The sequence below is a fragment of the Streptomyces sp. NPDC107471 genome (assembly GCF_055582845.1).
On sequence record NZ_JBVJPC010000003.1, the window covers coordinates 153,741 to 961,512 of the forward strand.

Sequence of the window (807,772 nt, forward strand, 5' to 3'; positions counted from 1 at the left end):
ACTCGGCTGACGCCGCTTCGACGGCGGGGGTTCCGGTGGTGCAGTCCAGGCCTCGCGGGGCCCCTCCCGTCTGGGTCGCGCCGGCCGGCAACGGGCTCCGGCCGACCCACTCGGCTGACGCCGCTTCGACGGCGGGGGTTCCGGTGGTGCAGTCCAGGCCTCGCGGGGCCCCTCCCGTCTGGGTCGCGCCGGCCGGCAACGGGCCCCGGCCGACCCACTCGGCTGACGCCGCTCCGACCGCAGGGTCCCGCTGGCGCAGTCCAGGCCTCGCGGGGCTCCTGGGGTGCGCCGGCGGGCTTCGAAGAGATAGCTCCCGTCGGCCACCCGGCTGACGCCGTTCAGATCGTGGGGGTCCCGCCGGTGCAGTCCAGGCCCCCCGAGGGGTCGGATCCGTCGGCGCAGAGCCGACTCGGTCGCCCCCGCCGACGCGGTCCCCGCGCCCCCTCAGCCCAGGATCTCGTCCAAGTCGTACCGGACCGGTTCCTCCAACTGGGCGTATGTGCAGCTCTCCGGGGTGCGGTCGGGGCGCCAGCGGCGGAAGCGGGCGGTGTGGCGGAACCGTGCGCCGTTCTCCATGTGGTCGTACGCCACCTCCGCGACCCGTTCCGGCCGCAGCGGCACCCAGGACAGGTCCTTCTTGCCCGACCAGCGGCTCGGCGCCCCGGGCAGCCGGGCGCTCTCGTGGGCGGCCTCCTCGGCCCAGGCCGCCCACGGATGCCCGGAGACGTCCGCCATCCGCAGCGGCTCCAGTTCCCCGATCAGCTCGGCGCGGCGCTTCATGGTGAAGGCCGCGGACACGCCGACGTGCTGGAGCGCGCCCCGGTCGTCGTACAGGCCGAGCAGCAGTGAGCCGACGACCGGGCCGCTCTTGTGCAGCCGGTAGCCCGCGACCACCACGTCCGCCGTGCGCTCGTGCTTGATCTTGAACATGGCCCGCTCGTCCTGGAGATAGCGCAGCGTGAGCGGCTTGGCGATGACCCCGTCCAGGCCCGCGCCCTCATACTCCTCGAACCACTGCCGGGCCACCTCGATGTCCGTCGTCGCCGGCGCCACGTGCACGGGCGGTGTCGCGTCGGACAGGGCCGCCGTGAGTAGTTGCCGCCGGTCCGTCAGCGGGACGTTCAGCAGGGATTCGTCCGCCAGGGCCAACAGGTCGAAGGCCACGAAGGAGGCCGGCGTCCGCTCCGCCAGCGTGCGCACCCGGGAGGCCGCCGGATGGATCCGCTCGGTCAGCGCGTCGAAGTCCAGCCGCCCGTCCCGGGCGATGACGATCTCCCCGTCCATCACGCAGCGCTCGGGCAGCCGCTCCCGCAGCGCCTCCACCAGCTCGGGGAAGTACCTGGTCAGCGTCTTGCCGGTACGACTGCCCAGCTCGACCTCCGCTCCGTCGCGGAACACGACCGCCCGGAAGCCGTCCCACTTCGCCTCGTAGTGCATGTCCGGCGGGATCTTCGCCACCGACTTGGCGAGCATGGGCTTCACAGGGGGCATCACCGGCAGATCCATGGTCCGATTCTGCCCGCGCATGCCCCGAAATGCCTGATATGCCGGGCTCGCTTACCGTGGCTCGCATGGGTGACGCGGTGGAACTGGAGGCGGGCGGCCGGACCGTACGGCTGTCCAGCCCGGACAAGATCTTCTTCCCGGAGCGCGGCTTCACCAAGCTGGACCTCGCCCGCTACTACCAGTCCGTCGCCCCCGGCATCCTGCGCGCCCTGCGGGACCGTCCCACCACCCTGGAGCGCTATCCGGACGGGGTGACCGGCGAGAACTTCTTCCAGAAGCGGGCCCCCAAGAACATGCCCGACTGGATCCCGACCGCCCACATCACCTTCCCCAGCGGCCGCAGCGCCGACGAGATGTGCCCCACCGAGGAGGCCGCCGTCCTGTGGGCCGCCCAGTACGGCACGCTCACCTTCCACCCCTGGCCGGTCCGCCGCACCGACGTCGACCGCCCGGACGAACTCCGCATCGACCTGGATCCGCAACCCGGCACGGACTACGACGACGCCGTGCGCGCGGCCCACGAACTGCGGTCGGTGCTGGCGGAGTTCGGCGGTCTGCGGGGCTGGCCCAAGACCTCCGGCGGACGCGGACTGCACGTCTTCGTGCCCATCGAACCGCTCTGGACCTTCACCCAGGTGCGGCGGGCCGCGATCGCGGTCGGACGCGAGATGGAACGCCGGATGCCGGAGCACGTGACCATCAAGTGGTGGAAGGAGGAGCGGGGCGAGCGCATCTTCATCGACTACAACCAGACGGCCCGCGACCGCACGATCGCCTCCGCCTACTCGGTACGGCCCCGCCCGCACGCCCCCGTCTCCGCCCCCCTGCGCTGGGAGGAGGTCGGCGAGGCGCACCCGCAGGACTTCGACATCGCGACCATGCCCGCGCGCTTCGCCGAACTCGGCGACGTGCACGCGGACATGGACGATCACGCCTTCTCGCTGGAACCCCTGCTGGAGCTGGCCCGGCGGGACGAGCACGACCACGGCCTGGGCGATCTGCCGTACCCGCCCGAGTATCCCAAGATGCCGGGGGAGCCCAAGCGGGTACAGCCGAGCCGTGCCAGGAAGCCCGGTACTACAGCTCCTTGATCCTGACGTCCCGGTACGAGACCACGTCCGTCGTGCTGTGCACCTGGAGTCCGATGTAGCCGGAGGAGAACCGCCGTCCGTCCGTGCCCGGGTCGTCCGAGCGGGCGGGGTAGAAGTCCTGTCCTGCGAAGTTGTCGAACTCGTTGATCAGCACGCCGTTGCGGTAGACCGAGTAGTGCTGGTCGACCACCCGGATCTCGTAGTCGTTCCACGTGCCCTTCTGGGTGACGCCCGCACCGGCGAGCCCCACCCGGTCGAAGCCGTAGATCGACCCGGTCTTGTACATGTCGCCGTCCGGCCGGTCGAACACCTGCACCTCGTGGCCGTACTTGATGGCCGCCCACTCCGGCCGGGGCTCCTCCGGGTGGTCGTGGACCCACGGGAACCGCACGAACACACCGGAGTTGGCGTTGCCGGTGCCCGGGGCGTCGTCCCGCCACTGGAGCTTGAGCGAGAAGTCGCCGTACTTGCGCTCCGGGAACCAGAGCATGCCGAGACCGTCCCTCGTGGTGCCGGAGGTGATGGAACCGTCGCCGTTCGGCGCGAAGGAACCACCGCCCACCTGCTGCCACTTGGCGAAGGAGGCCGCGCTGCCGTCGAGGATCGTGCGGTAGCCGTCGGTCTGTCCGGGCCTGCCGATCCCGGACTCACGGGCCGCCGCGTCGATCGCGTCGTACTCGCGCTCGTCGACGACCCCCTCCTTGAAGAGCCTGTCGAGGACCGTCTTCACGTGCTTGAGGAACAGCGCATGGGACGTCCACTCCTTCTCGTCCTCGATCAACTCGTTGATACGGCACCGGCTGTTGGTGATCCGGTTCGGCACCCCGGAGTCGACCGTGCCGACGATCACCGTCAACCGCTCGTCGAGCTCGGCGCAATTGGGCGCCGGCACCTGACTGGAGACCACGGTGAAGGTCACCGTGCGCGCCGTCGAGGTGTTGCCGGCCTTGTCGGTCGCCCGGTAGGCCAGGGTGTGCGTGCCCGCCCGGTCGACGACCACGGGAGCGTTGTACGTGAGGTAGGGGCCGGCGTCGATCGAGTACTCGATCCCGGCGACCCCCGAACCGCCCTCGTCCGTGGCGCTCACGGTCACCCGGGCGTTGCCCACGTACGCCCCGTCGGAGTTCCGCGTGCCGTCCACGGTCACACCGGTGACCGGCGGGACGGTGTCCTGCGGGGCCGCCGCGACGACCGTGAACCGGACGCTCTTCTCGGCGGCCACGTTGCCCGCCTTGTCGGTCGCCCGGTAGCGCACGGTGTGGGCGCCGACCTGGTGCACCATCACCGGCATGGTGTACGGCTGCCAACTCCCGTCGTTCACCGCGTACTCGATGGTGTTGACCCCGGAGCCGGTGTCGGACGCCGACACGGTCACCGTGGCCATGTCGATGTAGGTACCGTCCGGGTTCTGCTCGCCGCTGACCGTCGCCGAGGTGTCCGGCGGGGCGGTGTCGTCGGAGGGCGGCGGGACGACCGTGAACGAGGCGGTCTTCTCGGCGGAGACGTTGCCCGCCTTGTCGACGGCCCGGTAGCGGACCTTGTGGTCGCCGACCTGGTCGACGACGACCGGGGCGGTGTACGGCTGCCAGGCGCCCGTGTCCCCGATCCCGTACTCGATCCGGTCGACGCCGGAGCCGCCGGCCTCGTCGGTCGCCGTGACCGCCACGCTCGCCGAACCGACGTACTGGCCCTGCGCGTTCTGCGTGCCGGTGACCTGGGCGGCCGTCGAGGGCGCGGTGGTGTCCTCGCCGCTGCCCTCGGTCACCACCAGGATGCCCTGCATCTGTCCGTGGCCCGGGATCGTGCAGTGGTAGAAGTAGCGGCCCGGGGTGAGCGTGACCTCGGCGGTGTGACGGCCGCCCATGTCGTCGTTGGGGTTGGCGAGGATGTTGAGTTCGACGTCGTTGTTGAACTCGGGATCGCTGGTCACGAAGGTCAGCGTGTGCGGCATGCCGGTGGTGTTGCCGGTGGCCGCGCTGTTCTCGAAGACGATCGTGGCCGAACCCGCGACCGCGGTCGTCGGGGCCGAGGTGTACTTGGTGATGTCGTCGCCGGCGGTCCAGGTGAGTGTCTGGGCCGCCGCGGCGACCGGTTCGGGCCGGGCCTGGGACGTCGACTGGAGGCCGAGCATCATCAGCAGGGCGGCCACCAGGACGGTCAGAGCTCTCCGGGGGTGCATCACTGCCCTCCTCTCGCGAGCTGTCCGGCGGCCGGGGTCGGCCCGCCGCCCTGGTAAGTGACCCGCCACAGGGCCGACTTGGCGTCGGAGGTGAAGAACCCGCGCCCGTAGTCGAGGACGTACAGCGCGCCGTCCGGGCCGAACTTCCAGTCCATGAGGTTCTTGATGCCGTCGTTGCCGATCGGCACGATCTTCTTGATCGACTCGGAGTGGACGGGCAGTCCGCCCTCACCGTGGGTCCGCGGGTCGGTGATGACCGCGTTGCGCGGCTGGTCGGCGTCGTAGAAGTCGCCGACGAACCACTTGCCGTCCCAGTAGGGGGGCCACTTGACGGTGCTGCCGGCCGCTGCGGTGTCGTAGCGGTAGACCGGCCCGTTCATCGCGGCCTGGCCGCCGCCCTTCAGCCACGGCAGCAGGTACTTGGCCTCCTCCTGCTTGTAGGACGGGATCCCGCTCGCGTTGCGCGGGTAGTCCGGGGCACCGCCCTGCGGCGAGTACCAGATGTTGTTGCCGGTGACCGGCGGGAGGTTGACCAGACCGTCGTTGTTGGGCGACTCGTTCTTCGGGTGGTCGCAGTCGTACCAGCCCAGCGGCTGGTCGGGGTTGGGCAGGTTGCGGTCCCGGTAGGGCTGCTTGTTGCCCATGCAGTACGGCCAGCCCCGGTTGCTCGCCTTGGTGATGACGGCGAAGGTGTCGTACTTGGCCGGGCCCCAGGTCGTCGAGGGCGCGCCGGCGTCCGGCCCGACCCAGCCGGCGTACAGGACGTCGGTCTTCTTGTCGACGGAGATCCGCGCCGGGTTCCTGACGCCCATGACGTAGATCTCGCCGCGGGTCTTGCCGCCGCCCTCTGCGGTCTCCTTGCCGGTGAAGAGGTTCCCCTCGGGCAGGGTGTACGTCCCGTCCGCCTCCGGGTGGATGCGCAGGATCTTGCCGTTGAGGTTGTGGGTGTTGCCGGCGGTGCGGCGCGCGTCCGCGAAGGAGACGCCCTTGTAGTTCGGCTGCGGGTTGTTGCCCGAGTAACCGCCGCTGAAGCCGCTGGAGTTGTTGTCGCCGGTCGCGATGTACAGGTTGCCCTTCGAGTCCCAGGCCATCCCGCCGCCCGCGTGGCAGCAACTGTGCACCTGGACCGGCCACTTGAGGAGGACCTTCTCGCTGTTCAGGTCCAGCTTGTTCGTGGCGAGGTCGAGGGTGAACCGGGAGACCCGCCGCTCGGCCATCCGCGTGTCACGGTTGACGCCGGAGTGCGGGGTGTAGTGCAGGTACACCCAGCCGTTCTCCTCGAAGCGCGGGTCCAGCTCGATCCCGAGCAGCCCCTCCTCGACCTTGACCAGCTCGTCGCCGCCGCCCTTGTTGCCGAAGACGGTCAACGCGCCCGCGAGGGTGACCTTCTTGGAGGTGGGGTCGTAGACGTGGATCTCGCCCTTGCCCTTGCCGATGTCGGGGTTGTTCCAGTCGGTGATCACGGGCTGGGAGGAGTCGGCGCCGCCCCGGCCGATGTACAGGACCCGTCCGTCAGGCGCGGTGACCAGGCCGTGCGGTTCACCGATCTGGTCGTTCTGCCCCGGCTGGTTGGGCTGGGTGAGGCGCTCCGCCTTGTAGTTGGCGTTGATCGTCGCCTTGCAGTCGGCCTGCGCGAGACGCGAGGTCCACAGCAGCGCGCCGCGCAGATGGGCCCGGAAGTCCGTCTCGTCGTACGAGGAGACCGTGCCGCCCATGCCGGTGTAGAAGGACCGGCCGCCGTCGTAGTCCCGGCACCAGCTCACCGGGTGGTCCCAGCCGTTGGCGCCCGCGCCGGGCTGGTAGGTCGACTCGCGGACCCGGGCCACGGTGTGCACGGCGCCGGACGGGTTCTTCGTCCAGTTGAACCACTGGTCGGGGCGTTTCCACTGCACCGGCAGGTCCTTGGTGGCCGGATGCTGCCGGTCGCCCACCTCGACGGTGGCCCGTTGTACGGCCGTCGGGCTCGAGGTCGCCGGGCGGGCTCCGACGAGCCCCGTGAACCAGTCGGAGTACGGCTCGGCGCGGGCCGCGTCATGGATGCCGACGAAGCCGCCGCCCGCCTCCATGTAGGCCTCCAGGCCCGCTTCCTGCTCGGGGTCGAGGACGTCGCCGCCGCCGGTCAGGAAGACGATCGCGTTGTAACCGCCGAGCGCCTGCTCGTCGGTGAAGACCCTCGCGTCGTCGGTGGCCTCGGTCTCGAACCGCTGGTTCGTCGGACCGGACAGCCCGATGCTCTCGATCGCCGCGATCCCGGCGTTGACGACCGGCGACTCGTCGCCGCCCGCCGCGGTCCCGTAGAAGACCAGCACCCGTACGTCCCCGCCGCCCGGTGGCGACTTGACGGACATCGTTGTCGCGGCTCGGTCGGGGGCGGGCAGCGCCCCCGCGGCCGGTCCGGACATCAGTCCGGCGGTGACGACCCCCGCGGTCACGGTGGCCGTCCAGATCCGTCTCCTCGCGCTTCCTCCGCTTCTCGCGCTCAACCCTCGTAAGTGCATGGGCACCTCCTCGGTCACAGCAACAGCGCCTTGGAAGCTAGACCCCTTTGCCTCACTCGCCAATACCTATGACCGGGATGCCGCCAACTTTGTCCTGAGTGTGGATAAACCGCTCCACGGCCGGTACCGTCTCACAGGTTCATCACAGGTACGTCTCCGCAAAACCCGTATCACGGTGGGGAGTTCTGCATGGGCGCACTGAACAGACGTGGCTTCAACCGGCGGGTGCTGCTCGGCGGCGCGGCGGTCGCGACATCGTTGTCCCTGGCCCCGGAGGCCCGCAGTGACGCGGGTCCCGCGCAGGCCGCCCCGGGCGGCGGCGAGGTCAAGCGCATCAAGCTGTACGCCGAGAGACTGGCCGACGGGCAGATGGGCTACGGCCTGGAGAAGGGGAAGGCGACCATCCCCGGCCCGCTCATCGAGCTCAACGAGGGCGACACCCTGCACATCGAGTTCGAGAACACCATGGACGTCCGGGCGAGCCTGCACGTCCACGGCCTGGACTACGAGATCTCCAGCGACGGGACGAAGCTGAACAACAGCGACGTGGAGCCGGGCGGCACCCGCACCTACACCTGGCGCACCCACGCCCCGGGCCGCCGCGGCGACGGCACCTGGCGGGCGGGCAGCGCGGGCTACTGGCACTACCACGACCACGTCGTCGGCACGGAACACGGAACCACCGGCATCCGCAAGGGCCTCTACGGCCCGGTGATCGTCCGCCGCAAGGGCGACATCCTGCCCGACGTGACCCACACCATCGTCTTCAACGACATGCTCATCAACAACAAGCCGGCGCACTCGGGGCCCAACTTCGAGGCCACGGTGGGCGATCGGGTCGAGTTCGTGATGATCACGCACGGCGAGTACTACCACACCTTCCACATGCACGGTCACCGCTGGGCGGACAATCGCACCGGCATGCTCACCGGCCCCGACGACCCGAGCCAGGTCGTCGACAACAAGATCGTGGGCCCGGCGGACTCCTTCGGCTTCCAGGTGATCGCGGGGGAGGGGGTCGGGCCGGGCGCGTGGATGTACCACTGCCATGTGCAGAGCCACTCCGACATGGGCATGGTCGGCCTGTTCCTGGTGAAGAAGACGGACGGGACGATCCCCGGGTACGAACCGCACGAACACAGCGGGCAGCGTGCCGAGCACCACCACTGACCGATCACGGGCGGGTGACTCTTCTTCTCACCCGCGGTGATCCGGAGACGGTGCTGGAGCCGGCGGCCTGCGTCGAGGTCCTGCGGGACGGCTTCCGGGACGCGGACAGCGGGTGGGTCGCGGGGCGAGGGGTGCGCACGGACCTCCCGTTCCCCGGCACGGCGACCGCGCTGATCCCGGGCCTGCTCCCCGGCGTTCCCGCCTGCACGGTGAAGGTCGACGCCAAGTTTTCCGGCGCCCGACCCGCGCTGCGCGGGGTGATCTGCCTGCACAGCGGCACCGACGGTGAACTGCCGGCGCTGCTGGACTCGGCGACGGTCACGGCGTGGCGGACAGGGCTCGCGGCAGCACTGGGCACCCGTCTGCCGGCCGGCCGTGGAGACGTCGTTGGAGTGATCGGGGCGGCGCGCAGGCCGAACAGATGGTGCGGGGCCCGGCAGTGCTACGACCCCGCCGTGCCCTCGTCGTGCACGACACGTCCGCCGACCGTGCCGCGGAGTTCGCCGTACGGCACGGCGGCCGTGTGCTGTCCCGCGCCGCGGACGTCGCCGGGGCCGCCGACATCGTCCTGGCGGCGACCTGGTCCCGGGAGCCGCTGCTGCACCTGCGCGACACCGGGCCGGCACATCACGAGCCTCGGCGTTGACGAGCCCGGCAGGTCGGAACTGGCCGCCGACCTGCTGGACGCGGCACCGCTGGTGGTCGACGACCGCGAACTCGACGCGGAAGCAGGCGTGTTGAGGCGTCCCGACGCGACCCTGGGCGCGATCGTGCGTGCCGAGCACCCCGGCCGCACGGCCGACACGGACCGCACGGTCCACGCCCCCGTCGGCATGCCCTGGCAGGACATCGCGTCGGCCTGGACCGCGTACCGGCGAGCCGAGCCGGCGGGGATCGGGCGGGGATCGGGCGGCGGGTGGATCTGCTGACCTGAAGCCGCTCACCGGATGTCCGGAAGGCCCCGGCAGACATGCCACGGGTGCGGATCAGCCCCTGCCACCTCCCAGTCCACTCCCGAGAGCGCTCTCACCGCCTCCTCGTCCGGGGCTATCCTGATCGGCAGCCGCCGACGAGGAGCCCGAAGTGACCGAGACAGCGCCGCGCCCGACTCTGGAGGCCGTGGCGGCCCGGGCCGGGGTGTCGCGGGCCACCGCGTCCCGAGTGGTGAACGGCGGGGACGGGGTCAGGGAGCCGCTCGTCGAGCGGGTCCGCAAGGCCGTCGAGGAACTGGGCTACGTGCCCAACCAGGCCGCCCGCAGCCTCGTCACCCGGCGGCACGACGCCATCGCCGTGGTCGTGGCCGAGCCGGAGACACGGGTCTTCGCCGACCCCTTCTTCGCACTGCAACTGCGCGGCATCAGCAAGGAGTTGACCGCCCACGACAACCAGCTCGTCCTGCTGCTCACCGAAGGCCGCGACGACCACGCCCGCGTTGGACGCTACCTCGCCGGAGGGCACGTCGACGGCGCGCTCGTCTTCTCGCTGCACCTGGACGACCCGCTGCCCGGGCTGATCCAACGGGCCGGTGTCCCCACGGTGTTCGGCGGGCGGCCCGGCTGGAGCGACGGGTCGACGGACGTCGTGTACGTCGACAGCGACAACCGGGGTGGTGCCCGCGAGGCCGTACGGCATCTCGTCGGACTCGGGCGCGGCCGCGTCGCCCACATCACCGGCCCCCTCGACCAGACCTCCGCCGCGGACCGGCTCGACGGCTACCGGGACGTCATGGGCGACGCCGACCCCGGGCTCGTCGTGTCGGCGGACTTCACCCCGGCCGGCGGGGAGCGGGCGATGCGGGAGCTCCTCGACCGGTGCCCGGACCTGGACGCGGTGTTCGCCGCCAACGACCTCACGGCCTCCGGAGCCCTGCGCGTGCTGCGCGAGCGCGGGCGCCGGGTGCCCGAGGACGTGGCCGTGATCGGCTTCGACGACATGCTGCCGGTCGCCGAGCAGACCGATCCGCCGCTGACGACGGTCCGTCAGGACATCGAGGAGATGGGCCGGTTGATGGCCCGCCTGCTGCTGCGGGACCTCGACCCCGCAGGCGCGGGCGCCGCACCGGCCGGTGTCGTCCTGCCCACCACGCTGGTGCGGCGCGCCTCCGCCTGACCCCGGTCGCCCGCTAGGGCGCCTGCTGCGGATCGCTCCTGATCACCGCGAAGCGGGCGCCGTAGGGGTCGGCCAGCTTGGCGACCCGGCCGACGCCGGGCACGTCCGTGGCGGGCAGCCGGACGGTGCCGCCCAGTGCCTGCGCCTTGGCGACCGCGCTGTCCGTGTCGGTGACCTCGAAGTACGGCATCCAGTACGCCCCGGCCTGCGCCTCCAGCGGGTCGTCGGCGAGCGGGACGATGCCGCCGAACATGGCGTCCTCGTCCTGTCCGTCCGGGAGCACGGTGGTGTACGTGCCGCCGGGGAAGTCGACGGCGTAGGTCTCCAGGCCGAGGGTCGCGCGGTAGAAGTAGGCGGCCATCGGCAGGTCGGCCGTGTACAGCTCGACCCAGCACAGCGAGCCCGGCTCCTGGGTGACCTCCAGCCCCATGTTCTGTCCGGGCTGCCAGATGCCGAAGGGTACGCCCGCCTTGTCGGCGAGGATCGCCATGCGGCCCTGGTCCATGACGTCCATGGGCTGCATCAGCACCGCTCCGTGCGCCTGCTCGGCCGCCTTCGCGGTGGCGTCCGCGTCGGGGGTCTGGAAGTACACGGTCCAGGAGGGCGGGCCCTGGTCCGGTGTGGTCTGCATGCCACCCGCGGCGATCCTGCCGTCGAGCCGGAACAAGCCGTAACCGCCGACCTCGGGCGGTCCCGGCTGGAAGTCCCAGCCGAACAGGCCGCCGTAGAACGTGGTGGCACCGTCGATGTCGGGGGTGCCGAGGTCGATCCAGTTGGGAGCGCCGGTGACATAACGGGTCGTGAGCATCTCTGCCCTCCTCTGAGGGGTCCCGTTGCCTGTACCGCCGAGTCTTGCACCGCCCACTGACAATCGCCGCCGGGACGCCCGAGCGAGTCGGTGACGATCTCGGCGGCCACCTCCCGCGGGGCCCGGCGGCACGCCGATGAACAGTTTCCGCGCGCCGCCGTGCGCGCCCGCACCGGGCGGGGGACCATCAAGGCTGTCGGAGGCCGTGAACGGCGGCGTTGATCGCGCGTTGATCGAACGTTTTTCGCCGCCCGGCACGATCTCGGCCATGCACATCGACACCATCACCCCGTCCGACCCCGCCTGGCAGGCGCAGGCGTTGTGCGCGCAGACCGGGGCGGACTTCTTCTTTCCCGAGCCGGGCAGCTCGGTGCGGGAGGCGAAGCGCATCTGCGGCATGTGCGAGATGCGCTCGGCCTGCCTCGAGTACGCCCTGGCCAACGACGAACGCTTCGGCGTCTGGGGCGGTCTCTCCGAGAAGGAACGGCTGGCGATCAGACGCGGCTGCACAACCGACGAGCCGACGGGCCGGGAGTGCGGTTAGGATCCCGGAGCGCACCCCGGGCGTAGCGCAGAGGCAGGCGCACCGCCTTGCCAAGGCGAGACACACCGGTTCGAATCCGGTCCCCGGGCTGCGTGCACGCGGGCCCTGTGGAGCAGAGGCAGACTCGCCGCCTTCTCAGGGCGGATACGCCGGTTCGAATCCGGCCGGGGCCCATGGCACAGGGGTCGGTAGCGCAGCGGCAGGCGCACCTTCATCGCATGAAGGGAACGTCGGTTCGAATCCGACCCGGCCCACGGCAGGGCGCGAACGGGGCGGGGACCCATGGGGGACATGATCGACGAGGCGGAGCTGGCTGCCTTCCACCGTACGGTCGGCAGACTGCGCGAGCTGCCCGTCGACGACCCGGTGCGACTGCGCGCCGAGCAGGTCGCCGCCTCCTTCGCCCGCGACGGACGGCTGCGGCGGCGCAAGGCGCGGGGTGCCGAGACGGCCGCCGCCGACGCCGGCACCATGGCGGCCACCGCGACCGGCGCCCACGACCGGCGCGAGGACGCGCCCCTGGCCGTGCCCGGCGACGCGGGCGTCTTCCGCAAGCCCCGCAACTGCTATGTCTGCAAGTCGTCCTATCGACACGTTGACGCCTTCTACCACCGCCTCTGCCCCCGCTGTGCCGCCGACAACACCGCCCGCCGGGCCCTGGCCACCGACCTGACCGGGCGCCGCGCGCTGCTCACCGGCGGCCGCGTCAAGATCGGCTTCCAGCTCGCCCTGATGATGCTCCGGGACGGCGCGGAACTGTTGGTGACCAGCCGTTTCCCGCACGACACCGTGCGCCGTTTCCGGGCCGCGCCGGGCAGCGACCGGTGGCTCGACCGGCTGACCGTCCTCGCGGTCGACCTGCGCGACCCGCGCCAGGTCCTCGGCCTGTGCGAGGAGCTGTGCCGGGAGGGCGCCCCTCTGGACATCCTCGTCAACAACGCCGCGCAGACGGTACGCCGGCCGCCCGAGTCGTACGCCCTCCTCGCCGCCGCCGAGCACGACGAACTGCCCGCGGGGGCGCGGCGGGCGCCGGGCTTCACCTCGACGCGGATGCTGGAGGGCGGGGCGGCGGCGCTGCCCGTCGCGCTGCGCGAGGCCGACGAGGCCGGGCTCCTGCCCGACCCGTCCCCGGAGAACTCCTGGTCGGCCCGGCTCGGCGCGCTCGACCCCGCCGAGGTCCTGGAGACCCAGCTCGTCAACGCGCTCGCCCCGGTGCTGCTGTGCGACCGCCTGCTGCCCCTGCTGCTCGCCTCCCCGCACCCCCGCCGGTACGTCGTGAACGTGACGGCCGTCGAGGGCCGTTTCGCCGTCCGCAACAAAATGGCCGGCCATCCGCACACCAACATGGCCAAGGCCGCGCTCAACATGCTCACCCGCACGAGCGCCGCCGAACTCGCCGAGCGGGGCGTGCACATGTGCGCCGTCGACACCGGCTGGATCACCGACGAGAACCCGGCACCGAAGAAGGAGCGGATGGCCCGCGCGGGATTCCGCACCCCGCTGGACGTCGTGGACGGGGCGGCGCGGGTGTACGACCCGATCGTGCGCGGCGAGGCGGGCGACCCCGTGTCCGGGGTGTTCCTGAAGGACTACCTGGAGGCGGAGTGGTGAGGGGCCCGGTGCCCTGACATGAGGCGGCTCCGTGCCCCTCGCGCCGCCGCCGTGACGGCGTGGTCCCGACGAGGTCGACTCACCGGCGCATCGCCATGAACACCTCCGTCCAGAACCGCTGTTGCTGGACCGAGGCGCCCACCAGATAGGTCGCACGCAGCTTCGCCGGCAGCAGGGCGACGAGTCGGGTCACCGCCTCGCGGTGCTTCCTGAGCTGGGACAGCTCCGCGTTGGCGAGGACCTGGTGGACGACGTCGCTGTCGTCGCCGCCCTCCGAGGAGCGGTCCGCGGCCCGGCGCAGACGGGCCTCCCAGGCGTCGACGTCCCGCGCGATCTCGCGCAGGCCGGTGACCTGGCGGCCCCGGAAGCGGTCGATCAGCGCGGTGAGCGGCACGGGGGCGTACTCGCCGTCGCCGAGGTAGACCGTGCCCATCTCCAGCGGCAGCCCGCGCCGGTGCAGCTTGATCAGCCGCTCCAGCGTGCGCTTGGTGATCCAGGCCCGTCCGTCGTCGTCGATGTCGTGCTTCCACCACTCCAGGACCGTCTCGGCGTCCGAGCCGTACCGGGCCAGCAGCCACTCGTTGGCCGGTATGTCCTCGGGCTCGACCTGGAGCGAGGCCGTGAAACGGGTCGCCTGCGCGATGTTGTTCCGCGCCACCAGCATCTTGCGGCCCAGATGGTACGGCGGGTTCTGCACCGCGATCTGCGCCCTGAGGTTCTCGATCCGCCGCCCCGCCAGCGACCACTCCTGGGTGATCTCCATGAGCTTGGCGAACGCGGCCTTGTCCTTGGGCCGGTTGTACTCGTCCCACACGATCGCCTTGGGCTCCGGCCCGGTGAACCGCACGGCCAGCAGGTTGTCGAGGGTGCCGTCGGCCGAGGGGATCGGCGCGCACAGGTCCTCGACGTTCGTCACCGGCAGCGAGAAGTACAGCGGCTCCCGGCCCAGCTCCGCCCGCACCGTCTCCCGCACCAGCTCCGTCTTGCCGCAGCCGGGAGGGCCCTGGAGGAGCACGGTCCAGCGGCCCCGCAGTGCCGCCCGCAGGACCTGCCGCACCGGGTCGGGGACGGTCGCGGGGTTGGGCACGCCGAGGGACTCGGCGATCCGGTCCAGGATCTCGGCGGTGCGGTTGCGCCCCGGTCCGCCGTCCCGGCCCGGCTCGGCCAGCCGCAGCCGCTCCCCGTCGACCAGCGGGAGCCCCCAGCGCAGCGGGAAGCCCTCCCGTGCGTTCGCCAGGACGTGGTCGAGGGTGCGCGGGGACAGCAGCTCGCGCAGGGCGGGGGAGAGCGACGCCCACAGCGAGAACACCGGACGCAGGTCCCACGGACGGTACTTGTGCGCCAGATGCCGCCGCCACGAGGTGTCGTTCGCGGTGATCCTGAGCGTCACCATGCGGTCGAGGAGAGCGAGGTCGCTGCGCCGGGCCGAGGTCTCGGCGAGCGACTCGTTGTCCGTGAGGAAGACGCCGACGCAGCCCAGAGCGCGCAGATCGTGCTCCCCGAGGGTCCAGTTGCAGGCGATCTGCATGAGCTGCGACTGGATCGTCTCGCCCGCCTGCAGGGAGTCGTCGACGAGCAGCACGAACGGCCGCCCCGGCTTGAGCTGGCTCATCACCAACTGGCGCAGGGCCAGTTCGCCGGTGTGCGGGTCGCGCACCGGGGCGTTGACGAGCAGGTCGTCCGGGGTGAGGTTCGCCGCGGGCACGTACACCAGCGTCGTGTCCTGGTAAGCCCGGGCGATGTGCGAGAAGAACGTCGCCGTCTTGCCGATGCCGTGCTCGCCGAAGATCTGCCCCGTATGCCCCATGTCGATCATCGCGTCGATGAAGGACTCCAGGCGTGAGGTGGTCAATGGCTCCGTCTTGGTCGTCATCTACCGCGATCCTGTGGTGACGCGATGGCAGTCCATCGCGGGGGTGTGCGTCTCCGGCCAGTCGTGGCCGCCCTCCGTGATCAGCCAGATCCACTTGTCCGGCTCGGCGGGTGTGATGGGCGGGGCGTATCCGTCGGTGAGCATCACGACGGCGTCCGGGGTGACGTCGAAGCGCCGCCCGCGGACCTCCGTGCGGCCCTCCACGTAGTCGGCGACCGCCTGGAAGCTGGTGCCGCCTCCGCCGTAGACCCGCTCGCCGGGCCGGAACGGCATCACCTCGGCGTCGAAGGAGAGCCAGTGCGCCTCGACCCCGTCGATCCGCCCCACGAGCCGGGTGAGCCACTCGATCACGTGGTCCGGCATGGAGCCCGAGGTGTCGTAGGCGACGACGAGCACCTTCTCCCGCACCGGGCCGCGCCGCGAGAGCATCGGGTCCTGGCCGAGGGCGGCGAGCAGCGCGCCCCGCTTCTTGGGGTACACCAGGCGCTCGCCGTCGCGCAGCCGGGAGCCGAGCACGTCGACCAGCCAGCGCTGCCACCAGTCGATCGCACGCGTGCGCGTGGTCTCGCCGCGCAGCACGCCTGCGCCGAGGGTGCCCCAGATCCGCGCGGCCCGGCTGTTGCCGTCCTCGGTGCGGCCCATCAGGTCGAGCAGCTCCCGCTCCGCGCCGGTGTGCCCGCGCCGGGCCGCCAGCAGGGAGTTGAGCAGCGCCGAGGAGACGACCGCGTCGACGGTCTCCTGGTCGGCCGGGACACCGTCCTCCCGCAGGTGGACGCAGAGCCGGGGCTCGGGGACGGGCGGGTCGTGCATGCGCTTCAGCTCGCTGTACACGCCCATGTCCGTCTCGGTGAACGTCTCGTACGGGACGGGATCGAGGCCGTGTGCCGTCAGGTCCCGGACGTAGGCGTCGTGGACGGCGCGCGGGTCGACACCCGTGGGGCGGCCGTCCAGCAGGGGGAGCTGCCGCCGCCCCAGCCGGACCAGCGCCACATGGTTGACGGACACCTCGCAGGCCAGCTCGAACACCGGGTCCGCGCGCAGCTCCGGGTCGGTGAACAGATGCCGTTGCACGAGGTGCCGGGCCTCGTGGAACAGCACGAACTTCACGCCGTCCAGGCCGAGGCCGACGAAGAAGTCCGGGTTGTAGAGCAGCAGGCAGGAGCCGTCGCCGGAGGCCACCACGGCCGCCGTGTCGACCGCGGTCGTCGGGATCTGGTGCCGGCACTTGGCGTACAGCCAGGACGCCACCGCCGACTCGGTCAGCCCGAAGTCCAGCAGGGCGGCCTCCTTCAGCCGCCGTGCCTCGTCGACCGCCCCCGGGTCGGCCGGGCGGTACCGCTCCAGCGCCCTGCGGTCGGCCAGGTCGACCACCGGGGCACGCCGCCCCCGCTCTCCGTACGCCATGTCCCGCCCCCCGTACCGGAATTCCCCCGTGCCTCATTGGTAGCAGCGCCCACTGACATCGGGCCAACGCATTACGCTCAGGGGCCAAGGGCGGGGCCGTAGCGCAGAGGCAGGCGCACCGGTCTCCAGAACCGAAGCACGCTGGTTCGAATCCAGCCGCCCCGCCCCCCTTGCCGAGCTCGGCCGCTTCCCGGCGGTTCAGGCGATCGCGGCCGCCGTCATGATCAGCTCCGGCGCGGTGCCGTGGTAGGTGTCGAGGAGCTGCGCCAGCACCGCCCAGGCCTCCTCGCGGTCCCCCAGGTGCTCGCGGACCAAGGGGCGCAGGGCGTCCTCGGCGTCGTTCACGCGCGCGGGGAACAGCGCAGGGCCCAGGGACAGCACCCGCAGCACCTGTGCGGCGGGTCCGTGCGCGGTCGCGTAGGCACCCGGACCGGGCAGGACGCCGGCCTGCCGGACGCGATGGTCGAACTTGGCGTGGCTGCCGAACTGCGCGCGCAGCGCGGGCGGGCAGTCCGGGCGCACGGACAGCGCCCAGCGGGCGTAGCCGGGCAACGGCCGTTCGCGGTCGGCCGCGGTGACGATCCGCCAGTCGCGGTGCCCGAGCACCATGGACGCCGCGCTGCGGGCCGGTCCCATGGCGGTGGCGGCACGCAACGCCCCGACCAGCCCTCGCGCCACGACGGACTGCGGAACCGGCTCCTCCTCGTGCTTCACCAGGGCGCGGGGCACGGGCACGGGGTCCTGGCGGCCGGGACCGAACGGCACCCCCCGCAGCACCGCCCGCCGCATCGTCGGGTCGGCCGAACGGTGCCCGTGCACGAGCGCGTTGAGCTCCGGGTCGTCCTCCTCCAGGATCCACACCAGCACGGAGGACGGGACCGGCGTCATCCTCAGGACGGCCTGGGCGACCCGGCGTGCGTTCGGGCCGGGCGGGGACGTGCCGAGACGCCGCCGTACCCGTACGGCGGCGTCGGCGTCGATCAGGCCCAGCAGGAAGCCGACGGCCCGCTGGTCCATGCTGCTGTCATGCATGGCCGCATGATGACGCAGGCGGCGGGCGGCCTGCACCGGAAATTCGCGGGCCCGCCCGGGCGGTGTCAGGCTCCGGCGCGAGCCGCCATCCGCGCCTTGCGCGCCGCGAGCTTCTCGTCGAACTTCAGGGCCTCCGCGTCCAGCCCGTTCATGAACAGACCGAGCTCGTCCTGCGCCTGCTGCCCCTCGGGGCCGAGGCCGTCGATCTCCATGACCTTCAGGAAGCGCAGGACGGGCTGGAGCACGTCGTCGTGGTGGATGCGCATGTTGTAGATCTCGCCGATCGCCATCTGCGCGGCGGCCCGCTCGAAGCCGGGCATGCCGTGGCCGGGCATCCGGAAGTTCACGATCACGTCGCGCACCGCCATCATCGTGAGGTCGGGCGCGAGCTCGAAGGCAGCCTTCAGCAGGTTCCGGTAGAAGACCATGTGCAGGTTCTCGTCGGTCGCGATGCGCGCCAGCATGCGGTCGCAGACCGGGTCCCCGGACTGGTGGCCGGTGTTGCGGTGCGAGACGCGGGTCGCGAGCTCCTGGAAGGACACGTAGGCCACCGAGTGCAGCATGGAGTGGCGGTTGTCCGACTCGAAGCCCTCGCTCATGTGGGCCATCCGGAACTGCTCCAGCTTGTCCGGGTCCACCGCGCGCGAGGCGAGCAGGTAGTCGCGCATCACGATGCCGTGCCGGCCCTCCTCGGCGGTCCAGCGGTGCACCCAGGTGCCCCAGGCGCCGTCCCGGCCGAAGAGCGAGGCGATCTCGTGGTGGTAGCTGGGGAGGTTGTCCTCGGTGAGGAGGTTCACCACGAGGGCGATCCGGCCGATCTCGGTGACCTTCGACTGGCCCTTCTCCCAGGCCTCGCCGTCCTCGAAGAAGCCGGGGAAGTTGCGGGCGTCGCTCCACGGCACGTACTCGTGCGGCATCCAGTCCTTGGTGACCTTCAGATGCCGGTTGAGCTCCTTCTCGACCACTTCCTCCAGCGCGTACAGCAGTCTCGCGTCGGTCCAGGCGGAGGACGGGCTGCCGAGGTGAGGGGAAGTGATCGTCACAGGTGCTCCAGGGGAACGCGGCAATAACGTGTGCGGGGTCCGGCGGGCGGCGCCGGGAACCTACGGAATCGTAGGCTACGAAACCGTAGGTTACGAGACCGTAGGTTAAGGACGCCGTAAAGCTCCCTGATCAGCAGCGTTGCCCGGGTGTGCCGAGCGGCGCGGGAACCGCAGGTCCAGGGCCGTTGGAGTGACGGCATCACCCGGTCAGGCGTACAGGTCCCGCAGGCGTACTGAGAGGCACGTCACACAGCCTTCGAGTTTCTCGAACTCGCTGATGTCCACCACGACCGGTTCGAACCCGAGGTCGGTGAGCAGCTCCGCGGTCTTCGGGGCGCTCGCGGCCATGAGCAGCTTGGGGCCGCCGAGCAGGACGACGTGGGCGCCCGCCTCCTCCGGCACGGACAGGAAGCGCGGGAAGAGCGCGGGCCGGTCCACCTTGGGGATGTGGCCGATGACGGTCCCGTCGGGCAGTGCGGTCACCGCCGACTTCAGGTGCAGCACCTTGCTCACCGGCACGGCGACCACCCGGGCCCCGAGCGGCTCGAAGGCGGCCCGCACCTGCTGGACGCCGGCCGCGTTGGTGCGTCCGCCGCGGCCCACGTAGATCGTGTCGTCGATCTTCAGCACGTCACCGCCGTCCAGGGTGCCCGGCTCCCAGATCCAGTTCACCGAGCAGCCCAGGCGTGCCACGGCCTCCTCGACCCCGGTGGTCTCCTCGCGCCGGGACTCCGCGCCGGGGCGCGCGATCAGGGCGACGTTCTTGTACATGACGACCGTGTCCTCGACGAACACCGAGTCCGGGCAGTCGTCCTCCGGGTCCACCTCGACGGTCTCCCAGCCGTGCGCGCGCAGGGCCTCGACGTACGCCTCCCACTGCTCGAGCGCGAGGTCGACATCGACCTTCTCCCGCTCGACGTGCGTCACCAGACCTTCGGCGAGGCGCGGGCTGGGGCGGCGGACGAGGGCCTTCTTGCTGGGCACGAGGGAACTCCGTATCGGCGGGACAGGGACGGCGCGCGTGACGGGCGCCGGTCAGCCATCATGCAGCGCCGGTCCGTGTCGACAAAACCCCCGCAACCAGGCTGTGCCCCTCCTGAGACGCACCGACCGCACGACAACCGTCGAGCCCACACGCACGCGTACCGCCCGACGGGCCCTCCGCGACAGCGGCCACGTGAGGTTGTCGCCCCGGCCTTCTGTGACACCGCCGAGCGGGGTGCCGCTTCGCGGGTCTCGCTCAGCAGCGGCTCGTGAGGTCGCCCAGGGGCCTTCCTCGGCGGTCGCTAGGCGTGCGTGCCGCGTGATGGGGCTCTCGCGGCAGCGGTCGGGCGCGCGTGCCGCTGCACGGGCCTCCGGCGGCAGTCGCCGCGCGGCGCGGGCCGCCTCGCGGCTCCCTCAGAGGTAGCCCCGCCGAGGGTGTTGCCCACGGGCCTATCGCGGCAGCCGCCAGGCGCGCGTGCCGCTTCATGGGCCCTTCGCGGCAGCGGTCAGGCGGGCACGCAGCCTTACGTGCCTCTCGTGGCTGCCGCCGCGCGGCGGGGGCCGCTTCACGGCTCCCCCAGAGGTCGCCCCGCGCGGGAATTGCCTACGGTGCTCGCCAGCCGCCAGCCGCCAGCCGCAGCCGCCAGCCGCCAGCCGCCAGCCGCCAGCCGCGCGTGCCGTCCCGCGGGCTTCCGCGGCAGCCGTCACGCGCGCGTACCGCATCACCTTTCGGGCCGCAGGCACGCTTACCGCCTCACGGACCTCCCGTGGCAGCCGCCGTACGGCCCCCGCCGCAACCGCACCACCGTCCCAGCGGCCCACTGCGCCGGGGCGCGCGCCGCGGACGGATGGACGCCCGGCGGGCCCGGCGTGACCGGGTCCACGCCTGCCCGGAGCGGGGTGTCGCCCCGGGGTGGCGTGGAGCCGGTCGTCGCCGGGCCGGTACCGCGCTACGTGAGGGAGTCCAGGGTCTGCGGTGTCACCTCCCGCAGTTCCCCGTCCAGCATCAGCCAGCGCGTGATGCCGATCGACTCCAGGAAGGGCAGGTCGTGACTGGCCACGACCAGCGCGCCCTCGTACGACTCCAGGGCCGAGGTCAGTTGCCGCACGCTCGCCATGTCGAGGTTGTTCGTCGGCTCGTCGAGCATGAGCAACTGGGGTGCCGGCTCCGCCAGCATCAGCGCCGCGAGGGCCGCCCGGAAGCGTTCGCCGCCGGACAGCGTCGACGCCTGCTGGTCGGCCCGGGCGCCCCGGAACAGGAAGCGGGCGAGACGGGCCCGCACCCGGTTGTTGGTGGCGCCCGGCGCGAACCGGGCCACGTTCTCGGCGACCGACAGCCCGTCGTCGAGGACGTCCAGGCGCTGGGGCAGGAAGCGGAGCGGGACATGGGCCGTCGCCTCGCCCGCCACCGGCGCCAGCTCCCCGGCGATCGTGCGCAGCAGCGTCGTCTTGCCCGCGCCGTTGCGCCCGATCAGCGCGACCCGCTCGGGCCCGCGCAGGTCCAGGCCGCCCTTCACCCGTGCGCCGTGGGCGAGGTGCAGGTCCATGAGGGTCAGCACGGTACGGCCCGGCGGCACGGCCGTGTACGGCAGGTCGACGCGGATCTCGTCGTCGTCCCGCACCGCCTCCACCGCCTCGTCGAGCCGGTCCCTGGCCTCGGCGAGCTTCTCCTCGTGCATGATGCGGTGCTTGCCCGCGGAGACCTGGGCCGAACGGCTCTTCAGCTTCATGACGGCCCGCGGTTCGCGCTTGGTGTCGTACATCTTCTGGGCGTAGCGCCTGCGGTGGGCCAACTTGACCTGCGCGTCGACCAGTTCGCGCTTCTGCCGACGGAAGTCGGACTCGGCGACCCGCACCATCCGTTCCGCCGCGTCCTGTTCGACCGCGAGGGCCTCCTCGTAGGCGGAGAAGTTGCCGCCGTACCAGGTGACCTCCCCCGAGCGCAGGTCGGCGATCTGGTCGACCAGGTCGAGGAGTTCACGGTCGTGGCTGACCACCACCATGACCCCCGGCCAGGAGGCGACGGCCGAGTAGAGCCGCCTGCGGGCGTACAGGTCGAGGTTGTTGGTGGGCTCGTCGAGGAGCAGGACGTCCGGCCGGCGCAGCAGCAGTGCGGCGAGGCGCAGCAGTACCGACTCGCCGCCCGAGACCTCGCCGATCCGGCGGTCCAACCCGATGTGCCCGAGACCGAGTTCGCCGAGGGTGGCCAGGGCCCGCTCCTCCACGTCCCAGTCGTCGCCGACGGTCTCGAAGTGCTCCTCGGACACGTCGCCCGCCTCGATGGCGTGCAGGGCGGCCCGCCGGGCGGCGACACCGAGCGCCTCGTCGACCCGCTGGGCGGTGTCGAGCGTGACGTTCTGCGGGAGGTGTCCGACCTCGCCGGCGACCCGCACGGTGCCGTCGGCCGGGGCGAGTTCACCGGCGATGAGCTTCAACAGGGTGGACTTTCCAGACCCGTTGACCCCGACGAGCCCCGTCCGGCCGGGGCCGAAGGCGATGTCGAGGCCTTCGAGGACGGGGGTGCCGTCGGGCCAGGAGAAAACGAGAGAGGTGCAGGTGACGGAAGCAGACATACGGGTCTCCGCGGTTGCTCGAAGCGAGAAGGGGCAAACGCGTATCGAGACACCCGCGACCACGGGAGGCGACAGGGAACCGGAGGGCACGGACAGGGTCCTGCTCGTCGGAACGGCTCGTATGCCGAGGTCGCACGCGGCGCACACACCTCAGGTGTGTGACACGGTGTCTCAGGACCTCAGACGAGCAACGTCCTTCTCCGATCGACGGCAACAGAAGCGTTCTACAACGTACGAGGCGGCCCCCGGGCTGTCAACGAGTTAACGCGCCTTAGGAGGCCCCGTGCCCGACGGCCCGCTCTCCCTGCCGGCCCAGCTCTACCTGCTGGCCTGGGACACCTCGAAGTCCGAGACCGCCGGCGCCGCCCAGGTCCCCCAGGTGGTCCGGGCCGGTGCCCTCGTCGAGCTGGCCCGGCGCGGGCTGCTCCTCGACGTGGAGGGGATCGCCACGCCGGTGGACATGGACGCCGAGAGCGGGGACCCGGTCCTGGACGGGCTGCTCGAACTGGTCCGCGAGTCCCGGCCGCACCGGTGGCGGAGCTGGGTGACGCCCCACACCCGGTTCACCCTGGACGCCGTACGGGAACAGCTCACCGCGGGCGGGCACCTGGTCGCCCGCAAGCGGCGGGCCCTCGGGCTGTTCCCCACGGTGGAGTACGACCTGGCCCGCCGGGCCGTCGTGCGGGCGCTCCAGGAGGAGGCCCGGCAGGTCCTGCGGGGGCCGGCGCCGGCCGCGGACGTCTCCGAACGGGACGCGGCTCTCGTCGCGCTCGCCGCGGCGGCCGGGCTGCGCACCCTGCTGCCGCGCGGGGAGCATCACGAGACCCGTGTCGAGGACCTGGTCGAGCGGACCGGGCAGGTGGCGCCGGTGCTGCGGGAACTGGTCCACGGGGTCCGCGGGGCGGCGGCCTCGGTGGCGGCGCGCGCCTGAACGTCGGTGTCGGATTCCTGCCGGCACCGCAGCGGGGGCCGGTGATTGGCTGAGGCGCATGACGAACCAGGACACGCTCCGCGACCGAGCCCTCGCCTTCCGCTCCCTGCACGTCCCCGGCACCCCGCTCGTGCTGCCGAACGCCTGGGACCTCACGAGCGCCCGCGTCGTCGAGGACGCGGGCGCCGCCGCCGTGGCCACCACGAGCGCCGGGCTCGCCTGGGCCCTGGGCGCCGCGGACGGCGACCGTCTGGACCGGGAGCGGGCCCTGGACGCGGTGCGCCGGATCGCGGCCGCGGTGGGGGTGCCGGTGAGCGCGGACATCGAGAGCGGCTACGCGCGGGACGCGGCGGGCGTCGCCGACACCGTGCGCGAGGTGCTCGCGGCGGGCGCGGTCGGGGTGAACATCGAGGACGCCCTGTACGGGGACGGGGGCGCGCCGCTGCGGCCGGTGGGCGAGCAGGCGGAGCGGATCGCGGCGGCCCGGGAGGCCGCGGACGCGGCGGGCGTGCCGTTGTTCGTCAACGCCCGGATCGACACGTTCCTGCGCGGGGCCGGGGGAGTGGACCTCACTGTGGAGCGGGCCGCCGCCTTCCTCGCCGCGGGCGCCGACGGGATCTTCGTCCCCGGGGCCGTCGACCCGGGGACCGTCAAGCTCCTCGTCGACGCGATCGACGGTCCGCTGAACATCATGGCCGGATCCGGCGCCCCGTCCGTCGCCGAGCTGGCCTCACTCGGCGTGGCGCGGGTCAGTGTCGGCTCGGGCATCGCGCAGGCCGCGCACGCCCTGGTCCGCCGTGCCGCGCGGGAGCTGCTGGAGGCGGGGACGTACGACGCGCTGGCCGGCGGGCTCGATTACGGCGAGCTCAACGCCCTGCTGGGCGCCGGTCAGTAGGCGTCGCGCATCAGCTCGGCCAGGTCGTGGTCGAGGTCGAGCTGGAGGTGCTCCAGACCGGTGGGCACGAGGTCGTTCGTCGCCTCCAGGAACCGGCGCAGCTCGCCCGTGCGCACATGCACGACGGCGGTGCCCTCGGGGGCGTGGAACTCGAGCACGGTGCGGTCGTAGCCGTACGGCCGCACGCGCACGTCACCGTGGCCCTCGGGCTCGTGCAGGCCGGAGGTGAGCAGTTCGCGGCTGAAGGTCCAGCACACCTCGACGCCCTCCAGGGTGGCCGGGGCCGGGAAGGTCATGCGGACCGCGAACGGGTCGCAGCGGTCGTAGTGCAGTGTGGCGGGAATGCTCGGCATCCGCGGTGCCGCGGCGACGAGACGGGCCTCTACGGGCTGCTCGATGACGGTGGACAACGCCTTGCTCCCTCGTGACGGCTGACAGGGCTTCCGGGTGGGACGGGCACTGGAAGAGACGTCGGAATGAGTCAATCCGTGTACACGAGGGTCGAGTGACCTCTGTCACCGTCTTCATGCACGTGTGTGGTCCGGTCCCTCTCCCGTGCCCCGGGAGGCACCTGTGACACCCGGGGCACCGGTCGGCGGGCGCCCGAGGGCATCTGGACGGGGTCGGGCGCGTGGGCTAGCTTCGCCCGCCATGAGGCGCATGGGGATCACGCGAGGCAAGAGACGGACGGGCCTGACGATGCGGGCTCTCGCCGCGGGAGCGGCCTGTGCGGCGGCGCTGGCCGCCCTGACCGCCGTACCGGCCGAGGCGCACGACCCGGACGGCCGGACACCGCACTGGGAACTCAAGGACAGCGGCACGCCCGACGTGCGGTTCCGGGGGCTGTCGGCGGTCAGCCGCGGCACCGCCTGGCTGGCAGGGACCCAGGGCACCGTGCTGCGCACCACCGACGGCGGAGCGAGCTGGCGAAACGTCTCACCGCCCGGTGCCGGCGAGCTCCAGTTCCGGGACGTCGAGGCGTTCGACGCGCGCCGGGCCGTGGTCCTGGCCATCGGCGAGGGCGAGGCGTCCCGCGTCTACCGCACCGAGGACGGCGGCGCGACCTGGACGGAGTCCTTCCGCAACACCGACGCCAGGGCCTTCTACGACTGCCTCACCTTCTTCGACCGCCGCCACGGCCTCGCCATGAGCGACCCGGTGGACGGCAGGTTCCGCATCCTGTCGACCTCCGACGGCGGCCGCTCCTGGAAGGTGCTGCCGGACAAGGGCATGCCGGCCGCGCTCGACGGCGAGGCGGGCTTCGCAGCGAGCGGGCAGTGCCTGGTCAGTTCCGGTCCCCGGGACGTCTGGCTGGCCACCGGCGGCGCCGCACGCGCGCGTTTGCTGCACTCCGCCGACCGGGGACTGACCTGGACGGCGTCCGACGCGCCGATCCCGGCGGGCGACCCGGCCAGGGGCGTCTTCGCGCTCGCCTTCCGCGACCGCGTGCACGGACTCGCCGTCGGCGGCGACTACCGCCCCGACCAGAGCTCCCCGAACGCCGCCGCCCGCACCGGCGACGGCGGTGCGACCTGGCGGCCCGCCGCGACCCCGGTGAACGCCTACCGCTCCGGGGTGGCCTGGCTCCCGCACAGCCGTGCCGCCGCTCTCGCGGTCGGCCCCACGGGCACGGACCTGACCCGGGACGGCGGCCGGACCTGGCGGACCGTGGACACCGGCTCGTACGACACCGTGGACTGCACGGCCGACGGCGGCTGCTGGGCGGCCGGGGAGAAGGGACGGGTGGCACGTCTGGAGAGCTGAGTGGCGCGATGCGGGGTACCCGGCCGCCCACGGCGAAAGGAGTGATCCCCCATGCCAGCCGGTTCGAACTCGAAGCGTGAACGCCAGTACGAGCACATCAAGAAGAGCGCGGAGGACCGGGGCGAGAGCACCGGACGGGCCAAGGAGATCGCGGCACGCACGGTCAACAAGGAACGCGCCCGCTCCGGGGAGTCCAAGACCGCCAGCCGCACCTCGACCCAGGACATGTCCTCGGGCAAACGGGGCGGCCAGCGGTCCGGCAAGGGTTCCCAGGGCCCGACCTACGACCAGCTCTACGAGGAGGCCAAGCGCAAGGGTGTCAAGGGCCGTTCGGACATGAACAAGAGCCAGCTCCAGCGCGCCCTCGGCAACAAGGGCTGACCGGTCAGCCGGGCGTCTCCCGGTACGGCTCCAGTGCCGGGGCCGTCTTCGTCGCGGCGAACTCGGTGACGCGGTACGCGCACACGCCGGCCGTGACGAAGGGGTCGCCCGCGACGAGCTCCTCGATCCGCGCACGATCCTCCGCGACGGCGATGATCACCCCGCCGTCGCGGGGGTTCTTGCGCCCGGACGCCAGGAACACGCCCCGCTCGTACAGTTCGTCCAGCCAGACGACGTGCGCCGGCAGCACGGCGTCCACGGCCGCGAGCGGGGCGGTGTAGGTCAGTTCCAGTACGAACATGATCGCGAGCCTACGCCGCCCCGCCGTACGCTCGTGCCCACCATGACGACAGTGGACATCCCCGCGGGCTGGCCCGCGACCGAGGAACAGGCCCGCGCGGTCCAGGACGAGTTGCGGCCGAGGACGGTCCTCGACGAGCCGGGTCCGCCGCCCGGCACCGGCCGCGTCACCGGGGTCGATGTGGCCTACGACGACGACCGGGACGTGGTCGCGGCGGCGGCCGTGGTGCTGGACGCGGCGACCCTGGAGGTCGTCGCTGACGCCACCGCGGTCGGCCGGAACTCCTTCCCGTACGTGCCCGGCCTGCTCGCCTTCCGCGAGATCCCCACGGTCCTCGCCGCCCTGGACGCCCTGCCGGTCCCGCCCGGCCTGGTCGTCTGCGACGGCTACGGCCTCGCCCACCCCCGCCGCTTCGGCCTCGCCAGCCACCTCGGCGTCCTCACCGGCCTGCCGACGATCGGCGTCGCCAAGAACCCGTTCACCTTCACGTACGACGACCCCGGCGCCCGGCGCGGCGCGTGGACGCCGCTGCTGGCGGGCCCGGAGGAGGTCGGCCGGGCGCTGCGCACGCGTGAGGCGGTGAAGCCGGTCTTCGTCTCGGTCGGCCACCGTGTGAGCCTGGACAACGCCTGCGCCCACACGCTCGCGCTCACCCCCGCCTACCGGCTCCCTGAGACGACGCGCAGGGCGGACGCGCTGTGCCGGCGGGCGCTGCGGGAGGCGACCTCCTGACCCGCTCCAGGAGCGGTACTGAGTACGTCGTCTGAGTATCTGTACGGATGTGCGGACCCTAGTGCGCTCGGCAGGCTGTCCCGCATGACGACGCACCGCATGACCCACCGTTCCCCCAAGCCCCTCGCCGACCCGAACCGCCCCGTCGAGCGCGCCGTGACCGCCGCGCTGGTCCTCGGCGTCCTCGCGGGACTCGGCTGGATCGCGGGAATGATCTACACGGTGGCGGGCTGGTCCTTCTGACGAGCCACCCCGGCCCGCCGCCGAGCGGGTTCGAGGGCTCGCCGCCACGCGGGCTCACCGGTTCGCTGCCATACGCGCTCTCCGGCTGCCCTGCCCCCACCCCGGTTCACCGAATCGCCGCCACCCGGAACGTGATCCCGGCCCGCTGGAGCCGTTCGGTCAGGGCGTCTCCCATCGCCACCGCTGTCGTGACCTGGCCGGAGGTCTCCGGGAGGTCGTCGAAGGCCAGGGAGAGTGCCGACTCGGCGAACATCTTGGCCGTCTCGTCGTACCCCGGGTCGCCGCCCGCGACCTCGGTGAACACCTTCCGGCCACCGCCCTCGCCGACGAACCGCACCGAGAACCAGCTCTTGGCGCGCTTCTCGGGGCTCGGTCCGTCACCTGGCCTGACCCGGCCGGACAGCCAGCGCCGGGCGGGCGGCACCTGGGCCGCGGCGAACAGCGCGCCCACGGCGGCGACCCCGCCCACCGCCACCGGCAGCCGCCGTACGGCCGCGTAGTGCCGGTAGCGGAAGTCGGGACCGTACCGCTCCAGCGCCTTCGCCGAGCGCCGCACGATCTGCGCGTCGATGGTCGGCAGCGGCAGGGCCCAGGCGCCGACCTCCGGCGCGTACCGCGGGGTGCCGGTCGGCGTGGCGGCCCGCCGCCCGACCAGGCGCGGCTCGTGCCGGCCGCGGTCCCGGGCGGCGGCGACCATCCGGCGGCCGCGGGCGAACTGGTTGAGGGCCGAGGCGAAGGTGCCGCCGGAGAACATGGCGTCCGCGGTCACGAACCCGTCGACGGTGACCGGCACGCCCTCCGGTAGCTGCCGGACCGTGAAGTAGGCCCCCAGGTCGTGCGGGACCGAGTCGAACCCGCACGCGTGCACCAGCCGGGCCCCCGTCTCCCGCGCGCGGGCGTCGTGCCGGACGTACATCAGGTCCACGAACTCCGGCTCCCCGGAGAGGTCGACGTAGTCCGTCCCCGCGTCCGCGCAGGCGGCGACGAGCTCCTCGCCGTAGGTCAGGTAGGGGCCGACCGTGGTGGCCACCACGCGCGCGTGCCCGGCGAGGGCGCACAGCGAGTCGGGGTCGGAGACGTCGGCCGTGAGCACGCCGACCTCGGTGCCCTCCGGCAGCCGTTCGCGCAGCGCCCCGAGTTTCTCCTCGCTGCGGCCGGCGATGGCCCAGCGCAGATCGTCCGGGCCGTGCGCGGCGAGGTACTGCGCGGTGAGCGCTCCCGCGAAGCTCGTCGCCCCGAAGAGCACGATGTCGTAGGGACGGTCGGACCTCTTCAGCCTGCTCATGACACTCCTGATCCCGCCGTACGCGCCGTTGTCGGTGGCCGAGGCTAGCGTGAGGGGTGCGGAGCCCGACGAGGAGGCCGGAGGTGGGACGGTGGCCGTGCCCAGGAACGCCCCGCGGAAGCGGGAGAACGTGCGCGAGTCCGCCCTCGCGCTGCCGGGTGCCCCCGAGGTCACGCGCCGGAGCCGCACATCCATACCGCCATCGCGCCGAAACGGCTGATAGTGGAGCTCGACGGGCGGTGAACGGCCGACAATTGGCTAAGCGCTTGCTCGTTCAGGTCTTGTGTCCACTGGAACGTGTTCTTAGCATCACTGGTGTTACATCAGTTGTGTCACGCCAATGGGGGCTGGATGACAACCGCAGCGACGCCCGGGCACGGCCCGCTCACCGGCGTGCGCGTGGTCGAGCTGGCCGGCATCGGGCCGGGCCCGTTCGCCGGCATGCTCCTCGCCGACCTCGGGGCCGACGTCGTCCAGGTGTCCCGCCCGGGCGGCGCCGCCCTGTCGATCGACCCCGACCACGACCTCACCAACCGCAACAAGCGCTCGGTGGTCGTCGACCTCAAGGCCCCCGAGGGACCCGCGCGCGTGCTCGACCTCGCCGCCCGCGCCGACATCCTGATCGAGGGCAACCGCCCCGGTGTCGCCGAGCGCCTCGGCGTCGGCCCCGAGGACTGCCACGCCCGCAACCCCGCCCTCGTCTACGGCCGGATGACCGGCTGGGGCCAGGAGGGGCCGCTGGCCCAGCGCGCCGGGCACGACATCGGCTACATCGCCGTCACCGGCACCCTCGGCATGATCGGCGAACCGGGCCGTCCCCCGGCCGTCCCCGCCAACCTCCTCGGCGACTACGCGGGCGGCTCCCTCTACCTCGTCGTCGGCGTCCTCGCCGCCCTGCACCACGCGCGCGCGACCGGCACCGGCCAGGTCGTCGACGCCGCCATCGTCGACGGCACCTCCCACCTCGCCGCGATGATCCACGCCATGACCGCGGCCGGCGGCTGGCAGGACCGGCGCGGCGCCAACCTCCTCGACGGCGGCTGCCCGTACTACGGCACCTACGAGACCGCCGACGGCAGGTACATGGCGGTCGGCGCGCTGGAGCCGCAGTTCTACGACCTCTTCCTCGACCTGCTCGGCCTCACCGGCTTCGGGGACGCCCGCAGGGACTGGACCCGCTGGGGCGAGCTGCGCGAGGCGGTCGCGGCCCGCTTCCGCAGCCGTACCCGCGACGAGTGGACGGCCGTCTTCGAAGGCACCGACGCGTGCGTGGCGCCCGTCCTGTCGCTGCGCGAGGCCCCGCACCACCCGCACCTCGCCGCCCGCGGCACCTTCACCGACCACGGCGGCATCACCCAGCCCGCGCCCGCGCCCCGTTTCTCCGCGACCCCCACGACCGTCCGCACCGGACCCGCCAGGGCCGGCGCCGACACCGCCGAGGTGGCACGGGACTGGGACGTGCCGGACCTCGTGAAAGACCAGGAACCCCGGAAAGGCCCCGAATGAAGCGGCAGCTCTTCGCCCCCGAGCACGACGCGTTCCGCGAGACCGTGCGCGCCTTCCTGGACAGGGAGGTCCTGCCGCACTACGCGCAGTGGGAGAAGGACGGCATCGTCTCCCGCGAGGCCTGGCGGGCGGCCGGCAAGCAGGGCCTGCTCGGGCTCGCCGTGCCCGAGGAGTTCGGGGGCGGCGGCACCACCGACTTCCGCTACGCCACCGTCCTCGCCGAGGAGTTCACGCGCGCGGGCACGCCCGGACTCGCCCTCGGCCTGCACAACGACGTCATCGGCCCCTACCTCACCGGCCTGGCCACCGAGGAGCAGAAGCGCCGCTGGCTGCCCGGCTTCTGCGACGGCTCGATCATCACCGCCATCGCCATGACCGAGCCCGGCGCGGGCTCCGACCTCCAGGGCATCCGCACCCACGCCGAGGACCGCGGCGACCACTGGCTGCTGAACGGCTCCAAGACCTTCATCTCCAACGGAATCCTCGCCGACCTGGTGATCGTCGTCGCGAGGACCACCCCCGAGGGCGGGGCCCGCGGACTCTCGCTCCTGGTCGTCGAGCGCGGCACGGCGGGCTTCGAGCGCGGCCGCAACCTCGACAAGATCGGCCAGAAGGCGCAGGACACCGCCGAGCTGTTCTTCCACGACGTGCGCGTGCCCAAGGAGAACCTCCTGGGCGAGCACAACGGCGCCTTCGTGCACCTGATGACCAACCTCGCCCAGGAGCGCCTGAGCATCGCCGTCGCCGCGATCGCCGCCGCCGAACACCTCCTGGAGATCACCACCGCGTACGTCAAGGAGCGCGAGGCCTTCGGCCGGCCGCTCGCCACCAAGCAGCACATCCGGTTCGAGATAGCCGAGATGGCCACGGAGTGCGCGGTCACCCGCACGTTCGTCGACCGCTGCGTCGAGGACCACTCCGACGGGGGACTGGACGCCGTCCACGCCTCCATGGCCAAGTGGTGGGCGACCGAGCTCCAGAAGCGGGTCGCGGACCGCTGCCTGCAACTGCACGGCGGCTACGGCTACATGAGCGAGTACCCGGTCGCGCGGGCCTTCACCGACGGCCGGATCCAGACCATCTACGGCGGCACGACCGAGATCATGAAAGAGATCATCGGCCGTTCCCTGCTGAGCTGACCCTCATTGAAAGGCTTCCCCGTGAGCACCGAAGCGTACGTGTACGACGCGATCCGCACCCCGCGCGGCCGCGGCAAGGCGAACGGCGCCCTGCACGGCACCAAGCCCATCGACCTCGTCGTGGGACTCATCCACGAGATCCGGGCCCGCTTCCCGGACCTGGACCCGGCGGCGGTCGACGACGTCGTCCTCGGCGTCGTCGGCCCGGTCGGCGACCAGGGCTCCGACATCGCCCGGATCGCCGCGATCGCCGCGGGCCTGCCGGACACGGTGGCGGGCGTGCAGGAGAACCGCTTCTGTGCCTCGGGCCTGGAAGCCGTCAACATGGCCGCCGCCAAGGTGCGTTCGGGCTGGGAGGACCTGGTCCTCGCAGGCGGTGTCGAGTCGATGTCCCGGGTGCCGATGGCCTCCGACGGCGGCGCCTGGTTCAACGACCCGATGACCAACCTCGCCGTCAACTTCGTGCCCCAGGGCATCGGCGCCGACCTGATCGCCACGATCGAGGGCTTCTCCCGGCGTGACGTCGACGAGTACGCCGCGCTCAGCCAGGAGCGCGCGGCGACGGCCTGGAAGGAGGGCCGCTTCGACCGCTCCGTCGTCCCGGTCAAGGACCGCAGCGGCCTGACCGTCCTCGACCACGACGAGCACCTGCGCCCCGGCACCACCGCCGACTCCCTCGGCAAGCTCAAGCCGTCCTTCGCGGACATCGGCGACCTCGGCGGCTTCGACGCGGTGGCCCTGCAGAAGTACCACTGGGTCGAGAAGATCGACCACGTCCACCACGCGGGCAACTCCTCCGGCATCGTGGACGGCGCCTCGCTGGTCGCGATCGGCTCCAAGGAGGTGGGGGAGCGCTACGGCCTCACCCCGCGCGCGCGGATCGTCTCCGCGGCCGTCTCCGGCTCCGAGCCCACCATCATGCTCACCGGACCCGCGCCCGCCACCCGCAAGGCGCTCGCCAAGGCCGGGCTGACCATCGACGACATCGACCTCGTCGAGATCAACGAGGCCTTCGCGGCGGTCGTCCTGCGCTTCGTGAAGGACATGGGCCTCTCGCTCGACAAGGTCAACGTCAACGGCGGCGCGATCGCCCTCGGCCACCCGCTCGGCGCGACCGGCGCCATGATCCTGGGCAGCCTGATCGACGAACTGGAGCGCCAGGACAAGCGGTACGGGCTCGCCACGCTCTGTGTCGGCGGCGGCATGGGCGTCGCCACCGTCGTCGAGCGCATCTGACCCCCTCCCACGGATACGACGGATCACACGGAGCACTTCCACATGAGCACTCAGTCCACGACCATCCGCTGGGAACAGGACCGCACGGGCGTCGTCACCCTCGTCATCGACGACCCCAACCAGTCCGCCAACACCATGAACCAGGCGTTCCGCGACTCCCTCGCGGTGATCACCGACCGCCTGGAGGCCGAGAAGGACACTGTCCGCGGTGTCATCATCACCTCCGCCAAGAAGACCTTCTTCGCCGGCGGCGACCTGCGCGACCTCATCCGGGTCACGCCCGAGACGGCACAGGACCTCTTCGAGGGTGGCCTCGCGATCAAGCGCAACCTGCGCCGCATCGAGACCCTCGGCAAGCCGGTCGTCGCCGCCATCAACGGCGCGGCCCTGGGCGGCGGTTACGAGATCGCCCTCGCCTGCCACCACCGCATCGCCCTCGACGCGCCCGGCTCCAAGATCGGCTGCCCCGAGGTCACGCTCGGCCTGCTCCCCGGAGGCGGCGGAGTCGTCCGTACGGTCCGCATGCTCGGCATCGCCGACGCGCTGCTGAAGGTCCTGCTCCAGGGCACCCAGTACGCCCCGCAGCGCGCCCTGCAGAACGGCCTGGTCGACGACGTGGCCACCACGCAGGACGAACTCCTCGCCAAGGCCCGCGCGTTCATCGAGGCCAACCCCGAGTCCCAGCAGCCCTGGGACCGGCCGGGCTACCGTATCCCCGGCGGCACGCCCGCCAACCCGAAGTTCGCGGCCAACCTTCCCGCCTTCCCGGCGAACCTGCGCAAGCAGACCAACGGCGCCCCCTACCCGGCCCCGCGCAACATCCTCGCGGCCGCCGTGGAAGGGGCCCAGGTCGACTTCGAGACCGCCCAGGTCATCGAGGCGCGCTACTTCGTCGAGCTGGCCGCCGGCCAGACCTCGAAGAACATGATCCAGGCGTTCTTCTTCGACCTCCAGGCGGTCAACTCCGGTGCGAACCGCCCCAAGGGCGTGGCCCCCCGCCAGGTCCGCAAGGTGGCCGTGCTCGGCGCCGGCATGATGGGCGCGGGCATCGCGTACTCGTGCGCCCGCGCGGGCATCGACGTGGTCCTGAAGGACGTGTCCCCGCAGGCGGCCGCCAAGGGCAAGGCCTACTCGGAGAAGCTCTGCGCGAAGGCGGTCTCCCGGGGCCGTACGACCCAGGAGAAGGCGGACGCGCTCCTGGCGCGCATCACCCCGACGGCCGACCCCCAGGACCTCGCCGGCTGCGACGCGGTCATCGAGGCGGTCTTCGAGGACACAGGGCTGAAGCACAAGGTGTTCCAGGAGATCCAGCACATCGTCGAGCCGGACGCGCTGCTGTGCTCCAACACCTCCACCCTGCCGATCACCGCGCTCGCCGAAGGAGTGGAGCGCCAGGACGACTTCATCGGCCTGCATTTCTTCTCGCCGGTCGACAAGATGCCGCTGGTCGAGATCATCAAGGGCGAGCGCACCGGTGAGGAGGCCCTCGCCAGGGCCTTCGACCTGGTCCGGCAGATCAGGAAGACCCCGATCGTCGTCAACGACTCCCGCGGCTTCTTCACCTCCCGCGTGATCGGCCACTTCCTCAACGAGGGCGTCGCGATGGTCGGCGAGGGCATCGAGCCCGCGTCGGTCGAGCAGGCGGCGGCGCAGGCGGGCTACCCGGCGAAGGTCCTCTCCCTGATGGACGAGCTGACGTTGACGCTCCCGCGCAAGATCCGCAAGGAGACCCGGCAGGCCGTCGAGGAGGCGGGCGGCACCTGGACGCCCCACCCGGCCGAGACGGTCATCGACCGCATGGTCGACGAGTTCGGCCGCACCGGCCGCAGCGGGGGCGGCGGCTTCTACGACTACGGCGACGACGGCACGCGCACGTCCCTGTGGCCGGGCCTGCGCGAGCACTTCACGCGCGCGGGTGCGGAGATCCCCTTCGAGGACATGCAGGAACGCATGCTCTTCTCCGAGGCCCTGGACACGGTCAGGCTCCTGGAGGAAGGCGTCCTGACCTCGGTGGGCGACGCCAACATCGGCTCGATCTTCGGCATCGGCTTCCCCGGCTGGACGGGCGGCGTCCTCCAGTACATCAACGGGTACGAGGGCGGCCTGCCGGGCTTCGTGGCACGCGCGCGTGAGCTGGCGGACCGGTACGGCGAGCGCTTCACGCCGCCCGCGCTGCTGGTCGAGAAGGCGGAGAACGGCGGTCGCTTCACGGACGAGTGAGCCGGACGCCGTGAACGCCGGGCGGGCGATGCGGGCCCGCCCGGCGTGCGCGGTGATGCGGGCCCGCCCGGCGTTCGGGGTGATGTGCGCGCGTCGGGGACGTCAGGACTCCCCGCCCACCTCCGACGTCCACTCCCGCAGCTCCTCCTTCAGGGACCGCTGGAAGGTCGTCAACAGGGCCTGCACGACCAGGGGTTCCATGTGCGCGGACAGCGACTTCACGTCCCGCGCGGCACGTTGGGCCACCTCGCCCCGGAACAACTGCGACAACTCGTGCGCGGCGGCCCGTGAGTGCTCGATGAGCACCTTCCGCGAGGCGAGGATCGCCTCCTGCGACAGCGGGACGTCGAGCAGCCCGACACCGAGCCGGAGCAGGCCCAGGTCGACGCGGTAGCCGTCACCGTCCCGCCGTACGACGCCCATCGCGGCGAGCCGCTCCAGGTCGTCGGCGCTGAGCTCCCGCCCCGCCCGCCGCCGGAGCTCCTCGCGGGTCACCCGCTCCACGACGTCCGGGGCCCAGGACGCCACCACGGCCCGGTGGATCGCGAGGTCGTGGGCGCTCAGGTCGGCCGGGAGCTGCTGCATGTACCGCTCGATCGCCGCCAGCGTCATCCCCTGGTGCTGGAGTTCCTCGATCAGCGCGAGGCGCGCGAGGTGCTCACGGCCGTAGTGACCGACCCGGCGCGGACCGATCACCGGCGGCGGCAGCAGGCCGCGCGTGCCGTAGAAGCGGACCGTGCGGACGGTGACCCCGGCCCGCGCGGCCAGCTCGTCGACGGTGAAGGTCTCTTCCTCGGCACCGGGGGAGGGGTCGGTCGTCATGTGCAGCAGTATCGCTGTCTCACCACTGCTGTGACACCCGCTCCGCGGTCCTTTCCGATCATGCGGGACGGCTCCCGCTGTGACGTCCGCCACCGCTTGCCGAGCCGTTTCCGGGGCAGGTGCCTCCTCGGCCTGTGCCTTTCACCAGGGGGTACGGGCCGACGTACGTCCGGAATCCCGAGCGAGACCCGCCGGGGCGCACCAGAGAGTGGAACCACCGTGAGCAAGGAAGCCGTGCACTCGGCACAGGCCGCCTCCCGCACCGACGTGGCCCAGGTGCCCGCCGACGCGGGCGACGCCGGATACAGCAAGGACCTCAAGGCCCGCCACGTCAACATGATCGCCATCGGCGGCGCGATCGGCACCGGCCTCTTCCTGGGCGCCGGGGGCCGCCTCCACACGGCGGGCCCGGCGCTGGCACTGGCCTACCTGGTCTGCGGCGTCTTCGCCTTCTTCGTCGTCCGCGCCCTGGGCGAGCTGGTCCTGTACCGCCCCTCCTCGGGCTCCTTCGTGTCGTACGCGCGCGAGTTCCTCGGGGAGAAGGGCGCGTACGTCGCCGGCTGGATGTACTTCCTGAACTGGTCCACGACCGGTATCGCCGACATCACCGCGATCGCGCTCTACACGCACTACTGGAGCCTGTTCACGGACATCCCCCAGTGGACGCTGGCCCTCGTCGCTCTCGCGGTGGTCCTCGCGGTGAACCTGATCTCGGTGAAGATCTTCGGCGAGATGGAGTTCTGGTTCGCGATCATCAAGGTCGCCACACTCGTCGGCTTCATGCTGATCGGCATCTTCCTGCTGGCCACCCGGCACGAGGTGGGCGGCGGGACCCCCGGCCCGGGCGTGATCACCGACAACGGCGGAGTCTTCCCCCACGGCGTGATGCCGGTCGTCCTCGTCATGCAGGGTGTGATCTTCGCGTACGCCGCCCTCGAACTCGTCGGTGTCGCGGCGGGCGAGACCGCGGAGCCGGAGAAGGTCGTCCCGCGCGCGGTGAACTCGATCATGTGGCGGGTGGCGCTGTTCTACGTCGGCTCGGTCGTCCTGCTGGCCCTGCTCCTGCCCGGCTCGGCCTACTCCGCCGACGAGAGCCCCTTCGTCACCGTCCTGTCGAAGATCGGGGTCCCGGCGGCCGGTGACGTGATGAACCTGGTCGTCCTGACGGCGGCGATGTCCTCGCTCAACTCCGGCCTGTACTCCACGGGCCGCATCCTGCGCTCGATGGCGACGGCGGGCTCGGCGCCGAAGTTCACGGCCCGGATGAACCGCAGCCAGGTCCCCTACGGCGGCATCCTCCTCACCTGCGCGGTCTGCGTCCTCGGCGTGGGCCTGAACTACCTCATGCCGAGCCAGGCCTTCGAGATCGTGCTGAACGTCGCCTCCCTCGGCATCATCAGCACCTGGGTGATCATCATGGTCTGCCACCTGGTCTTCGTCCGCCGCGCCCGCTCCGGCCTGGTCACCCGGCCCTCCTTCCGCCTCCCGTTCAGCCCGGTCACCGAGATCACCACGATCGTCTTCCTCCTGGCCTGCCTCGGCATGATGTGGAACGACCCCGAGGTCGGCCGCAAGACGCTCCTGCTGATCCCGCTCGTCGCGGTCCTGCTGGTGTCCGGCTGGTTCGGCGTCCGCCGCCGGGTGGAACACACCACGGACCGAGAACTGACCGACTTCAGGGACTGACCGGGGACCACTGTCAGTGGTGGCCTCTACGGTGGCGTCATGGGGGAGATCACGTACATCCACGGGCCCGAGCGGGGAGGGGAACATGTCGACCTCCGGCGAGGGACGCGCCCTGAAGGGGCGCGGGGAACTGCGCGACCAGCCACAGCCGGCCCGCGGCTGCCATCTGCCCGTGGAGCCACGGGAAATGGAGGCCCGCCCACCCAGCGGAGCGACACGCGGACTGGCCGGAGGCACGTGGTCCCGGGTCGAGCCGCTCATCGTCGAGCGGCTCCTGACGAGGGATCTCGCGGTCACGGTCTACGACCACGGGGAGGACTGAAGTGAGCCGGGACATCGACGTGCTCGTGCTGGGCGGGGCCGGGGTGGACACCATCGTGTACGTCCCCGAACTGCCCCTGCCCTACGCCGACAGCTACATGATCGACTCCGGCATCCGCACCCGCGCCGGACAGACCGGGGACTTCGTCGCCGTGGGCCTCGGCGCCCTCGGCCTGAACACCCACCACCTGGACTTCCTCGGCGACGACCCCGAGGGCGACCTCGTCCGGGCCCTGCACCGCGACCGCGGCATCGCGCTCACCGCCGTCCCCCAGCCCGCCGGCACCAAGCGGGCCGTCAATCTCGTCGGCCCCGACGGCAGGCGTCTGTCCCTGTACGACACCAGCCGCGCCCACGCCGACGACCGGCTCCCCGCGGACACCGTCGGCGCTCTCGCCCGGGCCAGCCGCCATGTCCACGTCTCCATCACCCACCCGTGCGCCCACGCCCTCCCGCTCCTCCGGGAGACCGGCGCCGGCCTGTCCACCGACCTCCACGACTGGGACGGCGAGAACCCGTACCACGAGCAGTTCGCCCTCGCGGCCGACGTGGTCTTCGTGTCCGCGGCCGCCCTCGCCGACCCCGGGCGCACCCTCCGCGACATCGCCGCCCGGGGCCGCGCCGAGGCGGTCGTCGCCACCGCCGGTGCCGAGGGCGCGTACCTCCTCGCCGACGACGAGCTGACCCACATCCCGCCGGTCACCCCGCCCGGCCCCGTGATCGACTCCAACGGCGCCGGTGACGCCTTCGCCGCCGCCTACCTCTTCGGCCGTCTCACCGGCGAGCCCCCGCACCGGTGCGCCCTGTACGGCGCGGTGGCCGGCGCCCACGCCTGCACCGTGCCGTCGACGGAGACCGACGCGATCACCGGGGACACGCTCCTCGACCGCGTGGCCGCCCTCTTGAAGCGAGAGGAATCGGGTACCCGGACCGGGTGAGAAAGCCGCACCGGAACCGGGTGCACCCGTCGCACCGGATCAGCACATTGGTCTTCCTGGCCCTGCTGGGACTGGTTCTCTCGGGCTGCGGCAGCGTCCAGGAGCGCCGCTCGGACGCCGAGAGCGCGGCCACCGGATTCGAGCGGTCCCTGCGCGCCGACGACCCGTCCGGCCTCTGCGCGGCCCTGGCCCCGGAAACCCGCGGCGAACTGGAGGAGTCCGAGAAGGCGAGCTGCGCCAAGGCGATCTCCTCCCAGGACATCCCCCTCGGCGGCACCACCCACCGGGTCGACGTCTACGGCAGACAGGCCCGCATCGTCCTGGACGCGGACACCCTGTTCCTCTCCCTGTTCCCCGACGGCTGGAAGGTCGTCGCGGCCGGCTGCACCCCGCGCCCGGGCCGGCCGTACCAGTGCACGCTCCAGGGAGGCTGACGGCGTATGCGGACCCTGTTCACGCTGTGCCTGGTCGTCGTCCTCAGCGGCCTCGTCTACTTCACCGCCGTGGGGCTGATGCACCGATGACCACACGCACTCGGACGACCACCCGCACCCGCGGCTTCCTGCGCGACAACGGCCTCGGCCTGGCCTTCGGCATCGGATTCCTGCTGGCCCTGGCCGGACAGGCGATCGCGGGCTACGCGGACTTCAACAACCAGCTCACCACCGAGGGCCTCGCGCGGATCGGCTTCGGCGAGTACCTCATGTCCTCCGACTTCGCCGTCGACGTGACGGAGAACTGGCAGTCGGAGTACCTCCAGTTCTTCCTCTACATCACCGCGACGGTCTGGCTGCTCCAGCGCGGCTCGCCCGAGTCGAAGGAGTTGCACAAGGCCGGGACGGAGTCCGACCGGGACCAGCGGGTCGGGCGGTACGCCCACCGGGACTCCCCGCGGTGGGCCGCCGCCGACGGACTGCGCCGGGGGCTCTACTCCCACTCCCTCGGGCTGGTCATGGGCGCGATCTTCGTCTTCTCCTGGCTGGCCCAGTCGATCAGCGGAGTCGCCGCCCACAACGAGGAGCAACTCCGCCAACTGGAGGCCCCGATGAGCTGGAGCAGCTACATCGGGTCCGCGGACTTCTGGAGCCGCACCCTGCAGAACTGGCAGTCCGAACTCCTCGCGGTGGCCTCCATGGCCATCCTCTCGGTCTACCTCCGCCAGCGCGGCTCCCCGGAGTCCAAGCCGGTCGGAGCGGCTCACTCCTCGACGGGCGTCGAAGGATAGAACCGAAGCCGCCCCGAAGCCTCCCCGATGCGCTACTCGCCGTGCTCGTGCACGTCGTTCGTCGCCGCGATCCTCTTCCACGACCTCGGCTGCGCGGGAGCCTCCGTGGCCCGGGCGATCGACGCACCCCGCGCCGCGGGCGCCCCCGGCTTCGACGGCTGGAACAGCCACGTGTCGAACAGCGCGGCCAGCGGCTGCCCCGACACCTCCTCGGCGTACCGCTGGAAGTCGGCGACCGACGCGTTGCCGTACGCGTGCTTCTGCGGCCAGCCCTTCAGCACCGCGAAGAACGCCTCGTCGCCGATCTCGTTGCGCAGTGCCTGAAGGGCCAGCGCGCCCCGGTCGTAGACGGCGATGTCGAACTGGTTCTCCGGACCGGGGTCACCGGGCCTGACCGTCCAGAACGTGTCGTCGGCCGGATGCGAGGCGTACACGTAGTCGGCGAGCTCCTGCGCGGTCCCCTCGCCCTCGTGCTCGGACCACAGCCACTGCGCGTACCGTGCGAAGCCCTCGTTGATCCAGATGTCCTTCCAGCCGCGCACGGAGACCAGGTCGCCGTACCACTGGTGGGCCAACTCGTGCACGACCACGGAGGTGTTGGAGCCGTTCGCGAACTGGCGCGGGCTGTAGAAGGGCCGGGTCTGCGTCTCCAGCGCGTACCCAGTGGTCGTGTTCGGCACGTAGCCGCCGAGCGCGTCGAAGGGATACGGCCCGAAGTACCCGCTCAGCCAGTCGGCGATCTCCCCGGTCCGCTCGACACTCGCCCGGGCGGCACCGTCATTGGCGCCGAGGTCCCTGCTGTAGGCGTTGACGACCGGAATGCCGCCGTCGGTCGTGCCGGTGGTGATGTCGAAGCGGCCGACGGCGAGAGTCGCGAGGTACGTGGCCTGCGGCTTGTCGGAGCGCCAGTTCCAGCGGGTCCAGCCGAGGCGCGAACTCGTCGACTGGAGCGTGCCGTTGGAGATGGCCTGGCTGCCGTCCGGCACCAGGACCGACACGTCGTAGGTGGCCTTGTCGAGCGGGTGGTCGTTGCTGGGGAACCACCACCAGGCCGCCTCGGGCTCGTTCGCCCCGACCCCGCCGTCCGGTGTGCGGTGCCAGCTCGTGAAGCCGTACGCCTGCTTCGACGAGGGCACTCCGCGGTAGCGGACCACGACCGTGACCGCGGTGCCCTTGGGCAGCGGTGACTTCGGGGTGATCTCCAGCTCGTGCTCGCCCGAGGCGGTGAACGACGCCTTGGCGCCGTTGACCCGCACCTCGCTCACGTCGAGGAGGAAGTCCAGGTCGAAGCGGGACAGATCCTGGGTGGTGCGGGCCAGGAGGGTGGCGGTGCCCTCCAGTTCGTCGGTGGCGGGCTGGTACTTCAGCCGCAGGTCGTAGTGGGAGACGTCGTATCCGCCGTTGCCGTAGTCCGGGTAGTAGGGGTCGCCGATGCCCGGAGCGCCGGGGGAGAAGCCGGCCGCCGACGCCGGGATCGCCAGCATCAGGGAGGCCGCCGCGAGTGCGCCCGGTGCGATGAGTCTGCGGTGCACGAAAGCTCCAAGTCGTAGGGGCACGAGGTCTGTTCGCAGCCTATTCACCACCTGTGAGCTGGTTGTGTCCACGAACACCCCTGTCACACGATCGCCATTCGGCCGTCACGGACGCAAGGGGCCCTCTTTTGTGCGGGAGTTGACCGCAGTACCGTCCGCGCATGTCGATACGCACGCGCTTCACGACCTGGAGACCGCTCGCGACCGCCGCCGCGGCCACCGCCGCCCTGCTGGCGACCTTCCTCGCCCCCGCGACCGCGCAGGCCCTGGACGGGACGGGCCCGCGGGAGAGCCGGCCGATCTACTCGTACGACAACGCCGTCCGCGAGGCCGTCTGGGTGGACACCCGGCTCGACGGCGACGGTGACGGAAGGACCGACCGCGTCGCCGTCGACATCGTCCGGCCCCGCGAAGCCGCCCAGAAGGGCCGCAAGGTCCCGGTCATCATGGACGCCAGCCCGTACTACTCCTGCTGCGGGCGCGGCAACGAGAGCCAGTTGAAGACGTACGACGCCCAGGGCGACGTCGTCCAGATGCCGCTGTTCTACGACAACTACTTCGTGCCCCGCGGCTACGCCTTCGTCGGCGTCGACCTCGCCGGGACCAACCGCTCCGACGGCTGCGTGGACGTCGGCGGCCGCTCCGACATCCAGTCCGCCAAGGCCGTCGTCGACTGGCTGAACGGCCGGGGCACCGCCTACACGAGCCGCACGGGCACCGCGAAGGCCAAGGCCGGCTGGACCAACGGCAGAACCGGCATGATCGGCAAGAGCTGGGACGGCACCATCGCCAACGGCGTCGCCGCCACCGGCGTCGAGGGTCTGCGGACCATCGTCCCGATCAGCGCCATCTCCACCTGGTACGACTACTACTTCTCCCAGGGCGCCCCGCTCTACGACTCCGGCCCCGACTGGCTCTCCGACTACGTCGACAGCCCCGACGCCCGCGCCAGGTGCGCCGCCGTCCAGCAGAAGCTGGTCGACCAGGCGCCCCGCACCGGCGACCGGACCCCGCTGTGGACCGAGCGCGACTACGTGAAGGACGCCCGCAAGGTCAAGGCCAGCGTCTTCCTCGTGCACGGCATGCAGGACCTCAACGTCCGCCTCCAGCACGTCGGCCCGTGGTGGGACGCCCTCGCGAAGAACGGCGTCGAGCGCAAGATCTGGCTCTCCCAGACCGGCCACGTCGACCCCTTCGACTTCCGGCGCGCGGAATGGGTCGACACCCTGCACCGCTGGTTCGACCACGAACTCCTCGGCTACGACAACGGCATCGACCGCGAGCCCATGGCCGACATCGAGCGCCGGCCCGACCAGTGGGTCACCTCGAAGTCCTGGCCGCCGCGCGGCACTTCGGCCGCCACGTTGCGTCCCGCGAAGGGCACGCAGCCGGGCGTCGGCACCCTCGGCCTCGCCAGGGCCAAGGGCACCGAGACCTTCACCGACGACCCGGCCCTCAGCGAGACCGACTGGGCCGCGCGGATCGACACCTCGACGCCCGGCAAGGCGGGCTTCACCACCGGCACCCTCACCCGGGACCTGCGTCTGTCCGGCGCCTCGAAGGTGACCGTCACCGCGACGCCGACCACGTCGACCGCCCATCTCTCCGCCGTCCTCGTGGACCTCGGCCCCGACACCATCCGCGACTACGCGGCCTCCGGCGAAGGCATCACCACCCTCACCGACCGCACCTGCTGGGGCCTGAGCACCACCGGTGACAGCGCCTGCTTCAAGGAGACGCGGGCCAGGACGGCCGCCGTCGACCACACCGTGGTCAGCCGCGGCTGGGCCGACCTCGGCACCTACGCCGACGCCGGGAAGGGCGTCCCGCTCACCCCGGGCAGGGCCTACACCATCACCCTGGACCTGGGCGCCACGGACCACGTGGTCCCGGCGGGCCACCGCCTCGCCCTGATCGTCGCGGGCACCGACAAGGACCTCATCGACCCGCCGTCCACCCGGCCCACCCTCACGATCGATCTGTCCCGCACCTCGGCCCGCGTCCCGCTGGTCGGCGGCGCCTCCGCCTTCGCGCACGCGACGAAGGGCGCCGAGACGGCCGTACCGCGGGAGGCAGGAGCCCTCGACGGGGTCCGGGCGCCGCGCACCGCCCACCGCGTCCCGGAGGCAGGACGATGATCCGCGCGGTCACCGCGAGCGTGGCGGCGCTCGCCGCGTCCCTGGTCGCGGCCCCGGCCGAAGCCGCCGAGGCCCCGCCCCGCACCGGCTTCGAGCAGTCGGCGGGCGCCCGCTGGACGAGCGAGGCCGAGGAGCAGGACTTCCTAGCCGAGGTCGACCGGGCGAGCGGCCGGGTCTCCCTCGACCGCATCGGCACGACGAAACAGGGCCGCCCGCTCCAGCTCGTCCGGATCGGCGCCCGGCACGCCGCGAACAAGGTCCTCCTCGTGTGCAGCCAGCACGGCGACGAACCCGCCGGCCGCGAGGCCTGTCTCGGCACGGTCCGCGACCTGGCGTACGCGAGGGACTCCCGCACCCGGCGCTTCCTCGACCGCACCACCGTGCTGGTCGTGCCCACCGCCAACCCGGACGGCCGGGTCGCCGACACCCGCGGCAACGGCGACGGCGTCGACATCAACCGCGACCACCTCGCCCTGGCCACCGCCGAGGCACGCGCCATGGCGAGGGTCGTACGGGACCGGCAGCCGGACGTGATCTACGACCTGCACGAGTACTCCGCCACACCCCGGTACTACGACAAGGACCTCTTCGACCTCTGGCCCCGCAACCTCAACACCGACGAGGCCGTCCACGACGAGGCCGAGACCCTGTCCCGGGCGTACGTACGACCGGCGGCTGAGAACGCCGGGTACACCACCGGCACGTACGGCATCTGGACCGACCCGGTCACCGGCGACCCCGTCCGGCAGGTCGCCGGTGACGGCCAGGAACGCATCCTGCGCAACATGTCCGGGATCAAGCACGCGGTCGGCCTGCTGATCGAGTCCCGGGTCGAGCCGCTCGCCGGCACCGACGAGGCGGGCAACAACCGGCGCCGCGTGCACTCCCAACGAGCCGCGCTCAAAGGCCTGTTCGCTTTCACAGAGGAGCGCCGCGGCCAGATCGAGAAGGCCACCGGCGAGGCCCGCCACCGGCCCTCGACGGGCCCCGTCCTCCTCGGCGGCGCCGACAACGACCCGCCCGAACCGGCCGAGGTGATCCAAAACCCGCCCTGCGGCTACCGGCTCACCGACGCCCAGTACACGGAGGTGAAGGACGAACTCGCCCTGCACGGGGTGCGGACGAAGGGCACCTACGTCCCCTTGCGGCAGCCCCTGCGCGCCCTCGTCCCGCTGCTCCTCGACGCCCGCGCTCCGTACCACCTGACGGCCGGGGAACCCGACACCGGCTGCTGAATCGGTCGAGATCTGCGGTACCTGTGGTAGGTCCTGGGGAACTGTGTGAAAACCGGCGTATCCACCGCTCCAGGGGAAGGTGCCGCAGATGACTGAAGACCTGAAGAAGAGAGGCGGCCGGGAAGGTCCCTTGGGCATCCTCGGCCACGAGACCGACCGGGTGGTGTTCGGCGTCACCGCCGTCATCACCCTGGCCTTCGTGATCTGGGGCTGGACGGCGACGGACTCCCTGGAGGACGTCTCCACCACCATGCTCAACGGGCTGATCCACAACGGCGGCTGGGCCTTCATGCTGGCCGCCTCGTGTTTCGTGGTGTTCGCCCTGTGGCTCGCGATGAGCCGCTACGGCCGCATCCACCTCGGCTCCGAGGGCGAGGAGCCCGAGTTCAGGACGGTGTCCTGGGTCGCGATGATGTTCAGCGCCGGCATGGGCATCGGCCTGATGTTCTACGGCGTCAGCGAGCCCCTCTCGCACTACACGACCCCGCCCCCGGGCACGGACCCCGCCAACTCCGGCGAGCGCATGGAGACGGCGATGGCCACCACCCTCTTCCACTGGACGCTGCACCCCTGGGCGATCTACGCGGTGGTCGGGCTCGGCATCGCCTACAGCACCTTCCGCAAGCGCCGGCGCCAGACCATCAGCGCCGTGTTCACCCCGCTGATCGGGGAGAAGCACGCCAACGGCGCCGCCGGCCGGGTGATCGACATCCTCGCGATCATCGCCACCGTCTTCGGTTCCGCCGCCTCCCTCGGCCTCGGCGCCCTCCAGATCGGCTCCGGCTTCCAGGAACTGGACTGGATGGACGACGTCAGCACCGGTCTGCTCGTCACGATCATCGCCGTGCTGACCCTGGCCTTCGTGCTCTCGGCGGTCTCCGGAATCGAGCGGGGCATCCAGTGGCTGTCCAACACCAACATGGTGCTGGCCCTGATCCTCGCCGTGTTCGTCTTCGTCGCGGGCCCCACGATCATCGTCCTCGACCTGCTGCCCACCTCGGTCTTCTCCTACCTCGGCGACCTGCCCCAGCTCGCCGGCCGCACCGAGGCCAGCGGCGGCAAGGGCGTCGCCGACTGGCTGGGGAGCTGGACCGTCTTCTACTGGGCCTGGTGGATCTCCTGGACGCCCTTCGTCGGCATGTTCATCGCCCGCATCAGCCGCGGCCGCACCATCCGCCAGTTCGTCGGCGGTGTCATCCTCGTGCCCAGCACGGTCAGCCTCGTCTGGTTCGCGATCTTCGGCGGTACGGCCATGAAGCTGAAGGAGGGCGGCGCGCTCGGCGGCGAGGACACCCCCGAGGGCCAACTCTTCGGTGTGCTCCAGGAGTTCCCCATCGCCACCGTGACCAGCCTGCTCGTGATGATCCTGGTCGGCATCTTCTTCGTCTCCGGCGCGGACGCCGCGTCCATCGTGATGGGCACGCTCTCCCAGAGGGGCGCCCTCGAACCGGGCCGTTTCGTCGTCGTGTTCTGGGGCGTGGTCACCGGCGCGGTCGCCGCGATCATGCTGCTCGTCGGCAGCGGCCAGGGCGACGCCCTCACCGGTCTGCAGAACCTCACGATCCTGGCCGCCGCGCCCTTCGTCCTCGTGATGATCGGCATGTGCGTCGCCCTCATGCGCGACCTGCGCCGGGACCCCGTCATCGTGCGCGGCGAGATGGGCTCCGAGGCCGTCGAGCTCGCCGTGATCGAGGGTCACCGCAAGTACGACGGCGACTTCGGCATCCAGATCGGGCCGGGCCCCGGGACCGAGACGGAGGGTGACCCGCTGGGCCACGACCACGGCTGACGTCGACGCGCGGCGGGAGGAGGCGAGCGGGTCCGCCTCCTCCGCGCGCCCGGTCACACCCGCTCCGACCGGTCCCCCTTCGACCACGCGTACGCCGCGGCGCCGGGCCCCGCCACCAACTCCTCCCGCCCGTCCGGCGATTGCGCGGCCCCGCCGCGGCGGAATGCCGCATGTCGTGCTCAGACCGGCCCAAAGCCGGGAATACTCACACCATGTCTGCCGCATACGCGACCTTCGGCCTGGCACCGGCGATGCGTGCCGGTGGAGTTCTCGCCAACGGTGACTTCCAGGTCCACCGCGACTTCGTGGACTTCATCGTGGACGGCCGTCCGCTCCTCTTCCAGCTCTCCGACCTCGACGCCGTCTCCCCGCTCGCCTCGGACGTCCCGCCCGCGATCTTCACCGCCCAGGTCCGCAGCCTCCTGGGCGAGACGGACGCCCCGCTTCCGAGCGGTCGCCATGTCATCTACGGCTGCCCCGAGTGCGCGGACCTCGCCTGCGGTGCCGTCACCGCCGTCATCGAGCGGGACGGCGACGACTTCATCTGGCGGGACTTCGCCTGGCAGACCGCCGAGGCCGTGGACCTCCAGCTCAACGGCTACCACGGCATCGGTCCGTTCCGCTTCGAGGGCGCCGGGTACCGGGCGGCGCTCGCCTCGCTGCTCACGGACGGCGGCGAGGCCGAGAACGCCCGCCGCCGGGTCCTGCTCATCGGCGCCCGGGTCGCCGTCCTCGCCAAGCTCGCCGCCGCCCTGCGCACCATCGGCATCGGCGCCGACATCACCCGCGAGGTGGGCGACGTCCCCGCCGACGAACTGCGCGGCTACGGCGCCGTCGCCTTCGGCCGCGCGGTCACCGAGGACGAACGGGCCGCCGTACGCCGCTCCTTCTCCCGCGCCGGCGTCGAGGTGGCCTATGTCGACGGTCTCGCCCCGATCGTCCCGCTGCTCGTGGCCCAGATAGAACACGCCCTGGACCGCCGCCCCGTCGAGCAGCGCCGGCTGACCCGGCTGGTGGCCGCCGACGGCGAGGCGGGTGTCGAGGTCACCTCGCCCTGCCGGGTCCGGCTGACGGCGTACCGGCTCGACCGGCTGTACCGCACCCACGCCCAGGAGGTCTTCGACGGCGTCCTGGAGACGGGCCGGCACCGGATCGCCCTGGACGCCAAGGCCGTCAGGGGGGAGTCGTACGTGGTGGCGCGGACCTCGGGAAGTGTGCTGGTGGAGGCGATGGCCCGGTGAGGAACCGGGGAGCGTGCGGTCGCGGGCGGCCATTAGGATCGACGGTCTGATGACTGCCACCCTCGTCGCCAAGAACCTCGCCGCCGGCCACGGCGACCGTTCCCTGTTCAGCGGGCTCGATCTCGTGGTCGCGCCCGGAGATGTGATCGGCCTGGTCGGCGCCAACGGCGCGGGCAAGTCCACGCTGCTCAGGATGCTCGCGGGCCTGCTCGCACCGGAAGAGGGGGAGCTGCGGCTCTCCCCGCCGACCGCCACCGTCGGCCACCTGCCCCAGGAGCCGGAGCGCCGCCCGGGGGAGACCGTGCGCGCGTTCCTCGCCCGCCGCACCGGCGTGGCCGAGGCCCAGCGGGTGATGGACGAGGCGACCCAGGCCCTGGTCGACGGGGCCCCCGGCGCCGACGACGCGTACGCCACCAGCCTGGAGCGCTGGCTGGACCTCGGCGGCGCGGACCTCGACGAACGGGCCGAGGAGGTCGCCGACTCCCTGGGCCTCGCCGTCGACCTGGACCTGCCGATGACCTCCCTGTCGGGCGGCCAGGCGGCCCGGGCCGGCCTCGCCTCCCTGCTGCTCTCCCGCTATGACGTCTTCCTCCTCGACGAGCCCACCAACGACCTCGACCTGGACGGCCTGGAGCGCCTGGAGCGGTTCGTGAAGGGCCTGCGTGCCGGCACGGTGGTGGTCAGCCACGACCGCGAGTTCCTCACCCGCACGGTCACCAAGGTCCTCGAACTCGACCTGGCCCAGCAGCGGATCACCCTCTACGGCGGCGGCTACGAGGCCTACCTGGAGGAGCGCGAGGTCGCCCGCCGGCACGCCAGGGACGACTACGAGGAGTACGCCGACAAGCGCTCCGCCCTCCAGGACCGGGCGCAGATGCAGCGCTCCTGGATGGACAAGGGCGTGAAGAACGCGCGCCGCAAGGCTAGCAACGACAACGACAAGATCGGCCGCAAGTTCCGCAGCGAGGCCAGCGAGAAGCAGGCCGCGAAGGCCCGCCAGACCCAGCGCATGATCGAGCGCCTCGACGTCGTCGAGGAGCCGCGCAAGGAGTGGGAACTGCGCATGGAGATCGCCTCGGCCCCCCGCTCGGGCGCGGTCGTCGCGACACTGCTGGACGCCGAGGTACGCCACGGCGACTTCGTGCTCGGCCCGGTGTCCCTCCAGATCGACTGGGCGGACCGGGTGGCGGTCACCGGCGCGAACGGCGCCGGCAAGTCCACCCTGCTCGGTGCCCTGCTGGGCCGGGTGCCGCTGACCTCCGGCCGGTCCTCCCTGGGTTCCGGTGTCCTGATCGGCGAGGTCGACCAGGCCCGCGAGCTGTTCCACGGCGAGGAGGCCCTGCTGGACGCCTTCTGCGCGGCGGTCCCCGACACCGAGCCGGTGGAGGTCCGCACCCTGCTGGCCAAGTTCGGCCTGAAGTCGGACCACGTCATGCGCTCGGCGGCGACCCTGTCCCCGGGCGAGCGGACACGGGCGGCCCTGGCGCTGCTCCAGGGCAGGGGCGTCAACCTCCTGGTCCTGGACGAGCCGACCAACCACCTCGACCTGCCGGCCATCGAGCAGTTGGAATCAGCACTCGACGCCTACGAGGGCACTCTGCTCCTGGTCACCCACGACCGCAGGATGCTGGACGCGGTACGGGTGAACCGCCGCCTGGAGGTCTCTGCGGGCAAGGTGACGGAGACTCCGTAAGGGGCGCGGGGAACTGCGCGACCGGCCACAACCGGCCCGCAGTTCCCCACCACCGCTACCGCCCCTTTTTCTTGGAATCCAGCAGCCCGGCCTTGCGCAGAGCATCAGCCATCGCACTGTTGCCCGGAGCAGGCGCCTGCTGACGAGGTTGCTGCCGCTGCCGCTGCTGAGGCGGCCGCCCACCCCGCTGAGGCTGACGCCGTTCCCCACCGGAGGACTTGGCCTGTGCCTCGTCGTCCAGCCGCAGCGTCAACGAGATCCGCTTGCGCGGGATGTCGACCTCCAGCACCTTCACCTTGACGATGTCCCCGGGTTTCACGACGTCCCGCGGGTCCTTGACGAAGGTCTTCGACAGCGCGGAGACATGCGCCAGCCCGTCCTGGTGGACGCCGACGTCGATGAACGCCCCGAAGGCCGCCACGTTGGTCACGACCCCCTCCAGCACCATCCCCGCGACCAGGTCGGAGATCTTCTCGACGCCCTCCTTGAAGGTGGCCGTCTTGAAGGCGGGCCGCGGGTCGCGCCCCGGCTTCTCCAGCTCCTTGAGGATGTCGGTCACGGTCGGCAGTCCGAAGGTCTCGTCGACGAAGTCCTGCGGCCGCAGCGACCGCAGCACGCCGGTGTTGCCGATCAGGGAGGCGACCTCCTGCCCCGCGGTCTTCACCATCCGCCGCACCACCGGATAGGCCTCGGGGTGCACGCTGGAGGAGTCCAGCGGGTCGTCGCCGCCCCGGATCCGCAGGAAGCCCGCGCACTGCTCGTACGCCTTGGGGCCCAGCCGCGCCACCTTCTTCAGCGCGGTGCGGGACGTGAACGGGCCGTTCGCGTCGCGGTGCGACACGATGTTCTCGGCGAGCCCGGACGTGATCCCGGAGACCCGGGCGAGCAGGGGAGCGGACGCGGTGTTGACGTCGACCCCCACGCCGTTCACACAGTCCTCGACCACCGCGTCCAGTGAGCGCGACAGCTTCACCTCGGACAGGTCGTGCTGGTACTGGCCGACGCCGATCGACTTCGGGTCGATCTTCACCAGCTCGGCCAGCGGGTCCTGGAGCCGGCGCGCGATGGAGACCGCGCCGCGCAGCGACACGTCCATGTCGGGCAGCTCCTGCGAGGCGAACGCGGACGCCGAGTACACCGACGCGCCGGCCTCGGAGACCATCACCTTGGTGAGCTTCAACTCCGGGTGCTTGGTGATCAGTTCACCGGCGAGCTTGTCGGTCTCGCGGGACGCCGTGCCGTTGCCGATCGCGATCAGCTCGACCGCGTGCTGCTTGGCGAGCCCGGCCAGCTTGGCGATCGCCTGGTCCCACTTGTTGGCCGGGACGTGGGGGTGGATGACGTCGGTGGCGACGACCTTGCCGGTCGCGTCGACCACGGCGACCTTCACTCCGGTACGGAAGCCGGGGTCCAGGCCGAGCGTCGCGCGCGTGCCCGCGGGGGCGGCGAGGAGCAGGTCGCGGAGGTTGGCCGCGAACACGTTGACCGCCTCGTCCTCGGCGGCCGTCCGCAGCCGCAGCCTGAGGTCGATGCCGAGGTGCACGAGGATGCGGGTCCGCCACGCCCAGCGGACGGTGTCCGTCAGCCACTTGTCGCCGGGGCGGCCGCGGTCGGCGATCCCGAACCGGGAGGCCACGACTGCCTCGTACGAGGACGGACCGGGCTGCTCGGAGGGCTCCTCCGGCTCCAGGACGAGGTCGAGGACCTCCTCCTTCTCGCCGCGCAGCATCGCCAGCACGCGGTGCGAGGGCAGGTCCGTGAAGGGCTCGGAGAAGTCGAAGTAGTCGGCGAACTTGGCGCCCGCCTCCTCCTTGCCCTCCCGCACCTTCGCGGCCAGCCGCCCACGCACCCACATGCGCTCGCGGAGCTCGCCGATCAGGTCGGCGTCCTCCGCGAAGCGCTCGGTCAGGACGGCCCGGGCGCCGTCCAGCGCGGCCTGCGCGTCGGGCACGCCCTTGTCGGCGTCCACGAACGCGGCGGCCGCGGCGAGCGGGGCGACACCCGGGTCCCCGAGCAGGCCCTCGGCGAGCGGCTCAAGACCGGCCTCGCGGGCGATCTGCGCCTTGGTGCGGCGCTTCGGCTTGAACGGCAGGTAGATGTCCTCGAGGCGCGCCTTGGTCTCCGCGCCCAGGATCCGCGCCTGGAGCTCCTCGGTGAGCTTGCCCTGCTCGCGCACCGAGTCGAGGATCGCGGTGCGCCGCTCCTCCAGCTCCCGCAGGTACCGCAACCGCTCCTCGAGCGTGCGCAACTGCGCGTCGTCGAGCATCTCGGTCGCTTCCTTGCGGTAGCGGGCGATGAAGGGAACCGTGGAACCGCCGTCGAGCAGTTCCACGGCAGCCTTGACCTGCCGCTCCCGTACGCCGAGTTCCTCGGCGATCCTGCCTTCGATCGACCCTGCGCTGCTGGACCCGCTGGACCCGGGTGTCGTCACGATCCCGTACCGCCTTCTCACTGAGGTTGCGCGGCAATTGTGGCAGGCGGCACCGACAGTCGGGGATCAGGGCGCGGTCATCGGGCCGTGGCGTCAGGCCCTGCGGCTGCGCGTGGAGCCGGACGCGCCGCCGAAGAGCCGGGCCACTGCCCGGAAGGGCAGGGTGACCACGGTGGCGATGGCGCCACCGATCTGGCGCAGGACGTCTGCGATCGCGCGGAACATGTGCATCCCCTTTCCTCTCCCGGCCACGACGACCGGGACAGAACGGGTACCTCCGGGACGGCCGGGCAATCTTCGGGGCCCGAAACTCAGCCCTTGCCGATCAGGTCCGCGGGATACGCCCCCGCGGCCACCGCGGTCCGCGCGAACCCCACCGCGAGCTCCGTCAGCCGCCCGACGCCCTCGGCCCCGAGATGCTCGTACGGTGCCCGGTCCAGCCGGTCCGTCTCCGCCTCGATCTCCTCCCGCAGGGCGACGCCCCGCTCGGTCAGTTCGCCGTCGGCGTCCAGCAGTCCGCGCCCGCGGAGCCGTCCGCGGGCCGCGTCCCAGTCCTCCCGGGTCCAGCCGCGCGTGGTGAACACCCAGGACGGCGTCATGCCCCGGCCCGTCGCGGTGTGCGTCACCAGCGCCTCGGGGCCGTCCAGCTCGGCGGAGACCAGGGCGGCGAGATGGCCGTCGCCGCGGTGCTCGCGCAGCAGCGTCGCGGCGTGCCAGAACGCCAGATGCGGCTCCTCGGGAACGGGCAGGTCGGCGTGGGCCGAGTACAGCGGGCGCGCGGCGCGCGAACAGGCCTCCGCGGCCCGCAGCGCGAGCCGCGCGGCCTCGGCCATCTCCTCCGACGCCACGGTCTCGTCCCCGAGCAGGCGGCGCAGGGCCGCGTCCACGGCACGCGCGCGTGCCGCCAGGACCTGCTCGGGCGCGGCGGTCCGCCACACGGCCGGCACGTGCTCGGCCACCAGCTCGTACCGGTAGTTGTAGAACGCGGCCGTCACGGCCCCCGGGCCGACCGGACCCAGTGCGGCGGCCCGCACCGCGAAGTTGACGGCCCGCGGGTGCGTGACGCCGATCGCGGCCAGCTCCCTGCCCAGCTCGGGGGAGAAGTAGTGGGCGGAGTGCAGCGTGTTGAGCGGGTTGTGACAGCGGCGGCCGGCGCGCGGTTCCAGGACGGCAGTAGTCATGCCGAGCAGGTTACCGACCGCTTGGTATCCCGTCGTGGGGTGGGCCGCGCATGGCAGGAAAGGTGGGGAACTCGTCATTGCCGCCATCGTGCCACCGGCGAAGAATCGAGGACATGGCCCAGCGAACCGTTCTCATCGTCCTCTTCGACGGCGTCCAGAGCCTCGACGTCACCGGCCCGCTGGAGGTCTTCAACGGCGCCGAGCACATCGTCCCGGGCACCTACCGCCTGCGTACCGCCTCGCTGGACGGCGCTCCCGTGCGCACCTCCAGCGGCCTGACCGTCGTACCGGACGAAGCCCTCGCGCGGACCGAAGCCCCGCACACGCTCCTCGTGCCCGGCGGTCAGGGCACCCGGCGCCCCGACGCGCTCCTCACCGACTGGCTGCGCGTGCACGGGCCCCGGGCCGAACGCCTGGTCTCGGTGTGCACCGGCGCCATCCGGCTCGCCGAGGCGGGACTCCTGGACGGCCGCCGGGTCACCACGCACTGGGCGTACTGCGACAAGCTCGCCCGCGACCACCCGGCCGTCGAGGTGGACCCCGACCCGATCTACGTCCGCGACGGACAGGTGTCGACGTCCGCCGGCGTCACCTCGGGCATCGACCTCGCGCTCGCCCTGGTCGAGGAGGACCTGGGCCGCGACGCCGCCCTCGCCATCGCCCGCCATCTCGTCGTCTTCCTGCGCCGGCCCGGCAACCAGGCCCAGTTCAGCGCCCAGCTCGCCGCCCAGACCGCCCGGCGCGAGCCGCTGCGCGAGGTCCAGCAGTGGATCACCGAGCACCCCGCCGACGACCTGAGCGTCGAGACCCTCGCCGCGCGCGCCCGCCTCTCGCCCCGCCACTTCGCCCGTGCCTTCCAGACCGAGACCGGCATGACCCCGGGCCGCTATGTCGACCGGGTCCGACTCGAACACGCCCGCCGCCTCCTGGAGGACACCTGCGACGGGATCGAGGAGATCTCCCGCGCCAGCGGCTACGGCACCCCCGAGGGCATGCGCCGCGCCTTCGTCAAGGCCCTCGGCACGGCGCCCTCCGAGTACCGCCGCCGCTTCCACCCGACCCCGGCCCACTGAAAGGACCCGCTGTGCAGATCGCCGTCGTCCTCTACGACCGCTTCACCGCCCTGGACGCCGTAGGACCGTACGAGACCCTCGGCCGCCTCCCCGACGCGGAGACCGTCTTCGTCGCCGAGCGGACCGGTCCCGTGCGCACCGACACCGGCACCCTCGCCCTCACCGCCGACAGGACGCTCGCCGAGGTGCCGAGCCCCGACATCGTGATCGTGCCGGGCGGCCCCGGGCAGACCCCGCAGATGGAGAACCCGCTGCTGCTCGACTGGCTGCGCGCCGCCGACGCCACCAGCACCTGGACGACGTCCGTGTGCACGGGCTCCCTGCTGCTGGCCGCCGCCGGTCTGCTCCGGGGCCGCCGCGCGACCTCGCACTGGCTGGCGCTGGACTTCCTGAAGGAGTTCGGCGCCGAACCGACGGGCGAGCGGGTCGTGTTCGACGGCAAGTACGTCACCGGGGCCGGGGTCTCCGCCGGCATCGACCTGGGGCTCACGCTCCTCGGCAGGATCGCGGGCGACGAGCACGCCCAGGCCGTACAGCTCCTGACCGAGTACGACCCGCAGCCGCCCTACGACGCCGGCTCGCCGCAGAAGGCGCCCGCGCACCTCGTCGAGGAGTTCCGCTCCAAGAGCCGCTTCATCCTGACGTAGTCCAGGTGAAGCGCGGTGACCTGCGCTCCAGGAAGGCGGCGACCCCCTCCGCGGTGTCGCCGCTGCCGCGCGCCTGCCCGCTCCAGTGGGCGTCCCGGTCGGTACGGCCGTCCGCGAACTCCTTCGCCGCCGCCTGGGTGAGCTGCGAACGGGACGCCAGGATCCGGGTGAACTCCCCGACCCGCTTGCTGAGTTCGCCCTCCGGCAGCACCTCGTCGACCAGACCGGTGCGCAGTGCCCGCTCCGCGTCGATCAACTCGCCCGAGAACAACAGGTATTTGGCCGTGGCGGGGCCGACCAGCGCCACCAACCGCCGGGTGGAGGAGGCCGGGTACACGATCCCGAGCTTCGCCGGTGTCACCCCGAACAGCGCGCCCTCCTCGGCGAACCGCAGGTCGCAGGCCGCCGCGAGCTGTGCCCCGCCGCCCACGCAGTGCCCCCGGACCGCCGCCAGCGTCGGCTTCGGGAACGCGGCGAGGGCCTCCTCGGCCAGCACGGCGAGCCCCTGCGCCTCCTCGGGCGACCGGCGCAGCGTGGAGATGTCGGCGCCCGCGCAGAACGTGCCGCCCGCACCGGTCAGCACCAGCGCCCGGACCTCCGGATCGGCGGCCAGCGTCTCCAGCAGCGGCGGCAACTCCCGCCACATCGCGGCCGTCATGGCATTGCGCTTGGCCGGATGGTGGACTACGACGGTAGCGACCGAGTCGGTGACGGTGTGCAGTAGCTGCGGCTCCGGAGGCTCCATGCGTCGGATGCTAGCCCCCCGCCTCGACCGTACGATCAAGAAGGGGTCCGCGGCGCGAGGAGGCCCCGCATGACGGTGAACAGGGCGGAGAACCCGGAGACGGCCAGGCTGAGCCGCGGGTTCGGCTGGTTGGCGGCGCTCGGCGTGGTCCTGGTGATCGCCGGACTCGTCGGGCTGGTCTACACCGGGGTGGCCACGCTCACCTCGATGATCCTGTTCGGCTGGCTCCTGCTGATCGGCGGTGTGGTCGGGCTGCTGCACGCGGTCCAGGCCCGGGACTCCAACTTCTTCTGGCTCGGTGTCGTGGTCGCCGCCCTGAACATCGCGGCCGGTGTCGTCGTCATCGTGCGACCGGAGGCGGCGGCAGCGGCACTGACCATGTTCGCCGCGCTGCTCTTCCTGACCGGCGGGGTGTTCCGGCTGGTCGGCAGCGTGGTGGTGCGGGGGCCGCAGTTCGGCTGGACGCTCGTGCAGGGAGCGTTCGGTCTGCTGCTGGGCATCCTGGTGCTGGCGTCCTGGCCGAGCAGCAGCAAGTACGTGATCGGCTGCTTCTTCTCGCTCGGCCTGCTCTTCGACGGGCTCGGGCTCGTCGCCACCGGCTTCGGTGGACGCAAGATCGTCGGGATGGTCACCGAACAGCACGAAGCGGCCGCCAAGCCGACACCATCCGAATAGTTCCGCGCGGATCCGGTCAGGGGCATTCGATATGCGCTGACTTCTGTTCAGGCATCGGGCGGGGAGCGAGGCGCTGCCAACACTCGACCTGTGGTGACAATCGAGCGCAAGGGTGGCGACCGAGGAATGGACGACCAGGGGCGCGGGTCGGACCCTCGCCCGCCGGACAGCGGGGAGGACCCCCTCCGACCGCCTCCCCTCGGCCCGGACACACCGGACCCGATGCCGTACGAGGGCGTGTGGCGGTTCACCGCCCCGGCCGTCGACGCCTCGGTCCCGCAGGCCCGACACGCCGTGCGGGACCTGCTGTACCGCCAGGGCGTGCCCGTCTCGGACGACCTCGTCCAGGGCCTCCTGCTGATCGTGTCCGAGCTCGTCACGAACGCCGTCCGGCACGCCGCCCTGCTCTCGCCGATGCTCGCCGTGGAGGTGGCCGTGGGCGCGGAGTGGGTGCGGGTGTCCGTGGAGGACAACCACCCCTACCGGCCCACCGCCCTGGAGGCCGCGCACAGCGAGACCGGCGGCCGGGGGCTGCTGCTGGTGCGGGAGATCACCCGGGAGGCGGGCGGCGTCTGCGACGTCGAGCACACCTCCAGCGGCGGCAAGGTGATCTGGGCCGCCCTGCCGCTCACGTCCGTGCGCGTGTCCTGAGCGCCCGCGCGCCCCTCACCAGCCGGCGGACGGACCTGTCAGCTCCCTGACCGCGGGACGGGCCGCGTCCAGCACCGTCATGAACCACGCCGAGAACGGGTCCTTCGCATGCCGCTCCGCCAGCTCGGCCGGGGTCACGAAGGCGGTCGTGGCGACCTCCTCCGGGTCCGGTCCGAGCGGGGCCTGCACCATGCCGACGAACAGGTGGTTGTACTCCTGCTCGACCAGGCCGGAGTCCGGGTCCGGGTGGTTGTAGCGGACCGTGCCCGCCTCGGCGAGCAGCGACGGGGAGACCCCCAGCTCCTCGTACGTGCGCCGGGCCGCCGCCGCGAAGGGGGCCTCGCCCGGGTAGGGGTGGCCGCAGCAGGTGTTGGACCACACGCCGGGGGAGTGGTACTTGCCCAGCGCGCGCTGCTGGAGGAGCAGCCGGCCCCGCTCGTCGAAGAGGAACACCGAGAAGGCGCGGTGGAGCTGTCCCGGCGGCTGGTGGGCGGCGAGCTTCTCCGCGGTGCCGATCGTCACACCGTGCTCGTCGACCAGTTCCAGCAGGATCGCGTTCGCGGCGCCGTTCGACGGAGTGTGCGTCGTGGTGGCAGGTGTGGTCGGCATACCCATCCTTCACATCGGTCTTCGCGCCCCAAGTGTGCCGCACGGATCCGGCACTCCCGGCAGTTGATCGTGCCCGGCGCGGCGGGCGGGGAACCGCTCCGGGCGGGGCTGTGGGGTGGAGGACGCGAAGGTGCGCCGGATCGCTGCATTCCGTCAGAACGCACGTCTCATGCACCGTACACGTGTGTCAGTGGCACAGGTGCGCCTCGTGCTCCGCGTGCCCGACGGGCTCCAGTTGGAAGGTGCAGTGCTCGACGTCGAAGTGATCGCCGAGGCAGTTCTGGAGCTCGTGCAGCATCTTCTCGTGGCCGATGGCGCTGAGCACGTCGGAGCGCACCACCACGTGCGCGGAGAGCACCGGCATGCCCGAAGTGATCGTCCAGGCGTGCAGGTCGTGGACGTCCTCCACGCCGTCCAGGGCCAGGATGTGGGTCCGCACCTCCGTCATGTCGACGTCCTTGGGCGCCGCCTCCAGCAGGACGTCGAGGGTCTCGCGCAGCAGCTTGAGGGTGCGCGGCACGATCATCAGGCCGATGAGGAGCGAGGCGATCGGGTCGGCGGCCTGCCAGCCGGTGGTCAGGATCACCACCGCCGAGATCAGCACCGCGAGCGAGCCCAGCGCGTCCGCGGCGACCTCCAGGAAGGCCCCGCGCACGTTCAGGCTCTCCTTCTGACCGCGCATCAGCAGGGTCAGCGAGATCATGTTCGCCACCAGACCGATCGCACCGAACACGATGGTCAGCCCGCCCTCGGTGGCAGCCGGCGTGACGAACCGCTGGATCGCCTCGTACAGGACGTAGCCGCCGACCCCGAGCAGCAGCAGACAGTTCGCGAGGGCGGCGAGGATCTCCGCGCGGGCGTACCCGAAGGTGCGGTTGCCGGTGGCCGGGCGGCCGGCGAAGTGGATGGCGAGGAGGGCCATGCCGAGTCCCAGCGCGTCCGTCGCCATGTGCGCCGCGTCGGCGACCAGGGCGAGGGAGTCCGCGACAACCCCGCCGACGAGCTCGACCACCATGACGGTGAGCGTGATCGACAGGGCCACCCGCAGCCTGCCGACGTACGCGGCGGTCGCGGTGCCGCCGGGCGGCGCGTGCGTGTGCCCGTGATCGTGCCCTGCCCCCATGGAAGCCGCCTCCAAGCGTTGACCCGGAACACCCGTCCGGGATCACAGTCAACTACGGGTGGGGGGTATCCGGCAACGCGGCAGTGAACACCGTTGTCATGTGCCCTGACCTGCGGAAACGAAACGCAGGTCAGGGCGGTGCCGGGCTGGTTCAGCCGTGGTGCAGCAGCCAGCCGCGCCAGGCGGACTCGATCATTTCGCGCACGCCCAGCCGGGCGTTCCAGCCGAGCGTCTCGGCGGCCCGGGCTGCCGAGGCCACCGACACCGGGGCGTCGCCCGGGCGCCGGGGCTCCACGATCGCGGGGCGTCGGTCTCCGGTCACCTCACCGATCACCGTGACCATCTCGCGCACGGAGACGCCCTCACCGCGACCGATGTTGACCGTCAGGTCGCCGCGCTGTCCGTCCTCGGACAGCCACCGGGCCGCCGCGAGGTGCGCCTCGGCCAGATCGGACACATGGATGTAGTCCCGGACGCAGGTGCCGTCCGGCGTCGGGTAGTCGTCGCCGAAGATCCGCGGGGCCTCGTCGCGGGTGAGGCGGTCGAAGACCATGGGCACGATGTTGAAGACACCGGTGTCCGCGAGCTCCGGCGCCGCCGCCCCGGCCACGTTGAAGTAACGCAGGCAGACGGTGGAGATCCCGTGGGCCTGCCCGGCCGCCCGCACCAGCCACTCCCCGGCGAGCTTGGTCTCGCCGTAGGGGTTCACGGGAGCGCACGGCGTCTCCTCCGTGACGAGTCCCACAGCGGGGTTGCCGTAGACGGCCGCCGAGGAGGAGAAGAGGAAGCGCTCGACCCCGGCCTCCGCGACCGCCTCCAGGAGGGTCGCGAGACCGCCGACGTTCTCCTGGTAGTAGCGGGTCGGCCGGGCCACCGACTCGGCGACCTGCTTGCGCGCCGCGAGATGCACCACACCCGTCACCGCGTGCTCGGCCAGCACCCGCTTCAGCAGGCCGCCGTCCAGCGAGGAGCCGCGGACCAGCGGCACCTCGGCGGGCAGCCGCGCGGGCACCCCCGCCGAGAGGTCGTCCAGGACGAGCACCCGTTCCCCGGCCCCCGTCATGGCCCGCGCCACATGCGCCCCTATGTACCCGGCACCGCCGGTGATCAGCCACGTCATGGTCGTCCACCCTATGCCGACGCCCCCCGACCCTCACGATGTCCCGGATGTCCGCTCTGCGGAGCGCGGTTTGTGGGCGGGGCCCCGGATCACCGATGATGATCGCGGCAAAGGCCGGGGGAGGCACTGTCGATCGGCCCGTTAACGGGCGGTGAACGCAGCCTTCTTGGCATCCGATAGCCTCTGCCGACATGCCGCCCGCCTGGCCCGGCCAAGGGGCGCCCCCATCGTGCACATGACCGGCGCCCGCGCGTCGGCACCCAGGGAGTGAGTTCGGTTGTCGACCGCCATCCTCACCGGTCAGCCGGTCCCCGGATCGTCGATCGAGGGTGATCTGCGGTCCCTCGGCTTCGAGGTGCAGGTCGCCGCGGACGCCGCCGACGCCGAGCGGCTGGTCGCCGAGGCGCCCTGCGACCAGCGCGTCGCCCTCGTCGACGCCCGGTTCGTCGGCCACGTGCACGCGCTGCGCCTGGGCCTCACCGACCCCCGCTTCTCCCTCGCCGCCGTGCCCGGGGCCGTCACCGCGCAGCCCGACGGCCGCGTGACCCTCACCCGGGCGCTGGCCCGCGAGAACTCCGCGGGCGGCGGCACGGCCGAGGAGGGTGCCGCCACGCGAACGAAGGTGAGCGTGGGGGACGTAGACAGCCTCCCCGACCGCATCGTCACCGCGCTCGCCGACGACGGCGCCGACGTGCACTGCCCCGAGCTCGGCAGCCTGGTCGCCGCCGTCCCCGCCGACCCCCAGGCCCGCAACGAGGCACGGCAGGCCGTCGCGGACGTCGACGACGAGGCCGTACGCCTGAAGTCCGCCGTGAAGTCCCGCGACGGCTTCTTCACCACGCACTTCATCAGCCCCTACTCCCGCTACATCGCCCGTTGGTGCGCCCGTCGCGGTCTGACCCCGAACCAGGTCACCACCGCGTCCCTGATCACCGCGCTCGTCGCGGCGGCCTGCGCGGCCACCGGCACCCGGGGCGGCTTCGTCGCCGCGGGCGTCCTGCTCATCGCGTCCTTCGTCCTGGACTGCACCGACGGCCAGCTCGCCCGCTACTCCCTGCAGTACTCCACCCTCGGCGCCTGGCTCGACGCCACCTTCGACCGGGCCAAGGAGTACGCCTACTACGCGGGCCTCGCGCTGGGCGCCGCGCGGGGCGGCGACGACGTATGGGCCCTCGCGCTCGGCGCGATGGTCCTCCAGACCTGCCGGCACGTCGTCGACTTCTCCTTCAACGAGGCGAACCACGACGCCACCGCCAACACCAGCCCCACGGCGGCCCTCTCGGACAAGCTCGACAGCGTCGGCTGGACGGTGTGGGTGCGGCGGATGATCGTCCTGCCCATCGGCGAGCGCTGGGCGATGATCGCGGTACTGACCGCGCTGACGACTCCGCGGATCACCTTCTACGCCCTGCTCATCGGATGCGCCTTCGCCGCGACGTACACCACGGCGGGGCGGGTGCTGCGCTCGCTGACGCGCAGGGCACGGCGTACCGACCGGGCCGCGCAGGCGCTGGCGGACCTCGCCGACTCCGGCCCGCTCGCACAGGGCGTCGCCGGTGTCCTCAAGGCGCCCGCCCGCCGCCTGCCCGGCTTCGCCGCCCCCGTACTGGCCCTGCTCGGCGGGCTCGTCCTCGTCGGCCTCGCCTGGCAGTCCGGCTACGGCGGCCCGCTGCCCGTGGTCGGCGCCGTGATCTACGCCCTCACCTCGGCCCTGGCCGTCGCCCGCCCCCTCAAGGGCGCCCTCGACTGGCTCGTCCCGCCCTTCTTCCGCGCCGCGGAGTACGGCACCGTCCTGCTGCTCGCGGCCGAAGCGGACGTGAACGGAGCGCTTCCGGCGGCTTTCGGCCTGGTGGCGGCCGTCGCCTACCATCACTACGACACGGTGTACCGCATCCGCGGCAACGCCGGAGCGCCCCCGGCCTGGCTGGTGCGCGCCGTCGGGGGGCACGAAGGGCGGACACTGCTCGTCACCGTCCTGGCCGCACTGCTCACCGCCGCGCAGTTCACCGTCGCGCTCACGGTCCTGGCCGTGGCCGTGGCCCTGCTGGTGCTCGTCGAGAGCATCCGCTTCTGGGTGTCCGCAGGGGCGCCCGCCGTACACGACGAAGGAGAACCCGCATGATCGGCCTCGTGCTGGCGGCCGGCGCCGGACGCCGACTGCGCCCCTACACCGACAGCCTCCCCAAGGCTCTGGTGCCGGTGGGCCCCGCGGGCATAGAGGGCGAGCCGACGGTTCTCGACCTCACCCTCGCCAACTTCGCGGAGATCGGCCTGACCGAGGTCGCGGTCATCGTCGGCTACCGCAAGGAGGCCGTGTACGAGCGCAGGGCGGCCCTGGAGGCGAAGTACGGCCTCAAGCTCACCCTCATCGACAACGACAAGGCCGAGGAGTGGAACAACGCCTACTCCCTGTGGTGCGGCCGTGACGCCCTCAAGGACGGTGTGATCCTCGCCAACGGCGACACCGTGCACCCGGTCTCCGTCGAGAAGACGCTGCTCGCCGCCCGCGGCGAGGGCAGGCGGATCATCCTCGCCCTGGACACGGTGAAGAACCTCGCCGACGAGGAGATGAAGGTCGTCGTCGACGCCGAGCGCGGCATGACGAGGATCACCAAGCTGATGGACCCGGCCGAGGCCACCGGCGAGTACATCGGCGTCACCCTCATCGAGGGCGACGCCGCCCCCGAACTGGCCGACGCGCTGAAGACGGTCTGGGAGACCGACCCGCAGCAGTTCTACGAGCACGGCTACCAGGAGCTCGTGAACCGCGGCTTCCGCATCGACGTCGCGCCGATCGGCGACGTCCCGTGGGTGGAGATCGACAACCACGACGACCTCGCCCGTGGACGGGAGATCGCGTGCCGGTACTGACCAGGCTGATCCCCTCGCCGGTCGTCGTGGACATCCGCCCGGGTGCCCTCGAGGACCTGGCGTGCGTGCTCGCCGACGAGCGGATCTCGCACTCGGGCAAGCTGGCCGTCGCGGTCAGCGGCGGCTCGGGCGCACGACTGCGCGAACGCCTTGAGCCCTCGCTGCCCGGGGCCACCTGGTACGAGGTCGGCGGCGGCACCCTCGACGACGCGATCCGGCTCGCCGGCGACATGAAGGCCGGGCACTACGACGCCGTCGTCGGACTCGGCGGCGGCAAGATCATCGACTGCGCCAAGTTCGCCGCGGCACGCGTCGGCCTCCCCCTGGTCGCCGTACCGACCAACCTCGCGCACGACGGCCTGTGCTCGCCCGTCGCGACCCTCGACAACGACGCGGGCCGCGGCTCCTACGGCGTGCCCAACCCGATAGCGGCCGTCATCGACCTCGACGTCATCCGCGAGGCCCCGGTGCGCTTCGTGCGCGCGGGCATCGGTGACGCGGTCTCCAACATCAACGCGATCGCCGACTGGGAGCTGGCGAACCGCGTCAAGGGCGAGAAGATCGACGGACTCGCCGCCGCCATGGCCCGCCAGGCCGGCGAGGCCGTGCTCCGGCACCCGGGCGGGGTCGGCGACAACGACTTCCTCCAGGTGCTCGCCGAGGCCCTGGTCCTCACCGGCGTGGCGATGTCGATCTCGGGCGACTCACGGCCCGCGTCCGGCTCGTGCCACGAGATCAACCACGCGTTCGACCTGCTCTACCCCAAGCGCGCCGCCGCCCACGGCGAGCAGTGCGGCCTGGGCGCGGCCTTCGCGATGTACCTGCGCGGAGCCCACGAGGAAGCGGCCTACATGGCCGCGGTGCTGCGCCGGCACGGACTTCCGGTGCTGCCGGAGGAGATCGGCTTCACGCCCGCGGAGTTCGTGCGCGCCGTGGAGTTCGCTCCGCAGACCCGTCCCGGCCGCTACACCATCCTCGAACACCTCGACCTCAAGACCGACCAGATCAAGGACATCTACGCCGACTATGTCAAGGCCATCGGTAGCTGAACTCCGTCCGGTCGTCCACCCCGCTGGGGTCAAGGACCGGCGCAGCGGTGAGCACTGGATGGGACGCCTCTACATGCGTGAGGTGTCCCTGCGGGTGGACCGCTACCTGGTGAACACCAGGGTCACGCCCAACCAGCTCACGTACCTGATGACCGTCTTCGGTGTCCTCGCGGCCCCGGCACTGCTCGTGCCGGGGATCCCGGGCGCCGTGCTCGGCGTGGTGTGCGTCCAGATGTACCTGCTGCTGGACTGCGTCGACGGCGAGATCGCGCGCTGGAAGAAGCAGTACTCGCTGAACGGCGTCTACCTGGACCGCGTCGGCGCCTACCTGACCGACGCGGCCGTCCTGACCGGCTTCGGACTGCGCGCCGCCGACCTGTTCGGCAGCGGCCGCATCGACTGGCTGTGGGCCTTCCTCGGCACGCTCGCCGCGCTCGGCGCGATCCTCATCAAGGCGGAGACCGACCTCGTGGGCGTCGCCCGGCACCAGGCCGGCAAGCCGCCCGTGCAGGAGTCGGCCGCCGAGATGCGCTCCTCCGGCATGGCGCTGGCCCGCAAGGCCGCCTCCCTGCTCAAGTTCCACCGGCTGATCCTCGGCATCGAGGCGTCCCTGGTCATCCTGGTCCTCGCCGTCGCGGACCAGATGCGTGACGACCTGTTCTTCTCGCGGCTGGGTGTCGCGGTGATGGCCGGGATCGCCCTCCTGCAGACCCTGCTGCACCTCGTGTCGATCCTCGCCTCCAGCAGGCTGAAGTGAGCACCGGCATGAAGGTCGGCGCGGTCATCATCACCATGGGCAACCGCCCCGAGGAACTGCGTGCCCTGCTCGACTCGGTCGCCAAGCAGGACGGCGACCCGGTCGAGGTGGTCGTCGTCGGCAACGGCTCGCCCGTCCCGGACGTCCCCGAGGGCGTGCGCACCATCGAGCTGCCCGAGAACCTCGGCATCCCCGGTGGCCGCAACGTCGGCATCGAGGCCTTCGGCCCCAGCGGTCGGGACGTCGACATATTGCTCTTCCTCGACGACGACGGTCTCCTCCCGAACCACGACACCGCCGAACTGTGCCGGCAGGCCTTCACCGCCGACCCGAAGCTCGGCATCGTCAGCTTCCGCATCGCCGACCCCGACACCGGGGTCACCCAGCGCCGGCACGTCCCCCGGCTGCGCGCCTCCGACCCGATGCGCTCCTCCCGGGTCACCACCTTCCTCGGCGGCGCCAACGCCGTACGCACCCGGGTCTTCGCCGAAGTCGGCGGCCTCCCGGACGAATTCTTCTACGCCCACGAGGAAACCGACCTGGCATGGCGGGCCCTCGACGCGGGCTGGATGATCGACTACCGGTCCGACATGGTGCTGTACCACCCGACGACCGCACCCTCGCGGCACGCGGTCTACCACCGCATGGTCGCCCGCAACCGCGTCTGGCTCGCCCGCCGCAACCTGCCCGCGCTGCTCGTGCCGGTCTACCTCGGCGTCTGGATGCTGCTCACCCTCGCCCGCCGCCCCTCACGGCCCGCCCTGAAGGCGTGGTTCGGCGGTTTCCGGGAAGGCTGGAGCTCGCCGTGCGGACCGCGCAGGCCCATGAAGTGGCGTACCGTCTGGCGCCTGACCCGACTGGGCCGGCCCCCGGTCATCTGACAAGCTCGTTCCTGACAGCGGCCGGGCCGCACCGCGGCCCCCGCTCCTGCCCTGCCCGCCCAGGGGCCGCGCATCCCGAAGCATCCCGAAGAGGAAAGCTATCCACCAGTGAGTGAGACAACGCACGACGGCACGGTCGCGCTGAGCGCGCCCGTGTCGCCCGACGAGGGCCTCACGGCGGCACAGCTCGCCGACCGGTACGGCCTGTCCGTGAGCGGTGCCCGGCCCTCGCTCGTCGACTACGTCCGCCAGCTCTGGGACCGGCGCCACTTCATCCTCGCGTTCTCGCGGGCGAAGCTGACCGCCCAGTACAGCCAGGCCAAGCTCGGCCAGCTCTGGCAGGTGGCGACGCCGCTGCTCAACGCGGGCGTGTACTTCTTCATCTTCGGCGTCATCCTGAACGCCAGCCGGGGCATGTCGAAGGACGTGTACATCCCGTTCCTGGTCACGGGCGTCTTCGTGTTCACCTTCACGCAGAGCTCCGTCATGGCGGGCGTGCGCGCCATCTCCGGCAACCTCGGCCTGGTCCGCGCGCTGCACTTCCCGCGGGCCTCCCTGCCGATCTCCTTCGCGCTCCAGCAGCTCCAGCAACTGCTGTTCTCGATGGTGGTGCTGTTCGCCGTGGCGGTCGGCTTCGGCCACTACCCGGACCTGTCCTGGGCGCTGATCGTCCCGGTGCTGGTCCTGCAGTTCCTCTTCAACACCGGCCTGGCGCTGATCATGGCCCGCGCGGGTGCCAAGACACCCGACCTGGCGCAGCTCATGCCGTTCGTGATGCGCACGTGGATGTACGCGTCCGGCGTGATGTTCTCCATCCCGATCATGCTGGCCGACAAGCCGCAGTGGCTCGCCACGGTGCTCCAGTGGAACCCGGCGGCCATCTACATGGACCTGATGCGCTTCGCCCTGATCGACGAGTACGGCGCCGAGAACCTGCCCGACCACGTCTGGGCGGCAGCGGGCGGCTGGGCCGCGCTCTTCGCGCTCGGCGGCTTCGTGTACTTCTGGAAGGCGGAGGAAAGGTACGGCCGTGGCTGAGGACATCAGGGACGCGCAGACCCCCACCGTCATCGCGGACGAGCTGCACATCGTCTACCGCGTCAACGGCGCCAAGACCGGCAAGGGCAGCGCCACCGCAGCCCTGAGCCGCATCCTCAAGCGCGGGGAGGAGCGGGGCGTGCGCAAGGTGCATGCCGTCAAGGGCGTCTCCTTCGTCGCCTACAAGGGGGAGGCGATCGGCCTGATCGGCTCCAACGGCTCCGGCAAGTCGACCCTCCTGCGCGCCATCGCCGGTCTGCTGCCCGCCGAGAAGGGGCGTGTCTACACCCATGGCCAGCCCTCGCTGCTCGGCGTCAACGCGGCCCTGATGAACGACCTGACCGGCGAGCGCAACGTCATCCTGGGCGGCCTCGCCATGGGCATGTCCCGGGAGCAGATCAAGGAGCGCTACCAGGAGATCGTCGACTTCTCCGGGATCAACGAGAAGGGCGACTTCATCACCCTTCCGATGCGCACCTACTCCTCCGGCATGGCGGCGCGACTGCGCTTCTCCATCGCGGCCGCCAAGGACCACGACGTCCTCATGATCGACGAGGCCCTGGCCACCGGCGACCGCAAGTTCCAGAAGCGCTCCGAGGAACGCATCCGGGAGCTGCGCAAGGAGGCCGGCACGGTGTTCCTGGTCAGCCACAACAACAAGTCGATCCGTGACACCTGCAACCGCGTCCTGTGGCTGGAGCGCGGCGAGCTGCGCATGGACGGCCCGACCGACGAGGTCATCAAGGAGTACGAGAAGTTCACGGGCAAGTAGTCCACCCCGATCCGGACGAAAGACACCGCTTTGCTCCACCGGGCCCCGCCGGAACTGTTCCGGCGGGGCCACACGTCTGCAAAGGAAGCGTCAACTTCGGCGCCCCTTAGGAATCTTGGGGCCAATCGGTGTGTTGTTGTGATGTGCAGGACACCCCGACGATCCTTGCCGCGTTGTACAACGTAAGCTGTACCGGTGCCCAATCACGGCAAGTAGGGCGATAATGCGCGACACCCGATCACTGGGGCGCCGCGCGGACGGCCGGGCGGCGTGTCCGAAATAGTGTGTATTGGGTCGGCGGTGTAGAACGGGAGATGTGACGGCGATGGCTACGGAAACTCCCCAGCTCAACGCAGCACGTGCCGTCCCCGCCCCAGGCAGGCAGCGATGACGGAGACCGGCACGACGCGCCCCGGAGCGACGGAGCGCGGAACGCTCGACAAGGCCGCGGCGGAGAACTTCCCCGTGGCTCCCTTCTTCCTGCCCAAGGACTGGCGCACCGACCTGATGGCGGTCTACGGCTTCGCGCGCCTCGTCGACGACATCGGCGACGGCGACCTGGCCCCCGGCGGCGCCGACGCCCGGCTGCTCGGCGTCCCGCCCGAGGAGGCCGAGGACCGGCTGGTCCTGCTGGACGCCTTCGAGGCCGACCTGCACCGCGTCTTCTCCGGGGAGCCCCGCCATCCGCTGCTGCGCCGCCTGCGGCCCACGGTCCGCCGCCGCTCCCTCACCCCCGAGCCCTTCCTCGGACTGATCGCCGCCAACCGCCAGGACCAGCTCGTCACCCGTTACGAGACCTACGACGACCTGCTCGCCTACTGCGAGCTGTCCGCCAACCCCGTCGGCCGTCTGGTGCTCGCCGTCACCGGCACCTCGACCCCCGAACGGATCCGTCTCTCGGACGCGATCTGCACGGCCCTCCAGGTCGTCGAACACCTCCAGGACGTCGCCGAGGACCTCGGCCGCGACCGGATCTATCTGCCCGCCGCGGACATGAAGCGCTTTCACGTCCAGGAGGCGGACCTCGCTGCGAAAACCGCGGGCGCATCGGTGCGCGCTCTGGTTGCATACGAGGCGCAACGCGCCCGCGAACTCCTGAATGAAGGCGCCCCCCTGGTGGGTAGCGTCCACGGCAGGCTGAAGCTGCTGCTCGCGGGGTTCGTGGCGGGGGGAAGGGCGGCGCTCCGCGCGATCTCCGCCGCCGAACACGACGTACTTCCCGGCCCGCCCAAGCCCGGCAAGCTCCAGTTGCTGCGCGAGGTGGGCGTCGCTCTGCGAGGAGAGGGGTGATCCGGACCGTGGAGTCACCACCGCACGCGTCCGCACCGGTACTCGCCGCCTACAGCTACTGCGAGGCCGTGACCGGACAGCAGGCGCGCAACTTCGCCTACGGCATCAGGCTGCTGCCCACGTCCAAGCGGCGTGCGATGTCGGCGCTCTACGCGTTCTCACGACGCGTCGACGACATCGGCGACGGCGCGCTGGCGGCGGACGTCAAGGCCGCGAGACTCGAGGACACCCGGGCGATGCTGGCCCGGGTGCGGGAGGGCTCGGTCGACGAGGACGACACCGATCCGGTGGCCGTCGCCCTCGCCCACGCCGCCGAGACCTTCCCGATCCCGCTGGGCGGCCTGGACGAGCTGATCGACGGCGTCCTGATGGACGTACGCGGCGAGACCTACGAGACCTGGGACGACCTGAAGGTCTACTGCCGCTGTGTGGCGGGCGCCATCGGGCGGCTCTCGCTCGGCGTGTTCGGCACCGAGCCGGGGGCGCGCGCCGCCGAACGCGCGCCGGAGTATGCCGACACGCTCGGTCTCGCGCTCCAGCTCACCAACATCCTCAGGGACATCCGTGAGGACGCCGAGGGCGGGCGGGTCTACCTGCCCGCCGACGACCTCGCCAAGTTCGGCTGCTCGGCCGGCTTCACGGGGCCGAAACCACCGGAGGGCGCCGACTTCGCGGGCCTCGTGCACTTCGAAGTGCGACGGGCCCGCGCCCTTTTCGCCGAGGGCTACCGGCTGCTCCCCATGCTCGACCGGCGCAGCGGTGCCTGCGTCGCCGCCATGGCCGGCATCTACCGCCGACTGCTCGACCGCATCGAGCGCGACCCGGAGGCGGTGCTCCGCGGCCGCGTCTCACTGCCAGGCCGGGAGAAGGCGTACGTCGCCGTCCGCGGTCTGTCCGGCCTCGACACCCGGCACGTGACGCGGCGGGCCGTCAGGAGGCGTGCCTGATGGACGACGTGGACAATCCGGTCCAAAGTGATGCCGCCGGAGAAAAACGGCACGCAACCCTCCGCTCAAGGACGGCGTCCCTGACTGCGACGGCCGGCCGTGCACCGTTCAAGCACCACGGCGTCCGGGCAGGGGAGGGTGTGCGATGACCGACGGACAGCGGTCCGGACGGGACGCCGTCGTGATCGGCGGCGGGCTCGCCGGCATCACCGCCGCGCTGGCGCTCGCCGACGCCGGGGTCCGCGTCACCCTGCTCGAAGGCAGGCCGCGGCTGGGCGGGCTCGCCTTCTCCTTCCAGCGCGGCGAACTGACCGTCGACAACGGACAGCACGTCTACCTGCGCTGCTGCACCGCCTACCGCTGGTTCCTCGACCGCATCGAGGGGACGGCGCTGGCGCCGCTGCAGGATCGTCTCGACGTGCCCGTGCTCGACGTGGCCCGGCCCGAGGGCCGACGGCTCGGCAGGCTGCGGCGCGACGCGCTGCCGGTTCCCCTGCACCTGGGACGCAGCCTCGCGACCTATCCGCACCTCTCGCTCGCCGAGCGGGCCGCGGTGGGACGTGCCGCGCTCGCGCTCAAGGGCCTCGACCTCGCCGATCCGAGCCTGGACGCACAGGACTTCGGCACCTGGCTGACCGCGCACGGTCAGTCCGCGCGTGCCGTGGAGGCCCTGTGGGACCTGGTCGGGGTTGCCACCCTCAACGCGGTCGCGGGCGACGCCTCGCTGGGGCTCGCCGCGATGGTGTTCAAGACCGGTCTGCTGTCCGCCCCGGGAGCCGCCGACATCGGCTGGGCGCACGTCCCGCTGGGTGAACTGCACGACCGGCTGGCCCGCAAGGCGCTCGACTCCGCGGGCGTGCGTACCGAGGTCCGTACACGCGTCACCTCCATCTTCACTGACGACAACGGCACTTGGCGCGTCGAGGTTCCCGGGGAGACGCTCCGGGCCGACGCCGTCGTGCTCGCCGTGGCCCAGGACGAGGCGTGTGACCTGCTGCCGGAGGGCGCGCTGGACGCCCCGGAAAAATTGCGGGAGATCGGCACCGCGCCGATCCTCAACGTCCACGTGGTCTACGACCGCAAGGTGCTCGACAAGCCGTTCTTCGCGGCCCTCGGCACCCCGGTGCAGTGGGTCTTCGACCGCACCGCCGCCTCCGGGCTCCGCACGGGCCAGTACCTGGCCCTGTCCCAGTCGGCCGCGCAGGACGAGATCGACGAGCCGGTGGCCGAACTGCGCCGGCGCTACCTGCCCGAGCTGGAGCGGCTGCTGCCGCTCGCCCGCGGCGCCGAGGTGCAGGACTTCTTCGTGACCCGGGAGCGCACCGCGACGTTCGCCCCGGCCCCCGGCGTCGGACGGCTGCGGCCCGGCGCCCGTACGAAAGCCCCCGGCCTCTATCTGGCCGGCGCGTGGACCGCCACAGGGTGGCCCGCGACCATGGAGAGTGCGGTCCGCAGTGGTGTGAGCGCGGCGGACGCCGCCCTCGCCGCCCTGGGCCGGCCCCGCCCCGCCCGTCTCTTCGAGTTCGAGGAGGCCGCGTGATGCTCGACCAGCACGGCGTATCCGGCCCCAGCACCTCCGGTACCGCAACAAGAGGAGAGACTGTGCCCACTGTGCCCCCGGCCGAGACGGCCGCTGCGAGGTCCGCGGTGGACGTGACCGCGCTCCTGGAGCGCGGCCGGACCCTGGCCACTCCGGTGCTGAAGGCGGCCGTGGACCGTCTCGCGTCCCCGATGGACACCGTTTCCGCCTACCACTTCGGTTGGATCGACGCCCAGGGCAACCCGGCGGACGGGGACGGCGGCAAGGCCGTGCGACCCGCCCTCGCCGTCCTCTCCGCCGAGGTCACCGGCGCCGCGCCCGAGACCGGCATCCCCGGCGCGGTCGCCGTCGAGCTGGTCCACAACTTCTCGCTGCTGCACGACGACCTGATGGACGGCGACGAGCAGCGCCGCCACCGCGACACCGTGTGGAAGGTGCACGGCCCCGCCCAGGCCATCCTGGTCGGCGACGCCCTGTTCGCCCTGGCCAACGAGGTCCTGCTGGAGCTCGGCACCGTCGAGGCCGGCCGTGCCACCCGCCGGCTGACCACCGCCACCCGCGCCCTGATCGACGGCCAGGCCCAGGACATCTCCTACGAGCACCGCGACCGCGTCAGTGTCGAGGAGTGCCTGGAGATGGAGGGCAACAAGACCGGCGCCCTGCTCGCCTGCGCGAGCTCCATCGGCGCCGTGCTCGGCGGCGCGGACGACCGCACCGCCGACACCCTGGAGAAGTACGGCTACCACCTCGGCCTCGCCTTCCAGGCCGTCGACGACCTCCTCGGCATCTGGGGCGACCCGGTCTCCACCGGCAAGCAGACCTGGAGCGACCTGCGCCAGCGCAAGAAGTCCCTGCCCGTCGTGGCCGCCCTCGCGGCGGGCGGCGCCGCCTCCGAGCGGCTCGGCGAGATCCTCGCCGCCGACGCCAAGAGCAGCGACTTCGAGAACTTCTCCGAGGAGGAGTTCGCGGCCCGCGCCGCCCTCATCGAGGAGGCCGGCGGCCGCGAGTGGACGGCCGCGGAGGCCCGACGTCAGCACACCATCGCCATCGAAGCGCTGAACGCCGTCGACATGCCCGACCCGGTGCGGGACAGGTTCACGGCGCTCGCCGACTTCGTCGTCGTACGAAAGAGATGATCACTATCGGTCGAATAGCCCTCGCGTAGTCGCCGGCCGGTGCTGCGAGGAAAGGAAAGGCACCGGCCGACGGCGGACCCACAGCAGAGCACCACATTGCACACTGCACGAAGGGGAAGCCATGACAGCGACGACCGACGGAAGCACCGGGGCCCTGCCGCCCCGCGCTGCCGCGGCCAGCGAAACCCGCCTCGACATCCCCGAGGCGGCCGGGACACAAGAAGCCGCCGTGCGTGCCGTCCGGCGCGCCACCGACCACCTGCTCGCCCGCCAGGACGCCGAGGGCTGGTGGAAGGGCGATCTCGAGACCAACGTCACGATGGACGCCGAGGACCTGCTGCTCCGTCAGTTCCTCGGCATCCGGGACGAGTCCACCACCAGGGCCGCCGCCAAGTTCATCCGCGGCGAGCAGCGTGAGGACGGTACCTGGGCCAGCTTCTACGGCGGGCCCGGCGAACTCTCCACCACCGTCGAGGCGTACGTCGCCCTGCGGATGGACGGTGACGCTCCGGACGCCCCGCACATGGCGAAGGCCTCCGCCTGGATCCGCGCCCAGGGCGGTATCGCCGCCGCCCGGGTCTTCACCCGGATCTGGCTCGCCCTGTTCGGCTGGTGGAAGTGGGAGGACCTGCCCGAACTCCCGCCGGAGCTCATCTACTTCCCCAAGTGGGTCCCGCTCAACATCTACGACTTCGGCTGCTGGGCCCGCCAGACCATCGTCCCGCTGACGATCGTCTCCGCGAAGCGCCCGGTCCGCCCCGCGCCCTTCCCGCTCGACGAGCTGCACGCCGACCCGGCCGACCCGAACCCGGCCAAGCCGTTTGCCCCGGTGGCCAGTTGGGACGGTGCCTTCCAGCGGCTCGACAAGGCGCTGCACCAACTGCGCAAGGTGGCCCCGCGCAGACTGCGCAGAGCCGCCATGAACAGCGCGGCCCGCTGGATCATCGAGCGGCAGGAGAACGACGGCTGCTGGGGCGGCATCCAGCCCCCTGCCGTGTACTCCGTGATCGCCCTGCACCTGCTCGGCTACGACCTCCAGCACCCGGTCATGCGGGCCGGCCTGGAGTCGTTGGACCGGTTCGCCATCTGGCGCGAGGACGGGTCCCGGATGATCGAGGCCTGTCAGTCGCCGGTGTGGGACACCTGCCTCGCCACCATCGCGCTCGTCGACGCGGGCGTGCCCGCCGACCACCCGCAGCTCGTCAGGGCCGCGGACTGGATGCTCGGCGAGGAGATCGTGCGGCCCGGTGACTGGGCGGTCAAGCGGCCCCAACTCCCGCCGGGCGGCTGGGCGTTCGAGTTCCACAACGACAACTACCCCGACATCGACGACACCGCCGAGGTCGTCCTCGCCCTGCGCCGGGTCCGGCACCACGACCCCGAGCGGGTGGAGAAGGCCATCGGGCGCGGGGTGCGCTGGAACCTCGGGATGCAGTCGAAGAACGGGGCCTGGGGCGCCTTCGACGTCGACAACACCAGTCCGTTCCCCAACCGGCTGCCGTTCTGCGACTTCGGTGAGGTCATCGACCCGCCGTCCGCCGACGTCACCGCCCACGTGGTGGAGATGCTGGCGGTCGAGGGGCTCGCCCACGACCCGCGCACCCGGCGCGGCATCGAGTGGCTGCTCGCCGAACAGGAGCCGGACGGCTCGTGGTTCGGGCGCTGGGGCGTCAACTACATCTATGGCACGGGCTCGGTGGTGCCCGCGCTGACGGCCGCCGGGCTGCCCGCCTCGCACCCCGCGATCCGGCGGGCGGTGGCCTGGCTGGAGAAGGTGCAGAACGACGACGGCGGCTGGGGCGAGGACCTGCGCTCCTACAAGTACGTCAAGGAGTGGAGCGGCCGCGGTGTCTCCACGGCCTCGCAGACCGCCTGGGCGCTGATGGCGCTGCTGGCCGCGGGGGAGAAGGACTCCAAGGCCGTCGAGCGCGGCGTGGAGTGGCTTGCGAGCACCCAGCGCGAGGACGGCTCCTGGGACGAGCCCTACTTCACCGGCACCGGCTTCCCCTGGGACTTCTCCATCAACTACCACCTGTACCGGCAGGTCTTCCCGCTCACCGCCCTCGGCCGCTACGTCCACGGAGAACCGTTCTCCCGGACCGAGGCCGTCTGATGAGCGCCCAGCCCGCCACCGCCCCGCTGCTGATCGCCTGCGCGCTCGGCATCGAGCACCTCGCCCTGCGCACCGGCGAGCGCGGCGGGGCCGGCGGGCCGGTCACCCTGCTCAGGACGGGCATGGGCCCCAGGGCGGCGGAACGGTCCGTCACCCGGCGCCTGGCCGATCCCGCCCTCGCCGGGGCCGCCGTACTCGCCACCGGGTTCTGTGCGGGACTCGCCCCCGGGATGCACCCCGGCGACCTGGTCGTCGCCGAGGAGACCCGGGATCCGGACGGAACCGTTCCGTGCGCGGAGACCGACCTGCTCGTCAAGGAGCTGGTGCGGGCCGTGCCGGGACGCACCGTGCACACCGGACCCCTCACCGGCTCCGATCACGTCGTCCGTGGTCACGAGCGGTCGGAGCTGCTCGCGACCGGCGCGATCGCCGTCGACATGGAGTCCGCGGCCACGCTTCTGAGCGCCGTGCGCACGGGCGAGCGCCCCGTTGCGGCCGTCCGGGTGGTCGTGGACGCTCCACAACATGAACTCGTCCGGATCGGCACGGTACGCGGTGGAATATCAGCTTTCCGCGTTCTTCGTTCCGTCCTTCCCGCTTTCTATGAATGGCACCGTTCCTTGCTGCTCCCCAGGAGGTGAGCCAGATGGCCATGCCGCTGCGCCAGTCCATCAAGGTCGCTACATACTTGGCCGAACAGAAGCTCCGCAAGCGGGACAAGTTCCCGTTGATCGTGGAGCTCGAGCCCCTCTTCGCGTGCAACCTCAAGTGCGAGGGCTGCGGCAAGATCCAGCATCCCGCGGGGGTGTTGAAGCAGCGCATGCCGGTCGCGCAGGCCGTCGGAGCGGTGCTGGAGTCCGGTGCGCCGATGGTGTCCATCGCCGGCGGCGAGCCGCTGATGCACCCTCAGATCGACGAGATCGTGCGGCAGTTGGTGGCGAAGAAGAAGTACGTCTTCCTCTGCACCAACGCCATGCTGCTGCGCAAGAAGATGGACAAGTTCACGCCCTCGCCCTATTTCGCCTTCGCGGTGCACATCGACGGGCTGCGCGAGCGGCACGACGAGTCCGTTGCCAAGGAGGGCGTGTTCGACGAGGCCGTGGCGGCGATCAAGGAGGCCAAGCGGCGCGGCTTCCGGGTCACCACCAACTCGACCTTCTTCAACACCGACACCCCGCAGACCATCATCGAGGTGCTCAACTTCCTCAACGACGACCTCAAGGTCGACGAGATGATGATCTCGCCCGCCTACGCCTACGAGAAGGCGCCCGACCAGGAGCACTTCCTGGGCGTGGAGCAGACCCGCGAGCTGTTCAAGAAGGCCTTCGCGGGCGGCAACCGGCGCAAGTGGCGGCTCAACCACTCCCCGCTCTTCCTGGACTTCCTGGAGGGCAAGGTCGACTTCCCGTGCACGGCCTGGGCGATCCCCAACTACTCCCTGTTCGGCTGGCAGCGCCCCTGCTATCTGATGAGCGACGGGTACGTGCCGACCTACCGCGAACTCATCGAGGAGACCGACTGGGACAAGTACGGCCGCGGCAAGGACCCGCGGTGCGCCAACTGCATGGCGCACTGCGGCTACGAGCCCACCGCCGTCCTCGCCACCATGGGCTCGCTCAAGGAGTCGCTGCGGGCCATGCGCGAGACCGTCAGCGGAAACCGCGAGTAGCGCCATGACCGCCATTCCCTTGGGCGTCCCCGAGGTACCGGTCCGGCCGATCGCCGAGCGGCGCGTGTCGCGGCAGATCATGGTCGGGCCGGTGGCGGTCGGGGGCGGGGCCCCGGTGTCGGTGCAGTCGATGACGACGACCCGTACGTCGGACATCGGTGCCACCCTGCAGCAGATCGCGGAACTGACCGCGTCCGGCTGCCAGATCGTCCGCGTCGCCTGTCCCACACAGGACGACGCGGACGCCCTCGCGACCATCGCGCGCAAGTCGCAGATCCCGGTGATCGCGGACATCCACTTCCAGCCCAAGTACGTGTTCGCGGCGATCGAGGCCGGCTGCGCGGCCGTACGCGTCAACCCCGGGAACATCAAGCAGTTCGACGACAAGGTCAAGGAGATCGCGCGGGCCGCGAAGGACCACGGCACGCCGATCCGGATCGGGGTCAACGCCGGGTCGCTGGACCGGCGGCTGCTCCAGAAGTACGGCAGGGCGACCCCGGAGGCGCTGGTCGAATCAGCGCTGTGGGAAGCCTCGTTGTTCGAGGAGCACGGTTTCCGGGACATCAAGATCTCCGTCAAGCACAACGACCCCGTGGTGATGGTGGCCGCCTACCAGCAGCTCGCCGAGCAGTGCGACTACCCGCTGCATCTGGGGGTCACGGAGGCCGGGCCCGCCTTCCAGGGGACGATCAAGTCGGCGGTGGCCTTCGGGGCGCTGCTGTCGAGGGGGATCGGCGACACCATCCGGGTCTCCCTGTCCGCGCCGCCCGCCGAGGAGGTCAAGGTCGGCATCCAGATCCTGGAGTCGCTCGGGCTCAGGCAGCGGCGCCTGGAGATCGTCTCCTGCCCGTCCTGCGGGCGGGCGCAGGTGGACGTCTACAAGCTGGCCGACGAGGTCACCGCGGGTCTCGAGGGCATGGAAGTGCCGTTGCGGGTCGCGGTGATGGGGTGTGTGGTCAACGGTCCCGGCGAGGCGCGGGAGGCGGACCTGGGGGTCGCCTCCGGCAACGGCAAGGGGCAGATCTTCGTGAAGGGTCAGGTCGTCAAGACCGTCCCGGAGTCGCGGATCGTGGAGACCCTCATCGAGGAGGCGATGAAGATCGCCGCACAGATGGAGCAGGACGGCGTCGCGTCGGGGGAGCCGGCCGTCACCGTGAGCTGAACAGCACGGACCGAAGGGGGCCCGACCGTGACCATTCTGGAGAACATCCGGGGACCACGCGACCTGAAGGCGCTGTCCGAGTCGGATCTCGGCGAACTGGCCGAGGAGATCAGGGAGTTCCTGGTGCACGCCGTCGCCAGGACCGGCGGGCACCTCGGGCCCAACCTGGGGGTGGTGGAACTCACCGTCGCGCTCCACCGGGTCTTCGAGTCGCCGGTCGACCGCATCGTGTGGGACACCGGCCACCAGAGCTATGTCCACAAGATCCTGACGGGGCGTCAGGACTTCTCCAAGCTGCGCGGCAAGGGCGGTTTGTCCGGCTACCCCTCGCGCGAGGAGTCCGAGCACGACATCGTCGAGAACAGCCACGCCTCCACCGCCCTGGGCTGGGCCGACGGGCTCGCCAAGGCCCGCCAGGTGCAGGGGGAGAAGGGGCACGTCGTCGCGGTCATCGGCGACGGGGCGCTCACCGGCGGCATGGCCTGGGAGGCGCTGAACAACATCGCGGCCGCCAAGGACCGGCCGCTGATCATCGTCGTCAACGACAACGAACGCTCGTACTCGCCGACCATCGGCGGCCTCGCCAACCACCTGGCCACCCTGCGCACGACCGACGGCTACGAGAAGGTGCTGGCCTGGGGGAAGGACGTCCTCCTGAAGACCCCGGTGGTCGGCACCACCATCTACGAGTCCCTGCACGGCGCGAAGAAGGGCTTCAAGGACGCCTTCGCTCCGCAGGGCATGTTCGAGGACCTCGGGCTGAAGTACGTCGGCCCGATCGACGGACACGACATCGGGGCCGTCGAGTCGGCGCTGCGGCGCGCGAAGCGCTTCCACGGGCCGGTGCTGGTCCACTGCCTCACCGAGAAGGGACGCGGCTACGAGCCCGCCCTCGCCCACGAGGAGGACCACTTCCACACCGTGGGCGTGATGGACCCCCTGACCTGCGAACCGCTCGCGCCGTCCAACGGGCCGTCCTGGACCTCGGTGTTCGGCGACGAGATCGCCGCGATCGGGGAGGAGCGGGAGGACGTCGTGGCGATCACGGCGGCCATGCTGCACCCCGTGGGGCTGGGCAAGTTCGCGGCACGGTTCCCGGACCGGGTGTGGGACGTCGGCATCGCCGAGCAGCACGCGGCGGTCTCCGCGGCGGGCCTCGCCACGGGCGGCCTGCACCCCGTCGTCGCGGTGTACGCCACCTTCCTGAACCGGGCCTTCGACCAGCTCCTGATGGACGTCGCCCTGCACCGGTGCGGGGTCACCTTCGTCCTCGACCGGGCCGGGGTCACAGGGGTGGACGGGGCCTCCCACAACGGCATGTGGGACATGTCCATCCTCCAGGTCGTGCCCGGACTGAGGATCGCCGCGCCCCGGGACGCCGACCAGCTCCGGGCGCAACTGCGGGAGGCGGTCGCCGTCGACGACGCGCCCACCCTGGTGCGGTTCCCGAAGGAGTCGGTGGGTCCGTCGGTGCCGGCGGTCGACCGGGTGGGGGGCCTGGACGTCCTGCACCGGTCCTCGGGTGCGCCGGACGTCCTCCTGGTCGCCGTCGGCGTGATGGCCACGGTCTGTCTCCAGGCCGCCGAGCTGCTGGAGGCCCGAGGCATCGACTGCACGGTCGTGGACCCCCGTTGGGTCAAACCCGTCGACCCCGCGCTGCCGGGCCTCGCGGCGGAGCACCGGCTGGTGGCCGTGGTCGAGGACAACAGCCGGGCCGCCGGAGTGGGGGCCGCGGTGGCCCTGGCCCTCGGTGACGCCGAAGTCGACGTGCCGGTACGGCGGTTCGGCATCCCGGAGCAGTTCCTCGCGCACGCCAAGCGGGGCGAGGTGCTCGCCGACATCGGTCTGACGCCGGTCGAGGTGGCGGGACGGATCAGTGCGAGCCTGGCCGTGAAGGCACAAGTCGACGTCAAGGAGACAGCGGAATGACCACGGAGTTCGACCTCGGCAGACTCCTGGCCGAGCGCGGGGCCGAGCGCTACGAGCTGCATGGCAGATACCTGAACCACCAGCTCCCGCGCATGCTGCGCACCATCGGCTTCGACAAGGTCTACGAGCGCGGCGAGGGCGCCCACTTCTGGGACGAGGACGGCAACGACTACCTGGACATGCTCGCCGGGTTCGGGGTGATGGGCCTGGGGCGCCACCACCCCGTCGTCCGCAAGGCGCTGCACGACGTCCTCGACGCCTCTCTCGCCGACCTCACCCGCTTCGACTGCCAGCCGCTGCCCGGGCTGCTGGCGGAGCAACTGCTCACGCACAGCCCGCACCTGGACCGGGTGTTCTTCGGCAACAGCGGCACCGAGGCGGTGGAGACCGCGCTGAAGTTCGCCCGGTACGCCACCGGGAAGCCCCGCGTCCTGTACTGCGACCACGCCTTCCACGGGCTGACCACGGGCTCCCTGTCGGTCAACGGCGAGTCCGCCTTCCGCGACGGGTTCGCGCCCCTGCTGCCCGACACGGCCGTCCCCCTCGGTGATCTCGACGCCCTGGCCGCGGAGTTGCGCAAGGGCGACGTGGCCGCCCTGGTCGTCGAACCCATCCAGGGCAAGGGCGTGCACGAGGCGCCGCCCGGGTATCTGCGGTCCGCGCAGGAGCTGCTGCGCAAGCACAAGGCGCTGCTCATCGCCGACGAGGTGCAGACCGGGCTCGGCCGGACCGGGGACTTCTACGCCTACCAGCACGAGGACGGGGTCGAGCCCGACCTGGTGTGCGTGGCCAAGGCGCTCTCCGGCGGCTACGTCCCGGTCGGCGCCACCCTCGGCAAGGACTGGATCTTCAAGAAGGTCTACTCGTCGATGGACCGGGTGCTGGTGCACTCGGCGAGCTTCGGGTCCAACGCCCAGGCGATGGCGGCCGGGCTCGCGGTCCTGTCGGTCATGGAGAACGAGCAGATCGTCGCGAACGCCCGCGCCACCGGTGACCTGCTCCGGTCCCGGCTCGCGGAACTGGTCGACAAGTACGAACTGCTCGCCGACGTGCGCGGCCGGGGCCTGATGATCGGCATCGAGTTCGGCAGGCCGAAGTCGCTCAAGCTGCGCAGCCGCTGGACCATGCTCCAGGCCGCCCGCAAGGGTCTGTTCGCGCAGATGGTCGTCGTCCCGCTGCTCCAGCGGCACCGGATCCTCACCCAGGTCTCCGGCGACCACCTGGAGGTCATCAAGCTGATCCCGCCCCTCGTCATCGGGGAGAGGGAGGTAGACCGGTTCGTCGACGCCTTCACGGACGTCATGGACGACGCGCACAGCGGTGGCGGGCTGATGTGGGACTTCGGCAAGACGCTGGTGAAGCAGGCGGTGGCCAACCGGTAACCACCCTCCGCGAGCTTTTGCCTCTGAGGCAACAAATTTGCCGCAGAGGCAATGCTCCGGCTCAATGGAGGTATGACCTCCCCGGAAGCCTTCACGGAGCTGCCCTCGGTGGCTCCCCAGTTGCGCGCACTGCGCCGCCGCGCCTCCCTCACCCTGGAGGCCGCGGCCGGTGCCGCGGGGCTGTCGGCCGCCCATCTGTCCCGGCTGGAGACCGGACAGCGCCAGCCCTCGCTGCCGATGCTGCTCGCGCTCGCCCGTATCTACGGTACGACGGTCTCGGAACTCCTCGGTGAGACGGCCGCCGACCGGGACGCCGTGGTCCGCGCCGCCGACATGGAACCGACCGAGGCGGGCGGCTGGACCTACTTCCAGGCGGGCGCGGCCGGCCGTGGGATGCAGGCCCTGCGGGTGCGGGTGCCGCACGGCTCGCAGGGCGACATCGTGCGGGTGCACCCCGGCGAGGAATGGCTGTACGTCCTCAGGGGCCGGCTCCGGCTCCGCCTCGGGGACGCCACGCACCGGCTCGGTCCCGGCGACAGCGCGCACTTCGACTCGCTGACCCCGCACCGCATCGCCGCCCAGGACCCCGACGGTGTCGAGCTCCTGTTCGTCCACACCCTTTTGCAGAGTCCCACGGCCACGCTGTGCCTGGGCCCCACCCCTGGAGAGACGTCATGAGCGACATGGAGGAGAAGTTCCCCCGCGCCCTGTGGGTGCGCCTCATCATCTACCTGGCCATCGGCCACGTCTTCGCGGCCTTCATCTACTTCCTCTTCGAGGTGGGAGCCGGGCAGTAGCGGGCGTACGGCTCAGTCGAGCAGGCGCTCCCGCAGCCGCTCGCGGATCTCGGGCGTGAGGCCGAGACCCTCCTCCAGGTAGATGTCGACGCTGCCCCACGTCTCCTCGATGGTGTCGAAGGCCGCCGTCAGGTACTCGGCGCGGGCCTCGAACAGGGGGCTGAGCAGCTCCATGACCTCGGGGGAGTAGGCGTCGGCGGAGGTGCTGGTGCGGCGGACCTTGTAGCGGCGGTGCTTGGCGTTCGACTCCAGGTAGTCGGCGACGATCGCCTCGCGTTCCACTCCCAGGGCGAGCAGGGTCACGGCGACGGACAGCCCCGCGCGGTCCTTGCCGGCCGCGCAGTGCATGAGGGCGGGCACGCTGTCCTCGGCGAGGGAGCGCAGCACCTGGGCGTGCTCGGCGGTGCGCTCCTTGACCATCGTGCGGTAGGAGTTGATCATGCGGTCCGCGGCCTTGCCGTCGCCGAGCAGCTCACGGAGCTGTTCTATGTCGCCGTCGCGGACCATCTTCCAGAACCAGGTGCCCTCCGCCGGGTCGCTCAGCGGCAGGTTCACATTGGTGACGCCCGGCAGCTCGACGTCGGGGCCCTCCAGCTTCTGGTCCGCCGCGTTGCGGAAGTCGAAGATCGTGTGCAGCCCCAGGGAGGCGAGGAAGACCGCGTCCTCCGCGGTCGCGTGCGCGAGGTGACCGCTGCGGAACAGCACTCCGTGCCGCACCCGCCGCCCGTCCGCCGTCGGCAGTCCGCCCACGTCACGGAAGTTCCGGACACCTGCCAGTTCGGGTTCGGTCGACGGGATCTGCTGCGTCACGGGGGCTCCTCCCAGCCGGGCTCCGCCGACGCGGCTCGTCGGCGGGGCACGTCCTCGACGATACGACATGGATTCCTGGGGCAATGAGTTGTCCACAGGGCCGGTAATGACTTGTCCACAGCCGTTGCAGCCAGGGCCGTCGGCCGTTGATGATGTTGGGGCCTGAGCGCCCCTGTGGGCACCTGTTCGGATCTGTGAGGAAGCATCATGCTGGAGATCGCCGAGAACGGCCGTACGTGGATTCTGTCCGGGCCGGCCAGCAGTTACGCCCTGCACCTCACGGCCGAGGACGAGCTGCTGCACCTGCACTGGGGGCCGAGGATCGCCCTGGCCGACGCCGAGGCCCTCGCCATGAGTCCGCTGCCCGGGTACTGGCCCTTCGAGTCCCCGCTCGACGGCCGCGAGGAGTACCCCGTCGAGGGCGGCCCCCGCTTCACCCGCCCCGCCCTGTCCGTGCGCACCCACGAGCGGCGCGGCACCGAGTGGAGCTTCGACGTGTACGACACCGAGGGCGACGAGCTGCGGCTGCGGTTCCGCGACGGCGGACTGACCATCACGCTGCACTACCGGATGCGCGACGACGTCCTGGAGCGCTGGGTGAGCCTCGACAACCAGGGCCCGGACCCGGTCGAGCTGCTGCGCGCCGACTCCGCCACCTGGACCCTGCCCGACCGTGAGGACGGCTGGCGGCTGTCCCAACTGCACGGCCGCTGGGCCGCCGAGTCCCTGCTCACCCGGACCCCGCTGACGTACGGCGAGAAGGTCGTCGGCAGCCGCCGCGGCCACACCGGACACCAGCACCTGCCGTGGGTCGCGCTCGACACCGACGCCACCGAGGAGCGGGGCGAGGTCTACGGGGTCGCGCTCGGCTGGTCGGGCTCCTGGCGCATCGCCGTGGCGCAACTGCCCGACGCGCGCGTGCAGATCACCGGCGGTGCCGGGTACGACGACTCCGGTCTGCTCGAACTGGCGGCCGGGGAGTCCTTCACCACGCCCGTCTTCGCCGGCCTCTGGAGCGACGGCGGCCACGGCGGCGCGAGCCGCGCCTGGCACGCCTACCAGCGGGCGTACGTCATACCGGACGCGGACCAGGACCGGCCCGTGCTGTTCAACTCCTGGGAAGCCACGAACTTCGACATCTCCGAGGACCAGCAGGCCGCCCTCGCCCGGCGGGCCGCGGCGATCGGTGTCGAGCTGTTCGTGGTCGACGACGGCTGGTTCGGCGCCCGCACCAGCGACCGGGCCGGGCTCGGCGACTGGGCGCCCAACCCCGACCGCTTCCCCTCCGGCCTCAAGCCGCTCGCCGACCAGGTGCACGCGCTCGGCATGCAGTTCGGCATCTGGGTCGAGCCCGAGATGATCAACCCGGACAGTGAGCTGTACCGCGCCCACCCGGACTGGGTGCAGTACCAGACAGGACGGAAGCGGACGGAGTTCCGCAACCAGCTCGTGCTGAACCTCGCGCGCGAGGACGTCCGGCAGTACCTCTGGGAGCAGCTCGACACCCTGCTCTCCTCGGCCCCGATCGACTACGTGAAGTGGGACTTCAACCGCTGCTTCACCGACGCGGGCTGGCCCGGCGAGTCCTACCCGCAGCGCCTGTGGGTCGACCATGTGCGCGGCTTCTACGCCCTCCTGGACCGGCTGCGGGCGGCTCACCCGGGCGTGGCCTTCGAGTCCTGCTCCGGGGGCGGCGGCCGGATCGATCTCGGCGTGCTCAGCCGCACCGACCAGGTGTGGACCTCGGACAACACCGACCCCCTCGACCGGCTCGCCATTCAGTACGGCTTCAGCCAGATCCATCCCGCGCGGGTGATGGCCGCCTGGGTCACCGACAGCCCGAACACCCAGCTCAACGGTCGGGTGAGCTCGCTGCGGTTCCGGTTCGTGAGCGCCATGGCCGGGGTGCTGGGGGTCGGCGGGGACCTCACGGAGTGGAGCGAGGAGGAGCTGGCCGAAGCCCGTCGGTGGGTGGACCTCTACAAGGAGATCCGGCACGTGGTGCAGCGCGGCGAGCTGCACCGGCTGCGGCCGCCGCGGGGCGGACTGAGCGCGGTGCAGTACGTCCTCGGGGACGAGACCGTCGTCCTCGCCTGGCTCCAGGCGCAGAAGTACGGCGAGCCCGTCGCCGCGCTGCGGCTGCGCGGACTCGACCCGACAGCGACGTATGAATGCCTCGAAACGGGCGAAGTGTACCGAGGGGGCGTACTGCTGCACCACGGACTTCGTACCGGTTTGCGCGGAGATCTCGATGCGACGGTTATCCGACTGCGTCGCATCTAGGGCTTCTGTCCGAATTGGCGCTTTACGCCCAACTCCACCCAGGATGAGGGTTCCTGTGAATTCGTGACGTGAGCAGCGTCATATCCGTGACGGTGCGTCGCGCGTCATGTTCACGTAATTCATGGGTCCGACAAGGGGATTCGGGTGGGTGAAGGGTGTCCGATGCACTCAGGGTGACCGGTAATTCCCATTAGGGATCAACAGAAACGCCCGCACGGGCAACCACTCACTTGTCCCTTTGCGTCTTGCTCGTTTACGTTCGCCACCGATCCGGTCGGACGCCCAATCCTGCCGCCGAACGGATTCCGCACATCTACTCACCCGTGTACGGCAGGAGCGGGGGACCCACAGGCACAACCGCCTGTTCCGGTCTCCGGAACAGGCTAGGGGTTAAGTCGCGTTTCGGCGCGGCCGGGCATCTCCAGCTCGCACCCGACAGCTCACCTCGCAGGCGCCGGAGAGGAATTCGTCATGCCCGCGAAGGGTAAGCACCGCCGTCCGAAGTCCCAGCGCTTCGCCCGCTCGATCGCCGTCGCCGGAACCGGGGGCGCCGCGCTCGCCCTCCCGCTCATGGGAGCCACCGGAGCGCACGCCGCCCCTTCCCAGTCCGTTTCGGAAAAGGCCGTTCAGTCGCTTCCGGTCACGCAGAAGTCCGCCGAAAAGACGGCCGCGAAGAAGGACAGCGCGAAGACCGCGACCGTGCGCACCTATTCGGTGCGGGTCGGCGACTATCTCTCGAAGATCGCCGACGAACAGCACGTCAGCGGTGGCTGGAAGAAGCTGTACGCCGACAACCGTCAGGCCGTCGGTGACGACCCGTCGCTGATCCACCCGGGTCTGAAGCTCTCGATCGGCAAGAAGGCCAAGACGAGCGCGACGAAGTCCCACTCGTCGTCTTCGTCTTCGTCGTCCTCGTCCTCTTCCTCTTCTTCGGCGAAGACCGAGAAGACGGAGGCGAAGAAGTCGTCCGCCGAGTCGGCGGCCGCCACGCAGAGCTCGAACACCGCCAGCGGCTTCACGCTTCCGGTCAGCGGCGCCACCATCGGCACCGGGTACCGCGTCTCGGGCAGCATGTGGTCCAGCGGCTACCACACCGGTGTCGACTTCGTCGTCCCGACCGGCACCTCCCTCAAGGCCGTGGGCGCGGGCACCGTCGTCTCCGCGGGCTGGGGCGGCGCCTACGGCAACCAGGTCGTCATCAAGCTGGCTGACGGCTACTACGCGCAGTACGCCCACCTGTCCCAGCTCTCCGTCTCGGCCGGCCAGGCCGTGACCGCGGGCCAGCAGATCGGCCTCTCCGGCGCGACCGGCAATGTGACCGGCCCGCACCTGCACTTCGAGATCCGCACCACGCCGGACTACGGCTCCGACGTGGACCCGGTCGCCTACCTCCGTTCGAAGGGCGTCGCCGTCGGCTGACGACGCCTCATGTGCCACCGAAGGCCGGACCCCGATCCCCGGGTCCGGCCTTCGGTGTGCGCGGGGGAGGGGCCGCGGGCGCACCTGCCCGCAGCTTCATGATCAGTTCATTGCGTTCCTGTGGCGGGCACACTCGGGGCGTCGACAGGTGGGGGAGGGGCGGGGCACAGTGAACTCCCCTGCTGTGCAAGCGCTTTCTAAGGGTCCAGTCCCTTCACGAAAGGAACCGTCCGCCATGACGACCACGCGCAGAGCCTTCGGAGCCCTCGCCGCCGGCGCCGCCCTGGCCGCTCTCGCCCCCGCGGCCACCGCGAACGCCGGCCCCCGCCATCGCCGTCTCCTCGCCCACGACGACTTCCGCCACGGCCTCGGCCGTTGGGCCGTCGAACTGGAGCAGGGCGGCACGGTCACCGCGCGGCGCGGGATCCTGGAGGTCGACGTGCCGGCTGGCGCCACGATCTGGTTCCGGCAGCCGCTCGAAGGGCCCTACGTCCTGGAGTACACCGCCACCCCGGTGTCCGCGGGCGGGGTCAACGACCGGGTCTCGGACCTCAACAACTTCTGGAACGCGGTCGACGTCCGGTCCCCCGACGACCTCTTCGCCACCCACCGGGGCGGCGCGCTCGCGGAGTACGACTATTTGCAGACCTACTACTCCGGCTACGGCGCCAACTACAACACCACGACACGGCTGCGCCGCTATGTCGGCGAGCCCGGTGTGCGGCCCCTGATCCTCGACTACACCGAACCGCTGCTGGTGGCGAACGAGCCGAACCGGGTGCGGATCGTCTCCGACGGCTCCACGGTGCAGTGGTGGAACAACGGGCGGCTCGTGCTCGACCACACCGACCCGGAGCCGTACACGCGCGGGCACTTCGCGTTCCGGACGACCTGGAGCCATTTCCGGATCAGGGACTTCAAGGTGTGGCGGTCGCAGCGTCAACATTCCTGACGAGAGGCCTATTCCTCGTTTGGCCAACACTTTAGGAGTGGCTTATCTCACCGCCCGTCAAGTCCTTCCTACGGTCGCGTAGGTCACATTCGAAGGTGAATCATGAACGGCTGTGGCAGACGATTCGAAGAATGACAGCAGCTCAGTGATCGGGTCGTACGTGGCGGTGGGGGACAGCTTCACCGAGGGCGTCGGCGACCCCGGCCCCGACGGGGCGTTCGTCGGTTGGGCCGACCGGTTCGCGGTGCTTCTCGCGGACCGGCGGCCCGAGGGCGACTTCAGGTACAGCAATCTCGCCGTCCGCGGGAAACTCCTCGACCAGATCGTCGAGGACCAGCTTCCGCAGGCCGTCGAACTGGCACCGGACCTGGTGTCGTTCTGCGCCGGCGGCAACGACATCATCCGGCCCGGTACCGACCCCGACGAGGTCGCCGAGCGCTTCGAGCGGGCCATCGCCCGGCTCACGCAGGCGTGCGGCACGGTCATGGTGACGACCGGCTTCGACACCCGTGGCGTGCCGGTGCTCAAGCATCTGCGCGGCAAGATCGCCACGTACAATGGACATGTCCGGGCCGTCGCCGACCGGTACGGGTGCCCGGTGCTCGACCTGTGGTCCCTGAAGACCGTCCAGGACCGGCGGGCCTGGGACAACGACCGGCTGCACCTGTCTCCCGAGGGGCACACGCGCGTGGCGCTTCGCGCGGGACAGGTGCTGGGACTGGAGGTCCCGGCGGACCCGGACCAGCCCTGGCCGCCGCTGCCCCCGCGCGGACCGCTGGACGTACGGCGCGACGACGTGCACTGGGCGCGCGAGTACCTGGTGCCGTGGATCGGGCGCCGGCTGCGGGGGGAGTCCTCCGGGGACCATGTGACGGCCAAGGGTGTTCTGTCGCCGGACGACATCAAGTCGCGGATCGCGAAGGTGGCTTGAGGCGCGGCGCGGGTCGGTGTGCTGGGGCTGGGCGGGCTCGCCCGCTGGGTTCGTGGTTTGGGTGTCCGGGGCTTGTGGGGTTGTTAGGTGGGTCCTTTTCGGCGAGCGGCTGTAGGCGGGCGCGGTGTCCGAGTGCTGGGGCTCCGGCGTGCCTTGTGTGTCAGGTGACTTGAGTCGTGCCGGGTGCCGGGTGCCGGGTGCCGGGTGCCGGGTGCCTGGGGTTGGGTGCCTGGCGTCGGCCTGTCCCGGTGTCCAGGGCGGGTCGTCGAGTCGGCGCCCCGGCCGCGTGTCGTTGCCGGGCGGACTTCGGGCCGGTACGCGCCCGAGCTGCGCGGCGCCGGTGTGTCGAGGGCCCGGCGTCGCGGCCGATCGCGTGCCGGCGCTACGTCGGCCCCGTGTCGTCCAGTCCGAGTTCTCGTGCCAGGGCCTCGTCCACCCACTCCTGGGCCCGGTATCTCGCCACCGCGCCCGCGTAGGACGTCAGTTGGACAGCCAGGCCGTCCAGGAGGGCGGTCAGGCGCAGGGCGGTGGCCTCCGGGTCCGGGCAGTGGAACTCGCCCGCGGCCACGCCCTCGGCGATCACCTCCGTGAGCGCCGCCTTCCAGCGTCTGTCGAGGTCCCGGGTGACCTCCCGGAGCGCCGGATCGCGCAGGGCCACCGCCCAGCCCTCGATCCACAGGCGCCAGCCCTTGGCCTGGCCCGTCGGGGCGTACCAGCGCACGGCCGACCGGAGCCGGCGAAGAGCGGTGGTGCGGCGGCAGAGAAGTTTGCGCAGACGGGCCAGGTCGTCCTCGGCCGCGTAGGTGAACGCGGCGGCGACCAACTGCTCCTTGGTGGAGAAGTGGTAGAGCACCAGGGCGTTGCTCACCCCGAGCGCCGAGGCCACGTCGGCGATCCTGACGGCCGCCACGCCCCGCGACTCGATCTGCTCGATGGCGGCCCGCAGCAGCTCCTCGCGCCGCTCGGCCACCGTCAACCGCACTCTCGCCACGGGGTCACCCTAATCCGTCCCCGGTGCGGCACCGCCTGACCGGCCAGGTCAGCGATACCGGCCGAACCGCTCGGCAATCACCGGCAACCGGTCCGCGACCAGCGCGTGCGCGGCGGCGCGCGGCGAGGTGCCGTCGGTCCCCGCGCGCGCCAGCACCTGCTCGACCAGGGCGCGCATGGACCGTCGTACGTGCGCGAAGGCATCGTCCGCGTCCGGCCCGATGTCGCCGAACAGGGTCCACCACCACCAGGCGTTCGTCCCGGAGTTGACCACCACGTCCGGCAGTACGGTCACCCCGCGCGCGGCCAGCAGGGCCTCCGCCGCGGGCAGTACGGGCATGTTGGCCGCCTCGACGATCCAACGGGCCCGGATCCGTTCCTGGTTGCCGGTGTCGACGGCGTAGGACACCGCCGCGGGCACGAGCACCTCCGCGTCGAGCGACAGCCAGGCCTCGCCGGGCAGTTCGCGGTCGATGGGGCGCAGGGCGGAACGGTCCACGGTGCCGTGGGCGTCCCGGGCGGCCAGCAGCGCCTCGACGTCGAGCCCTGCCGGGTTGAAGACCGTGCCCTTGATGTCGGCGACGGCCACGACCGTGAGCCCCGCGCGCGTGAGGAAGCGGGCCGTGGCACCGCCCATGGTGCCGAGACCCTGCACGGCCACGCGCGTGCCCGCGTACGGAACGCCGGCCGCGTCCAGGGCCGTGAGCACCGACTCGGCCACCCCGCAGCCACCCGCCAGCGCGTCGAGCCCGATGCCGTCCACCTCGACGGCGAACGCGTCCGCGAGCCGCCGCCGGGCCGCGGCCTCGTCGTCGAGCAGCGGATAGACCGCCTGGATCGAGGAGACCAGGCCCGCCTCCGCGGCGGCCCGGTCCACCAGGTCCTGGCTGAGCCCGAGGTCCTCGCCGGTCGTCCAGAAGTTCTCGACGTACGGCCGCACGGCGCGCAGGTAGCGCACGAGCAGGCCGTACGCCTCCGGATCCCGGGGGTCGCAGTCGATGCCGCCCTTCGCCCCGCCCAGCGGGACGTACCGCGCCGCGGGGTCGTAGTGCAGGGCTTCCTTCATGGTCATGCCGCGGGCCAGCCCGGTGACCTCGTCCAGCGTGCAGCCGGGGCGCATCCGCAGACCGCCACTGGCGACACCCCGCACCAGCCGGTCGACGACCAGGAAGCCCTGGCGGCCGGTGACGTGGTCGGTCCAGGTGAGCGACAGCAAGGGGGTGGTCACACGGGCTCCGGTACGGGCGGTCGGCGGGCGGCTACTGAACGGGGAGTCAGTATTGGGATGCGGCCGCACGCTGTCAACGTGATCGGCTCCGACGGCGTCCTCACGGGTGTGACCGGACAGACCCGGGCACTGTCAGAGGGGCGGACCATAATGGATGCCTCAGCGACTCCACCTGGAGGTACCGTGACCGGCTTCCGTCCCTTGAGCTCCGGGCTCCGCGCGCTGCAGCCCGCGGCCTTCGGTGCGGACCCGAGCGGCGAGCGCATGGCGCGCATCCGCAGATCCCCCCACTTCGCCAACGGTGTCTTCCAGAACCCCGGCGGAACGGCCCGGACCCGTCCCGACGGTTCGGCGGTCGACTTCGCCAAGGTCTTCTTCGACAGCGACGGCCGCCGGCAGCGGGCCCCGGAAGGCCGCATCCCGGTGCACGCCACGACGCTCGCCGACCTCTCCAAGCCCCCGGCCACCGGGCTGCGGCTGACCTGGATGGGGCACTCCAGCGTGCTCGCCGAGATCGACGGGCGGCGGGTGCTGTTCGATCCCGTGTGGGGTGAGCGGTGCTCCCCCTTCCCCTTCGCCGGGCCCAAGCGGCTGCACCCCGCGCCCCTGCCGCTCGCCGCGCTCGGACCGGTCGACGTCGTCGTCATCTCCCACGACCACTACGACCACCTCGACATGCCCACGATCAAGGAACTGGCCGGGACGGACACCGTCTTCGCCGTGCCCCTCGGCGTGGGCGCCCATCTCGAGCACTGGGGAGTGTCCGCGGACCGACTGCGCGAGCTGGACTGGCACGAGTCGACCCAGGTCGCCGGACTGACGCTGACGGCGACCCCGGCCCGGCACTTCTGCGGCCGGGGGCTGCGCAACACCCAGCACACGCTGTGGGCGTCCTGGGTCGTCGCCGGCGACGAGCACCGGATCTACCACAGCGGGGACACCGGGTACTTCGACGGGTTCAAGGACATCGGCGCGGCCTTCGGGCCCTTCGACGCCACGATGATCCAGCTCGGCGCCTACTCGGAGTTCTGGCCGGACATCCACATGACGCCCGAGGAGGCCGTGCGGTCCCATCTGGATCTGCAGGGCGGGGACGCGGCCGAAGGGGTGCTGCTGCCGATCCACTGGGGCACGTTCAACCTCGCGACGCATCCCTGGGCGGAGCCTGCCGAGCAGACGATGCTGCTGTCCCACAAGGCCGGGGCCACCATGGCCACGCCTCGGCCCGGGGAGCCGTTCGAGCCGGGCGCGGTCCCGGTGGCCGACCCGTGGTGGCGGGGCGTGGCGAGGGCGCCGGCTGGGGGATGGGCCGCGTTGCCCACGGTGGTGGGGGAGCCGGAGCCGTCGGCTGAGCGGTGAGGTGAGTGGGGGTCCGGTGCCGGTGGTTTCCCGGTGCCGGGTCCGGGGGTGGTACCTGGCCCGGGTGCCGGGGTGAGTGGTGGCGCCGGTCGGGGGATGGGCTGCGTTGCCTGCGGTTGTGGGGGAGCCGGTGGTGTTGGTCGAGCGGTGAGGTGAGCGTGGGGTCCGGTGCCGGTGGGTTTCTCGGCGCCGGGTCCGGGGGTGGTACCTGGCCCGGGTGCCGGGGTGAGTGGTGGCGCCGGTCGGGGGATGGGCCGCGTTGCCTACGGCAGTGGGGGAGCCGGAGCCGTCGGGTCGAGCCATGACGTGAGCGTGGTTCCGGCGCTGGTGGGTTTCCCGGCGCTGGTACCTGGCCCGGGTGCTGGGTCCGGTGGTGGCGCGGGGCCGGGGTGGGGCGTGTAGGGCGCGGTGGCCGTGCCGGTCGGGGGTGTGGTGCGTAAGTCGGGGCGTTGTGCCGGTCGGGGGTGCGGCGCGTAAGTCAGGTGATCGTGCCGCATGGGGGTGGGCACGTGGGGCCGCGGGGTTGGTGTCGCTGCGGTCGGTCGGGTGGGGCATCCGGCGGCGGCAGGGTGGTGCGGGGCCGGGTCAGATGAGATGTGGGCGGTACGTGATGTGCCGGGCCGGGGTCTCTGACAGCCGCCCGTGGATTCGTATCGCGATCGGCCTCGGTTCTCTTCTTGTAGACGGGCGCCCGTGGCGCGGCCCCGTGTCACCGGGGGAACCAATACGGTCAGTGACGATCCGGAAGGTTCGGGCCAAGGCTTCGGAAGGGTGTCGGTGAGCCTGTCGTACCCGGCGCGCGGGTCGGTGCGACGGTCGAGGCGTGCGGACGCGCCGGGCTGTCGGCGGCCGTGTGTGACCGGTTCTGACCAGGGCTGATCGGTATTCACTCGTTCGAGGGTGCCCGGTCGGTCAGCTTGTCGATCTGTCGTGCGAGTGCTCATACCAGAGCGGGACGCTCCGCGGAGGAGTTTGTCAACTGCCGCTCGCACATGATGCGTTGGTGACTACTGTGAGTGTCCGCCGGGCGACGAGGGGTTGAAGTCTTCGGTTCTCTCGACCGGTACGCCATGACGCATGCCCCCGGCGAACAGCCGAGGTGCGGGGAGAAGGGAGGCGACGCGCCGGTGACCGACGACCATGCCGCCGCACGAGCCGCCCGGCGAACCGCATCGAAGCCCGTGGGGGCACCCGCCGGAGCCCGCCGCCCCGGGCCGGCCGGCCCGGAACCCTCCGGCCAACAGGACCGACGGACCACTGCAAGGACACCGATGTCTCACCTCCGCGCACCGGCCGCACGCGCAGACCGCCGCGAGGGCGGCCGGCACGGGCGGCCGGTCGCCCGTCCCGCCTCCTCGCTGCCTGAGACGCACATACGGCCGCAACTGCTGCGGCTGGCCGTGCTCCCGCCGATCGCGGTCGCCCTCAGCGGCTGCGCGGCCGTCCTGTTCACCGTCCGCTCCACCGGAGCCCAGCCCGGCCTCGTCCTGTGGGGTGTTCTGGCCGGCGCGGTCTCGGTGACCCTCGCCGCCATCCTCATCGCAGCGGTGGCGGCCGACCGCGCCGCGCAGTCGGTGAGCGACCGTGTCGGAGCGCTGCGCCGCAGCAGTGCGCGCCGCGAGGCCGATCTGCGGGCCCTGGTCGAGGGGCTGCGTCGTGGAGAGGTGCCGTCCGGGCGCACCCCGCGCGGCGGCCCGCCCGACGGGGCCGACGACTTCGACCTGCTCGCCGCCGACCTGGCCCGGGCCCACGACGGGGCCGTCACCGCCGTCGTCCAGGCCGCCCAGCTCTCCAGCCAGGCCGGCAGCGAACAGAAACTGGAGGTCTTCGTCAACCTCGCGCGGCGGCTTCAGTCGCTGGTGCACCGCGAGATCTCGATCCTCGACGAGCTGGAGAACGAGATCGAGGACCCCGACCTGCTCAAGGGGCTCTTCCACGTCGACCACCTCGCCACCCGGATCCGCCGGCACGCCGAGAACCTCGCCGTCCTCGGCGGTGCCGTCTCCCGTCGACAGTGGAGCAACCCCGTCTCCATGACCGAGGTGCTGCGGTCCGCCATCGCCGAGGTCGAGCAGTACTCGCGGGTCAAGCTCGTGCCGCCGATCGACGGCACCCTGCGCGGGCACGCCGTCGCCGACGTCATCCATCTGCTCGCCGAACTGGTCGAGAACGCCACGGTGTTCTCGGCACCACACACCCAAGTGCTGCTGCGCGCCAACCTGGTGACCTCCGGGCTCGCCGTCGAGGTGGAGGACCGCGGGCTCGGCATGCCGGTGGGCGAACAGCACCGGATGAACGCCCTGTTGGCGGACCCCGACCAGGTCAACGTCGCGAGTCTGCTGGCGGACGGACGCATCGGGCTCTTCGTGGTCTCGCAGCTCGCGAAGCGGCACGGAATCCATGTCAGGCTCCAGACCAACATCTACGGCGGTGTCCAGGCCGTCCTCGTGGTGCCGCAGGCGCTGCTGGGTTCGGCGCCGGGAGCGATCGGCGCGCAGCAGCCGGAAGCAGCGGGGACGGGCAGTGCCGCCGGAGTGGTGGGGGCGGCCGTAGCGCCGCGGGCGCCGGGCCAGGCACGGTCGGCGCAGGAGGCCCGGCACCGGGGAGCGCCCGCGGACCCGCGCCCCGGAGCCGATCCGCAGCGACGGGAGTACCGGAGCACGGAGGCCGGCCCGAACGGCAGTGCGGCGCCGATGACGAGGAACGGCACGGCGGTTGCGCAGGGTGCCCGCCACGGACGGGACCGCCGTCGGCCGGGAGTGAACGGCAGTGGTCGTACGCCGGGTGCCGGCGGCCGTGCGCAGGACGGCGGCGCGGGCGTACCCGCCGGTGACGAGGCTGCGGCGGACGGCGGGGCCTCGTCGAGCGGTGCGGGACACGGGCCTGGTGGCGGCGAGCGTCCGCTCGACGGCCGCGGCTCCCTGAACGGTGACTCGGGGGTACTGGGTCCGGTGTCCAGCGGTGACTCGCCGTCGAGGGGCAGCGGATCCGCCACGAACGGTGGCAGCGGATCCTCTCCGAACGGTGGCCCGGCGCTGTCGAACGGCAGCGGCTCAGGCCACCTCACGGGTGGAGCCGTGTCCAGCGGAAGCGGGGCCCTGGACGGTGGTGAGGGGACGGTGTCCGATCGGCAGCCCGGTGGTGGAGGCGGGGCGAACGGCGGAGCGCGATCCGGGCGCCCCGCACCGCTGCCCGTGCGCGGGGCCCGCGGATCGCGACCCACGCCCGCCGAGGCCGTGCCCGGCATCAGGCCCGACGACCGGCCCCTGGTCGCGGAGCACGTGATCGAACCGCCCACCCCGCGAGCCGGGACCGTACGCGGCACCATGGGCAAGCCCCAACTGCCCCGGCGCCGCGCCCAGGAGCACATCGCACCCCAACTGCGCGGCGGACCGGCGCCCCGGCAGGACGCCGAGTACCTGACCGGCCACGACCCGGGACTGATGGCGGCCTTCCAGCGGGGGATCAGCCTCGCGGAGGCCCAGCAGCACCTGGAGCCGGAGGGCGGTGAACCAGCCACGGCGGTGCCCGTGTCCCTGCCGGTGCCGTCGCCGCGCACGGAGATCAACCCGGCGCCCGGCCACATGGCGTCCAGCCACATGGCGCCTGACCTCATGGCGCCCGGCCACATTGAGCCCGCCCCCGCGGCCCCCAGCCATACGGCGCCCACCCACACAGCGCCCGGCCACACGTCACCCAGCCACATGGAGCCCGCCCAACCCACGTACCCCGCCCCCGTGGACGCGGCCCACATGGACCCCGCCCACATGCCCTCGGCCCACCCCGACCCGACGGCGACCGCCCGTACGCCCAGGGACACCGCCTACCCAGGTACAGGCACAGATACGGCCACCGGCGACGCCACCTCCTCGGCATCCGCCGCTCCGGAGCTGCGCCCCGCCCCGACCCCCCACCCGTCCGCCTCCTTCGACTTCGACCTCGGCTTCGACCCGAACGCGCGCCACACGGGCGCCACACCCACGACCGACGCCGCCTCCCTAGATCCCACCCCCATGGAGCGGCCCCACATATCCGAGCCGCACGGCCTCGACCACGACCGCACCACCCCCCGGCACGACGGGAGCGCACCCGCCGGATGACCACCCCCGCGTTCACCCCACCCCCCAGCGCTCCCGCAGACCTTCGTACCTCAAGGAGTCGATCCACCATGGCGAGCGAAGCGCCGACCGGCCATGTATCCGATCTCGACTGGCTGATGAGCGGCCTCGTGCAGCGCGTGCCGCACACCAGCAGTGCGGTCCTGCTGTCCTGCGACGGGCTCGTGAAGTCGGTCCACGGCCTCGACGGGGACAGCGCCGACCACATGGCGGCCCTGGCCTCCGGCCTGTACTCCCTCGGCCGCAGCGCGGGCGTCCGCTTCGGCGACGGCGGAGAGGTCCGCCAGGTCGTCGTCGAACTCGACTCGACGCTGCTGTTCGTGACCACCGCCGGCTCCGGCACCTGTCTCGCCGTCCTGGCGGGACGCGAGGCCGACGCCGCCGTGCTCGGCTACGAGATGGCGATGCTCGTCAAGAGCGTGCGCCCCTACCTGGTGACCGCGCCCCGACAGCACGCCGTCGATTCCCCGGCGATGAGGCCTTGAGCGTGGCGGCGGCCGGCGACGGGCCCTGGCTCGACGACGCGGCCGGGCGGCTGGTGCGGCCCTTCACGGTCAGCAACGGTCGCACCCGGCCGTCCATCGCGTTCGACCTGCTCTCGCACGTGATGGCCACCGGTGCCACCCCCATCGGCTACCTCGGCCCCGAGCACGCGCAGGCGCTCGACCTGTGCCGCGCGCCCGTCTCGGTCGCCGAGGTCGCCGCCCATCTCAAGCTGCCGGCGGTGGTCACCAAGGTGCTGCTGTCCGACCTCGTCGACTGCGGGGCGCTGACCACCAAGCCCCCCGAGTTCACCCACAACCCGACTGACCGGGCTCTTCTGGAGGCAGTGCTCGATGGACTACGACGACAGCTCTGATCCCTTCCCCACCGCACTGAAGATCCTGGTGGCGGGAGGGTTCGGGGTAGGCAAGACGACCTTCGTGGGCGCGGTCAGCGAGATCGCCCCGCTCAGCACGGAGGAACTGCTCACCACGGTCAGCGCCGCGACCGACAGCCTCGACGGCATCGAGAACAAGGTCGAGACGACGGTGGCCATGGACTTCGGCCGGATCACCCTCGACCCGGAACACGTCCTGTACCTGTTCGGCACGCCCGGACAGGAACGGTTCTGGTTCATGTGGGACGAGCTCTCCGAGGGCGCGCTCGGCGCGGTGATCCTCGCCGACACCCGCAGACTGGAGGACTGCTTCGCGGCCGTGGACTTCTTCGAACAGCGCGGCCTCGGATTCATCGTCGCGATCAACGAGTTCGACGGGGGGTACCGCTACGACCCCGAGGAGGTCCGCGCCGCCATCGACCTCCCGCCGGAGATCCCGATCGTGCGCTGCGACGCGCGGATCTCCAGTTCCGGTGTGCAGACCCTGCTCACCCTCGTACGGCATCTCATCGCCCACAGCCCGGCGCCCGCGCCGAGCCACGGCGCCCACATGTGACCCCCGCACACACCGCCACGGAGCCGCATATGACCGACGTCGACAGCGACGGCCGCCCATGAGCTACGACCCACCGCGCCCGGTCGGCCGGCTGCTGCTCACCCCGGAGGACAAGGAGGCCCCGGACCGGGCGCGCAGACTGCGCCTGCTCGGGCTCGGGGAGTATCCGGAGCCCGCGCTCGACAGCTTTGCCGAGCGCCTCGCCGAGCGCACGGGAGCGCCGTACGCGATGGTCAACTTCCTGGGCGAGCACCGGCAGTTCTTCGCCGGTCTCCGGATTCCCGTGCGCCGGCCCCCGGCGGAGGGCGAGGAGGCCAAGCCGGAAGTGGGCCGCTATATGGCGCGCGACCATGGGTTCTGCCCCCATGTGGTGGCCCGCCGCAAGGCGTTGGTCCTGGAGGACGTCCGTGACTACCCGCGGTTCGCGGGCAACCCGGTCGTCGACGAGTTCGGCATCCGCTCCTACCTGGGGGCTCCGCTCATCGACTCCACCGGGATGGTGCTGGGCACGGTGAGCGCGGCCGATGTGGAGCCGCGGACCTGGGGGAAGTCCGGTCTGGAGACCATCAAGTCGGCGGCGGCGGACCTGGTCGCGCGTCTGGAGCGACGGCACGCCGACGGACTCCCGGTGCTGTGACCAGCGAGACGCCCCTTGCATAGCCGACCGGTCTAGTATCCGCGTAGACTTACCCCGTGGGACGCACCAGTGACGCCAGGGACAAGATTCTCGGGGCCGCGCGCTCGCTCATCGAGGGGCGCGGCTACTCGGCGCTGGGCGTGGCCGAGATCTGCAAGGCGGCCGGGGTGCCGAAGGGCAGCTTCTACTACTTCTTCGAGTCCAAGGAGGCCCTCGCGCTCGCCGTCGTCGACGAGCACTGGGCGGCCCAACGGGCCGACTGGAACAGCGCGTTGGGCGGCGCCGACACGGCCCCCCTGCGGCGGTTGCGCGCGCTCTTCGAGCAGACCGAGGCCGGCCAGCGCGCCGTCCAGGAGGGCTGCGGCACCGTGGCGGGCTGTCTCTTCGGGAACCTCGCCCTGGAGCTGAGCAACCACGCCGAGCCGGTGCGCGGACGGCTCCAGGAGATCTTCGACGCGCAGGTCGACATGGTGGAGGCCGTCGTCACCGAGGCCCGGGACCGCGGCGACGTCACCGTGGCCGACACCCGGCAGGCGGCGCGGGCTGTGGTGGCCCAACTGGAGGGCCAGGTGATGTTCGCCAAGCTCTACAACAGCCCGCAGCGCCTGGGCGCCCTGTGGGACAACTGCCGGGCGCTGCTGGGCGCGACCGGCGCCTAGTAACCGCGCCAGACGTTGTCGAAGGCGGCGTCCTCGATGACCTTGCGCTGGCGCACGGCCTCCAGTTCCATCACCGCGTCCCCGACCGCGGCCAGCACCGCGGCCGCCTCGTCGGGGAGCTCCTCGTCCGATTCCCCGCCGATGCCGGCGGCGGCCGCGAGGGCGGCGAGGACGGGTTCGCCCGCCGCCCGGCGCTCCTCGGCCTGCCGCCGGGCCGGCGAGTCGACCAGCTCGGTCCGCCCGGTCCGCAGCGGGATGCGGCGGCCGCGTCGCCGGTCCGTCAGCCCGGTCCGCTCCAGGTCGTCGACGTAGGCCGCGGACAGCCCGCGGCCCCGGCGCCACAGCCAGTCCTCGACCGACTCGTACGGTTCCTGCCGTACGAGCGTCTCGGCGGCCTCGTCCAACAGGCGGTCGCCGGTGGGGGACGGGGCGTTGGGCAGGAGGCGGTCGCCGTCCAGGACGAGGGCGTGGGCGTCGAGCAGGTCGAACACCTCGGCCGCCGCGAGCGCGAGCGAGAGGTCGCCCTGCTCCACCGGCTTGTCGTCGGCCATGTCGAGGGCGACGATCGCGAGATCCCGTGCGGTGGTCATCGGCGGCTCCACGTCGGTCGGCCGGGTGCGGCGGTTCGGGCTCAGGGGCCGGCCGCGGTGGGCCGGGCGTCCTGGGTCGATTCTCGCTCCTGTTCGGGGACCGTGGCACCCGAAACGACCATGTGGTGCGGAAAGCCGACCCGCAGCACCCCGGCGGCCGCGGCCGCGACCAGGACCACGAGGGCCGCCGTCAGCAGCGCCGGGTGGTAGCCGTGGTGCAGCAGCGGGGCCACGGTCACGGGGCCCAGGATCTGTCCGACCGAGTAGCCGGCGGTCAGCAGGGCGACGGAACGGGAGAACCGCAGGTGCGCTCCGAGGGCCAGGGCGAGCGTGCTGACGCCGATGAAGGTGGCGCCGAACAGCACCGCCGAGCCGAGGGCCGCGGCCGTACCGCCGACCAGGGCGGGCAGGGCGATGCCGACCGCCTGGACCACGAGCGCCGTGAGCAGCAGCCCGGGACGCGACCAACGGCGGCCCAGCCGGGCCCACAGTGCGGCGGACGGTACGGCGGCCAGGCCCACGAGCACCCAGGCGCCGCTGCCGACCCAGCCGGGGGAGCCCTGTCCGACGGCGGCGACCAGGAAGGTCCCGGCGACGATGTAGCCGACGCCCTCCAGCGTGTAGCTGACGAACAGCGCGCCGAACCAGCGGTGCGTGCGGGACCCCGCGGGGATGCCGTTCACCGTGGCCACGGGTGCCTCGTCCGGCCGTAGCTGCCATGAGGCGGCGGCGAGCAGCGCGGTCAGGGCTGCGGCGGCCCACCAGGCGGCCCGCCAGTCGGCGACCGGCCGCACCGCCAGGACCAGCAGACCGGACAGGGCGATGCCGCCGCCGACGCCGCCGAACCCCCAGCCGGACAGGTGCGGCGGGTGGTTCCGCAGGTGGTGCAGGAGGGACCCGGCCGCGACCACGAACACCAGGGCGCTCGCCACGCCCGCCGCCAGCCGCAGCAGCGCCCAGACGGCGGTGCTGTGGGTGAGCGGCATCGCGGCCAGGGTGCCGGTCAGCAGGAGCAGACAGGCACGCGGTACGGCGCGCGACCGGACCAGGACGGGGGCCAGGGTGCCCGCGAGGGCGCCGACGAGGTAGCCGGCGTAGTTGGCGGTGGCCAGGGTCGCCCCGGCCCCGGCGGACAGGCCCGCCTGGGTGTGCATCAGCGGCAGGATCGGGGTGTACACGAAGCGGCCCACTCCCATGGCCGCTGCGAGCGCTGCCGCGGCCCGGGTGACGTGGCGCCAGGGGGAGGGAGCGGTCACTTCGTGCCGGGGTCGTTGGGGTGCGGCTGGAGCGGGGTGACGGTGAGGGTCATCCACGGCCGCAGCGGCAGGGTGCCGAGCACCTTCGTGTGGAGCTCCTCCTCGTCGGCGGCCCGCCACACGCCGATGCTGCGCAACTCGCCCACCGGGCGCCAGAGTCGGGCCAGGTGGCCCGTCGCGGCCAGCTCCCTCGCGCGGACGGCCTCCGCCGCCCGCCGCCGGTCCACCTCCTCCTGTCCGGTGCCCTCGGGAACGGTGGTGGTGATCTCGACCAGGAACTCTTCCATGACCTGCTCCGCTCGTCGTCGGTGATCCCATGGTGCGCGCGTCACCTGCGCCGATGCCACGACCGGCTTCCTCGCTGCTGATAGGCGCAGCCTCCCAGTCCGCGTACGATGGCGCCCGTGGAACTGCGTCAGTTGCGGTACTTCGTCGCGGTCGCCGAGGAGCTGAACTTCGGTCGGGCCGCCGAGCGGCTCCTGATCGCCGGTCCCTCGCTCTCCCAGCAGATCAAGGCGCTCGAACGGGACCTGGGCGTCCGGCTGTTCGACCGGGACCGCCGCAGGGTGACCCTCACCGCGGCCGGTGCCGCCCTCCTCCCGCACACCCGCGCCCTGCTGGACCGCGCCGACGACCTCAGGCACCGGGCCGGCCGGCTCTCCGGCTCGCAGTCGGTACGGCTCGGATACGTCAACTGGCTTCCCCCGGACCTGATGTCGCGTACGGCGGCGGTGGCCCAGGTGCACGTCGACGCCTGGGTCGCCCCCTCCCACACCCAGGCCGCGCGCGTCGCCGACGGCAGCCTGGACCTCGCCGTGTGCTGGGTGCGCACCGAGGATCTGCGCAGGCTCGGACTGCGGGCCCGGCTGGTCGGCGCCGACCGGCTCTACGCCGTGGCCAGGGGCGGCGACAGCGTCGACGTACCCGACGTGCCGGCCCGCAGCACCGACGTGCTCATCGACGACGACCTCACCGCCTGGGCGTCCTGGAACGTGTACGGCGAGGAGCTCGCGCGCGTCACCGGCGCGCGTACGGTCCGCATCTCCGACGGCGCGATCACCGGACCCGCCTTCTTCGACCACGTGCGCCGCTGCACCCGCCCGGTCGTCAACTCGCCCAAGGGGCAGACCAGTCCGCTCCCGCCGGACCTGGTCCGGAGGGAGATCGTCGCGCCGAAGGTCTACTGGACCTGGTCCCTGGTCCACCGCGAGGACGAGGACCGCGCCGGTGTCCTGGCCGTCGTCGACGCGCTGTGCGGAGGCGTCGGCGACCTCGGCATCACCGCCCAGGACGCCTGGCTGCCCGCCGACGACCCGTACGCGATCCCCGGCTGACCTGCGCTGGGAGCCAGTGCCTCCCAGACGGGAGGAAGCCGGTCCTTCCGTGTCCTGCCGGACCGGCCTACCTTCCAAATAGTCGACCGGTCGGTTAGTACCGGTCACCGATTCGGAGAAGGTCATCATGAGCACGCAGAACCAGAAGGTCGCGATCGTCACCGGCGCCTCGCAGGGCATCGGCGCCGCCCTCGTCGAGGGCTACCGCAAGCTCGGATACGCCGTCGTCGCCACCTCGCGCACCATCGCCCCCGTCGACGACGCGGACGTCCTCACCGTCCAGGGCGACATCGCCGACCCGGCGACCGCGGAGCGTGTGGTCGCGGCGGCCGTGGAGCGGTTCGGGCGCATCGACACCGTGGTCAACAACGCGGGCGTCTTCGTCGCCAAGCCGTTCACCGACTACACGGCCGAGGACTTCGCCACCGTGACGGGCATCAACGTCGCCGGTGTCTTCCACCTCACCCAGCGGGCCGTCCCGCACCTGCTCGCCCAGGGCGGCGGCCACATCGTCAACATCACCACCAGCCTCGTCGACAACGCGGACTCCAGGGTCCCCTCCGTGCTGGCCTCGCTGAGCAAGGGCGGCCTGCAGTCCGCCACCAAGTCCCTGGCCGTCGAGTACGCCACCCGCGGCATCCGCGTCAACGCCGTGTCGCCCGGCACCATCAAGACGCCCATGCACGCCGAGGAGACCCACGAGTTCCTCGCCGCCCTGCACCCGGTCGGACGGATGGGCGAGATGAGCGACATCGTCGACGCCGTGCTCTTCCTGGAGACGGCACCGTTCGTCACCGGCGAGATCCTGCACGTCGACGGCGGAATGAGCGCGGGTCACTGACGAACCGTCAACACACCTCCAGGGAAGCGAACATGATCACCTCACTCGACGAGAAGACGATCCTGAGCAGCGTCCTCGACCGCTGGAAGTCCGGCGTCGACGCCCACCGACCGGACCGCGTGGCCGCCCTCTTCACCGAGGACGCCGTCTTCCAGGGACTGCATCCGTACAGCGTCGGACGGCAGGGCGTCGCCGCGTACTACGACTCCCAGCCGCCCGGCATGACGGCGGCCTACCGGATCCTGGAGACACGGCGCCCCGCCGACGGCCTCGTCCTGGGCTACCTCGACGCCGAGTTCACTTTCACGGACCGTCCCCCGGTCACGGTCAAACTGTCGGTTCTCCTCACCCGTACGGGCGACGACTGGTCCATCGCCCACTACCAGGTGTCCCGCCTCGACTAAGGGCTGCGCGGGGGTGTCGTCGGCGGACTGTCCTCACGCCGGGCTCGCAATGATCGCGGGCCCGGTCGTGGGGTGCCGGATGCCGATCGGCGCGGGTATTTCGCGGGCTCACTCCGGTGGCCTACACCGCCGACCCGGCGCCGGTCGGCAAGCGGCTCGGCGGGCCGCTCAGCAGCGGCGAGTTCCCGGGCCCCGTGCCATGGTGTGAAGCGGAGCTGTGGCACCGCTTAAGAAAGTCTCGATGGACCGCGGCGGTGTCGTACGGCAGATTGCTGGGCGTTTCCACCCCTCGTACCCACAGGAGCCGTACCTTGAAGGCGCTGGTCAAGGAGAAGGCGGAGCCCGGGCTGTGGCTCGCGGACGTTCCGGAACCGGCCGTCGGGCCGGGTGACGTGCTGATCAAGGTGCTGCGTACCGGTATCTGCGGCACCGACCTGCACATCCGGAACTGGGACGGCTGGGCCCAGCAGGCGATCCGGACCCCGCTCGTGCTCGGGCACGAGTTCGTCGGCGAGGTCGTGGAGACCGGGCGCGATGTCACCGAGACCAAGGCCGGCGACCGGGTGAGCGGCGAGGGGCACCTCGTCTGCGGGAAGTGCCGCAACTGCCTCGCCGGGCGCCGGCACCTGTGCCGGGCCACGGTCGGCCTCGGCGTCGGCCGGGACGGGGCCTTCGCGGAGTACGTCGTCCTGCCCGCCGCCAACGTGTGGGTGCACCGCGTCTCCGTGGAGCTCGACGTGGCCGCGATCTTCGACCCGTTCGGCAACGCCGTGCACACCGCGCTGTCCTTCCCGCTGGTCGGCGAGGACGTCCTGATCACCGGGGCCGGACCGATCGGGCTGATGGCGGCGGCGGTCGCCCGGCACGCCGGTGCCCGCAACGTCGTCGTCACCGACGTCAGCGAGGAGCGCCTGGAGCTGGCCCGCAAGATCGGCGTGAGCCTGGCACTGAACGTCTCGGAGGCGCAGATCGCCGACGGGCAGCGGGAGTTGGGGCTGCGCGAGGGCTTCGACATCGGCCTGGAGATGTCCGGACGGCCCGAGGCCCTGCGCGACATGATCGCCAACATGACGCACGGCGGCCGCATCGCGATGCTGGGACTGCCGGCCGCGGAGTTCCCGGTCGACTGGGCCCGGATCGTCACCTCCATGATCACCATCAAGGGCATCTACGGCCGCGAGATGTTCGAGACCTGGTACGCCATGTCGGTCCTCCTGGAGGGCGGCCTCGACCTCGCCCCCGTGATCACCGGCCGGTACGGCTACCGCGACTTCGAGGCGGCGTTCGCCGACGCGGCGAGCGGCCGCGGCGGCAAGGTCATCCTCGACTGGACCAACTGACCTAGGGACTGACGATGTTCGACTCCGTGCGCGACGACCTGCGCGCCACCCTCGACGAGATCCGCGCCGCCGGCCTGCACAAGCCCGAGCGTGTGATCGACACCCCGCAGTCGGCGACCGTGCACGTCTCCTCGGGCGGCCGCCCGGGCGAGGTCCTCAACTTCTGCGCCAACAACTACCTCGGCCTGGCCGACCACCCCGAGGTGATCGCCGCCGCGCACGAGGCCCTGGACCGCTGGGGCTACGGCATGGCCTCGGTCCGCTTCATCTGCGGGACGCAGGAGGTCCACAAGGAGCTGGAGGCGCGGCTGTCCGCCTTCCTCGGCCAGGAGGACACGATCCTGTACTCCTCCTGCTTCGACGCCAACGGCGGTGTCTTCGAGACCCTGCTGGGCCCCGAGGGCGCGGTGATCTCCGACGCCCTGAACCACGCGTCGATCATCGACGGCATCCGGCTGTCGAAGGCCCGCCGCTTCCGCTACGCCAACCGCGATCTGGCCGACCTGGAACGGCAGTTGAAGGAGGCCGCGGGCGCCCGGCGCAAGCTGGTCGTCACCGACGGCGTCTTCTCGATGGACGGTTACGTGGCGCCCCTGGCGGAGATCTGCGACCTCGCCGACCGCTACGACGCCATGGTCATGGTCGACGACTCGCACGCGGTCGGTTTCGTCGGCCCCGGCGGCCGCGGCACCCCCGAGCTGCACGGCGTCATGGACCGCGTCGACATCATCACCGGCACCCTCGGCAAGGCGCTCGGCGGTGCCTCCGGCGGCTACGTGGCGGCCCGTGCCGAGATCGTCGCGCTCCTGCGCCAGCGCTCCCGGCCGTACCTCTTCTCCAACACGCTCGCCCCGGTGATCGCCGCGGCCTCCCTGAAGGTCATCGACCTGCTGGAGTCGGCGGACGACCTGCGGGTGCGGCTGCGGGAGAACACCGCGCTGTTCCGCAGCCGGATGACCGAGGAGGGCTTCGACGTCCTGCCCGGCGACCACGCCATCGCGCCCGTGATGATCGGCGACGCGGCGAAGGCGGGACGCCTCGCGGAGCTGCTCCTGGAGCGGGGCGTGTACGTGATCGGCTTCTCGTACCCGGTGGTCCCCCAGGGGCAGGCGCGCATCCGGGTGCAGCTCTCGGCGGCCCACTCCACCGCGGACGTGAACCGCGCGGTGGACGCCTTCGTCGCGGCCCGCGCCGAGATGGTCGCGGCCCGCGCCGAGATGGCGGACTGAGTCCCGACCTGTTGCGATAATCGATCCCATGATCGAGGCACGGCGGCTCCACATCCTCCGTGCGGTGGCCGACCACCGCACGGTCACGGCGGCTGCCGCCGCGCTCTATCTCACGCCCTCGGCGGTCTCCCAGCAGCTCACGGCCCTGGAGCAGGAGACCGGCCACCGTCTGGTGGAGCGCGGCGCCAAGGGCGTACGGCTGACCCCCGCGGGTGAGATCCTGCTCAGCCACACCAACGCGGTCCTCGCCCAGTTGGAGCGGGCGGAGGCCGAGCTGGCCGCCTACAGCTCGGGCGCGGCCGGCACGGTCACCGTCGCCGCCTTCGCGACCGGGATCGCCCTGGTCGTGGCGCCCGCGGTGGCCCGGCTCGCCGCGACCGCACCCGGCATCCACATCCGCGTCCAGGACGCCGAGGGCGACGCCAGCCTGCCGATGGTCCTGGACCGGCAGGTCGACGTGGCGGTGGCGGTGGAGTACCGCGGGGCCCCGCCCGCCGACGACCCGCGCCTGGCGCACGTGCCGCTGTACGCCGAACCCTTCGACGCGGTCGTACCGGTGAGCCACCGGCTGGCCGACGCGGGCGAGGTGCCGCTGGCGGAGCTCGCCAAGGACCCGTGGATCGGCCCCTACCCCGGCAACCCCTGCCACGACGTCGTGGTCCTCGCCTGCGAGAACGCCGGTTTCCAGCCACGCCTGGAGCACTCCTCGGACGACTTCCGCGCGGTGGTCGCCCTGGCCTCGGCGGACGCGGGAGTGGCGCTCGTGCCGCGTTCGGCGCTGATCGGGATGGACCTCGCCGGAGTGGTCGTACGGCCGGTCGACGGGGTGGCCCCGACGCGCCGGGTCTTCGCGGCCGTCCGGCGGGGAGCCGAGGAGCACCCCCTGATCCGCCCCGTCCTCGACGCGCTCCGGGCCGTCGCCCAGGAGTAGGGAACGGCGAAGCGGGTGGTGCGGGCGATGCCCGCGCCGGAGCGGACGCCGGCGGCGTTCGGCGGGAGGGAGTAGCGGTCCGTCCCGTATCCGGGATAGGTTCCCGGATGTGAAACGTGATGGGTCCGGGCCCGACCCGGTCGACACCCGCCTGGGCGTCCGGCTCGCCGAGCTGCGGGCCGAACGCGGCTGGTCCCTGGGCGAGTTGGCCGAGCGCAGCGGGGTCAGCAAGTCAACCCTGTCCCGCGCGGAGCGGGCCGAGATCAGCCCCACCGCCTCGCTGCTCAACCAACTGTGCGGGGTGTACGGGCGGACCATGTCCCAACTGCTCAGCGAGGTCGAGACCGAGCCCGCGCTGCTGGTGCGGGCCGCCGGGCAGCCGGTGTGGGAGGACCGGGCCTCCGGGTTCGTACGGCGGTCCGTGTCGCCGCCGCACCCCGGGCTGCGTGGCGAAGTCGTCGAGGGACGGCTCGCCGCCGGCGCCGACATCGCCTACGACAGGCCGCCCGTGCCCGGTCTGGAGCAGCACATCTGGGTCCTGGAGGGCACGCTCGACGTCACCGCCCAGGACGTCGAGCACCACCTCGGCACCGGGGACTGCTTGCGGCTGCGGGTGTGGGGGCCGACGCGCTTCCGGTGCGCGGGCCCCGACGCGGCCCGGTACGTGCTGGCGGTGGTCCTGCCGTGATCGTCACCCGCCTCGACGAAGTCCAACTGGCCCAGCACGCCGACGGGTTGGCGGAACTCCTCGTCGACACCGTGGACGGCGGCGCCTCCGTAGGGTTCCTCGCACCGATGGACCGCGCGGCGGCCGTCGCCTGGTGGAAGGAGCGGGCCGGCGCGGTGGCCGCGGGACACCTGGCGGTGTGGGCGGCGCACGACGGTCACCGCGCGGTCGGCACCGTCAGCCTCGCCTTCCCCGACAAGCCCAACTCCCGGCACCGCGCGGAGCTGGTCAAGCTGATGGTGCACCGGGACGCGCGCGGGCACGGCCTCGGGCGCCGGCTCCTCGGCACCGCGGAGGACGCCGCCCGCTCGGCCGGGATCACCCTGCTCCACCTCGACACCGAGACCGACAGCCCCGCCGAGCGCCTCTACGGCTCGGCCGGCTGGACCCGGGCCGGCGTCATCCCCGACTACGCGGCCGACCCGGCCGGGGTGCTGCGGCCGACGACGCTGTACTACAAGCGGCTCGAAGCGACCGCTCCGACCAGGTGATTGTCAGTGCCGGCCGCTACGGTTCCTGTCATGCCGGACGCCGAAGACGTACGCCGAGTCGCCCTGTCCCTGCCGGACACGACGGAGAAGATCGCCTGGAGCATGCCCACGTTCCGGGTCGCGGACAAGATGTTCGCCACGCTGCCCGAGGACGAGACCTCCATCGCCGTGCGCTGCCCCAAGGAGGAGCGCGACGAGCTGGTGCTGGCCGAGCCGGACAAGTTCTGGATCGCCGACCACGAGGCGCAGTTCGCGTGGGTGCGCGCCCGGCTCGCCGCCATCGAGGACGAGGGCGAACTGCGGGACATCCTCGCCGACTCCTGGCGGCAGGCGGCCCCGACCCGGCTGCTCGACGCCTACCCGGAGCTGGGGCTGCCTAGAGGGTGAGGAAGGCGCCGATCCGCTCCCGCAGCGACCGCGCGTCCAGCCCGTGCGCGGTGACGTGTTCCTCGATCGTGCCGTACCGCCGCAGCTCACGGCGGCCCACGCCCAGGCCCAGCACCCGGTGCGGCACATCGGCCAGCGCGTCGTTCGCCGCCCCGGTCGACGTGCCCGCCAGATAGGGCTCGACCAGGACGACATCGGCGCGCGCGGCCCCGGTCGCCCGGTGCAGCGCGGCCGCGTCGAAGGGCCGGACGGTCGTCGCGTACAGGACGGTGACATCGAGGCCCTCGGTGGCGGCGATCACCTCGTCGAGCATCGGTCCGACGGCCACCACCACCCCGGAGCGTCCCTCGCGCACGGTGCGGAAGCGTTCGCCGTCGACGGGGAGCGCCGCCCGGTTGGCCTGGAGGGACAGCCGTACGTACACCTTGTCGTCGCCCGCGGCGACGGCGTGCCGGAGCAGGGTCTCGGCCTCGTCGGGATGGCCCGGCACATGGACCGTCCACCCGTCGAGGGTGTCCAGCAGGGCCACATCGCCGGGTGCCATGTGCGTGTACCCGCCCGCGGGCCAGTCGAAGGACGCGGCCGCGCTCACCAGGACCGCCCCCGTGTCCTGGTGGCCGAGGTCCAGCTTGACCTGCTCGAAGGGCCGCTCGACGAGGAAGCTGGCGAACGTGTGCAGCACAGGCCGCAGTCCGGTCAGCGCCAGGCCCGCGCCCGCCCCGACGAGGAGCTGTTCGCGGATGCCGACGTTGACGACCCGGTCGGGATGGCGGCGGGCCGCGTCGGTGAAGCCGTCCCTGCCGATCTCGGCGAGGACGACCGCGACCCGGGGCTCCTCGTCCAGCAGTCCCGACACGACGGTGGTGAAACGCTCACGCATGGTGTCCATGGAGCGGTGAACCTCTCTCGGGATCAGGATCCTCAGGCGGACTTCGGCTCGACGCGGGCCACGACCGCGTGCGGCCGGCCCGGATGCGGCGCGGTGAAGGCGGCGTACAGCGCCTCGTGGTCACGGCCGTCCACGGTGACCGCGGACCAGCCCGCGGCCTCGAACCGGGCCGCGATCCCGCCGGGCCGGGCATGACTGGCGGAGGCGTTGTCGACGACGACGGTGTGCAGGCGGTCGAGCCCGGCGGGCCCGGCGAAGGCGATCGCCTCATGGTTGCTGCCCTCGTCCAGCTCGGCGTCCCCGACCAGCACCCACACCCGAGGATCGGCGAGGCCCTGGGCACGCAGCCCCAACGCGGTGCCGACGCCGATCGGCAGCCCGTGGCCGAGCGACCCGCTGCCGATCTCGGCCCCCGGCACCAGCACGCGGTCCGGGTGGTGACCGAGCGGCGAGTCGTACGCGCCGAACCCGGGCAGCCAGTCCACGGGCACGAACCCCTTCGCGGCCAGCACCGCGTAGTACGCCATCGGCCCGTGCCCCTTGGACAGCAGGAACCGGTCCCGCCCGGGGTCCTCGGGTCGCTCCGGGCGCACCCGCAGCACGCGGTCGTAGAGCACCCACAGCACGTCCAGCGTGGACGTGGCCGCCGGTCCGTGCTTCTCGTCGCCCGTCATCAGCCCCATGAGCCGGGGCAGGTCCTCGTAGTCGTACGTCCGTCCGCGTTCCTCGGTGATGGTCATGCGGACGATCGTGCAACCTCAACCAAAGTCGAGGTCAAGCGGGAAAGGAGTGCGCGACCACCGACCCGAGTGCGGTATGGTTTCTCTGCGCGTTCGGCCCGGGGAAACCCCAGGTCAGACGGGCACCGGGACGTGGCGCAGCTTGGTAGCGCACTTGACTGGGGGTCAAGGGGTCGCAGGTTCAAATCCTGTCGTCCCGACGGTGCGAAAGGTCTTCGCAGGCGAGAGCCTGCGGGGGCCTTTTTCGTGTGCCTCCCCCCGGCCCGGGGCGGGTGCGCCGGCCCGGAAGCCCGGCCGGCGCACGTCGCGACGTCCTGCCCGGGCCTACACGGCACCGGTCCGCAGGACGAAGTCGCGGACCGCCTCCGCGAACAGCTCGGGCTCCTCGACGTGCCCCATGTGCCCGCTGTTCTCGAGCACCAGCAGCCGCGAGTCGGGGATCAGCTCGTCCATCTCGAACGCCCAGCGCGGGCCGCAGATGACGTCGTGCCGGCCCACGACGACCAGGGCGGGCGGCTCCAGGCCCTTCAGCGCGGCGCGGTCGTCGATCGCCTCGGGCACGAGGTCCTCGTCCAGGCCCGAGATGTACGTGGCCCGGACCGCGTCCCGGAACGGGGCCAGTCGCTCCTCGTCGCCCCAGTAGTCGGCGAAGTACGAGGGCAGCACACCGCGGGCGACCGCCACCGTCTGCTCGTCGCTGGAGATGTGGGCCATCGCGCCGAACGCGGCCATGACGTCGGGCAGTCCGGGGTGGCCGGCGTGTTCCGCGGCGAACGCCTCCACCCGGCGGGCCGCCTCCGCGCCGTGTTCGGGACCGGTGGCGGGCGCGCCCTCGTACAGCACGACACCCTTCACCTGCCCGGGCCGGTGCAGGGCGTGATGGGCGGCCACGAACGCGCCGTGCGAATGCCCCAGCAGATGCACCCCGGACACTCCGAGGCGGTTGATCAGGACCTGGAGGAAACGGCTGTAGCGCTCCCGGGTGTAGCCGTGCGGGTGCGAGGGCAGACGGCTGTCCTCCGCGGTGCCCACCGGCTCGACGTAGACCATCGTCAGGTGCTCCTCGAGAGCCGGCATGCGCAGGTACTCCCAGAAGATGCCGGGACCGCCCGGGTGCGCCACGCACACCGGGCCGCTGCCGTGGACGTGGTAGCGCTGGACGATGCCGCCCGTCCGGTACGTGTGGGTGCCGGGGGACAGGGGGTCGGTGTGGGTGCTCATCGGGATCTCCAAGGGTCCGCGGGTGGCTGTGACACCGACAGGACGCACCGGAGGCCGAGAAGTCGTATCGGCGGCCTGTGACCTGCGCCACTCCCCGTGGCGCGGGCCGAGTCAGGCCGCGGCGGACGCGGACGCGGCCCCGGGCCGGGCCGCGTGATGGAGGCTGACGCGGTCGAAACGGCCGCCGTCGAGGGACATGATCCAGGCGACACCGGGCGGGCAGTGGTCCGGTGCGTCGGGCGGGTTGACCAGCTCCATCTCCCAGACGACAAGCGACCGTCCGGCCACCACGTGCACGGGACGCTGGCGCACACCCGCCGAGAGGTCGCCGTCCATCCCGGCCAGCATGAGTTCGGCCCCGCCCAGGCGGCGGCCGCCGGCGAGCAGCGACACCTCGGGGGAGTAGCGGTCCCTGACCACCCTGGCGAACTCGCCGCGCTCGGCGGCCGCGAGCGTCGCGCGCGCCTCCTGCCAGCTCGCCTCGGTACGCCGGGCCACGTCACCGTGGGCGGTGGCCGCGGTGGCGGTGAGCGCCCGGGCGAGGGCGCGGCGCGCCTGGCCGAGCCGGCTGCGCACGGTGCCCACGGGAACCGCGCAGGCCTCCGCCACCTGCTGGTACGAGGTGATCCCGGTGGAGAAGTAGCGCAGCACGACCGGCAGCCGCAGGGTCGGGGACAGGGACTCGACGGCCTCCCACACCCAGTCCCGCAGCGCATGGCTCTGCAGGACCTCCTCGGGAGACGACAGGGCGGTGTCGTACGGCCGGGCCGGCACCGTCTCCACGGGCTCGACCCGGCGGGAGGCGCGCAGCAGTGTCCGGCAGGCGTTGCGCACCACCATGCGCAGCCACGGCCCCACCGCCTCCGGGTCGCGGACGTCCACGATCCGGCGCAGCGCGACCAGCGCCGCCTCCTGGAGCACGTCGTCCACGTCCGGCCCCGGCCCGAGCAGACTGAGCGCCACCGCGCGCATCCCCGGCCGGTGCCGCTCCAGCAGCAGGGCCACAGCCGTCACGTCACCCGCCTGCGCGGCCCGGGTCAGTGCCGCGTCCCGCGCCGGGCCGGCGTCCCCCGCCATCCCGCTCATCCCTTGCCCTCCCGGCCGTGACACCTGTCCACAACGACCTTAACCGCTGCGGGACACCTGGCGATCACGTGTGAGGGGGAGGGGGACACGTGTGCGCGGACACACCGGTGTGTTCACGGTCGGCCGTACTCGCTCATCGCGTCGACGAGCCAGCGGGCCAGGTAGTCGGCGAACGACGACCGGGGCAGCAGACGGTAGGTCGGGGTGTCGTCGGTCTGCCACAGCAGGACCGCGACGGGGCCGACCGTGGTCGACACCGCGCGGCCGGGGCCCAGGGCGCGGGGGTGCAGGTCCAGCGGGCTGCCCTTTTCCAGGACCTCCCGCGCCGAGGGGCCGCTCAGCTCCAGGGTGGTGCGGTTCGCCGACACGTCCACGACCGAGCCGGGGTCGGCCCCGAGGGCCTCCCGCAGCTCCCCGGTCACGATCGCGGCGTCGGTCCGGGAGACGACGAGCCACTCGTCGGGGCCCAGCCAGACGGCCGTACGGTCGCCGTGTCCGGCGGTGTCGCCGCAGCGCCGGGGCAGCGGCGCACCCAGGGCCGCCCCGATCCGGTCGGCCGCCTCGGAGGCGGGGTCGACACGCACGTTCACCATGGTGAGGAAGGGCAGTTCGGCCAGCGTGACGCCCCGGGGGCCGGTGACGGCGGCGGCGCGCAGCAGCTCCTCCAGGTGGGACAGCGGACTGGTGCGCAGGGCCACCGGGCCCGCCGTGCTCGGTTCAGCCATCTCGCCTGGTCCCTTCGGGGTCGTAGAGGACGAAGTCGGTCACCTCGACCGGCACCAGCGCCTCGCCCACCGGGGCGAGCAGGGTCTGGCCCTTCCTGGCCTGTCCGCCGGCGACCAGGGCGAGGGCGAAGGGCCGGCCGAGGGCCGGGCTGTGGTAGCTGGAGGTGACATGGCCGAGCATCGGCACCGGGACCGTCCCCAAGTCGACGTCCGGGGCGACGAGTTGGGTGCCCTCGGGCAGCCGGGTGGTGCGGTCGGCCGGGAGCAGGCCGACCAACTGCTTGCGGTCGGTGCGGGAGGTGTCGGTGCGGGCGAAGGACCGCTTGCCGATGAAGTCCTTCTGCCGGGAGACCGCCCAGCTCATGCCCGCGTCCTGCGGGGTGACCGTCCCGTCGGTGTCCTGGCCGACGATGATGTAGCCCTTCTCGGCCCGCAGGACGTGCATCGCCTCGGTGCCGTACGGGGTGATGCCGTACGGCCTGCCGACCGCGTCCACCTCCTCCCAGACCGAAAGGCCGTACCAGGCCGAGACGTTGATCTCGTAGGCCAGCTCGCCGGAGAAGGAGATCCGGCAGATCCGGGCCGGGACGCCGGAGGCCAGGGTGGTCTCGCGGAAGGCCATGAACGGGAAGGCCTCGTTCGACAGGTCGATGTCCGGGGCGAGATGGGCGACGACCGCGCGCGACTGCGGGCCCACCACGGCGATCGTCGCCCACTGCTCGGTCACCGAGGTGCAGTGCACGTCGAGTTCGGGCCACTCGGTCTGGAGCCACTCCTCCAGCCAGTCCAGGACGTTCGCGGCGCCGCCGGTCGTGGTGGTCATGAAGTAGCGCTCGTCGTCGAGCCGGAGCGTGACACCGTCGTCGAAGATCATGCCGTCGGGCTTGCACATCACGCCGTAGCGCCCCGTGCCGGGCTTCAGCTTCTTGAAGGCGTTGGTGTAGATCCGGTTGAGGAACTCGCCCGCGTCCGCGCCCCGGATCTCGATCTTGCCGAGGGTGGAGGCGTCCATGAACGCCACCCCCTCCCGTGCCGCCCGGCACTCGCGCGCCACGGCCGCGTCCATGTCCTCACCGGCCTGCGGGTAGTACCGGGGGCGCTTCCACTGCCCGACGTCCTCGAACTCCGCGCCGTGCGCCACATGCCAGCCGTGGATCGACGTGGTCCGCTCCGGGTCGAACAGCGCGCCGCGTTCACGCCCCGCCAGGGCGGCGAAGGCGATCGGCGTGTACGGCGCCCGGTAGGCCGTGGTGCCGATCTCGTCCAGGGAACCGCCGAGGGCCTCGGCGATCACCCCGATCGCGTTGACCCCGGACGTCTTGCCCTGGTCGTTCGCCGTGCCGAGCGAGGTGTACCGCTTGACGTGCTCGACACCGCGCATCCCGGCACCGGTGGAGCGCCAGATGTCGGCGACCGTGACATCGCGCTGGAGGTCGACGAAGTGGCTGTCCCAGGCGCCGGGTTCGCCCTCGGAGGCGGGCACCAGCCACAGGGCGCGCGTCGGACCGGGCGCGCGCCGCGCGCCCTCGGCCGGCACGGGCACCGGGAAGCCCGCCGCCGTCGCCGCCAGCGCTCCGGCCCGCGCCCCCTCGGCCAGACAGCCGTCGAGGTCGTACGTCCCCCGGGCCGCCCCCACGACCTGCTGGTCGCGTACCGTCCCGTCCGGCACGAACGCGACGAGGTCCGCGTCCCAGCGCAGCCTGCCCTGGCGCTGGGAGTGCAGGTGCACCACCGGACTCCAGCCGCCCGACACGGCGAGCAGATCGCAGTCGAACGACTCGGGCCCGCCGGCGAGCCGGCCCTCGGCGTCCAGGGCCCGCACGGTGACGCCGGTGAGCCGGTGGTCGCCGGAGGTGTCGACCACCGCGCTGCCCGTCAGCACCCGCACGCCCGTCGCCGCCCCCACCTCGGCCGCCCGGTCGGACAGTTCGGGCCGGGCGTCCACCACGGCCGCGATGTCGATGCCCGCCGCGTGCAGACCGGCGACCGTGTCGTAGGCGCTGTCGCCGGTCGTGCCCACCACGGCCCGCGAACCGGGCGCCACGGCGTACCGGTCGAGGTAGGTGCGCACGGCCCCGGCGAGCATCACACCGGGCCGGTCGTTGCCCGCGAAGACCAGCGGGCGTTCGTGCGCGCCGGTCGCGAGGACGACCTGCCGGGCGCGGATGTGCCACAACCGCTGCCGCGAGACACCCGCGGGCGCGTCGGCACCGAGGTGGTCGGTGCGCCGCTGGAGCGCCAGCACGTAGTTGTCGTCGTACGACCCGAAGGCCGTGGTCCGGTGCAGGACGACGGCTTCGGGGGCGGCGTCGAGGGCCGCGCGCAGTTCCTCGGCCCCCTCCCGGGCGTCCGGCTCGGGCTGCTCGTCGACGAGGATCACGCGGGCCCCGGAGGCGGCGGCAGCGGCGGCCGCCGCGAGGCCCGCCGGTCCGGCGCCGACGACCAGCACGTCGGTGTGGACGTACTTCTTGTCGTAGACCGCGGGGTCCGGAGTGGGGTCGAGCCGGCCCATCCCGGAGAGCGTGGTGGCGGACAGGCCGTCGTACAGCTCGACCGTCGTCGCCGGGAGCATGCCCTCCGAGCACGAACCGGCCAGTTGCACCAGGGCGTTGGGCTCCTCGACGCCCGCGGCGACGATGCCGCGCGGGCGGACGCGGTAGAGCGAGGGGGCGACCTCGACGAGTCCGTTCGCCAGCATCGCCGAGGCCAGGGTGTCACCGGGGTGACCGGTCAACTCCCGTCCGTCGACGGTGAAGCGCAGCAGCCTGCTGCGGTCGACGCGGCCGCCTCGCGGCAGCCGGAAACGCTGGTCGGTCATCGGTTCCCTCCGGGGCGTGGCTCGTCGAGCCGGTACGAGGTCAGCACCTCGTGGGTGGCGGTGTCGCGCAGGACGTTGAACCAGCGGCGGCAGCCGACGCTGTGCATCCACCGTTCCGCGAAGGGGCCCTTGGGGTTGTCGCGGAAGAAGACGTACTCGGCCCACTGCTCGTCGGTGAGGTCGGCGGGGGACTCCGGGTGGGGGACGTGGGCCTGTCCGCCGTAGCGGTACTCCGTCTCGTTGCGCGGACCGCACCAGGGGCACGTGATCAGCAGCACGGCGTTCTCCTCAATGGCGCAGGGCGTCGATGCTCAGTGCGCCACGGCCGCGGCGCCGTGCTCGTCGATCAACGCGCCGGTCGTGAAACGGTCGAGGGCGAAGGGGGCGTTCAGCGGATGCGGCTCGCCGGTGGCGATGGTGTGCGCGAAGGTCCAGCCGGCCGCCGGGGTCGCCTTGAAACCGCCCGTGCCCCAGCCGCAGTTGACGTACAGGTTCGCCAGGGGCGTGCGGCCGATGACCGGGGAGGCGTCCGGGGTGACGTCGACGATGCCGCCCCAGGTGCGCAGCACATGGGCCCGCGCGAAGACCGGGAACAGCTCGACGGCGGCGGCCATCTGCTGCTCGATCACATGGAACGAGCCGCGCTGACCGTAGCCGTTGTACGCGTCGACGCCCGCGCCCATCACCAACTCGCCCTTGTGGGCCTGCGAGACGTAGACGTGGACGTGGTTCGACATGACGACGGTCGGGTGCACCGGCTCGTGCAGTTCGGAGACCAGGGCCTGGAGCGGGTGGGACTGCACCGGCAGCCGGATGCCCGCCCGCTCGGCCAGCACGCTGCTGTGCCCGGCGGCCGCGAGACCGACCCGGCCGGCGTGGATGCGGCCGCGGTTCGTCTCCACGCCCACGACCCGGTCGCCGTCCTTGAGGAAGCCGGTGACCTCGCAGCCCTGGATCAGGTCCACGCCCAGCTCGTCCGCGCGGCGGGCCAGCGCCCAGGCGACGTGGTCGTGCTTGGCGATGCCGGCCCGGGGCTGGAAGGTGGCACCGAGGACCGGGTACCGGGTGCGGGAGGAGACGTTGAGGATGGGGCAGACCTTGGCGACCTCGTCCGGCTCCAGCCACTCGGCGTCGACCCCGTTGAGGCGGTTGGCGCCCACGCGGCGCATGCCCTCGCGGACGTCCTGGAGGGTGTGCGCGAGGTTGAGGACACCGCGCTGGCTGAACAGGAAGTCGTAGTCCAGTTCCTCCGGGAGCCGCTCCCACAGCTTCAGCGCGTGCTCGTAGATCGCCGCGCTCTCGTCCCAGAGGTAGTTGGAGCGGATGATCGTGGTGTTGCGGGCCATGTTGCCGCCCGCGAGCCAGCCCTTCTCCAGAACGGCCACATCGGTGATGCTGTGGTTCCTGGCGAGGTAGTAGGCGGTGGCGAGACCGTGGCCGCCCGCGCCGACGACGACGACGTCGTACGACCGCTTCGGGTCCGGGTTGCGCCAGAGGAAGTCCGGGTGCTCGGGCAGCGGTTCGGCGGTCATGCCGCGCCTCCGTCGAGGTGGGGGTAGAGGGGGAAGGCGGCGGCGAGCTTCTCGACCCGGGCGCGCAGTTCGTCCTCGGGGCGTTCGCCCTTGAGGGACTCGGCGACGACATCGGCGACCTCGCGGAACTCCGTCGCGCCGAAGCCGCGGGTGGCCAGGGCGGGCGTGCCGATCCGCAGCCCCGAGGACACCATCGGCGGGCGCGGGTCGAACGGTACGGCGTTGCGGTTCACGGTGATGCCGATGCGGTGCAGCCGGTCCTCGGCCCGCCTCCCGTCGAGCTCGGACCTCCTCAGGTCGACGAGGACCAGGTGGACCTCGGTGCCGCCGGTCAGGACGGTGATCCCGGCCTCGGCCACGTCGTCGGCCAGGAGCCGGCCCGCGAGCAACTTCGCGCCCCGCAGCGTGCGCCGCTGACGCTCCCTGAACTCCTCGCCCGCCGCGACCTTGAAGGCCACCGCCTTCGCCGCGATCACGTGTTGCAGCGGGCCGCCCTGCTGACCGGGGAAGACCGCCGAGTCGACCTTCTTGGCCAGGCCGGCGCGGCTGAGCACGACACCGCCGCGCGGGCCGCCGAGGGTCTTGTGGGTGGTGGTCGTGACGACGTCGGCGTACGGCACCGGGTTGGGGTGCAGGCCCGCGGCGACCAGGCCCGCGAAGTGCGCCATGTCCACCAGCAGATACGCGCCCACCGCGTCGGCGATCCGGCGGAACTCCGCGAAGTCGAGCTGCCGGGGGTAGGCGGACCAGCCCGCGACGATCATCTTCGGCCGGTGCGCGAGGGCGAGCTGCTCGACCTCGTCCATGTCGACGCGCAGGTCGGACGCGCGCACGTGGTACGGCACGACGTCGTACAGCTTGCCCGAGTAGTTGAGGCGCATCCCGTGGGTCAGATGGCCGCCGTGCGCCAGGTCGAGGCCGAGGATCGTGTCACCGGGCTCCAGCAGGGCGGACATCGCGGCCGCGTTGGCCTGGGCGCCCGAGTGCGGCTGTACGTTCGCGGCCTCGGCGCCGAAGAGCTCCTTCACCCGGGCGATGGCCAACTGCTCGACCACGTCGACGTGTTCGCAGCCGCCGTAGTAGCGACGGCCGGGGTAGCCCTCGGCGTACTTGTTGGTCAGGACGGACCCCTGGGCCTCCAGCACGGCGGCCGGGGCGAAGTTCTCCGAGGCGATCATCTCCAGCGTGGACTGCTGGCGGTGCAGTTCGGCGGCCACGGCGGCGGCGACGTCCGGGTCGAGTGCGCCGAGGGGGAGGGAGAGCGGCGAGGCGGGGCTGGTGGGCGAGGCGGGCGTGGTGAGCGGCGAGGTGGGCGGCGTACACGTTGCCATCTGTGCACCATCCTGGGAGCCGGCTAATGAGCAACTGATATATCAGCCTGTGCGGTAAGGTATGGGAGCTCGCCGCACAGGTCAAGGGGGCATCCATGGAGCAGGTCGCGACCGAGATCGAGGAGCTGTCGCTCGCCGAGCGCGCGTACCGCGCCATCCGGGACCGGCTCGTCATGCTGGAGATCCGGCCCGGCGCGCCGATCAACGAGGAGCAGCTCGGGCAGTCCCTCGGCGTCGGCCGCACCCCCGTGCGCGAGGCACTCAAGCGACTCCAGTACGAGCGCCTGATCACGACCTACCCCCGGCGCGGCACCTTCGCCACCGAGGTCAACATCACCGACCTCGCCCACATCTCCGAGGTCCGCCAGGAGCTGGAACCACTGGCCGCGGCACAGGCCGCGCGCCGCGCCACGGCCACCGACCGCGCGCACCTGACGGCCCTGCGGCGCGAACTCGCCACCGGCGGGGCCCCTGGGCGGGACTCCGCCGATCTCATGCACCTGGACCTCCAGGTCCACCGCGCCATCTACACGGCCACGCACAACCCGTACCTGGAGGACACTCTCGTCCGCCACGACAACCTCGCGACCCGTATCTGGTGCCTGTTCGTGGACCGGCTGTCGGACATGGCCGGCCATGTCGAGGAACACGGACCGCTGATCGAGGCGATCGTCTCGGGCGACGCGGACCGGGCGGCGCGGTTGGCGCGCAGCCATGTGGAGGGGTTCGAGCAGGCGATCCGCGGGGCGATGTGAGGCAGGGCGGTCCCCGAGCGAGTCCGGCGCCCGTCCCGCCGGCCTCAGACGTCGGCCCCGTCGCCGTCGAGGTCGGTGCACTGCCGCACCACCCGCAGCTCGTCACCCTCGATCCGCATCTCGTACAGCTTCCCGCGCGCGTTCTCGAAGGGGCGGTGGAGGATCATCATCAGCCGGCCGTCGAAGGCCCGGAACAGCATGCCGTGCCCGCTGTCCTCCCGGACCAGCGGCCGGCGCTGCTCCCAGGGGCCGGTCAGCGCACCCGACCTGGAGACGGCGTAGGTCTGCACGTACCCGCCGCTGACGGTGCCGTCGGCGCCGGCCGTGTTCTTCTCGTACGTCGACCACAGCATGAGCAGGGCGCCGTCAGGGGTGCGGTGGAGCTGCGGGCCGTCGGTGACGTAGGGCGCGAGCTGGTGCGGGACGCCCGCGGGGATCTGCTCACCGAGCCAGAACGCGTCCGACCCCTTGAACAGGAAGACGGGCTCGCCGACCGTCCGGGTCAGATCGGGGGCCAGCCGGACGGCCTCCATCGTGCCGTCGACGGTCTGGAGCCACTCGTGCGCGTACACCATCCAGGGCTGCCCGTCCGGGTCGACGTGGAGGGTGCCGTCCAGGGTCATGAGCCCGGCGGGCGGGGTGGGCCCGGACGGGTCGACGACGGTGAAGGGCCCGAGCAGCGAGTCGGACACGGCGGTCACCGTGCCGCGGGCGTGGTTCGGCAGCGCGAAGGGCGTGCCCCAGCGACCGGCCGGCGGCACCGGCAGCACCCGGTTCTCGTCGTGCAGGGTGGTGAACAGGTAGTACCTGCCATTCCAGGCGTGCACCTCCGGCGCCCAGCCGCCGTCCCGCGCCCAGATCCCCTCCTGCTCGGCCGTCCGGAACACCACGACGGGCCGCGTCCAGTCCCGCAGGTCCCGGCTGCGGTAGACCATCGTCCCGACCCCCTCCACACCCGACACTGACGGTTCGTTGGACGTGTACAGGTAGTAGGTCCCTGTCTCCTCGTCCGCGACGACGAACGGATCGTGCAACAGCATCTCGGGCAGCCGCAGGGGCTCGGTGTCGGTCACGGCCGAACGATACGGCGCCGTGCGGGTGCGGCTGCCGGGCCGGCCCCCGGGGAAAATGCGTTCGGGCGCCGCGGCGTCGTCTGTCACGCTGGGCTGGTGCTGCTCAAGCTGACGGGTTCCAGTTGTTCCGGCAAGTCCACGCTCGCCCTGGCCGCGGCCGACAGGTTCCCGGGGATCGCCGTGCACGACTTCGACGAGATCGGGGTTCCCGACCACCCCGGGCCGCACTGGCGGCACCGCGCGACCGAGTGGTGGGTGCGGCGTGCGCTGGACTACCAGGACCGCGGAATCGATCTTCTGCTGACCGGGCAGTCGCCGCTCGGCGAGGTGCTGGCCGTCCCGTCCGCGCCGCTCCTGGACGGGATCGCCGTATGCCTGGTCGACGTCGACGACGACACCCGGCGCGCCAGGCTCGCCCGGCGGGACCCCGGCCGATGGGACGCCCCGGCGGTCGAGGCCTTTCTCGGCTGGGCCGCCTGGCACCGTGGGCACGCCGGTGACCCCCGGCATCTGCCCGAGGCCGTCGTCGACGGCGGCTGGCCGGAGATGGCCTGGCACCGCTGGACGTCATGGGCCGCCGACGACCCGCGCTGGCACACCCACCTGGTCGACACGACCGACCAGCCGCCCACGGCGTCCGCGGCAGCGGTGGTGCGCTGGGTGAGCGCACAGCGGGCAGCACACCGGTCCGGACGGCTCGCCCTGAGCCGGGGCTGGACGGATGCCGGCGGTGCCCGGTCCGCGTCCCCGTGACCGCGTCAGAAGCGGACCGTCATCTCGACGCGCACGTCGTCCCCCGCGGCGAGCCCCTCCGGCACCCGCACCGCGTTCTTCAGGGGCAGCAGATAACCGCCGTCCTTCGGGAACAGGGAGGTCGTGAAGGCGACCTCGCCGATCCGGGCCTCGACCGGGATCACGCCCCAGCCGTAGGTGGCCATGCGAGCCACCTCGCCGATGTCGGAGGACTCCTGGTCGGGAACCGGCACGAAGTAGTAGGGGGCCGGGCCCCGCCATTCGATCACCCGGCCGGTGAAGGCGAGTTGCACGAGACCCCCTCTTGTCCCGACGACGTCAGGACAGTCTGTACCGCGCCGCGATGTCCGTGAGATAGCCGCGCAGCATGATCTTCGCCTCCTCCAGGAGCGCCGCGTCCCCCTTGGTGTCCCGGCGGAACGCCTCCTGGGCGAGGGCGTCGGCGGCCAGGAGCGCGGCGTGGCAGACGCGGGCGAGGGTCTCGTCGTCCTCGGCGAGGTGCAGCGCGAGCAGGATGCGGCGGATCCCGTCGGCCATCCGGTGCTTGTGCTCGCGGTCCGCGGCCCGGGTCCGCTCGGTCAGCCCGCTGCCGAACCACAGGGCGCGGAAGCCGTGTTCGATGCGGTAGATCTCGGCGTACACGTCGACGAGGACACCCACCGGGTCCTGCCAGCGCTCGACGGCCGCGGCCTCCACCAGCGCGTCCATCGCCGCTTCCAGTTTCGCGAAGTAGCCCGCCGCGAGCGCCTCGATGATCGCCCCGCGGTCGGGCAGGTACTGGTAGAGCGAGCCCACCGACACCCGGGCCTCGGACGCGATCCGGGTCGTGGTGAGCGACTCGACGCCCTCCTCCACCAGGATGCGTTCCGCGGCTTCGAGCACCCTGGCCAACCGGGCCCGGCTGCGGGCCTGTTGGGGAGTGCGCCGCAGGGAGGCGATCCATGCGGCCGGGTCGGTGTCCGGGACGGACTCAGCCACGGGACGACCTCCGCTCATCCACGGGACGACCTCACGCGACGACCTCCGAACGTGAACGTGACTTTGTTTCAGGTTTAGGTTAGCGTCGCGCGCATGACCGACTCAAGCCCGGCGCTGAGCGAGGAGCGGGCCGCCGTGGCCGCCGCCTGCCGCCGCCTGGGGGCCGAGGGACTGCTCATCGGTACGGCGGGGAACGTCAGCGTCCGCGTCGGGGACCGCGTGGCGATCACCGCGACCGGCGCGATCCTGGCCGAGCTCACCCCGGACCAGGTGACCGTCGTCGACCTCGACGGGGAGCTCGTGACCGGCGGCCTCCTGCCGACCTCGGAACTCGACCTGCACCTGGGCGTCTACCGCCGCTACGGCACCGGCGCGGTCGTGCACACCCACGCCCCGATGGCCACCGCCCTCTCCCTCGTCCTCGACGAACTGCCCTGCGTCCACTACCAGTTGCTGGCCCTCGGCGGCACCGTCCGGGTCGCGCCCTACGCCACCTTCGGCACCCCGGAACTCGCCGAGTCCGTCCTCACCGCACTGGAGGGCCGGGGCGCCGCCCTGATGGCCAACCACGGGGCCGTCACCCACGCCCCCACCCTCGACAAGGCGGTCGAGCACGCCCTGCTCCTGGAGTGGGCCTGCGGTGTGTACCAGCGCGCGGCCGCCCTGGGACAGCCCCGCGTCCTCGACGAACAGCAGCAGATCGCGGTGATCGAGGCAGCCCTCGCCCGCAACTACGGCACCACGCAATCCGCACAGGAGGGAACCCGATGAAGGCGCAGAACGTGGTCACCATGGGCGTGCACGTGCTGGACGTCCTGGTCCGGCCGGTCGAGGAGATACCCGAGGGACAGGGCGCGACCCTCGTCGAGGACATCCGGATGACCGCCGCCGGCACGGCCGCGGGCACCGCCCTCACCCTCGCCAAGCTGGGCGCCTCGGTGCGCACCGCCGGCGCGATCGGCGCCGACCCGACGGGCGACCTGCTCACGGCGCTCCTCGACAAGGCGGGCATCGACACCTCGCTGCTCGTCCGCCGGATCGACACCTCCACCTCCGCGACCGTCCTGCCGATCCGCCCCAACGGCGACCGCCCCACCCTCCACCTGCTCGGCGCCAACATCACCTACGGCCTCGACGACGTGCCCTGGGACGCGGTCGCCGAGGCGAGCCACCTGCACCTCGGCGGACCCGAGCTGATCGGCGCCGACGTCGCCGCCCGCATCCTGGCGCACGCCAAGGAGCACGACGTGGTCACCTCGGTGGACCTCCTCGCCCCGGGCGCGCTCGGCACCTTCGACCAGATCGAACCGCTGCTCCCGTACGTCGACTTCCTGCTCCCCAACGAGGACCAGGTCCTCGGCTTCAGCGAGGAGCACGACGTCGTCACCGGCGCCAAGAAGTTCCTGGCAGGCGGGGTGGGTCTGGTCGCGGTCACCCGGGGCGGCGACGGCGCCCTCCTGGTCACCGCGTCGGGCACGGAGACGGTGCCCGCCTTCGAGGTCGAGGTCGTCGACACCACCGGCTGCGGCGACGCCTTCTCGGCGGGCTTCCTGCGCGGCATGAGCCTGGACCGCACACCGCGCGAGGCGGCGGTCCTGGGCTGTGCCGCGGCGGCACTGGTGGCGCGGGGCCTGGGCAGCGACCACGGCGACTTCGACCTGGCGGAGGCCGACGAGTTCTCCATGACCAGCGGGACCCGCTCCTAGGCGCAGCCATACCTTGCGGTGCGCGAAGGGTGCGGAATGGGCGTCGTACGGCCGGTGTTGCGGCAGCATCGGATCCGTACCGCCCCACCGCACTCCTGGGAGAACCCATGCCCCGCTCCGAAGCCCGGGTCGCCACCGACCGCCCGCACCGCTACGCCAAGCAGCTCGCCTCGCACCTCGGGCGCCGCAGCGAGACCACGTGGGACGAGGAGAGCGGTGAGGGCAGCCTGCGCTTCCAGAACGGGGGCAGGGGCTCCCTCACCGCCACCGAGGGCGCGCTGCTGCTGACGCTGGAGACGGAGTCCGAACACCTCGACCTGCTGGAGGGTGTCGTCGGCAGCCACCTGGTCCGCTTCGGCAGCAAGGACGAACTCGTCGTCGAGTGGACCCGGGACGGCGGCCGGCCCGGCACGACCCAGCGCAAGGAGACCGACTGACCGGGGGCCGGCGGAGGTCTCAGAGCGCGCAGCCCACGTGCGCCAGCGCCTGCTTGAGCAGCACCCCGTGACCGCCGGGCATCTCGCTCGCCACCGCCGGCGACAGCGCCTCCTGCGGACTGAACCACACCAGGTCCAAGGCGTCCTGCCGGGGCCGGCAGTCACCGGTCACCGGGACGACGTAGGCGAGGGAGACCGCGTGCTGGCGCGGGTCGTGGTACGGCGTGATGCCCTGGGTGGGGAAGTACTCCGCCACCGTGAACGGCTGCAAAGAGGACGGGATCCGGGGCAGCGCGACGGGCCCCAGGTCCTTCTCCAGGTGACGCAGCAGGGCGTCGCGCACCCGCTCGTGGTGCAGAACGCGGCCGGAGACCAGAGTCCTGCTGACCGTTCCGTCGGGTCCGATGCGCAGCAGCAGGCCGACGCTCGTGACTTCGCCGCTGTCGTCGACGCGCACGGGCACGGCCTCGACGTACAGGATGGGCATCCGGGCGCGCGCCTGCTCGAGATCGTCGGCGCTCAGCCAGCCGGGCGTGGTTTCGGTCAAGTCAGACATTGCTAGATCATACTTTCCGGGGACGGCGGACGCTCAGGCGCGCCCGCCTGGTGGGACGGGGACGGGGCGGGAAGTCCGTAGAGACGGCGGGCGTTGTCCCCGCTCGTCCAGGCCGCGATGCGCAGCGCGTCGGGCAGGCTCAGCTCGTCGGCGGCCACCCGCTCCTGGAGCAGACCGGCGAGGCCCTGCCGGAAGGACAGCGCGCCGAGCAGATGGAACTCGGCCACGCCGTACGCGTCGGAGCTGTACAGGAGCTTGCGGAACGGCGTGATCTCCAGGGCCTCCGCCAGGATCGCCCGGGACCGTGCGGGACCCACGTGGTGCAGGGTCAGGCCCACGTCCAGGTACACCTGCTCGAACACGGCGGCCAGATAGGCGGCCTGCCGCTGGTACGGCCAGCAGTGCAGCAGCAGGACCGGCACGGTGCCCGCGGTCAGGTGCAGCCAGTCCGTGAGGTGGGTCGGATCCACCCGGTGCATCCGGATGTCGCTGTCACCGAACCCGGTGTGCAACTGGAGCGGCAGCCCCAGCTCCACGGCGGTCCACAGCAGATGCCGTACGAGAACGGGGTCGGCCAGTCGCCCACCGCGGGCGAGCCAGCCGGCGGCGGCCCGGGTGACCTCCGTGTCCGAGGGGCGCGCCGGGTCCAGGTCGAAACCGGTGCGGTAGGCGGCGACGGACTTGACGGCCACCACACCCGGCCGCCCCACGGCCTCCAGGGCGGTGGCCCGGAACGTCTCGGCGTACGCCGACGGCTCCACGCCCCGCGCGGCCACCGCCTCCGCCACTCCCTCCAGCCGTACGACCTCGTAGGCCGTCCCGCCCGCGAGCGCGGCCAGCTCCCGGGGCGAGGTGATGCGGTCCGGGGCGTACCCGGTGTCGACGCAGAACACGTCCGTGCCCGCGGCGGTCAGGAAGCGGCGGTTGACCTCGTGCGGGCCGAGTTCGGCACGGCGGGCCAGGTAGGCGTCGGGCGGGGCGTGGCGGGGCAGCTCCAGCAGGGGTGCGCAGTGCCGGCGGACCGCCACCCCGACGGGACTGTCGAAGGAGGAGATCCCGGGCCAGGTCTCGCCCTCGGTGAGCAACGACTCGAAGCCGGCCCGGTCGAGCGCGTCGGTGACGACCCCGTGGCAGTGGTGGTCCACCAGCCGGGCGGCGGCGAGGGCCTCGTGGACAGGTCCGCCCATGTTCAGTACTTCCAGCGGTACGCCGCCGCGATCTGCTCGTCGTCCAGGTCGGCCACGGAGTCGCTCTCCCCGAAGCGCACGGCGACCACGGCGTCGGCGAGGACCGGACCGAGGGCGGCCCGTAGCTGCTCGTCGGCGCGGAAGGCCCGGACCGCCTGGGACAGCGAGGTCGGCAGCCGACGCACGCCCATGGCGGCGGCCCGGTCGGCGGCGAGCAGGGCCGGATCACCGGTGATCTCCCTCGGCAGGGGCGTGGCCGAGGTCAGTCCGTCGAGTCCGGCGGCGATCAGACCGGTGAGCGCGAGGTACGGGTTCGCGGCCAGGTCCACCGGCTTCAGCTCCAGGTTCGCGGCCCGGTCGGTCAGGCCCGCCGTGCCGGTGACGATCCGGACCGCCGCCTCCCGGGTCTCCCGGCCCCAGGCGGTGAACACCCCGGCCCACTGGGAGGGTTGGAGGCGCAGATAGCTGGCCGGGCTCGGCGCGGTCAGGGCCGCCAGCGCGTGCAGGTGGGCGAGGACGCCGGCGACGAACCACTCGGCCTCGCGCGTCATGCCGTAGCGGCCCTTGCCGCCCGAGTGCAGGTTCACGCCGTCGCGCCAGGCGGAGAGGTGGAGATGGCCGCCGTTGCCGACGCCCTCCGCGAAGACCGCCGGGGAGAAGGAGACGACGAGTCCGTGCCGCTGGGCCACGGCACGGATCGTCTGCCGCACCAGGACGCTGACGTCGGCCGCCGCGACCGGGTCCAGGGCAGCCGTCGAGATCTCGAACTGCCCGGCCGCGTACTCGGGATGGAGCTGTTCCACCTCGACGCCCTGCTCGGCGCAGGCCGCCAGCACGTCGGCCGCGTAGTCGCTCAGCTCCACCTGCCGGGTGGCGCCGTACGCCGGTCCCGACACGGCGGGCACGAGGTCGCCCTCCGCGGCCGGGCCCCGGCCCACCGACCACTCGATCTCGATGCCCGCCTCGAAGGTGATCCCGTGCCGCTCGGCGGCCGCCGTGACGATCCGCCGCAGGACCGTGCGGGAGCAGCCCGGGTGGCGCTCGCCCTCCTGGGTGATCCGGTCGACCGGCGCCCACGCCCAGCCGGGCTGCGCGGCCAGGGCCACGAGCCGGTCGAGATCCGGGTACAGGCGCAGATCGCCGTCGGGGGAGCCCAGGGTGTCGGTGGTGACGATGGAGTCGTTCGCCAGGAACGTGTCGAACACCGGTGACATGCCCACGCCCCAGGCCGCGGCCGAGGGCAGCTTCGCCGTCGGGATCGTCTTCACCCGGCAGACGCCCGCGGTGTCGACATAGGCCAGGACCACACCGTGCACACCCTTCGCGGACAGTTCGTCGCGCAGTGCGGTGGCCCGGTCCACGTCCCCGGGACGGCCCCCCGGGACGGGGTCGGCAAGGGTGGTCATACGTCCTCCACGACGACGGGCTCGGCCGAACGGATCCCGCGTCAGGGTTTCACGGCCACCGCGCCGTACTGCGGCACCACGGCGGGGGAGTCGGACTCGGCACGCCACTGCGAGCAGGAGACCAGGCCCGGTTCGAGGAGGTCGAGTCCCTCGAAGAACGTGGCGATGTCCGCGCCGCTGCGGGCCGTGATCGGCGGAGTGGCGTTCTCGTTCCAGAACTTCATGGCCGGGATCTGGCCCTCGCCGCCGACCTCGGGGTCGAACGTGGGGTGGGTCAGGGCCAGATGGCTGCCGGCGGGCATCGCGGCCATGATCTCGCGCGCGATCCGGCGCGCCTCGTCGGTGTCGAGGACGAAGTTGAGGATGCCGAGCATCATCACCGCGACCGGCTTGCTGAAGTCCAGCGTCCCCGCCGCCCGTTCGAGGATCGCGGCCGGGTCGTGGACGTCGGCGTCGATGTAGTCGGTGACGCCCTCGTGGGTGCTGGTCAGCAGGGTGCGGGCGTGGACGAGGACGATCGGGTCGTTGTCGACGTAGACGATCCGCGCGTCGGGCGCGATGCGCTGGGCGATCTGGTGGGTGTTGTCCACCGTCGGCAGCCCGGTGCCGACGTCGAGGAACTGCCGGATGCCCTGCTCCTCGGCGAGGAAGCGCACCGAGCGGCCCAGGAACCAGCGGTCCGCGCGGGCGATCTCCCGGATGACCGGGAACATCCCGGCCACGTGATCGCCGACCTGCTGGTCGACCTCGTAGTTGTCCTTGCCGCCGATCCAGTAGTTCCACACGCGCGCGTTGTGCGCCACACCTGTGTTCAGCCTCGCCGACGCACCCGACGGGGTGTGGCTCTCACTCACGACTGTGCTCCTTCTCGTGCCTGCGGCCGTTGCCGCCATTGTGCCGTCCGATGATCAGCTTGTCCCGGAAACCGTGACGCGGACGCCCTGCCCGAGGTGCCGGGCACCCTCCCGGCGGCGACACTGGCCCGGTACGCCCGCCCCCGCCCGCGGACTTCGAGGAGTGCGCATGCTGCCCGGATTCCTCGCCAAGGTCGTCGACCTGATGCTCGGCCGGCCGGGCCGCCCGCTCCATCTGAAGGCGGCGGGCGGCGCGACCCTCGTCCTCCTCGCGGTGATGCTCACCGGTTCCTGGGCGGTGGTCGTCGCCGAGGAGGGGGCGCGGGGCGCCGACCTGACCTCGTACCCGAAGGCCCTGTGGTGGTCGGTGGAGACGGCGACGACCGTCGGCTACGGCGACTTCTACCCCGTGACCTGGTGGGGCCGGTTCGTCGGCACGGTGGTCATGGTCGTCGGGATCACGACCTACGGCATGGTCACGGCGGCGCTCGCCACCTGGTTCGTGGCGCGGGAGCAGAAGCGGCGACACCATGTGGGTGCCGAGACGCTGCATGCCCTGCACGAGCGGTTCGACCGGCTGGAGGAGCTGGTGGCGGCGAAGAAGAAGGAGTGACCCGGCTCTCCGGCCGCGCTGCGAGGAGCGTGGGCCCGGAGTCCCCGCACCCGCCCTGCCCGCCCCCTCCTCCCTCTCCGCACAACCCACCCCTCTTCCGTGTCGATGGGCCGCGCTGTTCAATGGGGCTGCACAGGAGAGGAGGGCGCCCGTGTCCCCTGGACCCGTGCCGTCGGTCGGCGGGCGTATCCGGCAGGCGCGCCTGGAGCGCGGCCTGGGGCTGCGCGCCCTCGCACGGGAGGTCGGTGTCTCCGCGAGCCTGGTCTCCCAGATCGAGACCGGCAAGAGCCAGCCGTCGGTCAGCACCCTGTACGCGATCACCACGGCCCTCGGCATCTCCGTGGAGTCCCTCTTCGAGGGGCGGGAGACCGCCCTGGCGGTGCCCGCGGCCCCCGTCGTGCACGCCCTCGCGGCCTTCGCGGCCGACCCCGGCAGACGCATAGGACCCCTGGTCACCCCGGGTGAGCGGGAGGTGCTGGAGCTGGACTCCGGCGTGGTGTGGGAGCGGCTCGGGCACGTCCCCGGCACCGACGTCGACTTCCTGCTCGTCACCTACCGGCCCGGTGGCTCCTCCTCCGGTTCGGGCGGTCTGATGCGGCACGCCGGCACCGAGTACGGCTATCTGACCTCCGGCGAACTCGTGCTCACCCTCGGCTTCGACGACCAGGTCCTGCGCCCCGGCGACGCCGTCTGCTTCGAGTCCACCACCCCGCACCGCTACCGCAACGACGGCGACGAACCGGCCGTCGGCGTCTGGTTCGTGGCGAGCCGAAGTGTTCAGTGACACTTGACACTCCCCGTGGACGGTCGTTGACTCGAGGGTGGGGGTGGTCGCGATGGCGATCCGCACATACGGCCCCAACGCCGTCGACTGGGAAGAGCGCGTCGACCTGGACCGGCTGCGCCGACAGCGCCTGGCCCGGCTGCACGACACGCTGAACCGCTCCGAGCTGGGCGCCGTGCTCAGCTTCGACTTCGCCAACATCCGCTACATGACCGCCACGCACATCGGCACCTGGGCGATCGACAAGCTGATCCGCTTCGCCCTGCTGGTCCGCGGCGGCGAACCGGTCGTCTGGGACTTCGGCTCCGCCGCCCGCCACCACCAGCTCTACAACCCCTGGCTGGACCACAGCGACGGCAAGGGCGGCGAGCCCACCGGCGCCCGGGCCGGGATCTCCACCCTGCGCGGCGCCTTCCACCCGGACGCCGGCATCGCCGAGGACGTGGCCCGCAAGATCGCCGCCGAACTCCGCGCCCACGGCCTCGCCGGCGAACCCCTCGGCGTCGACGTCGCCGAGATGCCCGTCCTCGCCGCCCTGCGCGCCGAGGGCATCGACGTCGTCGACGGCCAGCAGGTCTTCCTGGAGGCCCGCCGCATCAAGACCGGTGACGAGATCTCCCTGCTCGCCCAGGCCTGCGCGATGGTCGACGCCGCCTACGAGGAGCTCTACGCACAGCTTCGCCCCGGAATCCGCGAGAACGAGTGCGTCGGGCTGGTCAGCAAGGTGCTCTACGACCTCGGCAGCGAGTACGTCGAAGGCGTCAACGCCATCTCGGGGGAGCGCTGTTCACCCCACCCGCACGTCTACAGCGACCGGCTGATCCGCCCGGGCGACCCGGCCTTCTTCGACATCCTGCACAGCCATCTCGGCTACCGCACCTGCTACTACCGCACCTTCGCCGTCGGCAGCGCCTCCCGCGCCCAGCGGGACGCGTACGTCCGCTGCCGGGAGTACATGGACCAGGCCATCGCCCTCGTCCGCCCGGGCGCCACGACCGCCGACATCGTCCGGGTCTGGCCACGCGCCGAGGAGTTCGGCTTCGCCGACGAGACCGCCGCCTTCGCCCTCCAGTACGGCCACGGCGTCGGCCTGTCCATCTGGGAGAAGCCGATCTTCAGCCGTCTGGTCTCCCTCGACCACCCCGAAGTCCTCGCAGAGGGCATGGTGTTCGCCCTGGAGACCTACTGGCCCGCCGCCGACGGCTGGTCCGCCGCCCGGATCGAGGAGGAACTGGTCGTCACCGCCGACGGCTGCGAGGTCATCACCAAGTTCCCGGCCGAGGAACTCCTGGTCGCGGGCCGCAAGTACTGGACGGTCGGCGGCGCGCTCGACACCGCCCGAGAGGCGCAGTCCCACCTGAACACGGGGACCGCGGACCGGCACCGGGGGAGCGGCGATGGACACCGGTGAACTCCTCGCCCTGTACGAGCAGATGGCCCTCATCCGCCGTACGGAGAAGGCCGCCCACGACCTGTTCCTCCAGGGCCTCGTCAAGGGCACCACCCATCTGGCGGCGGGGCACGAGGCGATCGCGGTCGGTGCGAGCGCCGCCCTGCGCGACGACGACTACGTCTTCGCCACCTATCGCGGCCACCACCACGCCATGGCCCGGGGCGCCACCCCGGAGGAATGCCTCGCCGAACTCATGAGCAGGGCCACGGGGTTGTGCCGGGCCAAGGGCGGCTCGATGCACCTCACCAAGGCGGCCACCAACATGCTCGGCTCCTACGCCATCGTCGGCGCCCACCTCCCGATGGCGGTCGGCGCCGCCTGGTCGGCACGACTGCGCGGCACCGGGCAGGTCGCGGTCGCCTTCTTCGGGGACGGCGCCACCAACATCGGCGCCTTCCACGAGGCGCTGAACCTGGCCGCCGTATGGAAGCTGCCCGCGCTGTTCGTCTGCGAGAACAACCTGTACATGGAGTACACGCCGATCGCCGACGTCACCGCGGTGCCCCGGCCGGCCGCCGACCGGGCACCCGCCTACGGCATCCCCGGCGAGGTCGTCGACGGCAACGACGTCGTCCTGGTCCGGGAGGCGGTGGCACGGCTGGCGGAGCGGGCCCGGGCCGGAGACGGGCCCGCCGTGCTGGAGGCCGAGACGTACCGCCACTTCGGGCACTCGCGCACCGACCCGGCGACCTACCGCCCGGCCGAGGAGGTCGAACGCTGGCTCAAGCACGACCCGTTGGACATCGCGAGAGGACGGCTCATCGAGGCGGGGATGCCCGAGGAGACGGTCACCGCGGCCGACGAGCGCGTCCAGGACGTCGTACGGGAAGCGGTCGAGGCAGCCAGGAACGCGCCGCCGCCGGATCCGCGCGAGGCGTTCACCGACGTATGGGCCGACGGAGGTGCCGCATGGCGGACGTGACGCGGGAGCGGGCAGCCGGCCCCCGGCAGATCAGCTACCGGGACGCCGTCGCCGAGGGCATCGCGCGGGAGATGCGGCGCGATCCGTCGGTCGTCTGCCTGGGGGAGGACATCGGCGCGGCCGGCGGGGTGTTCAAGACGACCGTCGGGCTGCACAAGGAGTTCGGGCCGGAGCGCGTGTGGGACACGCCGATCTCCGAACAGGCCATCGTGGGCGCGGCGATGGGTGCCGCGATGACCGGGATGCGGCCCGTCGCGGAGATCATGTTCTCGGACTTCCTCGCCTGCTGCTGGGACTACCTCGCCAACGAGATCCCGAAGGTGCGGTACATGACGGGCGGTCAGGTCACGGTGCCGCTCGTCGTCCGCACCGCCAACGGCGGCGGACTCGGTTTCGGCGCACAGCACTCGCAGGCCACCGAGAACTGGGCGCTGACCGTTCCCGGACTGAAGATCGCCGCGCCCGCCACGCCCGCCGACGTCGTCGGGATGATGGCGGCCGCGATCCGCAGCGACGACCCGGTCGTGTTCTTCGAGCACAAGGGGCTGCTGGCCACCAAGGGTCCGCCTCCGCCGCCGGACCACGTGGTCGAGTTGGGGCGCGCCGCGGTCGTGCGCGAGGGGGCCGACGTGACGCTGGTCGCGCTCGCGTCGATGGTGCCGGTCGCGCTCACCGCCGCGGAGCGGCTCGCCGAGGAGGACATCGACGCCGAGGTCGTCGACCTGCGCACCCTGGTGCCGCTCGACATGGCCACCGTCCTCGCCTCCCTCGGGCGGACCTCCCGGCTGGTGGTCGTCGAGGAGAACCCCTACCAGGGCGGCTGGGGCGCGACCCTCGTCTCCGTCGTGGCCGACGAGGGATTCGGGCTGCTGGACGCGCCGGTGCGGCGGGTGGCGGGGGAGTGCGTGCCGCTGCCCTTCGCGGACGCGCTGGAGGAACAGGTCATCCCCACCGTCGACAAGGTCGTGGCGGCCGTCAGGAGCCTCGCCGCGTACTGAACACCCCCTAGGAGGAAGCGCGATGACCCATCGGACACTCCTTCGAGCCGGACACGTGCTCTCCATGGACCCCGGCATCGGGGACCTGCCGAGGGGGGACGTCCTCATCGAGGACGGCAGGATCGCGGCCGTGGACCGCGAGATCAGCGCGGACGCCGAAGTCCTCGACATGAGCGGCCGGATCGTGATCCCCGGCTTCGTCGACACCCACCGCCACACCTGGGAGGCGTCGATCCGCAACGTGGCACCGGACGCCACCCTCGACGACTACTTCGTCGACATCCTCGACACCTTCGCCCCCCTCTACACCCCCGAGGACGTCTACGCGGCCAACCTCGCGGGCGCCCTGGAATGCCTCAACGCGGGCATCACCACGCTCGTCGACTGGTCCCACATCAACAACACGCCCGAGCACCCGGACGCGGCGATCCGGGCCCTGACGGAGACCGGCATCCGCGCCCAGTACGCGTACGGCAGCGCCAACACCTCCCTCGCCGACTACTGGTTCGAGAGCAAGATCGCGATCCCGGGGGACGACGTACGCCGGATCCGCAGCGAGTACTTCTCCGACGACTCCGACGACGGACTGCTCACCCTGGCCCTCGCCACCCGCGGCCCCGGTTTCTGCGTCAACGACGTCGTCACCTCCGAGTGGGCCCTCGCCCGCGAGCTGGACATCCCGATCACCGTGCACGTGGCCATGGGGCGGCTCGCCGGCCGTTTCGGCATGGTCAAGCAGCTCCACGACCTCGGACTGCTCGGCCCGGACACCACCTACATCCACTGCTGCCACCTCAGCGAGGAGGAGTGGCGGCTGGTCGCCGACAGCGGCGGTACGGTCTCCGTCGCGCCGCAGGTCGAGACGCAGATGGGGCACGGCTGGCCGCCGGTGGCGAAGGCGATCGAGCACGGCCTGCGCCCCTCCCTCAGCATCGACGTGGTCACCACCGTGCCCGGCGACATGTTCACCCAGATCCGCGCGGCCTTCGGCGCCGACCGCGCCCGCGTCAACGCGGCGAGCTGGGAGGCCGACGTCCCGGTCCCGGACACGATGTTGACGGCACGTCAGATGCTGGAGATCGCCACCCGCAACGGCGCCCACGTCGCCGGCCTGGAGGACCGCACCGGATCGCTCACCCCGGGCAAACGCGCCGATGTCGTCGCGATCGACGCAACCGCCCTGAACGTGGCTCCCGTGCACGACGCGGCCGCCGCGGTGGCCCTGAGCGCCGACGTGTCCAACGTCGAGACGGTCATCGTCGACGGCGTCGTCCGCAAGCGCGACGGCAGGCTCACGGCCGACGCGGCACGGGCCCGGCGTCTGGTCGAGGAGTCCCGCGACCGGCTGCTGGCCGCGAAGGAGGCCCGGGCGTGACCCGACACCTGGTCCGCCGGGCCACCGACCTCCCGGAGCAGCCGTACGACGAACACGGCTACCGGCGACGGGAGTTGGTCGGCGAGGCCGACGGCAGCTCGCACACCGGTTTCGGGGTGTGCGAGCTGCGCCCGGACGGCACGGTCGCGTCCCATGTGCACTCGTACGAGGAGAGCTTCCACGTCCTCGACGGCGCCGTGGCCCTCGATGTGCCCGAGGGGTCGTACCTCCTGGAGGAGGGCGACTACGGGCTGCTCCCGACCGGCGTGCCGCACGCCTGGCGCGGGGCCGGGGACGCCGGCGCCCGCTGGGCGGACATGCTGGCGCCGGTGCCGCGGGCCCGCTACGGGTACGACACCCAGCCGGTGGCCCCGTGGCCGGTGCGCCCGCCCGTCCCCGTCGACGTCCGCGACCCGCGCACCCGCTCCTTCGGGCACTTCGAGCCCGCGCAGATGGACCCCGGGAAGCAGTCCCAGGACCTGCTCGCGGTGTCGGCGAGCATGCGCACCGCGCTCCTCGTGTACAGCGGGATCACCGTGAAGATGATGGTCGACGGCGATCTGGGCGCGGTCGCCTCGACCATGTTCATGGTGCAGTACGCGCCCGACGGCGTCGCGGGCACCCACGACCACCCCTTCGAGGAGACGTACCTGTTCCTGGAGGGCGAGGCGGACGCGGTCCTCGACGGCTCGCACTACCGGCTCGGACCGGGCGACTGCGCCTGGGCGGGCGCCGGTTGCGTGCACGGCTTCACCAACGCCGGTGACGGACCGCTGCGTTGGCTGGAGACACAGGCACCGCAGCCTCCGGTGCGGCACTCCTACCGGTTCACCCGGGACTGGGACTACCTGAGGGAGGCCTCGCGATGAGCGGCGTGGTGGTGGTCGGCGGCACCTCGGGCATCGGGCGGGAGTTCGCCCGGGTGCGGGCGGAACGCGGCGACGAGGTGGTGATCACCGGACGGGACGCCCACCGCACCGGCACCGCGGCCAAGGAGATCGGCGCCCGGGGACTCGCCCTGGACCTCGCGCGGCCGAAGGGGATCGTCGACGCGCTGAGCGACGTGGGGACCGTCGACCACCTGGTGATCGCCGGCATCTCCCGCGACGAGAACCGGGTCGCCGCGTACGACATCGACGCCGCCGTCCACCTCGTCACCCTCAAGCTCGTCGGCTACACCGCCGTCGTGCACGCGTTGCGGTCCCGGCTCCACGACGACAGCGCCGTCGTGCTGTTCGGCGGCCAGGCCAAGGAACGCCCCTACCCGGGCGCGACGACGGTGGCGACCGTGAACGCCGGCGTGACCGGGCTGATGCACACCCTGGCCCTCGAACTCGCCCCGGTCCGCGTCAACGCGATCCATCCCGGAGTGGTGGGGGACAGCCCCTACTGGCGGACCAAACCGGCGGAGGTCCTGGCGGGTCTGCGGGCCAGGACCCCGACCGGACGGCTCGCCACCGTGGCGGACGTGGTGGACGCCGTGGACTTCCTGCTGCGCAACGGCTCGGTGAACGCCGTGGAGTTGAGCGTGGACGGCGGCTGGCTGCTGGGGTGACGGGTCAGCGCTTGATGCCGACCGCCCCGTACAGCGACACGAGTTCGCCGTCCTCCCGCGCGTCCGGACGCCACCGCGACAGGGACACGATCCCCGGCTCCAGCACCTCCAGTCCCTTGAAGAGGCGGCTGACCTCGTCGTGCGTGCGGGCCACCAGGGTGACCCCGCTCGCCGTGTAGGCGGCGATGCCCGCGTTCACCTTCTCCGGGTCGAAGTCCGCCGTCATCGCCGACAGCACCAGGCAACTGCCCGGTGCCAGCGCGTCGAGCAGCGTGTCCACCAGTTCCTGGGCGCCGTCCTCGTCGGAGATGAAGTGCAGCAGCGCGACCAGCGACAGGGCGACCGGCTGATCGAAGTCGATGACGGCGGAGGCGCCCTGCAGGATGCGCCGCGGTTCGCGGGCGTCGGCCTGGAGGTAGTGCGTCGCCCCCTCCGGGGTGCCGTGCAGCAGGGCCGCCGCGTGGGCCAGCACGATCGGGTCGTTGTCGACGTACACGATCCGCGCGTCCGGTACGGCGGACTGGGCGATCTGGTGGAGGTTGGGCTCGGTGGGGATGCCGGAGCCGATGTCGAGGAACTGGCGGATTCCCGCTTCCCGTACGACGACCCGGGTGGCCCGTTCCATGAACCGGCGGTTGGCGCGCGCCTGCCGGGGGGCGTCGCCCTGCGCGGTGATCCGGCGGCCCAGCTCCTCGTCGACGGGGTAGTTGTCCTTCCCGCCGAGGAACCAGTCGTAGACCCGGGCCGGGTGCGGCCTGCTCGTGTCGATCCGCCGGCCGGCCGCGTCGGTCCCGGTCACCCAAAGCTCCTCTGCTCGACAGGATGTGCGAGCAGTGTGCCATGTCACCCGGCGCGGCGGAGGCTGTCCTCGGCCACCTCGTCGTCGAGGGCCGCCCGCACCAACGCGGCGGCCAGGACGTCCGGTCGGGTGTCACCGGCCAGTTCGAGCAGTCGGTCGGGGTCCGTCGGCAGGCCCAGCCGCTCGGCACCCGCGAGCACCTTGCCGTCCAGACAGGGCGCGACCTCCGGCCAGACGCCCTGCACCTCACGCAGGAAGATGCCGGCCCCTGCGGGCCCGATGCCGGGGAACTCCTGGAGCAAGCGGCGCAGTTCGGCGACATCGCCGTTCGCCTCGGCACGCAGCCGACGCAGGTCGCCGCCCCACCGCTCGGTCAACAGCTCGGCGCCCTGGCCCAGTTGGGTGGCCGTACGTTCGTCGTAGCGCCGATAGCCGCCGCGGCCCAGCACGTTCACCCGCTCCTGCCAACCGGCCCCGGCCATGCGGCGGGGGTCGCGCAGTCCGGCCCGGTGCAGTTCGCGCGCGGTGGCGAGCGCGACGGAGCCGCGGATGCGGGCACTGAGCAGAAGGGCCAGCACCAGCAGCCGGTACAGGGGCTGCGGTGCGTCCTTCAGTGTGATGCCCGCCTCCGCGGCGTACGTCCTTCCGTGCGCGCCGACCAGTTCCCGCAGGACGCGCTCCGGCCCGGTCACCGCCGGAGCGGGTCGTGTCCGACGGACATCAGCCGGTGCCGGCGGCGGGTCTCCTCGGCCTCGGGCTCCTTCTCCACGTCGGCGTCCGCGGTGACGGTGTCCACGACCTCGTACATGACCTCGATGTCGTCGTCGGTCAGGTCCGTGCGCCGCTTCTGGAGGATCGCGAGGACGTGCTGCCCGGTGGGCTCACCCGCGTGCTCCGGCAGTGGCTCGGCGGACTCGTCGGCGTCGCTGACCCGCAGCCAGGCGGCCAGTTCCTGCGAAGTCATGTTCACCGCGCGGTGGAAGTCCTCCCACAGCGCGTCGAGTTCGAGAGCGTCGGTCATCGCGTGCGCCTTTCCGTGGGTGGTTCCGGCCGGTCAGTCCCGGGGCCAGTTCTCGGCCTCGAACATCCAGCGCTGCTTCTCCAGCTCGGCGGTGATGCCGATCAGCAGGTCCTGCGTGACCGGGTCGGCCTTCTCGGTGGCCTCGATGCGCTCGCGCAGCCGGCCGATGGCCGCCTCCAGCGTCTCCACGACCAGCCGGACGACCTCGTCGTCCCGGATCCAGCCGCTCTTCGAGCCGGGCAGCGTGTAGGCGGCGGCGATCGTCTCCGGCCGGCCGTCCGGCGGCACGCCCAGCGCTGCGGCGCGCTCCGCCACGGTGTCGGAGAACGAGCGGGCCGTCGACACCACCTCGTCCAACTGCAGGTGGATGGACCGGAAACGCGGGCCCACGATGTTCCAGTGCGCCTGCTTCCCGATCAACGACAGGCCGATCAGATCCACCAGGGTGCTCTGCAGGGCCTCCCCGGCCGTCTCGCGGGCCGAGTCGGACAGGGTGCTCCTGACCACAGTCATACCGTGCTCCTCCTTCTGGCATGGTCAATGCCGTCACGGAGCAGTGCGTCGCGTTCCTGCTCGCAGGTTCCGCCCCACACGCCGGAGGTCTGCCCGCCGCCGAGCGCCATGTCCAGGCACTCGGGGACGACCGGGCAGCGGGCGCAGACGCGCTTCGCCGCCGCGATGTCCCGCAGCGCGGGTCCTTGCGTGCCCACGGGAAAGAACAGCTCGGGGTCCTCTCCCACACAGGCCGCTCGACGCAACCACTCCATGGGGGCGCGGGTGCCCCGGGCGTACTCGTGCAAACAGGGCGGTCTCAGGGTGTGAGCACACCATCGACGAAGCCCGTCACCTCCGCGAAGACCTCCGCCCTGTTCGTCTCGTTGAACACCTCGTGCCGGGCACCGGGGTAGATCCGCTCGGTGCACGTGGCTCCCCTGATCGCGTCGATCCCGACGCGGCTCCCGGCGAGCGGGACCAGCCGGTCGTCCTCGCCGTGCAGCCACAGCAGCGGGAGCGGGCCGAGATGGCCGCCCTCGGACACGGTCCTCAGGGTGCGGGCGAACGCCTCCACCGTCGGGCGTTTCATCGGCCCGTGCCAGACAAGGGGATCGGCCCGGTAGGCGGCGCCCACCCGCGGGTCACGGGAGAGCGAGGCCGGGCTGACGGGCGTGTCCGGGATCTCGTCGAGGGCGAGCAGCGCCCCCGGCAGCCCCCAGGCGCCGATCACCGGCCCCGACAGCACGAGCGCGGCGAGCTCGGTGCCGTACCGCTGGGCGAAGCGGGCCGCGATCAGACCGCCCATGGAGTGCCCGACCATGACGAGCGGCACGCCGGGGTGGACGTGCCGGGCCAGCTCCGCGACCGCGTGCACGTCCGTGACCACGTCCTCGAAGTCCTCGATCAGGACCCGCTCGCCGGCGGACCTCCCGTGCCCGGTGTGATCGGGGCCGAGGACGGCCGCGCCGTGCGCCGCGAGGACCCCGGCGAGCTCCTCGTACCGGCCCACGTGCTCCCCGTACCCGTGCACCACGAGGGCCACGTACCGGGGCCGGTCGTGCGGCCACTCGCGCACGGTGAGGGGGCCGTGGGTTCCGGCGAGGACGTGTTCGGCCATCTCTGCTCCCGCTGCGCTATAGTCCGAAACTAGCGGTGCTAATTAAAGCTGTCCGGTTCCCCGATGACGACGGTCAGGAGTTCCCTCGTGCGCCCCGTCCACTTCGCGGCCGCCCGCCGCACCCCCATCGGCAGGCTCCGCGGCGCCCTGTCCGCCGTACGCCCCGACGATCTCGCCGCGACCGTGATCCGCGCCCTGGTCGCCGACGTGCCCGCGCTCGACCCGGCACGCGTCGACGACGTCTACTGGGGCGCCGCCAACCAGGCGGGCGAGGACAACCGCAACGTGGCCCGCATGGCCGCCCTGCTCGCCGGACTCCCCGAGACCGTGCCCGGCGCCACGGTCAACCGGCTGTGCGCCTCCGGCCTGGAGGCCGTGACGACCGCGGCCCGCACCATCGCCGCCGGCGAGGCCGACATCGTGCTCGCGGGCGGCTCCGAGTCGATGAGCCGTGCCCCCTTCGTGCTGCCCCGCCCCGACGAGGCCCTCCCGCACCGCATCGAGACCCACGACACCCGGCTCGGCTGGCGCCTGGTCAACCCGGCCATGAAGGAACTCCACGGCCTGCTCCCCATGGGCGAGACCGCCGAGGAGGTCGCCCAGCGGCACGGCATCGCGCGCGAACGCCAGGACGAGTTCGCCCTGCGCAGCCACCGACTCGCCGCCGAGGCCCGCAAGAACGGCCACTTCGACGACGAACTCCTCTCCGTGGAGCGCCCCGACGGCGTGGTCGTCGACAGCGACGAGTGCATCCGCGAGGACACCTCCTACGACAAGCTCGCCCGCCTCAAGCCCGTCTTCCGGGCCGGCGGCACGGTCACGGCCGGCAACGCCTCCCCCATGAACGACGGTGCCGCGGGACTCCTCCTCGTCAGCGAGGAAGCGCTGAACGACCTGGGACTGGAGTCCCTCGGCCGCTACGTCGCCGGGGCCTCGGCCGGAGTCCACCCCGACGTGATGGGCATCGGCCCCGTCCCCGCCACCCGCAAGGCGCTCGCCCGCGTGGACTGGAGCATCGACGACATCGAGGAGGCCGAGTTCAACGAGGCGTTCGCCGCCCAGGCCCTCGCCTGCGTCGACGAGCTCGGCATCGACCCCGACCGGGTCAACCCGACCGGCGGCGCGATCGCGCTCGGCCACCCGCTCGGCTGCTCCGGCGCCCGCATCCTCACGACCCTGCTGCACCGGATGCGACGGACGGGCGCGGCGCGCGGGCTGGCGACGATGTGCGTGGGCGTGGGACAGGGCAGCGCGGTCCTGGTCGAGCGGCACTAGGACCTGGCCGACGGACCGGGCCGGCTGCGAGGGCCGGTGCCGATCGGCACCCCGCGACGCCGGCATGATCCGCCGGCTCGGCCCCGGCCCGCACGCGCCACCAGGACCACTCGGCGAGACGGCACTTACCGGACCGGTTGCCTGCATCTAGCATCGGTCTCCGCATGGACACGATGACGCTCTGGCACATTTCCGGCTGGGAGTTCGCCGCCCTCGCCGCCGCGGCCCTGCTCGTGGGCTTCTCCAAGACCGCCGTGAGCGGGGCCAACACGGTCAGCCTCGCGATCTTCGCCGCGGTGCTGCCCGCCCGCGCCTCCACCGGCGCGCTGCTGCCGATCCTGATCGCCGGGGACGTGCTCGCGGTGCTCACCTACCGGCGGCACGCCCACTGGCCCACCCTGTGGCGGCTGTTCCCGGCGGTCGCCGTCGGCGTGGTCGCCGGCACGCTGTTCCTGCGGTGGGCGGACGACGGGATCGTACGGACGTCGATCGGCGCGATCCTGCTGTTCATGGCCGCGGTCACGGTCTGGCGCCGCCGCACCGCCGACACCGAGGAGGAGCCGGACTCGGTCGCCACCCGGACGGGCCGCGTCAAGGCCCGCTCCTACGGGGTCCTCGGCGGTTTCACCACGATGGTCGCCAACGCCGGCGGCCCGGTGATGTCGATGTACCTGCTCTCGGCGGGCTTCCGCAAGCTCGGCTTCCTCGGCACCTCGGCGTTCTTCTTCCTGATCGTCAACGTCTCCAAGGTGCCGTTCAGCGTCGGCCTCGGCCTCATCGACGGCCACTCGCTGCTCCTGGACCTCGCCCTCGTGGCGTTCGTCGTCCCCGGCGCGTTCTTCGGCAAGTGGGCGGTGAACCGGATCAACCAGCGACTCTTCGAACAGTTGGTGATCGCGGCGACGGTCGTGGGCGGCGTACAGCTACTGCTGCGCTGACGCGCCGAGCGGTGGGTCTCGGTACCTGTCGGTCTGCCGGAGATGGCGGACGTCGGCCCGGGCAGAGCCCCCGCGGTGCCGTCGCGCGCCGCCGGCCTCGTACGCTACCCGGCATGTCCCCGCACATCCTGATCCTCGGCGGTACCACCGAGGCCCGTGAACTGGCCGCCGTGCTCGCGGCGCGGCCGGGTGTGCGGGTCACCACCTCCCTCGCGGGGCGGGTGACCCGGCCGGGCGCGGTCGCGGGGGAGGTACGGATCGGGGGGTTCGGCGGAGCGGAGGGGCTGGCCGACTGGCTGCGGGCGGAGCACGTCGACGCGCTGGTCGACGCCACGCACCCCTTCGCCCGTGCGATCACCGCCCACGCGGCCCGCGCGGCCGAGGCGACCGGCGTGCCCTCCGTGGTGCTGCGCCGCCCGGGCTGGCGGCCGGGGCCGGGGGACCGCTGGCATCCCGTCGACTCCCTCGACGAGGCCGCCCGGTTGCTGTCGAGCCTCGGCCGACGGGTGTTCCTCACCACCGGCCGCATGGAACTCGCCGCCTTCGCCCACCTCACCGAACTGCACTTCGTCGTACGGTCGGTGGAGCTGCCCGAGCCGCCCATGCCGCCGCGCACCGAGGTCCTGCTGGCCCGCGGCCCGTTCACGGTGGCCGACGAGTCGACGCTCCTCCGCGACCACTGCGTCGACGTCCTGGTCACCAAGGACAGCGGGGGAGCGGCCACCTCCGCCAAACTCACGGCCGCCCGCGAACTGGCCCTGCCCGTGGTGGTCGTACGCCGGCCCGCCCTCCCGGACGGGGTGACGGCGGTGCCGGACCCGGCGGGGGTCCAGCGGTGGCTGGAGCTCAACCTGCCCTGACGGAGTCCCGCATGCGGTCGATCACACGGAGCACCTCGTCACGGTTCCTGGCCCGCTTGACCCACACGGGCAGACGGGCGACGCAGGTCATCTTCCGGCCGTGCTCGTACCACGGCGCCCGCTCGCGCAGGGAGGCGGCCACGAAACGTCTGATCAGGTCCAGGTGGGCGAGGTTGTACGCCCACAGCTCGCCGTGCCTGGTCCCCGCGCACAGCCACAGGGCGGGCGGGGCGCACTTCGCCACGGGCCCGCACAGTCCGCACGCCCGGCAGATCACGCGGGGTTGCGGGGGCGACCTCCGCTCGAAGTGGGCGATGCCGTCGCAGCGGGGACAGCGCACGAGCGCCGAGTCGCTGAAGCGGTAGGCCGTTGCCCCGGGGTCGTGGAAGCGCACGGGTGCAGGGGACATGCGCCGAGTATGGCGCCCGCCCGTCCCGTTCGGCACACGGTTTTCAGGCGGTGGCGCTCTCCGTCAACTCCCGCGCCCGCCCGGGCAGTCCGTTGTTGAGGTCCTCCACGAGGAGCCGTTTGGCGATCATGTCCACGGCGGCCCGCAGGTCCGTGTCCGACGGGCGGCGGAGGTCCTGCTGGACCCGGTCCTCCAGCCAGGACCCCCACGCCCCGCCGATGACCCGGGCCTCGCGCGCACCCGCCTCCGTGTGCGAGAAGAGGTGGCCGTCCCGGGTCAGGAAGCCCTCCTCAACCATGCGGTCGAAGACCGGCAGCAGCACCTCGGGCGGCAGCCGGCGACGCGCGGCGATCATGCCGAGGCCGGCATGGCCGACCATCCGCGTGTGCAGTTCCACCTGCATCACCGCCCAGGCCCCGGCGATGTCGAGCCGGGTGTCGGAGTCCGTGATGATCCGGCGCGCGGTGTCCAGGTCCGTACTGCCGATGAGCTTCCCGACGGCGGCCTCCAGGACCCGCTGCGAGTCCGCTCCGGACGGTGACGCGAACCCCTCGCCCAGGTCGGTCGAGCCCGCCCGCGCGCTGTCCCGGAGCGGGACCTGCTTGAGGAACAGAGCGACGACGAAGCCCACCGCGGCGACCGGCACGGTCCACAGGAAGACCGTCTGGATCGTGTCGGCGTACGCGTCGATGATCGGTACGGCGACGGCCGAGGGGAGGCGGTGCAGTCCCTCCGGGCTGGTCGCGGCCCTGGTCACGGCGGCCGCGTCCAGCCCGCCGCCCGCCCGCACGGCCGACGCGATGCCGTCCTTCAGGTTGGGCGTGAGGGAGTTGGTGTAGATCGTGCCGAAGACCGCGGTGCCGAAGGAGCTGCCCAGCGTACGGAAGAAGGTGACGCCGGAGGTCGCGGTGCCGAGGTCGGCGTACTCGACGGTGTTCTGCACGGCGATCGTGAGGACCTGCATGCACAGCCCGATGCCGGTGCCCAGCACGAACATGTACAGGGACTCCAGCCACGCGCCCGTCGACGGCCCCATCAGGGACATCAGGAACAGCCCGAGCCCCATCACCAGGGACCCGGCGATCGGGAAGAGCCGGTAGTGACCGGTCTTGCTCACGACGTTGCCGCTCGCGACCGACGCGATCAGCAGTCCGATCACCATGGGCAGGGTCCGCACCCCGGAGACGGTGGCCGAGTCGCCGTCGACGTACTGCAGATAGGTCGGCAGATACGTCATCGCGCCCAGCATCGCGAAGCCCACCACGAAGCTGAGGATGGAGCAGACCGTGAACACGGGGTTGCCGAACAGCCGCATCGGCAGCGTCGGTTCGGCCGCCCGGGTCTCCACCCAGCAGAACAGGCCGAGCGCGATCACGCCGCCGACGAACAGAGCGATGATGACGCCGGAACCCCACGCGTACTCGTTGCCGCCCCAGCTCGTCGCAAGGATCAGCGCGCTGGCGCCCACCGCGACGAACGCGATCCCGAGATAATCGATCACGGGCCGCACGGCCGCCTTGACCACGGGGATGGTGCGGGCGGCCGCGAACACCACCAGGATCGCGATGGGCACGTTGACGTAGAACGCCCAGCGCCAGGTCAGATGATCGGTGAACAGACCGCCGAGCAACGGCCCGATGACCGTGGCGACCCCGAACACGGCGCCGATGGCGCCCTGGTACTTGCCGCGCTCGCGCAGCGGGATGACGTCGGCGATCAGCGCCATCGCCGTCACCATCAGACCGCCCGCCCCCACGCCCTGCATCGCCCGCCAGACGATCAGCAGCGACATGTTGGAGGCGAGACCGCACAGGAACGAGCCCGTGATGAACACGATCGCCGAGACCTGGAAGACCACCTTGCGGCCGAACAGGTCGCCGAACTTGCCGACCAGCACGGTCGCGACGGTCTCCGCGAGGAGGTACGACGTCACGACCCACGACATGTGCTCCGCGCCGCCGAGGTCCGACACGATCGTCGGCAGCGCGGTGCCCACGATGGTCTGGTCGAGGGCGGCGAGCAGCACGCCCAGCATGATCGTCGCGAAGACGACGTTGCGGCGGCGCGTGTCCAGCACGGGCGGCTGGGCGACGGGCGATGGGGAGGGCGGTGTGGAGGGCGCTGCTTCCTCGGCGACTGTCACAAGGGCACGATCACACCGCTGGGCCATCCGTGCATGCGGGACGGTCCGCCCGGGTGTCCACCCCGGCCGCGGTGCCTAGCGCTCCTTCGGCCGACGGCGCAGCAGGTACGTGTCCATGATCCAGCCCTTGCGCTCCCGCGCCTCGGCACGCAGCCGCTCGATCCGGGGCGCGGCCTCGGCGATCGGACCGGAGGCGAGGATCTCGTCCGGCGTGCCGATGTAGGCGCCCCAGTAGATGTCGATGTCCTGGTCGGCGTACGCGCGGAAGGACTGGTGGGCGTCGAGCATCACGACCACGTCGTCCACCCCCTCCGGGAACCCTTCGGCCAGGCGCCGCCCGGTGGTGATCTGGACGGGCCGCGCGACCCGGTTCAGCCCGGTGCGATGCCGTGCCACCAGCGCGGACACACTGCTGATGCCGGGCACGACGTCGTACTCGAAGGACACCGAGCCCCGCTCCAGGATCTCCTCCAGGATGCCGAGCGTGCTGTCGTACAACGCAGGGTCCCCCCACACCAGGAACGCGCCGCTCTCGTCCTCGCCCAGCTCCTCGGTGATCAGCCGCTCGTAGATGTCGGCACGGGCACTGCGCCAGTCACCGACGGCGGGGGAGTACGCCGACCCGCCCGCGGCGCGGTCCCGCTCCGGGTCCCGCGCCTCCACCACCCGGTACGACCCCTCCGGTATGTGCGCGTCCAGCATGTCCCGGCGCAGTTGCGTCAGATCGCCCTTCACCTCGCCCTTGTCCAGGACGAAGAACACGTCCGTGCTCCGCAGCGCCCTGACCGCCTGGAGGGTGAGCTGCTCGGGGTCGCCCGCGCCGATACCGATGACATGAATCTTTCGCACACCCCGAGTCTGCCCCACGCCACTGACAGCGACGGCACCGCGTCGGCGTCTGGGCGCCGGGGCCGGTGCCGGGCGGGTTGTCCGGGGCACAGGAGTGCGGGTCGCCGACCGGGCGCCGGGCCTGTCCAGCGACGGCCCTGCCCACCCGGGCGGGGGGTATCTCACCCCCGCAGTCGAGGACTGCACCCCCGCGCGTCCACCGCGGAGCCGCTCTCCTCCACCTCCCGCGCCAGCGCCCGTGCCCACCCGGTGAGCCCGGTCAGATCCATCCCGTACGGCCGCTCCTGCCCGCCGTCCGACGCGGACCACTCCTCGACCGCCCCGACACCCCGCCGCAGCAGCCTCGCGCCGCCCGCGACGTTGCCCCGGGCCGCGTGGGTCAGGCCGACCGCGAGCTGGGCGAGGCCCCGCCACAGGGCCCGTTCCTCGTCGGGCCCCGACTTCCAGGCGTCCTCGAAGACCTCGTGGGCGTGGAACGGGCGCCCCGCGTCCAGCAGTTCCTGCGCCTCGGCCACGGTCTGGAGCGGGGTGCGGACCACGCCCTCCGGCTGCCGGGCGACCCCGTCCGCGCCGTACGGAAGCGGCCGGCCGAGCCCGTCCCGTGGTCGGGCGTTGCGCGCCCGCCCCTCGTCGTCCCGGTCCCGCGCGCCCGTCTGCCGTCCTGAGGATGTACTGGCCATACGTCGATTGTCCCGCGCCCGGCGCCCGCTTCGGTCCGGACCCCGACGTGGGGTAAAGTTCGGTACGCGCGCGTTCCCGCGGTCACCGCGGGGCAGCGCACCGGGACGTGGCGCAGCTTGGTAGCGCACTTGACTGGGGGTCAAGGGGTCGCAGGTTCAAATCCTGTCGTCCCGACGGTGCGAAGGGTCTTCGCAGGCGAGAGCCTGCGGGGGCCTTTTCGTTTTCCGGCCCCGGGGGACGGCGCTCGCCGGGGCTGCCGACACTGTGTTCTCGACGGTCTGCGCCTTCGCGCGTGCGCGGGCGTCGGCACCGCGTCCTCGACGGCCATAGCCTTCGCGTGCGCATGGGCGCCGGCTCTGCGTTCTCCACGGTCTGCGTCTTCGCGTGCCCACGGCCGCCGACACCCCGCCCTCCACGGTCCGCGTCTTCGCGTGCCCACGGCCGCCGACACCCCGCCCTCCACGGTCTGCGCCTCGCGTGCCCACGGCCGCCGACACCGCGTCCCCCGAACCCCGACCGGCAGGGCGTGCACGGCGGAGTGCCGTACAAGGGTCAGGCGCTCGGCCTCGGGGCCGGCGGCCTCGTGAGACGAGCGCGTCCACGGGCAGTCGTCGTGTTGTCAGTGGTGGCTGCCATGATCCGCTCATGGCCTACGACACCCAGGAGACGAGCCTCGCCGAGCGGCTGCTGCGCGCGCTGACCGATCCGGCCTGCGTGACCGAGATCCCGTACGAGGAGCCGGCCCGGCTCTCCGACGAGGAGCTCGGGACGCTGCTGCCGGAGGCACACCGGGTGCGTCCGTCGGCCCCGGTGCGGACGGTGAGGCTCGCCCACGCGGTCGAGGCCGCCGCCGTCGGCCGGCGGCCGCGCTACACATCCGACGCCTGCCGCCGGATGTTCGAGGTGCTCGTGGAGCGGAGCGAGGAGCGCGCCTGGCTGGACCTCGAGCGGGGCGTGCGGGCGCTGGAGGACTGCACCGGTCCGCTGCCCGACGTCTCCGCCCACGTCCGGAGCCTTGCCGAGACCCTCCTGGCCGCGGGCATCTCGACCCAGCTCCACCCGCTCCTCGCGCTCGCGCGGCTCGCGGGCGAGGACACCCTGCACGCCGTGGTGGAGCGGCTCTCCGAGGGCATGGGCCCCATCGTCGCCGACGAGATCGCCGTCGTCGTCGGTCTCGGCCCGGACGAACGCGCCCGGCCGGCCGAGTGGGACCGGCGCCACACGCTCGCCCAGACGCCGGACCCCCTCGACACCTGGCAGCCGTTCGCCGACAACCCCGCCTACGTCGCGTTCGCCCGCCGGGCTCTGGAGGCGGCGGCCGACCGCGCCGACGCGATCCACGCGGGCGAGCTCCCCTACCGCGCGGACAAGGCGTTCACGGACCGGGAGGTGATCACCCTCGGGCAGGCCGCGCGGATCGCCCTGCTGCGTGACGAACCCTGGCTGCCGGACCTGTTCGACCGTCTCCTGCCCGGCATCACCCTCGCCCCGACCCCGGCGAGAACGCTCCCCTCCCAGGCCCTCCTGTACGAACTCGTCCGCGCCGCACAGGACTTCCCCACCCCCGAACTGGTCACCGCGCTCCGGAACGTCCGCAGGAGCGTCCGGCACGCCGGAGTCCCCAAGCAGCTCGACAAAATGCTCAAGAAGGTCGACGCGGCCCTCGCCGAGCGCACCGACGTGGCGCTACGACTCCCCGCGCTGGGCTTCGACGACGAGGGCGTCCTGCGCCGGGAGGCGGGTGACGGTTACGCGGCGGTCGTCACCGTCACCGACGCCGTCACGCTGACCTGGTACAAGGATCACCGCCCCCTGCGCGCGGTCCCCGCGCCGGTACGCCGGGAACAGCCCGCCCTCGTCAAGGAGCTCCGCGACCTCGTCAAGCGGGTGGAGGCCCAACTCCTCACCCTGGCCCGCGCTTTGGAGGGCGGCTTCACCGTCGACGCCGTGCATCCCCACGGCTGGTGGCGTGCCTCGCTCGCCGGGCATCCGCTCGCGCGGAGCGTCGTACGCCGACTGATCTGGGAGGTCGAGGTCGCGCCGGGCGTCTGGCGGGCCGTACTGCCCGAGACCGGGGAGCTGCCCGAAGCGCCGGACGACGCCGCCGTACGGCTCTGGCACCCCATCCGCTCCACGCCGGACGCCGTGCGGGCCTGGCGGGATCTGCTGGTCGAGCGCCGGTTGCGGCAGCCCTTCAAGCAGGCGTTCCGGGAGATCTACCTCCTCACCCCGGCCGAAGCCGGGACCGGCGACTACTCCAACCGTTTTGCCGGCCACCTCGTCCACTACCAGCGGATGTTCGCCCTGTTCAGGGCCCGGGGATGGGCGAGTCGCCTGCTCGGGCCCTGGGACGGCGGGGACGACGACACGGCGGAGCGCACCCTGGGCGCGGGGGAGTGGCGGGCCCGCTTCCACCACGGCCTCGCCGACTGGCGGGGCGAGGAACTGCTGGCCACGACCGACCAGGTGCGCTTCGATCGCCGGGACGCGGGCGTCTGGCGGGCGGTACCGCTCAGCGACGTGCCCGCGCTGGTGTTCAGCGAGGCCATGCGGGACGTGGACCTCTTCGTCGGCGTGACCTCGATCGCCGCGGACCCCGAATGGACCGACCGGGGCCCCGAGCGCGTCTACTGGGAGCGGGCCGGGTTCGCCGAGCTGACGGCGAGCGCGGAGGCACGCCGGGACGCCCTCGCGCGCATCCTGCCCCGCCTGGACATCGCCGACCGGTGCTCGCTGGAGGGCCGCCACCTCGTGGTCCGGGGCGAGCTGCGGACGTACCGGATCCACCTGGGGTCGGCGAACATCCTGATGGAGCCCGACAACTCCTATCTGTGCATCGTCCCGGCGCGGGGGCGGGCCGACGGCAAGGTGTTCCTGCCGTTCGAGGACGAGCGGCTGTCGGTGATCCTCAGCAAGGCGTTCCTGCTCGCCGAGGACACGAGGATCACCGACCCGACGATCGTCGCGCAGCTCGGGCGGGGGGTCTGAAGGGGTCTGGTGAGCCCGTCAGATGCCGGCGATCCGCAGGGCCCGGTCGGCTCACGCCGGGCCCCCGATGCCATGTCGGGCCGGTTCGGGGCGGTGGATGCCGCGGGGCCGGTAGCCGAGTTCGTCGGAGCGGCCCGCGAGATCGGCGAGATACCAGGTGATGGCCAGCCACATCTCCGTGCCCTGGAGGCCGGGTTCGGGGCCGGGCCCCGCGGTGCCGGGGCCGAACCCGAAGCCCCGCCCGTCCTGCCAGCGAGACAGCACCGCGGTCAACTGCCGTCCGGCCCAGTCGCGGATCTCCCCGGAGCGGTAGCCGTCGGTGCCGCGGCCGAGCTGCCGGGAACACAGCCACAGGGGGTGGGCGACATCGAGCACATTGCAGGCGTTCTCCCGCCCGGCGCCGAAATGCCGGGCGTCGCGCGCGTGGTCCAGGACCGTGTCCACGACCCGCTCCGGGTACGGCACCGGGAGCCCGAACTGGGCGAATGACCCCCGGGTCAACCGGTAGTAGCCGTTGACGACCTGGAGCCGGCCCTCCTCGACCGAAGGGCTTCCCCACATCCCGGTCCAGGGATCGACCCTGGTCAACAGCCAGCCGAACAGCGACTCGGGGGTGCCGTGGCCGCCGTCGCCGTCGTTGTTGTCACCGTGCCGGAGGTTCCCATACACGGCGGTGGCGAGGCTGTCGACCCAGGCACCGGCGCCCCAGGCGGCCGTCCGCCACGGCAACGACTCCAGCCTGGCGACAAGTTGGCGCGCCGTCATGTCCCGTACGCCTCGCACCGGATGGGGAAGTCCGGGACCCAGGAGATCGAGGGCGTATCCCACGCAGAGCACGTGATAGAGCGCCGCCCCCTCCCCGATGAACCCGTCGGCGTCCGCCACCGGCAGCGGTTCACCGAACTCCGGTACGAGACCGCTCCTCGGATCCTGCAGCCCGCTCAGCCGCTCGATGTGCTCGGCGGCGGACAGGTGCCGCGGCACCGCCCCGAGCAGCAGATCGGCGATCTCCACGGCGTCGCAGTGGGCCCGCACGGTGGGTGCGGCGCCGGGCCGGTCGACGTACCGCTCACCGTCCCGGCAACGGTCGAGAATCTCGTCGGCCTGGGCCCGTGCGCGGTCGGCGAAGCGGGCGAGGTCGGTCACGGGCTCGGGGGCGGGCGCGAGGGCGGGGTTGGGCCGGGCTGCGGCTCCAGGGCTGGGGCTGGCTGCGGCTCCGGGGCGGGGGCGGGCTGTGGCGCCAGGGACACCGTCCGGTCGTACCCCTGAACCCGGCACCCCTGCCCTCGGCACCCCTGCCCTCGGCACCCCTGCCCTCGGCACCCCTGCCCTCGGCACCCCTGCCCTCGGCACCCCTGCCCTCGGCACCCCCGCCCTCGGCACCCCCGCCCCCGGCACCCCCGCCCCCGGCACCCCTGTCCCGGGCGCCCCTGTCCCCGGCACCCCCGCCCCCGGCACCCCCGCCCCCGACTCCACCGCACCCCCCGCCGCCTCCACGCGCCCCGCCCCCCGTACCTCCCGTCGGTCGCGCAGCACCCGTGCCGGGTTGCCCGCCGCCACCGACCACGCCGGCAGGTCCTTCGTTACCACCGCGCCCGCGCCGATCACACAGTGGTCGCCGATGGTCACGCCGTCGACGACGATCACGTGTGAGCCGATCCAGACGTCGTTCCCGACCCGGATGCCCCGGCTGGTGAGCGGCTGGCGGAAGACGGGCCGGTCGAGGGCCATGGAGTGGTTGAAGCCGAGCAGCGAGGTGTGGGCGCCGACGCGGACGCCGTCGCCGAGTACGACATCGCCGCGCACCGTGGTGAACGGGTTGAGCGTGCAGTCCGAGCCGGTGGTCAGCTCGTCGGTGACATAGGCGTGCGCGGCGATGTACGAGTCGTCGCCGAGGCGCAGCCGGTCCGGGAACACGGCCGCGGACTCGGCGACGTAGCACCGCTCACCGATCACGGTGTCGCCGCCGACCGCCCGCTGCACCTCCCGCTGCGCGGCCCGCTGTTCCTCGGTCGCCTCGCCGGCGAACAGCCAGGGGCAGTGGTCGAAGTGCCGTACGGACGGCTGCGCCGGATGATCCATGGGAGCACGCTAAGCAGCGCTGGGCCCGCCGGGGAAGGGGTGCCGTGCGCGACGCCGGCCGGCCCGGAATGGTAGAAGCGGTCATGACCAACTCGCACCACGACCGCTTCCACAGCTCCTCCCGTTGTTCCCTTTCCTCCCGCTCGTCCTCCCGTTCCTCCGTCCGGACGGCGGGTGTCCGATGACCGAGGGCGTCGACATCCCCGACCGCCGCGGCCGCACCGGACTCGACCGCACCGGCCTGGACCTGACCGGCAACCCGCGTGTCCGGGTCCGGGAGGTGAAACTGCTGTCCAGTCACTGGTACGTCGAGCGGGCCACGACCTTCGACCTCCAGCGCGCCGACGGCACGTGGAGCACCCAGCAGCGCGAGACCCACGACCGGGGCAACGGCGCCACCATGCTGCTGTACGACACGGAACGCGAAACCGTCCTGCTCACCCGCCAGTTCCGCTTCCCGGTGTACGTCAACGGACACCCCGACGGACTGCTGATCGAGACCCCGGGCGGTCTGCTCGACGACGAGGACGAGCACCCCGAGATCGCGGTCCGTCGTGAGGTCGTCGAGGAGACCGGGCACACCATCGGCGAGGTCCACCACGTCTTCGACGTCTACATGAGCCCCGGTTCGGTCACCGAGCGCGTCAGCTTCTACGCCGCCGAGTACGCCGCGGCGACCCGTACCCACGAGGGCGGCGGTCTCGACGAGGAGGGCGAGGACATCGAGATCCTCGAACTGCCCTTCCGCAGGGCCCTGGAGATGATCCGTACCGGGGAGATCGCCGACGCCAAGACCATCATGCTGCTCCAATGGGCGGCCCTGGACGGCCCGTTCGCCAAGTGAGCGCGCAAGCCCTTGACTTGAAGTGCGCTTCAGCATGAAGACTCCCGTGTGTACCCGTCCTCGGGTCGCACACGGGAGGAAGACACCATGCGCTACCGCACCATCGGCACCGACCCGGCGAACCGCCGGGAGGTCAGCGTCCTCGCGCTCGGCGCGATGCTGTTCGGCTCACGGACCGACGAGGAGACCTCCTTCGCCGTCCTCGACCGCTATGTCGAGGCCGGTGGCAACTTCATCGACACGTCCGACAACTACGCCTTCTGGGAGGACGGCGGCCAGGGCGGCCAGAGCGAGGAACTGCTCGGCCGGTGGCGGCGCAGCCGTGGCGTCGGCGACGAGATCGTCATCGCCACGAAGCTCGGTGCCCGCCCCCTGTCCCCCGGCACCAGCTACGTCGACAACGCGGAGGGCCTGTCGGCCAAGGTGATCCGTGAGGCGGCGGAGCGCAGCCGGGAACGCCTGGGCGTGGCCAAGCTGGATCTCCTGTACGCGCACATAGAGGACCACAAGGTGCCGCTCCAGGAGACGGTGGAGGGATTCGCCGAGCTGGTCGCGGAGGGCACGGTGGGTCTGCTGGGCGTGAGCAACCACGCGGTGTGGCGGGTGGAGCGGGCCCGTGCCCTGGCCGCGGCGGCCGGCCTGCCCGGCTACGAGGTCCTCCAGTACGCCCACAGCCATCTGCGCCCCCGCGCCGACGTCCCGGAACCCCTCTTCCCCGACGGCAGCCTCGGCCACGCGGGCCCGGACCTGCTGAGCTACCTGCGCGCGGAGCCCGCCCTCACCCTGGTCGCGTACTCACCCCTGCTGAAGGGCGCCTACACCCACCCGGACCGGCTCCCCGCGGACTTCGACCACCCGGGCACGCCGTCCCGTCTGAAGGCCCTGTCCGAGGTGGCGAAGGAGACCGGCGCCACCGTCAACCAGGTGGTCCTGTCCTGGCAGATCGGCTCGGACCTCCCGATCGTCCCGCTCGCGGGAGTCTCGTCCCTGGCGCAGTTGGAGGAGAACCTGGAAGCGGTGGAACTGGAGCTGACGGGGGAGCAGCGGGCACGGTTGGACGGGGTCCACTGAGCCCGCCCCACCACCGGATCAGTCGCCGCCGGCGAAACGGTCGAGCAGGGCGTCCAGCCCCGCCGCCAGGCCCTCCGGGCCCCCGGGCTCGGCCAGGGCGGGGGCCACGCCCCGGAGGGCGGGCAACTCGTGGGCCGGCATGCGGTGCAGGCCCAGACGGAACGCCGGTTCCTCCTCGTCGGGGTTGTCCACCATCGGCCGCAGCTCCTCGGAGACGTAGCCGATCAGCCAGGAGTTGAAAGCCCGGAAGAGGCGGACCACATCCGCGTCGGCCAACCCGGCGCCGGCGAGCAGCGTCAGCACCCGCTCGTGGTTCCTCAGCACCGCGAGCGGGCGACGGGCCAGCGGGACCGCCAGCATCCGCGTGGTGAGCAGCGGGACCGCCTGGGGGTGCGCGAGACACACCTCGTACGTCGCCCGGGCGAGACGCTGGAGCTCGGCACGCCAGGACAACGCCTCCGCCTGCCCGGCAGGCCGCCGCTCCAGCTCCAGGTACAGCGCCTCGACCAGCCCGTCCAGCAGGGCGTCCTTGCCCTCCGCGTACCGGTAGAGCGCCATCGCCTCCACGCCGAGCTCGGCACCCAGGCGGCGCATGCTCAACGCCGAGAGACCCTCACGGTCGACCAACTCCAGGGCGGCGGTCAGGACGAGCTCCCGGCTGAGCCTGCCGTACCGTCCGCGGTCGCCGGCCCGCCGCGCCGGGCCGGACGCGGTGCCGTTCTTCCGACGGTCCGTGGACCGTTCCTGGGCCATGCCTCGCCTCCTCACCTCGGCGCGTGCCGTTTTCCTGGGACCTTATGCCTACCGCGTACCCGTACGCCGTAAATGGGTCCGGGGACTGCCGTGCCCGCCCGAGATGCCCGCCCTGTCCGCAGAACTTACGATCGAAGGGGCGCAGGTGGATCTCCGCGTCGGCAGGAGAAGTCGGTGAGCGCATCCGTACTCGTGATCGACACACCTGCGGGGCACGTCCAGGTCACCGCCCCGGCACCACGTCAGACCTGGTGGAAGCTCGCCGACGAGGACGAGGGGACTCGCGTCACCCAGACTCCGGTCTGGGTGGACTGCATCTGTGCGACGGGGCCGTACCAGGACGCCAGCCGGTTGTACGAGTTCGAGGACGGCACGAGGGTGCTGCTCCCCTTGGTGGCCCGTCGGCACCGTCCGCTCTGGCTGGGCGAGGAGGAGTCCTGGCCGGGCGAGTGGGGCATCGGGGGGCCGGTGCATCCGGCAGGGGTCGGTACGGCGCAGGCCAGGGCGGTGTTCGAGGATCTCGCGCGGCGACCGGCCAACCGGGTCACGGTGAGGTTCCGGCCCGGGGACGACGAGCCGTGGGCACACACCGCGTCGCCGGGCTTGCGGGTGGAGGCACAGGTGACACACGTGTTGAATCTGGAGGGCGGATTCCACACGGTGTGGGAGCGTCGCTTCCATCAGGGCGTACGGCGCGGAGTCCGCCGCGCCGAGTCCTCCGGCATCGAGGTCGAGGTGGACCGGACGGGCCGTCTGGTCCCGGCCTTCTACCGCCTCTTCGAGCAGTCGATCCCGCGCTGGGCCGAGCAGCAGCACGAGCCGCTGGCGCTGGCCCGGTGGCGCCGGAAGCACGTCTTCCCCCGGCGACGGCTGGAAACCGTCGCCGGCCGGCTCGGGGAGTCGTGCGCGACGTGGATGGCCTGGCACGCCGGGGAGCCGGCCGCGGCGATCGTCGTCCTGCGTCACGGCAACCACGCCATGTTCTGGCGCGGCGCGATGAACCGGGAGCTGGCGCATCCGACCCGGGCCAACCACCTGCTGCACCGGCTGGCGATCGAGGACGCGTGCGCCGCGGGCTGCCGCCAGTACGACATGGGCGGATCGCTCCAGGGGCCGTCCCTCGCCAGGTTCAAGGAGAGCTTCGGAACGGACGGCATTCCGTCCCGTCGGTACCACCGTGAGCGGCTCCCCCTCTACGCGCCCGACCGTGCGCTGCGGAGTGCCGTGCGGCGGGCGATTCGCTTCCAGGGCTACTGACCACAGAGGGCGTCTCCCTTGTGCGCGACCGTCAGTTGACCGGGTGTCAGCGCAGCCGGCCGACCGCGTTGGCCGCGTGGACGGCGGCACGGTACAGGGCAGGGTTGGCGCGGACCGCCGCCCGGGCGGTGCGCCCCGAGGTCATCCGCGCCCGGCACAGGGCCGCCATGGGTGTGCGCCGGTCGACGTACCCCTCGGTGACGGTCAGGTCCGCCGTCTTGAGGTCGTCCTTGTAGCTCTCCTCGCCCTTGCCCAGGTCGATGTGGGTGATACCGCGATCAGCGGCGGCCTCGGCGAGCTTGAGGTACAGCAAGGTCCCGGGCGAGTACCGGGCGAAACGGGCGTCATAGGCGGGGAACCAGCCGGCGAGCACCTGGCGCGACCGCAACTCGTAGCGCATGGCGACGGGTCGCTCAGCCGCGTAGAGCACGGACAGGGTGCCCGAGCAGGACTCGGAGGGCACGTCGAAAAGCTCCCGCAGAATCGCCTGGAACCACTCCTGGGACAGCAGGTCCCGACGCCCCTTCGCTCGCAGTTGGGCGGACTTCCAGCGGATGACGGTGTTCAGGAGCATGGTTTCGGATGCGTGGAAGACCAGACGGACCGGGCCCACCTCGCGCGCCAGCTTCCGTTCCTTCTGACGTGCTGTCTTGAGGAACTTGTGGTGGAGACGGCCGAGGTACGCGTCATGGCCGCCGTTCAGTTCCATGATCGGCGAGGCGGCTCGGATGCGAGGCGTGCCCGCGGTCTCGAAGGGGGTCTGTCCCGGCGCCAGATGGTCGTACTCCCAGATCGCGAGATCGCACGCCCTGAGCAGTTCCGTCGGATCCCAGACGAGGCCCGGCTCGTGGATCAGGCCCTGGTAGTCGCAGAAGCCCGAGCCGATGGGCTTGCCGGCGCCGAGCGCGTGCCGTTCGAAGGGGAAGAACCCGACGGTGCGGGCGCCCTGCCCGCAGGGCGCGGTGAGCCGGGCCACCCGGGCGGTCGCGCGCTGGTGCCCCACCGCCCGGGTGAACTCGGGAGAGAGGAAGGGGTTGGCCAGGGCCGGGTCGGCACGCTGCATGGCGCGCCACGAGCCGATGTCGGCGGGGGTCAGCTCGTCGGGTCGCAGCACCGTGACGTCCATCGCGTTCACCTCAGTTGTACCGGGACATCACCGCGGAGTAGTCCTCGAGTGACGAGCCCGGAGTGCCGTCGTAGAGGTTTCTTGCGAACGCCCACATCAGCCCCTGCAGTCCGCAGCTCTGCATCTGGTGGGCCGCCTGGCCCATGACGCCGGGGTAGTAGGGGCTCACGTGGGTCCCGGCGCTTTCTCCGTTGAGGAGGGTGAAGCCGTAGTGCCGTGCGATACGGCTGACCCAGCGCATCGACGACCAGTGCGTCCGGACCTGGCGGGACGGCGCGAGGACGTCCACCTGGTGGTCGTCGGAGGAGCAGCCGTTGTTCCTCGGCTCTCCGGTGCCGTCCACGAGTGAGGTCGGCACGATCTGCACGTTTGTGCGGTCGCGGATCTGGCCCAGGGTCCGGTAGAAACCCGCCCCGAGGGCAACCAGCCAGGAATCGGCCGTCTCGTTCAGATAGCCGCTGACGACGCGTCGGTAGGTCGGTGGGTAATAGCCCATGCCCGGTACGAGAAGCTTCAGGAACCCGTCGTAACCCAGCGATCGGTAGTACCGGATCTGCCAGTTCACGCTGTCGGACAAGGCGCGCAGATACCAGTCGTACCACTCGGCGACCTGGCTTTTGCTGAACGCCTTTCCCTCATAGGTGCGTTGTCCCGGTTTCCAGCCGGGGAAGGGGTTGGCGGGGACGGTGGCCGGCCGTCCCGCCCGAGTCCGGCTCTGGGCGTTCTTGTCGAACGCCCAGAAGTCGGTCGCAGGTTGCGGGCCGGAGTCGGCCGAAGGGTAGGTGAACTCGCCGGAGGTGCTCACCCCGACCCGGACGGCCCAGAAGTTCTCAAGCCCGATGACCCTGTCCACCCTGTCGAGATATTCCTGCGCCTTCTCACGCACGGTCTGGCCGAAGACCATGTTGGGGGTCTCCGTGAGGCGTTTCTCGTGCTGGTTCACATAGGCGGCTTCCGGATACTTCTCGTAGAGCCAACTCGGTGCGCGGTTCAGGCCCAGGCTCACCTCGACGAGCAACCCCGCTTTCTGGAAACGGGCCAATTCCTTTTTGACGCTCGCGAGGTACTCGGCGGAGTACTGTCCCTCCCCGGTCTCGTACCGGTCCCACGAGATCTGCATCTCGGCGACCTGCATTCCCTTGCTCCGCTCCTCGCGCGCTTTTCCGGGCATGCTCTGCAGGGTCCCGAAGTAGTAGGTCGCGCCTTCGTCGTCCGGCGGAACCCGGACGCAGGCCGCGAGGAGCAGGACGGCCGCGATGATGCCGAGGTGCTTCCGGTGACGCGCTGTCCGGCCGAACGCGCGTCGCACCGCTCCCCGCCGCGCCTGGTTCACGCCAGGACCTCCTTGTACAGATGTTCGTACTGGGCTCGGAAACGGTCGAGCCCGAACACCTCCTCAACCGTGGCACGCCCGCGCTTCACCTGCATCTCCCACCAGCGAGGCTGTTCCAGCAGCCGTGCCAGCAGCTCACCGGTCCGCAGCCGGTCCCCGGCAGGAGCGCGCAGCCCCGCATGCCCCAGCGCGGCGAACTGGGGGAGATCGCTGAGGATCACCGGGCGTCCCGTGGCCATCGCTTCCAGCACGACGAAGGGGACGTCCGCCTTCCCGCCGAGCTTCCGCGGGGGGAAGAGGAGGACATCCGCCGCCTCCAACAGGCCTGCCATGTCGGGAACATGGTCCCGGACATCGATCTCGGGAAGTCCCTCCCGGTCCGCGAGAGCCCGCAGCTCCGCCTCCAGCCGCCGCTGGTCCTGCCCGAACCGGCCCCGCATGGCCAGCACCAGACGGAACCGGGCGCCGCGGCGGTACGCCTCCGCCGCGGCGGCGATCGCCTCATGGGCGCCGCCCCCCGGGTCGTGGTGGCCGGCGAACAGGACGACGGGGGTGCCCAGGGCGCGCGGCCGCCACGGCCATCGGTCCAGCGGGATCGTCGGCGGGATCACCCGGACGTCTCCGAACCCGGCCGCGCGCAGGTGTCCGGCCGTCACCTCCGACAGAGCGACGGTCACTCCCAGCGGCCGCGCCCGCTCCAGCAGACCGAGGTCCATGACCCCGGACACCGTGTGGATGACCGGACCGCTGCCGAAGAACCCCGGCCGCAGCCGGGAGAACAGCGGGTACGCCTTCCCGATCGTCAGGACCGCGTGCACCAGATCCGTCCGGCGGGCAAGGACAGCACCGAGGAGGGCCGCCTGCACCCGCTCGGAGACGTGCGGGGCGCCGTCCCGCGACACGATGGGGACGGCTCGGCCGCGTGTGGGCCCGCGCGATCCGCGCGACGGCCACCGGGAGAACCACAGGAAGTCCCGGTCGGGCATGCACTCGGCGATCGACGCGGCCGTCTGGGTGTCCGCTCCCGCCCCGCCCTCGTACGGGCAACTGGTGAAGAGCAGCACCCGGCACCGCCCCGAGTGGCTAGCCATGGCGGCCGTACACCTGTGACGACGGCGGCACCGGCAACCGGTACAGGTCCACCGTGCCGTACGTGCTGCCGTGGAAGGAGAAGAGCAGTGTGCCCTGCTCGGTGAGCTGCCGTGCCTGACGCGGGGTGAACGAGGAGAGACCGTGCTCGACCACCCGCCACGGGACCACGACGTAGGCGACATGCTCCCGCGCCCGGTCCTGCGGCGTGGCCCATTCGCCCATGCGGAAGCGGTCCTCCAGGAGCAGGCTCGACGACTCGCTCATGGACGTGACCGAACTGCCCGCGGGCACGTGCTTCGCCATGTACTGCTGGAGTCGCTCATACCCGTCGTCGGGCCGCGACGTGGCCCCGGCGTAGGTGAACCCGGACCACGCCAGGGCCAGGGCCAGCATGAGGACCGTGGCGACGCGCGAGAGCGGGGCGCGGCGCCGGGTCCGCCGCTCCACCTCCACGGCCGCCATCACCACGATCACGATCGTCGGCACGATCAGCAGATAGAGCTGCTGTTCCTCCAACGTGCCCTTGACGACGGCGTAGGCGAGGGCCAGGGCAGCCGACACGTACCAGAGCGCCACCAGCCGCTGGGGCGGACCACCACGACGCCACAGGGGCACTACGGCCACCGCGGCCAGGAGGAGGAGCACATAGGTGCTCCCGAAGCTGGACACCTCTTCGGCGAGGCGCTGGGAGAGGGGGGTCGACTTCGCGGAATTGAAGCCGGTCTCCTGCACCAGGCCCAGCAGCCGTTTGATGCCGTGGGTCTTGGTCCCCCACAGCGCGTCGAAATGGCCCGTCCACACCACGAGGCCCACGTAGAGCGCGTACGGCAGGGTGGCGAAACCGGCGACGAGCAGGGGCAGCGACCGCCGCGAGGGCCAGACGAACACCGCGGCGGCCAGCATGGGCACCACCGTGATCAGGGCCGTCACGTCCTTCGTCAGGACGGCGAGGCCGAAGAGGAGCCCAGCGGCGACGGCCCGCCGACGCCATCTGGCCGGAGCGTGCCGTTCCGCCAACGGCAGCAGCACCAGGTAGCCCAGCACCACCCAGAGCATCGCCGACGTCTCGATGAGTACGCGCTGGTTGATCCGGAGGACGAACGGATCGACCGCGAAGAGCAGGCCCACGGCGAGGGCGGCCGGGGTCGATCTGGTGACGCGTGCCGTCAGCAGCACCAGCACCACGGCGGTGAGGCCGGCAAGCAGGATGTTGAGCTCTCGCATCCGGTAGACCCCGGCGACGACGTCCGTGGGCGCGCCGAACAGTCGGCCCCAGCCGCCTTCCAGATAGAAGAAGCCGGGCGGGTGGAGCCAGAACAGTCCGTCCCCGTCCCGGGGGAAGCCCCCGTGCATCACGGACCGGCCGAAGCGCCAGTAGAAGATCTCGTCACCGAACACGTCCGGTCTCCGGCCGAACCCGACCAGCCGGAGGAGCACGGTGAGCAGGCCGCCCACGCCGGCGACCGCCCAGAGCGGCACCACGCGCAGCCACACCAGCGGCATGGGCAGGACCCGGCTCACGACGGCCATGGCGGGCCTCCGATCCGTGCGCCCACCCGTTCGCCACCGGCCAGCAGGTAGATCTCCGGCGCCGGCGGGATGCGGCCACCGGGGAAGAGCGCGTCCGCCTGCGAGCGGTAGCCCCGCACCAGCGGCGACTTGGCCGCCAGCTCCCGCGACCACTCGACCGTGGCCAGCCCGTTCCGCCCGACGAAGCCGGCGTCGAAGCCGTGCCGCTGGTTGTAGGGGAAGTCGCTGTAGTAGACCACCGGCCGGCCGGTGAGTTCGGCGGCCGTCCGCACGAGCACGTGGTCCACGTGGCCGCCCACTCCCGCGGGGGCCAGCAGGACCGTGTGCGGCGGCGCCATCAGCGTTTCCAGGGCTGCCCGTACCCGGCCCAGCGTGTCGGTGTCCCGCCGGGAGATCCGACCGGCGGAGATGTGCAGCCGGTAGGTGGGATAGACGTACGCCAGCTCGGGCAGCACACGGTGGGCCCAGCCGACGCGCCGGCCGGACGCTGCGGGCTTGCGCCGGAACAGCCCGTCGCTCAGCCCCAGGTGGAGCCAGTCCGCACCGAGCCGTTCCAGCACCTCGCAGTCCTCGGCGCGCCGGTCCCGGTACAGGCGCTCCGCGTCGGGTTGTCCGACCTGCCGCAGGTACCGCCGTCCGGACAGCGTGTAGGGCGGGAGGCCGGCCTCGGTGAAGAACGTCACCACCCGTACCGACGTGCGCCCTGCGGCGTACGACAGCAACCCGCCGCAGGACAGGACCGCGTCGTCCAGATGCGGTGAGAGTACGACGAGCGGCGAACCCGCGTCGATCGCGGCGGTCAGTGGATCTGTGTCGGGTTCCATGCCCCGGCCTCCTTCCGCTCCGCTCCCCGCGTCCTCGAATCCAGCAGTCGCTCGACGAGGGTCAGGTACCGGTCGGTCGTCTGTTCCCACGAGAACCGTTGCGCGGTCCGGTACGCCATGCGCCCCAGCCGGTGGCGCATCTGCTCGTCCTCGGCGAGCGTGCGCAACTGCCGTGCCAGGGCGGCCACGTCGAAGGCGGGGACGGCGACGTCCCCACGGCCGTCCATCCACCGCAGGGTGGGCAGATCGAAGTGCAGCACGGGCTTGCCGTACGCCATGCTCTCCAGCGCCGCGATGCCGAACGTCTCGCTGCGGGACGGCAGCACCGTGAACGCACAGCCCTCCAGGAAGCGGCGCTTGTCCGCTCCCGACACCTCGCCCAGCCAGCGGGCGTGGGCGTCCGTCTCGTCGAGCAGTCCGGCGAGTCTGGTCTCCTCGCCGCGGGCGCCCGCACCGGCCAGCAGCAGCGGCATCGGCGGCGAAGCGGCGGCGTGGGCGGCGAGAAGGAGATCCAGTCCCTTCACCCAGACATCCACGCGTCCCAGGAAGGCGATGTAGTCGCCGTCACCGAACCGTTCCGGGGGGACGGGCGGCGGCTCGACGCCGTTGGGGATCAGATGCGGCACGGCCTTGGAATACCGACGGACGGTCGCGCCGTCGGCCTCGTTCATGACGACGACGTCCTGGTAGAAGCGCAGCCCGAACCGCTCGATCAGGAAGAAGGGCAGGTGGTACTTGCGCGACATGGCGGCGCCGCTGAGTTCCTGGGCGATCCCCACCACCCGCCCCCGCGCGAACAGCGGGAGGAAACTGGTGGAGAAGGGCGGTGTGAAGCCCTCCAGCCACAGGTCGTGCCGCAACCGTCGGGCCATCAGCGGCACCAGCGCGTGGTAGAGCATCTGCCCGAAGCGCGGTCCGGCCCAGCCGAGCGGCAGGAAGCGGTACTGCACGCCGTCGCGGACTCCCCTCCCGCCGTACCTCGACACGGTGACGACGGTGACCCGGTACTCCTCGGGGAGGCGCCGGGCGACCTTGTCCACCAGCACCGCGCCGCCGCCGTGATAGTGCGGGTTGCGGGCGTCGTCGAAGGTCGAGATCACCACGTGCTTTCGTCCGGTCGCCGCCTCGCGGTGGCGTCCGGGCGCCCCCACAGCCGTCTCCTGTTCCGCCAGCACGTGTCCGACGGCCTCGGCCGCCACCGCTTCGGGCGGCGCGGCGGCGTCCACCAGGGTCACGTCCTCCTGCGATGCGGCCCGGCGCCGGTAGTGGTCCCGGAGGTCGGTCAGGGGACCGACAGCGGACTCGCCGTCGCGTGCCGCGAGCACCTCCGGATCCGCGTCGAGGAGCAAGGTGACCTGATAGGACCGCAACAGCCGGGTGAGAACGGCCGCCAGGCCCGAGCCGGGCGCCGGATCGAACTTGACGAGACCGTCGAGCGGACCGCGGTCGGTCACCACCGCGGTCGGCCGTCCCCGAGCGTTGAGGCGCATCCGCGCGGCGGGGACCGCCAGACGGAGGGAGAGTTCCGCCGCGTCCACCCAACCGTGCGAACGCCCGACCCATGTGCGCAGAACCGAGCCGATCGACCGGTGTTCCCCGCGGGACGCCGAGAAGCGGAACCGCACTTCCTGCGGGAGGCGGCGGCAGACGACACAGCCGTGGCAGTAGGGGGTCGCCACGACGTATCCGCGACCCCGCAGGTCCGTCGCCACTCGCCCGACCAGGGAGGACTTTCCGGCGCCGTCCGGCCCGGACACACCGACCAGCAGGATGGGGTGCTTCATCGGGCGGCCCTCCTGCGCTTCTTGGCGACGACGAGCGGCACCCGCAGGGCCGCCTCGCGTGCCGCGACACCCGTGCGTCCGGTCCGCAGGAGGTGCAGCGCGTGCTCGGCGCCCACGTGGAGGGACGCGGCCGCCGGAAGCGGTACCGGAAGCCGGATCGGCACCCCCTGGTCCAGTCGGCGCATCGCCTCGGCGACGACGACGAGCGCCCGGTCGAGTCCGACGAGCCATCCGTCGCGCGCCGTCTCCCGTCGCGCCTCCTCAAGGACCTCGGGCGACCGCAGATCCCGTAGCGCGAACAGCTCCGACAGATCGATCGAGAGGTTCTGGAACAGTCCGTGAGCCAGCCATATCCGCAGGTCGTCCGCCGGACGGGGGACCAGCCAGGCGCCTCGGTCGGGCGACGCGCGGTCGAAGAGGCGGTTGGTGGACATCACGGGCACGCCGAACCACGACACGGCGCTGTGCAGATGGACCGACGGGCCGTGCCGAGGTCTCAGCAGCACCTTGGTGGACCGCTCCAGCCAGTACGTCGAACGGTCGACGTACCAGCCCTCCAGGACGTCGCTCGCCGTCTGCCACCGCCCGTCGGGGACCACCAGGTCGAAGTCGCCGCACGCGTGGTGGCGGGCCAGGTGCGCCTTGATGAGCACCGTGGGGATGCCGGCGGCCCACAGGCGGTCCGTGACCTCGCAGAGGTTCTTCCGGTACAGGGCGTAGGCGGTGTCCACCTCGGTCACGACGTCCGCCAACTGCCGTGGATAGGCCCGTGCGAGGCGGCCCTCCACCTGGTTGTCGCGCGCGAGCGACAGGGCGTGCCGCAGGACGGCGGCGCTGGTCGGCCGAGGCTCCGCGTGCCATACGGCTGCGACGAGGAGACGGCTGGACCGCTCGTGCGCCGGGTTGGTCCGGACGGTCGACCGTGGGGATGAACGGTGGGTCATGGCGACGGTGCCTGACTGGTCGGGGGGCATGGCCGGGGAACTGGTGGCCGCCGCGGTCTTGGGGGCCGCCTCGGCCAGGTCCTGCGCCGGATCAGGCGCCCCGGGACGGCGCAGGAAGCGTTCCACGGCTCGGAGGCCGATGGCCGTCGCGGCGATCATCCACACCGCCGGATACGGGTGCAGCAGCACCAACACCCCTGCCAGCACCAGCGGTTCCACGACGGGCATCCGGCTCAGGAAGGCCGTACCCCGGCGGCGGACGCGCTGGTGGACCAGCAGGAGGAGCGCTCCGATGCTGCCCACGGCGCCGCCGACGGCCATGCCGTGCACGCCGTCCGTCCGCCAGCCCACCAGGAGGGCGAGGGTGTAGCCCGCCAGGCCGACGATCTGGCGGTGTACGCAGGCGTAGTCGTCCACGGCCTGGGAGAAGGTGACGATCAGGTTGATCGCACCGACGGCGAAGCCCGTGACGGCCGTGAAAGCCGTCAGGACGCCCATCATGCTGTAGCCGGTGGGGAAGACGGTGGTCAGCACGGGGCCCGGTGCGGTGGCGACGATCACGGCGAGCGGCAGGGAGGCGATGACGTACATCCGTACGGCGCTGGCGCTGAGCGAGGCGTCGGCCCGTCGCCGGGACAGCGCGGGGAAGAACGCTATGGACACCGCGGAGGCCACGAACAGCGGCACCCGGGAGAGCGTGACGCTCGCCTGGTAGCTCGCGGCGGCGGACCGGTCGGTGGGCAGCAGGATCACGAGCACCACGTCGACCGCGGCCATCAGCGCGACCAGTCCCTGGACCCGCGCGATGCCGAGCGCGCGGCGCCACAGGTCCCGGTCGACCGACGCGCTGCGCCAGGGCCGTCCACTGCCCTGCGGCAGGGTCGGCCACCACAGCAGGAGGGGCAGCAGGCCCACCCCGAAGCCCGCCAGTGCCCCGGTGGCGCCGAGCCCCAGGACCACCACCAGGGCCACGCCCACGACCGTCTTGAGCACCACCTCGGCCACACCCAGAAGTGACAGCGTCCGCATGCGCTCCTCACCCTGGAGCCGGCCGGCGGGCACCGACGTCACATAGAAGCAGAGCGTGGTCAGGGCCAGTGTCGTCGTCGTGGCGGGTCCGGCGAATCCGGCGGCGACGCCGGCGACGACCCCGGCGGCGACGACTCCCCCTCCGGCGCTGGTGATGATCGCGAACCGGCCCGCGTCGCCCCGCTCGGCGTCCGACCGCGCCCGGGCCAGCGCCTGCGCCAGCACCCACGGGATCGTCACCCTCGCCACGGTCACCGCGCTCAGCACCAGCCCCGCGCCGGCGGCGAACACCGCGTAGGAGGCGACGTCCAGCAGCCTGGTCAGGAGGAGCGCGAACCCGTAGTTCACGACACCCACGATCATGACGGAGGCGGTGATCCAGCGCGCGCCGTGCACCGCCGTCACCACGTCCGGGCGGGCCCCGGACCGGTGTGTCGGCGCCGTGCGGAGGGCGGTCATGCGGGATCCCGTCGATCCGCCGTCCCGGGCTGCACGTCGGTCGGCGTCCGGGACGCCGACGCGTCCGGGTCGTGCGTGTCCGGGCGTACGAGTTGCTCCCGCCGGTGTGCCAGCCGGACGACGGCGTCGCGTATCCCCAGCCGCCGCAGCGCCTGGAAGGCACGCAGTTCGTCGCAGCCGTCCAGCAGCACGCGGAAGGTGTCGCCCTGCCGGCTCCACCGGTCGGTCTCCCGCAGGAGCGTCCTGAGGCCGTGCTCGACGGCGTCGCCGTTCAGGACGCGGAAGTGCGTGAAGACAGCGAGATCGCTGGTCCGGCGGCGCGAGCGCCGGTGCCTGTGGACGCGCCGGGACTCCTCCAGCAGCACCTGGGCGAGCCGCTCGGAGCTGTCGTCCCAGGAGAACCGTGAACTCCAGGCGCGGCAGCGCCGTGCCGTCAGCTCGCGGCTGCGGGCATCGCCCAGTTCGGTCAGGGCCGTGGCGATTGCCTCGGTCAGGGCCGTCTCGTCGGGGATCAGCCAGCCGTTGCAGCCGTGCTGGACGGCGTCGCGCAGGCCGGGGACGTCGAAGGCGAGTGCGGGCGTGCCCATGGAGTTCGCCTCGATGACGGTCAGGCCCCAGCCCTCGGCGACGGAGGGCACCACGGTGAGCCACGCCCTGCCGAGCAGCTCGCGTTTGCGCTCCTCGCTGACGTGACCGTGGAACTCGACGGCGGAGCCGAGGCCGAGGGCGGAGGCGAGGGCTCGCAGCCTCGGCAGTTCCGTGCCGTCACCGGCGAGGTCGACGCGCAGGTCGGGCCGGCGCCGCAGGAGCTCCGGGAGGGCTCGGAGCAGGAGGTCCACGCGTTTCTGCGGGGTCATCCGGCTGATGACGGTGATCGTCGGGGTCGTGGCGCGGGCCACGTGTGCCGGGTGCGGCCCGGGGCTGCCGTTGGGCACGAGGTAGACGGGGTTGTGGAAGGCCAGCTCCGTGCGCACGCCCTGCCGGGTGGAGGGGGACACGACGACGATCGCGCGCCCTCGGTAGACCCAGCGGCTGACCTGCTTCTCCAGAAGCCGCCCGACGGTGTTCATGGGCCACCGGAAGAACTGGTCGAACTGTTTCTGGTGGATGTGGTGGATGACGCAGATGTCCGTGGTCCAGCGAGGCGTGAACAGCGGTGAGAAGAAGGGGATGCCGTTCTGGAAGTCGACGACCGCGTCGTAGGTGTGACGGTTCCTCAGCAGGTGGGCGGCCGCGGCCGGATAGACCCCGAACCTGCCGCCGCCCCGCAGGACGCGTACGCCGTCGGCGATCTCACTCGCGCGGGAACCGGGAAAGCGCGCGGCGAAGAGGGTCACGCGCGCGTCCGCTCCGGCCAGCCGCCGGGCGATCTCGTAGCAGTACGCCTCCGCGCCTCCGGCCTGGGGATGTGCCGGGTCACGCCAGTTCAAAAACAGGATGTTCGTGCGCGACATGTGCTCAAGAGCAGTCATCGAGGATCACCGTGCGAGGGAGAGGCGAAGCACGTCCGCCAGGGAGCGCAGGCCGTCGCGGCGGGCCGAGAACGTCGATCCGGGCATGTCCGACCAGTCGACGGGCACCTCGGCGATTCTCCCGCCGGCACGCGCGAGTCGCAGGAGCAGTTCGACGTCGAAGGCGAACCCGTTGACCTGGCAGTTCGCCGCGATGCTCCGCACGAGCGGTCCGTCGAAGAACTTGAAGCCGCACTGGGTGTCCGCGATGTCCGGCAGGGCCATGCGGGCCAGCCTGCGGAACGTCCAGCCGCCGCACCGGCGCAGCGCCGAGTCGACCTCGCAGTGGGAGCCGTCGATGTGCCGGGAGGCGATCACCGCCGCGTACCCGTCCCTGAGCAGGGGGAGGGTCTTGTCGAGTGTCTCGATGGGTGTCGCGTTGTCGGCGTCGACGAAACCGATGTAGCGGGCCGTCGAGGTGACGATGCCCCGGCGGACGGCCGCTCCCTTGCCGTGCTCGCTGCAGCCGATCACGTGGACCGGGGTCAGCGAGTGGTCGAAGCGTTCCGGCACGTCGAGCGTGCAGTCCACGCTGTCGTTGTCGACCACGACGACGGTGGACGACCAGGGTTGGCCCCTGAGGTAGTCCAGTGTCGCCGCGATGGTCCCGGGCAGGCGTCGCTCCTCGTTGACGGCGGGGATGACGACCTCGACCTCCACCGCCGGGCGCCGGAGACAGGAGGGGATGGCCGGATACACCCGGGCATCACGCTGCACCGGGGCGGCTGACGGCATGGTCGGCAGTGGAACCACTTGCATTCACCTCCGTCGCCGACGGCGACTCCATCGTACGTTTACGACGTATACGAGAATCCTGTGCCGATATGCCCGTTCCGTCAAGATTTCGACCTGTTTGACGGGTGGGTGCCGTGGAGAGACGATGTATGTATACATCGTAAGCGAGGTGCCGGAGAGGTCGTCGCCGGTCATGACTGCGCCCATCGAGGACTACGCCCTGCTCAGCGACCTGGAGACCGCCGCCATGGTCGGCCGGGACGGATCGGTCGACTGGCTGTGTGTACCCCGCTTCGACTCGCCGGCGTGCATGGCCGCGCTGCTGGGCACCGAGGACAACGGCTTCTGGCGGATCGCACCGCTGTCCGGCGGCCCCTGCACCCACCGCGCGTACCGCCGCGACACGCTGGTCCTGGACTCCGTCTGGGAGACCGCGACGGGGTCGGTGCGCGTCACGGACTTCATGCCACCGCGGGCCGGGCTGCCCTGCCTCGTGCGCGTGGTCGAAGGGCTGTCGGGGACCGTGTCCGTGCGCAGCGAGCTGCGGTTGCGCTTCCATCAGGGCCGTGTCGTGCCCTGGGTGCGCGAGGTCGGCCCCTGCACCGTCGCGGTCGCCGGGCCGGACGCCGTATGGCTGGGCGACGACGACCGGGTGCGGGGCGAGGGCGGCGACGATGTCATGGTCAGGGACTTCAGCGTTCCGGCGGGCCGCCGGTTGGCGCTGACGCTGGTGTGGGCGCCCTCGCACCGGACCGCGCCGCCCGTGCTGATGTCCCTTCCCGCGGAGACGGCACTCAAGGAGACCGGTGACTTCTGGCGGCGGTGGACCGCCCGGTGCCGCTACGAGGGGCCGTGGCGGGACGCCGTGGTGCGTTCCCTCATCACGCTGAAGGCGCTGACCTACGCCCCCACGGGCGGTGTCGTCGCCGCCCCGACGACCTCGCTGCCCGGAACCATCGGAGGGGAGCGCAACTGGGACTACCGGTTCTGCTGGCTGCGCGACTCCACGCGGACCCTGTCCTGCCTGCTGCGCAGCGGCTACCGCGAGGAGGCCACGGCCTGGCTGGACTGGCTGGTACGGGCCATCGCGGGCGACCCCGCCGATCTGCAGACGGTGTACGGCGTCCATGGGCAGCGGCTGCTGCCGGAGACCGAGGCGCCGTGGCTGCCCGGCTACGAGGATTCCCGGCCGGTGCGGTTCGGCACCTCCGGCGCGCGCTCCTTCCAACTGGACGTGTACGGCGAGGTCGTCGACACTCTATGGCTCTCGCTGCGGGCCGGGATCCCGCTGCCCGCCCATGTGTGGGACCTGGTCCAGTCGCTGCTGGGGTTTGTGCAGCGGCACTGGCGCGAACCCGACCAGGGGCTGTGGCAGACGCGCGGCCCGCGGCGGCAGTTCGTGCACTCCAAGGTGATGGCGTGGGTGGCCGCCGACCGCGCCCTGCGCATGGGTGAACTGCTCGGCCGCAACGGATCCTCCGGCGAGTGGCAGGCCATGCGGGAGGAGGTGCACCGGCAGGTCTGCACCGAGGGCTGGGACGCGGCCCAGGGGTCCTTCGTGCAGTCCTACGGCGGGCCTGCCCTGGACGCGTCCGCGCTGCTCATTCCCCGGCTCGGCTTCCTGCCGGCCGGCGACGAGCGGGTACGCCGTACCGTGCGCGCCATGAGCGGGCTCGGGTACGGCGGGTTCGTACGCCGGTACGGCCAGGACCGGCCCGGGGCGTCCGCCGGGGACGGCCTGCCCGGTCGTGAGGGCACCTTCGTGTCGTGCTCGCTGTGGTACGCCGACGCCCTCGCCGCGACCGGGCGTCCGAGGCAGGCCCGGGAGGCCTTCGAGCGCGTTCTCGCCGTCCGCAACGACGTGGGGCTCCTCGCCGAGCAGTGGGACCCGGGCGCGGGGCGGCAACTGGGCAACGCGCCCAAGGCGTTCAGTCACATCGCCCTGGTGGAGACCGCGTTCGCCCTGTCGTCGCCACGAGGCCCGAGCCGCTGAGCGAGCAGGCCGGCGAGGTGGCGGACGTCCTCCCCGGGGGGCGAGCCGCCGGGGAGGGCGAACGCCCCTAGTCCTTGGTGTCCGACGACCGCCTGGGGTCCACGTAGCCGTTCGGGTTGAGCTGCTGGAAGTGCCAGGCGTCCCGGCAGATGTCGGCGAGGCCCCGGGTGGGACGCCAGCCCCAGTCACGCGTGACGGCGGTCGGGTCGGCGACGAGTTCGGCGACGTCGCCGGGGCGGCGGGGCAGGACGTCGTACGGGATGGGCCGGCCGCAGGCCCCGGAGAAGGCGGCGACCACGTCGAGGACCGAACTGCCCCGGCCGGCGCCGAGGTTGTACACGCGCATGCCGGGCCCGTCGGTGAGGTGGTCCAGCGCCACACGGTGTGCCTCGACGGCGTCCATGACGTGGAGGTAGTCCCGGACCGCGGTTCCGTCCCGGGTGGGGAAGTCGGCGCCGTAGACGTGCAGCCGCGCGAGTCTGCCCTCGGCCACCTGGGCGACGTACGACATCAGGGTGTCAGGGGTGTTCCGGGGGTCCTCGCCGAGCAGCCCGCTGGGGTGGGCGCCGGTCGGGGTGGAGTAGCGCAGGCACAGCACGGTGCACTCGGGGCAGTGGCGGCACACGTCCGCGAGGATCTGCTCGCAGATCCACTTCGAGGCGGCGTACGGGTTGACGGGCCGGACGGGTGTGGACTCGTCGAGCGGTCCGGGTCCGGCGTCGCCGTAGACCGAGCAGGACGAGGGGTAGACCAGGTGGTGCACCCCGTGGTCGTGCATGGTCCGCAGCAGGGTGGTCATACCGCCGACGTTGGTGTCGTAGTACTGCACGGGCATCGACGTCGACCGGTTCGCGGCCTTGTGGCCGGCGAAGTGCACGACGGCGTCCACGGAGTGCCGGTCGAAGATGGCCGAAAGGGCGCGCCGATCACGGATGTCCAGCTCGTAGACGGCGCCGACGAAGCGCCCGGCCATCCGTTCCACCCGGGCGAAGACCTGGGGCTTGCTGTCGGAGTAGTCGTCGACCACGATCACCTCGTAGCCGTGGTCGAGGAGCTCCACACAGGTGTGGCTGCCGATGAATCCCGCCCCGCCCGTGACGAGCACCGTCGACGGTGCCCAGGCTCTCGCGGATGCGGGCTCGCTCGGTACAGGGCGAGGGTCAGCCCTGGGAGGGTCTGCCGTGACCGGCCCGCTGCGTGCCATGGCGGAGGTCCCTGCGTGCGAGTGTGATCTGACGTCGTATGTTTACGACGTATATGTACAATTTTGGGTCAGGTTCCGGTTCGAGTCAAGCCGCGCGCGCCTCAGGGCCTCACCAACAACCGGAAGTCGAACGCGTACCGCGAGGCCCGGTAGATGTGGCTGCCGTACTCGACCGGGCGGCCGGTGTCGTCGTAGGCCGTGCGTTGCATGGTCAGGACCGCCGCGCCCTCCTGTTCGTCGAGGCGGGCGGCCTCCTCGGCGGTGGCGGAGCGGGCGCCGATGGTCTGGCGGGCACTGTGCAGGGTGACGCCGGCCGTGCGCAGCAGGCGGTAGAGGCCGGTGGACTCCAGGCGGGCGCTGTCCAGGGCGAGGAGGTCGGTGGGCAGGTGGTTGCAGAGGAGGGCCACCGGCTGGCCGTGGGTCAGGCGCAGCCGCTCCAGCAGCGTGACCGGGCTGCCCTCCGGGACGGCCAGCGCGGCGGCCACGTCGGCGGGCGCCGGCACGGTCTCGTTGCGCACGACCCGCGTCGCGGGGCCCTGCCCGGCCGCCTCCAGGTCGTCGTAGAGGCTGCTGAGCTCCAGGGGCCGCTTGACCTGGCTGTGCACGACCTGCGTGCCCACCCCGCGCCGGCGGACCAGCAGGCCCTTCTCCACCAGGGTCTGGATGGCCTGGCGGACGGTCGGGCGGGACAGGCCGAGGCGGATCGAGAGGTCGATCTCGTTGCCCAGGAGGTTTCCCGGGGCGAGCGCGCCGTGCTCGATCGCCTCCTCCAGTTGCCGGGCGAGCTGGTAGTACAGCGGCACCGGACTGCCCCGGTCCAGGGCGAAGTCCAGCGAGTCGAGCGCGGGCGCGGTCGCGGCACGTGAGGTGTCGCCGAGCTTCGCCATGGGGGTACCTCCCTCGAAGGGCCGGGTGATCAGAGGTGGGTGCGGCGCGCGGCCGTCTGACGGTCGTACTCCGTCCTCGCCCGTACCGCGGCCTCCCGCGACGCCGTCTGCGCCACCGGCACGTCCCACCACGCCTCCGCCGGGGGAGCGGTCGCGGTGGCCGTGTCCGTCTCGACGTAGACGCACGTCGGGCGGTCCGAGGCGCGGGCCGCGGCCAGGGCCTCCCGCAGCTCCCGTACGGTCTTGGCGCGCAGCACGTCCATGCCGAGGCTCGCCGCGTTGGCCGCCAGGTCGACCGGGAGCGGGGCGCCGCTGAAGGTGCCGTCGGCGGCCCGGTGGCGGTACGCCGTGCCGAAGCGCTCGCCGCCCACCGACTCCGACAGGCCGCCGATGGAGGCGTAGCCGTGGTTCTGGATGAGCACCAGGTTGATCGGCAGGCCCTCCTGGACCGCGGTGACCAGCTCCGTCGGCATCATCAGATACGTGCCGTCGCCGACCAGCGCCCACACCGGGGTGTCCGGGCTCGCCTGCTGGACGCCGATCGCCGCCGGGATCTCGTAGCCCATGCAGGAGTAGCCGTACTCCAGGTGGTACTGGCGCGGGCTGCGGGCCCGCCACAGCTTGTGCAGGTCGCCGGGGAGCGAGCCCGCCGCGTTGATCACCACGTCCTCGTCGCCGACGACCGCGTCCAGTGCCCCGAGAAGCTGGGTCTGGGTCGGTACGGCGTTCTCGTCGGCGGCCTCGTAGGCGCGCGTCACGACCTGCTCCCAGCGCTCCTTGCCGGTGCCGTACTCGGCCACGTGGGCGGCGCTCACGCGGTGGCCCGCCAGCGTCGACGCGAGCGCCTCCAATCCCGCCCGCGCATCGCACACGACCGTCCGCGCGGCCAGCTTGTGGGCGTCGAAGGCGGTGATGTTGAGGTTGAGGAAGCGCACCTCCGGGTTCTGGAAGAGGGTGCCGGAGGCGGTGGTGAAGTCGGTGTAGCGCGTGCCCACGCCGATGACCAGGTCCGCGGTGCGCGCGAGGTCGTCGGCGACCGCCGTGCCGGTGTGGCCGATACCGCCCACGTCGGCGGGGTGGTCGTGGCGCAGCGAGCCCTTGCCCGCCTGGGTGGAGGCGACCGGGATGCCGGTGGCGTCCACCAGGGCCCGCAGCGCGTCCTCGGCCTCGCTGTGGTGGACTCCGCCGCCCGCCACGATCAGGGGGCGGTCGGCGGACCGGATCGCCTCGACCGCCTCCGCCAGCTCGACCGGGTCCGGCGCGGGCCGCCGCACCCGCCACACCCGCTCCGCGAAGAACTCCCGCGGCCAGTCGTACGCCTCCGCCTGCACGTCCTGGGGGAGCGCGAGGGTGACCGCGCCGGTCTCGGCCGGGTCCGACAGGACGCGCATGGCCTGGAGGGCGGAGGGGATCAGGGCCTCGGGGCGGTGGACGCGGTCGAAGTACCGGGACACCGGGCGCAGGGTGTCGTTCACCGACACGTCCGCCTCGGTGGGGTGTTCGAGCTGCTGGAGGAGCGGGTCGGCGGCCCGGGTGGCGAAGTAGTCGCCGGGCAGGAGCAGGACCGGCAGGCGGTTGATCGTCGCCAGGGCCGCGCCGGTCACCAGGTTCGTGGCGCCGGGGCCGATCGACGTGGTGACCGCCTGGGCCGACAGGCGGTTGAGCTGGCGGGCATGGCCGACGGCCGCGTGGACCATCGCCTGCTCGTTGCGGCCCTGGTGGAAGGGCATGGCGTCCTCGCCAGCCTCCAGGAGTGCCTGCCCGATGCCCGCCACGTTTCCGTGGCCGAAGATGCCCCAGGTCCCGGCGATCAGCCGGTGCCGGACGCCGTCCCGCTCCGTGTACTGCACGGACAGGAACCGCACCAGGGCTTGGGCGACGGTCAGGCGGGTGGTGGTGCTCATCAGGGCTTCTCCGGTGCGGTGTAGAGGGAGGGAGGGGGCCGGGCGGGGGTGGGGGTGCCCACGACCGGCGGGGGCGGAGGGGCGCGATCAGCGGGGCGGGCCGGGCGCCGCGCCCGTCGTGACCACGGGGTCGTGCGGGCCGTCGGTCACGGTGAGACGCCGTTCAGGAGGGCATCGGCCTGCGCCTGCGTCTCCGCCTGTATCGGAGGCACGGGGGAGCGGGTCGGGCGGTCGGCCCCCTGCGTGCCGCCCGCGCCGGCGTAGCGGATCGTGCGTTCCAGTTCCCAGCCGGACAGCAGCCCGTGGCACAGCGAGCCGCCGAACGCGTCGTCCGCACCCCTGGCGTCGACCGCCTCCGCCGTGGTGCCGTCCCGGTGGACCGCGAGGACGCCCCGCGCGCTCCTGACCACCGCGAGTTCCGCGCCCGCCGCCAGCAGGGCCTCGGCGCACGCCCGGGGTTCGCGGGCCCCGGTGGTGAGCTCGCACGCGTCGATGTCGCCGACCGCGACCGTCGCGTGCCGCAGGGCCTCGGCGCAGTACGGGCGGGCTTCGTCGGGGTCCGGCCGGGCCGTGCCGTACCGCAGGGACCGGTCGAGTTCGAGGACCGTGATGCCCGTCCTGTTCCGGCACTTGAGCGCGGCGAGCACGGCCGAGCGGCTCGGTTCCCCGGTCAGGCCGGTGCCGCTGATCCAGAGGACCCGGGCCGCCCGGATGGCGAAAGAGTCGAGCTCTTCGGTGTGTATCTCCAGGTCAGGGCTCTTTGCATGGCCGTAGGAGTACGGCGGGAGGGCGTCCGGCGGGGAGGTCGTACGGAAGGTGACGGGGGTCGGGGCCGACTCCACCGGCGTCACCCAGCGGGCGTCGACGCCGGAATCCGTGAGGGTCCGGTGAAGACAGGTGCCGAAGGGATCCGCGCCGCTACGGGCGATGACCGCGGCGGAGCGGCCGAGCCGGGCGGCGGTGACCGCGACGGCGGCGGCCGACCCGCCGAGGGACCTGCCGAAGGAGCGCACCTGCGCCAGCGGGACCCCGGGCTGCAGCGGGTGGAGATCAATTCCGATACGGCCCATACTGATCACGTCGAACTGCTGCACTGGCTCGACCATGCGCGACGCTCCTCGGTCCGGGCTGGGGATGTGAGGCCCTCGGGCCCGCTGCATCCCAGGTGTAGGACTCGAAGGGCAACACTGTCAATAGTTTGTACTTACATTCGGACCTGATCGTGAAATGATGTCTTAACAAAGTATTGACAGTGGCCGCGCCTGGGGAGTTGGATCCCGTCCCAACGCAAGTTGGCGCGTATTCGTAGATCCCGCCCCCTTTCCCGACGTTCTCCCCGTCGCACAGTGAGGTGCAAGGAAAGATGGACCGCTCTTCTCTCTCCCGTTCGCGGAGATTCGCTCCCGCCGTGGCCCTGGCTGCGGCCGCGGCCCTGACGCTCGCCGGCTGCTCCAGCAGCTCGGGCGGCAAGAAGTCCGAGGAGAGCGCGGACGGCGCCTCCGCGGGCAAGGCCACCACCCCCCGGATGACCATCGCGCTGGTCACCCACCAGTCGCCCGGCGACACCTTCTGGGACATCGTCCGCAAGGGCGCCCAGGCCGCCGCCGCCAAGGACAACGTCAAGCTGGTCTACTCGGCCGACCCGAGCGCGGCCAACCAGGCCAACCTGGTCCAGAACGCGATCGACCAGAAGGTCGACGGCATCGCGATCACCCTCGCCAAGCCCGACGCCCTCAAGGACGTCGTCGCCAAGGCGAAGAAGGCCGGGATACCCGTCGTCGGCCTCAACTCCGGTGTCAGCGAGTGGCAGAAGCTCGGCCTGATGGAGTTCTTCGGCCAGGACGAGACCGTGGCCGGTGAGGCGCTCGGCAAGCGGCTGAACCAGGAGGGCGCCAAGAGCGCCGTCTGTGTCATCCAGGAGCAGGGCAACATCGGTCTCACCCAGCGCTGCGACGGTGTGAAGAAGACCTTCTCCGGCAAGCTCCAGACGCTGAACGTCAACGGCACCGACATGCCGTCCGTGAAGTCGACGATCACCGCCAAGCTGTCCCAGGACAAGTCCATCGACTACGTCGTCGCCCTCGGCGCGCCCTTCGCGCTGACCGCGACCCAGTCGGTGTCCGACGCGGGCAGCAAGGCCAAGGTGGCCACGTTCGACCTCAACAAGGACCTGACGGGCGCCATCAGCAAGGGCACCATCCAGTTCGCCGTCGACCAGCAGCCCTACCTCCAGGGCTACCTGGCGATCGACTCGCTGTGGCTCTACAAGAACAACGGCAACTACATGGGCGGCGGCGAGCAGCCGGTGCTCACCGGTCCGGCCTTCGTCGACAAGTCCAACGTCGAGACCGTCGCCCAGTACGCCGCGAAGGGCACCAGGTGATGGGGATGACCCAGCACGCCGAGCCGGCGGTGACCACACCGCCGGCCCCCGGCCCCGGCAAGGTCAAGGACGGCAGGACCGCCGAACGACCGCTCGCCCTGCGCCTTTTGGCGCGTCCTGACGTGGGTGTGTTCCTGGGCGCGGTGGCGGTGTGGGTGTTCTTCCTGATCGCTGCCCCGCCGGTGCGCGAGGGCAGCGCGATGGCGAACATCCTCTACCAGTCGTCCACGATCGGGATCATGGCGCTGCCGGTGGCCCTGCTGATGATCGGCGGGGAGTTCGACCTGTCGGCGGGTGTCGCGGTGATCACCTCCGCGCTGACCGCGAGCATGTTCGCCTTCCAGCTCACGCTGAACGTGTGGGCGGGCATCGTCGTGGCGCTGCTGGTGTCGCTGGCGATCGGGTTCCTCAACGGCTGGCTGGTCGTCAAGACCGGTCTGCCCAGCTTCCTGATCACCCTGGGCACCTTCCTGATCCTGCAGGGCGTCAACCTCGCGGTGACCAAGCTGGTCACCGGCAACGTCGCCACCGACGACATCTCCGACATGGACGGCTTCGACCAGGCCAAGAAGGTCTTCGCGAGCTCCTTCGAAGTCGGCGGCGTACAGATCAAGATCACCATCGTCTACTGGCTGGTCTTCGCCGCGATCGCGACCTGGGTGCTGCTGCGCACCAAGTACGGCAACTGGATCTTCGCGGTGGGCGGCAACAAGGACTCCGCCCGCGCGGTGGGTGTCCCGGTCGACTACACGAAGATCAGCCTGTTCATGCTGGTCGGCTTCGCCGCCTGGTTCGTCGGCATGCACAACCTGTTCTCCTTCAACACCGTGCAGTCCGGCGAGGGCGTCGGCCAGGAACTCATCTACATCTCGGCCGCGGTGATCGGCGGATGTCTGCTGACCGGCGGTGCCGGCTCGGCGATCGGCCCGGTGTTCGGGGCGTTCATGTTCGGCATGGTCCAGCAGGGCATCGTCTACGCCAACTGGAACCCGGACTGGTTCAAGGCCTTCCTCGGCGTGATGCTGCTGGGCGCCGTCCTGATCAATCTGTGGGTCAGCCGCACCGCGACCCGGAGGTAAATCCGTCATGACCACTGAAGAGACCGGCACGCACGGCGCGATCCTCGCCGACGAACCCCAGCAGTCCGACGGGGTGATCGTCGAGCTGCGCAACGCCGGCAAGTCCTACGGCAACATCCGCGCCCTGCACGGAGTCAGCCTCCAGGTCCGGCCCAGCCAGGTCACCTGCGTCCTCGGCGACAACGGAGCCGGCAAGTCCACCCTGATCAAGATCATCTCCGGTCTGCACCAGCACACCGAGGGCGAGTTCCTCGTCGACGACACCCCCGTCCGCTTCTCCACCCCGCGTGAGGCGCTGGACAAGGGCATCGCGACCGTCTACCAGGACCTGGCCGTCGTCCCGCTGATGCCGGTGTGGCGCAACTTCTTCCTCGGCTCCGAGATGACCAAGGGCCCCTGGCCCCTGCGGCGCCTCGACATCGAGAGGATGAAGCAGACCGCCGACCACGAGCTGCGCGAGATGGGCATCGTCCTCGACGACCTCGAACAGCCCATCGGCACCCTCTCCGGCGGTCAGCGCCAGTGCGTGGCCATCGCCCGCGCCGTCTACTTCGGCGCCCGCGTCCTGATCCTGGACGAGCCCACCGCGGCCCTAGGCGTCAAGCAGTCCGGTGTGGTCCTCAAGTACGTGGCGGCCGCCCGCGACCGGGGACTGGGGGTCATCTTCATCACCCACAACCCCCACCACGCCTACATGGTCGGCGACCACTTCAGCGTGCTGCGCCTGGGCACCATGGAACTGTCCGCCGCCCGCGACCGGATCACCCTGGAAGAACTCACCAACCACATGGCGGGCGGCGCCGAACTCGCCGCACTGAAGCACGAGTTGTCCCAGGTGCGCGGCGTCGACACCGAAGCCCTCCCCGAGGAGCGGGATGTGACCGCGCCCGTGACCGCCGCCGGCGAGGGGAAGGCCTGAGGTGGCGGCCTCGCTCGACAGGATCCGCATCGGCTCCGCCCCGGACTCGTGGGGCGTCCGGTTCCCCGACGATCCGGCCCAGGTGCCGTGGGAACGCTTCCTGGACGAGGTCGCCGAGGCGGGCTACTCCTGGATCGAGCCGGGGCCGTACGGCTACCTCCCAACCGACCCGGCCCGTCTGACCGACGAGCTCGCCCGGCGCGACCTCCAGGTCTCGGCGGGCACGGTCTTCACCGGGCTGCACCACGGGCCCTCCGTCCGGGAGTCGACCTGGGCGCACGTCAGCCAGGTCGCCGCGCTCACCCAGGCCGTGGGCGCCCGGCACCTCGTCGCCATCCCGTCCTTCTGGCGCGACGACAGGACCGCCGAGATCCTGGAGCCCCCGGAGCTGACCCACGAGCAGTGGGCCCACCTCGCCAAGGGCATGGAGCGGCTCGGACACGAGGTGAAGGAGGCGTACGGGCTCGACATCGTCGTCCACCCGCACGCCGACACCCACCTCGACACCGAGGACCACGTCGAGCACTTCCTGGACTCGACGGACTGCGAACTCGTCAACCTCTGCCTGGACACCGGGCACTACGCGTACTGCGGCGGCGACAGCGTCAAGCTCATCGAGACGTACGGCGAACGCATCGGCTGTCTGCACCTCAAGCAGGTCGACCCGGACATCCTCGCGGACGTCGTGCGCGACGGGGTCCCGTTCGGACCGGCCGTGCGGCGCGGGGTGATGTGCGAACCCCCCTCCGGCGTACCGGAGCTGGAGCCGGTGCTGGTGGCGGCGCAGAAGCTCGGCGTGGAGCTGTTCGCCGTCGTCGAGCAGGACATGTACCCCTGCGAGCCGGACAAGCCGCTGCCGATCGCGGAGCGCACCCGCACGTTCCTGACGTCCTGCGGCGCCTGAAGGGATCCCCATGACCGAGCGAGCCACGCTGGGCGTCGCCGTCGTCGGCACCGGCAAGATGGGCGCCGACCACGTCCGCCGTATCCACGAGGTGGTCAGCGGCGCCCGGGTGAGCGCCGTCGTCGACCTCGACGCGGAACGCGCCAAGCAGGTCGCCGCCCGTGTCGAAGGCTGCACCGCCTACACCGACCCGGCCGCCGCGATGGCGGCCGCCGACGTCGACGCCGTCCTGATCGCCTCCCCGGGCCCCGCTCACGAGGCGGCACTCCTCCAGGCCTTCGAGCACGACCTGCCGGTGCTGTGCGAGAAGCCGCTCACCCCCGACGCGGCCTCCGCGCTGCGGGTCGTGCAGGCCGAGCAGCGACTGGGCCACCGGCGGGCCCAGGTGGGTTTCATGCGGCGCTACGACGCCGAGTACGTGAAGCTCAAGTCCCTGCTGGGGACCGGCCAGTTGGGGCGGCCGCTGATGCTGCACAACCAGCACCGCAACGCCGCGAGCCCGCCCTTCTTCACCAGCTCCATGCTGATCAGCGACTCGGTGGCCCATGAGGCCGACGTGACCCGCTGGCTGCTCGGGCACGAGATCACCGCGGTCACGGTGCTGCGCCCGGCCCCGTCGGCGAACGCCCCCGAGGACCTCCAGGACCCCCAGTTCGTCGTCTTCGAGACCGACGGCGGCGCCCTCTCCGACGTGGAGATCTTCGTCAACTGCGGCTTCGGCTACCAGGTCCGGGCCGAGGCGGTCTGCGAACGCGGCACCGCCCGCATCGGCGACGGCCACGCCATGGTCACCAACATGGCCGGACGCTGGGGCGGCACCATCGCCCAGGACTTCGTCGAACGCTTCGCCGACGCCTACGACCGCGAGGTCCAGGCCTGGGTCGACGCCACTCGCCGCGGCGAGGTCACCGGGCCCAGCGTGTGGGACGGCTACGCGGCGGCCGCGGTGTGCGAGGCGGGCGTACGGTCGCTGAACGAGGGCGGCCGGGTACCGGTGGACCTCGTGGCACGGCCCGCCCTGTACGGCTGACTCCGTGCCGTGCGGGGGGAGTTCGGCGAAGTTCCCCCGTGCTCGCTACGTACCCGGTGAATCGCGCCACCGGCGGGAGCCCCTGTGCCACCATGGCGCGGCTGTCCTCGGCGGGGCGGCGAGGGGGTGGTCATGGGACTCGTACGGATACTGCTGCCGTTGCCGCGCGCGGCGGCCAAGCTGGCGCCCGGGAAGGGCGCACCGCTGCTCGGGGCGGCACTGTCGCACTGCGTCACGCCCTCCTGGGCGGGGCTGCGGTCGCCGTCGCCCGAGCGGCGGCTGGCGTGGGCCGAGGAGGCGGTCGCGGTCTACCGGGCGACGGCCGACGCGGACGGGCTGAGCCGCGCCCTGGCGCTGCGCGCCCACGCACTGCTGCTGTCCGGCCGGTACGACGAGGCGGCCGCGGCGGCGGACGCCGTGCCGGGCGGGGTGCCACCGGCGCTGGCAGCCTTCGTCGGGGACGTGCGGGCACAGGCCCTCGCGGGACTCGGCCGGGCTGAGGAAGCCGTACCGGTGGCCCGGGTGAGCGTGGCGGACTACCGCCGAGTGCCCGCCCCCGACCGCAGGGACCGGGCACTCGGCAGCCTGCCCGGCGCGCTGCGCACGTACGGGATGCTGCTCGCCGCCGTCGGCCGCAGCGAGGAGTCCGTGGCCGTCTACGAGGAATGTGCCGCGCTCCTGGCCGCCATGTCGCTCCGCGAGTTGGCCCACGTCGACCTGGTGCGCCCGCAGGTGCTCGCCGAACTGGTCGGTGTCCTGCGGGTGCTGGGGCGGCACGAAGACGCCCTGGGGGTGGGCCCCGAGGCCCGGGAGGCGCTGCGGGGCCCCCTCGCATGGACCGCCCCCGAGGTCGTGCTGCCGCTGCGGGTACGCCTCCTGATCGACCTGGCCCGTTGCCACACCGCAGTCGGCGACCCTGCCGAGGCCGGCGCCTGTGCCGCGGCGGCGGTGGCCGAGGCCCGCAAGCCGCACGGCGCAGGCGAGCTGACCTCGGCGCTGGACTGCCTGGCCGACGTACTCGGTGAACTGGGCCAGACGGACAAGGAGTCGGTGACCCGGCGCGAACTGGCCGAGCTGCGCGACACCTAGGACATGCGCGGCCGCGGCTCGAAGCCCGCCGCCCGGTAGGCCTCGTCGACCAGCGCCATCGTCGACACCGCGTCGTCCGCGTCCAGCGGCAGCGGGGCGCCCCCGCGGACCCGGTCCGCGAACGCCTCGAGCTGGTAGGTGTACGACGAGCGGGTGCCGAGCCGCTCGGTGCGCTCGCCGTCCGCCGCGCGCACCACGATCCGGTCGTCGGTGTGCGGCAGCACGAAGTTCGGCGCGAGCACCTCGCCCCGCGAGCCGATGATCCGGCAGCTCATCTCCAGCCGGTCGTACGCCATGTGGCAGCGCGCGGAACCGGTCGCGCCGCCCGGGAAGGCCAGGTCGGCGTCCAGCCACTCGTCGACGCCGGCGGCGCCCGCCCGCTCCCCGCCCCGCGCGGACACCAGCCGCGGCGCGCCGCCCGCCCAGGGGGCCAGCACCCGCAGCGCGTGCAGGCTGTAGCAGCCGAGGTCCATCACCGCGCCGCCGGCCAGCGGCAGCGACCAGCGCGGGTCGGAGTCCGCCGGGGCCGGGATCGCGACCATGGCCTCCACGTGCCGCAGTTCACCGATCTCACCGCTCGCGAGGACCTCGTGCAGACGCCGGGTGACGGGGTGGAACAGGTAGTGGAAGGCCTCCATGAAGACCGTCCCGGACTTCGCGGCGGCCTCCCGCACCTCCGCGGCCTCCTCGGCGTTGCTCGCCGACGGCTTCTCGCTCAGCACGTGCTTGCCCGCGGCGAGCGCCGCGAGGTTCCACGGCCCGTGCAGCCCGTTGGCGAGCGGGTTGTAGACGACCTCGACCTCGGGGTCGGCAATCAGCTCGGCGTACGACCCGGCCACCCGCTCCACCCCGTGCTCGGCCGCGTAGGCCTCCGCGCGGGACCGGTCGCGCGCGGCCACCGCCACGACCCGGTGACCGGTCGCCCGGGCCGGTCCGATCAGCGAGGACTCGCTGATCCGCGCGGCTCCCAGCACTCCGATGCGCAGCGGTTCGCTCATGTCTGCCGTTCCTCCTCGTTCAGGGCGGGGCCGTGGGCCCGCCGGGTCAGTGTGCCCTGTGCGGGCGGGAAGTGTCGGCGCGCGAGGTCCTGGGCGTGCGCCACCGTGCACTCGACGAGCTCGAAGGCGGGCAGCCCGCCGACGAACCAGGTCCGGTCGCGGCCCTGGAGCGCGTCGAGCCGGTCCAGCACGCCGTCGGCGAGGTCGGCGCTGCCGAAGTGCGGCATGAACGCCCACGCACTGCGCAGACGCACCTCCTCCAGTCGCCCGCCGAGGGCCGCGACGTCCTCCCGGAGCAGCGCGGTGACGTCGTCGGGGCGGCCGTACGAGTAGAAGGTCCGCACCTCGCTGCCGTGGTAGCGGTGGTGGTACGAGACGCAGTGGCCGGCCGTCGCACGGCTCCTGGTGTGGGCGGCGAGGAAGTAGAACCCGTCCTCGGGGAGGCCGGACGCGGCGGCGAGGGTGGTGTGGTAGGCGTTGCTGCGGATCCGCGCGGCGAGGTCGCGCTCCTCCTCGGTGGCGTCCAGCACCGGCAGGATCCGGTCCGGCGCGACCGCGAGCACCACGTCGTCCGCCTCGACGGTGTCCGCGTCCGTGTGCACCCGCACCCCGTCCGCGCGGCGCTCCACCGCCGTCACCCGCACCCCGCACCGGACGTCCTTCAGCTCCGCCGCGACCCGGTCCCACAGCGTGGCGAACCCGCCCACCACGGTGAAGTCGCCCGAGTGGCCGAGGAGTTCGGGGCCCGGGTCCAACAGGCCGGTCATCTCCGCGTACTTCACGAAGTACAGCGCGGGTATGTCGTCGTCGAGGTGGCCGTACCCGGCGGCCGTGTACCCGGTGCCGAAGGACTCGGCCATGGAGTGGAGGCCGTGCTCGGCGATCCACCGGCCGACCGGGGCGGCGAGCGCCCGCGCGGAGTGGGCAAGGCCGGGTTCGGCTATGCGGGGGAACTCCCGTGCGCGCAGCGCGCGGTAGCGCCGGAGGGAGCCGTCGCGCAGGAACTCCATCGGCTGCCGCAGGGCGCGTCCCGCGGCGTCGAGGACGCGGTAGCGGCAGGTGCGCTCCGTCGCCACGTCCAGTTCGCCGAGCAATTGCGCTGTCCGTTCGTACCGGTGGGTGCAGATGTGGCCGCCGAGGTCGAAGGCGCGTCCGTCGACCCGCACGCTCCGGCACTTCCCGGCCACCGTGTCCTGTTCCTCCAGCACGGTCACCCGGTGCCCGGCGCGCTCCAGCTCCCGGGCGACGGCCAGTCCGCTCGGTCCCGCGCCCACGACGGCCACGGTCCGGGGGGCTGCGGTGCCGCGTAACTCCTGCATGCTCGTGACTCCTGGGTCGGTCGGACGTGGGAGGCTCTCATCGTCGTACGGAGAGATCACGTGACCGTAAACGGGCGTCGCGGGCGGAACGTTCACCCCCGGTGTCCCGGGCCCGGCGGCCCGGGACCCGGCGGCGGACTCAGGCGGCGCGGACCTCGGCGATCGTCACCGGGCGGTGCTCGTGCAGGGACAGCGTGCACGCCTCGGCGATCCAGCCGGCCTCCAGCGCGTCCGCGACGGTGCACGGCGAGGGCCGGGTGCCGGCCACGACCTCGGTGAACGCGGTCAGTTCGGCCCGGTAGGCCGCGGTGAAGCGGTCCATGAAGAAGTCGTGCGGGGTGCCCGCCGGGAAGGTCACCCCGGGCTCGACCGAGCGCAGCGGGAGCTTGTCCTCCAGGCCCACCGCGATGGAGTCCTGGAAGCCGTGGATCTCCATGCGGACGTCGTAACCCCGGGCGTTGTGCCGGGAGTTGGAGACCACCGCGATGGTGCCGTCGTCGAGGGTGAGGATCGCGCCGGTGGTGTCGGCGTCGCCCGCCTCCTTGATGTAGTCGGCGCCCCGGTTGCCGCCGACGGCGTACACCTCGACGACCTCGCGGCCGGTCACCCAGCGGATGATGTCGAAGTCGTGCACCGAGCAGTCCCGGAAGATGCCCCCGGAGGCGGCCACGTACGCGGCCGGCGGCGGGGCCGGGTCCAGGGTGGTCGAGCGCACGGTGTGCAGTTTGCCGAGCTCACCGCTCTGCACGGCGGCCCGCGCGTTGACGAAACCGGTGTCGAAGCGGCGGTTGTAGCCGATCTGGATCGGCACCTCGCTGCCCTGGACGGCCCTGAGGACCTCGACGCCCTCGCTCATGTGCTTGGCGACGGGCTTCTCGCAGAAGACGGGGATGCCGGCCTCGACTCCGGCCAGGATCAGCCCCGGGTGGGCGTCGGTCGCCGCCGCCACCACGATGCCGTCCACGCCGGCCGCCAGCAGGGCCTCGGGTGAGTCCACGACCTCGCCGCCGAACCGCTCGGCGGCGGACTTGGCGGCCTCGGCGAAGGGGTCCGTGAGGACCAGGGACTCGACCGCGTCGAGTCCGGAGAGGGTCTCGGCGTGGAGGGCGCCGATGCGGCCGAGGCCGAGGATTCCGATACGCATGGGGGTGCAGCTCCTTGAGGGTGTTTCCGGTGAGCGGTGTTTCTCAGGCGGGGTGTCCCGAGGGGGAGGGGAGGTCAGTCGAGGCCGCCCAGGACGTTCTGGTCCCAGTCGATCACCGATCCGGTGACCACGCCCGACCGGTCGGACAGCAGCAGGACCACGAAGTCGGCGATCTCGTCGGGCTGGCCGAGCTTGCCCATCGGCAGCCTGGCCGCGGCCTCCTCGCGCCAGTCGTCACCGGCGCCGTGGAAGGCCTTCTGGGTGGCGTCCTCGCCCTCGGTCGCCGTCCAGCCGATGTTCAGGCCGTTGATCCGCACCCGGTCCCAGCGGTGGGCGTGCGCGGCGTTGCGGGTCAGGCCGATCAGACCGGCCTTCGCGGCCACGTAGGGCGCGAGGAAGGGCTGTCCGCCGTGCGCCGAGGAGGTGATGATGTTGACGACGGTGCCGGGCGCACCCCGGCCGACCATGTCCGCGACGGCCGCCTGCATGGCGAAGAACGGCGCCTTCAGGTTGATCGCGATGTGCTGGTCGAACAGCTCGGGCGTGGTGTCGAGGAGCGTGCCCCGCGAGGTCAGCCCGGCGGAGTTCACCAGGCAGTCGACCCGGCCGTACGCCTGGACGACCCGGGTGACGGAGGCCTTGGCCTGCGCGGCGTCGGCGAGGTCGGCGCGCACGAACATCGCCTTGCCGCCGGCCGCCGCCAGCTCCGCCACCAGGGCCTCACCGGGCTCCGGCCTGCGGCCGGTGACGGCCACGACCGCCCCCTCCCGGACCGCGGCCCGGGCGATGGCGGCACCGACGCCCTGGCTGCCGCCGTTGACGAGGACGACCTTGTCGTCGAGTAGTCCCATGGATGTGCCAGTGCCTTTCGGTTGTCGCGCTCAGCTCGTGCGCCGGTCGGCGCACGCCCGCAGCTCGTCGCGGAGCGTGCGCGGGGTCCAGCCCTCGGCGAGTGCCCGTCGTACGAGGTCCGCCTGGGACGGCGGGGCGAGTCCGTCGACCGGCGGGTCGCTGTCGAGGTTGGTGGGGAACGGGTAGCCCTCGGCGCTCGCGGCGATCACGTTGTCCAGCCACTCCGCGTCGGCGCCCTCCGTGCTGCGCCGCAGCAGCGCCGGGTAGACGGCGTTCGACACCGCCTCCCGGTCGACGGTCTCCATGGCGCGCCCGAAGGCCGAGGACACCTGGAGCAGGTTGGCCATGCGCCGCACGTCCGTCGTGCGGTTGGTCCCGGCCGCGTGGAACAGCGCCGGGTTGAAGAAGACGGCGTCGCCCTTGGCGAGCGGCAGTTGGACGTGGTGCTCCTTGAAGTACGCCTGGAACTCCGGCCGCCGCCACGCCAGGTACCCGGGCTCGAACGTCTGCGAGTACGGCAGGTACAGCGTCGGCCCCGACTCCACGGGCATGTCGCAGTGCGCGACGGCGCCCTGGAGCGTGAGCACGGGGGAGAGCCGGTGCACGTGCGCCGGATAGGCCGCGGCGGCCTCGTCGGAGAGGAAACCGAGGTGGTAGTCGCGGTGCACGGTCTGGGCGAGGCCGCCCGGGTTTACCACGTTGACCTGCGAGGTGACCTGGTAGCCGGGGCCGAGCCAGGCCTCGGACACCAGGGCGAGGACCGGGTTGGCGTAGTAGTCGGCGAACGCCGCCGGGTCGTAGAGCGCGGCCTTCTCCAGCGCGTTCCACACCCGCTCGTTGGCGCCGGGCTTCGCGAAGTGGTCGCCCGCGGTCGTGCCCGCCGCGTACTGCTCGCGGATCAGGGAGTCGAAGACCTCGGTGAACCGGTCCACGACCGCGTGATCGGGGAACGCGCCCCGGAAGACCACGACCCCGGGGCCGTCGGTCAGGGCCCGCACCAGCTCCTCCTGCACGTCCCGGCGGTCCTTGGCGCCGCGGACGCGCTCGGTGTCGTACAGCAGGACGTTCCGCTCCACGGCCGAGGAGTGCGGGTAGTCGGCGGGGTCGGTCGCGCGCTCGACGAGCGCGCGGAAGGAGTCGAGGTCGCAGTCCTGCTCGGACAGCCAGGCGCGGCGGTGTACGGCGGTGAAGGACATCGGCGTCCTCTCGGTGACAGGGGCGACTCAGCGCTGTCATTCTTGTCATGACAAAGCCGTCGAACAACCAGCAGGCGGCCATCAAAAACCCCTCAAGGAGCCGACGCGTGGGCCACCCCTACCCGATCCGGGAAATCGCACGTCAGGCGGGGCTGAGCGAGGCCACCGTCGACCGGGTCCTGAACGGCAGGGGAGGGGTCCGGGAGAACACCGCCCGCGAGGTCCACCAGGCGATCACCGACCTGGACCGGCAGCGCACCCAGGTCCGGCTGGTCGGCCGCACCTTCATGGTCGACATAGTGATGCAGACGCCGGAGCGCTTCTCGACGGCCGTGCGCGCCGCGCTGGAGGCCGAGCTGCCCGCGCTGCACCCCGCTGTCCTGCGCTCGCGCTTCCACTTCCGTGAGACCGGCCCGGTCGCGGAACTGACGAGGACCCTCGACCGGATAGCCCGGCGCGGCTCCCAGGGGGTGATCCTGAAGGCCCCCGACGTCCCCGAGGTCACGGCGGCCGTCGACCGGCTCGCGGAGGCGGGCATCCCCGTGGTCACCCTCGTCACCGACCTGCCCGCCACGGCCCGCCTCGCCTACGTCGGCATCGACAACCGGGCCGCGGGAGCCACCGCCGCCTACCTCATGGGGCAGTGGCTCGGCGACCGCCCCGGCAACGTCCTCACCAGCCTCAGCAGCGGCTTCTTCCGCAACGAGGAGGAGCGCGAGATGGGGTTCCGCAGCGCCATGCGCACCCGGCACCCGGAGCGGGCGGTGGTGGAGATCGCCGAGGGGCAGGGCCTGGACGCCACCCAGTACGACCTGGTCCGGGCCGCGCTGGAGCGGGACCCGGAGATCCGGGCCGTCTACTCGATCGGCGGCGGCAACATCGCCACCCTGCGCGCCTTCGAGGACCTCGGCAGGGAGTGCGCGGTGTTCGTGGCCCACGACCTGGACCACGACAACGACCGGCTGCTGCGCGAACACCGGCTGTCGGCCGTGCTCCACCACGACCTGCGCCAGGACATGCGGGAGGCGTGTCACATCGTGATGCGGGCGCACGGGGCGTTGCCGCCGGCGGGGCCGACGACGCCTTCGGCGATCCAGGTGGTGACGCCTTACAACATGCCCTACTGAAGAGGCTCCTCCCGCACGTCCACCCACGCCCCGCTCTGCGCGGACCGGGACATCGCGTCCAGTACGGCGGCGCCGTGCACGGCGTCCTGCAAGGTGGCCCCGTACGACCGGCCCTCGGCGACCGAGCGCAGGAAGCGGTACGCCTCCACGACCTTCAGGTCGTCGTAGCCCATGGCGTTGGCCGCGCCCGGCTGGAAGGCGCCGAACTCGCCGTCGCCCGGGCCGACGTACACCGTGCTGACCGGCTGGTCCTGGTAGCGGGTGCCGCGGCTGACGCCCAGCTCGCCCATCCGGCGGAAGTCCCAGAGGACCGCGCCCTTCGTGCCGTGCACTTCGAAGCCGTAGTTGTTCTGCTCGCCGACCGAGACCCGGCTGGCCTCCAGGACGCCCCGGGCGCCCGAGGCGAACCGCAGCAGGCAGTTGACGTAGTCCTCGTTCTCGACCGGTCCGAGCTCGCCGGTGGCGAGGGTGTGCCCGGCCGTGGCGCCGGTGGGCCGGGCGCGCTCCGGCACGAAGACCGCGGTGTCGGCGGTCAGCGAGACGATGTCGCCGAGCAGGAAGCGGGCGAGGTCGGCGCCGTGCGAGGCGAGGTCGCCGAGCACCCCGCTGCCGCCCCGGGCGCGCTCGAAGCGCCACGTCAGGGCGCCCTGCGGATGGGCCGCGTAGTCGCTGAGGAGCCGGACGCGGACATGGGTGACCGTGCCGATCTCGCCGGCGGCGATCAGCTCGCGGGCGGCCTCGACGGCGGGGGCGTTGCGGTAGTTGAAGCCGACCGCGCCGCGCACCCCGGCCTCGGCGACCGCGCCGGCCACCGCCCGGGCGTCCTCGGCGGTGAGGCCGACCGGCTTCTCGATCCAGATGTGCTTGCCGGCCTCCGCCATCGCCACACCGATCTCGCGGTGCAGGAAGTTGGGCGCGGTGATGCTGACCGCCTGGACGCGGGGGTCGGCGGCGACCTCGCGCCAGTCGCGGGTCGCCGAGGCGAACCCGAACTGCGCGGCGGCCTCCTCGGCCCGCCCCGGCACGTCCTCGGCGACGGTCACCAGCTCCGGACGCAGGCCGAGCCGCGGGTAGTGGTGCGGGACCCGGGCGTACGCCTGGGTGTGCACCCGGCCCATCCAGCCGAATCCGACGACGGCGACACCGAGCACATCGACCATGGGAGCCCCTCTTTGGACCGTTCCATTCACTGTCCAGGTCACCTTGGGTGCCGTATTCGCTCGCTGTCAAGCCTTTGACAAGCGGTCCCGGCGCGTGGAACGGTCCATGTCCATGAGACCGCCGACGATCCGTGATGTGGCCGACCGGGCCGGTGTCTCGAAGTCGCTGGTCTCCCTCGTGCTGCGGGGCTCCGACCAGGTGCGGCCGGAGAGACGGGAGGCCGTGCTGCGGGCCGTGCGCGAGCTCGGCTACCGCCCCAACGCCGCCGCCCGCAGCCTGAGCGAACAGCGCACCCGCACGGTCGGCGTCCTCCTGAACGACCTGCGCAACCCCTGGTTCGTCGACCTGCTCGACGGCCTCAACTCACTGCTCCACGACAACGGCCTGCGCATGCTGCTGGCCGACGCCCGGCTCAACCGCCGTACCGGGCAGGACCCGGCGGGCCCCTTCCTTGACCTCGGCGTGGACGGTCTGGTCGTGGTCGGCACGCTGCCCGAACCCGCGGCCCTCCAGGCGGTGGCCGAACGCCTCCCGGTCGTCGTGGCCGGCGCGCGCGAGCCCCGGCTGCCGGGGGTGGACGTGGTCGCCAACGACGACGAACGCGGCGCCCGTCTGGTCACCGAGCACCTGATCGGCCTCGGCCACCGCCGGATCGCGCACATCGCGGGGTACGGGGCGGTCGGCGCACTGCGGCGGGCCGGCTACGAGGCGGCGATGCGGGCGCACGGCCTCGCGGCGAACGCGGTCGTCGAGCCCAGCGACATGACCGAGGAGGGCGGCTACCGCACCACGGTCCGGCTGCTGAGCCGTCCCGAGCGGCCGACGGCCCTCTTCGTGTGCAACGACATCGCCGCGATCGGGGCGGTGTCGGCCGCCGAGGAACTGGGGTCGGACGTCCCGCGCGACCTGTCCGTCGTCGGCTACGACAACACGAGCATCGCCCGGCTGCGCCATGTCTGGCTCACCACCGTCGACAACGCCAGCCACGAGGTCGGCCGCCGCGCGGCACGCTGTCTGCTCGACCGGTTCGAGGGACGCGGGGGAGAGGGCCGTACGGACCTGGCGGCGCCGGCGCTGGAGATCCGCGGTACGACGGCGGCCCCGCCGGGCGGCGACTGACCCTGCCCCGATGGTCTTCAGAGGTTGATCGCGTACGCCTTCCGCAGCGTCTCGTGCACGGTCCAGGTCGTACGGTCGCCCTCGCGCAGCACGGCCATGTCGCCCGGGCCCACGTCGAGCGTCGGGCCGCCCTCGACCTCGATGGTCGCCGAGCCGCTGACCACGACGAACAGCTCGTCCGCCTCCGTGTCGGTGACGACTCCGGGGGTGATCTGCCAGATGCCCCGGATCTGCCGCCCGTCCTCCGACTCCCAGACCACCTTCCCGGTCACCTCGGGCGTCCCGGAGACGATCTGCTCCCGCGCGAGCGGCTCGGGGGCGAGCTCGGCGTCGGGGACGTGCAGTACAAAGCTGTGATCCATGCGGCGACCCTAGCGAGACGGTGCCCGGCCCGTGCCTGGACATGGTGTGGAGTGTCGACGGGGGTCGGCGGACACATCGTCGACGGGAAGGTGCGGGCGATACAGCAGACAAAATTGTTGACAATCTTGTTTGGCTAGATTTAGGTTCGACAGGCACTCACTCAGGGAGGGCAACGATGCCGAAGGAAGCCCGTCCGAGCACCGGGGAGCAGGCCAAGCAGCATGCGTTCGCGCAGTTGCGGCAGGCGATCCTGCACGGCGAGATGGCACCGGCACAGCGGCTGGTGGAGAACGAGCTCGCCGAGCAGTTCGGTGTGACACGGGCCAGCATCCGGGCCGCGCTCATCGATCTGGAGGCCCAGGGCCTCGTCGAGCGGATCCGCAACCGGGGTTCCCGGGTGCGGGTGGTGACCGTCGAGGAGGCGGTCGCCATCACCGAGTGCCGCATGGTCCTCGAAGGACTGTGCGCGGCCAAGGCGGCGACCCTGGCCAGCGACGAGCAGCTCGCCGAGCTGACCGAGCTGGGCACGGCGATGACCAAGGCCGTGGCCGACGGCGAGCCGGTGACCTACTCCGAGCTCAACCAGGAACTGCACGCCAAGGTGCGGGAGTTCTCCGGCCAGCAGACCGCCGTGGACCTGCTGGAGCGGCTCAACGCCCAACTGGTGCGGCACCGCTTCCAGTTGGCGCTGCGTCCGGGACGCCCGCAGCACTCCCTGAACGAGCACCTGGCGATGATCGAGACGATCAGGGCCAGGGACCCGCAGGCGGCCGAGAAGGCCGTCCGCGCCCACCTCACCAGCGTGATCGAGGCGCTGCGCGACTGAGCCGCGCGAGGCGGGCGCGAACCTGTCCACTCCAAGGAGATTTCAGCAATGACGCAGTCAGGCGCGCCCGCCCCTCCACGTTCGACACTGGTGATCACCGCGCATGCCGGGGACTTCGTGTGGCGGGCGGGCGGAGCCATCGCCCTGGCCGCCTCCCGCGGTGAGAAGGTCACCATCGCCTGTCTGACCTTCGGTGAGCGCGGGGAGTCCGCGAAAGCCTGGCGCGAGGGCAAGAAGCTCGACGAGATCAAGGCGATACGCCGGGACGAGGCCGAGCGCGCCGCCGTGACCCTCGGCGCCGAGGTCCGCTTCTTCGACGCCGGCGACTACCCGCTGGTCGCCACCGCCGAGCTGACCGACAGGCTCGTCGAGGTCTACCGGGCCACCCAGCCCGACGTGGTCCTCACCCACCCCGTCGAGGACCCGTACAACGGCGACCACCCGGCCGCCAACCGCATGGCCCTGGAGGCCCGGGTCCTCGCCCAGGCCATCGGCTACCCGGGCGAGGGCGAGATCATCGGCGCCCCGCCGGTCTTCTACTTCGAGCCCCACCAGCCCGAGATGAGCGGCTTCAGGCCCGAGGTCCTCCTCGACATCACCGAGGTCTGGGAGACCAAGCGCAAGGCCATGGAGTGCCTCGGCGCCCAGCAGCACCTGTGGGACTACTACACCGACCTGGCCGTGCGCCGGGGCGTCCAGCTCAAGCGCAACGCGGGCCCGAACCTGGGCCTGGCCCACAAGACCATGGCCGAGGCGTACATGCGCCCGTACCCGCAGATCGCGAAGGAGCTGGCATGAGCGGCGTGATCGTCACCAACCCGCCGAAGGCGGACCTGAAGGACGTCGACGCGCTCGCGCGGTACGGCGTGGCCACCGTCAGCGAGGCGATGGGCCGAACGGGCCTGCTGGGCCCGGAGATCCGCCCCGTCCAGCAGGGCGTACGGGTCGCGGGCACCGCGGTCACCGTGCTGAGCTGGCCCGGCGACAACCTCATGATCCACGCGGCCGTCGAGCAGTGCGGCGAGGGGGACATCCTGGTCGTCACCACCACCTCGCCGTGCACCGACGGCCTGTTCGGCGAGCTGTTCGCGACCGCGCTCCAGCAGCGCGGGGTGCGCGGGGTCGTCATGAACACCGGCATCCGTGACACCCAGGAGCTGCGGGAGATGGGCTTCGCCGCCTGGTCCCGCGCGGTCTCCTCACAGGGCACGGTCAAGGCCACCGGCGGCTCGGTCAACGTGCCGATCGCGGTCGACGGCCAGGTGATCCACCCGGGCGACGTGATCCTCGCCGACGACGACGGTGTCGTGGTCGTCCCGCGGGAGCGCGTGGCCGCGACGGTGGAGCGGTCCGAGGCCCGCGAGGCGAAGGAGGCCGCCACCCGGGCCGCCTTCATCGACGGCCAACTGGGCCTGGACCGCTACGGGCTGCGGGAGACGCTGAAGAACCTCGGTGTCGAGTACCGGTCCTACGAGGAGCACACGGGGGAGCGGTCGTGACCCCGCTGCCCGACGAGGTCCCCTGCATGCTGATGCGGGGCGGCACCTCCAAGGGCGCCTACTTCCTCGCCGCGGACCTGCCGGCCGAACCCGCCCTGCGCGACGACCTGTTGCTGCGGATCATGGGCAGCCCGGACGACCGGCAGATCGACGGCCTGGGCGGCGCGCACCCGCTCACCAGCAAGGTCGCCGTGATCTCGCCGTCCGCCGACCCGCAGGCCGACGTCGACTACCTCTTCCTCCAAGTCGTGGTCGACCGGCCGGAGGTGAGCGACCGTCAGAACTGCGGGAACATCCTGGCCGGCGTCGGCCCGTTCGCCGTCGAGCGCGGACTCGTCCCGGCGGGGGAGCAGGAGACCTCGGTCCGGATCCGCATGGTCAACACCGGCGACCACGCCACCGCGACCTTCCCGACCCCCGGCGGCCGTGTCGACTACACCGGCGACGCCGAGATCTCGGGCGTGCCGGGAACGGCCGCCGCCGTGGTGATCGAGTTCCCGCCGGGCGCCGGGGAACTGCTGCCCACCGGCAACGTCGTCGACGTCATCGACGACGTGGAGGTGACCTGCGTCAACAACGGGATGCCGACCGTCCTCATGGCGGCGACCTCCCTCAAGGTGACCGGTTACGAGCTGCCCCGGGACCTGGAGGAGGACGTGGCCCTGGCCGACCGGCTGCGCACGATCCGCCTGGCCGCGGGCCGCCTGATGGGTCTCGGTGACGTCTCCGACGCCACCGTCCCCAAGCTGACGCTGCTCGCTCCGCCCCGCGACGGCGGTGCGGTCACCACGCGCACCTTCATCCCCGTGCGCTGCCACACCTCCATCGGTGTCCTGGGCGCGGCCAGCGTGGCCGCGGGCCTGCGGATCGACGGGAGCGTGGGCGCCGGGCTCGCGGAGATCGATCCCGGGAGCGACCGTGTGCGCATAGAACACCCCACGGGGTTCCTGGACATCGAGAGCAGTCTGGCCGCCGGACCCGGCGGTCCGCCCTCGGCCCGCCGTACCGCCGTGGTCCGCACGGCCCGCAAGATCTTCGACGGCACCGTCTTCCCCCGGGCCGCCGACCGACCCACAGGAGGTCACTGATGACTCCGCCGCTCGGCGACATCGCCCACATCGGCCACACCCAGCTCTTCACGCCGGACCTGGACGCCAGCGTCGCCTTCTTCACCGACTTCCTCGGCCTCACGGTCAACGGGCAGGACGGCGACACGGTCTATCTGCGGACCTACGACGACTACGAGCACCACAGCCTGGTCCTCACCGCCCGTGCGCAGCCCGGACTCGGCCGGCTCGCCCTGCGCACCTCCAGCGAGGAGGCGCTGCACCGCCGGGTGAAGGCGGTCGAGGAGTCCGGCGGCACCGGCACCTGGGTCGAGGACGAGCCCGGTCTCGGCAAGCTGTACGTCACCACCGACCCGGACGGCCACGAGCACGCCCTCTACTGGGAGAGCGAGCACTACCGGGCCCCCGAGGAGCTGCGCCCCGCGCTGAAGAACCAGCCGCAGGCCAAGCCCAACAGGGGCGTCGGCGTACGGCGGTTGGACCACATCAACTTCCTCGCGGCCGACGTGCTCGCCAACGCCGAGTTCCAGCAGAACGTCCTCGGCGCCCGGCCCACCGAGCAGATCCGCCTGGACAGCGGGAAGATCGCGGCGCGCTGGCTGACCTTCACGAACAAGTCGTACGACGTCGTCTACACCTCGGACTGGACCGGCAGCGAGGGGCGGCTGCACCACATCGCCTTCGCGACCGACACCCGTGAGGACGTCCTGCGCGCGGCCGATCTCGCCATCGACACCGGGGTGTTCATCGAGACGGGACCGCACAAGCACGCCATCCAGCAGACGTTCTTCCTCTACGTCTACGAGCCGGGCGGCAACCGCATCGAGCTGTGCAACCCGCTCACACGGCTGGTGCTCGCGCCCGACTGGCCGCTGGTCACCTGGACCGAGGAGGAGCGGAAGAAGGGCCAGGCCTGGGGTCTGAAGACCATCGAGTCGTTCCATACGCACGGGACGCCGCCGGTGGCCTGAGCTGCGCTCTCCGAGCCACCCCCAGATTGTCGATGAGATTGTTGACAAAAGCGTTGACACTCCGGGGGTGGCTCTTTAGCGTCTAGCGCACCAAGTACGAGAGGTAACCAACGATGTCCTCCTCCCCCTCCCTGACCGCTCGCGGCAGCAGACTGGCCCTCCTGGTCGTCGGTCTGTGCTGGCTGGCCGTGCTCTTCGACGGTCTCGACATGTTCATCTACGGCTCGGTGCTGCCGCACCTGCTGGAGACCAAGACCTTCGGCCTCACCCCCGACCAGGCCGGCGACCTCGGCAGCTACGCCACCTTCGGCATGCTGGTCGGCGCGCTCATCGCCGGCACGATCGCCGACCGCGTCGGCCGCAAGAAGCTGATGGTCTCCTGCGTGATCCTCTTCTCGCTGGCCTCCGGCGTGTGCGCGATCTCGGGGAGCGTCGCCGTCTTCGGCCTCGGCCGGACCCTGGCGGGCGTCGGCCTCGGCGGGCTGCTGCCGACCGCGATCAGCATGGTCTCCGACTACGCCCCGCGCGGTCGCGGAGCCATCGTCATCGGCCTGCTGATGACCGCCCACCACGCGGGCGGCATCCTCTCCGCCTACGTCGCCAAGTGGCTCATCGACCCGGTCGGCTGGCGTGCCGCGTTCTGGGTCTGCGTGCTCCCGCTGCTCTTCGCCCCGGTGCTGGCGAAGTTCCTGCCCGAGTCGCTGAGCTTCCTGGTCGCCAAGGGCCGCGGCGAGGAGGCCAGGGCCCTGGCCGAGCGCTACGACGTCGAGGTGCCCGCCGCGAAGACCGGTGGCGCCGGGGACCGCTGGACCAACCTCGCCAACCTCTTCCGCGGCAAGGAGTGGATCCAGACCCTGCTCTACTGGGTGGCCTCCTTCGGCGGTCTGCTCCTCGTCTACGGCGTCGCCACCTGGCTGCCCACCCTGATGCGGGCCGAGGGCTACGAACTGGGCTCCGCCCTGTCCTTCGTGGTCGTCTTCAACCTCGGCGGCATCGTCGGCATGCTGGTCGCGGGCCGGGCCGCCGACCGCTTCGGCGCCCCGCGGATCTCCGCGCTCTGGTTCGCGCTCACCGCCGCGGGCGTCTTCCTGCTCAGCGTCCACATGTCGACGACCGTCACGATGATCGTGGTCTTCCTGACCGGCGTCTTCCTCAACAGCGCCCAGACGATGATCTACGCCACGGTCTCCATCCGCTCCAACCCGGACAACCGTGCCACCGCCGTCGGCTGGACCTCGGGCATGGGCCGCTTCGGCGCCGTCTTCGGACCGTGGCTCGGCGGCCAGCTCCTCGCCTCGGGCAACGGCGACTGGGGCTTCACCGCCTTCGCCATCGCGGGTCTGTCGTCCATGGTCTTCATCGGCATCGCCGCCCTGCGCAGCTCCCGCCAGGAGCCCGCAGGCAGCGAGCAGGAACTGGTCGCCGCACACTGAGCGGTACGCGAAACGCCGGCCACCGTACGAGCACGGGGCCGGCGTTCGGCGTTCCCGGGGTCAGTCCCGGCCCATCCGGTCCTGCGCGGACAGGTGCTCCACCGTCCTTCCGGTCTCGGTGAAGGTGCGGGTGACGTGGCCCGAGGAGTAGACCCACAGGATGCGCAGCGGGGTGTCGCCGACATTGCGGAAGAGGTGGGGGACCGGGGAGGGCACGTAGGTCGTGTCGTACCGCTCCAGCCGCGTCACCTCGCCGTCCACCCACACCTCCGCCTCGCCCTCCAGGATCGTCACGTGCTCGTCGCAGTTGTGCGAGTGCAAGGGGGCCCCGGAACCGACCGGGTACACGCTCATGCCGCTGGTGATCCGGTTCTCGCCCCGCGCGGACGACGTGGTGATGAGCGGGGTCGTCACGACGGCGCCGCCGCGGTCGAGCAGGGGGACCCCGGCGGTCCTGATGATGGTGGTCATGGTGGACGACGTTAGGTCGCCTCCGACCCCGACGGGGGGCCTCCGGCGTGCAGTTTTACCTTGCGTTCCGGGAGGGGTGAGCTTCCCGGACACGGCTGTACCTTCACCTGGCACCGCACGGCTTCCGGTTCCGTGCGGAACCCGTGCCGGAAAGAGAAGGCAGGTATCGGCCAGATGAGGCTCCCCGTTCTCAGCGATGAGGAAATGAACCCGCGGCAGCAGGAGCTGGCCGCCCGGATCGCCGGTCGCCGCGGTGCCGTCCGCGGACCGTTCCGGGTGTGGCTGCACAGCCCCGAGATGTGCGAACGGGCCGAGTCCCTGGGCGCGTTCGCCCGCTTCGACTGCTCCCTCCCGAAGCACCTGCGGGAACTCGCGCTGCTGATGGCCGCCCGCAACTGGGACGCCCAGTACTCCTGGAACGCGCACGTCCACCAGGCGATCGAGGCGGGCGTTCCCGAGGCCGCCGTCAAGGCCATCGCCGAGAAGCGCGAGGCCGTCCTCGACACCGAGGCCGACCAGGCCTTCTACCGGTTCTGCCGGGAGGTCCTCGACGACCACTTCGTCAGCGACGAGACCTTCGCTGCGGCGCTCCGGCACTTCGGCTCCCGGGGCCTCGTCGACACCATCGGCGCGCTCGGCAACTTCACCATGCTCGGCATGTGCCTGAACACCTTCCAGGTGGACCTCCAGGCCGACAGGGAACCGCCCTTCCCCGACATCCGCGGCTACCGCCGGGTGACGCCCGAGGGTGAGCGGCCGTGACCCCGGTGCCCGCCGTCACCCCGGTGCTACGGGTCCGGGGCGTCACCAAGTCGTTCGGCGGGGCCGCCGCCCTCAAAGGGGTCGACCTCGACCTGTACCCCGGCGAGATCCACGCCCTCATGGGCATGAACGGGGCCGGCAAGTCCACGCTGGTGCAGGTCCTCTCCGGCGCTCACCAGGCGGACGGCGGCACCGTCGAGATCAACGGCGTGCGGCACTCCGCCCTGACCGTCCGCAAGGCCCGCAGGCTCGGCATCGCGTGTGTGCCGCAACGCCGCGAGCTGGCCCCGGGACTGACCGTCGCCGAGAACGTCATGCTCGGCGACCTGCCCACCCGCGGCCCCGCCGTGCGCTGGAAGGCCGTACGGGAGCAAGCCCGGCGGGCCCTGTCCGGGCTCGGCATCGACATCGACGTCGAGCGCGTCGCCGGGACCCTCACGGTGGCCGAGCAGACCATGGTCGAGGTGGCCCGCGAGGTGCGCCGCGGCGGCCGGATCCTCATCCTCGACGAGCCGACGGCCTGTCTCAGCGCGCGGGACTCCGACCGGATCCGTGCCCTGGTGCGCACCCTGCGGGACGACGGGGTCGCCGTCGTCTACATCTCCCACTACATCGACGAGGTCATGGCCGTCGCCGACCGCCTCACCGTGCTGCGCGACGGGGCGGTGGTCACCAGCGCCCCGGCCGCGGACACCGACGCGGCGAGGCTGGTCCGCGCCATGGTCGGCCGGGACGTGGTCTCCCGGCGCCCCGAGCGGCCCGCGCCGAAGGACGAACACGGGCTCGTCGTCCGGGGGTTGACCCATGGCCGGGCCGTCCGGGATCTCACCGTCGAGGTCCGCAGGGGTGAGGTCGTCGCCGTCCTCGGACCCGCGGGTGACGCCCAGTCGCGACTGTTCGACCTGCTGTCCGGGCGACGGCGGCCCGACGCCGGCACCCTCCACGTGGACGGCCGGCGCGTGCCGTTCGGCCGGGTCGCCGCCTCGCTCGCCGGCGGGCTGCGCTGCGTCACCGGCGACCGCCGCACCCTGGGCCTGGTCCAGGGGCTGTCCCTGGACGAGAACCTGATGCTGGCCGGCGACCGCCTCGCCCGCCGAAGGATCCACCGCCGCGGTGAACTCGCCCGCCGGGCCGCCCCGTTGCGCAGCAGCTACGGCGTGGTCGCCCTCGCCGGCAACCCGCCCGTGGGCGCCCTGTCCGGCGGCAACCAGCAGAAGGTGCTGCTGGGCAAGTGGCTGGAGACCGACCCGGTCGCCTGCTTCCTGGAGGACCCCACCAACGGCGTGGACGTCGCCGCCATGGCCGACATCCACGCCCTCGTCGACGACCTCGCCTCCCGCGGGGTCGCCGTCCTGCTCGCCTCCTCCTCCGCCGAGGAGGTCATGCGCCTCGCCGACCGGGTCGTCGTCGTCAGCGCGGGCCGCACCGTCGCCGAGCACGACATCACCGCCATCACCCGCGACGAACTCGTCGCCACCGCACTCGGAGGTCAGCCGAAGTGAGCCTCAAGACCCCCTCGGCCGCCACCCCGGACACCGCGGTCGAAGACGCCCGACCCCGCCGGTCCGCGAAGGAACTGCTGCACGTCCCGCACGGCGGACTCGTCGTCGTCCTCGTCCTGGTGGCCGTGTTCACCGCCGTCCAGGCCGACTCCTTCACCACCTCGCAGAACCTGCTCAACGTGCTCCGCCAGATCAGCGTCACCGCCGTCATCGCGGCCGGCCTCACCCTGCTGATGACCGCGGGCGGCATGGACTTCTCCATGGGCAGCAACGCGTCCGTCACCGTGTCGGTGGGCGCGACCCTGCTCCACGACGGGCGGCCGACCTACCTCACGGTGGTCGTCACCCTGCTGCTCGCCACCCTGATCGGCCTGGTCAACGGCCTCGTGGTGACCTTCACCCGGGTCGCGCCCTTCGTCGCCACGCTCGCCTCCGCGATGCTCCTCGACGGGGTCGCCCTGCTCGTCCTCGACGGGGAGTCGGTCACCATCGGGCAGCGGATGTGGGCCCTCGGCAACTCCAAGGTGCTCGGCGTCCCCTGCCTGTGCGTCGTGGCCGTCCTGGTGCTCGCCCTGATCGGCCTGGCCATGCGGTTCACCACCTTCGGCCGGGACGCCTTCGCGATGGGCGGCAACGAGCACGTGGCCCGGCTCAGCGGCATCAACGTCTCCGGACGCAAACTCGCGCTGTACGCCCTCGCGGGCGGCCTCGCCGGGCTCGCCGGGCTGATGCTGCTGTCCCGCCTCGGCGCCGCCGCGCCCAACACCGGTGGCCTGCAACTGCAGTTGACCGCCGTCGCCGCGGTGGTGATCGGCGGCACCTCCCTGGCCGGGGGGCACGGGACCGTCGTGGGGACCGTGCTCGGCGTGGTGCTGCTCGGAGTCGTCGCCAACGCGCTGAACCTGCTCCAGGTCAACAGCTACTACCAGTACGTCGTGACCGGCGGGGTGCTGCTCGTCGCGGCGGTCATCAACGAGTTCCAGCGCAAGTCCGTGCCGGGCCACTGACCCCGCCCCCTGCACACACCCTCACTTCAACGACGAAGGAAAGGCCCTGCCATGAAGCCCACCGTCCTGCCCCGTGCCCGAACGCACTCGCGCGGGGGGAGTCCCGTCCGCCGCACCACCGCGGTCTCGCTGATCGGCGTCGCCGCCCTGGTGCTCTCGGGTTGCGGTTCCGGCTCCGATGCCGGGAGCGCCGTCGACGGCTCGGTCACCCTCGGGTTCGTCAACGGGGCCAACACCCACTTCCACCAGTGCCTGCTGAAGGCGGTCGAGCAGACGGCGAAGGCCGAGAAGGCCACCGTCTACTCGGCCAACTCCAAGCAGGACGCCGGTACCGAGCTGTCCAACATCGAGGACATGATCGCCCGGAACGTGGACGCGCTGATCGTGCAGACCGTCAACGTCGACGCCCTCGAAGGCGACATAGCCAAGGCCAGGAGCGCCGGCATCCCCATCTACCTGACGTCCGTGGCCACTTCGGACACCTCCGACGTCCTCGGGGTCGCCAAGGTCGACCTGAAGCAGGTCGGTGCGCTGGACGCCGGATGGATCAAGAAGGACGCCGCCGGAAAGGCGGCGAAGGTGGGCATCGTCGCCGGGGCTCCCGGCGCCGCCTCCGACCTGCTGGTGGGCGGCTTCAAGAGCGCCCTCCCCGCGACCGCGAAGGTCGTGGCCGAGCAGCCCGGCATGTTCAACCCGGCCAAGGCGCAGGACGTCGCCGAGAACATGATCCAGGCCCAGCCCGACCTCGACTACGCCTTCGTCGCCAACGAGGAGATGGCCTTCGCGGTCCGCAAGGCCTTCGACGCGGCCGGCGCCGAGGACGTCCGGATCGTCAGCGTCAACGGCACGGAGGACGGGATCGCGGCCGTGAAAAGCGGGCAGCTCTCCGCGACCGTCGCCAACTCGGCCATGACCATCGGAGCGACCGCGGTCAGGAACACGATCGGCCTGCTGAACAAGGACAAGACTGTTGACAAGATTGCCGACATTCCTCTTGTCTTGGTGACCGAAAACAACCTGGACGAGGCACCGCAGTACTGCCCCAGCTAAGGAGCCACCCATGGACCGCCTGCTTCTCATGCACAGCTTCGTCACCGTGGCTCAGGTGGGCAGTTTCAGCGGGGCCGCCAAGAAGCTCGGCTCCTCCGGCTCACTGGTGTCACGGCACGTCGCCGAGCTGGAACGGCAGGTGGGCGTACGCCTGGTCAACCGCACGGCCCGCTCGGTGAGCCTCACCGAGCCCGGCCGGCGGTACGCCGAATTCGCCGCCCGCATTCTCGACGAGATCGATGCCGAGGACGCCGGAATCGCCGAGTCGCACGACCGCGCGGAAGGCACGCTCAGCATCATCTGTCCGAAATGGATAGGCAGTCTGGATCTCGGGGACGCCATCGCTGCCTTTTCCGCCGCACACCCCCGCATCCAGATCCGCTTCGAACTCGGCGGAATGTCCGACCGTACCTACGACTTTCTCGACAGCGGATTCGACATCGCCTTCCACACCAGGGATCTGCGCGACTCCAGCGTCCGTCTGAAAAAGGTCTCCTCACTGCCGTTCGTGCTCTGCGCGTCCCAGGCGTACCTCGACCGGCACGGCACCCTCACCCACCCGAACGACCTCGCCCGGCACGACTGCCTGGTCCATGTGAACGACCCGGTCTGGCGCATCGGCCACGGCCACGCGAGCACCCTGCACAAGATCCGCAACATCGCCTTCTCGTCCAACTCCTACATCGCGCTGCAGAAGGCCGCCGTGCACGGCCGGGGTCTCGCGCTGCTGCCCCAGCGTCCGGTCTACGACGACCTCGTCTCCGGGGCCCTGCAGGTCCTGCTCCCCGACCTCGCGGTCCCCGACCGTCCGCTGTACGCGATCTACGGCCCCGGGCACGACACCCCGCGCAAGGTGAGCGTCTTCCTGGACTTCCTGAGCGACTGGTTCTCGCAGAACCCCATTCCGGCGATCCGGTCCTAGGCCCGCTCAGCCCGCAAGAAACGATTGCGCACCTCGTGCGGCTCGCTCCATTGAGGCTCGTACCAGGCGAATCCTACGCTCACGAGGCGACCCGGAAACGAGGAATGCATGGGAATCCAGAGAATCGAATCGGTCACCTACGCCATCGACGACCTCGGCGCCTGCGTCCGGTTCTTCGAGGACTTCGGACTGTTCCCGGTGGAACGGACCGACGAGCACGCGGTGTTCGAGACGCTCACCGGCCAGACGCTCCACCTGGACACCGCACCGGGCCCGCTGCTCCCGCCGCCCGTCGAGGACGGACCCACCCTGCGCGAGGTGGTGTGGGGCGTCGACACCCGGGAGGAACTGGACCGGCTGGTGGCCGCGGCCGGCAAGGACCGCGAGATCCGGGGGAGCGCCGACGGAGTCCACCACACCGTCGACGAGACCGGGTTCGGCGTCGGCCTGGCCCTCGCCCGGCCCAGGCCCGCCCCTCTCACCCCGCGCCCCGCCAACACGCTGGGCGGTGTCCACCGCTGGAACACCCCCCTGGAGCCCCTGGGGCGCGCGTACCCGCTGCGGATGTGCCATGTGGCCCTGAACATCCCGAAGTCCGGCAGGGAGGCGGCGGTCGCGTTCTACACCGGGCGTCTCGGCTTCCGTCCGACCGACGTCGTCGAGCCGATGGGCGTCTTCCTGCGGGCCCCCGGCGACGACGACCAGCACACCATGCTGCTGTGCCACCGCCCCGACCGCGCCGGGATCAACCACATCGCCTACGAGGTCCCCGGCTTCGACGACGTCGTGGAGGGCGGCAACTTCATGATCGAGCGCGGCTGGCGGGAGGCCCGCCGGCTCGGGCGGCACACCATCGGCTCCAACGTCTTCCGCTTCCTCCACGCCCCCTGCGGCGGCCGCGTGGAGTACGCCGCCGACATGGACCGCGTCGACGACTCCTACGGGACCCGCGTCCACGAGAGCACCCCGCCGCACCACATCTGGGCCCTGCGGACCCACCGCGACCAGGACGCGCCGGCCTCCTGACGCACCCTTTCCCCTCCCTCGCCGAGGCCGACCACGACCCCGGAGAGCCAGCCCGAGAGGCACCCACCCATGACCACCGACCACGGCTACCCCGCCGTCCGCATGCACATGGCGGGCGAGTGGTGCGAGGGCGGAACCGGCACCACCGCCCCGATCGTGAACCCCGCCACCGAGGAGGCGATCGGCGAAGTACCGCTGGCCACCCCGGCCGACCTCGACCGCGCCCTCGACGCCGCCGAGGAGGGCTTCCGTGTCTGGCGCGGCACACCCGTAGCCCGGCGCACCGAGATCCTGCACGCCGCCGCCGACCTGATCGCCGAACGCGCCGTCGAGCTCGGCCGGATCAGCACCCTGGAACAGGGCAAACCCCTCACCGAGTCCGTCGGCGAGGCCCGCCGCACCGCCGAGACCCTGCGGTGGCACGCCGACGACGCCCGCCGCGCCTACGGCCGGATCGTCCCGTCGGACCCCGGCACCGTCCTGACCGTGCGCCGCGAACCGATCGGCCCGGTCGCCGCGTTCGTCCCCTGGAACTTCCCGGTCGGCGGCCCCAACCGGAAGATCTCCTCGGCCCTGTCCGCCGGCTGCTCGCTCGTCATCAAGGCCTCCGAGGAGACCCCGGCCACCGCCGCCGCCCTCGTCGCCTGCTACGCCGACGCGGGCCTGCCGGCCGGTGTCCTCAACCTCGTCTTCGGTGAGCCCGCCGAAGTCTCGGCCCGTCTCATCGCCTCCCCGGTCACCCGCCTGGTCGCCTTCACCGGCTCCGTCCCCGTCGGCAAGCTCCTCGCCGCCGAGGCCGGCAGGGTCATGAAGCCCTCCCTGATGGAACTCGGCGGCCACGCCCCGGTGATCGTGTGCCCCGACGCCGACCCGCGGCAGGCGGCGCGCCGGGCGGCCCGGGCCAAGTTCGCCAACGCCGGGCAGGTCTGCACCTCCCCGAGCCGCTTCCTCGTCCACGAGAGCCTGGTCGAGGAGTTCACCGACGAGTTCGTGACGGCCGCAGAGGAGACGGTCGTCGGCGACGGCCTGGCCGACGGCACCACGATGGGCCCCCTCGCCAACGAGCGCCGCCTGAAGGCGATGGAACGCCTCACCGCCGACGCCGTCGCCCGCGGCGCCAAGATCCGCAGCGGCGGCGAACGGCTCGCCCGGCGGGGCTACTTCTTCGCCCCGACGGTGCTGACGGACGTACCCGGGGACGCACTGCTGCTGCACGAGGAACCGTTCGGACCGATCGCGCCGATCGTGCCGTACGCCGACCTCGACGAGGCACTCGCGACCGCGAACGCGCTCCCGTACGGCCTCGCCGCCTACGGCTTCACCCGCTCCGCCGCCACCGCCGAACGCCTCTCCGCTGAGCTGGAGGCCGGCATCCTCTCCCTCAACCACTGCGGCGGCTCGGTCCACGAGGCCCCCTCCGGCGGGGTGAAGGACAGCGGCTACGGCCGGGAGGGCGGCCCCGAGGCCCTGGACGCCTACCTGGTCACCAAGCGCGTCTCCCACCTGCTGGTGCCATGAGGTACGCGCGCGTCTCCGTCGGCGGCCGGGCGGTGTGGGGCCGGGTGGGGGAGTCCGAGATCGAGCTGCTGTCCGGCTCGCCCCTGACCGGCGACCCCGACGTCATCGGTACGACGCCGCGCGCGACGGCCGTGTGGCTGCCGCCGGTCCTGCCGTCCGTCTTCTACGCGGTCGGCTACAACTACCCCCGCCACATCGCCCACGCGGGAGCGGCGACCCCCGAGCGCCCCGAGGTCGGCTACCGCGCCAACAACGCGCTCACCGGCCATGGTTCGCCGATCGTCAGACCCGTCGAGGTCGAGGGCCGCTTCGAGGCCGAACCCGAACTCGTCGCCGTCATCGGCCGCACGGTCCGGCACGCCACCCTCGCGGAGGCACGCGGTTCCGTCTTCGGCTGGACCATCGGCAACGACGTCAGCGCCCGCACCTGGCAGCACCAGGACCGCACCTTCTGGCGCAGCAAGAACAGCGACACCTTCAAGCCGATGGGCCCCTGGATCGAGACGGACGTCGACGCCCTCGCGCAGACGACCACCCTCAGGGTCAACGGCTCGGAGCGCGCCCGGTTCGCCACCGGCGACATGGTCCACGACCCCTTCGACCACATCGTCGAGATGACCCGCCACCTCACCCTGCACCCCGGTGACGTGCTGTGGATGGGCGCCGAGTCGGTCTGCCAGATCGAGCCGGGCGACACCGTGGACATCGAGATCAGCGGCATCGGTGTGCTGTCCAACCCCGTACACCTGGAAGGGAAACGAGCATGAGCAGGGAACCCCGGTACATCCACCACGTCAACTTCCCCACGACCGACCCCGACCGCACGGCCGAGTGGTACACGAAGGTCTTCGGGATGAAGCGGATCATGCCCAAGTCCAACACCCGCGTGGTGCTGATGACCCGCGGCAACTTCGACCTGCACTTCACCCCGGTCGAGGAGATGGAGCGCATGGCGCCCTACCACTTCGCCGTCGAGGTCGACGACTGGGACGACTTCCTGGAGCACCTCAAGGAGCTGGGCATCCGGCACACCCGGCCCATCCAACGCCCCGAGAACCAGTCGAAGTTCTGCTACATCCACGACCCCGACCACACCATGATCGAGCTGGTCTGGCACGGCAAGCGCCCCAACTGACCCACGTACCCACGGGAGTTCATCCTCATGCCCTATGCCGACTCCGACGGCACCGCCATCTACTACGAGCGCCACGGCAGCGGCCCGGCGATCCTGTTCGTGCACGGCAGCGGCGGCCACCACGCCGCCTGGTGGCAGCAGGTCGCCGCCCTGCGCGCCGACTTCACCGTCCTCACCGTCGACCTGCGCGGTTTCGGCAGGTCCGACTCGTCCATGCCGGAGTTCGACGGCCAGGACTTCCCCGGCGACATCGTGGCCGTCCTCGACGCCGAGGACCTGACCGACGTCATGCTGGTCGGCCAGTCCATCGGCTCGGTCGCCGCCCTGCGCGCCGGCCTGACACGCCCCGAGCGGGTCTCCTCCGTCGTCCTCGGCCACTCCCTGGGCGGCATCGACCACCCCGAGCTGAGGGAACTGGCCGCCGCCGACCGCGCCGAAGCCGTACGACTGCCCGTGATCGACCGGCTCCTCACGAAGCCGTTCCAGTCGCAGCGGGCCGACCTCACCTTCCTGTTCCAGCAGATGGGCACCTTCAACGCCGCCCGGATGCAGGACCTGCGCAACCTCGACACGAACGGGCCGTCCCTGGCGGAGATCCAGGCGTCCGGCGTCCGGATCGCCTTCCTCGCGGGCGAGCAGGACGCGGTCCTCGGCGTGAAGACGGTGACCCGCGCCCACGAACTGCTCCCCGGCTCGCACCTGGAGATCGTCGAGGGCGCCCCGCACTCCATGTACTGGGAGACACCGGACCCCTACAACGCGGTCGTCGCCCGCCTGCGCCGCACCCTCACCGCACCGAAGGAAGCCGTATGAGTACCCTCACCCTGGACGCCGCCGAGGCGATCGTCGACGCCGCCCACCAGCGCGCCCGGGCCGTCGGGAAGGCGGTGAGCGTGGCCGTCGTGGACGCGGGCGGATTCCCCGTCGCCGTACGCCGCGCGGACGGCGCCCGCCCCCTCACCCCGGACATCGCCCGCGCCAAGGCCTACACGGCGGCGATCATGCAGCGCCCCGGCACGATGCTGAAGAAGTGGCAGGAGAGCCAGCCGGTGTTCTTCTCCCAGCTCTCCCAACTCCCCGGCGCCGCCCTGCCGATCATGGCCACCGAGGGCAGCGTCACCGTCAAGAAGGACGGCGAGGTCATCGGCGGCCTCGGCATCGCCGGCGGCACCGCCGACGAGGACCAGCGGATCGCCGAGGAGGCCCTCGCGTCCCTCGGCTACGAACTGGAGTTCGCCGCGTGGGGCGTCGCCGGGACGCCGACCGGAAAGGACGCGTGACCCATGGCGGACACCTTCAACTACCGCATCGACCACCACGGCAGCCTGGTCCGGCCCGCCGACCTCGCCACCACCGGCGTCGGACAGGCCGTCGAGGACGCGGTGGCCCTCCAGCGCCACCTGCGCTCCACGGTCGTCACCGACGGCGACTTCCCCCGGGAGGACTTCCGCAGCGCGGTCCTCGACGGGGTGTCGGGATTCCGCCGTACCGAGGAGACGGGCCCCGACGGCCTGGTCCGCTGGGTCGCGGAGTCCCTGCCGAAGGCGGACGGCCCGCTGGTCGCGGACTGGGCGGAGAAACTCGCCGGACTCACGGTGATCGCGCCCAAGGTGGCGCTGCCCTCCCCGGCGTACCTCGCCGCCACGACCTACCGGCCCGGTCTCGGCCCCTCCTCGGTTCAGCAACTCGCCGAGGTGCTGGCGGAGATCGTCCGGGCGGAGATCGAGCTGCTGGTGGCCGGGGGCGTACGCCTCGTCCAGCTCAACAACCCGCTGCTGCTGGAGGGTTCGGACGACGAGGACCTGCTGGCGGCCGACGCCCACGCGGTACGCCTCGACGAGCGCCCCGAGGGCGTCCGGATCGCCGTCTGCCCGGGCCGGCGGGCCCCCGCCGAGGTCGACCGCTCCCGGATCGAGAAGATGTACGAGGCGATCCCGGCCGACCGCTGGGTCCTTCCCTTCGACCAGGGCACCGAGGCCGAACTCGACCTGGTCAGAGCGCTGCCCGAGGACCGTGACGTGTGCCTGGGCGTGGTCGACCCGACCGTGCCCGAGCTGGAGGACATCGACACGGTGCTGACCAGGATCGACGCGGCTGGTGAGGTCAAGGACCTGGAGGACGCGGCGCTGTCGCCCTCCCGGGGCTTCGCCGACGTGGCGAGCCGGCCGCTGCTGAGCGCCGAGGGCCAGCGCCGGAAGATCGTGCTGGTGGAGACGCTGGCCCGGTACGTGTGGGGCAACGAGTTCTGACGCCTTCACAGAAGTTCGGCGAAGGTCACCGACCGCTCCGTGAGCAGCGGCCAGACCCTTTCCACGATGACCTCGCGGAAGTGATCGGTGGCCTTGTGCGCCTCGAAGCCGGCCCGGTCGGCGTACTGCTCGTACAGCAGGAACCCGCCCTCCACGGCGTGCACCTCGTACCCCAGGTTCGCCGGCTCCGCCCGCGTGTGCCCCCGCACCTCCAGCAGCGCGGCGCGCACCGCGCTCTCGTCGGCGGGGTCGCAGTGGTAGCGGGCGATGACTGCAAAGGCCATCCGATTCCTCCAGGTCGCTGGTCCGGCCCGCCGATTCCAGCACGAATCCCCTGATGAGGGGCGCGCGTGCAGCGCAACCAATGTCTGCCGTCCCGGGGCTGGTCCCCTCGTCCCCCGCTGAGGTCTGGTGAACCGCATGCGTACCCTCGAAACCCTGTCCGGCGGCGAGTGGGTGGCGACCGGCCACTGGATCGACGTCCACGATCCGGCCGACGTCCGCGCGCCGATCGCCCGAGTGCCGGCCCTCACCGCCAAGGACGTCACCCGCGCCTACGACCACGCCGAGCGCGCCTTCGGCGGCTGGAAGCGCACCAGCCCCTTCGAACGCGCGAGGATCCTCACCGACGCGGCCCGGCTGATCCGGGAACGGGTGGACGGGATCGCGCGGGACGTCACCGCCGAGAACGGCAAGACCCTGACCGAGTCCACCGGCGAGACCCTCAAGGCCGCCGACTTCCTGGAGTACTACGCCGGACTCGCCCGCCAGGGCTACGGCACCCTCCTGCACGACGTGCGCCCGCACCACCGTGTCCACACCCAGCGCGAGCCCATCGGCGTGATCCTCGTGATCAGCCCCTGGAACGACCCGCTGATCACCCCGGCCCGCAAGCTCGCCCCGCTGCTCGCTACCGGCAACCCGGCCGTGTTCAAGCCGGCCGGTGAAACCCCGCTCGCGGCCCTGCACTTCGCCCGCGCCCTGCACGACGCGGGTCTGCCGGCCGGCGTGCTGAACGTCGTCACGGGCCGCACGGCCGAGATCGAGGAGGCCCTGCTCGACGACCCGAGGATCGCCGGCATCACCTTCACCGGCTCCAACGCCGTCGGCAATCGCATCCGGCGGCGCCTCGCCGACCGCAACGTCCGCTTCCAGGGCGAGCTGGGCGGCAAGAACGCCTCCGTCGTACTGAAGGACGCCGATCCGCAGGCCGCCGCCAGGGCCGTCGTCGCCGCCGCCTTCGGCCAGGCCGGGCAGCGCTGCACCGCCACCAGCCGGGTGATCGTCGAGCGGCCGGCGCACGAGGAGTTCACCCGGCTCCTGGTCGCCGAGGTCGAGACGCTGAGGCTCGGTCCGGGCAGTGACCCGCGGACCACCCTGTGCCCCCTGTCCAGCCCGAAGCAGCGGGACTCCGTCCTCGCCGACCTCGCGCGGGCCGTCGAGCAGGGCGCCACCGTGCTCACCGGGGGGCAGGCCGACACGGACCGCCCCCACGGCTGCTACGTCCGGCCGACCGTCCTCGCCGAGGTCACCCCCGCGATGGCGATCTGGCGCGAGGAAGTCTTCGGACCGGTCCTCGCCGTCCGCGCGGTCGACGACTTCGCCGCTGCCGTCGAAGCGGTCAACGACTCCGACTTCGGCCTCGCCGCCGCCGTCTTCACCCGCGACCTGGCGAGCGCCCACCGCTTCGCCGACGAGGCCGAGTGCGGCCAGGTCGCCGTCAACACCACGACCACCGGCTGGGACGTCCACCTGCCCTTCGGCGGGTTCCACGACTCCGGTACCGCGTACAAGGAGCAGGGCGACGAGGTGCTCCGCTTCTCCACCCGGGTCAAGACGGTGGCGATCAACCTCGGCGCCCCGGAGCAGGACCGTGGCTGACGAGACCGTCGGCGTCGTCGGCGCCGGCATCGTGGGACTGGCCACGGCCCGTGAGATCGCCCTGCGCCGTCCCGGCACCCGGGTCGTGGTCCTGGAGAAGGAGCGGGCGGTCGCCCTCCACCAGACCGGGCACAACTCCGGTGTCGTGCACGCCGGCATCTACTACAAGCCCGGCAGCCTGAAGGCGGACCTCACCGTCCGGGGCGTTTCCCTGCTGCGCGAGTACTGCCAGGACCGCGCGCTGCCGTACCGCGAGATCGGCAAGCTGGTGACGGCCGTGCGCGAGGACGAACTCGGGCGGATGAACGACCTGTACGAGCGGGCCCGCAACAACCACGTGCCCGACCTCAGGAAGGTCTCCCGCGAGGAGATCCGGGAGATCGAGCCGCACGCCGGCGGTGTCGCGGCCCTGCACTCGCCGCGCACCGCGATCACCGACTACCCGGCGATCGCCCGCGCCTTCGCCCAGGACGTCGTGGACTCCGGCGGCGAGGTGCGGCTGGGCTTCCCCGTCACGTCCCTCACGTCCGTGCCCGGCGGGATCGAGGCGGCCTGCGCGCGGGAACGCGTCAGGGTCGACCGGCTGGTCCTGTGCGCGGGCCTCATGTCCGACACGGTCGCGGGACTCGCGCAGGACCGTCCCGAGCCGCGGATCGTGCCGTTCCGGGGCGAGTACATGCTGCTCAGACCGGAGCGGAGCCACCTGGTGCGCGGCCTGGTCTACCCGGTGCCCGACCCCCGGTACCCCTTTCTCGGCGTGCACTTCACGCCCCGCGTGGACGGCAGCGTGGAGGTCGGCCCCAACGCCGTCCTCGCCCTGGCGCGCGAGGGCTACACACGGACCAGGGTCTCCCCGAGAGACCTCCTCGGCCTCGCCGCCTACCCCGGCACCTGGCGGATGGCGGCCCGGCACTGGCGCACCGGCATCAAGGAGTACCGGGGCTCCTTCTCCGTCGCGGCCTTCATGAAGGACGCCGGGCTGTACGTGCCCGCCGTCTCCGCCGCCGACGTCGTGCGCGGCGGGGCCGGTGTGCGCGCCCAGGCACTGGACCGCGACGGCACACTCGTCGACGACTTCCGCATCCATCGCGTCGGCCGTGTCACCGCCGTGCGCAACGCGCCCTCGCCCGCCGCGACGGCGTCGATGGCGATCGCCGAACACATCGCGGACGCCGTGTTCGCGCACTGAGACTTCCCTGCGCAGGGCGCACTTTCTGGTTGCGCTCCCGGGGACTTAGCAAGGCCCCGCCGCCCGCCTAGCGTTCCCTCCGCACCACCCCGTCTCCCCGCTCTACGGAAAGAGTTGAAGCCATGTTCGTCGTCGACACCCAGATCCACATCTGGAAGGAAGAGACCCCGGACCGCCCCTGGGTGCCGGGCGCGCGGGAGCGCATCCGTCTCAACGGCCACCGCGAGGACCCCTTCTCCTACGAGGAGGCGCTGGAGCTGATGGACGAGGCCGGCGTGAACCGCGCGCTGATCCTGCCGCCGTCCTGGGAGGGCGACCGCATCGACTACGCCCTGGAGGCCTGCGAGGCGCACCCCGACCGCTTCGGCATCATGGCCCGCATCCCGCAGGACAAGCCCCGTGAGGGCTCGGCGATGCTCACGGACTTCGCCCAGAACCCGCATGTCAAGGGCACCCGCCTGACCTTCCACCGGCCGATCGACCGGAACTGGATGATCGACGGCACCAACGACTGGTACTGGCCGCTCGCCGAGGAACTGCGCATCCCGACCATGGTCCACGCGCCCATCTGGAAGCGGGAGTTGGGCGAGATCGCCGCGAAGCACCCCGAACTGCGGATCATCATCGACCACATGGGCATCATGGCCCGCTGCGTGGACGACGCGATCGGCTACTGGGTCTCGGAGACCGCCGACCTGGCCGCCCACCCGAACATCTATGTGAAGGTCTCGGCGCTGCCCGGCTACTCCACGCACCCCTTCCCGAACAACAACATCCAGAAGTACGTGCGCGAGATGGTCGACAGGATGGGCCCGCAGCGCTGCTTCTACGGCACCGACATCACGCGGCTGCTCGGCCACGGCATCACCTACACCGACACGATCGAACAGTTCACCAAGCACTGGGACTTCACCCCCGAGGAGCTCGAATGGATCATGGGCCGCGGTATCTCCGAGGTCCTCGACTGGCCGATCGAGGGCTGAGGGCGCACCGGAGATGACCGACACGACCGACTCCCGCGGCCCCGACGGCGGCGACGCCCTCGTCACCGCCTTCGACGCCGCCGGCGTCGACCACCTCTTCTGCTCCTCCGGCTCCGAGTGGGCCCCGGTGTGGGAGTCCCTCGCCCGGCGCCACCGGGACGGACTGCCCTGCCCCGGGTACCTGGACCTGACCCACGAGACCGTCGCGGTCGGCATGGCCACCGGGTACGGACTTCTCAGGCGCCGGCCGCAGGGGGTGCTGCTGCACGCGGCACCCGGGCTGCTCCAGGGCTCCATGGCGGTGCACGGGGCGCTGCTCGCCGGGGTCCCGATGGTCGTCGCCTCCTCGGAGTCGACGACCTACGGCGACGGACCCGGCCCGGACCCCGGCGGACAGTGGTACCGCAACCTGTCCGTCGTGGGCGGCCCGCACTCCGTGGCCCAGCCGTTCACCAAGTGGGCCACCGAGGCGGCGAGCGTCCACACCCTTCCCACGATGGTCACGCGGGCGGCGGAGCTGGCCTGGCGGGCGCCCGCGGGACCGACGTACCTGAACATCCCGCTGGAGATCCTCCTGGAGGACTGGGACGGCCGCGCGGCCGATCCCGTCGTCGCTCCCGGCTCCACGCACAGCTCACCGGAGGAGGTCGACCAGGTCGCGCGGATGATCCGGGAGGCCCGCAACCCCGTGATCGTCACGGAGACGGCAGGCCGGGAGGCGGGCGGCTTCGAGGCGCTGGTGGCCTTCGCCGAGGCCTGGGGCGTCCCGGTCGTCGAGCCCGACTCGGCGGTCTGCGGCAACTTCCCGCGCACGCATCCGCTGCACGCCGGCAGCGACATCGGGCCGTGGATGGACGAGGCCGACCTGATCCTCCTCGTGAACTGCCGGGCCCCCTTCTACCCGCCCTCGCGCCGGCCCGCCAAGGCGCGGGTCGTGGTGCTCGACGAGGTGCCGCAGCGGCCGCACGTCGTCTACCAGGTGCTCTTCGCCGACCGGTACCTGGAGGGGAACGTCACCCACACGCTGCGACAGCTCACCAGGCGGGCGAAGGACCTGGACCGGGCGGTCGTGGGCGAGCGGCGGGCGGCGCAGGAGGCACGGTTCGCCGCGGAGCGGGCCGCGACCGGCTCCGCCGAGGAACGGGCCGCGCAGGGCGACGGTGTGGATCCGGTGCACCTGGCGGCCTGCCTGCGCCGACTGCTCGAGGGCACGGACTCCGTCGTCGTGGACGAGACGATCACCCACAGCCGCGTGGTGCGGCGGCACGTGCCGACCTCGGCTCCCGACTCCTACTTCTACGTCCAGGGCGGCCTCGGCCAGGGCATCGCGGTGGCCCTCGGGGTCAAACTCGCCGCGCCCGAACGGCCCGTGGTGCTCACCGTCGGGGACGGCGCCTTCGCCTACAACCCGGTGATCCCGTCGTACGACGCCTCCAGGGCGTACGAACTGCCGCTGCTCATCGTGGTGTTCAACAACCGGGTCTACAAGTCGATGAATCTCAACCACCGGCGGTTCTACCCCGAGGGGGCGGCCGCGGACACGGGGGAGTGGTTGGGGACGGACCTGCGGCGGCTGCCCCGACTGGCCTCGTTCGCCGAGCCGTTCGGGATGCACACCGAGACCGTCGACACGCGGGACGCGCTCGGGCCCGCTCTGGAGCGGGCGTTCAAGGCGGTGGGCGAGGGGACGACGGCCGTGGTCGACGTGCTCGTCACCCGCTGAGTTCCTTTCGTCCGCGGGCCGTTCGGCCGGCCGCGCGGTTCCCCGCGCCCCTCAGGGGGCGCTCCCTGCCCGAGGAGGCTTTGTCGTCATGTCCGATGCACCCCCCAAGGTCCTGGTGCCCGCAGATGATCTGCGCACCTTCTGCACCGCTCTGCTGGAGAAGGGCGGTCTGAGCCCCGAGCACGCCGCGACCACGGCCGACGTGTTCGTCTGGGCCGCGCTCCGTGGTGTCGACTCGCACGGGATCGCCCGCGTGCCCGCCTACCTGGACCTGCTCGCCAAGGGTGTGGCCAACGCCCGGCCGGAGATCGAGGTGGCGTCGAGCACCCCGGCCGCGGCCGTCCTGCACGCCGACCGCGCGCCCGGTCCGGTCGCCCTCTCCGCCGCCGCGGAGGAGGCGGTGAGCCGGGCCCGTACGACCGGGATCGCCTCCGTCGGTGTGCGCGAGACCGTGCACACCGGGGCGATCGGCTACTACGTCTCGAAGATCGCCGAGCAGGGGCTGGTCGGCCTCGGGTTCGTCGCCGGCATGCCGAACATGGGCTACACGGGGGTGCGGGGCGCGGCCGTGGCGACCAGCCCGCTCGCGATCGCCGTACCCTCCGGGAACCGGGCGCCCCTGTTGCTGGACATGGCCACGGCCACCGTCGCCCTCGGCAGGATCCGCCAGGCGAAGGCGAGCGGCACGCCGCTGCCGGAGGGTGCGGCCGCCACGGAGGACGGCACCCCCACCACGGACCCCGCGGCGGCGGTCATGCCCCTGCCGCTGGGCGGTGCGAAGGGCTCGGGCATGTCCCTGGCCTTCGAGCTCCTCACCAGCGTCCTGGTCGGCGCCCCGATCTTCGCGGCGTTCCACTCCGCCGACCCGAAGGGCCGTAAGCACCGCCAGAACGCCCTGCTCATCGCGGTGGACCCGGCGGCCTTCGGGGGCGCGGAGGCGTTTGCGGAGGGCGTGGACGCGACCCTGGACACGTTGAAGGGCCTGCCGGTGGCGGAGGGGGTCGAAGGCGTCTTCTACCCGGGCGAACGCAGTGCCACGGTGGCCGTGGAACGCGGTGCGAAGGGCATCCCGGTACCTGTGAAGGTGTGGCGCGACCTGAGGGACCGTGCTTCCGGTCTGGGGGTGAGTGTGCCCAGTCAGGGGCGCGGGGAACTGCGCGACCAGCCACATGCGGCCCGCACGCCGACGGCGACAGGGGCTTTGAGTTCCTAAGCGCTCTCCGCTGCCCGTACCGCCCGCACCCCGTCCAGCGCGATCGACAGCACCCGGTCGCGCTGGGCGTCGTCGTCGAAGGCCGTCGCCGTGATCCCGGCGACCATGCGCAGCAGCTCCACGAAGTCCATGTCCGGGCGGGCCAGGCCCGCCTTCTGCGCCCGCTCGAACAGCGGCCCGCCCGCCGCGTACATCGAGTCCCGGCACGCGGCGAAGATCTCCGACTCGTCGTTGAGCGCCTCGCGCACCGCCCGCTTGGTCACCATGTAGCCCGCGAACCGGTCGAGCCAGGCGGTGAGCGCCTCCCACGGCTCGTGGTCGGCGAGGTCCTGGGCCACCCGTACCAGGGTGTTCACCTCGTCCGCGTAGACGCTCTCGAAGAGGTGGCGGCGGGTGGGGAAGTTCCGGTACAGCGTGCCGATGCCCACGCCCGCGCGCCGCGCGATGTCCTCCAGGGAGGCGTCCGAGCCGTGCTCCGCGAACGCCTCGCGGGCGGCGGCCAGCAGGGCGTCGTAGTTGCGGGCGGCGTCCTTCCGGTGTGGCCGACGGGACGCGACGATCTCGGTGACGGGGAACGACGGGGCGGTCACGGCTGCCTCCCGGGCTGAAACGGAGGTGCACCTCCGGAACGGGTTGAAGCGGAGGGGTGCCTCCGCTAGAGTGGAGGCGTGCCTCCACTCTAGCAGTCGAGGTGCGTCCACCGTCCTTTCCGCGACCGCTTCCCACGAGGCTCCGGCCGCACTCTGTGTTCGGAGAGGCTCTCCATGCCCCGCACGTCCACCCGTCTCACCTTCGCCGTCCTCGCGGCCGGCGCCGGCGTGTTCTCCATGCTCCAGTCGCTGATCGCGCCCGCCCTGCCGACCGTCCAGCACGCGCTGCACACCTCGCAGTCCACCGCGACCTGGGTGATGACCGCGTATCTGCTGTCCGCCTCGATCTTCACGCCGATCCTCGGCCGGGTCGGCGACCTGATCGGCAAGAAGCGCACCCTCGTCGCCGTCCTGGTGACGGTGACCGTCGGCTGTGTCCTCGCCGCGCTCGCCCCCAGCATCGGCGTCCTGATCGTCGCCCGGGTCGTCCAGGGCGTCGGCGGCGCCCTGTTCCCGCTCTCCTTCGGCATCATCCGCGACGAGTTCGAGGCGTCCCAGGTCAGCGGCTCCATCAGCAACCTGTCCGCGGTGATCGCCGCGGGCGGCGGCGTCGGCATCGTCGCCGCCGGTCCCATCGTCAGCGCGCTCGACTACCGCTGGCTGTTCTGGATCCCGGTCGCCATCGTGATCGCCGCGACACTGATCGCCGTACGCTACGTGCCCGAGTCGCCCACCAGGGCGCAGGGGAACGTCAATTGGTCCGGTGCCGTCCTGCTGTCCGCGTGGCTGGTCGCGCTGCTGCTGCCGCTGAGCCAGGCCGGCCAGTGGGGCTGGGGCTCGGCCCGGGTGCTCGGCCTGTTCGGCGCGGCCCTCGTACTGTTCGCGCTGTGGCTGTACTCCGAGGCCCGCTCCCGCACCCCGCTGATCGACCTGAAGGTCATGCGCCTGCCGGCCGTGTGGACCACCAACACCGCCGCGCTGCTCTTCGGCGCCGGCATGTACTCGATCTGGTCCTTCCTGCCGGGCTTCGTGCAGACCCCGTCCGCGGCCGGCTACGGCTTCGGCGCGAGTGTCACGGCGGCCGGGCTGCTCATGCTGCCGATGCTGGTGGCGATGTTCCTCGCCGGCGTCCTGAGCGGCCGTCTGGAGCCGGTCCTCGGCGCCAAGGCCCTGCTCACCACGGGGGCCGCGCTGGGCGCGGTGGCCTGCGGGTTCCTCGCCCTGTGGCACGACGAGCAGTGGCAGATCGCCGTCGTCGCGGGCCTGTTCGGCCTCGGCATCGGACTCGCCTTCGCCTCCATGGCCAACCTCATCGTGGGCAGCGTCCCGGCCGACCAGACCGGCGCCGCGACCGGCATGAACGCCAACATCCGCACCATCGGCGGCTCCATCGGCGCCGCGGTCACCAGCGTCCTGGTCACCGGTCACCTCCAGTCCTCCGGACTGCCCCACGAGTCCGGCTACACGAACGGGTTCGCGCTGCTGGCCGTGCTGTGCCTGGCGGCGGCACTGGCCGCGCTGCTCGTCCCGGCGGGGCGCTCCGTGCGCCGGGTCGTCACGGGACCCGCGGAGGTCCGGGAGACCGTCGGCACCCGGGGCTGACGTCCCGCCAGTCGGTCCGGCCGCGCGCGTGCGGTAGGGTTTGGCTGCGCGATCACACGGAACACCCGTGCACATCGCGGCCGGGACGTGGCGCAGCTTGGTAGCGCACTTGACTGGGGGTCAAGGGGTCGCAGGTTCAAATCCTGTCGTCCCGACGGTACGAAGGGCTTCGCGGGCATCAGCCCGCGGGGCCCTTTTTCGCGTGCGACCGCACCCGTGAAATGCCGCGTGCGACCTCACCCGTGACGGGGGATGCACCCCTCTTCCGTCGTTGACACGCTGGCGCGGTGAGGGCCCGGGACTCCAGGGCGTCCGGGTGCGTGCGGCCGGAAGGAGAGCTGCTCATGCGACGCTACGCTCCGATCGAGGACCACGGTCTGGTCGGCGATCTCCAGACGGCCGCCCTGGTCTCCATCGAGGGCACGGTCGACTGGTTCTGCGCGCCGAGGTTCGACTCGCCCAGTCTGTTCGCCTCCCTCCTCGACCACGACAAGGGCGGCCACTTCGCGGTGTCCGTCGACACCCGACGGCCCCCGGTCCAGCTCTACCTCCAGGACACCGCGGTGCTCGTGACCCGCTTCCTCACCGAGTCCGGGGTGGGGGAGGTCGTCGACTTCATGCCGGTGGAGCGCCCCGAGCGGCCGGCGGACCACCACCGCCTGGTAAGGATCCTGCGCGTGACACGGGGACAGGTGCGTTTCTCCCTGGAGTGCCGGCCCCGCTTCGACTACGGACGCTCCGCGCACCAGGCGGTCGCGGGCGAGGACACGGTCCGCTTCCGGGGCGCCGGCGGCCAGGCCGTGCTCCAGGCCGTCGGCCCCCTCCACTGGGACCGGTACGGTGACGACGTACGTGGTGAACTGACCCTGACGCAGGGCGAGTTCGCGGCCGTCGTACTCACCACGGGAGACCCGGGCGACGCGGCCGTGGCACCGGTGACGCAGGCGGACGTCGTGGCGATGTTCGAGCGGACCCGGGACTTCTGGCACGCCTGGGTCCGCCGCAGCCGGTACCGCGGCCGCTGGCAGGACATGGTCAACCGGGCGGCCATCACCCTCAAGCTGCTCACCTACGCGCCCACCGGTGCCCCGGTCGCCGCGGCCACCATGGGGCTGCCCGAGCAGATCGGCGGCGACCGCAACTGGGACTACCGCTACACCTGGGTCCGCGACGGCTCCCTGTCGGTCGGCGCCCTGCTGGGCCTCGGTCACGTCGAGGAGGCCCAGGCGTTCCGCCGCTGGCTGGGCGACCGGCTGCGGGCGGGCCGTACGGTGACCGGCGAGCCCCTCCAGATCATGTACCGCGTGGACGGCGACCCGGAGCTGACCGAGGAGGTGCTCGACCACTTCGAGGGCTACCGCGGCTCGGCACCGGTGCGCGTCGGCAACGGAGCGGCCGACCAGCTCCAGCTCGACATCTACGGAGAGGCCTCGCTGGCCCTGGCCCAGGCGGCCGGCCGGCTCGGCGAGATCCCGCCCTACGACGGCTGGCAGGCCCTGTCCGGGGTGCTCGACTGGCTGGTGAAGGCGTGGGACCAGCCCGACGAGGGGATCTGGGAGACGCGCGGCGGCCGCAAGGACTTCACCTACAGTCGGCTCATGTGCTGGACGGCCTTCGACCGGGGCATCCGGATGGCCCGGGACTTCGCCCGGCCGGCCGATCTCGCCCAGTGGAGCACGGCCCGCGACGACATCCTGAGCCAGGTGATGGAACGCGGCTGGAGCACGAAGCGCCGCGCCTTCGTCCAGCACTACGAGGACAGCACCCTGGACGCCTCGCTGCTGCTCATGCCCAGCGTCGGCTTCCTCTCGCCGACGGACCCGCGCTGGCTGTCCACCCTGGACGCCATGGAGGACGAGCTCGTCTCGGACAGCCTCGTCCACCGCTACGACCCGGCGGCCTCCCCGGACGGCCTGCGCGGCAGCGAGGGCACGTTCTCCCTGTGCAGCTTCCTGTACGTCGAGGCGCTCGCCCGCTCGGGACGGCTCGGACCGGCGCGGTACGCCTTCGACAAGATGCTGACCTACGCGAACCACGCGGGTCTCTTCGCGGAGGAGATCGGCCCGACGGGCGAGCAGCTCGGCAACTTCCCGCAGGCATTCACCCATCTCGCCCTGATCACCGCCGCGCTCTCCCTGGACCACGAGATGGACGCGGTCGGCAGGTAGCCCGGGGCGCTTGCTGAAAGTGGGCCCATCGGCCCTCCACCAGGGCGATCCGGCCCTGCGCGGGGACCGGTGGGCCCCCCTCGTCGGGTGAATGTCGGGACGGCGTGTAAAGCTGAGCTAAGGACGCGCTGCCTATGACCTGACGAGACATGGTGGTGAGCGCAGTGGTCACAGGCGAGAGGAACGCCGCGGCTGCGGCCGCAGGCCCTGTCGATCCGCTCGGGGACCCGTTCTTGCGCACGCGGTTCGCGGTACCCACGCGGCCCGCCACGTTCCTCTCCCGCCCACGCCTGACCCGGCACCTGGACGAGGGACTCAGGACACCGCTGACCATGGTCAACGGCTCGGCCGGGGCCGGGAAGACCCTGCTGGTCGCCGACTGGATCGCCGGCCTGGACCGGCCCGTGTGCTGGCTCACCGTCGAGGCGGAGGAACAGCGCCCCGGCATGTTCTGGGCCTACTTCCTCCAGGCGCTCAGCATCTGCGGCACCCCGCTGTCCGACCGGGTCCACTGCCCGGCGGACCCGAGCCGGGTGAGCCGCAAGGTGCTGTCGGAGATCGCCGAGGACCTGGTCGGACGCGATCCGGCCCCGGTGGTCGTGCTCGACGAGTTCGACCGGGTGAGCGCGTCCGAGGTGGCGGAACAGGTGGAGTTCGTGCTCCAGCACGCCGGTTCCGGGCTGCGTCTCGTCCTCGTCACCCGCAACGAACCGACGTTCTCCCTGCACCGGTACCGGGCGGCCGGAACCCTGACGGAGATCCGGGACGCCGAGCTCGCGCTGAACCCCGAGGAGGCCGCGGCCCTCCTCGAACTGCACGGACTCAGCCTGCCCGCCGACGCCGTACGCGCCCTCGTCGAGCGCACCCGCGGCTGGGCCGCCGGCCTGCGGCTGTGCGCCCTGGCCGCGCAGGAGAGCCCGGATCCGGAGAGGTACCTCAAGGAGTTCGAGGCCGACCGCAGCACCGTCGCCGACTTCCTGCTGGCGGAGGTGCTCACGCGCCAGCCGGCGGCGACGCAGGACCTGCTGCTGCGGGTCAGTGTCCTGGACCGCTTCTGCCCCGACCTGGTGAACGAGCTGACCGAGCGGACCGATGCCGGACTCATCCTGACCGAGCTGCACCGTGACAACGCCTTCGTCGAGCATCTCGGACAGGGCTGGTACCGCCTGCACCCGCTGTTCGGGGAGATACTCCAGACCCATCTCCGGGTCCGCCACCCCGGTCTGGAACCCGACCTGCACCGGGTGGCGGCCCGGTGGATGCGCCGCCGGGGCGCCCTCCCGGAGGCACTCGCCCACGGAGCCGCCGCCGCCGACTGGGACTTCACCGCCGCCGCCGTCGTCGACGACCTCGCGATCGGACAGTTCTTCACCAGTCTGCGCTCCGACGACCTGAACGAACTGTTCTCCCGGATGGGTCCCGAGGCCACGGGTCCCGCGCCCGAACTCGTCCAGGCGGCTCGCGGTCTCGCCCAGAACGACCTCGACCGGGGTGTGGCCCACCTGCACCACGCCGAGGCACGGCTGGCGGCCGACCAGGGGGACCCGGCGGCCGCCCATCTGAGCTGGGCCTTCCTGGAGGCGGTGGCCGCCAGGCTGACCGGTTCTCCCGCGCGGGCCGAACAGGCCGCCGAGACCGCCGAGGAGATACTGCCGGAGGTCTCCGCGCAGCTCCTGGACAAGCACCCCGAACTGTCCGCCCTCCTGCTGACGCATCTGGGGTCCACGCGTCTGTGGGCCGGGCACTACGAGGACGCGCGGGCCGCGCTGTCCGAGGCGGTCGACTGTCCCGGCGGGATCCTGACGGTGCTGCCCCGGGAGGAGTCGATGGGCCACCTGGCGCTGCTCGACTACCTCGACGGATGGCCCGACAGGGCCGAGCACAAGGCCCTCGCGGCGATGACCGAGACCGAGCGGTTCAGCCTTCCGCAGTCCTCCGGCTCCGGCATCGAACGGCTGGTGCTGGCCGCCGTGGCGGTGGACCGCCACGAACTGGGCCGGGCCCAGGCCCTCCTCGACGAGGCCGACGCACTCGACCTCGACACCCAGGACCCGGTGACGGCCGCGGGGCGGGCGATCGCCAGCGCCCGGCTCCAACTGGCACGGGGCAACGCGCGTGCGGCCATGGAGTCGGCGACCCCGGCCCTGTCCACCGCCGTCGCCTCACCGTGGGCGGCCAGCCTGGAGCGGCTGGTCGCCTCCGCCGTCCATCTGGCCGAAGGACGGCCCGACACGGCCGCCGAGCTGCTCCGGCACCTCCCCGACGACCAGCCGACCTGGACGGTGGAGGCCGCGCGCCTGCAACTCGCCGCGGGCCGGCCGGACACCGCGATCGACCTGCTCGACAGCGTGCCCACCGGGAGCCGGACCGGGCCCGCGGTGACCGTGCGGGCGGCGCTGGTGCGAGCCCAGGCCGCACAGGTGGTGGGTGACACCGAAGCGGTCCGCAGGTTCGTGGCGCAGGCCCTCGTCCTCGCCCGGGGCGAACGGCTTCGCCGCCCCTTCCTCGACGCCGGCCGCTGGATCAGGTCCTTCCTGGCCACGGCCCCCCTGCGGCCGCTGGCCGCCGAGTGGCTCGTGCCCGGCCCCGCCCCCGGGCCGGCCACCGAGGGCCCGCGCCCGGCGCCGCTCGTCGTGCAGGAGCTGAGCGAGCGCGAGCGCGACGTCCTGCAACGGCTCGCGCAGATGATGTCGACCCAGGAGATCGCCGCGGACCTGTACCTCTCGGTGAACACGGTGAAGACCCACCTCAAGAGCCTGTACCGGAAGCTGGAGGTGAACCGCCGCAGCGAGGCAGTGCACCGAGCCCGGGACATGCGCCTGCTGTGAGGACACGCCGGGTCGCCCGCGACGGGTGAGGCACCGGGCGCCGCAGTGCGCTGACATGGGGGGAGCGGCCGCCCGCACCGCCGCTCCGAACCGACCCGGCGAGGTGGTTCACCGTGAGACGATGGCGCGCACTGATCGTCCTGGGGACAGCCCAGTTCCTGATGGTCCTGGACACCTCGGTCATGAACGTCTCGATCAGCCAACTGGTCGAGGACTTCGACACCGAGGTCACCACCGTCCAGGCCGTCATCACCCTGTACGCGCTGGTCATGGCCGCATTCATGATCATCGGAGGCAGGCTGGGTGACATCCTCGGGCGTCGCCGCCTCTTCTTCCTCGGACTGGTCGTGTACGCCACGGGATCGGCCCTGACCGCGCTGGCCCCCACCGTGTGGGTCCTCGCCCTGGGCTGGTCGGTCATCGAGGGGCTCGGCGCCGCCATGGTGCTGCCGGCCATGGCGGCCCTCGTCGCGGAGTCCTACCGCGGACCGGACCGGGCCGTCGCCTACGGCGTCATCGGCGGCCTCGCCGGCGCGGGGATCGCGGTCGGGCCGCTCCTCGGCGGCTGGGTCACCACCTACCTCACCTGGCGGCTGGTCTTCGCCGGCGAGGTCGTGGTCGTCGTGGCCGTGCTGTGCTGCCGGCGGATGATCACCGACTCCCCGCGCACCGGGGCTCGCCCCCGTCTCGACGGGGTCGGCGCGGTGCTGTCGGCCGCCGGGCTCGGGCTGGGCGTGCTCGGTGTGCTGCAGAGCAGCACCTGGGGCTGGGTCTCGCCCCGCAACCCGCCCTTCACCGTCCTGGGGTTCTCCCCGACGCTCTTCGTCGTCGCTGCCGGAGTGGCCGTCCTGTTCCTCTTCGTCCACTGGGAGCGGCGCCGCGACGCCCGGGGCGCGGATCCCCTCGTCCATCTGCCCCTCCTGGGCCGGCCGGCGCTGCGCTCCGGTCTGCTGACCCTGGTCGGCCAGAACCTGATCCTGCTGGGCCTGTTCTTCGTGATTCCGCTGTATTTGCAGGTCGTGCAGGGCTTCGACGCCTTCCAGACCGGACTGCGTCTGCTGCCCGTCTCGATCACCATGCTCGCGGCCTCCATGCTCGCCTCCTCGCTGGGACGGGCCGTCGGACCGCGCCGGATGGTCCGGCTGGCCCTCGCCACCCTGGCGGTCGCCGTCGTGTGGCTGCTGGCCACCATCGACCCCGTCATCGACGACGCGCAGTTCGCCGGAGCCATGGCCCTGGTGGGCGTGGGCACCGGCCTGCTCGCCTCGCAGTTGGGCAACGTCGTCCAGTCCAGCGCCGGCGAGGAGGAACGCAGCGAGGTCGGAGGGCTTCAGTTCACGGCGCAGAACCTGGGCTCCGCGCTGGGCACGGCACTGATCGGGTCGATCCTGCTCGGGGCGCTGGCGCACGCCTTCACCGCACAGGTCGAGGACAACCCACGGCTCTCCGAGGCGGCCCGCACGCAGACCGGTGTCGCCCTGGAGTCCGGGATCTCCTTCGTCACCACCGACCAGGTGCGCTCGGCGGCGGCGGACGCCGGGCTGCCGCCCTCCGAGGTGGAGGCCGTCGCGGACTCCTACGCCTCCGCCCAGCTCGACGGTCTCAAGGCGGCGATCCTCGCCACCGGCGGCGTCACGCTCGTCAGTTTCCTCGTCACACCGAACCTGCCGTCCGGCCGGAAGACCCGCGCCGGGGCCCGAGGAGAGACCGCGGCCCCGGCCCCGTCGGCCGGACCGACGCGCTGATCCACAGGGAGCACCGATGTCCACGACCGACCGCACGACGCTCCGCGGGACCGGCTCCGAGCGCCGGGCCCGGGCCGACTACACCGGCGGCGTCTACGGGTCCATGCTCGCGGCCTCCGTGGTGATCGGCGCCGGCACCCTGGGCTCGTTCCCCCGCCTGGAACTGGTGCTGCTGTTGCTGCTCACCGGTGTGGCGTTCTGGATCGCCCATGTGCACGCCCAGCTCTTCGGGGCGCGTCTGGCCAAGGAACCGCTCGGCCGCCGTGCCGTCCTCCACGCCTGTCGTGAGGAGTGGCCGATCGTCAAGGCCGCCGTACCGCCGGCCGCGGCGGTGGCGGTCAGCCCGCTGCTGGGCCTGGACGTGCAGGGCGCCCTGTGGCTGGCGCTGTCCGTCGCGGTCGCCGGGCAGGTGGGGTGGTCGATGGCCGCGGCCCGCCGTGCCCACGCCACCTGGCGCCTGGTCGCCGCCACCGCCTCCGTCAACCTGCTGATCGGCCTTCTGATCATCTCCTTCAAGGTGTTCCTGAAGCACTGACCCCAGTCGCCGGAGGAAGCGGAGCGACCAATCACCTTCGCAGGGTGAGGTCGCCGGGCACCCTCCGAGCGGACCATGGCGGAACAGGGCACAGACCGCCTTCCCGGCAGCCCGCGGGAGTACAGCGCATGCGCTACGAGATCCGAGTAGACGGACACATGTCGGACCTACTGGCCGAGGCCTTCCCCGAGCTGGAACGCGTGGTCATGTCCGGGCAGACCGTCCTGTTCGGCTCCGTCATCGACGAGGCGCAGTTGTTCGGTCTGCTGGCCCGCTGCCAGTCGCTGGGCCTGCACGTGGTGGAGATGCGGCGCATGCCGGAGTGAGGAGCCGCCCGTGCACGACGGCTCTCCCGGGGACGTGCTCGACCTCGGCAAAGAAGGCGTCGCGCGGCAGCATGGCCTGGTCCAGCTCCAGGGCCGGGTCCGGCCTCCCGGCTGCTGGCCGTCAGTTCCCGGGAACACGTCTGCGCCGAGGCGGGGATCCGCCGTCCGGTGGTCACCGTCACCGTCACCGACGACGACGGCGCCTCGGACTCGTACACCAGCGTCCTGGACTCGCTCGCCCTCCTGGACGCCGTCGCTGCCGGGCAGTGCGGTTCACAGGCTCCGCGCGGCGGCTCTCCCGGCGACAATCACGTGCATCGGGCGACGCCCCGGACGGTGACGTTCACAGGCTCCGCGCGGTGACCCGGCCGGAGCGTACGGCCGCGGCCAGTTCGTCGAAGTCCCGCTCGTTGCGGTCGGCGTAGGCCTGGGCGAACTCGGTGAGGGCGTGGTCGAAGCGGCCACCGGAGCCCAGGTAGGCGGCGATGGCGATCGGATCGCCGGACCGCGCGTGCGCCCGGGCCAGCGAGGACCCGCACAGCCGGGCGAACAGCCCGAGCAGGCCGGGGTCCATGGTCTCCGGCCGGGCGATGCCCTTCCAGTCCCGCAACTGCCGTACGTAGAAGTCGCGTTCGCGGCCGTCGATGCCCAGCACATGGGTCCAGCCGAGGAAGATGTCGCTGGTCGTCTGGATCAGGCGCTGACCGGACACCACCCGACAGCCCTGGTTGTCGAAGGCGTCGACGCCGGTGCGGGCCGCCAGCACCGACTCCTGGGCCTCCTTGGCCTGCAGCAGCAGCGGGTCGTCGTCGTTCCTGCCGAGCAGGAGCAGGATCCAGCAGCGGGTGCCGACACTGCCGACCCCGACCACCTTGCGGGCGATGTCCACCAGCCGGAAGTGGTGCAGCAGGTGCCGGCGTTCGGACGGCAGGGTGCGCGCGTACTCCTCCAGGACGGTCTGGAGCTCCTTCTCCTGCTGGTTGTCCGCCGCGTCGGCCAGCAGATCCCTGAGCGGTGTGATGAGCGGCGGGTCGGGAGCGATCCGGCGGCCCTCCGGGGTGGCCCGGGTGAGCTTCGCGTAGGCCTGCATATGGGTGCGGGTGCGGGCCTGCTCCGTGGCCCGGGCGGTACGGCGCCTGGCCTTCTTGTCCATCGAGGACGCGAGCAGCGCGCGCAGGTGGTCGGCGTCGTCCTGGGCGTACCAGATGTCCAGGGTGCGCATACCCGCGAACTCACGCATCCGTTCCCGGTAGGCCCGGACGCAGGTCCGCACGACGGTGTTCTGCTCCTTGAGGGAGAAGCCGTTGGCCCGACCCGCTATGGCGAAACTGGCGGCCAGGCGCTTGACGTCCCATTCGAAGGGCCCGGGCAGGGTCTCGTCGAAGTCGTTGATGTCGAAGACCAGATGACGCTCGGGCGAGGCCAGCAGCCGGAAGTTCAGCAGATGGGCGTCTCCGCAGAGCTGCACCCGCAGCCCGGTGTCGGGGACGGCCCCCAGATCCGCCGCCATGATGGCGGCCGCGCCGCGGTAGAAACGGAAGGGCGACTCGAGCATCCGGCCGTAGCGGATGGGCACCAACTCCGGTACCCGCGTGGCGGACTGACGCTCTATCACCTCTACGGGGTCGAAACGCCCCTGGCCGTCCTCGAAGCCACCGTGCCGCGAACGGGGCGCCCGGGACCGGGCGTTCGTGCCGACCGCGGCCCGTTCGGCGGGCGACAGGAGAACGGTGGACGTGTTCGGTACGGCCATGGCGGAACCTCCCGGATCGATGACGAGGACCAGCACCACGACCTGCCGGCGCACCCGCACGGCGCGGGCGGCGGCCCCGGACCGGCGCCCGCCTCGCTCCCCAGCCCACCCGCACGGCCGGTGCCCGCGGATCACCCGTGACGGGTGACCCGGCCGGGGCCGCGGCGCGGGACGCTGGCCGCGAGAGGGCCCCCGTACCCGCCCCGGCCGGTACGGGAGGGCCCGTCCGACGGGGCGAGGAGGAGCCATGACCGTGCCGCGTGGTCCGGCACCGCCCACCGCAGCCGAGCGTGACCCGTACGGCGCGGCCCCCGGTCGCACGGGTGCGGACGTACTGGGGCGGCTCGGCCGTTCCTGGACCTGGATCCTGGGATCCGCGATCGCCACGCTCGTGCCGGGCGTCCTGGTGCTGGTCTGGCCGGACGAGACCCTGCACGTCCTCGCCGTCCTCATCGGCCTGTACCTGCTCGTGACCGGCGCGTTCCGGTTCGTCGCCGTCTTCGCCCTGCGCACGCCCGGCGAACGGCTGCCCGGACTGCTCACCGCCGTCCTGTACGTCCTCACCGGGGTGCTGTGTCTGCGCCACCCGCTCCAGACCATCGCCGCGCTCTCCCTGATCGTCGGCGTCGTCTGGCTCGTCTCCGGCCTCCTCACCCTCTACACGGCGATCACCGCCGAGGACCTGCCGCACCGGGCCTTCGTGATCGGCGCGGCGGTGATCGGCATCGTCGCCGGGATCGTGGTGCTGGCCCTGCCGGCCGAGTCGGCCCGCGCGCTGACCCGCCTGCTCGGTCTGTGGCTCGTCCTGCTCGGCCTGTTCGAGCTCGTGCTGGCTCTCGCCTGGCGGGCCGCGCTGCGCGGGTCGGGCATCACGGAGCGCCGGGAGTCCCCGGCGGACGTCTGAGACGGAGCCCGCTCCGCCGGACCCAACGAGGGAGACACCATGATCCCCGCCTCGACCCCGCGGACGTCGGGTGCCGGCGCCCCCTCGGCCGGCGGTCACGTCGTGACCGCCGACGAGCACGCCGAGTACCAGCGGCTGCGCCGCGCCGCGACCGTACGCCACCGGCGGACGCGGCGCGTCGGAGCCACCGTCCTGCTGGTCCTGACGCTGCTGCTCGCACCCCTCGCACTCGTCGCGACCTGGGTGCACGACCAGGTCGCCGACACCGACCGGTACGTGCAGACCGTCGCGCCGCTGGCCGCCGACCCGGACGTGCAGGACGTCGTGATCGACCGGCTGACCGACCGGGTGGTGGCCCAGGTGGACGTGGCGGCGGTCACGGCCGCGGTCACCAGGACCCTGGCGGAGAACGGGGCGCCGCCCCGCGTGGTCGAGGGGTCCCGGTCCCTCACCGCGCCGCTGCGCTCCGCGGTGCAGTCCGTCGTGCACCGCACCGTGAGCCGCGTCGTCACCAGCGAGGCCTTCGCACAGGCGTGGGAGGGCGCCAACCGGCGGGCCCACGCCACCGTGGTGAACATGCTCACCGGCGACCGCGACGGCGCGGTGCGGGCCGAAGGGGACACGGTGCAGCTCGACATCGGCGTCGTGGTCGACGAGGTACGGCAGCGTCTCGTCGACGCCGGCTTCGACAAGGCCGCCGCCATCCCGGACACCGACCGCACCGTCTCGCTGTTCCGTACCGAACAACTGGGCAAGGCCCAGGACGGCATGCGGCTGCTGGACGTCGTCGGCACCTGGCTGCCCGTCCTGACGCTCGTCCTCGGCGCCCTGGCGGTGTGGGTCGCCCCCGGTCACCGGGTGATGGTGATGATCACCGCCCTCGGCGTCGGGTTCATGGCGGTCGTGCTGCTCGTCGCGATGGTCGTCCTGCGGCGCGTCTACCTCGACTCCGTACCCCCGTCGGCGCTGCCCCCCGACGCCGCCGCGGCGATCTTCGACACCTTCGTCCGCTTCCTGCGCTCCGCCGCCCGCACCCTTCTCGTCGTCTGCCTGCTCACCGCCCTGACCGCCTACCTGTACGGTCCCGGCCGGGTCGCCCGCGGTGTACGCGGCCTGACCCTGCGCGGGGCCTCGGCGGCCGGGCGTGGGCTGCGCCGCGCGGGGATCACCACCGGCCTCACCGGACACTGGCTGGCCGCCCACCGGCAATGGACCACCGGTGTCACCATCGGGGCGGGCGCCCTCGCTCTCCTCCTCTGGAACCGCCCCACGGTCGGCGCGGTGACGCTGGTCCTGCTGCTGGTCCTGCTGGTGCTCGCGGTCACGGCGGTGCTCGCCGCCGCCCGGCCGGCGCGGGAGGCCCCCGACCGGCCGGAGCACGCGGCCGCGTGAGCCGGGGCGCCGCGTGAGCCATGGCCAGGAACTCCGATCCGGTCCGCTCGGCCCGCCGGGCCCGGGCGGCGCGGGTCGCGCAGAGCGTGCGGTCCAGCGCGCTGGTCCGGTTCCTTCCCCGGCTGTCGGCGCTCAACGTGGTGGAAGGGGCCGTGAGACTGGCCGCGCAGGCCTTCCTCGCCGCGCTCCCGCTGCTCATGACGGTGGCCGCGTTCGCCCCTCCCGGCGTGCAGGACCTGCTGGCCGATTCCCTGCGCACCGTGCTGGGAGTGCGCGGCGACACGCTCGACGAGGTGCGCAAGACCTTCTCCGCCACCGGCCCGACGCGCGACACCGTCGGCGTCCTCGGGGTGCTGGTGGCCCTCGCGTCCGCGACGGCGTTCAGCCGGGCCCTCCAGGCGGTGTGCGAACGCTGCTGGCGCCTGCCCCGGGCGCCGCTGCGGGCCGCGGTCTGGCGCTGGCCCCTGTGGCTGGTGGTCTGGCTGGTGTTCCTGCTGGCCCAGGCGCCGCTGCGCACGGGATTCGGCAGCGGCCCGGCCGTGGGCCTGACGATGTCCCTGCTGTGCGCGACGCTGCTGTGGTGGTGGACGCAGTACCTGCTGCTGAGCGGCCGGATCGGCTGGCAGAGCCTGCTGCCGGGCGCCGTCCTCGCGGGGACCGGCACGGTCGCGCTGAGCGGGGCGGCCCGGCTGGTGCTGCCCGCCGCGATGGAGCGCAGCCTGGACGAGTTCGGCCCGCTGGGACCGGTCTTCACCTTCGTGTCCTGGCTGATCGGCGTTTTCATCGTCGCCGTGTCGGGGCTGGCCGCGGGGGAGAGCGTCGCGTCCAGCTCCTGGTACCGCGCGCTTCGCCTCTTCCGGCGCCGCGCCCCGATCGCGGAGCGGGCCGAGGCGCCCGCTCACCCGCGCCGGGTGAAGCCGTCCGCTGCTTGCCGTGGGCACGCTGAGGACGGCACAGACAGGCGGCCGGGCGAAGGCCCCGGACGGAGGAGAGTGACATGAGTGCGTCCACGTACCTCGCTTACGACTATCCGCTGCTGAGCGTCTTCTGGTCCATGCTGTGGTTCTTCCTGTGGATCATGTGGTTCGTCCTGCTCTTCCGGGTCGTCGTCGACATCTTCCGCGACGACGTACTGAGCGGCTGGGCCAAGGCCGGCTGGCTGGTGTTCACGATCGTCCTGCCCTTCCTGGGCGTCTTCGTCTACGTCATCGCCCGCGGCAAGAACATGGGCCGCCGTGAGGTCGCCCAAGCGCAGGCACAGCAGCAGGCCTTCGACTCGTACATCCGCCAGACCGCCAAGGGCGGCACCACCAGCAGCGTCGACGAACTCGCCAGGCTCTCGGAGATCCGGGCCAAGGGCGACATCACGGACGCGGAGTTCGCCCGGGCGAAGGACCTCGTCCTGAGCGGACAGGGCTCGGGGACCTCCGACGGCGCCACCGCCACCTCCCGGCGCTGACGCCGACCGATCGAAACGAGGGTTCAGGATGACCGCTACACACACCGCACACCGGTCCACGGCCAAGCAGGACTGGGCCGCCGGCACGATGGTCTTCGCGGCCGTCATGCTGATGATCGCCGGACTGCTCGACATCTTCCGGGGCATCATGGCCATCGCCGAGGACGACGTCTTCGTCACGACGCGCAACTACGTCTTCGAGTTCGACCTGACGAGCTGGGGCTGGATCCATCTCTGTCTGGGAGTGCTCGGCGTGCTCGTGAGCCTCGGACTGTTCCGGGCGGCCACCTGGGCGCGGGTGTCCGGGGTGGCCATCGCCGGACTCATCATCATCGCCAACTTCCTCTCCCTGCCGTACTACCCGGTCTGGTCGGTCGTGATGATCGCGTTCTCGGCACTCGTCATCTGGGCGCTGTGCGTGGTCCGGCGTGATGACTCCTTCGAGCCGTTCGAGCGTCCCGGGCGCGACATGTGACGGACCGTCATGCGGGGTCCGACGGAAGCGGTGACACCGGGAGGGAGGGCGAGGGGACGGGGCGGCGCCGGAGCTGCGGTGCGTGGACCGGCAGCGTCCGGCGGGCCCATGAGCGTTCCCGCTGACTCCGTCGGCTGACGGGGCCGGGGCCGGGTGCACCGCACCCGGCCCCGTCGTAGGAGAGCCGCTCGCGTCGGTCAGGTCTCCTCGCGGACCAGCCCGGCGTAGGCGTCGCGGAGCCGGTTCACGAGCTGGTCGACGCCGAGGGCGTCCAGACCCCGCTGTCCGGACACCGCGGCCCGCGCGGCCGTGCGCGCGGAGACGAACAGGGCCCAGGAGTCGGCCGTGTGGTCGGCCCGGGCCGGGGAGCCCACCGCCGCCAGGGCACTGCGCAGCGGTGCCGTGTCGACCCGTCCGTCCACGTCGCCGGAGATCGCGGTGAAGGCGTCGAGGACGATCTTCCCGGACTTCAGTGTGAAGGTCGCCGTGTGCCGGCCGTCGGGCAGCCCCCGCAGCGCGTAGGTCGCCTGGCGCTTGTCGGTGGCGGCGGTCCTCGCGTCCCGGGCGACGGGCCGGCCGTCCACGGAGACGTCGAGGACGGCGCTTGCGTCGTTGCCGCCGATGACGTCGAGGCCCGTGCCGCGGAACGGGACGGTGACCGTCGCGCCGGCGCTGGTCCCGGTCGATGTCGAGCGGTACCAGTTCATCGCGTCGCCGAGGGAGGCGTTGCGGCTCCAGGTGCCGGTGTACCGGACCGAGCCGTCCATGTTGTCGGTCAGCGCGGAGGCGTACGGCGTGTATCCGGCGACCTTCTCGACCCTCAGGTCGTCGAACGCGGTGCGGTGGAAGTCGGTGCCGAGCTTGACCCGGCCCCCGGTGACCGGCGCCGGGTCCACGTAGGTGGCGACGGCCTGTCCGTCGACGTAGGCGGTGACGGTCGCACCCCGGGCCTCGACGGCGAGGCGGTAGCCGTCGGACGCGGCCACCGTGCCGGTGCGCAGGACCGTGCCGTACCGGAGGAGGGTCCAGTTGCCGGCCGGGCCGATCCCGACGCTGTACGCGGCGTCCGTCGCGGCCATGCCCTTCTGCTGGCGTACGCCGAGGGTGGCGGCGCCGCCCTGCGGGTCCGGGAAGGAGACGTCGACCGAGGCCCGGTAGTTCTCCCAACGGAAGTCGCCGACCGTGGTGTTGGGGGTGTTCCGGTTCCAGGCGCCGGTGTCCTTCATGGACTGGTCCAGGTACTGGTACAGCACGGGGTCACCGTCCGGGCCCGCGCCGACCTCCCACGCGCCGGTCTGGTCGACCAGGTAACGCGGCTGGTTGCCCCGGGAGGTGAGGTACGGCTGGGACGTCGTGCGGGCCCCGTTGTCGGTGCCGACCTGGACCCGGCCCTCCTCCGCGTACCCGAAGTCGTCGGCGTACAGGACGCCGTCGCGGGTGTCGTGCCTCTTGCCGCTCGCGTCGGTGTCGAGCACGGTGCGGGCCGCGGACCGCGGCAGACGTTGCAAGGTCGCCTTGTCGTGGCTGCGGTCGAGGGTGGTGAAGGTGACGATCGAGCGCGGCTTCACCGAGTAGGTGTAGGAGCCGTCGGCGTCGGGGCCGAGCCGGCCCGCGAGGTGCTTGAAGTTCGCGTCGTAGGCCTGACCGGGGTCCGCCGCGCGGGTCTCCCAGACCTCCATGGTCGGGTCGCTGCCCAGGTCCATGTTCTCGGCTTTGATCCGGTACGTCTTCGTCCGGTCGCTGTCGTTGACGGCGATCGTGGAGAAGTCCTTCTTCCCCGGGTCGGCGAGCGTCAGGTAACTGGGCGCGCCGTTCGAGCCGTCGACGTTCTCGGTGCCGCTCGCCCCGCTGTAGCTCGCCTCCGGTACGGTGCGCCAGATGCCGGCCGTGTTGCCGGCGTTCTCCCAGCCGGTCCTCGCGAACTGGGTGAAGTGCTGCATCACGTACACGGCGGCGTCGTAGTGGATGCTCCCTGACCACGGGTCGCGGGCGCTGACCAGTTCCTTGTGGCTGTACTGGGCGCCCTCGTAGAAGGCGCCGATCGCCGGCTGGAAGATGTAGTGCGTCCGCTTGGAGTTGGCGTAGCCCTTCACGGAGCGGTTGGCGAGGTCGAGGGCGCTCTGCACGCCGCCGATCCCGGTGCTCGCGCCGCCGGGACCCTCGGTGTTGTGCACCCGGTAGTCCGTCCAGCCGAAGGAGCCGACGCCCTCGCTGTACCAGACCTCCTTGTCCTCGCCGTGGGCGTTGGCACCGGTCGCCAGCTTGGTGTAGGGCTGGTAGGTGGCGCTGTCGGGGGTGCCGTCGAGCCGGTCGTCGGTGGTGTAGTGGTAGCCCACCGCGTCGACCGCGCCGAAGAGTTCGGTGTCCGTGAGCATCGCCGGACCGATGTTCTTCGTGGTGTTCTCGTCCGAGGCGACGATCCTGACGGCGTGGTACGCCTTCGCCGCCGCCTGCTGCTGACGAGGCGTCAGGCCGTAGCGGGCGTCGTCGAACTCCGTGTCGTTCACCAGGGCGTTCTTGTACCACTTGACGAAGGAGAGGTCGGGCTTGGTGGTCTCGTTGGTGTCCGGGTCGACGTAGTCGACCATGTACCCGTACTTCTGGTACGCGTCGAGGATCGTCTCCTTGTGCCACTTGTACATCTCGTCGGTGCCGGTGCCCTTGTTCCACTCGGTCTGGACCCACTGGGGCATGACCCAGCGCAGGATCGACACCTTCAGGCCCGGGTTCACCGTCTTGGCGTCGGCGGCGAGTTGGAAGCCGGGGGAGCGGGACGCGTCGGCGAGCTCGTCCGCCGTGCGCATGGTCGCCGGATCGGAACCCGTCGAGGTGTTGGTGTCCGAACCCATCTCGATCTTCACGTGGTTGATCAGCGGGTTCCGCCCGCCGAACAGCACGCTGACGAGCTGCCAGTAGCGGTCGGGATGCTCCGCCTTGTAGTCCATCAGCAGGTTGCTGGTGCTGTTGCAACTGAGCAGCCCGAGACCCTTGTAGGTCAGGCCGTTCACGTTGTCGGCGCGTACGTCGTCCCCGTCGACCACGATCTGCACGGGATCGTCCGCGGAGTGGGCGGCGGGAGCCGCGGTCACCCCTGCCGCCAGAGCCATGGTGGTCGCCGCGGCGAGCGAGGCCCACCCGAATCTTCGCTGCATACCCATTCGGGGGACCGTAGGTGGCAAGCGCTTTCTACGTCAATCCCCTTGCGCCGCCCGAGATTTGACGGCATCCGCCGAGCGCCACCTGCCGAAAAACGCGTGGACCCGGCGACCGCCACCGCGGGACACTGCCGAACTCGGACCGCAACCCTTCACACACACAGGGTTATGATGCAGACGCCTGAGGCACAGAAGACCGCACCGCCCAAAGGCGCGGTGCTCCTCGCACTTCGTTACTACACACGGGAGTTGGCCCGCCTGCGGTGGCTGACGCTGCCCGCCATGCTGCTGTCGGCGCTGGGCAGCATCGGCATCAACTACATCGCGCCCCTGATCGTCGCCAAGCTCGCCGGCACCATCGCCGACGACGGCGCCATGACCCTCGGCTCGGCACTGCCGTACGTCCTGGGTTTCGCCGGGGTCCTGCTGCTCGCGGAAGCGCTGTGGCGGGTCGCCCTGCACTGCCTGAACCGGCTCGACGCCCTCGGCATCGAGCACCTGTACGTGCTCGGGATGGACGAACTCTTCGCCAAGGACGCCGCGTTCTTCCACGACAACTTCGCCGGATCGCTCACCAAGCGCGTCCTGAGCTTCGCCACCCGTTTCGAACCGTTCGTCGACACCCTGGCGTTCCAGATCGTCGGCAGCCTCGTCCCGCTGCTGTTCGGCTCCGTGGTGCTGTGGCGCTACGAACCGCTGCTCGTCGTCGGCCTGTTGACGATGATCGCGGTGACCGCGCTGTGCGCGGCGCCCCTCATCCGGCGCCGCCAGGCACTGGTCGCCGAGCGCGAGGCGGCGGTCGCCCGGGTGGCCGGACACGTCGCCGACAGCCTGATGAACATGGACACCGTCCGGGCGTTCGGCGCCGAGGCCCGCGAGACCGCCGAGCACCGCTCCCGCGTCGCGGTCTCCCGCCGGCTCATGCTCAGGTCCTGGGACTACGGCAACCTGCGCATCGACACCTTCGTCGCCCCGATGTCCGTGCTGACCAACGCGCTGGGGCTGCTGCTCGCGGTCGTCCTCGGCGGTGGCGGGCACAACGTCGAGGCGGTCGTGGTGGCCTTCACCTACTACTCCAACGCGACCCGGATCATGTTCGAGTTCAACCAGATCTACCGTCGTCTGGAGGGCTCGATGACGGAGGCCGCGCAGTTCACCGAACTGCTGCTGACCCCGCCGACCGTGCTCGACCCGCCCTCGCCCGAGCCGCTGCTCCCCGGGTCCGCGGACGTCCGCTTCGAGCGGGTGAGCTTCGCCCACGCGGGCGCCGAGCGGCTCTTCGAGGGGCTCGACCTGGTCGTGCCCGGCGGGACCAAGGTGGGCCTGGTCGGCCGGTCCGGCGGCGGCAAGACCACGCTCACCCGGCTGCTGCTGCGCATGCAGGACATCGACGGCGGCCGGATCCTGGTCGGCGGACAGGACATCAGCCGGCTGCGCCAGACCGACCTGCGCAGTCTGATGGCCTACGTCCCGCAGGACCCTGCGATGTTCCACCGGACCCTGCGCGACAACATCGCCTTCGCCCGGCCGGACGCCACCGACGCCGAGATCCGCCGTGCCGCCGAGGCGGCCCATGTCACGGAGTTCGCCGACGCGCTGCCGCAGGGCTTCGACACCCTCGTGGGGGAGCGGGGCGTCAAGCTGTCCGGCGGTCAGCGCCAGCGGGTCGCCCTGGCCCGGGCGATCCTGCGGGACGCGCCGATCCTGCTGCTCGACGAGGCGACCAGCGCGCTGGACTCGGAGAGCGAACTCCTGGTCCAGGAGGCGCTGTGGCGGCTCATGGAGGGGCGGACGGCATTGGTGGTGGCGCACCGGCTGAGCACGGTCGCCGGCATGGACCAGCTCGTCGTCCTCGATCGCGGGCGGATCGTGGAGCAGGGCAGCCACCAGGAACTGCTGGCCCTGGACGGCCCGTACGCCAAGTTGTGGCACCACCAGTCGGGCGGGTTCCTCGAAGGCGACCCGCTGGAGGCGGAGTTGCGCTGACGGCGGCTCGTGGCCGGGAGCGGGGGAGGGCGCACCCGGCCTCGTCGTCCCACCGCCGGGGAGCCGGGGAGCCGGGGAGCCGGGGAGTTGGGGAGCCGGAGACCTCGTCCGCAGGGACGCCGTCCTTCGTGAGCCGCGCGCTGCCGGGAAGCCGGCCGGGGACCATGCGAGGCTCGCGCGCCTCAACGGCCCGCGCGGGGGCGCGTGTTCCGTGTTCGCGGGAAGGGCCTTCGCGGGTGAGGGCCCGCGGAGCCCTTTTCCGCCATTTCCGGCCTGCGGACTCCGGCGTTCGCACCGGCCGTGCCGTCCGTCGGTCACCCCGCAGCCCGCCATCGTGCACCCTTGGTCTCCCGTTTCCGCAGGTCACGAGGTCCGCCTTCGCGTCGGCGCGGCCGCCGTCACGTGGGCGCCATTGCGCCATCTCCAAAACGTAGGCACATATTCCACACATCCCTCTCTTCAGACGGGTGCCGATGGTCTAGATTGACCTTGCTGCCCATGCTGGGACACGAAGCGACAAATAGTGATGTGTGGGTCCAGGGCTGCAAAAACTGAGCAGAAACGTCTCGGCGTCCAGCTCGGGGGGTGATCAGTTCTTGGAGACCGAGGGGGTTCGGGTGCGGGGAGCACCTGAGGTCTTGGTGGGTTGCCGGGGAAGTCGAGGGGGCCAGCCGGACAGGTAAGTCCGTTGCGGTCAGGGCGAGTTGCTCGCCGAGCGTTGAACTGGGCATGCCATGCGCGGAGGGCGGTGCCCTCCGGGGGAGGAACGGCGCGGCCGTGGGGCGGGGGCCCCGCGAGGGGAGAAACGTTGCGGGAGGCGGGGGCCTTCCGGTGGGGGGAGGAACGGTGTCTGACAACCACGTCATATCACTGGGGACCGGGGGGGCTCTGTGCGGGAGGGGGGAATAGTCAGCCCCCTTCCGTCGGCGCACGAGCGTCTGACGGACGGGGCGATCGGCCGGCCGGCGAACGACTGGGAGCAGCGGTACCGCCGTACCGTGGTCACCACCGACACCGTGACCACCGCCATCGTGGTAGCGGCGATCGGCGAGTTCTTCGGGTCCCGTGACGCGGCCAACTGGCATGAGAAATGGGGCATACTCGCCTTCTGCACCGAGCTGCTGGTGCTGGGAGCGTTCGGGGTGAGCCGGGCCTGGGCGCCGGCCGTGCTCGGCCAGGGTGCCGAGGAGTTCCGCCGGCTGGGGCGTTCGCTGTTCGCGGCGACCGTGGTGCTGGCGCTCGGCGGGATCGCCCTCACCTCGCGCAACATCAAGCTCTGGATCTTCGTCGCGATCCCCGCGATCGCGCTCGTCACCATGAGCGCGCGGTACCTGCTCCGCCTCGGGCTGCACAAACAGCGCAAGGAAGGGCGGTGTCTGAGACCGGTGCTCGCTGCCGGGAGCCCGGCCACCGTGCGCGACCTGATCAGCCGCACCCGTAAGTTCCCGCACCTCGGTTGGCGGGTGGACGGGGTGTGCACGACGGACGGACGCGGGCTCGACGGCGACGACGAACTGGACGGAGTGCCGGTACTCGGCCAGTTGACGGACGTCGCCAAGTACGTGGAGAACGACGGCTATCGCGTCGTCGCGATCACACCGGACCCGTACTGGACACCGAACCGGCTCCAGCGGCTGGCCTGGAACCTCGAAGGCAGCGACGCCGAGATGATCGTGGCCCCGGTGCTGATGGAGGTGGCCGGTCCGCGGCTGCACGTCGACGCCGTGCTCGGGATCCCGCTGCTGCGGGTCAGCATGCCGACGTTCACCGGGGGGCGCCGGGCCATCAAGGCGGTCGCCGACCGGCTGGGCTCGGCGTTCCTGCTGGTCCTGTTCGCGCCGCTGATGCTCCTCATCGGACTGCTCGTGGTGACGGACAGCCCCGGCGGGGCGTTCTACCGCCAGCGCAGGGTCGGCAAGGACGGCCGCGAGTTCACCATCCTCAAGTTCCGCACCATGGTCGCAGGGGCTCACCGGGCACGCGCCGAGCTGGCCGACCGCAACGAGGGCGCGGGGCTGCTGTTCAAGATGCGCCGCGATCCGCGGGTGACCCGGGTGGGAACCGTGCTGCGCCGGTACTCGCTCGACGAACTCCCGCAGCTTTTCAACGTACTCACCGGATCGATGTCGCTCGTCGGTCCGCGCCCTCCGCTGCCGGAGGAGTCCGCCGCGTACGGCCCGGACATCCGGCGGCGACTGCTGGTCAAGCCCGGCCTCACCGGCCTGTGGCAGATCAGCGGACGCAGCGACCTGCCGTGGGAGGAGGCTGTCCGCCTCGACCTGCGGTACGTGGAGGACTGGTCGCTCGCCCTGGACGCGGTGATCTTGTGGAAGACGCTGCGCGCGGTGCTCTACGGCCAGGGGGCCTACTGATGCGCGGGGGGCGCCGCCCGGACGGCGGGCAGACCGCAGGCCACAAGGGCCTGCCTGGGGGGAGGAACGGGTCATGAGAATCAGCGTGTTCGGGCTCGGCTACGTGGGCTGTGTGTCAGCCGCGTGCCTGGCCGCCATGGGGCACGAGGTCATCGGCGTGGACGTCAACCAGGTGAAGGTCGACCTGGTCAACGACGGCAAGGCCCCGGTGGTCGAGGAACGGATCGGCGAACTCACCGCCGACGTCGTGCGGACCGGAGCGCTCCGTGCCACCACCGACGTCCGTGAGGCGATCATGGGCAGCGAGGTGTCGCTGATCTGCGTGGGCACCCCGTCGGAGCCCAACGGCAGCCTGTGCACCACGTACCTGGAGCGGGTCACCGAGGAGATCGGCGCCGCGCTGGCGGAGCGGGGCGGGCGGCACACCGTGGTGTACCGCAGCACCATGCTCCCGGGCACCTGCCTCAACCTCCTGGTACCGATCCTGGAGAAGAACATCGGCGGCACCGCGGGCGTGGACGTCGGGGTCGCGGTCAACCCGGAGTTCCTGCGCGAGGGCACCAGCGTGCGGGACTTCTTCGACCCGCCCAAAACGGTCATCGGCGAGCTCGACCCCGCCAGCGGCGACGTGGTGGCGGCGCTGTACGAGAGCCTGCCCGGCGAGGTGTTCCGGGTGCCGGTCCCGACGGCCGAGGCGATCAAGTACGCGGACAACGCGTTCCACGGCCTCAAGATCGGCTTCGCGAACGAGCTGGGCGCGGTGTGCCAGGCACTCGGGGTGGACTCGCACCAGGTGATCGACGTGTTCCTGGCCGACCGCAAGCTGAACATCAGCCCCGCCTACCTGCGGCCCGGCTTCGCCTTCGGCGGCTCCTGCCTGCCCAAGGACCTGCGCAGCCTGGTCCACGCGGCGCAGCGGGCCGACGTCTCGGTGCCGATCCTCTCCCACGTGCTGCCGTCCAACTCCGACCATCTGCAGCGGGCGGTGGACCTGGTGGAGCGCACCGGCAAGCGGAAGGTGGGCCTGTTCGGGCTGTCCTTCAAGCCCGGCACCGACGACCTCCGCGAGAGCCCGCTCGTCGAACTGGCGGAGCGGCTCCACGGCAAGGGGTACGACCTGCGGATCCACGACGCCAACGTGAGCCTCTCCCGGCTGATGGGCGCGAACCGCGAGTACATCGAGACCCGGCTGCCGCACCTCGCGCAACTCCTCGCGGACTCCGTCGAGGAGGTGCTCGACCATGCCGAGGTGTGCCTGGTCGGGACCAAGGACCCGGCCGTCCTCGCGGCCCTGCCGCACGGCGGCGGCCCGGTGATAGTCGACCTCATCCGCCTTCCCGACGCCGAGACGCGCCGGACCGAACCGGGATACATGGGCCTTGCTTGGTGACGAAGTCAGCGGCGACGGCACAGGCCGACGCGCGCTGATCCTGGTGGAGAACCTGTCCGTGCCGTTCGACCGGCGCGTGTGGCAGGAGTGCACGACGCTGCGCGACGCGGGCTGGGAAGTGCACGTCATCTGTCCGCGGGGGGAGAAGCGGGACACGGAGCCGGAGGCGGTGATCGATGGGGTGCGGATCCACCGCTACCCGTTGCGTGCCGCCACCGGCGGTCCGGCCGGCTATCTGCAGGAGTACGGATCGGCGCTCTGGCACACGGCCCGGCTCGCCCGCAAGGTCGGCCCGGTCCACGTGGTGCACGCCTGCAACCCGCCCGACCTGCTGTTCCTGTCGGCCCGTTGGCTGCGGCGGCGCGGCGCGCGGTTCGTCTTCGACCAGCACGACCTGGTGCCGGAGCTGTACCTCTCCCGCTTCGACCGCGGCAAGGACCTGCTCTACCGCGCCGTGTGCGCGGTGGAGCGGCGGACCTACCGGGCCGCGGACGTGGTGCTCGCCACGAACGAGAGCTACAAGGACGTCGCGGTGAGCCGGGGCGGCAAGCGGCCCGAGGACGTCTTCGTGGTGCGCAGCGCCCCCCAGGTCGAGCGGTTCCAACCGGTGCCGCCCGAGCCGGAGTTGAAGCGCGGCAAGTCTCATCTCCTGTGCTACCTGGGCGTCATGGGTCCGCAGGACGGCGTCGACTACGCCCTGCGCGCCCTCGCCAGGCTGCGCGACGACTTCGGGCGGACCGACTGGCACGCGGTGTTCGTCGGCTCCGGTGACGCCTTCGACGCGATGGTGGAGCTGTCCGGGCAGCTCGGGCTCGGCGAGCAGGTGCAGTTCACCGGGCGCATCCCGGACGCCGACCTGCTGCGCTACCTGTCCACCGCGGACGTGTGCCTCTCTCCCGACCCGCGCAATCCGCTCAACGACGTGTCGACCATGAACAAGGTCCTGGAGTACATGGCGATGGGCCGCCCGATCGTCTCGTTCGACCTGAAGGAGGCGCGCGTCTCCGCCGGTGACGCCGCCGTCTACGCGCCGGCCAACGACGAGGCCCGGTTCGCCGAGCTCATCACGGTGCTGCTGGACGATCCGGACCAGCGGGCCCGGATGGGCAAGATCGGCCAGGAGCGAATAGGCGGGCAGCTTTCCTGGCGCAACTCGCAGGCGTCGCTGCTCGCCGCCTATGCCGCCGCATGCCGGGGCCGCGACGCGGTCCCGGGGAGCGGTCCGGTGCGCACAAGGAAGAAGAGGCAGCGCAGTTGAACGAAGACACCATCCGCCTCGTCACGATCGGGCGGATACTCCGACGGCGGTGGCGGCTCCTGGCCGTCCTCGCCGTGGTGGGCGCACTGTTTGGTTACGGCACCTCGGTGCTCCTGTTCCCGCCGCGATACACCGCCTCGGCACCGGTACTGCTGCCGGGGGTGTGGGAGGAGCGAGAGCTCCTCACCCAGGTCGACATCGCCACCAGTCTGACCGTGGTCGACCGTACGGCCGACGCGCTGCACTGGTCCGACGTCAGCCGCTCCGAGCTGCGGGACCGCGTGAGCGCCACGGCCGCGGACGGGAACATCATCACGATCTCGGGTACGGCCGACACCCCGGAGCGCGCGCAGCGGCTCGCCGACGGGGTGGCCCAGCAGTTCGTGCAGTTCGCCGCGGAGGTCGCGGGCAGCGGCACCGACGCCTCGGTGGTCACCCAGACCGAGGCGCTGCGCAAGCAGGTGGCGGAGACCAACCGGCGCATCTCCGAGCTGGCCAGGGCCGCCGATCCGGGACAGACCGTGGAGAGCGTCCAGTCCCGCACGGCGCTCGAGAACCTGCGCACCTCGCTGGAGGCGGCCATGAAGAAGCTGGCGGAGGCCGACCCGTCGACCAACAAGTCGGGCATGGTCGTCATGGGGCAGGCCGCCCGGCCCACCGGGGAGACGCCGCCGACGAGGATCCAGCTCACGGTGGGCGGGGCGCTGGTGTTCTTCCTGCTCGCGATCGTCGGCCATCTCGTGGCCGCACGCATGAACCGTCGGCTGCGCACCGAACCGGAGATCGCCGCGGCACTGGGCTCGACGCCGCTGGGAGCCGTGGACGTGCCCGGTGAATGGCCCGCGCAGGGGCCGGGAGGCGTGGGCCGGCTGCCCAGGATCCGTCGCCTCCTCGGCGCCGACACCCGATGGGACGCGCCGGCCCTGCAGAAGTCCGGCGACGAGGCCGGCCGACGGCTCCGTTACCGGCGGGTGTGCGCCCGCCTCCGGGAGCAACTGCCCAGTCCCCGGCGGCTGCTCGTCGTCGTACCGGACGGCGACGACATCGCCCGCCGGGCCGCCGGGCAGCTCCTCGCCGAGGCCAAGAACGATCCGCTGCTCCGGGTGGTGGAGGTGTCGGTGGACCGGCCGATCGTGCCGGACCGGGAGACGGAGAACGGTGCCGTGGTGGTTCTCAGCGCGAACAGATGGACCGCGGAGGAGCTCGCCGGCCTCGCCGAGGCGTGCGCGGACGGCCGGCACGAGGTCGTCGGCGTCGTCGTCGCGGGCCCGGTCGAGGCCCGGCCCACGCGTTCCGCCGCCGACACGCCGGACGACGCCACTCTCACGTTCGCGGTTCCCGGCCGCGCGACGGGAGGACGGGCGTGACGACGAACACGACTGCACCGGAGACGGCCGCCACCCCGCTCATCGACCTCCAGGCGCTGGTGGTCGCGGTGCGCAGGCGCCGCCGCCTGTGGTGCGCCATGGCGGTCCTGGGCCTCCTGGCCGGCGCGGCCGTGGCGGTCCTGATGCCGCCGCCGCCGAGCGCGACGACCAAGGTCCTGGTCGCCCACGCGGAGGACCAGCCGAACGACACCGGAACGCTGATCCGCACCGACGTCGCGCTGCTGCAGACCACGCGGATCGCCGACGCGGCCCTGAAGTCCCTCGGGTCCCCGGAGAAACCGGAGGACTTCATGAAGGACTACCGGGGCACCGGCCTGACCAACAACCTGCTGCAGATCGAGGTGACCGGCGACGACGACGCACAGGCGGTGGCCCGGGCCAAGGCGCTGGCCGACGCGTTCGTCGCGGACCACGTGCAGCGGATGAAGGCGACCGCGCGGGCCGAGTCCAAGGCCCTGCTCGACCAGCGTGACCGCACACGCGACGAACTCGCCACCGTCAACAAGCAGATCAACGACACCGCCACGGCCGGCGACACGACGGGCGCGGCGACCATCGAGTCGCTCTACGCCCGCCGGGCCGAACTCAACTCGCGGATCGCCGACTTCGACCAGCGCGCCGCCGACGCCCGCACCGGCACGCCCGCGGTCGTCGCCGGCACCCAGATCGTGGACGCCCCGAGCGCGGTACGGCACTCCCTGCCCAAGGCCGCCGCCACCGACGCCGTGATCGGGCTCGTCCTCGGGCTCTTCCTCGGGCTCGCGCTGTCCGCGGTCGGCGTGGTGGTCACGGACCGCCCCGTACTGCGCCGGGACATCGCGGCCAACCTGGGCGCCTCGGTCGTCTCGGAGCTGCCCCGCCGGTCGGGCAGGCCGTGGCAGCGCCGACGGAACCGGCTGGCACGCGAACGGCTCACCACGTCCCTGGCCCGCACCGCGCGGGGTTCCACGGAAGGGCTGTCGCTGCTGGAGCTGGGCTGTGCGCGCGGTACGAGCACGATCGCCCTGGACGTCGCCAGGGCACTGGCGACCGACGGGCCCGTGGTCGTCGTCGACGGTCTGCCGGGCGCGGAGCTCTCCGCCCGCCGCCCGCAGCCGGGGGACCCCGAGGTGGTCAGCGGCCGCCAGGCCACGACCGTGCCGGACCAGGGGCGCCTGCTCGGCGTCGGCTCGGTGGCACCCGGCACCGCGTGGACCGACCTCCAGTACCTCGGTACCCGGACCGTGCTCGTCGTGCGTGCCGGGCACGGCAGTGCCGCGTGGCTGCACACCGTGGCGCGGCAACTCGCGGACCAGCGCATCGCGGTGATCGGTGTGGTGCTGATCGACCCCGATCCGCGGGACCGGACCGACGGCACGCTCTGGGACGGGCTGCACGTCGCGCTGCGGGGGCACAGCGAGCGGACGGCCCGGCAGAACGGCGGGGGTACCTCCCACGCCGTTCAGGCAGTGGGGGACGGCCAGGTGAGGACGGAGCGACAGCCGATGTGGGCCGCACGAGTCCCGGACAGCGACCAGGAGGTGCGGTAGGACATGTGTGGCATCGCAGGGACGTACCGATGGCCGGACGGCAAGATCGTGACCGACCGGCTCACCGACACCCTGGCCCACCGCGGCCCGGACGGGGCGGGCCGCTACGGCCACCCCGTCGGTGACGGCGAGGTGCAGCTCGGGCACCGGCGGCTGTCCATCATCGACCTGTCCGACACCGGCGCCCAGCCGATGGCCAAGGACGGCCTCGCTCTGACGTACAACGGCGAGCTGTACAACGCGCCCGAGCTGCGGGCCGAGTTGGAGGCCGCCGGGGTGCGCTTTCGCGGTACCTCCGACACCGAGGTGCTCCTGGAGGCGTGGCGGCGCTGGGGCACGGACTGTCTGCCCCGGCTGCGCGGCATGTTCGCGTTCGGCGTCTTCGACGAGCGCACCGGTGAACTGGTACTGGTCCGCGACCAGTTGGGCATCAAGCCGCTGTTCGTGCTCCGGCGCGGCGAGGGCCTGATGTTCGCCTCCGAGCTCAAGGCGCTCGCCGCCGCCACCGGCGGCGGGCTGGAGGTGGACCACGCGGCGCTCGTGGCCTCGCTGCTCTACTACTGGGTGCCGGACTCACGCTGCGCGTTCCGCGAGGCGGAGAAGCTGCCGCCGGGGAGCTGGCTGCGGTGCCGGCCCGACGGCCGGGTGGAGCGCGGCCGGTTCTGGAACCTGAAGGACGTCGCCGCCGAGGGCCAGGAACGGGCCCGGGCCGGTGAACGGCCGGATCTGGCAGCCGTCGTCGAGGAGTCGACCCGGCAGCACCTGCTCTCCGACGTACCCGTGGCGACCTTCCTGTCCGGCGGCCTCGACTCGAGCTGGCTGACCGCCCTCGCCGCCCGCCACCAGCCGGGCATCTCCGCCTACACGATCGGGTTCCGCGCCGAGGACGCCAGGTTCGAGGCCATGCCCGACGACCTGCGCTACGCCCGGCAGGTCGCCGAGCGGTTCGGCGTCGACCTCCACGAGATCGAGATCGCCCCGAACGTGCTCGACCTGCTGCCGCAGATGACGTACCACCTGGACGAGCCGATCGGCGACCCCGCCGCGATCAACACCTTCCTGATCTGCCAGGCCGCCCGGGAGGCCGGGGTCAAGGTGATGCTCTCGGGGATGGGCGCCGACGAGCTGTTCGCCGGGTACCGCAAGCACCTGGCCAACCTGCTCGCCCTGCGCTACCAGCGCGTCCCGCGGCCCCTGCGGCGCGGACTGTCCGCGGCCGTGGGCCGGCTGCCGGTCGCCACGTCCCGCCGGGGCCTCAGGTCGGTCCGCTTCGCCAAGCGGTTCCTGTCCTTCGCCGACCTGCCGGAGGAGACCGCGTTCCGGCGCAGCTACACCATGTACGACCAGGACGACCTGCTCGCCCTGATCGATCCCGACCTGGCCGGGACGGTCGACGACGTGGTGACCGAGCACGCCGACGTCTACCAGGACAACGACCTCGACGACTTCGTCAACCGGATGTGCCTGGCGGACGCCCGGATGTTCCTGCCGGGCCTGAACCTGGCCTACACGGACCGGTCGAGCATGGCCGCGTCGACCGAGGTGCGGGTGCCGTACGTGGACGTCGAGGTGGTCAAGGCGGCGTTCACCGTGCCCGGCGACCGCAAGATCGCCGGACGGCAGGGCAAGGCCGTCCTCAAGGAGGCGGCCACCTCGATCCTGCCCAGGGAGATCGTCTACCGGCCCAAGGGCCTGTTCAGCGCCCCGCTGCGGGCCTGGATGAGCCGGGATCTGGCACCGCTGGTGCGCGAGGTGGTCAACGACGGCGAGCTCGTCCGCTCCGGGTTCCTGCGCCGCGACGCGTTGCAGCGGATGGTCGCCGAGGACGCCGCCGGACAGCAGGACTTCTCCAAGCATCTGTGGCATGTGCTGACCCTCGAGTACTGGTATCGCGACGCGACCTCGTCCGGCCAGAGCACTCGGCAAACGGCTTAGGAATCAGGGGACTTCGGTGAAACAGGTCGTACAGAACTACAAGAGCGGCGAGCTGGCGGTGCTCGACGTGCCGGTGCCGGGGTGCAAGCCGGGCGGTGTGCTGGTCCGCAGTGCGTTCTCGCTGATCTCCACGGGCACCGAGATGATGAAGGTGTCCGAGGCCGGCATGTCGATGCTGGGCAAGGCCCGCTCCCGCCCCGACCAGGTCGCCAAGGTCATGCAGAGCGTGGCCACCAACGGGGTGCCCGCCACGTACCGCAAGGTGATGGGCAAGCTGGACTCCTACACACCGCTCGGCTACTCGCTCTGCGGGGTGGTCGAGGAGGTCGGCGCCGGGATCGACGACGTGAAGGTCGGCGACCTCGTGGCCTGCGCCGGCAACGAGCACGCGCTGCACGCCGAGCTGAACTGGGTGCCGAAGAACCTCTACGCCCCGGTGCCGGACGGCCTCGCACCGCGGCACGCGGCCTTCGGCACCGTCGGGTCGATCGCGATGCAGGGCGTCCGCCAGGGCGAGCCGCAGCTCGGCGAGGTGGCGCTGGTCATCGGCCTCGGGCTGATCGGGCAGTTGGTGGTGCAGCTCCTGGCCGCCGCGGGAGTCCGCGTCGTCGGCGCCGACCCCGACCCGGCGCGCTGCGAACTAGCCGAGAGCCTGGGCGCCGCGGCGGCCGGTGACCCCGGATCCGCGGCCGTGGAGACCGCCGTCGCCGAACTCACCGACGGCCATGGCGTCGACCAGGTGTACCTGGCCGCCGGCGGCGGCAGCAACCAGCCCGTCGAGCTGGCCGCCCGGCTCTGCCGGGACCGCGGCCGGGTCGTCGACATCGGCAAGTGCCGCCTGGACCTGCCGTGGAACGCGTACTACGAGAAGGAACTCGACGTCCGCTTCTCCCGCAGCTACGGCCCCGGGCGCTACGACCCGTCGTACGAGCTGGAGGGGCGTGACTACCCCATCGGCTACGTGCGCTGGACCGAGCGCCGCAACCTGGCCTGCTTCCTGGACCTCATGGCCCGCGGCCGTGTCGACGTGGAGCCCCTGATCTCCCACGTCGCCGACTTCGACGACGCCGTCGAGACCTACCAGCGCCTCAAGGACGGCGAGCTGAAGGCCATCACCGCGCTGTTCCGGTACCCCGAGCAGGACGCCCAGGAGACCGAGGCCCCGTCGGTGGCGGTGCCCGCCGTGCAGGTGAAGCCGAGCTCCGTCCGGGCCGCCAGGAGCCCGGTCCGTCTCGCCTTCGTCGGCGCCGGCAACTACGCGACGTCGATGCTGCTGCCGCACCTCGCCCGGCGCGAGGGCGTGGAGCTGTCGACCGTCGTCACCACGACGTCGCTGTCCGGGGCCAACGCGCAGCGCAAGTTCGGCTTCAAGGAGGCGACCACCGACCTCGACGCCGTCCTCGGCGACACGTCCGTCGACGCGGTGTTCGTGGTCACCCGGCACAGCTCGCACGCCGAACTGACCCGGCAGGCACTGCTGGCCGGCAAGACCGTGTTCGTGGAGAAGCCCCTCGCGCTCACCGAGGACGAACTGGCCGGGGTGCTCGCGGCGGTGGAGGAGTCCGGCAACGACCGGCTCCAGGTGGGCTTCAACCGCCGCTTCGCTCCGCTGCTCCAGGAGGCCAGGCAGCACTTCGGCGCCCGCAGCGGCCCGGCCAACCTCCGCTACCTGGTCAACGCGGGCCGCCTCACGCAGGGCAGTTGGTACCTCCAGCAGGGCACCGAGGGCTCGCGGTTCGCCGGCGAGGGCGGCCACTTCATCGACACCGCGAGCTGGCTGCTCGACGCCGACCCGGTCTCGGTGTACGCGACCGCCACGTCCGGCAACGAGGACCTCCAGGTCGTGCTCCGCTACCCGGACGGGTCCACCGCCACCATCAGCTACGTCACCACCGGCCCGTCCGGCTTCCCCAAGGAGACGCTGGACCTGGTCGCGGACGGCCGCGCGCTGCGCCTCGACGACTTCGTGCGCGCCTCGGTCTACGGCCGCAAGAAGTGGGTCAGTTCGAGGCTGCCCAAGGCGCGCGACAAGGGCCAGAACGCCGAACTGGCCGCGTTCGTCAAGGCGGTCCGGACCGGCGGGCCGATGCCGGTGCCGCTGGAGTCGCTGGTCGCCACCACGGCGGCCACCCTCGCCGTGCAGACCGGCCTGGCCGGTGGTGTGCCGGTGACGTTGGCGAGGTCCAAGTGACCATGAGCGTGGGCTGGTACCTCCGGCGGCTGTCCCGGATGGGGCCGCGGGAGATCGCCGGCCGAGTGAGTGACACGGTGCGCAGACGGCGCTGGCGGGCGGAGCCGCCCGACTGCCCGAGCGTGACCGGCGCCCGGTTCACCGCCGTGCTGCCCGCCGGGACGGTCGCCGCCGTACCCGCCGACGCGGCGAAACGTCTCGTCGCCGAGGCGGACCGGCTGATGGACGGGCACGCCGAGTTCTTCGGGGTGGTCCGCGACGACCTGGCCGACCCGGACTGGTGGCGCGACCCGAAGACCGGGCGGCGGGCCCCCTCGGGCTACGCGTTCGACGTGCCGTACCGCAGCGAGGACGCGGTCGGGGACATCAAGCAGATCTGGGAGCCGTCCCGGCACCAGTACCTCACCCAGCTCGCGGCCGCCTACGCGATCACCGGGAACGAGCGGTACGCGGAGCGGGTGGCCGAGCACCTGCGGTCCTGGTGGTCGGCCAACCCGCCGCTGCGCGGCGTCCACTGGATCAGCGGCATCGAGCTGGGCATCCGGCTGCTGTCCTGGGTGTGGGTCCGCCGGCTGCTCGACGGCTGGCCGGGCGCGGCCGACCTGTTCGAGGACAACCCGGTGGCGCGCCACCAGATCTGGCACCACCAGCGCTGGCTCGCCGCCTTCCCCAGCCGGGGCTCCTCGGCGAACAACCACGTCATCGCCGAGGACGCCGGACAGTTGGCCGCGGCCTGCGCGTTCGACTGGTTCCCCGAGTCGGCGCGCTGGCGGGCCGGCGCGCTGCGTTCGCTGGAGCGGCAACTGCGCGGCAACACCTACCTCTCCGGGCTCAACCGCGAGCTGGCCACCGAGTACCACGGACTGGTCCTGGAGCTCGGCCTGGCCGCGGTGGCCGAGGCGGACGCAGCAGGCGTGCAGGTCCCCGCGACCGTCCGTCTCGTGCTGCTGCGCATGACCGACGCGCTCGCGGCCGTCGTGGACAACCGGCTCCGGCCGCCGCGTCAGGGGGACGCGGACGACGGGCACGGTCTGATCGTGGACGGCGCGGGCACCGACCGCTGGGCCTCGCTGCTGGCCACCGGGGAGGCCGTGTTCGGCCGGCTCGACTGGTGGCCGGAGGTGACCGCCACCGATGTGCGCACCCCGCTGCTGGCCGCGCTCGTCAAGTCCACCGAACCGTCCGTGAGCCGCCCGGCGAGCCGGCCCGCCCACTTCGCCGACGCCGGCATGACGATCCTGCGCGGCCCGGAGGAGATCTGGTGCCGCTGCGACGGAGGCCCGCACGGCTTCCTGTCCATCGCCGCGCACGCCCACGCGGACGCGCTGTCCGTGGAGGTCCGGCACGACGGGGTCGACGTGCTCGCCGACCCGGGGACGTACTGCTACCACGGGCAGCCCGAGTGGCGGCAGTACTTCCGGTCGACCCTCGGCCACAACACCCTGCAACTGGACGGCGCCGACCAGTCCGTCTCGGGCGGACCGTTCCTGTGGACCCGGCACGCCGAGAGCCGTGTCCTGGTCGCGGACCCGTCCGGCGACGTGGCCCGTTGGTCCGCCGAGCACGACGGCTACGAGGGCTCCGTGCACCGCCGCCGGGTGGAACTGACCGCTGAAAGCAGCGAGTTGAGGCTGGTCGACGAGGTGAGCGGCCCGCGCCGGACCGTGCGACTGGCGTTCCACCTCGGCCCGGCCATCACCGCCGACCTGGTCGGGAACCGGGCGGAGCTCACCTGGACCCGCGACGGCGAGGACCGCTCCGCGCTCCTCGACCTGCCCGAGGGGCTGTCCTGGCAGGCGCACCGCGGCGAGAGCGAGCCGCCGCTGGGCTGGTACTCCTCCGGATTCGGGCGCAAGGAACCCGCCACCACCCTGATCGGCACCGGCACCACCGGCACCACCGACAGCGCGGAGCGTTTCACCACCGTGCTCAGGTTCCGCGGCCAGGAGGGCGCGTGGGGAGCATGAGGCGGCCCTGGGCGCTGGCGGTGGCACTGCTGGCGCCGGCCCTGCTGGCGACGGCCGGCTGTGACAGCGCCACGCCGGCAGCCGACGGCAAGCCGACCGCCGTGCCGACCACGTCCGGCGCCCGGTCCGAGTCCCTGGCCCGGGTGTGCGCCAAGCCCGCGGCCGGACCGACCGAGGCACCGGCGGGTGCGGTGACGGTCGACCCCGCGAAGGTCGGCGACCTGGCGGCCAAGACCAAGAGCAACCCCCCGAACACCACGTTCTGGCTGCGGCCGGGCAGGCACCGGCTCGACCCGGACCGCTTCGCGCAGGTCGTCCCCAAGACGGGGGACCGCTACCTCGGTGCACCGGGCGCGGTGCTCGACGGCGGGAAGAAGAACCAGTACGCGTTCAGCGGCAGCGCCAGTGGCGTCACCATCCGCTACCTGACCGTGCAGCGTTTCGCGGCGCCGTCCGACGAGGGCGTGGTCAACCACGACTCGGCCGACGGATGGGTGATCGAGGACTCCACGATCCAGGACAACGACGGTGCCGGGCTGATGGCCGGGGCCCGCCAGCAGGTCCGCGCCAACTGCCTGCGCAACAACGGCCAGTACGGCATGAACGCGTACAAGGGCAAGGGCCGTATCACCGGCCTGGTGGTCCAGGGCAACGAGATCGTGGGCAACAACACCGGCGACTGGGAGCGGCGCAAGCCGGGCTGCGGCTGCACCGGAGGCATCAAGTTCTGGGCCGTCGACGGCGCCGACGTCCGCGGGAACTGGGTGCACGACAACCGGGGGACCGGGTTGTGGGCGGACACCAACAACAACGACTTCCTCGTCGAGAACAACGTGATCGAGGCCAACGACGGTGCCGCGCTGATCTACGAGATCAGCTACAACGCGATCATCCGGAACAACACGATCCGGCGGAACAACTGGGTCGAGGGACGCAAGGCGGCCGACAACGGCGACAGCTTCCCGTTCGCGACCGTCTACCTGTCCGAGTCGGGCGGGGAACCGCGGGTCAGGGCCCGCACCGACAAGATCGAGATCTATCGGAACGTGCTGGAGAACAACTGGTCCGGGATCACCCTGTGGGAGAACGCCGACCGGTTCTGCAACAGCCCGGCCAACACCTCGTCCGGTGACTGCACGCTGCTGGTGCAGAAGACCCGGAGCTGCGCGAAGCCGGCGATCGCCAAGGCGCCGCTCTACGCCGACTGCCGGTGGAAGACCCAGCGGGTGGACATCCACGACAACCGCTTCGTGCTGGACACGTCCGTCGTCAAGTGCACGACGAAGTGCGACCGGATGGCGGTGCTGTCCAACTACGGCACCTATCCGGACTGGTCGCCGTACAAGGGCGAGAAGGTGGCCGACGCGATCACGTACAAGCAGCACAACCGCTGGCACGACAACGTCTACGTCGGGCCGTGGAAGTTCGTCGTCCACGACCCGAGCAGGACGCTCGAGTTCGCGAGCTGGCAGGGCATGCCGAACGAGCAGGACGCCGGGAGCACCCTCGTCGAACGGACCGGTGGTTGAGATGCGGACAGAGCGCACACCGAGGATCGTCGGCGTGGTCTGGGGGCTGCTGGTCCTCAACACGCTCGGCTCCGCCGGGGCGAAGACCATCGTCCCGCTGCCCCGCTCCCTCATCCAGATGGTCACCATGGGCGCGCTGGTCGCCGCGTTCGCGCTGGCGCTCGTGATCAACGCCCGGTTGCGCATCCGGGCCGGCGCGTACGTGTTCCTGCTCACCCTGCTGCTGGTGACGAGCGTGATCTCCAGCGCCCACCTGGAGTCCGGGTTCGGCGCGCTGTTCCGCTGCTTCCGGCTGATGCTCTTCGTGGGCACGCTGTGGCTGCTCAGCCGCTGGTGGGACGGCAGCCTGACGTTCGTACGGCACCACATCCGGATGTACTACGCGGTGCTCGGGTCGGTGGCCCTCGGCCTGGTCGTCTCTCCGGGCATGGCCCTGCCCGAGCTCTACGGCGGGCGGCTGGTCGGCGCGCTGTGGCCGCTCACCCCGCCGCAGATCGGCCAGTACGCCGCGGTGATCATCGGGCTCACCGTGCTGCTCCTCCTGGGCCGCCGGACCGACAGGACCAGTGCGGCGGTGGTCATCGTGCCGTCACTCGTCCTGCTCGCCCTGACCCACACCCGTACCGCCACGCTCGGCCTGCTCATCGGGCTGGTGCTGGCGATCGGCTCGCTCCTGCTCACCAGCGCCGCGGCCCGCCGCTTCTTCGCCTGGGCGGTGGTGTGCGCCACGGTCGCCGCGGTGGGGTTCGCGTCCGCGCTGCAGGCGTGGTTCCTGCGCGGACAGACCAAGGACAACTTCTCCAGCCTCACCGGTCGTGCGAAGGTCTGGGACGCCCTGCTGGCCGCGCCCCGGTCGACCGCGGAGAAGTGGTTCGGCGTGGGCCTGGGCGACAAGTCGTTCGGCGGACTGCCGATCGACAATAGCTGGCTGGCCGTCTACAACGAGCAGGGCCTGATCGGCGTCGCCATCGTCGCGGTGCTCATCGTCGTGCTGGGCGGCGTCGCACTGCTGCGGCCACCGTCGCTGCAGCGGGCCTGCGCGATCTTCCTGATCAGCTACTGCGCGATCGCGTCGTACACCGAGGCCGGTCTCGGCGACGCCTCGCCGTACCTGCTGCATCTGGCCGTGGCCGCCGCGCTGTTGGTGGCACCGGCCGAGGCCACCCCGCTCGCGGCGCCCGTCGTCCCGCGACGGCACATCCCGCGCTGGGCCCAGAGATCGGAGGTGAGGTGAGCATGCACGTCCTCGTGGTGCACAACCGGTACGGCTCGGCGCAGCCGAGCGGCGAGAACAAGGTCGTCGACCAGGAGGTGGAGCTGCTGCGCGAGGGCGGCCACCGGGTCGGGACGTTCGAGCGGCGCAGCGACGACATCGGCGCCATGTCCCTTCTCGCCAAGGTCGCGGTGCCTTTGCGGGTGCCGTGGAATGCGGCGGTCCGTACGGAACTCGCCGCCCGGCTCCGCACCGAACGGCCGGACGTCGTCCACGTCCACAACGTCTTCCCGCTCTTGTCGCCCGCGGTGCTCGCCGCCTGCGCCGACGCCGGGGTGCCCGCCGTGGCGACGTTGCACAACTACACCCAGGTCTGCCCACCCGGCACCCTGCAACGGGACGGCCGCCCGTGCACCGAATGCGTCGGATCGAAGGTGCCCCTGCCCGCCGTCCGGCACGGCTGCTACCGGGGCTCCCGCCTCGCCACCGTGCCGCTCGCGGTCAGCCTCTCGGCCAACCGGCGGCGGTGGTGGTCCGGCGTGGACCGCTTCTTCTGCATCTCCGCGGCGCAGCGTGACGTCCTGGTGGGTGCCGGGATGCCGGCCGAGCGGCTGGCGGTGAAGCACAACTTCGTGCCCGACCCGGACGCGCGCCGCACGGACGCGGGCGAGCACGTGCTCTATCTCGGCCGTCTCGCGGAGGCCAAGGGCGTACGGCTGCTCATGGCCGCGTGGGACGAGATCGCGGCGGTCGGCGGTGTGGGGGTGCCACTGGTGATCGCCGGCACGGGACCTCTGGAGGCGGAGGTCGTCGCCTGGGCGGCGGGCCGGGACGACGTGCGGTACGTCGGCCTGTACGACACCGCGGAGTGCCAGAAGGCCATCGCGCGGTCGGTCGCCGTGGTGGCCCCCTCGACGTGGCTGGAGGCGTTCGGCCTGGTGGTCGTGGAGGCGATGGCGGCCGGGGTCCCGGTCGTCGCCGCCGGCCACGGCGCCTTCGTCGAACTCGTCGAGGACGGGGTGACCGGACTGCTGCACGAGCCGGGCGAGTCCGCCTCGCTCGCGGCCTGCGTCCGCCGGATCGCGGGCGAGCCGGCCGGCAACCGGCAGATGGGCCAGGCGGCCCGGCGCCGTTACGAACAAGGTTTCAGCCCGACGGTCGGTCTCGACCGTCTGGTTGACGAGTACCGCTCCGTGATCGCGGGGCGGTCGGCACAGGCTCGCGGCGGGGACGTCCGCGCGAGCAGGGGGGATGGGGACAACAGATGACACGATGCCGACTGTGCGGCTCGGAGGCGATGGCGAGCGTCGTCGACCTCGGGGCGACGCCACCCTGCGAGAGCTTTCTCGCCGCGGACCAGCTCGACTTGCCGGAGCCCGCGTACCCGCTGCATCTGCAGGTCTGCACCGACTGCTGGCTCGCGCAGATCCCGCCGCTCATCACGCCGGAGGAGACGTTCAAGGAGTACGCGTACTTCTCCTCGTTCTCGACCTCCTGGGTGGAGCACGCGCGCACCTTCGTCGACGACGCCGTGCGGCGCGCGGGTCTCGACGCCGAGGGCTCCGACGCCTTCGTCGTGGAGGTTGCGAGCAACGACGGGTACCTGCTGAAGCACGTGGTGGACCGGGGGATCCGCTGCCTGGGCATCGAGCCCTCGGTGAACGTCGGCGCGGCGGCACGGGACAAGGGCGTGCCCACGCTCACGGAGTTCCTCAGCCCGCAGACCGGTTCGGCCGTGCGCGAGGAGCACGGCCCGGCGAACCTGGTCGTGGCCAACAACGTGTACGCGCACATCCCGGACGTGGTCGGCTTCACCCAGGGGCTGCGCGCCCTGGTCGCCGACGACGGCTGGGTCTCCATCGAGGTGCAGCACCTGCTGACCCTGATCGAGGAGAACCAGTACGACACGATCTACCACGAGCACTTCCAGTACTACACGGTCGCGTCCGCGATCCAGGCCCTGGCCAGCGGCGGACTGACGCTCGTGGACGTCGAGCTGCTGCCCACGCACGGCGGTTCCGTCCGGCTGTGGGCCCGTCCGGCCGAGGTGGCCGGGGAGCCGACGCAGCGGGTGGCCGACGTGCTGGCCCGCGAGAAGGCCGCCGGGCTCCAGGAACTGTCGGGCTACACCGAGTTCTCCGCCCGGGTGGCCAAGGTGCGCCGGGACCTCCTGAAGTTCCTCATCGAGGCGGCCGAGCGCGGCGAGACGGTCGTCGGCTACGGCGCCCCCGGCAAGGGCAACACCCTGCTCAACCACTGCGGCATCCGGCCCGACCTGCTCGCGTACACGGTCGACCGCAACCCCTACAAGCACGGCAGGTTCACGCCGGGCACCCGTATCCCGATCCTGCCGCCCGAGCAGATAGCCGCCGACAAGCCGGACTACGTGCTCGTCCTCCCGTGGAACCTGCGGGCCGAACTGGTCGAGCAGCTCTCCTTCGTGCACGACTGGGGCGGCCGGCTGGTCTTCCCCATCCCGGAACTGAGCATCGTCGAGGTCGCGTCGCGAGAGGTCACAGCATGAAGGTCGTCCTGTTCTGCGGCGGTTACGGCATGCGGATGCGCAACGGAACCTCCGACGACGTGCCCAAGCCGATGGCGATGGTCGGCCCCAGACCGCTGATCTGGCACGTCATGCGCTACTACGCGCACTTCGGGCACAAGGAGTTCATCCTGTGCCTCGGGTACGGGGCCCACCACATCAAGGACTTCTTCCTCAACTACGAGGAGACGACGTCCAACGACTTCGTGCTGCGCAAGGGACAGACCGAGCTGCTGTCCACCGACATAGCCGACTGGACGATCACGTTCGCGCAGACCGGCATCGAGTCACCGATCGGGGAGCGGCTGCGCCGGGTGCGCCACCACCTGGACGGCGACGAGATGTTCCTCGCCAACTACGCGGACGTCCTCACCGACGCACCGCTGCCCGAGATGATCGAGAAGTTCTCCCGGCGCGACGCCGGCGCCTCGATGATGGTCGTGCCGCCCCAGTCCTCCTTCCACTGCGTGGAGTTGGGCGAGGACAACCTGGTCGGTGGCATCACCGCGGTGAGCGAACTGCCGCTGTGGGAGAACGGCGGGTACTTCGTGCTCCGCCAGGAGGTCTTCGACCACATCCCGGAGGGCGGCGACCTGGTCGCCGACGGATGCGCCCAACTGGCCAAGCAGGGCCGACTGGTGGCGCACCAGCACCGCGGCTTCTGGAAGCCCACCGACACCGTGAAGGAACGGGCCGCGCTCGACGACGCCTACGCGCGGGGCGAGCGCCCGTGGGCCGTGTGGGAGCGGGACAGCGCGGCGGTGAGCGCGTGATCGGGCTCGGGGCCGGGCGCCCGGACCGGATCGTCGCGGTGGGCGCGCACTGCGACGACATCGCCATCGGCGCGGGCGGCACGCTGCTGACGCTGTGTCAGGCCCGGCCGGGCCTCCGGGTCGACGCGCTGGTGCTCTCCGGCGGCGGCACCGAGCGGGAGCAGGAGGAGGAGGCAGCGCTCGCCGCCTTCTGCCCCGGCGCCGACGTGCGGCTGACCGTGCACAAGCTGCCGGACGGCCGACTGCCCGTGCACTGGGACGAGGCCAAGGCCGCGGTCGAGGAACTGCGCGCGCAGACCGACCCGGACCTGATCCTCGCCCCGCGCACCGACGACGCCCACCAGGACCACCGCGGCCTGGCGCGGCTGATTCCCACCGCGTTCCGCGACCACCTCGTCCTCGGCTACGAGATCGTCAAGTGGGACGGCGACCTCGGCCGGATGGCGGCGTACCAGCCGCTGTCGACGCAGATCGCCGAACAGAAGGTGCGGCTGCTGCAGGAGCACTACGCCTCGCAGCGGCACCGGCCCTGGTACGACCGGGAGGCCTTCCTCGGCCTCGCGCGAATCCGCGGCATCGAATGCCACCAGCGATACGCCGAGGCGTTCGCCGTCACCAAACTCACGCTCAACCTGGGGGGTTGACCCATGCGCGTACTGCTGACCGGACACCAGGGATATCTGGGAACCGTCATGGCCCCGGTCCTCGCCGCCGCCGGGCACGAGGTCGTCGGCCTCGACGCCGGCCTGTTCGCCGACTGCGTCCTCGGCCCGACGCCCGCCGACCCGCCGGGACACCGGGTGGACCTGCGCGACGTCACGGCCGAGCACGTGGCCGGGGTCGACGCCGTGATCCACCTGGCCGCGCTCTCCAACGACCCGCTGGGATCGCTGGCGCCGGAACTCACCTACGACATCAACCACCACGCCTCCGTCCACCTCGCCCGGCTGGCCCGCGAGGCGGGAGTGGGGCGCTTCCTGTACGCGTCGACCTGCTCGGTGTACGGCGCCGCCGGCGGCGAGGACCTGGTGGGCGAGGACGCCCCGCTGCGCCCGGTGACGCCGTACGCGGAGTCCAAGGTGCGGGTCGAGGACGACCTGCACGAGCTCGCCGACGGCGACTTCACCCCGGTGTACATGCGCAACGCCACGGCCTTCGGGTTCTCGCCCCGGCTGCGCGCCGACATCGTGCTGAACAACCTGGTCGGCCACGCGCTGCTGTCCGGCGAGGTGCTGGTGATGTCCGACGGCACGCCCTGGCGCCCGCTGGTGCACGCCGTCGACATCGCGCGGGCCTTCACCGCCGCGCTGAGCGCGCCGCGGGACGCGGTGCACGACCGGGCGTTCAACATCGGCAGCGAGGCCAACAACGTCACGGTCGCCGAGATCGCCGATCAGGTCGCCGAGGCGGTGCCCGGCTCCACGGTGAACATCACCGGGGAGAACGGCGCCGACCCGCGCTCCTACCGCGTCGACTTCTCCCGCTTCCGCGCCGCGATCCCCGGCTTCGACTGCGAGTGGTCCGTCAAGCGGGGCGCCCTCGAACTCGCCGACGCCTACCGGAAGTTCGACCTCACCCGGGAGACCTTCGAGCAGCGCTTCACCCGCCTCGCCGTGCTCCGCTCGGCCTCCGACGCCGGCACCGTCGACGACACCCTGCGGCGGCGCGGATGACCGCGGGCGGCGTACCGCCGACGACCTCGGCCGGCGACGAGATGTACGCGCTGGTCGAGCGGCTGTACCCGCTGTGCCGCAGCATCACCGGCGACGGGGTGCGCGCCACCCTGGACATCGTCGGCGAGTACGTCCCGCTCCAGGTGCACGAGGTGCCGACCGGGACCCAGGTGCTCGACTGGACGGTGCCGCAGGAGTGGAACATCCGGGACGCCTACATCGCCGACCCGGAGGGCCACCGGGTCGTCGACTTCGCCGCGTCCAGCCTGCACGTGCTCGGCTACAGCGTGCCGGTGTCGCGGACCATGCCGCTGGCCGAACTGCGCGAGCACCTGCACACCCTGCCGGACCACCCGTCCTGGGTGCCGTACCGCACCAGCTACTACAAGCCGGAGTGGGGGTTCTGCCTGGCCCAGGACACCCTGGACGCGATGCCGGACGGCGAGTACGAGGTGTGCGTCGACTCCACGCTCGCCGACGGTCACCTCACCTACGCCGAGCACGTGGTCCCCGGTCAGGTCCCCGACGAGGTGATCGTCTCCTGCCATGTCTGCCACCCGTCGCTGGCCAACGACAACATGGCCGGCGTCGCGGTGGCGACGTACCTGGCCCGGGAGCTCGCGGAGCAAACCCCCTACTACACCTACCGGTTCATCTTCGCGCCCGGCACCATCGGGGCGATCACCTGGCTGGCCCGCAACCGGGAGCGGGTGGAACGGGTCAAGCACGGGCTCGTGCTGGCCTGCGCAGGCGACCCCGGCTCCCTGACGTACAAGCAGAGCAGGCGCGGCGACGCGGAGATCGACCGGGTGCTGCGGCACGTCCTGGCCGCCTCCGAACGCCCGCACCAGGTCAACGAGTTCACTCCGTACGGCTACGACGAGCGGCAGTACTGCTCGCCCGGCTTCGACCTCGGCGTCGGCTCGCTCACCCGGACCCCCTACGCGGGCTACCCCGAGTACCACACCTCGGCGGACGACCTGGACCTCGTCTCCCCGGAGGCGATGGCCGACACCCTCGCGGTCTGCCGCGAGGCCTTCGCCGTCCTGGACCGCAACCGGTCCTACGTCAACCTCAGCCCGTACGGCGAACCGCAGTTGGGGCGGCGCGGGCTGTACGACGCGCTCGGCGGGCGCAGCGACACCAAGCAGGCCCAGATGGCCATGCTCTGGGTGCTCAACCTCTCCGACGGCGAGCACAGTCTGCTGGACGTCGCCGAGCGGTCCGGGCTGCCGTTCGACACCGTCGCCGACGCGGCCGCCGCCCTGCACGAGGCAGGGCTGATCAAGACATGACGTCCATGCCCGTCGAGGGAGAGAACGCGCCGCCGACGGCGCCACCGGCCCGATCCGCCAAGCGGGCCCTCGTCGGCCGGCTGTCCTGGGGGCTGGCCGACCAGGCGGCCTCCAGCATCAGCAACTTCGCGGTGGGCATCTACGTGGCCCGCTCCCTCGGGGTGACCGCGTTCGGCGTGTTCAGCCTCGCCTGGGTGACGTACGGCGTGGTGCTGAACGTCTCCCGCGGGCTGGCCACCGACCCCCTCACCGTGCGCTTCAGCGGTGTGCCGGAGGCGTCCTGGCGCGAGGCGGTGGCCCGGTCGACGGGTACGGCACTCGGCGTCGGTACGGCCATCGGGGCGCTGTCCCTGGCGGTCGGGCTGGGTCTCGGCGGCCGGCTGGGGCCCGCGTTCGCCTGTCTGGGCGTCATGCTGCCGGGCCTGCTGCTGCAGGACGCCTGGCGGTTCGCGTTCTTCGCCGCGGGCAACGGACGCAAGGCCTTCCTCAACGACGTCGTGTGGTGCGTGGCGCTCGTCCCGGCCATGGTGGCGGCGGCCCACGTGGACACCGTGGCCGCCTTCGTGCTCGCCTGGGGCGCGTCCGCAGCGGTGGCCGCCGCGTACGGCTGCCTCCAGTCCGGCATCCGGCCCCGGCTGACCGAGGCACGCGGGTGGCTGCGCGAGCAGCGCGATCTCGGTTACCGGTACCTGGTCGAGAACGTCAGCCTCAGCGGCGCCGGCCAACTGCGGGCCTACGGGCTCGGCGCGATCGTCGGAGTCGGCGCGGTCGGTGCGGTGCGGGGCGCCGAACTCCTCATGGGCCCCTTCCTCGCCGTGCTGATGGGACTGTCGCTGGTCACCGTCCCGGAGGCGGCACGGGTGCTGCGGCAGGCCCCACACCGCCTCGGCAAGTTCTGCCTCCTGCTGGGCGGCGGACAGGCCGCCGCAGCGCTGATCTGGGGCGGGGCGCTGCTCCTGCTCCCGAACCGGCTCGGCGACCTGGTGCTCGGCAGCGTCTGGCACTCCGCCTCGCAGCTCGTCGTGCCGATCACCCTCGGTGTCGCCGGCGCCGGCCTCGGCACCGGTGCGGCCGCCGGCCTGCGCGCGCTCGGCGCCGCCCGCCGCAGCCTGCGCTCCCAGATGTTCGCCTCCGCCTGCTACGTCGGCGGCGGCCTCGGCGGGGCGGCCCTGGCCGGCACGGTCGGCTCGGCCTGGGGCGTCGCCGCCGCGACCGTCAGCGGCTCCGCCGTGTGGTGGCTCCAACTGCGCCCCGCCCTGCGCGAGCACGACCACGAACCCGTCCCCGAAGTGAGGACCTCATGACCGACCGACCCAGGCTGAGCATCGGCCTGCCCGTGTACAACGGCGAGGAGTACCTGGCGGAGTCGCTCGACGCCCTGCTCGGCCAGACCTACGAGGACTTCGAGCTGGTCGTCTCCGACAACGCCTCGACCGACGGGACCGAGGACATCTGCCGCAAGTACGCGGCGCAGGACCCGCGCATCCGATACCTCCGGCTGCCCCGGAACATCGGCGCCACCCCGAACCACAACCGGGTCCTCGCCGAGGCCCGCGGCGAGCTGTTCAAGTGGGCCTCGCACGACGACCTCTACGCCCGTGATCTGCTGCGGCGCTGTGTGGAGGCGCTGGACGAGCGGCCGGACGTGATCCTCGCCCACGCCGACCAGGCGGTCATCGACGGCGACGGCCAGGTGAAGGTCCCCTACGACTACACCCTGGCGACCGGCTCGCCGCACGCCCCGGAGCGTTTCCGCAGCATGCTGTTCGAGCCCGGCGGCGACGACTTCTACGGAGTGATCCGGACCGACGCGCTGCGCCGGGTGAAGCCCATGGACAGCTACCACCACGCGGACCGCACCTACGTCGCCGAGATAGCCCTCCACGGGCGCTTCCACCAGGTGCCGGAACTGCTGTACTTCCGCCGCGACCACCCCACCCGTGCCGAGCGGGCCAACCCGTCCAAGCGCTCCCGGTGCGTCAACCTCGACCCGCGCCGGGCCGGCCCGCTGCACCCGACGCCCCGGCTGCTCGCCGAGTACGTCTGGGGCTTCGTCTCGGCGATCCACCGCGCCCCGCTGTCCGCGGCCGACCGGCGCGAGTGCTACCGCCACCTGGCCGCCTGGGCGACCAGCCGGGCCCGGCCCGGCGCGGGGGAGCGGGTCGAGGACCGCGCCCCGGTCGACCCGTCGAAGCTGACCGTCTCCGTGGACGCCCTCGTGGCCGGCCGGGAGGGGAGGCGGGCATGACGTCGCCGGACGAAACCCCCGTACGCGTCGGGGTGTTCGGCCTGCTGGGCTCCGGCAACCTCGGCAACGACGGATCACTCGAGGCCGTCCTCGGATACCTCCGCGCCGAGCACCCGGACGCGAGCGTGGACGCGCTGTGCGGCGGACCCGAGAAGGTGACGGCCACGTTCGGGATCCCCGCGACGCGGCTGCACTGGAACCGCGCGGAGTACCGGACCGCGTCCCGTGCGGGCGCGGTCGCCTCGAAGACGCTCGGCAAACTCGTCGACGTCTTCCGCACCGCCGCCTGGGTCCGCCGGCACGACGTGGTGATCGTGCCGGGCATGGGCGTCCTGGAGGCCACCCTGCCGTTGCGGCCGTGGGGCTTCCCGTACTCGCTGTTCCTGCTCTGCGCGAGCGGCCGGCTGCTGGGCACCCGGGTCGCGCTGGTCAGCGTCGGCGCCGCCGGGATCCGGAACCGCCCGACCCGGGCCCTGGTGCGCTGGTCGGCCCGGCTCGCCGCGTACCGGTCGTACCGGGACGAGCAGTCCCGCGACGCGATGCGGGCGATGGGCGTGGACACCTCGCGCGACGAGGTCTACCCCGACCTCGCGTTCGCCCTGCCGGCGCCCCGGGCGAGCGCGCCCACCGACACCCCGGGCCCCGTCTGCCTCGGCGTCATGGACTTCCACGGGAGCAACGACGACCGCGCCCGGGCCGAGGAGATATACCGGCGCTACCTCGACGGGACGATCGCGTTCGTCCGTGTGCTCGTCGCGGAGGGCAGACCGGTGCGGCTCCTGACCGGCGACCGATGCGATCTGTCGGTGGTCGCCGCGATCCTCGACGCCGTGGACTCACCGCTGGTCACCGCGGCCGAACCGGCCTCGCTGGCCGACCTGATGGACGAGATGGCGGCGGCCGACACCGTGGTGGCCGTCCGCTATCACAACCTGATCTGCGCGCTGAAGACCGGAACGCCCGTGCTCGCCCTGTGCTACGCGGCCAAGAGCGAAGCCCTCATGAACGGGATGGGCCTCGGCGCGTACTGCCACCCGGCACGCGAGGTCGACGCCGACCGGCTGCTCGAACAGTTCCGGGACCTGGAGAAGCACGCGGCGGAGCTGCGGCCGGCGCTCGCCGAGCGCAACCGGACCGCCGCACGACAACTCGCCCGGCAGTTCACCGACTTGACCACGACCCTGTTCCCGGCGAACCCCCACGCCCCAGCCCAGCGGAAGGCTCCATGAAAGCGACCGAAGTCCCCGAGATCGCCGGCGCGTACCTGTTCGAGCCCACCCCGTACGCCGACGAACGCGGCTTCTTCAGCCGCACCTTCGACGCCGACGTGATCCGTTCGGTGGGCCTCGACCCGCACGCCTTCGTCCAGGACAGCGTCTCCCGCTCGGTCCGGGGCGTGCTGCGCGGCCTGCACCTGCGCTCCGGCGCCGGCGAGGCCAAGCTGGTGCGGTGCTCGTACGGGCGGATCTTCGACGTCGTAGTGGACCTGCGGCCGGACTCGCCGACGTATCTCGGCCGGGCCTTCCTCGAACTGTCCGGTGAGACACAGAAGTCGGTCTACATCCCGGCGGGATGCGCGCACGGCTTCCAGGCTCTTACCGAAATCGCGGACACCTCTTACCGTATCGACCGAGAGCACGATCCCTCGGAGGACGTGACGATCGCCTTCGACGACCCGGAACTCGCCATCCCCTGGCCCCTGCCGGTCACGTCGACGTCCCGACGGGACCGGGAGGCACCGAGCCTCGCCGAGGTCCTGAAGCGCTTGGAAGGATGAAGCCGGCTTGGACACCGAACACACCGAGCAGACCGTCGAGTTCGACCTGCCCCGGTCGCGGAGGGCCAACGAACGGCTGCACGCCCTGATCCCCGGCGGCGCGCACACCTACGCCAAGGGCGACGACCAGTACCCCGAGGGCCTGGCCCCGGTCATCAGCCACGGCCGCGGCGCCCATGTGTGGGACGTCGACGGCAACCGCTACATCGAGTACGGGTCGGGCCTGCGGGCGGTGAGCCTCGGACACGCCCACCCGCGCGTCACCGAGGCGGTGCGGCGGGAGATCGACCGCGGCAGCAACTTCGCCCGGCCGTCCGTCGTGGAGATCGAAGCCGCGGAACGCTTCCTGGCCACGGTGCCGACCGCCGAGATGGTGAAGTTCGCGAAGAACGGCTCCGACGCCACCACCGCCGCGGTCCGCCTCGCCCGCGCCGCCACCGGGCGCCCGCGGGTGGCCCTCTGCGCCGACCATCCGTTCTTCTCCACCGACGACTGGTTCATCGGCACCACACCGATGTCCGCCGGCATCCCGACGGCCACCAACGAGCTCACCGTGGCGTTCCCCTACGGGGACCTGGCCGCGACGGAGGAGCTGCTCACGCGGTACGAGGGCGAGGTCGCCTGTCTGATCCTCGAACCCGCCACCCACACCGAGCCGCCGCCCGGCTACCTCGCCGGCCTGCGCGAACTGGCCGACCGGCACGGCTGCGTACTGATCTTCGACGAGATGATCACCGGCTTCCGCTGGTCCGAGGCGGGCGCCCAGGGCCTGTACGGCGTCGTCCCCGACCTCTCCACGTTCGGCAAGGCGCTGGGCAACGGGTTCGCCGTCTCCGCGTTGGCCGGGCGGCGCGAGCTGATGGAGCGGGGCGGGCTGCGTCACTCCGAGGACCGCGTGTTCCTGCTGTCGACCACGCACGGCGCAGAGACGCACTCCCTGGCCGCCGCGATGGCCGTGCAGACCGTCTACACCGAGGAGGGCGTCACCGCGCGGCTGCACGCCCTCGGCGAGCGGCTGGCCGCCGGTGTCCGCGAGGCCGCCGCCGGCATGGGCGTCGAGGAGCACGTCGTCGTCCGGGGCCGGGCGAGCAACCTGGTCTTCGCCACGCTCGACGGGGACGGCCGGCCGTCGCAGGAGTACCGCACCCTGTTCCTGCGCCGGCTTCTCGCGGGCGGGGTGCTGGCCCCGTCGTTCGTGGTGAGCGGCGCGCTCGGCGACGAGGACATCGAGCGGACCGTCGACGTGGTGGCCCAGGCCTGCGCGGTGTACCGGAAGGCACTGGACGCCGGCGATCCGACCCCCTGGATGGGCGGACGACCGGTGAAGCCCGTGTTCCGTCGCCTGGCGTGAGGCGATGTCAGCCGGGCTCCCGCCGACCGGTGCCGGCCGTCCGGTCGGCCCACCGGTCGGCGGCCCGGTCGACCAGCCACGCGGTCGCCGGCATCACCGTCAGCGCGGTGCACCAGCCACCGAGCGCGTCGGTGGGGTAGTGCGCGCCCAGCGCGACCTCGGCCCATCCCATCGCGGCGCCGGCCAAGAGCGCCGCGCCGAGCACGAGTGACGTGCCGGCCGTCCTGCCGAGGCCGAGCCGGTCGGTCGCGAGCAGCGCCACGACGAGGGCGAGCGCGGTGAGGAAGGCGGTGTGCCCGCTCGGATAGGACAGGTTGTCGGGGCCGTGGATGGTGCGCCCCACCAGTTGCTTGAGCAGCGTCGCCGTCCCCACCACCAGGACGGCGCCGACCACGACGAGCACCGCCGCGCGTGGCCGGCGAAGCAGCAGGCAGCCCACCACGACGACCGTGACCAGCAGCACCGATCCGACCGGCTCTCCCAGGAAGTCCAGAGCCAGGGCGAGGTGCCGCCACGGAGACCGCACACTGTCCGCCGTCGGCGGGACGATCCACGAGTCCACCCCGCCGGACCGGCTGTGACCGGCGTACAGGACCCCGAGCACGACGACCACCAGCGCGGCCAGGACCGCGACCAGCCCGAGCGGCGCGCGCAGCGACGGGGGAAGCACCGCGGGCGTCGGCTTGCGGCTCACACGCCCACCGCGTCCGAGGGCCGGAAGGCGTCCCGGACGCGGTCCCCCTTGCCCTTGATCTCGCCCGTGATCATGGTCGACACGGTATCCGACGGCACGGACAGCCGTGGGCGGAACAGGGGCGAACAGGACACCCGGCCGACGTTTCGACCGGAAACCGGCGTCATGCGCGCTCGACGAGGCGGCCGTCCCGCTCCTCGTGCAGCGCACCCGTCTCGGGGCACGCCCAGACCCCCGGCTCACCCTCCCGCTCCACCAGCCGTACGCCGGCCCGCCCCACCCAGCCGACGCGGCGCGCCGGGACACCGGCCACGAGCGCGTGGTCGGGCACGTCCCGGGTCACCACGGCCCCCGCCGCGACCAGGGCCCAGCGACCGATCCGCACCGGTGCCACACACACCGAACGGGCCCCGAGGGACGCTCCTTCGGCCACCTCCACCGCCACGGCCTCCCAGTCGCCGCCGCGCTTCGACCTGCCCTCCGGGTCCACCGACCTGGGGCACGGTCGTTGGTGAGGACCGCTGCCGGGCCCACGAACACCCCGTCGCCCAGCACCGCGGGCTCGTAGACCAGCGCGAAGTTCTGGAGCTTCACGTTGTCGCCGATCCGCACCCCGGGGCCGACGTAGGCGCCCCGGCCCACGACGCACCCGCTCCCGAGCCGGGCGTGCTCGCGGATCTGGGCCAGGTCCCACACCGTCGTCCCCTCGCCGATCGCCGCCGTCCCGTCGACCTGGGCGGTCGGCTGCACCTTGATCGCCACCGGCCTGAATCCCTCAGGCCGGGCCGGGATCGACGTGGATCTTCGGTCCCGCACCGGCGCCGGGCGGACGCTCGCCCGCGAGGACGGGGCCGATCGCGTCCAGCGCCACCGTCGCGGCCACCAGCGGCCGCGGGTCGACGACCCCGTCGGCGTACGCCCTGATGGTCGCGTCGAGGCCGGGGGAGGCCGACAGGACGCCGACCGCCGTCACGTCCTTCAGGACGAGCGCCCGGGTGTCGATCCTGCTCGGCTCGGCCGCCAGTCCGATGTACACGAGCCGACCGCCCGGTTCCACCAACTCCTGGGCCAGAGCGGGCAGACGGACGGCGTTGGTGGCGTCCACGACCGCGTCGAACGGCACGTCGGGCAGCGTGTCCTCGCGCCAGGCGTGCGGGAAGTCCAGCGCACGCGCGAAGGCGAGGGAGTCCTCGGTGGCGCCCATCAGGTGCACTTCCGCCCCGGCAGCCCGGAGGAACAGCGCGACCAGCAGTCCGATGGTGCCGGGCCCCAGCACCAGGACCCGGTCGCCGGGCCCCGCGGCGGTGGCCCGCGCGGCCCGCAGGGCGTTGCCACCGGGCTCGACGAGCGCGCCGAGCACCGGGTCCACCGCGTCGGGCAGGATGTGCAACGACCGTGCGGGGACGGCGAGTTGCTCGGCGAGGGCACCCGCGCGGCCGCCTCGGATGCCCACCTCCTCCCGCTTCTCGCACACGTGCTGCACCCCCCGCAGACAGCGCCGGCAGGCCCCGCAGCCGAGCATGGTGTCGCCCATGACCCGGCGCCCGACCCAGCCCGGGTCGACCCCGGCGCCCACCGCACGCACCCGCCCCGCCCACTCGTGGCCCAGCCGCATCGGGTAACCGGCGTGTCCCTGGTGCAGATAGGTCATGTGCCCGGTGAAGAACTCCAGATCGGTGCCGCACACGCCGACCCGTTCGACGTCGACGACGGCCTCACCGGGCGCGGCGACGGGCTCCTCCACTTCCTGCACGGCGAACTCGCCGGGAGCCGTGAGGACGAAGGCACGCATCACACGGGCTCCTTCGAGGGGCGGGGTGTCGCGCGGATCTCCTCCACGGCGTCCACCGGCGCCCGCATCATGTTCCGGTCCGGAGGCCGCCCGACTGGGGCGAGCGGCCTCCGGAGGTGTGGGCGACCCTGTGCACGGCCGAGGAGACGGCGTGCCGGGTCGTCTCCCCGGACCGGGCGGCCCGGTCTCCCGCAGCGGCCGCACCCGCACGCGTCCGGGACGGGGCTCGTGGCGGGCGAAGGGCGTCCGGAGGGACTCGTCGCCGAGCAGGTGGCGGCCGGCCGGCTCCCGACCGTCCGGACCGGCCCGACGCAGCGCGGCCAAGGCCCGGTGCACGGTCGGTCCGGGACCACCGATCGCCCGGGGAGCCCGTCCGGTGCCTCCGTCCGGATGCCTGGGTGTGCTGGTTCGGTGCCTCCGTCCGGATGCCCGGGTGTGCTGGTTCGGCGCCGTCGCGGATGCCCAGGCGAGCTCGTCCGACGCCCCCGTCCGGATGCCGGGCCAGTGCCTCGGGCACGGCGAGCACCCGGTCCGCCCCCATGAGCCGCTCGCCCTCCGCACCGGCCATGACGAGGGCTGCCGAAGGGAGGAAGCGCTGCGTATGCTGCATGGCGTTCCGGATAGTAGACCGCCGTACCGATGACCGGAAAGAGCACCGGCGATGAACCTACGCAGCGCGCAGTGGTACGCGGGACAGGACCGCAACGCCTACATCCACCGGGCCTGGATGCGCCGGGGCGTCCCGGCCGACGCCTTCACCGGCCGCCCCCAGATCGCCATCGCCAACACCGCCTCCGACCTCACCCCCTGCAACGCCCACCTGGACGAGGTGGCCAGGTCCGTCCGCGACGGCGTGTACGAGGCCGGCGGCATCCCCCTCGATCTGCCCGTGGTGTCGCTGGGCGAGACCAACGTGCGGCCCACGGCCATGCTCTGGCGCAACATGGCGGCGATGGCCACGGAGGAGATGCTGCGGGCCAACCCCCTCGACGGGGTGGTCCTGCTGGGCGGCTGCGACAAGACGATCCCCTCGCTGCTGATGGCCGCCGCCTCGGTCGACCTGCCCGCCGTGGTCGTGCCCGGCGGGCCCATGCTGACCGGCACCTTCCGCGGCACCCCGCTGGGCTGCGGAACCGACGTGTGGCGGCTGTCGGAGGAGGTCCGCGCCGGGACCCTGTCCCAGGAGCAGTTCACCCGCTCCGAGTCGTCGATGATCCGCAGCCGCGGGCACTGCAACACCATGGGGACCGCCTCCACCATGGCGCTGGTCGCCGAGGCGCTGGGCACGGTCGTCCCCGGGGTGGCCGGCACCCCCGCCCCGGACAGCCGGCTGCTGGAGGCCGCGCACGGCACCGGACGGCTCGCGGTGGAGCTGGTGGCCGGCGACCGCCGCCTGAGCACCTTCCTGACCAAGGGGTCCTTCCACAACGCGATCGTCACGCTGGCCGCGATCGGCGGCTCCACCAACGCCGTCGTCCATCTCCTCGCCGTCGCGGGCCGATTGGGCGTCGAGCTGACCCTGGACGACTTCGACCGCATCGGCTCCCGGGTGCCGGTCCTCGTGGACCTCCAGCCCGCCGGACGCTTCCTCATGGAGGACTTCCACCGCGCCGGCGGACTCCTCGCCGTGCTGCGCGAGGTCGCCGACCTCCTGGACCCGGACGCCCTGACCGTGACCGGGAAGCCCCTGGTGGACCATCTCGCCGACGCCCCGATCTGGGACGCCGAGGTGATCAGGACCCGGGCGCGCCCGCTGGTCGAGGAGGGCGGCATCGCCGTCCTGCGCGGCAGCCTCGCTCCCGACGGGGCGCTGATCAAGCCCGCGGCGGCCTCCCCGCACCTGCTGCGCCACCGGGGCCGGGCGGTCGTCTTCGACAGCATCGAGGACTTCCACGCCCGCGTCGACGACCCGGACCTGGACGTCGACGCCGACTCCGTCCTGGTCCTGCGCGGCTGCGGCCCCAAGGGGTACCCGGGCATGCCCGAGGTCGCCAACATGCCCCTGCCCACCAAGCTGCTGGAACAGGGCGTGCGGGACATGGTCCGTGTCTGCGACGGCCGGATGAGCGGCACCGCGTACGGCACCGTCGTGCTGCACGTGGCCCCGGAGGCGGCGGCGGGCGGCCCGCTCGCGCTCGTGCGGACCGGTGACGTCATCAGCCTCGACGTCGAGGCCCGCCGCATCGACCTGGAGGTGCCCGCCGGCGAACTCGCCGCCCGCACCCCGAACGCGGCCACCGTGGAGGGCTACGCGAACCCGCGCCGGGGCTGGGAGCGGCTGTACGTCGACCACGTCCAACAGGCCGACACGGGGGCCGACCTGGACTTCCTGCTGGGCTCCAGCGGGTCGGAGGTCAGTCGCGAGTCGCACTGAACCGTCGGCGCGGGACCGACGGGCGCGGCCAGTGCCCGGCACCTCGCCCGGCGGGGCCGTGACGTCACCCTGATCGAGGTTGCGCTCGCCTCGTGGACACCCTCTTGACGTGTGCCGCCCGTCCGATCGACACTCCAGACGGGAATCCTAGTGAACAGGTAGGGAAACATGAGGCGCCTTGAACCGGCCGTCGGCCGAGTGAGCCGTACCTCTCGGACCACGCCTCTCCTCACCTCCCGCCGCCACATCGACCTGCTGCGGGTGTGCAGGGCGATCAGGCCCCTGGGCTGAGCCCGGCCGCCCCTCCCGCACCTTCGCCGTCCCTCCCGCACCTTCGCCGCCGCGCACGGGCCGGCCGCACGCCGCCGCCCGACGACGCTTCCGCCGCGCGTACGTCTGCGCACCGACTCCCGGGGAGACCCATGTCCGTCACATCGCCGGCCCACGTCCCCGCCCACCCGGCCCCCGCGTTCCGGGGCCGGATCGGGCGGGACGCGCGCAGCGGGCACTACGCCGTGCCGCGCCGCTACCGCCTCCACCTCGTCCCCGCCTGTGCCGACGGACTGCGCATCGCCGTCGTGCACAGCCTGCTCGGCCTCGACGACGTCTGTCCCGTCACCTACCTGGACCCCGTCCCCGACTGTCCCGACGGCGGACACTCCGCGCTGCGCCCGCTGTACGAGGCCAGCGCGCACCGGTACACCGGCCCGGCCGTCGCCCCCGTGCTCAGCGACGACTGGTCGGGGCGGATCGTCAGCACCCACGCCGCGGACATCACCCGCGACCTGGCCGGACACTTCGGCGACGGCCGCCCGGCCCTCCACCCGTGCGGGGCCGAGTCGGAGACCGAGGCCGTCGAGCGGATGTGCGCCGAGGGCATCGAACGGGCCGCGCAGCACGCCGGATCGGCGGGCGGCGACGAGCGTGAGCGGGCCGCCGGACTGGAACAACTGCTGGACACGCTGGGCTCGTTGGAGCGCTGGCTCGTCGGCCGGGACTACCTGATACGCGATCACGTCACGGCCGCCGACGTCGAGTTGTGGGTCACGCTGGTCCAACTCGACACCGTGCACCGCCACCACCTGGACGCCGACGCCGTGCGGCGCATCGCAGGCCACCCGACCCTGTGGGCCTACGCCCGCCGACTGGCCGCCCACCCGGCCTTCGGCACCCACCTCGACCTCGACGGGATCGCCCGCCGGCACCACGCCCGCTGCCGGGGCCTGGAGGCCGCCGGGGCCGCCGTGCAGATCCTGGACTGGGCCGCGCACACCGGCCGATCCGCCTGAACACCGTTCCACCTGCTGGACCGGCGTTGACAGGAATTCCGGCAACCGGCTTAACCTACGCCCCACAAGAGTTCCCCCGGGACTCCCGAGAACAGTGACGGTGACCGAGATGTACGCAGCTCCCTGGACGGCCCCGCGCCGCTCCCCGGGCTGCGTACGGCCGTACGCCGACGTCCTCGTCGCCGACCGCGCCGTCGACCTGCTCCGCGTCAACAGCGCACTGTGTAGCGCACCGGGCCGCGCCCGCTGTCAGGGCTGACTCTTCCGCCGGCCCCCGCGTTCCTGACGAACACCGCCCCGCGGTGTGCCGTCGTCCGCCACAGCCCCCGGTTCCCGTGCGCCGCGTCCTGCCCCCGCAGGGCGCCGTGTCCGCCGTGTGCCAGGGGCCATCCGACTCCGCCGGAGCACCGCATGAGTGAACACCCAGGCGCCGCCGTGTCCGTCACCGAGGCACCACCACGATCCGACACACCGTCACTTCCCCTGACCGCGCAGCGGGTTCTGCCGCTCAGGCGGCCCGGCCGGCTGCTCGCCACCGTCGTCGTCCTGGTCCTCGCGGCCCAGTTCGTCCACGGCCTGGCGACCAACCCCTTCTACCAGTGGGACCGCTTCGGCTACTGGTTCCTGCGCCCGGCCGTCCTCGACGGACTCCTCGTCACCCTCGAAGTCACCGCCCTCAGCGCCGTGCTGGGCCTGCTCGGCGGCATCCTGCTGGCCCTGGCCCGGCTCTCCGGGAGCCCGGTGCTGCGGGCGGTGAGCTGGACCTACGTCTGGGCGCTGCGCTCGATCCCGCTGATCGTGGTCCTGCTGTTCCTGTACAACTTCTCGGCCCTGTACCGGACGTTGAGCGTCGGTGTCCCCTTCGGCCCGGCCTTCTTCTCCTTCGACGAGTCCCGGCTCGCCACCGACATGGTCATCGCCGTGATCGGCCTCAGCCTCAACGAGGCGGCCTACGCGGCGGAGGTCGTCCGCGGCGGCATCCTCTCCGTCGACCAGGGCCAGCACGAGGCCGCTGCCGCACTCGGGCTGCCGAAGGGCTACCAGTTCCGCAGGATCGTCCTTCCGCAGGCGCTGCGCTCCATCACCCCGAACTACGTCAACCAGCTCATCGGCCTGGTCAAGAGCACCTCGCTGGTCTTCTACGTCTCCCTGGTCGACCTGTTCGGCACCGTGCAGTCCATGGGCGCCACCTACCCCGGCGACATCGTGCCGCTGCTCCTGGTGGCCACCGTCTGGTACCTGATCCTCACCAGCGCCGTGTCCGTCGTCCAGTTCTACGTCGAGCGGTACTACGCCCGCGGCGCCACCCGCTCGCTGCCGCCGACCCCGCTCCAGAAACTGCGCTCCGGTCTCACCGGCCTCCGGGCCCGCGTCCGCGGGGAGGCCGCCGTATGACCGCCGCAGCCCTCCAGGTGCACGGCGTGCACAAGTGGTACGGCGCCCACCGGGTCCTGGACGGGGTCGACCTGACCGTGCGCCCTGGCGAGGTCACCGTCATCCTCGGCCCGTCCGGGTCCGGGAAGTCCACCCTGCTCCGGGTCATCAACCACCTGGAGAAGCCGGAGCTCGGACACGTCAGCGTCAACGGCGAGCCGATCGGCGTACGACGCCACGGCGAGCGCCTGAAGGAACTCAGCGAACGCGTCATCCTGAGCCAGCGCAGCCGCATCGGCTTCGTCTTCCAGAACTTCAACCTCTTCCCGCACCTCACCGTCCTCGACAACGTGGCCGCGGCCCCGGTGGCGACCGGAAAGCTCCCCAAGGCCGAAGCCCAAAAGCTCGCCCGTGAACTCCTCGGCAGGGTCGGTCTCGGCGACAAGGCGACTGCTTACCCTCGGCAGTTGTCGGGCGGCCAACAGCAACGCGTCGCCATCGCCCGTGCGCTCGCCCTGCGGCCCGGAGTCATCCTCTTCGACGAGCCGACCTCCGCCCTCGACCCCGAGCTCGTCGGTGAAGTCCTCGCCGTCATCAAGGACTTGGCGACCAGCGGCACCACGCTCGTCATCGTCACCCACGAGATCGGCTTCGCCCGCGAGATCGCCGACCGGGTCGTCTTCCTGGACGGCGGCCGCGTCGTCGAGCAGGGCCCGCCCTCCGAGGTCCTCGACCGGCCCCGGCACGAGCGGACCCGGGACTTCCTCAGCAAGGTCCTCTGAACCTCCTCCCGTCCCCTTTCGCACCCCTTCCAAGGAGAGCCATGTCCACGCACCCCTCCCGACGCGCCCTGACCCGCGGCCTCACCGCGGCGGCCACCGTCACCGCCCTCGCCGCGGGACTCGTCGCCTGCGGCGGTGACAGCGACGCCGCCACCCGCACGACCGACAGCGCGGGAACGGTCACCGTGGGCCTGCTGTCCAACGGCGCCGCCAAGGAGACCACCCTGAAGGTCGCCGAGGTGAAGTCCATCAGCGCCGAACTGCCCGCCGCCGTCAGAAAGAGCGGCAGGCTCGTCATCGGTTCCGGCACCCTGCCCTCCGGGTCCCCTCCGCTGGGCTTCGTCGGCAGCGACCAGAAGACCCTCACCGGCTCCGAGACCGACCTGGCCCGCCTGGTCGCCGCCGTCCTCGGCCTGGAGCCCGAGGTCAAGCGGTTCACCTGGGAGAACCTGTTCGTCGGCATCGACAGCGGCAAGGTGAACGTCGGCTTCTCCAACATCACCGACACCGAGGAGCGCAAGAAGAAGTACGAGTTCGCCTCCTACCGCAAGGACGACCTCGCCTTCGAGACGCTCAAGAGCTCCAAGTGGCGGTTCGACGGCGACTACGAGGCCCTCGCGGGCAGGACCGTCTCCGTCGGCGCCGGAACCAACCAGGAACGCATCCTGCTGGAGTGGAAGACCAGGCTGGAGAAGGAGGGCAAGACGCTCACCGTCAAGTACTTCCAGGACAGCCCCAGCACCTACCTGGCCCTCAACAGCGGCAGGATCGACGCCTATCTCGGCCCCAGCCCCAACCTCTCGTACCACGTCACCCAGACCGCGAGCACGCCCGACGCGACGAGGATCGCGGGCCAGTACTCCGGTGCCGGGCAGTCCCTCCAGGGCCTCATCGCCGCGACCGCCAAGAAGGACAGCGGCCTCGCGAAGCCCCTCGCCGACGCGATCAACCACCTGATCGACAACGGCCAGTACGCCAAGTGGCTCGCCGCGTGGAACCTCTCCACCGACGCCGTGACCAAGTCCGAGGTCAACCCGCCGGGCCTGCCCCTCGAGAACTCCTGACACCTGCTCACCAAGCACGACATCTCTGCCCGTTGAAGAAGAAGGGGATCCGCCGTGTCCGCCGCGCTGTCTTGTTCCTGACCCGTCACCCGCCCGCCCCAGCCACCGAGCCCTGTCCATCCCCAGGCCCGACGCCCCCGTACGGATCTCCAGGAAGGCACCCGCCCGTGTCCCCTTCATCCCCGCTGCACCTCGCCGTCGCCCTGGACGGCACCGGCTGGCACCCCGCGTCCTGGCGCGAGCCGGTGGCCCGGCCCCGCGAACTGTTCACCGCCGGTTACTGGGCCGACCTGGTCGCCGAGGCCGAGCGCGGCCTGCTGGACTTCGTCACCATCGAGGACGGCCTCGGACCGCAGTCCTCGCACCTCCTCGACCCGGACGAGCGCACCGACCAGGTCCGCGGCCGACTCGACGCCGTACTGGTCGCCTCCCGCGTGGCCCCGCTCACCCGCCACATCGGCCTGGTCCCGACCGCGGTGGTCACCCACACCGAGCCCTTCCACCTCTCCAAGGCCGTCGCGACCCTCGACTACGTCAGCGCCGGCCGGGCGGGCCTGCGGGTGCGGATCAGCGCGCGCCCCGACGAGGCCGCGCACTTCGGCCGCCGCACCGTCCCGCGCATCGACTCCTACGACAGCCCCGCCGGCCAGGAACTCGTCACCGACCTCTTCGACGAGGCCGCCGACTACGTGGAGGTCGTACGCCGCCTCTGGGACAGTTGGGAGGACGACGCCGAGATACGTGACGCCGCCACCGGCCGTTTCGTCGACCGGGACAAGCTCCACCACATCGACTTCGCAGGCCGGTACTTCAGCGTCAAGGGCCCCTCCATCACACCGCGCCCGCCGCAGGGCCAGCCCCTCGTCACCGCCCTCGGTCACGGGACCGTCCCGTACCGGCTCATCGCCCGCCAGGCCGACGTCGGCCACATCACCCCGCACGACGCCGACCAGGCCCGCGCGATCGTCGCCGAGATCCGCGCGGAGCAGTCGGCGGCGGGCCGCGGGCAGGAACTCCTGCACCTCTTCGGCGACCTGGTCGTCTTCCTCGACGACGACCCGGCCCGGGCCGCCGCCCGCCGGGACCGGCTCGACACGCTCGCGGGGGAGCCGTACCGGAGCGACGCCCGCGTCTTCACCGGCACCCCGGCCCAACTCGCGGACCTGCTCAGCGAGTTCCAGGCGGCCGGGCTCACCGGGTTCCGGCTCAGGCCCGCCGTCCTCGGCCACGACCTCCCCGCGATCACCCGCGGCCTGGTCCCCGAACTCCAGCGCCGGGGCGCCTTCCGCACCGCGTACGAGTCCGACACCCTGCGCGGCCTGCTGGGCCTCGCGCGCCCCGCCAACCGCTACTCCTCCAGGCTCCCGGCTTCGGTCGAGCCCGGAGGGACCCCCCTCGCGTCCGCCTGAGCCGGAGGATCCCGCACCCATGTCCAAGCCCCTGAAGCAGATCCACCTGGCCGCCCATTTCCCCGGCGTCAACAACACCACCGTGTGGAGCGACCCCGAGGCCGGCAGCCACATCGAGTTCAGTTCCTTCGCCCACTTCGCCCGGACCGCGGAACGCGCCAAATTCGACTTCCTGTTCCTCGCCGAGGGCCTGCGCCTGCGCGAACAGGGCGGCGAGATCTACGACCTGGACGTGGTCGGCCGCCCCGACACCTTCACGGTCCTCGCCGCGCTCGCCGCCGTCACCGAACACCTCGGCCTGACCGGCACCATCAACTCCACCTTCAACGAGCCCTACGAGGTGGCCCGCCAGTTCGCCAGCCTCGACCACCTCTCCGGCGGCCGCTCCGCCTGGAACGTCGTCACCTCCTGGGACGCCTTCACCGGCGAGAACTTCCGCCGCGGCGGCTTCCTCCCGCAGGACGAGCGCTACTCCCGCGCCAAGGAGTTCCTCGCCACCGCCCACGAACTCTTCGACTCCTGGCAGGGCGACGAGATCCTCGCCGACCAGGCCTCCGGCGCGTTCCTGAGCGACGCCAAGGCGGGCTCCTTCGTCCACACCGGGCAGCACTTCGACATCCACGGCCGGTTCAACGTCCCGCGCTCCCCGCAGGGCCGCCCGGTGATCTTCCAGGCCGGCGATTCCGACGAGGGCCGCGAGTTCGCCGCGTCCTCCGCCGACGCCATCTTCAGCCGGTACGCCACCCTCGACGACGGCCGGGCCTTCTACACCGACGTCAAGAGCCGACTCGCCAAGTACGGCCGCCGCCCCGACCAACTGCTGATCCTGCCCGCCGCCTCCTTCGCCCTCGCCGACACCGACGCCGAGGCCGAGGAACTCGCCCGGATCGTCCGACGCCGGCAGGTCAGCGGCGCCACCGCCCTCAAGCACCTGGAGTTCGTCTGGAACCGGGACCTCTCGTCGTACGACCCCGACGGGCCGCTGCCCGGCATCGACCCCCTGGTGAGCGAGGAGCACATCTCCCGGGGCCGCGCCCAGGTCCGCATGTACCGCGACCCGCTGGCCACCGCCCGCGAGTGGCGCGAACTGGCCGCCGCCCATCACTGGTCCATCCGCGACCTGGTCATCCACACCGGCAACCGGCAGAACTTCGTCGGCTCACCGGAGACGATCGCCCGCACGATCAACGAGTACGTACAGGCCGACGCCGCCGACGGCTTCATCCTGGTCCCGCACATCACCCCGACCGGTCTCGACGCCTTCGCCGACAAGGTCGTCCCGCTCCTCCAGGAACAGGGCGTCTTCCGCACCGAGTACGAGGGCCCGACCCTGCGCCACCACCTCGGCCTCGCCCACCCCGACGACGCCGGGGGCGAACAGCGGGTGGCCTGACCTCCTGCCGACCGGATGCTCGAAAGCGTCCCCCGAAACGCCGCGTGGCCGGCGCTCGTCTCCCTCCCCCGAAGGTGACGAGCGCCGGCCATTCCCCCGGCGCCGGACAGTGGTCCAGCCTCGTCCGTGCGGCCCGACTGTGCTGTCACCAGCACATGACCGCGGTTTCCCCCGAACCCCACGCGGAGTACAGGCGCACACGGACGAAGTAGCGGCGGCCCTTCACGAGACGGGCCCTGATCGTGGCGTTGTGCGGAGTGCCTCCGTCGTCCCGGCCGGCGAGGTAGCGGGGTTCCCCGTCCCGTTCCTCGAAGACCACGACGACGGTGTCGCCGTCACCGAAGGTGCCCACGGTGTACTCGCGGGTCTCCGGCGGTTCCACGGTGAAGTCGGCCTGCCCGCCCGGACCGAGCCCGAGCGGCGCGGACCGGAAGGGCACCAGCGCCGGCGGCCGGGTCTGCCCGGCCGGCGGGTACCAGCGCAGGACGTACTCCTTGTCGGCGGCCGACAGCGTGCCGGGCGGGTCGAGGCCCGCACGGTACTGCTCCGGTTCCAGGACCAGCCCCGCCTCGAAGGGGTACTCCATGATCGACTGCGGGTCCCAGACGGAGCCGTTGACCTCGTCCGGGTCGAGCTTGCGCAGGATGTTGAAGAACGTCCGGTCCCGGCTCCAGAAGTTCGGCGGGCCCGCCAGATCGGCGTAGACGGCCTCGTCGTCCCAGTGGATCCCGGCGAACGGACTCTGGTGCTCGTGCAGCATGCCGAGCGCGTGCCCGATCTCGTGCAGGGCCGTCCCGCGCTCCCCGGGCGCGGTCAGGTCCCAGCCGAAGTTCATGGTGCGGTCGTGCAGACCGACCAGGAGCGCGTCCTTGCCCACGGCCGACCAGGAGCCGTCGCCGATCTGGAACCCGATCCGCAGCTCGGCCTCCGAACGATCGCCGACCTCGGCGAACCGCACCCCGATCCCGAGGTCCTGCCACTCCTTGAAGCACTCGCGCACCACGTCCCGCTGCTCCTTGGCGCCGACCCACGACACCCGACGGGACTGCCCCGTCCCCGGAACAGGAATGACCGACCCGTCGGTGTCGCCGTCGAAGAAGCAGTAGTGCAGGACCGTGCCGTTGACCCACATCCGGCTCCCGCCGACGAGCGCACTCAGCCGCTCGGCGGCCAGCCCCGGTGCGAACGCCGGAGCCGACTGCTGCGCGAGGGAGCAGTAGCGTGCGGTCATGGCGTTCAGCCTGCCCGCCGGGCGCCCCCGGGCGCCTGAGTCGGGGGCTACTCAAGTCCCCCTGTATCAGGACTGAGTAGCGGTGCTCTAGCTTGCGTGACGACTTACGAACGGGACGCGAGGACCCTGGAGCTGCCCTGGCCGTTCACCGGCCGGGCGGACGAACTCGAGCTGGTCCGCAGGGCGGTGGCCGGCGGACGGCAGGGCATCGCGGTGACCGGACCGGCGGGCCGGGGCAAGACCCGGCTCGTCACGGAGGCCCTGCGCGGGACCGACTGCGCGAGGGTGGTGGGCACGCCCGAGACCCGAGGGCTCCCGTTCGCCGCCTTCGCGCACCTCCTGCCGGAGACGGTGTCCCTGCACCGGGCCGTCCGCCTCATGTCCTCCGTACGCGTGCTGCTCGTCGACGACGCCCATCTGCTCGACGACGCCTCGGCCGCCCTGGTCCACCAGCTCGCGGTGCACGGCCGCACCCGGCTCCTGGTCGTCGCCACCGAGGGCGCACGGGCGCCGGGCGCGATCTCCCGGCTCTGGTCCGGCGAACTCCTGCCGCGCCTCGCCCTGGAACCGCTGCCCCGCGAGGAGACCGCGCGACTGCTCGCGGCCGGCGCCGGCGGTCCGGAAGCGCTCACCGTGAACCGGCTGCACCGCCTGTGCCAGGGCGATCTGCGACTGCTGCGCGAACTGGTGGACGCGGTGCGCGAGCACGGGCTGCGGCACCGGGTCCCGGACTCGACCGAGTGGGAGTGGCGCGGGCCGGTGCCGGTCACCGCGACCGTGCGCGAGCGCACCGCGCACCTCCTCGACCGCACCGGCCCCGGCGAGCGGGAGACCCTGGACCGCCTGGCCTTCGGCGAGCCGCTGCCGACCGACGCCGACACGCTCGACCTCGCCGCCCTGGAGGCCCTGGAGGCCGACGGCCTGGTCCACGTCGACGAACAGGGCGCCGCCCGCCTCGCCCACCCCCTGCACGGCCCGGTGCTGCGAGCCGCCGCCGGACGTCTGCGGGCCCGACGGCTGGCCCGCACCCCGGACGGCTGCGCGGCCGCCCTGGCGAGCGAGACGGCCCGCTTGACCCGGGCGATCGCCGAGACGGACGTACGAGCCGTCCCGGCCCCCGTGGGGGAGTGGCTGGTCGCCGAACACACCGGCATCCCGGCCCACCACGCGGCCGTACGGGCCCGCTTCGCCCGGCTGCGCGGCGAACTGCGCGAGGCCGCGGCCTGGGCCAGGCAGGGCCTGCGCACGAACCCGGACGCCGAGTCCTGCCACCTCGAACTCGCCCTGGCCGCAGCCCAGTCGGGGGATCCGGAGCACACACCGGGGCCGGGCGAAAGCGCCGCCGAAGGGTGCGCGCAGCCCTCGGCCCAGCCTTCCGGCCGTCGACCCGCCGTCGCCGTGGCCACCTGGTCGGCCGCCGCCCGCGGTGATCTCGACGCGGCGCTCGGGACGGCCGGCGCGGACCCGTACGACGCCGTCCGCCTCGGCGTTCCCGACCGGGCCGTCGGCCGGCTGACCGGTGTCTTCGCCGATCACGCCGAGGCGCTCGCCCGCACCGACGGTCCCGCCCTCGACCTGGCCGCCCGGGCACTGGAGGAGCGCGGGTTCCTGCTCTTCGCGGCCGAGGCGTACGCCCAGGCCGCGGGGGCGCACCGCGACCCGAGCGCCGCCCGCACCGCACGCACCCGAGCCGTCGCGCTGGCCCGGCGCTGCCAGGGTGCCCGCACCCCGGCCCTGTCCGGGCTGGTCCTGGGCGAACTCACCGCCCGCCAGCGGCAGATCGTCACCCTCGCGGCCACCGGACTGAGCAACCGCGAGATCGCGGAGAAGCTCACCCTGTCGGTCCGTACGGTCGGGAACCACCTCTACAGCGCGTACGCCCGCCTCGGCGCGAGCGACCGCGACGCCCTGCCCTGCCTGGTGGAGCTGCCGGAGGCACAGCCGGCCTGAGCCGTACCCCGGACCGGGGCGGTCTGACCCCCAGTATTCGGGGGAGGGGTCAGGCCGCCCCCACTCACCGCGCGCGGCCCTGATTCGTCGCGCCCCGTCCTCAAGCCGCCCCGAAGGCCGAGAACGCCCACCCCGTCGCCTGGTGCACCGCGTCCCCCGGCAGCGCGGCCCGCGCGTCCCGCAGCGCCTCCGCCATGGACGCCCCCGCGCTCAGCCCCTTGTGCAGGGTGAGCATCAGCGGCACCACCGCCTCGTCGTTGACCGGCGCGCTGCACGCCACCACCCCCGCCGTGCCCAGCGGCAGCAGTGCGGTGACCAGGCCGAGCAGTTCGTCCGCGCCGACCGAGGCGAACCGGGCGGTGTCGCAGCAGGACAGGATGATCCGGTACGGGCTGCGGTCCAGCCGCTCGAAGTCGTGGACGATGAGCGGCCCGTCGGCCATCCGCAGCGACGAGAACAGCGGGCTGTCCGCACGGAACGTGCCGTGCGCGGCGATGTGCGCCAGCGCCGCCCCGTCCAGTTCCTCCAACACCCGCGGCACGCGCGCGTCGGCGTGCTCCAACACCGTCGCGGAGCCGTGCCGGTCGGCCAGTTCGGGCACCTCGGCGCCCCCGGTGGCGAGCCCGGGCCCGCGGACCAGCACCTGACGTCCGCCCGGCGGCGGCACGGTGTCGCGGGCCCGCAGCCAACTGCTCGCCGACGGCGACACGCTGAACACCCGGTCCCGCAGCGCGGGCAGCAGCGCCCACGGCACCTGGTGCAGCCGCCCCGGCGGCACCACCACGACCGGGCCGGAGCCGAGCCGCGCCGCCGCCGGTCCGAGCAGCAGTTCCTCCAGCCGCCGCCCGGCCGCCTCCACCACCGGGAGCCGGGCCTCCGCGCCCGGGTGGGCCAGCCGTCTGAGCCCCGCCTGGACGTGCTCCGCCTCCCGCTCGGCGTCGGCCAGCAGCCCGGCCTCGAACCGCCGCACCCGCCCCTGCGCGCACAGCAGCACCTGGACCCGCCCGTCGAGCACGGCGAGTTCCACCAGCCGTACGTCGTCCCCGAGCCGCTCCAGCAGTCCGCCGGGGTCGAACCGGTAGCCGTCACCGGGCGCGTCCCCGCGGATGTGGAGGGTGCGGGAGCGGATCTCCCGCTCCAGGCGGCGCTGTTCACGCTCCAGCGTCGGCACGGGTCGGCCCTCCCTGCGGGCTCCCTCCGCGCGGGCCGCTATCTCCCGGAACGCGGTGAGGTCGCTGAGCAGCGCCGGGTCGGCCGGCGGGCGGGTCGGCGGCGCGGACAGCACCGTCGCCCGCCACCGCTCGCTCCACACCAGCAACCGCCGCGGCCCGCCCGAGGCGAGCGAGGCCCGCGCCGCGAGCCCGGCGAGCTCGGCGCCCTGCGCGGTGGCCCGGGCCCGCAGTTCCGAGGCGCCCAGCGTCGTCCGGTGATCGTCGAGGACGTCCAGACCACGGCGGCAGGCCTCCAGGACCCGCCGGTCGGAGCCCATCGCCCGCGCCCACAGCGCCTGCGCCGCCCAGCCGGTCATCCGCGCCAGCGGCGGCCCGCTGTGCCGGCTGCGGGCGGCCACCTCCAGATGCCGCCGGGCGTCCTCGCGCCACCCGAGGTCGAGGGCGATCCGGCCCGCCAGCAGGGCGGCCTCCGGGGCGGCCGGCGCACCGAAGGAGGCCAGCCGGTCGGCGACCGCCGCCGCGTCCGCGACCAGCCGTCCCGAGCCGCGCCCGGCGGCCACCCGCGCCTCGATCAGCACCAGCCGGGCGTGCGTCTCCCACCAGGTGCGCCGCTGCCCCGCGAACAGCCGGACCGCCATGTCGGCGCGGGCGATCGCGGTGTGCGCGTCCCCCGCGTGCCGTGCCGCCCGCGCGGCGGCGAGCAGCAGCTCCGCCTTGAGGGTGGACTGTCCGCCGATCCCGTCGAGCACCCTGATCGCCGCGTCCGCCTCCGCGAGCGCCTCCGGGGCGAGCCCCGCGGCCATCAGGACCTCGCAGCGCCGGACGGTCAGCATGAACGTCGGTGTGCCGAGCTTGGCGTACCGCTCCTGAGCCTCGTCGAGCAGCCGCAGCGCGGCCGGGATGTCCCCCGACCGGTAGGCGGCCAGCCCCCGGCTCTCCACCGCGTCGGCCTTGTCGTGCTCCTGGCCCGTGGTGTCCCACAGTGCCTCCGCCGCCGTGAAGTCGGCGTCCGCCCGCTCCACCGCCCCGAGCGCCAGGTGCACGGTGGCCCGCAGGGTCAGCGCCCGCGCCGTCCAGATCACGTCGTCCGCCTGCCGCAGCACCGGCACCGCCCGCCGTACGTCCTCCAGCGCCGCCCGGTGATGCCCCAGCACCCACGAGGCATACGCCCGCCGGAACAGGACCTGCGCCCTGGTGTGCCCGCTGCTGACCGCGACGCCCCGCTCCAGCGACTCCAGGCCCTGGCGGGTGCGCCCGGCGTGCACCAGCGCGACCCCGAGCGCGGCCAGCACGTCCGCCTCCCGGTCGGCCGACTCCGAGCGGGCCGCGAGATCGCGGGCCCGGCGCAGATGGTCCAGGGCGATCCGCATGTCGCCCCAGTCCCGCTGCCAGATGCCGATGACCTGGTGGGCGACGGAGGCGTGCAGCGGCGAGGGGTCCGAGCCGAGCACTTCCTCCGCCCGCGCCAACGCCTGCCTGGGCGCGGCGAACACCATCGGCAGCAGTTCGAGAACCGAGTCGCTTCCCGCTGTCACTCCATGGATGGTAGTGGCCCAGGTGGCGGGCCACACCGGTTTGGCGCTGTATCAATCACCGGACCCGCGGCTCTGACTGACGACCGACGCCTCAGTGGGAGGACACGCCATGGCACCTCAGCGATTCCACGAGCAGTTCGACCAGATCCAACGCTCCATGCCCGACGTCCCGCTGGCCCTCGGACCCGACGACGCCTCGGAGTTCATCTACGAGAAGGGCGTGGTCCTCGCCCGCGACGGACGCGACGCGGCGCTCGTCGAGGAGACCGTGCGCACCCACTTCACCGAGGCGACCGGCCTGACCGGCGACCATGTGCGCCGGGACAGCCCCGAGACCAACCGCTCGGGCATCACCCGGATCAAGGTCGGCGACCCGGGGCACGGCGACCGGCGCGGCGACCGTGCCGTCACCCACGCCCTGCGCGCCCTGAGCGAGCGCGAGGGGCGCGCCGGGCACCGCCTGGTCAGCCGCAACCACGTGGTGTCGATCGCGGTCAACTCCTGCCCCGGCGACGAACCCGTGCCCGCCGCCCTCAGCCAGGGCACCAACCCGGCCCCCGCGGAGGCGGGTCACGACCCCGACACCGCCGTGGACGTCCTGGTCGTCGACAACGGCCTCACCCACGACCACTCGCTCGTCCCGCTCCTTGCCCACGTCGACGGCGACCTGCACGGCACCGAGACCGACGGGGACGGCAACCTCCTCCAGTACGTCGGCCACGGCACGTTCATCGCCGGTGTCCTCGCGGCCGTCGCGCCCAACACCGACATCACCGTCCGCAGCACCCTCAACGACGCGGGCGCCATCCTGGAGTCCGAACTCGGCGAGAAGCTCTTCGAGTCGGTCGCCGGCGGCTGGCCCGACATCATCAGCCTCTCCGCGGGCACCTCCAACGGCCGCACCGACGGACTGCTCGGCATGGACGCCTTCATGCAGGAACTGCGCGCCCAGGGCACCCTGTTGGTCGCCGCGGCCGGCAACAACGCCAGCGCCAGCCCGTTCTGGCCCGCCGCCTACGCCGACCTGCCCGACTACCAGGAGGCCGTCCTGTCCGTGGGCGCGCTGCGCGGCGACGGGGAGTTCGGCGCCTGCTTCAGCAACCACGGCTCCTGGGTCAAGGTCTACGCCCCCGGCGAGCGCCTCACCAGCGCCCTCACCGGCTTCGACGCACCGGTGCCGTACCTGTACCAGCACTCCACGTACGACGCCTGCCGGTACGGCTTCACCTATGTGTGCACCTGCCAGTCCCCCTCCCACGTGGGCATGTTGAGCGAGGACGGCAGCACCGCCCAGCCGGACCAGGTGATGTTCGAGGGGTACGCGCACTGGAGCGGCACCTCCTTCGCGACCCCCGTCGTGGCCGGCCTGGTCGCCGCCCACATGACCGCGCACAAGGAGACCGACCCGCGCGCCGCCCGCACGCAACTCCTCTCCACGAACACGCAGTTCGCCGAAGTGCGCGGGGCGCACGTACCGGCGCTGAGGCCGGCCGGCTGGCGCCCGGTGCCGGTCGTGCAGCGTCCGGTCGGCACATGACGGCCGGAGCGGTCCCTTCCACGGCGTACGATTACTTGCCGTACACGAGGGGTGGGACCGTGGACCGAGCAGATGTCGGTGCGCTGGTCCAGTCCGCCGTCGACGGGGACGCGGCGGCCTGGAAGGCGCTGGTGGAAGGGCTGAGCCCGCTGGTGTGGGCGGTGGTGCGCGCGCACCGGCTCTCCGACGCCGACGCGCACGAGGTGTACCAGACCGTGTGGTTCCGCTTCGCCCAGCACCTCGGGCGGATCCGGGAACCCGACAAGGCCAAGTCATGGCTGGCCAGCACCGCGCGCCACGAGTGCCTGAAGGTGCTCAAGAATCTGCGGCGGCTGACCGTCACGGACGACCCGCAGGTCCTGGACCGGATCAGTGAGGACCGGACGCCGGAGCAGTCGTTCATCGACTCCGAGGAGGCCGCCGCCCAGAGCGAGCGCGTGCGCCGCCTGTGGCAGGAGTTCGAGGAACTCGGCGAGCGGTGCAGGCAGTTGCTGCGCATCCTGATGGCCTCGCCGAAGCCCGGCTACCAGGAGGTGTCCGCCGCCCTGGGGATCGCGGTGGGCAGCATCGGACCGCTGCGCCAGCGCTGCCTCCGGCGGCTGCGGGCGCGGCTCGAAGCCCGGGGGGCGGTATGAGCGACATGCACGACGACCTCGGCGACGACGCCCTCGACCTCGGCGCGGACCTCGGCGAAGAGGCGCTGCCCGACGAGGAGTTCGCCCTCGACCTGCTGGAGGAGGAGCTGCGGCAGGCGACGGCCATCCTGGACCCCGTACCGGCCGCCCTGCGGCAGGTCGCCGTCGAGGCGTTCGCGCTGCACGACCTGGACAGCCGGATCGCCGAGCTCACCTTCGACTCGGTGGTGGACGCCCTTCCGGTGCGGGGGGCGACGGGCGCCCCGCGGATGCTGACCTTCCACGCGGGCGAGGTGACGGTCGACGTCGAACTCACCCCGCAGGGTCTGATGGGGCAGGTGCTGCCGCCCCAGTCGGCCCGGATCGAGGTGCTCAATGGTCCGCAGGCGGGCTCGCCGCTCACCACCGACGACATGGGCCGCTTCACCGCTGAGGCGTCCCCGTCCGGCCCCTTCGCGCTGCGGCTGCGGACCGGCGGGGGAGTCGTCGTCACCGACTGGCTGACCGTCTGAGCACCCCGCGGCCGGTCAGCCGAGGGAGTCCACCAGGGCGGCGAGTGCCTGGGCGAGCCGGTCGAGCCCCGGTCCGGCGGGGCCGCCCGGTTCCGTCATGTACGTGTCCCGCCGGATCTCCACCATCAGGGCACTCACCCGGGGGTCGCGGCCGTAGAACTCCAGCGGCACGTACGTCCCGCTGAACGGACTGTCCAGCCCGACCTCCCCGAACGCCTCCCGGGCCGCGGCGAGCAGCCCGGGCGGCGTGTGGAAGGGGTCGGTGCCGAGGCACACCGGGGGCCGCGGCCCCTCGCCGTGCAGCTCGTAGGGCAGCGGCGCGCTGGGGTAGGAGTGCACGTCGACGACGACGGCCCGTCCCGTCACCGCGAGCCGCTGCGTCACGGCCTCGGTCATGGCCCGGGCGTACGGATGGAAGTAGCGCGCGATGAGCGGCCCGGGATCGGTGTCGGCCGGCCGCAGGTCCTCCCGGTGCGTGGTCCTCGTGTACACCGCGCCCATGCCGACGGCGAGCATCTCCTCCCGCCCGTCCGGAAACCGCTCGGGATCCACCACCAGCCGCGACAGCCTGTTCACGAACCGCCACGGGACCACCCGGCACAACCGGGCGGCGCGGTCGGCGAGTTCCGCCGTGTGCGCGTCGACGATGTGGTCGAGCTCCCGCTCCAACGCCACGTCGTCCAGCACGATCCCGGCCCGCACGTCGGCGGGTATCTCCCGTGCCGAGTGCGGCACATGGAGGATCACCGGCGACCGCTCGGCACCGGGCAACAGGTCGAACGAGGACATACGGCTGCTCCGGGGGCGTGATCGGTGGCTCGGGCCACCATCTCAGCACGAACGCCCTCCGGACACGCCTCCGCCCCGGCCGGGCAGCAGCCGGCCGGGGCGGAGGGTACGGCGCGAGGGCGTCAGCTCAGGGAGGCCAGCGCCTCGTTCCACGTCGTCGACGGGCGCATGACCTTCGCGGCCTTGGCCGGGTCGGGCTGGTAGTAGCCGCCGATGTCGGCGGACTGGCCCTGCACGGCGTTCAGCTCCTCGACGATCTTCTGCTCGTTCGCGGCGAGGGTCTCGGCGAGCGGGGCGAAGGCCTTCGCCAGGTCCGCGTCCTCGGTCTGCGCGGCGAGCTCCTGCGCCCAGTACAGGGACAGGTAGAAGTGGCTGCCGCGGTTGTCGATGCCGCCGACGCGACGGGTCGGGGACTTGTCCTCGTTGAGGAAGGTCGCCGTGGCGCGGTCGAGGGTGTCGGCGAGCACCTTGGCGCGGGTGTTGCCGGTGGCCGTCGCGTACTGCTCCAGGGAGGGCACCAGCGCGAAGAACTCACCGAGGGAGTCCCAGCGCAGGTAGTTCTCCTTGACGAGCTGCTGGACGTGCTTCGGCGCGGAACCGCCGGCGCCCGTCTCGAACAGGCCGCCGCCCGCCATCAGCGGGACGACCGACAGCATCTTGGCGCTGGTGCCCAGCTCCAGGATGGGGAAGAGGTCGGTCAGGTAGTCACGCAGGACGTTGCCCGTCACCGAGATCGTGTCCTCGCCGCGGCGGATGCGCTCCACCGACAGCTTGGTCGCCTCGACCGGGTTCAGGATCCGGATGTCCAGGCCCTCGGTGTCGTGCTCCGGCAGGTACGCCTTGACCTTGGCGATCAGGTTGGCGTCGTGCGCGCGGGTCTCGTCCAGCCAGAACACGGCCGGGTTGCCGGTGGCGCGGGCACGGGTGACGGCCAGCTTCACCCAGTCCCGGATCGGGGCGTCCTTGGTCTGGCAGGCGCGGAAGATGTCGCCCGCGGAGACCGTCTGCTCGATGAGCGCGGTGCCGTTCTGGTCGACCAGGCGGACGGTGCCGGTGGTCGGGATCTCGAAGGTCTTGTCGTGGGAGCCGTACTCCTCGGCCTTCTGCGCCATCAGGCCGACGTTCGGCACCGAGCCCATGGTCGAGGGGTCGTAGGCGCCGTTGGCCCGGCAGTCCTCGATCACGGCCTGGTAGACACCGGCGTACGACGAGTCCGGCAGCACCGCGAGGGTGTCGGCCTCCTGGCCGTCCGGGCCCCACATGTGACCGGAGGTGCGGATCATGGCGGGCATCGAGGCGTCGACGATCACGTCGGACGGCACGTGCAGGTTGGTGATGCCCTTGTCGGAGTCGACCATCGCGAGCGCCGGGCCCTCGGCGAGCTCGGCGTCGAAGGACGCCTTGATCTCGGCGCCCTCGGGCAGCGCCTCCAGGCCCTTGTAGATGCCGCCCAGACCGTCGTTCGGGGTCAGGCCGGCCGCGGCGAGCGTCTGGCCGTACTGCGCGAAGGTCCTCGGGAAGAACGCGCGCACCACGTGACCGAAGATGATCGGGTCGGAGACCTTCATCATGGTGGCCTTGAGGTGCACGGAGAACAGCACGTCCTCGGCCTTGGCGCGGGCGATCTGCGCGGTGAGGAACTCGCGCAGCGGGGCCACGTGCAGGACCGAGGCGTCGACGACCTCGCCCTCCAGGACCGGTACGGACTCGCGCAGCACGGTGGTGGAGCCGTCGTCACCGACCAGCTCGATGCGCAGCGAACCCGCCTCGGAGATCACGACGGACTTCTCGGTGGAGCGGAAGTCGTCCACGCCCATGGTGGCCACGTTGGTCTTGGAGTCGGCCGACCAGGCGCCCATGCGGTGCGGGTGGGTCTTGGCGTAGTTCTTGACCGAGGCGGGGGCGCGGCGGTCGGAGTTGCCCTCGCGCAGGACCGGGTTCACGGCGGAGCCCTTGACCTTGTCGTAGCGGGCCTGGATGTCCCGCTCCTCGTCGGTCTTCGGGTCGTCCGGGTAGTCCGGCAGCGCGTAGCCCTGCGCCTGCAGCTCGGCCACGGCGGCCTTGAGCTGCGGGATCGACGCCGAGATGTTCGGCAGCTTGATGATGTTGGCCTCGGGCGTCTTCGCCAGTTCGCCCAGCTCGTGCAGGGCGTCCGGGATCCGCTGGTCCTCGGTCAGGTACTCCGGGAACACGGCGATGATCCGTCCGGCCAGCGAGATGTCCCGCGTCTCCACGGAGACACCCGCCTGCGAGGCGTACGCCTGGACCACCGGCAGGAAGGAATACGTCGCCAGGGCCGGGGCCTCGTCAGTGTGCGTATAGATGATGGTCGAGTCAGTCACCGGGTGCTCCGCTCCACGTCTGCAACATTGCTCGACATCAAGATATCTCGTGACGGGCCGGGTCTCGACAGCGGTCCTCGACAACAGCGCTCCTCGACGGCGGACCTCGGCCGCGCAGATCCCCCGGGGCAACCGAAGCGTCTGATCTTGTGGTCATGCACCTTGATCGCAGTCGTCCGACGGCCGGGCCCGACCATCCGGCCGCCCGAGGGAAAGCAGACCATGAGATATCGCACCAGAGTGGCGGCCCCGGCAGCGCTGCTCGGCACCGTGGCGGCCCTGTCCGTGGCCGCCCCGGCGCACGCCGCCCAGGACACCGCCGGCCCTGGCCCGGAGACCCTCGGGGACCGTGTCTTCCCGGGCCTCGGCAACGACGGCTACCGCGTCCGCGCGTACGACCTCGACCTCGCGTACGACGCCACGACCCGTCTCGTCGACGCCACGGCGACCCTGACGATCGCCACCACCCAGGAGCTGAGCCGCTTCTCCCTGGACGCGCTGGGCCTCGACGTGCGCGAGGTGCTGCTCGACGGCGTGCCGGCCGCCCGGGAGCAGGCCGGCGAGAAGCTGCGGATCACCCCGGACGCCCCCCTGGCCGCGCGGACCACGCCGACGGTGACCGTGACGTACACGGTGGACCCGCGGTCCGGCGTCACCCCCACGGCCTGGGTGCCCACCCCGGACGGTTTCGCGGTCTGCCCCCAGCCCAACGCGGCCCACACCGTCTTCCCCTGCAACGACCACCCCTCCGACAAGGCGGACTTCACCTGCCGCATCACCGTCCCGGCCGGTCTCAAGGGCGTGGCGAGCGGCCATCTCGTGGGCACCGAGGACCTCGGCGACGGCCGGACCGCGTACCGCTACCGGTCCCGGGAGCCGATCGCCACGGAGATCGTGCAGATCACGGTCGGCGACTACGTGATCAAGGAGCGGCAGGGCCCGCACGGGCTGCCGCTGCGGGACGTCGTCCCGACCGCCCGGGCCGCCGCCCTGGAGCCCGCCCTGGCCCTCACCCCGAACCTGGTGAGCTGGATCGAGCAGCGGCTCGGTGCCTTCCCGTTCGAGACGTACGGTCTGCTGCCCTGCAACAACGACGCCTCGAACGCCTTCGACTTCACCGGCCTGGAGACCCAGACCCTCACCCTGTACAAGCCGAACTTCCTGCTCCAGGCGGAACAGAGCATCGGCTCGCACATGATGCACGAGCTGGTCCACTCCTATTTCGGCAACAGCGTGAGCCCGGCCGACTGGGCGGACCTGTGGCTCAACGAGGGCCACGCCGACTTCTACGGGCTGCTGTACCGCTACGAGCGCGGCTGGGCCGACTCCCTGGGCCTGACCACCATGGAGGCCCGTATGAAGGACACGTACGCGCGGGGCGACCAGTGGCGGCAGACCTCGGGTCCCGTCGCCGCCCCGACCGCGGCCGACCTCTTCGACAGCCAGCGCTACCTCGGTGGCGTCCTCGTCCTGTACGCGCTGCGCCGGCAGGTCGGCGAGAGGGTCTTCGCCGCGATCGAGACCACGTTCCTTGAGCGCTTCCGCAACGCCTCGGCGTCCACCGACGACTACATCGCCGTCGCCTCGGAGGTCTCCGGCGCCGACCAGTCGGGCTTCCTGGGGGAGTGGCTCTACGGCACCAGGACCCCGAGGATGCCCGGTCACCCGGACTGGACGGTGACGCCGGTCGGTTCCGCGCCGCGTCAGCCGCAGAACCGGACCGACGGCCACTGGCACGACAACTCGGCGACCCTGTAGGGCTCAGTCGAGCCGGGCGGCGGGCATCTCGCCCGGCTCGACCACCGTGTCCGCGCCGCGCTGGTGCGGGATCGACACCGAGCCCTGCTGGAGGGCCACGGTCCGCGTCGGCGCCGGGATCCGGATGCCCTCCTCGCGGTAGCGCTTGTGCAGTTGCTTGATGAACTCGTGCTTGATGCGGAACTGGTCGCTGAACTCCCCGACGCCCAGGATGACCGTGAAGCCGATCCGGGAGTCGCCGAAGGTGTGGAAGCGCACCAGCGGCTCGTGCTCCGGGACCGCGCCCTCGACCTGGGTCATGACCTCGGTGACGACCTCGCAGGTGACCCGCTCGACATGGTCGAGATCGCTGTCGTAGGCCACACCGACCTGCACCAGGATCGTCAACTGCTGCTCGGGACGCATGAAGTTGGTCATGTTCGTCTTGGCGAGCTCGCCGTTGGGGACGACGATCAGGTTGTTGGAGAGCGCGCGGACCGTCGTCTGGCGCCAGTTGATGTCCTCGACGTAGCCCTCCTCGCCGCTGGCCAGCCGGATGTAGTCGCCGGGCTGGACCGTCTTGGAGGCGAGGATGTGGATGCCCGCGAAGAGGTTGGCGAGCGTGTCCTGCAGGGCGAGCGCGACCGCGAGTCCGCCGACGCCCAGGGCGGTGAGCAGGGGCGCTATGGAGATGCCGAGGGTCTGCAGCACGACCAGGAAGCCGATCGCCAGGACCAGCACCCGGGTGATGTTGACGAAGATCGTGGCCGATCCGGCGACTCCCGAGCGGGACGTGGTGACCGTCCGCACGAGCCCCGCGACCAGCCGGGCCGCCGCCACCGTGACGACGAAGATCAGCAGCACCGTCAGCACCTGGTTGACCGTGCGCTGGACGCCCTTGGTCAGCGGCAGGGCGGCCGCGGCGACGGCGAGGCCGCCCGCGATGGTCGCCGAGGGCACCACGGTCCGCAGCGCGGCCACGAGGACGTCGTCACCGCCCCACTTGGTGCGGTCCGCGTGCTTGCCCAGCCACTTGAGCAGCATGCGCAGCAGGAAAGCCGCCACCAGGCCCGCGACCACGGCGACACCGGCGCCGATCATGTCGTCCATGGTGAGATCCCGTTGAAATGCCGTCACGTTGCCACCTGTTCGATATTGCGGGATGTGCGATCGCGTCGGCCGGGTGAAGGTCCCGTGGCCGACGCGACCGCTCATCCTGCCGTATCCGACACGGCAGTTCGTACCGGGCGGGGCATCGGATCGCCTGGTTTCAGACGATGCCCTCGGCGAGTTCGGCCTGCTCCCGGTCGGAGTAGGCGGCGGTCGTGGGCGTGCCGTACGAGCGTCGGGCCACGAACCACCACACCGTGGCCAGGAGCAGGACCACGGCCAGCGCCACGGAGGCGTAGTTCATCGTGTCCACCGTCACCGGCGAGGACTGCGGCAGACAGAACAGCACGGTCACACACGCCACCCAGACCACAGCAATCCATCCAATGGGCCTGCTCCACCTGCCCAGACTCCACGGACCCGGCTGAAAACGGTTCCCCGCGCGCAGTCGCAGCAGTACGGGGATGGCGTACGCGGGGGTGATGCCGATGACGTTGATCGCGGTCACCGCGCCGTAGGCGGTCGCCGAGTACAGCGAGGGCAGGGCGAGCACCCCGGCGACCACGACCGACAGCCACACGGCGGCCACCGGCGTCTGGGTGCGGGCGCTGACCTTGCGCCACAGCGCGGAGCCCGGCAGGGCCTTGTCCCGGCTGAACGCGAACACCATCCGGCTGGCCGCGGCCACCTCGGCGTTGCCGCAGAAGAGCTGCGCCACGATCACCACCACGAGCAGCGCGCTCGCCCCGTCCGTGCCGAGCCCGTCGAGCAGGATCTGGGCGGGTGGCACCCCGGTCGCGCTGGCCCGGGTGGCGTCGTAGTCCTGGATCGCGAAGGTCAGCCCCGCGAGCAGCACGAACCCGGCGACCCAGGACACCCAGATCGCCCGCACGATGCCCTTGGCCGCGGACACCGAGGCGTTGGAGGTCTCCTCGGACAGGTGGGCGGAGGCGTCGTAGCCGGAGAAGGTGTACTGCGCGAGCAGCAGGCCGATCGCGGCCACGTAGACCGGGTTGTGCCAGCCGGTGTCGTTGACGAACTCCGTGAACACGAAGGACGGCGACTGGTGGCTGTCGGGGACGATCCACAGGGCGCCGACGATCACCGCCACGCCGGCCAGGTGCCACCACACGCTGACCGAGTTGAGCACGGACACCAGCCGCACACCGAACAGGTTCAGCACGGCGTGCAGCGACAGGATCGCCAGGAAGACCAGCATGGTCTTCCCCGGTGTCGGCTCGAAGCCCCACTGGAGGTTGGCGAACGCGCCCGCGAACAGGGCGGCCCCGTAGTCGATCCCGGCGATCGCGCCGAGCAGACCGAGCAGGTTCAGCCAGCCCGTGTACCAGCCCCAGCGGCGCCCGCCGAGCCGGTCCGCCATGTAGTACAGGGCGCCGGACGTCGGGTACGCGCTGGTGACCTCGGCCAGCGCGAGTCCCACGCACAGCACGAACAGGCCGACCCCGGCCCAGCCCCACAGCATCACCGCGGGGCCGCCCGCGCCCATGCCGAAGCCGTACAGGGTCATGCAGCCCGACAGGATCGAGATCACCGAGAAGCTGATCGCGAAGTTGCCGAAGCCGCCCATGCGTCGGGCGAGCACGGGCCGGTAGCCCAGTTCGCGCAGCCGCTGCTCCTCGTCGGGCTGCGGGACCTCGGGGGATATCGACGGTTCTGACGACATACGGAGACCTCCGATGAAGGGGCGGGGGACGTACGGGTGTCAGGGGCCCTGCACCGCGGACCGGCTCCGGGCCCGCGCCTGGAGGAAGACCTGCACGCCCTGCCCCCGCTCGCCGCTCGCGTCGGCGCGGTAGGACCAGGGCAGCGGCGTGTAGTAGGGGCCGAGCGCGTCGAACACCTCGGTCGCCGCCTCGAACCGCAGGGCGCCCCACAGGGCGTGCGCGAGATGGTTGAGGTCCAGCGGGGTGCGCTCCTCGGCGGGGGCCCGCGCGAACCAGGCGTCGTGCGCCCGGCCCGCCTCCCGGACGGCGTCCTCGGCCACCCAGTGCAGGTCGAGCGCGGCACTGTGCCCGGCGCCGCGCCGGTAGCGCTCGACCCGTACGTACAGCGGCAGCACGTGCAGCGCGGAGCCCGGCGGGGCGGACTCGGCGGCCCAGTGCGCGTAGCCGACCGCCTCCGCGAGCCGCCCCGAGGAGGCCCGCGCGTACAGGAACTGCAGCATGCGGTGGTGGGCCTCACGGTTGTACGGGTCCCGCTTGTCGGCCTCGGCCAGCAGCCCCCAGGGGCCCGGCGGCAGCATCGGCCCGGGCGGCTCGGCCCGGTGCTCCTCCCACCGCAGCCGGTCGTCGAACTGCGCCAGGGCCAGCAGGCACACCCAGGGCACCGGGTCGTGGGCCGCCACCCGGGCGGCGGTCCGGCTGACGTCCCAGGCCTCGATCCACAGTTCGTGCGTACGGCGGTGCCGCTCGCGCCGGGCCCGCAGGGCGCGCTCCACGGCGACCCGGGCCCGCATCACCGCGGCCGGCACGCTGCCGGGCTCCTCGGTGAGCCAGGTCCGCACCACGTCGGTGCCCGCGGCCGCCGCGGCCAGCACCTGGGTGCGCTGGGTCCACTGCCACCAGGCGGTGGTCCGCTCCAGCAGGGTGCGCATCGACATCCACCGCCCGGTGCGGACCTCCTGCAGGGCCGCGCGCAGTTCCGGGTCGTGGCCTGCGGGATCGTAGACGGGGCGTGCTCCTTCTCTGGCCATCACCTGCCCGCCCCGGACACGGGACCGGGCAGGACGGCAGGGTGGAGTAACAACAGCCCTCCTCGGGGCGGCGGTTGAGGAGATCGCGCGTCGGTCGGCGGTCACTATAGGGGCGGACATTCAACGACACACCACCTTCCCGATCATTGAGAACTTCTTTTCATCCGGCGGTAGTTGACTGGTTATCAGCCAGTTGTCGCAGGCATCTCCCCGCTGGTGGGGGCCGCTTGACGCGGACGGGCGGCGGCGGCAGGCTGGCGGACCGTGATCACTCGGGGAGGCATGTGATGACCGGTCCGGTGCTCGCCGTCGACCAGGGCACCTCCGGCACCAAGGCTTTGGTGATCTGCCCCGAACGCGGTGTCATCGGCACCGGGTTCACGGAGGTGCGGCCCCGCCACCTGCCCGGCGGACTCGTCGAGGTCGACCCCGCGGAGCTCCACGACTCGGTGATCGAGGGGGGCGGCCGGGCCCTGGCCGAGGCGGGTGAACCCGTGGTCGCGCTGGGCCTCGCCAATCAGGGCGAGACGGTGCTCGCCTGGGACCCGGCGACGGGCCGGCCGCTCACCGAGGCGCTGGTGTGGCAGGACCGCCGGGCGGACGGCGTGTGTGCCGAACTCCAGCCGCACGCGGAGGAGTTGCGGGGCCTGACGGGCCTGCCCCTGGACCCGTACTTCGCCGCGCCCAAGATGGCCTGGCTGCGCCGGCACCGCACCCGCGAGGGAGTCGTCACCACCAGCGACGCCTGGCTCGTCCACCGGCTCACCGGCGCCTTCGTCACGGACGCCGCCACCGCCGGACGCACCCAGCTCCTCGACCTCGACCGCGCGCGGTGGTCGTCGCGCGCCCTCGACCTGTACGGCCTCGCCGACGAACGGCTCCCCGAGGTCGTCGACAACGCCGGACAGGCCGGTACGACCCGGGCCTTCGGCCCGGAGATCCCGCTCACCGGCCTGGCCGTGGACCAGCAGGCCGCCCTGCTCGCCCAGCGCGTCACGCGACCCGGCGGCGCCAAGTGCACCTACGGGACAGGGGCGTTCCTGCTCGCGCACACCGGGTCCGAGCCCCGGCGTAGCGGTTCGGGACTGGTGAGCTGCGTGGCCTGGCGGCTCGACGGGCGTACGAGCTACTGCCTCGACGGGCAGGTGTACACCGCCGCGTCCGCCGTCCGCTGGCTCACCGACCTCGGCGTCATCGCGGGTGCCGCGGACCTCGACGCCGTGGGCGGTGCGGTGCCCGACAGCGGCGGGGTCACCTTCGTCCCCGCCCTCGCCGGACTCGCCGCGCCCTGGTGGCGGGGCGACCTGCGGGGCTCCCTCACCGGCCTCGGCCTGGACACCGGTCCCGGACACCTGGTGCGCGCCCTGTGCGAGGGACTCGCGGCCCAGGTCGTGGAGCTCGCCGAGGCCGCCGCGCGGGATCTCGGCTCGCCGCTGGACGTCCTGCGCGTCGACGGGGGACTCACCCGCTCCGCCCTGCTCATGCAGACCCAGGCCGACCTGCTCCAGCGCCCGGTCGAGGTGTCGGCACTGCCGGACGCGACGGCCCTCGGCGTGGGCGCCCTGGCCCGCCTCGGCGTGGAACCCGGCCTGGATCCGGCCGACGCACTGCCCGACTGGAAGCCGGCCACGGTGTACGAACCGAGGGTGTCACCCCAGGAGGCGGCCGACCGACGGGGCCGCTTCCGGAGCGCGGTCACGGCACTGCTCGAAGGAACGTCCCGGTGAAACGCGCCGAAGGAACCGTCACCCGCCGCGGTCCGCTGCCGTCGACGCCGTACGACGTGACGGTAGTCGGCGCCGGTGTGGTCGGCAGCGCGACAGCCAGGGCCCTCGCGCACCACCCCCGCCTGCGCGTCGCGCTCGTCGAGGCACAGGACGACGTCGGCCAGGGCAGCTCGAAGGCCAACACCGCCATCCTGCACACCGGGTTCGACGCCACCCCCGGCTTCCTGGAGGCACGTCTGGTCCGCGAGGGCGCGAGGCTGCTCACCGACTACGCGGCGGCGGCCGGCATCCCCGTGGAGCCCGTCGGCGCCCTCCTCGTCGCCTGGGACGAGGAGCAACGCGCCGCCCTGCCCCGCCTGGCCAAGAAGGCCGAACGCAACCACTGCCGCGACACCCGACTGATCGGTCCCGGGGAGCTCCGCGACCGCGAGCCGCACCTCGGCCCCGGCGCGCTCGGCGCCCTGCACGTCCCCGGCGAGAGCATCATCTGCCCCTGGTCCACGACCCTGGCGTACGCCACCCAGGCCGTCCGGCACGGAGTCGACCTGCACCTCGACACCCGTGTCGAGCGGGCCGCCCACGAGGACGGCGGCCACCGGCTGACGACCTCGCGGGGCACCTTGCGCACCCGCTGGCTCGTCAACGCCGCCGGTCTGCACGCCGACACCCTGGACCGCGCCCTCGGCCACGACGACTTCACCGTCATCCCGCGCCGCGGCCAGCTCCTCGTCTTCGACAAGTTCGCCCGCGACCTCGTGCGGCACATCCTGCTGCCCGTCCCCACCGCCCTCGGCAAGGGCGTCCTGGTCGCCCCGACCGTCTACGGCAACGTCCTGCTCGGCCCCACCGCCGAGGACCTGGACGACAAAAGCGCCACCCACTCCACCGCCGAGGGCCTGCGCACCCTCCGCGACAAGGGCCGCCGCATCCTGCCCCGCCTGCTCGACGAGGAGGTCACCGCCGTCTACGCGGGCCTGCGCGCCGCCACCGAGCACGAGGACTACCGCATCTCGGCCCACCCCGGGCAGGCGTACGTCACCGTCGGCGGCATCCGCTCGACCGGACTGACCGCCTCGCTCGCCATCGCCGCGCACGTGACGGAACTGCTCGCCGACTCCGGGCTGGACCTCGGGCCCGCCGAGGAACTGGAACCGGTCCGCGTGCCCAACCTCGGCGAGGCGTTCCCGCGCCCCTACCAACGGCCCGAACTCATCGCCGCGGACCCCGAGTACGGCACCCTCGTCTGCCACTGCGAGCGCGTCACCCGCGGTGAGATCCGCGACGCCCTCGCCGCCACGATCCCCCCGGCCGGTCTGGACGGACTGCGCCGCCGGACCCGGGCCCGGGCGGGACGCTGCCAGGGCTTCCACTGCGGGGCCGCGGTGCGGGAGCTGTTCGAGGGGGCGAGGAGATGAGCGGTGTGCGCCGGGTCGACGTGCTGGTCGTCGGCGCCGGACCCGCCGGGCTCGCGGCCGCCGCCCGCCTGGCCGCGGCCCGGGTGGCCCGGGTCGAGGTACTGGACCGCGCACCGCGGGCCGGGGGAACGCCCCGGTACTGCGCCCACGGCGGCTACGGCACCTGGCTGCACCCCCTGACCGGGCCCGCCCACGCCCGACTCCTCGTCGCCGCCGCCGAGGGCGCCGGAGCCGTCGTACGCCCCGGGACCACCGCCCTCGACTGGGCGGGGCCGCTGTCGCTGCACACCGTCGGTCCGCGCGGACCGGAGACGATCGAGGCACGGGCGGTCGTCCTGGCCACCGGCGCCCGTGAACGCCCGCGCTCCGCCCGCCTGGTGCCCGGCACCCGCCCCGCCGGCGTCCTCACCACCGGCGAACTCCTGCAGGCCGTGCACCTGTACGGGCAGCGCGTCGGGGAGCGGGCGGTCGTGGTCGGCGCCGAGGACGTCTCCTACGCGGCCGCCGCCACCGTACGGGCCGCCGGAGCGGAGGTCGTCGCCATGCTCACCGACCTGCCCCGCGCCCGGACCACGCCCGCCCGCGCCGCCGACGCCCGTCTGCGGCAGGGGATTGCGCTCCTCACCGGCACCACGGTGACCGAACTCCTCGGCCGGGGACGACTGTCGGGCGTGCGGGTGCGGCACCGGGACGGGAGAACGGCCGTACTGCCCTGTGACACCGTCGTGTTCACCGGTGACTTCGTGCCGGATCACGAACTCGCCCGGCGCGGCGGCCTGCTCCTGGACACCGGCACCCGGGGCCCGGCCGTCGACGGGGCGCTGCGCACCTCACGGCCCGGCGTGTTCGCGGCAGGCAGTGTGCTGCACCCCGTCGAGAGCGCGGCGACCGCCGCCCGCGAGGGGGCGCACGTGGCCGCTGCCGTCCTGGAGGCGCTGGCCGGAGCCGAACCCCCGGACGGGGTCCCGCTGTCGGTGGCACCGCCGCTGCGCTGGATCGTCCCCAACCGGATCACCCCGGCCGACCCGGGCCGGCCGTACGTCCTGCGCACGGCGGTCCCGATGAACCACCCGCTGCTCCAGGTCACCCAGGACGGCCGCACGCTGTACCGCCGGCGCCTGCCCAGGGCGGTTCCGTTCCGGCCCCTCGCCCTGACCGCTCGGTGGACCCGACTGGTCGACCCCGGGGGCGGCCCCGTGCGGGTGACGCTCGGCGAGCGGTGAACGGCACGAGCGCCGGTCAGATCACCTTCAGCCGCACCAGCGCACCCAGCGTCAGCGCGCCCGGCACGAGCGGCACCCAGACCGTGATGATCCGGTAGGCGAGCACCACCGCCGTGGCCACGGCCGCCGGGCCGCCCGCCGCCACCAGCGCCACCACCAGGGCCGCCTCCACCGAACCCACCCCGCCCGGCGTGGGCACCAGCGCCACCGCGCAGGTCGCCGCCAGGTAGGCGAGGGCCATGTGCGCGGGCGGCACCGACAACCCCATCGCCTGCCCCACCGCGGCGAGACCGGCCGCCTGGAGGGCCGGGAAGGTCAGCGCACCGCCCCACAGGGCGAGCGCCCGGGACGGCCGGGCGTGCACCGAGCGGGCCTCGCCCAGCGCGGTCCGCAGGAAGGAGCCCACCGCCGTGCGCACCCGGCGGACCCCGGTGAGGACGCCCACGGCCGCCACCAGCAGCACGCCCAGGCCCAGCAGCAGCGGACCGGCCGCCGTGTCGGGCAGCAGGGCGCCGAGCCGCAGCGCGTCCGGGAAGGCGACGAGGAGCGCGGTCAGCAGGGCGAGCCGGCCGACCGACTCCGCGAGCAGGTACAGGGCGAGCGCGGCCGAGGAACGGGCGAGCGGAACCCCGCACACGGTCATGAACCGCAGATTGACCGCGCTCGCGCCGAGGCCCGTCGGCAGCAGGTGGTTGGCCGCGCCCGCCGCGAACTGCGTGGCCAGCAGCCGCCGCCGGGGCAACCGCTCCACCACGGCGCCCTGCCGGGTGAAGGAGGCGGCCACCCACGTCAGACAGGTGGTGCCGACCGCGGCGGCGAGCCACGGCCACTCGGCGTGCCGCAGATGACCGAAGCCCTCGGCGAGCACCGAACGGTGCCGCACCGCCACGACGGTGACGAGCAGGAGCGGCAGCAGGCACAGGATCTGGCGGAGACGGCGGACGGGGAGGCGCTGGAAGGCGCGTCCCTGGGGGAGTTCTACCGTGGTCACACCGGAAGAGGCTTTCCCCGCCGCGCCAACAGCGGGTTGCGGGACCAGGGCCGGGGGCTTACGTACCGTCATCGAGTCCTTCGGTCGTGCGATCGAGGTTCGGGCGTTGACCTCGACAACGCTTGAGGTTCTAAGTTCTCTCCCATGAGCATGGAGACCACAGCCTGGACACAGCTTCACAGTGTCATGAACGCCGAGCAGGAGCGCCGCCCGTTCGCCCGCGCGACGCTGCGCCGCATCGGCGCGTTCGCCCGCCCGCACCGTACCCGTATCGCCCGCTTCGTCGTGCTCGGTGTGGCGACCGCGCTGCTCGCCGTGGCCACGCCGGTGCTGGCCGGCAACGTCGTGGACGCGATCGTGTCGGGCGACGACGAGGGCAAGGTCGTCCGTCTGGCCCTGCTCATCGCCCTCATCGCGGTGGCCGAGGCCGCGCTCGGCATCCTCGCCCGCAGGCTGTCGGCCACGCTCGGGGAGGGACTCATCCTCGATCTGCGCACGGCTGTGTTCGATCATGTGCAGCGCATGCCGGTCGCGTTCTTCACACGCACTCGTACGGGAGCGCTCGTCTCCCGTCTCAACAACGACGTCATCGGTGCCCAGCGCGCCTTCAGCAACACCCTGTCGGGCGTGGTCAGCAACCTGGTCACCCTGCTGCTGACCCTCGTGGTGATGCTCACCCTGTCCTGGCAGATCACCCTGCTCGCGCTCGCGCTGCTCCCGGTGTTCGTGATCCCGGCCCGCCGCATGGGCAGCCGGATGGCCCGCATGCAGCGCGAGGCGGCCGCCCTCAACGCGGCCATGGGCACCAGGATGACCGAGCGCTTCTCCGCTCCCGGCGCCACCCTCGTCAAGCTCTTCGGGCGCCCGGAACAGGAGTCCGTGGAGTTCGCGGCCCGCGCCCGCCAGGTCGCCGACATCGGCGTGCGCACGGCCACCGCCCAGTCGGTGTTCATCACCGCCCTGACCCTGGTCTCCGCGCTGGCCCTCGCCCTGGTCTACGGCCTCGGCGGCTGGTTCGCCCTGCGCGGCAGCCTGGAACCCGGCGCCGTGGTCTCCCTGGCCCTGCTCCTGACCCGGATGTACGCCCCGCTCACCGCCCTCGCCGGCGCCCGCGTGGAGGTGATGAGCGCGCTGGTCAGCTTCGAGCGGGTCTTCGAGGTGCTGGACCTGAAGCCGCTGATCGCGGAGAAACCGGACGCCCGCGAGGTCCCCGAGGGGCCGGTCGCCGTCGAGTTCGCCGACGTCCGCTTCGGCTACCCGTCCGCCGACAAGGTCTCCCTCGCCTCCCTGGAGGAGGTCGCCTCCCTCGACACCCGCGGCGGCGCCGAGGTCCTGCACGGCGTGTCCTTCCGCGCCGACCCCGGCCGGACCGTCGCCCTCGTCGGCTCCTCCGGCGCCGGCAAGTCGACCGTCGCGCAACTGCTGCCGCGGCTCTACGACGTCGACGCGGGCGCCGTCCGCATCGGCGGCGTCGACGTCCGCGACCTCACCGCGGACTCCCTGCGGGCCACCCTCGGCATGGTCACCCAGGACGGCCACCTCTTCCACGACAGCGTCCGCGCGAACCTGCTGCTGGCCCGCCCCGAGGCGACCGAGGACGAGTTGTGGGACGCCCTGCGCCGCGCCCGCCTCGACGCCCTCGTGCGGTCCCTGCCCGACGGCCTGGACACCGTGGTCGGCGAACGCGGCTACCGGCTCTCCGGCGGGGAACGCCAGCGCATGACCATCGCCCGGCTGCTGCTGGCCCGCCAACGGGTCGTCATCCTCGACGAGGCCACCGCCCACCTGGACAACACCTCGGAGGCCGCCGTCCAGGAGGCGCTCACCGAGGCGCTGGAGGGCCGGACGGCGATCGTGATCGCCCACCGCCTGTCCACCGTTCGCTCGGCCGACCTGATCCTGGTGGTCGAGGACGGACGGATCGTGGAGCGGGGCACGCACGAGGAACTGCTCGTCCTCGACGGCCGGTACGCCGAGCTCTACCGCACCCAGTTCACCTCACAGGACGGCGGGACGCCGGAGATCGCGGGGGCCGGTGGGGCCATGGCCTAGGGGTACGGCCGCGGCGGGCACCCCGGTCACGGCGTGAGCCGGTCCTGGTGGCCCGCCCGCCACTCGGTCAGCAGGACGGTGGCGTCGTCCTCCAGCCTGCCGCTGTGGTGGTCGAGGACCGCGTGCATCAGCCGGCGCAGCGTCTCGTGCAGCGTCTGCCGGCCGGAGTGCTGGCGGACGATGAAGTCGGTGAACCGCTCCCGGCCGAAGCGCCGCCCCGCGGAGTCGCGGGCGTCGACGATCCCGTCGGTGTACAGCAGCAGCCGGTCACCCGGCTCCAACTGGTGACGGCCGACGACGATCGGCAGCCCCAGGCCCGCGCCCATCGGCCCGGCCGGCGGGCAGGCCGCCTCCAGGGTCCAGCGGTTGTCGCGGACGACGAGCGGCAGCGGGTGGCCGCGGTTGACCCAGGTCAGCAGGCCCGTGTCGAGATCGAGTTCGGCGAGGACGCCGGTGACGTAGCGGCTGGTCCCGAAGTGCGCCACGAGCACGTCCTCGACGGCCCGGCTCGTCTCCGCCAGCGAGGCCCCCTGACGGCGGGCGTTGCGGCAGGCGGCGACCGCCACGTTGGCGGTGATGCCCGCGGTGGTGTCATGACCCATGGCGTCGAGCACGGACAGGTGCAGGGTGGTGCCGCTGACGGCGTAGTCGAAGGCGTCACCGCCCATCTCGTAGGCGGGCTCGCTCGCGGCACCGACGGTCACCTCGTGGCCGGCGAAGGCGGGCGGCGGCATCAGCTTCCACTGCATCTCCGCCGCCACGTTCATGGGTTCCGTGCGCACCAGCCGGGCGAAGGAGTCACTGAAGGACCTCTTGCTGAGCAGGATCAGGGCGACGAGGGAGGCGAGGTCGCGCAGGTCCTGTCGGACGGCCCGGTCGTCGCCGTCCTCGGTGTCGGCCCGGAGCACCCCGATGCGCTCGACGCCGTCCGTCACCGGCACCCACCACCGCCGCCGTGACCAGGAGTCGCGCGGGGTCTCGGAGACCAGCGTCACCCGCTGGTAGGCCCGCCCGGGCAGGGTGCCGTCGACACGGAACGCCTCTCCGCCCGCCGCCGCGTCGAGACCGCGGCCGGTGATCCGCCGCAACAGGGTCTCGCGGATGTCGACGGCGTAGACGGCCACGTCGTACAGCCCGGCGGCGTCCGCCTGGCCCGCGACGAGAGCGGGCAGTTCCTCCAGCGTCACCGTGTGCGCGGCCTGCATCAGCCGGCGCAGCATCCGCCCGGTGTCACCGGTGTTCTCCATGCCACCACCCCGGTCGCAGGATCGGACACCCACCGCGTACCCCGGAGGGGGCACCTGACTCCTGAGCCGCGGCCGTCACTGCCGAAGCCACAGCCCAGGATGGTTGTACCGGACCGGCTGGGCGGCCGGTCAGCCGTCCTTGCCCATGGCCTTGCGCACGGCGTCCCGGGTGCGGTCGACCAGGGCGGCGACCGGCCCCAGGGCCATGTTCCTGGCCGCCGACTCGGTCCCCGGGTGCGGGTGGGTGGGGGCCACGGCCTCGGCCGCCTTCAGGGCGGTGGCCATGGCGGACAGACGGGCCTTGTCCGCGTGGCGGCGGATGTGGTTGAACTCGTACCGCTCCTCGGCGCGGGCGTGCTTCATCACGTCCAGGCGCAGCGTCATGAGCTCGCTGAGGAACTTGGGGTCGTCGGTGTCCGTCCCGTCGAGCCGTGACAGGAGCTCCTTCGCCTCCCGCTCCTCGGCCAGCCGCTCGTCCGCCACCTTCGCGCCGTCCGGCACGGAGGTGCGGGTGAAGGGCCGCACGACCTCCTCCTCGGCCGTCTCGTGCACGGCCAGAAGCCGGACCAGGTTCCGGAACGCCGCCCGGCGCTCGTCCCCGGCCGTCCGCTCCACCTCGTCGAAGAGATTGCGGATGTCCCCGTGCTGCCGCATCAGCAGGGCCACGACATCGGCGTCGCTCGCCGCGATCCCGGCCATGTCAGCTCCTCTCCCGGGAGGCGACGTCGGGGTGCTCGCCCTCCGTCTCGATGCGGTACTCGCGGCCGAACATCTCCCGGTGCTGGGCCATCACCCGCTCGCTGGGCGGCTCCTCGCCGCCGTGGATCTGCTCCTGCATCCTCTCGAACCGCTCATGGGCGTCGCGGACATAGCCGGTGCCGAGGGTCGTCAGATCCATCTGGGTGTCCAGCAGCCCGCGCACGAACTGCTTGTTCTCCTCGAAGGTCAGCACGTTCGGCAGCTCCGGGGCGAGGATCTCCTGCGGCTCGCGGCCGTCGTGACGGCGCATCAGGTCGCAGGCGATCCGCAGGTGTTCGAGCTCCATGTTCAGGTGGAGCTCCCACACCGCCTTCACCTTGGGGTCGGGCTCCTGCTCCATGAACGAGTGGTACAGGTAGCACTCGTTGTACTCGTGGGTGACGAGCTGCTCCCACCACGACTCGCCCGGGTCGACCAGGGACTCGTAGTGCGTGACGTGCTCCTCCTCGATGAGCCCGATCTCCTGGTAGAGCTGGCGGGCGATCGGCTCCATGTACTGGGGGCCGACGTTCATGTAGAAGTTCATGGTCTGCTGCTCGGCCGCCGTGATGGTCAGCGCGTGCAGCCGGGAGAGCGGGTTGACCGTCGTACGGTCGTAGGGCTCGCGCACGTTGTCGGCCGGGTGGCGGTGGTGGAACTTGGTCGGCCGTCCCGGCATCACCTCGGTGAGCCCCTCGACGATCGACTCCGCCTTGCGGTGCTCGATCATCTCGTACAGGTTGGCGTACCGGTACAGGTGGTCGAAGTCCTCCAGGACACCGAACTCGTACGCCTGCCTGAGACACGGGTCGGGCTCGTGGCGGGCGATCCAGCCGGTGAGGTCGACCGCGACCTGCTCGTAGGAGATGGTCGTCTCCAGGACCGAGGCGAGGCCGGGCAGCAGCCAGTTGACGACCTTCTGCTGCTGCTGCTCGATGTAACGGACCTCCGCCAGTTGCCGCTTGACGTCCGGGTCGGGACAGTGCCGGGCGAACTGGTGGCTGAAGAGGATCGCCTCGACCTCGATGCCGTTCATCGCGATGATGCGGCACTTGGTGTACGGGTCACCGTGGTCGGGGTCGACGGGTTCCACGTCGAGCTCACGCCAGTTGCGCAACTGGCGGTCCAGGGGGATGCCCTGGTGTTCCAGGGGGTTGAAGCCCATGAGTGTCTCCTAGGACTAGGGCCGGAACTGAGCCGCGCGGGTACCCGGGCCGGTGGGGTGTAACCGGGCGGTGAAGGACGTGGAGAAGCGGAATCGGCCATCTGCGTGAGGCCGGAAGGGCCCGTCGGGGCAGGGGCCTTCGCACCGCCGGTCGCATCCCGTCCGCGACAGCGCGTACCCGCAGGTCACGGCGGCGAACTCGGCTCCGCAGCGGGCGTCGACGCGGATTCCGGACGCATCGCGGGGAACAGCACCTCCGTGGCGGCCCTCGCGTGCAGGGAGTCCAGCGTCTTGATCTGCCGTGCCGCCCTGCGCAGCAGCTCCTCCAGCCGGTCGGCGTCCAGCCGCGCGTCCTGCGCCGACGCGGCGAGCAGCCCGCGCCACAGCGAGGCCTTGCCCTGGGCCCCCAGTCGCAGCGCCTCCAGCTCGATCAGCAGGGCGAGTCCGGAGCGGCGCAGCAGACGGCCGTTGGGCTTCATCCGCCCGGCCTTCTCGCCCAGCCACGCCCCGTACGTCTTGTAGCGCCTGACGGGGACGTCGAGGTCGGCGAGGAGGCGCACCAGGGCCTGCCGGTCCTGGGAGATCTCCTTGCGCAGGCTCTCCAGGCTCTCGCCGTAGGCCGTGCCGTGGTGCTCCCGTGTCATGCGACGGGCGAGTTCGACGCCCGCCGTCGCACCGGCCAGGTGGTCGTTGAGATAGATCACCAGGCGTTTCTGCCGCGTCGGACCGTCGGGCGTGTCCCGTGCCGTCGTGTTCATGGTTGTCCTCCGGGCGCCGGGGTCCTGTGATGAGCTCCGAGTGCCCCGGCCGGGCCGGTCAACCACTCGCTCCCGGAACCCCGGCGCAGGTGTCGGGCCCGGGCCCGCCCGGCGGCGGCGTACCACCCCGCCCCCATCAGCACGGCCAGCCCCGCTTCCACGAGGTCGCCGCCGTAGTACATCCACTGGGCGCCCAGATGCAGGTCGGCGGCGCTGAAGCCGGTACCGGGCGGCGGCCGGGAGTACAGCGTGCGGGCCAGCACGGCGTGCGCGGTCCCGGCGGCCAGTACGGTCGTGCCGCGCAGGGCGACGCCCCGGCGGCGGCGCACGGGATCGAGCCCGCCCACCGCGAAGGTGAACAGCAGTCCCGCTGCCGCCATGTGCACCTGGACCGCGCTGTGCGGCCACGGCCGGTGTGCCGTCGCCGCGAACAGGTCCGTGCGGTACAGCAGCCACAGCCCGCCCACGTCCAGGACGGCGGCCAGGGGAGGAAAGAGCAGCACACCCACCGCACGGGAGTGCGCCACGGCCACCAGGCGCCGCCGTACCGGGCCGGGAGCGAGGGCGCGCAGGGCGAGGGTGAGAGGGCGGGCGGCGACGAACAGCAGCGGGGCCGCCATGCCGACGACCAGGTGCCGCACCACGTGCTGGGTGAACGGCCCGCCCCACGGCTCGCCCCACAGTCCGCCCCACGGCTCGCCCAGTGTCGCCCAGGCCGTGGCCACGCCTCCCGTCACGAACGAGGCGTCCCGCGCCAGGGGCCAGGAGTCCCCGCGTCTTCGCAGCCGGCTCGCCGCCGCCGGATAAGCGACGGTCACCAGCAGCGCGACCCCGGCGACCACCAGCTCGGCCGGTCCCGCCGGGCCCGGGTGCACGTGCGTGGGTGTCATCGCGGCGCTGTGCCGGCACCGTGCCGGCGCGCGGCGTGCACCGCGAGCCCCACGCCGGTGAGCAGCAGGAGCACACCCGCGAGGTTCCACGCCACGTCGTAGGGGGTGACGTCCACGCCGTAGCGGATCTGGTGCAGGCGCAGCAGCTTGTGGTCCACGACGCCGTCGAACAACTGGAAGGCCCCCATGCCGAGGAGGAGGCCCGCCCGGGCGTGGGGTACCGACAGGGACCCGCGGCGGCGCAGATCGGCGTAGAGGAAGAACCCGGCGCACAGGGCGAGGAGTTCGGCGGTGTGCAGGAGGCCGTCCGAGAGCAGGCCCGCACGGCTGGTGGCGCGGTCGTAGAAGTGGTGCCAGCCCAGGATCTGGTGGAAGACGATCTCGTCGACCGCGGCCGTCACCGCCGCTCCGATCAGCGCGCACACGGCCGTCGACCGGCGCGGCTCGACGCGCGGGGCGGGGACGGCGCGCGAGGGGCCAGGGCCCCTCAGGGACTCACGGGCCCCGCCCTCCTCGGGGCCGGTCACCCCTGGTGCCCCTCGGCGTCGATCACGTCACGCCTGCCGGAGTGCCGCTTCTGGTCCGCCTCTGCCGCCTGCGGATGGTGCAGGTCGAAGGCGGGGGACTCGGAGCGGATGCGGGGCAGGCCGGCGAAGTTGTGGCGCGGGGGAGGGCAGGAGGTGGCCCACTCCAGGGAACGGCCGTAGCCCCAGGGGTCGTCCACCTCGATCCGCTCACCCTTCTTCGCGGTCCGCCACACGTTGTAGAGGAACGGCAGGGTGGACAGGCCCAGCAGGAACGCGCCGATGGAGGAGACGGTGTTCAGGGCGGTGAAGCCGTCGGCGGCCAGGTAGTCGGCGTAGCGGCGGGGCATGCCCTCGGCGCCGAGCCAGTGCTGGACCAGGAACGTGGTGTGGAAACCGACGAACAGCGTCCAGAAGTGGATCTTCTCCAGGCGGTGGTCGAGCATCGTGCCGGTCATCTTCGGCCACCAGAAGCTGAATCCGCCGAACATCGCGAAGACGATCGTGCCGAAGAGCACGTAGTGGAAGTGGGCCACCACGAAGTAGCTGTCGGTGACGTGGAAGTCCATCGGGGGCGAGGCGAGGATCACGCCCGTCAGCCCGCCGAAGAGGAACGTGACGAGGAAACCGGCCGCCCACAGCATGGGGGGTTCGAAGGAGAGCGAGCCCTTCCACATCGTGCCGATCCAGTTGAAGAACTTCACGCCCGTCGGCACGGCGATCAGGAAGCTCATGAAGGAGAAGAACGGCAGCAGCACGGCCCCGGTCGCGAACATGTGGTGCGCCCACACCGTCACGGACAGGCCGGTGATGGCGATCGTGGCGCCGATCAGGCCGACGTAACCGAAGATCGGCTTGCGGGAGAACACCGGGATGATCTCGCTGATCACCCCGAAGAAGGGCAGGGCGAGGATGTAGACCTCGGGATGCCCGAAGAACCAGAACAGGTGCTGCCACAGCAGCGGTCCGCCGTACTGGGCGTCGAAGACGTGCGAGCCGAAGTGCCGGTCGGCCTCCAGGGCGAGCAGCGCGGCCGCCAGGACCGGGAAGGCCAGCAGGACCAGCACCGAGGTCAGGAGCACGTTCCAGGTGAAGATCGGCATCCGGAACATGGTCATGCCCGGCGCGCGCATGCAGATGATGGTGGTGATGAAGTTGACCGCGCCGAGGATGGTGCCGAACCCGGCCAGCGCGAGTCCCATGATCCACAGGTCGGCGCCGACGTAACCGCTGCGGATCGGGCCGCTGAGCGGGGTGTAGGCGGTCCATCCGAAGTCCGCGGCGCCCTGCGGGGTGAGGAAGCTGCCGAGGACGATGAGACCGCCGAAGAGGAACAGCCAGTAGGAGAACATGTTCAGCCGCGGGAAGGCGACGTCCGGGGAGCCGATCTGGAGCGGCATGACCGCGTTGGCGAACCCGGCGAACGTCGGCGTCGCGAACAGCAGCAGCATGATCGTGCCGTGCATCGTGAACGCCTGGTTGTACTGCTCGGTGGACAGGAACTGCAGCCCCGGCCGGGCCAGTTCCGCCCTGATCGCCATCGCGAGCACCCCGCCGACCAGGAAGAAGCAGAACGAGGTGATCAGATAGAGGTGGCCGATCTTCTTGTGGTCGGTCGTGGTCAGCCAGGAGACGACCACATGTCCCCGGCTCCGGCGCTCGGCCGCCGGGACAGGAGCGACCGGTTCGGTGTGCGTCGCCATCTGCCCGCCCTAGGGGATGTCGAGGGTGTTCGTGTCGGGCAGCGTGTAACCAGCCTGACGGAAGCCACTCGTCCGACTTTTGGCGACGACCCGCCGGGCCGCTTCTGGCTCAGGTGCCGGCGGAGCCGTTGCCCTCGTCGGTGTCCTCCGTGTCTTCCGTGTCCTCGCCCTCCGCCTGTGAGGGAGTGGTCCGAGGCACGTCACGGCGGCCGGAGGTCTCCCGCTCGTCCTCCGGGGTCTCCTGGCGCTCGCCCTCGGCCTGGGACGGGGTCTGCTCGCTCATGGTCGCCTCACTGTCAGGGGGTTCGGGGTGGATACGTCCTCGCGGTCGTTCAGGTCCGCTGCCCGGGAGCGGCGCGCAGCCAGGCCGCGATCCAGCCGGTCCGCATCGCCGCGCCGAGGGGGTACGTCGGCCGGGTGCTGCCTTTGGGCACGTGGACCAGGTCCACGGCGGGCAGGGTCAAGGTGGTGCCGAGCCCGACGCGGCGGGCCTGAGCCGGGCCCCGGGGTTCGGGGGGCGCGGAGAGCTGGGCGGCGCAGGCGGAGGCCCGCAGTCCGCCCGTCGTCATCCGGAGCCGCACGTCCGTCTTCGGTCCGAGGACCCACGGGGAACAGCGCAGGTGCACCAGCGGCCACAGACCCGCCACGAGGTCGAACAGGCCGTGTGTGACGGCGAGGGTGTCCGCGGGGTCCCGCCTGCTCGTCCTGTGCATGTGCCCGCTCCTTGTCCGGGACGGCCGGGTACCCCTGCCCGGGCGTCCTCACGCGGGGCCCAGGGCCACCGTGGTCGTCACGCGGGTGAGGGAGGGTTTCCGCGGCACGGACCCGAAGCCGAAGCGGACGGGCGGGTCGACGGGGGCCGCCGCACCGAGGTCCCGGCCCTCGAAGACCCCCGACACCGAGTCGACCAGCCGCAGGTCCCGGGCTCCGTACCACTCGTGGCGCCCGGTGCGCGCACTGCCCCGGGTGCGCACCCCCGGCAGCAGGACGCGGGCGGGCAGGGAGGTGAGCGTGCACCAGGCCGGCTGCCGGGCCAGCGCACCGGGCACCGCGCGCAGCAGCAGCCCGAGGACGTGTCGGCGGCCCGTCGTGAAACGCAGGTCGAGCGGCCCGGCCGAGACGCTCCAGGTCCCGTCGCCGACCCGCACGGCGACCGGGACGACCCGCACGGTGTCGAAGACGTAGGTGTCGCTGACGAAGTCCGCCGTCCGCCGGGTGGGGGCGAGCAACAGCCGTTCCCCGTCTGGTCGTTCCAGCATCACGTCGCTGAACGGCCCGAACGGCGACCGCGGCCAGTGCCCGAGCACGATCCGGGTCCCGGAGGCCGTGCCCAGGCCGGCGATCCAGCCGTCGAAGCGCAGGTGCCCGCTCATGCGACCAGCGGCCGCGAGGGCCCCAGCCGGACGTGCCCGCCCCCGGGGGAGCAGTGCACGACAGGCTCGTCGAGCGGGACGGGCAGGCCCGCCGCGGCGGTCAGTGTCTCCTCCAGCACGTCGACGGCCGCACCGGCCGGCGGCCACGGCTCGTGCTCCACGGGTGTTTCGAGGAGGACCCCCAGGCGGCGGGTGTACGCCCGCCGGCGCGAGGTCGGCCACACGTCACGCTCGGTCGGCCGGACGGCCTCGCCGGGCCGCACCGCGAGCCGGTAGGCGACCCGGCCGGCCCCGCGCCGGCCGGTGTACGACACGGTGTCGCCGTGCGGGGTGACGCGCAGGTGTCCCAGGGCGTACGGCGCCCCGACGGCCCGGGCCGCGAGCATCAGCGGGCAGGCCACCTCGATGGACAGGAACCAGATCCCGTCCCGGCCGTCCTCCCGGCGCACGTAGGTCCGCAGGTTGGTCTCCGCGAACGACGGGAGCCCGGGCACGGCGGCGGGCACGCCCGCGGGGCGCACGTCCGCCATCACGAACGGCGTGAGTCCCACCCACGCCACCCCCTCGTACTCGTCCACGACCAGCCCCCGCGGCAGGAGTGCCTGCACCGCCCCGGGCGGGAACGGCCAGTGGACGAACGTCTGCCGCAGCCACCGGGCCCGCAGGGCCGGCACCCGCACCCGCTGTTCGGCTCCGTAGGCCACCACGCGGGCCGGGTCCCCAGCCAGGGTCTGCGAAAACGCCTCCTCAGACCGACCGCGTGCCGTGAGACCGCCCGGGTCGCAAGAACACGCCCTTCGAGTCCGAAGCGGCCCGTTGTACAGTGAGCCACGCCTTTGACCTGCAGCAAGCAGGCAGGGAGCCGTCTTACAGGAGTGCTGAATGCTGCGCACCATGTTCAAGTCCAAGATCCACCGTGCCACCGTCACCCAGGCCGACCTGCACTACGTGGGATCGGTGACCATCGACGCGGAACTCCTCGACGCCGCCGACCTGCTGCCCGGCGAGCTCGTGCACATCGTCGACATCACCAACGGCGCCCGGCTGGAGACGTACGTCATCGAAGGGGAGCGCGGTTCCGGGGTGGTCGGCATCAACGGTGCCGCCGCCCATCTCGTCCACCCCGGCGATCTGGTGATCATCATCAGTTACGCTCAGGTGACCGACGCCGAGGCGCGGGCGCTCGAACCCCGGGTCGTGCACGTGGACCGCGACAACCGCATCCTCGCCCTGGGGGCCGATCCGTCCGAACCGGTGCCGGGTTCGGACCAGGAGCGCAGCCCGCAGTCGGTGCCGGCCTGACCCGACGCCCGACGACCCTGGACCAGGAGCGTGTTCATGAGCGACATCGAGATCCGTGACGACCGAGAAGCCGGGCGTCTCGAAGCCCTCGGCCCCGGGGGCGGCGAAGTCGTCGGCCACATCCAGTACTTCGTCCTCGAAGCACCCGAGCGCGCCCTGGTCCCGGTCCACACCATCGTGGAACCGGCCCACGAGGGCCAGGGCATCGCGGGCTCCCTCGCCCGTGAGCTGTACGGCATCGCGGCCCGCGAGGGCATCCAGGTCGCCCCGCTGTGCCCGTACGTCGTCAAGTGGGCCGAACGCCACCCCGACGAGGCCCCCGCGGTCACGCCGGAGCTCCTGCGAGCGGCCAAGCAGTGGCTGACGGCCCACCCCGAGGGCTTCTGAACGGACGCCGTCCGGATCGCCTCGGCCCGCTCCGACTTCCTGACGGGGCGGGCCTCGTGCTGTCCCACGCGGCCCGCTCGTCACGCACACGGGTGACTGGCGGAAAGTGCCACGGGTACGCGGGGGAGTAGTCCAGAGCCGATGTTGACCTACTGGCTGGAGGACCCGATGACCGATCCGTACCCCGACCCCGTCCCGCCGAGCCCCACGCCCGGCCCCGGGCCGGTTCCCGCACCGGGGCCCGCCCCGGAGCCCCCGTCACCCCCGAACCCGACCCCGACTCCGGGCCCCGGTCCCGGTCCGGCGCCCGATCCGGTCCCGCCGGGCCCCGGCCCCGGGCCCGATCCGTCGCCGTCCCCGGTGCCGCCGGGACCCGAGCCGGTGCCGAACCCGGAGCCCGGGCCGCCGCTCAGTTGACGGCAGGTGACACAGGGAAGGAGGGCCACCGGACGGTGGCCCTCCTTCAGGTCGGGGCGACGCTCAGCCCGTCACCTCGGACCGGTCCCCGCCCCACAGCGTGTGGAACGAGCCGTCCCGGTCCGTGCGCCGGTACGTGTGCGCCCCGAAGAAGTCCCGCTGCCCCTGCGTGAGGGCGGCCGGCAGCCGCTCGGCGCGCAGCGCGTCGTAGTAGGCCAGCGCCGCCGCGAAGCCCGGCGTCGGCACACCCTGGCGCGTCGCCGCGACGATGACCTCGCGCCAGTCGTCCTGCGCGTCGGCGATCTCCTGGGCGAAGGTGTCGTCGGAGAGCAGGCTGGGCAGGTCCGCGCGGGTGTCGTAGGCGGAGCGGATGCGGTCCAGGAAGGCCGCGCGGATGATGCAGCCACCGCGCCAGATAGCCGAGACGGCACCCAGGTCGATGTCCCAGTCGTACTCCTCACGGGCGGCCGCGATCTCGTGGAAGCCCTGCGTGTACGACACGATCTTCGAGGCGTACAGCGCCTGCTCGACCCGGTCCGCGAAGGCTCCCGCCTCCGACTCCGACAGCGGCGTCGCCTTGGGCCCGGCGAGCCCGCGGGACGCCTCCCGCAGCTCGGCGTGGCCGGACAGCGAGCGGGCGAAGACCGCCTCCGCGATGCCCGAGACCGGGACGCCCAGGTCGAGGGCGATCTGCACGGTCCAGCGGCCGGTGCCCTTCTGCTCCGCCTGGTCCACCACCACGTCCACGAACGGCTTGCCCGTCTCCGCGTCCACGTGGGAGAGCACCTCGGCCGTGATCTCGATCAGGTACGAGTCCAGGCGGCCGGTGTTCCAGGTGCGGAAGATGTCGGCGATCTGCGCGGGGGAGTACCCGGCCACGTCCCGCAGCAACTGGTAGGCCTCACCGATGAGCTGCATGTCGGCGTACTCGATGCCGTTGTGGACCATCTTCACGAAGTGTCCGGCCCCGTCGGGACCCACGTGCGTCACGCACGGAGCGCCGTCCTTCGCCTTCGCGGAGATCTTCTCCAGCATCGGGCCGAGCGAGTCGTACGACTCGCTCGGGCCGCCCGGCATGATGCTCGGGCCGTTGAGCGCGCCCTCCTCGCCGCCGGAGACGCCCATGCCGACGAAGTGGATGCCCTGCTCGCGCAGTTCGCGTTCCCGGCGCCGGGTGTCCGCGAAGTGCGCGTTGCCACCGTCGATGATCATGTCGCCGGGCTCCAGCAGCGGCGCGAACTCCTGGATCACCGCGTCGGTCGGCTCACCGGCCTTCACCATGATGACCAGCCGGCGCGGCCGCTCCAGGGCCGCCACGAACTCCTTGGCGGTCTCGGCCGCGATGAAGTCGCCCTCGCCGCCGAACTCCTCGACCAGAGCGTGCGTGCGCGACGCGGTCCGGTTGTGCAGGGCGACCGTATAGCCGTTGCGGGCGAAGTTACGGGCGAGGTTGCGGCCCATGACCGCGAGGCCCGTGACACCGATCTGCGCTGTGTTGCTCATACCGCCTGCTCCCAAAAGATCCCGTGGATCGCGTAGGTCGTCTATCGCTGCCGGTCGTGCTTGTCAGTATCGTCCACCGGTCATCCTGGCCTGTCGGGGGACTGTCCGCACACCAGGGATACGGTTCGGGCGCCTCGTTGTGTTCAGCCGGACCCGCCCGTCCGGCGCACGCCCCCACGCGGCTGGATGCCGTCTTGTCATGGCCTGTTCGCGGCGCTTACTTTTGCCCCTCCTGGCGCATGACGCTTGTCTAGGGGGAGGCCTCCATGGCCGTACGCGGCCGGCACCGCCGGTATCAGCCGAACAGGATCAACCGGGCCTCGCTCACCGTCACCGCGGGCGGTGTCGGCATCGCGGTCCCGCTCATCGGCACCGGCACCGCGCACGCCGCCGACGTGGACACCTGGAACAAGGTCGCCGCGTGCGAGTCCAGCAACAACTGGAGCATCAACACCGGCAACGGCTACTACGGCGGGCTCCAGTTCACCCAGTCCACGTGGGAGGCGTACGGCGGCACCCGGTACGCGGCGCGCGCGGATCTGGCCACCAGGGACCAGCAGATCGCGGTCGCGGAGAAGGTCCTGGACGGACAGGGGCCGGGCGCCTGGCCGGCCTGCTCCGTGCGGGCCGGACTGACACGCGGCGGCGCCGACCCGGACGTCGGGCCGCTCACGACGAGGACCGCCTCCGTACGGGACGTCCAGCCGCAGACCACCCCGCAGTCGCGGGCCGGGTCCGCCGAGATGTACACCGTGGTCCGGGGCGACTCGCTCTCCGGGATCGCCGACGCGCACAAGGTGCGGGGCGGCTGGCGGGGGCTGTACTCCGCCAACCGCGGGACCGTCGGCGCCGATCCCGACCTGATCCTGCCCGGCCAGCGGCTGAAGCTGCGGGCCGGTGCCGCCACGCCCACCACCACCGGGCACACCTCGACCTCGACGCGGAAGACGTCCTCCGACACCGCGAAGAAGACCGAGAAGGCCGCGGAGACCGGACTGGTCGCCCCCGTGAACGCCTCCCTCGGCACGCCGTACCACAAGCAGGGCTCGGCCTGGTCGAAGGGCTACCACACCGGTGTCGACTTCGCGGTGCCCACCGGGACCTCCGTGAAGGCGGTCGCGGCCGGCAAGGTCGTCACCTCGGGCTGGGGCGGCTCCTTCGGCTACCAGGTGGTCATCCGGCACGCCGACGGCCGCTACACGCAGTACGCCCACCTGTCGGCGATCTCCGTGAAGGCCGGGCAGAGCGTGGGCCCGGGCCAGCGCATCGGCCGGTCGGGCTCCACGGGCAACAGCACGGGCCCGCATCTGCACTTCGAGGTGCGGACGGGGCCCGGCTTCGGCAGCGACATCGACCCGGTGGCGTACCTCCGGGCCGGCGGCATCAGGATTTGACCCGCGTCCGGTGCCGGTCAAGGACCGGCATCGGGATGTACGCGGCGCCGTAGAACGGGCCGTAGTACGCCGGGGGTTGGCCGCCCGGGTCCGCGAGCTCCTCGGACGGGCCGTCCCCGCGGGCCGGCTCGGGCGTGGCGGGGGCCGGTACGAGCAGTTCCCCGCGCAGGGCGGCGACCTGCTCGACGAGCACGCCCTCGCGCACGAGAGCGTCGGCGGGCTCCTCGGCGGGCGCCGGGACGAACACGTCGACGTCGTCGAGGTCCGCGGCCTCGGCGGGCTCGCCGTGGGTGCGCTGGATGCGCTCCGTCGTCAGCAGGATCAGACCGCCCGCCGCGACCACACCGCAGCTCAGGGCGAGCGCGGTGCCCGTGGTGCCGTAGCGGAAGCTCTCGCCGAACATCGTGATGCCGACCACGGCCGCCACCACCGGGTTCACGACCGTCAGTGTCGCCAGCGGAGCCGCGAGACCGGCGCCGCGGTAGGAGGCCTGCGACAGCATCAGTCCGGCGGTGGCCAGGACACCGATCGTGGCCAGCGAGGGCAGGTCCGCGGCCGACACGCCACCGCTCCAGTCGACGGCGACGGTCTTGGTGAACACCGAGGACATGCCGAACGCGATGCCGGACGCGGTCGCGAGCAGCACGCTGCGCACCACCGGGTGCCGGTGCGCGGCCCGGCCCGCGATCATCAGCGCGACCACCGCGGCGGCCGTCACCAGCGCGGCGAACACCCGCTGGGTCGTGCCGAGGGAGTGCGCGTCGGAGGCTCCCACCAGGGAGAGCAGACCGGCCAGACCGACCGTCGCCATGATCGCGCCCCGCCAGGCGGTGGCCCCGGCCCTGCGGCCGACGAACAGCGCGGCCATCGGCAGCGCGAACACGATCGTCAGGGCGCCCAGCGGCTGGACCAGGCTGAGCGGGCCGTAGGCGAGTGCCACCACGTGCAGGAGTCCGCCCAGGCCGTTCAGCGCGACCGCCGCCCACCAGCTCGGCCGGCGCAGCGGTGCGAACTGCTCGTCCGGGTGCGACTCCGCGACCTGCTCCTGCACGATCGCTCCGCCCGCGTAGGCGACGGCGGAGACGAGGGAGAGGAGCACGGACAACGCGAGGGCACTCATGAGCAGCTCCTCTGCGTGAGGCGGGGGCGTGGTGCCCGGCGCGACGAACGGTCGTCTTCCATGACCAACACGATGCCGGGAAAACTTCTTCCCGTCGTCGTCCCAAAGCAGGCAATGGGTCCTACTGCCGATGGAGTACAGAACGGTCCGTGTCCTCCCCAGGGCGGGTGACACGGGGTGGAGGCCCCCTGGAGGGCACCCCTAAGGGTCTTGGTACTACTGCTGGTCGTGGACCTCGACCCGGAACTCGCGGCGCTGCGACCGCTCGGCGCCTTCTTCGTACTACGGACGATCGGCGGCACCCCCGCCCCAGCGCGACCGGCGCTGCCGACCCTCGCACAAGTCTACGAGAACCAGGGGTCGGATGTTTACGGAAATGCACTGACTTTCCGGGTCCGTAAGGTGGCCGCCGCCCTGCGCGCCCCCGAGCCCCGGATCGCGGCCTCCATCGCCCACCAGGGGCTCGCGGCCCGGCTGTGGTCGGTGGCGCTGGGCTGTGCCGTCCGGTACGGCCGGATCCCCGACCTGGCCCCCCACCGGCTGTACTGGGACCCCGACGCGAGCGCCCCCGACGATCTCCTGCTGGACGAGGTGACCCCGCTCCCGGCCGACGCCGGGACGATCGCCCGCATCGTGCTGCACGGCCATCTCGAACCCCTGGCGGAGCTGCTGCACAGGGATCACCGGACGGCCACCGGACTGCTGTGGGGCAACGCCGGCTCGGCGCTCGTGGGAGCCGCCCGTCAGCTCGGCCGGCACCCGGACCTCGCCCCGCGTGCGCGCGATCTCGTGGCCGAGCTCCTCGCCCATCCCCTGCTCGCGGGGACGCTGGACAGCGCCACGCTCCGCCGCCGGAGCTGCTGTCTGTACTACCGGTTGCCGGGAGGTGGCATCTGCGGTGACTGTTGCTTCACACGAGCCCCGCGCTCTTCCGCGCGCGGCGCATCTGGGTGACCATGAAAGCCGACCAGCCGTCGAGACAGGGGGTTCCGGGTGCGAGTGGGCCTGCTGACCCGGGAGTACCCGCCGGACGTGTACGGCGGCGCGGGTGTCCATGTCGAGTTCCTCGCCCGGGAGTTGAGATCCCTCGTCGACCTGGACGTGCACTGCTGGGGCGAGGGCCGCGCGGACGGCGTGGTCCGGCACCGGCCGTGGTCGGCGCTCGACACCGCCAACGACGCGCTGCGCACCTTCTCCGTGGACCTCTCCATGGCCGCCGGCCTCGAAGGCCGTGACCTGGTCCACTCCCACACCTGGTACGCCAACCTCGCCGGCCATCTCGGCAAGCTGCTGCACGGCATCCCGCACGTGATGACCGCGCACTCCCTGGAGCCCCTGCGCCCCTGGAAGGCCGAGCAGCTCGGCGGCGGGTACGCGCTGTCCGGCTGGGCCGAGCGCACCGCGATCGAGTCCGCCGACGCGGTGATCGCGGTGTCGGGGGCCATGCGCGAGGACATCCTCGGCTGCTACCCGGCGCTGGATCCGGCCAAGGTCCACATCGTGCACAACGGCATCGACACCACCCTCTACCGGCCCGACCACGGCACCGAGGTGCTGGACCGGATCGGCCTGGACCGTGACCGCCCGTTCGTGCTGTTCGTCGGCCGCATCACCCGTCAGAAGGGTGTCCCGCACCTGCTGCGGGCGGTCCGGGACATCGACCCGGCCGCGCAGGTCGTGCTGTGCGCGGGCGCCCCGGACACCCCGGAGATCGACCGGGAGTTCCGCGAGCTCTTCGAGGAGCTGAGCCGGGTCCGCGAGGGCGTGCACTGGATCCCGCAGATGCTGCCGCGGCCCGAGGTGATCCAGCTCCTCACCCACGCGACGGTCTTCGTCTGCCCCTCGGTGTACGAACCCCTCGGAATCGTCAACCTGGAGGCGATGGCCTGCGGCACCCCCGTGGTGGCCTCGCGGGTCGGCGGCATCCCCGAGGTCGTGGACGACGGCCGGACCGGACTCCTCGTGACGGTGGACGACACGTTCGAGACGGCCCTCGCGCGGGCACTCGACTCCGTGATCGGCGATCCGGCGACGGCACGGCGGATGGGCGAGGCAGGACGGGAACGTGCGGTGCGCGAGTTCGGCTGGGACGCCGTCGCGCGGCGCACGGTCCGGCTCTACGAGGAGATCGTCAAACAGGCGTACTAGGCCCCGCACAAGGGCAGGCATGGGGCAACCAGGTGAGGGGAGCGGCCATGCGTCGTGGCGGACCTTCGGTCCTCGGCATCGTACTCGCGGGTGGAGAAGGCAAACGCCTGATGCCCCTGACCACGGACCGCGCCAAGCCGGCGGTCACCTTCGGAGGCACGTACCGGCTGGTCGACTTCGTCCTGTCCAACCTCGTCAACGCCGACATCCTGCGCATCTGCGTGCTCACGCAGTACAAATCGCACTCGCTGGACCGGCACATCACGACCACCTGGCGGATGTCGAGCCTGCTCGGCAACTACATCACGCCGGTGCCCGCCCAGCAGCGCCTCGGACCGCGCTGGTACCTGGGCAGCGCGGACGCGATCCTGCAGTCCCTGAACCTGATCTACGACGAGCGCCCCGAGTACGTCGCGGTGTTCGGCGCCGACCACGTGTACCGCATGGACCCGCGGCAGATGCTCGCCCAGCACATCGAGTCCGGCGCGGGCGTCACGGTGGCCGGGATCCGGGTCCCGCGCGCCGAGTCCCCGTCGTTCGGGGTGATCTCCCCGGCCTCGGACGGCCTCACGGTGGAGCGCTTCCTGGAGAAGCCCGCCGACCCGCCCGGCCTCGCGGACGACCCGGGGTGCGTGTTCGCCTCGATGGGCAACTACATCTTCACCACCAAGGCGCTGATCGAGGCGCTCCAGCGGGACTCCGAGGACGAGGACTCCGTGCACGACATGGGCGGTTCGATCCTCCCGCAGCTCACCGACCGCGGCGAGGCCCAGCTCTACGACTTCAGTGCCAACCACGTCCCCGGCGAGACCACCCGGGACCGCGGCTACTGGCGGGACGTGGGAACCCTGGACGCCTACTACGACGCCCACATGGACCTGATCGCCGAGCGCCCCGCCTTCAACCTCTACAACCGGCAGTGGCCCATCTACACCCACTCCGGCCAGCTCTCCCCGGCCCGCTTCAACGCCGGGGGCATCGCGAGCGAGTCCATCATCAGCGCGGGCTGCCTCATCCGCGGCCAGGTCACCCGTTCCGTGCTCTCACCCGGCGTCCTGGTCGACCCGGGGGCCGTCGTCCAGGGCTCGGTCCTGCACGACAACGTCAAGATCGGCCGGGGCGCGGTGGTCCGCGGCGCCGTCCTCGACAAGAACGTCGAGGTCCCGCCGGGCGCCACGATCGGCGTGAACCCGGAGCGGGACGCGGAGCTGTACACGGTGTCCAAGGACGGCGTGATCGCGCTCGGGAAGGGGCAGCTCGTGTCCTAGGCGCCGGCCGGACCGGCCCCGCCGCGCAGGGACTGTACGTTCTTCATGATCACCTCGCTGGTCCGGCGCAGCTCGTCCGAGGGGCTGATCTGGACGTACTCGCTGCCCGGCTCGGTGTGCACGGGCACATGGCCCGCGGGGGCGTAGAACGCGTCGCCCTCGTGGTACACCTCGTCGTGGTCCGCGTAGTGGAAGGTGATCTCGCCCCGGAAGACGTAGCCCCAGTGCGGGCACTGGCAGCGGTCGTCGGGCAGGCCCTTGAGCAGGGGCCGGTGGTCGATGTCCTCGCGGAAGGTCAGGAAGTCGACCGTGTACTCGCCGAACACCTCGGCGCGGTCGACGACCGCCCCGTAGTCGCCGCCCTGGGTGGCCGTGTCGCGGGAAACCTTGGGCATCTCCGTCGCCTTCTTCCGGCTGGGAGGGTTGTTGCGTCCATTGTCCGCGTGCGGCCCCGCCACGGCATACGGAGCCAGGCTTGTCATGTCCCTGGACGGAAACCGGAATCCGTGTTGTCATGCCAACTCCTGCCCATGACAACGTTGTTATGGAGGCTCTCTTGCACAGCAGGCACCTCACCCGCCTCAGAGGCCGGCTGGCGTTACTGTTCGCCGTGCTCCTCGGGCTCGCCGGTCTGACCGCTGCACCGGCCCTGGCCGACGACCCCGTCGAGGCCCACGGCCTCAAGGGCGAGTACTGGACCCAGTCCGCCCCCGGCGCCTTCGACTTCCACGAGCTGAAGGCGACCACCTTCGACCCGAACATCGACTTCGACAACCTGGAACCCCGGCTCGCCGCCGCCACCGGCCGCGCGGACGACGTCAGCGTCCGCTGGACCGGCAGGCTCGTCCCGACGGCGTCCGGCCCGCACACCTTCTCCGTCACCGGCGACAACGGCTTCCGCCTGTGGCTGGGCGGACAGCTCCTCATCGACCACTGGGTCGACGACTGGGACCGCGAACAGACCGCGCAGCCCGTCGAGTTGACCGCCGGACAGTCCTACGACATCAAGGTCGAGTACTTCGAGCACTACGGCGGCTCCAACCTCCACCTCCGCTGGCTGCGGCCCGGTGGCGCCAAGGAAGCCGTCCCGCAGTCCGCGTTCCGGCTCCCCGAGGGCTACGACTACGACGGCCCGGTCGCGACCACGGTCCTCGGCACCGGCCGCACCCTCAGGCTCGACTTCGCCCAGCCGCTCGCCGCACCCCCGGCCGGTCTCACCGACCACCTCCAGGCGGTGATCGGCGGCGCCAAGTGGCCGCTGGGGACGGTGAAACAGGACCCGCAGGACCCCCGTGTGCTTCTGGTCGACCTCGCCGAACCCGTCGTGGGCAACAAGGCCGGCACCGCGCGCGGCACCGCCGACCTGCGCTACGACGGACAAGGCGGGCTCACCAGCGCGGACGGCAACGTTGTCAAGGCGTTCTGGAGCAGCGGCCCCAACCGCTCGACGTACGAGCTGCGCACGCAGTGGGCCGACGAGGTGGGCCCCGGAAACGCCCATCCCGAGTACCCGCGCCCGCAGTTGACCCGTGACCGGTGGCAGAACCTCAACGGCCGCTGGCAGTTCGCCGCCGCCGAGGCGGGCGAACAGCCGCCCGTGGGCCGGAACCTGGCCGAGCGCATCCTCGTCCCGTACCCGGTCGAGTCCCAGCTCTCCGGTCTGGAACGGCACGAGGACCGCATGTGGTACCGCCGCACCTTCACCGTCCCGGCCGACTGGCACATCGGCTCCGGGCAGCGCCTCCGGCTCAACTTCGGCGCCGTCGACTGGCGTTCCGAGGTGTACGTCAACGGGACCAGGGTCGCCGAACACACCGGCGGCTACGACAAGTTCAGCGCCGACGTCACCGACGCGCTGAAGCCCGGCCGCACCCAGGAACTGATCGTCGGCGTGTACGACCCCACCGACGCGGCCGACGGTGAGAACCCGCCCCTCGGCAAGCAGCGCCTCGACCCGAGCGGCATCTGGTACACGCCGTCCTCCGGCATCTGGCAGACCGTCTGGATGGAGCCCGTCGCCCGCGACCACGTCGACTCGCTCAAGCTGACCCCCGACGTCCCCACCGGCCGGCTGACGGTCGAGGCGCAGGGCGTCCGCGACGGCGTACCGGTCACGGCGACGGCGTACGAAGGGAAGCGGAAGGTCGCCACGGCCCGCGGCCGCACCGGCGGACCGCTGACCCTGACCCTCGACAACCCGCGCCTGTGGTCGCCCGACGACCCGTTCCTGTACGACCTGAAGGTGACCGTCGGCGCCGACCGCGTCGGCAGCTACTTCGGGATGCGCTCCATCGCCGTCGAGAACGTGAACGGCACCCCGCGCACGCTCCTCAACGGTGCGCCGGTCTTCATGATGGCCACCCTCGACCAGGGCTTCTGGCCGGACGGCCTGCACACGGCCCCCACCGACGAGGCTCTCGCCTTCGACCTGAAGGCGCACAAGCAGCTCGGCTTCAACGCCGTCCGCAAGCACATCAAGGTCGAGCCCGACCGCTGGTTCTACTGGGCCGACCGGCTGGGCCTCATGGTCTGGCAGGACATGCCCGCCATGACCGCGGGAGTGAACCCGAGCCCGGCCGCCCGCGCCGAGTACGAGCGCGAGATGAAACAGATGATCGACGAACACATCAGCAGTCCGTCGATCGTCATGTGGGTGACCTTCAACGAGGGCTGGGGGCAGTACGACGTCGGCCGGATCGCCGAGCAGGCCAAGGCCTGGGACCCGACCCGCCTGGTCAACAACCAGTCGGGGCTCAACCTCGGCGCCGACGGGAACGCCGGCGACATCATGGACGAGCACGGCTATCCCAGCCCCGCCCTGCCACCCCACCCGGACGGCCGACGTGCCCTGGTCAGCGGTGAGTACGGCGGCCTCGGCCTGGCGGTGCCCGGACACGCCTGGTCGGTCCAGCAGTCGTACGTCGACGTCGATCCGGCGACGTACACCGACGACTACCTGGCCAAGCTCGACGAGGTGCGAGCCCTGGCCTGCCGCGGCGGCAACGGCGCCGTGTACACCCAGATCTCGGACGTCGAGGGGGAGCTGAACGGGCTGCTCACCTACGACCGCGCGGTCCTGAAACCGGACGTCGAGCGGGTCAGGGCCGCGCAGCAGGCCCTCATCCGTGACGCGTCCCGGGCGACCCCGGCAGGGTGCTGATCACCCTCCGATGAGCCCATCCGCACCAGGTGTCCCGCCCCTTTCACCGGGGGCGGGACTTAATCTGCTGTTAACTGAGCGTAGCTTGATCGTACTTGACCGTAATCGCCGGAGGGCGATTGACTGCTCGTCCACCCGTTGTCGACGCGAGGCAAGGCATTGACTTCCGACCTGCTGGCCCCTCTCGACCTGGCGTTCTGGAACATGGAATCCGCCGAGCACCCGATGCACCTGGGAGCGCTCGGCGTCTTCACGGCGCACTCGCCCACCGCCGGCGCCCACGCGGCCGACCTGCTCGCGGGCCGCGCGGCCGCCGTTCCCGGCCTGCGGATGCGGATCCGGGACGTGTGGCCGCTCGGCTTCCCGTACGCCTTCGGGGGAGCCGCCCGCGTCCCCGACCCCGACTTCGACCCGCTCCGGCACGTCCTGCTGCACGCGCCGACCGCGGACTTCCACGCCGAGGCCGGCCGGCTCATGCAGCGGTCGCTGGACCGCGAACGGCCGCCCTGGGAGGCGCACGTGCTGCCGGGGGAGGACGGGGTCTCCTTCGCCGTGCTCTTCAAGTTCCACCACGCCCTGGCCGACGGACTGCGCGCCCTGACGCTCGCCGCCGCCGTCCTGGACCCGATGGACCTGCCCACCCGCGGGCCGCGCCCCGAGGAGCCCGCGAAGAAGCTGCTCCCGGACGTGCGCAGGCTCTCCGAGCTCGTCCGGGGGGCCGCCTCCGACCTGGGCCGCGCCCTCGACATCGGCGCCTCGGTCGCCCTGTCCTCCCTGGGCGCGCAGCCCTGCGCCGCCCTCACCTCCGAGCCGAGCGGCACCCGCCGCACCGCCGGGATCGTCGTCGACCTCGACGACGTGCACCGGGTCCGCAAGAGCCGCGGCGGCACCGTCAACGACGTCCTGATCGCGGTCGTCGCGGGCGCCCTGCGCCGCTGGCTGGACGAGCGCGGCGACGGCAGCGAGGGCGTGGCCCCCCGCGCCCTGATCCCCGTCTCCAGGCGCCGTCCGCGCACCGCGCACCCCCAGGGCAACCGGCTCTCCGGCTACCTGGTGCGCCTGCCGGTCGACGACCCGGACCCGCTGGGCCGCCTCGACACGGTCCGCTCGGCCATGAACCGCAACAAGGACGCCGGGCCCAACCGGGGCGCGGGCGCGGTCGCGCTGCTCGCCGACCACGTCCCGGCCCTCGGCCACCGTCTCGGCGGGCCGCTGGCCGGTCAGGGCGCCCGGCTGTGGTTCGACATCCTCGTCACCAGCGTCCCGCTGCCCGGCATCGGTCTGAAGCTCGGCGGCAACCCGGTCACCGAGGTCTACCCCTTCGCCCCGCTCGCCCGCGGCCAGTCCCTCGCGGTCGCCATCTCGACGTACCGCGGACAGGTCCACTACGGCCTCGTCGCCGACGCGGAAGCGGTGCCTGACCTGGACCTGCTGGCCGGTGCGCTGACCGAGGAGGTGGCGGACCTGCTGGTCGCCTGCGGTTCTTGATCGTTTCCGGTTTCTGGTGGGGCCCGGCGCTGAAGTAAAATTCCGCGTTCGACCAGCGGACGCGGCCACAGCCGCACGGGTGACCAGGGAAACGGCAGCGCGATGACGGTGACAGAGGACGGCTCGGCCACGACCACGGACGAGGTCGTGCGCGAACCCGGTGACGAGGGCGTCTTCGGCCCCGGCATCGACCCGGAGCGGCTGGCCGTCTGCCTCGGCGTGCTCGACGAGCTCGACAGGCTGGAGGTCGACCACCCCGACGCGATCGCCGTGCGCCGCGCCACCGCCGGGATCTACCGCACCGTGAAGCAGCGCCGCCGGCAGGAGCGCCGGGCCGCCAAGACCGCCCACGACAAGGCGGTCACGGAGGCCACGGCGACCGGTTCGGCCCAGCGCATCGACGACGAGACCGAGGGCATCCTGCCGTCGTCGCGCACCGAGGAGGGCAGGGTCGCGGGGATACTCCAGCGCCCGCGCTCCTGCTACACCTGCAAGACCCGGTACGTCGAGGTCGACTACTTCTACCACCAGCTCTGTCCGGACTGCGCCCGCCTCAACCGCGACAAGCGCGACGCCCGCGCCGACCTCACCGGCAAGCGCGCCCTGCTCACCGGCGGCCGCGCCAAGATCGGCATGTACATCGCACTCAGGCTGCTGCGCGACGGCGCGCACACCACGATCACCACCCGGTTCCCGAAGGACGCCATCCGCCGCTTCAAGGCCATGGACGACTCCGCGGACTGGCTGCACCGCCTGGAGGTCGTCGGCATCGACCTGCGCGACCCGGCGCAGACCGTGGCCCTCGCCGAGCAGGTCGCCGAGGCGGGCCCGCTCGACATCCTCGTCAACAACGCGACCCAGACCGTACGCCGGCTGCCCTCCGCCTACGCCGCCCTGGTCGACGGCGAGAGCGCCCCGCTGCCCGCCGGTGAACTCCCCGCCCACCACGTCATCGGCGCCTTCGGCTCCGGCGCGGTCGACGGACTCGCCTCCCTGCCCGCCGGGATCTCCGGTCTCGACGCCCAGCAGGTCGCCGACCTCGCCCTGGTCGCGGGCAACGCCAGCGTGGCCCGGCATCTCGACGGCACCGCCATCGACGCGGGCGGCCTGGTCCCCGACGTCGTCGACAGCAACACCTGGGTCCAGACCATCGAGCAGATCTCCCCGGTGGAGCTCCTGGAGACCCAGCTCTGCAACTACACATCGCCGTTCATCCTGATCAGCGCCCTGCGCACGGCCATGGCCGACGCGGCGAAGAAGGCGAGCAGCGGACGTGCCTACGTCGTGAACGTCTCCGCGATGGAGGGCGTCTTCGGCCGCGGCTACAAGGGCGCGGGGCATCCCAACACCAACGCCGCCAAGGCCGCCATGAACATGGTCACCCGGACCAGCGCCCAGGAGATGTTCCAGACCGACGGCATCCTCATGACCTCGGTCGACACCGGCTGGATCACCGACGAGCGCCCCCACTTCGACAAGCTCCGCCTCGCCGAGGAGGGCTTCCACGCCCCCCTGGACCTGGTCGACGGCGCGGCCCGCGTCTACGACCCGATCGTGCGCGGCGAGGACGGCGAGGACGTGTACGGCGTCTTCCTGAAGGACTACGCGCCCGGCAAGTGGTGAGCCGACGGTCCTGACCACCGGCGTCGGCCCGCGTGTGGGCCGCCGCCGGTGGGGAACCCGTGCCGCGAGAGTTCACCGCCAGGAGTTGTCATGGCACGTCCACACAGCATCGATCCGCGCGCCTTCCTCGATCCGCGCAACCACTACCCGACCGACGAGGAGTTCTACGCGAGCGACCGTCCGGTCCACCGCGAGCTCCCCGAGGACCGGCCCCGGGGCGGTGCCTCCGACCCGATCAGGCACCCGTGGAGCTGGGGCATGATCGCGTTCGTCGTCTTCGCCGGCCTGATCGTCCTCATGGGCATCGCGCTGTTCCCGTGACGCCGTCATGAGTCCGGCGGGGCGTACGACCGCAGCCGCTCATGGGCGGCGTACCCGCCCGGGTGCGCCGCCCGTACCCGCGTGCCCCCGTCCACCAGCAGATCCGCCCCGGTGATCCTCCCCCACGCTCGAACTGCGCTCGCGCGGGGGCACCCCCATGGCCGCGTCGGACGCGAGCCGGACCACCGCCCGCGCGATGTCCGCGGGCTCGCCGACGCGGCCGAGCGGCAGCCCGACAGGCCCCTTCTCCCCTACGAACCTGGCCATCTCCGTGCGGACGAGACCGGGCGAGACGGAGTTGACCCGCACCCTCGGCGCGAGCTCGCCCGCCAACTGGCCCGTGAGGTGGAGGAGCGCCCGCTTGCTGGTGCCGTAGGCCCCGACGTGCGGGCCGACGTGCCCCGCGCCCTCCGTGCAGACGTTGACCACCGACCCGCCGTGCTCCCGCATCCATCCCCGCCACGCCGCCTGCACCAGCCGCAGCGGTGCCTCGACATCGACGCCGAAGGCCTCGCGCCAGGCCAGGGGATCCCCGTCCATGAGGGGGCCGTACGGCTGATTCGTCGCCGCGTTGTCGACCAGGACGTCGAGGCGGCCGAACTCCCGCAGCACGAGGTCCACCAGGGCGCGCGGATGCGCCGGGTCGGCGACGCTGCCCGCGAGGCCGATGCCGCCGAGTTCGGCAGCGGTCCGCCTTACGTCGTCCGGGTCCCTGGCCGTGACGCACACCAGCGCGCCGGCGTCGGCCAGTTGCCGGGCGACCTCGCGCCCGATCCCGCGGGTGCCGCCGGTCACGAGGGGCGGCCCTGCCACGCAGTCCGTACCAGGACGTCATCGCCGTACCGTCTCATGACGGACCGTCAGTCGACACTCTCCAGGCGGGAGTTGCGTGCCGCGACCAGTTCCAGGACGGCACGCCAGTCCTCCAGGACGCCGGCGTCGAACCGGGCCGTGCGGCTCTCCTCGGCCGCCAGGCGCAGCAGGTCGTCGTCGGGGTCGGGGCCGCGCCGGGCCAGCAGCCGGTGGACCCGTTCGCCGAGCAGGGTGCGGACGACCTCGGCGGCCTGGCCGGTGCCCATCACCAGTCCCGCCACCTGGAGTTCCTTGTCGGCGGGCCGGCTGCGGCGCAGCAGCGCCGCGGTCCGCAGGGCCTGCTCGCTGCCGCAGGCGTGCAGCAGATCCATCAGCTCGTCGACACTGCGCAGTTCCATACGTCAGACCTCCCGCCGGGCCGTCCGTTGCCGTGGGTCAGCAGAGCATGGGCGCCTTGCGAATCGGCCAACGGGACTTGAACTGCGCGCCCCGACGGCTCGGAGGGCCGGTCGAACCGTAGGCCGAACGGGTGACTTGAGAAAGGCTCATCGAGGGGCAAATCAGGCGGAAATCGGCCGGACCGGCCAAGGTGAAGTGCAATGGTTCCACCTTGTTTTCGGCCCCTATCGAGCGGCCCCCCGCTCATCTGGTTAATCTGTAGCCGACGGACGGCAGTACGGGGTCCCACCCACACCCACAGTCCGTCCCGGGACAAGCCGTTCACCATGGCCTGCTCTCACCTGAGTTGCCGGCGCCACCGCGTCCGAACCCGATCTCGACCCAGACCCGAGCGGACGTCCAGGCACCGGCCCGCAGGTTGGACAGGTACCCGTCCCGAGGGTGAGCCCGACACATAAGGAGTGCGCGGTGACACCGGAGAAGACGAATCGCGAACAGCGCCCCAAGGAACGCCCGGAGCGCGCGGGCCGACGGCCCGGAGACATCGGCAGCCTCGACGTGTGGGCGCGGTCCGCCCCCATCCGTCTCGCGGGTTACGAGGACGACCTCGCCGAGCCCCACATCCTGCCCAGCGTGGACTGACGGCAGGACTTCGCGATCGCCGACGGCATGGGCGTGCGACACTCACGCCCATGCTGATCAGAGAAGCCGTGGCCGACGACTGGCCGCGGATCTGGCCGTTCTGGCACCGGATCGTGGCCGCGGGCGAGACCTACGCCTGGGACCCCGACACCTCCGAGGAAGCCGCGCGGGCGCTGTGGATGCACCCGGCCAAGCGTGTCCACGTCGTCGAGGACGGGACCGGCGCCCTCGTCGCCTCGGCCTACGTCACCCCCAACTACGGCGGCCCCGCCGCCCGGATCGCCAACGCCGGCTTCATGGTCGACCCCGACCGGAGCGGCCGCGGCATCGGCCGGGCCCTCGCCGAGCACGTCCTGGCCTCCGCCGCGGCGGACGGCTACCGGGGCATGGTGTTCAACGCCGTCGTCGAGACCAACCCGGCCGTGACGCTGTGGACCTCGCTCGGCTTCACGATCCTCGGCACCGTGCCGGACGCCTTCGACCACCCCCGGCACGGCCCGGTCGGGCTGCACATCATGTACAAGGCCCTGCCGGGCCGGTAGGTCAGTCGAGCGGTGCCGTCCGCCGCCACGGCCGCCGCCGCTCCAGCTCCTCCGCGACCTCCAGCAGCACCGTCTCCGAGCCGGGCCGGCCCACCAGTTGCACGGCGGCGGGGGCACCCGAGGGCAGCGTGCCGAACGGGACCGACATGGCCGGCCAGCCGGTGAGGTTCCACGGCGGCGTCAGCGGCGAGTAATTGGTGTTGACCAGGACGTTGCGCAGCCAGCCCCGCTCGTGCCAGGCCTCGGACCGAGGGGACCGGCGGGCCAGCGCCGGCAGCACCAGCAGGTCGTGCTCGGCGAAGAACGGCTCCAGGCGCTCGCGCAGTTCCTGCCGGGCCCGGCCCTTGCGGACGGTCTTGACGAATCGCCGCCCGATCGCCGCGTGCACCCGGGTGCGCCGGGCCAGCAGCCGCGGGTCGAGTCCCTGGGCGTCCACCGACGTGCCCGCCGTCCAGGTGGCGAGCGAGGTGACGCCCAGCGACAGCGGGTACGGCGGGTCGGCGCGCCGCACCTGGTGCCCGGCCTTGATCAGCAGCCCGGCCGCCTCACGGACCGCCCGCGCGTAGGGCGCGCTGATGGTGACCCCGGTGATCGGGCTGCGCAGGGACACGGCGACGTCGAGCGTGGCGGGCGTGTCCCGTCGTACGAACCCGGTGCCGGCGATGACCGAGAGCAGCAGGCGGGCGTCCTCGACGGTGGTCGCCAGGGGGCCGTTCTCGGACATGCCGAACCAGTCGCCGTCGCTGATCCCGGCCGGCACCACTCCCGAGCCCGGCTTCAGCGTGACGAGACCGCAGTTGGCGGCCGGGATGCGCAGGGAGCCCATGCCGTCGTTGCCGAGGGCGATCGGGACCAGGCCCGCGGCGACCGCGGCCGCGCTGCCGCCGGACGAGCCGCCCGCCGTGCGCGAGGTGTCCCACGGGTTGCGGGAGGTGCCGTGGACGCCCTCGGTGGTGCCGAAGACGCACAGCTCCGGCACGTTCGTCAGCCCCACGACCACCGCGCCCGCGGCCCGCAGCCGGGCCACGATCTCGTGGTCGGCGTCGGCGGGGGTGTCCGGGGTGGCGTTCGAGCCGACGCGGTTGGTCTCGCCACGCACCGCCAGGTTGTCCTTGACGGCCACGGGCACACCGGCCAGAGGCAGTTCACCGAGATCACTCCGGGAGCCCACCTCGTCCGCCTCCGCCAGTGCCGCCTCGGCGCGGACCACCCGGAACGCCCCGACCCGCCCGTCCAGTTTCTCGATGCGGGCGAGGTGCTCGGCCACCACCTCCCGGGGCGTGGCCCGCTTCTCGCGGACGGCGGCGGCGATCTCGGCGGCGGTACGGCCGACCCAGTTGGTCACGTGCGCTCCTCGGGGCTACTGGCGAGTACGTAGGAAGAACTCTGCCCGGCGGCGGACGTCACGTCGAGAGCGCTCGCGCTTGGACATTCGGACCGGTCCTCTTGGACTTTTCACGGCGGGCGCGGTCGGCCGGGGTCCGCCGCCTCGCAGGTCATCCGATCTCTGGCACAACTCGGGGCAGATCCGGCCCCGTTGACAGTGCTCCTGGCGACCCCAATGATCAGCCATCCGATGAATAGGGAGTCGCTCATGAGGAAACGGCTGAGATTCGCCGCCGTCGTGGCGCTGCTGACGCTGCTCCTGGCACCCGTTCCGGCCCTCGCCCGTTCGAACCAGGCAGGGCCGGTCACCGTGCCCGCGCTGACCCGGTGGACTCCGGAGCCGGGCGCCTACGTCTTCCGGCCCGGCGCCCGGCTGGTCGCGGACGGCTCGGCCGAACGCCGGGTCGCCGACACGCTCGCCGGTGACCTGCGGGCGTCCGGCCACGGCACGGTGCCCGTCGTGCGCCGGGGAGCACGTACCGGTGACATCGTTGTCGACGTCCGGCCGTCCCGCGGCTCCCTCGGCGCCGAAGGGTACGAACTCCACGCCGGCACCCGCCTGTCGATCACCGGGGCGACCGAGACCGGCGCCTTCTACGGCACACGGACCCTGCTCCAGCTCCTCGCGCAGGGCGACCGCGTCCCGGCCGGACACACCGTCGACGTGCCGCGCTACCAGGAGCGGGGCGTGGGCGTGTGCGCCTGCTACATCCACATCTCGCTGCCCTGGCTGGAGAACCTGGTCCGCGAGATGGCCTACCACAAGCTCAACCAGTTGCTCGTGGAGCTGAAGGTCAGGAGCGACGCCCACCCGGAGGCGAACACCTGGGGCTACTACACCAAGGACGAGATACGCCGGCTCGTGGCCCTCGGCGACAAGTACCACGTCGAGATCATCCCCGAGATCAACTCCCCGGGACACATGGACCCGTGGATCGAGAACCGCCCGGACCTCCAGCTCACCGACTCCGACGGCGTCAAGCAGCCCTCGCGACTGGACATCACCCGCCGGGCGGCCCTCGACTACTACACGAGCCTGATGGACGAGTACGCCGAGGTCTTCACGGCGAAGTCGTGGCACATGGGCGCCGACGAGTACATGCTCGGCTCCGATTTCGCGAAGTACCCGCAGATCCTCGCGTACGCGCAGGAGAAGTACGGTTCCGGCGCCACCCCGCAGGACGCCTTCGTCGACTTCGTCAACCGCGTCCACGACCACGCGGCGGCCAGGGGCGTACGGCTGCGCATCTGGAACGACGGGCTGACCGGCGCCACCACCGTGCCGGTGCGGACCGACACCACCGTCGAGCACTGGCTCGACGTAGCGGTCAAGCCCAGCCGGCTGATCGCGCAGGGCCACTCGGTGATGAACTCCGCCTACTCGCTCTACCTGATCCGCGGCGGCTTCCACAGCGACACCGAGGCACTGTACGACCAGAGTTGGGACCCGAGGAGCTTCGAGGGCGAGCAACTGACCTCCGCCCGGGGCGTCACGGGCGCGAAGATCAGCCTGTGGCCGGACAACGGACGCGGCGAGACCGAGAATGAGGTCGCCGTACGGCTGTGGCCCGCCCTGCGGCACGTCGCCCAGGCCACCTGGGGCGACCCGCGCCCCGACGCGACCTACGCCGAGTTCACGGCACGCGGTACGGCCGTCGGGCACGCGCCCGGGTGGCGGGACTTGACCAAGGTGCCGGTGGCGGACGGGACTTACGCCTTCGGGCGGTCCTTCACGGCCTCGGTGCGGCGCACGGCGGACGGCTATGTGACGTTGCGGACCGCGGCCGGATGTCTGGCGATCAGCGCAGGCAGGCTCACGCTCAACGTGCCCCTGCAGCCCGGCGTCGAGGCGACCTGGGACCCCTGTGACACCACGAACACCTTGCAGCGCTGGTCGGTCGAGCCGGCGGCGGGCGGCTACCGGCTCGTCAACGCGATCACCCGGATGGCGCTCACCGTCACCGACGACGGCCGGATCGTGCAGTACCCGGCCGACCAACGCACCCCCGCGGTCTGGCACTTGAGCTGAGGAGCCCCATTCCATGACTGTCTCCAGACGCGTCTTCGTCACCGCCGCCACCGCGCTCGCCGTGACCGGCATCCCCACCATCGCCGCGGCGGCCTCCGGTGACCGCTTCCACCGCATCCCCGTCTCACCGGACGACACCGAGGCCGAGCTCGTCCGCAAGGCCGCCCAAGTCCGGCCCACCGCACGGCAGATCGCTTGGCAGGGCCTGGAGCGCACCGCGTTCCTGCACTTCGGCGTGAACACCTTCACCGGCCTGGAGTGGGGCACCGGCGACGAGGACCCGGACGTCTTCCAGCCGGCCCGCCTCGACACCGACCAGTGGGCGGCGGCCCTGAAGGACGGCGGCTTCAAGCTCGCCATCCTCACCGTCAAGCATCACGACGGTTTCGTGCTGTACCCCTCGCGCTACACCGACCACTCGGTGGCGTCGAGCAGTTGGCGCGAGGGCCGGGGCGACGTGCTGCGCTCCTTCGCCGACTCCATGCGACGGCACGGCCTCAAGGTCGGCGTCTACCTCTCGCCCGCCGACGAGAACCAGTACCTGCACGGCGTCTACGCCAACGGCAGCGCCCGCACCCCGCGCACGATCCCGACCCTCGTGCCCGGCGACGACCGCACGCCGGACCGCTTCCACACCCTCGACGCCACCGACTACGGCGCCCACATGCTCAACACCCTGTACGAGGTGCTCACCGAGTACGGGCCCGTCGACGAGGTGTGGTTCGACGGCGCCCAGGGGCACATCCCGCCCGACAAGGTGGAGAGCTACGACTGGGACAGTTGGTACACCCTGGTGCGGGCCCTCGCCCCGGACGCGGCGATCGCCGTCACCGGACCCGACCTGCGCTGGGTCGGCAACGAGAGCGGCATCGCGCGCGAGGACGAGTGGAGCGTCGTCCCGGTCAAGGAGAACCAGTACGGCCGCACCGACTGGGCGTTGTCGTACGACACCCCCGACGAGGGCAGCCGTGCCGCGCTGGTCAAGGCGCAGCCGGTGACGGACTACCTCCAGTGGTGGCCCGCCGAGTGCGATGTCTCCCTGCGTGACGGCTGGTTCTACCACGCCGACCAGCAGCCCAAGTCGGTCGACTACCTGACGGAGATCTTCTTCGGGTCGGTGGGCCGCAACGCGGTGCTGCTGCTGAACGTCCCGCCGGACACCGACGGTCTCCTGCACGCCACGGACGTCGTCCGGCTGCGCGAGTTCCGTGAGCGCGTCGAGCACGAACTGCCCCGCGACCTTGCCCAGGGCGCCCGCAGGACCTCGGCACCGGACCGCGTGACCCTGGACCTGGGCCACGGGACAGAGGTCGACCGGATCCGCCTCGCGGAGGACATCCGGCACGGCCAGCAGGTGGAGCGCTTCGTCGTCGAGGCCTTCCGCGACGGGGCGTGGACGCAGGTCGCGGCCGCCGGCACCATCGGCGCGAGCCGCATCCTGCGGCTGCCGGCTCCGGTGCGGGCCCGAAGGTGGCGACTGCGGGTCACACAGTCCCGAAGTGCCGTGCGGATGGCGGAGTTCGGGCTGTACCGCTCCCAGGTCTGAGGGAGGCGGGGGCCACCGGGACCGGACGGTCCGGTGGCCCCGGCTCAGCGCAGGTGCTTCTCGAAGAAGTCCATGGTGGTCTCCATCGAGCGGGGCCACTGCGAGAAGAAGGTGTGCCCCTCGCCCTGATAGGTGCGCAACTCCACGTCCTTGCCCGCCTTCTCGAACGCGGCGACCGTCTGCCGGGTCCAGCGCGGGGGACAGGTCGTGTCGGCGGTGCCGTGGTGGATCAGCAGGGGTTCGGTGACCCGGTCGACGTAGGTGAGGGGGGACACCGCGCGCCAGAACCCGGGATTTGTCGCGGGGGTGCCGTGCGCCGACTCGATCTCGGCCACCAGCGGGTCGCCCTCGGGACGTTGGAACCGGTCGATGTTCTCCTCGGGGTGCGCGCTGACCGGCGCGAAGGCGACCGCCGCGTCGAACAGCCCCGGAGCGACCACCAGCGTGTTGTGGACGACCCCGCCGCCCATCGATCGGCCGAGCAGGCCCAGCCGGGCGGTGTCGATCTCCGGGCGGCCCGAGGACCGCAGCGCCAGCGCCGCACCGATGACGTCCTCGGTGTAGCCGAGACGCAGGTTCACGTCGTTGTCGGCGTCCTCGTCCGAGCGGGCGTGGTTGCGGTAGTCGGTGTGCAGGACGACATAGCCGTTGCGGGCGAGGAGGTCCTGCTCCCGGCTGAGACCGCGGCCGGTGGTGTAGACCGCCGGGTCGATGTAGCCGTGCGCCAGCACCAGGGCCGGGAAGGGGCCCTTCCCGGAGGGGATGTTCATCAGGCCCGAGATCGTCAGCCCGTCCGACTCGTACGACACCTCGTAGCCGGTGTAGGCGGAGGTGCGGGTCAGTACGCGGCCCAGTGCGAGGCCGGAGCCCGTGTGCTCGTGCCGGATCAGGGCCGGGATCGACACCGGGTCGACCGGTGAGGGGGTCGGCGCGGGGCTCTCGGTGCGGGGCGCGGGGGCGGTCGTGGTGGCGGTGGCGGTCGGGCGGGCCCGGTCCGCGCCGTCGTCGCCGGTGCAGCCCACCGCGGCCGACAGCGCGAGTGCGGTGGCGGCACAGAGCGTTCCCCTCGTCCGCATACGGTCATTGTCCCCGCCGCGGCGCTCGCCGTCCCCTTGGAGTCAAGCCCTCCGTGCCGCCCCGGTGCTGTCCCGCACGATCAGCCGCGGCACCGGCACCCGGACGGTGCGCGCCGGGCCGCCGTCCAGCAGCGCGGTCAGTTCGCGGGCCGCCGTGCGACCGAACTCCACGCTGTCCCGGGACAGCGCCGACAGCCACGGCTTGACCATGCGGCACAGCGCCGAGTCCTCCCAGGCCACCACCGACACGTCCCCGGGCACCGAGTGGCCCAGCTCGGTCGCGGCGGCGACTCCCGCGAGGGCCATCACGTCGTTGTCGTAGATCAGCGCGGTCGGGGGAGCGGCCGCCTCCAGGACCCGGCGGGTCACGGCCGCGCCCTCCGCGTCGGAGTAGTCGGTGGTCACCGACTTCACCCCGGTCAGCCCGCGCCGCTCGGCCTCCGCGCGCAGGGTGCGGACCCGGCGCTCGGTGTGGGCGAGCCCCGGCAGGCCGGCGATGTGCACGATCCGCCGATGGCCGAGCGCGTAGAGCTCGTCCACGACCGCGGCCATCGCGCCCGCGTCGTCCGCCCAGACGGTGGACAGCCCGGGGTGGCGTTCGTCGGGGGCGCCGCCGATCACCACACCCGGCAGCCCCAGTTCGTCGAGGACCGAGGTGCGGGGGTCGTCGGTGCGCGGGTCGACCACCAGGACGCCGTCCACCCGGTGCTCGGCCCACCAGCGCCGGTACACCGCGCACTCGTCCTCGACGTCCTCGACGACCTGGAAGAGCAGCCCGAGGTGCCGCTCCGCCAGCACCTCCTGTATCCCCGAGACGAGCTGGAGGAAGAAGGAGTCGACACCGAGCGTCTCGGCCGGGCGGGCCAGGACGAATCCGACCGTGGCCGCGCCCTCGCCGGACAGCGCGCGGGCCGCGGTGCTGGGGCGCCAGCCGAGCGCCTCGGCGACCTGGCGCACCCGGTCGCGGGTGTCCTCGGAGACCCCGGGCCGGCCGTTCAACGCGAAGGAGACCGCGCTCTGGGAGACCCCCGCCTGCCGCGCGATGTCCTTCATCGTGGGCCTGCGGGCCACTGACCGCTTGCCTGACACGCTGTTTCCCCATTCCCCCGCCGGTTCGTTCGGACAGTATGCACTAATGCGGTTCAGCTCCGTCAACCTAATGCGCATTAGTCACTAAACAAATTAGCTGCGCGAGATGCATTGACGGGCCCGTGGACCGGCGTGCAGGGTCTCCGTCGTTGGCCAACTCCGCCGCAAAGGAGAACGGTTCGCCGTGCCTGTTTCCCGTAGAACCCTCGCTGCCGTCGTCGTCTGTGCCGTCCTGCCGCTGAGCGCTTGCGGCTCCGGCGACGACGGCGGTTCCAGTGCCGCCTCGGGCAAGATCGAGGGCGACATCACCTTCCAGACCTGGAACCTCCGGGCGAACTTCAAGGACTACTTCGAGGGCGTGATCGCCGGCTTCGAGAAGAAGTACCCCGGCACCGACGTCAAGTGGATCGACCAGCCCGCCGAGGGCTACGCCGACAAGATCAGCGCCGACGCCGCGGGCGGCACCCTGCCCGACGTCGTCAACGTCTCCCCGGACCTGGTCGCCCCCCTCGCCAAGGCCGGCCTCGCGCTCGACCTGGACAAGGCGGCCGGACAGTACAAGAAGGAATACCTGGCCGGCGCCTGGGCCAGCCACCAGATACCGGGCATGACCGGCACGTACGCCTTCCCGTGGTATCTCAACACCGGCCCGCTCTTCTACAACAAGTCCCTCTTCAAGGAGGCCGGGCTCGACCCCGAGCAGCCGCCGAAGACGTACGACGACCTCTTCACCGATGCGCTGGAACTGGCGAAGAAGACCGACGGCAAGGTCGCCACCCTCGCCAACGTGCCCACCGTCGAGGACTTCGGCCGCTACGGCGTCCCGCTCATGAACTCCGAGGGCACCGCCTTCGCCTTCAACGACGCCAAGGGGGTAGAGCTCCTCACCAAGTACAAGGAGCTGTACGACGCCAAGGCGCTCGACCCGCAGGCGCTGACCGCCACCCCGGAGTCCTCCGGCAAGAAGTTCCTCACCGGTGCCGTGGCCATGAACCCGGGCAGCGCGCTGGACCTCGGCAACTTCAAGAAGCAGGCGCCGAACCTGTACAAGAACATCGGCATCACCGACCAGATCACCAGCACCGGGCACGTCAACATGTACGTGATGGGCGTGATGGTGAACGCGCAGACCAAGAAGAAGGCCGCGGCCGTCGCCTTCGCGCACTACGTCACCGACGCCGAGCACCAGATGTCCTTCGCGAAGAAGGTCGCCATCTTCCCGAGCACCGCGGGATCCCTGGACGACCCGTACTTCACCAAGGAGGACGGGACGGACGAGACGCGGGTGCGGATCGCCGCCGCCAAGTCCCTGAAGAACGCGGTCAACTACACGCCCGTGCTGTTCAGCGAGCAGATGAAGACGGCCCTGCGCAACGAGGTCGCCAAGGCGCTCCAGGGCAAGGAGAGCCCGAAGGAAGCTCTCGACAACGCTGTCAAGGCGTGTGACACGCTGCTCCAGCAGCAGGGATGACCATGTCCTCGTCCACCGTGTCCCGGGCCCGGCCGGACAGCCGTGCGCCCGACGTCCCCCGCGGGCGTCGGGTGCGGCGCCAACTGCCGACCAGTCCCTGGCTGTTCGCCGCACCCGGTCTGATCGTCATCGGCGTGTTCATCCTGTACCCGTTCGTCTCCACGCTGGTGAACGCCTTCACCGACAAGCGCACCCTGATCCCGGGCGAGTTCGTGGGCCTCGCGAACTTCCGCGAGCTGCTGCACGACGACATGTTCTGGATCGGCCTGCGCAACAGCACGCTCTACGTCCTCGGAGTCGTACCCGCGCTGGTGATCCTGCCGCTGCTGCTCGCACTGCTCGTGCAGAAGAACATCCCCGGCATCACCTTCTTCCGGTCCGCCTTCTACACGCCGGTCGTCGCGTCGATCGTCGTGGTCGGACTCATCTGGGTGTGGCTGCTGGACGAACGCGGCCTGATCAACTCGCTGTTGGAGTCCGTCGGGGTCGGCCGGATCGGCTTCCTGAGCGACCAGTGGCTGCTCCTGCTGAGCGCCATGGCCGTCACGGTGTGGAAGGGCCTCGGCTACTACATGATCATTTACCTGGCCGCGCTCGCCAACGTGCCGCGGGAGCTGCACGAGGCCGCGGCGGTGGACGGGGCCGGGGCGGTCCGCCGGTTCGTCACGGTGACGGTGCCCGCCGTCCGCTCGACCATGGCACTCGTCGGAGCGCTGTCCTCGGTCGCCGCCTTCAAGGTGTTCTCCGAGGTCTACCTGATGGCGGGCCCGAGCGGCGGACCGGCCGGCGAGGACACCACGCTCGTGATGCTCGTCCAGCGCACCGGCACCGGACTCACCGGCCGGGTCGGCTACGCGTCCGCCCTCTCCGTCGTGGTCTTCGTCGTCACCGTGGCACTGATGCTGCTCGTGCTGCGCGCCGACCGGAGGGGGGAGTCGTGACCCGGGTACGCAAGGGCGAACTGGTCCTGCGCTACGTCCTGTTGCTGGCCGTCCTCGCGCTGACCGTCGGCCCCTTCCTCTGGCAGTTGTCGACCTCCCTCAAGGGCCCCACCGAGGACATCTACAGCTCGCCGCCCTCCTTCCTGCCCCAGCACCCCACCCTGCACAACTACGAGCGGGTCTCCACCACCATCCCCGTCTGGGACTACGCCCTCAACTCCCTGAAGGTCGCCACCGGCAACGTCGTGACCAACTGCGTCGGTTCGGCCCTCGCCGGATACGCCCTGGCCCGGCTGCGCTACCGGGGCCGCCGCGCGGCCACCCTCGCCTTCATCCTGGCGATGCTCGTGCCGGTGGAGGGCATCATCATCGCCCAGTTCACCACCATGCGGGAGCTCGGCCTCAACAACACCCTGATCGGTGTGGTCCTGCCGGGCTGCATCGGCGCGATGAACGTCCTGCTGATGCGCAACGCCTTCCTCAACCTGCCCTACGAGATCGAGGAGGCGGCCTACGTCGACGGCGCCAACGCGTGGCAGCGGTTCCTGCGGATCGCGCTGCCGTCGGTGAAGGGCACGATCGCCGTCGTCGCGATCTTCGCCTTCATGGGCGCGTGGGACGACTTCCTGTGGCCGCTGATCGTGCTGAGCGACCCGTCGAAGTTCACGCTGACGATCGGCCTCAACTACCTGCACGGCACCTTCGCCAACGACGAACGGCTCGTCGCCGCGGGCACGGTCATCGCCGTGGCTCCGCTGATCGCCCTCTTCGCCGGCCTCCAGCGGTACTTCTTCCGCGGGGTGGGCGAGGGCGCGGTGAAGGGCTGAACGAACCCCCAGAGTCAAGGATCCCGTATGCCTTCTGCCGTGCGCTTCGGCGTCAACTACACCCCGAGCGTCGGATGGTTCCACCACTGGCTCGACTTCGACCTGGACACCGTCCGCGCCGACCTCGACTCGATCGCCGCCCTGGGCCTCGACCACATCCGGGTCTTCCCGCTGTGGCCGTACTTCCAGCCGAACCGCACCCTGATCCGTCAGCGGGCCGTCTCGGACCTCGTGCGCCTCGTCGACGCCGCCGCCGAGCGCGGTCTCGACGTCAACGTCGACGGTCTCCAAGGGCACTTGAGCAGCTTCGACTTCCTGCCGGCCTGGACCCGGACCTGGCACCGCCGCAACCTCTTCACCGACCCGGAGGTCGTCGAGGGCCAGGCCGCCTACCTGCGCACCCTCGCCGCGGCACTGGCGGACCGCCCCAACTTCCTCGGCATGACCCTCGGCAACGAGGTCAACCAGTTCTCCGCGGGCCCCCATCCCGACCCGGACCGGGCCACGGCCGAGCAGATCGACGCCTGGCTCACCCGCATGCTGGCCGCCTGCGAGGCGGGCGCCCCCGGCAGGCTGCACCTGCACGCCGAGTACGACGCCACCTGGTACCAGGACGACCAGCCCTTCACCCCCGCCCAGGCCGCCCGCCACGGCGCCGTCACCGCCGTGCACTCCTGGGTCTTCAACGGCACCGCCCAGCGCCACGGCCGCACCTCCGTCCCGGCCGAGCACCACGCCGCCTACCTCGTCGAACTCAGCAAGGCCTGGGCCGGCGACCCGCACCGGCCGGTCTGGCTCCAGGAGGTCGGCGCCCCGGCGCCCCTGGTGCCGCCCGAGCACGCCGCCGCCTTCACCGAGGCCACCGTGGCGAACGCCCTGGACTGCCCGGACCTGTGGGGCATCACCTGGTGGTGCTCCCACGACGTGTCCCGGGAACTGGCCGACTTCCCGGAACTCGAGTACGGACTCGGCCTGTTGACCAACGACCGCAAGCCGAAGGACACGGCCCGGGTCCTGGAACGGGCGGCACGGACGGGCTCGGTCGCCCCCGAACGCCGTACGACCGCGCTCGTCGTCCCCGCCGACCCCGCCTCGCGCTCCCGCTGCGCGCCCGGCGGGCCCGTCTTCGACGCCTGGTTCCGGCTCGTCGCCGACGGCGCCCGGCCCACCACCGTCCTCGACACCCGCGCCGCCGACCAGGACCACCTGGCCGCGCGCGGCATCACCGAGGTCGTCACACCCGATCAGGTACTCCCACCCCACAAGGACCACTAGGAGGCACCCGCTCGTGAACCCCACCAGACGCACCGTCCTGCTCGCCGCGACCGCGGCCGCGCTGCTGCCCGCACTGCCGGCGAGAGCGGCGGCGGCCACCGCGCTCCAGCCGTACGCCACCTACTGGTACCCGGACTCCCTGCCCGCCGGCAGCCCCGGCACCGGCATCACCTGGCGCAGCCTGAAGAGCTGGCGGGCGGCCGACGACGCCGACCTCGCCTTCAACACGGCCGCCGTACCGCTCGCCTCCCGTTTCACCCCGACCCCCGCCAACCCGACGGCCCGGGCCGGCCAGGCCCGCATCCAGTCGCTGGTCTCCTTCGGACCGACGGCCGGCAACCCCTCGCAGGGCTCGGCCACGTCGGACTACTACGCCTTCGGACACTGGGCCTACGTCGACGAACTGGTCTTCTGGGGCGGCTCGTCCGGCGAGGGACTGATCCTCGCGCCGAACGCCCCGATCGTGGACGCCGCCCACCGGCACGGCGTGCCCGTCCTCGGCAACATCTTCCTGCCGCCGACCGCCTACGGCGGCCAGTTGCAGTGGACCCGGGACCTGGTTCAGAAGGACGCCGCCGGGCGGTACCCGCTGGCGTCACAGCTCGTCGCGGTCGCCACGGCGTACGGCTTCGACGGGTGGTTCGTCAACGCGGAGACCGGCGGAGGGGACGCGGCCCTCGGGGCCGACATGCTGGGCTTCGTCAAGGAGTTGAAGGCCCTCTCCAGAGCGAGGGGACTGCGGGTCACCTGGTACGACTCCATGACCGTCAACGGCACCGTGAGCTGGCAGGGCGCGCTGAACAGCCGCAACCAGGCGTTCTTCGAGTCCGCGGACGACATGTTCGTCGACTTCCGCTGGTCGGCCGGCACCCTCACCTCCTCGGGCACGCTCGCCCGGCAACTGGGGCGCAGCCCCTACGAGTTGTGGGCCGGTGTGGACGTGGAGTCGAACGGCTGGAACACCTCAGAGAACTGGGACGCGATCGTGCCCAGGGACAGCGACCACGTGACCTCGCTGGGCCTGTACCGGCCCGAGTGGACCCGCAACCACCTGCCCGCGGACCAGCGCACACCGCGCGACTTCCACGCGGCCGACGACCGCTTCTGGACGGGCGCCTCGCTCGACCCCGCACGGCCGGCCGACACGGACGGCTGGCGGGCACCGGCGGTGTCGGTCGCCGACCGGTCGACGGTCACCTCGCTGCCGTTCGCCAGCACGTTCAACACCGGGCACGGACTGCGGTGGTACGAGAAGGGGGTCGTCACCTCGGACGCCGCCTGGAACCACCTCGGGCTGCAGGACCGACTGCCGTCCCGGCAGTGGGTGGTGCGGACCCGGGGCACCCGGCCGGCCGTCTCCTTCGACTTCGCCGACGCCTGGCGGGGCGGCAGCAGCGTACTCGTGGACGGCGCCCTGGACGCACCGGTCACCGTGGACCTGTACTCCGTACGGCTGCCGGTCAGCGGTGACACCGTGGTCGAACTGACCCACCGGACCGACGCGGGCCAGGTGGGCGTCGAGCTCGCCGTGGCCACCGCCGAGCCGGACGCGCCGGGCGGGACACCGCCGTACACCTACCTTCCCGTGGCCGGCGGCGGCGACGGCTGGCGGACCTCGACCGTACGGCTGACCGGGCTCGCCGGGTCCGTCCACACCCTCGGCGTGCGGCTCACCGGCACCGGCGCGCTGAAGTGGCGGCTCGGCGAGATCGCCGTGCACGACACTCCCAGCACCCCCTGCCCGCCCTCCGGCCTGCGCGTCACCGCGGCCAGTGGTGGCGACCTGCGCCTCGCCTGGAACCCCGCCCCCGGCGCCGTACGCCACTACACCCTGCACCGGCTCCTGCCCGACGGCACCCGGCGCTTCCTCGGCGGCACCTGCCAGCGCGCCTGGTTCGTCTCCGGACTGAGCCCCGAACAAGGCGAGCGGCGGGCGCGGTTGGAGCTGCGTGCCGTGGGGGAGCTCTACTCCTCGTCGGCCCCCGTGACGGTCACCCATCCCTGGTGACCGCGTGACCCACCTCTGGTAACCCCCGGAACCCTGGAGAGCACCCCGCATGCATGACGACCGCAGCCTGGTCGAGGCCCGCCTCAAGCGCGTCCTCGACGAGCGACTCCGCCCCGCCGTGTACCCCGAGTCCGTACCGCTGGAGGTGGCGGTGTGGCACGCGCCCGACGAGCCGGTGCCCGTCGCCGAGGGCCTGGCGGCCGAGCCGGAGCCCATCGCGGTGGGCGCCCGCTGGGGCGCTCCCTGGGGCACGAGCTGGTTCCGCGTCACCGGGACCGTCCCCGAGGAGTGGGCCGGCCGGACCGTGGAGGCGATCCTCGACCTCGGCTTCGACGAGAACATGCCCGGCTTCCAGTGCGAGGGCCTGGTCTACCGGCCCGACGGCACCCCGGTGAAGGGCCTCAACCCGCGCAACCAGTGGGTGCGCATCGGCGCGCCCGTCGAGGGCGGCGAGGAGGTGCGCCTGCACGTCGAGGCCGCCTCCAACCCCGTCATCCTCGACTACCACCCCTTCCTGCCCACCCAGTTGGGCGACAAGGAGACCGCGGGCAGCGAGCCGCAGTACCGGCTGGCGCGCATGGACCTCGCCGTCCTCGACGAGACGGTGTGGCAGTTGGTGATCGACCTGGAGGTGCTCGGCGAGCTGATGGCCGAGCTGCCGGTGGAGTCGGCGCGCCGCTGGGAGATCCTGCGGGCCGTGGACAAGGCGCTGGACGCGCTGGACCTCCAGGACGTGAACGGCACGGCGGCGCAGGCGCGCGTACGGCTGGAGACGGTCCTGTCGGAACCCGCCGTCCCCTCCGCCCACCGCATCAGCGCCGTCGGCCACGCGCACATCGACTCGGCGTGGCTGTGGCCGCTGCGCGAGACGGTCCGCAAGGTCGCCCGGACCACCTCCAACATGACGGCGCTGCTCGACGACGAGCCGGAGTTCGTGTTCGCCATGTCCCAGGCCCAGCAGTGGGCCTGGGTGCGCGACCACCGGCCCGAGGTGTGGGCGCGGGTGAAGAAGGCCGTGGCCGACGGGCGGTTCGTGCCCGCCGGCGGCATGTGGGTGGAGTCGGACACCAACATGCCCGGCTCGGAGGCGATGGCCCGGCAGTTCGTGCACGGGAAGCGGTTCTTCCTCGACGAGTTCGGCATCGAGAACCAGGAGGCGTGGCTGCCCGACACGTTCGGCTTCGCGGCCGGACTGCCGCAGATCATCAAGGCGGCCGGCTCCAAGTGGCTGCTGACCCAGAAGATCTCCTGGTCCCAGACGAACAAGTTCCCGCACCACACCTTCCAGTGGGAGGGCATCGACGGCACGCGGATCTTCACCCACTTCCCGCCCGTCGACACCTACAACTGCTCCATGAAGGGCAGCGAGATCGCCCACGCGGCCCGCAACTTCAAGGACAAGGGGGTCGCCCGGCACTCCCTGGCCCCCACCGGCTGGGGCGACGGAGGCGGCGGCACGACCCGGGAGATGGTCGCCAAGGCGGCCCGCCTGCGCGACCTCGAAGGGTCGGCGACCGTGGTCTGGGAGACCCCGGCGGAGTTCTTCGAGAAGGCCGAGGCGGAGTACCCCGAACCACCGGTGTGGGTCGGTGAGCTGTACCTCGAACTCCACCGCGCCACCCTTACCAGCCAGGCCAGGACCAAGCAGGGCAACCGCCGCAGCGAACACCTCCTGCGCGAGGCCGAGCTGTGGGCGGCGACGGCGGCCGTACGGACCGGATTCCCCTACCCGTACGAGGAGTTGGACCGCATCTGGAAGACGGTCCTGCTGCACCAGTTCCACGACATCCTGCCGGGGTCCTCCATCGCCTGGGTGCACCGCGAGGCCCGGCGCACCTACGAGCGGCTCGCGGACGAGCTGAACGGCATCATCGACGCGGCCCAGCGCGCGCTGGCGGGAGAGGGGACGAAGGACCTGCTCTTCAACTCCGCCCCCCACGGCCGCGGCGGTGTCGCGGCGGGCGGCGCCAATATCGCGGTCGTCGAGGGCAGCACGACGGTGACCGGACGTCCCGGAGGCGGGCACGTCCTGGACAACGGCATCCTGCGGGTCGAGATCGACGCACGGGGCCTGGTCGTCTCCGCGTACGACATCGACGCCGACCGGGAGACCATCGCACCGGACCGGGCGGGCAACCTCCTCCAACTCCACCCGGACTTCCCGAACATGTGGGACGCGTGGGACGTGGACGAGTTCTACCGCCACACCGTCACCGATCTCACCGACGTGGACGAGATCGCCCCCGAGGGCCGGCACGGGGTGCGGATCACGAGGACCTTCGGTGCCTCCCGCGTCACCCAGGTGCTGTCCCTGGCGCCGGGGGAGCGGCGGTTGCTGGTGGACACCGAGGTCGACTGGCACGAGACGGAGAAGTTCCTCAAGCTCGCCTTCCCGCTCGACCTGCACGCCGAACGGTACGCGTCGGAGACGCAGTTCGGGCACTTCCACCGGCCCACGCACACCAACACCTCCTGGGAGTCGGCGAAGTTCGAGGCCTGCAACCACCGCTTCGTGCACCTGGAGGAGCCCGGCTGGGGCGTGGCAGTCGTCAACGACTCGACGTACGGCCACGACGTGACCCGGACCGTGCGCACGGACGGCGACCGGGGCACGACCACCACGGTCCGGGCGTCCCTGCTGCGCGCCCCGCGCTTCCCCGACCCGGAGACCGACCAGGGCCTCCACCGCTTCCGGCACGCGCTGGTGCCGGGGGCCGGGATCGGCGACGCGGTGCGTGAGGGATGGCGGATCAATCTGCCCGAGCGGTCGGTGCGCGGCTCCGGGGAGGTCGCCCCGCTGGTGACCGTGGACCAGGACGCGGTCGTCGTCACGGCGGTCAAGCTCGCCGACGACGGCAGCGGCGACGTCGTGGTCCGCTTCCACGAGGCGCACGGCGGACGGGCGCGGGCCACCGTCAGGGCCGGTTTCGAGGTCACCGGGGTCACGGCCACGGACCTGCTGGAACGCCCGTCGGACGACGCTCCCTCGCTGCGGCGGGAGGGGAACGAGGTCTCCCTGCGGCTGCGGCCGTTCGAACTGGTCACCCTGCGCTTCACCAGGGCCTGAGCGACGAGGGGCGGGGACATCGCTCCCCGCCCCTCGGTCACGCCGGACCCCGACTCCCGCAACTGGCCCGTATCGCCGCGGCCGCCGTCGCCCTCGGCGTGCTCGCATCGGCTCCCGCATCCGGTCACGACCAGCTCGTGACGCATCCGCGCGTGGTCGCCCACTTCGAATGACTCTCCGGCCGGACGTGCCCGGGACCTACGGGACCGACGGGCCCCGGGGGCGCTGCCGCCACCTTGCCGGCGAGGGCGCGCCCCGGGGCCGCCGGGTGCGGCGGACTACTCCGGGCGCAGCCCGGCGAAGAGGTCGTTCTCGGGTACGGCCGCGCCGGTGCCGTCCTTGACCCTGACGAAGGTCTCCACGCCCATCAGCTCGCCGAACCTCTCCTTGCCCATCTTGAGGAAGAAGATGTTCTCGCCCTGGCTGGCGTGCGCGGCCAGCGCGTCGAACTTCTGACCGCTGAACCCGGTCGTGTCCACCCACGTGGTGATCTCGTCGTCGGGCAGGCCGATCTCGGCCAGCGCGGCGGCCTCGGCGGGGTCCGGCTCCGGCATGTCCTCACCGAACTCGCGCATGAGCTCGCCGAACCGCTGCATCGCCGAGCGGGGCATCGTCGTCCAGTACACCTTCGGCGTCAGCGTGGTCATCTCCAGCGCCGCCATCGTGATGCGGTGCGCCTGGATGTGGTCGGGATGGCCGTAGAAGCCGTTCTCGTCATAGGTGACGACCACATCGGGGCGGTAGTGCCGCATGAGTTCCGCGAGCCGGGTCGCGCCTTCCTCCACGGGGGTCCGCCAGAAGGACCCGGGGGCGTCGTTGCTCGGCCAGCCCATCATCCCGGAGTCGGCGTAGTCCAGCATCTCCAGGTCGCTGATCTTCAGCACCTCGCAGCTCGCCTCCAGTTCCTGGCGGCGCATCTTGGCGACCGCGGCCGGATCGTGGCCGGGATCGCCCGGCTTGACACCTCCCGGCCCGTCACCGCATCCACCGTCGGTACAGGTCACGAGAACCGTGCGGACGCCTTCCGCCGCGTACCGCGCGAGGACGCCTCCGGTGCCGGTGGCCTCGTCGTCGGGGTGGGCGTGCACGGCCATGAGCGTCAAGGGGCGGTCGGTCATGAGAAAAGTCCTCCAGCGGAAACATGTCGTGATCGGAACGCGGTGGGTGCACCGCGGTCCCGGGACCCGGAGGCCGACGGACGCAGGACCCGATGATCTCCGTGTCCCCCGCCCGGCGACGCCGGTCCCCGCTCGGTGCAACCGAACCGACGGGACCGGCTGTTCCCGGTGGAGCGCCTGATTTCCCGCTCACTGCTCCGGGGTGGCGTCGTCGTCGCGCTGATGGCCGCGGCGGGCGTCGCGGTCGAAGATGCCGAGGATCTCGCACGGGCCGCCCTCGGCACCGATCGCGTGCGGCAGCATCGTGGGGAACTCGGCGGCCTGGTTGGTCTCGACGCGGAAGCGGCGATGGCCGAGCAGGAGGACCGCGGTGCCGGACAGGACGACCAGCCATTCGCGCCCCGGGTGGGCACGCATGCGCGCGGGGTTCTCCGGCGGCGGCTCGGTCATCCGCTGGCGTACGACGCTCATGCCGGGGTCCGCCTTCACGGTCCAGCGCATCCGGCCGTGGGCACTGTCGATCATCGGGCTGGACACCACGTCGTCGGTGGCGGTCTCCACGAGCTGATCCAGCGTGGTGTCCAGGGCGCGGGCGAGGGTGACGAGCTGGTCCAGGGCGAGGCGGCGCCGGCCGTTCTCGATACGGCTGAGTGAGGACTGGCTGAGGTGGGCGCGGGAGGCCAGCTCCTCGAGGGACCAGCCCTGCGCCACCCGCAACGCACGGATCCGCTTGCGTACGAGGCTGTCCAGATCGGCGTCTTCTTGCGTCATGGGCAACATCGTATGCCTGTGGTGCAAGGCGGGCTTAGCGTCGGTCGCGGAGGGTTCGGGGCGCCCGGCTGACCTCGCGGCGCCGTGCCGCAGTGCGAGGCGACCGAACCACCCGTCTTCCCCCCGGCGCCCGGCCGCGCTCCGGCGCCGGCTCGCCACGCCCTTCCCGAGAGGAACCCATGAGTACGAACCATCCCGTCCAGGCCGCCGGGACCGACAGCGAGGGCGCGCCCGACCCGCGTCGACTGCGTACGATCCTCGTCGCCGTCTCCCTCGCGCTGATGGCGGTCATCGCCTCGGTGTCCGGGCTGAACGTCGCGCAGACCCACATGGCCCTCGAGTTCGGCGCCTCGCAGACCACGGTCCTGTGGATCATCAACATCTACACCCTCGCCCTGGCGGCGCTCCTGCTGCCGCTCGGTGCCGTCGGCGACCGCCTGGGGCGCAAGCCCGTGCTCGTCGCGGGGCTGGGCACCTTCGGCGCCGCGAACGTGGTCGCCGGCCTGGCCCCGTCCGCCGAGGTGATGCTCGCCGCGCGCGTGGCCGGCGGGGTCGGCGCCGCGATGATCATGCCCATCACCCTCGCCGTCATCACCTCCACCTTCCCCGAGGAGCAGCGTGGGAAGGCGATCGGCGTGTGGACCGGCGTCGCCGGTGGCGGCGGCATCCTGGGCATGTTCCTCTCCGCCCTGCTCGTCGACGTCGCCGACTGGCGCCTGCTGTTCCTCCTGCCGGTGCTCCTCGTCGTCGTGGCCCTGGCCATGACACTGGCGGCGGTGCCCGACTCCCGGGAGAGGTCGGCGCATGCGTTCGACACCGTCGGCGCGCTGCTGTCCACGGTCGCGGTGGTCGGCCTCATCCTCGTCCTGCAGGAGGGCCCCGAACGCGGCTGGACCGCGCCCGTGACGCTGGGCAGCCTCGCCGTCGGCCTTGTCGCCTCCGTCGGCTTCGTGGCCTGGGAGCTGCACCGCCGCGACGCCTCCCTGCTGGACGTCCGTCTGTTCCGGGAGCGCGGCCTGGCCGGCGGCTCGGTCACGCTCCTGGTGGTGTTCGGTGTCCAGGCGGGCGTCGCGGTCGTCCTGTTCCCGTTCTTCCAGGCCGTGCTGGGCTGGTCGGGACTGCTGTCCACGGTCGCGATGATGCCGATGGCCGTGACGATGATGGCGGCCTCCGGCCTGGCGCCCCGGCTTGCCGTCCGGGCCGGCGCCCGCTCGGTCATGGCGTCGGGCATCGCGCTGGCGGCCTGCGGCCTGGCCCTCATGGCCCTGTTCGTCTCCGTCGACGGCGGCTACCTGTCCGTCCTGCCGGGCCTGCTCGCCATGGGCCTCGGCATGGGCCTGTCGATGACCCCGTCCACGGAGGCCATCACCGCCTCCCTGCCACGCGGGAAGCAGGGCGTGGCCTCCGCCCTGAACGACGTCACCCGCGAGTTCGGCACCGCGCTCGGGGTGGCCCTGCTCGGCGCCCTCCTCGCCAACGGCTACCGCCGTGCCGTCGACGGCCGGCTGGACGGCGTACCCCAGGGTGCCGCCGAGACCGCCCGAGCGGGCGTGGCCAACGCCGTCGAGGCGGCGGACGGGGCCGGACCGCACGCGGACGACCTGGTGCGGGCCGCCCAGCAGTCCTTCGTCGAGGGCTGGCAGCAGGCCATGTGGGCAGGCGTCGCGATCATGACCCTCCTGTTCGTCCACATCGTCTTCCGGGGGCCCGAGAGGACGGCGCTCACGGACACCCCGCCGACACAGGTGAGCGGATGACGGGACCAGGACTCCGGGTTCCTGCCCGGCCGCGCCGCCAAGCACCCACCGGGGCACCCGACTGAGCCCCTCCCACCCGCCCGGGCCCCGGACCGCCCCCGCGGCCCGGCGGCTCGCCGCCGTTCAGCGCCTGAGCTGAGCCTTAGGTCCGGTGGCGCGCGCCCTTCGGAGCCTGATCCGAGCCCGCGGTCCGATGGCCCCGCCAAGTCCCGTGCCGAGCCCCGAATCCGAGGGCGCGCCCGCCGCTCAGACCCCTACGCCGCCGAGCCGAAAGTCCGACGGCTTTCCGGCCGCTCAGGCCCGAGCCGAGACCGAAGCCCGGTGACTCGCCCGCCGATCAAACCCCGAGCAGAGCCCCCAAGTCCGATGCCCCACCCGCCCCTCAACCCCCAAGCTGCGCCCGCAGCCACTCCTCCACCTCGCCCACGTGTGCCGCCGCCGCCGCTCTGGCGGCCTCCGGGTCGTGGGCGACCAGGGCGCGGTGGATCGCCGCGTGTTCGCGGCGGGTGCGTTCGAAGGCGCCCTCCTCCTGGTAGCCGCGCCAGACCCGGGCCCGGAAGGTGCGGGAGGACAGGCCCTCCAGGATCGCCGCCATGGTGTCGTTGCCGGCGGCCGCCGCGATCTCGCGGTGGAAGGCCAGGTCGTGGGCGAGGATCTCCTCCGGATCGTCGGTGGCGTTCATCGCCGTGAGGTGTTTCTCGACCTCGGCGAGCTGGTCGGGGGAGATCCGGGCCGCGGCCAGCGCGGTCGCCGTCGACTCCAGGATGCGGCGCACCTCAAGGAGCTCCACCAGCCGCGGCCCCCGGGACAGGTCGGCGACCACCCCGAAGGTCTCCAGCAGGTCGCCGGCCTCCAGTTGGGTGACGTAGATGCCCGAGCCGTGCCGGGCCTCCAGCACCCCCAGGACCGTCAGCGCGCGGATCGCCTCCCGCATCGAACTGCGCGAGATGCCCAGGCGTACCGCCAGATCACGCTCGGTCGGCAGTCGCTGCCCCGGCTCCAGCCTGCCCTCGCCGATCATCGCCTTGATCTGCTCGATGGCGCGCTGGGTCACGGTGCCCTTCTGCGGGGCTGTCTCGTCCACGCCGCTCCTCCGCTCACCGGGTGCCGCTCACCGGGTGCGCCGCAGTCTAGCCATCGATGTGGTCGGACCACTATGGCCTCGGAACGGGAAAATCTACCGTCGGAGGGTATTGCCAAGGGCGAGTGGTCTGATAAGTATGCCGTCATCTGCTCGACCCGTGCACGTTCGACCATGCGAGAACACGCTCAACGAGGAGCCGCCAGATGCCCGGCAGGACAGTGGGGAAGCGGAACAGGATTCGGATCGTCGGCGCGGTGGCCGTGGCCGCGAGCGCCTCGCTCGTGCTCGCCGCGTGCGGCAGCACCAAGGACACCGGCAGCGCCGGCAGCGCGGGAGGCGACGGCACCGGCAAGGTGGGCGTGATCCTGCCGCTGCTGACCTCGCCGTTCTGGCAGTCGTACAACGACTACGTGCCCAAGATGGCCAAGTCCGAGGGCGTGGACACGCTGAAGACGGTCAACTCCAACAGCGATCCCTCCCAGCAGATCACCGACATCAACAACGAGCTCAACCAGGGCGTCAAGGGCCTGGTCGTCGCCCCGCTGGACAGCGCCGCCATCGAGGCCGGCCTCGACCAGGCCGAACGCAAGGGCGTCCCGGTCGTCGCGGTGGACGTGGCCCCCGACAAGGGCAAGGTCGCCATGGTCGTACGCGCGAACAACGTGTCGTACGGCGAGAAGGCCTGCCAGTACCTCGGGAAGCAGATCCCCTCCGGCAAGGTCGTGCAGATCATGGGCGACCTGGCCTCCGTCAACGGACGCGACCGCTCCGAGGCCTTCCGGGCCTGCGTGAAGAAGAACTTCCCGAAGCTCAAGGTGCTGGAGATCCCCGCCAAGTGGGAGTCCGACACGGCGGCCTCGCAGCTCAGCACCCTGCTGAACGCCAACCCCGACATCAAGGGCATCTACATGCAGGCCGGCGGCGTCTACCTCGCACCGACCCTGCAGACCCTCAAGTCGAAGGGGATGCTGAAGACGGCCGGGCAGGCGGGCCACATCACCATCGTCTCCAACGACGGCATCCCGCAGGAGTACGACGCCATCCGCAAGGGCGAGATCGACGCCACCGTCTCCCAGCCGGCCGACCTGTACGCCAAGTACGGCATGTACTACATCAAGGCGGCGATGCAGGGGAAGACCTTCAAGCCCGGCCCGACCGACCACGACTCCACGATCGTCAAGCTGTCGAGCGGCATCCTGGAGGACCAGCTCCCCGCACCCCTGGTCACCAAGGACAACGTCGACGACCCCGAGCTGTGGGGCAACACCGTCAAATGAGCACCCCACTGGTTGAAGCCCAGGGGGTCGTCAAGCGGTACGGCCCCACGACCGCCCTCGCCGACGGCCGCCTCACCGTCCTGCCCGGCGAGTCCCACGCGCTCGTCGGCCGCAACGGCGCGGGCAAGTCCACCCTCGTCACCCTCCTCACCGGCCTCCAGGCCCCCGACGAGGGCACCGTCCGCTTCGACGGCGAGCCCGCGCCCCCGCTCGGTGACCGCGACGCCTGGCGCGCCAAGGTCGCCTGCGTCTACCAGAAGCCCACGGTCGTACCGGAGTTGACGGTCGCCGAGAACCTCTACATCAACCGGCAGCCGCTCCGGCGCGGGTTCATCAGTTGGCGCGCCCTGCGGAAGGAGGCCGCCGAACTCCTCGACACCTGGGACGTGCGCGTCGACCCGGAGGCGCGCACCGCCGACCTCAAGGTCGAGGACCGCCAAATGGTGGAGATCGCCCGGGCGTTGAGCTTCGGCGCCCGCTTCATCGTCCTCGACGAGCCGACCGCGCAGCTCGACAAGCGGGAGATCGAGCGGCTGTTCAGCAGGATGCGCGCGCTCCAGGACTCCGGGGTCACCTTCCTGTTCATCTCGCACCACCTCCAGGAGGTGTACGAGGTGTGCCAGACGGTGACCGTCCTGCGGGACGCCCGCTGGATCACCACGGCCCCGGTCGCCGACATGCCCCGGGCGGCCCTGATCGAGGCCATGGCCGGCGAGACCGTCAGCGAACAGCAGGTACGGCCCAGGCAGGTGGAGCGGAGCGCGCCCGTCCTGCTCGACGTCCGCGGCCTCACCTCCGGCGCCTACCAGGACGTCGACCTCACCGTGCGCCGCGGTGAGGTCGTCGGACTCGCCGGCATCAGCGGCAGCGGCAAGACCGAGCTCGCCGAGTCCTTCACCGGACTGCACACCCCGGCGAGCGGCACGGCCCTGCTCGACGGCAGCCCGCTGCCGTTCGGCGACGTACGGGCCAGCCTGAAGGCGGGCGTCGGTTTCGTGCCCCGCGACCGGCACGCCCAGGGCCTGGTCTTCGGCATGACCATCGGCGACAACGCCACCCTCAGCGTCCTGGACCGGCTCGGCCGCCGCGGCTTCGTCGGCACCGACCGCAAGCGGGGCTTCGCCACCGAGCTGATCGACCGCCTCGACATCCACACCGAGGGCCCCGACCAGCCCGTCTCCGACCTCTCCGGCGGCAACGCGCAGAAGGTCGTCATGGCCCGCGCCCTGGCCTCGGACCCCCGCCTGCTGGTCCTCATCAACCCCACCGCGGGCGTCGACGTGAAGTCGAAGGAGTCCCTGCTCTCCCGCGTGGACACCGCCCGCGAGGACGGCACCGCGGTCCTCGTCGTCTCCGACGAACTCGACGACCTGCGCCGCTGCGACCGCGTCCTCGTCCTCTTCCACGGCCGCGTGGTCGCCGAGCACCCGGCCGGCTGGCGCGACCACGAGCTGATCGCCTCCATCGAAGGAGTGGACCACCATGGCTGACACCCAGGCTCCGCCCGTGAAGCAGGTACGGGTGCCCGAGACACGGGCGGCCCGGACGGTCCTGCTGCGCCGGGCCCGCGAACTCGCCCTCGTGCCCGCCCTGTTGCTGCTCATGGTGCTCGGCGCGTTCGTCAACGACTCGTTCCTCACCGAGCGCAACCTCATCTCCATCCTGGGCGCCTCGGCGGCCCTCGCGATGGTCGTGCTGGCCGAGTCGCTCGTCCTGATCACCGGCAAGTTCGACCTCTCCCTGGAGTCGGTCGTCGGCATCGCGCCCGCCGTCGGAGCCCTGCTCGTCCTGCCCGCCGCCCAGTCCGGCTGGGGCACCGAACTCCCGGCCGCCCTCGCCCTGTTGGCGGTCCTGGTGGTCGGTGCGGCGGTCGGCGCCTTCAACGGCGTCCTGGTCGTGAAGTTCAAGCTCAACGCGTTCATCGTGACGCTCGCGATGCTGATCGTGCTGCGCGGACTGCTCGTCGGCGCGACCAAGGGCAAGACCCTCTTCGGCATGCCGGACAGCTTCTACTCCCTGGCGACGACGACCTTCCTGAACATCCCGATGTCCGTGTGGCTCGCCGCCGTCGCCTTCGCCGTCACCGGCCTCGTCCTGAAGTACCACCGCATCGGCCGCTCCCTGTACGCCATCGGCGGCAACGCCGACGCGGCCCGCGCCGCCGGCATCCGCGTCGAGCGCGTGATGCTCGGCGTGTTCGTCGTCGCGGGTGTCCTCGCCTCCGTCGGCGGCATCATGCAGACCGGCTACGTCGGCGCGATCAGCGCCAACCAGGGCCAGAACATGATCTTCACCGTGTTCGCGGCCGCGGTGATCGGCGGCATCAGCCTCGACGGCGGCAAGGGCACCATGTTCGGCGCCCTGACCGGCGTACTCCTGCTGGGCGTCGTACAGAACCTGCTCACGCTCGCCCAGGTGCCGTCCTTCTGGATCCAGGCCATCTACGGCGGAATCATCCTGGTCGCCCTCATGATCGCCCGTGTGACGACGGGACGCGCGCAGGACTGAGCCCGCCCGCCCCGTCACCTACCGAAAGGCCTTCCGTGTCCTCGACGCCCGCCCGCATCAGCGCGGTAGACACCTACGACATCCGCTTCCCCACCTCGCGCGAGCTCGACGGCTCCGACGCGATGAACCCGGACCCCGACTACTCGGCGGCCTACGTCGTGCTGCGCACGGACGCGGCCGACGGGCACGAGGGGCACGGCTTCACCTTCACCATCGGGCGGGGCAACGAGGTCCAGGTCGCCGCGATCGAGGCGCTGCGCGGACACGTGGTGGGACGGTCCGTGGACGAACTGTGCGCGGACCCGGGGACGCTCAACCGCGACCTGATCGGCGACAGCCAACTGCGCTGGCTGGGCCCCGAGAAGGGCGTGATGCACATGGCGATCGGCGCGGTCGTCAACGCCGTCTGGGACCTGGCCGCCAAACGCGCCCGGAAGCCGCTGTGGCAGCTCCTGGCCGACGCCGAGCCCGAATGGCTGGTCCGGCAGGTCGACTTCCGCTACCTCACCGACGCCCTCACGCCGCAGGAGGCCCTGGACCTGCTGCGCCGGGGCCGGGAGGGCGCCACCGAACGCGCCTCGAAGCTCCTCGCCACCGGCTACCCCGCCTACACCACCTCCGCCGGCTGGCTCGGCTACGACGACGAGAAGCTCACCCGGCTCGCCGCCGAGGCCGTCGCCGACGGCTTCCGGCAGATCAAGCTGAAGGTCGGCGCGGACCTGGAGGACGACATACGGCGCTGCCGCGTCGCCCGCCAGGTCGTCGGCCCCGGCATCCGCATGGCGATCGACGCCAACCAGCGCTGGGACGTCGACGAGGCGATCCGCTGGACGGAGGCGCTCGCCGAGTTCGACCCGTACTGGATCGAGGAGCCCACCAGCCCCGACGACATCCTCGGCCACGCGGCGATCCGCGAGGCGGTCGCCCCGGTGAAGGTCGCCACCGGCGAGCACGTCCAGAACCGGGTCGTCTTCAAGCAACTCCTCCAGGCGGGCGCCCTCGACGTGGTCCAGATCGACGCGGCCCGTGTCGGCGGAGTCAACGAGAACCTCGCCATCCTGCTCCTCGCGGCCAAGTTCGGCGTACCGGTCTGCCCGCACGCCGGCGGGGTCGGCCTGTGCGAACTCGTCCAGCACCTCTCGATGTTCGACTACGTGGCCCTCACCGGCACGACCGAGAACCGGGTCATCGAGTACGTCGACCATCTGCACGACCACTTCCTCGATCCCGTGGTGATCACGGACGGCCACTACACGGCACCCACCGCGCCGGGCTTCTCGGCCGCGATGCGCCCGGAGTCCATCGCGCGGTACACGTTCCCGGGCGGCGCCTTCTGGGCAGAAGACCTCGCCGACGACACACAGAAGAAGGGGCAGGCGGCATGAGCGACTTCGAGGGTCTGAGGGCCCTGGTGACCGGCGGCGCCTCCGGCATCGGCCGGGCCACCGCGGAACTCCTCGCCGCACGCGGCGCCCGGGTCGCCGTCCTCGACCTGGACCCCTCGTCCGTGGCGAAGCCGCTGCTCGCCTACCGGGCCGACGTCACCGACGACGCCTCGGTGCGGACGGCCGTCGCCGCGGCCGCCGCCGACCTCGGCGGACTCGACGTGCTGGTCAACAACGCGGGCATCGGCGCCCAGGGCACGGTCGCCGACAACGACGACGAGGAGTGGCACCGCGTCCTCGACGTCAACGTCGTCGGCATGGTCAGGGTGGCCCGCGCCGCCCTGCCCCACCTGCGCGAGTCCTCCCACGCGGCGATCGTGAACACCTCCTCGATCGCGGCCACCGCGGGCCTCCCGCAGCGGGCCCTGTACAGCGCGACCAAGGGCGCGGTCCACTCCCTGACCCTCGCCATGGCCGCCGACCACGTCCGCGAGGGCATCCGCGTCAACTGCGTCAACCCCGGTACGGCGGACACCCCGTGGATCGGCCGCCTCCTCGCCAAGGCCCCCGACCCGGCCGCCGAACGGGCCGCGCTGGAGGCCCGCCAGCCCACCGGCCGGCTCGTGTCGGCCGACGAGGTCGCGGGCGCCATCGCCTACCTGGCGAGCCCGCTCTCCGGCGCCACCACCGGCACCTCCCTCGCCGTCGACGGCGGCATGCAGGGCCTGCGTCTGAGGCCGGTGGGCCGGTGAGGACGCACACCCTGGGCGGCAGCGGTGTCCCGGTCAGCGAACTGGCCTTCGGCGGCGCCGTCATCGGCAACCTCTACACCGAGGTGACCGACGAGCAGGCCCACGAGGCGGTGACGGCCGCCTGGGAACGCGGCATCCGCTACTTCGACACCGCCCCGCACTACGGACTGGGCCTGTCGGAACGCAGGCTGGGGGAGGCCCTGCGGGCCTACCCGCGCGCGGAGTTCACGCTCTCCACGAAGGTCGGCCGCCGCCTGGAGCCCACCCGGGCCGACGGCGACGACCTCGCCCACGGCTTCGCCGTCCCCGCCGGCCACCGCCGCGTGTGGGACTTCTCGGCGGACGGCGTACGACGCACCCTGGAGGCGAGCCTCGAACGGCTCGGCTTGGACCGGGTGGACGTCGTCTACCTCCACGACCCCGACGACCACGCCGAACAGGCCTTCCACGAGGGCTATCCGGCGCTGGAGAAGTTGCGCTCGGAGGGCGTGGTCGGCGCGATCGGCGCCGGGATGAACCAGACGGAGATGCTCACCCGCTTCGTCCGGGACACCGACGTGGACGCGGTGCTGTGCGCCGGACGCCACACCCTGCTCGACCGGAGCGCCCTCACGGACCTGCTGCCCGCCGCCGAGGAACGGGGCGTGTCCGTCGTGATCGGCGGTGCCTTCAACTCCGGCCTGCTGGCGGATCCGCGGCCCGGGGCGACGTACAACTACGCCGAAGCACCGGATGAGTTGCTGGAGCGGGCCCTGCGGCTGAAGGCGCTGGCCGAACGGCACGGCATCAGCCTGCGCGCCGCCGCCCTCGCCTTCTGCGCGGCCCACCCCGCTGTCGCGAGCGTCCTGGTGGGGGCCCGCTCGGCGGCCGAGGTCCATGACAGCGCCGACCAGTTCGCCACCGCGGTACCCGCCGCCTTCTGGCAGGAACTGCGGGACACCGAGGAGCCCGCATGAGAGTCGCCCTGCACACCAAGGTCCGCGCCGACCGCGTCGCCGAGTACGACGCCGCCCACCGCGAGGTCCCCGTCCAGCTCACCGACGCGATCCGGGCCGCCGGGGCCACCTCCTGGACGGTCTGGCGCAGCGGCACCGACCTCTTCCACGTCCTGGAGTGCGAGGACTACGCCCGTCTCCTCGCCGAACTGGAGCAGCTCCCGGTGAACGTCGCCTGGCAGGCCCGCATGGCCGACCTCCTCGACGTGGTGCACGACTACTCGGGCGCGGGCGCCGGCGCGGGTCTGCCCGTCGTGTGGGAGCTGCCGTGACGGTGGTGGACGCGCACCACCACGTGTGGGACCTGTCGGTGCGGGACCAGGACTGGATCGCCCCGGACAGTCCGCTGCGCCGGGACTTCACGACGGCGGACCTTGTTCCGCAGGCCGCCGCTGCCGGGGTCGACCGAACGGTCCTCGTCCAGACGGTCACCGTGCCCGAGGAGACCCCGGAGTTCCTGGCCCTGGCCGCGGAGCACGAGCTGATCGCGGGAGTGGTCGGCTGGACGGACCTGACCCGGCCGGACGTCGCCGGCGAACTCGCCCGCCTCCGCGACCTCCCGGGCGGCGCCCACCTGAAGGGCGTCCGCCACCAGGTCCAGGGCGAGCCGGACCCCGAGTGGCTGCTGCGGGCGGACGTACGCCGGGGCCTCGCCGCGGTGGCCGAGGCGGGCCTGGCGTACGACCTGATCGTCCTCCCGCACCATCTGCCCGCCTGCGTCAAGGCCGCCGAAGCGCTCCCGCAACTCACCTTCGTCCTGGACCACTTGGGCAAGCCGCCGATCGCCTCCGGCGCCCTGTCACCCTGGTCCGCCGACGTCCGCGCACTGGCCGCCCTCCCCAACACCGTCTGCAAGCTCTCCGGCATGGTGACGGAGGCCGACCTCGCCACCTGGACCCCCGACGACCTCCGCCCGTACGCGGACACCGTCCTGGACGCCTTCGGCCCGGCCCGCGTGATGTTCGGCTCGGACTGGCCGGTGTGCACCCTGGGGGCGACCTACGCCGAGACGGTGTCCGTGACCAGGGAGCTCACCGCGGGCCTCGACGCGTCCGAGCGCGCCGACGTCTTCGGCGGCACGGCAGTCCGCACCTACGGCCTCTGACCCCGCGGGGCGTGTCAGGTCTGCCGGGCCGGCTGCGCCAGCCGGGTGGGCGGCAGGAACTCCCGCACATAGGCCCGCTCCCAGCACGCCCCCGTCTCCCGCAGCTCCCGCCACGTCGTGTACCGGTACCGGAAGAAGCGGGCGCGGACGTACCGGGGCGGGTGGTCCGCCGGGAAGGGGGAGCGGCGCAGCAGCCTCAGCGTGGCGGGGTCGTTCTCCAGGAGCCGTTCGACCAGGGTGCCGAACCACGCCCCGGCGTAGGCGGGGGACAGCGCGGCGAACCACATCATCCAGTCCAGGCGCAGATGGTAGGGCGCGAACTGGCGCGGCCAGTGGCGAGGATCGCCCGGCTTGCCCCTGAACTCGTACTCCCGCCACTCCGAGTCCCTGCGCGGTACGTCGTCCGCGGTGCCCTCAACCACCACCTCGTAGCGGATCCGGCTGACGCTGCCGAACGCGCCGTAGGTGTTGACGAGGTGGAGCGGGTCGAAGGAGCGGTTCATGATCTGGCTCCGGGAGATCATGTTGCGGACCGGGTGGTAGCTCAGGGTCAGCAGGAGCGCGGCGACGGCGAGGACCGTCACCTCGTACCAGAGCGGGGTGGCGGGCAGGTCCGGTGCCTTGCCGCGGAGTTCCAGCGCAGGCACCGCCAGCACGATCGTGATCCAGTTCAGCCAGGCGAAGTTGCCGGAGAGCACCAGCCAGAGCTGGGTCACGATCATCAGGGACGCGGCCGCCGTGGCGATCGGCTGCGGGGTGAACAGCAGGAAGGGCACAACGAGTTGGGTGAGGTGGTTCGCGGCGACCTCGACCCGGTGCACCGGCTTCGGCAGATGGTGGAAGAACCAGCTCAGCGGACCCGGCATCGGCTGGGTCTCGTGGTGGTGGTCCAGGCAGGTGAGCTTCCGCCAGCAGGCGTCGCCGCGCATCTTGATCAGTCCCGCGCCGAACTCGACCCGGAACAGGACCCAGCGCAGCAGGAACAGCACCACCACCGGCGGGGCCACCTCGTCGTTGCCGAGGAACACCGCGAGGAAGCCGACCTCCAGCAGCAGGGACTCCCAGCCGAAGCCGTACCAGGTCTGGCCCACGTTGACGACGGACAGGTACAGCAGCCACGGCACCAGCCACAGCAGCATCCCGCCCCACAGCGGCAGCCGGGAGTCGAGGCCCGCCGCCAGCGCGACGGCCACCGCGCAGCCCGTCCACGCGGACAGCGCGAAGAACCGGTCCGAGTAGTGGAGTTGGAACAGGCTCGGCGCCCGTCGGAACGGCACGCGTGCCACGAAACGCGGGACCGGCAGCATGCCGCGCTCCCCGAGCAGCGGCCGGAACTGCAGGGCCGCCGTCAGGAACGCGACGAAGTACAGCCCCGCCAGAGCCCGCTGGAAGACCAGCCGGCTCAGCCAGTAGTCGGGTGCGGTGAACCAGTCCACGGCCGTGCTCTCCTGCCTCCATTGTCCAGCCGGACCCTGAGTGACTCTCCGTGTACCTCCCTTCCGCTTGCGTAACCCAAGTGAGTGAAGCAGACAATGGGGACGAACTGCACGGGACGGACGGGAGAGCGCGGTGCGGACACCCACCAGGGCCCTGGCCACGGCGTGTGTGCTGGCGGCGGCCCTCCTCGTCGCGGGCTGCGGCCGCGACGAGCGCACCGGCGAGGCGACCGGCGCCCTCCTGCTGGAGCCGGCGGCGGCCCGGGGACCGAACCCCTTCACCCCCTCCGCGGCGACCGCGCCGCCTCCCCTCACCCGGACGCCCCCACGGGCGGCGACCGCCCCGCGGACCGTCTCCGGCGGCACACCCGGCCTGTACGGCGGCACCGAGCGCGTCGCTAGCTGCGACGTGGAACAGCAGATCGACGACCTGACCGCCGACCGGCCGCGCACGCGCGCGTTCGCCCGGGTCGCCGCAGTCACCCCGGCCGCGGTCGCGGACCACCTGCGCGCACTCGCGCCCGTCGTCCTGCGCGCCGACACCCGGGTCACCGACCACGGCTACCGCGACGGCCGGGCGAGCGGCTTCCAGTCCGTCCTCCAGGCGGGCACCGCCGTCCTCGTCGACGACCGGGGCGTCCCCCGCGTCCGCTGCGCCGGCGGCAGCCCCCTGGCGCCGCCGGCGGCCCTGCGGGGCGGCACGGTCGTGCGGGGGCGGCCGTGGCCCGGATACCGGCCCGACCAGGTCGTCGAGGTGACCCCCAGCGCACAGGTCGTCACCGACCTCACGATCATCGACCTCGTCGACCACTCCTGGATCGAACGCCGGATCGACCACGACTGCCGGCGCGACCACGTCATCCCCCCGGCGGAACCGGAGCCCCTGCCACCCACGGTCCTCCCGAGCGACAGCGCCGCCCCGCAGGCACCCCTCGCCACCCACCGCCCGGGACCCACGCCGTCCGCGCCCGACTGCGTCCCCGGGCAGCCGTACGACGAGAGCTGCGCGGCCCCCACCCTGCCGCCCGCGCTCCCCGTGGTCCCCCCGGACGACACCCGTACGACCGCCCCGGCGGCCCCGGCGGCCCCCGACACCGAGATCGGCCCCGAGACCGTCCCGGACACGCCCGACCTGCCCGACGGCGGCGGGCTCATCCCCGACGATCCCGCGGACCCGACCGGCACCACTGCCGACGACCCCGCCGGAACCGTCGGTGCCTGACGGTCGCCGACGGCGCCGGGGGGAACTCGCGTGATCCCGCCGTTGCCGCCCCACACACCGCCACCGGTCGAAGAATCGGGCAAATCCTGGCATGGTGGCCCCATGGTTCATCGGGGAGCGAGCGCCCTGTCACTCCCGGACGACTGGCCCGCCCACCCGGATCCGATCCTGGCGCTCAACCGCATGGGCAGCTTCGACTGGGACCTGGACACCGGTCTGTTCCACATGGACGCCCAGGCCCACGAGGTCTTCGACCTGCGCCCCGACGAGTACGACGACAACCCGATGAGCCTCGCCTCCCGGGTCCCGAGGGCCGAGGGCCACCGGCTGGACGCCCTGGTCGCCCAGGCCATCAAGGACGGCAGCGAGAACTACGGCACCTACTTCCGCCTGCGCTGCCGGGACGGAACCCTGCGCTGGACCCACACCCAGGGCTACATCCGCCGCGACGAGACGGGCCGGCCGCGCCGGATCGTCGGGATCGTCCGGGACGCCACCCAGGAGATGGGCGAGCTGGAGGCGCGCCGCGAGCAGGCCGCCCAGGACGAGGCCCGGCGCCGGCAGACCAACGTCGTGCAGCTCACCACGGCCGCCCTCGCCCACGCCCGGACCGTCCAGGACGTCATCGACGTCCTCAAGGACACCCACGGGCTCACCCACCTCGGCGCCACCAGCCTGGTCATGGGCCTGGTCGAGGCGGGCCGCATCCGGCTCATCGCCGAGGGTCCCGCGGGCAGCTTCGTGCCCGGCACCGACATCACCCGGATCGACGAGCCGTACCCGATGAGCGAGGCCGTGCGCACGCTCACCCCCCGGTTCATCGAGTCGCCGGAGGAGTTCGCGGACCGCTACCCGATCCTGTGGCCGCACATCACCGGCCTCCGCATCACCTCCGCCGCCTACCTCCCGCTCATCGCCGAGGCCCGCCCGATCGGCGCCATGGGCCTGCTCTACAGCGACCGCCGCGGCTTCACCACCGAGGACCGCAACGTCCTCATCGCCCTCGGCAGCAGCATCGCCCAGAGCCTCCAGCGGGCCATGCTCTACGAGCAGGAGAAGGACCTCGCCACCGGCCTCCAGCAGGCCATGCTGCCGCGCACCATCCCGAGCGTCCCCGGCGCCGACGTCGCCGTCCGCTACCGGGCCGCCAGCGCCGAGGGCTCGCTGGCCCGGGACATCGGCGGCGACTGGTACGACCTGATCCCGCTGCCCGGCGGCCGCGTCGGCGCCGTCATCGGCGACGTCCAGGGCCACGACACCCACGCCGCCGCCGTCATGGGCCAGTTGCGGATCGTGCTGCGCGCCTACGCCGCCGAGGGCCACACCCCGGCCACCGTGATGGCCCGGGCCTCCGTCTTCCTCCACGAACTCGACACCGACCGCTTCGCGACCTGCCTGTACGCCGAGGCCGACCTCGTCACCGGAGTCGTCCAGGCCGTCCGCGCCGGCCACATCGACCCGCTGGTCCGGCACGCCGACGGCACCTGCCGCCGGGTGTCCGTCGAGGGCGGGCTGCCGCTCGGGCTGTCCGCCGAGTTCGGGCAGCTCGACTATCCCGTCGCCACCCTCGAACTCGACCCCGGGGGCACCCTGCTGCTGTGCACCGACGGGCTCGTCGAACAGCCCGGCGCCGACCTCGACGACGGGATGCGGACCCTCACGAGCCTCGTCGGCGTGGGCCCCGCCGACGTGTGGGAGCTCGCCGACCGGCTCATCGACGTGGCCGAGGAACGCGGCGGCGACGACGACGTGGCCCTGCTCCTGCTGCGCCGCCGCAGCCTCGACACCCAGCAGTCCGGCGGCCGCCTCCAGCAGCACGTGGCACCCGGCGACCCCGAGGCCCTGACCGGGGCCCGGCACATGATCAGGGCCGCGGTCGGCGCCTGGGGCGCGCGGGAGCGCTCCGACGAGATCGAACTGGTCGCCGACGAGCTCATCACCAACGCCCTCATGCACACCGAGGGCGCCGCGATCGTCACCCTGCGGGTCCTGACCGGCACCGACCGGCGGATGCGCGTCGAGGTCGAGGACTCCTCCAGCGCCCTGCCCCGACGCCGGGAGGCCGGCGAGTCGGGCGTCTCGGGCCGCGGCCTGCTCCTGGTCGACCTGCTGAGCGACGTGTGGGGCGTGGAGGCGCGGGGCGGCGGGAAGTGCGTGTGGTGCGAGTTCGTCGTACCGGAGCGCACCTGACCTGACCACGGCGGCCCCCGGTGGCACTCTGGACGTATGCCGGAACTGCCCGAGGTCGAAGCCCTCAAGGACTTCCTCACCGAGAACCTGGTCGGCCACGAGATGGTGCGCGTGCTGCCGGTGGCCATCAGCGTCCTGAAGACGTACGACCCTCCGCTCAGCGCCCTGGAGGGCCGCGAGGTGGTCGCCGTGCACCGGCACGGCAAGTTCCTCGACCTGGAGTCGGAGGGCGGCCCGCACCTCGTCACCCATCTGGCCCGCGCGGGCTGGCTGCACTGGAAGGACCGCCTGCCCGACGGCCCGCCCCGCCCCGGCAAGGGCCCCCTCGCGCTGCGGGTGGCGTTGGAGACCGGCGCGGGCTTCGACCTCACGGAGGCGGGGACGCAGAAGCGCCTCGCGGTGTACGTGGTGGCCGACCCCCGGGAGGTGCCCGGCATCGCCCGCCTGGGCCCGGACCCGCTGGCCGAGGACTTCGACAGGGCGAGCCTCGCGGCCCTGCTCAAGAACGAGCGCCGACAGCTCAAGGGCGCCCTGCGCGACCAGACCCTCCTCGCCGGGGTGGGCAACGCCTACAGCGACGAGATCCTGCACGCGGCCAAGATGTCACCGTTCAAGCTGGCGGCCTCGCTGACCCCCGAGGAGACGGAGACCCTCTACCATGCGCTGCGCACGACCCTCACCGAGGCGGTGGACCGTTCGAGGGGGGTGGCGGCGGGCCGCCTGAAGTCGGAGAAGAAGTCCGGCCTGCGGGTCCACGGCCGCACCGGCGAACCCTGCCCGGTCTGCGGCGACACCATCCGGGAGGTCTCCTTCAGCGATTCCTCCCTGCAGTACTGCCCCACCTGCCAGACGGGCGGCAAGCCCCTGGCGGACCGGCGGTTGTCGCGACTGCTCAAGTGACCGGACGCCGTCAGCTCGGCTCCAGCGTCACCAGGTGCTCCCCGCCCGACGTCCGGACCTCGTAGTGGTCGATCTGGTCGGCATGGAAGGTGGAGCTGCCCATCATGGTGTTGTCGCCGGTGTCGTGCCCGGTGGCGTTCCAGCCCGTGACGGTCTCCTCCGTGCCGTCGTGGCCGACCGCGACGAGGTGACAGGCGCGGGGGCCGGACTCGTCCTTGACCCTGAGCTCCACCTGGGTGCCCCAGTCCTCGTCCTCGGTGGTGACCTGCGCCCACACCCCGGAGCGGGTGTCGGTCGCCTCGACGCTGCTGGTCCGGGCCGCGTCGGCGTCCGTCGTCATGGCAAGGGTGGAACCGCCCACGGCCAGGACCACCGAGGCGGCCACCGCGTACAACAGCCGCCTGCGACGGGCCCGGTTGCGGGTCGCGACCTCGGTGAGGAGGCGGTTGAGGAGCTGGGGGCCGGGTTGGGCCATCGGATGCACGGGCCGCGGTGTCGCCCGGCGGTACAGCATCATCTGACGGGTCACCGGACCGAACTCGGTCACGTGTGCCGCGCACCGGGGGCACTCCATGAGGTGGTCCTCGAAGCGGAAGGCCTCCGCCTCGTCCAGCACGCCGAGCGCGTACGCGCCGACGTCGCGATGCCTCTCCAAGGACCTCATGCGGAAACCTCGTGCCGTTGAGTGTGGGTGGGGTTACTCCTTGCTCCCACCGGTACGCACCAGCCCGTCGAATCACTCAAGGCATGCACAGAATCGTGACCAAGGGATTCGGAGCGCTCGGCCCCGCGGATTGGTCCGGATCGCGGGAATCTAGAAAAGGTGGATGGCGAGGTGACCGAGCGGCAGCCCGAGCTGCCAGGCCGGTGTCCACACCTTCGGACCCTCGTCCTCACCGACCCCCGATCCGCCGCCCGGCACGGCGTTCAGATCGGGTGCGAGCAGTTCCGTCTCCTCCAGCCAGCGCCAGGCCGCGGCCGCCAGTTCGAGGTCCGCGGCGGGCTCGCCGGTGGCGACCGCCTCGGCGGTCAGCGCGGCCATCCGCTCGCACACCCAGTCCTGCCACGGCTGGTCGTACGCCGTCAGGGAGAGCCAGTTCTCGAGCTGCGAGACGACCTGGATGCCGGAGAGCTCTCCCTCGGTGTCGGCGAGGAAGACGGTCAGCGCCAGCGCGTCCCGCCCGGCCCGGAACTCGAAGGACGTCGGCGGCATCAGATCGCCGGAACGCAGCAGCTCGTCGGCGATGTACTCGGCGTACAACCAGGCCATGGGGACGACGAGTTCGCCGCCGCCGGTGCCGTCCGTGCTCTCGTGCCCTCTGTGCAGCATCCCTTCCTGCCTTCCTCCGGTGCGTGCGCGTCGCCCGACCCCGGGCCCCCAGTCCGGAACACGGATGGGGACAGCCGATTACTCAACAGGGGTCTTCAGCAAGGCGCTTTACGGAGGTTTGACTTTCCCATTGGTTTCACCGCAGGTCGGCCGCGTATCCCGGAAGCACCCGGCGCAGGGCGCGCAGCGCGTAGTACGCGCGGGACTTCACGGTACCGGGCGGAATCCCGAGGATTTCGGCGGCCTCCGCCACACTCGCCCCCTGGAAATACACCAGCACCAGGACTTCACGGTGCTCCGGAGTGAGTGTCTTCACAGCCTCGCGCACGTCGAGCGCGGCGGCGGCCCGCTCGGCATGGTCGGCGCACACCCGGGCGTTCTCCAGGACCGCGTCGCCGACCTCGGCGGGACGCGCCTGCCGGGCCCGCCGCGCGTCGATCGCGAGCCGCCGTCCCACGGTCAGCAGCCAGGGCCGTACGGAGTCGAAGTCGTCGGCGCGCAGCGCCTCGGGGTGCTGCCAGGCGCGCACGAGGGTCTCCTGCACCAGGTCCTCGGCGCGTTGCCGGTCGCCGTCGCTGAGCCGGAGGAGGAGCGCGAAGAGGGGCCGGCCGTGCTCCCGCTGCAGTGCGGCGAGCTCGTGCTCGGCGGTCGTCCCGGTCGTGAGGGTGGTTCCGGCCGTCATGGCCGTATGGCACCTCAGTGCGGGGCCGGGGGACAGGCCACGCACAAGGATCTGCGGCGGACGGTCGATCGCGTCGACGAACGGTTCGGTGAACGGTCCCTTCCGCGTCCCCGTCCGCGTCCCCCTTTCGCGTCCGTCCCGCTCTCCGTCCGCCCCGGACGGGTCAACAAGGCGGCCGGGCCGTTTGCGGACGCGGACAAGCTCATACCTATTCGTCAGTAAATATGACCTCAGTGGGGTGAGCTGATGATTGCACGCAGACGGCAGGTTGCCCTGGCCCTCACGGCCCTTCTCGCCGGAGGGGCTGCCTGTCAGGCGCACGACCACGAGACACCCGGGCATCCGGCCCCGGCCGCCGCCGCACCACGCGGGTTCACGCTCGTCGCCTCCGGTGACGTCCTGCCGCACAGCTCGATCATCGATCGGGCCCGGTTCGACGCGGGCGGCACCGGCTACGACTTCCGCCCGATGCTGGCCGGAATCCGATCCGTCGTCTCCCGCGCGGACCTGGCGCTGTGTCACATGGAGACCGTCTACGGCGCCGACGGCCACTACACCGGCTATCCGACCTTCAAGTCCCCGCCGGAGGTGGCCCAGGCCCTGGCCGTCACCGGGTACGACGGCTGCTCCACCGCCTCCAACCACAGCCTCGACGACGGCAGCGAGGGGATCCGCCGCACACTCGACGCCCTGGACCGGGCGGGCGTACGGCACGCCGGATCGGCCCGCACCGAGGCCGAGGCGCGCACGGTCACCGTCCTGCGCGCGGGCCCGGCGAGGATCGCCCACCTCGCCTACACCTACGACACCAACGGCATCCCGCTGCCCCAGGGACAGCCCTGGGCGGTGAACCTGATGGACGAGAACAAGATCCTCGCGGACGCGCGGGCCGCCCGGAAGGCCGGCGCCGACGTGGTCGTCGTATCGCTGCACTGGGGCACCGAATGGCAGGACGCGCCCGACGAGCAGCAGGTGGCCCTCGCCCGCGACCTGACCGCAGCCCGCACCGGCGGGCGCCCCGACGTCGACCTGATCCTCGGCACCCACGCCCATGTCCCGCAGGCGTACGAGAAGGTCAACGGCACCTGGGTGGTCTACGGCATGGGCGACCAGATCGCCGGCGAGATGTTCAACCACGAGGGCGTCCAGGACCCCCGCGGCAACCAGTCCACCCTCGGCCGCTTCACGTTCACGCCGCCCGCCCGGCCGGGTGGGCGCTGGCGGGTCGCGAAGGCGGAGTTCGTGCCGCAGATGTTCGACGTGGACGCCGGCCGGGTGGTGAACCTCAACCAGGCGATCGGACAGGGCGCCGACGTCCAGGGGGTCCGCGACCGGATCCGGGAGGTGGTGCTGAGCCGCGGGGCGGCGAAGGACGGGCTCACGATGGGGCAGTAGGGCCGGGGCCTCGGCTCACTCCACGTCCACGTGGTCGAAGGTGCGCAGCATCTCCTTCAGCACGCGTGCGCACGCCCGCAGTTCGGCGTCGGTCAGCTTCCCACCGCCGACCTGCTGGTTGAGGGCGTGCTCGCGCGCGAGGATCGCGGTGATGACGGCCACGCCCTCGTCCGTGATGCGGATCAGCGAGGAGCGCTGGTGGGCGGGGTTGGGCGTGGCCTGCGCCCAGCCCCGGTCCATCGCGTCATTGGTCATGCGCTGCACGAACTGCCGGGTCAGCGCCATGATCCGGGCCATCTGAGGAACCGTCATGGGCCCGTACCGGTGCAGCAGGACGAGGACGGACCGCACACCGACGGACACCCCGCCGGCCGCCTCGTCCTGCTCCAGTTTGCGCAGCCCGCGTCGGTAGAGGGCGCCGACCAGGTCGAACACCTCACTGACCCGGTGGCCGAGATCGTCGGGGGACAGCGGCTCGTCGATGTCGTTCACCCGCTCATCATGCACCGCCTCCCATCATGACAACCTGGTTGTCAAAATCACCCGAAGATGACACCTTGGTTGTCATGACAGTCGCTTCGGAACTGAGCTTCTTCGCGTCCACCGACGGGGACATCGCCTATCGCGACACCGGAACCGGGGACCCCGTCGTCCTCCTGCACGCCGGGTACATCGACCACCGCCTCTTCGAGGCCCAGATCCCGGTCCTCGCCGCCGGGCACCGGGTCCTGGCTGTGGACATCCGCGGCCACGGCTGGACCGCCAACGCCACCCGGCCCTTCCGCTGGGCCGACGACCTCGCCGCCCTGCTGCGCCACCTCGACGCGGGCCCCGCGGTCCTGGTCGGCATCTCCATGGGCGGGGCCGTCGCCGGCGACACGGCGATCGAGTATCCGGAACTGGTCCGGGGGCTCGTGCTGAGCGGCGCCTCGGTCAGCGACTTCCAGTACACCCACGAGACGACCCGGCAGATCGTGGCCGAGTCCCACCGGACCCTGCACTCCGGCGACATCGAGGGCTGGCTCACAGTGTTCCTGCGGTCCGTCGCGGGCCCCTTCCGCGAGGTCGGGGACACCGACCCGCGCGTCCTCGACCACCTGCGCGAGATGGCCCTGCACACCATCGCCAAGCACACCCCCGGCGAACGGAACTGGCATGTGCCCATGACCGACACCTGGGCCCGCGTCCCGAAGATCGACGTCCCGGTGCTCACCGTCAACGGCACGCTCGACTCCCCGGACCTCCTCGCCGACGCCGAGCGCTACGCGAGCACCGCGCGGCACGGCCGCTCGGTCCTGGTGGAGGGCACCTCGCACTTCCCGAACCTGGAGAAGCCCGAGGAGTTCAACGAGCTCCTCCTCGGGTTCCTCCGCGAGCTCTAACGCTCCGCCAGCGCCGAGCGCTTGTAGGAGTACCCGAAATAGATCACGGTGCCGATCGCGAACCACACCGCGAACCGCACCCAGGTCTGCCACTGCAGATACGTGATCAGCCAGATCGAGAAGCCGACACCCAGGGCCGGCACCACCGGCATCCACGGCGTGCGGAAGGTGCGCGGCAGGTCCGGCTGCCGGTACCGCAGCACGATCACCGCCGTGCACACCACCACGAAGGCCAGCAGGATCCCGATGTTGGTCAGTTCGGCCGCCTCGCCGATCGGCAGGAACCCGGCGATGGCGGCCGACGCGAAGCCGACGATCCATGTCACGCGGGTGGGCACGTGCCGCGTCGGGTGCGTCTTCGCGAACCACCGGGGCAGCAGCCCGTCCCGGGACATCGAGAACCACACCCGGGTCACCCCGAGCATGAACGTGAACATCACCGTGAGGATGCCGATGATCGCGCCCACCGCGATCACGTCGGCGAGCCCGCCCAGGCCCACCGACTTGAACGCCGTGGAGAACCCGCTCTCCTTGTCGATGTCCTTGTAGTCCTGCATGCCGGTCAGCACCAGACAGGCCGCCACGTACAGCACCATCGAGATCGCGAGCGAGTAGAGGATCGCCTTCGGCATGTGCCGTTGGGCGTCCTTCGACTCCTCCGCCGCCGTCGACATCGCGTCGTACCCGAAGACCGCGAAGAACACCGTCGCCGCCCCCGTGAACGCCCCGCCGACGCCGTACGGGAAGAACGGGTTGTAGTTCGCCGTGTCGATGTGGAACACCCCGACGCCGATCACCAGCAGCACGACCAGCACCTTGAGGACCACGACGACCATCTCGAAGCGGGCCGCGTTGCGGATGCCGAGGTTGAGCAGGTAGGCGATCAGCAGGCACAGCACCGCGGCGAACAGGTCCACCCGGTGCCCGTCACCCGTACTGGGCGCGCCCAGCATCCAGTTCGGCAGGTCGGCGCCCATCTCCCCGACCAGGAAGCTGAAGTAGCCGGAGATGCCGATCGCGACCACCGCCACGATCGCCGTGTACTCCAGCAGCAGGTCCCAGCCGATGAACCAGCCCGCGAACTCGCCGAGCACCGCGTAGCCGTAGGTGTAGGCGGACCCGGCCTTCGGGATGAGACCGGCGAACTCGGCGTACGACAGCGCGGCCGCGGCGCTCGCGACACCGGCGACCAGGAAGGAGACGAGGACCGCGGGGCCCGCCGTACCGTTGGCCACCGTCCCGGCGAGCGTGAAGATGCCCGCGCCGATGATGCCGCCCACGCCGATCGCGGTCAGTTGCCACAGTCCCAGGGACCGTTCGAGGACGGTGCCCTCGCCGGCCTCCGTCTCGTCGATGCGCTCGATCGGTTTGCGGCGGAGAATCCCCTCGCCCATCCGGAGCCGGGCCATGCGCCTCACCTCTTCGCGTTCGGCAAACGGCTGACGGCGGATCATGATGGCGCAGGCACGGCGGGGACGGAAGGGGCCACGCAGACACGCGTCGGCGGTGCGCCCCGACGGCCCGCTACGGCACCACGGTCACCGGCCAGCGACCCGCCTTGACCAGCCGTACCGCGACCGAACCGACGATCCGGTGACCGGCCTGCTCGGAGGCGCCGACCACGACCGCGTCGGCCTTGAGCTCGTCCGCCGCCTTCGTCAGCCCGCTGTAGGGGTCGCCGCGGAAGGTGTGGAACTCCCAGCGCACGTCGAATATCCCCTTGTTCTGCTCGGTGGCGCGCCGGATCTGGGCGACCAGGTCCTCGGCGATCTCGTCCGTGGTCTCGGCGACCGCGGCGCCGAGCGCGGCGCCGGCGGCGATCACCGGCTGGACGTACACCACGGCGAGCAGGGCGTGCTGCCGCCGGGCCAGACCCCCGGCGTACGCGGCGGCGCGGAGCGAGGAGTCGGAGCCGTCCACGCCGACGACGATGACCTTGGGCCCGTCCGTGCCCCGCTCGAACTGGTGCGAGTGCTGTTCCGTCACGGCCCCGAGGCTATCGGAAGCCGCAGGTCCGGACGGCGTACGGGGCCCCGTCGGCATCCGGTGCGCAAGCTTCGCCGAAAACGGGCACCCGGAGGGCGGGCCGCGCGCGGGCGGTCACCTGTGCCCGCCGCCGCCCTCGGCACCCCGGCCTCGACGGAGGGGACGAGGCCGGGGCCGAAGCCGACCGACCCCGTACGGCGCCGTGCTGACGCACCGCCATGCCCGAGGAACGCCTCGCGCTGGGCCGGCCGGGTGTATTCGTGCCGCCGCACCGGTGTTGCTGAGGTGCGTCGGCGCTCCGCCGGGCGACTGATGAGTCATGACGAAGGATCAGTTGCTCACACGGCTGTCGTCGAAGGCGGCGGCGGTGCTCACGCGGCGCCGGGCCCTGCTGGCCGGTGCCGCCGCCGTCGGGGCCGCCGGCACGGCCGGGGTGTTCGCGGCCCTCGCGGGCGAGGAGCCGGTGCGGCCGGCGCTCCCCGCCGCCGGACCGCCGGCCCACCGCGCGGTCCGGCCCTCGGCCTACCGCCTCCAGCCCCTGACCGGATACGGCCCGCCGCAGGCCGCCCCCCGCAAGACGCTCGTGCGCCACGAGCCGTTGCTGAAGGTGTCCGGACGCGGCCGGACCATGGTGCTGACCTTCGACGACGGCCCCGACCCCCGCTACACCCCGCACATCCTGGACACGCTCGCCGAGTACGACGTCCGCGCGATGTTCTTCGTGTGCGGGGAGATGGCGGTCGACAACCAGGACCTGCTGGCCAGGATGGCCGACGAGGGACACGTCGTCGGCAACCACACCTGGTCCCACCCGCTGCTCACCCGGCTCAGCCGCTCCCGCATCCGCTCCGAGATGGAACGCACCAGCGACGTCATCGAGGACGCCTACGGCGAGCGCCCCGAGTGGTTCCGCGCCCCCTACGGCGCCTGGAACCGGGCCGCGTTCCAGCTCGGCGCGGAACTCGGCATGGATCCCCTCGCCTGGACCGTGGACACCCTCGACTGGACCACCCCGGGCACCCGACGCATCGTCGGTGCCGTGGAGCACGGCGCGGCCCCCGGCGTCGTGGTGCTCTCGCACGACGCCGGGGGCGACCGCTCCCAGAGTGTCCGGGCGCTGCGCGCCTATCTCCCGCAGCTCCTCGATTCCGGCTACCACATCACCGTCCCGCGCCGGCAGTACGCATAACCGGAACGCGCCCGCCGGGTCGGGGAACGCTCAGCGGACCTCGACCAGGCGGGCGAAGGCGACGACATTGCCCGCGTAGCCGCTCTGCTTCGAGAAACCGCCCCCGCAGGTGATGACCCGCAATTCCGGCGCCCCCTTGGAACCGTAGACACGGTCGCCGGGGAAATTGTTCTTCTCGAAGACCTCGATGCCGTAGATATCGAAGACCGCGGTCTTTCCGTCCTTGCGCCTGACCTCGACGCGATTTCCCTTCTTCAGGGCTCCGAGTCCGTAGAACACGGCGGGGCCCTGTTTGTTGTCGACATGGCCGACGACGACGGCGGTGCCCTTCTCGCCGGGGGACACCGCGCCGGTGAACCAGCCGGCCAGGTTCGGGTCCTCCGGCGGCGGCGCGCCGACCCAGCCGTCCGAGTCCAGGCCGACCGGGACCATCGGCGCGTCGACCCGGATCGCCGGGATGGAGACCCGGTCGGGGACGGCGTACGGCAGGGGAGCGGGGGCGCTGCCGAAGGCGGTGCCGTGCACCCGGCTGTCCGCCGCGGCCGCCGACGCGGGCTGCGGCGGCCCCACGTCGAACTCCCCCGAACCGTTCCGAATGAGCGCGAGGCCGGTCAGCAGAACAAGCGCTATCACGCCCCAGGGAGCGCGCTTCTTCCGCTGCTCCTCCTCTTCGGCCAGCTCGGCCAGCTCGGACGCAGACATTGACTTCCCCTCTCGACACGGCCGTCGCCACGTCATTCGCGCATACGAGAACGCTAAGTCCCGAGCACGGAACCGGCGACGGGGCAACGGCGAACGGGTGGCCACCGAACGCGGACGGTGCGCCATCCGAGTTGCCGTGAACAGGAATTTTCTGACGGTCCGTGACCTGCGGAGATATCCGATTGTGCGCTTTTCGTTCGGCGTGTCCTCTCACCAGGACGGACCATTCCCGAAATGCGAGTCGGGGCACGGCGTCTGAGGGTCTTTCTGGGAGGCGTTTTCTCGCCGATCCACCGGGGACCGTTCCCGGGGCGTCTCCCGCGGAGGATTCACATGCGTACTACTCGTGGTCTGGCGGCCGCCGGCGCCGCGGTCGCCGTGCTCGGACTCGCCGCCCCGGCGGCCGTCGCGCGGGACGGCATGAACCTGAACCCGAGCAATGTCGTCGCCCTTCCCAACGTCATCGCCCGGGGTGGACAACTGACCATCACCGTCAACAACTGCACCGGCAACGCCACCGCGAGCTCGGACGCGTTCCGGACGATCAGGCTGACGACCGGGGCCAACAACCTGGCGACGGGGCGCGCCACCGTCAACCGGAACGCGGCCACGGGATCGCACAGCATCAGCGTCGTCTGCGGCAACGGCACCGTGATCAACCCCACGGCCTTCACCGTCATCGGGGGCGTCCGCGGCGGTCTCGGCGGCAGCAGCTCCAGCGGCGCCACCCCGACCGACATGGCCATCGGCGGCGGTCTGGTGGCTCTCGCCGTCATCGGCGGCGGGGTGTTCTGGATGCGCAGGCGGTCCGAGCGGCACATCTGACCCCGGCCGCTTCGCAGAAGGTCTGCGCCCCTTCGCAGACGCTCTCCGCCCCTTCGGAGACGACCTCCGCCCCGGACTCCGACAGGAAGCCGGGGCGGAGGTGCGTGTCGCGGGCGCCCGGCAGAGCCGTCAGGCGCCGTCGTCGCCGGTGCGGCGACGGGAGAAGTGGTACGCCGCCCCGATCGAGCCGGCGATGAGCAGGGCGCCGATGCCGAGCTCCTTGGCGTCGAAGTCGGCCAGGCTGCCGCCCTCGCCCGCGTGCACACCCCGCTCGGGGTGGAGTGGCGTCGGTGTGGGCCCGTCCGAGTGGCCGCCGGTGATGGTCAGGCCGGTGGTGCCGCTCACGCCGTCACAGGTGAACGTCACCCGGTAGACGGCGCCGGGCCTCGCGTCCCAGTCGACCACGACCGTGGACAGGTTCCTGCGCGGCGGGATGATGACGGTGTCGAACAGCCCCGACGTGACGGTCGCGGTGCCCTTGCAGCCGCCGTGGTCCCGTTCCAGCACCAGTGCCACCTGTCCGCCCGGGGCGACGGTCGAGGGCACGACGCTGAAACCGAAGGGTGTGACGTCGGTGTCGCCCTTCGCCACCGCGGCCGGTGCGCCGAAGGTCAGGGCGGTCAAGCCCAGCAGTGCGGCCGAGGCGACGCGTATCGCGCGCATGGTGGATCCTCCGGTCCCCGAGGAGCAACTGCGGACCTGTTCCGCCTGGGTGAGAAATGCACCTCGATGACCGAAACGCTAGGAATGCGCGACCGTGCGCGCGATCGCTGTGACTCCGAATGGGGCATACGTGTGGGCCGCACAGGGGACGCCGACGGCGTGTCGGACACCGGACGTCCCCCTTCTGGTCCTCCTTCCGGCACCCCGCGCTGAGGGTCGGTCAGCCCTTGACGCCCGGGAACAGCGCGAGGAACGGCTCCGCCGACGCCGTGATGCCACGGCTGTAGGGAGCGTCGAAGTCCCAGATCAGGAAGAGCAGGAAGGCGATCAGCGCGGAGAACAGGCCGGCCAGGATCAGCTCGCGGGCCGTGCGGCGGATCTGCAGCGCGAAGACCATCCCGATGGTGACGATGCCGCCGCCCAGCAGGCCGAACCAGACCACCCCGGGCATGGTGGGCTCGACCGAGTCCGCGCGGGCGTTGCGGGCCTGGTCCACGGCGGCCACCTGGTCGACGAGCGGCTGGTAGGCCTGGGCCTCGAAGTCGCTCCTCGGCTCGTAGGAGGTGACGTCGGTGCGGAGCCGGTCGAGGAGCTCGGTGCCCTCCTCGGTCATACGGCGGTGGTCGGCCATCTCCTTCCACTCCGTCGTGACGACGTGTCCGACATAGGCGTTGACATCGGCCCGAATTCGGTCACGGACGTCGGCCGGATAGACCTGGACCCGTTCCGAGATCTCGTGCAGCGCCTGGGCCTCCGACTGCACGTGGTCCTGTGCCGCGCTGCGGGCCTCCCACACGCCCGCGATGGCCAGACCCAGGACGATGGCGTACACCACCCCGATCCACATCGTCATGTACTCGATGACGTCCGGGGTCTCGCTGGGATCCTCGTCCACGGGTGCCGCCTTGTGGCGGATGAGCGTGATGACGACCACCACCGCGCACGCGGCCAGCATCGCGAGGATGAGAACAAGCCATTCCGGCAAGGGATGCCTCCAGGATCGGCACTAGCGGGGCCGCAGGGCGGCCACGGCGACCACCGCGGGCGCGGTGATGAGCAGGACGTAGATCACGGGTGAGGTCGTGCTGTGCGGGCGCCGGTCGGGCGCCTTCGCGTGGTGGTAGACCGGGTAGCTCACCGGGGGTGCCGAGGGGCCGGGGGCCGGCTTGGGCGGCGGCGTCCGTGTCGGCTTCGGGGTGGGAGTGGGGGTCGGAGCGGGCACGGGGGGCGGGGTCGGCCGCGCCTTCGGGGGTGCCGGCTGGGGAGCCGGGGCGGGTGCCGGGGGTGGTGGAGGCGGCGGCTCCGGCGTCGGGGTGGGCCGGGGCTTCGGCGGCTTCGGGGCCGGCGGCGGCTTCGGGGTGGGGTCCGGGGAGGGCGTCGGAGTGCAAGGGGGCTCTGGGGGAGTGGGGGTCGGGGTGGGCGTGGGGGTGGGGGTCGGTTTCGGGCAGGGCGGAAGGGTGGGCCACGTGAGGCTTCCGGCGACCGCCACCACCTCGGCGCCGCCGGGACCGACCGAGGCGTAGGCGCAGGCATCCGCCTCGGCCGTCCCGGCCGTGGGACCGATGAGCGCCCACGTCAAGGTCAGCAGGGCCAACGCGCGTATGGCGGTGGCGGATTGCGGTGATTCGGGTCGATGCACGACGGAGATCATGAGGCCTGCCGCGTGATCTCACGTGCGGGCGCGAAGAGATTGCTCCGAAGGGGGGATAAAAGGTCGCCCGATGTTTGATTCCCGGGCGCTCGCCCGTCCGATATGGCGTACGTCTGTGCGGTATGAGGCGGGTGTGGTCACAGCCTCCCGAAAGAAATATCCGGGACGATTGAACACAACCCCTGCTCCGGTGCGTACCCCTTGTCGTGCGGCGGCGCAGCAGGGCGCTGCAACACCCTTTTGAATTATGGGGAGTTGACGATGAAGACCTCCTGGCGGAGCGCCTCACTGGTGGCAGGCGCCGCGGCGGTGCTGGCGCTGACGACGGCGTGCGGTCAGGAAGGCGGCACCTCGTCGGTGGGCAGCCAGAACGTCGGAGCCACCGCGGCGGCGGGCGGTTACGGCGGTGTCGGCTCCGGTGTCGGGACCGGCACCAGCCCCAGTGCGAGTGCGCCCGCGATCGGCCAGGGGAACCTGGGTGCCCAGTCGGCCTCGGCCGGCAAGTTGCAGGTGTCCGCGAACGCCGAGCTCGGGGACGTGCTGACCGACGCCACCGGGCTCAGCCTCTACCGCTTCGACGAGGACACCGCCGAGCCGCCGAAGTCCAACTGCAACGGCGACTGCGCGACGGCCTGGCCGCCGGTGCCCGCGGACGACGCCTCGGCCGGTGCCGGTATCGACAAGGCGCTGCTCGGCGAGGTGACCCGGGCCGACGGCAGCAAGCAGCTCACCATCGGCGGCTGGCCGGCCTATCGCTACGCCAAGGACACCAAGGCCGGGGACCTGACCGGCCAGGGCGTGGGCGGCAAGTGGTACGCGCTGGCGCCCACGGGCAAGAAGGCGTCGGTCGCGAGCCTGCCGGGACTGTCCACGCGCAACGACCCGGACCTGGGCGAGATCGTCGTCGACAAGAACGGCATGACGGTCTACCGCTTCGCCAAGGACAAGGCCTGGCCCGAGCCGGTCTCCAACTGCACCGGTGCCTGCCTGGAGAAGTGGCCGGCCGTGGCGCCCGTGTCGGCGAACGACACCAAGGGCGTGCAGAAGAAGGGCCTGATGAGCTTCACCCGTTCCGACGGCGTCAAGCAGCAGACGGTCAACTGCTCGCCCATCTACACCTTCGCGGCCGACAAGGAGCCCGGGGACACCAACGGCCAGGGTGTCGGCGGCACCTGGTACGCCGTCCGTCCCAACGGGGAGATGGTCGGCGTCTCCGACAAGTGACACCGGCCTCACCGATCCACCGGTCCGACCCCTCCGCGCCGCACGGAGGGGTCGGACCGGTTTGCCGTCATTTCCCCCAACGCCCCGCGATTCGGCGCCCGTTCCGGAACTCTCCGGAGTGCGGCGCCTACGGTTCGTAGGCAGTTCACAGCCGCGTCATGGCGGCACGTGCCGCAGGCAGTGACCGGGAACGGACGGTCAATTTCCGTTTCCGCTCGCTCCTTTGGCGGGCGATCAGTAGCCTCAGCTCGAACACCGGATCGCCTACGCCTTGGAGAGATACATGGAGCGTCCCGCCTGGGCTCCCCGAAGCATCGACATCTCGGTGCCGAGCGTGGCGCGTATCTACGACTTCTACCTGGGCGGTTCGCACAACTTCGAGGCCGACCGGGCGGCCGCCCGCAAGGCCATGGAGCACGTCCCGGGACTGCCGAAGATCATGCAGGCGAACCGGGCGTTCATGCGGCGGGCGGTGCGCTTCGCGGTCGATCAGGGCATCACCCAGTTCCTGGACATCGGCTCCGGCATCCCCACCTTCGGCAACGTCCACGAGGTCGCCCAGAGCGCCAGCCCCGGTGCCCGGGTCGTCTACGTCGACCACGATCCGGTGGCGGTCGCGCACAGTCAGGCGGTCATCGCGGACAACCCGGACGCCGGTGTCGTCGCGGCCGATCTCCGCAAGCCCCAGGAGATCCTGGAGAGTGCCGAGGTACGGCGGCTGATCGACCCGAACCGTCCGGTGGCGGTGCTTCTCGTTGCCATACTGCACTTCGTGGAAGACGCGGACGACCCCTACGGAGCGGTGGCCGAGCTGCGCGACGCGTTCGCGCCCGGCAGCCTGCTGGTGCTCACGCATGCCGCCTACGAGGGAATCCCGCTGTCGCAGGAGCAGGTCCAGGGCGCGATGGACGTGTACAACGACATCCGCAACCCGCTGATCATGCGCTCGCACAACGAGATCGCACGGTTCTTCGAGGGGTACGACATGGTGGAACCCGGACTGGTACCGATGCCGCGGTGGCGGCCGGAGTCGGAGAACTGGGACCCCGAGGACGAGGACCCGTGGGCCTTCTCCCAGTTCGGCGGCGTGGGGCGGGCGGCGTGAGCGCGGAGCCGGACGGCCCGGAGGACAGACTGCGCCGGTTCGCGACGATCTGGAGCCGGGCCGTGTTCCCGGTGACGTCGACGTCCGCGACCCGGGCGGAGTTCGAGGAGCAACTGCTGCCGCTGGCCCGCCGGTTGAGCGAGGCGCTCGTGGCCAGGACCGTCGACACGGACGAGGGGCGAGCGGTCGGCGCCGCCCTCGTCGGCGTGCACTGCACCGACCCGGAGGCGCTGAGCCGTTCGCTGGACTGCGTGGACGCCTACCTGGTGCTCTACTGCGGCGGCGACGGCGACCGCGAGGACCTCAGGTCCCGGTGCTCCCGTCTCCAGCACGCCATGGCCGCCGGGTTCGCGCAGGCGCTGCGCGAGCGGACGCTGGGCGAGCAGGAGGCCATCGCGCAGGCCGCGCTGGAGGCGCAGGGCGTGGTGGCACAGGCGCTGCACGCGACCGAGGCGCGCTTCCGCGCGGTGTTCGAGGGCGCGGCCATAGGAATCGGCATCGCCGACCTGGACGGCAACGTCCTCCAGGTCAACGGCGCCCTGCTGCGCATGTTCGGCATCACCGACCAGAGCATGCGCGGCCGCAGGGTCCAGGAGTGGACCCACCCCGACGACGCGCCGCAGACCTGGACGCTCTACGACGAGCTCGTCCGCGGCGAGCGCGAGCACTACCACCTCGAAAAGGCCTTCTACCGCCCCGACGGCACGGTCCTGTGGACCAACCTGACGGTCTCCCTGCTGCGCGACGCCGACGGCACCCCGCAGTACCAGCTCGCCCTCATGGAGGACACCACCGAGCGCCGGCTGCTCAACCTCCGGCTGCGCTACGAGGCCACGCACGACGCCCTCACCGGGCTGCCCAACCGCACCCTGTTCTTCGAACGCCTGGAGAAGGCGCTCAGCGCCGGCGAGGGCCAGCGGTTCGGCCTGTGCTACCTCGACCTCGACGGATTCAAGACCATCAACGACAGCCTCGGCCACGCGGCCGGCGACCGGCTGCTCGTCGAGGTCGCCGACCGGCTCCAGTCCTGTGCGACCGCGCCGGGCGAGATGGTCGCGCGCCTCGGCGGTGACGAGTTCGTGGCGCTGACCACCGGCCCGGACACCGAGAGCGAGGTCGACGACCTCGCCGCGCGCATCATGAACGTCCTGCTCGCCCCGGTCCGTATCGACGGCCGCGAGCTGACCGTGCGCGGCAGCATCGGCATCGTCGAGGGCCCGGCGGGGGAGCGGGGTCCCGCGGAGGTGCTGCGCAGCGCCGACATCACGATGTACCGGGCCAAGTCGGCGGGCGGCAACCGCTTCGAGCTGGCCGACCCGGAGGCCGACGCCCGCGCCATCACCCGGCACGGGCTGACCACGCAGCTCCCCGCGGCCCTGGAGCGCGGCGAGTTCTTCATCGAGTACCAGCCGCTGGTGCACCTCGGCGACGGCAGTGTGCGGGGCGCCGAGGCACTGGTGCGCTGGCTGCACCCGCAGCACGGCGTCCTCGGCCCGGACCGCTTCATCCCGCTCGCCGAGCACACCGGGCTGATCGTGCCGCTCGGGCGCTGGGTCCTGGAGCAGTCGGTGCGTCAGGCCCGCGAGTGGCGAGAACGGTACGGCGAGGACACCGCGGGCGGCCCGCTCCGCATCAACGTCAACCTCTCGCCCTGCCAGCTCAGCCACCCCGGCCTCGTCCAGGACACCGTGGACATCCTGGAGCGGGCCGGCGTCGAGCCGGACGCGCTCTGCCTCGAAGTCACGGAGTCGGCCCTCATCGGCGCCGACGACGACCTGCTCAAGCCGCTGCGCCGGCTCGCCGAGATGGGCGTCGACATCGCCCTGGACGACTTCGGCACCGGCTACTCGAACCTGGCGAACCTCCGCCGTCTGCCGGTCAGCGTCCTCAAGCTGGACCGCTCCTTCACCCAGAGCATGCAGCAGTTCCCGGCCGACCCGGTCGACCTCAAGATCGTCGAGGGGATCGTCTCGCTCGCCCACGGCCTGAACCTCGCGGTGACGGTCGAGGGCGTCGAGACCGGGGCCCAGGCCGAGCAGTTGCGGATACTGGGCTGCGACACCGCACAGGGCTGGTACTACGCCCGCCCGGGCCCGCCGGAGCGGCTGCACGAGCTGGCCCTGGTGGACGCGACGGGCTGACCGCCCCGGTCCCTCAGGGCAACCGGAGCGAGCGCAGCGACCCGTGGGTGCGGGCCATGACGACGACGTGGCCCGTGGCCCCGCCCGGTGCGACGAGCACGGGGTGTTCGCCGTCCCTGGTCTGCGCGTACGCCGGGCTCATGCGGGGCGCGGCGCTTCCGGTGCCCCGCGGGCCCGCGTGCAGGTCCAGCGTGAGCACGCGGCCCCGTGTGGCGCGGTCGTTGCCCGGGGTGAAGGTCACGAACCGGCCGGCGGTCACGGTGGCGTCCGCCTCGGTGGCGTAGGTGCTCCACAGTCTGCGGTCGCGCTCCAGGTCGTACGCGTACCAGTTGCCCGCGCTCGTGTCCTCGGCGCCCGCCTCGTACAGCACCAGGACACCGTCGTCGGAGATCACCCCGCGCACGGGCTTGTCGGCCGTGTTCCTCGGGGTCGGCAGCGGCTTCAGCGTCGCCGGGTCCAGTCGCCGCATGGGCGCGAAGGTGTCCCCGGCGGAGAGCGGGCTGCCGGTGCAGACCAGGTAGTGACCGCCGGTGACGAGGTGCGGGCACTCGACGTTCACGGGGCTGGTCGCCAGGGTCGCGCCGGTGCGGGCGTCGCGGGCGGTGACCCGGGTGCCGTCGGCCGTGTAGACGCGGTTCCGGAAGGCGGCCACGGGTTCGCCGGTGCTCCAGGTGACGTTCCGGTGCCAGCGGGGCGTGCCGTCGGAGGCACGAACGGCCTCCAGTACGCCCGTTCTTGACGTGGCGTCAGTCATGGCGAGGGCGTAGACGACACCGTCCGCCGCGCCGAGGGTGACGTAGGCGCTGCCGGTGGGGGACCGGTGGGTCCACGCCCGCGTGCCCGTCCGCAGGTTCGCCGCGCGGAGTACCCCCGCGACCCCGGTCACGGCCCGTTCGTCGGCCGCGTCGACGACCAGTCCTGCGCTTTTGCCGCGGTCGCCGGCGGACACCGTCCAGGCGACCCGGCCGTCGGCCCGTGAACGCCCCACCAGTCCACCGGAGGCGGTCGCACAGACCATCTGGTGGGCCGTCGCACCGCAACCGCCGTGCGCCTCAGGGCTGGAGAGGGACGCCGTCCACGCGCGCCACGGGCCCGAGACGGACGCCGAGGTCGTCTCCACCGTCGGCCCCGATGCGCCGGACGGCGACGAGCCCGCCGGGCTCCCCGGTCCGCCGGACGCGTTGCTCCCCGCGCACCCCGCCAGCACCAGCAGTGCCACGCCCACCGCGACGAGACGCCGTCTCATCCCCGCCCACCCCCGTCCGAACCGCCCCCACCGAGCGGCATCCCATGCTACGACCGCTCAGCGCCGCAGCAGCATCTGCTGCAACTCCCGTGCCGCGCGTGGCGAGTGGGCCGGCACGATCGTCCGGGGCGGGCGAGCGGGGTGACCCGCAGCTCTCGCCCGGAGCGTGTGGCGACCGGGCCTTTAGGGGCGCGGGGAACTGCGCGATCGGCCACAGCGTGCCCGCACCCGCCCGACGACGAACCCGGCACCTCACCAGGCCCGCTGTCCGTACCCCCGCAACCGTTCCCGCACCTCCGCGAGCTGTTCCGGCGTCAGCAGACGCTCAGCGCTCCAGCAGCATCCGCTGCGACTCCCGTGCGGCCCGTGGCGGGGCCACGTCGCTGCGGTGGGCCGGCGTGATCGTCCGGTGCAGTCCGGGCTGGGCGAGCCCCCACCCGGACCGCGTGGCGACCACGCTCAGCGCTCCAGCAGCATCCGCTGCAATTCCCGTGCGGCCCGTGGCGGGGCCACGTCGCTGCGGTGGGCCGGCGTGATCGTCCGGTGCATTCCGGGCTGGGCGAGCCCCCGCCCGGACCGTGTGGCGACCATGCTTAGTGCTCCAGCAGCATCCGCTGCAACTCCCGTGCCGCCCGCGGCGGAGCCACGTCGCTGCGGTGGGCCAGTGCGATCGTCCGGTGGAGGCCGGGGCGGGCGAGCGGGGTGACCCGCAGTCCGCGTCCGGACCGGGTGGCGACCATGCGCGGCACGACGGCCACGCCCAGGCCGGCCCGCACGAAGCCGAGGACGGCGTCCATCTCGCCGCCCTCCACCGCGAAGTCCGGCTCGAAGCCCTCGGCACGGCACGCGGCCACCGTCAGCTCACGCAGGTCGTAGCCGTGCCGGAACATCACCAGTGGCTCGCTCTCCAGGTCGGCGACGCGCACGGTACGGCGGCCGGTCCCCCCGGGCGCGGGCGCCTCCGGCGAGGAGACGACGACCAGGTCCTCGCGCAGCAGCTCCACCGTGGTCAGCGCCGGGGAGGGCGACGGCAGCGGGAGCACCACCAGGGCCAGGTCCAGGGCGCCGCGCGCGAGCAGGCGTACGAGATCGTGGGAGCCGCCCTCCTCGATCATCAGCCGGATGCCGGGATAGCGGTCGTGGAAAGCGCGCAGCACGTCCGGCAGCAGGCCCGTGCACAGACTCGGGGTGGCGCCGAGCCGGACCCGGCCGCCGCGGAGCTGCACCAACTCCTGCACCTCGTGCCGGGCCGTGTCCGCGTCGGCGAGGATGCGGCGGGCCAGCGGCAGCAGGGCCTCGCCCGCGTCGGTGAGGGTGATGTTGCCGCGGGCCCGTGTGAAGAGGTCCGCACCGAGTTCGCGTTCCAGAGCCCGGATCTGCTGCGACAGCGAGGGCTGGGCGACGTGGACCGCCTCGGCCGCGCGGGTGAAGTGGCGGGTCTCGGCGACCGCCACGAAGTACTGGAGCTGCTGGAACTGCATCCTCCTACGATAGCCGCTCCCTATGGAATCAAGCCGGACCATGTCTTGGACCGATCGGGCCCTTCGGCTCTAGCGTCTTGACCCATGGCTCTGGCAACGCGGACGGACCGACGGCCGTCCATGGCACGCACCGTGTGGGACAGCTCCGTCGGCAAGAAGACCGTGATGGCCGTCAGCGGCCTGATCATGCTGCTCTACCTGGTCGTCCACATGATCGGCAACCTGAAGATCTTCTTCGGGGCGGGCGAGTTCAACCACTACGCGCACTGGCTGCGCACGGTGGGCGAACCGTTCATGCACTACGAGTGGACGCTCTGGCTCATCCGGATCGTGCTGGTCCTCGCCGTCGTCGCGCACGCCACCTCGGCCTACCAGCTCAGCCGCCGCGACATCCGGGCGCGCCCGAGCAAGTACGTCCACAGGAAGCCGCGGGCGAGCTACGCGACCCGCACCATGCGCTGGGGCGGGATCATCCTCGGCCTGTTCATCGTGTGGCACCTCCTCGACCTGACGACCGGCACCGTGCACTCCGGCGGCTTCCAGGCGGGCCACCCCTACCAGAACGTCGTGGACACCTTCTCCACCTGGTACGGCAACGTCATCTACATCGTCGCGATGCTCGCCCTCGGCCTGCACGTCCGGCACGGCTTCTGGAGCGCCGCGCAGACCCTCGGCGTCGGCAGCCGCACCCGCGACCGCGCCCTCAAGGCCGTCGCGAACGTCCTCGCACTGCTGCTCACGGCCGGCTTCATCGCCGTACCCGTGGGTGTCATGACCGGAGTGGTGAGCTGAACATGACTTCCTACGCGGACTACTCGACCGGAGCGCCGGTCGTCGACACCAAGGCCCCGCAGGGCCCCGTCAACGAGCGCTGGGACAAGCGCCGTTTCGAGGCCAAGCTGGTCAACCCCGCCAACCGGCGCAAGCACACGGTGATCGTGGTCGGCACGGGTCTCGCGGGCGGCTCCGCGGGCGCCACGCTCGCCGAACAGGGCTACCACGTCGTCCAGTTCTGCTACCAGGACTCCCCGCGCCGCGCCCACTCCATCGCCGCGCAGGGCGGCATCAACGCCGCCAAGAACTACCGCAACGACGGCGACTCGATCCACCGGCTGTTCTACGACACCGTCAAGGGCGGCGACTTCAGGGCGCGTGAGTCCAACGTCCACCGCCTGGCGCAGATCTCGGTCGAGATCATCGACCAGTGCGTGGCGCAGGGCGTGCCCTTCGCGCGCGAGTACGGCGGTCTGCTCGACACCCGCTCCTTCGGCGGGGTCCAGGTCTCCCGGACCTTCTACGCCCGCGGCCAGACCGGTCAGCAGCTCCTGCTCGGGGCGTACCAGGCACTCTCCCGGCAGATCGCGGCCGGGAACATCGAGATGCACGCGCGCACCGAGATGCTCGACCTGATCGTCGTGGACGGCAGGGCGCGCGGGATCGTGGCCCGGGACCTCGTCACCGGCCGCATCGACACCTACTTCGCGGACGCCGTCGTACTGGCCTCCGGCGGCTACGGCAACGTCTTCTACCTGTCGACGAACGCCATGAACTCCAACGCCACCGCCGTCTGGCGGGCCCACCGCCGCGGGGCCCTCTTCGCCAACCCCTGCTTCACCCAGATCCACCCCACCTGCATCCCGCGCACCGGCGACCACCAGTCCAAGCTGACGCTGATGAGCGAGTCGCTGCGCAACGACGGCCGGATCTGGGTGCCGAAGGCCAAGGGCGACGACCGCCCGCCGAACCGGATCCCCGAGGACGAGCGCGACTACTACCTGGAGCGCATCTACCCGTCCTTCGGCAACCTGGTCCCCCGCGACATCGCCTCCCGCGCCGCGAAGAACGTCTGCGACGAGGGCAGGGGAGTAGGACCGGGCGGACAGGGCGTCTACCTGGACTTCGCCGACGCCATCCAGCGCATGGGCCGCAAGGCCGTCGAGGCCAAGTACGGCAACCTCTTCGACATGTACCAGCGGATCACCGACGAGGATCCGTACGAGGTGCCGATGCGGATCTATCCCGCCGTGCACTACACGATGGGCGGCCTGTGGGTCGACTACGACCTCCAGACCACGATCCCGGGCCTGTTCGCGATCGGTGAGGCCAACTTCTCCGACCACGGGGCCAACCGGCTCGGCGCCTCCGCGCTGATGCAGGGCCTCGCCGACGGCTACTTCGTGCTGCCGGCCACCATCAACGACTACCTCGCCCGCAACCCGCACCAGGACGCGGTGACCGACGAACACCCCGCCGTCCAGGAGGTGTTGGCGGAGACCGAGGACCGGCTCCACCTGCTCCTCGCCGTCGACGGCGACCGCACCCCGGACTCCTTCCACCGTGAAGTCGGGGAACTCATGTGGGAGTTCTGCGGGATGGCCCGCACCGACTCCGGGCTGCGCAAGGCCCTTGAGCGCATCCCGCAGATCCGCGAGGAGTTCTGGCGGCGCATCAAGGTGCCGGGCACCGGCGAGGAGTTCAACCAGTCGCTGGAGAAGGCGAACCGCGTCGTCGACTACCTGGAGCTCGCCGAGCTGATGTGCCTCGACGCGCTGCACCGCGCCGAGTCCTGCGGCGGCCACTTCCGCGAGGAGTCCCAGACCCCGGACGGCGAAGCGGCCCGCGACGACGACGCGTTCGCCTACGCGGCGGCCTGGGAGTTCACCGCCACCGGCGAGGCCCCCGTCCTGCACAAGGAAGACCTGGTCTTCGAGTACGTCCACCCCACCCAGCGGAGCTACGCATGAAGCTCACCCTGCGCGTCTGGCGGCAGAAGAACGCCGACGCCGACGGAGCGATGTCCACGTACGAGGTGGACGGCATCTCGTCCGACATGTCCTTCCTGGAGATGCTGGACACCCTCAACGAGGAGCTCATCCTGCGCGGTGAGGACCCGGTGGCCTTCGACCACGACTGCCGCGAGGGCATCTGCGGCGCGTGCTCGCTCGTCATCAACGGCGACGCCCACGGACCCGAGCGGACGACCACCTGCCAACTGCACATGCGGTCCTTCTCGGACGGCGACACGATCGACGTCGAGCCGTGGCGGGCGTCCGCGTTCCCGGTCATCAAGGACCTGGTCGTGGACCGGACGGCCTTCGACCGGATCATCCAGGCCGGCGGGTACATCACGGCGCCCACCGGATCTGCTCCCGAGGCACACGCCACGCCGGTGCCCAAGCCGGACGCCGACCTCGCCTTCGAGCACGCCGAGTGCATCGGGTGCGGGGCGTGCGTGGCCGCCTGCCCCAACGGAGCGGCCATGCTCTTCACCTCGGCCAAGGTCAACCACCTCAACGTGCTGCCCCAGGGGGCGCCGGAGCGGGAGACCCGGGTCCTCGACATGGTGGCGCAGATGGACGAGGAGGGCTTCGGCGGCTGCACGCTGACCGGCGAGTGCGCGACCGCCTGTCCGAAGGGGATTCCGCTGGTCTCCATCACCAGCATGAACAAGGAGTGGCTGCGGGCGACCAGGAAGGTCGCCAAGCGCTGAGAGACGTTCGCCGACGAGGTGCGGACGGGTGGGGTCGGACGTGGTGCTCAGGTCCGGCCCCATCACGGCGTCCCGGCGCGCACGGCCGTTGCAAAATATGCACTCCACTGTTGCGCTGACCGCATCATGCCTTGAGAGTGGCCGCCCAAGACCTGCTGGTCTCCCCGGTCGGACCCACCCAAGGAAGCACCGTGATCGAGAAGGACACCGCGTTCTACAGCGAGGGCAGCCGCCTCAAGGCCACGATCTACCATCCCGACGACCTGCCGGACGGCGGGCCGCAGCCGGCGCTGGTGATCAACTCCGGCTACCAGGGATTCAACGAGTTCTACCCGAAGCTGTTCGCCCGGCGGATGACCGAGCGCGGCTTCGTCTGCCTCGGCTTCGACTACCGCGGCATGGCGGACAGCGAGGGGGAGAAGGGCCGGGTCCTGATCGAGGAGCAGGCCCAGGACGTACGCAACGCGGTGACGTTCTTCCGCTCGCAGGACACCGTCGACCCCCGCCGGGTCGGCCTGGTCGGCTGGGGCATGGGTGCCGCCAACGTCGTCCTCGCCGCCGAGAAGACCGGCGACGTCGCCGGCGTGGCCGCCCTGAACGGCTTCTACGACGGCGAGCGCTGGCTCCGGTCCATCCACACCTACGACGAGTTCCTGAAGATCGTCGACGAGGTGCGGGACGACCGGGTCAACCGGGTCCTGCGCGGCGAGTCCAGGCTGGCGGACACCTTCGCCCACTACCCGCTCGACCCCGCGACCGGTGACTACGTGGAGAAGGAGCTCTCGCAGGTCCACGGCTTCGGGCACCCGACCCGCCTGCAGTTCACGGAGTCCGTCCTGGACCTGAAGGTGGAGCACGTGGTGGCGAACCTCGCGCCGATCCCCCTCTTCATCGGCCACGGCGAGCAGAACGCGCTGCACCCCTACGAGGAGGCCCGGTCCCTCTACGCGGCCGCCGCCTCGCCCAAGACCCTGTACACGATCCAGGGGCGGCACAACGACTTCATGTACGGCGACCACCCGGAGTTCCTGCTCCTGTGCGACCGCCTGAAGGAGTTCTTCGACGAGGCGTTCAGCGTCTCCGCGGCTCCCGCACGGAGCGTCTCGGCCTGACGGCCCGCCGCGGGCGGTGCGGCGGACGCGACACCGTGTCGCGGGCGCTGCCGCCCCTTCTCCTGCCCTTTCATACCGCTACAGAGGATCCGGTATGGCTCCTGAGCACAAGCAGACCGCACGGACACAAGCCGCGCGAAGCGGCGCTTCGCGTGTGATGGCGATCCTGGACGCGCTCGCCTCGGCCGACCCGGCCGTCTTCCCGGACGGGCTGAGCGTGGCCGACGTCGCCAGGGTGCTGGAGCGCGAGAAGTCCGTCGTGTCCCGGCAGCTCAAGAGCCTCCTGGAGACGGGCATGGTCGCCCGACGCGACTCGGGGCGCTACGAGCTGAGCTGGCGGCTCTTCGCGCTGGCGGTCCGGGCGGGGGACCAGCGGTTGACCAAGCTCGCGGCCCCGTTGCTGCTCAGGCTGACCGAGACCGTACGGGAGCGCACCTACCTGAGCGTGCTCAGCGACGGCGAGGTGCTCACCGTGCTGTCGGAAGGCTCCCGGCGCTCGATCGAGGCCGCGAACTGGGTGGGCCGTACGATCCCGGTCCACCACAGTTCCAGCGGCATGGCCCTGGTGATGGACTACGAGGACGAGCACGTCCTCGACCTGGCCCGGCGCGGTGCGGGCGGGGTCTCGGACCGGGAGGCCCGCGCGTTCCTCGCCCAGGTGCGGGAGGCCCGCGAGCGCGGATACACGGTCGCGAACCGCATCTTCGACCCGGAGCTCCTCGGCATCGGGGCACCGGTCAGGGACTTCACCGGGCGGATCAAGGCCGCGGTGAACATCTCCGGTCCCGCCTTCCGGATCGAACCGCACATCCAGGCCTTCGGCGGGCACCTGCTCGCCGCGGTCAAGGCCCTGCAGGCCTCCCTCCGCTCCGACGTGCGCCCCGGCGCCGCCCCGGGCGACCTCTGACCGGCCCCGAGGGCCACCCGCACCGGTCCGTTCGCGTGCCGAACCGCCGAACCGCATCCCCGTAGGACCTCATCACCGGAGAACACCATGCGACATCTCGCTCGTCCCCGTTCCGCGTGCGCACCCGCCGGCCCCCTGACGCCGGCCCTCCGCACGGTCGCGAGCCGTGCCCGCGGGGGGTCGGCCACCCCATGAGCCTCGTCTCCTACCTCAGCGACAACTCCGGCTACCTGATCTTCCTGGCCGAGCAGCACATCGAACTCGTCCTGATCAGCGTCGCGTTGTCCGCGGTCATCGGGATCGGGCTCGCCCTGCTCACCCAGTCCGCCCCCGGCCCGCGCCACGTCCTGCTGTCCGTCACCGGGTCCCTGCTGACCATCCCGTCGTTCGCCCTGTTCGCGCTCATGATCCCGGTCCTCGGGCTCGGCATCGCCCCGACGATCGCCGCCCTCACCGTCTACGGGATCTTCCCGATCCTGCGGAACACGGTCACCGGCATCGAGGAGGTCGATCCGGCGGTCGTCGAGGCGGCGCGTGGTCTCGGCATGGGTTCGGCGCAGCGGATGCGGACCGTCGTCCTGCCGCTGGCCTGGCCGGTGATCCTCAACGGGATCCGCACGGCGACGATCATGCTGGTCGCGACGGCGGCCATCGGAGCGGTCGTACGGGGCCCCGGGCTGGGCCAGTTGATCTTCCGCGGCCTCGAACGCATCGGCGGGGCCAACGCGTTGGAGGAAGCCCTGTCCGGAGTGATCGGAGTGGTGCTCGTCGCTCTGGTCCTCGACCTGCTGTTCGTCGTGATCGCCAGGATCACTGCTCTGCGAGGCCTGCATGTCTGACAGGACCACCCCCGGCGCCGCCCCCGGCTCCGACACCATGATCTTTCTGGACGCGGTCTCGAAGCAGTACCCGGGCCAGGACACGGCGGCCGTCTCCGAGCTCTCGCTGGAGATCCGGCGCGGCGAGTTCGTCGTCCTGGTCGGCCCGTCCGGATGCGGGAAGACCACCACCCTGCGGATGATCAACCGGCTCGTCCAACCGACCCACGGGCGGATCTTCATCGACGGCCGGGACGTCACCCACGCCGACGTGGACGACCTGCGGCGCGGCATCGGCTACGTCATCCAGCAGATCGGCCTGCTGCCCCACCTGACGATCGCGGACAACATAGCCCTCGTGCCCAAGATGCTCGGGACGAAGAAGTCCGAGCGCCGCCGCAGGGCGACCGAACTCCTGGAGACGGTCGGACTCGACCCGGCCACCTACGCCGACCGGTACCCCCGCCAGCTCTCCGGTGGCCAGCAGCAGAGAGTCGGTGTGGCCCGCGCCCTCGCCGCCGATCCGCCGGTGATGCTGATGGACGAGCCGTTCGGTGCCGTGGACCCCATCGCGCGGGAGAAGCTCCAGATGGAGTTCCTGCGGCTCCAGGAACGCATCCGCAAGACGATCGTGATGGTCACGCACGACATCGACGAGGCCCTGCGGCTGGGCGACCGCATCGCCATCTTCGGGCCCGGCTCCCGGCTGGCGCAGTTCGACACCCCCCTGGAGATCCTCACCCACCCCGCCGACGACTTCGTCCGCGACTTCGTCGGTTCCGGCGCTCCGGTCCGGCGGCTGTCCCTGCTGAAGGTCGCCGACGTGGTCGCCACCGCCCCGGTCGTCGCACCGGGCGCCGCGAACGTCATCGCGATCGACGGCGACGAAAGCGTCCACCGGGCGCTCGAACTGGTCCTGGCCTCCCGCGCGGAGGGCATCGAGGTCACCGTCCCCGGGGACGGCAGCCGCTACCTCGACCTCCAGACCCTGCTCACCGCCGCCGCCCAGCCGGCGAAGGTCCTCTCATGAGCACCGCGGCGGTCCAGGCGGTCTCCACCCGCCCCGGAGCACGCCGTTCCAGGGCGTGGATCCAGCCGCTGGTCGTCCTCGCCCTGCTCGGAGTCCTCTGGGCCTACGTCGGCTCCCTGCACCTGGACTCCATCGAGAGCCGCACCCTGACCTCCGAGGCGGTGACGAGCGCACTGTGGGAGCACGTCCAGCTCGTCGCCGCCTCGACGCTGCTGACCATCGCCGTCGGGGTGCCCCTCGGCGTGCTGCTGACCCGGCCCGGCATCAGCAGGGCCGGAGTGGTCGTGCTCGCGGTGGCCAACGCCAGCCAGGCGGTGCCGTCCATCGGTGTGCTGGTGATCCTCGCCATGGTCTTCGGCGTCGGCTTCTGGATGGCCGTGGTCGCCCTCGTGCTGTACGCCCTGCTGCCCGTGCTGCGCAACACCATGGTCGGCATCCGCCAGGTCGACCCCGCGCTGATCGACGCGGGGCGCGGCATGGGGATGAGCCCCCGCCACGTGCTCCTCACCATCGAACTGCCCCTGGCGGTCCCGGTGATGCTGGCCGGCATCCGCGTGGCGCTGATCCTGAACGTCGGCGTGGCCACCCTCGCCGCGTTCACCAACGCCGGCGGCCTCGGCTCCGTCATCTCCTCCGGCATCTCCCTCGACCGGACCCCGGTCCTCGTCGTCGGCAGCGCCCTGACCATGGCCCTGGCCCTGACCGTGGACTGGCTGGCCGGTCTGGCCGAACGGGTCCTGCGCCCGCGCGGCATCTGACCCCGCTCCCGTCCACGCGTCCCGCACACCGTCACAGCACCACGAAAGGCTTCAGCATGCGCAGAAACATCGTGGCCGCGGCAAGTCTGCTCGGCCTCGCCCTCACCAGCGGCTGCGCTCTCGGCAGCACCGGCGCCGACGAGGGCAGCGGTCCCGCCGGGAGCGGTCCCCTCAAAGGGGCCACCGTGAACGTCGCCTCCAAGAACTTCACCGAGCAGTTGCTGCTGTGCGAGATCACCGCCCAGCGGCTCGAGTCGCAGGGCGCGAAGGTCAAGCGCACCTGCGGGATGAGCGGCACCAACGCCGTCCGTGCCGCGCTGACCAGCGGCTCCGTCGACGCGTACTGGGAGTACACGGGCACCGGCTGGCTGGCCCTCCAGCAGCAGGGCAAGCCCACCGACCCGCAGGCCGTCTACCGGAAGGTCAGCACCCTCGACAGGAGCGAGAACAACGTGGTGTGGCTCCCGCCGGCGGCGGCCAACAACACCTACGCCGTCGCCGTGAAGACCGCGACGGCGAAGAAGCTGGGCGTCGCCACGCTCTCCGAGTACGCCGCACTCGCCGCGAAGGACGCCGGCAGCGCCCGCTTCTGCGGGGCCTCGGAGTTCTTCGGACGCGACGACGGCTGGTCCGGGCTCCAGAAGGCGTACGGTTTCAGCCTGCCCAAGAGCGATGTGGCGGAGCTCGCCGAGGGGCCGATCTACAACGCCGTCGCCAAGGGCGACCCGTGCGCCTTCGGCGAGGTGTTCGCCACCGACGGCCGGATCTCCGCGCTCGGACTGACCGTGCTGCAGGACGACAAGAAGTACTTCCCGCCCTACAACCTCTCGCTGAACGTCCGGGGGTCCGTCCTGAAGAAGTACCCGAGGATCGAGACGGTGATGGACCCGGTGAGCCAACTGCTGACCACCGCCACCCTGCAGAAGCTCAACGCGCAGATCGACGTGGACGGCAAGCGGCCGGAGGAGGTGGCGAGCCAGTGGCTCAGCAGCAACAAGCTCAAGTGACAGGGGACTTGGCGGCGCCCGGCGTGCTGCGCGTGGCGCTCCTGCAGACCGCGCCCGTCCCCGGCGCGGTGGAGGAGAACCTAGCCCGGATCGCCGAACTGCACCACGGCCTCGCCGGTACGGTCGACCTCGCCGTCACCCCGGAGCTGTCGGCCAACGGCTACGGATCCGCTCCGCCCGAGACCTTCGCCGCCGACGACCCACGGCTCGCCGCGCTCGCGGCCCAGGGCGTCGGCGTGGGATTCGCCGAGCGCAGCGCCTGCGGACCGCCCTGGAACTCCTACCTGCTGTCCGACCCGACGACCGGGACCCGGCACCTGCACCGCAAACTGCAGCCCGTCTCCTACCCGCCCTGGAACGAACACCTCCTGTTCCGGCCCGGCGCGGAGCTGCGGACCGCCGACTTCCGCGCGGCCAGGATCGCCACGGCCATCTGCAACGACATGTGGCATCCCGTCATCCCCTGGACGGCGGCCCGGCGCGGTGCCGAGGTCCTGGTCGTCCCCGTGGCCAGCATGGAGGGCCCCGACCCCGCGGGGATCCGCCGCACCTGGGAGGTCATCCTGGAACACACCGCCCTGCTGCTCCAGTGCTACGTCGTCTTCGTCAACCAGTGCGGTACGCACGACGGGACGCGGTTCTGGGGCGGCTCACGGGTCCTGGGCCCGGACGGCGTCGTCCTCACCCGGCTCGGGGACGGACCGGGCGCCGCCGTCGCCGAGCTCGACATGGCGGCCCTGCGCCGCCTCCGCTCCGAGGTCCCCCTGCTCGCCGAGTCCCGGACCGGGTACCTGGCCTCGTCGTGCGCGACGGACCGGCACCCCGAAAGCGAGCAGCTCCGTGTTTGACGTCCATGTCCACGCCGCCCCGGACGTGCTCGACCGGATCGGCCACGACGACCAGATCGGCGCGAGCTACGCCGCGGCCGGCTACCGCGGCTTCGTCCTGAAGGCGCACCACGAGTCGACCGTGGGCCGGGCCAGCGCCCTCGCCCGCTCGTCCGGCCTCGACGTCGTGGGCGGCCTCGCCCTCAACCGTGCCGTCGGCGGGATCAACCCGGCGGCCGTCCTCTCGGCGCTCGCCTCCGGCGGCCGGGTCGTGTGGTTCCCCACCGCCGACTCCCACACCCAGGAGTCCGCCCGGCTGCCCCGACTGGGGGACCTGGACGGCCGCCTGGACCGCTCCGTGCTCGCCGTGCCCCCGGTGCTGGCCGCGGACGACCCGGCGGTCGGGGACACCGCCCTCGTGCTCGACCTGATCGCCGAGCACGACGCGGTGCTGTGCACCGGGCACGTCAGCGGCGCGGAGTGCCGGTGGCTCCTGGACCAGGCCCTGACCAGGGGCATCGACAGGTTCCTGCTCACGCACCCGTCGTACACCGTCCCGGGCATGGCGGTCGGGGAGATCGCCGAGCTCGCCGAGCGCGGCGCCCATGTCGAGATCACCGCCTACCAGCTCCTGCACCAGCCCGGGATGACCCCCGCCCGCCTGGCCGCCGTGGCGCGGGCGGCAGGGCCGCGTCTGGTGCTGGCCTCCGACGCGGGACAGCCCGACAGCCCCGAGCCGCCCGCCGCCCTGGAACAGCTCGTCCAGGCCCTCGCCGCCGAGGGCCTGGACCCCGGACGGCTTCGGGACGCGGCCGGGACCGTCCCCGCCGAGCTCGTCCTCCCGTGACGGCCGGCAGGCCCCACGGCCCCCTTCGAACCGTACGATGTGGACGCGACCATGGCAGATGACCCGACGACCCCCACCGAGGCGTTCCTGGACGCCCTGCGCGCACGGCTCGGCGACCTCGTCGACGGCTCGTCCGCGACCAGGGCGCTCTACTCGACCGACGCCTCGAACTACCGGATCGTCCCCCGGTGCGTGCTCACCCCCCGGTCCACGGACGACGTGATCGCCGCCGTCGGCATCGCCCGCGCCCACGGGGTCCCCGTCACCGTCAGGGGAGGGGGCACCTCCTGCGCGGGCAACGCCGTGGGCCCCGGTCTCGTGATCGACTTCTCCCGCCACATGAACCGCGTCCTGTCGGTCGACCCCGACTCCGCGACGGCCGTGGTCCAGCCCGGAGCGATCCTGAGCACCCTCCAGCAGGCGGCCCTGCCCCACGGACTGCGGTTCGGCCCCGATCCGTCCACCGCCACCCGGTGCACGATCGGCGGGATGATCGGCAACAACGCCTGCGGACCGCACGGACTGTCCTACGGGCGCACGGCCGACAACGTGGTGTCCCTGACCTGGCTGACCGGCGGCGGCGAGGTCGTCACGGCCGGATCGGGCCGCGCCGCGCTCGCGGCCGTACCCGGCCTGGACTCCTTCGTCGCGGCGAACCTGGCCGTCCTGCGCACCGAGTTCGGCCGCTTCGGACGCCAGATCTCCGGCTACTCCCTGGAACACCTGCTGCCGGAGAACGGACACAACCTAGCGGCCGCCCTCACCGGCACCGAGGGCAGTTGCGGCATCCTCCTCGAAGCGGTGGTCACCCTGGTGCCCCGGGCGCCCGCACCGGCCCTGGCCGTCCTCGGGTACCCCGACATGGCGGCGGCCGCGGACGACGTACCGCGTCTGCTGCCCTTCGAGCCGCTCGCCCTGGAGGGGCTGGACGCCCAGCTCGTCGACGTGGTCCGCCGGGCGCACGGCAGCGCCGGTGTCCCCACCCTGCCCGCGGGCGGGGGCTGGCTGATCGCGGAGGTCGGCGGTGCCGGATCGGACGAGGCCGTCGAGGCGGCCCGACAGCTCGTGGCCGCCTCCGGCTGCGGCGACGCCGTCGTGCTGCCCGCGGGCCCCGAGGCGACGAGGCTCTGGCAGATCCGCGCCGACGGCGCGGGCCTGGCCGGCCGCACCGCCGACGGCAAGCAGGCCTGGCCGGGCTGGGAGGACTCCGCCGTGCCCCCGGAACGGCTCGGTGACTACCTGCGCGGACTCGAGGCCCTGATGGCCGAGGAGAACGTCTCCGGCCTCGCCTACGGACACTTCGGCGACGGGTGCGTCCACCTGCGCGTCGACTTCCCGCTGCACACCGGGGGCGCGCCCATGCGCAGGTTCCTCGAACGCGCCGCCGCCCTGGCCGCCGAGCACGGCGGCTCCCTGTCCGGCGAGCACGGGGACGGGCGGGCCCGCTCCGAGCTCCTGCCGACCATGTACAGTCCCGAAGCCCTGCGTGCCATGGCGGACTTCAAGGCCCTGCTGGACCCCGAGGACGTCATGAACCCCGGTGTCGTCGTCCGCCCGGCCCCGCTCGACGCCGACCTGCGCCGTCCGCAGGCCCGCGGGCTCCGGGCCACCGACGGCTTCGCCTTCGCACACGACGGCGGAGACATCACCGACGCCGTCCACCGGTGCGTCGGGGTCGGCAAGTGCCGGGCCGACCTGCGCGCGGAGGGCGGTTTCATGTGCCCGTCCTACCTCGCCACCCGGGAGGAGAAGGACTCCACGCGGGGCCGCGCCCGGATGCTCCAGGAAATGCTCAACGGCGGTGTCCTGAAGGCCGGTTGGCGCTCACCCGAGCTCCATGACGCCCTCGACCTGTGCCTGAGCTGCAAGGCCTGTGCGAGCGACTGCCCGACCGGTATCGACATGGCCACGTTCAAGTCGGAGACCCTCCACCGGACGTACCGGAGGCGGCTGCGTCCGCTCAGCCACTACACGCTCGGCCGGCTCCCGCAGTGGCTCAGGCTCGCGGCGCCGCTGGCCCCGCTCGTCAACCTCCTCGGCCGTGTCCCCCCGCTCCGCAGGGCGATGACGGCGATGATGGGGGCCGACCGCCGCCGTTCGCTGCCGACGCTGCCGCGCAGGCCGTTCCGCCGGAGCGGACCGCCCGGGAGCGTGGGAGCGCGGACGGGCGGCCCGAAGATCCTGCTGTGGGTCGACTCCTTCTCCGACGCCCTCAGTCCGGACATCCCCCGGGACGCCCTGGAGGTTCTCGCCGCCGCGGGCTGCGACGTCGAGATCGCCGCCCCCGGCGCCTGCTGCGGACTGACCCTCGTCTCCACCGGCCAGCTCACCGCCGCGAAAGCCAGGCTGCGCAGGACCGTCGACCTCCTGATCCCGCACGTCAGGGACGGCAGGACGGTCGTCGGCCTCGAACCGAGCTGCACCGCCACACTCCGCTCCGACCTGGTGGAACTCCTCGCCGACGACCCGCGCGCCGCCGAGCTCTCCCGCTCGGTCAGGACCGTCGCCGAGTTCCTCACCTCCATCGGCTGGACACCACCGCGAGCGGCCGGGGAACTCCTCGTCCAGCCCCATTGCCACCATCACGCCGTCATGGGCTACGACGCCGACCGGGCCCTCCTGGAGGCCATGGGCTGCGACGTCGAGATCTCGGCGGGGTGCTGCGGCCTCGCCGGGAACTTCGGTATGGAGAAGGGCCATTACGAGGTCTCCGCGAGGATCGCCCAGGACGGCATCCTCGCCAGGGCGGCCGCGAGCCCCGGGCGGCGGATCCTCGCCGACGGGTTCTCCTGCCGCACCCAGGTGCGGGACCTCGCCGGCCTCGACAGCCGCCACCTCGTGCAGATCATCGCCGAGGCCCTGCGACGCACCACCGCCGAAGGGTCCTGAAGCCGCGCGAACCCGGCGGCGTACGAGGACCACGGCGGCGGCCGACAGCGGCCTGACCCCGGGACGCCCTCTCCGGTCACCGGCGGGACACCGGCCGGTCGGCGGAGCAGGGCGCCCCGGACACCTTGCCCGAGCCGTTCAGCCTCCCCACATCCCCGCTCCCGCAACCGGTCACGTACACGCCAACCGGCGTCGGGAGAACAGGGACAGCGGCACCGCTCGCCGCCTCCGCCTGTGACCTGGAGAGTGCCATGACCGGCGTTTCCACCCTCGACCGACCCCCGCAGAGCGTCGCCCCCGCCCGCTACACCGTCACCCTGGCGCGCGACGAGGACGACGTACGGGCCGCGCAGCGGCTGCGGCACGACGTGTTCGCCGGGGAGATGGGCGCCCTTCTGTCCTCGCCCGAACCCGGCCTCGACATCGACGGCTTCGACGCCTACTGCGACCACCTGCTCGTCCGGGACACGGTCACCGGCCAGGTCGTCGGCACCTACCGGCTGCTGCCCCCGGAGCGCGCCGCGGTGGCCGGACGCCTGTACTCGGAGGGCGAGTTCGACCTCGCGCCGCTCGACGCGATCCGCCCCGGACTCGTCGAGGTCGGCCGCTCCTGCGTGCACCCCGACCACCGCGACGGGGCCGTCATCGGTCTCATCTGGGCCGGGATCGCCCGCTACATGGTGGACCGCGGCCACGACTGGCTGGCCGGCTGCTGCTCGATCCCGCTCGCCGACGGCGGCGCGCTCGCGGCCGGCACCTGGGACCGGGTGCGCGCCAAGTACCTGGCGCCGGAGGAGTTCCGGGTACGGCCCCTGCTGCCGTGGCAGCCCGCGGAGGGCACGCCCGCCGACCGCGCCGAGCTGCCCCCGCTGCTGCGCGGCTATCTGCGCCTCGGCGCCTGGGTGTGCGGACAGCCCGCCCACGACCCGGACTTCGGGGTCGCCGACATGTACGTGCTGCTGTCGATGCGCCGGGTCAACGCCCGCTACCTGCGGCACTTCCTCTCGCTCGTGCCCGCCTGATGAGCGTCTGGCTGCCCAGCGCGCCCTGCACCCCGGGCACGTGTCTGGAGCGGACTGGGTCCGTCACGGCCGTACCCCGCGCCGTGCTGCGGCTCCTCGCGGCCACGGCCGTGCTGCTGGCCGGGATCGCCCTGCTGCCGGTGCGCCGCACGCTCCCGGCCGACGCCGTGAGCTGGTGGTGCCGGGCGGTGGTGCGGGCCTGCGGGGTCCGGATCCGGCTGTCCGGCGCCGCCGCGCCCACCGGCGGGGTCCTGCTGGTCGCCCACCACGTCTCCTGGCTGGACATCCCGCTGCTGGCCGCCGTACGTCCCGCCCGGATGCTCGCCAAGTCCGAGATCCGCCGGTGGCCCGTGGCCGGACCGCTGACGGCGGGCAGCGGCGCGCTGTTCATCGAGCGGGACCGGCTGCGGGCCCTGCCGGACACGGTCGCCCGGATCGCGCACGCGCTGCGCGGGGGCGCCGCGGTCGCCGTCTTCCCCGAGGGCAGCACCTGGTGCGGCCGCGCCCGGGGCCGTTTCCGCCGCGCGGTGTTCCAGGCGGCCCTGGACGCCGGGGTGCCCGTCCAGCCGGTGAGCCTGCGCTACCGGCTCGCCGACGGCGGCTCCAGCACGGCCCCCGCCTTCGTCGGCGACGACTCACTGCTCGCCTCGGTGTGGCGGGTGGTGTCGGCCCGCGGGCTGACGGCCGAGGTGGAGGTCATGGCCCCGATCCTCCCGGGCAGCCATCCCGACCGCCGCTCCCTGGCCTCGGCGGCACAGTCACGCACGGGCCACGGGTACTCCGGGGAGCACCCGCCCCCGCCGCTCCCGGACACCTCCGCCCCCGGTACCGGCGCCGTCGGACGCCCGGCGACCGTGCCGGGCCACCGCCCGCTACCTAGCTTCCGGAGCCGCACACCGGCAGCGGGTTTCCGCACGAGGTAGGGCCCTCACAGGAGCCGCCGCGAGAGCCGTCGCTCCGGGGGCCGGGACCGCACAGGAGCCGCAGCGGGGTCCGCTGTTCCGGAGGCCCGGGGCCGGGGGTGTCAGGTGTTCGTGCCGAGCGCTCGTGCCAGGTACGGGGCCGTGGCGCCGGCGTTCGCCTCGGCTACGTCCCGTGGTACGCCCGCCGCCACGATCCGGCCGCCCGCGTCGCCGCCGCCCGGTCCCAGGTCGATCACCCAGTCCGCGCCCGCCACCACCGCCATGTCGTGCTCGACGACGATCACGGTGTGCCCGGCGTCCACGAGCCCGTGCAGTTGCATCATCAGGACCTCGACGTCGGCCGGGTGGAGCCCCGTGGTGGGTTCGTCGAGCAGGTAGAGGGTGTGGGCGTGGCGGGCGCGCTGGAGTTCGCTCGCGAGCTTGATGCGCTGGGCCTCGCCGCCGGAGAGCTCGGTGGCGGGCTGGCCGAGGCGGAGGTAGCCGAGGCCGACGTCGAGGAGGGTGGTGAGGCTGCGGGCCACGAGCGGGGTGTCGGCGAAGAAGTCCGCCGCCGACTCCACCGTGAGGTCGAGCACCTGGGCGATGTTCCGTCCCCGGTACGTCACTTCGAGCGTCGCCGGGTTGTAGCGGGCCCCGCCGCAGTCCGGGCAGGGCGCGTAGGTGCTGGGCAGGAAGAGCAGTTCGACGCTGACGAACCCCTCGCCCTGGCAGGTCTCGCAGCGGCCGCCGGCCACGTTGAAGGAGAACCGGCCCACTCCGTAGCCGCGCGCACGCGCCTCGCCGGTGCCGGCGAAGACCTTGCGCACGACGTCGAACAGGCCCGTGTAGGTCGCCAGGTTGGAGCGCGGGGTCCGGCCGATCGGCTTCTGGTCGACCGAGACCAGACGACCCACCCCCGCCGACTCGGCGGTGATCTCGCCGACCAGGGTGGACTTGCCGGATCCCGACACCCCGGTCACCGCGGTGAACACACCGAGCGGGAACTCGGCCGTCACCCCGCGCAGGTTGTGCCGGTGGACCGGACCGACCTTCGACCAGCCGCGAGGCGAGCGCACTGCACGCGGTGCGGCGGGGCCGCGGTCGAACAGGAACCGGGCGGTGGCGGACCCCTCGACCTGCGCGAGCCCCGCGACCGGCCCGCTGTGCAGCACCCGCCCGCCGTGCTCCCCGGCCCCCGGCCCGACGTCCACCAGCCAGTCCGCGCCGCGCATGACGTCCAGGTGGTGCTCCACCACGAACACGGAGTTGCCGGCCGCCTTCAAGCGCGCCAGCACGGTCAGCAGGGCCTCGGTGTCCGCGGGGTGCAGCCCGGCGGAGGGCTCGTCGAGGACGTACACCACGCCGAACAGCCCGGAGCGCAACTGGGTCGCGAGGCGCAGTCGTTGGAGTTCGCCCGCGGACAGGGTGGGGGTGGCGCGGTCCAGGCTCAGATAGCCGAGGCCGAGCTCCACGACGGGCGCGATCCGGGACGCGAGGTCCTCGGTGAGGACCCGCGCGGTCTCGCCGCGGCCGACCAGCGCGGCGGCCAGCTCGGTCAGCGGCAGGGCCGCGAGGTCGGCGATCGTGCGGCCCGCGAAGGTGACCGCCATGGCCTCCGGGCGCAGTCTGCTGCCGCCGCAGGCCGGGCACGGGGCGGAGACCAGGAACCGCTCCGCCCTCGCCCTGAGCGTCTGGCTCTTGGAGTCCGCGAACGTCTTCAGCACATAGCGGCGGGCGCTCATGTACGTGCCCTGGTACGGGCGTTGGATACGGTCCGCGTCCCGCACCGGGTGCACGGTGACCACCGGCTGCTCGTCGGTGAACAGGATCCACTCCCGCTCCTCGGCGGGCAGTTCGCGCCACGGCCGGTCCACGTCGTGTCCGAGCGCGTCCAGGATGTCCCGCAGGTTCTTGCCCTGCCAGGCGCCGGGCCACGCGGCGATGGCGCCCTCCCGGATCGACAGCGACGGGTCGGGCACCAGCGACTGCTCGGTCGTACGGTGGACGCGGCCCAGGCCGTGGCACTCCGGGCAGGCGCCGACGGCCGTGTTGGGGGAGAAGGAGTCCGAGTCGAGCCGTTCGGCGCCCGGCGGGTAGTCACCGGCCCGGGAGAACAGCATGCGCAGCGAGTTCGAGAGGGTGGTGACCGTCCCGACGGAGGAGCGGGAGGTGGGCGCCGAGCGCCGCTGTTCGAGCGAGACCGCGGGCGGCAGCCCGGTGATCTCCCCGACCTTCGGCGCCCCCACCTGGTGGATCAGCCGGCGCGCGTACGGCGCCACCGACTCGAAGTACCGCCGCTGGGCCTCCGCGTAGATCGTCCCGAACGCCAGGGACGACTTCCCCGACCCGGACACCCCCGTGAACACGGCCAGCACGTCCCGGGGCACGTCGACGTCGACCCCCTTGAGGTTGTGCTCACGGGCACCGCGGACGCGGACGCAGGGGTCGTGGGAGGCGTGCGGGTCGGACATGGGAACGACTCTAACCGGAGGTGATCGCCGCTAACCGGAGGTGATCCCCGCCAGCCGTCGATAGGAGTCCAGCAGGGCCTCACGGTCGTACGTGCTGGTCGTGACCAGCACCTCCTGTGCCCCGGTCTCCTTCAGGACCGTCTCCAGCTCGTGGGCGACCTGCTCCTCGGTGCCCGCGATGTGTCCGGCGAGCCCGGCTTCGTACAGGTCCCGTTCCCTGGCCGTCATCGGGAGGGTCGCGACGCGCTCGGCGGGAGGCAGCGGCGGAAAGGTGCCGTGGGTCCGGGAGTACGCCATCGACCAGGCCTCCGGGATCAGCAGGCGCCGGGCCTCCTCGGGGCCGGCGGCGACCGCGACCGTGCCCGAGATGACGACGTACGGCTCGGACGCCCAGGGGGAGGGGCGGAAATGCGCGCGGTAGTGGTCGATGCCCCGCCGCATCTTCTCGCGGTTCCTGAGGTCGCCGATCACCATCGGCAGGCCCGCGCGGGCCGCGATCCCGGCCCCCTCACCCATGGCCAGCACGAAGGGCGGCACCCTCAGACCCTCGGACGGGCGGGCGTGCACCCCGGTGGGGGAGGTGCCGCGGAACCAGCCCAGCAGCTCCGCTAGCTGTACGGCGAAGTCGTCGGCGTCGTCCTTGCCGCGGCCCAGCGCCCTGCGCACGCCGTCGGTGAAGCCGACCGAACGCCCCAGCCCCATGTCGATCCGGCCGGGGAAGAGGGACTCCAGCACCCCGAACTGCTCGGCGACGACCAGGGGTTGGTGGTTCGGCAGCATCACGCCGCCGGTGCCGACCCGGATCGTGTCCGTGGCGGCGGCCACGGCGGCCGCCAGCACCGTCGGCGCGGAGCCCGCGACTCCCGGCACGCCGTGGTGCTCCGAGACCCAGAAGCGGTGGTAGCCGAGCCCTTCCAGCTCCCGCGCCAGGCGGACGGTGTCCTGGAGCGCCTCGGCGTTCGTGCCGCCCTCGCGGGTGCGGGAGCGGTCGAGGACGGAGAAGCGGGTGGCGGCGGTCAGGGAGCTCACACCGGGTTCAACGTCCGACCGGTCGCGGTATTCCCGCCGGAAAACCGGATGGCCGCGATCGCCGCAGGTCAGCACAATGGGCGGGTGACCGTCCAGAACATCCTGCTCTCCGGCATCGTCGGCTCGACCGCGTACGGACTGGCCCGTGAGGGCTCCGACGTGGACCGGCTCGGCATGTTCGCCGCGCCCACCGAGACCCTGCTCGGCCTGCACACGCCGAGGGAGTCGCACGTCACCACGGCCCCGGACCGCACCCTGCACGAGGCGGCGAAGTGGTGCCGGCTCGCCCTCGGCGGCAATCCGACCGTCATGGAGCTGGTGTGGCTGCCGGACGAGCTGTACGAGGTGCGCACCCCGCTGGGCGACGAACTCATCGGCATCCGCGGGTCGTTCCTGAGCGCCCGCCGGGTCCGGGACGCCTATCTCGGGTACGCCGGGCAGCAGTTCAGGAAACTGGAGAGCCGCGGCGGCGACCACCGCACCGCCAAGCACGCCCGGCACCTGAAGCGGCTCTGCCGTCAGGGCCTGGAGCTGTACACCACCGGACGGCTCACCGTGCGGGTCGAGGACCCCGAGGAGTACCACCGCTTCGGGGACGCCGTCGCCGCCGACCCCTCCTCCGCGCGGTCACTGCTCGCGCACTACGAGACCGCGTTCGCCGAGCTGCGCAGCGCGCTCCCGGACCGCCCCGACGAGGCACCGGTCGAGGCGTGGCTGCGCCGCGTCCGCGCGGAGTTCTACGACACGGCCGCGTGAGTGTGGGTGCCGGCGGGCTCGTGGTCGCAGGTGTCGTCCACGCCGTAGGTCTCCCAGGCCGGGAACGGGTCGACGAGCGGACGCTCCTCGTCCGGGGCCAGCAGACAGGCGGCGAGGGCGTGGTGCAGCGCGTCCGGCTGCAACCGCGTCCCGATGAACACGAGTTCCTGCGCGTACGGCGCCTCGGCGTCCCGTGCGGCCGACGGCTCGAAGCGGGCCACCGAACCCGCCTGTGACCACAGCCCGGTCACGTGCGGGCGACTGGTCAGCGTGAAGAAGCCCTTCGAGCGCAGGATCCGCCCGTACGCCCCGCTGTCCAGCTCCTCGGTGACGAAGTCCCACAACCGGCCGGGATGGAAGGGCAGTTCGGCGCGGAAGACGGTGGAGGAGACGCCGTACTCCTCGGTCTCCGGCACGTGCTCGCCGTTGAGCTCCTGGACCCAGCCCGGGGCCTGCTGGGCGCGCTCCAGGTCGAACAGGCCCGTGCCGAGGACCTGTCGGAGGTCCACGCGCGCGTGTTCGGCCTCGACGATCCGGGCGCCGGGGTTCAGCCGTACGAGAGCGGCTCGCAGTCGGGCCGCCGTCTCCTCGTCGACCAGGTCGAGCTTGTTGAGGACGAGGACGTCCGCGAACTCGATCTGGTCGACGAGGAGATCGCTGACCGTGCGCTCGTCGTCCTCGAAGGGGGCCAGACCGCGCTCGGCGAGTTCGTCGCCCCGCTCCAGCTCGGGCAGGAAGCCGGCCGCGTCCACCACGGTGACCATGGTGTCGAGCCGGGCCACGTCCCCGAGGGTGGCGCCGTCGTCGCGGGCGAATGCGAAGGTGGCTGCGACCGGCATGGGCTCGGAGATGCCGGACGACTCGATGAGCAGATGGTCGAAACGGCCCTCGCGGGCCAGCCGGTCCACCTCCTCCAGCAGGTCGTCGCGCAGGGTGCAGCAGATGCAGCCGTTGGTCATCTCGACCAGACGTTCCTCGGTCCGCGACAGCGCGGCCCCGCCGCCGCGCACCAGCGCCGCGTCGATGTTGACCTCGCTCATGTCGTTGACGATGACGGCGACCCTGAGGCCCGCACGGTTGGCGAGGACGTGGTTGAGGAGGGTCGTCTTGCCCGCCCCGAGGAAGCCGGAGAGGACGGTGACGGGCAGGGGGCGGTCGTACGGCATCCGGCCCTCAGCCCTCGGGGCGCAGCAGGCCGCGCTCGTACGCCTTGACCAGGTGCTGCGGGACGAGGTGGGTGACGCCGTCGACGGTGACCGGCACGAGCTGGGTGGTGCCGGCCTTCCACTGAGAGCGGCGGTGGCGGGTGTTGCTGCGGGACATCTTCCGCTTGGGGACGGCCATGGCGGGATCCTCTTCGGTGACCTCGGTGGGTGGGCACCGAGGACGCTATATGAAAATGGATCCCATTAACAACTAGCGGCGGCGCCGGGACCGCACCCGGGCCTCCCGCGGCGGCGCGATGAACTGCAGCTCCAGCGTCAGCGGCGGCTCGGCGACACCCGGACCGCCCGCCGCCGCCCACCGCACGACCTCCTCGGTGGCCTCGTCGTCCATGACGAACCCGATCCACGCGGCCTTGCCCCCGGCCCGGCGCCCGGCGGCCGAGGGGCGTACGACGATCACGTTGGCCTGGTCGCAGGGGCCCAGGCAGTCGGTCGTACGGACCTGGAAGCCGTGCTCGGCGGCGCCGGCCCGCAGCAGCTCCAACTGCCAGGCGTGGTCGGTGCCGGGGTTCTTGCGGGCGTCGCCGCAGCAGCAGCCCCGGCAGACGACGAGGGTGCAGGCGCCGGAGCCGGAGCCGGTCAGGAAGGTGCGGGGCGTCGGGGACATGGGAGAAGCATGCGGCCTGAACCGATCGCGGAGCGCGGGCGGGGTCCCTCCTACCACCGAGGCATTCGTGCTCAGCGCCGATGGGGCGTGCCAAGTACCACCAGGATTCCGGGAGTTCCCGCTGGAGACGGCCCTCGATCCATGGCGGCGGGCTCGGTCGGCGACGGGCAGGTTCATCGTGAGCGGTCGCCCGGGGCGGGAGGCTCGCCGGGCTAGGGTGGCGCTGTGACCGACAGCGACAAGCGCCCGATCGCCGTGTTCGACCTGGACAACACCCTGGCCGACACGGCCCATCGGCAGTGCTTCCTGGAGCGCAGGCCGCGCGACTGGGACGCCTTCTTCGCGGCCGCGCCCGATGACCCGCCGCTCCCCGACGGCATCGCGCTGGTGCTGGAGAGCGCCGAGGAGTGCGAGATCGTCTACCTCACCGGGCGGCCCGAGCGCTGCCGCCGGGACACGCTCGCGTGGCTCACCGCGCAGGGACTCCCGAAGGGGAGCGTGCACATGCGCCGCAACGACGACCGGCGGCCCGCCCGGCGCACCAAACTGGAGATCCTCCAGCGCCTCGCCCGCACCCGGGAGGTACGGGTCCTGGTGGACGACGACGAGCTGGTCTGCGACGACGCCCGACGGGCCGGATTCACCGTCGTACGGGCGGACTGGACCGCCCCTTCCGCGACCCTGGAGGCGGCCCAGGAGCGGGAGGGTCGGACCTGACGGCCGTCAGCCGGTCTCGTCGAGGCGGAAGCCGACCTTCAGCCCCACCTGCCAGTGCTGGACCTGTCCGTCCTCGATCTGGCCCCGCACTTGGGTCACCTCGAACCAGTCGAGGTTGCGCAGGGTCTGCGAGGCGCGGGTGATGCCGTTGCGGATCGCCTGGTCGACGCCGTCCGGCGAGGTTCCGACGATCTCGGTCACGCGGTAGGTGTGGTTCGTCATGGTTCCACCGTGCCCCAGGCGGCTGCCGAGCGCGAGCCGTCCGCGGGTTCGCCTCGGGGCCGACGCCCCCTATGTTGGGCGCATGGACGGTATGCCGCGAGACATCCCAGCCCCCGCCGCCGACAATCCGCTGCGCCGGCTCACCCTGGAGCAGCTCCGCCGCCGTACGAGCATGAAATGGCGGACCCACCCGCAGGACGTGCTGCCGCTGTGGGTCGCCGAGATGGACGTCCCCCTGGCCGAACCGGTGGCGCGGGCCGTCCGGGACGCGGTGGAGCTCGGGGACACCGGGTACCCCTACGGGACCGCGTACGCGGAGGCGCTGGCCGGCTTCGCGGGCGAGCGGTGGGGCTGGGACGGGCTGGCGGTGGAGCGTACGGCGGTCGTCCCGGACGTGATGCTGGGTGTGGTCGAGATGCTCAAACTGGTCTCCGGGCAGGGTGACCCGGTCGTCGTCAACTCGCCCGTGTACCCGCCCTTCTACCAGTTCGTCGGGAACATGGGCCGCAAGGTCGTCGAGGCCCCGCTCGGCGACGACGGCCGCATCGACCTCGCGGTCCTGGAGGACGTCTTCCGGGAGGTCCGCAAGGGTGCGGCCCGGCCCGCGTATCTGCTGTGCAGCCCGCACAACCCGACCGGCACCGTGCACTCCGCCGCGGAGCTGGCGGACGTGGCCGCGCTGGCGCGGACGTACGGGGTGCGGGTCGTGGCCGACGAGATCCACGCCCCGCTCGTCGCGGCCGGTGCGACGTTCGTGCCCTATCTGAGCGTGCCCGGCGGCGGGAACGGGCTGTCGCTGATGTCGGCGTCCAAGGGGTGGAACCTGGCCGGGCTGAAGGCCGCGGTGGCGATCGCCGGGCCCGACGCGGCCGATGACCTCGCACGCCTTCCCGAGGAGGTCGGCCACGGCCCCAGCCATGTCGGCGTCCTCGCCCACACCGCGGCGCTGCGGGACGGCGGTGCCTGGCTCGACGCCCTGCTCGCCGGCCTCGACGACAACCGCCGGCTGCTGGCAGGGCTCCTCGCGGAGTTCCTGCCCGCCGTGCGCTACGTACCGGCCGAGTCCACCTTCCTGGCCTGGCTGGACTGCCGTGCGCTGGGGCTGGGCGACGATCCGGCGGCCGTCTTCCTGGAGCGCGGCCGGGTCGCCCTCAACTCCGGCATCCCGTTCGGTACCGGGGGCGCCGGATTCGTCCGGCTGAACCTCGCGACCTCGCCCGAGCTGATCACCGAGGCGGTACGGCGGATGGCTGTCGCCCTGGACTGAGAGGTGGGGGCCGGGCGAACCGGCCCCCACCTCCCCGACCGCTAGCGGACCACGCTCAGCGACAGCGCGAACCGGCCCTCGCTGTCCGTCCACCAGTGCGCCAACTCCAGCCCCGCGGCGGACAGTTCGCTGCGGACGCCCTCCTTGCGGAACTTCGCGGAGATCTCGGTGTGCAGCTCCTCGTCCGCCGCGAAGTCGACGGCCAGGTCGAGCGCCGGGACCTTCACGGTCTGGTCCTTGCGGGAGCGCAGGCGCATCTCGATCCACTCGTTCTCGGCGTCCCACAGCGCCACGTGGTCGAAGGCGCCCGGATCGAAGTCGGCACCCAGCTCGCGGTTGACGACGGTCAGGACGTTCTTGTTGAACGCGGCCGTCACTCCGGCCGCGTCGTCGTACGCCCTGACCAGCACGTTCTCGTCCTTCACGAGGTCCGTGCCGAGCAGCAGCGCGTCACCGGGGGCGAGCAGGGAACGGACGGAGGAGAGGAACGCGGCGCGCTCGACCGGCAGCAGGTTGCCGATCGTGCCGCCGAGGAACGCCACCAGGCGCGGCCCCGGCGTCCCCGGCAGCGACAGACCGCCCGTGAAGTCGGCGATCAGCGCGTGCACGCTCAGCTCCGGGCGCTGGGCGATAAGGGCGTGCCCGGCCTGGGTGAGCGCGCTCTCGCTGACGTCGACCGGCACGTAGGTGTGCAGCCCGGTCAGCGCGTCGAGCAGGAACCGGGTCTTCTCCGACGAGCCGGAACCCAGCTCGACCAGGGTGCGGGCGCCGGTCGCCGCGGCGATCTCGCCGGAGCGCGCGACGAGGATCTCCCGTTCGGCGCGGGTCGGGTAGTACTCGGGCAACTCGGTGATCTGCTCGAAGAGTTCGCTGCCGTGGGCGTCGTAGAACCACTTGGGCGGCAGCGTCTTGGGCGTGTGCGTCAGGCCCTTGAGGACATCGGCGCGCAGGGCGGCCTCGGTGGCGTCCTCGGGCAGGGTGCGGGTCAGCAGGAACGGACTCACGTGCGGGACTCCTTGAGTGGTTCCAGACACTTCAGGGGTGTCAGCAGGACGTCGGTGCGGGTCGCGGTGAGCAGCGTGCGGTCCGGGACCTCCTGCCAGTGCGGATCGTCGTCGTACGGCTCCGAGGCCACGACCGTGCCGGGGCCCGGGCGTTGCAGGTACCAGAGGGTGTCGCCCCAGGCGGTCGCGGCGATGGACTCCCCGTCGGTCAGCAGCAGGTTGAGCCGGGAGCCGGGGGCCGCCTCGGCGACCTCAAGCACGGTGTCGGACAGTGCCTGGCCCGTCTCGTCGCCGCCGCGCAGCCGGTTCAGGACCAGCGCCCACACGAACGCCGAGTCGTTGCGGGCCTCCATCGACAGCAGTTCGGCCGGGGGCAGCGAAGCGGTCAGGGGGGCCAAGGAGCCCGGCCAGCCCTTGACCGCGCCGTTGTGGCTGAACAGCCAGGGCCCGGAGCCGTAGGGCGCGGCGGCGGCCTCGGCGTCGGCTCCCGCCAGGGTCGCGTCGCGTACGGCGGCCAGGACCGCCGTGCTCCTCACGACCCGGGCGAGATCCGCGAAGGACAGGTCGGCCCAGATGGGCCCGGCCCGCCGGTAGCGCGCCGGCACGGGGTCGCCCTCGGCGTACCAGCCGACCCCGAAACCGTCGGCGTTGACGGTGCCGTACCGCTGCCGGCGCGGCGCCCACGACTGCCGGTACAGACCGTGCTCGGGCTCCACGAGGAGCCGGCCGAGCGGCTCCTCGGGTCCCACGCAGGCGAGGTGACGGCACATCAGACGGTCCCCGCGGAACGGGCCGTGCGGAAGCCGGAGAAGATCTGCCGCCGGATCGGGTAGTCCCAGTTGCGGAACGTGCCCCGGCAGGCCACCGCGTCCACGGCGAACGAACCGCCGCGCAGCACCTTGTGGTCGGGACCGAAGAACACCTCCGAGTACTCCTTGTACGGGAACGCCCGGAAGCCGGGGTAGGGCTCGAAGTCGCTCGCCGTCCACTCCCACACGTCACCGATCAACTGCCGTACGCCGAGCGGTGACTCGCCCTGCGGGTAGCTGCCGGCGGGGGCGGGGCGCAGATGGCGCTGACCGAGGTTGGCGTGCTCGGGTGCCGGGTCGCCGTCGCCCCACGGGTAGCGCATCGAGCGGTCGCCGGCCGGGTCGTGGCGGGCGGCCTTCTCCCACTCCGCCTCGGTCGGCAGCCGCCGTCCGGCCCAGCGGGCGTAGGCGTCGGCCTCGTACCAGCACACGTGGACCACCGGCTCGTCGGGCGGCACGACCTCGGTGACGCCGAAGCGCCTGCGCAGCCACTGCCTGCCGTCCCGCTTCCAGAACAGCGGGGCGTGGATGGAGTGTTGGCGGATGTGCGCCCATCCGGCGGGGGCCCACCACCGCTCGGTGTCGTAGCCGCCGTCATCGATGAACGCCTGGTACTCGGCGTTGGTCATCGGCGTGGTGTCGATGTGGAAGGCGTCCACCTCGCGCCGGTGCGCGGGGCGTTCGTTGTCCAGCGCCCACGGCTCGTCGGAGGTGCCCATGGTGAACGGGCCGCCGGGGACGAGGACTTCGGCCGGGCCGGTGAACAGCGGGGCCGGTGCCGGGTCCGGGGCGGTCAGGGCCGTGGGGCCCTTGCGGAGCTGATGGGTGATCAGCATGGTCTCGTCGTGCTGCTGTTCGTGCTGCGCGATCATCCCGAAGGCGAACCCTGCCTCGGTGAGCCGGGTCCCGTGCAGCGCGCTGCCCTCCAGGACGTCCAGGACGCGGCCGCGTACCTCGGCCGCGTAGCGCCGGGACTCGGCGGGCGACAGCAGGGGCAGGGTGGGGCGCTCGGAGCGCGGGTGCTCGAAGGCGTCGTAGATGCCGTCGATCTCGGGCCGTATCGCCTCCTGCCCGGCGACGGTCCGCAACAGCCACTGCTCCTCCTGGTTGCCGATGTGGGCGAGGTCCCACACGAGCGGCGACATCAGCGGCGAGTGCTGGGCGGTCAGGTCGGGGTCCTCGACACAGCTCGTGAGGAGGGTCGTGCGGTCGCGGGCGGTGACCAGGGTGGTCACGGCCCGCTCGCGGAAGGTCTCGGGATCGACGGACAGATCGGCGGTGGGGTCGGTCATGTGCGGCTTTCCTTCCCGAGCGAACCGTGCGTCCGGTCCAGCAGGTCGTCTGCGGGGCAGCGGCCCCGGATCACATAGCGGTGCAGATACGTTTCGACAGCGGCGGTGACCTCGGATGCGGCGCCCAGTCGGGGCAGCGCCTCCAGAGCCGCCGAGAAGCACGCGACCGCGGCCTCGTGCAGCTCGGGGTCGGCCAGGCCGTGCCGGGCCGCGTCGATCCACAGCGGGTTGTGCGGGGCGGGCAGCGACGCGGTGCGCTCGGCCAGCGGCTTCACCACCCGGTAGGCGGTCTCGGCGGCCTCGGGGTCGTCGAAGAGAGCCGTCGTCACCGCGAGCGGGACGATCCAGCCGTCCTCGCCGGGCTGGGCGTCGATCATGCGCAGTTCGAGATGGCCGCGCGGTCTGACCGGCGGGAACAGGGTCGACACGTGGTAGTCGAGGTCCTCCCGGGTCGGCCGCCGGGGCACCCCCGACCTGACCCACTCCCGGAAGGTGAGCCCCTCCGGGACCTCCCAGGGGCCGCCGTCCCGCCGTATGCACATCACCGGCGAGTCCAGGACGTGCCGGGCCCAGGCGGTGCGCGGGTCGGTGTCCAGGGACGGGCCGCCCGCCCGGCCCGCGCCGATCTCCGTCCACCGGAGCTGGCGGGTCGAGAGCCAGCCGGTGGGCTCGGAACCGGCGAGCGGGGAGTTGGCGAAGGCGGCCACCAGGACCGGGCCCACCTGGTGCGCCAGCCACCAGCGGCGTCCCAGGCCCAGCGGGCCGGGCTCCTCGTGGCCCGCGTCCAGGCACACCTGCACGGAGGCCGAGGTGCACATCATCGCCCGGCCCGCCGGGCCGGTGCGGTCCAGGCAGGTCTCCATGGCGTCGTAGCGAGGTTCCCGCAGGTATCTTCGCGGCGGGTGCCAGGGGTCGTGACCGAGGCCGACGAGGCCGAGGCCGTGCTCGGCGAGGGCCGCCCTTACGGCGGCGAGGTCGGCGGAGACGGTACCGATGCACTCCGTCAGGGAGTCGGCGGGCTGTGAGCTCAGCTCCAGTTGTCCGCCGGGTTCGACGGTGAGCGCCGACTTCAGGGGCACGGTCCGCAGTGCGGCGTAGGCCGCCGCGAGTCGTTCGGGTGTGACGGGGAGCCGCGGGTCGCGCAGCTCGTGGACGAGCCATTCCACTTCCACCCCGATGCGGCGGGGCGGGCCGGTCTTGAAGCAGATACCGCGTACGAGAGCTTCCAGCTCGGCCTCCGGTATGGCTGTACGGGGTTCCGTACAGTCGCTTACCGAGTCGGACATGTCGGGATCCTCCTTGGTGGCCCGGACAGGCAACTCGTCCCACCCAAGACCCTCGCGGCGCTTGGCACAAGGGGGCGTACCAGTACGTTCCGGACTGGTCATATTTCCTTCCCGGGTGCTGTGGGCACCCCGAAACCCTGTTGCACCGCAGGACCAGCATCGCTCACGATGCGTTCATGAGCACGACGGGGGAGAACGCGCGACGTGCGGCCATGGCGCTCACGGGGGTGGCGCCATGAGCGGACGTCTGCGCGGGATCGCACAGGAGACGGAAGAGATCGTCGCGGCGGGGCGCTATCGCGCGCCGGACGGCCGCGAGGTCTCCCTGGCCGCCCGGATCGAGGCGGCCCGGGCGGGGACGCGGATGTACGGACCGGGGCCCGTGGAGGTACCCGCCTTCACCCGCGCGGACACGTACGTCGAGGTTACGGGGGAGAGCAGCCTGGAGGCGGCGCGTCGGCTCGGCGGCCGGACGGCCGTGCTGAACTTCGCCTCGGCGCGCAATCCGGGCGGCGGCTATCTGAACGGCGCCCAGGCCCAGGAAGAGGCCCTGTGCCGCGCCTCCGCGCTGTACACCTGCCAGCTCCGGGCGCGCGAGTTCTACGACCACCACCGGGCTCACCGCGACCCGTTCTACACGGACCGGGTCATCCACTCGCCGGCCGTGCCGGTGTTCCGCGACGATCACGGTCGGCTCCTGGACTCGGCGCACCTCGTGGGGTTCCTGACGGCGGCCGCCCCGAACGCCGGGGTGGTGCGGCGCACGGTTCCCGAGCGGGCCGCCGAGCTGCCACGGGCCCTCGCGACGCGCGCCGAGCAGGTCCTGTCGGTGGCCGTCACGGAGGGCTACCGACGACTGGTGCTCGGCGCCTGGGGCTGCGGTGTCTTCCAGAACGACCCCGCGCAGGTGGCGGGGACGTTCCGAGCCCTCCTCGCACCCGACGCCCGCTTCGGTGGCGCCTTCGACCACGTGGTCTTCGGGGTGCTGGACCGGACGCGGGGGGCGGTGGTGCGGGGGGCGTTCGAGCGGGCGTTTCCGGCGGGGGGCCGGCTTGTGAGGGGGTAGGTGGGGGCGGGGGTTCTGCGGGCGTGATGTCGGGGGGAACGCCTGGTTCCGTTCCGTGTGCCGGGCTTGTTGGCGGCGTTCGGGCGGGCTTTCCGGCGGGATCCCGCATTCGAGGGGCCGTACGGCGCTTCGGCAGGCCCGGTCGTCAGGTCCAGCCGTACCGCTCGTGCAGCCGCTGCCTGACCAGGTTGAACCGTCCCCGGTCCAGTGCGCACGCCTCCCGGCGCATGCCCTCCTCGTGGAGGCGCAGGACGCGGTCGACGTCCACCCAGGAGTCCCGGCCGCTCCGGTCCCAGGGCCCGCCGCCGATCGCGACCCACTCCCGGTCCCCGTCGTGCCGCTTGCTCGACAGTTGCACGGCGAGGAAGGTGCCGGCCGCCTCCCGGGCGACCACGAGCACGGGACGGTCCTTGCCGCGGCCGTCGTTCTCCTCGAAGGGCACCCAGGTCCACACGATCTCGCCGGGATCGGGGTCGCCGTCGCGTGCGGGGGAGTACTCGGTGCGCACGCGGCCCACCTCGCGCGGGTCGGCCTCCGTGGTGGCGGTGGCGCCGAAGCGGCCGGGGACGTTCTCGTCGGTGTCATGGATAGACGCAGTCACGAGGGCACCTTAAGGCGTCCGCCGAGGTGAGTGAGTAGTACGGTCTGTCGGATGGACGAAGCGGCGGGTGCGGTCACCTTCGTGTGGCTCGGGATGGTGCTGGCGATCTCCTTCCTGGAGGCGCCGCTGAAGTTCCGTGCGCCGGGGGTGACGATCCAAGTCGGCCTGGGCATCGGCCGCCTGGTCTTCCGGGCCCTGAACCTGGTGGAGAGCGTCCTGGCCGCCGCGGTGGTCGTGCTGGTCGCCGTCGGTGACGCACCGGCCCGGGTGATCGCGTGGACCGTGGCCGTGGCGGTGCTGCTCGTCGCCCAACTCGCCGTGGTCCGACCCCGGTTGAACCGTCGCTCCGACCGCGTCCTGGCCGGCGAGGACCTGCCCCGCTCGCGCGGTCACCTCGTCTACATCGCCTTCGAGATCGCGAAGGTCGTCGCCCTGATCGGGCTGGGCGTCGCGCTGCTCGCACGCTGAACGGGGGCGGGCCGGCCCGGGTGTGACACGGCCGGTGCGCCGGCCCGGGGGTGCGCCTCGGCGCCTGCGCGCTGAACGCGGCGTCCCGTGCCGCTCGCACGCCGAACGCAGGTGATCCGGGCCCCTCGTGCTGCTCGCATGCCGAACGCGGGTGATCCGGGCCCTCCGTACAGCTCGCACCCCGAACGCAAGTGATCCGGGACCCCCGAACGCCGAAGGCTCCGGACCACCCGCCCCTCACTCCTGTACCGGCACCTTCTGGCCGGGCGGCGGTGCGGTGACCCCGTTGAGCGAGGTCGTGGCCGGGGTCTGCCCGTTCTGGTTCATCGACGCCAGCAGTTGACGCGCCAGACCCAGCCCCGTGCCGCCCATGGTGAGCGCTTTGGCGAGCATGTCCGCCATGCCGTCGGCGCCGTTGAGGACCACCATGTTGTCGACGTTGCCGAACGCGGACGCGCCCGCCTTGACGATCTCCGGCCAGTTCTCGGCGAGTTGCTGGGCGACGACCGCCTCCTGGTTCTCGGCGAGGGCCGCGGCCCGGGCCTTGATGGCCTCCGCCTCCGCGAGCCCCTTCGCCTTCGCGGCCGCCGCCTCGGCCAGACCCCTGGCCTGGGCCGCCGCCGCCTCGGCCTCACCGGTGGCCCGGGTCGACGCCGCCATGGCCGTACCGCGCGCCTTGGTCGCCTCGGCCTCGGCACCCGCGGCCGTCTTGACCCGGGTGGCCTCGGCGGCCGCGGCGAGCTCGGTCTCCTTCGCCTTGGCCTCGGCGGCGGAGATCCGCGCGTCGCGCTCCGCCTCGGCGAGCGTGCGCTTCTCGTAGGCCTGGGCGTCCGCCGGCTTGCGGACGTCGGCCTGGAGCTGCTGTTCGCGCCGCTGCGCCTCGAGTTCGGCGACGCGGGTCTCCTGGACCACGACCTCCTGCCGGGCGGCGGCGTCGGCGAGCGGACCGGCCTGGCGCGCCGCGGCGCCCGCCTTGTCCCGCTCGGCCTGGTAACCGGCCTGGAGGATCTCGCTGTCCCGGGTGGCCTGCGCCATCCGTGCGAACGACTGCTGCTCGGCCTCGGTGGCCAGCCGGTTCGCCTCGGCCTGCGCGATGCGCGCGTCCCGCTGGACGGCCGCCGCGTGCGGCATCGCCAGGTTCTGGATGTACCCGGTGGGGTCCTCGATCTCGTGGATCTGCAGGGAGTCGACGATGAGCCCCAGCTTCTCCATCTCGGTGCCGCAGGCGGCCCGGGTCTGCCCGGTGAGCTTCTCCCGGTCGCGGATCATGTCCTCGACGGTCAACCCGCCGACGATGGACCGCAGATGACCCGCGAACACGTTGTGCACCCGCTCCGACATCAGCTTCTGCTGGTCGAGGAACCGGCGTCCGGCGTTGGCGATCGACACGAAGTCGTCGCCCACCTTGAAGATGACCACGCCCCGCACCTTGAGCGGAATGCCCTGGTGGGTCACGCAGTCCACGTGCAGTTCGGTCTCGTTCAGGTCGAGCGAGAGCTTGCGCACCGCCTGTACGCCGGGCAGCACCAGCGTGCCGCGCCCGGTGACGATGCGGAAGCCCATCCCCTCCTCAAGACCCTCGGTCCGGTGCTTGGACCCGGAGATGATCAACGCCTCGTTGGGTTCCGCGACACGCCACATCATCTTGAACAGACCGATCAGAACGGCGATGGCAGCTACGGCCACCCCCGCAACGACGCCGACAACCATCGGCATACGCCCCCTTTGCATGGTGCCCTTTCGGCACCGAACGAAGGGAGTGTGCGCCTGTTCGCGGCCCGGGTGAAGACGCCGGCGAATCCTTGTCGAAACCTTGATGCACGCGCCTCTCACCTGCGCGTGCGCGGGCTCAACTGTCGTACGCCGCCTGGACGTAGACCGTCCTCGGCGGCAGGTACTCCACCACCATCACCACCGTGCCCCGCTCGATCCGATCGCTCCCGGAGGCCGGGTAGGCGAGGAAGTGCTCGGCGCCGCCCCGCACCCGGACGATCACCTCGCCGACGAGCCCCGGCCCGATCGTCCCCGTGACCCGCCCCATGAGCCCGACCATCGCCGCATCGTCCATGGTCACAGGGTACGGTCCGGGCTGCTCACGCGGCCGGTGAATCCGCGCCGAGGTGCGGCCGCGGCCAGCGCTCGTGCCAACGCAGCTCGGCCTCCAACTGCGCGGCGAGCGACAGCAGCAGCGGCTCACTGTTCGCCGGGCCGAGCAACTGGGCGCCGACGGGCAGTCCGCCGCCGACGAAGCCGGCGGGCACGTTGACCCCGGGCCATCCCAGTACGTTCCAGGGCCAGGCGTACGGACAGGCCGCGATCATCGCGCGGTCGGTGGCCAGCCCGCCGAGCTTCAGCATCGCCCCGATGCGCGGCGGGGGCGCGGCCGTCGTAGGGGCGAGGACGACGTCGTACGACGTGAAGAACCCGCCGATACGGCGGTGCAGGACCGCCTCCGCGCGGCGGGCCGCCCTGAGCGGGACCCCGCCGAGCAGTCCGCCGAGCCGGGCCGCGTCCCGGGTGCGGCGGTCCAGGAGGGCGGGGAAGGGGGCCTCGCGGACCCGCTCGGCGAGTCCGGCCGTGGCACGCGGGACGAAGGTCAGCCCGATCTGCCCGTACGGCGGATCCGCCTCCTCGACGGTGTGTCCCAAGTCGGCCAGTTTTTCGGCGAGTTCGACGACGCGTGTCCGTACCTCGGGCTGGAGCCGGGCGGGCAGCGCGGTGAACGGCGGCTTGAGGGCGAGCGCGATCCGCAGCCGTCCGGGGTCGCGGCCGACCGCCGCCGAGGCGTCGACGGCGGGCGGGCGGTGCGGGTCCAGCACGTGGTTGCCAGCGGCCGCGTCGAGGAGCAATGCCGCGTCGGCGACCGTGCGGGCGAGGGTGCCGTTGACGGTGATGCCCTGGAAGGACTCGCCGCGCGGCCAGGTGGAGATGCGGCCGCGCTGGGGCTTGATGCCGACGAGGTGGGTCCAGGAGGCGGGGATGCGCACCGAACCGGCCCCGTCCGAGCCGAGCGCTGCGGGCACGAGACCGGCGGCGACGGCCGCGGCGGACCCGCCGGACGAGCCGCCCGGCGTGTGCTCCGGGCTCCACGGGTTGCGGGTCGCGCCGAAGGCCGGTCCCTCGGTGAACGGCCACTGTCCGAACTCGCAGGTGTTGGTCTTGCCGACGATCACGGCCCCGGCCGCGCGCAGCCGCCGTACCGCCTCGCCGTCCCTGGCGACCGCGGGGAACTCACCCTCGCAGCCGAACGCGGTCGGCTCCCCGGCCACGTCCATGTCGTCCTTGACGGCGACGGGCACGCCGAGCAGCGGTTTGCCTGCTCCGGCGGCCAGTTGGGCGTCCGCGGCGGCCGCCTCGGCGAGGGCGGCCTCGGTCCGCACGATCCGGAAGGCGTTGAGCGTGCTCTGGCCGGCGTGGATCCGCGCGAGGGCCTCCTCGACGAGCGCCACGGAGGTGATCGCGCCGTCGGCCAGTGCGCGGGCGGTCTCCACCAGGCCCGCGGAACGGTCGTGCGTCATACGGTCCACCTCCGGTGCGACGGGTGCCTACCGAACGGTAACCGCGGCAAGCGCTTCGCTGGAACGCCCCTCGCGGCACCGGCGGTTCGGCAACCGCCACAGGCGCCGCACAGACCCCGTCCGGCCCTGCGCAAAGCATTGACGTGTCCTGGCCACGCCCCTACCTTCTGACCGACTTCCCGAACTCCGTTCGGTATGTCGGACATGCGGAGCCGCGTTGTCCTTGCCCTTGCCCCAGGGAGAGCCGCCGTGACCTCACGACCCCCCACACCGTCCCGCCGCACCCTGCTGCGCGCGATGGCGGCCCTGCCCGCCTCCGCCGTCCTGCTGGGCGAGCTGCCCGGCACGGCCCTCGCCGCCGCCCCGCCGAGCGGCTCGGCCACCCGCTACACGATCGTGCCGTTCCTCAACAGCAACGACGGCACCGTGAACGTCTACCAGTCCGACGACGCCACGGACTTCCGGCTGCTCAAGTCCTCCGCGTACACCCCGCCCGGCAACAGGATCCGCGACGCGAGCGTCCTCAAGCACACCGACGGCTACTACTACCTCACCTACACCACCCACACCTGGCAGGACGTCAGCACCACGATCGGCTTCGCGCGCAGCTCCGACCGGACCAACTGGACCTTCCTGTACGACTTCCCGGTCCCGATCGCCAACCTGTCCCGCGCGTGGGCGCCGGAGTGGTTCGTCGACAGCGACGGCAGCGTCAACGTCATCGTGTCCTGCTCGGTCACCAGCAACGAGTGGATCTTCACGCCGTACCGGCTGAAGGCGACCAACTCGGCCTTGACAGCATGGAGTTCACCGGTTGCCCTGTCCGGGATCGGCGCGAACCACATCGACACGTACATCGTGAGGACCGGCTCGACGTACCACGCCTTCACGAAGAACGAGACGACGAAGTACATCGAGTACGCGACCGCGTCGTCCCTCACGGGCCCCTACACGATCTCCAGGACCGGCGACTGGGCGGGCTGGGGCAGCTACCGCGAGGGCCCGTCCGTGATCCAGCTCGACAACGGCGGCTGGCGGATCTTCTTCGACGGCTACGGCGACGGCAGTTACTACTGCAGCGACAGCTACGACACCTTCGCGACCTGGTCGGCGCCGACCGCGCTGCCGGTGGTCTCCGGCACCGCCCGCCACTTCACGGTCGTCAAGGAGACCGTGTCCGGCGGCCCCTCGCTCGCGAAGAACGTCACCCGCTCCTTCCAGTCGGCCAACTACCCCACCCGGTACTGGCAGGCGCAGTCCTCGCTGCTCAACCTCCCGCTGGTGTCCGGCTCCAGCACGGCCGCCGAGAAGACGGCGGCCACCTTCACGGTCGTCGCGGGCCTCGCCGACGCCAACGCCTACTCCTTCCGCGACTCCTCCGGCAACTACCTGCGCCACTGGGACTTCCGCGGCCGCTTCGACGCCAACGACGGCACGTCGACCTTCGCCAGGGACGCGACGTTCGTCGCCCGCACGGGTTCGTCCGGCGGCGCGATCCGCTGGGAGTCGTACAACTACCCCGGCCACTACCTGCGCCACTACAACTACCAGCTCCGGCTGGACCGCACGGCGGGCACGGACCTGTTCCGCCAGGACAGCTCGTTCGTGCCGGTGGCCGCCTGGGGGTGAGGCGGGCGCCTGGTCAGGCGTGGGAGAGGGCGAACGAGACCAGGAAGCCGCTCACCGTGATCAGGCCGATGGCCAGGTGGGCGTCCTCGAACGCCTCGGGGATCATCGTGTCGGCGATCATGGCGAGGATCGCGCCCGCCGCCACGGCGGTCACCGTGGCGATCACGGCGGGGGAGAAGGAGCCGACCACCGTGCAGCCGAGGACGGCCGACACCGTGCTCGCGGCGGCGATCGCGGCCCAGACGCCGAAGACGTACCCCTTGGTGCGGCCGGCCTTCTTCATCCCCGCCGAACTGGACAGCCCCTCGGGCACGTTGCTGATGAACACCGCCGCCACGGTTACCAGGCTGACCGCGCCCCCGTCGAGCAGACTGACGCCGATCACCGCGGACTCCGGCACGCCGTCGAGCAGCGCGCCGAGCGCGAGCGCCGTCCCGGAACCGCCCTGCTGGGCCTCCGAGGGCTGCGCCGCCGACTGCCGGTGACCGGAGCGCTTGCGGTGCCGGGCGCCCCGGCGGGCCGGCCACACGTTGCCCACGGTGCAGGCCACGGCGCCGATCAGGGTGCCGTGGCAGCGGGAGCGAGCCCCGCCTGGTCGTACGCCTCCCCGACCAGTTCGAAGGAGACCGCCGACAACAGCACCCCGGCACCGAAGGCCATCACGGTCGCGATCAGCTTCTGCGGCACCCGCAGCCCGTATCCCAGCGCGGCACCGACCAGCAGCGCCGAACCCGCCCCCAGTTCCCACAGTTCAGCCTGTACCACTTCAGCCATGCCGAGGCAGGTACCCGGGACGGAAGTGGATCAACAGGTTCCGCCGGCCCGCGGAGCCCTGAGCGCCTTCGGCCACATGTTTGACCAGGCAAGACGCCCGAATCAGGTGATGCTGCGCAGATGCGGGGAAGAAGTTGCGGCAACCGATCGGAGGTTGCTGTGGAGGGTGGAGATCTGGAACTGGGCGAGTTGCTGGCCGCCGCCGAGGCGGCCCCGCCCGGTGAGTCCGTCGACGTGGTGGCACGCGACCTGCAGAAGAGGCTGGGCGCGGAGCGCGTGTCGTTCCTCTTCGTCGACCTCATCGGGCAGCGGCTGGTGCGGCTCACCGCGGCCGGCACCGATCCGGTGGAGGACGCCGGGCCGATCGACCTGCACGGGAGCGTCTACGACGGAGTGCTGCGCAGTCAGCGCCAGCACACGGAATCGGACGGCCAGGGTGGACTGCGCGTCATCACGCCGGTCACCAACCGCGGTGACTGCCTGGGCGTCCTGGAGGTGACCCTGCAGTCCGCCGACGACACCGTGCTGGGGCAGGTCCGCGACGCGGCCCACGCGCTGGCGTACATCATCGTCACGGACGGACGCTTCACCGACCTGTACCACCTGGGCCGGCGCACCACCGAGACCAGTCTGGCCGCGGAGATCCAGCACCAGCTCCTGCCCTCGGCGCCGTGCTGCGAGGCGCCCCAGTTCACCCTCGCCGCCGGTCTGGTGCCGGCGGACGACATCGGCGGCGACACCTACGACTACACCCTCGAACGCGACACCCTGCACCTGTCGATCACCGACGCGATGGGCCACGACACCAACTCCGCGCTGCTGGCCACCCTGCTGGTCGGTGCGCTGCGGCAGGCGCGGCGCAGCGGCTGTGACGCCCTCCGGCAGGCCGCCCAGGCCCACCAGGCCCTGCTGACCCACAGCCGCGGGCTGGCCACCGGGCAGTTGCTCTGCGTCGACCTGGAGTCGGGCCTGTGCGAACTGGTCAACGCCGGCCATCCCTGGCCGCTGCGGCTGCGCGACGGCACCGTCGAGGAGGTCAGACTCACGGTCAACCTGCCCTTCGGGGTGGTGGCGCCCGGCTCCTACCGGCTCCAGGAACTGCAACTGAAGCCCGGGGACCGGCTGATCCTGCTCACCGACGGGATGCTGGAACGCGGGGCCGCCACGGCCGACCTGGCCTCGGTCGTCCAGGACACCGCCGAGCTGCATCCTCGGGAAGCCGTACGCGCCCTGACCGCCGCGGTGCTCGAAGCCTGCCACGGCAGCCTCAGGGACGACGCCACGGTCGTGATCCTGGACTGGCACGGCGAACGCCGGCCGGCCGACTCGGAAGGCTGATCCCCGACGTTCCCGTCCCTGTCGAGCCGGCCGTGCACCTTGCCGTGTGGACCGGGTGTGAGCGGGGAGATGGGGGCGACTCGGCCGGGGAGAGGTTGGGGAGACAGCCTCTCGGGGGTCCTTCGCCGACTACGGTCGGCGAAGGACCTTCGCGTCCGTGCCCGGGTCGAGGGCCTGCTCCAGCGTGGGATGGCAGGAGATGACGGTGTCCAGGCCGACGAGTTGGACCACCCGCAGGACCGGTTCCTGCGGGGCGGCCAGGCGCAGCCATCCCCGGGCCGCGCCGACCCGGTGGTGGACGTGGACGAAGACGTTGATGCCGCTGGAGTCCAGGAAGGACACCCCGCTGAGGTCCGCCACGACACGCGGCGGCGCACCGTCGTCGGCGAGGTCCTCGGGCAGCAGTGCGCTGGTCAGCGTGTCCTTGACGTCGTGGTCGATGTCCCCGCGCAGCGTCACCACGCGGATGCCGTCGACGGTGGAGTGCGTGACGGACAGCCGCTCCGGTCGTCCTGTGGGTGGTATGTCGGTCACCGTTCCTCACCTGAATGGGGGCTGCGGGGGGCAGCGTCAGAGGATGATTGTGCCGCACCGGGCCCTCGGGTTGCACCCGGCCGACTCTGTTCGAACATGGCCACGGGCGTGCATACCAGTACGACCCGACGGGCACCCGCGCCCCAGGAAGAGGAGGACAGGGCTGATGCTGGTGGGTTCGCCATCCGAGGACGGGGACTGTACGCAGCGCGGTGCACACCCGATGCGGGCCGGCTTCGCCCAGGCCGGCGACGAGGGGTGCATCGCGCGGGCCAGGCGGCACGCCGCCGACTTCCTCTCCCGGGTCCGGGACAAGCACGGTCTGGACGTCCCGCCGTACACCGTGGGAACGGTCCAGCTCATCGTGAGCGAACTGGTCACCAACGCCCTCAAGTACGCTCCCGGCCCCGTCCGCATGGAGCTGCGCGTCACCGACGCCCGTGTGGAGATCGTCGTGGAGGACAGCAATCCGGCCCTGCCGGCGGCGCTCCCCGCCGACCCGGGCCGCGTAGGCCGGCACGGCCTGGAGATCGTCCGGGCCGTCACCGAGGACCTCCACATCCAGCGGCTGGCACCCGGCAAGCGCATCACCGCCCGCATCGCTCTGACCGACCCCTCCTGACACGGTCCCCGGCGCACCGGCCCCCGGGGCCTCCCTCTTCCGGCGCAAGGGGGGCGGTCGTACGTCACCCGGCGGGCTCGATGCGGAGGACGGCCGCCGTGCCGCGTACGTCGAGGACCTTCAGGCTCATGGCGTCGTTGAGGGTCGCGGCCGGTCCCTTCCCGCAGCGGAGCTGCACCCCGCCCCCGCCCGCCGACGACACACCGCCGCCACCGGAACAGCCCGAGACGCTGTAGCCCGACCCCGTCAGCGGGGCGGCCATGCCGACCTGGCCGTCGGAGATCGACGTCACCTTGATCGGCCCGAGCCCGTACGCCTCCGGCACGTTCACGACGTCTCCCACGGCGACCTCGATCTCGCACGTCCCGTCGGCACACGGCCCGGTCGGCGAGGGCGACGCGGTGGCCGACGGCGCGGGCGTCGCCGTGGGGCCGGACGCCGACGCGGAGCCGGACCCGCTCGGCCGGCCCCCTGCGGAGGAACCGTCCGAGGAGCCGGAGGAGCACGAGGTGAGGAGCGCGAACGCGCACGCGGCGACGACGGCGGTGGACGACGTACTTCTACGCATCATGACGGACATTGAACCCCCGTCGGCCACCCCGCCGGCAGATCGCCCGCCGGATCCCCCTCGCCGGCCCGCGGGCGGCGGGAACCGCGCACCCACGCGCGTCCCCACGACTCCGGCGGGGGAGAATGAGGCCCGTACCCCAACGGTCGACCCTTGCGGAGGAGCGGGTAAATGCAGAACGCGCGAGCGGGGCAGGTCGCCGGGCCCGATGACCTCATCGACGTGGCCCGTCTGGTCACGGCGTACTACACGCTGCACCCCGACCCGGCCGAACCGGGGCAGCGGGTGGCCTTCGGTACCTCGGGACACCGCGGTTCGTCCCTCGCGGCGGCCTTCAACGAGGACCACATCGCGGCCACCAGCCAGGCCATCTGCGAGTACCGCGCCGCCCAGGGCACCGACGGGCCGCTCTTCCTCGGCGCCGACACCCACGCCCTGTCGGAGCCCGCGCGGATCACGGCCCTGGAGGTGTTCGCGGCCAACGACGTGACCGTCCTCATCGACCAGGCGGACGGCTACACCCCCACCCCGGCCGTCTCGCACGCCATCCTCACCCACAACCGGCAGCGGACCTCGGCGCTCGCTGACGGGGTCGTCGTCACCCCCTCGCACAACCCGCCCGCCGACGGCGGCTTCAAGTACAACCCGCCGAGCGGCGGCCCCGCCGGGTCCGAGGCGACCTCCTGGATCCAGGACCGCGCCAACGAGATCATCACCGGCGGCCTGAAGGACGTACGGCGCATCCCGTACAGCCGCGCCCTGGCCGCCCCCGGCACCGGCCGCCACGACTTCCTCGGCGCCTACGTGGCCGATCTGCCGAACGTCCTGGACCTGGAGGCGATCCGGTCCGCCGGGGTGCGCATCGGCGCCGACCCGCTCGGCGGCGCCTCGGTCGCCTACTGGGGCCGGATCGCCGAGGAGCACCGGCTCGACCTCACGGTGGTCAACCCGCTCACCGACCCCACCTGGCGCTTCATGACGCTGGACTGGGACGGCAAGATCCGTATGGACTGCTCGTCGCCGTACGCCATGGCCTCGCTCATCGAGCGGCGCGACCGCTTCGACATCGCCACCGGCAACGACGCCGACGCCGACCGCCACGGCATCGTCACACCGGACGCCGGTCTGATGAACCCCAACCACTACCTGGCCGTGGCCATCTCGTACCTGTTCTCGCACCGGGAGCAGTGGCCCGCGGGAGCCGGGGTCGGCAAGACCCTGGTGTCGTCCGGCATGATCGACCGGGTCGCCGCCGACCTCGGCCGGACCCTGGTCGAGGTCCCCGTCGGCTTCAAGTGGTTCGTGGACGGCCTGTCCGACGGCACGATCGGCTTCGGCGGCGAGGAGTCGGCCGGCGCGTCCTTCCTGCGCCGCGACGGCTCGGTGTGGACCACCGACAAGGACGGGATCATCCTGGCCCTGCTCGCCTCCGAGATCACGGCGGTCACCGGCAGGACCCCGTCGCAGCACTACGCCGGGCTCACCGACCGCTTCGGCGCCCCGGCCTACGCGCGCGTCGACGCCCCGGCCTCCCGCGAGGAGAAGGCCCTGCTCGCCAAGTTGTCCCCGCGCCAGGTCACCGCCGACACCCTCGCCGGTGAACCGGTCACCGAGGTCCTCACGGAGGCCCCCGGCAACGGCGCCGCCCTCGGCGGCATCAAGGTGTCCACCGCCAACGCCTGGTTCGCCGCCCGCCCCTCGGGCACCGAGGACGTCTACAAGATCTACGGGGAGTCCTTCCTCGGCCCGGACCACCTGAGCCAGGTCCAGGAGGAGGCCAGGTCCGTGGTGCTGGCGGCGCTGAACGCCTGACCCGACGCCCGATCGCCGGCCCCCGGCCGTGACGCGTTCACGGCCGCGGGCCTTTTCGGGGCCGGGCAGCCCGCGTCCCTGTGACGCATCCCTCACCGCACCCGTCGCGGAAACGGTCGCCGTACTCCTCACCGGGGACGATCGTGGGCGGCATGAACGATCGCGACGAGGCGACGCACGACGAGGCCGACGAGGTCCGTCGTTTCTGGGGCGGACTGGGTCTGCCGGGCCTGATCGACGTCCACACCCACTTCATGCCCGAGCGGGTCCTGCACAAGGTCTGGGAGTACTTCGACACCAACGGTCCGCTGATCGGCGGGCTGGGCTGGCCGATCACCTACCGGAAGGCGGAGGACGAGAGAACCGCCCTGCTGCGCGGGTTCGGGGTCAGGGCCTTCACCGCGATGCTCTACCCCCACAAGCCCGGGATGGCCAGGTGGCTGAACGGCTGGGCGGTCGACTTCGCCCGCCGCACCCCCGACTGCCTGCACACCGCCACCCTCTACCCCGAGCCGGACGTCGAGACCTACGTGCGCGAGGCTATCGAGGCCGGGGCGCGGGTCTTCAAGGCGCACGTCCAGGTCGGCGGGTACGACCCGGCCGACGACCTCCTCCGGCCGGCCTGGGGGCTGCTGGCCGAGGCGGGCGTCCCCGTGGTGATCCACTGCGGCTCGGGGCCCGCACCCGGCAAGCACACCGGTCCCGAGCCCATCGCCCGCGTCCTGGCCCGGCACCCGGGGCTGCGGCTGATCGTCGCGCACATGGGGATGCCCGAGTACGAGGAGTTCCTCGACCTCGCCGAGCGGTACGACCAGGTGCGGTTGGACACGACGATGGCGTTCACCGACTTCACCGAGGACTTCATGCCGTTCCCGCGCCGCGCCCTGCCCCGGCTGGCCGCGCTCGGCGACCGCGTCCTGCTCGGCTCCGACTTCCCCAGCATCCCCTACCCGTACCTGCACCAGCTCCACGCGCTGGAACGCCTGGACCTCGGACCGGAATGGCTGCGGGCCGTCTGCCACGACAACGCGAGCAGACTGTTCGACGTATGACGCCGCCGTCGCACCAAGGAGAGCAGGCATGACGATCCAGCGCATGGACAACGTCCTCATCGTCGTCGACGACCTCGACGCGGTCGTCGCGTTCTTCGTCGAACTCGGCATGGAGCTGGAGGGCCGCTCGCCGGTCGAGGGGCGCTGGGTGGAACGGATCATCGCGCTCGACGACGTGCGGCAGGAGGTCGCCATGCTGCGCGTCCCGGGCGGTCACGGCCGGATCGAGCTGGCGCGGTTCCACACGCCGAAGGCGGTCGGCGGGGTGCCGGCGGACGCGCCGACGAACACGCTGGGCATCCGCCGCGTCATGTTCGCCGTGGACGACGTCGACGAGGTCGTGGCCCGCCTGCGCGCCCACGGGGCCGAACTCGTCGGCGAGATCGTGCAGTACGAGAACGTCTACCGGCTCTGCTACGTCCGCGGACCCGAGGGCATCGTCGTCGGACTGGCCGAGCAGCTCGGCTGACCCGTGCCGCGGGCCGCGGCGGTTTCGGGGATGGAGGAAGGGCCGCCGCGACCTCCCCAGGTGTGACGGCCCTTCCTCCGGGTAAGCATCGACTCTGCTACCCCGAAGATCCGGACTCATGCCCGATCTTTCCGGGAGGACCGAGCGGGCGCCCGTCGCGGGGCCCGCCCCCGTCAGTTGATGCAGAGCAGGTTGAGCACGCACAGCCCCGACGGATCGGTCGCGGACGACGACGAACCGCCCGTCTGCGAGGACTGCGAGCTGTCGCCGCCCGTGCTCGTGCCGGTGTTCGTGTTCGTCGCGCTGTCCGAGGACGAGGAGGACGACGAGGACGACGAGGAAGAGGAAGAGGAAGACGACGAGGAGGAAGATCCGGAGGTCCCCGTCGTGCCCGTCGTCCCGGTCGTGCCCGTCGTCGTGGTCGTACCACCCGTGCCGGTCCCGGCCGCGACCGTCGACGAGAGCGCCCCCTGGGACTGCGAGCCGGTCGTCGCCGCCTGCGTGGGGGAGGTGACGGAGTCGGTGCGGACCGACGACAGGGTCGTGGTGGACGCCGAGTCGGTGGTCCGCCGGTGCGTGCCGGACTTCGTACCGGGCGTGGCCGTCGCGGCCTGCTCTGCGGTGGCGGGCGTCGACTCCGGCAGGGCGTCGTCCGAGGTGGGCAGCTCCGCCATGCCCATGGCCCGGGGGTCCGGGGACGTGGCCGCCTGGGCCCGGGTGTGGGACTGCTGGCTCATCGCGGTGACGGTCAGGCCGCCGCCGACCAGGGCGACGGCGGTCGCGACCACGGCCTTGCGCTGGCTCTTCTTCCAGCGGGCCCGCTGCCGCCGCCGTGCCGCCCGGCCCTCCGTCAGCACCGGCCCGTCCGCGAGGTCCTCCGACGCGATGTCCTCGGACGCGACGCCGGGGTCGGCCCCGGTCGCCGGCTCGTCGGGGAGGCCCGCGTCGTGCCACTTGGGTGCTTCGTCCCACGCGGCGGCCGCCGTGCCGGTCGTCGTGTAGACGTGGGCGGGGGGAGCGATGTCCGGGGCGTAGGCGCCGCATCCGGGACACGCCAGGGCGCCGTTGAGATGCCGACGGCACGAGGAGCAGTAGTCCATCTGGTCTTCCTGAGTCGACTGCACCATCGGCCCGATGGCCGTGGCCGGTCTCGTTCGCACGGGGGATCGAGCCGGAGGCAAAAGTAGCGAGGCTTTCGAAAGGCGGTGTGCAGCCTGTGTGATGCTCCTGCGCAGATGTCCGAGGGGTGCGGTGGGCGCGAGGGACGTACGTCGGATTCACGCCACTTGTCTGTGATGCGACCCCCGCTGTGCGGCCTGACCAGGCGGATTGGCGTTCAACGCGGGCTTCGTCACGGGGAGTTGGTGCGAGTACTCATCCGGGTGACGAACCCCTCCTGGGCGCCCGGCGCGCCGGCGCGCGTGCCGCCAACGCCTCCAGCAGCAGGTCCACCGCCGCCTCGAACGAGCTCTCCGCCATCCCCGGCAGCTCGCGCCGGACCGCGGTGAGCGCCGGGTACACGCCGGGGTCCAGGTCCTGGTAGACCTCCCGCCACGCGCGGTGGTCGGCCTCGCGCTGCTGGCGGGGCAGTGCCTGGAACGCCGCGTCCGTGGCCGCGTGACTGAGCACGGTGTCGATGAAGGCCAGGTACAGCCGGGCCGCGTCGGCCGGTGCGAAGCCCGCGGACAGCAGCAGGCCGATGCCCGTGTCCACCGCCCGGATCTCGCTGGTGCGGCGGGTCACCCGGTGGGCGGCCAGGGCGGCGGCCCGCGGATGGGCGAGGTACCCGGCCCGGACCCGCAGGGCCATCTCGCGCAGTGCGGCCACCCAGTCGTCCCCGGGGGCGAATCCCGCCATCGCGTCACCGATGATCCGGTCCGCGATGGCGAGCACGAGGTCGTCGGTGTCGTGGAAGTACCGGTACAGGGCGGTCGGGTCGCAGCCCAGGGCCGCGCCGAGCCGGCGCACGCTCAGCGCCTCGGGACCGTGCTCGCCGATCAGTCGCAGGGCGGTGCCGACGATCAGGTCCTCGGACAGCAGGACACCGGTGCGGGTGGGACGCCGGCGCCGGCGTTCCTCGGGGACACGGCTGGACACGACCGGACTCCTCTCACCGCGGGGCCCTCAGTGAACGGCCCCCGGCCCCCTTACGTCAACAGGGTTGACCCAAAGTGGACGGGGGCTGTTCCATCACCTCACCGCGCGGCTCTTCTCCTCTTCTCGTCCCCCCGGCCCCGAGGAGCCCTCCATGTCGTCCAGACCGCCCCAGTCCTCCGCACCCAGCCTGGACCTGCGCCGTTCCCTCGGCGTCGTCGACGGCGTCGCCATCGCCGCGTCCAGCACGGCGGCCACCACCAGCATCGCCATCGGCATGGGCACGATCGCGACCATCGTGGGCCTCCAGGCCCCGGCCCTGCTGCTCCTGGCGTTCCTGCCGGTCCTCGGCATCGCCACCGCCTACGCCCGCCTGAACCGCTCGGAGCCGAACTGCGGCAACGGCTACGTCTGGGTCGGCAAGTCCCTCGGCCCCTGGCCCGGCTTCCTGACCGGCTGGGTCACCCTGGTCGGCTCCGTCATCTTCTGCGCCTACACCAGCGCGATCATGGGTTCGGTCGTCCTGGCCTTCGCCAACAAGGCCGGACTGCACAGCGTCGCCGGCATCGCCCTCGACCCCACCTCCACCGGTGTCACCACCGCCGTCGGACTGGTGATCCTCGTCGCCCTCACCGCGCTGGCCGTCACCGGGGTGCGCGCCGCCACCCGCTTCCAGTTCGCCCTCCTGGTCTTCGAGTACGCGGTCCTGCTGGCCTTCTGCGGCTGGGCCCTGGTCACCGGCGACCACGCCCTGTCGCTGTCCTGGTTCAACCCGTTCGAGATCTCCAGCGGCACCACCTTCGCCCAGGGCATGGTCCTCGCCGTCTTCTTCTTCTGGGGCTGGGACGCGGCGTTCAGCGTCAACGAGGAGACGAAGAGCCCGGGTGACGCGGCCCGCGGCGGCCTCATCGCCCTGTTCGCGATGCTCGGCCTGTTCCTCTTCGCCTCGGTCGCCTTCCAGCGGGAGATGAGCCTCGCCGAACTCGTCAGGAACGGCCCGCAGGCCCTCCCGTACCTCGGCGGGAAACTGGCCGCCGAACCCTGGGCCACCCTGCCCCTGGTCGCGCTGATGTTCTCCGCGGTCGCCTCCGTGCAGGCCACGCTGATCCCCACGGCACGCGGCCTGTTCGCGATGAGCCGCGACCGCACGATGGGACCGGTGTGGACCCGCGTCCATCCGCGCTGGGGCACCCCCGCCGCCGGCACGGTCGTCGTGATGTCCGTCGCCGCCGTGATCGCCGTGCTGGCCGTCGCGATCCCCAAGCTGAGCGACATGCTGCTGGCCGCCGTCAACGCCATCGGCCTGATCGTCGCCCTCTACTACGGACTCACCGCGCTCGCCTGCGCCGTGCGCTTCCGCTCCGCACGTCACGACGGGGCCCGGGAGGCGCTGCTCGCCGTCGGCGTGCCCGCCGTGTCCGGCCTGATCCTGCTCGGCCTCGGCGGCTACCTCGGATACTCGTACCTGACCATGAGCGACCACTTCGAACTCAGCCCGGACAACGGCTGGTTCATGTTCTCGCTGCCCGCCGCGATCGTCCTCGTCGGCCTCGGCATGGCCGCCGTCGCCAAGTACGTGCGGCGCTCGCCGTACTTCGCCACCGGGCGCGGCACCGACGCCGAGTCCCTGACCCTGCCGATGGACCGTACGGCGGTCTGACCCCTTCTCTGGAGTTCACCCCCATGTCACACACCGCGGACCTCGTCCTCACCGGCGGTCCCGTGCACACCGTCGATCCCGCCCGCAGCAACGCCACCGCCGTGGCCGTGCGCGACGGGCGGATCGCAGCCGTCGGCCACGACGAGGTGCACGAATTGATCGGCCCGCGCACCGAGGTCGTCGACCTGGCCGGGAAGCTGCTGCTCCCGGGCTTCCAGGACGCGCATGTCCACCCGCAGGGCGCGGGCCTCGAACTGGGCCTGTGCCACCTCGCCGACACCGTCGACCCGGCCGAGTACCTGCGCCGGATCAGGGCGTACGCCGACGAGCACCCGGACGCCGAGTGGATCACCGGTGGCGGCTGGTCCCTGGAGGCGTTCCCCGGTGGGGCGCCCACCGCGGCGGCCCTGGACGAGATCGTCCCGGACCGGCCCGTGTTCCTGCCCAACCGTGACCACCACGGCGCCTGGGTCAACAGCCGGGCCCTGGAACGCGCCGGCATCGACGCCCGTACACCGGACCCCGCCGACGGCCGGATCGAGCGGGACGCCGACGGCAACCCCACCGGGATGCTCCAGGAGGGCGCCGTCCACCTGGTGGGCAGGCTGGTCCCGGACCCCACGCCCGAGGAACAACTCACGGCCCTGCTGCGGGCGCAGGCCGTGCTGCACTCGTACGGCGTCACCGCCTGGCAGGACGCCATCGTCGGCGCGTACGCCAACATGACCGACCCTGCGCCCTCCTACCTCGCCGCCCTCGACCGGGGCCAGCTCACCGCCCGGGTCGTCGGCGCCCTGTGGTGGGACCGGGAGCGGGGCGCCGAGCAGATCCCCGAACTCGTGGCCCGCCGCGCTGAGTTGAACCGCGGCCGGTTCCGGGCCGGGACCGTGAAGGTCATGCAGGACGGCATCGCGGAGAACCACACCGCGGCGATGCTCGACCCCTATCTGACCGGCTGCGGCTGCGCCTCGGACAACAGGGGCATCAGCTTCGTCGCGCCGGAGGACCTGAGGAAGTACGTCACCGAACTGGACGCCTCCGGCTTCCAGGTCCACTTCCACGCGCTCGGCGACCGCGCGGTGCGCGAGGCGCTCGACGCCGTGGAGGCCGCCCGTACCGCCAACGGCCGCCACGACACCCGCCACCACCTGGCCCACCTCCAGGTCGTGCACCCGCACGACATCCCCCGGTTCCGCGCCCTCGGCGCGAGCGCCAACCTCCAGATGCTGTGGGCCGCCCACGAACCGCAGATGGACGAGTTGACCCTGCCCTTTCTCGGCGACGAACGCGGGGCGCGCCAGTACCCGTTCGGCGACCTCCTGCGGGCCGGCGTCACCCTGGCCGCCGGCAGCGACTGGCCGGTCAGTAGCCCCGACCCGTTCCAGGCCATCCATGTCGCCGTCAACCGGATCGCCCCCGGCGCCCCCGAGGGCACCCCCGAGTTCCTCCCGGGGCAGCGTCTCGACCTGGGCACCGCCATCGCCGCGTACACGGCGGGCAGCGCCTGGGTGAACCACCTCGACGACATCAGCGGCAGCATCGCCGTGGGGAAGTCGGCCGACCTCGTCGTCCTCGACCGCGACCCGTTCGCGGGCCCGCCCGAGGAGATCGCCGCCACCCGCGTCCTGCAGACCTTCGTCGAAGGGCAGCGGGTCCACGCGGCGGGGGACGCCTGAACGGGTGGCACCCCCCTGCCCGGAACCGGTGATTCCGACGTGCGGGGGCGGGGCAGGAGGGATGCTGACGGGACGGCCGCGCACACCGGCCCGTCCCTGCTGCCCGCCGACCCGAGGAACGCCATGGCCGCTCCCAGCCCCGACCGTGTCCGGGGAACCGCCCTCCTGGCCGACCCCCTGCTCAACAAGGGAACCGCCTTCAGCCCTAAGGAGCGCGCCGAACTCGGCCTGGACGGGCTGCTGCCACCCGCGACGGAGACCCTGGACGAACAGGCGGACCGGGCGTACGAGGCGTTCCTCGGCTACGACAAGCCGCTCAACCGGCACATCTACCTGCGCCAGCTCCAGGACACCAACGAGGTGCTCTTCTACGGCCTGCTCACCCGGCACCTGGAGGAGATGCTGCCGGTCGTCTACACCCCCACGGTCGGCGAGGCCTGCCGCCGCTTCAGCGAGATCTACCGCAGGCCGCGCGGTCTGTTCCTGACCTACGAGGACCGGCACCGCTTCCGGGAGATCCTGCGCAACCGGCCCGGCGGCGAGGTCGACGTCATCGTCGTCACCGACGGCCAGCGCATCCTCGGCCTCGGCGACCAGGGCCTCGGCGGCATGGGCATCCCGATCGGCAAGCTCAGCCTCTACACCGCCATCGGCGGCATCCATCCCGCCCGCACCCTCCCGATCCTCCTCGACGTCGGCACCGACAACGACCAGCTCCTGTCGAACGAGCACTACCTCGGCCGCAGGCAGCATCGGGTCACCGGCGACGCGTACGACGAGATGATCGAGGCGTTCGTCTCCGCGGTGGAGGCCGAACTCCCCGGCACCCTGCTCCAGTGGGAGGACTTCGCGACCGCCCACGCCCGGCCCATCCTCGGCCGCTACCAGGACCGGCTGCTCACCTTCAACGACGACATCCAGGGCACCGCGGCCGTGGCCCTGGGCGCCCTGACCACCGCCACGAAGATCGCCGGAGCGGCCCTGACCGACCACCGGATCGTGGTCCTGGGCGCGGGATCGGCGGCGGTCGGCGTCGCCGACATGATCCGCACCGCGCTCGTGGAGGAGGGCCTCTCCGAGGAGGCGGCGGCCGACCGGTTCTGGTTCGTCGACATCGACGGCCTGCTGGTGGGCTCCCGCAGCGACCTCACCCCCGAGCAGCGGGTCTACGCCCGCGACGACGAGGACGTACGGCGGTGGGGCGGGGACGCGCCCGATCTCGCCCGGGTCGTCGGGGAGGTGCGGCCGACGGTGCTGATCGGGCTGTCCACGGCGCACGGCGCCTTCACCGAGGAGATCGTGCGCACGATGGCCGACTCCTGCGAGCGACCGGTGATCCTGCCGCTGTCCAACCCCACCTCCAACGCCGAGGCCGACCCCGCCGACCTTGCCCGCTGGACCGACGGCCGGGCCCTGATCGCCGCCGGATCGCCCTTCCCGCCGCTCACGGTGGACGGCCGTGAGGTGCCGGTCGCGCAGGCCAACAACGTCTATGTCTTCCCCGCCGTCGGACTGGCGGTCACCGCCTGCCGGGCCCGCCGGGTGACCGACCGCATGATGGTGGCGGCGGCCCGCGCCCTGGGGGACTGCGCGGTACGGGCGGGCACCGACGGGGCCACCCCGCTGCTGCCGCCGCTGGCGAGCATGCGGGACGCGGCCCGCGAGATCGCGCTCGCGGTGGCTCGGGCCGCCGTCGAGGACGGTGTCGCCCCGGAGGCCACGGAGGCGGAGCTGCGCGAGGCGGTCGCGCGGGCCCAGTGGACCCCCCGGTACGCGTCCTGACGCCGGGCCCTGCGCAACCGCCCGGGCGTGAGCCGATCGGCCGGATTCTGCCCCGGACGGGCCCCGCCGCGGCGCCCCGTCCGTCGGGCGGGGGTGCGGTCGGGCGGCTGTGACAGTATCGGCGGTGGGCGTGAGGCCGCCTGCTGGGGTCGAGTGCAGAGGACGAGTGACATGGACCGGCCGCCGGGCATGATGGACGTGGCCCGGGAGGCCGGCGTCTCGCACATCACCGTCTCCCGTGTCGTCAACGGCCACCCGTCGGTGCGGCCGGAGACCCGGGCCCGGGTCGAGGCGGCGATCCAGAAGCTGGGATACCGCCGCAACAGCGTCGCGAGGGCCCTCAAGAGCCGGCGGTCCTCGACGATCGGCGTGGTGATCGTCGGCTCGGAGCTGTTCGAGCTGCCGCGCATCCTCCTCGGCGTGGAGACGGCCGCCAAACAGGCCGGTTACTGGGTGAGCCTGGCCAGCCGGCAGGGCGAGAGCACCACCGGTGACCTCCTGGAGACACTGCAACGGCTCACCGACCAGGCGGTGGAGGCGATCGCGGTCGTCGCCGACCGGCCCGACACGGTGGAGGCGTTGTCCGGCCTCTCCCTCGGGGTGCCGGTGGCGGTGGTGATGTCCGGCAACGCGCCCGACCCCGAGCTGAGCTTCGTCGAGGTCGACCAGGAACTCGGCGCCCGGCTCGCGGTCCGCCACCTCCTCGACCTCGGACACCGCGACATCGCCCATTTGACGGGCGCGCTGCGCACCTTCGACGCCCGGGCCCGCGTCGAGGGCTGGCAGGCCGAACTCACCGCCGCCGGAGCCCGAGGAGCCCTGCTGGAGGGCGACTTCGCCGCGGAGAGCGGGTTCCGCCTGGCCCACGCGCTCTGCGACGCCGACGGAGGGCTGCCCACCGCCGTCTTCGCGGGGAACGACCAGATGGCCATGGGCGTGCTGGCCGCCTTCGCCGAACGGGGTGTGAAGGTGCCGCGCGAGGTGTCGGTCGTCGGCTTCGACGACATGAAGGGCGCCGGATACCTGGTACCCGCCCTGACCACGGTCCGCCAGGACTTCGCCCATCTCGGCAGCAGCGCCATCGAACTGCTGGTGCGCCGGCTGGACGGCGAACCGGCGCAGCGGCAGAAGCTCACGCCGCGGCTCGTCGTGCGCGCCAGCACGGCCACACCCCGCGCGGACGCCTGAACTCCGGCTCGACACGCGGGACTTCCACGGCTGCTCCCCGGCCGACCTCAGATCGGGCCGGTATGCGAACCATCGCAAGCAGTGATTGGCCGGGGTCAGGGCCTTGACAGCTTGTTAACGTTAACATCACCGTGGACACCGGACCCCGCCTCCATCACCTGGCCTTCACCGGAAAGCGACCCCGCATGTCGACAGCCCAGCCCCCGTCCTTCCCCGCGCACTTCCTCCTCGGCTCCGCGACCGCCGCCTACCAGATCGAGGGCGCCGCCGACGAGGACGGGCGCGGCCCCTCCATCTGGGACACCTTCTCCCACACCCCGGGCAAGACGTGGAACGGCGACACCGGTGACGTGGCCGCCGACCACTACCACCGCCTCGACGAGGACCTCGACCTCATGGCCTCCCTGGGCCTGAAGGCGTACCGGTTCTCCCTCGCCTGGCCGCGCATCCAGCCCACCGGCCGCGGCCCGGCCAACCCCAAGGGGCTGGACTTCTACAGCCGGCTGGTCGACGGCCTGCTCCAGCGGGACATGGTCCCCGTCGCCACCCTCTACCACTGGGACCTGCCCCAGGCCCTGGAGGACGAGGGCGGCTGGACGAACCGCGAGACCGCCTTCGCCTTCGCCGACTACGCCCGCATCGTCGGCGAGGCCCTCGGCGACCGGGTCGCGATCTGGACCACGCTGAACGAACCCTGGTGCTCGGCCTACCTCGGCTACGGCTCCGGAGCGCACGCCCCCGGCCGCACCGACGGAGCCGCGGCGCTGACCGCGGTCCACCACCTCAACCTCGCCCACGGGCTCGCGGTCCAGCAGCTCAGGGAGGTCACCACCAACGACCCGCAGTACTCGGTCACCCTCAACTTCCACGTCCTGCGCGGTGAGGGAGACGGCGCCGAGGAGGCCGTACGCCGGATCGACGCGCTGGCCAACCGCGCCTTCACCGAACCCCTGCTGCGCGGCCACTACCCCGAGGACCTCATCGAGGACACCGCGGGCGTCACGGACTGGTCGTTCGTCGAGGACGGCGACCTCACCCTGATCCACCAGCCCCTGGACCTGCTCGGCGTCAACTACTACGCCACCACCCGGGTGCGCCTGTGGGACGGCAGCACGGCACGGCAGAACAACGACGGGCACAAGGACATGGGCGGCTCGCCCTGGCCGGGCTCGCCCCAGGTGGAGTTCGTCGCCCAGGACGGCCCGCACACCGCCATGGGCTGGAACATCGACCCCGACGGGCTAGAAGAGCTCCTGCTGGACCTGCACAGCCGGTTCCCGGACCAGCCGCTGGTCATCACGGAGAACGGCGCGGCCTTCGAGGACCAGCTCGTCACCCGCCCCGACGGCAGCCACACCGTCCACGACCCGGAGCGCGTCGACTACCTCCACCGGCACTTCCTCGCCGCCCACCGGGCGCTCGCCGCCGGAGTCGATCTGCGCGGGTACTTCGTGTGGTCGCTGATGGACAACTTCGAGTGGGGATACGGCTATTCGAAGCGCTTCGGCATCGTCCACGTCGACTACGGGACACAGCGCCGCACCCTGAAGGACAGCGCGCGGTGGTACCGGGAACTGGCGACCACGGGCAGCATCCCGGCACCCGGGACCACGGAGTAGCCCGGACGGGGCCGGCGGAGGGAGCGCGGACCACGGTCGGCCCCGCTCCATTCGGTGATGTGTCAACTGTGCTTACACTTCTTCCATGGCAGACACAGTGCGATGGCTGACGCCGGAGGAGCAGCGCGCGTGGCGGGGTTTCGTCCGGCTGCACGAGCGGCTCGGCGGACGTCTCGGGCGCATGCTCCAGTCCGAGTCCAAGGTGTCGCCCGCGGACTTCGCCGTGCTGGTCCATCTCACGGACACCCCGGAGGGGCGGCAGCGGTACCAGGACCTGGCGCGTGCGCTGGAGTGGGAGAAGAGCCGGATGTCCCACCACATCGCCCGGATGGCCGGGCGGGGCCTGGTGGTCCGGGAGGAGTGCCCCGAGGACGCGCGCGGCGCGTTCGTGGTCATCACGGACGCCGGCCGGGCGGCCATCGAGGCGGCGGCCCCACGGCATGTCGAGGCCGTACGGGAACTGTTCATCGACCACGTCACACCGGCCGAACTGCGCGTCCTGACCGAGATCTCCGAGCGCGTCATCGGCAAGCTGGACGAGGACCTGGCCTGACACCTGAGCCAGAGGTCTGGGCGCCGATCGCCGCCGCCTGACATCTGCGGCCCTTGCCTGCTCAGGGCCCGGACGCGCCCGGTGCCGCGAGGGCGGAATAGCCGGGAGAGGCCCCGTGTTGGGCGGGTATAGTTGATGCATCAACCAGGAGGGGTGAGGGCGATGCAGTTCGGCATCTTCACCGTCGGTGACGTGGCCACCGACCCGCACACCGGTCGTACGCCGACCGAGCACGAGCGGATCAAGGCCATGGTCGCGATCGCGCGGAAGGCCGAGGAGGTCGGACTCGACGTCTTCGCGACCGGCGAGCACCACAACCGGCCGTTCGTGCCCTCGTCGCCCACGACCCTGCTCGGCCACGTCGCCGCGCACACCGAGCGCATCATCCTCTCGACGTCCACGACGCTGATCACCACCAACGACCCGGTGAAGATCGCCGAGGACTACGCGATGCTCCAGCACCTCGCCGACGGGCGGGTGGACCTGATGATGGGCCGCGGCAACACCGGCCCGGTCTACCCCTGGTTCGGCAAGGACGTCCGGGACGGCATCGGCCTCGCCGTCGAGAACTACGCCCTGCTGCGCCGGCTGTGGCGCGAGGACGTCGTGAACTGGGAGGGCAAGTTCCGCACCCCGCTCCAGGGCTTCACCTCGACGCCACGGCCGCTGGACGGAGTCCCGCCGTTCGTGTGGCACGGCTCCATCCGCTCCCCGGAGATAGCCGAGCAGGCCGCCTATTACGGCGACGGGTTCTTCCACAACAACATCTTCTGGCCGAAGGAGCACACCGGGAAGCTGATCGACCTGTACCGGCAGCGGTACGCGCACTACGGGCACGGCACCCCTGAGCAGGCCGTCGTCGGACTGGGCGGCCAGGTCTACATGCGGCACAACTCCCAGGACGCCGTACGGGAGTTCCGCCCGGTCTTCGACCACTCACCGGTGATGGGAGGAGGGATCCCGATGGAGGAGTACATGCGGCAGACCCCGCTGACCGTCGGCACCCCGGAGCAGGTCGTCGAGAAGACGCTCGGCTTCCGCGAGTACGCCGGTGACTACCAGCGCCAGTTGTTCGTCGTGGACGGCGGCGGCATCCCGCTGAAGACCGCGCTGGAGCAGATCGACATGCTGGGCGAGGAGGTCGTACCGGTGCTGCGCGAGGAGTTCGCCAGGAACCGGCCGGCCGATGTGCCCGACGCCCCCACGCACGCCTCCCTGCTCGCCGCCCACGAGGCGGAGCGGGCCGGAACCGCCGCACCGGCGGTCTGACCCCGAACCCAGGACCCCGCGAAGAATCCGGTCCGCGCGAAGGCGCGGCCGGCGGACGGAGCCATCATGACCGACAACTTCAACGCGTACGCGGCCACCGGCGGTGTGGCGCCCGACCGTTGGGCCAGCGCGCTGCACCTGTTCGACGACGGCGTCGGGGCGGAGCACGAGGAGACCACCGTCGAGCGCTGGGAGCGGGCCGGGCTGCTGTTCGAGGCGCGCGACTACAGCGGTGCCGCGAAGCTCCTCGCCGAGGTCGTCGAGGAGGCCCCGGAGCAGACCGGACCCCGGCTGCTGCTGGCCCGCGCCTACTACCACTCGGCCCAACTTCGGCGTGCCGAGGACCAGTTGCGGGTGATCGTCGAGCGCGACCCGGTGGAGCACTACGCCCACCTGATGCTGGGACGCACCCTGCAACGGCTGGGCCGCCCGGACGAGGCGGAGCCCTGGCTGCGGATGGCGGGCGCGTTCGCGGGCGAGTTCCCGGACGACGACTGAGAGGTCAGGGCACCGTACCCAGGCGGTCGTGGGCGGCGCACTCAGGGCGGCGGGCATCGTGTCGGCGGATCACTCCGGCAGGACGACGAGCTCGCCGCCCGCCGCATGCCCTGGTCGGGCCTCGCCGAGCCGTCTCCCGGCGCGCGGAGACCGTTAAGAGGTTGCCCTCGGGGGAGGGTGACGGGTGCAATGGCCCGCATGATCACTCAGGTGCCTCCGGCGACGCCGGTCCGGATCGGTGCTCTCGTTCCGCTGACGCGGCCGGGCTGGGTCGAGGCCGGCCGGCATCTGCTCGCCGGCCTGGAGCAGGCCGTCGACGAGGTCAACGAGGCCGGAGGGGTCGCCGGAAGACCGCTCGAACTGTCGGTCCGGGACACCGCGGCCGATCCGCTGCGGGCCGCGGCGGCCGTGGACGAACTGGCCGGGCTCGGCGTGGCCGCCCTGGCGGGCGAGTACCACAGCGTCGTCGCCCGCGCCGCGGCCGCCAGGGCCGACGCCCTCCGCCTGCCGTACCTCTGCTCGTCGGCGGTCCTCGACGCGCTGACCGAACAGCCCACGCGATGGGTCGCGCGGCTGCCCCCGCCCCAGTCCCACGGCTGGCGGGTCTACGCAGACTTCCTCCTCGGTGAAGGGCACAGCCGCGTCGCCGTGGCGGCCGAACCGAGCGTCTACTGGGCGGCCGGGACCCGCATCCTCCGCGACCGCCTCGCGGCACGGGGCGGCACCGTCGTCGAACTCGACGCGCGGGCCCTCACCCCCGAGGTGCTGTGCGACCGGCTCGTGGAGCAGCGGGCGACGGCCCTCCTCCTGCTGGCCGGCCTCCCCGAGCCGGCCGTGTCGATCGTCCGGTCCGTCCGCCGTGACCCGCGGCTCGCCGAGGTCGTGATCGGCGCTCCGGCCGGGCAGCCCGAGTTCGCCGAATGGGCGGAACTGCTGGGGGACGACGGCACCGCCATCCCGTTCCTGCGCTATCTGCCCGAGCGTCTCGGCCCCCTCGGCGCACGGGTCGAGACGGCCCTGCGCGAGCGGCTGGGCGTGCCGCCCTCCTTCGTGGCCTTCGAGGGCTACGACACGATCGCCGTCCTCGCCGACGTGCTGCGCACCCACGGGACGGACCGGACGGACATCGCCGCGGCCTGGCCGCAGGTGGCGGTCGACGGCACCCGCGGGCGGATCCGGTTCACCCGTACGTCCGGCATCGGCGTCTGGCAGTGGGACCGGGCGCCGGTCCGGATCGTCGACCGGGATCCGGCGGACCCCGGCCGCTTCCGCGTCCGTCACGCAGGCTGAGAGCCGGGACGGCGCTCCTGGCCTCGACGGCTCAGACGGGCTGCCACAGCTCGACGCGGTTGCCCTCCGGGTCGGTGACCCAGCCGAACCGGCCGACGCCCTGCATGTCCTGGGTCTCCTCGGCGACGTCCGCTCCGCCCGCGCGCAGTTGCGCGAGCATGGCGTCCAGATCGCGGACCCGGAAGTTGACCATGGTCTGCTGGGAGCGGGACCCGAAGTAGTCGGTCCCGGACTCGAACGCGGCGAACACCGTGGGTCCGTCCTCCTGCCGCCACAGACCGTTCTCGTCGGCCTCCAGACCCAGGTGGTCGCGGTACCACGCGCTCAGGGCCACGGGGTCGGCGGCCCGGAGGAAGTATCCGCCGATGCCCAGCACACGTTCCATGCCGGCCATCCTGCCAGGAGGCCGGCCCGGCGGCTCGGCGCCGCCCTCTCACCTGCGACACGAACCCGGCCGGTCGGCGTGCGTCTTACACAGGTGCCCGCTCGTCCAGGAGCCCCGCACCGCGCAGGTCGTCCCACAGCGCGGTCGGGATCTCCGTGCCGAACGCCGCCACATTGGCGTGCACCTCCTCCGCCGTGCGCATGCCGACGACGATGCCCGCGACCGCCGGGTGCCGGAGCGGGAACGCCATCGCCAGCGCCGGGAGGGTCACGCCGTGCGCCTCGCAGACGTCGGCGATGCGGTGGGCGCGGTCCACCGTCCCCGGGGCGGCCGGGGCGTAGTCGAAGGTGCTGCCCTCGACGGGGCGGGCCGTGGCGAGCAGACCGGAGTTGAAGACCGACGCCGCGAGGACGGAGACCCCGCGGTCCGTGCAGGCCGGCAGGAGTTCGTCCAGGGCGCTGTGGTCCAGGAGCGTGTAGCGGCCCGACAGCATCACGACGTCCACGTCCGACTCCCGCACCAGTCGGGCCAGTTGGCCGGGGTGGTACATCCCCGCGCCGATCGCCCCCACCACGCCCTGGGCGCGGAGTTCGGCGAGGGCCGGGTAGCCGTCGCGCACCGCGTCCTCGAAGTGCTCCTCCGCGTCGTGCAGGAACAGCATGTCGATACGGTCCACGCCCATCCGCTCCAGCGAGTCCGCCACGCTGCGCAGCACACCGTCCCGCGTGAAGTCCCACACCCTGCGGTGCGTGGCCGGCACCGCGAAGCTCTCGTCCGTGCGGCCCGCCGCGTCCTGCGGGACCAGCAGCCGGCCGACCTTCGTCGACAGGGTGAACGTCTCGCGCGGCCGGTCCCGCAGCAGGGCGCCGACGCGGCGCTCGGAGTGGCCGATGCCGTAGTGCGGGGAGGTGTCGTAGTAGCGGATCCCGCTGTCCCAGGCCGCCGCCAGGGCCCCCGCGGCCGTCTCGTCGTCCAGCGGTGCGAAGAGTCCGCCGAGCGGGCCGCCGCCGAAGCCCAGCTCCGTGACGTGCACATCGGTCTTGCCGAGCCGGTTGCGCCTCATCCGCCGTCTCCCCTCGTGTGGCCGACACCGACCGATCATCCTGCCGTGGCGAAGCCCCGGGCCCCAGCGATTTTCCGGGCGGCACCGGCCGGGCAGGGTGTGCCGCCGGATAAGGAAGGGCCCCGGCCCGGTTTCCTACGGCGTCGTCCGACCGGTGCGGCTACCTGTCGTGCCAGGTCCGGCGAGCGCGGGCGGTGCCCCCGGGGAAGCCAGGGTCGGCGAAGGCCGCCAGGGCCGTGGTGTCGATGGCGGATTCCGCCGCCGTCCCCCGGCCTGTCGGCCAGTTCCTCCGGTGGCAGGCCGATGGCCAGGTCGTGGACCTCGACCATGGTCCGCCCGTCCGGCAGCCGGGCGGCGGTGACCCGGACCCGGGACCGCGGCGGGGGGAACACCGTGGCGTTCTCCACCAGTTCGGCCGGCGGATGCACCAGGTCGGTCACGGCACGGCAGTGGATCTCGGCCTCCGGGACACCCGCCGGTTCCCCTGAGAACGCCGTGCTGCCGGCCGCTGTCCTGCGGGCCCGCGGCCTCAGACGCGCAGGGAGCGGCGGACCGTCAGGACGGCCACGTCGTCGTGGGGGCCGCCGTTCCCCGAGAACGCGCGGGCGTCGTCGTGCAGGGCCTGCGGCAGTTCGGTGGGGGAGACGCCGGCGTACTTGGTCAGGCGCTCGTCGAGCGGGTAGAACGCGCCGTCGGCGGAGCGGGTCTCCGTCAGGCCGTCGGTGCTCAGCAGCAGCGTCGCGCCCTCGGGGAAGTCGAACCAGCCCACGGTCGTGGGCTCGTGGGCGAGCTCGGCCAGGCCCAGCGGGACGCCGGGTTCGAGTTCGAGCGTGCTGACCGTCCCCTCGTGCAGCACGTGCGGCAGGACGTGCCCGCAGTTGACGGCCTGCACCTCGGTGTCGGCGTCGACGCAGACGATGAGCGCGGTGACGAACCGCTCGTCGTCGCCGGTGTGGGTGGCGTAGGAGTTGTGCCGTACGACGGCCGCGTCCAGGGCGTCCACGAGCGCGGTGAGGGTCGGTTCCCGGTGGGCCGCCTCCCGGAAGGCGCCGATGACGGCGAACGCGGAGCCCACGGCGGCCAGCCCCTTGCCCTGCACGTCCCCGATCAGCACCCGGGTCCCGAAGGGCGAGTCGACGACGTCGTAGATGTCCCCGCCGACGAGCCGTTCCTCCTGGAGCGGCTCGTACACGCCGTTGACCAGGACGTCGTCGGTCAGCAGGGGCAGCGGATGCAGGATGTGCCGCTGCATGGCCGCGGCGGTGGAGCGCAGCCGCAGCATGGCGTCCTCGCGGCGGATCCGCCGGTGGCATCCGTAGACGGAGGTCGCCGCCAGGACCACGGTGAACAGGATCAGCAGGAGCCGGTCGAACCAGTGGCCGGCCTGGCGGTCCCGCAGCAGCACGCTGGCGGTGACGACGAGCGTGGTCCACACGGCGACGAAGCCGGTCTGCCGGACCGTGCCCAGCGCCGAGGCGGCACCCGGCAGGAACACCAGCAGCCCGAGCAGCCACACCTCGGACCCGGACAGGGCGCCGAGGAACTCGACCACGGCCGTCACGCCCACCACCGCGGCGACGAGCTGGGCGTCGCCGGGCGGCTCGATGGTGTCGAAGGTGTCGCCGGGTCTCCTGCGGCGGCTACCGGTCATGCGTGCTCCCGGGCAGACGGTGATCTGCCTCTACGGTATGCAGCCACGCTCCGGCCCGGAGCGGCGCCCCGCCGGTCGGGGCCCTCCGCTCCGGGATCCGGCACCGGGGTGCGGCCCCTCAGCTCCGTCGTGGCCGGCGGCGTGCGGGCGGCACCGGTACCGGCTCGGCACCGCGCACCACGGTGTTGCTGACCTCGCCGATGCCCTCGACCGTGAGGGTGACCGTGTCGCCGGGCCGCAGCGGGGCCGGGTCCTGTGCGCCGCGCAGCCCCCACAGCTCGGCGAGGCAGCCGCCGTTCCCGCAGGTGCCGGAGCCGAGGACGTCCCCGGGGCGGACCCAGGTCCCACGCGAGGCGTAGGCCGTCATCTCCTCGAACGTCCAGCTCATGCGGGACAGCAGGTCCTCGCCGACGACCTCGCCGTTGACGGCGGCCGTGAGAGCCAGCCGCAGGAACCCCTCCTCGTCGCGGTACCTCTCCAGCTCGTCGGCGGTGACCAGGTACGGGCCCAGCGTGGTGGCCGTGTCCTTGCCCTTGCACGGGCCGAGGCCCACGCGCATCTCGGCGGACTGGAGGTCGCGGGCGGACCAGTCGTTGAACACGGTGTAGCCGACGATGTGCTCGCGCGCCCGCTCGGGGGTGAGGTCACGGCCCGCCGTGCCGATCACGGCGGCGACCTCCAGCTCGAAGTCGAGCACGGCCGAGCCCGGCGGCATCGGGATGTCGTCGTGGGGGCCGTGCACCGCGTAGGGGTTGGTGAAGTAGAACGTCGGTGCCGTGTACCACTGCTCCGGCACCCTGGCCGCGCCGTCCACGGACCGCCGTACGCCCTCGACGTGCTCCTCGAAGGTGACGAAGTCGCGGACGGTGGGCGGCTGGATCGGGGGCAGCAGGCGCACCTCGTGGACGGTGGGTCCGGCCGGGGTGCCGAGGGCCGCGGCGCCCGCGTCGAGCAGTCCCGGCAGACCGCCGGCCCGGGCGAGCAGGCCGGTCAGGGAGCGGACGCCGGGCAGCGGGTGGAGGTGGCCGTCCTCGTCGACGACGGCCACCTGGTGGCGGGCGTGGTGTTCGTACGTGGCGAAACGCATGGCGGGTCCTAGGGGCGTGCGGAGGGGCCCGGGGGCGCGGCGGACCGTCAGGGCGACAGGGGACGCCGGCCCCGGGTGTCGGGAGGCCTCGAGGCCGCGCTCAGACCGGCGGTGCGACGAACACGCCGCGGTCGACGTCGTTGAAGGACTCCTTGGCGACCAGCTCGTTCATCGGGTTGGCCGTGCCCCACTGGTCGGTGACCTCGGGCCGGGAGAAGTCGTAGACGTGCGGATGCCAGGTGTCCTCGTCGAGGACCTCCAGCTCCGTCGTGTACTCGACGGTGTTGCCGTGCGGGTCGAGGAAGTAGGTGAACGTGTTGTCGCCCGCCATGTGACGGCCCGGGCCCCAGATCTTCCTGAAGCCGGCCCGCATCACCCGTCCCGAGCCGCGCATGTACTCGTCCAGGCCGCGCATCTCGAAGGAGACGTGGTGCAGCGAGGTGTGCGGGCCCTTGGCGAGGGCCATCGAGTGGTGCTGGTTGCTGATCCGCATGAAGTGCATGACCTCGCCCATGTGCGGCGAGTGCAGCGTGTCGGAGAGCCGGAAGCCGAGGTGGGTCTCGTACCAGTCGCGGGTCCTGTCCAGGTCCGGCGAGTTGAGGACGACGTGCGACAGCTTGACGGGGATCGACTCCTTCTCCTCGATCCTGCGGTGCTGCCTGACCTGTACGTCCGCCGAGACCTCGACGGTGCGGCCGTCGACGTCGAAGAAGCGGAAGCCGTAGCCGCCGCCGGGGGTGTCGACCTTGCCCGGCCGGGAGATCAGTCGCACTCCTCCGGCGAGGAGCCGCTCGGCGAGCGTGTCGACGTCCTCGGCGCTCGCGGCACCGTACGAGACGAGGTCGAGGCGCTTCTCGGCGGCCTTGCGCAGCCGTACGACGTACTGCTCGGGGGAGCCCTCCGCGGCCAGGAAGGAGATCCCGGAGTCCTCGGCGACCTTGGTCAGGCCCCAGACGCCGGCGTAGAAGTCGAGCTGCCTGTCGTAGTCCGGTACGGCGAGGTCGACGTGGCGCAGGTGGGTGAGCAGGCGGTCGGTCATGGGGTTCCTCCTCAGGAGAGGCCGAGCAGGGCGGCCGCGTTGCCGCCCCGCACCGCGTGGAAGTCGTGGTCGGGCAGGTCCGCGGCGCGCAGGGCGGCGAGCGGGTCCTCGGTGCCCATGTCGAAGGGGAAGTCGGAGCCGAGCAGGACGCGTTCGGGCCCGGCGGCCGCGAGGAGCGCCCCCAGCACGGCCGGGTCGTGGACCAGGGAGTCGAAGTGGATCCGCCGCAGGTAGTTGCTGGGCTCCCGCGCGCAGCCGCGGGCGTCGGGGCGGGTCCGCCAGGCGTGGTCGGAGCGGCCGATGTGGGTGGGCAGATAGCCGCCCCCGTGCGCGGCGACCAGTCGCAGGTCCGGATGGCGGTCGAGGACACCGGAGAAGATCAGATGGGAGAGGGCGATCGCGTTCTCGGTGGGCTGCCCGACGGTGTTGGACAGGTACCACCGGTCCAGGCGCTCGTCCAGCGTGCAGCCGAAGGGGTGCAGGAAGACGAGCGCGCCCGTCTCCTCGGCGCGGGTCCAGAAGGGCTCGTACGCCGGGTCCGACAGGTCACGGCCCGGGGCGTGCGAGGAGATCTCCACGCCCTTGAGGCCCTGGGCCACGGCGTGGTCGAGCAACTCGGGCGCGAGGTCCGGGTGTTGGAGCGGGACCAGACCGAGGCCGTACAGCCGGCCGGGGGCCCCGGAGCAGTGCGCCGCGGTCCTCTCGTTGGCCGACCGGCAGATCCGGGAGGCGAGTTCGGGATCGGCCCAGTAGTGGTAGTGGGAGGGCGAGGGGCTCACCAGTTGGATGTCCACCCCTTGCGCGTCCATCGCGGCGAGGCGAACGGACACGTCGGTCATCCTCGGCACCCGTGCGCCGACCATGGGCCCGTTCACGGCCAGGGCCGCCGGACCGTTGCGGCGGGCGTCCAGGGCACGGGCCCCGGCGAGGCCGGGGTGACCGGCGACGGCCTCCTCGACCTCGGGCAGCAGGAGGTGGGCGTGGACGTCGATCGTCGGTGTCGGTGCGGGCCCGGTCACGGCAGTTCCCTCAGCACGCTCAGGGTGCGGTACATCAGTCCGGGTACGTCCGCGTCCCGTTCCCCGGCGAGCAGCCAGTGGGCGAGCTGGACGGAGGCGTCGACGACCGTCCGCACCCGGGGGAGCCGCCGGGCGTGGTACGCGGTGAGCAGCCCGTCGTCCCAGTCGTCGCGGCCGGTCAGCAGCTCGGCGAGGACCAGGACGTCCTCCAGGGACATCGCGGCACCCTGGGCGAAGGTCGGCGGGCAGGCATGGGCGGCGTCCCCGACGAGCACGACCCGGCCGCGATGCCAGGGGCCCTCCACCAAGTGCCGGTCGAAACAGGTGTAGTTGACGGCCTTCGGGTCGGTGAAGGCGGACCGCAGCTCCGGCCACACCCCGCCGTAGCCCGCGCTGAGACCGCGCATCTCGTCGGCGTACGTCCCCGGGTCGAGCGTGCTCCGGTCGCGGGCCCGCTCCACGAGGTACGTGTAGACCGTGTCCTCGCCGGTCGGGCAGTACCCGGCGATGAAGCACGGGCCGCCGTAGATCATCTCGGTGCGGGTGACGCCGGCCGGGCGGGGGGCGGGGGCCCGCCAGATGCCCATGCCGATGGGCTCGGGTTCGTCGGTGACGCCGATCATCCGGCGGGTGGCGGAGTGCAGCCCGTCGGCGCCCACCACCAGGTTGTAGCGGCGGCTCGTGCCGTCCGAGAAGGTGACGTCCACGCCCTTGTCGTCCTGTGCGAAGGCGGTGGCCGTGGTGCCGAGGCGGACGTCCGCGCCCGCGCCGCGGACCGCCTCGATGAGGAGCTGCTGGAGCACGGGGCGCCGCATACCGACGTGGGCGGGCAGGTCGTCCCCGCCGGTGCGCAGCTCCGCGTGGGCGTGCAGCACGGTGCCGTCCGGGGCGAGGAGGGCGACGCCGTCGGCGGCGTACCCGTGCTCCTCGATGCCCTCCAGGACGCCGACCTCGCGCAGGACGCGCAGGGCGTTGCCCTGGAGGGTGATGCCGGAGCCCGCGGCGGCCTTCCAGTCGGGGCTCGCCTCGACCACGTCGACGGCGATGCCGGCCCGGCGCAGCAGGACGGTCAGGGCGTTGCCAGAGGTGCCTCCGCCTATGACCAGGACGGATCGGGTGGGGTTGTCAGCCATGTCGGGGGCCTCCCGGGATAGGGCCGCGCGGCTTCGGGCGGCGAAGGGGGCGGTGCTCGTCCTGCGGGTGCGGGTGCGGGTGGGTGCGGAGTGCGGGCCGGTTCGGCTACTTGACGGCGACCGGGTTCACCGGGGAGCCGACCGCGCCGGTGATCGGCAGGGGCGCGGCCGTGAGCCAGAACTCGTGGACGCCGTCCCGCCCGCAGTCCGCGGCGAGTGCGTCGAGGTCCCACATCTCGCCGACGAGCAGGCCGATGTTGGGGATGACGACCTGGTGCAGCGGCTGGAAGGCGTTCTCGAACTCGTTCGGCCGCACCTCGAAGCCCCAGGTGTCGGTGGCGATCGCGGCGATCTCCGAGCGGTGCAGCCAGCCGGCGGTGGTGAAGGAGAGGCCCGGTGCCGGACCGCCCGCGTACTCGCCCCAGCCGTCGCGCCGGACCCGGGCGAGCTGCCCGGTGCGCACGAGGACGATGTCACCGCGTCCGACGCGCACCCCGTGCGCCTCGGCGGTCGCGGTCAGGTGCTCCTCGGTGACGGCGAAACCGTCGGGCAACTCACCGTCGGTGCCCACCACTCGGCCCACATCGAGGAGGACCCCGCGTCCGGCGACGTACGGTGCCATGTGCTCGATGCCGGTGACGAGGTCGCCGTCGGAGGTGACCGTGGTCGCGGCGTCCCGGCCGTTCCACGCCTTGCCGTGGTCGAAGATGTGCCCGAGCCCGTCCCACTGGGTGGAGCACTGGAGCGGCATCGCGATCACGTCGTCGGCGCCGCCGATGCCGTGCGGGAAGCCCTGGTTGCCGAGGGCGGCGTCGGTGCCGGTGTCCAGCATGGTGTGCACCGGGTTGGTGCGGCGCCGCCAGCCCTTCTGCGGGCCGTTCATGTCGAACCGCTGCGACAGCGAGAAGCTCACGCCCCGGCGGACCAGCGCGGCACCCTCGCGCCGCTTGGCCTCGTCGAGGAAGTTCAGCGTGCCGAGCACGTCGTCCGCGCCCCAACGCCCCCAGTTGGAGTACGCCTCGGCGGCCTCGGCGATCGCGCCCTCGGGGTCGTGGCGGTTCACCGGGCCTCCGCCACACAGCGGGTGCGCTGCACGCCGAGCCCGGTGACGGAACCCTCCATCACGTCGCCGTCGCGCAGCAACCGGCCCCAGTGGATGCCGTTCCCGGCCGGGCTGCCCGTCAACACCAGGTCGCCGGGCAGCAGTTCGGCGGTCCGGGAGATGTACGACACCAGCCGCGCGACCCCGAACAGCATGTCCTTCGTGGACTCGTCCTGCATGGTGTCGCCGTTGAGTTTGAGGGTGACCCGCAGGTCGCCCGGGTCGGCGATCGACTCGGCCGGTACGATCCACGGCCCGAGCGGGGTGAAACCGGGTGCGTTCTTGGAGCGCAGCCAGTCGGTGCCGATGGCCTTCATGTCCCGGCGGAAGACCGTGGCCCGGTCCGTGAGGTCGTTGGCGATCGTGTACCCGGCGACGTACTCCATGGCCTCCTCGACCGGCACCCGTCGCGCGGTCCTGCCGATGACGACGGCCAACTCCAGCTCCCAGTCGGGCTGTTCGGCCCAGGCGGGCAGGACGACGTCGTCGTAGGGGCCGGTGATCGCGCTCGGCAGCCCGACGAACACGTACGGAAGGTCCTCGGCGGCCCGGCGGTCCATGACCGCGGCGATCTCCGCACGCGCCTCCTCGACCGTGCGCGGGTCCTCGGGCGAGCGGTGGGCGACCTCCAGGTCGATCACGTGCTGCCGGTAGTTGGCCCCGGACTGGAAGACCTGCCGGGGCTCGACGGGGGCGTGCACGCGCAGGTCCGACAGCGGCTGCCAGGGCAGGGCGGCGTCGCCGGCCAGGGCGTGCAGGACCGGCAGGGTCTCCGCCCAGCGCTCCAGGACCGCCCGGATGCCGGACGGTGCCCAGTCCAGGGCTGCGCTCAGGTCCAGGACCCGTTCCCCGGCCACGAGACCGGGGAAGGACCTCCCGCCGTGGGCCGACAAGGTGCCGAGCGCGAACGGGCCGGCCGGTTGCCGATGCGTTGCCATGAGATGTCCTCCCGCTGGGTTGCGGTCTACTCTGACCTCGATGTGACAATCACGGAAATCAATCCTGTGGATCCCGCTGATCCATGGCGTGGATACCCGTTCCAACTGCTCGGTGGTGCCGGTGAACCTGTCCCGACTCGACCTCAACCTGGTCGTGGCCCTGCGCGCCCTCCTGGAGGAGCGCAACGTCACCCGGGCCGGCGAACGGGTCGGGCTGAGCCAGCCCGCCATGAGCGCGGCCCTGTCCCGGCTGCGGCGCCACTTCGACGACGAACTGCTGGCCCGCACCGGAAACGCCTACGAACTCACCCCGCTAGGCGTCGCCCTGCGGGACCGCAGCGCCACCGCGTGCGATCTGCTGGAGCGGGTCTTCTCCAGCCAGGCCGACTTCGATCCGGCCGCCGAGACCCGCGAGTTCACCCTGCTCGCCTCCGACTACGGGGCGGCGGTCTTCGGAGCGGCACTCGCCCGGGTACTGCACCGGGAGGCGCCCGGCATCCGACTCGCCTTCCAGCACCCGGCGCCCTCGGTCGTCGAGAACACCGGCACGGTCCTGAGCACGGTCGACGGGCTGATGATGCCGCACGGGATCATCGACGGCTTCCCCGCGGTCGACGTCCACCAGGACCGCTGGCTGTGCCTGGTCGCCGACGACAACCCCGAGGTCGGCGACGCCCTCACCCTCGACCAGCTCTCACAGCTTCCCTGGGCGGTCTACCAGCGCCCCTACGACGCCCCGGTCGCACGCCAGCTCAGCATGATCGGCGTCAGCCCCCGGGTGGAGGTCTCGGTGCAGACCTTCCAACTGCTGCCGCACATGGTCGAGGGCACCCGGCGGGTCGCGATGATCCAGGAGCGGCTGGCCCGGCGGGCGGTGCGCTCCGCCGCGGTGCGCGTCCTGCCGTGTCCCTTCGAGGCGGTGCCGGTGCGGGAGGCGATGTGGTGGCATCCGGTGCACACACAGGACGCGGCACACATCTGGCTGCGCCAGAAGGCGGCGGAGGTGGGGGCGACGCTGACGTGAGCGCGCAGGGGGGCGATCGGAGGCCCCGCTGCCGGCCGCCTTCACCCAGCAGGACACGTGCCTCCGGAGCCCCGGGCGCTCGCGGCAGGCCCCGCACCTCCGAAACCGCCCGCCGCCGTACGCCCCTCGCCGCGACCGCCAGCGAGCCGCCTCCCCCCCCCGGAACCCGCAGCGCGTCAGGCAGCTTCGTCCGGCCGGGCATGTGTCTCAGGGGCCCCCGACCATTGCGGTGCGGCCCCAGCCCCGTCGCGACCGCCAGCGAGGCGGTCCCAACCCCCAGTGCTGTCAGGCGGCTTGGGCCGGGAGGGGGCGTACATCCGAGCCGCCCGCCGCCGTACGCCCCTCAGCGCCGCGGCGACCACCAGCGAGGCGCCTCCCGGAACGCGCAGCGCGTCAGGCGGCTTGGTCCGGCGGGGGCGTGCCTTTGGGGGCCGCAGCCGTTGCGATACGCCCCTCAGCCCCGCGGGCCACGCCCAGCGCGCCCAGGGCGTCCGCCAGGCCTCCGTGCGGGCCGGCACGGCTGCGAGTGGTCCGGACGGCCCCACCGCCGTCCTCCGCGTGATCCGAATCCCGTATCCGGCTCATCCACGGAACGGATGAGCCGGGGGGGGGCACGCCCGCCCGGGTGCGGGCCCCGCTCCTCAGCCCTCGTACTCCCGTAGTTTGCGGTACAGGGTGGCCCGTCCGATGCCGAGTGCCGCCGCCGCGCGGGACTTGTTGCCGCCGTGGCGGTGCAGGGTCTCCAGGATCGTGGCGCGTTCGGCGTGTTCCATCGGGCTGAGCGGGCGGACCGCGGGGCCCTCCCGCACGGTGTCCGGCAGTTCGGCCCGGCGGACCGGTCCCAGGACCCGTCGGTGTTCCGCCAAGGCCTGGACGACGTGGGCGAGTTCGGTGACGTTCCCGGGCCACGGATGCTGTTCGAGCGCCCGCAGGGCGTCCAGCGTCCAGGTCAGCGGAGGGCTCCCGGGAGCGGGGCGCGGGGTCAGGGCCGACAGCAACTCCCGGATGTCCTCGGTGCGTTCGCGCAACGGAGGCAGTACGACCGTGCGGGCGGCCAGCTTGTCGAGGAGCCGTTGGAGGCAGGGGCCGGGCGGGGTCCCGGGAGTGTGGGTGAGCAGCAGCCGATTCTCCGGGTGCGTGTCGAGGAGGGAGTTGAGCGTGGCCACGGCGGGCTGCGTCAACCGCTCGGCGTGCCGCAGGACGAGAGGGCTCCCCACGGCCCACGCCGCCAAGTCACCCACCACGGTGCCCTCTTCGGCCGCGTCGACGACCTGGACACCGGCCGGTCCCAGCAACTCCCGGGCCAGCGCGGTCTTCCCCGTCCCCCGTTCGCCGGTCAGCAGCGCCGGCTCGGGGGAGCGGACCAGTTCTGCGGCGCGCTCCACGGCGTGACGCCACGGCGGCGACGCGCCCGCCAGCCGGGGCAGCGGGCGCGGCCGGGGCCTGGGCGCTTCCTGCGCCCGCGGCTCCAGGACGGCCACGATCCCCACGACCGCGCCCTCCTGGCGCACCAGGTCGACACGGGCGCGGCACCCGGCTCCCTCGGGGAGTTCGGCGGCCGGCGGCGGGTCCGTGTGCCGGGCCGCCGTCGCCGTACGTTCGAGGGCCCTGAGCACCTCCGGGGTCGCCAGCCGCTCGGCCGCCGCGTTGATGAGACGGTTGCGGCCGTCCAGCGCGGCCACCGCGCGGCCCTCTCCGCGCACGGCGCGCAAGTAGGCGTCCAGCAGGACCTGTTCGGGTCGTCCGGCCCGGGCCAGCAGTTCCGCCTCGACCGCCGCGGCGGCGGCCTCGGCGAGCGCCGCCTGCGGGTGCGGCGGGCGGCCGCCAGGGAGGCGGGAGGCGACGGTGAGGGTGCCGAGCGCCTGTCCGCCTTTCGGCGCGAGGACCGGGACGCTGACCGCCGACACGTCCTGCCACACGTCGAGGAAGTGCTCGGGCCCGTGCACCTCGGCACGGCGCCCGCGGCGCAGGGCGAGGGCCGCGCTGTTGTGACCGACCTCCTGCTCCGACAGCGCCGGGGAGGGGACGAGTCCGGGCGCGGTCCCGTACGTCCACAGCACGCGCAGCCGTGCGTCGGTGAGGAGGAGGACGGAGTGGCCGGCGCCCAGGGCGGGGACGATCCGTTCGAGCACCGGACGGGCGGCGCCGAGCAGCGCGGACTCGACCGGTCGGGGCGGATCGCCCGCGGGTTCCTTCAAGTCGTGCGGCACGCCGAAGAACCGGGCCCGCCGCCAGGCCGCGAGGACCTCCTCCGGCACACCGTCGGGCACCGGCCGCCCGGCCAGGAAGCGCTCACGCGCCACTCGCAGGGGAGGGAGGACGCGGACTGCGGGGGAGGGCTCTGTGGTGGTCACGACGTACCCACCGTAGCGGGTTCAGTTGAACAGGCAACAACCACCCTGCCCGGCGTGGCCGGGCCGCCCCGCCACCGTCTCGAGCTGTCTCAACTTGAGACAGCCGCCCTCCGCCCTTTGCGCCCATGATCAAGACTGCCCCCGTCCGTGAGCCCCCGCCAGGAGCGCCCCGTGCCCACCCCCGTCGAGACCGACGTCCTGATCGTAGGCAGCGGCCCGGCCGGAGCGTCCGCCGCGCTCGCGCTGAGCACCTACGGCGTGCCGAACATCGTCGTCACCCGCTACGCGAGTCTCGCCGACACCCCCCGCGCGCACATCACCAACCAGCGCACGATGGAGGTCCTGCGCGACCTCGGCGTGGAGCAGGACGTCGTCGCACGGGCGACCCCGCAGCACCTGATGGGCAACACCACCTTCTGCACCAGCCTGGCCGGCGAGGAACTGGGCCGGGTGCGCTCCTGGGGCAACGACCCGCTCGTCCAGGCCGCCCACGAACTCGCCAGCCCCACCCGCATGTGCGACATGCCGCAGCACCTCATGGAGCCGGTCCTCGTCGACGCGGCCGTCGCCCGCGGCACCGGCCTGCGCTTCGAGACCGAGTACCTCTCCCACACCCAGGACGCCGACGGCGTGACGGTCACCGTGCGGGACCGGCTGCGCGGGGACTCGTACGAGATCCGCGCGAAGTACCTGGTCGGCGCGGACGGCGGCCGGTCGAGGGTCGCCGAGCACGCCGGGCTCCCGATGGGCGGCCGGATGGGGGTGGCCGGCAGCGTCAACATCGTCTTCGAGGCGGACCTGACGAAGTACGCCGCGCACCGCCCCTCCACCCTCTACTGGGTCCTCGCCCCGGGCGCCACCGTCGGCGGCATCGGCGCGGGCCTGGTGCGCTGTGTCCGGCCCTGGAACGAGTGGCTGATCGTGTGGGGGTACGACGTCACCGCGGGCTCCCCCGACCTGACCACCGAGTACGCCGAGTCGGTCGTACGGCAGTTGGTCGGCGACGACGAGATCCCCGTGACGATCAGGTCGTCCTCGGCCTGGACCGTCAACGAGATGTACGCGGAGACCTACTCCCACGGCCGTGTCTTCTGCGCCGGGGACGCCACCCACCGCCACCCGCCGTCCAACGGCCTCGGCTCCAACACCTCCATCCAGGACTCCTACAACCTCGCCTGGAAGCTCAAGCTCGTCCTCGACGGCACCGCCGCCCCGAAGCTCCTCGACACCTACACCGCCGAACGCGCCCCCGTGGGCAGGCAGGTCGTCACCCGGGCCAACCGGTCCATCGGCGAGACCGCCCCGATCTTCGAGGCCCTCGACGGACTCGCCCCGCAGACCCCCGAACAGCTCTGGGCCAACATCGCCGCCCGCAAGGACGCCACCGAGGCCGCCGAGAAGCAGCGCGCGAAGCTCCGCGACGCGATCGCCTTCAAGGTGTACGAGTTCAACGCGCACGGCGTCGACCTCAACCAGCGCTACACCTCGGCCGCCGTCGTCCCCGACGGCAGCCCCGCGGAGACCTTCGCCCGCGACCCCGAACTCCACCACCAGCCCACCTCCCGCCCCGGCGCCCGCGTCCCGCACGCCTGGATCACCTCCGGCACCCGCACCCTCTCCACCCTCGACACCGTCGGCAAGGGCCGCTTCACCCTGCTGACCGGCATCGGCGGCGAGGGCTGGCTCCGGGCCGCCGAGGCGCAGGACGTCGAGATCGCCACCGTGGTGATCGGTCCCGGGCAGCGGTACGAGGACCCGTACGGCGACTGGGCGCGCCTGAGCGAGATCTCCGACGCCGGCGCCCTGCTCGTACGGCCCGACGGCTTCGTCGCCTTCCGGCACGCGACCGCGGCCCCGGACGCCGAAGCGCTCCTGTCGGACGCGCTGCGCCGGATCCTCGGTCACACCTGAGAACGCGCGACCATGGCAGAAGCGGACCGCCGTCGAGCAGGAGGAGCCGGGATGACCAGCGACGCGATCGGAACCAGCGTCACCGAGGAGGCCGTCGCGAGCCTCCGTGCGACCGCCGACCCACGACTGCGCGAACTGCTCGCCGGTCTGATCGGCCATCTGCACGACTTCGTGCGCGAGACCCGGCTCACCCAGGAGGAGTGGGAGAAGGCGATCGCCTTCCTGACGGCGACCGGCCGGACGTGCACGGACACCCGGCAGGAGTTCATCCTGCTGTCGGACGTCCTCGGCCTCTCCATGCTCGTCGAGACCGTCAACGGCGACCGCGCGCAGGGCGCCACCGAGTCCACCGTCCTCGGCCCCTTCCACATGACCGAGTCACCCGTCCGGGAACTCGGCGACGACATCGACTTGGTCGGCGGCAGCGAGCCGTGCGTGGTCAGCGGCCGGGTGCTGTCCGCCGACGGCACCCCGCTGCCCGGTGCCGTCCTCGACGTCTGGCAGGCCGACGACCGGGGCTTCTACGACGTCCAGCAGCCCGAGGTGCAGCCCGCGGGCAACGGACGCGGACTGTTCACCGCCGACGCCGAGGGCCGCTTCTGGTTCCGCACCTGCGTCCCGGCGCCGTACCCGATCCCCACCGACGGCCCGGTCGGGGACCTGCTGCGCGCGACCGGCCGGCACCCCTACCGGCCCGCGCACATCCACTTCATCGTCGGCGCCGAGGGCCACACCCCCGTCACCACCCACATCTTCGTCGCCGGCAGCGACTACCTCGACTCCGACGCCGTCTTCGCCGTGAAGCAGAGCCTCGTGCAGGACTTCACGACGACCGACGCCCCGTCCCTGGCAGCGGAGTTCGGCATGCCGAACCCGTTCCGGCACGCCCGCTTCGACCTCGTGCTGGAGCCGAACGCATGACGTTCTCGGGCGAGTTCACCTACGAGAGCCGGCCCGGGCGGGTCGTCTTCCGGCCCGGCGCCGCCGTCACCGCGACCCCCGGCGAGGTCGAACACCTGGGACTGCGGCGGGTGCTGGTGGTCTGCGGCAGCCGGGGCGAGTCCGTCGCTCGGGCGGTCGCGGCAGCCCTCGGCGACTCCTGCGCGGGGCTGCACGCAGAGGCCCGTATGCACGTGCCCGCCGAGGACGCCGAGCGGGCCGTGGCGGTGGCCCGTGCGGCCGGCGCCGACGGTGTCGTGGCGGTCGGCGGCGGCTCCTCCATCGGCCTCGGCAAGGCGATCGCCCTGCGCACCGCACTGCCCCTGATCGCCGTGCCGTCGACCTACTCGGGCTCCGAGATGACCCCCGTCTGGGGCCTGACCGAGGGCGGCGCCAAGCGCACCGGCCGCGACCCGGGGGTCCAGCCCCGCAGTGTCGTCTACGACCCCGAGCTGACCCTCTCCCTGCCGGTGCCGCTCACCGTGACCAGCGGCGTCAACGCCCTGGCGCACGCCGTCGAGGCGCTCTACGCCCCGGACACCTCGCCGTTGATCGCGCTGATGGCCCAGGAGGGCGTACGGGCGATGGCGCAGGCGCTGCCGCAGCTCGCGTCGAGGCCCGACGACCTGGACGCGCGCGGCCGGGCGCTGTACGCGGCGTGGCTGTGCGGGACCTGCCTCGGCGCCACCACCATGGGCCTGCACCACAAGCTCTGCCACGTCCTGGGCGGCACCTTCGGTCTGCCGCACGCCGAGACGCACACGATCGTCCTGCCGTACGCCCTCGCGTACAACGCCCCGGCCGTTCCCGACGCGTTGACCGCGCTGGGCCGGGCACTCGGCGCCGACGACCCGCCAGGCGCCCTGTGGGACCTGGCCGGCCGCCTGGACGCCCCGCGCTCCCTCGCCGAACTCGGCCTCGCGGAGGCCGACCTGGCGGAGGCGGCCGTACAGGTGGCGGGACAGCCGTACGCCAACCCGCGTCCCGTGACGGTGGACGGCGTGCGGGCGGTGCTCCGGGCGGCCCACGCGGGCCACCGGCCCTGAGCACCGCGGCACGACAGCAAGTCCCCTAGGAAAGGTGAACATCATGGCCCTCGCACTCCTCCGGCGCCGGCGGTCCAAGGCTGCCCTTGCCGAGGCGGCGGGCCTCTCCGTCCCCCTCCCGGAAGGCGCGGGCGCCGTGGCCCGCGAGATCGTCGACCCGATGGGCTCGCCCATGCCGGGCGCGGACGTCACCGTCACCGCCCTGGACACCCACCGGGTCGCTGCCCGCGGGACGACCGACCCGTACGGCTACTTCGTGGCCGTGCTGCCGCCCGGCCGCTACAGCCTGCTGGCCGCCGCCGAAGGGCTCCAGCCGCACCGCGAGACGCTGGAGGTCGGGCCGAGCGGCCCGGCGCCCGCCGAGCGGGTCTGGCTCCAGCCGGCCCAGGCCCTCCAACTCCCCTCACCCGGGGTCTGGTTGTTCGATCCGCCGCACACCGCGATCCGCTTCATCGCCAAGCACGTGGGCATGGCGCACGTCCACGGCCGGTTCGAGCGTTTCGAGGGCGGCATCCAGGTCGCCCAGGACATGTCCCAGTCCCGCGTCCAGGTCCGCATCGACGCCTCCAGCATCACGACCGGCAACACCACCCGCGACAACCACCTGCGCTCCGGCGACTTCCTCGACGTGGAGCGGTTCCCGCACATCGACTTCGTCAGCAGCCGCTTCGCCTACCGGGGCGGCAGCAAGTGGACCCTGCAGGGCACCCTGACCATGCACGGCGTGAGCCGCTCGGTCGCCCTCGACACGACCTACCTGGGCACGGTCAACGGCGGCTACGGCGAGGAGCTGCGCTGCGCGGCCCTCGCGACGGCGGAACTGCACCGCGAGGACTACACATTGAACTGGCGTTCGATGCTGGCCCGGGGCATCGCGGTCGTCGGTCCCACGGTGCAGTTGGAACTGGACGTGCAGGCGATGTACCGCACCCACGACACGCCGACCCCGCCGGAGTAGACGCGTACGGCGGGGGCATTGTCGGACCCGGTCGGTACGGTCGGCCCATGAGAGCCGACGGAACATTCAGCGTGACAGCGTTCGTGCCGACCGGGACGGTGCCCGAGCCCGCCGTGGCCACCGGCCTCCCGGTCGGGGTCGCGACGATGGAGAAGCAGTTCGAGGGCGAGGTCGCCGGCCGCTCGGCGACCTTGTTCACCGCCGCCTACGACCAGGAGTCCGGCGTCGGCACCTATGTGGCCATGGAGTCCTTCGAGGGCTCGGTGCACGACCGGGCGGGCGCCTTCAACTTCGCCCACTCGGCGACGACTTCCGGCAGCGACCGCAGCGCGGAGTTCTTCACGATTGTCCCCTCCAGCGGCACCGGGGACCTGGTGGGGATCTCCGGCACCGGGGGTCTCACGGTCGACGCCGACGGCACCCACCGGATCTGGTTCGACTACGAGCTCGGCTGACCCCCGGGGGGCAACTCGGCGCCGGCGAAGGGCACATCGCGCCCCGGACGCCCCACAGCTTCACGGAAAACTCACAAGACCCCACTGACACTTTATGTTTCAAGCGTTACGCTCGCCGTCGTTCGAGTGCTCGGGGGAGCGGCCGGGCCGCCATGGCACTCCCTCCCCCCACGGCTCAGGAGACCGGCGTGAGTGACGGCGACGTAGTGGTGATCGGCGGCGGCTATGCGGGCGTCCGGCTGGCGAGACGGCTGGACCCGACCGCCCGGGTCACGCTGGTGGACCGCAAGGAGGTGTTCTTCCACCGCATCTCCTCCCTGCGCGCGGGAGTCCGCAAGGAGTGGAGCGCGACCCCCTTCATCCCGTACGACCGGCTGCTGCGCCGTGGCCGGGTCGTCGTCGGCAAGGTGGTGGGCATCGACACCGCCGAGCGGCGCGTGCTGCTGGGCGACGGCATCCGGCTGCCCTACGACGTGGTGGTGATCGCGACCGGCGCCGACTACCCGGAACCGGCCCGCTTCACCGGGAGCACCACCGAGGAGGCGATGAAGGCCTTCGCCGAGCACCAGCAGAGGATCTCCCTCGCCGAGCACGTCCTCGTGGTCGGCGGCGGGCCCTCCGGCGTCGAACTCACCGCCGAGATCCGGCTGGCCCGCCCGGACGCCCGGGTCACGCTCGCGCACGCGGGATCCGCGCTGCTCGACGGCACCGGCAGCGAACGGGCCGCCCGCAAGGCCCGCGCCTGGCTGGAGGCCCACGACGTGGAGGTACGGCTCGACTCCTTCATGTCCCCGGGCAGCGACTTCGGCACCTACCGCGACGCCCGCGGCGACGTCCTCACCGCGGACCTCTCCTTCTGGGCCACTGGCACCACGCCGAACACGCTCTGGCTGCGTCTGTGCGGTCACGGAGCCTGGCTGACGCCCTCCGGCCATGTGAGGGTCGACCGGGCGCTGCGGGCCGAGGGGCAGGTGGACGTCTTCGCGGTCGGTGACGTCAACGACGCCACGGAGCTCAAGATCACCCCGGCGGCGCTCGCCCAGGCCGACCTCGCCGCCTGGAACATCCGCGCCCACCTGAACAGTTCGGGCCGGCACCGCAAGGAGCCCCGCTTCTACCGGTCCATGCACCGCACCCCGCTCATCGTGCCCTTCGGCCCGGCCGACGGGGTCACCATGCTGCCCGTGCCGGGCGGCGAGACGGCGGTGCTCGGCAGCCGCACCAGCACCCTGGCCAAGGCGAAGACCCTGATGACGCCCTACATGCGGCGCCAACTCGGTTACACGGCGGGGTGAGGGGCGTGGGGGCGGCGGCGTGCCGGGGGCCCCGCTGCACTCCCTCCGGGCGCAGGCCCCGTCACGCGTGCAGGACGTGCTGTGTGGGCCGGACCAGGCCCGACTCGTAGGCGAACACCACCGCCTGGACCCGGCCGCGGGCGCCGATCTTGGTGAGGATGTTGCTGACGTGGGACTTCACGGTGGTCGGGGCGATGGAGAGCCGGTCGGCGATCTCGGCGTTGGAGTCGCCGGAGGCCACCGCCGTGAGCACGTCGCGCTCGCGCCCGGTGAGGGTGTCCAGCCGGTTGCCCGGGGCGGAGTCCCCGACCGCCCGTCCGCTGCGGACGGCGTCGATGAGGGCGCGGGTCAGCCCGGGGGAGACGACGACGTCACCGGCGGCCACGACCCGGACCGCGGCGACGAGTTCGTCGGCGGTGGCGTCCTCCGGGAGGTGCCCCGCCGCTCCGGCGCGCAGGGCGCCGTAGGGGTGGGGGTCGTCGCCGCCGGTGAGCAGCAGGACGTGCGGGGCGTGCCCGTCCGGCGCGTGGGCGAGCCGGCGGACGGTCTCGACGGTGTCCGTGCCTGTGCTGCGGCCGTCCAGCAGGACGACGTCCGGCCGGAGCAGGGCGCTCAGCCGGACCGCCTCCGGCCCGTGCGCCGCCTCGCCGACGACGGACAGGTCGGACTGGGACTCGAGGAGCATTCGAAGGCCGACACGCTGAAGTGACTGGCCGGTGGCGATGAGGACGCTGGTCATGGCTGCGTGCTCCATCCTCGTCCAGCCCGCGAACATGCTGAACGAAACGGTTTCGTTCTCGTGGGAATCAGCGTAACCCCGCGACTATCGAAACGGGCGCGTCTCGATTGTGGGGTGGCTCACATCCCGCTCGCGTTTCCGCAGCCCCGCACGCCGACGCCACTGGTGAGGGCCGGGCCGGACACCAGTCGTGCAGGTCCGGGTAGGTGGACTCGGCGTGGCGCCACACGTCGTTCAGCGCTGGACGAGGGCGGCGGGCGGGTTCCAGTTGCCCGCCGCCGGCGCCTTCGCCTGTGCCGGGCCGGGGTCGCGGTGACGGCGGGTGCGGCGAAGCGCGAGCAGGGCGGCGACCACGGTGAGGAGACGCTCGACCCTCCAGTGGACCGACAACTCCGTCGACATCCACGCCGGGAACCTCGACTCCGGCGGCGCCCCGCAGTGCGCCCCCGACTGCGGCCGCTTCTTCCACCAGGACGGCAACTACGCGAAGTGCCCCGGCAGGGCGGCCCGCCACTACGACCAGTCGCTCTGGCTCACCAAGGGCTTCCAGGGCGGCGCCGGCGGGGACTGGGGCCAGCGTGTCGGTCAGGAGTACTTCACCGGGGCGCTCGCCCAGGAGAACATCCACATCTATCTCCACGAGGTCGGCCACACCTTCGGCCTCGACGACTGGACCCCGACCGGCCGGTGCTGCTTCCTGATGAAGGCGGGCAGCGCGGACCGGATCACCGACTTCGACACGTGGATGCCGCGCGACTTCTGGCGCCACCTGAAGAGCCGGTACGGCTACTGACGGCCCGGGCGCCCGACGGGTCCGCGTCCCGCACCACGGCAGGACCTCGCTAGCCGCTCTCCACCAGGCTCTGCGTGCCCAGCACCGAGATCAGCCGCAGCTTCTCGGCGGCCTCGGTGCCGGGCTCGGCCGAGTACACGAGGACATGGAGGTCGTTCTCCTCCACCCGGAGCAGGTCGCAGTCGAGGGTGAGCGTGCCGACCTGCGGATGCTCGATCGTCTTGTGCGAGGTGGCGAGACGGCCGACCACCCCCGCGTCCCACAGCTCGGCGAAACGCTCGCTCCTGGTGCGCAACTCCGCGATCAGCGCGGCGAGTTGCCGGTCGGCGGGATAGCGGGCGGCGGTCGCGCGCAGTTCGGCGACCATGCCCGCCTCGAAGACCCGCCGTTCCTGCGGGGTGTGCCGTACCCGGGTCGGCATCCCCGTGAAGTTGCGCCACACGCCGTTGCGTTCGAAGCCCCGCAGGACGGACGGATCACCCATCAGGGCCGCGTACAGCGGGTTGGCCAGCAGCAGCGTCATGGCCGCGTCGGAGACGGCGACCGCGGTGTCGACCAGCCGGTCCACCAACCGCTGCACGCTGGGCGTGATGAACCCGGGCACCACGTCCGGCCCCGGCGGCACGAGTTCCGCGAGACCGAAGAGATACGTCCGCTCGTCCCCCGAGAGCCGCAGCGCCCGCGCCAGCGCCTCGACGACCTGCACGGACGGGTTGGCCGCACGCCCCTGTTCGAGCCGCGTGATGTAGTCGGCCGAGATGCCGGCCAGCAGGGCCAGTTCCTCGCGCCGCAGCCCGGCCGCGCGCCGATGCCCCCCTGACGGGAGCCCGGCCGCGTCCGGAGGGACCCGGTCGCGCCAGCGTCGCAGCGCCTGTCCCAGTTCTGTTGCCGCCATGCTCCTCAGTCAACACCGTCGACCGCGCCTGTGCCTGGTACCGCCAGTCCCAGGAAGAAGGGTCTCCTGGCTGACCCGGCCGCGCCGCAGCAGCCTGGACGGCATGACGACAACACTCATCACCGGAGCGAACAAGGGCCTCGGCTTCGAGACCGCCCGCCGCCTGGTCGCCGCGGGCCACACCGTCTACGTCGGCGCCCGTGACCCCGAGCGCGGGCGGCGCGCCGCCGACGAGCTCGGCGCGCGGTTCGTCCGGCTCGACGTCACCGACGACGCCTCCGTCGAGGCCGCCGCCAAGACAATGGAGGCCGAGGGCGGCCTGGACGTCCTGATCAACAACGCGGGCATCGAGACCCGGACCGAGGACAACAGCGTGCCGGTCGCGTCGACCGTGACCGCCGACCAGATGCGCATCACCTTCGAGACGAACGTCTTCGGGGTCGTCCGCGTCCTGCACGCCTTCCTGCCGCTGCTCCAGCGCTCGGCCGCCCCCGTCGTGGTCAACGTCAGCAGCGGCCTGGGCTCACTGACCCACCTCTCCGACCCGGACCACCCCGCGCACTTCTACCCGGGCATCGCCTACCCGACGTCCAAGACCGCGGTGAACATGCTCACCGTGCAGTACGCGAAGGCGTTCCCGGCCATGCGGATCAACTCCGTGGAGCCCGGGTTCACCAGGACCGACCTGAACGGCAACACGGGCACGCAGACCGTGGAGGAGGGCGCCGAGATCATCGTCCGCATGGCGCAGGTCGGCCCGGACGGCCCGACCGGCGGCTACTTCGACGCCAAGGGCCCGCTGCCCTGGTGATCCCCGGGTGACCCGGCCGGTGGGACCCGTGGCTCAGACGACCCCGTCGGCGCGCAGGGCCGCGATGTCGTCGCCGGTGCGGCCGAGCTCGGTGAGGATCGCCTCGGTGTGCTCGCCCACCCCCGGGACCGGATCCATGCGGGCGGGCAGGCCCGCGAGGTCGGCCGGGGGCAGCAGTGCCTCCGCCGTGGCCCCGCCGGGGAGGGCGACCTCGTGCCAGCGGCCGCGGGCGGCCAGGACCGGGTGGTCGAGGAACGCGGCGACGTCGTTGACCCCGGCGCACGCGATGCCGATGCCCTCCAGCTCCTCCAGGACCTGCGCCGAGCCGGAGCGCGCGATCCGCTCGGCGACCACCGCGTTGAGCTCCTCGCGGTTTGCGACCCGGGCGGAGCCGGTGCCGAAGCGCGGATCGTCGGCCAGTTCGGGCTTCCCCAGGAAGGCGGAGCAGAGGACGGCCCACTCGCGTTCATTCTGGATGGAGAAGAGCACGTCCTTGCCGTCGGCGGCGGTGAACGCGCCGTACGGGGCGATCGTGGCGTGCTGGGTGCCCAGCCGCGGCGGCTGACTGCCTCCGTAGCGCGTGTAGTTGGCCGGCTGGCTCATCCACTCGGCCAGTGCCTCGAACAGGGACACCTCCACCGGGTGGGCCCTGCCCGTGGTGGCGCGGGTGTACAGGGCGGTCAGGATGCCGCTGTAGGCGTACATCCCGGCCGCGATGTCGGCGACGGAGATACCGACCCGCGCGGTCTCCTCGGCGGTCCCGGTCAGCGACACCAGGCCGGTCTGGCACTGCACCAGCAGGTCGTACGACTTCCGGTCGGCCCACGGGCCGTCCGTGCCGTACCCGGAGATCGTGCAGGGGATCAGCCGCGGCAGGCGCTCGGCGAGGACGTCCACGCCGAGGCCCAGCCGGCCGGCCGCGCCCGGAGCCAGGTTCTGCACGAACACGTCGGCCCCGTCGAGGAGTTGGTGCAGGATCTCCAGGCCGCGCGGGTCCTTCAGGTCCAGGGTGAGCGACTCCTTGGACCGGTTGAGCCACACGAAGTAGCTGGAGTGGCCGTGCACGGTCGTGTCGTAGCGGCGGGCGAAGTCACCGTCTCCCGGCCGCTCCACCTTGATCACCCGGGCGCCGAGGTCGGCGAGCTGACGGGTCGCGTAGGGCGCGGCCACAGCCTGCTCCAGGCTGATCACCGTGAGCCCGGACAGGGGAAACCGCGGCACGCTCATGCGGATCTTTGTACGGCCGGATCCGAGAGGGTGTCAACGACTGCCTCCCCCTGCGACCTGTGCCGTTCACCACCGGCCCGCCGAACCCGCCGTTCAGTTCTGCCGCTCCGGATGGCACAGCACCATCACCGCCCGCGCGACCAGCTCCCCGGCGCCGCCGAGTTCCTGGCGGTAGCGCTCGGTGATCTCCCGTACGGCCTCCACGAAACCGGGGTCGACCACGCGGGCCCGGGCCGGGGCGGGGAGCTCCCGGGTCATCTCGCGGCGGCGGGCCAGCAGCGCGATGATCTCCTCGTCGAGACGCTCGATCCGGGTGAGTGACATGTCGTCCCCGGGGGTGATCGCCTGGCTCGTCGTCACGCTCGATCTCCGTTCGCTGCGCGGAATGTGTCGCGTTCCTTCACGGCTGGTCCTTGAACACCTTGCCCGTGGCGGACGGCGGCAATTCCTCCGGAGGCCGGGGACTGTCTCAGGCCGGCACGCCCAAGGACTCCAGAGCCCTGACCAGCGGGGCGAGTTCGGGGTTGGTGGCGGCCTGGTCGAGGGCTTCGCGCAGGGCCTTCTCGTTGGTGGGGCGGGCTTGTTCGAGGAGGGTGCGGCCGGTGTCGGTGACGTCGGTGTAGATGCCGCGGCGGTCGGTGGGGCAGAGGTAGCGGGAGAGCAGGCCGCGGTCCTCGAGGCGGGTGACCAGGCGGGTGGTGGCGCTCTGGCTGAGGACGACGGCGTCGGCGACCTGCTTCATCTGCAGGTGTCCGCCCTCGCCGTCGTGCTGGCGGCCCAGGACGTCGAGCAGGGAGTACTCGCGCACGCTGAGGTCGTGGGCGGACTGCAGGGCCTTCTCGATGTGTGCCTCGATCCGTCCGTGCAGCAGGGAGAGCGCGCACCAGCCCTGGGCGAGGGCGGTGAGTGCGGGGTCAGTGGCGGTCATGGGGCCTGCTTCCTCCGTCCCGATACGGATACGCCCAGGATATTGCATCGCTGAAATTTCCGGCGTCTGCTTCTATAGTGCGCGCGCAACTATCCCCGTGAGTACTCGCGCACCCCTCGCAACCAGCTCCTCAAGCCACCCCCTCGCCCCGCAGAGAGCGACTCCCATGACCACGCCCCGGCCCTCCACCACGACCCTCTGGCGCCCGACCGGCCCCAAGGAGCTGGGCCTGGTCCGGGAGCTCGACTGGCGCGCCTGGCCCCCGAGGCTGCCCGAGCAGCCGATCTTCTACCCGGTCCTGAACGAGGACTACGCGATCAGGATCGCCCGGGACTGGAACGTCAAGCACGACGGCGCCGGCTTCGTGACCCGCTTCCAGGTCGAGTCGGACTTCCTCGGCCGCTACCCCGTCCAGCAGGCGGGCGGCCGCACGATCCTCGAACTGTGGGTCCCGGCCGAGGAGCTCGACGAGTTCAACGCGCACATCGTCGGCCGGATCGAGGTGGTGCACGAGTTCCGCTGAGCGCTCCGCACGCGGGGCACGGCGGCTCGTGGGGTCATGACCGGGGTTACGGCGTCCGTCCGGGGCACCGCCGTACGGCGGTGGTGGGCGCCGGAATGCCCGGGCGTTCGCCTACGACCTGCGGTGGGCCACCGGGGCCGCGGAGCCCCGGCCTTGACTTCGAGAGCACTCCAAGATCTACCGTCGGCAGGGTCGGCGAAGGTCCCGTGAACGGAGACGGCCATGCGCGTGGGCGTGCACATCAACCGGTTCAACCACCCCGCGGGCGCGCCCGCCCTCGGTGCCGAGCTCGCCGCCGCGGGCGCCGCGGCGGAGGCGGCCGGGGTGAGCTGGCTGTCGGTGATGGACCACTACTTCCAGATGGAGTTCAACGGCGGCGCCGAGGATCCCATGCTGGAGGCGTACGCGACCCTGTCCTTCCTCGCGGCCCACACCGAGACGGTCCAGCTCGGCGCGCTGGTGACCGGAGTGACGTACCGCCACCCCGGCCTGCTCGCCAAGATCGCGACGACGCTCGACGTGCTCTCCGGCGGCCGGGGCGCCCTCGGCATCGGGGCGGCCTGGTACGACCGGGAGCACGAAGGGCTCGGGGTGCCGTTCCCACCCCTCGCGGAGCGCTTCGAGCGGCTGGAGGAGACCCTGCGGATCTGTCTGCAGATGTGGGACCCGACGGCGAACGGCCCCTTCGAGGGCACCCACTACCGGCTCGCCGAGACCCTGTGCGTACCGGCCCCGGTCAGCACCCCGCACCCCGAGATCATGATCGGCGGCAGCGGCGAGAAGAAGACGCTCCGCCTGGTCGCCCGCTACGGCGACGCCTGCAACCTCTTCGCCACCACGCCGGAGGAGGTCGCGCACAAGCTCGACGTGCTGCGCGGACACTGCGACACCGAGGGGCGGGACTACGACGAGATCCGCAAGACCATGACCTGCTCGGTCGAGTCGACCGACGGCGGCGACCTGGACGACTTCACCCGGGACATGACCGGCTACGGCAAGCTCGGCGTCGACACGGTCATCCTCGCCCCGCGCACCGGCGCTCCCGCCGAGTGGATCGAGCGCTTCGCGGCACCCGCCGTACGACGGCTCGCGGACCTGGACTGATTCGCCGGCGCGGCGGAGGGCCGGCTGCGGGAGACGACGCGGGTGCCGGGGCCGTCTGTCACGCGGGCCTGGACTGATCCGTCGGTGCGGCGGAGGGCCTGCTGCGGGAGACCACGCGGGTGCCGTGGCCGTCCGTCACGCGGACCTGAAGCGAGCCGCACGCGCAGCGGGTCCAGACCGTCCCGCCCGTCGCCGTGCCGTGCCGGGACACCACCTGGAAGGGCTCGGCGTCGTCGGGCCAGGCACAGTGCGGGCAGACCGCGCGGGTGGTGCTCGTCATGGTGACTCCTCCAACCTCGGGACCGGGTACGGCCGTCGCGACACAGCCCAGGATGCTGCGGAGTCTTCGTTCACGTCCAGGTTGACTTTCCGCACGTCACCTTGAAGCGTGGGCTTCATGATTGACCTGCGCCGGCTCCATGTCCTGAGGGCGGTCTCGCACTACGGCACGGTCACCGCGGCCGCCCGCGCCCTGCACTTCACCCCGTCCGCCGCCTCCCAGCAGATCCGTCAGCTCGCCCGCGACCTCGGGGTGGACCTCCTCGAACCCCAGGGCCGCGGGGTCCGTCTCACCCCGGCCGCCGAGAGCCTGCTCGCGCACGCCGACGCCATCCAGGTCCGTTGGGAGCAGGCCGAACTCGACCTGCGCGCCGACCGCGACGAACCCGCGGGACCACTGCGGGTGGGCGGCCTGTCCGTGTCCGTGCCGGCGCTGCTCGCCCCGATGGCGGTCCGGTTGCGCGAGCGGCACCGCAGGCTGACCGTCAGCGTCCAGGAGACGGGCGTACCGGAGAGCTTCGACCTGCTCTTCGAGGGGGAGATCGATCTGGCGGTCGTGGAGGCGACTCCGCACAACCCGCCCATGAGCGACCCCCGCTACGACCAACAGCCCCTGCTGGACGACCCGTTCGACCTGGTCGTAGCCGCGGACCATGCGCTGGCCGGGCGGGACCGGGTGGATCTCGCGGACGCGGCCCAGGAGGACTGGGTCGCCCCCTTCGCGGACAGCCCGTGCCGCACCCACGTCGTGTCGGCCTGCGGTGCGGCCGGCTTCACCCCGAGCGTGGTCCACCACGCCCAGGACTGGAACGTCACCGCGCACCTGGTCGCCCACGGCCTGGGCGTGGCGCTGATCCCCCGCCTCGCCTACCTGACCGCCGACCTGCCGATCACAAGGATCCGCTGTGCGGGCAACCCCCATCGGAAGCTCCTGACCTGCACCCGCGCGGGAACTCACCAACGCCCGGCGATCGTGGCGGCGCTGGGGGTTCTGCGGGACCTGGCACGCACGGCGGCGGCTTGAGACGGCGCGAGCGGGACGCGCCCGCAGGGGCGCGGGGAACTGCGCGATCAGCCCCCACCGGCCCGCAGACGACACGCAAGGGGCCGGAGTTCGAAAACTCCGGCCCCTTGTCGGAAACCGTTCACGCACCGCGGGTTCAGGCGGCCGCGACCTCGCCCGTGTTGCTGTGGAGCTGGGCTACGACCTCGGTGAGCTGCGCGGCCACCTCGGCGTCGTCGGCCGGGTGGGTCTCGGCGAAACGGACCACAGAGCCCGGGATGGAGAGCTTGACGTCCTCGAGCACCTTGCCGCCGGCGATGCCCACGGCCTTGCGGGTCTCGTCCTGCGCCCACACGCCGCCGAACTGGCCGAACGCGGTGCCGACCACGGCGACCGGCTTGCCGCCGAAGGCACCGGCGCCGTACGGGCGGGACAGCCAGTCGATGGCGTTCTTCAGCACGGCGGGGATGGTGCCGTTGTACTCGGGGGAGAAGAGCAGGAACGCGTCGGAGGCCTGCGCGGCCTCACGCAGCTTCGCGGCGGCCGCGGGGACGCTGCCCTCGACGTCGATGTCCTCGTTGTAGAACGGGATCTCGGCGAGGCCCTCGTAGAGCACGACCTCCGCGCCCTCGGGGGCGTGCTTGACGGCCGCCTCGGCGAGCTGGCGGTTGTGCGAACCGGCGCGGAGGGATCCGACGAGCGCAAGGATGCGAACAGACATGCGTAACTCCAGGGGTGGTGAAACACGGCGTTAACGTTCCGGACCGGGGTCCGTTTTATTTTCTAGCACCTTAAACGGACCGAGGTCCAGTTGTCTTCCCGATGCTTTACGCTGGCTTCATGTCCGCGACCCTGCCGCCGTTCCCGAAGCCTCAGGAGCCCTTCGACAAGCCGCAGCTCCTGGAGGTCGGTTCCGCCCCCGACGAGCCCTGCCTGCGCGCCGACGCGGCCCGCAACCGCGCCCGGCTGCTGGAGGCGGCGACCCGGCTGATCGCGGAGCACGGTGTGGCGGGAGTCACCATGGAGGCGGTCGCCACCGCGGCCGGGGTCGGCAAGGGCACCGTGTTCCGCCGTTTCGGCGACCGGACCGGACTGCTCATGGCGCTGCTGGACCACTCCGCGCGCACGCTCCAGGCGGACTTCCTCGGCGGCCCGCCGCCGCTGGGCCCCGGCGCACCCCCGGTCGACCGGCTGCGGGCGCTCGGCACGGCCCTGCTGTACCGCTACGCCGAGCAGCTCGACCTGCTGCTGGCCGCGCAGTCGGAGCCGACCCGCCGCTACTCCCACCCCTCGGCCCGGGCGCTGCACATGCACACCACGATGCTGCTGCGGCAGATCCTCCCGGACGCCGACTGCGACCTGCTCGCCCAGACGCTGATGGCGTATCTCGACCCGGCTCTGATCCACCACCTCACCCATCAGTGCGGCATGCCACTGGAGCGCCTGGAGGCCGGCTGGAGCGACCTCGTCGCCCGGGTGACCGGCACGGACGTGCCGCGCTGAGCCGAGGCGCAACCCCACATGTGGGCGCCGTCACAGCTTCTGCAAAGATGACGATCGTCATGGTGCAGATACAGAACACGTCCGCGTCCCCCGTCACGCGCCCGGTTCCCACGAGCGCCGATGTGGCCCGCCTGGCCGGCGTCTCGCGCGCGACCGTCTCCTACGTCCTCAACAACACCAGTGCCGTCCGGATCAGCGAGCCCACGCGCCGCCGTGTCCACGACGCCGCCAAGGAACTCGGGTACGTCCCGCACGCGGCCGCCCGCAGCCTGCGCGCCGGGCACAGCCGGATGGTCCTGATGCCGGCCCCGTCCATTCCGGTAGGCCCCCTCTACAGCCAGTTCATCAGCGAACTCCAGTGGGCCCTGGGCCGGTTGGACTACACCGTCGTGCAGTACGGCAGTGTCGGTCTCCAGGGCGACGAGGCGGCCCGCGCCTGGGCGGAGCTGCGCCCGGTGGCCGTGCTGGTGCCCGGTGCGGGGCTCGGCCCGCAGGGCGTGGCGCTGCTCCGGCGCTCCGGTGCCCGCGCGGTGGTCACCCTCGGTCCCGAGGCGGTCGAGGGGGCCCACGCCCTGCTCATGGACCACGCGGGCGTCGGCCGCAGCGCCGCCGAGCACCTGTACGCCCGGGGCCGGCGCCGGATCGGCGTCGTAGTGCCCGAGGAGACCGGCCTTGAGGCGTTCTCGCTGCCGCGGCTGGCCGGTGTGCGCAGCGCCCTGCACGGCACGGACGCCACCCTGACGGAGCTGCCCCTCGCCTTCGAGGAGCAGTCCGCGGCGGGGCTGGCGGCCCGCTGGCGGGACCTCGGTCTGGACTCCGTGTTCGCGTACAACGACGAATACGCGATGCTGTTAATGCGGGCCCTCCAGGATGAGGGCGTGCGCATACCGGAGGACACGGCGGTGATCGGTGCCGACGACCTGCTCCTCGGGCGGCTGCTGCGGCCCCGGCTGAGCACGGTCCACCTCGAGCTCCCGTCCGGCCGTGACCTCGCAGAACTGGTCGACCGCGCGGTGCGCGAACCGGGCGCCGCGACCGAGACGCACACGGTGCTGGGTGCCACGGTCGTGCACCGCGACTCCAGCTAACGCAGGGAGGCCCGCCATGCGCACCACGGTCGGGATCATCGGCGGCGGCCCCGCCGGACTGCTCCTCGCCCGCCTGCTGCACCTGGCCGGCGTCGACTGCGTGGTCCTGGAGAGCAGGACCCGGGAGTACGTCGAACACCGCCAGCGTGCCGGGATGCTGGAGCAGGGCACGGTCGACGCGCTGCGCGGGTGCGGCGCCGCCGACCGGCTGGACGCCGAGGGGCTGGTCCACCAGGGCATCGAGCTGCGGTTCGCGGGGGAGCGGCACCACCTCGACTTCCCCGTGCTCACCGGCGGCCGTACGGTCACGGTCTACGCCCAGACCGAGATCGTGAAGGACCTCGTCGCGCTCCAACTGGCCGAGGGCCCACCGCTGTTGTTCGAGGCGCAGGCCCTGGCCGTGGAGAAGCCGGAGAGCGACGCCCCGCGCGTACGGTTCCGGCACGAGGGCCGTGAACAGACCCTGACCTGCGACTGGGTCGCCGGCTGCGACGGCTTCCACGGCGTCTCCCGCGAGGCCTTCCCGGCGTCGGCGAGCCGGACGTACGCGCACGACTACCCGTACTCCTGGCTCGGGATCCTCGCCGATGTCGCCCCGTCCTGCGAGGAGTTGATCTACGCCCGCGGGGAGAGCGGCTTCGCGCTGCACAGCATGCGTTCGCCCTCGGTGTCCCGGCTCTACCTCCAGGTGCCCAACGGCACCGCGGCGGACGACTGGTCCGACGAGCGGATCTGGGACGAGCTCGACGCCCGCTTCGCGATCGATGCCGACTGGACCCTCGCCAGGGGGCCGATCACCGCCAAGTCCGTGACCCCGATGCGCAGTCACGTCCACGAGCCCCTGCGCCACGGCCGTCTCCTGCTCGCCGGCGACGCCGCGCACATAGTGCCGCCGACCGGGGCCAAGGGGCTCAACCTCGCCGTGTCGGACGTATCCGTCCTCGCTCGGGCCCTGACCGATCTGCACCGCACAGGATCAACACAACTGGTCGACAGATATTCGGAGTTGTGTCTTTCTCGTGTGTGGCAGGCCACGCGCTTCTCGTATGACATGACTAGGATGTTGCACGCTCAACCAAATGGGGACGCGTTCGAGAGCCGGATGCAGCTCGCACGGCTGCGCCGCATCACCGCATCCCGCCACGCGGCCGCCGAACTGGCCGCCAACTACACGGGACTACCGCTCCCGGTGTGAGTCCCACCGGTGATCGAACGGAGAGCCGTCATGTCGTTGCTCGAACCGAAGAGCTGGCAGCCCCACCCCCTGTCGGGACCCGAGTACGCGGTCACCGAGCCCGCCACCGGCGACACGCTCGCCACCGTCACCCTCGCCACCGCCGCCGACGTGGAGCGCTCCGCCGCGGCCGCCCGCACCGCCCAGACCGAGTGGGCCCGCCTCCCGCACTTCGTCCGCGCCGGAGTCCTGCGCAAGGCCGGCGACCTGTTCGCCGCGCACGCCGAGGAACTGCGCGGATGGCTCGTCCGCGAGTCCGGGTCCATCCCCGGCAAGGCCGACTTCGAACTGCACGTGGCCGCCCAGGAGTGCTACGAGGCCGCCGCCCTCGCCTCCCGTCCGGCCGGCCAGGTGCTGCCGAGCGAGGCGCCCCGGCTGTCCTACACGCGCCGCGTCCCGGTCGGCGTCGTGGGAGTGATCGCCCCCTTCAACGCCCCGCTGATCCTCTCGATCCGCTCGGTCGCCCCGGCCCTCGCCCTCGGCAACGCGGTGATCCTGAAGCCGGACCCGCGCACCGCGGTCTGCGGCGGAGTCTCCCTCGCCGCGGTCCTCGCCGAGGCCGGACTGCCCGAGGGCCTCTTCCACGTCCTGCCGGGCGGCCCGGACGTCGGCCAGGCCCTGGTCGCCGACCCGCGGATCCCCGTCATCTCCTTCACCGGATCGACCGCCGCCGGCCGTGCGGTGGGAGAGGCGGCCGGACGCCACCTCAAGCGCGCCCACCTGGAACTCGGCGGCAACTCCGCCCTGATCGTCCTGGAGGACGCCGACATCGAGGCCGTGATCTCCACGGCGGCCTGGGGATCCTTCTTCCACCAGGGCCAGATCTGCATGACGACGGGCCGCCATCTCGTCCACGAGTCGCTGTACGAGGAGTACGTCGAACGGCTGGCCGCCAAGGCCGACTCGCTCGCCGTCGGCGACCCGAACCGGGAGCAGGTCCACCTCGGCCCCATCATCGACGACCAGCAGCTCGCCAAGGTGCGCGGGCTGGTCGAGGCCAGCACCGCGCAGGGCGCCAAGCTGGCCGCCGGCGGCACGCACGACAGGCTGTTCTACCGGCCGACGGTCCTCGCGGGCCTCGACGACAGCACCCCCGCCTACGCGGAGGAGGTCTTCGGACCCGTCGCGCCCGTACGGTCCTTCAGCAGCGCCGACGAGGCCGCCGCCCTGGCCGCCGCGGGGCCGTACGGCCTCTCGCTCGGCATCGTCACCGGGGACGCGGCCCGCGGTCTTGACCTGGCCGAGCGGATCCCGACCGGGATCGTGCACATCAACGACCAGACCGTGAACGACGAGGCGGTCGCGCCCTTCGGCGGCATCGCCGCGTCCGGCACCGGCGCCCGGTTCGGCGGCGAGGCCAATGTGGAGGCCTTCACCGACGTGCGCTGGACGACGGTACGCGCGGACGTGGCGACCTATCCGTTCTGAGGACTACTCGCCGTTCTGCTCGGCCTGGGCCTGCTGCGCGGCCACGGACTTGCGGACCTCGTCCATGTCCAGCTTGCGGGCCTGCCCGATGACGTCCGTCAGGGCCGACTCGGGCAGCGCGCCCGGCTGGGCGAACACCGCGACCTGGTCGCGGACGATCATCAGCGTCGGGATCGACTGGATGCCGAAGGCCGCGGCCAGCTCGGGCTGCGCCTCGGTGTCCACCTTGCCGAACACCAGGTCGGGGTTGTCCTCGGCCGCCTTCTCGTAGACCGGCGCGAACTGGCGGCAAGGACCGCACCAGGACGCCCAGAAGTCGATCAGGACGAACTCGTTGTCCGTGACCGTCTGGTCGAAGTTCTCCTTGGTGAGCTCCACGGTGCTGCTCATGACGTGATCCCTCTTCCTGGTCTCGGAGCGAAGCCGTCGGCACAACACGGCCGGTCGGCCCCGTATTCCTTGACGTCCACCCCTGGGTATGCGGCGCGCGTACCCCTGGTGGCCCGAGCGCACACCACCCACCAGACTGGGCCCATGACGGAAACGGAAAACATCGCCTCCAGTACCTACGACGTGGTGGTGCTCGGTGCCGGGCCCGTGGGGGAGAACGTGGCCGACCGCACCCGCGCGGCCGGTCTGTCCACCGCGGTCGTGGAGAGCGAGCTGGTCGGCGGAGAGTGCTCGTACTGGGCCTGCATGCCCAGCAAGGCCCTTCTGCGGCCGGTGATCGCACAGGCGGACGCACGCCGCCTGCCGGGCCTGAGCGCCTCGGTGCAGGGCCCCCTCGACGCGGCGGCGGTCCTCGCACGCCGGGACTACTGGACCTCGAACTGGCAGGACGACGGCCAGGTCGGCTGGCTGGAGAGCGTCGGCGCCGAACTCCACCGCGGCCACGGCCGCCTCAGCGGAGAACGCACGGTGACGGTCACCGGCCCCGACGGCACGCAGAAGGTGCTGACCGCCCGGCACGCCGTGGCCGTCTGCACCGGCACCCGTGCGGTACTGCCCGACCTGCCCGGCCTCGACGAGGTCAAGCCCTGGACCAGCCGCGAGGCCACCAGCGCCAAGGCCGCGCCGGGGCGGCTCGTCGTGGTCGGCGGGGGCGTGGTCGCCACCGAGATGGCCACGGCCTGGCAGGCCCTCGGCTCCCGGGTGACCCTCCTGGTGCGCGGGAAGGGCCTGCTCAACCGCATGGAGCCGTTCGCGGGCGAGCTCGTCGCCGAGGCGCTCACCGAGGCGGGCGTCGACGTCCGCACCGGCACCTCGGTCGAGTCGGTCACCCGTGAGAACGGCACGGTCGTGGTCGTCACCGGCACCGGCGACCGCATCGAGGCCGACGAGATCCTCTTCGCCACCGGACGCGCCCCGCGCACCGAGGACATCGGCCTCGACACGATCGGCCGGGAACCCGGTGCCTGGCTGGAGGTCGACGACAGCCTCCGCGTCACCGGCAGCGACTGGCTCTACGCCGTCGGCGACGTCAACCACCGCGCGCTCCTCACCCACCAGGGCAAGTACCAGGCCCGCATCGCCGGTGCCGCGATCGGCGCCCGCGCCTCCGGGGCCGAGGTCCACGCGGACCCGTGGGGCGCGCACGCCGCCACCGCCGACCACGACGCCGTGCCCCAGGTCGTCTTCACCGACCCGGAGGCCGCCGCCGTGGGCCTCTCCCTGGCGGAGGCCGAACAGGCGGGCCACCGCGTCCGTGCGGTCGACTACGACCTCGGCTCGGTGTCGGGCGCCGGCCTCTACGCCGACGGCTACCGCGGCCGGGCCCGCATGGTCGTCGACCTGGAACGCGAGATCCTCCTCGGCGTCACCTTCGTCGGCCCCGGCGTCGGCGAACTGATCCACTCCGCGACGATCGCGGTCGCCGGGCAGGTCCCGATCAGCCGGCTGTGGCACGCGGTCCCGTCCTACCCCACGATCAGCGAGGTGTGGCTGCGCCTGCTGGAGGCCTACCGGGACAACTAGGGCAGCTCGAAGCCGAGGGACGCGGCCGCCTGCTCCGGCGTCGGCTGCGTCCAGTGCTCGGCCATGGCCTGCTGCGAGGAGAGCGAGCGCGGCTCCGCGCGGTCGAGGTAGAGCACACCGTCGAGATGGTCGGTCTCGTGCTGGACGATCCGCGCGGGCCAGCCGCTGAACACCTCGTCGACCGCACGGCCGTTCTCGTCCGCGCACCTCAGCCGGGCCTCGGCGGGCCGCGCCACCACGGCCTGCCATCCCGGCACGCTCAAACACCCCTCGAAGAACGCCACCCGCTCGGTGCCGACCGGCTCGTACGACGGGTTCACCAGGACCCGGAACGGCAGCGGCACCCGTCCGCGCGCCAGCCGGACCTCCTCCGGCACCGGCGCCGGGTCCTCGACGACCGCGATGCGCAGCGGCACACCCACCTGCGGGGCGGCCAGGCCCACACCGGGCGCCGCGTGCATGGTGGCGCGCAGGGCCTCGACGAAACGGGACAGGAGCGCGGAGTCCAACTGGCCGTCGTAGGGCTCGGTGCCGTGCCGCAGGACCGGTTCGCCGGCCGCCACGATCGGCAGCGGGCCGTCCGTGGCCAGGAGTTCCTCGACCAGCTCGGCAAGGGGGGTGCGGTGACTCGGGGTTGCCATCGCGCCAGGATGTCATGAAGGGCCTTGTGACGCAGGTCACTTGAGGGGCCGGGAACTCCACCCGTCCTCCCTCCGACTACTGGACCGACCCCGTCCCCAGCCCTCGGAGAAGCCGCCGATGTCCATCGCCCCCTCGACCACCAAGGACGAGGTCCCGCAGCCGGCCGCCCCCGCGCCGGCCCCCAGCAGATGGGCCCCGCTGCGCCCGCTCGTCCTGCGCCTGCACTTCTACGCCGGCGTGTTCGTCGCCCCCTTCCTGCTGATCGCCGCCGTGACCGGCTTCCTGTACGCCGGTGCCTTCCAGGCCGAGAAGATCGTCTACCGGGACGAGATGACCGTCGCCGCCGTCGGCGACAGCCAACTGCCCATCTCCCGACAGGTGGACGCGGCACGCAAGGCCCATCCGGAGGGCACGGTCTCGGCGGTGCGGCCCGCTCCCGAGGCCGACGCGACGACCCGGGTGATGCTCTCCGGCGTGCGGGGCGTCGACCCCGACCACACCCTCGCCGTGTTCGTCGACCCGTACACCGGCAAGGTCCGCGGCGCGCTGGAGCAGTACGGCGCCACCGGCGCGCTGCCGCTGCGCACCTGGATCGACGAGTTCCACCGGGACCTCCACCTCGGCGAGAACGGCCGCCTCTACAGCGAGTTCGCCGCGAGCTGGCTCTGGGTGATCGCGGGCGGCGGCCTCGTGCTGTGGTTCTCCCGCCGCCGGGCCCTGCGCAAGGTGCGCGGCACCAGCGGGCGGCGCCGCACCCTGGGGCTGCACGGCAGCGTCGGCGTCTGGGCCGCGGCCGGCTTCGTCTTCCTGTCGGCGACCGGACTGACCTGGTCGACGTACGCGGGCGCCAACATCGACGAACTGCGCACCTCGCTCGGCCAGTCCACGCCGTCGGTCTCCGCGTCCGCGGGCGGCGACCACGCGGGCCACGGGGCGTCGTCGGCGGCCGGGGGTGCCGAGCACGGGGTCGGCCTCGACAAGGTGCTGGCCGCCGCCCGCGCCGAAGGGCTCGGCGACCCCGTCGAGATCGTGCCGCCCGCCGACGATTCGTCGGCCTATGTCGTACGACAGGTGCAGCGGAGCTGGCCCGAGAAGCAGGACTCGGTCGCCGTCGACCCCGCCGACGGGCAGGTCACCGACACGCTGCGGTTCGCGGATCACCCGCTGCTGGCCAAGCTGACCCGGTGGGGCATCGACCTGCACACCGGCGTCCTGTTCGGGCTGGTCAACCAGATCGCCCTGATGCTGCTGGCGCTCTCGCTGGTCCTGCTGATCGTGTGGGGCTACCGGATGTGGTGGCAGCGCGGCCGGGGCTCCGCCTTCGGCCGGCCGATCCCGCGCGGGGCCTGGCAGCAGGTGCCGCCGCAGATCCTGGTGCCGGCCGTGGTGGTCGTCGCCGTCCTCGGGTACTTCGTGCCGCTGCTCGGCATTCCGCTGGCCGGCTTCGTCGTCGCCGACGTGGTCCTCGGCGAGATCGCGCACCGGCGGGGCAGGCGGAACCCGGCCTGAGGCGTGCGCGGGTTCGCCTACCCGGTGAGGGCGGCGAGCTCCGCGTCGGCCCGCTCGGTGAGGAGGTTCAGGACGCGTCCGGCGACCGCGAGGTCCTCCTCGGGGATGCCGGCGTAGACACGGGCGGTGATGGGTGCGGTCTCGGCGGACGTCGTCGCGAACAGCTCGCGTCCGGCGTCCGTGATCCGCACCCCGGACGACTCGTGGGGGGCCAGGAGCCCCGCCGAGACCAGCTCGTCGACCACCGAGTGCGCCTGTGCCCCGTCGGTCTTCAGCGCGCCGACGACGTCCGCGGTGATGCGCTCGCGCTCGACGGGTCCCTCGGCGACGGCGGCCAGTCGCAGGGTGACGGACTGCTGGAAGGTCAGGCCGTGGCGGGCCAGGACGTTCTCGAGAAGCGCTCGGCCGGCGTAGTGGGCCAGCGCGATGGACCGGGGGCCGAGCAGGACAGGTGTGGTGGTCATGGCTGCTCCTTGAGGTTCTCGTTCGTCGGGTCGAGAGGGGCGTCGAGCAGGGTCGTCAGCTCACGCTTGAACTCCTTGGTGCGGGCGCTGCCCAGGCCGCCGAGCGGTGCCAGCAGTTGCTCCAGGAGCCCGTGGACGGTCTCGATGGCCTGCCGGGTCCGCTCGCGGCCCTCCTCGGTGAGCGCCAACTGCACCGCGCGCGGGTCGCGCGGGTCGCGGGCGCGCTCCAGGAGCCCGGCGCTCTCCAGGGAGCGCGCCAGTTTGGAGACGTAGAGCGGTTCGAGCCCGGTGCGGTCGGCGAGGCGTCGCTGGCTCGGGCGCTCGCCGCCGCGCTGCATGCCGTACAGCGAGGCCACCAGCGAGTACTGGGCGTGGGTCAGACCGAGCGGTGCCACCGCGCGGTCGACCGCGACCCGCCATTTCATCGACAGCCGCCAGACCAGGAAGCCGGGCGTCGCGCCCTCGGGTGCCGTACTCATGCTCGATACAGTACATGGCTACTATATCCATGGCTACTATTTTCGGGGCGCTCGCTGACCTCAGGCGGAGCGCACGCGAACCACCCGCGGACCGCCCGGGGTCAACCGCCTCCGAGCCCCGGGGGAGGGCCTGACGGGAAACGCCTCACGGGGTTAGGTTGGGCGTCATGAGCAATCTTGAACGCCAGGCGGTTCCCGCCCTGTGCGGCGGCCTGGGCTTCGTGGTGGCGGAACCCGTGCGCGAACTCCTCAGCCCCCGCCGCGTGCAACTGGGCGAGTCCAGCGAGGTGCGCCGACTGCTGCCCAACCTGGGCCGCCGCATGGTCGGCGCCTGGTGTTTCGTCGATCACTACGGCCCCGACGACATCGCCGACGAGCCCGGCATGCAGGTGCCCCCGCACCCGCACATGGGCCTGCAGACGGTGAGCTGGCTGCACCAGGGCGAGGTCCTGCACCGCGACTCCACCGGCAGCCTCCAGACCATCCGCCCCCGCGAGCTGGGCCTGATGACCTCGGGCCGGGCGATCAGCCACTCCGAGGAGAGCCCGAAACCGCATGCCCGCTTCCTGCACGGCGCGCAGCTCTGGGTCGCCCTGCCGGACGGAGACCGCCACACCGACCCGCACTTCGAGCACCACACCGCACTGCCGCAGATCACGGCGCCGGGCCTGACGGCCACGCTCATCCTCGGCGAGCTCGACGGCGCACGCTCACCCGGTACGGCGTACACCCCCATCGTCGGCGCCGACCTGAGCCTCGCCCGCGGCACGGACGTACGCCTGCCGCTGGAACCGGACTTCGAGTACGCCGTCCTGTCCATGTCCGGCGAGGCCCACGTCGACGGGGTGCCGCTGCTGCCCGGCTCGATGCTCTACCTCGGCTGCGGCCGCACCGAACTCCCGCTGCGCGCCGAGTCGGACGCGGGCCTGATGCTCCTGGGCGGCGAGCCGTTCGAGGAGGAGCTGGTCATGTTCTGGAACTGGATCGGCCGCTCCCAGCAGGAGATCGAACAGGCCCGCGAGGACTGGATGACCGGCTCCCGCTTCGGCGAGGTCAAGGGCTACGACGGCGCCCCCCTGCCGGCGCCGGAACTCCCGCCCCTGCCGCTGAAGCCGCGGGGCCGGGTGCGCTGACATGCCGCACGGCCCCGGGTTCGCGGTGAACCCGGGGCCGTGCGACGGGTGTTCGGATCAGGCGTACGCGTCGAAGGGGATGCCTGATGGCTTGGAGTGGTCGAGGGCGTACTGGAAGTCGCCGTCGTCGATCTTCAGGGTGGCCGAGCCGAAGTCGGCGCCGATGAGCTTCTCCCGGTACCCGGCCGGATAGCCGTTCCAGCCGACGAGGCGCGGGAAGAACCAGCCGCCGGTGGCGTTCTCGGGGGGCTCGTCGCCGCCGGTCGCGAAGCGGAAGCAGTGCGTCGAGATGCCGTCCTTGTGGTAGACGATCTTCGGGTGGGTGCCGTCGAAGCGCACCGACGAGCGGGCGGCCACCTGGTAGCCGGAGTGCTGGGACACCGACACGTACTGCGCCTGGTCGCCGTTGACCCACACCACGACATGCTCCCAGTCGTGGGTGTGCCCGATGGCCGCCGGGCCCAGCGTGGCCTGGTCCTTCTCGAAGTAGCTGGCGTACATCACGGCACACCAGCCGTTGTTGCACTTCGCCCGTGAGTAGGTGTTGGCGTTGGCGAGCTGGGCGTAGTCGTGGCACTTGCCGTTGACGTCGCCGCCGAGCTTCAGCCCGGGGTTGATCGTGCCGTCGGCGCCGATCGCGGCGGTGGCGTAGCAGCCGTCACCGTCGTAGTCGTAGGCGGGGGAGAAGGTCTGCTCCAGGCCGTCGGCGTTCTGGGGCAGCAGGGTCAGGACGTTCGCGTGGGCGCTCGCGGGGAGCGCCACGACGAGCGCCAGCGCGCCCAGGGCCGTGCAGAGGGATCTCAACATGCGCATGCCGTACCCCTGTTCAGCAGTAGAGGTTGCCGCCGGGGCTGACCCCGAGGATCGACGTGAACCGGTTGTAGGCGTCGACGCGGCTCTGCACCTGGGCCGGGTTGCGGCCGTCGCACTCCAGGGAGCCGTTGATGGAGCGGATGGTCTGGCCGAAGCCGGCCTGGTTGACCATGGCGTTGTGCGGGGTCATGGTGCCGGGGCCGGACTGGGTGTTCCAGTACCAGAGCCCGGTCTTCCACGCCACGGCGGAGTCGTTCTGCACCAGCCAGGGGTTGTTGAGCAGGTCGATCCCCAACGCGTCGCCCGCGGCCTTGTAGTTGAAGTTCCACGAGAGCTGGATCGGACCGCGCCCGTAGTACGCCGCCTGACCGGCCGGGCAGCCGTACGACTGGTTCCAGTCGCAGTAGTGCGGGTAGTTGGCGGTGTTCTGCTCGACGATGTACACCAGGCCGCCGGTCTCGTGGTTCACGTTGGCGAGGAAGGCCGCCGCCTCCTGCTTCTTGACCGTGTCGCTGCCGGTGGTGGCGAAGCCGGGGTAGGCGCTCAGCGCCGCGACCAGGCCGCTGTAGGTGTAGAAGGAGTTCCGGCCCGGGAACATCTGGTTGAACTGCGCCTCGCTGACGACGAACCCGGACGGGGTGCTGCCGCCGCCGCTCGCCGGCGCGTTCCACTTCTGGTTGGCGGTACCGGAGCAGGTCCAGATCTGCAGCCGGCTGCCGTTGGCGCTGCTGTTGTCCCGCACGTCCAGGCACTTGTTCGCGGCCGGGTTGACGATGTCGCGGGCGCCGGAGACCACCCACTGCTGGTTGGCGGCGCCCGAGCAGTCCCAGAGCTGGACGGCGGCCCCGTCGGCGGTGCTGCGGTCGGCGATGTCGAGGCACTTGCCGAGCGCCCGCAGCGTCCCGTCACCGGGGTTGGACCAGATCTGGGCGCCGGTGCCGTTGCAGTCGTAGAGCTGGACGGCCGTGCCGTTGGCGGTGGACGCGCCCGCCACGTCGACGCACTTGCCGGCGAGGCCGGTGATGGTGCCGGAGGCGGCGTGCGCGGGGGTCACCGTGAGCAGCGCGGTGAACAGGGCTGCCAGGACGGCGAAGACCGCGACGCGGCCTCTGCGGAGGGATGAGGACATGGGTGGGCACGCTCCTTGAGGGGGGTGGGGGAGGCCGCCCCCCTGGTGCGGAGGGCGGCCGGAACGCGGAGCTCTACGGGTAGCTGGTCAGGTTCGCCACGTTGGTCGAGGAGTTGGAGGGACCACCGGTGCCGTTGACGACGTGCCGGATGGTGCCGGTGCCGCCGAGGGAGACGGTCACCATGCTCTGGAAGCGGACCCCGGAGTTGTTCGGCGCCTCGATGGCCCGTTCCGCGGCGACGCTCGGGTTCACGTTGAAGTAGCAGTAGCTTCCGAGACCGTAGGCCTGGTGGCTGGTGACGGAGTCGGCGACCTTGTAGGCGGCGTAGCCCTGCGTCGAACCGTTCATCCAGGCCGCCTGGTTGGGCGGGTCGTAGGGCATCTCGTTCTGGTAGAAGTACGTGCGGCCGCCGTTGCCGTTCCAGACGGTCTGGTACTTCTGGTAGTGCTCGACGAACAGGCCGTAGGCGGTGACGTTGTCGCCGTTGACGATCAGGCCGGTGTCCGCGGTGTTGGCGGTCCAGCCGACGCCGCTGCCGTGGTCGGCCCGCCAGATCCACATGTGGTCGCCGATGACGTTGTCGCTGTTGATGACAAGGCTGGTGGTCGCCTTGCCGACGCCCGCGCCGCCGACGCGGAAGTACACGTCATGCAGGGAGGTCGGGTTCGCGGCGTGGGAGGCGGCGGAGCCGGCCGGCCCGACCTCCATCAGGGTGGGCGAGTTGGTGGTGCCCGCGTCGAAGAGGACGCCCGCGACCTTCACGCCGTCGACGTCGGCCACCTTCATCGCGGTGACGCCGTTGTCCGGGACGAAGGTGGCGAGGCCCAGGCCGAGGACCACGGTGTCGGCGCGGTTCACCTGGAGCGTCTGGTTGAGGTGGTACACGCCCGGGGTGACGAGGAGGTTCTTGCCCACCGCCAGCGCCGCGTTGATGTCCGCGGCACTCGCGCCCGGCTTCACGACGTAGAAGCTGTCCAGGGACAGGGAGCTGCCCGCCGAGGCGCCGTTCGCCCAGCTCGTGCCCGTCGAGTTGGAGCGCACCGAGGGCACGAACACCTTGTAGGCGCCGTCGGCGTCGACGTACAGGAACGGCTTCTCCCGGCTGACCGGGGACTGCGCGACGGTGGTGTGGGGCGGGTTGGGGAAGGTGGTGCCGGGGACGCCCTGGCTGCCGACGAAGACCATGTTCCAGTTGGCGCCGGTCCAGCTACCGAGCTGGGAGTTGCGGGTCAGCCACTGCTGCTGGCTGCCGGAGTTGACCTGTCCGTCGACCTTCGTGTCGGCGAGCAGACCGCCGCTGGACCAGCCGTTGTCGTCCAGGGCGAGGTTGCCGCGCAGATGCATCCGGCGGTACGCGGCCGCCTGGGATACCGCCCAACGGTCGGCGCCGCCGGTGGGGTTGACGGACAGGTTCTCGGCGCCGCGCCAGAAGTTCTGCGTCGCGTTGCCCTGGAACCAGTCGGCCTCGGCGTGCACCGCCCCGTTGATCGTGACCGCGTCCGGGGTCAGACCCAGACCCGCGACCTGGGTGTAGAAGCCGACGTTGGCGTTCGCGGAGTAGGAGCCGGGCTTGAACAGGACGGCGTAGCGCTGGGAGCCGAACTGGTTGGTCTCCTGCTGCTGGAAGATGGTGTTCAGCCGCGACTGGATCGTCGAGGACGACATCGACGGGTCGAAGACGACGACGTTGGGGCCGAGGTCGGGGTTGGTGGCGGACGGGGTCACGGGTACCACCTGGAAGCGCTGGGCCGCGCTGCCGTTGCACGTGTACTGCACGAACTGCACGCTGTCGGCGGTCGAGGCGCCCGGGTCGTCCAGGCACTTGCCGCTGTTGCGGTTGACGAAGTGGTAGGCGCCGCCGCCGTCGTGGACGGGCAGCCACTGCTGGTTGGCGCCGCCGCCGTAGGTCCACAGGTGCACGGGCGCGTTGTCGGCGGTGGAGACGTCGGCCACGTCCACGACCTGGGAGGTGTTGTTGCGGTTGTCGAGGCGGACGTAGCCGTCGCTGGTGGGGGTGAAGCTCCACTGCTGGGCCGTGCTGCTGTTGCACGCGTACTGCTGGACGACCGTGCCGTTGGCGGTGGCGGCCGCCCTGGCGTCCAGACACCGTCCGCTTGCCGCGTTCATGACAGTGGAAAAGCCGGTGGGAAGCGCGGCGGCCGCCGCCTCGGCGGATGTGGGGACGGCGGTGAGTGCGGAGGCGGCGGCCACCGTGACGAGGGTGGCGGCGCCGGATCTGCGGAGGCGCGTGAGGGTGTGCATGCGCAGGGCCCTTCATGGGGGGTGAGGGTGTCGCGAGGTGTCTGGCTGACCCGTGAACCTAAAGGTATGGACCAATTACGTCAAGAGATGAAGTAAGGTTTGAGAGAAGGGGGTTGGCGCAGGGGAGCGAGCGGACCGCCCGGTGGACACCGCTGACGGGGACGGTCGGTGCGGGAAAACCGCGGCACTTGAGCCTTGGGCGACGCGTGAAGGGATACCCGGCCGGCTGTTGTCGCCGGGAGGGAACCCGCGTTGTGATCGCCGTCGCCGTGTCGCTGCTGCCCGCACTGGGTGTGCTGCTCTACGCCATGGACCGCCTCGAGGACCGGTTGTCGGCCGGATCGTCGACGCCCCGTCATGCGAGGGGGCGTCACCTGCGGCTGATCCGCGGCGCCGACCCGTCCCGCGCCGACCTGTCCCGCGCCGAGCGCAGTCGCACCGAGCGCGGTCGCACCGAGCGGTCGTCCGCGCCGACCCGGCACGGCGGTACACGGCCGCGGCCGCGTCACGGTGCTCCGTCCGATGCCACCGCGGGATCCGCGCCGGGGCCCGCGCCGAGGTCCGCACGAGCGGCCTCCGCGCGCCCCGCCTCCGCTGACTCGGGGGCGCGGCACCGGGAAGCCGGCCGTCGGGCCGCGTGACGCAGTCGCCGGAACAGCCCGCGGCCGGACGGTCGTCGGGACCGCCGTGGTCAGCCTGGGTCCGCCTGGCGGCCGCCCGGCAGGGGTGTCCCGTACGACTCCCCGCCGGAGCCCTGATTGGACGGGCCTCCCGGGGTACCCGCCGCACATGAAGCTGCATCTGCCTGGACGTAAAGAGCACCACGGCAGCGACGAGGCTCCGGAGCGCGAGGTCCCGTCGTCCGAGGAGGTGGGCCCCGGCCCCGCCGTGGAGGAGCGCGCGCCCGACACGCCGTCCCAACTGCCGAAGACGGCCTGGGGAGCGGTGCTGCGGGGCAGCGTGCGGGAGTTCAAGGACGACGAACTGACCGACAGGGCCGCGGCGCTGACGTACTACGGGCTGCTGTCGCTCTTCCCGGCCATCCTGGTCCTGGTGTCGATGCTCGGCCTGACCGGCAAGTCCGCCACGGACACGGTGCTGAAGAACCTCAAGCAGTTCACCCCCGGCTCGGCCCGCGACATCATCACCGGGGCCGTCGAGCAGCTCCAGAACAAGGCCGGTGTCGGGTCGGTCATGGCCGTCGTGGGTATCGTCCTGGCGGTGTGGTCGGCGTCCGGGTACGTGGCCGCGTTCATCCGCTCGGCCAACCGGGTCTACGACATGCCGGAGGGCCGCCCGATCTGGAAGATCCTCCCGGTGCGGGTCGGCCTGACCGTGGTCCTCATGGTGCTCGCCGTCGTCAGCGCGCTGATCGTCGTCTTCACCGGTACCCTGGCCAGCAAGGCCGGCTCGGCGCTCGGCATCGGCGACACCGCCCTGACGGTCTGGTCGATCGCCAAGTGGCCCGTCCTGGTGGTCCTGGTCACGATCATGATCGCGCTCCTGTACTGGGCCACCCCCAACGCCCGGGTGAAGGGGTTCCGGTGGATCACGCCGGGCAGCTTCCTCGCCCTCGTGATCTGGCTGGTGGCGTCCGCCGGGTTCGCGTTCTACGTGGCCAACTTCGCCTCGTACAACAAGACCTACGGCACCATGGCCGGTGTCATCGTCTTCCTGATCTGGCTGTGGATCAGCAACCTGGCGATCCTGCTGGGCCTGGAGTTCGACGCCGAGACCGTCCGGCAGCGGGCGATCGCCGGCGGGCTGCCGCCCGACCAGGAGCCCTACACGGAGCCGCGGGACACTCGGACATGGGACGAGCAGGACCTCCGCAGGCTGGAGGAGCCCGGTCCGGCGCACGATCAGTGACGGAGCCGATCCGATTCTGCCGGCTTATCTCGGGGAGCTTGGGACAACCGCAGGTCATGAGGTTGCTGACGGACTTGCATGAGGTCGACGGAGCACTGACACGCAGTGCCGCCTCCCGGATCCCGCCGGGGGTGGCCAAGGCGTTGTCTGCGGTGGAGGAGTCCGCGGAGAGCACCAAGCTGTGGTGCGGCGCGGCCGCCGTGATGGCGTGGAAGGGCGGCTGGCGGGGGCGCCGGGCGGCGGCCGCCGGAGTGGTGGCTCTGGCGGCCGCCCAACTGGTGTCGAACGGCCTGTGCAAGCAACTGGCCGGACGCCCCAGGCCGCCCGCGGAGTGGATCCCGCACGACGAGGTCGCCGACCGCCCCGACTCCTCCTCGTTCCCCTCCGGGCACACGGCGGCGGCGGTCGCCTTCACCGCCGCCGTCGCCCCGACCTGGCCGGTCGCGGGGGCGCTATGCGCGCTGCCGGCCGCCATGGTCGCCGTCGAGCGGGTGCAGTCGGGCGCCCACTACCCGAGCGATGTCGCCGCCGGCGCCGCCATCGGCGCGGCCGCCGCCTGGCTCACCCGTCGCGCCCCGCGCCTGTTCCTGCGCCACTGGCCGTAGCCGCCCGTCGTGGTCTGTGGGCGTCCGGTTTCGCCCGGGCGCCTGCCGCCTGGCTGATCCGTCGCGCCCCGCGCCTGTTCCTGCGCCGCTGGCCGTAGCCGCCCGTGCCGTCCGTCGTCGCCGTAGCCGCCCGTAGCCGTCCATCGTTGCCGGTTGCCGGTTGCCGGTTGCCGGTTGCCGGTTGCCGGTTGCCGGTAGCCGCCGGTCGCCTGTGGGCGTCCCGTGCCGTCCGGGCGCCCGCCCTCGCGCACGGGTCCGCACACACCAACGGCGCCGACTCGTCGGGAACGACGTCGGCGCCGTACGGGCGAAGTGCAGGAAGTCCGTCCGCGTCGGCCCGCTCGGACCTGCTGAGCGGGCCGACGCCGTGTGCCGGCAGCCCCACACCGCGGGCACACACGGGACAAGCCACCGTGGGCCGCCGCCGCGGCTCCCCAGGGACCCTGACGAGCGGGTAACCCGTATCCCACGAGGTAATCCAGGAGATTCGGGACGGATGGGGCCGGGGGGAGCCGTTGACCGGGGAACCGGGTTCGTCCTACCGTCGTCGCACGAAGTGCCGGAACGTTCCGGCAGAGGAGCGGCGCCTCGCCGCGGAAGCGGAGCGGACCCATGGGCCTGCCGTCCACGGACTGGCTGGTGCGACCTCTCGCACCGATCGACGAAGCCACGGCGGCGGCCGTCCTGGCGGCCCGGTTCGGGGTGCGGGGCACCGTGCGGGACCTGGGAAGCCAGCAGGACCGCAACTACCGGGTGCACGGCGAGTCCGGGCAGTACGTCCTCAAGGTCGCCAACCCGGCCACCGGTACGGCCGAGTTGCGCGCCCAGTGCGACGCCGTGGAGCACCTGGCCCGTGCGCTGCCCGGCGTCCGGCTGCCCCGGGCGGTCCCCGGCACCGACGGGGACGTCGTGCAGCCCTTCCCCGTGGAGGGAACCGACCTGGTCTGTCGGCTGCTGGACTTCGTGCCGGGTGAGCCGATCATGGACAGCCGCTATCTCGCCCCCGCGGTCGTCGCCCGTCTCGGCGAGCTCTCCGGGCGGATCGCCGCGGCCCTCGCCGACTTCACCGCCCCCGACCCGGACCGGCTGCGGCCGTGGGACCTGCGCAACGCCCTCGAGGTCGTCGAGACCCTCGCGCCGCACTGGTCCGACCGGGACCGCGCCGACCGGGTGCTGAGCGCCGCCCGCTGCGCGTACGCCCTCGTGGAACCCCACGCCGGGGAGCTGCCGGTCCAGTTCGTGCACGGCGACATCACCGACAACAACGTCGTCTGCGAGACGGCACGGGACGGCCGCCGGATGCCGGTCGGCGTGATCGACTTCGGGGATCTCGGCACCGGCTGGACCGTGGCGGAACTGGCGGTCACCTGCACCTCCCTCCTGCATCACCACGGCGCCGGCCCCGCCTCCGTGCTGCCCGCCGTCCGCGCCTTCGACGCCGTGCGCCCGCTCTCCGACGGCGAGGCGGCCGTCCTGTGGCCGCTCGTCGTGCTCCGGGCGGCCGTCATGGTGGTCAGCGGGCAGTACGACGTCCTCCAGGATCCCGGCAACGGCTACGCCTCCGCCGCCCTGGACCGGGAGTGGGCCATGTTCGAGTCGGCCGTCTCGGTCCCCGCCGAGGTGATGGGGGCCCAGGTGCGGGAGGCGCTCGGCCGCCCCCTGCCCCAGGTGGCCGTCCGGCCCGCCCACCGCATGCTGCCGGACCTGCCCGACGACATACCGGTGCTCGATCTCTCCGCGCAGAGCGACGACCTGCACACGGGCCGATGGCTGGAGCCGGACGCCGAGGCCGCCCTCACCGCCGGCCGGCCCGCGGTCCGCACCCGGCACAGCGAGTTCCGCCTGACCCGGACCACGATCGACACCCCGGACACCCCGGCGACCTGCGCCCTCGGCGTCGACCTGCACCTCGCCGGCCCCCTGGAGGTGCGCGCGCCCTGGGCGGGCACGCTCACCCGGCACGCCGACGGCACGCTCGCCCTGCGCGGCGAGGGACCCGTGCTGTGGCTGCACGGCGTCGAGGGCCCGCCCGCACCCGGTCAGGTCGCCGCCGGACAGCACCTCGGCACCGTCGCCGAGCGGGACGGCGGACACGTCCTCGGCCTGCACCTGTCGACCCTGGCCGACCGACGGCCCCCGCGCTTCGCCACCCCGGACCTGGCCGCCGGCTGGCTGGCGGTGAGCCCGGACCCGACGCCACTGATCACCGGACAGGAGGCGGGGCAGCCGTCCGCCGACAGGGATCTCCTCGACCGCCGTGACCGTGCCTTCGCCGGCGTCCAGGAGCACTACTACGACGAGCCGCCCCGTATCGAGCGCGGCTGGCGCCACCACCTCGTCGACACCCGAGGCCGCGGCTACCTCGACATGCTGAACAACGTGACCGTCCTCGGCCACGGCCACCCCGGGCTGAGCGACGCCGTGCAGCGGCAGTGGCGGCGCCTCAACACCAACTCCCGCTTCCACTACGGCTCGGTGGTGGAGCTCTCCGAGCGGCTCACCGCGCTGCTGCCCCCGGAACTGGACACCGTCTTCCTCGTCAACAGCGGCTCCGAGGCCGTGGACCTCGCCCTGCGCCTGGCCTGGGCGGCGACCGGGCGCCAGGACACGGTCGCGGTCGAGGAGGCGTACCACGGGTGGACGTACGCCAGCGACGCGGTCTCCACCTCGATCGCGGACAACCCCAACGCCCTGTCCTCCCGGCCGAGTTGGATCCACACCGTGGCCGCCCCCAACTCCTACCGGGGCCGCCACCGCGGCAGCGAGGCCCGGCGCTACGGCCCCGAGGCCGCCGCGCGGATCACCGAACTCGCCGAGCACGGCCACCCGCCGGCCGCCTTCATCTGCGAGCCCTTCTACGGCAACGCGGGCGGCCTCCCCCTCCCCGACGGCTACCTCCGGGAGGTCTACGAGGCGACCCGTGCCGTCGGCGGGCTGTGCGTCGCGGACGAGGTGCAGGTCGGCTACGGCCGGCTGGGCACCCACTTCTGGGGGTTCGAGCAGCAGGGCGTGGTGCCGGACGTCGTCACCGTCGCCAAGGCGATGGGCAACGGGCATCCGCTGGGCGCGGTGATCACCCGCCGGGAGATCGCCGACGCCTACCGCACCCAGGGCTACTTCTTCTCCTCGGCCGGCGGCAGCCCCGTCAGCAGCGTGGTCGGACTGACCGTCCTGGACGCGCTGCGGGACGAACGCCTCCAGGACAACGCCCTGGAGACCGGCGGGTACTTGAAGGCGCGGCTGGAGGAACTCGCCGACCGGCACCCGCTGATCGGCGCGGTGCACGGCTCCGGGCTGTACCTGGGCGTGGAGTTCGTCCGGGACCGGGAGACGCTGGAGCCGGCGACCGAGGAGGCCGCCGCGATCTGCGACCGGTTGCGCGAGCTCGGCGTGATTGTCCAGCCCACCTCGGACCGGCAGTGCGTGCTGAAGATCAAGCCGCCCCTGTGCCTGACCCGGCACAGCGCCGACGTGTTCACGGCCGCGCTGGACGACGTGCTGACCCACGGCTGGTGAGGCGGCGTGCCGGACAGCGGTCCCCGCATGCCGACCGGGCCGGGCGCGCCCGCCACCATCGCCGACGTCGCCCGTCGCGCGGGCGTCTCCAAGACCACCGCCTCGGACGCCCTGCGCGGCCACGGCCGGGTGTCCGACGCCACCCGCCGGGCCGTCCTGGACGCCGCCCGTGGCCTCGGATACACACCCAACCGCAGCGCCCGCAGCCTGCGCACCTCCGTGACGGACACCGTCGCGCTGCACATCCCGGAGTTCCTCACTAGCGCCGAGTACTACATGTCGTTCGTGTTCGGCGTCGCCGAACAGGCCGCGCGCTCCGGGCTGAACGTGACGCTGGTGTCCGCCGGCCGCCTCCCGCAGGCCGACGGGCTGATCCTGTGCGACCCGATGCCGGACAACCCCGTGGTCGACGAGCTGATGAACGCGGGGCTCCCGGTCGTCACGGCCGAGCGCTACGGCGGTGACACCCAGCCCGCCGGGGTGATCTGGTCCGACCACGGGACCTCGCTGACGGAACTCCTCGACCACCTGCGCGCGCGGGGCGCCCGCCGGCCCGCGTTCGTCGCCTCCGACACCACCGCCGACTGGGCCCTCACCCTGCAGCGCACCTACGCGCGCTGGTGCGCCGGGCATGCCGTCCAGCCATTGCTGCGCAAGGCCCCGTTCGGTGCCGCACCCGAGGTGCTCCGGGCCGTGGTGGGGGAGTTGCTCGCCGGGACGCCGGAGACCGACGCGATCGTGTGCGCGGCGGACGGGGCCGCGGCGGCCGTCCTGCCCGAGATCCGGTCGGCGGGCCGGGTCGTGGGCGAGGACCTGCTGCTGGCGTCCTGCGTCGACAGCCTGGCCATGCGGACCGCTGAACCGCCTATCACGGCCATTGATCTGAGACCCCGTCACATGGGTGCGGAATGCGTGCGGTTGCTGTGCGGGATCCTCGCCGGCGAAGTGCCGGCCGGCACCGCCCGTACCGTGGCCATCGGCGTGAACGTCCGGGCGTCCACGTCCCCGTGAGCGCCGGGCCCCGCGCTCAGCGCCCCGGTGCCGGTCCGCTGCTCGCGCGGACGACCAGGTCGACGGGGACGAGCGAGGCGGGACGGGGCGGTTGCGCCGAGGCGTCGATCCGGCTCAGCAGGAGCCGCAGGGACCGGGTGCCGATCTCCGCGAAGTCCGTGCGCACGGTCGTCAGCGGCGGCAGCAGATGCGCCGCCTCGGGGATGTCGTCGTAGCCCACCACACTGACCGAGTCCGGCACCGGGCGGCCCGCCTCGTGGAAGGCGTGCAGCACACCGAGGGCCATCTGGTCGTTGGACGCGAACACCGCGGTGACGTCCGGGCGACGGGCCAGCCGGCGGCCCAGGTGGTAGCCGGACTCGGCGCTCCAGTCGCCGAACAGCGGCTCGGGGACCGGTGCCCCGGCCGCCTCCAGCGTGGTGCGCCAGCTCGCCAGCCGCTGGTCGGCGGAGGTCCAGCCGCGAGGCCCCGCGATGTGCCGGACGGTGGGGTGACCGAGCCCCAGCAGGTGCTCGGTCGCCTTGCGGGCACCCTCCCGGGAGTCGCCGGTGACCTGCTCGCTCTCGGGGTCGAAGCCGTTCTCCAGCACCACCAGCGGGATGTCCAGACGGGCGTCCGCCAGGGCGTGGCCGACCCACAACTGCGGGGCGATGGCGATCACTCCGTCCGCGCCCTCCGCCGAGAGCCGGTCGACGGCCTCGACGACCGTGTCGGGCTCGGCCGAGTCCAGCGCGATGGAGCTGACCAGATAGCCGGCCTGCTGGGCGGCGGTGTTGATGGCGGTCAGGATCGCGGCCGGTCCGTAGCGGGCCGCGTCGAAGGAGATCACCCCGAGCATCCGGGTCCGGCCACTGGCCAGGGAGCGGGCGCTGCGGCTGGGCCGATAGCCGAGGGTCCGCATGGCCGTCAGGACCGCCTCGCGGGTCTCGGGACGGACCGACGGATGTTCGTTGAGCACCCGGGAGACGGTCTGCTTGGAGACACCGGCCAGTCGGGCCACGTCGTCCATCACCGGGCGCGAGCCGGCGAAGTTGCGGCGGCTGCGCCCCTTCGGCACGGCTCCCTCGGCGGCGCTTGGGGTCATGGTGACGGTGTCCTCGACGTGGTGGTGGCGGTGGTACGGCGGTCCCGGCCCGCCCGGGGAGCACAGCATAGGCGGGCCGGGACCGGGGGCGGGGCGGCCGACGGGGCCCCGGGGCAGGTCAGCCGGCCCGCACCGACCGGGTGTGCCGGGCGATCCACTCGGCGTGCGTGACAGCGACCGTCCCCCGCTCGCCACGCGCCTGTTCGGGCAGATGGACCGGGGCGTCGGGGTGCAGCGGCAGCAACCGCAGCCGCAGGCCCTCGGCGCGCAGCGCGTCCGCGGGCAGCCGGTCCAGGCCGATGTCCCAGACCCGTCCCGCGCAGAACTGGTCGGCGACCAGCGTGTCCCCCACGTAGGCCCGCCCCACGTCCCCGTGCCAGTGCAGCCGCAGGAGCGTCCCGGACGGCAGTCCGTCCGGCACCTGAACGCGGTACTCGGCGGCCACGGTGTCGAAGTGCTTGTCGGCCGGCGCGCTCGCCCGGCCCTGGACGCCGGTGACGGGCTCGGGGGCGGGCCCGGCGGCCCGTACGAGACCGACCTCGGGCCCGGGCTCCGGGGCGGCCGGCACGGCCGGGACCCGGTAGCGCAGGAACACCCCGTCCGCGACCGCCTCGACCGCCGCCCCGTCCACCACGGGCGCCCGCTCCGGTGCGGGCAGCACGGCGAACGACGTGGCCGTGCCCGGACCGTGCAGCCGTACCTCGTCCCGGTCGAAGACCACTCCGTCCCCGCTCAGCACCAGCCTCTGGGCACCCCAGGCCTCGCCGCGGTAGACGGTACGGGCCGTCGCCGCGTCCAGCACCAGCAGGCCGACCCGTCCGCCGTCGGCGGTGTCCACCTCCACGAGGGCGTCGGTGCCGGGGCGCAGCCCGGTCACCAGCAGCCGGTCGCCGACCGGGACGACCTCGCCGGTCGGCGTGCGCACGGCCGACACCGTGGCCGCGTCCAGGGCGAGTTCGGGCGCGATGCCGTCCGTGGCGGCCAGCACCAGGACCGTACGGCCGTCGGCGTCGACCGTGCACACGGGCTGGGCGGTGGCCCATTCCAGGCGCAGACCGGCCACGTCCAGGCGCAGCGGCCAGCAGAAGTAGGCGCCGCTCGGGACCGTGACGGGGGAGCTGGGCAGCGCCAACTCGCCTCCACCGGAGGAGAGTTCAATCCTGAACGACGTGTCCGGGTGTTCGGGGAGCTGTTCGTGCGGCTGGTGGTTGTTGACGAAGAGGAAGCCCGAGGTGCCGTCTGCGCGCACCGCCCAGCGCAGGGTCTCCCGGTCGGACTGTCCGTCCGGCCGGCGCTCGGGCAGCACGGACTCCATGGGGGCGATCAGATGCCCGAAATCCGCCAGCAGCAGGTGCTGGAGCCGTAGTTCGTGATACGTCCTGCGGTACTGGCCGTACTCGCCGAGCGGTGCCTGGAAGTCGTACGTCAGGACGGGCAGGTCGTTCGGATAGCCGGTGGCGTGCGACTCCTGGAGGGTGCTGAGCTCGCCCGTCGGGTTGGTGCCGCCGTGGAACATGTAGAAGCCCTGCCACACCGAGCCGCAGCCGATCTTGGTGAGGCCGAGGGCACCGATGTCGTCGGGGTCGACGTACGGCCGGCGGTGGTACGACACCGCCATGCCGCCGCCCAGTTCGCAGGTGGCCCAGGGGAACCGGTCGGCGAACGCGTCGGGCTCGCTGCCCCGCACGCGCACCGGGCGCAGATCGGAGCCGATGCCCTCGTCGTCGCGCTGGTGGGTGAAGAAGAAGTGCTTGCGGCAGGTGTCCGGCCAGCCGCCGTCGGCCTCCGTCCAGAAGGCCTCGGTGTAACCGCCGTACAGCGGAAGCAGCTCGTCCGGCGGGAGCCGTACACCGCCCCAGGCGGTCGACGTCCACAGGGGCGCGCTGAGGCCGGCCTCCTGGGCCATCCGCTTGAGCGTCAGCAGATGGCCGGGCTGGTCGTAGAGCTCGTTCTCGATCTGGATCGCCACGACCGGACCGCCGTGGGCCCGGTCGAGCCCGTCCAACTGCTCGGCGATCGCCGCGAACCAGGGGCGTACGGCGTCCAGGTACACCGGATCGTCGGTGCGGGGCACGCAGTCGCGGGCCTGCACCCAGTCGGGCAGACCGCCGCCCCGGACCTCGGCGTGCGACCAGGGCCCGATGCGGGGGACGAAGTCCAGGCCGTGCCGGGCGCACAACTCGGCGAAGCGGCGCAGGTCGCGGTCGCCGTCGAAGCGGACGCGGCCCTCGACCTCCTCGTGGTGGATCCAGATGACGTAACTGGCCACGACCGTGACCCCGCCCGCCTTCATCTTCAGCAGCTCCTCCTCCCACTCGTCCGCGGGACAGCGGGAGTAGTGGAACTCGCCGGAGACGGGGAACCAGGGGCGGCCCCCGCGGGTGAGCCAGCGGCTGGTGACCTCGATCGGGTCGGGCACCCCGGGGGCGTCCGCGAAGGGCAGGTGCCCGGTCAGCGGAGGCCCGGCGGGGGAGGGGATACGCAGGCGGTGCGGGTGGGACATCAGTCGGTCTCCGGTCCGAGGTCGGGCGTGTCGGTGAGCCGGGCCCGCGTGCCGGTGGTGGCGTGCAGTTCCAGCAGCACCAGTTCGTTGGTGCCGGGGCGCAGGACGGGGGCGGGCACGTACAGGGTGTGCTGCGGGCCCCGCTTCCAGTAGCGGCCGAGGTGGAAGCCGTTGACCCAGGCCTGGCCCTTGGTCCAGTCGGGCAGGGCGAGGAAGATGTCGGCCGGGCCCGCCACCTCGAAGGTGCCCCGGTGGAAGGCGGGTTCCGCGTCCGTGGTCGCCGCGGACGGGCCGAACGGCACGGCGGTCAGGTCGTCCAGCGGCACGGCCCGGCACTCCCAGCCGCGCAGTGCGGTGCCCTGGAAGGAGACCGGGCCGAGCAGCCCCTTGGGCGCCCCGATGCGCGGCCCGTAGTTGACCCCGCCCATGTTTTCGACCAGGACCTCCAGGACGGCACCGGCGTGCGGCACCCGCACGGACAGCGTCTCGTCGTGCCGCTCCCGCTCCAGCACCCCGGCCGGGGCGCCGTCCACGAAGACCTGGGCGCGGTCCCCGACCCCGCCCGGGAAGTGCAGCAGACCGTCGCCCGAGCCGGGAAGCACGGTGCGGTAGAGCAGGTAACCGGTGTGCACGCCCAGTTCGTTCATCGTCACGGGGGTCTCGGCGTACGTCGCCGCCCGCGCGCGGACGTACGGCAGCAGCGGCGCCCGCTGGTCCAAGTGGACGTCGGTGACCGGGAGTTTGGGCGCGGGCGCCGGCACCGGCTCCTCGGGCGTGGCCGTGTGGCGGGCGATCACCTCGCGGAACGCGTGGTACTTGGGGCCGGGGTCGCCGCTCTCGGTGAGCGGGGCGTCGTAGTCGTAGGACGTGACGGTCGGCTCGTAGGCGTGCTTGTGATTGGCGCCGTTGGTGAAGCCGAAGTTGGTGCCGCCGTGGAACATGTAGATGTTGACCGAGGCGCCGGCCGACAGCAGGCGGTCCAGGTCGGCCGCGGCGTCGGCGGCGGACCGTACGTGGTGCGGGCCGCCCCAGTGGTCGAACCAGCCGACCCAGAACTCCGAGCACATCAGAGGGCCTTGGGGCTGATGGGCGCGCAGTGCGGCCAGGTTCTCCTCGACCCGGCTGCCGAAGGTGACCGTGGCGAGCGTGCCCGGCAGGGCGCCGGCCGCCAGGTGTTCCGCGTCGGCCTGGTCGCAGGTGTACAGCAGCTCCTCGACACCACGGTCGCGCAGCGCCTGGTGGACGTGCTTGAGGTACGCGGTGTCGTCGCCGTACGCCCCGTACTCGTTCTCCACCTGCACGGCGATCACCGGGCCGCCGTGCGCGGCCAGGAACGGCCGCAGTGCGGGCAGGAGCCGGTCCAGGTAGCCGTCGAAGGCCGACGTGAAGCGCGGGTCGCTGCTGCGCAGCCGGATGTCGGGGTCGGCGAGCAGCCAGGCGGGCAGACCGCCGTCGTCCCACTCGGCGCAGATGAACGGCCCCGGTCGCAACAGGACGTGCAGGCCCTCGTCCTGGGCGAGCCGCAGCCAGCGGGGCAGGTCGAGGAAGCCGTCCAGGACGAGCCTGCCCGGTTCGGGTTCGTGGAGGTTCCACGGCAGATATGTCTCCACCGTGTTCAGGCCCATCAGCCGCGCCTTGCGCAGCCGGTCGGCCCACTGGTCGGGGTGTACACGGAAGTAGTGCATGGCCCCGGAGATGATCCGGAACGGCTCGCCGTGCAGGAGGAAACCGTCGGAGGACGTCGTCAGAGCGGGCATGCGGGGCATCCCTTCCAGTCGGCGGGAGTTCAGTGGGTTCGGGTGCTGCGGACGAGCCGGAGCGTCGCGGCCAGGCACAGGGCCGAGACACCGCTCAGCAGGAGCGGGACGGCCCGGATCCCGGCCCACTCGATGGCCTTGCCCAGCGCGGGCCCCGCCGCCACACCGCCGATCATCGAGGCGGCGATGACCAGGGCACCGGCCCGACGGGCGCCGGGGGCGGCCCGGTGCAGCCAGGGCAGACCGGTGGGGAAGATCGGCGCGATGAACAGACCGACACCCGCGTACGCGTAGGGCGCCAACTCCGGTACGGAGGCCAGGAGCAGACAGACCGTCATGCCGGCGCAGGACACGGTGACGATGGTCTGCGCCGAGAACCGCAGGGCGAGCGGGGCGACCAGGAAGCGGCCCACGGTCATCATCAGCCAATAGACGGAGGTGGCGGTCGCGGCCACCCCGGCGCCGTATCCCACGGTTTCCAGATGGGTGGGTTCCCAGCCTCCGACGCCCGCCTCGATGCCCACGTGCAGGACGTAGAGCGCGACGAACACGCAGAGCACCGAGGCCAGACTGCGGCCGAGGACGCCCGGGGGGCCGGAGGAGCCGGGAGCCGGGTCGGACGGCTGCTGCGCCCGGTCCCGTACGCCCTTCAGGCACAGCAGCAACGGCAGGTCGGCCAGCGCGAAACCGAGGAAGACCGCCGGGTAGTGCTCGGCGCCCACCGCGCCGATCAGTGCCGGACCGAGGATCGCGCCGACGCCGAAGTGCGCGTTGAGGATGTTCAGCATCGCGGTGGAACGGTGTCCGAAGCCGACCGCGAAGAGCTGGTTCAGGCCGTAGTCGGTGCCCCCGAAGCCGAGCCCGGCGAGCAGCGCGGCGGCCAGGGCGGCCGGCCAGTTCGGCGCGAGCGCGAAACCCGCCGCACCGAGCGCCATCAGCAGGTACGAGGCGCCCAGGAGCCGCCGGTTGCCGACCCGGCCGAAGAGCCGGTCGAACAGCAGGACCCCGGCCACCCCGCCCACGAAATGGGCGCTCAGCCCCAGTCCGGCCCCGGAGGGAGAGAGCGCGAACTCCGCACGCAGCGCCGGGATCGCCGGACCGTACAGCGCCTGGAGCGCGCCGATCAGCACGAAGCCCACGCAGGAGGCGACCACCGCGGCCGGGCTGAAGACCGGGGTGCGCACGGGCGCCGGTGTCGAGGACATGGACAGTGATGTTACCGGTAACATACGGGCCGTCAAGATCTGCGGACCGAACCCGAAAGAGCTACAGGGCTGGACTGGTGGTCCAGGAACTGGATTGCTAGTCTAGAAGAAGTGATGGAGGCGGGAGAGTGCCATGGAGGCCGAGCGGGACGCGATCATCGGCGCGCTCACGACGGTCGTCGACGGGATCGCGGCGACCTTCGGGCCGGTGTGCGAGGCGGTGCTGCACGACTACCGGAGACCGGAGAGCTCGGTGGTGGCCATCGCCGGCTCGGTGACCGGGCGCACGGTGGGCGGGGCGATGAGCGAGATCGGCCTGCGCATGGTGGCCCGGGGCGACGAGGCGGCCGACGAGCTGAACTACGTCACCCGGACCGGCACCGGCAAGCTCGTCAAGTCGTCCACGATGCTGCTGAGGGACTCCTCGGGCACGGTCTTCGGCGCGCTGTGCCTCAATGTCGACGTCACCGCGGCGAGCGAGGTCCATGCCCTGCTGGGAGCCCTGGCAGGGACCGCAGCCACCCCGGCGGAGCCGCCCGTCACCACCTTCGGCGACGACATCGACTCCGTCGTCGACGTCATGCTCGACGCGCACCGGCACCAGTCCTGGGCGCTGCTCGACCGCGCCGGACGCCTTGACCTGTTCCGCAGCCTGGACGAACGGGGCGTGTTCGCGGTCCGGCGGGCGATCGAGCAGGTGGCCGGACGGCTCGGGATCTCCCGCGCCTCCGCCTACAGCTATCTGTCCCAGTCCCGCAAACAGGCCACCACTGGAGGGCCCTCGTGACGATGACCACCCCGCCGGTCACCCTGGACGACGTCCGGGACGCGGCCGCCCGGCTCAAGGGGGTCGCGCACCGCACCCCCGTGCTGCGCTCACGGACCCTGGACGCCCTGGTCGGCGCCGAGGTCTTCCTCAAGTGCGAGAACCTCCAGCGGGTCGGCGCCTTCAAGTTCCGCGGCGCCTACAACGCGGCGTCCCGGCTCACCCCGGAGCAGTTGGCCCGGGGCATCGCGGCCTACTCCTCCGGGAACCACGCCCAGGCCGTCGCCCTGGCCGCCCGCGAGCTCGGCACCACCGCGGTGATCGTCATGCCCGAGGACGCCCCGGCGTCCAAGCGCGCGGCGACCGAGGGCTACGGCGCCGAGATCGTCACCTACGACCGCTACACCGGCGACCGCGAGGCCATCGCCCAGGCCCTGGCCGCCGAGCGGGGCCTGGCGCTCATCCCGCCGTACGAACACCCGCACGTCATGGCGGGGCAGGGCACCGCCGCCCTGGAGCTGCTGGAGGAGACGGGGGAGCTGGGTGCGCTGCTCGCGCCGGTCGGCGGCGGCGGCCTGATGGCGGGGAGCGCGACCGCCGCCAAGGGCCTGTACCCGGGCATCCGCATGGTCGGCGTGGAGCCCGAGGCCGGCGACGACACCAAGCGGTCCCTGGAGGCGGGGCGGCGCGTCAGCGTCCCGGTGCCGAGGACCATCGCCGACGGACAGGCCCTGCACACGCCGGGCGAGCTGACCTTCTCGGTGAACCGGCGACTGGTCGACGAGATCGTGCTGGTCTCCGACGACGAGATCCGCGCGGCCATGCGCTTCGCCTTCGAGCGGCTGAAGACCGTCGTCGAGCCGAGCGGCGCGACCCCGCTGGCCGCCCTGCTCAGCGGCCGGGTGAGCGGTCTCCCGGACCGGGTCGGGGTGATCGTCTCCGGTGGCAATGTCGACGCGGACCGTTTCGCGCGGCTCTGCGCGGGCGGCGACTGACCCGGCGCCCGTCACTCGAATGGCAGGCCCGACTGGACAGGCGGACGATGGAGTGATGGGGCTCGACCCCCGCCGGTGCCGCCCAGGAAGGGCGGGAGACGGAGGCCGGCCCCGGCCGTACCGCAACACGGCCGGAAGGGAGAGCCGTCATGTTTGAGGTGAAGACGCTCGACAAGCCGGACGAGCGCCGTGATTTCCCGCGGGGCCACCTCGAAGCGGTCCACATGAGCGGACTGGACTTCGCCGTCGGCACCTTCGAGCCCGGCTGGCGCTGGTCGGAGTCCGTGGGGCCCATCGCGGGCACCAGGAGCTGCGAGGTCCACCACAACGGCTATGTGGTCCAGGGCCGTATGCACGTCGTCACGGACGAGGGCGCCGAGGGCGAAGTGGGCCCCGGCGACGTCTTCGTGCTGGCACCCGGGCACGACGCCTGGGTCGTCGGCGACGAGCAGTGCGTGCTCTACGACTTCGCGGGCGGCATGGCGAAGGACTACGCGAAGGGCGAGTGAGGCACAGCGGTCGGCCGGCGTCGCCTCTCACACCGTGACGACGATCTTCGCGCGTGCGTGCTCCACCTCCAGATGACGGACGGCCTCGGCCGCCTCGCTCAGCGGATACGTCCGCTCGACGGCCGGGGCGATCCTGCCCGCCTCGGCGAGTTCCCGCAGTGCGGCGAGGTTCTCCTTGCTCGCCCTGGCCGGAAGCTGGAGCACCCGCTGGCGCACGAACGGGGAGAGCAGCCGGCCGCCCATCAGGAGCCGCATCGGACCGAGGACGCTGCCACCCTCGTACACACCCCCGCCGGACAGCACGACGGTGCCGGCGGGGGCCGTCGCGCGCCGCAGGTCGCCCAGTGAACGGTTGCCCACCAGGTCGAGGACCACGTCGTAGCGGCGTCCGGCGCGGGTGAAGTCCTCCCGGGTGTAGTCGACGATCTGGTCCGCGCCGAGCGACCCGACGAGCTCGACGTTGCGCGCGCTGCACACACCGGTCACCTCGGCGCCGAACGCCTTCGCGAGCTGCACGGCGAACGTCCCCACCCCGCCCGAGGCGCCGTTCACGAGGACGGACTGCCCGGACCGCACGCGGGCCACGTCCCGCAGTCCGACGAGCGCGGTGTTCGCGGCCAACGGCATCGCGGCCGCCTGCTCGAAGGAGAGGGCGGTGGGCTTGAGGTCCGTCTCGCTGTCCTTGGCGCACACGAACTCGGCGAAGGTCCCGTCCGCCTCGCCGTACACCTCGTCGCCGGGACGCAGGCCCGTGACCCCGGCGCCGACCGCCTCGACGCGGCCCGCGAAGTCCCGGCCCCGGATCCGCTTTTTCGGCGCGCGGAGACCGAACGACAGCCGGGCGATCTTCGGGTCGCCGCGCAGCCAGTGCCAGTCGTAGGCGTTGACCGAGGCCGCGTGCACCCGCACGAGCACCTCGCCGGCGGCCGGCACGGGCTGCTCGACCTCCCGCAGCTCCAGTGTGTCCGCCGAGCCGTACCGGTCCTGGACGACTGCCTTCATGGGACCCCCTCCGTCGCTTCAGGAGCGTAGGGAAGAGGTCTCGCCTTGCCATCGGAAACCGATCGGTTTACTCTGCTGGACGTAGGTAAACCAATCGGTTTCTCGACGTTCCTGGAGGCTCCCATGACCACCATCGAAGGTTCCGTCGCCCTGGTCACCGGCGGCAGTCGCGGCATCGGCCGGGCCCTGGTGTCCGCCCTGTACGAGCGCGGCGCGAAGAAGGTGTACGCCACCGCCCGCGACCCGCGGACCGTGACCCACCCGGACGCGGTGCCGCTGGCCCTGGAGGTGGGCGACCCCGCGTCCGTTGCGGCCGCGGCCGAACAGGCCCAGGACGTCACCCTGCTGATCAACAACGCCGGCGCGGCCGTGAGCGCGAACTTCCTGGACGCCCCCGTGGAGGACGTCCGCCGCGAGTTCGAGACCAACTTCTACGGCCCGCTCCTGGTGACCCGCGCCTTCGTCCCGGTCATCGAGCGCAACGGCGGCGGCCACATCCTCAACGTCCACTCGGTGCTCTCCTGGCTCGGCGTCGCCGGCTCCTACAGCGCCTCCAAGGCCGCCCTGTGGTCCCAGACCAACTCCCTGCGCCTGGACCTGCGGCCGCGCGGCATCGAGGTCACCGGCCTGCACGTCGGGTACGTCGACACGGACATGGCCGCGAAGATCGACGCCCCGAAGGTCACCCCCGAGAGCGTGGCCGCGCAGGCCCTCGACGGCATCGAGGCCGGTGCCTTCGAGGTGCTCGCCGACGACCTGACCCGTCAGGTGAAGGCCGGACTCGCCGCGGATCTCGGCGCGTTGTACCCGCAGTTGGCGGCCTGAGCCACCCGCGCCCCGCCCGGCTGCGGGTGGGGAGCACCGGGGCGGCCGCCTGAGAGTCGGCCGCACCCCGGCCCCGGGGCGTCCGGCGCGTCGGCGCCTCGCCCGGTCAGATCGGCAGCAGGCGCCCCACCAGGGCGCTGAGCTGCCGGACATTGCGGCACTCGTGCATCTCCACCAGCTCGGCGTACTCGTACGCGGCCGAGTCGCCGGTGCTCCACTGCGCCTGGGCCTCCGGGTTCAACCAGTGGACGCGGCGCGCCCGTTCGGTGATCTCCCGGACGGCGGGCAGGTTCGGGTCGCTCATGTTGGTGCGGGCGTCACCGAGGACGAACACGGTCGTGCGCGGGCTCAGCGCGTCCCCGTACCGGGACGCGAACTCGCCCAGGGCGACGCCGTAGTCGCTGCTGCCGTGCCACCCCGTGAGCGTGGCCTCGGCGCGGATGCGGGCGCCGAGCCCCTCCGGGTCGGCCGCGCCGTGCCGCAGGAGCGGGGTGACCTCGTCGAGGCGGTTGACGAAGGCGAACACCCGCACCTTGCTGAACTGGTCGTGCAGCGCCTGCACCAGCAGCATCGTGAAGTCCGAGAACCCCGACACCGAGCCCGACACATCGCACAGCAGCACCAGTTCGGGCCGGGCCGGCCGGCGCCTGCGCAGCACCGGCTTCATCGGCACCCCGCCCGTCGACAGCGAACCGCGCAGGGTCCGCCGCAGATCGATGCTGCCCCGCGCGGCACGGCGGCGGCGGGCCGCCAGCCGGGTGGCGAGTTTGCGGGCCAACGGCTGGACCGTGCGCCGCAGTTCGGCCAGCCGGTCCTTCCCGGCGAACAGGAAGTCGACCCGGTCGGTCGTCGGGGCCACCGCCCGCCGCGCGATCTCGTCCCGGTCCCGCCCCTCCGCGACCCGCCGCCGGGCCTCGGCCGCCACCAGGGCCCGGAACGCCTCGATGCGCCGCCGGATCTCGTCCTCCAGGAGCCGGTCGGTGAACCCGGACATGCCCTGCCGCCCCCGCACGTCGTCCCGGACGCGCGCGAGCAGCGTCTGCGGGCGCAGCCGGTCCAGCGTCTGGTACGACGACCAGCCGTCTGAGGAGGGGGAGTTGCCGTAGCCGCCGAACCCGTCGACCGCCTCCGCCGCGAGGCGGGCCAGCAGCGTCTCGTCGTTCGCGGCCAGGGCCCCGGCGAGCCGCTCGCGCAGGTCCTCCCGGTCCGCGGGGCCGGTGCCGGGCGCGCCGACACCCCGCGGGAAGTACAGGTCGAAGACCGGGTCGAACACCGGTCGTTGTGCCCTGCTGTGCAGCAGGGTCGCCGCCAGCCCCTCCCGCAGCAGCTCGCGGTCGTCGAGCCCGAGGGCCGCCACCGCCTGCGCCGCGTCCACGGTCTCGCCCGTCCCGATCCGCACACCGTGCGCGCGCAGGGCGCCGACCAGGGAGGTGAGCCGCTCGGCGGTGCTCACACCGCGTCCAGGTCGAGCTTCGCCCCGGCCTTGAGGATGTCGTCCTGGTGTTTGAGCAGCACGCCCAGGCTGTCCCGTACGACCGTCTCGTCGAGGTGGTCGGCGCCGAGCGCGAGCAGGGTGCGCGCCCAGTCGATGGTCTCCGCGACCGAGGGCACCTTGCGCAGGTCCATCGCCCGTAGCGCCCCCACGACCCGCACCACGGACCTCGCCAGCGTCTCGTCGAGGCCCGGCACCCTCAGCCGTACGATCCGCCGCTCCAGCTCCTCCTCGGGGAACCCGATGTGCAGGAACAGGCAGCGGCGGCGCAGGGCCTCCGACAGTTCGCGGCTCGCGTTGGAGGTCAGGACGACGAAGGGCCGGCGGGACGCGGTGATCGTGCCCAGCTCGGGGACCGTGACCTGGAAGTCGCTGAGCACCTCCAGGAGCAGGCCCTCGACCTCGACGTCCGCCTTGTCGGTCTCGTCGATCAGCAGCACCGTCGGCTCGTCGCCGCGGATCGCCGTCAGCAGGGGCCTGGAGAGCAGGAACTCCTCGCTGAAGATGTCCGTGCGCGCCTCGTCCCAGGTCTCGTCCCGGCCGGCGCTGATGCGCAGGAGCTGCTTGGCGTGGTTCCACTCGTACAGCGCCCGGGACTCGTCGACGCCCTCGTAGCACTGGAGCCGCACCAGTCGCGCCCCGGCGACCTCGGCCACCGCCTTGGCCAGCTCCGTCTTGCCGACCCCGGCGGGGCCCTCCACCAGCAGCGGCTTGCCGAGCCGGTCGGCGAGGAAGACGGTCGTGGCGACCGCGGGCGAGGCGAGGTAGCCGGTCTCGGCGAGGCGTGCGGAGACGTCGTCGACGGATGTGAACAGCAACGGGGCCTCCCGGGCGGCGCGAACTCGTTCCGTCAACTATCTAAGCGCTTGTTCACCGCTTCTGTCACGTGATGGGGGAGCGCACGGCGACGGGCGCCACCGAAGCGACGCCCGCCCACCGCTGCCCCTCACGCCGCCGCTCCCACCGCCCGCACCGCCGGAGTGCGCAGCACCCGGTGGGCCGTCGCCAGGCTGGTCCCGATCGTCGCGGCCGCCGCGATCGCCGCCACCGCCCACCAGATGCCGAGCCCCTGGTGCGGCAGCACCGCGTCGGTGCGGACCACCGTGAACGGGATGATCCCGGCCAGTGCCGCCGCCGTGCCGAAGCACAGCCCGACCGCCGTGAGGATCAGCCCCTCCGCGCCCACCGTGCCCAGCACCTGCCCCGGGCTCGCCCCGGCCAGCCGCTGCTGGCCGAACTCCCGGCCCCGGTAAGCCGTCGCCGCGTACAGCGAGTTGACCAGCATCACGCACACGAACACCACGATGATGCCGACGACCGTGAGGTTCAGCGTCTGGAGGTTCTTCGCGTCGACCGTCCTGACCGCGCCCGAGGCCCGCATGGCGTCGCTCTCCACGCCCTGCATGTACAGCGTGGCCACGGACACCGCCGTGAACAGGATCAGCGACACCAGGATCCCGGAGAGCTGGTCCGCCCGCCGGCGCAGGTTCCGCACGGCCAGCCAGCCGCTCGCACCGGTCAGCGGCAACCGGTCCAGGACGCCCTTCAGGAGCCGCGGAGCGAGCAGCGCGCACCCCACGGACAGCAGGATCGCCCCGTACGCCGGAGTCGCCATGAGCGCCTCGTCGGTCGCGGAGAAGGCGAAGGTGGAGGTCACCGACAGCGCCCCCAGACCGAGCGCCGCGTACGCGAGGAACGTGCGCGCCCGGCCGCCTCGCCGACTCCCGCGCGTGGCCCGTCGTACGGCGAGGAAGGCGGCGCCCGCCGCCGCGACCAGCGTGATGTCGACGCCCGAGAGCAGCGCGACCGGACCGAAGGAGTGGTCGACGCCCGCCGCGACCTGCCCGCTGTCCCGGAAGACGTCCAGCAGTGCCCGCCCGCCGAGCATCGCCGGACCGATCGCCAGCACGGCACCGATCAGCGCGACCGCCACCGACTCGCCCACGACCATCCGCTTGATCTGGCCCGGCGTCGCCCCCGAGCAGCGCAGCAGCTCCAGCTCACCGGCCCGCTGGCGGACGTTGACCGTCAGGGTCGACGCCACGGCGAAGAACACCAGGAGGGTGCCGTAGCCGCCGACGACATTCGCGGACAGGGTCAGGGTGTCCGCGCTCACCGGGTCGACCCCGGGCCGCCCCGCCGTGTCGTGGAGCGAGTTGAACGTCATGATGACGCCCGCGCCCAGGAAGGAGGCCAGCAGGGTCGCGAGAAACCGTCCGGGCCGTTGCCGTATCGACCGCATCGCCAGCAGGAACATCGCTCACACCCCCGCCGTCACGTCGTCGCCCAGGTGCGCGAGGCGCTCGGCCACCGCGTCGGGGGTCGGCGCGTCCATCCGGCCGACCAGCCGGCCGTCCGCTAGGAACAGCACCGAGTCGGCGTACGAGGCGGCCACCGGGTCATGGGTCACCATCACCACGGTCCGGCCGTGCACCCGCACCGCCTCCTGGAGCAGCCGCAGCACGTCCCGCGCGCTGCGGGTGTCCAGGGCGCCGGTGGGCTCGTCCGCGAAGATCAGCCGGGGGTCCGCGACCAGCGCCCGGGCGATCGCCACACGCTGCCGCTGCCCGCCGGAGAGCTGGTCCGGACGGTGCCCGAGCCGGTCGCCGAGACCGACCGCCGTGAGCACCTCCGTCACCCGCCTCCGGTCGACCTTCCGGCCGGCGAGCTTCAGCGGCAGCACGGTGTTCTGGGCGACCGTCAGTGTCTCCAGCAGGTTGTACTGCTGGAACACGAACCCCACCCGCCCGCGCCGGAACCTGGTCAGCTCGGCCTCCCCGCCCCCGGTCAGCTCCGTGCCGTCCACCCGCACGATCCCGCTGTCCGGCCGGTCGAGACCGGCCGCGCACTGCAGCAGCGTGGACTTGCCGGACCCCGAGGGCCCCATCACCGCGGTGAAGGTGCCCCGGCCCAGGCTGAGCGTGACCCCGTCGAGGGCGGTCACGGCACTGTCGTCCGTGCCGTGGGTCCTGCTGACCTTCACCAGCCGCAGCGCCTCGGCGGCGGGCCCCGCGTCCTGCGGGTGTCGTGAACGTGTGCGCAACATGGTCGTCCCCCTTCGTCCGGCACGCCGTGTGCCTCGCTGAAGACGCTAGGCAGAGACGGGCCCGGGCACATGGGGCGCAGAACCCGTCTTGCGGGGTGTACTCAGTGACACCCCCCGGTGACACCCCCCCGGCGGATACGGCAGGGTTGATCGTCATGACCGACGGAATAGCCTGGCTCGCCGAACCGCAGTCCATCGCCTGGGGCGGCTACAGCGTGGTGATCGCGCCCGACATCGAGTCGGAGTCACTGGCGAGACGCATCGCCGAGACCGCCCACCGGCCCTACCGGCCCCGCCCCATCGGCGAGCTCTCCGGCCGCCAGGTGCAGGACCTTCTGGAAGGGCTGTACGGCGAGGTCCTGGACGGCATCGCGCTGCGCCACGGCGAGCTCGACGAGTGGTCGTACGTCATCAAGTACGGCGGCTGGCAGGGCGAGTTCGGCACCGGCAGCCGGCCCGTGGACCGCGGCGGCCTGCACGTCCACCACCTGGAGTACGAGGAGGAGAACGGCAAGCCGGTGCCCCCGCACTTCGCCTACCGCCACGACGAGAACCTGATGTGCGCGTTCAACCTGCACCTGGACGCCAGTTGGGGCCACGGCAGCCCCGAGGGAGACCCGGAGGTGACCGCCGCCGTCCAGGAGCGGCTCACCGCCGCCGGACTGCCCGACGAGGACCTGGAACGCCGTACCGTGCACCGGGCCTGCCTGGAGGTGATCCAGCGGCACTTCGGACTCACCCTGCCCCGCGAGCGGATCCTGGAGGACACCCTGCCCACGCTTTTGCTGACCGGGCCCTGACGGGACGCGGAGGCGTTGTCAGTGGGGCGCTGTAGCTTTCGGCGCATGGGGATCTACCTGGTGAGCGTGGGCGCGCGGGAGTGGTTCGACGCGGACGAGGACGAGGGTGGCCGGGGCGCCCTCGCCGCGGCCCTCGGTGAGGAGTTGAGCCGACGGGGCCTGCCACCGTTCACGTCCGTGCCGGAGGAGCCGGAGCGGGTCGTGCGCGGGACCGGGCTCTCGTTCGAGGAGAAGCTGGTGCCGCCCATGGACGGGTTCGCGGCACTGTGCCGGGCGCACCTGTCGCAGGAGGAGTACGAACTGCTCTGCGGCTGGTCGCTCCTGGTGCCCTTCTCGCTCGACGACGAGATCTGGCTGCCGGTCGAGAACTCCTACGCCGACACGACGATGGTTGCCGGTGCCCCGCAGGTGCGCGCCCTCGCCGAACGGCTCGCACGGGCCGTCGGCCTGCCGGTGGACGAGATACCCGAGACCTGCGACAACCTCGACCTGACCATGTGGTTCCTGGACGGGCCGGTGAAGGACGTCGCGGCAGCCCGACCGGGGCCGTGGGCCGATGACCTCGACGCCGCGTTCTACGTGGCCCTGTACCTGCGGGCCGCCCAGCACTGCCTGCGGCGCGGCTCCCCGCTCACCTACGTCTGACATGGCCGGGGCCCACCGGGGCCCTCCGGTTTTTGAACGGTTCAACGCGCGACGCGGACAGTGGACACCCGGTGCATTCGCCAGTAGTTTCAACCGCCGAACGGGATGAATCGATACAACCCGCGCCGCCGAAGGGACCACGGCATGACCGACGGAGTCCACCGCACCACCGTCGAGGGCCTCACCGTGGAGCACCGCACCGATCCCCTCGGCGTGGACGCCGCCCGCCCGCGGTTCGGCTGGCGCACCGCGTCCCGGGTCCGCGGCCGGCGTCAGACGGCGTACCGCGTCCTGGTGGCGTCCGACCCCGGCCTTCTGGCCGACGGGCGCGCGGACGTATGGGACAGCGGCCGCACCGACTCGGCGGACTCGGTGGCCGTGCGCTGGGCGGGACCCGAGCTGCACCCGTCGACCCGCTACCACTGGACGGTCCAGGTCTGGGACGAGCACGACCGCAGGCTCCCCGACGCCCCGGCGGCCCGTTTCGAGACGGGCCTGCTCAGCACCGACGGCATGACCGGCTGGGACGGCGCGCGGTGGATCTGCATGGCGGGCAAGCCACCGAACAGCGCGGGCGCGCCGCTCCTGCGACGGCAGACGGCCCTGAAGCCCGGCCGGGTGCGCGAGGCCCGGCTCTACGTCTCCGCGCTCGGCGTGTACGACGTCCACGTCAACGGCAGCCGGGTCGGCGTCCCCCAGGACGGCGGCACCACGTACGAACTGCTCCCTCCGGGCTGGACCAACTACGACACCACCGTCAACTACTTCACCTACGACGTCACGGGCCTGCTGGAGGGGCAGCCGCAGGTCACCCTCGCCGCCGTCCTCGGCAACGGCTGGTACAACGGCCGTGTCTCCGAGAACAGCGCCTACTGGTCACAGACCGGCAACCGCCTGGCCCTCAAGGCCAAGCTCCTGATCCGCTACGAGGACGGCTCGACCCAGGCCGTCGTCACCACGCCCGGCGACGAGTGGAGGGCCACGGACACCGGCCCCTACCGCGCCGACGACCTCTACGACGGCCAGACCTACGACGCCCGCCGGGAACTGCCCGGCTGGACCGCGAACGGCTTCGACGCCTCCGCCTGGTCCGCGACCGAGGAGCACGACTTCACCACCCGGTTCCCCGGCTCCCGACTGGTCGCCCACCCCGGCGAGTCGGCCCGGCTGATGCCCGAGTGGGACCACAGGCCACGGTCGATCACCGTGCACACCGGGGGCGGCGACTTCGTCCCCGACCCGGCCCGCACGGTCACCGACCCCACCGCGGCCGCCACCGCCTCCCTCACCCTGCACCCCGGCGACACCGCCGTCCTCGACCTCGGCCAGAACCTGGTCGGCGTCCTGCGCTACACCCTCCGCGGGCCGGCCGGCGCCCAAGTCGCCTTCCGGCCGGGGGAGATGCTCAACGACACCGGCGCGGGCGCGGACGGCCCCGCGGGCTCCGTCTACCGGGTCAACCTCCGCACCGCCGAGGCCACCAGCACGTACATCCTCAAGGGCGACCCGGAGGGCGAGACCCACCAGGACTCCCTGACCTTCCACGGCTTCCGGTACGTCTCCGTCACCACGTCGGAGACGGTCACCCTCACCGGACTGACCGGCAAGGTCGCCACCTCCGCCCTCCACGACATCGGCCACGTCAGCACCGACGACCCCGACATCAACCAACTGATCAGCAACGTCCGTTGGGGCCAGCGCGGCAACTACCTCTGGGTCCCCACCGACTGCCCGCAGCGCGACGAACGCTGCGGCTGGACCGGCGACACCCAGGTCTTCGCCCGCACCGGCCTCTACAACACCGACGCGGTCGCCTTCCTGAGCCACTTCCAGGACATCCTGATCGACTCCCAGCGCACCTACGGCGCGGACGGCGCCCAGTTCACCTGGATCGCCCCCGGCGCCCGGTACAACGAACCGGTCCCGGCGAGCGGTTGGGCGGACTGCGGGGTCGTCGTGCCCTGGACCGTGTGGCAGATGAGCGGGGACACCACCGTCATCGACCGCAGTTGGGACGCGATGAGCGCCTACATGGACTGGATCCGCGCGCACACCGGCGACACCGGTGCCGGACAGGGCGCGGTCTTCGGCGACTGGCTGGCCTTCCAGGTCACCAGCACCCAGCTCGTCAGCGACGCCTACTACGCTTACAGCGCCCGGCTCATGGCGGACATGGCCCGCGCCACCGGCCGCACCGCCGAGGTCCACGTCTACGAGGAGCTGTTCGCCCACGTCAAGCGGGCGTTCGTCACCAAGTACCTCAGCACCGAGGACGGCCGGCTCACCGTGCGCTCCAGCCTCGGCTCCCCGCCGCCGTGGACCCCGGGCGGCAGCCCCACCCGGACCGAGGACGACAGCCAGACCGCCCTGCTCTGGGTCCTCAGACTCGGCCTGTACGACACCGAGGCCCAGCGGCGCGCAGTCGTCGACCTCCTCGTCCAGAACATCGGAAACTCACCCGCGTACAAGGCCGCGCACCCCGGCAGCACCCGCGTCGGGTACGCCGAGAACACCCTGTCCGTCGGCTTCCTCGGCGTGAACGTCCTGGCCCCCGTCCTCACCGAGGAGGGCCAGGTGGAACTGGCCTACGAAGTGCTGCACCAGGACGCCATGCCGTCCTGGCTGTACTCGGTGAAGAACGGCGCGACCACGATCTGGGAGCGCTGGAACTCGTACGCGAAGGAGGACGGCTTCGGGCCGGTCGAGATGAACTCCTTCAACCACTACGCCTACGGCGCGATCATGGAGTGGATGTACGAGAGCATGGCCGGTATCGCCGCCGACCCGGCGCATCCGGGCTTCCGGCACTTCTTCCTGCGGCCCCACCTCGACCCGACCGGCAGGATCACCCGGGTCACCGGCTCGCACCGGTCGCCCTACGGCGAGATCGTCAGCGCCTGGACGGCCCGGGACAGCGTCTTCACCCACCGGGTCGCGGTCCCCGCCAACAGCACGGCGACCCTGCGCGTCCCCACGGCCGACCCCGACTCCGTGCGCGAGGGCGGCAGCCCCCTGTCACAGGCCGGGGGAGTGGCGTACCTGGGCTTCGAGGGCGGTGTCGCCTCCTACGCACTCCCCTCGGGGCGCTACGAGGTGACGTCCTCGCTCGCCTGAGAGTCCACCAGCACCACCTCCAGGGTGCGCGGACCGTGCACCCCCTCGACCCGGTCCAGCTCGATGTCACTGGTCGCCGAAGGACCGGAGATCCAGGTCAACGGGCGTACCGGGTCGAGACGTTCGAGGGCCTGCGGCACGGAGGAGACCACCTGGTCGGGCACCCGCACGACACAGATGTGGTGGTCCGGGACCAGGGTGATGCGGCGGCGGCCCTGGTCCTGGCCGCCGTCCAGCACGATGGTGCCGGTCTCCGCCACGGCCACCGCGCACGCCGTGACCACGCTGTCGATCCGGTCCAGTTCGTGCGGGGTGCTCTCGGCCCGGTCCGGGACCTGCTCGGTGCCGGCGTCCGCGAGCCACGCCGGGTCGAGGCCCGGCGGCACCAGGACGGTCCGCGCGCCGTGCGCCGCCAGCATCCCGGCGAGCGTCGCCGGCAGGTCGGCCGTCGTGCAGCGGTGCACGATCGCCCGGTAGTCGGCGAGGTTCTCGGCCAGCAGCTCCACCGTCTCCCCGACGCTGCGCTCGCCGTGCTCCCGCAGATAGGCGCGCTCGATCGGGACGTCGTCGCCCGGCGCGTCGGCCAGTGCGCGCCGCACCCGGCCCAGGATCCGTTCCCTGCTGCTCACTTGCCGCCCTCCTTGCCGCCGCCCGTGCGCTGCCACCAGTCGCGGAACGGTTCCGCGGGCACCGGCGGCAGGTTCCGCGTGTCGCTCCACGCCCGGCCGGGCCCCGGCAGCGTGCGCGGATGGAGCCGGCGGGTCCGCGAGGCCGCCCGCTGACCGGTGCGCAGGACACCGGGGTGGGCGAAGGCCCAGCGGGCCGCCCGCATCGCCGCCCGCTCCGTCGCGTGCCCCTTGGCGGGCTTGAGCACCACCTTGTTGCCCTCGCGGACCACCGGCCCGCCCTGCACGACCCGCTCCCGCAGATGCACCAGCACCTCGGGGATGTCGATGGCGACCGGGCACACCTCGTAGCAGGCCCCGCACAGCGAGGAGGCGTACGGCAGCGAGGCGTCGATCTCGCTGGCCGTGCCCCGCAGTTGGGGGCTGAGGATCGCGCCGATCGGGCCCGGGTAGACCGAGCCGTAGGCGTGGCCGCCGGCCCGCTCGTAGACCGGGCAGACGTTCAGGCAGGCCGAGCAGCGGATGCAGCGCAGGGCCTGGCGGCCGACCTCGTCGGCGAGGGTGTCGGAGCGGCCGTTGTCGAGCAGCACCAGGTGGAAGTTCCGCGGGCCGTCCTCGTCCGTGGTGCCGGTCCAGGTCGAGGTGTACGGGTTCATGCGCTCGGCCGTCGAGGAGCGGGGCAGGGTCTGGAGGAAGACCTCCAGGTCCTGCCAGGTCGGCACGATCTTCTCGATGCCGACGACCGAGATCAGCGTCTCGGGCAGGGTCAGGCACATCCGTCCGTTGCCCTCGGACTCCACGACCACCAGGGTGCCGGTGTCGGCGACCATGAAGTTGGCGCCGGAGACGCCGACCTTGGCGCGCAGGAACTTCTCCCGCAGGTGCAGCCGGGCCGCCTCCGCCAGCTCGGCGGGCGTGTCGGTGAGGCCCTCGGGGGCCGGCCGGCCCCACTCGCTCATCTCGCGCTCGAAGATGTCCCGGATCTCGCCCCGGTTCCGGTGGATGGCCGGGACCAGGATGTGCGAGGGCCGGTCCTTGCCCAACTGCACGATCAGCTCGGCGAGATCGGTCTCGTAGGCCCGGATGCCCTCGGCCTCCAGCGCCTCGTTGAGCCCGATCTCCTGCGTGGCCATCGACTTGACCTTGACGACCTCCGACTCACCGGTCATCTTGACGAGCCGGGTCACGATCTCGTTGGCCTCGTCGGCGTCGGCGGCCCAGTGGACGGTACCGCCGGCCGCCACGACCGACTCCTCCAACTGCACGAGATAGCGGTCGAGATGACGCAGCGTGTGGTCCTTGATCTGCTTGCCCGCCTCGCGCAGCTCCGCCCAGTCGGAGACCTCGGCGACGGCGCTGGCCCGCTTGGCGCGGATGGTGTGCGTCGCGTGGCGCAGATTCCCGCGCAGCGTCTTGTTGTTGACCGCCTCGTGCGCGGCCCGGGGAAAGGCCGGCATCCCTACGAACGTCCCGCTCATACGGCCGGTTCCTCCTCCGTGCTCGCCAGGATCTCCGCGATGTGCACCGGCCGCATGCCCGACTCCAGGCGGCCCATCGTGCCCCCGATGTGCATGAGGCACGAGTTGTCGGCCGCGCACAGCACCTCGGCGCCCGTCGACTCGGCGTTGCGCACCTTGTCCGCGCCCATGGCCGCCGAGACATCGGAGTTCTTCAGAGCGAAGGTGCCGCCGAAACCGCAGCACTCGTCGGCACCCGGAAGCTCCTTCAGCTCCAGGCCCTCGACCGCCTGGAGCAGCCGCCGCGGCCGGTCGCCGAGGCCGAGGCCGCGCAGTCCGTGACAGGTCGGGTGGTAGGTCACCGTGTGCGGGTAGTACGCCCCGACGTCCGTCACCCCCAGCACGTCCACCAGGAACTCCGTCAGCTCGTACGTCTTCGGCACCACGGGCGCCAGCGTCGCCGCGAGGCTCTCCCCGCGCCCCTCGGCCCGGGCCCGCTCACCCATCCGCGGATACAGCTCCCGCACCATCGCCCCGCAGGAGCCGGACGGCGTCACGATCGCCTCGTAGTCCCGGAAGACATCGGAGAAATGCCGGGCCAGCGGTTCCGCCTCGTGCCGGTAGCCGGTGTTGTAGTGCGCCTGCCCGCAGCAGGTCTGGGACATCGGGAAGTCGACGTCGACGCCCAGCCTGGTCAGCAGTTTCACCACAGCGCGCCCGGTGTCCGGATAGAGCGTGTCGTTGACACAGGTCAGGAACAGGGCGACACGCATCGCGGCTCCTTGTGGTTGATCATCGGATGAGTGAAGCCTAGTCGGGGGTGCAGAGCGGGGGGAGACCCCGGTCAGCGCCCGGCGAGCCGGGCCTGGGCCTCGCGCCAGCGCGCGGTGTCGCCCCGGGGCTCGTACCGCGTGAGCGGCTGGGTCCGGGTGAGCAGCTCGCGCCCGTCCGCGAGGTCGGCCACGAGCCCGTGGGCCCGCGCCTGGACCAGGACGTTGCCGAGCGCGGCCGCCTCGGTCGGCCCCGCCACCACCGGCAGCCCGCAGGCGTCCGCGGTGAGCTGGCACAGCAGGGCGTTGCGCGTCCCGCCCCCGACGACGTGCACGACGTCCACGGGGTGGTCGGCCAGCCGCTGCGCCTCCTCGACGGCCCTGCGGTGGGCCAGGGCCAGCGAGTCGAGGATGCAGCGGGTGATCTCGGCGGGCGAGCGGGGCACCGGCTGCCCGGAGGCACGGCAGGCCTCGGCGATCCGCTCCGGCATCCGGCCCGGCGCGAGGAACGCGGCGTCCCCCGCGTCCACGACCGACCGCAGCGCCGGCACCTCGGCCGCCTCCCGCAGCAGCTCGCCCAGGTCCGGGTCGCCCCAGGCCCGTACACACTCCTGGAGCAGCCAGAGCCCCATGATGTTCCGCAGGTACCGGACCGTGCCGTCGAGCCCCAGCTCGTTGGTGAAGTTGGCGGCCCGGCTCTCCTCCGTCAGCACCGGCGCGTCCAGCTCCAGTCCCGCCAGGGACCAGGTGCCGGTGCAGATGTAGGCGAACCGCTCACCGGACGCGGGCACCGCCGCCACCGCGGAGGCGGTGTCGTGCGACCCGACGGCCGTCACCGGCACGGGGCCCGCGAGCCCGGTCTCCTCCAGCACCTCGGGCCGCAGCGCACCGGCCGGGTCCCCGGGCTGCCGCAGCGGCGCGAACAGCCCCAGGTCGATGCCCAGCCGCTCCGCGACGTCGTACGACCATCCGCGCGTCCGGGGATCGACGAGCTGGGTGGTCGAGGCGTTGGTCAGCTCGGTGCCCTGCTCGCCGGTCAGCCAGTACGTCAGCAGATCCGGGATCAGCAACAGGCGCCGCGCGCCGACGAGTCGGTCGGCGACGAGCTGGTACAGGGTGTTGAAGGGCGCGTACTGCAGGCCGGTCGCCGCGTAGAGCTCGGGCGCGGGCACGGTCGCCCACACCTTCTGCGCGACCCCTTCGGTGCGGGAGTCCCGGTAGTGCACCGGGTTCCCGAGCAGGGCCCCGTCGGCGTCCAGCAGTCCGTAGTCCACGGCCCAACTGTCGATGCCGACGGAGTCGATCTGCCCGGCCGCCCTGAGCCCGTCCAGGACACCGCCGTAGAGCGAGAGGATGTCCCAGCGCAGGCCCTCCGGGACCCGGACCGGACGGTTGGCGAACCGGTGTGCCTCGGTCAGCTCCAGGCTGTCGGGGCCGACGCGGCCGACCATGACACGTCCGCTGGACGCGCCGAGGTCGACCGCGGCGTACGACTTCACGGACGCGCTCATCGCAGGAAGGCGGCCGCGACGCCGGCGTCGACCGGGACGTGCAGCCCGGTGGTGTGCGTCAGCTCCCCGCCGGTCAGCGCGAACACGGCGTTGGCCACGTGCTCGGGGAGGACCTCGCGCTTGAGGATGGTCCGCTGGGCGTAGAACTCGCCCAGCTTCTCCTCCTCCACGCCGTACACGGCCGCCCGCTTGGCGCCCCAGCCGCCGGCGAAGATGCCGGAGCCGCGCACCACGCCGTCCGGGTTGACGCCGTTGACGCGGATGCCGTGCTCGCCCAGCTCGGCGGCGAGCAGTCGCACCTGGTGGGCCTGGTCGGCCTTGGTGGCGGAGTAGGCGATGTTGTTGGGGCCCGCGAAGACCGCGTTCTTGGAGGCGATGTAGACGATGTCGCCGCCCAGTTTCTGCGCGATCATCACCCGGGCCGCCTCCCGCGACACCAGGAAGGAACCGCGCGCCATGATGTCGTGCTGGAGGTCCCAGTCCTTGGCGGAGGTCTCCAGGAGCGGCTTGGAGATGGAGATGCCGGCGTTGTTGACCACGAGGTCCACACCGCCGAAGGCCAGCACCGCGGCCCGGAAGGACTCCGCGATCTGCTCCTCGGAGGTGACGTCGACGGTCACCGCGACCGCCTTGTCGGGCCCGCCGAGCTCCTCGGCGACCGCGGCCGCGTTCTCGGCGTCGAGGTCGGCGACGACGACACACGCGCCCTCGGCGACCAGCCGCTGCGCGATGGCCTTGCCGATACCGCTGCCGGCGCCGGTCACCAGCGCCACACGCGTCGCGAGCGGCTTGGGCTTCGGCATCCGCTGGAGCTTGGCCTCCTCGAGGGCCCAGTACTCGATGCGGAACTTCTCGGACTCCTCGATCGGCGCGTAGGACGAGACGGCCTCGGCGCCCCGCATCACGTTGATCGCGTTGACGTAGAACTCACCCGCGACCCGGGCGGTCTGCTTGTCCTTGCCGAAGGAGAACATGCCGACACCCGGGATCAGCACGATCGCCGGGTCGGCGCCGCGCATCGCGGGGGAGTCGGGCAGGGCGTGCCGCCGGTAGTAGGCGGCGTACTCCTCGCGGTACTCGGCGTGCAGCGCGTCGAGCCGCGCGATCGCCTCCTCCAGGGGCGCGGTCGGCGGCAGGTCCAGGACGAGCGGCCGCACCTTGGTGCGCAGGAAGTGGTCGGGGCAGGAGGTGCCGAGCGCGGCGAGGCGCGGGTGCTCGGCGCGGGCCAGGAACTCCAGCACCGGCGCCGCGTCGTTGAAGTGCCCGACCTGCGGCTTGTCCTGGGAGGCGAGCGCGCGGACGTACGGCGCGAGGGCGGCGGCCCGCTCCCGGCGCTCGGCCTCGGGCAGTGCGCCGTAGCCCTCGATCACGGGCCCGAAGGGCTCGGCCTTGCCGTGCTCCGCGAGGAACTCCTCGGCGGTGCGGATGATGTGCAGCGAGTTCTTCTCGCACTCCTCGGCAGTGTCGCCCCAGGCGGTGATGCCGTGCCCGCCGAGCACGACACCGATCGCCTGCGGGTTGGCCGCCTTGATGGCGGCGATGTCCAGTCCGAGCTGGAACCCGGGCCGCCGCCACGGCACCCAGGCGACGGTGTCCCCGAAGCACTCGGCGGTCAGCTTCTCCCCGTCGGCGGCGCAGGCGAGCGCGATGCCGGAGTCGGGGTGCAGGTGGTCGACGTGCGCGGCCTCGACGAGCCCGTGCATGGCGGTGTCGATGGAGGGGGCCGCCCCGCCCTTGCCGTGCAGGCAGTAGTCGAACGCGGCGACCATCTCGTCCTCGCGCTCCACACCGGGGTACACGTCGACGAGCGCCCGCATCCGGTCCAGCCGCAGCACGGCGAGCCCGGCCTCGGTCAGCGTCCCGAGGTCACCGCCGGACCCCTTGACCCACATCAGCTCGACGTCACCGCCGGTGACGGGATCGACGGAGGTGCCCTTGGCGGACGCGTTGCCGCCGGCGTAGTTGGTGTTACGGGGATCGGAGCCAAGCCGGCGGGAACGGGCGAGGAGGGCGGCGGCTTCGGGGTGGAGTGCCATGAACTTCCAGTCCTTACTGAAACGAGGGTGAGATGACTTCCCTAGGGGGCGCGGGGAACTGCGCGACCAGCCACAGCCGGCCCGCACCCCGCAGACGACAGAACCAGGCAGACGCTTACGCCCCCCAACCAGCCTGTTCCCCACCAACCCGCGAGGCCACGATCTTCTCGGCCCACCCGGACCGCTTGTACGCAGCGATGGGGTTCGCATCGAGCCCCATCTCCTCGCGCACCTCCGCGAGCAGCGGCCGCACATCCGTGTTGTACGCGTCCATCAGCACCGCGTTCGCCTCCAGCACATCCCCCTCGCGCTGAGCCACCGCAAGAGCGTCCCGGTCCACCAGGAGCGCCTTGGCCGTCGCTTCCTGGACGTTCATGACGGACCGGATGATCGCCGGGATCTTCGCCTCGATGTTGTGGCACTGGTCGAGCATGAAGGCCACGTCGGCGGTGAACCCGCCCCCGCGCACCACCTCGTACATGATCCGGAAGAGCTGGAAGGGGTCGGCCGCGCCCACCATGAGGTCGTCGTCGGCGTAGAACCGCGAGTTGAAGTCGAACCCGCCGAGCTTCCCCTCCCGCAGCAGCGTGGCGACGATGAACTCGATGTTGGTGCCGGGCGCGTGGTGCCCGGTGTCGACGACGACCTGCGCCTTCGGCCCGAGCTTCAGGCAGTGCGCGTACGCCGTGCCCCAGTCCGGCACGTCGGTCGAGTAGAACGCCGGCTCGAAGAACTTGTACTCCAGCAGCATCCGCTGCCCGTCGCCCAGACGGTCGTACACCTCGGAGAGGCCTTCGGCCAGCCGGTCCTGGCGGCCCCGCAGATCGTCCTGGCCGGGGTAGTTCGTACCGTCGGCGAACCACAGCTTCAGGTCCTGGGAGCCGGTCGCGTCCATGATGTCGACGCACTCGAGCAGATGGTCCAGGGCCTTGCGGCGCACGGCGGCGTCCGGGTGGCAGATGCTGCCCAGCTTGTAGTCGTCGTCCTGGAAGGTGTTGGAGTTGACGGCGCCCAGTTGCACGCCGCGCTCCTCGGCGAACTTCGCCAGCGCGGCGTAGTCCTCGACCTTGTCCCACGGGATGTGCAGGGCGACGGTCGGGGCCACCCCGGTGAACGCGTGCACCTGCGCCGCGTCCTCCAGCTTCTCCTGCGGGGTACGCGGTACGCCCTGCTGGGCGAACACCTTGAAGCGGGTTCCCGAGTTCCCGTACGCCCACGACGGCGTCTCGACGGCCTGGGTCTTGAGAGCGGCCTTCACCGCGGCGAGCTCGGTCACTTGAGGGCTCCTGTGACGTCGGGTCTTGAGGGCTTTCGAACAGCTTCACTGTGAAACGATTCAAGACGGGAAAGTATGGGGACCTCGCAGGAGTGTCAACCCCTGCGGCCAAGGCTGTTGCCCGTGACCCCTCTGTGACCTGAGTTCATCGAAAGTTTTTCGACACGAACCCATTGACGTGACATGCGCTCCATGCCTAACGTCCCGGCAACCAAGTTGAAACCTTTCACGACGCCGTGAGGGCCGTCCCGCCGGCGTCGTCGAGGAGCCCCCAATGACCCACCCGTCCACCACGGGTCCGGCCCCGGTTCTCGCGCTCAGGGACATCTCGAAGTCCTTCGGCGCGGTTCGCGCCCTGCGGGACGTCTCCCTGGAGCTGTTTCCCGGGGAGGTACACGCCCTCGCCGGCGAGAACGGCGCGGGCAAGTCGACCCTCATCAAGACCCTCGCGGGAGTGCACCGGCCGGACACCGGCCAGGTACTGCTCGACGGTCAGCCGGTCGTCTTCCACGGCCCCGGTGACGCCCGCGACGCCGGTATCGCCGTCATCTACCAGGAGCCCACGCTCTTCCCCGACCTGTCGATCGCCGAGAACATCTTCATGGGCCGCCAGCCGCGGCGCGCCCTCGGCCGGATCGACCACAAGGCCACCCACGCCGCGACCCTGGCGCTGATGCAGCGCCTCGGGGTCGAGCTCGACCCTGACCGTCCGGCGCGCGGCCTGTCCATCGCCGACCAGCAGATCGTCGAGATCGCCAAGGCGCTGTCCTTCGAGGCCCGCGTCCTGATCATGGACGAGCCCACGGCGGCCCTGACCGGCAGCGAGGTGGCCCGCCTCTTCGGCGTCGTCAAGGCGCTGCGGGAGCAGGGCGCCGCGGTGCTGTTCATCTCGCACCGCCTGGAGGAGATCTTCCAGATCTGCCAGACGGTCACCACCCTGCGCGACGGCGCCTGGATCTCCAGCGAGCCGATCGACGGCATGACCGAGGACGACCTGGTCCGCCGCATGGTCGGCCGGGACCTCGAAGAGCTCTACCCCAAGCAGGACGTACGCCCCGGCGAGGTCGCGCTCACGGTGCGTCGGCTGACCCGGGAGGGTGTTTTCACCGACGTCTCGTTCGAGGTCAGGCAGGGCGAGATCGTCGGCCTCGCGGGCCTCGTCGGAGCGGGCCGCACGGAAGTCGCGCGAGCGGTGTTCGGCATCGACCGCTGGGACGCCGGAGAGGTCTCGGTGGGCGGGAAGGCGCTGGTCAACGGTGCGCCCTCCACGGCGATGGCCGCGGGTCTCGCGCTGGTCCCCGAGGACCGGCGCGCCCAGGGCCTCGTGATGGACATGTCCATCGAGCGCAACATCGGCCTCACCGGACTGCGGACGACCGTCAAGGCCGGTCTGATGGACCGCGGCGCCGAACGCAGCCGCTCCCTCGACTGGGCCGTCAAGCTCCAGGTGAAGTACGCCCGGATCGCCGACACCGTCAACACGCTGTCCGGCGGCAACCAGCAGAAGGTCGTCCTCGCCAAGTGGCTGGCCACCGGCCCCAAGGTGCTCATCGTCGACGAGCCGACCCGCGGCATCGACGTCGGCACCAAGGCCGAGGTGCACCGGCTGCTGAGCGAACTGGCCGCCGACGGGGTGGCCATCCTGATGATCTCCTCCGACCTGCCCGAGATCCTCGGCATGGCCGACCGCGTGCTCGTGATGCACGAGGGCCGCCTCACCGCAGAGATCCCGCGCTCCGACGCCACCGAGGAAACCGTGATGGCCGCAGCCACCGGGAGGGCCGCCGCATGACGGTGACGACTCCCAACCAGGCCCCCGTGACCGACGTACCCAAGTCCAGCGGCACCCGCCTGGTCGACCGCGTCTTCAAGATGCGCGAGCTGGCCATCCTGGTCGTCTTCCTGGTGATGATCGTGGTCACCCAGATCGGGAACAGCGACTTCCTCACCGAGCAGGGCATCAAGGACCTGCTGCTGAACGCCACGATCCTGGTGCTCGTCGCCACCGGACAGTCGCTGGTCGTCATCACGAGGAACGTCGACCTCTCGGTCGGCTCCACCCTCGGAATCAGCGCCTTCGCCGCCGGCACCTACCTGCACGGCGGCGGCAACCCCGTCGTGGCGATCGTGCTCGCGATCCTGCTCGGCGTCGGCTTCGGCCTCCTCAACGGCCTGCTCGTCAGCCTCGGTCAGGTGCCCGCGCTCGTGGTGACCCTCGGCACGCTCTACATCATCCGGGGCATCGACTCCATCTGGGTCGGCTCCCGCCAGATCACCGCGGCCGACCTCCCGGACAGCTTCGTCGACTTCGGCTCCGGAGGAATCTCCGCGGTGCCGTGGCTGGCCCTGATCGCGCTGGCGGTCCTCGTCGCCACCGCCTACTACCTCAAGCACTTCGGCAGCGGACGCGAGCTGTACGCGCTCGGCTCCAACCCCGAGGCCGCACGGCTCGCGGGCATCCCGGTGCGCAAGCGGATCCTGGCCGCGTACACGTTCTGCGGCGGCCTCGCGGGCCTCGCCGGCGCGATGTACCTGGCCCGGTTCGGCAACGTCGACTCCGGGACCGGCAACGGCTACGAACTGACCGTCGTCAGCGCGGTCGTGGTCGGCGGCGTGGTCTTCACCGGCGGTTCCGGCAGCGTCTACGGCGCCGCCCTCGGCGCCCTGCTGCTGACCTCCATCAACAGCGTGCTGCCCGCCCTCGGCGTCAGCTCGGTCTGGGTGCTCGCCATCAACGGCATCCTGCTCATCCTCGCCATCGCGGTCGACCGGGTCGTCGCGCTCCGCGTGGCCTCCGCCCTGAAGAAGAGGAACGCCCGCCATGCCTGAGTCCCTCAGCCGCGCGATCCGCTGGGACACGGTCGTCGGCACGCTCCTGATCGTCGTCCTGCTGCTCTCCTTCGGCACCGTCGACGGCTTCGGCAACGCGCTGAACCTGTCGTTCCTGATCGGCAACACCCTGCCGATCGCGCTGATCGCCCTGCCCATGACCATGCTCGTGGTGTCCGGCGAGATCGACCTCTCGGTCGCCTCCACGGCCGGCCTGTCCGGCGCGGTGATGGGCGCCCTGTGGAACCAGGGCCTGACGATCGAGGTGATCATCCCGATCTGCCTGCTGCTCGGCGTGGTCTGCGGGCTGGTCAACGGCCTGCTCGTCACCCGGCTCGGCCTGCCCTCCCTCGCCGTCACCATCGGCACCCTCGCCGCCTACCGGGGCATCGCACAGATCGTGCTGGGCTCCGACGCGGTCACCGACTTCCCCACCCAGTACCTGGACTTCGCGGCGGGCCGGATCGGCGACACCTTCGTCCCGCAGGCCTTCCTGCCCTTCCTCGTCCTGCTCGGGATCGCCGTGGTCGTCCTGCACGCCACGCCGTTCGGACGGTCGGTGTTCGCGACCGGCGCCAGCGAGGAGGCGGCGCGGTTCGCCGGCATCCGGGTCAAGCGCCAGAAGCTCATCCTGTTCACGGTGACCGGCCTGATGGCCTCCCTCACCGGCATCTTCTGGGCGCTGCACTACGCCAGCGCCCGCTACGACAACGCCACGGGACTCGAACTCTCCGTCGTGGCGGCCGTGCTGCTGGGCGGCATCGACTTCGACGGCGGCAAGGGCACGCTCGGCGGCGCGATCGCGGGAGTCTTCCTCCTCGGCGCGCTCCAGAACGTGATGAGCCTCCAGGACGTCTCCGCCCAGTCGCAGATCGTCGTCACCGGCGTTCTGCTCGTCCTCTCCGTGCTCGGCCCGCGGGTCGCACGGCAGATCTCGGTTGCGAGGGCCGGCCGCCGAGCCGCCTCGACACCGGCGTCCAAGGCGCCCACCCCGGCCGGCTAGGCCCGGGCGCCCCAGGAAACCTCGTATCCGCTCACCCTCGTAAGGAAGATCCGTCATGCGCAAGTCATCCCTCCGCCGTACCTGCGCGGCGCTCGCCGCCGGCACCTCCCTCGCCCTCGCGCTCACCGCGTGCGGCGGCACCACGAAGAAGGACGTGCAGGACGAGGGCGCCTCGGCGGCCTCCACCGCCAAGGCCGACCCGAACGCGGCCACCAAGAAGGGCCTGACCGTCGGGTTCCTGCCCAAGCAGGTCAACAACCCGTACTTCACCTCCGCCGACAAGGGCGGCGAGGCGGCCCTGACGGAGCTGGGCTCGAAGTACAAGGAGGTCGGTCCGTCCAGCGCCACCGACACCGCCGGGCAGGTCTCCTACGTCAACACGCTCACCCAGCAGCAGGTGAACGCGATGGCCGTGTCCGCGCAGGACCCGGGCGCCCTGTGCACCGCCCTCAAGCAGGCCATGTCGAACGACATCAAGGTCGTCACCTACGACTCCGACACCAAGCCGGAGTGCCGCAACGCCTTCGTCTCGCAGGCCTCCGCCGAGGACCTCGGCCGCACCGAGGTGCAGTTGCTCGCCGAGCAGATCGGCTACAAGGGCGAGATCGCGATCCTGTCCGCCGCCCAGACGGCGACGAACCAGAACACCTGGATCGACTTCATGAAGGACGAGCTCAAGCAGGACAAGTACAAGAACATCAAGCTCGTCAAGGTCGCGTACGGCAACGACGACGCCCAGCAGTCCTTCCAGCAGACCCAGGGCCTGCTCCAGGAGTACCCGAACCTGAAGGGGATCATCTCCCCGACCACCGTCGGCATCAAGGCCGCCGCCCAGTACCTCTCCGGCTCCAAGTACAAGGGCAAGGTCAAGCTGACCGGCCTCGGCACCCCCAACGACATGCGCAAGTACGTCAAGAACGGCACCGTCGACGGGTTCGAGCTGTGGGACCCGTCGAAGCTCGGCGCGCTGGCCGCCCAGACCGCCGTCGCCCTGGTCTCCGGCCAGATCACCGGCAAGGAGGGCGAGACCTTCAAGGCCGGCGGCACCACGTACACCATCGGCAAGGACGGCGTGATCAACCTCGGCAAGCCGACCGTGTTCGACGCCGAGAACATCGACCAGTTCAACTTCTAGCAGCGGAGCGGTACTTCATGCAGCGCGTCTGTTTCCTTCTCAAGGTCCGCCAGGACAAGCTCGCCGAGTACCGCGAACGCCACGCCGCCGTGTGGCCGGAGATGCTGGAAGCACTCTCGGCCACCGGCTGGCACAACTACTCGCTCTTCCTGAGAGACGACGGCCTGCTCGTCGGCTACCTGGAGACCGAGGACTTCGAGGCCGCCAAGGCCGGTATGGAAGCCACCGAGGTCAACGCACGCTGGCAGGCCGAGATGGGCGCCTTCTTCGAGTCGCTGGACGGGGCCCGCCCGGACGAGGCGATGAAACCGCTCACCGAGGTGTTCCACCTCGCCTGACCCCTTCCCGCAAGGCCCCCTCAGGACCGCAGGAGCCGCTCCATGAGACGACGCACGCTGCTCGCAGGTGCCATCGTGTCCGCCATGTCCACCTCCGCGCTCACCGGCGGCACCGCCCGCGCCGCCGACCCCGGCCCGTCGGTCGCCCGCACCGGGACCACCACGCTCGACGGCCAGGCGGTCTTCTTCGTCTCCTACGACGGCCTGGTGAACAACAACTCGTTCCAGAAGAACGGCCTGCTGACCTACAAGGGCTACCAGTACGCCGTCTGGTACACCGCCGACAGGAACGCCGTCGTCGGCCGTCGCGTCCTCGGCGGGAGCACCTGGTCCACCGTCCAGGTCGGCCACACCCTCAAGGCGAGCGACTCCCACAACGTCATCTCCATGGGCGTCTCCAAGGTGGACGGCCGCCTCCACCTCAACATGGACTCGCACAGCGACGGCTTCACCTACGTCAAGTCGGTCGCGGGCCTCATGGACAACCCCTCCGGGCTGAGCTGGACCGCCGCCCGATTCGGTGCACCCCAGTCGACCCTGGACGGACTCGCCCTGACCTCGCAGTTCACCTACCCGCAGTTCGTCTCCACCCCGGACGGCAAGCTCCAGCTCAGCTACCGGGTGGGCATATCCGGCAACGGCCGCAACGCCCTGGCGGAGTACGGCGGTTCGGCCTGGACCGACCTCGGGGAGTGGTCCAGCTCCACCGGCACCTACACGAGCGAGCACGGCTCCTCCACGGCCCGCAACATGTACCTGCACGGCATCGACTACGACCGGAACGGCCGGCTGCACTCGTTCTTCACCTGGCGCGAGCAGAACGGCGCCGTGATGTGCAGCAGCGGCGGGATCACCAACCACGACACCGGCTACGTCTACTCCGACGACCGCGGCCGCACCTGGCGCAACAACGCCGGCACCGTCGTCGGCGCCACCGGCGGCTCCGACAAGGTCGCCGTCACCGACGCCGGCCTGGTGATCGACGCGCTGAACCCGGACCACTCCCTGATGAACCAGGAGAGCCAGTTCACGGACTCGGCCGGTCTGCCGCACGCGATCATCAGCTACGTCCCCGGCCGCTTCGGCCAGTGCACCACGAACTACGTCTCCGACCGCACCGCGGGCGGCCGCGCCTTCCATGTCCGCAAGAACTCCGCGGGCACCTGGCAGAAGACCGAGATCCCCGTCGTGCTCGGCTCCAGCCAGCGCACCAAGCTGGTCCTGGACAGGTACGACAACGCCTACGCGGTCTTCCCGTTCGGCCGGATCGCCGCCGCCTCCAAGTCGTCCGGCCACGCCGACTGGAGGATCCTCTTCGACGGCAGCGGTCTCAACGCCTTCGGCGAGGTCGTCGTCGACGAGACGCGCATCGCCCAGGACAACGTGCTGTCGTTCATGTACCAGGAGAAGTCGAGCGGTACGACCCCCTCGGCGCTCCACGTCGTCGACTTCGCGTTGCCCGCCTGATCGTGACCGGTGTGGGGGCGGCTCGACGATAATGTGAAGGTCGTCCTGTCGCCCCTCGTCTCCCCTGGAGGTCCCTGCCCGATGGCCCAGTCGGTGGGTATCAAGGACGTCGCCCGCGCCGCCGGAGTCTCCGTCGGCACGGTCTCGAACGTCATCAATCGTCCGGACTCCGTCGCCACCGAGACCCGGGCGCGCGTCCTGTCCGCGATAGACCGGCTCGGCTATGTCCGCAGCGAGTCAGCGCGCCAACTGCGCGCGGGGCGCAGCCGGATCATGGGGCTGCTCGTCCTCGACATGGGCAACCCCTTCTTCGTCGACGTCGCGCGCGGCGCCGAGCGGGCCGCCCGCGAGGACGGCCTCGGTGTGATGGTCTGCAACAGCGCCCAGAGCGCGAGCGAGGAGGCGGAGTACCTGTCCCTCTTCGCCGAGCAGCGGGTGCGCGGTGTCCTGCTCACCCCGACCGACGCCTCCGGCCGCAACATCGACTCCTTCCGCCGCCACGGCATCCCCTTCGTCCTCGTGGACCGGGTCGCCGAGGGCACCACGGAGTGCTCGGTCTCCGTCGACGACGTCGCGGGCGGCGCGCTGGCCGTGCGCCATCTCGTGGACGCGGGGCACCGCTCCATCGCCTACGTCAGCGGGCCGCCCGGACTCAACCAGGTCCGCGACCGCCGCACCGGCGCCCTGAACGCGCTCGCCGAGGCGGGCCTGGGCCCCGAGAACCTGCGCGAGCTGCCCACCGAACGGCTCGACGTGGCCGCGGGCCGGGACGCCGGCGCCCGGCTGCTCGGGCTCGCGGACCGCCCGACCGCGGTGTTCTGCGCCAACGACCTGCTCGCCCTCGGCGTGCTGCAGGCCATGTACGCGGCGGGGGTCACGGTCCCCGACGACCTCGCCATCGTCGGCTACGACGACATCGAGTTCGCCGCCGCGGCGGCCGTCCCGCTCACCTCGGTCCGCCAGCCGGCCGTCACGATGGGCGCCCTGGCCGCCGAACTGCTCCTGGAGGAGACGGAGGCGGAGACCACCGGCAAGCGCCACGAGCACCGCCGGGTGGTGCTCCAGCCCGAACTGGTGGTGCGGCGCTCCAGCCTCGCGGCCCGCTGACCGGGGAGTCAGTAAGATTTCATGATCGAGGGGGTCCGACGACGGACGAACATGTGCTGAACTGGGACGCGCCCTGAAGAATCCGTCCGTCCCGGGAGCCCTGTTGACCGCGACCTACCGCCAGCCCGGCCTCGTCCTCACCGACCGCCGCTTCACCGTCCCCCTCGACCACGACGACCCGGCCGGGGAGACGATCGAGCTCTTCGCCCGCGAGGCCGTGGCGAGCGACAAGGCGGGCCAGAACCTGCCGTGGCTGGTCTACCTCCAGGGCGGCCCCGGCTTCGGGGCGAACCGTTTCATCGGCAAGGGGGCCTGGTTCGGCCGGGCCCTGAAGGAGTACCGCGTGCTCCTGCTCGACCAGCGCGGCACCGGCCACTCCAGCCCCGCCAACCGGCAGACCCTGCCCCTGCGCGGTGACGCCGCCGCCCAGGCCGACTACCTCACCCGCTTCCGCGGCGACTCCATCGTCCGCGACTGCGAGGCGATCCGCGCCGAGGTCACCGGCGGCGCCCCCTGGACCGTCCTCGGCCAGAGCTTCGGCGGCTTCTGCGCCACGAGCTACCTCTCCCTCGCCCCCGAGGGCCTCGCCGCCGCCCTCGTCACCGGCGGCCTGCCCTCCCTCGACGCCCACGCCGACGACGTGTACCGGGCCGCCTACCCGCGCGTGGAGCGCAAGGTGACCGCGCACTACGCCCGCTATCCGCAGGACGTCGAGCGGGCCCGCCGGGTCGCCGACCACCTCCTCACCCACGACGTGACCCTGCCGAACGGCTACCGGCTGACCGTCGAGGCCTTCCAGTCGCTCGGCATCCTGCTCGGTGGCAGCGAGGGCAGTCACCGGCTGCACTACCTCCTGGAGCACGCCTTCGTCCGCACCCCGCGCGGCTCCGAGCTGTCCGACGCGTTCCAGGAAGAGGTCCAGGGCCTCCTCTCGTACGCGTCCCACCCGCTGTACGCCCTTATCCACGAGGCCATCTACGGCCAGGACGAGCGGCCCACCGCCTGGGCGGCCGAACGGGTGCGCGCCGAGTTCCCGCAGTTCGACGCGGCCAAGGCCCTCGCCGGGGACGAGCCGCTGCTGTTCACGGGCGAGACCATCCACCCGTGGCTGTTCGACTGCGACCCGGCCCTGCGGCCGCTGCGCGAGACGGCCGAGCTCCTCGCCGCCCGCACCGACTGGCAGCCCCTCTACGACCCGGCCCGCCTCGCCGTCAACGAGGTCCCGGTCGCCGCCGCCGTCTACCACGACGACATGTACGTCGACACGGCCCACTCCCTGGAGACCGCCCGCGCGATCCGCGGACTGCGCACCTGGGTGACGGACGAGTTCGAGCACGACGGCGTGCGCGCGGGCGGGCCCCGCGTCCTGGACCGGCTGCTCGCCCTGGCCCGCGACGAGGTCTGACACCACGGACCCGGGCGGCGGCCCCCGGGTGACGACGTGCCCCGCTCTCGATTCCGTCATAAGGTTCATTTCGGCCAAGAGTCGACGCCGGAGTCGAGAGGACGTCAGTCGATGAGCACACCGTCACCCCACGGACGGTCCCGGATCGCCGCCCTCGCCGTGGCCCTGGCCGCCGCGAGCACGCTCACGCTGACGGCGTGCGGCAGCGACGACGACTCCGGCGGCACGTCGGTCTCCGCCGAACGGCCCACGGCCCCGGACACCGCCTCCTTCTCCGGCAGCGCGGCCTCCGCGCTGGCGTCCGCCGAGGCCTCGGTGCGGGCGAAGGCCTCCGAGCGGGCCGCGTCCGCGTCGGCGGCCGCCTCCTCCTTCGAGGCCTCCGTCTCCGCCGAGACGGAACGCGCCAACCTGGCCGCCCGCGCCGAGCTCGCCAAGGTCGACGGGCGGGGCAACGCCCTGTCCGAGGTCACCATGACCGGCAAGCCGCGCCCCGAGACCGGCGGCCTGCTCGCCGTCGTCGTCACCATCACCAACAAGTCCGGCGCGACCGCGTCGTACGCCGTGCAGGTCGACTTCCTCGACTCCGACGGCAAGGTGGTGGAGACCCGGTACGTCGGCGCCGAGGACCTGAAGCCGGGGGAGAAGGCGCAGCCCCTCGCCGTCAGCCGCAAGCCCGCCGAGCCGGTGCTCACGCCCAAGCTGGCGAAGGCGCAGCGTTATTGACCTGCGCCGGGCATCATGTGATCGTCTCGCTTTCACGGACGACACGGGGGCGGCGTGAACGGATCGGAACTGCTCGCGGAGCGCTTCCAGGAGCAGCGTGGGCGCCTCAGGGCGGTGGCCTACCGCATGCTCGGTTCGCTGGGCGAGGCCGAGGAGGCGGTCGAGGAGTCCCGGCGCAGGCTGAGCCGCAGCGACCCCGGCGGGATCCCCGACGCGACCGACCGGCTGGTCGCCCTCGTGGGCCGGGTCTGCCTCGACCGGCTGCGCACCCGCGCCGCACCCCGCGCGGGCGTCTTCGTCCCGGACCCCGTGATCGCGCCCCTGGCCCCGGCCGACCCGGAACAGGAAGCCCTGTACGCCGAGGCGACCGGCCTCGCGCTGCTGGTGGCGCTGGAGGAACTGGAGCCCGCCGAACGCCTCCTGCTCGTCCTGCACGACATGTTCGCCGTGCCCCTCGACGACCTCGCGCCGATCGTGGAACGCACTCCGGCCGCGGCCCGGCAGCTCGTCGGACGGGCCCGGCGCCTGGTGCGGGCGGCCGTGCCAGTGGCGGAGACCGACCTGGGCCGGCAGCGAGAGGCGGTCGAGGCGTTCCTGGCGGCCGCCAAGGCGGCGGACCGGGACGCCGTGGTCGCCGTGCTCCATCCCGACGTGGTGCTGCGCACCGACTCCGGGACACCGGCCGCCCCGGTACACGGTGCCCGGGCGGTGGCCGAACAGGCCCTGAAGTTCCGGCAGTTCGCCGACTGCGCCCGCCTCGCGCTGGTCAACGGCGAGGTCGGGATCGTCAACCTGCCCGAGGGCAGCCCCCTCGCGGTCGCGGGCGTCACCGTCTCCGCGGGACGGATCGTCGCCGTGCACGTCCTGGCCGACCCCGACCGGCTCGCCCTGCTCGCCCTGCCGGGCGCCACCCCCTGACCCGGGGGCCCCGGCCGGTGCGCCGACCGGTGAGTTCCTGTCAGGCTCGTCGGCCGGCCGGGCCGTTAGGCTGGTCGGCGATGCAAGAACAAATGATCGACCTGCGCGGCGACTGCGAGCGGTGCTTCGGCCTGTGCTGTGTCGCCCTCCCCTTCGCCGCCTCCGCCGACTTCGCCCGTGACAAGCCGGCCGGCAAGCCCTGCCCGAACCTCCGGGACGACCACCGGTGCGGCATCCACGCCAGGCTGCGCACCGAGGGCTACACCGGATGCACGGTCTACGACTGCTTCGGCGCCGGGCAGAAGGTCTCCCAGGTCACCTTCGGCGGCCGGGACTGGCGCACCGGCCCGCCCGCGGACGCCCGCCGGATGTTCGAGGTCTTCCCCGTGGTGCGCCAGCTCCACGAACTGCTCTGGTACCTCGAGGAAGCCCTCACCCTGCCCGCCGCCCGCCCCGTCCACGCCGATCTGCGCCGCATGCTGGAGCGGACCGAGGCGCTCACCCGTCGCAGCGCCGAGGAGCTCACCGCACTGGACGTCCCCGCGCACCGCCAGGAGGTCAACGTCCTGCTGCTGCGGACCAGCGACCTGGTGCGGGCCGGCGTCGGCGGCAAGAAGAAGAACCGCCGGGGCGCCGACCTGATGGGTGCCCGTCTCAAGGGCGCCGACCTGCGCGGAGCCAGTCTGCGCGGCGCCTACCTCATCGCGGCCGACCTCACCGGCGCCGATCTGCGCGGCGCGGATCTGATCGGCGCGGACCTGCGGGACGCCGACCTGACCGACGCGGACCTGACCGGGGCGTTCTTCCTCACCCAGCCGCAGCTCAACGCGGCCCGGGGCAGCGCAGGCACCCGGCTGACGGGGTCAGTCACCCGCCCGGTGCACTGGACAGCGTGACTCCGCGGCCGGGGCCTCGCCGGGAACCGGCACGGGGACGGCCTGGGTGCCGGTGACCGTGCGCCGGTCCAGGTGCAGCCGCAGCCCCTCCGGCATCAGCGTCAGCCGCTCGGTGACGCTGAGCCGGTAGCCGGGGTCGGCCCGCAGCTCGTAGCGGCGCAGCAGCAGACCGAGCACCAGCGTGGCCTCGTGCAGCGCGAACTGGCGCCCGATGCAGGCCCGCGCCCCCGTGCCGAACGGCTTGAAGACGTGCGGGGGCCGCGCGCGTACGGCCTTGGGGTCGAAGCGGTCGGGATCGAACCGTTCGGCGTCGGCGCCCCACACCTCGGGGTCGCGCTGGAGCATCGGCGTGAGCACCAGAGTCCACGCCCCGCGCCGCATCGGGTGCTGCCCGGCCAGCACGGTGTCCTCGACGGCCTCCCGGGCGAACGCGGGCGCCGTCGGCCACAGCCGCAGCGACTCGTCCAGCACCCGGCGCACGTACCGCAGCTTGGCCACCTGGTCGTAGTCCGGCGTCCCGGTGGAGCCCCAGACGCGGTCCACCTCGGCACGCGCGCGTGCGGCGACCTCGGGGTGGCGGGAGAGGTAGTGCAGGGCGAAGGACAGCGCGCCCGAGGTGGTCTCGTGGCCGGCCACCAGGAAGGTGATGACCTGCCGACGGACGTTCTCCGGCGACAGCCGCTCACCGGTCTCGGGGTGCACCGTCTCCAGCATCCGGTCCAGCAGGTCACCGTCCCCGCCCGTCTCGCGCCGGGCCCGGACCAGGTCGTCGACCATGCGGTTGAGATAGGCGATGTCCTCCGCGTTGCGGCGCGCGGCACGCCGCAGCAGAGCGGGGAAAGGCACGGAGTTGAGCCGCTGGGCGTAGGTCAGGGTGCCCACCATCGCGGTCACGAAGGGGTGCGGCCGGTCCCTCTCGAAGGAGCCGAAGTCGTGCCCGAACCCGGTGCGGGCGATGGTCTCCAGGGTCAGTTTCGTCATGTCCCCGGGGACGTCCACCGACCGGCCCGCCGCCTGTTCGCGGTCCCAGTGGTCCGTCAGCCGCCCGGCCACGGCCAGCATCATCGGGTGGTAGGCCGCCATCGCCTCCCGGCTGAAGCCGGGTGCCAGCACGTCGTGCGCGAGCTGCCAGTTCGGCTCGTGGTTGTAGGCGGTGAACAGCCCGTCGCCGGCGACCGGCCGCAGATTGGCCACCCCGAGGCCCACGTGCTTGGCGAACCGCGACTCGTCCGCCAGGTCCGCCACCAGCTCGGCGCCCGACACGAAAACGAACTCCCGGTTGAACGCCCGGCGCCGGTGGATGGGCCCCAACCGGCGGGCGAAGCGCACCGAGTCCTGGAGCGGGGTGGCCCGGTCGACGCCCAGCACGTCACCTAGCAGGGGGACGCGACGCGGGGGATGCGGGATGCGGTGCAGTTCGGGCCAGCCCAGCTCGGCGCTGCGGAATCCCGTCGGCCGCGTGGCCGTCGTCGTCTCCGCCATGACGAGATCTCCCTTGGTCCAGCGGCAGTTGAGCGCGTTGTACGTGGGTTCAATAACGCGGTTCAGTCTGGTCCCGTTGTTGAACCGGCGTCAAGTAAAGTGCGGGCATGGCCGGGAAGCAGGGCGAGCGCACGCGCCGCAGGCTCAGCACCGGGGAGCGCCGGGAGCAGCTCCTGTCGGTGGGGGCGAGGCTGTTCTCGGAGAGCCCGTACGACGACGTGTGGATCGAGCAGGTCGCCGAGATCGCCGGTGTCTCGCGGGGGCTGCTGTACCACTACTTCCCGACGAAGCGGGACTTCTTCGCGGCGGTCGTCGAGCGCGAGAGCGAGCGGATGCTGGCCATGACCGCGGCCGTGCCCGGCATCCCCGTGCGCGAACAGCTCACGGCGGGGCTGGACACGTATCTGGAGTACGTCCACGCGCACGCCCACGGCTTCCGCGCCTTCCACCGTGCCGACGCCGCCGGGGACCAGGCCGTGCGCCGGGTCTACCAGCGGGCGCTGGCCGCGCAGGAGCGGCAGATCCTGGCGGCGCTGGCCGCCGACCCCGAGTTCGGCCCGGCGGCCCAGGAGCGCCCCGACCTCCGACTGGCCGTGCGCGGCTGGCTGGCCTTCACCACGGCCGTGTGCCTGGAGTGGCTGCGCGGTGCGGCCCTCTCGCGTGCGCAGGTGCGCGATCTGTGCGCGCGGGCCCTGCTCGGCGTCCTCCAGCCCTGACCGGAATTCGCACGTCCGTCACACCCTCCTGGTTGGCTTCGTCACCGATCTTCGCTAAGTTAGGCAAGCCTTACCTTAGGAGGAACTGGATGGGTGACAGCCACACCTGGACGGCCGCGCCTTCCGCGGCGGAGCACGCCCGGTCGGTGCTCGCCGCCTCGTGGTCCTGCGCGGTGACCGCCGAGGGTGGCCGCGAGGAGTTCGTCGGCGCGCACAGCGTCACCGACGACGGACGGGTGACGCTGTCCGTGCCCGAGGACAGCACCCTGCTCACCGCAGCGATCTGCGCGCCCAGCGGCGAACCGTCCGCCGTCCTGGAGTTCGCCGACGTGGCTCCCGTCCCCGTGCGCAGCCGTATCCGGGCCCGGCTGTGGATCGCCGGCTGGTTCGTCCCCGGCGACGGCCGACTGGAGTTCGAGGCCACGCGAGTGGTGCTGCGCCCGCCGTCCGGCGCGGTGGTCGTCGACCTCGACGAGTTCGCCGCCGCGGCGCCCGACCCGCTCGCCACGGCCGAGGCCGGACTGCTCACCCACCTCGCCGACTGTCACCCCGACGCGGTCGAGCGGCTCACACGGCTCGTGGACCCCGACAGCCTGCACGGCGCGGTCCGGGTCCAGCCCCTCGCCGTCGACCGGCACGGACTGACCCTGCGCATCGAGCGCGCCCGCGCCCACGGCGACGTACGCCTGCCCTTCCACGCGCCCGCGGACGACGTGGCGGGGCTGACCGAGCGCATGCACGTGCTGTTGACCCAGGCGAGCGCGGCCTCCTGCCCGCGGGCCCTACAGCGGCAGCGCACAGACGGCGACGGGTGAGGCGAACGGCGTGCCCGCGAGCTTCAGGTCACCATTGGCCGTGTTCACGCGGAACACGCTGACGGTGCCGGACCTCTGGTTGGCGGCGAAGAGCAGGCGGCCGTCCGGGGAGAAGGCGATCTGCCGCGGGAAGTCGCCGTGCACCGGCACGGTGTCGAGCAGCCGCAGCCGGGCGCCGTCCGCCTCCACCGCGTACCGCGTGAGGCTGTTGTGGCCCCGGTTGGCGAGATAGGCGTACGAGCCGTTGGCGGTGACCAGGAACTGCGCCGGGTAGTTGGTGCCCGACCCCGTCCCCGTGGACTGCGGCGCCCCGACGGACAGCCGGCCGGAGCCGCGGTCCCAGGCGCAGACCGCCACCGTGTTGTCGGCCTCGTTGGCCAGGTAGGCGTACCGGCCGCCGGGGTGGAAGGTGAGGTGGCGCGGCCCGGCACCCGCCCGGGTGTGGGCCCGGGAGACCTCGGTGAGGGCACCGGTCCGTTCGTTCAGGCGGTAGCTGTAGACGGTGTCCGTGCCCAGGTCGACGGCGAGCACATGGCCGCCGTCGGGAGCCGTGACGAACTGGTGCGCGTGCGGACCCTCCTGGCCGGGCCCGGGGGCCGGACTGGAATGCGTGACCAAGTCCCTGAGCTCGCCGAGCGCTCCCGAGGAGTCGATCGGATGCACGGCCACGCTGCCGGAGCCGTAGTTGGCGCTGAGCAGCCAGCGCCCGCCCGGATGCACCGACAGATGACACGGCGCCGCCCCGCCGGTGCTCCGGCTCCCCAGGACCTTGCGGTCGGACAGGCGTACGGCGGTCACGGCGCCGGCGTCCTGCTCGGCCACCGCGTACAGGGTGCGGCCGTCGGGGTGCGACGCGAGGTACGACGGGTTGGTGACGCCGGTGATCGTGCCGGTGCCGGTGATCCGGCCGGTCCCGGCGTCGTAGGCGGCCACGCCGATGCCGGTGCCGCCGCCCTCCTCGGTGGTGTAGGTGCCCAGGTAGAGGGGGCGCGGCCGCTTCCGGGCCGGTGCGGACGAAGTCCCCGCCGGACTCGGCGAGGCGGCCCCGGGGGAGCCCGCGGCCCGCGAGGGCGCCGAGCCCGACGCCGGCCCTGACGGCGTGGCGGCCGACGACGGTCCCGACGACGTCGAGCAGCCGACGAGCCCCGCGCCCGCTCCCGCGAGAGCGCCGACGAACCGACGCCTGTTCCAGCCGCCGTTCGCACTGCTCATCCCTGTGCACCCCGGGTGATCGACCGTCTCGGACCTGGACAGCCACCTTCACCCGGACCGGCGGGCCGGTGCAACCCGAGCCCCGCCACCCGCTACCAGTCGCCGTCCTGGACCGGCTTGCCCGGCGCGTCCCCCAGCGGCTCGACCTGCTGCGGCGCGGGCGGTTGCCAGGGCTCGTGGTCGTCCCCGAGCCAGTCGCCCACCGGCCGCACGCCCTCCAGCGTGTCCGTCGGGGCGAGATCCTCCGCGTCCTGGTCGTAGTAGTCGAACCAGGGCAGCCCCGCCCGGGTGTAGGCCGCGCGGTCCACGGGCGACGGCGGGGGAGCCTCGCCGGTTATGCGGCGCCACTCGGGCGGTGTCACCAGGTGCACGAAGACCCGCCCAGCCGGGGTGTCCGCCCAGTCCGACAGCGGCCGCTCGTCCCGGTAGACCTCCTGGCGCATGGAACCGCCGACGCCCAGACCCATCGCGGGGGCGCCGCGGGGCGCGGCCGCCGGAGCGGGCGGCGCGGCCATCGCCATGGGCACGGCCGCCCCGTAGGCCATGGCCGGCCCGCTCGCCGAGCGCAGCCGCTCCTGCGCCTGCCGCCACTGCGCCAGCCGCTCCTCGACCAGCGGGAAGGCCTGGAGCTGCACGCCGCCCCAGACCTCCTCGCCGGTGACCTGTCCCTCGACGGTGGCGCCCAGCCCGAGCGGCACCGCGACGAACTGGCGGACCGTCCCCTTGCCGGAGTTGATGCCGTCCAGCCACGGCTGGCGGGGCAGCACCACGTAGTTCTGCGGGTCACGGGTGAGCCGGTCGCTCCACGGCTTCCCGGAGACCGCGCACACCTTGCCCACCCCGACCTGCAGGGCGGCCGGCTCGGTGGTGCCCCCGAAGCCCAGCCACATCGCCTCCCGCAGGTACACCGGGAGCATGACCCCGCCCCGGGCCCGCCACTGCTCCGGCACGGTGTCCGGGTAGTCGGAGACGCGGCGCACCGGGAACTCGCCGAGCCCCGGCGGCAGCGGATGCGTGCCCGTCTCCGGCAGCCGCAGGGTGCGGATGAACCGCACCGCGGCACAGCCCGGCAGCCGCAGTGTGTTCCCGTCGATCCGCACGCTCGTGTCGGTCATCGCTCCGCCCCCTGGGGTGGTCCCGTTGTGCCTGTGTCACCTGGAACGACGGGAGAGTGCCCTGCGGTTCCGGCGCCAGCGTTCCTGCGCGCGGGTCAGGTGCGGCATCCGTTCGCGCTGCTCGCGGGAGGCCCGGTCCAGCTCCTCCAGCAGACGGCGGGAGCGGTGCTCGGTGTCCAGCTCGTCGAGGATGCGGTTGACCTCGGTGAGCACCGCCCCGTGCAGTTGCCACTGCCGGGAGTCCCGCTGGATCTCCTCCAGCAGCAGTTGGGCCAGCTTGTCGCGGGTCGCCGAGGCCTGCCGCAGCTCGGCGGTGAGCCGGGCCTCCGCGGACTCGGCGCTCACGCTGACGTGGGTGGTGACCAGCACCGCGAAGCTGACCACGGCGTCACCGATCTCGGACAGCAACTGCTCCACGGTCCGCCCGGTCTCCGGCCCGAACAGCGGGTCGGGCACCTGCTCCTCGTCGCTCCCGTACGGCTCGTCGGCGAAGGGGTCGCGTTCCTTGGCGAGGTCGGTGAGGGTGCGCGCGAGGACCCGCAGCACGACCGTGCAGATCTCCAGGGTGTCCAGGCCGGTGCGCAGCACCACCCGGTGCAGCAGGCCCTCCTTCACCCTGGGGTTCAGCTTGAGGCTGTCCTCGGCCTGCTTGAGGGCCGCGTCCACCTCCACGATGTCGTGGTCGAGCTCGCGCGCCTCGTACAGCCGGGCCGTCGCCCGCTCCACGGGCGTACGGCCCGCGGCCTCCTCGCCCATCCGCAGCATCAGCTTCCGCACCCGGCGGGCCAGCCCCTCGATCGACTCGCCGGCCTCGTCCACCCACACCGGGGGAGCGAGCAGCAGATTGCAGGCGAGGCCGACGACCGCGCCGATCAGCGTCTCCACCACGCGCGCCCAGGCGGTGTCCCCGACCGTCGTCACCCCGAGCACCAGCATCGCGCTGATCGCCACCTCGGGCACGAACTCCTCGACCCGCACCAGCCGTCCGACCACCAGTGAGGCCACGATCAGCAGGGCGAGGCTCCACCAGGTCAGACCCACCAGCAGACTGAAGGCGATGGCGACGAGGACGCCGGTCACCACCGAGTTCACCCGGCGGACGCCGGTGGTGAGCGTGGAGTAGAGGGTGACCTGGACGACGAGCAGCGCGGTCAGGGGAGCCGTGAGCGGCGCCGCCTCGGGGCTGAGCCGCAGCGCGATGACGTACGCGATCGTCGCCGCGACCGCCGACCGCAGCGTCTGCACGACCACGGGGTCCCGGCGCGCTTTCAGAAACTGCGTCAGGGGCGCCGTCCACTCGCGTACCTCTCGCATCCTCAGTGTGTTCCCCTTCCATACAGGCGACCGCCGCACTCCCGGTGGAATGCGAAGATCCACCGGTGTGCCCCATTGTGGGGCGCGGCCGGTTCACGGCAAGGACCCGCGGCAGTGACGGCGGACACCCCGCGCCACCTCGGAGAATCCCCGCGGCCGGCTCGGGGGGAGGTGTGGAGCGCTGAACCGGAAACGGCCCCTCGAACCATCCTGACCCCGCTCAACCCTCCTGGCGCGGTGGCGAGCCGGGCACCCGCTCACTCCGTCGTGACGGCCCTCGACCGGACCGCCTACCCACTGCGGACGGTCGAACCCGGCGGGGACCCCGGCGCCACCGATCATCCGGTCGGCCTGGAAGCGGCCCGGCGCCGACGACGCGGCGGGTGCCGACTACCTGCCTGCGGCTGGTCGCGTGGACGCGGGCGAAGGGATCGACGCCGTCCCGCCGTCCCGGTCCACCGTCACCGAGTGGTGGCGGCCCGGCTGCGGGACCGGTAACCGGCGATCTTCGCGAGGTTGCCGCAGCGGTCCATCGAGCACCAACGGCGGCGGCGGGCCTGTGAGTCGTCGAGGAACAGCAGGGAACAGCCCGGGTTCTCGCACTCCTTGACCCGTGCCAGGAGCGGCCCTCGCACCAGGAGTACGGCGTCCCGCGCGACCGTCGCCAGGGCCGCGCGGGCCGGACTGCGCGCCGTCCAGCGGTCCGGGCCGAGCTGGGGGGCGAGGTCCGGCTGGGCGGCGGCCGCGTTGACCCGCTCCACGTCGGACGGGTCCGGTTCCCGTCCGGCCATCGTGGCGCGGACCAGGGAGTACACGGCCTCGCGCAGGAGGCGGGCCTGCGTCAGATCCCGCGCGGTGACCCGCACCGGGCCCTCGCCGGTGTCCAGCTCGGCCTCCGTGAACCAGCGCGCGAGCGCGGCGGTGTCGGGGAGCCGCTCCAGCGGGGTGGCGTGCCGTTTGCCGAGGGTGGCGGCGAAGTCCAGACAGGGGCGGCCGCCGACGAACGGGAACGCGAGGGCCGGGTCGGCGGGGGCGGGGCTGCCGGTCATGGCCTCGAGAGTACACCGGTTCATACGGTGTCGCTCAAGTCGGTCGATCACTTGACACCGGTTGAGGCGGTGTCGGAAGGTGACACCACTTCAACCGGTGTCAGTGGCTCGGGTGACCGGGCAGGGAGCAGGTGCGGTATGCGTGCGGTGCGGATCGACAGCTTCGGCGGACCGGAGGTCCTGGTGCCCCTCGACGTCCCCGACCCGGTGCCGGGGCCCGGGGAGGTGCTCGTGCGGATCGGCGCGGCCGGGGTGAACCGGGCGGACGCCCTGCTCCGCGCGGGCCTCTACCACCGGGCCGGACGGCCGCCGCTGATCCCGGGCGTGGAGGCGGCGGGTGTCGTCGTCGAGGTGGGGGAGGGGGTGACCGGTGTCGCGCCGGGACAGCGGGTCATGGCCCTGGACGGCGGCAAGTCCTCCGGTTTCTACGCGGAGTTGGCCACGGTGCCCGCCACCCATGTGGTCGTGCTCCCCGACGGGGTGGACCTCGCCCGGGCCGCCACGCTGCCGGTCGCCTGGCTCAGCGCCTGGTACTGCCTGCGCCACCTCGCCCGTGTCACCAAGGACGACACCGTGGTGGTGAAGGCCGCGGCGAGCGGGGTGGGCACGGCGGCCGTGCAGATCGCCGCCGAGGCGGGGGCGCGGGTCCTCGCCCTGGCCGGTTCGGCCGAGAAGGCCGCCTGGGCGGGGGAGTTCGGCGCCGACGTGACCCTCGACACCTCCGCCCACCCCGACGACGCCGAGGTCGAGGAGGTGCTGCGGCTGACCGACGGACGCGGTGCTGACGTCGTCCTGGACACCGTCGGAGGGCCCGCCTTCGGGCGCAGCCTGCGCGAGGTGGGGCACGGCGGCCGGGTCGTCGCCCTGGCCAACGTGGCCTTGGCGCCCAGCACCGTCGACACCCGCGACTTCTATCCCAAGAACGCCTCGATCCTCGGCTTCCAGCTCACCAACCTCCACCTGAACGGCTGGGACCCGCGCCCCGACCTGCGAGAACTCTCCGAACGGGTCGCCGCCGGCGCCTACCGCGTACCGATCGAGACGGTCGTACCCCTGGAGGAGGCCCGCGCCGCGCACGAGCGGCTGGAACGACGCGACAACCGGGGCAAGATCGTGCTGTCGGTGGGGGACGGGTCCGACGTATGAGTCGTCCGCTCCGGGCGCGAGCTGCCGGGGCACTCCGGTCTCCTGCACGGGCGGGACCGCCGGTGGCCAGACGCCCGTCGCCTGTACCCCGAGCGCATGGGCCCGTGCCACCAGTTCCGTTCGGTTGCTCGCGTTCCATCGGGTCGACGGGCGGCGCAGGTGGTAGGTGACGCCGTCTGTCGTGAGGCCTGTCTCCTGGGCGGTCCGGGACGTGGTCGAGCCGCCGGCGAGCAGGGCCAGGATGCGGGCCTCGACGGGCGTGGCCGGGGCGGGAGCGGTGGGGGAGTGCTGCCGTTCGCCCTCCACGCGGAGCATCACCAGCAGCGAGGGCGTCTCGTCGACCGTGTCGCTCACCGGGTCCGCCGTCAGCTCCGGGACCGGCTGGCCGGACTGACCGACGACCCGCGCACCCTCGTCGAGCTCTTCGAGACGCACCCCGCGCTGCGCGGCGCACTCGACTGGCCCGCCCTGCTCGACCTGCTGCCCCCGCGCCCCTACTCGGTGTCCTCGTCGCCGCGGACGGACCCCGGGCACATCGATCTCATGGTCTCCTTGGTGGGGACCCCGCCCGTACGGGCCTCGGCACCTGCCGCGGGACCGGCTCCGGACACCTCGCCGGCGTGCAGCCCGGCGACACGGTCCTCGCCCGGATCCGGCCCTGCCGGGACGCGTTCCGCGTCGACCACACCCGCCCGGCCGTGCTGATCTCGGCGGCGTTCCGCGGGGCCGCCGCCGACCGCGTGGCCGCCCTGGGCCGGGGTGAGGAACTCCCGGCCGCCCTCTGCCACTTCGGCTGCCGCGCCCCGGACGCCGACTTCCTGCACGCCGCCGACGCCGTAAGGGCCGTATGGCTGCGCCCGGCCTTCAGCACCGTCACCGCCAGCGGCTACGTGCAGCACCTTCTCGCCGCCGACGGCGCGGAGATCTGGGAACTTCTGCGGGCCGGTGGCCGTGTCTACGTGTGCGGGGACGGATCACGGATGGCTCCCGGCGTGCGGGACGCGTTCCGTACCCTGTTCCGGGAACACACGCCCGACGCCGACGAGTCGGCCGCCGAGCGGTGGCTCGACGGGCTGGTGCGGGACGGGCGTTACATCGAGGACGTGTACGCCACGGGGTGAGAGAAGGGGCGGGACCTTGGTGGACTCCTGGGAGTGGGCGCGGCAGGTGCTGGAGCACGCGGGCCTCGACCCCGGCCGGCTCGCCCGTGTCCGGCCCCTGACCGGCGGCACGTACAACACCGTCGAGGAGCTCCTGCTCACCGACGGCACCCGGTACGTCCTCAAGGTCCCGCCCGCGTCCACCGTCCCCGGCCTGCGCCACGAACGCGAACTCCTCGTCTCCGAGGCGGAGTTCTACCGCGCGGCCGCCACGGTCGAGGTGGCCGCACCGCACGTGGTGACCGTCGGCGGCCGCGCCGGCGTACCGCACCTGCTGATGACCGCCTGTCCCGGAGAACCCTGGGACGGCTCGCTCACCGAGGCCGAACGCGCCCCGCTGCGCAGGGAACTGGGCCGGCAGGTGGCCCGGCTGCACACGGTGACCGGGCCGGGCTTCGGTTACCCCTCCCACGCACTCGGCCCGCTCGCCGCCGACTGGCGGACCGCGTTCACCACCATGACCGAGGCCGTCCTGGCCGACGCCCGGGACTACGGGGCGCGGCTGCCCCGCTCCGTCGAACAGGTGGACAGCACCCTGCGGGCCGGCTGCCCCGCACTCGACGAGGTCACGGTCCCCGCCCTGGTCCACTTCGACCTGTGGGACGGGAACATCCTGGTGCACCGACCCGCCGACGGGGAGCCGCGCATCGGCGGGCTCGTCGACGGGGAGCGGATGTTCTGGGGCGACCCCCTCGCCGACTTCGTCTCCCTGGCACTGCTCGGGGACATCAAGAAGGACGAGGCGTTCCTCACGGGCTACCGGGAGGCGGGCGGCCGGGCCGAGTTCGACGTCCCGGCCCGGGTCCGCCTGGCCCTCTACCGCGCCTACCTCTACCTGATCATGCTGACGGAGACCGTCCCCCGGGCGGTCGACGACGAGAAGGAACGCTGGGTCCAGTCGGCGGTGGCACCCGAACTCGTCGCCGCCCTCGACGAGATCGAGGCCCTCGCCAGGGTCACGGGAGCCTGAACACCCTTGAACAAGCGCACCGTACGCGACCTCAGACGCGCCAACCGCACGGCCGTACTGCAGCGCCTCTACTTCGACGGACCCCTCAGCCGCTTCGAGCTCGGCCCCGTCACCGGGCTCAGCTCCGGCTCGGTCAGCAACGTCGTCGCCGACCTCGTGGCCGACGGCCTGCTGGAGGAGGCCGGCAGCGTCGACTCCGACGGCGGACGCCCCCGCACCCTGCTGAGGGTCGCCCCGGACAGCGGCCACATGATCGGCGTCGACGTCGGCGAGACCCGGGTCCGCGTCGAGCTGTTCGACCTCACCCTCACCGAACTCGTCCGCGCCGAAAGGCCGTTGACCCAGCCGGGCTACGACGTCGAGGCCATCGTCGGGCACATCCGCGACGGCATCGCCGAAGTGCTCTCCGCCGCCGCGATCGAGCCCGAGGCGCTGCTCGGCGTGGGCATCGGCGTGCCCGGCATCGTCGCGCACACCCCCGAGAGGGGGGCCGTCGTGCACGGACAGACCATCGGCTGGGACGCCGTCCCGCTGGAGGCCCTGCTGCGCACCGGCTCCCCGCTGCCCGGCAGCGTCCGGTACTTCATCGACAACGGCGCCAAGACCCTCGGCCAGGCCGAGATGTGGTTCGGCGGCGGACGCGGAGCCCGCAGCGCCGTCGTCGTGCTCTTCGGCTCCGGCGTCGGAGCCTGCCTGGTGACCCCCGAGGTGGAGCACGGCCGGGCGGTCGAATGGGGGCATCTGACCGTACGGGTCAGGGGGCGCCGCTGCCGCTGCGGTGCCCTGGGCTGCCTGGAGGCCTACGCGGGCGCCGAGTCGCTGCTGGAGCGCTGGCGGGAGGCGGGCGGCCGGCCGTCCGAGGGCGCCGACGAGGAGAGCGCGCTGGCCGAGATGCTCGGCGCCGCCCACCCGGCCGACGGCACCCCGGGCGACCCCGTGGCGCTCGCCGTCCTGGAGGAGACCGCCGAGTACCTGGGCGCCGGCCTGTCCGACCTGATCAACCTGTTCCAGCCCGAGCGGATCGTCGTGGGCGGCTGGGCCGGGCTCCAGCTCGGCGAGCGGTTCCTGCCCGCCGTACGGCGCCACGCGACGGCGTACGCGCTGCGGTACCCGGCCGAGAAGGTCACCGTCGACCTCGGGCGCCTCGGACCCGACGCGGTCACCGTCGGCGCGGCCATCCTCCCGCTCGCCGACTTCTTCGCCCGCGGCGGCCGGCGCCCCGAGCCCGCACCCGAGGGACCGGCACCGGCGTGGCGGACCGCCCTGGAGGAGCGCGCCCCGCACTGACGTTTCGCCGACCTGCGCGGAGGTACTCGCGCTCCCGCCGTGCACCGAAGAAGGGAGAACACCGTGGACCACCGCAACGAAGGCCCGGGCGAGAACGGTGACCCCGTCCCGCGGGACCTGCCGGACCAGCAGGCGGGCGAGGGCGAGGACCCCTGGGAGGTCGCCACCGTCCCGGACGGGGAGACCGGCACCGACGAGCCGGAGGACGTCCCCGACACCGACGAGGCGGGGACCGGCCGGCAGGGGGCGCCGCGCTCGGACACCGTGCACCCCGAGCACCCGGAAGCCGAGGAGTCCTCCGGCTGATCCGCGCGGGGCGCCGGGTCAGCCCACCTTGCGGCCCTTCATCGGCTCCGTGCGCGCCCCCGCGCCCTGCTGCATCCCGCGCAGGAACTCCTCCAGGACCTCGGTCGCGGTGTGTTCCGGGTACCAGCCCAGCTCCGTACGCGCACGCGTGCAGTCCATCAGGGGCAGCCGCAGCACCGCGTCGAACAGATGCGGGGACGCGGGCAGCAGATGCAGGCCCCACGCGGCCGCGATCGCCGAGCGGGCCGCGGTGCGCGGCAGCCGCACCGGGCGGGCGCCGAGCATCTCGCCCAGCAGTTCCGCGTCGACCGGCGGTTCGCCCGCCAGGTTGAAGGCGCCCCGCACGTCCGAGCGCACCGCCAGGGCGTAGGCCTTGGCGGCGTCGTCGGTGTGCAGCGCCTGCACCCGCAGGCCGGGGATGTCGGGCAGGAAGGGCAGCAGGTCGGGCCGGGCGAGCTGGCCGGGCAGGAACCGGCCGCCGAAGATGCGGCGCTGCTCGCTGGCCGACTCCCGCTTGAACAGGAACGCAGGGCGCATCCGGACGACCCGGACGGCGGGGTGGTCGCGTTCGAACGTGTCCAGGGTCCGCTCCAGGTAAGCCTTCTCCCGGCAGTACGCGGCGTCCGGCCAGCCGTGCGTCGGCCACGACTCGTCCACCGCGTGCTCCTTGGGGCCGGGGGAGTAGGCGCCCACGGACGAGGCGTGGACCAGCGTCGGCACCTTCGCCGCCGCCACCGCCTCGAACACCCGGATCGAGCCGAGTACGTTGGTGCGCCAGGTCACCGCCGGGTCGTGCGTCGGCTGGAACGCCCAGGCGAGGTGGATCACGGCGTCGGCGCCCGCGAACTCCTCCGCCAGATCCGTCCGTTGCGAGGACAGGTCGACCGCGGACCACTCCGTCCGCGCGGGCGACCAGTCCGGGATCCGCCGGGCCAGGCCCCGTACGGAGCCGACCTCCGGATCCTCCGAGAGAAGGCGCACCACGCTGGTTCCCACGTTGCCGGTGGCGCCCGTGACCACGATCCTGCTGCCGGTTGAAGTGCTCACCTTCGGCTCCTTCGGGCCGCTGGGGCGGGGAACCGCCCGAGTACCCGGCCTCCGGCGATGCACGCGACGCCCGGCACGCTCCGCGACCGCGAGATGATCACCCCATGAGCGAGATCATCCTGATGTCCGACGCCCGAGTCGCCGCCGTCCCCGTCGAGGAGAACGGCGAGCCCCTCGTGGACGTCCGCGACCACCTTCTCGTCGACGACCGCAAGGAGGAGGACTCCCTGGGCGCCGAGATCTTCCTGCGCCGGGGTGTCCTCGACCGGCTGCTGCGGGCACAGGCCCTGCTGCCCGACGGACTGCTCCTGCTGTTCGTGGAGGGATACCGGCCGCCCGCCCTCCAGCGGCACTACTTCGAGGAGTACGCGGAAGAACTCCGCGCCGCCCACCCCGACTGGGCCGCCGACCGGATCCGGACCGCGGCCAGCCGCTATGTCTCCCCGCCCGAGATAGCCCCGCACAGCGCCGGCGCGGCCGTCGACCTCACCCTCGCCGACACCGACGGCCGCGAACTCGATCTGGGCACCGCGATGAACGCCAACCCCGAGGAGAGCTACGGCGCCTGCTACACGGGCGCCGCCAACATCACCGAGGAGGCGAAGGCCAACCGGGCCGTGCTGGGCGCGGCGCTGACCGCGGCCGGCCTGGTCAACTACCCGACCGAGTGGTGGCACTGGTCCTACGGCGACCGCTACTGGGCGCTGGAAACCGGGGCGCCCGCCGCGCTGTACGGGCCGAAGCAGGCGGCCGGTCTCTGAGGAGCCCGCGCTGTACGGGCCGAAGGAGGCTGCCGGTCTCTGAGGAACCCGCGCTGTACGGGCCTAAGCACGCGGCCGGTCTCTGAGGAATCCGCCGGCTGCCGGACCCCGGCTCAGGCGAACGCGTTCACGCCCGTGAGCTCCGCCGACAGGGTCCACAGCCGGGCCGCCTGCTCCGGGTCGGTGGCCCAGGCCCGGACGCCGCCGCTCTGGTCGCCGTCGACGGCGGGCTCGGCGATGTCGCAGTCCTCCAGGTAGACGCCGCCCATCCCCGCGAGCTGGGGCGAGGTCGCCGCCCACACCTGCGTGGCCGCGCCCTGCTCGGGGCTCTTGAAACCCGAGGGGTTCAGGGCGTTGCCCTGCTCGTCGATCCAGCCGCGCTCCACCATCTCCGCCTTGGGGAGGTGGCGCTGCAACGGGGTGAGGATGCCGCCCGGGTGGAGCGCGAAGGCCCGCACCCCGCGGTCGGCGCCCAGCTTGTCGAGGTGCACGGCGAACAGGACGTTCGCCGTCTTGGCCTGGCCGTACGCCTGCCACTTGTCGTAGCCCGTCCGCCAGTGGACGTCGTCCCAGCGCATGCCGGAGAAGTGGTGGGCGCGCGAGGACACCGAGACCACCCGGGCGCCGCCCGGCTCGATGGCCGGCCACAGCCGGTTGACCAGGGCGAAGTGCCCGAGGTGGTTGGTGGCGAACTGCGCCTCCCAGCCCGGTCCGACCCGGGTCTCCGGGCATGCCATGATCCCGGCGCTGTCGATGACGAAGTCGACCGTGCGGCCCGAGTCGAGGAACCGCTCGGCGAAGGCGCGGACGCTGTCCAGGTCGCCGAGGTCGAGCTCGTCCAGTTCGACATCGCCGAGGCCGGCGAGCGCCTTCCAGGCGGTGTCGGGACGCCGGGCCGGGACGACGACCCGGGCGCCGGCCTTGGCGAGCGCCCGGGTGGTCTCCAGACCGAGCCCCGAGTAGCCGCCCGTGACGATCGCGAGCTTGCCGGACAGGTCGACGCCGGCGAGGACATCGTCGGCGGTGCTCTGGGCGCCGAACCCCGAACCGATCTTGTGCTGTGCAGTGCTCATGACCGGAACGCTACGAATTGGAGTGCTCTCGAAGTCAAACGCGGCCCGTCCGGCGCGCCGGGCCCGGACATCGCGCCGGGCCCGGACATGAGGAAGCCCCGACCGGACGGGGGAATCACGGTCGGGGCGGTCAGGTGGTGGGCACGGATGGCGGTCGCCTCTCGGCGAAAGGCTCCACAGGGCTTCAGCCGAACGATCGTCCCTGTGGGCAAAAGGTGAGGCCCGGGGACACTGTCCCATCCGTACCCACGGTCTGTTCAACGGGCAACGACCCTTCGGTGTTCCTCCGTACGGGATGATCCCGGGTGAGCTCCGTCACCCGTGCCGACCGGTCGGAACGGTCTCGCTCCACAGGTTCTCGGCCTGCAGCAGCAGGGTCCCCAGCACCGTCGTGCCCTCGGCCCCCTGCCCGGCGTGCTCCCGCAGCCCCTCCTGGAGCTGACCTCGCAGTTCCCGCATGGCCGCCTCGGCGTGCTCGTCCGGCCGTGCCTCCCCGTCGGTTTCGAGCAGCCGGTCGCCCTCCGCGCGGCAGGCGTCGCCGATGAGCTGCAGCAGGTCGGCGTACGCGCCCAGGGCCGGACCGGCGGGCGGGGCGGGGGCCCGGTCCTCGTCCGCGGCCACGGCCAGCGTCCGGGTGAGCGCGCGGATGTGCCCGGTGACCCGGCTCCAGCGCTCGTCCTCCCACTCCGGCGGCAGCGCCGCGGGAGGCCGCCGTACGGCCCGCAGGGGGGTGGCGGTCAGCCGCAGGCTCTCCCGGCTCCAGGCGCGGGCGGACCGCAGCGCCTCCAGCCGGCGCTCCAGGCGGGACGAGGCGTGCGACCAGCCCTGGGCGTCCCACGTACCGTCCCGCAGGTCACCGGCGACGGTGTGCAGGGTGTCGCCCGCCTCCCGGGCCAGCGCCGCGAGGTTCTCCCGAACGTCCCGCAGATGGATCGGCGGGAACACGAAGGCGTTCACGGCGAGACCGATGACCGCGCCGAGCGCGGCCTGTCCCACCCGGTGGCCCACGGCGGACACCCCGGCGGCGCTGGTGGAGAGGGTGAACAGCGCGGTGGTGGCGCCGTAGATCCCCTGGTCGCCGAAGCGCGGCCAGTTCGCGAGGAGCACCAGCAGCGGCACGGACAGGGCCACCGCGCCCAGCGTGCTCCCGGTGACGGCCAGGGCCACCGACGCCAGCACGGTCCCGCAGCAGATCGCCGCGAGCTGCCGCACGGCCTGCATCAGCGAGCTGTACACCGTGGCCTGCATCAGCACCACCGCCACCCAGGGCGCCATCAGGGCCATCGGATCGCCCATCCACACGCCCGCCACCAGCCAGGCGAGGATCGCGGCGGCGGAGGCCTTGAGCGACTGCACAAGCAGGTCGCGCTCCCGCCCCGGCCCACGGCAGGCGGCACGGGCCGCCCGGCCCACGGCACCGGCCTCCTGCCGCAGGGCGTGCGTCGGGCGGGGCTGTCGGCGAAGGGCTTGTGTCACACCAGTCATGTGCTGTGGGTTCCGTGCCGTCGGGCACGTCATGCCAGGGGACTGTCCGCCAGGGACGCCAGGAGGTGGGCCGGATCGTCGTAGACGGCCTGCGCGCCCGCCTCCTCCAGGTCGGCGCGGGGGATGCCGCCGCACAGGACGCCGACGCAGCGCACCCCCGCCCGGGTGCCGGCCTGCATGTCCCAGACGGTGTCGCCGACGAGGACCGCGCGCTCGGCGGGCACCCCGGCCAGCTCCAGGGCGTGCTCGACGGGCTCGGGGGCGGGCTTGCCCTCCTCGACGTCGTCGGCGCTGGCGGTGGCCATGATCGCGTCGTCGGCGGAGATCGCCCGGCGCAGCGCGGACAGTTCCGCCCCGCCCGCCGAGGTGGCGAGCACCACCCGCCAGCCCTCGTGGTCCAGGTGCCGCAGCAGCCGGCCCGCGTCCCGCAGGGCGGGCAGCCGGTCGAAGTACTGCCCGTAGAGGGCCTTGTGGGCGGCGCTGAGCTCGGCGTCCTGGTCCTTGTCGCGGTCCTCGCCGAGGAGGTGTGCGACCAGGTCGTCGGAGCCGAGCCCGATGGCCCGGTGGACGGCGTGCATCGGCACCTGGTGGCCCGCCTGCCGCAGCGCTTCCCACCAGGTCGTCACATGCAGGTGGTTGGTGTCGACCAGGGTGCCGTCGACGTCGAACACTGCCGCCCGTTCCATGAATGCTCCTCTTCTGTCGGGGCGCTCGGGTACCACGTCAGGCGCCCGCCACTCGGGCCGGTACCCGGCCCTCCCGGGACCAGGCCAGCAGGTCGTCGAGGCTCCAGGTGGTCACGACCCGCTCCGCGGGCACCCCGCACGCCTCCGCCCGCTCGCAGCCGAGGATCTGCCAGTCGAGCTGGCCGGGGGCGTGCGCGTCGGTGTCGATCGAGAACAGCACGCCCGCCTCGACCGCCCGGCGCAGCAGCCGGCGCGGCGGGTCGAGGCGCTCCGGGCGGCTGTTGATCTCCACCGCCGTGCCCGACTCGGCGCACGCGGCGAACACCTCGTCCGCGTCGAACTCCGACTCGGGCCGCCCCCGCCCGGTCACCAGCCGTCCCGTGCAGTGCCCGAGGACGTTCGCGTGCGGGTTCCGCACGGCGGCCACCATGCGCCGGGTCATCGAGCGGGCGTCCATGCGCAGCTTGGAGTGCACGGACACGACCACGACGTCCAGGCGGTCCAGGAGTTCGGGTTCCTGGTCCAGCGAGCCGTCGTCGAGGATGTCGCACTCGATGCCGGTGAGCAGCCGGAAGGGCGCCCAGGTCGCGTTCAGGTCGGCCACCACGTCCAACTGCTCCCGCAGCCGCTCCGGGGACAGTCCGCGGGCGACGGTCAGCCGCGGCGAGTGGTCGGTCAGCACCGCCCACTCGTGGCCGAGCTCCGCCGCGGTGCGGCCCATCTCCTCGATCGGGCTGCCGCCGTCCGACCAGTCGGAGTGCAGATGGCAGTCACCGCGCAGCAGCGCCCGCAGCCTGTCGCCACCCCGCCCCCGGGGCGCGCCGGACTCCGCCTCCAGCTTCTCCAGGTAGCCGGGCACGCCTCCGGCCAGCGCCTCGCGCACCACTTGGGCCGTCTTCGGGCCGACGCCCTTGAGCGACTCCAGCGAACCGGCGTCCGCGCGCTCGCGCACCTCGTCCGCGGGCAGCCCGTTGAGCACCCGGGCCGCCGTGCGGAAGGCACGGACGCGGTACGTCGGCGCCAGGGACCGCTCCAGCAGGAAGGCGATCCGTTCCAGGGCCTCGACGGGATCCATGGCCACCTCCACCTCCAGAGTTCCCCACGCTCACAGGGGACGCACGACGGGCGAGCGGTTTGTCGGGTTCGCCGCCGGGTACTGCGATGCCTCGTCGGACGTCCCCCGGATCCGGCACCCGGAACGCCCGGCGGCTGCCTCGTCAGCCCTGACGACACCCCCGTCCCGAGGAGGCCGACATGTCCGCCCCGACCGCACCCCGCAGCAAGGTGGCCGTGATCACCGGCGCCGACTCCGGCATCGGCCGGGCCACCGCCGTCCGGCTGGCCCGGGCGGGGATGGACATCGGCATCACCTGGCACAGCGACCTCAAGGGCGCGGAGGAGACCGCCGAGGAGGTCCGCGCCCTCGGCCGGCGCGCGGCCGTGGCCCAGATGGACCTGACCCGGCTGCCCGTCGCCGCCGGCACCGTCGACGAACTGTGCGACCGGCTCGGGCGGTTGGACGTCCTGGTCAACAACGCGGGCACCGGCACCATGACGCCCTTCCTGGACCTGGAGCTCGAGACCGTCCGCGAGGTCCTGGAAGTCGATCTGGTCGGCCCCTTCCTGTGCGGGCAGCGGGCCGCCCGGCACATGGTCCGGCAGGGCGACGGCGGACGGATCGTCAACGTGACCTCCGTCCACGAGCACCAGCCCCGGGTCGGCGCGGCCCCCTACTGCGCGGCCAAGGGCGGTCTGGGACTGCTCACCCAGGTCATGGCTCTGGAGCTGGCCGAGCACGGCATCACCGTCAACGCGGTGGCGCCCGGCGAGATCGCCACCCCGATGACGGGCCAGGAGGACACCGACGTCCACACCGAGGAGCGCCCCGGTGTGCCGCTGGGCCGCCCGGGTGACGCCCGCGAGGTCGCCGCGGTGATCGCCTTCCTGGCCGGTCCCGAGGCCACGTACGTCACCGGCGCGTCCTGGAGCGTCGACGGCGGGATGCTGAGGATGGGGCCGCAGGCCGGCTCGCACCTGGAGGACGACGAGTGGCGGCGCCCTTGAGACTGCGGACCAGTTCCCGCGACCGCCCCGGCTTCACCCGCGTCCGCTGTGGCCGGGGCTTCCGCTACCTGGACGCCGAGGGCCGGCCGGTCACCGACCCGGACGCACTGGCCCGCGTCCGCGCCCTGACCGTCCCGCCCGCCTGGCGCGAGGTGTGGATCTGCCCCGGGGCCAACGGCCACCTCCAGGCCGTGGGCACCGACGACGCGGGACGGCGCCAGTACCTGTACCACGAGCGGTTCAGCGAGCGGCAGGACCAGGCCAAGCACACGCATGTGCGGGAGGTGGCCCGGGCGCTGCCGGCGCTGCGCGAGCGGGTCGCCGAGGACCTCGCGGGCCGGGGTCTGAGCCGCACCCGGGTCACGGCCTGCGCGGTGCGCCTGCTCGACCTCGGCTTCTTCCGGATCGGCAGCGACCGGCACACCGCCCGGATGGAGACCTACGGCCTGACGACCATGCTCCGCGAGCACGTCACCTGCGGTCGCGAGGAGCTCACCTTCGCCTACCCGGCCAAGGGCGGCATCGAGCTGGTCCGCGCTTTGGTGGACGAGGACGCCCTGACCGTCGTACGCGCGCTCAAGCGGCGCAGGCGGGGCGGGGACCGGCTGCTGGCGTTCTGGGAGGGGGGCGCCTGGCACGACCTGCACGGCGCCGACCTGAACGAGGCGCTGCGGAGGCTGTCCGGCACCGACGTGACGGCCAAGGACTTCCGCACCTGGCACGCCACGGTCCTGGCCGCCGTCGCCCTCGCGGTGACCGCCGAGGACGGCCGGGCCACCGAGACGGCCCGGCGCCGGCAGATCGCCCGGACGGTGCGGGAGGTCAGCCACTACCTGGGCAACACGCCCGCGGTGTGCCGGGCCTCGTACATCGACCCGCGGGTCTTCGAGCTGTTCGAGCAGGGCAGGACCGTCGCCCCGGCGCTCACCCGGCTGGGCGAGCACGGGGACTTCGGGCGGCCGGCCACCCAGGGGGCGGTGGAGGCCGCGGTCCTCGACCTGCTGGGCGGGTGACGCCCGCCTCTCCCCGAGGCGGGATGCGTTCTACGCTCGTTCCATGACCGAAATCGCGAGCCCGCACATCGGCAAGCCGCGGATCATCGTGCTCGGGGTCCAGCCGACCACGCCCCCGTTCCGCATCGTGGAGATCGACGGGGAGGTGGTCGGCGAGGCGAGAGCGGTGACCGACGTGCTGGAGGCGGCCGCCGCCTTCGGCATCATCGTCCACGACCTGGACGATCCCGACGTGGTGCGCTGGGTGGGTGGCGACAAGTTCACCTGGACCCGGCACTGACCGACCGGCTCAGCCGACCGTCCACTTCTGGTTGGCGGCGCCCGTGCAGGTCCACAACTGGAGCCGGGTGCCGTTGGCCGAGTTGTTGCCGGTCACGTCGAGGCACTTGTCGGCCTGCTGGTTGACGATGTCGCGGGCGCCCGTGACGGTCCATCGCTGGGCGCCGGAGCCGTTGCAGTCGTAGAGCTGTATCGGCGTGCCGTCCGCGGTGCCGCCGCCGGTGGCGTCCAGGCACTTGCCGAGCGCGCGGACGGTGCCGTCGGAGCCGACGGTCCACTGCTGGGCAGCGGTGCCGTTGCAGTCGTAGAGCTGTACGGCGGTCCCGTTCGCGGAATTCGCCCCGGCCACGTCCGCGCACTTGCCCGCCAGGCCCCGGATCGCCGCCCCGGTGGCCGTGTCACCCGTGGTGACCGAGACGTGGTCCACGACGAGCTGCTGCGGGAAGGCCGTGGAGCCGTCCGGGTCGCCGGGCCAGTAGCCGCCGACCGCGAGGTTGAGGATCAGGAAGAACGGCTTGTTGAAGACCCAGGTGCGGCCGCCCAGGTCGGCGGGGGTGCGCCGCTGGTAGACGTTGCCGTCCACGGACCAGGTGATGGAGTCGGGCGCCCAGTCGACGGCGAAGGTGTGGAAGGCGTCCGCGAAGGCCTGGCCGTTCGGCAGGGAGTAGCCGGCGCCTATGCCGCCCGAGCCGGAGTAGCCGGGGCCGTGGATGGTGCCGTGCACGGTCGAGGGCTCGAAGCCGACGTTCTCCATGATGTCGATCTCACCCGAGTCGGGCCAGTTGACCGGGGTGCCGAGCATCCAGAACGCCGGCCACATGCCCTGTCCGCGCGGGATCTTCATACGGGCCTCGACGTGTCCGTACTGGGCGGTGAACCTGCCCGAGGTGTTGAGCCGCGCCGAGGTGTACTGGCAGGTGCCGTACCAGCACTGGTAGTTCGCCGGGTTCTCCTTGCGCGCGGTGATGACCAGGTGGCCCTGGCCGTCGAGCGCGGCGTTCTTGTTGCCCGACGTGTAGTACTGCCGCTCGTGGTTGTTGACGTTGTCGCCGGTCTCGATCTGCCACTTCGAGGAGTCGACCGCGGCTCCGGCGGGCCCGTCGAAGGTGTCGGAGAAGGTCACCGCCGCCGCGGCGGCGGCAGCGGTGGGTGCGGCGGGCGGGTCCGCCTGGGCGGTACCGGAGGCGATCAGTACGGCGGACAGCGCGGTGAGGAGACATCCGCGCAGCAGGCGTGAGGCGGCCACGGCTCATCCTTCGGGAGTGGGGGGTGAAGGTGTCGCCTCTTGATTTAAGAAGTGAGTTAAGTGGGCGTCAATACTTTGGTACAGACCAGAACTTGAGCGGGCGTCGGATCGCCTACGCCTTCTTCGCCGGCTTGTGCACCGCCCGGCTCAGCCGCCGCCCCAGCAGCAGATAGCCGATCAGGGCGCCGGAGGTGTTGAGGATGACGTCGTCGATGTCGAAGGCCCGGCCCTCCACCAGCGCGCCCTGCGCGAACTCCACCAGCAGCATCACGACGGCCGTCAGCAGCACGATCCGCAGCATCCCGCGCGTCTTCGGGGCAATGATCGGGACCAGGATGCCGAACGGCACGCCCAGCAGGATGTTCCCGCCGATCTGCTTGACCGCGTCCCGCATCTCCGGCTGGTCCAGATAGGCCTTCAGCGAGGCGCCGGGATGCAGGTTGGTGTGGGTCAGATCGACCGACGCGGGCGAGGGTTCGAGCGTCAGCCTGGCCAGCACGACGGCGAACGCCACCATGAACGCGAAGGCGAACACCATCGCCACGAAGCGGACGACCAGTGAGAGCGGATCCCGCCGGGGGCGGGCGGGTTTCGCCGCGCGCTCGGTCTTGGGGGTGCCGGTGTCCGACCCCGCTCGCGAACGTGAGGGCGCCCAGGCCATTACATTCCTCCGCTCTTCAACTTCCCTGTGTCGTAAGGCGATTACCCCTGATCGGTCCGAGGATGCCGCCGCACCCCGACCGGACTCCGGTTTCCCTTCGTACGCTCGGGGCACTGGGGGCTGGGTACCGCGCGCGTCGCCACCGCACGCCCCCGGGGCGGTGTTTGGATGGCGCGGGGCGGACGTCCCCCGGGGCGCGGCGACGAGGAGGTGGTGCATGCGAGGGCGTACGGCACTCCTCGCCACGGCCGAACTCCTCGGCTGGTGGGCCGCGCTCGCCGTGCTCTGGCTCGTCCTCATCAGCACCGTGGACACCCTGGAACTCGCCGTCGGCGCCGGCGTCGCCTGCCTCGGCGCGCTCGCCGCCCGGGCCGGCCGGCGGGCGGTGACCGGACGGTGAACGGCTGGATCCTCGCGGCGGCCCTCGTCCTCGGCGGGGGAGTGGGCGCCACCGTGTGGGGCGTCGCCACCGGGCCGCTCCGGCGCCGGGTCGTCGCGCAGAACCTGTGCACCGCCTTCGCCTGCCTCGCCCTCCTGCTGCTCTCCCAGGGCTACGACCGTCCCTCCTACGTCGACCTCGCCCTGGTCCTCGCCCTGCTGGGCCCGGTCGGCACCCTCGTCTTCGCCCGGCTGCTCGCCGACGAACTGGCCGACGACCCGCCGGGCGCCTGGGGACTGACGTACGCGGGAGCCGCCGTCGGCGCGGTCGTCGTGCCCGCGCTGTGCGTGGCCGCCGGACCGAGCCGGGCGACGGCCAAACTCCTGGTCGTCGGCGTCCTGCTGATCGGAGGGAACATCGTCGCCTCGCGCGCCCTGGCCGGCGGATTCCCGGAGGTCCGCGGTGGCTGACGCGGTGATCGTCGTCGCGCTGCTCCTGGTCGCCCTCTCCGCGACCGCGGCGGTGGCCGTCCGTGACCCCGTCCGCCAGGCCCTTGTCCTGTCCGTGCTCGGTGTGGTCCTCGCGGTCCTGTTCACCGTGCTCCAGGCCCCCGACGTCGCCCTCTCGCAACTGGCCGTGGGCTCCGCCCTCACCCCGCTGCTGCTCCTGCTCGCCGTCCACAAGGTCAGGCGGCGCGGAAAGAAGGAAGGGCACCGCCGGTGAGCCGGCGCGCCCGGCTGTGGCTCGTGGCGGTGGGCGGCGCGGGCCTGGCCGCGCTGTTCGTGGCCGCCGCCCTGGACCTGCCCGCCTTCGGCGGCGAATCCCATCCCTACGGCGACCGGGCCGTCCACGCCTCCCTGGCGCGGCGCACCGCCAACGTCATCGCCTCCGTCAACTTCGACCAGCGCGCCTTCGACACCCTCGGCGAGATGACCATCCTGTTCGCGGCGGTCATCGGCTGTGTGATCCTGCTGCGCCAGACCCACGACGAGCACCGCGACCGCCCCGGCCCCGGCAAGGTGGCCCGCCCGGTCCGCGGGTACGCCCTCCTGGTCCTCCCCGTCGCCCTGCTCACCGGCCTCTACGTCATCGCCCACGGACAGCTCAGCCCCGGCGGCGGCTTCCAGGGCGGAGTCGTCGCCGCCACCTCCCTGCACCTGCTCTACCTGGGCGCCGACTACCGCGCCCTGGAACGCGTCAGACCGGTCGGCCTGTACGAGACCGGCGACGCGATCGCGACCTCCGCCTACGTGATCACCGGCCTGGCCGGGCTGATCGGCGGCTCCGCCTTCCTCGCCAACACCGTGCTGCCGTACGGCACCTTCGACACGATGTCCTCCGGCGGCACCGTGCCCCTGCTGAACGCGGCCGTCGGCATGGAGGTGGCCTGCGCGGTCGTCGTCCTGCTCGCCCGCTTCCTGGACCAGACCGTCGAGATCGAGGAGGGGGACGGGAAGTGATGGAGGTCTTTCCCTATCTGATCGCCGGGTGGGTCTTCCTGGCCGGCTGCTACGGCCTCGCCACCAGCCGCAACCTGATCCACGCCGTGGGCTGCCTCTCCGTGTGCCAGGCCGGCACCTATGTGCTGCTGCTGGCCGTCGGCTACCGCGACGGCGGCACCGCCCCCGTCTTCTCCGACCTCAAGCCCGGCTCCCGCCCGGTCGTCGACCCGGTCGTGCAGGCCCTGACCCTGACCGACGTCGTCGTCGGAGCCACCGTCACCGCCCTGCTGCTCGCCCTCGTCGTGCAGATCTCCAAACGGCACGGCACCGTCGACCCCGACGAACTCTCCGAGCTGCGCGGCTGATGGACGCCTCGCTGCCCCTGCTGGTGGCCGTACCGCTGCTCGGAGCCGCCCTGCTCGTCGCCGGCGGCCGACTGGTTCCCCGGCCCGTCGCCGAGACCCTCGGCTGCGCGGTCTCCGCGGGCACCGCCGCCCTCGCCCTCGTCCTCCTGCTGCACTCCTCCCCGCCCTTCCTGGAGTGGTCCGGCGGCTGGACCCCCGTGGCGGGGCACAGCGTCGGCATCGTCCTGATCGGCGACGGCCCCGGACTCGGCATGGCCGCGCTCGCCTCGCTGCTCACCCTGGCGGCACTGGCGTACTCCTGGCACTACTTCGACGAACCACCCAGCGGTCACGCCGGGGTCCTTCCCCGCGCTCCTGCTGCTGTTCCAGGGCGGCATGTGCGGGTTCTCGATCGCCGGCGACCTGTTCAACGCGTTCGTGTGGTTCGAGCTGATGAGCGTCGTGGCCTACGCCCTCACCGGCCACCGGGTCGAGGAGGCCAGAGCCGTGCAGGGCGCGCTGACCTTCGCCGTCGTCACCTCGCTCGGCGCCTACGCCATGCTCATGGGCATCGGGCTGCTGTACGCGCGCACCGGTGAGCTGGGGATGCACGCGATCGGGCGGGGACTGGACGCGCACGGGCGGCCGGACGCCCTGGTCCTCGCCGCGTTCGTCCTGGTCATGACCGCGCTGCTGGTCAAGGGGGCCGCCGTCCCCTTCCACTTCTGGCTGCCCGACGCGCACGCCGTGGCCCCCACCCCCGTGTGCATGCTGCTGTCGGGCGTCATGGTCGAACTCGGCACCTTCGGCGTCTGGCGCGTCTACGGCACGGTCTTCTCCGGGCCCGGCGGCGTCCCCGCCCCGGAGTTCGAGCGGGCCCTCGTGGCGCTGGGCGCGCTGACGGCCGTGATCGGCGCGGTGATGTGCTGGTACCAGCGGCACATCAAACGGCTGCTGGCCTACTCCACGGTCGCCCACACCGGGCTCTTCCTCATCGGCATCGGCGTCCTGAAGCCCGAGGCCGACGACGGGATCGCCCTGTACGTCCTCGGCCACGCCGGGGTGAAGGCTGCCCTGTTCGCCTGCACCGGCATCCTCCTCGACCGCTACGGCAGCGTCGACGAGCACGCCCTGCACGGCAGGGCCCGCGAGCTCAACGGGGTGGCCGTGCTCTTCGTCCTCGGGGCGCTCGGTCTCGCCGGTCTGCCACCCTTCGGCACGGCCCTCGGCAAGTCCGTCACCGAGGAGGCCGTGGGCGGGCCGCTCACCGTGCTCTACGTGGCGGCGAGCGCCGTCACCGCGGCGGCCGTCCTGCGGGTCGCCGCCCGGGTGTTCTGGGGCCTGGGCCCCAGGCCGGAGGCGGGGTCCGGCTACGAGACGACCGGTTCCGGCGAGCGGCCCGAGACCCGGCACCGGCTCAGCCGGATCCCGGACACCATGACCGCGGTGCCCGCCGTGCTGCTCGCCGGGGCCGTCGCCGTGGGCGTGGCCCCCGGTTTCGCGAAGGTGGTCGCGCGCTCGGTGAACCAGACCGGGTCCGCCGGTGTGTTCACCTCCGTCCACTGGACCCCGGCCGGCGTCCTGCTGGGCCTGCTCTCGACCCTGCTGGCCGGGGTCCTCGCCCTCCTCGCCGTCACCCGTCCGACGGCGTTCGCGGCACCGGACGCGGCGCTGCCCCTGCGGCGCCTGCAGTCCGGGCACGTCGGCGACTACGTGGCGTGGGTGCTGGTCGGCACCACCGTGCTCGGCGCCCTCACCCTGCCGGGCATGCTCGGCGGCTGATCAGGTGCCGTAGGTGACCTCGACCTTCTTGAAGCCGAGGGAGTTCAGCAGGCCCTTGAGCATGTTGGTGGTGTTGGTCTCGGCCCGCTTGGTCAGCTCGCTCTCCTTGGCGGCCTCGGTGATGTGCCGCACCGCGAGCTTCTGCACCGCCTGCTCGCTGTTGGGGTTGTCGGAGAAGAAGTCGCCGAGCCGGTCGAGCAGACCGCGCTGCTTGGAGACCGCGTAGGAGCGGTCGGCGTCCAGCGTGGCCTTGCCGAGCTGGGCGTGCGGGAGGTGCAGGGTGGCGGCCGTGCGGTCCTCGTTGACCGTCACGTCGTTCTTGGCGACCTTGCCGAGGTCCACGTAGGCGTCGACGGCGCCCGCCCCGACGTACAGGGTGCGGGAGCCGCGGATCGCGTCGGGCAGGAACTTCGTGTCCTTCTCCAGGTCCACGACGACCTGGAAATTGCCGGAGGCCGCGTCGTAACGGCTGATGTCCTGGATGGACTCCAGGAGTGCGGGACCCGAGCGGTCGTGGGTCTCCGTGCCGAACAGGTCCTTGAGGCCGGGGATCACACTGAACCGGATACCGGCGAAGAACACCACGAGCACCACCACGACAGCGGTGAGTACCTTCGCCCAGCCCGGCATGCGCCTGGACACGCGCCTGATGGGAGTCGTCATGCGACGGCCCTCCTTCCTACTGCACGGATGCCCACGGATGACCCCCAAAAGCCCTGCCGGACCGTCTTGTTGGCCAATTGCGACACAGACGCGGGCATGAGCGGCGCACTAGCGTGGAGAGCCCTGCCCGCCGGCGTGTCGGGAGACCTGGATGAGCACGGACAGCACGTCCCGGACCCCTCGTCCCATGCACCGCGTCCCCCTGCCGGAGAACGGCCCGCCCCGCCTCACCACCCTGGCCACCGGCACCCCGGTCTGGCTCGTCACCCGCTACGCCGACGTGCGCCAGGTGCTCATGGACCCCCGCTTCGACCGGAGGTCGCTGCACGCCGAGGACGCCCCGCCGCTGCTCCTGGTGCCGAACCTGCTGGACTCCCCGGACGGCCTCCTCAACCAGGACGGCCCGTCCCACCGACTGCTGCGGGGCACCGTGCAGCGGGCCTTCACCCCGCGCGCGATCGCCCGCTGGCGGCCCTGGACCGCCTCCGTGGTGGAGTCGCTCCTCGACGACCTGGCCCGGCAGCCGCAGCCCGCCGACATCGTCGAGGGGTTCACCCGCCGGCTGCCGGTCTCGGTGATCTCCCGGCTCATGGGTCTCGCACACGCCGACTGGGAGCGCATCCACGACTGGGCCGACCACGCCCTGTCCGGCGGCGCGCACACCGCCGAGGAGGTCGGCGCGGCGATGCGGGAGTTCGGCCGCTTCTGCGCGGAACTGGTCGCCGAGCGGCGCAAGGACCCGGGCGACGACCTGGTCAGCGCCCTGGTCGCCGCGGGCGACGGCCTCGGGATCGAGGAGCCGCGCCTGGTCGTCCTGGTCCTCGGCCTGGTGGTCGCCGGACACGAGACGACCATGACCGCCCTCGGCAACATCGTCGTCCACCTCCTCACCGACGGACGGCGGGCTTGGCCGGGTCTCGCCGAGAGCCAGGAGGCGGCCGAGACCGCCGTCGAGCAGTTGCTGCGCACGATCCCGTTGAGCGAGGGCAGGGTGCTGCCCGGGCTGATCCGCCGGGCCGTCGCGGACGCCGAGGTCGGCGGGGTGACGATTCCGGCCGGGGCCGTGGTCGCCGTCCAGACCAACGCGGCCAACCGGGACCCGGACGTCTTCCCGCGGCCGGAGGAGACGGACCTGTTCGCCCCGCTGACCACCCCGAGCGTGGTCTTCGGCGCCGGCCCTCACCACTGCCTGGGCGCGTGGCTGGCCCGCCTGGAGCTGGGTCTGGCCCTGCACCGGCTGGCGGTCCGGTTCCCCGGTCTGCGGGCCGACTTCACCCCGGAGACGATCGAGTGGCGGGAGGGGCGGATGACCCGGGGGCCGCGGCGGCTGCCGGTGTCCTGGTGAGCACCCCCAGGCCCTGTCGCCACATTCCCGCCTGCCTGGCGGTGTCTGGCACGCACGCTCGCCGCGTTGCCGAACCGCCCAAGTGGCTCCGCCACGAGGGCGCTCCGGCGCCTTGCGATCGCACGCACCAGACACCGCCAGGCCCGCCCTTCGGACGGACGGCGGGAATGTGAGGACAGGGCCTAGTGCGGCTTGAGTTCGCGGTCGCCCGAGGGCCTGGACCACCACACCCCCTCGCCGTGGGTGAGCCCGGGCAGCCGCAGTTCGATCTCCCGCACCCGCCGGGCCGGGAGCTCCCCGGTGATCACCCATGCCGTGGTCCCGCCCGTCGTGCCCGTGAACTCGGCTCCGGCGGCGGCGAGTCGACCGGTGACCGCAGCCAGCGCGTCCAGCGGCACCTCCACCTCGAACGCGTGGTAGGGCTCGAACAGCCGGGTTCCCGCCCGCTCCAGGGCCCGGCGCAGCACGACCGGCGTGAGGCCGCGGAAGTCGCCGGCGGCGCTGAGCGGTGCCACGAAACCGGAGCGCACGAGGGTGACCCGGTAGTCCGTCACGGTCGCGCCGGTCAGACCGGTCCGCATGCCCGTGTGCACGCTCTCCTCGACGGCCTGGTGGAACGCCCGGGGCAGCGCGCCCAGTTCGGTCTCGTAGGCGAAGACCCCGCCGCAGCCGCGCTCACCGGGCTCGACCCGCAGGCCGACCGTCGCCCAGTAACGGGTGCCGAGATGCCACGGGTTCTCCTCGTCGGCCTCGCCCGTGCCGCGCGGACGCTCCAGACACCGCACCCGGCCCGGCGCGAAGTCCGCCTCGACGCCGAAGTCCTGGGCCAGGGTCGCCGCCAGCACCTCCATCTGGACCTCGCCGTACAGGAGCAGCGCGGTGGCGCCGTCGGCCGCGGGACGCGCGTGGATCAGGGGGTCCTGGTCGGCCAGGGCCAGCAGGGCCGAGCGCAGTCCGGCCGCCTGCCCGGGGTCGCGGGCGGTGACCAGGGTCTCCAGGGTCGGGGGCGCGAACTGCGGCGCCCGGTCGGTGAGTTCGCCGAGACGGTCACCGACGCGCAGGCCGGAGGAGAACGTGAGCGCCGCGAGGGTCCCGGCGGTGAGGGGTCCGCTCAGGTGGGTCACCCGACCGCGGATCCGGCTCGTCGCGCCGTCGGCCTCCCGCCGGACGAACATCAGCCGCTGACGCTCCGTCACCTCACCCTCGTAAAGCCGCAGATAAGCGGTGCGCTCACCGCCCGGGGCGGGCCGTACGGCGAACACCGTGCCGCGCGGTGCGCCCTCCCGGGGCGCGGGGCCGGCCGGGATCAGCCGGACCATGCCCTCGACCAGGTGGGCCACGCCCTGGCCGCCGAGGGCGGAGCCGAAGAACACCGGGTGGAAGGAGCCGTCGGCGGTGCGGGCGGCCAGGGCCTCGCGCAGGTCGTCCGTGGTGGGCCCGGGGCCGTCCACGAGCGCGGCCAGGACGCCCGGGTCGACCTCGGCAAGGGCCTCGGCCAGGTCGCCGTCCTCCGGCAGGGCGGCCACCCCGGCACCGGGCGTGCCGAGGCCCGACACCTCCGTGAGCGGGGCGACGCACGGCGTGAGCCGGCGCCGGATGTCCGCCAGCAGGCCCGCGTCCCGGGCACCGGCCCGGTCGATCTTGTTGACGAAGATCAGCGTGGGCAGCCGCAGTCCGCGCAGGGTCCGCATCAGGACCCGGGTCTGTGCCTGGACGCCCTCCACGGCGGACAGCAGCAGCACCGCCCCGTCGAGCACCGCCAGGGCGCGCTCGACCTCGGCGACGAAGTCCGAGTGGCCGGGGGTGTCGATGAGGTTGATCCGGGTGTCGCCGACGGTGAAGGAGGCAACGGCGGAGCGGATGGTGATGCCGCGCTCCCGCTCGATGGCGCCGTCGTCCGTGCGGGTGTCGCCGGTGTCGACGCTGCCGAGCCGGTCGATCGCGCCGTGGTCGAACAGCAGCCGCTCGGTGAGGCTGGTCTTACCGGCGTCGACGTGGGCCAGAATGCCGATGTTCAGGGTGTGCATACGGGGTCGAGTCCTCGAGAACCGTGGGCCGAAGGGGGCGCTGGGTCGATTCGAGGAGTCGGCGCATGCGGGTGATCCTGACGTGAGGGAACGCGGGCGGGCCCATGATGACGTCCGCCGACCGGGGCACCGCAACCGGTTTTCGCCGCCCGGCCGGCCGGTGGGCGGGCCAGTAGCATGAGCCCGGCCACCCGAGATGATCATCCTAGGAGCGGATCCGTGCGAGACATCGCCGTGTTCAGCGGTAGCGCCCACCCCGAGCTGGCGGCGGAGGTCTGCGCGCATCTGGGGGTGCCGCTCAGCCCCACCCGGGTCAGCCGGTTCGCCAACGACTGCCTGGAGGTGCAGCTCCAGGCCAACTGCCGCGAGCGGGACGTCTTCCTCGTCCAGCCGCTGGTCAGGCCGGTCCAGGAGAACCTGGTGGAGCTGCTGCTGATGTGCGACGCGGCCCGTGGTGCCTCCGCGCGCCGGATCACCGTCGTCATGCCGCACTACTCCTACGCCCGCTCCGACAAGAAGGACGCGCCCCGTATCTCCCTCGGCGGCCGTCTCGTCGCCGACCTGATGGTGGCGGCCGGGGCGAGCCGGGTCCTCGCCATGACCCTGCACTCCCCGCAGGTGCACGGCTTCTTCTCGGTGCCCGTCGACCACCTGCACGCGCTGCGCGAGCTGGCCGCGCACTTCCAGCAGTACGACCTCTCCCGTACCACCGTGGTCTCCCCGGACCTCGGCAACGCCAAGGAGGCGGCCGCCTTCGCCCGGCTGATCGGGGCCCAGGTGGCCGCGGGCGCCAAGCAGCGGTTCGCCGACGACCGGGTCAGCATCAGCGACGTCATCGGCGAGATCGCCGGGCGGGACGTCATCGTGCTGGACGACGAGATCGCCAAGGGCAGCACGGTCCTCGAACTGCTCGAAAGGCTGCGGGAGTTGGGCCCACGCTCCATCCGGGTCGCCTGTACACACGGGCTCTTCGCCGACGGTGCCCTCAAGCGGATCGGGGAGCAGCCGGACGTCCTGGAGATCGTGTGCACCAACACCGTGCCGGTCCCCGACGAGGAGCGCACCGACAAGCTGCGGATCCTGTCCATCGCCCCCGCGCTCGCCGAGGCCGTACGGCGCATTCACAACGGCGAGTCGGTCAGCGCCCTGTTCGACGCGCCCCGCGGCGAGTAGTCGCGAGGCAGCGCGGGACAGGTCCGCCGTCCTCCGGCTGGCCGGGAGGGCCCGCGGTCACAAGGTCTCGGACGTGGCCTCGGGCTGGCCCAGGGCCGCGTCCAGCGACGGCAGCGGGGGCAGCAGCCGGGCCAGGCCGGTCACCCGGACGATCCGCAGGGTGAGCGGGTGCGTGCAGACCAGGAGCAGTCGGCCGTCGTGGGCGAGTACGCGCGAGCGGGCCCGGTACAGCAGCCGCAGCCCGGAGCAGTCGAAGAACTCCACGCCACTGAGGTCGATGACCAGCCGCGCGCCGGGCTGCCCGGTGATCCGGTCCAGGTGGGGGAGGAGCTCGACGGCCGCGGCGATGTCGATCTCGCCGCGGAACTCCAGGACGGTGTGACCGCGCTCCTGGTGGACACGCAGATGCCGGGACGGCGGCGCGGGTTCCTGCTGCACGACGACATCGCCTCCAACCGGCTCCTCGGGGGGCACGGGGTGCGCACACATCCTGCCCCCGCCCTGCAAGTTACCCTCGATGGAGTGAATTTGAGCATGTTCGATTGACATATGTCTTTGAATTGCGACCGCTGGTTCGCGCCATGTTCACGCGGGGCTCGCGCCCGGCTCACGACAGGGCGTGCCAGGCCCTGGTGAGCGCTTGCCGGAACTGCTCGGTCTGGTGCGCGGTGAGGTCCCGCACCATCCGCTCCTCCAGTTCCCGCACCGGGCCCGCGTGCTCCGCGAGCAGCGCGCGCCCCTCCTCGGTCAGCAGGATCAGCAGCTCGCGGCGGTTCCTCGGGTTGCGCTCCCGGCGCACCAGTCCGCGGGTCTCCAGGGAGCGCACGAGGTCGGCGATCGACTGGGCGGTGACGAAGGAGTCCCGGGCCAACTGCGCCGCCGACAGTCCGTCGTGGCGTTCCAGGACCGTGAGGGCCGTGTACTGCAGGGCGGTGATGCCGGACGGCCTGACCAGCTCGTCCAGGTGGGAGCGGACGACCAGCTCCACCTGCTTCACCATGTAGAGGAGTGACGGGGGCGCCTTGGTCACCTGGGAGTCGAGCATGGGTTCAGGCTAGACCATTGACAGGAAACCTGTCCGTAAACAGACTGCGAACCAACAGGAATCCTGTTTGTTGAAATCTTGGCGACTAAGCTGAGGAGCGGCGATGTCCTCCATCGAGATCGAACCCGGGCGGCTCTTCGTGGGCGGCCGGTGGCGCGAGGCCGCCGACGGCGCCCGCACCGACGTCGTCGACCCGTCCCGGGGCGAGGTCGTCACCACCGTCGCGGAGGCCGGCGCCGCCGACGTGGACGCGGCCGTCCGCGCCGCCCGGGAGGCCTTCGACGACGGCGCCTGGTCGGGCCTCAGCGGCCGTGAGCGGGGCCGGATCCTGCACCGGGTCGCCGAGCTGATCCGCGAGAACGCCGACGACGTCGCCCGGCTGGAGAGCCTGGACGTCGGCAAGCCCGTCTCGCTGTGCCACGCCGTCGACGTGACCAACGCGGCCAACGACTACGAGCACTTCGCGGCCCTCGCCCACTCCCTGGACGGTGCCGTCCGGAACACGCCCATGAACGCCCTCGCCTACACCAGGCGCGAACCGCTCGGCGTGGTCGCCGCCATCACGCCCTTCAACTTCCCGCTGATCCTCGCCGGTTCCAAGATCGGACCCGCCCTCGCCGCGGGCAACACGGTCGTGCACAAGCCGGCCGACGAGACCCCGCTCAGCGCTCTGTACATGGCCGGACTGCTCCAGCGGGCCGGGGTACCGGACGGGGTCGTCAACATCGTCACCGGGACCGGCCCGGTGGCCGGCGAGGCCCTGCTGCGCCACCCCGGGATCGACAAGGTCGCCTTCACCGGCTCCACCGCGATCGGGCGGCACGTGGCGGCCACCGCGGGCGAGGCCCTCAAGCCCGTCACGATGGAACTCGGCGGCAACGCGGCCCACATCGTCTTCGAGGACGCCGACCTGGAGAAGGCGGTCGGCGCGATCATCAAGGCGTTCGTCTTCAACACCGGCCAGTTCTGCATGGGCGGCCCGCGCCTGCTCGTGGCCCGCCCGGTCCACGGCACCCTGCTCGGCATCCTCGCCGAGGCCGTGCCCGGCGTCCCGGTCGGCGACCCGCGGGACCCCGCGACCGTCGTGGGCCCGATGGCGGGGGAGAAGCATCTGAGGAAGGTCGAGGAGTACGTCGACCTGGCCCGCAAGGAGGGCGGCCGGATCGTCTGCGGCGGTGACCGCCTCGACCTCGACGGCGGCTTCTACTACCGGCCCACCGTGATCGCCGACCTCCCCAACGACTCCCGGGTGGTGCAGGAGGAGATCTTCGGCCCGGTCCTGACCGTGCAGCCCTTCGACACCGAGGACGAGGCCGTCGCACTCGCCAACTCGACGCCGTACGGCCTGGCTTCGGGTGTCCAGACGAGCAACCTCGCCCGTGCCCACCGGATCGCCGACCGCCTCCAGGCGGGCATCGTCTGGGTCAACGACTGGGCGATGCTCGACCCCGCGGTGCCCTTCGGCGGGGTCAAGGACTCCGGTTACGGCCGTGAGTACGGCCCCGAGGCGCTCGACGCCTACACCAAGGTCAAGTCCGTCGTCGTCTCGCTCGACTGAGCGTCCGCAGAGGAGTTCGTACGATGTCCATCACCACCCGTGCCGCAGTGGTCGAGGCCGGCGGCGCCCCCTTCACCCTCTGCGACGTCACCCTCGACGAGCCGGGCCCCCGTGAGGCGCTCGTCCGCATGGTCGCGACCGGCCTGTGCCACACCGACCTCGGCGTGGCGAGCGGCGGACTGCCCTTCCCGCTGCCCGGGGTCCTCGGCCACGAGGGCGCAGGAGTCGTCGAGGCCGTGGGCTCCGCCGTCACCGGTGTGGCCCCGGGTGACCATGTCGTGCTGTCGTTCACGTCCTGCGGCGACTGCCGCAACTGCGCCGGCGGCCACCCGGCGTACTGCGCGACCTGGCTGCCGCTGAACCTCCTCGGTGGCCGCCGGGCCGACGGCACCAGCACCATCAGCCGGGACGGCGAGCCGCTCGGCGGGCACTTCTTCGGCCAGTCCTCCTTCGCCGAGCGCGCCCTGGTCGACGAGCGCAGCCTCGTCAAGGTCGACCCGGAGGTGCCGCTGGAGTCCGTCGCCCCGCTCGGCTGCGGAGTGCAGACCGGCGTCGGGCGCCGTGTGGAACGTACTGAAGCCGGTCACCGGGTCCACGATCGTCGTGCTCGGCGCCGGAGCCGTCGGCCTGTCCGCGGTCATGGCGGCCGTCCTCACCCCGGCCACGACGATCGTCGCCGTCGACCGGGTCAGTGAACGCCTCACCCTGGCAAGGGAGTTGGGCGCCACCCACACCGTCGACGCGGCTGCGGAGGACGTTGGCGAGGCCCTTGCCGCGCTCACCGGCGGGCAGGGCGCGGACGGCATCGTGGAGACCACGGGCAACGTGGGCGTCCTGCGCCGGGGCGTCGACGCGCTCGGCGCCCGCGGCACGCTGGTCGTCGTCGGCGCCCCGCCCTTCGGCACCGAGGTCTCCCTGGACGTGAACGGGCTGCTCGGCGGCAAGCGGGTCGTCGGCCTCACCCTCGGCGACGCCGAGACGCGGAGCTTCATTCCCGCCCTGGTCCGTCTCGTGAAGGAAGGGCGGCTCCCGCTGCACCGCCTGATCAGCACCTATCCGTTCGCGGACATCGACCAGGCGGTGCGGGACATGGGCGCGGGCAAGGCGATCAAGCCCGTGCTGACGTTCTGAGCCGGGGTCAGTCCATCACGAGGACCAGCTTCCCCGTCGTCCGGCCGGTGTCGCCCTCGGCGTGCGCCTTGGCGGCATCGGCCAGCGGGAACGTGCCCGCGATCGTGGGCCGCAGCTCGCCCTTCTCGACCAGCTCGGCGATCGCCTCCATCCCCGCCCGGTCGGCGTCCACGAGCATGCGCACGGCCCTGACGCCCAGCCGCTCGGCCTCCTCGCCGAACTCGTCCGAGCCGACCGGGATGATCGACACCACGATCCCGCCCGGCCGCAGCACCCGCAGCGAACGCACGGACGTCTCACCGCCGAGCGTGTCCAGCACCACGTCGACGTCCTTCACCGCCTCGGCGAAGTCCGTCTCCCGGTAGTCGATCACCTCGTCCGCGCCCAGTTCGCGCAGGAAGTCGTGCTTGCCCGCGCTCGCGGTGCCGATCACATGGGCGCCCCGCGCCTTGGCGATCTGCACGGCCACATGGCCCACCCCGCCCGCGGCCGCGTGGATCAGTACCCGCTGTCCCGGCCGCAGGTCGGCGCGCTCGACCAATGCCTGCCACGCGGTCAGCGACACGAGGGGCAGCGCACCGGCCTGGGTGTGGTCGACGGAGGCCGGCTTGTGGGTGAGGGCCCGCACCGGCGCGAGGACGTACTCGGCGTGCGAACCGTGCCCGAAGGGGTACGGCAGCATGCCGAACACCTCGTCACCGGGCCGGAAGGCGGCGACCCCGACGCCGACCGCCTCGACGACGCCGGAGACGTCCCAGCCGAGGACGAACGGCGGCTCGCCGAGGAAGCCGCCGGTGGCGCGGTGCTTCCAGTCGGTCGGGTTCAGGCCGGCCGCCCGGACCCGGACCAGTACCTGGTTCGGTCGCGGCGCGGGGCGCTCGACCTCGATCTCCTTGAGGACCTCGGGACCGCCGAGGGTGTCCTGGCTGATGGCTCGCATGGTGTTCACAGTGCTCATGGTCGTCCAGCCTGCCCGGCTCCGCCCGTCCGGGAAATGGCACGATTGCCAAGCTTCGATAGGATCGTGCCATGCGACATGTGAAGCGGACCGAGCGGGTCGTGGTGCTGGCCCTGGACGGCGTGTATCCCTTCGAGCTCGGCATCCCCAGCCGGATCCTCGGCGCCGCCGACGGCCGGTACGAGGTGCTGACCTGTTCGGTCGACGGCCGACCGGTGCGCAGCAACGCCGACTTCACCATCGGCGTCGAACACGGACCGCAGATCCTCGCCACGGCCGACACCGTGGTGATCACTCCCGTCTCACCGGAGCGGATGCCCACCGAACTCCCGGAGGAGGTGCGCGAGGCGCTGGCGTTCATCCGCCCCGACGCCCGGATCGTCTCCATCTGCACCGGCGCCTTCGTGCTCGCCGCGGCCGGTCTCCTGGAGGGCCGCCGGGCGACCACCCACTGGCAGCTCGCGGACCACTTCCGGCGCCTGTACCCGCACGTCGAGCTCGACCCCGACGTGCTCTTCGTCGACGACGACCGCATCCTCACCTCGGCCGGTGCCGCCTCCGGCGTGGACATCTGCCTGCACCTCGTCCGCAAGGACCACGGCAGCGAGCTCGCCAACACGGTCGCCCGCCGCTGTGTGGTGCCGCCCTTCCGGGACGGCGGCCAGGCCCAGTACATCGAGCAGCCCGTCCCGGAGCAGGGCGCCGCGAGCACGGCCGGGACCCGCGCCTGGGCGCTGGAACGCCTCGACGAGCCGCTGACCCTGGGCGACCTGGCCACCCACGCCCGGATGAGCCTGCGCACCTTCGCCCGCCGCTTCAACGACGAGGTCGGCCTCAGCCCCGGCCGCTGGCTGATCCAGCAGCGTGTGGTCCGGGCCCGGCACCTCCTGGAGTCCAGCGATCTGTCGGTCGACCAGATCGCCGCCCGCGTGGGGTTCGCCACGGGCGCGTCCCTGCGGCAGCACCTGCACGCGGCGATCGGGGTGTCGCCGCAGGTGTACCGGCGCACGTTCCAGACGGCGGTGCGCTGAACGTTCCCGGGCGCCCCGGCGTCGAAGGATCATGAGAGCGGACGGGGTACAGGGGGCGGGCATGCGCAGAGGGCTGTGGCTGGTGCCGGTGGTCGTGGTCATGACGGTCGCGGGGTGCGAGTCCGGGGAGGGCGTGGTGGTCGAGGGCACCGCCCCGGCCGCCGTGTACGACGGTCCGATGCACGTCCCCACGAAGGAACTCGACGAGTACACCCCGCGGGCGCTGCGGCTCGCCTCGGGCGCGGCCGGCCGGGCCCTGGAGTGCGCCGGGGAGATCCACAACGGCAACGGCCCCGACGGCTGGAGCGAGGACGACGGCGGAGACGGCCCGGAGGAGGGACTGGAGCTGTACTTCGACCTGTTCGACCCGGGCGAGCCGCGCTCCGGCTACCGCGTGGAGCGCCGGGAGGCGGACCGCGTGCTGTACTCCTACGACGTCGACGGCCGGACCAAGGTGGCCGTCGTGGTCGCCAAGGACCAGCAGGACAGGCCCGGTTGGGGCCCGGAGACCAGCGCGTCCTGCGACCCCTCCGAACTCCCCGCCGCGTGGACGGCCTCGCACGGCTACGAGATCTGGACCGACCGCGCGGGCGTGCGGCTGCCCACCGGCGAGGTGAGCAGCGGCCCGGGGGACGACCACTGCGGCTGGTCCGAGGTGCACTTCCTCCGGCTCGGGGAGCGGACCTACGCCCGTGACCCGCGGGGCCTGCTCGACCCCGGCATGCTCACCTCTCCCTACGACGGCTCGGCCACCCTGCCGGCGGACGCCCACGACACCGGACACCGGTACGGGAAGCGGGAGTTGTGGCTGACCGGCACCGCGCGCACGGCGTACGTCCGCACCCCCGACGGCGTGGAGGCCTGGCCCCTGCTCGGGGAGCAGGTGGCCTGCAAGTGAGGTGACCTCACCGGCTGGCGTGCAGCGCGACCAGCAACTGCCAGACCTGGTCGGCGATGTCGCCGGCGCCGGCGTCGAGCAGGCCGTGCAGCCAGTCGGCGAGGACGCCGGCGAAGGTGGCGGCGACCGCGGAGGCGACCAGAGGGGCGTCGGCGGCGCCCGCGAGCTCGCGCTCCCGCAGGCTGTAGGCGCGCAGGTCCCGGTGCAGCACCCGGCCCAGCGGGCCGCCGCCGCCCGGGGCGAGCAGGGACCGGTACAGGGCGGCGTGCGGGGCGAGCGAGGCGAAGAACTCCGCGAGCGCGGGCGGCGCGTGCACCGGATCGGGGCGCCCGCGCCAGGCGTGCAGCGCGTCCACGGCGTCCCGTACGACGTCCGCGCAGGCGTCGACGGCGAGCGCCTCCAGGCCGTCGTAGTGCACGTAGAAGGTGGCCCGGCCGACCCCGGCCCGCCGCACCAGCGCGGCCACGCCGACCTCCTCCAGCGGCCGCTCGGCGCACTCGGCGAGCAGTGCCTCGCGCAGTCTCGCCCGGGTGCGTGCGGCCCGCGGGTCCTCGGGGACGGGGCGGGTCACCGCGCGAGGAGGACGGCGGCCAGGGCGAGCGCGCCGGGCAACGCCTGCGCGGCGAGGATCCGGACGTTGGCGGTGACGGCGCCGTACACGCCCGCGACGATCACGCAGACCAGGAAGAAGACCTGCGCCCGGAACCCCGTCGGGTCCGCGGCGACCAGACCCCACACCAGGCCCGCCGCGAGGAAGCCGTTGTAGAGCCCCTGGTTGGCCGCCAGCGCGGCGGTGGCCCTGGCCATCTCCCGGTCGAAGCCGTGGAAGGACATCCCCGGCTTCCGCTGCCACAGGAACATCTCCATCACCAGGATGTACACGTGCAGTGCCGCCACCAGGCCGACCAGCACGTTCGCCAGGATCTCCATCAGCTTCCCCACTTCTTGGACGGGTGTCCACTATAGCTGGACACCCGTCCAAGAAACCCACTGTCAGTGTCGGCCGCTAGCGTGCGGACCATGACCACCGACGAAGACCTGACCGTCCGCCGCGCCGGCTCCGACGACATCGCGGGGCTCGTCGCCTCCAGCGCGGGCCTGTTCGCCGAGGACGCCGGGACCAGGGACCCGAGCGTCGACATCGGCTGGCCGCGTGAGCACGGGGCCGCCTCCTTCACGGCGGCCCTGGCGGATCCGGCCCGGCTCGTCCTGGTGGTGACGCACGAGGGCGAGGTCGTGGGACACCTGACCGGCTCCCTGACCGAGCCCTCGGCCGTACGACCCGTCAAGTCGGCCACGCTGCAAGGTCTGTACGTCCGCCCGGCCCATCGGCGCGCCCGGGTCGGCGCCCGTCTGGTGGCGGAGTTCCTGGCCTGGGCCGAGGCCCAGGGGGCCCGGCAGGCGGAGGTCGCCGCCTACTCGGCCAACCCCGAGGCGATCCGCTTCTACGAGCGCCAGGGCTTCGGCGCCCACGCCGTGACACTGCGGCACGCCCTGGGACGAAAGTCGGAGGTCGAACCCGGGCCGAACGACGAGACTGATCACGTCAGTTGACGAGCAAGCAGGAGGACGTACGCCGATGGCCCCGCAGCCGCCCCGCCCCGGGAAGCAGCGCACGCAGGACACCCTGCACCGACTGGAGCACGACGAGGACGTCTGGGTCGCCACGGCCCCGGACGACGGCTCGGGGGTGCCGTACCTCGTCCCCCTCTCGTTCCTCTGGGACGGCTCCACCCTCCTGCTCGCCACCCCGGCCGGCAGTCCCACCGGGCGGAACCTGCGGTCGACCGGCAGGGTACGGCTCGGCCTCGGGCCCACCCGGGACGTCGTCATGATCGAGGGGACCGTCGACACCGTCACCCAGGCGGAACTGACCGAGGCCGAGGGGGACCGGTTCGCCGAGCGGACCGGCTTCGACCCCCGGCAACTCACCACGCCCTACCTGTACTTCCGGGTCCGTCCGCAGCGCGTGCAGGCCTGGCGGGAGGCGAACGAACTCACCGGGCGTGAGCTGATGCGGGACGGACGGTGGCTGGCCGCCGACTGAATCGGCCGTGCCGGGATATCCGCAAGGAACAGGGCCGCGGGGCGCCAACACCCCGTGGCCGGACCCTTCGGAGGAGACATGGCACTGGTGAAAGCGGGGGTCGTCGTGCTCGATTGTGCCGAGCCCGAGAAGCTCGCCGTGTTCTACAAGGAGCTGCTGGCGGCCGAGCAGACCGACGCGACCGCGAACCGCGTGGAGATCAGGGGAGCGGACGGCTTCCGGCTGGCGTTCCGCCGAGACGTGAACGCCACACCGCCGAGCTGGCCCCGCCCCGAGAACTCCCTCCAGGCCCACATCGACTTCGTGGTGGAGGACCTGGACGAGGTCGAGCGCAAGGTGGTGGAGCTCGGCGGGCGCCCCCTGGACACCAAGGACGCGGCGGGGCCGTTCGAGGAACGCGGGTACGCCGACCCCGCCGGACACTCCTTCACTGTGCGCCTGGTCACCCCGACGGCGCCCAAGCAGGGCTGAGTCAGTCGCGTCCGCCCTTCTCGGCGGCCGGCCAGACACCCGTGGACCGCTCGATGGCCTTGGCCCCCGTGCGGTCCACGGCACTGCGCACCGCGGCGAAGATGGCCCCCTGGATCGCGGCCGCCAGCAGGATCTCTCCCCAGCCGCGGTCACGGTCCAGGGCGTCGGGGGCGTTGTCCTCGTGGCGGATGGCCTTCCAGGTCTTCTGGAAGGCCAGGCCCGCCAGCGTTCCGCTCGTCCAGCCCAGTACGAAGCCGAGGGGCTTGTAGGCGAGGGGCAGCTTCTTCTTCTTTGCCACGTCAGTCTCCTTGCTCAGTGGTGGGTCGGTGGTGCGCCGGAACCGCCTCGGCCGTCGGCACCGGGCCCGGCGGGGTCCCGTCGCCGAACGGACGGCCGCCGAGCTCCGCACGGTGATGCGGCGTCAGCCAGCCCGCCAGGTCCGGCCCGAGCGGCACGATGCCGGTCGGGTTGATGCCGGTGTGCACCTGGTGGTAGTGCCGCTTGATGTGGTCGAAGTCGACGGTGTCCCCGAAGCCCGGCGTCTGGTACAGGTCGCGCGCGTACGCCCACAGCACCTCGTTCTCGGCCAGCTTCCAACGGTTGCACTTGAAGTGACCGTGGTAGACGGAGTCGAAACGCACCAAAGTGGTGAACAGGCGGATGTCCGCCTCGGTGATGGTGTCCCCGACGAGGTACCGCTGCCGTTCCAGCCGCGGGGTCAGCAGGTCGAGGCGGCGGAAGACGCCCGCGCACGCCTCCTCGTACTCCTCCTGGCCGGTGGCGAAACCCGCCCGGTACACACCGTTGTTGACGTCCTCGTAGATGTCCGCCATCACGGTGTCGATCTCGTCGCGCAGCGCCTGCGGATACAGGTCGGGCGCGCCCTCCCGGTGCAGGGCCGTCCACTCGGTGGCCAGGTCCAGGGTGAGCTGCTGGTAGTCGTTGGTGACGAGCTTCCCGCTGGGGACGTCCACCAGCGCCGGCACGCTCACCCCGCCCGGATAGTCGCTCTCCCGCCTGTCGTAGGCCTCGCTCAGATACCGGATGCCCAGCACCGGGTCGCGGTCGTCCGGGTCCAGGGTGAAACGCCAGCTCCGGTCGTCCTGGATCGGATCGGCGATCCCCATCGAGAGCGCGTCCTCGAGCCCGAGCAGCCGTCGTGAGATCACCGCCCGGCTGGCCCAGGGACACGCGCGGCTGACCACCAGGCGGTAGCGGCCTGCCTCCACCGGCCAGCCGTCCCGGCCGTCGGCGGTGACCCGGTCCGCGAAATGGCTCTTGGACCGTTTGAACGCCTTCTGGCCGTACGCGCTGTTGCCGTCGTCGGCGCTGCCCATGGTTCCTCCCGTCTGACGCCTGTCCTGGTGGACGCGTTCCCCGTTTTCGGGAATCGGCACGGTGTGAGTGCCCGGGAGCCGGGCAGTCGGCGTGGGTGAGCGGGACATCGACGAACGACTCAGCAGACCGGAAAACTCGCGTCACCGTACTGGTGGCCCTGGCAGCGAACCTGGTGATCGCCGTCGCCAAGGCCGTGGGCGGCCTCCTCGCCGGCTCGCCCGCGCTGCTGTCGGAAGCGGCGCACTCCGTGGCGGACAGCCTCAACGAGGTCTTCCTGCTGGCCGCGCTGCGCCGCAGCCGCCGCCCCGCCGACCGGCGACATCCCTTCGGCTATGGCAAGGAGCGGTTCTTCTGGTCGCTGATCGCGGCCGTCGGCATCTTCGTGATGGGCGGCTGCTTCTCCTTCTTCCAGGGCATCGAGGCGCTCCGCAACGGCGCCGAGGAGAAGCTGAGCGGCTATGTGGCCGGTCTGATCGTGCTGGGCGTGGCCCTTCTCGCCGAGGGCGCCTCGCTGCTGCGGGCCCTGCACCAGGTGCGCAAGCAGGGCGGGGCCGCCGAGGGCATGCGCGACCCGGCCCTGCGCACGGTGGTCGCCGAGGACGGCACGGCGGTGCTCGGGGTGACGCTGGCCATGATCGGCATGGCGCTGCACATGGTCACCGGGCAGGTGGTGTGGGAGGCGTCCGCCTCGCTGGCCATCGGCCTGCTGCTGGTCTACGTGGCCTACCGGCTGGGCCGCGAGGCCAAGGGACAGCTCATCGGCGAGGCCGCGGACCCGGAGTCCAGTGCCCGGATCCGGGCACTGCTGGACGCGCAGCCCGAGATCGACAGCGTGGAGGCGCTCTTCACCATGAAGATGGGGCTCGACTCGGTGCTGGTGGCCGCCCGGGTGGACCTGGTGCCGGGCCTGGACAGCGAGCAGGTCGAGGAGGTCGCCGTACGCATCAAGCGGTCCGTCTCCCGGACCGTGGCCGAGGCGGACCAGATCTTCCTCGACGTGACCGACCGGCCGGCCGAGGAAGCAGCGCAAAGCCCCGCCGCGACGGGGGAACGCGGCGGGGCCTGACGCTCGGGTGCCCGGCCGGAACCGGTCCATGCGTCGTCGGCGGGAGATTTCCGCGCGAGGCGGTCAGCTCCCGTCGACGGGCTCCAGCACGAAGAGCGGAATCACCCGGTCCGTCTTCTTCTGGTAGTCGGCGTACGGCGGGTACGCGGCGACGGCACGCTTCCACCACTCGTCCTTCTCGGTCCCGGTGACCTCGCGGGCGACGAAGTCCCGCTTGACCGGTCCGTCCTGGAGCTCGACATGCGGGTCGGCCTTGACGTTGTGGTACCAGACCGGGTGCTGGGGCGCCCCGCCCAGCGAGGCGACCGCCGCGTACCGGCCTTCGTGCTCGACCCGCATCAACGGCGTCTTGCGGATCCTGCCGCTCTTCGCGCCGCGGGTCGTCAGCACGATGACCGGCATCCCCGTGTCCATGAGCGTGTTGCCCTCGGTGCCACCGGAGCTCTCGTACAACTCCACCTGCTCACGCACCCACTGGGTCGGGCTGGGCTCGTACTCGCCCTCAAGAGGCATGGTTCACGTCTCCTAGTCGTCTGCTACGGCGTCCCGTGCGGCTCTTCAACACCGCCCCGCACGGGAATCATCCCGAGCGGGTTCCCAGGGAACTGCCCATGACGACCACCGTCGACACGAAGTCCCGAGGTGCCGGCCGGCATGTCATGGCCGACGGAGCGCGCACCGACGGGGCCCGCCGTGGCCGGATACCGAGGTGGCCGGAGGCCCACGGCGGGCTGGACCCCAAGGGCACGACGGCTCCGCCCGGAAGGCACCCCTCCGCAAGGCGACGATCTCCGGCCAGATTGCCCGCGCCACCGATCTGGCCGAACTTCTCGTCGCCCTATAGATGCCCGGGGCATCTAATGAGGATCTGCACGAGGCACCCTTCGTCTGCGAGGTCTTCCATGACGGAAACGGAACCCGTCGCCTTCCCCCAGGACCGGACCTGCCCCTACCACCCGCCCGCCGCCTACGACTCCCTGCGCGGCGACCGCCCGCTGTCCCGGATCACTCTCTTCGACGGCCGTCCGGCCTGGCTGGTCACCGGACACGGCACCGCGCGCGCCCTGCTCGCCGACCCGAGACTCTCCACCGACCGCACCCGGGACGGCTTTCCCGCGCCCACGGCACGCTTCGCGGCGGTCAAGAACCGGAGGACCGCGCTGCTGGGCGTGGACGACCCCGAGCACCGGGTCCAGCGGCGCATGATGGTGCCCAGTTTCACGCTGCGCCGGGCCACCGAACTGCGCCCCCGCATCCAGGAGATCGTCGACGAGCGCATCGACGCGATGATCGCCCAGGGGCCGCCCGCGGAGCTGGTGACCGCCTTCGCGCTGCCCGTCCCCTCGACCGTGATCTGCGCCCTGCTCGGCGTGCCCTACACCGACCACGACTTCTTCGAGGGGCAGTCCCGGCGGCTGCTGCGCGGTCCCACGGCCGACGACGTCATGGATGCCCGCGACCAGCTCGAGGCGTACTTCGACGAGTTGATCGACCGCAAGCAGAAGCAGTCGGAGCCCGGCGACGGTGTGCTCGACGAACTCGTCCACCGGGAGCTGCGGAACGGTGAGCTGAACCGTGAGGGGCTGATCGCCCTGGCGATCATCCTGCTGGTCGCCGGCCACGAGACCACCGCCAACATGATCTCGCTCGGCACCTTCACCCTGCTCCGACACCCCGACCGGCTGGCCGAGTTGCGCACCGACCCCGCGCTGGTCCCGAACGCGGTCGAGGAGCTCATGCGGATGCTGTCGATCGCCGACGGGCTGCTGCGGATGGCGCTGGAGGACATCGAGGTGGCCGGCACGACGATCCGTGCGGGCGACGGGGTGGTGTTCTCGACCTCGGTCGTCAACCGCGACGAGGACGTCTACGCCGACCCCGACACCCTCGACTGGCACCGGTCCGCCCGGCACCACATCGCCTTCGGCTTCGGCATCCACCAGTGCCTCGGCCAGAACCTCGCCCGCGCCGAACTGGAGATCGCCCTGGGCACGCTCTTCGACCGGCTCCCCACCCTGCGCCTCGCGGTCCCCGCCGAGGAGATCCCCTTCAAACCCGGCGACACGATCCAGGGGATGCTGGAACTCCCCGTGACCTGGTAAGAGGCTCCGACGATGCGCATGGACATCGACATCGACAAGGACGTCTGCATCGGGGCGGGCCAGTGCGCCCTGGCCGCCCCGGGCGTCTTCACCCAGGACGACGACGGCTTCAGCACGCTCCTGCCCGGCCGGGAGGACGGCGGCGGCGACCCCATGCTCCGAGAGGCCGCCCGAGCCTGCCCCGTGGCCGCGATCACCGTCTCGGAGAGAGCGACCTGAGAGCCGAGGGCCTCGCCCCTGACCGGCACCACCGCCGCGCCCGCCGGACTGCCGTCCGGCCGGGACGAGGACGAGGCCCATGGCTCGGCCGAGCGGGACGTGGGCCTGAAGCGCTCACCTTGAGCGGCGGGGCCCTCCGTTACCGCCGGAGCGTCCCGGAGCTCCGCCGACACCCTGGGCAGCAGCGAGGCGGGTCCGGCCCGGCGCACCTGGCTCGGCTGCCGGGAGGGGGCCGGAGTGGCTCGCGCGCACCTGCTGGGCAACGTCATCCGCCCGCGCGGCCCGCTGATTCAGCGGCGATCGGCAGCCATTGGGCCGGTCCCCACAGTCAGGCTCGGGCTACCCGAAGTCCGGGAGGCCGCTAGACCGCGCCACCGTTGCCGTCCTGCCTCAGCGGGAGCTCAGCAGCGGACAGGCCTCCCGGGCCCCGGTGGGGCAGGGCGCGACGCGGCGAGGTTCCCGCCGTCACCCGTTCGGGCGGCCGTCCGGGCTGCGGCGCCCGTTGCCGGCCGACGTCCGTGGGAGTGCGGGAGCTGTCAGGTCACGTCATGTGTCTCGGTGGCACCGGTGAGAGTCGGCGTGAAGGTTGCCGTCACCGGGTTCAGGCGATCCACGGCCTTCGTCGGCTTCGTCGGAGGCCGGGCGCTGACCAAGACCCGGCGCTCGTATCACTGGGCGTCCAGCAGCAGTTGTGCCGCGGTCCGTGCCTCGGCGGCCGGGTGGGGTGTTCCCGTGATGCCCGCCGTCACCATCGCTCCCTCGGCGAGCAGGAAGAGCGGGGCTGCCAAAGAGGTGGGTCGGCCCGCGTCGGTCACCAGGGAGGTGAGGTAGTCCGCGAACGCCCTCTTGTGGGACCGGACCTGGGCCGCCACCCGGTCCGAGGTCGCGCCCAGCTCGCCGTACGAGTTGATCCACGCGCAGCCGCGGAAGCCCTCCTCGCCGAACCACTCCGCCAGCCAGTCGAAGACCGCGAGGATCCGTTCCTCGGGGTCCGGGCGGAGGGCCACGAAGTCGGCCAGTCTGCCCCGCCAGCGGCCGTCCCGGCGTTCCAGGTAGGCCTCCACGAGCTGTTCCTTCGCCGGGAACAGTTGGTAGAGCCGCTTGAGGGAGACCCCCGACGCACCGCGTATCTCGTCCATGCCGACGGACTGGATGCCCCGCCCGTAGAACAGTTCCTCGGCGGCGTCCAGCACCCGCTCGCGGGCCGCTGCGCTGTCCATGGACGACCACTCCTTGACGTGAGAACGTGCGTTCTCCTACGGTAGCAGGCACCCCGGAGAACGCCCGTTCTCCACCGTGCAGGCCGCTTCGGCCACGGAGGACACCATGAACGACCGCCCGCCCCTGCCGCCCTTCACCCGCGAGACCGCCGCCCAGAAGGTGCAGGCCGCCGAGGACGCCTGGAACACCCGCGACCCGCAGCGGGTGGCCCTCGCCTACTCCGAGGACTCCGAGTGGCGCAACCGCGGCACCTTCGTCACCGGCCGCGCCGAGATCGTCGAGTTCCTCACCGCGAAGTGGGCCCGCGAGCGGGAGTACGCGCTGCGCAAGGACCTGTGGGCCTTCGACGGCAACCGCATCGCCGTCCGCTTCCAGTACGAGTGCCAGGACGCCGAAGGACAGTGGTGGCGGTCGTACGGCAACGAGCTGTGGGAGTTCGACGAGCACGGGCTGATGACCCGGCGCGAGGCGAGCATCAACGACGTGGCCATCGAGGAGAAGGAGCGCCGGCTCCACGGACCCCGCCCCGAGAGCGAGCGGGGGTTGTCCTTCCCGCTTCAGTAGGGTTCCCGGATGACCGCACAAGGTTCCGCCAAGGGTTCCGCACCGGACGACACACCGCCCTTCCTGTACGTCGTCGTCTGCGCCGCCGGCATCGCGGCCGGCGTCGGCGAGCTGATCACCGCCGCGCAGGAGCGGGAGTGGCACGTGGGGGTCATCGCCACCCCCACCGCCATGAACGGCTTCTTCGACGCGGCCGCCGTCGAGGCGCAGACCGGCTACCCGATCCGTTCCGCGTGGCGCCGCCCGGGGGACGCGCGGCCCTTCCCGGACCCGGACGCGGTCGTGGTCGCCCCGGCCACCTTCAACACCGTCAACAAATGGGCGGCGGGAATGGCCGACACCCTCGCCGTGGCCACGCTGTGCGAGGTGGTCGGCCGGGGCGTCCCCGTCGGCGTCCTGCCCTGTGTCTCCGACGACCTCGCCGGGCACCCCGCCTACCAGGACAGCCTGATCCGGCTGCGGGGGATGGGAGTGCGGTTCGGGGATCCCCACCAGGGCGCCGGCGGCGGGGAGTTCGGCTGGGAGCGGGCACTGGACCTGATCGAGTAGGGCGGCCAGGGGACCTTGATCGCCCGTGAAGTCGTACGCTCCCCTTCGGACCCCTCTCGAAGGCAGGAGCAGCAACGATGCAGTACGTGAAGCTCGGTTCGACGGGCCTGGACGTCTCGCGGATCTGTCTGGGCTGCATGTCCTACGGCCTGCCGGACCGCGGCGTGCACGAGTGGACCCTCGACGAGGAGGCGTCGCGGCCCCTGATACGGCAGGCGCTGGACGCCGGCATCAATTTCTTCGACACCGCGAACGTCTACTCCGACGGCACCAGCGAGGAGATCGTCGGCAAGGCGCTCGCGGACTTCGCGAACCGCGACGAGATCGTGCTCGCGACCAAGGTGCACGGCCGGATGCGGTCCGGGCAGAACGCGGCGGGGCTCTCCCGCAAGGCGATCATGACGGAGATCGACCACAGCCTGCGGCGCCTCGGCACCGACTACGTCGACCTGTACCAGATCCACCGCTTCGACCCCCGCACCCCCGTCGAGGAGACGATGGAGGCGCTGCACGACCTGGTGAAGGCGGGCAAGGTGCGCTACATCGGGGCGAGTTCGATGTACGCCTGGCAGTTCTCCAAGATGCAGTACACGGCCGAGCTCCACGGCTGGACCAAGTTCGTGTCCATGCAGAACCACTACAACCTCCTCTACCGCGAGGAGGAGCGCGAGATGCTGCCGCTCTGCGCCGACCAGGGCGTCAGCTCCCTGCCGTGGAGCCCGCTGGCCCGCGGCCGGCTGACCCGGGACTGGGGCACGGTCACCGACCGCAGCTCCACCGACGACTTCGGCAGCCGCCTCTACCAGGAGGGCGACCGCAACATCGTCGAGGCGGTGACCCGCATCGCCGGCGACCGGGGCGTCCCCCGCGCCCGGGTGGCCCTGGCCTGGCTGCTGGCCCAGGACACGGTGGCGGCCCCGATCGTGGGCGCGGGCAGGCCGCACCACATCGAGGACGCCGTCGCGGCGGTGGAACTGGAGCTCAGCGAGAAGGAGATCGAGGAACTGGAGGGGCCGTACACGGCCCGCCCCGTCGTCGGGCACGGCTGATCAGTGCGGTCCGTGCGGTGCGAACTCCGTACCGCACGGACCCGCCCCCTCGCTCTCCGCGAGGGGCACCCGTTCACCGTTCATGGACAGCGTCCGGTAGTAGTGCCCGATCCGTTCGGCGGACGAGCCCACGTAGTGCCCGATGAACGAGCGCCGGAACCGGTCGGCGGTGCGGTTCGGCTGCGACCCGTGCACCAGGCTGCCGTTGAAGAACAGGACGTCCCCCGGAGCCATGTCGACGGGCACCGGCGCGAGCCCTGGCGGCGGTGCCACGTACTCCCGCGCGAACGACACCTCCGCGTCCGCGAGTTCGGGGCAGAACAGGTCCATCCGGTGCGTGCCGGGGACGACCTCCAGCCCTCCGTTGTCCCGGTCGATCACATCGCAGGCCACCCAGGCCGCGACGCACGTGCCCGGCTCGACCCGCAGATAGAAGTTGTCCTGGTGCAGCGCCTGCCCCCGCGCCCCCGGCGGCTTGAAGTAGAACATGCTCTGGGCGGCCAGCACCTCCTCCCCGAGCAGCGTCTCCAGCACCTCCCGCAGCCGGGCGTCCAGCAGGAAGCGCCGCCCGAGGTCGCTGATCTCGTGCGGCTGCATCACGCGCGGATACCTCCGCAGCGGATCCGCCGACCCGCCCGGCGCGCTCGGCTCGAAGTGCCCCGGCACCGGCCCGGCGGCGCGCAGGGCCGTGAACGCGGCGCACAGCCGGTCGATCTCCTCGCGAGCGAACAGCCCCCGGGCGACCATGAAGCCGTCCTCCTGGAACTGCCGGACGCCTGTCCCGATGCCTGTGACGGTCATGTGTCCCCTCCTCGGTCGGATGTGTTCCACTCGTCACGCTAGGCCGCAGCCCGTGCGAGGAGGATGCCCGTGACCGCCGACGGATTGCCCGAGACGGCTGCGCCCGGCGACCCGGGCCCACCGCCGGGCCTCGTGGTCGTGGGCCGCTACGACGAACCGCCGGGCTACGGCGTCCAGCGGCCGCGCGGCGCCGAGAGCTGGCTGTTCACCTGGACGGTGGCCGGGCGGGGCACCCTGCGCCAGGGACGGACCGAGACCGGCGCGGGCGCCGGCGACCTGGTGGTGCTCGCCCCCGGCACCCCGCACCGCTACGGCGTCCAACAGGGCTCCGCGCACTGGGAGTTCTGGTGGGCGCACTGCGGAGCCAGGCCGTCCTGGGCCGCCTGGCTGGAGCCGCACGGCAGGGGGGACGGGCTGTACGTGGTCACCCCGGGGGCCGCCGGAACCGGTTCGCACGCCCGTGTCGAGGCGGCCTTTCGCCGGATGCTCGCCGACGCCCGCTGGACCGGCACCGGCACCCCGCCCGACAGCGTCCCGCCCGAGGCCCGGGTGGCCGTCGCCGTGGCCCACGGCACCACCGCCCGCGAACTCGCCCTGGGCGCACTGGAGGAGGTCGTCCTGCTCACCGCCGGCGCCGCGCGCGGCCTCCGGCCCGGAACCGGTGTCGACCCCCGCGTCCAGCGCGCCCAGGAGCTGATCGCGGCCGACCCCGGTGCCCCGCACACGGTCCGGTCGCTGGCCGCCGGGGTCTCGCTGTCCCCGTCCCGGTTCGCCCACCTCTTCACCCGGGAGCTCGGCCGCTCACCCATGCGCGCGCTGCGCGAGGCGCGGCTGCAGCACGCCGCGCGGCTGCTGGAGAGCACCGACCTGTCCGTGGAGCGCGTCGCCGCCGCCTCCGGCTTCGCCAGCCCCTTCCACTTCAACCGTGTCTTCCGTGACCGCTACGGCACCCCGCCCGGCGCCTACCGGGCGGCGGGCACCCCAATGGTTGGGACATGACACCCCGGGGCCGCCCGCACACGCCGTGCAGTGGACGTTCAATGGTTGTCTGGATCTCATCGGGGAGTTGACTGAATCCCGTTTCCAAATGCGAAATCCCGAGTATCACAATCCGCGGGACGCCGGTGTTGACAAGACGTCTATCTGCAGCGGGCCGACGGGACGCGTAAAACCGTGGGATCACTTGTTGGGCGTCCTTGACCTGTGCAAAGGTGTGCCTTGTCAGCGCACGGACAATGCATTCTCCCCTGTGTGATCTTGACCCCCTCCGTACGCCCTACACGCTTCAAAAGAGCTGGCCCAGGCGGACGTACCCATTGGTATGGACTTAATGCAATGCAGCATGCCCTCGGGAGGAAATGCCGCCGTGAAAGACGCAGGACTGTCGAATTCCCCGTCTCCGGTTCGCCCGTACGACGTCACGGACGAGCAACTGAGCGCCGAGCTCAAGAAGTGGAGCGGCACGACGCCGGCCCTGCAGCCCGTCGGTGAACTCCTCGACCGGCACTGGGAAGCCGCCTTCGCCTACGCGCGGCTGTGCACCGACGGTCCCCGCCCCGCGGGCATGCTCACCACGGCCGCGTTCACCCGCCTCTTCGGCGAGTCCCTGCGCCACACCGGGCCGACCGCCGCCTGGCGGCCCCATCTGCTCGTCACCGTCCGCCGGATCGCGGCCGAGTGGGACGCCGACGGCCGCCGGGAGATGCTCCACCCCGAGCTGAGAACCGGCGCGGACGGCGACCGGGCGGCGGCCCGGCTGCTGCCCCCCGCCGAGCGGCGCCTGCTGTCCGGTGCCTTCCAGCGGCTGCAGCAGTCCGCCCGCTGCCTGCTGTGGCACACCGAGGTCGAGGCCGAGCCGATATCCCTCCCCGCGGGCCTCCTCGGCCTCGACGAGGAGGACGCCGGTGTCGAACTGCGCCGGGCCCGCGAGCGGTTGCGCGAGGAGTGCCTCCAGGTCCACCGTGAACTCGCCCCCGAGCAGGAGTGCCGGCACTACCTGCGCCTGCTCGACGTGACCTACCGGCGCGGCGGTGTCGACATCGACCCCGATCTGCGCACACACCTGGAGCGGTGCCGGCACTGCATGCACACCGCGGACCAACTGCACCAGTTCAACGGGCAGCTCGGCCTCGCCCTCGCCGAGGCCGTGCTCGGCTGGGCTGCCGCCGCCTACGTCCAGTCACGGCTGACCGTCGACGACCCGGCAGTGGCGCGGGAGGCCCACCGGCACGCGCCGGCACGGCCGTTCGTGGCCGAGGACTTCGGGGCCCCCATGCCCTTCGCCGGACCGGGCGAGGACAGCGCGATGTCCGGCCCCGCTCCCGTGGACCCGGCGTCCGGCGCTCCCGGCCCCGGGCCCCGCGGCCGCTCCGCGTCCCGGCGCTCGGCCCACAAGGCCGCCCGCCGTGCCTCCCGCCGCAACCTCGCCGTCGCCGTCCTGACGGTGAGCGGGCTCGTCGTGCTCCCCCTGGTCATCTGGTCCTCGTTCCACTCCGACGGCGACGGATCCGTCGAGGCCGCTCCCTCCGGGACACCCGGCACCGACACGGCCTCCTCGACCAGCGACCCGTCGAAGGCCGGGGCGGGCGAGGCCCGCCAGGGAGACCTGCGCGGCCGCCTGCACAACGTCGAGTCCGGGCTGTGCGTCGACGTCGTCGGCGGGAAGCTCGCCCGGGGCGCCGAGACCGAGCTCGCCAAGTGCTCCGCCGCCGAGGGCCAGCAGTGGACGTACGAGACCGACGGGCTGCTGCGCAGCACCGCCGACCCCGAGCTGTGCCTCGACTCCCGCCTCGGGTTCTCGGTGCGGCTCTCGGCCTGCTCGGGCGCCACCGCGCCCGGCGCCAAGGACATCCGCTACGACTTCACCCTCCAGGGCACCCTCGTACCGCGCTGGAACCAGGACCTGGCCCTGACTCCCGCCGCCACCGACGGCTCCGGCGCGCTGGTCCTGAAGAACCGCGAGGACGGTCCCGCCCAGCGCTGGGTGTTCGACACCTCGAAGGCCGACCCCCAGATGGCGGCGGTCAACTGGGACGCGGACAGCAGCCCCACGCCCACCCCGAAGTCGGCCCCCGCGCCCTCCAGGACGCCGACACCGACCCCGACGGCGACCGCCGCGCCGACGGCCACGCCGACCCCGTCGAGCAGCCCGTCCCCGAGCGACTACTGCTCCACCGACCCGTACCACTGCTCCTGGGGCGACCGGAGCGGCGGCGGATCGGGCGGCTACGGCGGCGGGTACGGCGGTGGCTACGGATACGGCGGCGGGTACGGAGGCGGCGGCTACGGCGGCGGGCGCTGACCCCGCTCAGGCTCCGACGAGCTGGAGCGAGCCCCACAGGGCCACCACCGACGCGGCCAGCGCGGTCGGCACGGTCAGCAGGCCGAGCCGGGTGAACTCGCCGAGGCCGACCTCGTGGTCGTGGCGGTGCAGGATGCGCCGCCACAGCAGCGTGGCCAGGGACCCGGCGTAGGTCAGGTTCGGGCCGATGTTCACCCCGAGCAGCACCGCCAGGACCGCGCCGGGCCCGGCCGCGGCGGTCAGCGGCAGCAGGACCAGGACCGCGGGCAGGTTGTTGATCAGGTTGGCCAGTACGGCGGCCAGCGCGGCGATCCCCAGCAGCGCGAGGAGGCCCGTCCCGTCGGGCAGGACGTGGTGCAGGGCGTCCGCGAGCCCGTTGTCGACGACCGCGCGCACCACGATGCCGAGGGCGAGTACGAACGCCAGGAACGCGGGTGCCGCCGCCCGCACCACCGACACGGGCCCGGCCTTCCTCCGGACGAGCGCGCGGCCCGCCAGCACCAGCGCCCCCGCGCACGCGACCCAGGCCGGATCCACGCCGAACGCGGAGGCCACCACGAACCCGGCCAGCGTGCAGCCCACGGTGACCAGCGCGAACAGCGGCAGCGCGGGCTCCTCGGACGGCTCGGGGGAGTGGTCGACGACGGCGAGGTCGGTCTCGAAGAACCGCCGGAACACCGCGTACTCGACGGCGATCGCCGCCAGCCAGGGCAGCGTCATCAGCAGCGCGAACCGGGTGAAGCTCACCCCGCTCGCCTCGAAGGCCAGCAGATTGGTGAGGTTCGACACCGGCAGCAGCAGCGAGGCCGTGTTCGACAGGTGCGCGCACGCGTACACGTGCGGCTTCGCACGGGCCCCCATCCGGGAGGCGGTGACCAGCACCACCGGCGTCAGGAGCACCACGGTGGCGTCCAGGCTCAGCACCGCGGTGATCGCCGACGCCAGCCCGAACACCCCGGTCAGCAGCCGCCCGGGCGAGCCCGCCGACCGCCGCGCCAGCCAGGCCCCGCAGGCCTGGAACAGCCCCTCGACGTCACAGAAGTGCGCGAGCACCAGCACCGCGGCCAGGAACCCGACCACCGGCCCCAGTCGCTCGGCCTCAGCCCACGCGTGCTCCGGGGAGATCGCCCCGGTCAGGACCACGAGCCCGGCCGCCGGGACCGCGACCACGGCCTCCGGCAGTCCGAGGGGGCGCAGGACCGCCCACACGAGTACGGCGACGAGAAGGGCTACGGACAGGGTTTCGGCGAGCGGGGTGTTCAGGGCGGTTCCTTCGAAGGGCGGGCGGACCGTGCCCGGTCATGAAACCAGGCCCGGGTAAGAACCCTCCCGATACCCGCGACCTGGGCCGTTCAGGCGCCGGTGCCGGGGCTGAAGGGGATGAGCCGGACCGACGCCTCGGTGCCGGACACCGGGACCTCGCCGCCCTTCCAGGTCACCTTCAGAGGGTCCTGCTCGTCCGGCGGGGTCACCAGGAGGGCGGCGGGGGTGGCGGTGCCCGCCCCGCTGATCTCGGGGTTCGCGAAGGACAGTCCGGCCCAGGCGCTCCGGCCCGGAGCCAGTCGCACGGTCTGCGGACCGGTCGCGGAGCGCTCGGGGTCCGGGCCGAGCTGCCTGCCGGACGCGTCGACGAAGGCGGTGCCCGGGAAGCCGTACAGGGTGCAGGTGCGGCTCGACCTGTTCGTCAGCACGACCGGGAAGTTCTCCTGCCCGGCGCCCGGGTTGTTGCGGCCGACGGACGCGCTGAGCGCGGAGGTGTGGCAGCGGGTCCCGCCGGCCGGGGATCGCGTCGCGGACGGGGGGAGGGAGTTGCTCACGGCGTCGGTCGGGACGCCGCTCGGCGCGCCACCCGCGTCCTGGGAGGCGGAGACGGAGACGGAGGCGGACGGCGCGGTGGTGCCGGTCGCGGGGGCCGCCGTGCCCGACTCGGTGCGGGGGCCGCCCGCCGTGCCGTCGCCACTGCCGCAGCCCGCCAGCAGGCCGAGCATCGCGACCGAACCCGCGAGCAGGGCCGCCCGCCGCACACCCAGGGACCTGTTCGTCATGTCTCCACACTCCCGGAGATTCCGCGCTCGCGCGCGTACGGCGCCTTGTGCCCCGTCACTGATGTCCGATGCGGCGCGGGCCGGAAAAGTTCGCTCACCGCGACACCCGCACGGACCCCAGTACCCGGTCGGCGACCGAAGGGCTGTCCTTCTGCCGGATCTGCACGTACACCTGGGGCTCTCCCGCACCGCCCGCCGGCACGAGCGCCGCCTCCGTGACGGACGCGCTGCCGGCCGGACAGTGGTCCCAGGTGCGCACCCGGCCGTGCCACCGGGGGGAGGCGTAGGCGTGGGCACCGGCGTAGCGGCAGCCGGGGTGGGTGAGGGCGTCGACCCGGGCCGCTGTGCCCCCGTGGCTCAGGCCGACGAACACGCCGTTCACCGCGGCCGAGAGGTTCTGCCACCCGGCCAGGTCGTCCGCGACGACGAGCCCCGCCTCGTGCCCGGCGGGCAGCCCGAGCGCCCGCTGATCCCAGCCGGAGTCCCGCAGCTCGCGCCCCCAGGCCCCGGGCACCTCGACGGTGATCCGGCCGGTGGCGTCCCGCACCCGGGCGTCCTGGGACCCGGAGGACCGGTTCAGCAGGACGCCGGTGACCCCCGCGGCCACCAGCGCGACCGCGACCGCGCAGAGCGCGAGGACCCTGCCCGGGCGCCGGACGGGCCGCCCCGGCTCCGCCAGCCGCTCCAGCTCCTCCGCGAAGGCCCGCGCGGTCGGCCAGCGGCGCTCCCGGTCCGGCTCCAGCGCCCGCAGCAGGATCCGCTGGACACCGGGGTCGAGCCCGGGCCGCAGCCGCTCGGGTCGCTCCACCTTCCCGGGCGCTCCGGGGACCGTGCCGGTGACCAGGTGATAGCCGACCGCGCCGAGGGCGTACACGTCGGCCCGTTCGTCGACGCCCGCGCCGGGCTCGGCCTGTTCGGGCGGCTGATAGCCCGCCGAACCGGCCGCCAGGGTCAGCCCGGAGGCCTGCGCGAGGCTCTTGGCGAGCCCCAGGTCGGCGAGGAGCACCCGCGGCGCGTCCCCGGGGGACGCGCGCAGCAGGACGTTCGTCGGCTTGATGTCGCGGTGCACGATCCCCGCCTCGTGCAGGGCGGCCGCGCCCCGGGCGGCCAGTGCGGTCAGCCGCAGCGCCTCCGGCACGGGCAGCGGGCCGGCGGCGAGCAGGTCGGCGAGGGTGCCGCCGTCGGCGTACTCCATGACGAAGTAGGGCCGCTCGTCCGGGAGTTCGCCGATGTCGTAGACCTGCACCACCCGATGGGAGGCGGCCCGGCGCAGCATTCGCGCCTCGGCGAGGAACCGCTCGCGGACGTCGAGGCGCTGGGTCCAGTTGTCGGCGAGGACCTTCACCGCGACCGGGGCCTCGAGGACGTCGTCGTGGGCGAGCCACACCGTGCCGAACGCGCCGGTGCCCAGGCGCCGTTCGAGCCGGTAACGGCCGATCCGCTCGACGGAGTGCATACGCCTATCATGCCTGGGTCGAGATCCTTCCGGAGGAGAGCACCCGTGGACGAGGCGGCACCCACCGAGGAGCTCGCGCGCCGCGCCGCCGCCGGCGACCGGGCGGCCCTGGACGAGCTGCTCGCGGCGATCCGGCCCGAAGTCGTCCGGCGCTGCGGGCGGTTCCTGCCCTGCCGGGAGGACGCGGAGGAGGCGGCACAGGACGTGCTGCTCCAGATCGCCCGGAGGATCGGCACCTTCGAGGGCCGCAGCCGGTTCAGCACCTGGCTGTACACGGTCGTGGCCAACTGCGCCCGCCAGAAGTACCGCGAGCTCAGGCGGCGGGCCGTCGAGCAGCCCGCTCCCGTCGACGCGGACCGGCACGTCGACCCGCGCACGACCAGCGTCATCGCCGGCTCCCGCCTCGACCTCCTCGACGCGCTGGACCGGCTGGAGCGCGAACACCCGCACCTGGTCGAGCCGTTGGTCTACCGCGACCTGTGTCAACTCGGGTACGCGGAGGCCGCCGAGCGCTCCGGGATCCCTCTCGGCACCTTCAAGTCCCGGCTGCACGAGGCCCGCCGACAGGTCAGGCCCTGGCTGCGCGGGTGACGGCTCACTCCAGGTCGAGGAGCCCGATCTCCGCCCAGATCGTCTTGCCGTCGGCCGTGTGGCGGCTGCCCCAGCGCTGGGTGAGCTGAGCGACCAGCAGGAGCCCCCGGCCGCCCTCGTCCCACGTCTTGGCGCGCCGCAGGTGCGGCGCGGTGTGGTTGGTGTCGGAGACCTCGCAGATCAGCGTGGTCGCGTCATGGATGAGGCGGAGCCGGATGGGGCGGGCGCCGTACCGGATCGCGTTCGTCACCAGCTCGCTCGTCACCAGCTCGGCCGTGAACGACGCCTCGCTGAGGTCCCAGCGCGCGAGCTGCTCCACGACCTGCTTGCGGACGGGCGCCACCAGCGACGGGTCGGCCGGGATGTCCCAGGTCGCCACCTGGGAGGCGGGCAGCCCCAGGGTGCGGGCCAGCAGCAGGGCCACGTCGTCCGTGGAGCCGCCGGGCGGCAGCAGGGTGTGCAGCACCCGGTCGCAGCTCTCCTCCAGGGACTCGGAGGGCACGGCCAGGGCCTCGCACAGCAGCCTGCGCCCGGCGTCCTCGTCCCGCTCCCGGGACTCGATCAGGCCGTCCGTGAACAGGGACAGCACGGTCCCCTCGGGCAGTGCCAGCTCGGCGGACTCGAACGGCAGTCCGCCCAGGCCCAGCGGCGGCCCCGCGGGCAGGTCCACCCGGCTGGCCTCGCCGCCCGGCGTCAGCATCACGGGCGCGGGGTGCCCGGCGCGGGCCAGCGTGCAGCGCCGCGAGACCGGGTCGTACACCGCGTACAGACAGGTGGCCCCTACCTCGCCGGGACTACTGCCCTCGCTCCCGGCCTCCGCGGACAGCCGTACGACGAGGTCGTCGAGGTGGGTGAGCAGCTCGTCCGGGGCGAGGTCGATGTCGGCGAGGGTGCGGACGGCGGTGCGCAGCCGTCCCATCGTCGCCGAGGCCTGGATGCCGTGACCGACCACGTCCCCGACGACCATCGCGACCCGCATGCCCGACAGCGGGATCACGTCGAACCAGTCGCCGCCCACCCCGGCCCGCGCGGCCGGGAGATAGCGGGAGGCCGCCTCCACGGCGGCCGTGCGCGGCAGGGAGCGGGGCAGCAGACTGCGCTGGAGGGCGAGCGCGGTCTCGCGCTCGCGGGAGAAGCGGCGGGCGTTGTCGACGCAGATCCCGGCCCGCGCGGTGATCTCCTCGGCCAGCAGCACGTCGTCCGGGGTGAAGGGGTCCGGGCGCCGGTAGCGGGTGAGGACCGCGACCCCGAGGGTCTGGCCGCGGGCCTGGATCGGCACCGACATCGTGGAGTGGATGCCGTACTCCTTGACCCGGTCGCCGCGGGTGGTGTTCCAGGTGAGCCACCGGTCGAGGCGCCCGGAGGCCACGGTGGCGACGATGGTGCGGCCCGCCGTCAGGGAGTCGGCCTGCGGTGAGGTGGCGGGGTACAGCTCGGTGTGCCCCGGCTTGACCACCGCCATCGGGTTGCCGGGGTCCACCGACTGGTGGGCGGCGCGGCGCAACTCGACCGGTGCGGTGAGCGGCTCCGGGGCCTCGCCCTCCTCCCGCGAATCCAGCAGGTCGACGCTGACGAAGTCGGCGAGGGCCGGAACGCACACGTCCGCCAGCTCCTGGGCCGTGCGGTTGACGTCCAGGGTGGTGCCGATGCGCACGCTCGCCTCGTTGACGAGCTGGAGCCGCTCGCGGGCGAGGAAGTTGTCGGTGAAGTCGTGGGCGGCCAGGCACACGCCCCGCACCCGGCCCGCCGGGTCGGTGACCGGCGCCATCCGGGCCAGCCACGCGTGCGCGTGGTCCTCGCCGCCGGTGCGCATGTAGGTCTGCACGTCCTTGGGCCGGCCGGTGGTGAGCACGTGCAGCAGGTGCTCCTCCAGCTCCTCGCTCTGCGGCTTCCCGCCGATCTCGGACAGCCTGAGGCCCTGGATGCGCTTCTCGGGCAGTCCGATCACCTCGGCCATGGCGTCGTTGACCCGGCGCAGCCGGAGCTGTTCGTCGTACACGGCGACCGCGCAGGGCGACTGGGTCAGTACGGCCGTGCCCAGCGGGTCGTCGGGGGAGCGCCGGCCGTCGGTGTCCAGCGGGGTGACCACGAGCCAGTGCCCGGGGCCGCCGTCGGCGGAGTCCTGGTGGTGGGCGAGCAGCCACACCGACACGGCCGTGCCGTCCCGGTGGCACAGGGTGAGGGTGCCGTCCCAGCGGGCGCCCGCCGGCCCGGCGGGCACCTCGTCGCCCCCGCTGACCAGGAGGTTCACCGCCGGTCTGCCCACGACCTCGGCGGGCGACCAGCCCAGCAGCCGCTGCGCGCCGGCGTTCCACGCGACCAGCGTGCCGTCCTCACCGACGACGGCACGAGCCGTCGCCGCGTCGTCGAACGGGTACACGAGGGTCATCGTCGCCACTCCATTGCGCGCACTCTCAGTGAACAAACAGGTCACTTGGGTTCCAGCCTAGTGCGTCACGCTCGGACACGAACGGCGAACCCCTCCGCACGCCCCCCTCGTGACCGGACCGCCGTCAAGGGAGAATTCCGGCCGAGGTGCGACGGGGGGCGGAGGCAGTCGACTGGCTTCTCGTCAGGTTGCGTCTGTGCAGGATCAGTTACGTCGTCGACGCCCGTGGCGGGGGTCAAGCCTTGCGCCGAGCCGAGGTCATCAGGCTGCCGGTGAGCGCGGAGGGTCGCGCTGCGGGGAGAAGGAGATCTCCGCCCGGTCGAGGGTTCGGGTGCGTCCCGGCCGTCTGTGCCCCGTCCCTCCGGGCCCCGTGGGGAACCCGCCGCTGGACGCCAGTTGCTAAGGCCGCGGTCCGGGACGTCGAGCGGTACGCGCCCGTCGGAAGCAGCCTCGGTCGCTTGGGCCGCCGCCTCCGCCACCTCGGCCCCCGCCTCCGCCGAGCCGACGGTGCTCACCTTCGAGCTCGTGCCACCGCGACTCCCGGATACGGCTCGTGCTGACCGGCGCGTATCCGGTCGGGAGCCGGCAAGCGGTGCGCATCGCAGGGTCTGCGGTGCCCGGCGCCGACCCCGGCGTCGGCGCTCCGGACGTAACCCGTCCCGTCCGGACCGTTGACGGGGTGTCATGCCTGCTACAAACATGGCCTGCGACCGTTGGGAGCGCTCCCATGACGAGCGCCGCCCGCATCTCCCCCGAGGAGTCCGGACGTGAACAGACGCAGAACCGCCCTGCTGTCCCTGACCGCGCTGCTGGGAGCGGCACTTGTGGCCTCGCCCGTCTCCCCGGCCGCCGCCGACGAGGTCGAGCAGCTCAAGAACGGCACCTTCGACACCGCCATGGAACCCTGGTGGGCGAGCAGCAACGTCACCGCGGCCGTGTCCGACGGACAGCTCTGCGCGGACGTGCCGGGCGGCACCGCCAACCGCTGGGACGCCGCCGTCGGCCAGAACGACGTCACCCTGGTGAAGGGGGAGTCGTACAAGTTCTCCTTCACCGCGAAGGGTTCGCCCGAAGGACATGTCGTGCGGGCGATCGTGGGGCTGCAAGTGGCGCCCTACGACACCTATTTCGAGGTCAGTCCGCAGCTCAGCGTGTCCGGGAACTCCTACTCGTACACGTTCACCTCGCCCGTCGACACCGCCCAGGGCCAGGTCGGCTTCCAGCTCGGCGGCAGCGCCGACCCGTTCCGCTTCTGCATGGACGACGCCTCCCTGCTGGGCGGGGTCCCGCCCGAGGTGTACGAGCCCGACACCGGACCGCGCGTGCGTGTCAACCAGGTGGCCTACCTGCCCGCCGGGCCCAAGAACGCCACCCTGGTCACCGACGCCACGACGACGTTGCCCTGGCAGCTCAAGAACGCCTCCGGCGCGGTCGTCGCCCACGGCACGACCGTGCCCCGCGGTGTCGACGCCTCCTCCGGGCAGAACGTCCACTCGATCGACTTCGGCGCCTACCGGAAGCGCGGCACGGGCCTCACCCTCGTCGCGGACGGCGAGACCAGCCGGCCCTTCGACATCGGCACGGCCGCCTACGAGCAGCTCCGCCTCGACGCGGCGAAGTACTACTACACCCAGCGCAGCGGCACCGCGATCCGCGACGACCTGCGCCCCGGGTACGGCCGCGCCGCCGGCCATGTGAACGTGGCCCCCAACCAGGGCGACCGGGACGTGCCCTGCCAGCCCGGCGTGTGCGACTACACCCTCGACGTCACCGGCGGCTGGTACGACGCCGGCGACCACGGCAAGTACGTCGTCAACGGCGGCATCTCCACCTGGGAGGTGCTGAGCACCTACGAACGCGAACTGCTGGCCCGCACCGGGCAGCCGGGGAGACTGGGCGACGGCAGCCTCGCCATCCCCGAGAGCGGCAACAAGGTCCCGGACATCCTCGACGAGGCGCGCTGGGAGCTGGAGTTCCTGCTGAGGATGCAGGTGCCGGACGGGCAGCCGCTGGCCGGGATGGCCCACCACAAGATCCACGACGAGCAGTGGACAGGTCTGCCGCTGCTGCCGAGCGACGACCCCCAGAAGCGTGAACTGCACCCGGCGTCCACGGCGGCGACCCTCAACCTCGCCGCGACCGCCGCGCAGGCCGCCCGCCTCTACAAGCCCTACGACAAGGCGTTCGCGGCGAGGGCCCTGGCGGCCGCCCGCAAGGCCTGGGCCGCGGCGCTCGCCCATCCCGACCTGTACGCCTCGGAGAGCGACGGCGTCGGCGGCGGCACCTACGCCGACAACAACGTCACCGACGAGTTCTACTGGGCGGCCGCCGAGCTGTACCTCACCACGGGGGAGAAGACCTTCCAGGACCAGGTGCTCGCCTCCCCGGTGCACACCGCCGACATCTTCGTCCCGGTCGGCTACGACTGGGCCCGCACGGCAGCGGCCGCCCGGCTGGACCTGGCGACCGTGCCGAGCAAGCTGCCCGGCCGGGACAAGGTCCGGCAGTCCGTCGTCAAGGGCGCCGACCGCTACCTGGCCACGCTGAACGCCCACCCGTACGGCATGCCGTACGCCCCCGAAGGCAACCTCTACGACTGGGGCTCCAACCACCAGATCCTGCACAACGGCATCGTCATCGCGACCGCCTACGACATCACGGGCGCCTCGAAGTACCGGGACGGCGCGCTCCAGGGCATCGACTACATCTTCGGCCGCAACGCGCTGAACATGTCGTACGTGACCGGCTACGGCGAGGTCAACTCCCACAACCAGCACGCCCGTTGGTACGCCCACCAACTCGACCCGAACCAGCCCAACCCGCCGAAGGGCACCCTCGCCGGCGGGCCCAACTCCGCCATCCAGGACCCTTACGCACAGAGCAAGCTCCAGGGCTGCGTCGGCCAGTTCTGCTACATCGACGACATCCAGTCCTGGTCGACCAACGAGCACACCATCAACTGGAACTCCGCTCTGACCCGGATGGCGTCGTTCGTGGCGGATCAAGGCTGACCCTCGCGTGCTCCACCAGCTCACCGGGCCGCTCGTGCGCGGTGAGCGTGTGGAGCCGGGCCTGATCGAGCGGCTGGTGCACCTCGACGTACTCACCGTGCGGCAGCCGCTTGATCAGACCGGTCTCCCGGCCGTGCAGCACCAGCTCACGGTCGCGGAGCTGAAGGCCCAGGCAGATCCGCCGGGTGGCGACGAAGACGGCCACCGGGACCACGACCATCCCGATCCGCACCGCCCAGGTGACGGTGTTGATCGACAGGTGCAGCCGGGTCGCCACGATGTCGTTGCCGCCGCCCGCGAGCAGGATCAGGTACAGGCTGATCCAGGACGTGCCGATCGCCGTACGGACCGGCCGGTTGCGCGGGCGGTCCAGGAGGTGGTGCTCCCGCCTGTCCTTGGTGAACCGGGCCTCCAGGAACGGGTAGACGCCGATGAGGACCAGCAGGAGCGGGAAGACCACGACCGGGATCAGCACCCCGAGGATCAGCGTGTGGCCGCCCAGAGTGATCTCCCAGCCCGGCATGACCCGGACCAGGCCCTCCGCGAAGCCCAGGTACCAGTCCGGCTGGGCGCCCGTGGAGACCTGGTCGGCGCGGTAAGGACCGTACGACCAGACCGGGTTGATCGACGCCACGGCCGCGATCAGGGTGAGCGTCCCGAACACCAGGAAGAAGAAGCCGCCCGCCTTCGCCAGGTACACCGGGAAGAACGGCGTGCCGACGACGTTGCGCTCGGTCTTCCCGGGGCCCGCGAACTGGGTGTGCTTGTGGTAGACGACCAGGATCAGGTGGGCCACCACGAGGGCGGCCATGATGCCGGGGATCACCAGGATGTGCAGCGAGTAGAAGCGGGCCACGATGTCATGGCCGGGGAACTCGCCGCCGAACAGGAACATCGCGAGGTACGTCCCGACGATGGGCACCGACAGGGTGGCGCCGTAGACGAACCTGAGGCCGGTGCCGGACAGCAGGTCGTCCGGCAGCGAGTAGCCGAAGAGTCCCTCGAACAGGCCGAGGAACAGCAGGGACCAGCCGAACAGCCAGTTGACCTCGCGGGGCCTGCGGAACGAGCCGGTGAAGAAGTGCCGCATCATGTGCGTGAGCATCCCGGCCAGGAAGATCAGCGCCGACCAGTGGTGGAGCTGCCGGATCAGCAGACCGCCGCGCACGTCGAAGCTGATGTCGAGCGTCGAGGCGTACGCCTCCGACATGCGCACACCGTTCAGGGGCGTGTAACTGCCGTGGTACGTCACCTCGTTCATCGACGGGTGGAAGAACAGCGTCAGCCACACCCCGGTCAGGATCAGCACGACGAAGCTGTACAGGCAGATCTCGCCGAGCAGGAAGGACCAGTGGTCCGGGAAGACCTTGCGCAGGTACTTCGCGCCCAGCGTGCGGGTGCCGAGCCGGCCGTCGAGCCAGCCGGACAGCCGCTCGCCCCTGCCCGGCACCGCCGGGAGTTCCGTGCGCGTCACGCCTCCTCCTTCTGCACATGCGTGAGTTTGTCGGGGTTGCTGACGACGAAGAGCCCGCAGACCCGGTCGCCCTCCGGGGTGAGGTCCATGACGATCACCGCGTACGGCGCGTCGTCCTGGAACAGCACGGCCGCGTCGTCGCCGTTGACCCTGCGGTAGCGCAGCTCCAGGGCGGACGCCTGCGCCGCGCCCCGCTTCGCGTAACCGGTGAGCAGCCGTACGGCCTTGTCGCGGCCGTGCACCGGGCGCAGCGCCGAGGGCCTGCGGTTGCCGCCGCCGTCCGTCCACACCGTCACGTCCGGAGCGAGGATCTCCATCAGCTCGGCGATGTCCCCGCCGACGGCGGCCCGTACGAAACGTTCCGTCGCCTCCCGGCGGACCCGGGGGTGCGCCTCGTACAGCGGACGGCGGGCGTGCACATGGGCCCGGGCGCGGTGCGCCACCTGCCGTACGGCGGCCGGGGTGCGGTCGAGGATCTCCGCGATCTCGGTGTGGGCGTACCCGAACACCTCGTGCAGCACGAACACCGCGCGTTCCAGCGGGGACAGCGACTCCAGGACCACCAGCATCGCCAGCGACACGGACTCGGTGCGCAGCGCGGGGTCGTCGGCACCGTCCTCGTCGGCGACCAGCGGCTCCGGCAGCCACGGGCCGACGTAGGTCTCCCGGCGGCGGCTGACCACGGCCCGGCGCTGGAGCGTGTGGTTGACGGCGATCCGGACCAGGTAGGCGCGGGGGTTGTCGACCCCTTCCACGCCCCGGCGCGACCACGACAACCAGGTGTCCTGGAGCACGTCCTCGGTGTCGGCGACGCTGCCCAGCATGTTGTAGACGACGCCGAACAACAGCTCCCGGTGCTCGACGAAGACACCGGTCGCCGCCTCGGCGTCGGGATCACGGATCTCGGACATCTCGTGTGGCCTCCCAGTAGCGCGCTCACTACTGCGAGGCCCCGCGGGCCGCCGAATGTGACATCCGCGGCCGGAATGTGACCCACGCCTCATCCAGGAGGCGTGCTGTCGTCTAGGACGCGTCGTGGAAGACGATCCCCAGCGCGTGTCGCCGGCCGGAGCGCACCGTGCTCACCCCGTGCCGCATCGCCCCGGCGGACCAGCCGCGCCGCGTGCGCACCGGCCGGTCGCGGGTCGTGAAGACCACGCCGTGGCCCCGGGGGAGGACGCTCGCCGTGCCCCGGGACTGGGCGCGGGGCCGCTGCTCGACCATCAGGAACTCGCCCCCGGTGTAGTCGGTGCCGTACTCGTCCAGACCCACCACCACCTGGAGGGGGAAGACCAGGTCGCCGAAGACGTCCCGGTGCAGGGCGTTCCAGTCGCCCTCCGTGTAGCGCAGCAGGATCTGGGCCGAGCGGTCCTGCCCGGCGGCGTGACAGCGCTCCAGCCACGCGTCGAGGGAGTCCGGCCAGGGGGCGGGGCGACCCAGCCGGGCCGCCCAGTCACGGGCCACGGGCAGCAGGCGGGGGTAGAGCGCGGCGCGCAGGGCGGCGACCGGGGCGGGCAGGTCGTGGGTGAAGTAGCGGTACTCGCCCGATCCGAAGCGGTGGCGTGCCATGTCCACGGTGGTGCGGAACAGCTCCGGCTTCTCGTACAGCGCCGTCAGCTCCCGGCACTCGGCCGCCGTCAGCAGCGGTGCCGTCGGCGCACAGCCGTGCACGTCCAACTCGGCGGCGAGAGCGGCCCAGTCGGTCTCGGCGACCCGGGCGGTGGCCAGGTCGGGGGTGACTGTCATGACGTTTCCTCCTCCCTTCGAGTCTGGGACGCGGCCCGCCGCGCGTCCGGCGGGAATCGGACACCGCGCTCGACCCCTCTCGGTACCGCATGCCGACCGACCTGACCTGCGCATATTTACGGTCGAGTACCCGCGCGGTACCGTGAGGGCATGCCAGCTCTCAACGTGGAGTTCAGCGATCGCGAGCTAGAGGACCTGCGGCAGATCGCCAAGGAGCGCGGTACGTCGATGAAGGCCCTCGTCCGGGAGGCCGCCGCGGCCGACATCGCCCGGCACCGGGCTCTTCAGGAGGGCGCGGAGGCGTTCCGGCGGTTCTTCTCCGCCCACGCCGACGAGTTCGCCGCCGCCTTTCCCGAGGACGAACCGGCCGGCAAGGGCGCGGGGCGGGTCGCCTGACCGATGGCTTCCGTGGTTCACATCGACGTGCCCTGGCTGCTCCAGCGGCACGAAGAGGTCCTGCCCGAGCAGCCCACGATCAACGACTTCTCGGCCCTCGTCGCCGCCGTCGCCCGGCACCGCGTAGACCCGCCCCGCCTCGGCGTCGACTCCGACCCGGCCTGGCGCGCGGCGGCCCTCCTGCACACCCTGGCCCTGCTCAAGCCCTTACCGTCGGCCAACGCCCGCTTCGCCTGCGCCACCGCCGTGGCCTACATGTTCGTCAGCGGCGTCGGCATCGACCCGCCCTACGGGGCGCTCGTCGACCTGGCCCGCGACCTGATCTCCGGCAAGACCGACGTGTACGGCGCGGCCGACCGGCTGCGCTCCTGGCAGATCTGAGGCGCCAGGGCGCGCCCGCCGGTCCGCGGCCGGACCCGGGTGCCCCGGCCGGACGCCGACCACCTCGCCCCCGGGGCCGCCGACCGAGGGCGGGAGGAACGGGGTCGGCGGCCGGGGTTTCGCGCGGGAGAGCCGCCGTCCCGCGCGGGGCCTCCGAGAAGGGCCGTGTCCCAGTGGACTACCGGTCGCCGCGCCGGGGGAGCGTGCGCGGCGCTCCGGCGCGTGCGCGGGTTTCACACGGGGCGCATGGAATGTCGAAAGCCGGTGCGAGCGCACGCAGTTGCGACGTTGTCTGACTATCTTTCAAATGGCGCGGATGTTGCTCAGGTGCCTTGTTGGCCGTGAGTGACGTGTGCAAGGGTGAACCACCTGTGTGGGGGGCAAGGGCCGGGTCGCATTCGTCCCGTGGGGAACCGGGGCGAAGGGGCGTCGGCGAATTCGTGCTTCCCACCCTCGTGCCCGAAAGGGATGGCCTTCGGCACTCCTTTTCGGCAGGGAAACCTCTGTGAGTCCCATGTCTGTGGGAAGGAAACCCGCTCAGTGCCCACCCCCCACCCACCGCTCCCTCCTTACCCGCCGCCCGGCGGCGCCTCCGGAGAATCCGACGAGGATCTCGCCGCCCGGCTCAGAGGCCGTCCCGACGGCGAGGCCGCCCAGGCCGTCGCGCTGCTCATGGCACGCCATTGGAAGCCGGCCCAGGACTACGCGGTCATCTGCCTCGCCTCCTCGTCCGCGACCGCCTCCATGGTGGCCGCGGCCGCCTTTCACCAGGTCCTGGACCGGCTCGCGCTCGGCGAACCGGCTCTCGCGCTGCGCCCCAGGACCCTCGTGGCCGTGCGCGACACGGTCAGGCAGTGGACGTCCGAGGACCGGACCACCGGTGTGCTGCCGGACCTGGTGAAACCGAACGGCGGCCGCGGAATGCGCGCCGCCAAGTCCATGACCCCCGAAAATCGCAAGCTCGCCGAGCGGTCATTCCAGTCCCTTCCCGGACTCGCCCGCTGTCTGCTGTGGCACACCGAGGTCGAGGGCGAGTCGACAGCCGTGCCCGCCGCGCTCGTCGGCATGGACATCGACACCGCGTCGGCCGCGCTCGAACAGGCACGTGAAAAATTCCGCGAAGGGTGTGTACATGCCCATCGGGAACTCGCGCCGACGAAGGATTGCCGCTTCTACAACCGTCTCCTCGACGTTCCCATTCGCCGCGGCGGAGCGCTGCTGCCGGATGTCCAGCAGCATCTCGCCGAGTGCCGCTACTGCCGTTCCGCCGCGGAACAACTGAGTCATTTCGAAGGAGGCCTGGGAGTACTGATCGCCGAGGCGGTGCTGGGCTGGGGTGCCCGCCGCTACCTCGAACTGCGCGCCGGGCGTACGCCCCCGACGGCAGCCCGCGGCCGGGGCGCCGGCCGGCACGGCGCGGGACGCCGCCGCATCCTCGCGCGCATCCCCGCCCCCGGCCGCCGGGCCCCCGGCGAGGGCGGGGGCCTGCGTTTCTCACGGACCCTGCTCACCGGCGTGGGCCTCACCTCCGCCGGCCTCCTCGCGGCCCTGCTCGCCGCCGGACTCTGGTCGCACGACGGCGGCGCCGACCCCGCCGCCTCCACCAGCGCCAGCGGCAGCGGCACGGCCCCGGGCGCCGGCACCCGCACGCCGGGCACCGCCCAACTGCCCACCGCACCGGCGGTGACCCGGCTGCGCAACGCCGCCGCCGACCTCTGCCTCGATGTCCGGGGCACGGTGAAGGCGGGCGCCGGCACCGAGCTCGCCGCCTGCTCGGCCGAGCCGACCCAGCAATGGTCGTACGGGCTGGACGGACTGCTGCGCAGCGAGGCGGACCCCGAGCTGTGCCTGGACTCGCACAAGGACGCTGGTGTGGTCATCCTCGGCACGTGCGCCGACGAGAACGCGAAGCGGGCCGACGACGTGCGCTACGACCTCACCGTGCAGGGCGAGTTGCTGCCGCGCTGGGACGAGCAGCTCGCCCTCGCGCCCACCGCCGCGGAGCCGGGCGCCGATGTCGTGGTCAAGGTGCGCGACCGTTCGGACCAGCAGCGGTGGCTGACCGACGCGGTCACCGGCGCCAGCCCCGGCTCCCTGTCGGTCACCGGTAGCGAGGCCCCACAGGCCCGACCCGCGGAACTCAGGGACCGCGTCTAGGGACGGCCCCCTGGCGGGCCGGCCGACGACGGGGAGGCACCCCTCGACGGATGCCTCCCCCTCGGTGGGGGCTCTTCCGCGGGCGGGACCCTTCCCTCGGCAGGGCGTCTCCTCGGGCCAACCTCCCCTCAGGGCGGGGCTGCCCGTGGGCGAGAACCTCTCCCTCGGCGGGGCGTCTCCGCAGGCGGGGCTCTCCGCGGGCGAACCTTCCCCGTGGAGAGGCCGTCCCGCGGGCGGGATCCTTCCACTTGGCGGGGCGTCCCCTCAGGCGGGGGCCCTCCTCAGGCCGGGGCTCCTCTCCGGCGGGGGCTTCAGGCCGGGATCCTCCTCAGGTGCGGGCTTCCCCTCAGGCTGGGACCCCTCACCATCGCCGACGACCCCGGCCTGCCGCCGGGCGCGGGCTTCCCCTCAGCCGGGGGCCCTCCTCAGGCCGGGGTCTCCCCTCAGGCGAGGCCCCCTTCAGGCCGGGTTCTCCCCTAAGGCGAGGCCCCCTTCAGGGCGGGGGCTCCCCTCAGGCGGGGCCCCCTCACACCGCGACCTCCCCTCAGGCCGGGGTCTCCGTGAGGTCGGCGGGGCTGAGGGTGGTGGGGGTTGCGTGGCCCGAGAGGGCGAGTGCGAGGTCCAGTTCCGCGAGCAGACAGCGGATCACGTGCTCGACGCCCGCCTGCCCGTCGAGACCGAGGCCGTAGACGTACGGGCGTCCGAGGAGCACCGCGCGGGCGCCGAGCGCGAGGGCCTTGAAGACGTCGTCGCCGGTGCGGACACCGCTGTCGAAGAGCACGGTCAGCCGGTCGCCGACGGCCTCCACCACCCGCGGCAGCGCGTCGGCCGCCGCGATGGCCCCGGCGACCTGCCGCCCGCCGTGGTTGGACACCACGACCCCGTCCATCCCGGCGTCGGCCGCGAGGCGGGCGTCGTCCGGGTGCAGGACGCCCTTGAGGACGATCGGCCCGTCCCAGTGCTCCCGGAGCAGCGCGAGGTCCGGCCAGGTCTTGCCGGGGTCCGCGAACATGCCGACGAAGTGCAGCACCGCGGCGTTCGGATCCTCGTGCACCGGCTTGGCCAGGCCCGCCTGGAAGGCCGGGTCGGAGAAGTAGTTGGCGGTGCCCACACCGTGCAGGAAGGGCAGGTAGGCCTGGTCGAGGTCGCGGGGCCGCCAGGACAGCAGCGGGGTGTCCAGGGTGACGACCAGGGCCGTGAACCCGGCCGCCTTCGCCCGGTCCAGGAAGCTCAGGGCCACCTGCGGGTCCTTGGGCCAGTAGAGCTGGAACCAGCGCTCGGCGTCCCCCATCGCCTCGGCGACCTGCTCCATCGGTGTGCTGGAGGCGGACGACAGGATGTAGGGCACGCCCTGTGCCGCGGCGGCCCGGGCCGCCGCGGACTCCGCGTCCGGGTGCATGATCGACAGGACGCCGACCGGTGCGAGGGCCACCGGGGCGGGCAGCGGACGGCCCAGCACCTCGACGGACAGGTCGCGTTCGTGGACGTCCCGCAGCATGCGCGGGACGATCCGGCGCCGCTCCAGCGCCGCCCGGTTCGCCCGCGCCGTACTGCCGTCGCCCGCGCTGCCCGCCACGTAGCCCACCGGACCCGGCCCGAGGCGCTGCTCGGTGAGCTCCTCCAGTCGGGTCAGATCGGTGGGCAGCCGGGGCACCGCGCCCGACATCCCGCTCAGATAGATCTCGTACTGGAAGTCCGCCCAGTGCTTGGCCATCCGGGACAACCGCCTCTCCTCGTCGGGTGCGCCGACGATATCGGGGCGTGGACCCTGCTCAGGAAGGGGTGGCAGGGCCCAGGCCGGCGAGGATCGCGGCGAGTTCGGCCGGCCGGGAGAACATCGGCCAGTGCCCGGTGTCCATCTCGACCAGCTCCCAGTGCCCGCCCTTGAGCAGCTCCGCCACGACGGGCGCCGGCTCGTCGTCGTCGAGCAGGCACTTGATGTACGTAGCCGGGAGCTCGGCCAGGGGACGGGTGAGGACGGCGGGTTCGGTGAGCGTCGCCCCCGGGTGCGGGCACGAGCAGGCGATGAGCCGGGCGATCTGTTCGTCCGTCAGCCCCTGGCCCGCGAAGTGGTCCGCGGGTGCCGGCGGCCAGAAACCGTCGTGCTGGGCTATCGCCTCGCGGATGTGGTCGCTCGGCCAGCCCGACAGGAACGACTCCCCGTCCACGGGCACCTCCGAGTCCACGAACACCACCCGCGCGAGCCGGTCGCCGATCCGCTCGGCCGCCTGTCCCACCGGCACGCCGGCGTAGCTGTGCCCGACGAGCACCACCTCGCGCAGGTCCAGGCGCTCGACCTCGTCGACGATGTCCCGCACATGCGTCTGCTGCCCCGCCGGGACGTGCCGCTTCTCCGCGAGGCCCGACAGCGTCAGCGGACGGGGCCGGTGCCCGGCGGCGCGCAGCGCGGTCGCGACCTCGTCCCACGCCGACGCCCCGAGCCTCGCTCCTGCCACGAGTACGAAATCAGTCATGCCCGCAACGTAGCCGACGGCACCGTCGGCGCCCCGGGCCCGGTGACGGGCGGCACCGGCACGTCCACGGTGCGGGCCAGGCGCGCCCCCTGCGGCCCGTACACGGCCCGCGGTTCGGGGAAGACCCGCAGCAGCGTCAGGAACAGCACGGCGGCCACCACCAGCGACAGCGGCAGGCTGATGTCGACGCCGTTCGCCAGACCGCCCAGCGGGCCGACGAACTGCCCGGGGATGTCGGTGAAGAGCACACCGAGCACCGCGGACACCCACCACGCGGTCATGCCCCGCCAGTTCCAGCCGTGCGCGAACCAGTAACGGCCGCCCCGCTGACGGCGGTTGAAGACCTGGAGGGCGTCGGGGTCGTACCAGCCGCGCCGGGTCCAGAAGCCCAGCATCATCACCACCATCCACGGTGTGGTGCAGGTGATGATCATCGTGGCGAAGGTGGAGATGGACTGCACGAGGTCGAGCCCGAACCGTCCGACGAAGATGAACGCGATCGACAACACCCCGACCAGTAGCGTCGCCTGAACCCGGGACAGGCGCGGGAACACCGAGGAGAAGTCGAGGCCGGTGCCGTACAGGGCCGTCGTGCCCGTCGACATGCCGCCGATCAGGGCCAGCAGGCACACCGGCAGGAAGTACCAGCCCGGGGAGATCGCGAGCAGACCGCCGACGAAGTCCGGGGCGGCCGGGTCGACGTAGTCGGGCGCCTTCGCCGCGATGATGCTCGCGGTGGCCAGCCCGAAGACGAACGGCACGAGGGTGGCGACCTGGGAGAGGAACGCGGCGCCCATCACCCGCCGACGCGGGGTGCTCGCCGGGATGTAGCGCGACCAGTCGCCGAGGAACGCGCCGAACGACACCGGGTTCGACAGCACGATGAGGGCCGCGCCGATGAACGACGGCCAGAACAGGTCCTTGGTCGCCGCGTCCGCGGTGTCCGTGAAGACGCCCGCGTACGACGCGTCGAAGTCACCGGCGAAGGCGATCGCGCCGAGCAGGAAGAGCACGGTCGCCGAGGCCACCGCGACCTTGTTGACGAACAGCATGAACCGGAAGCCGTACACGCACACCGCGAGGACCAGACCCGCGAACAGCGCGTAGGCGACGGCGTACGTCAGATCGCCGCGGCTCAGCCCGAACAGCCGGTGGGCGCCGCCGACGAGGGCGTCGCCGGAGCTCCACACCGAGATGGAGAAGAACGCGATCGCGGTCAGCAGGGAGAGGAACGAGCCGACCACCCGGCCGTGCACACCGAGGTGGGCGGAGGAGGAGACGGCGTTGTTGGTGCCGTTGACCGGGCCGAACACCGCCATCGGGGCCAGGATCAGCGCGCCGGCGAGTACACCGAGCAGGGTGGCGGCGAGGCCTTGCCAGAAGGAGAGCCCGAAGAGGATCGGGAAGGCGCCGAGGACGCAGGTGGAGAAGGTGTTGGCGCCGCCGAAGGCCAGGCGGAACAGGTCGAGGGGGCTCGCGGTGCGGTCGGCGTAGGGGATGCGCTCCACGCCGTGGGTCTCGACCTCGGTGAGGGACTGCTCGGCGGAGTCGGACTGCGGGGACAAGGGGGCTCCAGCGGGAGGAACGGCGGTGGAGCGCGGGGTGACGCGTCGGGGGAGGACGGTCCGTGTCCGCCACGGGGTGTGCGGCGCACGCGGATGCCGTCCTGCGGGGGTGTGCCGACGCTACGGCCCGCCCGAGTGCCCCGGCCAGTGGACGTTCTATCCATCTTCCGGGTCCCCGATGGAGGAATCGGCCACCCCCTCGGCGTCCGGGCCTCGCTCCCGCACCCGCTGGACGTGCTCCAGGGACTCCCGCAGCTCCGCCAGCCAGTCGTCGGTGTGCCGCTGGACCAGCCGGACGCACCAGGCGAGCGCGTCACTGCGGCTGCGGGCGACCCCGCCGGCGATCAGGGTGTCGAGGACCTGGCGCTCGGGCTGGCGCAGTCGGGTCATCACGGGCGCGGCCACATGCGTGAACAGCGCGCGCTCGCCGGCGCACTCCACGCCCCAGGACACCTTGCGGCGGAACCGGTGCTCGGCCTCGCGGGCGACCTCGACGCGGTCCTGCCGGGTGCGCTCGCGGAACTCCTGGATGCGGCCCTGTACGGCCGCCTCCCGCTCGGCGTCCGAGACGTCCTCGGCGATCCGGGGGCCGGGGATGCGGCCGACGACGGTGATCTCCTCGCGGTCGACGACCAGCTCGACCAGGGATTCGAAGAGGTCGTCGGGCAGTCGGCCGGTGAACCAGCCGCGCAGTTTCTCTCGTTGCTCATCGGTAATCATGTAATGACGATTACTCCGTCGCTCCATGAACGCAAGGGGTCCCGACGGTGTGCGCCGAGGGCTGAAGCGGAATGTTTCAGGCCTATTGCTGAGGCGGGGTAAACAGGCCATTCGGCCGGATCCGGCGATCAAGAACCGCCCTGTTGACGGGCTCGCCTGTTCGGATGATGTGACTTCGCGCCACTGATTCAACACGCAAGGTTACTGAAAGCTGTGGGGTCGATGTGAAGTTGTGGCCAGGACTCGGCAGACTCTCGCTCGCCGCTCCGGCACCGACCGAGTCGGACGGCACACCCTCGAATCCAGCGGAAGGATGCACACAATGCGGAACACCGCGCGCTGGGCAGCGACCCTCGGCCTCACGGCCACCGCCGTCTGCGGCCCCCTGAGCGGGGCCGCCCTCGCCGAACCCGCCGCCGTCTCCTCGGGTCTCTACGCTCCGTCGGCCCTTGTGCTCACCCTCGGCCACGGCGAGAGCGCCGCCGCCGCCACCCCGGAACGTGCCGTGACCCTCACCTGTGCCCCGACCCCCTCGGGCACCCACCCGGCAGCGAGTCCGGCCTGTGCCGAACTGCGTTCCGCCGGAGGGGACTTCGACGCGCTCGGAGCGGGTTCCGACGCCGTGTGCACCCGGGAGTACGCGCCCGTGGTGGTCACCGTCGACGGCGTCTGGCGGGGCAAGCGCGTCTCCTACGAACGGACCTTCTCCAACGAGTGCGTGAAGAACTCCTACGGGACCGTCTTCGCGTTCTGATGGACCGGGGTCGCGTGGTGCCCGTGACCTGCCCGAGGGGCCCGCAGTTGGGGAGTGCCGCCCCTCTCACGGAACCAGGTGATCCCGCACCGAGGGCCGGCGGACGGAGTGGGGCCGTCCGCCGGACCCTCGGCTCACCGCCTGTCCGGGAACCCCGGATGCTCGGGGACCGGCGGGAGTTCGAGGAGCGGGGGGAAGCGGCGCCACAGACCGGACGCGCGCAGCAGCCGGTGCAGGCGTGGTCCGTCGGTGACCACGCGCAGCCGGCCGTCGCGTCGGCGGGCCCGGGACTCGGCGCGGCACAGCACGCGCAGGCCCGAGCAGTCGAAGAACTCCACGCGCCGCAGGTCCACCAGTACGTCGGGTCGGTCGGACGCGGTGGCCGCGTCCAGGTGCTCCGCGAGGAAGCCCGCCGTCGCGAGGTCGATCTCGCCGACGGCCTCCACCACCGTGAAGCCATGGTCCGTCCGGGTGCGGGCATACGGGTTCGCCGCGGGCGTTCCGGGAGCGCTGTCGTCGGGCTCCGGTGTCATGGCGGCTCCACCAGGGCGAGGGAGCATTCGATCTCGGTAGGTACCCCGCGGTGGCCTGAGCCATCCCCCCAACGGGGCCGGCACCGCCTGGTTCACTCGACCCAGTGAATTTCTGCCGATTGTCTTGACGTCCTGTCTAGGAACGGGTCCGCTCCCGGTGGCTGGTGTCGCACCACGGGTAGCGACGGCTGCGCCGACAGGTGCACAGGGCCACCCGGAACCGGTCGGAGGCGACCGTGGAGCCGTCCTCCAGCTCCACCTCCACGGGCCCCTCCACGAGCAGGGGGCCGCGGTGCTGGACCCGGATGCGGCACGGCTGGTCGGGGTCAGAGGGGGAGTTCGGCACGGACGACCACCAGCTCTTCCTTCTCGTCGGCTTCGGACAGCAGACCGCGCTGACGCAGCCAGTCCTCACGCGTCCGCATCACCGGCCCGAACGCGATGCGGTGACGACGGGTCACGGCTGCCTTCAGGCCGGACGCCCGAAGATGTCCCACGGTCCGCCCGGAGTCGCTCAGTTCGGAGTGCACGATCAGCAGAACCCCGCCGGGACGCAGCAGCGCGGGTGCCTCCCGGCAGACGCGGTCCAGCACGTACCGCCCGTCGTGGCCCGCGTCCCAGGCCCGCGCCCTGCCGCGCGGCGGCCGGGCGCCCGTCGGCGCCGGCACGTACGGCGGATTGGTCAGGATGAGGTCGAACGACTCGTCCCGCACGGGGTGGAAGAGGTTGCCGCGCCGGACCCGGACCGACGCGCCGGTCAGCCAGGCGTTCGCCCGAGCCGTGCACACCGCCCGCCACGACACGTCCACCGCGGTCACCCGGCTGCCCCGGCGCGCCGCCTGAAGAGCGAGGGCACCGGTCCCGGTGCCCACGTCCAGGACGTCCGCGCCGGGCGGCAGCGGTTCTTCGGACAGGGCTCCGGCCAGCAGCTCGGTGTCCTCCTGCGGCTTGTACACGCCCGGAAGGACCAGGGGGGGATTCAGTGATCTCACGATGCCCAAGTACCCCGACATTCAGGAAATATGGTGGATTTCGGAAGCCAGGGGAACGCGCAGCGACGAGCGCCCGTCCGCCCAGTCGCGCAGGAGGCGGTCCGCGAGCCGGTCCTCGACATGTCCGGTGACGTCGATCCCGAAGGCGACGTCGGCGGCGAGGTGCGGTTCCTCGGCCAGCAGACCGCCGATGACCTCGTGGCGCACGACCTGCTCGTGGACGGCGTCGGCCTCGACGTGCTCGTCGTAGAAGTGCTCGGCGGCCGGTCCCGCGCCGGTGCGGCGCATGGCCTCGGCGAGGCGCCGGGAACCGGGGGAGGAGGTGATCTCGACCGCCGCGAAGTGGCCCACGAGAGCTCCGCGCAGGTTGCGGTGCAGGCCCAGCAGGGACATGAGGTTCACCGTGGCGAGCATCTCCGCGCAGGCCGCGTCCAGGTAGTGACCGTACGTCGTGTCCAGGCGCAGGTCCGTCATGAGGTTCGCGAAGAGGAGGGCGTGGACGCGGTCGGGGCGGCCGCCGCCGAACTCGTCGAACTCGACCGCCGCCATGCCCGCCTTGGCCCGGCCCCACAGGCGCGGCAGCACCCACGCGTGCGGGTCGGCCTCCTTCAGGTGGTAGAGCGAGCGCTGGGCCGCGTACTCGCGCACGTGCCACAGCTCGCCCTCCTTGCTCAGGAAATGGCTCACTCCGGTGCCGTCGACCGGCTCCACGAGGAGCCCGGCGAGCGCGTCCTCGACGCTGTCGTGGACCGGGGTGTCCCGGCGCAGGGCGGTCAGGAAGCGCTGTTCCAGCGCCGCCCTGGTGCGCAGCAGGTCCGGGTCCCACTCGTGGTCGCCGGAGACACCCGCGAAACCGCGGTAGTGCAGTTCGTAGCAGAGGTAGAGGGCGAGCTGGAGGTCGTCGCCGTAGGCGTTCGCGGCGTCGACGGTCTCCTGGCGCGGGAGCGGTCCGGCGCCCAGGAAGTATTCCTGTACTGCGGCGCTGAGCGGGCCCCGGGCCGGGGGTAGCTGTGGTTCTCGAGGGTCCTGAGGCATGCGCCCCGGGTACCCGGGCGGCGGCGGATCACCCCCGCCCGCCCGGGCCGGTGCGCGTCACTCGCCTGCGGATTCCTCCTGGGCGCGCTGATTGGGGGTGGTCGCGTCCCCGGCCTCGCCGCGGTGCGCCCGCTCCTCGTCGGTGTCTCGTACACGCTCCTCGGCGTCCTCGAACTCGTGCAGGACCTCGTCCAGGGCGGTGTCGGGCTTCTGCTTCTTCTCCGGCACGGCTGTCTCCTCGTTCTCTCGTTCAGGTGGTGGCGGCCGCGATGCGCAGGGGCACCGGCTCGGGCGGAACGGTGTCCTCCTCGTTGCGGCGGGCGACCTCGGCCCACCAGGACGCGCCGTCCTCGATGTGCCGCAGCAGGACGCCCTCGCGGATCGCCCAGGGGCAGATGGTGACGGTCCTGACCCCGGTCAGCTTCATTGCCGTGTGCCCCACGACGGCCCCGGCCAAGCTCTGCGCGGCGCGCGGAGCGGAGATGCCGGGCAGTTCGGCCCGCCGCGCGGCCGGGAGAGCGGCCAGACACTCGACGGCCTCCCGCAGGTCGGCCCGGTGCATCCGGCGCTCCACGAACGGTCCGCGCCGCCCGGCCGGGGTCCCGCACAGCCGTCCCAACTGCTCGAAGGTGCGTGAGGTGGCCACCGCGGTGCGCGGGCCCTCCCAGCGGATCCGGGACGCCACGTCCCGCAGTTGGTGGCGCACCTTGCGGCGCAGCGCCCGCACCGCCTCCGGGGGCGGCGGGTCCTGGTCCTCGAAGAACTCATGGGTCAGCCGGCCCGCGCCCAGCGGCAGCGAGGCCACGTAGTCGGGCAACCTGCCCCGGCCGAAGGCGACTTCGAGCGACCCGCCGCCGATGTCGAAGAGCGCCAGCGGCCCCGCCCGCCAGCCCATCCAGCGCCGCGCCCCCAGGAAGGTGAGTTCCGCCTCCACCTCGCCCGGCAGGGTGTACAGCCCGACGCCGGTCCGGGCGCGGACGGTGCGCAGCACCTCCTGGCGGTTCGGGGCGGAGCGCACGATCGCGGTCGCGAAGGCCAGCGGCTTGGCCGCGCCCCATCTGGCGGCGGTCCGGCTGGCCCCCTCCACCGCCTCCACCAGCCGTTCCACGGCCTCCTCGGGGATCGGGCCGCCCGGTCGCACATGATCCGCGAGTCTCAGTCTCCACTTCGCGGTGTGCACCGGCAGTGGCACTCCGTCCTCGGCGTCCGCCACCACCAGACGCACTGTGTTCGAACCCACGTCAACCACGCTTATTCGCATGGCCATGTGGGTACCCACGCAGGACCCCTTCCAACGTCGGGCGCTCCGTCGAGGCGTCGCTCTCAGCCACCACTCGGACACCACGCGTCGACGGCGCCCCTCCGTGTGACGGGCCGTCAGACCGAGGGGCAGCGAGAAGGGCCGCCGTCTCCCTGCTGACGGCGGCCCTCAGGACCCGGCGGCTCCTGCCGCGGCGACTACATGTGGACGACGGGTGCGGCGTCCGCGTCCTGCTCCGGCACCCCGCGCCGGAAGAGCAGGAAGGCGATCAGCGCGCCGACGGCGAACAGGCCCGCCGACCACCAGAAGGCGGTGGTGTAGCTCTCGATCGTCGCCCGCGCCTGGACCAGTCGGTTCGTCGGGTCCTTGCCGACCAGGTAGTCGGTGGCGGCGCTCGCGGCCAGGGTGTTCAGCAGCGCCGTACCGATGGAACCGCCCACCTGCTGCATGGCGTTGACGGTGGCGGAGGCGACTCCCGCGTCCTCGGCCGCGACCCCGCCGGTGGCGAGCTGCATGGCCGGCGGCATGACCAGGCCGAGGCCGAAGCCGGTCACGATCAACTGCGGCAGCACGGCCGACAGGTAGCTGGAGCCGACGCCGATGCCGGTCAGCCAGGCCATGCCGACCGCGGCGACCGCGAAGCCCACCGGGATGACTGTCTTCGGTCCGATCCGCGGGACCAGCATCGTGGTGCTGACCTGGGCCGCGACCATCAGCGCGGCGACCATCGGCAGGAAGGCCGCACCGGTCTTCGTGGGGCTGAAGCCGAGGTTGAGCTGGAGGTAGTAGGTGAGGAAGAGGAAGACACCGAACATGCCGCCGCCGGAGATCAGCACGGCCAGGAAGGAGGCCGCCCGGTTGCGGTCCAGCAGGATGCGCAGCGGCAGCAGCGGGTGCGCGGCACGGGTCTGCCACCAGGCGAAGGCGGTCAGCAGCAGTCCGCCCACGACCAGGAAGCCCCAGGTCTCGGGGGAGCTCCAGTCGTGCGTCTCGGCGTTGGAGAAGCCGTAGACCAGGGAGAAGAGGCCGGCGGCGACCAGCAGGGTGCCGGGGACGTCGAGCTTGGAGTTGGCGGCGTCGCGGTGGTTGTGCAGCAGCAGCCAGCCGCCCGCGAAGGCGACGACGGCGATGACGACGTTGACGTACAGGGTCCAGCGCCAGTCGAACGCGTCGGTCAGGACGCCGCCGAGCAGCAGGCCCACCGCGCCACCGGCACCGGCGATCGCGCCGTACACGCTGAACGCCCTGGCCCGCTCGCGGGCGTCGGTGAACGTCGTGTTGAGCAGGGAGAGCGCGGCCGGTGCGAGGAGCGCGCCGAAGGCGCCCTGGAGGGCGCGGGCGGTGACCAGCATCTCGAAGTTGGTGGCGGCGCCGCCGAGCGCGGAGACGGCGGCGAAGCCGACGACACCGACGAGGAAGGCCGTCTTGCGCCCGAAGAGGTCGGCTATCCGGCCGCCGAGCAGGAGGAGCGAGGCGAACGCCAGCGCGTAGGCCGTGACGATCCACTGCCGGTTGCCGTCGGAGAAGCCGAGGTCGGCCTGGGCCGAGGGGAGGGCGATGTTCACGATGGTGGCGTCGAGGACCACCATGAGCTGGGCGAGCGCGATGACGGCGAGAATCCACCACCGCTTGGCCGAGGCGTCGGCCGGTGCCTCGACGGCACCCTCCCGCCCGCTCTCGGTCAGGGTCTTCTGGGACATGGGGACAACTCCAGGGAAAGTCGGCTGAGCCCTACCGCCTCATGAACGAAACGGTTTCGTACCCGATGAGCGTAGACCACTGGGAGCGAAACGGCAACGTTTCGCTAGCGCGGGTTCCAGGCCCGTGCATTTCTTGACTGGCATATAACTGGCGAGGCATATTGGAGTCATGTCCGACGCCCCGCTCTGGACCGCCCTCGCCGACCCCCATCGGCGGGCCATCGTCGCGCTCCTCCTCGAGCGGGCCCGGTCCGTCGGGGAGATCGTGGAGGCGTGCGGACTGAGTCAGCCGGGCACGTCGAAGCATCTGAAGGTGCTCAGGGAAGCGGGCCTGGTCCGGGTACGGCAGGACGCGCAACGGCGTGTCTACGCCCTGGACCCCGGACCGATCGCCGAGCTGGACGCCTGGCTGGCCCCCTACCGCAGACTCTGGAACACGAGCCTGGACGCCCTCGGCGACCGCCTGGACCAGGCGGCGCCGGACACCCCCGAGGAACCCGCCCCGAAGGACTGATCCACCATGGCCGCAGACCTCACCGGCACCTATCTGACCCTGGACGACGGGCGCCCCGCCGTCCGCTTCAGCCGCACCTTCGACCATCCCGTCGCCCGCGTCTGGCAGTTCGTGACCGACGCCGACGAACTCGCCCACTGGTTCCCGTCCCGCGCCGAGATCGAGCTGCGCCCCGGCGGCACCGTCAGGTTCAGCGGCGACCCCCACATGGCGGACTCCACAGGCCGGGTCGTCGCCGTCGACGAACCCCGGCACCTGTCCTTCGAATGGGGCGGCGACGAGGTGCACTTCGACCTGGAGGCCCTGGACGAGCAGCGGACCCGTCTCACGCTCACCAACGTCCTGAGCGCCGCCGACACCGCCGCCCGCAACGGCGCCGGGTGGGAGGTGTGCCTCGCCGCCCTCGACGCCCGCGCCCGCGGCGAGCGCCCCGACCGGCCGCGGTGGGAGGAGCTCTACCGGGCGTACGTCGACGCGGGGCTGCCCGCGGGGGCGCCGGTCCCGGGCACGGACTGAGCCGTCACGCCATCTGCCGTCGCACCAGCTCGTGCAGCCGGCCGCCCGTGTCCGCGAGGAGCTGTGCCGGCGGACCCTGCTGGGCCACCTTGCCGTTCTCCATCACGATCACACGGTCGGCGTCCAGCACCGTGGACAGCCGGTGGGCGATGACGACACGGGTGGCGTTGAGCGCCTTGGTGGACTCGATCACCGTGCGCTGGGTGTCGTTGTCGAGGGCGCTGGTCGCCTCGTCGAAGAAGAGGATGCGCGGCCGGCGGATCAACGCCTGGGCGATCATGAGCCGTTGGCGCTGACCGCCGGAGATCGCCCCGCTGCCCGAGACGATGGTGTGCAGGCCCATCGGCATCCGCTGGATGTCCTCCGCGAGCCCCGCCATCGCGGCCGCCGCCATCGCCTCCTCCGGCGTGTAGGGCTCGGTGCCGCAGATGACGTCCATGATGGAGCCGGTGAACGGCTGGGCGTGCTGGAGGACGACACCGCACTGCCGGCGCACCGCCGACTGGTCGAGGGCAGCCAGGTCCTGACCGTCGTACAGGACACTCCCGGAGACCGGACGGTCGAAGCCGATCAGCAGCCTGAGCAGGGTCGACTTGCCGCAGCCGCTCGGGCCGACGATCGCCACGAACTCGCCCGGCCGGATCTCGAAGGACACGTCGTCCAGGATCAGGGGACCGTCGTCGGAGTAGCGGAAGGAGAGCCTGCGGGCCTCCATCGCCCCGGTGAGCGGCCCCGGCCGGGTGCTCGCGGTGCGGACCTCCGGCTGTGCCTCCAGGACCGGCTTGATCTCCTCGAAGAGGGGGAGCGCTGCCACCGCGGAGACGAAGGCGCCGGTGAGCTGGGTGACCGACGTCAGCAGCATGGTCACCGAGGTGTTGAAGGTGAGGAACTCCGCCGCCGACATCGAGCCGCGCGCCGGGCCCGCGAGCAGCATGAACATCAGCAGGGTGCACAGCGGGAGGTAGACCGAGCCCATCACCGAGGTGAGGTTCTTGATCCGGCCCACCTTCTGCTGGAGCTCACGGCTGCGGGCGAACTCCGAGGCCCAGGCCGCGTACGCGTAGTTCTCGGCCGCCGCGACCCGGAGCTTGGGCAGCCCGCGCAGGGTCTGGAAGGCCTGGTTGTTCAGCTTGTTGCTCAGCACGACCAGCCGCCGCTGCCAGCGCACCTGCCACAGCCCGAGGCCGAGGAAACCGGCGGCGATGACGACGAGCATGCCGATCGCCGCCATCGCCATCGGCACGCTGTACCAGAACAGCAGGCCGAGGTTCATCGCACCGACCGTCACCGACTGGGCGACCGTGGGGCCGATGCCCGCCATCATCCGGCGGATCGAGCTGATGCCCATGGCCTGGCTGGCGAGTTCACCGGTCGAGCGCTCGGTGAAGAACTTCGTCGGCAGTCTCAACAGCCGGTCCCAGACGGCCGGTTGCAGGGTCGCCTCGATACGGCCCTCCACGCGCAGCATGGTCAGGTTCTGGAGGAGCATGAAGGCCGCCGTCACCACGCCGCTGACCATCACGGCCAGGCACACCTGCACGATCAGGGCGGTCTGCGCCTTCGGCACGAACTCGCCGAGCACCTTGCCGGTCGCGATGGGCACCAGCGCGCCGATCGCCACCGTCACCAGACCGCTGAGCAGCAGGTTCGTCACATCGCCGCCGGTGCCGCGCATGCTGAACCGCAGCAGACCGAGCGGGCTGAGCCTCCGGTCCGGCAGCGGGCGGTAGAACATCACCGCGCGGGGCTCGAACTCCTCCGCGTTGTCCTTCTCGATCGGCGTCTCGCGGCCCGTCGCCGGATGTACCGCCACATAGCCGCCGCGCCGCCACAGCAGCGCGACCGGCGCACCCGACAGCGCCCGGTGACCGACCAGCGGGCCGACGTTGTCCCGCCACCAGCGACCGTCCAGGCGCACCGACCTGATCCGGACGCGGGAGGCGAGCGCGATCCGCTCGACCGGGTCGAGACGGTCGCTCTCGGTGCCGCTGTGCGCGTTCTCGGCGAGCGGGATGCCGGCCGCGTCGGCGACCAGTCGGCAGGCCGCGTAACTGGCGTCCGCGTCGGCGGCCGTCGCGCGCTGCTTCGACCTGCCGATGGACGCCAGCAACGTCCGGTCGGCCTGGGCGCGCACCGCCTCACCGGCCTTGATACCGGCCGCGGTCCGGGTCTCGTGGGTGCGCTCCACCTGCTCGATCCAGCGGTCCAGCGTGGTCAGCAACCGGTACTGCTGGTCGACCATGGACTGCCAGACCGCCGGGTCCATCAGCAGGTCGGCGGCGGCCTCGGCGCCGTAGAGCGAGCCGTACTGCACGCTGCCCGGCGGGACCTGCATCCAGAAGACGTCGTCGTCGGTCGGGGCGGCGGCCCGCTCGTCGGCCATCGGCGCCTGGAAGAGGATGGACAGGCTCCGGCCGACGCCGAGCGCGAGGGCGTACTCCAGCGGGCTGGTCGTCGGCGGCACGTACTGGGGGTTGCCGTACGCGTCGTAGGACCAGGTCTGGGTGTTCGCCGGCTCGTACAGCTCGCGCAGGCCGATGCGGTGGACGACGCAGTCCCGCAACGGCCGTGCCACCAGCGTGTGTTGGGGGCCGGGCACCGGGCCGAGCAGCAGCGCCCCCGGTTCCAGGCGGCCCAGGTGGTGCCAGTGGCCCTGCTGTTCGGCGTCCACCGCGAACAGGTCGACCGCGCCCGACACGACCAGCCACAGCACCTGCGGGCCTTCGAGGTCGAGGCGGCTGAACCCGGCGCAGTCGACGCGCGTGCCCATCTGACCGAGGGAGGTGAGGACCACGTCCCCTTCGTGTGCGGTAGTCATCTCACCGTTCCTTGACCAGCGCCGCGTACGCGCCGCCGCGCGCCACCAGCTCCTCGTGCCGCCCGCGCTCCACGATCGTGCCGTGCTGGAGCACGACGATCTCGTCGCTGTCGCGCACGGTGCTGAGCCGGTGCGCGATCACCACACAGGCACAGCCGCGCCTGCGCAGGTTGTCCATGACGATCTGCTCGGTCTCCGCGTCCAGTGCGCTGGTCACCTCGTCGAGCACCAGGATGCTGGGCCGGCGCACCAACGCCCGTGCGATCTCCAGGCGTTGGCGCTGGCCGCCGGAGAAGTTGCGGCCGTCCTGCTCGACCCTGCTGTGGATGCCGCCGGGCCGGCGCACGACCACGTCGTACAGGGCCGCGTCCCGCAGCGCCTCCACCACGGCGTCGTCCGGGATGGACGGGTCCCACAGCGCCACGTTGTCGCGGACCGAGCCCTCGAAGAGGAAGACGTCCTGGTCGACGAAGGACACCGAGGAGGCGAGCGCGCCGCGCGGGATGTCGTCCAGGCGCTGCCCGTCGATGCGGATCACGCCCTCCCAGGGCGCGTACAGGCCCGAGATCAGCCGGGAGACGGTCGACTTGCCGCTGCCCGAACCGCCGACCAGTGCCACCTGCTGGCCCGGGCCGACGGTCAGGTCGAAGCCGGTGAGCAGCGGCTTGTCGAGCGGGTTGTAGCCGAAGGTGATGTTCTGAAGCTCGACATGGCCGTGCAGCCGGCGCGTGGAGTCGCCGGCGCCGGGACGGCCGTAGAGCGGGTCGGCCTTGAAGTTCTCGACGTCCTTGAGGCGGGCCACGTCGGCCGCGAAGTCCTGGATGCGGCCCGCCACGCCGTTGAGGCGGGTGATCGGCGCGGTGAAGCGGGTGACCAGGGCCTGGAAGGCGACCAGCAGACCGACGGAGATGCCGCCCTCGACGGCCCGCATGCCGCCGATCCACAGGATGAGCGCGCTGTTGAAGGTGGCCAGCATCGGCGCGACGACCCCGAGCCAGGCGCTCGGTATGCCGAGCCGCTGCTGCTCCTCCAGCGTGGTGGCGTGCTGTCCGGCCCACTTGCGGAAGTAGCCGTCCTCGCCGCCGGTCGCCTTCATCGTCTCGATCAACTGGAGCCCGGTGTAGGCGGTGTTGGTGAGACGGGCGCTGTCCGCGCGGAGTTTCGCGGTGCGGGTGGCCCGCAGCCGGATCACGACCCGCATGGCCACCACGTTGAGCAGGGCGACACCGATGCCGACGTAGGTGAGCTGCGGGTCGTAGGTGTAGAGGAGGATCGCGTACAGGACGACGACCACCGCGTCGACGCCCGCCGCCGCGAGGTCGCGGGCCAGGGTCTCGGCCACCTGGTCGTTGGACTGGAGGCGCTGGACGAGGTCGGCGGGGCTGCGCTGCGAGAAGAACGTCACCGGCAGCCGCAGCAGATGGCGCAGGAAGCGGGCGCTGGACAGGGTCGAGGAGATGATCCGGCCGTGCAGCAGGTTCGCCTGCTGGAGCCAGGTCAGCGCGAGGGTGAGGGCCACGCAGGCGCCCATCGACGTGAACAGCACGCCGAGCAGCGAGGTCTGGCCACCGATCAGGAACATGTCGATGTAGGTGCGGGAGAGCGCGGGGGTGGCCGCGCCGACCAGCACCAGCAGGAGGCTCGCGAGGACCGCCGCCGGCATGGTGCCCGCGGTGCCGCGCAGCCGGGCCGGCATCGCGCCCAGCACCCCCGGCTTGCGCCCGCCCTTGGTGAAGTCCTCGCCGGGCTCCATCACCAGCACGACACCGGTGAAGCTGCCGTCGAAGTCCTCCATGGGGACGAACCGGCGGCCCTTGCCGGGGTCGTTGATGTAGACCCCGCGGCGGCCGAAGCGGCGTCCCATGCCGTCGTAGACGACGTAGTGGTTGAACTCCCAGAACAGCACGGCCGGGGTCTTCACCTCGGCGAGGGCGGCCGTGTCCATCTGCATGCCCTTGGCCGTCAGACCATAACTGCGGGCAGCCTTCAGGAGGTTGCTGGCGCGTGAGCCGTCCCGGGAGACACCACAGGCGATCCGCAGCTCCTCCAGCGGGACGTGCTTGCCGTAGTGGCCGAGCACCATCGCGAGGGAGGCGGCGCCGCACTCCACGGCCTCCATCTGGAGGACGGTCGGCGTACGGACCGTCTTCGCCTTCCCCGTGGGGACCGGGCGCTTGGGCGGGGCGGAGCGGCGCCTGCTCCGGGTGTCCTGTGCGGTGCTCACGGCAGCAGCCAATCGACGGGGCGCTGATCGGCCAGCCAGATCGAACCCGAGGCCACGGTCATGGAGGTGAGGGCGAACGGCGGGCCGTCCGCGGACGACCACTTGTAACCGCTCTTGGTGCTGCCGGACCTGTCCAGTTGCACGAGGACGGCGACCGGACGGCCGTCCTTGGTGAACTGCTCGCCGAGCTGGCTGTCGCCGAGGAAGGCGGCGATCTGCTGCGCCGACTGGGCCGAGCGGTCCACCGACTTCACATGGCCGCGCAGCACGCCGTACTCCTGGGTGGGCACCGAGGACACGGTCAGGTCCACGGCCGCGTGGTCCGGGATGGAGGCGGCGTTCTCCGCGGGCACGTACACCGTGGCGTACATCGGGTCGGAGGCGTGCGCGACCTTCTCCACGGCGGCGACGTTCGCGCCGGTCGAGATGATCTGCCCGATGGTGGCCGCGAGCGCGGTGACCCGGCCCGCGGCGACCGTGCGGACGACGGTGTCGCCGTCGGCCGTACGGACCTTCAGCACGGGGGAGTCGGCCGGCAACCGGGTGCCCTCCCTGGCGATCACCTGGGTGACCTGGCCCGCGACCGGGCTCTGCAGGACGTAACTGCCCTGCCCGTGGGTGAGGATGGCGGGCGCGCTCACCGTGGAGGCGACCGAGCCGGTCACCGCCCACACGGACGCGGCGGCCATCACGACCACCGTCACGGACATCACCAGCCAGCCCTGCGGGCGGGCGAAGCGCACCGGGAGGTCGAGCTCCTCCGGTGACTGGAGCTTGGCGAGGGCCTGTTGGCGGAACTGCACGGGTCTTCCCTCACCTGCGAAAGCGTGCGACTGCTACGCATGCTGCCAATGACAAAGGACCGACTCGTCCGAGCCGGCCGGAGTACGGCACCCAAGAGTCCCGGAACCGCCGGTTTGCGGCTCCGGGACGGGTCGACCACAAGTAAGTGATCAGATCACGAAGGATGTGATCAGAGACCGGCGACCAGGCCGGTGACCGGGGCGGTGTTGAGGCCGGTGACGCCCTCGACCGTGCCGACGACCGTGTTGACCAGGCCGGAAACCGGGGCGACGCCGTCCACCAGGCCGGTGACGGTGCCGAGGGCGTTGAGCTGCAGGCCGCCGGAGACGTTGTCGAGGTCCGCGTCCGAGATCTCGGTGGTCTCAACCTGGGGGGTGGAGTTCATGATGGAACTTCCCTTCGTATGGGTATTTCACAAGGGGGGAGCGGCCCCCTCTGGGGACAGATGACGGCCGCAGTCGCAAGGCGCCGGATCCCGTTTCCAGGAGCCCCGGCGGCCCTGCGGTGCGATGGATCAAAGCACGCCGTCGCTCCGCCCTTCCAATTAACCACCCGTCTCACCAGGGCACTTGAGTCACAGAAGGCTCCATCCGTGCAGGCTTGCGCACGCCTTGGTGCCGACTTCTTCACAGGAGATGTGGCGGCGGCCCGACAGGGCTCTTGCCGTCGCCATGGCGAATCCGACACACCTCGCCAATGGCGTGGGTGCCGCTGCGCGCTTGTGCAGAACTCCCGCTCCCGGTGACTTGGTTGCGCATTCGATGTGCAGATTCGCGGGAGAGGGGATTCGGGGCGGTGTTCACAACAGACTGTTACCGACCGCTTGCTGAGCGTGTCAGCCCAGAAGGGCGTAGACCGTGCTCGCGCGGGCCGCGAGTTCGCCCGTCGCGGCATCGGTCATCGTGATGTCGGCGAACGCCATGCGCCGGCCCAGCTTGGTGACGACCGCCTCGATCAGGACATCCGAGCCGGACACCGCGCGCTGGAAGCCGGTGGACTGCTGCACCGTCGTCATCGGCCCGTAGGTGCCCCGGGCCGCCGAGACGGCGATCACGGTCGCGGTGTCGGCGGCGGCCATCAGAGCCTGGCCCGACAGTGCGCCGCCCTCCCGGGCCAGCCGCTGCGACCAGGGCAGACGCAGGACGGCGCGGTCGTCGCCCACGGACTCGACGCTCAGGGCGAGGTCGAGGACCCAGGGGGCGAAGTTGTCGGCGAGGATCTTGTCGGCTTCGGCGGGCGTCATCGTCATATGGGGGATTGTTCCCGCCCGCGGGCCGCCCGGCACGGCCCGTGGCCGAATCGGCGTGGCAATCGGCGCGTAAAGAAACGGCATTGAACGCCCCGCGCACACCGTGCGTACCCATGGCCATCCAGGCGCCCCGAACAACCGACTGCCGTACGGCGGTTACAGACTCCGGTCCCCCAGGAGGTCGAGAAGTTTGAGTCACAAGCGAATTCCGAAGCGCAAGGCCGCGTTCGCGGCAGGCACCGTGGTGGCGCTCGGAGCGGCCGCGATCCTGCTGCCCAACGCCAACGCGTCCCAGGACGGCTCGTCGAACGACGCGGCGGCCATCGCGCCGAAGACTCTGAAGGCGACGGACGCCTCGGATCTCGCCTCGCAGCTCGAGAAGTTGCTGGGCGACGCCTTCGCCGGGTCCTACTACGACTCCGACAGCCAACAGCTCGTCGTGAACGTCATATCCGGCGACAACAACGTCATCGTGCAGGCGAAGAAGGCCGGCGCGAAGGTCCGCGAGGTCGAGAACAGCCTCACCGAACTGGCGGCCGGCGCGAAGACACTGAAGGAGGAGGCGACCATCCCGGGCACCGCCTGGGCCGTCGACCCGCGCACCAACAAGATCCTCGTGACCGCCGACAGCACGGTCACGGGCGCCAAGTGGAACACCCTCGAGTCGACGGTGAAGAGCCTCGGCTCCGACATGGCCAGCGTGAAGAAGTCGGCCGGCACCTTCAAGACCTTCGTGTCCGGCGGTGACGCCATCTTCGCCGGCGGTGCCCGCTGCTCGCTCGGCTTCAACGTCACCGCGGGCGACGGCAGCCCCGCTTTCCTGACCGCCGGTCACTGCGGGGTCGCGGCCGAGCAGTGGTCGGACAGTCAGGACGGCCAGCCCATCGCCACCGTCGACCAGGCCACCTTCCCCGGCGACGGCGACTTCGCCCTGGTCAAGTACGACGACCCGGCGACCGAGGCGCCCAGCGAGGTCAACGTCGGCGGCGGCCAGACCGTCGCCATCAACCAGGCCGCGGACGCCGAGGTCGGCCTCCAGGTCTTCCGGATGGGCTCCACCACCGGACTCGCCGACGGCCAGGTCCTCGGACTGGACGCCACCGTGAACTACCCCGAGGGCACCGTCACCGGGCTCATCCAGACCAATGTCTGCGCCGAGCCCGGCGACAGCGGTGGCTCGCTGTTCACCCAGGACGGTGCGGCGATCGGCCTGACCTCCGGCGGCAGCGGTGACTGCACGGTCGGCGGCGAGACCTTCTTCCAGCCGGTCACCACCGCCCTCCAGGCGGTCGGCGCCACGCTCGGCGCGGGCGACGCGGCCGGCGGCGCGGGCGACCAGGCCGGCGGCGAGGAGGCCGGCGCGGGTGACGACGCCGGGGCCGGAGCGGGCGACGCCACCGCGAGCCCCGGTGACGAGGCCGGCGCGGGTCAGGAGGTCGGCGGCGAGGAGGCCGGCGGTGACGTGATCGGCGGCGAGGAGGCCGGCGACGGCCAGGACACCGGCCACGGAGCCGGTGACGGCGCCGGTGACGCGGCGGGCGACGCCGCGGACCAGTCGCACAACTGACCCCACCGGTCAGGCACCACACCTCGAACCGGCCGCGTCGGCAGCGGTCCCCCCCACACCCCCGCTGCCGACGCAGGCCCTTCGACCACCTCCCGGCCACAGCACGGTTCCGGCCCGGGAGGTGCAACGGTCCGGCCCTCCGGCGGGAGGGCCGGACCGGCGTATGAGCGGCGCGGGCCCGTGCGGGAGGCGGGCGCCGGGGACGCGTATCAGCCATCCGTCCGGGCCCCAGTCACGCTTAACCCGTCTGTCCGGGGCCGGAGTCATGCTCAATCCGTCTGCCGGGGGCTGGAGACGCGCTCAACTCGTCTGTCCGGGGCCGGAGTCATGCTCAATCCGTCTGCCGGGGGCTGGAGACGCGCTCAACTCGTCTGCCGGGGGCTGGAGACGCGCTCGCCCGGCCCGCTCGGTGCTGGAGACGCGCTCAACCCGTCTGCCCGGGGCTGGAGACGCGCTCAACTCGTCCGTCCGGTGCCGGAGTCACGCTCAACCCGTATGTCCGGGGCTGGAGACGCGCTCAATCCGCCCGCCCGGTGCCGGAGTCACGCTCAACCCCTCCGTCCGAGGCCGGAGTCACGCTCAACCCGTCCGCCCAGGGCCGGAGGCGCCCCTCAGCCCTCCGCCCGCAACAGCAGCAGAGCCACGTCGTCGACCCGCTCCCGTGCGGCCGCGCTGCGGCGGACGAGTTCGTCGGCCAGTTCGTCGAGCGGACGGTCACCGGCCTCGGCGAGCTGCCGTCCCAGCTCGGCCAGCGCGTCCTCGATGTCGACGCCGGGGGACTCGATCAGACCGTCCGTGTACAGGGCGAGGACGGAACCGGGCGCGAGATCCACCTCCGTGGTCGGGTAGCCGGCCGAGCCGTCGATGCCCAGCAGCGGGCCCCCGGCCAGGTCCAGTACCCGCACCCGGCCGTCCGGCCGCCGCAGCAGGGGCGGCGGATGCCCCGCCCGGGCCATGACCGCCCGCCCCCGCCGCGGATCGATCCGCAGGTACAGGCAGCTCGCGAACAGGTCGGCGCCGAGGTCGATCAGCAGCCGGTTGGTCGAGCGCATGACCTCCTCCGGCGTCTGGCCGACGGTCGTGTACGCCCGTACCGCCGTCCGGAGCTGCCCCATCAGCCCCGCCGCCGTCACGTTGTGGCCCTGCACGTCCCCGATCACGGCGGCCGCCAGCCCGTCCACCGGCACCAGGTCGTAGAAGTCGCCGCCGATGTCCATGCCCTGGGTGGCCGGCAGATAGCGGGCCGCCGCGTCGATGCCGGGCAGCGCGGGCAGGGTGTGCGGGAGGAGCGCCGCCTGGAGGCCGTGCGCCAACTGGTGCTTGGCGTCGTACAGGACGGCCCGCTCCAGGGCCTGCGCGATCAGCCCGCCCAGACTCGTCAGCACCGCCCGCTCGTCGGTGGGGAAGGGGTGCCGCTCGGAGTAGGCCAGCACACAGGTGCCCACCGGGCGCCCGGAGGCGATCAGCGGCAGATAGGCCCAGGCCGCGAACCCGTCCGGGGTGGCGTGGCGCTTCGGGTACAAGTGCTCCAACTGGTCCCGGGACTCGAAGAACGCGGGCACCCCGGTGTTGAGGGCGTGGGTGCCCGGCGTGGGTTCGGTCAGCGGCAGCCCGTCGAACCGCTCCACGACCCGCGCGTCCGGATACCCGCGGTGTCCGAGCACGTGCAGCCGTCCGGCCCGCGAGCCGAGCAGGACCAGGGCCTGGCTCCCCACCGCCGGGGCGATCTCGTCGGCCACGAGCTGCACCACGTCCTGCACACCGACCGCCTCGGTCAGGGCCCCGGCCAGACTCAGCACCTGCGAGATCGTCACCAGCCGGGACGGCGAGTCCCCGGGCTGGGGGCCGGCCCGGTTCATCTCCGCCACCGCGCGGGCCCGGCTCACCCGGACGCTGAGCCCGGTGGTGCTCGGGTACAGCCGGAACGACAGCCAGTCCCCGGGCGGCCGCAGCGCCACGAACGACGTGCTGTGCTGGCTGAGCAGCGCGGCCCGGTAACGGTCCTCGTAGACCGGGTCGTTGAGCCAGGGCACCGCCGCCCACAGTTGCGAGCCCAGCAACTGCGAGACCGGCACGCCGATCAGTTCGGCCGCCGCCGCGTTGGCGAAGGAGATCCGCCCGTGCAGGTCGAGCGAGCACAGCCCGTACGGCAGCCGCGCCACCATCCGCGCCGCCTCCACCGTGCCCAGCGTCCCGGCCGCGCTGCCCACCTGCGCCGAGGCCAGCAGGTCGGGTTCGGCGTGCGGCGCCAGGCTGTCCTCCACCGCACGCTCCAGCCGCACCGCGAGCCGCCCGCAGGCCGCGGTCAGATGGTTCCGCTCGCGGTCGGACAGGTCCGGGGGGTGCGAACCGGGCCAGGTGACGAACACCGAGCCGTACACCTTGGACGCGGTCGCCACCGGCACCGCGGCCAGCGCGAAGGGGTACGGCAGCACCACGGCGATCCGCGGATAGCGGCGGGCCATCTCGTGCTCGCCGCCCACCCAGACCAGCCGCCGTTCCCGGGCCGCCTCCGCCACCGGGATCGGCGCGCTCAGGCCCACCCGCTCCCAGGGCGCCGCGAACGCGCGCGGCAGGCCCGCCATGACCGCCATCTCCAGTACGGGTTCGTCGGCGGCCATGAGGTACACCGCTCCGGAGTGGGCGTGCACCTCGTCCATCATCGACGCCAGCGCGAGGGAGAGCAGGGGTCGTCCCACCCGTGTCCGGGTGCTCGCCGGCGCCTGGGACATATGCCCGTCGGACACGCCGACCACCTCCTCGCACGGGCGCGGGCCGCAAGGAGCGCGGGCCGCTGTCGCGCGCCGGGCCCCCAAGGATCAAATCTCCACCCTCGCGGCGCGTCCCGCACGGCGAGCGTTCCCGTGTCCGGGCACACGGGTGCCGCGGCGACGGTGAGATCGGCCGTGTACCCCCTGCGCCCCGGAGCATGCCCCCACAGTCGAAGCGCGGCACGGCACACGGGCGCCGCTCGTGCGCCCCCGCGCACCCTGATGGCCAATTCTTCGCGCCCGAGGGCGGTCCGGGACCCGAACAATGGGGCACGCGTTCATGCCACGGGACCTAACAGGCGAATCGAGGGGGACGAGCAGTGATCCGGGTGCTTCTGGTGCACGACGCGTGTCTGGTGAGATCGGCCCTGGCGGAGTGGCTCCGCCGGGAACCCGACCTCGGGGTGTTCGACACCCCGTGGCAGACCGCGCCCGGACGTCTGCGGACCCTGCGTCCCGACGTCTGCGCGGCCGACCTCGAATGCTCGGACGCCTACGGCCTCCCGCCGCTGGGGGAGTTATCCCCGCGCGAGCCGGACAGCAGTCCGCCGCGCCTTCTCGTGATGGCCAGCGCCAACCGGCCCGGGCTGCTGAAGCGTGCCGTCGAGGCGGGGGCGCTCGGCTACGTCGACAAGGAGGGGGCGGCGCCCGACCGGCTCGTGCGCGGAATCCGCCGGGTCGCCGAAGGGAAACGTTTCGTCGACGACTCGCTCGGCTTCGGCTTCCTCCAGGCCGCCGAAATGCCGCTGACCCGACGGGAACTGAGCGTGTTATCCCTCGCGGCCGAGGGAGCCTCCGTCGCGGAGATCGCGGGGAACCTGTGCCTGTCCCACGGGACCGTGCGCAACTACATGGCCGCGATCACCCGCAAGACCGGGGCCCGCAACCGCATCGACGCGATCCGGATCTCGCAGGGGCAGGGCTGGCTCTGACCGGCCGGGGGGCACGGCCGTCCAGCCGCCCACGAGCGCGCGGTAGGCCGGTGAGTCGCGCACCAGCTCCTCGTGCGTGCCGTACGCCGTGCGCGAGCCGTCCATCAGCAGCACCCGGTCGGCGCGGCGGGCCGAGCTGATCCGGTGGGCGACGACCACCAGCGTGGTGCCGGGCCGGTCCGCGAAGGCCCGCTCGGCGCGCTCCTCCGCCCGGGGGTCGAGATGGCAGGTGGCCTCGTCGAGCAGGACGAGGGGGGCGTGCGACAGATAGGCCCGGGTCAGCGCGACGAGCTGCCGCTCACCGGCGGACAGCGCGCCCGGGTCGACGGTCGCCCGGGGCCCGCCGAGCGCTTCGAGGAGCGGGGTGAGCCCCACGGCGTCGGCCGCCGCGAGCAGCTCCGGCTCGGGCACCGGGTCCGCCCTCAGATGGCCGAGGTTCTCGGCGAGGGTGCCGGTGTGGACGTACGCCTCCTGCGGAATGAGCACCCGCAGCGCGGCCGCCTCGGGGGAGGGCACGGGGTGTCCGCACAGCCGGATCCTCCCCCCGGAGGGTTCCAGGAGCCCGGCGACCAGAGCGGTGAGCGTGGACTTCCCGATCCCGCTGGGGCCTACGACGGCCAGGTGGGCGCCGCGCGGCAGGGCGAGGTCGAGACGGTCGACGACGGGGGTGGCGGCGGGCCCGTAGGCGAAGGAGACGTCGGTGAGGGAGAGGGCGGGGGCGTCCGGCGGAACGGGGGCGCCCTGGGCCGGCCCGGACGTGTTCACGGTCGGCCGGGCCGCCGGCTCGCGGACCAGTCGCCGCAGGACCACCACCAGGCGGGAGCCGCTCGTGCCGAGGCCGTGGACCAGGTTGCGCAGGGCGGGCAGCAGGGACTGGGTGACGTAGGCGAGGGCGCCGACGAGGGCGCCCGTGGTGACACCGCGGGCCAGCAGCCAGGGCGCGCAGGCCAGCAGGAGCACGATCGGGAACTGGCCGCCGAGGGCGAGCGAGGCCACGCGCAGGACGGACCAGCGGGCCAGGGAGTTCGAGGCCCGCTGTTCGGTGTCGACCAGTCGGCCCGTGCGGGCGGCGACCCGGTTCTCCGCGCCGGCCGCCGTGATGTCCCGCAGCCCCGGGCAGACCGTGCCGAGGCCGTCGGCCAGGGCCTCGTCGGCGGCCAGGAACTCCTCCTGGCGGCGGGCCAGCGGACGCAGCGTGGCCGCGAACAGCGCCAGCCCGGCGGCCAGCGGCGGCCCCACGACCAGCAGGAGCAGCGGGTCGAGGGAGGCCAGTCCGACGGCCGCGCCGACGGAGGTGAACACGAAGGAACGCGACACCATCACCAGCCCGGCGAAGGTGTCCCGGGCGATCTCGACCTGCTGGGTCAGCCCGGACAGCGCTCCCGTGTCCGCCTCCCGTACGCCGCGCTCCACCACCCGTTCCACGAGCAGGTCCCGGAGCGGCTCGACCAGCGCGGCGACGGCGGCGTACACCCGCACCGTCCCGTAAGCGCCGAGGAGCACCCCGATCCCGGCCACCCCGAGCCACCCGAGTCCGACACCGGGCCGGCCGGCCAGGAACCCCTCGTCCAGGGCGCGGGCGGGCGCGTACCCGGTGAGGAAGGTCTGCGCGGTCTCCAGCACGGACCATCCGCCGAGCCGGACCAGAACCCGCCACCGGGCCCGCAGGAAGCGGAGACCGCGTGGAGCGATCCCGCCGGGCGCCGGGCCGTCGCTCATTCCGGCCCCCCGTCCGAGGCGTCCGCGCCGTCCGCCGCGCCCCCGAAGACCTCCCGGTACTCCGCCAGCCGCCACAGCTCCTCGTGCGGTCCCACCGCCCGCACCCGCCCGCCGTCCAGCCAGGCCACCGCGTCCGCGCGGGCCGCCGTGGCGGTGCGGTGGGCGACGAGCAGGCGGGTGCGGCCCGCGCCGCCGCCGACCAGGGCCTCGGCGATGCGCGCCTCCGTGACCGTGTCGAGGCTGGAGAGGGCGTCGTCGAGGATGAGCAGCCGGCCGCCGTGGGCGAACGCCCGGGCGAGACCGAGCCGTTGGGACTCCCCGCCGGAGCGGGGGGCGTCGGCGACGAGGGTGTCGTAGCCGTCGGGCAGCCGGCGCACGAAGTCGTCCGCGTGGGCCGTGCGGGCCGCCTCCCGGACGCGGGCGGGGGAGGGGGACGGCAGGGCGAGGCCGATCTCCTCCTCGACGGTGCCGCCGAGCAGGGCGGGCCGCTCGAAGGCGTAGCCGACGCAACGGCGCAGTTCGTCGTGGGTGAGTTCGCGCAACGGCACCCCGTCGAGCAGGACCTCCCCGCGGTCCGGGTCGGCGAGCCGGCCGGCGACCGCGGCGAGCAGCGACTTGCCCGCACCCGAGCGGCCCACCACCGCGAGTGTCGTGCCGCCCGGTACGACGAGGTCGACCCCGTCGAGCACGGGGCGGGCCCCGCGCAGGGCGGTGACGCCCCGCAGTTCCAGCCGCCCGGGGCCGGCCGGCAGCCGGTGTCCGCCGTGCTCGACGGCGGGTTCCGCGAGGACCTCGTCCAGCCGTCCGGCCGCCGCCCGCGCCCGGGCCAGGCCCGCGAGCTGGCCCACCAGGACGCCGACCCCGGACGCGAGGACCGCGTAGCGGGAGGCGGCGAGGACCTCGCCCACCGTGATGCGGTGCCGGGCGAGCAGGAGCCCGGCGACGGCGACGACCCCGAGCTGGAGCAGCGGGGCGACGGCGACGGACTGTCCCGAGGCCCGGCCCTGCACCCGCCACATGCGGTGCCCGGCCTCGGACAGCTCGGGCAGCGGGCGCAGGACGCGCGCTGTCTCCCGGTCCTCGGTTCCCGCGGCCCGGATGGTGCGGTGTCCGCCGACGGCCTCCGAGAGGGCCTGCGCCATCCGCCCCTGCACCTCCTGGTAGCGCGTGACGCACTCGCGGGTGTCGCGGGCGAAGGCGCGCAGCAGGAGGGCGAGGACGGGCGCTCCGGCCAGGAACACGGCCGCGAGCCAGGGGGAGACGAGGCCGAGGGCCACGACGGCGCCGACCGGTCCGGCGAGCGCGGCGAGCAGGGCGGCGCGGGCGGTCGGAGCCGTGCCGGCCTGGGCGGCGTTGCCGACGAGGCGGGCGACGAGGTCCCCGGGCCCGAAGCGGGCGCCGGCGCGCGGGCCGACGGCCAGGACGTGACCGGTGAGGCGGCGGCGCAGCCAGGCGGTGGTGCGGGCGTCGAGGGTGCCGCCGAGGACGGTCTCCGTAGCGTCGAGCAGGGCGATGAGCAGGACCAGTGCGGCGCAGCCCAGCACCCAGCGGGTCGCGGGCTCCCGAGCGAGCAGCAGGTCCAGGGTGCGGCCGAGAGCCGCGGGCAGCAGCAGTCCGGCGCCGGTCGCCGCCGTGCTCACCAGGCACAGGACCAGGCAGCGGGCGGGGGCCGGACCCAGGAGGCCGTGCGGGGCCGGAGGCGAGCTGTCAGTCGTCATACGGCGGCCTTCCGGAGGTGTGCAGGACCCCGGGCGGCCCCTCCCTCGCGGGAGTGGACCGCCCGGAATCATGGGCGCACGATGCCTGTCAGAGACAGAGCGTGACGCTCGCGGCGCTGACGCAGGACAGCAGGCTCAGGGTGCTGTTGCCGCCGCCGCCGGTGTGCTCGTCGGACTCCATCGTCTGCAGGTCGAGAAGTGCCATCTCGGTTTCCTTTCCTCGGTGTCGTCCACCCGTGGGGACGGGGTTGGGTCACGGTTCCGTCAGGTCGCGGAACCGCGTTCATGGGGCCGCCGGAGCGGCGGAAGGAACGGCAGGTGTGCGGTGGCCGGGTCGCCGGGGGCCGTGTGGGCCGCGCCGAGCGCGAGCAGGCACCCTGCCGTTCCGGTGCCCAGGTCCATCGACAGCCGCATCATCTGGTGGCCGGGGAAGGCCAGTTGACCCTGGTAGTCCATGGCGAACCAGCCGAGCCCGTCGATCTGTTCGGCGAGCCGCTCGCGGGTCGCGCCCGGGGTGTCGGTGCGCGCGAGGTGCAGGACCATCCCGGCACGGCCCTGGAAGAGCCCGGGCTGGACGTAGAAGCGGCTGGTGGCGGCGGTCAGCACCCCGGCCCGCGCCCGCTCGAACTCGCCCTCGGTGTCGGCTCCCTGGGCGAGGTAGTCGTCCAGGACCATCCCGATGCCGGCGCTTCCCTCGCCGAGGTAGGGCAGCGTCCGCCAGCCCTCGTCGACCTCCAGCGAGCCGCTCGGATGGGTGACGCAGCACTCCAGGTCCCTGCGCAGCGCCACCTCGGCCGCCCGCAACAGCAGCGGCTCGCGGGTGTGTTCGTACTGCCGCAGCAGGAACAGCGCGGGTCCGGTCCACCCCTTCAGCAGCCCGGCCCGGCGCCGCTTGGGGGTGTCCGCGAGGGGCTGCGCGAGCCGTCGTACGAGGACGTCGGCGGCCTCCGCGGCCCGCTCGCGCAGCTCCGACTCGCCCGTGGTGCGGGCCAGTTCGCCGAGGACCAGGCCGAGGCCGGCCAGGCCGCCGTGCAGGTCGGCGGAGAGGTTCTGCCAGCGTTCGGCAAGGACGCGCTCCACCAGGTCGAGGGCGCGCTGCCGGTGGCCGAGCCGGTCCAGGACGTGGGCGACGCCCGCGAGGCCGTCGTAGAGCCCGAGCGGTGTGCCGGTCGGCGGGGGCGCGGTGCGGGCCAGGAGCCAGCGCTCGCCCTCCTCGTACCGCTCGGCGCCGATCGCGTCCAGCGCGTACAGCACGCCGGCCGCGCCGTGCGCGAGTCCGAGGCCGCCGCCGTCGTTGAACTGCGTGATGTCGCCGGGGAAGAGCCGGTCCTCGCGCTCCGGGGTGGCCGAGGCGAGGAGCGCCTTGACCATGGAGTCGCGGCTGTAGGGCCAGTCGCCGGGCTCCACGAAGGTCGGCGCGGTCCGCGGGACCGTACGCCCGCCGGTGTCCGTGGCGGTGTCCCGGGTGATCTCCGCGACCGCCTCGTCGAGGAACTCCCTCGGCACGTCCGGGAACTGGCGCAGGATCACCTCGGCCAGATGGGCCGCCTTCCCGCGGTCCACCACGAACAGCGTGGTCACCGGCAGGAACAGGGCGATCCGCAGACAGGCCAGGGCGTAGCGGTCGACGTCGATGCCCTTGCGGTCCGGCGGGGCGAAGAAGCCGGGGTGGGCGACCACCTGGCGGCCGTTCTCCTCGACCGGCGCGGCCGCCTCGAAGTCGAGCAGGGAGACCGACTCCTCGTCGGGGCCGACCATGATGTTGAAGACGTGCAGGTCGTTGAAGACGATCCCGCGGGCGTGCACCGCCTCCACCGCCCGCTCCACCTCGCCGTGGATGCGCACCGCCCATGCCGTGTAGTCGGCGACGGCCTTCGGGTCGGGGTCCGGACCGAGCAGCGGGTGCCGCTCGGCGAAGAAGGAGTTCAGCGGGCGCCCCTCCAGGAAGTCCATGACGAGGAAGCGGTGGTCGCCGAGGGTGAACCAGTCCCGCACCTCGGGCACCACGCCCGTTCCCGCCACCCGTTCCAGGGCGTCCTTCTCCCGCTCCAGCCGGGCGATGGCGTCCGCGCCGTCGGCGGCCAGTCCGGCGTGCGGCCGGCCCTCCTTGAGGACCACCCTGCGGCCGTCGCGGGTGTCGGTGCCGGTGTAGACGCCGCCGCCGTTGGAGAAGTGCAGCGCCTTCTCGATCCGGTACGGCAGGTCGCCGACCGTGGTGGTGTTGCGCGCGTCCAGATGGGGCTGCAGGAAGGCGGGCAGCGTCACCCACTCGGGCACCTGGAAGGACGGCTCCCGCCGGTCCGGCACCAGGGTGCCCTCGCCGTTCCGTACCGCCGGCACCAGCGAGCCCCGGTCGTCGACGACGAAGGTGCGCGCGAACGCGCCGTAGCGGACGTAGAGCGGGCCCTCGTGCCAGCGCAGGTCGGTGAGGATGTACGGCCCTTCGAAGCCCTCCAGGAGCTCGCCCAGCTCCCGGAGCACGTCGTGGAGCTGCTCCTCGTCGGCCGGGTAGATGGTGACGAACTTGCCGCTGGTGTCGCGGGCCGCGTACTTGGTGTTGCGCAGGTGCAGCAGGTGCGGGCCCGGCACGAACTTGAACGAGATGCGCCGGGGCACGCAGTAGTCCCACACGATCGCGGCGATCCGCTCCGCGTTCTCCCGGGTCGCCGAGGCGTGGATCTTCCAGCCCTGCGAGGGGCCGGGCACCGCCTTGCCGTCCGTGCCCAGCGGCGTCAGCGTCAGCCAGTCGCCGATGCGCGCCGCGTCCCAGCCGGCCGGCACCGCGCGGCGCGCCGTCTCGTAGACGGGCGCCTCACCGGCGGAGATCCGGTCGGGCGTCTCGTAGAAGTGTCTGTCGGCTAGCGCGTACACCTCGTAGCGCTTGTCCATGCGTCCCCTCCTTGGCCCACCACAGAGCCTTCCAGCGGGCGGTGGCCACGGACAGTCACGGCTGTCACGAGACCACCGTGAGAAACGCATGAGTCAAGAATTGTTCGAGAGGAATCGAGCACCGACGGGGTGCGCGCTCCACGGAACGCTCACAGGGGCTGCGCGCGTGCCGTATTAGCGCTCTAATGGCGAACGTGGTGAGTGAGGGCGCTGCGGGACGCAGAACGAGAACGCTGCGTGCCGAAAATGCCCTGACATCGCTGACCGACGGTCCCGATTCGCCGGAACGGCTGCGCCGCATCCTCGAACAGGCGCTCGTCTTCACGGGGGCGACGCTCGCCGCCGTGTACACACCCCGTGCGGACGGGGACCTGTGCCTCGTCGAGACGGCCGGCGTCCCCCGGACGATGTACGGGCTGCGCGACAGCTACCCGGCCTCCGGCGGCTCCCCGGCCGCGGACGCGCACCGCTCGGGCCGGCCGGTCTTCCTCGGTCCCGAGGAACTCGCCGCCGGCGCCGGGTCCCGCGGGGCGGCCCGCCGGGACTTCCACCTGGCCGTGCTGCCCGCGCACGGTGACGAGGGCCGGGCCTGTCTCGTGGCCGTCAGCGAGGACCCGCACGGCTTCGACGACGAGGACCGCAAGTCCCTCGAACTCATCGCCGGCGCGATCGTCTGCCCCGTCCTGCCGGCCGCGCCGGAGAGCACCGAACCCAGCTCCCACGCCTTCAGCCTCGCCATGGACACCGGCCGGGTCGAGGTCGGCGACGGCATCCTGGAGCTGTTCGGCATGAGCCGGGCCGACTTCGACGGCAAGGTCGAGACCCTGCTCGGCCTGACCGTCCCCGAGGACCTGCCCTCGCTGATGTCCCTGTTCGAGGCCGGGCACACCTCCATCGGCGACCGTGAGCTGGAGTTCCGCGTCCTGCAGCCCTCCGGGCCACCCAGATGGCTCAGGCTGCGCGGTCGCATGCTGGCCGGCGCCGAGGGCCTGCCCGCCCGGCTCGTGGGCACCGTCGCCGACGCCTCCACCCTGCGCTCCGACGTCACCGACGTGGCCCGAGTCCAGCGCCTGGCCGCGGCCCTCGCCATGGCGGGCACCGTCCGCGACGTCAGCCAGGCCGTCGTCTCCGCCCTGCGCGCCCCGCTCAGGGCCGACCGCATCGCCCTCGCCGAGCTGGAGAACGAACGGCTCGTCGTCACCGTCCTCGACCCGCCCGAACAGGAGGCCTGGCCCGAGCTGTGGCGCCTGGAGTGGCGCAGCGAGTGGCCCGAGGCACCCGTACGGGCCATGCCCACCCTGGCCACCGCCCTGCGGGAGGGCCGCGCCCAGATCTGGCCGGCCGGGACCGTCCTGGAACCCGCCCTCGCCGACGTCGGCCCCGGCGGTCTCGCCGTCCTGCCGCTGCCCGCCGCGGGCCGCATGGCCGGCGCCTGCCTCATCGGCTGGGACACCCCGCACCACTTCGACCCCGACGAGCGCGCCCTGCTCACCGCCTCGGCCGGCCTCGCCGGGCAGGCCCTGATGCGCGCCCACGCCCTCGACGCCGAACACGAACTCGTCGGCATGCTCCAGCGCCAGCTCCTGCCCCGCCGCCTGCCCCGGCTGCCCGGCGCGGTCGCCGTGGCGCGCTATCTGCCCAGCACCGCGGGGCTGGAGCTCGGCGGCGACTGGTACGACGTGATCCCGCTGCCCGACAACCGCGTCGCCCTGGTCATCGGAGACGTCCAGGGCCACAGCGCCGCCGCCGCGACCCTCATGGGCCAGATGCGCACCGCCCTGCGCGCCTACGCCGTCGAGGGCCACCCCCCGGACGTCGTGGTCGCCCACGCCAACCGGCTCCTGATGGACCTGGAGAGCGACCTCTTCGTCACCTGCACCTACGTGGACCTCGACCTGGAGGAGGGCACCGCCTGGTGCGTCCGCGCCGGACACCTGCCGCCGGTGCTGCGCCACCCCGACGGGACCACGGAGATCGCCGAGGCCGACGGCGGGCCCCCGCTCGGCGTGGTGGCCCAGGCCGACTTCCCGATGACCCCGCTGCGCCTGCGGCCCGGCACCCTGGTCGCCCTGACCACCGACGGTCTCGTCGAGTCCACCGAGGCCGACATCGACACCGGCATGGACCGCTTCGCCCACGGGGTGGCCGGCGCCGACCCCGCCCACCTCGGACTCGTCGCGGACGTCCTGCTCGGCGGCGCCCGCCGCAGCGACGACGTCGCCCTGCTCCTGCTGCGCTACGACGGCATGGCCACCCACCCGCTGCGGGAGAGCTGGACCGTCTGGCGGGTCCCCGAGGCCGCCCGGCACGCCCGCCGCTTCACCCGGCGCACCCTGCGCACCTGGGGCGTCCCCGCGGACGCCATGGACACCGCCCTGCTCGTCGTCTCCGAACTCGTCACCAACGCCCTCGTGCACACCGGCGGCCAGGTCCGCCTCGACCTCACCCTCGTCGGCAGGCGGCTGCGCGTCTCCGTCGCCGACGCCTCGCCGCGCACCCCCGCCAAACCCACCAGCATCGGCTGGGAGGCCACCGGAGGCCGCGGCATCCTCCTCGTCGAGGCGGTGTCGGCGGCCTGGGGCAGCGTTCCGGTCAGCGGCGGCAAACAGGTGTGGAGCGAGATCGCACTGGACGTCTGAGGAGGGGTACCCGGACCGGACCATCCCCGCAGCAGAGAGGTACGTCATGACTCAGCACGTCAGCGACATCATGACCAGCGCCCCGGTCACCGTGGAACCGCAGACCTCCGTGACGGCCGTCGCCCGGATCATGCGGGACCAGGACCTCGGCGTCGTCCTGGTCGGCGACGGCGACGAACTGCGCGGCCTGGTCACCGACCGCGACCTCGTCGTGCGGTCCCTCGCCGAGGGCGGCGACCCGGATCGGACCACCGTGGCCGGCGCGTGCAGCGACGACCTGGTGACCGTCACCCCCGGGGACGACCTGGACCACGCGATCGAGCTCATGCGCGAGCACGCCGTGCGCCGGATCCCGGTCGTCGACCACGGCCACGCCGTCGGCATCGTCTCCCTCGGCGACACCGCCATGGAACGCGATCCCGAGTCGGCCCTGGGCGACATCAGCGTGGCCCGCCCCAACACCTGAACCGGGCGGGCCGGTTCGCCCGGCCGTCAAGTTCCGGTGCTCCTGACCCTCGACGAATGTGTGTGCGGGGGCGGCGGGGTGACGGGTCGCACGCCCGTTTGTCCCGCGCCCTCCGGGGGACCCGGAGAGGAGCATGGAAGGACGGTGAACCGCCGTGACCCCGCAGACCGTTGAGAAATCCGTAGCGCGCCGGCCCGAGACGGGCTGGTCCAGGGCCCGTCGCCTGCACGGCAAGGGAGACCTGCGGACCTGTCTGCCCGCGGTGGAGGACCGGATCGGCCCCACCACGGCGCACACGGGCGAGGACAACATCTTCCGCGGCGAGGACTGAGCGCCCTCTCCGCGGCACCCCCAAGTCACCCCCCGGTCATGGCCGGTTCCTCCGCATCCGGGCTATGGTGACGCAGATGAAGGCTCTCGTGCTGTCCGGCGGGGCCGGTACCCGGTTGCGTCCGCTCACGCACACCCCGGCCGAACGACCGGTGGCCGTCGCCGAGCGGGCCGTCCTGGTCGACGGCCCGAAGCCCCTGGCCGCCGCGGGGATCACCCCGGTCGGCGTGATCGTCGGCGACAGATCCGGACGCGCCCCGCGCGAGCAGCCCGGAGACGACCGCACCCTCGTCGGCGCGCATCGGTCCGCGCCGGTGAAGCGTGACGCCGTACGGGCCGTCGAGCCGCCCCGGCGGGGCGAGTTGGAGATCATCCACCTGCTCCGGCCCCTGAACGACGCGCCCCTAGTCCACCGCGAGGGCCACGGCGACGCGCGGGTCCCCTCATGAGCCTCTCGGCCGCCGGCCTCCGCTGCGGCGAGCACGGGGGCGCTCCCCGCACCCGGAGGGTCACCCTCCGTCTTTCCGCACTTTGCAAGCCTTTTCCCTCAGGATCATGCTCCTCGGCGCGAAGTCCTGTCATGGGGAGCTCACAGCAGGTATGTTCCACGGAACCGGTTCCGGCGCGGGCAGCCGCGACGGACCGGTGCGGGGAACGTCCCGGCACCTCGGCCGACCCGGACCGGGACGGCCCCACCAGCAGCGGGGCCTGCAACGGGCCCGCACCACGCCCCGCCTACAGCGCCCTAGGGCACGACCGGTGGACGGAGGTCGCGCCGGCCTCGCACCGGGACCGGCGGTCCGCCCTGCACGAAGCACTGCCACACATCCGCAAGGAGATTTCCCAGTGAAACGTCACGAGTTCCTGCGGGGGCTCCACAAAGCCAGCGCGAACCGCAACTACCTGGAGATCGGCGTCAACGACGGCCGCAGCCTGACGTTCTCCCGGGTACCGAGCATCGCGATCGACCCGGCGTTCAAGGTGGTCTCGGAGATCCGCTGCGACGTCCATCTGGCGAAGGCCACCAGCGACGACTTCTTCGCGCGCGAGAACCCGCTGCAGCACCTCAAGGGCGGCCGCCACCCGCTGCGCAACATCGTCCGCAACCGCAGCCCGTTCGGTTACTGGAAGGACGTTACGCTCGACCTGTCCTTCATCGACGGCATGCACCTGTTCGAGTACGCGCTGCGCGACTTCATCAACGTCGAGAAGTACTCGGACTGGGCCAGCGTGATCGTCTTCGACGACATGCTGCCGCGCAACGTGGACGAGGCGGCCCGCGACCGCCACACCAACGCGTGGACCGGTGACGTCTACAAGGTCATCGAGGTCCTGAACCGCTACCGGCCCGACCTGGTGACCGTCCTGGTCGACACCGAGCCCACCGGCCAGCTCGTGGTCTTCGGCGCGGACCCGACCAACACGGTGCTCAAGGACAAGTACGACGAGATCATCGCGGAGTACGTGGTCCCCGACCCGCAGAAGGTGCCGGAGACGGTCCTGGAGCGGACCGTGGCGATCAAGCCGGAGACGCTGATCGAGGCCGGCTTCTGGAAGCCGCTGGTGAACGCCCGCAACCGCGGCACCAAGCGGGACCGGAGCTGGGAGCACCTGCGCACCAGCCTGAAGCAGCTCAGCGACGCCGGCTGAGCCGAGCGACCGGAAACGCCGGGGAGGACGCGATCGCGTCCTCCCCGGATCTGTTCCTCGCGCGGTTCCTACCTGCCGCGTGCCCGGAGCCGGCGAACCAGCTTCCCGGCCAGCCGCCGCGCCCTGCGGACCAGCGGCTGCCGGGCGGGCCGGGGCGGACGCACGGCCACGATCTCGACCCTGCCCCCCTTCACCCGCAGCGCGAACGGCAGCGGATGGAAGCGGGGCTTCTCCGCGTCGGGCGCAGGGCTCAGCGCGACCCGCCAGGCCGCCCCCGCCAGCTCGCCGACCGGCAGCACCGCCTCCAGGAGGGCCGCGGAGCCCTGGGGACGCAGCGTGCCGGGCACCTTCGCGGGCGCGGCACCGGGCCGGGTCAGTTCGAGCACCACCGGCGTGTCACCGGGCACGTGGAACGGCACCGGCACCTCCACGCGGTCACCGGTGACGGCGACCTCCCCGGGCATGACCTGCCCGAGCCGCAGACGCTCGCCGGCCGTGTCGACGTCCAGGGCGAGAGTGCCCTGCTTCGCGGTCCAGTACGGCAGCACGACCCGGCCGCCCGCCACCCCGGCGTCCGCGGCCGTGTGCCCCTTGAGGGAGACCGGGCCCAGCCGGGACTGCTTGGTCCAGCCGCCCAGCTTGACCCGGACGAACACGTCCCACAGTCCGGCCTCCAGCGGACCGCCGTCGGCCGCGGTGGCCGGATCCAGGGCCGCCGTGCCCCGCAGCACCAGCCGCACCCGGCCGTCCTCGGCCGGGACGGTCTCCCGGGTGAACTCAACGGGCTGGAAGTACTGGGCGGAGCTTGCGCGTTCCCGCAGCAGCAGGTCGACCGTGGCGCGCTTGAAGCCGGCCACGCTGTGGGCGCCGACCCGGTCCACGGCCTCCGCCACGGACGCCGGCGGCTCGGTGATCGGGGCGGCGCTGCCCTCGGCGGGGAACGTCATCGGCGTACCGCGGGAGGCGAGCTCGGCGGACAGGCCGATCCTGAGCACACCCCCGTCCCACTCGACGCCGTCCGGCTCGACCCGGGAGTCCACGGAGGCCTCCCACTCGGCGAACGCGACCAGGTCGTCGAGGCGGCCGTCGGCGATCAGCGCGGCGACGACCTGCTGGGTGGGCTGGAGGCCGGCCGCGACACCGGGTCCGAAGCGCTCGACGACCACACCGCGGATCTCGGTGAAGAGCTCCTTGCGGTAGTCCTCGGGCGCGGCGAGCAGCCGCCTGCCGCGCATCCGCTCGACCATCTCGTTGCGCAGCCAGCGACGGAACAACCGGTCGCGGGTGGGCCCCGGCTCGGTGTACTTCTCGACGACGTCGAGCGCCTCGCGCAGGTTCGCGAAGTAGCCCACCGGGTCGAAGCGCTGGAAGCCCGCGTTGGAGGCGTCGTCCCGCTTGAGGTGGTAGTAGCAGACGTAGTCGCCGAGCACGGAGACGTTGTCCGCGCGCAGGTACGCCTCGGTGACGAAGACGTGGTCCTCCAGCCGGCGCCTGCCCTCGGGGAAGCGCAGGCCGATGCGGTCGAGGAAGGCCCGCCGGAACATCTTGTGCGGGGTCAGGCTGTCGATCAGCGGGGCGTTGTCGACGGTGGCGCGGGGGTGGTTGCGGCGGAACAGCTCCACCGGGACACCGCGCCCCTTGCCGGCCATTTTGCCCACGACGACGTCGGCGCCGTTGGCGACCGCGTAGTCGTACATCCGCTCCAGGGCTTCGTCGCCGAGGTAGTCGTCGTTGTCGACGAACATGACGAATTCGCCGCGGGAGGCCTCGATCCCGACGTTGCGGGGCTTGCCCGACCAGCCCGAGGCCTCCTGGTGGATGACCGTGATGTTCTCCACCTCGGCGGCCAGCGCGTCGAGCCGGGCCGGCGTGCCGTCGGTCGATCCGTCGTTGACGAAGATCGCCTCGTACTCGTCCGGGGGCAGGGACTGCCTGCGCAGCGAGGCGATGCAGTCCTCGATGTAGTTCCCCGGGTTGTAGACGGGGATGACGACGCTGACCTTGACCGGCATCGGTGTCCGGACTCCTTGGGTGGCTTGTGGCTTGCGTCACGGTTCGACGCTTTGTGGGCCGATGTTAACTCCGACGGACAAGTGCCGCGTCGGCAGGCTGCCTTGACCGGCCGTGCACCCGGCGACGGGGTGACGTGCGGCGGATCCGCGACAGCGACGCCGCCGGCGTCCGACGCCGCGATCGTCGTACCTCGCACCTGAAGATGCGCGCGGGCGCCCGTCGGTTCCGTGACAGGACATCGACTTCGACACCGGCACAGGGCGCGCCCCTCATCGGGCGGGGCCGGCCGCCGACCCGTCTAGGGTGGTCCCGTGCGCCTGCTGCTGATGTCCGACACCCACCTGCCCAAGCGCGCCAAGCAACTCCCGGCCCCGCTGCTCGCCGAACTCCCGCACGCCGACGTGGTGTTCCACGCCGGTGACTGGGTCGACACCGCCACGCTCGACCTGCTGGAGAGCCGCAGCGCCCGGCTCGTCGGCGTGTACGGCAACAACGACGGGCCCGAGCTGCGCGCCCGGCTGCCCGAGGTGGCGTACGTCGAACTGGGCGGCCTGAGCTTCGCCGTCGTCCACGAGACCGGGGCCGCCCAGGGGCGCGAGGCCCGCTGTGCCGCCCGCTACCCCGACGCCGACGTGCTGGTCTTCGGCCACAGCCACATTCCCTGGGACACCACCGCGCCCGGCGGACTGCGGCTGCTCAACCCCGGTTCGCCGACCGACCGCCGCCGCCAGCCCCACTGCACCTACATGACCGCCACCGTCGCCGACGGCCGGCTCACGGACGTACGCCTGCACCGCCTGCCGCCCCGGACCGTCTCACCGTAGGCGCACGGGGACCCGTATGGCGTGCCGGTGCACGGCGTGGCTCTCAGCCTGCCCGGCGGTGGTCATGAGATCCGGGCCGCTCCGAGTACAGGGGAACGGCCCGGACGCTACGAGTGTGCGCTTTCACGGACCTCCTTCCCGATCGGAGGCGGGGTGGGGGCTCGGACGCCCTCTCCCGTATGTCGGCGCCTACCCCTCTGGGCGCGCCTCACACCTGGTACGCCTCACTTCTTTCGCAGCCGTCGTCGTAGCCGCGTGACCGCCACCCCCACGACGGCGGCCGCGGCCAGCGCGGCCACCGCCCGCCTGGCGAGCGGTGGGCCGAGCGTGCGCAGCAGGTCGAGCGGCTGGTCGTCGGTCTCCTCGGCCGGTCGGGCCGCCTGCCCGGCCTCCTCGGCCACCCCGGGCTCCGTCTGCGCGGGCTCGGCCAGCCGTTCCGCCAGGCAGTCGGCGAACCGGCCGACCAGCCGGTCGCCGACCTCCGCCAGGACACCCCGGCCGAACTGCGCCGGCCGCCCGGTCACCGCCAGATCCGTCCGCACCGACACGGCCGTACCGCCGTCCCGGGCGGTGAGCGTGCCGGTCACCGTGGCCCGGGCGGTGCCCTGGCCGCGGATCTCCCGGCCGCTCGCGAGCAGCACCAGGCGGTGCGCGGCCTCGTCCTGCTCCTCGAAGACCGCGGTCCCCCGGTACGTCACGGTGATCGGCCCGACCTTGACCTTCACCGAGCCGGTCACGGTCTTGCCGTCGTAGTCCTCGACGCTCGCCCCGGACATGCAGGGCGCGACCCGCTCGATGTCGCGGAGCGCCCGCCAGGCCTCGTCGACCGGGACGGGCACGGTGAACGCGTGGTGCAGTTCCATGGCTACCTCCAGGCAGGCTTCACGCGGGCTTCACGCGGGCGGATGGATCGCCCCCGCCGTCGCCGTCAGCGGGGCACCGCTGCCGCCCCAGCGCAGGGCGACGATCTCGGCGGCCACCGAGACGGCGACCTCCTCCGGGGTGCGGGCCCCGAGGTCGAGACCGACCGGGGAGCGCAGCCGGGACAGCTCGGCCCCGGTCAGGTCCGACGCGGCGAGCCGCGTCATCCGGTCGTCGTGGGTACGGCGGCTGCCCATCGCCCCGATGTACGCCGCCGGCCGGCGCAGCGCCTCCTCCAGCAGGGGCACGTCGAACTTGGGATCGTGGGTCAGGACGCAGATCACGGTGCGCTCGTCGGTGGCGGTGCCGGCGAGGTAGCGGTGCGGCCAGTCCACGACGACCTCCACGCCCTCGGGGAAGCGCTTGGGCGTGGCGAAGACCGGGCGGGCGTCGCACACGGTGACCCGGTAGCCGAGGAACGCGCCGATGCGGGCGACGGCGGCCGCGTAGTCGATCGCGCCGAAGACCAGCATGCGGGGCGGCGGCGCGAAGGAGTGCAGGAAGACGCCGACCGCGTCCTCGCGCCGCTCCCCGCGCGGGCCGTAGTGCCTCAACCCCGTGGCGCCCAGGGCCAGTTCACCCCGTGCGTCGGCGGTGACCGCCACGTCGAGACCGGTGCTGCCGAGGGTGCCCGCGACCCGGCCCGGCCACACGGCGAGCGTGGCACCGCGCGGTGCGGGTCCGTCGGTCACCGTCGCCACGGTCACCGGGCGGCCCCCGGCGACCGACTCGGCGATGTCGGCGAACGCGGGATCGAGGGCGGCCGTCACGGGCCGTACCAGAACGGTGATCTCCCCGCCGCAGGTGAGCCCCACCGCGAAGGCGTCCTCGTCGCTGTACCCGAAGGTCTCCAGTCGGGCCTCGCCGCTCGCCACGACCTCCTGCGCCAGCTCGAAGACGGCCCCTTCGACACAGCCGCCGGACACACTGCCGACGACCTCGTCGTCCCGCCCGACCGCCATGGCCGCGCCCGGGTCGCGGGGCGCGCTCCGGCTCGTCGCGACGACCGTGGCCAGCCCGAACGGCAGCCCCGCCGTGTACCAGCCGTTCAGCACCGGGAGGATGTCACGCATCGTCGGCTCCTTTCACCACCGCCGCCAGACGCTCCAGCGCGGCCAGGCTGTGCCCCTCGACGAACGCGTCCACGCTCGGCAGCGCGGCCGCCATTCCGGCCGCCAGGGGCGCGTAACCGGGGCGCGCCTTGAGCGGATTGGCCCAGATCACCCGGTGCGCCAGCCGGTGCAAGCGTCGCATCTGGGCCGCGAGCAGCTCCGGATCGCCACGCTCCCAGCCGTCCGACAGCACCACCACGACCGCCCCGCGTGCGGTGCCCCGCTGCCCCCAGCGGTCCAGGAACTCGCGCAGCAGCTCACCGAGCCGGGTGCCCCCGCGCCAGTCGGGCACCGCCCCGGCGAGCGCCGCCATCGCCCGGTCCGGATCGCGGTGCGAGAGCTCCCGGGTGACGCGGGTCAACCGGGTGGCGAGCGTGAACACCTCGGTACGGGTACCGCGGGCGGCCGCGTGGGCGAAGCGCAGCAGGGCGTCGGCGTACGGCGCCATCGAGCCGCTGACGTCGACGAGCAGGACGACCCGGCGGGGCCGCTCGGTGCGTTGCCGGTACCGCGGCTCGGACGGTTCCCCGCCGCGTCGCAGCAGCTCCCGCACAGTGCGGCGCGGGTCGACACCGCCGTGTCGCGCAGGTCGGCGCCGGGCCGTACGCCGTGCCTGGCCGGGCAGTGCGAGCGCGGTCAGCAGCCGTCGGAGGACCGCGCGCTCGGCGGGGTCCAGATCGGCGATGTCCCGGTGGCGCAGCACCTCGGCGGAACTGGCGAGGACGGCCGCCGCCGGGAGACCGGGCTCGGCTCCCGTACGTGCGGGGCGTTCCGCCGTCCCCTCCCGGACGGTGAGGCGCACACCTCGCGGGGGGAGGCCGGCCGGCTGCGGGGCGGGTGCGATGCCGGCGAAGCAGGCCGCGAACACCCGGTCGTAGCGCTCCAGGTCGTCGTGGCCCGCGCACAAGGTCAGTCGCCCCGCCCAGTAGACCCGGGCCGGGCCGAGCTCGGCCGTCGCCCGCAGGAAGGCGTGCACGCGCTCGGGGCTCGCGTCGACGCCGGCGGTCCGCAGGGCGTAGACGAAGGAGAGGAGGACGGCGTCGGCCCGTTCCGTGCCCGTCACCGTGATCACGTGTCCCGCCGGGCCACCAGCAGCTCGCGGGCCCGCTCCGTGTCCTCCCGGTACTTCAGCACCGAGCCCAGCGTCGCCACCGCACGTTCCGTGTCCACCTCGCGCGCCCCGAGCGCGTCCAGTGCCTCGGTCCAGTCGATCGTCTCGGCCACCCCGGGCGGCTTGAGCAGGTCCTGCGCGCGCAGGGTCTGCACCAGCGCGGTCACCTGCTCCGCCAGCCGGGCCGACACGCCGGGCAACCGCCGCCGCACGATGGCCAGTTCACGGTCGAAGCCGGGATGCTCGAACCAGTGGTACAGGCAGCGGCGCTTCAACGCGTCGTGCACCTCACGGGTCCGGTTGGAGGTGAGGACGACCACCGGCGGCACCCGGGCCCGCACGGTGCCCAGCTCCGGGACGGTCACCGAGAACTCCGACAGCAGCTCCAGCAGGAACGCCTCGAACTCGTCGTCGGCCCGGTCGATCTCGTCGATCAGCAGGACCGACGGCCAGGTCTCCAGGGCCCGCAGCAACGGCCGGGCGAGCAGGAACCGGCGGTCGTACAGCTCGCCCTCCAGCCGGTCGGCGTCCACGGCCCCGGCCGCCTCCGCGGCCCGCAGGTGCAGGAGCTGACGGGGGAAGTCCCAGTCGTACAGGGCTTGTGCGGCGTCGATGCCCTCGTGGCACTGGAGCCGGATCAGCGGGGCGTCGAGCGCCTCGGCGAGGGCGGCGGCCAGCGCTGTCTTGCCGACACCGGCGTCGCCCTCGCAGAACAGCGGTCGGTGCAGCCGCAGCGCGAGGAAGCAGGCGATCGCCAGCCCGTCGTCGACGAGATACCCGGTCTCCTCCAGGCGGGCCCGTACGTCGCCCGGCTCCTCGACGCCCCGGATGCGGTTCACCCCATTCCCGCGGCGGCCAGCACCGCCCGCCTGGTCAGCACCCGCGCGAGATGCGCACGGTAGGCGGGGGACCCGGACAGGTCCTGCGCGGGGCCGGTCCCCTCGGCCGCCGACTCCGCGGCCCGCGCCACGGCCTCGGCGTCCGCGCTGCCGGGCAGGGCCTCCTCGGTGGCCGTGGCGCGCAGGGGAGTGGACCCCATGTTGGTCAGTCCGACACGGGCCTCGGCGATGTGCCCGTCGTCCCGCCGCCGGACCAGCGCGGCCACGCCGACGACCGCCCAGGACTGCGCCGAGCGGTGGAACTTCTCGTAGTGGAAGCCCCAGCCGTCGGCCTTCGGAATGCGGATCTCCACCAGCAGTTCGTCGGGCTCGAGCGCGCTCTGGAGGTAGTCGACGAAGAACTCCCGGGCGGGGATGGCCCGCCGGCCGCCCGGACCCGCGGCGATCAGCTCCGCGTCCAGGGCGAGCGCGACGGCGGGCAGGTCCCCGGCCGGGTCGGCGTGCGCGAGCGAGCCGCCGACGGTGCCCCGGTGGCGTACGGCGGGATCGCCGACCCCGGCCGCGGCGGCGGCCAGCAGGCCCGCGTGCCGGCGGACGAGCGGGTCGCGGATCACGTCGTGGTGCGTGGTGAGCGCGCCGACGACGAGCGTCGCGCCCTCCTCGCGCACCCCGGCAAGCCCGGGGACGCGTCCGACGTCCACGACCAGTTCGGGAAAGGCGAGGCGGAGCCTGAGCAGCGGCAGCAGACTCTGCCCGCCGGCCAGCACCTTGGCGTCCTCGCCGCCCTTGGCGAGCACGCGTACCGTCTCCTCGACGCTGCCGGGGCGGGCGTACTCGAAGCTGGGAGGAATCATGCCGAGGCCTCCTTCAGGGCCTGCCAGACCCGCTCGGGCGTGCAGGGCATCCGCACGTCCCGCACGCCGAGCGGTCGCAGCGCGTCCACGACCGCGCCGACTACGGCCGGGGTGGAGGCGATGGTGCCGGCCTCGCCGACTCCCTTGACGCCCAGAGGGTTCGTGGTCGCGGGGGTCTGCGTGCGTTCCGTCACGAAGTCGGGCAGGTCGGGGGCCGACGGCACCAGGTAGTCGGCCATCGTGCCGGAGACGAGGTTGCCCTCGTCGTCGTAGACCGCTTCCTCGTACAGGGCCTGGGCGATGCCCTGGGCGAGGCCGCCGTGCACCTGGCCCTCGACGATCATCGGGTTGATCACCCGGCCGACGTCGTCGACGGCGACGTACGACCTGATCCGGGTCAGCCCGGTCTCGGTGTCGACCTCGACCGCGCACAGGTGGGTGCCGTGCGGGTAGGAGAAGTCGTCCGGGTCCGTCAGGTGCCCCGCGTTGATGGTGGGCTCCACGCCGTCGGGCAGGTCGTGCGAGGTGAACGTCTCGAAGGCGATCTCCTGGATGGTCCTGCGCGCCTCGGGCGACCCCTTCACGGAGAAGACGCCGTCGGTGAACTCCAGGTCCCGCTCGCTCGCCTCGAGCAGGTGCGCGGCGACCCTGCGGGCCTTGTCGACGACCTTCGTGGCCGCGTGGTGCACGGCGGTGCCGCCGACCACCAGCGACCGCGAGCCGTAGGTGTCCATGCCCTGCGGTGCCGCCCGGGTGTCCCCGTGCACCACCTGGACGTCCTCGAAGGGCACCCCGAGCACGTCGGCGGCGATCTGGCTCCAACTGGTCACGTGTCCCTGGCCGTGCGGACTGGTCCCGGTGACCACCTCGACCTTGCCGGTCGGCAGCATGCGCACGCTCGCCGCCTCCCAGCCGCCGGCCGCGTACCTGAGGTCCCGCAGCACCCGGCTCGGCGCCAGCCCGCACATCTCGGTGTACGTCGACACCCCGATCCCGAGCCGTACGGTGTCGCCCCGCTGGTTGCGGTCCGCCTGCTCGGCGCGCAGCTTGTCGTAGTCGAACAGCGCGAGCGCCCTGTCGGTCGCGGCCTCGTAGTTGCCGCTGTCGTAGGTGAGACCCGCGATGGTGGTGTACGGGAACTCCTCGTGGCGGATCCAGTTGCGGCGCCGCAACTCCACCGGGTCTAGGCCGAGTTCGACGGCCAGCTCGTCCATGATCCGCTCGATGGCGAACGTGGCCTCCGGGCGGCCGGCGCCGCGGTAGGCGTCCGTCGGCGTCCTGGTCGTGAAGACGCCGGTGACGTTCAGCTCGTAGGAGTCCATCTTGTAGATGCCCGGGTACATGAACGCGCCCAGGATCGGGATGCCCGGGGTGACCAGCATCAGGTAGGCGCCCATGTCGACGAGCAGGTCGGCCTTGAGGCCCAGCAGCCAGCCGTCGCGGTTCGCGGCGATCTCGACGTCCTGGATCATGCCCCGCCCGTGGTGGGTGGCGAGGTAGCCCTCGGAGCGCGACTCGGTCCACTTGACGGGCCGTCCGAGGCGGCGTGCGACCGCGAGGGCGATCGCCTCCTCGCCGTACACCTGGAGCTTGGAGCCGAAGCCGCCGCCCACGTCCGGGGCGACCACCCGCAGTTTGTGCTCGGGCACGCCGGTGACCACGGCGAGCATGACCCGCAGGATGTGCGGGATCTGCGTGGAGGAGTGGACCGTGTACTCGTCGGACGCGGCGATGGGGGTGACGACGACCGCGCGCGGTTCCATGGCGTTGGGGATGAGCCGCTGCTGGTGGTAGCGGCGCCTGAGGGTCACCTCGGCGCGCTGGCGTACCGCCGCGAAGTCCTCGCCGGTGTGCAGCGGCCAGTCGTAGCAGCGGTTGGTGCCCTTGTCGGAGTGGACGAGGGGGGAGTCCTCGGCCAGTGCCGCCTCCAGGTCCAGGACCGGGGGCAGCGGTGTGTACTCGACCTCGACCGCCTCCAGGGCGTCGGCGGCCGCGTACCGGTCGCGGGCGACCACCACGGCCACCGGGTCACCGGCGTGGCGCACCTCGTGCACCGCGATCGGCGGGTGGTCGGGCAGCACGATGTCCTCGGTCACCGGCCAGGCGCAGGGCAGCGATCCCAGGCCCGCCGCGAGGTCCGCGCCGCTGAACGCGGCGACCACGCCGGGCCGTTCGAGGGCGGGGGAGACGTCGACGCGGTCCACGCGCGCGTGTGCCATGGGGCTGCGAAGGATCGCGAGGTGGAGCAGCCCGTTGGAGTCGATGTTGTCCGTCCAGCGCGTCTGCCCGGTGAGGAGCCGGGCGTCTTCCTTGCGCAGCCGGGCGGTGCCGACCTCGCTCATGTGGTCATCCCCTGGTCGGCCGCGGCCAGGACGGCCCGCACGATGTTCTGGTAGCCCGTGCAGCGGCAGAGGTTGCCCTCCAGGGCGTGACGCACCTCGTCCGAGGTCGGGTGCGGGTTCTCGCGGAGCAGATCGCGCGCCGCCATGAGCATGCCTGGAGTGCAGTAGCCGCACTGGAGGGCGTGCCGCTCGTGGAAGGCGCGCTGGAGGCCGGTCCACTCGCCGTTGCGGCCCAGCCCCTCCACGGTGGTCACTTCGCTCCCGTCCGCCTGGACGGCGAGCACCGAGCAGCTCTTGACGGTCGCCCCGTCCAGATCGACCGTGCAGGCCCCGCAGTTGGAGGTGTCGCAGCCGATGGGAGTGCCGGTCAGGCCCAGCCTGTCGCGCAGGTAGTGGATCAGCAGAAGACGAGGTTCCACCTCGTCCTGATACACCGTGCCGTCCACTTTCACCGAGATACGGGTCATGTGCCCTCCCAGGACCACGGACGTGATGTGCGTCACTCTAGGACCGCTCCGGGGAGGGGGCGAGAGTCGGGACGCGACTGGTTGAGCGTTAATCCGTTGCCGTCGACGGTTCGCGCCTGCTGCACTTCAGAGGTCTTTGCCCGCGCACGATCCAGGAGCCGTCATGCGCACTGCGTCCATGTCCGTCCCGGAAGGAATCTCCCTCGCTGCAAAGGACATGACGCTTCGTGCACCTGCTCAACCTCGGGATCCTCGCCCACGTCGACGCCGGTAAGACCAGCCTGACCGAGCGGCTGCTGCACTCGGCCGGAGTCATCGACGAGATCGGCAGCGTCGACGCCGGCAGCACACAGACCGACACCCTCGCGCTGGAGCGCCGGCGGGGGATCACCATCAAGTCGGCCGTCGTCTCCTTCGCGGTGGACGACACGACCGTCAACCTCATCGACACCCCCGGCCACCCGGACTTCATCGCCGAGGTGGAGCGGGTCCTCGGCGTCCTCGACGGAGCGGTCCTGGTGGTCTCGGCCGTCGAGGGCGTCCAGGCGCAGACCCGGGTCCTGATGCGGACCCTCCAGCGGCTGCGCATCCCCACCCTCGTCTTCGTCAACAAGATCGACCGCCGCGGAGCACGTTACGACGCTGTCCTGCGGGCCCTCGCCGAGCGGCTCACTCCGGCGATCGTGCCGATGGGGACGGTGTCCGGCCCCGGCACCCGGGACGCCCGGTTCCGTGCGGGCATCGGCGCCTACGACGTCCTCACCGACCATGACGACGACCTGCTGACGGCCTGGGTCGAGGGGCGGGTCGACGAAGGGCTGCTGCGCGGGGCACTGGCCGCGCAGACCGGGCGGGCCCTGGTGCACCCGGTGTACTTCGGGTCGGCGGCCACGGGAGCGGGCGTGCCCGAACTGATCACCGGCATCCGGGAGTTGCTGCCCGCCGCCGACGGCGACCCGGAAGGGCCCGTCTCCGGCACGGTGTTCAAGGTCGAGCGGGGGCCCGCGGGGGAGAAGATCGCGTACGCGCGCCTGTTCTCCGGCACCCTCGGCATCCGCGACAGAGTGCCGTTCGGCGAGGCGCGCACGGAGGGCCGTGTCACCGCGATCAGCGTCTTCGACGGCGGCACCGAGGTCCCTCGGGAGGCGGTCCCGGCGGGCCGGATCGCCAGGCTCCGGGGCCTCGCCGACATCCGGGTGGGCGACGCCCTCGGCGAACCGCGCGCGGCCCACGGCCACTTCTTCGCCCCGCCCTCCCTCGAGACGGTCGTCGTGCCGGGCCCGGACACGGACGCCAGGTCCCTCCACCTCGCCCTGACCCGGCTCGCCGAGCAGGACCCGCTGATCGGCCTGCGCCACGACGAGGTCCGCCAGGAGACCTCCGTCTCCCTGTACGGCGAGGTTCAGAAGGAGGTCGTCCAGGCCACGCTCGCCGAGGAGTTCGGCCTCGGCGTCGCCTTCCGCGAGACCACGCCCCTGTGCGTCGAGCGGCCGGCCGGGACGGGCGAGGCCGCCGAGTTCGTCAAGAAGGACGGCAACCCCTTCCTCGCCACCGTCGGTCTGCGTGTCGACCCGGCGCCGGTCGGCTCGGGCGTGGCCTTCCGGCTGGAGGTGGAGCTCGGGGCCATGCCGTACGCCTTCTTCAAGGCCGTCGAGGACACCGTGCGCGAGACCCTCGGGCAGGGCCTCGCCGGCTGGCAGGTCACCGACTGCACGGTCACCCTGACCCGTTGCGGCTACTGCCCCCGGCAGAGCCACGCCCACCAGGGCTTCGACAAGAGCATGTCCAGCACCGGGGCCGACTTCCGGGGCCTGACCCCGCTGGTCCTGGCCGAGGCGCTGCGCCGGGCGGGCACCCAGGTGTACGAGCCGATGCACCGCTTCCGTATCGAGGCTCCGGCCGACACCCTCGGCGCCCTGCTGCCGGTGTTGGCGGCGCTGCGGGGCGTGCCGCGGACGACCGGGACCCGGGGCGACCGGTGCGTCCTGGAGGGTGCGGTACCGGCCGCCCGGGTGCACGGCCTGGAGCAGCGGCTGCCCGGACTGACGCGCGGCGAGGGGGAGTTGGAGAGCGGCTTCGACCACTACGCGCCGGTCTCGCACGGAACCGTTCCGCGGCGCCCACGCAGTGATCACAACCCCCTCAACCGGAAGGAGTACCTGTTGAACGTGACGCGTCGCGTCGGCGGATGAGGCGTCGCAGGCGGCGAAAGTGAAACTTACTCATCAGTCAGATGGTGTTGACGTTGTACCGAAATGGCCGGACTGTAATGGACATGCCGAATAAACGCGCACGTCTGCTCGTTGTTCTGGTTGTCCTCTGTGGATTCCTGACGGTCGCGGGTGCCCGGCCCGCCCCCGCCGCCGCCCTCACCGACTCCCTGCCGTTCGACGACACGCCCCTCACCGTCCAGAACGGACGGTTCGTCGACGGCAACGGCCGCGAGGTCGTGCTGCGCGGCTACAACGTCTCCGGCGAGACCAAGCTCGCCGAGAACAAGGGCCTGCCCTTCGCCTCGGTCGCCGACGCCAGGAAGTCGGCCACCGCGCTCAGAGCCCTCGGCGGCGGCAACTCCGTGCGCTTCCTGCTCTCGTGGGCCGCCGCGGAGCCGGTGAAGGGCCAGGTCGACAGCGCCTACCTGGCGAACGCCACCGCGCAGATGCGGGCGTTCCTCGACGCGGGCATCCGCGTCTACCCCGACTTCCACCAGGACCTGTACTCCCGCTGGCTCTTCAACTCGGGCAGTTGGTACACCGGCGACGGCGCCCCCGCGTGGGCCGTGGCGCTCGGCGGCTACCCCGCCGAGTCCTGCGGCATCTGCCTGCTGTGGGGCCAGAACATCACCCAGAACGGCGCGGTGAAGGCGGCCCAGTACGACTTCTGGCACAACAGGTACGGCCTCCAGGACGCCTTCCTGGCCACCGCCCAGAAGACCATGGCGTACCTCAAGGCCAACCTCAGCGCCGGGGAGTTCGCCGGAGTGGTCGGCTTCGACCCCTACAACGAGCCCTACGCCGGCACGTACGACTCCGGGCAGAACAGCCGCACCTGGGAACGCGACCTGCTCTGGCCCTTCTACGTGAGGTTCCGGGACCGGATGGACGCGGCGGGCTGGACGGACAAGCCCGCCCTGGTCGAGCCCAACCTCTTCTGGAACGGCAACGTCAGCAAGGAGGAGGGCGGCCTCCTCGACGCCGGCACGCTCGGCTCCCGGTACGTCTTCAACACCCACTTCTACGACCAGAAGGCCATCTCCGGCATCCTGATGTGGGGCAACGCCTCCGACGGGCAGTACGCCGGCGACTTCGGCACGGTACGCGACCGCGCGGCGGCGGCCGGGACGACGGCCGTGGTCAGCGAGTTCGGACACCCCCTGAACGGCTCGACCGCCGGCAAGGCGCCGACCGTCCTCAAGGCCATGTACCAGGCCCTCGACTCCCGGGTGAAGGGCGCCGGATGGTGGTCCGCGCCCGCCGGTTCGGGGCCCGTCCTCTCCGGCAGCCAGTGGCAGTGGGACATCTACAACGGCCGTCACCACGAGCTGATGAACGACAACCCCGACAAGGTGAAGAGCTCGGGCGACGCCTGGAACGACGAGGACCTGTCGGCCGTGCGGCTCGACGACTCCGGCACGGCGGTGCTCCGCCAGGACGCCCGGCTCCTCGACCGGGTCTACCCCGGCGCCACCTCGGGCACGACGGCCGCCTTCACCTACGAGGACCGCTCGCGCGACGGCTCCACGACCCTGACCTGGAACCCGGTACCGAGCACGCTCCCCGCGGTGTCGTCCCTGGTCGGGGCCGGTCAGTACGCGGTGCTGGTGTGGCGCTCGGCGAGCGGCTCGGCGCCCACCGAGCTCCACCTGCCGGCCTCCTTCCCGACCGCGACGACCACGGTGGTCTCCGACCTGGGCACCGTCCACGGCCCGGCCGCCTACATCTCGTCGGCGCCGGTCGGCGCGGCTCCCGAACCCGGTGGCACGGGCAGCCGCCGGCTGCTCCTCACCGACTCGGACTCCGGCGTCCTGCACTACGCGCTGGTGACCAACGGGGCCGCGGCGCCCTCCGCGTCCGCGCTGAGCGCGGCCCAGGCGGAGCTGGCGGCCTGGGTCGCGCAGAAGTTCGGCTGAGCACAGCGGGACCGGCTTGGCCCGGGACCGACACCCGAAAGCCGGGTACGCCTCCGCGTCGAGGCGTACCCGGCTCCGAGGGTCCCGGACGCTCCCGGCCTACGAGGAGGGGCTGGTCCAGTCCGCGGCCACGTGGCCCAGCCGCACGCGCTGCGGGTGGTCGCCCACCGGCACGGACGCCGTCTTCTGCCCGGTCGCGAAGTCGATCGCGGTGACCTGGTCGGCACCGCTCTCGGACACGACACAGCTCTTGCCGTCGCCGCTGACGGTCGCCCAGTACGGCTTCGAGGCGGGCACGAGCGGGCCCTCCTGGAGGGTGGCGCGGTTCACGACGGTCGCGTAGTCGTCCATGGTGCCCGCGACACACAGCTTGCTGCCGTCCGGGCTCATCGAAAGGCCGTGGTGGCGCGAGTCGTTGACCATGGTGGTGCGGTCGTCGCTGGTCGCCGGGTTCTTCGGCAGGGTCTTGGTGCGGGTGATCCTGTCGGTGGCGAGGTCGTACTCGAAGAAGCCGTTGAAGAACGACACCTGGAAGTACAGCTTGGACTCGTCCGGCGAGAACACGGCCGGACGGACGGCGTCCGAGTAGTCCGTGAGGCCGATCGCGTTCAGCCTGTCCCGCATGTCGATGGTCCTGACCTGCTTGTAGGTGGTCGCGTCCACCACCGTGATGTGCCGGTCGCCCTTCGTCCAGTCCAGCCAGGGCGCGTCGGAGTCGGTGTTCACGTCGCCGATCGCCATGTTCCAGATGTACTTGCCGTCCTTGCTGAAGATGTTCTCGTGCGGCTTGTCGCCGGTGGCGAACGAGCCGAGCTGCTGACCTGTGGTGATGTTCAGCACGTGCACGGTGTTCGCGGTGGAGGCGGAGACCGCGACCCGGGTGCCGTCGGGGGAGACCGCCATGTGGTCGGCGCGGTACCCCGAGACCTTGAAGCGCCAGTTGATCTTCCCGGTGGCCAGGTCGATCGACACCACGTCCGCGAAGCTCGGCCGTGAGACGACGACCGACCTGCCGTCCGGCGTGGAGTACATGTCGTCGACGAACTGGTCGTGGCCCTCGCCGACGCTGTTGCGGATCGCCATGAAGTAGATCCACTTGATCGGGTCGGCGTTGATCTCCGCCATCCGCGCGTCCTTGTCGGGGATGACGTTGATCCGGCCGATTTTCGCCGGGTCGCCGGAGGACTTGATGACCTCGGCGGTGCCGTCCCAGTTGTTGCCCACGAACAGCACCTCGCGCAGGGCGGCGGGGTCCGCGGCGGAGGCGACGGTCGCGGGGACGGTGGCGGTCAGGACGACGGCGGCGGCCATGGCACACAGGCGTCCGGGCTTGAGAACAGGCATGGCGGGTCTCCCTCGGGGCGGCTCATGACAGGGGCATGCCAAGACGGCGAAACTGAAGACGCGTGCTTTCAGAGTCAACTTACTGCAAAGTAAGGAAGGTGTGCCCTTCTCCACAAGACTGCGTGCACGACAAAATTGGCGCTCATACGGGAGGCCGGACGCTCCGGCCCGGGTGGGAGGTTCGGTGACGGGCAGGCTCAAGGCCCCGACCGGTCGCTACGGCGGCAAGACAGCCGCGGAGCGGCAGGCCGAGCGGCGCCGCCGCTTCCTGGACGCGGCGCTCCAGCTCTTCGGGGACGCGCCCGGTTACCGCGCCACGACCGTCGCGGCCCTCAGCGAGGCCGCGGGCCTGTCCACCCGCCAGTTCTACGAGGAGTTCCGCACCCTTGAGGACGTTTTGGCCGCGCTTCATCTGGAGGTCAACGACTGGGCGACGGCGGCCGTGATGGCCGCGGTGGCCGACGCGGACCACATGCCGCTCGCCGAGCGCGCGGCCGCGATCTTCCGGGCGTACGCGGCGAGCGTCACATCCGATCCCCGCCGGGTGCGGATCACGTTCGTCGAGATCATCGGCGTCAGCGCGCGGCTCGAGGAGCAGCGGCTGGCCCGTCGGGCGCACTGGGTCGACCTGGTCTGCGCCGAGGCGGACCGGGCCGTCGCGCGGGGCGAGGCGGCCCGGCGGGACTACCGGCTCGCGGCGACCGGCTTCATCGGCAGCGTCAACGGGCTGCTGCACGACTGGAACGCCGGATGGGTGGACGCCACCCTGGACGAGGTGGTGGAGGAACTGGTCCGCCAGTTGCTGGGCATCCTGCGGCCGCCCGGGTGGGACACGGGCCGGGAGTGAGCGGGCCGTCCCGACCCTCGTGACGCGCACCCCTCGCGGCAGCCGACGCTGATCCACTGGGACGTTGATCGTCGAAGAAGACCACGACGGCGAGTCCCGCCACGACCGGCAGCCCATCGGGACGCTCCAGGGGTCGGACCCGGGGCAGGTCGCCCCCCTCGGGACGGCCTCCAGGACGCTCGGACCCGCGCTCCGGCCGGCGGACCGGTGCGTCAGAGCCCGGCCACCGCCTCCAGCACCGGTGTCACACCGTCCTCCTCACGGATGCGCGCCCCGAGCTCCCGCGCCTGCTCCCGGTACTCCGCCTCCCGCGTGACCCGGAGCAGGGCCGCCTCCAGCGTGTCGGCGCTCAGGCGCCGCAGCGGCAGGGCCCGCGGGGCCACGCCCAGCGCCACCAGCCGCGCCGCCCAGAAGCTCTCGTCGAACTGGACCGGTACCGGTACCGCCGGCACCCCGGCGCGCAGACCCGCCGCCGTCGTACCCGCGCCCGCGTGGTGGACCACGGCCGCCATCCGCGGGAAGAGCGCGGAGTGCGGCACCTCGTCGACGGTCAGCATGTCGTCGCCCGTCGCCGACAGGCCCGCCCAGCCGCGCTGGACCACTCCGCGCAGACCGGCCCGGCGCAGCGCCCGCACGATCGCGGCGCTGATCCGCTCGGGGTCGGGCACGGTCGCGCTGCCCAGACCCACGAACACCGGCGGCGGGCCGGCCCCGAGGAACCGCAGCAGGTCGTCGGGGAGCGGCGCGTCGCCGTCGTACGGCCACCAGTAGCCCGTCACGTCCAGCCCGGACCGCCAGTCGCCGGGCCGGGCGACCACCCGTGGACTGAAGCCGTGCAGGACCGGCCAGCCCTGTCGTTCGCGGGTGCGCAGTGCCGCGGTGGGGCCCGTGCGTGGCAGGTCCAGGCGGGCCCGGAGCGGGGGGAGGGCCGCGGCGAAGACCTGCTCCACTGCCAGGTTCAGGCCCAGCCCGGCGACCCGGTTGCCCAGGCGGCCCCAGGAGCCGACGCCCAGCATGGGCGGCGCGAACTCCCGGGTGGGAGCGAGGGGTTGGAGATTGAGGCCGAGACTCGGCAGGCGCAGGCCCTCGGCGATGGCGTGGCCGAGTGGTGCCACCGAGCCGGACAGGAGCAGCGCGTCGCTCACCCGGGCGGCGGCCACCAGGTCGTCGACCATCTCCACGGCCAGCTCCCGCGCCATGGACACCACCCGCACCAGCTTGCCCACGCCGGTCGTGCTGCGGTGCAGGGCGCGCCCGCGCGAGGACTCCAGCTCGGCGCGGGGATCGAGCGGCAGGGCGTGGAAGCCGAGGCCGGCCCGCGTGGCCAGCGGCTCGAAGCGGCCGTGGGTGACCAGCGTGACCTCGTGCCCGGCCCGCGCCAGACCGTGCCCCAGCCCGGTGAAGGGAGCCACGTCACCCCGGGAACCCGCTGTCATGATCGCTACTCGCACGCCGACAGTATGGCGCCGGGCGCCGGCGCCCCGTGCGAACGACCCGTGCGCATCGGCCAGTTCACCCGCACCGCAGCCGAGGTCTCGCCGAACGCTCCGTGATCCGGGACTGCAACGGCCAGAACAACCAGAAGTGGACGCCGAACTGACCTAGCCCTCCCGGGCCGCCGTCTCCGCCGCCCGCACGGTCTGCTCCAGCAGCGTGGCGATGGTCATCGGACCGACCCCGCCCGGCACCGGCGTGATCAGTGAGGCCCGCTCCACCGCGGAGTCGAAGTCGACGTCACCGACGTTGCCCGCGTTGTAGCCGGCGTCGACGACGACCGCGCCGGGCTTGATGTCCTGGCCGCGGATCAGCCGGGGCCGGCCCACCGCGGCGACCACGATGTCCGCCTCCCGTACGGCCGCCGACAGGTCCGTCGTACGGGAGTGGCAGTAGGTCACCGTGGCGTCCCGGGCGAGCAGCAGCATCCCGGCCGGCTTGCCGAGGATCGCGCTGCGGCCCACGACCACGGCCCGCTTGCCGGACGGATCGACGCCGTACTCGTCGAGCAGGCGCATGATCCCGCCCGGGGTGCACGACACGAACCCCGGCAGGCCGAAGCTCATCGTCGCGAAGGAGGCGAAGGTGACGCCGTCGACGTCCTTCTCCGGAGCGATCGCCTCGAACGCGGCCCGCTCGTCGATGTGCGGGCCCATCGGGTGCTGGAGCAGGATGCCGTGCACACCGGGGTCGGCGGACAGGGCGCGCAGCGTGCCGACCAGCTCCTCGGTGGTGGTGGCCGTGGGCAGTTCCACGTGCCGCGACTCGATGCCGGCCGTGCGGCACCGGTTGCGCTTCATCCGGACGTAGGTGACGGAGGCGGGGTCCTCGCCGACGAGGACCGTCGCGAGACAGGGCGCCCGGCCGGTGCGCGCGGTGAGGTCGGCGGCCCGCTTCGCGGTCTCCTCGACGATGCGCCGGGCGAACGCGGTGCCGTCCAGCAGCCGTGCCTGGGACATGATCCACTCCTGAGCCGATCGAAGGAATCGCCCAGGCGCACGGCATCGAGTGTGCGGACCGCTCCACGGTGGTGCTCCACCTCAGCGCCAGTCACGGTCCGGACATCACATTAACCGACGCGGTACGACGGCCGGGTCCGGCCCCTCGGCGTCCTTCCGTCACTCGTCCCAGGCCTGGATCACGGTCTGTTCGACGATCTTGCCGTCCCGGAGCGTCAGCATCGACTCGGACAGGACGCGTACGCCGTCGGAGTACAGACAGGACTCGGTGAAGGCGACGTGGTCGCCGTCGACGACACACCGTTCCATCGTGTGCGTCATGTCCCGGCTGTAGACGTCGTCGAGCATCGCGCCGATCTCGTCCCTGCCGTGCACCACCTTGGGGTGGCTGGGCTGACTGTTGCGGTCGACGACGCGTATCTCGGCGTCGTCCGCGTAGAGCGACAGAAGGTTCGACGCGGAGTTTCCTTCGATGCCGCTGCGGAGGGTTTCGCTGGTGAATCCGGGGCTTGCCGCGGTGCCCATGGTGACCTCCTTCGAGGGCCGCGACCCGACAGGGAGCGGGGTCGCGCAGGGCTGTTTCTTCGAGACTCCTCCGTCCCGGCGGCCACGGCAAGCGCGGGACGGGCGCTCCGCCTGACGGGTGAGGGGCATCGGCCGGCCGTGTCCGGGAGGGGCCCGGCGGCGTTGCTGACAACATGATCTCAACTCGCCGTATCGTTGCCGCCGTCGGTCTCGCCGTCGGCGTCACCGGTCTCACCGCCCCCCTCGCGAACGCGGCCGACGCGGCCGCCTCGGACGCCGGGCTCAACCCGGTCACCGTGCTCGACTCGCTCGCGTCGAGCGAGATCCCCGTGGAGCACAGGGACGAGATCCCGCCGGTCTCCCGGCAGCTCGCCGGCCTCAACCGGGTCAACGACCTGAACCAGCTCGGTCAGGTCACCGGTCTCGTCGCCCCCGTCACCGGGCTGGTGCCGGCCGTCCACTGACCTCCGCACGGAACTGCGAGGGCCACCCGGACCGCCGGGTGGCCCTCGACGCATGTCCGTCCCCGCCGGGACCCGCCCCCGCGCTCAGCCCGCCGTGGCGAGGAACTGGGTCGCCGCGAGTTCCGCGTACAGAGGATCGCCCTCGACCAGTTCCCGATGCGTCCCCACCGCGCGGACGCGCCCCGCGTCCATGACCACGATCCGGTCGGCCATCGTCACCGTGGACAGCCGGTGCGCGACGACCAGCACCGTGGTCGTGCGCGCCACCTCCGCCACCGTGTCCCGCAGGGCCGCCTCGTTCACCGCGTCCAACTGCGAGGTGGCCTCGTCCAGCAGCAACAGCCGGGGCCGCCGCAGCAGGGCCCGGGCGATCGCCACCCGCTGCCGCTCCCCGCCGGACAGCTTGGTCCCGCGGTGCCCGACCAGCGTCTCCAGCCCGCCGGGCAGCTTGGCCACCAGACCGTCCAACCGGGTCGTCCGCAGCACCCGCGCCAGCGCGTCCTCGTCCGCCTCCGGGTTCCCGAGCAGCAGGTTCTCCCGCAGCGAGCCGGACAGGACGGGCGCGTCCTGCTCCACGTACCCGATCGCGGACCGGAGCCGGGGCAGATCCCAGTCCGCGAGATCGCGGCCGTCCAGCGTCACGACCCCGGCCTCGGGATCGTAGAACCGCTCGATCAGCGAGAACACCGTCGTCTTTCCCGCCCCCGACGGCCCGACGAACGCCGTCATCCCCCGCGCGGGCACCGCGAACGTCACCCCGTGATGGACGTACGGCAGATCCTCGGCGTACCGGAACCGGACGTCGGTGAAGGCGACGGAGGCCGGCGCGGCCCCGTCGGCGGGCAACGGCGCGGGCGGGGCGGCCGGTTCGGCGGGCAGTCGCAGCGCCTCCTCGATACGGGCCAGCGCGGCGGCCCCGGTCTGGTACTGCGTGACCGCCCCCACGACCTGCTGGATCGGCGACATCAGATAGAACACGTACAGCAGGAACGCGACCAGCGTGCCGACGTCGATCGCCCCGGTGGCGACCCGTGCGCCGCCCACCGCGAGCACCGTGATGAACGCGATCTGCATCGCGAGCCCCGCCGTGTTGCCGGCCGCCGCCGACCACTTGGCGGCCCGTACGCTCTGCCGCCACGACTCCTCGGCCGCCGCGTGCAGCGTCCGCTCCTCCCGGTGCTCGGCGCCGGACGCCTTCACCGTGCGCAGCGCGCCGAGGATGCGTTCCAGTGCGGCGCCCATCACGCCGACGGCGTCCTGGGCCTGCCGGCTCGCCCGGTTGATGCGTGGCACGATCACCCCGAGGACCGTGCCCGCGGCCAGGATCACCGCCAGGGTGACGCCCAGCAGCACCGGATCGACCAGGCCCATCATCACCACGGTCGCCACCAGCGTGAGCCCGCCGGTGCCGAGGCCCACGAGCGAGTCGGTGGTGACCTCGCGCAGCAGCGTGGTGTCCGAGGTGATCCGGGCCATCAGGTCACCGGGCTCGGTGCGGTCCACGGCCGGGACGCGCAGCCGCAGCAGATACGACGACAGCGCGCGCCGCGCACCCAGCACCACCGACTCCGCGGTACGCCGCAGCACGTACGAACCCAGCGCCCCCACCGCCGCGTTGGCGACGACCAGAGCCGACATGACGACCAACGCGCCGGTGATCGTGCGGTCGTGGGACAGGTCGTCGATCAACTCCCGGGCCACCAGCGGCAGCAGCAGACCGGTGACCCCGGTCAGGAGCGAGAGCAGGGCACCCGTCAGCAGGGTCCACCGGTGCGGTCGTACGTATCCGAGGAGCAGCCGCCAGGTCGGCGGCCCGGTCTCCGTCTCGGTGCTGCTCACGGTGCTCCTTCGGACCTCACGGCGTGCGGGGCCCTCAGGCTACGTCCGTGCTCTCCCGCAAATCCCGGCGGTACGGGGCGCGATGGGGGTCAGCGGTCCGCGAGCGCGGCCAGGGTCGCGCCGAGATCGGTGGCCCGCGGCCTGTTGTGCGGCAGCCTGCCCAGCAGGGCGGCCATGCCGCAGGTGTCGGTGAGCGCCGAGAACACCAGACCGCCCGCGACCGCCGCGGAGAGCAACTGCCAGGCGGGGTGCAGGAGTCCGAGGCCGAGCCCGGCGAGGACCAGGGTTCCGGCGGTGAGCCGGACCTGGCGTTCCATGGCCCAGACGGCGGGGGCACCCGCGGCCGGCCGGTCGATCCGCTGCCCGGCCGCCGCCCAACCCCGTGTGCCGCCGGCCAGGGTGGCGGCCCGCACGCCGTGCTCGGCGAGGACCTCGCACCCACGCAGGGAACGGGCACCGGAGGCGCAGACGAGGAGCAGTTCCCCGCGCACCTCCCGCAGTGCGGGCAGGGCCCGGTCGAGCCGGTCCAAGGGGATGTTGAGCGCGCCGGGCAGATGCCCGGAGGCGTACTCGCCCGGGGCCCGGACGTCGACGACCGTGAGTTCGTCCAGGCGGGAAGCCGCCTGCGTGGAGTCGAGAACGGTGGGGGTCATGTCGTACGGGATCCTTCCTGGGAGGCTGGTGACAGCCGGTGGTGACCCCGAGGAGGTAAAATACCCCCAAGGGTATGCAGAGGAGTGATGGTGGAGCTTCAGTTCGAGGGCGATGAGCTCAAGTCGGTGCTGAACCGGCTGCGCCGGGCGCAGGGGCAGATCTCCGGAGTGATCAGGATGATCGAGGAGGGCCGGGACTGCGAGGACGTGGTCACCCAGCTCGCCGCGGCCTCCCGTGCCCTCGACCGGGCGGGTTTCGCGATCATCGCGACGGGGCTCCAGCAGTGCCTGACCGATCCCGAGGGCAACCGCGTCGACGGCGAGACGACCGAGCAGATGAAGGCCCGGCTGGAGAAGTTGTTCCTGTCCCTGGCGTGAGCGTCACAGGACGGCGTCCGCCAGCATGAAGGTCGCCACGGCCAGCAGCGCCACGGCGAACGTCCGCCGCAGCGCGTCCGCCGACACCTTGGCGGCCAGACGCCTGCCGTCCCAGGCGCCGAGCACGGCGGCCCCCGCGAACGGGGCGACGGCGGCCCAGTCGACGTCCACGGTCGTGCCCGCGCGGGTCGCCAGCGCGGCCAGGGAGTTGACGGTGATCACCAGCAGACTGGTCCCGACGGCGGCCCTCATGCGCAGTCCGAGGACGTTCACCAGGGCGGGTACGGCGAGGAAGCCGCCGCCCACGCCCAGCACACCGGTCACCGCGCCGAGCCCCGCCCCGGCCCGGGCGACACGACTCGTGCGCACCGGCACACCGTCCGGCCGTACCGCTGCCGAGGGCCGGAGCATCCGCACGGCGGCGAGGGCGGCGACCACGGCGAACGCCCCCGTGAGCACGCCGGACGGCAGCCGCGCGGACACCGCACCGCCGATCGCCGCGGGCACGAGCCCCGCCGCCGCGAACAGGGCGCCCTCCGGCCGGCGCACCGCGCCTTCCCGGGCGTGGGTGACCAGCGCGGTCACCGAGGTGAGCGTGACCACGACGAGCCCGGCGGTGGTGGCCGCGGCCGGATTGAAGCCGAGCAGATAGATCAACGCGGGTACGGCGAGCATGCTCCCGCCACCGCCGAGCGCACCGAGCGCCAGACCGGTGAGCCCGCCGGCGACCAGCGCGAGAACGAGGGCGCTCACGGGGTGCGCGCGACAGGACCGGCCGAGGCTCCGGCGGCGGGGGAGCCGTGCGCCGCGCCCCGGGCCGCCCCGTCCACACCGGGCCGCCCACCGTCAGGGAGCTGGTCCCTCGAACCGCCCGTGCCGAGCCGCCCGTGCACGGCTTCCGCGCCGCCCGTCTGTTCGTGCGCCGCCGTCCCGGGGGTCGTCGTCATCGGCAGCCCCGCCTCGGCCGCGGCGGCGAACCCGTCGTCGACGGCGACCACGTCACGGCCCACCGCGTCGAGGATCGACGCTGCAACGGCCGCCCGCGTCCCGCCCGCGCAGTGCACCCACACAGTGCCGTCCGGTATCTCCGACAGCCGGTCCCGCAGCCGGTGCAACGGGATGTGCACCGAACCCCTGACATGGCCGCCCGCCCGCTCCGCGTCCCGTCGCACGTCCAGCACGACGACCCCGTGGGGCCCCCGCGCGGCCAGGTCGGCGAACGTCCCCCGCGGGAACGCGCGCGGCGCGTCCCCCTCCCGCACCCACTCGGCCGGGGACCCGGTGGCCGCCGCGGCCGGGCGGTCGATGCCGACGCGGGCCAGTTCCCGCTGGGCGTCGGCGAGTTGGGCGGGAGAGGCGGCCAGCAGAGTGATCGGCCTGCCCCAGGGCACCAGCCAGGCCAGATGGGTCGCGAGCTGCCCCTCGGCCTCGAAGTTGAAGGTCCCGGCGACATGCCCCTCGGCGAACGCGCGCCGGTTCCGCAGGTCCACCACCCACTCGCCGGCCGCCAGCCGGGCCGCGATCTCCTCGCCGTCCGCGCGGTGCGGCGGGGTCAGGTCCACCGGGCCGGGGCCCTGCGCGTTCACCGGACCCATGTGGGCGTAGTACGCGGGCACGCCGTCCAGCCCGGCGAGCAGTTCGGCGACGAAGGTGTCGACGTCCTTGACCAGGGCCTCGTTCGTGCCGCGTTCCCGCCCGATGGTCGTGGTCGCGCCGCCCTGCGCCCGCCCGGCGGAACAGAAGCTGCCGAACCCGTGCGTCGGCAGCACCTCGGTCCCGTCCGGCAGCTCCGCCACCAGCCGACGCGCGGAGTCGTGCTGGGCCCGCGCCAGCCGCCCGGTCAGGGCCGGCTCCACCAGGTCGGGGCGCCCCACCGTGCCGATCAGCAGCGAGCCGCCAGTGAAGACGGCCACCGCCCGGCCGGCCTCCTCCAGGACGTACGCCGTGTGGTGCGGGGTGTGGCCAGGCGTGGCCAGCGCCCGCAGCGCCAGCCCGTCCTCGATGTCCGCCACGTCCCCGTCGGCGACCGGGGTACGCTCGAACGCCACCCGTGCCCCGGCCGGCACCAGATAGGCGGCCCCCGTGAGCCGGGCCAGCTCCAGCCCGCCGGTCACGTAGTCGTTGTGGACGTGCGTCTCGACGACCCGTGCGATCCGCACCCCGCGCCGGGCCGCCGCCGCGATCACCCGGTCCACGTCCCGCGGCGGGTCCACCACGACGGCAGCGCGGGCGCCGCCCGCCAGGTAGCCGCGGTTGCCCAGCCCCGGCACCTCGATGGTGTCCACGAAGTACACGACAGCGCTCCTCTCCGCACGGAAACCCGGCGGGCTGTATTACCCCCGGGGGTATGTCGTTCACCGTAGCAGAGGTACCCCGGGGGGTATTTTTCCGTGCGGGAACCGGTGCCGTTACTGATCAGTCACGCGTAGGGTCGGAGGGACGTGCACCGGGCGACGGAAGGGGTCAGGCCATGGCGCAGGAGGTACGCGGAGTGATCGCACCCGGCAAGGACGAGCCGGTGCGGGTGGAGACGATCGTCGTGCCCGATCCGGGCCCGGGGGAGGCCGTCGTCCAGGTGCAGGCCTGCGGGGTCTGCCACACCGACCTGCACTACAAGCAGGGCGGGATCAACGACGACTTCCCCTTCCTGCTCGGCCACGAGGCCGCCGGTGTCGTGGAGTCGGTCGGCGAGGGGGTGACCGACGTCGCGCCCGGCGACTTCGTGATCCTCAACTGGCGCGCCGTGTGCGGCAATTGCCGGGCCTGTCTGCGCGGGCGGCCCTGGTACTGCTTCAACACCCACAACGCGAAGCAGAAGATGACGCTCACCGACGGCACCGAGCTCTCGCCGGCCCTCGGCATCGGCGCCTTCGCCGAGAAGACGCTGGTCGCCGCCGGACAGTGCACCAAGGTCGACCCCTCGGTCTCGGCCGCGGTCGCGGGGCTGCTGGGCTGCGGTGTGATGGCCGGCATCGGCGCCGCGATCAACACGGGCAACGTCGGCCGGGGCGACACCGTCGCCGTCATCGGCTGCGGAGGCGTCGGTGACGCGGCGATCGCGGGCTCGAACCTGGCCGGCGCGGCGAAGATCATCGCCGTGGACATCGACGACCGGAAGCTGGAGAAGGCCCGCACCATGGGCGCGACCCACACCGTCAACTCCAAGGACACGGACCCGGTCGAGGCGATCCGTGAACTGACCGGCGGCTTCGGCGCCGACGTCGTCATCGAGGCGGTCGGCCGTCCCGAGACGTACCAGCAGGCCTTCTACGCCCGTGACCTCGCCGGCACGGTCGTCCTCGTCGGGGTGCCCACACCCGAGATGAATCTGGAGCTCCCCCTGCTGGACGTCTTCGGACGCGGCGGCTCCCTCAAGTCGTCCTGGTACGGCGACTGCCTGCCGAGCCGTGACTTCCCCATGCTGATCGACCTGCATCTGCAAGGCCGCCTGGACCTGGAGGCGTTCGTGACCGAGACCATCCGACTGGACGAGGTGGAGAAGGCGTTCGAGCGCATGCACCACGGCGACGTCCTGCGCTCGGTGGTGGTGCTCTGATGTCGGTCCGCATCGAACGTGTCGTCACCTCGGGGCAGTTCAGCCTCGACGGCGGCACCTGGGACGTCGACAACAACGTCTGGATCGTCGGCGACGACCACGAGGTCGTCGTCATCGACGCCGCCCACGACGCCGACGCCATCCTCGAGGCCGTCGGGGACCGCAGGCTGACCGCGATCGTCTGCACCCACGCCCACAACGACCACATCGACGCCGCGCCCGCCCTCGCCGACCGCACCGGCGCCACCATCTGGCTGCACCCCGACGACCTGCCGCTGTGGAAGCAGACCCACCCCGACCGGGACCCCGACGGCCATCTGCGCGACGGCCAGGTCATCGAGGCCGCGGGCGCCGACCTCCAGGTGCTGCACACCCCCGGCCACGCCCCCGGCGCGGTCTGCCTCTACGACCCGGGCCTGGGGACCGTCTTCACCGGCGACACCCTGTTCCAGGGCGGCCCGGGCGCCACCGGCCGCTCCTGGTCGCACTTCCCGACGATCATCGACTCGATCCGTGACCGCCTGCTGGCCCTGCCGCCCGAGACGAAGGTCCTCACCGGCCACGGCGACCCCACCACCATCGGGGCCGAGGCCCCCCACCTGGAGGAGTGGATCGCCCGCGGCCACTGAGCGTCCGCAGCGGGTGTGAATCCCCGCCCGCCGGGTCGCCCACGTGTCGGCTCCGAACGAGTGGACTCGCCGGTAGGCCCCGCGACGGGCGCCTTCCCCCACCGGCCGTCGATGGTGATGTTGCCGTTCCGGCCCGTGACTGGAAGGCGCCCCCGCATGCGACGTACCTCCCACCGCCGACTGCTCGCCGCGACCCTGTTCGTGGCGTCCCTGCTGGTCCCGACGGCGGTGACGCCGGCGACGGCGGTCCCGGCCGCGGCCGCCCCTCCGTCCGGTCGGCACCACTGTCCGCCGGGCGGCCTCGGGCCCGACGCGACCGCACGGCTGGACAGGACGATCGAGGACGTCCGTCGGCAGGCGGGCATCCCGGGTGCGGTCGTCGGACTGTGGATCCCGGGCCAGGGGTGCTACGTCCGCGCGAGCGGTGTCGCCGACAAGGCGACCGGCAGACCGATGACCCCCGACGTCCACGAACGGATCGGCAGCGAGACCAAGACCTTCACGGCCACCGCGCTGCTGGAGCTCGTGGACGACCACCGCGTCCGACTGGACGACCCGATCTCCCGTTACGTCCCCGGCGTGCCGAACGGCGGCCGGATCACCCTGCGCCACCTCGCCGAGATGCGCAGCGGCCTGTTCCCGTACAGCTCCGATCCGGACTTCGTCCATGACCTGCTGAGCGACCCGGAGCGCTCCTTCACCCCCCGGGAACTGCTCGCCTACGCCTTCCGGCACGAGAACACCTTCGCGCCGGGCACGCGGTTCCAGTACTCCAACACCAACTTCGTCCTGCTGGGCCTGGTCGTCGAGAAGGTCTCCGGTCAGCCGCTCGCGGACTTCATCGACACGAGGATCCTGCGGCCGTCCGGGCTGCGTCACACCCTGCTGCCGCAGGGGACGGAGTTCCCCCGGCCGCATCCGCACGGCTACACCGACCAGACCCTCACCGGCGCGGTCGCCGACGCCACCCACTGGAATCCGAGCTGGGCGTGGGCGGCCGGAGCGATGATCTCCGACCTGCACGATCTGCGCCGCTGGGCGGAGATCGTGGCGACCGGAAGACTCCTGAGCCCCGGCACCCAGGCGCAACGGCTCAGGATGCTGCCGACCGGAGTCCCCGGGCTCAGCTACGGCCTCGGCCTCTTCGACGCGGGCGGGTGGATCGGGCACAACGGCTCCATCCCCGGCTACGAGACGGTGACCGTGTACCTGCCCTCGAAGCGGGCCACCATGGTCATCATGATCAACACGGACATCACCGTCGGGGGCCAGGAACCTTCCACCCTCCTCGCCCGGGCGGTCACCTCCATCGTCACCCCGGACCACGTCTACGACGGCGCGGTCGCCCACTGAGTCCACGCGACGACGAAAAAAGGCGACAGAAGATGTCCGGCTTCCCCGGCACCCTCGAAACATGACGACATCCGAGGGACACGGGAGGCCGGACATGTCCGCAGCACTCGAGGGCAAGGTCGCGCTGGTCGCGGGGGCGACACGCGGAGCGGGACGCGGGATCGCGGTGGAACTCGGCGCCGCGGGTGCCACCGTCTACGTCACCGGACGCACCACCCGCTCCCGCCGCTCCGAGTACGACCGCCCCGAGACCGTCGAGGACACCGCCGACCTCGTCACCGCGGCCGGCGGCCACGGGATCGCCGTACCCACCGACCACCTGGACCCCGCCCAGGTCCGCGCCCTCGTCGACCGCATCGCCGACGAGCAGGACCGCCTCGACGTCCTCGTCAACGACATCTGGGGCGGCGAGCACCTCTTCGCATGGGACAGCCCGGTGTGGGAGCACGACCTCGACAACGGCCTGCGGCTGCTCAGGCTCGCGATCGACACCCACGCGATCACCAGCCACCACGCCCTGCCGCTGCTGCTGCGCGGGTCCGGCGGCCTGGTCGTCGAGATGACCGACGGAACCGACGCCTACAACCGCGAGAACTACCGCACCTCCTTCTTCTACGACCTCGCCAAGTCCTCCGTCATCCGCATGGCCTTCGCCCTCGGCCACGAACTGGGCCCGCGCGGCGCCACCGCCGTGGCCCTCACCCCGGGCTGGCTGCGCTCGGAGATGATGCTCGACCACTTCGGCGTCCGGGAGGACAACTGGCGCGACGCCCTGGACCGCGTCCCGCACTTCGCCATCTCGGAGACCCCGCGCTACGTGGGCCGCGCCGTCGCCGCGCTGGCCGCCGACCCCGACGTGGCCCGCTGGAACGGCCAGTCCCTCGACAGCGGCTCGCTCGCCCGCACGTACGGCTTCACGGACCTCGACGGCAGCCGCCCCGACGCCTGGCGCTATCTCGTCGAGGTCCAGGACGCGGGAAAACCGGCGGACGTCTCCGGCTACCGCTGATCCGGCAGGCTCTGGAGCGCCCCGGTGAGCAGCGGCTGGGCCTTCCCGGGCGTCAGCGGGTGCGGGTGGCGGTCGTCGCCGACGTGGCCGGCGGCCCGGTAGGCGAGGGTGACCGACTTCCCCGACGTCCTCGCGGGCGCCGATGACGAGGCCGACGAGCGCGGGGAGTTGCTGTGTGAACGCGGACAAGGACGCACACCGTCTGCCCCGTTGATCATCGAGCGGCTATCTTCGGCGCATGACCCACACCAAGCGATTCGAGGGACACGCGGCACTCGTCACGGGCGCCGCCCGCGGGATCGGCGCGGCGGTGGCCCGCAGGCTCGCCGAGGAGGGGGCACGGGTCATGCTGACCGACCGCGACGGGCGCGTGGTCGAGGAGACGGCGGCACGTCTGCGGGAACAGGGCCTCACCGCACGGGCGGTGGAGTGCGACGTGGCGGACCGCACGGCCGTGGAGGCGGCGGTCGCCGGCACCATGGCGGCGTTCGGCTCCCTGGACGTCCTGGTCAACTGCGCCGCCCGGTGCACCCCGGAGACCCCGCTCTTCGAGGACGACTCCGACGACGAGTGGGCCCGTGACCTGGACATCACCCTGAGCGGACCGTACCGCTGCTCCAAGGCCTCGCTTCCGCACCTCGCCGCCTCGGGGCGCGGCGCGATCGTCACCATCGGCTCCGTCAACGGCCTCCAGGACTTCGGCAACCACGCCTACAGCGCCGCCAAGGCGGGCCTGCACTCCCTGACCCGTACGCTCGCCGGGCACGCGGCCGCCCGCGGGGTGCGCGTCAACATGGTCGTCCCGGGCACGGTCCGCACCTCCGCCTGGGAAGGCCGCGAGGACGAGATCGCCGAGCTGCGGCGGCTGTACCCCCTCGGCCGGGTCGGCGAGCCCGAGGACATCGCCGCCGCGGTCGCCTTCCTCGCCTCCCGCGACGCGGCGTGGATCACCGGCACCGCACTCGTCGTCGACGGAGGTCTCACCGCCGTCAACACCGGCTTCCACACGGCGGTCCATCCGGACCGTGGCGCTCCGTCGTGAGCATTGTCACCGTTTCGTCGCAGCCCGACCCGCGGTACAACGAAGTGGCCCGAAGACGGGTCTAGAGGTGTGAGATCGCAGGACCTATGAAGGGGACAGGGCCATGGGGGACATACGCAGACGGGGTGCCGTCGCGCTCGGGATCACCGGACTCGTCGCACCGCTGACCATCGCGCTGGGCGCCGCGCCCGCGCAGGCGGCGAGCTGCACCACGCAGGCGGGGCCGTACCAGAAGAAGGTGGAGAAGTTCCTCGGCCGCCCGGTCGACGGCAGGCAGTCCGCCGCCGACTGCACGGCGATCAGGGCCTTCCAGACCAAGCACGGCATCACCCCGAACATCGGCTACGCGGGGCCCGTCACCTGGGGCGTGATGGACCTCATGAACAAGCAGAAGGCCGTCGGCTCGAACCCCAACCGGGACGGCAAGTGCCCGACGAACAAGGGCCGCATCGCCTGCGTGAACCTCACCCTCCAGTTGAGCTGGATCCAGGACGGCAGCCGGCTCGTCTACGGCCCGGTCCCGGTCCGCACCGGCCGCGACGGCTACGAGACCCGCACCGGCCTGAAGAAGATCTACTGGCGCCACATCGACCACGTCTCGTCGATCTACCACGTGCCCATGCCCTACAGCCAGTTCTTCGACGGCGGCCAGGCCTTCCACTCGGTGAACCTCAGCATGTGGAACCCGCCCGGCTCCCACGGCTGCACCAACATGACCCCCAAGGACGCCAAGAAGTACTGGTCCCTGCTGAAGAAGGGCGACGACGTCTTCGTGTACGGCCGCAAGCCGGGCACCTGAGCGGCAGGCACCCGGCCCTGAGCACCGGGTTACTGAGGCGCGTCCCCGAAGTCCGGGATCTCCAGCCTCGCCCCGCCCTGCCGTGCGGAGTCGTGCGCGACGATGCCCGGCAGGGTGTAGCGGGCCGCCACCCAGGCGTTCACCGACGGCAGGGTGCGGGTGTTGACCGCGGTCACGAAGTCGTCCACCAGGAAGTGGTGGCTGCCCTCGTGGCCGTTGTGCAGGTGGTCGAACTCCCGCGGCAGCCGCGCCCGGTCGTGCACGGGCGCCGACCCGGACGTGAACGCGGCCCGCAGGTCCGGCGCGATGTGCTGGAGTGACGGGTCGTCAGGAGCCATGGTGGGCTTGGGCTCCAGGAGTTCGCTGATGTCCTTCACGCCCTTCTTGTCCTGCCAGAGGGCGACCGTGGCGAGCTGCTCCATGCTCGCCTCGGTCCCGAAGAACCGGAAACGCGACTCCCGGATGTGGGAGGGGTAGCCCACCCGCCGGAACTCGTTCGTACGGAACGAACCGCCGCCCGCCACCTCGAACAGCGCGGTCGCGTTGGAGACGTCGTTGCCGAACTGGCTGACCTCCTTGTCGAACACACCGTCCCCGCGGTCGTCGACCACACCGATCGCCGACACGCTCACCGCGTGCGTCTGCCAGGCGCCCAGCACCCCGCCCACCGCGTGCGTGGGGTAGAGCAGCGGGGGATAGCTGGCGGTCTCCTTCCACCGCTCGCCGCCGCTGTACTGGTACGCCTCGTAGAACCCCAGGTCCATGTCGTGGACGTAGTCGCCCTCGGCGTAGAAGAGCCGCCCGAAGGCGCCCTCGGCGATCTGGTTGCGGGCGTGCACGGTCGCCGGGTTGTACTGGCTGGTCTCGCCCATCATGTACGTCAGCCCGGTCGCCCGGACCGCGTCGATGATGGCCGCTATCTCCTCGGTGGTGATGGCCATGGGGACCGCGGAGTACACGTGCTTGCCGGCGTTCAGGCCCTGGAGCACCAGGGGGCCGTGCGTCCAGCGCTGGGTGAAGATCGCGACCGCGTCGACCTCCTTCGACTCCAGCATGGCCTCGTAGGTGGGGAAGGTGCCCGCCAGCCCCTGCGCCGAGACGAGTTGCTCGGCCCGCTCGGGCAGCAGGTCGGTGACGTACACGTCGCCGACACCGGGGTGGGCCTGGAACAGCGTGGCGAACTGGCCGGAGAACTGGCCGGCGCCGACGATGCCGAGGGAGAACGTCATGGGGTGCGTGCCCTTCACTGGTCGCGGGATCACTGCGAGAGGATCAGGTTGATCTGGTCGTTGGTCCGGTCGAGGCCGGTCACGGACTTGCCGTTGCCGAAGATGTCCTGCATGGCGGGGTGCATCAGGGCGTACACGTCGGCCGCGTAGTCGGTGATGGGGTAGGAGAAGGTCGCGAAGTCCTTCTTGTCGGCGACGGGCTCGGTGAAGGCCGTGACGTCGATGCCCTTCTTCCGGTAGGCGGCCACCGCGGCCGCGGTGCCGTCAGGGGTGGCGGGGAAGACGATGCCGTAACCGCCCACCGTCCGCTGGCATGCGTCCGACGCCAGGTACCTCACCCACTTGCGGGCGCCCTCCTTGTTGCGGGCGTTCCTGGTGATGGAGTCGGCGAGTCCGTTCATCATGGTGGCGCGCTTGCCGGTGGGGCCCTCGGGGGTGACGGCGGTGCGCATGTCGAGACCCTTGAACCCGGCGTACGTCGAGATCATCCAGGCCCCGTCGAAGGCGGTCGCCGCCTTGCCGGCCGCGATCTGGGTGTTGGCCTGGTTGGACTGGGAGTTGTAGTCGGTGAAGGGTGCCATGTAGCCCTTCTTCGCCAGTCCGAAGTACCACTCGACCGCCGACTGGAAGGCGGGGCTGTCGTACCGGTACCGCGTGCCCCAGCGCTTCTTGTCGGTGTAGTTCCAGCCGGCGGAGGCGGTGAAGGTGCTCCACTGGGTCTGGCCGTCGCCGTCCCCGCCGCCGTTGGTGGCCAGGCCGTACACCTTGACGTGGTTCTTGTCGAAGCCCGGCTCGTCACCCCGCTTGCCGTTCCGGTCGACGGTGAGGTGGGCGACGGCCTTCTCGAAGCTGCCGCCGTCCTCGGGGTTCCAGGCGAGGTCATTCAACTGCGCGGCCGTGAGCCCGGCCGCGTCGGTCATCTTCTTGTTGTAGAAGAGGGCGACGGTGTCCCAGTCCTTGGGGGTGCCGTAGCGATGGCCGTCCTGGCCCTTCCAGTTGGCCGCCAGTCCCGGCTGGTAGGCGGACTCGTCGATGCCCAGGTCGTCGAGGGGTTCGAGGACCTTGAGGTCGGCGAACTGGCCGAACTTCTGGATGTGGTCGGTGAACACGTCCGGCTCGGTGCCCGCGATGAAGCTCGCGGTGAGCTTGGTCCAGTAGTCGTCCCAGCCCAACTGGGTGATCCTGACGTGCAGTCCGGGGTTCCGCTGCTCGAAGTCCTCGGCGCAGGCCTGGTAGGCGGGCTGCTGGTTGGAGTCCCACAGCCAGTAGGTCACCGTGGTCGAGGAGGACCCGGCGGAGTCGCCCCGCGCACACCCGGTCAGGCACAGGGCCAGTGCGCCGGCCAGTGCGGTCAGCGTACGAAGTCGCATCAGGAGTTCCTCACTTGATCCCGGTGAAGCTGATGGTGGACACGATGCGGCGGGCGAAGAACCCGAACAGCACCAGCATCGGCAGGGCGGCGATGAGCGTCGCCGCCATGAGGCCCGACCAGTCGACGCCGGTCTGCGGGGTCTGGGCGCGGAAGATGGCCAGCGCGACCGGCAGCACCCGTGAACTGTCGCTGTAGGACACCATCAGCGGCCAGAAGTAGTCGTTCCAGGACGTGATGTACGTCAGCACGGCCAGGGTCAGGACCGGCGCGGAGGCCATCGGCAGCAGCACCCGGAAGAAGATCCGCACCTTGCCGGCGCCGTCCAGCAGGGCCGCCTCCTCGACCTCGCGGGGCACGTTCATGAAGAACTGCCGCAGGAAGAAGACCGCGAACGGCGTCATGAACATCGTCGGCAGGGCGATGCCCAACAGGTTGTCGATCAGGCCGAGTTCCTTGATGAGCACGAAGTTGGGCAGCAGGGTGAAGATGGTCGGCACCATCAGGCCGGCGAGGAACAGCGCGAACATCCTGTCGCGGCCCCGCCAGCGCAGCCGGGCGAAGGCGTACGCGGCCATCGCGGAGAAGAAGATCTGGCAGACGGTGACCAGGGTCGAGACGATCACCGAGTTGAGCAGGTAGCGCCAGAACCTCAGCCCGCCGCCCGCGCCGCCCTGCGCGATGGCGTCCTTGGTGGACTCGAGGCCAAGGGCGCGGGCGAACCCGGTGCCGGTCGGGTCCACGGGCAACGGGTCGGACGCGTGGGCGGCGAGCCCCGAGTTGGTGGACAGCGCGGTGCGCAGGATCCAGTAGAACGGCAGCAGGGTCACGAGCACGATCGCGCCCATCGCCGTCCACGCGAGGACCCGGCCGGGGGAGAGGGCCCGGCGCCGGGTGGGCCGTATCCGTATCCGTGTCGTGGTCGTGGTGGTGGTCACGGCAGCCATGTCGACTCCTTCCGGGTCAGCCGAGATCGGTCTGGCCGGCCCGGGTGAGCCGGTACTGCAGGACGGTGATCGCGCTCAGCACGACCAGCAGGGCGACGGACATCGCGGACGCGTAGCCGAACTGGAAGCGGCCGAAGGCCGATTGGTAGATGTAGAACTGGAGCACGTTGGTCGCGTTCGCCGGGCCGCCCCCGGTCGTCACGGCGACCGTGTCGAACACCTGGAAGGAACCGATCACCGTCATGATCAGGACGACCGCCAGGACCGGCCTGAGCAGCGGCATGGTGATCCGCCAGAACATCCGCCACTCGCTCGCGCCGTCCACCTTCGCCGCCTCGTACATGTCGTTGGGGATGGCCATGAGCCCCGCGAACAGCAGCAGCGCGGTGTAGCCGACGTGCCGCCACACGTTGATGAGGGCGATCGTCGGGACCGCCCAGCTCTCGTCGGCGAGGAAGGGGATCCGGTCGAAGCCGAGCCCGGCGATGATCTCGTTGCCGATGCCGAGCTGGTTGTCGAGGATCCACAGCCAGACCAGGCCCGCGACGACGTTCGACATCAGGTACGGCGTGAGCACGATCCCGCGCAGGACCGGGGACTGGGTCAGGCGTTGCAGGAGCACGGCGATGGCGAGGGCGGACACCGTCTGGACACCGATGTTGATGACCACGTACTCCACGGTGACCTTCAGCGAGTCCCAGAAGATGGGGTCGTGGATCATCCGGGTGTAGTTGGCGAACCCGACCCACTCCGCCGGGGTCAGCAGGTTGAAGCGGGTGAAGCTCAGGTAGATGCCCCGCAGTGTCGGCCAGAGCAGGAACACCACGAAGCCCATCAGGGCCGGGGCGACGAACACCGCGGCCAGGCGCCCGTCGCCGCCACCGGACCTGCCGGCGGCCCGGTCCTCGCGCGGTTCCGTGCGGGCCCCCTCGGTGCCGCCGAGCGGCAGCCGCGACGGGGGGCTGGTGGAGGCGATGGTCATCGGGAGACTCCCTCGTCTGCGGTGGCTCGTCCTCGACCACTTACTTTTGTCGCGAAAGAATCAGTGCGTCAAGAGCCCGGCAGACATCTTCTCCGAGACCCCTCTACGCCGTAATCTGGTTCGTGTTGCTTTTATGGCGAAAGAAATCATGTGGGAGTCTGACCTTCATGACCGCAGTTGCCGCAAGCTGGCTACCCCTGAGCGCCGGCGAGCGCTCGGTGGCGATCGAGGTGCTCGTGCACGGCCCGCTGTCGCGCACCGAGCTCGCCCGCCGCCTCGACCTCTCCGCGGGCAGCCTCACCCGGCTGACCAAGCCGCTCATCGAGTCGGGTCTGCTGATCGAGGTCCCCGAGGCGGGCACCCCCGCCGAGGTGCGCCAGGGTCGCCCCTCGCAACCCCTCGACGTGGTCGTCGAGTCGCGCTCCTTCATCGGTTTCAAGATCACCGAGGACATGGTCTACGGCGTCGTCACCACCCTCAGGAGCGAGATCGTCGCCCGCCACGACCGGCCCCTGGCCAGCCACGACCCGGCCGAAGTCGCCGACCTGCTGGCGGAGATGACGAGCGAGCTGGCCCGCGCGTACCCGCGGCTCGCCGGCATCGGCATCGGGGTCGGCGGCTTCGTCCAGGAGCGGGCCGTGGTCGGCGAGTCCCCGTTCCTGCACTGGCGGGACGTCCCCCTCGGTGAACTCGTCGAGGAGCGCACGGGGTTGCCGGTGGTCGTCGAGAACGACGTGGCCGCTCTGGTCGAGGCCGAGACCTGGTTCGGCGCGGGACGCGGCCTCGACCGCTTCGTCGTCCTCACCATCGGCGCCGGCATCGGCTACGGCCTGGTCATCGGCGGCCGGCGGATCCCGTACGCCGAGGAGGACCGGGGCTTCGGGCGGCACTGGATCATCGACCCGAACGGGCCGCTCACGCCCGACGGCAACCGCGGCAGCGCCGTCTCCCTGCTCACCATCCCCAACATCCGCTACCAGGTGCAGGCCGCCACCGGTCGCGACCACACCTACGAGGAGATCCTCGCCCTCGCCGCGGCAGGTGACCCGATGCCCGCCCGCGTGGTCGAGGAGGCCGGGCGCGCCCTCGGCGTCCTCGTCGCCCAGATCGCCAACTTCGCCATGCCGCAGAAGATCATGCTGGCCGGTGAGGGCGTCGGTCTGATGGACGTGGCCGGAAGGACCGTCGAGGACGCCATCCGCTCGCACCGGCACCCCCTCGCCACCCCGATCGACCTGGAGACCAGGGTGTCCGACTTTCACGACTGGGCCCGGGGCGCCGCCGTACTGGCGATCCAGGTGCTGGTCCTGGGTGTCGCCGAGGTGTGAACCGGGCCACAGTGCTTGACAGTTGGACGTGATCAGCAACACGGTCCGGTATGTCCGTTTCTGGTGTGATTACTCACGGCGCCTTCACTTCCGGAGCCGTATGCTTCACACCATGTCCACCACTGTTGAACCCGTGACCGATCGATCGGCCGACGAGGTCAACGAGGAGATCCGGGCCCTGTGGCGCCGGGCGGGCGGGACACTGAGCGGCGAGCAGCGCGAGGAGTACCAGCGCCTCGTCCTGGAGTGGGCCGCCGCCGCTCCGCAGCCGGTCCGGGCGGCCTGACCCGCGGCGACCGCCGCGGGGCATCACCGTTCCGTCCCTGGGCACCCCTGACGGAATGGGCCCTCTCCTCGCACTGGCCTCAGCGGTCTGCTACGGCATCGTTGACTTCACCGGCGGCCTCCTGTCCCGCCGCTGCCACTTCGCCGCCGTCACCTTCCTCGGCCAGGTAGGCGGCCTGCTGCTCGCGACCGCCGCCGCGCTCGTGCTGCCCGCCGACACCGTACGGCCCGTCGACCTCCTGTGGGGCGCGCTCTCCGGCGTCGGGAGCGGCGCCGCCATGCACTTCCTCAACCGCGGCCTCAGCCATGGCGCGATGAGCGTGGTCGTACCCGTCAGCGCCGTCACCGGAGTCGGCCTCTCCGTGGTGTGCGGGGTGCTGCTCGGCGACCGGCCCACCGCGGTGGCCTGGCTGGGGATCGCCCTCTCCGTGCCCGCCCTCTGGATGGTCTGCGGCGGCGGTACCGACGACGGCGGCGGAGGCGTCCCCGACGGGCTGCTGGCCAGTGCGGGCGTCGCGCTCCAGTACATCGCCCTCGCCCAGGCCGGCGCCTCCAGCGGACTGTGGCCGGTCGCCGCGGGCCGGGCGGCCGCCGTACTCGTCCTGCTGCCGATGGCGGCACGTCACCCCCGGCGGCTGCGCCTGCCGCCCGTGCGCGCCGTCCAGGCGGTGCTCGTCGGAGCGGGCGCCGCCCTCGGGCTGATCCTCTACCTGCTCGCCGCCCAGCGGCAGTTGCTGGCCGTCGCCGTCGTCCTGGCCTCCCTCTACCCGGCCCTTCCGGTGATCCTCGGACTCGCCCTGCTGCACGAGCGGCTGAGCCGGAGACAGATGGCGGGCCTGCTGGGAGCCGGGCTGGCGACGGTCCTGCTCAGTCTGGGGTGAGGGGGCCCGGCGCTCAGCCCCAGGTCGCGGAGTAGTAGCGCTGGTAGGCCTTGCGGTCCTGTTCGGAGCGGATGTACCGCGTCGCCACCAGCGCGATCAGGCTTCCCCCGACGACCAGCAGACCGGGCCCGACGTTGCGGGTGTCCGTGAGCCGGCTCAGCAGGGGAGTGCCCTGCGCCTCCTGCACCGCGGCCGAGGAACCGGGAGAGGCGGCGCCGGGTGCGGCCGAGCCCTGCGCGGAGCCGGCCGACGGGGTGGCGGAAGTCCCTGCGGCGGCGGCCGGGTTGGACACGATCAACTGCATGCCGAGCTGCTTCAGCGCCTTCGTCACCGGCTGGAAGAACGTCGTGCCGCCCTGGGTGCAGTCACCGCTGCCGCCCGAGGTGATGCCGAGCGCGATCCCCTCGGAGAACATGGGGCCGCCGCTGTCCCCGGGCTCCGCGCACACGTTGGTCTCGATGAGCCCGGTGACCGTGCCCTCCGGGTAGTTCACCGTGGAGTTGACCCCGGTCACCTGGCCGTCGCGCAGCCCGCTGGTGCTGCCGCTGCGGAACACCCGCTGCCCGATGGCCGGATCGCCCGCGCCGGTGATCTGCACACCCTCGCCGTTGCCGATGAACACGACGCCGGCGCCGTCGCCCGCCTTCCCGTCGGCGTACTGCACCAGCGAGAAGTCGTTGCCCGGGAAGCTCTGCGCGACCGTCCTGCCGAGCTGGTTGGTGCCCCCGGTGTCCGCGAACCAGACCGACCCGTTGGGGCCGCAGTGCCCGGCCGTGAGGATGAAGTCGCTCTGCCCGTCGGTCACGTTGAAGCCCGCCGAGCAGCGCCCGCCGGTCGACAGGATGGGCTGCGCCCCGTTCAGGCGGGGGGTGAAGGTGCCGTCGGTGCGCTCCATGCGGACGAAGCCGCCGATGCCGTGGGCGACCTTCGTCATCGCGGCCCAGTCGGAGGCCGAGACGGTGCTGTCGCCCTGCACGACCACCTCGTTGGTCCGGTAGTCCATGGACCAGGCGGTCCCGGCGACCCGGGGCGCGGAACGCAGCGTCCTGGCCGCCGACTTGAGCTCGTCCATGGTGTGCTCGACGACCTTCGCCCGGGCGCCCGCCGCGCGCACCTCGGCGGCCGCCTGCTCGTCGGTGACCGCGACGACCGGCTTGCCGTCGGTCCCGATCCAGGTGCCCGCGGTACGGGAGCTGCCGAGCCGTGACACGAGCTCCGCCCCCGTCTGCCCCGCCTTCACGGCGTAGGTGTGCGGCACGGCGGTGGTCACGGGAGGCTCGCTCGCGACGGCCCGCGTGACCATCACACCTCCCAGGAGGAGTCCGCCGACTGCCGCCAGCCGTGTCACCCGCCGGACGACCCGTCGTCGTGCGTGCCTCATGCATGGCTCCCGAACCCGAACAAGCGGTGTCTGCACCGCGGGGCCCTCCGGTCGTTGAGTGCCCTCCTTGCATACGCGGCCCGGGCCCGGGGCGTTCAGGGCAGCGGGTGTCCGGGTGCCGGGGGATCCTTGCGAGGCACCTCAATCAGCCACGCGTGGAAGCAAGTTGGCCGAAGCGCGGGACGCGGGCCGCCGGGCCCGCCGCGGTGCATCGGCGGAACCGGCGGTGGTCACGGAACCCGCCGTTCAGGAGGCCCCGTCGAGTTTCGCCGCCACGGCGTCGAGGACCCAGTCCAGACCGGTCGTGAAGGACGTCTCGGCGTCCACGTGCGTGCCGTCGTACACGGCCTTGGCCAGCGCCGGGAAGCGGCCCGTGGCCAGCATTCTCGTCACATGCGGGCCGGAGGCGCGCTGCCAGTCGCGCTTGGACAGGCCCGTGGCGCGTTCGGCCCGCAGGTTCGCCACCTCACGCCTGATCGCGCCGATCACATAGGCGCTGACGGTCTCCGCGGCGCGCATGACGGTGTCGACGTCGGCGAGGCCGTCGAGGGCGGCCAGCCTGGCCTCGGTCACGGCGAGGCCGTTCGGGCCCAGGGCCGGCCGGCCGCCCAGCAGATCGGCCAGCCATGGGTGCCGCAGAGCGGCCTGCCTGGTGCGGTGGGCGAGGACGCCCAGTGCCTCCCGCCAGTCGCCGGGACGCTCCTCGGGCAGGATCTCGGCCTGGACCTCGTCCACCATGAGGTCGAACAGCTCCTCCTTGGTGGAGATGTAGCCGTACAGCCGCATCGGGCCGGCGTTCAGCCGGGCGGCGACCTTGCGCAGCGACACCGCCTCCAGACCTCCCTCGTCGGCCAGTTCGACGGCGGCGGCGACGATCCGCTCCCGGTCGAGCGGCACGGGGCGAGCGGGCGGCTCCGGCCGGTCCCACACAGTCATGGTCACACCGTTCTGTTGCGATACACCGTAAAGGAGAAATACAGTGTATCGACATGAGACGTCGTATCGCCGTAGTCGGGGGCGGCCCCGCCGGGCTCACCTTCGCCCGTGTCCTGCACCGCCACGACCACCCCGTCACCGTGCTCGAACGTGATCCCGCCCCCGACGCCCGGCCCGCCGGCGGCACGCTCGACCTGCATGAAGGGCTGGGGCAGCTCGCGCTGGCCAAGGCGGGGCTGCTGGCGGAGTTCGAGGCGCTGTCCCGCCCCGAGGGACAGGCCATGAGGATCCTGGACACGGACGGGACCGTCCTGCGCGACTGGCGGCCCCGCCCGGACGAGCGGGCCAATCCCGAGATCGACCGCGGGCACCTCCGTGACCTGCTGCTGGGCCCGCTCGACGTCCAGTGGGGGCGGGGCGTGACACAGGTGGTGCCGACCCCGGACGGCGCCCGGGTCCGGTTCGAGGACGGGCGGCAGGAGACGTTCGACCTCGTGGTCGGCGCGGACGGCGCCTGGTCCCGGGTCCGCCCCGCCGTCTCGGCCGCGACACCGCGCTACACCGGCGTCACCTCGGTCGAAACCTCCCTGGACGACGTCGACACCCGCCACCCCGAGCTGGCCCGGCTGATCGGCGACGGTTCCCTGGCGGTGTACGGCGTGAACCGCTCCGTCGTCGCCCAGCGCAACAGCGGCGGCCACGTCAAGGTGTACGCCAAGTTCCGCGCACCGCTGGAATGGCACCGCGACCTCGACCCGTCCGACACCGAGGCCGTGCGATCGGGGCTGCTGGCCCTGTTCGACAACTGGGCCGCCCCCGTCCTCGACCTCCTCCGCCACGGCACGGCCTTCTTCCACCGCCCCTTCCACGCCCTGCCCGTGTCCCACACCTGGACTCACGTCCCCGGGGTGACGCTCCTGGGCGACGCCGCCCATCTGATGCCCCCCTTGGGGGCGGGCGCGAACCTCGCGATGCTGGACGGCGCCGAGCTCGCCGAGTCCCTCGCCACCTGCTCGGGCGATCCGGACGACGCCGTGCGCGCCTTCGAGGAGCGGATGTGGGCACGGGCCGGCAGATGGTCGAGGATCACCACAGCCGGGCTGGAACGCCTCGTCAGCCCGGACCCCGCCGAAGCGCTCGCCCAGTTCGACCAGGTCCAGCCGTCCTGACCACCGCGGCCGAGAGCACCGGCACCGGGCATGCAGGAGGGTCCGACCCCGCACCGCACCTCCGCCGGTCGAACACCTCTGCCTAGACTTCCCTCATGGACGACACGCCGCTGGAGCGGCTCGGTGCGGGCAAGTACCTGCTGCTCACCAGCTTCCGCAAGAACGGCACGCCGGTCGCCACCCCCGTGTGGGTGGTCCGTGACGGGGACGCGCTCGGCGTGTGGTCGGTCGCCGACTCCTGGAAGGTCAAGCGGATCCGGGCCCGCGGGGACGTCCTCGTCGGCCCCTGCGACGTACGGGGCAACCCGACCGGCGACCAGGTCCCGGCCACGGCGGAGATCTGCGACCCGGTGACCACCGCCCGCTACCGCAAGCTGCTGGCCAGGAAGTACGGCATCCTCGGCCGGCTCACGCTGCTCGGCAGCAGACTGCGCCGGGGGGCCGACGGAACGGTCGGGATCCGCGTCACCCTGTGACGTGCGGGGCCCGGCCGGTCCGGGCCCCGCACAGGAGCGTCAGTCACCCAGGGACAGCGCGCCTACGGACGGTCGAGCACCGTCCCGGTCAGCACCGGCCGCCCGGGCAGCGGCTCGGCGTTGCGGTCGGTCAGCGCGAGCCGCATCGACTCGGCCGGCTCGGCCACCTGGTCCGCGACGGTCGGCACGGCGAAGTCCACGCCGGTGCTCCCCGGCGGGATGTTCAGCCACACCCACAGGCTCGCGTCGGACAGCGGCCGCTCGGGGTCGGGCACGTCACCGGACCACTCCTGGAGCCACTGCGGGTCCACGTCCTTGGTGGACAGCTCGGTGCCCTCGGTGACCGGAAGCACCCGCACCGGCTGCCAGATGTCCACCGTCACGGGCGCCTCGATGGACAGTCGCCAGGTCAGCGCCTCTCCCTCGGTCACCCGGTCCGTGACCGGCGACAGGGTGATCACCGGCTCGGGGTCGTCGTTCTCGACGGTGACGCCGCCCCGGTGCTTCCCGACGACCGCCCCCCGTACGGCCTTCACGGCGATGTCGTGCTGCACGTCCTCGCCGTACTGCGTGTCGCCCTTCACCTCGACCGGTACGTCGATCGCGTGGCTGCCGGGCCGTACCGTCACCAACCGGTGCTCGGCCCGGCCGCGGTCCGGGTCGAGGACGTACACGCGGACCTGACCGCTGCCGTGCCCGGAGACCCGCACCGGCACGCGGTAGGTGCGGGTGCCCGAGTCGCCCTCCTTGACGACCGTGCGGCCCACGTCGACGCGGGGCAGCGCGGCCGCCCTGACCGCCGGAGTGCCGGGGGCCCAGCCCCAGGCATCCATGAGCCAGGCCCGCCCGGACCGCGAACGGGGCGTCAGCTCCAGGGACTTGACGTGCCGCAGATCGAGCCCGGCCCGGGCGGCCCCGGTCAGCGGGACGCGCAGCTCCTGCGCCCAGTAGGACGCGGTGTACGGGGAGCCCGGCAGCCCGGCCGGCTCGACCCGGCCGAGCGTCGCCCGCCGGCCGGAGGAGTCGGTGACGGACACGTCGAACCTGGTGCCGCTCGTGTTCGGCGGTACGAAGACCCGCAGCGCGAGCTTCTGGGAGCCGCCGAGGGAGAGCGGCCGGGCCGGAGTGACGCGGGCGGCCGTACCCGGCGCGGACCACTTGAGGGCCACGGCGCCGCGGCCGGTCTCCTGGTTCGTCTCCCACTGCGCGAAGTGCGGTGACGACCCGGGGGCCGCCGGGTCCAGGCAGGCCGCGGCCGGGTCGGGGTCGATCGCCGAGCACAGCCGGGCGCCGGTCACCCTGACCCCGTCGTCCGGCAGGAAGCCACCGGTACGGCGACCGCCGACGGCGTGGGTCAACACCCGGGCCGGGTCCGCGGACGGGGCCCGCTTGCCGGAACCGTCCAGCAGCGGACGCACCCGGTCGTCCCCGGCGAGGAAGAGCCGGGCCGCCGCGGCGATGTACGTCGAGCCCGCCCTGTGCTGCTGGGCGGCGGTCAGGCGGGTCGCGGCGCCCGGGGAGCACACCGGGTCCGGCTGCTCCGGGTCGGCCCCGAAGTCGTCCTGGGCCGGTGCCTCGGCCTCGCCCGGGGTCCACTCGCTGTTGAAGTAGTTGTGGTTGGCGCCGACCATGTAGACCGCGCTGTGCAGCGCGGTGCCCCGGCTGACCCCGCGGGTCCCGTCGACGAAGTCCTCGCCCTGGAGGTCCGACACGTCGCCGTCACAGCCCGGCAGCAGGGTCACGGACGGCACGTCGGCGACCGGATTCTGGCCGAAGATCGTCGGTCCGACGAGCACGGTCCCGCGCACCTTCCAGCGCACCGGGCCCCGGTAGCCGTCCTCCGCGGCGGGCGGCGGGTAGAGGCTGTCCATGGCGGCCCGGTTGACGCCCTCGCCGCCCCGCGAGTGGCCGACGAGCAGGACCCGGGACAGGTCCGCCTTCGCGGCCTCGCGTACGACGGCCGGGGCGGAGGAGCGGTGGGCGGTCCAGTCGGCCCAGCGGGCGAGGTGCTGCCGCACCAGTGAGGAGCGCGCCTGGGCGCCGGCGTCCTCGGGTTCCCAGTCCTGGGCGTTGACGCCGTTCGCCGAGATCGACACCGTCACATAGCCCTGGGAGGCCAGGAGTTTCTGGTCGCGCAGATAGCCCTTGTCGCTGGGGATCGGCTTGTAGCCGTCCGCGCAGGGCCAGTCGATGGTCACGTCGTCCTCGCTGCCCGGCCGGTAGCAGGTCCCGTGCCGGCCGTGCAGGAACAGCGCGAGCGGCCGGCTGCCGGTGGCCCCCTTCGGCGCCACCACCTGGGCGCGCATCTCGACGGGGGTGTCGAACCCCGGCAGACGCACGGGAGCGAGGTCGTACTCGCCGCTGACCGTGCGGTACGTGCCCGGCTTCCCGGGATCGACGGCGTTCGCCGGCGCCTGCGCGGGCAGCCGCACCCCTCGTGCGTCGGACTCGCGCGGCTCGTCGGCCACCGCGTCCAACCGGCGTCCCGCAGCGGTCACCTGAAGGTCCGTCAGTCCCGTGGGCGCGGTCTTGTCGAGGGCGAGCCGGAAGGTCCGTCCGTCCTTCGCCGGCCTCGGCACGCCGAGCAGCCGGTCCCCGGTGCGGAACTCGACGCGCGCGTCGCCCATGGGCACGGACCTCGGCGCGCGCCAGACCAGCTCACGCGCCCCGCGCTCCCCGTCGATCCGCCACCCCGACGGAAGTCTGTTGTCGTCCGTCACACTCAACAGGCCTGCTCCGGGCGGCTGTTGAGCCTGTGCCAGTCCGGGCGAGCCCGCCAGGGCCGCCAGTACCGCCACGGCGGTCACACCTATTCGCCGGGCACGGATCAATGGTTCTCTCCTCAAAACCCCGTACGCAGACGTCCCGTCGGTCCCGGGAGTCCCTTGCGCCACCTAGGAGGGAGAGCGGTGCCTGTGGGTTGTCTGTGCGGAGCCGAAGATCGCGGACCGGGGGTGTGAACCGGCCACCGAGACCGACCCGTTCGGCCTTCGGGCTAGGCAATGACGCACCACCTGCTCCCGGGGGAGGGAGGAGAGCCGTCGGCAGTCGCGCCGGACGCACTCTTCGGGCCGGCGGATTCCCGGGCGGGGGCCGGTGGGGGAGGACATCAGTGCCGTGCCGCATCCGACGGCGACCGGACGGGGCGGGGCACCGGCGACGGCGGGGGCGTGGATCCGTGCTTCGAGACGGTCGGGGTGCGTGAGCTGATCCCCGGGGCGTGGTGAGGCCCAGGGGCGGACGGGGTGTCAGCTCCAGGCGCGGTAGGGCTCGTCGACGAGCTGGAAGACCGGCTCGCCGCGCACCGGGTCCTTGGCCGTCGACATCCGCACCCGGTCACCGCTGTGGATCGCGGCGGGCGGGCCCATGACCCGGCCCCGGACGACGAACCCCTCGGCCAGCTCGATCAGCGACACATTGCGGGCGGCGGGGGTGTTGCGGTGGACCACCGTCGAGTGCCGGACCGTGCCCACGCCCTCGCTGCGCTCGGTGCGCAGGTCCCCGCCCTGGCAGACCGGGCACAGCAGCCGGTGGTACATCGCCGTGCCGCACCAGGTGCAGCGCTGGAAGAGGATCGCCTCCGTGGCCGGAGCGGCGGGCTCGAGTACGCCCGTCGCGGAGCCGACTGCCTGACGAGCAATGCTTCCTGAGTGCTGGTACACGCTGTCAACTCCCTGCGCTCGGCCGGATCCCACGTGCTCGGGTAACCGTGCACGGACGTGCGCGGCTCCCCGTGCCGCCGTGCACACCGGTCAGCGTATGGCACTGAGTGTCAGCCGTAAAGGTACTGCGTACCCTCATCTTTCAGTGAGCGCAGAAGCGCCCAGTGCGGGTGGTCCGCTGTCGCCGGGCCGGTGCGGCTCAGTCCCGGTCGAGCGTCGACTCGATCTCCTGGACCACCCGCCACAGCGGGGCGCCGCGGCGGGAGACGATCACCACGACGTCCTCGGGCGGCCCGTCGGCGGGCGGCGCGCCGGGCGCCCCGAAGGCGGCCTGGACATAGCCGAGCGCGTGCTCCACCGCCTGCTCGGCGTCGCCCTTCCCGTCCGAGCGCAGCCAGGAGCGCAGGGCGTTGTTGTGGGCCGCGGCCACGGCGGCGGCGATCACGTCGGCCCGGAGCGTCCCGTCGTGCAGCCCCTTCAGGCGCCCGCGCAGGTACTCCGCGAAGGAGCGCTCGTAGCGCCACACCACGGACAGCTCGTAGGCGCGCAGACCCGGCACCTGCTTGGTGAGGCGGTAGCGCTGCACGGAGAAGGTCGGGTTCTCGGTGTACATGCGCAGCACCAGCCGCACCGCCTCGCAGACCCGCTCCAGCGGGTCGCACCCGGGGTCGCTCGCGGCGAGGAAGGCCGTCATGTCGGCCAGGCACCGCTCGTGGTCGGGGAAGACCACGTCCTCCTTGGACGGGAAGTACCGGAAGAACGAGCGGCGCCCGACTCCGGCGAGCGCGACGATGTCGTCGACGGTGGTCTGCTCGTAACCCCGTTCCAGGAACAACTGGAAGGCCGCCGCGACCAGCGCGTCCCGCATGGCGGGCTTGGTGGAGCTCATGGTCGCGAACGTAGCACCTGAACCGTCGCCATGGCACTGGGTGCAGCCTGATGAGGGAACTGAGTGCTGTCGTCCCCGTTGTCGGGTGACCGCCGCACCGCATACGATCGGCGCCCGCCCGCCGAGGAGTCCCGCATGTCCCGCCGCCCCGCCCTCCTGTACGTCACCGACCTGGCCTACCCGGCCCGCGGGCGCCGCTACTGCGACGAGGACATCCTCCTCACCGCGCGCCTGAGGGAGGACTTCGACCTCGCCCTGTGCCACCCCCGGGACGCCGACGCGCTGGCGGACGGCTTCGACGCCGTCGTCGTCCGCAACAGCGGGCCGGTCCTGGCGTACCAGGAGGCGTACGACGCGTTCCGCGAGCGGGCGCTGCGCGACGGCACGCGCGTGTACAACCCCCTGACCGGCAAGGCCGACATGGCGGGAAAGCAGTACCTGCTCGACCTCACGGCCGCGGGCTGTCCCGTGATCCCGACCGTCGACCGTGCCGAGGACCTGGACCGGCTGCCGGAGACCGACCGCTACGTCGTCAAGCCCCGGCTCGGCGCCGACTCCATAGGCCTGCGGATCGTGTCGGCCGACGAGGTGCGCGACCACATCGACGGGCAGGTCCTGGTCCAGCCGTGCGTCGACTTCGCCTACGAGGTCTCCTTCTACTTCGTCGACCACGACTTTCAGTACGCGCTGTACGCCCCGCACGCAGACCGGCGCTGGGACCTGGAGCCGTACCGGCCCACCCCGGACGACCTGGAGTTCGCCCGGCGCTTCGTCGACTGGAACGGCCTCGGCCACGGCATCCAGCGCGTGGACGCCTGCCGGGCCCCGGGTGGCGAACTCCTGCTGGTCGAGCTGGAGGACCTCAACCCGTATCTCTCCCTGGACGCCCTGGACGACGCGGGCAGGGACTCCTTCGTGGCCGCGATGAAGGCCTCCCTGCACCGGTTCCTCGCCTCCACTCCCCGGTGAGCGGCGGACCCCGGGGAACGCGCGGGAGCTGAACTCCCGGGCCCGCGGCGCCGTATCACTCCCCGGGGGACGGCCCAGACCCGTGTGCGCGGGAGGGAAGGAGACCAGGATGCCGACACCGTCCGACCGAGGGGTGCCGCCGGCCGGGCCGCCCATCGAGCCCGTCCGGGTACTGCGTCCCCGCCGCACCGACGCGCTGGCGGAGCTGATGAAGGACCTGCCGCCCCGGACGTCCGTCGGCCACGAGTCCTTCGCACTGCCCGCCCCACTGTCCGGAACCGAGGACGCCACCGAGGAACTGCCGCCCGTACGCGACGACCACGACCCCACCCCGCACTCCCGTGACGTCCCCCGGGGCCGGGTGCGGGGGCTGCGCCGCACGGTGATCGCGGCGGCCCTGGTGGCGGCCGCGGTGATCGGCTTCGGCTGCGCGCTCCTGCTCGCCGACCGCGGACAGAGCGCGCCCGAGGCCGCCCCCCGGCCGACCGCCTCCGCGCCCGCCGCGCCCGCTCCCACGGTCTCCGGCGCCACCGACCCCGACGGCCCCGGCACCCTCCGCCAGGGGGACAGCGGCCCCCAGGTGAGCGACCTCCAGGAACGCCTGCGACGCATCCCGAACGTCTACGACAACGGCTCCACCGACGGCACCTACGACACGACCCTGACCGCCGCCGTGGCCCGCTTCCAGCTCTGGTACGGCATCCGCGGCGACGAGGACGGGGTGTACGGCGACGACACCCGGCGGGACCTGGAGTCCCGTACCGGCGGCTGATCGACGAGGATGGCGGGCATGGACGCGTTCATCGACCGGCTCGACCCCGACATGTGCGTCGTGACCGCCGCCACGGACGGCGAGCGCGCGGGCTGTCTCGTCGGATTCGCCTCGCAGTGCTCGATGGAGCCCGTGCGGTACGTGGTGTGGCTGTCGAAGGCCAACCGCACCTACCGGGTGGCCCGCACCGCGGACCGCCTCGCGGTCCATCTGCTCACCCGCGAACAGCACGGCCTCGCCGAGCTGTTCGGCGGCGAGACGGGGGACCGGACGGACAAGTTCGCCCGGGTGCGCTGGCGGGAGGGGCCGGGCGGGGCCGTCGTACTGGACGAGGCGGCGGCCTGGTTCACCGGCAGGATCGTGCAGCGCGTCGAGGGCGGTGACCACGTCGGGTTCGTCCTGGAGCCGGAGGCGTGGGGCGCGCGCGGGGACACCGAGGGCGCGGGGCTGCTGCGGCTCTCCGACGCGACGTCCATCTCGCCCGGACATCCGGCGGACTGAGCCTCAGCGGAGCGCCGCGGTTCGCCGCGCCTCATCGCGGCGAGGACGGCACCCTGATGTCCACCACACAGACGTCGTCGCGCCGGTCCCCGTCCAGTACCGACGCCAGCAGCGGGGCCAGCGAGCCGGGCTCGTCCGTGGGGTGGGCCGCGACAGCGGCGGCGAGCCGGTCCAGCCCGGGGTCGATGCCCTCCGCGGGCCGCTCGACCAGACCGTCGGTGTAGAGCAGGACGCGGTCACCCGGCTCCAGGACACAGCGCGCCTCCTGGAAGTCGGGATCGGAGGACGCCCCGAGCAGCAGGCCGAGGGGGCGTTCCAGGTAGCGCACCTGCCCGTCGCGCACCAGCAGCGGTGGCGGATGACCGGCCTGCGCCCACACCAGGCACCGCTCGGCGGGGTTGTAGCGGGCCAGGACCATGGTCGCGGTGCCGTGCGAGTCGCGCGAGTGCAGCAGCAGGGTGTTGAGACGCGCGAGCGCCCCGGTCAGCGAGGAGCCCGTGATGACCATGCCCTTGGCGGTGAAGCGCAGTTGGGCCATCGTGGCCACGGCGTCGATGCCGTGCCCGGCGACGTCACCCACCACGAACAGGGCGTCGCCGTCGGGCAGTTCGATGGCGCTGAACCAGTCGCCGCCGACGTGGATCCCCGACTGGGCGGGCAGATAGGCCACTTCGACCCGCAGTCCGGCGAGGCGGACCGGCCGGGTGGGCAGGGGCAGCAGGGCGTGCTGGAGACGGGCGGCCAGGGTCCGCTCGGCGTGCAGCACGCCGTGCTGCGTCACGATCGCCTGCTCGCTCTCGACGAGGGCCAGTTCGGCGCTGCGCTGCGCGGTGAGGTCCTGGACGAAGCCGTGCACCTCGACCGGTTCGTTCCCGGTGTCCGTCACGACCTCGGCGACCATCCGCAGATGGCGGACCTCGTCTCCGGCCCGGATCCGGAACGGGACGTCGAACTGGAGCCCCGAGCGCACGAGTTCCTGCACGGCGTGGGCCAGCACCGGCGCGTCCTCGGGCAGCGCGAGCCCGGCAAGGTCGGTCAGCCGCACCGGCCCGAGCGCGGGATCGCGGTGCATGACGAGGAAGGTCTGGGAGGACCAGTTGCCCTCGCCGGTGACCAGGTTCCAGTTCGCCCAGCCCAGGTTCCCCAGCCGCTGCACGTCCGCCAGGCGCTGTTCCTGCCGGTCGGAGGAGTCGTGGCGGACCCAGGTGAGGACCAGGGCGTCGCCGAGGCGGGCCGCGTGCACCGCGTACGTCGACAGTTCGGCGGCGCCGTCCACGACCTCCTGGTAGGCGAACGGCTCGCCCTCGAACGGCTCGCCGCCGGCCAGCGTGCGCAGACAGCCCTGCCACAGCGCCTCGTCCGCCATGCTCGGGAAGCACTCCAGGATCCGCCGGCCGAGCAGTTGCCTGCCGGAGCGGCCCACGACGTCGACCGCCTCCTCGGTGGCGGCGTCGATGCGGTAGTCCTCGACCTCCCCGGAGGGACCGCGCAGCGGCGTGAGCAGCATCGCCGAGCCCGGCAGCGAGTCGAACACGGGCTGGGCGGCGGCGGCCGAGGCGGCGGCATTGCGCTCCGGCCGGGTGCCGAAGGACCGCAGCCAGCCGGCACACAGCCGGACGACGGCCTTCAGGAGATGCCGGGCCTGCGGTGAGAAGGGCCCGCTCCGGGCACGCAGGACCCCGAGGCAGACCTCGGCCTCGTCGCCGGTCGGCACGGGCAGCCAGGCGCGCGACAGCCAGCGCTCGGGCGGGTCCCCTATGAGCAGGTGCCGATCCCGGTCGGTCGCGAAGTCCTCCAGCCAGCGGGGTTCCCGCGCCCGGAGCGCTTCGAGCGCGGCGATGCCGCTGAGCGGGGGGACCCGCGTCCACTGGGCGGCCAGCGTGGTGTCGATGCCTGCGTGGCCGATCAGTTCGAGGCCTCCGGCCGGCAGCGACCGGAAGAGCAGGAGCGCGTCGGCGTCGACGTCCGCCGCGAGCTCCTCCAGGAGGCAGCCGGCCAGGTCCTGGGCAGTGGCCACATGGACGAGGGCCTTGCCGAGGCGGCCCAGTGCGGCGAAGCCGTCGTCCGGGTCGCAGGTGTCCGGCCCGGCGGGGAGCACGGCGGTGCCCTGCGGGACGGAACGGGGACCGGCGGGGCCGGGGATCGCGGCCAGGGGGGCGCCCGGAACGTCGTCGCCGAGAGGCTCCGCGACGTCCAGCGGCGGCAGGGAGTCGAGGGTTTCCGTGGGGGAGTGGAGCGGCGGCAGGGCGCCGAGGGGTTCCGTGGGGGAGCCGAGCGGCGGCAGGGCGCCGAGGGTGATCCAGCACTCCTCGAGCAGGGTGCGGTTGCCGGCCTTGGCGCGTTGCAGCAGATCCTCGCCGGCCGCGTCCGGCGTGCAGCCGGTCAGCGCCATGACCGCGCCCTTGGCACGCTCCAGCACCGCCGAGGTGGCGGCCTGGTCCCGCAACCGGTCCATCTCGGCACGTTGTCGGGCCACGACCTTGGCCAACGCGGCCATGTCGGGCGCGGTACCGGCGTGCGTGGGGCCGGTCGACTCGCTCGTCACGGGTCGAGCATCGCACATGCGCCAGGGGCCGATCGCACTGTTGTGAGCACGCATCCCACACACCGGTGACCCCTCCGGTTGACAAAACCGGTCGGGCCGCCGGTTCCGGCGGGGTCAGTGATCGGGCGGCGGGTAGAGCCACCGGCGCAGCAGCCGGCTGAGCAGGGGCATGACGAGGTAGGTGAGGAGCGGCAGCAGGACCACCGGGAACACCGCGGCCCGCAGCGGCAGGGGCCAGGCGGCGGTGCGGGGAGCCACCAGCCACTGGATGAGCAGCGTGCACGGGAAGGCGCCGAGGAACGTGGTCAGCACCATCTTCCAGCGGACCGGGGGCCGCACGGTGGTGCCGGGCAGACTGAACCAGGTCTCGAGCCCGGTCGTCGACTGCCGTTCGCTGCCCAGTTCCGTGGCGATGCCGTCGATCCGGGCGTGCCAGTCGGCCCGCTCCTGAGACCGCAGCCAGGCGGTGAGCCGGTGCGCGTCGGACCAGCGCAGCACCGCGTGGAAGCGGTGGCCGTCCTCGGGACGCAGCCAGGAGACGCCCTCGTTGCCGGGGAACCGTCTGGCGCAGCGGGTGATCCCCCGCGTCCAGCGCTCGAACTCACGCTCCCGGCCGGGACGCACCTCCCAGGTGAGGACGGTGGTGACCGGGTCGCCGTGGCGTACGTCGGTGGTGCTCATGCTCACCACGGGTCCCACGTACGGCCCGGGTCATGCCCTCGGGGCGGGGTCAGCGTCCGTGGTGGTGGTCGACCAGGGCCTGGGTGACCGCGCGGATGCTGCGGGCGATGTGCTGGAGCTGGAGCACCTCGGCCGCGTACAGCTTGATGGTGTGCTCGATGACCGACTCCGGCAGTCCGAGCGAGGGCAGGTCCGCGCGGGCGGTCTGCAGGGCGGTGCGGGCGACCCGGATCTCGTGCTGGACCTGGATCTGTGCGTGCCGGGCGAGGAGCACGGTGTGCCGCGTCAGGGCCGGATAGCTCGCGTACCGCGCCGGCACCAGCTCGCGCAGCCACTTGGCGGCGGAGCGCTCCCAGTCGTAGCTGCCGGGCGTCTTGACCTGGCACGGCCAGTCCGGGCCGGGACGGGTGGTGGTCCGCGTGGTCGTCAGGGGCATGGTGATCGCTTCCGGGTGTGCGGCGTCGTGCGGGTGTTCCGACGGATTGGGCGGCCCCGGCCTAGGGGATGACCGGAGCCGCCACGGGCTCGCGTGCAGGCGAGGCCCAGTCGAACACCCCGGGCGCCGACGCGGGTAGGTGGCGACGGCCCGGGATGTCCGTGAGGGAGCCCTCTCGGGCGGTGTGGGGGTGGGGACGGGGACAGTGGTGCGGACGGTCCCGGTGCGGTCCCGGGGTGATCCGTGAGCAGTATTTATATATGCCGTGCGCTTGGCAAGGCGTATGAAAACATTCATGCTCGATTTATTACGGATGGCCCCGTTGTGAAGGCGTATGGCCGGGGTGGTGGGGGTCAGTCCCGCAGGAAGAACTGGTGCTGGTCGGAGATCTGCTCGTACTCCTCCAGGCGGGCCTGGGTGCGCTCGGGGTCGGCGTCCGTCATGGCCTGGAGCAGGGCGGCGGCGATCACGCCGGGCGCCGCGTAGGAGTCGAAGACCAGCCGGGAGCCGGTACCGGTGGAGAACAGGACGTCCGCCTCGTCGGCCACGTGCCCGAGCGCCAGATCGGTGACGAGGGCGATCCTCAGTCCGGCGCTGCGGGCGACCCGCAGGGCGGTGAGGGTCTCCTGGGCGTGCCGCGGCATCGAGAAGGCGAGCACCCACGTGCCGCCCGCCTCGCGCGACTGCAACAGGGCGTCGTAGGCGACGCTGCCGCCCCGGGTGACCAGCCGTACGTCGGGGTGGATACGGCGGGCCGCGTAGGCGAAGTACTCGGCCAGGGACGCCGAGATGCGCAGGCCCAGAATGGTCAGCGGGGTCGACTCGGAGAGCTCGCGGCCGAGTTGGATCACCTGGTCGGGGTCGGCGAAGTCGCGGCGGAGGTTCTCCAGGTTCTCGATCTCCGCGTCGACCGCGGCCTGGAGTTCGTTGCCGCGGGACTCGTCGTCGGTGACCGGTCCGCCGGCGAGTGTGCCGAGCGCGATGGACTGGAGCTTCTCCCGCAGGGCGGGGTAGCCGCTGAAGCCCACGGCCGCGGCGAACCGGGTCACGGAGGGCTGGCTGACGCCCACGCGCTCCGCGAGATCGGTGATGGACAGGAACGCCGCCTCGGTGATGTGCTCGATCAGGTACTGCGCGATGCGCCGCTGTCCGGGGGAGAGCCGGGGCCGGTCGAAGAGCGTCCTGAGCTGGGAGGCCGGGGCCGCCTCCGTCTCCGGAGCGGCCTTGCCCGAGGTGATCGCGGATGCCTGTGCGCGTGCCTGCTGCGGCGATGACACCGAGGCGCCTCCTTTGTCTGCCACGGGAAGTCAACATAGCCCACCCCCCTCGGTGACCAGCGCTTGTCGGGAGGCGTCCGGCGGGCGCCGATCGGTACGGGTACGCCGCTCCCGATCGGGAACCCGCCGCTGGGCAAGCCCTACGACGACACCTGAGGAGCAGCCCCGTATGACGGTCCCCGAGGAGAACCGCCGGAAGACGGACACGGACACCACCGACCGGCTCGTGGCGAACCAGCACGAGGAGAGCGCAGCCCCCGCCCCCGGCGGCAGCGGGCGCACCCTGCGCGAGGCGTTCGAGGAAGCGCGGGTGGGACCCGACGACTTCGCCCGGGAATGACACCGCACGGGAAACCAGAGCTATCGGCAGGGGAGTGGCCATGGGTGCGCTGAGCGCGCTGGAACAGGCAATGGAGCACGGGTGGGAGGCGCTGTGGGCGCGGGTCGTCGACCGGGAGCCGGTCGAACTCCTCGACGCCCTGCGGCAGGAGTGCGACAGCAACGTGGTCGTGTGCAGTGAGAGCAGGGTGGTGGTCCCGAACGCGTACGACGTCGAGCTCGCGGACTTCGCCTACGACGAACTGGTGCGCCGGGGCAGCACCGTGGGCCAGGTGCTCACGGACAGCCTGGCCCGCCACGGTGAACGGCAGGGCTACGAGTGGGCGGGCCCGCTCACCGTGCACATCTCCCGGTCCGACCGGGTGCCCAACGGCCGTTACCGCGTGACGAGCGCGGCGATGCCGAACGTGAGCGCCGAGGGCTTCCAGCACGCGCTGCGCTGAACGGCCCCGGGTCGCGCCGGCCGCGGGGGTCATCGGCGGTAGATCGTGATCGAGTGGCCGACCTCGTCGACGGGACGGCTGGAGTCGATCAACTCGGCCAGCCGGCCCTTCGCCTTGGCGACCGACGAGTCCGACACGACCAGCAGTCCGCGCACCTCGTCCACCGGCACCTCGCGCGGATCGGCCGCCCGGATGCCGTAGGCGGCGGGCACGCCGCTGCCCTTGTAGACGAGCCAGACCCGCTCGCCGGGGTAGCGCTCGCGCAGCCGGTCGGCGAGCCGGCCGAGGTCCTGTCCCCAGTCGACGTTGGAGTCGTGCAGCCGCAGATGGGTGCGGGCCGGACCGCCGAACGCCTCGTTGGAGTACGGCAGGTAGTAGGGGAAGGCCCGCGCCGAGCTGACCGCGACGAACAGCACCAGCGCCCCGGTCGCGACCGTCGCCCAGTGTCGGCGCACCGCGAGGACGCAGCCGGCGGCCACCGCCAGGAACATCGGCAGGAACAGGGTGTACCGGGTGCCGAAGTCGCGCGAGCCGGTCATGGCCGAGGCCAGCAGCACCCCGGCGGGCACGAGGAGATACGGGGTGACGGGCCGCAACCGCCGTACCGTCACCAGCACCACGGCACCCGCCGCCCACAGCGCGAGCAGGCCCAGCGGGGTCTTCACCAGCAGTGCGGCCGGCAGGTAGTACCAGAGGTGGCCGGTGTACAACCGCCCGAACAGGAAGCCCTCCCACGGGTGGTTCTCGAAGCGGAACTGAACGCGCATCCCGTCCGCGTAGGCCTTCGGGAAGGGCAGCAGGTCCACGAGGGTCCCGCGCAGCCCGCGCACCACCGGCACCTGGTCCTGGGCGGCACCCCGCATCCGCGGATCGACCACGAGGTAGGACGCCCATACGACGGCTACGGCGGCCAGCGTCAGGACCGCGGCCCCGGCGAGCATGCGCAGCACGCGCCGGCGCCTGTCGTCACCGCTGCCCGCGGTCCACACCGAGAGGGCGGCCAGCCCCAGCAGGACCGGCACGGCGGGCAGCGCGCTCATCTTGGTCGCGAGGGCCGCGCCGAGCGCCAGGCCGGCGAGGGGCACGTACCGCCGCGGCCGTGCACGGGCCCGCCACAGCAGCCACACCGAGGTGAGCAGGAAACCGGCCATGGGCACGTCCAGCGTGGCCAGCGAACCGTGGGCGACGACATCGGGCGAGAAGGCGTACAGGGCGAGGGCCGCGACGCCCGCCGCCCGGCCGGCCAGTTCCCGGGCGAAGGCGAAGACCACCAGCCCGAACAGCAGCGTCAACACCAGGACCGGGAGCCGGGCCCAGAACATCAGCCGCCAGGGGTCGTTGCCCGACTCGTACAGCAGATGCGGGCCCAGGTCGATCTGGGGTCCGTCGAACGCCGTGTCCACGTGCGGGTCGGCGATCGCCACCCCGGCCGCGATCAGGAGCTTTCCGAGCGGCGGGTGCTCGGGGTTGTGGCGGATGCCCTGACCGTGCAGGTACTCGGCGGCCGTGGCCACGTAGACCGGTTCGTCGATCGTGGGGGTCTGCTGCACGGCGGTCGTCACCATGACGGCCGCCATCTGCGCGAGCAGCACGACGACGAGGAGCGGCACCAGCCACCGCCGGACCGCTCGTGGCTTCCGCACCTCGTCGTCGTGGGTCCCGGGGGCCGGGGCCAGGACCGTCTGCTGCTCGCTCGCCATCATCCGCCCGGCGGCGGGCCCGGCACGGCGGCGGGAGCGATCCGGGAGCACCTCATGGGGGCCACTCTCGCACCGCCTCCCGCCCCGCGGGCGTCACCGCTTCAGGAGTCGTACCGACAGACCTTCCGCCGTGTAGACGGGTACGGCCCGCAGCGTGCCGGAGTTCAGCTCGACGCGGTCGAACTGGCCGCGCAGTCCGCGGCAGCCGAGGACCCGGACCGTGTGCCCGGCCGCCGGCGGCCTCTTCGCGTCCAGCTCCAGCGAGAGCACGCTGCCCGCGCGGAGCACCGCGCGCCGCGTCACCTCCAGGACCGGCTCCTGGCCCGCGCGCAGCGTCACCTCCAGGGCGCCGGACTCCTGGCTGTAGGTGCCGTGGACCTGGAGCGACCTGCCGTCCACCGTCAGCCTGCCACCCTGCACCCGCACGTCCCCGTGGCCCAGCGCGTGGGCCGAACCCGCGACCAGCGCACCTTCCTTCAGCACGGTCCCGCCGGTGTACCGGTTGTGCCCCGTCAGGGCGAGCGTGCCGCTGCCCCGCTTGGTCAGCCCGCCGCGGCCGTCGATGTCGTTGCGCCAGGCGTCGGCCGCGTGGAAGCCGCCCGCGGCCGCGTCCAGCGTGACGGTGACGTCCGAGTCGAAGGAGCCGTAACCGTCCGCCGCGGCGAACAGGTCGATCCGGCCCCACTGCTCGAAGCCGTCGAGCAGGACGTAGCCCGAGGGCAGCCCGGTGGTGCGCAGCACCTCACGGCGCTGCGCGGCGTCGAGGTACGGCAGCCGCGTCTCCAGCAGCACCTCCGCGCCCTTGGGCACGGTGAACGGCGCGTCGCCGCCGTCCCGGTGCAGCACATAGGTCAACCGGGGCTTGACGGAACGGGCGTTGGCCTCCCGGTCCGCGTACGCGTCGGCGGTGTCCGCGTGGGCGTAGGCGAAGAGGGTGTCGGCCGTGGTGCCGGTCTGCTCGGTGAAGTACCGCAGCGCCTGCGCCCGGGCCGCCGCCTTCAGCTCGGCGTTCGCGGGGTCGGCCAGCGTGGCGGCGGCCAGCGCGGTCGCCATGATGCGGCCGCCCATGACGTCGACCGTCGAGTGCATGCCGGACACGATCCGGGTGTGGCTCAGCTCGAAGGCTCGCGTCACGAGCTCCTGGAAGCGCTCGGGTACGGCGTACGCGAAGGCCAGTCCCGCCAGGTGGAAGGCGTTGGTGTGGCCGCTGGGGAAGCCGCCGTCGTCCACCGGGGAGGTGCTGCGCTGGCGCAGCAACTGGGTGGCGACGACCACCTGCGAGTCGTAGACCGGGTAGCCGAGGGCGTCCTTGGCGCCCGTGTCGACGACCTCGCTGTCCTCGTTCATGCGCCACGGTCGCGGGTACTGGAAGGCGTACTTGCCGGGATTGCCGGAGGCGTACGGGCCGCGCACGGTGTCGACGAGCCTGGCGACCTGGCCGAGCGAGGAGTCGTAGGAGCCCGCGCCGATCGCCGAACCCGCCGGGGCGCCGGCCGGTACAGCGTCGCTGACGGTGGTGGCCGGGGTGGTGTCGGGCGCGCCGGTGATCGAGGTGACCGCCTTGGCGCCGGACCGGTAGAGGCCGGCCAGCGGGCCGAGGCCGCCGATCATGGCGTAGCTCTGGTGCTGGCGGTCGTAGAGGAAGGCCTCCTTGGCCTGTGCCTCGGTGCGCGCCCGGGTGACGCGAGCGCAGTAGCGCATGTTGGCGCGCAGCACCTCGGGCCGCAGCGGTGTGCCGGTGTTCCAGTCGTCGCCGGTCTTCCACACCCGGGCGAAGCCGCCGAGGACCCGCACCACCGCGTTGGTCTCGGGCGTCAGGTTCGCCATGACGTTGGACCTGTAGTCGTCCACGAACGCGGCCGCGGCGGAGGCGGCCTTGGCGTCCGCGGCGCCCAGCCAGGAGGCGAAGGTCGGCGCGGCCAGGACGCCGGCCGAGACGCCGAGGGACGTCTTGAGGAATCCCCTTCGCTGCATGGCGCGTGCGGTGAGCTGCCCGGGGGAGTGCTGCCCGGCGGATGACGGCATGGGTCTGCCTCTCTCTGGAGTTCTGCGGCCGTGCGGCCGGGGAGGTGGGGCGGATGCGACTCGTGATGCGCTTGACGGCCTGGGTGCCGAATGCGCTTTCTGAGGTCGTACGAGCGAAGATCTACGGGCGGGTCATGTCGGACCGGAGGAGACGCGGGGTCCCGCGGATGTCACCGGAGTGAACGGGCCATCGCCACCGCGCCGTCCACCGGCGGTGCCCGCAGGGGGCGCGGCCGGGCCGACGGCACGCTGTCGGCCAGCGCCGACACGAAGGCGTCGTACAGGGACGGTTGGGCGAGGACGGTACTGCCCGCGACCACGACGTCGTCGACCACCACCCCGCGGGCGGCGAGCCGTTCGACGAGCGCGGCGAGGGCGCGGCCCGCCTCGGCGATCACGGTGCGGGCGAGCGGGGATCCGGCCTCGGCGGCGGCGAAGACGGCCGGCGCGTGCCGGCCCCAGTCGGCGGAGGCGGCCGTGGCGTGCTCCAACGCGGCGCCGAGCGCGGGTGCTTCGGGGACGTCGAACCCGGCGAGCAGACCGAGCGCCAGCGCGTCGGGCTCCTCGCCGCGGTCGTGCGCCGCCCACACGGCACGGACGGCCTCGCGGACCAGGCCGGCGGCGCCGCCCTCGTCACCGAGGAGCGCGCCCCAGCCGCCGACCTGGACCGGGGTGCCGTCGGCGAAGCGGCCCATGGCCACCGAGCCGGTGCCGGCGACCAGGCCGACCCCCTTGTCCAGTCCCGCCGCGGGGACCAGCAGTTCGGCGTCGCCCACGACCAGCGCGGGCGCGTCGAAGTGCAGTTGGAGGGCGGTGCGGATCTGCGCGCACTGGCGCGGGGTCTCGCAGGCGTGCCCGCCGACGGCGAGGGCGGACGGGCGGGCGCCCGAAGGGAGCGTGTCGGCGGCCAGTGCGGCCAGCCAACCGGCGGCGGCCACCGGGTCGTGGGGCCGCCAGCCGCTGCTGGGCCGGACGTGGTCGGCGACCAGGGTGTCGCCCGCGAAGGCGCGGAGCCGGGTCTTGGTGCCGCCCACGTCGATGCCGACAACCAGGGGTGCGGTGTCCTGCACGGAACCTCTTTCGTCGTTGCGCTGTGTGCTGCGACGGTGGGCGAACCGTGCCTGGGGGCAAGGCGGTTGGAGAACTAGGGAAGCCCCGGGACGGGCTTCTGACGGACCACGGCAGGCGAGTACCGTGACGTTCGTTAGGAAGTTAACTAACGAAGTACAGTGCGTGTCAATAGGCGTCGCGCACTCGACTTCCCGGGCCCCCCGTCCCGGGTGGGAACGTACGACGCCGGAGCAACCCATCGCCGTCTCCCGCCGAGTCGCTCGGCCCGGGAGAGCGGCCTGTGACCTGGGGGAAGTGTGGAACACGACGTGGCGAGAGCCCCCCGTCTGACCGAGAGCGCGAGCGCCGTGTTCGCGGTGCTCGCCCAGGCGGGCACCGCGACCCGGCCACAGCTTGCGAGCCTGGCGCGCCTGTCCAAGCCGACGGTCTCCTCCGCCGTCGCCGAGCTGGAGGGCGTCCATCTCGCGGCCCACTCCGGCACCTCCTCGGGCGGGACGGGCCGCAGCGCCGCCGTCTACCGCCTCGGCCCGGCCGCGGGCGCCGTGCTCGCCGTCGACCTCGGCCCCGCCCTCACCCGGGTCCGCGGCTGCGCCTTGGACGGCACCCTGCTCGCCGAGACCACCGGCCCCCGGGAGGAGGCCGCCGACGTGGTCCGCGACGCCCTCTCGGCACTGCCCCCCGACGCCCCGCTGCGCGCCATCGTGGTGGCCGTCGGTGACGTCACCGCGCCGCAGCGGATGCGCCCCGCCACGGCCAAGGCCGGTCCCGTCTTCGACGCGATGACCGTCGCCCTGCCGCCCGGCGTGCCCGTCCACCTGGAGAACAACGTCAACTGCGCGGCCCTCGCCGAACTGCACGAGGGCGCCGCCCGCGGCCGGCACACCTTCGGCTACCTGCGGATCGGCGTCGGCATCGGTCTCGGCATCGTCGTGGGCGGCCATGTGCTGGCCGGGGCCAACGGCGCCGCCGGTGAGCTGGCCAGGCTGCCCTACCCCTGGGACGACGACCAGGAGCCCCGCCACGAGGCCCTGGAGGAGTACATCGGGTCCCGCTCCCTGCTGCGCCGGGCCGCCGAGGCCTGGCCGGAGTCCGACGGTGCCTGCCCGCGCACGGCCGAGCGGCTGTTCGCCCTCGCCGCGCAGGGCAGTGCCACGGCCCGTGCGATCGTCGCCCGGCATGCCGTGGACGTGGGCCGGCTGGCCGCCGCCGTGACCGCCGTACTGGACCCGGGGCTGCTCGTGCTGGGCGGCAGCACCGGCGCGTATCCGCAGCTCCTGGCCGGTGTGCGGGCCGAGCTGGAGCGGCTGAGCTGGCCCACCGAGGTGGTCAGCAGCCAGGTCGGCGAGCTGGGCACCGTCGTGGGCGCGGCACGGCTCGCGGTGGCCCGAGGAGTCCAAACCGTGACCCAGGCGGCGAGGGCGAAGGATTGACGGTTTCGGACTCGGTCTGCCAATGTCCGGACAAGCGCTTTCTAAGTCGGCCGGGACGCCGGCTTGGGCGAGCGTCCCGCCCGTACTCGACGTACGGCAACCGCACGAGGGCGTGCCCGTGCGGTGACGGCCCACAGCGGCCGGGGACCCTCGCCCGTCAGGACGACGCGGCCGGGCGAGGCCGCGCCCTCGGAAAGCGAACCTCCTGCAAACTGCACCAGTGCCGCGTCGGTCGGCGCCGTGCTCCGTCCCCTACCACGAAAAAAGGGATCGAAGATGACCACTGTGGGTGTGCGGCGCTCTAGCCGTCTCGGCCGCGGCGGCATGCGCCGCCTGGTTTCCCTCGCTGCCGCCGCCTCGGCGGGTGCCCTGCTGCTCTCCGCCTGCGGAGGCGGTGGCGACTCGGGCGGGACCTCCAAGTCCCTGACGTTCTGGATCTCCACGGTTCCGGGGCAGGACGCGGGCTGGAAGAAGATGGTGGCGCAGTACAAGAAGGAAACCGGCGTCAACGTCAAGCTCGTCAACATCCCCTACGACGGCTACACCACGAAGCTGCACAACGCCGCGCAGGCGAACTCCCTGCCCGACGTGGCGGCGGTGCCGGCGCTGGACCCGATCTGGTCGAACAAGCTGATCGACCTCAGCTCCATCGCCAACAACAAGACGAACAAGATCAACGCGAACTTCGTCGCCAAGGACTCCTCCGGGAAGGTGCTGTCCATCCCCTCGGACGTCACCGCCTCCGGCCTCTTCATCAACAAGTCCCTCTTCGAGAAGGCCGGGGTCTCCTTCCCGACCGAGCCGTCGAAGACCTGGACCTGGACCGACTTCATCGCCGCGGCCGACAAGGTGCGCGAGAAGACCGGCGCCAAGTACTCCCTGACCTTCGACCAGTCGCCGTCCCGGCTGCGCGCCATGGTGTACGAGATGGGCGGCAGTTACGTCCACGCGGACTCCGCCGGCAAGTTCTCGGTGGACGCGGCGACCAAGAAGGCCGTGAACACCTTCGTCGGCTGGAACGACGACAAGACCATGCCGAAGTCGGTGTGGACCAGCGGCGCCGACCCGTCCGCCATGTTCCAGAGCGGTGACGTCGTCGCCTACTGGTCCGGCGTGTGGCAGGTGCCGGCCTTCGCGGACAGCATCAAGAAGTTCGAGTGGGCCAGCGTCCCGACCCCCGCGCAGCCGGTGCAGGCCAGTGACGTCAACAGCGGCGGCATGACGGTCGGCTTCAACAACAACGCCGACGCGTCCAAGGCCGCGACGAAGTTCCTGTCCTGGCTGTACGAGCCCGCCCACTACCAGGCGCTGTGCGAGGCCTCCGGCTTCCTGCCCGTCGAGAGCGGTCTGAACCCGAAGTACCCCTTCGAGTCCGAGGCGGCGCAGGCGGCGTTCAAGCTCTACAACCAGGAGATCCCGCTCTACGCCCCGATCTCGGGCTACTTCAACAGCGCGCAGACGAACTGGGTGCTGAAGGGCAAGAGCCTCACCGAGGACCCGACCAAGACGGAGCTCGGCAAGGCGATCAACGGCCAGCAGTCGGCCGACAAGGCCCTGGAGAACATCGTGGCCGGCTACAACCAGCAGGTCGGCGGCTGATCGTCGGCCGGCGGGCCGGGCGGCCGGGACTCACTTCCCCCGTCCGGCCCCGGCCCCCCGCGTGACGTCGGGCTCAGGGCCTGAGCCCGCAGGAATCCATTCCACCAGCACGGAGTCAGGAAGATGACAAAACGCGCCTCGGACGTGTCCGTGAGCCCGCCCAGGAGACGCAGTAAGTACACCCTTGCGCCGCTCGTCCTCATCGCGGCCAACGTCGTGCTCTTCTCGCTGTTCTTCGTCTGGCCGGCGGTGATCGGGCTCGTCTACTCCTTCACGAACTACACGGGTGTGGGGGCGTTCCAGTTCGTCGGACTGGACAACTACAGCCACCTCTTCGGTGACTCCACCTTCTACGACGCGCTGTCCCGGACACTGCTGTACACCGTGCTCGTGGTGCCGCTGAACTTCGTGCTCTCGCTGCTCGTCGCCAACCTGGTGGTGAACAAACAGGCCAAGGGGGCGTCGATCGCCCGGGTCGTCTTCTTCGTGCCGTGGCTCATCTCGCCCATCGTGGTGGGTGTCCTGTGGCGGTGGCTGTTCGGTGAGAACTTCGGACTGATCAACTACGTCATCGAGAAGCTCGGCGGGGACGCGATCGCGTGGCAGTCGAACGCGGACCTGTCGCTCGGCGTCGTGGTCATGGCGGGCGCCTGGTGGGGCACGGCCTTCTCGATGCTGCTGTTCATCGCCGCGATCAAGAACGTACCGGTGTCGTACTACGAGGCGGCCTCGCTCGACGGCGCGGGCTCCTGGCGGCAGTTCCTCAGCATCACCCTGCCGAGCATCGCGCCCACGTCCTTCATCGTGATCCTGCTCAACACGATCAACGCGATGAAGGAGTACCCGCTCTTCCTCGCCCTCAACAACGGCGGACCGGGCACCTCGAACAACCTGCTCGTGCAGTACATCTACCAGACCGGTTTCAAGACGGGCCAGATCGGCTACGCGAGCGCCGCGTCGTTCGTGCTCATGCTCATCCTGATGGCCGTCGCGATCATCCAGTTGATCGTCAACCGGCGGATGGAGAACCGATGACCACCACAGACCTCCCTCGCCCGGTCGACGCCGGTCCCGGACGGCCCGCCGTCAGGAAGCGGACCCGCAGGGCGGGCAACGGAACGCTCCGGGGGGCGGTGTCCGCGACGACACTGCTGTGGATCCTGGCGGCCCTCTACGGTCTGCCGGTCGCGTGGTTCGTCCTCAGCTCCTTCAAGCCGGCCGGGGACCTGTTCTCCCTGCCGCTGACGGTGCTCCCGCACAACCCGACCCTGTCGGGCTACAAGGCGGCGTGGGACAGCGCGAACTTCTCCCAGTACTTCATCAACACGGCCATCGTGTGCGTGATCACCACGGTCCTCACCGTGGGAGCGAGCTGCTGCACCGGCTACGCGCTGGCCAAGTACGACAACAAGTGGCTCAAGGCGTTCTTCCTGTGCATCCTGGCCACCACGATGCTGCCCTCCGAGGTCATGCTCGCCCCCGAGTTCCTGGTCGTCCGCGACCTCGGCCTCTACAACTCCTTCGGCGGCATCATCCTGCCGGCCGTGCTCACGGCCACCGGCTGCTTCATGTTCCGCCAGTTCTTCCTGACGGTCCCCGACGAGCTCATCGAGGCCGCCCGCATCGACGGCGCCCGTGAACTGTCGATCTTCCTGCGGATCATGGTGCCGATCTCCCGGCCCATCATGCTGACGCTCGCCATCCTGTCGTTCCAGTGGCGGTGGAACGACTACATCTGGCCGCTGCTGATGCTGAACGACCCCGAAAAGTTCACCGTGCAGATCGGCATCCAGAGCCTCGTCGGCGCACAGAACATCAACTGGTCCGTCCTGCTCGGCGGTTCGGTCATCTCCATGATCCCGCTGATCGCGGTCTTCCTGGTGTTCCAGCGGTACGTCATGAACGCCGACATCAACGCCGGACTGAAGGACTGAGGGACCGACCTTGTCCACCCCGCTCGACCACGAGTTCGTCCGGTCGGTGGCCCGCGCCGCCGACCGGTCGGCCGCCCCCCTCACGGCCGGACCCGACGAGGTACCCGCCGGTGTGCCGCACCGTGATCTGGCGTGGCGGGTGAAGACCCTCGTCGCGGCGTACCGCTCCCCGGAGTCGGCCCTGCACGGCAGCGAGCGGGCCGTCGCCGCCGCCACGACCCACCTGCGCGCCCTGCGGGCCGTGCAGACACCCACCGGTCTCTTCGCGGGCGGCGACAACGTCCAGTCACCCCCGGACTCCGCGTTCACCGTCAACGACGTGTGCGACGCGTACGTCCTCGCCGCGGGCTCGGGACCGGAACTGGCCGAGCCGGCGGCCGGGCTCGCCGAGATCGCCGGCGCCGCCACCGCCAGTCTCCTGACCGGTGGTGTGCACACCCCGAACCACCGCTGGGAGCTGAGCGCGGCCCTCGCCCGGCTGCACCGCTCCTTCCCCGACGACCGGCTCCTCGCCCGCGTCGAGGAGTGGCTCGCCGAGGGCGTCGACATCGACACCGACGGCCTGTACTCCGAGCGCAGCGCCGTCTACGCGTCCGTCGTGACCAATCCGGCGCTGCTGTTGCTGGCCGAGGTGCTCGGGCGCACCGACCTGTCGGACGCCGTCGAACGCAACCTCGCCGCGACCCTGGACCTGATCAGGCCGGACGGCACGGTGGAGACCGTCCACTCGCGCCGCCAGGACCAGAAGCTGCCGTTCGCGCTGTGGCCCTACCTGCCGCACTACCGGCTGCTCGCGATCCGTACCGGCCGGGGCGACTTCGCCCGCGCGGCCCGTCTGGCGGCCGCCGGCGGCATCGACGACCCCGACCTGCTCGCCCAGACCCTCCTCACCCCGGACCTGTGCCGTGCCCTGCCGGCCCCGGATCCGGAGCGGTTCCCGCGCGCGCGGTACCTCCGCACCGCACGCCTCGCCGCACACGCCTCGGCCACCGCGCACACCGTGGTGTACGGCGGCTCCGACGTGCCCGAGCACCGGCGCATCCGCTCGGGCCTCGCCTGCAACCCCACCTTCCTGCGCATGTTCGCCGGTGCCGCCGTCCTCGACGCGGTCCGCCTCTCTCGGGCCTTCTTCGACCTGGGCCCGTTCCGTGCCGCCGACATGGAACAGCTCGCCGACCACCGGTACCGGCTCACCCAGACCCTCACCAGCGCCTACTACCAGCCGCTCCCGAAGGAACGCAGACGCGAGGACGGCGCATACCGCCTGGTGGACGAGGGCCGTTTCTCCGCGGCCATGGCCTTCCCCGACCGCACGCAGGACCAGGTCTCCCACACGACCCGGGTCGAGGTCGACCTGCGGGAGGACGGGGCCGACCTGCGGTTCGACATCAGCGGCCCACCGGTGCCCTGGGCCCTCGAACTGACCTTCCGGCCGGGCGGCGAGCCTCAGGGCGCCGTACCGCTCGGCGACGGGCGCTGGTGCCTGACGACCGGGCCGATGACCTACCGCGTCGGCGACGACGAGATCCGTGTCGAGGCCGCCGTCGAGGCGGGCGAACCCCTCGCAGGCCCGGACCGGACCGATGTGCTGCGCTACGACCCGGGCCAGGACCACACCGTGGCGGGCGGCACCGACGCGACGACCGGAACCCGCGTCTACCTCGGCGGCCTGGGCCCGCAGACCCTGACCGTCGCCCTGCGCGCCCGCCGGTCCGCGCCCGCCGAGTGACCCCGACGAACCACGCCATGGCCACCCCAGGCAGGAAGGGCTGAACCCCGTGCAGCACATGTCCACTCCCGTGCATCTCCCGCGCCAGCTCGGTCCGTTGCACGACCTGCCGGACAGCCCGGAGGCCTACGACGCGGTCCTCGCCGACGTCGTCGAGCAGGCCCTGGAGCGGATCACCCCCGAGGGCAACCTCGAACACCCCGACTGTGTCGACGACATCGGCGACACCTCGCTCGGCATCACCTCCCTGCTCGCGTTCGCCTGGCAGCGCGGCAAGGACCCGAGGCTGCCGGAGGCGGTCGGCCGCAGCCTGCGCTTCCATCTGCGCGAGCGGGTGTACACCGACGACAACCCGGGCTACCCGAACCTGAAAGTGCGCGACTCCGGTCTGCCGTACGCCCGTTACACCCTGGCGGCGGGCGCCCACCCCGTCGGCGACTGGCCGAGCACGGTGTGGGCGCTGCTCCAGGCGGTGAACGTGCTCGACGCGGCGGAGGGCCTCGTCGACGACGGCCTGAAGGACGAACTCCTCGACGTGGCCCGCGGATACTGGCGCTGGCTCACCGAGGCGACCTTCTTCAACCCGCAGGAGGCCGCCAACCAGGCGATCGGCTGCGTGGTCGGCGGCCTGATGCTGGCGGCCCATGTGCCGGACCCCGAGGCGCAGTCGGTGCGTGCGCGGGCCCTGCGCCTGTACCGGGACGAGATCCGCGCCCACCGGGTCGAGGACCGCGGCGCGGCCCTGCCGCCCGAGCACGGCGGCGCCTACGACAACAACTACGGCCCGATCTCCCTGTCCTTCCTCGCCCAGGCCCACCGGGTCAGCGGCGAGGAGATGTTCGCCGAGGACGGCGACACCCTGGCCCGCTACATCGACGCCCGGCTCACCAACGGCGGCTTCGACAACGGCGGACCGCGCTACAGCGAGCAGCACTCCGCCTTCGAATCGGTCCTGGGACTGCGCTACTTCGGTGCCCGCGTCGGCGCCGACCTCGGCCGCTACCGGGGCGACTCCCACTGGGGCCGGCACGCGGTCAAGGCGGACGGGGCAGTCGACGGCCACTTCGCCTGGATGCTGGTCTGGCAGATCCAGGACACCGCCCGCTGGCACCGCGAGCCGTCCACCGCGACCGCCCGCCACCAACTGCGCGCCGGCAGCGTCTCGGTGGCCTTCGACTCCCGGATGACACCGGCGGTCGTGGAGGCGGCGGGCACCTACTACCTGCCCGCGGCCGTCAACCGCCAGCACGGCTTCGGCCCCGTCGTCGACGGCTTCCTGCTGTGCCGCCCCATGGGCGAGGTCCGGGTGCGCGACGTGCGCGCCGACGGCCTCACCGCCAAGCTGGTCACCAAGCCGGTCGTCGGCCGCGACCACGTCCTGCGCCATCTCCAGTCCCTGTACGTCACCGACGGCACGAGCCTGTGGACCACGGTCACCGTGGAACGCCTGCCCGGCACGCCCCACCTGCTGGCCGGGCTGCCGTACGCCGAGGACGACGGCGACAGGGTGCGCCGGACGGCCGAGGGCGAGGTGGCCTCCGCGGGCGCCCTGCGGCTGACCCACCCCGAGGCGGAGGGCGCCGACCACTTCGACGCCCGCTCGGCGACGACCCAGGAGCAGGCCGCCTTCGCCCTGGCCGCCGACCCCCGCGGCTACGGCAACCCCGACGAGGGCTGGCGCCACCTGGTCAGCTCCACGGCCCTGGAGGCGGGCCCGGTCCCGGACGCGCCGGACGACCTGCACGCCTTCGCCGTGCGCTACGGCCCCGCGGGCTCCTTCACGGCGGCCTTCGCGCGCGAGGGCACGGGCCTCACGGTGCACACCGGGGTCTTCACCGCGCGCATCGGCGACCCGGCGGGCGACGCCCACGGCGAGCCCGAACTGACGCTGTCCGCCTGCTGAGGCGCCGGGGCCGGGCCGAGCCTCACGCCCGGGTGCCGGCGCGCGGCAGCGCCGACACCGGCACCACGAGGTCGGCCCGGTCCCGGGTCGCCGCCACCAGCTCCGCGTTGCGCTGGTCCGAGCGCGTCACCCACGCCACCGCCTCCTCGTGGGTCTTGCCGAACTCCTCGTGCCGGGCGACCAGCCGGCGCAGCCGCTCGTCCTCGTCGAGCTCGCAGAACCACACCTCGTCCAGGGCGGGCCCCACCCGCGCCCAGGCGCCGGTGCCGAGCAGCAGGTAGTTCCCCTCGGTGACGACCAGACGGGCCGTCGGCGGCACCGGGATCGCCCCGGCGAGCGGCTGTTCCAGCACCCGCTCGAAGCCCGGCGCGTACACGACGTCCCCGTCCGTCTCCTCGCGCAGCCGCCGCAGCAGGGCCGCGTAACCGGCGGCGTCGAAGGTCTCGGGCGCCCCCTTGCGGTCCCGCAGCCCGAGCCGGTCCAGCTCCACGTCGGCGAGGTGGAAGCCGTCCATGGGGACGTGCGCCACCCAGGGCTCGCCCGGGCCGTTCAGGGCCCGCACCAGATGCTCGGCGAGGGTCGTCTTGCCCGCGCCGGGGGAGCCGGCGACACCCAGCACCGCCCGCCTGCCGGGCGCGGCGAGGGAACGGGCACGGGTCACGAGGTCGTCGAAGGTCAGCGGCACACACCGAGTGTGTCATTCGATGACTTCAGGTCGGCCAGGCACCCTGGAGAGCGCAAGGGGGAGAAAGGAGCCCCAGCCGTGCCCCAGTACCACGACCGGTCCGACGCCTCGGGCGCCCCGGACGCCGCCGGCGCCTCCGACGAGGCGCGGATCCGCGCCCTCATCACCGCGTGGGCCGCGGCCGTCCACCGCGGGGACCTCGCCGGCGTGAGCGCGGACCACGCCCAGGACATCGTGATGTTCGACGTGGCCTCACCCCACCACGGCATCCGAGGACTCGCCGCCTACCGTGCGGCCTGGCCGCCGTTCTTCGCCTGGCAGGCCCAGGGCGCCCGCTTCGACATCGAGTCCCTCCACGTCACCGCGGGCCGGGACGTCGCCTACGCCCACGCCCTGGTGCGCTGCGCCACCCCGGAGGAACTCGCCGCCGACCCCGGCTTCCGGCTCCGGCTCACCTTCGGTCTGCGCAAGGAACGCGGCCGCTGGCTGGTGGCCCACGAGCACCACTCCTTCCCGCACGACTGAATCCGTTTGTTGACGAGGCGAAAGGCTGGGCACCGTGTCCTGTATGACGGAGCTCGGTCTACCCGCAGAGATCAAGGCCTGCCTGTTCGACCTCGACGGGGTCGTCACCAGGACGGCCGTCGTGCACGCGGCCGCCTGGAAGGAGATGTTCGACGCGTTCCTGCGCGAACGCGAGGGAGAACACTTCCGGCCTTTCGACGACCACGACTACGACGAGTACGTCGACGGCCTGCCGCGGGCCGACGGCGTGCGCACCTTCCTCGCCTCCCGCGGCATCGAACTGCCGGACGGGAAACCCGACGATCCCCCCGGCGCGGAGACGGTCAACGGCCTCGGCAACCGCAAGAACGCCCTCGTCCTGGAGAAGATCCGCACGGACGGCGTCGAGGCATACGACGACACCCTGGCCTACATCCGCGCGGCCCGCGCCCAGGGTCTGCGCACCGCGATCGTCTCCTCCAGCGCCAACTGCCGTGACGTGCTGCGCGCGATCGACGCCGAGGACCTCTTCGACGTACGCGTCGACGGAGTGGTCGCGGCCGAGCGCGGGCTGCCCGGCAAGCCGCACCCCGACACCTTCCTCGCCGCCGCCGAGGACCTGGGCCTGGACGCACCCCGCTCCGCCGTCTTCGAGGACGCCCTCGCCGGCATGGACGCCGGCCGCGCGGGCGGGTTCGGATACGTCGTCGGACTCGACCGCGTCGGACAGACCGACGCCCTGTACGAGCACGGCGCGGACATCGTCGTGAAGGGCCTCGCCGAGCTCGGAGGACACGCGTGATCACCCAACGCTCCTACACCGTCGAGCCGTGGGCCGTCCGCGAGACCCACCTCAACCTCGACGTCCTGGCCCAGAGCGAGTCCGTGTTCGCCCTGTCCAACGGCCATGTCGGCTGGCGCGGCAACCTCGACGAGGGCGAACCGCACGGCCTGCCCGGCTCCTACCTCAACGGCGTCCACGAACTGCATCCGCTGCCGTACGCCGAGGCGGGCTACGGCTACCCCGAGTCCGGCCAGACCGCCATCAACGTCACCAACGGCAAGATCGTGCGGCTCCTCGTCGACGACGAGCCCTTCGACCTGCGCTACGGCCGTCTCGTGGCCCACGAACGCTGCCTCGACCTGCGCCGGGGCGTCCTGGAGCGGTCCTGCGAGTGGATCTCGCCGGCGGGCTCGCGGATAAGGGTGCGCTCGACCCGGCTCGTCTCGCTCACCCAGCGGGCGGTCGCCGCCGTGGCCTACGAGGTGGAGCCCGTCGACAGCCGCACCCGGGTGGTGATCCAGTCGGAGCTGGTCACCAACGAGAGCCTGCCCGGCTCGAACGGCGACCCGCGCGCCTCCAAGACCCTGAAGTCACCCCTGGAGCACGAGGAGGGCTTCGCCGACGGGACCCGGCTGCGCCTCGTGCACCGCACCCGGCACAGCGGACTGCGGGTCGCCGTGGCAGCCGACCACGTGATCGAGGGACCGGAACGCACCACCATGAGCAGCGAGGAGACCGTGGACCTCGCCCGGCTGACCGTCACCTCCGTCCTGGAGCCGGGGCAGCGGCTGCGGGTGGAGAAGCTCGTCGCCCACGGCTGGTCCGGGGGCCGTTCGCGGCCCGCGATGAGCGACCAGGTCGACGCGGCGCTGGCGGCCGCGGCCCACAGCGGCTGGGACGGACTCCTGGACGAGCAGCGGTCCTATCTCGACGACTTCTGGGCCCGCGCCGACGTCGAGGTCGACGGCGACGAGGAGATCCAGCAGGCGGTCCGCTTCGCCCTCTTCCACGTCCTGCAGGCGGGCGCCCGCGCGGAGCAACGCGCCATCCCCGCCAAGGGGTTGACCGGGTCCGGATACGACGGGCACGCCTTCTGGGACACCGAGACCTTCGTGCTGCCCCTGCTCACCTACACCGAGCCCCGCGCCGTGGCCGAGGCCCTGCGCTGGCGGCAGAAGACACTGCCCGCGGCCCGCGAGCGCGCCGCGCAACTGGGCCTGAACGGCGCCGCGTTCCCCTGGCGGACCATCGAGGGCTCGGAAGGCTCGGCGTACTGGCCCGCGGGCACCGCCGCCTTCCACGTCAACGCGGCCGTCGCGGACGCCGTCGTGCGGTACACCGAGGCCACCTGCGACACGGACTTCGAACGCGACACCGGCGTCGAACTCCTCGTGGAGACCGCCCGGTTGTGGCGCTCGCTGGGCCACCACGACCACCACGGCGTCTTCCACATCGACGGCGTCACCGGGCCCGACGAGTACAGCGCGGTCGCCGACGACAACACGTACACCAACCTCATGGCCCGCGCGAACCTCCTCGCGGCGGCCGAGGTGTGCGGCCGGTATCCGGAGCGGGCCGCCGAGCTCGGCGTCGACGACGAGGAGAGCGCCGCCTGGCGGGACGCCGCCGAGGCCGTGCACATCCCCTACAACGACGAACTCGGCGTCCACGAGCAGCACGCCGGTTTCACCCGCTACCAGCGCTGGGACTTCGAGGGCACCCGCGCCGACCAGTACCCGCTGATGCTGCACTTCCCCTACTTCGACATCTACCGCAAACAGGTCGTCAAGCAGGCCGATCTGGTGCTGGCGATGTACCTGTGCAGCGGCTGGTTCGAGGAGTTCCACGACGAGGAGCAGATCGCCCGCAACTTCGCCTACTACGAACCCCTGACCGTACGGGACTCCTCCCTGTCGGCCTGCGTGCAGGCGGTCGTCGCGGCCCGCGCGGGACACCTGTCCCTCGCCTACGCGTACACGGCCGAGGCGGCGCTGATGGACCTCGCCGACCTGGAGAACAACACCCGCGACGGCCTCCACATCGCCTCCCTCGCCGGCACCTGGACGGCCCTGGTCGCCGGGTTCGGCGGTCTGCGCCGCGACGGCGACTCCCTGCGCTTCGCGCCCCGGCTGCCGGAGCGGTTCAGCCGCCTCGCCTTCAACCTGCAGCTCCTCGGCCGCTGTCTGCGGGTGGAGATCGGCCCGGACAAGGCGACGTACACCCTGCGGTCGGGGGCGCCGCTGACGATCCGCCACCACGGCACCCCGATCACCGTGAACGGCGACGGCCCCGTGGTCCGACCCGTCCCGGCACCGAGGGACCGCCTGGCTCCGGAGCCGCCCCGGCACCGCGCCCCGCACGCCCGCTGACCCGGACGGGCGATCCGGACAGGCGCCGCTTGGCCGAACTCCGCCCTGCACCCCCTCCGGCCCCGGGTTAGGTTGTCCGTGCCTGCGAGGGCACAAGCCTTCGAGGACAGCAGCCTTCGAGGACCTGACCAGTCCCCGAGGCACACGGGGGAGGGGTGGACGATGACCCACGGCGACAGCGCGCTGCTCGTCGGAGGCGACCGGCGCACACCGTCGGTCGCCTCCGGCGCGTCACGGCGCGCCGGCAGCTCCTGGCCGCTCGCGGTGGTGGGCGCCGCATTCACCCTGGCCCAACTCCTCCTCGTCCGCCCCGGCATGGGCCTCGGCTGGGACGAGACCGTGTACGTCAGCCAGGTCGGCACCCAGGCCCCGGCCGCCTTCTTCAGCGCCCCGCGCGCCCGCGGGGTCTCCCTGCTGGTCGCGCCGATCGCGAGCTGGTCGACCTCGACGGAACTCCTGCGGGTCTACCTCGCCGTGCTGTCCGGCCTCGGCCTGTGGCTGGCCCTGCGCGCCTGGCGCGGCCTCTTCCCGGTCCGTGTCCTCGCCGTCGCGGGCGCCCTGTTCGCCTCCCTGTGGATCACCCTGTTCTACGGTCCTCAGGCCATGCCGAACTACTGGGTCGCCGTCGGCGGGCTGGGCGCGGCCGGCTGCTTCCTGCGGGCCCGCAGGGACCCGAGGGCCCTGTGGGGGGTCGCGGCGGGCGCCTGCCTCATGGCGTGGATGCGGCCCACCGACGCCGTGTGGGTCACCCTCCCGCTGCTCGCCGCCGCAGCCGTCGGCCGCAGCCCACGGTCCGTCCTCGCCCTGCTGGCCGGACTGGTGGCGGGGGGCACGCAGTGGGTCGTCGAGGCGTACGTCAGCTACGGCGGCCTGGCCGAGCGGCTGCACGAGGGCTCCCGTATCCAGGGCGGGCTCGGCCCGCAGTTCGCCGTGGACGACCAACTGCGCAGCCTGAGCGGCCGGTCGCTGTGCCGTCCCTGCACGGGGCCGATGCCGGACCCCGCCGTCATGGTCTGGTGGGCGGTCCTGCCGCTGCTGGCCGCCGTCGGACTGGTGGTCGCCGTGCGGGCCGGGCGCACCCGGGCCACCCTCGTCCCGCTGGCCTGCGCCGCGACGGCCGCCGTTCCCTACCTGTTCCTGATCGGGTACGCGGCCCCGCGCTTCCTGCTGCCCGCCTACGCCCTGCTCGCGATCCCGGTCGCCGACGCGCTGTTCCATCTGGCGACCACCCCGGCCGGCCGGTGGCGGCCCGTCCCGGCGGTGCTGCTCGCGATCGGGCTGGCAGGTCACCTGGCGGTGCAGTACGCCGTGCTGGAGCGCACGGTGCACCGCACCACGGGCCACCACCGCGACTGGGCCGACACCGCCGACGAGCTGAACCGCCTGGGGGTGCGCCGGCCCTGTCTGCTCACCGGCCGTCTGTCGGTCCCGGTCGCCTACTACGCCGGGTGCACCTCGGCGGCGGCCTGGGGCCACAACGCCAACAGCACCGAGGCCGGGATCGTCGGGGCCTCCCACCGTATGCCCGTCGCCGTCCTCACCCGTCACGGCGCCGCGCCACCCGCCTACGCCCGCGACTGGCCCACCGTGCCCGCCGCCGGGATGGACATCCACGTGGCGCCGAACGTGAGTGCGCACGGGCCGACCTGACGCCCCGGAAAGCTGTGAACGGCGACCGGCGTTTCCGGCCCCCGCGCTTCTGGTAGGACTCGGATGTCGGCGCGAGGGCGAGGGGGAGTGCCATGGCGTGGAACGAGAACGGCGGACGGCTGGGGGAGGAGTTCTTCACCCCGGGCTCCTCGTCCTTCACCGAGTTCCTGGCGGCCCACCGCCCCGAACTGCTCAGCACCCGCCGTGTCCTGCCCGACGGTGTGCGGGCCGCACCGGACCAGGTGCCGCACGGCACCACCGTGCTGGCCCTGTCCTACCGCGACGGCGTGCTCATCGCGGGCGACCGCAGAGCCACCATGGGCCACCTCATCGCCCAGCGCGACCTGGAGAAGGTGCACCCCGCCGACGACCACACGGCGGTCGCCTTCGCCGGCACCGTCGGACTCGCCCTCGACATGGTCAAGCTCTACCAGGTCGAGCTGACGCACTTCGAGAAGATCGAGGGCGTCGCCATGACCCTCGACGGCAAGGCGCGCCGGCTCGCCGGCATGATCCGCCAGAACCTCGGCCAGGCCATGCAGGGCCTCGCCGTGGTCCCCCTCCTCACCGGTTACGACCCCTCCGCGCCCGAGGGCGGACGCGGCCGCATCTTCAGCTTCGACATCGCCGGGGGCCTCTACGAGAGGACCGACTTCCACGCCGAGGGCTCGGGATCGCCGTACGCCAGGGGCGCGTTGAAAAAGCTGTTCCGCAGGGGCCTGGACCGCCGTGAGGCCGCCCTCGCCGCGCTCCAGGCGCTCTACGACGCGGCCGACGACGACTCCGCCACCGGCGGCCCCGACCTCAGCCGCAGGATCTACCCCATCGTCTCCGTCATCACCGAGGACGGCTTCGAGCGGCTTGCCGAGCAGGAGACCGCGGACCTCAGCCGCGAGATGGTCGAGAAGCGCCGCGACCGGCCGGACGGGCCGAACGCGACGCCCTGAACGGGCACTTTCCCCAGTCGTGGGAAAGACCTGTCACGGGCTTTACTGCACATGACTTGCAGGTACCGGAGGATGGCACGAGGCTGCTGACCGCGGCCGTGCCCCCCGAAGAAGGATCCTCCGCCCGATGACGGCCGCCCCTGACTCCGCTCCGCCCCTCCCCGCCGCCGACGCCCCCGTGCGGGGCTCGGTACGGCACCGCGTCCGTGGCTCCATGACGCGGCAGGAGTGGATCAGGGCGGGCGGCATGGCCGCGGTCGTGGTGGGCCTGCACGTGGTCGGCTGGGTCACCCTCGTCGCGATCGTCGCCCCGCACCACTACGCCGTCGGCGAGAAGTCCTTCGGCATCGGCATCGGCGTCACCGCCTACACGCTCGGGATGCGGCACGCCTTCGACGCCGACCACATCGCGGCCATCGACAACACCACCCGCAAGCTCATGGGGGAGGGGCAGCGGCCGCTGTCGGTGGGCTTCTGGTTCTCGCTCGGTCACTCCAGCGTGGTCTTCGTCCTCGCCCTGCTGCTCTCGCTCGGCGTCAAGGCCCTCGCGGGACCGGTCCGCGACGACGACTCCCACCTGCACGACGTGACCGCGCTGATCGGTACGACCGTCTCGGGCGCGTTCCTCTATCTGATCGCCGCGGTCAACCTGGTCGTCCTGGTGGGCATCTGGAAGGTGTTCCGGCGGATGCGCTCCGGCCGCTACGACGAGGCCGCGCTGGAGGAGCAGTTGAACCACCGCGGCTTCATGAACCGCCTGCTCGGCCGAGTCATGAAGTCGATCACCAAGCCGTGGCAGATGTACCCCCTCGGCCTCCTCTTCGGCCTGGGCTTCGACACGGCGACCGAGATCGCCCTGCTGGTCCTGGCCGGGTCGGGCGCGGCCTCCGGGCTGCCCTGGTACGCGATCCTCACCCTGCCCGTCCTCTTCGCCGCCGGCATGTCCCTCCTGGACACGATCGACGGCTCCTTCATGAACTTCGCCTACGGCTGGGCGTTCTCCAAGCCGGTCCGCAAGGTCTACTACAACCTCACGATCACCGGCCTGTCGGTCGCGGTGGCCCTTCTCATCGGCACGGTCGAGCTCCTCGGCCTGCTGGCCGACAGGCTGGACCTCCGCGGCCCCTTCTGGTCCTGGATCAGCGGCCTCGACCTCAACCTCCTGGGCTTCGTCATCGTGGCGCTGTTCCTCGCCACGTGGATCGTCGCCCTGGTGGTGTGGAAGGTGGGCCGCATCGAGGAGAAGTGGACGGCGGGCCTGGCGGACGAGCGGACCGGCGGCTGACGTCCCGCCCCGCTCACGCCCGCACCCGGAACTCCTTGCGCCACTTGACGAACTGCTGTTCCGGATCGCCGGTGTACGACCACGGGGTGCGGGTGCCCCGGCGGTCCAGGAGACGCAGGAGCGGTACCGCGATCTCCGCCAGGCCCGCGTGACAGGCCGCGTGGGTCAGGTAGTTGAGGTCGCGCAGCTCGCCCGGGGCCACCGTCCCGTCGGTGCGGCCCACGATCCAGCGCTGCCAGGTGCGCCGTACGTCGCTGACGGCCCCGTCGTTCTTCCAGTGCTGGCCCAGGCCCACGGGGGTGCGCCGGTCCTCGGTGGCGTCCGTCGCGGTGCGGTACTCCTCGACCCGCGCGTACTGCACCAGCACCGGCAGCGCGGAACCCGGCGGTGCCACGCCGGCCGCGTCCCGGGCGAAGTCGTACATCAGGCCGTTCGAGCCGTGCCAGCGGGCCGAGTAGTAGTGCAGCACCTGGAGGTGGCCCTCGACGCTGTACGGGTCGCGGCCGTGCAACTCGTCCCACCAGCGGCCCAGTTCCTGCCGCCGGACGCCGGCCGGGTACAGCCTGGCCACCGAGATCAGGGAGATCCATGGCGTCGGGTCGTCCACGAACGCCTCCGACGCCTGGAGGCAGGCCATCACCGCGGCGTCGACGCGGCGCTGGTCGATCGGCACGCCCCGGCCCGCGGCGATGGCCAGGTTGAACGCCCGGGCCGTCTCGGTGGCCGCCCGCAGCACCAGCGCGTCACCGTTGTGCGGTTCGGCCGCGAGCCACGACTCGACGGTCGAACTGCCCGCGCAGGCCTGGGCGAGCGCCCGTACCCGGTGGCCCCGCGAGAGCCAGTCGGGCCCGGTGGCGCGCAGCAGTTCGCGCAGGCCCTGCCAGCGGCCGATGACGATGTCCTGGCGGGCGCTGGTGAGCGGGAGGTCCCCGCAGTCGGGATCGAATTCGGGGGCGAAACGGTCTCTCGCCATCGCACAGCCCCTCAGAAGTCGGTGGGGAGACCCTCGTGGACGAGTGAGGGCCCGGCCGTCGCGCCGTCGGGCAGGTAGTCCGTCTCGACGGTACGGCTCGCGTCAAGTCGCGCGGGCCGGTAGTAGTCGCTGCCCCGCTTCCAGTACCAGAGCATCGGGACCAGGCCCACGGCCAGCCCGCCGATGCCGATGGCGATGGCGGCGGTGCTCAGCTCGCCCAGTGACTCGACGAAGATCCAGAACATGAACAGGGCGCCCAGCAGCGGCCAGAGCCCACCGAGCAGGAAGTCGGTGGGGGACTTCAGCAGCATCTTGCGGTACGCGACGACGACCGCGAGGCCGCTGAGGCCGTAGTAGACGGCGATCTGAAGGCCGATCGCCGAGATGGCGTCGGAGAGGATGTCGCCCACCGAGCCGAGGGCGTTGGAGGCGATGAACATCAGCAGCGCCACCGTGCCGACCACCACGATCGCCACCCAGGGGGTGTTCCAGCGGCGGTGCACCTTGCCCAGCGCCGACGGCATCGTACGGTCCCGGCCCATCGCGAACAGCGAGCGGGTGACCTGGATCAGCGTGGTCTCCAGCGTGGCGATGGTCGACAGCATCACCGCGACGATCAGCAGCTTGCCGCCCCAGCCCGGCCAGATCTCCTCGCCGAGCACGGCCAGCACGTTGGCGTCGTTGTCCTCGATCTGCTTCGAGGTGAGGATGACGTTCACCGCGATGGTGAAGACCTCGAACAGCAGGAAGACGATGCCGACCCCGATGAGCCCCGCGAGTCCCGTCGTACGGCGGCTGTTGCGGGTCTCCTCGCTCAGGTTGCTGGTGACGTCCCAGCCCCAGTAGTAGAACGCGGCGATCAGCGCGCCCGACGCGAAGCCCGCCATGCCGTCGAAGTGGCCGAAGCCCAGCCAGGACCACTCGAAGGAGCGCGCGTTGCCCGTGTGGAAGAGGGCGAGCACCGCGAACAGGGCCAGTATCGCCAGTTCCACACCGGACATGACGAGTTGGGCGCGCACGGTGAGCCGGGCGCCGCCGAGCACCACGAGCAGCATCAGCACGAACCAGGCCGCGCCCACGACGGTCGACAGCGCGGTGTTGTCCGCGAGGTCCGCGTCGAAGAGGGCCAGTGTCATCGAACCGGCGGGCAGCGAGCCGGCCACCATGAAGATGGTCGCCGAGATGACCAGCGCCCAGCCGGAGACGAAGCCCAGGAAGGGGTGGAGCGTACGGCCCACCCAGGAGTAACTGGCGCCCGCGTTCACGTCGATGCGGCTGAGGTAGCTGAACGCCAGCGCGATGCCGAGCATCGGTATCGCGCAGTACAGCAGTGCCGCCGGACTGGCCAGGCCCACCGAGCCGACCAGGACCGCGGTGGTCGCGGCGATCGAGTACGCCGGCGCGCTGCCCGCGACGGCCATCACCACGGTGTCGAAGGTACCGAGGGCGTTGGCCTGCAGCCCTCTGCCCCTGCTGATGCTCATGGTTGTGCTGCTTTCCGTCGGGCACGACGCACGGCGGAGGGGACCGCGCGGCGCAAAAGGGGGTGGGGGGTGGCGGTGTCCCGGATTGCGGAGGGGTGACCTCGGGCCGGGGCGGTGAGAAGCGGAACCGAAGAGGGCGCGGAAGACCGTACGACCGCTGCGTGGACGGCCGGTCACTCCGTGTGTGCGAGTGATGATAGCCCTATTCCTTGACCCTTCAAGATTAACTGGGGGGTAACCTTCCGGCTGTGGAATGGCTTACTCCGGCAGCCTTTTGAGGTTGGGGAGCGCATACGGGGAAACGCGGATCAGGACATCGCACCGAACCGTACGCGACGCGCGAGGGAGGCAGCCCATGGGCACCGAACCGACACCTGCCGAGTCGATGGCCGACGACGCCTACCAGCCCACCGGAACCAACGAGGAGCAGGAGGACGCGGCGCCCCTGGACCTCCAGGACGCCCTCGACGAGCGGACCTACGACGACACCCTCGACGAGGGCTACTCGCCGCCGGAGAAGCCCCTCGGCGTCACCCGGCACGGCACCACCGCCGCCGAGCAGCACGAGGGCGAGACCCTCGACGAACGCCTGGCCCAGGAGGTTCCCGAGGGGACCGAGCCCCTCGGCGACGAGATCGGCGACCTGCCCGGCGGCGAGGGCGAGCCGGTCGACCCGCAGGCCGGTGCCGACCGCGCCGGACGCCTCGTCGCCCCAGACGAGGGCGCCCACCCCACCACCACGAAGGACGAGGTCGCCACCGACGTGGGCATCGACGCGGGCGCGGCCGGCGCGGAGGAGGCCGCCATGCACGTGGTCGAGGACCCCGACCGGCTCTGAGGGTCAGTCCCCGATCCGGTCGATCTGGCGGAGCTTGTTCGTGGCGTCCAGGGCCGCGACCTTGTACGACTCGGCGAGCGTCGGGTAGTTGAACACCGCGTCCACCAGGTAGTCGACCGTGCCGCCGCAGCCCATCACGGTCTGCCCGATGTGGATCAGCTCGGTCGCCCCGGTCCCGAAGCAGTGCACCCCGAGCAGGGTGCGGTCGACCGGGGAGACCAGCAGCTTCAGCATCCCGTGGGAGTCCCCGATGATCTGGCCGCGGGCCAGTTCGCGGTAGCGCGAGATGCCCACCTCGAAGGGCACGCTGTCCTCGGTGAGCTGGTCCTCGGTGCGCCCGACGAAGCTGATCTCCGGGATGGTGTAGATGCCGATGGGCTGCAGGTGGTGCATCTGCCCGACCGGCTCGCCGAACGCGTGGTAGGCGGCCGACCTGCCCTGCTCCATCGAGGTCGCCGCGAGGGCCGGGAAGCCGATCACGTCTCCCACGGCGTAGATGTGCGGCACCTCGGTGCGGTAGTGCTCGTCGACCGTGATCCGGCCGCGCCGGTCGGCGCTCAACCCGGCCTTGTCCAGGTCGAGTTCGTCCGTCAGGCCCTGCCGGCCGGCCGAGTACATCACCGCGTCGGCCGGGATCTTCTTGCCGCTCTCCAGGATGGTCAGCGTGCCGCGCGGATGGCGTTCGACCGCGGCGACGGTCTCGCCGAACCGGAACGTCACCGCGAGGTCGCGCAGGTGGTACTTCAGCGCCTCGATGACCTCGACGTCGCAGATGTCGAGCATCCCGGCCCGCTTCTCGACGACCGTCACCTTGCTGCCGAGCGCGGCGAACATCGAGGCGTACTCCATCCCGATGACCCCCGCGCCCACGATCACCATCGAGCGCGGGACGCGTTCGAGGGCGAGCACGTTGTCGGAGTCCATGATCGTGCGGCCGTCGAACTCGACGCTGTCCGGCCGCGCCGGTCGGGTACCGGTGGCGATGACGATGTGCTCGGCGCTGAGCAGCCGTTCGTGACCGGTGACCTCGCGCAGCGCGACGGTGTGCGGGTCGACGAAACGACCGGTGCCGGCGTAGAGGGCGATGTGGTTGCGGGAGAGCTGGCTGCGGATCACGTCGACCTCACGGCCGACCACGTGCTGGGTGCGCGCGGTCAGGTCGGAGACGGTGATGTCCTCCTTGAGCCGGTAGCTCTGGCCGTACAGGTCGCGCTGGGTGAGGCCGGTCAGGTACAGCACCGCCTCGCGCAGGGTCTTGGAGGGGATGGTGCCGGTGTGGATGGAGACCCCGCCGACCATGTCGGGGCGGTCGACGACGGCGACCCGGCGGCCCAGTTTGGCCGCGGCGATGGCGGCCTTCTGGCCCCCGGGACCGGATCCGATGACAAGCATGTCGAAGTCGGGCACCCTCGGAAGTCTGGCAGCCGTGGGGCCCCTTTCGAAAGGGTGAGCAGTGAACCGCCGGAACCTAGCGTCCGCGCGGATCCCCGGGAGGTGCCGCGCGATGTGCCGCGGACCGCGACAGCTCAGGCCGGCCGCGGGACAATACGGCCATGGGTCACCGCCTCGCCGACACGAGCACCCCGGCCCGGCTCGCCGCCCCCGACGAGGGCATCGGCCGGGACGAACTGGCGCTCGCCACCCGCAACCACGGCCTGCCCCTCGAAGCCCTGCGCTACGACCTCACCCCGCCGGGCCTGCACTACGTCCTCACGCACTACGACATCCCGTACGTCCCCGAGGGCACCCCCTGGCGACTCGCCGTCGGAGGCCGGGTCCGCCGCCCGCTCACCCTGACCCCGGCCGAACTGCGGGCCCTTCCGGCAGTCACCGCACGGGTCACCATGGAGTGCGCGGGCAACGGCCGGGCCCTGCTCTCGCCTCGCCCGGTCAGCCAGCCCTGGCTGGTCGAGGCCGTCGGCACCGCCGAGTGGACGGGCGTACCGCTGCGGCTGCTGCTCGCCGCGGCCGGGGTGGAGGCCGACGCCGTCGACGTGGTGTGCACCGGCGCCGACCACGGCGTGGAGCGCGGCGTCGAACAGGACTACCAGCGGGCCCTGCCCCTCGACGTGGCCACCGGCACCGAGCCCGAGGTGCTGGTGGCCTACGAGATGAACGGCGCCCCGCTGCCGCCGCAGCACGGCAGTCCGCTCCGGCTCGTGGTGCCCGGCTGGTACGGCATGGCCCAGGTGAAGTGGCTGCGCGGGATCACCGTCACCGACGCCCCCTTCACCGGGTTCCAGCAGACCGTCGCCTACCGGCTCCGGCAGCAGCCCGGGGACGAGGGCGAGCCGGTCACCCGGATCGCGCCGCGTGCCCTGCTCGTCCCGCCGGGCTTCCCGGACTTCATGTCCCGGGCCCGCGTGGTCCGGCCCGGCGCGGTCACGCTGGAAGGGCGTGCCTGGTCGGGGCGAGCGCCGGTCGTCCGGGCCGAGGTGAGCACGGACGCGGGACACACCTGGCGCGAGGCGGAGCTCGAACCGGACACCGGTCACCGCTGGGCCTGGCGACGCTGGCGGTTCAACTGGCGTGTGGAGCCGGGGGAGTTCGTGCTGAGTGCGCGGGCCACCGACGCGGAGGGGCACACCCAGCCGCTGGAACAGCCGTGGAACCGGGGCGGCTTCGCCAACAACCTCGTGCAGCGGGTCCAAGTGCTGTGCCTGGACGAGGAGTCGGCGGCGCGCTGAGCAGCGGCTCGATCTCGCTGTGATGGTCAGGGAGCAGGTGTGTCCGGCCGTCCCGCGACCGCCGGACACCACCCGGTCGTGGCTAGGGCAGCAGTTTGTCGAGCGCTGCCGGGCCCTCCGCCTCCAGCTTGCGCCGGGCCCATTCGAGGGTGTGCGGGGTGATGTCCTTGCCCGAGGCAAGGATCAGGTCCTCCGGCGACGCTTCGGTGCCGGTACGGGCGTGGAGCAGGTCGTCCGGGGTGGCGCGGTCCTCGGACGGCCCGGACACGTCGGGCTGTGACGTCGGCATGGTCTGTGCTCCTAGGATCCGGATCACTGTGCGGTCCCGGTGCGGTCAACGGGTCCGCTATCACCATTCATCGCCCGGGCCGACCCTGCATCCCGAAGCGCCCCGGATGCCCGGATGATCGGGAAAGCGTGTAATGGGAGTGATGCTCTTCCGGGTTCCGCAGGGAAGACGATGCCATGTCCCGTACGCGAAACGGCTCCAAGGGCGGTCTGCGCAGGCTGGGGGAGTGGTGCGCCCGGCACTTCGTGATCGTCCTGATCGCCTGGCTCGTGGCCCTGGTGGCCCTCCAGGCCCTGAACCGGTCCTTCGGCGGGGAGTACTCCGACAACTTCTCGCTGCCCGGCGTCCAGTCGCAGGAGGGCCTCGACGTGCTGAAGCGGCACGACCCGGCGGCCGGCGGCTACAGCAGCCAGATCGTGCTGCACGACGGTGACAAGGCGCTCTCCTCGCTCGACTCGCAGATGTCCACGACCGTCACCGATCTCCAGAAACTGCCGCACGTCCTGTCCGCGCAGAACCCGCTGTCCACGCCCGCCTCGAAGGTCGGCCCGCTGTCCTCGGACGGGAGGACGGCGTACATCACGGTCCGCTTCGACGTCCAGCCATCGACCCTGGGCGACGGCTACCTCCACGGCGTCGACAAGGCCGTACAGCCGCTGCGGGCGGCCGGGGCCGACGTCGAGTACGGCGGCCCGCTCGGCGAACTCGCCCGGCCCGCCGCCGACGACAGGGTGAGCGAACTGATCGGGTTCGCCGTGGCGATCGTCGTCCTGCTGGTCGGCTTCGGCAGTGTGATCGCCGCCGGGATCCCCCTGGTGACCGCGTTGATCAGTGTGATCGGAGGACTCGCCTGCCTGGGGCTGCTGGCCTCGGCGTTCACCTTCGCGACCGTCTCGCCCACGCTGGCCACGATGATCGGACTCGGTGTCGGCATCGACTACGCGCTCTTCCAGATCACCCGCCACCGGCAGAGCCTGATGGACGGCAAGGATCCGGTGCACGCGGCGGGCGGGGCCACCGCCACCAGCGGACGAGCCGTCCTGGTCTCCGGCTGCACGGTGATCATCGCCCTGGCCGGACTGTCCGCGTCCGGGGTGGCGTTCATCGGGAAACTCGGTCTCGCCGCCGCCGTGACGGTCGTCTCCGCCGTCCTCGGCGCCCTGACCCTGGTCCCGGCCCTGCTGGGGCTGATCGGCAGCCGGATCGACCGCTACCGGGTCCGCAGGCCCGTCGCCGAGACCGGCGCCGGCGAGGGCGAGAGCCCGCAGGGGACCTGGCACCGGTACGCCCAACGGGTCGAGCGGCGGCCCTGGCGCTATCTGGCCGCGGGCGTGACGGCCGTCGTCGTCCTCGCCATCCCCGTCTTCTCCATCCAGCTCGGCCACATCGGCGACGGCGCCGACCCCACCTCCTTCACCGACCGGCGGGCCTACGACCTGATGACCGACGCCTTCGGGCCCGGCTCCAACGGACCGCTCACCGTCGTCATCGACCAGACGTCCGTGCCGTCCTCCCAGCGCTCCGAGCTGTCCTCCAAGGCGCAGAAGACCCTCGACGGGGTGTCCGGCGCCGCCGCCGTGACCACGCTGACGCCCACCAAGGACGGGGACGTCCTGCTCGCCACGGTCTACTCCGAGAAGTCCCCGCAGAGCGCCACCACCACGGACCTCACCAACCGCCTCGTGGACACCACGCTGCCCGCCGCGGTCTCCGGCACCGACGCCAAGGGGTACGTCACCGGCACGACCGCCGCCCAGGTCGACTTCCGCGACATCGTCTCCAGCCGGCTGCCGCTGATCATCGGCGTGGTCGTCGCCCTCGCCTTCCTGATCATCCTCGCGGTCTTCCGCGGGCTGCTCGTCGCCGTGAAGGCGGCCGTCCTCAACGTCCTGTCGATCGCCGCCTCCTACGGCGTCGTCGTCGCCGTCTTCCAGTGGGGCTGGGGCGGCCCCGCGCTCGGCGTCTCCGGCAAGGTGCCCATCGAGAGCTATGTCCCGATGATGATGTTCGCGATCATCTTTGGGCTGAGCATGGACTACGAGATCTTCCTGCTCTCCCGGGTGCACGAGGCCTGGCTGCGCACCGGGGACGCCAAGGCCTCCGTGGCCCACGCCCTGGAGATCACCGCCCGGGTCATCACCTGCGCGGCACTGATCATGGTGAGCGTCTTCGCCGCGTTCATCGTCAGCGACAACATCGTGGTCAAGATGCTCGGACTCGGCCTCGCCGTGAGCGTGCTGATCGACGCGACCGTCGTACGGCTGCTCATGGTCCCCGCCGTCATGACCCTGCTGGGCCGGCGTGCCTGGTGGACGCCCCGGTGGCTCGACCGGATCCTCCCGCACATCGACGCCGAGGGGGAGCACGAGACGGACGGGGCGGTCAGCGGGGCCCCGGGGGCACCGGCGCGAGAACGAGCATCGTGACGTCGTCCTGCAGCTCCGGGGCGTAGCGCACGAGGTCGGCCCAGACCCGCTCCAGGAGGTCCGGGAGGTCACCGGCGAACCCGGCGATCCGGTCGAGCAGCGGATAGAAGTCCCCGGCGGCGTCACGGGCCTCCCAGACGCCGTCCGAAGCCAGGAAGAGCCGGTCTCCGGGCCGCAGCGGGACCGTGACCCCCTTCGGCGGCGTGGCGTCGGCCAGACCCAGGCCCAGCGGGGTGCCCACCGGGACGTCGAGCTCCACGGCCCGCCCGTCGCGCAGCAGGACCGGGCCGGGCTGCCCGCACGCCACGATCCGTACGGCCGCGGCGCCGAACTCCAGCACCACCGCCGTCGCGAACAGCTCCGAGTGGCGCACGGTCGCGGAGTCCACCACCAGCCGCCGGTCCAGCCGAGCGGCCACGGACTCGGGGTCCGGCCGGTCCAGCACCGCCTCCCGGAAGGCCCCCAGCAACGAGGCCACGGTGGCTACGGCCGACAGCCCGTGCCCCTGGACGTCGCCCATCACCGCCCGCACCCCGCAGGACCCCTCCCGCACGTCGAAGAAGTCGCCCCCGACCAGCGTCCCGCGCTGCGCGGCCCGGTACAGCCCCGCGCACCGCACGCTCGCCACCCGCTCGGGCAGCGGCGGCACCACGGCCCGCTGCGCGGCCTCCGCGACCGCCCGCTCGGTCACCAACTGGGCGTCCCGCCGGCTGCGGACGAAGGACACGACCACACTGAGCGCGGCGACGAAGCCCACGGTCAGCAGGTCGGTGCTGCCCGGATCGTTCAGCCGGAACATCGGCACGTTCAGCACGACAAGGACGAGCCCGCCGAGCACGGCCGTCGCCAGCGGCCCGTACGACAGCACGGCGAGCGGCGGGATGGCGCCCAGCAGGAACCCGATGTCGAGCGGCCCGGGGCTCGCGAGGGTGGCCACGCACACCCCCGCCAGCATCGCGGCGGGCAGCACCCGCACCCAGCCCGGCGGCGGCGCGCCCCGCAGCCAGCTCCGCCGGTCCCGGTCGCGCAGTCCGCTCACACCACCACGCTGCTACGACCCGCCCGGCCCCGCACGCCGAACCGCGTCTAGAACGGCGTGAGCGTCAGCCGGATCCCGGTCGGAGCGGTGTCCTGGACGTAGGAGGCGAAGTCGGCCACGTCGTCGAAGGCGAAGCCGTAAGCCTTGCCGTCCGCCGTGGCCGCGTGCATGGCCTTGGCGTAGTGGTTGGTGAGCCCGGTCCGGTAGAAGGCGGCGGGGTCGGTGGTCGGCTGGGCGGCGGAGCTCACCAGCGTCGACCGGTTGAACCCGGCGCCGAGTACCGCGGCGACCGGCCCCGTCGTGCCGTCGTTGGGAGCGGCGAGGGCGCCGTGGCAGAACAGCACGTCCCGGGTCGACGGGCGGGCGAAGGAGACCTGGGCAGGCCCGGTGAACACCAACTGCTCCCCGCGCACCCGGCCGGTGAAGGCGCCCGCGTTCGTGGTGACGGTCAGGTCCCTGCCGGTGTACGTGCTCCACACCTCGTCGATGTAGGGCGCGAGGTAGTCCGCCGGGAACAGGCCGGCGTCCAGGCCGTGACCGGGCGCGATGACCCGCGTGTCGTCCACGACGAGGGGCGCGAACTCCGGGACCTGGCGTACGGCGGCGAAGGCGGCGGCCCGCCCGGAGGCGCGCAGGGTGCCCGTCGTCTGGTCCTGCGCCCCGGTCAGCCGGATGCTCAGCGGCACGCTGAACATGTCCACCATGGTGGTGTTGCAGAACATGCCCGACGCGTTGTACGTGAACTCGGCGCAGTCGTGCAGCACCGGGTAGTTGGGGTCGGAGGCCACCCAGCCGGCCGGGTACTGGAGGGCGGGGTTGCCGTTGCCGTCGGCGACCACCTTGAACTTCAGCTTCGTGCCCAGGGACACGTAGATCCGGCCGGACAGGTAGGGGAGCGACACACTTGTCTCGCCGCTGCCGGACAGGGGTATCGCGTAGTCGGTGTACCCGTCGGCGCCGTTGTCGGAGAGGGCGACCGGGGCGAGGGTGCCGTCGGGGGTGACGCGGACCTGCCTGCCGTCCTGGTTGCCGACGATGTACAGGTGGACGTTGGCGTTGTCGAAGGCGCCGGTGTTGTTGACGACGGTCAGCGGCAGGGCTCCGGCCGCCGTGCCGCCGTCGGTGTCGGCGAGGGCGTGGGGGGCCAGGGCGGCGACGGCGGGCGCGGCGGCCATCGCCCCGCCGAGAGCGAAGAGGACCTTGCGGCGACCGACGCGGCGCGGGTGACGAGGTGTCATGTGGGGGGTCTCCTAGGGGTGGTGAGAGCGCTCTCAGAGGGGGGTGAGGTCCGATCGTACGGATGGTTGATGCCGCGACAAGCGGAGCTGACGGCGTTTAATCCGGCCTTAAGGACCGTTTAAGCGGGGGCGGGATCCGGCGGGCGGGACGCGGTGAGGCCGACGGAGGGGCACCGGAGCGGCGGGCGTGTGCCGTGTCCGGGTAAACGGATGGACGCCGCTCCCGGAGGTGTCGTAGCGTGAGCGGCCACGCCTCGAGACCAGCGGAAGGAGGCGAGTGCCGTGCAGTCCACGACCCCTCAGCGCTCCCTCTCCGTCGTCCCGGCGTGCCTCGTCTGACCGGGAGCGCTCCTCGCAGTACGCATCCCGGAGGAATCCACCATGACCGAACCGGTCATCCGCGCGCTCGACGAGAGCGACGCCCACCTGTTCGACGCCCTGCCCGACCCCCTCGGCGCCCGTGAGTCCCACCGGCTCACCCGGCACCGCCTCGACTGGAAGCGCGTCGCCCTGCGCGACGGCGCGGTCGTGGCGCGCGGCGCCTGGTGGGGCGGCCCCGACGACACCGCGCCCCTCAACATCAACTGGTTCGACGTGGCGGAGGGGGAGGAGGAGGCCGGCGTCGAACTCCTGCGCAGCGCGCCCTGGCAGGTCGAGCTGGAGATGAACCTGCCCGCGGGCTGGCGCGACGACCCCGCTCTGCGGGCCGCCGCCGAGTCCCGCCTCACCGCCGTGCGGAAGGCCGGGTACGAGCTCCTGGTCGAGCGGTTGCTGTACCGGTGGACGCCGGAGCACGGGCTGCCCGAGCGGCCCGGACGGCTGGAGTTCCGGCCCGAACCGGACGACGCGGTCTTCTTCGACCTGCTGCGCCGCGTCCACTCCGTCACCCTCGACGCGCACGCCCTCAAGGCCGTCGAGGAGGGCGGCCTCGACCGTGCTGCCCAGGAGGAGCTCGACTTCTTCCACTGGTGCCCCTCACCGCGTGAGTGGTGGCAGATCGCGTACACCCCGCAGGGTGAGGTCGCGGGGATGCACATCCCGGCCCACAACCCCTCGGGGCCCTGTGTCGGGTTCATCGGGGTCGTGCCGGAACACCGCGGCCGCGGCTACGCCTACGACCTGCTCGCCGAGTGCACGCACTACCTGGTCGAACAGGGCGCCGAGTTCGTCTCCGGCGCGACGGACCTGGGGAACTTCCCGATGGCCCGGAACTTCGCCAAGGCGGGCTATCCCGTGGTCCGCGAGCGCCTGAACTACCGGCCTACGGGGACCGCCTGAGGCCTGGTCGGACTGTTGGTGCCGGGTGCCGGGTGCCGTGCTGTTCACCACGGTGACGTTCGAGCCCGCCGGCCCGCGGGACGGGACGCGCAACGGATCCTTCTGGCCGGCGGGACCTTCTCCGGCGGGGCGCCTTGGCGTCCACGTCATGGTGCCCGGCGGGGGAGCGCGCCGCCCCGCGGGGGGCTGGGCGGTACGGGGGTCGAGTGACCCTCTTCGGCTGGAGTGGCCGGGTGGCTGCGCCGTGACGGTCCCGGCGCCCGGCAAGGCCCCGCTTCGGCGTGCGACTTGGTGACCCCAGTGCGTCTTCGGCTGGAGTGGCCGGGTGGCTCCGCCATGACCGCCCTGGTCTCGGCGCGCAGCTAGGCCCCGCCTCGTCGTGTGACTTGGTGACCAGCAGGGCGTCTGCGGAGGAATGGGCGGGGCGCCGGCGCCGTGACGAACACGGCCCGGCGCCCGGCAAGGCCCCGCCTCGTCATGCGACTTGGTATCGAGCAGGGCGTCTTCGGCTGGAGGGTTGGGTGGCCACTCCGTGACGGTCCTGGCCCCGGTGCCCGGCAGGGCCCGCCTCCGCGTATCTCGGTGACCCCCAATGCGTCTGCGGCTGGAGCAGCCAGGTGTCGGCGCCGTGACGACCACGGCCCCGGTGCCCGCCCAGGCCCCGCCTCGTCGTGCGACTTGGTGACCCCAGTGCGTCTTCGGCGGGAGTGGCCCGGCGGCTGCTCCGCGACGACCACGATCCCGGCGCCCTGCCAGGCCCCGCTTCGGCGGGCGACTTGGTGACCCCCAGGGCGCTCTTCGGCGGGAGTGGCTACTCCGTGACGACCACGATCACCACCCCGGCGCCCCCTAAGGCACCCGCTTCAGCGCGCGCTTGGTGATCCGCAAAGCCTCTCCGGCAGGGGGCCGCCGGGTGGTTACGCCGTGGCCCTCCCCGTTCCGGACGCCAGCAGGGTTTCCGCTTCGACCAGGATCTCGGTGACCCGCAGGGCGAACTCGGCGTCGCACGGGTGGGGCCGGCCGGTGCGGGCGGCGGTGAGCAGGCCGTCGGCGGCGCGGAGGAGGGCCGGGACGACACCCTCCGACGACTGCGGGAGCAGGGCGACTCCGCCCGCGCCCCGCAGTTCGACGCCGGCGCCCGCCGCCGCGGGCGGTGCCGTGAGGCTCAGCGTCAGGGTGCTCGACGCGCCGCCGGTGTGCGTCAGGACCAGATGGACGGTGTCCCCGGGACCGTGCGCGGCCGCCGCCACCCCGCGGACCTCGCCCAGCACCGGCAGCAGCACCGACAGGGCGTGCGGACCCACGTCCCACAGGGCGCCCTTCTCCCGCCGCCACGGCGAGTCGGCGAAGGGGCTCTCGCTGGTGAACACCGACCCCAGCCATTCGGCCCGCCCGGTGAACCAGCCCTCCACGCCCGCCTGTTCACCGATCCACGCCTGGGTCTCGGCGAGGAAGCGCGAGGTGAAGAACACCACCGAGGCGACCCCGCTCTCCCGGGCGGCCTCGACCACCGCCCGCCCCTGCTCGACCGTCGTCGCCAGGGGCTTGTCCAGCAGCAGATGGCACCCCGCCCGCGCGGCCCGCGCCGCCAGGTCGGCCTGCACGGCCGGCGGCAGGGCGACGGCGACGGCGTCCACGTCGGCGAGCAGCGCGTCGACCTCGTCGTAGGCGCGCGTGCCGTGCTCGTCGGCGAGTTCCTTGGCGGCGTCCGGGCGCCGGCCCCACACCCCGACGAAGTCCAGCTCCGGGTGCGCGCCGAGCGCGGGGGCGTGGGCCATCCTGGCCCAGGGACCGGTGCCGAGCAGTCCGATGCGCATGCGGTTGCCTCTCTCGCCGTTCTGTCGAACCTCACGATGACCGGACGGGACCGCCTGCCGGTCGAGGTGAGGGTGTCACACGCACACCGAGGACACGCAACCCCGGCACCTGCGCGGGTTGCCCCGGCGGCACGGTCCCGGATTCAGCACTCCGGTCGCTGAATGCGTTCTCATTCTTCTATTGGACCTCCGGTGTGTGCGGCGGTCAGGCTGAGGTGAGCCCGGATCCGCGTGACAGGCGAAAGAGGTGCAAGGTCATGCACACCCGCCGTATCGGTGATGTCGAAGTGAGCTCGATCGGACTGGGCGCGATGCCCATGTCCATCGAGGGACGGCCGGACGAGGAACGCTCGATCGCCACCGTCCACGCCGCGCTCGACGCGGGCGTGACCCTGATCGACACCGCCGACGCCTACCATCTGCACGCCGACGAGGTCGGGCACAACGAGACCCTGATCGCCAAGGCCCTCGCCTCCCACGACCGCGGCGGTGACGTCCTCGTCGCCACGAAGGGCGGGCATCTGCGTCCCGGGGACGGGAGTTGGACGCTCGACGGCAGCCCGGGCCACCTCAAGCGGGCCTGCGAGGCCTCGCTGCGCCGGCTGGGCGTGGAGGCGATCGGGCTCTACCAGTTCCACCGCCCCGACCCCCGCGTCCCGTACGAGGAGTCCGTCGGAGCCGTGCGCGACCTCCTCGACGAGGGCAAGATCCTGCGGGCGGGCGTCTCCAACGCGAACCCCGACCAGATCCGGCTGGCCGACGAGATCCTCGGCGGCCGACTGGTCTCCGTGCAGAACCAGTTCTCCCCGGCCTTCCGCTCCAGCGAGCCGGAACTGCGCCTGTGCGACGAGCTGGGCATCGCCTTCCTGCCCTGGAGCCCCCTCGGCGGCATCTCCCGGGCGGGCGAACTGGGTTCGGCGCACGCCCCGTTCGCGCGGATCGCCGAGAAGTACGGGGTGAGCCCGCAGCGGGTGTGCCTGGCCTGGATGCTCGCCAAGTCGCCGGTCGTCGTGCCGATCCCGGGCGCGAGCCGCCCCGAGACGATCCGCGACTCGCTCGCCGCGGCCGACCTGGTGCTCGACGCGGAGGAGCTCGCGGAGCTGGACGCCGCCTGAACCCACGTGCGGACTGGCCCTGGCATTCATGGTGTCCCTAGGATGGACTCCCTGTCCTGCCAGGCCAGTTGGCGGCACAAGCTGGGGGAATGATGAGCACCGGTAAGAACCTGTCCACGTCGATCGACGCCTCGGTACCCACGGCCGCGCGCATGTACGACCACTACCTCGGCGGCAAGGACAACTACGCGGCCGACCGGGCCGCCTGCGAGCAGCTCGACAAGGTCGTGCCGAGCACCCGCAGGCTCGCCGTGAACAACCGGCGCTTCCTCCAGCGGGTGGTGCGGACCCTGTCGACCGAGTACGGCATCCGGCAGTACCTGGACCACGGCTCCGGCCTGCCCACGCAGGACAACGTCCACCAGGTCGCGCAGCGCATCGACCCCACCACCCACGTGGTCTACGTCGACAACGACCCGATGGTCCTCGTCCACGGCCGGGCGCTGCTGGAGCAGGACGAGCGGACCACCGTCATTCACGCGGACATGCGGGAGACCGACCAGATCTTCGGGCACGAGGACACCCGGCGGCTGATCGATTTCTCGCAGCCCGTCGCCGTGCTGTTCAACTCGGTCATGCACTGCATCCCCGACAGCGAGACGGACGGACCGGCCGCGCTGGCCCGCCGGGTGCGCGAGCGGCTCGCGCCCGGCAGCTTCATGGTGATGTGCCAGCTCGTCAGCGAGGACCCCGAGGTCCGCGACTTCGTCACCGACTTCATGGACCAGGCCACACAGGGCCACTGGGGCCGGGTCCGTCAGGAGAAGGACGTCGCCGAGTGGTTCGACGGCCTGGAGATCCTCGACCCGGGCCTCGTGGAGGTCTCCACCTGGCGTCCGGACACCGAGGTGGCACCCCGCCAGCTCACCCACGAATGGATCGAGTTCGGCGGCGTCGCCCGACTCCCGTGACCCGACTCGGGTACGCCCCCGGCGCGGAACCTCCGAGGTCGCGCCGGGGGCGTACCCCTGCGGGCGGGAGCGCGTTCCGGGCGCACGCGCCGGTCGGTTCCGCAATTCACCTTTACGGGAGGGCGCGCGAGTGGACCGCACCATACGGACGGTGGAGGACGTGCTCCGGCTCCTCGACACGCTGCTCGCTCCCCAGGCCGATCACTGGACCGCGGACGCGGGCTCCTGGTGGGACGGCTTCTACGCGGACCGCTCCAAGCCGGTTCCCTTCTTCGTCGCGAAGCCGGACGAGAACCTCGTGTCCCACCTCGACCGCGGCCCCGTCACCGTCGGCCGCGCCCTCGACCTCGGCTGCGGTCCGGGACGCAACGCGCTGTACCTCGCCTCCCGGGGCTTCGAGGTCGACGCAGTCGATCTCTCACCGGCCGCGATCGCCTGGGCCGGGGAGCGTGCGCGCGAGGCGGCGGCGGACGTCCGTTTCGTGTGCGGCGACGCGTTCACCCTGTCGGGCACCGAACTCCGCGGCACCTACGACCTGATCTACGACTCCGGCTGCTTCCACCATCTGCCGCCGCACCGTCGGGTCAGCTACCTGGCCCTTCTCGAACGGCACCTCGCGCCCGGCTGGCCGCTTCGGCCTCGTCTGTTTCGCCGACGGCGCGGTCGGATCGGACCTGCCGGACGTGGAGGTGTACCGGCAGGGCGGGCTGGAAGGCGGTCTCGCCTACTCGGCCACGTCGCTGCGAGGGATCTTCCGCGACCTGACCGAGATCGAACTCCGGCGCATGCACGACGAGTCGCCCGAGTCCCCCCGCTTCGGCGAACCCTTCCTGTGGGCAGGGCTGTTCGGCCGTGACGGGTGACGGAGCCTCTCAGTCGCCGTAACGCTCCTTCATCGTCCGCTCCAGCATCCGCAGTGACTCGCGGGGTTCGAGCGCGTCGTCCGCCAGGCGGTCCAGGGCGAGGCGGTACTCCTCCGTCTCGTCGCGGTCCTCCAGGAAGTTGGCGCTCTTGATGTGCTCCAGGTACACGACGTCCGGCAGATCGAGCCCGCCGAACCGCAGATAGGTGATCGGGATGGCGGGCGCGGAGGCGTTCGTCACGTCCAGGGGGATGACCTGCACCGTCACGTTGCGGCGCTGTGCCATCTTGATCAGGTGGGCCAGTTGGGCCCGCATGACCTCGCGGCTGCCCAGCACGCGCAGCAGCACCGACTCGTCGATCACCGCCCAGAGCTGCGGGGCGTCCTCGCGCAGCAGCAACTGCGCACGCCGCATGCGCAGTTCGACGCGGCGCGCCACCTCGCTCGCCGCCGCGGTCGGCAGACCGCGCTCGACCACCGCGCGGGTGTAGTCCGGGGTCTGCAGCAGGCCGGGGACGTACTGGATCTCGAAGGTACGGATGGCCGCGGCCGCCTCCTGCAGTCCGACCAGCCGGTCGAACCACTCGGGCATCAGCCGCTTGTCGTACCGCTGCCACCAGCCCGGGTCACCGGCGCGCTGGAGCAGCTTGAGGAGCACCGAGGACTCGTAGTCCTCGGTGCCGTACAGCTCGAGGAGAGCGCATACGTCGCTCTCCGACGGGGGCTTGCGGCCCTTGCCCGACTCGATGCGGGACAGCTTCGCGGGGCTGAACCCGAGAGCCCGGGCCGCCTGGTCCTGGGCGAGCCCGGCATCCTCGCGGAAGCCCGCCAACTGGACGCCCACCAGCATCTTCAGCAGGGTGGGAGCCGGCTCGGTACGGTCCAGGTACGGTTCCAGGCGGGAGATGCGGTGGGACGCGGCAGACATCCTGACTCCCAGTAAACCGGCACAGAGACGACTCACACTATCGCACGCAGCGTGGCCGTACCGCACCATTCCGTAGGTGCCGGTCTCGGCCCGGGAGCCGGGGCCCGGCTCGTCCACGACCTCGGTCCCCTCACAGCAGGTGGTCGAACTCCCCGTCCTTCGCGCCGGCGAGGAACGCCGCGACCTCGGCCGGTGTGTAGACCAGCGCGGGGCCGTCGGGATCACGGGAGTTGCGCAGCGCGACGCCGCCGTCGACCAGTGAGGCCACTTCGACGCAGTTGCCCTCGGCGTTGCTGTGACGGCTCTTGACCCAGCGGGCGTTGATCGAGCTCGCCCGCACTCCGTTCTGCACTGGCACTGCAGTCTCCTTGCTGTTCACGATCTGTGCCGGGCGCCGTGCCCGGCCGTGCGGGGCGTCCAGGGGTGCGCCACCGCAACCTCCGTGGCCCCACCCGTCGTTCGCGCAATTTCTCGTGCAATTGCACGCGGGCGCCTTCAGCGTGGATAATAGCTCCGGCGTCAACCCCTGCGGTTGCGCCCTGTCTTGACGTCGCATCAAGGAGATGCCGTGTCGTCACCTGCGAACCATGTGCTCCGGCCGCCGAGCCAGGCCGCGCCGGAGGTGGGTGCTGCGGGCCCGGCCGGTGAGACCGTGCGGCGTCCGCGTCCGGCCGCCGTACCGCGACGACCGACGCCCGTCGCCAGGCGGGGCCCGCTGCCGCCGAGGCTCGGCTCTCCGGGTTCCGCCGCGCTGCTCGTCAACTGCAGCGCTCGGGGATTCGCCCGGGCCCGCGCCTTCACGCGCGAGACGCTGAGCTGCTGGTCCCTGGACCACCGCAGCGACGACGCCACCCTCGTGATCACCGAACTCGCGGCCAACGCCGTGGCCCACGCGGTGCTGCGGCCCGCGGCGGGAGGTGCGGACGAGGTGTGGCTGGGGTTGTCCTTCGACCCCAACCATCTGCTGGTGACCGTCTCCGACCCCGGTGACGAGCCGCCCGCCTACACCCCCGGAGACGTCACCGCCCTGCGGGAGAACGGCCGGGGTCTGTACATCGTCGACGCACTGGCCGAGGAGTGGGGCTGGACCTCACGGCCACCGGCCGGCAAGACCGTCTGGGCCAAGCTGTCGACCGCCCCTCCTCCCTGACATGACCGCCGCGGAAAGGTTTCACGCCATGCGCACCGCTCCGGACCAGCCGAGCAACGAGCGCACCAGCCGCCCACTGCCCACGACCGGGGTGGCGCGGACCACACCCCTCGCGGCGCTGAGCCGGGTGCCCTGGGGCGAGATCCAGGATTCCACCGGCTGCGCCGCGGCCATCCCCCTGCTCCTCAACAGCGTGGCCTGGGGGGACCCCGAGACCGCCGGTGCCGCACTCGGCGACCTGCGCAGGCGCATCTGCCAGTACGGCTTCGTCGTGGAGCAGGCCACCGCCGCCACGGTCCCCTTCCTCTGGGAGCTGGCCCAACTGCCCCAGGTGAGCTGCCGGGCGGAGATCATCCAACTGCTCAGGAGCATCGCCGGCGCCCGCCAGTGGGAGAGCACGGCGGCGGTCTACCCCAAGCTGCTCAACCACCGCGAGAACCCCGTGGTGTGGGAGCGCAGGGCCCGCCAGGCCGTCCGCGCCACGAGCGGGGCCCTGAGCCTGCTGATGGCGGACGACGACAGCGAGATCGCCCACGCCACCACGGAGCTCGCCCGCACTCTGGACGAGTAGGAGCGGCGGCGGCCACCTGGTGTAGTCCTGGCCGACGAGGGGGAGAAAGCGCTTGCCCTCCACACGGCAACCGGAAGGACCACCGACGATGGCATCGTCGCTGGAAAGACCGCTCGACCATCGCTACCGAGGCGAGCACCCGATCCGCACACTCGCCTACCTGCTCCGCGCCGACCGCCGCCGACTGGCCGGGGCCGTCGCGGTGTTCACCGTCAAGCACAGCCCGATCTGGCTGCTGCCCCTGATCACCGCGTCCATCATCGACACCGTCGTCCAGCACCAGCCGATCACCCGGCTGTGGACGAGCACCGGCGTCATCCTGTTCATCCTGCTGGTCAACTACCCCCTGCACCTCCTCTACGTCCGCCTCCTGTACGGCAGCGTCCGCCGCATGGGCACCACCCTGCGCTCCGCCCTGTGCACCCGCATGCAGCAGTTGTCCATCGGCTACCACTCCCGGGTCAGCGCCGGGGTGCTCCAGGCCAAGGTGGTGCGGGACGTCGAGACGGTCGAGCAGATGGTGCAGCAGACCGCGGAGACCGGCCTCGGCGCCACCACGGTGCTGATCGGCGGGCTGGCCATCATCGCCGTACGGACCCCCGAGTTCGTGCCCGTCTTCCTCGTCGTCGTGCCCGCCGCGGCCCTCGTCGTGGCCCGTCTCAGGGCCCGGCTGCGCACCCACAACGAGCACTTCCGCCACGAGGTCGAGACCCTCTCGTCGCGGGTCACGGAGATGACCCGCCTCATCCCCGTCACCCGCGCCCACGGTCTGGAGGGCAAGGCCCTGCACCGCATGGACGGCACCCTGCGCCGACTCCTGACCTCCGGGATGCGGTTGGACCTGGTCAACGGCCGCTTCGGCTCGCTCGCCTGGGTCGTGCTCAACGTGGTCGGCGTGCTCGTCCTCGCCGGCGCCGCGCTGGTGTCGTACTACGGCGTCTGGGGCGTCACCGCCGGCGACGTCGTCATGCTCAGCGCGTTCCTGACCACGCTCACCAACTCCACGACAACGTTGGCGGGACTCGCCCCGGTCATCACCAAGGGGCTGGAGTCCGTGCGTTCGGTCGGTGAAGTGCTCCAGGCGCCCGAACTGGAGGACAACGAGGGCAAGACCGCGGTCGACGCGGTGCGCGGGGCCGTCGAGTTCCAGGGCGTCGGCCACGCCTACGACAACGGGCGCCCCGCCGTACGGGACTTCACCCTGTCCGTCACCCCCGGCGAGACCATCGCCCTGGTCGGCGCGTCCGGCGCGGGCAAGTCCACCGTGCTCAACCTCGTCATCGGCTTCATCCGGCCCACCTCGGGGCGGCTGCTGCTCGACGGGACGGACATGAACACCCTGGACCTGCGCACCTACCGGCGCTTCCTGTCCGTCGTACCGCAGGAGTCCGTCCTGTTCGACGGCACGATCCGCGACAACGTCGCCTACGGCATGGACGACGCCGACGAGCGGACGGTGCGCGCGGCGCTGCGCGACGCGAACGCCCTGGAGTTCGTGGACCGGCTGCCGCAGGGCCTGGACACCCTCGTCGGCGAGCGCGGGGCACGCCTGTCGGGCGGCCAGCGCCAGCGTCTGGCCATCGCCCGCGCCCTGATCCGGGACCCGCGGGTGCTCGTGCTCGACGAGGCGACCTCGGCCCTGGACACCCGCTCCGAGGCGCTCGTCCAGCAGGCGCTCGCCCGGCTGCTGCACGGCCGGACCACCTTCGTGGTCGCGCACCGGCTGTCCACCGTGCGGGGCGCCGACCGGATCGTGGTGCTGGGGGAGGGCCGGATCCTGGAGACCGGCACCCACGAGGAACTCCTGCGCCGCGGCGGGGCCTACACCGCGCTGCACGCCGGACAACTCGCCTGAGGCCCGCCGGGCCCTCCGGGGCTCAGGCCGCGCTGCTCCGCGGCACTCGGCGGGGGCACGTCGAGTCGTGGTCGGTGCCGCAGCTCGTCCACCAGCGTTCACAGCACGCGGTGTCGAGCTCGGCGCGGACGATGTCGTCGGCGGCTCCCGCACCGGGCCCGGTGGGGGCGCCGACCCGGCCGCGCATTTCGGCCAGGGCGCGCCGCTGGTCGTGGAGCACGCTCTCGCGGACGAGTGCGATGACCGGGACCAGGCTCGCGGCCGCGGACAGACACGCGGTCCACGGCGGGCCCTGGCGCAGCGCGAGGACCGCGGTCCAGGCGAGTCCGGTGCTCGTCGCGAGATAGAGGGCACTGAGGAGACCTGCGGAGCGGTTCATGGGCGTATACCGTTCATGGTGCGAGGGATGCCCCTTGTTCAACGGTTTGCGGCCCTTGGGGAAGCGGGTCCGCCCGCACGGTATTGCGCCAATCGCGTGCCGGGCAGGGGTGGACGGGATTGGACGGGCGCGCAGGGGGCATACGAGCGGAAAATTCGAGAGAGGGGCGCTTCGTGCTCGTTCCGGACCCTAAGGCCGTCAGAACCCTGCTGACCCGCTACGCGTCACTGAGGATCGCGCAGGCGGAGAGGGAGAGCCCGGCGACGGCTCGTGAGCTGGAGGACGTCAGTTACACGCTGTGCGTCATGATGGGCACCACCGACGTCCGTGAAGCGGTCGCCAGGGCCGACGCCCTGCTGCCGGCCGCCGGGTACGCGGACCCGGACGGTGAGAGCAGCCTGCCACTGGCGGGATGACGGCACGCCGGGCCCGGCGGACGGTCAGAGGCGCGCCGCCGCCGGGACGGCGTCCTTCGCGTGGAAGGCCGCCCGGTACGCCTGCGGGGTGGTGCCGACGACCCGGCGGAAGCGCTCCCGGAACGCCGTGGGGGAGCCGAACCCCGCCTGCCGTGCGATCCGTTCGACCGGGTGGGCGGTGTTCTCCAGCAGGTACTGGGCACGCCGTACCCGCGCCCGCAGCAGCCACTGCAACGGTGTGCTGCCCGTCTGCTCCCGGAACCGGCGGCTGAAGGTGCGCTCGCTCATCCCCGACCGGGCCGCCATCGCCCCGAGGGTGATCTCGTGGGCCAGGTTGTCCTCGACCCACTCCAGCAGCGGCTCCAGCGTCGAACCCCGGGGCACGGGCGGATGGTCGTGCACGATGAACTGCGCCTGCCCGCCCTCCCGTTCCAGCGGCATCACCGACATCCGGGCGGCATGGGCCGCGACCGCCGACCCCAGGTCCCGGCGGATCAGGTGCAGGCACAGGTCGAGGGCGGCGGCCGCGCCCGCGGAGGTCAGGATCTGACCGTTGTCGACGTACAGCACGTCCGGCTGGACGTCGACGGCGGGGAAGCGCCGTGCCAGCTCGTCCGCGGCCACCCAGTGCGTGGTGGCGCGCAGCCCGTCCAGGAGCCCGGCCGCCGCGAGCACGAAGGCGCCCACGCACACCGACGCGATCCTGGTGCCGCCCGCCCCGGCCTCCCGCAGTGCCGCCAGGACGCGCGGGGAGGGCGGTGCGGCGGTGGGGGAGCAGCCCGGCACGATGACCGTGTCCGCCTCCGCGAGCGCCTCCAGACCGTGTTCCACCCGCAGGGTGAAGCCGCCGTCCGCGCGGACCTCCGGTGACTCGGCGCACAGCCGGACCCGGTAGGCGGGGCGCCCGTCCGGCAGCCGCGTCCAGTCGAAGACCTGCATGGGCGCCGCCATGTCGAACGGCACCACATCGTCGAGAACCAGGATCACCACGGAGTGCATGACCGCCACGATAGGCAGGTTCCCGCCACGGCCACCACCACGGAAACAGCGAGAATCTCCTGCTCGGTGGGTTGGCGGGAATCCGTTGGCAACTGTCGTTTCAGCCTCTGTGTGATCACCGGCCGGGTTCCTAGCGTGGACGGGCACCGCCGACCGCACCGGAGAGGGATCCGCCACCCCATGACCAAGTTCCTGCTGACCCTGCACGTCCTCGTCGCCATCGTCGCCGTGGGGCCGGTGACGGTCGCGGCCAGCATGTTCCCGCCCGCGGCCCGGCGGGCCGGCGCGGCGGAGGCCGGCATCGCCACGGTCCGGCTGCTGCACCGCATCTGCCGGGTCTACGCCGGCATCGGCATCGCGGTCCCCGTCCTCGGCGTCGCCACCGGAGCCGCGATGGGCGTCCTCGGCGACGCGTGGCTGACCACGTCCATGGTCCTGACGGCGGCGGCCGCCGGAATCCTCGCCGCCTTCGTCCTGCCGAGGCAGGACGAACTGCTGGAGGCGTTGACCGGACAGGGGAGCGTCGAACACCGGGCCACCGCCCAACTGGCCATGTTCACCGGCATCTTCAACCTCCTGTGGGCGACCGTGACCGTCCTGATGATCGTCCGCCCGGGGTCCACCACCGGCGCATGACCACCCGCCGGCCGTCAAGCCCGGAACCGGAATTCGCACGTCGGTGCGTGGAGGCGCCTAGACTCGTCAGCCGTGCCCACGCGCGTGGGCCCGCGAAAACGAAAGGCGCGTTGACGGGTGTTCCAGGATTCCCCCATCTACGACCGACTCGTCGCCGAGCGCGGCGACGTCCCCGCTCTGACCCGCAGGGAGGCCGAGCGCGTACGCAGGGAACTGGAGTACGTCATGCGGCCGCTGCAGTCCCTCATGCCTCCGCCCGTCCCCGAGCGCCCGGCCTCGCCCGGCCAGGGTTGGGTGCCCGCCCTGCCGCCCGCCGGCCCGCGGCCCTACTGATCCGGCCTCAGGACACCCCGGTGCTCACGCCGTTGCCGGGGCAGCGCGGGACCGGGCCGGGCCAGCCACTCGGCGATGCTCCGTGCGATCGGCTGGCCCGTCTCCACCTCCACGAAACCGAACTGCCCTGACTGGTTGCACTCCAGGAACCACCAGGTCCCGTCCGCGTCCTCGGCGAAGTCGAAGGCGCCGTAGGCCAGTTCCGCCGCCCGCAGATAGTCCCGGACGGCCGCGGCCACCCGCGGCGGGACATCGGCGGGCTGCCAGGGCGCGGTGGACGGGGCGAACCGTACGTCCACCTCGTCGTCGGCGCCCGAGGCCTTCCGGGCGGCCAGCATGGTCTCGCCCACGACGGTCAGCCGGATGTCGGCCCGCTTGGCCACCCGCCGTTGCAGCAGGGTCGGGCCGAACGCGACGGCGGCGAAGTCGGTGTCCGGCGCGACCCGGCTGGTCGGCACCGCCCGCGGCGGGTCCTGCGGGTGCGCCCCGGAGACCGGCTTGACCACCAGGTCGGGATAGCGCTCGGCGAACTCGCGGGCGGCCTGCGGGAACGTCGTCACGATGGTCGCCGGCACGGGCAGTCCGCAGCGCTGGGCGAGCCGCAACTGCCAGGGCTTGTGACGGGCCCGGCGGGCCGCGTCGGGGTGGTTCATCCAGCGGGCGTCACTGCCCCGGAGCATGCCGTACAGCGCCTGGTCGGACTCCTCGGTCAGCCACTCGGAGGGCGCGGCCGCCCGCGCCGCGGGGATTCCCGGACGGCGGACCCAGATCGAGCGCAGCCCGGAGATGCCCACCAGACGGCCGCCGACCGACAGATGGCCGCGGAAGGCGCCGTGCACGTACTCCCCGGACAGCGCGACACCGTCGGTCAGGTCGGCCGGGTCGAGCCGGACCACCGGGACCCCCGTGGCGTTGAGGTGCACCACGACCATGTCGGCCGTGACGTCCTCTTCGCAGGTAAGAATCAACACGGTCATCGAACGCCGGCCGTGTTCAGTCGTCGAAGTGAGTCTTGGAGCCCGCCGTGCTGGTGGTGGTCCCCAGTTCCCTCATCAGCGCGTGGTCGCGGGCCGCGACCCGGCCGTCCATGAGCACGTTCAACTGCAGTCCGGAGTCGTAGACGTACGGAGTGGTCGCCTCCAACGTCGCTGCCGGACGTGCGTAGTTGAGCGCGAACGGTTGCATCGTCTCTCCCTCGCCGGTACTGCCTCTCGCCGACGGCCGTCACCCCACGACGCCGTCAGGTCAGCCGACTTCCTTCGGCTTCCAGAGACTTATACGAATCGAACGAGTGATTGGTTTCCTTACACTGCGTAATCACGACCGCCGGACGGTCTCCCCGTCCCGCCCGTCGAGCCGCAGCGCGGCCCGGTCGGCGGGGGAGCCGCGCAGGGTGCGCAGGGCGAGGAGCAGGACGCCGATGTCGTCGAGGTACACCGGATCCGGCACCAGATCGGTGGGCAGGACGAAGTACAACAGGGCACCCCAGAAGACCCAGCGGGGCCCGGTGGGCAGGCCGGCGCGGCGCAGACCGCGCCGGGTTCTCACGAGCCGCACCAGCAGTCCCACGGCCACCGCCAGCGCCAGGGCCGCCAGCACCACGGCGACGACGATCAGTGCTGTGGTCGCATCCACGGGCCGACCTCCTCCTCCGGGCGCCGAACGGCCCGCTGTCTGACGGATTCCCGGATCCGGCCCCCCTAGGCTCCCCGGGGGCCGCACTCACACCCGTGGCTCATCCGAGTGGCACGCCGCCGTGTACCCGCTTACGAATGGGGTCATCTCGATGCCGCGGTCGCACGACGGGGGCGCGTGGGAGCGACCGCAACTCTTTGTCTGGAGCAGAGCATGACCACCGGCCCGACAGCAGCTTTCCCGAACGAACCCGCCATACCGATGGACCGGTCGTACGGCGATCCCGTCGGCGACCTGGTACGTGCCGCCGTGGCCGACCGTCCCCTGGAGGACGTCGTCCACCTCATCACCCTGCTGGAACAGTCGCCCCAGTACGCGCAGTCCACCGCCGCGGCCCTGCGTGCCGTGGGCGTGGACCGGTCCGTGGAGGACGTCACCCGGCTCGTTGCCCTGCTGACCCGACCGCCACGGGACGCGGACAGCGCCGACGAGGCCATCCGGGCCGCCGCCGAGTCCCGTCCCGTCGAGGACGTGACCCGTCTGGTGGCCCTGCTGAACCGGTCCGAGGTGCAACCCCACTGCGGGCAGGAGGCGGTGCGCGCGGCGGCGACCGGCAGACCCGTCGAGGAACTCGTCGAGCTCATAGGGCGGCTGGCGACGGAACCGCCCCCGCAGCCCTACCCCGAGATCGACGCGGCGTACGACGAGGAGTGGCGGCCCGAGGCGGAGGTGCCGGGAGCGAGCGCCTTCCCGGCCCCGCCGCCGCACCCGCCCGCCTCGGAGCGGACCCGCGGTGCGGCCCTCTGGCCGAGCAGGATCGCCGCCCTGGCCCTGCTGGTGTGCGGTGTCCTGTGCTTCCCGGTCCACCAGGACGGCGCGTCCGTACAGGTGTACGGGTTCGCGCTCGGGGTGTCCCTGCTGTGCGTGCTGCTCGCCGCGATGACCCTGCGTCCCGCCGTCCCGGTGCTGGCCCTGGCGGTCGTCGTGCCGGCCGGGGTGGCCGCGGGCCAGTTGCTGAACGGACAGTTCCGCTCGGCCGGGCTCGCCCGGGCCCTGGAACTGCCGCTGGCGCCGGCCTGGCTCGCGGGGACGGCGGCCGTGTGCGCGTCGCTGGCCGCACTGACCGCACTGGTGGTGCTGGTCGCCTCGCCGCCGCCGCTGGACCGCGTGCTGGCGCAGCGACGGGCGGCGGAGGCCATCCGTGAGGCGGCGGACGCACCCGTGGCCCGCTAGCCGACGCACCCACCGGGGAGCCGGAAGCCCGGTTCCCCCGAATCCTGCGGAGACCTAGGAGCCGTCCCTCTCCCGGAGGCCGCTCAGGACGCGGTCCGGGGTGAGGGGCAGCTCCCGCAGGCGTACGCCGGTGGCGTGGAAGACGGCGTTGCCGATCGCGGCCGCCGTTCCCACGATGCCGATCTCGCCGATGCCCTTGCTGCCCATGGGGTTGAGCCGGCTGTCGTCCTCGTCGATCCAGTGCGCCTCGATGTCGGGCACGTCGGCGTGCGTGGGCACGTGGTACGCGGCCAGGTCGGACTCGGCGAAGTCACCGAACGCGGCGTCCATCGTGCTGCCCTCGGTCAGCGCCATGCCGAGCCCCATGGTCATGCCGCCGACGAACTGCGAGCGCGCGGTCCGGGCGTTGAGAATGCGCCCGGCGGCGTACACCCCCAGCAGTCGGCGGACCCGGGTCTCGCCGGTGACCGTGTCAACGGCGACCTCCGCGAAGTGGGCGCCGAAGGCGTGCCGGGCGTAGGGACTGTCGGCGTCGGCGCGGCCCGCGGTGTCGGCCCGGACGTCGATCCCCTCCGCGGGCACCGGCCCGCCGGCCAGGCGCTCCGCGAGCCGGGAGCACGCCTCGTGCACCGCCCAGCCCCAGGACGCGGTGCCCGACGAGCCGCCGGCCAGCGACGCGGCGGGCAGGTCGCTGCAGCCCACCTCGGTCCGCACCCGGGCCACGGGCACCGCGAGCACGTCCGCGGCGACCTGCGCGAGCACGGTCCGGGCGCCCGTGCCGATGTCGGTGGCATTGACGCGTACGACGAACGTCCCGTCGGGCAGGGCACGCGCCGCCGCCGTGGACGGCTGTGCCATGACGGGGTAGAGGGCGGCGGCCACCCCCGAGCCCACCAGCAGCAGGCCCTCGGCACGGGAGCGGGGCCGTGGGTCCCGCTCGGACCAGTGAAAGCGCCGGGCGCCCTCGCGCAGGCACTCGACCAGGTGCCGGCTGCTGAAGGGCTTGCCGCTGTCGGGTTCGGTGTCGGGCTCGTTGGCGATCCGCACCTCCACCGGGTCCATGCCGAGTGCGACGGCCAGCTCGTCCATGGCCGACTCCAGGGCGTACATGCCGGGCGCCTCGCCGGGCGCCCGCATCCAGGACGGGCTGGGCACGTCGAGGGGTGCCACACGGTGGGCCGTACGGGAGTCGGGGGCCGCGTACATGACCCGTGCGGGCACCGCGGCCTGCTCGACGAACTCCTTGATCCGCGAGGTGTGGGTGGTGACCTCGTGGAGGAGGGAGGTGAGCCGTCCGTCGGGGTGGGCCCCGAGGCGCAGCCGGTGCAGGGTGGGCGCGCGGTGTCCCACGACGGACGGCAGGAGGCGGCGGGGGAGGGCCAGGGTGACCGGCCGTCCGGTGTGCTGGGCGGCCATCGCGGCGAGCACCACGTCCGGCCGGGGCGTGCCCTTGGAGCCGAAACCGCCGCCCACGTGCTCGGCGTGCACGGTCACCCGGTCCTCCGGGAGGTCGAACAGGCCGGCCAGGACGGCGCGTACGGCCGTGGAGCCCTGGGTGGAGGTGTGCACCGTGAGCCGGCCGTCGTGCCACTCGGCCGTCGTCGCGTGCGGTTCCATCGGGTGGTTGTGCAGCGGGGGCACCCGGTAGTCGGCGTCGACGCGGACCGGGGCGGACGCGAACGCGCCCTCGGGGTCGCCGTGTTCGCGGGTCCCCGGGAAGCCGCCGTTGGCCTGCTCGGGGGCGTAGGCGTCCGGGTGCGTGACGGTCAGGGTGACGTCGTGGTCCTCCACGGCGTAGTCGACATGGACGGCGGCGGCTCCGGCGCGGGCGGCCTCCAGGGTCTCGCCCACCACCAGGGCGACGAACCAACCGCGGTGCGGGACACGGGAGTCGCGCAGCACGGCGAGGGTGGGGTCGTCCGGCTCGGACAGCCTCGGCGCGTTCCGGTGGGTGAGGACGGCGAGGACTCCGGGCACCTCCAGAGCGGCCGCGGTGTCGATGCCGGTGACCCGGCCCCGGGCGATCGAGGCGGGCACGGGCCAGGCGTGCGCGCGGCCGGGACGGGGCTGTTCGGCGGCGTAGCGGGCGGTGCCGGTGACCTTCTCGCGGCCTTCGCGGCGCTCGACGGGAGCGCCCAGGGCGGTGGCGGCGCCTTGTGCGGTGGCGTCCATGCGTCCTCCTCAGGCCCTGGCGGCCGTGGTGAGCCGGGTCAGGACGTCCAGGGCGAGCGAGCGTGCCAGGGGCACCTTGTAGGCGTTGTCCCGCAGCGGCTCGGCGGCGGAGAGCTCCAGGTCGACCGCGTGCTCGAACGCGTCCGCCGTGGGCGCGGCGCCCAGCAGCGCCTGCTCGGCCCGCAGCGCCCGCCACGGCCGGTGCGCCAGCGCCCCGAAGGCGAGCCCGGCGTGGTCGACCACCCCGTCCGTCACCCGGATCACGGCGGCCACCGAGGCGAGCGCGAAGGCGTACGACGCCCGGTCCCTGGCCTTGCGGTAGGCGGACGGCAGCCCGGCCGAGGTCGCCGGCAGCAGCACCCCGGTGACGAGCTCGCCCGGCAGGATCTCGGTGTCCCGCTCCGGATGGTCCCCCGGCAGGCGGTGGAAGTCGGCGACGGGGACGCTCCGGGCGCCCTCGGTGCCGTACAGCTCCACACGGGCGTCCAGCGCGGCGAGCGCGACCGCCATGTCGGAGGGGTGGGTGGCGATGCAGTGCGGGGAGTGCCCGAGCACCGCGTGGTCCCGGTGCACGCCCTCGCGGGCGCCGCAACCGCTGCCCGGTTCCCGCTTGTTGCACGGTTTGGCGACGTCCTGGAAGTAGGGGCAGCGGGTGCGCTGGAGCAGGTTGCCGCCCGTGGTGGCGGCGTTGCGGAGCTGCCCCGAGGCGCCCGCGAGCAGCGCCTGGGACAGGGCCGGGTAGCGGGTGCGGACGGCGGGATGGGCGGCGAGGTCGCTGTTGCGGACCGTGGCGCCGACGCGCAGTGAGCCGTCCGCGAGTTCCCGGACCTCGTCGAGGGGCAGCCGGCTGACGTCGACGAGCACGTCAGGCTGTTCGACGCCGAGTTTCATCAGGTCGACGAGGTTGGTGCCGCCGCCGAGGTAGCGGGCGCCGGTCCGGGCGGCGAAGAGCTCCGCCGCCTCCTCGGCGCTGGTGGCGCGTACGTAGTCGAAGGTCTTCACCGGATCACGTCCTCGACCGCGTCGACGATGCGTGGATAGGCGCCGCACCGGCACAGGTTGCCGCTGAGCCGTTCACGGATCTCGTCCCGGTCCAGCGGGACGGGGTGCCCGGCGGGGGTGTCGCCGGTGACGCGCGAGGGGTGGCCGGCCGCGGCCTCGTCCAGCATGCCGAGGGCCGAACAGAGCTGGCCGGGGGTGCAGTAGCCGCACTGGAAGGCGTCCCGGTCCAGGAAGGCCCGCTGGAGGGGGTGCAGTTCGTCCCCCTCGTCGGCGAGGCCCTCGACGGTGCGGACCTCGCTGCCGTCCAGGGCGACCGCGAGCAGCAGGCAACTGTTGACCCGGCGCCCGTCCACCAGGACCGTGCAGGCCCCGCACTGGCCGTGGTCGCAGCCCTTCCTGGCCCCCCACAGGTCCAGGTCCTCGCGCAGTACGTCGAGCAGGACGCGCCGGTGGTCGACGAGGAGGGTGCGGGGTTCTCCGTTGACGGTGAGCTTGGTCTCCGAGCAGGTGGCGCTCTCGTGGTTCTCGCCGCTCATGATGACGGTGACCTTCCGGACGGGCCGACGTGCTGTCCCCACCGCGTATCCACAGTGGGCCCTCCGACACCTCCTGTCACCCCGGGAAGGAGCCCCGCCTAGGCTGGCGCCATGAACGCCGACGTGCTGCGCGCCGCCTACGGGGCCTTCGTGGCCGTCGTACGTCCCCTCGGGGACGAGGAGTCCTGGCGGCCCACCGGGTGCACCGGCTGGGCGGTGCGCGACCTGGTCTTCCACTGTGCCGGGGACGCCCAGCGGGCCCTGGTCGCCCTGCACACGCCGGCGGCCGGAGCAGCCGACCGGGACGCGGTGACCTACTGGCGCGACTGGGCGCCGGACCCGGTGGGCGCGGCGCACGGCCGGCGCTGGAACCGGGTGTGCGCCGGTATGTTCCTCGACTTCCGTCAGTTGCGCGAGCTCTACCTGGAGACCACCGCGGCCACCGTGCACGCCGCCGCGGACACCCGGCCGGACCTGCGGGTCTGCACGCAGGGACATGTGCTGACGGCCGAGGACCTCGTGCACACGCTCGTCGTCGAGGCGACCGTCCACCACCTCGACCTCGTCACCGATCTCCCCGAGGCCGCCGGGCCGTCCCCGGCGGGCCTGGCCGCGGTGCGCGCCACGCTGGACGGTCTCCTCGGCCGGCCCGTCCCGCTCGACTGGAGCGACGAGCACTACGCCCGCGCCGCCACCGGCCGCGCACCCCTCACGGACGCCGAGCGCCTCGCGCTGGGCGCGGACGCGGACCGCTTCCCGCTCTTCAGCTAATCTGCCGGTCCTGGTCCTCGTCGCGGGCCGGGGGCCGCAGGGTGCCCTTCCAGCGCCCGAAGGTCCTGGAGAGCTGCTGCAACGGCGAGGTGACCTCCGGATCGGTCCGGGGCTCGGGCACCGGGGCGTTCTCGCGGTAGATCGCCAGCGCCTCGTTGGCCCGCTCGGCGGCTTCCCGGTACAGGTCCCGGGACTTCGTCATGGCCTCCAGCGCATCGGCGTACATCGCCACAAGCGCCCGCTCGCGCTCCAGCTCCTCCCGCAGCGTGAGGAGCTGCCACTGCTCCCGCAGGGCGGTCACGGCCGCCTCGCCGCCCTCCGGCAGCGGTTTGGGCATCGCGGCGTAGCGCGTGACGGCCGCGATCAGTTCGGTGGGTTCCGAGCCGTCGAGGAAGACACTGCGTACGGAGAAGTCCTGGCCGTCGTACCCGGGCGGCACCGGCGTCCCGGGCAGCACCACGGCACCGCCGCGCGGCACCTCCACGCCGAACTCCTTCACGGCCCAGTTCAGGACCCGGAGCTGGTGCGGCTGCGCCCGGTGCTCGACGACCCGGTGGCGCAGGCTCGGCGGCAGCATGTCGGCCAGCGGGCGGCGGCCGCGCTGGTCGGTGGTCATGGCCTCGTGGACGACGACGTGCACGGCCCAGCTCCGGCGCACGGCCTGCCGGAGCACCCGCCGGACGTCCTTGTCCTCCTCGGGCAGCACGCTCAGGTCCCGCAGCCGCAGCCCGGTGGCGGCGTCGCGGTCCCAGAAGGCGTCCTCGCCGTCGGGCCAGAACATGGTCGCGGGGGAGGGCCACCGCAGATCCCACGGCGCCTCCGCCTCGGCCGCCAGCACCCACTCCTGTCCGCCGCTCGACACGGGGGCGAGCGAGAGCCGGGCCCGGACGGTCACCTCACCGGCGACCCGCCAACGGGCCTCGAAGACGCGTTCCGGGGCGTCCCCGGTCTCGGACGGCTCCTGGAAGTCGTCGAGGGCCGCGCTCTCCTTCAGTCGCTCCAGGTTTCGGCGCAGGACGTCGGCCGCGTCGGAGCCGAGATGGCGGCCGCGGGCCAGCCAGACGGTCGAGGGTGCCGTGGGGTCTGCCGTGGGAGTGCTTGACATGGGTCCATCTGTGGAAGGGGGTGGTGGGTGCCTGGGCCAAGTATCGTCGCCGCCGGTCCGTGCGGACCAGGCGGGTCCGGCAGGCGGACACGCCGGGCACGCGGCGCCGGCCCGCCCGGACGCTCATCATGACCTGCCCCGCGCACACGGGGCGCACACGCCACGCACAGAGCAACCGCGGTTCACTCGTGCCCTGTTCACGGCCCGGCACGCCAAAATGACCTCTCGAACAGGGCCCGCCCACCATCCGCATTGGGGCGGGCCCTGTTCGCGGTCCCCGCTCCCCTTCTCGGTGCTTCGGCTGGCTGAATATATCGGGAGCCGATATATTCGCGTTCATGGCACCGAGGAACATGACACAGGCGGCGTTCTTCGTACTGACCGCCCTCGCCGATCAGCCGCGGCACGGCTACGGCATCCTGCGCGAGGTCGAGGAACTCTCCGAGGGGGCCGTGCAGATGCGCGTCGGCACCCTCTACGGCGTACTGGACCGGCTCACCGCCGACGCGCTGATCGTGCTGGACCGCGAGGAGGTGCAGCAGGGCCGGCTCCGGCGCTACTACCGGCTCACCGACGAGGGGACCGCGGCCCTGGACGCCGAGGCGGAGCGGCTGGCCGCCGGAGCGAGCGCCGCGAAGAAGCGGATCGCCGAGGGGCGCCGTGCCCCCGGCAGTGCTCCTGGAACGGCCGACGTGCCCGTCACGGGGCCCGGACTCGCCGGAGGTCTGGCATGACGACGCTGCTCGAAGCCCGCTACCGCGCCGTGCTGCGCCTGCTGCCCGCCTACTACCGGCGCGAGCGGGAGGAGGAGATGGTCGAGACCTACCTGTGGGACGTCGACCAGGAGACCCAGGAGCAGAGCCGGCCCACGCTCGGGGAGGTGGCGAGCGTCGCCGCGCTGGCCGTGCGCAGCAGGCTCGGCGCGGGCGGGGCGCCCCGGCGGTACGCCGTGCTCGGCTCCGCCGTCCGTCTCTTCGCGCTCCTCGCCGTCCTGCTCCAGGCGGCGTCCGCCGTGGTCGACCGGGTCCTCGGACTGACCTGGGCGTCGACCCGGGGCGGGAGCCAGTGGGACCTGTTCACGGACGGCTTCGTCGGCCACGGGGTCTGGGCCGGCGTCGGCGCGGCCGCCCAGTGGTTCCTCCCGCTGCTGTGGCCGGTCGCCTACTTCGCCCTGCTGCGTGACCAGCGCCGCCTCGCCCAGGTCTCGGTACTGGTCGCCGCCCTGCCGACGCTCTGGCCGCTGGCCGATCTCTGGGCCCGCGACTTCGCTCCCTCGGACTCCGCGTACGTCGTCGCCGCCGCGGTGCTGGCCTGGACGTCGGCACTGGCACTGTGCGCGGCCCACCACCGCGACGCGCCCCCGGCGGCGCTGCCCGCGGGCGCGCCCGGACTGGTCTTCGCCACCTGCTGTGTGCTGATGGGCGGCTCCGTCGTGGTGCTGCCCGGCGGGGTCGACACCGTCTGGGCGCTCGTCACGTGCTACCTGGTGACGGCCTTCGCCTGGCTGCTGTACCGCGCACGGGGCGAGAACCGCGTCCCCGCCGGGGAGGCGGCCGCCCTCGCGGCCTTGGGGCTGCTCCTCCTGGCGGTCCGGATCACCGCGGTCTACCCGTGGCTGGACGTCCTGCCCGGGGCGCTGCGGGTGGGTGTCCTGACGCAGGCGGCGGCCCTGTTCGCACTGACCGCCGCCCTGGCCGTCGTGAGCGGACGTGACCTGCTCAGCCGTGGTACGTGATGTACCCGTTGCCGTCCCGGTCGTTGGCGCTCTTGGTGTACGCGTGGGTGTCGGCGTGCGCGCCGGAGGGCTTGTACAGGTAGATCGTGTCCTTGTCGTTGTTCCAGAGGAAGTTGCAGTTGTTGCGGTAGACGACGTTGTTCGCGTCGGAGTCGGTGCCGCGCCCCCCGCGCAGCTTGACGTAGTCGCCGGGCTGGAGCGTGTGGTTCTTCGTGAACGTGAACTTGTTGGTGCTGGTGGAGTCCCTGACGACGTACCCCTTGAGGTTCACCGTCGCCGTCCGCGAGTAGTTCTTGATCGTCAGGTACTCCTCGTCGGTGTTGCCCGTGGTGCAGTTGTTGGAGTCCCTGCCCGGGGCGTCGTACTGGACGCCCTTGACCTTCAGTGCCGACGAGTACTCGGTGGCGTGGGCCGGGACCGCGGTCAGCACGGTCAGCGCGCCCGCGGCCGCGACGACCGCTATGTGTCCTCTGCGCATGGAAAAGCCCCCCTGTGAAGGTCTGGTGAAGAAGACCTGGAGCGTATACAACGCGGAGTCCCAAGGGGGGCTTTTCGGTTGAATCAGTAACCTACTCGGAACGTGGCGTCCTGCTTCTCGGTGGTGGTGGAGACCGGGTCGATGCGCAGGACGTAGTTGGAGTGGCGGATGTAGCGGGTCGGGTTGTTGTACGAGCGGAAGGAGGCCCAGCTCGCGTCCGCGAGGCCCGCCGTGCGGTAGAAGGTCGCGTCACCGGCGAAGGCCGACGTGCCGTCATTGACGTCGAGTTGGAGCGCGTAGTTGTAGTGCCGCAGATAGCGGTCGGGGTAGTTGACGGACCGGAAGGACACACCGGAGCTGTCGGCGAGGCCCGGGACGAGGGTCCACAGAGAGTCCTTGTAGGGCTCGACGGGGTACTCGTCGATGCGGCCCGCGTAGTTGGAGTGGCGCACGTAACGGGCCGGGTAGTTGTAGGACTTGAGCCGGTTCCAGGCGGGCGCGCCCCACTTCGCGAGCAGGTTGTTGTACTCGGTCGTGGTGATCGTGGCGATGCCGCAGTGCTTGGAGTTCACCGGCTGGGTGTAGGTCCTCTGGTCCAGGGCGGTCCAGGTGCCGGTGGCGGGGCTGCCGGACTGCCAGGCGTAGAAGACGCCGTTGGGGGTGTAGGTGTCGCCCCACAGCCACCAGGTGCCGGAGGTGAGGGACTTGACCACGGTGGGGGCCTCGGTGCCGCCGTGGGCCACGCCCGCGCTGAACTCCGTGAAGCTGCCCGGGTTCAGGGTGGTGGACCTGGCGCTCACCAGCGTCTGGTTCTTCTTGAAGAACAGGTAGTTGTAGCCGTTCACGCCGACGGCCATGTCGCCGTCGATGACGTCGTAGCCGGGGTCGAAGAAGACCTGCGGGGCCGAGGCGGTCACGAAGTCGCCGGTGTAGTTGACCATGATGACGTTGTGGCCGCTGGAGTTGACCGCCGAGTAGATGACCGCGTACTGGCCCCGGCCCGCGTCCCAGAACGCCTCGGGCGCCCAACTGTGGGTGGTCATGTCGTGCAGCTTCAGGCGCCGGTAGCCGGTGAAGGTGCGCAGGTCGGTGGAGTCCCAGACGTGTATGTACTGGCTGTTGTAGCTCCAGTCGGTGCCCTTGAGGTCGGTGGCGAGGACCACGAAGGTGCCGTCCTGCTTGCGCATCAGGAACGGGTCGCGCAGCCCGAGCGCGCCGGCGGTGGGGGTCACCAGGGGGTTGTTCTGGTTCAGCGGCGTCCAGTTGAGCCCGTCGGGGCTCACGGCCAGGTGGAGGCCGTAGTCGGTGCCGTCGCCGAGGTTGGTCGACTCGGTGAAGTAGGTCATCGCGTACGCCGAGTCGGCTGCGTGGGCGGTGCCGGAGCCGAGGGTCAGGGCGAGCGGCACGGCGGCCGTCATGCCCAGGACGCCGCGGCGGGACAGGTGGGGGGTTGCGCTCATCTTGGTCTCCAAGGTGGCGTGCGGGGGCACCTCAATTGGCCGGTATTTCGAACGTAGTTCGGCAAATCGATCAGAAGGTAGGGCCTGGCCATGAGCGCGTCAATCGTTCTGCCGCTCCTTTGTGTTTTCTGTGCCCCCGGGGCGCTGGGTGGCGCCCCGGGGCGAAGAGGTCGGCGTCGGGTGTGGCGTCAGCGCTGGGTGTAGATGAAGCCGACCTTGTCGACCGCGTCCCCCGAGCGTCCGTGGAATCCGGCGATCTGCCGGCCGGCGGGGGCGGTGCGGGTCACGCAGTCGGAGGTGGTGGTGCCGCCGGCCAGCGTGCGGCCGAGGCTGGTGGTGAACCTGGCGTAGAAGATCCGCGTGTGGCCGTTGTACTCGCCCTGGCAGAGCTGGGCCGTGGTCACGTACTCGTCGCTGCCCAGGGTCAGGGAGGACGCGGTGCCGCCGGTCCCGCCGTGCGCGAGGGTGGTGCCGTTCGCCAGCGTGAGGCTCATCCGGTCGACCCGGGAGCCGCTGCGCAGCCCGATGGTGGTGGCGCGGGCGCCGGCGGGGACGGCGGCGATGTCGTTGTAGTAGTCGCCGTGCGGGCCGCCGAACTGGTCGCTGAGCTGGTAGGCGGAGTTGCGCGACCAGGTGAAGCCGACGGTGATCGGGTCGTGGTCGGAGAGCATCAGGTTGTCGCCGGTGAGGAACTTGGCGTGCTCGTTGTCGTACGAAGTCGCGGTGAGCGAGACGAGTGCGCTGCCGCGGTAGAGGACCTTGTCGACGACCTCGCAGGTGTTGGGGACGGTGGTGCCGCTCTGGTCGCAGACCAGCGCGTCGCTGCCCTTGGCGGGCGGGGTGCCGCCGCGGACGAGCTGGACCCAGGGGTCGGTGAGGCCGTTGGCGGCGGCGAACTCGGCGATGGTGTCGCCGGAGCGGGTGTAGCGGGTGTTGGTGTCGCCCATGACCACGACGGCGTTGCCGGCGGAGTGGGTCCTGATGAACGCGGTGAGCTGGTCGAGGTTGTCCGCGCGCGAGGCGAGGTCCCCGTCGCTGGTGCCCGCGTTGGTGTGCAGGTTGTAGAAGTCGACGTAGATGCCCTCGGCGAGGCGCTCGCGCATGAAGGTGAAGCCCTTGGGGGTGAGGCAGTCGCCCGAGTCCACCTGGCAGGAGTTCCAGCGCACCCGCTCGAAGTCGTCGGTGTCATAGGGGAGGGTGGACAGGGTGTTCAGCCCGCTGCCGAAGCCGGCGCCGCCGCTGGTGGGGCTGCGGTGGGCGTGGGTCGTGTCGGCCGCGTAGAGGAAGGCGTGGTAGTTGAAGTCCTCCTGCACGTGGACGATGTCGTACGGCGCGATCCGTCGGCCGATCTCCGTGGTGCTGGACTCACGGGGAGTCGGTGCGCTGGAGATGGCCTCGGGCAGGCCGGCCACGTTGTAGCTGAGGACGCTGAAGGCGCCCGAGTCGGCGGCCGTGGCCGAGGGGGCCGCCGCGGTGAGTCCGCCGAGGGCGGCGGCCGTCGTCGCCAGGGCGGCGAGGAGTCTGCGCATGGAGAGTTCTCCTGGGGGAGTGGCACGGGCAGGGAAGCGGGGCGGGACAGAAGTTACCGCCGGTTACCCCATGTTGTCGCGGTTCCGTGCGCTCGCGGCCGGTCAAGTTCCCTGTCTGTGAACGGGTGTTGGGGCCTCGCGCCCGCCGTCGTTCATCTGGCCTTCACGCGCGGTGGCTGAAATTCGATCCTGAGAGTGTCTTGGTTCCGGGGTGATGCTGGATGTGGAATTTCCGCGCGGCATATCTGTCTACGATATGAAGATCGTAGGGAGAGGGAACGCACGTGAGTGAACCACCAGTCCTCGTCTGCCCGGAGTGCGGGGCGCCCAGGGCGGCGGACGGCACTCCCTCCTGCTCCTGTGCGCACCGCGCCTCGGAGGCCCACCGCGAGTCCCGTACGGCCGAGGCGGCCGCGGCGGAGGACTTCGACCCGGTGCGCATACGGCCCTATGTGGAGGTCCGCGAGGAACCGGCCGACCCGGCGGGAGGGCCGCAACGGCCCCTGCTCACCGGGGACTTGCCCGACGTCGTCACGGCCCCGGCGGACCCGGGCCGGCCGCCCGGCGAGGAGCCGCACCCGGAGCTCCCGGCCGACGGCGGACCGCACGGGCGCAGACGACGGAACATGGTCGTCGCCGGGGCGGGTGCGGCCGTCGCCGTTCTCGTCACCGGCGGGTTCGTCGGCGGGCTCTTCACCTACGACGGCCCTTCCCGGGACGGTTCCGTGGCAGGTGGTGTGCGCGCGGGCGTGCCGGAGGTACCGGTGTCGTCGAGCGGCCCGGCCGCCACTTCCCCTTCTCCTACGGCGAGTTCGTCCCAGTCGTCCGCGCCGCCCTCCTCCTCGCCGAGCGCGGAGTCCAGCGACAGTGCCTCCCCGACGGGCACCGCCACCCCGACCGGGGCCCCGTCGAGCGTCGCCGCCACCGCCACGGCGGCCCCCGGCCCGACCGTGTCGAACGGTCAGCCTCCTGTGCTCGGTCTCGGCGACCAGGGGCCCGAGGTCGTCGAACTCCAGCTCCGGCTGCGCCAGGTCGGCGTCTACGACGGGGAGGCCGACGGCGACTTCGACCGGCAGGTGCAGAGCGCGGTGCGCACCTACCAGGTCACCCGTTTCATCCTGAAGGACGAGTCCGGCGTCTACGGCGTGGCGACGCGCGCCGCGCTGGAGTCGGAGACCTCCGAACCCTGAGCCCGGAGGCTACTTCCGGTGCCCGTCGGCGGGATGCGCCCGGTCGTAGGGGCGGGGGTAGGCGGCCGGGACGTAGGGCAGGTAGCGGGCCGGTGAGGCCTGGTCGGCCTTCGTGGCACGGGAGTTGAGGGCGGCGGGATCGCTGCCGTGCCAGTGGCCGCTCGCGATCCGGTCCTCCAGCGCGTGCAGGGCGGCGATCTGCTCGCCGGGGCTGAAGGTGCAGTGGCCCGCGTTGTCGACATGGCGCTGGCGCAGCAGCGGAGCCGAGCCGGCGGCCGTGACGGCCCGGCGGTAGGCGCTCTCGGACTGCACGGGGATCAGCGCGTCGCCGGTGGTGTGGATGTCGAGTTGCGGCTTGGTGAGGCGTCCGGTGAAGGAACTCGTACGGCTCATCCAGTCGACGGCGTTCCGGTCGGCGCGGATGCGCGGGGCCCGGTCCAGGGAGTTGAGGTCGGACCTCAGGGAGAGGCCGGCCTTCGCGTACAGCTCCTCGACCTCCTTCAGATAGGGGGAGTCGCGGAGCATCGCGCGGTAGTCGACCCCGGTGTTCCACGACGGGTTGCCGCCCGCCCGGGACTCGGCCTCCTGGCGCCAGACGAAGGCGGGGAACCTCACCAGCCCGACGAGGGCCTGGTACTGGTTGGACTGCTGGGCGTCCCGGTCGGTGGGCGCGGGCCGGGGCTGTGCGGGGTCGTTCCAGCCGGGGATGTCGTGCAGGGCGGCGGCGAGCGCGATGCGGGCGCGTCCGTCGGCGGTCCGCTGGGCTTCGGTGAGGACGGCCGTCATGGCGTCGGACGCCCGGGTCGCGGAGGCCGGGCTCGACAGGTCGGTCAACGGGATGCCGGAGCCGGGTGCGAGGAGTGTCCGCAGCGCGAACACCGGGTCCAGCGTGCTGTTCCAGTTGGCGACACCGCCCTGGACCAGCCCGCACATCGACAGTGAACCGGCCAGGCGGGACGCGTGGCGTTCCGCGAGGGCGGTCGTGACGAGACCGCCGTAGGAGGTGCCCCAGGCGATGGTCCGGCCGGCGCGTCCGAAGCGGGCGGTGAAGGTGTCCAGGGTGGCGAGCTGGTCGGGTACGGCCTCGGTCACGGCCCAGCCGGTGGTGGCGTACGACGACCCGATGAGCGCGTAACCCTGCGCCAGGAGAAGGGACTTCGTGGTGTCGTCGGGCGCGTTGCGGGCCGGGTTGGGGACGCCCGCGGGGGTGTAGCCGTGGCTGTAGAGGAGGACCGCTCCGTTCCAGTCGGCCGGTACGTCCATGAGGTAGGCCGCGCCGGCCGGCAGCCGGCCCTCGACGTGGGTGTCCTCGGCGGCTCGGGCGGCCGGGGCGAGGGGGGCGGCGAGCAGCAGGGCCGCGACGGTGACGAGCGTACGGGTGCGGATGCGGTGCATCACGAGACGTGGGCTCCTTGGGCGCAGTCCGTTTGTCCTGCGGTCGGGGGACTGACATCGGCGAAGGTAGGCGTGTACATTACTGGCGTCAATGATGTGCACAACATCAGCGAACGGGTCGTGGGGCGCTCGCCGCCTCGTCGGGAGGGCCCCATGCCAAGGCGCGTGCTCGGACTTGCCGTTGCGGTGATGACCCTCGCGGGCGCCGCCGGATGTGGCTCGTCGGACTCCGGGAGCGGTGGCTCGACATCCGCGAGCGGAGGGAAGAAGACACAGGTCACGGTGGGTGTCATCCCCATCGTCGACGTGGCCCCGCTCTATCTCGGGCAGAAGAAGGGGTTCTTCGCCGACCGGGGGATCGAGCTGCGGACGGTGACCGCGCAGGGCGGCGCGGCGATCATCCCGGGAGTGGTGAGCGGTCAGTTCCAGTTCGGCTTCAGCAACACCACGTCCCTGATGCTCGCGCAGACCAAGGGCGTTCCCGTGAAGTCCGTGGTCAACGGGGCCGCGACCAACGGCAGGGTGGGCGCCGACGTGACCGGTGTCCTGGTGCGGAAGGACAGCCCGGTGAAGTCCGCGAAGGACCTGGCCGGACGCTCGGTCGCCGTGAACACCCTGCAGAACATCGGGGACACCACCGTGCGCGAGTCGGTGCGTGAGGCAGGCGGCGATCCGGCGAAGGTGAAGTTCGTCGAGATCCCCTTCGACCAGATGCCCGCCGCACTGGACGGGGGCCGCGTGGACGCCGCGTGGATGGGCGAGCCGGCCCAGACGGTCGCCAAGGCGCAGGGCGCCCGGGTCGTCGCCTCGCCCTTCGCCGAGACCGACCCGAAGCTCACCGTGGCGACCTGGTTCACCTCGACGAAGATCGCGCAGCAGAACCCGGAACTGGTGCGGAAGTTCACCGAGGCCATGAAGGAGTCACTGGAGTACGCCACCGGCCACCCGGACGAGGCCCGGCAGATCCTCACCGTCTACACCAAGATCGGCGGCGAGGTGCTGAGCGAGCTCATCCTCCCGAGCTGGCCGGCCCAGGTCGACATCGCCTCGCTGGAGAAGCTCGCCGCCCTCGGTGAGGAGGACGGCATATTCGGCGACCGGAAGCCGGACGTCCAGGCGCTGTTCTCCTGAGAGGCGCGCTCAGCCCTTGGCCCGCCGCCCGCTGCGCCGCGGGGCGGGGTCGGCGCCGCCCAGCAGTTCACGGCGGCGCTCCTCGCCGTGCTCCTCCACCTGGAGCACGACCTGTCGCAGGCCCTCCGCGAGGCCGCGGCACTCGGTGTCGCTGAGGCCGGCCGTCACGAAGGCCTCCTCCTCGTTGAACGCAGGGAACACCCGACGCATCAGCTCCTCGCCCTCGTCGGTGAGCCTGAGCAGGACGAGCCGCCCGTCGGTGGGGTGCCCGGCGCGGCTCAGCAGCCCGCGCGACTCCAGGGTCCGCGCCACGCCGGTGAGCGTGCCCTTGGAGATCCCGGCCTCCTCCGCCACGTGCCGGGTCTCCGACTCGCCCCACACCCAGACGACCCACAGCACGACGAACGCCGTCCAGGTCAGGTCCGAGCCGCGCAGCACGGAGTTCTCCAGGTGCTGGCGCACCGCGGAGGCGGCCCGGTAGATGTTCGCCACGGCCGCCATCTGGTCCCGTCGGATCGGGAAACCACCGAGCTTCTCGGCCGCGAGCTTCTCGGCTTGGGTGATGGATCGCTGGCCGGGCACGGGCGGCTCCTTCGTCTGGCACAGGTCGTTCGGGATCAAATTCTAGTGGGGGTGCCGCTCGGCCCGGAGGTCCGCGTCCCAGTCCAGGAGCCGGACGAGGTCCTCGTCGGAGGGGCGGGACGCGGCCGAGGGGGTGTGGGTGCCCCGGGAGATGTTGCCGCTGACGGTGATGTTGTGCTCCACGCGCGGGCGGCGCAGCGCCTCGTACAGGGTGAGCGCGGCTTCCGTGTCCGGGGCGTCCCGCAGGGCCTTGGCGAGCACGACGGCGTCCTCCAGCGCCATCGAGGCACCCTGGCCGGTCGCGGGCGAGGCCGCGTGGGCGGCGTCGCCGATGAGCAGGGTCCGTCCGGAGCGCCACGGGGTGCCGGTGGGGATCTCGGTGGCGTTGGTGACCATGAGGTCCTCGCCGGCGGCCGCGACGAGGTCCGCGGCCGGTGTGGGGTCCTTGCGCAGCAGCGGCAGCAACAGCTCGCGCCAGTCAGCGGGGGTGCCCTGCGCCAACTCCTGCGCGGACAGCGGGCCGCCGCCCACCCGGGCGAACCAGTAGGCCTCCCCGTCGGGCGAGACCGCGTAGCCGAAGGCGGCCCCGCTGCCGCGGACCATGGTGATGCACGCGTCCGGGCCGGGAGGGACCGCGCGCGTGTAGCCGTAGAAGACGTACTGGCCGGCGTGGAACGGCCGCGTCCCGGGGGAGACCGCCCGGCGGACGGCGGAGTTCAGGCCGTCGGCGCCGATCAGCAGGTCGCCGGTCGCGGTGGTGCCGTCGGCGAAGTGCGCGGTGACCCCGTCGCGGCCGTCCTCGACGGAGACGAGCCGCGTGCCGTGCCGCACGGTGACACCGCGGCGCGCGGCCTCAGCCTGGAGCGCGGTGTTGAGGTCGCCGCGGCGCAGGCACCGGTAGTGCAGGAGCGGGTCGGAGACCTCGCCCATGGGTGTGTGCGCCCGCTCGGTGCCCGTGTCGTCGAGGACCCGGAGCGAGGTCAGCGGGAAGCCGATCGCGGTGACCGCGGCGGAGGCGTCCAACTGGCCCAAGGCGCGCATGCCGTTGCTCGCCAGGGTGAGGAACGCGCCGATGTCCTCGGCCGCGTCGGGACGGGCCTCGTGCACGACGGCCTCGACACCCGCCTTGTGCAGTGCCAGGGCCGTCGCCGTGCCGGCGACACCGCCGCCGATGACCAGTACGCGTGCCACACCCACCCCGTTCGTCCCGCGTCGGCCCGCACGGTCGTACGGACACGAGGGGAACGACGGGCCGACGGCGCGGGTTCCGCGCACAGCACGACGCCGGCCGCGCCGCCTCCGTGGGGCTTCGGCACGGCCGGCGTCACGTTCGGGTCAGGCGCCGCTCTCGCGCAGCATGTCCTCGCGCTCGACGAGCTTCACGCGTTCCCGGCCCTGGGGCTCGCCCAGCGCCTTCTCGGCGGCGTCCAGCCTGTACCAGCCCTCCCAGGTGGTGAAGCGGACGTCGCGCTCGGCGAGGAACGCGTCCACGGCCTCCGGCTCGGGCGAACCGGGCGTCTGGAGACGGTCGTTCGCGAAGTCGTCCAGCAGGTTCGACACCGTCTCGTTGGCGTCGCCCTTCGTGTGGCCGATCAGGCCGACCGGGCCGCGCCGGATCCAGCCGGTGACGTACGTCGACTGCAGGTGCTCGCCGCTCTCCTGCAGGACGCGGCCGCCCTGGTCGGGGACCGTGCCCGAGTCGATGTCCCAGGGCAGCTTCGGGAGCTTGTCGGAGAGGTAGCCGACCGCGCGGTAGACCGCGGTGACGTCCCAGTCCTTGAACTCGCCGGTGCCCTTGACGTTGCCGGTGCCGTCCAGGGCGGTGCGCTCGGTGCGCAGGCCTACGACCTTGCCGTCCTCGCCGAGGATCTCGGTGGGCGACTCGAAGAAGTGCAGGAACAGCTTGTGCGGGCGGTCGCCGACGTCGCGGATCGCCCAGTTCTCCAGGGTCTTGGCGACCATGTCGGCCTGCTTGTTGCCGCGCCGGGTCTCGATCGAGCCCGCGTCGTAGTCGATGTCCTCGGGGTCGACGATGACCTCGATGTTGGGCGAGTGGTCCAGCTCGCGCAGCTCCATCGGGGAGAACTTCGCCTGCGCCGGGCCGCGGCGGCCGAAGACGTGGACCTCCAGCGCCTTGTTGGCCTTCAGGCCCTCGTGGACGTTCGGCGGGATCTCCGTCGGCAGGAGCTCCTCGGCCGTCTTGGCGAGGATGCGGGCCACGTCGAGGGCGACGTTGCCGACGCCGAGCACGGCGACCTTCTCGGCCTCCAGCGGCCAGGTGCGGGGCACGTCCGGGTGGCCGTCGTACCAGGAGACGAAGTCGGCGGCGCCGTAGGAGCCGTCGAGCTCGATGCCCGGGATGCGCAGCTCACGGTCGGCCGTCGCGCCGGTGGAGAAGATCACGGCGTCGTAGAAGGCGCGCAGGTCGTCCAGGTTGATGTCGGTCGGGTAGTCGACGTTGCCGAACAGCCTGATCTGCGGCTTGTCGAGCACCTGGTGCAGGGCCGTGATGATGCCCTTGATCCGGGGGTGGTCCGGAGCCACGCCGTAACGGATCAGTCCGAACGGGGCCGGCATCCGCTCGAAGAGGTCGATGGAGACACCGGGCTCGGCGGCCACATCTGACTTGAGCAGCGCGTCGGCGGCGTAGATCCCGGCGGGGCCGGCTCCGACGATGGCTACCCGCAGGGGGCGGGGCATGATCAGGTTCCCTTCGAGCGGTGGCAGATCAACTCGAGGGAAGCCTAAGCTAAGGCAAGCCTAAGTCGGTACGCGGGTCCGGTCTATGAGCTCATAAGATCACCTTATGGGTAATCAAAGGCTCCCGAACGGGGTCACGGCAGCGGCTGTTCCGCCCAGATGACCTTGCCGGCCGGGGTGTACCGGGTGCCCCAGCGCTCGCTGAGCTGCGCCACGAGGAACAGCCCGCGGCCGCCCTCGTCGGTCATGGCCGCGTACCGCAGATGCGGTGAGGTGCTGCTGCTGTCGAAGACCTCGCAGATCAGGGTGCGGTCGTACAGCACCCGGACGTGGACGGTGTCGCCGCCGTAACGGATCGCGTTGGTGACCAGCTCGCTCAGTACCAGCTCCGTGGTGAACGCGAGCTCGTCCAGGTCCCAGCGGGCGAGCTGCCGCGACACCGCCGCCCGTACGTCCGAGACGGCCGCCGGGTCCGCGGGGACCTGCCACTCGGCGATCCGGTCGGCGGCGAGCGCCCGGGTGCGGGCCACGATCAGCGCGATGTCGTCCGTGGCCCGGGACGGCGGCCGCGCGTCCAGCACGGCCCGGCAGGTGTCCTCGGGCGAGGGGCCCGCCTGTTCCAGCGAGGTGCGGAGCAGCTCCAGCCCTACGTCGATGTCGCGCTCCCGGTCCTCCACGAGCCCGTCCGTGTAGAGCACCAGGCGGCTGCCCTCGGCGAGTTCCAGGTCGGCCGTCTCGAAGGGCAGACCGCCGAGGCCGAGCGGGGGACCGGCGGGCACCTCGGGATACTCGACACGGCCGTCGGGGTGGATGACGGCGGGCGGCGGATGGCCCGCACGGGCGATGGTGCACAGCCGGGTGACCGGGTCGTAGACGGCGTACAGACAGGTCGCCCCCGTGACCGGTGAGTTGCCGCTCTCCTCCGCCTCGTCCTGGTCGATGCGGGCGACCAACTCGTCGAGCAGGGCGAGCAGTTCGTCGGGCGGCAGGTCGAGGGCGGAGAAGTTGTGCACCGCCGTGCGCAGCCTGCCCATGGTGGCCGCCGCGTGCAGCCCGTGGCCCACGACGTCGCCGACCACGAGCGCGACCCGCGCGCCGGACAACGGCAGCACGTCGAACCAGTCGCCGCCCACCCCCGCCTGCGCGGGCAGGTACTTGTAGGCGATGTCCAGGGCGTCCTGCTCGGGCAGCCGGCGCGGCAGCAGACTGCGCTGGAGCGTCACCGCCATGGTGTGCTCGCGGGTGTAGCGGCGGGCGTTGTCGATGGAGACCGCGGCCCGGGTGACGAGTTCCTCGGCGAGGGCGACCTCCTCCGTGTCGAAGGGCTTGGGCTTGTCCGAACGCCAGAAGCTGACCGTGCCCAGGACGAGGTTGCCGGCCCGCAGGGGGACGGCGATCAGCGAGTGGATGCCGTACTCCATGACGTGCGCGGAGCGCTCCCGGTCCTGCGCGTGCCACCCGGTGGCCTCGGCGAGCCGCGGCTCCAGGACGGCCCGGCCGCTGCTGATGCCACGGGCCTGGGGAGCGGAGTCGACCAGGGGGATGCGCTCACCGACCTTGTACAGCGGGGCGTCCTCACGGATGCCGCTGAGCGCGGTGCGGCGCAGGGTGGTCGCCGCCTCCGGCTGGCCCCCGCTGAGCACCGCGTCGAACAGGTCGACGGTGGCGAAGTCCGCGAACCTCGGCACGGCGAGCTCGGCCAGTTCCTCGGCGGTACGGGTCACGTCCAGGCTCGTGCCGATGCCCACCGTCGCGTCGTACAGCATGTCGAGGCGCTCGCGGGCCACCTCGGCGCGCCCGGACAGCGCCCGCAGCTCGGTCGAGTCGCGCAGGGTGGCGACGCTGCCCGGGGGGCCGCCCTGGATGTCGGTGGGCCGCTGGTTGACGGCCAGGAGGCGGTCCTTGACCCGGTGCACCTCGTCGGTGGCGACCCGTCCGGAGGCCAGCAGCCCGGCGGTGTCGGTGGGCAGGGCGAGGTCGAGGACGTGCCGGCCCTCGGCGTCCGCGGGCAGGTCGAGCAGCCGGTGCGCCTCGTCGTTGGCGAGCAGCAGCCTGCCCTCGCCGCCGACGATCAGCACGCCCTCGCGCACGGCGTGCAGCACCGCGTCGTGGTGCTCGTACATGCGGGTCATCTCGTGCGGGCCGAGTCCGTGCGTCTGGCGCAGCAGCCGTCTGCTGACCAGCGCCGTGCCCGCCGTGGCCAGGGCGAGGCCGACCGCGGCCGCCATCAGGAGCAGCGGCAACTGCTGGTCGGCGGTGCCGCCGACCTTGGCGGTGGTGATACCGGCCGACACCAGGCCGACGACCTTGCCGTCGGCCGCCTTGACCGGGACGACGGCCTGCACGAGCGGTCCGATGGTGCCGGTGATGTCCTCGGTCACCACGCGTCCGGCCAGTGCCGGGGCGATGTCCCCGACGAACTTCTTGCCGATCCGGTCCGGCTTGGGGTGCGTGTACCGGATGCCGTCGGTGTTCAGTACGACGATGAAGTCCACGTCGGTCGCCAGCCGGGCCGCCTCGGCACGCGGTTGGAGCACCGCCGAGGGGTCGGGACCGGCGAGGGCCTCCACGGTGCCGGGGGCGTTGGCGAAGGCCTGGGCGACGGCCACCGAACGGTTGCGGGCCTCGATGGTGCTGTCGTGCCGCACCTGGAGTACCAGGGCCACCACCGCGGCCACGACCAGCAGCAGGACGATCACGACCTGGAGGACGAAGACCTGCCCGGCCACGCTGCGCCCGCCGACCGCCGCCCGCAGAGCTCCCGACCGCCGTCGCGTCCGGGCCCCGTCGCGCTCCGCCCGCGTGGGCGAACTGCCCTTCAGCGGGCCCTCGTGCCGGTCGTGAGCGTCGTCGGGTGTCGGTGGGCGGGGACCGCCGGGGCGACGGGCCGACCCGCCCCCGAAGCGGCCCAGGAGTCGGACCATGTGCCCATGTCTACACTGCCGCGCCCCAGGAGGCGAGGGGCGTCACACGGTGTGACAGAACATGAACAAAGCCGCCAGACCGTCCTCATGGCGACTTGGACGGCGTCGCGCGCCGGGTGGCGAGCAGCAGCGCGATGTCGTCGGGGCGGTCCAGGGCGTGCCGGGCCTTCGCCGTGAGCCGGTCCGCCACACCCGCCAGGAACCGGCTGCCGGGCCGGGCGGCCGGAGCACCGGCCTTCGCGAGGGCCACCCGCAGCGCGGAGATGCCCTCGTCGATGTCGCTGCCGGGCCGTTCCACCAGCCCGTCGGTGTAGAGCGCCAGGATCGCGCCGGGCTCCACCCTGAGCTCGGTCACCGGATAGCGGGCCCGCGGTGCGACCCCGAGGACGACCCCGCCGGGCAGGTCCAGGACCCGGGTGCGGCCGTCGGGGCTGCGCAGCAGGGGCGGCGGGTGCCCGGCGCGGGCCGCCCTGGCCACCCCGGTGGCGGGGTCGAGCCGGATGTAGCAACAGCTCGCGAACAGACCGGGATCGAGGTCGATGAGGAGATGGTTGGTGCTGCTCATGACCTCGTCCGGCGGCCGGTCGCCGAGCGCGAACGCCCGGACCGCGGTGCGGAGTTGTCCCATGGTGGCGGCCGCCTGCACCCCGTGCCCCTGGACGTCCCCGATGACCAGTGCCAGACCGTCGCCGGACTCGACGACGTCGTACCAGTCACCGCCTACGTCCATCCCCGCGGTGCCCGGCAGATAGCGCCCTGTGGTCTCGAGCTGCGGGTGCGCCGCGAGACGGCGGGGGAGGAGCGCTTGCTGGAGGCCGCGGGCGAGCACGGTCTCCGACTCGTAGCGCTGCGCCTTCTCCATGGCGTGGGCGATGAGTCCGGCCAGCGCGGTGAGGACGGTGCGTTCCTCGGTGCTGAAGCTGCGGGGCCGGTCGAAGCCGAGGATGCAGGAGCCGACGGGGCGTCCCGAGGCGATCAGCGGCAGGAAGGCGCGGGCGCCCTCGGCGGCGTCCAGGGGGATGCCGGGGTAGGCGGCCGTGAGCTGTTCCATCGAGTCGAAGAACAGGGGGCGGCCGGTGGTGAGGGTCTCCACGCCGGGCAGGCGCTTGCTGAGGTCCACGCCCTCGAAGGGCGCGAGGAAGCCCTTGGGGAAGCCGGTCTCCCACTCCAGGTACAGGTGCCGTTCCTGGAGCAGGTAGATCGCGAGCCGACGACCGCCGAACGCGGGCAGCAGCTCCCGCATCACGACCGCGGACACCTGCCGGGCGGTGACCGCCTCGGTCAGGGCGATGGCCAGCGCGATCGGCCGGTACAGAGGCGCCAACGGGCTGACGCCCGCCTCGCCCCCGTCGCCGCCCGCCTGCCCCGCGGGACTGTCCGCGACCCGGCTCGCGGGCCGGACCGTACAGGTCAGCCGGTCCGGCCCGGGATGCACGGAGAGAGCGAGCCAGTCGCCGTCGTACGACGACGGGGCGGGCTCGGGGTCCGGAGGGGCGGGCGGGGGTGGCTCGGTGTTCCGGGGGGTGGGGGGTGGTCCGGTTGGGATGGCGGGCGTGGGCGGGTGGGTGTCCTGGTCCGGTGGCGGTGCTGGTGCCGAGGCGTTCGAAGTGGGCGGGGGTGATGCGGCCTCCGGGGGTGGGCCGGCTTTTCCATTGGGGCGCGAGGTTGCGGTGTCTCGCGTTAGCGGAGGCGATTCGGCGTTGGCAGCGGGGGGCGCGGATTCGGCGGGCCAAGTTGGCGGGGGTGATGCGGGCTCTCCGGACGGGCCTGTGTCCCCGTCGGGGGGCGAGGGTTCGGCGTCCCGTGTGAGCGGTGGTGTTGCGGTCGGTGGCGGCGATCCGGCGTCCGTAGCGGGGAGCGCGGATCCGGCGTCCCAAGTCAGCGGGGGTGATGCGGGCTCTCGGGACGGGCCGGCGTCCCCGTCGGGGGGCGAGGGTTCGGCGTCCCGTGTGAGCGGTGGTGCCGCGGCCACCGGTGGCGACTCGGCGTCCTCATCGGGGGACAGGGAGCCGGCGTTCTCCTGAGGCGGCGGCGGTCCCGGGTCCGCAGTTGGTCCCTTTGATGCCGTGTCCCCTGGGCCCGGCGAGGGTTCCGGCTCCCGGTCCGGTGGGCGGGCGAGGTGGAAGTGGACCGGGTCCGGGGTGAGGAGGGCGGCTCGCAGGTGGTCCTCGAAGTCGGGGCGGGCCAGCCAGGGCACCGCCTCCCACAGGTCGCGGCCGACGAGCTCGGCGCGGGGGCGGCCGAGGAGCTGGGCGGCGCGCGGGTTGGCGTAGACGACCAGGCCCAGCCGGTCGACGCAGAACACGCCGTCGGGCAGCAGGTCGGCCGCCGAGTCGGCGGTGGGGGCGGGGCCCGGGGCCACGACGACGCCCCGGACCGCGGGGGCGGCGGGCGGTTCGTAGGCGTTCCACAGGTCCAGCAGGCGCAGGGCGCCGTCCGCGTCGCGCAGGTAGAGGGGCAGTGCGGGTGGGCGGCCCGCGGCGGTGTCCCGCAGGCTGGCCAGGATGCGGTGCGCGTCGGAGGGGGCCACCGCCTCGGCGAACGCCTCGACCGTGCCGGCGAACTCGCTGGGCGGCACGCCCAGAAGGGTGTGCAGGTCCTCGTCCAGGGTGATCCCGGCCGTCTCCGGGTCCCAGGCGAAGCGTCCGGCGCGGCCCAGGGACGTCGAGGCGGTGGGCGGCCGCAGGCACACCGGTTCGCCGTCCCAGGCGACCTGGTCCGGATCCCCGTACTCAAGGCCCCGCAGCGCCTCGCCCAGCTCCTGCGCGAGGCGCACCACGCGGTCGCGACAGGACAGCACCTCGGCGGCGTCGGTGACGGCCGGGCGCAGCACGGTCAGCACGCCGTAGGTCGTGGACCCGGCGACGACGGGCACGTAGAGCGAGCCGAACTGGAACGGGAGCCCGGCGGCGAACTGCGGGTAGCGCCGCATCGTCTCGGTCGCGTTCGGCAGGACCACCTGGACGCCGAGCCGGTAGGCGTCGGCCACCGGGAAGGGCCGGTCGAAGTGCAGGCGCCACCAGGGGCGGAACAGCGGTCCGGGCAGCCCCGACAGGACGGCGAGCCGGAGCAGTCCGGGCGTGCGGGAGCGCAGATAGACCCCTCCGGCGTGGCCGCCGGCCGCACTGATCGCCTCCGTCGAAGCGTCGATCAGCAGCGCCGCCAACCGCCCGGCCGTCAGGTGTGCGTCCTCGACGCTCCCAGTCATCGGCCCTACCTAGTCCGTGCACCGTCCCACGGGCGACACAGCAAGAATGCGCCACAACGACACCGGCCCGCACCCGGGCGGCCCATATGTACACCTCGCTGAGCGCGCTGGACAACCACCGGTCACACTCTTAGGCTGAATATCCAGATCTAGACGATCCGTCTAGGCAGGTCCTGGGACGGAGTGTCGGTGGTGGAAGGCGTCGTTGACGGTGCGGACGAGCACCTGATCGGTGAGGCGGAGAAGATCGCCGTCGCGCTCGGCCGGATGTTCCCCGGCCTGTGCGAGGTGGTCCTGCACGACCTGCGGGACCCGCGGCACGCGATCCGGGCGATCGAGAACAACCTCTCCGGCCGTCGGGTCGGGGACTCCGCGACCGAGCTGGGCCTGGCGCGCATCGCCGATCCGGAGTACCCGAGCGTCATCCAGAACTACCCCAACCGCTTCCCCGACGGCCGCCCGGCCAAGAGCACGTCCATCGGCATCAAGAACGAGGCCGGTGAGTACGTCGCGGCCCTGTGTCTCAATCTCGACGTCTCGGTGCTCTCGCCCGTCACGCTCGCCCTGGCCAACCTGGTGGCCACGGACGCCGAGCACCGCGAGCAGCCCCTGGAGACCCTGCGGGACCGCACCACACGCGAACTGCGCCGGACGGTCGAGGAGTTGGCCGCGGAACGCGCCGCCACGCCCCGGTCGCTGAGCAGACAGGACAAGAAGGCGCTCGTACGACGGCTGCACCGGGACGGCTACTTCGACTCGCGGGACGCGGCGCAGACCATCGCGGACCTGCTCGGCGTCTCCCGGGCGACCGTCTACAACTACACGAAGTGAAGGACGCCTCATGACCTCCGAGGGACCGCACCCCGGCCCGCCGCCCACCGACCGCCCGCTGCTGCACATCCCCGAGGAGCGGACCGCCGCCCTCGTCGACGAGGACCTGGCCCTGGAGGCGGCCCGCGCCGCCTTCGCCGCGACGGTGGACGGCCCGGTCTTCCCCGCGCTCTCCGTGCACGGATCCGATCCGCGCAACCGGTTCAGCCTCAAGCCGTCCGCGTCCGCGACGCATGCCGGCGTGAAGATCGGCACGTACTGGCCGGGGAACGCCGAGCGCGGCCTGCCGCGCCACCACTCCACCTTGCTGCTGTTCGACCAGACGGTCGGCCGGCTCGCCGCCGTCCTGGAGGTCGGCACCGCGAACGCCTACCGGACCGCCGCCGCCGACGCCCTCGCCGTCGACCTGCTGGCCCGCCCCGACGCGACCACCCTGGCCGTTTTCGGCACCGGGTACCAAGCGGCCTACGAGGTGCGGGCCGTCAGCCGGGTCCGGGCCGTCACCGAGGTCCTGGTGGTGGGACGTACGGCCGAGCGCGCCGAGGAGGCGGCGGCGGCACTGGCGGCCCAGGGCCACCGGGCCCGTGCCGCGGGTGCCGAGGAGGCCTGCGCCCGGGCCGACGTGGTCGTCACCGCCACCACCGCCCGTGACGACACCCCGCCGCTGTTCGAGGCAGCGTGGATCCGCCCCGGTACGCATCTGTCCTGCATGGGTGCCGACGCCCCCGGCAAGCGGGAGATCCCGCCCGAACTGTTCACCCGCGCCCGGGTCTTCTGTGACCTGCCCGAACAGGCCCGCCGCATGGGTGAGAGCCAGCACGCCTCCGCGGACACCGTTCTCACCCCGCTCGGGGAGGTCCTCACCGGCCGGGCGGAAGGCCGCATGTCCGACAGCGACATCACGGTCTTCGACAGCTCCGGGATCGGAGCGCAGGACCTGTTCCTGGGTCTGGCCCTGCTAGAGAAGATGGACATTTCCCTGTGAGTCCTACCGATGCCGTGAACCCCACCGATGCTGTGAACCCCACCGATGCCGTGAACCCCACCGATGCTGTGAACCCCACCGATCCGGTGAGCCCCACCGATGCCATGAGCCCTGTCGGCCCTTCGACATCCGGCGGACCTGAGGAGGCTCCCACGGGCGCCGTCCCGCCCACGCTGGCCGATCCCGACACGCCGTTCGCCGTCGTCGACGTCCACAAGGTCAGGCGCAACATCGAGCGGCTCGCGGCCAGGGCCGAGCGGCTCGGCGTCACCCTGCGGCCCCATGTGAAGACGGCCAAGAGCCTCGACGTCGCCGCGCTCCTGCGCGAGGGCGACCGACCCTGCCCGGTCACGGTGTCCACCCTCGCCGAGGCGGAGGCGTTCGCCGACGGCGGGCACACCGACATCACCTACGCCGTGGGGATCGACCCCCACAAACTCCCGCGTGTCGTCGCCCTGTTGCGACGCGGGGTGACACTGCGCGTCCTGCTGGACAGCGCGGAGCAGGCGGAGTTCGTGACCGAGGCCTCCCGCCGGGCCGGGCTTGCCGTCCCCGCCCAGATCGAGATCGACTGCGACGGTCACCGCGGCGGCCTCAGGCCCGATGCGCCCGGCCTCCTCGGGATCGGCCGCACCCTGCACGAAGCGGGCTGCCTGGACGGGGTGTTGACCCACGCGGGCGAGTCCTACTTCGCCCGCACCCCCGAGGAGCAGCGGCTGGCCGCGCACGACGAACGCGACAGCGCCGTCACGGCGGCCGAGCGGCTGCGCGCGGCGGGCCTGCCGGTCTCCACCGTCAGCGTCGGGTCCACACCCACCGCCCATGCCGCCGAGGACCTCACCGGGGTCACCGAACTGCGCGCGGGCAACTACGTGTTCTTCGACCTGGTGATGGCAGGCCTCGGGGTGTGCGGCGTCGACGACCTCGCCCTGTCGGTCGTCGTCACCGTCATCGGCCACCGCCCCGAGTTCGGGTGGATCCTCACCGACGGCGGCTGGATGGCCATGTCCCGCGACCGGGGCACCGCGGCCCAGGCCCAGGACCAGGGGTACGGGCTGGTCGCCGACCTCGACGGCAACCTGGTGCCGGGACTGGTCATGACGGCGGCCAGCCAGGAGCACGGCACCCTCACCGCCCGCGACGGCGCCCCGCTGCCGGACCTGCCCATCGGCACCCGACTGCGCATCCTGCCCAACCATGCCTGCGCCACGGCGGCCCAGCACCACGGCTACCACGTCGTCGACGGCACCCGGCCGACGGCGGGTCCGGCGAGCGCACCGGTCGTCCGGGCTTTTTGGAACCGCGTCAGCGGGTGGTGAAGGGCCGGTGCCCGAAGGGCAGGTGCGGGTGCGGTACGATCCCGGCTCTCCTCGAATGTTCGTCAATTGGTAGGTTCTGCAAGGCATTTGAGGGCGGTACGGATCAAGTCGGCCCGCTTGCCACGGCGACACGCCGGGAGAGTGACCGAAGTCGCTTCAGGGGCAGGCGTAAAGTGCCGCGCGGGAGGGGAATCACCCTTGTGCAGATCGTGGCTTGTGGTATTACAGAGGCCGTTTAACGGGTAACTACCACCATGAGCGGCTGTTCAATCGTGGTGATGATCATGATGTGATCAGAGGGTGCCTCGGGCTACGTTGCCGCTGTGATCACCTCTCAACTCCCCGTAACGACACCCCCGCTGACCGAGACGGCCGCGATCCGGCACCTCCTCCTCGGCGCCCAGCCCGAGATCCACGAGCCGTGGCGCCGCCTGTTCAGCTCCGACGTGTTCGCCTACCACGAGGGGCTGACCCATCAGGAGCGCATGGAACTCTCCTATCAACGCCTACGCACGGTCAACGCGGCGGTGCCCGATCCCCAGGCCCTGGCACGGGACCCGGTCGCCCTCGGGGCCCTGCACGAGTGGTCCGGGGTGGTGGACGCCGGCATGACGACCCTCGCCAGCATCCACTACAACCTGTTCCTCGGCAGTCTGCTCGAACACGACCACCAGGGGCGGGACCTGGGCCCCTACCTGCGGATGGAGCGCATCGGCACCTTCCTGTGCACCGAGCAGGCGCACGGCAACGACGCCGCCCAGATGGAGACCACGGCGACCCTGGACCGGGCCACGGGCGGCTTCGTGCTCACCACCCCGACGCGCGGGGCCCGCAAGTGGATGCCCAACACCTCCGTGGCCGGCGGCCCGAAGGACGCCCTGGTGGCCGCCCGTCTGGTGATCGACGGCAAGGACCAGGGCGTCTTCCTCTTCCTGACCTCGCTGACGGACACGAACGGCCGTCATCTGCCGGGTGTCGAGGTGGAGGTGCTGCCCCAGACGGCCAGCAGCCCGGTCGACCACTGCGCCACCTCCTTCCACGGGGTGCGGCTGCCGCGGACGGCCATGCTCCAGGGGGAACACGGCAGGCTGACGGAGGACGGCGATCTCGTCTCCTGCCTGGGGAGTCCGCGCAAACGGTTCCTGCGCTCCATCAGCCGCGTGACCATGGGCAAGCTGTGCATGAGCGCCTACAGCCTCGGGGTGACGCGGCACGCCCTGACCGTCGCCGTGCGCCACGCCCACCAGCGGGTCACCTCGGGCATGACCAGCGGGCAGCGGGTGCCGCTGTTCTCCCATCGCACCCACCACGCCCCGCTCGTGGAGGCGCTCGCCACGACCTACGCCGCCACCCTGTTGCAGCGGGCGGTCGTACGGCGGTGGGCGCGGGCGGCGGAGGAGGAGCGCGAGGAGGCCGAGCGGCTGGTGGCCGTCGCCAAGGGCTGGATCACCTGGCAGGCCCGGTCCGTGATGACCGAGTGCCGCGAACGCTGCGGCGCACAGGGCCTGTTGCTCTCCAACGGGATCGCCGGACAGCTCGCGGCCAACGAGGGCACGATCACCGCGGAGGGCGACAACACCGTCATCTGGGTCAAGGCGGCCGGGGAGATGCTGCTCGGCGGTTTCACCCCGCTGCCGTCCAGCGAGGTGCCGCCGGCCACCCGGAGCCTGCACGATCCGGCCCACCTGCACGACCTCATCGGGGACCTGGAGCGAATACGTCACGAGCGGGCCCGGGTGCGGTTGCGCGCGAAACGGGCCGGCTCGCCCCTCGACCGCTGGAACGGCGCCTCCGGCGCGGCGCTGTCCCTGGTCGACGCCCACGTCCACCGGCTGGCCGCGCAGGAACTGCTGGCCGCGGCGGCGCAGGCCGCAGACCCGCAGGTGGCCCTCCTGCTGGAGCACCTCCACCGGCTGTTCGCGCTGCGGTACGTGGCCGCGCACAGCGGTGAACTGCTCGCGCACGAGCGGCTGACCGCCGAGCAGGTCCGGTACCTGCCGGAGGTCCTGGAGGCCACCGTCGCCGCGCTGGTGCCGCACGCCCTGACGCTCACCGACGCGTTCGCCGTGCCGGACGAGATCACGGCGCGCCATCCCATGCTGCGCTCCGAGGTGGCGCCGGCCTGACCGTCTCCACGCCTTTCTGAGGCCGGGGGCCGCGGAACACTCCGCGGCCCCCGCCACCTGTTTAAGGCTTGGCTTATATAAGTGCGGGGTGGCATAGTGGGTCGCGTGCACGCGTTCGACGTACTCGGGGATCCGGTCAGGCGCCGGATATTGGAACTGCTCGCCGCGGGTGAGCAGGCGTCGGGCGAGGTCAGTGCCGTGATCCGGGACGAGTTCGGGATCTCCCAGCCGGCCGTCTCACAGCATCTGAGAGTGCTGCGGGACAGCGGTTTCGCCTCCGTACGGGCCGACGGCAACCGGCGGCTGTACGCCGTCGAGGCCGCCCCGCTCAGGGAGGTGGACGCCTGGCTGGAGCGCTTCCGCAGTTTCTGGGACCAGCGGCTCGACGCGCTCGGAACGGAGCTCGCGCGGGGCAAGCGCGAGCGCAGGCTGCAAGGAGAGGTGAGCGAGCATGAGTGAGATCGCCGACGCGATCAACCGTATGCACCGGCGGGTGGGCACCCGGCAGGTCGAGTCCGGCGAGGCCCGGACAGTCCTGCTGCGCCGTACGTACGACGCCGAGATCGCCGACGTGTGGGACGCGGTGACCTCCGCCGAGCGGATCGCCCGCTGGTTCATGCCGGTCAGCGGCGAACTCAAGGTCGGCGGCCGCTACCAGTTGGAGGGCAACGCCGGCGGCGAGATCCTCGAGTGCGTGGAACCCGAGCGGCTGCGGGTGAGCTGGCTGTACGGCCCCGACCCCGGCTTCAGCGAGGTCGAGGTGCGTCTGACGCCCGAGGAAGGCGAGCGCACGGTCCTCGAACTCGAGCACGTGGCCGTCGTACCGGACGAGTTCTGGGACCAGTTCGGACCCGGTGCCGTCGGAGTCGGCTGGGACCTGGGCCTGTACGGACTCGCCCTGCACCTCGCGGGCGGCGGCCTCACCAAGGAGGAGGCCGCGACCTGGCACACCACGCCCGAGGGCAGCGCGTTCATCACCGGCTCGGGCGAGGGGTGGGGCGAGGCGTACGCCGTCTCCGGAGCGGACCGGGAGACGGCGACGCGGACGGCGGCCGCGACGATCGCGTTCTACACGGGCACGGAGGCCTGACGGCCGGGCGCCGGTTCAGACGGTCCGCAGGGTCGTCCGTGCGAGTTCGTACGCCGGAAGCATCTCCTCGTGCTCCTCGGTGTCGAGCCCGCCGAGGTGCACCACCACCGGCCCGTCCGCGGTGGTGACGGCGAAGGCGCTCTCCTTCTTCTTCTCGTCCAACAGCTCACTGGCGTACAGGTACTCGACCTGCACGCCGGACAGGCTTCCGGACCTGAACGCGCTGTACTTCTCGCCGCTCACCCCGTCCTCGGCCGCGACGAAATCCTCCAGCACGGTCCGGGCGTCGGCGGCACCGGGCTTTCCGGCCCATACGCGCAGGAAGCCGATGTTCCCCGCGGGCTTCGCGTCGATCTCGCACGCCAGGGTCACGGGTCCCTGGCTCAGAGGTGCCTCCACCGCCTCGGCCTTCCAGCTCTTCGCCGTGTCGAAGGCGACGGGCAGCTCGCACGCCGAGCCCGCGGCGCCGACCGTGCCACCTCGGGTCACGGCCGAGCCGTCCGACCCGGCCGCGCCGGACGTCTCCGCCGTCGCCGACGGGCGGGAGGACGCCTTCGAGTCGTCTCCCTCGGCGGCTTCCGAACAACCCGTCAGCACACCCGCCAGCAACGCCGCATGAGCGATCCGCAGCCATGTGTTCCCCGCCCTGACCAGCATGGCCGTGTCTCCCTCTGTTCGGTGGTGGTACCGGAGGGAGTCAGGTTAGGTGGCAGGGATAACGAATCGTGCAGCGAAGGGGGAAGCGTTGTTGACCTTCGAGGAGTACTGCGACGCGGTCGTCACCCAGACCGACCTGCTCGTCCGGCACGTCGAGGGCGCCGACCCGACCGCTCCGGTGCCCACCTGCCCCGGCTGGGACCTCGGCCGGCTGCTGCGGCACGTGGGCGGCGACCACCGCTGGGCCGAGGACATCATCCGGACCCGGGCCACCGAGCCCGTCGACGACGGCATGGTCAACGACCCGGCCCCGTACGCCCACCTCGACGACTCCGCGCTCGCCGACTGGCTCGTCGAGGGCGCCGCACGACTGGCCGGCACCCTGCGCGCGGCCGGCCCCGACGTGCCGGTGTGGACCCCCGCCGACGAGCAACTCGTCCAGCAGACCGCGATGTTCTGGGCCCGGCGCATGACGTACGAGACCCTCCTGCACCGCGCCGACGCGGCCCTGGTGACCGGGGCGGAGTTCGTGGCCGAGGAGCCGCTCGCGGTGGACGCCGTGGAGGAGTGGCTGGAGTTCGCCACCGTCCCGGAGGCCTACGAACCCCTGCCGGGCGTGCCGGAGCTGCTCGGGCACGGGCGGGCCCTGGCCTTCGACGCGGGGGCGGCGGGGGAGTGGCTGCTCGACCTCGGCGGAGACCGGCCGGCCTGGCGGCGCGGAGCCGGCGAGGCCGCGGTGACCCTACGCGGGCCGGTGACGGACCTGCTCCTGTTCCTCTACGCCCGCCCGGCGCCCGGGGTCGGGACGCGGGGGGACGCGGAGCTGCTGGAGCTGTGGCTGAAGCGCACCCGGTTCTGGCTGGAGGCGTAGGCGCGCGAGGGGGCGGGGTGTGGCCGAGGCCACGTGCCGGGTGAGGCCGGAGCCATGTCGTCCTGGCGGGGGCGCGGGCTACGGTTTCGCGCAGTCCCCTCTCCCACCAGCACCTCGGACGGTCCGGCAGTGCAAGCAGATCTCTCTCCGGTCATCGCGGCGACCGCCCACTGGCTGACCCGCGCCTATCCGCCGACCGGTGGCGCGCTGGCCGCCGCGCTGTGCGAGGTGCAGGCCCGGCAGGCCGTGACGGTCGCCGCGTGGCTGCGCTATCCGACGGCGATGGACGCGGCGCTCGTCGGCCTGGCGGGCCCGGGCGGTTCCGCCCGTCTCGACTGGGTGACCGGCGCGGACACCGCCGCCGACCGGGACACCGAGGAGCACGCCTGGCGCACCTGGGTGGACGAGGTCGTGGCGAGCTGGGCGGCCTGTCTGCTCACCGACCCCGAGCTGGCCGAACGCGCGGTGGCCGACCTCGCCGAGGGCGACCACACCAAGGGCTCACCGGCCGCGTTCCGCCGCCTGCTCGCCCCGGACGTCACGGACCGGAGCGCCGCGGCCCTGCTCCGCCACCCGGACCTGCTCGCGAACGTAGCCGACCTGCACCGCGACGAACTGCTGGCCCGGCTGGGGCGGGGCGAGGCGCTGGCGGCCTGAGGCCAGCGGCGGGGCCGGGGGGCTGGCCCGCGTGGCGCTGCCGGAACGGTCGCTTCGCCGCGGCCCCGCTCCGCGATCCGGACCTGCTGGCGAGCGTGGCTGTGCTGTTGCTGGCTCGGCTGGGGTGGGATGCGGCTTTTGTGGCTTGAGGACGGCGGCGGGCATCGGGGCTGTGGCCCTCGCGGTGCCCGCCGCCATTCCGTGCTGTGGCCGGTACGGCCGTCTCGCGTGGTCGGCGCTGCTCCGATGCCGGCCGTGCCCGCCGCCGTCCCCGGGCCTCAGTCCTCCTTGCCGCGGCCCGAGAGGGCGTCCCGGAGGCGGTCTACGAGGCCGGTTCCCGGTGCGAGGAGCTTGTTCGCCGGAGGAGTGTCCGGGGCCGAAGGGTGCGGGCGGGTCGGCGCCATCTTCTTGGCACGGCGCACTTTGTCGCCCAGCTCGTTCAGCTCCTTCTCCGAGCACGCGACACGCAACTGCGGGAAGAGGGTCTCCTCCTCCTCGGCGATGTGCGAGCGGACCTCGGTCATCAACTCGCCGACGAGCCGGTCGAACTCGGGATCGTCCGCCTCGCAGCGCTCCAGGTCCTTCATGAGCTGCTCGGCCTTGGAGTGGTCCTCGATCTCCCGGTCGGCCATGGTGTTCCCGTTGACCAGATGCTCCCGCACCGCCGGGTAGAGGTACTCCTCCTCCGCGACCGAGTGCCGGACGAGCTCCATGGTGGCCTGGTCGGCGTACACCTTCCGGTTCTTCTCACCGGGCGCCAGCGCCTCGATCTTCCCGAACAGGTCCTCGACCTCGCGGTGATCGGTCACCAGCTCGTCGATGACGTTTCCTCCGTGTCCCATGTTCTTCACCTCCGCCCCCCGGGTGCCCTCCGCCGCACCCTCTATGCCTGGTCACAGGCCTGTCAGGACCTGCGGGGACGGCTGTTTGGTCAACGTGCGGGTCCAGCTCGTCCGGCGCAGCGCCCGCGGCTCCGCACCTTCGGCCGGCCGCCATCGTCGAGGCCTCCCCCGGGAACTCCCGCCGTCCGCTCGTGAACAGCCGTGGCCCGTTGCGGTGCCCCGGGTGTAAGGCGGGCCGCTGGAAGGAACCCGCACCGGGACACACGCGTACGACGCTGCTGGGAGGCCGATGTGACCGACGCCGTGGACGAGGTGCTCGCGCGAGTGCGCGGAGAGGTGGCCGCACGGGCGGATCGGCTGTGGGACATGGCGCGGATGCTGCACTCCGACCCGGAGTACGCCTTCGAGGAGCACCGGGCGGCTGCGCTGCTGTGCGGGGAACTGGAATGGGCCGGGTTCGAGGTGCAGCGCGACGTCGCCGGACTCCCCACCGCCTTCACCGCCCGCTCCGGCACCAGGACCCGTCCCGCGGTGGCCCTGATGCTGGAGTACGACGCCCTGCCCGGCCTCGGCCACGCGTGCGGCCACAATCTGATCGCCGCGGCAGGACTGGGCGCGGCCCTGGCCGCCCGAGCGGTCCTCGACCGCGACGCGGGCACCGTGTGGGCCATCGGCACACCCGCGGAGGAGGGCGGCGGAGGCAAGGTCGCCGAGACCGACGCCGGGGTGTTCGACGACGTCGACGCGGCGCTGATGTTCCACCCCGGGGTGCACAACTGGCAGTGGGCGCCGCTGACCGCGCAGGCCCAGTACCGGGTCGGATTCCGCGGTCGCGCCGCCCACCCGACCGGCAACCCCACCGAGGGCATCGACGCGCTCGCCGCGCTGATCCAGTTGTTCAACACACTGGCCGTGGTCGGGCGCAGGCTGCCCGAGGGTTCGCATGTGCAGGGCATCGTCACGGACGGCGGCAGGGCCACCAACATCGTCCCCGAGTACGCGGAGGGCCTGTTCGGGTTGCGCGCGGTGACGACGGCAGCCCTGGAGGACCTGGCGGGGGAGCTGCTGACCTGCGCGCAGGGGGTGGCCCGGGCGACCGGCACGACCGTCACGGTGGAACGCGCCACACCGCGCTATGAGCACTTCCGGGACAGCACCGTGCTCTCGGCCCGGTTCGCCCGCCACCTGGCCGGGACGGGCATCGCGATGACACCGCCCGCACCGGGCGTCTACCTGGGCTCCTCCGACGTCGGCAACGTCAGCGGACGGGTGCCCGCCATCCACCCCTTCGTGGCGATCATGGAGGAGGACGGCTCGGACCACACCCCCGAGTTCGCCGTCGCGTCCGGCTCCGAGCGCGGTCGGCAGGTGATGCTCGCGGCGGCGGAGGCGCTGGCCTGCACCGCGGCGGAGGTGCTGCTGCGCCCGGAGCTGCGGGACGCGGCCTGGGAGGACCACGACAGGGCGTCCGTCCGCGGCTGAGGAGGCGCTCAGCCGCAAACGGACGCCCTGGTGGCGGTCCTCAGTCGGCGTGCAGGTGGTACACGTTGAACGCCCGTCGGATCACGGGCTGGGCCACGTTCCGCACCCGCACGCCGCCGGCCGTCATCCCGTGCTCCGTGCCCGCGTGCGCGTGTCCGTGCACGCTCAGGTCGGCCCCCGCGGTGTCGATCGCCTCGGCCAGCAGATAGCTGCCGAGGAACGGGTAGATCTCCGGCGGCTCACCGGCGAGCGTGTCGGCGACGGGGGAGAAGTGGGTGAGCGCGACCCGGGTCTCGCAGCCCTGCCGCTCCAGTTCCTCCAGCGCGGTGCGCAGTCCGTCCGCGCAGCGCCGTGAGTACCGTACGAACTCCTTCATCAGCGGCTCGCCGAACTCGCCGGCGCTGCGGCCCACGAACCCGCCGCCGAACCCCTTGGTGCCGGCGATGCCCACGCGCGTGTCGCCGTACTCGACGACGGTCCCCTCGCCTTCCAGCACCCGGACACCGGCGTCCTCCAGGAGGGCGGTGACCTTCTCGGGCTGCTCGTCGTGGTGGTCGTGGTTGCCGAGGACCGCCACGACCGGCACCGGCAGGTCCCGTACCTCCTGGGCCACCACCCGCGCCTCCTCCGGTGTGCCGTGCCGGGTGAGGTCCCCGGCCAGCAGGAGCAGGTCGGCACAGTCGGGCAGGGTCTCGAAGGCGGGGCGCAGCACGCCCTGGCTCTCGAGTCCCATGTGGATGTCCCCCACGGCGGCGACGCGGATCACGGCAGCTCCTCCGCATGATCGGGCGCGGCGGTCTCCGCCACCACCACGTCGGTGTGCACGGACAGCCCCGCCAGCTCCTCGCGGACGGTGCGCAGCACGGTCTCCCGGCACTGCGCGGACGGCACCGTCCCGGTGACCACGACCGCACCGGCCCGCACCTCGGCGCGGACTCCCAGCTCGCCGAGCTCCTCGGCGGCGAGCCGGTCGCGCAGGTGGGCGACCCGGTACTCGATGTTCTCCTCGGAGTGCTCGGGCGCGGACCCGTTCATGAGCGTTCCTCCTCGCGCCTCGGCTCGATGACCTCCAGCCGTTCCAGGAAGTAGAAGAACGCGTCCGGCATCGGCGCGTCGCCGCAGCCCCGGCGTACGGCGTCCCAGTCGACCTTCTCGCGCAGTGCGCGGGCGATCGGCAGAACGGCGCCGAAGTCGCAGTGGTGCTCGGAGAACGCGGACAGCAGGCTGTGCAGCAGGTCGGTCGGTGACAGCACGGGCATGAACACCGAGTCCACCGAGAGTTCGTCGGCCCGCGCGAGCAGTTCCCTCGTGACCGGCTGGTGGGCAAGCTCGAAGATCAGGTCGACCTGCTGGCCCAGGCAGTCGGCCTTCAGCAGCCAGTCCTCCGGAGGTGTCCGGACCTCCAGACCCGCCTCGCGGAGGGTGTCGGCCACGGACGGCGCGTCCTCGGGGAGGATGGCGAAGTCGACGTCGTGCTGGAGATTCTGGGCGCCGCCGTGCGCGTACACGGCGACACTGCCGGCGAGCGCGAACGGGTGCCCTTCCCGTTTCAGGATCGCGCCGACCTGCTTGGCCGCCTCCAGGATCGCCTGGTTGCGGTCGACAGGCAGACTCGCGGCGAGCGCGTCGGCTGCGCTTCCGGTCGCGAGTCGCAGTGCGGCGGCGCCTCCGTGGCGGTCGACGTCGTCGTCGGCGTGCTGCGTCATCAGTGCCCCCTTCCTGGACGGCCCCGCACCCGAGGGGCCGTGACGGCGAGGCCCGGGTACCCGGGGTCAGGGCTTCGACACGGCGGCACTCGGGGGTGGGGAGCCTCGTGCCCCGGGGAGTCTCGGGCACCGGAGTGGGAGCGTGTGGCTTAGGGGGCGGGGAGCGTGGGGCTTCGCGGAGAGGGCGCGGCGTGAGTCACCACCCCACGGTCGAGGCCAGGCCCGTCACGGCCGTCGGGCCCGGCGTGGGACCATCCCCCGGTGACGCGACGCCTGAACCGTGACCGGTCCCTTGAGGAGCTGGAAGGCGATCCCTGGCCGGCCCCGCCGGGTGATGCGACCCGTCTTGTGGCGACCGTGCACGCGCTGCGGCGCAAGCCCGTCGGCGAGCTGACCGTCGAGGACCTGCGCCTGCTGATCAGGCAGGACGTGGGTCTCGCCCATGTCCTGCCGTTGGCTCTGGAGGTGCTCCGGGCCGACCCGATGGCGGAGGGCGACATGTACGCGGGCGATCTGCTGGCCGCCGTACTCACCAGGAGCCCGGAGACATGGAGCCGATCACCCGAGCTCGGGCGCGAGCTTCGTCTGATCGTCTCGGAGCTGAGGGATCCGGCACTGCCTGTGCGGCGCGACGTCGAGCGGTTCCTCGCTCTGTAGGCCGCGCCGGCGCCGGGCTGCCTCGCGGTCGTTCATCGCGAAGGCCAGCCGTTGCGCTCCGCCAGGTGGAGCACGAGGGAGGCGATGTTCCACGCGTCGTCCTCGCCGCGATGGTGGCGGCCTTCCAGGGGGAGGCCGGCGAGGGTGAGGGCCTGGGCCATGCCCGGGCGCTTGCGCAGGCCGTGGACCTCGGTGAAGACCGCCTTGGCGTTGGTGTGGCGGCGGCCGAAGGGGTACGGCGTCCCCGTGGCCCCGCACTGCCGGGTGAACTGGTGACGGTCGTAGTCGCCCCAACTCGCCCACGGGCGAGCCCCGGAGGAGTGTTCGGCGGCCAGCAGTCGACACGCCTGCTCGAACGGCAGTCCCCCGTCCACCTCTTCCTGGGTGAGTCCCGTCAACTCCGTGCAGAACGCGCTGACTTCGGACCGGACCGGGCGCACCAGGATCCGGTGCCGTCCGACGCGCTCGGCGGTCGACAGGTCCACGACGGTCAGCCCGATCTCGATGATCTCGCTGACCGCGCGCGGCGGAGGGGAGCCGGGCCAGCACGTGGCTTCGACGTCCACGACGTTCAGGAGGCGCCCGGCGGCCGTGCTGTCCATGCCGAGAACCGTAGGACGCGGGCGTGTGCGAGTCATCTCGTTTTCCCTGCACAGGGGTTCGGGAGGGGATGGTGGAACCCGATGTTCCGTATGAGGGTGCTGTGAATTTCCGAGGCGCTTGAACACACCGGGCCCCCCGTCCGTATGGGGCGAGGGATTTGCATGCCCGGACAGCCGACACGCGCAGGAGTAGTTCCGTGGGACGCAGCAATCGCAGACGACCGACAGGCGCACGACGTGCGACCTTCGCCGCAGTAGCCCTGATGCTCGGGGGTGGTGGCCTGGTCGCGGCGAACGTGTACGCCTCCGCCACGGAGAGCGGCACACCGCAGCAGACGTCGTGGGGAGCCGTCACGATCGACTGCCCCGACGTCGGTGACACGCTCACCGACGTGCCCGACGCGTCGAGGGCGGACGTGGACAAGGAACTCGCCTCTCTGGACCAGCAGATAGCCGAGGCCTACCGGCAGCTCCAGGACCCGACGGTGGACAGCCGCGAGTCCGCGCAGAGCCGCATCGTCGAGCCGCTCCAGGAGAACCGCGCCGCCACGATCGAGCGCATCACCGCCGCTCTCCAGGGCGCGGGTCAACAGCAGGACGGCCTCGGCGACATGACCGACTGCACCCTGCGCGAGACCGAGAACCAGAACGGCGACGGCCAGGACCAGCAGCAGGACGGTCAGCAGCAGGGCGACCAGCAGGGTGACCAACAGGGCGACGGTCAGAACCAGGAGGGCCAGAACCAGGACGGTCAGCAGGGCGACGGCCAGGACCAGGGCGACCAGCAGCAGGGCAACGGCGGACAGGCCGGCAACGGTCCCGTCGCTGCCGACTACGCCGACATCAAGTCCGCTCCGCCCGCCGCACAGGCCGCCGCTCCCCAGGGCGACGCCTCCCGCGGCACCTTCGTCACCAGTTGCGGGGTGAACGCGGGCGGCCTGTTCAACTCGGACAACGTCATCGTCGCCCCGGGTGTCTCCAACGGCGCCCACCACTTCCACGACTACATCGGCAACCAGTCCAACACCGCCTTCGCCAGCGACCAGGACCTGGCCGACGCCGAGACGAGCTGTGTCGACCAGGGCGACAAGTCCACGTACTACTGGCCCGTGATCCGGCTCCAGAACGGCACGCAGGAGCAGGACGCCGCCAAGCCCGGCGGTGGCATCGAGGGCAACGCCGGCGAGATCGTCACCCCCAAGGAGGTGACGCTGACGTTCGTGGGCAACCCCCGCAGCAAGGTCACCGCCATGCCGCGGCTGCTGCGCATCATCACCGGTGACGCCAAGGCCTTCGTCAACGGGCCCGCCAACGCCAACGCGTCCTGGAGCTGCACCGGGTTCGAGGACCGGCAGCTCAAGGACAAGTACCCGCTGTGCCCGCAGGGCAGTGACGTGGTGCGCACCTTCAAGTTCCAGAGCTGCTGGGACGGCCGCAACATCGACAGCGCCAACCACCGCACCCACGTGGCGTTCGCCCAGAACGACGGCACCTGCGCGAACGGCTTCCAGGCCATCCCGCAGTTGGTCCAGCGGATCGTCTACGACGTCGACGCGCCGAGCCTGAACGACGGCGGCCGCACGACCCCGCTGTTCGCGGTCGACTCCTTCCCGGAGCAGCTCCACAAGCCCGTCACCGACCACGGCGACTTCATCAACGTGTTCGACGAGAACCTGATGAACGAGATGGTCGGCTGCATCAACGACGGCCGTAAGTGCGGCGCGGGCACGGGCCAGGACGACCCGGGCAACGGCGGCGACAACGGCAACGGTGACAACAGCGGCGACAACGGGAACGGTAACAACGGCGGCGACGACGGCAACGGTGACAACGGCGGCGGCACAGCCCCCGACCCCGGCGCCAGCCAGGACCCCGGTACCGGGAACGACAACGGCAATGGCAACGACAACGGCTCCGAGGACAACCCCGGAAACGACGACGAGCCGCAGCAGCAGCCGACCCAGACGGCCGAGGCCCCGGCCGGCGACCAGACGACCGCCCCGACGGAGGACGAGCCGAAGACCTACAGCTCACCCACCGCCCACAGCACGACCGCCCCGTCGCCCGAGACCGGCAACGGCAACGGCAACGAAAACACGAACGCCAACGGCGACGACGAGTCCACCCAGCCCGTCGCCCAGGACAACACCGCCCCCAGCGGCCCGGCCGCCATCGCCCAGCCCGCACCTCAGGGCGACCAGGGCAGTCTCGCCGAGACCGGCACCCAGTTGTGGCCGGCCGCACTCGGCGCGGTCCTCCTGATCGGCGGTTTCGTCCTCCTGCGACGCACCAGCCGCCGCTCGATGTGACACCGACCGGTACGACCGAGTAGCGAAGTGGCTGTCCGCCCGGTGATTCCACCGGCGGGCAGCCTCTTTCATTCCGGCGGAACGACCGGCGCCGGCGCCGATGCGTCGAGCGCCTGAGACGGCCCACATGGCAGCTCGAAATCGACGTGGTTATTCTGGGCTGGGAAACCGAATTCGGACCGTACCTCCGGCGGGGTGAATTCACGGCACCGCTCCGTGGCCCCGCCAGTGGTCCGTGCACTGTTGCCCGGGAAGCAGGGCATGGTCGCTCCCGGTGACGCTCGGCGGGCCATGACGTCCCCACTTCCGGGAGCACCCATGTCTCTACGCCGATCCCGTCTGCGAGCGGCATCCGTCCTCGCGGTCTGCCTCACCGCGCTGGCCCCGACCATGGCCGGTGCCGCCGACGAACCGTCGGGCGACCAGTCGCTCCAGCGCCAGCTCGACGCCTTCGTGAACCGCACAGGCGGCCCGCCCGGAGCCATCGCCGTCCTGCGGACCGAGAACGGCACCCGGGTCGTACGCGCCGGGGTCGCCGACGTGGACACGGACCGGTCGCCCGGCCCCGACGACCACATGCGCATCGCGAGCACCGCCAAGGCCTTCAGCGGGGCGGTGGCCCTCACCCTGGCCGACCGCGGCACCCTGCGCCTGGACGACACCCTGGGCGAACGGCTGCCTCAACTCCCGGACGCCTGGGCCTCAGTGACGCTCCGTCAACTTCTGAGCCACACCAGCGGTCTGCCGGACTACTCCAAGAGCGACGGGTTCCTCGACGAGCTGCGGGCCGACCCCCTGCACCACTTCGACTCCCGGCGCCTGCTCGACTACATCGCCGACGACCCGCTGCTGTTCAAGCCGGGCTCGGAGTACCGCTACTCGAACTCGGACAACATCGCCGTAGCGCTCATGGCGGAGGCGGTGACGCACAAGTCGTACGAGGACCTTCTGCGTGACCTCGTCTACGAACCGCTCCGGCTGGGGTCCACGAGTCTCCCGCAGGGCAACCGGATGCCGACGCCATACCTGCACGGTTACGACGTCAGTGAGGCCGGGTCCCCGCAGGACGTCAGCGAGGTCATCGGCATGTCGGGTGTCTGGGCCTCCGGAGGCATCGTCTCCACTCCGGCCGACATGACCCGGTTCATCCGGGGTTATGCTGCCGGACGGCTCTACGACCGGTCGACCGTCGAGCAGCAGCGGCAGTGGGTCGCGGGCTCGTCCGAACCGGCCGGTCCGGGCCGCAACTCCGCGGGTCTGGCCGTCTTCCGCTACCAGACGCGCTGCGGAGTCGTCCTCGGTCACACCGGGAACACGCTCGGATATACCCAGTTGATCGCGGCCACCCCCGACGGCCATCGATCACTGACCTTCTCCGTCACCGCCCAGATCACCCAGTCCTCGGACGCGCAGGGGCTGCAGAAAATGCGAGCACTGCAGGAGAACTTCGTCTGCGCGTTGTTGCGCGACGAGAATCAATAGGGATTTCCCGCGGCGTTCGCTTTTCAGTCCAACACGATTTCCCAGGTGTCGACCGCGTAATGGACCGACATTCCGTTGCGCGCGTACAACGCGGGGGCGCCGGTGGCGTTCTCGGTGTCCACGCCCAGTCCCACGGTCTCCCGCCCGCGGGCCGCGAACGCCGCGAAGGCCTGCCGCAGCAGCAGTCCGCCGAGGCTCCGGCCGCGGGCCTCGCGGGCGACTCCCAGGCTGCGGATCCATCCCATGGCCTCGCGGTCGTCGCGGGAGATGAGGAAGCCGGCGTCCCCCAGGTCCTCGGTGGAGACGATCCACACGAGCGACCAGTCGAGCCGGTCCGCGTGGATGTCGGCCAGCCACTGCTCGTACGCGCGCGGCTGGAAGTCGAAGTGCTCGGCGAACGCGGCCTGGTAGAGGGCGTACACCTGCTTCTGGTCCGCCTCGTCGGCGCAGGCCCGCACCCGCACTCCCGCGGGCGGCTCGGGCGGTAGGTCCTGGTCGGCCCGCAGCGGCCGTTCCAGTACGTGATAGCGGCGTACGGCCGACCATCCGCGCGCCCGTATCAGCGCGAGGTCGGTCGTGGGGGCCGAGTTGAGGTGCAGGTGGAGCACGGCCCTCGCGGCGCCGTTCGCTCGGGCCCTCTCCAGTGCCCGGGTCTCGACCGCGGCCAGGAGGAGCTCGCCGGCCTGCTGGTGGTCGGGCAGGACGTAGTGGTCGGCGTCGATGCGCTCGCCCTTCGAGTCGTCCCACACCAGGGCGTACGCCACCAGGTGCGGTCCGTCGAAGGCCAGCCAGGAGTCGCGGTCGAGGTCGACCTCGGGGTGGGCCAGGTCGGACTCCACCGTGTGCAGGTCGGTCTCGGGCCGCCCGATCTCGATCCGGTCGATCTCGTTGAGCAACTCGGTGACGGCCGGCGCGTCGGTGGGCGCGGCAGCGCGCAGGAGATAGGGCATGAGGCAAGGGTCGGGGGCGGCCGCGCCGGCCGCAAACGAGTTTTCCCCGAGCGAGGGGAAAGCGTTCTCACCGCCTTGGTAGGCTGCGGCCGTTGATCATGGACGAGCGGCCCGAACAGGGGATCCCGTGCGGCCACCACTGCGGGTCCGGAGCGCGGGCGGTGACGACCGCCGACGGCGGTCGATGAGGCCTTTGCGGGTTCTTTGTGGAGAGTCGTCAAGTGTGGCGACTGGTACGCCTGTTGACACTGTGACGACTGATAAGATCATTACACTTTTCAGTAGGCTGATGACGCGTCATACGCGCGTACGGGGGACAGCCAAAACGGCCCCATCGTGAAGGAGTGACGGTTGGTCCGCCGGTAAGGCCCGCGCCGCACGGCGGTGGGCATTTCCGGGGTCCCATGCACGGTCAGTCTCCCGACGCGAGGCGACTTGAAGAGAGTCTCATGACGTCATTGTTCGAAGATCCACTCCTGTGGGTCCTGCTCGTGGTACTCATCGCTGCGGTTCTCGCAGTGATGCGCGCACGGAGAACCAACATCCAGCTCCGCGCGAACAACAACAAACTGCACGGCGACATGGCGAGTGTGCGAGGTCAGCTCGCCGAGCTCCAGACGACCTACTCGTCGGTGAGCACCCGGCACGCCGCGGACCTGGAAGAGGTGCGCAAGGACGCCGAGTCGGCGACCAAGGCGACCCTGAAGTCGGCCGTCGGCACCCTGGCGACCCTCGCCGAGGAGCAGTTGGCGCTGCTCGACGGACTCCAGCAGAAGTACGGCGATGACAACGCTGTCCTCGCCGACCTGATGCTGGTCGACCACACCGGCAGCCAGTTCAGCCGCCGTACCAAGGGCATCTCGGTGCTCTGCGGTGGCTGGCTCGGCCGGCGTGACCGGGACGCCTCGGTGTACGACGTCGCCCGCAGCGCCCAGGGGCGGATCCGCGACTACGACCGGGTCAAGGTCCACTCGCAGGCCAACGTCGCGATCACCAGCCGGGCGGTCGAGCCGGTCGCCATGGTTCTGGCCGAACTGCTGGACAACGCCACCAAGTACAGCGCCCCCGGCACCCCCGTCGAGATCAACATCCAGGCCGTCCCCACCGGGATCTGCCTGATCGTCGACGACGCCGGCCTCGGCATGGACCAGGAGACCAAGGCCCGCGCCGCGTCCCTGCTGACCTCCGGCGGATCCGTGGACATCACGAGCCTCGGTGACCCGCCCAAGTTCGGCTTCGCCCTCTCCGGAAAGCTCGCCGCCCACTACGGATTCCACGTCTCGGTCGACGCGGTCTCCCCCTACGGCGGTGTGCGTGCCGTGATCCGGGTGCCCGAGAACCTTCTGACGGCGGACGTGCCCGCACCGGCACCCGTCGAACTCGACGACCACGACAGCGAGCCCGCGGCGGTCAAGCCGACCCCGGTCGCCTCCCTGGTCGTCGGACAGACGGCCGGCGGCCTGCCCAAGCGCCGGCGCCGTCGCAACGGCACCGTCTCCGTGGTCGCCACGCCCAGCGCGGACGTGGCCGACCTGGACGCGGCCGGCGAGGAGACCGCCTCACGGCTCAAGGCATTCGCTCGCGGAACCCTGCTCGGGCGGGACTCGGACAACACGGAAGGACCTCAGAACCAGTGAATCCCGACCTGTCGTGGGTGCTGAACGACGTGCTCGAGGTACGCGGAGCCCGTCACGCCATCCTCGTCTCGGCGGACGGCCTGCTGATGCAGCGGTCCGACGGCATCGTCCGTGACGACGCCGAACGGAACGCCGCCGCGATGAGCTCCCTGCAGTCGCTGTGCCGCAGCGTCGCCCCCTTCGTGGGCGGGGGCAAGGGCCTGTGGAAGCAGACACTGATCGAGTTCGACGGCGGATGGATCTTCCTCATCGCCGGGGGCAGCGGTTCCTACCTCGCCGTCTCGACCGCCCTGGACGTCGACATGGAGGCCATGTCGATCCGGATGCAGAAGACGGTGGGCGCGCTGACCAAGGCGATGAGCGCCGCGCCGCGCCAGCACACCGGCGTGGACGCATGACCTGGCCAGGCGAGGACGCACCGGTAACCAGCGACTTCGTCCGCTCCTACGTCATCACGGGTGGCCGTCGTCTCCCCTCCGACGACGACTTGGCCCTGCACACCCTCGTGTGCATCGCCCCCGACCGGACCCTGCCGCTCGGGGCCGGCCCCGAGGTCCGTGCCATCTGGGAGCTGTGTTCGGGCGGCTACCTGTCGGTCGCCGAAGTCGCAGGCCATCTCGGCCTGCCCGTCGGCGTGGCCCGGCTGCTGCTGTCCGATTTATTCGAGCAGGGGCACCTCATGCGCCGCGCTGAACCGGCCCCCGCCCAGCACGTTCCCCGAGCGATACTCGAGAAGGTTCTGCATGGACTCGAAACCCTCAACATCGGCTGACCCCGGGGCGAACGGCTCCATCTACGTCTCCGCCGAGGTGACCACCGCCGCGAAGATCCTGGTGGTCGGACACTTCGCCGTGGGCAAGACGACCTTCATCGGGTCTCTGTCGGAGATCACTCCGCTGCGCACCGAGGAGAAGATGACCCAGGCGTCCATGCACGTCGACGACCTGCGCGGGGCGCCGGACAAGGCGACCACCACCGTGGCGCTGGACTTCGGCCGGCTGACGCTGAGCGACGAGCTGGTGCTGTACCTGTTCGGCACCCCCGGACAGCAGCGCTTCATGCAGCTCTGGGAGGACATGGCCCGCGGCGCGCTCGGCGCCCTGCTCCTGGTCGACCCCTCGCGGCTGGAGGAGACGTTCCCGGTCATCGACCTGATCGACGAGTACGGCCTCGAGTACGCGATCGCCGTCAACACCTTCTCGCAGACCAGCCACTTCGAGGAGGCGGAGATCCGCGAAGCGCTCGACCTGCTCCCGGACACCCCCGTCATCTACTGCGACGCCCGCGACCAGCGCTCCTCCGCCCGCGCCCTGATCGCCCTCGTGCGTCACCTGCTCGACCGCGCAGCCTGAACCACCACCCCCCGCCCGGACCGCACGGTCCGGGCCACCAAAGGACACAGACATGGACGTTCACGACACGGCCGCCGCCGGTGCGGCCAGATGCCCCATGTACGACGGCTCCTTCGCCGCCGACCCGAAGAAGGTCTACGACTACCTCCGGGCGCACGGCCCCGCCGGCCCGGTCGAACTGGCCCCGGGCGTCGACGCCACTCTGGTCGTCGACCACGAGACCGCCCTGCGCGTGCTCCAGAACCCCAACCTGTTCGCCCGCGACGGCCGCCGCTGGACCGCCCTCAACGACGGCCGGGTCCCCCTCGACAGCCCCGTCCTGCCGATGATGGCGTACCGGCCCAACTGCCTGTTCACGGACGGCGCCCAGCACCTCAGGCTGCGCAAGGCGGTCACCGAGAGCCTCGACCGGCTCAACGTCACCCGCATCCGCCGCGACGTCGAGCCGATCGCCGCCTACCTCATCGACCAGTTCAGCGAGCGGGGCCGGGCGGACCTGATCAACGACTACGCCAAGCTGCTGCCGATGTTGATGATCAACAAGCTCTTCGGCTGCCCCGCGGCCATCGGCGACCGGGTGACCAGCGCCATGGCCGACATGTTCGACGGCAAGGACGCGCTGAAGGCCAGCGACGAACTCACCGCCTGCTTCATGGAGCTGGTCTCCCTCAAGCGCCGCGAACCCGGCGACGACATCACCTCCTGGCTCGTCCAGCACCCCGCCGGTCTCAGCGACGAGGAGCTCAAGGACCAGCTCGTGATGCTGATCGGCGCCGGTGTGGAGCCCGAGCGCAATCTCATCGCCAACTCCCTGCTGCTGCTCCTGGACCGGGAGGGCGAGGACGGGCCGAGCATGCAGATCGAGGACGCCCTCGACCACGTCCTGCTCAACAACCCGCCCATCGCCAACTACGCGACGCACTTCCCGCTCCAGGACGTCGACCTCGGCGGAGTGGTGGTTCAGGCGAACTCCCCGCTGGTCATCAGCTTCGCGGGAGCCAACAGCGACCCCGTGCTCACCTCCTCGGGCCAGGCCCACAGCCGCGGCGCCCACCTCGCCTGGGGTGCCGGCCCGCACGCCTGCCCGGCCAAGAGCCCGGCCCAGGTCATCGCGGTCACCGCCATCGAGCTGATCCTCAACGCGCTGCCCGACCTGGTCCTGAGCGTCCCGGCCCAGGAGCTCCAGTGGCGCCCCGGCCCGTTCCACCGCGCCCTGGCCACCCTCCCCGTGCAGTTCAGCCCCACCCCGGCCACCCGGATGGCCTCGGCGTACGGCGTGCCCACCGCGCCCCGCCCGACCGTCGTCCAGCAGCCCCAGCAGGCGGCGCGCGTTCCCGCGCCGACCGCGCAGAAGCCGGCCAAGAAGGGCTTCTGGAGCAGCTTCCTCGAGATCTTCCGTGTGTGACGGCTTAGTGCCGCCCGACCGGTGCCGGAGCGAGGACTGACACTTCACAAGTCCCCACTCCGGCACCCGCGTTCGTTCTGGGGTCCCGCCGCTCGGGCCCACGCAAACGGTGGAGGCCGAGGGATGCCCCTCGGCCTCCACCGGAGGTGTCAACCGGCCACGCTCTCCCGTCGTGGCTGGTCCACCGGCACGCGCTTCGGCCGGGTGCGGGGACCGAAGGCGGCCAGGACGATCGCGCCGACCAGCCAGGTGCCCGCGATGAAGTAGAAGACGCTCTGGTAGCCGTGGCCGTTGTAGAGGGCCGCGACGATCAGGGGACCGGCCGCGTTCGAGAGGCGTCCCAGCCCGTACGACACGCTCGTGCCCAGGGAGCGGCCCCGGGTGTCGAACAGCTCGGGGGAGTAGGCGTACCCGAGGGCCGTGTAGCCGCGCTCGAAGAGGTTCACCAGGAAGCCGAACACGACGATGAGCAGCGGGTTGAAGGTCAGCCCGTACAGCAGGCCGCACAGCGCGATGACCGCGCCGAAGGCGACCAGGCACCACTTGCGTTCGAACCGGTCGGTGACCAGGGCGGCGAGGTAGGAGCCCAGCGGGGCGCCGACGGTGGTGAGGGCGACGTAGAAGACGGACTTCTCGACGCTGAAGCCCTCCTTGGCCAGCAGCGTGGGTGCCCAGCTCGAGTAGCCGAAGAAGCCGATGGTCTGGGTCACCCACAGCACGGTGAGCAGCAGGGTCGGCATCAGGTACTTCCGCTGGAGCAGCACCCGCAGGGTGACCTTGGCCGCCGGGGCCTCCTCGACGGGCGGCGCCGGTTCGGGCAGCGGGCCCTTCTCGGCGCCGACGCGTGCCTCGATCTCCCGCAGGACCTCGTCCGCGGCGGCGTGCTCGCCCCGGCTCTCCAGCCAGCGCGGCGACTCCTTGAGATGCCGGGTGAACAGGACGAGCAGGAGGCCCAGCGAGCCCCACAGGAAGACCAGCCGCCACGACCAGTCGCTGAGCGGGACGACCGCGCTCGCGATGAGGTTGGTGGCCGGGGTGCCGCAGATCCCGATGACGATGGCGTACGCCTGGAACTTCCCGCGGACGGCGGACGGGTACATCTCGTTGACGTAGATCACCGCCACGACGGTCATCGCCGCGAGCCCCGCCGAGGTCAGGACACGGAACACGCCCAGCGAGACGAGGTCCCAGGAGAACGCCGAGGCGAAGGAGAACACCCCGAAGAACAGCGTGGTCAGCAGCAGGGTCCGCTTGCGGCCCCACCGGTCGGCCATGGTCCCGGCGACGATGGAACCGATGAACATGCCGACGAACGACAGGGAGGTGACGTAGGCGATCTGGTCGACGGTGATGCCCCACAGGTCGATCAGTTTCGGGGCGGTGGTGGCGAAGGTGTTGATGTCCGCGAACTCGAAGAAGTACGCGAACGACACGGCCAGCAGGGTGACCTTGTGGAAGCGGGAGACCGGCAGTCGGTCCAGCCGGTTCAGCGCGTTGGCTCGTTGCATGTGCGGCCCTTGTCGGAGTGGGAGGGGAAGGCGGGGACGTCCTCAGGCCTCGTCGGGCCAGTACAGGCGCATCGGGTTGTCGACCAGCAGCCGCCTCTGCTGCTCCTCGGTGGGAGCGATGTGCGGGACGTGGTCGACGAGGAGCCCGTCGTCGGGCATGTGGTCGGTGAGGTTGGGGTGCGGCCAGTCGGTGCCCCACAGCACCCGGTCGCCGAACTCCTCGACGACACGGCGGCCGAACGGCACGACGTCGGTGTAGGCGTTGCGCTGACCGTCGAGGGCGGCGGGCCCGGTGACACTGAGCCGTTCGGGGCAGGTCACCTTCACCCACACGTCGTTGGCGTCGACGAAGCGCAGGAACCGGCTGAACTCCGGGCCGTCCACGGGCTGGGTGACGTCCGGGCGGCCCATGTGGTCCACCACCAGCGGGGTGGGCAACGACGCGAAGAAACCGGCGAGTTCGGGCAGGTCGGCGCTCTCGAAGTACAGGACGACGTGCCAGCCGAGCGGGGCGATCTTCGCGGCGATCGTGCGCAGGTCGTCCTCGGGGGCGGTGTCCACCAGCCGGCGGACGAAGTTGAACCGCACACCGCGGACGCCCGCCGAGTGGAGGGACCGCAGTTCGGCCTCCTCGACGTCGGGCCGTACGGTCGCGACGCCCCGCGCGCGGTCTCCCGCCGCGCGGACCGCGTCGACCATGGCGCTGTTGTCGGCGCCGTGGCAGGTGGCCTGCACGACGACATTGCGGGCGATGCCCAAGTGGTCGCGCAGGGCGAAGAGTTGCTCCTTGCCGCCGTCGCAGGGCGTGTACTTCCGCTCCGGTGCGAACGGGAACCGCGCCTGGGGGCCGAAGACATGGCAGTGGGTGTCGACCGTGCCGGCCGGGAGCCGGAAGGCGGGGACCGACGGGTCCGGGTACCAGTCGAGCCAGCCGGGGGACTTGGGGGAGAGCAGGTGCACGCGGATCAGCGCCCCTGTCGACGCAGCAGGGCGTCCAGTCGCGGGTACACGGCACGCGCGTTGTGCTCCTGCACGGCGGCCAGGTCGTCGGCGGGCAGCTTCGCGGCCTCGGCGTAGCGGCCGGTGTCGTCGAAGTGGTGGCCGGTGCACGGGTCGACGTCGCGGACCGCGCCGATCATCTCCGAGGCGAACAGGATGTTCTTCGCGGGGATCACGTCGAAGAGCAGGTCGATGCCGGGCTGGTGGTACACGCAGGTGTCGAAAAAGACGTTCCCGAGGACGTGCTCCTCCAGTGGCGGCTTGCCGAGTGCCATCGCCAGGCCCCGGAAACGCCCCCAGTGGTAGGGGACCGCTCCGCCGCCGTGCGGGATGACCAGCCGCAGGGTCGGGAAGTCCGCGAAGAGGTCGCCCTGGACGAGCTGCATGAACGCCGTGGTGTCGGCGTTGAGGTAATGGGCGCCCGTGGTGTGGAAGGCGGGGTTGACGCTCGTGCTGACGTGCACCATCGCCGGGATGTCGTACTCGACCAGCTTCTCGTAGATCGGGTACCAGGAGCGGTCGGTGAGCGGGGGAGCGGTCCAGCGGCCGCCGGAGGGGTCGGGATTGAGGTTCACCGCGACGGCGCCGTACTCCTCGACGCAGCGGGTCAGCTCCGGGACGCAGGTGGCGGGGTCGACGCCGGGGGACTGCGGGAGCATCGCGGCGGGCGCGAACCGCTCCGGGTACAGGGTGGCCACGCGGTGGCAGAGCTCGTTGCAGACGGCGGCCCAGGCGGCGGAGGTCTCGAAGCCGCCGATGTGGTGGGCCATGAAGGAGGCACGGGGCGAGAAGACCGTCAGGTCGATGCCGCGTTCGTCCATCAGCCGCAGTTGGTTCGGCTCGACGCTCTCCCGCAGCTCGTCGTCGCCGACGCGCAGGTCGGACCGGGCCGGGGCGGCCGCCGGATCGTCGAGCGCGGCCACCTGCCGGGACCGCCACGCCTCCAGCGCCGGGGGCGCGGTCGTGTAGTGCCCGTGACAGTCGATGATCATGTGCTGCTACCTCCGTCTTACGGCGTCGTCGTCGACGGGAGCAGCGTCGGACCAGGTCGGAGGCGTCGGGAGAGCGCCCGGCACAGAACTAACGTCTCCTTAACAGAGCGGCGGGGCTCACCGGAACGTGGTCTACATTCGGACCGTGACCCATGGCTTTCGGACACGGGTCGCGTCGCAGTGGAGGCCGAAAGGAGGCGGGCGGCGTGGACATACTTCTGGCCGAGGACGACGACGGAGTGGCCGCCGCGCTCGTGGAGGTCCTCTACGACCACGGGCACGTCACCCGGCGGGTGCGGTACGGCCGGGACGTCCTGACCTACCACCGCAGCTCCGACCTGCTCCTGCTCGACCTGGGCCTGCCCGACACCGACGGCCTGGACGTGCTGCGCAAGCTGCGGACGGTGAGCGACATGTCCGTGGTCGTGCTCACCGCCCGCGGCGACGAACGCTCCGTGGTGCGCGGGCTGCGGCTCGGCGCCGACGACTACCTCGTCAAGCCGGTCCGCCTCAAGGAACTCCTCGCCCGCATCGAGGCCGTCACCCGCCGCACCGCGTCCCGCCGCGAGTCCTCGTCCCTGCCGGCGGTCCGGGTCGGCGACGTGGAGGTCGACCTCGACGCACGCCGCGTCCGGGTGGCCGGGGCCCCGGTCGAGCTGACCACCAAGGAGTTCGACGTCCTCGCCGTGCTCGCCGCCCGGGCGGGCACCGCCGTCAGCCGGGAGCAGTTGCTGGACGAGGTGTGGGGCGACGCCTACCACGCGGTCTCCCGCTCGCTCGACGTCCACCTCACCCAGCTCAGGACCAAGCTGGGCCGCCCCGAACTGCTCACCACGATCCGCGGCTTCGGCTACCGCCTCGGCGACTGAGGAACCGCGGGTGCGTACCAGGGTCCAGGCCGTGCTGCTGATGTTCGGCGTCCTCGCGGTGGCCGCGTTCGCCGTCCCGCTGCTGCTGTTCACCGCCTCCGACCGCACCCAGCAGCTCGTCCTGGCCCGCAGCTCCGACCTCGACCGCTTCGCCTCCCTCATGGACCAGGCCGCCCGCACCGGCGACACCTCCGCGCTCACCGCGGAGGCCCGCCGCTACACCCAGCTCTACGGCGAACCCCTCGTCGTTACCGACACGCGCCGCCGCGCGGTCGTCGAGACCGGCGGCATGCACGCCTCCGACCCCGAGGTGGCGCGGCTCGTCGACGCTGCCCTGCGCAACCAGACCGCGCACCCCACCGGCTCGCTGCACCCCTGGTCACGCGCCCCCCGCATGTTCGCCGAACCCGCCGGCACCGGCACCCAGGTCTCCGGAGCGGTCGTGCTGCGCGCCTCGGTCGGCACGGCGGCCGACGACATCACCTGGCGGTGGAGCGCCGTCCTGGCCGGCACCGCCCTGGTCGCGCTCGCCTGCACGGTCCTGGCCCGTGCCGCCACCCGCTGGGTGGTCAGCCCCCTGCGCCGCCTGGACCGCGCCGTCGGCCGGCTCGCCGCGGGCCTGCCGCCCGACCACACCCGGGCCGGGGGACCGCCCGAACTGCGTCAGCTCGCGACCGGCTTCAACCGGATGGCGAGCGCGGTCACCGCAGCCCTGGAACAGCAGCGGCGGCTGGTCGCCGACACCTCCCACCAGATGCGCAACCCCATGGCCGCGCTCCGCCTGCGGGTGGACGCCCTCTCCGCCCACCTGCCCGACTCGGCGGACCGCACCTACCAGGGCGTCACCACGGAACTCGAACGCCTCGAAACCCTCCTCGACGACATGCTCACGCTCGCCACCGCCGAGCACCGCGCCGGAGAGCTCAACGTCACCGACCCGCTCGACGCCCACTGCGACGCGGCCGAGGTCGCCCTCACCCAGCACCGCGTGTGGGAACCGGTCGCCCACCGGGCCGGCGTCGACCTGACCGTCACGGCGGACACCCCCGCCGCGGCGGCCTGCACCGACCACGAACTGGCCCAGATCACGGACGTCCTCCTCGACAACGCCATCAAGTACGCGGGCTACGGCGCCCACGTCGAACTCCGCTGCACCACCGAGGGCCCGCACACGCTCCTCACCGTCACCGACGACGGCCCCGGCCTCACCCCGGACGAGCTCGGGCAGGCCACCACCCGCTTCTGGCGCTCGACCCGGCAGAACGGCACCTCCGGCACCGGACTGGGCCTCGCCATCGCCGAACAGCTCCTGGCCGGCAGGGGCGGCCGCCTCGAACTGACCCCGGCCCACCCGCACGGCCTGAGGGCCCGCGCCGTCCTGCCGAGCGGAGGACCCCGGTGAACCGCCGTACCGCACTGCGCGGCGCCTTCGGCCTCACCGCCGCCGCGGCCCTCGGCGGCGCCCTGACCGCCGACACCTCCACCCGGCGCCCAGGCCCCCGCGGCATCCTGCGGCTCGCCACCGGTGAACCCACCGCGTTCTACGCCGCCTTCGGCCGCCTCCTCGCCGCCGAGCTGGAGGCGGCGCACCCGGGCCTGAGCTGCCGTATCCGCACCACCGCGGGCAGCATCACCAACATCGAGCTCATCCGCGACGGCAGGGCCGACCTCGCGCTGGTCCTCACCGACACCGCGCGCGCCGCCCAGGACACGACGCTGTTCCCCCGCCCGGTGCCCCTGCGCGCGATCGGGCGGGTCTACGAGACCTACCTCCAGTTCGCCGTCCGGGCCGACGCGCCCGTGCGCTCGGTGGCCGACCTCGCCGGCCACCCCGTCTCGCTCGGCGCCCCTGGCTCGGGCGCCGCCCTGCTCGGCGAACGCCTCCTGCACGCCGCCGGCCTCACTCCCGGGACCGACCTCCCGGTGCGCCACCTGCGGCTGGCCGACGCGGCCCGCGAGCTGCGCACCGGTTCCGTCGTCGGACTGCTCGTCGCGGGCGGCGTACCCCTGCCCACCCTCACCAACCTCGACGCGAACCCCGGGCTGCGCTTCCTGCCCCTGGCCGACCTGCTGCCCGGCATCGCGGGTCCCGAGGGGCTGGCCGCCTCCGGTCTCGAAGAGGTGGAACTCCCGCAGGACGCCTACCGGGCCGCCGCCGGTGTCGCCACCATCGGCGTGTCCAACCTCCTCGTCTGCCGCCCCGACCTCTCCGCCGAGACCGCCGAGGCCCTCACCCGCCTCCTCGTCCTGCGCGCCCCCGCCTTCGTCCCCGAGGGCGCCGTCGGCGCCCAGTTCCTCGACGTCCGCAGCCTGATCGGCACGGGCAGCGTCCCGCTGCACCCCGGGGCGGTCGAGGCGTACCGGTCGTTGCACGGATGAGACGGGCGCCCCGTGCACCCGGTGGCCCGGCACGGTCCAGGGCCCGTGGGCGCCGTTCGGCACCCCGCACTAATGTCCTCGTCATGAGCGAAAACTCCGCGCGGTCCGTCACCGTCGAGCGCACCAGCACCGGCCACTTCACCGCCACCAACACCCGGGGCGGCACGATCAGCTTCGGCACCGGCTCCGACAGCGAGTTCACCCCCGTCGAGCTGCTGCTCGCCGCGCTCGGCGGCTGCACGGCGGTCGACGTCGACCTCGCCACCAGCCGCCACTGCGAGCCCGACACCTTCTCGATCGCCGTGAGCGGCAACAAGGTCGCCGACGAACTCGGCAACCGGCTGACCGACCTCGCCGTCACCTTCACCGTGACCTTCCCCGACGGCGAGGGCGCGGACCGGGCCCGCGCCATCCTGCCCCGGGCGGTGAAGACCTCCCACGACCGCCTGTGCACGGTCAGCCGCACGGTCGAGATCGGCACACCGGTCACCGCGACCATCGAGGGCGCCTGACCTCTGCGTAGCCTGTCCCCGTGTCAGCCTCCCGCCTTCGCCGCGTCGCCGTTCTCGTCCTCGAAGGCGCCAAGCCGCTGGACGTCGGCATCCCCGCGCAGGTGTTCACCACGCGCGCGAGCATGCCGTACGAGGTACGGCTGTGCGGTGCGGCACCCGGGCTCGTGAGCGGCGGGGACGGGCTGTCGTACCACGTCGCCCACGGCCTGGAGGCGCTCGAGTGGGCGGACCTGGTGTTCATCCCCGGCTACCGGTTCCCGGACCGCGAGGACCCGCCGCCGGCCGTCGTCCAGGCCCTGGTCGCCGCCCACGCCCGGGGCGCGCGGCTCGCCGCCATCTCCACCGGCGCCTTCGCCCTGGCCGCGACCGGCCTGCTCGACGGCCGGCGCGCCACGACCCACTGGCACTACACGAGGGCCTTGGCGGCCAAGCACCCCCTCGTCCGGGTCGACGAGAACGTGCTCTTCGTCGACGAGGGCAGCGTGCTGACCTCGGCCGGCGCCGCCTCCGGCATCGACCTGTGCCTGCACGTCCTGCGCGGCGACCTCGGCGTGGCCGCGTCCAACCACGCCGCCCGACGCCTGGTCGCGGCCCCCTACCGCAGCGGCGGTCAGGCGCAGTACGTGCCGCGCAGCGTGCCCGAACCGCTCGGCGAGCGCTTCGCCGCGACCCGGGAGTGGGCCCTGCACCGGCTCGGGGAACCCCTCACCCTCGACATCCTGGCGCGCCAGGCCGCGGTGTCGCCGCGCACGTTCTCGCGCCGCTTCGTCGAGGAGACCGGCTACACGCCGATGCAGTGGGTCATGCGCGCCCGCATCGACCTGGCCCGCGAGCTCCTGGAGCGTTCGGAGCGCAGCGTCGAGCAGATCGCCACCGACGTCGGACTCGGAACCGGCGCGAATCTGCGGACGCACTTCCAGCGGATCCTGGGGACGACGCCCAGCGAGTACCGGCGCACCTTCACCCGGGGCGAGTAGCCCCCACCGCGCGCCCGCCCGCCTGGCGCGATCCTTTTGAACCGTGGCGATCCCGCCACTGTCAGCGAGCGACGCCGCGCGCGAGCCTGGTGGACATAGGGAAGGGACACCATTCATGACTCGCATCGCCATCAACGGATTCGGCCGTATCGGACGCAATGTGCTGCGCGCGCTCCTCGAACGCGACAGCACCCTGGAGATCGTCGCCGTCAACGACCTCACCGAACCCGCCACCCTCGCGAGGCTGCTCGCCTACGACAGCACGGCCGGCCGTCTCGGCCGCCCGGTGAGCGTCGACGGGAACACCCTGGTCGTCGACGGCCGCCGCATCACCGTGCTCGCCGAGCGCGAACCGGCGCAGCTTCCCTGGGCCGAGCTCGGCGTCGACATCGTGCTGGAGGCCACCGGCCGGTTCACCTCGGCCAAGGCGGCCCGCGCCCACCTCGACGCGGGCGCGCGGAAGGTCCTGGTCAGCGCACCCTCCGACGGCGCCGACGTCACCCTCGCGTACGGGGTCAACACCGACGCCTACGACCCGGACCTGCACACGATCGTCTCCAACGCGTCGTGCACGACCAACGCGCTCGCCCCGCTGGCCGCGGTCCTCGACGACCTCGCCGGCATCGAGCACGGCTTCATGACCACGGTGCACGCCTACACCCAGGAGCAGAACCTCCAGGACGGCCCGCACCGCGACCCCCGCCGCGCCCGCGCCGCCGGCGTCAACATCGTGCCCACCACGACCGGCGCCGCCAAGGCGATCGGGCTCGTGCTGCCCAACCTGGACGGGAAGCTGTCCGGCGACTCGATCCGCGTCCCGGTGCCGGTCGGCTCGATCGTCGAGCTCAACACGACCGTCGCCCGCGACGTGACCCGCGAGGACGTGCTCGCCGCGTACAGCACCGCTGCCGAGGGCCCCCTCGCCGGTGTCCTCGAGTACTCGGAGGACCCGCTGGTCTCCTCGGACATCACGGGCAACCCCGCCTCGTCGATCTTCGACTCGGCGCTCACCCGGGTCGAGGGCCGCCACGTCAAGGTCGTCGCCTGGTACGACAACGAGTGGGGCTTCTCGAACCGCGTGATCGACACCCTGGAGCTCCTGGCCAACGGCTGACCGGCCCGCGGACCCCTACGGCCGTGCGCGGCCCCGTCGACCTCATGCCGAGGCCGACGGGAGCCCGCACGGCCGAGCCGTTCCGGGCCTCAGAGGAAGGGCGTACCGGCGTCCAGCCCGGACAGCACCCTGCCGTACAGCTCCAGGTTGGCGGCGGGGTTGACGAAGGAGTGCAGGTTCAGGGCGTTCAGGTCCCGCACTGCCCGCTGCACCGGCTCCTCCAGCCGCAGGGACGACGCCCCGGACGCGGAACCGATCAGGTCCACCGCCTCCTTGCACAGCCGCGCCACATAACCGCTCTGGGCACGGATGCGAGCCCGTTCCTCCGTCGTGTAGGAGTTGCCGTCGGCGACCCGGGCGTCGATCAGCGAGACGTAGTCGGCGGTGAGCAGTTCGGCGCAGGAGACCTTCCTCGCCGCCTCGGCGAACTGCAGGTGCGTCACCGGTGCCTCGTGCTGACGCTCGTAGAACGTGTAGGTGATGCCCCGCTGGTGGATGCGGTCGCCGAACTCCGCCAGCGCCGCCCGGGCGGGGCCGAGGGCGCCGGCCGCCGTCCAGGGGCAGAACAGCAGGAGGACCGGCATGCCGTAGAAGGGGTCGGCGCCGTTGAGCCGGGACGGGAAGGAACCGCCCAGCAACGGCCCCAGCTCCAGGACCCGGTGGGCCGGGACATGGACGTCACGGGCCACGACGCTGTTGCTGCCGCTCCCGGCCAGTCCGGACACGTGCCAGTCGTCGAGCACGTCGAGGTCGGACATCGGAACGGCCGCCCACAGCAGACGCGGGGGGCGGCCGTCCCCCGGGTCGGCCACCGCGGTCAGCAGGTGCCAGTCGGAGTCCTGGCAGCCGGTGGCGAACGGCGAGGTGCCGTCGACCACGTAACCGCCGTCCACCGGACGGGCCTTGCCCTTCGGGACGAGGGTGCCGCTGACCCGTACGCCGGGGTCGGCGAAGATCTCGTCCTGCGCCTCGTCCGGGAAGAGCGCCGCGATGAACGCGCACCCGGCCTGGATGAGTGCCGTGAACCCGGTCGACCCGCACGCGGCCGAGACCTCGCTCAGCACGTCGACCTGCGTGCGCACCGAGGACTGGTGACCGCCGTACCGGCGGGGCACGTTCATGCGGTGGACCCCGGCGTCCGTGAGGGCTGCGACGACCTCTCCGGCCACCCGGCGCCGCTGTTCGGTGCGCACGGCGTGCGCACGGATGAGAGGCTGCAGTTTTCTTACGCGGTCGAGAAGTTCGGCGTCCGAGTTCGGTGCGGATGAACCAGCCAAGGCAAGACCTCCGGGCCCGATGCGCAGAAGAACCCTCACCGTGACGCCGAACCCGACGGGTGTCAACGTCCCCTCCGGGACGGAAGGTGCCCAAGTGGCCGCAGAAGAAGGTCAGTTGGCTGAGCAGCCCGGATTCACCACCGTCGTGGTGATCGGTGCCGGCCCGACCGGTACGACCGTCGCCACGCTGCGGTGCCAGCTCCTGGGGGCGCGGTGCCGGTTCCCGGCAACCTTTCCGGGCCCGGCGGCGACTGACGTGCGCAAGCGCCCTCCGTCGGAGGCCCGCACGGATCACCCAAGGACCCACCTGTGGCATCTCGTTCACATCGTTCCTCCTCGCGGGGCAGGCGGCGCACGGCCCTCGTCCCGGTCACCGTCGCCGCCGCCGTCGCGCTCGTGGCGGCGCTGATCCTCGCCTTCGGTCCCGACGGCGACACCGGCCCCGGCCCGGCCGCGGCCACGCCCGTCGCCGGCAGCCGGAGCACGCCCGCCACGACGACCGGGGAGCCGAGGACCGGCACGGCGTCCCCTTCGGCTTCGGCCCGCACCGGCAGCCCGAAGGCCACCGCGAGCACCGCCTCGCCCCGGCCGTCCACCACACCGGTCACCCGGCCGGCGCGGAAGGTGTCCGGTGCCGCCTCCCTGGCCGGACGGATCAAGCCGGGTGTCTCCTACGAGGGCGTGGCCACCTTCTACGACGTCGGCGACGGTGACGGCGCCTGTCTGTACGGCCCCACCGCCGACGTCATGACCGCCGCGATGAACCACGCCGACTACGAGACGTCCAAGGCGTGCGGGGCGTACCTCCTCGTCCGCGCCGGGAACGGGGCCTCCGTCACGGTCCGCATCACCAACGAGTGCCCGCTGCCCTGCGCACCCGGCCAACTCGACCTCAGCCCGCAGGCGTTCGCGAAGCTCGCCGACCCCGTGCAGGGCCGGATCCCGATCACCTGGAGCCTGCTGAGCCCGAGCACCTCCGACACGGTCTCGATCCGGTACAAGACCGGGTCGAGCCGCTACTGGTGCGGCATCCAGGCGATCGGCCACCGCAACCCGCTGGCACGACTGGAAGTGGAATCCGCCGCGGGATGGCGCGAATTGCCCCGCACCGAATACAACTACTTCCTCTCCGAGCAGGGCAGCGGGTGCGGTGGCGCGATCAGGATCACCGACATCTACGGCGAACGGCTGCGGATCGACGGCATCGGCGTCGCACCGGACGTCGTGCAGTCGACCCGGGTCCAGTTCGCCCGGCACTGACCGTCAGTTCAACAGCGCGCAGACCTCCACGAAGTCGTCGTGGGCCTCGCCGTACTGATGGGCGGCGAGGAGAAACATCGAACGGTCCGTCAGGGCACGGGCGACTACTTCTCTTTCGCCGAGGCGGCGGGTAAGGGAGACCTGTTCGTCGAATACCGGTCGCAGGGGCTGCAGAATGCGATGACCACGGATCCGCCTTCGCCGCCTCCCGAACTTCACCGAACTGCGCGTCGAGGGAATCCATACCCTCGACATAGGCCCGCTTGACATCAGGTGACCACTGGAGAAAGGCCGATCCGAAGGAGGGGCCGGCGCACTGGCGGACGGCACCGGTTCCGCCGTACGGCCCGACAGGGCGAACAGCGTGGTCCACCACGAGTGGATGTTGCTCCAGCTCTTGCGCTCCCCGGTGAGGTCGAGCTCGGCGAGCACGCCGAGGGCCTCCTGCCGGGCCGCCACGGCGTCGACGCCGCGGCGACGGCGTCCAGCATCCCGGCCCGGTGGACCAGTACCCACGTCAGGACGGCCATCGACGTGCGGTCCTCGGCGCAGGGCGCACAGTGGAGGCATGACCGCAGACGACAGGAACATCCTGGCCCGGGGGCGCGTGGCGACCCGGCTGCCCGCGCAGGACCTGGAACGGGCCCGGCGCTTCTACGCCGAGCGGCTGGGCCTGGAGCCCGTCGACGAACGCCCCGGCGGGCTGCTGTACCGCTGCGGGGGCACCGACTTCGCTCTCTTCCAGTCGACGGGTACCTCACCCGGCACCTTCACCCAGATGGGCTGGGAGGTCGACGACATCGACACGGTCGTCTCCCGACTCCGCGCGCGCGGAGTGGTCTTCGAGGAGGTCGACGTCCCCGGCCTGCGCACGAAGGACGGCATCGCCGACGTCGAGGGCAACTACCCGAGCAAGAACTCCCGGGGAGAGCGCGCGGCCTGGTTCCGGGACAGCGAGGGCAACCTGCTGGGCATCGGCGAGCCGGTGCGCTGAGCCGTACGGCCCGGACCTGTACCGGGTGTCGTGGGCAGGCAACGGATGTCACTGCCGTGTCACAGCACGCCGGGCCCCCACAACTTGTTCCGGGCCCGTCGTGTCGAACCCTGCGTTGCGACCAGAACCGGTCGGCCGACCAGCCGACTGACACACCATCACCATCCCACGGGGGGACCAGACATGAGCATCACCACGCGCACCACCCGGCGTACCGCGGGCTCCGCTGCCGTAGCGGCGGCCTCCTTCCTGCTGCTGGCGGGAGCGGGCATCCTGGCGGCACCGGCCGCCTTCGCGGGCGTCCCCGGCGGCACCTCCGCCGCCGACCGCAACAGCGACTTCGACGGCGACGGCTACAGCGACCTCCTCGTCGGCGTTCCGGAGGGCACCGTCGACGGCAAGGAGGGCGCCGGGTACGTCACCGTGCAGTACGGCGCCCCCAACGGCATCGGCACCAACACCACCGTGCCCAAGGGCGAGGTCCAGCTCCTCAGCCAGTCGACCAAGGGCGTGCCCGGCACCTCCGAGACCGGTGACCACTTCGGACAGGCCGTGGCGACCGGCGACCTCGACGGCGACGGCTACGACGACGCGGTCATCGGCACGCCCGGCGAGGACGAGGGCACCGTCGAGGACGCGGGCCGGGTGACCGTCGTCTACGGCTCCGCGCACGGCCTGGACACCGGGCGCACCGCCACCTTCACCGCCGCCACCCCCGCCGAGGGCGCCCGGTTCGGCCACTCGGTGGCCGCCGCCCGGTTCACCGGCGACATCGACGGCGACCAACTCGTCGTCCTGGACCAGAAGGTGGGCCTGCACGTCTTCACCTACCACGCGGGCGTCCTGCGCCAGGTCGGCACCCCGCACTCCACCGGCCACACCCTGCAGGCCGCCTACCTGACCACCGGTGACTACGACCGGGACGGCTTCGCCGACCTCGTCGTCTCCGGTTACAGCCCCGACGACGACTACACCAAGGGCTGGTCCGCCTACTACGCGGGCGGGGTCGAGGGCCTGAGCTACCGGCACGACCTGCACGGCGGCCTGGGCACCGCCTCCGGTGACGTCAACGGCGACGGCTACGACGACCTCGTCGTCGGCCAGCTCAGCGGCGTGGACGAGACGGCCGGTGCCGCGGACGCGCCCGGCGGGCTGGTCGGCGTCTACTACGGCGGCGAGGAGGGACCCGCCGGCACGGAGGGCCCCGGCACCGCCCCGCAGTGGTGGTCGCAGAACTCCCCGGACGTGCCCGGAGCGGGCGAGCAGGGCGACGCGTGGGGCAACGACCTGTCCGTCGCCGACGTCGACGGCGACGGCTTCGCCGACGTGGCGGTCGGCGCGCCCGGCGAGGACGCGGACGGCGAGCAGCGGGCGGGCGCGGTGTGGCTGCTGCGCGGCTCGCAGGAGGGCGTGACCGGCACCGGGTCCCAGTACTTCGACCAGAACTCCCCGGGCGTCCCCGGTGCCGCCGAGGCCGGTGACGGGTGGGGCGCCCAGGTGCGGCTCGTGGACACCGACGACGACGGCAGGGCCGAACTGGTGGCCGCGGCGCCCGACGAGAACGCCGGTGACGGCGCGGTGTGGCTGCTGCCCGCGAGCGGCGACGGCCTGCTCGCCGACGGTTCCCGTTCCTACGGCGCCGCCGCTCTCGGCGGCAGCGCCCACGGCGCCCACTTCGGCGCGGTCATCGACGAGTGAGTGCGGTGCGCCGGTTCGGGTGCGGTCACTCGGAGCTGCGGAGCGCCACCCAGGTGTCGTGCCCCACGACGCCGTCGGCGTCCAGGCCCCGATCGCCCTGGAAGGCGCGGACCGCGTTCTCCGTGCCGGACCCGAACTCACCGTACACGCCGGTGCCTCCCACGCCGTAGCCGCGCTCGGTCAGCATGCACTGGACCTGCTGCACGCGTTTGCCGCTGTCGCCGAGGCGTGTGCGTCCGTTGCCGTTGTAGTAGGTGCAGTCCGTGAGCCAGGGAGCGGTGTCGGTCCCGGTGGAGGGGCTGTCGGCGGAGGGGGCGGTGGTGGACGGCGTGGTGGACGGCTCGTTCCCGGTGGGCCGGGCTTCGGCGTCCCGGCCGTCGGCGGAGCCGGAGGCGTGGGGCTCCGCCGAGGTGGTCCCCGCCTCCGCCTCGCGGTCTGCCGCCACGGCGCCGTCGACATCCGGACGGCTGTGGCCGCCCGTGCTCGGGGAGAGCGAACCGGGGGCGGCGTCCCGGGGGCCGGTGCCCACCACCCGGCCGGCACTGGCCTTCGGCGAGGCGGCGGCCGGGGGGTCCTGCCGGACCAGCAGCAACGCCGTCGTGGCCACGACGCAGATCGTGACGGCCGCGACGGCGACGAGTAACCCCTTCCTCCGACCGCGGGAGGGGGGCGCCGGTGGGTCGGGCGGGGACTGGGGCGGGGCGCCCACGGCCTGCTCGGACAGCTCCGCCTCGGAGGGCTCCGGCGGGGGAACGGGCCGGAGGAAGGGTGCCACCTGGGGCGGGCGCGCGGACACAGCCGGCGGCAGGTCGCCGGGAGACCGTAGACAGCCCATCCGCGCGACCGGCAGATCGTGCAGCGTGTCGTACGCCCGCTGCCGGGCCAGCACCGTGCCGCCCAGCGGCTCCGGCCAGGCGGAGGCCATGGCATGGTCCCGGGCGGCCTCGACCAGCTCCCGTGGGCCGGGCCGCCGTGCGGGGTCCTTGTCCAGGCAGGCGGTCAGCAGGGCACCGAGCTCCTCGTCCGCCGCCGAGAGCTCACCGACGACCTCGGGGTTCGGGTCCTCGTACGCCACGCGGTGCATCACGTCGACGCCCGTGCCGTCGCCGAACGGGGCACGTCCCGTGGTCGCGTAGACCAGTGTCCCGGCCAGCGAGAAGACGTCCGACGCCGTGTCGGAGCGGCCCTCCCGCAGATGCTCCGGGGACATGTAGGCCGGGGTCCCCACCCGGTTGCCGGTGCCGGTGATCGCGCTGGCGTCGGCGGCCTTCGAGATCCCGAAGTCGATCACGTGGGCACCGCGGACCGACAGCAGTACGTTGGACGGCTTCAGGTCGCGGTGCACGATCTCCTCGTCGGCGAGTCCCGCGAGTGCCTGCCCCAGCTCCGCCAGCAGCCGCCACACCGCGGCCGTCCCCAGGGCGCCGTACTCCTTCACGGCCTCCGCGAGGTCGAAGCCCGGGAGGTACTCCGTGGCCATCCACAGCAGTTCGTCCTCGAAGCCGGTGCCGCACAGGCGCGGTGCGTGCGGTGTCCGCAGGCGGGCGTGGACGGCTGCCTCGCGCTCGAACCGGCGCCGGAACCTGGGGTCCTCCGAGTACTCCGGCCTGATCACCTTCACCGCGACCAGCCCGGGACTGTCGTCCGCGGGGCGCGCCAGGTAGACCCGTCCCATGCCGCCGCTGCCGAGCAGCGCCACCGGGGCGTAGGGGCCGACGCGCCTCGGGTCGCCGAGCCGCAGGGGCAGGGCACCGGTCTGCCGCAGCGCGGCAGCCGCGTCGTCCGCCGACGCCGACCGCTGTACCGACAAGAAGGCCCCCGAAGTCACGTTCGATGCACGCCAGTTCACCCCCAGTGAAAGACGAGGGTAACTCAGCTCGCGCACGTGTTCAGGAAATCGCCCACCTCCGTCACGCGGGGCGCCGACCAGGCGAGCGCCGTCCCCCTCGAAGCGGTCGCCGACGTCTGCCATGCCGACGACCGGTGATGCGGGAATGAACCCGTGGCGCGTGCATGTTGTCCACCGCCGTCCGACTCTCCAGCCCCCGGGTCAGAAAGCAGGCTCATGACGTCCTCGCCCCGTATGATGCGCGCCGTCCAGCTCATCGCTCCCGGCCCCGTGGAGAACCTGCGGCCGACCACGCTCCCGCTGCCGCCCGAGCGGGACGGCTGGGTGCGCATCCGCGTCGAGGCGTTCGGCCTCAACCGCTCGGAACTGAAACTCCGCCTCGGGGTGAGCGTGGGCGTCACCTTTCCCCGGGTGCCGGGCATCGAGGCCGCCGGCACCGTCGCCGCGGCCCCGGCCGGCAGCGGTCTCGTGCCCGGGCAGAAGGTCGTCGCGATGATGGGGGACATGGGGCGCACCTACGACGGCGGCTACGCCGAGTACACGTCGGTGCCGCTGACCCAGGTGATCCCCGTCGACACGGACCTGCCCTGGGAGGTGCTGGGCGCCCTGCCGGAGATGGTGCAGACCGCCTACGGCTCGCTCACCGTCGGACTGGACCTCAGGCCCGGCCAGTCCGTGCTGATCCGCGGCGGCACCTCCTCGGTCGGCCTGGCGGCCGCCGCGCTGGCCACCTGGCGCGGCGCCACGGTGCTGTCCACCACCCGGCGACCCGACCGCCTCGCCCTGCTGGCGCGGCACGGTGTCGACCACCCGCTGCTCGACACCGGCGAGATCGCACCCGCCGTGCGCGCGCTGTACCCGCACGGCGTCGACGCCGCCCTCGACCTCGTCGGCACCCCGACCCTGCGTGACACCCTGCGCGCGGTGCGCGTCCACGGCACGGGCTGCTTCGGCGGCAGCCTCTCCAACCAGTGGACGGTGCGGGACTTCTCCCCGAACGAGTACCTGCCGAGGGGGGTACGTCTCGCGGGCTACTTCGGCGACGCGTCCGACCTGCCCCGGGCGGCCTTCCAGGAGATCCTGGACGCGGTCGCCGCCGGGCGGCTGACCTTCCCCGTCGACCGGGTCTACGACGGTCTCGACCAGGTTGCGCAGGCGCACGACGACATGGAGCACGACCGCGCCACCGGCAAGCTGGTCGTCCGCGTCCGGCACGAGGACCGGTGAACCGTCGTCCGCCCGGGGCCGCAGCGGAGGTCCGAGCTCGGCCGGCACTCGGTGCACAGGAGTAGCACGGGTGGAGCTGGGGACTTGAAGGTCAGGTCGGCGTGGCGGCGTACCCATGGGGGCCGCACCGGCCAGGCTTCTCCGGTTCAGACAACGAGCCGGGGAGGCCGCGTCACCGTCTCGCGGGCGGACGCGGGTGCGGGTGTGGGTTGATCGTGAGCCCCCGTACCTGCGCCGCCGTGGAGCCCGAGCAGATGCGCCTCCTGCCGACCCGTCGGCTGCGCAGGACCGCAGGTCTCGGGCCGGGGGCGTTCCGGCGCGGCGGTCCGGAGGGGGTCGGCGGTAGGGTGGCCGCACCGGTGGAGGTGGGTGGTGGCGGTGGAGTGGCGGGAGTTCGCCGAGGCGATGGCCCAGCTCGCGCGGAACTTGCTGGCGCAGGAGTCGGTGCAGGGCACCCTGGACGAGATCGCCGAGTCGGCGGTCCGCCTGGTCGAGGGCTGCGACGCGGCCGGAATCCTGGCCGTCCGTAAGGGCCGGGCGGTCACGTTGTCGTCGTGCGGCGACGTGGTGGAGGCCTCCGACCGGTTGCAGGGTGAGCTGGCCGAGGGCCCGTGCTTCGATCTCGCCGCCCGCGCCAACGGCGAGAAGGGGGAACGCGTCTTCCGGATCGCGGACCTCACCGAGCCGCAACCGTCCTGGCCGCGGTTCGCCGCGGCGGCCCGTGACCTCGGTATCGGCAGCATGACCGGGGTGCTGCTCTACACCCACGACGACGACTTCGGCGCGCTGAACCTGTACGCCCGCCGCCCCGGCGCCTTCGACAAGGACATCGAGACCGCCGGCTGGATGCTGGCCTCGCACGCGGCCGTCGCCCTGGCCGACGCCCGCACCATCGACCAGCTCGAGGACGCCATGAAAACCCGGCACGCCATCGGTGAGGCCATGGGCATCCTGATGGAGCGGCACAGGCTGAGCGAGGACGACGCCTTCAGTGTGCTGCGCCGCATCTCGCAGCAGCACAACATCAAGCTGCGCGACGTCGCCCAGCGGGTCCGCGGCGACCGCCCCGGTCAGGCCTGATCGTTCACCGTCCGGCGTACGCGGGCGTGAGCCCGAGCGCGCACGGCCTGCGTAGGCGCCCCGTGCCCGGGTAGCCGCAAGAGCGGCAACCGATCACGAGTGGTGAACGCGACGAAAGAGCTCCACATGATCATCCCGCTGATGATGCAGGCGGCAGGTGAGACGGGCAGGGACGATCATGCCAGGCTGCGCTACGCGGCGGCGTGGGGTCCTGACACTCCGCACGCCGTGGAGGCGCGACGGGATGTGCGCGCCGTCCTCGCCCACGCTCCGTGCGGCGACCGCCCCGCCGTCCCCGCGTCCCGGGTCACGGACGCCGAGCTCGTCGTCAGCGAGCTCGTCACGAACGTTCTGCGGCACGCTCCCGGCCCCTGCGCCCTGACACTGCGGCTGACCGGCACAGAGCTGTCGATCAGCCTGTACGACACCTCGCCGGACGCGCCGGTGGTCAGGCCGCCCGACCGCGGCCGCGTCGGCGGTCACGGTCTGTACCTGGTGCACTCGATCAGTGACCGGGTCGTCGTGACTCCCCGTGGCAGAGGCAAGGAGATCACCGCTCACCTGCGCCTGGTGGCGCGCGAGGACTCCGATCCCGGCGAGGTCAGCGGGCGGGCACGGGCCTGATTCCGGGGCAGGTCACGGCTGGGGCGTCCCGCCGTCCCGGCGCGCGGTGACCAGCCAGGCACGGGAGTCGAACCACACGCCGTCACCGGTGTCGTGTGCTTCGAGCGTCGCCCGCAGGCGGTCGACGGCGCGTTCGGCCGACGCGGCATCGAGAGCGGCGATCCATTCCTCCGCCATGCGCAGCCGCAGGACGGAGGCGAGCGCGTGCTCGGCGTCCGGGCCGTAGCAGACGGGCTCGCGCACGTCGGCGACCTCGACCGCGGTGAAGCCGGCCCCGGTCAGGATCCCGGCCGTGACGTGCGGGTCGGCCAGGGTGAAGGGGTCGTCGGCCGTGGAGCCGGACCCCGACGACGGGTGCCCCTGCGCGAGCGCCGCCCGCATGGCGTTGTACCACTCCTGACGGTCCGGGGCCTGCCAGACGAGTTGCACGAACCGTGCGCCCGGACGCAGGGCTCGCCCGATGTTGGCGAAGGCGGCGGCCGGGTCGGCGAAGAACATCGTGCCGTACCGGCTGACGGCCAAGGTGAAGTGCTCCGGCTCGAACGCGTGGGCCTGGGCGTCGCCCTGCACGAAGTCGGCGTTGCGGAGCCCCTCCGCCGCGGCCTGCCGGCGGGCCCGCGTCAGCATCGCGCCCGAGACGTCGATACCGAGGGCGGTACCCGGCGACGCCGCGCGGGCCGCGTCCCGGGTGGTCAGCCCCGCGCCGCAGCCGATGTCGAGGACACGGTCACCGGGGCGGACGTCGAGGGCCTCCAGCAGCCGCTCGTGATGACGGGCGAGCTCCGAGTCGTAGTCGAACACAGGGACCAGCTCCTCACGGTGTCGAGCCGCGCATCCGGGGCCCACTCTGCCAGCCACCACGCGTCCGCTCATCACGTCGACATCGCTTTCGAGGTCGCGGCAGCCTCCGCGGGCCCCTAGTGCAGGGCGGTCGGCCGCTGGGGTCGGGACTCAGGGGGTTCCCAGATACGTCGTGGCCTCGACGTCGTGCAGGTGGATGAGGATGTCGTGCGCCCGGCCGAAGGCGGTCGTGTACTTCACGGGGTCCGGCCACCCGGCGCCGATGTTCCAGGTGGCGCGCTCCTCGCGCAGCCAGGTGCGCGCCGGTTCGGGGGCCGTGCGCAGGTCGAGTACGTAGTCGTCCTGGCGGGCCCTGTCGAGGGTGCGCTCGTTGGAACCGGGCTGCGCGGCGCCCACGCGGTAGGTGCGCATCACGTTGTCCGCCGTACCGAACGCCTTGAAGGAGCCATGGTAGAAGCTGAAGCCGATGCTGACGTAGTCCCTGCCCAACGCGTCGCGCAGGAAGGCGCCTTGGGTCTTGGGGTACCGGGCGTCGAACGAGTCGTAGGACACGTGGGTGTTGTGGGCCGACAGCAGGGTCCGGTCGCCGGTGTGCCGGTGCCACCAGGCCACGTTCTCGGCCATGACCTGGTCGCGCAGCCTCATCATCTGCGCCACCTGGTCCTCGTCGTCGAAGTCGAAGGCCATGCCCCTGGCCATCTGGTGGATGGCCCGGGCATGTTGGACCATCCACCCGTGGTCGCGCTGGTCGGCACCGGGGGCGGGGCGCTGTTTCCGCAGGAGTTCGTACACCTCGCCGGTCCGCGCCGCCCGTTCCTGGCGTTCGGCGAGCGGCAGCTCGAAGTACTCCGCGCTGTAGGTGCCGGCGTCGGTGGTCGGCGCGAGTCCGCGGTACAGGTCGGTGACGCGGTCCAGGAGCCGCGGGTACCTGCGGGCTACGTAGTCGGTAACCCGCTCGTACAGCTCGGGACCGGCGTAGCCCATGTCGTCGCCCACGAACTGCACGGGGTCGCCCGGGTGACGCAGGTTGTAAGCCCGCAACCACTCGATGAGGTCGAGGTAGTCCTGGTTGTTCCAGATCCGGTACGACCCCTGGAACTCCTCGCGCGCGATGTCCTTCAGGTCGCCCTTCCCGTACAGCACGTACTCGTTGAGCCGCACCCCGCTGCTCCAGGGCAGTTCCAGGGCGAAGGTACGGAAGCCCTTCTCCTCGACCAGGTAACGGAAGAGCCGGTGCTTCATACGGAAGAAGTCCCGCGAACCGTGGGTGGCCTCGCCCAGGCCCACCACTTCGGCGCCGCCGATCATCCTCCCCAGCGCCCCCAAGTCCCGCAGACTGCCACCGGGATCAGTGCTCCTGAGCGGGTGGGCGCCGCGTTCGAGAGCGGCGACCACACGCCTTTCGTCCTGCGCGGCGGCCGAGGGCCTCGACACCGCGACGGAGGCGGGCGACCCGTGTGCCGAGTCGGCGACGGCCGGAGCGCCGAGGACCGCCGCGCCGACGGAGAGGAGGACGGAGGAGATCACTACTGCCTTGTGTCGTTTCATGGTTGTAGGTTTTCGCGCGACCGGGGTGCGTCACCAACCCCTACGCTGCCCACGTGCGGGTACCGCAGGCACTACCTCGCCCGGCGCCGTCGCTGGGACCGGCCCCTTGCTAGGGTGCGCCGATGTCAATGATCAGGCAGATCCAGATCACCTTCGACTGCGCGGAACCCCAACGCGTCGCTCGCTTCTGGTGCGAGGTGCTGGGGTACGTCGTACCGGACCCGCCCGAGGGGTACGCGACCTGGGAGGAGTACGACCGCACCCTGCCGGCCGAGGACCGGGGTGCGTGGTCCGCGTGTGTCGATCCCTCGGGCGTCGGTCCGCGCCTGTTCTTCCAACGTGTCCCCGAGGGCAAGGTCGTCAAGAACCGCGTGCACCTCGACGTCCGCGCCGGTACCGGGCTCGTAGGTGCGGAGCGTCTGGCGACGCTGGAGGCCGAGTGCGCGCGCCTGGTAGCCCTCGGCGCGACACGCGAGCGACTGCTGCCCGCGGACGAGGACAACGAGTCGTGCATCGTGATGCGGGACGTCGAGGGAAATGAGTTCTGTCTGGACTGAGCGTCTGTGTAGGGGAGTTGGTGGGGCGGGGGTCGAGGGTGACGCGGTGCGTGCAGAGGGCGTCGAGGTCGGCATGGTTCAGGGCGCCCGCCCCACTCCACGGGCCTCCGGTTGCTCACGCAGTGGAACGTCGTTGCGCAGCCACTCACTCAGCAGCTCCACACTCGCACTGTCGGCCGCGTCGGCCGAGATCATCACGTTCGTCACCCAGCTCATAGCGAACGTTGTATGCCGGGTTCCGCCCGGGAGGCCGCTCACCGCTTGGTTTGTCTGGGCTGTTGGCCGGGTGGTTGTTGGGTCGACTCGGCCTCCTGGGCGTCTCTGGTGAGTTTCGCGATCTTCGTCTGTGCTGCGGTGATGCCGCGGAGGATGAGGCGGAGGTGGGTGGTGGACTGGGGGACGGCGGCCTGGAGTTCTGACAGTCGGCGTTGCTGTGCGGCGAGTTCGGCTCTGAGGCGGGCGGCCCGGTCGGGTGGTGGGGGAGGGGCCTCGCCGTTGAAGACGATGTTGTGCAGGGGCCGTTCGGAATGGACGGCCTCGCGTTCGGCAGCGTGGGCGTCGTGGGGGTAGTCGATCCGTACGCCGATGACACGGGAACCCCAGGGCTGTTGTTGCAGGTGGGTGCGGATACGGGTGAGCGGGCAGGTGGAGATGCCGACGTACAGCAGGCCTTCGAGTCCGTAGAGGCGGTACAGGGCGGTGCGGCCGGCGGTGTGCAGGCTGCCTTCCTCGTCGAACAGGCTGCGCAGGAACTGAGTGTCGATGTCGGTCATGACGCGGCCTCTCTCGCAGCTCGGGGCGCGCGGTGTCCGCCGCTGCCGGACCGCACCGGCAGGCAGGCAGGCATTGCCATGCCCCCCGGAACCGGTGGCGACCGCGCGCCGTGTGTCCGTCCCCTCACGGTCCCACGAGGGTGTGACAGTGCCGTGGGGGCCGGCTCGCCAGGTCTCGGCGGGGCAGGCGTGCGGACTGCTGGAGTGGTGCGGGATCACTCATGGGGCTGAATGCTCCTTCTGCCGTGTCGAGAACGCGGTGCCCGCTCCGTCCCGGAGGTGACAGTGACCGACGGACCGCACGATCAAGAAGGAGCACCCTGTGACGATTCAGCGGATGGACAACGTAGGCATCGTCGTCGACGACCTGGAGGCTGCCGTCGCCTTCTTCACCGAGCTCGGCATGGAGCTGGAGGGCGAAGCGCAGATCGGGGGGATCACAGCGGACCGGATGGTCGGTCTGGACGGCGTCCGCAGCGCCATCGCGATGATGCGCACCCCGGACGGCCACGGCAAGCTGGAGTTGACCAAGTTTCACGCCCCCGCGGCGGTCACCGCCGGCCCGCCGAATCCGCCGGCCAACACACTCGGCCTGCACCGCGTCATGTTCGCCGTCGACGACATCGACGACACGATCACCCGCCTGCGCCGTCATGGCGCCGCACTCCTCGGCGAAGTGGCGCAGTACGAGAACAGCTACCGACTCTGCAACCTCCGCGGCCCCTCGGGCATCATCGTCGCCCTGGCCGAACGGATCGGCTAGCTCCTGGCCGGCCCGGCGAGCGTCGGCACCTGTCTCAAGCCGCGGCCATCACGGTCACGGCACCAACCTCCGACTGCGTCAGAGGGCGTACCGCCGGCTCGCGGCCGCGACGGACGGCGAAGACGTAGAGGCGCAGGACGACGAAGCGGCCCAGGCCCGCGAGGCCGGAGGCGCCGAGGTAGACGAGCTGCTCGGTCAGCAGGGTGGGCGAGGCCGCGACCAGGTGAAGGACGCAGACGGCCGCGGTGGTGGCGAGGTACGCGACGCTCGCCGAGCCGGCGGACTGCCAGTGCTCCCGCCACCCCGCGCGGCGCCCGGTGCCGAAGGTGAAACGGGCGTGCAGCTCGGTGCACAGCAGGGTGGACGCGACGGTGACGAGCGCGTTGGCGACCGCCCAGGGCAGGGTCAGGGCCAGCAGCGGAACCGCCAGGCCGGACAGGACCCCGACGCCGCCTCCGAGGATCACGAACCGTAGGAAGGAGACGACGGGGTTGGGCGCGGCCGGGGTCGCCGTCTCGGGCTTCTGGATGAGCGGCGACGTCATGAGGGTGGTCCTTTCAGAGGCTGCGGGCGGTGATGTCGCCCTGGGTGGTGATGGCGCGGACGGTGAGGGCGGGGTGGGGGCCGTCGGTGTTCTTGAGGGTGTTGTGGACGCGGCCGTGGGTGGTGCCGGCGTCGAGGGCGGCGGAGGCTGCGGTGGCGAGGGTGATGTCGCCTTGCTGGGTGGTGAGTTCGAGGGTGCCGGTGACGGCTTCGTGGACGGTGATGTCGCCGCGCTGGGTGGTGAT

Annotated in this window: 728 protein-coding genes, 7 tRNA genes, 15 pseudogenes and 2 riboswitches; of the genes and pseudogenes, 430 read left to right on the forward strand and 320 right to left on the reverse strand. The window is 72.2% G+C overall.

The window, feature by feature from the left end; genetic code table 11:
- Positions 1 to 444: 444 nt before the first annotated feature.
- Positions 445 to 1,506 carry an ATP-dependent DNA ligase gene (locus tag ACZ66S_RS10180; protein ID WP_469901049.1) on the reverse strand — a complete coding sequence of 354 codons (1,062 nt, stop codon included), beginning with the start codon at positions 1,504 to 1,506 and terminating at the stop codon, positions 445 to 447.
- Between the two features lie 65 nt (positions 1,507 to 1,571).
- On the opposite strand from ACZ66S_RS10180, the gene ligD reads away from it, so the two are divergent.
- The gene (gene ligD, locus ACZ66S_RS10185; protein WP_469901050.1) at positions 1,572 to 2,597 is read left to right on the forward strand and encodes a non-homologous end-joining DNA ligase; all 1,026 of its coding nucleotides are present in this window, start codon (positions 1,572 to 1,574) and stop codon (positions 2,595 to 2,597) included.
- Here the strand turns inward: ligD and ACZ66S_RS10190 are convergent.
- A complete protein-coding gene (locus tag ACZ66S_RS10190) occupies positions 2,584 to 4,776 on the reverse strand; it encodes an OmpL47-type beta-barrel domain-containing protein (RefSeq protein ID WP_469901051.1) in 2,193 nt (730 codons plus the stop codon). The genes ligD and ACZ66S_RS10190 overlap by 14 nt on opposite strands.
- Positions 4,776 to 7,274 (reverse strand): ThuA domain-containing protein, encoded by a 2,499-nt coding sequence (locus ACZ66S_RS10195; protein ID WP_469901052.1) that lies wholly within the window; start codon positions 7,272 to 7,274, stop codon positions 4,776 to 4,778. Before ACZ66S_RS10195 ends, ACZ66S_RS10190 begins: the two co-directional genes overlap by 1 nt.
- 189 nt (positions 7,275 to 7,463) lie before the next feature.
- Here ACZ66S_RS10195 and ACZ66S_RS10200 point away from each other — a divergent pair, with 189 nt between their 5' ends.
- The 3 genes and pseudogenes from ACZ66S_RS10200 to ACZ66S_RS10210 all read left to right on the forward strand — a co-directional run bounded on the left by ACZ66S_RS10200 (position 7,464) and on the right by ACZ66S_RS10210 (position 10,553).
- Positions 7,464 to 8,444, forward strand: coding sequence for a multicopper oxidase domain-containing protein (locus ACZ66S_RS10200; RefSeq protein ID WP_469901053.1), 981 nt, complete (start codon positions 7,464 to 7,466; stop codon positions 8,442 to 8,444).
- Positions 8,445 to 8,458: 14 nt separating this feature from the next.
- Positions 8,459 to 9,373, forward strand: a pseudogene (locus tag ACZ66S_RS10205) (ornithine cyclodeaminase family protein).
- A 154-nt stretch (positions 9,374 to 9,527) separates the two neighbouring features.
- Positions 9,528 to 10,553, forward strand: a complete 1,026-nt coding sequence (locus tag ACZ66S_RS10210) for a LacI family DNA-binding transcriptional regulator (protein WP_469901054.1) — start codon at positions 9,528 to 9,530, stop codon at positions 10,551 to 10,553.
- A gap of 13 nt (positions 10,554 to 10,566) precedes the next feature.
- Here ACZ66S_RS10210 and ACZ66S_RS10215 read toward each other — a convergent pair whose 3' ends face one another.
- On the reverse strand, positions 10,567 to 11,361 hold the full coding sequence (locus ACZ66S_RS10215; RefSeq protein WP_469901055.1) for a VOC family protein: 795 nt from the start codon (positions 11,359 to 11,361) through the stop codon (positions 10,567 to 10,569).
- 268 nt (positions 11,362 to 11,629) lie between these two features.
- Between ACZ66S_RS10215 and ACZ66S_RS10220 the strand changes: the two genes are divergently transcribed.
- The 5 genes from ACZ66S_RS10220 (at position 11,630) to ACZ66S_RS10240 (ending at position 13,516) form a co-directional block, all read left to right on the forward strand.
- Positions 11,630 to 11,905, forward strand: a complete 276-nt coding sequence (locus tag ACZ66S_RS10220; protein ID WP_469901056.1) for a WhiB family transcriptional regulator — start codon at positions 11,630 to 11,632, stop codon at positions 11,903 to 11,905.
- 15 nt (positions 11,906 to 11,920) lie between these two features.
- Positions 11,921 to 11,994: transfer RNA gene (locus ACZ66S_RS10225), tRNA-Gly, on the forward strand.
- Between the two features lie 12 nt (positions 11,995 to 12,006).
- Positions 12,007 to 12,078 (forward strand) — tRNA-Glu (locus ACZ66S_RS10230).
- Positions 12,079 to 12,087: 9 nt separating this feature from the next.
- Positions 12,088 to 12,159 (forward strand) — tRNA-Ala (locus ACZ66S_RS10235).
- Positions 12,160 to 12,187: 28 nt separating this feature from the next.
- Positions 12,188 to 13,516: an SDR family NAD(P)-dependent oxidoreductase gene (locus ACZ66S_RS10240; protein ID WP_469901057.1), complete on the forward strand. Its 1,329-nt coding sequence runs from the start codon at positions 12,188 to 12,190 to the stop codon at positions 13,514 to 13,516.
- 79 nt (positions 13,517 to 13,595) lie between these two features.
- Here ACZ66S_RS10240 and ACZ66S_RS10245 read toward each other — a convergent pair whose 3' ends face one another.
- Together ACZ66S_RS10245 and ACZ66S_RS10250 are read right to left on the reverse strand one after the other, a co-directional pair.
- The gene (locus ACZ66S_RS10245; RefSeq protein ID WP_469901058.1) at positions 13,596 to 15,389 is read right to left on the reverse strand and encodes an AAA family ATPase; all 1,794 of its coding nucleotides are present in this window, start codon (positions 15,387 to 15,389) and stop codon (positions 13,596 to 13,598) included.
- A complete protein-coding gene (locus tag ACZ66S_RS10250; RefSeq protein ID WP_469901059.1) occupies positions 15,390 to 16,793 on the reverse strand; it encodes a DUF2201 family putative metallopeptidase in 1,404 nt (467 codons plus the stop codon).
- A 90-nt stretch (positions 16,794 to 16,883) separates the two neighbouring features.
- Between ACZ66S_RS10250 and ACZ66S_RS10255 the strand changes: the two genes are divergently transcribed.
- Positions 16,884 to 16,959: transfer RNA gene (locus tag ACZ66S_RS10255), tRNA-Trp, on the forward strand.
- Positions 16,960 to 16,991: 32 nt separating this feature from the next.
- Here the strand turns inward: ACZ66S_RS10255 and ACZ66S_RS10260 are convergent.
- The 4 genes from ACZ66S_RS10260 to ACZ66S_RS10275 form a co-directional block, all read right to left on the reverse strand.
- Entirely contained in the window at positions 16,992 to 17,825 is an 834-nt protein-coding gene (locus tag ACZ66S_RS10260) for a hypothetical protein (RefSeq protein WP_469901060.1), read from the reverse strand.
- Between the two features lie 65 nt (positions 17,826 to 17,890).
- Positions 17,891 to 18,868 carry an acyl-ACP desaturase gene (locus ACZ66S_RS10265; RefSeq protein WP_469901061.1) on the reverse strand — a complete coding sequence of 326 codons (978 nt, stop codon included), beginning with the start codon at positions 18,866 to 18,868 and terminating at the stop codon, positions 17,891 to 17,893.
- A gap of 207 nt (positions 18,869 to 19,075) precedes the next feature.
- Complete coding sequence (gene ddaH, locus ACZ66S_RS10270) at positions 19,076 to 19,852, reverse strand: dimethylargininase (protein WP_469901062.1); 777 nt, start codon at positions 19,850 to 19,852, stop codon at positions 19,076 to 19,078.
- Positions 19,853 to 20,802: 950 nt separating this feature from the next.
- Positions 20,803 to 22,425: an ABC-F family ATP-binding cassette domain-containing protein gene (locus tag ACZ66S_RS10275; RefSeq protein ID WP_469901063.1), complete on the reverse strand. Its 1,623-nt coding sequence runs from the start codon at positions 22,423 to 22,425 to the stop codon at positions 20,803 to 20,805.
- A 283-nt stretch (positions 22,426 to 22,708) separates the two neighbouring features.
- On the opposite strand from ACZ66S_RS10275, the gene ACZ66S_RS10280 reads away from it, so the two are divergent.
- Positions 22,709 to 23,356, forward strand: a complete 648-nt coding sequence (locus tag ACZ66S_RS10280) for a GOLPH3/VPS74 family protein (protein WP_469901064.1) — start codon at positions 22,709 to 22,711, stop codon at positions 23,354 to 23,356.
- A 58-nt stretch (positions 23,357 to 23,414) separates the two neighbouring features.
- Positions 23,415 to 24,251, forward strand: coding sequence for an isocitrate lyase/PEP mutase family protein (locus ACZ66S_RS10285; RefSeq protein WP_469901065.1), 837 nt, complete (start codon positions 23,415 to 23,417; stop codon positions 24,249 to 24,251).
- On the opposite strand, the gene ssgD is transcribed toward ACZ66S_RS10285, so the two are convergent.
- Positions 24,245 to 24,661 carry a spore wall synthesis regulator SsgD gene (gene ssgD / locus ACZ66S_RS10290; RefSeq protein ID WP_053849161.1) on the reverse strand — a complete coding sequence of 139 codons (417 nt, stop codon included), beginning with the start codon at positions 24,659 to 24,661 and terminating at the stop codon, positions 24,245 to 24,247. The genes ACZ66S_RS10285 and ssgD overlap by 7 nt on opposite strands.
- 250 nt (positions 24,662 to 24,911) lie before the next feature.
- Here ssgD and ACZ66S_RS10295 point away from each other — a divergent pair, with 250 nt between their 5' ends.
- Positions 24,912 to 26,015 (forward strand): WD40/YVTN/BNR-like repeat-containing protein, encoded by a 1,104-nt coding sequence (locus ACZ66S_RS10295; RefSeq protein ID WP_469901066.1) that lies wholly within the window; start codon positions 24,912 to 24,914, stop codon positions 26,013 to 26,015.
- A gap of 51 nt (positions 26,016 to 26,066) precedes the next feature.
- Positions 26,067 to 26,396 (forward strand): plasmid stabilization protein, encoded by a 330-nt coding sequence (locus ACZ66S_RS10300; RefSeq protein WP_381296545.1) that lies wholly within the window; start codon positions 26,067 to 26,069, stop codon positions 26,394 to 26,396.
- A 4-nt stretch (positions 26,397 to 26,400) separates the two neighbouring features.
- Here the strand turns inward: ACZ66S_RS10300 and ACZ66S_RS10305 are convergent, their stop codons facing one another.
- Positions 26,401 to 26,697 (reverse strand): YciI family protein, encoded by a 297-nt coding sequence (locus ACZ66S_RS10305; protein WP_469901067.1) that lies wholly within the window; start codon positions 26,695 to 26,697, stop codon positions 26,401 to 26,403.
- A 42-nt stretch (positions 26,698 to 26,739) separates the two neighbouring features.
- Between ACZ66S_RS10305 and ACZ66S_RS10310 the strand changes: the two genes are divergently transcribed.
- Positions 26,740 to 27,429: an endonuclease V gene (locus tag ACZ66S_RS10310; RefSeq protein WP_469901068.1), complete on the forward strand. Its 690-nt coding sequence runs from the start codon at positions 26,740 to 26,742 to the stop codon at positions 27,427 to 27,429.
- An 84-nt stretch (positions 27,430 to 27,513) separates the two neighbouring features.
- Entirely contained in the window at positions 27,514 to 27,672 is a 159-nt protein-coding gene (mmpA, locus tag ACZ66S_RS10315) for a morphogenic membrane protein MmpA (protein ID WP_086723806.1), read from the forward strand.
- A 106-nt stretch (positions 27,673 to 27,778) separates the two neighbouring features.
- Here mmpA and ACZ66S_RS10320 read toward each other — a convergent pair whose 3' ends face one another.
- Positions 27,779 to 28,957: a saccharopine dehydrogenase family protein gene (locus ACZ66S_RS10320; protein WP_469901069.1), complete on the reverse strand. Its 1,179-nt coding sequence runs from the start codon at positions 28,955 to 28,957 to the stop codon at positions 27,779 to 27,781.
- A 351-nt stretch (positions 28,958 to 29,308) separates the two neighbouring features.
- Here ACZ66S_RS10320 and ACZ66S_RS10325 point away from each other — a divergent pair, with 351 nt between their 5' ends.
- The 4 genes from ACZ66S_RS10325 to ACZ66S_RS10340 are packed head-to-tail and all read left to right on the forward strand — an operon-like array spanning position 29,309 to position 35,058.
- Positions 29,309 to 30,463, forward strand: coding sequence for a CaiB/BaiF CoA transferase family protein (locus ACZ66S_RS10325; protein ID WP_469901070.1), 1,155 nt, complete (start codon positions 29,309 to 29,311; stop codon positions 30,461 to 30,463).
- Complete coding sequence (locus ACZ66S_RS10330) at positions 30,460 to 31,602, forward strand: acyl-CoA dehydrogenase family protein (protein WP_469901071.1); 1,143 nt, start codon at positions 30,460 to 30,462, stop codon at positions 31,600 to 31,602. Before ACZ66S_RS10325 ends, ACZ66S_RS10330 begins: the two co-directional genes overlap by 4 nt.
- A 21-nt stretch (positions 31,603 to 31,623) precedes the next feature.
- Complete coding sequence (locus ACZ66S_RS10335) at positions 31,624 to 32,838, forward strand: acetyl-CoA C-acetyltransferase (RefSeq protein WP_469901072.1); 1,215 nt, start codon at positions 31,624 to 31,626, stop codon at positions 32,836 to 32,838.
- A 42-nt stretch (positions 32,839 to 32,880) separates the two neighbouring features.
- Entirely contained in the window at positions 32,881 to 35,058 is a 2,178-nt protein-coding gene (locus tag ACZ66S_RS10340; protein ID WP_469901073.1) for a 3-hydroxyacyl-CoA dehydrogenase NAD-binding domain-containing protein, read from the forward strand.
- Between the two features lie 102 nt (positions 35,059 to 35,160).
- On the opposite strand, the gene ACZ66S_RS10345 is transcribed toward ACZ66S_RS10340, so the two are convergent.
- Positions 35,161 to 35,880: a MerR family transcriptional regulator gene (locus tag ACZ66S_RS10345; RefSeq protein WP_469901074.1), complete on the reverse strand. Its 720-nt coding sequence runs from the start codon at positions 35,878 to 35,880 to the stop codon at positions 35,161 to 35,163.
- Positions 35,881 to 36,099: 219 nt separating this feature from the next.
- Here ACZ66S_RS10345 and ACZ66S_RS10350 point away from each other — a divergent pair, with 219 nt between their 5' ends.
- From ACZ66S_RS10350 to ACZ66S_RS10370, 5 genes and pseudogenes are all read left to right on the forward strand, one after another.
- Positions 36,100 to 37,566 carry an amino acid permease gene (locus ACZ66S_RS10350; protein ID WP_469901075.1) on the forward strand — a complete coding sequence of 489 codons (1,467 nt, stop codon included), beginning with the start codon at positions 36,100 to 36,102 and terminating at the stop codon, positions 37,564 to 37,566.
- Between the two features lie 220 nt (positions 37,567 to 37,786).
- Positions 37,787 to 37,888 (forward strand): annotated as a pseudogene (locus ACZ66S_RS10355) (Appr-1-p processing protein); the annotation flags it as partial.
- A 1-nt stretch (position 37,889) separates the two neighbouring features.
- Positions 37,890 to 38,825, forward strand: coding sequence for an adenosine kinase (locus ACZ66S_RS10360; protein WP_469901076.1), 936 nt, complete (start codon positions 37,890 to 37,892; stop codon positions 38,823 to 38,825).
- A complete protein-coding gene (locus ACZ66S_RS10365; protein ID WP_469901077.1) occupies positions 38,822 to 39,259 on the forward strand; it encodes a hypothetical protein in 438 nt (145 codons plus the stop codon). The genes ACZ66S_RS10360 and ACZ66S_RS10365 overlap by 4 nt, the downstream gene beginning before the upstream one ends.
- 86 nt (positions 39,260 to 39,345) lie before the next feature.
- Positions 39,346 to 40,050 carry a DUF6766 family protein gene (locus tag ACZ66S_RS10370; RefSeq protein ID WP_469901078.1) on the forward strand — a complete coding sequence of 235 codons (705 nt, stop codon included), beginning with the start codon at positions 39,346 to 39,348 and terminating at the stop codon, positions 40,048 to 40,050.
- Positions 40,051 to 40,082: 32 nt separating this feature from the next.
- Here ACZ66S_RS10370 and ACZ66S_RS10375 read toward each other — a convergent pair whose 3' ends face one another.
- Entirely contained in the window at positions 40,083 to 41,582 is a 1,500-nt protein-coding gene (locus ACZ66S_RS10375) for a M1 family metallopeptidase (protein WP_469901079.1), read from the reverse strand.
- 161 nt (positions 41,583 to 41,743) lie between these two features.
- Between ACZ66S_RS10375 and ACZ66S_RS10380 the strand changes: the two genes are divergently transcribed.
- From ACZ66S_RS10380 to ACZ66S_RS10400, 5 genes are all read left to right on the forward strand, one after another.
- Positions 41,744 to 43,720, forward strand: a complete 1,977-nt coding sequence (locus ACZ66S_RS10380) for a Xaa-Pro dipeptidyl-peptidase (RefSeq protein ID WP_469901080.1) — start codon at positions 41,744 to 41,746, stop codon at positions 43,718 to 43,720.
- Positions 43,717 to 44,955: a M14 family metallopeptidase gene (locus ACZ66S_RS10385; protein WP_469901081.1), complete on the forward strand. Its 1,239-nt coding sequence runs from the start codon at positions 43,717 to 43,719 to the stop codon at positions 44,953 to 44,955. The genes ACZ66S_RS10380 and ACZ66S_RS10385 overlap by 4 nt, the downstream gene beginning before the upstream one ends.
- An 88-nt stretch (positions 44,956 to 45,043) precedes the next feature.
- On the forward strand, positions 45,044 to 46,744 hold the full coding sequence (locus tag ACZ66S_RS10390; RefSeq protein WP_469901082.1) for a BCCT family transporter: 1,701 nt from the start codon (positions 45,044 to 45,046) through the stop codon (positions 46,742 to 46,744).
- 212 nt (positions 46,745 to 46,956) lie between these two features.
- Complete coding sequence (locus ACZ66S_RS10395) at positions 46,957 to 47,985, forward strand: oxidoreductase (protein WP_469901083.1); 1,029 nt, start codon at positions 46,957 to 46,959, stop codon at positions 47,983 to 47,985.
- A 49-nt stretch (positions 47,986 to 48,034) separates the two neighbouring features.
- Positions 48,035 to 49,678 carry an ABC-F family ATP-binding cassette domain-containing protein gene (locus tag ACZ66S_RS10400; RefSeq protein ID WP_469901084.1) on the forward strand — a complete coding sequence of 548 codons (1,644 nt, stop codon included), beginning with the start codon at positions 48,035 to 48,037 and terminating at the stop codon, positions 49,676 to 49,678.
- A gap of 55 nt (positions 49,679 to 49,733) precedes the next feature.
- Here ACZ66S_RS10400 and ACZ66S_RS10405 read toward each other — a convergent pair whose 3' ends face one another.
- The 3 genes from ACZ66S_RS10405 to ACZ66S_RS10415 all read right to left on the reverse strand — a co-directional run bounded on the left by ACZ66S_RS10405 (position 49,734) and on the right by ACZ66S_RS10415 (position 53,290).
- On the reverse strand, positions 49,734 to 52,109 hold the full coding sequence (locus ACZ66S_RS10405; protein ID WP_469901085.1) for a Tex family protein: 2,376 nt from the start codon (positions 52,107 to 52,109) through the stop codon (positions 49,734 to 49,736).
- Between the two features lie 93 nt (positions 52,110 to 52,202).
- Positions 52,203 to 52,334 (reverse strand): LPFR motif small protein, encoded by a 132-nt coding sequence (locus ACZ66S_RS10410; RefSeq protein ID WP_272920826.1) that lies wholly within the window; start codon positions 52,332 to 52,334, stop codon positions 52,203 to 52,205.
- Between the two features lie 86 nt (positions 52,335 to 52,420).
- Positions 52,421 to 53,290 (reverse strand): SCO6745 family protein, encoded by an 870-nt coding sequence (locus ACZ66S_RS10415; RefSeq protein ID WP_469901086.1) that lies wholly within the window; start codon positions 53,288 to 53,290, stop codon positions 52,421 to 52,423.
- Between the two features lie 113 nt (positions 53,291 to 53,403).
- Here ACZ66S_RS10415 and ACZ66S_RS10420 point away from each other — a divergent pair, with 113 nt between their 5' ends.
- Both ACZ66S_RS10420 and ACZ66S_RS10425 read left to right on the forward strand, forming a co-directional pair.
- Positions 53,404 to 54,363: a GlxA family transcriptional regulator gene (locus tag ACZ66S_RS10420; protein WP_469901087.1), complete on the forward strand. Its 960-nt coding sequence runs from the start codon at positions 53,404 to 53,406 to the stop codon at positions 54,361 to 54,363.
- Positions 54,364 to 54,374: 11 nt separating this feature from the next.
- Positions 54,375 to 55,010, forward strand: coding sequence for a DJ-1/PfpI family protein (locus ACZ66S_RS10425; RefSeq protein ID WP_469901088.1), 636 nt, complete (start codon positions 54,375 to 54,377; stop codon positions 55,008 to 55,010).
- On the opposite strand, the gene ACZ66S_RS10430 is transcribed toward ACZ66S_RS10425, so the two are convergent.
- Positions 54,997 to 55,755, reverse strand: a complete 759-nt coding sequence (locus ACZ66S_RS10430; protein ID WP_469901089.1) for an enoyl-CoA hydratase/isomerase family protein — start codon at positions 55,753 to 55,755, stop codon at positions 54,997 to 54,999. The genes ACZ66S_RS10425 and ACZ66S_RS10430 overlap by 14 nt on opposite strands.
- Before the next feature lie 69 nt (positions 55,756 to 55,824).
- Here ACZ66S_RS10430 and ACZ66S_RS10435 point away from each other — a divergent pair, with 69 nt between their 5' ends.
- Together ACZ66S_RS10435 and ACZ66S_RS10440 are read left to right on the forward strand one after the other, a co-directional pair.
- The gene (locus tag ACZ66S_RS10435; protein WP_469901090.1) at positions 55,825 to 56,430 is read left to right on the forward strand and encodes an HdeD family acid-resistance protein; all 606 of its coding nucleotides are present in this window, start codon (positions 55,825 to 55,827) and stop codon (positions 56,428 to 56,430) included.
- A 126-nt stretch (positions 56,431 to 56,556) separates the two neighbouring features.
- A complete protein-coding gene (locus tag ACZ66S_RS10440) occupies positions 56,557 to 57,081 on the forward strand; it encodes an ATP-binding protein (protein WP_469901716.1) in 525 nt (174 codons plus the stop codon).
- Between the two features lie 15 nt (positions 57,082 to 57,096).
- Here ACZ66S_RS10440 and idi read toward each other — a convergent pair whose 3' ends face one another.
- From idi to galE (ACZ66S_RS10455), 3 genes are all read right to left on the reverse strand, one after another.
- Positions 57,097 to 57,690 (reverse strand): isopentenyl-diphosphate Delta-isomerase, encoded by a 594-nt coding sequence (idi, locus tag ACZ66S_RS10445; RefSeq protein ID WP_053849008.1) that lies wholly within the window; start codon positions 57,688 to 57,690, stop codon positions 57,097 to 57,099.
- A 187-nt stretch (positions 57,691 to 57,877) separates the two neighbouring features.
- Positions 57,878 to 58,813 carry a cation diffusion facilitator family transporter gene (locus tag ACZ66S_RS10450; RefSeq protein ID WP_469901091.1) on the reverse strand — a complete coding sequence of 312 codons (936 nt, stop codon included), beginning with the start codon at positions 58,811 to 58,813 and terminating at the stop codon, positions 57,878 to 57,880.
- 151 nt (positions 58,814 to 58,964) lie between these two features.
- Positions 58,965 to 59,933, reverse strand: a complete 969-nt coding sequence (galE, locus tag ACZ66S_RS10455; protein WP_469901092.1) for a UDP-glucose 4-epimerase GalE — start codon at positions 59,931 to 59,933, stop codon at positions 58,965 to 58,967.
- A 277-nt stretch (positions 59,934 to 60,210) separates the two neighbouring features.
- Between galE (ACZ66S_RS10455) and ACZ66S_RS10460 the strand changes: the two genes are divergently transcribed.
- The 20 genes from ACZ66S_RS10460 to ACZ66S_RS10555 all read left to right on the forward strand — a co-directional run bounded on the left by ACZ66S_RS10460 (position 60,211) and on the right by ACZ66S_RS10555 (position 81,266).
- Entirely contained in the window at positions 60,211 to 62,055 is a 1,845-nt protein-coding gene (locus ACZ66S_RS10460) for a DUF5941 domain-containing protein (RefSeq protein ID WP_469901093.1), read from the forward strand.
- Entirely contained in the window at positions 62,052 to 62,804 is a 753-nt protein-coding gene (locus tag ACZ66S_RS10465) for a phosphocholine cytidylyltransferase family protein (RefSeq protein WP_469901094.1), read from the forward strand. The genes ACZ66S_RS10460 and ACZ66S_RS10465 overlap by 4 nt, the downstream gene beginning before the upstream one ends.
- The gene (locus ACZ66S_RS10470) at positions 62,792 to 63,853 is read left to right on the forward strand and encodes an iron-containing alcohol dehydrogenase family protein (RefSeq protein WP_469901095.1); all 1,062 of its coding nucleotides are present in this window, start codon (positions 62,792 to 62,794) and stop codon (positions 63,851 to 63,853) included. The genes ACZ66S_RS10465 and ACZ66S_RS10470 overlap by 13 nt, the downstream gene beginning before the upstream one ends.
- A complete protein-coding gene (locus ACZ66S_RS10475) occupies positions 63,831 to 64,610 on the forward strand; it encodes a CDP-alcohol phosphatidyltransferase family protein (RefSeq protein ID WP_469901096.1) in 780 nt (259 codons plus the stop codon). Before ACZ66S_RS10470 ends, ACZ66S_RS10475 begins: the two co-directional genes overlap by 23 nt.
- Positions 64,611 to 64,618: 8 nt before the next feature.
- Positions 64,619 to 65,491, forward strand: coding sequence for a glycosyltransferase family 2 protein (locus tag ACZ66S_RS10480; protein WP_469901717.1), 873 nt, complete (start codon positions 64,619 to 64,621; stop codon positions 65,489 to 65,491).
- 108 nt (positions 65,492 to 65,599) lie between these two features.
- Positions 65,600 to 66,529, forward strand: a complete 930-nt coding sequence (locus ACZ66S_RS10485) for an ABC transporter permease (protein WP_469901097.1) — start codon at positions 65,600 to 65,602, stop codon at positions 66,527 to 66,529.
- Positions 66,522 to 67,301, forward strand: coding sequence for an ABC transporter ATP-binding protein (locus ACZ66S_RS10490; RefSeq protein WP_469901098.1), 780 nt, complete (start codon positions 66,522 to 66,524; stop codon positions 67,299 to 67,301). Before ACZ66S_RS10485 ends, ACZ66S_RS10490 begins: the two co-directional genes overlap by 8 nt.
- A 387-nt stretch (positions 67,302 to 67,688) precedes the next feature.
- Complete coding sequence (gene hpnC / locus ACZ66S_RS10495; RefSeq protein WP_469901099.1) at positions 67,689 to 68,591, forward strand: squalene synthase HpnC; 903 nt, start codon at positions 67,689 to 67,691, stop codon at positions 68,589 to 68,591.
- Positions 68,588 to 69,538 (forward strand): presqualene diphosphate synthase HpnD, encoded by a 951-nt coding sequence (hpnD, locus tag ACZ66S_RS10500; protein ID WP_469901100.1) that lies wholly within the window; start codon positions 68,588 to 68,590, stop codon positions 69,536 to 69,538. The genes hpnC and hpnD overlap by 4 nt, the downstream gene beginning before the upstream one ends.
- The gene (locus ACZ66S_RS10505; protein WP_469901101.1) at positions 69,538 to 69,687 is read left to right on the forward strand and encodes a DUF6380 family protein; all 150 of its coding nucleotides are present in this window, start codon (positions 69,538 to 69,540) and stop codon (positions 69,685 to 69,687) included. Before hpnD ends, ACZ66S_RS10505 begins: the two co-directional genes overlap by 1 nt.
- A complete protein-coding gene (hpnE, locus tag ACZ66S_RS10510) occupies positions 69,684 to 71,078 on the forward strand; it encodes a hydroxysqualene dehydroxylase HpnE (protein WP_469901102.1) in 1,395 nt (464 codons plus the stop codon). Before ACZ66S_RS10505 ends, hpnE begins: the two co-directional genes overlap by 4 nt.
- A gap of 71 nt (positions 71,079 to 71,149) precedes the next feature.
- A complete protein-coding gene (locus ACZ66S_RS10515) occupies positions 71,150 to 72,214 on the forward strand; it encodes a polyprenyl synthetase family protein (protein WP_469901718.1) in 1,065 nt (354 codons plus the stop codon).
- A gap of 121 nt (positions 72,215 to 72,335) precedes the next feature.
- Entirely contained in the window at positions 72,336 to 74,327 is a 1,992-nt protein-coding gene (shc, locus tag ACZ66S_RS10520; protein ID WP_469901103.1) for a squalene--hopene cyclase, read from the forward strand.
- Positions 74,327 to 74,968 carry a phosphorylase family protein gene (locus ACZ66S_RS10525; protein ID WP_469901104.1) on the forward strand — a complete coding sequence of 214 codons (642 nt, stop codon included), beginning with the start codon at positions 74,327 to 74,329 and terminating at the stop codon, positions 74,966 to 74,968. The genes shc and ACZ66S_RS10525 overlap by 1 nt, the downstream gene beginning before the upstream one ends.
- 5 nt (positions 74,969 to 74,973) lie before the next feature.
- Entirely contained in the window at positions 74,974 to 75,996 is a 1,023-nt protein-coding gene (gene hpnH / locus ACZ66S_RS10530) for an adenosyl-hopene transferase HpnH (RefSeq protein ID WP_469901105.1), read from the forward strand.
- Between the two features lie 4 nt (positions 75,997 to 76,000).
- Positions 76,001 to 77,158: a flavodoxin-dependent (E)-4-hydroxy-3-methylbut-2-enyl-diphosphate synthase gene (ispG, locus tag ACZ66S_RS10535; RefSeq protein ID WP_469901106.1), complete on the forward strand. Its 1,158-nt coding sequence runs from the start codon at positions 76,001 to 76,003 to the stop codon at positions 77,156 to 77,158.
- 27 nt (positions 77,159 to 77,185) lie between these two features.
- Positions 77,186 to 79,087 carry a 1-deoxy-D-xylulose-5-phosphate synthase gene (gene dxs / locus ACZ66S_RS10540; RefSeq protein ID WP_469901107.1) on the forward strand — a complete coding sequence of 634 codons (1,902 nt, stop codon included), beginning with the start codon at positions 77,186 to 77,188 and terminating at the stop codon, positions 79,085 to 79,087.
- Positions 79,084 to 80,469, forward strand: coding sequence for an aspartate aminotransferase family protein (locus tag ACZ66S_RS10545; RefSeq protein ID WP_469901108.1), 1,386 nt, complete (start codon positions 79,084 to 79,086; stop codon positions 80,467 to 80,469). The genes dxs and ACZ66S_RS10545 overlap by 4 nt, the downstream gene beginning before the upstream one ends.
- 72 nt (positions 80,470 to 80,541) lie before the next feature.
- Positions 80,542 to 81,147, forward strand: coding sequence for a helix-turn-helix domain-containing protein (locus ACZ66S_RS10550; protein WP_469901109.1), 606 nt, complete (start codon positions 80,542 to 80,544; stop codon positions 81,145 to 81,147).
- A complete protein-coding gene (locus ACZ66S_RS10555) occupies positions 81,144 to 81,266 on the forward strand; it encodes a DUF6126 family protein (RefSeq protein ID WP_469901110.1) in 123 nt (40 codons plus the stop codon). Before ACZ66S_RS10550 ends, ACZ66S_RS10555 begins: the two co-directional genes overlap by 4 nt.
- Before the next feature lie 12 nt (positions 81,267 to 81,278).
- Here the strand turns inward: ACZ66S_RS10555 and ACZ66S_RS10560 are convergent, their stop codons facing one another.
- The gene (locus ACZ66S_RS10560; protein WP_469901111.1) at positions 81,279 to 82,076 is read right to left on the reverse strand and encodes a tyrosine-protein phosphatase; all 798 of its coding nucleotides are present in this window, start codon (positions 82,074 to 82,076) and stop codon (positions 81,279 to 81,281) included.
- Between the two features lie 207 nt (positions 82,077 to 82,283).
- On the opposite strand from ACZ66S_RS10560, the gene ACZ66S_RS10565 reads away from it, so the two are divergent.
- From ACZ66S_RS10565 to ACZ66S_RS10580, 4 genes are all read left to right on the forward strand, one after another.
- Positions 82,284 to 84,359, forward strand: coding sequence for an alpha-galactosidase (locus ACZ66S_RS10565; RefSeq protein WP_469901112.1), 2,076 nt, complete (start codon positions 82,284 to 82,286; stop codon positions 84,357 to 84,359).
- A gap of 308 nt (positions 84,360 to 84,667) precedes the next feature.
- Positions 84,668 to 84,828: riboswitch (cyclic di-AMP (ydaO/yuaA leader) on the forward strand.
- A 2-nt stretch (positions 84,829 to 84,830) separates the two neighbouring features.
- On the forward strand, positions 84,831 to 85,778 hold the full coding sequence (locus ACZ66S_RS10570) for a M23 family metallopeptidase (RefSeq protein WP_469901113.1): 948 nt from the start codon (positions 84,831 to 84,833) through the stop codon (positions 85,776 to 85,778).
- A gap of 235 nt (positions 85,779 to 86,013) precedes the next feature.
- A complete protein-coding gene (locus ACZ66S_RS10575) occupies positions 86,014 to 86,730 on the forward strand; it encodes a DUF6250 domain-containing protein (protein ID WP_469901114.1) in 717 nt (238 codons plus the stop codon).
- Positions 86,731 to 86,875: 145 nt separating this feature from the next.
- Positions 86,876 to 87,661: an SGNH/GDSL hydrolase family protein gene (locus ACZ66S_RS10580; RefSeq protein WP_469901115.1), complete on the forward strand. Its 786-nt coding sequence runs from the start codon at positions 86,876 to 86,878 to the stop codon at positions 87,659 to 87,661.
- Between the two features lie 382 nt (positions 87,662 to 88,043).
- Here the strand turns inward: ACZ66S_RS10580 and ACZ66S_RS10585 are convergent, their stop codons facing one another.
- Complete coding sequence (locus tag ACZ66S_RS10585; protein WP_469901116.1) at positions 88,044 to 88,652, reverse strand: TetR/AcrR family transcriptional regulator; 609 nt, start codon at positions 88,650 to 88,652, stop codon at positions 88,044 to 88,046.
- A gap of 48 nt (positions 88,653 to 88,700) precedes the next feature.
- Entirely contained in the window at positions 88,701 to 89,879 is a 1,179-nt protein-coding gene (locus ACZ66S_RS10590; protein ID WP_469901117.1) for a Glu/Leu/Phe/Val dehydrogenase dimerization domain-containing protein, read from the reverse strand.
- 183 nt (positions 89,880 to 90,062) lie between these two features.
- On the opposite strand from ACZ66S_RS10590, the gene ACZ66S_RS10595 reads away from it, so the two are divergent.
- From ACZ66S_RS10595 to ACZ66S_RS10625, 7 genes are all read left to right on the forward strand, one after another.
- Positions 90,063 to 91,238: an MBL fold metallo-hydrolase gene (locus ACZ66S_RS10595; RefSeq protein ID WP_469901118.1), complete on the forward strand. Its 1,176-nt coding sequence runs from the start codon at positions 90,063 to 90,065 to the stop codon at positions 91,236 to 91,238.
- A 1,271-nt stretch (positions 91,239 to 92,509) separates the two neighbouring features.
- Entirely contained in the window at positions 92,510 to 95,338 is a 2,829-nt protein-coding gene (locus ACZ66S_RS10600) for an ATP-binding protein (protein WP_469901119.1), read from the forward strand.
- 68 nt (positions 95,339 to 95,406) lie between these two features.
- Positions 95,407 to 95,841: a roadblock/LC7 domain-containing protein gene (locus ACZ66S_RS10605; protein ID WP_390101737.1), complete on the forward strand. Its 435-nt coding sequence runs from the start codon at positions 95,407 to 95,409 to the stop codon at positions 95,839 to 95,841.
- A 2-nt stretch (positions 95,842 to 95,843) separates the two neighbouring features.
- Positions 95,844 to 96,215, forward strand: a complete 372-nt coding sequence (locus ACZ66S_RS10610) for a DUF742 domain-containing protein (protein ID WP_037716095.1) — start codon at positions 95,844 to 95,846, stop codon at positions 96,213 to 96,215.
- Entirely contained in the window at positions 96,193 to 96,792 is a 600-nt protein-coding gene (locus ACZ66S_RS10615) for a GTP-binding protein (RefSeq protein WP_007386183.1), read from the forward strand. Before ACZ66S_RS10610 ends, ACZ66S_RS10615 begins: the two co-directional genes overlap by 23 nt.
- 58 nt (positions 96,793 to 96,850) lie before the next feature.
- Positions 96,851 to 97,429: a GAF domain-containing protein gene (locus tag ACZ66S_RS10620; protein WP_469901120.1), complete on the forward strand. Its 579-nt coding sequence runs from the start codon at positions 96,851 to 96,853 to the stop codon at positions 97,427 to 97,429.
- 56 nt (positions 97,430 to 97,485) lie between these two features.
- A complete protein-coding gene (locus tag ACZ66S_RS10625; RefSeq protein ID WP_469901121.1) occupies positions 97,486 to 98,088 on the forward strand; it encodes a TetR/AcrR family transcriptional regulator in 603 nt (200 codons plus the stop codon).
- Here ACZ66S_RS10625 and ACZ66S_RS10630 read toward each other — a convergent pair.
- The 3 genes from ACZ66S_RS10630 to ACZ66S_RS10640 are packed head-to-tail and all read right to left on the reverse strand — an operon-like array spanning position 98,085 to position 100,221.
- A complete protein-coding gene (locus ACZ66S_RS10630) occupies positions 98,085 to 98,678 on the reverse strand; it encodes a GPP34 family phosphoprotein (protein ID WP_469901122.1) in 594 nt (197 codons plus the stop codon). The two genes, ACZ66S_RS10625 and ACZ66S_RS10630, sit on opposite strands and share 4 nt — an antisense overlap.
- Before the next feature lie 41 nt (positions 98,679 to 98,719).
- Complete coding sequence (locus ACZ66S_RS10635; RefSeq protein ID WP_469901719.1) at positions 98,720 to 99,874, reverse strand: YbfB/YjiJ family MFS transporter; 1,155 nt, start codon at positions 99,872 to 99,874, stop codon at positions 98,720 to 98,722.
- A 56-nt stretch (positions 99,875 to 99,930) separates the two neighbouring features.
- The gene (locus tag ACZ66S_RS10640; RefSeq protein ID WP_469901123.1) at positions 99,931 to 100,221 is read right to left on the reverse strand and encodes a muconolactone Delta-isomerase family protein; all 291 of its coding nucleotides are present in this window, start codon (positions 100,219 to 100,221) and stop codon (positions 99,931 to 99,933) included.
- Positions 100,222 to 100,329: 108 nt separating this feature from the next.
- Between ACZ66S_RS10640 and ACZ66S_RS10645 the strand changes: the two genes are divergently transcribed.
- From ACZ66S_RS10645 to ACZ66S_RS10685, 9 genes are all read left to right on the forward strand, one after another.
- On the forward strand, positions 100,330 to 101,268 hold the full coding sequence (locus ACZ66S_RS10645; RefSeq protein WP_469901124.1) for a LysR family transcriptional regulator: 939 nt from the start codon (positions 100,330 to 100,332) through the stop codon (positions 101,266 to 101,268).
- A gap of 127 nt (positions 101,269 to 101,395) precedes the next feature.
- Entirely contained in the window at positions 101,396 to 102,109 is a 714-nt protein-coding gene (locus ACZ66S_RS10650) for an SDR family NAD(P)-dependent oxidoreductase (protein WP_469901125.1), read from the forward strand.
- A 32-nt stretch (positions 102,110 to 102,141) separates the two neighbouring features.
- Positions 102,142 to 102,513, forward strand: coding sequence for a YybH family protein (locus ACZ66S_RS10655; protein WP_469901126.1), 372 nt, complete (start codon positions 102,142 to 102,144; stop codon positions 102,511 to 102,513).
- A gap of 311 nt (positions 102,514 to 102,824) precedes the next feature.
- Positions 102,825 to 103,853 carry an L-threonine 3-dehydrogenase gene (gene tdh, locus ACZ66S_RS10660; RefSeq protein WP_469901127.1) on the forward strand — a complete coding sequence of 343 codons (1,029 nt, stop codon included), beginning with the start codon at positions 102,825 to 102,827 and terminating at the stop codon, positions 103,851 to 103,853.
- A gap of 14 nt (positions 103,854 to 103,867) precedes the next feature.
- Positions 103,868 to 105,082, forward strand: a complete 1,215-nt coding sequence (locus ACZ66S_RS10665) for a glycine C-acetyltransferase (protein ID WP_469901128.1) — start codon at positions 103,868 to 103,870, stop codon at positions 105,080 to 105,082.
- A gap of 28 nt (positions 105,083 to 105,110) precedes the next feature.
- A complete protein-coding gene (locus ACZ66S_RS10670; RefSeq protein WP_469901129.1) occupies positions 105,111 to 106,013 on the forward strand; it encodes a LysR family transcriptional regulator in 903 nt (300 codons plus the stop codon).
- Between the two features lie 109 nt (positions 106,014 to 106,122).
- The gene (locus tag ACZ66S_RS10675; protein ID WP_469901130.1) at positions 106,123 to 106,701 is read left to right on the forward strand and encodes a helix-turn-helix domain-containing protein; all 579 of its coding nucleotides are present in this window, start codon (positions 106,123 to 106,125) and stop codon (positions 106,699 to 106,701) included.
- Positions 106,698 to 107,231, forward strand: coding sequence for a GNAT family N-acetyltransferase (locus ACZ66S_RS10680; RefSeq protein ID WP_469901131.1), 534 nt, complete (start codon positions 106,698 to 106,700; stop codon positions 107,229 to 107,231). The genes ACZ66S_RS10675 and ACZ66S_RS10680 overlap by 4 nt, the downstream gene beginning before the upstream one ends.
- Positions 107,232 to 107,261: 30 nt before the next feature.
- A complete protein-coding gene (locus ACZ66S_RS10685; RefSeq protein ID WP_469901132.1) occupies positions 107,262 to 107,618 on the forward strand; it encodes an MmcQ/YjbR family DNA-binding protein in 357 nt (118 codons plus the stop codon).
- Here the strand turns inward: ACZ66S_RS10685 and ACZ66S_RS10690 are convergent.
- Together ACZ66S_RS10690 and ACZ66S_RS10695 are read right to left on the reverse strand one after the other, a co-directional pair.
- Positions 107,608 to 108,507, reverse strand: coding sequence for a transketolase family protein (locus ACZ66S_RS10690; RefSeq protein WP_469901133.1), 900 nt, complete (start codon positions 108,505 to 108,507; stop codon positions 107,608 to 107,610). The genes ACZ66S_RS10685 and ACZ66S_RS10690 overlap by 11 nt on opposite strands.
- 32 nt (positions 108,508 to 108,539) lie before the next feature.
- The gene (locus ACZ66S_RS10695; RefSeq protein WP_469901134.1) at positions 108,540 to 109,247 is read right to left on the reverse strand and encodes a transketolase; all 708 of its coding nucleotides are present in this window, start codon (positions 109,245 to 109,247) and stop codon (positions 108,540 to 108,542) included.
- Positions 109,248 to 109,373: 126 nt separating this feature from the next.
- Here ACZ66S_RS10695 and ACZ66S_RS10700 point away from each other — a divergent pair.
- A tRNA-Pro gene (locus ACZ66S_RS10700) sits at positions 109,374 to 109,447 on the forward strand.
- A 124-nt stretch (positions 109,448 to 109,571) separates the two neighbouring features.
- Here the strand turns inward: ACZ66S_RS10700 and ACZ66S_RS10705 are convergent.
- The 7 genes from ACZ66S_RS10705 to glyA form a co-directional block, all read right to left on the reverse strand.
- Positions 109,572 to 110,468, reverse strand: coding sequence for an alpha/beta fold hydrolase (locus tag ACZ66S_RS10705; RefSeq protein ID WP_469901135.1), 897 nt, complete (start codon positions 110,466 to 110,468; stop codon positions 109,572 to 109,574).
- 111 nt (positions 110,469 to 110,579) lie between these two features.
- Positions 110,580 to 111,554 carry an RNA polymerase sigma factor gene (locus tag ACZ66S_RS10710; protein WP_469901136.1) on the reverse strand — a complete coding sequence of 325 codons (975 nt, stop codon included), beginning with the start codon at positions 111,552 to 111,554 and terminating at the stop codon, positions 110,580 to 110,582.
- A 113-nt stretch (positions 111,555 to 111,667) separates the two neighbouring features.
- Entirely contained in the window at positions 111,668 to 112,279 is a 612-nt protein-coding gene (locus ACZ66S_RS10715) for a sarcosine oxidase subunit gamma (RefSeq protein ID WP_469901137.1), read from the reverse strand.
- Positions 112,272 to 115,097, reverse strand: a complete 2,826-nt coding sequence (locus tag ACZ66S_RS10720) for a sarcosine oxidase subunit alpha family protein (RefSeq protein ID WP_469901138.1) — start codon at positions 115,095 to 115,097, stop codon at positions 112,272 to 112,274. The genes ACZ66S_RS10715 and ACZ66S_RS10720 overlap by 8 nt, the downstream gene beginning before the upstream one ends.
- On the reverse strand, positions 115,094 to 115,375 hold the full coding sequence (locus ACZ66S_RS10725; RefSeq protein WP_469901139.1) for a sarcosine oxidase subunit delta: 282 nt from the start codon (positions 115,373 to 115,375) through the stop codon (positions 115,094 to 115,096). The genes ACZ66S_RS10720 and ACZ66S_RS10725 overlap by 4 nt, the downstream gene beginning before the upstream one ends.
- 33 nt (positions 115,376 to 115,408) lie before the next feature.
- A complete protein-coding gene (locus ACZ66S_RS10730; protein WP_469901140.1) occupies positions 115,409 to 116,629 on the reverse strand; it encodes a sarcosine oxidase subunit beta family protein in 1,221 nt (406 codons plus the stop codon).
- Complete coding sequence (gene glyA, locus ACZ66S_RS10735; protein WP_469901141.1) at positions 116,626 to 117,960, reverse strand: serine hydroxymethyltransferase; 1,335 nt, start codon at positions 117,958 to 117,960, stop codon at positions 116,626 to 116,628. The genes ACZ66S_RS10730 and glyA overlap by 4 nt, the downstream gene beginning before the upstream one ends.
- A gap of 95 nt (positions 117,961 to 118,055) precedes the next feature.
- Between glyA and ACZ66S_RS10740 the strand changes: the two genes are divergently transcribed.
- On the forward strand, positions 118,056 to 118,715 hold the full coding sequence (locus ACZ66S_RS10740) for a GntR family transcriptional regulator (protein WP_469901142.1): 660 nt from the start codon (positions 118,056 to 118,058) through the stop codon (positions 118,713 to 118,715).
- Between the two features lie 44 nt (positions 118,716 to 118,759).
- Here ACZ66S_RS10740 and ACZ66S_RS10745 read toward each other — a convergent pair whose 3' ends face one another.
- On the reverse strand, positions 118,760 to 119,755 hold the full coding sequence (locus tag ACZ66S_RS10745; RefSeq protein WP_469901720.1) for a glycoside hydrolase family 43 protein: 996 nt from the start codon (positions 119,753 to 119,755) through the stop codon (positions 118,760 to 118,762).
- A 129-nt stretch (positions 119,756 to 119,884) separates the two neighbouring features.
- Between ACZ66S_RS10745 and ACZ66S_RS10750 the strand changes: the two genes are divergently transcribed.
- A complete protein-coding gene (locus ACZ66S_RS10750) occupies positions 119,885 to 120,541 on the forward strand; it encodes a hypothetical protein (protein WP_469901143.1) in 657 nt (218 codons plus the stop codon).
- A gap of 5 nt (positions 120,542 to 120,546) precedes the next feature.
- Here ACZ66S_RS10750 and ACZ66S_RS10755 read toward each other — a convergent pair whose 3' ends face one another.
- Positions 120,547 to 120,834 carry a DUF1905 domain-containing protein gene (locus tag ACZ66S_RS10755; RefSeq protein WP_469901144.1) on the reverse strand — a complete coding sequence of 96 codons (288 nt, stop codon included), beginning with the start codon at positions 120,832 to 120,834 and terminating at the stop codon, positions 120,547 to 120,549.
- A gap of 25 nt (positions 120,835 to 120,859) precedes the next feature.
- Positions 120,860 to 121,537, reverse strand: a complete 678-nt coding sequence (locus ACZ66S_RS10760; protein ID WP_469901145.1) for a TetR/AcrR family transcriptional regulator — start codon at positions 121,535 to 121,537, stop codon at positions 120,860 to 120,862.
- A gap of 75 nt (positions 121,538 to 121,612) precedes the next feature.
- Between ACZ66S_RS10760 and ACZ66S_RS10765 the strand changes: the two genes are divergently transcribed.
- The 3 genes from ACZ66S_RS10765 (at position 121,613) to ACZ66S_RS10775 (ending at position 123,662) form a co-directional block, all read left to right on the forward strand.
- Positions 121,613 to 122,290, forward strand: coding sequence for a class II aldolase/adducin family protein (locus tag ACZ66S_RS10765; protein ID WP_469901146.1), 678 nt, complete (start codon positions 121,613 to 121,615; stop codon positions 122,288 to 122,290).
- Positions 122,287 to 123,225 (forward strand): carbohydrate kinase family protein, encoded by a 939-nt coding sequence (locus tag ACZ66S_RS10770; RefSeq protein ID WP_469901147.1) that lies wholly within the window; start codon positions 122,287 to 122,289, stop codon positions 123,223 to 123,225. The genes ACZ66S_RS10765 and ACZ66S_RS10770 overlap by 4 nt, the downstream gene beginning before the upstream one ends.
- A gap of 107 nt (positions 123,226 to 123,332) precedes the next feature.
- Positions 123,333 to 123,662, forward strand: a complete 330-nt coding sequence (locus tag ACZ66S_RS10775; protein WP_469901148.1) for a DUF2218 domain-containing protein — start codon at positions 123,333 to 123,335, stop codon at positions 123,660 to 123,662.
- Positions 123,663 to 123,681: 19 nt separating this feature from the next.
- Here ACZ66S_RS10775 and ACZ66S_RS10780 read toward each other — a convergent pair whose 3' ends face one another.
- From ACZ66S_RS10780 to ACZ66S_RS10795, 4 genes are read right to left on the reverse strand one after another with little or no spacing between them, the layout of a single operon-like run.
- The gene (locus tag ACZ66S_RS10780; protein ID WP_469901149.1) at positions 123,682 to 124,218 is read right to left on the reverse strand and encodes an NUDIX hydrolase family protein; all 537 of its coding nucleotides are present in this window, start codon (positions 124,216 to 124,218) and stop codon (positions 123,682 to 123,684) included.
- 2 nt (positions 124,219 to 124,220) lie between these two features.
- Positions 124,221 to 125,405: an amidohydrolase family protein gene (locus ACZ66S_RS10785; protein ID WP_469901150.1), complete on the reverse strand. Its 1,185-nt coding sequence runs from the start codon at positions 125,403 to 125,405 to the stop codon at positions 124,221 to 124,223.
- Between the two features lie 2 nt (positions 125,406 to 125,407).
- Positions 125,408 to 126,811: a type I glutamate--ammonia ligase gene (locus tag ACZ66S_RS10790; protein ID WP_469901151.1), complete on the reverse strand. Its 1,404-nt coding sequence runs from the start codon at positions 126,809 to 126,811 to the stop codon at positions 125,408 to 125,410.
- Positions 126,812 to 126,852: 41 nt separating this feature from the next.
- Positions 126,853 to 127,665 (reverse strand): SAM-dependent methyltransferase, encoded by an 813-nt coding sequence (locus ACZ66S_RS10795; RefSeq protein WP_469901152.1) that lies wholly within the window; start codon positions 127,663 to 127,665, stop codon positions 126,853 to 126,855.
- 169 nt (positions 127,666 to 127,834) lie between these two features.
- Between ACZ66S_RS10795 and ACZ66S_RS10800 the strand changes: the two genes are divergently transcribed.
- The 8 genes from ACZ66S_RS10800 (at position 127,835) to ACZ66S_RS10835 (ending at position 135,365) form a co-directional block, all read left to right on the forward strand.
- Positions 127,835 to 128,278 carry a potassium channel family protein gene (locus ACZ66S_RS10800; protein ID WP_469901153.1) on the forward strand — a complete coding sequence of 148 codons (444 nt, stop codon included), beginning with the start codon at positions 127,835 to 127,837 and terminating at the stop codon, positions 128,276 to 128,278.
- 151 nt (positions 128,279 to 128,429) lie between these two features.
- On the forward strand, positions 128,430 to 129,062 hold the full coding sequence (locus tag ACZ66S_RS10805) for a helix-turn-helix domain-containing protein (protein ID WP_469901154.1): 633 nt from the start codon (positions 128,430 to 128,432) through the stop codon (positions 129,060 to 129,062).
- A gap of 52 nt (positions 129,063 to 129,114) precedes the next feature.
- Positions 129,115 to 130,473 (forward strand): M24 family metallopeptidase, encoded by a 1,359-nt coding sequence (locus tag ACZ66S_RS10810; RefSeq protein ID WP_469901155.1) that lies wholly within the window; start codon positions 129,115 to 129,117, stop codon positions 130,471 to 130,473.
- Complete coding sequence (locus ACZ66S_RS10815) at positions 130,460 to 131,437, forward strand: thiamine pyrophosphate-dependent dehydrogenase E1 component subunit alpha (RefSeq protein ID WP_469901156.1); 978 nt, start codon at positions 130,460 to 130,462, stop codon at positions 131,435 to 131,437. Before ACZ66S_RS10810 ends, ACZ66S_RS10815 begins: the two co-directional genes overlap by 14 nt.
- Positions 131,425 to 132,435, forward strand: a complete 1,011-nt coding sequence (locus tag ACZ66S_RS10820) for an alpha-ketoacid dehydrogenase subunit beta (protein ID WP_469901157.1) — start codon at positions 131,425 to 131,427, stop codon at positions 132,433 to 132,435. Before ACZ66S_RS10815 ends, ACZ66S_RS10820 begins: the two co-directional genes overlap by 13 nt.
- 22 nt (positions 132,436 to 132,457) lie before the next feature.
- Positions 132,458 to 133,810, forward strand: a complete 1,353-nt coding sequence (locus ACZ66S_RS10825) for an amidohydrolase family protein (RefSeq protein ID WP_469901158.1) — start codon at positions 132,458 to 132,460, stop codon at positions 133,808 to 133,810.
- Positions 133,807 to 134,679 carry a cupin domain-containing protein gene (locus tag ACZ66S_RS10830; protein WP_469901159.1) on the forward strand — a complete coding sequence of 291 codons (873 nt, stop codon included), beginning with the start codon at positions 133,807 to 133,809 and terminating at the stop codon, positions 134,677 to 134,679. Before ACZ66S_RS10825 ends, ACZ66S_RS10830 begins: the two co-directional genes overlap by 4 nt.
- Positions 134,676 to 135,365, forward strand: a complete 690-nt coding sequence (locus ACZ66S_RS10835; RefSeq protein ID WP_469901160.1) for an SDR family oxidoreductase — start codon at positions 134,676 to 134,678, stop codon at positions 135,363 to 135,365. Before ACZ66S_RS10830 ends, ACZ66S_RS10835 begins: the two co-directional genes overlap by 4 nt.
- A 4-nt stretch (positions 135,366 to 135,369) precedes the next feature.
- Here the strand turns inward: ACZ66S_RS10835 and ACZ66S_RS10840 are convergent, their stop codons facing one another.
- The 6 genes from ACZ66S_RS10840 to ACZ66S_RS10865 are packed head-to-tail and all read right to left on the reverse strand — an operon-like array spanning position 135,370 to position 138,797.
- Positions 135,370 to 136,164, reverse strand: coding sequence for an SAM-dependent methyltransferase (locus ACZ66S_RS10840; RefSeq protein WP_469901161.1), 795 nt, complete (start codon positions 136,162 to 136,164; stop codon positions 135,370 to 135,372).
- Between the two features lie 44 nt (positions 136,165 to 136,208).
- On the reverse strand, positions 136,209 to 136,856 hold the full coding sequence (locus tag ACZ66S_RS10845; RefSeq protein ID WP_469901162.1) for an HhH-GDP family DNA glycosylase: 648 nt from the start codon (positions 136,854 to 136,856) through the stop codon (positions 136,209 to 136,211).
- Entirely contained in the window at positions 136,853 to 137,185 is a 333-nt protein-coding gene (locus ACZ66S_RS10850) for a DUF3140 domain-containing protein (protein ID WP_469901163.1), read from the reverse strand. Before ACZ66S_RS10850 ends, ACZ66S_RS10845 begins: the two co-directional genes overlap by 4 nt.
- Positions 137,186 to 137,218: 33 nt before the next feature.
- Positions 137,219 to 137,698: a Dps family protein gene (locus tag ACZ66S_RS10855; RefSeq protein WP_469901164.1), complete on the reverse strand. Its 480-nt coding sequence runs from the start codon at positions 137,696 to 137,698 to the stop codon at positions 137,219 to 137,221.
- Entirely contained in the window at positions 137,695 to 137,952 is a 258-nt protein-coding gene (locus ACZ66S_RS10860; RefSeq protein ID WP_469901165.1) for a WhiB family transcriptional regulator, read from the reverse strand. Before ACZ66S_RS10860 ends, ACZ66S_RS10855 begins: the two co-directional genes overlap by 4 nt.
- A 44-nt stretch (positions 137,953 to 137,996) precedes the next feature.
- Positions 137,997 to 138,797 carry an alpha/beta hydrolase gene (locus tag ACZ66S_RS10865; RefSeq protein ID WP_469901166.1) on the reverse strand — a complete coding sequence of 267 codons (801 nt, stop codon included), beginning with the start codon at positions 138,795 to 138,797 and terminating at the stop codon, positions 137,997 to 137,999.
- Positions 138,798 to 138,884: 87 nt separating this feature from the next.
- Between ACZ66S_RS10865 and ACZ66S_RS10870 the strand changes: the two genes are divergently transcribed.
- The 3 genes from ACZ66S_RS10870 (at position 138,885) to ACZ66S_RS10880 (ending at position 141,870) form a co-directional block, all read left to right on the forward strand.
- Positions 138,885 to 140,072 carry a thiolase family protein gene (locus tag ACZ66S_RS10870; protein WP_469901167.1) on the forward strand — a complete coding sequence of 396 codons (1,188 nt, stop codon included), beginning with the start codon at positions 138,885 to 138,887 and terminating at the stop codon, positions 140,070 to 140,072.
- A gap of 164 nt (positions 140,073 to 140,236) precedes the next feature.
- Complete coding sequence (locus tag ACZ66S_RS10875) at positions 140,237 to 141,010, forward strand: sulfite exporter TauE/SafE family protein (protein ID WP_469901168.1); 774 nt, start codon at positions 140,237 to 140,239, stop codon at positions 141,008 to 141,010.
- 113 nt (positions 141,011 to 141,123) lie between these two features.
- Positions 141,124 to 141,870: a cobalt-precorrin-6A reductase gene (locus ACZ66S_RS10880; RefSeq protein WP_469901169.1), complete on the forward strand. Its 747-nt coding sequence runs from the start codon at positions 141,124 to 141,126 to the stop codon at positions 141,868 to 141,870.
- Here ACZ66S_RS10880 and ACZ66S_RS10885 read toward each other — a convergent pair.
- The 4 genes from ACZ66S_RS10885 to ACZ66S_RS10900 all read right to left on the reverse strand — a co-directional run bounded on the left by ACZ66S_RS10885 (position 141,857) and on the right by ACZ66S_RS10900 (position 145,951).
- Entirely contained in the window at positions 141,857 to 142,279 is a 423-nt protein-coding gene (locus tag ACZ66S_RS10885) for a hypothetical protein (protein ID WP_469901170.1), read from the reverse strand. The genes ACZ66S_RS10880 and ACZ66S_RS10885 overlap by 14 nt on opposite strands.
- A gap of 43 nt (positions 142,280 to 142,322) precedes the next feature.
- Complete coding sequence (locus tag ACZ66S_RS10890; RefSeq protein WP_469901171.1) at positions 142,323 to 144,422, reverse strand: MDR family MFS transporter; 2,100 nt, start codon at positions 144,420 to 144,422, stop codon at positions 142,323 to 142,325.
- Between the two features lie 75 nt (positions 144,423 to 144,497).
- A complete protein-coding gene (gene cobF, locus ACZ66S_RS10895; RefSeq protein ID WP_469901172.1) occupies positions 144,498 to 145,271 on the reverse strand; it encodes a precorrin-6A synthase (deacetylating) in 774 nt (257 codons plus the stop codon).
- 161 nt (positions 145,272 to 145,432) lie between these two features.
- Entirely contained in the window at positions 145,433 to 145,951 is a 519-nt protein-coding gene (locus ACZ66S_RS10900) for a DUF309 domain-containing protein (RefSeq protein ID WP_469901173.1), read from the reverse strand.
- Between the two features lie 101 nt (positions 145,952 to 146,052).
- Here ACZ66S_RS10900 and ACZ66S_RS10905 point away from each other — a divergent pair.
- Together ACZ66S_RS10905 and ACZ66S_RS10910 are read left to right on the forward strand one after the other, a co-directional pair.
- Positions 146,053 to 146,126: transfer RNA gene (locus tag ACZ66S_RS10905), tRNA-Pro, on the forward strand.
- 471 nt (positions 146,127 to 146,597) lie between these two features.
- Positions 146,598 to 148,940 (forward strand): DUF4132 domain-containing protein, encoded by a 2,343-nt coding sequence (locus tag ACZ66S_RS10910; RefSeq protein WP_469901174.1) that lies wholly within the window; start codon positions 146,598 to 146,600, stop codon positions 148,938 to 148,940.
- 51 nt (positions 148,941 to 148,991) lie between these two features.
- Here ACZ66S_RS10910 and ACZ66S_RS10915 read toward each other — a convergent pair whose 3' ends face one another.
- Positions 148,992 to 151,022 carry an acyltransferase gene (locus ACZ66S_RS10915; protein WP_469901175.1) on the reverse strand — a complete coding sequence of 677 codons (2,031 nt, stop codon included), beginning with the start codon at positions 151,020 to 151,022 and terminating at the stop codon, positions 148,992 to 148,994.
- Positions 151,023 to 151,203: 181 nt separating this feature from the next.
- Here ACZ66S_RS10915 and ACZ66S_RS10920 point away from each other — a divergent pair, with 181 nt between their 5' ends.
- Both ACZ66S_RS10920 and ACZ66S_RS10925 read left to right on the forward strand, forming a co-directional pair.
- Entirely contained in the window at positions 151,204 to 151,866 is a 663-nt protein-coding gene (locus tag ACZ66S_RS10920; RefSeq protein ID WP_469901176.1) for an NUDIX domain-containing protein, read from the forward strand.
- Between the two features lie 87 nt (positions 151,867 to 151,953).
- Entirely contained in the window at positions 151,954 to 152,937 is a 984-nt protein-coding gene (locus tag ACZ66S_RS10925) for an aldo/keto reductase (RefSeq protein WP_469901177.1), read from the forward strand.
- Positions 152,938 to 152,955: 18 nt separating this feature from the next.
- Here ACZ66S_RS10925 and ACZ66S_RS10930 read toward each other — a convergent pair whose 3' ends face one another.
- Positions 152,956 to 153,690, reverse strand: a complete 735-nt coding sequence (locus ACZ66S_RS10930) for a TetR/AcrR family transcriptional regulator (RefSeq protein WP_469901178.1) — start codon at positions 153,688 to 153,690, stop codon at positions 152,956 to 152,958.
- 174 nt (positions 153,691 to 153,864) lie between these two features.
- On the opposite strand from ACZ66S_RS10930, the gene ACZ66S_RS10935 reads away from it, so the two are divergent.
- Positions 153,865 to 154,947 (forward strand): GNAT family N-acetyltransferase, encoded by a 1,083-nt coding sequence (locus tag ACZ66S_RS10935; protein WP_469901179.1) that lies wholly within the window; start codon positions 153,865 to 153,867, stop codon positions 154,945 to 154,947.
- Between the two features lie 46 nt (positions 154,948 to 154,993).
- Here ACZ66S_RS10935 and ACZ66S_RS10940 read toward each other — a convergent pair whose 3' ends face one another.
- The 9 genes from ACZ66S_RS10940 to ACZ66S_RS10980 are packed head-to-tail and all read right to left on the reverse strand — an operon-like array spanning position 154,994 to position 167,314.
- Complete coding sequence (locus tag ACZ66S_RS10940; RefSeq protein ID WP_469901180.1) at positions 154,994 to 156,073, reverse strand: GNAT family N-acetyltransferase; 1,080 nt, start codon at positions 156,071 to 156,073, stop codon at positions 154,994 to 154,996.
- A gap of 10 nt (positions 156,074 to 156,083) precedes the next feature.
- Entirely contained in the window at positions 156,084 to 157,406 is a 1,323-nt protein-coding gene (locus ACZ66S_RS10945; protein WP_469901181.1) for a beta-galactosidase, read from the reverse strand.
- Positions 157,403 to 158,497, reverse strand: a complete 1,095-nt coding sequence (locus tag ACZ66S_RS10950) for a glycosyltransferase family 4 protein (protein WP_469901182.1) — start codon at positions 158,495 to 158,497, stop codon at positions 157,403 to 157,405. Before ACZ66S_RS10950 ends, ACZ66S_RS10945 begins: the two co-directional genes overlap by 4 nt.
- Entirely contained in the window at positions 158,490 to 160,028 is a 1,539-nt protein-coding gene (locus ACZ66S_RS10955; RefSeq protein WP_469901183.1) for an ArnT family glycosyltransferase, read from the reverse strand. The genes ACZ66S_RS10950 and ACZ66S_RS10955 overlap by 8 nt, the downstream gene beginning before the upstream one ends.
- Complete coding sequence (locus ACZ66S_RS10960) at positions 160,016 to 160,852, reverse strand: PIG-L deacetylase family protein (RefSeq protein ID WP_469901184.1); 837 nt, start codon at positions 160,850 to 160,852, stop codon at positions 160,016 to 160,018. Before ACZ66S_RS10960 ends, ACZ66S_RS10955 begins: the two co-directional genes overlap by 13 nt.
- Positions 160,828 to 162,636 (reverse strand): glycosyltransferase, encoded by a 1,809-nt coding sequence (locus tag ACZ66S_RS10965; protein ID WP_469901185.1) that lies wholly within the window; start codon positions 162,634 to 162,636, stop codon positions 160,828 to 160,830. The genes ACZ66S_RS10960 and ACZ66S_RS10965 overlap by 25 nt, the downstream gene beginning before the upstream one ends.
- Positions 162,633 to 165,068 (reverse strand): lipopolysaccharide biosynthesis protein, encoded by a 2,436-nt coding sequence (locus ACZ66S_RS10970; protein ID WP_469901186.1) that lies wholly within the window; start codon positions 165,066 to 165,068, stop codon positions 162,633 to 162,635. Before ACZ66S_RS10970 ends, ACZ66S_RS10965 begins: the two co-directional genes overlap by 4 nt.
- The gene (locus tag ACZ66S_RS10975) at positions 165,065 to 166,498 is read right to left on the reverse strand and encodes a glycosyltransferase family 4 protein (protein ID WP_469901187.1); all 1,434 of its coding nucleotides are present in this window, start codon (positions 166,496 to 166,498) and stop codon (positions 165,065 to 165,067) included. The genes ACZ66S_RS10970 and ACZ66S_RS10975 overlap by 4 nt, the downstream gene beginning before the upstream one ends.
- A gap of 48 nt (positions 166,499 to 166,546) precedes the next feature.
- Positions 166,547 to 167,314: a glycosyltransferase gene (locus ACZ66S_RS10980; protein ID WP_469901188.1), complete on the reverse strand. Its 768-nt coding sequence runs from the start codon at positions 167,312 to 167,314 to the stop codon at positions 166,547 to 166,549.
- A gap of 193 nt (positions 167,315 to 167,507) precedes the next feature.
- Between ACZ66S_RS10980 and ACZ66S_RS10985 the strand changes: the two genes are divergently transcribed.
- Positions 167,508 to 169,307 carry a glycoside hydrolase family 15 protein gene (locus tag ACZ66S_RS10985; RefSeq protein ID WP_469901189.1) on the forward strand — a complete coding sequence of 600 codons (1,800 nt, stop codon included), beginning with the start codon at positions 167,508 to 167,510 and terminating at the stop codon, positions 169,305 to 169,307.
- Positions 169,308 to 169,374: 67 nt separating this feature from the next.
- Here ACZ66S_RS10985 and galE (ACZ66S_RS10990) read toward each other — a convergent pair whose 3' ends face one another.
- From galE (ACZ66S_RS10990) to ACZ66S_RS11005, 4 genes are all read right to left on the reverse strand, one after another.
- Positions 169,375 to 170,412: a UDP-glucose 4-epimerase GalE gene (galE, locus tag ACZ66S_RS10990; RefSeq protein WP_469901190.1), complete on the reverse strand. Its 1,038-nt coding sequence runs from the start codon at positions 170,410 to 170,412 to the stop codon at positions 169,375 to 169,377.
- Positions 170,413 to 170,612: 200 nt separating this feature from the next.
- On the reverse strand, positions 170,613 to 171,398 hold the full coding sequence (locus ACZ66S_RS10995) for a GntR family transcriptional regulator (RefSeq protein ID WP_469901191.1): 786 nt from the start codon (positions 171,396 to 171,398) through the stop codon (positions 170,613 to 170,615).
- A gap of 29 nt (positions 171,399 to 171,427) precedes the next feature.
- Positions 171,428 to 173,302, reverse strand: coding sequence for a 3D-(3,5/4)-trihydroxycyclohexane-1,2-dione acylhydrolase (decyclizing) (gene iolD, locus ACZ66S_RS11000; RefSeq protein ID WP_469901192.1), 1,875 nt, complete (start codon positions 173,300 to 173,302; stop codon positions 171,428 to 171,430).
- Positions 173,303 to 173,448: 146 nt separating this feature from the next.
- Positions 173,449 to 174,408 carry a PfkB family carbohydrate kinase gene (locus ACZ66S_RS11005; RefSeq protein WP_469901193.1) on the reverse strand — a complete coding sequence of 320 codons (960 nt, stop codon included), beginning with the start codon at positions 174,406 to 174,408 and terminating at the stop codon, positions 173,449 to 173,451.
- Between the two features lie 257 nt (positions 174,409 to 174,665).
- Here ACZ66S_RS11005 and ACZ66S_RS11010 point away from each other — a divergent pair, with 257 nt between their 5' ends.
- The 6 genes from ACZ66S_RS11010 to ACZ66S_RS11035 all read left to right on the forward strand — a co-directional run bounded on the left by ACZ66S_RS11010 (position 174,666) and on the right by ACZ66S_RS11035 (position 180,706).
- A complete protein-coding gene (locus ACZ66S_RS11010) occupies positions 174,666 to 175,685 on the forward strand; it encodes a sugar ABC transporter substrate-binding protein (protein WP_469901194.1) in 1,020 nt (339 codons plus the stop codon).
- Positions 175,685 to 176,764, forward strand: coding sequence for an ABC transporter permease (locus ACZ66S_RS11015; RefSeq protein WP_469901195.1), 1,080 nt, complete (start codon positions 175,685 to 175,687; stop codon positions 176,762 to 176,764). Before ACZ66S_RS11010 ends, ACZ66S_RS11015 begins: the two co-directional genes overlap by 1 nt.
- A 7-nt stretch (positions 176,765 to 176,771) precedes the next feature.
- Positions 176,772 to 177,683, forward strand: a complete 912-nt coding sequence (locus ACZ66S_RS11020) for an ATP-binding cassette domain-containing protein (protein ID WP_469901196.1) — start codon at positions 176,772 to 176,774, stop codon at positions 177,681 to 177,683.
- Between the two features lies 1 nt (position 177,684).
- Positions 177,685 to 178,587, forward strand: a complete 903-nt coding sequence (locus ACZ66S_RS11025; protein ID WP_469901197.1) for a sugar phosphate isomerase/epimerase family protein — start codon at positions 177,685 to 177,687, stop codon at positions 178,585 to 178,587.
- A gap of 10 nt (positions 178,588 to 178,597) precedes the next feature.
- Positions 178,598 to 179,617: a Gfo/Idh/MocA family protein gene (locus ACZ66S_RS11030; protein ID WP_469901198.1), complete on the forward strand. Its 1,020-nt coding sequence runs from the start codon at positions 178,598 to 178,600 to the stop codon at positions 179,615 to 179,617.
- 132 nt (positions 179,618 to 179,749) lie between these two features.
- Positions 179,750 to 180,706, forward strand: a complete 957-nt coding sequence (locus tag ACZ66S_RS11035) for a hypothetical protein (protein WP_469901199.1) — start codon at positions 179,750 to 179,752, stop codon at positions 180,704 to 180,706.
- Here ACZ66S_RS11035 and ACZ66S_RS11040 read toward each other — a convergent pair.
- The 5 genes and pseudogenes from ACZ66S_RS11040 to ACZ66S_RS11060 form a co-directional block, all read right to left on the reverse strand.
- Complete coding sequence (locus tag ACZ66S_RS11040; protein WP_469901200.1) at positions 180,703 to 181,704, reverse strand: Gfo/Idh/MocA family protein; 1,002 nt, start codon at positions 181,702 to 181,704, stop codon at positions 180,703 to 180,705. The two genes, ACZ66S_RS11035 and ACZ66S_RS11040, sit on opposite strands and share 4 nt — an antisense overlap.
- Positions 181,701 to 183,146 (reverse strand): annotated as a pseudogene (locus ACZ66S_RS11045) (flavin monoamine oxidase family protein); the annotation flags it as partial. The pseudogene ACZ66S_RS11045 and the gene ACZ66S_RS11040, both read right to left, overlap by 4 nt.
- A gap of 16 nt (positions 183,147 to 183,162) precedes the next feature.
- Positions 183,163 to 184,167, reverse strand: a complete 1,005-nt coding sequence (locus ACZ66S_RS11050) for a Gfo/Idh/MocA family protein (protein ID WP_469901201.1) — start codon at positions 184,165 to 184,167, stop codon at positions 183,163 to 183,165.
- A gap of 74 nt (positions 184,168 to 184,241) precedes the next feature.
- Entirely contained in the window at positions 184,242 to 185,018 is a 777-nt protein-coding gene (locus ACZ66S_RS11055) for an SDR family oxidoreductase (protein ID WP_469901202.1), read from the reverse strand.
- A 30-nt stretch (positions 185,019 to 185,048) separates the two neighbouring features.
- Positions 185,049 to 186,215 (reverse strand): phytanoyl-CoA dioxygenase family protein, encoded by a 1,167-nt coding sequence (locus ACZ66S_RS11060; protein WP_469901203.1) that lies wholly within the window; start codon positions 186,213 to 186,215, stop codon positions 185,049 to 185,051.
- Positions 186,216 to 186,322: 107 nt separating this feature from the next.
- On the opposite strand from ACZ66S_RS11060, the gene ACZ66S_RS11065 reads away from it, so the two are divergent.
- Positions 186,323 to 187,342 (forward strand): LacI family DNA-binding transcriptional regulator, encoded by a 1,020-nt coding sequence (locus ACZ66S_RS11065; protein ID WP_469901721.1) that lies wholly within the window; start codon positions 186,323 to 186,325, stop codon positions 187,340 to 187,342.
- Here ACZ66S_RS11065 and ACZ66S_RS11070 read toward each other — a convergent pair.
- A complete protein-coding gene (locus ACZ66S_RS11070) occupies positions 187,336 to 188,502 on the reverse strand; it encodes a Gfo/Idh/MocA family protein (RefSeq protein WP_469901204.1) in 1,167 nt (388 codons plus the stop codon). The genes ACZ66S_RS11065 and ACZ66S_RS11070 overlap by 7 nt on opposite strands.
- A 112-nt stretch (positions 188,503 to 188,614) precedes the next feature.
- Here ACZ66S_RS11070 and ACZ66S_RS11075 point away from each other — a divergent pair, with 112 nt between their 5' ends.
- Positions 188,615 to 189,622 (forward strand): LacI family DNA-binding transcriptional regulator, encoded by a 1,008-nt coding sequence (locus ACZ66S_RS11075; RefSeq protein ID WP_469901722.1) that lies wholly within the window; start codon positions 188,615 to 188,617, stop codon positions 189,620 to 189,622.
- Between the two features lie 17 nt (positions 189,623 to 189,639).
- Here ACZ66S_RS11075 and ACZ66S_RS11080 read toward each other — a convergent pair whose 3' ends face one another.
- Positions 189,640 to 189,984, reverse strand: a complete 345-nt coding sequence (locus ACZ66S_RS11080; protein WP_469901205.1) for a cupin domain-containing protein — start codon at positions 189,982 to 189,984, stop codon at positions 189,640 to 189,642.
- A 176-nt stretch (positions 189,985 to 190,160) separates the two neighbouring features.
- On the opposite strand from ACZ66S_RS11080, the gene ACZ66S_RS11085 reads away from it, so the two are divergent.
- The 6 genes from ACZ66S_RS11085 (at position 190,161) to ACZ66S_RS11110 (ending at position 195,781) form a co-directional block, all read left to right on the forward strand.
- A complete protein-coding gene (locus ACZ66S_RS11085; protein WP_037716269.1) occupies positions 190,161 to 190,811 on the forward strand; it encodes a GntR family transcriptional regulator in 651 nt (216 codons plus the stop codon).
- Between the two features lie 48 nt (positions 190,812 to 190,859).
- A complete protein-coding gene (locus ACZ66S_RS11090; RefSeq protein ID WP_469901206.1) occupies positions 190,860 to 191,609 on the forward strand; it encodes a PIG-L deacetylase family protein in 750 nt (249 codons plus the stop codon).
- Entirely contained in the window at positions 191,606 to 192,310 is a 705-nt protein-coding gene (locus tag ACZ66S_RS11095; RefSeq protein ID WP_469901207.1) for a 4-carboxy-4-hydroxy-2-oxoadipate aldolase/oxaloacetate decarboxylase, read from the forward strand. The genes ACZ66S_RS11090 and ACZ66S_RS11095 overlap by 4 nt, the downstream gene beginning before the upstream one ends.
- 26 nt (positions 192,311 to 192,336) lie before the next feature.
- Positions 192,337 to 193,398, forward strand: a complete 1,062-nt coding sequence (locus ACZ66S_RS11100) for a 4-oxalomesaconate tautomerase (RefSeq protein WP_469901723.1) — start codon at positions 192,337 to 192,339, stop codon at positions 193,396 to 193,398.
- Complete coding sequence (locus ACZ66S_RS11105) at positions 193,398 to 194,348, forward strand: catechol 2,3-dioxygenase (protein WP_469901208.1); 951 nt, start codon at positions 193,398 to 193,400, stop codon at positions 194,346 to 194,348. The genes ACZ66S_RS11100 and ACZ66S_RS11105 overlap by 1 nt, the downstream gene beginning before the upstream one ends.
- Positions 194,349 to 194,461: 113 nt before the next feature.
- Positions 194,462 to 195,781, forward strand: coding sequence for an MFS transporter (locus ACZ66S_RS11110; RefSeq protein WP_469901209.1), 1,320 nt, complete (start codon positions 194,462 to 194,464; stop codon positions 195,779 to 195,781).
- Positions 195,782 to 195,841: 60 nt separating this feature from the next.
- Here ACZ66S_RS11110 and ACZ66S_RS11115 read toward each other — a convergent pair whose 3' ends face one another.
- The gene (locus ACZ66S_RS11115) at positions 195,842 to 196,252 is read right to left on the reverse strand and encodes a cupin domain-containing protein (protein ID WP_469901210.1); all 411 of its coding nucleotides are present in this window, start codon (positions 196,250 to 196,252) and stop codon (positions 195,842 to 195,844) included.
- A 204-nt stretch (positions 196,253 to 196,456) separates the two neighbouring features.
- Between ACZ66S_RS11115 and ACZ66S_RS11120 the strand changes: the two genes are divergently transcribed.
- From ACZ66S_RS11120 to ACZ66S_RS11175, 12 genes are all read left to right on the forward strand, one after another.
- Positions 196,457 to 197,014: a carboxymuconolactone decarboxylase family protein gene (locus tag ACZ66S_RS11120; protein WP_469901211.1), complete on the forward strand. Its 558-nt coding sequence runs from the start codon at positions 196,457 to 196,459 to the stop codon at positions 197,012 to 197,014.
- Positions 197,011 to 198,516: a sugar ABC transporter ATP-binding protein gene (locus tag ACZ66S_RS11125; protein WP_469901212.1), complete on the forward strand. Its 1,506-nt coding sequence runs from the start codon at positions 197,011 to 197,013 to the stop codon at positions 198,514 to 198,516. Before ACZ66S_RS11120 ends, ACZ66S_RS11125 begins: the two co-directional genes overlap by 4 nt.
- Positions 198,513 to 199,523 (forward strand): ABC transporter permease, encoded by a 1,011-nt coding sequence (locus ACZ66S_RS11130; protein WP_469901213.1) that lies wholly within the window; start codon positions 198,513 to 198,515, stop codon positions 199,521 to 199,523. The genes ACZ66S_RS11125 and ACZ66S_RS11130 overlap by 4 nt, the downstream gene beginning before the upstream one ends.
- Before the next feature lie 51 nt (positions 199,524 to 199,574).
- Positions 199,575 to 200,573, forward strand: coding sequence for a sugar ABC transporter substrate-binding protein (locus tag ACZ66S_RS11135; RefSeq protein ID WP_469901214.1), 999 nt, complete (start codon positions 199,575 to 199,577; stop codon positions 200,571 to 200,573).
- Between the two features lie 10 nt (positions 200,574 to 200,583).
- Positions 200,584 to 201,495, forward strand: coding sequence for a LysR family transcriptional regulator (locus ACZ66S_RS11140; protein ID WP_469901215.1), 912 nt, complete (start codon positions 200,584 to 200,586; stop codon positions 201,493 to 201,495).
- A gap of 108 nt (positions 201,496 to 201,603) precedes the next feature.
- Entirely contained in the window at positions 201,604 to 202,521 is a 918-nt protein-coding gene (locus tag ACZ66S_RS11145; protein ID WP_469901216.1) for a VOC family protein, read from the forward strand.
- A gap of 69 nt (positions 202,522 to 202,590) precedes the next feature.
- Positions 202,591 to 204,039 (forward strand): NAD-dependent succinate-semialdehyde dehydrogenase, encoded by a 1,449-nt coding sequence (locus ACZ66S_RS11150; RefSeq protein ID WP_469901217.1) that lies wholly within the window; start codon positions 202,591 to 202,593, stop codon positions 204,037 to 204,039.
- Positions 204,036 to 204,806: a fumarylacetoacetate hydrolase family protein gene (locus tag ACZ66S_RS11155; RefSeq protein ID WP_469901218.1), complete on the forward strand. Its 771-nt coding sequence runs from the start codon at positions 204,036 to 204,038 to the stop codon at positions 204,804 to 204,806. Before ACZ66S_RS11150 ends, ACZ66S_RS11155 begins: the two co-directional genes overlap by 4 nt.
- On the forward strand, positions 204,803 to 205,174 hold the full coding sequence (locus ACZ66S_RS11160; protein WP_469901219.1) for a VOC family protein: 372 nt from the start codon (positions 204,803 to 204,805) through the stop codon (positions 205,172 to 205,174). Before ACZ66S_RS11155 ends, ACZ66S_RS11160 begins: the two co-directional genes overlap by 4 nt.
- A gap of 27 nt (positions 205,175 to 205,201) precedes the next feature.
- Positions 205,202 to 205,987: an alpha/beta fold hydrolase gene (locus ACZ66S_RS11165; RefSeq protein WP_469901220.1), complete on the forward strand. Its 786-nt coding sequence runs from the start codon at positions 205,202 to 205,204 to the stop codon at positions 205,985 to 205,987.
- Positions 205,984 to 206,454, forward strand: coding sequence for a GlcG/HbpS family heme-binding protein (locus ACZ66S_RS11170; protein ID WP_469901221.1), 471 nt, complete (start codon positions 205,984 to 205,986; stop codon positions 206,452 to 206,454). Before ACZ66S_RS11165 ends, ACZ66S_RS11170 begins: the two co-directional genes overlap by 4 nt.
- 3 nt (positions 206,455 to 206,457) lie before the next feature.
- Positions 206,458 to 207,423: a uroporphyrinogen decarboxylase/cobalamine-independent methonine synthase family protein gene (locus tag ACZ66S_RS11175; protein ID WP_469901222.1), complete on the forward strand. Its 966-nt coding sequence runs from the start codon at positions 206,458 to 206,460 to the stop codon at positions 207,421 to 207,423.
- A 5-nt stretch (positions 207,424 to 207,428) separates the two neighbouring features.
- On the opposite strand, the gene ACZ66S_RS11180 is transcribed toward ACZ66S_RS11175, so the two are convergent.
- Positions 207,429 to 207,707, reverse strand: a complete 279-nt coding sequence (locus ACZ66S_RS11180) for a putative quinol monooxygenase (RefSeq protein ID WP_469901223.1) — start codon at positions 207,705 to 207,707, stop codon at positions 207,429 to 207,431.
- Positions 207,708 to 207,843: 136 nt separating this feature from the next.
- Between ACZ66S_RS11180 and ACZ66S_RS11185 the strand changes: the two genes are divergently transcribed.
- The 5 genes from ACZ66S_RS11185 to ACZ66S_RS11205 all read left to right on the forward strand — a co-directional run bounded on the left by ACZ66S_RS11185 (position 207,844) and on the right by ACZ66S_RS11205 (position 214,412).
- Complete coding sequence (locus tag ACZ66S_RS11185) at positions 207,844 to 209,304, forward strand: aldehyde dehydrogenase family protein (RefSeq protein ID WP_469901224.1); 1,461 nt, start codon at positions 207,844 to 207,846, stop codon at positions 209,302 to 209,304.
- Positions 209,297 to 210,493, forward strand: a complete 1,197-nt coding sequence (lhgO, locus tag ACZ66S_RS11190; protein ID WP_469901225.1) for an L-2-hydroxyglutarate oxidase — start codon at positions 209,297 to 209,299, stop codon at positions 210,491 to 210,493. Before ACZ66S_RS11185 ends, lhgO begins: the two co-directional genes overlap by 8 nt.
- A gap of 122 nt (positions 210,494 to 210,615) precedes the next feature.
- On the forward strand, positions 210,616 to 211,476 hold the full coding sequence (locus tag ACZ66S_RS11195) for an amidohydrolase family protein (protein ID WP_469901226.1): 861 nt from the start codon (positions 210,616 to 210,618) through the stop codon (positions 211,474 to 211,476).
- Positions 211,477 to 211,489: 13 nt separating this feature from the next.
- Positions 211,490 to 213,199 (forward strand): thiamine pyrophosphate-dependent enzyme, encoded by a 1,710-nt coding sequence (locus ACZ66S_RS11200; RefSeq protein ID WP_469901227.1) that lies wholly within the window; start codon positions 211,490 to 211,492, stop codon positions 213,197 to 213,199.
- Positions 213,200 to 213,287: 88 nt separating this feature from the next.
- Positions 213,288 to 214,412 (forward strand): Ldh family oxidoreductase, encoded by a 1,125-nt coding sequence (locus ACZ66S_RS11205; RefSeq protein ID WP_469901228.1) that lies wholly within the window; start codon positions 213,288 to 213,290, stop codon positions 214,410 to 214,412.
- On the opposite strand, the gene ACZ66S_RS11210 is transcribed toward ACZ66S_RS11205, so the two are convergent.
- Positions 214,409 to 215,002, reverse strand: a complete 594-nt coding sequence (locus ACZ66S_RS11210) for a TetR/AcrR family transcriptional regulator (protein WP_469901229.1) — start codon at positions 215,000 to 215,002, stop codon at positions 214,409 to 214,411. The two genes, ACZ66S_RS11205 and ACZ66S_RS11210, sit on opposite strands and share 4 nt — an antisense overlap.
- A 174-nt stretch (positions 215,003 to 215,176) precedes the next feature.
- On the opposite strand from ACZ66S_RS11210, the gene ACZ66S_RS11215 reads away from it, so the two are divergent.
- The 8 genes from ACZ66S_RS11215 (at position 215,177) to ACZ66S_RS11250 (ending at position 224,569) form a co-directional block, all read left to right on the forward strand.
- Positions 215,177 to 216,604: an MFS transporter gene (locus ACZ66S_RS11215; RefSeq protein WP_469901230.1), complete on the forward strand. Its 1,428-nt coding sequence runs from the start codon at positions 215,177 to 215,179 to the stop codon at positions 216,602 to 216,604.
- A gap of 81 nt (positions 216,605 to 216,685) precedes the next feature.
- A tRNA-Pro gene (locus tag ACZ66S_RS11220) sits at positions 216,686 to 216,759 on the forward strand.
- A 189-nt stretch (positions 216,760 to 216,948) separates the two neighbouring features.
- Entirely contained in the window at positions 216,949 to 218,772 is a 1,824-nt protein-coding gene (locus tag ACZ66S_RS11225) for a glycoside hydrolase family 15 protein (RefSeq protein ID WP_469901231.1), read from the forward strand.
- Positions 218,773 to 218,921: 149 nt separating this feature from the next.
- On the forward strand, positions 218,922 to 221,600 hold the full coding sequence (locus tag ACZ66S_RS11230) for a winged helix-turn-helix domain-containing protein (RefSeq protein WP_469901232.1): 2,679 nt from the start codon (positions 218,922 to 218,924) through the stop codon (positions 221,598 to 221,600).
- 113 nt (positions 221,601 to 221,713) lie between these two features.
- Positions 221,714 to 223,345: an MFS transporter gene (locus ACZ66S_RS11235; RefSeq protein WP_469901233.1), complete on the forward strand. Its 1,632-nt coding sequence runs from the start codon at positions 221,714 to 221,716 to the stop codon at positions 223,343 to 223,345.
- Between the two features lie 16 nt (positions 223,346 to 223,361).
- Positions 223,362 to 223,880 (forward strand): hypothetical protein, encoded by a 519-nt coding sequence (locus tag ACZ66S_RS11240; protein WP_469901234.1) that lies wholly within the window; start codon positions 223,362 to 223,364, stop codon positions 223,878 to 223,880.
- Between the two features lie 128 nt (positions 223,881 to 224,008).
- Positions 224,009 to 224,206: a hypothetical protein gene (locus ACZ66S_RS11245; protein WP_469901235.1), complete on the forward strand. Its 198-nt coding sequence runs from the start codon at positions 224,009 to 224,011 to the stop codon at positions 224,204 to 224,206.
- A 168-nt stretch (positions 224,207 to 224,374) separates the two neighbouring features.
- Complete coding sequence (locus ACZ66S_RS11250) at positions 224,375 to 224,569, forward strand: hypothetical protein (RefSeq protein WP_469901236.1); 195 nt, start codon at positions 224,375 to 224,377, stop codon at positions 224,567 to 224,569.
- On the opposite strand, the gene ACZ66S_RS11255 is transcribed toward ACZ66S_RS11250, so the two are convergent.
- A complete protein-coding gene (locus ACZ66S_RS11255; RefSeq protein WP_469901237.1) occupies positions 224,550 to 225,959 on the reverse strand; it encodes a DUF2252 domain-containing protein in 1,410 nt (469 codons plus the stop codon). The genes ACZ66S_RS11250 and ACZ66S_RS11255 overlap by 20 nt on opposite strands.
- 247 nt (positions 225,960 to 226,206) lie before the next feature.
- Here ACZ66S_RS11255 and ACZ66S_RS11260 point away from each other — a divergent pair, with 247 nt between their 5' ends.
- From ACZ66S_RS11260 to ACZ66S_RS11280, 5 genes are read left to right on the forward strand one after another with little or no spacing between them, the layout of a single operon-like run.
- Positions 226,207 to 226,863, forward strand: coding sequence for an HdeD family acid-resistance protein (locus ACZ66S_RS11260; protein WP_469901238.1), 657 nt, complete (start codon positions 226,207 to 226,209; stop codon positions 226,861 to 226,863).
- Between the two features lie 39 nt (positions 226,864 to 226,902).
- Positions 226,903 to 228,255 carry a hypothetical protein gene (locus ACZ66S_RS11265; RefSeq protein WP_469901239.1) on the forward strand — a complete coding sequence of 451 codons (1,353 nt, stop codon included), beginning with the start codon at positions 226,903 to 226,905 and terminating at the stop codon, positions 228,253 to 228,255.
- A 20-nt stretch (positions 228,256 to 228,275) separates the two neighbouring features.
- Complete coding sequence (locus tag ACZ66S_RS11270) at positions 228,276 to 229,256, forward strand: ribonuclease BN (protein WP_469901240.1); 981 nt, start codon at positions 228,276 to 228,278, stop codon at positions 229,254 to 229,256.
- On the forward strand, positions 229,253 to 229,714 hold the full coding sequence (locus ACZ66S_RS11275; protein ID WP_469901241.1) for an SHOCT domain-containing protein: 462 nt from the start codon (positions 229,253 to 229,255) through the stop codon (positions 229,712 to 229,714). Before ACZ66S_RS11270 ends, ACZ66S_RS11275 begins: the two co-directional genes overlap by 4 nt.
- A 28-nt stretch (positions 229,715 to 229,742) precedes the next feature.
- The gene (locus ACZ66S_RS11280) at positions 229,743 to 230,189 is read left to right on the forward strand and encodes a DUF7144 family membrane protein (protein WP_469901242.1); all 447 of its coding nucleotides are present in this window, start codon (positions 229,743 to 229,745) and stop codon (positions 230,187 to 230,189) included.
- 197 nt (positions 230,190 to 230,386) lie between these two features.
- On the opposite strand, the gene ACZ66S_RS11285 is transcribed toward ACZ66S_RS11280, so the two are convergent.
- On the reverse strand, positions 230,387 to 233,347 hold the full coding sequence (locus tag ACZ66S_RS11285) for a GH59 galactosidase (RefSeq protein WP_469901243.1): 2,961 nt from the start codon (positions 233,345 to 233,347) through the stop codon (positions 230,387 to 230,389).
- A gap of 165 nt (positions 233,348 to 233,512) precedes the next feature.
- On the opposite strand from ACZ66S_RS11285, the gene ACZ66S_RS11290 reads away from it, so the two are divergent.
- The 22 genes from ACZ66S_RS11290 to ACZ66S_RS11395 all read left to right on the forward strand — a co-directional run bounded on the left by ACZ66S_RS11290 (position 233,513) and on the right by ACZ66S_RS11395 (position 263,761).
- Positions 233,513 to 235,330, forward strand: coding sequence for an ABC transporter ATP-binding protein (locus ACZ66S_RS11290; protein ID WP_469901244.1), 1,818 nt, complete (start codon positions 233,513 to 233,515; stop codon positions 235,328 to 235,330).
- 890 nt (positions 235,331 to 236,220) lie between these two features.
- Positions 236,221 to 237,702: a sugar transferase gene (locus ACZ66S_RS11295; RefSeq protein WP_469901245.1), complete on the forward strand. Its 1,482-nt coding sequence runs from the start codon at positions 236,221 to 236,223 to the stop codon at positions 237,700 to 237,702.
- A gap of 73 nt (positions 237,703 to 237,775) precedes the next feature.
- Entirely contained in the window at positions 237,776 to 239,092 is a 1,317-nt protein-coding gene (locus tag ACZ66S_RS11300; RefSeq protein WP_469901246.1) for a nucleotide sugar dehydrogenase, read from the forward strand.
- Positions 239,082 to 240,350, forward strand: a complete 1,269-nt coding sequence (locus ACZ66S_RS11305; protein ID WP_469901247.1) for a glycosyltransferase family 4 protein — start codon at positions 239,082 to 239,084, stop codon at positions 240,348 to 240,350. The genes ACZ66S_RS11300 and ACZ66S_RS11305 overlap by 11 nt, the downstream gene beginning before the upstream one ends.
- Positions 240,347 to 241,717: a Wzz/FepE/Etk N-terminal domain-containing protein gene (locus ACZ66S_RS11310; protein ID WP_469901248.1), complete on the forward strand. Its 1,371-nt coding sequence runs from the start codon at positions 240,347 to 240,349 to the stop codon at positions 241,715 to 241,717. The genes ACZ66S_RS11305 and ACZ66S_RS11310 overlap by 4 nt, the downstream gene beginning before the upstream one ends.
- Entirely contained in the window at positions 241,714 to 243,267 is a 1,554-nt protein-coding gene (locus ACZ66S_RS11315; RefSeq protein ID WP_469901249.1) for a Wzz/FepE/Etk N-terminal domain-containing protein, read from the forward strand. Before ACZ66S_RS11310 ends, ACZ66S_RS11315 begins: the two co-directional genes overlap by 4 nt.
- 3 nt (positions 243,268 to 243,270) lie before the next feature.
- Positions 243,271 to 245,202, forward strand: coding sequence for an asparagine synthase (glutamine-hydrolyzing) (gene asnB, locus ACZ66S_RS11320; protein WP_469901250.1), 1,932 nt, complete (start codon positions 243,271 to 243,273; stop codon positions 245,200 to 245,202).
- A 16-nt stretch (positions 245,203 to 245,218) separates the two neighbouring features.
- Complete coding sequence (locus tag ACZ66S_RS11325; RefSeq protein ID WP_469901251.1) at positions 245,219 to 247,393, forward strand: bi-domain-containing oxidoreductase; 2,175 nt, start codon at positions 245,219 to 245,221, stop codon at positions 247,391 to 247,393.
- Complete coding sequence (locus ACZ66S_RS11330; protein ID WP_469901252.1) at positions 247,390 to 249,360, forward strand: heparinase II/III family protein; 1,971 nt, start codon at positions 247,390 to 247,392, stop codon at positions 249,358 to 249,360. The genes ACZ66S_RS11325 and ACZ66S_RS11330 overlap by 4 nt, the downstream gene beginning before the upstream one ends.
- Entirely contained in the window at positions 249,357 to 250,889 is a 1,533-nt protein-coding gene (locus tag ACZ66S_RS11335; RefSeq protein ID WP_469901724.1) for a right-handed parallel beta-helix repeat-containing protein, read from the forward strand. The genes ACZ66S_RS11330 and ACZ66S_RS11335 overlap by 4 nt, the downstream gene beginning before the upstream one ends.
- A 1-nt stretch (position 250,890) precedes the next feature.
- The gene (locus tag ACZ66S_RS11340) at positions 250,891 to 252,123 is read left to right on the forward strand and encodes an O-antigen ligase domain-containing protein (protein WP_469901253.1); all 1,233 of its coding nucleotides are present in this window, start codon (positions 250,891 to 250,893) and stop codon (positions 252,121 to 252,123) included.
- Between the two features lie 2 nt (positions 252,124 to 252,125).
- A complete protein-coding gene (locus ACZ66S_RS11345) occupies positions 252,126 to 253,370 on the forward strand; it encodes a glycosyltransferase family 4 protein (protein WP_469901254.1) in 1,245 nt (414 codons plus the stop codon).
- Positions 253,367 to 254,626: a class I SAM-dependent methyltransferase gene (locus ACZ66S_RS11350; RefSeq protein WP_469901255.1), complete on the forward strand. Its 1,260-nt coding sequence runs from the start codon at positions 253,367 to 253,369 to the stop codon at positions 254,624 to 254,626. The genes ACZ66S_RS11345 and ACZ66S_RS11350 overlap by 4 nt, the downstream gene beginning before the upstream one ends.
- On the forward strand, positions 254,623 to 255,417 hold the full coding sequence (locus ACZ66S_RS11355; protein WP_469901256.1) for a sugar phosphate nucleotidyltransferase: 795 nt from the start codon (positions 254,623 to 254,625) through the stop codon (positions 255,415 to 255,417). Before ACZ66S_RS11350 ends, ACZ66S_RS11355 begins: the two co-directional genes overlap by 4 nt.
- Positions 255,414 to 256,061, forward strand: coding sequence for a PIG-L deacetylase family protein (locus ACZ66S_RS11360; protein ID WP_469901257.1), 648 nt, complete (start codon positions 255,414 to 255,416; stop codon positions 256,059 to 256,061). Before ACZ66S_RS11355 ends, ACZ66S_RS11360 begins: the two co-directional genes overlap by 4 nt.
- Before the next feature lie 3 nt (positions 256,062 to 256,064).
- Positions 256,065 to 257,090 carry an NAD-dependent epimerase/dehydratase family protein gene (locus tag ACZ66S_RS11365; protein ID WP_469901258.1) on the forward strand — a complete coding sequence of 342 codons (1,026 nt, stop codon included), beginning with the start codon at positions 256,065 to 256,067 and terminating at the stop codon, positions 257,088 to 257,090.
- Entirely contained in the window at positions 257,087 to 258,385 is a 1,299-nt protein-coding gene (locus tag ACZ66S_RS11370; protein WP_469901259.1) for a DUF4910 domain-containing protein, read from the forward strand. The genes ACZ66S_RS11365 and ACZ66S_RS11370 overlap by 4 nt, the downstream gene beginning before the upstream one ends.
- The gene (locus tag ACZ66S_RS11375; protein WP_469901260.1) at positions 258,382 to 259,689 is read left to right on the forward strand and encodes a hypothetical protein; all 1,308 of its coding nucleotides are present in this window, start codon (positions 258,382 to 258,384) and stop codon (positions 259,687 to 259,689) included. The genes ACZ66S_RS11370 and ACZ66S_RS11375 overlap by 4 nt, the downstream gene beginning before the upstream one ends.
- Entirely contained in the window at positions 259,686 to 260,633 is a 948-nt protein-coding gene (locus ACZ66S_RS11380; protein WP_469901261.1) for a glycosyltransferase family 2 protein, read from the forward strand. The genes ACZ66S_RS11375 and ACZ66S_RS11380 overlap by 4 nt, the downstream gene beginning before the upstream one ends.
- A complete protein-coding gene (locus tag ACZ66S_RS11385) occupies positions 260,630 to 261,862 on the forward strand; it encodes a polysaccharide pyruvyl transferase family protein (protein ID WP_469901262.1) in 1,233 nt (410 codons plus the stop codon). Before ACZ66S_RS11380 ends, ACZ66S_RS11385 begins: the two co-directional genes overlap by 4 nt.
- Positions 261,859 to 262,410, forward strand: a complete 552-nt coding sequence (locus ACZ66S_RS11390; protein WP_469901263.1) for a dTDP-4-dehydrorhamnose 3,5-epimerase family protein — start codon at positions 261,859 to 261,861, stop codon at positions 262,408 to 262,410. Before ACZ66S_RS11385 ends, ACZ66S_RS11390 begins: the two co-directional genes overlap by 4 nt.
- 7 nt (positions 262,411 to 262,417) lie before the next feature.
- Entirely contained in the window at positions 262,418 to 263,761 is a 1,344-nt protein-coding gene (locus tag ACZ66S_RS11395; protein ID WP_469901264.1) for a glutamate-1-semialdehyde 2,1-aminomutase, read from the forward strand.
- 7 nt (positions 263,762 to 263,768) lie between these two features.
- Here the strand turns inward: ACZ66S_RS11395 and ACZ66S_RS11400 are convergent, their stop codons facing one another.
- The 4 genes and pseudogenes from ACZ66S_RS11400 to ACZ66S_RS11415 form a co-directional block, all read right to left on the reverse strand.
- Positions 263,769 to 264,455, reverse strand: coding sequence for a phosphatase PAP2 family protein (locus ACZ66S_RS11400; protein ID WP_469901265.1), 687 nt, complete (start codon positions 264,453 to 264,455; stop codon positions 263,769 to 263,771).
- A complete protein-coding gene (locus ACZ66S_RS11405; RefSeq protein WP_469901266.1) occupies positions 264,452 to 264,589 on the reverse strand; it encodes a hypothetical protein in 138 nt (45 codons plus the stop codon). Before ACZ66S_RS11405 ends, ACZ66S_RS11400 begins: the two co-directional genes overlap by 4 nt.
- A gap of 29 nt (positions 264,590 to 264,618) precedes the next feature.
- Positions 264,619 to 265,217: pseudogene (locus ACZ66S_RS11410) on the reverse strand (acyltransferase).
- Positions 265,218 to 265,230: 13 nt separating this feature from the next.
- On the reverse strand, positions 265,231 to 266,247 hold the full coding sequence (locus ACZ66S_RS11415; RefSeq protein ID WP_469901267.1) for a zinc-dependent alcohol dehydrogenase: 1,017 nt from the start codon (positions 266,245 to 266,247) through the stop codon (positions 265,231 to 265,233).
- Between the two features lie 661 nt (positions 266,248 to 266,908).
- Between ACZ66S_RS11415 and ACZ66S_RS11420 the strand changes: the two genes are divergently transcribed.
- The 9 genes and pseudogenes from ACZ66S_RS11420 to ACZ66S_RS11460 all read left to right on the forward strand — a co-directional run bounded on the left by ACZ66S_RS11420 (position 266,909) and on the right by ACZ66S_RS11460 (position 275,932).
- Positions 266,909 to 268,621, forward strand: coding sequence for an IlvD/Edd family dehydratase (locus tag ACZ66S_RS11420; protein ID WP_469901268.1), 1,713 nt, complete (start codon positions 266,909 to 266,911; stop codon positions 268,619 to 268,621).
- Between the two features lie 12 nt (positions 268,622 to 268,633).
- A pseudogene (locus ACZ66S_RS11425) lies at positions 268,634 to 268,729 on the forward strand (hypothetical protein); the annotation flags it as partial.
- 314 nt (positions 268,730 to 269,043) lie between these two features.
- The gene (locus ACZ66S_RS11430; RefSeq protein WP_469901269.1) at positions 269,044 to 269,910 is read left to right on the forward strand and encodes a glutathione S-transferase C-terminal domain-containing protein; all 867 of its coding nucleotides are present in this window, start codon (positions 269,044 to 269,046) and stop codon (positions 269,908 to 269,910) included.
- 109 nt (positions 269,911 to 270,019) lie between these two features.
- Positions 270,020 to 270,169, forward strand: coding sequence for a hypothetical protein (locus ACZ66S_RS11435; RefSeq protein WP_468386999.1), 150 nt, complete (start codon positions 270,020 to 270,022; stop codon positions 270,167 to 270,169).
- Between the two features lie 152 nt (positions 270,170 to 270,321).
- Positions 270,322 to 271,305, forward strand: a complete 984-nt coding sequence (locus tag ACZ66S_RS11440; RefSeq protein WP_469901270.1) for an amino acid ABC transporter permease — start codon at positions 270,322 to 270,324, stop codon at positions 271,303 to 271,305.
- The gene (locus tag ACZ66S_RS11445; protein WP_469901271.1) at positions 271,302 to 272,066 is read left to right on the forward strand and encodes an amino acid ABC transporter ATP-binding protein; all 765 of its coding nucleotides are present in this window, start codon (positions 271,302 to 271,304) and stop codon (positions 272,064 to 272,066) included. The genes ACZ66S_RS11440 and ACZ66S_RS11445 overlap by 4 nt, the downstream gene beginning before the upstream one ends.
- A 41-nt stretch (positions 272,067 to 272,107) precedes the next feature.
- Positions 272,108 to 273,130, forward strand: a complete 1,023-nt coding sequence (locus ACZ66S_RS11450) for an ABC transporter substrate-binding protein (RefSeq protein WP_469901272.1) — start codon at positions 272,108 to 272,110, stop codon at positions 273,128 to 273,130.
- Positions 273,131 to 273,297: 167 nt separating this feature from the next.
- On the forward strand, positions 273,298 to 274,539 hold the full coding sequence (locus ACZ66S_RS11455; protein WP_469901273.1) for an LLM class flavin-dependent oxidoreductase: 1,242 nt from the start codon (positions 273,298 to 273,300) through the stop codon (positions 274,537 to 274,539).
- Positions 274,540 to 274,558: 19 nt separating this feature from the next.
- On the forward strand, positions 274,559 to 275,932 hold the full coding sequence (locus tag ACZ66S_RS11460) for an NtaA/DmoA family FMN-dependent monooxygenase (RefSeq protein ID WP_469901274.1): 1,374 nt from the start codon (positions 274,559 to 274,561) through the stop codon (positions 275,930 to 275,932).
- A 145-nt stretch (positions 275,933 to 276,077) separates the two neighbouring features.
- Here the strand turns inward: ACZ66S_RS11460 and absR1 are convergent, their stop codons facing one another.
- Positions 276,078 to 277,163, reverse strand: a complete 1,086-nt coding sequence (gene absR1, locus ACZ66S_RS11465) for a beta-glucuronidase AbsR1 (RefSeq protein WP_469901275.1) — start codon at positions 277,161 to 277,163, stop codon at positions 276,078 to 276,080.
- Positions 277,164 to 277,259: 96 nt separating this feature from the next.
- Between absR1 and ACZ66S_RS11470 the strand changes: the two genes are divergently transcribed.
- Positions 277,260 to 279,113: a LuxR family transcriptional regulator AbsR2 gene (locus ACZ66S_RS11470; RefSeq protein ID WP_469901276.1), complete on the forward strand. Its 1,854-nt coding sequence runs from the start codon at positions 277,260 to 277,262 to the stop codon at positions 279,111 to 279,113.
- A 100-nt stretch (positions 279,114 to 279,213) separates the two neighbouring features.
- Here the strand turns inward: ACZ66S_RS11470 and ACZ66S_RS11475 are convergent, their stop codons facing one another.
- Positions 279,214 to 281,781, reverse strand: a complete 2,568-nt coding sequence (locus ACZ66S_RS11475) for a CHAT domain-containing protein (RefSeq protein WP_469901725.1) — start codon at positions 281,779 to 281,781, stop codon at positions 279,214 to 279,216.
- A gap of 148 nt (positions 281,782 to 281,929) precedes the next feature.
- Between ACZ66S_RS11475 and ACZ66S_RS11480 the strand changes: the two genes are divergently transcribed.
- Genes ACZ66S_RS11480 through ACZ66S_RS11490 form a run of 3 tightly spaced genes read left to right on the forward strand, consistent with a single transcriptional unit; the run spans position 281,930 to position 284,504 of the window.
- Entirely contained in the window at positions 281,930 to 283,357 is a 1,428-nt protein-coding gene (locus ACZ66S_RS11480) for a S8/S53 family peptidase (protein ID WP_469901277.1), read from the forward strand.
- 59 nt (positions 283,358 to 283,416) lie between these two features.
- Positions 283,417 to 283,992, forward strand: a complete 576-nt coding sequence (locus tag ACZ66S_RS11485; protein ID WP_469901278.1) for an RNA polymerase sigma factor — start codon at positions 283,417 to 283,419, stop codon at positions 283,990 to 283,992.
- Positions 283,993 to 283,997: 5 nt separating this feature from the next.
- On the forward strand, positions 283,998 to 284,504 hold the full coding sequence (locus tag ACZ66S_RS11490) for a hypothetical protein (protein WP_469901726.1): 507 nt from the start codon (positions 283,998 to 284,000) through the stop codon (positions 284,502 to 284,504).
- A gap of 15 nt (positions 284,505 to 284,519) precedes the next feature.
- On the opposite strand, the gene ACZ66S_RS11495 is transcribed toward ACZ66S_RS11490, so the two are convergent.
- Positions 284,520 to 285,293 (reverse strand): N-formylglutamate amidohydrolase, encoded by a 774-nt coding sequence (locus ACZ66S_RS11495; RefSeq protein WP_469901279.1) that lies wholly within the window; start codon positions 285,291 to 285,293, stop codon positions 284,520 to 284,522.
- A 122-nt stretch (positions 285,294 to 285,415) separates the two neighbouring features.
- The gene (locus ACZ66S_RS11500; RefSeq protein WP_469901280.1) at positions 285,416 to 287,635 is read right to left on the reverse strand and encodes an NADP-dependent isocitrate dehydrogenase; all 2,220 of its coding nucleotides are present in this window, start codon (positions 287,633 to 287,635) and stop codon (positions 285,416 to 285,418) included.
- 222 nt (positions 287,636 to 287,857) lie between these two features.
- On the opposite strand from ACZ66S_RS11500, the gene ACZ66S_RS11505 reads away from it, so the two are divergent.
- Complete coding sequence (locus ACZ66S_RS11505; protein ID WP_469901281.1) at positions 287,858 to 289,393, forward strand: M1 family metallopeptidase; 1,536 nt, start codon at positions 287,858 to 287,860, stop codon at positions 289,391 to 289,393.
- Between the two features lie 3 nt (positions 289,394 to 289,396).
- Here the strand turns inward: ACZ66S_RS11505 and ACZ66S_RS11510 are convergent, their stop codons facing one another.
- The 3 genes from ACZ66S_RS11510 to ACZ66S_RS11520 form a co-directional block, all read right to left on the reverse strand.
- Positions 289,397 to 290,482 carry a mechanosensitive ion channel family protein gene (locus ACZ66S_RS11510; protein ID WP_469901727.1) on the reverse strand — a complete coding sequence of 362 codons (1,086 nt, stop codon included), beginning with the start codon at positions 290,480 to 290,482 and terminating at the stop codon, positions 289,397 to 289,399.
- Between the two features lie 160 nt (positions 290,483 to 290,642).
- Positions 290,643 to 292,166, reverse strand: a complete 1,524-nt coding sequence (locus tag ACZ66S_RS11515) for an amino acid permease (RefSeq protein WP_469901282.1) — start codon at positions 292,164 to 292,166, stop codon at positions 290,643 to 290,645.
- Positions 292,167 to 292,205: 39 nt separating this feature from the next.
- Positions 292,206 to 293,195: a hypothetical protein gene (locus ACZ66S_RS11520; protein ID WP_469901283.1), complete on the reverse strand. Its 990-nt coding sequence runs from the start codon at positions 293,193 to 293,195 to the stop codon at positions 292,206 to 292,208.
- A 287-nt stretch (positions 293,196 to 293,482) separates the two neighbouring features.
- Here ACZ66S_RS11520 and ACZ66S_RS11525 point away from each other — a divergent pair, with 287 nt between their 5' ends.
- From ACZ66S_RS11525 to ACZ66S_RS11535, 3 genes are read left to right on the forward strand one after another with little or no spacing between them, the layout of a single operon-like run.
- Entirely contained in the window at positions 293,483 to 294,922 is a 1,440-nt protein-coding gene (locus ACZ66S_RS11525) for an FGGY family carbohydrate kinase (protein WP_469901284.1), read from the forward strand.
- Complete coding sequence (locus ACZ66S_RS11530; RefSeq protein WP_469901285.1) at positions 294,919 to 296,337, forward strand: FAD-dependent oxidoreductase; 1,419 nt, start codon at positions 294,919 to 294,921, stop codon at positions 296,335 to 296,337. The genes ACZ66S_RS11525 and ACZ66S_RS11530 overlap by 4 nt, the downstream gene beginning before the upstream one ends.
- Entirely contained in the window at positions 296,334 to 297,560 is a 1,227-nt protein-coding gene (locus tag ACZ66S_RS11535; RefSeq protein WP_469901286.1) for an NAD(P)/FAD-dependent oxidoreductase, read from the forward strand. Before ACZ66S_RS11530 ends, ACZ66S_RS11535 begins: the two co-directional genes overlap by 4 nt.
- Positions 297,561 to 297,576: 16 nt before the next feature.
- On the opposite strand, the gene ACZ66S_RS11540 is transcribed toward ACZ66S_RS11535, so the two are convergent.
- Positions 297,577 to 298,551, reverse strand: coding sequence for a lysylphosphatidylglycerol synthase transmembrane domain-containing protein (locus tag ACZ66S_RS11540; RefSeq protein ID WP_469901287.1), 975 nt, complete (start codon positions 298,549 to 298,551; stop codon positions 297,577 to 297,579).
- Between the two features lie 150 nt (positions 298,552 to 298,701).
- Between ACZ66S_RS11540 and ACZ66S_RS11545 the strand changes: the two genes are divergently transcribed.
- A complete protein-coding gene (locus ACZ66S_RS11545; protein WP_469901728.1) occupies positions 298,702 to 300,603 on the forward strand; it encodes an ABC transporter ATP-binding protein in 1,902 nt (633 codons plus the stop codon).
- Between the two features lie 26 nt (positions 300,604 to 300,629).
- On the opposite strand, the gene ACZ66S_RS11550 is transcribed toward ACZ66S_RS11545, so the two are convergent.
- From ACZ66S_RS11550 to ACZ66S_RS11600, 11 genes are all read right to left on the reverse strand, one after another.
- Positions 300,630 to 301,850 (reverse strand): PP2C family protein-serine/threonine phosphatase, encoded by a 1,221-nt coding sequence (locus tag ACZ66S_RS11550; protein WP_469901288.1) that lies wholly within the window; start codon positions 301,848 to 301,850, stop codon positions 300,630 to 300,632.
- A 129-nt stretch (positions 301,851 to 301,979) separates the two neighbouring features.
- Positions 301,980 to 302,549 carry a hemerythrin domain-containing protein gene (locus ACZ66S_RS11555; protein WP_469901289.1) on the reverse strand — a complete coding sequence of 190 codons (570 nt, stop codon included), beginning with the start codon at positions 302,547 to 302,549 and terminating at the stop codon, positions 301,980 to 301,982.
- A gap of 1 nt (position 302,550) precedes the next feature.
- On the reverse strand, positions 302,551 to 303,753 hold the full coding sequence (locus ACZ66S_RS11560; RefSeq protein ID WP_469901290.1) for a hypothetical protein: 1,203 nt from the start codon (positions 303,751 to 303,753) through the stop codon (positions 302,551 to 302,553).
- A 185-nt stretch (positions 303,754 to 303,938) separates the two neighbouring features.
- The gene (locus tag ACZ66S_RS11565; RefSeq protein WP_469901291.1) at positions 303,939 to 304,511 is read right to left on the reverse strand and encodes a hypothetical protein; all 573 of its coding nucleotides are present in this window, start codon (positions 304,509 to 304,511) and stop codon (positions 303,939 to 303,941) included.
- Positions 304,508 to 305,401, reverse strand: a complete 894-nt coding sequence (locus ACZ66S_RS11570) for a cytochrome c oxidase assembly protein (protein ID WP_469901292.1) — start codon at positions 305,399 to 305,401, stop codon at positions 304,508 to 304,510. The genes ACZ66S_RS11565 and ACZ66S_RS11570 overlap by 4 nt, the downstream gene beginning before the upstream one ends.
- Complete coding sequence (locus ACZ66S_RS11575; RefSeq protein WP_469901729.1) at positions 305,398 to 305,892, reverse strand: DUF2243 domain-containing protein; 495 nt, start codon at positions 305,890 to 305,892, stop codon at positions 305,398 to 305,400. Before ACZ66S_RS11575 ends, ACZ66S_RS11570 begins: the two co-directional genes overlap by 4 nt.
- 32 nt (positions 305,893 to 305,924) lie before the next feature.
- Positions 305,925 to 307,628: an aa3-type cytochrome oxidase subunit I gene (gene ctaD, locus ACZ66S_RS11580; protein WP_469901293.1), complete on the reverse strand. Its 1,704-nt coding sequence runs from the start codon at positions 307,626 to 307,628 to the stop codon at positions 305,925 to 305,927.
- Between the two features lie 109 nt (positions 307,629 to 307,737).
- Entirely contained in the window at positions 307,738 to 307,911 is a 174-nt protein-coding gene (locus tag ACZ66S_RS11585) for a hypothetical protein (protein WP_469901294.1), read from the reverse strand.
- A 49-nt stretch (positions 307,912 to 307,960) separates the two neighbouring features.
- Entirely contained in the window at positions 307,961 to 308,341 is a 381-nt protein-coding gene (locus ACZ66S_RS11590; protein ID WP_469901295.1) for a hypothetical protein, read from the reverse strand.
- Positions 308,342 to 308,389: 48 nt separating this feature from the next.
- Entirely contained in the window at positions 308,390 to 309,001 is a 612-nt protein-coding gene (locus ACZ66S_RS11595; protein WP_469901296.1) for a hypothetical protein, read from the reverse strand.
- Positions 308,998 to 309,708 (reverse strand): YqjF family protein, encoded by a 711-nt coding sequence (locus tag ACZ66S_RS11600; protein WP_469901297.1) that lies wholly within the window; start codon positions 309,706 to 309,708, stop codon positions 308,998 to 309,000. The genes ACZ66S_RS11595 and ACZ66S_RS11600 overlap by 4 nt, the downstream gene beginning before the upstream one ends.
- A 175-nt stretch (positions 309,709 to 309,883) precedes the next feature.
- Here ACZ66S_RS11600 and panD point away from each other — a divergent pair, with 175 nt between their 5' ends.
- Entirely contained in the window at positions 309,884 to 310,303 is a 420-nt protein-coding gene (panD, locus tag ACZ66S_RS11605; RefSeq protein ID WP_469901298.1) for an aspartate 1-decarboxylase, read from the forward strand.
- A 36-nt stretch (positions 310,304 to 310,339) separates the two neighbouring features.
- Positions 310,340 to 310,690, forward strand: a complete 351-nt coding sequence (locus tag ACZ66S_RS11610) for a GNAT family N-acetyltransferase (protein ID WP_469901299.1) — start codon at positions 310,340 to 310,342, stop codon at positions 310,688 to 310,690.
- Positions 310,691 to 311,170: 480 nt separating this feature from the next.
- On the opposite strand, the gene gndA is transcribed toward ACZ66S_RS11610, so the two are convergent.
- A complete protein-coding gene (gene gndA, locus ACZ66S_RS11615; protein WP_469901300.1) occupies positions 311,171 to 312,610 on the reverse strand; it encodes an NADP-dependent phosphogluconate dehydrogenase in 1,440 nt (479 codons plus the stop codon).
- Between the two features lie 266 nt (positions 312,611 to 312,876).
- Here gndA and ACZ66S_RS11620 point away from each other — a divergent pair, with 266 nt between their 5' ends.
- A complete protein-coding gene (locus ACZ66S_RS11620) occupies positions 312,877 to 314,004 on the forward strand; it encodes a transglycosylase family protein (protein ID WP_469901301.1) in 1,128 nt (375 codons plus the stop codon).
- Here ACZ66S_RS11620 and ACZ66S_RS11625 read toward each other — a convergent pair.
- Positions 313,994 to 315,124, reverse strand: a complete 1,131-nt coding sequence (locus tag ACZ66S_RS11625; protein ID WP_469901302.1) for a DMT family transporter — start codon at positions 315,122 to 315,124, stop codon at positions 313,994 to 313,996. The genes ACZ66S_RS11620 and ACZ66S_RS11625 overlap by 11 nt on opposite strands.
- Before the next feature lie 210 nt (positions 315,125 to 315,334).
- On the opposite strand from ACZ66S_RS11625, the gene ACZ66S_RS11630 reads away from it, so the two are divergent.
- Genes ACZ66S_RS11630 through glgC form a run of 3 tightly spaced genes read left to right on the forward strand, consistent with a single transcriptional unit; the run spans position 315,335 to position 318,540 of the window.
- Positions 315,335 to 316,078 carry a (2Fe-2S)-binding protein gene (locus tag ACZ66S_RS11630; RefSeq protein ID WP_469901303.1) on the forward strand — a complete coding sequence of 248 codons (744 nt, stop codon included), beginning with the start codon at positions 315,335 to 315,337 and terminating at the stop codon, positions 316,076 to 316,078.
- Positions 316,079 to 316,117: 39 nt separating this feature from the next.
- Positions 316,118 to 317,272, forward strand: a complete 1,155-nt coding sequence (gene glgA / locus ACZ66S_RS11635; protein ID WP_469901304.1) for a glycogen synthase — start codon at positions 316,118 to 316,120, stop codon at positions 317,270 to 317,272.
- 47 nt (positions 317,273 to 317,319) lie between these two features.
- Entirely contained in the window at positions 317,320 to 318,540 is a 1,221-nt protein-coding gene (gene glgC, locus ACZ66S_RS11640) for a glucose-1-phosphate adenylyltransferase (RefSeq protein WP_469901305.1), read from the forward strand.
- Here the strand turns inward: glgC and ACZ66S_RS11645 are convergent.
- A complete protein-coding gene (locus ACZ66S_RS11645; protein ID WP_469901306.1) occupies positions 318,537 to 318,935 on the reverse strand; it encodes a cupin domain-containing protein in 399 nt (132 codons plus the stop codon). The genes glgC and ACZ66S_RS11645 overlap by 4 nt on opposite strands.
- A gap of 149 nt (positions 318,936 to 319,084) precedes the next feature.
- On the opposite strand from ACZ66S_RS11645, the gene ACZ66S_RS11650 reads away from it, so the two are divergent.
- The 4 genes from ACZ66S_RS11650 to ACZ66S_RS11665 all read left to right on the forward strand — a co-directional run bounded on the left by ACZ66S_RS11650 (position 319,085) and on the right by ACZ66S_RS11665 (position 325,132).
- The gene (locus ACZ66S_RS11650; protein WP_469901307.1) at positions 319,085 to 321,700 is read left to right on the forward strand and encodes a PA14 domain-containing protein; all 2,616 of its coding nucleotides are present in this window, start codon (positions 319,085 to 319,087) and stop codon (positions 321,698 to 321,700) included.
- 159 nt (positions 321,701 to 321,859) lie between these two features.
- Positions 321,860 to 323,188, forward strand: coding sequence for a wax ester/triacylglycerol synthase family O-acyltransferase (locus tag ACZ66S_RS11655; protein WP_469901308.1), 1,329 nt, complete (start codon positions 321,860 to 321,862; stop codon positions 323,186 to 323,188).
- Between the two features lie 102 nt (positions 323,189 to 323,290).
- A complete protein-coding gene (locus ACZ66S_RS11660; RefSeq protein ID WP_469901309.1) occupies positions 323,291 to 324,811 on the forward strand; it encodes an SDR family NAD(P)-dependent oxidoreductase in 1,521 nt (506 codons plus the stop codon).
- 90 nt (positions 324,812 to 324,901) lie between these two features.
- A complete protein-coding gene (locus ACZ66S_RS11665; RefSeq protein WP_469901310.1) occupies positions 324,902 to 325,132 on the forward strand; it encodes a hypothetical protein in 231 nt (76 codons plus the stop codon).
- A gap of 5 nt (positions 325,133 to 325,137) precedes the next feature.
- On the opposite strand, the pseudogene ACZ66S_RS11670 reads toward ACZ66S_RS11665, so the two are convergent.
- Together ACZ66S_RS11670 and ACZ66S_RS11675 are read right to left on the reverse strand one after the other, a co-directional pair.
- A pseudogene (locus ACZ66S_RS11670) lies at positions 325,138 to 325,967 on the reverse strand (SDR family oxidoreductase).
- Between the two features lie 25 nt (positions 325,968 to 325,992).
- A complete protein-coding gene (locus ACZ66S_RS11675) occupies positions 325,993 to 326,343 on the reverse strand; it encodes a hypothetical protein (RefSeq protein ID WP_469901311.1) in 351 nt (116 codons plus the stop codon).
- A gap of 469 nt (positions 326,344 to 326,812) precedes the next feature.
- Here ACZ66S_RS11675 and ACZ66S_RS11680 point away from each other — a divergent pair, with 469 nt between their 5' ends.
- Both ACZ66S_RS11680 and ACZ66S_RS11685 read left to right on the forward strand, forming a co-directional pair.
- Entirely contained in the window at positions 326,813 to 326,986 is a 174-nt protein-coding gene (locus tag ACZ66S_RS11680; protein WP_007386357.1) for a hypothetical protein, read from the forward strand.
- A gap of 50 nt (positions 326,987 to 327,036) precedes the next feature.
- Positions 327,037 to 327,528 (forward strand): GNAT family N-acetyltransferase, encoded by a 492-nt coding sequence (locus ACZ66S_RS11685; protein ID WP_469901312.1) that lies wholly within the window; start codon positions 327,037 to 327,039, stop codon positions 327,526 to 327,528.
- Between the two features lies 1 nt (position 327,529).
- Here ACZ66S_RS11685 and ACZ66S_RS11690 read toward each other — a convergent pair whose 3' ends face one another.
- Positions 327,530 to 328,873, reverse strand: a complete 1,344-nt coding sequence (locus ACZ66S_RS11690) for an amidase (protein WP_469901313.1) — start codon at positions 328,871 to 328,873, stop codon at positions 327,530 to 327,532.
- A 249-nt stretch (positions 328,874 to 329,122) separates the two neighbouring features.
- Here ACZ66S_RS11690 and ACZ66S_RS11695 point away from each other — a divergent pair, with 249 nt between their 5' ends.
- Positions 329,123 to 330,943 carry a family 20 glycosylhydrolase gene (locus ACZ66S_RS11695; protein WP_469901314.1) on the forward strand — a complete coding sequence of 607 codons (1,821 nt, stop codon included), beginning with the start codon at positions 329,123 to 329,125 and terminating at the stop codon, positions 330,941 to 330,943.
- A 13-nt stretch (positions 330,944 to 330,956) separates the two neighbouring features.
- Positions 330,957 to 332,489 (forward strand): alpha-L-fucosidase, encoded by a 1,533-nt coding sequence (locus ACZ66S_RS11700; protein ID WP_469901315.1) that lies wholly within the window; start codon positions 330,957 to 330,959, stop codon positions 332,487 to 332,489.
- Positions 332,490 to 332,533: 44 nt separating this feature from the next.
- On the opposite strand, the gene ACZ66S_RS11705 is transcribed toward ACZ66S_RS11700, so the two are convergent.
- Positions 332,534 to 333,565, reverse strand: coding sequence for an alpha/beta hydrolase family protein (locus ACZ66S_RS11705; protein ID WP_469901316.1), 1,032 nt, complete (start codon positions 333,563 to 333,565; stop codon positions 332,534 to 332,536).
- A gap of 42 nt (positions 333,566 to 333,607) precedes the next feature.
- Positions 333,608 to 334,618 carry a LacI family DNA-binding transcriptional regulator gene (locus ACZ66S_RS11710; RefSeq protein ID WP_469901730.1) on the reverse strand — a complete coding sequence of 337 codons (1,011 nt, stop codon included), beginning with the start codon at positions 334,616 to 334,618 and terminating at the stop codon, positions 333,608 to 333,610.
- 220 nt (positions 334,619 to 334,838) lie between these two features.
- Here ACZ66S_RS11710 and ACZ66S_RS11715 point away from each other — a divergent pair, with 220 nt between their 5' ends.
- The 6 genes from ACZ66S_RS11715 to ACZ66S_RS11740 are packed head-to-tail and all read left to right on the forward strand — an operon-like array spanning position 334,839 to position 344,243.
- On the forward strand, positions 334,839 to 336,125 hold the full coding sequence (locus ACZ66S_RS11715) for an ABC transporter substrate-binding protein (protein WP_469901317.1): 1,287 nt from the start codon (positions 334,839 to 334,841) through the stop codon (positions 336,123 to 336,125).
- A gap of 2 nt (positions 336,126 to 336,127) precedes the next feature.
- On the forward strand, positions 336,128 to 337,066 hold the full coding sequence (locus ACZ66S_RS11720; RefSeq protein ID WP_469901318.1) for a carbohydrate ABC transporter permease: 939 nt from the start codon (positions 336,128 to 336,130) through the stop codon (positions 337,064 to 337,066).
- The gene (locus ACZ66S_RS11725) at positions 337,063 to 337,893 is read left to right on the forward strand and encodes a carbohydrate ABC transporter permease (protein WP_469901319.1); all 831 of its coding nucleotides are present in this window, start codon (positions 337,063 to 337,065) and stop codon (positions 337,891 to 337,893) included. The genes ACZ66S_RS11720 and ACZ66S_RS11725 overlap by 4 nt, the downstream gene beginning before the upstream one ends.
- 27 nt (positions 337,894 to 337,920) lie before the next feature.
- Entirely contained in the window at positions 337,921 to 339,168 is a 1,248-nt protein-coding gene (locus ACZ66S_RS11730; RefSeq protein WP_469901320.1) for a glycoside hydrolase 5 family protein, read from the forward strand.
- 13 nt (positions 339,169 to 339,181) lie between these two features.
- Positions 339,182 to 341,176, forward strand: a complete 1,995-nt coding sequence (locus tag ACZ66S_RS11735) for an endo-beta-N-acetylglucosaminidase (RefSeq protein WP_469901321.1) — start codon at positions 339,182 to 339,184, stop codon at positions 341,174 to 341,176.
- A 49-nt stretch (positions 341,177 to 341,225) separates the two neighbouring features.
- Positions 341,226 to 344,243: an alpha-mannosidase gene (locus ACZ66S_RS11740; protein WP_469901322.1), complete on the forward strand. Its 3,018-nt coding sequence runs from the start codon at positions 341,226 to 341,228 to the stop codon at positions 344,241 to 344,243.
- Positions 344,244 to 344,521: 278 nt separating this feature from the next.
- On the opposite strand, the gene ACZ66S_RS11745 is transcribed toward ACZ66S_RS11740, so the two are convergent.
- Both ACZ66S_RS11745 and ACZ66S_RS11750 read right to left on the reverse strand, forming a co-directional pair.
- The gene (locus ACZ66S_RS11745) at positions 344,522 to 345,361 is read right to left on the reverse strand and encodes a PIG-L family deacetylase (protein WP_469901323.1); all 840 of its coding nucleotides are present in this window, start codon (positions 345,359 to 345,361) and stop codon (positions 344,522 to 344,524) included.
- A gap of 189 nt (positions 345,362 to 345,550) precedes the next feature.
- Positions 345,551 to 346,141 (reverse strand): helix-turn-helix domain-containing protein, encoded by a 591-nt coding sequence (locus ACZ66S_RS11750; RefSeq protein WP_469901324.1) that lies wholly within the window; start codon positions 346,139 to 346,141, stop codon positions 345,551 to 345,553.
- Between the two features lie 170 nt (positions 346,142 to 346,311).
- Here ACZ66S_RS11750 and ACZ66S_RS11755 point away from each other — a divergent pair, with 170 nt between their 5' ends.
- Positions 346,312 to 347,889, forward strand: coding sequence for an MFS transporter (locus ACZ66S_RS11755; RefSeq protein WP_469901325.1), 1,578 nt, complete (start codon positions 346,312 to 346,314; stop codon positions 347,887 to 347,889).
- A 382-nt stretch (positions 347,890 to 348,271) separates the two neighbouring features.
- Here the strand turns inward: ACZ66S_RS11755 and ACZ66S_RS11760 are convergent, their stop codons facing one another.
- The gene (locus tag ACZ66S_RS11760) at positions 348,272 to 348,973 is read right to left on the reverse strand and encodes a FadR/GntR family transcriptional regulator (protein WP_469901326.1); all 702 of its coding nucleotides are present in this window, start codon (positions 348,971 to 348,973) and stop codon (positions 348,272 to 348,274) included.
- A 203-nt stretch (positions 348,974 to 349,176) separates the two neighbouring features.
- Between ACZ66S_RS11760 and ACZ66S_RS11765 the strand changes: the two genes are divergently transcribed.
- The 8 genes from ACZ66S_RS11765 to ACZ66S_RS11800 are packed head-to-tail and all read left to right on the forward strand — an operon-like array spanning position 349,177 to position 356,995.
- On the forward strand, positions 349,177 to 350,250 hold the full coding sequence (locus ACZ66S_RS11765) for a sugar ABC transporter substrate-binding protein (protein WP_469901327.1): 1,074 nt from the start codon (positions 349,177 to 349,179) through the stop codon (positions 350,248 to 350,250).
- A complete protein-coding gene (locus tag ACZ66S_RS11770) occupies positions 350,247 to 351,740 on the forward strand; it encodes a sugar ABC transporter ATP-binding protein (RefSeq protein ID WP_469901328.1) in 1,494 nt (497 codons plus the stop codon). The genes ACZ66S_RS11765 and ACZ66S_RS11770 overlap by 4 nt, the downstream gene beginning before the upstream one ends.
- Complete coding sequence (locus tag ACZ66S_RS11775; protein ID WP_469901329.1) at positions 351,733 to 352,758, forward strand: ABC transporter permease; 1,026 nt, start codon at positions 351,733 to 351,735, stop codon at positions 352,756 to 352,758. Before ACZ66S_RS11770 ends, ACZ66S_RS11775 begins: the two co-directional genes overlap by 8 nt.
- Positions 352,759 to 352,793: 35 nt before the next feature.
- A complete protein-coding gene (locus ACZ66S_RS11780; RefSeq protein WP_469901330.1) occupies positions 352,794 to 354,143 on the forward strand; it encodes an L-fuconate dehydratase in 1,350 nt (449 codons plus the stop codon).
- A complete protein-coding gene (locus tag ACZ66S_RS11785) occupies positions 354,140 to 354,895 on the forward strand; it encodes an SDR family NAD(P)-dependent oxidoreductase (protein WP_469901331.1) in 756 nt (251 codons plus the stop codon). The genes ACZ66S_RS11780 and ACZ66S_RS11785 overlap by 4 nt, the downstream gene beginning before the upstream one ends.
- Positions 354,892 to 355,851 (forward strand): aldo/keto reductase, encoded by a 960-nt coding sequence (locus tag ACZ66S_RS11790; protein WP_469901332.1) that lies wholly within the window; start codon positions 354,892 to 354,894, stop codon positions 355,849 to 355,851. Before ACZ66S_RS11785 ends, ACZ66S_RS11790 begins: the two co-directional genes overlap by 4 nt.
- A complete protein-coding gene (locus ACZ66S_RS11795; RefSeq protein ID WP_469901333.1) occupies positions 355,848 to 356,162 on the forward strand; it encodes an L-rhamnose mutarotase in 315 nt (104 codons plus the stop codon). Before ACZ66S_RS11790 ends, ACZ66S_RS11795 begins: the two co-directional genes overlap by 4 nt.
- The gene (locus tag ACZ66S_RS11800; protein WP_469901334.1) at positions 356,159 to 356,995 is read left to right on the forward strand and encodes an amidohydrolase family protein; all 837 of its coding nucleotides are present in this window, start codon (positions 356,159 to 356,161) and stop codon (positions 356,993 to 356,995) included. The genes ACZ66S_RS11795 and ACZ66S_RS11800 overlap by 4 nt, the downstream gene beginning before the upstream one ends.
- 14 nt (positions 356,996 to 357,009) lie before the next feature.
- Here the strand turns inward: ACZ66S_RS11800 and ACZ66S_RS11805 are convergent, their stop codons facing one another.
- Complete coding sequence (locus ACZ66S_RS11805) at positions 357,010 to 358,431, reverse strand: lipase maturation factor family protein (protein ID WP_469901335.1); 1,422 nt, start codon at positions 358,429 to 358,431, stop codon at positions 357,010 to 357,012.
- A 133-nt stretch (positions 358,432 to 358,564) separates the two neighbouring features.
- Between ACZ66S_RS11805 and ACZ66S_RS11810 the strand changes: the two genes are divergently transcribed.
- From ACZ66S_RS11810 to ACZ66S_RS11820, 3 genes are all read left to right on the forward strand, one after another.
- Complete coding sequence (locus ACZ66S_RS11810; protein WP_469901336.1) at positions 358,565 to 359,653, forward strand: DUF6777 domain-containing protein; 1,089 nt, start codon at positions 358,565 to 358,567, stop codon at positions 359,651 to 359,653.
- A gap of 102 nt (positions 359,654 to 359,755) precedes the next feature.
- Positions 359,756 to 361,843 carry a SpoIIE family protein phosphatase gene (locus ACZ66S_RS11815; protein ID WP_469901337.1) on the forward strand — a complete coding sequence of 696 codons (2,088 nt, stop codon included), beginning with the start codon at positions 359,756 to 359,758 and terminating at the stop codon, positions 361,841 to 361,843.
- Positions 361,844 to 361,879: 36 nt separating this feature from the next.
- Entirely contained in the window at positions 361,880 to 362,743 is an 864-nt protein-coding gene (locus ACZ66S_RS11820; protein ID WP_469901338.1) for an Fpg/Nei family DNA glycosylase, read from the forward strand.
- A gap of 10 nt (positions 362,744 to 362,753) precedes the next feature.
- On the opposite strand, the gene ACZ66S_RS11825 is transcribed toward ACZ66S_RS11820, so the two are convergent.
- From ACZ66S_RS11825 to ACZ66S_RS11835, 3 genes are all read right to left on the reverse strand, one after another.
- Positions 362,754 to 363,407 (reverse strand): zf-HC2 domain-containing protein, encoded by a 654-nt coding sequence (locus ACZ66S_RS11825; protein ID WP_469901339.1) that lies wholly within the window; start codon positions 363,405 to 363,407, stop codon positions 362,754 to 362,756.
- A gap of 150 nt (positions 363,408 to 363,557) precedes the next feature.
- Positions 363,558 to 364,073 (reverse strand): hypothetical protein, encoded by a 516-nt coding sequence (locus tag ACZ66S_RS11830; RefSeq protein WP_469901340.1) that lies wholly within the window; start codon positions 364,071 to 364,073, stop codon positions 363,558 to 363,560.
- Positions 364,074 to 364,209: 136 nt separating this feature from the next.
- The gene (locus ACZ66S_RS11835; RefSeq protein WP_469901341.1) at positions 364,210 to 364,755 is read right to left on the reverse strand and encodes a sigma-70 family RNA polymerase sigma factor; all 546 of its coding nucleotides are present in this window, start codon (positions 364,753 to 364,755) and stop codon (positions 364,210 to 364,212) included.
- 246 nt (positions 364,756 to 365,001) lie between these two features.
- Here ACZ66S_RS11835 and ACZ66S_RS11840 point away from each other — a divergent pair, with 246 nt between their 5' ends.
- A complete protein-coding gene (locus tag ACZ66S_RS11840; RefSeq protein WP_469901342.1) occupies positions 365,002 to 366,150 on the forward strand; it encodes a CapA family protein in 1,149 nt (382 codons plus the stop codon).
- A gap of 15 nt (positions 366,151 to 366,165) precedes the next feature.
- On the opposite strand, the gene ACZ66S_RS11845 is transcribed toward ACZ66S_RS11840, so the two are convergent.
- Entirely contained in the window at positions 366,166 to 366,642 is a 477-nt protein-coding gene (locus tag ACZ66S_RS11845; RefSeq protein WP_469901343.1) for a MarR family winged helix-turn-helix transcriptional regulator, read from the reverse strand.
- Positions 366,643 to 366,716: 74 nt separating this feature from the next.
- Between ACZ66S_RS11845 and ACZ66S_RS11850 the strand changes: the two genes are divergently transcribed.
- Positions 366,717 to 367,532, forward strand: coding sequence for an alpha/beta fold hydrolase (locus ACZ66S_RS11850; protein ID WP_469901344.1), 816 nt, complete (start codon positions 366,717 to 366,719; stop codon positions 367,530 to 367,532).
- Here ACZ66S_RS11850 and ACZ66S_RS11855 read toward each other — a convergent pair.
- Together ACZ66S_RS11855 and ACZ66S_RS11860 are read right to left on the reverse strand one after the other, a co-directional pair.
- A complete protein-coding gene (locus tag ACZ66S_RS11855; protein ID WP_469901345.1) occupies positions 367,529 to 368,941 on the reverse strand; it encodes an amino acid permease in 1,413 nt (470 codons plus the stop codon). The two genes, ACZ66S_RS11850 and ACZ66S_RS11855, sit on opposite strands and share 4 nt — an antisense overlap.
- A gap of 115 nt (positions 368,942 to 369,056) precedes the next feature.
- Complete coding sequence (locus tag ACZ66S_RS11860) at positions 369,057 to 369,518, reverse strand: universal stress protein (protein ID WP_469901346.1); 462 nt, start codon at positions 369,516 to 369,518, stop codon at positions 369,057 to 369,059.
- A gap of 319 nt (positions 369,519 to 369,837) precedes the next feature.
- On the opposite strand from ACZ66S_RS11860, the gene ACZ66S_RS11865 reads away from it, so the two are divergent.
- Positions 369,838 to 370,707 (forward strand): polysaccharide deacetylase family protein, encoded by an 870-nt coding sequence (locus ACZ66S_RS11865; RefSeq protein WP_469901347.1) that lies wholly within the window; start codon positions 369,838 to 369,840, stop codon positions 370,705 to 370,707.
- 30 nt (positions 370,708 to 370,737) lie between these two features.
- Here ACZ66S_RS11865 and ACZ66S_RS11870 read toward each other — a convergent pair whose 3' ends face one another.
- Positions 370,738 to 371,409 carry a class F sortase gene (locus ACZ66S_RS11870; protein ID WP_469901348.1) on the reverse strand — a complete coding sequence of 224 codons (672 nt, stop codon included), beginning with the start codon at positions 371,407 to 371,409 and terminating at the stop codon, positions 370,738 to 370,740.
- A gap of 333 nt (positions 371,410 to 371,742) precedes the next feature.
- Here ACZ66S_RS11870 and ACZ66S_RS11875 point away from each other — a divergent pair, with 333 nt between their 5' ends.
- Entirely contained in the window at positions 371,743 to 372,234 is a 492-nt protein-coding gene (locus ACZ66S_RS11875) for a hypothetical protein (protein WP_469901349.1), read from the forward strand.
- 129 nt (positions 372,235 to 372,363) lie between these two features.
- Here the strand turns inward: ACZ66S_RS11875 and ACZ66S_RS11880 are convergent, their stop codons facing one another.
- From ACZ66S_RS11880 to ACZ66S_RS11890, 3 genes are all read right to left on the reverse strand, one after another.
- Complete coding sequence (locus ACZ66S_RS11880; protein ID WP_469901350.1) at positions 372,364 to 372,897, reverse strand: hypothetical protein; 534 nt, start codon at positions 372,895 to 372,897, stop codon at positions 372,364 to 372,366.
- A gap of 220 nt (positions 372,898 to 373,117) precedes the next feature.
- The gene (locus ACZ66S_RS11885; protein ID WP_469901351.1) at positions 373,118 to 373,882 is read right to left on the reverse strand and encodes a bestrophin-like domain; all 765 of its coding nucleotides are present in this window, start codon (positions 373,880 to 373,882) and stop codon (positions 373,118 to 373,120) included.
- 21 nt (positions 373,883 to 373,903) lie between these two features.
- A complete protein-coding gene (locus ACZ66S_RS11890) occupies positions 373,904 to 374,119 on the reverse strand; it encodes a hypothetical protein (protein WP_469901352.1) in 216 nt (71 codons plus the stop codon).
- A gap of 690 nt (positions 374,120 to 374,809) precedes the next feature.
- Here ACZ66S_RS11890 and ACZ66S_RS11895 point away from each other — a divergent pair.
- From ACZ66S_RS11895 to ACZ66S_RS11905, 3 genes are all read left to right on the forward strand, one after another.
- Positions 374,810 to 375,772, forward strand: coding sequence for an SCO0930 family lipoprotein (locus tag ACZ66S_RS11895; protein ID WP_469901353.1), 963 nt, complete (start codon positions 374,810 to 374,812; stop codon positions 375,770 to 375,772).
- A 283-nt stretch (positions 375,773 to 376,055) separates the two neighbouring features.
- Positions 376,056 to 376,877 (forward strand): SAM-dependent methyltransferase, encoded by an 822-nt coding sequence (locus ACZ66S_RS11900; protein ID WP_469901354.1) that lies wholly within the window; start codon positions 376,056 to 376,058, stop codon positions 376,875 to 376,877.
- Positions 376,874 to 379,018, forward strand: a complete 2,145-nt coding sequence (locus ACZ66S_RS11905; protein WP_469901355.1) for a putative bifunctional diguanylate cyclase/phosphodiesterase — start codon at positions 376,874 to 376,876, stop codon at positions 379,016 to 379,018. Before ACZ66S_RS11900 ends, ACZ66S_RS11905 begins: the two co-directional genes overlap by 4 nt.
- A gap of 13 nt (positions 379,019 to 379,031) precedes the next feature.
- Here ACZ66S_RS11905 and ACZ66S_RS11910 read toward each other — a convergent pair whose 3' ends face one another.
- The 4 genes from ACZ66S_RS11910 to ACZ66S_RS11925 all read right to left on the reverse strand — a co-directional run bounded on the left by ACZ66S_RS11910 (position 379,032) and on the right by ACZ66S_RS11925 (position 381,745).
- Positions 379,032 to 380,264: an outer membrane protein assembly factor BamB family protein gene (locus tag ACZ66S_RS11910; RefSeq protein ID WP_469901356.1), complete on the reverse strand. Its 1,233-nt coding sequence runs from the start codon at positions 380,262 to 380,264 to the stop codon at positions 379,032 to 379,034.
- A gap of 325 nt (positions 380,265 to 380,589) precedes the next feature.
- On the reverse strand, positions 380,590 to 380,721 hold the full coding sequence (locus tag ACZ66S_RS11915; protein WP_469901357.1) for a hypothetical protein: 132 nt from the start codon (positions 380,719 to 380,721) through the stop codon (positions 380,590 to 380,592).
- Between the two features lie 2 nt (positions 380,722 to 380,723).
- Entirely contained in the window at positions 380,724 to 380,855 is a 132-nt protein-coding gene (locus ACZ66S_RS11920; protein ID WP_469901755.1) for a hypothetical protein, read from the reverse strand.
- A gap of 2 nt (positions 380,856 to 380,857) precedes the next feature.
- The gene (locus ACZ66S_RS11925; RefSeq protein ID WP_469901358.1) at positions 380,858 to 381,745 is read right to left on the reverse strand and encodes a LysR family transcriptional regulator; all 888 of its coding nucleotides are present in this window, start codon (positions 381,743 to 381,745) and stop codon (positions 380,858 to 380,860) included.
- 120 nt (positions 381,746 to 381,865) lie between these two features.
- Here ACZ66S_RS11925 and ACZ66S_RS11930 point away from each other — a divergent pair, with 120 nt between their 5' ends.
- The 14 genes from ACZ66S_RS11930 (at position 381,866) to ACZ66S_RS11995 (ending at position 397,375) form a co-directional block, all read left to right on the forward strand.
- Positions 381,866 to 382,537, forward strand: coding sequence for a succinate dehydrogenase (locus tag ACZ66S_RS11930; RefSeq protein WP_469901731.1), 672 nt, complete (start codon positions 381,866 to 381,868; stop codon positions 382,535 to 382,537).
- Between the two features lie 2 nt (positions 382,538 to 382,539).
- Entirely contained in the window at positions 382,540 to 384,489 is a 1,950-nt protein-coding gene (locus tag ACZ66S_RS11935) for a fumarate reductase/succinate dehydrogenase flavoprotein subunit (RefSeq protein ID WP_469901359.1), read from the forward strand.
- Entirely contained in the window at positions 384,486 to 385,235 is a 750-nt protein-coding gene (locus ACZ66S_RS11940) for a succinate dehydrogenase/fumarate reductase iron-sulfur subunit (RefSeq protein WP_469901360.1), read from the forward strand. The genes ACZ66S_RS11935 and ACZ66S_RS11940 overlap by 4 nt, the downstream gene beginning before the upstream one ends.
- A gap of 191 nt (positions 385,236 to 385,426) precedes the next feature.
- Complete coding sequence (locus tag ACZ66S_RS11945; RefSeq protein WP_469901361.1) at positions 385,427 to 386,347, forward strand: alpha/beta hydrolase; 921 nt, start codon at positions 385,427 to 385,429, stop codon at positions 386,345 to 386,347.
- A gap of 94 nt (positions 386,348 to 386,441) precedes the next feature.
- Positions 386,442 to 387,254 (forward strand): IclR family transcriptional regulator, encoded by an 813-nt coding sequence (locus ACZ66S_RS11950; RefSeq protein ID WP_469901362.1) that lies wholly within the window; start codon positions 386,442 to 386,444, stop codon positions 387,252 to 387,254.
- Between the two features lie 191 nt (positions 387,255 to 387,445).
- Positions 387,446 to 388,093, forward strand: coding sequence for an ABC transporter permease (locus tag ACZ66S_RS11955; protein ID WP_469901363.1), 648 nt, complete (start codon positions 387,446 to 387,448; stop codon positions 388,091 to 388,093).
- Positions 388,086 to 389,102 carry an ABC transporter ATP-binding protein gene (locus tag ACZ66S_RS11960; protein WP_469901364.1) on the forward strand — a complete coding sequence of 339 codons (1,017 nt, stop codon included), beginning with the start codon at positions 388,086 to 388,088 and terminating at the stop codon, positions 389,100 to 389,102. The genes ACZ66S_RS11955 and ACZ66S_RS11960 overlap by 8 nt, the downstream gene beginning before the upstream one ends.
- Entirely contained in the window at positions 389,099 to 389,860 is a 762-nt protein-coding gene (locus tag ACZ66S_RS11965) for an ABC transporter permease (protein WP_469901365.1), read from the forward strand. The genes ACZ66S_RS11960 and ACZ66S_RS11965 overlap by 4 nt, the downstream gene beginning before the upstream one ends.
- Before the next feature lie 56 nt (positions 389,861 to 389,916).
- A complete protein-coding gene (locus tag ACZ66S_RS11970; RefSeq protein WP_469901366.1) occupies positions 389,917 to 390,867 on the forward strand; it encodes a glycine betaine ABC transporter substrate-binding protein in 951 nt (316 codons plus the stop codon).
- Positions 390,864 to 391,715 (forward strand): carbon-nitrogen hydrolase family protein, encoded by an 852-nt coding sequence (locus tag ACZ66S_RS11975; RefSeq protein WP_469901367.1) that lies wholly within the window; start codon positions 390,864 to 390,866, stop codon positions 391,713 to 391,715. The genes ACZ66S_RS11970 and ACZ66S_RS11975 overlap by 4 nt, the downstream gene beginning before the upstream one ends.
- The gene (locus ACZ66S_RS11980; protein WP_469901368.1) at positions 391,708 to 392,541 is read left to right on the forward strand and encodes a DUF6282 family protein; all 834 of its coding nucleotides are present in this window, start codon (positions 391,708 to 391,710) and stop codon (positions 392,539 to 392,541) included. Before ACZ66S_RS11975 ends, ACZ66S_RS11980 begins: the two co-directional genes overlap by 8 nt.
- 51 nt (positions 392,542 to 392,592) lie before the next feature.
- Positions 392,593 to 395,430 carry an FAD-binding and (Fe-S)-binding domain-containing protein gene (locus ACZ66S_RS11985; protein WP_469901369.1) on the forward strand — a complete coding sequence of 946 codons (2,838 nt, stop codon included), beginning with the start codon at positions 392,593 to 392,595 and terminating at the stop codon, positions 395,428 to 395,430.
- Between the two features lie 251 nt (positions 395,431 to 395,681).
- Positions 395,682 to 396,452 carry a GNAT family N-acetyltransferase gene (locus ACZ66S_RS11990; RefSeq protein WP_469901370.1) on the forward strand — a complete coding sequence of 257 codons (771 nt, stop codon included), beginning with the start codon at positions 395,682 to 395,684 and terminating at the stop codon, positions 396,450 to 396,452.
- Complete coding sequence (locus ACZ66S_RS11995) at positions 396,452 to 397,375, forward strand: lysophospholipid acyltransferase family protein (protein WP_469901371.1); 924 nt, start codon at positions 396,452 to 396,454, stop codon at positions 397,373 to 397,375. Before ACZ66S_RS11990 ends, ACZ66S_RS11995 begins: the two co-directional genes overlap by 1 nt.
- Positions 397,376 to 397,476: 101 nt before the next feature.
- On the opposite strand, the gene ACZ66S_RS12000 is transcribed toward ACZ66S_RS11995, so the two are convergent.
- Entirely contained in the window at positions 397,477 to 399,825 is a 2,349-nt protein-coding gene (locus tag ACZ66S_RS12000; protein WP_469901372.1) for an excinuclease ABC subunit UvrA, read from the reverse strand.
- 30 nt (positions 399,826 to 399,855) lie between these two features.
- The gene (locus ACZ66S_RS12005) at positions 399,856 to 400,854 is read right to left on the reverse strand and encodes an LLM class flavin-dependent oxidoreductase (protein ID WP_469901373.1); all 999 of its coding nucleotides are present in this window, start codon (positions 400,852 to 400,854) and stop codon (positions 399,856 to 399,858) included.
- A 48-nt stretch (positions 400,855 to 400,902) separates the two neighbouring features.
- On the opposite strand from ACZ66S_RS12005, the gene ACZ66S_RS12010 reads away from it, so the two are divergent.
- Positions 400,903 to 401,610 (forward strand): nucleotidyltransferase domain-containing protein, encoded by a 708-nt coding sequence (locus ACZ66S_RS12010; protein WP_469901374.1) that lies wholly within the window; start codon positions 400,903 to 400,905, stop codon positions 401,608 to 401,610.
- On the opposite strand, the gene ACZ66S_RS12015 is transcribed toward ACZ66S_RS12010, so the two are convergent.
- From ACZ66S_RS12015 to ACZ66S_RS12025, 3 genes are all read right to left on the reverse strand, one after another.
- Positions 401,592 to 402,776, reverse strand: coding sequence for a GTP-binding protein (locus tag ACZ66S_RS12015; RefSeq protein ID WP_469901375.1), 1,185 nt, complete (start codon positions 402,774 to 402,776; stop codon positions 401,592 to 401,594). The two genes, ACZ66S_RS12010 and ACZ66S_RS12015, sit on opposite strands and share 19 nt — an antisense overlap.
- Positions 402,777 to 402,783: 7 nt before the next feature.
- Positions 402,784 to 402,954: a 50S ribosomal protein L32 gene (rpmF, locus tag ACZ66S_RS12020; RefSeq protein ID WP_469901376.1), complete on the reverse strand. Its 171-nt coding sequence runs from the start codon at positions 402,952 to 402,954 to the stop codon at positions 402,784 to 402,786.
- Positions 402,955 to 403,026: 72 nt separating this feature from the next.
- Complete coding sequence (locus ACZ66S_RS12025; RefSeq protein WP_469901377.1) at positions 403,027 to 403,443, reverse strand: (2Fe-2S) ferredoxin domain-containing protein; 417 nt, start codon at positions 403,441 to 403,443, stop codon at positions 403,027 to 403,029.
- 225 nt (positions 403,444 to 403,668) lie between these two features.
- Here ACZ66S_RS12025 and ACZ66S_RS12030 point away from each other — a divergent pair, with 225 nt between their 5' ends.
- Positions 403,669 to 404,160, forward strand: coding sequence for a phosphatase domain-containing protein (locus ACZ66S_RS12030; protein WP_469901378.1), 492 nt, complete (start codon positions 403,669 to 403,671; stop codon positions 404,158 to 404,160).
- A 6-nt stretch (positions 404,161 to 404,166) separates the two neighbouring features.
- On the opposite strand, the gene ACZ66S_RS12035 is transcribed toward ACZ66S_RS12030, so the two are convergent.
- Positions 404,167 to 404,382 (reverse strand): dodecin, encoded by a 216-nt coding sequence (locus tag ACZ66S_RS12035; protein WP_365454984.1) that lies wholly within the window; start codon positions 404,380 to 404,382, stop codon positions 404,167 to 404,169.
- Between the two features lie 91 nt (positions 404,383 to 404,473).
- Here ACZ66S_RS12035 and ACZ66S_RS12040 point away from each other — a divergent pair, with 91 nt between their 5' ends.
- On the forward strand, positions 404,474 to 405,649 hold the full coding sequence (locus ACZ66S_RS12040) for a MalY/PatB family protein (RefSeq protein ID WP_469901732.1): 1,176 nt from the start codon (positions 404,474 to 404,476) through the stop codon (positions 405,647 to 405,649).
- A gap of 41 nt (positions 405,650 to 405,690) precedes the next feature.
- On the opposite strand, the gene egtD is transcribed toward ACZ66S_RS12040, so the two are convergent.
- The 4 genes from egtD to egtA are packed head-to-tail and all read right to left on the reverse strand — an operon-like array spanning position 405,691 to position 410,040.
- Positions 405,691 to 406,653, reverse strand: coding sequence for an L-histidine N(alpha)-methyltransferase (egtD, locus tag ACZ66S_RS12045; RefSeq protein WP_469901379.1), 963 nt, complete (start codon positions 406,651 to 406,653; stop codon positions 405,691 to 405,693).
- A complete protein-coding gene (egtC, locus tag ACZ66S_RS12050) occupies positions 406,650 to 407,423 on the reverse strand; it encodes an ergothioneine biosynthesis protein EgtC (protein WP_469901380.1) in 774 nt (257 codons plus the stop codon). The genes egtD and egtC overlap by 4 nt, the downstream gene beginning before the upstream one ends.
- Positions 407,423 to 408,754 carry an ergothioneine biosynthesis protein EgtB gene (egtB, locus tag ACZ66S_RS12055; RefSeq protein ID WP_469901381.1) on the reverse strand — a complete coding sequence of 444 codons (1,332 nt, stop codon included), beginning with the start codon at positions 408,752 to 408,754 and terminating at the stop codon, positions 407,423 to 407,425. The genes egtC and egtB overlap by 1 nt, the downstream gene beginning before the upstream one ends.
- Positions 408,751 to 410,040 carry an ergothioneine biosynthesis glutamate--cysteine ligase EgtA gene (gene egtA, locus ACZ66S_RS12060; protein ID WP_469901382.1) on the reverse strand — a complete coding sequence of 430 codons (1,290 nt, stop codon included), beginning with the start codon at positions 410,038 to 410,040 and terminating at the stop codon, positions 408,751 to 408,753. The genes egtB and egtA overlap by 4 nt, the downstream gene beginning before the upstream one ends.
- 235 nt (positions 410,041 to 410,275) lie before the next feature.
- Between egtA and ACZ66S_RS12065 the strand changes: the two genes are divergently transcribed.
- Complete coding sequence (locus ACZ66S_RS12065; protein WP_469901383.1) at positions 410,276 to 411,106, forward strand: TIGR02452 family protein; 831 nt, start codon at positions 410,276 to 410,278, stop codon at positions 411,104 to 411,106.
- A gap of 145 nt (positions 411,107 to 411,251) precedes the next feature.
- On the opposite strand, the gene ACZ66S_RS12070 is transcribed toward ACZ66S_RS12065, so the two are convergent.
- On the reverse strand, positions 411,252 to 411,707 hold the full coding sequence (locus ACZ66S_RS12070) for a type II toxin-antitoxin system PemK/MazF family toxin (RefSeq protein ID WP_469901384.1): 456 nt from the start codon (positions 411,705 to 411,707) through the stop codon (positions 411,252 to 411,254).
- A gap of 51 nt (positions 411,708 to 411,758) precedes the next feature.
- On the opposite strand from ACZ66S_RS12070, the gene ACZ66S_RS12075 reads away from it, so the two are divergent.
- On the forward strand, positions 411,759 to 412,175 hold the full coding sequence (locus ACZ66S_RS12075) for a hypothetical protein (RefSeq protein WP_469901385.1): 417 nt from the start codon (positions 411,759 to 411,761) through the stop codon (positions 412,173 to 412,175).
- 237 nt (positions 412,176 to 412,412) lie between these two features.
- Here ACZ66S_RS12075 and ACZ66S_RS12080 read toward each other — a convergent pair whose 3' ends face one another.
- From ACZ66S_RS12080 to ACZ66S_RS12090, 3 genes are all read right to left on the reverse strand, one after another.
- The gene (locus ACZ66S_RS12080) at positions 412,413 to 413,891 is read right to left on the reverse strand and encodes an SPFH domain-containing protein (protein ID WP_469901386.1); all 1,479 of its coding nucleotides are present in this window, start codon (positions 413,889 to 413,891) and stop codon (positions 412,413 to 412,415) included.
- Between the two features lie 133 nt (positions 413,892 to 414,024).
- Positions 414,025 to 414,243: a hypothetical protein gene (locus ACZ66S_RS12085; RefSeq protein WP_469901387.1), complete on the reverse strand. Its 219-nt coding sequence runs from the start codon at positions 414,241 to 414,243 to the stop codon at positions 414,025 to 414,027.
- Between the two features lie 25 nt (positions 414,244 to 414,268).
- Entirely contained in the window at positions 414,269 to 415,693 is a 1,425-nt protein-coding gene (locus tag ACZ66S_RS12090) for an amidase (RefSeq protein WP_469901388.1), read from the reverse strand.
- Positions 415,694 to 415,942: 249 nt separating this feature from the next.
- Between ACZ66S_RS12090 and ACZ66S_RS12095 the strand changes: the two genes are divergently transcribed.
- A complete protein-coding gene (locus ACZ66S_RS12095; RefSeq protein WP_469901389.1) occupies positions 415,943 to 417,322 on the forward strand; it encodes a glycoside hydrolase family 43 protein in 1,380 nt (459 codons plus the stop codon).
- A gap of 13 nt (positions 417,323 to 417,335) precedes the next feature.
- On the opposite strand, the pseudogene ACZ66S_RS12100 reads toward ACZ66S_RS12095, so the two are convergent.
- A pseudogene (locus ACZ66S_RS12100) lies at positions 417,336 to 418,096 on the reverse strand (ZIP family metal transporter).
- A gap of 159 nt (positions 418,097 to 418,255) precedes the next feature.
- Here ACZ66S_RS12100 and ACZ66S_RS12105 point away from each other — a divergent pair.
- Positions 418,256 to 419,434: a PP2C family protein-serine/threonine phosphatase gene (locus tag ACZ66S_RS12105; protein ID WP_469901390.1), complete on the forward strand. Its 1,179-nt coding sequence runs from the start codon at positions 418,256 to 418,258 to the stop codon at positions 419,432 to 419,434.
- 129 nt (positions 419,435 to 419,563) lie between these two features.
- Here ACZ66S_RS12105 and ACZ66S_RS12110 read toward each other — a convergent pair whose 3' ends face one another.
- Complete coding sequence (locus tag ACZ66S_RS12110) at positions 419,564 to 419,968, reverse strand: STAS domain-containing protein (protein ID WP_469901391.1); 405 nt, start codon at positions 419,966 to 419,968, stop codon at positions 419,564 to 419,566.
- Between the two features lie 223 nt (positions 419,969 to 420,191).
- Between ACZ66S_RS12110 and ACZ66S_RS12115 the strand changes: the two genes are divergently transcribed.
- Positions 420,192 to 420,590, forward strand: coding sequence for an ATP-binding protein (locus tag ACZ66S_RS12115; RefSeq protein ID WP_469901392.1), 399 nt, complete (start codon positions 420,192 to 420,194; stop codon positions 420,588 to 420,590).
- Between the two features lie 64 nt (positions 420,591 to 420,654).
- Here the strand turns inward: ACZ66S_RS12115 and ACZ66S_RS12120 are convergent, their stop codons facing one another.
- A complete protein-coding gene (locus tag ACZ66S_RS12120) occupies positions 420,655 to 421,161 on the reverse strand; it encodes a hypothetical protein (protein WP_469901393.1) in 507 nt (168 codons plus the stop codon).
- Between the two features lie 168 nt (positions 421,162 to 421,329).
- Between ACZ66S_RS12120 and pgm the strand changes: the two genes are divergently transcribed.
- The 3 genes from pgm (at position 421,330) to ACZ66S_RS12135 (ending at position 424,491) form a co-directional block, all read left to right on the forward strand.
- Positions 421,330 to 422,970 carry a phosphoglucomutase (alpha-D-glucose-1,6-bisphosphate-dependent) gene (pgm, locus tag ACZ66S_RS12125; protein WP_469901394.1) on the forward strand — a complete coding sequence of 547 codons (1,641 nt, stop codon included), beginning with the start codon at positions 421,330 to 421,332 and terminating at the stop codon, positions 422,968 to 422,970.
- Positions 422,971 to 423,122: 152 nt separating this feature from the next.
- A complete protein-coding gene (locus ACZ66S_RS12130) occupies positions 423,123 to 424,022 on the forward strand; it encodes an amidohydrolase family protein (RefSeq protein ID WP_469901395.1) in 900 nt (299 codons plus the stop codon).
- A gap of 28 nt (positions 424,023 to 424,050) precedes the next feature.
- Positions 424,051 to 424,491: a VOC family protein gene (locus tag ACZ66S_RS12135; protein WP_469901396.1), complete on the forward strand. Its 441-nt coding sequence runs from the start codon at positions 424,051 to 424,053 to the stop codon at positions 424,489 to 424,491.
- A gap of 173 nt (positions 424,492 to 424,664) precedes the next feature.
- On the opposite strand, the gene ACZ66S_RS12140 is transcribed toward ACZ66S_RS12135, so the two are convergent.
- Together ACZ66S_RS12140 and ACZ66S_RS12145 are read right to left on the reverse strand one after the other, a co-directional pair.
- Positions 424,665 to 425,618: an SCO2400 family protein gene (locus ACZ66S_RS12140; RefSeq protein ID WP_469901397.1), complete on the reverse strand. Its 954-nt coding sequence runs from the start codon at positions 425,616 to 425,618 to the stop codon at positions 424,665 to 424,667.
- Positions 425,619 to 425,865: 247 nt separating this feature from the next.
- Positions 425,866 to 426,588 (reverse strand): TetR/AcrR family transcriptional regulator, encoded by a 723-nt coding sequence (locus ACZ66S_RS12145; protein WP_469901398.1) that lies wholly within the window; start codon positions 426,586 to 426,588, stop codon positions 425,866 to 425,868.
- Between the two features lie 151 nt (positions 426,589 to 426,739).
- Between ACZ66S_RS12145 and ACZ66S_RS12150 the strand changes: the two genes are divergently transcribed.
- The 9 genes from ACZ66S_RS12150 to ACZ66S_RS12190 all read left to right on the forward strand — a co-directional run bounded on the left by ACZ66S_RS12150 (position 426,740) and on the right by ACZ66S_RS12190 (position 438,120).
- A complete protein-coding gene (locus ACZ66S_RS12150; protein WP_469901399.1) occupies positions 426,740 to 428,245 on the forward strand; it encodes an APC family permease in 1,506 nt (501 codons plus the stop codon).
- Between the two features lie 23 nt (positions 428,246 to 428,268).
- Entirely contained in the window at positions 428,269 to 429,921 is a 1,653-nt protein-coding gene (locus ACZ66S_RS12155; protein WP_469901400.1) for an amidohydrolase, read from the forward strand.
- A 123-nt stretch (positions 429,922 to 430,044) separates the two neighbouring features.
- Complete coding sequence (locus ACZ66S_RS12160; protein ID WP_469901401.1) at positions 430,045 to 431,703, forward strand: NAD-dependent malic enzyme; 1,659 nt, start codon at positions 430,045 to 430,047, stop codon at positions 431,701 to 431,703.
- Positions 431,704 to 431,874: 171 nt separating this feature from the next.
- Complete coding sequence (locus tag ACZ66S_RS12165) at positions 431,875 to 432,891, forward strand: LacI family DNA-binding transcriptional regulator (protein WP_469901402.1); 1,017 nt, start codon at positions 431,875 to 431,877, stop codon at positions 432,889 to 432,891.
- Between the two features lie 185 nt (positions 432,892 to 433,076).
- Entirely contained in the window at positions 433,077 to 434,510 is a 1,434-nt protein-coding gene (locus ACZ66S_RS12170; RefSeq protein WP_469901403.1) for a GH1 family beta-glucosidase, read from the forward strand.
- 85 nt (positions 434,511 to 434,595) lie between these two features.
- Complete coding sequence (locus tag ACZ66S_RS12175) at positions 434,596 to 435,063, forward strand: MarR family winged helix-turn-helix transcriptional regulator (protein ID WP_469901404.1); 468 nt, start codon at positions 434,596 to 434,598, stop codon at positions 435,061 to 435,063.
- A 162-nt stretch (positions 435,064 to 435,225) separates the two neighbouring features.
- Positions 435,226 to 436,332: an LLM class flavin-dependent oxidoreductase gene (locus ACZ66S_RS12180; RefSeq protein WP_469901405.1), complete on the forward strand. Its 1,107-nt coding sequence runs from the start codon at positions 435,226 to 435,228 to the stop codon at positions 436,330 to 436,332.
- Between the two features lie 66 nt (positions 436,333 to 436,398).
- The gene (locus ACZ66S_RS12185) at positions 436,399 to 436,830 is read left to right on the forward strand and encodes a tetratricopeptide repeat protein (protein WP_469901406.1); all 432 of its coding nucleotides are present in this window, start codon (positions 436,399 to 436,401) and stop codon (positions 436,828 to 436,830) included.
- A gap of 198 nt (positions 436,831 to 437,028) precedes the next feature.
- Positions 437,029 to 438,120: an ABC transporter substrate-binding protein gene (locus tag ACZ66S_RS12190; RefSeq protein ID WP_469901407.1), complete on the forward strand. Its 1,092-nt coding sequence runs from the start codon at positions 437,029 to 437,031 to the stop codon at positions 438,118 to 438,120.
- Positions 438,121 to 438,151: 31 nt separating this feature from the next.
- On the opposite strand, the gene ACZ66S_RS12195 is transcribed toward ACZ66S_RS12190, so the two are convergent.
- From ACZ66S_RS12195 to ACZ66S_RS12235, 9 genes are all read right to left on the reverse strand, one after another.
- On the reverse strand, positions 438,152 to 438,505 hold the full coding sequence (locus ACZ66S_RS12195; protein ID WP_469901408.1) for a VOC family protein: 354 nt from the start codon (positions 438,503 to 438,505) through the stop codon (positions 438,152 to 438,154).
- A gap of 85 nt (positions 438,506 to 438,590) precedes the next feature.
- A complete protein-coding gene (locus tag ACZ66S_RS12200; protein ID WP_469901409.1) occupies positions 438,591 to 439,568 on the reverse strand; it encodes an aldo/keto reductase in 978 nt (325 codons plus the stop codon).
- Positions 439,569 to 440,097: 529 nt separating this feature from the next.
- A complete protein-coding gene (locus ACZ66S_RS12205) occupies positions 440,098 to 441,219 on the reverse strand; it encodes a PP2C family protein-serine/threonine phosphatase (protein WP_469901410.1) in 1,122 nt (373 codons plus the stop codon).
- A 118-nt stretch (positions 441,220 to 441,337) separates the two neighbouring features.
- On the reverse strand, positions 441,338 to 442,306 hold the full coding sequence (locus ACZ66S_RS12210; protein WP_469901411.1) for a fumarylacetoacetate hydrolase family protein: 969 nt from the start codon (positions 442,304 to 442,306) through the stop codon (positions 441,338 to 441,340).
- A gap of 100 nt (positions 442,307 to 442,406) precedes the next feature.
- Positions 442,407 to 443,345, reverse strand: a complete 939-nt coding sequence (locus ACZ66S_RS12215; protein WP_469901412.1) for a VOC family protein — start codon at positions 443,343 to 443,345, stop codon at positions 442,407 to 442,409.
- Positions 443,346 to 443,356: 11 nt separating this feature from the next.
- Positions 443,357 to 444,364 carry an amidohydrolase family protein gene (locus ACZ66S_RS12220; protein WP_469901413.1) on the reverse strand — a complete coding sequence of 336 codons (1,008 nt, stop codon included), beginning with the start codon at positions 444,362 to 444,364 and terminating at the stop codon, positions 443,357 to 443,359.
- Positions 444,361 to 445,497, reverse strand: a complete 1,137-nt coding sequence (locus tag ACZ66S_RS12225; protein ID WP_469901414.1) for an FAD-dependent oxidoreductase — start codon at positions 445,495 to 445,497, stop codon at positions 444,361 to 444,363. The genes ACZ66S_RS12220 and ACZ66S_RS12225 overlap by 4 nt, the downstream gene beginning before the upstream one ends.
- A 106-nt stretch (positions 445,498 to 445,603) precedes the next feature.
- On the reverse strand, positions 445,604 to 446,560 hold the full coding sequence (locus ACZ66S_RS12230) for a cyclase family protein (RefSeq protein ID WP_469901415.1): 957 nt from the start codon (positions 446,558 to 446,560) through the stop codon (positions 445,604 to 445,606).
- Positions 446,557 to 447,537 (reverse strand): fumarylacetoacetate hydrolase family protein, encoded by a 981-nt coding sequence (locus tag ACZ66S_RS12235; RefSeq protein ID WP_469901416.1) that lies wholly within the window; start codon positions 447,535 to 447,537, stop codon positions 446,557 to 446,559. The genes ACZ66S_RS12230 and ACZ66S_RS12235 overlap by 4 nt, the downstream gene beginning before the upstream one ends.
- 121 nt (positions 447,538 to 447,658) lie before the next feature.
- Here ACZ66S_RS12235 and ACZ66S_RS12240 point away from each other — a divergent pair, with 121 nt between their 5' ends.
- Entirely contained in the window at positions 447,659 to 448,561 is a 903-nt protein-coding gene (locus tag ACZ66S_RS12240; RefSeq protein ID WP_469901733.1) for a LysR family transcriptional regulator, read from the forward strand.
- Between the two features lie 641 nt (positions 448,562 to 449,202).
- Here ACZ66S_RS12240 and ACZ66S_RS12245 read toward each other — a convergent pair.
- Complete coding sequence (locus ACZ66S_RS12245) at positions 449,203 to 450,915, reverse strand: helix-turn-helix domain-containing protein (RefSeq protein ID WP_469901417.1); 1,713 nt, start codon at positions 450,913 to 450,915, stop codon at positions 449,203 to 449,205.
- A gap of 171 nt (positions 450,916 to 451,086) precedes the next feature.
- Here ACZ66S_RS12245 and ACZ66S_RS12250 point away from each other — a divergent pair, with 171 nt between their 5' ends.
- From ACZ66S_RS12250 to ACZ66S_RS12275, 6 genes are all read left to right on the forward strand, one after another.
- A complete protein-coding gene (locus ACZ66S_RS12250) occupies positions 451,087 to 452,826 on the forward strand; it encodes an FAD-dependent oxidoreductase (protein WP_469901418.1) in 1,740 nt (579 codons plus the stop codon).
- 51 nt (positions 452,827 to 452,877) lie between these two features.
- A complete protein-coding gene (locus ACZ66S_RS12255) occupies positions 452,878 to 453,747 on the forward strand; it encodes an intradiol ring-cleavage dioxygenase (protein WP_469901419.1) in 870 nt (289 codons plus the stop codon).
- Positions 453,744 to 454,811 (forward strand): maleylacetate reductase, encoded by a 1,068-nt coding sequence (locus ACZ66S_RS12260; protein WP_469901420.1) that lies wholly within the window; start codon positions 453,744 to 453,746, stop codon positions 454,809 to 454,811. Before ACZ66S_RS12255 ends, ACZ66S_RS12260 begins: the two co-directional genes overlap by 4 nt.
- 43 nt (positions 454,812 to 454,854) lie before the next feature.
- On the forward strand, positions 454,855 to 455,769 hold the full coding sequence (locus tag ACZ66S_RS12265) for a YceI family protein (protein ID WP_469901421.1): 915 nt from the start codon (positions 454,855 to 454,857) through the stop codon (positions 455,767 to 455,769).
- Positions 455,770 to 455,816: 47 nt separating this feature from the next.
- A complete protein-coding gene (locus ACZ66S_RS12270; protein WP_469901422.1) occupies positions 455,817 to 456,224 on the forward strand; it encodes a DUF3224 domain-containing protein in 408 nt (135 codons plus the stop codon).
- A 188-nt stretch (positions 456,225 to 456,412) separates the two neighbouring features.
- Positions 456,413 to 457,519 (forward strand): NAD(P)/FAD-dependent oxidoreductase, encoded by a 1,107-nt coding sequence (locus ACZ66S_RS12275; protein ID WP_469901423.1) that lies wholly within the window; start codon positions 456,413 to 456,415, stop codon positions 457,517 to 457,519.
- A 61-nt stretch (positions 457,520 to 457,580) separates the two neighbouring features.
- Here ACZ66S_RS12275 and ACZ66S_RS12280 read toward each other — a convergent pair whose 3' ends face one another.
- Positions 457,581 to 458,258, reverse strand: coding sequence for a LuxR C-terminal-related transcriptional regulator (locus tag ACZ66S_RS12280; protein WP_469901424.1), 678 nt, complete (start codon positions 458,256 to 458,258; stop codon positions 457,581 to 457,583).
- Between the two features lie 355 nt (positions 458,259 to 458,613).
- Here ACZ66S_RS12280 and ACZ66S_RS12285 point away from each other — a divergent pair.
- Positions 458,614 to 459,051: pseudogene (locus ACZ66S_RS12285) on the forward strand (hypothetical protein); the annotation flags it as partial.
- 49 nt (positions 459,052 to 459,100) lie between these two features.
- On the opposite strand, the gene ACZ66S_RS12290 reads toward ACZ66S_RS12285, so the two are convergent.
- Positions 459,101 to 459,946, reverse strand: a complete 846-nt coding sequence (locus ACZ66S_RS12290; protein ID WP_469901425.1) for a helix-turn-helix transcriptional regulator — start codon at positions 459,944 to 459,946, stop codon at positions 459,101 to 459,103.
- 103 nt (positions 459,947 to 460,049) lie between these two features.
- Here ACZ66S_RS12290 and ACZ66S_RS12295 point away from each other — a divergent pair, with 103 nt between their 5' ends.
- Positions 460,050 to 460,757, forward strand: a complete 708-nt coding sequence (locus ACZ66S_RS12295; protein ID WP_469901426.1) for an SDR family oxidoreductase — start codon at positions 460,050 to 460,052, stop codon at positions 460,755 to 460,757.
- Between the two features lie 33 nt (positions 460,758 to 460,790).
- Here the strand turns inward: ACZ66S_RS12295 and ACZ66S_RS12300 are convergent, their stop codons facing one another.
- The 3 genes from ACZ66S_RS12300 to ACZ66S_RS12310 form a co-directional block, all read right to left on the reverse strand.
- A complete protein-coding gene (locus ACZ66S_RS12300; RefSeq protein WP_469901427.1) occupies positions 460,791 to 461,984 on the reverse strand; it encodes a CaiB/BaiF CoA transferase family protein in 1,194 nt (397 codons plus the stop codon).
- Positions 461,985 to 462,077: 93 nt separating this feature from the next.
- Positions 462,078 to 462,344, reverse strand: coding sequence for a chorismate mutase family protein (locus ACZ66S_RS12305; RefSeq protein ID WP_469901428.1), 267 nt, complete (start codon positions 462,342 to 462,344; stop codon positions 462,078 to 462,080).
- 109 nt (positions 462,345 to 462,453) lie between these two features.
- On the reverse strand, positions 462,454 to 462,912 hold the full coding sequence (locus ACZ66S_RS12310) for a MarR family winged helix-turn-helix transcriptional regulator (protein ID WP_469901429.1): 459 nt from the start codon (positions 462,910 to 462,912) through the stop codon (positions 462,454 to 462,456).
- Between the two features lie 166 nt (positions 462,913 to 463,078).
- Here ACZ66S_RS12310 and ACZ66S_RS12315 point away from each other — a divergent pair, with 166 nt between their 5' ends.
- Together ACZ66S_RS12315 and ACZ66S_RS12320 are read left to right on the forward strand one after the other, a co-directional pair.
- Positions 463,079 to 463,435, forward strand: coding sequence for a hypothetical protein (locus tag ACZ66S_RS12315; RefSeq protein WP_469901430.1), 357 nt, complete (start codon positions 463,079 to 463,081; stop codon positions 463,433 to 463,435).
- Between the two features lie 222 nt (positions 463,436 to 463,657).
- Positions 463,658 to 464,539: an LLM class F420-dependent oxidoreductase gene (locus ACZ66S_RS12320; protein WP_469901431.1), complete on the forward strand. Its 882-nt coding sequence runs from the start codon at positions 463,658 to 463,660 to the stop codon at positions 464,537 to 464,539.
- A 58-nt stretch (positions 464,540 to 464,597) separates the two neighbouring features.
- Here ACZ66S_RS12320 and ACZ66S_RS12325 read toward each other — a convergent pair whose 3' ends face one another.
- On the reverse strand, positions 464,598 to 464,819 hold the full coding sequence (locus ACZ66S_RS12325; protein ID WP_469901432.1) for a hypothetical protein: 222 nt from the start codon (positions 464,817 to 464,819) through the stop codon (positions 464,598 to 464,600).
- A 117-nt stretch (positions 464,820 to 464,936) separates the two neighbouring features.
- On the opposite strand from ACZ66S_RS12325, the gene ACZ66S_RS12330 reads away from it, so the two are divergent.
- On the forward strand, positions 464,937 to 465,842 hold the full coding sequence (locus ACZ66S_RS12330; RefSeq protein ID WP_469901433.1) for a LysR family transcriptional regulator: 906 nt from the start codon (positions 464,937 to 464,939) through the stop codon (positions 465,840 to 465,842).
- Between the two features lie 136 nt (positions 465,843 to 465,978).
- Here ACZ66S_RS12330 and ACZ66S_RS12335 read toward each other — a convergent pair whose 3' ends face one another.
- On the reverse strand, positions 465,979 to 466,542 hold the full coding sequence (locus ACZ66S_RS12335) for an NAD(P)H-dependent oxidoreductase (RefSeq protein WP_053847706.1): 564 nt from the start codon (positions 466,540 to 466,542) through the stop codon (positions 465,979 to 465,981).
- A 101-nt stretch (positions 466,543 to 466,643) separates the two neighbouring features.
- Here ACZ66S_RS12335 and ACZ66S_RS12340 point away from each other — a divergent pair, with 101 nt between their 5' ends.
- Genes ACZ66S_RS12340 through ACZ66S_RS12355 form a run of 4 tightly spaced genes read left to right on the forward strand, consistent with a single transcriptional unit; the run spans position 466,644 to position 471,074 of the window.
- Complete coding sequence (locus tag ACZ66S_RS12340) at positions 466,644 to 467,324, forward strand: TetR/AcrR family transcriptional regulator (protein ID WP_469901434.1); 681 nt, start codon at positions 466,644 to 466,646, stop codon at positions 467,322 to 467,324.
- Positions 467,325 to 467,383: 59 nt separating this feature from the next.
- Positions 467,384 to 468,412 carry a LacI family DNA-binding transcriptional regulator gene (locus ACZ66S_RS12345; RefSeq protein ID WP_469901435.1) on the forward strand — a complete coding sequence of 343 codons (1,029 nt, stop codon included), beginning with the start codon at positions 467,384 to 467,386 and terminating at the stop codon, positions 468,410 to 468,412.
- Between the two features lie 16 nt (positions 468,413 to 468,428).
- Positions 468,429 to 469,607: a 4-hydroxybenzoate 3-monooxygenase gene (locus ACZ66S_RS12350; RefSeq protein ID WP_469901436.1), complete on the forward strand. Its 1,179-nt coding sequence runs from the start codon at positions 468,429 to 468,431 to the stop codon at positions 469,605 to 469,607.
- Positions 469,608 to 469,637: 30 nt separating this feature from the next.
- Complete coding sequence (locus tag ACZ66S_RS12355; protein WP_469901437.1) at positions 469,638 to 471,074, forward strand: benzaldehyde dehydrogenase; 1,437 nt, start codon at positions 469,638 to 469,640, stop codon at positions 471,072 to 471,074.
- Between the two features lie 3 nt (positions 471,075 to 471,077).
- On the opposite strand, the gene trxA is transcribed toward ACZ66S_RS12355, so the two are convergent.
- The gene (gene trxA, locus ACZ66S_RS12360; RefSeq protein WP_007386481.1) at positions 471,078 to 471,464 is read right to left on the reverse strand and encodes a thioredoxin; all 387 of its coding nucleotides are present in this window, start codon (positions 471,462 to 471,464) and stop codon (positions 471,078 to 471,080) included.
- Positions 471,465 to 471,608: 144 nt separating this feature from the next.
- Between trxA and ACZ66S_RS12365 the strand changes: the two genes are divergently transcribed.
- Positions 471,609 to 473,048, forward strand: a complete 1,440-nt coding sequence (locus ACZ66S_RS12365) for a dihydrolipoyl dehydrogenase family protein (RefSeq protein ID WP_469901438.1) — start codon at positions 471,609 to 471,611, stop codon at positions 473,046 to 473,048.
- Here the strand turns inward: ACZ66S_RS12365 and ACZ66S_RS12370 are convergent.
- Positions 473,045 to 473,689: a peptide deformylase gene (locus ACZ66S_RS12370; RefSeq protein WP_469901439.1), complete on the reverse strand. Its 645-nt coding sequence runs from the start codon at positions 473,687 to 473,689 to the stop codon at positions 473,045 to 473,047. The genes ACZ66S_RS12365 and ACZ66S_RS12370 overlap by 4 nt on opposite strands.
- A gap of 118 nt (positions 473,690 to 473,807) precedes the next feature.
- Here ACZ66S_RS12370 and ACZ66S_RS12375 point away from each other — a divergent pair, with 118 nt between their 5' ends.
- Positions 473,808 to 475,199 (forward strand): PepSY-associated TM helix domain-containing protein, encoded by a 1,392-nt coding sequence (locus ACZ66S_RS12375; protein WP_469901440.1) that lies wholly within the window; start codon positions 473,808 to 473,810, stop codon positions 475,197 to 475,199.
- A gap of 17 nt (positions 475,200 to 475,216) precedes the next feature.
- On the opposite strand, the gene ACZ66S_RS12380 is transcribed toward ACZ66S_RS12375, so the two are convergent.
- Both ACZ66S_RS12380 and ACZ66S_RS12385 read right to left on the reverse strand, forming a co-directional pair.
- A complete protein-coding gene (locus ACZ66S_RS12380; protein WP_469901441.1) occupies positions 475,217 to 475,663 on the reverse strand; it encodes a MarR family winged helix-turn-helix transcriptional regulator in 447 nt (148 codons plus the stop codon).
- On the reverse strand, positions 475,660 to 476,142 hold the full coding sequence (locus tag ACZ66S_RS12385) for a MarR family winged helix-turn-helix transcriptional regulator (RefSeq protein WP_469901442.1): 483 nt from the start codon (positions 476,140 to 476,142) through the stop codon (positions 475,660 to 475,662). Before ACZ66S_RS12385 ends, ACZ66S_RS12380 begins: the two co-directional genes overlap by 4 nt.
- Positions 476,143 to 476,309: 167 nt before the next feature.
- Between ACZ66S_RS12385 and ACZ66S_RS12390 the strand changes: the two genes are divergently transcribed.
- Positions 476,310 to 477,275, forward strand: a complete 966-nt coding sequence (locus tag ACZ66S_RS12390; RefSeq protein WP_469901443.1) for a pirin family protein — start codon at positions 476,310 to 476,312, stop codon at positions 477,273 to 477,275.
- 57 nt (positions 477,276 to 477,332) lie between these two features.
- On the opposite strand, the gene ACZ66S_RS12395 is transcribed toward ACZ66S_RS12390, so the two are convergent.
- The 3 genes from ACZ66S_RS12395 to ACZ66S_RS12405 form a co-directional block, all read right to left on the reverse strand.
- Positions 477,333 to 478,088 carry an NPP1 family protein gene (locus ACZ66S_RS12395; RefSeq protein ID WP_469901444.1) on the reverse strand — a complete coding sequence of 252 codons (756 nt, stop codon included), beginning with the start codon at positions 478,086 to 478,088 and terminating at the stop codon, positions 477,333 to 477,335.
- A gap of 13 nt (positions 478,089 to 478,101) precedes the next feature.
- Entirely contained in the window at positions 478,102 to 479,217 is a 1,116-nt protein-coding gene (locus ACZ66S_RS12400) for a glycoside hydrolase family 19 protein (protein WP_469901445.1), read from the reverse strand.
- A gap of 73 nt (positions 479,218 to 479,290) precedes the next feature.
- On the reverse strand, positions 479,291 to 481,480 hold the full coding sequence (locus ACZ66S_RS12405) for an RICIN domain-containing protein (protein WP_469901446.1): 2,190 nt from the start codon (positions 481,478 to 481,480) through the stop codon (positions 479,291 to 479,293).
- 789 nt (positions 481,481 to 482,269) lie between these two features.
- Between ACZ66S_RS12405 and ACZ66S_RS12410 the strand changes: the two genes are divergently transcribed.
- The 4 genes from ACZ66S_RS12410 to ACZ66S_RS12425 all read left to right on the forward strand — a co-directional run bounded on the left by ACZ66S_RS12410 (position 482,270) and on the right by ACZ66S_RS12425 (position 488,481).
- A complete protein-coding gene (locus ACZ66S_RS12410; RefSeq protein WP_469901447.1) occupies positions 482,270 to 483,349 on the forward strand; it encodes a YihY/virulence factor BrkB family protein in 1,080 nt (359 codons plus the stop codon).
- A 74-nt stretch (positions 483,350 to 483,423) separates the two neighbouring features.
- The gene (locus tag ACZ66S_RS12415) at positions 483,424 to 483,954 is read left to right on the forward strand and encodes a phosphatase PAP2 family protein (protein ID WP_469901448.1); all 531 of its coding nucleotides are present in this window, start codon (positions 483,424 to 483,426) and stop codon (positions 483,952 to 483,954) included.
- A gap of 612 nt (positions 483,955 to 484,566) precedes the next feature.
- Complete coding sequence (locus tag ACZ66S_RS12420; RefSeq protein ID WP_469901449.1) at positions 484,567 to 487,470, forward strand: aminotransferase; 2,904 nt, start codon at positions 484,567 to 484,569, stop codon at positions 487,468 to 487,470.
- Between the two features lie 27 nt (positions 487,471 to 487,497).
- Positions 487,498 to 488,481 carry a LacI family DNA-binding transcriptional regulator gene (locus tag ACZ66S_RS12425; RefSeq protein WP_469901450.1) on the forward strand — a complete coding sequence of 328 codons (984 nt, stop codon included), beginning with the start codon at positions 487,498 to 487,500 and terminating at the stop codon, positions 488,479 to 488,481.
- 16 nt (positions 488,482 to 488,497) lie between these two features.
- On the opposite strand, the gene ACZ66S_RS12430 is transcribed toward ACZ66S_RS12425, so the two are convergent.
- The 4 genes from ACZ66S_RS12430 to ACZ66S_RS12445 all read right to left on the reverse strand — a co-directional run bounded on the left by ACZ66S_RS12430 (position 488,498) and on the right by ACZ66S_RS12445 (position 495,030).
- A complete protein-coding gene (locus ACZ66S_RS12430) occupies positions 488,498 to 489,565 on the reverse strand; it encodes a LacI family DNA-binding transcriptional regulator (RefSeq protein ID WP_469901451.1) in 1,068 nt (355 codons plus the stop codon).
- Positions 489,566 to 489,683: 118 nt separating this feature from the next.
- Positions 489,684 to 492,068: a beta-galactosidase gene (locus ACZ66S_RS12435; protein ID WP_469901452.1), complete on the reverse strand. Its 2,385-nt coding sequence runs from the start codon at positions 492,066 to 492,068 to the stop codon at positions 489,684 to 489,686.
- Positions 492,068 to 493,825 carry a beta-galactosidase gene (locus ACZ66S_RS12440; protein ID WP_469901453.1) on the reverse strand — a complete coding sequence of 586 codons (1,758 nt, stop codon included), beginning with the start codon at positions 493,823 to 493,825 and terminating at the stop codon, positions 492,068 to 492,070. The genes ACZ66S_RS12435 and ACZ66S_RS12440 overlap by 1 nt, the downstream gene beginning before the upstream one ends.
- 29 nt (positions 493,826 to 493,854) lie before the next feature.
- Positions 493,855 to 495,030 (reverse strand): MFS transporter, encoded by a 1,176-nt coding sequence (locus tag ACZ66S_RS12445; RefSeq protein WP_469901454.1) that lies wholly within the window; start codon positions 495,028 to 495,030, stop codon positions 493,855 to 493,857.
- Positions 495,031 to 495,163: 133 nt separating this feature from the next.
- Between ACZ66S_RS12445 and ACZ66S_RS12450 the strand changes: the two genes are divergently transcribed.
- The 3 genes from ACZ66S_RS12450 to ACZ66S_RS12460 all read left to right on the forward strand — a co-directional run bounded on the left by ACZ66S_RS12450 (position 495,164) and on the right by ACZ66S_RS12460 (position 497,300).
- A complete protein-coding gene (locus ACZ66S_RS12450) occupies positions 495,164 to 495,817 on the forward strand; it encodes a helix-turn-helix transcriptional regulator (RefSeq protein ID WP_469901455.1) in 654 nt (217 codons plus the stop codon).
- Positions 495,814 to 496,791 (forward strand): threo-3-hydroxy-L-aspartate ammonia-lyase, encoded by a 978-nt coding sequence (locus ACZ66S_RS12455; protein WP_469901456.1) that lies wholly within the window; start codon positions 495,814 to 495,816, stop codon positions 496,789 to 496,791. The genes ACZ66S_RS12450 and ACZ66S_RS12455 overlap by 4 nt, the downstream gene beginning before the upstream one ends.
- 149 nt (positions 496,792 to 496,940) lie before the next feature.
- Complete coding sequence (locus ACZ66S_RS12460; RefSeq protein WP_469901457.1) at positions 496,941 to 497,300, forward strand: cupin domain-containing protein; 360 nt, start codon at positions 496,941 to 496,943, stop codon at positions 497,298 to 497,300.
- A 27-nt stretch (positions 497,301 to 497,327) separates the two neighbouring features.
- On the opposite strand, the gene ACZ66S_RS12465 is transcribed toward ACZ66S_RS12460, so the two are convergent.
- On the reverse strand, positions 497,328 to 498,302 hold the full coding sequence (locus ACZ66S_RS12465; protein WP_469901458.1) for an NAD(P)-dependent alcohol dehydrogenase: 975 nt from the start codon (positions 498,300 to 498,302) through the stop codon (positions 497,328 to 497,330).
- A 123-nt stretch (positions 498,303 to 498,425) separates the two neighbouring features.
- Between ACZ66S_RS12465 and ACZ66S_RS12470 the strand changes: the two genes are divergently transcribed.
- The gene (locus ACZ66S_RS12470) at positions 498,426 to 499,127 is read left to right on the forward strand and encodes an SDR family oxidoreductase (RefSeq protein ID WP_469901459.1); all 702 of its coding nucleotides are present in this window, start codon (positions 498,426 to 498,428) and stop codon (positions 499,125 to 499,127) included.
- 106 nt (positions 499,128 to 499,233) lie between these two features.
- Here the strand turns inward: ACZ66S_RS12470 and ACZ66S_RS12475 are convergent, their stop codons facing one another.
- The 4 genes from ACZ66S_RS12475 to ACZ66S_RS12490 all read right to left on the reverse strand — a co-directional run bounded on the left by ACZ66S_RS12475 (position 499,234) and on the right by ACZ66S_RS12490 (position 503,665).
- On the reverse strand, positions 499,234 to 500,580 hold the full coding sequence (locus ACZ66S_RS12475) for a vWA domain-containing protein (RefSeq protein WP_469901460.1): 1,347 nt from the start codon (positions 500,578 to 500,580) through the stop codon (positions 499,234 to 499,236).
- Complete coding sequence (locus ACZ66S_RS12480; protein WP_469901734.1) at positions 500,577 to 501,434, reverse strand: AAA family ATPase; 858 nt, start codon at positions 501,432 to 501,434, stop codon at positions 500,577 to 500,579. Before ACZ66S_RS12480 ends, ACZ66S_RS12475 begins: the two co-directional genes overlap by 4 nt.
- A gap of 131 nt (positions 501,435 to 501,565) precedes the next feature.
- Complete coding sequence (locus tag ACZ66S_RS12485) at positions 501,566 to 502,876, reverse strand: FtsX-like permease family protein (RefSeq protein WP_469901461.1); 1,311 nt, start codon at positions 502,874 to 502,876, stop codon at positions 501,566 to 501,568.
- A gap of 3 nt (positions 502,877 to 502,879) precedes the next feature.
- Positions 502,880 to 503,665 carry an ABC transporter ATP-binding protein gene (locus tag ACZ66S_RS12490; protein WP_469901462.1) on the reverse strand — a complete coding sequence of 262 codons (786 nt, stop codon included), beginning with the start codon at positions 503,663 to 503,665 and terminating at the stop codon, positions 502,880 to 502,882.
- Between the two features lie 155 nt (positions 503,666 to 503,820).
- On the opposite strand from ACZ66S_RS12490, the gene ACZ66S_RS12495 reads away from it, so the two are divergent.
- The 3 genes from ACZ66S_RS12495 (at position 503,821) to ACZ66S_RS12505 (ending at position 508,224) form a co-directional block, all read left to right on the forward strand.
- Positions 503,821 to 504,465 carry a hypothetical protein gene (locus tag ACZ66S_RS12495; protein WP_469901463.1) on the forward strand — a complete coding sequence of 215 codons (645 nt, stop codon included), beginning with the start codon at positions 503,821 to 503,823 and terminating at the stop codon, positions 504,463 to 504,465.
- Positions 504,466 to 504,510: 45 nt separating this feature from the next.
- Positions 504,511 to 505,110: a hypothetical protein gene (locus ACZ66S_RS12500; RefSeq protein WP_469901464.1), complete on the forward strand. Its 600-nt coding sequence runs from the start codon at positions 504,511 to 504,513 to the stop codon at positions 505,108 to 505,110.
- 144 nt (positions 505,111 to 505,254) lie between these two features.
- Positions 505,255 to 508,224 carry a family 78 glycoside hydrolase catalytic domain gene (locus ACZ66S_RS12505; protein ID WP_469901465.1) on the forward strand — a complete coding sequence of 990 codons (2,970 nt, stop codon included), beginning with the start codon at positions 505,255 to 505,257 and terminating at the stop codon, positions 508,222 to 508,224.
- Here ACZ66S_RS12505 and ACZ66S_RS12510 read toward each other — a convergent pair.
- From ACZ66S_RS12510 to rhaI, 6 genes are all read right to left on the reverse strand, one after another.
- Positions 508,197 to 508,853: a LutC/YkgG family protein gene (locus tag ACZ66S_RS12510; RefSeq protein WP_469901466.1), complete on the reverse strand. Its 657-nt coding sequence runs from the start codon at positions 508,851 to 508,853 to the stop codon at positions 508,197 to 508,199. The genes ACZ66S_RS12505 and ACZ66S_RS12510 overlap by 28 nt on opposite strands.
- A complete protein-coding gene (locus ACZ66S_RS12515) occupies positions 508,850 to 510,328 on the reverse strand; it encodes a LutB/LldF family L-lactate oxidation iron-sulfur protein (protein WP_469901467.1) in 1,479 nt (492 codons plus the stop codon). The genes ACZ66S_RS12510 and ACZ66S_RS12515 overlap by 4 nt, the downstream gene beginning before the upstream one ends.
- On the reverse strand, positions 510,325 to 511,080 hold the full coding sequence (locus tag ACZ66S_RS12520) for a (Fe-S)-binding protein (protein ID WP_469901468.1): 756 nt from the start codon (positions 511,078 to 511,080) through the stop codon (positions 510,325 to 510,327). The genes ACZ66S_RS12515 and ACZ66S_RS12520 overlap by 4 nt, the downstream gene beginning before the upstream one ends.
- 71 nt (positions 511,081 to 511,151) lie before the next feature.
- Positions 511,152 to 512,588, reverse strand: a complete 1,437-nt coding sequence (locus ACZ66S_RS12525; RefSeq protein WP_469901469.1) for a rhamnulokinase — start codon at positions 512,586 to 512,588, stop codon at positions 511,152 to 511,154.
- Positions 512,585 to 514,624, reverse strand: coding sequence for a bifunctional aldolase/short-chain dehydrogenase (locus ACZ66S_RS12530; RefSeq protein WP_469901470.1), 2,040 nt, complete (start codon positions 514,622 to 514,624; stop codon positions 512,585 to 512,587). The genes ACZ66S_RS12525 and ACZ66S_RS12530 overlap by 4 nt, the downstream gene beginning before the upstream one ends.
- Positions 514,625 to 514,739: 115 nt before the next feature.
- Positions 514,740 to 515,900: an L-rhamnose isomerase gene (rhaI, locus tag ACZ66S_RS12535; RefSeq protein ID WP_469901471.1), complete on the reverse strand. Its 1,161-nt coding sequence runs from the start codon at positions 515,898 to 515,900 to the stop codon at positions 514,740 to 514,742.
- A gap of 274 nt (positions 515,901 to 516,174) precedes the next feature.
- Between rhaI and ACZ66S_RS12540 the strand changes: the two genes are divergently transcribed.
- From ACZ66S_RS12540 to ACZ66S_RS12590, 11 genes are all read left to right on the forward strand, one after another.
- A complete protein-coding gene (locus ACZ66S_RS12540) occupies positions 516,175 to 517,692 on the forward strand; it encodes a sugar ABC transporter ATP-binding protein (RefSeq protein ID WP_469901472.1) in 1,518 nt (505 codons plus the stop codon).
- On the forward strand, positions 517,689 to 518,729 hold the full coding sequence (locus ACZ66S_RS12545) for an ABC transporter permease (protein ID WP_469901473.1): 1,041 nt from the start codon (positions 517,689 to 517,691) through the stop codon (positions 518,727 to 518,729). The genes ACZ66S_RS12540 and ACZ66S_RS12545 overlap by 4 nt, the downstream gene beginning before the upstream one ends.
- Positions 518,722 to 519,732: an ABC transporter permease gene (locus ACZ66S_RS12550; RefSeq protein ID WP_469901474.1), complete on the forward strand. Its 1,011-nt coding sequence runs from the start codon at positions 518,722 to 518,724 to the stop codon at positions 519,730 to 519,732. Before ACZ66S_RS12545 ends, ACZ66S_RS12550 begins: the two co-directional genes overlap by 8 nt.
- A gap of 55 nt (positions 519,733 to 519,787) precedes the next feature.
- Complete coding sequence (rhaS, locus tag ACZ66S_RS12555; RefSeq protein ID WP_469901475.1) at positions 519,788 to 520,867, forward strand: rhamnose ABC transporter substrate-binding protein; 1,080 nt, start codon at positions 519,788 to 519,790, stop codon at positions 520,865 to 520,867.
- Between the two features lie 17 nt (positions 520,868 to 520,884).
- Entirely contained in the window at positions 520,885 to 521,205 is a 321-nt protein-coding gene (locus ACZ66S_RS12560; protein WP_469901476.1) for an L-rhamnose mutarotase, read from the forward strand.
- 42 nt (positions 521,206 to 521,247) lie between these two features.
- On the forward strand, positions 521,248 to 522,672 hold the full coding sequence (locus ACZ66S_RS12565; protein ID WP_469901477.1) for a BNR repeat-containing protein: 1,425 nt from the start codon (positions 521,248 to 521,250) through the stop codon (positions 522,670 to 522,672).
- 81 nt (positions 522,673 to 522,753) lie between these two features.
- Positions 522,754 to 523,779, forward strand: coding sequence for a LacI family DNA-binding transcriptional regulator (locus ACZ66S_RS12570; RefSeq protein ID WP_469901478.1), 1,026 nt, complete (start codon positions 522,754 to 522,756; stop codon positions 523,777 to 523,779).
- Between the two features lie 103 nt (positions 523,780 to 523,882).
- Positions 523,883 to 525,184: an alpha/beta fold hydrolase gene (locus ACZ66S_RS12575; RefSeq protein ID WP_469901479.1), complete on the forward strand. Its 1,302-nt coding sequence runs from the start codon at positions 523,883 to 523,885 to the stop codon at positions 525,182 to 525,184.
- 111 nt (positions 525,185 to 525,295) lie between these two features.
- Positions 525,296 to 525,907 carry an FxLYD domain-containing protein gene (locus ACZ66S_RS12580; protein WP_469901480.1) on the forward strand — a complete coding sequence of 204 codons (612 nt, stop codon included), beginning with the start codon at positions 525,296 to 525,298 and terminating at the stop codon, positions 525,905 to 525,907.
- Between the two features lie 54 nt (positions 525,908 to 525,961).
- The gene (locus tag ACZ66S_RS12585; protein ID WP_469901481.1) at positions 525,962 to 526,825 is read left to right on the forward strand and encodes a sigma-70 family RNA polymerase sigma factor family protein; all 864 of its coding nucleotides are present in this window, start codon (positions 525,962 to 525,964) and stop codon (positions 526,823 to 526,825) included.
- Positions 526,826 to 526,917: 92 nt separating this feature from the next.
- Complete coding sequence (locus tag ACZ66S_RS12590; protein ID WP_469901735.1) at positions 526,918 to 527,721, forward strand: pentapeptide repeat-containing protein; 804 nt, start codon at positions 526,918 to 526,920, stop codon at positions 527,719 to 527,721.
- On the opposite strand, the gene ACZ66S_RS12595 is transcribed toward ACZ66S_RS12590, so the two are convergent.
- Positions 527,689 to 529,203: a cytochrome P450 gene (locus tag ACZ66S_RS12595; RefSeq protein ID WP_469901482.1), complete on the reverse strand. Its 1,515-nt coding sequence runs from the start codon at positions 529,201 to 529,203 to the stop codon at positions 527,689 to 527,691. The genes ACZ66S_RS12590 and ACZ66S_RS12595 overlap by 33 nt on opposite strands.
- A 107-nt stretch (positions 529,204 to 529,310) precedes the next feature.
- On the opposite strand from ACZ66S_RS12595, the gene ACZ66S_RS12600 reads away from it, so the two are divergent.
- Positions 529,311 to 529,919, forward strand: a complete 609-nt coding sequence (locus tag ACZ66S_RS12600) for a TetR/AcrR family transcriptional regulator (protein ID WP_469901483.1) — start codon at positions 529,311 to 529,313, stop codon at positions 529,917 to 529,919.
- A gap of 89 nt (positions 529,920 to 530,008) precedes the next feature.
- Positions 530,009 to 530,734 carry a DUF2470 domain-containing protein gene (locus ACZ66S_RS12605; RefSeq protein ID WP_469901484.1) on the forward strand — a complete coding sequence of 242 codons (726 nt, stop codon included), beginning with the start codon at positions 530,009 to 530,011 and terminating at the stop codon, positions 530,732 to 530,734.
- Here ACZ66S_RS12605 and ACZ66S_RS12610 read toward each other — a convergent pair.
- The 4 genes from ACZ66S_RS12610 to ACZ66S_RS12625 form a co-directional block, all read right to left on the reverse strand.
- The gene (locus ACZ66S_RS12610) at positions 530,702 to 531,946 is read right to left on the reverse strand and encodes a lactonase family protein (RefSeq protein WP_469901485.1); all 1,245 of its coding nucleotides are present in this window, start codon (positions 531,944 to 531,946) and stop codon (positions 530,702 to 530,704) included. The genes ACZ66S_RS12605 and ACZ66S_RS12610 overlap by 33 nt on opposite strands.
- Before the next feature lie 92 nt (positions 531,947 to 532,038).
- Positions 532,039 to 533,061, reverse strand: coding sequence for a hypothetical protein (locus tag ACZ66S_RS12615; protein WP_469901486.1), 1,023 nt, complete (start codon positions 533,059 to 533,061; stop codon positions 532,039 to 532,041).
- A gap of 36 nt (positions 533,062 to 533,097) precedes the next feature.
- Positions 533,098 to 534,375, reverse strand: coding sequence for an FUSC family protein (locus ACZ66S_RS12620; RefSeq protein WP_469901487.1), 1,278 nt, complete (start codon positions 534,373 to 534,375; stop codon positions 533,098 to 533,100).
- Between the two features lie 461 nt (positions 534,376 to 534,836).
- Positions 534,837 to 535,424: a CGNR zinc finger domain-containing protein gene (locus ACZ66S_RS12625; protein WP_469901488.1), complete on the reverse strand. Its 588-nt coding sequence runs from the start codon at positions 535,422 to 535,424 to the stop codon at positions 534,837 to 534,839.
- A 138-nt stretch (positions 535,425 to 535,562) separates the two neighbouring features.
- Between ACZ66S_RS12625 and ACZ66S_RS12630 the strand changes: the two genes are divergently transcribed.
- The gene (locus ACZ66S_RS12630; RefSeq protein WP_469901489.1) at positions 535,563 to 536,570 is read left to right on the forward strand and encodes a quinone oxidoreductase family protein; all 1,008 of its coding nucleotides are present in this window, start codon (positions 535,563 to 535,565) and stop codon (positions 536,568 to 536,570) included.
- A gap of 60 nt (positions 536,571 to 536,630) precedes the next feature.
- On the opposite strand, the pseudogene ACZ66S_RS12635 reads toward ACZ66S_RS12630, so the two are convergent.
- Positions 536,631 to 536,942: pseudogene (locus ACZ66S_RS12635) on the reverse strand (helix-turn-helix transcriptional regulator); the annotation flags it as partial.
- Here ACZ66S_RS12635 and ACZ66S_RS12640 point away from each other — a divergent pair.
- The 5 genes from ACZ66S_RS12640 to ACZ66S_RS12660 all read left to right on the forward strand — a co-directional run bounded on the left by ACZ66S_RS12640 (position 536,856) and on the right by ACZ66S_RS12660 (position 540,293).
- Positions 536,856 to 537,275, forward strand: a complete 420-nt coding sequence (locus ACZ66S_RS12640; RefSeq protein WP_469901490.1) for a hypothetical protein — start codon at positions 536,856 to 536,858, stop codon at positions 537,273 to 537,275. The pseudogene ACZ66S_RS12635 and the gene ACZ66S_RS12640 overlap by 87 nt on opposite strands.
- Positions 537,191 to 537,691 (forward strand): ferredoxin reductase domain-containing protein, encoded by a 501-nt coding sequence (locus ACZ66S_RS12645; protein ID WP_469901491.1) that lies wholly within the window; start codon positions 537,191 to 537,193, stop codon positions 537,689 to 537,691. The genes ACZ66S_RS12640 and ACZ66S_RS12645 overlap by 85 nt, the downstream gene beginning before the upstream one ends.
- A 16-nt stretch (positions 537,692 to 537,707) precedes the next feature.
- A complete protein-coding gene (locus tag ACZ66S_RS12650; RefSeq protein ID WP_469901492.1) occupies positions 537,708 to 538,700 on the forward strand; it encodes a phosphotransferase family protein in 993 nt (330 codons plus the stop codon).
- Between the two features lie 6 nt (positions 538,701 to 538,706).
- On the forward strand, positions 538,707 to 539,987 hold the full coding sequence (locus ACZ66S_RS12655) for an ROK family protein (RefSeq protein ID WP_469901493.1): 1,281 nt from the start codon (positions 538,707 to 538,709) through the stop codon (positions 539,985 to 539,987).
- A 63-nt stretch (positions 539,988 to 540,050) separates the two neighbouring features.
- Positions 540,051 to 540,293 (forward strand): hypothetical protein, encoded by a 243-nt coding sequence (locus tag ACZ66S_RS12660; protein WP_469901494.1) that lies wholly within the window; start codon positions 540,051 to 540,053, stop codon positions 540,291 to 540,293.
- A gap of 18 nt (positions 540,294 to 540,311) precedes the next feature.
- Here the strand turns inward: ACZ66S_RS12660 and ACZ66S_RS12665 are convergent, their stop codons facing one another.
- Complete coding sequence (locus ACZ66S_RS12665) at positions 540,312 to 541,340, reverse strand: SDR family oxidoreductase (protein ID WP_469901495.1); 1,029 nt, start codon at positions 541,338 to 541,340, stop codon at positions 540,312 to 540,314.
- A 104-nt stretch (positions 541,341 to 541,444) separates the two neighbouring features.
- On the opposite strand from ACZ66S_RS12665, the gene ACZ66S_RS12670 reads away from it, so the two are divergent.
- Positions 541,445 to 542,101: a M15 family metallopeptidase gene (locus ACZ66S_RS12670; RefSeq protein ID WP_469901496.1), complete on the forward strand. Its 657-nt coding sequence runs from the start codon at positions 541,445 to 541,447 to the stop codon at positions 542,099 to 542,101.
- Between the two features lie 113 nt (positions 542,102 to 542,214).
- On the opposite strand, the gene ACZ66S_RS12675 is transcribed toward ACZ66S_RS12670, so the two are convergent.
- The 4 genes from ACZ66S_RS12675 to ACZ66S_RS12690 form a co-directional block, all read right to left on the reverse strand.
- Positions 542,215 to 543,174, reverse strand: coding sequence for an SDR family NAD(P)-dependent oxidoreductase (locus ACZ66S_RS12675; RefSeq protein WP_469901497.1), 960 nt, complete (start codon positions 543,172 to 543,174; stop codon positions 542,215 to 542,217).
- A 315-nt stretch (positions 543,175 to 543,489) separates the two neighbouring features.
- The gene (locus ACZ66S_RS12680) at positions 543,490 to 544,659 is read right to left on the reverse strand and encodes an FUSC family protein (protein ID WP_469901498.1); all 1,170 of its coding nucleotides are present in this window, start codon (positions 544,657 to 544,659) and stop codon (positions 543,490 to 543,492) included.
- Between the two features lie 29 nt (positions 544,660 to 544,688).
- Positions 544,689 to 545,345 carry an HAD family hydrolase gene (locus tag ACZ66S_RS12685; protein ID WP_469901499.1) on the reverse strand — a complete coding sequence of 219 codons (657 nt, stop codon included), beginning with the start codon at positions 545,343 to 545,345 and terminating at the stop codon, positions 544,689 to 544,691.
- 37 nt (positions 545,346 to 545,382) lie between these two features.
- Positions 545,383 to 546,420: a PHP domain-containing protein gene (locus ACZ66S_RS12690; protein ID WP_469901500.1), complete on the reverse strand. Its 1,038-nt coding sequence runs from the start codon at positions 546,418 to 546,420 to the stop codon at positions 545,383 to 545,385.
- A 179-nt stretch (positions 546,421 to 546,599) separates the two neighbouring features.
- Between ACZ66S_RS12690 and ACZ66S_RS12695 the strand changes: the two genes are divergently transcribed.
- The 3 genes from ACZ66S_RS12695 to ACZ66S_RS12705 are packed head-to-tail and all read left to right on the forward strand — an operon-like array spanning position 546,600 to position 548,702.
- Positions 546,600 to 547,409, forward strand: coding sequence for an SDR family oxidoreductase (locus tag ACZ66S_RS12695; RefSeq protein WP_469901501.1), 810 nt, complete (start codon positions 546,600 to 546,602; stop codon positions 547,407 to 547,409).
- A complete protein-coding gene (locus ACZ66S_RS12700) occupies positions 547,406 to 548,422 on the forward strand; it encodes a DNA topoisomerase IB (RefSeq protein ID WP_469901736.1) in 1,017 nt (338 codons plus the stop codon). Before ACZ66S_RS12695 ends, ACZ66S_RS12700 begins: the two co-directional genes overlap by 4 nt.
- A 43-nt stretch (positions 548,423 to 548,465) precedes the next feature.
- A complete protein-coding gene (locus ACZ66S_RS12705; RefSeq protein WP_469901502.1) occupies positions 548,466 to 548,702 on the forward strand; it encodes a hypothetical protein in 237 nt (78 codons plus the stop codon).
- 9 nt (positions 548,703 to 548,711) lie between these two features.
- On the opposite strand, the gene ACZ66S_RS12710 is transcribed toward ACZ66S_RS12705, so the two are convergent.
- Positions 548,712 to 549,947, reverse strand: coding sequence for an RICIN domain-containing protein (locus tag ACZ66S_RS12710; RefSeq protein WP_469901503.1), 1,236 nt, complete (start codon positions 549,945 to 549,947; stop codon positions 548,712 to 548,714).
- 112 nt (positions 549,948 to 550,059) lie between these two features.
- A complete protein-coding gene (locus ACZ66S_RS12715) occupies positions 550,060 to 550,608 on the reverse strand; it encodes a VanZ family protein (RefSeq protein WP_469901504.1) in 549 nt (182 codons plus the stop codon).
- A gap of 217 nt (positions 550,609 to 550,825) precedes the next feature.
- On the opposite strand from ACZ66S_RS12715, the gene ACZ66S_RS12720 reads away from it, so the two are divergent.
- From ACZ66S_RS12720 to ACZ66S_RS12745, 6 genes and pseudogenes are all read left to right on the forward strand, one after another.
- Entirely contained in the window at positions 550,826 to 551,008 is a 183-nt protein-coding gene (locus tag ACZ66S_RS12720; protein WP_469901505.1) for a hypothetical protein, read from the forward strand.
- Positions 551,005 to 551,457 carry a monovalent cation/H+ antiporter complex subunit F gene (locus tag ACZ66S_RS12725; RefSeq protein WP_469901506.1) on the forward strand — a complete coding sequence of 151 codons (453 nt, stop codon included), beginning with the start codon at positions 551,005 to 551,007 and terminating at the stop codon, positions 551,455 to 551,457. Before ACZ66S_RS12720 ends, ACZ66S_RS12725 begins: the two co-directional genes overlap by 4 nt.
- A complete protein-coding gene (locus tag ACZ66S_RS12730; protein WP_037714269.1) occupies positions 551,450 to 551,710 on the forward strand; it encodes a hydrogenase subunit MbhD domain-containing protein in 261 nt (86 codons plus the stop codon). Before ACZ66S_RS12725 ends, ACZ66S_RS12730 begins: the two co-directional genes overlap by 8 nt.
- Positions 551,707 to 552,447 (forward strand): MnhB domain-containing protein, encoded by a 741-nt coding sequence (locus ACZ66S_RS12735; RefSeq protein ID WP_469901507.1) that lies wholly within the window; start codon positions 551,707 to 551,709, stop codon positions 552,445 to 552,447. The genes ACZ66S_RS12730 and ACZ66S_RS12735 overlap by 4 nt, the downstream gene beginning before the upstream one ends.
- On the forward strand, positions 552,447 to 552,794 hold the full coding sequence (locus tag ACZ66S_RS12740; RefSeq protein ID WP_469901737.1) for a sodium:proton antiporter: 348 nt from the start codon (positions 552,447 to 552,449) through the stop codon (positions 552,792 to 552,794). Before ACZ66S_RS12735 ends, ACZ66S_RS12740 begins: the two co-directional genes overlap by 1 nt.
- Positions 552,794 to 554,555 (forward strand): annotated as a pseudogene (locus tag ACZ66S_RS12745) (complex I subunit 5 family protein). Before ACZ66S_RS12740 ends, ACZ66S_RS12745 begins: the two are co-directional and overlap by 1 nt.
- Here the strand turns inward: ACZ66S_RS12745 and ACZ66S_RS12750 are convergent.
- Positions 554,556 to 555,218: a DUF4230 domain-containing protein gene (locus ACZ66S_RS12750; protein WP_469901508.1), complete on the reverse strand. Its 663-nt coding sequence runs from the start codon at positions 555,216 to 555,218 to the stop codon at positions 554,556 to 554,558.
- 151 nt (positions 555,219 to 555,369) lie between these two features.
- Here ACZ66S_RS12750 and ACZ66S_RS12755 point away from each other — a divergent pair, with 151 nt between their 5' ends.
- On the forward strand, positions 555,370 to 556,563 hold the full coding sequence (locus ACZ66S_RS12755; RefSeq protein WP_469901509.1) for a cytochrome P450: 1,194 nt from the start codon (positions 555,370 to 555,372) through the stop codon (positions 556,561 to 556,563).
- Between the two features lie 182 nt (positions 556,564 to 556,745).
- Here the strand turns inward: ACZ66S_RS12755 and otr(A) are convergent, their stop codons facing one another.
- Complete coding sequence (gene otr(A) / locus ACZ66S_RS12760; RefSeq protein WP_469901510.1) at positions 556,746 to 558,590, reverse strand: tetracycline resistance ribosomal protection protein Otr(A); 1,845 nt, start codon at positions 558,588 to 558,590, stop codon at positions 556,746 to 556,748.
- 219 nt (positions 558,591 to 558,809) lie between these two features.
- Between otr(A) and ACZ66S_RS12765 the strand changes: the two genes are divergently transcribed.
- A complete protein-coding gene (locus ACZ66S_RS12765; RefSeq protein ID WP_469901511.1) occupies positions 558,810 to 559,763 on the forward strand; it encodes a ribose-phosphate diphosphokinase in 954 nt (317 codons plus the stop codon).
- 57 nt (positions 559,764 to 559,820) lie between these two features.
- Here the strand turns inward: ACZ66S_RS12765 and ACZ66S_RS12770 are convergent, their stop codons facing one another.
- Both ACZ66S_RS12770 and ACZ66S_RS12775 read right to left on the reverse strand, forming a co-directional pair.
- Positions 559,821 to 560,252, reverse strand: coding sequence for an anti-sigma factor antagonist (locus ACZ66S_RS12770; RefSeq protein ID WP_469901512.1), 432 nt, complete (start codon positions 560,250 to 560,252; stop codon positions 559,821 to 559,823).
- A gap of 118 nt (positions 560,253 to 560,370) precedes the next feature.
- Entirely contained in the window at positions 560,371 to 560,808 is a 438-nt protein-coding gene (locus ACZ66S_RS12775) for a MarR family winged helix-turn-helix transcriptional regulator (protein ID WP_469901513.1), read from the reverse strand.
- Between the two features lie 103 nt (positions 560,809 to 560,911).
- Here ACZ66S_RS12775 and ACZ66S_RS12780 point away from each other — a divergent pair, with 103 nt between their 5' ends.
- Together ACZ66S_RS12780 and ACZ66S_RS12785 are read left to right on the forward strand one after the other, a co-directional pair.
- Positions 560,912 to 562,366, forward strand: coding sequence for an aldehyde dehydrogenase family protein (locus ACZ66S_RS12780; RefSeq protein WP_469901514.1), 1,455 nt, complete (start codon positions 560,912 to 560,914; stop codon positions 562,364 to 562,366).
- A 23-nt stretch (positions 562,367 to 562,389) separates the two neighbouring features.
- Positions 562,390 to 563,497, forward strand: a pseudogene (locus ACZ66S_RS12785) (NAD(P)-dependent alcohol dehydrogenase).
- 7 nt (positions 563,498 to 563,504) lie between these two features.
- Here ACZ66S_RS12785 and ACZ66S_RS12790 read toward each other — a convergent pair.
- Positions 563,505 to 564,455, reverse strand: a complete 951-nt coding sequence (locus ACZ66S_RS12790; RefSeq protein WP_469901515.1) for an NADP-dependent oxidoreductase — start codon at positions 564,453 to 564,455, stop codon at positions 563,505 to 563,507.
- 71 nt (positions 564,456 to 564,526) lie between these two features.
- Here ACZ66S_RS12790 and ACZ66S_RS12795 point away from each other — a divergent pair, with 71 nt between their 5' ends.
- Positions 564,527 to 565,486 (forward strand): GlxA family transcriptional regulator, encoded by a 960-nt coding sequence (locus ACZ66S_RS12795; RefSeq protein WP_469901516.1) that lies wholly within the window; start codon positions 564,527 to 564,529, stop codon positions 565,484 to 565,486.
- 61 nt (positions 565,487 to 565,547) lie between these two features.
- Positions 565,548 to 566,384, forward strand: coding sequence for a hypothetical protein (locus ACZ66S_RS12800; protein WP_469901517.1), 837 nt, complete (start codon positions 565,548 to 565,550; stop codon positions 566,382 to 566,384).
- Positions 566,385 to 566,391: 7 nt separating this feature from the next.
- Here the strand turns inward: ACZ66S_RS12800 and ACZ66S_RS12805 are convergent, their stop codons facing one another.
- A complete protein-coding gene (locus ACZ66S_RS12805) occupies positions 566,392 to 566,955 on the reverse strand; it encodes a TetR/AcrR family transcriptional regulator (RefSeq protein WP_469901518.1) in 564 nt (187 codons plus the stop codon).
- Positions 566,952 to 567,314 (reverse strand): DUF1304 domain-containing protein, encoded by a 363-nt coding sequence (locus ACZ66S_RS12810; RefSeq protein WP_469901519.1) that lies wholly within the window; start codon positions 567,312 to 567,314, stop codon positions 566,952 to 566,954. The genes ACZ66S_RS12805 and ACZ66S_RS12810 overlap by 4 nt, the downstream gene beginning before the upstream one ends.
- A gap of 90 nt (positions 567,315 to 567,404) precedes the next feature.
- Between ACZ66S_RS12810 and ACZ66S_RS12815 the strand changes: the two genes are divergently transcribed.
- From ACZ66S_RS12815 to ACZ66S_RS12825, 3 genes are all read left to right on the forward strand, one after another.
- Positions 567,405 to 567,938, forward strand: coding sequence for a GNAT family N-acetyltransferase (locus ACZ66S_RS12815; RefSeq protein WP_469901520.1), 534 nt, complete (start codon positions 567,405 to 567,407; stop codon positions 567,936 to 567,938).
- Between the two features lie 25 nt (positions 567,939 to 567,963).
- Positions 567,964 to 568,431, forward strand: coding sequence for a pyridoxamine 5'-phosphate oxidase family protein (locus ACZ66S_RS12820; protein ID WP_469901521.1), 468 nt, complete (start codon positions 567,964 to 567,966; stop codon positions 568,429 to 568,431).
- Positions 568,432 to 568,509: 78 nt separating this feature from the next.
- The gene (locus ACZ66S_RS12825) at positions 568,510 to 568,902 is read left to right on the forward strand and encodes a VOC family protein (protein WP_469901522.1); all 393 of its coding nucleotides are present in this window, start codon (positions 568,510 to 568,512) and stop codon (positions 568,900 to 568,902) included.
- Position 568,903: 1 nt separating this feature from the next.
- Here the strand turns inward: ACZ66S_RS12825 and ACZ66S_RS12830 are convergent, their stop codons facing one another.
- Both ACZ66S_RS12830 and ACZ66S_RS12835 read right to left on the reverse strand, forming a co-directional pair.
- Complete coding sequence (locus ACZ66S_RS12830; RefSeq protein WP_469901523.1) at positions 568,904 to 569,200, reverse strand: DUF4235 domain-containing protein; 297 nt, start codon at positions 569,198 to 569,200, stop codon at positions 568,904 to 568,906.
- Position 569,201: 1 nt separating this feature from the next.
- Positions 569,202 to 570,239 (reverse strand): glutathione S-transferase family protein, encoded by a 1,038-nt coding sequence (locus tag ACZ66S_RS12835; RefSeq protein WP_469901524.1) that lies wholly within the window; start codon positions 570,237 to 570,239, stop codon positions 569,202 to 569,204.
- Positions 570,240 to 570,334: 95 nt separating this feature from the next.
- Here ACZ66S_RS12835 and ACZ66S_RS12840 point away from each other — a divergent pair, with 95 nt between their 5' ends.
- Positions 570,335 to 571,306, forward strand: a complete 972-nt coding sequence (locus tag ACZ66S_RS12840) for a cation diffusion facilitator family transporter (protein ID WP_469901525.1) — start codon at positions 570,335 to 570,337, stop codon at positions 571,304 to 571,306.
- Positions 571,307 to 571,369: 63 nt separating this feature from the next.
- Here ACZ66S_RS12840 and ACZ66S_RS12845 read toward each other — a convergent pair whose 3' ends face one another.
- The gene (locus ACZ66S_RS12845; RefSeq protein ID WP_469901526.1) at positions 571,370 to 571,819 is read right to left on the reverse strand and encodes a nitroreductase family deazaflavin-dependent oxidoreductase; all 450 of its coding nucleotides are present in this window, start codon (positions 571,817 to 571,819) and stop codon (positions 571,370 to 571,372) included.
- 389 nt (positions 571,820 to 572,208) lie between these two features.
- On the opposite strand from ACZ66S_RS12845, the gene ACZ66S_RS12850 reads away from it, so the two are divergent.
- A complete protein-coding gene (locus ACZ66S_RS12850) occupies positions 572,209 to 573,408 on the forward strand; it encodes a cytochrome P450 (protein WP_469901527.1) in 1,200 nt (399 codons plus the stop codon).
- Between the two features lie 18 nt (positions 573,409 to 573,426).
- Positions 573,427 to 573,627 carry a ferredoxin gene (locus ACZ66S_RS12855; RefSeq protein ID WP_469901738.1) on the forward strand — a complete coding sequence of 67 codons (201 nt, stop codon included), beginning with the start codon at positions 573,427 to 573,429 and terminating at the stop codon, positions 573,625 to 573,627.
- A 668-nt stretch (positions 573,628 to 574,295) separates the two neighbouring features.
- Here ACZ66S_RS12855 and ACZ66S_RS12860 read toward each other — a convergent pair.
- Entirely contained in the window at positions 574,296 to 574,847 is a 552-nt protein-coding gene (locus ACZ66S_RS12860; RefSeq protein WP_469901528.1) for a TetR/AcrR family transcriptional regulator, read from the reverse strand.
- A 106-nt stretch (positions 574,848 to 574,953) separates the two neighbouring features.
- Between ACZ66S_RS12860 and ACZ66S_RS12865 the strand changes: the two genes are divergently transcribed.
- The 3 genes from ACZ66S_RS12865 to ACZ66S_RS12875 all read left to right on the forward strand — a co-directional run bounded on the left by ACZ66S_RS12865 (position 574,954) and on the right by ACZ66S_RS12875 (position 577,010).
- Positions 574,954 to 575,412 (forward strand): nuclear transport factor 2 family protein, encoded by a 459-nt coding sequence (locus tag ACZ66S_RS12865; RefSeq protein WP_469901529.1) that lies wholly within the window; start codon positions 574,954 to 574,956, stop codon positions 575,410 to 575,412.
- 9 nt (positions 575,413 to 575,421) lie between these two features.
- On the forward strand, positions 575,422 to 575,961 hold the full coding sequence (locus tag ACZ66S_RS12870; protein ID WP_469901530.1) for a flavoprotein: 540 nt from the start codon (positions 575,422 to 575,424) through the stop codon (positions 575,959 to 575,961).
- Positions 575,962 to 576,038: 77 nt separating this feature from the next.
- Positions 576,039 to 577,010: an aldo/keto reductase gene (locus ACZ66S_RS12875; RefSeq protein ID WP_469901531.1), complete on the forward strand. Its 972-nt coding sequence runs from the start codon at positions 576,039 to 576,041 to the stop codon at positions 577,008 to 577,010.
- Here ACZ66S_RS12875 and ACZ66S_RS12880 read toward each other — a convergent pair whose 3' ends face one another.
- The gene (locus ACZ66S_RS12880) at positions 577,011 to 577,811 is read right to left on the reverse strand and encodes a phytanoyl-CoA dioxygenase family protein (RefSeq protein ID WP_469901532.1); all 801 of its coding nucleotides are present in this window, start codon (positions 577,809 to 577,811) and stop codon (positions 577,011 to 577,013) included.
- A 63-nt stretch (positions 577,812 to 577,874) separates the two neighbouring features.
- On the opposite strand from ACZ66S_RS12880, the gene ACZ66S_RS12885 reads away from it, so the two are divergent.
- On the forward strand, positions 577,875 to 578,810 hold the full coding sequence (locus ACZ66S_RS12885; protein ID WP_469901533.1) for a helix-turn-helix domain-containing protein: 936 nt from the start codon (positions 577,875 to 577,877) through the stop codon (positions 578,808 to 578,810).
- 367 nt (positions 578,811 to 579,177) lie between these two features.
- Positions 579,178 to 581,112 (forward strand): RICIN domain-containing protein, encoded by a 1,935-nt coding sequence (locus tag ACZ66S_RS12890; RefSeq protein ID WP_469901534.1) that lies wholly within the window; start codon positions 579,178 to 579,180, stop codon positions 581,110 to 581,112.
- Between the two features lie 6 nt (positions 581,113 to 581,118).
- Here ACZ66S_RS12890 and ACZ66S_RS12895 read toward each other — a convergent pair whose 3' ends face one another.
- The 3 genes from ACZ66S_RS12895 to ACZ66S_RS12905 form a co-directional block, all read right to left on the reverse strand.
- Positions 581,119 to 582,375: an arsenic transporter gene (locus tag ACZ66S_RS12895; protein ID WP_469901739.1), complete on the reverse strand. Its 1,257-nt coding sequence runs from the start codon at positions 582,373 to 582,375 to the stop codon at positions 581,119 to 581,121.
- 89 nt (positions 582,376 to 582,464) lie between these two features.
- Positions 582,465 to 583,157, reverse strand: a complete 693-nt coding sequence (locus tag ACZ66S_RS12900; RefSeq protein WP_469901535.1) for a DUF4232 domain-containing protein — start codon at positions 583,155 to 583,157, stop codon at positions 582,465 to 582,467.
- 94 nt (positions 583,158 to 583,251) lie between these two features.
- The gene (locus ACZ66S_RS12905; protein WP_469901536.1) at positions 583,252 to 584,613 is read right to left on the reverse strand and encodes a serine/threonine-protein kinase; all 1,362 of its coding nucleotides are present in this window, start codon (positions 584,611 to 584,613) and stop codon (positions 583,252 to 583,254) included.
- Positions 584,614 to 584,658: 45 nt separating this feature from the next.
- Here ACZ66S_RS12905 and ACZ66S_RS12910 point away from each other — a divergent pair, with 45 nt between their 5' ends.
- The gene (locus ACZ66S_RS12910) at positions 584,659 to 585,204 is read left to right on the forward strand and encodes an RNA polymerase sigma factor (protein ID WP_469901537.1); all 546 of its coding nucleotides are present in this window, start codon (positions 584,659 to 584,661) and stop codon (positions 585,202 to 585,204) included.
- A gap of 4 nt (positions 585,205 to 585,208) precedes the next feature.
- Here the strand turns inward: ACZ66S_RS12910 and ACZ66S_RS12915 are convergent, their stop codons facing one another.
- On the reverse strand, positions 585,209 to 587,593 hold the full coding sequence (locus tag ACZ66S_RS12915; protein WP_469901538.1) for a SpoIIE family protein phosphatase: 2,385 nt from the start codon (positions 587,591 to 587,593) through the stop codon (positions 585,209 to 585,211).
- Between the two features lie 767 nt (positions 587,594 to 588,360).
- Here ACZ66S_RS12915 and ACZ66S_RS12920 point away from each other — a divergent pair.
- Positions 588,361 to 590,604, forward strand: a complete 2,244-nt coding sequence (locus ACZ66S_RS12920) for a glycoside hydrolase family 9 protein (protein ID WP_469901539.1) — start codon at positions 588,361 to 588,363, stop codon at positions 590,602 to 590,604.
- Here the strand turns inward: ACZ66S_RS12920 and qcrB are convergent.
- The 3 genes from qcrB to ACZ66S_RS12935 all read right to left on the reverse strand — a co-directional run bounded on the left by qcrB (position 590,549) and on the right by ACZ66S_RS12935 (position 593,824).
- On the reverse strand, positions 590,549 to 592,078 hold the full coding sequence (gene qcrB / locus ACZ66S_RS12925; RefSeq protein WP_469901540.1) for a cytochrome bc1 complex cytochrome b subunit: 1,530 nt from the start codon (positions 592,076 to 592,078) through the stop codon (positions 590,549 to 590,551). The two genes, ACZ66S_RS12920 and qcrB, sit on opposite strands and share 56 nt — an antisense overlap.
- Positions 592,075 to 592,989, reverse strand: a complete 915-nt coding sequence (gene sigJ / locus ACZ66S_RS12930; RefSeq protein ID WP_469901541.1) for an RNA polymerase sigma factor SigJ — start codon at positions 592,987 to 592,989, stop codon at positions 592,075 to 592,077. The genes qcrB and sigJ overlap by 4 nt, the downstream gene beginning before the upstream one ends.
- 112 nt (positions 592,990 to 593,101) lie before the next feature.
- A complete protein-coding gene (locus ACZ66S_RS12935; RefSeq protein ID WP_469901542.1) occupies positions 593,102 to 593,824 on the reverse strand; it encodes a 2OG-Fe(II) oxygenase in 723 nt (240 codons plus the stop codon).
- Positions 593,825 to 593,974: 150 nt separating this feature from the next.
- Here ACZ66S_RS12935 and ACZ66S_RS12940 point away from each other — a divergent pair, with 150 nt between their 5' ends.
- From ACZ66S_RS12940 to ACZ66S_RS12950, 3 genes are all read left to right on the forward strand, one after another.
- Positions 593,975 to 594,220, forward strand: coding sequence for a hypothetical protein (locus tag ACZ66S_RS12940; protein WP_030323130.1), 246 nt, complete (start codon positions 593,975 to 593,977; stop codon positions 594,218 to 594,220).
- Between the two features lie 3 nt (positions 594,221 to 594,223).
- Positions 594,224 to 594,601 carry a hypothetical protein gene (locus tag ACZ66S_RS12945; protein ID WP_020134791.1) on the forward strand — a complete coding sequence of 126 codons (378 nt, stop codon included), beginning with the start codon at positions 594,224 to 594,226 and terminating at the stop codon, positions 594,599 to 594,601.
- A 540-nt stretch (positions 594,602 to 595,141) separates the two neighbouring features.
- The gene (locus ACZ66S_RS12950) at positions 595,142 to 596,758 is read left to right on the forward strand and encodes an RICIN domain-containing protein (RefSeq protein WP_469901543.1); all 1,617 of its coding nucleotides are present in this window, start codon (positions 595,142 to 595,144) and stop codon (positions 596,756 to 596,758) included.
- 544 nt (positions 596,759 to 597,302) lie between these two features.
- On the opposite strand, the gene ACZ66S_RS12955 is transcribed toward ACZ66S_RS12950, so the two are convergent.
- The 4 genes from ACZ66S_RS12955 to ACZ66S_RS12970 form a co-directional block, all read right to left on the reverse strand.
- Positions 597,303 to 598,472, reverse strand: a complete 1,170-nt coding sequence (locus ACZ66S_RS12955; RefSeq protein ID WP_469901544.1) for a lactate 2-monooxygenase — start codon at positions 598,470 to 598,472, stop codon at positions 597,303 to 597,305.
- Positions 598,473 to 598,530: 58 nt separating this feature from the next.
- Positions 598,531 to 599,232, reverse strand: coding sequence for an alpha/beta fold hydrolase (locus ACZ66S_RS12960; RefSeq protein WP_469901545.1), 702 nt, complete (start codon positions 599,230 to 599,232; stop codon positions 598,531 to 598,533).
- On the reverse strand, positions 599,229 to 600,797 hold the full coding sequence (locus tag ACZ66S_RS12965) for a purine-cytosine permease family protein (RefSeq protein ID WP_469901546.1): 1,569 nt from the start codon (positions 600,795 to 600,797) through the stop codon (positions 599,229 to 599,231). The genes ACZ66S_RS12960 and ACZ66S_RS12965 overlap by 4 nt, the downstream gene beginning before the upstream one ends.
- Positions 600,798 to 600,953: 156 nt before the next feature.
- Positions 600,954 to 601,517: a hypothetical protein gene (locus tag ACZ66S_RS12970; RefSeq protein ID WP_469901547.1), complete on the reverse strand. Its 564-nt coding sequence runs from the start codon at positions 601,515 to 601,517 to the stop codon at positions 600,954 to 600,956.
- A gap of 322 nt (positions 601,518 to 601,839) precedes the next feature.
- Here ACZ66S_RS12970 and ACZ66S_RS12975 point away from each other — a divergent pair, with 322 nt between their 5' ends.
- Complete coding sequence (locus tag ACZ66S_RS12975; protein ID WP_469901548.1) at positions 601,840 to 602,271, forward strand: protease inhibitor; 432 nt, start codon at positions 601,840 to 601,842, stop codon at positions 602,269 to 602,271.
- Between the two features lie 134 nt (positions 602,272 to 602,405).
- Here the strand turns inward: ACZ66S_RS12975 and ACZ66S_RS12980 are convergent, their stop codons facing one another.
- From ACZ66S_RS12980 to ACZ66S_RS13010, 7 genes are all read right to left on the reverse strand, one after another.
- Positions 602,406 to 602,804 (reverse strand): STAS domain-containing protein, encoded by a 399-nt coding sequence (locus ACZ66S_RS12980; protein ID WP_469901549.1) that lies wholly within the window; start codon positions 602,802 to 602,804, stop codon positions 602,406 to 602,408.
- A gap of 136 nt (positions 602,805 to 602,940) precedes the next feature.
- A complete protein-coding gene (locus tag ACZ66S_RS12985) occupies positions 602,941 to 603,150 on the reverse strand; it encodes a CDGSH iron-sulfur domain-containing protein (protein ID WP_469901550.1) in 210 nt (69 codons plus the stop codon).
- Positions 603,131 to 603,817 (reverse strand): HemK2/MTQ2 family protein methyltransferase, encoded by a 687-nt coding sequence (locus ACZ66S_RS12990; RefSeq protein ID WP_469901551.1) that lies wholly within the window; start codon positions 603,815 to 603,817, stop codon positions 603,131 to 603,133. Before ACZ66S_RS12990 ends, ACZ66S_RS12985 begins: the two co-directional genes overlap by 20 nt.
- The gene (locus tag ACZ66S_RS12995) at positions 603,818 to 604,831 is read right to left on the reverse strand and encodes an iron-containing redox enzyme family protein (protein WP_469901552.1); all 1,014 of its coding nucleotides are present in this window, start codon (positions 604,829 to 604,831) and stop codon (positions 603,818 to 603,820) included.
- Positions 604,832 to 604,888: 57 nt separating this feature from the next.
- Positions 604,889 to 605,059, reverse strand: coding sequence for a hypothetical protein (locus ACZ66S_RS13000; RefSeq protein ID WP_469901553.1), 171 nt, complete (start codon positions 605,057 to 605,059; stop codon positions 604,889 to 604,891).
- 22 nt (positions 605,060 to 605,081) lie between these two features.
- Positions 605,082 to 606,092: a Ppx/GppA family phosphatase gene (locus ACZ66S_RS13005; RefSeq protein ID WP_469901554.1), complete on the reverse strand. Its 1,011-nt coding sequence runs from the start codon at positions 606,090 to 606,092 to the stop codon at positions 605,082 to 605,084.
- A 197-nt stretch (positions 606,093 to 606,289) separates the two neighbouring features.
- Positions 606,290 to 607,792 carry an MFS transporter gene (locus tag ACZ66S_RS13010; RefSeq protein ID WP_469901555.1) on the reverse strand — a complete coding sequence of 501 codons (1,503 nt, stop codon included), beginning with the start codon at positions 607,790 to 607,792 and terminating at the stop codon, positions 606,290 to 606,292.
- A gap of 169 nt (positions 607,793 to 607,961) precedes the next feature.
- Between ACZ66S_RS13010 and ACZ66S_RS13015 the strand changes: the two genes are divergently transcribed.
- On the forward strand, positions 607,962 to 608,306 hold the full coding sequence (locus tag ACZ66S_RS13015; protein ID WP_469901556.1) for an ArsR/SmtB family transcription factor: 345 nt from the start codon (positions 607,962 to 607,964) through the stop codon (positions 608,304 to 608,306).
- Positions 608,307 to 608,312: 6 nt separating this feature from the next.
- The gene (locus ACZ66S_RS13020) at positions 608,313 to 608,822 is read left to right on the forward strand and encodes an SRPBCC family protein (protein WP_469901557.1); all 510 of its coding nucleotides are present in this window, start codon (positions 608,313 to 608,315) and stop codon (positions 608,820 to 608,822) included.
- 4 nt (positions 608,823 to 608,826) lie between these two features.
- Here ACZ66S_RS13020 and ACZ66S_RS13025 read toward each other — a convergent pair whose 3' ends face one another.
- The 5 genes from ACZ66S_RS13025 to ACZ66S_RS13045 form a co-directional block, all read right to left on the reverse strand.
- Positions 608,827 to 611,640 carry an NHLP bacteriocin export ABC transporter permease/ATPase subunit gene (locus ACZ66S_RS13025; RefSeq protein WP_469901558.1) on the reverse strand — a complete coding sequence of 938 codons (2,814 nt, stop codon included), beginning with the start codon at positions 611,638 to 611,640 and terminating at the stop codon, positions 608,827 to 608,829.
- A 1-nt stretch (position 611,641) separates the two neighbouring features.
- Complete coding sequence (locus tag ACZ66S_RS13030) at positions 611,642 to 613,864, reverse strand: NHLP family bacteriocin export ABC transporter peptidase/permease/ATPase subunit (RefSeq protein ID WP_469901559.1); 2,223 nt, start codon at positions 613,862 to 613,864, stop codon at positions 611,642 to 611,644.
- Positions 613,861 to 614,667 carry a hypothetical protein gene (locus ACZ66S_RS13035; protein ID WP_469901560.1) on the reverse strand — a complete coding sequence of 269 codons (807 nt, stop codon included), beginning with the start codon at positions 614,665 to 614,667 and terminating at the stop codon, positions 613,861 to 613,863. The genes ACZ66S_RS13030 and ACZ66S_RS13035 overlap by 4 nt, the downstream gene beginning before the upstream one ends.
- Positions 614,668 to 614,837: 170 nt before the next feature.
- The gene (locus ACZ66S_RS13040) at positions 614,838 to 615,053 is read right to left on the reverse strand and encodes a hypothetical protein (protein WP_053851086.1); all 216 of its coding nucleotides are present in this window, start codon (positions 615,051 to 615,053) and stop codon (positions 614,838 to 614,840) included.
- Positions 615,054 to 615,503: 450 nt separating this feature from the next.
- Entirely contained in the window at positions 615,504 to 615,917 is a 414-nt protein-coding gene (locus ACZ66S_RS13045; RefSeq protein WP_469901561.1) for a PaaI family thioesterase, read from the reverse strand.
- Positions 615,918 to 616,107: 190 nt separating this feature from the next.
- On the opposite strand from ACZ66S_RS13045, the gene ACZ66S_RS13050 reads away from it, so the two are divergent.
- The gene (locus ACZ66S_RS13050) at positions 616,108 to 617,484 is read left to right on the forward strand and encodes a S1 family peptidase (protein ID WP_469901562.1); all 1,377 of its coding nucleotides are present in this window, start codon (positions 616,108 to 616,110) and stop codon (positions 617,482 to 617,484) included.
- 611 nt (positions 617,485 to 618,095) lie between these two features.
- On the opposite strand, the gene ACZ66S_RS13055 is transcribed toward ACZ66S_RS13050, so the two are convergent.
- Positions 618,096 to 620,240 carry a SpoIIE family protein phosphatase gene (locus tag ACZ66S_RS13055; RefSeq protein WP_469901563.1) on the reverse strand — a complete coding sequence of 715 codons (2,145 nt, stop codon included), beginning with the start codon at positions 620,238 to 620,240 and terminating at the stop codon, positions 618,096 to 618,098.
- A gap of 578 nt (positions 620,241 to 620,818) precedes the next feature.
- Between ACZ66S_RS13055 and ACZ66S_RS13060 the strand changes: the two are divergent.
- Positions 620,819 to 621,103, forward strand: a pseudogene (locus ACZ66S_RS13060) (LuxR C-terminal-related transcriptional regulator); the annotation flags it as partial.
- Here ACZ66S_RS13060 and ACZ66S_RS13065 read toward each other — a convergent pair.
- The 4 genes from ACZ66S_RS13065 to lanKC form a co-directional block, all read right to left on the reverse strand.
- A complete protein-coding gene (locus tag ACZ66S_RS13065) occupies positions 621,026 to 622,906 on the reverse strand; it encodes an ATP-binding cassette domain-containing protein (protein ID WP_469901564.1) in 1,881 nt (626 codons plus the stop codon). The pseudogene ACZ66S_RS13060 and the gene ACZ66S_RS13065 overlap by 78 nt on opposite strands.
- Positions 622,903 to 624,624, reverse strand: a complete 1,722-nt coding sequence (locus ACZ66S_RS13070; RefSeq protein ID WP_469901565.1) for an ABC transporter ATP-binding protein — start codon at positions 624,622 to 624,624, stop codon at positions 622,903 to 622,905. The genes ACZ66S_RS13065 and ACZ66S_RS13070 overlap by 4 nt, the downstream gene beginning before the upstream one ends.
- An 88-nt stretch (positions 624,625 to 624,712) precedes the next feature.
- Positions 624,713 to 624,829 carry a SapB/AmfS family lanthipeptide gene (locus tag ACZ66S_RS13075; protein ID WP_020117173.1) on the reverse strand — a complete coding sequence of 39 codons (117 nt, stop codon included), beginning with the start codon at positions 624,827 to 624,829 and terminating at the stop codon, positions 624,713 to 624,715.
- 59 nt (positions 624,830 to 624,888) lie between these two features.
- Complete coding sequence (gene lanKC / locus ACZ66S_RS13080; RefSeq protein ID WP_469901566.1) at positions 624,889 to 627,513, reverse strand: class III lanthionine synthetase LanKC; 2,625 nt, start codon at positions 627,511 to 627,513, stop codon at positions 624,889 to 624,891.
- A gap of 185 nt (positions 627,514 to 627,698) precedes the next feature.
- On the opposite strand from lanKC, the gene ACZ66S_RS13085 reads away from it, so the two are divergent.
- The 5 genes and pseudogenes from ACZ66S_RS13085 to ACZ66S_RS13105 all read left to right on the forward strand — a co-directional run bounded on the left by ACZ66S_RS13085 (position 627,699) and on the right by ACZ66S_RS13105 (position 632,598).
- On the forward strand, positions 627,699 to 630,152 hold the full coding sequence (locus tag ACZ66S_RS13085) for a SpoIIE family protein phosphatase (protein ID WP_469901567.1): 2,454 nt from the start codon (positions 627,699 to 627,701) through the stop codon (positions 630,150 to 630,152).
- Positions 630,153 to 630,198: 46 nt separating this feature from the next.
- Positions 630,199 to 630,618, forward strand: coding sequence for a CBS domain-containing protein (locus ACZ66S_RS13090; protein WP_469901568.1), 420 nt, complete (start codon positions 630,199 to 630,201; stop codon positions 630,616 to 630,618).
- Positions 630,619 to 630,772: 154 nt separating this feature from the next.
- Positions 630,773 to 630,949, forward strand: a complete 177-nt coding sequence (locus ACZ66S_RS13095; RefSeq protein ID WP_469901569.1) for a hypothetical protein — start codon at positions 630,773 to 630,775, stop codon at positions 630,947 to 630,949.
- Positions 630,950 to 631,025: 76 nt separating this feature from the next.
- Positions 631,026 to 631,199, forward strand: a pseudogene (locus ACZ66S_RS13100) (sugar phosphate nucleotidyltransferase); the annotation flags it as partial.
- 595 nt (positions 631,200 to 631,794) lie between these two features.
- Positions 631,795 to 632,598, forward strand: a complete 804-nt coding sequence (locus ACZ66S_RS13105; protein ID WP_469901570.1) for a class I SAM-dependent methyltransferase — start codon at positions 631,795 to 631,797, stop codon at positions 632,596 to 632,598.
- Positions 632,599 to 632,666: 68 nt separating this feature from the next.
- On the opposite strand, the gene ACZ66S_RS13110 is transcribed toward ACZ66S_RS13105, so the two are convergent.
- Positions 632,667 to 634,610: a glycosyltransferase family 2 protein gene (locus tag ACZ66S_RS13110; RefSeq protein ID WP_469901571.1), complete on the reverse strand. Its 1,944-nt coding sequence runs from the start codon at positions 634,608 to 634,610 to the stop codon at positions 632,667 to 632,669.
- 312 nt (positions 634,611 to 634,922) lie between these two features.
- Between ACZ66S_RS13110 and ACZ66S_RS13115 the strand changes: the two genes are divergently transcribed.
- Complete coding sequence (locus ACZ66S_RS13115; protein WP_469901572.1) at positions 634,923 to 635,435, forward strand: metallophosphoesterase family protein; 513 nt, start codon at positions 634,923 to 634,925, stop codon at positions 635,433 to 635,435.
- Positions 635,436 to 635,659: 224 nt separating this feature from the next.
- Here the strand turns inward: ACZ66S_RS13115 and ACZ66S_RS13120 are convergent, their stop codons facing one another.
- The 7 genes from ACZ66S_RS13120 to ACZ66S_RS13150 are packed head-to-tail and all read right to left on the reverse strand — an operon-like array spanning position 635,660 to position 643,081.
- The gene (locus ACZ66S_RS13120) at positions 635,660 to 636,298 is read right to left on the reverse strand and encodes an SRPBCC family protein (protein ID WP_469901573.1); all 639 of its coding nucleotides are present in this window, start codon (positions 636,296 to 636,298) and stop codon (positions 635,660 to 635,662) included.
- 30 nt (positions 636,299 to 636,328) lie between these two features.
- Positions 636,329 to 637,429, reverse strand: a complete 1,101-nt coding sequence (locus ACZ66S_RS13125) for an XdhC family protein (RefSeq protein WP_469901574.1) — start codon at positions 637,427 to 637,429, stop codon at positions 636,329 to 636,331.
- Positions 637,422 to 638,531, reverse strand: a complete 1,110-nt coding sequence (locus ACZ66S_RS13130; protein ID WP_469901740.1) for a vWA domain-containing protein — start codon at positions 638,529 to 638,531, stop codon at positions 637,422 to 637,424. The genes ACZ66S_RS13125 and ACZ66S_RS13130 overlap by 8 nt, the downstream gene beginning before the upstream one ends.
- A 5-nt stretch (positions 638,532 to 638,536) precedes the next feature.
- Entirely contained in the window at positions 638,537 to 639,418 is an 882-nt protein-coding gene (locus ACZ66S_RS13135) for an AAA family ATPase (RefSeq protein ID WP_469901575.1), read from the reverse strand.
- The gene (locus ACZ66S_RS13140) at positions 639,415 to 640,272 is read right to left on the reverse strand and encodes an FAD binding domain-containing protein (protein WP_469901576.1); all 858 of its coding nucleotides are present in this window, start codon (positions 640,270 to 640,272) and stop codon (positions 639,415 to 639,417) included. The genes ACZ66S_RS13135 and ACZ66S_RS13140 overlap by 4 nt, the downstream gene beginning before the upstream one ends.
- Positions 640,269 to 642,614 carry a xanthine dehydrogenase family protein molybdopterin-binding subunit gene (locus ACZ66S_RS13145; RefSeq protein ID WP_469901577.1) on the reverse strand — a complete coding sequence of 782 codons (2,346 nt, stop codon included), beginning with the start codon at positions 642,612 to 642,614 and terminating at the stop codon, positions 640,269 to 640,271. The genes ACZ66S_RS13140 and ACZ66S_RS13145 overlap by 4 nt, the downstream gene beginning before the upstream one ends.
- Entirely contained in the window at positions 642,611 to 643,081 is a 471-nt protein-coding gene (locus tag ACZ66S_RS13150; protein WP_469901578.1) for a (2Fe-2S)-binding protein, read from the reverse strand. The genes ACZ66S_RS13145 and ACZ66S_RS13150 overlap by 4 nt, the downstream gene beginning before the upstream one ends.
- A gap of 227 nt (positions 643,082 to 643,308) precedes the next feature.
- Between ACZ66S_RS13150 and ACZ66S_RS13155 the strand changes: the two genes are divergently transcribed.
- Together ACZ66S_RS13155 and ACZ66S_RS13160 are read left to right on the forward strand one after the other, a co-directional pair.
- Positions 643,309 to 645,273 carry a GTP-binding protein gene (locus ACZ66S_RS13155; protein WP_469901579.1) on the forward strand — a complete coding sequence of 655 codons (1,965 nt, stop codon included), beginning with the start codon at positions 643,309 to 643,311 and terminating at the stop codon, positions 645,271 to 645,273.
- Positions 645,274 to 645,350: 77 nt separating this feature from the next.
- Positions 645,351 to 647,210 carry a cellulase family glycosylhydrolase gene (locus ACZ66S_RS13160; RefSeq protein WP_469901580.1) on the forward strand — a complete coding sequence of 620 codons (1,860 nt, stop codon included), beginning with the start codon at positions 645,351 to 645,353 and terminating at the stop codon, positions 647,208 to 647,210.
- A 99-nt stretch (positions 647,211 to 647,309) separates the two neighbouring features.
- Here ACZ66S_RS13160 and ACZ66S_RS13165 read toward each other — a convergent pair whose 3' ends face one another.
- On the reverse strand, positions 647,310 to 648,554 hold the full coding sequence (locus ACZ66S_RS13165; protein ID WP_469901581.1) for a YncE family protein: 1,245 nt from the start codon (positions 648,552 to 648,554) through the stop codon (positions 647,310 to 647,312).
- Between the two features lie 184 nt (positions 648,555 to 648,738).
- Here ACZ66S_RS13165 and ACZ66S_RS13170 point away from each other — a divergent pair, with 184 nt between their 5' ends.
- Both ACZ66S_RS13170 and ACZ66S_RS13175 read left to right on the forward strand, forming a co-directional pair.
- Complete coding sequence (locus ACZ66S_RS13170; RefSeq protein ID WP_469901582.1) at positions 648,739 to 649,401, forward strand: TetR/AcrR family transcriptional regulator; 663 nt, start codon at positions 648,739 to 648,741, stop codon at positions 649,399 to 649,401.
- 58 nt (positions 649,402 to 649,459) lie between these two features.
- Positions 649,460 to 649,597: pseudogene (locus tag ACZ66S_RS13175) on the forward strand (PLP-dependent aminotransferase family protein); the annotation flags it as partial.
- A gap of 16 nt (positions 649,598 to 649,613) precedes the next feature.
- On the opposite strand, the gene ACZ66S_RS13180 reads toward ACZ66S_RS13175, so the two are convergent.
- The 3 genes from ACZ66S_RS13180 to ACZ66S_RS13190 form a co-directional block, all read right to left on the reverse strand.
- Entirely contained in the window at positions 649,614 to 650,837 is a 1,224-nt protein-coding gene (locus ACZ66S_RS13180; RefSeq protein WP_469901741.1) for a glycosyltransferase, read from the reverse strand.
- Between the two features lie 165 nt (positions 650,838 to 651,002).
- On the reverse strand, positions 651,003 to 651,854 hold the full coding sequence (locus ACZ66S_RS13185; RefSeq protein ID WP_469901583.1) for a bifunctional 5,10-methylenetetrahydrofolate dehydrogenase/5,10-methenyltetrahydrofolate cyclohydrolase: 852 nt from the start codon (positions 651,852 to 651,854) through the stop codon (positions 651,003 to 651,005).
- Positions 651,855 to 651,876: 22 nt separating this feature from the next.
- A riboswitch (ZMP/ZTP riboswitch) is annotated at positions 651,877 to 651,959 on the reverse strand.
- 54 nt (positions 651,960 to 652,013) lie between these two features.
- Positions 652,014 to 652,379 carry a nuclear transport factor 2 family protein gene (locus tag ACZ66S_RS13190; protein WP_469901584.1) on the reverse strand — a complete coding sequence of 122 codons (366 nt, stop codon included), beginning with the start codon at positions 652,377 to 652,379 and terminating at the stop codon, positions 652,014 to 652,016.
- Positions 652,380 to 652,552: 173 nt separating this feature from the next.
- Between ACZ66S_RS13190 and ACZ66S_RS13195 the strand changes: the two genes are divergently transcribed.
- On the forward strand, positions 652,553 to 652,843 hold the full coding sequence (locus ACZ66S_RS13195) for a hypothetical protein (RefSeq protein WP_469901585.1): 291 nt from the start codon (positions 652,553 to 652,555) through the stop codon (positions 652,841 to 652,843).
- Between the two features lie 84 nt (positions 652,844 to 652,927).
- On the opposite strand, the gene ACZ66S_RS13200 is transcribed toward ACZ66S_RS13195, so the two are convergent.
- Together ACZ66S_RS13200 and ACZ66S_RS13205 are read right to left on the reverse strand one after the other, a co-directional pair.
- The gene (locus tag ACZ66S_RS13200) at positions 652,928 to 654,682 is read right to left on the reverse strand and encodes an ABC transporter ATP-binding protein (protein ID WP_469901586.1); all 1,755 of its coding nucleotides are present in this window, start codon (positions 654,680 to 654,682) and stop codon (positions 652,928 to 652,930) included.
- An 89-nt stretch (positions 654,683 to 654,771) separates the two neighbouring features.
- Positions 654,772 to 655,335 (reverse strand): rhodanese-like domain-containing protein, encoded by a 564-nt coding sequence (locus ACZ66S_RS13205; RefSeq protein ID WP_469901587.1) that lies wholly within the window; start codon positions 655,333 to 655,335, stop codon positions 654,772 to 654,774.
- Positions 655,336 to 655,425: 90 nt separating this feature from the next.
- Here ACZ66S_RS13205 and ACZ66S_RS13210 point away from each other — a divergent pair, with 90 nt between their 5' ends.
- Positions 655,426 to 655,713 (forward strand): metal-sensitive transcriptional regulator, encoded by a 288-nt coding sequence (locus ACZ66S_RS13210; RefSeq protein ID WP_469901742.1) that lies wholly within the window; start codon positions 655,426 to 655,428, stop codon positions 655,711 to 655,713.
- 3 nt (positions 655,714 to 655,716) lie between these two features.
- Here the strand turns inward: ACZ66S_RS13210 and ACZ66S_RS13215 are convergent, their stop codons facing one another.
- Together ACZ66S_RS13215 and ACZ66S_RS13220 are read right to left on the reverse strand one after the other, a co-directional pair.
- A complete protein-coding gene (locus tag ACZ66S_RS13215) occupies positions 655,717 to 656,466 on the reverse strand; it encodes a sulfite exporter TauE/SafE family protein (protein WP_469901588.1) in 750 nt (249 codons plus the stop codon).
- The gene (locus tag ACZ66S_RS13220; protein ID WP_469901589.1) at positions 656,463 to 658,007 is read right to left on the reverse strand and encodes a rhodanese-like domain-containing protein; all 1,545 of its coding nucleotides are present in this window, start codon (positions 658,005 to 658,007) and stop codon (positions 656,463 to 656,465) included. The genes ACZ66S_RS13215 and ACZ66S_RS13220 overlap by 4 nt, the downstream gene beginning before the upstream one ends.
- A gap of 176 nt (positions 658,008 to 658,183) precedes the next feature.
- Here ACZ66S_RS13220 and ACZ66S_RS13225 point away from each other — a divergent pair, with 176 nt between their 5' ends.
- The 6 genes from ACZ66S_RS13225 (at position 658,184) to ACZ66S_RS13250 (ending at position 664,101) form a co-directional block, all read left to right on the forward strand.
- A complete protein-coding gene (locus ACZ66S_RS13225) occupies positions 658,184 to 659,269 on the forward strand; it encodes an S-(hydroxymethyl)mycothiol dehydrogenase (protein ID WP_469901590.1) in 1,086 nt (361 codons plus the stop codon).
- Positions 659,269 to 659,898: an MBL fold metallo-hydrolase gene (locus ACZ66S_RS13230; RefSeq protein WP_469901591.1), complete on the forward strand. Its 630-nt coding sequence runs from the start codon at positions 659,269 to 659,271 to the stop codon at positions 659,896 to 659,898. Before ACZ66S_RS13225 ends, ACZ66S_RS13230 begins: the two co-directional genes overlap by 1 nt.
- 156 nt (positions 659,899 to 660,054) lie before the next feature.
- Entirely contained in the window at positions 660,055 to 661,251 is a 1,197-nt protein-coding gene (locus tag ACZ66S_RS13235) for a serine hydrolase domain-containing protein (protein ID WP_469901592.1), read from the forward strand.
- Positions 661,252 to 661,345: 94 nt separating this feature from the next.
- Complete coding sequence (locus ACZ66S_RS13240; protein WP_469901593.1) at positions 661,346 to 662,260, forward strand: SDR family oxidoreductase; 915 nt, start codon at positions 661,346 to 661,348, stop codon at positions 662,258 to 662,260.
- A 238-nt stretch (positions 662,261 to 662,498) separates the two neighbouring features.
- Entirely contained in the window at positions 662,499 to 663,302 is an 804-nt protein-coding gene (locus ACZ66S_RS13245) for an SDR family NAD(P)-dependent oxidoreductase (protein WP_469901594.1), read from the forward strand.
- 103 nt (positions 663,303 to 663,405) lie between these two features.
- A complete protein-coding gene (locus ACZ66S_RS13250) occupies positions 663,406 to 664,101 on the forward strand; it encodes a L,D-transpeptidase family protein (protein WP_469901595.1) in 696 nt (231 codons plus the stop codon).
- Positions 664,102 to 664,130: 29 nt separating this feature from the next.
- On the opposite strand, the gene ACZ66S_RS13255 is transcribed toward ACZ66S_RS13250, so the two are convergent.
- Genes ACZ66S_RS13255 through ACZ66S_RS13270 form a run of 4 tightly spaced genes read right to left on the reverse strand, consistent with a single transcriptional unit; the run spans position 664,131 to position 668,628 of the window.
- A complete protein-coding gene (locus ACZ66S_RS13255; RefSeq protein ID WP_469901596.1) occupies positions 664,131 to 665,330 on the reverse strand; it encodes a Gfo/Idh/MocA family protein in 1,200 nt (399 codons plus the stop codon).
- A gap of 29 nt (positions 665,331 to 665,359) precedes the next feature.
- Positions 665,360 to 666,700: an ABC transporter substrate-binding protein gene (locus ACZ66S_RS13260; protein ID WP_469901597.1), complete on the reverse strand. Its 1,341-nt coding sequence runs from the start codon at positions 666,698 to 666,700 to the stop codon at positions 665,360 to 665,362.
- A gap of 10 nt (positions 666,701 to 666,710) precedes the next feature.
- Complete coding sequence (locus ACZ66S_RS13265; protein ID WP_469901598.1) at positions 666,711 to 667,646, reverse strand: carbohydrate ABC transporter permease; 936 nt, start codon at positions 667,644 to 667,646, stop codon at positions 666,711 to 666,713.
- Between the two features lie 16 nt (positions 667,647 to 667,662).
- A complete protein-coding gene (locus tag ACZ66S_RS13270; RefSeq protein WP_469901599.1) occupies positions 667,663 to 668,628 on the reverse strand; it encodes a carbohydrate ABC transporter permease in 966 nt (321 codons plus the stop codon).
- 167 nt (positions 668,629 to 668,795) lie between these two features.
- On the opposite strand from ACZ66S_RS13270, the gene ACZ66S_RS13275 reads away from it, so the two are divergent.
- From ACZ66S_RS13275 to ACZ66S_RS13285, 3 genes are all read left to right on the forward strand, one after another.
- Complete coding sequence (locus ACZ66S_RS13275; protein ID WP_469901600.1) at positions 668,796 to 669,956, forward strand: ROK family protein; 1,161 nt, start codon at positions 668,796 to 668,798, stop codon at positions 669,954 to 669,956.
- 100 nt (positions 669,957 to 670,056) lie between these two features.
- On the forward strand, positions 670,057 to 670,242 hold the full coding sequence (locus tag ACZ66S_RS13280; RefSeq protein WP_007386663.1) for a hypothetical protein: 186 nt from the start codon (positions 670,057 to 670,059) through the stop codon (positions 670,240 to 670,242).
- Between the two features lie 55 nt (positions 670,243 to 670,297).
- Positions 670,298 to 671,122 carry an EamA family transporter gene (locus ACZ66S_RS13285; RefSeq protein WP_469901601.1) on the forward strand — a complete coding sequence of 275 codons (825 nt, stop codon included), beginning with the start codon at positions 670,298 to 670,300 and terminating at the stop codon, positions 671,120 to 671,122.
- A gap of 13 nt (positions 671,123 to 671,135) precedes the next feature.
- Here ACZ66S_RS13285 and ACZ66S_RS13290 read toward each other — a convergent pair whose 3' ends face one another.
- Positions 671,136 to 672,503, reverse strand: coding sequence for a S1 family peptidase (locus ACZ66S_RS13290; protein WP_469901602.1), 1,368 nt, complete (start codon positions 672,501 to 672,503; stop codon positions 671,136 to 671,138).
- Positions 672,504 to 672,749: 246 nt separating this feature from the next.
- A complete protein-coding gene (locus ACZ66S_RS13295; RefSeq protein ID WP_469901603.1) occupies positions 672,750 to 673,439 on the reverse strand; it encodes a TetR/AcrR family transcriptional regulator C-terminal domain-containing protein in 690 nt (229 codons plus the stop codon).
- Between the two features lie 53 nt (positions 673,440 to 673,492).
- On the opposite strand from ACZ66S_RS13295, the gene ACZ66S_RS13300 reads away from it, so the two are divergent.
- Together ACZ66S_RS13300 and ACZ66S_RS13305 are read left to right on the forward strand one after the other, a co-directional pair.
- A complete protein-coding gene (locus ACZ66S_RS13300; RefSeq protein WP_469901604.1) occupies positions 673,493 to 674,608 on the forward strand; it encodes an FAD-dependent oxidoreductase in 1,116 nt (371 codons plus the stop codon).
- Positions 674,609 to 674,703: 95 nt separating this feature from the next.
- On the forward strand, positions 674,704 to 675,084 hold the full coding sequence (locus ACZ66S_RS13305) for a PPOX class F420-dependent oxidoreductase (protein WP_469901605.1): 381 nt from the start codon (positions 674,704 to 674,706) through the stop codon (positions 675,082 to 675,084).
- Positions 675,085 to 675,146: 62 nt separating this feature from the next.
- On the opposite strand, the gene ACZ66S_RS13310 is transcribed toward ACZ66S_RS13305, so the two are convergent.
- The 3 genes from ACZ66S_RS13310 to ACZ66S_RS13320 form a co-directional block, all read right to left on the reverse strand.
- A complete protein-coding gene (locus ACZ66S_RS13310; protein ID WP_469901743.1) occupies positions 675,147 to 677,891 on the reverse strand; it encodes a hypothetical protein in 2,745 nt (914 codons plus the stop codon).
- A gap of 441 nt (positions 677,892 to 678,332) precedes the next feature.
- The gene (locus ACZ66S_RS13315) at positions 678,333 to 678,746 is read right to left on the reverse strand and encodes a Zn-ribbon domain-containing OB-fold protein (RefSeq protein WP_469901606.1); all 414 of its coding nucleotides are present in this window, start codon (positions 678,744 to 678,746) and stop codon (positions 678,333 to 678,335) included.
- Between the two features lie 199 nt (positions 678,747 to 678,945).
- The gene (locus tag ACZ66S_RS13320) at positions 678,946 to 679,635 is read right to left on the reverse strand and encodes a TetR family transcriptional regulator (RefSeq protein ID WP_469901607.1); all 690 of its coding nucleotides are present in this window, start codon (positions 679,633 to 679,635) and stop codon (positions 678,946 to 678,948) included.
- Between the two features lie 135 nt (positions 679,636 to 679,770).
- On the opposite strand from ACZ66S_RS13320, the gene ACZ66S_RS13325 reads away from it, so the two are divergent.
- The 3 genes from ACZ66S_RS13325 (at position 679,771) to ACZ66S_RS13335 (ending at position 681,877) form a co-directional block, all read left to right on the forward strand.
- Positions 679,771 to 680,604: an ATP-grasp domain-containing protein gene (locus ACZ66S_RS13325; RefSeq protein WP_469901608.1), complete on the forward strand. Its 834-nt coding sequence runs from the start codon at positions 679,771 to 679,773 to the stop codon at positions 680,602 to 680,604.
- Positions 680,605 to 680,713: 109 nt separating this feature from the next.
- A complete protein-coding gene (locus tag ACZ66S_RS13330; protein WP_469901609.1) occupies positions 680,714 to 681,376 on the forward strand; it encodes a peptidoglycan-binding domain-containing protein in 663 nt (220 codons plus the stop codon).
- 9 nt (positions 681,377 to 681,385) lie between these two features.
- Positions 681,386 to 681,877, forward strand: coding sequence for a flavin reductase family protein (locus tag ACZ66S_RS13335; RefSeq protein ID WP_469901610.1), 492 nt, complete (start codon positions 681,386 to 681,388; stop codon positions 681,875 to 681,877).
- Positions 681,878 to 681,908: 31 nt separating this feature from the next.
- Here ACZ66S_RS13335 and ACZ66S_RS13340 read toward each other — a convergent pair whose 3' ends face one another.
- From ACZ66S_RS13340 to ACZ66S_RS13355, 4 genes are all read right to left on the reverse strand, one after another.
- Entirely contained in the window at positions 681,909 to 684,374 is a 2,466-nt protein-coding gene (locus tag ACZ66S_RS13340; RefSeq protein ID WP_469901744.1) for a SpoIIE family protein phosphatase, read from the reverse strand.
- A 162-nt stretch (positions 684,375 to 684,536) separates the two neighbouring features.
- Entirely contained in the window at positions 684,537 to 685,103 is a 567-nt protein-coding gene (locus ACZ66S_RS13345; RefSeq protein WP_469901611.1) for an antibiotic biosynthesis monooxygenase, read from the reverse strand.
- Positions 685,104 to 685,152: 49 nt separating this feature from the next.
- Entirely contained in the window at positions 685,153 to 685,539 is a 387-nt protein-coding gene (locus tag ACZ66S_RS13350) for a hypothetical protein (RefSeq protein WP_469901612.1), read from the reverse strand.
- Between the two features lie 353 nt (positions 685,540 to 685,892).
- Positions 685,893 to 686,816 (reverse strand): MurR/RpiR family transcriptional regulator, encoded by a 924-nt coding sequence (locus tag ACZ66S_RS13355; protein WP_469901613.1) that lies wholly within the window; start codon positions 686,814 to 686,816, stop codon positions 685,893 to 685,895.
- 169 nt (positions 686,817 to 686,985) lie between these two features.
- Here ACZ66S_RS13355 and ACZ66S_RS13360 point away from each other — a divergent pair, with 169 nt between their 5' ends.
- Complete coding sequence (locus tag ACZ66S_RS13360; protein ID WP_469901614.1) at positions 686,986 to 687,156, forward strand: hypothetical protein; 171 nt, start codon at positions 686,986 to 686,988, stop codon at positions 687,154 to 687,156.
- A gap of 40 nt (positions 687,157 to 687,196) precedes the next feature.
- Positions 687,197 to 687,598 (forward strand): DUF3662 domain-containing protein, encoded by a 402-nt coding sequence (locus ACZ66S_RS13365; RefSeq protein WP_469901615.1) that lies wholly within the window; start codon positions 687,197 to 687,199, stop codon positions 687,596 to 687,598.
- Between the two features lie 29 nt (positions 687,599 to 687,627).
- Here the strand turns inward: ACZ66S_RS13365 and ACZ66S_RS13370 are convergent, their stop codons facing one another.
- The 3 genes from ACZ66S_RS13370 to ACZ66S_RS13380 all read right to left on the reverse strand — a co-directional run bounded on the left by ACZ66S_RS13370 (position 687,628) and on the right by ACZ66S_RS13380 (position 692,393).
- Positions 687,628 to 689,301 carry an ArnT family glycosyltransferase gene (locus ACZ66S_RS13370; protein WP_469901745.1) on the reverse strand — a complete coding sequence of 558 codons (1,674 nt, stop codon included), beginning with the start codon at positions 689,299 to 689,301 and terminating at the stop codon, positions 687,628 to 687,630.
- Positions 689,302 to 689,391: 90 nt separating this feature from the next.
- Complete coding sequence (locus tag ACZ66S_RS13375) at positions 689,392 to 691,323, reverse strand: phosphatase PAP2 family protein (protein WP_469901616.1); 1,932 nt, start codon at positions 691,321 to 691,323, stop codon at positions 689,392 to 689,394.
- Positions 691,324 to 691,493: 170 nt separating this feature from the next.
- Positions 691,494 to 692,393, reverse strand: coding sequence for an N-acetylglucosamine kinase (locus ACZ66S_RS13380; protein ID WP_469901617.1), 900 nt, complete (start codon positions 692,391 to 692,393; stop codon positions 691,494 to 691,496).
- Between the two features lie 309 nt (positions 692,394 to 692,702).
- Here ACZ66S_RS13380 and ACZ66S_RS13385 point away from each other — a divergent pair, with 309 nt between their 5' ends.
- From ACZ66S_RS13385 to ACZ66S_RS13410, 6 genes are all read left to right on the forward strand, one after another.
- Positions 692,703 to 693,824 (forward strand): ROK family protein, encoded by a 1,122-nt coding sequence (locus ACZ66S_RS13385; protein ID WP_469901618.1) that lies wholly within the window; start codon positions 692,703 to 692,705, stop codon positions 693,822 to 693,824.
- A 276-nt stretch (positions 693,825 to 694,100) separates the two neighbouring features.
- Positions 694,101 to 695,423, forward strand: coding sequence for an ABC transporter substrate-binding protein (locus ACZ66S_RS13390; protein ID WP_469901619.1), 1,323 nt, complete (start codon positions 694,101 to 694,103; stop codon positions 695,421 to 695,423).
- A gap of 123 nt (positions 695,424 to 695,546) precedes the next feature.
- A complete protein-coding gene (locus tag ACZ66S_RS13395; protein WP_469901620.1) occupies positions 695,547 to 696,458 on the forward strand; it encodes a carbohydrate ABC transporter permease in 912 nt (303 codons plus the stop codon).
- Positions 696,455 to 697,357, forward strand: coding sequence for a carbohydrate ABC transporter permease (locus ACZ66S_RS13400; RefSeq protein WP_469901621.1), 903 nt, complete (start codon positions 696,455 to 696,457; stop codon positions 697,355 to 697,357). The genes ACZ66S_RS13395 and ACZ66S_RS13400 overlap by 4 nt, the downstream gene beginning before the upstream one ends.
- A 10-nt stretch (positions 697,358 to 697,367) precedes the next feature.
- The gene (locus ACZ66S_RS13405) at positions 697,368 to 699,086 is read left to right on the forward strand and encodes a hypothetical protein (protein ID WP_469901622.1); all 1,719 of its coding nucleotides are present in this window, start codon (positions 697,368 to 697,370) and stop codon (positions 699,084 to 699,086) included.
- 70 nt (positions 699,087 to 699,156) lie between these two features.
- Positions 699,157 to 700,989: a hypothetical protein gene (locus tag ACZ66S_RS13410; RefSeq protein ID WP_469901746.1), complete on the forward strand. Its 1,833-nt coding sequence runs from the start codon at positions 699,157 to 699,159 to the stop codon at positions 700,987 to 700,989.
- A gap of 22 nt (positions 700,990 to 701,011) precedes the next feature.
- On the opposite strand, the gene ACZ66S_RS13415 is transcribed toward ACZ66S_RS13410, so the two are convergent.
- Positions 701,012 to 701,674: a nucleoside/nucleotide kinase family protein gene (locus ACZ66S_RS13415; protein WP_469901623.1), complete on the reverse strand. Its 663-nt coding sequence runs from the start codon at positions 701,672 to 701,674 to the stop codon at positions 701,012 to 701,014.
- A gap of 78 nt (positions 701,675 to 701,752) precedes the next feature.
- Between ACZ66S_RS13415 and ACZ66S_RS13420 the strand changes: the two genes are divergently transcribed.
- The 6 genes from ACZ66S_RS13420 to nicT all read left to right on the forward strand — a co-directional run bounded on the left by ACZ66S_RS13420 (position 701,753) and on the right by nicT (position 709,213).
- Positions 701,753 to 702,199, forward strand: coding sequence for a nuclear transport factor 2 family protein (locus ACZ66S_RS13420; RefSeq protein ID WP_469901624.1), 447 nt, complete (start codon positions 701,753 to 701,755; stop codon positions 702,197 to 702,199).
- A gap of 43 nt (positions 702,200 to 702,242) precedes the next feature.
- Positions 702,243 to 702,980, forward strand: coding sequence for a beta-phosphoglucomutase family hydrolase (locus ACZ66S_RS13425; RefSeq protein WP_469901625.1), 738 nt, complete (start codon positions 702,243 to 702,245; stop codon positions 702,978 to 702,980).
- Positions 702,977 to 705,331: a glycoside hydrolase family 65 protein gene (locus ACZ66S_RS13430; RefSeq protein ID WP_469901626.1), complete on the forward strand. Its 2,355-nt coding sequence runs from the start codon at positions 702,977 to 702,979 to the stop codon at positions 705,329 to 705,331. The genes ACZ66S_RS13425 and ACZ66S_RS13430 overlap by 4 nt, the downstream gene beginning before the upstream one ends.
- A gap of 162 nt (positions 705,332 to 705,493) precedes the next feature.
- Positions 705,494 to 706,981, forward strand: a complete 1,488-nt coding sequence (locus ACZ66S_RS13435) for a hypothetical protein (protein WP_469901627.1) — start codon at positions 705,494 to 705,496, stop codon at positions 706,979 to 706,981.
- 92 nt (positions 706,982 to 707,073) lie between these two features.
- Positions 707,074 to 707,928, forward strand: a complete 855-nt coding sequence (gene prcB, locus ACZ66S_RS13440) for a proteasome subunit beta (RefSeq protein ID WP_469901628.1) — start codon at positions 707,074 to 707,076, stop codon at positions 707,926 to 707,928.
- A gap of 127 nt (positions 707,929 to 708,055) precedes the next feature.
- Positions 708,056 to 709,213, forward strand: a complete 1,158-nt coding sequence (nicT, locus tag ACZ66S_RS13445) for a Nickel transporter NicT (RefSeq protein WP_469901629.1) — start codon at positions 708,056 to 708,058, stop codon at positions 709,211 to 709,213.
- 13 nt (positions 709,214 to 709,226) lie between these two features.
- Here nicT and ACZ66S_RS13450 read toward each other — a convergent pair whose 3' ends face one another.
- Entirely contained in the window at positions 709,227 to 710,186 is a 960-nt protein-coding gene (locus tag ACZ66S_RS13450; protein ID WP_469901630.1) for a hypothetical protein, read from the reverse strand.
- An 11-nt stretch (positions 710,187 to 710,197) separates the two neighbouring features.
- On the reverse strand, positions 710,198 to 711,670 hold the full coding sequence (locus ACZ66S_RS13455; RefSeq protein WP_469901631.1) for an APC family permease: 1,473 nt from the start codon (positions 711,668 to 711,670) through the stop codon (positions 710,198 to 710,200).
- Between the two features lie 355 nt (positions 711,671 to 712,025).
- Between ACZ66S_RS13455 and ACZ66S_RS13460 the strand changes: the two genes are divergently transcribed.
- On the forward strand, positions 712,026 to 712,508 hold the full coding sequence (locus tag ACZ66S_RS13460) for a DUF5709 domain-containing protein (protein ID WP_469901632.1): 483 nt from the start codon (positions 712,026 to 712,028) through the stop codon (positions 712,506 to 712,508).
- 3 nt (positions 712,509 to 712,511) lie between these two features.
- Here ACZ66S_RS13460 and sthA read toward each other — a convergent pair whose 3' ends face one another.
- On the reverse strand, positions 712,512 to 713,915 hold the full coding sequence (gene sthA / locus ACZ66S_RS13465; protein WP_469901633.1) for a Si-specific NAD(P)(+) transhydrogenase: 1,404 nt from the start codon (positions 713,913 to 713,915) through the stop codon (positions 712,512 to 712,514).
- A 146-nt stretch (positions 713,916 to 714,061) separates the two neighbouring features.
- Here sthA and ACZ66S_RS13470 point away from each other — a divergent pair, with 146 nt between their 5' ends.
- A complete protein-coding gene (locus tag ACZ66S_RS13470) occupies positions 714,062 to 715,195 on the forward strand; it encodes a sulfite oxidase (protein WP_469901634.1) in 1,134 nt (377 codons plus the stop codon).
- 82 nt (positions 715,196 to 715,277) lie between these two features.
- Here the strand turns inward: ACZ66S_RS13470 and ACZ66S_RS13475 are convergent, their stop codons facing one another.
- Positions 715,278 to 715,484 carry a hypothetical protein gene (locus ACZ66S_RS13475; RefSeq protein WP_469901635.1) on the reverse strand — a complete coding sequence of 69 codons (207 nt, stop codon included), beginning with the start codon at positions 715,482 to 715,484 and terminating at the stop codon, positions 715,278 to 715,280.
- A gap of 176 nt (positions 715,485 to 715,660) precedes the next feature.
- Here ACZ66S_RS13475 and ACZ66S_RS13480 point away from each other — a divergent pair, with 176 nt between their 5' ends.
- Positions 715,661 to 717,910 carry an MMPL family transporter gene (locus tag ACZ66S_RS13480; RefSeq protein WP_469901636.1) on the forward strand — a complete coding sequence of 750 codons (2,250 nt, stop codon included), beginning with the start codon at positions 715,661 to 715,663 and terminating at the stop codon, positions 717,908 to 717,910.
- Here ACZ66S_RS13480 and ACZ66S_RS13485 read toward each other — a convergent pair.
- The gene (locus tag ACZ66S_RS13485) at positions 717,867 to 718,940 is read right to left on the reverse strand and encodes a PP2C family protein-serine/threonine phosphatase (RefSeq protein WP_469901747.1); all 1,074 of its coding nucleotides are present in this window, start codon (positions 718,938 to 718,940) and stop codon (positions 717,867 to 717,869) included. The two genes, ACZ66S_RS13480 and ACZ66S_RS13485, sit on opposite strands and share 44 nt — an antisense overlap.
- A 56-nt stretch (positions 718,941 to 718,996) precedes the next feature.
- A complete protein-coding gene (locus ACZ66S_RS13490; RefSeq protein ID WP_469901637.1) occupies positions 718,997 to 720,187 on the reverse strand; it encodes a glycoside hydrolase family 64 protein in 1,191 nt (396 codons plus the stop codon).
- 381 nt (positions 720,188 to 720,568) lie between these two features.
- Between ACZ66S_RS13490 and ACZ66S_RS13495 the strand changes: the two genes are divergently transcribed.
- Complete coding sequence (locus ACZ66S_RS13495; protein ID WP_469901638.1) at positions 720,569 to 721,465, forward strand: GNAT family N-acetyltransferase; 897 nt, start codon at positions 720,569 to 720,571, stop codon at positions 721,463 to 721,465.
- Between the two features lie 917 nt (positions 721,466 to 722,382).
- On the opposite strand, the gene ACZ66S_RS13500 is transcribed toward ACZ66S_RS13495, so the two are convergent.
- On the reverse strand, positions 722,383 to 723,282 hold the full coding sequence (locus ACZ66S_RS13500; protein ID WP_469901639.1) for a Gfo/Idh/MocA family protein: 900 nt from the start codon (positions 723,280 to 723,282) through the stop codon (positions 722,383 to 722,385).
- 257 nt (positions 723,283 to 723,539) lie between these two features.
- On the opposite strand from ACZ66S_RS13500, the gene ACZ66S_RS13505 reads away from it, so the two are divergent.
- From ACZ66S_RS13505 to ACZ66S_RS13515, 3 genes and pseudogenes are all read left to right on the forward strand, one after another.
- On the forward strand, positions 723,540 to 724,397 hold the full coding sequence (locus tag ACZ66S_RS13505; RefSeq protein ID WP_469901640.1) for an aldo/keto reductase: 858 nt from the start codon (positions 723,540 to 723,542) through the stop codon (positions 724,395 to 724,397).
- Between the two features lie 92 nt (positions 724,398 to 724,489).
- Complete coding sequence (locus ACZ66S_RS13510; protein ID WP_469901748.1) at positions 724,490 to 725,308, forward strand: SAM-dependent methyltransferase; 819 nt, start codon at positions 724,490 to 724,492, stop codon at positions 725,306 to 725,308.
- Between the two features lie 130 nt (positions 725,309 to 725,438).
- A pseudogene (locus ACZ66S_RS13515) lies at positions 725,439 to 726,171 on the forward strand (class I SAM-dependent methyltransferase).
- 9 nt (positions 726,172 to 726,180) lie between these two features.
- On the opposite strand, the gene ACZ66S_RS13520 reads toward ACZ66S_RS13515, so the two are convergent.
- Both ACZ66S_RS13520 and ACZ66S_RS13525 read right to left on the reverse strand, forming a co-directional pair.
- Positions 726,181 to 727,098 (reverse strand): helix-turn-helix domain-containing protein, encoded by a 918-nt coding sequence (locus tag ACZ66S_RS13520; protein WP_469901641.1) that lies wholly within the window; start codon positions 727,096 to 727,098, stop codon positions 726,181 to 726,183.
- A gap of 130 nt (positions 727,099 to 727,228) precedes the next feature.
- Positions 727,229 to 727,450 (reverse strand): DUF397 domain-containing protein, encoded by a 222-nt coding sequence (locus tag ACZ66S_RS13525; RefSeq protein ID WP_469901749.1) that lies wholly within the window; start codon positions 727,448 to 727,450, stop codon positions 727,229 to 727,231.
- A 216-nt stretch (positions 727,451 to 727,666) separates the two neighbouring features.
- Here ACZ66S_RS13525 and ACZ66S_RS13530 point away from each other — a divergent pair, with 216 nt between their 5' ends.
- The 3 genes from ACZ66S_RS13530 to ACZ66S_RS13540 all read left to right on the forward strand — a co-directional run bounded on the left by ACZ66S_RS13530 (position 727,667) and on the right by ACZ66S_RS13540 (position 730,674).
- A complete protein-coding gene (locus ACZ66S_RS13530) occupies positions 727,667 to 728,248 on the forward strand; it encodes an ATP-binding protein (protein ID WP_469901642.1) in 582 nt (193 codons plus the stop codon).
- Positions 728,249 to 728,276: 28 nt separating this feature from the next.
- Entirely contained in the window at positions 728,277 to 728,819 is a 543-nt protein-coding gene (locus tag ACZ66S_RS13535; RefSeq protein WP_469901643.1) for a hypothetical protein, read from the forward strand.
- Positions 728,820 to 728,907: 88 nt separating this feature from the next.
- A complete protein-coding gene (locus tag ACZ66S_RS13540) occupies positions 728,908 to 730,674 on the forward strand; it encodes an ABC transporter ATP-binding protein (protein WP_469901644.1) in 1,767 nt (588 codons plus the stop codon).
- A 22-nt stretch (positions 730,675 to 730,696) separates the two neighbouring features.
- On the opposite strand, the gene ACZ66S_RS13545 is transcribed toward ACZ66S_RS13540, so the two are convergent.
- Positions 730,697 to 731,053, reverse strand: coding sequence for a hypothetical protein (locus tag ACZ66S_RS13545; protein WP_469901645.1), 357 nt, complete (start codon positions 731,051 to 731,053; stop codon positions 730,697 to 730,699).
- A 173-nt stretch (positions 731,054 to 731,226) separates the two neighbouring features.
- Here ACZ66S_RS13545 and ACZ66S_RS13550 point away from each other — a divergent pair, with 173 nt between their 5' ends.
- Positions 731,227 to 731,469 carry a DUF5133 domain-containing protein gene (locus ACZ66S_RS13550; RefSeq protein ID WP_469901646.1) on the forward strand — a complete coding sequence of 81 codons (243 nt, stop codon included), beginning with the start codon at positions 731,227 to 731,229 and terminating at the stop codon, positions 731,467 to 731,469.
- Positions 731,470 to 731,493: 24 nt separating this feature from the next.
- On the opposite strand, the gene ACZ66S_RS13555 is transcribed toward ACZ66S_RS13550, so the two are convergent.
- The gene (locus ACZ66S_RS13555; RefSeq protein ID WP_469901647.1) at positions 731,494 to 732,468 is read right to left on the reverse strand and encodes a GlxA family transcriptional regulator; all 975 of its coding nucleotides are present in this window, start codon (positions 732,466 to 732,468) and stop codon (positions 731,494 to 731,496) included.
- A 180-nt stretch (positions 732,469 to 732,648) separates the two neighbouring features.
- Here ACZ66S_RS13555 and ACZ66S_RS13560 point away from each other — a divergent pair, with 180 nt between their 5' ends.
- Positions 732,649 to 733,104, forward strand: a complete 456-nt coding sequence (locus ACZ66S_RS13560) for a hypothetical protein (RefSeq protein ID WP_469901648.1) — start codon at positions 732,649 to 732,651, stop codon at positions 733,102 to 733,104.
- A 117-nt stretch (positions 733,105 to 733,221) separates the two neighbouring features.
- Complete coding sequence (locus ACZ66S_RS13565) at positions 733,222 to 733,437, forward strand: hypothetical protein (RefSeq protein WP_329296273.1); 216 nt, start codon at positions 733,222 to 733,224, stop codon at positions 733,435 to 733,437.
- Here ACZ66S_RS13565 and tgmB read toward each other — a convergent pair.
- From tgmB to ACZ66S_RS13580, 3 genes are all read right to left on the reverse strand, one after another.
- Positions 733,431 to 734,414, reverse strand: a complete 984-nt coding sequence (gene tgmB / locus ACZ66S_RS13570) for an ATP-grasp ribosomal peptide maturase (protein ID WP_469901649.1) — start codon at positions 734,412 to 734,414, stop codon at positions 733,431 to 733,433. The two genes, ACZ66S_RS13565 and tgmB, sit on opposite strands and share 7 nt — an antisense overlap.
- A gap of 16 nt (positions 734,415 to 734,430) precedes the next feature.
- Positions 734,431 to 734,622 carry a putative ATP-grasp-modified RiPP gene (gene tgmA, locus ACZ66S_RS13575; RefSeq protein ID WP_031037338.1) on the reverse strand — a complete coding sequence of 64 codons (192 nt, stop codon included), beginning with the start codon at positions 734,620 to 734,622 and terminating at the stop codon, positions 734,431 to 734,433.
- Between the two features lie 132 nt (positions 734,623 to 734,754).
- Positions 734,755 to 735,072 carry a YkvA family protein gene (locus ACZ66S_RS13580; RefSeq protein ID WP_469901650.1) on the reverse strand — a complete coding sequence of 106 codons (318 nt, stop codon included), beginning with the start codon at positions 735,070 to 735,072 and terminating at the stop codon, positions 734,755 to 734,757.
- 213 nt (positions 735,073 to 735,285) lie between these two features.
- On the opposite strand from ACZ66S_RS13580, the gene ACZ66S_RS13585 reads away from it, so the two are divergent.
- A complete protein-coding gene (locus tag ACZ66S_RS13585) occupies positions 735,286 to 736,305 on the forward strand; it encodes a hypothetical protein (protein ID WP_469901651.1) in 1,020 nt (339 codons plus the stop codon).
- Between the two features lie 54 nt (positions 736,306 to 736,359).
- On the opposite strand, the gene ACZ66S_RS13590 is transcribed toward ACZ66S_RS13585, so the two are convergent.
- The 3 genes from ACZ66S_RS13590 to ACZ66S_RS13600 are packed head-to-tail and all read right to left on the reverse strand — an operon-like array spanning position 736,360 to position 740,015.
- On the reverse strand, positions 736,360 to 738,477 hold the full coding sequence (locus tag ACZ66S_RS13590) for a xanthine dehydrogenase family protein molybdopterin-binding subunit (RefSeq protein ID WP_469901652.1): 2,118 nt from the start codon (positions 738,475 to 738,477) through the stop codon (positions 736,360 to 736,362).
- Positions 738,478 to 738,486: 9 nt separating this feature from the next.
- Complete coding sequence (locus ACZ66S_RS13595) at positions 738,487 to 739,479, reverse strand: FAD binding domain-containing protein (protein ID WP_469901653.1); 993 nt, start codon at positions 739,477 to 739,479, stop codon at positions 738,487 to 738,489.
- On the reverse strand, positions 739,476 to 740,015 hold the full coding sequence (locus ACZ66S_RS13600) for a (2Fe-2S)-binding protein (protein ID WP_469901654.1): 540 nt from the start codon (positions 740,013 to 740,015) through the stop codon (positions 739,476 to 739,478). Before ACZ66S_RS13600 ends, ACZ66S_RS13595 begins: the two co-directional genes overlap by 4 nt.
- A gap of 111 nt (positions 740,016 to 740,126) precedes the next feature.
- Here ACZ66S_RS13600 and ACZ66S_RS13605 point away from each other — a divergent pair, with 111 nt between their 5' ends.
- Complete coding sequence (locus tag ACZ66S_RS13605; protein ID WP_469901655.1) at positions 740,127 to 740,786, forward strand: maleylpyruvate isomerase N-terminal domain-containing protein; 660 nt, start codon at positions 740,127 to 740,129, stop codon at positions 740,784 to 740,786.
- Here ACZ66S_RS13605 and ACZ66S_RS13610 read toward each other — a convergent pair.
- A complete protein-coding gene (locus tag ACZ66S_RS13610; protein ID WP_469901656.1) occupies positions 740,779 to 741,891 on the reverse strand; it encodes a hypothetical protein in 1,113 nt (370 codons plus the stop codon). The two genes, ACZ66S_RS13605 and ACZ66S_RS13610, sit on opposite strands and share 8 nt — an antisense overlap.
- Before the next feature lie 353 nt (positions 741,892 to 742,244).
- Here ACZ66S_RS13610 and ACZ66S_RS13615 point away from each other — a divergent pair, with 353 nt between their 5' ends.
- A complete protein-coding gene (locus ACZ66S_RS13615) occupies positions 742,245 to 742,625 on the forward strand; it encodes a PadR family transcriptional regulator (RefSeq protein ID WP_469901750.1) in 381 nt (126 codons plus the stop codon).
- Positions 742,622 to 743,626 (forward strand): hypothetical protein, encoded by a 1,005-nt coding sequence (locus ACZ66S_RS13620; protein WP_469901657.1) that lies wholly within the window; start codon positions 742,622 to 742,624, stop codon positions 743,624 to 743,626. Before ACZ66S_RS13615 ends, ACZ66S_RS13620 begins: the two co-directional genes overlap by 4 nt.
- Here the strand turns inward: ACZ66S_RS13620 and ACZ66S_RS13625 are convergent.
- The 3 genes from ACZ66S_RS13625 to ACZ66S_RS13635 form a co-directional block, all read right to left on the reverse strand.
- Positions 743,610 to 744,104: a lamin tail domain-containing protein gene (locus tag ACZ66S_RS13625; protein ID WP_469901658.1), complete on the reverse strand. Its 495-nt coding sequence runs from the start codon at positions 744,102 to 744,104 to the stop codon at positions 743,610 to 743,612. The genes ACZ66S_RS13620 and ACZ66S_RS13625 overlap by 17 nt on opposite strands.
- A gap of 83 nt (positions 744,105 to 744,187) precedes the next feature.
- The gene (locus ACZ66S_RS13630; RefSeq protein ID WP_469901659.1) at positions 744,188 to 745,564 is read right to left on the reverse strand and encodes a glycoside hydrolase family 43 protein; all 1,377 of its coding nucleotides are present in this window, start codon (positions 745,562 to 745,564) and stop codon (positions 744,188 to 744,190) included.
- Between the two features lie 188 nt (positions 745,565 to 745,752).
- Positions 745,753 to 747,093 (reverse strand): jacalin-like lectin, encoded by a 1,341-nt coding sequence (locus ACZ66S_RS13635; protein WP_469901660.1) that lies wholly within the window; start codon positions 747,091 to 747,093, stop codon positions 745,753 to 745,755.
- A 284-nt stretch (positions 747,094 to 747,377) separates the two neighbouring features.
- Here ACZ66S_RS13635 and ACZ66S_RS13640 point away from each other — a divergent pair, with 284 nt between their 5' ends.
- The gene (locus tag ACZ66S_RS13640; protein WP_469901661.1) at positions 747,378 to 748,283 is read left to right on the forward strand and encodes a peptidoglycan-binding domain-containing protein; all 906 of its coding nucleotides are present in this window, start codon (positions 747,378 to 747,380) and stop codon (positions 748,281 to 748,283) included.
- 9 nt (positions 748,284 to 748,292) lie between these two features.
- Here ACZ66S_RS13640 and ACZ66S_RS13645 read toward each other — a convergent pair whose 3' ends face one another.
- Positions 748,293 to 749,678, reverse strand: coding sequence for an alpha/beta hydrolase family protein (locus ACZ66S_RS13645; protein WP_469901751.1), 1,386 nt, complete (start codon positions 749,676 to 749,678; stop codon positions 748,293 to 748,295).
- 153 nt (positions 749,679 to 749,831) lie between these two features.
- On the opposite strand from ACZ66S_RS13645, the gene ACZ66S_RS13650 reads away from it, so the two are divergent.
- Positions 749,832 to 750,809, forward strand: a complete 978-nt coding sequence (locus tag ACZ66S_RS13650) for an ABC transporter substrate-binding protein (RefSeq protein ID WP_469901662.1) — start codon at positions 749,832 to 749,834, stop codon at positions 750,807 to 750,809.
- Between the two features lie 9 nt (positions 750,810 to 750,818).
- Here ACZ66S_RS13650 and ACZ66S_RS13655 read toward each other — a convergent pair whose 3' ends face one another.
- The 5 genes from ACZ66S_RS13655 to ACZ66S_RS13675 all read right to left on the reverse strand — a co-directional run bounded on the left by ACZ66S_RS13655 (position 750,819) and on the right by ACZ66S_RS13675 (position 760,223).
- Positions 750,819 to 751,391, reverse strand: coding sequence for a MarR family winged helix-turn-helix transcriptional regulator (locus ACZ66S_RS13655; RefSeq protein ID WP_469901663.1), 573 nt, complete (start codon positions 751,389 to 751,391; stop codon positions 750,819 to 750,821).
- Between the two features lie 42 nt (positions 751,392 to 751,433).
- A complete protein-coding gene (locus tag ACZ66S_RS13660; protein WP_469901664.1) occupies positions 751,434 to 752,582 on the reverse strand; it encodes an FAD-dependent oxidoreductase in 1,149 nt (382 codons plus the stop codon).
- A 144-nt stretch (positions 752,583 to 752,726) separates the two neighbouring features.
- Complete coding sequence (locus ACZ66S_RS13665) at positions 752,727 to 754,091, reverse strand: FAD-dependent oxidoreductase (protein ID WP_469901665.1); 1,365 nt, start codon at positions 754,089 to 754,091, stop codon at positions 752,727 to 752,729.
- Positions 754,092 to 754,225: 134 nt separating this feature from the next.
- Positions 754,226 to 757,015, reverse strand: coding sequence for a SpoIIE family protein phosphatase (locus ACZ66S_RS13670; RefSeq protein ID WP_469901666.1), 2,790 nt, complete (start codon positions 757,013 to 757,015; stop codon positions 754,226 to 754,228).
- 85 nt (positions 757,016 to 757,100) lie between these two features.
- On the reverse strand, positions 757,101 to 760,223 hold the full coding sequence (locus ACZ66S_RS13675) for a SpoIIE family protein phosphatase (protein WP_469901667.1): 3,123 nt from the start codon (positions 760,221 to 760,223) through the stop codon (positions 757,101 to 757,103).
- Between the two features lie 189 nt (positions 760,224 to 760,412).
- On the opposite strand from ACZ66S_RS13675, the gene ACZ66S_RS13680 reads away from it, so the two are divergent.
- From ACZ66S_RS13680 to ACZ66S_RS13705, 6 genes are all read left to right on the forward strand, one after another.
- Positions 760,413 to 761,054: a helix-turn-helix transcriptional regulator gene (locus tag ACZ66S_RS13680; RefSeq protein WP_469901668.1), complete on the forward strand. Its 642-nt coding sequence runs from the start codon at positions 760,413 to 760,415 to the stop codon at positions 761,052 to 761,054.
- A 10-nt stretch (positions 761,055 to 761,064) separates the two neighbouring features.
- Entirely contained in the window at positions 761,065 to 762,039 is a 975-nt protein-coding gene (locus ACZ66S_RS13685) for an ornithine cyclodeaminase family protein (protein ID WP_469901669.1), read from the forward strand.
- Between the two features lie 104 nt (positions 762,040 to 762,143).
- On the forward strand, positions 762,144 to 763,358 hold the full coding sequence (locus ACZ66S_RS13690; RefSeq protein WP_469901670.1) for a DSD1 family PLP-dependent enzyme: 1,215 nt from the start codon (positions 762,144 to 762,146) through the stop codon (positions 763,356 to 763,358).
- A 323-nt stretch (positions 763,359 to 763,681) separates the two neighbouring features.
- On the forward strand, positions 763,682 to 765,484 hold the full coding sequence (locus ACZ66S_RS13695; RefSeq protein WP_469901671.1) for an acyl-CoA dehydrogenase family protein: 1,803 nt from the start codon (positions 763,682 to 763,684) through the stop codon (positions 765,482 to 765,484).
- A gap of 96 nt (positions 765,485 to 765,580) precedes the next feature.
- Complete coding sequence (locus tag ACZ66S_RS13700) at positions 765,581 to 765,943, forward strand: ArsR/SmtB family transcription factor (RefSeq protein ID WP_469901672.1); 363 nt, start codon at positions 765,581 to 765,583, stop codon at positions 765,941 to 765,943.
- Positions 765,936 to 766,574, forward strand: a complete 639-nt coding sequence (locus tag ACZ66S_RS13705) for an SRPBCC family protein (RefSeq protein ID WP_469901673.1) — start codon at positions 765,936 to 765,938, stop codon at positions 766,572 to 766,574. The genes ACZ66S_RS13700 and ACZ66S_RS13705 overlap by 8 nt, the downstream gene beginning before the upstream one ends.
- 15 nt (positions 766,575 to 766,589) lie before the next feature.
- On the opposite strand, the gene ACZ66S_RS13710 is transcribed toward ACZ66S_RS13705, so the two are convergent.
- On the reverse strand, positions 766,590 to 767,231 hold the full coding sequence (locus ACZ66S_RS13710; RefSeq protein WP_469901674.1) for a lipoprotein: 642 nt from the start codon (positions 767,229 to 767,231) through the stop codon (positions 766,590 to 766,592).
- Between the two features lie 88 nt (positions 767,232 to 767,319).
- Between ACZ66S_RS13710 and ACZ66S_RS13715 the strand changes: the two genes are divergently transcribed.
- Both ACZ66S_RS13715 and ACZ66S_RS13720 read left to right on the forward strand, forming a co-directional pair.
- On the forward strand, positions 767,320 to 768,102 hold the full coding sequence (locus ACZ66S_RS13715; RefSeq protein WP_469901675.1) for a maleylpyruvate isomerase family mycothiol-dependent enzyme: 783 nt from the start codon (positions 767,320 to 767,322) through the stop codon (positions 768,100 to 768,102).
- Positions 768,103 to 768,231: 129 nt separating this feature from the next.
- Positions 768,232 to 768,759, forward strand: coding sequence for a hypothetical protein (locus tag ACZ66S_RS13720; protein ID WP_469901676.1), 528 nt, complete (start codon positions 768,232 to 768,234; stop codon positions 768,757 to 768,759).
- Between the two features lie 278 nt (positions 768,760 to 769,037).
- On the opposite strand, the gene ACZ66S_RS13725 is transcribed toward ACZ66S_RS13720, so the two are convergent.
- Positions 769,038 to 769,601, reverse strand: a complete 564-nt coding sequence (locus ACZ66S_RS13725) for a hemerythrin domain-containing protein (protein ID WP_469901677.1) — start codon at positions 769,599 to 769,601, stop codon at positions 769,038 to 769,040.
- Positions 769,602 to 769,892: 291 nt separating this feature from the next.
- Between ACZ66S_RS13725 and ACZ66S_RS13730 the strand changes: the two genes are divergently transcribed.
- A complete protein-coding gene (locus tag ACZ66S_RS13730; protein WP_469901678.1) occupies positions 769,893 to 771,083 on the forward strand; it encodes an amidohydrolase in 1,191 nt (396 codons plus the stop codon).
- A gap of 40 nt (positions 771,084 to 771,123) precedes the next feature.
- Here the strand turns inward: ACZ66S_RS13730 and ACZ66S_RS13735 are convergent, their stop codons facing one another.
- From ACZ66S_RS13735 to ACZ66S_RS13745, 3 genes are read right to left on the reverse strand one after another with little or no spacing between them, the layout of a single operon-like run.
- Positions 771,124 to 771,849: a metallophosphoesterase family protein gene (locus ACZ66S_RS13735; RefSeq protein WP_469901679.1), complete on the reverse strand. Its 726-nt coding sequence runs from the start codon at positions 771,847 to 771,849 to the stop codon at positions 771,124 to 771,126.
- The gene (locus ACZ66S_RS13740; RefSeq protein ID WP_469901680.1) at positions 771,846 to 772,118 is read right to left on the reverse strand and encodes a BON domain-containing protein; all 273 of its coding nucleotides are present in this window, start codon (positions 772,116 to 772,118) and stop codon (positions 771,846 to 771,848) included. The genes ACZ66S_RS13735 and ACZ66S_RS13740 overlap by 4 nt, the downstream gene beginning before the upstream one ends.
- Positions 772,115 to 772,789: a nucleotidyltransferase family protein gene (locus ACZ66S_RS13745; RefSeq protein ID WP_469901681.1), complete on the reverse strand. Its 675-nt coding sequence runs from the start codon at positions 772,787 to 772,789 to the stop codon at positions 772,115 to 772,117. Before ACZ66S_RS13745 ends, ACZ66S_RS13740 begins: the two co-directional genes overlap by 4 nt.
- Positions 772,790 to 773,050: 261 nt before the next feature.
- On the opposite strand from ACZ66S_RS13745, the gene ACZ66S_RS13750 reads away from it, so the two are divergent.
- Positions 773,051 to 773,446, forward strand: coding sequence for a contact-dependent growth inhibition system immunity protein (locus ACZ66S_RS13750; RefSeq protein ID WP_469901682.1), 396 nt, complete (start codon positions 773,051 to 773,053; stop codon positions 773,444 to 773,446).
- Between the two features lie 32 nt (positions 773,447 to 773,478).
- Here the strand turns inward: ACZ66S_RS13750 and ACZ66S_RS13755 are convergent, their stop codons facing one another.
- Positions 773,479 to 774,048: a 3'-5' exonuclease gene (locus ACZ66S_RS13755; protein WP_469901683.1), complete on the reverse strand. Its 570-nt coding sequence runs from the start codon at positions 774,046 to 774,048 to the stop codon at positions 773,479 to 773,481.
- A gap of 263 nt (positions 774,049 to 774,311) precedes the next feature.
- On the opposite strand from ACZ66S_RS13755, the gene ACZ66S_RS13760 reads away from it, so the two are divergent.
- Complete coding sequence (locus ACZ66S_RS13760) at positions 774,312 to 776,357, forward strand: DUF1996 domain-containing protein (protein ID WP_469901752.1); 2,046 nt, start codon at positions 774,312 to 774,314, stop codon at positions 776,355 to 776,357.
- A gap of 318 nt (positions 776,358 to 776,675) precedes the next feature.
- Positions 776,676 to 777,839: a serine hydrolase domain-containing protein gene (locus tag ACZ66S_RS13765; protein ID WP_469901684.1), complete on the forward strand. Its 1,164-nt coding sequence runs from the start codon at positions 776,676 to 776,678 to the stop codon at positions 777,837 to 777,839.
- A 23-nt stretch (positions 777,840 to 777,862) separates the two neighbouring features.
- Here ACZ66S_RS13765 and ACZ66S_RS13770 read toward each other — a convergent pair whose 3' ends face one another.
- The gene (locus ACZ66S_RS13770; RefSeq protein WP_469901685.1) at positions 777,863 to 778,789 is read right to left on the reverse strand and encodes a GNAT family N-acetyltransferase; all 927 of its coding nucleotides are present in this window, start codon (positions 778,787 to 778,789) and stop codon (positions 777,863 to 777,865) included.
- A 449-nt stretch (positions 778,790 to 779,238) separates the two neighbouring features.
- Between ACZ66S_RS13770 and ACZ66S_RS13775 the strand changes: the two genes are divergently transcribed.
- From ACZ66S_RS13775 to ACZ66S_RS13795, 5 genes are read left to right on the forward strand one after another with little or no spacing between them, the layout of a single operon-like run.
- Positions 779,239 to 780,426, forward strand: a complete 1,188-nt coding sequence (locus ACZ66S_RS13775; protein ID WP_469901686.1) for an ATP-binding protein — start codon at positions 779,239 to 779,241, stop codon at positions 780,424 to 780,426.
- Positions 780,423 to 780,824 (forward strand): roadblock/LC7 domain-containing protein, encoded by a 402-nt coding sequence (locus ACZ66S_RS13780; protein WP_469901687.1) that lies wholly within the window; start codon positions 780,423 to 780,425, stop codon positions 780,822 to 780,824. Before ACZ66S_RS13775 ends, ACZ66S_RS13780 begins: the two co-directional genes overlap by 4 nt.
- Positions 780,821 to 781,198: a DUF742 domain-containing protein gene (locus tag ACZ66S_RS13785; protein ID WP_053853025.1), complete on the forward strand. Its 378-nt coding sequence runs from the start codon at positions 780,821 to 780,823 to the stop codon at positions 781,196 to 781,198. The genes ACZ66S_RS13780 and ACZ66S_RS13785 overlap by 4 nt, the downstream gene beginning before the upstream one ends.
- Positions 781,170 to 781,778, forward strand: coding sequence for a GTP-binding protein (locus tag ACZ66S_RS13790; RefSeq protein ID WP_053853024.1), 609 nt, complete (start codon positions 781,170 to 781,172; stop codon positions 781,776 to 781,778). The genes ACZ66S_RS13785 and ACZ66S_RS13790 overlap by 29 nt, the downstream gene beginning before the upstream one ends.
- Before the next feature lie 52 nt (positions 781,779 to 781,830).
- Positions 781,831 to 783,183, forward strand: a complete 1,353-nt coding sequence (locus ACZ66S_RS13795; RefSeq protein WP_469901688.1) for a cytochrome P450 family protein — start codon at positions 781,831 to 781,833, stop codon at positions 783,181 to 783,183.
- A 149-nt stretch (positions 783,184 to 783,332) separates the two neighbouring features.
- Here ACZ66S_RS13795 and ACZ66S_RS13800 read toward each other — a convergent pair whose 3' ends face one another.
- The 3 genes from ACZ66S_RS13800 to ACZ66S_RS13810 are packed head-to-tail and all read right to left on the reverse strand — an operon-like array spanning position 783,333 to position 786,682.
- The gene (locus ACZ66S_RS13800; protein ID WP_469901689.1) at positions 783,333 to 784,691 is read right to left on the reverse strand and encodes an MFS transporter; all 1,359 of its coding nucleotides are present in this window, start codon (positions 784,689 to 784,691) and stop codon (positions 783,333 to 783,335) included.
- A 42-nt stretch (positions 784,692 to 784,733) separates the two neighbouring features.
- Complete coding sequence (locus ACZ66S_RS13805; protein WP_469901690.1) at positions 784,734 to 785,651, reverse strand: amidohydrolase family protein; 918 nt, start codon at positions 785,649 to 785,651, stop codon at positions 784,734 to 784,736.
- 5 nt (positions 785,652 to 785,656) lie between these two features.
- Complete coding sequence (locus tag ACZ66S_RS13810; RefSeq protein ID WP_469901691.1) at positions 785,657 to 786,682, reverse strand: amidohydrolase family protein; 1,026 nt, start codon at positions 786,680 to 786,682, stop codon at positions 785,657 to 785,659.
- A gap of 206 nt (positions 786,683 to 786,888) precedes the next feature.
- Here ACZ66S_RS13810 and ACZ66S_RS13815 point away from each other — a divergent pair, with 206 nt between their 5' ends.
- The 6 genes from ACZ66S_RS13815 (at position 786,889) to gap (ending at position 792,533) form a co-directional block, all read left to right on the forward strand.
- Positions 786,889 to 787,551 (forward strand): response regulator transcription factor, encoded by a 663-nt coding sequence (locus tag ACZ66S_RS13815; RefSeq protein WP_469901692.1) that lies wholly within the window; start codon positions 786,889 to 786,891, stop codon positions 787,549 to 787,551.
- Between the two features lie 10 nt (positions 787,552 to 787,561).
- Positions 787,562 to 788,953: a sensor histidine kinase gene (locus ACZ66S_RS13820; RefSeq protein WP_469901693.1), complete on the forward strand. Its 1,392-nt coding sequence runs from the start codon at positions 787,562 to 787,564 to the stop codon at positions 788,951 to 788,953.
- Positions 788,950 to 789,930 carry a TAXI family TRAP transporter solute-binding subunit gene (locus ACZ66S_RS13825; protein WP_469901694.1) on the forward strand — a complete coding sequence of 327 codons (981 nt, stop codon included), beginning with the start codon at positions 788,950 to 788,952 and terminating at the stop codon, positions 789,928 to 789,930. Before ACZ66S_RS13820 ends, ACZ66S_RS13825 begins: the two co-directional genes overlap by 4 nt.
- Positions 789,931 to 790,013: 83 nt before the next feature.
- Entirely contained in the window at positions 790,014 to 790,442 is a 429-nt protein-coding gene (locus ACZ66S_RS13830; protein ID WP_469901695.1) for an OsmC family protein, read from the forward strand.
- 20 nt (positions 790,443 to 790,462) lie between these two features.
- Positions 790,463 to 791,419 (forward strand): GlxA family transcriptional regulator, encoded by a 957-nt coding sequence (locus tag ACZ66S_RS13835; RefSeq protein WP_469901696.1) that lies wholly within the window; start codon positions 790,463 to 790,465, stop codon positions 791,417 to 791,419.
- Between the two features lie 115 nt (positions 791,420 to 791,534).
- Positions 791,535 to 792,533 (forward strand): type I glyceraldehyde-3-phosphate dehydrogenase, encoded by a 999-nt coding sequence (gene gap / locus ACZ66S_RS13840; RefSeq protein ID WP_469901697.1) that lies wholly within the window; start codon positions 791,535 to 791,537, stop codon positions 792,531 to 792,533.
- 89 nt (positions 792,534 to 792,622) lie between these two features.
- On the opposite strand, the gene ACZ66S_RS13845 is transcribed toward gap, so the two are convergent.
- Positions 792,623 to 793,849, reverse strand: a complete 1,227-nt coding sequence (locus tag ACZ66S_RS13845) for an acyl-CoA dehydrogenase family protein (protein ID WP_469901753.1) — start codon at positions 793,847 to 793,849, stop codon at positions 792,623 to 792,625.
- 270 nt (positions 793,850 to 794,119) lie between these two features.
- On the opposite strand from ACZ66S_RS13845, the gene ACZ66S_RS13850 reads away from it, so the two are divergent.
- Positions 794,120 to 795,070: an expansin EXLX1 family cellulose-binding protein gene (locus tag ACZ66S_RS13850; RefSeq protein WP_469901698.1), complete on the forward strand. Its 951-nt coding sequence runs from the start codon at positions 794,120 to 794,122 to the stop codon at positions 795,068 to 795,070.
- A 3-nt stretch (positions 795,071 to 795,073) separates the two neighbouring features.
- Here ACZ66S_RS13850 and ACZ66S_RS13855 read toward each other — a convergent pair whose 3' ends face one another.
- Entirely contained in the window at positions 795,074 to 795,502 is a 429-nt protein-coding gene (locus ACZ66S_RS13855; protein ID WP_469901699.1) for a hypothetical protein, read from the reverse strand.
- Between the two features lie 136 nt (positions 795,503 to 795,638).
- On the opposite strand from ACZ66S_RS13855, the gene ACZ66S_RS13860 reads away from it, so the two are divergent.
- Both ACZ66S_RS13860 and ACZ66S_RS13865 read left to right on the forward strand, forming a co-directional pair.
- Positions 795,639 to 796,064 (forward strand): VOC family protein, encoded by a 426-nt coding sequence (locus ACZ66S_RS13860; RefSeq protein ID WP_469901700.1) that lies wholly within the window; start codon positions 795,639 to 795,641, stop codon positions 796,062 to 796,064.
- 183 nt (positions 796,065 to 796,247) lie between these two features.
- Positions 796,248 to 797,762: an FG-GAP repeat protein gene (locus ACZ66S_RS13865; protein WP_469901701.1), complete on the forward strand. Its 1,515-nt coding sequence runs from the start codon at positions 796,248 to 796,250 to the stop codon at positions 797,760 to 797,762.
- A 25-nt stretch (positions 797,763 to 797,787) separates the two neighbouring features.
- Here the strand turns inward: ACZ66S_RS13865 and ACZ66S_RS13870 are convergent, their stop codons facing one another.
- Positions 797,788 to 799,572, reverse strand: a complete 1,785-nt coding sequence (locus ACZ66S_RS13870; RefSeq protein WP_469901702.1) for a protein kinase domain-containing protein — start codon at positions 799,570 to 799,572, stop codon at positions 797,788 to 797,790.
- 255 nt (positions 799,573 to 799,827) lie between these two features.
- On the opposite strand from ACZ66S_RS13870, the gene ACZ66S_RS13875 reads away from it, so the two are divergent.
- The 3 genes from ACZ66S_RS13875 (at position 799,828) to ACZ66S_RS13885 (ending at position 802,542) form a co-directional block, all read left to right on the forward strand.
- Positions 799,828 to 800,838 (forward strand): zinc-binding dehydrogenase, encoded by a 1,011-nt coding sequence (locus tag ACZ66S_RS13875; protein ID WP_469901703.1) that lies wholly within the window; start codon positions 799,828 to 799,830, stop codon positions 800,836 to 800,838.
- Between the two features lie 378 nt (positions 800,839 to 801,216).
- Entirely contained in the window at positions 801,217 to 801,918 is a 702-nt protein-coding gene (locus tag ACZ66S_RS13880) for a GAF and ANTAR domain-containing protein (protein WP_469901754.1), read from the forward strand.
- Between the two features lie 126 nt (positions 801,919 to 802,044).
- The gene (locus ACZ66S_RS13885) at positions 802,045 to 802,542 is read left to right on the forward strand and encodes an ATP-binding protein (RefSeq protein WP_469901704.1); all 498 of its coding nucleotides are present in this window, start codon (positions 802,045 to 802,047) and stop codon (positions 802,540 to 802,542) included.
- A 12-nt stretch (positions 802,543 to 802,554) separates the two neighbouring features.
- On the opposite strand, the gene ACZ66S_RS13890 is transcribed toward ACZ66S_RS13885, so the two are convergent.
- Both ACZ66S_RS13890 and ACZ66S_RS13895 read right to left on the reverse strand, forming a co-directional pair.
- Positions 802,555 to 803,343 carry a class I SAM-dependent methyltransferase gene (locus ACZ66S_RS13890; RefSeq protein WP_469901705.1) on the reverse strand — a complete coding sequence of 263 codons (789 nt, stop codon included), beginning with the start codon at positions 803,341 to 803,343 and terminating at the stop codon, positions 802,555 to 802,557.
- Positions 803,344 to 803,493: 150 nt separating this feature from the next.
- Positions 803,494 to 804,891 (reverse strand): erythromycin esterase family protein, encoded by a 1,398-nt coding sequence (locus tag ACZ66S_RS13895; protein WP_469901706.1) that lies wholly within the window; start codon positions 804,889 to 804,891, stop codon positions 803,494 to 803,496.
- 122 nt (positions 804,892 to 805,013) lie between these two features.
- Here ACZ66S_RS13895 and ACZ66S_RS13900 point away from each other — a divergent pair, with 122 nt between their 5' ends.
- The gene (locus tag ACZ66S_RS13900) at positions 805,014 to 805,448 is read left to right on the forward strand and encodes a VOC family protein (RefSeq protein ID WP_469901707.1); all 435 of its coding nucleotides are present in this window, start codon (positions 805,014 to 805,016) and stop codon (positions 805,446 to 805,448) included.
- 78 nt (positions 805,449 to 805,526) lie between these two features.
- Here the strand turns inward: ACZ66S_RS13900 and ACZ66S_RS13905 are convergent, their stop codons facing one another.
- Together ACZ66S_RS13905 and ACZ66S_RS13910 are read right to left on the reverse strand one after the other, a co-directional pair.
- A complete protein-coding gene (locus ACZ66S_RS13905; protein WP_469901708.1) occupies positions 805,527 to 805,664 on the reverse strand; it encodes a hypothetical protein in 138 nt (45 codons plus the stop codon).
- A gap of 38 nt (positions 805,665 to 805,702) precedes the next feature.
- On the reverse strand, positions 805,703 to 806,221 hold the full coding sequence (locus ACZ66S_RS13910; RefSeq protein ID WP_469901709.1) for a GIY-YIG nuclease family protein: 519 nt from the start codon (positions 806,219 to 806,221) through the stop codon (positions 805,703 to 805,705).
- A 337-nt stretch (positions 806,222 to 806,558) separates the two neighbouring features.
- Between ACZ66S_RS13910 and ACZ66S_RS13915 the strand changes: the two genes are divergently transcribed.
- Entirely contained in the window at positions 806,559 to 806,984 is a 426-nt protein-coding gene (locus ACZ66S_RS13915; RefSeq protein ID WP_469901710.1) for a VOC family protein, read from the forward strand.
- Positions 806,985 to 807,018: 34 nt separating this feature from the next.
- Here ACZ66S_RS13915 and ACZ66S_RS13920 read toward each other — a convergent pair whose 3' ends face one another.
- The gene (locus ACZ66S_RS13920; protein ID WP_469901711.1) at positions 807,019 to 807,528 is read right to left on the reverse strand and encodes a GtrA family protein; all 510 of its coding nucleotides are present in this window, start codon (positions 807,526 to 807,528) and stop codon (positions 807,019 to 807,021) included.
- 13 nt (positions 807,529 to 807,541) lie between these two features.
- Positions 807,542 to 807,772: DUF4097 family beta strand repeat-containing protein (locus ACZ66S_RS13925; RefSeq protein ID WP_469901712.1), on the reverse strand; the 231-nt coding region annotated here is incomplete at its 5' end.

Bases quoted from the DNA above. Each gene is read 5' to 3' on its own strand.
- ACZ66S_RS10180 (WP_469901049.1), bottom strand. From the start codon at position 1,506: ATGGATCTGCCGGTGATGCCCCCTGTGAAGCCCATGCTCGCCAAGTCG.
- ligD (WP_469901050.1), top strand. From the start codon at position 1,572: ATGGGTGACGCGGTGGAACTGGAGGCGGGCGGCCGGACCGTACGGCTG.
- ACZ66S_RS10190 (WP_469901051.1), bottom strand. From the start codon at position 4,776: ATGCACCCCCGGAGAGCTCTGACCGTCCTGGTGGCCGCCCTGCTGATG.
- ACZ66S_RS10195 (WP_469901052.1), bottom strand. From the start codon at position 7,274: ATGCACTTACGAGGGTTGAGCGCGAGAAGCGGAGGAAGCGCGAGGAGA.
- ACZ66S_RS10200 (WP_469901053.1), top strand. From the start codon at position 7,464: ATGGGCGCACTGAACAGACGTGGCTTCAACCGGCGGGTGCTGCTCGGC.
- ACZ66S_RS10215 (WP_469901055.1), bottom strand. From the start codon at position 11,361: ATGCTCACGACCCGTTATGTCACCGGCGCTCCCAACTGGATCGACCTC.
- ACZ66S_RS10220 (WP_469901056.1), top strand. From the start codon at position 11,630: ATGCACATCGACACCATCACCCCGTCCGACCCCGCCTGGCAGGCGCAG.
- ACZ66S_RS10240 (WP_469901057.1), top strand. From the start codon at position 12,188: ATGGGGGACATGATCGACGAGGCGGAGCTGGCTGCCTTCCACCGTACG.
- ACZ66S_RS10245 (WP_469901058.1), bottom strand. From the start codon at position 15,389: ATGACGACCAAGACGGAGCCATTGACCACCTCACGCCTGGAGTCCTTC.
- ACZ66S_RS10250 (WP_469901059.1), bottom strand. From the start codon at position 16,793: ATGGCGTACGGAGAGCGGGGGCGGCGTGCCCCGGTGGTCGACCTGGCC.
- ACZ66S_RS10260 (WP_469901060.1), bottom strand. From the start codon at position 17,825: ATGCATGACAGCAGCATGGACCAGCGGGCCGTCGGCTTCCTGCTGGGC.
- ACZ66S_RS10275 (WP_469901063.1), bottom strand. From the start codon at position 22,425: ATGTCTGCTTCCGTCACCTGCACCTCTCTCGTTTTCTCCTGGCCCGAC.
- ACZ66S_RS10285 (WP_469901065.1), top strand. From the start codon at position 23,415: ATGACGAACCAGGACACGCTCCGCGACCGAGCCCTCGCCTTCCGCTCC.
- ACZ66S_RS10295 (WP_469901066.1), top strand. From the start codon at position 24,912: ATGGGGATCACGCGAGGCAAGAGACGGACGGGCCTGACGATGCGGGCT.
- ACZ66S_RS10300 (WP_381296545.1), top strand. From the start codon at position 26,067: ATGCCAGCCGGTTCGAACTCGAAGCGTGAACGCCAGTACGAGCACATC.
- ACZ66S_RS10305 (WP_469901067.1), bottom strand. From the start codon at position 26,697: ATGTTCGTACTGGAACTGACCTACACCGCCCCGCTCGCGGCCGTGGAC.
- ACZ66S_RS10310 (WP_469901068.1), top strand. From the start codon at position 26,740: ATGACGACAGTGGACATCCCCGCGGGCTGGCCCGCGACCGAGGAACAG.
- mmpA (WP_086723806.1), top strand. From the start codon at position 27,514: ATGACGACGCACCGCATGACCCACCGTTCCCCCAAGCCCCTCGCCGAC.
- ACZ66S_RS10320 (WP_469901069.1), bottom strand. From the start codon at position 28,957: ATGAGCAGGCTGAAGAGGTCCGACCGTCCCTACGACATCGTGCTCTTC.
- ACZ66S_RS10325 (WP_469901070.1), top strand. From the start codon at position 29,309: ATGACAACCGCAGCGACGCCCGGGCACGGCCCGCTCACCGGCGTGCGC.
- ACZ66S_RS10330 (WP_469901071.1), top strand. From the start codon at position 30,460: ATGAAGCGGCAGCTCTTCGCCCCCGAGCACGACGCGTTCCGCGAGACC.
- ACZ66S_RS10340 (WP_469901073.1), top strand. From the start codon at position 32,881: ATGAGCACTCAGTCCACGACCATCCGCTGGGAACAGGACCGCACGGGC.
- ACZ66S_RS10345 (WP_469901074.1), bottom strand. From the start codon at position 35,880: ATGACGACCGACCCCTCCCCCGGTGCCGAGGAAGAGACCTTCACCGTC.
- ACZ66S_RS10370 (WP_469901078.1), top strand. From the start codon at position 39,346: ATGACCACACGCACTCGGACGACCACCCGCACCCGCGGCTTCCTGCGC.
- ACZ66S_RS10380 (WP_469901080.1), top strand. From the start codon at position 41,744: ATGTCGATACGCACGCGCTTCACGACCTGGAGACCGCTCGCGACCGCC.
- ACZ66S_RS10385 (WP_469901081.1), top strand. From the start codon at position 43,717: ATGATCCGCGCGGTCACCGCGAGCGTGGCGGCGCTCGCCGCGTCCCTG.
- ACZ66S_RS10390 (WP_469901082.1), top strand. From the start codon at position 45,044: ATGACTGAAGACCTGAAGAAGAGAGGCGGCCGGGAAGGTCCCTTGGGC.
- ACZ66S_RS10395 (WP_469901083.1), top strand. From the start codon at position 46,957: ATGTCTGCCGCATACGCGACCTTCGGCCTGGCACCGGCGATGCGTGCC.
- ACZ66S_RS10400 (WP_469901084.1), top strand. From the start codon at position 48,035: ATGACTGCCACCCTCGTCGCCAAGAACCTCGCCGCCGGCCACGGCGAC.
- ACZ66S_RS10410 (WP_272920826.1), bottom strand. From the start codon at position 52,334: ATGTTCCGCGCGATCGCAGACGTCCTGCGCCAGATCGGTGGCGCCATC.
- ACZ66S_RS10415 (WP_469901086.1), bottom strand. From the start codon at position 53,290: ATGACTACTGCCGTCCTGGAACCGCGCGCCGGCCGCCGCTGTCACAAC.
- ACZ66S_RS10420 (WP_469901087.1), top strand. From the start codon at position 53,404: ATGGCCCAGCGAACCGTTCTCATCGTCCTCTTCGACGGCGTCCAGAGC.
- ACZ66S_RS10430 (WP_469901089.1), bottom strand. From the start codon at position 55,755: ATGGAGCCTCCGGAGCCGCAGCTACTGCACACCGTCACCGACTCGGTC.
- ACZ66S_RS10435 (WP_469901090.1), top strand. From the start codon at position 55,825: ATGACGGTGAACAGGGCGGAGAACCCGGAGACGGCCAGGCTGAGCCGC.
- ACZ66S_RS10440 (WP_469901716.1), top strand. From the start codon at position 56,557: ATGGACGACCAGGGGCGCGGGTCGGACCCTCGCCCGCCGGACAGCGGG.
- idi (WP_053849008.1), bottom strand. From the start codon at position 57,690: ATGCCGACCACACCTGCCACCACGACGCACACTCCGTCGAACGGCGCC.
- ACZ66S_RS10450 (WP_469901091.1), bottom strand. From the start codon at position 58,813: ATGGGGGCAGGGCACGATCACGGGCACACGCACGCGCCGCCCGGCGGC.
- galE (WP_469901092.1), bottom strand. From the start codon at position 59,933: ATGACGTGGCTGATCACCGGCGGTGCCGGGTACATAGGGGCGCATGTG.
- ACZ66S_RS10465 (WP_469901094.1), top strand. From the start codon at position 62,052: ATGATCGGCCTCGTGCTGGCGGCCGGCGCCGGACGCCGACTGCGCCCC.
- ACZ66S_RS10475 (WP_469901096.1), top strand. From the start codon at position 63,831: ATGTCAAGGCCATCGGTAGCTGAACTCCGTCCGGTCGTCCACCCCGCT.
- ACZ66S_RS10480 (WP_469901717.1), top strand. From the start codon at position 64,619: ATGAAGGTCGGCGCGGTCATCATCACCATGGGCAACCGCCCCGAGGAA.
- hpnC (WP_469901099.1), top strand. From the start codon at position 67,689: ATGACGGAGACCGGCACGACGCGCCCCGGAGCGACGGAGCGCGGAACG.
- ACZ66S_RS10505 (WP_469901101.1), top strand. From the start codon at position 69,538: ATGGACGACGTGGACAATCCGGTCCAAAGTGATGCCGCCGGAGAAAAA.
- hpnE (WP_469901102.1), top strand. From the start codon at position 69,684: ATGACCGACGGACAGCGGTCCGGACGGGACGCCGTCGTGATCGGCGGC.
- shc (WP_469901103.1), top strand. From the start codon at position 72,336: ATGACAGCGACGACCGACGGAAGCACCGGGGCCCTGCCGCCCCGCGCT.
- ACZ66S_RS10525 (WP_469901104.1), top strand. From the start codon at position 74,327: ATGAGCGCCCAGCCCGCCACCGCCCCGCTGCTGATCGCCTGCGCGCTC.
- hpnH (WP_469901105.1), top strand. From the start codon at position 74,974: ATGGCCATGCCGCTGCGCCAGTCCATCAAGGTCGCTACATACTTGGCC.
- ispG (WP_469901106.1), top strand. From the start codon at position 76,001: ATGACCGCCATTCCCTTGGGCGTCCCCGAGGTACCGGTCCGGCCGATC.
- ACZ66S_RS10545 (WP_469901108.1), top strand. From the start codon at position 79,084: ATGACCACGGAGTTCGACCTCGGCAGACTCCTGGCCGAGCGCGGGGCC.
- ACZ66S_RS10550 (WP_469901109.1), top strand. From the start codon at position 80,542: ATGACCTCCCCGGAAGCCTTCACGGAGCTGCCCTCGGTGGCTCCCCAG.
- ACZ66S_RS10555 (WP_469901110.1), top strand. From the start codon at position 81,144: ATGAGCGACATGGAGGAGAAGTTCCCCCGCGCCCTGTGGGTGCGCCTC.
- ACZ66S_RS10565 (WP_469901112.1), top strand. From the start codon at position 82,284: ATGCTGGAGATCGCCGAGAACGGCCGTACGTGGATTCTGTCCGGGCCG.
- ACZ66S_RS10570 (WP_469901113.1), top strand. From the start codon at position 84,831: ATGCCCGCGAAGGGTAAGCACCGCCGTCCGAAGTCCCAGCGCTTCGCC.
- ACZ66S_RS10575 (WP_469901114.1), top strand. From the start codon at position 86,014: ATGACGACCACGCGCAGAGCCTTCGGAGCCCTCGCCGCCGGCGCCGCC.
- ACZ66S_RS10600 (WP_469901119.1), top strand. From the start codon at position 92,510: ATGTCTCACCTCCGCGCACCGGCCGCACGCGCAGACCGCCGCGAGGGC.
- ACZ66S_RS10605 (WP_390101737.1), top strand. From the start codon at position 95,407: ATGGCGAGCGAAGCGCCGACCGGCCATGTATCCGATCTCGACTGGCTG.
- ACZ66S_RS10615 (WP_007386183.1), top strand. From the start codon at position 96,193: ATGGACTACGACGACAGCTCTGATCCCTTCCCCACCGCACTGAAGATC.
- ACZ66S_RS10620 (WP_469901120.1), top strand. From the start codon at position 96,851: ATGAGCTACGACCCACCGCGCCCGGTCGGCCGGCTGCTGCTCACCCCG.
- ACZ66S_RS10630 (WP_469901122.1), bottom strand. From the start codon at position 98,678: ATGACCACCGCACGGGATCTCGCGATCGTCGCCCTCGACATGGCCGAC.
- ACZ66S_RS10635 (WP_469901719.1), bottom strand. From the start codon at position 99,874: ATGGGAGTGGGCCGCTTCGTGTACACCCCGATCCTGCCGCTGATGCAC.
- ACZ66S_RS10640 (WP_469901123.1), bottom strand. From the start codon at position 100,221: ATGGAAGAGTTCCTGGTCGAGATCACCACCACCGTTCCCGAGGGCACC.
- ACZ66S_RS10645 (WP_469901124.1), top strand. From the start codon at position 100,330: ATGGCGCCCGTGGAACTGCGTCAGTTGCGGTACTTCGTCGCGGTCGCC.
- ACZ66S_RS10650 (WP_469901125.1), top strand. From the start codon at position 101,396: ATGAGCACGCAGAACCAGAAGGTCGCGATCGTCACCGGCGCCTCGCAG.
- ACZ66S_RS10655 (WP_469901126.1), top strand. From the start codon at position 102,142: ATGATCACCTCACTCGACGAGAAGACGATCCTGAGCAGCGTCCTCGAC.
- ACZ66S_RS10665 (WP_469901128.1), top strand. From the start codon at position 103,868: ATGTTCGACTCCGTGCGCGACGACCTGCGCGCCACCCTCGACGAGATC.
- ACZ66S_RS10670 (WP_469901129.1), top strand. From the start codon at position 105,111: ATGATCGAGGCACGGCGGCTCCACATCCTCCGTGCGGTGGCCGACCAC.
- ACZ66S_RS10685 (WP_469901132.1), top strand. From the start codon at position 107,262: ATGCCGGACGCCGAAGACGTACGCCGAGTCGCCCTGTCCCTGCCGGAC.
- ACZ66S_RS10690 (WP_469901133.1), bottom strand. From the start codon at position 108,507: ATGGACACCATGCGTGAGCGTTTCACCACCGTCGTGTCGGGACTGCTG.
- ACZ66S_RS10695 (WP_469901134.1), bottom strand. From the start codon at position 109,247: ATGACCATCACCGAGGAACGCGGACGGACGTACGACTACGAGGACCTG.
- ACZ66S_RS10705 (WP_469901135.1), bottom strand. From the start codon at position 110,468: ATGAGCACCCACACCGACCCCCTGTCCCCCGGCACCCACACGTACCGG.
- ACZ66S_RS10710 (WP_469901136.1), bottom strand. From the start codon at position 111,554: ATGAGCGGGATGGCGGGGGACGCCGGCCCGGCGCGGGACGCGGCACTG.
- ACZ66S_RS10715 (WP_469901137.1), bottom strand. From the start codon at position 112,279: ATGGCTGAACCGAGCACGGCGGGCCCGGTGGCCCTGCGCACCAGTCCG.
- ACZ66S_RS10720 (WP_469901138.1), bottom strand. From the start codon at position 115,097: ATGACCGACCAGCGTTTCCGGCTGCCGCGAGGCGGCCGCGTCGACCGC.
- ACZ66S_RS10730 (WP_469901140.1), bottom strand. From the start codon at position 116,629: ATGACCGCCGAACCGCTGCCCGAGCACCCGGACTTCCTCTGGCGCAAC.
- glyA (WP_469901141.1), bottom strand. From the start codon at position 117,960: ATGGCAACGTGTACGCCGCCCACCTCGCCGCTCACCACGCCCGCCTCG.
- ACZ66S_RS10740 (WP_469901142.1), top strand. From the start codon at position 118,056: ATGGAGCAGGTCGCGACCGAGATCGAGGAGCTGTCGCTCGCCGAGCGC.
- ACZ66S_RS10745 (WP_469901720.1), bottom strand. From the start codon at position 119,755: ATGCTGTTGCACGATCCGTTCGTCGTCGCGGACGAGGAGACAGGGACC.
- ACZ66S_RS10760 (WP_469901145.1), bottom strand. From the start codon at position 121,537: ATGAGCGGAGGTCGTCCCGTGGCTGAGTCCGTCCCGGACACCGACCCG.
- ACZ66S_RS10765 (WP_469901146.1), top strand. From the start codon at position 121,613: ATGACCGACTCAAGCCCGGCGCTGAGCGAGGAGCGGGCCGCCGTGGCC.
- ACZ66S_RS10770 (WP_469901147.1), top strand. From the start codon at position 122,287: ATGAAGGCGCAGAACGTGGTCACCATGGGCGTGCACGTGCTGGACGTC.
- ACZ66S_RS10775 (WP_469901148.1), top strand. From the start codon at position 123,333: ATGCCCCGCTCCGAAGCCCGGGTCGCCACCGACCGCCCGCACCGCTAC.
- ACZ66S_RS10780 (WP_469901149.1), bottom strand. From the start codon at position 124,218: ATGTCTGACTTGACCGAAACCACGCCCGGCTGGCTGAGCGCCGACGAT.
- ACZ66S_RS10785 (WP_469901150.1), bottom strand. From the start codon at position 125,405: ATGGGCGGACCTGTCCACGAGGCCCTCGCCGCCGCCCGGCTGGTGGAC.
- ACZ66S_RS10790 (WP_469901151.1), bottom strand. From the start codon at position 126,811: ATGACCACCCTTGCCGACCCCGTCCCGGGGGGCCGTCCCGGGGACGTG.
- ACZ66S_RS10800 (WP_469901153.1), top strand. From the start codon at position 127,835: ATGCTGCCCGGATTCCTCGCCAAGGTCGTCGACCTGATGCTCGGCCGG.
- ACZ66S_RS10810 (WP_469901155.1), top strand. From the start codon at position 129,115: ATGGCGATCCGCACATACGGCCCCAACGCCGTCGACTGGGAAGAGCGC.
- ACZ66S_RS10815 (WP_469901156.1), top strand. From the start codon at position 130,460: ATGGACACCGGTGAACTCCTCGCCCTGTACGAGCAGATGGCCCTCATC.
- ACZ66S_RS10820 (WP_469901157.1), top strand. From the start codon at position 131,425: ATGGCGGACGTGACGCGGGAGCGGGCAGCCGGCCCCCGGCAGATCAGC.
- ACZ66S_RS10825 (WP_469901158.1), top strand. From the start codon at position 132,458: ATGACCCATCGGACACTCCTTCGAGCCGGACACGTGCTCTCCATGGAC.
- ACZ66S_RS10835 (WP_469901160.1), top strand. From the start codon at position 134,676: ATGAGCGGCGTGGTGGTGGTCGGCGGCACCTCGGGCATCGGGCGGGAG.
- ACZ66S_RS10850 (WP_469901163.1), bottom strand. From the start codon at position 137,185: ATGACCGACGCTCTCGAACTCGACGCGCTGTGGGAGGACTTCCACCGC.
- ACZ66S_RS10855 (WP_469901164.1), bottom strand. From the start codon at position 137,698: ATGACTGTGGTCAGGAGCACCCTGTCCGACTCGGCCCGCGAGACGGCC.
- ACZ66S_RS10860 (WP_469901165.1), bottom strand. From the start codon at position 137,952: ATGGAGTGGTTGCGTCGAGCGGCCTGTGTGGGAGAGGACCCCGAGCTG.
- ACZ66S_RS10865 (WP_469901166.1), bottom strand. From the start codon at position 138,797: ATGGCCGAACACGTCCTCGCCGGAACCCACGGCCCCCTCACCGTGCGC.
- ACZ66S_RS10875 (WP_469901168.1), top strand. From the start codon at position 140,237: ATGGACACGATGACGCTCTGGCACATTTCCGGCTGGGAGTTCGCCGCC.
- ACZ66S_RS10880 (WP_469901169.1), top strand. From the start codon at position 141,124: ATGTCCCCGCACATCCTGATCCTCGGCGGTACCACCGAGGCCCGTGAA.
- ACZ66S_RS10885 (WP_469901170.1), bottom strand. From the start codon at position 142,279: ATGTCCCCTGCACCCGTGCGCTTCCACGACCCCGGGGCAACGGCCTAC.
- ACZ66S_RS10900 (WP_469901173.1), bottom strand. From the start codon at position 145,951: ATGGCCAGTACATCCTCAGGACGGCAGACGGGCGCGCGGGACCGGGAC.
- ACZ66S_RS10910 (WP_469901174.1), top strand. From the start codon at position 146,598: ATGGCCTACGACACCCAGGAGACGAGCCTCGCCGAGCGGCTGCTGCGC.
- ACZ66S_RS10915 (WP_469901175.1), bottom strand. From the start codon at position 151,022: ATGGATCATCCGGCGCAGCCGTCCGTACGGCACTTCGACCACTGCCCC.
- ACZ66S_RS10920 (WP_469901176.1), top strand. From the start codon at position 151,204: ATGACCGAGGGCGTCGACATCCCCGACCGCCGCGGCCGCACCGGACTC.
- ACZ66S_RS10925 (WP_469901177.1), top strand. From the start codon at position 151,954: ATGCGCTACCGCACCATCGGCACCGACCCGGCGAACCGCCGGGAGGTC.
- ACZ66S_RS10930 (WP_469901178.1), bottom strand. From the start codon at position 153,690: ATGGCCCAGGAACGGTCCACGGACCGTCGGAAGAACGGCACCGCGTCC.
- ACZ66S_RS10940 (WP_469901180.1), bottom strand. From the start codon at position 156,073: ATGGACGTCACGGTGCTGCGACCCGACGAGCTGACCCCCGCCGACATC.
- ACZ66S_RS10950 (WP_469901182.1), bottom strand. From the start codon at position 158,497: ATGGCTAGCCACTCGGGGCGGTGCCGGGTGCTGCTCTTCACCAGTTGC.
- ACZ66S_RS10955 (WP_469901183.1), bottom strand. From the start codon at position 160,028: ATGGCCGTCGTGAGCCGGGTCCTGCCCATGCCGCTGGTGTGGCTGCGC.
- ACZ66S_RS10960 (WP_469901184.1), bottom strand. From the start codon at position 160,852: ATGGAACCCGACACAGATCCACTGACCGCCGCGATCGACGCGGGTTCG.
- ACZ66S_RS10965 (WP_469901185.1), bottom strand. From the start codon at position 162,636: ATGAAGCACCCCATCCTGCTGGTCGGTGTGTCCGGGCCGGACGGCGCC.
- ACZ66S_RS10970 (WP_469901186.1), bottom strand. From the start codon at position 165,068: ATGACCGCCCTCCGCACGGCGCCGACACACCGGTCCGGGGCCCGCCCG.
- ACZ66S_RS10980 (WP_469901188.1), bottom strand. From the start codon at position 167,314: ATGCCGTCAGCCGCCCCGGTGCAGCGTGATGCCCGGGTGTATCCGGCC.
- ACZ66S_RS10985 (WP_469901189.1), top strand. From the start codon at position 167,508: ATGACTGCGCCCATCGAGGACTACGCCCTGCTCAGCGACCTGGAGACC.
- ACZ66S_RS10995 (WP_469901191.1), bottom strand. From the start codon at position 171,398: ATGGCGAAGCTCGGCGACACCTCACGTGCCGCGACCGCGCCCGCGCTC.
- iolD (WP_469901192.1), bottom strand. From the start codon at position 173,302: ATGAGCACCACCACCCGCCTGACCGTCGCCCAAGCCCTGGTGCGGTTC.
- ACZ66S_RS11005 (WP_469901193.1), bottom strand. From the start codon at position 174,408: ATGGTCGAGCCAGTGCAGCAGTTCGACGTGATCAGTATGGGCCGTATC.
- ACZ66S_RS11010 (WP_469901194.1), top strand. From the start codon at position 174,666: ATGGACCGCTCTTCTCTCTCCCGTTCGCGGAGATTCGCTCCCGCCGTG.
- ACZ66S_RS11015 (WP_469901195.1), top strand. From the start codon at position 175,685: ATGGGGATGACCCAGCACGCCGAGCCGGCGGTGACCACACCGCCGGCC.
- ACZ66S_RS11020 (WP_469901196.1), top strand. From the start codon at position 176,772: ATGACCACTGAAGAGACCGGCACGCACGGCGCGATCCTCGCCGACGAA.
- ACZ66S_RS11030 (WP_469901198.1), top strand. From the start codon at position 178,598: ATGACCGAGCGAGCCACGCTGGGCGTCGCCGTCGTCGGCACCGGCAAG.
- ACZ66S_RS11035 (WP_469901199.1), top strand. From the start codon at position 179,750: ATGGGACTCGTACGGATACTGCTGCCGTTGCCGCGCGCGGCGGCCAAG.
- ACZ66S_RS11040 (WP_469901200.1), bottom strand. From the start codon at position 181,704: ATGAGCGAACCGCTGCGCATCGGAGTGCTGGGAGCCGCGCGGATCAGC.
- ACZ66S_RS11050 (WP_469901201.1), bottom strand. From the start codon at position 184,167: ATGCGTATCGGAATCCTCGGCCTCGGCCGCATCGGCGCCCTCCACGCC.
- ACZ66S_RS11055 (WP_469901202.1), bottom strand. From the start codon at position 185,018: ATGGGACTACTCGACGACAAGGTCGTCCTCGTCAACGGCGGCAGCCAG.
- ACZ66S_RS11060 (WP_469901203.1), bottom strand. From the start codon at position 186,215: ATGTCCTTCACCGCCGTACACCGCCGCGCCTGGCTGTCCGAGCAGGAC.
- ACZ66S_RS11070 (WP_469901204.1), bottom strand. From the start codon at position 188,502: ATGGTCGATGTGCTCGGTGTCGCCGTCGTCGGATTCGGCTGGATGGGC.
- ACZ66S_RS11075 (WP_469901722.1), top strand. From the start codon at position 188,615: ATGAGACCGCCGACGATCCGTGATGTGGCCGACCGGGCCGGTGTCTCG.
- ACZ66S_RS11080 (WP_469901205.1), bottom strand. From the start codon at position 189,984: ATGGATCACAGCTTTGTACTGCACGTCCCCGACGCCGAGCTCGCCCCC.
- ACZ66S_RS11085 (WP_037716269.1), top strand. From the start codon at position 190,161: ATGCCGAAGGAAGCCCGTCCGAGCACCGGGGAGCAGGCCAAGCAGCAT.
- ACZ66S_RS11090 (WP_469901206.1), top strand. From the start codon at position 190,860: ATGACGCAGTCAGGCGCGCCCGCCCCTCCACGTTCGACACTGGTGATC.
- ACZ66S_RS11095 (WP_469901207.1), top strand. From the start codon at position 191,606: ATGAGCGGCGTGATCGTCACCAACCCGCCGAAGGCGGACCTGAAGGAC.
- ACZ66S_RS11100 (WP_469901723.1), top strand. From the start codon at position 192,337: ATGCTGATGCGGGGCGGCACCTCCAAGGGCGCCTACTTCCTCGCCGCG.
- ACZ66S_RS11105 (WP_469901208.1), top strand. From the start codon at position 193,398: ATGACTCCGCCGCTCGGCGACATCGCCCACATCGGCCACACCCAGCTC.
- ACZ66S_RS11110 (WP_469901209.1), top strand. From the start codon at position 194,462: ATGTCCTCCTCCCCCTCCCTGACCGCTCGCGGCAGCAGACTGGCCCTC.
- ACZ66S_RS11115 (WP_469901210.1), bottom strand. From the start codon at position 196,252: ATGACCACCATCATCAGGACCGCCGGGGTCCCCCTGCTCGACCGCGGC.
- ACZ66S_RS11120 (WP_469901211.1), top strand. From the start codon at position 196,457: ATGAACCCGCGGCAGCAGGAGCTGGCCGCCCGGATCGCCGGTCGCCGC.
- ACZ66S_RS11135 (WP_469901214.1), top strand. From the start codon at position 199,575: ATGAAGCCCACCGTCCTGCCCCGTGCCCGAACGCACTCGCGCGGGGGG.
- ACZ66S_RS11140 (WP_469901215.1), top strand. From the start codon at position 200,584: ATGGACCGCCTGCTTCTCATGCACAGCTTCGTCACCGTGGCTCAGGTG.
- ACZ66S_RS11145 (WP_469901216.1), top strand. From the start codon at position 201,604: ATGGGAATCCAGAGAATCGAATCGGTCACCTACGCCATCGACGACCTC.
- ACZ66S_RS11150 (WP_469901217.1), top strand. From the start codon at position 202,591: ATGACCACCGACCACGGCTACCCCGCCGTCCGCATGCACATGGCGGGC.
- ACZ66S_RS11155 (WP_469901218.1), top strand. From the start codon at position 204,036: ATGAGGTACGCGCGCGTCTCCGTCGGCGGCCGGGCGGTGTGGGGCCGG.
- ACZ66S_RS11160 (WP_469901219.1), top strand. From the start codon at position 204,803: ATGAGCAGGGAACCCCGGTACATCCACCACGTCAACTTCCCCACGACC.
- ACZ66S_RS11165 (WP_469901220.1), top strand. From the start codon at position 205,202: ATGCCCTATGCCGACTCCGACGGCACCGCCATCTACTACGAGCGCCAC.
- ACZ66S_RS11170 (WP_469901221.1), top strand. From the start codon at position 205,984: ATGAGTACCCTCACCCTGGACGCCGCCGAGGCGATCGTCGACGCCGCC.
- ACZ66S_RS11175 (WP_469901222.1), top strand. From the start codon at position 206,458: ATGGCGGACACCTTCAACTACCGCATCGACCACCACGGCAGCCTGGTC.
- ACZ66S_RS11180 (WP_469901223.1), bottom strand. From the start codon at position 207,707: ATGGCCTTTGCAGTCATCGCCCGCTACCACTGCGACCCCGCCGACGAG.
- ACZ66S_RS11185 (WP_469901224.1), top strand. From the start codon at position 207,844: ATGCGTACCCTCGAAACCCTGTCCGGCGGCGAGTGGGTGGCGACCGGC.
- ACZ66S_RS11195 (WP_469901226.1), top strand. From the start codon at position 210,616: ATGTTCGTCGTCGACACCCAGATCCACATCTGGAAGGAAGAGACCCCG.
- ACZ66S_RS11200 (WP_469901227.1), top strand. From the start codon at position 211,490: ATGACCGACACGACCGACTCCCGCGGCCCCGACGGCGGCGACGCCCTC.
- ACZ66S_RS11205 (WP_469901228.1), top strand. From the start codon at position 213,288: ATGTCCGATGCACCCCCCAAGGTCCTGGTGCCCGCAGATGATCTGCGC.
- ACZ66S_RS11215 (WP_469901230.1), top strand. From the start codon at position 215,177: ATGCCCCGCACGTCCACCCGTCTCACCTTCGCCGTCCTCGCGGCCGGC.
- ACZ66S_RS11225 (WP_469901231.1), top strand. From the start codon at position 216,949: ATGCGACGCTACGCTCCGATCGAGGACCACGGTCTGGTCGGCGATCTC.
- ACZ66S_RS11230 (WP_469901232.1), top strand. From the start codon at position 218,922: ATGGTGGTGAGCGCAGTGGTCACAGGCGAGAGGAACGCCGCGGCTGCG.
- ACZ66S_RS11240 (WP_469901234.1), top strand. From the start codon at position 223,362: ATGTCCACGACCGACCGCACGACGCTCCGCGGGACCGGCTCCGAGCGC.
- ACZ66S_RS11245 (WP_469901235.1), top strand. From the start codon at position 224,009: ATGCGCTACGAGATCCGAGTAGACGGACACATGTCGGACCTACTGGCC.
- ACZ66S_RS11255 (WP_469901237.1), bottom strand. From the start codon at position 225,959: ATGGCCGTACCGAACACGTCCACCGTTCTCCTGTCGCCCGCCGAACGG.
- ACZ66S_RS11260 (WP_469901238.1), top strand. From the start codon at position 226,207: ATGACCGTGCCGCGTGGTCCGGCACCGCCCACCGCAGCCGAGCGTGAC.
- ACZ66S_RS11265 (WP_469901239.1), top strand. From the start codon at position 226,903: ATGATCCCCGCCTCGACCCCGCGGACGTCGGGTGCCGGCGCCCCCTCG.
- ACZ66S_RS11270 (WP_469901240.1), top strand. From the start codon at position 228,276: ATGGCCAGGAACTCCGATCCGGTCCGCTCGGCCCGCCGGGCCCGGGCG.
- ACZ66S_RS11275 (WP_469901241.1), top strand. From the start codon at position 229,253: ATGAGTGCGTCCACGTACCTCGCTTACGACTATCCGCTGCTGAGCGTC.
- ACZ66S_RS11280 (WP_469901242.1), top strand. From the start codon at position 229,743: ATGACCGCTACACACACCGCACACCGGTCCACGGCCAAGCAGGACTGG.
- ACZ66S_RS11285 (WP_469901243.1), bottom strand. From the start codon at position 233,347: ATGGGTATGCAGCGAAGATTCGGGTGGGCCTCGCTCGCCGCGGCGACC.
- ACZ66S_RS11290 (WP_469901244.1), top strand. From the start codon at position 233,513: ATGATGCAGACGCCTGAGGCACAGAAGACCGCACCGCCCAAAGGCGCG.
- ACZ66S_RS11300 (WP_469901246.1), top strand. From the start codon at position 237,776: ATGAGAATCAGCGTGTTCGGGCTCGGCTACGTGGGCTGTGTGTCAGCC.
- asnB (WP_469901250.1), top strand. From the start codon at position 243,271: ATGTGTGGCATCGCAGGGACGTACCGATGGCCGGACGGCAAGATCGTG.
- ACZ66S_RS11335 (WP_469901724.1), top strand. From the start codon at position 249,357: ATGAGGCGGCCCTGGGCGCTGGCGGTGGCACTGCTGGCGCCGGCCCTG.
- ACZ66S_RS11340 (WP_469901253.1), top strand. From the start codon at position 250,891: ATGCGGACAGAGCGCACACCGAGGATCGTCGGCGTGGTCTGGGGGCTG.
- ACZ66S_RS11345 (WP_469901254.1), top strand. From the start codon at position 252,126: ATGCACGTCCTCGTGGTGCACAACCGGTACGGCTCGGCGCAGCCGAGC.
- ACZ66S_RS11350 (WP_469901255.1), top strand. From the start codon at position 253,367: ATGACACGATGCCGACTGTGCGGCTCGGAGGCGATGGCGAGCGTCGTC.
- ACZ66S_RS11355 (WP_469901256.1), top strand. From the start codon at position 254,623: ATGAAGGTCGTCCTGTTCTGCGGCGGTTACGGCATGCGGATGCGCAAC.
- ACZ66S_RS11365 (WP_469901258.1), top strand. From the start codon at position 256,065: ATGCGCGTACTGCTGACCGGACACCAGGGATATCTGGGAACCGTCATG.
- ACZ66S_RS11370 (WP_469901259.1), top strand. From the start codon at position 257,087: ATGACCGCGGGCGGCGTACCGCCGACGACCTCGGCCGGCGACGAGATG.
- ACZ66S_RS11375 (WP_469901260.1), top strand. From the start codon at position 258,382: ATGACGTCCATGCCCGTCGAGGGAGAGAACGCGCCGCCGACGGCGCCA.
- ACZ66S_RS11380 (WP_469901261.1), top strand. From the start codon at position 259,686: ATGACCGACCGACCCAGGCTGAGCATCGGCCTGCCCGTGTACAACGGC.
- ACZ66S_RS11385 (WP_469901262.1), top strand. From the start codon at position 260,630: ATGACGTCGCCGGACGAAACCCCCGTACGCGTCGGGGTGTTCGGCCTG.
- ACZ66S_RS11390 (WP_469901263.1), top strand. From the start codon at position 261,859: ATGAAAGCGACCGAAGTCCCCGAGATCGCCGGCGCGTACCTGTTCGAG.
- ACZ66S_RS11415 (WP_469901267.1), bottom strand. From the start codon at position 266,247: ATGCGTGCCTTCGTCCTCACGGCTCCCGGCGAGTTCGCCGTGCAGGAA.
- ACZ66S_RS11420 (WP_469901268.1), top strand. From the start codon at position 266,909: ATGAACCTACGCAGCGCGCAGTGGTACGCGGGACAGGACCGCAACGCC.
- ACZ66S_RS11430 (WP_469901269.1), top strand. From the start codon at position 269,044: ATGTCCGTCACATCGCCGGCCCACGTCCCCGCCCACCCGGCCCCCGCG.
- ACZ66S_RS11435 (WP_468386999.1), top strand. From the start codon at position 270,020: ATGTACGCAGCTCCCTGGACGGCCCCGCGCCGCTCCCCGGGCTGCGTA.
- ACZ66S_RS11440 (WP_469901270.1), top strand. From the start codon at position 270,322: ATGAGTGAACACCCAGGCGCCGCCGTGTCCGTCACCGAGGCACCACCA.
- ACZ66S_RS11445 (WP_469901271.1), top strand. From the start codon at position 271,302: ATGACCGCCGCAGCCCTCCAGGTGCACGGCGTGCACAAGTGGTACGGC.
- ACZ66S_RS11450 (WP_469901272.1), top strand. From the start codon at position 272,108: ATGTCCACGCACCCCTCCCGACGCGCCCTGACCCGCGGCCTCACCGCG.
- ACZ66S_RS11460 (WP_469901274.1), top strand. From the start codon at position 274,559: ATGTCCAAGCCCCTGAAGCAGATCCACCTGGCCGCCCATTTCCCCGGC.
- absR1 (WP_469901275.1), bottom strand. From the start codon at position 277,163: ATGACCGCACGCTACTGCTCCCTCGCGCAGCAGTCGGCTCCGGCGTTC.
- ACZ66S_RS11475 (WP_469901725.1), bottom strand. From the start codon at position 281,781: ATGGTGTTCGCCGCGCCCAGGCAGGCGTTGGCGCGGGCGGAGGAAGTG.
- ACZ66S_RS11480 (WP_469901277.1), top strand. From the start codon at position 281,930: ATGGCACCTCAGCGATTCCACGAGCAGTTCGACCAGATCCAACGCTCC.
- ACZ66S_RS11490 (WP_469901726.1), top strand. From the start codon at position 283,998: ATGCACGACGACCTCGGCGACGACGCCCTCGACCTCGGCGCGGACCTC.
- ACZ66S_RS11495 (WP_469901279.1), bottom strand. From the start codon at position 285,293: ATGTCCTCGTTCGACCTGTTGCCCGGTGCCGAGCGGTCGCCGGTGATC.
- ACZ66S_RS11505 (WP_469901281.1), top strand. From the start codon at position 287,858: ATGAGATATCGCACCAGAGTGGCGGCCCCGGCAGCGCTGCTCGGCACC.
- ACZ66S_RS11510 (WP_469901727.1), bottom strand. From the start codon at position 290,482: ATGGACGACATGATCGGCGCCGGTGTCGCCGTGGTCGCGGGCCTGGTG.
- ACZ66S_RS11515 (WP_469901282.1), bottom strand. From the start codon at position 292,166: ATGTCGTCAGAACCGTCGATATCCCCCGAGGTCCCGCAGCCCGACGAG.
- ACZ66S_RS11520 (WP_469901283.1), bottom strand. From the start codon at position 293,195: ATGGCCAGAGAAGGAGCACGCCCCGTCTACGATCCCGCAGGCCACGAC.
- ACZ66S_RS11525 (WP_469901284.1), top strand. From the start codon at position 293,483: ATGACCGGTCCGGTGCTCGCCGTCGACCAGGGCACCTCCGGCACCAAG.
- ACZ66S_RS11535 (WP_469901286.1), top strand. From the start codon at position 296,334: ATGAGCGGTGTGCGCCGGGTCGACGTGCTGGTCGTCGGCGCCGGACCC.
- ACZ66S_RS11545 (WP_469901728.1), top strand. From the start codon at position 298,702: ATGGAGACCACAGCCTGGACACAGCTTCACAGTGTCATGAACGCCGAG.
- ACZ66S_RS11550 (WP_469901288.1), bottom strand. From the start codon at position 301,850: ATGGAGAACACCGGTGACACCGGGCGGATGCTGCGCCGGCTGATGCAG.
- ACZ66S_RS11555 (WP_469901289.1), bottom strand. From the start codon at position 302,549: ATGGCCGGGATCGCGGCGAGCGACGCCGATGTCGTGGCCCTGCTGATG.
- ACZ66S_RS11560 (WP_469901290.1), bottom strand. From the start codon at position 303,753: ATGGGCTTCAACCCCCTGGAACACCAGGGCATCCCCCTGGACCGCCAG.
- ACZ66S_RS11565 (WP_469901291.1), bottom strand. From the start codon at position 304,511: ATGAACACGACGGCACGGGACACGCCCGACGGTCCGACGCGGCAGAAA.
- ACZ66S_RS11570 (WP_469901292.1), bottom strand. From the start codon at position 305,401: ATGACACCCACGCACGTGCACCCGGGCCCGGCGGGACCGGCCGAGCTG.
- ctaD (WP_469901293.1), bottom strand. From the start codon at position 307,628: ATGGCGACGCACACCGAACCGGTCGCTCCTGTCCCGGCGGCCGAGCGC.
- ACZ66S_RS11585 (WP_469901294.1), bottom strand. From the start codon at position 307,911: ATGAGCGAGCAGACCCCGTCCCAGGCCGAGGGCGAGCGCCAGGAGACC.
- ACZ66S_RS11590 (WP_469901295.1), bottom strand. From the start codon at position 308,341: ATGCACAGGACGAGCAGGCGGGACCCCGCGGACACCCTCGCCGTCACA.
- ACZ66S_RS11595 (WP_469901296.1), bottom strand. From the start codon at position 309,001: ATGAGCGGGCACCTGCGCTTCGACGGCTGGATCGCCGGCCTGGGCACG.
- panD (WP_469901298.1), top strand. From the start codon at position 309,884: ATGCTGCGCACCATGTTCAAGTCCAAGATCCACCGTGCCACCGTCACC.
- ACZ66S_RS11610 (WP_469901299.1), top strand. From the start codon at position 310,340: ATGAGCGACATCGAGATCCGTGACGACCGAGAAGCCGGGCGTCTCGAA.
- gndA (WP_469901300.1), bottom strand. From the start codon at position 312,610: ATGAGCAACACAGCGCAGATCGGTGTCACGGGCCTCGCGGTCATGGGC.
- ACZ66S_RS11620 (WP_469901301.1), top strand. From the start codon at position 312,877: ATGGCCGTACGCGGCCGGCACCGCCGGTATCAGCCGAACAGGATCAAC.
- ACZ66S_RS11625 (WP_469901302.1), bottom strand. From the start codon at position 315,124: ATGAGTGCCCTCGCGTTGTCCGTGCTCCTCTCCCTCGTCTCCGCCGTC.
- glgC (WP_469901305.1), top strand. From the start codon at position 317,320: ATGCGTCGTGGCGGACCTTCGGTCCTCGGCATCGTACTCGCGGGTGGA.
- ACZ66S_RS11645 (WP_469901306.1), bottom strand. From the start codon at position 318,935: ATGCCCAAGGTTTCCCGCGACACGGCCACCCAGGGCGGCGACTACGGG.
- ACZ66S_RS11650 (WP_469901307.1), top strand. From the start codon at position 319,085: ATGGAGGCTCTCTTGCACAGCAGGCACCTCACCCGCCTCAGAGGCCGG.
- ACZ66S_RS11660 (WP_469901309.1), top strand. From the start codon at position 323,291: ATGACGGTGACAGAGGACGGCTCGGCCACGACCACGGACGAGGTCGTG.
- ACZ66S_RS11665 (WP_469901310.1), top strand. From the start codon at position 324,902: ATGGCACGTCCACACAGCATCGATCCGCGCGCCTTCCTCGATCCGCGC.
- ACZ66S_RS11675 (WP_469901311.1), bottom strand. From the start codon at position 326,343: ATGGAACTGCGCAGTGTCGACGAGCTGATGGATCTGCTGCACGCCTGC.
- ACZ66S_RS11685 (WP_469901312.1), top strand. From the start codon at position 327,037: ATGCTGATCAGAGAAGCCGTGGCCGACGACTGGCCGCGGATCTGGCCG.
- ACZ66S_RS11695 (WP_469901314.1), top strand. From the start codon at position 329,123: ATGAGGAAACGGCTGAGATTCGCCGCCGTCGTGGCGCTGCTGACGCTG.
- ACZ66S_RS11700 (WP_469901315.1), top strand. From the start codon at position 330,957: ATGACTGTCTCCAGACGCGTCTTCGTCACCGCCGCCACCGCGCTCGCC.
- ACZ66S_RS11705 (WP_469901316.1), bottom strand. From the start codon at position 333,565: ATGCGGACGAGGGGAACGCTCTGTGCCGCCACCGCACTCGCGCTGTCG.
- ACZ66S_RS11710 (WP_469901730.1), bottom strand. From the start codon at position 334,618: ATGAAGGACATCGCGCGGCAGGCGGGGGTCTCCCAGAGCGCGGTCTCC.
- ACZ66S_RS11720 (WP_469901318.1), top strand. From the start codon at position 336,128: ATGTCCTCGTCCACCGTGTCCCGGGCCCGGCCGGACAGCCGTGCGCCC.
- ACZ66S_RS11730 (WP_469901320.1), top strand. From the start codon at position 337,921: ATGCCTTCTGCCGTGCGCTTCGGCGTCAACTACACCCCGAGCGTCGGA.
- ACZ66S_RS11740 (WP_469901322.1), top strand. From the start codon at position 341,226: ATGCATGACGACCGCAGCCTGGTCGAGGCCCGCCTCAAGCGCGTCCTC.
- ACZ66S_RS11745 (WP_469901323.1), bottom strand. From the start codon at position 345,361: ATGACCGACCGCCCCTTGACGCTCATGGCCGTGCACGCCCACCCCGAC.
- ACZ66S_RS11750 (WP_469901324.1), bottom strand. From the start codon at position 346,141: ATGTTGCCCATGACGCAAGAAGACGCCGATCTGGACAGCCTCGTACGC.
- ACZ66S_RS11755 (WP_469901325.1), top strand. From the start codon at position 346,312: ATGAGTACGAACCATCCCGTCCAGGCCGCCGGGACCGACAGCGAGGGC.
- ACZ66S_RS11765 (WP_469901327.1), top strand. From the start codon at position 349,177: ATGCCCGGCAGGACAGTGGGGAAGCGGAACAGGATTCGGATCGTCGGC.
- ACZ66S_RS11770 (WP_469901328.1), top strand. From the start codon at position 350,247: ATGAGCACCCCACTGGTTGAAGCCCAGGGGGTCGTCAAGCGGTACGGC.
- ACZ66S_RS11775 (WP_469901329.1), top strand. From the start codon at position 351,733: ATGGCTGACACCCAGGCTCCGCCCGTGAAGCAGGTACGGGTGCCCGAG.
- ACZ66S_RS11785 (WP_469901331.1), top strand. From the start codon at position 354,140: ATGAGCGACTTCGAGGGTCTGAGGGCCCTGGTGACCGGCGGCGCCTCC.
- ACZ66S_RS11795 (WP_469901333.1), top strand. From the start codon at position 355,848: ATGAGAGTCGCCCTGCACACCAAGGTCCGCGCCGACCGCGTCGCCGAG.
- ACZ66S_RS11815 (WP_469901337.1), top strand. From the start codon at position 359,756: ATGGTTCATCGGGGAGCGAGCGCCCTGTCACTCCCGGACGACTGGCCC.
- ACZ66S_RS11820 (WP_469901338.1), top strand. From the start codon at position 361,880: ATGCCGGAACTGCCCGAGGTCGAAGCCCTCAAGGACTTCCTCACCGAG.
- ACZ66S_RS11825 (WP_469901339.1), bottom strand. From the start codon at position 363,407: ATGAGGTCCTTGGAGAGGCATCGCGACGTCGGCGCGTACGCGCTCGGC.
- ACZ66S_RS11830 (WP_469901340.1), bottom strand. From the start codon at position 364,073: ATGCTGCACAGAGGGCACGAGAGCACGGACGGCACCGGCGGCGGCGAA.
- ACZ66S_RS11835 (WP_469901341.1), bottom strand. From the start codon at position 364,755: ATGACGGCCGGAACCACCCTCACGACCGGGACGACCGCCGAGCACGAG.
- ACZ66S_RS11840 (WP_469901342.1), top strand. From the start codon at position 365,002: ATGATTGCACGCAGACGGCAGGTTGCCCTGGCCCTCACGGCCCTTCTC.
- ACZ66S_RS11850 (WP_469901344.1), top strand. From the start codon at position 366,717: ATGACAGTCGCTTCGGAACTGAGCTTCTTCGCGTCCACCGACGGGGAC.
- ACZ66S_RS11855 (WP_469901345.1), bottom strand. From the start codon at position 368,941: ATGGCCCGGCTCCGGATGGGCGAGGGGATTCTCCGCCGCAAACCGATC.
- ACZ66S_RS11865 (WP_469901347.1), top strand. From the start codon at position 369,838: ATGACGAAGGATCAGTTGCTCACACGGCTGTCGTCGAAGGCGGCGGCG.
- ACZ66S_RS11870 (WP_469901348.1), bottom strand. From the start codon at position 371,409: ATGTCTGCGTCCGAGCTGGCCGAGCTGGCCGAAGAGGAGGAGCAGCGG.
- ACZ66S_RS11875 (WP_469901349.1), top strand. From the start codon at position 371,743: ATGCGTACTACTCGTGGTCTGGCGGCCGCCGGCGCCGCGGTCGCCGTG.
- ACZ66S_RS11880 (WP_469901350.1), bottom strand. From the start codon at position 372,897: ATGCGCGCGATACGCGTCGCCTCGGCCGCACTGCTGGGCTTGACCGCC.
- ACZ66S_RS11895 (WP_469901353.1), top strand. From the start codon at position 374,810: ATGAAGACCTCCTGGCGGAGCGCCTCACTGGTGGCAGGCGCCGCGGCG.
- ACZ66S_RS11900 (WP_469901354.1), top strand. From the start codon at position 376,056: ATGGAGCGTCCCGCCTGGGCTCCCCGAAGCATCGACATCTCGGTGCCG.
- ACZ66S_RS11910 (WP_469901356.1), bottom strand. From the start codon at position 380,264: ATGAGACGGCGTCTCGTCGCGGTGGGCGTGGCACTGCTGGTGCTGGCG.
- ACZ66S_RS11920 (WP_469901755.1), bottom strand. From the start codon at position 380,855: ATGGTCGCCACACGGTCCGGGCGGGGGCTCGCCCAGCCCGGAATGCAC.
- ACZ66S_RS11925 (WP_469901358.1), bottom strand. From the start codon at position 381,745: ATGCAGTTCCAGCAGCTCCAGTACTTCGTGGCGGTCGCCGAGACCCGC.
- ACZ66S_RS11930 (WP_469901731.1), top strand. From the start codon at position 381,866: ATGGCACGCACCGTGTGGGACAGCTCCGTCGGCAAGAAGACCGTGATG.
- ACZ66S_RS11935 (WP_469901359.1), top strand. From the start codon at position 382,540: ATGACTTCCTACGCGGACTACTCGACCGGAGCGCCGGTCGTCGACACC.
- ACZ66S_RS11940 (WP_469901360.1), top strand. From the start codon at position 384,486: ATGAAGCTCACCCTGCGCGTCTGGCGGCAGAAGAACGCCGACGCCGAC.
- ACZ66S_RS11950 (WP_469901362.1), top strand. From the start codon at position 386,442: ATGGCTCCTGAGCACAAGCAGACCGCACGGACACAAGCCGCGCGAAGC.
- ACZ66S_RS11955 (WP_469901363.1), top strand. From the start codon at position 387,446: ATGAGCCTCGTCTCCTACCTCAGCGACAACTCCGGCTACCTGATCTTC.
- ACZ66S_RS11960 (WP_469901364.1), top strand. From the start codon at position 388,086: ATGTCTGACAGGACCACCCCCGGCGCCGCCCCCGGCTCCGACACCATG.
- ACZ66S_RS11965 (WP_469901365.1), top strand. From the start codon at position 389,099: ATGAGCACCGCGGCGGTCCAGGCGGTCTCCACCCGCCCCGGAGCACGC.
- ACZ66S_RS11970 (WP_469901366.1), top strand. From the start codon at position 389,917: ATGCGCAGAAACATCGTGGCCGCGGCAAGTCTGCTCGGCCTCGCCCTC.
- ACZ66S_RS11985 (WP_469901369.1), top strand. From the start codon at position 392,593: ATGGCAGATGACCCGACGACCCCCACCGAGGCGTTCCTGGACGCCCTG.
- ACZ66S_RS11990 (WP_469901370.1), top strand. From the start codon at position 395,682: ATGACCGGCGTTTCCACCCTCGACCGACCCCCGCAGAGCGTCGCCCCC.
- ACZ66S_RS11995 (WP_469901371.1), top strand. From the start codon at position 396,452: ATGAGCGTCTGGCTGCCCAGCGCGCCCTGCACCCCGGGCACGTGTCTG.
- ACZ66S_RS12000 (WP_469901372.1), bottom strand. From the start codon at position 399,825: ATGTCCGACCCGCACGCCTCCCACGACCCCTGCGTCCGCGTCCGCGGT.
- ACZ66S_RS12010 (WP_469901374.1), top strand. From the start codon at position 400,903: ATGGCCGCGATCGCCGCAGGTCAGCACAATGGGCGGGTGACCGTCCAG.
- ACZ66S_RS12015 (WP_469901375.1), bottom strand. From the start codon at position 402,776: ATGCCGTACGACCGCCCCCTGCCCGTCACCGTCCTCTCCGGCTTCCTC.
- rpmF (WP_469901376.1), bottom strand. From the start codon at position 402,954: ATGGCCGTCCCCAAGCGGAAGATGTCCCGCAGCAACACCCGCCACCGC.
- ACZ66S_RS12025 (WP_469901377.1), bottom strand. From the start codon at position 403,443: ATGTCCCCGACGCCCCGCACCTTCCTGACCGGCTCCGGCTCCGGCGCC.
- ACZ66S_RS12035 (WP_365454984.1), bottom strand. From the start codon at position 404,382: ATGACGAACCACACCTACCGCGTGACCGAGATCGTCGGAACCTCGCCG.
- ACZ66S_RS12040 (WP_469901732.1), top strand. From the start codon at position 404,474: ATGCCGCGAGACATCCCAGCCCCCGCCGCCGACAATCCGCTGCGCCGG.
- egtC (WP_469901380.1), bottom strand. From the start codon at position 407,423: ATGTGCCGTCACCTCGCCTGCGTGGGACCCGAGGAGCCGCTCGGCCGG.
- egtB (WP_469901381.1), bottom strand. From the start codon at position 408,754: ATGACCGACCCCACCGCCGATCTGTCCGTCGATCCCGAGACCTTCCGC.
- egtA (WP_469901382.1), bottom strand. From the start codon at position 410,040: ATGTCCGACTCGGTAAGCGACTGTACGGAACCCCGTACAGCCATACCG.
- ACZ66S_RS12065 (WP_469901383.1), top strand. From the start codon at position 410,276: ATGAGCGGACGTCTGCGCGGGATCGCACAGGAGACGGAAGAGATCGTC.
- ACZ66S_RS12075 (WP_469901385.1), top strand. From the start codon at position 411,759: ATGGACGAAGCGGCGGGTGCGGTCACCTTCGTGTGGCTCGGGATGGTG.
- ACZ66S_RS12080 (WP_469901386.1), bottom strand. From the start codon at position 413,891: ATGCCGATGGTTGTCGGCGTCGTTGCGGGGGTGGCCGTAGCTGCCATC.
- ACZ66S_RS12085 (WP_469901387.1), bottom strand. From the start codon at position 414,243: ATGGACGATGCGGCGATGGTCGGGCTCATGGGGCGGGTCACGGGGACG.
- ACZ66S_RS12090 (WP_469901388.1), bottom strand. From the start codon at position 415,693: ATGACGCACGACCGTTCCGCGGGCCTGGTGGAGACCGCCCGCGCACTG.
- ACZ66S_RS12115 (WP_469901392.1), top strand. From the start codon at position 420,192: ATGCGGGCCGGCTTCGCCCAGGCCGGCGACGAGGGGTGCATCGCGCGG.
- ACZ66S_RS12120 (WP_469901393.1), bottom strand. From the start codon at position 421,161: ATGATGCGTAGAAGTACGTCGTCCACCGCCGTCGTCGCCGCGTGCGCG.
- pgm (WP_469901394.1), top strand. From the start codon at position 421,330: ATGCAGAACGCGCGAGCGGGGCAGGTCGCCGGGCCCGATGACCTCATC.
- ACZ66S_RS12130 (WP_469901395.1), top strand. From the start codon at position 423,123: ATGAACGATCGCGACGAGGCGACGCACGACGAGGCCGACGAGGTCCGT.
- ACZ66S_RS12135 (WP_469901396.1), top strand. From the start codon at position 424,051: ATGACGATCCAGCGCATGGACAACGTCCTCATCGTCGTCGACGACCTC.
- ACZ66S_RS12140 (WP_469901397.1), bottom strand. From the start codon at position 425,618: ATGGTGCAGTCGACTCAGGAAGACCAGATGGACTACTGCTCCTCGTGC.
- ACZ66S_RS12150 (WP_469901399.1), top strand. From the start codon at position 426,740: ATGTCGTCCAGACCGCCCCAGTCCTCCGCACCCAGCCTGGACCTGCGC.
- ACZ66S_RS12155 (WP_469901400.1), top strand. From the start codon at position 428,269: ATGTCACACACCGCGGACCTCGTCCTCACCGGCGGTCCCGTGCACACC.
- ACZ66S_RS12160 (WP_469901401.1), top strand. From the start codon at position 430,045: ATGGCCGCTCCCAGCCCCGACCGTGTCCGGGGAACCGCCCTCCTGGCC.
- ACZ66S_RS12165 (WP_469901402.1), top strand. From the start codon at position 431,875: ATGGACCGGCCGCCGGGCATGATGGACGTGGCCCGGGAGGCCGGCGTC.
- ACZ66S_RS12170 (WP_469901403.1), top strand. From the start codon at position 433,077: ATGTCGACAGCCCAGCCCCCGTCCTTCCCCGCGCACTTCCTCCTCGGC.
- ACZ66S_RS12175 (WP_469901404.1), top strand. From the start codon at position 434,596: ATGGCAGACACAGTGCGATGGCTGACGCCGGAGGAGCAGCGCGCGTGG.
- ACZ66S_RS12180 (WP_469901405.1), top strand. From the start codon at position 435,226: ATGCAGTTCGGCATCTTCACCGTCGGTGACGTGGCCACCGACCCGCAC.
- ACZ66S_RS12185 (WP_469901406.1), top strand. From the start codon at position 436,399: ATGACCGACAACTTCAACGCGTACGCGGCCACCGGCGGTGTGGCGCCC.
- ACZ66S_RS12190 (WP_469901407.1), top strand. From the start codon at position 437,029: ATGATCACTCAGGTGCCTCCGGCGACGCCGGTCCGGATCGGTGCTCTC.
- ACZ66S_RS12195 (WP_469901408.1), bottom strand. From the start codon at position 438,505: ATGGAACGTGTGCTGGGCATCGGCGGATACTTCCTCCGGGCCGCCGAC.
- ACZ66S_RS12200 (WP_469901409.1), bottom strand. From the start codon at position 439,568: ATGAGGCGCAACCGGCTCGGCAAGACCGATGTGCACGTCACGGAGCTG.
- ACZ66S_RS12205 (WP_469901410.1), bottom strand. From the start codon at position 441,219: ATGACCGGTAGCCGCCGCAGGAGACCCGGCGACACCTTCGACACCATC.
- ACZ66S_RS12210 (WP_469901411.1), bottom strand. From the start codon at position 442,306: ATGCGTTTCGCCACGTACGAACACCACGCCCGCCACCAGGTGGCCGTC.
- ACZ66S_RS12215 (WP_469901412.1), bottom strand. From the start codon at position 443,345: ATGACCGACCGCCTGCTCACCCACCTGCGCCACGTCGACCTCGCCGTA.
- ACZ66S_RS12225 (WP_469901414.1), bottom strand. From the start codon at position 445,497: ATGGCTGACAACCCCACCCGATCCGTCCTGGTCATAGGCGGAGGCACC.
- ACZ66S_RS12235 (WP_469901416.1), bottom strand. From the start codon at position 447,537: ATGGCAACGCATCGGCAACCGGCCGGCCCGTTCGCGCTCGGCACCTTG.
- ACZ66S_RS12255 (WP_469901419.1), top strand. From the start codon at position 452,878: ATGACCAGCGACGCGATCGGAACCAGCGTCACCGAGGAGGCCGTCGCG.
- ACZ66S_RS12260 (WP_469901420.1), top strand. From the start codon at position 453,744: ATGACGTTCTCGGGCGAGTTCACCTACGAGAGCCGGCCCGGGCGGGTC.
- ACZ66S_RS12265 (WP_469901421.1), top strand. From the start codon at position 454,855: ATGGCCCTCGCACTCCTCCGGCGCCGGCGGTCCAAGGCTGCCCTTGCC.
- ACZ66S_RS12270 (WP_469901422.1), top strand. From the start codon at position 455,817: ATGAGAGCCGACGGAACATTCAGCGTGACAGCGTTCGTGCCGACCGGG.
- ACZ66S_RS12280 (WP_469901424.1), bottom strand. From the start codon at position 458,258: ATGACCAGCGTCCTCATCGCCACCGGCCAGTCACTTCAGCGTGTCGGC.
- ACZ66S_RS12290 (WP_469901425.1), bottom strand. From the start codon at position 459,946: ATGGCGGCAACAGAACTGGGACAGGCGCTGCGACGCTGGCGCGACCGG.
- ACZ66S_RS12295 (WP_469901426.1), top strand. From the start codon at position 460,050: ATGACGACAACACTCATCACCGGAGCGAACAAGGGCCTCGGCTTCGAG.
- ACZ66S_RS12300 (WP_469901427.1), bottom strand. From the start codon at position 461,984: ATGAGCGTGCCGCGGTTTCCCCTGTCCGGGCTCACGGTGATCAGCCTG.
- ACZ66S_RS12310 (WP_469901429.1), bottom strand. From the start codon at position 462,912: ATGACCGCCACTGACCCCGCACTCACCGCCCTCGCCCAGGGCTGGTGC.
- ACZ66S_RS12315 (WP_469901430.1), top strand. From the start codon at position 463,079: ATGACCACGCCCCGGCCCTCCACCACGACCCTCTGGCGCCCGACCGGC.
- ACZ66S_RS12320 (WP_469901431.1), top strand. From the start codon at position 463,658: ATGCGCGTGGGCGTGCACATCAACCGGTTCAACCACCCCGCGGGCGCG.
- ACZ66S_RS12325 (WP_469901432.1), bottom strand. From the start codon at position 464,819: ATGACGAGCACCACCCGCGCGGTCTGCCCGCACTGTGCCTGGCCCGAC.
- ACZ66S_RS12330 (WP_469901433.1), top strand. From the start codon at position 464,937: ATGATTGACCTGCGCCGGCTCCATGTCCTGAGGGCGGTCTCGCACTAC.
- ACZ66S_RS12335 (WP_053847706.1), bottom strand. From the start codon at position 466,542: ATGTCTGTTCGCATCCTTGCGCTCGTCGGATCCCTCCGCGCCGGTTCG.
- ACZ66S_RS12340 (WP_469901434.1), top strand. From the start codon at position 466,644: ATGCTTTACGCTGGCTTCATGTCCGCGACCCTGCCGCCGTTCCCGAAG.
- ACZ66S_RS12345 (WP_469901435.1), top strand. From the start codon at position 467,384: ATGGTGCAGATACAGAACACGTCCGCGTCCCCCGTCACGCGCCCGGTT.
- ACZ66S_RS12350 (WP_469901436.1), top strand. From the start codon at position 468,429: ATGCGCACCACGGTCGGGATCATCGGCGGCGGCCCCGCCGGACTGCTC.
- ACZ66S_RS12355 (WP_469901437.1), top strand. From the start codon at position 469,638: ATGTCGTTGCTCGAACCGAAGAGCTGGCAGCCCCACCCCCTGTCGGGA.
- trxA (WP_007386481.1), bottom strand. From the start codon at position 471,464: ATGAGCAGCACCGTGGAGCTCACCAAGGAGAACTTCGACCAGACGGTC.
- ACZ66S_RS12365 (WP_469901438.1), top strand. From the start codon at position 471,609: ATGACGGAAACGGAAAACATCGCCTCCAGTACCTACGACGTGGTGGTG.
- ACZ66S_RS12370 (WP_469901439.1), bottom strand. From the start codon at position 473,689: ATGGCAACCCCGAGTCACCGCACCCCCCTTGCCGAGCTGGTCGAGGAA.
- ACZ66S_RS12375 (WP_469901440.1), top strand. From the start codon at position 473,808: ATGTCCATCGCCCCCTCGACCACCAAGGACGAGGTCCCGCAGCCGGCC.
- ACZ66S_RS12380 (WP_469901441.1), bottom strand. From the start codon at position 475,663: ATGACCACCACACCTGTCCTGCTCGGCCCCCGGTCCATCGCGCTGGCC.
- ACZ66S_RS12385 (WP_469901442.1), bottom strand. From the start codon at position 476,142: ATGAGTACGGCACCCGAGGGCGCGACGCCCGGCTTCCTGGTCTGGCGG.
- ACZ66S_RS12390 (WP_469901443.1), top strand. From the start codon at position 476,310: ATGAGCAATCTTGAACGCCAGGCGGTTCCCGCCCTGTGCGGCGGCCTG.
- ACZ66S_RS12395 (WP_469901444.1), bottom strand. From the start codon at position 478,088: ATGCGCATGTTGAGATCCCTCTGCACGGCCCTGGGCGCGCTGGCGCTC.
- ACZ66S_RS12400 (WP_469901445.1), bottom strand. From the start codon at position 479,217: ATGTCCTCATCCCTCCGCAGAGGCCGCGTCGCGGTCTTCGCCGTCCTG.
- ACZ66S_RS12405 (WP_469901446.1), bottom strand. From the start codon at position 481,480: ATGCACACCCTCACGCGCCTCCGCAGATCCGGCGCCGCCACCCTCGTC.
- ACZ66S_RS12410 (WP_469901447.1), top strand. From the start codon at position 482,270: ATGAAGCTGCATCTGCCTGGACGTAAAGAGCACCACGGCAGCGACGAG.
- ACZ66S_RS12420 (WP_469901449.1), top strand. From the start codon at position 484,567: ATGGGCCTGCCGTCCACGGACTGGCTGGTGCGACCTCTCGCACCGATC.
- ACZ66S_RS12425 (WP_469901450.1), top strand. From the start codon at position 487,498: ATGCCGACCGGGCCGGGCGCGCCCGCCACCATCGCCGACGTCGCCCGT.
- ACZ66S_RS12430 (WP_469901451.1), bottom strand. From the start codon at position 489,565: ATGACCCCAAGCGCCGCCGAGGGAGCCGTGCCGAAGGGGCGCAGCCGC.
- ACZ66S_RS12435 (WP_469901452.1), bottom strand. From the start codon at position 492,068: ATGTCCCACCCGCACCGCCTGCGTATCCCCTCCCCCGCCGGGCCTCCG.
- ACZ66S_RS12440 (WP_469901453.1), bottom strand. From the start codon at position 493,825: ATGCCCGCTCTGACGACGTCCTCCGACGGTTTCCTCCTGCACGGCGAG.
- ACZ66S_RS12445 (WP_469901454.1), bottom strand. From the start codon at position 495,030: ATGTCCTCGACACCGGCGCCCGTGCGCACCCCGGTCTTCAGCCCGGCC.
- ACZ66S_RS12450 (WP_469901455.1), top strand. From the start codon at position 495,164: ATGGAGGCCGAGCGGGACGCGATCATCGGCGCGCTCACGACGGTCGTC.
- ACZ66S_RS12460 (WP_469901457.1), top strand. From the start codon at position 496,941: ATGTTTGAGGTGAAGACGCTCGACAAGCCGGACGAGCGCCGTGATTTC.
- ACZ66S_RS12465 (WP_469901458.1), bottom strand. From the start codon at position 498,302: ATGAAGGCAGTCGTCCAGGACCGGTACGGCTCGGCGGACACACTGGAG.
- ACZ66S_RS12470 (WP_469901459.1), top strand. From the start codon at position 498,426: ATGACCACCATCGAAGGTTCCGTCGCCCTGGTCACCGGCGGCAGTCGC.
- ACZ66S_RS12485 (WP_469901461.1), bottom strand. From the start codon at position 502,876: ATGTTCCTGCTGGCGATGCGGTCGATACGGCAACGGCCCGGACGGTTT.
- ACZ66S_RS12490 (WP_469901462.1), bottom strand. From the start codon at position 503,665: ATGTTGCGCACACGTTCACGACACCCGCAGGACGCGGGGCCCGCCGCC.
- ACZ66S_RS12495 (WP_469901463.1), top strand. From the start codon at position 503,821: ATGACCGACGGAATAGCCTGGCTCGCCGAACCGCAGTCCATCGCCTGG.
- ACZ66S_RS12500 (WP_469901464.1), top strand. From the start codon at position 504,511: ATGGGGATCTACCTGGTGAGCGTGGGCGCGCGGGAGTGGTTCGACGCG.
- ACZ66S_RS12505 (WP_469901465.1), top strand. From the start codon at position 505,255: ATGACCGACGGAGTCCACCGCACCACCGTCGAGGGCCTCACCGTGGAG.
- ACZ66S_RS12515 (WP_469901467.1), bottom strand. From the start codon at position 510,328: ATGAGCGGGACGTTCGTAGGGATGCCGGCCTTTCCCCGGGCCGCGCAC.
- ACZ66S_RS12520 (WP_469901468.1), bottom strand. From the start codon at position 511,080: ATGCGTGTCGCCCTGTTCCTGACCTGTGTCAACGACACGCTCTATCCG.
- ACZ66S_RS12525 (WP_469901469.1), bottom strand. From the start codon at position 512,588: ATGAGCGCGTCCGTGAAGTCGTACGCCGCGGTCGACCTCGGCGCGTCC.
- ACZ66S_RS12530 (WP_469901470.1), bottom strand. From the start codon at position 514,624: ATGGCACTCCACCCCGAAGCCGCCGCCCTCCTCGCCCGTTCCCGCCGG.
- ACZ66S_RS12540 (WP_469901472.1), top strand. From the start codon at position 516,175: ATGACCCACCCGTCCACCACGGGTCCGGCCCCGGTTCTCGCGCTCAGG.
- ACZ66S_RS12545 (WP_469901473.1), top strand. From the start codon at position 517,689: ATGACGGTGACGACTCCCAACCAGGCCCCCGTGACCGACGTACCCAAG.
- ACZ66S_RS12550 (WP_469901474.1), top strand. From the start codon at position 518,722: ATGCCTGAGTCCCTCAGCCGCGCGATCCGCTGGGACACGGTCGTCGGC.
- rhaS (WP_469901475.1), top strand. From the start codon at position 519,788: ATGCGCAAGTCATCCCTCCGCCGTACCTGCGCGGCGCTCGCCGCCGGC.
- ACZ66S_RS12560 (WP_469901476.1), top strand. From the start codon at position 520,885: ATGCAGCGCGTCTGTTTCCTTCTCAAGGTCCGCCAGGACAAGCTCGCC.
- ACZ66S_RS12565 (WP_469901477.1), top strand. From the start codon at position 521,248: ATGAGACGACGCACGCTGCTCGCAGGTGCCATCGTGTCCGCCATGTCC.
- ACZ66S_RS12570 (WP_469901478.1), top strand. From the start codon at position 522,754: ATGGCCCAGTCGGTGGGTATCAAGGACGTCGCCCGCGCCGCCGGAGTC.
- ACZ66S_RS12580 (WP_469901480.1), top strand. From the start codon at position 525,296: ATGAGCACACCGTCACCCCACGGACGGTCCCGGATCGCCGCCCTCGCC.
- ACZ66S_RS12590 (WP_469901735.1), top strand. From the start codon at position 526,918: ATGATCGACCTGCGCGGCGACTGCGAGCGGTGCTTCGGCCTGTGCTGT.
- ACZ66S_RS12595 (WP_469901482.1), bottom strand. From the start codon at position 529,203: ATGGCGGAGACGACGACGGCCACGCGGCCGACGGGATTCCGCAGCGCC.
- ACZ66S_RS12600 (WP_469901483.1), top strand. From the start codon at position 529,311: ATGGCCGGGAAGCAGGGCGAGCGCACGCGCCGCAGGCTCAGCACCGGG.
- ACZ66S_RS12605 (WP_469901484.1), top strand. From the start codon at position 530,009: ATGGGTGACAGCCACACCTGGACGGCCGCGCCTTCCGCGGCGGAGCAC.
- ACZ66S_RS12610 (WP_469901485.1), bottom strand. From the start codon at position 531,946: ATGAGCAGTGCGAACGGCGGCTGGAACAGGCGTCGGTTCGTCGGCGCT.
- ACZ66S_RS12615 (WP_469901486.1), bottom strand. From the start codon at position 533,061: ATGACCGACACGAGCGTGCGGATCGACGGGAACACACTGCGGCTGCCG.
- ACZ66S_RS12620 (WP_469901487.1), bottom strand. From the start codon at position 534,375: ATGCGAGAGGTACGCGAGTGGACGGCGCCCCTGACGCAGTTTCTGAAA.
- ACZ66S_RS12625 (WP_469901488.1), bottom strand. From the start codon at position 535,424: ATGACCGGCAGCCCCGCCCCCGCCGACCCGGCCCTCGCGTTCCCGTTC.
- ACZ66S_RS12630 (WP_469901489.1), top strand. From the start codon at position 535,563: ATGCGTGCGGTGCGGATCGACAGCTTCGGCGGACCGGAGGTCCTGGTG.
- ACZ66S_RS12670 (WP_469901496.1), top strand. From the start codon at position 541,445: ATGAGCGAGATCATCCTGATGTCCGACGCCCGAGTCGCCGCCGTCCCC.
- ACZ66S_RS12675 (WP_469901497.1), bottom strand. From the start codon at position 543,174: ATGAGCACTGCACAGCACAAGATCGGTTCGGGGTTCGGCGCCCAGAGC.
- ACZ66S_RS12680 (WP_469901498.1), bottom strand. From the start codon at position 544,659: ATGACTGGTGTGACACAAGCCCTTCGCCGACAGCCCCGCCCGACGCAC.
- ACZ66S_RS12685 (WP_469901499.1), bottom strand. From the start codon at position 545,345: ATGGAACGGGCGGCAGTGTTCGACGTCGACGGCACCCTGGTCGACACC.
- ACZ66S_RS12690 (WP_469901500.1), bottom strand. From the start codon at position 546,420: ATGGATCCCGTCGAGGCCCTGGAACGGATCGCCTTCCTGCTGGAGCGG.
- ACZ66S_RS12695 (WP_469901501.1), top strand. From the start codon at position 546,600: ATGTCCGCCCCGACCGCACCCCGCAGCAAGGTGGCCGTGATCACCGGC.
- ACZ66S_RS12705 (WP_469901502.1), top strand. From the start codon at position 548,466: ATGACCGAAATCGCGAGCCCGCACATCGGCAAGCCGCGGATCATCGTG.
- ACZ66S_RS12715 (WP_469901504.1), bottom strand. From the start codon at position 550,608: ATGGCCTGGGCGCCCTCACGTTCGCGAGCGGGGTCGGACACCGGCACC.
- ACZ66S_RS12720 (WP_469901505.1), top strand. From the start codon at position 550,826: ATGCGAGGGCGTACGGCACTCCTCGCCACGGCCGAACTCCTCGGCTGG.
- ACZ66S_RS12740 (WP_469901737.1), top strand. From the start codon at position 552,447: ATGGAGGTCTTTCCCTATCTGATCGCCGGGTGGGTCTTCCTGGCCGGC.
- ACZ66S_RS12750 (WP_469901508.1), bottom strand. From the start codon at position 555,218: ATGACGACTCCCATCAGGCGCGTGTCCAGGCGCATGCCGGGCTGGGCG.
- ACZ66S_RS12755 (WP_469901509.1), top strand. From the start codon at position 555,370: ATGAGCACGGACAGCACGTCCCGGACCCCTCGTCCCATGCACCGCGTC.
- ACZ66S_RS12770 (WP_469901512.1), bottom strand. From the start codon at position 560,252: ATGTGTGCGCACCCCGTGCCCCCCGAGGAGCCGGTTGGAGGCGATGTC.
- ACZ66S_RS12775 (WP_469901513.1), bottom strand. From the start codon at position 560,808: ATGCTCGACTCCCAGGTGACCAAGGCGCCCCCGTCACTCCTCTACATG.
- ACZ66S_RS12780 (WP_469901514.1), top strand. From the start codon at position 560,912: ATGTCCTCCATCGAGATCGAACCCGGGCGGCTCTTCGTGGGCGGCCGG.
- ACZ66S_RS12790 (WP_469901515.1), bottom strand. From the start codon at position 564,455: ATGAGCACTGTGAACACCATGCGAGCCATCAGCCAGGACACCCTCGGC.
- ACZ66S_RS12795 (WP_469901516.1), top strand. From the start codon at position 564,527: ATGCGACATGTGAAGCGGACCGAGCGGGTCGTGGTGCTGGCCCTGGAC.
- ACZ66S_RS12800 (WP_469901517.1), top strand. From the start codon at position 565,548: ATGCGCAGAGGGCTGTGGCTGGTGCCGGTGGTCGTGGTCATGACGGTC.
- ACZ66S_RS12810 (WP_469901519.1), bottom strand. From the start codon at position 567,314: ATGGAGATCCTGGCGAACGTGCTGGTCGGCCTGGTGGCGGCACTGCAC.
- ACZ66S_RS12815 (WP_469901520.1), top strand. From the start codon at position 567,405: ATGACCACCGACGAAGACCTGACCGTCCGCCGCGCCGGCTCCGACGAC.
- ACZ66S_RS12820 (WP_469901521.1), top strand. From the start codon at position 567,964: ATGGCCCCGCAGCCGCCCCGCCCCGGGAAGCAGCGCACGCAGGACACC.
- ACZ66S_RS12825 (WP_469901522.1), top strand. From the start codon at position 568,510: ATGGCACTGGTGAAAGCGGGGGTCGTCGTGCTCGATTGTGCCGAGCCC.
- ACZ66S_RS12835 (WP_469901524.1), bottom strand. From the start codon at position 570,239: ATGGGCAGCGCCGACGACGGCAACAGCGCGTACGGCCAGAAGGCGTTC.
- ACZ66S_RS12845 (WP_469901526.1), bottom strand. From the start codon at position 571,819: ATGCCTCTTGAGGGCGAGTACGAGCCCAGCCCGACCCAGTGGGTGCGT.
- ACZ66S_RS12850 (WP_469901527.1), top strand. From the start codon at position 572,209: ATGACGGAAACGGAACCCGTCGCCTTCCCCCAGGACCGGACCTGCCCC.
- ACZ66S_RS12855 (WP_469901738.1), top strand. From the start codon at position 573,427: ATGGACATCGACATCGACAAGGACGTCTGCATCGGGGCGGGCCAGTGC.
- ACZ66S_RS12860 (WP_469901528.1), bottom strand. From the start codon at position 574,847: ATGGACAGCGCAGCGGCCCGCGAGCGGGTGCTGGACGCCGCCGAGGAA.
- ACZ66S_RS12865 (WP_469901529.1), top strand. From the start codon at position 574,954: ATGAACGACCGCCCGCCCCTGCCGCCCTTCACCCGCGAGACCGCCGCC.
- ACZ66S_RS12870 (WP_469901530.1), top strand. From the start codon at position 575,422: ATGACCGCACAAGGTTCCGCCAAGGGTTCCGCACCGGACGACACACCG.
- ACZ66S_RS12875 (WP_469901531.1), top strand. From the start codon at position 576,039: ATGCAGTACGTGAAGCTCGGTTCGACGGGCCTGGACGTCTCGCGGATC.
- ACZ66S_RS12880 (WP_469901532.1), bottom strand. From the start codon at position 577,811: ATGACCGTCACAGGCATCGGGACAGGCGTCCGGCAGTTCCAGGAGGAC.
- ACZ66S_RS12885 (WP_469901533.1), top strand. From the start codon at position 577,875: ATGCCCGTGACCGCCGACGGATTGCCCGAGACGGCTGCGCCCGGCGAC.
- ACZ66S_RS12900 (WP_469901535.1), bottom strand. From the start codon at position 583,157: ATGACGAACAGGTCCCTGGGTGTGCGGCGGGCGGCCCTGCTCGCGGGT.
- ACZ66S_RS12905 (WP_469901536.1), bottom strand. From the start codon at position 584,613: ATGCACTCCGTCGAGCGGATCGGCCGTTACCGGCTCGAACGGCGCCTG.
- ACZ66S_RS12915 (WP_469901538.1), bottom strand. From the start codon at position 587,593: ATGACCCTCGTGTACCCGTTCGACGACGCGGCGACGGCTCGTGCCGTC.
- sigJ (WP_469901541.1), bottom strand. From the start codon at position 592,989: ATGTCCGAGATCCGTGATCCCGACGCCGAGGCGGCGACCGGTGTCTTC.
- ACZ66S_RS12935 (WP_469901542.1), bottom strand. From the start codon at position 593,824: ATGACAGTCACCCCCGACCTGGCCACCGCCCGGGTCGCCGAGACCGAC.
- ACZ66S_RS12940 (WP_030323130.1), top strand. From the start codon at position 593,975: ATGCCAGCTCTCAACGTGGAGTTCAGCGATCGCGAGCTAGAGGACCTG.
- ACZ66S_RS12945 (WP_020134791.1), top strand. From the start codon at position 594,224: ATGGCTTCCGTGGTTCACATCGACGTGCCCTGGCTGCTCCAGCGGCAC.
- ACZ66S_RS12955 (WP_469901544.1), bottom strand. From the start codon at position 598,472: ATGGCCAAGCACTGGGCGGACTTCCAGTACGAGATCTATCTGAGCGGG.
- ACZ66S_RS12960 (WP_469901545.1), bottom strand. From the start codon at position 599,232: ATGACTGATTTCGTACTCGTGGCAGGAGCGAGGCTCGGGGCGTCGGCG.
- ACZ66S_RS12970 (WP_469901547.1), bottom strand. From the start codon at position 601,517: ATGATTACCGATGAGCAACGAGAGAAACTGCGCGGCTGGTTCACCGGC.
- ACZ66S_RS12975 (WP_469901548.1), top strand. From the start codon at position 601,840: ATGCGGAACACCGCGCGCTGGGCAGCGACCCTCGGCCTCACGGCCACC.
- ACZ66S_RS12980 (WP_469901549.1), bottom strand. From the start codon at position 602,804: ATGACACCGGAGCCCGACGACAGCGCTCCCGGAACGCCCGCGGCGAAC.
- ACZ66S_RS12990 (WP_469901551.1), bottom strand. From the start codon at position 603,817: ATGTCGGGGTACTTGGGCATCGTGAGATCACTGAATCCCCCCCTGGTC.
- ACZ66S_RS12995 (WP_469901552.1), bottom strand. From the start codon at position 604,831: ATGCCTCAGGACCCTCGAGAACCACAGCTACCCCCGGCCCGGGGCCCG.
- ACZ66S_RS13005 (WP_469901554.1), bottom strand. From the start codon at position 606,092: ATGCGAATAAGCGTGGTTGACGTGGGTTCGAACACAGTGCGTCTGGTG.
- ACZ66S_RS13010 (WP_469901555.1), bottom strand. From the start codon at position 607,792: ATGTCCCAGAAGACCCTGACCGAGAGCGGGCGGGAGGGTGCCGTCGAG.
- ACZ66S_RS13015 (WP_469901556.1), top strand. From the start codon at position 607,962: ATGTCCGACGCCCCGCTCTGGACCGCCCTCGCCGACCCCCATCGGCGG.
- ACZ66S_RS13020 (WP_469901557.1), top strand. From the start codon at position 608,313: ATGGCCGCAGACCTCACCGGCACCTATCTGACCCTGGACGACGGGCGC.
- ACZ66S_RS13025 (WP_469901558.1), bottom strand. From the start codon at position 611,640: ATGACTACCGCACACGAAGGGGACGTGGTCCTCACCTCCCTCGGTCAG.
- ACZ66S_RS13040 (WP_053851086.1), bottom strand. From the start codon at position 615,053: ATGAACTCCACCCCCCAGGTTGAGACCACCGAGATCTCGGACGCGGAC.
- ACZ66S_RS13045 (WP_469901561.1), bottom strand. From the start codon at position 615,917: ATGACGATGACGCCCGCCGAAGCCGACAAGATCCTCGCCGACAACTTC.
- ACZ66S_RS13065 (WP_469901564.1), bottom strand. From the start codon at position 622,906: ATGAGCGACGGCCCGGCGCCCGGCGGGATCGCTCCACGCGGTCTCCGC.
- ACZ66S_RS13070 (WP_469901565.1), bottom strand. From the start codon at position 624,624: ATGACGACTGACAGCTCGCCTCCGGCCCCGCACGGCCTCCTGGGTCCG.
- ACZ66S_RS13075 (WP_020117173.1), bottom strand. From the start codon at position 624,829: ATGGCACTTCTCGACCTGCAGACGATGGAGTCCGACGAGCACACCGGC.
- lanKC (WP_469901566.1), bottom strand. From the start codon at position 627,513: ATGGACAAGCGCTACGAGGTGTACGCGCTAGCCGACAGACACTTCTAC.
- ACZ66S_RS13085 (WP_469901567.1), top strand. From the start codon at position 627,699: ATGGCGAACGTGGTGAGTGAGGGCGCTGCGGGACGCAGAACGAGAACG.
- ACZ66S_RS13090 (WP_469901568.1), top strand. From the start codon at position 630,199: ATGACTCAGCACGTCAGCGACATCATGACCAGCGCCCCGGTCACCGTG.
- ACZ66S_RS13110 (WP_469901571.1), bottom strand. From the start codon at position 634,610: ATGCCGGTCAAGGTCAGCGTCGTCATCCCCGTCTACAACCCGGGGAAC.
- ACZ66S_RS13120 (WP_469901573.1), bottom strand. From the start codon at position 636,298: ATGGAACTGCACCACGCGTTCACCGTGCCCGTCCCGGTCGACGAGGCC.
- ACZ66S_RS13125 (WP_469901574.1), bottom strand. From the start codon at position 637,429: ATGCGTGACATCCTCCCGGTGCTGAACGGCTGGTACACGGCGGGGCTG.
- ACZ66S_RS13140 (WP_469901576.1), bottom strand. From the start codon at position 640,272: ATGATTCCTCCCAGCTTCGAGTACGCCCGCCCCGGCAGCGTCGAGGAG.
- ACZ66S_RS13145 (WP_469901577.1), bottom strand. From the start codon at position 642,614: ATGAGCGAGGTCGGCACCGCCCGGCTGCGCAAGGAAGACGCCCGGCTC.
- ACZ66S_RS13150 (WP_469901578.1), bottom strand. From the start codon at position 643,081: ATGACCCGTATCTCGGTGAAAGTGGACGGCACGGTGTATCAGGACGAG.
- ACZ66S_RS13160 (WP_469901580.1), top strand. From the start codon at position 645,351: ATGGACATGCCGAATAAACGCGCACGTCTGCTCGTTGTTCTGGTTGTC.
- ACZ66S_RS13165 (WP_469901581.1), bottom strand. From the start codon at position 648,554: ATGCCTGTTCTCAAGCCCGGACGCCTGTGTGCCATGGCCGCCGCCGTC.
- ACZ66S_RS13180 (WP_469901741.1), bottom strand. From the start codon at position 650,837: ATGACAGCGGGTTCCCGGGGTGACGTGGCTCCCTTCACCGGGCTGGGG.
- ACZ66S_RS13185 (WP_469901583.1), bottom strand. From the start codon at position 651,854: ATGTCCCAGGCACGGCTGCTGGACGGCACCGCGTTCGCCCGGCGCATC.
- ACZ66S_RS13190 (WP_469901584.1), bottom strand. From the start codon at position 652,379: ATGGGCACCGCGGCAAGCCCCGGATTCACCAGCGAAACCCTCCGCAGC.
- ACZ66S_RS13195 (WP_469901585.1), top strand. From the start codon at position 652,553: ATGATCTCAACTCGCCGTATCGTTGCCGCCGTCGGTCTCGCCGTCGGC.
- ACZ66S_RS13205 (WP_469901587.1), bottom strand. From the start codon at position 655,335: ATGACCCCCACCGTTCTCGACTCCACGCAGGCGGCTTCCCGCCTGGAC.
- ACZ66S_RS13225 (WP_469901590.1), top strand. From the start codon at position 658,184: ATGGCGCAGGAGGTACGCGGAGTGATCGCACCCGGCAAGGACGAGCCG.
- ACZ66S_RS13230 (WP_469901591.1), top strand. From the start codon at position 659,269: ATGTCGGTCCGCATCGAACGTGTCGTCACCTCGGGGCAGTTCAGCCTC.
- ACZ66S_RS13235 (WP_469901592.1), top strand. From the start codon at position 660,055: ATGCGACGTACCTCCCACCGCCGACTGCTCGCCGCGACCCTGTTCGTG.
- ACZ66S_RS13240 (WP_469901593.1), top strand. From the start codon at position 661,346: ATGTCCGCAGCACTCGAGGGCAAGGTCGCGCTGGTCGCGGGGGCGACA.
- ACZ66S_RS13245 (WP_469901594.1), top strand. From the start codon at position 662,499: ATGACCCACACCAAGCGATTCGAGGGACACGCGGCACTCGTCACGGGC.
- ACZ66S_RS13250 (WP_469901595.1), top strand. From the start codon at position 663,406: ATGGGGGACATACGCAGACGGGGTGCCGTCGCGCTCGGGATCACCGGA.
- ACZ66S_RS13255 (WP_469901596.1), bottom strand. From the start codon at position 665,330: ATGACGTTCTCCCTCGGCATCGTCGGCGCCGGCCAGTTCTCCGGCCAG.
- ACZ66S_RS13260 (WP_469901597.1), bottom strand. From the start codon at position 666,700: ATGCGACTTCGTACGCTGACCGCACTGGCCGGCGCACTGGCCCTGTGC.
- ACZ66S_RS13265 (WP_469901598.1), bottom strand. From the start codon at position 667,646: ATGGCTGCCGTGACCACCACCACGACCACGACACGGATACGGATACGG.
- ACZ66S_RS13270 (WP_469901599.1), bottom strand. From the start codon at position 668,628: ATGACCATCGCCTCCACCAGCCCCCCGTCGCGGCTGCCGCTCGGCGGC.
- ACZ66S_RS13275 (WP_469901600.1), top strand. From the start codon at position 668,796: ATGACCGCAGTTGCCGCAAGCTGGCTACCCCTGAGCGCCGGCGAGCGC.
- ACZ66S_RS13280 (WP_007386663.1), top strand. From the start codon at position 670,057: ATGCTTCACACCATGTCCACCACTGTTGAACCCGTGACCGATCGATCG.
- ACZ66S_RS13285 (WP_469901601.1), top strand. From the start codon at position 670,298: ATGGGCCCTCTCCTCGCACTGGCCTCAGCGGTCTGCTACGGCATCGTT.
- ACZ66S_RS13290 (WP_469901602.1), bottom strand. From the start codon at position 672,503: ATGAGGCACGCACGACGACGGGTCGTCCGGCGGGTGACACGGCTGGCG.
- ACZ66S_RS13295 (WP_469901603.1), bottom strand. From the start codon at position 673,439: ATGACTGTGTGGGACCGGCCGGAGCCGCCCGCTCGCCCCGTGCCGCTC.
- ACZ66S_RS13300 (WP_469901604.1), top strand. From the start codon at position 673,493: ATGAGACGTCGTATCGCCGTAGTCGGGGGCGGCCCCGCCGGGCTCACC.
- ACZ66S_RS13305 (WP_469901605.1), top strand. From the start codon at position 674,704: ATGGACGACACGCCGCTGGAGCGGCTCGGTGCGGGCAAGTACCTGCTG.
- ACZ66S_RS13320 (WP_469901607.1), bottom strand. From the start codon at position 679,635: ATGAGCTCCACCAAGCCCGCCATGCGGGACGCGCTGGTCGCGGCGGCC.
- ACZ66S_RS13325 (WP_469901608.1), top strand. From the start codon at position 679,771: ATGTCCCGCCGCCCCGCCCTCCTGTACGTCACCGACCTGGCCTACCCG.
- ACZ66S_RS13330 (WP_469901609.1), top strand. From the start codon at position 680,714: ATGCCGACACCGTCCGACCGAGGGGTGCCGCCGGCCGGGCCGCCCATC.
- ACZ66S_RS13335 (WP_469901610.1), top strand. From the start codon at position 681,386: ATGGCGGGCATGGACGCGTTCATCGACCGGCTCGACCCCGACATGTGC.
- ACZ66S_RS13340 (WP_469901744.1), bottom strand. From the start codon at position 684,374: ATGGCCGCGTTGGCCAAGGTCGTGGCCCGACAACGTGCCGAGATGGAC.
- ACZ66S_RS13345 (WP_469901611.1), bottom strand. From the start codon at position 685,103: ATGAGCACCACCGACGTACGCCACGGCGACCCGGTCACCACCGTCCTC.
- ACZ66S_RS13350 (WP_469901612.1), bottom strand. From the start codon at position 685,539: ATGCCCCTGACGACCACGCGGACCACCACCCGTCCCGGCCCGGACTGG.
- ACZ66S_RS13360 (WP_469901614.1), top strand. From the start codon at position 686,986: ATGACGGTCCCCGAGGAGAACCGCCGGAAGACGGACACGGACACCACC.
- ACZ66S_RS13365 (WP_469901615.1), top strand. From the start codon at position 687,197: ATGGGTGCGCTGAGCGCGCTGGAACAGGCAATGGAGCACGGGTGGGAG.
- ACZ66S_RS13370 (WP_469901745.1), bottom strand. From the start codon at position 689,301: ATGATGGCGAGCGAGCAGCAGACGGTCCTGGCCCCGGCCCCCGGGACC.
- ACZ66S_RS13375 (WP_469901616.1), bottom strand. From the start codon at position 691,323: ATGCCGTCATCCGCCGGGCAGCACTCCCCCGGGCAGCTCACCGCACGC.
- ACZ66S_RS13390 (WP_469901619.1), top strand. From the start codon at position 694,101: ATGACCACTGTGGGTGTGCGGCGCTCTAGCCGTCTCGGCCGCGGCGGC.
- ACZ66S_RS13395 (WP_469901620.1), top strand. From the start codon at position 695,547: ATGACAAAACGCGCCTCGGACGTGTCCGTGAGCCCGCCCAGGAGACGC.
- ACZ66S_RS13400 (WP_469901621.1), top strand. From the start codon at position 696,455: ATGACCACCACAGACCTCCCTCGCCCGGTCGACGCCGGTCCCGGACGG.
- ACZ66S_RS13425 (WP_469901625.1), top strand. From the start codon at position 702,243: ATGACGGAGCTCGGTCTACCCGCAGAGATCAAGGCCTGCCTGTTCGAC.
- ACZ66S_RS13435 (WP_469901627.1), top strand. From the start codon at position 705,494: ATGACCCACGGCGACAGCGCGCTGCTCGTCGGAGGCGACCGGCGCACA.
- prcB (WP_469901628.1), top strand. From the start codon at position 707,074: ATGGCGTGGAACGAGAACGGCGGACGGCTGGGGGAGGAGTTCTTCACC.
- nicT (WP_469901629.1), top strand. From the start codon at position 708,056: ATGACGGCCGCCCCTGACTCCGCTCCGCCCCTCCCCGCCGCCGACGCC.
- ACZ66S_RS13450 (WP_469901630.1), bottom strand. From the start codon at position 710,186: ATGGCGAGAGACCGTTTCGCCCCCGAATTCGATCCCGACTGCGGGGAC.
- ACZ66S_RS13455 (WP_469901631.1), bottom strand. From the start codon at position 711,670: ATGAGCATCAGCAGGGGCAGAGGGCTGCAGGCCAACGCCCTCGGTACC.
- ACZ66S_RS13460 (WP_469901632.1), top strand. From the start codon at position 712,026: ATGGGCACCGAACCGACACCTGCCGAGTCGATGGCCGACGACGCCTAC.
- ACZ66S_RS13470 (WP_469901634.1), top strand. From the start codon at position 714,062: ATGGGTCACCGCCTCGCCGACACGAGCACCCCGGCCCGGCTCGCCGCC.
- ACZ66S_RS13475 (WP_469901635.1), bottom strand. From the start codon at position 715,484: ATGCCGACGTCACAGCCCGACGTGTCCGGGCCGTCCGAGGACCGCGCC.
- ACZ66S_RS13480 (WP_469901636.1), top strand. From the start codon at position 715,661: ATGTCCCGTACGCGAAACGGCTCCAAGGGCGGTCTGCGCAGGCTGGGG.
- ACZ66S_RS13490 (WP_469901637.1), bottom strand. From the start codon at position 720,187: ATGACACCTCGTCACCCGCGCCGCGTCGGTCGCCGCAAGGTCCTCTTC.
- ACZ66S_RS13495 (WP_469901638.1), top strand. From the start codon at position 720,569: ATGACCGAACCGGTCATCCGCGCGCTCGACGAGAGCGACGCCCACCTG.
- ACZ66S_RS13500 (WP_469901639.1), bottom strand. From the start codon at position 723,282: ATGCGCATCGGACTGCTCGGCACCGGTCCCTGGGCCAGGATGGCCCAC.
- ACZ66S_RS13505 (WP_469901640.1), top strand. From the start codon at position 723,540: ATGCACACCCGCCGTATCGGTGATGTCGAAGTGAGCTCGATCGGACTG.
- ACZ66S_RS13510 (WP_469901748.1), top strand. From the start codon at position 724,490: ATGAGCACCGGTAAGAACCTGTCCACGTCGATCGACGCCTCGGTACCC.
- ACZ66S_RS13520 (WP_469901641.1), bottom strand. From the start codon at position 727,098: ATGTCTGCCGCGTCCCACCGCATCTCCCGCCTGGAACCGTACCTGGAC.
- ACZ66S_RS13535 (WP_469901643.1), top strand. From the start codon at position 728,277: ATGCGCACCGCTCCGGACCAGCCGAGCAACGAGCGCACCAGCCGCCCA.
- ACZ66S_RS13540 (WP_469901644.1), top strand. From the start codon at position 728,908: ATGGCATCGTCGCTGGAAAGACCGCTCGACCATCGCTACCGAGGCGAG.
- ACZ66S_RS13545 (WP_469901645.1), bottom strand. From the start codon at position 731,053: ATGAACCGCTCCGCAGGTCTCCTCAGTGCCCTCTATCTCGCGACGAGC.
- ACZ66S_RS13555 (WP_469901647.1), bottom strand. From the start codon at position 732,468: ATGCACTCCGTGGTGATCCTGGTTCTCGACGATGTGGTGCCGTTCGAC.
- ACZ66S_RS13560 (WP_469901648.1), top strand. From the start codon at position 732,649: ATGACCAAGTTCCTGCTGACCCTGCACGTCCTCGTCGCCATCGTCGCC.
- tgmB (WP_469901649.1), bottom strand. From the start codon at position 734,414: ATGACCGTGTTGATTCTTACCTGCGAAGAGGACGTCACGGCCGACATG.
- tgmA (WP_031037338.1), bottom strand. From the start codon at position 734,622: ATGCAACCGTTCGCGCTCAACTACGCACGTCCGGCAGCGACGTTGGAG.
- ACZ66S_RS13585 (WP_469901651.1), top strand. From the start codon at position 735,286: ATGACCACCGGCCCGACAGCAGCTTTCCCGAACGAACCCGCCATACCG.
- ACZ66S_RS13590 (WP_469901652.1), bottom strand. From the start codon at position 738,477: ATGGACGCCACCGCACAAGGCGCCGCCACCGCCCTGGGCGCTCCCGTC.
- ACZ66S_RS13600 (WP_469901654.1), bottom strand. From the start codon at position 740,015: ATGAGCGGCGAGAACCACGAGAGCGCCACCTGCTCGGAGACCAAGCTC.
- ACZ66S_RS13605 (WP_469901655.1), top strand. From the start codon at position 740,127: ATGAACGCCGACGTGCTGCGCGCCGCCTACGGGGCCTTCGTGGCCGTC.
- ACZ66S_RS13610 (WP_469901656.1), bottom strand. From the start codon at position 741,891: ATGTCAAGCACTCCCACGGCAGACCCCACGGCACCCTCGACCGTCTGG.
- ACZ66S_RS13615 (WP_469901750.1), top strand. From the start codon at position 742,245: ATGACACAGGCGGCGTTCTTCGTACTGACCGCCCTCGCCGATCAGCCG.
- ACZ66S_RS13620 (WP_469901657.1), top strand. From the start codon at position 742,622: ATGACGACGCTGCTCGAAGCCCGCTACCGCGCCGTGCTGCGCCTGCTG.
- ACZ66S_RS13625 (WP_469901658.1), bottom strand. From the start codon at position 744,104: ATGCGCAGAGGACACATAGCGGTCGTCGCGGCCGCGGGCGCGCTGACC.
- ACZ66S_RS13630 (WP_469901659.1), bottom strand. From the start codon at position 745,564: ATGAGCGCAACCCCCCACCTGTCCCGCCGCGGCGTCCTGGGCATGACG.
- ACZ66S_RS13635 (WP_469901660.1), bottom strand. From the start codon at position 747,093: ATGCGCAGACTCCTCGCCGCCCTGGCGACGACGGCCGCCGCCCTCGGC.
- ACZ66S_RS13645 (WP_469901751.1), bottom strand. From the start codon at position 749,678: ATGCACCGCATCCGCACCCGTACGCTCGTCACCGTCGCGGCCCTGCTG.
- ACZ66S_RS13650 (WP_469901662.1), top strand. From the start codon at position 749,832: ATGCCAAGGCGCGTGCTCGGACTTGCCGTTGCGGTGATGACCCTCGCG.
- ACZ66S_RS13665 (WP_469901665.1), bottom strand. From the start codon at position 754,091: ATGCCCCGCCCCCTGCGGGTAGCCATCGTCGGAGCCGGCCCCGCCGGG.
- ACZ66S_RS13670 (WP_469901666.1), bottom strand. From the start codon at position 757,015: ATGGTCCGACTCCTGGGCCGCTTCGGGGGCGGGTCGGCCCGTCGCCCC.
- ACZ66S_RS13675 (WP_469901667.1), bottom strand. From the start codon at position 760,223: ATGACTGGGAGCGTCGAGGACGCACACCTGACGGCCGGGCGGTTGGCG.
- ACZ66S_RS13685 (WP_469901669.1), top strand. From the start codon at position 761,065: ATGACCTCCGAGGGACCGCACCCCGGCCCGCCGCCCACCGACCGCCCG.
- ACZ66S_RS13690 (WP_469901670.1), top strand. From the start codon at position 762,144: ATGAGCCCTGTCGGCCCTTCGACATCCGGCGGACCTGAGGAGGCTCCC.
- ACZ66S_RS13705 (WP_469901673.1), top strand. From the start codon at position 765,936: ATGAGTGAGATCGCCGACGCGATCAACCGTATGCACCGGCGGGTGGGC.
- ACZ66S_RS13710 (WP_469901674.1), bottom strand. From the start codon at position 767,231: ATGCTGGTCAGGGCGGGGAACACATGGCTGCGGATCGCTCATGCGGCG.
- ACZ66S_RS13725 (WP_469901677.1), bottom strand. From the start codon at position 769,601: ATGGGACACGGAGGAAACGTCATCGACGAGCTGGTGACCGATCACCGC.
- ACZ66S_RS13740 (WP_469901680.1), bottom strand. From the start codon at position 772,118: ATGAACGGGTCCGCGCCCGAGCACTCCGAGGAGAACATCGAGTACCGG.
- ACZ66S_RS13745 (WP_469901681.1), bottom strand. From the start codon at position 772,789: ATGACGCAGCACGCCGACGACGACGTCGACCGCCACGGAGGCGCCGCC.
- ACZ66S_RS13755 (WP_469901683.1), bottom strand. From the start codon at position 774,048: ATGGACAGCACGGCCGCCGGGCGCCTCCTGAACGTCGTGGACGTCGAA.
- ACZ66S_RS13760 (WP_469901752.1), top strand. From the start codon at position 774,312: ATGCTCGGGGGTGGTGGCCTGGTCGCGGCGAACGTGTACGCCTCCGCC.
- ACZ66S_RS13765 (WP_469901684.1), top strand. From the start codon at position 776,676: ATGTCTCTACGCCGATCCCGTCTGCGAGCGGCATCCGTCCTCGCGGTC.
- ACZ66S_RS13770 (WP_469901685.1), bottom strand. From the start codon at position 778,789: ATGCCCTATCTCCTGCGCGCTGCCGCGCCCACCGACGCGCCGGCCGTC.
- ACZ66S_RS13775 (WP_469901686.1), top strand. From the start codon at position 779,239: ATGACGTCATTGTTCGAAGATCCACTCCTGTGGGTCCTGCTCGTGGTA.
- ACZ66S_RS13785 (WP_053853025.1), top strand. From the start codon at position 780,821: ATGACCTGGCCAGGCGAGGACGCACCGGTAACCAGCGACTTCGTCCGC.
- ACZ66S_RS13790 (WP_053853024.1), top strand. From the start codon at position 781,170: ATGGACTCGAAACCCTCAACATCGGCTGACCCCGGGGCGAACGGCTCC.
- ACZ66S_RS13795 (WP_469901688.1), top strand. From the start codon at position 781,831: ATGGACGTTCACGACACGGCCGCCGCCGGTGCGGCCAGATGCCCCATG.
- ACZ66S_RS13800 (WP_469901689.1), bottom strand. From the start codon at position 784,691: ATGCAACGAGCCAACGCGCTGAACCGGCTGGACCGACTGCCGGTCTCC.
- ACZ66S_RS13810 (WP_469901691.1), bottom strand. From the start codon at position 786,682: ATGATCATCGACTGTCACGGGCACTACACGACCGCGCCCCCGGCGCTG.
- ACZ66S_RS13830 (WP_469901695.1), top strand. From the start codon at position 790,014: ATGAGCGAAAACTCCGCGCGGTCCGTCACCGTCGAGCGCACCAGCACC.
- gap (WP_469901697.1), top strand. From the start codon at position 791,535: ATGACTCGCATCGCCATCAACGGATTCGGCCGTATCGGACGCAATGTG.
- ACZ66S_RS13860 (WP_469901700.1), top strand. From the start codon at position 795,639: ATGACCGCAGACGACAGGAACATCCTGGCCCGGGGGCGCGTGGCGACC.
- ACZ66S_RS13865 (WP_469901701.1), top strand. From the start codon at position 796,248: ATGAGCATCACCACGCGCACCACCCGGCGTACCGCGGGCTCCGCTGCC.
- ACZ66S_RS13875 (WP_469901703.1), top strand. From the start codon at position 799,828: ATGACGTCCTCGCCCCGTATGATGCGCGCCGTCCAGCTCATCGCTCCC.
- ACZ66S_RS13885 (WP_469901704.1), top strand. From the start codon at position 802,045: ATGATCATCCCGCTGATGATGCAGGCGGCAGGTGAGACGGGCAGGGAC.
- ACZ66S_RS13895 (WP_469901706.1), bottom strand. From the start codon at position 804,891: ATGAAACGACACAAGGCAGTAGTGATCTCCTCCGTCCTCCTCTCCGTC.
- ACZ66S_RS13900 (WP_469901707.1), top strand. From the start codon at position 805,014: ATGTCAATGATCAGGCAGATCCAGATCACCTTCGACTGCGCGGAACCC.
- ACZ66S_RS13905 (WP_469901708.1), bottom strand. From the start codon at position 805,664: ATGAGCTGGGTGACGAACGTGATGATCTCGGCCGACGCGGCCGACAGT.
- ACZ66S_RS13910 (WP_469901709.1), bottom strand. From the start codon at position 806,221: ATGACCGACATCGACACTCAGTTCCTGCGCAGCCTGTTCGACGAGGAA.
- ACZ66S_RS13915 (WP_469901710.1), top strand. From the start codon at position 806,559: ATGGACAACGTAGGCATCGTCGTCGACGACCTGGAGGCTGCCGTCGCC.
- ACZ66S_RS13920 (WP_469901711.1), bottom strand. From the start codon at position 807,528: ATGACGTCGCCGCTCATCCAGAAGCCCGAGACGGCGACCCCGGCCGCG.